Source organism: Micromonospora sp. CA-269861, assembly GCF_050948505.1.
Taxonomy (GTDB): domain Bacteria; phylum Actinomycetota; class Actinomycetes; order Mycobacteriales; family Micromonosporaceae; genus Micromonospora.
In genome coordinates this window covers 2,799,361-3,702,131 of record NZ_CP192014.1, presented here as the reverse complement: position 1 = coordinate 3,702,131, position 902,771 = coordinate 2,799,361, and the positions used below count along the sequence as shown (strand labels likewise).

At 71.9% G+C, this 902,771-nt stretch carries 854 protein-coding genes, 1 tRNA gene, 14 pseudogenes and 5 riboswitches (2 of these 874 only partly in view); of the genes and pseudogenes, 407 read left to right on the top strand and 462 right to left on the bottom strand.

Going from position 1 to position 902,771, the window contains the following annotated elements; genetic code table 11:
• The 3 genes from ACQP0U_RS17175 to ACQP0U_RS17165 all read left to right on the top strand — a co-directional run.
• Positions 1-793, top strand: partial view of a sugar kinase gene (locus ACQP0U_RS17175; protein WP_433308209.1) — the 3' portion only. Its footprint begins 233 nt before the window's first position; only the last 793 of its 1,026 coding nucleotides appear in the window; its start codon lies beyond the left edge, outside the window; it ends in the stop codon at positions 791-793.
• A 67-nt stretch (positions 794-860) separates the two neighbouring features.
• A complete protein-coding gene (locus ACQP0U_RS17170; protein ID WP_433308207.1) occupies positions 861-1,469 on the top strand; it encodes a bifunctional 4-hydroxy-2-oxoglutarate aldolase/2-dehydro-3-deoxy-phosphogluconate aldolase in 609 nt (202 codons plus the stop codon).
• Positions 1,470-1,730: 261 nt separating this feature from the next.
• Positions 1,731-5,444, top strand: a complete 3,714-nt coding sequence (locus ACQP0U_RS17165) for a S8 family serine peptidase (RefSeq protein ID WP_433308206.1) — start codon at positions 1,731-1,733, stop codon at positions 5,442-5,444.
• A 94-nt stretch (positions 5,445-5,538) separates the two neighbouring features.
• Here the strand turns inward: ACQP0U_RS17165 and ACQP0U_RS17160 are convergent, their stop codons facing one another.
• From ACQP0U_RS17160 to ACQP0U_RS17140, 5 genes are all read right to left on the bottom strand, one after another.
• Entirely contained in the window at positions 5,539-6,099 is a 561-nt protein-coding gene (locus ACQP0U_RS17160) for a GNAT family N-acetyltransferase (RefSeq protein ID WP_433308204.1), read from the bottom strand.
• The gene (locus ACQP0U_RS17155) at positions 6,089-8,140 is read right to left on the bottom strand and encodes a penicillin acylase family protein (RefSeq protein WP_433308202.1); all 2,052 of its coding nucleotides are present in this window, start codon (positions 8,138-8,140) and stop codon (positions 6,089-6,091) included. The genes ACQP0U_RS17160 and ACQP0U_RS17155 overlap by 11 nt, the downstream gene beginning before the upstream one ends.
• A complete protein-coding gene (locus ACQP0U_RS17150) occupies positions 8,137-8,949 on the bottom strand; it encodes an ABC transporter ATP-binding protein (protein ID WP_433308200.1) in 813 nt (270 codons plus the stop codon). The genes ACQP0U_RS17155 and ACQP0U_RS17150 overlap by 4 nt, the downstream gene beginning before the upstream one ends.
• A gap of 29 nt (positions 8,950-8,978) precedes the next feature.
• Positions 8,979-10,007 (bottom strand): FecCD family ABC transporter permease, encoded by a 1,029-nt coding sequence (locus ACQP0U_RS17145; RefSeq protein WP_433308198.1) that lies wholly within the window; start codon positions 10,005-10,007, stop codon positions 8,979-8,981.
• 76 nt (positions 10,008-10,083) lie between these two features.
• Complete coding sequence (locus tag ACQP0U_RS17140; protein ID WP_433320918.1) at positions 10,084-11,034, bottom strand: FecCD family ABC transporter permease; 951 nt, start codon at positions 11,032-11,034, stop codon at positions 10,084-10,086.
• A 235-nt stretch (positions 11,035-11,269) separates the two neighbouring features.
• On the opposite strand from ACQP0U_RS17140, the gene ACQP0U_RS17135 reads away from it, so the two are divergent.
• The 6 genes from ACQP0U_RS17135 (at position 11,270) to ACQP0U_RS17110 (ending at position 18,580) form a co-directional block, all read left to right on the top strand.
• Positions 11,270-12,301, top strand: a complete 1,032-nt coding sequence (locus ACQP0U_RS17135) for an ABC transporter substrate-binding protein (protein ID WP_433308197.1) — start codon at positions 11,270-11,272, stop codon at positions 12,299-12,301.
• A gap of 4 nt (positions 12,302-12,305) precedes the next feature.
• Complete coding sequence (locus ACQP0U_RS17130) at positions 12,306-13,166, top strand: siderophore-interacting protein (protein WP_433308195.1); 861 nt, start codon at positions 12,306-12,308, stop codon at positions 13,164-13,166.
• A 98-nt stretch (positions 13,167-13,264) separates the two neighbouring features.
• Positions 13,265-14,803 carry a pyridoxal phosphate-dependent decarboxylase family protein gene (locus ACQP0U_RS17125; RefSeq protein ID WP_433308194.1) on the top strand — a complete coding sequence of 513 codons (1,539 nt, stop codon included), beginning with the start codon at positions 13,265-13,267 and terminating at the stop codon, positions 14,801-14,803.
• Between the two features lie 35 nt (positions 14,804-14,838).
• Positions 14,839-16,116, top strand: a complete 1,278-nt coding sequence (locus ACQP0U_RS17120; protein WP_433320915.1) for a lysine N(6)-hydroxylase/L-ornithine N(5)-oxygenase family protein — start codon at positions 14,839-14,841, stop codon at positions 16,114-16,116.
• The gene (locus ACQP0U_RS17115) at positions 16,113-16,736 is read left to right on the top strand and encodes a GNAT family N-acetyltransferase (protein ID WP_433308192.1); all 624 of its coding nucleotides are present in this window, start codon (positions 16,113-16,115) and stop codon (positions 16,734-16,736) included. Before ACQP0U_RS17120 ends, ACQP0U_RS17115 begins: the two co-directional genes overlap by 4 nt.
• Positions 16,733-18,580 carry an IucA/IucC family protein gene (locus ACQP0U_RS17110; RefSeq protein WP_433308191.1) on the top strand — a complete coding sequence of 616 codons (1,848 nt, stop codon included), beginning with the start codon at positions 16,733-16,735 and terminating at the stop codon, positions 18,578-18,580. The genes ACQP0U_RS17115 and ACQP0U_RS17110 overlap by 4 nt, the downstream gene beginning before the upstream one ends.
• 131 nt (positions 18,581-18,711) lie before the next feature.
• Here the strand turns inward: ACQP0U_RS17110 and ACQP0U_RS17105 are convergent, their stop codons facing one another.
• On the bottom strand, positions 18,712-19,185 hold the full coding sequence (locus tag ACQP0U_RS17105; protein ID WP_433308189.1) for a MarR family winged helix-turn-helix transcriptional regulator: 474 nt from the start codon (positions 19,183-19,185) through the stop codon (positions 18,712-18,714).
• A gap of 138 nt (positions 19,186-19,323) precedes the next feature.
• Between ACQP0U_RS17105 and ACQP0U_RS17100 the strand changes: the two genes are divergently transcribed.
• Entirely contained in the window at positions 19,324-19,884 is a 561-nt protein-coding gene (locus tag ACQP0U_RS17100) for an NADPH-dependent FMN reductase (RefSeq protein WP_433308188.1), read from the top strand.
• Positions 19,885-19,958: 74 nt separating this feature from the next.
• On the opposite strand, the gene ACQP0U_RS17095 is transcribed toward ACQP0U_RS17100, so the two are convergent.
• Positions 19,959-20,891, bottom strand: coding sequence for an SDR family NAD(P)-dependent oxidoreductase (locus ACQP0U_RS17095; RefSeq protein WP_433308186.1), 933 nt, complete (start codon positions 20,889-20,891; stop codon positions 19,959-19,961).
• A 152-nt stretch (positions 20,892-21,043) separates the two neighbouring features.
• Here ACQP0U_RS17095 and ACQP0U_RS17090 point away from each other — a divergent pair, with 152 nt between their 5' ends.
• Positions 21,044-21,949: a LysR family transcriptional regulator gene (locus ACQP0U_RS17090; RefSeq protein ID WP_433308184.1), complete on the top strand. Its 906-nt coding sequence runs from the start codon at positions 21,044-21,046 to the stop codon at positions 21,947-21,949.
• Between the two features lie 16 nt (positions 21,950-21,965).
• On the opposite strand, the gene ACQP0U_RS17085 is transcribed toward ACQP0U_RS17090, so the two are convergent.
• Both ACQP0U_RS17085 and ACQP0U_RS17080 read right to left on the bottom strand, forming a co-directional pair.
• Positions 21,966-22,883, bottom strand: coding sequence for an RNA polymerase sigma-70 factor (locus ACQP0U_RS17085; RefSeq protein ID WP_433308182.1), 918 nt, complete (start codon positions 22,881-22,883; stop codon positions 21,966-21,968).
• Positions 22,880-24,067, bottom strand: a complete 1,188-nt coding sequence (locus ACQP0U_RS17080) for an NAD(P)/FAD-dependent oxidoreductase (RefSeq protein WP_433308180.1) — start codon at positions 24,065-24,067, stop codon at positions 22,880-22,882. The genes ACQP0U_RS17085 and ACQP0U_RS17080 overlap by 4 nt, the downstream gene beginning before the upstream one ends.
• A 125-nt stretch (positions 24,068-24,192) precedes the next feature.
• Between ACQP0U_RS17080 and ACQP0U_RS17075 the strand changes: the two genes are divergently transcribed.
• Positions 24,193-25,473, top strand: a complete 1,281-nt coding sequence (locus ACQP0U_RS17075; protein ID WP_433308178.1) for an MFS transporter — start codon at positions 24,193-24,195, stop codon at positions 25,471-25,473.
• Positions 25,474-25,921: 448 nt separating this feature from the next.
• On the opposite strand, the gene ACQP0U_RS17070 is transcribed toward ACQP0U_RS17075, so the two are convergent.
• The gene (locus ACQP0U_RS17070) at positions 25,922-26,407 is read right to left on the bottom strand and encodes an N-acetyltransferase family protein (RefSeq protein ID WP_433308176.1); all 486 of its coding nucleotides are present in this window, start codon (positions 26,405-26,407) and stop codon (positions 25,922-25,924) included.
• A gap of 135 nt (positions 26,408-26,542) precedes the next feature.
• Between ACQP0U_RS17070 and ACQP0U_RS17065 the strand changes: the two genes are divergently transcribed.
• Positions 26,543-27,205 carry a fasciclin domain-containing protein gene (locus ACQP0U_RS17065; RefSeq protein WP_433308174.1) on the top strand — a complete coding sequence of 221 codons (663 nt, stop codon included), beginning with the start codon at positions 26,543-26,545 and terminating at the stop codon, positions 27,203-27,205.
• A 52-nt stretch (positions 27,206-27,257) separates the two neighbouring features.
• Here ACQP0U_RS17065 and ACQP0U_RS17060 read toward each other — a convergent pair whose 3' ends face one another.
• Positions 27,258-28,277: a phosphotransferase family protein gene (locus ACQP0U_RS17060; RefSeq protein WP_433308172.1), complete on the bottom strand. Its 1,020-nt coding sequence runs from the start codon at positions 28,275-28,277 to the stop codon at positions 27,258-27,260.
• The gene (locus ACQP0U_RS17055; RefSeq protein WP_433308171.1) at positions 28,274-29,347 is read right to left on the bottom strand and encodes a LacI family DNA-binding transcriptional regulator; all 1,074 of its coding nucleotides are present in this window, start codon (positions 29,345-29,347) and stop codon (positions 28,274-28,276) included. Before ACQP0U_RS17055 ends, ACQP0U_RS17060 begins: the two co-directional genes overlap by 4 nt.
• A 93-nt stretch (positions 29,348-29,440) precedes the next feature.
• On the opposite strand from ACQP0U_RS17055, the gene ACQP0U_RS17050 reads away from it, so the two are divergent.
• The 9 genes from ACQP0U_RS17050 to ACQP0U_RS17010 all read left to right on the top strand — a co-directional run bounded on the left by ACQP0U_RS17050 (position 29,441) and on the right by ACQP0U_RS17010 (position 37,844).
• Positions 29,441-29,785, top strand: coding sequence for a cupin domain-containing protein (locus ACQP0U_RS17050; protein WP_091398731.1), 345 nt, complete (start codon positions 29,441-29,443; stop codon positions 29,783-29,785).
• A complete protein-coding gene (locus ACQP0U_RS17045; RefSeq protein ID WP_433308169.1) occupies positions 29,778-30,494 on the top strand; it encodes a cupin domain-containing protein in 717 nt (238 codons plus the stop codon). Before ACQP0U_RS17050 ends, ACQP0U_RS17045 begins: the two co-directional genes overlap by 8 nt.
• A 179-nt stretch (positions 30,495-30,673) precedes the next feature.
• Positions 30,674-31,645 (top strand): ABC transporter permease, encoded by a 972-nt coding sequence (locus ACQP0U_RS17040; protein WP_433308168.1) that lies wholly within the window; start codon positions 30,674-30,676, stop codon positions 31,643-31,645.
• A gap of 23 nt (positions 31,646-31,668) precedes the next feature.
• Positions 31,669-32,673 carry an ABC transporter substrate-binding protein gene (locus ACQP0U_RS17035; RefSeq protein WP_433308166.1) on the top strand — a complete coding sequence of 335 codons (1,005 nt, stop codon included), beginning with the start codon at positions 31,669-31,671 and terminating at the stop codon, positions 32,671-32,673.
• A gap of 43 nt (positions 32,674-32,716) precedes the next feature.
• Entirely contained in the window at positions 32,717-33,472 is a 756-nt protein-coding gene (locus ACQP0U_RS17030) for an ABC transporter ATP-binding protein (RefSeq protein ID WP_433320912.1), read from the top strand.
• A 38-nt stretch (positions 33,473-33,510) separates the two neighbouring features.
• Positions 33,511-34,662 (top strand): Gfo/Idh/MocA family protein, encoded by a 1,152-nt coding sequence (locus ACQP0U_RS17025; RefSeq protein WP_433308164.1) that lies wholly within the window; start codon positions 33,511-33,513, stop codon positions 34,660-34,662.
• Positions 34,663-34,718: 56 nt separating this feature from the next.
• Entirely contained in the window at positions 34,719-35,870 is a 1,152-nt protein-coding gene (locus ACQP0U_RS17020) for a dihydrodipicolinate synthase family protein (protein WP_433308162.1), read from the top strand.
• Complete coding sequence (locus ACQP0U_RS17015) at positions 35,867-36,670, top strand: sugar phosphate isomerase/epimerase family protein (RefSeq protein WP_433308160.1); 804 nt, start codon at positions 35,867-35,869, stop codon at positions 36,668-36,670. Before ACQP0U_RS17020 ends, ACQP0U_RS17015 begins: the two co-directional genes overlap by 4 nt.
• Positions 36,663-37,844 (top strand): hypothetical protein, encoded by a 1,182-nt coding sequence (locus ACQP0U_RS17010; protein ID WP_433308158.1) that lies wholly within the window; start codon positions 36,663-36,665, stop codon positions 37,842-37,844. Before ACQP0U_RS17015 ends, ACQP0U_RS17010 begins: the two co-directional genes overlap by 8 nt.
• Before the next feature lie 48 nt (positions 37,845-37,892).
• On the opposite strand, the gene ACQP0U_RS17005 is transcribed toward ACQP0U_RS17010, so the two are convergent.
• Positions 37,893-39,452: an acetolactate synthase large subunit gene (locus ACQP0U_RS17005; protein ID WP_433308157.1), complete on the bottom strand. Its 1,560-nt coding sequence runs from the start codon at positions 39,450-39,452 to the stop codon at positions 37,893-37,895.
• Between the two features lie 110 nt (positions 39,453-39,562).
• On the opposite strand from ACQP0U_RS17005, the gene ACQP0U_RS17000 reads away from it, so the two are divergent.
• Both ACQP0U_RS17000 and ACQP0U_RS16995 read left to right on the top strand, forming a co-directional pair.
• On the top strand, positions 39,563-40,090 hold the full coding sequence (locus tag ACQP0U_RS17000) for a hypothetical protein (RefSeq protein ID WP_433308155.1): 528 nt from the start codon (positions 39,563-39,565) through the stop codon (positions 40,088-40,090).
• Positions 40,091-40,285: 195 nt separating this feature from the next.
• Positions 40,286-43,357 carry a S8 family serine peptidase gene (locus ACQP0U_RS16995; protein ID WP_433308153.1) on the top strand — a complete coding sequence of 1,024 codons (3,072 nt, stop codon included), beginning with the start codon at positions 40,286-40,288 and terminating at the stop codon, positions 43,355-43,357.
• A gap of 181 nt (positions 43,358-43,538) precedes the next feature.
• Here ACQP0U_RS16995 and ACQP0U_RS16990 read toward each other — a convergent pair whose 3' ends face one another.
• The gene (locus ACQP0U_RS16990) at positions 43,539-47,003 is read right to left on the bottom strand and encodes a ThuA domain-containing protein (protein ID WP_433308151.1); all 3,465 of its coding nucleotides are present in this window, start codon (positions 47,001-47,003) and stop codon (positions 43,539-43,541) included.
• A 176-nt stretch (positions 47,004-47,179) separates the two neighbouring features.
• Between ACQP0U_RS16990 and ACQP0U_RS16985 the strand changes: the two genes are divergently transcribed.
• Entirely contained in the window at positions 47,180-47,422 is a 243-nt protein-coding gene (locus ACQP0U_RS16985) for a hypothetical protein (RefSeq protein ID WP_433308149.1), read from the top strand.
• Between the two features lie 93 nt (positions 47,423-47,515).
• The gene (locus ACQP0U_RS16980; RefSeq protein ID WP_433308147.1) at positions 47,516-48,337 is read left to right on the top strand and encodes an SAM-dependent methyltransferase; all 822 of its coding nucleotides are present in this window, start codon (positions 47,516-47,518) and stop codon (positions 48,335-48,337) included.
• A gap of 44 nt (positions 48,338-48,381) precedes the next feature.
• On the opposite strand, the gene ACQP0U_RS16975 is transcribed toward ACQP0U_RS16980, so the two are convergent.
• On the bottom strand, positions 48,382-48,765 hold the full coding sequence (locus ACQP0U_RS16975; protein ID WP_433308145.1) for a hypothetical protein: 384 nt from the start codon (positions 48,763-48,765) through the stop codon (positions 48,382-48,384).
• Positions 48,766-48,929: 164 nt separating this feature from the next.
• Here ACQP0U_RS16975 and ACQP0U_RS16970 point away from each other — a divergent pair, with 164 nt between their 5' ends.
• Positions 48,930-49,475: a hypothetical protein gene (locus ACQP0U_RS16970; protein ID WP_433308144.1), complete on the top strand. Its 546-nt coding sequence runs from the start codon at positions 48,930-48,932 to the stop codon at positions 49,473-49,475.
• A gap of 33 nt (positions 49,476-49,508) precedes the next feature.
• Here the strand turns inward: ACQP0U_RS16970 and ACQP0U_RS16965 are convergent, their stop codons facing one another.
• Complete coding sequence (locus tag ACQP0U_RS16965) at positions 49,509-49,940, bottom strand: hypothetical protein (protein ID WP_433308142.1); 432 nt, start codon at positions 49,938-49,940, stop codon at positions 49,509-49,511.
• Positions 49,941-50,259: 319 nt separating this feature from the next.
• Between ACQP0U_RS16965 and ACQP0U_RS16960 the strand changes: the two genes are divergently transcribed.
• The 3 genes from ACQP0U_RS16960 (at position 50,260) to ACQP0U_RS16950 (ending at position 55,350) form a co-directional block, all read left to right on the top strand.
• Positions 50,260-51,078, top strand: a complete 819-nt coding sequence (locus tag ACQP0U_RS16960) for a hypothetical protein (protein ID WP_433308141.1) — start codon at positions 50,260-50,262, stop codon at positions 51,076-51,078.
• 197 nt (positions 51,079-51,275) lie between these two features.
• Complete coding sequence (locus tag ACQP0U_RS16955; protein WP_433308139.1) at positions 51,276-51,587, top strand: CU044_2847 family protein; 312 nt, start codon at positions 51,276-51,278, stop codon at positions 51,585-51,587.
• Between the two features lies 1 nt (position 51,588).
• Positions 51,589-55,350 (top strand): trypsin-like peptidase domain-containing protein, encoded by a 3,762-nt coding sequence (locus tag ACQP0U_RS16950; protein WP_433308137.1) that lies wholly within the window; start codon positions 51,589-51,591, stop codon positions 55,348-55,350.
• Here the strand turns inward: ACQP0U_RS16950 and ACQP0U_RS16945 are convergent.
• Complete coding sequence (locus ACQP0U_RS16945) at positions 55,289-56,842, bottom strand: NAD(P)/FAD-dependent oxidoreductase (RefSeq protein ID WP_433308135.1); 1,554 nt, start codon at positions 56,840-56,842, stop codon at positions 55,289-55,291. The genes ACQP0U_RS16950 and ACQP0U_RS16945 overlap by 62 nt on opposite strands.
• A gap of 175 nt (positions 56,843-57,017) precedes the next feature.
• Between ACQP0U_RS16945 and ACQP0U_RS16940 the strand changes: the two genes are divergently transcribed.
• The 3 genes from ACQP0U_RS16940 (at position 57,018) to ACQP0U_RS16930 (ending at position 59,348) form a co-directional block, all read left to right on the top strand.
• Entirely contained in the window at positions 57,018-58,244 is a 1,227-nt protein-coding gene (locus tag ACQP0U_RS16940; RefSeq protein ID WP_433308134.1) for a hypothetical protein, read from the top strand.
• Positions 58,245-58,331: 87 nt separating this feature from the next.
• Positions 58,332-58,892, top strand: a complete 561-nt coding sequence (locus tag ACQP0U_RS16935) for a GNAT family N-acetyltransferase (RefSeq protein WP_433308132.1) — start codon at positions 58,332-58,334, stop codon at positions 58,890-58,892.
• A 42-nt stretch (positions 58,893-58,934) separates the two neighbouring features.
• Complete coding sequence (locus ACQP0U_RS16930) at positions 58,935-59,348, top strand: type II toxin-antitoxin system Phd/YefM family antitoxin (protein WP_433308131.1); 414 nt, start codon at positions 58,935-58,937, stop codon at positions 59,346-59,348.
• Between the two features lie 220 nt (positions 59,349-59,568).
• On the opposite strand, the gene ACQP0U_RS16925 is transcribed toward ACQP0U_RS16930, so the two are convergent.
• The 7 genes from ACQP0U_RS16925 to ACQP0U_RS16895 form a co-directional block, all read right to left on the bottom strand.
• On the bottom strand, positions 59,569-60,636 hold the full coding sequence (locus tag ACQP0U_RS16925; RefSeq protein WP_433308129.1) for an ABC transporter ATP-binding protein: 1,068 nt from the start codon (positions 60,634-60,636) through the stop codon (positions 59,569-59,571).
• Positions 60,633-61,391: an ABC transporter permease gene (locus ACQP0U_RS16920; RefSeq protein WP_433320909.1), complete on the bottom strand. Its 759-nt coding sequence runs from the start codon at positions 61,389-61,391 to the stop codon at positions 60,633-60,635. Before ACQP0U_RS16920 ends, ACQP0U_RS16925 begins: the two co-directional genes overlap by 4 nt.
• Before the next feature lie 95 nt (positions 61,392-61,486).
• Complete coding sequence (modA, locus tag ACQP0U_RS16915; RefSeq protein WP_433308127.1) at positions 61,487-62,278, bottom strand: molybdate ABC transporter substrate-binding protein; 792 nt, start codon at positions 62,276-62,278, stop codon at positions 61,487-61,489.
• A 68-nt stretch (positions 62,279-62,346) separates the two neighbouring features.
• Positions 62,347-62,769 (bottom strand): TOBE domain-containing protein, encoded by a 423-nt coding sequence (locus ACQP0U_RS16910; RefSeq protein ID WP_425780682.1) that lies wholly within the window; start codon positions 62,767-62,769, stop codon positions 62,347-62,349.
• A gap of 337 nt (positions 62,770-63,106) precedes the next feature.
• On the bottom strand, positions 63,107-63,499 hold the full coding sequence (locus ACQP0U_RS16905; protein WP_433308125.1) for an SCO5389 family protein: 393 nt from the start codon (positions 63,497-63,499) through the stop codon (positions 63,107-63,109).
• A gap of 207 nt (positions 63,500-63,706) precedes the next feature.
• Positions 63,707-64,198, bottom strand: coding sequence for an SsrA-binding protein SmpB (gene smpB / locus ACQP0U_RS16900; RefSeq protein ID WP_124856073.1), 492 nt, complete (start codon positions 64,196-64,198; stop codon positions 63,707-63,709).
• Between the two features lie 43 nt (positions 64,199-64,241).
• Positions 64,242-66,494 carry a hypothetical protein gene (locus tag ACQP0U_RS16895; RefSeq protein WP_433308123.1) on the bottom strand — a complete coding sequence of 751 codons (2,253 nt, stop codon included), beginning with the start codon at positions 66,492-66,494 and terminating at the stop codon, positions 64,242-64,244.
• Positions 66,495-66,644: 150 nt separating this feature from the next.
• Here ACQP0U_RS16895 and ACQP0U_RS16890 point away from each other — a divergent pair, with 150 nt between their 5' ends.
• The 3 genes from ACQP0U_RS16890 (at position 66,645) to ACQP0U_RS16880 (ending at position 71,811) form a co-directional block, all read left to right on the top strand.
• The gene (locus ACQP0U_RS16890) at positions 66,645-68,303 is read left to right on the top strand and encodes an FAD-dependent oxidoreductase (protein WP_433308121.1); all 1,659 of its coding nucleotides are present in this window, start codon (positions 66,645-66,647) and stop codon (positions 68,301-68,303) included.
• Between the two features lie 28 nt (positions 68,304-68,331).
• Entirely contained in the window at positions 68,332-69,789 is a 1,458-nt protein-coding gene (locus tag ACQP0U_RS16885) for an ATP-binding protein (RefSeq protein ID WP_433308119.1), read from the top strand.
• A gap of 75 nt (positions 69,790-69,864) precedes the next feature.
• Positions 69,865-71,811, top strand: a complete 1,947-nt coding sequence (locus ACQP0U_RS16880; protein WP_433320906.1) for an ABC transporter ATP-binding protein — start codon at positions 69,865-69,867, stop codon at positions 71,809-71,811.
• A 24-nt stretch (positions 71,812-71,835) separates the two neighbouring features.
• Here the strand turns inward: ACQP0U_RS16880 and ACQP0U_RS16875 are convergent, their stop codons facing one another.
• From ACQP0U_RS16875 to ACQP0U_RS16850, 6 genes are all read right to left on the bottom strand, one after another.
• Positions 71,836-72,351, bottom strand: coding sequence for an NUDIX domain-containing protein (locus tag ACQP0U_RS16875; RefSeq protein ID WP_433308117.1), 516 nt, complete (start codon positions 72,349-72,351; stop codon positions 71,836-71,838).
• Positions 72,352-72,441: 90 nt separating this feature from the next.
• Entirely contained in the window at positions 72,442-73,083 is a 642-nt protein-coding gene (locus tag ACQP0U_RS16870) for an SRPBCC family protein (RefSeq protein WP_433308115.1), read from the bottom strand.
• Positions 73,083-73,448, bottom strand: a complete 366-nt coding sequence (locus tag ACQP0U_RS16865) for an ArsR/SmtB family transcription factor (RefSeq protein WP_433308113.1) — start codon at positions 73,446-73,448, stop codon at positions 73,083-73,085. Before ACQP0U_RS16865 ends, ACQP0U_RS16870 begins: the two co-directional genes overlap by 1 nt.
• A 28-nt stretch (positions 73,449-73,476) precedes the next feature.
• Positions 73,477-75,567 carry a xanthine dehydrogenase family protein molybdopterin-binding subunit gene (locus ACQP0U_RS16860; protein WP_433308111.1) on the bottom strand — a complete coding sequence of 697 codons (2,091 nt, stop codon included), beginning with the start codon at positions 75,565-75,567 and terminating at the stop codon, positions 73,477-73,479.
• Positions 75,564-76,556: an FAD binding domain-containing protein gene (locus ACQP0U_RS16855; protein ID WP_433308110.1), complete on the bottom strand. Its 993-nt coding sequence runs from the start codon at positions 76,554-76,556 to the stop codon at positions 75,564-75,566. Before ACQP0U_RS16855 ends, ACQP0U_RS16860 begins: the two co-directional genes overlap by 4 nt.
• Positions 76,553-77,050, bottom strand: coding sequence for a 2Fe-2S iron-sulfur cluster-binding protein (locus ACQP0U_RS16850; protein WP_433320904.1), 498 nt, complete (start codon positions 77,048-77,050; stop codon positions 76,553-76,555). Before ACQP0U_RS16850 ends, ACQP0U_RS16855 begins: the two co-directional genes overlap by 4 nt.
• Positions 77,051-77,176: 126 nt before the next feature.
• Between ACQP0U_RS16850 and ACQP0U_RS16845 the strand changes: the two genes are divergently transcribed.
• Entirely contained in the window at positions 77,177-77,758 is a 582-nt protein-coding gene (locus tag ACQP0U_RS16845; RefSeq protein WP_433308108.1) for a nucleotidyltransferase family protein, read from the top strand.
• Here ACQP0U_RS16845 and ACQP0U_RS16840 read toward each other — a convergent pair.
• The 5 genes from ACQP0U_RS16840 to ACQP0U_RS16820 all read right to left on the bottom strand — a co-directional run bounded on the left by ACQP0U_RS16840 (position 77,745) and on the right by ACQP0U_RS16820 (position 83,121).
• A complete protein-coding gene (locus ACQP0U_RS16840; RefSeq protein ID WP_433308106.1) occupies positions 77,745-78,413 on the bottom strand; it encodes a TMEM175 family protein in 669 nt (222 codons plus the stop codon). The genes ACQP0U_RS16845 and ACQP0U_RS16840 overlap by 14 nt on opposite strands.
• Before the next feature lie 108 nt (positions 78,414-78,521).
• On the bottom strand, positions 78,522-79,898 hold the full coding sequence (locus tag ACQP0U_RS16835; RefSeq protein ID WP_433308104.1) for a GH1 family beta-glucosidase: 1,377 nt from the start codon (positions 79,896-79,898) through the stop codon (positions 78,522-78,524).
• A gap of 29 nt (positions 79,899-79,927) precedes the next feature.
• Positions 79,928-80,767, bottom strand: a complete 840-nt coding sequence (locus tag ACQP0U_RS16830; protein ID WP_091398610.1) for a carbohydrate ABC transporter permease — start codon at positions 80,765-80,767, stop codon at positions 79,928-79,930.
• Positions 80,760-81,752, bottom strand: a complete 993-nt coding sequence (locus ACQP0U_RS16825; RefSeq protein ID WP_433308103.1) for a carbohydrate ABC transporter permease — start codon at positions 81,750-81,752, stop codon at positions 80,760-80,762. The genes ACQP0U_RS16830 and ACQP0U_RS16825 overlap by 8 nt, the downstream gene beginning before the upstream one ends.
• A gap of 70 nt (positions 81,753-81,822) precedes the next feature.
• A complete protein-coding gene (locus ACQP0U_RS16820; protein ID WP_433308101.1) occupies positions 81,823-83,121 on the bottom strand; it encodes an ABC transporter substrate-binding protein in 1,299 nt (432 codons plus the stop codon).
• A gap of 235 nt (positions 83,122-83,356) precedes the next feature.
• Here ACQP0U_RS16820 and ACQP0U_RS16815 point away from each other — a divergent pair, with 235 nt between their 5' ends.
• Both ACQP0U_RS16815 and ACQP0U_RS16810 read left to right on the top strand, forming a co-directional pair.
• The gene (locus ACQP0U_RS16815) at positions 83,357-84,556 is read left to right on the top strand and encodes an ROK family protein (protein ID WP_433308100.1); all 1,200 of its coding nucleotides are present in this window, start codon (positions 83,357-83,359) and stop codon (positions 84,554-84,556) included.
• A gap of 226 nt (positions 84,557-84,782) precedes the next feature.
• Positions 84,783-87,011 (top strand): discoidin domain-containing protein, encoded by a 2,229-nt coding sequence (locus ACQP0U_RS16810; RefSeq protein ID WP_433308099.1) that lies wholly within the window; start codon positions 84,783-84,785, stop codon positions 87,009-87,011.
• 113 nt (positions 87,012-87,124) lie between these two features.
• On the opposite strand, the gene ACQP0U_RS16805 is transcribed toward ACQP0U_RS16810, so the two are convergent.
• Positions 87,125-88,447, bottom strand: a complete 1,323-nt coding sequence (locus ACQP0U_RS16805; protein WP_433308097.1) for a flavin monoamine oxidase family protein — start codon at positions 88,445-88,447, stop codon at positions 87,125-87,127.
• 65 nt (positions 88,448-88,512) lie between these two features.
• A complete protein-coding gene (locus tag ACQP0U_RS16800) occupies positions 88,513-88,737 on the bottom strand; it encodes a winged helix-turn-helix domain-containing protein (protein ID WP_433308095.1) in 225 nt (74 codons plus the stop codon).
• 199 nt (positions 88,738-88,936) lie between these two features.
• Here ACQP0U_RS16800 and ACQP0U_RS16795 point away from each other — a divergent pair, with 199 nt between their 5' ends.
• Positions 88,937-89,122, top strand: coding sequence for a hypothetical protein (locus ACQP0U_RS16795; protein ID WP_433308092.1), 186 nt, complete (start codon positions 88,937-88,939; stop codon positions 89,120-89,122).
• Positions 89,123-89,396: 274 nt separating this feature from the next.
• A complete protein-coding gene (locus ACQP0U_RS16790; RefSeq protein WP_433308089.1) occupies positions 89,397-90,530 on the top strand; it encodes a carboxylate-amine ligase in 1,134 nt (377 codons plus the stop codon).
• Between the two features lie 24 nt (positions 90,531-90,554).
• Here the strand turns inward: ACQP0U_RS16790 and ACQP0U_RS16785 are convergent, their stop codons facing one another.
• Both ACQP0U_RS16785 and ACQP0U_RS16780 read right to left on the bottom strand, forming a co-directional pair.
• Positions 90,555-92,339, bottom strand: coding sequence for an N-acetylglutaminylglutamine amidotransferase (locus ACQP0U_RS16785; RefSeq protein ID WP_433308086.1), 1,785 nt, complete (start codon positions 92,337-92,339; stop codon positions 90,555-90,557).
• Positions 92,340-92,437: 98 nt separating this feature from the next.
• Positions 92,438-92,869: a MarR family winged helix-turn-helix transcriptional regulator gene (locus ACQP0U_RS16780; protein WP_433308083.1), complete on the bottom strand. Its 432-nt coding sequence runs from the start codon at positions 92,867-92,869 to the stop codon at positions 92,438-92,440.
• Positions 92,870-92,963: 94 nt separating this feature from the next.
• Here ACQP0U_RS16780 and ACQP0U_RS16775 point away from each other — a divergent pair, with 94 nt between their 5' ends.
• Entirely contained in the window at positions 92,964-94,742 is a 1,779-nt protein-coding gene (locus tag ACQP0U_RS16775; protein WP_433320901.1) for an ABC transporter ATP-binding protein, read from the top strand.
• A 44-nt stretch (positions 94,743-94,786) separates the two neighbouring features.
• Here ACQP0U_RS16775 and ACQP0U_RS16770 read toward each other — a convergent pair whose 3' ends face one another.
• Positions 94,787-95,686, bottom strand: a complete 900-nt coding sequence (locus ACQP0U_RS16770) for a TetR family transcriptional regulator (RefSeq protein WP_433308080.1) — start codon at positions 95,684-95,686, stop codon at positions 94,787-94,789.
• 109 nt (positions 95,687-95,795) lie between these two features.
• Here ACQP0U_RS16770 and ACQP0U_RS16765 point away from each other — a divergent pair, with 109 nt between their 5' ends.
• From ACQP0U_RS16765 to ACQP0U_RS16740, 6 genes are all read left to right on the top strand, one after another.
• Positions 95,796-96,776: an ABC transporter ATP-binding protein gene (locus ACQP0U_RS16765; RefSeq protein WP_433308077.1), complete on the top strand. Its 981-nt coding sequence runs from the start codon at positions 95,796-95,798 to the stop codon at positions 96,774-96,776.
• Positions 96,773-98,398, top strand: coding sequence for an ABC transporter permease (locus ACQP0U_RS16760; RefSeq protein WP_433308074.1), 1,626 nt, complete (start codon positions 96,773-96,775; stop codon positions 98,396-98,398). Before ACQP0U_RS16765 ends, ACQP0U_RS16760 begins: the two co-directional genes overlap by 4 nt.
• Before the next feature lie 199 nt (positions 98,399-98,597).
• Entirely contained in the window at positions 98,598-99,539 is a 942-nt protein-coding gene (locus tag ACQP0U_RS16755; RefSeq protein ID WP_433308071.1) for an endonuclease domain-containing protein, read from the top strand.
• A 52-nt stretch (positions 99,540-99,591) separates the two neighbouring features.
• The gene (locus tag ACQP0U_RS16750; protein WP_433308068.1) at positions 99,592-100,164 is read left to right on the top strand and encodes a hypothetical protein; all 573 of its coding nucleotides are present in this window, start codon (positions 99,592-99,594) and stop codon (positions 100,162-100,164) included.
• Positions 100,165-100,232: 68 nt separating this feature from the next.
• Positions 100,233-103,322, top strand: coding sequence for an NACHT domain-containing protein (locus tag ACQP0U_RS16745; protein WP_433308065.1), 3,090 nt, complete (start codon positions 100,233-100,235; stop codon positions 103,320-103,322).
• Between the two features lie 188 nt (positions 103,323-103,510).
• Complete coding sequence (locus ACQP0U_RS16740; RefSeq protein ID WP_433308062.1) at positions 103,511-103,855, top strand: cupin domain-containing protein; 345 nt, start codon at positions 103,511-103,513, stop codon at positions 103,853-103,855.
• Positions 103,856-103,876: 21 nt separating this feature from the next.
• On the opposite strand, the gene ACQP0U_RS16735 is transcribed toward ACQP0U_RS16740, so the two are convergent.
• Positions 103,877-104,704 (bottom strand): hypothetical protein, encoded by an 828-nt coding sequence (locus tag ACQP0U_RS16735; RefSeq protein ID WP_433308059.1) that lies wholly within the window; start codon positions 104,702-104,704, stop codon positions 103,877-103,879.
• Between the two features lie 215 nt (positions 104,705-104,919).
• On the opposite strand from ACQP0U_RS16735, the gene mptB reads away from it, so the two are divergent.
• The 19 genes from mptB to ACQP0U_RS16640 all read left to right on the top strand — a co-directional run bounded on the left by mptB (position 104,920) and on the right by ACQP0U_RS16640 (position 126,294).
• Entirely contained in the window at positions 104,920-106,323 is a 1,404-nt protein-coding gene (gene mptB, locus ACQP0U_RS16730; RefSeq protein ID WP_433308057.1) for a polyprenol phosphomannose-dependent alpha 1,6 mannosyltransferase MptB, read from the top strand.
• Entirely contained in the window at positions 106,320-107,537 is a 1,218-nt protein-coding gene (locus ACQP0U_RS16725; protein ID WP_433308054.1) for a glycosyltransferase 87 family protein, read from the top strand. The genes mptB and ACQP0U_RS16725 overlap by 4 nt, the downstream gene beginning before the upstream one ends.
• Before the next feature lie 65 nt (positions 107,538-107,602).
• The gene (locus ACQP0U_RS16720; RefSeq protein ID WP_433308051.1) at positions 107,603-108,052 is read left to right on the top strand and encodes a ribonuclease domain-containing protein; all 450 of its coding nucleotides are present in this window, start codon (positions 107,603-107,605) and stop codon (positions 108,050-108,052) included.
• 86 nt (positions 108,053-108,138) lie between these two features.
• Positions 108,139-108,504 (top strand): barstar family protein, encoded by a 366-nt coding sequence (locus tag ACQP0U_RS16715; protein WP_433308048.1) that lies wholly within the window; start codon positions 108,139-108,141, stop codon positions 108,502-108,504.
• A 224-nt stretch (positions 108,505-108,728) separates the two neighbouring features.
• Positions 108,729-109,670 carry a hypothetical protein gene (locus ACQP0U_RS16710; RefSeq protein WP_433308045.1) on the top strand — a complete coding sequence of 314 codons (942 nt, stop codon included), beginning with the start codon at positions 108,729-108,731 and terminating at the stop codon, positions 109,668-109,670.
• A 123-nt stretch (positions 109,671-109,793) separates the two neighbouring features.
• Entirely contained in the window at positions 109,794-110,963 is a 1,170-nt protein-coding gene (locus ACQP0U_RS16705) for a hypothetical protein (protein ID WP_433308043.1), read from the top strand.
• A gap of 17 nt (positions 110,964-110,980) precedes the next feature.
• A complete protein-coding gene (locus ACQP0U_RS16700; RefSeq protein WP_433308042.1) occupies positions 110,981-111,409 on the top strand; it encodes a hypothetical protein in 429 nt (142 codons plus the stop codon).
• A 45-nt stretch (positions 111,410-111,454) separates the two neighbouring features.
• Positions 111,455-111,709: a hypothetical protein gene (locus ACQP0U_RS16695; RefSeq protein ID WP_354994239.1), complete on the top strand. Its 255-nt coding sequence runs from the start codon at positions 111,455-111,457 to the stop codon at positions 111,707-111,709.
• Between the two features lie 2 nt (positions 111,710-111,711).
• Positions 111,712-114,933: a hypothetical protein gene (locus tag ACQP0U_RS16690; RefSeq protein WP_433308040.1), complete on the top strand. Its 3,222-nt coding sequence runs from the start codon at positions 111,712-111,714 to the stop codon at positions 114,931-114,933.
• Positions 114,930-116,411 (top strand): hypothetical protein, encoded by a 1,482-nt coding sequence (locus ACQP0U_RS16685; protein WP_433308038.1) that lies wholly within the window; start codon positions 114,930-114,932, stop codon positions 116,409-116,411. Before ACQP0U_RS16690 ends, ACQP0U_RS16685 begins: the two co-directional genes overlap by 4 nt.
• Before the next feature lie 2 nt (positions 116,412-116,413).
• The gene (locus tag ACQP0U_RS16680; RefSeq protein WP_354942799.1) at positions 116,414-116,914 is read left to right on the top strand and encodes a hypothetical protein; all 501 of its coding nucleotides are present in this window, start codon (positions 116,414-116,416) and stop codon (positions 116,912-116,914) included.
• 166 nt (positions 116,915-117,080) lie between these two features.
• Entirely contained in the window at positions 117,081-117,578 is a 498-nt protein-coding gene (locus tag ACQP0U_RS16675) for a hypothetical protein (protein ID WP_433308036.1), read from the top strand.
• Positions 117,575-119,602: a hypothetical protein gene (locus tag ACQP0U_RS16670; protein ID WP_433308034.1), complete on the top strand. Its 2,028-nt coding sequence runs from the start codon at positions 117,575-117,577 to the stop codon at positions 119,600-119,602. The genes ACQP0U_RS16675 and ACQP0U_RS16670 overlap by 4 nt, the downstream gene beginning before the upstream one ends.
• 12 nt (positions 119,603-119,614) lie before the next feature.
• The gene (locus ACQP0U_RS16665) at positions 119,615-119,938 is read left to right on the top strand and encodes a hypothetical protein (protein ID WP_433308032.1); all 324 of its coding nucleotides are present in this window, start codon (positions 119,615-119,617) and stop codon (positions 119,936-119,938) included.
• A 1-nt stretch (position 119,939) separates the two neighbouring features.
• Entirely contained in the window at positions 119,940-120,449 is a 510-nt protein-coding gene (locus ACQP0U_RS16660; RefSeq protein WP_433308031.1) for a hypothetical protein, read from the top strand.
• The gene (locus ACQP0U_RS16655; RefSeq protein ID WP_433308029.1) at positions 120,442-121,878 is read left to right on the top strand and encodes a baseplate J/gp47 family protein; all 1,437 of its coding nucleotides are present in this window, start codon (positions 120,442-120,444) and stop codon (positions 121,876-121,878) included. Before ACQP0U_RS16660 ends, ACQP0U_RS16655 begins: the two co-directional genes overlap by 8 nt.
• A 9-nt stretch (positions 121,879-121,887) precedes the next feature.
• Positions 121,888-124,236, top strand: a complete 2,349-nt coding sequence (locus ACQP0U_RS16650; RefSeq protein WP_433308027.1) for a hypothetical protein — start codon at positions 121,888-121,890, stop codon at positions 124,234-124,236.
• 13 nt (positions 124,237-124,249) lie between these two features.
• The gene (locus tag ACQP0U_RS16645) at positions 124,250-125,377 is read left to right on the top strand and encodes a hypothetical protein (protein ID WP_433308025.1); all 1,128 of its coding nucleotides are present in this window, start codon (positions 124,250-124,252) and stop codon (positions 125,375-125,377) included.
• A gap of 137 nt (positions 125,378-125,514) precedes the next feature.
• Entirely contained in the window at positions 125,515-126,294 is a 780-nt protein-coding gene (locus tag ACQP0U_RS16640; RefSeq protein WP_433308023.1) for an AfsR/SARP family transcriptional regulator, read from the top strand.
• A 218-nt stretch (positions 126,295-126,512) separates the two neighbouring features.
• Here ACQP0U_RS16640 and ACQP0U_RS16635 read toward each other — a convergent pair whose 3' ends face one another.
• The 8 genes from ACQP0U_RS16635 to ACQP0U_RS16600 all read right to left on the bottom strand — a co-directional run bounded on the left by ACQP0U_RS16635 (position 126,513) and on the right by ACQP0U_RS16600 (position 137,311).
• The gene (locus tag ACQP0U_RS16635) at positions 126,513-128,006 is read right to left on the bottom strand and encodes an FAD-binding oxidoreductase (protein WP_433308021.1); all 1,494 of its coding nucleotides are present in this window, start codon (positions 128,004-128,006) and stop codon (positions 126,513-126,515) included.
• Positions 128,007-128,156: 150 nt separating this feature from the next.
• Positions 128,157-128,882 carry an HD domain-containing protein gene (locus tag ACQP0U_RS16630; protein ID WP_433308019.1) on the bottom strand — a complete coding sequence of 242 codons (726 nt, stop codon included), beginning with the start codon at positions 128,880-128,882 and terminating at the stop codon, positions 128,157-128,159.
• Positions 128,883-128,962: 80 nt separating this feature from the next.
• Positions 128,963-130,318: a pectate lyase family protein gene (locus ACQP0U_RS16625; RefSeq protein WP_433308017.1), complete on the bottom strand. Its 1,356-nt coding sequence runs from the start codon at positions 130,316-130,318 to the stop codon at positions 128,963-128,965.
• Positions 130,319-130,531: 213 nt separating this feature from the next.
• Positions 130,532-131,746 carry a Gfo/Idh/MocA family protein gene (locus ACQP0U_RS16620; RefSeq protein ID WP_433308015.1) on the bottom strand — a complete coding sequence of 405 codons (1,215 nt, stop codon included), beginning with the start codon at positions 131,744-131,746 and terminating at the stop codon, positions 130,532-130,534.
• Positions 131,736-133,229, bottom strand: a complete 1,494-nt coding sequence (locus tag ACQP0U_RS16615) for a mannitol dehydrogenase family protein (RefSeq protein WP_433308013.1) — start codon at positions 133,227-133,229, stop codon at positions 131,736-131,738. The genes ACQP0U_RS16620 and ACQP0U_RS16615 overlap by 11 nt, the downstream gene beginning before the upstream one ends.
• The gene (locus ACQP0U_RS16610) at positions 133,220-134,524 is read right to left on the bottom strand and encodes an enolase C-terminal domain-like protein (RefSeq protein ID WP_433308011.1); all 1,305 of its coding nucleotides are present in this window, start codon (positions 134,522-134,524) and stop codon (positions 133,220-133,222) included. The genes ACQP0U_RS16615 and ACQP0U_RS16610 overlap by 10 nt, the downstream gene beginning before the upstream one ends.
• 2 nt (positions 134,525-134,526) lie before the next feature.
• Positions 134,527-135,957: a glucuronate isomerase gene (gene uxaC, locus ACQP0U_RS16605; protein WP_433308010.1), complete on the bottom strand. Its 1,431-nt coding sequence runs from the start codon at positions 135,955-135,957 to the stop codon at positions 134,527-134,529.
• Between the two features lie 25 nt (positions 135,958-135,982).
• Positions 135,983-137,311, bottom strand: coding sequence for a Gfo/Idh/MocA family protein (locus tag ACQP0U_RS16600; protein ID WP_433308008.1), 1,329 nt, complete (start codon positions 137,309-137,311; stop codon positions 135,983-135,985).
• 236 nt (positions 137,312-137,547) lie between these two features.
• Here ACQP0U_RS16600 and ACQP0U_RS16595 point away from each other — a divergent pair, with 236 nt between their 5' ends.
• The 6 genes from ACQP0U_RS16595 to ACQP0U_RS16570 are packed head-to-tail and all read left to right on the top strand — an operon-like array spanning position 137,548 to position 143,500.
• On the top strand, positions 137,548-138,678 hold the full coding sequence (locus ACQP0U_RS16595) for a LacI family DNA-binding transcriptional regulator (protein WP_433308006.1): 1,131 nt from the start codon (positions 137,548-137,550) through the stop codon (positions 138,676-138,678).
• A gap of 19 nt (positions 138,679-138,697) precedes the next feature.
• Positions 138,698-140,044, top strand: coding sequence for an ABC transporter substrate-binding protein (locus tag ACQP0U_RS16590; protein WP_433308004.1), 1,347 nt, complete (start codon positions 138,698-138,700; stop codon positions 140,042-140,044).
• Between the two features lie 31 nt (positions 140,045-140,075).
• Complete coding sequence (locus tag ACQP0U_RS16585; RefSeq protein ID WP_433308002.1) at positions 140,076-141,059, top strand: carbohydrate ABC transporter permease; 984 nt, start codon at positions 140,076-140,078, stop codon at positions 141,057-141,059.
• A complete protein-coding gene (locus ACQP0U_RS16580; RefSeq protein ID WP_433320898.1) occupies positions 141,059-141,958 on the top strand; it encodes a carbohydrate ABC transporter permease in 900 nt (299 codons plus the stop codon). Before ACQP0U_RS16585 ends, ACQP0U_RS16580 begins: the two co-directional genes overlap by 1 nt.
• Positions 141,942-142,658, top strand: a complete 717-nt coding sequence (locus tag ACQP0U_RS16575) for a hypothetical protein (protein WP_433308000.1) — start codon at positions 141,942-141,944, stop codon at positions 142,656-142,658. Before ACQP0U_RS16580 ends, ACQP0U_RS16575 begins: the two co-directional genes overlap by 17 nt.
• Entirely contained in the window at positions 142,655-143,500 is an 846-nt protein-coding gene (locus tag ACQP0U_RS16570; RefSeq protein ID WP_433307999.1) for a PmoA family protein, read from the top strand. The genes ACQP0U_RS16575 and ACQP0U_RS16570 overlap by 4 nt, the downstream gene beginning before the upstream one ends.
• Before the next feature lie 20 nt (positions 143,501-143,520).
• Here ACQP0U_RS16570 and ACQP0U_RS16565 read toward each other — a convergent pair whose 3' ends face one another.
• From ACQP0U_RS16565 to ACQP0U_RS16485, 17 genes are all read right to left on the bottom strand, one after another.
• Positions 143,521-145,743, bottom strand: a complete 2,223-nt coding sequence (locus tag ACQP0U_RS16565) for a hypothetical protein (protein WP_433307997.1) — start codon at positions 145,741-145,743, stop codon at positions 143,521-143,523.
• Positions 145,744-145,793: 50 nt separating this feature from the next.
• Positions 145,794-146,549 (bottom strand): hypothetical protein, encoded by a 756-nt coding sequence (locus ACQP0U_RS16560; RefSeq protein ID WP_433307995.1) that lies wholly within the window; start codon positions 146,547-146,549, stop codon positions 145,794-145,796.
• A gap of 30 nt (positions 146,550-146,579) precedes the next feature.
• A complete protein-coding gene (locus tag ACQP0U_RS16555) occupies positions 146,580-147,041 on the bottom strand; it encodes a hypothetical protein (protein ID WP_433307993.1) in 462 nt (153 codons plus the stop codon).
• The gene (locus tag ACQP0U_RS16550; RefSeq protein WP_433307991.1) at positions 147,038-147,967 is read right to left on the bottom strand and encodes a hypothetical protein; all 930 of its coding nucleotides are present in this window, start codon (positions 147,965-147,967) and stop codon (positions 147,038-147,040) included. Before ACQP0U_RS16550 ends, ACQP0U_RS16555 begins: the two co-directional genes overlap by 4 nt.
• Positions 147,964-148,479: a phage tail protein gene (locus ACQP0U_RS16545; protein WP_433307989.1), complete on the bottom strand. Its 516-nt coding sequence runs from the start codon at positions 148,477-148,479 to the stop codon at positions 147,964-147,966. Before ACQP0U_RS16545 ends, ACQP0U_RS16550 begins: the two co-directional genes overlap by 4 nt.
• Positions 148,460-151,147, bottom strand: coding sequence for a putative baseplate assembly protein (locus tag ACQP0U_RS16540; protein WP_433307987.1), 2,688 nt, complete (start codon positions 151,145-151,147; stop codon positions 148,460-148,462). The genes ACQP0U_RS16545 and ACQP0U_RS16540 overlap by 20 nt, the downstream gene beginning before the upstream one ends.
• Entirely contained in the window at positions 151,144-151,578 is a 435-nt protein-coding gene (locus ACQP0U_RS16535) for a GPW/gp25 family protein (RefSeq protein ID WP_124823053.1), read from the bottom strand. The genes ACQP0U_RS16540 and ACQP0U_RS16535 overlap by 4 nt, the downstream gene beginning before the upstream one ends.
• Entirely contained in the window at positions 151,575-151,913 is a 339-nt protein-coding gene (locus tag ACQP0U_RS16530; protein ID WP_433307986.1) for a hypothetical protein, read from the bottom strand. Before ACQP0U_RS16530 ends, ACQP0U_RS16535 begins: the two co-directional genes overlap by 4 nt.
• Positions 151,913-153,505, bottom strand: coding sequence for a contractile injection system protein, VgrG/Pvc8 family (locus ACQP0U_RS16525; RefSeq protein ID WP_433307985.1), 1,593 nt, complete (start codon positions 153,503-153,505; stop codon positions 151,913-151,915). The genes ACQP0U_RS16530 and ACQP0U_RS16525 overlap by 1 nt, the downstream gene beginning before the upstream one ends.
• Positions 153,502-154,395, bottom strand: coding sequence for a hypothetical protein (locus ACQP0U_RS16520; protein ID WP_433307984.1), 894 nt, complete (start codon positions 154,393-154,395; stop codon positions 153,502-153,504). The genes ACQP0U_RS16525 and ACQP0U_RS16520 overlap by 4 nt, the downstream gene beginning before the upstream one ends.
• Positions 154,395-155,177, bottom strand: coding sequence for a hypothetical protein (locus ACQP0U_RS16515; RefSeq protein WP_433307982.1), 783 nt, complete (start codon positions 155,175-155,177; stop codon positions 154,395-154,397). The genes ACQP0U_RS16520 and ACQP0U_RS16515 overlap by 1 nt, the downstream gene beginning before the upstream one ends.
• Before the next feature lie 570 nt (positions 155,178-155,747).
• Positions 155,748-156,230: a phage tail protein gene (locus ACQP0U_RS16510; RefSeq protein WP_030327509.1), complete on the bottom strand. Its 483-nt coding sequence runs from the start codon at positions 156,228-156,230 to the stop codon at positions 155,748-155,750.
• 1 nt (position 156,231) lies between these two features.
• Complete coding sequence (locus tag ACQP0U_RS16505; RefSeq protein WP_433307980.1) at positions 156,232-157,485, bottom strand: phage tail sheath family protein; 1,254 nt, start codon at positions 157,483-157,485, stop codon at positions 156,232-156,234.
• 23 nt (positions 157,486-157,508) lie between these two features.
• Positions 157,509-158,207: a carboxypeptidase-like regulatory domain-containing protein gene (locus tag ACQP0U_RS16500; RefSeq protein ID WP_433307977.1), complete on the bottom strand. Its 699-nt coding sequence runs from the start codon at positions 158,205-158,207 to the stop codon at positions 157,509-157,511.
• Positions 158,204-158,812: a glycine zipper family protein gene (locus ACQP0U_RS16495; RefSeq protein ID WP_433307974.1), complete on the bottom strand. Its 609-nt coding sequence runs from the start codon at positions 158,810-158,812 to the stop codon at positions 158,204-158,206. The genes ACQP0U_RS16500 and ACQP0U_RS16495 overlap by 4 nt, the downstream gene beginning before the upstream one ends.
• Positions 158,813-158,823: 11 nt before the next feature.
• Positions 158,824-159,168: a hypothetical protein gene (locus tag ACQP0U_RS16490; protein WP_363613626.1), complete on the bottom strand. Its 345-nt coding sequence runs from the start codon at positions 159,166-159,168 to the stop codon at positions 158,824-158,826.
• A 151-nt stretch (positions 159,169-159,319) separates the two neighbouring features.
• Positions 159,320-160,132, bottom strand: a complete 813-nt coding sequence (locus ACQP0U_RS16485) for an LppM family (lipo)protein (RefSeq protein ID WP_433307970.1) — start codon at positions 160,130-160,132, stop codon at positions 159,320-159,322.
• A 140-nt stretch (positions 160,133-160,272) separates the two neighbouring features.
• Here ACQP0U_RS16485 and ACQP0U_RS16480 point away from each other — a divergent pair, with 140 nt between their 5' ends.
• Complete coding sequence (locus ACQP0U_RS16480; RefSeq protein ID WP_433307967.1) at positions 160,273-160,740, top strand: NUDIX hydrolase; 468 nt, start codon at positions 160,273-160,275, stop codon at positions 160,738-160,740.
• On the opposite strand, the gene ACQP0U_RS16475 is transcribed toward ACQP0U_RS16480, so the two are convergent.
• Complete coding sequence (locus ACQP0U_RS16475; RefSeq protein ID WP_433307964.1) at positions 160,710-161,873, bottom strand: FAD-dependent oxidoreductase; 1,164 nt, start codon at positions 161,871-161,873, stop codon at positions 160,710-160,712. The genes ACQP0U_RS16480 and ACQP0U_RS16475 overlap by 31 nt on opposite strands.
• 66 nt (positions 161,874-161,939) lie before the next feature.
• Between ACQP0U_RS16475 and ACQP0U_RS16470 the strand changes: the two genes are divergently transcribed.
• Both ACQP0U_RS16470 and ACQP0U_RS16465 read left to right on the top strand, forming a co-directional pair.
• Positions 161,940-162,569 carry a TetR/AcrR family transcriptional regulator gene (locus ACQP0U_RS16470; RefSeq protein ID WP_433307961.1) on the top strand — a complete coding sequence of 210 codons (630 nt, stop codon included), beginning with the start codon at positions 161,940-161,942 and terminating at the stop codon, positions 162,567-162,569.
• Between the two features lie 31 nt (positions 162,570-162,600).
• Entirely contained in the window at positions 162,601-163,725 is a 1,125-nt protein-coding gene (locus ACQP0U_RS16465) for an FUSC family protein (RefSeq protein WP_433307958.1), read from the top strand.
• Between the two features lie 12 nt (positions 163,726-163,737).
• Here the strand turns inward: ACQP0U_RS16465 and ACQP0U_RS16460 are convergent, their stop codons facing one another.
• Positions 163,738-164,466 carry an alpha/beta hydrolase gene (locus tag ACQP0U_RS16460; protein WP_433307955.1) on the bottom strand — a complete coding sequence of 243 codons (729 nt, stop codon included), beginning with the start codon at positions 164,464-164,466 and terminating at the stop codon, positions 163,738-163,740.
• Positions 164,467-164,557: 91 nt separating this feature from the next.
• Positions 164,558-165,547: a LacI family DNA-binding transcriptional regulator gene (locus tag ACQP0U_RS16455; protein WP_433307953.1), complete on the bottom strand. Its 990-nt coding sequence runs from the start codon at positions 165,545-165,547 to the stop codon at positions 164,558-164,560.
• Positions 165,548-165,708: 161 nt separating this feature from the next.
• Between ACQP0U_RS16455 and ACQP0U_RS16450 the strand changes: the two genes are divergently transcribed.
• Positions 165,709-166,971, top strand: a complete 1,263-nt coding sequence (locus ACQP0U_RS16450) for an MFS transporter (protein ID WP_433307951.1) — start codon at positions 165,709-165,711, stop codon at positions 166,969-166,971.
• A 73-nt stretch (positions 166,972-167,044) separates the two neighbouring features.
• The gene (locus ACQP0U_RS16445; RefSeq protein ID WP_433307948.1) at positions 167,045-168,001 is read left to right on the top strand and encodes an aldo/keto reductase; all 957 of its coding nucleotides are present in this window, start codon (positions 167,045-167,047) and stop codon (positions 167,999-168,001) included.
• A 110-nt stretch (positions 168,002-168,111) separates the two neighbouring features.
• On the opposite strand, the gene ACQP0U_RS16440 is transcribed toward ACQP0U_RS16445, so the two are convergent.
• The 3 genes from ACQP0U_RS16440 to ACQP0U_RS16430 form a co-directional block, all read right to left on the bottom strand.
• The gene (locus tag ACQP0U_RS16440; RefSeq protein WP_433307945.1) at positions 168,112-168,597 is read right to left on the bottom strand and encodes a hypothetical protein; all 486 of its coding nucleotides are present in this window, start codon (positions 168,595-168,597) and stop codon (positions 168,112-168,114) included.
• Between the two features lie 89 nt (positions 168,598-168,686).
• Positions 168,687-169,400: a hypothetical protein gene (locus ACQP0U_RS16435; protein ID WP_433307942.1), complete on the bottom strand. Its 714-nt coding sequence runs from the start codon at positions 169,398-169,400 to the stop codon at positions 168,687-168,689.
• Positions 169,393-170,004: an RNA polymerase sigma factor gene (locus ACQP0U_RS16430; protein WP_433307939.1), complete on the bottom strand. Its 612-nt coding sequence runs from the start codon at positions 170,002-170,004 to the stop codon at positions 169,393-169,395. The genes ACQP0U_RS16435 and ACQP0U_RS16430 overlap by 8 nt, the downstream gene beginning before the upstream one ends.
• Positions 170,005-170,104: 100 nt before the next feature.
• Between ACQP0U_RS16430 and ACQP0U_RS16425 the strand changes: the two genes are divergently transcribed.
• Positions 170,105-170,440 (top strand): hypothetical protein, encoded by a 336-nt coding sequence (locus ACQP0U_RS16425; RefSeq protein WP_433307936.1) that lies wholly within the window; start codon positions 170,105-170,107, stop codon positions 170,438-170,440.
• 144 nt (positions 170,441-170,584) lie between these two features.
• Entirely contained in the window at positions 170,585-171,199 is a 615-nt protein-coding gene (locus ACQP0U_RS16420; protein WP_433307933.1) for a hypothetical protein, read from the top strand.
• Positions 171,200-171,233: 34 nt separating this feature from the next.
• Here the strand turns inward: ACQP0U_RS16420 and ACQP0U_RS16415 are convergent, their stop codons facing one another.
• Positions 171,234-172,040, bottom strand: a complete 807-nt coding sequence (locus tag ACQP0U_RS16415; protein WP_433307930.1) for an inositol monophosphatase family protein — start codon at positions 172,038-172,040, stop codon at positions 171,234-171,236.
• Positions 172,037-172,930: a DUF5919 domain-containing protein gene (locus tag ACQP0U_RS16410; RefSeq protein ID WP_433307927.1), complete on the bottom strand. Its 894-nt coding sequence runs from the start codon at positions 172,928-172,930 to the stop codon at positions 172,037-172,039. The genes ACQP0U_RS16415 and ACQP0U_RS16410 overlap by 4 nt, the downstream gene beginning before the upstream one ends.
• Positions 172,931-173,114: 184 nt before the next feature.
• Between ACQP0U_RS16410 and ACQP0U_RS16405 the strand changes: the two genes are divergently transcribed.
• The 13 genes and pseudogenes from ACQP0U_RS16405 (at position 173,115) to cobA (ending at position 190,076) form a co-directional block, all read left to right on the top strand.
• Entirely contained in the window at positions 173,115-173,372 is a 258-nt protein-coding gene (locus ACQP0U_RS16405; protein WP_433307924.1) for a hypothetical protein, read from the top strand.
• Positions 173,373-173,582: 210 nt separating this feature from the next.
• Positions 173,583-173,759, top strand: a riboswitch (cobalamin riboswitch).
• Between the two features lie 245 nt (positions 173,760-174,004).
• Positions 174,005-177,673, top strand: a complete 3,669-nt coding sequence (gene cobN, locus ACQP0U_RS16400) for a cobaltochelatase subunit CobN (protein WP_433307921.1) — start codon at positions 174,005-174,007, stop codon at positions 177,671-177,673.
• Positions 177,670-179,879 (top strand): annotated as a pseudogene (locus ACQP0U_RS16395) (VWA domain-containing protein). The gene cobN and the pseudogene ACQP0U_RS16395 overlap by 4 nt, the downstream one beginning before the upstream one ends.
• A gap of 87 nt (positions 179,880-179,966) precedes the next feature.
• Positions 179,967-180,578 carry a cob(I)yrinic acid a,c-diamide adenosyltransferase gene (gene cobO, locus ACQP0U_RS16390; protein WP_433320511.1) on the top strand — a complete coding sequence of 204 codons (612 nt, stop codon included), beginning with the start codon at positions 179,967-179,969 and terminating at the stop codon, positions 180,576-180,578.
• Positions 180,572-181,927, top strand: coding sequence for a cobyrinate a,c-diamide synthase (locus ACQP0U_RS16385; protein WP_433320508.1), 1,356 nt, complete (start codon positions 180,572-180,574; stop codon positions 181,925-181,927). Before cobO ends, ACQP0U_RS16385 begins: the two co-directional genes overlap by 7 nt.
• On the top strand, positions 181,924-182,703 hold the full coding sequence (gene cobI / locus ACQP0U_RS16380) for a precorrin-2 C(20)-methyltransferase (RefSeq protein ID WP_433320505.1): 780 nt from the start codon (positions 181,924-181,926) through the stop codon (positions 182,701-182,703). The genes ACQP0U_RS16385 and cobI overlap by 4 nt, the downstream gene beginning before the upstream one ends.
• A complete protein-coding gene (cobM, locus tag ACQP0U_RS16375) occupies positions 182,700-183,533 on the top strand; it encodes a precorrin-4 C(11)-methyltransferase (RefSeq protein WP_433320502.1) in 834 nt (277 codons plus the stop codon). Before cobI ends, cobM begins: the two co-directional genes overlap by 4 nt.
• Positions 183,530-184,681 carry a cobalt-precorrin-5B (C(1))-methyltransferase gene (locus tag ACQP0U_RS16370; protein WP_433320499.1) on the top strand — a complete coding sequence of 384 codons (1,152 nt, stop codon included), beginning with the start codon at positions 183,530-183,532 and terminating at the stop codon, positions 184,679-184,681. The genes cobM and ACQP0U_RS16370 overlap by 4 nt, the downstream gene beginning before the upstream one ends.
• The gene (cbiE, locus tag ACQP0U_RS16365) at positions 184,678-185,943 is read left to right on the top strand and encodes a precorrin-6y C5,15-methyltransferase (decarboxylating) subunit CbiE (protein ID WP_433320496.1); all 1,266 of its coding nucleotides are present in this window, start codon (positions 184,678-184,680) and stop codon (positions 185,941-185,943) included. The genes ACQP0U_RS16370 and cbiE overlap by 4 nt, the downstream gene beginning before the upstream one ends.
• Positions 185,940-187,667 carry a precorrin-3B C(17)-methyltransferase gene (cobJ, locus tag ACQP0U_RS16360; protein WP_433320493.1) on the top strand — a complete coding sequence of 576 codons (1,728 nt, stop codon included), beginning with the start codon at positions 185,940-185,942 and terminating at the stop codon, positions 187,665-187,667. The genes cbiE and cobJ overlap by 4 nt, the downstream gene beginning before the upstream one ends.
• Positions 187,655-187,852: a DUF362 domain-containing protein gene (locus tag ACQP0U_RS16355; RefSeq protein ID WP_433320490.1), complete on the top strand. Its 198-nt coding sequence runs from the start codon at positions 187,655-187,657 to the stop codon at positions 187,850-187,852. The genes cobJ and ACQP0U_RS16355 overlap by 13 nt, the downstream gene beginning before the upstream one ends.
• Positions 187,849-188,445, top strand: coding sequence for a precorrin-8X methylmutase (locus tag ACQP0U_RS16350; RefSeq protein WP_433320487.1), 597 nt, complete (start codon positions 187,849-187,851; stop codon positions 188,443-188,445). Before ACQP0U_RS16355 ends, ACQP0U_RS16350 begins: the two co-directional genes overlap by 4 nt.
• Positions 188,442-190,076: a uroporphyrinogen-III C-methyltransferase gene (cobA, locus tag ACQP0U_RS16345; RefSeq protein ID WP_433320484.1), complete on the top strand. Its 1,635-nt coding sequence runs from the start codon at positions 188,442-188,444 to the stop codon at positions 190,074-190,076. Before ACQP0U_RS16350 ends, cobA begins: the two co-directional genes overlap by 4 nt.
• Before the next feature lie 3 nt (positions 190,077-190,079).
• Here the strand turns inward: cobA and ACQP0U_RS16340 are convergent, their stop codons facing one another.
• From ACQP0U_RS16340 to ACQP0U_RS16310, 7 genes are all read right to left on the bottom strand, one after another.
• On the bottom strand, positions 190,080-192,233 hold the full coding sequence (locus ACQP0U_RS16340) for an FtsX-like permease family protein (protein WP_433320481.1): 2,154 nt from the start codon (positions 192,231-192,233) through the stop codon (positions 190,080-190,082).
• Positions 192,230-192,910, bottom strand: a complete 681-nt coding sequence (locus tag ACQP0U_RS16335) for an ABC transporter ATP-binding protein (protein ID WP_433320478.1) — start codon at positions 192,908-192,910, stop codon at positions 192,230-192,232. Before ACQP0U_RS16335 ends, ACQP0U_RS16340 begins: the two co-directional genes overlap by 4 nt.
• Positions 192,907-193,431, bottom strand: a complete 525-nt coding sequence (locus ACQP0U_RS16330; protein WP_433320475.1) for a PadR family transcriptional regulator — start codon at positions 193,429-193,431, stop codon at positions 192,907-192,909. The genes ACQP0U_RS16335 and ACQP0U_RS16330 overlap by 4 nt, the downstream gene beginning before the upstream one ends.
• A 112-nt stretch (positions 193,432-193,543) precedes the next feature.
• On the bottom strand, positions 193,544-193,906 hold the full coding sequence (crcB, locus tag ACQP0U_RS16325; protein ID WP_433320472.1) for a fluoride efflux transporter CrcB: 363 nt from the start codon (positions 193,904-193,906) through the stop codon (positions 193,544-193,546).
• Positions 193,903-194,376 carry a fluoride efflux transporter FluC gene (locus tag ACQP0U_RS16320; protein WP_433320469.1) on the bottom strand — a complete coding sequence of 158 codons (474 nt, stop codon included), beginning with the start codon at positions 194,374-194,376 and terminating at the stop codon, positions 193,903-193,905. Before ACQP0U_RS16320 ends, crcB begins: the two co-directional genes overlap by 4 nt.
• Before the next feature lie 6 nt (positions 194,377-194,382).
• Positions 194,383-195,192: a class I SAM-dependent methyltransferase gene (locus ACQP0U_RS16315; protein WP_433320466.1), complete on the bottom strand. Its 810-nt coding sequence runs from the start codon at positions 195,190-195,192 to the stop codon at positions 194,383-194,385.
• Between the two features lie 142 nt (positions 195,193-195,334).
• A complete protein-coding gene (locus tag ACQP0U_RS16310) occupies positions 195,335-196,555 on the bottom strand; it encodes an MFS transporter (RefSeq protein WP_433320463.1) in 1,221 nt (406 codons plus the stop codon).
• 135 nt (positions 196,556-196,690) lie between these two features.
• Between ACQP0U_RS16310 and ACQP0U_RS16305 the strand changes: the two genes are divergently transcribed.
• From ACQP0U_RS16305 to ACQP0U_RS16285, 5 genes are all read left to right on the top strand, one after another.
• A complete protein-coding gene (locus ACQP0U_RS16305) occupies positions 196,691-197,140 on the top strand; it encodes a MarR family winged helix-turn-helix transcriptional regulator (protein WP_238660760.1) in 450 nt (149 codons plus the stop codon).
• Positions 197,141-197,218: 78 nt separating this feature from the next.
• Positions 197,219-198,526 (top strand): phenylacetate--CoA ligase PaaK, encoded by a 1,308-nt coding sequence (gene paaK / locus ACQP0U_RS16300; RefSeq protein WP_433320460.1) that lies wholly within the window; start codon positions 197,219-197,221, stop codon positions 198,524-198,526.
• A 60-nt stretch (positions 198,527-198,586) separates the two neighbouring features.
• Positions 198,587-199,243 (top strand): hypothetical protein, encoded by a 657-nt coding sequence (locus ACQP0U_RS16295; protein WP_433320457.1) that lies wholly within the window; start codon positions 198,587-198,589, stop codon positions 199,241-199,243.
• Between the two features lie 23 nt (positions 199,244-199,266).
• A complete protein-coding gene (locus ACQP0U_RS16290; RefSeq protein WP_433320454.1) occupies positions 199,267-199,695 on the top strand; it encodes a glycosyltransferase in 429 nt (142 codons plus the stop codon).
• A 160-nt stretch (positions 199,696-199,855) separates the two neighbouring features.
• Positions 199,856-200,425, top strand: coding sequence for a kinase (locus tag ACQP0U_RS16285; protein ID WP_433320451.1), 570 nt, complete (start codon positions 199,856-199,858; stop codon positions 200,423-200,425).
• A gap of 104 nt (positions 200,426-200,529) precedes the next feature.
• Here ACQP0U_RS16285 and ACQP0U_RS16280 read toward each other — a convergent pair whose 3' ends face one another.
• Positions 200,530-201,042 carry an HAD domain-containing protein gene (locus tag ACQP0U_RS16280; RefSeq protein WP_433320448.1) on the bottom strand — a complete coding sequence of 171 codons (513 nt, stop codon included), beginning with the start codon at positions 201,040-201,042 and terminating at the stop codon, positions 200,530-200,532.
• A 266-nt stretch (positions 201,043-201,308) separates the two neighbouring features.
• Between ACQP0U_RS16280 and ACQP0U_RS16275 the strand changes: the two genes are divergently transcribed.
• Positions 201,309-201,875, top strand: a complete 567-nt coding sequence (locus tag ACQP0U_RS16275; protein WP_433320445.1) for a dienelactone hydrolase family protein — start codon at positions 201,309-201,311, stop codon at positions 201,873-201,875.
• A gap of 75 nt (positions 201,876-201,950) precedes the next feature.
• Here the strand turns inward: ACQP0U_RS16275 and ACQP0U_RS16270 are convergent, their stop codons facing one another.
• The 3 genes from ACQP0U_RS16270 to ACQP0U_RS16260 form a co-directional block, all read right to left on the bottom strand.
• Positions 201,951-202,643, bottom strand: a complete 693-nt coding sequence (locus ACQP0U_RS16270) for a hemerythrin domain-containing protein (RefSeq protein ID WP_433320442.1) — start codon at positions 202,641-202,643, stop codon at positions 201,951-201,953.
• A 2,161-nt stretch (positions 202,644-204,804) separates the two neighbouring features.
• Entirely contained in the window at positions 204,805-206,016 is a 1,212-nt protein-coding gene (locus ACQP0U_RS16265; protein WP_433320439.1) for a BTAD domain-containing putative transcriptional regulator, read from the bottom strand.
• A 120-nt stretch (positions 206,017-206,136) separates the two neighbouring features.
• Positions 206,137-208,401, bottom strand: coding sequence for an AAA family ATPase (locus ACQP0U_RS16260; RefSeq protein ID WP_433320436.1), 2,265 nt, complete (start codon positions 208,399-208,401; stop codon positions 206,137-206,139).
• 194 nt (positions 208,402-208,595) lie between these two features.
• On the opposite strand from ACQP0U_RS16260, the gene ACQP0U_RS16255 reads away from it, so the two are divergent.
• From ACQP0U_RS16255 to ACQP0U_RS16235, 5 genes and pseudogenes are all read left to right on the top strand, one after another.
• Complete coding sequence (locus ACQP0U_RS16255) at positions 208,596-211,493, top strand: helix-turn-helix transcriptional regulator (protein WP_433320433.1); 2,898 nt, start codon at positions 208,596-208,598, stop codon at positions 211,491-211,493.
• A gap of 142 nt (positions 211,494-211,635) precedes the next feature.
• On the top strand, positions 211,636-212,406 hold the full coding sequence (locus ACQP0U_RS16250; protein WP_091398349.1) for a DUF5995 family protein: 771 nt from the start codon (positions 211,636-211,638) through the stop codon (positions 212,404-212,406).
• A gap of 372 nt (positions 212,407-212,778) precedes the next feature.
• Positions 212,779-213,123: a hypothetical protein gene (locus ACQP0U_RS16245; RefSeq protein WP_433320429.1), complete on the top strand. Its 345-nt coding sequence runs from the start codon at positions 212,779-212,781 to the stop codon at positions 213,121-213,123.
• A gap of 143 nt (positions 213,124-213,266) precedes the next feature.
• Positions 213,267-215,363 carry an amino acid transporter gene (locus ACQP0U_RS16240; RefSeq protein WP_433320426.1) on the top strand — a complete coding sequence of 699 codons (2,097 nt, stop codon included), beginning with the start codon at positions 213,267-213,269 and terminating at the stop codon, positions 215,361-215,363.
• 174 nt (positions 215,364-215,537) lie between these two features.
• Positions 215,538-217,036, top strand: a pseudogene (locus ACQP0U_RS16235) (hypothetical protein).
• Between the two features lie 123 nt (positions 217,037-217,159).
• Here the strand turns inward: ACQP0U_RS16235 and ACQP0U_RS16230 are convergent.
• Together ACQP0U_RS16230 and ACQP0U_RS16225 are read right to left on the bottom strand one after the other, a co-directional pair.
• Positions 217,160-218,119 (bottom strand): TIGR03557 family F420-dependent LLM class oxidoreductase, encoded by a 960-nt coding sequence (locus tag ACQP0U_RS16230; protein ID WP_433320424.1) that lies wholly within the window; start codon positions 218,117-218,119, stop codon positions 217,160-217,162.
• Positions 218,120-218,320: 201 nt separating this feature from the next.
• Entirely contained in the window at positions 218,321-218,527 is a 207-nt protein-coding gene (locus tag ACQP0U_RS16225; RefSeq protein ID WP_007460667.1) for a hypothetical protein, read from the bottom strand.
• 253 nt (positions 218,528-218,780) lie between these two features.
• On the opposite strand from ACQP0U_RS16225, the gene ACQP0U_RS16220 reads away from it, so the two are divergent.
• The gene (locus ACQP0U_RS16220) at positions 218,781-219,605 is read left to right on the top strand and encodes a hypothetical protein (protein WP_433320421.1); all 825 of its coding nucleotides are present in this window, start codon (positions 218,781-218,783) and stop codon (positions 219,603-219,605) included.
• Between the two features lie 25 nt (positions 219,606-219,630).
• Here the strand turns inward: ACQP0U_RS16220 and ACQP0U_RS16215 are convergent, their stop codons facing one another.
• From ACQP0U_RS16215 to ACQP0U_RS16205, 3 genes are all read right to left on the bottom strand, one after another.
• On the bottom strand, positions 219,631-220,788 hold the full coding sequence (locus ACQP0U_RS16215) for a low temperature requirement protein A (protein ID WP_433320418.1): 1,158 nt from the start codon (positions 220,786-220,788) through the stop codon (positions 219,631-219,633).
• Positions 220,789-220,966: 178 nt separating this feature from the next.
• Positions 220,967-221,908 (bottom strand): 5'-3' exonuclease, encoded by a 942-nt coding sequence (locus ACQP0U_RS16210; RefSeq protein WP_433320415.1) that lies wholly within the window; start codon positions 221,906-221,908, stop codon positions 220,967-220,969.
• Positions 221,909-221,967: 59 nt separating this feature from the next.
• The gene (locus ACQP0U_RS16205) at positions 221,968-222,195 is read right to left on the bottom strand and encodes a hypothetical protein (RefSeq protein WP_433320412.1); all 228 of its coding nucleotides are present in this window, start codon (positions 222,193-222,195) and stop codon (positions 221,968-221,970) included.
• Positions 222,196-222,361: 166 nt separating this feature from the next.
• Here ACQP0U_RS16205 and ACQP0U_RS16200 point away from each other — a divergent pair, with 166 nt between their 5' ends.
• Positions 222,362-223,249 (top strand): winged helix-turn-helix transcriptional regulator, encoded by an 888-nt coding sequence (locus tag ACQP0U_RS16200; RefSeq protein WP_433320409.1) that lies wholly within the window; start codon positions 222,362-222,364, stop codon positions 223,247-223,249.
• A gap of 63 nt (positions 223,250-223,312) precedes the next feature.
• On the opposite strand, the gene ACQP0U_RS16195 is transcribed toward ACQP0U_RS16200, so the two are convergent.
• Complete coding sequence (locus ACQP0U_RS16195; protein WP_433320406.1) at positions 223,313-224,680, bottom strand: glycosyl hydrolase family 18 protein; 1,368 nt, start codon at positions 224,678-224,680, stop codon at positions 223,313-223,315.
• A 200-nt stretch (positions 224,681-224,880) separates the two neighbouring features.
• Here ACQP0U_RS16195 and ACQP0U_RS16190 point away from each other — a divergent pair, with 200 nt between their 5' ends.
• The 3 genes from ACQP0U_RS16190 (at position 224,881) to ACQP0U_RS16180 (ending at position 227,749) form a co-directional block, all read left to right on the top strand.
• Entirely contained in the window at positions 224,881-225,996 is a 1,116-nt protein-coding gene (locus ACQP0U_RS16190; protein ID WP_433320403.1) for a M24 family metallopeptidase, read from the top strand.
• Positions 225,993-227,135, top strand: coding sequence for an acyl-CoA dehydrogenase family protein (locus ACQP0U_RS16185; protein ID WP_433320400.1), 1,143 nt, complete (start codon positions 225,993-225,995; stop codon positions 227,133-227,135). Before ACQP0U_RS16190 ends, ACQP0U_RS16185 begins: the two co-directional genes overlap by 4 nt.
• Positions 227,136-227,242: 107 nt before the next feature.
• Positions 227,243-227,749 carry an Lrp/AsnC family transcriptional regulator gene (locus ACQP0U_RS16180; protein ID WP_433320397.1) on the top strand — a complete coding sequence of 169 codons (507 nt, stop codon included), beginning with the start codon at positions 227,243-227,245 and terminating at the stop codon, positions 227,747-227,749.
• Here the strand turns inward: ACQP0U_RS16180 and ACQP0U_RS16175 are convergent.
• Positions 227,679-228,290: a histidine phosphatase family protein gene (locus ACQP0U_RS16175; protein WP_433320394.1), complete on the bottom strand. Its 612-nt coding sequence runs from the start codon at positions 228,288-228,290 to the stop codon at positions 227,679-227,681. The genes ACQP0U_RS16180 and ACQP0U_RS16175 overlap by 71 nt on opposite strands.
• 157 nt (positions 228,291-228,447) lie before the next feature.
• Between ACQP0U_RS16175 and ACQP0U_RS16170 the strand changes: the two genes are divergently transcribed.
• From ACQP0U_RS16170 to ACQP0U_RS16160, 3 genes are all read left to right on the top strand, one after another.
• Positions 228,448-228,642: a CsbD family protein gene (locus ACQP0U_RS16170; protein ID WP_196926602.1), complete on the top strand. Its 195-nt coding sequence runs from the start codon at positions 228,448-228,450 to the stop codon at positions 228,640-228,642.
• A gap of 74 nt (positions 228,643-228,716) precedes the next feature.
• Complete coding sequence (locus ACQP0U_RS16165; protein ID WP_433320390.1) at positions 228,717-229,058, top strand: YnfA family protein; 342 nt, start codon at positions 228,717-228,719, stop codon at positions 229,056-229,058.
• A gap of 351 nt (positions 229,059-229,409) precedes the next feature.
• Complete coding sequence (locus ACQP0U_RS16160; protein WP_433320387.1) at positions 229,410-230,069, top strand: polysaccharide deacetylase family protein; 660 nt, start codon at positions 229,410-229,412, stop codon at positions 230,067-230,069.
• A gap of 3 nt (positions 230,070-230,072) precedes the next feature.
• Here the strand turns inward: ACQP0U_RS16160 and ACQP0U_RS16155 are convergent, their stop codons facing one another.
• The gene (locus ACQP0U_RS16155; protein WP_433320384.1) at positions 230,073-231,017 is read right to left on the bottom strand and encodes an NADP-dependent oxidoreductase; all 945 of its coding nucleotides are present in this window, start codon (positions 231,015-231,017) and stop codon (positions 230,073-230,075) included.
• Positions 231,018-231,130: 113 nt separating this feature from the next.
• On the opposite strand from ACQP0U_RS16155, the gene ACQP0U_RS16150 reads away from it, so the two are divergent.
• Complete coding sequence (locus ACQP0U_RS16150; protein ID WP_433320381.1) at positions 231,131-231,679, top strand: TetR/AcrR family transcriptional regulator; 549 nt, start codon at positions 231,131-231,133, stop codon at positions 231,677-231,679.
• Between the two features lie 6 nt (positions 231,680-231,685).
• Here ACQP0U_RS16150 and ACQP0U_RS16145 read toward each other — a convergent pair whose 3' ends face one another.
• A complete protein-coding gene (locus ACQP0U_RS16145) occupies positions 231,686-233,092 on the bottom strand; it encodes a KamA family radical SAM protein (protein ID WP_433320378.1) in 1,407 nt (468 codons plus the stop codon).
• 152 nt (positions 233,093-233,244) lie between these two features.
• On the opposite strand from ACQP0U_RS16145, the gene ACQP0U_RS16140 reads away from it, so the two are divergent.
• The 9 genes from ACQP0U_RS16140 (at position 233,245) to ACQP0U_RS16100 (ending at position 243,603) form a co-directional block, all read left to right on the top strand.
• Positions 233,245-234,294, top strand: a complete 1,050-nt coding sequence (locus ACQP0U_RS16140; RefSeq protein WP_433320895.1) for a zinc-binding alcohol dehydrogenase — start codon at positions 233,245-233,247, stop codon at positions 234,292-234,294.
• Between the two features lie 4 nt (positions 234,295-234,298).
• On the top strand, positions 234,299-235,864 hold the full coding sequence (locus ACQP0U_RS16135; RefSeq protein WP_433320375.1) for an amidohydrolase: 1,566 nt from the start codon (positions 234,299-234,301) through the stop codon (positions 235,862-235,864).
• Complete coding sequence (locus tag ACQP0U_RS16130; protein ID WP_433320372.1) at positions 235,861-237,420, top strand: lysine 5,6-aminomutase subunit alpha; 1,560 nt, start codon at positions 235,861-235,863, stop codon at positions 237,418-237,420. Before ACQP0U_RS16135 ends, ACQP0U_RS16130 begins: the two co-directional genes overlap by 4 nt.
• Positions 237,417-238,169: an OAM dimerization domain-containing protein gene (locus ACQP0U_RS16125; RefSeq protein WP_433320369.1), complete on the top strand. Its 753-nt coding sequence runs from the start codon at positions 237,417-237,419 to the stop codon at positions 238,167-238,169. Before ACQP0U_RS16130 ends, ACQP0U_RS16125 begins: the two co-directional genes overlap by 4 nt.
• Positions 238,166-238,573, top strand: a complete 408-nt coding sequence (locus tag ACQP0U_RS16120) for a hotdog domain-containing protein (protein WP_355430701.1) — start codon at positions 238,166-238,168, stop codon at positions 238,571-238,573. Before ACQP0U_RS16125 ends, ACQP0U_RS16120 begins: the two co-directional genes overlap by 4 nt.
• A gap of 40 nt (positions 238,574-238,613) precedes the next feature.
• Entirely contained in the window at positions 238,614-239,951 is a 1,338-nt protein-coding gene (locus ACQP0U_RS16115) for a glutamate mutase L (RefSeq protein ID WP_433320365.1), read from the top strand.
• A gap of 505 nt (positions 239,952-240,456) precedes the next feature.
• The gene (gene lnt, locus ACQP0U_RS16110) at positions 240,457-242,160 is read left to right on the top strand and encodes an apolipoprotein N-acyltransferase (RefSeq protein ID WP_433320892.1); all 1,704 of its coding nucleotides are present in this window, start codon (positions 240,457-240,459) and stop codon (positions 242,158-242,160) included.
• Positions 242,161-242,194: 34 nt separating this feature from the next.
• A complete protein-coding gene (locus ACQP0U_RS16105) occupies positions 242,195-243,004 on the top strand; it encodes a polyprenol monophosphomannose synthase (protein ID WP_433320362.1) in 810 nt (269 codons plus the stop codon).
• 68 nt (positions 243,005-243,072) lie between these two features.
• Positions 243,073-243,603 (top strand): FxsA family protein, encoded by a 531-nt coding sequence (locus ACQP0U_RS16100; RefSeq protein WP_238681388.1) that lies wholly within the window; start codon positions 243,073-243,075, stop codon positions 243,601-243,603.
• Between the two features lie 88 nt (positions 243,604-243,691).
• Here ACQP0U_RS16100 and ACQP0U_RS16095 read toward each other — a convergent pair whose 3' ends face one another.
• From ACQP0U_RS16095 to ACQP0U_RS16085, 3 genes are all read right to left on the bottom strand, one after another.
• Positions 243,692-244,033: an RNA polymerase-binding protein RbpA gene (locus tag ACQP0U_RS16095; RefSeq protein WP_091398247.1), complete on the bottom strand. Its 342-nt coding sequence runs from the start codon at positions 244,031-244,033 to the stop codon at positions 243,692-243,694.
• A gap of 216 nt (positions 244,034-244,249) precedes the next feature.
• On the bottom strand, positions 244,250-245,404 hold the full coding sequence (locus ACQP0U_RS16090; RefSeq protein ID WP_433320359.1) for a hypothetical protein: 1,155 nt from the start codon (positions 245,402-245,404) through the stop codon (positions 244,250-244,252).
• 26 nt (positions 245,405-245,430) lie between these two features.
• Positions 245,431-246,783 (bottom strand): MFS transporter, encoded by a 1,353-nt coding sequence (locus ACQP0U_RS16085; protein WP_433320356.1) that lies wholly within the window; start codon positions 246,781-246,783, stop codon positions 245,431-245,433.
• A 57-nt stretch (positions 246,784-246,840) separates the two neighbouring features.
• Here ACQP0U_RS16085 and ACQP0U_RS16080 point away from each other — a divergent pair, with 57 nt between their 5' ends.
• The 4 genes from ACQP0U_RS16080 to ACQP0U_RS16065 are packed head-to-tail and all read left to right on the top strand — an operon-like array spanning position 246,841 to position 249,704.
• On the top strand, positions 246,841-247,488 hold the full coding sequence (locus ACQP0U_RS16080; protein WP_433320353.1) for a TetR/AcrR family transcriptional regulator: 648 nt from the start codon (positions 246,841-246,843) through the stop codon (positions 247,486-247,488).
• Positions 247,489-247,543: 55 nt separating this feature from the next.
• On the top strand, positions 247,544-248,884 hold the full coding sequence (locus ACQP0U_RS16075) for a flavin-containing monooxygenase (protein ID WP_433320350.1): 1,341 nt from the start codon (positions 247,544-247,546) through the stop codon (positions 248,882-248,884).
• Positions 248,881-249,261 (top strand): SDR family NAD(P)-dependent oxidoreductase, encoded by a 381-nt coding sequence (locus tag ACQP0U_RS16070; protein ID WP_433320347.1) that lies wholly within the window; start codon positions 248,881-248,883, stop codon positions 249,259-249,261. Before ACQP0U_RS16075 ends, ACQP0U_RS16070 begins: the two co-directional genes overlap by 4 nt.
• Entirely contained in the window at positions 249,168-249,704 is a 537-nt protein-coding gene (locus ACQP0U_RS16065) for an SDR family NAD(P)-dependent oxidoreductase (protein ID WP_433320344.1), read from the top strand. Before ACQP0U_RS16070 ends, ACQP0U_RS16065 begins: the two co-directional genes overlap by 94 nt.
• A 9-nt stretch (positions 249,705-249,713) precedes the next feature.
• Here the strand turns inward: ACQP0U_RS16065 and ACQP0U_RS16060 are convergent, their stop codons facing one another.
• Positions 249,714-250,364, bottom strand: coding sequence for a LysE family translocator (locus ACQP0U_RS16060; RefSeq protein ID WP_433320341.1), 651 nt, complete (start codon positions 250,362-250,364; stop codon positions 249,714-249,716).
• 230 nt (positions 250,365-250,594) lie between these two features.
• Here ACQP0U_RS16060 and ACQP0U_RS16055 point away from each other — a divergent pair, with 230 nt between their 5' ends.
• The 3 genes from ACQP0U_RS16055 to ACQP0U_RS16045 all read left to right on the top strand — a co-directional run bounded on the left by ACQP0U_RS16055 (position 250,595) and on the right by ACQP0U_RS16045 (position 253,110).
• Complete coding sequence (locus ACQP0U_RS16055) at positions 250,595-251,086, top strand: DUF1992 domain-containing protein (protein WP_433320338.1); 492 nt, start codon at positions 250,595-250,597, stop codon at positions 251,084-251,086.
• Positions 251,087-251,118: 32 nt separating this feature from the next.
• Positions 251,119-251,661: a GNAT family N-acetyltransferase gene (locus tag ACQP0U_RS16050; protein WP_433320335.1), complete on the top strand. Its 543-nt coding sequence runs from the start codon at positions 251,119-251,121 to the stop codon at positions 251,659-251,661.
• A gap of 159 nt (positions 251,662-251,820) precedes the next feature.
• The gene (locus ACQP0U_RS16045) at positions 251,821-253,110 is read left to right on the top strand and encodes an MFS transporter (RefSeq protein WP_433320332.1); all 1,290 of its coding nucleotides are present in this window, start codon (positions 251,821-251,823) and stop codon (positions 253,108-253,110) included.
• Between the two features lie 152 nt (positions 253,111-253,262).
• Here ACQP0U_RS16045 and ACQP0U_RS16040 read toward each other — a convergent pair whose 3' ends face one another.
• Positions 253,263-253,838 (bottom strand): maleylpyruvate isomerase N-terminal domain-containing protein, encoded by a 576-nt coding sequence (locus ACQP0U_RS16040; RefSeq protein WP_433320329.1) that lies wholly within the window; start codon positions 253,836-253,838, stop codon positions 253,263-253,265.
• A gap of 62 nt (positions 253,839-253,900) precedes the next feature.
• Here ACQP0U_RS16040 and ACQP0U_RS16035 point away from each other — a divergent pair, with 62 nt between their 5' ends.
• The 4 genes from ACQP0U_RS16035 to ACQP0U_RS16020 all read left to right on the top strand — a co-directional run bounded on the left by ACQP0U_RS16035 (position 253,901) and on the right by ACQP0U_RS16020 (position 257,583).
• Positions 253,901-254,923 carry a helix-turn-helix domain-containing protein gene (locus ACQP0U_RS16035; protein WP_433320326.1) on the top strand — a complete coding sequence of 341 codons (1,023 nt, stop codon included), beginning with the start codon at positions 253,901-253,903 and terminating at the stop codon, positions 254,921-254,923.
• A 97-nt stretch (positions 254,924-255,020) separates the two neighbouring features.
• Positions 255,021-255,995: an ABC transporter ATP-binding protein gene (locus tag ACQP0U_RS16030; RefSeq protein WP_433320323.1), complete on the top strand. Its 975-nt coding sequence runs from the start codon at positions 255,021-255,023 to the stop codon at positions 255,993-255,995.
• A gap of 15 nt (positions 255,996-256,010) precedes the next feature.
• Positions 256,011-256,769 carry an ABC transporter permease gene (locus ACQP0U_RS16025; RefSeq protein ID WP_433320320.1) on the top strand — a complete coding sequence of 253 codons (759 nt, stop codon included), beginning with the start codon at positions 256,011-256,013 and terminating at the stop codon, positions 256,767-256,769.
• A 31-nt stretch (positions 256,770-256,800) separates the two neighbouring features.
• Positions 256,801-257,583, top strand: coding sequence for an ABC transporter permease (locus ACQP0U_RS16020; protein WP_433320317.1), 783 nt, complete (start codon positions 256,801-256,803; stop codon positions 257,581-257,583).
• Between the two features lie 30 nt (positions 257,584-257,613).
• Here ACQP0U_RS16020 and ACQP0U_RS16015 read toward each other — a convergent pair whose 3' ends face one another.
• Complete coding sequence (locus ACQP0U_RS16015) at positions 257,614-258,090, bottom strand: tetratricopeptide repeat protein (protein ID WP_433320314.1); 477 nt, start codon at positions 258,088-258,090, stop codon at positions 257,614-257,616.
• A gap of 52 nt (positions 258,091-258,142) precedes the next feature.
• A complete protein-coding gene (locus ACQP0U_RS16010) occupies positions 258,143-258,343 on the bottom strand; it encodes a hypothetical protein (RefSeq protein ID WP_433320311.1) in 201 nt (66 codons plus the stop codon).
• Between the two features lie 373 nt (positions 258,344-258,716).
• Between ACQP0U_RS16010 and ACQP0U_RS16005 the strand changes: the two genes are divergently transcribed.
• The 3 genes from ACQP0U_RS16005 to ACQP0U_RS15995 all read left to right on the top strand — a co-directional run bounded on the left by ACQP0U_RS16005 (position 258,717) and on the right by ACQP0U_RS15995 (position 262,947).
• Positions 258,717-260,099 (top strand): FAD-dependent monooxygenase, encoded by a 1,383-nt coding sequence (locus tag ACQP0U_RS16005; RefSeq protein ID WP_433320889.1) that lies wholly within the window; start codon positions 258,717-258,719, stop codon positions 260,097-260,099.
• A 195-nt stretch (positions 260,100-260,294) separates the two neighbouring features.
• Positions 260,295-262,196 (top strand): prolyl oligopeptidase family serine peptidase, encoded by a 1,902-nt coding sequence (locus ACQP0U_RS16000; protein WP_433320308.1) that lies wholly within the window; start codon positions 260,295-260,297, stop codon positions 262,194-262,196.
• Positions 262,197-262,362: 166 nt separating this feature from the next.
• Entirely contained in the window at positions 262,363-262,947 is a 585-nt protein-coding gene (locus tag ACQP0U_RS15995; protein WP_433320305.1) for a dihydrofolate reductase family protein, read from the top strand.
• Between the two features lie 97 nt (positions 262,948-263,044).
• On the opposite strand, the gene ACQP0U_RS15990 is transcribed toward ACQP0U_RS15995, so the two are convergent.
• Positions 263,045-264,052 carry an RNA polymerase subunit sigma-70 gene (locus ACQP0U_RS15990; RefSeq protein ID WP_433320886.1) on the bottom strand — a complete coding sequence of 336 codons (1,008 nt, stop codon included), beginning with the start codon at positions 264,050-264,052 and terminating at the stop codon, positions 263,045-263,047.
• A 576-nt stretch (positions 264,053-264,628) separates the two neighbouring features.
• On the opposite strand from ACQP0U_RS15990, the gene ACQP0U_RS15985 reads away from it, so the two are divergent.
• Positions 264,629-265,159, top strand: coding sequence for a pyridoxamine 5'-phosphate oxidase family protein (locus ACQP0U_RS15985; RefSeq protein ID WP_433320303.1), 531 nt, complete (start codon positions 264,629-264,631; stop codon positions 265,157-265,159).
• Here ACQP0U_RS15985 and ACQP0U_RS15980 read toward each other — a convergent pair.
• Positions 265,091-265,276: a hypothetical protein gene (locus ACQP0U_RS15980; RefSeq protein ID WP_433320883.1), complete on the bottom strand. Its 186-nt coding sequence runs from the start codon at positions 265,274-265,276 to the stop codon at positions 265,091-265,093. The two genes, ACQP0U_RS15985 and ACQP0U_RS15980, sit on opposite strands and share 69 nt — an antisense overlap.
• A gap of 103 nt (positions 265,277-265,379) precedes the next feature.
• On the bottom strand, positions 265,380-266,312 hold the full coding sequence (locus tag ACQP0U_RS15975; RefSeq protein ID WP_433320300.1) for a LysR family transcriptional regulator: 933 nt from the start codon (positions 266,310-266,312) through the stop codon (positions 265,380-265,382).
• A gap of 125 nt (positions 266,313-266,437) precedes the next feature.
• Here ACQP0U_RS15975 and ACQP0U_RS15970 point away from each other — a divergent pair, with 125 nt between their 5' ends.
• Positions 266,438-267,757, top strand: coding sequence for an MFS transporter (locus tag ACQP0U_RS15970; RefSeq protein ID WP_433320297.1), 1,320 nt, complete (start codon positions 266,438-266,440; stop codon positions 267,755-267,757).
• Here the strand turns inward: ACQP0U_RS15970 and ACQP0U_RS15965 are convergent.
• Positions 267,711-268,451 carry an SDR family oxidoreductase gene (locus ACQP0U_RS15965; RefSeq protein ID WP_433320294.1) on the bottom strand — a complete coding sequence of 247 codons (741 nt, stop codon included), beginning with the start codon at positions 268,449-268,451 and terminating at the stop codon, positions 267,711-267,713. The genes ACQP0U_RS15970 and ACQP0U_RS15965 overlap by 47 nt on opposite strands.
• 133 nt (positions 268,452-268,584) lie before the next feature.
• Here ACQP0U_RS15965 and ACQP0U_RS15960 point away from each other — a divergent pair, with 133 nt between their 5' ends.
• The gene (locus ACQP0U_RS15960; protein ID WP_433320291.1) at positions 268,585-269,067 is read left to right on the top strand and encodes an RrF2 family transcriptional regulator; all 483 of its coding nucleotides are present in this window, start codon (positions 268,585-268,587) and stop codon (positions 269,065-269,067) included.
• A gap of 25 nt (positions 269,068-269,092) precedes the next feature.
• Here ACQP0U_RS15960 and ACQP0U_RS15955 read toward each other — a convergent pair whose 3' ends face one another.
• Complete coding sequence (locus tag ACQP0U_RS15955; RefSeq protein ID WP_433320288.1) at positions 269,093-270,646, bottom strand: glycosyltransferase family 39 protein; 1,554 nt, start codon at positions 270,644-270,646, stop codon at positions 269,093-269,095.
• Between the two features lie 122 nt (positions 270,647-270,768).
• Here ACQP0U_RS15955 and ACQP0U_RS15950 point away from each other — a divergent pair, with 122 nt between their 5' ends.
• Together ACQP0U_RS15950 and ACQP0U_RS15945 are read left to right on the top strand one after the other, a co-directional pair.
• Positions 270,769-271,800, top strand: a complete 1,032-nt coding sequence (locus ACQP0U_RS15950; protein WP_433320285.1) for an aldo/keto reductase — start codon at positions 270,769-270,771, stop codon at positions 271,798-271,800.
• Positions 271,797-272,303 (top strand): DinB family protein, encoded by a 507-nt coding sequence (locus ACQP0U_RS15945; RefSeq protein ID WP_433320282.1) that lies wholly within the window; start codon positions 271,797-271,799, stop codon positions 272,301-272,303. Before ACQP0U_RS15950 ends, ACQP0U_RS15945 begins: the two co-directional genes overlap by 4 nt.
• A 166-nt stretch (positions 272,304-272,469) precedes the next feature.
• Here the strand turns inward: ACQP0U_RS15945 and ACQP0U_RS15940 are convergent, their stop codons facing one another.
• The 6 genes from ACQP0U_RS15940 to ACQP0U_RS15915 form a co-directional block, all read right to left on the bottom strand.
• Complete coding sequence (locus tag ACQP0U_RS15940; RefSeq protein ID WP_433320279.1) at positions 272,470-273,750, bottom strand: MFS transporter; 1,281 nt, start codon at positions 273,748-273,750, stop codon at positions 272,470-272,472.
• A 164-nt stretch (positions 273,751-273,914) separates the two neighbouring features.
• Complete coding sequence (locus ACQP0U_RS15935) at positions 273,915-275,183, bottom strand: hypothetical protein (RefSeq protein WP_433320276.1); 1,269 nt, start codon at positions 275,181-275,183, stop codon at positions 273,915-273,917.
• Positions 275,180-275,701 carry a SigE family RNA polymerase sigma factor gene (locus tag ACQP0U_RS15930; protein WP_433320273.1) on the bottom strand — a complete coding sequence of 174 codons (522 nt, stop codon included), beginning with the start codon at positions 275,699-275,701 and terminating at the stop codon, positions 275,180-275,182. Before ACQP0U_RS15930 ends, ACQP0U_RS15935 begins: the two co-directional genes overlap by 4 nt.
• Positions 275,702-275,774: 73 nt before the next feature.
• Entirely contained in the window at positions 275,775-276,686 is a 912-nt protein-coding gene (locus ACQP0U_RS15925) for a hypothetical protein (RefSeq protein ID WP_433320270.1), read from the bottom strand.
• Complete coding sequence (locus ACQP0U_RS15920; protein WP_433320267.1) at positions 276,652-277,956, bottom strand: hypothetical protein; 1,305 nt, start codon at positions 277,954-277,956, stop codon at positions 276,652-276,654. Before ACQP0U_RS15920 ends, ACQP0U_RS15925 begins: the two co-directional genes overlap by 35 nt.
• A 262-nt stretch (positions 277,957-278,218) precedes the next feature.
• Positions 278,219-279,451: an MFS transporter gene (locus ACQP0U_RS15915; RefSeq protein ID WP_433320264.1), complete on the bottom strand. Its 1,233-nt coding sequence runs from the start codon at positions 279,449-279,451 to the stop codon at positions 278,219-278,221.
• 47 nt (positions 279,452-279,498) lie between these two features.
• On the opposite strand from ACQP0U_RS15915, the gene ACQP0U_RS15910 reads away from it, so the two are divergent.
• The 8 genes from ACQP0U_RS15910 (at position 279,499) to ACQP0U_RS15875 (ending at position 285,676) form a co-directional block, all read left to right on the top strand.
• Positions 279,499-280,035, top strand: coding sequence for a MarR family winged helix-turn-helix transcriptional regulator (locus ACQP0U_RS15910; RefSeq protein ID WP_433320261.1), 537 nt, complete (start codon positions 279,499-279,501; stop codon positions 280,033-280,035).
• A 54-nt stretch (positions 280,036-280,089) separates the two neighbouring features.
• Positions 280,090-280,605, top strand: a complete 516-nt coding sequence (locus ACQP0U_RS15905) for a DUF2087 domain-containing protein (protein ID WP_433320258.1) — start codon at positions 280,090-280,092, stop codon at positions 280,603-280,605.
• Positions 280,606-280,657: 52 nt separating this feature from the next.
• Positions 280,658-281,134, top strand: coding sequence for a MarR family winged helix-turn-helix transcriptional regulator (locus tag ACQP0U_RS15900; RefSeq protein ID WP_433320255.1), 477 nt, complete (start codon positions 280,658-280,660; stop codon positions 281,132-281,134).
• 76 nt (positions 281,135-281,210) lie between these two features.
• A complete protein-coding gene (locus ACQP0U_RS15895) occupies positions 281,211-281,624 on the top strand; it encodes a DUF6069 family protein (RefSeq protein WP_433320252.1) in 414 nt (137 codons plus the stop codon).
• 246 nt (positions 281,625-281,870) lie between these two features.
• Positions 281,871-283,553 (top strand): ABC-F family ATP-binding cassette domain-containing protein, encoded by a 1,683-nt coding sequence (locus ACQP0U_RS15890; RefSeq protein WP_433320249.1) that lies wholly within the window; start codon positions 281,871-281,873, stop codon positions 283,551-283,553.
• A gap of 30 nt (positions 283,554-283,583) precedes the next feature.
• Positions 283,584-284,078 (top strand): GNAT family N-acetyltransferase, encoded by a 495-nt coding sequence (locus ACQP0U_RS15885; RefSeq protein WP_433320246.1) that lies wholly within the window; start codon positions 283,584-283,586, stop codon positions 284,076-284,078.
• 102 nt (positions 284,079-284,180) lie between these two features.
• Positions 284,181-284,606 carry an Hsp20/alpha crystallin family protein gene (locus ACQP0U_RS15880; RefSeq protein WP_433320880.1) on the top strand — a complete coding sequence of 142 codons (426 nt, stop codon included), beginning with the start codon at positions 284,181-284,183 and terminating at the stop codon, positions 284,604-284,606.
• Between the two features lie 71 nt (positions 284,607-284,677).
• Complete coding sequence (locus ACQP0U_RS15875) at positions 284,678-285,676, top strand: tyrosine-type recombinase/integrase (protein ID WP_433320243.1); 999 nt, start codon at positions 284,678-284,680, stop codon at positions 285,674-285,676.
• A gap of 46 nt (positions 285,677-285,722) precedes the next feature.
• Here the strand turns inward: ACQP0U_RS15875 and ACQP0U_RS15870 are convergent, their stop codons facing one another.
• Positions 285,723-286,088, bottom strand: a complete 366-nt coding sequence (locus ACQP0U_RS15870) for a VOC family protein (protein WP_433320240.1) — start codon at positions 286,086-286,088, stop codon at positions 285,723-285,725.
• An 89-nt stretch (positions 286,089-286,177) separates the two neighbouring features.
• On the opposite strand from ACQP0U_RS15870, the gene ACQP0U_RS15865 reads away from it, so the two are divergent.
• A complete protein-coding gene (locus ACQP0U_RS15865) occupies positions 286,178-287,023 on the top strand; it encodes an LLM class flavin-dependent oxidoreductase (protein ID WP_433320237.1) in 846 nt (281 codons plus the stop codon).
• Between the two features lie 8 nt (positions 287,024-287,031).
• Here ACQP0U_RS15865 and ACQP0U_RS15860 read toward each other — a convergent pair whose 3' ends face one another.
• Together ACQP0U_RS15860 and ACQP0U_RS15855 are read right to left on the bottom strand one after the other, a co-directional pair.
• Positions 287,032-288,195 carry a PQQ-binding-like beta-propeller repeat protein gene (locus tag ACQP0U_RS15860; RefSeq protein ID WP_433320234.1) on the bottom strand — a complete coding sequence of 388 codons (1,164 nt, stop codon included), beginning with the start codon at positions 288,193-288,195 and terminating at the stop codon, positions 287,032-287,034.
• A gap of 31 nt (positions 288,196-288,226) precedes the next feature.
• On the bottom strand, positions 288,227-289,930 hold the full coding sequence (locus ACQP0U_RS15855; RefSeq protein ID WP_433320231.1) for an acyl-CoA dehydrogenase family protein: 1,704 nt from the start codon (positions 289,928-289,930) through the stop codon (positions 288,227-288,229).
• Between the two features lie 146 nt (positions 289,931-290,076).
• Here ACQP0U_RS15855 and ACQP0U_RS15850 point away from each other — a divergent pair, with 146 nt between their 5' ends.
• Entirely contained in the window at positions 290,077-290,535 is a 459-nt protein-coding gene (locus ACQP0U_RS15850; protein ID WP_433320228.1) for an Rv0361 family membrane protein, read from the top strand.
• The gene (locus tag ACQP0U_RS15845; RefSeq protein WP_433320225.1) at positions 290,522-291,715 is read left to right on the top strand and encodes a low temperature requirement protein A; all 1,194 of its coding nucleotides are present in this window, start codon (positions 290,522-290,524) and stop codon (positions 291,713-291,715) included. Before ACQP0U_RS15850 ends, ACQP0U_RS15845 begins: the two co-directional genes overlap by 14 nt.
• Before the next feature lie 66 nt (positions 291,716-291,781).
• Here ACQP0U_RS15845 and ACQP0U_RS15840 read toward each other — a convergent pair whose 3' ends face one another.
• Positions 291,782-292,411 (bottom strand): TetR/AcrR family transcriptional regulator, encoded by a 630-nt coding sequence (locus ACQP0U_RS15840; RefSeq protein WP_433320222.1) that lies wholly within the window; start codon positions 292,409-292,411, stop codon positions 291,782-291,784.
• A gap of 60 nt (positions 292,412-292,471) precedes the next feature.
• On the opposite strand from ACQP0U_RS15840, the gene ACQP0U_RS15835 reads away from it, so the two are divergent.
• Both ACQP0U_RS15835 and ACQP0U_RS15830 read left to right on the top strand, forming a co-directional pair.
• Complete coding sequence (locus ACQP0U_RS15835; RefSeq protein WP_433320219.1) at positions 292,472-292,774, top strand: hypothetical protein; 303 nt, start codon at positions 292,472-292,474, stop codon at positions 292,772-292,774.
• Positions 292,775-292,809: 35 nt separating this feature from the next.
• A complete protein-coding gene (locus ACQP0U_RS15830; protein ID WP_433320216.1) occupies positions 292,810-293,625 on the top strand; it encodes a class I SAM-dependent methyltransferase in 816 nt (271 codons plus the stop codon).
• 50 nt (positions 293,626-293,675) lie between these two features.
• On the opposite strand, the gene ACQP0U_RS15825 is transcribed toward ACQP0U_RS15830, so the two are convergent.
• From ACQP0U_RS15825 to ACQP0U_RS15780, 10 genes are all read right to left on the bottom strand, one after another.
• Entirely contained in the window at positions 293,676-294,392 is a 717-nt protein-coding gene (locus tag ACQP0U_RS15825; RefSeq protein ID WP_433320213.1) for a thymidine kinase, read from the bottom strand.
• A gap of 56 nt (positions 294,393-294,448) precedes the next feature.
• The gene (locus ACQP0U_RS15820) at positions 294,449-295,843 is read right to left on the bottom strand and encodes an MFS transporter (RefSeq protein WP_433320210.1); all 1,395 of its coding nucleotides are present in this window, start codon (positions 295,841-295,843) and stop codon (positions 294,449-294,451) included.
• A gap of 17 nt (positions 295,844-295,860) precedes the next feature.
• Positions 295,861-296,628, bottom strand: a complete 768-nt coding sequence (locus ACQP0U_RS15815; protein WP_433320207.1) for a glycerophosphodiester phosphodiesterase — start codon at positions 296,626-296,628, stop codon at positions 295,861-295,863.
• Positions 296,629-296,680: 52 nt separating this feature from the next.
• The gene (locus ACQP0U_RS15810) at positions 296,681-297,820 is read right to left on the bottom strand and encodes an NYN domain-containing protein (protein WP_433320204.1); all 1,140 of its coding nucleotides are present in this window, start codon (positions 297,818-297,820) and stop codon (positions 296,681-296,683) included.
• A complete protein-coding gene (locus ACQP0U_RS15805) occupies positions 297,817-298,377 on the bottom strand; it encodes a hypothetical protein (protein WP_433320201.1) in 561 nt (186 codons plus the stop codon). The genes ACQP0U_RS15810 and ACQP0U_RS15805 overlap by 4 nt, the downstream gene beginning before the upstream one ends.
• Positions 298,378-298,633: 256 nt before the next feature.
• Entirely contained in the window at positions 298,634-299,209 is a 576-nt protein-coding gene (locus tag ACQP0U_RS15800; RefSeq protein WP_433320198.1) for a hypothetical protein, read from the bottom strand.
• A gap of 59 nt (positions 299,210-299,268) precedes the next feature.
• On the bottom strand, positions 299,269-300,228 hold the full coding sequence (locus ACQP0U_RS15795) for an SDR family NAD(P)-dependent oxidoreductase (protein WP_433320195.1): 960 nt from the start codon (positions 300,226-300,228) through the stop codon (positions 299,269-299,271).
• A 47-nt stretch (positions 300,229-300,275) separates the two neighbouring features.
• Positions 300,276-300,851 (bottom strand): TetR/AcrR family transcriptional regulator, encoded by a 576-nt coding sequence (locus tag ACQP0U_RS15790; RefSeq protein WP_433320192.1) that lies wholly within the window; start codon positions 300,849-300,851, stop codon positions 300,276-300,278.
• A gap of 9 nt (positions 300,852-300,860) precedes the next feature.
• Positions 300,861-301,799, bottom strand: coding sequence for a hypothetical protein (locus ACQP0U_RS15785; protein WP_433320189.1), 939 nt, complete (start codon positions 301,797-301,799; stop codon positions 300,861-300,863).
• A 199-nt stretch (positions 301,800-301,998) separates the two neighbouring features.
• Positions 301,999-302,766: a lysophospholipid acyltransferase family protein gene (locus ACQP0U_RS15780; protein ID WP_433320186.1), complete on the bottom strand. Its 768-nt coding sequence runs from the start codon at positions 302,764-302,766 to the stop codon at positions 301,999-302,001.
• Positions 302,767-302,917: 151 nt separating this feature from the next.
• Here ACQP0U_RS15780 and ACQP0U_RS15775 point away from each other — a divergent pair, with 151 nt between their 5' ends.
• The 3 genes from ACQP0U_RS15775 to ACQP0U_RS15765 all read left to right on the top strand — a co-directional run bounded on the left by ACQP0U_RS15775 (position 302,918) and on the right by ACQP0U_RS15765 (position 306,672).
• Entirely contained in the window at positions 302,918-304,330 is a 1,413-nt protein-coding gene (locus tag ACQP0U_RS15775) for a cytochrome ubiquinol oxidase subunit I (protein WP_433320183.1), read from the top strand.
• Between the two features lie 14 nt (positions 304,331-304,344).
• Complete coding sequence (cydB, locus tag ACQP0U_RS15770) at positions 304,345-305,343, top strand: cytochrome d ubiquinol oxidase subunit II (RefSeq protein WP_433320180.1); 999 nt, start codon at positions 304,345-304,347, stop codon at positions 305,341-305,343.
• A gap of 153 nt (positions 305,344-305,496) precedes the next feature.
• The gene (locus ACQP0U_RS15765) at positions 305,497-306,672 is read left to right on the top strand and encodes a GNAT family N-acetyltransferase (protein WP_433320177.1); all 1,176 of its coding nucleotides are present in this window, start codon (positions 305,497-305,499) and stop codon (positions 306,670-306,672) included.
• A gap of 138 nt (positions 306,673-306,810) precedes the next feature.
• Here the strand turns inward: ACQP0U_RS15765 and ACQP0U_RS15760 are convergent, their stop codons facing one another.
• The gene (locus ACQP0U_RS15760; RefSeq protein ID WP_433320174.1) at positions 306,811-307,266 is read right to left on the bottom strand and encodes a hypothetical protein; all 456 of its coding nucleotides are present in this window, start codon (positions 307,264-307,266) and stop codon (positions 306,811-306,813) included.
• A gap of 97 nt (positions 307,267-307,363) precedes the next feature.
• Between ACQP0U_RS15760 and ACQP0U_RS15755 the strand changes: the two genes are divergently transcribed.
• On the top strand, positions 307,364-307,816 hold the full coding sequence (locus tag ACQP0U_RS15755) for a MarR family winged helix-turn-helix transcriptional regulator (protein WP_433320171.1): 453 nt from the start codon (positions 307,364-307,366) through the stop codon (positions 307,814-307,816).
• Between the two features lie 6 nt (positions 307,817-307,822).
• Here ACQP0U_RS15755 and ACQP0U_RS15750 read toward each other — a convergent pair whose 3' ends face one another.
• The 3 genes from ACQP0U_RS15750 to ACQP0U_RS15740 all read right to left on the bottom strand — a co-directional run bounded on the left by ACQP0U_RS15750 (position 307,823) and on the right by ACQP0U_RS15740 (position 309,952).
• Positions 307,823-308,506, bottom strand: a complete 684-nt coding sequence (locus ACQP0U_RS15750) for a hypothetical protein (RefSeq protein WP_433320168.1) — start codon at positions 308,504-308,506, stop codon at positions 307,823-307,825.
• Between the two features lie 105 nt (positions 308,507-308,611).
• The gene (locus ACQP0U_RS15745) at positions 308,612-309,073 is read right to left on the bottom strand and encodes a peroxiredoxin (RefSeq protein ID WP_433320165.1); all 462 of its coding nucleotides are present in this window, start codon (positions 309,071-309,073) and stop codon (positions 308,612-308,614) included.
• A 45-nt stretch (positions 309,074-309,118) separates the two neighbouring features.
• Positions 309,119-309,952 carry a patatin-like phospholipase family protein gene (locus tag ACQP0U_RS15740; RefSeq protein WP_433320162.1) on the bottom strand — a complete coding sequence of 278 codons (834 nt, stop codon included), beginning with the start codon at positions 309,950-309,952 and terminating at the stop codon, positions 309,119-309,121.
• Positions 309,953-310,030: 78 nt separating this feature from the next.
• On the opposite strand from ACQP0U_RS15740, the gene ACQP0U_RS15735 reads away from it, so the two are divergent.
• Positions 310,031-310,759 carry an SDR family NAD(P)-dependent oxidoreductase gene (locus ACQP0U_RS15735; protein ID WP_433320159.1) on the top strand — a complete coding sequence of 243 codons (729 nt, stop codon included), beginning with the start codon at positions 310,031-310,033 and terminating at the stop codon, positions 310,757-310,759.
• A 37-nt stretch (positions 310,760-310,796) separates the two neighbouring features.
• On the opposite strand, the gene ACQP0U_RS15730 is transcribed toward ACQP0U_RS15735, so the two are convergent.
• The 3 genes from ACQP0U_RS15730 to ACQP0U_RS15720 all read right to left on the bottom strand — a co-directional run bounded on the left by ACQP0U_RS15730 (position 310,797) and on the right by ACQP0U_RS15720 (position 313,951).
• Positions 310,797-310,922, bottom strand: coding sequence for an MFS transporter small subunit (locus tag ACQP0U_RS15730; RefSeq protein ID WP_433320156.1), 126 nt, complete (start codon positions 310,920-310,922; stop codon positions 310,797-310,799).
• The gene (locus ACQP0U_RS15725; protein WP_433320153.1) at positions 310,919-312,346 is read right to left on the bottom strand and encodes an OFA family MFS transporter; all 1,428 of its coding nucleotides are present in this window, start codon (positions 312,344-312,346) and stop codon (positions 310,919-310,921) included. The genes ACQP0U_RS15730 and ACQP0U_RS15725 overlap by 4 nt, the downstream gene beginning before the upstream one ends.
• A gap of 177 nt (positions 312,347-312,523) precedes the next feature.
• The gene (locus tag ACQP0U_RS15720; protein WP_433320150.1) at positions 312,524-313,951 is read right to left on the bottom strand and encodes a DHA2 family efflux MFS transporter permease subunit; all 1,428 of its coding nucleotides are present in this window, start codon (positions 313,949-313,951) and stop codon (positions 312,524-312,526) included.
• A gap of 94 nt (positions 313,952-314,045) precedes the next feature.
• On the opposite strand from ACQP0U_RS15720, the gene ACQP0U_RS15715 reads away from it, so the two are divergent.
• Positions 314,046-314,723, top strand: a complete 678-nt coding sequence (locus tag ACQP0U_RS15715; protein ID WP_433320147.1) for a TetR/AcrR family transcriptional regulator — start codon at positions 314,046-314,048, stop codon at positions 314,721-314,723.
• A gap of 39 nt (positions 314,724-314,762) precedes the next feature.
• Here the strand turns inward: ACQP0U_RS15715 and zwf are convergent, their stop codons facing one another.
• Positions 314,763-316,142 carry a glucose-6-phosphate dehydrogenase gene (gene zwf / locus ACQP0U_RS15710; protein ID WP_433320144.1) on the bottom strand — a complete coding sequence of 460 codons (1,380 nt, stop codon included), beginning with the start codon at positions 316,140-316,142 and terminating at the stop codon, positions 314,763-314,765.
• A gap of 212 nt (positions 316,143-316,354) precedes the next feature.
• On the opposite strand from zwf, the gene ACQP0U_RS15705 reads away from it, so the two are divergent.
• Together ACQP0U_RS15705 and ACQP0U_RS15700 are read left to right on the top strand one after the other, a co-directional pair.
• The gene (locus tag ACQP0U_RS15705) at positions 316,355-317,950 is read left to right on the top strand and encodes a beta-N-acetylhexosaminidase (protein ID WP_433320141.1); all 1,596 of its coding nucleotides are present in this window, start codon (positions 316,355-316,357) and stop codon (positions 317,948-317,950) included.
• Between the two features lie 235 nt (positions 317,951-318,185).
• Entirely contained in the window at positions 318,186-318,923 is a 738-nt protein-coding gene (locus ACQP0U_RS15700; protein WP_433320138.1) for an alpha/beta fold hydrolase, read from the top strand.
• A 359-nt stretch (positions 318,924-319,282) separates the two neighbouring features.
• On the opposite strand, the gene ACQP0U_RS15695 is transcribed toward ACQP0U_RS15700, so the two are convergent.
• Positions 319,283-319,837 (bottom strand): hypothetical protein, encoded by a 555-nt coding sequence (locus ACQP0U_RS15695; protein ID WP_433320135.1) that lies wholly within the window; start codon positions 319,835-319,837, stop codon positions 319,283-319,285.
• A gap of 375 nt (positions 319,838-320,212) precedes the next feature.
• Here ACQP0U_RS15695 and ACQP0U_RS15690 point away from each other — a divergent pair, with 375 nt between their 5' ends.
• Positions 320,213-321,202, top strand: coding sequence for a tyrosine-type recombinase/integrase (locus tag ACQP0U_RS15690; protein WP_433320132.1), 990 nt, complete (start codon positions 320,213-320,215; stop codon positions 321,200-321,202).
• A 6-nt stretch (positions 321,203-321,208) separates the two neighbouring features.
• Here the strand turns inward: ACQP0U_RS15690 and ACQP0U_RS15685 are convergent, their stop codons facing one another.
• From ACQP0U_RS15685 to ACQP0U_RS15665, 5 genes are all read right to left on the bottom strand, one after another.
• Entirely contained in the window at positions 321,209-321,868 is a 660-nt protein-coding gene (locus ACQP0U_RS15685) for a fasciclin domain-containing protein (protein ID WP_433320129.1), read from the bottom strand.
• Positions 321,869-321,963: 95 nt separating this feature from the next.
• Positions 321,964-324,063, bottom strand: coding sequence for a M14 family zinc carboxypeptidase (locus tag ACQP0U_RS15680; protein ID WP_433320126.1), 2,100 nt, complete (start codon positions 324,061-324,063; stop codon positions 321,964-321,966).
• 114 nt (positions 324,064-324,177) lie between these two features.
• Positions 324,178-324,978, bottom strand: coding sequence for an MBL fold metallo-hydrolase (locus ACQP0U_RS15675; RefSeq protein ID WP_433320123.1), 801 nt, complete (start codon positions 324,976-324,978; stop codon positions 324,178-324,180).
• The gene (locus ACQP0U_RS15670; protein WP_433320120.1) at positions 324,975-325,775 is read right to left on the bottom strand and encodes an alpha/beta hydrolase; all 801 of its coding nucleotides are present in this window, start codon (positions 325,773-325,775) and stop codon (positions 324,975-324,977) included. The genes ACQP0U_RS15675 and ACQP0U_RS15670 overlap by 4 nt, the downstream gene beginning before the upstream one ends.
• Positions 325,776-325,888: 113 nt before the next feature.
• Entirely contained in the window at positions 325,889-326,668 is a 780-nt protein-coding gene (locus ACQP0U_RS15665) for an endonuclease/exonuclease/phosphatase family protein (protein WP_433320117.1), read from the bottom strand.
• A gap of 223 nt (positions 326,669-326,891) precedes the next feature.
• On the opposite strand from ACQP0U_RS15665, the gene ACQP0U_RS15660 reads away from it, so the two are divergent.
• Positions 326,892-327,620, top strand: coding sequence for a sulfite exporter TauE/SafE family protein (locus tag ACQP0U_RS15660; protein ID WP_433320877.1), 729 nt, complete (start codon positions 326,892-326,894; stop codon positions 327,618-327,620).
• Here ACQP0U_RS15660 and ACQP0U_RS15655 read toward each other — a convergent pair.
• Positions 327,617-328,126, bottom strand: a complete 510-nt coding sequence (locus tag ACQP0U_RS15655) for a peptide deformylase (protein WP_433320114.1) — start codon at positions 328,124-328,126, stop codon at positions 327,617-327,619. The genes ACQP0U_RS15660 and ACQP0U_RS15655 overlap by 4 nt on opposite strands.
• A gap of 32 nt (positions 328,127-328,158) precedes the next feature.
• Positions 328,159-329,378: pseudogene (locus tag ACQP0U_RS15650) on the bottom strand (chorismate-binding protein).
• Positions 329,379-329,501: 123 nt separating this feature from the next.
• Between ACQP0U_RS15650 and ACQP0U_RS15645 the strand changes: the two are divergent.
• A complete protein-coding gene (locus ACQP0U_RS15645; protein ID WP_007460326.1) occupies positions 329,502-329,702 on the top strand; it encodes a DUF5999 family protein in 201 nt (66 codons plus the stop codon).
• 150 nt (positions 329,703-329,852) lie between these two features.
• On the opposite strand, the gene gcvP is transcribed toward ACQP0U_RS15645, so the two are convergent.
• The 3 genes from gcvP to ACQP0U_RS15630 form a co-directional block, all read right to left on the bottom strand.
• Positions 329,853-332,675 carry an aminomethyl-transferring glycine dehydrogenase gene (gene gcvP, locus ACQP0U_RS15640; protein ID WP_433320111.1) on the bottom strand — a complete coding sequence of 941 codons (2,823 nt, stop codon included), beginning with the start codon at positions 332,673-332,675 and terminating at the stop codon, positions 329,853-329,855.
• A gap of 74 nt (positions 332,676-332,749) precedes the next feature.
• Positions 332,750-332,848, bottom strand: a riboswitch (glycine riboswitch).
• A gap of 87 nt (positions 332,849-332,935) precedes the next feature.
• The gene (locus tag ACQP0U_RS15635; protein ID WP_433320108.1) at positions 332,936-333,778 is read right to left on the bottom strand and encodes an NAD-dependent protein deacetylase; all 843 of its coding nucleotides are present in this window, start codon (positions 333,776-333,778) and stop codon (positions 332,936-332,938) included.
• Between the two features lie 89 nt (positions 333,779-333,867).
• Positions 333,868-334,935, bottom strand: coding sequence for a MerR family transcriptional regulator (locus tag ACQP0U_RS15630; protein WP_433320874.1), 1,068 nt, complete (start codon positions 334,933-334,935; stop codon positions 333,868-333,870).
• A gap of 118 nt (positions 334,936-335,053) precedes the next feature.
• On the opposite strand from ACQP0U_RS15630, the gene ACQP0U_RS15625 reads away from it, so the two are divergent.
• Together ACQP0U_RS15625 and ACQP0U_RS15620 are read left to right on the top strand one after the other, a co-directional pair.
• A complete protein-coding gene (locus ACQP0U_RS15625; RefSeq protein WP_433320105.1) occupies positions 335,054-335,710 on the top strand; it encodes an NAD(P)H-binding protein in 657 nt (218 codons plus the stop codon).
• Positions 335,711-335,735: 25 nt separating this feature from the next.
• Positions 335,736-336,014 (top strand): DUF1905 domain-containing protein, encoded by a 279-nt coding sequence (locus ACQP0U_RS15620; RefSeq protein WP_433320102.1) that lies wholly within the window; start codon positions 335,736-335,738, stop codon positions 336,012-336,014.
• Positions 336,015-336,039: 25 nt separating this feature from the next.
• On the opposite strand, the gene ACQP0U_RS15615 is transcribed toward ACQP0U_RS15620, so the two are convergent.
• From ACQP0U_RS15615 to ACQP0U_RS15540, 16 genes are all read right to left on the bottom strand, one after another.
• Positions 336,040-336,906, bottom strand: coding sequence for an SAM-dependent methyltransferase (locus ACQP0U_RS15615; protein ID WP_433320099.1), 867 nt, complete (start codon positions 336,904-336,906; stop codon positions 336,040-336,042).
• Positions 336,907-337,106: 200 nt separating this feature from the next.
• Positions 337,107-337,802 carry a DivIVA domain-containing protein gene (locus ACQP0U_RS15610; protein ID WP_433320096.1) on the bottom strand — a complete coding sequence of 232 codons (696 nt, stop codon included), beginning with the start codon at positions 337,800-337,802 and terminating at the stop codon, positions 337,107-337,109.
• A gap of 52 nt (positions 337,803-337,854) precedes the next feature.
• Complete coding sequence (locus ACQP0U_RS15605; protein WP_433320093.1) at positions 337,855-339,036, bottom strand: globin domain-containing protein; 1,182 nt, start codon at positions 339,034-339,036, stop codon at positions 337,855-337,857.
• A gap of 2 nt (positions 339,037-339,038) precedes the next feature.
• Positions 339,039-339,437 (bottom strand): group I truncated hemoglobin, encoded by a 399-nt coding sequence (locus tag ACQP0U_RS15600; RefSeq protein WP_433320090.1) that lies wholly within the window; start codon positions 339,435-339,437, stop codon positions 339,039-339,041.
• Between the two features lie 258 nt (positions 339,438-339,695).
• Positions 339,696-340,295 carry a MerR family transcriptional regulator gene (locus tag ACQP0U_RS15595; protein WP_433320871.1) on the bottom strand — a complete coding sequence of 200 codons (600 nt, stop codon included), beginning with the start codon at positions 340,293-340,295 and terminating at the stop codon, positions 339,696-339,698.
• Positions 340,296-340,454: 159 nt separating this feature from the next.
• A complete protein-coding gene (locus tag ACQP0U_RS15590) occupies positions 340,455-340,919 on the bottom strand; it encodes a bifunctional nuclease family protein (protein ID WP_030327706.1) in 465 nt (154 codons plus the stop codon).
• A gap of 186 nt (positions 340,920-341,105) precedes the next feature.
• Positions 341,106-341,807 carry a transcriptional regulator FtsR gene (gene ftsR, locus ACQP0U_RS15585; protein WP_433320086.1) on the bottom strand — a complete coding sequence of 234 codons (702 nt, stop codon included), beginning with the start codon at positions 341,805-341,807 and terminating at the stop codon, positions 341,106-341,108.
• 50 nt (positions 341,808-341,857) lie between these two features.
• Positions 341,858-342,310 (bottom strand): oxoglutarate dehydrogenase inhibitor Odhl, encoded by a 453-nt coding sequence (odhI, locus tag ACQP0U_RS15580; RefSeq protein WP_007071101.1) that lies wholly within the window; start codon positions 342,308-342,310, stop codon positions 341,858-341,860.
• A gap of 214 nt (positions 342,311-342,524) precedes the next feature.
• Positions 342,525-342,905 (bottom strand): glycine cleavage system protein GcvH, encoded by a 381-nt coding sequence (gcvH, locus tag ACQP0U_RS15575; RefSeq protein WP_196926700.1) that lies wholly within the window; start codon positions 342,903-342,905, stop codon positions 342,525-342,527.
• 60 nt (positions 342,906-342,965) lie between these two features.
• A complete protein-coding gene (locus ACQP0U_RS15570) occupies positions 342,966-343,979 on the bottom strand; it encodes a DUF881 domain-containing protein (protein WP_433320083.1) in 1,014 nt (337 codons plus the stop codon).
• Between the two features lie 11 nt (positions 343,980-343,990).
• Positions 343,991-344,323 carry a small basic family protein gene (locus ACQP0U_RS15565; RefSeq protein WP_030327710.1) on the bottom strand — a complete coding sequence of 111 codons (333 nt, stop codon included), beginning with the start codon at positions 344,321-344,323 and terminating at the stop codon, positions 343,991-343,993.
• Positions 344,320-345,264, bottom strand: coding sequence for a DUF881 domain-containing protein (locus ACQP0U_RS15560; RefSeq protein WP_433320080.1), 945 nt, complete (start codon positions 345,262-345,264; stop codon positions 344,320-344,322). The genes ACQP0U_RS15565 and ACQP0U_RS15560 overlap by 4 nt, the downstream gene beginning before the upstream one ends.
• Positions 345,261-345,893, bottom strand: coding sequence for a CDP-alcohol phosphatidyltransferase family protein (locus ACQP0U_RS15555; RefSeq protein WP_433320077.1), 633 nt, complete (start codon positions 345,891-345,893; stop codon positions 345,261-345,263). Before ACQP0U_RS15555 ends, ACQP0U_RS15560 begins: the two co-directional genes overlap by 4 nt.
• Positions 345,894-346,186: 293 nt before the next feature.
• The gene (locus ACQP0U_RS15550) at positions 346,187-346,648 is read right to left on the bottom strand and encodes a MarR family winged helix-turn-helix transcriptional regulator (RefSeq protein ID WP_433320868.1); all 462 of its coding nucleotides are present in this window, start codon (positions 346,646-346,648) and stop codon (positions 346,187-346,189) included.
• A 56-nt stretch (positions 346,649-346,704) separates the two neighbouring features.
• Entirely contained in the window at positions 346,705-347,877 is a 1,173-nt protein-coding gene (locus ACQP0U_RS15545; RefSeq protein ID WP_433320074.1) for a PP2C family protein-serine/threonine phosphatase, read from the bottom strand.
• A 71-nt stretch (positions 347,878-347,948) separates the two neighbouring features.
• Positions 347,949-348,695, bottom strand: a complete 747-nt coding sequence (locus ACQP0U_RS15540; protein WP_433320071.1) for an SAM-dependent methyltransferase — start codon at positions 348,693-348,695, stop codon at positions 347,949-347,951.
• Positions 348,696-348,807: 112 nt separating this feature from the next.
• On the opposite strand from ACQP0U_RS15540, the gene ACQP0U_RS15535 reads away from it, so the two are divergent.
• From ACQP0U_RS15535 to ACQP0U_RS15525, 3 genes are all read left to right on the top strand, one after another.
• Entirely contained in the window at positions 348,808-349,689 is an 882-nt protein-coding gene (locus ACQP0U_RS15535; protein ID WP_433320068.1) for a universal stress protein, read from the top strand.
• Positions 349,690-349,788: 99 nt separating this feature from the next.
• Entirely contained in the window at positions 349,789-350,001 is a 213-nt protein-coding gene (locus ACQP0U_RS15530; RefSeq protein WP_433320065.1) for a phosphatidylethanolamine-binding protein, read from the top strand.
• Entirely contained in the window at positions 349,998-350,474 is a 477-nt protein-coding gene (locus tag ACQP0U_RS15525) for a hypothetical protein (RefSeq protein WP_433320062.1), read from the top strand. Before ACQP0U_RS15530 ends, ACQP0U_RS15525 begins: the two co-directional genes overlap by 4 nt.
• A gap of 8 nt (positions 350,475-350,482) precedes the next feature.
• Here ACQP0U_RS15525 and ACQP0U_RS15520 read toward each other — a convergent pair whose 3' ends face one another.
• On the bottom strand, positions 350,483-350,686 hold the full coding sequence (locus ACQP0U_RS15520; RefSeq protein WP_433320059.1) for a hypothetical protein: 204 nt from the start codon (positions 350,684-350,686) through the stop codon (positions 350,483-350,485).
• A gap of 133 nt (positions 350,687-350,819) precedes the next feature.
• On the opposite strand from ACQP0U_RS15520, the gene ACQP0U_RS15515 reads away from it, so the two are divergent.
• A complete protein-coding gene (locus ACQP0U_RS15515; RefSeq protein WP_433320056.1) occupies positions 350,820-351,470 on the top strand; it encodes a hypothetical protein in 651 nt (216 codons plus the stop codon).
• Between the two features lie 5 nt (positions 351,471-351,475).
• On the opposite strand, the gene ACQP0U_RS15510 is transcribed toward ACQP0U_RS15515, so the two are convergent.
• The 10 genes and pseudogenes from ACQP0U_RS15510 to ACQP0U_RS15465 form a co-directional block, all read right to left on the bottom strand.
• A complete protein-coding gene (locus tag ACQP0U_RS15510) occupies positions 351,476-351,661 on the bottom strand; it encodes a hypothetical protein (protein WP_036410487.1) in 186 nt (61 codons plus the stop codon).
• 72 nt (positions 351,662-351,733) lie between these two features.
• The gene (locus tag ACQP0U_RS15505) at positions 351,734-353,011 is read right to left on the bottom strand and encodes a hemolysin family protein (RefSeq protein ID WP_433320053.1); all 1,278 of its coding nucleotides are present in this window, start codon (positions 353,009-353,011) and stop codon (positions 351,734-351,736) included.
• A gap of 80 nt (positions 353,012-353,091) precedes the next feature.
• Positions 353,092-353,289 (bottom strand): hypothetical protein, encoded by a 198-nt coding sequence (locus tag ACQP0U_RS15500; RefSeq protein ID WP_030327722.1) that lies wholly within the window; start codon positions 353,287-353,289, stop codon positions 353,092-353,094.
• A gap of 79 nt (positions 353,290-353,368) precedes the next feature.
• Positions 353,369-355,122, bottom strand: a pseudogene (selB, locus tag ACQP0U_RS15495) (selenocysteine-specific translation elongation factor).
• Positions 355,123-355,124: 2 nt separating this feature from the next.
• Positions 355,125-356,427: pseudogene (selA, locus tag ACQP0U_RS15490) on the bottom strand (L-seryl-tRNA(Sec) selenium transferase).
• A 23-nt stretch (positions 356,428-356,450) separates the two neighbouring features.
• Positions 356,451-356,546 (bottom strand) — tRNA-Sec (locus tag ACQP0U_RS15485).
• A gap of 13 nt (positions 356,547-356,559) precedes the next feature.
• Positions 356,560-357,687: an NrfD/PsrC family molybdoenzyme membrane anchor subunit gene (gene nrfD / locus ACQP0U_RS15480; RefSeq protein WP_433320050.1), complete on the bottom strand. Its 1,128-nt coding sequence runs from the start codon at positions 357,685-357,687 to the stop codon at positions 356,560-356,562.
• Positions 357,684-358,652 carry a 4Fe-4S dicluster domain-containing protein gene (locus ACQP0U_RS15475; RefSeq protein WP_433320047.1) on the bottom strand — a complete coding sequence of 323 codons (969 nt, stop codon included), beginning with the start codon at positions 358,650-358,652 and terminating at the stop codon, positions 357,684-357,686. Before ACQP0U_RS15475 ends, nrfD begins: the two co-directional genes overlap by 4 nt.
• Complete coding sequence (gene fdh, locus ACQP0U_RS15470; RefSeq protein ID WP_433320044.1) at positions 358,642-361,914, bottom strand: formate dehydrogenase; 3,273 nt, start codon at positions 361,912-361,914, stop codon at positions 358,642-358,644. The genes ACQP0U_RS15475 and fdh overlap by 11 nt, the downstream gene beginning before the upstream one ends.
• Positions 361,915-362,885: 971 nt before the next feature.
• Complete coding sequence (locus ACQP0U_RS15465) at positions 362,886-363,452, bottom strand: hypothetical protein (protein WP_433320041.1); 567 nt, start codon at positions 363,450-363,452, stop codon at positions 362,886-362,888.
• Between the two features lie 767 nt (positions 363,453-364,219).
• Here ACQP0U_RS15465 and ACQP0U_RS15460 point away from each other — a divergent pair.
• Both ACQP0U_RS15460 and ACQP0U_RS15455 read left to right on the top strand, forming a co-directional pair.
• Positions 364,220-364,561, top strand: a complete 342-nt coding sequence (locus tag ACQP0U_RS15460; protein WP_433320038.1) for a hypothetical protein — start codon at positions 364,220-364,222, stop codon at positions 364,559-364,561.
• Positions 364,558-365,217 (top strand): nucleotidyl transferase AbiEii/AbiGii toxin family protein, encoded by a 660-nt coding sequence (locus tag ACQP0U_RS15455; protein ID WP_433320035.1) that lies wholly within the window; start codon positions 364,558-364,560, stop codon positions 365,215-365,217. Before ACQP0U_RS15460 ends, ACQP0U_RS15455 begins: the two co-directional genes overlap by 4 nt.
• A gap of 110 nt (positions 365,218-365,327) precedes the next feature.
• Here the strand turns inward: ACQP0U_RS15455 and ACQP0U_RS15450 are convergent, their stop codons facing one another.
• The gene (locus ACQP0U_RS15450) at positions 365,328-366,230 is read right to left on the bottom strand and encodes an SDR family oxidoreductase (protein WP_433320032.1); all 903 of its coding nucleotides are present in this window, start codon (positions 366,228-366,230) and stop codon (positions 365,328-365,330) included.
• 188 nt (positions 366,231-366,418) lie between these two features.
• On the opposite strand from ACQP0U_RS15450, the gene ACQP0U_RS15445 reads away from it, so the two are divergent.
• A complete protein-coding gene (locus ACQP0U_RS15445) occupies positions 366,419-368,209 on the top strand; it encodes a bifunctional metallophosphatase/5'-nucleotidase (protein ID WP_433320029.1) in 1,791 nt (596 codons plus the stop codon).
• A gap of 54 nt (positions 368,210-368,263) precedes the next feature.
• On the opposite strand, the gene ACQP0U_RS15440 is transcribed toward ACQP0U_RS15445, so the two are convergent.
• Both ACQP0U_RS15440 and ACQP0U_RS15435 read right to left on the bottom strand, forming a co-directional pair.
• Positions 368,264-368,437, bottom strand: a complete 174-nt coding sequence (locus ACQP0U_RS15440) for a hypothetical protein (RefSeq protein ID WP_196926721.1) — start codon at positions 368,435-368,437, stop codon at positions 368,264-368,266.
• Positions 368,438-368,521: 84 nt separating this feature from the next.
• Entirely contained in the window at positions 368,522-369,682 is a 1,161-nt protein-coding gene (locus ACQP0U_RS15435; protein WP_433320024.1) for a geranylgeranyl reductase family protein, read from the bottom strand.
• Positions 369,683-369,828: 146 nt separating this feature from the next.
• Between ACQP0U_RS15435 and ACQP0U_RS15430 the strand changes: the two genes are divergently transcribed.
• A complete protein-coding gene (locus ACQP0U_RS15430; RefSeq protein ID WP_030491902.1) occupies positions 369,829-370,065 on the top strand; it encodes a hypothetical protein in 237 nt (78 codons plus the stop codon).
• A gap of 85 nt (positions 370,066-370,150) precedes the next feature.
• Positions 370,151-371,590 (top strand): MFS transporter, encoded by a 1,440-nt coding sequence (locus tag ACQP0U_RS15425; protein WP_433320021.1) that lies wholly within the window; start codon positions 370,151-370,153, stop codon positions 371,588-371,590.
• Positions 371,591-372,367: 777 nt separating this feature from the next.
• Here the strand turns inward: ACQP0U_RS15425 and ACQP0U_RS15420 are convergent.
• The 4 genes from ACQP0U_RS15420 to ACQP0U_RS15405 form a co-directional block, all read right to left on the bottom strand.
• Positions 372,368-372,934: a hypothetical protein gene (locus tag ACQP0U_RS15420; RefSeq protein ID WP_433320018.1), complete on the bottom strand. Its 567-nt coding sequence runs from the start codon at positions 372,932-372,934 to the stop codon at positions 372,368-372,370.
• 767 nt (positions 372,935-373,701) lie between these two features.
• Complete coding sequence (locus tag ACQP0U_RS15415; protein ID WP_433320015.1) at positions 373,702-374,334, bottom strand: hypothetical protein; 633 nt, start codon at positions 374,332-374,334, stop codon at positions 373,702-373,704.
• A 13-nt stretch (positions 374,335-374,347) separates the two neighbouring features.
• Positions 374,348-376,126 carry a DUF4012 domain-containing protein gene (locus ACQP0U_RS15410; protein WP_433320012.1) on the bottom strand — a complete coding sequence of 593 codons (1,779 nt, stop codon included), beginning with the start codon at positions 376,124-376,126 and terminating at the stop codon, positions 374,348-374,350.
• Between the two features lie 102 nt (positions 376,127-376,228).
• On the bottom strand, positions 376,229-377,476 hold the full coding sequence (locus ACQP0U_RS15405; RefSeq protein WP_433320009.1) for a glycosyltransferase family 4 protein: 1,248 nt from the start codon (positions 377,474-377,476) through the stop codon (positions 376,229-376,231).
• A 168-nt stretch (positions 377,477-377,644) separates the two neighbouring features.
• On the opposite strand from ACQP0U_RS15405, the gene ACQP0U_RS15400 reads away from it, so the two are divergent.
• Positions 377,645-378,199 carry a low molecular weight phosphatase family protein gene (locus tag ACQP0U_RS15400; RefSeq protein ID WP_433320007.1) on the top strand — a complete coding sequence of 185 codons (555 nt, stop codon included), beginning with the start codon at positions 377,645-377,647 and terminating at the stop codon, positions 378,197-378,199.
• Here the strand turns inward: ACQP0U_RS15400 and ACQP0U_RS15395 are convergent.
• On the bottom strand, positions 378,180-379,643 hold the full coding sequence (locus tag ACQP0U_RS15395) for a polysaccharide biosynthesis tyrosine autokinase (RefSeq protein WP_433320004.1): 1,464 nt from the start codon (positions 379,641-379,643) through the stop codon (positions 378,180-378,182). The two genes, ACQP0U_RS15400 and ACQP0U_RS15395, sit on opposite strands and share 20 nt — an antisense overlap.
• 339 nt (positions 379,644-379,982) lie before the next feature.
• Between ACQP0U_RS15395 and nhaA the strand changes: the two genes are divergently transcribed.
• On the top strand, positions 379,983-381,344 hold the full coding sequence (gene nhaA, locus ACQP0U_RS15390; protein WP_433320001.1) for a Na+/H+ antiporter NhaA: 1,362 nt from the start codon (positions 379,983-379,985) through the stop codon (positions 381,342-381,344).
• Positions 381,345-381,365: 21 nt separating this feature from the next.
• On the opposite strand, the gene ACQP0U_RS15385 is transcribed toward nhaA, so the two are convergent.
• The 10 genes from ACQP0U_RS15385 to ACQP0U_RS15340 form a co-directional block, all read right to left on the bottom strand.
• A complete protein-coding gene (locus tag ACQP0U_RS15385; RefSeq protein WP_433319998.1) occupies positions 381,366-381,563 on the bottom strand; it encodes a hypothetical protein in 198 nt (65 codons plus the stop codon).
• 4 nt (positions 381,564-381,567) lie between these two features.
• A complete protein-coding gene (locus ACQP0U_RS15380) occupies positions 381,568-381,891 on the bottom strand; it encodes a hypothetical protein (RefSeq protein ID WP_433319995.1) in 324 nt (107 codons plus the stop codon).
• Positions 381,888-382,250 carry a DUF1622 domain-containing protein gene (locus ACQP0U_RS15375; protein ID WP_433319992.1) on the bottom strand — a complete coding sequence of 121 codons (363 nt, stop codon included), beginning with the start codon at positions 382,248-382,250 and terminating at the stop codon, positions 381,888-381,890. Before ACQP0U_RS15375 ends, ACQP0U_RS15380 begins: the two co-directional genes overlap by 4 nt.
• A 39-nt stretch (positions 382,251-382,289) precedes the next feature.
• Positions 382,290-382,877, bottom strand: coding sequence for a TMEM165/GDT1 family protein (locus tag ACQP0U_RS15370; protein ID WP_433319989.1), 588 nt, complete (start codon positions 382,875-382,877; stop codon positions 382,290-382,292).
• Between the two features lie 217 nt (positions 382,878-383,094).
• Positions 383,095-384,060, bottom strand: a complete 966-nt coding sequence (gene egtD, locus ACQP0U_RS15365) for an L-histidine N(alpha)-methyltransferase (RefSeq protein ID WP_433319986.1) — start codon at positions 384,058-384,060, stop codon at positions 383,095-383,097.
• A gap of 20 nt (positions 384,061-384,080) precedes the next feature.
• Positions 384,081-384,857 carry an ergothioneine biosynthesis protein EgtC gene (gene egtC, locus ACQP0U_RS15360; protein WP_433319983.1) on the bottom strand — a complete coding sequence of 259 codons (777 nt, stop codon included), beginning with the start codon at positions 384,855-384,857 and terminating at the stop codon, positions 384,081-384,083.
• Positions 384,858-384,900: 43 nt separating this feature from the next.
• Positions 384,901-386,238, bottom strand: coding sequence for an ergothioneine biosynthesis protein EgtB (gene egtB / locus ACQP0U_RS15355; protein WP_433320866.1), 1,338 nt, complete (start codon positions 386,236-386,238; stop codon positions 384,901-384,903).
• A gap of 140 nt (positions 386,239-386,378) precedes the next feature.
• The gene (gene egtA, locus ACQP0U_RS15350; protein WP_433319980.1) at positions 386,379-387,614 is read right to left on the bottom strand and encodes an ergothioneine biosynthesis glutamate--cysteine ligase EgtA; all 1,236 of its coding nucleotides are present in this window, start codon (positions 387,612-387,614) and stop codon (positions 386,379-386,381) included.
• A gap of 158 nt (positions 387,615-387,772) precedes the next feature.
• Positions 387,773-388,591 carry a hypothetical protein gene (locus tag ACQP0U_RS15345; RefSeq protein ID WP_433319977.1) on the bottom strand — a complete coding sequence of 273 codons (819 nt, stop codon included), beginning with the start codon at positions 388,589-388,591 and terminating at the stop codon, positions 387,773-387,775.
• A 16-nt stretch (positions 388,592-388,607) separates the two neighbouring features.
• A complete protein-coding gene (locus ACQP0U_RS15340) occupies positions 388,608-389,240 on the bottom strand; it encodes an RNA polymerase sigma factor (RefSeq protein ID WP_433319974.1) in 633 nt (210 codons plus the stop codon).
• Between the two features lie 537 nt (positions 389,241-389,777).
• Here ACQP0U_RS15340 and ACQP0U_RS15335 point away from each other — a divergent pair.
• The gene (locus ACQP0U_RS15335; RefSeq protein ID WP_433319971.1) at positions 389,778-391,148 is read left to right on the top strand and encodes a serine/threonine-protein kinase; all 1,371 of its coding nucleotides are present in this window, start codon (positions 389,778-389,780) and stop codon (positions 391,146-391,148) included.
• A gap of 123 nt (positions 391,149-391,271) precedes the next feature.
• Complete coding sequence (locus tag ACQP0U_RS15330) at positions 391,272-392,534, top strand: nucleotide sugar dehydrogenase (protein ID WP_433319968.1); 1,263 nt, start codon at positions 391,272-391,274, stop codon at positions 392,532-392,534.
• Positions 392,535-392,626: 92 nt separating this feature from the next.
• Here the strand turns inward: ACQP0U_RS15330 and ACQP0U_RS15325 are convergent, their stop codons facing one another.
• From ACQP0U_RS15325 to ACQP0U_RS15310, 4 genes are all read right to left on the bottom strand, one after another.
• Positions 392,627-395,101, bottom strand: coding sequence for an ABC transporter permease (locus ACQP0U_RS15325; protein WP_433319965.1), 2,475 nt, complete (start codon positions 395,099-395,101; stop codon positions 392,627-392,629).
• Positions 395,102-395,248: 147 nt separating this feature from the next.
• Complete coding sequence (locus tag ACQP0U_RS15320) at positions 395,249-395,914, bottom strand: response regulator (RefSeq protein WP_124815676.1); 666 nt, start codon at positions 395,912-395,914, stop codon at positions 395,249-395,251.
• Complete coding sequence (locus ACQP0U_RS15315) at positions 395,911-397,131, bottom strand: sensor histidine kinase (protein ID WP_433319962.1); 1,221 nt, start codon at positions 397,129-397,131, stop codon at positions 395,911-395,913. Before ACQP0U_RS15315 ends, ACQP0U_RS15320 begins: the two co-directional genes overlap by 4 nt.
• Positions 397,132-397,170: 39 nt before the next feature.
• Positions 397,171-397,878: a DUF305 domain-containing protein gene (locus ACQP0U_RS15310; protein WP_433319959.1), complete on the bottom strand. Its 708-nt coding sequence runs from the start codon at positions 397,876-397,878 to the stop codon at positions 397,171-397,173.
• A gap of 139 nt (positions 397,879-398,017) precedes the next feature.
• Here ACQP0U_RS15310 and ACQP0U_RS15305 point away from each other — a divergent pair, with 139 nt between their 5' ends.
• Both ACQP0U_RS15305 and ACQP0U_RS15300 read left to right on the top strand, forming a co-directional pair.
• Entirely contained in the window at positions 398,018-399,463 is a 1,446-nt protein-coding gene (locus tag ACQP0U_RS15305; protein ID WP_433319956.1) for an LVIVD repeat-containing protein, read from the top strand.
• Positions 399,464-399,727: 264 nt separating this feature from the next.
• Positions 399,728-400,960: an SLC13 family permease gene (locus tag ACQP0U_RS15300; protein ID WP_433319953.1), complete on the top strand. Its 1,233-nt coding sequence runs from the start codon at positions 399,728-399,730 to the stop codon at positions 400,958-400,960.
• Positions 400,961-400,990: 30 nt separating this feature from the next.
• Here ACQP0U_RS15300 and ACQP0U_RS15295 read toward each other — a convergent pair whose 3' ends face one another.
• The 9 genes from ACQP0U_RS15295 to ACQP0U_RS15255 form a co-directional block, all read right to left on the bottom strand.
• Entirely contained in the window at positions 400,991-402,580 is a 1,590-nt protein-coding gene (locus tag ACQP0U_RS15295; protein WP_433319950.1) for an asparagine synthetase B family protein, read from the bottom strand.
• A gap of 4 nt (positions 402,581-402,584) precedes the next feature.
• Positions 402,585-403,553, bottom strand: a complete 969-nt coding sequence (locus tag ACQP0U_RS15290) for a DUF5715 family protein (RefSeq protein WP_433319947.1) — start codon at positions 403,551-403,553, stop codon at positions 402,585-402,587.
• A gap of 424 nt (positions 403,554-403,977) precedes the next feature.
• Entirely contained in the window at positions 403,978-404,775 is a 798-nt protein-coding gene (locus tag ACQP0U_RS15285; protein WP_433319944.1) for an isocitrate lyase/PEP mutase family protein, read from the bottom strand.
• Positions 404,772-405,347, bottom strand: coding sequence for a cytochrome P450 (locus ACQP0U_RS15280; RefSeq protein ID WP_433319941.1), 576 nt, complete (start codon positions 405,345-405,347; stop codon positions 404,772-404,774). Before ACQP0U_RS15280 ends, ACQP0U_RS15285 begins: the two co-directional genes overlap by 4 nt.
• Positions 405,332-405,805, bottom strand: a complete 474-nt coding sequence (locus ACQP0U_RS15275) for a hypothetical protein (RefSeq protein WP_433319938.1) — start codon at positions 405,803-405,805, stop codon at positions 405,332-405,334. Before ACQP0U_RS15275 ends, ACQP0U_RS15280 begins: the two co-directional genes overlap by 16 nt.
• A 72-nt stretch (positions 405,806-405,877) precedes the next feature.
• Positions 405,878-406,621, bottom strand: coding sequence for an ArsR/SmtB family transcription factor (locus ACQP0U_RS15270; RefSeq protein WP_433319935.1), 744 nt, complete (start codon positions 406,619-406,621; stop codon positions 405,878-405,880).
• 97 nt (positions 406,622-406,718) lie between these two features.
• Entirely contained in the window at positions 406,719-409,079 is a 2,361-nt protein-coding gene (locus ACQP0U_RS15265) for a hypothetical protein (RefSeq protein ID WP_433319932.1), read from the bottom strand.
• Between the two features lie 177 nt (positions 409,080-409,256).
• Positions 409,257-409,955, bottom strand: a complete 699-nt coding sequence (locus tag ACQP0U_RS15260; protein ID WP_433319930.1) for a hypothetical protein — start codon at positions 409,953-409,955, stop codon at positions 409,257-409,259.
• Entirely contained in the window at positions 409,952-419,446 is a 9,495-nt protein-coding gene (locus tag ACQP0U_RS15255; protein ID WP_433319927.1) for a LamG-like jellyroll fold domain-containing protein, read from the bottom strand. Before ACQP0U_RS15255 ends, ACQP0U_RS15260 begins: the two co-directional genes overlap by 4 nt.
• A 729-nt stretch (positions 419,447-420,175) precedes the next feature.
• Here ACQP0U_RS15255 and ACQP0U_RS15250 point away from each other — a divergent pair.
• Complete coding sequence (locus tag ACQP0U_RS15250) at positions 420,176-422,146, top strand: tachylectin-related carbohydrate-binding protein (RefSeq protein ID WP_433319924.1); 1,971 nt, start codon at positions 420,176-420,178, stop codon at positions 422,144-422,146.
• Between the two features lie 86 nt (positions 422,147-422,232).
• Here ACQP0U_RS15250 and ACQP0U_RS15245 read toward each other — a convergent pair whose 3' ends face one another.
• From ACQP0U_RS15245 to ACQP0U_RS15235, 3 genes are read right to left on the bottom strand one after another with little or no spacing between them, the layout of a single operon-like run.
• Positions 422,233-422,751 carry a 2'-5' RNA ligase family protein gene (locus ACQP0U_RS15245; protein WP_433319921.1) on the bottom strand — a complete coding sequence of 173 codons (519 nt, stop codon included), beginning with the start codon at positions 422,749-422,751 and terminating at the stop codon, positions 422,233-422,235.
• Between the two features lie 36 nt (positions 422,752-422,787).
• Positions 422,788-423,393, bottom strand: a complete 606-nt coding sequence (locus tag ACQP0U_RS15240; RefSeq protein WP_433319918.1) for a response regulator transcription factor — start codon at positions 423,391-423,393, stop codon at positions 422,788-422,790.
• Positions 423,390-424,544 (bottom strand): sensor histidine kinase, encoded by a 1,155-nt coding sequence (locus ACQP0U_RS15235; protein WP_433319915.1) that lies wholly within the window; start codon positions 424,542-424,544, stop codon positions 423,390-423,392. Before ACQP0U_RS15235 ends, ACQP0U_RS15240 begins: the two co-directional genes overlap by 4 nt.
• 132 nt (positions 424,545-424,676) lie before the next feature.
• On the opposite strand from ACQP0U_RS15235, the gene ACQP0U_RS15230 reads away from it, so the two are divergent.
• Both ACQP0U_RS15230 and ACQP0U_RS15225 read left to right on the top strand, forming a co-directional pair.
• Entirely contained in the window at positions 424,677-425,594 is a 918-nt protein-coding gene (locus ACQP0U_RS15230; protein ID WP_433319912.1) for a hypothetical protein, read from the top strand.
• 106 nt (positions 425,595-425,700) lie between these two features.
• Positions 425,701-427,434 carry a DEAD/DEAH box helicase gene (locus ACQP0U_RS15225; RefSeq protein ID WP_433319909.1) on the top strand — a complete coding sequence of 578 codons (1,734 nt, stop codon included), beginning with the start codon at positions 425,701-425,703 and terminating at the stop codon, positions 427,432-427,434.
• 45 nt (positions 427,435-427,479) lie between these two features.
• Here ACQP0U_RS15225 and ACQP0U_RS15220 read toward each other — a convergent pair whose 3' ends face one another.
• From ACQP0U_RS15220 to ACQP0U_RS15205, 4 genes are all read right to left on the bottom strand, one after another.
• On the bottom strand, positions 427,480-427,884 hold the full coding sequence (locus tag ACQP0U_RS15220; RefSeq protein ID WP_433319906.1) for a DoxX family protein: 405 nt from the start codon (positions 427,882-427,884) through the stop codon (positions 427,480-427,482).
• 133 nt (positions 427,885-428,017) lie between these two features.
• Positions 428,018-430,348, bottom strand: a complete 2,331-nt coding sequence (gene lon, locus ACQP0U_RS15215) for an endopeptidase La (RefSeq protein ID WP_433319903.1) — start codon at positions 430,346-430,348, stop codon at positions 428,018-428,020.
• Positions 430,349-430,377: 29 nt separating this feature from the next.
• Positions 430,378-431,250 carry a manganese catalase family protein gene (locus ACQP0U_RS15210; protein WP_433319900.1) on the bottom strand — a complete coding sequence of 291 codons (873 nt, stop codon included), beginning with the start codon at positions 431,248-431,250 and terminating at the stop codon, positions 430,378-430,380.
• An 82-nt stretch (positions 431,251-431,332) separates the two neighbouring features.
• Positions 431,333-432,064 (bottom strand): sensor histidine kinase, encoded by a 732-nt coding sequence (locus tag ACQP0U_RS15205; protein ID WP_433319897.1) that lies wholly within the window; start codon positions 432,062-432,064, stop codon positions 431,333-431,335.
• A gap of 98 nt (positions 432,065-432,162) precedes the next feature.
• On the opposite strand from ACQP0U_RS15205, the gene ACQP0U_RS15200 reads away from it, so the two are divergent.
• Both ACQP0U_RS15200 and ACQP0U_RS15195 read left to right on the top strand, forming a co-directional pair.
• Complete coding sequence (locus tag ACQP0U_RS15200) at positions 432,163-432,771, top strand: response regulator (RefSeq protein WP_433319894.1); 609 nt, start codon at positions 432,163-432,165, stop codon at positions 432,769-432,771.
• 144 nt (positions 432,772-432,915) lie between these two features.
• Entirely contained in the window at positions 432,916-433,263 is a 348-nt protein-coding gene (locus ACQP0U_RS15195; protein WP_433319891.1) for a histone-like nucleoid-structuring protein Lsr2, read from the top strand.
• Between the two features lie 127 nt (positions 433,264-433,390).
• Here the strand turns inward: ACQP0U_RS15195 and ACQP0U_RS15190 are convergent, their stop codons facing one another.
• Entirely contained in the window at positions 433,391-434,680 is a 1,290-nt protein-coding gene (locus tag ACQP0U_RS15190; protein ID WP_433319888.1) for a hypothetical protein, read from the bottom strand.
• Between the two features lie 295 nt (positions 434,681-434,975).
• Complete coding sequence (locus ACQP0U_RS15185) at positions 434,976-435,857, bottom strand: DUF2726 domain-containing protein (protein WP_433319885.1); 882 nt, start codon at positions 435,855-435,857, stop codon at positions 434,976-434,978.
• Positions 435,858-436,023: 166 nt separating this feature from the next.
• Between ACQP0U_RS15185 and ACQP0U_RS15180 the strand changes: the two genes are divergently transcribed.
• From ACQP0U_RS15180 to ACQP0U_RS15160, 5 genes are read left to right on the top strand one after another with little or no spacing between them, the layout of a single operon-like run.
• Positions 436,024-436,203 (top strand): hypothetical protein, encoded by a 180-nt coding sequence (locus ACQP0U_RS15180; protein WP_433319882.1) that lies wholly within the window; start codon positions 436,024-436,026, stop codon positions 436,201-436,203.
• Positions 436,200-436,568: an Asp23/Gls24 family envelope stress response protein gene (locus ACQP0U_RS15175; protein ID WP_433319879.1), complete on the top strand. Its 369-nt coding sequence runs from the start codon at positions 436,200-436,202 to the stop codon at positions 436,566-436,568. The genes ACQP0U_RS15180 and ACQP0U_RS15175 overlap by 4 nt, the downstream gene beginning before the upstream one ends.
• A gap of 1 nt (position 436,569) precedes the next feature.
• Entirely contained in the window at positions 436,570-437,091 is a 522-nt protein-coding gene (locus ACQP0U_RS15170; protein ID WP_433319876.1) for a DUF6286 domain-containing protein, read from the top strand.
• The gene (locus ACQP0U_RS15165; RefSeq protein ID WP_433319874.1) at positions 437,088-437,648 is read left to right on the top strand and encodes a hypothetical protein; all 561 of its coding nucleotides are present in this window, start codon (positions 437,088-437,090) and stop codon (positions 437,646-437,648) included. Before ACQP0U_RS15170 ends, ACQP0U_RS15165 begins: the two co-directional genes overlap by 4 nt.
• A gap of 55 nt (positions 437,649-437,703) precedes the next feature.
• Positions 437,704-438,429 carry a helical backbone metal receptor gene (locus ACQP0U_RS15160; RefSeq protein WP_433319871.1) on the top strand — a complete coding sequence of 242 codons (726 nt, stop codon included), beginning with the start codon at positions 437,704-437,706 and terminating at the stop codon, positions 438,427-438,429.
• A gap of 36 nt (positions 438,430-438,465) precedes the next feature.
• Here the strand turns inward: ACQP0U_RS15160 and ACQP0U_RS15155 are convergent, their stop codons facing one another.
• Positions 438,466-439,422, bottom strand: a complete 957-nt coding sequence (locus ACQP0U_RS15155) for a TerC family protein (protein WP_433319868.1) — start codon at positions 439,420-439,422, stop codon at positions 438,466-438,468.
• Between the two features lie 192 nt (positions 439,423-439,614).
• On the opposite strand from ACQP0U_RS15155, the gene ACQP0U_RS15150 reads away from it, so the two are divergent.
• Positions 439,615-440,007 carry an FKBP-type peptidyl-prolyl cis-trans isomerase gene (locus tag ACQP0U_RS15150; protein WP_433319865.1) on the top strand — a complete coding sequence of 131 codons (393 nt, stop codon included), beginning with the start codon at positions 439,615-439,617 and terminating at the stop codon, positions 440,005-440,007.
• A 78-nt stretch (positions 440,008-440,085) separates the two neighbouring features.
• On the opposite strand, the gene ACQP0U_RS15145 is transcribed toward ACQP0U_RS15150, so the two are convergent.
• A complete protein-coding gene (locus ACQP0U_RS15145) occupies positions 440,086-440,505 on the bottom strand; it encodes an STAS domain-containing protein (RefSeq protein ID WP_433319862.1) in 420 nt (139 codons plus the stop codon).
• A 181-nt stretch (positions 440,506-440,686) separates the two neighbouring features.
• On the opposite strand from ACQP0U_RS15145, the gene ACQP0U_RS15140 reads away from it, so the two are divergent.
• The gene (locus ACQP0U_RS15140) at positions 440,687-441,703 is read left to right on the top strand and encodes an SMP-30/gluconolactonase/LRE family protein (RefSeq protein WP_433319859.1); all 1,017 of its coding nucleotides are present in this window, start codon (positions 440,687-440,689) and stop codon (positions 441,701-441,703) included.
• A 76-nt stretch (positions 441,704-441,779) separates the two neighbouring features.
• Here ACQP0U_RS15140 and ACQP0U_RS15135 read toward each other — a convergent pair whose 3' ends face one another.
• The gene (locus tag ACQP0U_RS15135) at positions 441,780-443,045 is read right to left on the bottom strand and encodes an Ig-like domain-containing protein (protein WP_433319856.1); all 1,266 of its coding nucleotides are present in this window, start codon (positions 443,043-443,045) and stop codon (positions 441,780-441,782) included.
• 651 nt (positions 443,046-443,696) lie between these two features.
• Here ACQP0U_RS15135 and ACQP0U_RS15130 point away from each other — a divergent pair.
• Complete coding sequence (locus ACQP0U_RS15130) at positions 443,697-444,662, top strand: sugar phosphate isomerase/epimerase family protein (protein ID WP_433319853.1); 966 nt, start codon at positions 443,697-443,699, stop codon at positions 444,660-444,662.
• Positions 444,663-444,685: 23 nt separating this feature from the next.
• Positions 444,686-446,788 carry a PQQ-dependent sugar dehydrogenase gene (locus tag ACQP0U_RS15125; protein WP_433319850.1) on the top strand — a complete coding sequence of 701 codons (2,103 nt, stop codon included), beginning with the start codon at positions 444,686-444,688 and terminating at the stop codon, positions 446,786-446,788.
• Positions 446,789-446,899: 111 nt separating this feature from the next.
• Here the strand turns inward: ACQP0U_RS15125 and ACQP0U_RS15120 are convergent, their stop codons facing one another.
• The 4 genes from ACQP0U_RS15120 to pdhA all read right to left on the bottom strand — a co-directional run bounded on the left by ACQP0U_RS15120 (position 446,900) and on the right by pdhA (position 452,314).
• Positions 446,900-448,579, bottom strand: coding sequence for a right-handed parallel beta-helix repeat-containing protein (locus tag ACQP0U_RS15120; protein WP_433320863.1), 1,680 nt, complete (start codon positions 448,577-448,579; stop codon positions 446,900-446,902).
• A gap of 191 nt (positions 448,580-448,770) precedes the next feature.
• A complete protein-coding gene (locus ACQP0U_RS15115) occupies positions 448,771-450,150 on the bottom strand; it encodes a dihydrolipoamide acetyltransferase family protein (RefSeq protein WP_433319847.1) in 1,380 nt (459 codons plus the stop codon).
• On the bottom strand, positions 450,147-451,151 hold the full coding sequence (locus ACQP0U_RS15110; RefSeq protein ID WP_433320860.1) for an alpha-ketoacid dehydrogenase subunit beta: 1,005 nt from the start codon (positions 451,149-451,151) through the stop codon (positions 450,147-450,149). Before ACQP0U_RS15110 ends, ACQP0U_RS15115 begins: the two co-directional genes overlap by 4 nt.
• Positions 451,148-452,314 (bottom strand): pyruvate dehydrogenase (acetyl-transferring) E1 component subunit alpha, encoded by a 1,167-nt coding sequence (pdhA, locus tag ACQP0U_RS15105; RefSeq protein WP_433319844.1) that lies wholly within the window; start codon positions 452,312-452,314, stop codon positions 451,148-451,150. The genes ACQP0U_RS15110 and pdhA overlap by 4 nt, the downstream gene beginning before the upstream one ends.
• A gap of 105 nt (positions 452,315-452,419) precedes the next feature.
• On the opposite strand from pdhA, the gene ACQP0U_RS15100 reads away from it, so the two are divergent.
• Positions 452,420-452,926, top strand: coding sequence for an Lrp/AsnC family transcriptional regulator (locus tag ACQP0U_RS15100; RefSeq protein WP_433319841.1), 507 nt, complete (start codon positions 452,420-452,422; stop codon positions 452,924-452,926).
• Between the two features lie 10 nt (positions 452,927-452,936).
• Here ACQP0U_RS15100 and ACQP0U_RS15095 read toward each other — a convergent pair whose 3' ends face one another.
• Positions 452,937-453,908, bottom strand: coding sequence for a DNA polymerase domain-containing protein (locus ACQP0U_RS15095; RefSeq protein WP_091397700.1), 972 nt, complete (start codon positions 453,906-453,908; stop codon positions 452,937-452,939).
• Positions 453,909-454,018: 110 nt separating this feature from the next.
• Between ACQP0U_RS15095 and ACQP0U_RS15090 the strand changes: the two genes are divergently transcribed.
• The 3 genes from ACQP0U_RS15090 to ACQP0U_RS15080 all read left to right on the top strand — a co-directional run bounded on the left by ACQP0U_RS15090 (position 454,019) and on the right by ACQP0U_RS15080 (position 457,230).
• Positions 454,019-454,750 (top strand): histidine phosphatase family protein, encoded by a 732-nt coding sequence (locus tag ACQP0U_RS15090; RefSeq protein ID WP_433319838.1) that lies wholly within the window; start codon positions 454,019-454,021, stop codon positions 454,748-454,750.
• Complete coding sequence (locus tag ACQP0U_RS15085; protein ID WP_433319835.1) at positions 454,734-455,603, top strand: NAD(P)H-hydrate dehydratase; 870 nt, start codon at positions 454,734-454,736, stop codon at positions 455,601-455,603. Before ACQP0U_RS15090 ends, ACQP0U_RS15085 begins: the two co-directional genes overlap by 17 nt.
• 81 nt (positions 455,604-455,684) lie before the next feature.
• A riboswitch (ZMP/ZTP riboswitch) is annotated at positions 455,685-455,774 on the top strand.
• Between the two features lie 19 nt (positions 455,775-455,793).
• The gene (locus tag ACQP0U_RS15080) at positions 455,794-457,230 is read left to right on the top strand and encodes a glycine hydroxymethyltransferase (RefSeq protein WP_433319832.1); all 1,437 of its coding nucleotides are present in this window, start codon (positions 455,794-455,796) and stop codon (positions 457,228-457,230) included.
• Positions 457,231-457,309: 79 nt separating this feature from the next.
• Here the strand turns inward: ACQP0U_RS15080 and ACQP0U_RS15075 are convergent, their stop codons facing one another.
• The 6 genes from ACQP0U_RS15075 to ACQP0U_RS15050 all read right to left on the bottom strand — a co-directional run bounded on the left by ACQP0U_RS15075 (position 457,310) and on the right by ACQP0U_RS15050 (position 463,574).
• The gene (locus tag ACQP0U_RS15075; protein ID WP_357205073.1) at positions 457,310-457,570 is read right to left on the bottom strand and encodes a hypothetical protein; all 261 of its coding nucleotides are present in this window, start codon (positions 457,568-457,570) and stop codon (positions 457,310-457,312) included.
• 67 nt (positions 457,571-457,637) lie between these two features.
• Positions 457,638-458,888: a PLP-dependent aminotransferase family protein gene (locus ACQP0U_RS15070; RefSeq protein ID WP_433320856.1), complete on the bottom strand. Its 1,251-nt coding sequence runs from the start codon at positions 458,886-458,888 to the stop codon at positions 457,638-457,640.
• Between the two features lie 78 nt (positions 458,889-458,966).
• The gene (locus tag ACQP0U_RS15065) at positions 458,967-460,073 is read right to left on the bottom strand and encodes an alpha-hydroxy acid oxidase (protein ID WP_433319829.1); all 1,107 of its coding nucleotides are present in this window, start codon (positions 460,071-460,073) and stop codon (positions 458,967-458,969) included.
• Positions 460,066-461,010 carry an alpha/beta hydrolase gene (locus tag ACQP0U_RS15060; protein ID WP_433319826.1) on the bottom strand — a complete coding sequence of 315 codons (945 nt, stop codon included), beginning with the start codon at positions 461,008-461,010 and terminating at the stop codon, positions 460,066-460,068. The genes ACQP0U_RS15065 and ACQP0U_RS15060 overlap by 8 nt, the downstream gene beginning before the upstream one ends.
• Positions 461,011-461,017: 7 nt before the next feature.
• Positions 461,018-462,229 carry a cytochrome P450 gene (locus tag ACQP0U_RS15055; protein WP_433319823.1) on the bottom strand — a complete coding sequence of 404 codons (1,212 nt, stop codon included), beginning with the start codon at positions 462,227-462,229 and terminating at the stop codon, positions 461,018-461,020.
• Positions 462,230-462,296: 67 nt separating this feature from the next.
• Positions 462,297-463,574, bottom strand: a complete 1,278-nt coding sequence (locus ACQP0U_RS15050) for an SGNH/GDSL hydrolase family protein (protein WP_433320853.1) — start codon at positions 463,572-463,574, stop codon at positions 462,297-462,299.
• A gap of 314 nt (positions 463,575-463,888) precedes the next feature.
• On the opposite strand from ACQP0U_RS15050, the gene ACQP0U_RS15045 reads away from it, so the two are divergent.
• Genes ACQP0U_RS15045 through ACQP0U_RS15030 form a run of 4 tightly spaced genes read left to right on the top strand, consistent with a single transcriptional unit; the run spans position 463,889 to position 468,055 of the window.
• Positions 463,889-465,448, top strand: coding sequence for an AMP-binding protein (locus tag ACQP0U_RS15045; RefSeq protein ID WP_433319820.1), 1,560 nt, complete (start codon positions 463,889-463,891; stop codon positions 465,446-465,448).
• Positions 465,445-466,668, top strand: coding sequence for an MFS transporter (locus tag ACQP0U_RS15040; protein WP_433319817.1), 1,224 nt, complete (start codon positions 465,445-465,447; stop codon positions 466,666-466,668). The genes ACQP0U_RS15045 and ACQP0U_RS15040 overlap by 4 nt, the downstream gene beginning before the upstream one ends.
• Positions 466,669-466,709: 41 nt before the next feature.
• On the top strand, positions 466,710-467,633 hold the full coding sequence (locus ACQP0U_RS15035; protein WP_433319814.1) for an aminoglycoside phosphotransferase family protein: 924 nt from the start codon (positions 466,710-466,712) through the stop codon (positions 467,631-467,633).
• 17 nt (positions 467,634-467,650) lie between these two features.
• Complete coding sequence (locus ACQP0U_RS15030; protein ID WP_433319811.1) at positions 467,651-468,055, top strand: MmcQ/YjbR family DNA-binding protein; 405 nt, start codon at positions 467,651-467,653, stop codon at positions 468,053-468,055.
• Here ACQP0U_RS15030 and ACQP0U_RS15025 read toward each other — a convergent pair.
• Entirely contained in the window at positions 468,052-468,678 is a 627-nt protein-coding gene (locus tag ACQP0U_RS15025) for a hypothetical protein (protein WP_433319808.1), read from the bottom strand. The two genes, ACQP0U_RS15030 and ACQP0U_RS15025, sit on opposite strands and share 4 nt — an antisense overlap.
• 172 nt (positions 468,679-468,850) lie before the next feature.
• Here ACQP0U_RS15025 and ACQP0U_RS15020 point away from each other — a divergent pair, with 172 nt between their 5' ends.
• Positions 468,851-469,789 carry an exo-alpha-sialidase gene (locus tag ACQP0U_RS15020; RefSeq protein ID WP_433319805.1) on the top strand — a complete coding sequence of 313 codons (939 nt, stop codon included), beginning with the start codon at positions 468,851-468,853 and terminating at the stop codon, positions 469,787-469,789.
• A gap of 39 nt (positions 469,790-469,828) precedes the next feature.
• Positions 469,829-470,515, top strand: a complete 687-nt coding sequence (locus ACQP0U_RS15015) for an SGNH/GDSL hydrolase family protein (RefSeq protein ID WP_433319803.1) — start codon at positions 469,829-469,831, stop codon at positions 470,513-470,515.
• Between the two features lie 79 nt (positions 470,516-470,594).
• On the opposite strand, the gene ACQP0U_RS15010 is transcribed toward ACQP0U_RS15015, so the two are convergent.
• From ACQP0U_RS15010 to ACQP0U_RS14955, 12 genes are all read right to left on the bottom strand, one after another.
• Positions 470,595-471,953, bottom strand: a complete 1,359-nt coding sequence (locus tag ACQP0U_RS15010; RefSeq protein WP_433319800.1) for a hypothetical protein — start codon at positions 471,951-471,953, stop codon at positions 470,595-470,597.
• Positions 471,950-472,918 carry an alpha-ketoacid dehydrogenase subunit beta gene (locus ACQP0U_RS15005; RefSeq protein ID WP_433320850.1) on the bottom strand — a complete coding sequence of 323 codons (969 nt, stop codon included), beginning with the start codon at positions 472,916-472,918 and terminating at the stop codon, positions 471,950-471,952. Before ACQP0U_RS15005 ends, ACQP0U_RS15010 begins: the two co-directional genes overlap by 4 nt.
• An 82-nt stretch (positions 472,919-473,000) precedes the next feature.
• The gene (locus ACQP0U_RS15000; protein ID WP_433319797.1) at positions 473,001-473,972 is read right to left on the bottom strand and encodes a thiamine pyrophosphate-dependent dehydrogenase E1 component subunit alpha; all 972 of its coding nucleotides are present in this window, start codon (positions 473,970-473,972) and stop codon (positions 473,001-473,003) included.
• Positions 473,969-474,760, bottom strand: coding sequence for a DUF3050 domain-containing protein (locus tag ACQP0U_RS14995; RefSeq protein WP_433319795.1), 792 nt, complete (start codon positions 474,758-474,760; stop codon positions 473,969-473,971). Before ACQP0U_RS14995 ends, ACQP0U_RS15000 begins: the two co-directional genes overlap by 4 nt.
• Before the next feature lies 1 nt (position 474,761).
• Positions 474,762-475,691, bottom strand: a complete 930-nt coding sequence (locus tag ACQP0U_RS14990; RefSeq protein WP_433319793.1) for a phytanoyl-CoA dioxygenase family protein — start codon at positions 475,689-475,691, stop codon at positions 474,762-474,764.
• Positions 475,688-476,779 carry a 4-hydroxyphenylpyruvate dioxygenase gene (gene hppD, locus ACQP0U_RS14985; protein WP_433319790.1) on the bottom strand — a complete coding sequence of 364 codons (1,092 nt, stop codon included), beginning with the start codon at positions 476,777-476,779 and terminating at the stop codon, positions 475,688-475,690. Before hppD ends, ACQP0U_RS14990 begins: the two co-directional genes overlap by 4 nt.
• Before the next feature lie 75 nt (positions 476,780-476,854).
• On the bottom strand, positions 476,855-478,093 hold the full coding sequence (locus ACQP0U_RS14980; protein ID WP_433319787.1) for a beta-ketoacyl-[acyl-carrier-protein] synthase family protein: 1,239 nt from the start codon (positions 478,091-478,093) through the stop codon (positions 476,855-476,857).
• Positions 478,094-478,160: 67 nt separating this feature from the next.
• A complete protein-coding gene (locus ACQP0U_RS14975; RefSeq protein WP_433319784.1) occupies positions 478,161-479,777 on the bottom strand; it encodes a class I adenylate-forming enzyme family protein in 1,617 nt (538 codons plus the stop codon).
• Positions 479,774-480,211: a beta-ketoacyl synthase chain length factor gene (locus ACQP0U_RS14970; RefSeq protein WP_433319781.1), complete on the bottom strand. Its 438-nt coding sequence runs from the start codon at positions 480,209-480,211 to the stop codon at positions 479,774-479,776. The genes ACQP0U_RS14975 and ACQP0U_RS14970 overlap by 4 nt, the downstream gene beginning before the upstream one ends.
• Before the next feature lie 146 nt (positions 480,212-480,357).
• Complete coding sequence (locus tag ACQP0U_RS14965) at positions 480,358-481,467, bottom strand: beta-ketoacyl-[acyl-carrier-protein] synthase family protein (protein ID WP_433319778.1); 1,110 nt, start codon at positions 481,465-481,467, stop codon at positions 480,358-480,360.
• The gene (locus ACQP0U_RS14960; protein ID WP_433319775.1) at positions 481,460-481,705 is read right to left on the bottom strand and encodes an acyl carrier protein; all 246 of its coding nucleotides are present in this window, start codon (positions 481,703-481,705) and stop codon (positions 481,460-481,462) included. The genes ACQP0U_RS14965 and ACQP0U_RS14960 overlap by 8 nt, the downstream gene beginning before the upstream one ends.
• A complete protein-coding gene (locus ACQP0U_RS14955; protein ID WP_196922961.1) occupies positions 481,705-481,971 on the bottom strand; it encodes an acyl carrier protein in 267 nt (88 codons plus the stop codon). The genes ACQP0U_RS14960 and ACQP0U_RS14955 overlap by 1 nt, the downstream gene beginning before the upstream one ends.
• A gap of 15 nt (positions 481,972-481,986) precedes the next feature.
• Here ACQP0U_RS14955 and ACQP0U_RS14950 point away from each other — a divergent pair, with 15 nt between their 5' ends.
• Entirely contained in the window at positions 481,987-482,673 is a 687-nt protein-coding gene (locus ACQP0U_RS14950; protein WP_433319772.1) for a 4'-phosphopantetheinyl transferase family protein, read from the top strand.
• On the opposite strand, the gene ACQP0U_RS14945 is transcribed toward ACQP0U_RS14950, so the two are convergent.
• On the bottom strand, positions 482,601-483,950 hold the full coding sequence (locus tag ACQP0U_RS14945) for a class I adenylate-forming enzyme family protein (protein WP_433319769.1): 1,350 nt from the start codon (positions 483,948-483,950) through the stop codon (positions 482,601-482,603). The two genes, ACQP0U_RS14950 and ACQP0U_RS14945, sit on opposite strands and share 73 nt — an antisense overlap.
• A 410-nt stretch (positions 483,951-484,360) precedes the next feature.
• Here ACQP0U_RS14945 and ACQP0U_RS14940 point away from each other — a divergent pair, with 410 nt between their 5' ends.
• The gene (locus ACQP0U_RS14940; protein ID WP_433319766.1) at positions 484,361-485,431 is read left to right on the top strand and encodes a serine hydrolase domain-containing protein; all 1,071 of its coding nucleotides are present in this window, start codon (positions 484,361-484,363) and stop codon (positions 485,429-485,431) included.
• 134 nt (positions 485,432-485,565) lie between these two features.
• Here the strand turns inward: ACQP0U_RS14940 and ACQP0U_RS14935 are convergent, their stop codons facing one another.
• The 9 genes from ACQP0U_RS14935 to ACQP0U_RS14895 are packed head-to-tail and all read right to left on the bottom strand — an operon-like array spanning position 485,566 to position 493,710.
• On the bottom strand, positions 485,566-485,883 hold the full coding sequence (locus ACQP0U_RS14935; protein ID WP_433319763.1) for an antibiotic biosynthesis monooxygenase family protein: 318 nt from the start codon (positions 485,881-485,883) through the stop codon (positions 485,566-485,568).
• Positions 485,880-487,136, bottom strand: coding sequence for a beta-ketoacyl synthase N-terminal-like domain-containing protein (locus tag ACQP0U_RS14930; protein ID WP_433319760.1), 1,257 nt, complete (start codon positions 487,134-487,136; stop codon positions 485,880-485,882). The genes ACQP0U_RS14935 and ACQP0U_RS14930 overlap by 4 nt, the downstream gene beginning before the upstream one ends.
• Before the next feature lie 22 nt (positions 487,137-487,158).
• A complete protein-coding gene (locus ACQP0U_RS14925) occupies positions 487,159-488,433 on the bottom strand; it encodes a beta-ketoacyl-[acyl-carrier-protein] synthase family protein (RefSeq protein WP_433319757.1) in 1,275 nt (424 codons plus the stop codon).
• A 55-nt stretch (positions 488,434-488,488) separates the two neighbouring features.
• Entirely contained in the window at positions 488,489-488,893 is a 405-nt protein-coding gene (locus ACQP0U_RS14920; protein ID WP_433319754.1) for a cupin domain-containing protein, read from the bottom strand.
• Positions 488,886-489,638 carry an SRPBCC family protein gene (locus ACQP0U_RS14915; RefSeq protein WP_433319751.1) on the bottom strand — a complete coding sequence of 251 codons (753 nt, stop codon included), beginning with the start codon at positions 489,636-489,638 and terminating at the stop codon, positions 488,886-488,888. The genes ACQP0U_RS14920 and ACQP0U_RS14915 overlap by 8 nt, the downstream gene beginning before the upstream one ends.
• Positions 489,635-491,065, bottom strand: a complete 1,431-nt coding sequence (locus tag ACQP0U_RS14910; protein ID WP_433319748.1) for an acetyl-CoA carboxylase biotin carboxylase subunit — start codon at positions 491,063-491,065, stop codon at positions 489,635-489,637. Before ACQP0U_RS14910 ends, ACQP0U_RS14915 begins: the two co-directional genes overlap by 4 nt.
• 19 nt (positions 491,066-491,084) lie before the next feature.
• The gene (locus ACQP0U_RS14905; RefSeq protein WP_433319745.1) at positions 491,085-491,639 is read right to left on the bottom strand and encodes an acetyl-CoA carboxylase biotin carboxyl carrier protein; all 555 of its coding nucleotides are present in this window, start codon (positions 491,637-491,639) and stop codon (positions 491,085-491,087) included.
• Positions 491,636-493,375 carry an acetyl-CoA carboxylase carboxyltransferase subunit alpha gene (locus ACQP0U_RS14900; protein ID WP_433319742.1) on the bottom strand — a complete coding sequence of 580 codons (1,740 nt, stop codon included), beginning with the start codon at positions 493,373-493,375 and terminating at the stop codon, positions 491,636-491,638. Before ACQP0U_RS14900 ends, ACQP0U_RS14905 begins: the two co-directional genes overlap by 4 nt.
• Positions 493,372-493,710: a TcmI family type II polyketide cyclase gene (locus ACQP0U_RS14895; protein ID WP_091408771.1), complete on the bottom strand. Its 339-nt coding sequence runs from the start codon at positions 493,708-493,710 to the stop codon at positions 493,372-493,374. The genes ACQP0U_RS14900 and ACQP0U_RS14895 overlap by 4 nt, the downstream gene beginning before the upstream one ends.
• Positions 493,711-494,134: 424 nt before the next feature.
• Here ACQP0U_RS14895 and ACQP0U_RS14890 point away from each other — a divergent pair, with 424 nt between their 5' ends.
• From ACQP0U_RS14890 to ACQP0U_RS14875, 4 genes and pseudogenes are all read left to right on the top strand, one after another.
• Positions 494,135-494,932 (top strand): AfsR/SARP family transcriptional regulator, encoded by a 798-nt coding sequence (locus ACQP0U_RS14890; RefSeq protein ID WP_433319738.1) that lies wholly within the window; start codon positions 494,135-494,137, stop codon positions 494,930-494,932.
• A gap of 129 nt (positions 494,933-495,061) precedes the next feature.
• Positions 495,062-495,394, top strand: a pseudogene (locus ACQP0U_RS14885) (TcmI family type II polyketide cyclase); the annotation flags it as partial.
• 109 nt (positions 495,395-495,503) lie between these two features.
• Entirely contained in the window at positions 495,504-496,853 is a 1,350-nt protein-coding gene (locus ACQP0U_RS14880; protein ID WP_433319735.1) for an FAD-dependent oxidoreductase, read from the top strand.
• Between the two features lie 273 nt (positions 496,854-497,126).
• Positions 497,127-498,245, top strand: a complete 1,119-nt coding sequence (locus ACQP0U_RS14875; RefSeq protein ID WP_433319732.1) for a helix-hairpin-helix domain-containing protein — start codon at positions 497,127-497,129, stop codon at positions 498,243-498,245.
• A gap of 275 nt (positions 498,246-498,520) precedes the next feature.
• On the opposite strand, the gene ACQP0U_RS14870 is transcribed toward ACQP0U_RS14875, so the two are convergent.
• A complete protein-coding gene (locus ACQP0U_RS14870; RefSeq protein ID WP_433319729.1) occupies positions 498,521-499,237 on the bottom strand; it encodes an isocitrate lyase/PEP mutase family protein in 717 nt (238 codons plus the stop codon).
• A gap of 140 nt (positions 499,238-499,377) precedes the next feature.
• On the opposite strand from ACQP0U_RS14870, the gene ACQP0U_RS14865 reads away from it, so the two are divergent.
• Positions 499,378-499,968 (top strand): TetR/AcrR family transcriptional regulator, encoded by a 591-nt coding sequence (locus tag ACQP0U_RS14865; protein ID WP_433319726.1) that lies wholly within the window; start codon positions 499,378-499,380, stop codon positions 499,966-499,968.
• A 78-nt stretch (positions 499,969-500,046) separates the two neighbouring features.
• Here ACQP0U_RS14865 and ACQP0U_RS14860 read toward each other — a convergent pair whose 3' ends face one another.
• Positions 500,047-500,349, bottom strand: a complete 303-nt coding sequence (locus ACQP0U_RS14860; protein WP_433319723.1) for a GNAT family N-acetyltransferase — start codon at positions 500,347-500,349, stop codon at positions 500,047-500,049.
• A gap of 158 nt (positions 500,350-500,507) precedes the next feature.
• On the opposite strand from ACQP0U_RS14860, the gene ACQP0U_RS14855 reads away from it, so the two are divergent.
• The 3 genes from ACQP0U_RS14855 to ACQP0U_RS14845 all read left to right on the top strand — a co-directional run bounded on the left by ACQP0U_RS14855 (position 500,508) and on the right by ACQP0U_RS14845 (position 504,690).
• Positions 500,508-501,203, top strand: a complete 696-nt coding sequence (locus ACQP0U_RS14855) for a DUF1223 domain-containing protein (protein WP_433319720.1) — start codon at positions 500,508-500,510, stop codon at positions 501,201-501,203.
• A gap of 40 nt (positions 501,204-501,243) precedes the next feature.
• Complete coding sequence (locus ACQP0U_RS14850; RefSeq protein ID WP_433319717.1) at positions 501,244-501,666, top strand: MmcQ/YjbR family DNA-binding protein; 423 nt, start codon at positions 501,244-501,246, stop codon at positions 501,664-501,666.
• 156 nt (positions 501,667-501,822) lie between these two features.
• Positions 501,823-504,690 carry a glycosyl hydrolase gene (locus ACQP0U_RS14845; RefSeq protein ID WP_433319714.1) on the top strand — a complete coding sequence of 956 codons (2,868 nt, stop codon included), beginning with the start codon at positions 501,823-501,825 and terminating at the stop codon, positions 504,688-504,690.
• A 213-nt stretch (positions 504,691-504,903) separates the two neighbouring features.
• Here ACQP0U_RS14845 and ACQP0U_RS14840 read toward each other — a convergent pair whose 3' ends face one another.
• The gene (locus ACQP0U_RS14840; protein ID WP_433320848.1) at positions 504,904-506,673 is read right to left on the bottom strand and encodes a family 43 glycosylhydrolase; all 1,770 of its coding nucleotides are present in this window, start codon (positions 506,671-506,673) and stop codon (positions 504,904-504,906) included.
• A gap of 603 nt (positions 506,674-507,276) precedes the next feature.
• Between ACQP0U_RS14840 and ACQP0U_RS14835 the strand changes: the two genes are divergently transcribed.
• From ACQP0U_RS14835 to ACQP0U_RS14825, 3 genes are all read left to right on the top strand, one after another.
• Positions 507,277-509,610, top strand: coding sequence for a beta-L-arabinofuranosidase domain-containing protein (locus ACQP0U_RS14835; protein WP_433319711.1), 2,334 nt, complete (start codon positions 507,277-507,279; stop codon positions 509,608-509,610).
• A 160-nt stretch (positions 509,611-509,770) separates the two neighbouring features.
• Positions 509,771-510,715, top strand: coding sequence for an SMP-30/gluconolactonase/LRE family protein (locus ACQP0U_RS14830; protein WP_433319708.1), 945 nt, complete (start codon positions 509,771-509,773; stop codon positions 510,713-510,715).
• A gap of 132 nt (positions 510,716-510,847) precedes the next feature.
• Positions 510,848-511,717 (top strand): endonuclease/exonuclease/phosphatase family protein, encoded by an 870-nt coding sequence (locus ACQP0U_RS14825; RefSeq protein ID WP_433319706.1) that lies wholly within the window; start codon positions 510,848-510,850, stop codon positions 511,715-511,717.
• 47 nt (positions 511,718-511,764) lie between these two features.
• Here the strand turns inward: ACQP0U_RS14825 and ACQP0U_RS14820 are convergent, their stop codons facing one another.
• Complete coding sequence (locus tag ACQP0U_RS14820; protein ID WP_433319703.1) at positions 511,765-512,649, bottom strand: MHYT domain-containing protein; 885 nt, start codon at positions 512,647-512,649, stop codon at positions 511,765-511,767.
• 166 nt (positions 512,650-512,815) lie between these two features.
• Entirely contained in the window at positions 512,816-515,617 is a 2,802-nt protein-coding gene (locus ACQP0U_RS14815) for a DEAD/DEAH box helicase (protein WP_433319700.1), read from the bottom strand.
• Between the two features lie 86 nt (positions 515,618-515,703).
• Here ACQP0U_RS14815 and ACQP0U_RS14810 point away from each other — a divergent pair, with 86 nt between their 5' ends.
• Entirely contained in the window at positions 515,704-516,474 is a 771-nt protein-coding gene (locus ACQP0U_RS14810; protein ID WP_433319697.1) for an HAD family hydrolase, read from the top strand.
• A 95-nt stretch (positions 516,475-516,569) separates the two neighbouring features.
• A complete protein-coding gene (locus ACQP0U_RS14805; protein WP_433319694.1) occupies positions 516,570-517,481 on the top strand; it encodes an EamA family transporter in 912 nt (303 codons plus the stop codon).
• On the opposite strand, the gene ACQP0U_RS14800 is transcribed toward ACQP0U_RS14805, so the two are convergent.
• The 6 genes from ACQP0U_RS14800 to ACQP0U_RS14775 all read right to left on the bottom strand — a co-directional run bounded on the left by ACQP0U_RS14800 (position 517,444) and on the right by ACQP0U_RS14775 (position 522,258).
• The gene (locus tag ACQP0U_RS14800; RefSeq protein WP_433319691.1) at positions 517,444-518,367 is read right to left on the bottom strand and encodes a diacylglycerol kinase; all 924 of its coding nucleotides are present in this window, start codon (positions 518,365-518,367) and stop codon (positions 517,444-517,446) included. The two genes, ACQP0U_RS14805 and ACQP0U_RS14800, sit on opposite strands and share 38 nt — an antisense overlap.
• A 138-nt stretch (positions 518,368-518,505) precedes the next feature.
• Positions 518,506-519,459: a twin-arginine translocase subunit TatC gene (gene tatC / locus ACQP0U_RS14795; RefSeq protein ID WP_433319688.1), complete on the bottom strand. Its 954-nt coding sequence runs from the start codon at positions 519,457-519,459 to the stop codon at positions 518,506-518,508.
• A gap of 18 nt (positions 519,460-519,477) precedes the next feature.
• Positions 519,478-519,792, bottom strand: coding sequence for a Sec-independent protein translocase subunit TatA (tatA, locus tag ACQP0U_RS14790; RefSeq protein WP_088989654.1), 315 nt, complete (start codon positions 519,790-519,792; stop codon positions 519,478-519,480).
• A 159-nt stretch (positions 519,793-519,951) separates the two neighbouring features.
• Entirely contained in the window at positions 519,952-520,197 is a 246-nt protein-coding gene (locus ACQP0U_RS14785; RefSeq protein WP_433319684.1) for a hypothetical protein, read from the bottom strand.
• A gap of 10 nt (positions 520,198-520,207) precedes the next feature.
• Positions 520,208-521,263 carry a helix-turn-helix transcriptional regulator gene (locus tag ACQP0U_RS14780; RefSeq protein ID WP_433319681.1) on the bottom strand — a complete coding sequence of 352 codons (1,056 nt, stop codon included), beginning with the start codon at positions 521,261-521,263 and terminating at the stop codon, positions 520,208-520,210.
• Positions 521,260-522,258 carry a helix-turn-helix transcriptional regulator gene (locus ACQP0U_RS14775; RefSeq protein WP_091408906.1) on the bottom strand — a complete coding sequence of 333 codons (999 nt, stop codon included), beginning with the start codon at positions 522,256-522,258 and terminating at the stop codon, positions 521,260-521,262. Before ACQP0U_RS14775 ends, ACQP0U_RS14780 begins: the two co-directional genes overlap by 4 nt.
• A 117-nt stretch (positions 522,259-522,375) precedes the next feature.
• On the opposite strand from ACQP0U_RS14775, the gene ACQP0U_RS14770 reads away from it, so the two are divergent.
• A complete protein-coding gene (locus ACQP0U_RS14770) occupies positions 522,376-523,380 on the top strand; it encodes a cation diffusion facilitator family transporter (protein WP_433319677.1) in 1,005 nt (334 codons plus the stop codon).
• Positions 523,381-523,429: 49 nt separating this feature from the next.
• Positions 523,430-524,515, top strand: a complete 1,086-nt coding sequence (locus tag ACQP0U_RS14765; protein ID WP_433319674.1) for a DUF3866 family protein — start codon at positions 523,430-523,432, stop codon at positions 524,513-524,515.
• A gap of 205 nt (positions 524,516-524,720) precedes the next feature.
• Here the strand turns inward: ACQP0U_RS14765 and ACQP0U_RS14760 are convergent, their stop codons facing one another.
• The 4 genes from ACQP0U_RS14760 to rfbA all read right to left on the bottom strand — a co-directional run bounded on the left by ACQP0U_RS14760 (position 524,721) and on the right by rfbA (position 527,932).
• Positions 524,721-524,915: a hypothetical protein gene (locus ACQP0U_RS14760; protein ID WP_433319671.1), complete on the bottom strand. Its 195-nt coding sequence runs from the start codon at positions 524,913-524,915 to the stop codon at positions 524,721-524,723.
• A gap of 79 nt (positions 524,916-524,994) precedes the next feature.
• On the bottom strand, positions 524,995-526,353 hold the full coding sequence (pafA, locus tag ACQP0U_RS14755; RefSeq protein ID WP_030491065.1) for a Pup--protein ligase: 1,359 nt from the start codon (positions 526,351-526,353) through the stop codon (positions 524,995-524,997).
• Between the two features lie 68 nt (positions 526,354-526,421).
• Positions 526,422-527,045 carry a dTDP-4-dehydrorhamnose 3,5-epimerase gene (rfbC, locus tag ACQP0U_RS14750; RefSeq protein ID WP_433319666.1) on the bottom strand — a complete coding sequence of 208 codons (624 nt, stop codon included), beginning with the start codon at positions 527,043-527,045 and terminating at the stop codon, positions 526,422-526,424.
• Positions 527,042-527,932, bottom strand: coding sequence for a glucose-1-phosphate thymidylyltransferase RfbA (gene rfbA, locus ACQP0U_RS14745; RefSeq protein WP_433319663.1), 891 nt, complete (start codon positions 527,930-527,932; stop codon positions 527,042-527,044). The genes rfbC and rfbA overlap by 4 nt, the downstream gene beginning before the upstream one ends.
• 85 nt (positions 527,933-528,017) lie before the next feature.
• Between rfbA and rfbB the strand changes: the two genes are divergently transcribed.
• Genes rfbB through ACQP0U_RS14715 form a run of 6 tightly spaced genes read left to right on the top strand, consistent with a single transcriptional unit; the run spans position 528,018 to position 533,297 of the window.
• Positions 528,018-529,019, top strand: coding sequence for a dTDP-glucose 4,6-dehydratase (gene rfbB / locus ACQP0U_RS14740; RefSeq protein ID WP_433319660.1), 1,002 nt, complete (start codon positions 528,018-528,020; stop codon positions 529,017-529,019).
• A complete protein-coding gene (gene rfbD, locus ACQP0U_RS14735) occupies positions 529,016-529,903 on the top strand; it encodes a dTDP-4-dehydrorhamnose reductase (RefSeq protein ID WP_433319657.1) in 888 nt (295 codons plus the stop codon). Before rfbB ends, rfbD begins: the two co-directional genes overlap by 4 nt.
• A complete protein-coding gene (locus ACQP0U_RS14730) occupies positions 529,900-530,271 on the top strand; it encodes a DUF2304 domain-containing protein (RefSeq protein WP_139584287.1) in 372 nt (123 codons plus the stop codon). Before rfbD ends, ACQP0U_RS14730 begins: the two co-directional genes overlap by 4 nt.
• Positions 530,264-530,965, top strand: coding sequence for a glycosyltransferase family 2 protein (locus ACQP0U_RS14725; protein WP_433319653.1), 702 nt, complete (start codon positions 530,264-530,266; stop codon positions 530,963-530,965). The genes ACQP0U_RS14730 and ACQP0U_RS14725 overlap by 8 nt, the downstream gene beginning before the upstream one ends.
• Complete coding sequence (locus ACQP0U_RS14720) at positions 530,962-532,272, top strand: lipopolysaccharide biosynthesis protein (protein ID WP_433319650.1); 1,311 nt, start codon at positions 530,962-530,964, stop codon at positions 532,270-532,272. Before ACQP0U_RS14725 ends, ACQP0U_RS14720 begins: the two co-directional genes overlap by 4 nt.
• Complete coding sequence (locus ACQP0U_RS14715; protein ID WP_433319647.1) at positions 532,269-533,297, top strand: glycosyltransferase family 2 protein; 1,029 nt, start codon at positions 532,269-532,271, stop codon at positions 533,295-533,297. Before ACQP0U_RS14720 ends, ACQP0U_RS14715 begins: the two co-directional genes overlap by 4 nt.
• A 48-nt stretch (positions 533,298-533,345) precedes the next feature.
• Here the strand turns inward: ACQP0U_RS14715 and prcA are convergent, their stop codons facing one another.
• The 7 genes from prcA to ACQP0U_RS14680 form a co-directional block, all read right to left on the bottom strand.
• Entirely contained in the window at positions 533,346-534,185 is an 840-nt protein-coding gene (prcA, locus tag ACQP0U_RS14710) for a proteasome subunit alpha (RefSeq protein ID WP_433319644.1), read from the bottom strand.
• A gap of 58 nt (positions 534,186-534,243) precedes the next feature.
• Complete coding sequence (prcB, locus tag ACQP0U_RS14705) at positions 534,244-535,083, bottom strand: proteasome subunit beta (protein ID WP_181518379.1); 840 nt, start codon at positions 535,081-535,083, stop codon at positions 534,244-534,246.
• Positions 535,002-535,292 carry an endonuclease VII domain-containing protein gene (locus ACQP0U_RS14700; protein WP_244220615.1) on the bottom strand — a complete coding sequence of 97 codons (291 nt, stop codon included), beginning with the start codon at positions 535,290-535,292 and terminating at the stop codon, positions 535,002-535,004. Before ACQP0U_RS14700 ends, prcB begins: the two co-directional genes overlap by 82 nt.
• 386 nt (positions 535,293-535,678) lie before the next feature.
• The gene (locus ACQP0U_RS14695) at positions 535,679-535,894 is read right to left on the bottom strand and encodes a ubiquitin-like protein Pup (protein ID WP_030332902.1); all 216 of its coding nucleotides are present in this window, start codon (positions 535,892-535,894) and stop codon (positions 535,679-535,681) included.
• A gap of 108 nt (positions 535,895-536,002) precedes the next feature.
• The gene (locus tag ACQP0U_RS14690; protein ID WP_433319639.1) at positions 536,003-537,253 is read right to left on the bottom strand and encodes an acyltransferase family protein; all 1,251 of its coding nucleotides are present in this window, start codon (positions 537,251-537,253) and stop codon (positions 536,003-536,005) included.
• Between the two features lie 77 nt (positions 537,254-537,330).
• Positions 537,331-538,848, bottom strand: a complete 1,518-nt coding sequence (gene dop / locus ACQP0U_RS14685) for a depupylase/deamidase Dop (RefSeq protein WP_433319637.1) — start codon at positions 538,846-538,848, stop codon at positions 537,331-537,333.
• A 37-nt stretch (positions 538,849-538,885) separates the two neighbouring features.
• On the bottom strand, positions 538,886-540,508 hold the full coding sequence (locus tag ACQP0U_RS14680; protein WP_433319634.1) for a DUF2142 domain-containing protein: 1,623 nt from the start codon (positions 540,506-540,508) through the stop codon (positions 538,886-538,888).
• A 189-nt stretch (positions 540,509-540,697) separates the two neighbouring features.
• Here ACQP0U_RS14680 and ACQP0U_RS14675 point away from each other — a divergent pair, with 189 nt between their 5' ends.
• A complete protein-coding gene (locus tag ACQP0U_RS14675) occupies positions 540,698-541,015 on the top strand; it encodes a GtrA family protein (protein WP_210781711.1) in 318 nt (105 codons plus the stop codon).
• Between the two features lie 63 nt (positions 541,016-541,078).
• Here the strand turns inward: ACQP0U_RS14675 and arc are convergent, their stop codons facing one another.
• Positions 541,079-542,863, bottom strand: coding sequence for a proteasome ATPase (gene arc, locus ACQP0U_RS14670; RefSeq protein WP_030332887.1), 1,785 nt, complete (start codon positions 542,861-542,863; stop codon positions 541,079-541,081).
• A gap of 178 nt (positions 542,864-543,041) precedes the next feature.
• Here arc and ACQP0U_RS14665 point away from each other — a divergent pair, with 178 nt between their 5' ends.
• Positions 543,042-543,335 (top strand): ferredoxin, encoded by a 294-nt coding sequence (locus tag ACQP0U_RS14665; protein ID WP_266242041.1) that lies wholly within the window; start codon positions 543,042-543,044, stop codon positions 543,333-543,335.
• Between the two features lie 49 nt (positions 543,336-543,384).
• Here ACQP0U_RS14665 and ACQP0U_RS14660 read toward each other — a convergent pair whose 3' ends face one another.
• Genes ACQP0U_RS14660 through ACQP0U_RS14650 form a run of 3 tightly spaced genes read right to left on the bottom strand, consistent with a single transcriptional unit; the run spans position 543,385 to position 546,093 of the window.
• Positions 543,385-543,957, bottom strand: coding sequence for a hypothetical protein (locus ACQP0U_RS14660; protein ID WP_203120203.1), 573 nt, complete (start codon positions 543,955-543,957; stop codon positions 543,385-543,387).
• Between the two features lie 46 nt (positions 543,958-544,003).
• Entirely contained in the window at positions 544,004-545,005 is a 1,002-nt protein-coding gene (locus ACQP0U_RS14655; RefSeq protein ID WP_433319629.1) for a tRNA (adenine-N1)-methyltransferase, read from the bottom strand.
• Positions 545,002-546,093: a site-2 protease family protein gene (locus ACQP0U_RS14650; protein ID WP_433320845.1), complete on the bottom strand. Its 1,092-nt coding sequence runs from the start codon at positions 546,091-546,093 to the stop codon at positions 545,002-545,004. Before ACQP0U_RS14650 ends, ACQP0U_RS14655 begins: the two co-directional genes overlap by 4 nt.
• A 140-nt stretch (positions 546,094-546,233) precedes the next feature.
• Between ACQP0U_RS14650 and ACQP0U_RS14645 the strand changes: the two genes are divergently transcribed.
• The 5 genes from ACQP0U_RS14645 to ACQP0U_RS14625 all read left to right on the top strand — a co-directional run bounded on the left by ACQP0U_RS14645 (position 546,234) and on the right by ACQP0U_RS14625 (position 552,141).
• Positions 546,234-547,148, top strand: coding sequence for a RecB family exonuclease (locus tag ACQP0U_RS14645; protein WP_433319626.1), 915 nt, complete (start codon positions 546,234-546,236; stop codon positions 547,146-547,148).
• A gap of 81 nt (positions 547,149-547,229) precedes the next feature.
• Positions 547,230-547,916 (top strand): response regulator, encoded by a 687-nt coding sequence (locus tag ACQP0U_RS14640; protein WP_433319623.1) that lies wholly within the window; start codon positions 547,230-547,232, stop codon positions 547,914-547,916.
• Positions 547,917-548,271: 355 nt separating this feature from the next.
• Entirely contained in the window at positions 548,272-549,039 is a 768-nt protein-coding gene (locus ACQP0U_RS14635) for an ABC transporter ATP-binding protein (RefSeq protein ID WP_433319620.1), read from the top strand.
• Positions 549,039-551,594 carry an ABC transporter permease gene (locus ACQP0U_RS14630; protein ID WP_433319617.1) on the top strand — a complete coding sequence of 852 codons (2,556 nt, stop codon included), beginning with the start codon at positions 549,039-549,041 and terminating at the stop codon, positions 551,592-551,594. The genes ACQP0U_RS14635 and ACQP0U_RS14630 overlap by 1 nt, the downstream gene beginning before the upstream one ends.
• A gap of 169 nt (positions 551,595-551,763) precedes the next feature.
• Positions 551,764-552,141 carry a carboxymuconolactone decarboxylase family protein gene (locus tag ACQP0U_RS14625; RefSeq protein WP_433319614.1) on the top strand — a complete coding sequence of 126 codons (378 nt, stop codon included), beginning with the start codon at positions 551,764-551,766 and terminating at the stop codon, positions 552,139-552,141.
• Between the two features lie 15 nt (positions 552,142-552,156).
• Here the strand turns inward: ACQP0U_RS14625 and ACQP0U_RS14620 are convergent, their stop codons facing one another.
• Positions 552,157-552,813: an HAD family hydrolase gene (locus ACQP0U_RS14620; protein ID WP_433320842.1), complete on the bottom strand. Its 657-nt coding sequence runs from the start codon at positions 552,811-552,813 to the stop codon at positions 552,157-552,159.
• Positions 552,814-552,934: 121 nt separating this feature from the next.
• A complete protein-coding gene (locus tag ACQP0U_RS14615; RefSeq protein WP_433319611.1) occupies positions 552,935-553,678 on the bottom strand; it encodes a neutral zinc metallopeptidase in 744 nt (247 codons plus the stop codon).
• 362 nt (positions 553,679-554,040) lie between these two features.
• On the opposite strand from ACQP0U_RS14615, the gene ACQP0U_RS14610 reads away from it, so the two are divergent.
• Together ACQP0U_RS14610 and ACQP0U_RS14605 are read left to right on the top strand one after the other, a co-directional pair.
• Positions 554,041-554,511, top strand: a complete 471-nt coding sequence (locus tag ACQP0U_RS14610; RefSeq protein WP_433319608.1) for a YciI family protein — start codon at positions 554,041-554,043, stop codon at positions 554,509-554,511.
• A 4-nt stretch (positions 554,512-554,515) separates the two neighbouring features.
• The gene (locus tag ACQP0U_RS14605) at positions 554,516-555,772 is read left to right on the top strand and encodes an RNA polymerase sigma factor (protein WP_433319606.1); all 1,257 of its coding nucleotides are present in this window, start codon (positions 554,516-554,518) and stop codon (positions 555,770-555,772) included.
• Between the two features lie 76 nt (positions 555,773-555,848).
• Here ACQP0U_RS14605 and ACQP0U_RS14600 read toward each other — a convergent pair whose 3' ends face one another.
• Complete coding sequence (locus tag ACQP0U_RS14600; RefSeq protein ID WP_354946118.1) at positions 555,849-556,949, bottom strand: calcium:proton antiporter; 1,101 nt, start codon at positions 556,947-556,949, stop codon at positions 555,849-555,851.
• Positions 556,950-557,038: 89 nt separating this feature from the next.
• Here ACQP0U_RS14600 and ACQP0U_RS14595 point away from each other — a divergent pair, with 89 nt between their 5' ends.
• Both ACQP0U_RS14595 and ACQP0U_RS14590 read left to right on the top strand, forming a co-directional pair.
• Positions 557,039-557,401, top strand: coding sequence for an ArsR/SmtB family transcription factor (locus ACQP0U_RS14595; RefSeq protein WP_433319601.1), 363 nt, complete (start codon positions 557,039-557,041; stop codon positions 557,399-557,401).
• Positions 557,398-557,907: an SRPBCC family protein gene (locus tag ACQP0U_RS14590; RefSeq protein WP_433319598.1), complete on the top strand. Its 510-nt coding sequence runs from the start codon at positions 557,398-557,400 to the stop codon at positions 557,905-557,907. The genes ACQP0U_RS14595 and ACQP0U_RS14590 overlap by 4 nt, the downstream gene beginning before the upstream one ends.
• On the opposite strand, the gene mug is transcribed toward ACQP0U_RS14590, so the two are convergent.
• Positions 557,904-558,473, bottom strand: a complete 570-nt coding sequence (gene mug, locus ACQP0U_RS14585; protein WP_433320839.1) for a G/U mismatch-specific DNA glycosylase — start codon at positions 558,471-558,473, stop codon at positions 557,904-557,906. The genes ACQP0U_RS14590 and mug overlap by 4 nt on opposite strands.
• Positions 558,474-558,535: 62 nt before the next feature.
• Here mug and ACQP0U_RS14580 point away from each other — a divergent pair, with 62 nt between their 5' ends.
• From ACQP0U_RS14580 to ACQP0U_RS14560, 5 genes are all read left to right on the top strand, one after another.
• Positions 558,536-559,279, top strand: coding sequence for an SAM-dependent methyltransferase (locus ACQP0U_RS14580; RefSeq protein ID WP_433319595.1), 744 nt, complete (start codon positions 558,536-558,538; stop codon positions 559,277-559,279).
• Between the two features lie 37 nt (positions 559,280-559,316).
• Positions 559,317-560,126, top strand: coding sequence for a lysostaphin resistance A-like protein (locus ACQP0U_RS14575; protein WP_433319592.1), 810 nt, complete (start codon positions 559,317-559,319; stop codon positions 560,124-560,126).
• 111 nt (positions 560,127-560,237) lie between these two features.
• Entirely contained in the window at positions 560,238-560,951 is a 714-nt protein-coding gene (locus ACQP0U_RS14570) for an alpha/beta fold hydrolase (protein WP_433319589.1), read from the top strand.
• A 321-nt stretch (positions 560,952-561,272) separates the two neighbouring features.
• Positions 561,273-562,460 carry a ThuA domain-containing protein gene (locus ACQP0U_RS14565; RefSeq protein WP_433319587.1) on the top strand — a complete coding sequence of 396 codons (1,188 nt, stop codon included), beginning with the start codon at positions 561,273-561,275 and terminating at the stop codon, positions 562,458-562,460.
• Between the two features lie 86 nt (positions 562,461-562,546).
• Positions 562,547-565,378, top strand: coding sequence for a PQQ-dependent sugar dehydrogenase (locus ACQP0U_RS14560; protein ID WP_433319584.1), 2,832 nt, complete (start codon positions 562,547-562,549; stop codon positions 565,376-565,378).
• A gap of 43 nt (positions 565,379-565,421) precedes the next feature.
• Here ACQP0U_RS14560 and ACQP0U_RS14555 read toward each other — a convergent pair whose 3' ends face one another.
• Positions 565,422-566,234, bottom strand: coding sequence for a helix-turn-helix domain-containing protein (locus ACQP0U_RS14555; protein WP_433319581.1), 813 nt, complete (start codon positions 566,232-566,234; stop codon positions 565,422-565,424).
• A gap of 35 nt (positions 566,235-566,269) precedes the next feature.
• On the opposite strand from ACQP0U_RS14555, the gene ACQP0U_RS14550 reads away from it, so the two are divergent.
• Positions 566,270-566,668: a nuclear transport factor 2 family protein gene (locus ACQP0U_RS14550; RefSeq protein ID WP_433319578.1), complete on the top strand. Its 399-nt coding sequence runs from the start codon at positions 566,270-566,272 to the stop codon at positions 566,666-566,668.
• On the opposite strand, the gene ACQP0U_RS14545 is transcribed toward ACQP0U_RS14550, so the two are convergent.
• Positions 566,665-567,609 (bottom strand): acyltransferase domain-containing protein, encoded by a 945-nt coding sequence (locus ACQP0U_RS14545; RefSeq protein WP_433319575.1) that lies wholly within the window; start codon positions 567,607-567,609, stop codon positions 566,665-566,667. The genes ACQP0U_RS14550 and ACQP0U_RS14545 overlap by 4 nt on opposite strands.
• Before the next feature lie 29 nt (positions 567,610-567,638).
• Positions 567,639-568,223, bottom strand: coding sequence for a hypothetical protein (locus ACQP0U_RS14540; protein WP_433319572.1), 585 nt, complete (start codon positions 568,221-568,223; stop codon positions 567,639-567,641).
• A gap of 171 nt (positions 568,224-568,394) precedes the next feature.
• On the opposite strand from ACQP0U_RS14540, the gene ACQP0U_RS14535 reads away from it, so the two are divergent.
• A complete protein-coding gene (locus tag ACQP0U_RS14535; protein ID WP_433319569.1) occupies positions 568,395-569,423 on the top strand; it encodes a hypothetical protein in 1,029 nt (342 codons plus the stop codon).
• A 67-nt stretch (positions 569,424-569,490) separates the two neighbouring features.
• Positions 569,491-570,408: an NAD-dependent epimerase/dehydratase family protein gene (locus ACQP0U_RS14530; RefSeq protein ID WP_433319566.1), complete on the top strand. Its 918-nt coding sequence runs from the start codon at positions 569,491-569,493 to the stop codon at positions 570,406-570,408.
• Here the strand turns inward: ACQP0U_RS14530 and ACQP0U_RS14525 are convergent.
• On the bottom strand, positions 570,376-571,296 hold the full coding sequence (locus ACQP0U_RS14525) for a LysR family transcriptional regulator (protein WP_433319563.1): 921 nt from the start codon (positions 571,294-571,296) through the stop codon (positions 570,376-570,378). The genes ACQP0U_RS14530 and ACQP0U_RS14525 overlap by 33 nt on opposite strands.
• A gap of 168 nt (positions 571,297-571,464) precedes the next feature.
• Here ACQP0U_RS14525 and ACQP0U_RS14520 point away from each other — a divergent pair, with 168 nt between their 5' ends.
• Positions 571,465-572,184: an SDR family oxidoreductase gene (locus ACQP0U_RS14520; protein WP_433319560.1), complete on the top strand. Its 720-nt coding sequence runs from the start codon at positions 571,465-571,467 to the stop codon at positions 572,182-572,184.
• 48 nt (positions 572,185-572,232) lie between these two features.
• On the opposite strand, the gene ACQP0U_RS14515 is transcribed toward ACQP0U_RS14520, so the two are convergent.
• Positions 572,233-572,673 (bottom strand): VOC family protein, encoded by a 441-nt coding sequence (locus tag ACQP0U_RS14515; protein ID WP_433319557.1) that lies wholly within the window; start codon positions 572,671-572,673, stop codon positions 572,233-572,235.
• A gap of 110 nt (positions 572,674-572,783) precedes the next feature.
• Positions 572,784-573,326: a carbonic anhydrase gene (locus ACQP0U_RS14510; RefSeq protein ID WP_433319554.1), complete on the bottom strand. Its 543-nt coding sequence runs from the start codon at positions 573,324-573,326 to the stop codon at positions 572,784-572,786.
• Between the two features lie 170 nt (positions 573,327-573,496).
• Here ACQP0U_RS14510 and ACQP0U_RS14505 point away from each other — a divergent pair, with 170 nt between their 5' ends.
• Positions 573,497-573,940, top strand: coding sequence for a peptidoglycan-binding domain-containing protein (locus tag ACQP0U_RS14505; RefSeq protein ID WP_433319551.1), 444 nt, complete (start codon positions 573,497-573,499; stop codon positions 573,938-573,940).
• A 72-nt stretch (positions 573,941-574,012) separates the two neighbouring features.
• Entirely contained in the window at positions 574,013-575,095 is a 1,083-nt protein-coding gene (locus ACQP0U_RS14500) for an ArsR/SmtB family transcription factor (protein WP_433319548.1), read from the top strand.
• Between the two features lie 73 nt (positions 575,096-575,168).
• Here the strand turns inward: ACQP0U_RS14500 and ACQP0U_RS14495 are convergent, their stop codons facing one another.
• The gene (locus tag ACQP0U_RS14495) at positions 575,169-575,912 is read right to left on the bottom strand and encodes an MBL fold metallo-hydrolase (protein ID WP_433319545.1); all 744 of its coding nucleotides are present in this window, start codon (positions 575,910-575,912) and stop codon (positions 575,169-575,171) included.
• A gap of 176 nt (positions 575,913-576,088) precedes the next feature.
• On the opposite strand from ACQP0U_RS14495, the gene ACQP0U_RS14490 reads away from it, so the two are divergent.
• On the top strand, positions 576,089-576,826 hold the full coding sequence (locus ACQP0U_RS14490) for a DUF6193 family natural product biosynthesis protein (protein ID WP_433319542.1): 738 nt from the start codon (positions 576,089-576,091) through the stop codon (positions 576,824-576,826).
• A 441-nt stretch (positions 576,827-577,267) separates the two neighbouring features.
• Here ACQP0U_RS14490 and ACQP0U_RS14485 read toward each other — a convergent pair whose 3' ends face one another.
• Entirely contained in the window at positions 577,268-577,462 is a 195-nt protein-coding gene (locus ACQP0U_RS14485; protein WP_433319539.1) for a hypothetical protein, read from the bottom strand.
• 521 nt (positions 577,463-577,983) lie between these two features.
• On the opposite strand from ACQP0U_RS14485, the gene ACQP0U_RS14480 reads away from it, so the two are divergent.
• The gene (locus ACQP0U_RS14480; protein ID WP_433319536.1) at positions 577,984-578,187 is read left to right on the top strand and encodes a hypothetical protein; all 204 of its coding nucleotides are present in this window, start codon (positions 577,984-577,986) and stop codon (positions 578,185-578,187) included.
• Positions 578,188-578,210: 23 nt separating this feature from the next.
• Here the strand turns inward: ACQP0U_RS14480 and metH are convergent, their stop codons facing one another.
• Entirely contained in the window at positions 578,211-581,711 is a 3,501-nt protein-coding gene (metH, locus tag ACQP0U_RS14475; RefSeq protein ID WP_433320836.1) for a methionine synthase, read from the bottom strand.
• 276 nt (positions 581,712-581,987) lie between these two features.
• Between metH and ACQP0U_RS14470 the strand changes: the two genes are divergently transcribed.
• The gene (locus ACQP0U_RS14470; protein ID WP_030332815.1) at positions 581,988-582,857 is read left to right on the top strand and encodes a PAC2 family protein; all 870 of its coding nucleotides are present in this window, start codon (positions 581,988-581,990) and stop codon (positions 582,855-582,857) included.
• A gap of 139 nt (positions 582,858-582,996) precedes the next feature.
• Positions 582,997-583,788, top strand: a complete 792-nt coding sequence (locus ACQP0U_RS14465) for a GntR family transcriptional regulator (protein WP_091408867.1) — start codon at positions 582,997-582,999, stop codon at positions 583,786-583,788.
• 138 nt (positions 583,789-583,926) lie between these two features.
• Here ACQP0U_RS14465 and mshC read toward each other — a convergent pair whose 3' ends face one another.
• From mshC to ACQP0U_RS14435, 6 genes are all read right to left on the bottom strand, one after another.
• On the bottom strand, positions 583,927-585,165 hold the full coding sequence (gene mshC / locus ACQP0U_RS14460; protein WP_433319532.1) for a cysteine--1-D-myo-inosityl 2-amino-2-deoxy-alpha-D-glucopyranoside ligase: 1,239 nt from the start codon (positions 585,163-585,165) through the stop codon (positions 583,927-583,929).
• Between the two features lie 66 nt (positions 585,166-585,231).
• Positions 585,232-586,050 carry an SCO1664 family protein gene (locus ACQP0U_RS14455; RefSeq protein WP_433319529.1) on the bottom strand — a complete coding sequence of 273 codons (819 nt, stop codon included), beginning with the start codon at positions 586,048-586,050 and terminating at the stop codon, positions 585,232-585,234.
• Positions 586,047-586,631, bottom strand: coding sequence for a DUF3090 domain-containing protein (locus ACQP0U_RS14450; protein ID WP_196926896.1), 585 nt, complete (start codon positions 586,629-586,631; stop codon positions 586,047-586,049). The genes ACQP0U_RS14455 and ACQP0U_RS14450 overlap by 4 nt, the downstream gene beginning before the upstream one ends.
• Positions 586,632-586,788: 157 nt before the next feature.
• Complete coding sequence (locus tag ACQP0U_RS14445) at positions 586,789-587,502, bottom strand: MSMEG_4193 family putative phosphomutase (RefSeq protein ID WP_433319526.1); 714 nt, start codon at positions 587,500-587,502, stop codon at positions 586,789-586,791.
• A 102-nt stretch (positions 587,503-587,604) separates the two neighbouring features.
• Positions 587,605-588,441, bottom strand: coding sequence for an undecaprenyl-diphosphate phosphatase (locus ACQP0U_RS14440; RefSeq protein ID WP_112676596.1), 837 nt, complete (start codon positions 588,439-588,441; stop codon positions 587,605-587,607).
• Positions 588,438-589,490 carry an LLM class F420-dependent oxidoreductase gene (locus ACQP0U_RS14435; RefSeq protein ID WP_210865913.1) on the bottom strand — a complete coding sequence of 351 codons (1,053 nt, stop codon included), beginning with the start codon at positions 589,488-589,490 and terminating at the stop codon, positions 588,438-588,440. Before ACQP0U_RS14435 ends, ACQP0U_RS14440 begins: the two co-directional genes overlap by 4 nt.
• Positions 589,491-589,676: 186 nt before the next feature.
• Between ACQP0U_RS14435 and ACQP0U_RS14430 the strand changes: the two genes are divergently transcribed.
• A complete protein-coding gene (locus ACQP0U_RS14430; RefSeq protein ID WP_124770871.1) occupies positions 589,677-590,648 on the top strand; it encodes an aldo/keto reductase in 972 nt (323 codons plus the stop codon).
• Positions 590,649-590,684: 36 nt separating this feature from the next.
• Here ACQP0U_RS14430 and ACQP0U_RS14425 read toward each other — a convergent pair whose 3' ends face one another.
• From ACQP0U_RS14425 to ACQP0U_RS14415, 3 genes are read right to left on the bottom strand one after another with little or no spacing between them, the layout of a single operon-like run.
• Entirely contained in the window at positions 590,685-591,593 is a 909-nt protein-coding gene (locus tag ACQP0U_RS14425) for a hypothetical protein (protein WP_433319522.1), read from the bottom strand.
• A gap of 10 nt (positions 591,594-591,603) precedes the next feature.
• On the bottom strand, positions 591,604-592,665 hold the full coding sequence (locus tag ACQP0U_RS14420; RefSeq protein WP_433319519.1) for a WXG100 family type VII secretion target: 1,062 nt from the start codon (positions 592,663-592,665) through the stop codon (positions 591,604-591,606).
• Complete coding sequence (locus ACQP0U_RS14415; protein ID WP_433319516.1) at positions 592,662-592,994, bottom strand: hypothetical protein; 333 nt, start codon at positions 592,992-592,994, stop codon at positions 592,662-592,664. The genes ACQP0U_RS14420 and ACQP0U_RS14415 overlap by 4 nt, the downstream gene beginning before the upstream one ends.
• Before the next feature lie 92 nt (positions 592,995-593,086).
• Here ACQP0U_RS14415 and ACQP0U_RS14410 point away from each other — a divergent pair, with 92 nt between their 5' ends.
• The 6 genes and pseudogenes from ACQP0U_RS14410 (at position 593,087) to ACQP0U_RS14385 (ending at position 596,265) form a co-directional block, all read left to right on the top strand.
• On the top strand, positions 593,087-593,506 hold the full coding sequence (locus ACQP0U_RS14410; protein ID WP_433319513.1) for a YbaB/EbfC family nucleoid-associated protein: 420 nt from the start codon (positions 593,087-593,089) through the stop codon (positions 593,504-593,506).
• A pseudogene (locus tag ACQP0U_RS14405) lies at positions 593,503-593,733 on the top strand (hypothetical protein); the annotation flags it as partial. The gene ACQP0U_RS14410 and the pseudogene ACQP0U_RS14405, both read left to right, overlap by 4 nt.
• 176 nt (positions 593,734-593,909) lie before the next feature.
• Complete coding sequence (locus ACQP0U_RS14400; protein ID WP_433319511.1) at positions 593,910-594,341, top strand: SseB family protein; 432 nt, start codon at positions 593,910-593,912, stop codon at positions 594,339-594,341.
• A 42-nt stretch (positions 594,342-594,383) separates the two neighbouring features.
• Positions 594,384-595,220 carry a helix-turn-helix domain-containing protein gene (locus ACQP0U_RS14395; protein WP_433319508.1) on the top strand — a complete coding sequence of 279 codons (837 nt, stop codon included), beginning with the start codon at positions 594,384-594,386 and terminating at the stop codon, positions 595,218-595,220.
• 66 nt (positions 595,221-595,286) lie between these two features.
• A complete protein-coding gene (locus tag ACQP0U_RS14390) occupies positions 595,287-595,868 on the top strand; it encodes a dihydrofolate reductase family protein (RefSeq protein WP_433319505.1) in 582 nt (193 codons plus the stop codon).
• 205 nt (positions 595,869-596,073) lie between these two features.
• On the top strand, positions 596,074-596,265 hold the full coding sequence (locus tag ACQP0U_RS14385) for a DUF5703 family protein (RefSeq protein ID WP_013734349.1): 192 nt from the start codon (positions 596,074-596,076) through the stop codon (positions 596,263-596,265).
• A gap of 51 nt (positions 596,266-596,316) precedes the next feature.
• On the opposite strand, the gene ACQP0U_RS14380 is transcribed toward ACQP0U_RS14385, so the two are convergent.
• Positions 596,317-596,979 carry a hypothetical protein gene (locus tag ACQP0U_RS14380; protein ID WP_433319502.1) on the bottom strand — a complete coding sequence of 221 codons (663 nt, stop codon included), beginning with the start codon at positions 596,977-596,979 and terminating at the stop codon, positions 596,317-596,319.
• Between the two features lie 58 nt (positions 596,980-597,037).
• Positions 597,038-598,366 carry a M20/M25/M40 family metallo-hydrolase gene (locus ACQP0U_RS14375; protein WP_433319499.1) on the bottom strand — a complete coding sequence of 443 codons (1,329 nt, stop codon included), beginning with the start codon at positions 598,364-598,366 and terminating at the stop codon, positions 597,038-597,040.
• Between the two features lie 148 nt (positions 598,367-598,514).
• Here ACQP0U_RS14375 and ACQP0U_RS14370 point away from each other — a divergent pair, with 148 nt between their 5' ends.
• The 3 genes from ACQP0U_RS14370 (at position 598,515) to ACQP0U_RS14360 (ending at position 600,496) form a co-directional block, all read left to right on the top strand.
• A complete protein-coding gene (locus ACQP0U_RS14370) occupies positions 598,515-599,126 on the top strand; it encodes a hemerythrin domain-containing protein (RefSeq protein WP_433319496.1) in 612 nt (203 codons plus the stop codon).
• 83 nt (positions 599,127-599,209) lie between these two features.
• Entirely contained in the window at positions 599,210-600,190 is a 981-nt protein-coding gene (locus tag ACQP0U_RS14365; protein WP_433319493.1) for a LysR family transcriptional regulator, read from the top strand.
• A gap of 60 nt (positions 600,191-600,250) precedes the next feature.
• Complete coding sequence (locus ACQP0U_RS14360; protein WP_124821707.1) at positions 600,251-600,496, top strand: hypothetical protein; 246 nt, start codon at positions 600,251-600,253, stop codon at positions 600,494-600,496.
• Positions 600,497-600,551: 55 nt separating this feature from the next.
• Here the strand turns inward: ACQP0U_RS14360 and ACQP0U_RS14355 are convergent, their stop codons facing one another.
• From ACQP0U_RS14355 to ACQP0U_RS14345, 3 genes are read right to left on the bottom strand one after another with little or no spacing between them, the layout of a single operon-like run.
• Entirely contained in the window at positions 600,552-600,902 is a 351-nt protein-coding gene (locus ACQP0U_RS14355; protein WP_357351511.1) for a DUF3140 domain-containing protein, read from the bottom strand.
• Entirely contained in the window at positions 600,902-601,120 is a 219-nt protein-coding gene (locus ACQP0U_RS14350; protein WP_433319489.1) for a hypothetical protein, read from the bottom strand. The genes ACQP0U_RS14355 and ACQP0U_RS14350 overlap by 1 nt, the downstream gene beginning before the upstream one ends.
• Positions 601,117-603,675 carry an ATP-dependent Clp protease ATP-binding subunit gene (locus ACQP0U_RS14345; RefSeq protein WP_433319486.1) on the bottom strand — a complete coding sequence of 853 codons (2,559 nt, stop codon included), beginning with the start codon at positions 603,673-603,675 and terminating at the stop codon, positions 601,117-601,119. The genes ACQP0U_RS14350 and ACQP0U_RS14345 overlap by 4 nt, the downstream gene beginning before the upstream one ends.
• Positions 603,676-603,815: 140 nt before the next feature.
• On the opposite strand from ACQP0U_RS14345, the gene ACQP0U_RS14340 reads away from it, so the two are divergent.
• From ACQP0U_RS14340 to ACQP0U_RS14320, 5 genes are all read left to right on the top strand, one after another.
• Positions 603,816-604,208, top strand: coding sequence for a hypothetical protein (locus ACQP0U_RS14340; protein ID WP_433319483.1), 393 nt, complete (start codon positions 603,816-603,818; stop codon positions 604,206-604,208).
• Positions 604,209-604,360: 152 nt separating this feature from the next.
• A complete protein-coding gene (locus tag ACQP0U_RS14335; RefSeq protein ID WP_030332749.1) occupies positions 604,361-604,621 on the top strand; it encodes a hypothetical protein in 261 nt (86 codons plus the stop codon).
• Positions 604,622-604,626: 5 nt separating this feature from the next.
• Positions 604,627-605,763: a hypothetical protein gene (locus ACQP0U_RS14330; protein ID WP_433319480.1), complete on the top strand. Its 1,137-nt coding sequence runs from the start codon at positions 604,627-604,629 to the stop codon at positions 605,761-605,763.
• On the top strand, positions 605,756-608,431 hold the full coding sequence (locus ACQP0U_RS14325) for an FtsK/SpoIIIE domain-containing protein (protein ID WP_433319477.1): 2,676 nt from the start codon (positions 605,756-605,758) through the stop codon (positions 608,429-608,431). The genes ACQP0U_RS14330 and ACQP0U_RS14325 overlap by 8 nt, the downstream gene beginning before the upstream one ends.
• A complete protein-coding gene (locus tag ACQP0U_RS14320; protein ID WP_433319474.1) occupies positions 608,428-609,090 on the top strand; it encodes a hypothetical protein in 663 nt (220 codons plus the stop codon). The genes ACQP0U_RS14325 and ACQP0U_RS14320 overlap by 4 nt, the downstream gene beginning before the upstream one ends.
• A gap of 43 nt (positions 609,091-609,133) precedes the next feature.
• Here ACQP0U_RS14320 and ACQP0U_RS14315 read toward each other — a convergent pair whose 3' ends face one another.
• From ACQP0U_RS14315 to ACQP0U_RS14260, 12 genes and pseudogenes are all read right to left on the bottom strand, one after another.
• Entirely contained in the window at positions 609,134-610,411 is a 1,278-nt protein-coding gene (locus tag ACQP0U_RS14315) for a cupin domain-containing protein (RefSeq protein ID WP_433319471.1), read from the bottom strand.
• 9 nt (positions 610,412-610,420) lie between these two features.
• A complete protein-coding gene (locus tag ACQP0U_RS14310; RefSeq protein ID WP_030490939.1) occupies positions 610,421-610,726 on the bottom strand; it encodes a hypothetical protein in 306 nt (101 codons plus the stop codon).
• Positions 610,727-610,913: 187 nt separating this feature from the next.
• Positions 610,914-611,342 carry a DUF2267 domain-containing protein gene (locus ACQP0U_RS14305; RefSeq protein WP_433319467.1) on the bottom strand — a complete coding sequence of 143 codons (429 nt, stop codon included), beginning with the start codon at positions 611,340-611,342 and terminating at the stop codon, positions 610,914-610,916.
• Entirely contained in the window at positions 611,335-611,520 is a 186-nt protein-coding gene (locus tag ACQP0U_RS14300) for a hypothetical protein (protein WP_433319464.1), read from the bottom strand. Before ACQP0U_RS14300 ends, ACQP0U_RS14305 begins: the two co-directional genes overlap by 8 nt.
• Before the next feature lie 116 nt (positions 611,521-611,636).
• Entirely contained in the window at positions 611,637-612,509 is an 873-nt protein-coding gene (locus ACQP0U_RS14295) for a DUF72 domain-containing protein (protein ID WP_433319461.1), read from the bottom strand.
• Between the two features lie 48 nt (positions 612,510-612,557).
• Positions 612,558-612,956 (bottom strand): TraR/DksA family transcriptional regulator, encoded by a 399-nt coding sequence (locus tag ACQP0U_RS14290; protein ID WP_091408390.1) that lies wholly within the window; start codon positions 612,954-612,956, stop codon positions 612,558-612,560.
• A 164-nt stretch (positions 612,957-613,120) separates the two neighbouring features.
• Positions 613,121-613,782: pseudogene (locus ACQP0U_RS14285) on the bottom strand (uridine kinase).
• A gap of 41 nt (positions 613,783-613,823) precedes the next feature.
• Complete coding sequence (locus tag ACQP0U_RS14280) at positions 613,824-614,429, bottom strand: winged helix-turn-helix domain-containing protein (protein WP_433319458.1); 606 nt, start codon at positions 614,427-614,429, stop codon at positions 613,824-613,826.
• Between the two features lie 248 nt (positions 614,430-614,677).
• On the bottom strand, positions 614,678-615,235 hold the full coding sequence (locus ACQP0U_RS14275) for a winged helix-turn-helix domain-containing protein (RefSeq protein WP_433319455.1): 558 nt from the start codon (positions 615,233-615,235) through the stop codon (positions 614,678-614,680).
• A gap of 50 nt (positions 615,236-615,285) precedes the next feature.
• On the bottom strand, positions 615,286-615,774 hold the full coding sequence (locus tag ACQP0U_RS14270) for a rhodanese-like domain-containing protein (RefSeq protein WP_410818349.1): 489 nt from the start codon (positions 615,772-615,774) through the stop codon (positions 615,286-615,288).
• A gap of 42 nt (positions 615,775-615,816) precedes the next feature.
• Positions 615,817-616,272, bottom strand: coding sequence for a cysteine dioxygenase (locus ACQP0U_RS14265; RefSeq protein WP_433319451.1), 456 nt, complete (start codon positions 616,270-616,272; stop codon positions 615,817-615,819).
• Positions 616,273-616,384: 112 nt separating this feature from the next.
• The gene (locus tag ACQP0U_RS14260; RefSeq protein ID WP_433319448.1) at positions 616,385-616,762 is read right to left on the bottom strand and encodes a signal peptidase I; all 378 of its coding nucleotides are present in this window, start codon (positions 616,760-616,762) and stop codon (positions 616,385-616,387) included.
• A gap of 108 nt (positions 616,763-616,870) precedes the next feature.
• Between ACQP0U_RS14260 and ACQP0U_RS14255 the strand changes: the two genes are divergently transcribed.
• A complete protein-coding gene (locus ACQP0U_RS14255) occupies positions 616,871-617,218 on the top strand; it encodes an ankyrin repeat domain-containing protein (protein WP_433320833.1) in 348 nt (115 codons plus the stop codon).
• Positions 617,219-617,249: 31 nt separating this feature from the next.
• The gene (locus ACQP0U_RS14250; RefSeq protein ID WP_433319445.1) at positions 617,250-618,200 is read left to right on the top strand and encodes a DUF3500 domain-containing protein; all 951 of its coding nucleotides are present in this window, start codon (positions 617,250-617,252) and stop codon (positions 618,198-618,200) included.
• Between the two features lie 193 nt (positions 618,201-618,393).
• On the opposite strand, the gene ACQP0U_RS14245 is transcribed toward ACQP0U_RS14250, so the two are convergent.
• The 6 genes from ACQP0U_RS14245 to ACQP0U_RS14220 form a co-directional block, all read right to left on the bottom strand.
• Positions 618,394-618,879, bottom strand: a complete 486-nt coding sequence (locus tag ACQP0U_RS14245) for a DUF2231 domain-containing protein (protein WP_433319442.1) — start codon at positions 618,877-618,879, stop codon at positions 618,394-618,396.
• Between the two features lie 263 nt (positions 618,880-619,142).
• Entirely contained in the window at positions 619,143-619,883 is a 741-nt protein-coding gene (locus tag ACQP0U_RS14240; RefSeq protein WP_433319439.1) for a GAF and ANTAR domain-containing protein, read from the bottom strand.
• Between the two features lie 181 nt (positions 619,884-620,064).
• A complete protein-coding gene (gene secA2, locus ACQP0U_RS14235) occupies positions 620,065-622,356 on the bottom strand; it encodes an accessory Sec system translocase SecA2 (protein ID WP_433319436.1) in 2,292 nt (763 codons plus the stop codon).
• 75 nt (positions 622,357-622,431) lie between these two features.
• Complete coding sequence (locus ACQP0U_RS14230; protein WP_433319433.1) at positions 622,432-624,240, bottom strand: ABC transporter ATP-binding protein; 1,809 nt, start codon at positions 624,238-624,240, stop codon at positions 622,432-622,434.
• A gap of 41 nt (positions 624,241-624,281) precedes the next feature.
• Positions 624,282-625,370 carry a zinc-dependent alcohol dehydrogenase gene (locus ACQP0U_RS14225; protein WP_433319430.1) on the bottom strand — a complete coding sequence of 363 codons (1,089 nt, stop codon included), beginning with the start codon at positions 625,368-625,370 and terminating at the stop codon, positions 624,282-624,284.
• Positions 625,363-626,373, bottom strand: a complete 1,011-nt coding sequence (locus ACQP0U_RS14220) for a Gfo/Idh/MocA family protein (protein WP_433319427.1) — start codon at positions 626,371-626,373, stop codon at positions 625,363-625,365. Before ACQP0U_RS14220 ends, ACQP0U_RS14225 begins: the two co-directional genes overlap by 8 nt.
• Before the next feature lie 227 nt (positions 626,374-626,600).
• On the opposite strand from ACQP0U_RS14220, the gene ACQP0U_RS14215 reads away from it, so the two are divergent.
• The 6 genes from ACQP0U_RS14215 to ctaD all read left to right on the top strand — a co-directional run bounded on the left by ACQP0U_RS14215 (position 626,601) and on the right by ctaD (position 632,344).
• A complete protein-coding gene (locus ACQP0U_RS14215; protein ID WP_433320830.1) occupies positions 626,601-627,584 on the top strand; it encodes a glucosyl-3-phosphoglycerate synthase in 984 nt (327 codons plus the stop codon).
• A gap of 73 nt (positions 627,585-627,657) precedes the next feature.
• Positions 627,658-628,815, top strand: a complete 1,158-nt coding sequence (locus ACQP0U_RS14210) for a glycosyltransferase (RefSeq protein ID WP_433319424.1) — start codon at positions 627,658-627,660, stop codon at positions 628,813-628,815.
• A gap of 84 nt (positions 628,816-628,899) precedes the next feature.
• A complete protein-coding gene (locus ACQP0U_RS14205) occupies positions 628,900-629,358 on the top strand; it encodes a DUF4383 domain-containing protein (RefSeq protein WP_433319422.1) in 459 nt (152 codons plus the stop codon).
• Positions 629,359-629,499: 141 nt separating this feature from the next.
• Complete coding sequence (locus ACQP0U_RS14200; RefSeq protein ID WP_433319419.1) at positions 629,500-630,033, top strand: STAS domain-containing protein; 534 nt, start codon at positions 629,500-629,502, stop codon at positions 630,031-630,033.
• Positions 629,916-630,227, top strand: coding sequence for an ATP-binding protein (locus tag ACQP0U_RS14195; protein ID WP_433320827.1), 312 nt, complete (start codon positions 629,916-629,918; stop codon positions 630,225-630,227). The genes ACQP0U_RS14200 and ACQP0U_RS14195 overlap by 118 nt, the downstream gene beginning before the upstream one ends.
• 125 nt (positions 630,228-630,352) lie before the next feature.
• Positions 630,353-632,344 carry an aa3-type cytochrome oxidase subunit I gene (gene ctaD, locus ACQP0U_RS14190; RefSeq protein WP_433319417.1) on the top strand — a complete coding sequence of 664 codons (1,992 nt, stop codon included), beginning with the start codon at positions 630,353-630,355 and terminating at the stop codon, positions 632,342-632,344.
• Between the two features lie 96 nt (positions 632,345-632,440).
• Here the strand turns inward: ctaD and ACQP0U_RS14185 are convergent, their stop codons facing one another.
• Positions 632,441-633,583: a SigB/SigF/SigG family RNA polymerase sigma factor gene (locus ACQP0U_RS14185; RefSeq protein ID WP_124778470.1), complete on the bottom strand. Its 1,143-nt coding sequence runs from the start codon at positions 633,581-633,583 to the stop codon at positions 632,441-632,443.
• Positions 633,584-633,805: 222 nt separating this feature from the next.
• Positions 633,806-635,248 carry a hypothetical protein gene (locus tag ACQP0U_RS14180; protein ID WP_433319414.1) on the bottom strand — a complete coding sequence of 481 codons (1,443 nt, stop codon included), beginning with the start codon at positions 635,246-635,248 and terminating at the stop codon, positions 633,806-633,808.
• 145 nt (positions 635,249-635,393) lie between these two features.
• On the opposite strand from ACQP0U_RS14180, the gene ACQP0U_RS14175 reads away from it, so the two are divergent.
• The gene (locus ACQP0U_RS14175) at positions 635,394-635,624 is read left to right on the top strand and encodes a CDGSH iron-sulfur domain-containing protein (protein ID WP_433319411.1); all 231 of its coding nucleotides are present in this window, start codon (positions 635,394-635,396) and stop codon (positions 635,622-635,624) included.
• A 6-nt stretch (positions 635,625-635,630) separates the two neighbouring features.
• Here ACQP0U_RS14175 and ACQP0U_RS14170 read toward each other — a convergent pair whose 3' ends face one another.
• Genes ACQP0U_RS14170 through ACQP0U_RS14160 form a run of 3 tightly spaced genes read right to left on the bottom strand, consistent with a single transcriptional unit; the run spans position 635,631 to position 639,661 of the window.
• Positions 635,631-636,740, bottom strand: a complete 1,110-nt coding sequence (locus ACQP0U_RS14170) for an iron-containing redox enzyme family protein (RefSeq protein ID WP_433319408.1) — start codon at positions 636,738-636,740, stop codon at positions 635,631-635,633.
• Positions 636,741-636,789: 49 nt separating this feature from the next.
• Positions 636,790-638,544 carry a thiamine pyrophosphate-binding protein gene (locus ACQP0U_RS14165; protein WP_433319405.1) on the bottom strand — a complete coding sequence of 585 codons (1,755 nt, stop codon included), beginning with the start codon at positions 638,542-638,544 and terminating at the stop codon, positions 636,790-636,792.
• A complete protein-coding gene (locus tag ACQP0U_RS14160; protein ID WP_433319402.1) occupies positions 638,537-639,661 on the bottom strand; it encodes a Vms1/Ankzf1 family peptidyl-tRNA hydrolase in 1,125 nt (374 codons plus the stop codon). The genes ACQP0U_RS14165 and ACQP0U_RS14160 overlap by 8 nt, the downstream gene beginning before the upstream one ends.
• 142 nt (positions 639,662-639,803) lie before the next feature.
• Here ACQP0U_RS14160 and ACQP0U_RS14155 point away from each other — a divergent pair, with 142 nt between their 5' ends.
• Positions 639,804-640,352, top strand: a complete 549-nt coding sequence (locus tag ACQP0U_RS14155; RefSeq protein ID WP_433320825.1) for a hypothetical protein — start codon at positions 639,804-639,806, stop codon at positions 640,350-640,352.
• A 72-nt stretch (positions 640,353-640,424) separates the two neighbouring features.
• On the opposite strand, the gene ACQP0U_RS14150 is transcribed toward ACQP0U_RS14155, so the two are convergent.
• Complete coding sequence (locus ACQP0U_RS14150; protein WP_433320822.1) at positions 640,425-640,763, bottom strand: DUF3817 domain-containing protein; 339 nt, start codon at positions 640,761-640,763, stop codon at positions 640,425-640,427.
• Positions 640,764-640,916: 153 nt separating this feature from the next.
• On the opposite strand from ACQP0U_RS14150, the gene ACQP0U_RS14145 reads away from it, so the two are divergent.
• Entirely contained in the window at positions 640,917-642,395 is a 1,479-nt protein-coding gene (locus ACQP0U_RS14145; RefSeq protein WP_433319400.1) for a glutamate--cysteine ligase, read from the top strand.
• A 216-nt stretch (positions 642,396-642,611) separates the two neighbouring features.
• On the opposite strand, the pseudogene ACQP0U_RS14140 reads toward ACQP0U_RS14145, so the two are convergent.
• Positions 642,612-643,622 (bottom strand): annotated as a pseudogene (locus ACQP0U_RS14140) (low temperature requirement protein A); the annotation flags it as partial.
• Between the two features lie 380 nt (positions 643,623-644,002).
• Between ACQP0U_RS14140 and ACQP0U_RS14135 the strand changes: the two are divergent.
• Entirely contained in the window at positions 644,003-645,016 is a 1,014-nt protein-coding gene (locus tag ACQP0U_RS14135; RefSeq protein ID WP_433319397.1) for a S66 peptidase family protein, read from the top strand.
• 216 nt (positions 645,017-645,232) lie between these two features.
• Here ACQP0U_RS14135 and ACQP0U_RS14130 read toward each other — a convergent pair whose 3' ends face one another.
• The 4 genes from ACQP0U_RS14130 to ACQP0U_RS14115 form a co-directional block, all read right to left on the bottom strand.
• Positions 645,233-645,619 (bottom strand): DUF2267 domain-containing protein, encoded by a 387-nt coding sequence (locus tag ACQP0U_RS14130; protein WP_433319394.1) that lies wholly within the window; start codon positions 645,617-645,619, stop codon positions 645,233-645,235.
• 102 nt (positions 645,620-645,721) lie between these two features.
• A complete protein-coding gene (locus tag ACQP0U_RS14125; RefSeq protein ID WP_433319391.1) occupies positions 645,722-646,297 on the bottom strand; it encodes a GNAT family N-acetyltransferase in 576 nt (191 codons plus the stop codon).
• A 366-nt stretch (positions 646,298-646,663) separates the two neighbouring features.
• A complete protein-coding gene (locus ACQP0U_RS14120; protein ID WP_433319388.1) occupies positions 646,664-647,836 on the bottom strand; it encodes a zinc-dependent alcohol dehydrogenase in 1,173 nt (390 codons plus the stop codon).
• A 29-nt stretch (positions 647,837-647,865) separates the two neighbouring features.
• Positions 647,866-648,813: an SRPBCC family protein gene (locus ACQP0U_RS14115; RefSeq protein ID WP_433319385.1), complete on the bottom strand. Its 948-nt coding sequence runs from the start codon at positions 648,811-648,813 to the stop codon at positions 647,866-647,868.
• A 241-nt stretch (positions 648,814-649,054) separates the two neighbouring features.
• Between ACQP0U_RS14115 and ACQP0U_RS14110 the strand changes: the two genes are divergently transcribed.
• The 3 genes from ACQP0U_RS14110 (at position 649,055) to ACQP0U_RS14100 (ending at position 652,616) form a co-directional block, all read left to right on the top strand.
• Positions 649,055-650,086 carry a carboxypeptidase regulatory-like domain-containing protein gene (locus ACQP0U_RS14110; protein WP_433319382.1) on the top strand — a complete coding sequence of 344 codons (1,032 nt, stop codon included), beginning with the start codon at positions 649,055-649,057 and terminating at the stop codon, positions 650,084-650,086.
• 79 nt (positions 650,087-650,165) lie between these two features.
• Complete coding sequence (locus tag ACQP0U_RS14105; RefSeq protein WP_433319379.1) at positions 650,166-650,561, top strand: SCP2 sterol-binding domain-containing protein; 396 nt, start codon at positions 650,166-650,168, stop codon at positions 650,559-650,561.
• A 3-nt stretch (positions 650,562-650,564) separates the two neighbouring features.
• Positions 650,565-652,616 carry an amylo-alpha-1,6-glucosidase gene (locus ACQP0U_RS14100; RefSeq protein ID WP_433319376.1) on the top strand — a complete coding sequence of 684 codons (2,052 nt, stop codon included), beginning with the start codon at positions 650,565-650,567 and terminating at the stop codon, positions 652,614-652,616.
• 8 nt (positions 652,617-652,624) lie between these two features.
• Here the strand turns inward: ACQP0U_RS14100 and ACQP0U_RS14095 are convergent, their stop codons facing one another.
• Complete coding sequence (locus tag ACQP0U_RS14095; protein WP_433319374.1) at positions 652,625-653,578, bottom strand: helix-turn-helix domain-containing protein; 954 nt, start codon at positions 653,576-653,578, stop codon at positions 652,625-652,627.
• Positions 653,579-653,671: 93 nt separating this feature from the next.
• Here ACQP0U_RS14095 and ACQP0U_RS14090 point away from each other — a divergent pair, with 93 nt between their 5' ends.
• Positions 653,672-654,709 carry a saccharopine dehydrogenase family protein gene (locus tag ACQP0U_RS14090; RefSeq protein ID WP_433319371.1) on the top strand — a complete coding sequence of 346 codons (1,038 nt, stop codon included), beginning with the start codon at positions 653,672-653,674 and terminating at the stop codon, positions 654,707-654,709.
• A 66-nt stretch (positions 654,710-654,775) separates the two neighbouring features.
• Here ACQP0U_RS14090 and ACQP0U_RS14085 read toward each other — a convergent pair whose 3' ends face one another.
• Positions 654,776-655,282: a hypothetical protein gene (locus ACQP0U_RS14085; RefSeq protein ID WP_433319368.1), complete on the bottom strand. Its 507-nt coding sequence runs from the start codon at positions 655,280-655,282 to the stop codon at positions 654,776-654,778.
• A gap of 228 nt (positions 655,283-655,510) precedes the next feature.
• Here ACQP0U_RS14085 and ACQP0U_RS14080 point away from each other — a divergent pair, with 228 nt between their 5' ends.
• Complete coding sequence (locus ACQP0U_RS14080) at positions 655,511-656,221, top strand: carbonic anhydrase (protein ID WP_433319365.1); 711 nt, start codon at positions 655,511-655,513, stop codon at positions 656,219-656,221.
• A 5-nt stretch (positions 656,222-656,226) separates the two neighbouring features.
• Here ACQP0U_RS14080 and ACQP0U_RS14075 read toward each other — a convergent pair whose 3' ends face one another.
• Positions 656,227-656,883: a hypothetical protein gene (locus ACQP0U_RS14075; protein ID WP_433319362.1), complete on the bottom strand. Its 657-nt coding sequence runs from the start codon at positions 656,881-656,883 to the stop codon at positions 656,227-656,229.
• A gap of 126 nt (positions 656,884-657,009) precedes the next feature.
• Between ACQP0U_RS14075 and ACQP0U_RS14070 the strand changes: the two genes are divergently transcribed.
• Positions 657,010-658,101 carry a winged helix DNA-binding domain-containing protein gene (locus ACQP0U_RS14070; RefSeq protein WP_433319359.1) on the top strand — a complete coding sequence of 364 codons (1,092 nt, stop codon included), beginning with the start codon at positions 657,010-657,012 and terminating at the stop codon, positions 658,099-658,101.
• 3 nt (positions 658,102-658,104) lie between these two features.
• Here the strand turns inward: ACQP0U_RS14070 and ACQP0U_RS14065 are convergent, their stop codons facing one another.
• From ACQP0U_RS14065 to ACQP0U_RS14050, 4 genes are all read right to left on the bottom strand, one after another.
• Positions 658,105-658,548 carry a DUF5990 family protein gene (locus ACQP0U_RS14065; RefSeq protein ID WP_433319356.1) on the bottom strand — a complete coding sequence of 148 codons (444 nt, stop codon included), beginning with the start codon at positions 658,546-658,548 and terminating at the stop codon, positions 658,105-658,107.
• A gap of 27 nt (positions 658,549-658,575) precedes the next feature.
• Positions 658,576-659,223: a TMEM175 family protein gene (locus tag ACQP0U_RS14060; RefSeq protein WP_433319353.1), complete on the bottom strand. Its 648-nt coding sequence runs from the start codon at positions 659,221-659,223 to the stop codon at positions 658,576-658,578.
• 20 nt (positions 659,224-659,243) lie between these two features.
• A complete protein-coding gene (locus tag ACQP0U_RS14055) occupies positions 659,244-660,014 on the bottom strand; it encodes an MBL fold metallo-hydrolase (RefSeq protein ID WP_433319350.1) in 771 nt (256 codons plus the stop codon).
• 67 nt (positions 660,015-660,081) lie between these two features.
• Positions 660,082-660,552: a hypothetical protein gene (locus ACQP0U_RS14050; RefSeq protein ID WP_433319347.1), complete on the bottom strand. Its 471-nt coding sequence runs from the start codon at positions 660,550-660,552 to the stop codon at positions 660,082-660,084.
• A 200-nt stretch (positions 660,553-660,752) separates the two neighbouring features.
• Here ACQP0U_RS14050 and ACQP0U_RS14045 point away from each other — a divergent pair, with 200 nt between their 5' ends.
• The 3 genes from ACQP0U_RS14045 to bla all read left to right on the top strand — a co-directional run bounded on the left by ACQP0U_RS14045 (position 660,753) and on the right by bla (position 665,192).
• The gene (locus tag ACQP0U_RS14045; RefSeq protein WP_433319345.1) at positions 660,753-661,448 is read left to right on the top strand and encodes a DUF4396 domain-containing protein; all 696 of its coding nucleotides are present in this window, start codon (positions 660,753-660,755) and stop codon (positions 661,446-661,448) included.
• Between the two features lie 183 nt (positions 661,449-661,631).
• Positions 661,632-664,247, top strand: coding sequence for a rifamycin-inactivating phosphotransferase (gene rph, locus ACQP0U_RS14040; protein ID WP_433319342.1), 2,616 nt, complete (start codon positions 661,632-661,634; stop codon positions 664,245-664,247).
• A gap of 60 nt (positions 664,248-664,307) precedes the next feature.
• Complete coding sequence (gene bla / locus ACQP0U_RS14035; protein ID WP_433320819.1) at positions 664,308-665,192, top strand: class A beta-lactamase; 885 nt, start codon at positions 664,308-664,310, stop codon at positions 665,190-665,192.
• Between the two features lie 11 nt (positions 665,193-665,203).
• Here bla and ACQP0U_RS14030 read toward each other — a convergent pair whose 3' ends face one another.
• Complete coding sequence (locus tag ACQP0U_RS14030; protein ID WP_433319339.1) at positions 665,204-665,635, bottom strand: winged helix-turn-helix transcriptional regulator; 432 nt, start codon at positions 665,633-665,635, stop codon at positions 665,204-665,206.
• Positions 665,636-665,750: 115 nt separating this feature from the next.
• On the opposite strand from ACQP0U_RS14030, the gene ACQP0U_RS14025 reads away from it, so the two are divergent.
• Positions 665,751-666,455, top strand: coding sequence for a DsbA family oxidoreductase (locus ACQP0U_RS14025; protein WP_433319336.1), 705 nt, complete (start codon positions 665,751-665,753; stop codon positions 666,453-666,455).
• 25 nt (positions 666,456-666,480) lie between these two features.
• Here ACQP0U_RS14025 and ACQP0U_RS14020 read toward each other — a convergent pair whose 3' ends face one another.
• Positions 666,481-667,065 (bottom strand): dihydrofolate reductase family protein, encoded by a 585-nt coding sequence (locus tag ACQP0U_RS14020; protein ID WP_433319333.1) that lies wholly within the window; start codon positions 667,063-667,065, stop codon positions 666,481-666,483.
• Positions 667,066-667,102: 37 nt separating this feature from the next.
• Positions 667,103-667,600 (bottom strand): pyridoxamine 5'-phosphate oxidase family protein, encoded by a 498-nt coding sequence (locus ACQP0U_RS14015; protein WP_433319330.1) that lies wholly within the window; start codon positions 667,598-667,600, stop codon positions 667,103-667,105.
• A 75-nt stretch (positions 667,601-667,675) separates the two neighbouring features.
• Here ACQP0U_RS14015 and ACQP0U_RS14010 point away from each other — a divergent pair, with 75 nt between their 5' ends.
• Positions 667,676-668,338 carry a winged helix-turn-helix transcriptional regulator gene (locus tag ACQP0U_RS14010; protein ID WP_433319327.1) on the top strand — a complete coding sequence of 221 codons (663 nt, stop codon included), beginning with the start codon at positions 667,676-667,678 and terminating at the stop codon, positions 668,336-668,338.
• A gap of 5 nt (positions 668,339-668,343) precedes the next feature.
• Here ACQP0U_RS14010 and ACQP0U_RS14005 read toward each other — a convergent pair whose 3' ends face one another.
• Positions 668,344-668,946: a TetR/AcrR family transcriptional regulator gene (locus tag ACQP0U_RS14005; protein WP_433319324.1), complete on the bottom strand. Its 603-nt coding sequence runs from the start codon at positions 668,944-668,946 to the stop codon at positions 668,344-668,346.
• A 103-nt stretch (positions 668,947-669,049) separates the two neighbouring features.
• Here ACQP0U_RS14005 and ACQP0U_RS14000 point away from each other — a divergent pair, with 103 nt between their 5' ends.
• The 5 genes from ACQP0U_RS14000 (at position 669,050) to ACQP0U_RS13980 (ending at position 672,917) form a co-directional block, all read left to right on the top strand.
• Complete coding sequence (locus ACQP0U_RS14000; protein WP_433319321.1) at positions 669,050-669,982, top strand: NmrA/HSCARG family protein; 933 nt, start codon at positions 669,050-669,052, stop codon at positions 669,980-669,982.
• Positions 669,983-670,155: 173 nt separating this feature from the next.
• Positions 670,156-671,217 (top strand): glycoside hydrolase family 43 protein, encoded by a 1,062-nt coding sequence (locus ACQP0U_RS13995; protein ID WP_433319318.1) that lies wholly within the window; start codon positions 670,156-670,158, stop codon positions 671,215-671,217.
• 107 nt (positions 671,218-671,324) lie between these two features.
• The gene (locus tag ACQP0U_RS13990; protein WP_433319315.1) at positions 671,325-671,858 is read left to right on the top strand and encodes an RICIN domain-containing protein; all 534 of its coding nucleotides are present in this window, start codon (positions 671,325-671,327) and stop codon (positions 671,856-671,858) included.
• An 81-nt stretch (positions 671,859-671,939) separates the two neighbouring features.
• Complete coding sequence (locus tag ACQP0U_RS13985) at positions 671,940-672,335, top strand: hypothetical protein (protein ID WP_433319312.1); 396 nt, start codon at positions 671,940-671,942, stop codon at positions 672,333-672,335.
• 48 nt (positions 672,336-672,383) lie between these two features.
• Complete coding sequence (locus tag ACQP0U_RS13980) at positions 672,384-672,917, top strand: RICIN domain-containing protein (RefSeq protein WP_433319309.1); 534 nt, start codon at positions 672,384-672,386, stop codon at positions 672,915-672,917.
• Between the two features lie 121 nt (positions 672,918-673,038).
• Here the strand turns inward: ACQP0U_RS13980 and ACQP0U_RS13975 are convergent, their stop codons facing one another.
• On the bottom strand, positions 673,039-673,953 hold the full coding sequence (locus ACQP0U_RS13975) for an SDR family NAD(P)-dependent oxidoreductase (RefSeq protein ID WP_433319306.1): 915 nt from the start codon (positions 673,951-673,953) through the stop codon (positions 673,039-673,041).
• 101 nt (positions 673,954-674,054) lie between these two features.
• Between ACQP0U_RS13975 and ACQP0U_RS13970 the strand changes: the two genes are divergently transcribed.
• The 7 genes from ACQP0U_RS13970 (at position 674,055) to ACQP0U_RS13940 (ending at position 678,721) form a co-directional block, all read left to right on the top strand.
• Positions 674,055-674,720, top strand: a complete 666-nt coding sequence (locus tag ACQP0U_RS13970; protein WP_433319303.1) for a TetR/AcrR family transcriptional regulator — start codon at positions 674,055-674,057, stop codon at positions 674,718-674,720.
• Between the two features lie 45 nt (positions 674,721-674,765).
• The gene (locus ACQP0U_RS13965) at positions 674,766-675,659 is read left to right on the top strand and encodes a S41 family peptidase (RefSeq protein ID WP_433319300.1); all 894 of its coding nucleotides are present in this window, start codon (positions 674,766-674,768) and stop codon (positions 675,657-675,659) included.
• Between the two features lie 142 nt (positions 675,660-675,801).
• Positions 675,802-676,575: a maleylpyruvate isomerase N-terminal domain-containing protein gene (locus ACQP0U_RS13960; protein ID WP_433319297.1), complete on the top strand. Its 774-nt coding sequence runs from the start codon at positions 675,802-675,804 to the stop codon at positions 676,573-676,575.
• A gap of 96 nt (positions 676,576-676,671) precedes the next feature.
• On the top strand, positions 676,672-677,442 hold the full coding sequence (locus tag ACQP0U_RS13955; protein WP_433319295.1) for an alpha/beta hydrolase: 771 nt from the start codon (positions 676,672-676,674) through the stop codon (positions 677,440-677,442).
• Positions 677,443-677,652: 210 nt separating this feature from the next.
• Complete coding sequence (locus ACQP0U_RS13950; RefSeq protein ID WP_433319292.1) at positions 677,653-678,030, top strand: DUF2089 domain-containing protein; 378 nt, start codon at positions 677,653-677,655, stop codon at positions 678,028-678,030.
• Positions 678,030-678,287 (top strand): hypothetical protein, encoded by a 258-nt coding sequence (locus ACQP0U_RS13945; protein WP_433320816.1) that lies wholly within the window; start codon positions 678,030-678,032, stop codon positions 678,285-678,287. Before ACQP0U_RS13950 ends, ACQP0U_RS13945 begins: the two co-directional genes overlap by 1 nt.
• Positions 678,288-678,298: 11 nt before the next feature.
• Positions 678,299-678,721, top strand: coding sequence for an SHOCT-like domain-containing protein (locus ACQP0U_RS13940; protein ID WP_433319289.1), 423 nt, complete (start codon positions 678,299-678,301; stop codon positions 678,719-678,721).
• Between the two features lie 199 nt (positions 678,722-678,920).
• Here ACQP0U_RS13940 and ACQP0U_RS13935 read toward each other — a convergent pair whose 3' ends face one another.
• The gene (locus ACQP0U_RS13935; protein WP_433319287.1) at positions 678,921-679,265 is read right to left on the bottom strand and encodes a GlsB/YeaQ/YmgE family stress response membrane protein; all 345 of its coding nucleotides are present in this window, start codon (positions 679,263-679,265) and stop codon (positions 678,921-678,923) included.
• Between the two features lie 117 nt (positions 679,266-679,382).
• Positions 679,383-679,580, bottom strand: a complete 198-nt coding sequence (locus ACQP0U_RS13930; protein ID WP_433319284.1) for a hypothetical protein — start codon at positions 679,578-679,580, stop codon at positions 679,383-679,385.
• Positions 679,581-679,655: 75 nt separating this feature from the next.
• Between ACQP0U_RS13930 and ACQP0U_RS13925 the strand changes: the two genes are divergently transcribed.
• A complete protein-coding gene (locus ACQP0U_RS13925; protein WP_433319281.1) occupies positions 679,656-680,285 on the top strand; it encodes a VOC family protein in 630 nt (209 codons plus the stop codon).
• A gap of 15 nt (positions 680,286-680,300) precedes the next feature.
• Here the strand turns inward: ACQP0U_RS13925 and ACQP0U_RS13920 are convergent, their stop codons facing one another.
• The 4 genes from ACQP0U_RS13920 to ACQP0U_RS13905 all read right to left on the bottom strand — a co-directional run bounded on the left by ACQP0U_RS13920 (position 680,301) and on the right by ACQP0U_RS13905 (position 684,718).
• Entirely contained in the window at positions 680,301-681,548 is a 1,248-nt protein-coding gene (locus ACQP0U_RS13920) for a helix-turn-helix domain-containing protein (RefSeq protein ID WP_433319278.1), read from the bottom strand.
• Complete coding sequence (locus tag ACQP0U_RS13915) at positions 681,535-681,696, bottom strand: hypothetical protein (RefSeq protein WP_354970844.1); 162 nt, start codon at positions 681,694-681,696, stop codon at positions 681,535-681,537. The genes ACQP0U_RS13920 and ACQP0U_RS13915 overlap by 14 nt, the downstream gene beginning before the upstream one ends.
• A 124-nt stretch (positions 681,697-681,820) precedes the next feature.
• Positions 681,821-682,948 (bottom strand): helix-turn-helix domain-containing protein, encoded by a 1,128-nt coding sequence (locus tag ACQP0U_RS13910; protein ID WP_433319275.1) that lies wholly within the window; start codon positions 682,946-682,948, stop codon positions 681,821-681,823.
• 1,545 nt (positions 682,949-684,493) lie between these two features.
• Positions 684,494-684,718 (bottom strand): hypothetical protein, encoded by a 225-nt coding sequence (locus tag ACQP0U_RS13905; protein WP_433319273.1) that lies wholly within the window; start codon positions 684,716-684,718, stop codon positions 684,494-684,496.
• A 20-nt stretch (positions 684,719-684,738) separates the two neighbouring features.
• On the opposite strand from ACQP0U_RS13905, the pseudogene ACQP0U_RS13900 reads away from it, so the two are divergent.
• The 4 genes and pseudogenes from ACQP0U_RS13900 to ACQP0U_RS13885 form a co-directional block, all read left to right on the top strand.
• A pseudogene (locus tag ACQP0U_RS13900) lies at positions 684,739-684,999 on the top strand (toll/interleukin-1 receptor domain-containing protein); the annotation flags it as partial.
• Positions 685,000-685,065: 66 nt separating this feature from the next.
• Complete coding sequence (locus ACQP0U_RS13895) at positions 685,066-685,992, top strand: hypothetical protein (RefSeq protein ID WP_433321389.1); 927 nt, start codon at positions 685,066-685,068, stop codon at positions 685,990-685,992.
• A 9-nt stretch (positions 685,993-686,001) separates the two neighbouring features.
• Complete coding sequence (locus ACQP0U_RS13890) at positions 686,002-686,982, top strand: AAA family ATPase (RefSeq protein ID WP_433319271.1); 981 nt, start codon at positions 686,002-686,004, stop codon at positions 686,980-686,982.
• Positions 686,983-689,088: 2,106 nt separating this feature from the next.
• A complete protein-coding gene (locus ACQP0U_RS13885; protein ID WP_433319268.1) occupies positions 689,089-691,263 on the top strand; it encodes a RelA/SpoT family protein in 2,175 nt (724 codons plus the stop codon).
• Between the two features lie 138 nt (positions 691,264-691,401).
• Here ACQP0U_RS13885 and treZ read toward each other — a convergent pair whose 3' ends face one another.
• Genes treZ through glgX form a run of 3 tightly spaced genes read right to left on the bottom strand, consistent with a single transcriptional unit; the run spans position 691,402 to position 697,548 of the window.
• Positions 691,402-693,126 (bottom strand): malto-oligosyltrehalose trehalohydrolase, encoded by a 1,725-nt coding sequence (gene treZ, locus ACQP0U_RS13880; protein ID WP_433319265.1) that lies wholly within the window; start codon positions 693,124-693,126, stop codon positions 691,402-691,404.
• Complete coding sequence (gene treY, locus ACQP0U_RS13875) at positions 693,123-695,429, bottom strand: malto-oligosyltrehalose synthase (RefSeq protein WP_433319262.1); 2,307 nt, start codon at positions 695,427-695,429, stop codon at positions 693,123-693,125. The genes treZ and treY overlap by 4 nt, the downstream gene beginning before the upstream one ends.
• Position 695,430: 1 nt before the next feature.
• Positions 695,431-697,548 (bottom strand): glycogen debranching protein GlgX, encoded by a 2,118-nt coding sequence (gene glgX / locus ACQP0U_RS13870; protein WP_433319260.1) that lies wholly within the window; start codon positions 697,546-697,548, stop codon positions 695,431-695,433.
• A gap of 315 nt (positions 697,549-697,863) precedes the next feature.
• Between glgX and ACQP0U_RS13865 the strand changes: the two genes are divergently transcribed.
• Both ACQP0U_RS13865 and ACQP0U_RS13860 read left to right on the top strand, forming a co-directional pair.
• On the top strand, positions 697,864-699,321 hold the full coding sequence (locus tag ACQP0U_RS13865; RefSeq protein ID WP_433319257.1) for a glycosyltransferase family 4 protein: 1,458 nt from the start codon (positions 697,864-697,866) through the stop codon (positions 699,319-699,321).
• A gap of 211 nt (positions 699,322-699,532) precedes the next feature.
• Complete coding sequence (locus tag ACQP0U_RS13860; protein WP_433319254.1) at positions 699,533-700,177, top strand: maleylpyruvate isomerase N-terminal domain-containing protein; 645 nt, start codon at positions 699,533-699,535, stop codon at positions 700,175-700,177.
• 160 nt (positions 700,178-700,337) lie between these two features.
• Here ACQP0U_RS13860 and ACQP0U_RS13855 read toward each other — a convergent pair whose 3' ends face one another.
• The 4 genes from ACQP0U_RS13855 to ACQP0U_RS13840 form a co-directional block, all read right to left on the bottom strand.
• Positions 700,338-701,621: a citrate synthase gene (locus tag ACQP0U_RS13855; protein WP_396784726.1), complete on the bottom strand. Its 1,284-nt coding sequence runs from the start codon at positions 701,619-701,621 to the stop codon at positions 700,338-700,340.
• 186 nt (positions 701,622-701,807) lie between these two features.
• Positions 701,808-703,799 (bottom strand): sulfatase-like hydrolase/transferase, encoded by a 1,992-nt coding sequence (locus ACQP0U_RS13850; RefSeq protein ID WP_433320813.1) that lies wholly within the window; start codon positions 703,797-703,799, stop codon positions 701,808-701,810.
• A gap of 55 nt (positions 703,800-703,854) precedes the next feature.
• Positions 703,855-705,285, bottom strand: a complete 1,431-nt coding sequence (locus tag ACQP0U_RS13845) for a class I SAM-dependent methyltransferase (RefSeq protein ID WP_433319250.1) — start codon at positions 705,283-705,285, stop codon at positions 703,855-703,857.
• 17 nt (positions 705,286-705,302) lie between these two features.
• Positions 705,303-705,452: a hypothetical protein gene (locus ACQP0U_RS13840; RefSeq protein ID WP_165947858.1), complete on the bottom strand. Its 150-nt coding sequence runs from the start codon at positions 705,450-705,452 to the stop codon at positions 705,303-705,305.
• 199 nt (positions 705,453-705,651) lie between these two features.
• Between ACQP0U_RS13840 and ACQP0U_RS13835 the strand changes: the two genes are divergently transcribed.
• Positions 705,652-706,500, top strand: coding sequence for an arginase family protein (locus ACQP0U_RS13835; protein ID WP_433320810.1), 849 nt, complete (start codon positions 705,652-705,654; stop codon positions 706,498-706,500).
• Between the two features lie 12 nt (positions 706,501-706,512).
• Here ACQP0U_RS13835 and ACQP0U_RS13830 read toward each other — a convergent pair whose 3' ends face one another.
• The 5 genes from ACQP0U_RS13830 to ACQP0U_RS13810 all read right to left on the bottom strand — a co-directional run bounded on the left by ACQP0U_RS13830 (position 706,513) and on the right by ACQP0U_RS13810 (position 712,492).
• Complete coding sequence (locus ACQP0U_RS13830; RefSeq protein ID WP_433319248.1) at positions 706,513-707,775, bottom strand: glycosyltransferase; 1,263 nt, start codon at positions 707,773-707,775, stop codon at positions 706,513-706,515.
• On the bottom strand, positions 707,772-709,889 hold the full coding sequence (locus ACQP0U_RS13825; RefSeq protein WP_433319246.1) for an ArnT family glycosyltransferase: 2,118 nt from the start codon (positions 709,887-709,889) through the stop codon (positions 707,772-707,774). The genes ACQP0U_RS13830 and ACQP0U_RS13825 overlap by 4 nt, the downstream gene beginning before the upstream one ends.
• A gap of 44 nt (positions 709,890-709,933) precedes the next feature.
• Positions 709,934-711,379, bottom strand: a complete 1,446-nt coding sequence (locus ACQP0U_RS13820) for a sensor histidine kinase (protein WP_433320807.1) — start codon at positions 711,377-711,379, stop codon at positions 709,934-709,936.
• Positions 711,380-711,410: 31 nt separating this feature from the next.
• Positions 711,411-712,157 carry a response regulator transcription factor gene (locus ACQP0U_RS13815; protein ID WP_433319243.1) on the bottom strand — a complete coding sequence of 249 codons (747 nt, stop codon included), beginning with the start codon at positions 712,155-712,157 and terminating at the stop codon, positions 711,411-711,413.
• A gap of 104 nt (positions 712,158-712,261) precedes the next feature.
• Positions 712,262-712,492, bottom strand: a complete 231-nt coding sequence (locus ACQP0U_RS13810; protein ID WP_091408172.1) for a hypothetical protein — start codon at positions 712,490-712,492, stop codon at positions 712,262-712,264.
• Between the two features lie 200 nt (positions 712,493-712,692).
• On the opposite strand from ACQP0U_RS13810, the gene ACQP0U_RS13805 reads away from it, so the two are divergent.
• The 3 genes from ACQP0U_RS13805 (at position 712,693) to ACQP0U_RS13795 (ending at position 715,292) form a co-directional block, all read left to right on the top strand.
• A complete protein-coding gene (locus tag ACQP0U_RS13805; protein ID WP_433319240.1) occupies positions 712,693-713,640 on the top strand; it encodes a serine/threonine-protein kinase in 948 nt (315 codons plus the stop codon).
• 84 nt (positions 713,641-713,724) lie between these two features.
• Positions 713,725-714,150, top strand: a complete 426-nt coding sequence (locus ACQP0U_RS13800; protein ID WP_124819422.1) for an OsmC family protein — start codon at positions 713,725-713,727, stop codon at positions 714,148-714,150.
• 293 nt (positions 714,151-714,443) lie between these two features.
• On the top strand, positions 714,444-715,292 hold the full coding sequence (locus tag ACQP0U_RS13795) for a hypothetical protein (RefSeq protein WP_433319237.1): 849 nt from the start codon (positions 714,444-714,446) through the stop codon (positions 715,290-715,292).
• A 31-nt stretch (positions 715,293-715,323) separates the two neighbouring features.
• Here ACQP0U_RS13795 and ACQP0U_RS13790 read toward each other — a convergent pair whose 3' ends face one another.
• The 5 genes from ACQP0U_RS13790 to ACQP0U_RS13770 all read right to left on the bottom strand — a co-directional run bounded on the left by ACQP0U_RS13790 (position 715,324) and on the right by ACQP0U_RS13770 (position 719,742).
• Positions 715,324-715,842 (bottom strand): ATPase, encoded by a 519-nt coding sequence (locus ACQP0U_RS13790; RefSeq protein WP_433319235.1) that lies wholly within the window; start codon positions 715,840-715,842, stop codon positions 715,324-715,326.
• A gap of 113 nt (positions 715,843-715,955) precedes the next feature.
• Positions 715,956-716,402: a response regulator gene (locus ACQP0U_RS13785; protein WP_433319232.1), complete on the bottom strand. Its 447-nt coding sequence runs from the start codon at positions 716,400-716,402 to the stop codon at positions 715,956-715,958.
• Positions 716,403-716,486: 84 nt separating this feature from the next.
• Complete coding sequence (locus ACQP0U_RS13780; protein WP_433319229.1) at positions 716,487-716,834, bottom strand: STAS domain-containing protein; 348 nt, start codon at positions 716,832-716,834, stop codon at positions 716,487-716,489.
• A gap of 116 nt (positions 716,835-716,950) precedes the next feature.
• A complete protein-coding gene (locus ACQP0U_RS13775) occupies positions 716,951-717,988 on the bottom strand; it encodes a cobalamin B12-binding domain-containing protein (protein WP_433319224.1) in 1,038 nt (345 codons plus the stop codon).
• The gene (locus tag ACQP0U_RS13770) at positions 717,985-719,742 is read right to left on the bottom strand and encodes a PP2C family protein-serine/threonine phosphatase (RefSeq protein ID WP_433319221.1); all 1,758 of its coding nucleotides are present in this window, start codon (positions 719,740-719,742) and stop codon (positions 717,985-717,987) included. The genes ACQP0U_RS13775 and ACQP0U_RS13770 overlap by 4 nt, the downstream gene beginning before the upstream one ends.
• A 210-nt stretch (positions 719,743-719,952) precedes the next feature.
• Between ACQP0U_RS13770 and ACQP0U_RS13765 the strand changes: the two genes are divergently transcribed.
• Positions 719,953-720,291: an STAS domain-containing protein gene (locus tag ACQP0U_RS13765; protein WP_433319218.1), complete on the top strand. Its 339-nt coding sequence runs from the start codon at positions 719,953-719,955 to the stop codon at positions 720,289-720,291.
• Positions 720,292-720,365: 74 nt separating this feature from the next.
• On the opposite strand, the gene ACQP0U_RS13760 is transcribed toward ACQP0U_RS13765, so the two are convergent.
• Positions 720,366-720,680 carry a hypothetical protein gene (locus tag ACQP0U_RS13760; protein WP_433319215.1) on the bottom strand — a complete coding sequence of 105 codons (315 nt, stop codon included), beginning with the start codon at positions 720,678-720,680 and terminating at the stop codon, positions 720,366-720,368.
• A gap of 200 nt (positions 720,681-720,880) precedes the next feature.
• Here ACQP0U_RS13760 and ACQP0U_RS13755 point away from each other — a divergent pair, with 200 nt between their 5' ends.
• The 3 genes from ACQP0U_RS13755 to ACQP0U_RS13745 all read left to right on the top strand — a co-directional run bounded on the left by ACQP0U_RS13755 (position 720,881) and on the right by ACQP0U_RS13745 (position 723,918).
• Positions 720,881-721,858, top strand: coding sequence for a DUF2267 domain-containing protein (locus ACQP0U_RS13755; RefSeq protein ID WP_433319212.1), 978 nt, complete (start codon positions 720,881-720,883; stop codon positions 721,856-721,858).
• Between the two features lie 122 nt (positions 721,859-721,980).
• Positions 721,981-722,775, top strand: coding sequence for a spermidine synthase (locus tag ACQP0U_RS13750; RefSeq protein WP_433319209.1), 795 nt, complete (start codon positions 721,981-721,983; stop codon positions 722,773-722,775).
• Positions 722,776-722,832: 57 nt separating this feature from the next.
• The gene (locus ACQP0U_RS13745; protein WP_433319206.1) at positions 722,833-723,918 is read left to right on the top strand and encodes an AI-2E family transporter; all 1,086 of its coding nucleotides are present in this window, start codon (positions 722,833-722,835) and stop codon (positions 723,916-723,918) included.
• A 24-nt stretch (positions 723,919-723,942) separates the two neighbouring features.
• On the opposite strand, the gene ACQP0U_RS13740 is transcribed toward ACQP0U_RS13745, so the two are convergent.
• Positions 723,943-725,244, bottom strand: coding sequence for an NAD(P)/FAD-dependent oxidoreductase (locus tag ACQP0U_RS13740; RefSeq protein WP_433319203.1), 1,302 nt, complete (start codon positions 725,242-725,244; stop codon positions 723,943-723,945).
• A gap of 172 nt (positions 725,245-725,416) precedes the next feature.
• On the opposite strand from ACQP0U_RS13740, the gene ACQP0U_RS13735 reads away from it, so the two are divergent.
• Positions 725,417-726,886, top strand: a complete 1,470-nt coding sequence (locus ACQP0U_RS13735) for a M1 family metallopeptidase (protein ID WP_433319200.1) — start codon at positions 725,417-725,419, stop codon at positions 726,884-726,886.
• Between the two features lie 36 nt (positions 726,887-726,922).
• Here the strand turns inward: ACQP0U_RS13735 and ACQP0U_RS13730 are convergent, their stop codons facing one another.
• A complete protein-coding gene (locus ACQP0U_RS13730) occupies positions 726,923-727,450 on the bottom strand; it encodes a GNAT family N-acetyltransferase (RefSeq protein WP_433319198.1) in 528 nt (175 codons plus the stop codon).
• 6 nt (positions 727,451-727,456) lie between these two features.
• Positions 727,457-728,215 carry a VOC family protein gene (locus ACQP0U_RS13725; RefSeq protein ID WP_433319195.1) on the bottom strand — a complete coding sequence of 253 codons (759 nt, stop codon included), beginning with the start codon at positions 728,213-728,215 and terminating at the stop codon, positions 727,457-727,459.
• Between the two features lie 81 nt (positions 728,216-728,296).
• Between ACQP0U_RS13725 and ACQP0U_RS13720 the strand changes: the two genes are divergently transcribed.
• On the top strand, positions 728,297-728,704 hold the full coding sequence (locus ACQP0U_RS13720) for a pyridoxamine 5'-phosphate oxidase family protein (protein ID WP_433319192.1): 408 nt from the start codon (positions 728,297-728,299) through the stop codon (positions 728,702-728,704).
• A 21-nt stretch (positions 728,705-728,725) separates the two neighbouring features.
• Here ACQP0U_RS13720 and ACQP0U_RS13715 read toward each other — a convergent pair whose 3' ends face one another.
• The 5 genes from ACQP0U_RS13715 to ACQP0U_RS13695 form a co-directional block, all read right to left on the bottom strand.
• Positions 728,726-729,019 carry a DUF6510 family protein gene (locus tag ACQP0U_RS13715; RefSeq protein WP_433319189.1) on the bottom strand — a complete coding sequence of 98 codons (294 nt, stop codon included), beginning with the start codon at positions 729,017-729,019 and terminating at the stop codon, positions 728,726-728,728.
• Between the two features lie 36 nt (positions 729,020-729,055).
• Positions 729,056-729,820, bottom strand: a complete 765-nt coding sequence (locus tag ACQP0U_RS13710) for a ferredoxin reductase (RefSeq protein WP_433320804.1) — start codon at positions 729,818-729,820, stop codon at positions 729,056-729,058.
• Positions 729,821-729,827: 7 nt separating this feature from the next.
• Complete coding sequence (locus tag ACQP0U_RS13705) at positions 729,828-730,427, bottom strand: sulfite oxidase-like oxidoreductase (protein WP_433319186.1); 600 nt, start codon at positions 730,425-730,427, stop codon at positions 729,828-729,830.
• Between the two features lie 75 nt (positions 730,428-730,502).
• Positions 730,503-731,528 carry a TerC/Alx family metal homeostasis membrane protein gene (locus ACQP0U_RS13700; protein WP_433319183.1) on the bottom strand — a complete coding sequence of 342 codons (1,026 nt, stop codon included), beginning with the start codon at positions 731,526-731,528 and terminating at the stop codon, positions 730,503-730,505.
• A 215-nt stretch (positions 731,529-731,743) separates the two neighbouring features.
• Positions 731,744-732,154, bottom strand: coding sequence for a DUF2267 domain-containing protein (locus ACQP0U_RS13695; protein WP_357593901.1), 411 nt, complete (start codon positions 732,152-732,154; stop codon positions 731,744-731,746).
• 155 nt (positions 732,155-732,309) lie between these two features.
• On the opposite strand from ACQP0U_RS13695, the gene ACQP0U_RS13690 reads away from it, so the two are divergent.
• Together ACQP0U_RS13690 and ACQP0U_RS13685 are read left to right on the top strand one after the other, a co-directional pair.
• On the top strand, positions 732,310-732,582 hold the full coding sequence (locus ACQP0U_RS13690; RefSeq protein ID WP_184186396.1) for a DUF2795 domain-containing protein: 273 nt from the start codon (positions 732,310-732,312) through the stop codon (positions 732,580-732,582).
• A gap of 42 nt (positions 732,583-732,624) precedes the next feature.
• Positions 732,625-733,293, top strand: a complete 669-nt coding sequence (locus ACQP0U_RS13685) for a DUF1345 domain-containing protein (protein ID WP_433319179.1) — start codon at positions 732,625-732,627, stop codon at positions 733,291-733,293.
• A 279-nt stretch (positions 733,294-733,572) separates the two neighbouring features.
• Here the strand turns inward: ACQP0U_RS13685 and ACQP0U_RS13680 are convergent, their stop codons facing one another.
• The 5 genes from ACQP0U_RS13680 to ACQP0U_RS13660 form a co-directional block, all read right to left on the bottom strand.
• Positions 733,573-734,241, bottom strand: a complete 669-nt coding sequence (locus tag ACQP0U_RS13680; RefSeq protein ID WP_433319176.1) for a hypothetical protein — start codon at positions 734,239-734,241, stop codon at positions 733,573-733,575.
• A 170-nt stretch (positions 734,242-734,411) separates the two neighbouring features.
• A complete protein-coding gene (locus tag ACQP0U_RS13675) occupies positions 734,412-735,386 on the bottom strand; it encodes a pirin family protein (protein ID WP_433319173.1) in 975 nt (324 codons plus the stop codon).
• A 163-nt stretch (positions 735,387-735,549) separates the two neighbouring features.
• On the bottom strand, positions 735,550-736,509 hold the full coding sequence (locus ACQP0U_RS13670; protein WP_433319170.1) for a hypothetical protein: 960 nt from the start codon (positions 736,507-736,509) through the stop codon (positions 735,550-735,552).
• 363 nt (positions 736,510-736,872) lie between these two features.
• Positions 736,873-737,457: a hypothetical protein gene (locus ACQP0U_RS13665; protein ID WP_433319167.1), complete on the bottom strand. Its 585-nt coding sequence runs from the start codon at positions 737,455-737,457 to the stop codon at positions 736,873-736,875.
• A 589-nt stretch (positions 737,458-738,046) separates the two neighbouring features.
• Positions 738,047-738,370 (bottom strand): MazG-like family protein, encoded by a 324-nt coding sequence (locus ACQP0U_RS13660; protein WP_433319164.1) that lies wholly within the window; start codon positions 738,368-738,370, stop codon positions 738,047-738,049.
• 262 nt (positions 738,371-738,632) lie between these two features.
• On the opposite strand from ACQP0U_RS13660, the gene ACQP0U_RS13655 reads away from it, so the two are divergent.
• Positions 738,633-740,003, top strand: a complete 1,371-nt coding sequence (locus ACQP0U_RS13655) for an alpha/beta hydrolase family protein (protein ID WP_433319161.1) — start codon at positions 738,633-738,635, stop codon at positions 740,001-740,003.
• 64 nt (positions 740,004-740,067) lie between these two features.
• Here ACQP0U_RS13655 and ACQP0U_RS13650 read toward each other — a convergent pair.
• From ACQP0U_RS13650 to ACQP0U_RS13630, 5 genes and pseudogenes are all read right to left on the bottom strand, one after another.
• Positions 740,068-740,517 (bottom strand): annotated as a pseudogene (locus tag ACQP0U_RS13650) (hypothetical protein); the annotation flags it as partial.
• 84 nt (positions 740,518-740,601) lie between these two features.
• Positions 740,602-740,781: pseudogene (locus tag ACQP0U_RS13645) on the bottom strand (hypothetical protein); the annotation flags it as partial.
• A 283-nt stretch (positions 740,782-741,064) separates the two neighbouring features.
• Positions 741,065-741,505, bottom strand: a complete 441-nt coding sequence (locus ACQP0U_RS13640; protein WP_433319158.1) for a VOC family protein — start codon at positions 741,503-741,505, stop codon at positions 741,065-741,067.
• Between the two features lie 172 nt (positions 741,506-741,677).
• Positions 741,678-742,307 (bottom strand): MBL fold metallo-hydrolase, encoded by a 630-nt coding sequence (locus ACQP0U_RS13635; protein ID WP_433319155.1) that lies wholly within the window; start codon positions 742,305-742,307, stop codon positions 741,678-741,680.
• Positions 742,304-743,392: an S-(hydroxymethyl)mycothiol dehydrogenase gene (locus ACQP0U_RS13630; RefSeq protein WP_433319152.1), complete on the bottom strand. Its 1,089-nt coding sequence runs from the start codon at positions 743,390-743,392 to the stop codon at positions 742,304-742,306. The genes ACQP0U_RS13635 and ACQP0U_RS13630 overlap by 4 nt, the downstream gene beginning before the upstream one ends.
• 185 nt (positions 743,393-743,577) lie before the next feature.
• Between ACQP0U_RS13630 and ACQP0U_RS13625 the strand changes: the two genes are divergently transcribed.
• Both ACQP0U_RS13625 and ACQP0U_RS13620 read left to right on the top strand, forming a co-directional pair.
• Positions 743,578-743,997, top strand: a complete 420-nt coding sequence (locus ACQP0U_RS13625) for a hypothetical protein (RefSeq protein ID WP_433319149.1) — start codon at positions 743,578-743,580, stop codon at positions 743,995-743,997.
• Between the two features lie 27 nt (positions 743,998-744,024).
• Positions 744,025-745,206, top strand: coding sequence for a low temperature requirement protein A (locus tag ACQP0U_RS13620; RefSeq protein ID WP_433319146.1), 1,182 nt, complete (start codon positions 744,025-744,027; stop codon positions 745,204-745,206).
• A gap of 7 nt (positions 745,207-745,213) precedes the next feature.
• Here ACQP0U_RS13620 and ACQP0U_RS13615 read toward each other — a convergent pair whose 3' ends face one another.
• Genes ACQP0U_RS13615 through ACQP0U_RS13600 form a run of 4 tightly spaced genes read right to left on the bottom strand, consistent with a single transcriptional unit; the run spans position 745,214 to position 748,654 of the window.
• Positions 745,214-746,125, bottom strand: a complete 912-nt coding sequence (locus tag ACQP0U_RS13615) for an SDR family NAD(P)-dependent oxidoreductase (RefSeq protein ID WP_433319143.1) — start codon at positions 746,123-746,125, stop codon at positions 745,214-745,216.
• A gap of 23 nt (positions 746,126-746,148) precedes the next feature.
• Complete coding sequence (locus ACQP0U_RS13610; RefSeq protein WP_433319140.1) at positions 746,149-747,657, bottom strand: flavin-containing monooxygenase; 1,509 nt, start codon at positions 747,655-747,657, stop codon at positions 746,149-746,151.
• 59 nt (positions 747,658-747,716) lie between these two features.
• Positions 747,717-748,175: a hypothetical protein gene (locus ACQP0U_RS13605; protein WP_433319137.1), complete on the bottom strand. Its 459-nt coding sequence runs from the start codon at positions 748,173-748,175 to the stop codon at positions 747,717-747,719.
• A complete protein-coding gene (locus ACQP0U_RS13600) occupies positions 748,175-748,654 on the bottom strand; it encodes a hypothetical protein (protein ID WP_433319134.1) in 480 nt (159 codons plus the stop codon). Before ACQP0U_RS13600 ends, ACQP0U_RS13605 begins: the two co-directional genes overlap by 1 nt.
• A 44-nt stretch (positions 748,655-748,698) precedes the next feature.
• Between ACQP0U_RS13600 and ACQP0U_RS13595 the strand changes: the two genes are divergently transcribed.
• The 7 genes from ACQP0U_RS13595 (at position 748,699) to ACQP0U_RS13565 (ending at position 757,901) form a co-directional block, all read left to right on the top strand.
• Complete coding sequence (locus ACQP0U_RS13595) at positions 748,699-749,676, top strand: helix-turn-helix transcriptional regulator (RefSeq protein ID WP_433319131.1); 978 nt, start codon at positions 748,699-748,701, stop codon at positions 749,674-749,676.
• 92 nt (positions 749,677-749,768) lie between these two features.
• Positions 749,769-750,401 (top strand): ATP-binding cassette domain-containing protein, encoded by a 633-nt coding sequence (locus tag ACQP0U_RS13590; protein WP_433319128.1) that lies wholly within the window; start codon positions 749,769-749,771, stop codon positions 750,399-750,401.
• Positions 750,398-751,675, top strand: coding sequence for a hypothetical protein (locus ACQP0U_RS13585; protein WP_433319125.1), 1,278 nt, complete (start codon positions 750,398-750,400; stop codon positions 751,673-751,675). The genes ACQP0U_RS13590 and ACQP0U_RS13585 overlap by 4 nt, the downstream gene beginning before the upstream one ends.
• Complete coding sequence (locus tag ACQP0U_RS13580) at positions 751,672-753,438, top strand: ABC transporter permease subunit (protein ID WP_433319122.1); 1,767 nt, start codon at positions 751,672-751,674, stop codon at positions 753,436-753,438. The genes ACQP0U_RS13585 and ACQP0U_RS13580 overlap by 4 nt, the downstream gene beginning before the upstream one ends.
• Positions 753,435-755,819 carry a hypothetical protein gene (locus ACQP0U_RS13575; protein WP_433319120.1) on the top strand — a complete coding sequence of 795 codons (2,385 nt, stop codon included), beginning with the start codon at positions 753,435-753,437 and terminating at the stop codon, positions 755,817-755,819. The genes ACQP0U_RS13580 and ACQP0U_RS13575 overlap by 4 nt, the downstream gene beginning before the upstream one ends.
• A 40-nt stretch (positions 755,820-755,859) precedes the next feature.
• On the top strand, positions 755,860-756,483 hold the full coding sequence (locus tag ACQP0U_RS13570; protein ID WP_112602474.1) for an ABC transporter ATP-binding protein: 624 nt from the start codon (positions 755,860-755,862) through the stop codon (positions 756,481-756,483).
• Complete coding sequence (locus tag ACQP0U_RS13565) at positions 756,480-757,901, top strand: DUF6297 family protein (protein WP_433319117.1); 1,422 nt, start codon at positions 756,480-756,482, stop codon at positions 757,899-757,901. The genes ACQP0U_RS13570 and ACQP0U_RS13565 overlap by 4 nt, the downstream gene beginning before the upstream one ends.
• Before the next feature lie 30 nt (positions 757,902-757,931).
• On the opposite strand, the gene ACQP0U_RS13560 is transcribed toward ACQP0U_RS13565, so the two are convergent.
• Together ACQP0U_RS13560 and ACQP0U_RS13555 are read right to left on the bottom strand one after the other, a co-directional pair.
• Positions 757,932-758,963, bottom strand: a complete 1,032-nt coding sequence (locus ACQP0U_RS13560) for an extracellular catalytic domain type 2 short-chain-length polyhydroxyalkanoate depolymerase (RefSeq protein WP_433319114.1) — start codon at positions 758,961-758,963, stop codon at positions 757,932-757,934.
• 132 nt (positions 758,964-759,095) lie between these two features.
• Complete coding sequence (locus tag ACQP0U_RS13555) at positions 759,096-760,571, bottom strand: PLP-dependent aminotransferase family protein (RefSeq protein ID WP_433319112.1); 1,476 nt, start codon at positions 760,569-760,571, stop codon at positions 759,096-759,098.
• Between the two features lie 62 nt (positions 760,572-760,633).
• Between ACQP0U_RS13555 and ACQP0U_RS13550 the strand changes: the two genes are divergently transcribed.
• Complete coding sequence (locus tag ACQP0U_RS13550) at positions 760,634-761,245, top strand: LysE family translocator (protein WP_433319109.1); 612 nt, start codon at positions 760,634-760,636, stop codon at positions 761,243-761,245.
• Positions 761,246-761,271: 26 nt separating this feature from the next.
• Here the strand turns inward: ACQP0U_RS13550 and ACQP0U_RS13545 are convergent, their stop codons facing one another.
• The 3 genes from ACQP0U_RS13545 to ACQP0U_RS13535 form a co-directional block, all read right to left on the bottom strand.
• The gene (locus ACQP0U_RS13545) at positions 761,272-761,874 is read right to left on the bottom strand and encodes an MBL fold metallo-hydrolase (protein ID WP_433319106.1); all 603 of its coding nucleotides are present in this window, start codon (positions 761,872-761,874) and stop codon (positions 761,272-761,274) included.
• Positions 761,875-761,900: 26 nt separating this feature from the next.
• Positions 761,901-763,430, bottom strand: coding sequence for a multicopper oxidase family protein (locus ACQP0U_RS13540; protein WP_433319103.1), 1,530 nt, complete (start codon positions 763,428-763,430; stop codon positions 761,901-761,903).
• A gap of 152 nt (positions 763,431-763,582) precedes the next feature.
• Entirely contained in the window at positions 763,583-764,191 is a 609-nt protein-coding gene (locus tag ACQP0U_RS13535; protein WP_433319100.1) for a hypothetical protein, read from the bottom strand.
• 181 nt (positions 764,192-764,372) lie between these two features.
• Here ACQP0U_RS13535 and ACQP0U_RS13530 point away from each other — a divergent pair, with 181 nt between their 5' ends.
• From ACQP0U_RS13530 to ACQP0U_RS13520, 3 genes are all read left to right on the top strand, one after another.
• Complete coding sequence (locus tag ACQP0U_RS13530) at positions 764,373-765,470, top strand: DUF5919 domain-containing protein (RefSeq protein WP_433319097.1); 1,098 nt, start codon at positions 764,373-764,375, stop codon at positions 765,468-765,470.
• A 73-nt stretch (positions 765,471-765,543) separates the two neighbouring features.
• Positions 765,544-766,431: a pentapeptide repeat-containing protein gene (locus ACQP0U_RS13525; protein WP_433319094.1), complete on the top strand. Its 888-nt coding sequence runs from the start codon at positions 765,544-765,546 to the stop codon at positions 766,429-766,431.
• A gap of 72 nt (positions 766,432-766,503) precedes the next feature.
• Entirely contained in the window at positions 766,504-766,740 is a 237-nt protein-coding gene (locus ACQP0U_RS13520; RefSeq protein ID WP_433319091.1) for a preprotein translocase YidC, read from the top strand.
• Between the two features lie 7 nt (positions 766,741-766,747).
• Here ACQP0U_RS13520 and rnhA read toward each other — a convergent pair whose 3' ends face one another.
• Genes rnhA through ACQP0U_RS13505 form a run of 3 tightly spaced genes read right to left on the bottom strand, consistent with a single transcriptional unit; the run spans position 766,748 to position 769,850 of the window.
• Positions 766,748-767,221 (bottom strand): ribonuclease HI, encoded by a 474-nt coding sequence (gene rnhA, locus ACQP0U_RS13515; RefSeq protein ID WP_091406604.1) that lies wholly within the window; start codon positions 767,219-767,221, stop codon positions 766,748-766,750.
• A 10-nt stretch (positions 767,222-767,231) separates the two neighbouring features.
• Positions 767,232-768,524 carry a lycopene cyclase family protein gene (locus ACQP0U_RS13510; protein WP_433319089.1) on the bottom strand — a complete coding sequence of 431 codons (1,293 nt, stop codon included), beginning with the start codon at positions 768,522-768,524 and terminating at the stop codon, positions 767,232-767,234.
• A gap of 57 nt (positions 768,525-768,581) precedes the next feature.
• Positions 768,582-769,850, bottom strand: coding sequence for an MFS transporter (locus ACQP0U_RS13505; RefSeq protein ID WP_433319086.1), 1,269 nt, complete (start codon positions 769,848-769,850; stop codon positions 768,582-768,584).
• A 363-nt stretch (positions 769,851-770,213) separates the two neighbouring features.
• Here ACQP0U_RS13505 and ACQP0U_RS13500 point away from each other — a divergent pair, with 363 nt between their 5' ends.
• From ACQP0U_RS13500 to ACQP0U_RS13470, 7 genes are all read left to right on the top strand, one after another.
• The gene (locus tag ACQP0U_RS13500) at positions 770,214-770,699 is read left to right on the top strand and encodes a hypothetical protein (protein WP_124775133.1); all 486 of its coding nucleotides are present in this window, start codon (positions 770,214-770,216) and stop codon (positions 770,697-770,699) included.
• Positions 770,700-770,785: 86 nt separating this feature from the next.
• Complete coding sequence (locus ACQP0U_RS13495; protein ID WP_433319083.1) at positions 770,786-771,397, top strand: class F sortase; 612 nt, start codon at positions 770,786-770,788, stop codon at positions 771,395-771,397.
• 167 nt (positions 771,398-771,564) lie between these two features.
• A complete protein-coding gene (locus ACQP0U_RS13490) occupies positions 771,565-772,665 on the top strand; it encodes a magnesium and cobalt transport protein CorA (RefSeq protein ID WP_433319080.1) in 1,101 nt (366 codons plus the stop codon).
• Positions 772,666-772,840: 175 nt separating this feature from the next.
• Positions 772,841-773,608 (top strand): SGNH/GDSL hydrolase family protein, encoded by a 768-nt coding sequence (locus ACQP0U_RS13485; RefSeq protein ID WP_433320801.1) that lies wholly within the window; start codon positions 772,841-772,843, stop codon positions 773,606-773,608.
• A gap of 23 nt (positions 773,609-773,631) precedes the next feature.
• A complete protein-coding gene (locus tag ACQP0U_RS13480) occupies positions 773,632-774,048 on the top strand; it encodes a YchJ family protein (protein ID WP_433319077.1) in 417 nt (138 codons plus the stop codon).
• A 188-nt stretch (positions 774,049-774,236) separates the two neighbouring features.
• Positions 774,237-774,968: a hypothetical protein gene (locus tag ACQP0U_RS13475; RefSeq protein ID WP_433319075.1), complete on the top strand. Its 732-nt coding sequence runs from the start codon at positions 774,237-774,239 to the stop codon at positions 774,966-774,968.
• Positions 774,965-775,351: a VOC family protein gene (locus ACQP0U_RS13470; protein ID WP_433319072.1), complete on the top strand. Its 387-nt coding sequence runs from the start codon at positions 774,965-774,967 to the stop codon at positions 775,349-775,351. The genes ACQP0U_RS13475 and ACQP0U_RS13470 overlap by 4 nt, the downstream gene beginning before the upstream one ends.
• Before the next feature lie 46 nt (positions 775,352-775,397).
• Here the strand turns inward: ACQP0U_RS13470 and ACQP0U_RS13465 are convergent, their stop codons facing one another.
• Both ACQP0U_RS13465 and ACQP0U_RS13460 read right to left on the bottom strand, forming a co-directional pair.
• Positions 775,398-776,738, bottom strand: a complete 1,341-nt coding sequence (locus ACQP0U_RS13465) for an MFS transporter (RefSeq protein WP_433319069.1) — start codon at positions 776,736-776,738, stop codon at positions 775,398-775,400.
• 218 nt (positions 776,739-776,956) lie between these two features.
• Positions 776,957-778,069: a mechanosensitive ion channel family protein gene (locus ACQP0U_RS13460; RefSeq protein ID WP_433319066.1), complete on the bottom strand. Its 1,113-nt coding sequence runs from the start codon at positions 778,067-778,069 to the stop codon at positions 776,957-776,959.
• Between the two features lie 197 nt (positions 778,070-778,266).
• Between ACQP0U_RS13460 and ACQP0U_RS13455 the strand changes: the two genes are divergently transcribed.
• The 4 genes from ACQP0U_RS13455 to ACQP0U_RS13440 all read left to right on the top strand — a co-directional run bounded on the left by ACQP0U_RS13455 (position 778,267) and on the right by ACQP0U_RS13440 (position 782,307).
• Positions 778,267-779,397 carry a peptidoglycan recognition protein family protein gene (locus ACQP0U_RS13455; RefSeq protein ID WP_433319063.1) on the top strand — a complete coding sequence of 377 codons (1,131 nt, stop codon included), beginning with the start codon at positions 778,267-778,269 and terminating at the stop codon, positions 779,395-779,397.
• 88 nt (positions 779,398-779,485) lie between these two features.
• Positions 779,486-781,060, top strand: coding sequence for an FMN-binding glutamate synthase family protein (locus tag ACQP0U_RS13450; protein ID WP_433319060.1), 1,575 nt, complete (start codon positions 779,486-779,488; stop codon positions 781,058-781,060).
• Positions 781,061-781,192: 132 nt separating this feature from the next.
• Positions 781,193-781,714 (top strand): GNAT family N-acetyltransferase, encoded by a 522-nt coding sequence (locus ACQP0U_RS13445; protein ID WP_433319057.1) that lies wholly within the window; start codon positions 781,193-781,195, stop codon positions 781,712-781,714.
• A complete protein-coding gene (locus ACQP0U_RS13440) occupies positions 781,711-782,307 on the top strand; it encodes a GNAT family N-acetyltransferase (RefSeq protein WP_433319054.1) in 597 nt (198 codons plus the stop codon). Before ACQP0U_RS13445 ends, ACQP0U_RS13440 begins: the two co-directional genes overlap by 4 nt.
• Here ACQP0U_RS13440 and ACQP0U_RS13435 read toward each other — a convergent pair.
• Positions 782,199-783,176: a helix-turn-helix transcriptional regulator gene (locus ACQP0U_RS13435; RefSeq protein WP_433319051.1), complete on the bottom strand. Its 978-nt coding sequence runs from the start codon at positions 783,174-783,176 to the stop codon at positions 782,199-782,201. The two genes, ACQP0U_RS13440 and ACQP0U_RS13435, sit on opposite strands and share 109 nt — an antisense overlap.
• 61 nt (positions 783,177-783,237) lie before the next feature.
• On the opposite strand from ACQP0U_RS13435, the gene ACQP0U_RS13430 reads away from it, so the two are divergent.
• The 3 genes from ACQP0U_RS13430 to ACQP0U_RS13420 all read left to right on the top strand — a co-directional run bounded on the left by ACQP0U_RS13430 (position 783,238) and on the right by ACQP0U_RS13420 (position 785,441).
• Complete coding sequence (locus tag ACQP0U_RS13430) at positions 783,238-783,708, top strand: VOC family protein (RefSeq protein ID WP_433319048.1); 471 nt, start codon at positions 783,238-783,240, stop codon at positions 783,706-783,708.
• 57 nt (positions 783,709-783,765) lie between these two features.
• Positions 783,766-784,953 (top strand): DNA polymerase IV, encoded by a 1,188-nt coding sequence (gene dinB, locus ACQP0U_RS13425; protein ID WP_433319045.1) that lies wholly within the window; start codon positions 783,766-783,768, stop codon positions 784,951-784,953.
• A 122-nt stretch (positions 784,954-785,075) separates the two neighbouring features.
• Positions 785,076-785,441, top strand: coding sequence for a hypothetical protein (locus ACQP0U_RS13420; RefSeq protein WP_433319042.1), 366 nt, complete (start codon positions 785,076-785,078; stop codon positions 785,439-785,441).
• 67 nt (positions 785,442-785,508) lie between these two features.
• On the opposite strand, the gene ACQP0U_RS13415 is transcribed toward ACQP0U_RS13420, so the two are convergent.
• Positions 785,509-786,171 (bottom strand): ThuA domain-containing protein, encoded by a 663-nt coding sequence (locus ACQP0U_RS13415; protein ID WP_433319039.1) that lies wholly within the window; start codon positions 786,169-786,171, stop codon positions 785,509-785,511.
• Between the two features lie 65 nt (positions 786,172-786,236).
• On the opposite strand from ACQP0U_RS13415, the gene ACQP0U_RS13410 reads away from it, so the two are divergent.
• The 3 genes from ACQP0U_RS13410 to ACQP0U_RS13400 all read left to right on the top strand — a co-directional run bounded on the left by ACQP0U_RS13410 (position 786,237) and on the right by ACQP0U_RS13400 (position 787,842).
• Positions 786,237-786,572, top strand: coding sequence for an ArsR/SmtB family transcription factor (locus ACQP0U_RS13410; protein WP_433319036.1), 336 nt, complete (start codon positions 786,237-786,239; stop codon positions 786,570-786,572).
• A complete protein-coding gene (locus ACQP0U_RS13405; protein WP_433319033.1) occupies positions 786,569-787,255 on the top strand; it encodes a nitroreductase family protein in 687 nt (228 codons plus the stop codon). Before ACQP0U_RS13410 ends, ACQP0U_RS13405 begins: the two co-directional genes overlap by 4 nt.
• Positions 787,256-787,353: 98 nt before the next feature.
• Positions 787,354-787,842 (top strand): peptidoglycan-binding domain-containing protein, encoded by a 489-nt coding sequence (locus ACQP0U_RS13400; RefSeq protein WP_433319030.1) that lies wholly within the window; start codon positions 787,354-787,356, stop codon positions 787,840-787,842.
• A gap of 94 nt (positions 787,843-787,936) precedes the next feature.
• Here the strand turns inward: ACQP0U_RS13400 and ACQP0U_RS13395 are convergent, their stop codons facing one another.
• Positions 787,937-788,341 (bottom strand): peptidase inhibitor family I36 protein, encoded by a 405-nt coding sequence (locus tag ACQP0U_RS13395; RefSeq protein ID WP_433319027.1) that lies wholly within the window; start codon positions 788,339-788,341, stop codon positions 787,937-787,939.
• 184 nt (positions 788,342-788,525) lie between these two features.
• Between ACQP0U_RS13395 and ACQP0U_RS13390 the strand changes: the two genes are divergently transcribed.
• Positions 788,526-791,366: an AfsR/SARP family transcriptional regulator gene (locus ACQP0U_RS13390; protein ID WP_433319024.1), complete on the top strand. Its 2,841-nt coding sequence runs from the start codon at positions 788,526-788,528 to the stop codon at positions 791,364-791,366.
• Between the two features lie 52 nt (positions 791,367-791,418).
• On the opposite strand, the gene htpG is transcribed toward ACQP0U_RS13390, so the two are convergent.
• A complete protein-coding gene (gene htpG / locus ACQP0U_RS13385; RefSeq protein ID WP_433319021.1) occupies positions 791,419-793,347 on the bottom strand; it encodes a molecular chaperone HtpG in 1,929 nt (642 codons plus the stop codon).
• Positions 793,348-793,496: 149 nt separating this feature from the next.
• Here htpG and ACQP0U_RS13380 point away from each other — a divergent pair, with 149 nt between their 5' ends.
• Positions 793,497-794,195 (top strand): SDR family oxidoreductase, encoded by a 699-nt coding sequence (locus ACQP0U_RS13380; RefSeq protein WP_433319018.1) that lies wholly within the window; start codon positions 793,497-793,499, stop codon positions 794,193-794,195.
• A 60-nt stretch (positions 794,196-794,255) separates the two neighbouring features.
• Here ACQP0U_RS13380 and ACQP0U_RS13375 read toward each other — a convergent pair whose 3' ends face one another.
• Entirely contained in the window at positions 794,256-795,707 is a 1,452-nt protein-coding gene (locus ACQP0U_RS13375) for a M28 family peptidase (protein ID WP_433319015.1), read from the bottom strand.
• Between the two features lie 202 nt (positions 795,708-795,909).
• On the opposite strand from ACQP0U_RS13375, the gene ACQP0U_RS13370 reads away from it, so the two are divergent.
• Complete coding sequence (locus ACQP0U_RS13370) at positions 795,910-798,678, top strand: ATP-binding protein (RefSeq protein ID WP_433319012.1); 2,769 nt, start codon at positions 795,910-795,912, stop codon at positions 798,676-798,678.
• Positions 798,679-798,692: 14 nt separating this feature from the next.
• Here ACQP0U_RS13370 and ACQP0U_RS13365 read toward each other — a convergent pair whose 3' ends face one another.
• Positions 798,693-799,451: a hypothetical protein gene (locus tag ACQP0U_RS13365; protein WP_433319009.1), complete on the bottom strand. Its 759-nt coding sequence runs from the start codon at positions 799,449-799,451 to the stop codon at positions 798,693-798,695.
• Entirely contained in the window at positions 799,448-799,948 is a 501-nt protein-coding gene (locus tag ACQP0U_RS13360; protein ID WP_433319007.1) for a SigE family RNA polymerase sigma factor, read from the bottom strand. Before ACQP0U_RS13360 ends, ACQP0U_RS13365 begins: the two co-directional genes overlap by 4 nt.
• Before the next feature lie 138 nt (positions 799,949-800,086).
• Here ACQP0U_RS13360 and ACQP0U_RS13355 point away from each other — a divergent pair, with 138 nt between their 5' ends.
• Positions 800,087-800,902, top strand: a complete 816-nt coding sequence (locus ACQP0U_RS13355) for a DUF3152 domain-containing protein (protein ID WP_433319004.1) — start codon at positions 800,087-800,089, stop codon at positions 800,900-800,902.
• 22 nt (positions 800,903-800,924) lie between these two features.
• On the opposite strand, the gene ACQP0U_RS13350 is transcribed toward ACQP0U_RS13355, so the two are convergent.
• The 3 genes and pseudogenes from ACQP0U_RS13350 to ACQP0U_RS13340 form a co-directional block, all read right to left on the bottom strand.
• Positions 800,925-801,572 (bottom strand): hypothetical protein, encoded by a 648-nt coding sequence (locus ACQP0U_RS13350; protein WP_433319001.1) that lies wholly within the window; start codon positions 801,570-801,572, stop codon positions 800,925-800,927.
• A 125-nt stretch (positions 801,573-801,697) separates the two neighbouring features.
• Positions 801,698-802,477, bottom strand: coding sequence for a S1 family peptidase (locus ACQP0U_RS13345; protein ID WP_433320798.1), 780 nt, complete (start codon positions 802,475-802,477; stop codon positions 801,698-801,700).
• Positions 802,454-802,912, bottom strand: a pseudogene (locus ACQP0U_RS13340) (snapalysin family zinc-dependent metalloprotease); the annotation flags it as partial. The gene ACQP0U_RS13345 and the pseudogene ACQP0U_RS13340, both read right to left, overlap by 24 nt.
• A gap of 209 nt (positions 802,913-803,121) precedes the next feature.
• Between ACQP0U_RS13340 and ACQP0U_RS13335 the strand changes: the two are divergent.
• Complete coding sequence (locus ACQP0U_RS13335; protein ID WP_433318998.1) at positions 803,122-803,685, top strand: AMIN-like domain-containing (lipo)protein; 564 nt, start codon at positions 803,122-803,124, stop codon at positions 803,683-803,685.
• 65 nt (positions 803,686-803,750) lie between these two features.
• On the opposite strand, the gene ACQP0U_RS13330 is transcribed toward ACQP0U_RS13335, so the two are convergent.
• From ACQP0U_RS13330 to ACQP0U_RS13305, 6 genes are all read right to left on the bottom strand, one after another.
• Positions 803,751-804,329: a dihydrofolate reductase family protein gene (locus ACQP0U_RS13330; RefSeq protein ID WP_433318995.1), complete on the bottom strand. Its 579-nt coding sequence runs from the start codon at positions 804,327-804,329 to the stop codon at positions 803,751-803,753.
• Entirely contained in the window at positions 804,326-805,525 is a 1,200-nt protein-coding gene (locus tag ACQP0U_RS13325) for an RNA polymerase sigma factor (RefSeq protein ID WP_433318992.1), read from the bottom strand. Before ACQP0U_RS13325 ends, ACQP0U_RS13330 begins: the two co-directional genes overlap by 4 nt.
• A gap of 23 nt (positions 805,526-805,548) precedes the next feature.
• On the bottom strand, positions 805,549-805,902 hold the full coding sequence (locus ACQP0U_RS13320; protein ID WP_433318989.1) for a YciI family protein: 354 nt from the start codon (positions 805,900-805,902) through the stop codon (positions 805,549-805,551).
• A gap of 38 nt (positions 805,903-805,940) precedes the next feature.
• Positions 805,941-806,354, bottom strand: a complete 414-nt coding sequence (locus ACQP0U_RS13315) for a DUF6069 family protein (RefSeq protein WP_433318986.1) — start codon at positions 806,352-806,354, stop codon at positions 805,941-805,943.
• A gap of 255 nt (positions 806,355-806,609) precedes the next feature.
• Positions 806,610-807,437 carry a peptidoglycan-binding domain-containing protein gene (locus ACQP0U_RS13310; RefSeq protein ID WP_433318983.1) on the bottom strand — a complete coding sequence of 276 codons (828 nt, stop codon included), beginning with the start codon at positions 807,435-807,437 and terminating at the stop codon, positions 806,610-806,612.
• A 157-nt stretch (positions 807,438-807,594) separates the two neighbouring features.
• Entirely contained in the window at positions 807,595-807,936 is a 342-nt protein-coding gene (locus tag ACQP0U_RS13305) for an L-rhamnose mutarotase (RefSeq protein WP_433318980.1), read from the bottom strand.
• A gap of 166 nt (positions 807,937-808,102) precedes the next feature.
• On the opposite strand from ACQP0U_RS13305, the gene ACQP0U_RS13300 reads away from it, so the two are divergent.
• From ACQP0U_RS13300 to ACQP0U_RS13265, 8 genes are all read left to right on the top strand, one after another.
• Positions 808,103-808,783, top strand: a complete 681-nt coding sequence (locus ACQP0U_RS13300; protein WP_433318977.1) for a response regulator — start codon at positions 808,103-808,105, stop codon at positions 808,781-808,783.
• 12 nt (positions 808,784-808,795) lie between these two features.
• The gene (locus ACQP0U_RS13295) at positions 808,796-810,265 is read left to right on the top strand and encodes an ATP-binding protein (RefSeq protein WP_433318974.1); all 1,470 of its coding nucleotides are present in this window, start codon (positions 808,796-808,798) and stop codon (positions 810,263-810,265) included.
• Positions 810,262-811,161, top strand: coding sequence for a Gmad2 immunoglobulin-like domain-containing protein (locus ACQP0U_RS13290; RefSeq protein WP_433318971.1), 900 nt, complete (start codon positions 810,262-810,264; stop codon positions 811,159-811,161). The genes ACQP0U_RS13295 and ACQP0U_RS13290 overlap by 4 nt, the downstream gene beginning before the upstream one ends.
• 381 nt (positions 811,162-811,542) lie before the next feature.
• On the top strand, positions 811,543-811,725 hold the full coding sequence (locus tag ACQP0U_RS13285; protein ID WP_433318968.1) for a hypothetical protein: 183 nt from the start codon (positions 811,543-811,545) through the stop codon (positions 811,723-811,725).
• Positions 811,722-813,068, top strand: a complete 1,347-nt coding sequence (locus ACQP0U_RS13280) for a glycosyltransferase (protein ID WP_433318965.1) — start codon at positions 811,722-811,724, stop codon at positions 813,066-813,068. Before ACQP0U_RS13285 ends, ACQP0U_RS13280 begins: the two co-directional genes overlap by 4 nt.
• A 155-nt stretch (positions 813,069-813,223) precedes the next feature.
• Positions 813,224-813,853 carry a TetR/AcrR family transcriptional regulator gene (locus ACQP0U_RS13275; protein ID WP_433318962.1) on the top strand — a complete coding sequence of 210 codons (630 nt, stop codon included), beginning with the start codon at positions 813,224-813,226 and terminating at the stop codon, positions 813,851-813,853.
• Between the two features lie 34 nt (positions 813,854-813,887).
• Entirely contained in the window at positions 813,888-815,381 is a 1,494-nt protein-coding gene (locus ACQP0U_RS13270; RefSeq protein ID WP_433318959.1) for a DHA2 family efflux MFS transporter permease subunit, read from the top strand.
• 109 nt (positions 815,382-815,490) lie between these two features.
• Entirely contained in the window at positions 815,491-816,282 is a 792-nt protein-coding gene (locus ACQP0U_RS13265) for a maleylpyruvate isomerase family mycothiol-dependent enzyme (RefSeq protein ID WP_433318956.1), read from the top strand.
• Between the two features lie 42 nt (positions 816,283-816,324).
• On the opposite strand, the gene ACQP0U_RS13260 is transcribed toward ACQP0U_RS13265, so the two are convergent.
• Entirely contained in the window at positions 816,325-817,524 is a 1,200-nt protein-coding gene (locus ACQP0U_RS13260) for an RtcB family protein (protein ID WP_091406679.1), read from the bottom strand.
• A gap of 384 nt (positions 817,525-817,908) precedes the next feature.
• Here ACQP0U_RS13260 and ACQP0U_RS13255 point away from each other — a divergent pair, with 384 nt between their 5' ends.
• Positions 817,909-818,874, top strand: a complete 966-nt coding sequence (locus tag ACQP0U_RS13255; RefSeq protein WP_433318953.1) for a helix-turn-helix transcriptional regulator — start codon at positions 817,909-817,911, stop codon at positions 818,872-818,874.
• A gap of 36 nt (positions 818,875-818,910) precedes the next feature.
• Here ACQP0U_RS13255 and ACQP0U_RS13250 read toward each other — a convergent pair whose 3' ends face one another.
• Positions 818,911-820,221 (bottom strand): RICIN domain-containing protein, encoded by a 1,311-nt coding sequence (locus ACQP0U_RS13250; protein WP_433318950.1) that lies wholly within the window; start codon positions 820,219-820,221, stop codon positions 818,911-818,913.
• Positions 820,222-820,378: 157 nt separating this feature from the next.
• Between ACQP0U_RS13250 and ACQP0U_RS13245 the strand changes: the two genes are divergently transcribed.
• Positions 820,379-821,566 (top strand): spore photoproduct lyase family protein, encoded by a 1,188-nt coding sequence (locus ACQP0U_RS13245; protein ID WP_433318947.1) that lies wholly within the window; start codon positions 820,379-820,381, stop codon positions 821,564-821,566.
• A gap of 16 nt (positions 821,567-821,582) precedes the next feature.
• Here the strand turns inward: ACQP0U_RS13245 and ACQP0U_RS13240 are convergent, their stop codons facing one another.
• Positions 821,583-822,419, bottom strand: coding sequence for a M15 family metallopeptidase (locus ACQP0U_RS13240; RefSeq protein ID WP_433318945.1), 837 nt, complete (start codon positions 822,417-822,419; stop codon positions 821,583-821,585).
• Between the two features lie 257 nt (positions 822,420-822,676).
• Here ACQP0U_RS13240 and ACQP0U_RS13235 point away from each other — a divergent pair, with 257 nt between their 5' ends.
• On the top strand, positions 822,677-823,714 hold the full coding sequence (locus ACQP0U_RS13235; protein WP_433318942.1) for a LacI family DNA-binding transcriptional regulator: 1,038 nt from the start codon (positions 822,677-822,679) through the stop codon (positions 823,712-823,714).
• Between the two features lie 132 nt (positions 823,715-823,846).
• Here the strand turns inward: ACQP0U_RS13235 and ACQP0U_RS13230 are convergent, their stop codons facing one another.
• The 3 genes and pseudogenes from ACQP0U_RS13230 to ACQP0U_RS13220 form a co-directional block, all read right to left on the bottom strand.
• The gene (locus ACQP0U_RS13230; protein WP_433318939.1) at positions 823,847-824,695 is read right to left on the bottom strand and encodes a peptidylprolyl isomerase; all 849 of its coding nucleotides are present in this window, start codon (positions 824,693-824,695) and stop codon (positions 823,847-823,849) included.
• Positions 824,696-824,765: 70 nt separating this feature from the next.
• Positions 824,766-825,973, bottom strand: a pseudogene (locus ACQP0U_RS13225) (D-alanyl-D-alanine carboxypeptidase family protein).
• A 47-nt stretch (positions 825,974-826,020) separates the two neighbouring features.
• Positions 826,021-826,749 carry a MerR family transcriptional regulator gene (locus ACQP0U_RS13220; protein ID WP_433318936.1) on the bottom strand — a complete coding sequence of 243 codons (729 nt, stop codon included), beginning with the start codon at positions 826,747-826,749 and terminating at the stop codon, positions 826,021-826,023.
• A gap of 166 nt (positions 826,750-826,915) precedes the next feature.
• Here ACQP0U_RS13220 and ACQP0U_RS13215 point away from each other — a divergent pair, with 166 nt between their 5' ends.
• The gene (locus ACQP0U_RS13215) at positions 826,916-829,198 is read left to right on the top strand and encodes an ATP-binding cassette domain-containing protein (protein ID WP_433318933.1); all 2,283 of its coding nucleotides are present in this window, start codon (positions 826,916-826,918) and stop codon (positions 829,196-829,198) included.
• A 60-nt stretch (positions 829,199-829,258) separates the two neighbouring features.
• Here the strand turns inward: ACQP0U_RS13215 and ACQP0U_RS13210 are convergent, their stop codons facing one another.
• The 5 genes from ACQP0U_RS13210 to ACQP0U_RS13190 form a co-directional block, all read right to left on the bottom strand.
• Positions 829,259-829,678, bottom strand: a complete 420-nt coding sequence (locus ACQP0U_RS13210; protein WP_433318930.1) for a protein-tyrosine phosphatase family protein — start codon at positions 829,676-829,678, stop codon at positions 829,259-829,261.
• An 886-nt stretch (positions 829,679-830,564) separates the two neighbouring features.
• Complete coding sequence (locus ACQP0U_RS13205; RefSeq protein WP_433318927.1) at positions 830,565-831,125, bottom strand: hypothetical protein; 561 nt, start codon at positions 831,123-831,125, stop codon at positions 830,565-830,567.
• A gap of 678 nt (positions 831,126-831,803) precedes the next feature.
• Complete coding sequence (locus tag ACQP0U_RS13200) at positions 831,804-832,448, bottom strand: response regulator (protein ID WP_433318925.1); 645 nt, start codon at positions 832,446-832,448, stop codon at positions 831,804-831,806.
• Positions 832,439-833,617 carry a sensor histidine kinase gene (locus tag ACQP0U_RS13195; protein WP_433318922.1) on the bottom strand — a complete coding sequence of 393 codons (1,179 nt, stop codon included), beginning with the start codon at positions 833,615-833,617 and terminating at the stop codon, positions 832,439-832,441. The genes ACQP0U_RS13200 and ACQP0U_RS13195 overlap by 10 nt, the downstream gene beginning before the upstream one ends.
• Before the next feature lie 33 nt (positions 833,618-833,650).
• Positions 833,651-834,433 (bottom strand): DedA family protein, encoded by a 783-nt coding sequence (locus ACQP0U_RS13190; protein WP_433318919.1) that lies wholly within the window; start codon positions 834,431-834,433, stop codon positions 833,651-833,653.
• On the opposite strand from ACQP0U_RS13190, the gene ACQP0U_RS13185 reads away from it, so the two are divergent.
• From ACQP0U_RS13185 to ACQP0U_RS13170, 4 genes are all read left to right on the top strand, one after another.
• Positions 834,432-835,214: a carbon-nitrogen hydrolase family protein gene (locus ACQP0U_RS13185; protein ID WP_433318916.1), complete on the top strand. Its 783-nt coding sequence runs from the start codon at positions 834,432-834,434 to the stop codon at positions 835,212-835,214. The two genes, ACQP0U_RS13190 and ACQP0U_RS13185, sit on opposite strands and share 2 nt — an antisense overlap.
• Positions 835,215-835,279: 65 nt before the next feature.
• The gene (locus ACQP0U_RS13180; RefSeq protein WP_433318913.1) at positions 835,280-836,083 is read left to right on the top strand and encodes an alpha/beta fold hydrolase; all 804 of its coding nucleotides are present in this window, start codon (positions 835,280-835,282) and stop codon (positions 836,081-836,083) included.
• Positions 836,084-836,129: 46 nt separating this feature from the next.
• Positions 836,130-836,570 (top strand): VOC family protein, encoded by a 441-nt coding sequence (locus tag ACQP0U_RS13175; RefSeq protein ID WP_433318910.1) that lies wholly within the window; start codon positions 836,130-836,132, stop codon positions 836,568-836,570.
• A 46-nt stretch (positions 836,571-836,616) separates the two neighbouring features.
• Positions 836,617-837,117: a DinB family protein gene (locus tag ACQP0U_RS13170; protein ID WP_433318908.1), complete on the top strand. Its 501-nt coding sequence runs from the start codon at positions 836,617-836,619 to the stop codon at positions 837,115-837,117.
• A gap of 47 nt (positions 837,118-837,164) precedes the next feature.
• Here the strand turns inward: ACQP0U_RS13170 and ACQP0U_RS13165 are convergent, their stop codons facing one another.
• From ACQP0U_RS13165 to ACQP0U_RS13135, 7 genes are all read right to left on the bottom strand, one after another.
• A complete protein-coding gene (locus ACQP0U_RS13165) occupies positions 837,165-837,806 on the bottom strand; it encodes a histidine phosphatase family protein (protein WP_433318905.1) in 642 nt (213 codons plus the stop codon).
• Positions 837,807-837,839: 33 nt separating this feature from the next.
• Positions 837,840-838,097: a hypothetical protein gene (locus ACQP0U_RS13160; RefSeq protein ID WP_433318902.1), complete on the bottom strand. Its 258-nt coding sequence runs from the start codon at positions 838,095-838,097 to the stop codon at positions 837,840-837,842.
• On the bottom strand, positions 838,015-839,295 hold the full coding sequence (locus tag ACQP0U_RS13155; protein WP_433318899.1) for a serine/threonine-protein kinase: 1,281 nt from the start codon (positions 839,293-839,295) through the stop codon (positions 838,015-838,017). The genes ACQP0U_RS13160 and ACQP0U_RS13155 overlap by 83 nt, the downstream gene beginning before the upstream one ends.
• A 98-nt stretch (positions 839,296-839,393) precedes the next feature.
• A complete protein-coding gene (locus ACQP0U_RS13150) occupies positions 839,394-839,597 on the bottom strand; it encodes a hypothetical protein (protein WP_433318896.1) in 204 nt (67 codons plus the stop codon).
• Positions 839,598-839,599: 2 nt separating this feature from the next.
• Positions 839,600-840,643: a LacI family DNA-binding transcriptional regulator gene (locus tag ACQP0U_RS13145; RefSeq protein ID WP_433318893.1), complete on the bottom strand. Its 1,044-nt coding sequence runs from the start codon at positions 840,641-840,643 to the stop codon at positions 839,600-839,602.
• A gap of 136 nt (positions 840,644-840,779) precedes the next feature.
• Positions 840,780-841,667: a helix-turn-helix domain-containing protein gene (locus ACQP0U_RS13140; RefSeq protein WP_433318890.1), complete on the bottom strand. Its 888-nt coding sequence runs from the start codon at positions 841,665-841,667 to the stop codon at positions 840,780-840,782.
• Between the two features lie 141 nt (positions 841,668-841,808).
• Positions 841,809-842,045, bottom strand: coding sequence for a DUF397 domain-containing protein (locus tag ACQP0U_RS13135; protein ID WP_354973666.1), 237 nt, complete (start codon positions 842,043-842,045; stop codon positions 841,809-841,811).
• Between the two features lie 267 nt (positions 842,046-842,312).
• On the opposite strand from ACQP0U_RS13135, the gene ACQP0U_RS13130 reads away from it, so the two are divergent.
• Positions 842,313-842,963, top strand: coding sequence for a GGDEF domain-containing protein (locus ACQP0U_RS13130; RefSeq protein ID WP_238658305.1), 651 nt, complete (start codon positions 842,313-842,315; stop codon positions 842,961-842,963).
• Positions 842,964-842,967: 4 nt separating this feature from the next.
• On the opposite strand, the gene ACQP0U_RS13125 is transcribed toward ACQP0U_RS13130, so the two are convergent.
• The 3 genes from ACQP0U_RS13125 to ACQP0U_RS13115 are packed head-to-tail and all read right to left on the bottom strand — an operon-like array spanning position 842,968 to position 844,887.
• Positions 842,968-844,026 (bottom strand): phosphotransferase enzyme family protein, encoded by a 1,059-nt coding sequence (locus ACQP0U_RS13125; protein ID WP_433318887.1) that lies wholly within the window; start codon positions 844,024-844,026, stop codon positions 842,968-842,970.
• Between the two features lie 59 nt (positions 844,027-844,085).
• Complete coding sequence (locus ACQP0U_RS13120) at positions 844,086-844,559, bottom strand: SRPBCC family protein (protein ID WP_433318884.1); 474 nt, start codon at positions 844,557-844,559, stop codon at positions 844,086-844,088.
• The gene (locus ACQP0U_RS13115; RefSeq protein WP_433318881.1) at positions 844,543-844,887 is read right to left on the bottom strand and encodes an ArsR/SmtB family transcription factor; all 345 of its coding nucleotides are present in this window, start codon (positions 844,885-844,887) and stop codon (positions 844,543-844,545) included. Before ACQP0U_RS13115 ends, ACQP0U_RS13120 begins: the two co-directional genes overlap by 17 nt.
• A 162-nt stretch (positions 844,888-845,049) precedes the next feature.
• On the opposite strand from ACQP0U_RS13115, the gene ACQP0U_RS13110 reads away from it, so the two are divergent.
• Entirely contained in the window at positions 845,050-845,679 is a 630-nt protein-coding gene (locus tag ACQP0U_RS13110) for a flavodoxin family protein (RefSeq protein WP_433318878.1), read from the top strand.
• Positions 845,680-845,709: 30 nt separating this feature from the next.
• Here ACQP0U_RS13110 and ACQP0U_RS13105 read toward each other — a convergent pair whose 3' ends face one another.
• Complete coding sequence (locus ACQP0U_RS13105; protein ID WP_030336385.1) at positions 845,710-846,201, bottom strand: type II toxin-antitoxin system PemK/MazF family toxin; 492 nt, start codon at positions 846,199-846,201, stop codon at positions 845,710-845,712.
• 50 nt (positions 846,202-846,251) lie between these two features.
• Between ACQP0U_RS13105 and ACQP0U_RS13100 the strand changes: the two genes are divergently transcribed.
• The 3 genes from ACQP0U_RS13100 to ACQP0U_RS13090 are packed head-to-tail and all read left to right on the top strand — an operon-like array spanning position 846,252 to position 848,970.
• Positions 846,252-846,767, top strand: coding sequence for an NUDIX hydrolase (locus tag ACQP0U_RS13100; protein WP_433318875.1), 516 nt, complete (start codon positions 846,252-846,254; stop codon positions 846,765-846,767).
• A gap of 26 nt (positions 846,768-846,793) precedes the next feature.
• On the top strand, positions 846,794-848,035 hold the full coding sequence (locus tag ACQP0U_RS13095) for a hypothetical protein (RefSeq protein WP_433318872.1): 1,242 nt from the start codon (positions 846,794-846,796) through the stop codon (positions 848,033-848,035).
• Positions 848,032-848,970, top strand: coding sequence for a phosphotransferase family protein (locus tag ACQP0U_RS13090; RefSeq protein ID WP_433318870.1), 939 nt, complete (start codon positions 848,032-848,034; stop codon positions 848,968-848,970). Before ACQP0U_RS13095 ends, ACQP0U_RS13090 begins: the two co-directional genes overlap by 4 nt.
• Positions 848,971-849,010: 40 nt before the next feature.
• Here ACQP0U_RS13090 and ACQP0U_RS13085 read toward each other — a convergent pair whose 3' ends face one another.
• The 6 genes from ACQP0U_RS13085 to ACQP0U_RS13060 form a co-directional block, all read right to left on the bottom strand.
• On the bottom strand, positions 849,011-850,168 hold the full coding sequence (locus tag ACQP0U_RS13085) for an FUSC family protein (RefSeq protein ID WP_433318867.1): 1,158 nt from the start codon (positions 850,166-850,168) through the stop codon (positions 849,011-849,013).
• Positions 850,169-850,284: 116 nt separating this feature from the next.
• Positions 850,285-850,746 carry a DUF2267 domain-containing protein gene (locus ACQP0U_RS13080; RefSeq protein ID WP_433318864.1) on the bottom strand — a complete coding sequence of 154 codons (462 nt, stop codon included), beginning with the start codon at positions 850,744-850,746 and terminating at the stop codon, positions 850,285-850,287.
• A gap of 40 nt (positions 850,747-850,786) precedes the next feature.
• Entirely contained in the window at positions 850,787-851,185 is a 399-nt protein-coding gene (locus tag ACQP0U_RS13075) for an NUDIX hydrolase (protein ID WP_433318861.1), read from the bottom strand.
• Between the two features lie 54 nt (positions 851,186-851,239).
• Complete coding sequence (locus ACQP0U_RS13070; RefSeq protein ID WP_433318858.1) at positions 851,240-852,574, bottom strand: MGH1-like glycoside hydrolase domain-containing protein; 1,335 nt, start codon at positions 852,572-852,574, stop codon at positions 851,240-851,242.
• Positions 852,571-853,392: a TIM barrel protein gene (locus ACQP0U_RS13065; RefSeq protein ID WP_433318855.1), complete on the bottom strand. Its 822-nt coding sequence runs from the start codon at positions 853,390-853,392 to the stop codon at positions 852,571-852,573. The genes ACQP0U_RS13070 and ACQP0U_RS13065 overlap by 4 nt, the downstream gene beginning before the upstream one ends.
• Positions 853,393-854,430 (bottom strand): zinc-dependent alcohol dehydrogenase, encoded by a 1,038-nt coding sequence (locus ACQP0U_RS13060; RefSeq protein WP_433318852.1) that lies wholly within the window; start codon positions 854,428-854,430, stop codon positions 853,393-853,395.
• Positions 854,431-854,545: 115 nt separating this feature from the next.
• Between ACQP0U_RS13060 and ACQP0U_RS13055 the strand changes: the two genes are divergently transcribed.
• From ACQP0U_RS13055 to ACQP0U_RS13040, 4 genes are read left to right on the top strand one after another with little or no spacing between them, the layout of a single operon-like run.
• On the top strand, positions 854,546-855,940 hold the full coding sequence (locus tag ACQP0U_RS13055) for an ABC transporter substrate-binding protein (protein ID WP_433318849.1): 1,395 nt from the start codon (positions 854,546-854,548) through the stop codon (positions 855,938-855,940).
• The gene (locus tag ACQP0U_RS13050; RefSeq protein WP_433318847.1) at positions 855,937-856,893 is read left to right on the top strand and encodes a carbohydrate ABC transporter permease; all 957 of its coding nucleotides are present in this window, start codon (positions 855,937-855,939) and stop codon (positions 856,891-856,893) included. Before ACQP0U_RS13055 ends, ACQP0U_RS13050 begins: the two co-directional genes overlap by 4 nt.
• Positions 856,893-857,759 (top strand): carbohydrate ABC transporter permease, encoded by an 867-nt coding sequence (locus ACQP0U_RS13045; protein ID WP_433318844.1) that lies wholly within the window; start codon positions 856,893-856,895, stop codon positions 857,757-857,759. The genes ACQP0U_RS13050 and ACQP0U_RS13045 overlap by 1 nt, the downstream gene beginning before the upstream one ends.
• A 54-nt stretch (positions 857,760-857,813) precedes the next feature.
• On the top strand, positions 857,814-858,419 hold the full coding sequence (locus ACQP0U_RS13040) for a class I SAM-dependent methyltransferase (RefSeq protein WP_433318841.1): 606 nt from the start codon (positions 857,814-857,816) through the stop codon (positions 858,417-858,419).
• 22 nt (positions 858,420-858,441) lie between these two features.
• On the opposite strand, the gene eccB is transcribed toward ACQP0U_RS13040, so the two are convergent.
• Entirely contained in the window at positions 858,442-859,827 is a 1,386-nt protein-coding gene (eccB, locus tag ACQP0U_RS13035; protein WP_433318838.1) for a type VII secretion protein EccB, read from the bottom strand.
• A 129-nt stretch (positions 859,828-859,956) separates the two neighbouring features.
• Here eccB and ACQP0U_RS13030 point away from each other — a divergent pair, with 129 nt between their 5' ends.
• Both ACQP0U_RS13030 and ACQP0U_RS13025 read left to right on the top strand, forming a co-directional pair.
• Positions 859,957-860,676 (top strand): spermidine synthase, encoded by a 720-nt coding sequence (locus ACQP0U_RS13030; RefSeq protein ID WP_433318835.1) that lies wholly within the window; start codon positions 859,957-859,959, stop codon positions 860,674-860,676.
• A 97-nt stretch (positions 860,677-860,773) separates the two neighbouring features.
• On the top strand, positions 860,774-860,950 hold the full coding sequence (locus tag ACQP0U_RS13025) for a hypothetical protein (RefSeq protein WP_366334588.1): 177 nt from the start codon (positions 860,774-860,776) through the stop codon (positions 860,948-860,950).
• 16 nt (positions 860,951-860,966) lie between these two features.
• On the opposite strand, the gene ACQP0U_RS13020 is transcribed toward ACQP0U_RS13025, so the two are convergent.
• A complete protein-coding gene (locus ACQP0U_RS13020; RefSeq protein WP_433318832.1) occupies positions 860,967-862,769 on the bottom strand; it encodes an acyl-CoA dehydrogenase in 1,803 nt (600 codons plus the stop codon).
• Positions 862,770-862,923: 154 nt separating this feature from the next.
• Between ACQP0U_RS13020 and ACQP0U_RS13015 the strand changes: the two genes are divergently transcribed.
• The 3 genes from ACQP0U_RS13015 (at position 862,924) to ACQP0U_RS13005 (ending at position 865,289) form a co-directional block, all read left to right on the top strand.
• Positions 862,924-863,346 (top strand): MmcQ/YjbR family DNA-binding protein, encoded by a 423-nt coding sequence (locus tag ACQP0U_RS13015; RefSeq protein WP_433318829.1) that lies wholly within the window; start codon positions 862,924-862,926, stop codon positions 863,344-863,346.
• A 156-nt stretch (positions 863,347-863,502) separates the two neighbouring features.
• Positions 863,503-864,540 carry an SMP-30/gluconolactonase/LRE family protein gene (locus ACQP0U_RS13010; RefSeq protein WP_433318827.1) on the top strand — a complete coding sequence of 346 codons (1,038 nt, stop codon included), beginning with the start codon at positions 863,503-863,505 and terminating at the stop codon, positions 864,538-864,540.
• Between the two features lie 53 nt (positions 864,541-864,593).
• Entirely contained in the window at positions 864,594-865,289 is a 696-nt protein-coding gene (locus ACQP0U_RS13005; protein ID WP_433318824.1) for an alpha/beta fold hydrolase, read from the top strand.
• 49 nt (positions 865,290-865,338) lie between these two features.
• Here the strand turns inward: ACQP0U_RS13005 and ACQP0U_RS13000 are convergent, their stop codons facing one another.
• The 3 genes from ACQP0U_RS13000 to ACQP0U_RS12990 all read right to left on the bottom strand — a co-directional run bounded on the left by ACQP0U_RS13000 (position 865,339) and on the right by ACQP0U_RS12990 (position 868,848).
• Positions 865,339-866,613 (bottom strand): MFS transporter, encoded by a 1,275-nt coding sequence (locus ACQP0U_RS13000; protein WP_433318821.1) that lies wholly within the window; start codon positions 866,611-866,613, stop codon positions 865,339-865,341.
• The gene (locus ACQP0U_RS12995) at positions 866,610-867,209 is read right to left on the bottom strand and encodes an ArsR/SmtB family transcription factor (protein ID WP_433318818.1); all 600 of its coding nucleotides are present in this window, start codon (positions 867,207-867,209) and stop codon (positions 866,610-866,612) included. Before ACQP0U_RS12995 ends, ACQP0U_RS13000 begins: the two co-directional genes overlap by 4 nt.
• A gap of 64 nt (positions 867,210-867,273) precedes the next feature.
• Positions 867,274-868,848, bottom strand: coding sequence for an LLM class flavin-dependent oxidoreductase (locus tag ACQP0U_RS12990; protein WP_433318815.1), 1,575 nt, complete (start codon positions 868,846-868,848; stop codon positions 867,274-867,276).
• A gap of 114 nt (positions 868,849-868,962) precedes the next feature.
• Between ACQP0U_RS12990 and ACQP0U_RS12985 the strand changes: the two genes are divergently transcribed.
• Positions 868,963-869,559: a MarR family winged helix-turn-helix transcriptional regulator gene (locus tag ACQP0U_RS12985; RefSeq protein ID WP_433318812.1), complete on the top strand. Its 597-nt coding sequence runs from the start codon at positions 868,963-868,965 to the stop codon at positions 869,557-869,559.
• Positions 869,560-869,653: 94 nt separating this feature from the next.
• On the opposite strand, the gene ACQP0U_RS12980 is transcribed toward ACQP0U_RS12985, so the two are convergent.
• Positions 869,654-871,165, bottom strand: coding sequence for a phosphoesterase (locus tag ACQP0U_RS12980; protein WP_433318809.1), 1,512 nt, complete (start codon positions 871,163-871,165; stop codon positions 869,654-869,656).
• Between the two features lie 125 nt (positions 871,166-871,290).
• Complete coding sequence (locus ACQP0U_RS12975) at positions 871,291-871,953, bottom strand: hypothetical protein (RefSeq protein ID WP_433318806.1); 663 nt, start codon at positions 871,951-871,953, stop codon at positions 871,291-871,293.
• Between the two features lie 423 nt (positions 871,954-872,376).
• Between ACQP0U_RS12975 and ACQP0U_RS12970 the strand changes: the two genes are divergently transcribed.
• Entirely contained in the window at positions 872,377-873,339 is a 963-nt protein-coding gene (locus ACQP0U_RS12970) for a helix-turn-helix transcriptional regulator (protein ID WP_433318803.1), read from the top strand.
• A 190-nt stretch (positions 873,340-873,529) separates the two neighbouring features.
• Here ACQP0U_RS12970 and ACQP0U_RS12965 read toward each other — a convergent pair whose 3' ends face one another.
• On the bottom strand, positions 873,530-873,934 hold the full coding sequence (locus ACQP0U_RS12965; RefSeq protein WP_433318800.1) for a winged helix-turn-helix transcriptional regulator: 405 nt from the start codon (positions 873,932-873,934) through the stop codon (positions 873,530-873,532).
• An 87-nt stretch (positions 873,935-874,021) separates the two neighbouring features.
• Here ACQP0U_RS12965 and ACQP0U_RS12960 point away from each other — a divergent pair, with 87 nt between their 5' ends.
• Positions 874,022-874,879 carry an SDR family oxidoreductase gene (locus tag ACQP0U_RS12960; protein WP_433318797.1) on the top strand — a complete coding sequence of 286 codons (858 nt, stop codon included), beginning with the start codon at positions 874,022-874,024 and terminating at the stop codon, positions 874,877-874,879.
• Between the two features lie 179 nt (positions 874,880-875,058).
• Positions 875,059-875,523 carry an N-acetyltransferase family protein gene (locus ACQP0U_RS12955; RefSeq protein ID WP_433318794.1) on the top strand — a complete coding sequence of 155 codons (465 nt, stop codon included), beginning with the start codon at positions 875,059-875,061 and terminating at the stop codon, positions 875,521-875,523.
• Positions 875,524-875,554: 31 nt separating this feature from the next.
• On the opposite strand, the gene ACQP0U_RS12950 is transcribed toward ACQP0U_RS12955, so the two are convergent.
• Positions 875,555-875,914 carry a hypothetical protein gene (locus ACQP0U_RS12950; RefSeq protein WP_433318791.1) on the bottom strand — a complete coding sequence of 120 codons (360 nt, stop codon included), beginning with the start codon at positions 875,912-875,914 and terminating at the stop codon, positions 875,555-875,557.
• A 116-nt stretch (positions 875,915-876,030) separates the two neighbouring features.
• Complete coding sequence (locus ACQP0U_RS12945; RefSeq protein WP_433318788.1) at positions 876,031-876,729, bottom strand: TetR/AcrR family transcriptional regulator; 699 nt, start codon at positions 876,727-876,729, stop codon at positions 876,031-876,033.
• Positions 876,730-876,793: 64 nt separating this feature from the next.
• On the opposite strand from ACQP0U_RS12945, the gene ACQP0U_RS12940 reads away from it, so the two are divergent.
• From ACQP0U_RS12940 to ACQP0U_RS12915, 6 genes are all read left to right on the top strand, one after another.
• Positions 876,794-877,630 carry an alpha/beta fold hydrolase gene (locus tag ACQP0U_RS12940; RefSeq protein WP_433318785.1) on the top strand — a complete coding sequence of 279 codons (837 nt, stop codon included), beginning with the start codon at positions 876,794-876,796 and terminating at the stop codon, positions 877,628-877,630.
• A 96-nt stretch (positions 877,631-877,726) separates the two neighbouring features.
• Entirely contained in the window at positions 877,727-878,674 is a 948-nt protein-coding gene (locus tag ACQP0U_RS12935) for an ion transporter (RefSeq protein WP_433318783.1), read from the top strand.
• Between the two features lie 77 nt (positions 878,675-878,751).
• Positions 878,752-879,921 (top strand): acyl-CoA dehydrogenase family protein, encoded by a 1,170-nt coding sequence (locus ACQP0U_RS12930; protein WP_433318780.1) that lies wholly within the window; start codon positions 878,752-878,754, stop codon positions 879,919-879,921.
• Positions 879,921-880,766 carry a phosphate/phosphite/phosphonate ABC transporter substrate-binding protein gene (locus tag ACQP0U_RS12925; RefSeq protein ID WP_433318777.1) on the top strand — a complete coding sequence of 282 codons (846 nt, stop codon included), beginning with the start codon at positions 879,921-879,923 and terminating at the stop codon, positions 880,764-880,766. The genes ACQP0U_RS12930 and ACQP0U_RS12925 overlap by 1 nt, the downstream gene beginning before the upstream one ends.
• Positions 880,763-881,974: a ferritin-like domain-containing protein gene (locus ACQP0U_RS12920; RefSeq protein ID WP_433318774.1), complete on the top strand. Its 1,212-nt coding sequence runs from the start codon at positions 880,763-880,765 to the stop codon at positions 881,972-881,974. Before ACQP0U_RS12925 ends, ACQP0U_RS12920 begins: the two co-directional genes overlap by 4 nt.
• 23 nt (positions 881,975-881,997) lie before the next feature.
• Positions 881,998-882,351, top strand: coding sequence for a TraR/DksA family transcriptional regulator (locus ACQP0U_RS12915; RefSeq protein ID WP_433318771.1), 354 nt, complete (start codon positions 881,998-882,000; stop codon positions 882,349-882,351).
• Between the two features lie 27 nt (positions 882,352-882,378).
• Here ACQP0U_RS12915 and ACQP0U_RS12910 read toward each other — a convergent pair whose 3' ends face one another.
• Positions 882,379-882,876, bottom strand: coding sequence for an N-acetyltransferase family protein (locus tag ACQP0U_RS12910; RefSeq protein WP_433318768.1), 498 nt, complete (start codon positions 882,874-882,876; stop codon positions 882,379-882,381).
• 569 nt (positions 882,877-883,445) lie between these two features.
• Between ACQP0U_RS12910 and ACQP0U_RS12905 the strand changes: the two genes are divergently transcribed.
• Positions 883,446-883,673, top strand: coding sequence for a GntR family transcriptional regulator (locus ACQP0U_RS12905; RefSeq protein WP_184186009.1), 228 nt, complete (start codon positions 883,446-883,448; stop codon positions 883,671-883,673).
• Positions 883,674-883,863: 190 nt separating this feature from the next.
• Here ACQP0U_RS12905 and ACQP0U_RS12900 read toward each other — a convergent pair whose 3' ends face one another.
• Positions 883,864-884,859, bottom strand: coding sequence for a ribonucleotide-diphosphate reductase subunit beta (locus tag ACQP0U_RS12900; protein WP_355493658.1), 996 nt, complete (start codon positions 884,857-884,859; stop codon positions 883,864-883,866).
• A gap of 38 nt (positions 884,860-884,897) precedes the next feature.
• A complete protein-coding gene (locus ACQP0U_RS12895) occupies positions 884,898-887,216 on the bottom strand; it encodes a ribonucleoside-diphosphate reductase subunit alpha (RefSeq protein WP_433320794.1) in 2,319 nt (772 codons plus the stop codon).
• Positions 887,217-887,409: 193 nt separating this feature from the next.
• Positions 887,410-887,626: riboswitch (cobalamin riboswitch) on the bottom strand.
• A gap of 432 nt (positions 887,627-888,058) precedes the next feature.
• Here ACQP0U_RS12895 and ACQP0U_RS12890 point away from each other — a divergent pair.
• Together ACQP0U_RS12890 and ACQP0U_RS12885 are read left to right on the top strand one after the other, a co-directional pair.
• The gene (locus ACQP0U_RS12890; protein ID WP_433318764.1) at positions 888,059-889,453 is read left to right on the top strand and encodes an enolase C-terminal domain-like protein; all 1,395 of its coding nucleotides are present in this window, start codon (positions 888,059-888,061) and stop codon (positions 889,451-889,453) included.
• 7 nt (positions 889,454-889,460) lie between these two features.
• Positions 889,461-890,183 carry a FadR/GntR family transcriptional regulator gene (locus ACQP0U_RS12885; RefSeq protein ID WP_433318762.1) on the top strand — a complete coding sequence of 241 codons (723 nt, stop codon included), beginning with the start codon at positions 889,461-889,463 and terminating at the stop codon, positions 890,181-890,183.
• A 116-nt stretch (positions 890,184-890,299) separates the two neighbouring features.
• On the opposite strand, the gene ACQP0U_RS12880 is transcribed toward ACQP0U_RS12885, so the two are convergent.
• The 4 genes from ACQP0U_RS12880 to ACQP0U_RS12865 all read right to left on the bottom strand — a co-directional run bounded on the left by ACQP0U_RS12880 (position 890,300) and on the right by ACQP0U_RS12865 (position 894,417).
• The gene (locus ACQP0U_RS12880; protein ID WP_433318759.1) at positions 890,300-891,118 is read right to left on the bottom strand and encodes an ATP-binding cassette domain-containing protein; all 819 of its coding nucleotides are present in this window, start codon (positions 891,116-891,118) and stop codon (positions 890,300-890,302) included.
• Positions 891,118-892,170 (bottom strand): ABC transporter substrate-binding protein, encoded by a 1,053-nt coding sequence (locus ACQP0U_RS12875; RefSeq protein ID WP_433318756.1) that lies wholly within the window; start codon positions 892,168-892,170, stop codon positions 891,118-891,120. Before ACQP0U_RS12875 ends, ACQP0U_RS12880 begins: the two co-directional genes overlap by 1 nt.
• A 40-nt stretch (positions 892,171-892,210) precedes the next feature.
• Positions 892,211-893,218 (bottom strand): ABC transporter permease, encoded by a 1,008-nt coding sequence (locus ACQP0U_RS12870; RefSeq protein ID WP_433318753.1) that lies wholly within the window; start codon positions 893,216-893,218, stop codon positions 892,211-892,213.
• Between the two features lie 320 nt (positions 893,219-893,538).
• Entirely contained in the window at positions 893,539-894,417 is an 879-nt protein-coding gene (locus ACQP0U_RS12865; protein WP_433318750.1) for an amidohydrolase family protein, read from the bottom strand.
• 264 nt (positions 894,418-894,681) lie between these two features.
• Positions 894,682-894,825, top strand: a riboswitch (cobalamin riboswitch).
• Between the two features lie 35 nt (positions 894,826-894,860).
• On the opposite strand from ACQP0U_RS12865, the gene ACQP0U_RS12860 reads away from it, so the two are divergent.
• Genes ACQP0U_RS12860 through ACQP0U_RS12850 form a run of 3 tightly spaced genes read left to right on the top strand, consistent with a single transcriptional unit; the run spans position 894,861 to position 896,418 of the window.
• Positions 894,861-895,064 (top strand): CbtB domain-containing protein, encoded by a 204-nt coding sequence (locus ACQP0U_RS12860; RefSeq protein WP_433318747.1) that lies wholly within the window; start codon positions 894,861-894,863, stop codon positions 895,062-895,064.
• On the top strand, positions 895,055-895,825 hold the full coding sequence (locus ACQP0U_RS12855) for a CbtA family protein (RefSeq protein ID WP_433318744.1): 771 nt from the start codon (positions 895,055-895,057) through the stop codon (positions 895,823-895,825). Before ACQP0U_RS12860 ends, ACQP0U_RS12855 begins: the two co-directional genes overlap by 10 nt.
• Positions 895,822-896,418 (top strand): histidine phosphatase family protein, encoded by a 597-nt coding sequence (locus ACQP0U_RS12850; RefSeq protein ID WP_433318741.1) that lies wholly within the window; start codon positions 895,822-895,824, stop codon positions 896,416-896,418. The genes ACQP0U_RS12855 and ACQP0U_RS12850 overlap by 4 nt, the downstream gene beginning before the upstream one ends.
• A 79-nt stretch (positions 896,419-896,497) precedes the next feature.
• On the opposite strand, the gene ACQP0U_RS12845 is transcribed toward ACQP0U_RS12850, so the two are convergent.
• Positions 896,498-898,000 (bottom strand): MFS transporter, encoded by a 1,503-nt coding sequence (locus ACQP0U_RS12845; protein WP_433318738.1) that lies wholly within the window; start codon positions 897,998-898,000, stop codon positions 896,498-896,500.
• Positions 898,001-898,210: 210 nt separating this feature from the next.
• On the opposite strand from ACQP0U_RS12845, the gene ACQP0U_RS12840 reads away from it, so the two are divergent.
• On the top strand, positions 898,211-898,846 hold the full coding sequence (locus ACQP0U_RS12840; RefSeq protein ID WP_433318735.1) for a TetR family transcriptional regulator: 636 nt from the start codon (positions 898,211-898,213) through the stop codon (positions 898,844-898,846).
• A gap of 78 nt (positions 898,847-898,924) precedes the next feature.
• On the opposite strand, the gene ACQP0U_RS12835 is transcribed toward ACQP0U_RS12840, so the two are convergent.
• Positions 898,925-902,771, bottom strand: the 3' portion of a protein-coding gene (locus ACQP0U_RS12835) for a GH92 family glycosyl hydrolase (protein ID WP_433318733.1). 1,769 nt of this gene lie beyond the right edge of the window; the window shows 3,847 of its 5,616 coding nt (coding positions 1,770-5,616); its start codon lies off the right edge, out of view; the stop codon is at positions 898,925-898,927.

Here is a 902,771-nt window from a genome sequence, read left to right as displayed (position 1 = left end):
CGGTCGGGCCGTCGTCCGGCACGTCGCGGCCGCCGGCGTCCGCGTCGACCAGGTGTGCGTGGACCCGGCCGCCCCCACCGGCCTGTACGTCAAGGACCCCGGCCCGGACGGAACCGCCGTGCACTACTACCGGGCCGGGTCGGCGGCCGCCCGGATGGGCCCTGCCACCCTCGCCGACCCGGCGCTTGCCGGTGCCCGGGTGCTGCACCTGTCCGGGATCACCCCGGCTCTGTCCGCGTCCTGCCGGGCGCTTGTCGAGCACGCGGTGACCGACCGACCGCTGACTGGGGCGTTGGTCAGCTTCGACGTCAACCACCGGGCCCGGCTGTGGCCCGCCGCGCAGGCCGCGCCGGTGCTGCGCGACCTCGCCAACCGCTGCGACCTCGTCCTCGTCGGGCAGGACGAGGCGGAGACCCTCTGGGGCACCACCGACCCGACGGCCGTACGCGAGCTGCTGCCCGCTCCGGGGACGGTGGTGGTCAAGGACGGCGCGGTGGGCGCCACCGCACTGGTCCGCGACAGCGAACCGGTCTTCGTGCCCGCGCCCCGGGTGACGGTGGTGGAGCCGGTCGGCGCCGGAGACGCGTTCGCCGCCGGCTACCTCGCCGGGCTGCTCCGCGGCCTCGACCCCGTACGGCGGCTGCGCCTCGGCCACCTCGTCGCGGCGCAGGCGTTGACGAGCAGCGGCGACAACGCCCCGGTCCCGCCGTGGGCCTGGTTCGAGAAGCTGATCGACGCCCCCGCCGACGCCTGGTCGCCGCTCGACCTGACCGACCTGCGGGCGACGACCTGAGTCGGGCCGTCGGGTTGCGACCCGGCCAGCACCAACAGTTTCACAGCGACCTCGGATGGAGTGCACCATGACCACACCGGACTTCGACCACATCTTCGGCGGCGCCCGGGTGATGGCGATCCTGCGCGGCCTGCCGGTCGCCGAGACCGTTCGGCTCGCCGAGCGTGCCTGGGACCTCGGCATCGACGTGGTGGAGGTTCCGGTGGCCACCGCCGACGCGGTACCGGCGCTGCGGGCCGCCGTCGAGGCGGGGGCCGAGCGCGACCGGATCGTCGGGGCCGGCACCGTGCTCGACGTCGAACAGGTCGCCGCGGCGGCCGACGCTGGTGCCCGGTTCACCGTCGCGCCCGGCCTGGACCTCGCGATCGCCGACGCCGCCGCCGCGCGTGGCCTGCCGCACCTGCCCGGTGTGGCCACCCCCACCGAGGCCCAGCAGGCACTGCGGCACGGCCTCACCTGGCTCAAGGCGTTCCCCGCGATCTCCCTCGGGCCGGCCTGGTTCAAGGCCGTGGCAGGCCCGCTGCCGCAGTTGCGCTTCGTCGCGACCGGCGGCCTCGACGCGGGCAACGCGGGAGCGTTCCTGCAGGCAGGCGTACGAGTGGTGGCCGTCGGCTCCGCCCTCTCCGACCCGACCCAGCTGGACGCCCTAGCCAACCTGACCCGCCCCACCCCCTAACCCGCCCCACCCTCGTCCCGCCCCACCCCGCCCCAGTCCCGCCGATCTTGCAGTTGCGGATGTCGATGCGTCCTGATTCGCGACTTTGGTCGGGACAGAAAGTGCAAGATCGGCGCGGGTGGGGTGGAGGGGGCGGCAGGGGAGCGCGGGCGGTGGCGGGTTTGCGCCATGGCGTAAGTGCGTCGGAGTGCGGTGCGCGGTGGGGGTGGGCTTTACGTCGATGCTGTGGTGCGTACCACTTCTCGACACAAAGAGGTCATCGTGGCTCTGTCTCACCGGCGCCGCCGATCCGGGCTGATCGCCCTCGGCGCCGCCCTCACCCTGGCGGCCGGGTTCACCCCACCCGGCGCGGGAGCGGCCGCCGCCCCGCCGGACAACAGCGACCGCCCGGCGGGCCAACCCCCGACCGCCGCCGGACGCGCGTCCACCGTCACCCTGATCACCGGTGACACGGTCACCGTCACCACAGCGGCGGACGGCAGCACGGTGTCCACAGTGCGTCGGCCGGACGGCAGCACCCCGAGCTTCCACCGCACCGTGCGCGACGGCGACACCTACGTCTACCCGGACGCCGCGCTGTCCTATGTGACAAGCGGCGTGCTGGACCGGCAACTGTTCAACGTCACCGACCTCATCGCCGACGGCTACGACGACGCGCACACCGACGCGCTGCCGCTGATCGTCACGATGACCGACGCGGCGGCCCGCAACCGCACCCGTCCCGCCCTGGACGGCGCCGAGCTGGTCCGATCGTTGGACAGCGTGCAGGGCGCGGCGCTGACCCGTCAGCGCGCCACCGCCGACCGGTTCTGGACCGCGCTGACCGCCGGTTCGACCCGCCGTACGGGCGGCGTCCCGACCCTTGCCAACGGCATCGCGAAGGTCTGGTTGGACGGCCGGGTGCACGCCGACCTGGCCGAGTCCACCGCGCAGATCGGCGCGCCGAAGCTGTGGGCCGAGGGCAACACCGCCGCCGGTGTCGACGTCGCGGTCCTCGACTCGGGCGCGGACGCCGAACACCCGGACCTCGCCGGCCAGATCGCCGAGTCCAGCAGCTTCGTGCCCGAGGAGCCCGACATCCTCGACTACAAGGGCCACGGCACGCACGTCGCCTCGACGATCGCCGGCACCGGGGCCGCGTCCGGTGGCACCGAGCGGGGCGTCGCCCCCGGCGCCCGACTGCACATCGGCAAGGTGCTCAACAGCGAGGGCAGCGGGCAGGACTCGTGGATCATCGCCGGCATGGAGTGGGCGGCCCGGGAGCAGAAGGCCCGGGTGGTCAGCATGAGCCTGGGCGGTGAGGCCACCGACGGCAGCGACCCGATGAGCCAGGCGGTCGATCGGCTCAGCGCCGAGACCGGCGCCCTCTTCGTGATCGCCGCCGGCAACAGCGGCCCGGCCACCATCGGCAGCCCGGGTGCCGCGAACTCCGCGCTCACCGTGGGCGCCGTCGACAACACCGATCACCTGGCGGACTTCTCCAGCCAGGGCCCACGCGCCGGCGACGGCGGGCTCAAGCCCGAGATCACCGCCCCCGGCGTGGACATCCTGGCGGCCCGTTCCCACCTCGTGCGGGGCGGCTCCGGTGACTACACGCTGATGAGTGGCACGTCGATGGCCACTCCGCACGTGGCCGGCACGGCCGCGCTGGTCGCCGCCGCGCACCCGGACTGGACCGGTCAGCGGATCAAGGAAGCACTGGTCAGCACGGTCAAGGCCACCCCCGAGTACACCCCCTACCAGGCGGGTGCCGGCCGGGTCGACGCGGTCGCCGCCGCGCGCGCCACCGTCTTCGCCACCCCGAGCGCCTACTCCGGCTTCCAGGCGTGGCCGCAGCTGCCGGGCATGACCGTCGACCGTACGGTCACCTACACCAACGTCGGCAGCGCACCTGTCGCCCTGAAGCTGGCCCTCGACGCGGCCACCGCGCCGGCCGGCCTGTTCGCGCTCTCCGCCGACCGGGTTACCGTGCCGGCGGGCGGCACCGCCACCGTGACGGTGACCGCCGGGTACGACAAGCTGCCGGTGGAGAAGCAGGTCAGTGGCATGATCGTCGCCACCGACGACGCCGGTGCGGTGCGCGGGCGCACCCTGATCGGGGCCGGCAAGGAGGGCCAGCGGCAGAACCTGACGCTCGTCGCCAAGGACCGGGACGGCAAGCCGCTCGTCGGCAAGGTCATCCTCACCACCGACACCCTGTTCACCGCCGTGGACCTGCCGGAGAGCGGCACCGCCACGCTGCGGCTGCCGGTGGCGAGCTGGAACGGTTGGATCTCCGCCGACGTGCGCGGCGTGCACGGACCGCACTCCAAGGGCATGGCGATGCTGAGCTTCACCGACGTGAACCTGGATCGGGATCGCACCGTCACCCTGGACGCACGCGCCGCCCGACAGGTGCAGGCCCGGGTGCCGCAGGAGACCACTGCCAGCGCGTTGCGGATGGACATCCACCGGTCCACGAAGAACGGTCTCACCGAGAGTCAGGTGCTGCCCGACGACTCGTACGACAGTATGTGGGCGCTGCCGACGAGCCGTCCGGTCACCGACGGCGAATTCGAGTTCGGTGCCCGGTGGCGGCTGGAGCAGCCGGCGTTGACAGTCTCGGCGGGCGGTCGCTCGTACGACGATCTGTTGGTGAAGCGGGCGACCCCGGCGCTGCCGGCCGGTCGTCGCCAGCTGGACGCGGTGTACGTCGCCGACGCGTCGGCGGCGGGGCTGGCCAAGCGGCCGGTCCGCGACCGGGCCGTGGTCGTGCGTCGCAGTGACACCGTGGACATCGCCACCCAGGCGCAGGCCGCCGCGGCGGCCGGGGCGAAGCTGCTGCTGGTGGTCAACGACGGAGTCGGTCGGCTCCAGCCCTGGGACGAGGCGCCGTGGAGCCCGGAGAGCCCGGCCCCGGTGACAGTGGCAACGCTCGGCGCCGACGAGGGTGGACAGCTCATCGCCGCGCTGGAGCGCGGTGCGGTGCGGCTCACCGTCGAGTCGCACCCGGAGACCACCTACCTGTACGACGTGGCGCACCACTGGACCGGCACGGTGCCGGCCGACCCCACCTACCGGCCCACGAAGCGGCAGTTGGCCCGGGTCGACGTGGAGTTCCGCAACTACCGGCAGGGCAAGGCGCTGGAGTTCCGCACCGACGTCTGGCGCGGCTGGGCGTCGAGCAACCAGGAGCCGGCCCCGGCGCAGGGCCGGCGAACCGACTGGGTGAGCGCCGACCAGCGGTGGATCGACGACGCCTTCATCGCCGGTGAGACCGGTCAGCACCTGCAGGCGGTGACCACGTACCCGGCCGGCAAGCCGAGCGCCGTCACCTGGTTCGGGCCGATCCAGCGACCCCGGATGGGCGGGAACTACGTGCCGGTCCGGTACCTGGACACGGTCTACCTGCCCGCCCCCGGGTGGGGCGACGGGGGTGGCCACATCGGTGAGGCGTACGCCAACTTCGACATGGTCAACCGGACCACGCTCTACCAGGGTGACAAGGAGCTGAACTGGGGTAACGCCGAGTACCTCCAGGTCTCCGGGCTGGCGTCCCAGCGACTGCCGTACCGGCTGGTGGTGGAGAACGACCGGGCCGCCTGGACCAACCCGTACTCCCGGCAGACCCGCACCGAGTGGGGCTTCCGCTCGGCGGCCACCGGGGAGGAGTCGGCCGAGGTGCTGCCGATGATCCAGTTGGACTACCAGGTGGCCATCGACTCCGCCGGCAGGGCGTCGCGGCGAGCACCGCTGACCGTGGTCGCCTCCCACCTGCCCGACGTGGCGGGCACTATCGGCGCGGTGACCGTCGAGGTGTCCTACGACGACGGGGCGACCTGGCAGAAGCAGCGGCTGACCCGGCACGGCGACGGCTGGCGTACCTCGTTGGCCGCACCGGCGAAGGCCGGCTTCGTGAGCCTGCGTACCAGCGCGCGGGACACCGCCGGCAACACCGTGAGCCAGAGCATCACCCGGGCGTTCGGCCTGCGCTGACGCTGAGGCTGGCCGCCGCTCGGGGTGCCCAGGGCAATCCGAGCGGCGGCCGGTACGGGGCGTCAGCCGTTGACGACCGGTGCGGTGCCGGCCGTCAGGCCGTCGTCGTCGCCGGTCGGTCCAGGAAGAGCAGACGGGCCTGTTTCTCCGGCAGGTCGATCAGCGGCCCGAGCCGGAACCCGGTGCGCAGCAACCGGGCGACGGCCCGGCCGTTGCGGGCGTCGGGTTCCATCACGACCCGCAGCCGGCGGGGATCGGCGAGGACGAAGTCGAGGATCGCGCCGAACAGCGCGCCGGTGAACCCGCGCTCGACCGTCACCGGTGGCCCGATGAGCAGGTGGACGCCGATGTCGCCGGGGCGTACGTCGTAGCACTCGCCGACCGGGTCGGCCTCGGGCTGGTAGGTCTGGGCCAGTGCGGCCGGCACGCCGTCGCGGTGCACCAGGTACGCGTGATGGGTGCTCAGCGAGTCCAGGTACGCGTAGATCTCGTGCACCCGTTCGCGGCTCGCCTCCCGCATCCCCCAGAAGCGGGCGCGCTCCTGGGTGACCCAGCCGTGCAACAGGTCGACGTCGTGGTCCGGTCGCACGGGGCGGATGGTGACCACCCCGAACCCGGTGACGTCGCTGCGGTAGTGCTGCTGATCAGTGTTCATCTGGCTCCTCAACGAGGCGGTCCCAGTCGGTCACGACAGGTAGCAACTGACCGGCCAACCAGGCGACGCTCTGGTCGTCGTGGTGCGGGTCGCCGGGCACCCCGCAGGCGCCCAGCGGGACCACCCATCGGCTGTCCGCGCGGTGGGCCAGATCCCAGACGAAGCGCGCCGCCGGCCCCCGGAAACACCAGTGGGTGACCCCGGGCACGCTGGAGGTGGCCAACACGCAGTCGTGGTCACCGTCGAGCCGGGGGCCGGGCCCGGCGTCCGGGTCGGGCAGGGCCCGCCACGACGCCAGCCGGTGCAGGTCCCCCCAGGGCGCGGGCTCGGCCGTCGCGTCGGCGACCTCCTCGGCCGCCGCCCGGACCAGCGCGGTGATGTCCACACCGGGCAGCGTCCCGCCGAGCAGGTGCTCGAGCGCGTAACCGACCCGCGGTGTCAGCGCCAGCCAGGGCGCGAACACCTCGGGGTACGCGGGCGGCTCGGCCAGCGCGGCCAGCGCCGGGTGGGTGGCGATCCGGCGTACGACAGCCGCCCGCAGGATGGCGTAGGCCGCCGCGTCAGTGCTGTCGGCGGCCATCCGGCGATCCCAGCGCAGCAGCCGTTCGCGCAGCGCGGCGGCGGCCGGCCCGAGCCCCGTCGACTCGGCGAGCACCGCCAACAGTGGTCCGGCCGCGCCCAGGTACGTGTCGGTGTGCACCGAGGCCATCCCGTCCGCCGTCCAGGCCGAACGTGCGTCGAGCAGCTCGGCGATGCGGTGCGCCCGGTGCGGCGGGGCGAACTCCACCCCGAACGGCGCCGCCAGCCCGCGTTCGTTGGCCATCACCGCCCGACCGACCACCTCGGCGCGGGGCATCGGCGCGTGCCAACCCCGCCAGGCGTGCGCGGCGTCCCACCCGGGGACCACCCGCCGGCCGTTCTCCACGTGCCGAACCGGCACCGCCCCGGCGACCCGGTGCAGCAGCCCTCCGGCGGTGTCCGCGGCCTGCACCACGTTGACCGGTTCCACCCAGTGCCGCAGCGCGTGGTCCACGTCGGCCACGGTGCGGGCGCGCAGCAGCTCGGGCAGCGTCGCGAAACCGAGGTCACCCCGGACCCGGGGCGGGTAGCGCAGGCTGACGGCCGTCCCGTCGTCCGGTCCACCGGCGATCACCGGACCACGGTCGGTCTCCACCACCTCGACCTCGACCGGGTCGGCCCCGGCCACCTCGATCGTCTCGACGTGGCGGTGCACCGGTCGCCAGCCGTCCGGGCCGAGCGCCTGCACCCGGGGGCCGTCGCGGCGCAGCCGTTCCGCGTAGACGTCCTGGTAGTCGGCCATCGCGTTGGTGATCGCCCAGGCCACCGCGCCGGTGTGCCCGAAGTGCGCGATGCCCGGCACGCCCGGCACCGCCAGCCCGACCACGTCGTACTCCGGGCAGGCCAGCCGGATCTGCTGGTAGACGCCCGGATCCTCAAGGAACCGGTGGGGGTCGCCGGCGAGCAGCGCGGCCCCGGTGCCGGTGCGCCCGGCGGCGAGCAGCCACCCGTTGCTGCCGGCGACGGCCGGGCCGTCGGTGGCGAACAGGTCCACCGCGTCCGGCCCGAGTTGCTGGGCCACGTGCTCGCGCCAGAGCTTGCCGGGGAACCCCGCGAACAGGATGTGGTGGCCCAACCAGACCGCGAGCGGTGTCCACGGTTCCCACCGGCCCGGGCGCAGCCCGGTGGTGGCGAACTCCGGCGACCGGTCCGCCCCGGCGGCGAGACCGGCGTTGACACCGTCCACGTAGGCGCCCACCCACTCGGCGGTCGCCGGGTCGAGGGCGGCGTGGCAGCGGCGCGCGGTGTCGTCGAGCCGGACCTGCCGGACGAACCGGTCCCAGCCGAGCGCGTCCGCGCCGAGGAACGCCGCGCTGGTGCCCTTGGCGCGGTGCCGTTCCACCTCGATCTGCCAGGCCCGGTCGTACGCGGTCACCCTGCCCTGCGCCGCCGCCAACGCGAGCGGGTCGTCGGCCCGCAGATGCGGCACCCCCCACGGGTCACGGAACCGCCGGGTGCTCATGCCGGCTCGGCCACGCGGCGGCGGGCCGCCGGGACGACCAGCGGGGTGCCGGTCTCCGGGTCGTCGATGACCCGGCAGGGCAGCCCGAACACCTCCGCCACCAGGTCGGCGGTGACCACCGACGCCGGCTCTCCGGCGGCCACCACGCGTCCGTCGCGCATGGCGATCAGGTGGGTGGCGTAGCGGGCGGCGTGGTTCAGGTCGTGCAGCACCGCGACGAGCGTGCGGCCCTGCTCCTCGTGCAGTCGGGCGCAGAGGTCCAGGATCTCGATCTGGTGGGCGATGTCGAGGTACGTGGTCGGCTCGTCGAGCAGCAGCAGGGGCGTCTGCTGGGCGAGCGCCATGGCGATCCAGACCCGCTGCCGCTGCCCGCCGGACAGCTCGTCCACCGGTCGGTCGGCGAGGTCGTCGACTCCTGTCGCGGCCATCGACTCCTCGACGACCCGTTCGTCCTCGCGCGACCACTGCCGCAGCAGCCCCTGGTGGGGGTAGCGCCCCCGGGCGACCAGTTCGGCGACGCTGATGCCGTCCGGTGCGATCGACGACTGCGGCAGCAGACCGAGCGTACGGGCCACCTTGCGCGCCGGCAGGTCGTGAATGTCCCGCCCGTCCAGCAGCACCGCGCCGGCGCTGGGGCGCAGCATCCGGGACAGCGCGCGCAGCAGCGTCGACTTGCCGCACGCGTTCGGGCCGATGATCACCGTGAAGGACCTGTCGGGCACCGCCACGGTCAGGTTCTCGGCGATGGTGCGCTGGTCGTAGGCGAGGGTCAGCGCGGTACCGCCGAGCCGGGAATCGCCGGGTGGCATGGGTGCTCCTTCGAGGGGGTCACGAGTGTTCACAGCCGGCCCGCCCGACGTTCCATCGCCAGCAGCCAGACAAGGTAACCGCCGCCGATCACGCCGGTCACCACGCCGACCGGTAGTTGGTGCCCGGCGAACGCGCGTTGGGCCAGCAGATCGGCCCCGGCCAGCAGCGCCGCGCCGACGGCCATCGACGGCAACAGGTTCGGGCCCGGTGCCCGGGTCAGACGTTTCGCCACGTGTGGGGCGACGAGCGCCACGAAGGACACCGGCCCGGCGGCGGCCGCCGCGAACGAGACCAGCAGTACGGCGGCGGCGAGCAGCACCAGGCGCAGCCGGCGTACCGGGACGCCCAGGGCACTGGCCGCGTCGTCGCCCAGCTCCATCATCCGCAGCGCCGGGGCGCAGCCGACGAGCACCAGCGGCGCCAACACGACCAGGACGACGAGTAGCGGCCCGGCGTTGGCCCAACCCCGTCCGTCCAGGCTGCCGGTGAGCCAGAGCACCGCGCGGGCGGCGTCCATCAGGGGCGCCCGGGTCAGCAGGTAGCCGTTGACGCCGGTCAGGATCGCGGCCACCCCGATGCCGACCAGGATGAGCCGGTAGCCGTGCACTCCACGCCTCCAGGCGAGCGCGTAGATCAGCAGGCCGGTGCCGAGCCCACCGACGACCGCCGCGCCGGCGAGGGCCAGGCTGCTGCCGCCGAGGACGACCACCACCAGCGCCCCCGTCGACGCGCCCTGGGTGAAGCCGAGGATGTCCGGGCTGCCCAGCGGGTTGCGGACCAGCGACTGGAACACCGTGCCGGCGAGGGCCAGCGCCGCACCGACAAGCAGGGCGGTGACCAGCCGGGGCAGGCGCAGCTCGTACACGATGAACTGCTCCGCCACTGTGCCACCGCCGGTCAGCGTGCGCAGCACGTCGGCCGAGCCCATCGGGTAGTCGCCGCTGCCCAGGGCCACCAGGCCGAACCCGGCCGCGAGCACCGCCGCGCCGACGCCGACGCCCAACGCGCGAGGGCGGAACCGCAGCGACAACCCCCCGGGTGTACGCAGGACCGTCACGCCATCACTCCGCTTCCCTCGCCGCTGGCGCGACGCGCCACAATCCTGAGCCTGCTGGTTCGCTCGCTCCACTCGCTCACGGTTGGGCCACCCGTCGGCGGGTGACCAGCCACAGGAAGAGCGGGCCGCCCAGCACGGCTGTCACCATGCCGACCTGGAGTTCTCCGGGCCGACCCAGCACCCGGCCGAGCACGTCCGCGCCGAGCAGCAGCGCGGGCGCGAGCACCGCGCAGTACGGCAGCAGCCAGCGCAGGTCCGGGCCGGTCAGGGCACGGACCAGGTGCGGCACCAGCAGCCCGACGAAGACGATCGGGCCACACGCGGCGGTCGCCGCGCCGCAGAGCAGGGTCACCGCGACGATCACGGCGGCGCGGATCAGCGCGGGTCGGGCGCCGAGGGCTCGCGCCGCGTCGTCGCCGAGCGCGAGCGCGTTCAGCGGGCGGGCCGCACCGAGCGCGACCAGCAGCCCGACCAGGATGAACGGCAGCACCCGGGTCACGGTCGCGGCGTCCGCGCTGGCCAGTGAGCCGACCGTCCAGAACCGGAGCCGCTCCAGCGAGGCGGTGTCGAGCAGCATCACCGCGCTCACGTAGGAGTAGAGGGTGGCGTTGAGCGCCGCCCCGGCCAGCGCGAGTCGGGCCGGGGTGGCGCCGCGTCCGCCGCCGACGGCGTAGACGAGCGCGGTCACCGCCGCCGCGCCGAGCAGCGCGAACCAGACGTACCCGCCGACGGCGGTGACGCCCAGGAAGGCGGCGGCGGTGGCGACGGCCGCGGAGGCGCCGGCGTTGATGCCGAGCAGCCCGGGGTCGGCGAGCGGGTTGCGGGTGAGGGCCTGCATGACCGCGCCGGCCACACCGAGGGCGGCGCCGGCGAGCAGCCCGAGCAGGGTGCGGGGCAGGCGCATCCGGTGGACCACCGCGTACTCGGTGGCGTCGCGGTGCAGCAACCCGGACCAGACGTCGGCGAGCGGCATGGCCTTCGCGCCGACCGCGATGCTGAGCACCACGATCACCGCGAGCAGTGCCACGGCGGTGACCAGTCCGGCGGCGCGGGCCGCCCGACGGCCACGCCGGCTCGGATGTGCTGCCGTTTCCCTGGTCGGCACGGGCGGTGCCGGTCGGGTGACGGTGGGTGTGGCGTCCAGTGTGGGCTCCGGGGTGGTGGCGACACGGCGAACCGCTGTTGACAATGACCGAGGTTAGGCTAACCTAACCCCGCTGCCCTGGTCGACCCCGGCCAACCCTTGATCGAAAGACAACACCATGCCCGAAGCCCTGTCCGCCCGCCGCCTCTCCCGCCGTGGCCTGCTGGCCGCCGGTGGCGCTGCCACGCTGGCCACCCTGCTCGCCGCCTGTGGCAAGGACGACGCCGCGAAACCCGCCGCCGGCAACGGAAGTGGCCCCTGGTCGTTCACCGATGACCGCGGCACAAAGGTCGAGGTCCCGGCCCGCCCGAACCGCGTGGTGGCCTTCACCGGCGTCGCGGCGGCGCTGATCGATTTCGGTCTCGACAAGCAGCTCGTGGGCGTGTTCGGTGAGACCAAGCGCGCCGATGGCACGGCCGAACCGCAGGCCGGCGACCTGAACGTCGAGGGCGTCGAGATCCTCGGCAACGTGTGGGGCGAGTTCAGCCTGGAGAAGTACGCGGCCCTGCGCCCCGAACTGCTCGTCACCCACATGTACGACCCGGACGCGCTCTGGTACGTGCCGGACGAGAGCAAGGCCAAGATCCTCCCGCTGGCGCCGAGTGTGGCGATCACCACCGCCCGGGTGCCGATGACGAAGCCCATCGAGCGGTACGCGGCGCTGGCCGAGTCGCTCGGCGCGGACCTGTCCGCGAAGAAGGTCACCGACGCGAAGGCCCGCTTCGACGCCGCTTCCGAGGCGGTCCGGCAGGCGGTCAAGGCCAACCCGGGGATCAAGGTGATGGCCTGCTCCGGCAGCCCCGACCTCTTCTACGTCTCCAACCCGAAGGTCAGCACCGACCTGATGTACTTCGCCGAGTTGGGCGTCGACATCGTGGTCCCCACCAAGCTCGAGGCCGGCGACTACTTCGAGGCGCTGAGCTGGGAGAGCGCCGGCAAGTTCCCGGCCGACCTGATCCTGCTGGACAACCGCAGCACCGCACTGCAGGCCAAGGACCTGACCGCCAAGCCGACCTGGCAGCAACTGCCGGCGGTCACTGCCAACCAGGTGAGCCCGTGGGACGCGGTACCCCGCTTCTCGTACGCCGGCTCCGCGCCACTGCTGGAGAACCTCGCCACCGCCATCCGGAACGCGAAGAAGGTCAGCTGACGCCATGAGTACGAGCGCCGCCGCACCGACCGCCCCGCAGTACCGCTTCTACGCCGCGCACGTCGTCCGGGCCCGCCGGGTCGGCGCCTCGCTGATCCGGGTCACCTTCGGTGGCGCCGAGCTGGCCCACTTCGCCGGTGGCGGGCGGGACCAGAGCGTCTCGCTGTTCCTGCCGCACCCCGGGCAGGACGCCCCGGTGGTCCCGGTCGAGCAGGGCGAGGACTGGTTCGGCGGATGGCGGGCACTGCCGGCGGACGTCCGCGCGGTGATGCGCTCGTACACCATCCGGGAGCACCGCCCGGCCGACACCGCTGTCGACATCGACTTCGTCAGCCACGGCGACACCGGCCCCGCCTCCCGCTGGGCGGCCCTCGCCGGCCCCGGCGACCGGGTGGTGCTGCTCGGCCCGGCGGTGCCCGACAACCGCAGCGTCTGCTTCCGCCCACCGGACGGCACTGACCTCGTGCTGCTCGCCGCCGACGAGACCGCGCTGCCGGCCACCGAGAGCATCCTGGCCTGGTTGCCCGCCGGCACCCGGGTCCGCGCCTGGATCGAGGTGCCCGACGCCGCCGACATCACGGACCTGCCCACCGCCGCGGACGCCGAGATCAGGTGGATCGTGCGGGGCAGCACCCCGCCCGGCAGCGACCTGCTGGTCAGTTCCATCCGCGCCGCCCGGCTCCCCATCGGCGGCACCTCGTACGCCTGGATCGCCGGCGAATCCGGTGTGGTGCGGGCGCTGCGCCGGCACCTCGTCGACGAGCGTGGCCTGGACCGTCGAAGGGTCACCTTCGCCGGCTACTGGCGACGCGGGCTGTCCGAAGAGGATCTGCGTGCCGAGGCGCTGGCCGGCGCCACCGCCTGACTGACGACCCCAACCGATCGGCAGCACTGCCCCGAGGCGCACCGCCGCGCCGGGGATGGTTCCGGCTGCCCCTCGTCGAGAACGTGGAAGGACATTCCGTGACCGTGCCGACGTACCCCGTCGAGACCACCACGCCGCCACCGGCGTCAACCGCCGCGCGGGCCCAGCTGCTGCATGGCGGCTCGGTCGAGCAGTACCGCCGGACGATCGCCGACGGCGTCGACCGGGTCGCCCGCCGGGTGGCCACCGTGGACCGTCCCGGCACCGGGATCACGCCGGCCGAGTTGGCCCCCCTGGTCGACCGGGTGGACCTGGACCGTCCGCTGGGCGACGCGGGCGCCGCACTGGACGAGCTGGAGAACGTCTACCTGCGCGACGCGGTCTGGTTCCACCACCCCCGCTACCTGGCCCACCTCAACTGCCCGGTGGCCATCCCGGCGCTGCTCGGCGAGGCGGTGCTCACCGCCGTGAACTCCTCACTGGACACCTGGGACCAGAGCGCCGGAGCCACCCTCATCGAGCGCCGGCTGATCAACTGGACGGCCGAACGGATCGGCCTCGGCCCTTGCGCGGACGGCATCTTCACCAGCGGCGGCAGCCAGTCCAACCTCCAGGCGCTGCTGCTGGCCCGGGAGGAGGCGTGTGTCGACGCCATCGGCCCGGCGGAGCGCGCCGAGCTGCTGCCACGGCTGCGCGTCCTCACCTCCGCCGCCGGTCACTTCAGCGTGCAGAAGTCGGCCAAGCTGCTCGGCCTCGCCCCGGACGCGGTGATCGCGGTGCCCACCGACGCCCGGCGACGGATCCGACCGGCCGCCGTCCGTGAGGAGATCGCGCGCTGCCGCCAGGCCGGGCTGGTGGTCATGGCAGTCGTCGGCACCGCCGGCACCACCGACTTCGGCTCGATCGACCCGCTGACGGACCTGGCCGGGATCTGCGCGGCAGCCGGCGTCTGGCTGCACGTGGACGCCGCGTACGGCTGCGGGCTGCTCGTCTCGCCGACGCGCCGGCACCTGCTCGACGGCATCGAGCGCGCCGACTCGGTGACCGTCGACTTCCACAAGTCGTTCTTCCAGCCGGTCAGCTCCAGCGCGCTGCTGGTCCGCGACCGGCGGACGCTGCGGCACGTCACCTACCACGCCGACTACCTCAACCCGGCCCGGATGGTGGAGCAGCGCATCCCCAACCAGGTCGACAAGAGCTTGCAGACCACCCGCCGCTTCGACGCGCTGAAGCTCTGGCTCACCCTGCGGGTGATGGGCCCGGACGCGCTCGGCGCACTCTTCGACGAGGTCGTCGACCGGGCCGCCGACGCCTGGCAACTGGTCAGCGAGGACCCACGCTTCGAGGTGGTGACGCGCTCCGAGCTGAGCACAGTGGTGTTCCGCTACCTGCCCACGGGCCCCGGCCGGGAGCTGGCCGACGCCGCCAACCTGCACGCCCGGGAGGCCCTCGCGGCGTCCGGTCTCGCCGTGGTCGCCGGTACCCGGGTGGACGGCCGGCACTTCCTGAAGTTCACCCTGCTCAACCCGGCCACCACCGTCGAGGACGTCGGGTACGTGCTCGACCTGATCGCCACCCACGCCGGCCGGTACGTGCACGACCACGTCGACGCCGACCTGACCTGCCCCGTCGGCTGACGCCGGTGACCACGAACCCGCGCCTGGAGACCCCGATGTCCACCCACGACTTCATCGCCATCGGGTTGGGCCCGTACAACCTGGGCCTGGCCTGCCTCACCGCGCCGATCGACGAGCTCGACGGGGTGTTCCTGGAGGCGCGACCGAGCCTCGCCTGGCACCCGGGCATGCTGCTGGAGTCAGCCCGGTTGCAGACCCCGTTCATCGCCGACCTGGTCAGCCTCGCCGACCCGACGTCGCCGTACTCCTTCCTCAACTACCTGAAGGAGATCGGCCGCCTCTACCCGTTCTACATCCGGGAGAGCTTCTACCCGCTGCGCAGCGAGTACGACGCGTACTGCCGGTGGGCGGCGGCGAAACTGCCGAACCTGCGCTTCGGCCAGACCGTGACCACAGTGGAGTACGACGCCGCCGACGAGCGGTACGTGGTACGCGCCAGCACCGGCACGGGGGAGACCGTCGAGTACCGCGCCCGGCACCTGGTGCTCGGCACCGGCACCCCGCCGCACCTGCCCCCGGCCGTCGCCGAGCTGCCCGGCGACGCCGTGCACAACTCCCACTACCTGGAGCACCGCGCGGCGCTGCGCACCAAGCGCAGCATCACAGTGGTGGGCAGCGGGCAGAGCGCCGCCGAGATCTACCACGACCTGCTCGGTGACATCGACAGGTACGGCTACCAGCTCAACTGGGTGACCCGGTCGCCGCGGTTCTTCCCGCTCGAATACACCAAGCTGACCCTGGAGATGACCTCACCGGACTACGTGGACTACTTCCACGAGCTGCCCGAGGCGACCCGCTACCGGCTGGAGTCCGAGCAGAAGGGCCTGTTCAAGGGGATCAACGCCGACCTGATCAACGACATCTTCGACCTGCTCTACGCGCACAGCGTGAACGGGCCGGTGAACACCCGCCTGCTCACCAACACCGAGCTGGTCAGCGCCGCGCACCAGGACGGCGAGTACACGCTGGGGTTGCGTCAGGTGGAGCAGGAGCGTGACTTCGCTCTGCGTACCGAGGGGTTGGTGCTGGCCACCGGCTACCACTACCGGGTGCCGGAGTTCCTCGCGCCGGTGCGCGACCGGATCCGCTGGGACGCGCACGGCCGCTTCGACGTGGCCCGCAACTACAGCATCGACCACAGTGGGCGGGGCATCTTCCTGCAGAACGCGGGCACCCACACGCACAGCATCACCTCACCGGACCTGGGCATGGGCGCCTACCGCAACTCCTGGATCATCAGCGAGCTGCTCGGCCGGGAGCACTACCCGATCGAGAAGAGCATCACCTTCCAGGAGTTCGGGGTGTCCTCGTGAGCACCGTCTTCACCCACGCCGACGAAGGGCTCGGTGAGTTCGCGCTGCGGACCCTCGACCCGGACGCCGACGCGGCGCTGCTGCACACCTGGGTGACCCACCCGAAGGCCGCGTTCTGGATGATGCAGGACGCCGACCTGGCCCAGGTGACCGAGGAGTACCGGCGGATCGCCGAGCACCCGCACCACGACGCGTACCTCGGGCTGTGGCGGGGGAGTCCCGCCTTCCTCGCCGAGCGCTACGACCCGGCCCATGTCGAGTTGGTCGGCCTGTACGACCACCAGCCCGGCGACGTGGGCATGCACTTCCTCTGCGCGCCTGTCGACACGCCCGTGCACGGCTTCACCCGGGCGGTCATCGGCACCGTGATGGCGTGGCTCTTCGACGACCCGACGACCCGACGGGTGGTGGTCGAACCGGACGTGCGCAACACCGCCGTGCACGCGCTGAACGCCGCGGTCGGCTTCACTGTCGTCGGCCCGATCGCCAAGCCCGAGAAGGACGCGCTGCTCAGCGTCTGCACCCGAGCCCAGTTCCAGGCCGCCGCTGACCAGGCCGCTGCCGACCGCGCCGGCACCGACCGTGCTGCCGCCACCCGAACCGAAGGAGCCCCGGCGTGACCACCACCGCCGTCCCCACCCACCCGCCCGTCGCCACCGCGTACCCCGCCTCCGGCGACCCGGTCGGGCACCTCACCCCGCAGCGTTGGGCCCGGGCCAACCGGCTGCTAGTCCGCAAGGCGCTCGCCGAGTTCACCCACGAGCGGCTGCTCACCCCGGACGCCGTGTCCGGCCCCGACGATCGGCAGTGGTACGAGATCCGCAGCGACGACGGCACCGTCACCTACCGTTTCGCGGCGCGGGTGCTCGCCCTGGCGCACTGGCAGATCGACGCGGACAGCATCACCCGGCACCGCGACGGCACGTCCCTCGCACCGGACGCGGTGGACCTCATCGTCGAACTGCGCGACACCCTCGGGCTCTCCGCGCGGGTGCTCCCGGTCTACCTGGAGGAGATCACCTCGACGCTTGCGGGTACGGCGTACAAGCTGGCCCAGGCCGCGCCGAGCGCCGCCGAGCTGGCCGAGGCGGACTTCCAGACCATCGAGACCTCGATGACCGAGGGCCACCCCTGCTTCGTGGCGAACAACGGCCGGCTCGGCTTCGGCGTCGACGAGTACCACAGGTACGCCCCGGAGGCCGCCGCGCCGGTGCGGCTGGAGTGGCTGGCCGCGCACCGGGACCACTCGACGTTCAGCAGCGCCGCCGACCTCGACTACGACACACTCGTTGAGGGCGAGCTGGACGCCGAGACCCGGGCCCGGTTCGCGGCCACGATGGCCGATCTCGGGCTGGACCTCGCCGACTACCACCTGATCCCGGCGCACCCGTGGCAGTGGTGGAACAAGCTGGCTGTCACCTTCGCCGGGGAGCTGGCCGCGCGCCGGCTGGTGCACCTCGGCCCCGGGCCGGACGTGTACCTCGCCCAGCAGTCCATCCGCACCTTCTTCAACGTCAGCGAGCCGGGGCGGCACTACGTCAAGACCGCGTTGTCGGTGCTGAACATGGGCTTCATGCGGGGGTTGTCGGCCGCGTACATGGCGGCCACCCCGGCGATCAACGACTGGCTGGCCGACCTGATCGCCGCCGACGAGGTGCTGACCGGCACCGGCCTGACGGTCATCCGGGAACGGGCCGCGGTGGGTTACCGGCACCGGCAGTACGAGGCGGCGACCGACCGCACCTCCCCGTACCGCAAGATGTTGGCCGCCCTGTGGCGGGAGAGCCCGGTGCCCGACCTGGCGCCGGGGGAGCGGCTGTCGACGATGGCCGCGCTGCTGCACGTCGACGACGAGGGCGGCTCCCTGGCGGCGGCGCTGATCGCCCGCTCCGGCCTGACGCCCGAGGTGTGGCTGCGCCGCTACCTGGACGCCTACCTGACCCCGCTGCTGCACAGCTTCTACGCCCACGACCTGGCCTTCATGCCGCACGGCGAGAACGTGATCCTGGTCCTCGACGAGCAGGACACGGTCCAGCGGGTGATCTTCAAGGACATCGCCGAGGAGATCGCGGTGATGAGCGACGAGGTCGAGTTGCCGGCGGCGGTGGAGCGGATCCGCGTCGAGGTGCCCGACGACACCAAGCTGCTGACCATCTTCACCGACGTGGTCGACTGTTTCCTGCGGCACCTCAACGCGGTCCTGGTCGAGGCCGGTGTGCTCGCCGAGGAGGACTTCTGGCGCACGGTCGCGGCCTGTGCCGCCGACTACTTCGACCGGGTGCCGCACCTGGCCGAGCGGGTCCGCCACTACGACCTGTTCGCCCCGGAGTTCACGTTCTCCTGCCTCAACCGGCTGCAACTGCGCGACAACCAGCAGATGATCGACCTGGCCGACCCGTCGGCGGCCCTCCAGTTCGTCGGCACCCTCACCAACCCGCTCGCCGCCCACGCTCCGGTCCGTTGACCGCGATCGCGGCGACGCGGTCCGAGCCCGTCGCGTCGACAGGCGCCTTCGGGCTGCTGGCCTGGGCGCTGGTGGCCGAGGGCCGGCTGCCCGGCTGAGACGGGCGGATGACCGACTGGGCCGGCTTCGGCTCAGTCGGTCGTCTCTGCCGTGCCGGCCTGCTGGAACGCGCGGGCCAGCTGGGCGAGGTCGAAGCCCTCGAAGTGCTGCAGGAACCGGCGGCGTACGGCGGCCAGGTGACTGGGCCAGGACTCCTCCAGGCGGGCGAAGCCGGCGTCGGTGAGGACGGCGTTCCAGCCGCGCGCGTCCTCCTCGCACCGCTCCCGCCGGACCAGGCCCTGCGTCTCCAGCCGGATGATCGTGCGGGTCATGCCGCTGAGCGAGAGGTGGCAGAGCGCGGCGAGCTCGTTCATCCGCATCCGCCGGCCCGGAGTCTCGGAGAGGTTCATCAGCGCGCTGTACTCGGTGAGTGGTAGCTGACGGTCACCGACCATGTCAGCGTCGATCGCGCGGGGCAGGACGTGCATGACCTGACCCAGGGCGCGGACCAGGTCTTCCTCGTCTGGGGTGAGAGGTTGCGAAGTCGCTGCGGAGGGGTTGGACATCCTCATATCATACTTGCTTGACTGAGCAAATGCTTACCCTCCGTGTGACTACGCCCATAGGCCAGATATTTGCTTGACCAAGCAAGCACAAGTTAGCGTTCCCGACGTCAGGCAAGGACCCTCTGAAAGGCGCCACACATGACCAGGATCGGGATCATCCTCGGAAGCACCCGCCCGGGGCGTAACGGCGAGGCCGTCGCCCGCTGGGTGCTCGAGATCGCCAAGCAGCGCTCCGACGCGGAGTACGAGTTGGTCGACCTGCTCGACTACCAGCTGCCGCACCTCGACGAGGCGTACCCGCCCTCGATGGGCCAGTACAGCCAGCCGCACACCAAGCGGTGGGCCGAGACCATCGCGTCGTTCGACGGGTTCATCATCGTCACCCCCGAGTACAACCACTCGACCTCGGGCGCCCTGAAGAACGCGATCGACTTCCTCTACGCCGAGTGGAACAACAAGGCCGTCGGCTTCGTCAGCTACGGCTCGGTCGGTGGGACGCGCGCCGTTGAGCACCTGCGTCTGATCTCCGGCGAGCTGCAGATGGCCGACGTGCGCTCGCAGGTCGCGCTGTCGCTCTTCACCGACTTCGAGAACTTCAGCGTCTTCAAGCCCAACCAGTTCCACCAGGACTCGCTGACCGCCACGATCGACCAGGTGGTCGCCTGGAGCACGGCGCTCGCTCCGCTGCGCAAGAGCTGAGCGTTTCACGTCTTTCGGAAACGGCCGCGGGGGATCCCGCGGCCGTTTCCGGACGTTCGGACACGCGGTGCTGTTCAGGCAACCTGTGCGACGGCGAGCAGGTCCAGCGAGAGCTGCCACAGCCGCGCCGCCGCCGTGGGGTCGGTCGCATGGTCGGCGACTCCGGCCAGCGGCGTCTCCGGGCGGTGGCGCACCGCCTGCTCGCAGTCCTCGAAGTACCGGCCGCCGATGCCCTCCAGCTGGGGCCCGGCGGCGAGCAGCACGGACGTCGCGGCCCCCTGCTGCGGGGTCTTGAAGTCGTACGCCGGAAGGTTCGCGTAGTCCTCCTCGGTGAGGTGCCGGCCCAGGTTCGTGGCGACCGCGCCCGGGTTCGCCACGTTGACGGTGATGCCGTCGCCGGCCCAGCGCCGGTTCGCCTCGACCGCGAACAGCGCGGTGGCGGTCTTCGACTCGCCGTAGGCCAGGAGACGGTCATAGGGGCGTTCCCGGAAGTTGACGTCCTCGAAGACCATCGGGGCCGAGACGTGGGCGATCGAACTCAACGACACCACCCGGGCCCGACCGGCCCCGGCGAGTGCCCGGTGCAGCCCGTTGGCGAGGGCGAAGTGGCCGAGGTGGTTGGTGGCGAACTGCAACTCCCAACCCTCGGCGGTCCTCATCTCCGGGGTCGCCGACACTCCGGCGTTGTTCACCAGGATGTGCAGGGGGCCGTCCCAGGCGGCCACGAAAGCGGCGACCGACCGCTGGTCGGACAGGTCCAGCGGCGCGACCCGGATCAGCCCGTTCCCGGCCCCGATCTCGTGCGCGGTCCGTTCCCCGGCCCGCACGTCCCGTACCGCCAGGGTCACCTCGGCGCCCGCCGAGGCGAGCGCCCGGGCGGTCTCCACGCCGATGCCCGACGAGGCGCCGGTGACGATGGCGCGCTGCCCGGTGAGGTCGACTCCGGCCACCACGTCGGCGGCGGTGGACCGGGCGTTGAACGGGGTGGTGACGCGGGTATCAGTCATGATCGAATTCCTTCGTTGGGTGTCAGCACGTGGCCGTGCCGGCTCGCCGTACAGGCGTACGGTGTGCCGGCACCGCCCTTCGCACCGATCGTGCGCGGAGGTCTGCGCGGACGGCCAACACGCGCTTCCTGGCGTGGCTACAGTCTGTTCCTGTGGCGACGCCTGAGCTGCGACAACTGCGGTACTTCCTGGTCCTCGCCGAGGAGCTGAGCTTCACCCGGGCCGCCGCCCGCCTGATGATCGCCCAGCAGTCGCTGTCGCAGCAGATCACCGCCCTGGAACGCGTCGTCGGGGCGAAGCTGTTCGACCGCGACAGTCGCGGCACCACCCTCACCGACATCGGCGCCCTGTTCGTGCCCGAGGCGCGCGCCGTGACCGACCGCGCCGAGCAGGCCGTCGCCGTGGTGGGACGGGCCCTGCGGGGTGAGGTCGGCACCCTCCGGCTCGCCTTCCTGACCAGCGTCGCCAACCACCTCCTGCCCCCGGTGGTCCGGGCGGTACGCCACCACCTCCCCGACCTGCACCTGGCCACCGAGTCCACAAGCATCGCGCCCCTGGTCGAGGGTGTCCTCGGCGGGCAGTTCGACGTCGCCTTCACCCGGACCCCGCTCGTTCCCGGCCTGGAGTCCAGGAGACTGACGACCGAACCGGTGTGCGCGGTGCTGCCCGAGGGTCACCCGCTCGCCGGGCGCGGCGAGTTGACGCTCGCCGACCTGGCGGACGAACCGTGGGTCATGACGCCGCGCAGCTCCTGGGAACCCTGGCACCGCGCCTACGAGGACCAGTTCCGCGAAGCGGGCTTCGTGCCGACAATCGTTCAGGAGGAGGCCGGCGTGCAGAGCCTCCTCGGTCTGGTCGCCGCCGGACTCGGCGTCACCCGACTAGCCTGCTCGGCGGCGAGTCTCCGCCGCACCGGCGTGGTGTTCGTCCCCATGGCCGGCGCCTACGCGTACACCGAGATGGTGTGGTTGGCGGGCAACACCGCGCCCGCGCTGCACCGCTTCCTGGACGTGGTCACGGACCTCGCGGCGACCACCGACCTCACCAGCACCGGCTGACGCAGCGGTGGCCGGCTCAGCGCGTCGCGAGGCGGTGGGTGGTGCCGCCGGCGACGGCGCGAAGCTTGTCGGGGTTGGCGACGTTGTGGATGGTGGTGATGCGGCCGTCGGCGTCGATGTCGAAGCAGACGGTGGCGACCACCCGGCCCGCACCGCTGAACACCAGACCCGGCCCCCCGTTGATCTCGACCAGGTCGGCGCGCATGTCGTGTGGGGCAACCCCCTGGTAGGTGACGGTGCCGATGGCCGCGAACCACGCGGCGACCGTCTCCGCGCCCCGGACGGGACGCAGGGCCTGGCGGACCTTACCGCCACCGTCCGTCCACAGGGTGACGTCCGGGGACAGCAGCTCCAGCAGGGTGTTGATGTCGCCACCGGCCGAGGCGGCGAGGAAGCGCTCGGTGATCCCGCGCTGCTGCGACCGGTCCGCGGTGAAGCGTGGCCGCTGGTCCCGCACGTGCTCGCGCGCCCGGTGGGCGGTCTGGCGGACCGCGGCCTCGGAGCGTTCCACCGCCACCGCGATCTCCGCGTGGCTGAAGTCGAAGACCTCCCGCAGGACGAACACGGCACGCTCGAGCGGGCTGAGCGTCTCCAGCACCACAAGCATCGCCATCGACACGGACTCGGCGTCGGCGACGGTGTCGGCGGCGTCCCCATCGGTCAGGACGGGCTCGGGCAACCACTGCCCCACATAGGTTTCGCGTTGCTGGCGGGCCGAGCGCAGGCGCTGCATCGCGAGGTTCGACACGATGCGGGCGAGGTACGCCTTGGGGTCGGCGACCTGGGAGCGGTCTGCCGAGGACCATCTGATCCAGGCGTCCTGCACCGCGTCCTCGGCGTCGGCCGCGCTGCCGAGGATCCGGTAGGCCACCGAGAACAGCAGGTTGCGATGCCTGTGGAACACCTGCTCGTCGGCGTCCGACGGGTACGTCACCGCACCTCCCGCACGCGGGTGAAGCGCCCGCCGCGTGGCCAGAACGCCCCGGAGGAGGGCAGCCGCGACATGCGGCGGTAGGTCGGCCAGGGCGAAGCGCTCACTGTCTCCTTGTACCAGACCGCCATCCGCCCGGTCAGACACCATCGGCGAGGGCTGTCGTCGGGGCGGGTGAACTGCACTACCGCATCGTTTCGGCCCAGGCTCACCGGCGTGTGGTAGTAGCCGAACCGGAACGGTCCGGGCTGCCTGCCCCGCAACGTGCGGGCGATCGACACCGCCGCGTGCACGCCTGTCGGCATGCCGCTCTGGCAGGTGCCGTGCAGCACCCCGTAGCCCTGCCGGATGGCGGCCGCGTCGCCGATCGCGTACACGTCGGGGTGCGACACCGACCGCAACGCGAGGTCGGTGACGACGCGACAGCGGTCGTCGACGGTCAGCCCGGCGGCGGCCGCCAGCGGCGCCACCCGGGTACCACCCGTCCAGAGGACGACGTCGGCCGCCAGGGTCTCCGCACCGGCCAGTTCGACCCCGTCGGGCAGGACCCTGGTGACCACCGTTCCGGTGATCACCTGGACGCCGAGCCGGGTCAGCGCGGCCCGCAGGTACGCCTGGGCCCTCGTGTTCATGCTCGCCCCGGGTTCCTGCTGGCCCACCAGCGTGACGCCGACTCCCGGGTGTCGTTCGGCGATCTCCGCGGCCGCCTCGACGCCTGTCAACCCGCTGCCGACCACGACAACCGCGCCGGTGCCGAGCCGTGCCAGCCGGTCCGCCAGCGTGGTCGCGCCGTTCGGACCGTCCAGGGCGTACGCATGTTCCTCGACGCCCGGGACCGCCGCCGTGTCGGTCACGCTGCCCAGCGCGTAGACCAGGGTGTCGTAGCCAAGCACCCGGCTGTCGTCGACGCGGACGGTCTTCGCGTGGGCGTCGACCGCCGTCACCCAGCCACGCACGAACTGCGCACCCGTCCCCGCCAACAGGTGGGGGATGTTCAGCTCCGCGAGCCGCTGCCCGGTCGCCGTCATGTGCAGCCGGAGGCGTTCGGTGAATCGCTCCTGCGCGTTGACGACTGTCACCTGCACGTCGTCCCGCCTGGTCCGTGCCGCGAGCTGGGTCGCCGCAGCCATGCCCGCGTAGCCCGCGCCCAGGATCAGAACACGGTGCGTACCCTGCGATGCGCTCATTGTTTCGCCTCTCTGATCGGATCGACGACCACGAGATGCGTGCCGCCCGTCGGTTCGTGACATCCCTGCGATGTGACGCCCGCCACGGCCACCGTCGGACGGCCGCGTTCACTACCCTTGGCGCGATGAGCCGATCTGCCGCCGCTCGTCGGGCTCCGCTCTGGCGGGACCGGACCTTCGGCACGTACTGGATCGCGCAGTCGCTCTCGGCGGCCGGCGACTCGTTCGCCTACCTGGCGGTGCCGCTGCTGGTGCTCCAGGCGACCGGGTCGGTGGCGCGGATGGGCCTGCTCACCGCCGTCGCGGGCGCGGCGTCAGTCGTCGCCGGGATCTTCGGTGGGGTGCTTGTCGACAGGTACGACCGCCGCACCCTGATGATCGTGACGGACCTGACCCGGCTGGTGCTCTACGCCCTGGTGCCACTGGCGTGGCTCGCCGGCCCGCAGGTCTGGCTGCTCTTCGTCGTGCTGCCGATCTGCGAGGCGGCCGGCATGGTGTTCCAGGTCGCCGCGGTGACCGCGGTCCGCAACCTCGTCGACTCCGACCGGATCACCGAGGCCAACGGCCGGTTGCAGGCGACGTACGCGGCGGCGGCAGTCCTCGGGCCGCTGCTCGCCGGTGTGGTGGCGGCCCGCTTCGGCCCGGCGACCGCCATCGCCGTCAACGCGGCGAGCTTCGTGCTCTCGGCGGCAGGCCTGTGGCTGATCCGACTGCGCCCCGTCCAGGTGGACGAGGGGGTGGCCCGGCAGCGCCCGCTGGCCGAGTTCCTGGCCGGGGCGCGGTTCCTGTGGCGACAGCCCGTGCTGCGCGCGCTGACCGTCCTGCTGTCGGTCTTCATCTTCCTCACCTACGGCTTCGTCGACGTGCTGATCTACCACGTCACGCACGATCTCGGCGGCTCTGAGGGGACCGTCGGCACGGTGCTCGGCCTGGCGGCGCTGGGCACGGTCGCCGGCGCGCTGCTGGTGGCCCCGCTGCGCCGCCGCCGTGGCTTCGGTGCCACCTGGATCGGCGCGCACGCGATCTGCGGTTTCGCGGTGGCGGGGGTCGGCATCGCCACGACCGTGCCGGCGGTCACCGCCCTGACCGCGGTGTACCTGTGCTGCCTCAGCGTCGGTGGGATCTGTTCGATGTCAGTGCGTCAGGAGATCACCCCCGATCACCTGCTGGGCCGGGTCACGTCGGCGTTCTGGAGCACCCACTACGCCCTCGGTCCGGCCGGCGCTGTCGTGCTGACCTGGGCCGCCGGCCGGTACGGCGCGGCGACGGTCACGCTCGCGGCGGGCGCCGGTTGCCTCCTGGTCGCGGTCGGTGGCCTCTTCACCCCGATCCGCCGCGCCGGCGCGGAGCCAGCCGCCGGGCAGCCTGGGCTGCGCGCCCCGGCCGGCGGGACCGTTGCTGGTTGACGGGCGGTCTGGGCTGCGCGTGGCCCCGGCCGGCGGGACCGTTGCTGGTTGACGGGCGGTCTGGGCTGCGCGTGGCCCCGGCCGGCGGGACCGTTGCTGGTTGACGGGCGGTCTGGGCTGCGCGTGGCCCCGGCCGGCGGGACCGTTGCTGGTTGACGGGCGGTCTGGGCTGCGCGCGGCCCCGGCCGGCGGCACCGTTACTGGTTGAGACGCTATGGAGCTGATGTCGTAAACGATTCAGGCGGTGGGGCGCCCAGACAGTGGGGCGCACCAGGCGGTGGGGCGGTCCAGACAGTGGGGCGCCCAGACGGTGGGCGCTCCGGGCGGTGGGGCGCTCCGGGCGGTGAAGAAGAGCCGGGTGGCCTGGCCAGCAGCCGATTCGTTTACGACATCAGCTCCATAGGCGCCGAACCAGCACCATCGCCCCCGAGCTGGCGGCTTGGCGCGGTCAGAATTCCTGGTACATGACGTGCAGGCCGACCCGGCCGAGGGTGGGGTGACGGAACGCGCCCGCCACGGTGCCGACCACCTCGAAGCCCTCCCGCCGGTACAGCCGCACCGCCGACTCGTTGCTCTCCACCACGGCGTTGAACTGCATGCCGGCGTACCCCTGCTGGCGCGCCCAGGCCAGGGCATCGCGGCACAGCGCGGTGCCCACGCCCCGGCCCCGCGCGTCGGCGGCGACCATGAAGCTCGCGGTGGACACGTGCGCGCCCGGCCCGGGCCGGTTGGTGCCCATCTTCGCGGTGCCGAGCACCCGCTCGCCGTCGACCGCCACGACGGTCCGCCCCGGCTTCGTCTCGACCCACATGCCGTACGACTGCTCGGCGGTCATCGCCGGGTCGTAGGGGAACGTCTCCTGTGCCCGGATCACCTCCTCGATGATCGGCCACACCTGCGACCAGTCCCGGTCGACGAACTCCCGAATCAGCACCCGGGGAGGTTAGGCGCGGGCGGGAGCCCCGGACAATCCGTTTATCCGCAGGTGCATCCGCGCGGCGTACCCGGTGCGAAGCATGGGGCGTGACGAGACGTCACGGATCCGGTCGCTTCGACGAAAGGCCCGCTGATGAAGATCTCACGAATCGCCGCCCGGATGGCGGTGGGTGCCGTGGTCACCGCGTTGGCCACCACCGCAGTCGCCGTACCGGCCGCCCAGGCCACGGGTAAGCCCAAGCCGCTCGGCACGACGTCGCTCGCCCAGGTGCTCACCCGGGACAGCAGCGGCTTCGACCGCAACTCGCGTGACTTCGACGTGCTGACGGCGGCCGTGCTGGCCGTGTTGGAGGCCAAGCCGAACTCTCCGGTCAAGGTGCTCACCGACGGCACCGTGGCGCTGACCGCGTTCATCCCCACCGATGCCGCCTTCCAACAGTTGGTACGCGAGATCACGCAGGCCCGGAAGCTGCCGAGTGAGAGCGCCGCCTTCACCGCCGTCGCCGGGCTGGGCATCGACACCGTCGAGTCGGTGCTGCTCTACCACGTGGTCCCGGGTGCCACCGTCGATCGCAAGGCGGCGATCCGGGCCGACGGCGCGGACCTGACCACCGCGCTCGGCTCGTCCGTCGAGGTCGACGTACGCACCTACCTGTACTTCTTCCGGCAGGTGCGGCTTGTCGACGCCGACACCGACGACCGTGACGCGCGGGTCGTCTCCTACGACGTCAACAAGGGCAACCGGCAGATTGCGCACGCCGTGGACCGGGTGCTGCGCCCGATCGACCTGCCCTGACCGCAGGCGGGTGGCGTCGGGCCACGCGGCGGACGCCACCCGCGCCGGGCCGTCAACCCGAGGTGAGTGCGGCGAGTTCCTCGTCGAGCAGGGTCTCCAGCCGGGCGTACCGCCCGGGGTGGCTGTGCACGGTCATGCCGCGGCTGGGCATCTCCACAGTCATCAGCAGGTACAGCTGCAACCGGTAGAGACCGAGCCGGCGACGTGCCGAAGCGTCCAGCACCAGCGGTTCGGGCGCGGCGGCCTGGTAGCCGCGCAGCACCGGGTGCTCCGGCTCGTCCTCGACGCGACGCAAGAGCAGCGGCGAGACCAGGTCCAGCAGCGGGTCGCCGTAGAGGAACCGCTCGCCGTCCACCAGGCCACACAGCCGCAGCCGGCCGTCGGCGTCGGGCGCCGCCAGCACGTTGCCGTCCCAGCAGTCGAAGTGCAGCAGCGCCGGGCGGCGTACCTCGTCGAGCACGTCGGCGTGCCGCCCCACCAGCGTGCGCAGGTGCTCCGGGGGCACCGGAAGCCGGACGTCCCAGTCGGCCGCGTCGGCCAGGAGCGCGTCGAGCATCGCCGTGAACGCCGCCCGCCAGGTCGGCCCACCGGCCCGGTCGTCGTCGTACCCGAACCGCTCACCGGTCACCTGGTGCAACGCGGCGAGGGCCACCCCGAGGTCGTAGCGCGCCGGGCCGTCGTCCACCGCGACACCGGCCTCGGCCAGGCTGGACAGCGACCGGCCGGGCAGCATCTCGGTGACCAACCACTCGCCGTACGCCGGGTCGGTGCCCCGCCAGAGCACCGCGGGGACGGGCACCTGCGGCGCCCGCTGCGCGACGAGCCGGAAATACCGCTCCTCGGCGGCGCAGAGCCCCCGCTCGTAGCGCAGCAGCGGTGTTCCGGCCGACGGGGCCAGCTTCAGCACCACCCGGCGGTCGTCGTCGAGCAGCGCCCACCAGACCGTCGCGTACCCGCCGCCGGCCAGCGGGCCAGCGTCCCGGAGCCGGGTCTGCGGCCCGAACGAGGCGTCGATCAGGTACGCCACATCGGCGTGCGTGAGCGGCCGCTGGGTCGGGCTGGCACCGGTCACGACGCGGTGTCACCTCGCCGTGCTCGCGGGGCGGAACCCGCGGTGGCGCGGGTGGACGGTGGGACCGGACCGGCGGTGTCGCGGCGGACCAGCTCGGCGGGGAGCACCTCGACGCGGGGGGTCGGGGCCCCGACGCCGAGCACCAGGGACATCGCCCGCACTCCCATGTCGACCAGGGGCAGTCGCACGGTGCTCAGCGCCGGGGTCACGTCCCGGGCGATCGGCATGTCGTCGAAACCCAACACCGAGATCTGCTCGGGAACCGCCAGCCCACGCGCGCGCAGGGTGGCGAGCGCGCCGATGGCCATCGAGTCGTTGAGCGCCGCGATCGCGGTCAGATCCGGGTCGGCGTCGAGCAGTCGGGCGGTCGCCTCAGCGCCGCCGTCGCGGTCGAACTCCGCGTACCGGATCCGCCGCTCGGGCAGCTCGCGGCCCTGCTCGGTGAGGGCCTGCCGGAGGCCGGCCAGCCGGTCGGTGGTGGTGGTCAGGATGCGCGGGCCGGCGACCACGCCGATCGCCCGGTGCCCCAGACCGCACAGCTCCCGCCCGGCGAGGTAGCCGCCGGCCCGGTTGTCAGGCATCACCGCGTCACCGGAGTGCTCGTGTCGGCCGATCACCGCCACCCGCCCGCCGGTGGCCTCGTACGCGGCCAACTTCTCGTTGAGCTGCCGGGTGAACGCCTCGTCGTGGTAGCCCGAGCCGGCCAGGATCAGCGCCGCCACCTGGTGGCCGCGCAGCAGTTCCACGTACTCCAACTCGCGGTCCGGGTCCCGGTAGCTGTTGCAGATCATCAGCAGTCGGCCCTGGTCGGTGGCGACCCGTTGCAGCCCACGGGTGATCTCGGCGAAGTACGGGTCGGAGACGTCGTGCACGATCACGCCGACCGCGCTGCGGTGCGAGCGGGCCAGTAGCTGGGCGTGCGCGTTCGGCACGTACTGCAACTCGGCGACGGCGGCGAGCACCCGCTCGCGCAGCTCGTCGGTGACCGGCTTGCTGCTGCCGTTGATGACGCGGGAGGCGGTGGCGGGTGAGACGCCCGCTCGGCGGGCCACATCGGACAGGGTCGCCATGGCCCGCCCCCTCGATCTGTTGACGGCGTTTCGTCGTGCCGGCTAGCGTCACCGTACCGCAGAGAAAGCCCTTTCCCGCAGGGAGGCCCGGCCGTGTCCGATCGCTTCGCGGTACTTCAACTCGACGACCTTCCCGCTCGGCGCTGCTCGTGTGGGACCACCCGCCGTGGTTTCATCGCCGAGAGCGAGGGGCAGGCCAGCGTGCATCTGCTCCAGGTGCAGGACGCCGTGACCCACCACCACCGGATCGCCACCGAGTACTACGTGGTGCTCGCCGGTGAGGGCGAGATCGAGCTGGACGGCGTACGTCACCCCGCCCGGCCGATGTCTGCGTTCCTGATCAAGCCCGGCTGCCGGCACCGGGCCATCGGCGACCTCACCGTGCTGCTGGTGTCCCTGCCGGCGGCTGACGACACCGACGAGTACTTCGATGCCTGATCGGCAGGCGCCGCTGCCGGGCGGGATCGGGGTGTCCCGGCTGCGTGTCTACGACACCGTGGCCTCGGACGGCCTGGTCGGCGGCACCCCGCACGTGCACCTGTGCTGCACCGAGGGGTACGTGGTGACCGACGGCGAGGGCGCGGTGCAGACCCTGACCACCGCTGGTTTCCGGGAGACGCCGCTGCGGCCGGGGGTGGTGGTCTGGTTCGAGCCGGGCACCGTGCACCGCCTGGTCAACGGGGGCGGGCTGAGCATTGTGGTGCTCATGCAGAACAGCGGCCTGCCCGAGGCCGGCGACGCGGTGCTGACCTTTCCGCCCGAGGTGCTGGCCGACCCGGCCGCGTACGCCGCGGCGGCGGCCCTGCCCGACGGGGGAGCGCCGGGCGCGGACGTGCACGCCGCGTACCGCAGGCGGGATCTGGCGGTGACCGGCTTCCAGGCCCTGCGGTCCGGCGGTCCGGCGGCGCTTGCCGGGTTCCACGCCGCCGCGGTCGCGCTGCGCCAGCCGCTGCTGACGCGGTGGCGGCAGCGGTGGGAGGTCGGCGCGGGCCGTGCCGCCGCCGACACCGCCGGGCAGCTCGACGCGCTGGAGCGGGGGGATCCGGGGCACCTCGGCGACGCCGGGGTGTACACGGTGGACGAGCCGGTCGAGCGCGGCAGGCTGGGCATGTGCGGCCTCCTCGACACCTACCCGGCTGCCGGCTGACGTCGCGGTCCGGTAGGCGCGGCCGGCGGCCATGGCGGCTCAGCGCGCATTCGACGAATAGATCGAGGAAAGGCCTTGCCCGGCGTGAGGGGGCCGCCTACGCTCCAGGAAAGCGTTTGCCTGATCCGCCGACCGGCCCGCTCCGCGAGTGCCGTGCCGGGCCCCCGAGGAGGTTCCGCGTGACCGAGAACTCTTTGGACACGGCGGGCCGTCAGGCCGCCGCCGACAAGGCGAGCGGTGCGCGGGCAGCCAGTTCCGGGCCCGGAAGCGTCGGTGCGCCGGGGGCCGGTGACGGCGCTGCGTCGTCCACTGTGGCCAGAGCGCCAACCGGCGGTGGCCGTCCACCACGCCCGACCCTCGGCCGGCGGGCAGTGACCTTCGCCGACTCGCTCTGGCGCCCGGCGCTGGTGCTCGCGGTCTTCTTCGCCGCCTGGTGGTTCGTGGCGGCCCGGGAGTACGTCCCGAACTACCTGGTGCCCACCCCCGGCCAGGTCTGGGAGACGATGACCACCCAGTGGTCCGAGCTGGCCCGGCACACAGTGGTCACCCTCTACGAGACGGTGCTCGGCTTCGTGCTGGCCGCCGCGCTGGGTCTGGTCACCGCGGTCGCCATCGCCTACTCCCGCACTCTGGACAAGGCGCTCTACCCGATCGTCCTGTTCGCACAGGTCATCCCGAAGATCGCCATCGCGCCGCTGCTGGTCGTCTGGTTCGGCCTCGGCCTCACCCCGAAGATCATCCTGGCGGTGCTCATCGCGTTCTTCCCGGTGGTCATCTCCGGGGTGGCCGGGCTGCGCTCCACCGACCCGGAACTGCTCGACCTCGCCGCCACCATGGGCGCCGGGCCGTGGCGCACCTTCCGCAAGATCCGCTTTCCGAACGCGTTGCCGCACCTGATGGCCGGCCTGAAGGTGGCCGTCACCCTCGCCGTGGTCGGTGCCGTGGTCGGCGAGTTCGTCGGCGCCAGCGAAGGGCTCGGCTACGTCCTGTTGCTGGCCAACGGCAACCTCGACGCCCCGCTGCTGTTCGCCGACCTGATCCTGATGTCCGCCATCGGCATCGTCCTGTTCGTCCTGGTCGAGATCGCCGAGGCACTGCTCATTCCGTGGCACGCCAGCCGCCGGGCCGGCGTGTCCCTCACCACCTCCTGACCGACCCCATCACGGAGGCACCGATGAAACGCACCGCCACCACCATCCTGGCCACCGCCGCCCTGCTCCTCGCCGCGACCGGCTGCGGTGGGGACGACTCCGCCGGTAAGACCGGCGCGGACGGCAAGAAGCAGGTCACCCTCACCCTCAACTGGGTGCCCTACGGCGAGCACGCGCCCTTCTACTACGGGCTGCAGAAGGGCTACTACTCCGCCGAGGGCATCGAACTGAAGATCCTGCCCGGCAACGGCTCGGGCAACACGGTCAAGCAGGTCGCCCAGAAGCAGACCGACTTCGGCTGGGCCGACAGCCCGGTGCTGCTGAAGTCGGTTGCCAGCGGGATGCCGGTGCGCAGCCTCGGCGCGTACCTGGAGAAGGGACCCTCCTCGGTGGAGTTCTTCACCGAGGAGAACATCAAGACCCCGGCCGACCTCAAGGGCAAGACCGTCGGCGGCACCCCCGGCGACGCCCTCTACGCGACCTTCCCGGCCTGGCTGGAGAAGAACGGCCTCAAGAAGGACGACGTCAAGGTGGTCAACGTCGACGCCGCCGGGAAGATCGCCGCCCTGGCCGAGGGCAAGGTCGACGCCATCATGGGCTTCTTCCACGACCAGGCGCCCACCATCGAGAGCAAGACCGGCAAGAAGGTCGACGTGCTGCTCTTCGCCGACTACGGGATGAACCTGCTCGGCACCGGCCTGATCGCCAACACCCAGACCCTGCAGAAGGACCCGGGGCTGGTCCGTAAGTTCGTCCGCGCCACCCAGAAGTCCTGGGCCGACGCCGCCCGGGACCCGGCCGGCGCGGTGAGCGCGATGACGGCCCTGGCCGAGAACGAGCCGGCGCCCGAGGTGCTCACCAAACAGCTCACGCTCAACATGCCGCTGATCGGCGCGGACGGTCCGCCCGGGGTGAACACCGAGGCCCAGTGGTCCGAGACCATCGACCTGATGTCCCGCTACGCCGAGCTGAAGGACCCGGGAGCGCCCAGCGCGTACTGGGACTCCTCGTACGCGGCGCAGGGGTGACCCGGTGACCGCCGCGCCGGCAGCCACCGGCACCGCCATCGGGATGTCCGGGCTGACCGTCCGGTTCACCACGCGACGGTCGCAGACCACCGCGTTGGACGACGTGTCGTTGGACATCGAGCCGGGCGAGTTCGTCACGATCGTCGGCCCGTCCGGCTGTGGCAAGTCCACCCTCCTGAAGATCGTCGCGGGGTTGGTCAAGCCGACAAGCGGCGAGGTGTCGCTGTTGCAGCGCCCGGTGCGCGGCCCGCAGAAGGAGATCGGCTTCGTTTTCCAGAAGGCCGCGCTGCTGGAGTGGCGCGGCGCCCGGGCCAACATCCTGCTCCAGGCCGAGATGCGCGGCATGGACCGGGCGCAGGCGGCCCGTCGTGCCGACGAGCTGATCGAGATGACCGGCCTGACCGGCTTCGAGAAGGCGTTGCCACACGAGTTGTCCGGCGGCATGCAGCAGCGGGTGGCGCTCTGCCGCGCACTGCTGCACTCCCCGCCGGTGCTGCTCATGGACGAACCGTTCGGCGCCCTGGACGCGCTGACCCGGGAGCAGATGAACGCCGAACTGCACCGGATCTGGCGGGAGACCGGGACGACGGTGGTGCTGGTCACCCACTCCATCGCCGAGGCGGTCTTCCTCGGCACCCGGGTCGTGGTGATGAGTCCCCGGCCCGGCCGGATCATCCGCACCTTCCCGGTCGAGCTGCCGGCGCACCGCGACTACGCGCAGGTGATGTCGGATCCCCGCTTCGACCGGCTCGCCACCGACCTGCGTGGGTTGCTCGGCAGCGCGGCCGCCAACCACTGAGCGCGGATCGGCACGACCAGCACGACGGAAGGAACACCATGACCCGCAGGTCGATCGGCATCATCGTCAACGGCGTGACCGGACGGATGGGCTACCGGCAGCACCTCGTCCGGTCGCTGCTGGCCATCCGCGAATCCGGTGGTGTGGCGTTGGCCGACGGCACCACCATCTGGCCGGAACCGGTCCTGGTCGGGCGTAACGAGACGAAGCTCCGGGAAATCGCCGAGCGGCACGGGCTGACCGACTGGACCACCGACCTGACCTCGGCGCTGGCCCGCGACGATGTCGAGATCTACTTCGACGCGCAGGTCACCCAGCAGCGGGAGAAGGCGATCCGGCAGGCCATCGAGGCCGGCAAGCACATCTACACGGAGAAGCCCCTGGCCGAGGACACCGCGGCGGCGCTCGACCTGGCCCGGGCGGCGGACGCGGCCGGCGTACGCACAGGTGTGGTGCAGGACAAGCTCTTCCTGCCCGGTCTGCGCAAGCTCAAGCGCCTCATCGACGGCGGCTTCTTCGGCCGGATCCTCTCGGTGCGCGGCGAGTTCGGGTACTGGGTCTTCGAGGGCGACTGGCAGCCCGCTCAGCGGCCGTCGTGGAACTACCGGGCCGAGGACGGCGGCGGCATCGTCGTCGACATGTTCCCGCACTGGCACTACGTGTTGGAGGAGCTGTTCGGTCGCGTCACGGCCGTCTCCTGCGTGACCGCCACCCACGTGCCCGAACGGGTCGACGAAGTCGGTCACCCGTACGCGGCCACCGCCGACGACGCCGCGTACGCCATCTTCGAACTCGACAGCGGGGTGATCGCGCAGATCAACTCGTCGTGGACCGTGCGGGTGTACCGCGACGAGCTGGTGGAGTTCCAGGTCGACGGCACCGAGGGCAGCGCCATCGCCGGCCTGCGCAACTGCCGGGTGCAGCACCGGACGGTCACCCCGAAGCCGGTGTGGAACCCGGACCTGCCGGCCACCGAGGACTTCCGCGCCCAGTGGGCCGAGGTGCCCGACAACGAGGAGTTCGACAACGGCTTCAAGGTGCAGTGGGAGGCGTACCTGCGGCACGTGGTGGCCGGCGAGCCGTTCCGGTGGGACTTCCTGGCCGGTGCGCGCGGGGTGCAGCTCGCCGAGCTGGGGCTGCGCTCGGCCCGTGGCGGCGGTCGTGTCGAGGTGCCGGAGCTGCACCGGTGAGCGCGAGGAGTGAGCCGGGTCTGCGAGCCCCGCAGTCGCGAACGGAAGGTGGCTCGGTGGGCGCTGAGGTGGTGCTGCCCGGTGGACGGCGGCACCGACTGGCCGGGGGCGAGGGCTTCGCCCGACCGGACGCGCCGGCGACCAGCCGGATCGCGTACGCCGCCGCGCACGTGGTCGCCGACCCGCGCGCGGAGAACGTGCCGGGTGCCCCGGCGGCAGTGGACTGGGACACCACCCTCGCCTTCCGGCGGCACCTCTGGTCGTACGGGCTGGGGGTCGCCGAGGCGATGGACACCGCGCAGCGGGGGATGGGGCTGGACTATCCGGCCACCCGGGAGCTGATCCGCCGCAGCGCGGCCGAGGCCCGCGCGGTCGACGGGAGGATCGTCGCCGGGGTCGGCACCGACCAGCTGCCGGTCGGCCCGGCCACCCTGGCGGCGGTCGCCGCCGCGTACGCCGAGCAGCTCGACGACGTCCGCGCCGCCGGGGCCCGCCCGGTGCTGATGTGCAGCCGGCACCTGGCCGCCGCCGCGCGCGGCCCGGAGGACTACCTGCGGGTGTACGACGAGCTGCTGAGCGCCGCCGACGAGCCGGTGGTGCTGCACTGGCTGGGTCCGATGTTCGACCCGGCGTTGACCGGCTACTGGGGTGCGGTCGACCTGGATCTCGCCGCCGACACGGTCATCGAGCTGATCAAGGCGCATCAGTCCAGGGTGGACGGCATCAAGGTGTCGCTGCTGGACGCCGACCGGGAGATCGCGTTGCGCCGCCGCCTGCCGGCCGGGGTACGCCTCTACACCGGTGACGACTTCCACTACCCGGAGCTGATCCAGGGTGACGAGGTGGGCCACTCGGACGCGCTGCTCGGGGTGTTCGCGGCCATCGCGCCGGCCGCCGCCGCCGCGTTGGCCGCCCTGGACCGGGGGGACCTGACGGCGTACGACGCAATCTTCGCGCCGACCGTGCCGCTGGCCCGCCACCTGTTCGCGGCGCCGACGTGGCACTACAAGACGGGGATCGTGTTCCTGGCCTGGTTGGCCGGGCACCAGGACCATTTCACGATGGTCGGTGGCGCGCAGTCCGGCCGGTCTCCGGCGCACCTGGCCAAGCTGCTCACCCTGGCCGACGCGGCCGGGCTGCTGCCCGACGCCGACCTGGCCGCCGCCCGTGCGAGGGCGTTCTTCACAGTTGCCGGTGTGGCCCAATGAGCCTCGCGCGCTTCTCGTTCAACCAGGCCACCGCCCAGCGTTGGCCGCTGCCCGACGTGGTGGCCGGGTGCGTGCAGGCCGGCGTAGCGGGCATCGGCCTGTGGCGGGAGCCGGTGGCCGAGTACGGGTTGGCCCGCTCGGCGAAACTGGTCCGCGACGCCGGCCTCGCCGTCACGTCGCTGTGCCGGGGCGGGTTCTTCTCCGCCGACGACTGGCGCGCGGAGAACCTGCGGGCCATCGAGGAGGCCGCCGCCCTCGGGGCCCCGGAGCTGGTGCTGGTGTCCGGTGGGCTGCCGGCCGGCAGCCGGGACATCGACGGTGCCCGGCGTCGGGTCGCCGACGCGATCGGCGAGCTGGCCCCGCACGCCGAGGCCGCCGGGGTACGGCTGGCCATCGAACCGCTGCACCCGATGTTCGCCGCCGACCGGTGCGTGATCTCCACCCTCGGCCAGGCGCTGGACATCGCCGAACGGTTCGACCCGGCGGTGGTCGGCGTGGTCGTGGACGCGTACCACGTCTGGTGGGACGACGCGGTGTACGCGCAGATCGAGCGGGCGGGTGAGTGGATCGCGGCGTTCCAGGTCTGCGACTGGGTGACCCCGCTTCCGGAGGGGGTGCTGCTCGGCCGGGCGTTGCCCGGCGACGGGTGCATCGAGCTGCGCCGGCTGCGCGAGGCTGTCGACGCGGCCGGCTACGTCGGCCCGATCGAGGTGGAGGTCTTCTCCGCCGAGGTGTGGGCGCGTCCGGGCGCGGAGGTGCTCGACGCGGCGATCGCCGGCTACCTGCGTCACGTTGTCTGAGGTCCCCGAACGGCGGTGGCCGGCGGCGGTCGGCGCCTGGCTGGGCATCGGCACGGCACCCGCCACGCTGGTGCTCGGCGCGGCGATGGCCGCCCGGCACGGCGGCGCGGTGCCGGTGGCCGGGCTGCTCGTCGGCGGGGCGCTGATGGCGGCCCTGCTCTGGGGGCAGGGCCGGATCGGTCTGCGTCGGCCGCTCGGTGACGGCGGAACGTTGACCGCGGTGCTGCCCGCGTACCTCGGGGACACCTCGCGGCTGCTGCTGGCGGCGGTGCTGGCCGTGTCGATGGTCGGTTGGAACGGGTTCAACGTGGGGCTCGGCGGGGCCTCCCTGGCCGCGCTGACCCACCTGCCGGGTTGGGCCGGGCCGGTACTGCTGGAGGTGGCTGTCCTCGCCGTCTCCTGGGCGCCGGCCCGGCTCGGCAACCGGGTCGCGGTCGTCACCACGCTCAGCGCCGTGGTGCTTGTCGGCTGGTGCCTGACGGTGCTGCCACCACCCGGTGCGCCGGTCCGCCTGGCCGCCGGCGGGCTCGCCGACGCCGCCGCGTTGATCGGGTACGCGGCCGTGTTCGCGCTGCGCGCACCGGACTTCAGCGTGGGCCTTTCCCGGCGGCGGGACCTGGCCTGGTGCGTGGGACTGCTGATCGGGCCGGCGCTGCTCGGGGTGCTCGCCGGCGCCGGCCTGTGGCTGCGGACCGGCTCGGCCGACGTGGTCGCGTTGCTCGCCGCCGGCTCGGGGCTGGCCGCGTACGCGAATCTGTTCGTCGCGGTGGCGGTCTTCGCGGCGGCGTTGACCACCACGTACTCCGGCGCGCTGGCGATCCGCGGCCTGACGCCGCGGGTGCCGGCCCGGGTGGCGATGCTCGCCGTCGCGGTGCTCGGCGGGGTGCTGGCGGTGGCGCGGTTCGACCGTCTGGTGCTGCCCTGGCTGACCCTGCTGGCCGCCGCGCTGCCGGTGCTGGTGGTGCCGATGGCAGTGGAGGCGGCGGCCCGTCGGCGCGGTCGTGCCCCGCGTACCGTGCCCGCCTGGTGCTGGGTGCCGCCGGCGCTGCTCGCGGTGGCCTGCACGCTCGCCGGGGTGGGCGTCGCTCCGCTGCTCGGGCTGGCCCTGGCCGCGGCGTGCACAGTGCTCTGGCGGCGACGAGGAGACGCCACCTGGGCGGCTGGTGGCGCCTAGCGCAGGTCTGGCCGTGCAACTGAACCGGGCTCGACGGGGGAGCCGGACCTAGGCGGCGGGCGGGATGGTGGCGTCGATGAGGTGTGGCCCTGGCTGATGCAACGCCGCGGAGAACTGCTCCGCGAGTTGCTCGGCGGTGGTGGCGCGGGTGGCGGGCATCCCGAACGCGTTCGCCAGCCCGACGAAATCGATCTGAGGGTTGGTCAGGTCGAAAAGCGGATTGGCGTCGGGGTTGGCCGGGCCCGGCTGCTTGCTGAAGTATCCCCACTCCTGGCGCAGGATCGCGTACCCGTGGTTGTTGAGGATCACGTTGGTGATGTTCAACTGCTCACGTACCTGGGTCCAGAGCGCGGTGGCGGTGTACATGACGCAGCCGTCGGCGACCAGCGCCACCACCGGTCGATCGGGTGCGGCGACGGCGGCGCCGACGGCGAGGGGCAGGCCGTCGCCCATGGCGCCACCGGTCTGCATGAGCACGTCGTGTCGGGGAGCGCCGGCGGTGGCGGCGGCGAGGGCGGTACCGGAACTCACGGACTCGTCGATGATGATGGCCCGTTCGGGTAGCAGCGCCGCGATGACGTCGGCCCAGTTCTGCAGGGTCAGTGCGCCCGTCGGTAGTGCCGGTCGGTGCGGGTCGGTGACCCGGGCGGTCGCGTCCGGCGCCACCAGGTCGGCGAGTCGGACCAGCGCGGCGACGGCGTCCTGACCGACCTCGGCCAGGACGTGCGTCTGAGCGTCCTCGGGCACGAGGAGGCTCGGCTGGTCGGGGTAGGCGAAGAACGAGACAGGTGCCTTGGTGCCCGCGACGATGACGTGCCGCGCCCCGCGTAGTTGGTCGAGGACCTGGTCGGGATAGAAGCCGAGCCGGGGGAACGCCGGTAGGCCCGCTCCCCGTTCGACCCGGTTGGAGTACAGCTCCTGGAAGACTCGTGCGCCGGTCGCCGCGGCGATGCGGCCCGCGGCCAGCAGGCCCGCCTCCCGCAGAGCCGTTCCACCGATCACCAGTGCGGTCGTTTCGCCGCTGCGCAGAGCCTCCGCGACCTGGGCGATCGTCTCCTGCTCGACGGTCGGTGCGGGTCGGGGCCGCACGGGAGCACCGACCGCGCCTCCGTCGGACCAGGACACGTCCGCCGGCATGATCACGGTGGCGATCTGCCCGGGTGGCTCCAGGACCGCGGCGAGAGTGGCTGCGGCGTCCGGGCCGGCGCCGGGTGCGTCCTCGGGGCGGCGGACCGGGCCGCGTAGCCATCCCGCCAGCGCGGCGATGTCGGAGTTCAATGGTGGGTCGAAGGCGGTGTGGAACGTCGCGTGGTCCCCGACGATGTTCACCACCGGCGAGTTGGCGCGCCTGCTGTTGTGCAGATTCGTCAGGCCGTACGCGAGCCCGGGCCCGAGGTGCAGCAGTGCCGCGGCGGGCTTGCCCGCGATGCGGGCGTAACCGTCGGCCGCACCGGTGACCACGCCCTCGAAGAGAGCGAGCACGCCGTGCAGCTCGGGGACCGATTCCAGCGCTCCGACCAGGTGCAGTTCGGTGGTGCCGGGGTTCGTGAAGAGCACCTCGACCCCGCCGTCGACAAGCGTCCGCAACAGTGCCTCTGCGCCGTTCACACACGTCACCCCATCGTCAGTCGGATCGGCAGTGATTCGATACTAAACTCGCATTCCGGACTAATAATGCTATGTTCAGCGAATTAGCCCAGTAGGCGAAAGAGGGTCCGATGGAACGGGGATGGGTCGAACGTGGCTACCAGGCTCGACGCCTGGACCTCAGCATCGATCGCTCCTTCGACGACTTCCGGCGGCAGTACGAGCAGGCCGTACCGGCCTACGACGCGGCGGCGTTCAACGCGCTGGTGGCCCGCAACGCCCCCTGGGACGATGTCCTCGCCCTCATGCGCGACCGAGCGCCGCACGACTTCCTCATCTACTGGAGCAGCGGCGACCTGCAACCGATGATGAACCTCGCGGGTGACTCGAGGCACTGCGTCGAGTACCTGATGGGCAACCACACCACGGCTGAGCGGATGTTCCGCCACGACCCGGCGGCCATGCTGTACGCGCCGCTGCGCACGTTGATCAGCGACGGCCCCGACGGCGGGGCGCGGTTCCTCATCGAGCAACCCAGTCACGCGTTCGGTTCGTTGGGGATGGACGCGATCCACGAGGTGGGCCTGGAACTCGACCGAGAGGTCGCCGCCCTCCTGGCGTACCTCGAGGTGCCGGTGCCGGCAGGTCTGTCCGACTAGGGGAGCGCCCTGCTCTGGCGTCGTTTCCGACGAAGTGATCTAGGCGCGGCCGGCAGAACGTGATCTTATACGCACCGGCGATCCGTAACACCGTGCAAACCATCGATTAACCATCGGCGGCTTAGGTGGGGGAGCGCTCCCATGGGCGGGTCGCGATCGATGAAGCTCCACAAGGGAGCAACCGAAAGGAGCCTCGTGGCTACAGGCACGAGCGGCAACAGGCTGCGAAGACTGGCGATACCTACGCTGGTCGTCGCCCTGATCACCGGTAGCACCGGTGTCGCGGGAACCGCGTCGGCGGCACCCGCAGGTTCACCGGGCAGCGGCGCTGGCTACTTCACCGCCGGGGCCGACCGGAAGGTCACCCTGACCGACGGGGCCGACCGCCGACCCGGCGGCAAGCGTGCGGCAACACCGAAGGCAGCCGTCGACGGGACCGGCGCCGGCATGTACGTCGTCGAACTGGCCGAGGACCCGTTGACCACGTACACCGGTGGGGTGTCCGGTCTGGCCCGGACCCGCCCGGCGGCGGGCAACCGGCTGGACGTGACGTCGACGCCGTCGCAGGCGTACCGCCGGCACCTCGACGCGCAGCGGGCCGCTGTCGCCGCCGCGGCCGGGATCAAGGTCAACGCCGTCTACACCACCGCCTTCAACGGATTCTCAGCGAAGCTGACCGCCCAGCAGGCGACCACGTTGCGGGCCGACAAGCGCGTCCGCGCCGTCACCGCGTCGCGGGCCCTTGGCACCCCAACGCCTCCGCCCACCACGGCACCGGCCACCGCGGCACCGGCAACCCCGCCCGCCACGGCCTCCGGCGACACGGACCGGTCGGCCGCGACGGGCCTCGCCGGTCGGCCGGCCAAGCCCGGCCCCGGCACGGGCGCGGGCATGGTGATCGGCGTCCTGGACACCGGCATCTGGCCGGAGAGCGCGTCGTTCGCCAAGAACATGCCTGCCCCCGCGACCTGGCGCGGCACCTGCCAGACCGGTGTCGCCTTCGTGGCCGAGCACTGCAACGGCAAAATCGTCGGCGCCCGCTACTTCGCCGACACGTGGCTCGCCGGCGGCGGCTCGGTGCCCGAGGGCGAGGTGCTGTCCCCCCGCGACATGGCCGGGCACGGTACGCACACCGCGTCGACGGCGGCCGGTCTGCCGCTGTCGCACGTCACGATCGACGGTCGCCGCTTCGGTCCCGTCTCCGGGGTGGCGCCGGACGCCCAGATCGCCGTCTACAAGGTGCTCTGGGGCGGCATGGGCTTCGACGCCGACATCATCGCCGGCATCGACGCGGCCGTCGCCGACGGCGTGCAGGTTCTGAACTTCTCGATCGGTTCCGATCTCGGCGACTGGGAGGCCAACACCCCGATCGGTGTCGCGTTCCTCAACGCGTCGCTGGCCGGGGTTTTCGTGGCGGCGTCGGCCGGCAACACCGGCATCGTGAGTGGAGCGATCAGCAACGCCGCGCCCTGGGTGACCACTGTCGGCGCGGCGGTGACCAGGCTCGACGAGGCCACCGCCAAGCTGGGCGACGGCACGAAGCTGGTCGGCGGCTCGCTGGACACCCTGCCCGGCGGCGGTGCACGGCCGCTGGTCTTCGGTGAACAGGCCGGCTCGCCGGACCTCGGGGCGGTCTACTGCGAGCCCGGCAGCCTCGACTCTGCCAAGATCAAGGGCAAGGTGGTCGCCTGCGCGCTGTCCGACCTGTTCGGCTCCGCCGCCGAGATCAAGGCCAAGGGCGGCGCCGCGATGGTGGTGTTCGACCCGATCGGCAACTACCGGATCAACTCCATCTTCAACTTTCCGGTGGTCTACCTGCCGACCGAGAAGCAGGCCGGCACGCTGTTCAACTATCTGATGCGCCACCCCACCGACGCGACAGTGTCGTTGCGCACCGGCGGTGACGGCTCCAGCGTCCCGGGCATCCCCAGCGTGGCGGACTTCTCCTCCACCGGCCCGGACAAGGTGACCCTCGGCGTCTTCAAGCCGGACCTGGTCGCGCCCGGGTCGAACATCATCGCCGCGGTCTCACCGGCGGGCAACTTCGGGCGACAGTACGACGCGTACTCCGGCACCTCGATGGCCTCGCCGTACGTGGCCGGTGCGGCGGCGATCCTGCGCGCCACCCACCCGGACTGGTCACCCGGCGCGGTCGCCTCGGCGCTGCGCACCACCGCCACCGACACCGTCGGCACGAGCAGCCCCCTGGACCAGGGCAGTGGATTCATCAATCTGCCCCGGGCCACCGACCCGGGCCTGGTCATCGAGCCGACGGCGGCCGAGCTGATCAAGTTCAGCGAGACTGCCGAACCCGACGGCAAGGAGCTCAACCTGCCGGCCATCTCGCTGCGCGAGTACGACGGGACCCGCCCGGTGACCCTCACCCGCACCCTGACCAACGTGGGCAAGGCGCGGGAGACCTACCGGTCGTCGGTGTCCGGCCTGCCCGGCATGAAGGTCACCGTGTCGCCGGCATCGGTGACGTTGGCGCCCGGCAAGTCCGCGACGGTCACCATCACGCTGCGTCGCGGCAGCGCCCCCTGGGACCGGTACGTGACCGGGTCGATCACCTGGCGCGGCAAGGCCCACAGTGCCCGGATCCCGGTCGCCGCCCGCCCGTGGGGCATCGCGGCCCGGCCGTACGCTGACGACGGGGAGGAATTCGCCCGGATGACCAACGGTGCGTTCGGCATGGTCCAGCCGGGCTTCACCGGGCCGCTCGCCGCCCGCAGCACCGGTTACACGCCGATGCAGCGGAAGTCCTACTCGATGCCGGCCGGCGTCTACGGTGGCGTGTTCGACCCGAGCGCCACCGGAGTGAAGACTGTCGACTTCACGGTGCCGGCGAACACCGCAGGCATCGTCGTCGAGGCCAACACCGCCGACCCGAACACGAACCTCGATCTCTACCTGTACAAGGGTGACACCCTCATCTACAGCAGTGACAGGTTCTGGACCAGCGCGGAGCAGGCGTACAAGTTCCTGCCCGAGCCGGGGCGCTACACCGCGTACGTGTTCGCGCAGTTCCCCGGTGGCCCGGTGGTCGACTTCGAACTGGGCCACGCCATCATCGGTCGTAACGCCAAGTACTCCGGTGCCACCCTGACGCTGCCGTCCACGACGCAGCGCGGTCAGGGCTTCAACTTCACGCTGAAGCCGAACAAGCCGCTGGCCGAGGGCGACTTCTGGGCGTACACGGAGTACAGCACCAACGGCACGGTGGTCCCCGGCAACCTCGTCTACACCCAACAGAGTTCCTGGGAGTAACTGGTCGGTCGACCGTGGGGCGGTGCCGAGCGCACCGCCCCACGCCCGGCTCGACCCGTGCCGCAACGTAGATCTTGGACAGTTTCCGTTACGCGAGAACGGAAACTGTCCAAGATCTACGGATCACCCGGAAAGTGGAGCGGTGGCGGGCGGTGAATCTCCGCCCGCCACCGCGCGACGGTCAGGTGACCGTGACGGTCAGGTTGATCGAGCGGGTCTCCCCGCTGCTGTAGGTGGTCGTCACCCGGGCGGTGAAGGTCCCCTTGCGGGGGTAGCTGTGGGTCGTCGACCGTAGTGTCGCCCCGTGCGTGATGGCGCTGTTGTCGCCGAAGTCCCACGCGTAGTCGGTGATGCTCTGCCCGGACGGCGCCGTTGCCGTGGCGGTGAGCGTGGTGGTCAGGGGTGCGGCGCCGCCGGTCGGGTTGGCGACCAGGGACAGCGTCCCGCCCGGCTCCTGTTTGACCCCGGCGCCGTTGAACCGCAGCCAGTCCAGGGCGAGCAGGTCCGGGGTGCCACCGACCTGGGCCGCGTTGACGAACTTCGCGTACAGGGTGGTGGTGCCGGTGGGCTTGTTGGTCAGCGTGACGGTGGGGGAGACCAGGTTGTCCCACCCGCCGGTGGAGCCGATGGTGGCCGTGCCGATCAGCGTGCCGGTGGGCGAGCCGGTCCGTAGCTCGATGGTGCCGCCGAGCCCGCCGTTGGTCACCCCGAGCGTCACCGAGCCGACGTTGCGCAGGTCCGCCGGCCCGAACGCCACCCAGTCGTTGTGGTCGACGTCGCCGAGCCGCTTGCCGGCACGGGCGGTGGCCCGGTCGTTGATCGCGACGCCGGACTGGGCGCTGAAGTGCTCGGCCTCCTTGCTCTTGGGCTGCAACTGGACGCGGGTCGAGCCGGTGAGCGCCGGTACGCCGCCGGCCGCGCCGCCGTCGGTGTACTGCGCGGTGATCAGCGTGTAGAGGTTCTGCCCCGGCCCGTGCCCGTCACCGGCGTCCGCCTCGGTGGCGAGCAGCCCCGAGCAGCCGGTGTACACGTCCAACGGGTGGGCGTGCTGGTCGTGGCCGAGCTGCGTCTGCACGCTCACCTTGGCGCAGTCGATGGTGGTGTCCTCCGGGTCGGTGACCGTCACCGTGTACGGGATCTTGTCGCCGAAGTCGAAGAACCCTCCGTCGGGCACGGTGATGGTCACCGTGGGCCGGGTGTTGCCGACCACCACCTCGGTGACCGCGGTGGCGGTCAACCCGTTGCCGCTGTTGCGCACGGTCAGTCGGGCGGTGTGCTTCCCGGCCGTCGAGTAGGTGTGGCTCGGGTTGGCGGCGGTGGAGTCGGTGCTGCCGTCGTTGGTGAAGTCCCAGGCGTAGCTGAGCGCCGACCCGTCACCGGCTGACGACCCGGCTGAGGAGAACGTCACCGCCAGCGGGGTGCGTCCGCTGTCCGGGGTGGCGGCGATCTTCGCGGTCGGTGGTCGCCCGTTGGCGACGTAGTCGATGCGGTAGATGCCCGCGCCGGCGTTGCTGCCGCCGCGACCGCTGCCGGTGCCCTCGCCGAAGTCGATGACGTAGAGCGAACCGTCCGGGCCGAACTCCGCCTCGAAGGGCTGGATCCAGCTCATGTTGCCGAAGATCCCGTTGATCGACTGGAGGTCGCCGACGGCGGTCGGACCGAAGCGCGTGTTGCTGAACGTCTGCGCCGTCTTGTGGATCGAGAGCGTCTTAAACCACCTGCGGGTCAGCTCATAGGTGATCCACTTGCCCTCGAAGTACTCGGGGAACTTCGTCGTGCGGGTGTTCGCCGGGTCGTAGTCGTAGACCGGGCCACTCATCGGGCCGCCACCGCCGGTGCCCAGCTCCGGGAACTGGGTGGAGGCCGAGTACGCGTACCAGACCAGCGCGGACTTCGCCGCCGGCAGGGTGGTCAGGCCCGTGTTGTTGGGCGAGTTGTTCACCGGTGCGGCGCAGTTGAACTTCGCCCCCGAGGTGTTGGTGGCGAAGTTGTAGTCGTTGAACGGGATGTTGTTGCCCACGCAGTACGGCCAACCGAAGTTACCCGCGCTCGTGATCCGGTTGAACTCGACGGTCCCCTCCGGACCACGGTTGGCGTCAGCGGCGCGGGCGTCCGGGCCGTAGTCGGCCACCAGCACCGCGTTGGTCTGCGGTTCGACGGTGATCCGGAACGGGTTGCGCATGCCCATCGCGTAGATCTCCGGCCGGGTCCTCGCGGTGCCTGCCGGGAAGAGGTTGCCGCTCGGCACTGTGTACGTACCGTCGGATTGTGGGGTGATCCGCAGGATCTTGCCGCGCAGGTCGTTGGTGTTGCCGGCGGTGCCCTGGGCGTCCCAGGCGGCGCGGCCGGCGCGTTCGTCGACCGGGGTGTATCCGCTGGAGGCGAACGGGTCGGTGTTGTCACCGATCGCCGCGTAGAGCCGCCCGGCCGCGTCCATGGCCAGCGACCCGCCCATGTGCGAGTTCGCCCGACCCTCGCCCCGGTACGTGGGGACGGCCAGCAGGCGTTTCTCCGAGGAGAGCGCGACGCTGTTGTTGGCGACCGTGAACCGGGACAGGTTGAGCTGTTTGAGGGTCTTGTCCGACCAGAGCAGGTAGATCCAGCCGTTGCTGGCGAAGTTGCGGTCCAGGGTCATCCCGAGCAGCCCGTCGGACTGGTCGGTCATCGCCGAGGTGTACGCGAAGTCCAGCAGGGTGGTGACCTGGAGGGTGTCGGAGTTGACCACCTTCAGCGCGCCGGTGCGCTGGATGTAGTAGACCTTCCGGTCCGGGCCCACGGCCAACTCGAAGGGGTCGGCCAGGTTCTCGGTGACCAGCCCCACCCGTTCGAAGTTGCTGGTCTTGGTGGCCGAGCAGTCACCGGCGACCGCGCCGGCCGCCCACTCGATGCCGTAGCGCAGGTGCTCCAGGAACGTCGGCGTGCTGAACTGCGAGCTGGCGTGCCCACCGGCGGTGAACCAGGACCGGCCGCCGTCGTAGCGCTGACACCAGGAGTACGCGTGGTCGACGCCCTCGTCCAGGCCGTTGATGCCGTCGCGCACCTTGATCTGCGCGAGGGTGTGCACGTTGCCGGTCGGGTTGGTCCGCCAGTTGTACCACTCCTCGCTCTGCTCCCAGAGCTCGGGCAGGTTACGCGTCGACGGGTGCGCCCGGTCGAGGACCTTGACCCGACCGGGGAAGGTGCCACCGGTGGACGAGAAGTCGGGGTGGTAGTCGAAGATCGTGCCGACCAGGCCCTCGTACCAGGGCCAGTCGCGCTCGCTCGCCGAGGCGGCGTGCAGGCCGGCCCAGCCGCCGCCGTTGCGGATGAACGTCTGCAACGCGGCCCGCTGGCTGGCGTTGAGCAGGTCGCCAGAGGTCGGGAGCGAGTTGGTGTTGTTGAACACCAGAGCGTCGAAGGTGGCGAGGTTGGCGTCGGTGAACGCCGCGGCGTCGGTGGTGGCGACGACCTCGAAGTTGTGGGCGGCGCCGAGCTGCTGGATCGCGGCGATGCCCGCCGGGATCGAGTCGTGGTAGAAGTTGGTGATCTTGGAGAAGACCAGCACCCGGAAACGCGGTGCGGCTTCGGCGGGCAGGGCGGTGGAGGTGCTCACCACGGTGGCGATGGCGAGCAGGATCAGGCAGAACGCGCGGAGGTGTCGGGGCATGGGGGCGCTCCCTGTCGGACGGTGAGGGGCGGAAAGCGCTTTCTCGCTGCCCGCATCACGGTACTGACAGCCAGTTATGAGCGTCAATAGCATCGGGGTAAGCGGTTTCCTGACGAATGGCAACAGCGACCTGCGGTATAGGTGTCTGCGTTCCGCCGACGGGGTACGGGCCGAACATGACCCTTGAAGAGAGCCACAATCACGTCCACAAGGAGCCACCGCGGTCACGGGGTGCTGGCCGCCCTGCGCTCGCCATCGTCATCGGTCTGGCGACTGGCGCCGCGATGGCCGCCGTCGTCTACACGTACGGCCTCGGCCATTCCGGTTCCCTGGGCGAGAGATCGGTTCCGATCGCGGTCCTGGTCGGGCTGATGGTCACCGCCGGGACGGCGTGGACGATGTTCCGCAAGGGCTGGTAGGCCGCGCCGACGTCGTGCGTGCGCCGGCTGACGGGGCCCACCACATCGGCGTTCTTCCCCTACGATCGGTGGCGGTCGACCTGGGGAGGTCACGTGACGACACCATCGCCTTCGGACCGGATCGACACCAGCGTGGTGCACCCGGCCCGTCGCTACAACTACTGGCTGGGCGGCAAGGACAACTTCGCCGTCGACCGGGAGTCCGGGGACCAGATCGCTGCGGTCTACCCGGGGGTGCGCACCCTCGCCCGGGAAAACCGTGCCTTCCTCGGTCGGGCGGTCCGGTTCCTCGCCGAGGAGGTCGGCGTCCGGCAGTTCCTCGACATCGGCACCGGCATCCCGAGCGCCGACAACACCCACGAGGTGGCCCAGTCCGTCGCCCCCGACTCCCGGGTGGTCTACGTCGACAACGACCCGATGGTGCTGGTCCACGCCCGAGCGCTGCTCACCAGCGACCCGGCCGGGGCCACCGCCTACCTGGACGCGGACCTACGCGACCCGGAGAAGATCCTCGCGGACCCGCAGTTGCACGCCACACTGGACCTGTCCCAGCCGGTGGCCCTGGTGCTGATCGCGGTGACCCACTTCCTCACCGACGACGACCGCCCACACGAGCAGGTCGCCCGGCTGCTCGACGCGCTGCCGTCGGGCAGTTGGCTGGCGCTGACCCACTTCACCACCGACCACATCCCCGTCGAGATCGTCAGGCGGATGGAGGCCGAGTTCGCCGCCGGCCGGATGAAGCAGGACGCGGTACCCCGCGACCGCGCCGAGTTCGCCCGCTTCTTCGCCGGTCTGGAGCTGGCCGAGCCGGGCATCGCCCCGGTCACCGAGTGGCGGCCACAGGTGCCGCCGGAGCAGCGTCCACCCCTGGCCGACGCCTCCATCTACGGCGCGGTGGCCCGCAAGCCCTGACCGGCTGGTCGACCGAGGCGCCCACCCGGCCTTCGCTGATGCCGCTACCAGATGATGATGCCGCCGCGTACCGCCTTGGCGCGCTCCACAGCGTGCCGCATATTGGCCAGGTGGCGCAGAATGCGATCCCCGTTGTACCCAGTCGCGGAAGATAGGTGCTCGACGTTCTCTGTCAGCAGTACGCACTCCCGCTCGAAGGCGTCGAGCTGGCCGGGCGGGACCTGGAGATTTCCACGGTTCTCATCTGTGATGTCAGCAAGTTGCGCCAGGAACGTCGCGCCGAGACGCCGAGCGGCCGCGGAACCCCACAACTCATAACGAAGACCTTCAGCTCCTACTCCGGTGCTGGTGCCCGGCGGATCCACGACAACGTCCCGACCGGCGTAGGCGTCGCCGTCCGGTATCCACACTGAGATATCGAGGCTCATCCCACACTCCCGCCATGTCTCGCCAACCCCGGAATCACCAGCTCGGTCGCTCTGCCCCAAACCGGTTGGTTGCTCCGTAGCCTGCCGTTTACGGTGCACGCGTGACAATGGCTGACGCGGATTGGTGGTCGTTACTCCAAGCGCTGGACGAGCCGGTGGCGCCGGTGGCGGGCGACATCGGGCGGGAGTCGATTCTGCGGGCCCTGGTGGACGGGATCGTGCCAGAGCGGACGCTGGCGGCGTCGAACGAGCGGGTGGCGCGAGGTGACGGTGATGGTCTGGAGGTGCCACGGGACTTCGACCACGCTGCGGCCCAGGGCCGGTTTGACCGGCTCGCAGAGAGGTTGAGCGGTGCCTTTGGATGTCCGTGCGACTCGGGGCTGGCCCAGGACTCGGCCTGTTTCGGCAGCGTGTGGATTCCCGCCGAGGCCAGCCGCAGTCGTACGAAGCGCACGCGGATCCCGTTGTCCTTGACAGTAAGTGTGAGCAAGTTTGGTGGCCTCGCCACCTACGGGGCTTCCAGCCCGAGCGGGCGGCACCCTCACCTGCACCCCGACGACCGGCAACGGATCGAGCAGGCACTGACCGGACTCGGCTACCTCATCGTGCCCGAGCGCATCCTCGCCACGCCCTATGACGGGCCCAACGGCTGGGCGTTCGGCCCGACGGTCGATGCAACCTGGTCCACTCGATTCTTCTCGCACCTGTGAGCACGTCAGGCAAGGAGCAAGGCCCGTCCCCAGTCAGGCAAACGGCTTCGGGTCGAAGCTGATGCCACCCCGCTCGGCCATCCGCAGCACCCGATGGCCGTAGCGCGGGGGTTGGCGCAGGTACAAGGTGTAGCCCAACGCCTGGAACCTCAGGTCCATGTCACGCCCTTCAAGGTGCCAGCAGGGCTCCCCCGAGGGTGCGGGGGACTCCTGGCGCAGGTTCTTCAACTCGAACGGCAGGCACACGGAGTGCAAGGTGCCGGCGATGTCCCACACGTTGTGGAAGGTCAGCGTGGCCGGCGAGACCCAGAAGTGAATCTGCCGCATCGGCCCCGGATCGACCCGGCGCACGATGTAGTCGAGGTCGAGATGCAGCTCCAGGGCCGACGGTGCGGTGGGGTCGAGGTCGTCGTCCTCCCGGTAGTCCAGGGTCGGGTCATCGGGTGGCCCCTCGTCGTCGGTCACGGCGAGCGCGTGAATTCGGCAGTAATCCCACGACGTCTCAGCCAGGTCCCGATCCGTCAAGGTGGCCTTCCGGAGACCGGATTCAGGGTGCACATCCGTCGTCATAAGACGATTGTCGCCATGCACGTCAACAGCGCCAGATGTCAGTCTGCGCGTGCCGGTTCCGCCGGCCGGCTGAAGAAGCGGACGATGTCTTCCGCCGACGCGATGTGGCTCGTCGAGCGGTATACCTCTGAGTCATAGATATACCTCTGAGGTATGCGGCTCCCCACCAACCTTGCCCGCTCGATCCGACGCCAGTCCAGACAGGAGCCCGCGAGTGCACGTCAGCCTGGCGACGAGCGCCGGCAGGGCCGGTCGGCCGAACGAGGACTTCGTCGGCGCGGTTCCCGGCGCTGTCGTCCTGCTCGACGGTGCCGGCATCCCGGGCGCCGAGTCGGCCTGCCGGCACGGTGTCGCCTGGTACACGCACCGCCTCGGCGGCGCGCTGCTCGGCCACCTGTCGCGCGGCGACGGGCGAGACCTCGCCGCGATCCTCGCCACCGCCATCGGTGAGGTTGCCGGCGAGCACGGCGACACCTGCGACATCGCGGATCCCAGCAGCCCGCAGGCCACGGTCGCGATGGTCCGCGTCGACCAGGACCGCCTGGACTGGCTCCTGCTCGCGGATTCCTTCCTCGTTCTCGACCAGGCCGACGGCGGCCCGCAGGTGGTCACCGATGAGCGCGAGACGACTGCCCGGCACGAATGCTCGGCGCCACTGGACCACCTTGTCCAGGGAACACCGGAGTACGACCGGGTGCGCGCTTCCTGCGTCACCGCGCTGCGTTCCCGCCGGAACCAGCCCGGTGGCTACTGGATCGCCAAGGATGACCCGCGCGCGGCGCTGGAGGCGGTGACCGGCAACCGGGCCCTCGCCGACCTGAACGGTGTTGTGCTGCTCAGCAACGGTGCCAGCCGCATCGTCAGCCCGTACGGCCGGACCGACTGGCCGGGGTTGCTGGACCTGCTCGACGCCACCGGGCCGGCCGGCGTCATCGCCCGCGTGCGCCAGGCCGAGGCGCAGGCCGCCGGTGGCACCGATGCGCTGGCCCCGGATGACGCCACCGTGGCGTACTGGACGCGCCTGCCGCGTTGAGAGTCGGCCGGCAGAGTGTCGATGATCCGATAGACGCCTCGATCGACGGACATTCCCCTGGCAGAAGGGCGCTAGGGTTCGGGACGCCCAGGAGTGTGAGACCAAAGGGTCTGTCCGGGCCAGGGTGTCCACACTGCACCGATGGAACAATCGCTGCGACATGAATTGATCAGCGCCTCACCGAGGAGAGCGGGCCAATGCAGGGCGACCTGATAGCGCTTGAGTTGAAGGACGAGACGACGTTTGCCGCGCTGGCGATGGAAATCGACTCGGAGGAGGAGGTCTCCTTTCAGTCGCTCAAAATCAAGCTCAGCGACGTGGCGCAACAGGTGGCGAAGGTCGCCGAGGAGCTGGTGGAGCACGCCCGCAAGGCCGCCCCGACGGACATCGAGGTCACCATGCGCGTCGGCTTCTCGATCACCAACGGCAAGGCGGTGGCGCTCCTCGTGGACGGGAAGGCCGAGGGAGCGGTGGAGTTGAAGTTGGCCTGGAAGGACCTCGCCGGCTGAGATGGCTGACGTCGAGGCCGGCCGGCATCTGTGGGCGGGGCTGGTCGGCGTTCACCAGGGTTCCGTGACGCAGACCGGCTTCATGATCGGGCCGCGGGCTGTCGCCACGGCCACGCACGGGCTGGACCGGACCGGGCCGGTCAAGATCCGCCGCATTGGCCGGTCTGCCGACGCGGTCGACGAGCCGGCGGCCGTCCTCGTCTGGGACAAGCAGCGCGACCTCTGCCTCCTGACCGTCGAGGACGCGGACGACTTCTGGTTCATCCCGGACCCCCGTCCCCCCACTCTTGCCGCGGAGTACGTGGTCGTCAGCTGCGTCGACCGGCGCGCCGAGACGACACTGGTGGTCAACGAAGGGCTCGTCGAGGACGACGGGATCGCATGGCTCAAGCTCCGGTCGGGGCAGATTCAGCGGGGATACAGCGGCGCACCGGTGCTCGACCGCGAGGACGGCCGGCTCGTCGGCATGGTCCGGGTCACGCGCGGGCGGCAGACGGATCTGGGCGGTCACGCCCTGCTGGGTACGGAGATCGCTCAGCTCCGAACCTCGCTGGGCCTCGACAGACACGATCGCCGGATGCAGATCAGGCACGCCGCCAGCGGACTCGCCTGGCCCCCGCGCAGTCTGATTCGCGGAGACGCGCCCTCGGACCTGGTGGAACTCATCGGCCGGGAGGAGGAGATCGCCGCGCTGGATTCGCGCGACGCGCCCCGCCACCGCCTCGTCGTCGGTGACGCACTCGCCGGTAAGTCGGCGCTGGCCGGCGTCTGGGTGCGCCTCGCGCACATCCCCGCAGGTGACACGGCGTACGTCGACGCGGCGTTGGCCCCTCCGGCCCCTGCGCAGCATCCCGTGGTGGGGATCGTCCTGCCGGTGCTCGGTGTGAACATCCCGCAGGACCCGTTCGGGAGCCGCTCCGACGAGGAGACGCTGGCGTTGGCCTGCTGGACGATCATGCGCGACCTGCGCGGAGGCCGGATCGTCATCGACCTCCAGCACCAGGTCGTCGACGCCGCCGCCGACGCGGATCTCACGGCGCTCATGAAGGCCGCCGAACGAATGAACGCCGCGGTCGTCCTCGTCGGACGGGACCTCGGCGACGAGCTGTCCTTCGTCGGGCTCTGCACCGCTGTCGAGGTCGGGCCGATCAGCCGTACGGACGCGGCGGCGCTGATCGCCCGCGCCACCCTCGGCCGAGTGTCACAGGAGGAGGCCGAGAACGCGCTGGAGCTCGTCGACCCGCGGTGCCTTCTTCCCGGCGAGATCCTGGCGGCCTGCGCACTAGACGAGGACGACGACGCGGTCGACCTCGCCATCGCCCTGTCCGAGCGATTCGATCTGCCCATCTTCGACCCCACCGCAGCGATCCTGGACGAGCCGGTCGCGGCTCTCGGCGACCCCGGGCTGGCGATCGCCGGTGCCGGCCCAGACGGAGAGGGCTCCCACGACGTGCCGCCGCTCACCCGGGAGGACCTCGAACAGCAGGTGCTGGCCTCCGCCCACGACCCACTCGGCATCCGGGCGCCCGCGGCGACGCGTCGGGAACTGGCCCCTGGCGCGTTCAGCGCCGACGCCATCTGGCTCGACGAGTGGCCGGGCACCGCGCCGTTCGTCTTCGAGGTGAACGCGCTGACCTCCGAACAGGGGCTCGCGATGCAGGACATCGCGCATCGCGTGTCCAGCCGATCGTTGCGACCCGAGTGGGTGGAGTCGCTCTACCGGCAGATCGTCGAGCTCGAAGGCCGAGGCGACGAAAGCGGCCCGTCGATGCGGGTCCGCCTGCGGCTCTGGCGCAGCCAGATCCACGCGGGCGACGTGGCCGCCGCCAGTCGCACGTTCGCCGAGGTCGGTGGGGTGCGTACGGTCAACCGCATCGTCGAGACGGGGAGCCACTTCGAGCAGGTTCAGGACGCTCAGGTGCTCGTGTTGGCGTGGTGGCTGGGGATTGGCACTGATGATGCCGTCGGCGCCGCGCTCGGAGCGTGGCTGAGCGCCGCCGTCGTCGACGAGCACCTGGCCGGCCGTGCCGACGTACGGATCGTGCTGCACGACGTGCTCCGCGCGGTCACCGTCCGGCCGCTGCCCTCCCCGGACGGTCTCCGCGCCGTCGGTGAGTGGTGCCTGTCCCAGGTGGAGGACGACCGCTCCTTCCTGGCAGACCCGGGCACCTGGACGATGTACGTCTCGCTGATCGGTCGCGCCGGCGACTTCAGCGGCGACCACTCGCTCACCGAGGTCTTCCTCACGCGGGCGCTGCGCGCGCTCACGCTGCACGTGGAGTTGCTCAAATCCCTCGCTCTGGCGGGGGACAGCCGCCCCCTCCTGGCCATCGCGAGACAGCAGAGGCGGCTCCATCGGCTGGAGCGGAGCCGGCGCACCGGAGAACCCGGGCGACTACAGCTCGCGCGGGACCTGCTGACGTGGACCGTGGAGAACGCGCCGACCGCGGACGCGTTCCTGAGCCTGCTCGTCGCCGACCCCACGCTCAAGGTGACCCGGGAGGGCGACAACGCGGTCGACTCCGACCTGCCCGCGCACCGCTCCGCCGAGAGTCAGCTCGCGCCGATCAAGCGCGCCTACCGCAGGTGGCGGAGGAGCAACCCGCAGATCACTCCGCTCATCGTGGAGATCGAATACCAGTTGGTGCGCACGGAGTGGGCGATAACGGGTTCCCTCCTGAGACAGGCGCGGGTGTCCGATGAGCGCTGGTTGAACCGCCCGATCCCGCACAAGCTGGCCGTACTGAAACAGCTCGGCGAGGTACGCCGGAAGAGACTCGCCTCCCTGGCGAAACGATGCGGCGACTCGGTCGAAGCGGTCGAGCGGGAGGCGCACAACGAGTTGCAGCTCCAGACGGCTCTCGCCATCGTGGCGCACCTGCCCCTCGACCTCCGCGCGGTCGACGAGATCCTGGCCCGTGGGCGGCGGTCCTTCCCGTCCAACCCCCGCATGGCGCACCTGCTCGCGGCCCATCACCGGCACCGACGGCAGTTCGCCACGGCGGCGGCCGCCTATCTCGACGCCTACAGCCTCGCGCTCGGCGATCCGCTGTTGCGCATGCGTGCCGCGGTGGGCGCGTGCGAATCGCTGTCGCAGGCCTACGCGGCGGGGGAGTGCGCCCGAGATGAGCTGGTGGTGGCGGCGGCACGAGCCGAACTCCACGAGTCCACTGACTTCTCCGCGTCGATCGTCTGTGCCCTGGCGCGGCTCGAACTGCACGGCACCCTGTCGGAGGGCTACGGCAAGCTCGCCCACACGATCGCGCGGGTGGGGAGCTTCTCCCGGCTCGCCACCGACATGCGCTCGATCCGGGCCGAGATCGCAACCGCCGTCGGGCCGGAGAGCGCGCCGTTGGTCGACAGATTCCTCCACGACTTCACGGATGTGGGCCTGCTCGTCGCGCTCGGGGCGATGTTCGTCCGGTCACACACGCTGTCGCCGAGTGAGGGGCTTGAGCGGCTCACGGCCGCGCTCGTCCTCTTGGACGGGGTGCGGATCATGGCCGGGACCGTCTGGAACGTGCCGTCGGTGAACTTCCAACAGGGCCGTGCCCTGCTGGCGGCCTGCAAGCAGTTCCAGACGCCGAATCCGATCGGTTGGGACAAGGATCGCGAGCGATCCGACATCGACCTGGCCTACGCCAAGTTCCAGTCCGCCGTCGATCTGTCCGTCGACTCGTTCCGGGAGACCGTGCTCGGCTTCATGCGTGAGACGGGGGAGCTGCGACAGAAGCTCGGTCGTCCGACCCCTCCGGGGCAGTGATCGGGGCGGTGATGATCCGGCTGGGCACCACCGGCGCGTCCCGGCCCGTGCCCCGCCGACCGTCGCCACCTGACGATTGCTCGTGGTAGTCCCGCTCCACGTTGACCGACCAGACGTCGTGCGTACTCCCGGTGGCGATGTTCTCGGCGGTGAGCATGGCGGTCAGCATCGAGTGGTCCTGGTTGTTGTAGCGGTGCATGCCGTTGCGGCCCACCGGGTGCACGTTCGGCACCGCCTCGGCCAGCCAGGCCCGGATCACGTCCACGTTGTGCTGGTAGCGCTCGTCGTACACCGGGTAGGCCTTGGGCATGCGCACGACGTAGCCGGCCTCCACCACGCCGGGCCGAACCAACCCCAACCGCTCCAGCTCCGCGGTGGCGAGGGCCACCAGGTCGGCATCCGGGGTACGCCACATCTCGTCGTCCTCGAACACGAAGTACTCCAGGCCCAGGCAGGTGCGGCCGTCCTTGACGAGGTACGGCGACCAGGAGCCGAAGTTCTGGATCCGGCCCACCCGCACTCCCGGGTCGTGCACGTAGATCCAGTTGTCAGGGAACGAGAACTCCGCCGGCACGACCAGGGCGACAGTCAGGAAGTCGCGGTACCGCAGGTCGGCCGCGCAGGCCCGCACCTCCGGCGGCGCCGGCGGGTGAAGCGCGGTCACCAGCTCCGAGAGCGGCATGGACGAGATCACGTGGTCGGCCGCTTCGGTACGCTGCCCGCCCGCGCCGTTGACAGTCACGCTGATCGCCCGTCGTCGGGCCGGGTCGCGGTGCACCGCGGTGACCCAACTGCCGGTGGAGAGGCGACCGCCCCGTTCGCGGACCTGCTCGGCGCAGCGCTCCCACATCATCCCGGGCCCGTACTTCGGGTACTGGAACTGCTCGATCAGGCTCGTCACGTCGGTGCGCCGACCCCGGGGCAGCAGCGCGTTGCGGATCGCCGTGGCCAGCGACAGGTTCTTGATCCGTTGCGCCGCCCAGTCGGCCTGCAACCGGTTCGCCGGCATCCCCCAGACCTTCTCGGTGTACGTCTTGAAGAAGATCGAGTACAGCCGCCAGCCGAATCGGGCCGACACCCAGCCCTCGAAGTGTGACTGGTCCCGTGGTGGCCGCAGCCGGGCACGGGCGTACGAGCCGAGGCAGCGGGCGGCCTCCGGCAGGCCCAGGTTCCGCAGCGCGTTCATGGCGCTGAGCGGGTAGTTGAACAGGGCACCCCGGTAGAAGATGCGGCTCATCCGGGGCCGGGTCAGGAAGTCCTCGTCCGGCAGGATCTCGTGCCAGAACGCCTCCACCCGGGGCACCTTCGTGAAGAAGCGGTGCCCGCCGATGTCGAACCGCCACCCGTCGCGCTCCACGGTGCGACTGATCCCGCCGACCACCTCGTCGGCCTCGAACACCTGCACCGACCGGCCGTGCCGGAGCAACTCGTACGCCGCGGTGAGCCCGGCCGGCCCCGCACCGATGACCACCGTGCCGTTCTGCTCGCTCATGTTGGCGCGCTCCCTGTTCACCGCCATGGTTGAGGCGCGGCGTCTACCCGTTCTGCGCAGAATGTCACACTTAGCGGTAGCTGGTCCCCGCTTCGGCGGGGCGCGCTGCGGCGTACCACGAGAAGAGCGACTCCTCCGCACGGCCGGCGACCGGGGGAGCGGGGGAGCGGGGCGGATGGACCGGTGGCGGAGCGGCGCGGCGACCCTGGCCGTCCGGGCGGTCGCGGCAGGCCGCTTCGGAGCGCGCCTGGCCCGTCGGGTGCCGGCGCCCTGGGCGTACGTCATCTGCCTGTTCCTCGGCGCGAAGCTGCTGCTCACCCTGCTCGGGCTCCTGGTCCTGCACGCCTGGGACGGCGTCCCCGGAGCCCCGCCGGCGAACGAGGCGTTGATGTGGGCGCAACAACGGGAGATCTCCGGGCACCGGTGGATCTCCCTCTGGTTCGCCTGGGACTCGATGCTCTACCTGCGGCTGAGCACACTGCCCCTGACCGGGCCGTGGGTGGATTTCGGCTTCCCCCTGCTGTACCCGTTCCTGGCCCGGCCGGTCGGCGTGCTGCTGGGCGGCGACACCGCCCTCGCCCTGCTGCTGATCAGCAATGTCGCGTTCCTGCTGGCGCTCTGGTACGGCTACCGGCTGGCGGAGCTGCTACTCGGCGACGCCGACGCGGCCCGCCGGTTCACCAGGTACCTGGTGCTGCTGCCGACCGCGTTCCTGTTCCAGGCGGCGCTGACCGAGTCGCTCTTCGTCTGCCTCGCGTTGGCCGCGTTCTACTACGCCGAGCGACACCGGTGGCTGCTGGTCGGCGTGGTCGGCTACTTCCTGGCGATGAGCCGCTCCGTCGGCCTGCTCGTGGTGCTGCCACTGGCCCTGGTGCTGCTCCGGCAGCACGACTGGCGGCTCGGCCCGCGCGCCCTGCTCGGCTACCTGCGGATCGGCTGGCCGTTGCTGCTGCTGCCCGCCGGGTGGTTCACGTTCATGGCGTACTGCCGGTGGCGGGGTGGGGACTGGTTCGCCTACCAGCACGCCCAGCAGACCGGATGGGGCATCGAGGTGCAGAACCCCGTTCCGGTGCTGCTGAACGGGTTGGTCGGGGAGCCGAGTGACGCCGCTCGGGTGTGGTTCGCCGTGGCCGTCCTGGCCGTGCTGATCGCGGGGTTCCGCCGCCGGGAGCTGGCCTATCTGGTGTACGGCGTCCTCATGGTGCTGGTGCCGCTGTCGATGGGCCCGCCGGTGTACAAGAGCCTGCTGCGCTATCTGCTCGCCGCCTTCCCGGTGGCGCTGGTGCTGGCCCGCTGGACCCGGCGCGCCAGCGTCGACGTGTGGCTGACCGCGACGCTCGCCGTGGTGCAGGGCGTGCTGTTCGTGCTCTGGCTCACCTACTGGACTCACATGATCATCTGATCGGGCCAGGCCCCGGCGCGACCCCCGCCGCCGCACCTGTGCGAGCCTGCTACCCGTCGTTGGAAGTGCACAGTTCCAGGAGGCCCGGTGTTCGCCCTGCCGCTGACCGAGGACGTCGAGCTGCGCCCGCTGGACCCGTGGCGGGCCGAGGAGTTCCTCAGCCACCTCGACCGGGCCCGCCAGCACATCCAGCCCTGGGTGTCGCCGTCCTTCGTCGCCACCGACCTGCCGTCGGCCCGCGCGGTGCTGCAGCGGTACGCCGACCGTTGGGCCAGCGACAGCGGCGGCATCTGGGGGCTGTGGTGGCGGGGCACTCTCGTCGGTGGGGTCATGTTCGTGTCGTTCGACGTGACCCGGGGCGTCTGCGAGGTCGGTTGCTGGGTCGAGCCGGCGGCGCAGGGCAGGGGCCTGGTCGCCCCGGCGGTGCGCCGGATCGTCGACTGGGCGGTGCGCGAGCGCGGCATCCAGCGGGTGGAGTGGCGTACCAACGCCGACAACACCCGCAGCAAAGCCCTCGCCCACCGGCTCGGCCTGCGCCTCGACGGCACGCTGCGCCAGGTCAGCCCCGGTCCGCACGGTCGCATCGACCTTGAGGTCTGGTCGGTGCTGGCCGACGAGTGGCCCGCCGCGCCACTCAGCGTCCACTGACGACAGCGAATAGTTGTCATACCCGCGCGGCACCATGCATCCATGGCCGTCCCCGCGCTCACCCCTCATCCCGACCCGCCGCGTTCCGTGCCGCTGCGTGAGGCGCGCACCCGGTTCAGCCAGCTCGTCGCGCTGGCCGAGCTGACCGACGCGGTCACCGTCGTCACCCGCGACGGCGATCCCCGCCCGGTCGCCGCGATCGTCCCCGCCGCAGCCGCCCGCAGCGGCGCGCAGGCCCGCGCCGACGCCGACCGGCTCGCCACGGTCACCGCCGGTTGGGCCCGCCGCCTCGAGGAGCAGCACCGGCGCAGCAGTCAGCGGCACGCCGCCGAGCTGGGCGCGGTCCGCGCGGCCCTGGCCGAGGTGTGGGCCGAGCTGGATCGCCGGGTCGTCCCGGGCAGCGACCCGACGTTGGCCCGGCTGCGCGCCGCACACGCCGACCTGCTCGCGGGTTGACTCGCGTCCCCACTGCGTCCGGCCGCACCGGCTGAGGTGGGTCCCGCGCCGCATGTCCGGCGCCGCCCCGGCTGAGTCGCGCCCGCGCCGCATGTTCGGTGCCGCTCTGGCTGAGTCGCGCCCGCGCCGCGTGTGCGGTGCCGCTCTGGCTGACGACCTCCGCGTTGCCTGTGTCCGCGTTGGTTGGGAGGTGAGCCTGCGCGGGGCAGCGGCCGTCGGGTCAGCCAGTGGCCGGGTAGGCATGGGTCTCGGTCGCCTTGACCGCCACCCAGACCCGCTGGCCGGGGATCAGCCGCAGCTTGGCGGCGGCGGCCGGCGTGACGTCAGCGGCAACCCCGATCGGCCCGTCCAGTTGCACCCGCACGTTGTCACCGTGCCGTTGGACGCCGGCCACGGTGCCCGCCCAGGTGTTGCGCGGGCTGCCCTCCGGCCGGGCCGGGTGCAGAGCCACCGCGGCCGGGCGGAACGCCACGAACGCTTCGCCGTCCAACCGGTCGGCGACCGTGAGCGTCAGCTCCGGAGCGACCCGCACCCCGTGCCCGTCGGCGCGGCCCCGGTACAGGTTCAGCCCGACCAACCGGGCGACGTAGTCGGTGCGCGGACGGGCGGTGACGCTCGGCCCGTCGCCCTCCTGCACCACCCGGCCACCCTCCACGATGACCAGTCGGTCGGCCAGCGCCAGCGCGTCCAGCGGGTCGTGAGTGACCAGCACCGTCGCGCCCGCATGGGCGGACAGATGTCGGTGCAGCTCCGCGCGGGTGTCCAGCCGGGTGCGGGCGTCCAGCGCGGCGAGCGGCTCGTCCAGCAGCAGCAGCGACGGTGCCACGGCCAGCGCGCGGGCCAGCGCCACCCGCTGCGCCTGACCGCCGGAGAGCTGCCGGGGCCGTCGCTGCGCCTGCGCGTCAAGCCCGACCCGACCCAGCCACTCCCGGGCCGTGGCGCGGGCGGCCCGCCGCTCGACGCCGTGCCGGCGCGGCCCGAAGGCCACGTTGTCGAGTGCGCTGAGGTGCGGAAAGAGCAGGTAGTCCTGGAAGACCACGCCGATCGACCGGCGCTCGGTGGGCACCCAGCCCCCGGTCGCCGGGCGGTCCAGGTCGACGCCGTCGAGGGTGACGTGCCCGTCGGTGAGCGGATGTAGCCCGGCCAGCGCCCGCAACGCGGTGGTCTTGCCGGCGCCGTTCGGGCCGAGAAGCGCCACCACTTCGCCCGGCGCTACCCGCAGCGGCACGTCGAGTCGGAAGGCGCCCCGGTCGACGACGAGGCGGGCGTCGAGGAGCCGACCGGTCATGCGGTGGTCATCCAGCGGTCCCGCAACGCCACCAGGATGCCTACCGACACGACGAGCAGCACCAGGCTGAGCACGATCGCGGACTCCAGGTCGGTCTCCAACGCCAGGTAGACGGCGAGCGGCATGGTCTGCGTCCGACCGGGGTAGTTGCCGGCGAAGGTGATGGTGGCACCGAACTCGCCGAGCGCCCGCGCCCAGCACAGCACCGCCCCGGCGGCCAGACCGGGCGCCACCAGCGGCAGTGTGACGTGGGTGAAGGTGGTCCACCGGCTGGCGCCCAACGTCGCCGCGGCCTCCTCGTAGCGGTGGTCGGCGGCGCGCAGCGCACCCTCGACGGCGATCACCAGGAACGGCATGGCGACGAACGATTCGGCCAGCACGACACCCGCCGTGGTGAACGGCAGGGTGATGCCGAACGTGGCGTCGAGCCAGCCGCCGACCAGGCCACGCCGACCGAAGACCAGCAACAACGCCACCCCACCGACCACCGGCGGCAGCACCAGCGGCACGGTGACCAGGGCGCGTACCAGCCGACGGCCGGGAAACTCGACCCGGGCCAGAACCCAGGCGAGCGGCACCCCGAGCAGGAGGCAGAGCGCGGTGGCCAGAGTGGCGGTCTGCACCGACAGCCGCAGAGCGGTCAACGCGCCCGGCTCGGTGAGCCGCTCCGGCAGAGTCGTCCACGGTGCCCGGATCAGCAACCCGGCCAACGGCAGGACGAGGAACAGCAACCCCAGCCCGGCGGGGATCAGCAGAGCCGCCGGTACCCGCCCCCGCCGTCGGGGCGTGGCTCGCCTGCGGGGTGCGTTGTGGTCGTGGTCGCGGGGTGTGGTGTGGTCGTGGACCGGCCTCACGGAGCCTGGAACCCCGCCTCGGCAAGGACCGCCTGCGCCGGCGCCGAGCGGACGTACGCGACGAAAGCCCGTGCGCCGTTCGGATTCGGCCCGTCCTTCAGCGCGACGATCGGGTAGTCATTGATCGCGCGCGCCGACTCGGGAAACTCCACGCCGGTCACGTCGGCGCTCGCCGCCCGCGCGTCCGTGCGGTAGACCAGCGCCGCGTCGACCTCGCCGAGCTTCACCTTGGCGAGCGCGCCCTTGACGTCGCGCTCCAGGGTGACCGGTGTCAGGGCGACGCCTGCCGCGTCCAGGGCGGTGCGGGCCGCCGCGCCGCAGGGCACCTGACTGGCGCAGAGCGCCACCTTCACACCTTGGCGGGTCAGGTCGGTCAGGCCGGCCAGCGCCTTCGGATTGCCCCGGGGAACGGCGATCACCAACTGGTTGCGGGCGAAGGTGCCCGGTGTGCCGTCGGCGTTGCCGGCCTCGGTGACCGTGGTCATGTTCGCCGGCGCGGCCGAGGCGAACACGTCGGCGGGCGCGCCCTGGGTGATCTGGTTGGCCAGGGCGGAACTGCCGGCGAAGTTGAAGGTCACGCTGCTGCCCGGGTTGGCGGCCTCGAAGTCCTTCCCGATGCGGGTGAACGACTCGGTCAGCGAGGCGGCCGCGAACACGGTCACCGTGCCGGTCACCCGGCCGTCCCCGCTCTCACCGGTTGCCTGGTCATCGCCCGCACCGCAGCCGGCCACCACCAGCACGGATGCCACCAGTACGGCCACCGCCGTACGCCTGCCCCGCGTGTTCATGCGTCCGACCTTCCCCGAGTTCATCCGCCCGACTGTCTGCGAGTTCATCCGCCTTGCCGTTCCCGCGTTCATCCGGCCGACCGTCCCCGGGCCGGGGCGGGTGCGGCCCGCTCCACCACGACCGTGGTCGACTTGATCACCGCGACGGCCACCGACCCGACCCGCAGGTCGAGCTCGTCGACAGCCTCTCGGCTCATCAGCGACACGACCCGGAACGGGCCCGCCTGGATGTCGACCTGGGCCATCACCGTGTCCTTGCGGACGTCGACGACGATGCCGCGCAACCGGTTGCGGGCCGAGGAGAACTCGGCGCCCGCGTCCGGGTCGGCGGCCTGAGCGCGAGCGAACGCCGCCAGGTCGACACCGTCGACGACCCGGTGGCCGTGCTCGTCGCGCCCGGCCGTCAAGCGCCCGGCGTCCACCCACCGGCGAATGGTGTCGGCGCTGACGCCGAGCAGGTCGGCGGCCTCCCCGATCCGGTACGTCGTCACCCGCTCACCATAACGCCCGCACTTGCCAGGGCGGAAGCCCGAGATGAGCCGCAAACGCATGGACAGCTGAGTGTTGAGACCAGCATCTGCGTCTGCGTCCCGTGCCTCGGGACGCCTGCGGCTTCCGTAGGGCCACGTCCGCATGATCGTGCTCGAACCAGGAAGTAGTGGTGTCGACGTTCGATGAGGCCACTACATCCTGGTTCGAGCACGATCTTGGCGCGGGGCGCGGGGCGCGGGGCGCGGGGCGCGGGGCGCGGGGCGCGGATCTTGACGCGGGAGCGCGGCGGGGTGCGGGGTGACGGGCGGGCTCGGGGGAGCCCGCCCGTCGTGACGGTCAGCAGTTGCGGAGTTCGGGGGACTGGTTGAGCAGTTGGCCGCGGGTCGACACGAAGCGGCGGTAGCGCTCACTGTCGACCGCCGACGGGCGGAACGCGGCGACGCGGTGGCAGTTCTGGAAGGCCAGGCGTACGCCGAAGTGCCGTTCCAGGCCGGCGCGGATCGCGTCGCTCGCCAGCGCGCGGAGCAGTTGACCCCGGTCGGCGTCGGTGGGCGGCGCGACGACGTTGTCGGCCAGGTCGGCGTCGCCTGCCTCCAGTTCGGCGACCACCCGGCTGACGGTGGCCCAGGCGTAGGGCAGTGAGTCACGGACGCAGGCGATGAACGCCTCGTCGTCGACGGGGCCGCGTTCGGCGGCGTCGAGCAGTGCGGGCGGGACGGTGAGCGACATGGTTCTCCTCCGCTTCAGCTAATGATTACCGTTTTCGATAACGGCGTCGACTGAGCAGACCACGTCTGTCGGACGACGTCAACGATGTCCCGGCGCGCCGCGCCGCGACCCACGCGCCCAGCGCGTGCGGGGGCGCGCCCGCGCAGAGCCCATGCGACAGCGCCGCGCGCCCAGCGCGTGCGCGTCAGTTGGTGAAATGCGAGGGCGTCAGGGTCTGCGGGGGTGGCCTTTGAGGTGCCGGCCCAGCTCGCGGGCAATTTCCCGGTTGGCGTCGCGCTCGGCGAGTGTCTGCCGCTTGTCGTAGGAGCGCTTGCCCTTGGCCAGGGCCAGCTCGACCTTGGCGAAGCCGTTCTCGAAGTACATCGACAGCGGAACGAGGGTCACACCGCCCTCGCGGACCTTGTCCAGGATCCGGTCGATCTCGGCCCGGTGCAGCAGCAGCTTGCGGTTGCGGCGCGGGGCGTGGTTGGTCCACGTGCCGTAGGCGTACTCGGCGATGTGCAGGCCGTACAGCACGATCTCGCCGTCGCGCTCGTGCGCGAACGCGTCCACCAGCGAGGCCCGTCCCTCGCGCAGTGACTTCACCTCGGTCCCGACCAGCACGATGCCCGCCTCGTACGTGCGCAGCACGGTGTACTCGTGCCGGGCCTTCTTGTTCGAGGCGATCAACCGGCGTGCGGGCGGCTTGGACGGGGTCACCTGGCGACGATATCCGGCCGCCGGGGCAGCGGTACCGGCCGGCTCAGTCGCGCGCCTGCCGCTCGGGGCGTAGTCGTGCGGTCAGGTCCCGTACCGCGTCCGAGAACGCCTCCTGCGACTCACACGGCCAGTGCCCCAGGATCGGTGGGGGAACGCTGTCGCTGGGCGCCGGTACGACGTCCTGCGGGTCGGTCAACCGCCGGTCCACCGTCGCCGCCGGCCCGGTCAGCGTCTCGGCCTCCCCGGGACGGTGGGACGCGAAGATCCAGCCGCCGATCGGGTCGGTGTCGCGCCACAGGTTGATCCAGCGCCAGCCGATCCGCTCGCCGATCTCCCGCAGCGCCGGTTCGTCGGCGTACGCCGGGAACAGCCGGGAGTACAGCCGGCCCAGCGGTGACCCGTAGGTCAGCAGGGCGACCCGGTGGGTGATCCGGGTGGGTAGTTGCAGAACCGTGGCGGCGAGCAGCACCGAGCCGTGGCTGTGTCCGGCCAGCAGTACACCCTGGCCCTGTTCCACCAGGTAGGAGATTCGCTTGGCCAGCTCCGGCACGGCCCGCTCGGCGTAGCAGGGCGGCGCGAACGGGTGCGCCGCGCGTGGCCAGAAGGTGCCGAGATCCCAGAGCACACCCACGTAGCGACGGAACTGCGCTGTCCGGTACGCGAAGATGCCGCCCACCACCAGGCCGAGCAGGATCGCGGCGATCACGTAGCTACCCGACCCGATCAGGAAGTTGACCATGCCCTCCGGCACGCCGACGTAGCGCTGCGCCACGTCGCCGGGCAGGAGCTGGAGCAGGCCGAGCAAGCTGGTGGCCAGGCCGAGCGCCGCCAGGCCGGCGTACACCACGGAGAGCGGTTCCAGCCGCTCGGTGAAACGGGCCCGGGCCACCGCCTGCTCGACCCGCCGCAGCCGGTCCGCGGCCTGGGGCGGCGCGTGCGGAAAGTCGGCGGCCACGATCGCCCGCGCAGCCCGCCGCCGTCCGCGCCGGGTCACCCTGGTGACCACGCCGGCCACCAGCAGCGCGGTCACCACCGACAGGAAGAACGAGAAGATCGCCCATTTGTACGCCAGCGGTGGGCTGGTCTCCAGGCCGTCCGCGGTCGTCCCGTCGCGATCGAGCAGGTCCGACACCCGGTAGACCAGCTCGGCGGAGAACGCCACGGCGAGCCCGGCCGAGATCGTCATGAAGACGGGCGCTCCCAACGCGCGCAGCGGCGCCCTGCGCTGCCCGCCACCCCGCTGCCCGCCACCCCGCCGCGCGAGCACCAGCGCGGCGAGCGCGGCCACCAGCACGGTCTGGCTGACGAACAGCCAGGCCACGATCGCGCTGTATCCGGGCAGCACCCCGCCCTGCGGCCACGGCGCCGGGCTGATGACGACGTGCACGATCACCAGCATCGTCACGCCGCAGGCGATCGTGCGCAGCCCGCGGAACACGCCGTCCACCCGGGGCGACGGGTCGGTGCGGTCGATGCTCGGCACCACGGTGACCAGGACCAGGCAGCTCAGCAGCACCACCCCGGTGGCAGTCAGCAGGATCACCATCACCCATGAGGAGTGCTGGCTGGCTCGCGCGGCCAGCAGGCTGCCGCTCAGCGTGGCGAACGCCGCCGCGACGTGGGCCGAGCGCAGCCGACCCACCAGCGGTTCGCCGTCCCACTGCCCGACGGCGCTCAACTGGTGTTTCGACGCCGGCGTCGACGGCGTCCGGAACGCGTCGAACGAGTGGCTCGGACGGGCGCCGAGCCACCAGACGAGCGCGATGGCGGCGACCGGCACGATCGCCAGCACACCCAGGCGCAGCCCGACCGGGCGCCCGCCGAGCCAGGACAGCCAGCTCCGGCCGGCCAGGCACGACGGGGTGCCCATGCAGCGCCAGGCGATCAGGTCCAGCGCCACCCCGACGATGGAGAGCACGTAGAGCACTGTGAGAGTGAGGGCGAGCACCCGACACAGCGCCATGAAGCCGCGCTTCGAGACGGTGTTCGCCGGGCGCATCCAGAGCGCCACGTTGCAGAGCATGAACGGCAGAAGGAAGACCAGCGACAACGTCCGCACCGCCGTGCCGGACGGCAGATCACTCCAGCGGTACGCCTCCAGCGTCACCCCGTCCGTCCCGGTGGAGTCCGGATAGCCGGGACGCGGTCGGTAGAACCCACCGCTGCGGTCACCGGCAACCTGGTGCACGTGCGGCCGGTCCAGCACCTGATCCGCCCCAGCGCCGGAGACACCGTGCACCCGCAGCTCCACGATCCCGCCCGACGTCGTCGGTCCGGTCGGTGTCGCGTCCGCCATGGGCCCCCCGAGGTGTGCGCGGCGACCGGGCGGGTCGTCGATGTCCGGCCACCCGCGCGGCTCCCCGGCTTACCCGTCTCCGAGGCGATCAACCGTGGCCCGGCCCCGGCGGTGGTGCGGTCGACCCTCGTCAGGTGATTTCATGGCGCCATGGCGAACCCGGTGATCCTGACCGTCGACGACGATCCCGTGGTGTCCCGGGCGGTCGCCCGGGACATCCGGCGCCGCTACGGCGACCGCTACCGGGTGCTCCGGGCGTCCTCCGGGCCGGAGGCGCTGGACGCGCTGCGCGAGGTCAAGCTGCGCGGCGAACAGGTGGCTCTGCTGCTGGCCGACCACCGCATGCCGGAGATGACAGGCGTCGAGTTCCTCGAAGCGGCCATGGACATCTTCCCGGCCGCCCGTCGGGTGCTGCTCACCGCGTACGCGGACACCGACGCCGCGATCGAGGCCATCAACGTGGTCGACCTGGACCACTACCTGCTCAAGCCCTGGCATCCGCCGGAGGAGAAGCTGTACCCGGTGGTGGACGGGCTGCTGGAGGCGTGGGCGGTCACCCCGGACGCGGCCAGCGCGGAGATCCGGGTCGTCGGGCACCGCTGGTCGGCGCCGTCGTTCAAGGTCCGTGACTTCCTGGCCCGCAACCTGGTGCCGTACCGGTGGCTGTTGTCCGACGACCCGGAGGGCGTCCGGCTGCTCGACGCGGCCGGGGCCACCGAGGCGGACGTGCCGCTCGTGGTGACGCCCGAGGGCAAGGCGTTGGTCGCCCCGAGCGAGGCCGAGCTGGCCGCGCTTGCCGGGTTGACCGTGGTGCCGGCGTGTGACTTCTACGACCTGGTGGTGATCGGCGGTGGCCCCGCCGGTCTCGGCTCGGCGGTGTACGGCGCGTCGGAGGGGCTGCGCACCGTTCTCGTGGAGCGACGGGCGACAGGCGGTCAGGCCGGGCAGAGCAGCCGGATCGAGAACTACCTGGGTTTCCCGGACGGCGTGTCCGGAGCGCAGTTGACCGATCGGGCCCGGCGGCAGGCGGTCAAGTTCGGCGCCGAGCTGCTCAGCGCCCGGGAGGTGGTCGGTCTCAGCGAGGCCGGCGGCGCCCGGCTGCTGCGCTTCGGCGACGGCAGCGAGATCGCCGCGCACACCGTGGTGCTGGCCACCGGGGTGTCGTACCGGGTGCTCGACGCCCCGGGGCTTGCCGACTTCACCGGGCGGGGGGTGTTCTACGGCGCCGCCGCGACCGAGGCGCCGAGCTGCGTCGAGCAGGACGTCTACATCGTCGGCGGGGCCAACTCCGCCGGCCAGGCGGCGGTCCACTTCTCCCGGTACGCGTCGAGGGTGCATCTGCTCATCCGTGGCGCGGACCTGACCGCGTCGATGTCGCGTTACCTCATCGACCAGCTGGAACGGATCGACCGGATCACCGTGCACCCGCACACCGCAGTGGTCGGCGGGGCGGGGGAGGACCACCTGGAACGGCTCACCCTCTGCGACACCCGCACCGGGGAGGCCCGCTCGGTCGACACCTCCTGGCTGTTCATCTTCATCGGCGCGGAGCCCCGTACCGACTGGCTGGACGGGGTGCTGGTCCGCGACGGGCGTGGGTTCATCGTGACCGGCCCGGACCTGATCGCCGGGGGGCGGCGGCCGGCCGGCTGGTCGCTGTCGCGCGATCCGTACCACCTGGAGACCAGCGTGCCGGGGGTGTTCGCCGCCGGCGACGTGCGGGCCGAGTCGGTCAAGCGGGTCGCCTCGGCAGTCGGCGAGGGTGCGATGGCGGTGTCGCTGGTGCACCGCTACCTGGAAGCCCAATGAGCCGGTCCCGACGAGCAGAGGAGTCCCAGTGACCAAAGAGTCCGACCGGCTGACACCGGCGCAGTTGCGCACCCTGTTCCTGTTCGAGGCGCTCGACGACGGGCAGCTCGACTGGCTGGCCGAGCACGGTCGGGTCGAGCAGCGCGCCGGGGGCACCCTCGTGTACGGCGAGGGCGAGCCCGCCACCTGTTTCTTCGTGCTGGTGCGCGGGGCGGTGGCGTTGAGTCGCCTGGTGCGCGGTGACGACGTCGAGGTCAGCCGGACCGACCAGCGCGGGGTGTACGGCGGGGCCACCCAGGCGTACCTGGGTGATCAGGTCGAGCAGATCTACCGCAACAGCCTGCGGGCGGTGACCGACGCGGACTTCTTCGTGCTGCCGGCTGAGGATTTCGCGTACGCCCTGCGGTCCTGGTTCCCGATGCCCATGCACCTGCTGGAGGGGTTGTTCTTCGGGATGCGCGACAGTCAGGCCATCGTCGGCGAGCGAGAGCGGCTGCTGGCCCTCGGTTCGCTCTCGGCGGGGCTGACCCACGAGCTGAACAACCCGGCCGCAGCGGCGGTGCGGGCCACGTCGGTGCTGCGGGACCGGGTCGCCGGGATGCGGCACAAGCTCGCCATGATCGCCGATGGGCGGCTCGACGGCAGCGCCCTGCACGGCCTGGTCGCGTTGCAGGAGGAGGCGGTCGCCCGGGTGGCCACCGCGCCGAAGTTGACCCCGATGGCCACCGCCGACGCCGAGGACACCCTCACCGACTGGCTGGAGGAGCACGGGGTCGGCGGGGCCTGGGACCTGGCCCCGATCCTGGTCGGCGGTGGGCTCGACGCGGCCTGGCTGGCGCAGGTGAAGGCCGCGGTCGGGGCCGCGGACCTGGAGGCGGCGGTGCGCTGGCTCACCTACACCGTCGACACCGAGCTGCTGATGCGTGAGATCGGCGACGCGGTCACCCGGATCTCCGGGCTCGTGGGCGCCGCCAAGCAGTACTCGCAGCTGGATCGCGCGCCGCACCGGGTGGTGGACGTGCACGACCTGCTCGACGCCACGCTGGTGATGTTCAAGGGCAAGATCCCCGCCGAGGTCAAGCTGGTCCGCGAGTACGACAGGGGCATCCCACCGGTCCCGGCGTACGCGGCCGAGCTGAACCAGGTGTGGACGAACCTGATCGACAACGCGTTGGGCGCGATGGGGGAGAAGGGCGTGCTGACCGTCCGCACCGGACGGATCGGCGACCTGCTGGCGGTGGAGATCACCGACACCGGGCCGGGCATCCCGCCGGCGGTGCGTCCGCGCATCTTCGAGCCGTTCTTCACCACGAAGCCGGTCGGCGCGGGCACCGGCCTGGGGCTGGACATCTCGTACCGGATCGTGGTGCACAAACACCACGGCGACATCCGGGTGGAGACCGAGCCGGGACGAACCACCTTCCGGGTGCTGCTGCCGGTCACCGAGGGCTCACCGGGCGAGCCACACGACGCGCCGACTACCTAGAGACAGTGGGTGGTCGCGGGCAGTAGTCTCGGGCGGCGTTTGTGATCCCCGCCCCGAGGAGGGTCCGTGGAGTCGATGGCCCGCCAGCGCACCGCTGCCGAGGACGACGACCAGCCGATCGACCCGCCCGCCGACAGCCCAGTGCTGCCGGAGTTGGAGGACGCCGCCTGGATGCACCATGCGAGCACGTTCGCGCACACCAGCTTCTGGTCGGTGGCCCGGCGGCTGCCCCGGCTGGTTCGCGAGGCGGTGGCGCTGGCCTGGGCCACCAACCGTGTGGACACTCTCGCCTCCATCGGTCTGAACGTCGCCGCCGGGGTGATGACCACCTTCGGCCTGCTCGCCACGACCTCCGTACTGCGGGAGTTGTTCGCCGCCGGACCCACCCCGGACCGGGTGCGTTCGGCCCTGCCGGCGCTGATCGTGGCCGCGGCGGCGGTCTCGGCGCGCGGCGGCCTCACCATCGCGGCCGGTTGGGCCCAGGCCCGGCTGACCCCGCAGATCAACTACCAGGTGGAGCTGCGGCTGTTCGAGGCCACCACCGCAGTCGACCTGGCAGCGTTCGACGACGCCGGGTTCGCCGAGGAGATGGACCGGGTGCGCGATCGAGGGATGGGGGAGGCGGCGTGGATCGTCGACCACACCGTCAACCTGGTCACCGGCGTGGTCGGCATGCTCGCCACCGCCGTGGCGGTGACCGTCATCCAGCCGCTGCTGCTGCCCTGCCTGTTGCTCGCGGCGGTGCCCCAGGCGATCACGGCGGTGCGGATGGCTCGCCGGGAGTATCTGGCGATGCTGGCCCGGATCACCCGCCGACGGCGGATGTGGATGCTCGCCCACCTGATGGCCAACCGGCACACCGCCGCCGAGGTGCGGGCCTACCAGATGCGCGACTTTCTGCTCGCCGAGTACCGCAGCGTGATGGCCGTCGAGACCCGCGCCCAGCTGCGGCTGGTCCGCTCGCAGGCGGGCACCCGGGTGACCGGTGCCACAGTGGCGGGGCTGGCCACCTTCGGGGTGTACGCCGTGCTCGGCGGCCTGCTGCTGACCGGGATGGTCGCCCTCGCCGCCGCGGCGACAGCCCTGCTCGCCCTGCAGTCCGCGCGGACCAGCCTGGGCGTCGCGGTCGTCGCCACGAACTCGCTGTACGAGGACGCCCTCTACTACCAGGACTACCGCGATTTCCTGGCCCGCGCCCACGCCCGGGTACCGAGCGGCGGCGACCGGGTGGCCGACGCCGTCGACGTGATCGAGGTGGACGAGGTGAGTCTGAGCTACCCAGACACCGACGCGCCGGCGGTGGACCAGGTCAGCCTGACCATCCGCCGCGGCGAGGTGATCGCGCTGGTCGGTGAGAACGGCTCGGGCAAGACGACCCTGGCCAAGCTGATCGCCGGGCTCTACCAACCGACCGGTGGGGTGATCCGGTGGGACGGCGTCGACGCCGCCGAGCTGGACCCGCGCGCTCTCGGCGCCCAGGTGGCGGTGATGACCCAGGAGTGGTGGAAGTTCCCGTTCACGGCTGGGCAGAACATCCGCGTCGGGCGGCACGACCGCGCCCCGGACCGCCCCGGCCCCACCGTGCAGGAGGCGGCCAGCGCGGCCGCCGCGCACGACATGATCGTCGGCCTGCCGCACAGCTACGACACCCTGCTCGACCGGGAGTTCAAGGACGGCCATGAGCTGTCCGGCGGGCAGTGGCAACGACTGGTCGCCGCCCGGGGCCTCTACCGCGACGCGGCCCTGCTGATCTGTGACGAACCCTCGGCGGCCCTGGACGCCCGCGCCGAACACGCCCTGTTCCAACACCTGCGCCGCCACCCCGACCGGGCGGTCGTTCTGATCACCCACCGGTTGGCCAACGTCCGGCACGCCGACCGGATCTTCGTACTGGAGCGGGGCCGCCTCGTCCAGCAGGGCAGTCACGACGAGCTGATGGCGGCCGGCGGCCTCTACCGGGAGCTGTTCGAACTCCAGGCCAGCGGCTACCTGACCGGCGTCGGCGAAGCCCACCCCCACTGACCCTCGGGAGTACCCCCTGCGCGGTCAGGCGGGCTGGTTGGGGGTGAGGAAATCGGCGAGTACCCGGGTGTGGGTGGAGAACGCCAGCTCGACCGGGTCGGTGAGCACCAGCCACTCGGTCGCTTCCTCGGTCGGCGTCGACGGTGACAGATCTCCGGCGGCCCGCTCGGGCAGCACTCCGAAGATCATCATCGTTCCGCCCGCCGGTGCGGTGTGCACCGCGAACAGGCGGGCGTCCTCGGCCGAGGCGATCAGGCCGGTCTCCTCCCGCAGCTCACGGACGAGTGCGTCGGACCACTCCTCGCCGTACTCGATGAAGCCGCCGGGCAGCGCGAGCAGGCCGCGGGCGGGCTCGATGTCCCGGCGGACCACCACCACACCCAGGCCCTCGGCCGTGCGGACCGGCAGCACCGCGACCGCCACCGGCAGCGGGTTGCGCCAGACGGTCTCGCCGCAGACCGCGCAGACCCGCGGCCATTCGGCGGCCGCCGGGTAGGCGGCGCCGCAGTAGGAGCAGTGCGAGTACGGCGTGCCGGTCATGCCGCAGCACGTTACTCGGACCGCTCCCCACCCCGGCCCGCCGTGCCGCCGCCCCTCGGTGCTGGGACGTCGACCCCGCCGCCGCGCCCCTCAGGCCGCCGGGGTGCCCGTGTAGAAGGCGGTGGTGCGTTCGGCGGCGGCCTTCGCCTCGTCGGCGTCGGTGCCGGCGGCGATGCTCGCCTCGCCCCACCGGTGGCTGCTGAGCTCAATGGCCCGTCGTCCCTCGGTGGAGGCGGTCCACTCGGCGCCCTGCTCCGGGGTGATTCCGCTGCCGTCGCCGGCCAGGTGCGAGGCGAGGCCGAGCAGCCCGAGGTCCCAGCCGACACCGACCGCGCCCGGCCCGAACTGGGCCCACCGGTCCTGGTCGACGTGGGCGATGTGGTCCAGGTCGAGGCGGGCCTGCTCGTCGCCGACCGCTGTGACCCGCACCTCGATCCAGCTCACCTCGTCGCCGTACTCCCAGGTGGCGGTGAAGCGGTGCGGTGGCTCGCAGCTCTCGATGGTGCCGTGGGCGTTGCCCTGGAGCTCGTACGTGCCGCCCAGCCGCAGGTCGCCGGTGATCGGCAGGAACCAGCGCGGGATGCGGTCGGCGCTGGTGCAGGCGTCCCACAGGTCCTCGGCCGTCGCCTGGTAGGTCTGGCTGATCGTGGTGACCCGCGCCTCGCCGGCTTCCAGGGTGCGGCTGCCGACCTTGCGCTGGACGGCGTTGATCTGCTCGGTGGCGTCGAACATCAGGTGTTCCTCTCGTCGGGTGGGTCGGCGGGCCCGCGCAGTCGACGCTCACGTCGGCCGCGGGCCAGCTCGGTGGCGAGTGCCGCCAGGGGTGGGGTCCAGAACCGGCGGAAGTGCTCCAGCCAGCCGTCGACCTCGCGCAGTGGGCGTGGGTCGACCGCGTAGAGCCGCCGGGTGCCCTCCGGCCGCACGGTGGCGAAGCCGTTGTCGCGTAACACCTTGAGGTGCTGGGACACGGCGGGCTGGGAGATGCCGAACTCCTCGCGGATGACCGCGCTGACCGCACCGGCACTCTGCTCGCCACCGGCGAGCAGCTCCAGGATGCGGCGCCGGACCGGATCGCCCAGCACGTCGAAGGCGTGCACGTCGACAGTTGTATCACCAGCGGCTTATTTAAGCCAAGTCTGATACTCCGATGAGCTTGTCCAGCCGGATCGGCAGCTCCCGGATCCGTACGCCTGTCGCGTGGTGCACCGCGTTGGCGACCGCCGCCGCGGCGCCGACGATGCCGATCTCGCCGATGCCCTTCACCCCGGCCGGGTTCAGCTCGTCGTCGCGCTCGTCCAGCCAGTACGCCTCGATGGACTCCACGTCCGCGCAGCCGGTGATGTGGTACGTGGCCAGGTCGTGGTTGACCCAGTCGCCGTACCGCTCGTCGAGCAGGCCCTCCTCGTGCAGCGCCATCGACAGCCCCATCGTCATGCCGCCGATGAGCTGGCTGCGCGCCGTCGTCGGGTTCACCACCCGCCCCGCGGCGAACACGCCGAGCATCCGGTTCAGCCGCACCTCGCCGGTGTCCGCGTCGACCCGTACCTCCACGAACTGCGCCCCGTACGCGTACCGGGGCAGCGCGGGCTGCCCGCCCACCTCCTCGGTGGTGTCCGCCTCGCCGGTCACCTCGCCGGTCCGCGGCACTCCGTCGCGCAGCTTCTCGCGCAGCGCCTGAGCGGCGCGCATCACGGCCCAGCTCCAACTGGCGGTGCCCATCGAGCCGCCGGCCAGGGCGGCGGTCGGCAGCTCGCTGTCACCGATGCGGATCTCCACCCGCTCCGGCGGCACCCCGAGGGCGTCGGCGGCCACCTGCCACATCGCCGTCCGGGCACCGGTGCCGATGTCGGTGGCGTTGATCTGGACCAGGAAGCTCCCGTCGGGCCGGGCGGTGGCCGTCGCCGAGGACGGCCGGGAACGGGCCGGGTAGCTCGACCCGGCCACCCCCGTCCCGATCAGCCAGCGCCCGTCGCGCACGGACCGGGGCGACGGATCACGGCCGGCCCAGCCGAACCGCTCTGCGCCCTCGCGCAGGCAGGCCACCAGGTTGCGGCTGGTGAACGGGCGTCCCTGGTCGGGGTCGACAGCGGTGTCGTTGCGGATGCGCAGCTCCACCGGGTCGATGCCGACGGCAATGGCCAGCTCGTCCAGCGCGGACTCCAGGGCGTACGCGCCGGGGCACTCGCCCGGGGCGCGCATCCAGAACGGCGTGGGTACGTCGAGGCGGGCCACCCGGTGCGTGGTGCGGCGGTGCGGTGCGGCGTACATGCTGCGGGTGTAGACGGCGGTCTGTTCGGCGAACTCCCGCACTGTCGAGGTCTGGCTGATCGCGTCGTGGCAGATGGCGGTGAGTTGGCCGTCGGTGTCGGCGGCGAGGCGCACGCGCTGAATGGTGGGTGTGCGGTAGCCGACAGGTCCGAACAGTTGCTGGCGGGTCAGCGCCAGCTTGACCGGGCGGTCCACGTGTCGGGCGGCGAGGGCGGCCAGCACCACCGAGGCCTTGGCGTACCCCTTGCTGCCGAAGCCGCCACCGACGTGCTGGGCGACGACCCGGATCGACTCCGGTGGCAGCTCGAACAACTCGGCAAGCGTGGCGCGCACCGGCGTCGCGCCCTGGGTGGAGTCGTGCACCAGGAGCCGTCCGTCGTGCCACTGCGCGGTCGTGGCGTGCGGCTCCATCGGGTTGTTGTGGTACGCCGGTGTCCGGTACGTGACGTCCACCCGCACCGGGGCGGCCGCGTACCCGGCGTCGAAGTCACCCTCGGCGGTGTCCGTCGGATAGCTGGGGTTGACCTGGTCCGGCTTGTACAGACCGGGGTGGTCATCGGTGAGCACGGTGCTGTGCGGGCCGGTGTCGTAGTCGATCCGGACCAGTCGGGCGCCCTCGCGGGCCGCTTCCAGGCTGGTGGCCACCACCACGGCGACGTACTGCCCCCGGTAGTGCACGGTCGGCTCCTGCAACAGCCGCAGCTCCGGCTGCGGGCCCGGCGCCATCCGGGGCGCGTTGCCGTGGTGCACCACGGCCAGCACACCAGGCGACGCCAGCGCCTCCGTCGTGTCGATCCGGGTGATCCGACCCCGCACCACAGTCGACGGGACCGCCCAGCCGTAGCTGACCCCGTCCACCGGGTACTCCACCGCGTACCGGGCCGTGCCGGTGACCTTCGCGGGGCCCTCCAACCGGGGGTACGCCCGTCCGACCGCCCCGGCGCTCACGACGCCGCCTCGTTGGCCAGCTCGGTGAGCGCCCGCACGGTGATGGCCCGGGTCAGCGGCACCTTGAAGCCGTTGTGCCGGAGTGGGCGCGCCTCGGCCAGTTCGGCGTCGGCGGCCCGTGCCGCAAGCTCCGGGCTGAACGGGCGGCCGCGCAGTTCCTCCTCGGCCCGGTACGCCCGCCACGGTCGGTGCGCCACCGCCCCGTACGCCAGACGCACGTCGCGGACCACGTCCCCGTCGAGGTCCAGCACCGCGGCCACCGAGCCGGCGGCGAAGGCGAACGAGGCCCGGTCGCGCACCTTGAGGTACGTCGAGCAGCGCGCGGCCGGCAGTGGCGGCAGCCGGACGGCGGTGATCAGCGTGCCCCGGGCCAGGGTGGTCTCCCGTTCCGGGTGGGTGCCGGGGGAGCGGTAGAGGTCGGCGATCGGGATGTCGCGGGGGCCGTCGGTCTCGTGCACCTCCACCACCGTGTCGAGGGCGGCCAGGGCGACGGCCAGGTCGGACGGGTGGGTGGCCACGCACTGCTCGGACCAGTCCAGCACCGCCAGGTCGCGGTTCTGCCCGTGCAGGGCGGCGCACCCACTGCCCGGCTCCCGTTTGTTGCACGCCTTCCCGGTGTCCTGGAAGTAGACGCAGCGGGTGCGCTGCAACAGGTTGCCGCCGGTGGTGGCCATGTTGCGCAGTTGCCCGGAGGCGGCGGCGAGCAGGGCGCGGGCCAGCACCGGGTAGTCGCGGCGCACCACCGGGTGGGCCGCGAGGTCGCTGTTGCGCACTGTCGCGCCGATCCGCAGCCCGCCGTCGGGCATCTCCTCGACGGTGTCGAGCGGGAGTCGGGTCACGTCCACCAGCACGTCGGGGCGTTGCACCCCGAGTTTCATGAGGTCCACCAGGTTGGTCCCGCCACCCAGGTAGGCGGCCTGCGGTTCGGCCGCCAGCACGGCGACCGCGTCGGCCACGTCGGCGGGCCGGTGGTAGCGGAACGCCCTCACGACGACGCCGCCGTCTCGCGCACGGCCGCGACGATGTGCGGGTACGCGGCGCAGCGGCACAGGTTGCCGGCCATCCGCTCGCGGATCTCCGTGTCGGTCAGCTCGGCGGGACTGTTCAGATCGCCGGTGACCGCGCTGGGCCAACCCCGGGAGACCTCGTCGAGCATGCCGCGGGCGGAGCAGAGCTGCCCGGGGGTGCAGTACCCGCACTGGAACGCGTCGTGCGCGATGAAGGCGGCCTGCAACGGGGACAGCTCGTCCGGCCCGGCCAGCCCCTCGACTGTCACCACCGACCGGCCGTCCGCGGTGACCGCGAAGACCAGGCAGCTCTTCACCCGGCGGCCGTCCAGCAGCACCGTGCAGGAGCCGCACTGGCCGTGGTCGCAGCCCTTCTTCGCCCCGGTCAGGTCGAGGTGCTCGCGTAGTGCGTCGAGCAGGGTGGTGCGGTTGTCCAGGGTCACCTCGCGGGACGCGCCGTTGACCTCGACCGTCACCCGGGACGAGTGCCGCTCGTCGATCGTCGTCGTGTTCTCCGGTCCGCCCTGCACCGGCCCAGACTAGCTTTGTCGGTATATCTCAGGGCGAATAACGCAAAGCCCTTCGTACGGGAGGTGACGACGGTGACCGCCGGACTGCTGCTGGCCGCCGGCGCGGGGCGGCGCTACGGCCGGCCGAAGGCGCTTGTCGAGCTGGACGGCGAGCCGCTGGTGCGGCGCGCGATCCGGCTGCTCGGCGACGGCGGATGCGCACCCGTGCACGTGGTGCTCGGCGCGGGCGCCGACCAGGTGCCCGACCTGCCCGGCGCGGTGCCGGTCCGGAACCATCGCTGGTCCGACGGGCTGGGCTCGTCGCTGCTGCGGGGTCTGGCCTCGCTGCCGGCCGCCGTACCGGCCGCCGTCGTGGTCCTCGTCGACCAGCCGCTGCTCAGCCCGGCCGCGGTGCGCCGGGTGCGTGCGGCGTACGCCGCCGGCGCGGTCGTCGCGGTCGCCACCTACGCCGGCCGCCCCGGGCACCCGATCCTGCTGGGTCGGCAGACCTGGCCGCTGCTGAAGGGGTACGCCGTCGGCGACCGGGGGGCCCGCGACCTGCTGCGCGACCGACCGGACCTGGTGGTCGAGGTGCCCTGCGACGACCTCGGCTCCCCGGTCGACCTCGACACCCCGGCCGACCTGCTCCGACTCCGTCCGGTCAGCGACGGGTGAGCCAGCGGGGCAGCCCCTCGCTGGTGACCGCGTGATAGCTGATCATGACGATGACGCCGATCAGGCCCAGAAGCGGACTGACGAACCAGCCGAGCAGACCGCTGAGCCCGTACAGGATCAGGCCGGTGACCGGTCGCAGCCGCTGCGTCCGCACGTACGCGGGGTCGACGTGGCGTTCGAGCAGCGCCGGGTGGCGGTGCAGGTAGCCGAAGAACACCAGCCAGGGAGCCGACATCAGGGCCGCGGCCAGCGCGTACAGGGCGACGGCCGCACGCTGGTCGTCGATGTTGCCATGGGTGAACGCCGACGCCAGCACCGCGGTGGGGAAAGGGATGATCACCGCGCCGAAGAGCACACCGAGGTTGATCCAGCTCAGCGTGAGCGTGGTGCCCCGGATCAGCCGCAGCAGCGCGTGGTGGTTGAGCCAGAGCACCCCGATGTAGACGAAGGACACCACGAAGGCCAGGTACGAGGCGCCCTCGTCGAGCAGGCCGGTCAGCAACTCGCCCTCGTGGTATTCCGGCACCCGCAACTCGATGACCAGCAGCGTGATGACGATGGCGAAGACGCCGTCGCTGAAGGCCGTCATCCGGTCGGTGGCGGACACCTGCCCCCGGGGAGAGGGCTGCTCGACCTCGTCAGGTGCTGCGGACATTGCCGCAGGCTAGCCACTGCGCGCGGCGGCCGGCGGCGGTTTCGTCCGATCGGAACGGGAACGGCCGCCCGGGGTGTCGACCCCGGGCGGCCGGCCGCACGCCCCCGTTCAGGCCACCGGCGTCGCGGTGCCGGTCGTGCGGGCGAGCCGCTGGTGGGCGCGGATCAGCTCGGCGTAGCGCAGCCCGCTCGCCTTCACCGTCCGGCGCTGGGTCGCGTAGTCGACGTGCACCAGCCCGAAGCGCTTGTCGTAGCCGTACGCCCACTCGAAGTTGTCCAGCAGCGACCAGACGAAGTAGCCGTCCAGGGGGACCCCTCTGGCCACCGCCGACGCGCACGCCGCCAGGTGCTGCTCCAGGTGGTCGGTGCGCTCCTTGTCCTCCACCGTGCCGTCCGCGGTGACCTCGTCCGGCCACGCCGAGCCGCTCTCGGTGACGATGATCCGGCCCGGTCGGTACTCCTCGTGCACGTCGACGAGCAGCCGCTCCAGGCCCGCCGGGTACATCTCCCAGCCCATCGCGGTCTCCACCGAGCCGGGCACCGGCACCTGCCGGGCGTACGGGGCCGCACCGGTCGGGTCGTCGACCACCAGCTGACGGAAGTAGTAGTTGACGCCGAGGAAGTCAGTGGGTGTGGCGATCACCGTCAGGTCGTCGCCGCGTACCGGCGGCTCGACCCCGTAGGTGGCGATCATGTCGGCGGGGTAGCCGCGCCCGTGGATCGGGTCCAGCCACCACCTGTTGACGTGCCCGTCGGCCCGGCGGGCCGCCGCGATGTCCTCGGGTCGGTCGGTCGCCGCCTCGATCGGGCTGAGGTTGAGCACCAGGCCCACCGACGCCGGCCGGGCGGCGTTGGCGCGGATCGCCTGGGTGGCCAGGCCGTGCCCGAGCAGCACATGGTGCGAGGCGTGCACCGCGCGGGTGAGGTCGCGCTCACCGGGGGCCATCCGCCCCTCCAGATGCCCGATCCAGCACACGCAGAGCGGCTCGTTGACCGTGTTCCAGTCGGCGACCCGGTCACCGAGGCGGGCGGCGACCACCGCCGCGTAGTCGGCGAACGCCTCGGCGGTGGCGCGCTCCGGCCAACCGCCCCGGTCCTGCAGAACCTGCGGCAGATCCCAGTGGTAGAGCGTGACGAACGGCCGGATCCCGTCGGTGAGCAACGTGTCGACGAGCCGGTCGTAGAAGTCCAGCCCGGCGGCGTTGACCCGCCCGACGCCGTCGGGCATGACCCGGGGCCAGGCCACCGAGAAACGGTACGCGTCCACGCCGAGTCGGCGCAGCAGCGCCAGATCCTCCGGCCACCGGTGGTAGTGGTCGCACGCCACCGCGCCGGTGTCGCCGTTGTCGACGTTGCCGGGGCTCGCCGAGAAGGTGTCCCAGATGGACGGCGCCCGGCCGTCGACGTCGACGGCCCCCTCGATCTGGTACGCCGCCGTGGCGACACCCCAGAGAAAGTCGGGTGGCAGCTTGGACAGGTCGGGCACGGGTCGGTTCTCCTCTGGGGTTGAATGACTCACTTGACAGCGCCGGCGGTGAGGCCGGCGACGAAGTACCGCTGCAGGGCCAGGAACCCGACGACGACCGGGATGCTGACCACCAGCGAGGCGGCCATGATCTGGTTCCAGTACACGTTGAACTGGGTGGAGTAGCCCTGCAGGCCGACGGCCAGGGTGCGGCTGCCCTCGTCGGTCATGACCGACGCGAAGAGCACCTCACCCCACGCGGTCATGAACGCGTACACGGTGACCGCGACGACGCCGGGGACGGCGGCCGGCAGGATGACCTGGAACAGGGTGCGCAGCGGACCGGCCCCGTCGACCTGCGCGGCCTCGTCCAGACCCCGGGGGATCGAGTCGAAGTAGCCGACCAGCATCCAGATCGAGAACGGCAGCGAGAAGGTCAGGTACGTGATGACCAGGCCGGTACGGCTGGCGTACAGCTCGATGCCGGTCGCGTTGCCCAGGTTGACGTAGATGAGGAACAGCGGCAGCAGGAACAGGATGCCGGGGAACATCTGCGTGGACAGCACCGTCACCGAGAAGACACCCCGGCCGCGGAACCGGTACCGGCTCACCGCGAACGCGGCGAAGATGGCCACCGCCACCGAGCAGACCGCCGCGATGCTCGACACCACCAGGCTGTTCACGAGGTACCGGGCCAGCGGCACGGTGCTCCACATGTCGATGAACGGTTGCAGGGTGGGTCGGCTGGGCCACCAGGTGAAGCCGTTCTGCACGTCCTGCAACGGCTTCGCCGCCGACGTGACCATCACGTAGAGCGGGATGACGACGAAGAGGGTGAGCAGGGTCAGCACGATGCGCCGGCCCCAGCGCTCGCCGGCGGTCTCACGCATGGTCGTCCCTCCGACGGTTGGTGATCAGCAGGTACACGGCCGAGACGACCAGCAGGAACAGCAGCAGCGCCACCGACATCGCCGACCCGGAGCCGAAGTCCCAGGTCTTGAAGGAGCTGCGGTAGATGTGGATGGAGATGAGGTCGGCCTGTTCCGGCGCGGAGCCGCCGAACAGCACGAACGGGGTGTTGAAGTCGTTGAACGTCCACAGGAACAGCACCAGCAGCAGCACCAGGTTGACCGGCCGCAGCATCGGCAGGGTGACCGAGCGCAGCCGGCGCCAGAACCCGGCGCCGTCGATCGCGGCGGCCTCGTACAGCTCGCCCGGCACGTTCTGCAGCCCGGCCATCAGGCACAGGAAGGCGAACGGCCAGTTGCGCCAGACCGACACGACGAGCAGCGACCAGAAGCTGTTGTCGCCGATCAACCAGAACGGCCTGTCGTCCATCAGCCCGAGCTGGTCCACCAGCACGTGGTTGACCAGGCCGGTGTCGCGTTGCAGCAGGAAGCTCCAGGTGATCACGGCGGCGTAGACCGGCAGCGCGTACGGGGTGAGGAACAGCGCCCGCAGGATCGCCCGTCCACGGAACGGCCGTTGCAGGACGACCGCCGCGGAGATGCCGAGCAGCCAGGCGAACCCGACCGAGAGCAGGCTGTAGGCCAGGGTGACCCAGAACGAGTGCAGCAGTTCCTTGCCGGCGGCGCTGTTCAGGTCGAGCGTCGCCCGGTAGTTCTCCAGCCCGATGAAGGGCGCGGTGGACCAGTCGCGGATGTGGAACTGGGTCAGCTCCAGCAGGCTCATCCAGACCCCGACCACCATCGGGATCACGTGGATGGCGAGTTCCAGCACGACGGCCGGTGCGAGCAGCAGATACGGCAGGAGCGAGCGGCGGGGGCCGCGGGGCCGGCGGGCCGGCCCCCGGGCCGGCGACCCGGCCCGGGGTTCGCGCCGGTCGGCGTCCGGCGCGGTGGTGCTGGTTGCCATCGGGGTCCTCTCGGAGGCGGTGGCCGTGGCCGGGCTCAGCGCCCGACCACGGCCACCGGTGACGCCTGGGTCAGCGCATCTTCTGCTGCGCGTCGGTCAGCTTGGCCTTCACCGACTGCTCGGTGACCGGCTTGCCGCTGGCCGCGTCGGCGAACAACTCCTTCATCGCGGTGCCGACCAGGGTCTCGAAGGTGCTCTCGTCGGGCACCTGCGGCAGCGGGGCCGCGGTGGTGACCAGGGTCTCCTGGATGGTCTTCTGCTCGGTCGCGCTGAACGCCGGGTCGGAGGCCGCGGTCTTCACCGCAGGCAGCGATCCGTACGTCTTGTTGAGGATCGTCTGCTCCTCGTCGCTGGTCATGAACTTGACGAAGCTCAGCGCGCCGTCCTTGTTCTTGGTGTGCTTGAAGACCGCCATGTTGATCCCGGCGACCATGCTGTTGACCTTCTTGCCGCCGGCCGGCGGGCTGGCCAGGAACGGCACCGGGGCAACCCCGTACGCGTCGGCGGGCATGTTCTGCGTCTTCAGGTTCGACCCGGCGGACTGCCACAGCAGCATGGCGGCCTTGCCGTTGGCGAAGTCGGAGACCGACTGGTTCTGCGCGTACTCGGCGTTGCTCGGGTTGGTGATCTTGTCGGCGGCCATGAAGTCGATGTACCGCTTGATCGCCGAGACGTTCTGCGGGGTGTCGAAGGTCGGCTTGCCGGCCGAGTCGAACCACTCGCCGCCGTACTGCTGGCTGAAGGTGAAGGCGTGGTGCGCGTTCTCCGACGGGTTGGCCCCCTCGATCGCCAGACCCCACTTGCCGCCGGTGCTCAGCTTCTTGCCGTACTCGGCGAGCTGCTCCCAGGTGGTCGGCGGCGCGGTGATGCCGGCGTCGGCGAACGACTTCTTGTTGTAGTACAGGCTGTACGCCATGCTGTAGAGCGGCACGGCGGCCGGCGGCTTGCCGGGGGCGCCGGCGGCGGCGAGCGCGGCGGGCACGATCCGGTCCTTGCCGCCGACGGCCTGCAGGGTGGCGTCGTCGAACTCGACGAGCGCGCCGGTGGCCTGCAGCGACGCCGACCAGGTGTTGCCGATGTTGACCACGTCCGGGCCCTTGCCGGAGGCGGCGGCGGCCAGCAGGCGGTTGAGCAGATCCGACCAGGGGACCACCTCGACGGTGACCTTGATCCCGGTCTGCTTCTCGAACTTGTCCAACTCCGGCTGGAGGATGGTCTTGTCGGCCTCCAGGCTGGCGCCCTGGTTGCTGGCCCAGTAGGTGAGCGTCTTGGGTGATGCGGCGGAGTCGTCGCCGGAGCCACCGCAGGCGGTCAGCGAGGCGGCCGCCAGTACGGCGGCGGTGAATATCCCGAGGTGTCGTCTCGACACGGGTCAGCCCTTCCGGTGCGTGGTGGGGGTCCGCCGACCTCCGTCGCCGATAGGGGTCGGGCGACGGGGGCCGGCTGCGGACAGGGTTCGGGGGTGCGCCGTCGGGGTCCGTCGGCGTTTCCCGGGAGTTACATCACGGCTTAATTTATGTCGTCATTAAAGTTGCTGGTCGGTGGGTCGTCAAGCACGAGGCGGTTACAGTCGCCTCGAACGGCCGACGGGAACGAGGTGACGAGTGGAGCTGGCGCGTGCCACCAACCGCAGCGTGCGGCTGCGCAACAGGTCCGCCCTGCTGACCAAGCTCTTCCTGGACGGCCCGCTCACCCGGCAGGACCTGGTGCGCAGCACCGGGCTGAGTCAGCCGGCGGTCAGCAACGTGGTGGCCGACATGATCGACGAAGGGCTGGTCGCCGAGGCCGGCGCCGCCGAGTCCGACGGCGGCCGGCCCAGCATGCTGCTGCGGATCGCGCCCCGCTTCGCCTTCGTGATCGGCGTGGACGTCGGCGAGACCCGGGTCCGGGTGGAGCTGTTCGACTTCGCGATGACCCTGTTGGCCAGCGTCGAGTACCCGCTCGACCCGGCCCGTACCGAGCCCGACCTGGTGGCGGGGCACGTGCTGGCCGGCATCGACGCGGTGACCGGCCAGGCCGGGGTGGCCCCCGGTGCCGTGCTCGGCGTCGGCATCGGCGTCTCCGGCGTGGTCGAGCAGGGCGCCGAGGCCGTCGTGCACGCCCAGGCCCTCGGCTGGGACCGGGTGCCGCTGGAGCGTCTGATCGGCGCCGGCACCGACCTGCCGCTGCACATCGACAACGGCGCGAAGACCCTCGGTCAGGCCGAGATGTGGTTCGGCGCCGGCCGGGGCGCCAGGCACGCCGTCTTCGCGCTCGTCGGCTCCGGGGTGGGCGCGTCGGTGGTGACCAACGGCGCGACCTACCGCGGCGCGTCCAGCAGCGCGGGGGAGTGGGGGCACACCACCCTGGTGTACGGCGGCCGGGCCTGCCGCTGCGGCGCGCGCGGCTGCCTGGAGGCGTACGTGGGGGCGGAGGCGATCATCGACCGCTACCGGGAGGCCCGCCGGGGTCGACAGGTGCCGGGCGAGGACGAGGAGTCCCAGATCGCCGCACTGGTCGCCGCCGCCGAGACCTCGGCCACCGCCCGACGGGTGCTGGACGACACCGCCGGCTACCTCGGCGCCGGGGTGGCCAACCTGATCAACCTGTTCAACCCGGAGCGCGTGGTGCTCGGCGGCTGGGCGGCGATGGCCCTCGGCGACCTGCTGCCGGCCGTGCGGGAGGCCGCCGGCCGGCAGGCGCTGCGCCAACCGTACGAGCAGGCGTCGATCGAGCTGTGCCGGCTCGGCGTGGACGCGGTGGCGCTGGGCGCGGCCACCCTCCCGATCGCCCGCTTTCTCACCGAGGGTGGCGTGCGCCGCTGATCGCGGACGACGTCGCCGCCGACGGCGAATTACACAAATCCGATCCTCGGGATAAATAACAGTGTTATAGATCGATGTCTTGACGCCGCCGCAATCTCGCCGCAACACTCCTACGAGAGCGCTCTCCGGTCCGCGACGCCGCATCGGCGGCACCATCCACGGCGTCACGGGACGAGCCGATCCCATCCCCGCGGCACCCCGTCACCCCCTAGCGACAGGTAATGTCATGACATCTCGTGCAACATCCGTACGCCCGCGTCCCCGACGGGCCGTCCGGCACCTGCTCGTCGGGCTCACCGTGGCCCTGGTCGCGGCGCTCACCCCGACCGGCGCCACGACACCCGCGCAGGCCGCCCCCGTCCTGCTGTCCCAGGGCCGCCCGGCCACCGCCTCGTCCACCGAGAACGGTGGAACCCCGGCCTCCGCCGCCGTCGACGGCAACACCGGCACCCGCTGGTCCAGCGCGTTCAGCGACCCGCAGTGGCTCCAGGTCGACCTGGGCGCCCGCGCCACCATCACCCAGGTCAACCTGCGCTGGGAGGGCGCGTACGGCCGGGCCTTCCAGCTCCAGACCTCCGACAACGCGTCCACCTGGACCACGATCTACTCGACCACCACCGGCACCGGCGGCACCCAGAACCTCACCGTCTCCGGCGCCGGCCGCTACGTCCGCATGTACGGCACCGCCCGGGGCACCGGCTACGGCTACTCGCTCTGGGAGTTCCAGGTCTACGGCGAGACCGGCGGCGGCACCAACGAACCCCCGGTGACGCCCACCGACCCGTACAACCCCAACCTCGGGTCGAACACGTTCGTCTTCGACCCGAGCACGCCCACGTCGACGATCCAGAGTCGACTGAACACCCTGTTCACCCAGCAGGAGACCAACCAGTTCGGCCCGCAGCGCTACGCGGTGCTGTTCAAGCCGGGCAACTACACCGCCGACGTCAACCTCGGCTTCTTCACCCAGGTCGCCGGACTCGGCATGAGCCCGGACGACGTCAACCTCAACGGCCACGTCCGCGCCGAGGCGTTCTGGATGGGCGGCAACGCCACCCAGAACTTCTGGCGGGCCGCCGAGAACCTCTCGGTCACCCTGCCCGCCGGGCAGACCGTGGAACGGTGGGCGGTGTCCCAGGCCGCGCCGTACCGGCGGATGCACCTGCGCGGTGCGCAGAACCAGATCCAGCTCTGGAACGGTGGCGACGGCTGGTCCAGCGGCGGCCTGCTGGCCGACACCCGCATCGACGGCCTGGTCGTCTCCGGCTCGCAGCAGCAGTGGTACTCCCGCAACAGCGAGTTCGGCAACGGCTGGACCGGCTCGGTGTGGAACATGGTCTTCCAGGGCGTCAACGGCGCACCGGCGCCGAGCTTCCCCAACCCGTCGCACACCGTCATCGCCCAGACCCCCCAGGTCCGGGAGAAGCCGTTCCTCTACGTGACCGGCAGCGGTGAGTACCGGGTGTTCGTGCCCGCGCTGCGCACCAACTCGACGGGCACCAGCTGGTACAACAAGACCCCGGCCGGCTCGTCCCTGTCGCTGTCGCAGTTCTTCGTGGTCCAGCCCGGCACCAGCGCCGCCACCATCAATGCGGCCCTTGCCCAGGGCAAGCACCTGCTCTTCACCCCGGGCGTGCACCGCGTCACCGAGCCGATCCAGGTCAACCGGGCCGACACGGTGATCCTGGGCCTCGGCCTGGCCACCATCCAGGCCGACAACGGGACCGTGGGCATGCGGGTGGCCGACGTGGACGGCGTCAAGGTTGCCGGCATCATGTTCGAGGCCGGCACGACGAACTCGCCGGTGCTGATGGAGGTCGGGCCGTCCGGCTCGTCCGCGAGCCACGCCTCGAACCCGACCTCGCTGCACGACGTGTTCTTCCGCATCGGCGGGCCGCACATCGGCAGGGCCACCAACACGCTCACCGTCAACAGCGACAACGTGATCGGCGACCACATGTGGCTGTGGCGGGCCGACCACGCGGCCAGCGGCGTACCGACCGGGTGGACGCTGAACACCGCCGACACCGGGCTCACCGTCAACGGCGACAACGTCACCATGTACGGCCTCTTCGTCGAGCACTACCAGAAGTACCAGACCATCTGGAACGGCAACGGCGGGCGGACGTACTTCTACCAGAACGAGCTGCCCTACGACGTACCGAACCAGGCGGCCTGGATGAACGGGTCGACGCGGGGCTACGCCGCGTACAAGGTCGCCGATTCGGTGACCAGTCACCAGGCGTGGGGGCTGGGTAGCTACAGCTACTTCAACGTCAACCCCGCGGTGGTCGAGGAACGGTCCTTCGAGGTGCCCGTCAACGCGAACGTGCGCTTCACCAACATGGTGACCGTCTCGCTCGGTGGCGTCGGCACCATCAACCGGGTGATCAACAACGCCGGTGGCACCGCGAACGCGGCCAACCAGACGGTGTACCTGACCACCTACCCCTGACCCGGGGCGCCCGCGCCAGCCCGGACCTCTGACGGACCGGGTCGGCCGGGTCGCACCGTGGGCCGAGGCCGGCCCGGTCCCGCCGAGACCGGGCCGGCCGCGGTCGTACCCGTTCAACCGGCAAGCACCTCGGCGGCCGCCCGCTCACCGGCAAGCACCGCGCCCTCCAGGTAGCCACTCCAGCGGGTGGCCGTCTCGGTGCCCGCCCAGTGCACCCGCCCCACCGGCGCCCGCAGGTGCGGACCGTACGTCCGCCACGAGCCCGGGGTGAGCGCGCCGGAGAAGCAGCCCCGGGTCCACTCCTCGGCCGACCAGTCGTACTCGACGAGGTCCACCGGGTCTTCCGCGCGCGGCCCGACCACGCTGGCGAACGCCTCCAGCAGGCATCGCCGACGCCGCGCGGGGGACATGACGCGCAGCGCGGCGGCGTCGGTGGAGTAGCTGAACCCGGTCAGCACCCCGAGCGGCGCGGTCGGGGTGGAGTTGTCGACCGTCTCGGTGAGCGGCCCGGCGCTGCTGGTGGCCACCCCGGATCGCCCGTCGGCACGCCAGAACGGCTCCGGGTAGACGGCGTGCACCTTCAGCGCCGAACCCATCGGCATCCGCTGGGTGAGCCCGTCACGCAGCGGGGGCATCGGCGGGTCGTACCGGATCCGGCCGGCCAGTGCCGGGGCCAGCGCGACCACCACAGCGTCGCCGTCGACGCGCCCGGTGTCGGTCCACGCCGTCGCGCCGTCGACGGTCTGTTCGATGGCCCGCACCGGCGCGGCAAGCGTCAGCGCCCCCGGCGGCAGGGCGGTGGCCATCCGCTCGGCCAGCGCCGACGGCCCACCCACGATCCGGTCCTGCTGCGCGCCGCCGGCCATCCCCAGCAACGGCCCGGTCCCGCCGGCGCTGCGCAGGTAGAACAGCAGGTGCAACAGGGACAGTTCGTCCGCGCCGGTGGCCAGCAGCCCGCCGGCGAGCACCCTCCCCAGGTAGTCGGCCGTGTCGTCGTCCCCGGCCACCGTGGCGAGCCAGCCGCCGACTGTCGTCCGGTCCCACCGTGCGGCCTCCGGCGTCGCCCAGGGCGCGGCCGGGTCCAGTCGCGAGGCGTACTCGTCGAGCAGGCCCAGCACCCGGCCCACCTGTACCGGCGGCTCGGCCCGGCGCTCACCGGCCCAGAGCACTGTGGGCGCGCCGACCGACGCCGAGGCGAAGGTGGCCAGGCCGTGCTCGGCGACGAGCGCGTACATCCGGTCCTGGGTCGGGCCGATCCACTGCGCCCCCAGGTCGAGCTGCGTCAGCTCCGGCAGCCACCGGGTCAGCACCCGTCCACCCACCCGGTCGCGGGCCTCCAGCACCCGCACCTGGGCACCGGCGCGGCTCAACGCCAGCGCGGCCGCGAGACCGGAGAAGCCGGCGCCGACCACGACCACCCGCAAGCCGTCGCTCACGGCGCGCTGCTTACCCGCAACCGCCCGGCGCATGACTCCCGGCGCTGATCGGTGGGCCGATGGAGCTACTCCGCGACGTAGATACCAGAGCCGGGTACGCCTACGACCAGCCCGCGTGCCTTGAGTGTGTCGACTGCTCGGGCGACCGTCCGCCTGGCCGACCCGTACTCCTCAGCCAGAGCATCGTAGGTCGGCAAGCGCGAGCCGCGCGGAAACTCCCCGGAACCGATGCGGCGGGCCAGGTCGTCCGTGATTTCTCGCGCTGAGTGCGGGATGGGCACGGGCGCCATGGTGCCGCCTACCCGTACGGGCACTGTTGACACGCCTGGCACTGGTTGCCCTGCTGGCATTGCTGGCACTAGATTGCGAAGGATGAGGCGCGGCCCGTGGTGGACAGCGAGTCGGTGCGAGCCGCTGCCGATTGCTGGGGCGTCCCGACTCCTCCCAGGGGCGGGGCGCCCCGCCCCTTTCGTGCGGAGGTGGTTGCCGGTGCTGCCCGAGGAGAAGCCGATGCAGGTGCCCGTCAATGTCGATGTGTGGCGGTGGCCGGTCCGGATCGACCGGATCGAGTGCGGCGAATGTGGCGACGCGCTGCCGGTCGAGCCGTTCACGGCGCTGCACGAGATGGCCGAGGCGCTGGGCCAGCACACCTCGCGCTGTCGCGTCTTCTCCTGAAACGACTTCCCGGCACCGGTCGAGGCGGATCGCCTCGACCTAGCTGGCCACCACGTCTACCACGTGGTCCGCGCCGACCTGTTGGCTCGGCTCGGCCGGGGGCGGGAAGGCCGTCGAGGCGTACCGGACGGCCGTCGCCCTGACGGACAACGCGGCCGAACGGGCCTTTCGCACCGCGCGCGCGACGGCCCTGGCGACGCCCTGATGGTGCGTTTGCCGCAGGGGCGCTCGGGAACCCGAGGCACCGGCCGCAGCAGGGTGATGGGGAGGGGCCATGGCGTACCGTCCGACCGCCGTCGACACCGCGCCCGACCTGTCCACCCTCACGCTCGGCGTGGAGGAGGAGTACCTGCTGCTCGACCCGGACAGCGGCCGGAACCTGCCGGTCGCCAACCAGGTGCTCGCCGCGCTGCGCGGCCCCGCGCGGGACCAGAGCCGCCAGGAGTTCCGGCACAGCATGGTGGAGATGGTCACCCCGGTCTGTGCCGACCTCACCGAACTGCGCGCGCACCTGGTGACGTTGCGCCGCTCGGCCGCCGCGGCGGCCGCGGCGGCCGGGGCCCGGCTGGTGGCGGTCGGCGCCACCCCGGTGGCCGAGCCGCACCGCACGGTCCCTGACGAGCCGCGCTACCACGCGATGTCGCGCCGGTACGGGCCGGTGGCGCACGACCCGGCGGTGTGCGGCTGCCACGTGCACGTCGGGCTGCCCGACCGGGAACTGGCCGTGCAGGTCTGCAACCACCTGCGGCTGTGGCTACCGGTGGTGCAGGCGATCACCACCAACTCGCCGCTGCACGACGGGTACGACACCGGGCACGCGAGCTGGCGCTCGATGCAGCTGGAACGGTGGCCCAGCATCGGACCGACGCCGTACTTCGACTCCGTCGCCGACTACGACCGCACTGTCGACGAGCTGATCGCCGCCGGCATCATGCTCGACGCGGCGATGGTCTACTGGTACGCCCGGCCGTCGTCGGCGTACCCGACGGTGGAGGTGCGGGTCGGCGACGTCTGCACCGAGGTGGACGACGCGGTGCTGGTCGCCGCGCTGGTCCGCTCCCTCGTGGCCACCCTCGCCGACGACGTACGCGCCGGCGTGACCGCCCCGAACGTCCGGGACTGCCTGGTCGCGGCGGCGCACTGGCGGGCCGCTCACGACGGCCTCGACGGCCAGCTGATCGACCTGCGGGGCGGTGGCACCCGGCCCGCCTGGGCGCTCGTCGACGAGCTGATGGCGGTGATCGCCCCGGCCCTGCTGCGCCACGGTGACCTCGGGTACGTGTTGGCGCAGCTCGCCCGACTGCGCCGCGACGGCACCGGCGCGACACGGCAGCGGCGGGTGTTGGAACGTACCGGCGACCTGCGCGCGGTCCTCGACGACCTGGTCACCCGCACGGGCGCCGGCTGACACCCGTCCCGGCGGGACGGCGGCTCAGCGGATGTCGTGGGTCTGCAACCACAGCTCCAGCAGACCGAGCTGCCACAGCTTGTTGCTGCCGGCCGCCGCCTCGGCCCGGTCCGGTTCGGCGAGCAGATGTGCCACGTACTCCGGTCGGAACAGCCCCCGCTCGCGCGCGGCCGGCGCCTGCAGGGCCTCGGCGACCAGCTCGCGGACCGGGCCGTCCACGTTGCGCAGTGCCGGCACCGGGAAGTAGCCCTTGGGCCGGTCGATCACCTCGGCGGGCAGCACCTCCCGGGCGACCTCCTTGAGCACGCCCTTGCCACCCTGGGCGACCTTGTGCTCCGGCGGGCAGTGCGCGGCCAGGGTGACCAGGTCCTGGTCGAGGAAGGGCGTGCGCACCTCCAGACCCCACGCCATGCTCATGCTGTCCACCCGCTTGACCGGGTCGTCGGGGAGCATCAGGTGGGTGTCCAGGCGCAGTACGGCGTCCAGCGCGGTCTGTGCCCCGGGCGCGGCGAGGTGCCCGGTGAGCAGGTCCCGGCTGGCGTCGTGCTCCAGCGCGTACGCCGGGCCGACGATACGGCGCAGCTCGTCGTCGCCGCGGTCGAAGAACGCGGCGGCGAACGTCTCGGCCGCGCCGTGCCGGGGCGCCTCGACGAGTGGCTGGTGGTAGCCGTAGCCGGCGAACACCTCGTCGGCGCCCTGCCCGGACTGGGCCACTTTCACGTGCCGCGCCACCTGCTCGGAGAGCAGGTGGAAGGCGACCACGTCGTGGCTGCCCATCGGCTCGGTCATCGCCAGCACGGCCCTCCGGACGGCGGGCACGAGGTCGTCGTTGGCCAGCCGGATCCGGTGGTGGTCGGTGTCGTATGCGCGGGCGATCAGGTCGGAGTAGTGGAACTCGTCGCCGGACTCGCCGTCACGGCTGTCGAAGCCGATGCTGAACGTACGCAGGTGTTGCTGGCCGGCCTCGGCGAGCAGCGCCACGATGAGGCTGGAGTCCAGTCCACCGGAGAGCAGCACCCCCACCGGCACGTCGGCGACCAGCCGTCGGCGTACCGCCGCGCGCAGCGCGTCACCGATCGCGGCCCGCCAGTCGGCGGCGTCCATCCCCGCGTCGGCGGGCTCCCGCACGTAGTCGGGTCGCCAGTAGACCTCCTCGCGGCTGCGCCCGTCCGCCTCGATCACCCGCAGGGTGGCCGGCGGCAGCTTGCGCACGCCGCGCAGCACGGTGCGCGGCGCGGGCACTATGGAGTGCCAGGACAGGTAGTGGTGCAGCGCCACCGGGTCGATGCCGGTGTCGACGTCGCCAGCCTGCAGCAGCGCGGGTAGGGTGGAGGCGAACCGCAGCCGCCCCGGTGTCTCGGCGAGGTAGAGCGGTTTGATGCCGAGCCGGTCGCGGGCCAGGATCAGCCGTCGGCGGACCCGGTCGACAAGCCCGATCGCGAACATGCCGACCAGGTGGTCGACGAAACGTTCACCCCAGTGCGCGTACGCCACCAGGATCACCTCGGTGTCGCTGGTGGAGTGGAAGGCGTAGCCGGCGCGGCGGAGTTCCTCGCGCAGCTCCGGGTAGTTGTAGATGCAGCCGTTGAAGACCAGCGCCAGGCCCAGATCGTCGCGGACCATCGGCTGCCCGCCCGCGTCGGACAGGTCGATGATGGTCAGCCGGCGGTGTCCGAGGGTCACCCAGCCGTCGGCGAGCAGGCCCTCGTCGTCCGGGCCGCGTGAGCGCATCGCCTCGGTCATCCGGGTGACCGCGGCCGGGTCGGGCGACCGGCCGTCGAATCGCGCTTCCCCGCTGATCCCGCACATCAGCCGGGCCTCCCGTCACCTCGCCCCGACCGGTGCCGGCCGGTCCCGCCTACCGGACGGGGGCCGCTGGCTACCCGTGGGCGCTCCGGGCAAACCCGTCAGCCGCGCAGGGTGCGCAGGATGCGGGCCAGTTCGGCGCGGTCGGTGTCGTTGAGGTGGCCGAAGAAGCGGTCGGCCTCGGCCCGGCGTGCGGCCCGGATGGCGGTGCTGACCCGGTCGCCCTCCTGGGTGAGCGCGACCAGGGTCGCCCGCCGGTCGGCCGGGTCGGGTCGGCGCTCGACCAGCCCACGGGTCTGGAGGTCGTCGACGACCTCGGTCGCCGAGCGGGGGGCGATGCGCAGGTGCTCGGCGAGGGTGCCGGGGCGTACCTCGCCGTGCCGGGCCAGCACGCCGAGGGCCCGGGACTGGCTGGGGGTGATGTCCCAGGGTGCCAACGAGTCCTTGGTCTGGCGGCGCAGACGGGACGCCACTGCCCAGAACGTCTCGGCCAGGCTCTCGTCGTCGGCGCTGCGGGCGGTGTGCTCGGTCACCGGAATACGGTAGCAGCCAACGCGGTTGCTACCTCATGATGAGGTAACCTCAGTAATGTTGCCGACGAAAGGTACCCCCTTGGAACCCACCCCGATGGGCCGCGACCGCGGCCACCGCACCCTCAGCGCCGAAGAGAAGTCGCAGGCCCGGCACGTGTCGCTGCGCCGCATCGGCCGCCTGTTCACCCCCCACCGGCCCGCGCTGGCCGCCGTCACCGCGATCATCGTGGTCTCCTCGATCATCGCGATGGCCACACCGTTCCTGCTGCGCGCCGTGATCGACAGGGCCCTGCCGCAGGGCGACGTGCCGCTGCTGGTCTGGCTGGTCCTCGGCATGGTCGCCGTCGCGGCGGTGACCTCCGCGCTCGGCGTCGTGCAGACCTGGATCTCCACCCAGGTCGGCCAGCGGGTCATGCACCGGCTGCGCACCGACGTCTTCAGCCACCTGCAGCGCCAGTCACTCGGCTTCTTCACCCGCACCCGGACCGGCGAGGTGCAGTCCCGGATCACCAACGACATCGGCGGCATGCAGTCGGTGGTCACCTCCACCGCCACCGCAGTGGCCGCCAACCTCACCACAGTGGTCGCCACCGCTGTCGCCATGGTCGCGCTGTCCTGGCAGCTCTCCATGGTCTCGCTCGTGGTGCTGCCGCCGGCCATCTGGCTGACCCGTCGGGTCGCCCGGATGCGCCGCGAGATCACCGCCCAGCGGCAGCGCGAACTCGCCGACCTCAACGTCACAGTCGAGGAGGGGCTCTCGATCAGCGGCGTCCAGCTGGCCAAGACCCTCGGCACCGGTCCCGCGCTGATCGACAGGTTCACCGCCTCCTCGGAGCGCCTGGTCGACCTGGAGCTGCGCAGTGAGCTGGCCGGCCGTTGGCGGATGGCCTCGATGAGCATCATCTTCGCCGCCGTACCGGCGGTCATCTACCTCGCCGCCGGTCTGCCCGGCACCGCCGGCACACTGAGCATCGGCACCCTGGTCGCCTTCACGGCCCTGCAGGGCGGCCTCTTCCGCCCGCTGATGGGGCTGCTCAACGTGGGTGTCTCGCTCACCGCGTCGCTGGCGCTCTTCGCGCGGATCTTCGAATACCTGGATCTGCCGGTCGACGTGGCCGACCCCGCCGAGCCGGTCCGCCTCGACCCCACCCGGGTCCGCGGCCATCTGCGCCTGGAGGACGTCACCTTCGGCTACCCGGGCAGCGACACCGCCGCCCTCGCCGGGATCACCCTCGACGTGCCCGCCGGCACCAGCCTCGCCCTGGTCGGCGAGACCGGCTCCGGCAAGAGCACCCTCGCCGGGCTGGTCAGCCGCCTGCACGACCCGACCGCCGGCCGGATCACCGTCGACGGCGTCGACCTGCGTGACCTGCGCCTGGCCGACCTGGCCGCGATCGTCGGCGTGGTCAGCCAGGAGACGTACCTGCTGCACACCACCGTCCGGGAGAACCTGCGCTACGCCCGGCCGGAGGCCACCGACACCGAGATCGAGGACGCCGCCCGCGCCGCCCAGATCCACGACCTCATCGCCGGGCTGCCCGACGGGTACGACACCATGGTCGGCTCGCGTGGCCACCGCTTCTCCGGTGGCGAGAAGCAGCGCCTCGCCATCGCCCGGACGCTGCTGCGCGACCCGCGCATCCTGGTCCTCGACGAGGCCACCAGCGCGCTGGACACCGAGACCGAACGGGCCGTGCAGCGGGCCTTCGACGTGCTCGCCCAGGGGCGCACCACGATCACCATCGCCCACCGGCTCTCCACCGTGCGCGACGCCGACCAGATCGCGGTGCTCGACCACGGTCGGATCGTCGAGGCCGGCACCCACGACAGCCTGCTCGACCGCAACGGCCGGTACGCCACGCTGGCGGCCTGAACTCCGACTCACAACCGTCTCGAAACAGTCTTAGAACTGTCTCGTTATGGCACGGTCAGGTGGCGGTAGACGGTGGCCCGCGAGACCCCCAGCGCGGCGGCGATGGCGTCCACCGAGTGGGTGCCCGCCGCGTGCATCCGCCGGGCCGCCTCGACCTGCTCCCGGCCCAGTGCGGGCGGCCGTCCCGGCCGCCGACGCCGGCTCGGCGTCCCCGCGCCGGGTGGCGTCGCCGGGCTCGCGCTTGCCGGGCCCGCGCCCCTCGCGGTCACACGCGTCGGGCTCTCGCGCGCCGGCGGCGGGATCGTCGTGGTCGTGCGCGCCCCGGCCGCGGCGTCCACGCGCAGCCCGGCGGTGGCGTCCGTGTGGGTTGCGTCCGTGCGCGGCGCGGCGGCGTCCGGGGGCAGTGGGGCCAGCAGCCGGCGTACGCCGTCGAGCATGTCGGCGCGCAGCACCTCGTCGGACACGTCGGTGAAGAAGACGATCGGATCGCTGCACGCCGCGACCGCCTGCACCGCCCGGACCCGCTCCAGACGCCCGGCGTCCGGTCCGGCGATGAGGTCGTTGGCCCGCATCGCGATCACTATCAGGCGGTGGTACGTGTCGCCCCGGCCGACCAGCGCGATGTCGTGGAAGAGCATGCCGAGCGGCCGGCGATGGGCGAGCATGATGTCCACCCAGCCCTCCAGCACCGTCCACCGGGCCAACTCGGTGGGCTGACCCTGGGCCGAGTCGAGCAGCGCCTCCAGGTCCGCCACCAGGGGCTCCACCAGGGCGGCGAGCAGGTGCTCCTTGGCCGGGAAGTGGTACAGGATCGCGGTCTTGGTGAGCCGCAGCCGTTCGCCGATCTGGCGCAGTGAGGTGCGCTGATAGCCGTGTTCGGCGAAGAGGTCGAGCGCGGCGCGCAGGATCCGGGTGCGGGTGTCGTCCGCGGGATCGGCGGTCATGCCGGCCAGCCTAGCGACGTCCTGACCAGTGGGCACCATCACCGTTGATTCGACTGACCAGCGGTCAGTACAGTGGTGACGATCGACGCAGCCAACGGCAGGAGGGGCCATGCCCGTCATCTCGATCGGCAACCTGGTCAAGACGTTCGGCGCCATCCGGGCACTCGACGGGCTGGACCTGCACGTCGAGCAGGGGGAGGTGCACGGCTTCCTCGGACCCAACGGCTCCGGAAAGTCCACCACCATCCGCATCCTGCTCGGGCTGCTCCGCCGCGACTCCGGCGACGCCCAGGTGCTCGGCGCCGACCCGTGGCGCGACGCGGTCCGCCTGCACCGCCGGCTGGCGTACGTGCCGGGCGATGTCAATCTCTGGCCCAACCTCACCGGCGGGGAAGCCATCGACCTGCTCGGCCAGCTGCGCGGCGGCCTCGACCGGCGTCGCCGCGACGAGCTGCTGCACCGCTTCGACCTGGACCCGACCCGCCGCTGCCGCACGTACTCCAAGGGCAACCGGCAGAAGGTCGCCATCGTCGCCGCCTTCTCCTCCCCGGTGGAGCTGTACGTGCTCGACGAGCCGACCTCCGGCCTCGACCCGCTCATGGAGGCGGTGTTCCAGGACGAGGTCCGACGGGTCAAGCAGGCCGGCGCCACAGTGCTGCTCTCCAGCCACGTGCTCGCCGAGGTCGAGGCGCTCTGCGACCGGGTCAGCATCATCCGCGAGGGCCGTACCGTCGAATCCGGCACCCTCGCCGAACTGCGCCACCTCACCCGCACGGCGGTGACAGTCGAGACCGCCCGCCCGGTCACCGGCCTGGACGCGCTGCCCGGCGTGCACGACGTGCACGAGGTCGACGGCCGTACCCATCTGGAGGTCGACCCGGCCCACCTCGACGAACTGCTCGGCCAGCTCATCCGCTTCGGCGTCCGCGCGTTGACCAGCACGCCACCCACCCTGGAGCAGCTCTTCCTGCGCCACTACGGCGACGACCCCGCCGCCGCTGCCACGGACGCTCCCGCTGCCGGCGCTTCCGCCGTGGGCACCCCGGACGCCGACGCGCAGGCTGACGCCCCGCAGGCCGGTGCCCGATGAGCGCCCTCACCGGCACGACCCGGCTGGCCCGGCTCGTGCTGCGCCGCGACCGGATCCGCCTCGCGATCTGGATCCTCGGCACGCCCCTGCTCGGCTACGCCCTGGCCGGCAGCGTCGCCGGCATCTACCCCGACCAGGAGGCCCGGCTGGGCTACGCCACCACCTCGGCGTCCAGCCTGGTCGCCCGCGCCTTCAACGGCCCCATCCACGGCACCGACCTCGGCGCCGTGGTGGTCGCCGAGACGTACGTGACGCTGGCCCTGATCGTCGCGCTGCTGAGCACCTTCGCGGTGACCCGGCACACCCGCCAGAACGAGGAAACCGGCCGGGCCGAACTGCTCGGCGCGTCCGTGGTCGGCCGGTACGCGCCGCTCACCGCCGCGCTGCTCGTCATCGTCGCGGCGAACGCCCTGGCCGCCGTGCTGCTCGCGGTCGCGCTGGTCGGCGCCGGTCTACCGCTCGCCGGGTCTATCGCGGGAGCCGCCGCGATCGGCGGCGTCGGGGTCGCCTTCACCGCGATCGCCGCGGTCACCGCCCAGCTCTCCGTCACCTCGCGCGGCGCCAACGCGCTCGCCGCCGCCACCGTCGGGCTCTCCTTCGTACTGCGCGCCGCCGGAGACGTCCTCGGCGAGCAGAGCGCCGACGGGACCCGGGTACAGAGCGCCTGGCCGTCGTGGATCTCCCCGCTCGGCTGGGGCAACCAGGTGCGGGCCTTCGACGGTGAACGCTGGTGGGTGCTCGCCCTGCCCGTCGCGCTGCTGCTCGCCGGGGTGGCGTCGGCGTACGCCCTCGCCGAACGACGCGACCAGGGCGCCGGGCTGATCGCCCCCCGACGCGGCCCGGCCACCGGTGCGCCACGGCTGCTCAGCCCCACCGGGTTGGCCTGGCGGATGCAGCGCGGCACGCTGCTCGGCTGGGCGGTCGGGGTGGCCGTGCTCGGCTTCTCCATGGGCGTCGCCGCCGACGAGTTCAACGACATGATCGACGCGAACCCGGCCGCCGCCGAAGCGATCAACGCGATGGGTGGCGGAGCGGACCTGATCAACGCGTACCTGGCCGCGATGCTCGGCCTCTTTGCCCTGACCATCGGCGCGTACGTCGTGCAGGCACTGCTCCGCGTACGCGGCGACGAAGCCGACGGGATGCTGGAGGCCGCCCTCGCCACGGCGGTCAGCCGCACCCGCTGGCTCGGCACCCAGGTGCTCGCCGCGGCGCTCGGCGCCATCGCCCTGCTGCTGCTCGCCGGCGTGACCACCGGTCTCGGCTACGGCATCGTCACCGGAGACCCACTCGGCCAGGCCGTCGAGCTGGGCGGCGCCGCGCTGCTGCGCCTGCCCGCCCTGCTCGTGGTGGCCGGGGTGGTGACCGCGATCTTCGGACTGCTGCCCCGCTGGTCGGTGGTGCTGTCCTGGCCGGCGCTGCTGGTCTTCCTGCTCCTCGGGCAACTCGGCGCGGTGCTGGAGCTGCCCCAGGCCGCGCTCAACGTCTCCCCGTACACCCATGTGCCGGCCGTGCCCGCGGTCGACCCGGCGGCGCTTCCCCTGGTGCTGCTGGCGGCGGTGGCCGCGGCCCTGCTCGCCGTCGGCGTGGCCGCCTTCCGCCACCGCGACGTCCCGTCCTGAGCCGTGTTCAAGGGTCCCGATGATCGCTGGCAGCTGAGCGACTCGACACGCCGACACCAGCCCTCCTGAACTGCCACCGATCGGCCTCGGCTAGCACAGACGCGGCGCGGCTGGGCGCTGTGCACAGGTTGGCGGCTGTCCACAGAGGGCCTGTTGGTGTGGTTGCGGAGCGCTGGCGTGGGGCTGCACGGTTCGGTGCGTGAACTCGGTGCTTCGGGAACTCGTGGAGCTTGGCAGTGGGCTGGTGACGCTCGGGGCGGCCACGCAGGTGGTGCCGTCGTGGACGCTTCGGCAGGCCTGCCGTAACGGCGAGCTGGTACGCGTGCTCCCCGAGGTGTTCGTGGCGGCGTACCTCGTTGGTGGGCGACCCGACGCTCCGGTTCTGAGTCGACTCGACCCTGCCACGAGTCAGCGGGCGGCTCTCGCCTGGGCCGGCGGCTACGGCGCGCTCAGTCATCTCAGCGCGCTCGCCGTGTGGGGGTTGCGCCCGGAGGTGGTTGGTGACCTTGTGCACTTGAGCGCGCCGGCGAGCGCGAGCCTGCGCACCCGGCCCGGGGTGATCGTGCATCGACGCCGCGGCCTGACCATCGAGGCGCCGCAGGTGGTGGTCCGGCGGGGCTTGACGGTCACCCGCCTCGAACAGGCCCTCGTCGACTCGTGGCCGACGATGTCGTCCGTTGACCGGCAGGCGCTGGTGATCCGAGCGGTCAACGACTGGCTGACCACCCCCGAACGGCTCTCGGCAGCCCTGGAACGGGTGCCGAAGCTGATCGACCGGGCGGCGTTCCGGCATCTGCTGACGAAGCTTGCCGACGGCTGCCGCAGTCCGCTGGAAATCTGGGGACTCGAGCACGTCTTCACCGGTCCCGGGATGCCGGCGTTCCGCCGACAGGTGCCGGTCCGTGTCGGGCGGCGCATGGTGTACCTCGACATGTTCGCCGAGCGGGAGCGGGTCAACATCGAACTCGACGGGGCCACCACCCACGGCAGCCCAGGGCAGCGGGAGATCGACCTGCGCCGCGATGCCCTACTGGCGGCAGCCGGGATCCTGGTCGTCCGCTTCGGTTACCGCCGCCTCGTGCACGAGATCGACGATGTACGCCGGGAGACCCTCGCCATCCTGGCGACACGTCGGACCTGACGCGGCGGGCCGGGGCGGGCGGGGGTTGCCTGGGACTGGCAGCCTCGACCGCGTGAGCACCCTCCTGACGCAGCTTCCGGCGCTCCTCGGCGTCCTGGTTGGCACCCTGGGCACGATCCTCGCCACCTCGCTCGCCGACCGTGCCCGGTGGCGGCGCGGCCAGAGCGTCCGCTGGGACGAGCGGCGGCTGGACGCGTACGTCGACTACGCGCACGCCCTCAAGGAGAGCCACGCGGTGGCGCTGCGACTGACGGCCGACCACCGCCCGGGATCGCGGAGCCACCCCATCGACCGCGAAGAGGGGTTGGCCCGGTTGGCCGAGGCGGACGCTCGGCGCACCATCGTCTGGGAGAACCTGCTGCTGCTCGGCGACGAGCCGACAGTCGTCGCCGCCGCTACCTGGCGGGACGAGATCTGGCAGGTCGAACGGCTCGCCCGGGGAATCGTCGAGGCGCCGGCGGACGTGGCGGAGATGCTGACCCGCGTCAACGAGGCCCGTGACGGGTACTACCGGGCGGCCCGGCGGAGTCTCGGCGTGCGCGGAGGGTCGGTGGAGCAGTCCGCGACGCTGCGGCAGGCGCTGGTCGACAGGTCCACCGCGACGCCGCAGGTGCCCGCCAGCTGAGCGCGGCGGTGCCGGGAACCGATGCGGGCGGGGTGTCCTGGCGGGCGCGGGTCGACCACAATCGTGCGGTGCGGCGTCGCGGGTGGAAGTGGGGATCGCTGGGCGTCGTGGCCGCGCTGGCGGCGGGCGGCACGGCGTGGGTGTGGCTGCGGTACGACTTCGAGAAGGTCAACTGGACCTGGGGCGTCGTCGCCGGGTTCATCGCCGTCTACGTCCTGCTGGATCAGCTCTTCCACACTGGAACGGCGGGTCTCGCCGAGGCCGCCGCCCACCGGCGCGCCGCCGCCGACGAACTCGTGGAACTGATCCGACGCGACCCGACCGACGAGGCGCTGTTGCGTACCGTCGACGAGCCGTACCCATTGCCGGTGCGCTGGCGCACCGCCCCCGACCGGTTCCTCCCCTCCTGGCGGGCCATCGGCCGATCCAGCGCCGCCGCCCCGATGGACCTCACTGGCGGTGACGGGACATTGTGGAGCTGCTACCGGCGCGTACCCTCCGGGCGGCTGCTGCTGTTGGGGCCGGCCGGCTCCGGCAAGTCGGTCCTCGCGCTGCGGATGGCGCGGGAGTTGCCCGTGCACCGCGAGCCGGACACCCCCGTACCGGCGTTGGTCCCGGCGGACACCTGGGATCCCGACCGGGAGGGCTTCCACGACTGGCTTGTCGACCGGATCGCCCGGCGCTACCCGCAGCTCGCGGCCGGTCACCCACGCCGCGACGCGGTGTTGCGCGACCTCATCGAAACCGACCTGGTGGTGCCCGTCCTCGACGGACTGGACGAGGTGCCCGAGGACCGGCTGATCGCCTGCCTCGACGAGCTCAACGCACTGCCGACCCAGCGTTTCGTCCTCACCTGCCGGACCTCGGTCTACGAGCGCTACCTGACCCAGGGGGAGAAGCTGCGCGGCGCCGCTGTGGTCATGCTCGAACCACCGGCGCCCGCCGAGGTTGCCGACTACCTGGTGGACGCGGCCCCGCTGCATCAGGTCGACAACTGGACGGCCGTCGCCACCACGCTCGGCGATGCCCCGCAGTTGACCGCCGCGCTCTCCACCCCGCTGATGGTGGCGATGGCCCGCAGCGCCTTCGACCAGCCGGGCACCGATCCCCGGGACCTCGTGCCCCTGGCTCGCGAGCGGGGTCAGCGCTCCGTCGAGGACGACCTGCTGACCAGGGCGGTGGACGCCGCGCTGCGGTCCCGCCGCGGTTCACAGGGGCTACGGCGCTGGGAACCCGGGACCGCCCGGCGCTACCTGGCGTTCCTCGCCGCGCACCTGGAGTCGCTCGACGTGCGGGAGTTCCGCTGGTGGCAGTTGGCGAACGCGCAGCCCGGCCCGTTCTGGGCGCTCGTCGCCGGTGCTCGTACCGCGGCGGCGGTATGGCTGACGCTGACGCTCTCCGCGGACGCCCTCAGGGCGACAGCGGAGCTGGTCACCCACCCGCCTACCCGGAGTCTCCTCGACGATCTGGTCCACCAGACGGCCGCTCTGACGATGACGGCCTTCCTGCTGGCCTCCGTCGTGGCGCTGGTGCGCGGCTCGGGACGGGCAGGCCGAGAACGACCCCGCCGGGTGGCGTTCGTTGGCGGGGTCCGGGCGTTCCGGGTCGGGCTGCCCGGCGCGCTGTTCGTCGGGGCCGTCACGGCGCTGTTCACGTTTGCCTTCCTCACCGCCTACGCGCCCACGTCGCAACTCGTTGCGCTGCTGGACCGCGTGCCGGGGCTGCCACCGTGGCCCGATCCGGTCCGGGCCGCCGTCGTGGTCGGCCTGTCGGGTTGGGCGTTCGAAGCGGTCCTCGCCGGACTGCGGGTGGACGTCGCCGCGCCCGCCGCCGAACTCGGTGCGACCAGCGTGCTCGAAACCCTGGAGGCCGACCGCGCCGCCAGCGTCGCCTCCGCGCTGGCCAGCGTCGGCACCAGCGTCCTCCGGCTGCTCCTCGTCATCGCGGCGCTGCGTCTCACCGGGGTGCTGTCCGCCGTGCCGCCACTGCCGGCGTTGGTCTGGGCCGGGGTGGGGCTCGGGCTGGGCTGGTGGCTGCACCGGCGCGGTGGCGGGGCGTGGATGCGCTTCGCCCTCACCCGTGCCGCCCTCGCCGTCCGTGGGCGTACGCCCCACCGCCTGCTCGCCTTCCTGGCGTACGCCGAGACCGTCGGCCTGTTGCGCGACGGCGCGGGGGCCTACCGGTTCCGGCACGGCCGCCTCCAGAGCCGACTCGCCGGAGGATCGGTGAGCGCGCGACGCGGCAGCCGGCTGCGGGAGGAGTTCGGTGTCGAGTTGGCCCGCGCCGGCTACTGGCCGGAGGCGCTCGGCGTCTTCGCCGACGTCACGCAGACACGGGCCGGAAGCATCGGGCACGCCGACGACCTCACCGTGGCGGCGCTGCGCCGGGCGCTGCTGGCCGGGGCGGCTGCGGGGGAGTGGACCCAGCTGACGAACCTGCTGGCGCTCGTCCCGCCACCCACCGAGCCGACGCCGTTGGCGGTGCAGCGGCAGCGGCTCGCCCGGCTGATCGCGGACGACGCACCGGTGGCTGAGCTGATCGTCGCGGCCGAGGAGTTGAGCCAGGCGGCCACCGCCGGCACGCCGGAGTCCGCTTCGACGGCCCACCCGGCCGCGCCCGGAGTGCAGGAGTTCCTGGCCGTCCTGCACCACGTCAACGGCGACGTCGAAGCAGCGCGCACCCGCCTGGACCTGTTACGCACGGCGGCCAGCCAGGACGTCGGGGAGCCAGCACCCATCGGCGCCGGCCTGCTCGCCGGCCTGCTCGTCGACGCCGGCGAACCCGACACGGCCCTGGTCATCTGCCATGAGGAACTGCTCCTCGCCGATCAGCCGCCCGATCGAGTGGACCTGCTGCTCCTCGCGGAGGCGTGGCGCTGGTCGGTCGAGGTGATGCGACGCGCCACCGACGAACAGGCCGAACTGCGCCGCCGTATCCGGGCGGTGCTGGCCGGGCGGCGAGACCACCCACGGCGGGTCGAGCTGGGCCGACGAGAGTTGGCCGAACTGGGACTTCAGCTGTGCCACGCCGTGATCGAGCACCAGACGCTGGGACCACTCGCGGTCGCGGCGTCCCGACGGCTGGTCGTCGTCCTCGCCGAGCCGGCCATCATCGTGCGGACCGTCAACCGCAGCGCCCCCATGTGGTACGACGGCTGAGAATCTTCTTAGTGGCGGATGCCCGTTCGACGGAGATCGCCCTAGCGGATCATCGCGGTAGCGCCGCCCATTGTCGGTGGCCATCGGCCGTGGGCGGGGTCGCCAACCGATCCGTCGGTGGCCCGTGGGGAGGTCGGCACCAGCTCGTACCCTGGCACCGACTTCGATACGGGCTCTAGGCTTCCGCCATGCTGATCATCGAAGGCGCGGGCCGGTGGACTGCACCCGCCGGGGGCCCCAACGACTGGGTCGAACACCTGAGAGTGCCGGACCTGTCGGTGGGAACGTACTGCATCCCGGCGGGCGGTCTCGACGACCAGAGCCCGCACACCGAAGATGAGATCTACGTGGTCACCTCGGGGCGGGCCCGGATCGTGACGCCGGACGGCGCGGCCGAGGTGGGCCCGGGTTCGGTGATCTTCGTGCCTGCCGGCGAGGAGCACCGGTTCGACGAGGTGACCGAGGACCTGGCGCTGCTGGTGGTGTTCGGCCCGGCGTACGGCTCGCGCGCTCCGGGTGAGCGAGCCGGGTAGCGCAACCGAGAGCCGGAACAACTACTCACCATCAAGCGATCGTGAAGAAGGTTGCGGTGGGACTCGCGGTGTGGGTGCCGGCTCTCGTGAGGGGTTGGCGTGGCGGTGGAGGAGTTCGGCGATCCACCGTGCGGCTTCCCGCTGGGTGGTGAGCATGTGGTCGCGGGCGTCGGCCAGGTCGTGGTCGTCCGCGTGATTGTCCAGGATCGTCGCCCACTGGCGGCTCAGCTCCTCGGCGTACCGGGCCTTCCGGATCTGCTCGTCGAACTGGTATTCCAGCTTGACCAGGCGATCGACGTGCGGCTGGAGCGCCGGCATGATCCGTTCGTCGAGTCGTACGGCGGCGTCGGGGCGGCAGGTGAGCGTGACGTCGCCGCGCTGGTAGTGCCACAGGGGATCCTCGGCGAGCGCCCGCTGCAACGCGACCTCCAGGTCACCGGCCCGGTGCGGCGGCAGGTCCCGGGCGGCGTCCGCGGCGAGTCGGGTCAGTCGCTGGATGGCGTGCGGTTGGAAGTACTGCACGTACCAGCTCAGCACCTCGGACCGCAGGCTCGCCGGCGACGACCAGGCGAACGTGGCACGGACGTAGAACGAGTACACGTACCCGCGTGCCGGGACCGCGATCAGCCGGGGTGCGTCGCGTTGTTCGACGAGCGGGCCGGACGGCGACGGCGGGGCGGCGGACCCGACGGGCGCCTCGTCCTGGAGCGCGGCGACCAGCCGGTCCCAGCTACGCGCCCACCACCGCCAGCCGCGCACCCCGGCGTCGCGGGCGATCGTCAACCCTCGTACGCCCCGGTGTCGCCACAGGTCCGTGGGCCTCGGCCTCCCGTCGGGGGCGTCCGTCATGGCACCCCTCCACGGTCACGGATCCGCGTTTCACGCTAACAACCGGTGACCGATATGCCCGCCGCCACGCCGTCGCCGAGCGGACCGCATACCGACACGAACCAGACCACGCGTCGTCGATGGTGGGGCGGCCGAGCCGGTACGGACATCGTGCCGTCGCCTGCTGATCGTCCGGGCGTCGTGTGGCGGTCAGCCGTGGACGACATCCTGCCCGGGTGCGCACACTGCCGACCGTCGTCGCGTACCGGCTGCTCGGGGGCGTCGGTGCCACACTGCTGTCCTGCGCCGGCCTGGCCGCCGGCGCGCTCCCCGTCGGCGCGCACGCCGCCTGGTGGAGCGCGCTGCGGCAGCTCGCGGGGCCGGGTCTGCTCTGCGGGTACGCCGGTCTGACCCTGCTCGTCGCCGCCTGGTGGTGGGCGGGCCGGCACCCGCACGCACCCGACGAGGTCGTCGACCGTCGGTCCGCCGCGCTCACCCTGCTCTGCTGGGCGGGGCCGTTGCTGGTGGCGCCACCGCTGTTCAGCCGGGACGCGTACAGCTATCTGGCGCAGGGCGCGATGGTCCTCGCCGACATCGACGTGTACCGGCACGGGGTCGCCCAGTTGGGCGGCGCGTTGGCCGGTGAGGTGCCGCAGATGTGGCAGCAGACCCCCGCGCCGTACGGACCGGTGTTCCTCGCGGTGGCGGCCGTGGTCACCGGGGTGACCGGCGGCAAGCTGGTGCTCGGCGTGCTCGGTCTGCGTCTGGTGGCGCTGGCCGGGGTGGCGCTGCTGGTGGCGTACCTGCCCCGACTGGCCCGCCACTGTGGCGTCGACCCGGCCGCCGCGCTCTGGCTGGGCGTACTCAACCCGCTCGTGCCGCTGCACCTCATCGCGGGCGCGCACAACGAGGCGGTGATGCTGGGGCTGTTGGTGGCCGGGCTGAGTGTCGCCTTCGAGCACCGCTACGGCGCGGCCACCGTGCTGGTCACCCTCGCCGCGCTGGTCAAGGTGCCGGCGGTGGTCGGGCTGCTGGTGATCGTGTCGCTCGCCGCGCGCCACCGCGGGCTGCCGGCCTCGGTGGCGCGCACCGCCGGGTTCGCGCTGGGCACCGCCGCCGTGGTCACCTGGGCAACAGGCATCGGGTACGGGTGGGTCGGCGCGCTCGGCACACCGATGTACCGGCACAGCTGGTCGATCTCCAGCGCGCTGGGTCGGGTGGCGTTGCGCGCGGCCGGTCGGTTCGGTCTGCACCTGGGCGACGCCCCGATGCGGCTCTGCCTGGCGCTGGGCGTGGCCGCCGTGCTGGCCGTGGCGGTCGGCGCGTGGTGGCATCGGCGGCGGCTCGGCCCGGCGTACGCGCTGGGGTTGGTGCTGGTGGCGGTGGCGCTGCTCGGCCCGGCGACCCGGCCCTGGTACGCGCTCTGGGGCCTGGTGCTGATCGCGGCGGCGGCGCACGGGCGGGCCCGGCCGGTGGCGGCGCTGGGCGCGGTGGTGCTCGCGTTCGTGGCGCTGCCCAGTGGCTTCGGACCGGACGCGGCGCAGGCGGTGCTGGCCGCCGCCGGGGTGCTTGTGGGGTTGCTCGCGGTCGGTTCGTTGCGTCTGCTGGCGCCGCGGGCCGCGGTGCAGGTGGCTCGATGAGCGCGGCCCGGCGGCAGGTGGTGACTGTGCTCGCCCTGGTCACCGTGCTCGCGGTGGCGATCACGGTGCTGCCCGGGCATCGGGGCTGGTTCGACGTCGGTGTCTACCACGGCGCGGTCGGGCACTGGGTAGGCGGCGGCGACCTGTACGAGTGGACCACCGGCAACGGGTACGGGTTCACCTATCCACCGTTCGCCGCGGTCAGCATGCTGCCGATGGCTGCGCTGGCCTGGTACCCGACGATCGTGGCGAACCTGCTGCTCACCGCCTTGGCCGTCGCGTTCCTGCTGCACCTGCTGGTGGACCCGTTGGCCCGGCGGCACGGCTGGACCCGCTGGTACGCCCTCGCGTTGGCCTGCTGTCTGCTGGCCGGGCTCAACCCGGTACGGGACACGGTCAGCTTCGGGCAGGTGAACCTGCTGCTGGTGGCGCTGGTCTACGTGGACCTGTGGTTGCTGGAGCGGGGCAGTCGGCTGGCCGGCGTGGGGATGGGGCTGGCCGCCGCCGTCAAGCTCACCCCGGCGATCTTCATCGGGTATCTGCTGGTCACCGGGCGCTGGCGGGCGGCCGCCACGGCCATCGGCACCGCCATCGCCGCCACCGCGGTCGCGGCGGTGCTCGCGCCGCAGGCCAGCCGCACGTTCTTCACCGAGGCGCTGTGGGACACCGACCGGGTCGGTGAGTTGGCGTACGTGTCGAACCAGTCGCTGCTCGGTGTGGTCGCCCGGCTCGATCCGGCGCACCCGGACCGGCGGCTGTGGCTGCTGCTTGTCGTCGCCGTGCTGGCGGTCTGGATGGTGCGGGTGCGGCGGGCCGTCCGCGACGGCGACGAACGGGCCGGCTTCGCGCTGACCGGCGTCGCCGCGTGCCTGGTCAGCCCGGTCACCTGGGTTCATCACCTGGTGTGGCTGGTGCCGGGGCTGGTGGTGCTCGCCGCGTCCACGCTGCCGTGGCCTCCGGTGGACGCGACGGCCCGTTGTCGGGCGCGCGCCGGCCTCGCCGGCTACGTCGTGCTGTGCAGTGGGCTGGTCTGGGTCTTCGCCAACGGGTCGGCCGGACCGTGGGGGTTCGTGGGCGCCAACGCGTACGTCTGGGTCAGCATCGGAATGCTCGCGCTGCTCCCGATCGAGCGCGCCGAGACAGAAGATCACTCGGGGTTCATCGAGCATTGTGGAGCAGTTGGGGTGCCGAGGGGTGTTGCGGCCGACCGGTAGCGGTGAGACTGGGCCCGGTCCGACAATCACGCGGATCAATGGATTGGATGGTCTGGAGGCAGCCTGTGTCCACCCTCGTGTCCCCGCTGGCCACGCTCGGCGCGATCCGCCGGCGTACCACCACCCTCGCCCTGCTCCTCGCCATGGTCGCCGCCGCGCTGGTCGGCCCGTCCGTGGTAGCCCCCCGGTTGACCGACCCGGCATCGGCTGCGGTCTACAGCTCCTGCACCATGAGCCGCTGCGCGGATGCCCGTACCGCCCGCTCGGGCTGGTCCGCGAAGGGATTCCCGACCAGCCGCGGCTGGTACTCCTGGAGTGGGGGGAAGTCCAACTTCGCCGGCGGCCAGTTCTACAACTACGAGGGTCAACTGCCCACCAACGCCACCTACCACGAGTACGACGTCTACCCGCGCACCCAGGGCGCCGCCCGGGACGCGTACCGGATCGTGGTGAACCGCAGCACCGGGGTCACCTGGTTCTCGCCCAACCACTACACCGACTTCTACCGGCTCTGACCGACCCGGGGCCGGCCGCTCGCGGTCGGCCGGCCCCGCGTCGTCGCCCCGGTCGGATCTCGCCCGGCCAGATCAGGAGGCACAGGATGGTCGACGAGGACGCGGCTCGGATGCCCGACTGGCTGATCGTCTCCCGCGACGAAGGCCTCGACGTGCCTGGCGCTGTGGTGCTGGCCGGAGCGGCGACCCGGACCAGGGCCGGGCTGTTCGCCGCGCTCGCCACCGCGCTGACCCTGCCGGCGTACCTGGGGAACACCTGGGACGCCCTCTCCGACGTGCTCCGCGACCGGCTCGGCGCCGGCCCGCTCACCCTGCTGATCACCGACGCCGGCCAGTTGCTCGTCGACGAGCCGACCGATCAGTACGCCCTGCTGCTCGCCGTGCTCGGCAACCTCGCCAGCAACGCCCAGCATCCCCTCCATGTCGTCCTGCACGAGGCGCCGTCCTCCTGATCGACGAGCGGGCCGCGCCTCCCGCCGAGGCCGCGCCGGAGCGAGGCCGCCGGGGTCAGCCAGCCGAGAACCGGTGATTGGCTGTGTGGGTGCTCAGTTCCCGACAGTCCGGGCCGGGCCCGGGCACGGTGACGGTGGCGGTGACGCTCGGGTGACGGGCCCTTCGCGATCCTCGTGCCGAGCCGGGCACTGTGCACCGGCGTGGGCAGCGGGGAGGCCGTGCGGTGGACTTCGTCGACGGGGTGCTGGTGCGGTTGGCCGATCCCGGCACCCGCGCCGCGCTCTTCGATGACGCGTCGCTGGCGCACCTGGTCGAGGCCGCGTACGACACCGAGGCGATGCCGGTCGGGCCGCCCTACGCGGCGGTCTTCGACGAGCTGACCCTCGGCTTCGCCGCCGCGCCCGTCACGGTCGCCGAGGGGGAGTGGCTGGGCTCCGGCGGCACCACCCGGACCGAACTGCGCGTACGCCTGCACGGCCTCGGCGGCTCGGCGCTGCGCATCGACGCCCTGTGGCGGGGCAGCCTGGTGGTGCGGACCAGCGCCGCCCGGGACCGGGTCGAGGACCTCGACGTGGCGGTGCCCGCCTTCGACGTGGACCCGCAGATCGTCGCCGACCTGGGCGCGCTGCCGGCCGACCCGGCACAGCTGGAGGCCGAACGGCGTACCCGGCTGGTGACCCGGCTGCGGGCCGGTCTGCACCAGCCGGCCGCGTTCACCGACGCGCACCTGGACCGGCTCCTCGACGGTGTCGGCGCCACGAACGCAGGCGACCTGGTGGCCCGGATGCGCGGGCAGGCCGCCGGGGCCACCGTGAAGCTGCGCTACGCAGCGCCGTCGGCCGCCCCGCCGACGCCGCGCCCGCTGCCGTTCGCCGCCGCCGTGCTCATCCGCGACCGGGGCTTCTCCCTGGCCGACCTGCTGGTCGAGACCCGCCTGGTGCGGGCCCGCGCGGAGGAACTCGGCCTGGACGTGCCCGCACCGGACGACGTGCGACGGCGGCACCGGGTGGTCGCCGTCTGGGTGGTCCCCATCGAGACGTTCGACGACGACGGCTGGCCCGGCGGAGACGCCGGCACCGACGCGCAGAAACGGGCCGCCCGGTTCGCCCGGGCCGGTCAGTGGCTCGCCCGCAGCGGCATCGGGCTGGCCGCCCTGAACTCCTGAGCCGCACAACGACCACGGCGGCGGGGAGCCGCACAACGACCACGGCGGCGGGGAGCCGCACAACCACCACGGCGGCGGGGAGCCGCCCCAAGACCGCAGCAGCAACTTCGTCCGGGAGGACCCGTGGCACCGACAGCAGCATTCCCGTACATCGAGGTCCGGATCGTGCCGCCACCGGCGCCGCTGGCCCAGCGCTCGCCGGGTGTCATCGCGGTCGTGGGTAAGGCGCCGTCCACGGCCGACGGTGGTTCCGCGGCGGCGAACACGCCGGTGCGGATCGAGACCCTCGACGATGCGGTCACCAACTTCGCCCGCCGGCAGGCCGGCAACGTGGTCCGCAACGCCCTCTACAACTCCCTTGAGCTGGCGTTCCTGCAGGACCCGCGCCCCGCGAAGGTGTACGGGGTCAAGGTCGCCGGCGACGACTACGCCGCCGCCCTGAGCGGCCTGGAGGCGGCCGACGACGTGACGATGGTGTCGCTGGCCAACGAGTCGGGCGTCGGCAACCCGGCCGGTGCGGGCGCGCCCACCGGGCTGCACGCGCTCAAGGCGCACGTGGAGACGATGTCCGCGGCCGGTCAGCGGCGGATCGGCTTCGCCATGGTCAACCCGGCCACCGAGAAGGGCCCCAGCTACGTCGCTGACATCACCACCGCCGCGAACCCGCTCAAGAGCAGCACCAGCCGGATGGTGATGATCGCCGCTCGGGGCGCGGACGGCGACGCGGCCACCGCCGCGATGGCCGCCGTGGCCGGGCTGCCGGTGCACCACAGCATCGTGCTGAAGAAGATCCGCGGGGTCGCCATTCCGGTGGCCAAGCAGTACAGCCCGGCGGAGATCAAGGGGCTCTCCGAGGCCAACCTGACGCCGATCATCGACCCGACGCTGATCACCGGGGAGAGCCTGCACTTCGCCGACGGGCGGCTGTTCACCTCCGACGCGAGCCTGCTGCACGTGGACCTGGTGCGCACCCTCGACCAGATCGAGTTCATGCTGCGCGCCGGCCTGATCGGTCTGGTCGGCGACGCACGGATCACCAAGCCGGGCATGACGCTGCTGAAGACCCAGGTCGACGGCATCCTCGGCCCGCTGAAGCGGCAGGCGGTGATCGACGACTACCGCATCGAGATCCCGGTGCTGGACATCCTCGGCATCCCCGAGGTCGCGCGTACCGCCACCGACACCTCGATCGTCACCGCCGCCCGGGCCGACCGCACCGTCGACCTGGTCGTCACCGTCACGTACGGCCCGGCCGTGAGCCGCCTGCTGGTCACGCTCGTGGCCAAGTTCTGACCCGGAGGAACCAGACCATGGAGTGGAAGACCCGCCTCGCGGTGCAGTACACCAAGGGCACCGAGACGGTGCTGATCAGCCCGATCGACTCGTTCAGCCCGTCCTTCTCGCTCAACATCGAGGCGCTGCACTCGTGCGAGGTGACCCACCTGGGCGCCATCCACGCGCCGGTCTCGATGAACTTCACCATGACCGTCAAGGCGATCGGGGACGTCGCCGGCCGGCTCACCAAGCTGGCCCTGGACGGCGAGTTGTTCGACATCGCCCTGCTGGAGCACACCGGCGACGACTGGTCGTTCTCGTCGTTCGTGCTACGGGACTGCCTGATCACCAGCGCCACACCGACCACCGCCACCATCTCCGGCGCGCCGGCGGCGACCTTCAGCGGCTTCAGCCTGGCCGCCTCGGTCGACCCGAAGACCGGCGACCCGTCCGCCCTGCCCTGACGGGCCGACGACAACCCGCCGACAACGACTGACCGGAGGTAGCAGATGGCGACCGGTGCTGGCCGTGCCGCCCGCGTCACCCGTACCGGGCTGGCCCTGGTGCACGCGGGTGAGCTGGTGCTGCCCGCAGCCGGTAGCGAGGCGGAGGCCGAGCAGGTGGCCGAGGACGACCGCGCGGTCATCGCGTACCACTTCCCGGTGGAGATCGAGGTGGTCGCGGCCGGCGGCGCGGTCGACGCCGACGCGCTCGCCGACCTCGCGCTGGCCCGCCTCGCCGAGCACCTGGACGGGCGGTTCTGACGGTGGCCATCTCGGTGCACGTTCCGGTGCGGATCCGGGTGGACGCCCGGTCGCTGGCAGACCGCCCGGAGGCGGTGACCGACGCGCTCGGCGCGGCGCTGGCCCGCGCGCTGGAACGTTCCCGCCGCGAGGTGGTCGCGCCGCACGGCGGCTACCTGGAGGTACGCCCCAACCCGCCGGAGTTCCGGTGGACGGGCGCGGGCCTGCAGGGCGTGTCCCCGGACGACCGGCGGGCGGTCGAGGCCCGGCTGCGCCGGTGCGTCGACGAGGTGGTCACCGCCGCCCGGTTGGACCCGGGGCTGCCGCCCGGGGTGGTGCTGCCGCTGAGCGAGCCGGCGGAGGAGCTGTTCGACAGGCAGCGGATGCGTCACCTGCTGGCCGTCTACCGGGTGCCGTCCTACGACGACGGTGGCGACGCCGCCGAGGTGCCGGTGGACGGCGACGAGCCGCCTCCGGTGACCTACCAGTGGCTGTTGCGACCAGCCACCTACCTGGCCGGTCACTTCGCCGAGCTGGCTCGCGAGGCGGTACGCCAGCACGGTGGCCTGCCCTCCGGCGCCCCACAGGGGATCATCGCGCGGGTGGTCGGCCCCGACGGCCGCGCGGTCTGGGCGATCATGGTGACCACCACTCCACTGTCGGTCCTGACCTTCGACACGTTCGGCGAGACGGTGTTCCGGGCCACCCCGCAGCCGCACTTCGAGGTGGAGGCGCGGGTGCCCAGCCCGCAGCCCGGGACGGTGGAGCGTCGACCGGTCACCGACCGGGCCGCGCTGGTGGCCATGGTGGACGGTGAGCTCGGCGACGACATCCGGCAGCGGCTGCGGATCGCCCAGCCGCGCGGCGAGACGACGAGCGTCGAGGAGTACCGGACGCAGATCGAGCGGGCCGTCGACGCGGAGGTGACCCGGCGGGTCGACGGAATCCTCGCCTCGGTGGGCGGGGCGCTGCCGACCAGCCTGGTGGTGGTGCGCGTCGGCGGGGTGTCGCTGCTGCTGGTGGGCACCGAGGAGACCGACGCCACGCTGCACTGGACCGGTACGGCCAATCTGCTGCCGATCAGCGTCGAGCACCGCCCGGCGACGCCGCCGGACCCGAACGCGCCGCCCGGCGGCGGCATCGGCACCGGCACGGGTGGCACCGGCGCGGGCGGCACCGGTTCCGGCAACGGCGTCGGCACCGGCAGCGGACCGGGTGGCACCGGCGTCGGCGGCCTGGGCACCGGCACCGGGCCCGGCGGTGACGCCGGTGGCAGCGGTGGGGACGGCACCGGCGGCACCCGGCGGGGTGGGTTCGTCTTCGACCCGAGCAGCCCCAGCGCCCCACCCGGAGTCGAGGGTCGACGGTTCCCCGCCGTCACCGGCCAGCACTCCGAGCTGCGGGCCTGCGCGCCGTTCAATGGCGAACCGGAGCTGGACGCGCTCGGCCCGGACGGCGACGAGCTGCGCCGGCTGATGGACGACATCGCGTTCCGGTTGCAGATGGGCGACCCGTGCCGCTACCCGGCGAACTTCTGCCTCCAGGCCGCCGCCATGCTGCGCGGTCGGGCCGCGGCGATCAGCCTGCTGGTCGGCTCGAGCGAGCGGGAGGCGTTCACCCGACCCGTACCGGAGGGCAGCGGCCGGCTCGGCCCGCTGGACTTCCGGCCGGTCGCCTCACCCGCCGTGCAGTTCCTGCGGCACCTGGCCGGGGTGGTGCCCCGACTGGACCGCCTCGCCCAGCTGGTGATGGGCCGCTACAGCCAGCCCGAGCACTTCGCCCGGATCCAGGGCGGCTGGATCGACACGTCCGCGTCCTGGAACCTGCACTTCATCCAGGCGTTCAGCCCCGCCGTCAAGGGCGCTGTCGGGCAGCTGTTCATGGTCGGCAGCCAGGCCATGCTGGTGCAGCTGCTGCTCAGCTCGCGGACCGGCATCGACGCGCGGATCGCCAACTTCGACAGGTACGCCCCGATCTTCGAACGGCTGATCGTCTCCCAGCTCACCGACTACGCCGAGCTTCAGGGGCTGCGCGAGCGGCTGCGCCGCCACGAGGCCGCCCGCTGGGTGTCCGCGCACACCGACATCGGCGGCGGCACCCTCGCCACGGTGAGCATGGCCAACCCGTCCACCGCCTGGTACGGGGCGGCCCGCGCCATCTCCAGCGCCTTCCTCGCCACCGAGGCTGCCCTGAGCAGCCCCGGCGCGGCCGGCGAGATCGTCGAGACCGACGGCACCACGCGCATCCGTGACTCGCACGCCGTGCTCTGGACCCTCCCCGAGATCGAACAGGCGCTGGTCATCCAACGCGGCGAGGCCGAGGGCATCGACCCGCTGGTCAAGCAGATCACCGACCTGCCCGACGTGCTGGCCCGCTTCGCCGGCAACCGGTCGGCGATCCGCGACGAGCTGTGGCGGGTGCTGCAGGACATGCGGCGCAACAACACCGAGATGCTCGGTCGCGCCCGCGCCGACGCCGCGTTCGCCTTCCGGTCCAGCCGGATCAGCGAGCACATCCCGTCGGCCACCATCCCCCGTGGACGCTTCGCGCTGCAGGGCATCCACCTGGCCACCCACCAGCAGATCGGTGAGTTCTTCGGCGGCAACCTGTACTACGCCACAGGCGTCGACGACCTGTTCGCCACGGAGCTGGGCCGGGAGGCGCTGAGCGCGTTCGCCGTCATGGTCGGGATCATCGCGCTGTCGCTGCTCTGCCCGCCACTGGGCTTCGTGGTCGGGGTCGCCGTCGCCGCCGTGGACGTGGCACACGCCCACCAGCGCGAGCGCCTCTACGGCTCGATGCTCGACCCGGAGCTGGTGCTCACCCGCACCGAGGTCGAGGTCGAGCTGTTCGCCGCGTACCTCGGGTTGGCGTTGTCGCTGATCCCGGAGGCCGGCACCATCGGCGGCGCGGCAGTGCGCGGCGGCCGGGTCGCGCTGCGCTTCGGCGTGCGCGCCGGGCTGCGCGCCGCCCGGGGGTACGTGGTGCGCCGCGTCACCCGGCAGATCATCGAGGCCGCGTCCCGTGACCTGCTCCAGGGGTTCCTCACCGAGATCCTGCTCAACGAGGTGCTGGAACGGGTCGTGCAGAAGCTGATGGAACCGGTGCTCGCGTACGTGGAGCGGGAGGCGATGCTCAGCGGCGCGGTCGGCGGCCCGGAGGGAGCCCGGTTCATCCTCATGGTGCTCGACTCCCAGCCCGGTGGGGCTGCTGCCGGCCCGCGTGTCCCGGTGGTGCGGCCGTGACCGGGCCGCGCCGGTTCCGCGCCGGCCGGTTCCTCGACGCCGCCGCCGTGCACGCCGCCGCCGACGCGAACCCGCGGCTGCGCCAGTTCATGCGCACGATCGCCGCGCACAGCGAAGCCGGCGAGGTGCGCTCCCGGCGACTGCTGGAGCACCTCATCCGCCGCATCGTCGACGACGTCGGCGACCTGCACCTGGGCAACGCCCTCAACCGGCTGGAACGCATCGCCGTGCTGCGGGACAACATCGCCGCGATCCTCGACCACGTGCTGGAGGGCGGCACCCTGCCCGAGGGGGTGCGGGTGGCCACCCTCGGCGAGTACTTCGACCAGCTCAACACCGAGATGCGCGAGCTGAGCCGACCCCGCGACGGCATCGTGGGGGACGCGCCGCTGCGGCTGGCCGACGACTCCGCCGCGTACGCCGACTCCTTGCTGCGCGAGTTCGACGCAGCAGGCGGCGGCGCGGCCGGCCGGCACGTCGAGCCCGCCGCGATCGTCGGCGACGCGTTCCGGGCCATGCCGGCGGACCGGCAGGCCGCGTTGCGCCGCGCCGCCGAGCTGGAACCGGCAGCGCTCTGGCGCGCGGTGGCCGCCGAGGGCGAGGGCGGCAAACGGACCGCCGTCGCCGACCTGGAGACCCGCCTCGGTGGCCGGCTCAGCCCCGACGAGGTGACCCGGCTGCGCGCCGCCGTTGACGACCTCGGTCGCGCCCGCTCCCGCGGTCTGCAGATGAGCGAGGCCCGGCTCGCCGACGCCCTCGCCCGGATCGGCGACCCCGACCTGCGGGCGGTCGTCGCCGGGGGAGACGTCTGGCTCACCCAGCAGCTCGCCGTGCACAACCCGGAGGCCCTCGCCACCCTGTGGCGGCGCTTCCGCGACCGGGGCGGACGCGCCGACGACGGCCCCGGCTTCCGTGCCTACCTGCGGCACGACATGGTCACCTACGGGCGGGGCGTCCTCGGCGAGTACAGCGCCGCGTTCTCGCTGAGCAGCATCGAGCTGTTCCTGAAAGGGCCGGACGCCAACGTCAAGGTCGCCGGCACCGACCTGGTCGGCATCGGCCACGACGGCTGGGTGTGGCTGATCGACGACAAGTCGCACCGGGCCGCCAGCGTCGGCGGGGTCAGCGCGCTCACCGACAACCTGGTGACCAACCTGCGCCGCGACGCCGCCGACTTCCGGGACGCCATCGCCCGGCTGCAGCGCGACGACCCCGGCTTCACCCCCGACCCGCGCATCCTCGACGCGATCTCCCGGATGGAGGACGCCGCCGCCGAGATCGACCGGATCAACAGGCGCGGCTCCGCCTCCACCCGGCCCGCCCGGATCAGCGCCGCACTGGAGGCCCGCCGCCTGCGCCTGCGGGTCACCAGCGCCGCCGGCGAGGTCCGCGAGATCACCCAGGCGCTGCGCGACCTGGGCCTGGCCGTCGAACCCACCGGTACGCCGGTGCCGCTGCCACCCACCGGAGGGCGCTGAGCATGGCCATCACCAGTAGCTTCATGCGGTACGGCACGGTGCCGTCCGCGATCATCAGCGACGGGATCCTGCCCATCCCGCTCTGGGCGGTCACCGCCATCTCGCTGGCCGAGACCTACCACCTGCCGCCGATCGGCTCCACCGCGCACAAGGCCATCGTGGCCACCCACGACGACACCATCACCCTGACCGGGGTGCTTGTCGGCGCGGAACGCTACGCGTGGAAGTTCGCCCTGGAGACGATGGCCGAGGCGAGTAAACGCGGCACCGCCCTCGCGGCGTACTCCGGGGGGAAGTTCGGCGGGCTGATCCTGGTCACCTCGATGACCATCCGCACCGACATGCAGGTGCAGTCGCTGACCTTCAACGCCTCGGCCGCCCGCCGCGACGTCCTGGACACCACCATCACCCTCGTCCACGTGCCCCGTCCCAGCCTGCTCGGCAAGCTGCTCGACGTGGCGAGCATCGGAGTCGGCGCCCTCGCCGACGGGTTGGGGAACTGATGCCACGGTTTCCGATCGACCGTTACCTGCTGCCGGAGACACCCGTCGAGGTGCCCGACGGGTTCACCGAGGTACGGCAGAACCTCACCGCCGGTCTTCCGCACCGCGTCGAGCTGGGCGCCGGCGTGCACGCGGTGCTGATCCTGCCCACCGGGCTGGCCCGGCAGTGGCTGCACACCGACCCGCTCGCCGTGGTCAGCAGCTCCGCCGACGACCTGACACCCCGGCCCGCGCCGCCGGCCGCGCCCCGCCGCCGGCCCTGGTCGGCCGGGTGCCGCTGCGCCTCGTCGTCCGGCAGGGCACCCGGATCCTCGGCTCGGTGCCGCTCGCCGCCGGTCTGCGCCGGGTCTGCCCCGACGCCGGCCCGACGACCGACACCGGCTCGTCGACCGACGCCGGCTCAGCTCCGATCGCCGTGGAGCTGCTGGTGCTGACCTGGCTGCTGCACGCCGGGACGGTACGCGGATCCGGCGACTACGGCTCGTCCATCGCGCTGGCCTGGCGTCGGGCCGACCGCGCGGTGGACCAGTTCGGGCCACCGCCGATCAATCAGTTCGTCTGGCGTCGCCGCCCACCCGCGCAGCGCGTCGAGTCCGAGCTGGGCCCGGCCCGCCTGCGCTACCGGTACCTGCTCGACAAGAAGCTGCGGAGGGTGCTTCGATGACGCTCACGCCGTTCCAGACCGGCCAGGTACGCCAGGGCGCGGTCGGCAACGACGCCGGCTGGACCCTGACGTTTCACCGGGAGACCCCGACCGGGCTCAGCCAGGACGCCGCGCTCACCCTGTCCAGCGCCGACTACTACGCGGCCATCGACGCCGCGCTCCCCGACGGGCTGGGCCCCGGCGCGTACACGATCACCGTGCAGGGGCTGATCGACGAGCACTTCGCCGCGCTGCGCACCGCCGAGGGGCAACCGCCGCTGGTGGCCAAACTGCACCTGTACTGGCGCGACGCGAACACCTCGGTGGGCGCGTTCTTCACCAACCTGGTCGGCGTCAACGCCGGCCCGACCCCGGCCGAACTGACCCAGGCGCTGGTCGCCGTGCTGCGGGTGACGAAGGTGCGCCGGCTCACCGGCGAGCGGACGTACGACACCGAGCTGACCCTCGTCGAGCAGGCGTACGCCCGCCTCGGCCAGCGGGTCGCCGAACGGTTCGAGGCGGCCACCTTCACCGCCGCGATCCGGGCCGTCGCCGAGCGCACCCGGGTGGACATCGCGACCTGGGGCGGCAACCCGGACGGCACGATGACCCGGGGCGCCACCGAGGCGGCCGGTGACGAGCGGGTGGCCTTCGGCGCGGGCCTGCTCTACCGCGCCGCGGTGGAGCGGATCGGCGGCGCGTTGCAGCAGTCGCTCAACGCGTACGGGCGGGGGATGCTGCTGATCCGCGACGGCACCGTGCACGTGGGCAAACGGCCCGTCCCCTACCCGGAGGGGGAGCCGAAGCCGCTCACCCTCGCCACCGGCCTGCTGGCCTGCACCGAGAACGGCAGCCAGGACACCGACCCGTACGCCGCCACCGAGTCCGGCGGCACGCCGGCACCGCGCCGTCGGGCGTGGACACTGACCCTCAAGGGCCGCCCCGACCTGAAGCCCGGCGACCTGGTTCTCTTCGACCCGCCGGCGGTGGACGAGGCCACCACGCTGGGCAGCGTCGGCGCGGCGCTGCTCGGCTCGTTCGCGGCCCCGTTCGCCCCGTCGACAGGGGAGTTGGGCCCGGGGGCGAAGCTGCTCTACCTCAGCGCCGCCCGGCACACACTGTCGCGTACCGCCGGTTTCGTCACCGTGGTGCAGGGCGTCGAGGTCACCTCGGGCGCCCAGGCGTGGGACAGCTGGAGCGACGCCTCCGGGGTGGGCACCGCCGAGCCGGCCGGCCCGGCGTCCTCGCCCGGGGTGGCCGCCGCCGAGGCGGTGCGTCGGGCGGCCCGCGCCGCCCGGGGCGAGACGCGCGGTCTGGAGATCGGCGAGGTGCGCGCGGCCGCCACCAACGCCAGCGGCGCGGTCGAGCCACCGGCGCAGACCGAGACGGTGTGGGAGGGGCTGGCCCGCCCGGACGGGCGCCCCAACGGTGCCCGCCGCCTGCCGGTCCGCCGGGAGCAGCCCGCGCCGCTGCCCGGGGTGACCTACCTGACCCCGTTCGCCTGGGGTGGTTGCGGGCTCATCCTGCCCCGCTACCCCGGCACCCGGGTGGCGCTCGCGTACCGCAACGGCGCGCCCGACGACCCGGTGGAGGTGGGCGCCCTCTGGCCGACTGGGCACGCGCCGGTGTCCCAGCCGGGGGACTGGTGGCTGTCCCTGCCGGTCGGGGTGGCGAGCAACAGCCGCTCGTCGATCGGCGACACGGTGGTGCCCGCCGACCACGACGGCAAGGTGGCCCACGACCTCACCGACGGTGACGGCAACCGGGTCATCGAGCTGGGGGAGTTGACAGTGCGGGTGGGTCGGGCCCAGTTGCAGGGTCGCGGTCAACGCCCGGCCCGCGCCGAGGAGGCCGACAGCATCACCATCGAGCACGCCGCCGGTGGGTCGTCGATCGTGATGAAGCAGGACGGCTCGATCACCATCACCGCCACCCAGATCGACCTGGACGCGGGCAACGGCGCGGTGAACATCAGCGGCGGCACCGTCAACATCGCCGCCGACGACGTCGACGTCCAGGTCGACAACGCGATGAACGTCCACTGAGGAGCGAGTGACATGGCTTTCGTGCTCACCACGTCGAGCGACGTGCACTGCCCCAACCAGGGGAAGGTCACCCCGGCCGGGCAGAGCAAGCTGACCGTCGACCACGTCGCGGTGACCCGCCCGGACGGGATCAGCGGCAAGTCGGTGGCCGGGTGCACCATCACCACCAGCAACTCCACGAAGCAGTGCGGCACGGTGACCACGGCGACCGGAGCCGCCAGCAAGCTCAAGGTCGGCGGGTCCGGGGTGGCCCTGGACTCGCTCAGCGGCGCCACCGACGGCTCCAGCCCCGGACTGTCGGCCAGTGCCGGGCAGACCAAGCTGAAGGCGGTGTGACATGGACCGGACCGAGCGCGAACGGCAGGCCGCCCAGCGCCGCTACCTCGGCTGGGGCCTCGCCTTCGAACCCACCATGCCGGGCGTGGACCTGGCCCGCGACGTCGTCTTCGACGACGGCCCGAACGGCCGGGTGCTGGCCCTCGTCGCCGGCACCGAGAACGTGGCCCAGAGCCTCGCGGTGGCGCTGACCACCCTGCGCGGCTCGAACGTCTTCGACGCCACCTTCGGCTTTGACGGCCTCAACGCCCTCGCCGAGCAGATCGAGCCGAACCTGATCCGCGAACAGGTGCGCATCGGCATCATCACCCTGCTCGACCGCGATCCCCGCGTCCGCAAGATCGTCGATGTCAACCTCGACGACGGTCGGCTGGGCGTCGGTGCGGCAGGCACCGATGACGCCGCCGCGGCGGCGCTGCGCTCGTCTCGCACCCTCCAGGTGCAGGTCCAGTTCGAAACCATCACCGACGACCGGCTCTCGGTGCATCTCGGGGAGCTGCCCAGTGTCTGATCCGACCCTCCCGGCCGAGCTGGCCGACGTTCTGGCCGTCGACGCCGCCGCGCTGCGGGCCACCGGCTCGACCGGCTTCGGCATCGTCGAGACCGGCTTCGTGCCGAAGTCCTTCGCCCGGCTGCTCGCCGAGAAACTGGCCACCGCCCGGCTGCTCTTCGGCGACGACATCGACCTGACCAGCGGCGCCGTGCTGCGCAAGGTCCTCGAACTGGCCGCGTTGGAGGACGCCCGGCTGTGGGCGGCGCTCGGCGCGGTCTACGACAACTCGTACGTCGTGTCGGCGACCGCCGACGCGCTGACCCGCCTCGGCGAGGAACTCGGCATTCCCCGGCCCTACCTGTCGGCGCGGGGCACGGTGAAACTGAAGCTGAAGGCAGCGCTGCCCACCGGCCGCACCCAGCTCACGCTGCCCCGGGGCGCTCGGCTGTCCACACCCGGCGGGCACCACGTGGCCCTGGACGAGACGGTGGTGCTCTCCGCCGCCGTCGCCGAACGGGTGCCGGCCGTCGCCGCCTTCTACCCCGGCGCGGCGCACAACCTCGACCCGACCCAGGCCAGCCAGAAGATCGACAGGTGGAACCGGGCCGACACCCTGCTGGCCGACCTGGACGACGCCGAGCAGGCCGCTGGCGCCGAACTGGTGGAGATCACCCACACCGTCGCGTTGACCGGGGGCGAGCAGCAGGTCTCCGACGCCCGCTACCGGCAGCTGCTGCTGGCCGCGCCCCGCTCGATCTGGACGGCCGAGGCGATCGGCCTGGCCGTGGCGACAGTGCCCGGCGTACGCCAGGTGCAGGTCTTCGACGGTCGGGGCGGGTTGGACCTCAACCAGTCCATCTTCGGCAATTTCAACTTCATCGAGCGGGTCTTCAGCACCGAACGTGACCTGGGCAATCCGTACTACGTCACAGTGCTGGTGGCGCCCACCGCCGCGGCCATCTGGGACGGCCCGGACGGGTTGCACGCCGCCGTCGAGTCGGTCATCGAGGACCTGCGCCCGGTGGGCATCTTCGCCTCGGTGGACCGGGCCGACGAGGTGGGCATCGGCGTCGAGGCCGACCTGGTGATCCGGGGCCTGCCGCTGCCCACCGGCTCGAAGGAGACGGTGAACGCCTCCACCGCCGCCACCGAGCTACGGGCCCGGCTGCACGCCCGGCTGCGCCGCTACGTCGACGAGCTGCCCTTCGGTGAGCCGGTCCGTGCCGCCGAGGTGATCTGGACGCTGATGAACGAGCCGGGCGTCGCGGACGTCCGCGGACTGCGGCTGGTCCGTTTCCCGGCCGACTCGGCGGTGGTGGTGACCGGCAGCGCGCCCACCGGCGACGGGGTGCAGCGGCTGCCGGTCGGCGACAACGCGGTGCTCGCCGCGAACCAGGTGCCCGTCTACGTCGACCGGGACGACCCCCGGCCGTTCCGGATCGTCTGAGCGGGGGCAATGGTGACCGACATCCGGGTGCCGGTGGACGGGGCCGACCCGTCCGTCGAACGTAACCTCGTCGACCAACTGGAGGGCCCGTACCCGGGCACCGTCCGGCGGGTGGTGGTGCCGATCGCCGCCAGCGGCGCGGCGGTGGTGGACTGGACCAGCCGACACCCGCTGCTCACCGTGGTGCTGCGCCGGGACCTGGTCGAGGAGTCCGTGCGGGTGACGGTCACCGTCGACCCGGGCGGGACCGGCGAGCGGGTGCTGCCGCCGGTGGTCTTCGCGCCCTGGTCGGCCGCCGGGGCGTCGGTGCCCGCGTACGTGCCGGACACCTCCGACGAGCCGCTTGTCGCGTCGTTCCCGGTCGCCGTGGCGGTCCAGCGGTCCGTCGACGGCGGCGCCGCCACGGCGGTCACCGGTACGGCGCTCACCGGGCTGGTCGAGCTGGCCGTGCTGGAGGGCAACCTCGGCCGGCTGCTCTACCTGGTGTCGTACGAGAAGCACCGGCTGCGTCGCGCGGCCCGGGAGGTGCACGCGTACCGGACCCTCGCGCACGCCCGACGCGACGCGCTGGACCGCATCGGCGCGGACGTGGGGGTGGCCCGCTTCGTCGACGAGCTGGTGCACGAGCCGGCCAAGGGTGAGGTGTACGCGCGCCGGCTGGCCCCGCCGGCCCGTGAGCCGGACGCCGCGTACGCCCACCGGCTCGGGCTCTACCGGCGGTTCCTGCTGCCCACCCCGGGCGCGGTACGCCACCTGCTCAACGGCCCCGGCGCGGAAACCGACCCGAACGCCGGGCTCTTCGCCGACCTGCCCGGCGGCGCACGGTTCACAGTGCGCGAGGACGACGACCGGTTCGCGGTGGCGATCCGGCTGGTCGCCGTCGGCGATCCGCAGCACCGCACGAACTTCCTCGCCCAGTTGCGCCGCGACCGCCTGGTGCTGCCCGCCAACACCCCGCCGAACAACACCACGCACGCCGGCCGGGCGTTGCCGGCCAGCCGGTTGACCGAGGTCACCGCCCTGCGGGCCAGCCTGCGTCAGTCGTACACCTTCGACAGCGCCCACGGCGTCGCGCCGCCGCTGGCCGCCGCCCTGGACCGCGCCGGGCGGGTCTGCCGGGCGCTCGGCTCGACGATCGTGTGGCAGGTGACCCGGGCCCAGGACGACGCCGGCGGCAGCCGCTACGAGCTGGGTCTCGGCGTCGACGTCAGCTGGCCGACCCCCGCGCAGGCCACCGATCTGCGCAACCGGGTGCTGGACTCCGGCCGGACACCCACCGGCGACCGGACCGCCGAGGCGCTCATCGCCGCGGCCCGCGCCGCCGGTGTGCCCACGGTGAGCGCCGACGGCGAGCTGGCCTGGCTGTGGCGGGTGTGCGGGCTGCCGACCGTGCACCGGATCAGCACCACCCGGATGTACCTGTCGCACCTGCCCACCCGAGGGTTGGCGGTGACCGCGCCGCTGAGCGCGGCCCTCGGCGCGGACACGGCGGTCGAGGCGCAGTTCTACGCGCCGGGCGACCCGGCCGGCAACGCGCTGCTGCTGGCCGGTCTGTCCGCCGCCGCGCGGGCCTGGACCGACTCCGGGGAGCCGGCGTGGGCGCCGCTGACCGACGCGGTGGCCCGGACCCGGTGGGCGGCGGTGCCGACCCGGCCGGCCGGGCAGCCGGTGGACCAGGTGCTGGCCGCCGCCGGCCTGCCGGCGGTGCGGGACCCGGCGCCGGTGGTGGCCGCGCTGAACCGGCTCCCCGACGAGCTGGTGGAGACCATCGAGCTGCCGGCGGCCCTCGCCGGCGCGCTGATCGCCGGTCAGCCGGCCGCCGGCGAGCGGCTGGCCCGGCTGGTCCGGCTGCTGCGCGACAGGCACCTCGCCGCCGCGCTGCCGCTCGTCGAGACGGGCAACCGGGTGCTGCTGGTGTGCAGTGTGATCGGCCTGCCCCAGGCCGGGCTGAACCTCAGCGAGCGCCGGGCCACCGGATTCCGCTGGTACACCGTCGGGCTCGGCGGCGGCACGGCGGAGATCAAGGCGGTCGGCGCGCGGACCACGCTGCGCCCCACCCACGCCGGGCTGGTCGCCGTGGTGGCGCTCTCCTACGTGCGCACCGGCCTGACCGACCCGTACGAGTTCCGGGTGGAGCTGCCCGACGGGGTGACGTTGACCCTGGCGCAGTACGAACGGCTGATGAACGCGCTGACGCGGGTCTGCCCGCTCGGGGTGGAGATCAACACGTTCGGCATTCGGCGCGACCACGTCGACCTCGACGACGACGGCACGGCCGAGCCGCTGCGCCCGGCGGTGGCCCGCACCTTCCGCACCTTCCAGCAGCGCCGGCACCGCGGCGTGTACGACCAGCTCTGAGAGGGACATCATCATGGCGAGCGAGATCAACTACGACGGGCTGACCGTCACCGAGCTCTACCGGATGTTCACCGAACACGGCATCCCGCAGTCGGACGCCAGCGTGCTGGTCTCGTCCTGGATCTACGAGAACGTGGGCAGCGCGAAGCGGGTGTTCAGCTACGCCGAGTCGTTCCCCGCTGTGGAGCCGGGCTGCGCGCCGCCGCCGTTCGCCCGCACCTTCGCCCACAGCGACTGGGTCGACGGCGAGGACGTGGTGCAGGCCGGTCAGACCCCCGGCGAGCAGGGTTTCAACGAGCGGTTCCACCGCATCGAGCACGACCTGGACCACCTCGGGACCGACCTGGCCAAGGCGTTCTCCTGCATGGCGGCGATGCGGGTGAGCCTGCGCCGGCTGCTCGACGAGATCCGCGCGGAGATCAACCGGCTGCACTCCACTGTGCACGAGAACAAGGTGACCCTCGGCCCACACGTCATCGAACAGATCCCCAACTACATCAGCACGTTGGACTTCGGCAAGTACATGGGCACCACGATGTTCCTGGACAAGAAGGTCAGCATCTGGCAGACCAAGGCCGGGACCATCGTGCTGCCCGCCGTGGAGACCCTCGGCGTGGACGTGGTCGCCGGCCCGAAGGTCCGGGGCGCCGCCTATCTGGAGCGGTACGCGGCCGAGAACGGCGACGTCCGACAGCGCTTCCCGCGCGAGGTGAAGCTGACGGAGTTCATCCGCTTCTTCGGCGACGACGAGCTGGCCGACGGCCGGACGGTCCGCGACGTGCTCAAGGTGCTGCCGGCCGAGACCGCCTACCAGAGTGTGGACGCGATGTTCGCCGAGGTGAGCGAGCGGGAGGCGGTGATCGTCCGGACCACCGTCGGCGCGCAGTCGGCGGTCTCCGCCGCGCTCGGCATCGAGGCCGAGCTGGAGAACGTCGCCGACGCCGACATCGCCATGCTCGCCGGTGTGCCGACCAAGGCCCGGGCCGCGCTGACCCGCGCCGGGATCAGCACGCTCGGCAAGCTGGCCGATGCACAGCCCGAGCAGGTGCTCGGCATCATGAAGGAGGCCGGGGTACGCGCCGAGGTCGGCGACGCCGCCGAGTGGACCGCGTACGCCCGGACGCTGAGCAAGCTTCGCTGAACGGTCGGGACCCGATCCGGCGAACGGTTGATCTACGCCGCTCGCCGGGTCGGTGAAACGACACTGCGCTGGCGCATCGACCGTCCACACCCGAGCGTGGACCTGCCACGGGGCGATCGGGTGCGAGAGGCGCAAGCATGGCTGTGCACGAGGTAACGCAGGACCGTCGCACCCGGGCAACCGAGACCGACGCGGGGCAGCCCGCCCGGTACGTGCTGCGGCTGCTCGGTGGGTTCGGGTTGGAACGCGACGGGCGGGAGGTGGCGGTGCCGCAGGGCGCCCGCCGACTGCTGGCCTACCTCGGCGTACGCCAGCGGTGCGCCCGGTCCGAGGCCGCCGGCACGCTCTGGCCGGGCTCGCACGAGGAGCGGGCCCGGGCCAACCTGCGCACCATGCTCTGGCGGCTGCACCGGATCACCCCCGAGCCGCTGGTGGAGGAGGACGACCGGCTGGCCCTGGCCGCCGGGGTGACCAGCGACGTGGCGACCCTGGGCGCGGCGGCCGGCGCACTGCTGAGCGGTGGTGTGCCGGTCGCGGTCGGCCCCGGCGTGCCGACGTTGGCGACCGGTGAGCTGCTGCCCGGCTGGTACGACGACTGGGTGCTGATCGAGCGGGAACGGCTGCGCCAGACCCGGCTGTACGCGCTGGAGACGCTCGCCGAGTGGCTCACCGCGCAGCGCCGGTTCCGTGAGGCCGCGCAGGTGGCGTTGACCGCCGTGCAGTTGGAGCCGCTGCGGGAGAGCGCCACCCGCACGTTGATCACCGTGCACCTGGCCGAGCGCAACATCAACGAGGCGGTACGCCGGTTCGAGCTGTTCCGCGCCGACCTGGACCGGGAACTGGGTGTCGCCCCGACACCCTGGCTGGAACGCCTGATGCAGGCCGGCAGGTCCGGAGCCGCGCTCCCGCATCCGTGAGCGGCCGCGCCACTCGTCCCGGCCGGCATGCCGTTCCCCTCTCGTGCCCGCCGGCGCCGTACCTCGACGTTCCCCGCAGAACCTTTGCTCTGCACCCCGATAGGCACCGGTCGCGCAGCGTAGCCGTCGCGTCCGTGGGTGCAGAGCAAAGGTGGGGCAAAGGTGGGGTTGGAGGTGACCGACGTGTGGGTGCGGACCCGCACCGCCGGTCATCCGGGTCAGTGCGTCGCGGGCGGGATGCTCTGCTCGTACTGGAAGACGTTGTGCGGGTCGTACTTCGCTTTGATCTTGCGCAGCCGGGGGAAGTTGCGCCCCCAGTAGGCGGTCTCCCACTCGGCCATGCCGATGTTCGGCACGTTGACGTAGGCGCCGTCCACGTAGGGCCGCAGCGCCTGGCTGAACTCGGCGATCCAGGCCTGGGCGATCGGGGTGACGGCGTCGTCGCTGTCGGGCTCGCCGCGGGTGCCCCAGCCGGCGCCCGGCTCGGAGTAGAAGAGCGCGTCGCGGTGCGGGAAGGCCGCGCCACCGAACGGCTCCTGCCGTTGTGCGCCGCTGCCGAAGGCCTGGGTGAAGAAGTTGCTGTCGGGCGAGGGCGCCTTCTCCATGAACGCCTGGATCACGCTTACCGCCTTCGCCGGGAACGGCTCGCGGGTGAACTGGGAGAAGAACTTCCATTTCGCCGGCTCGTCCTCGTTCGGGATCTGGAAGCCGGCGTAGACGTCGCCCCAGCCGCCGATCTGCACGGTGACCGTGGGGTTGCCGATCGACAGGATCGGCGTCAGCAGCTTCCTGGCCTCCGCCTCGGACCCGTCCGCGAGCACCGCGAACAGCAGGATCTCGGTCGGGTGCACCTCGACCTGGGTGCCGAGGCGGGGGTCGGTGAAGGGCGCGACGCGCTGCCAGGCGTCGAAGACCTCGTGCAGGTCGCCGAGTCCGGGCCAGGTCACCTGCAGGTAGGCGACGCTGGTGAGCGGAGCGACCTTGTAGGTCAGGGAGGTGACGATCCCGAAGTTGCCGTTGCCCGCCCCGCGCAGCGCCCAGAGCAGGTCCGGGTAATTCCACGGGTCCACCTCAAGCACCTTCGCGCCGTCTGCGCCCGCCGCCACGACGATCTCCGCGCCGATCAGGTTGTCGCAGGCCATCCCGAGGTAGCGGGTGAGGAAGCCGAAGCCGCCGCCGAGGGTCGCCCCGGACAGGCCCACGGTCCCCTCCGTGCCGGTCGTCGCCGCCAGGTCGTACTCCCCGAGGGCGGTCACCGCCTCCGACTGGTTGAGCCCCGCGCCGACCTTCGCCGTGCGGGTGGCGGTGTCGATGTGGACGTCCTTCAGCTCGCTGACGTCGATCACGATGCCGTTGTCGACGTTCGACCAGCCTTCGAGGTTGTGCCGACCACTGCGTACCCGCAGCGCGACGTTGTGCTGCCGCGCCCAGGTGAGGGCGTTGACCACGTCCCGGGTCTCCTGGGCGAAGACGATGACCAGCGGATAGTGCACGAACAGCTCGTCCCAGCCGAGGCTGGCCTCCGCGTAGTCGGGGCTCTGCGGGCGGACGATACGGCCGGTCAGCTGTGCCGGCGGGAACGTCGTGTCGGAGGGCCACCCGGGACCGTCGGCCGCGATCGCCGAGCTGCCGGCGATCATGCTCGGGATAGCGACCGAGCCGGCGCCGACGGCCGTCGCCCTGAGCAGATCACGACGGGAAAGGTCGCGCATGGTCCGAATCCTCTCGATTGGTGACACGCCCGAAAGATAGACCGAGAGGGTTTTTACCTCTCATCTGGCGCAAACCAACCGTAATGCCCGAGGTTTCCTCGCAGATTCGAGAACTTGTCGCGGAACCCGGTCGGGTGATGCGACGACCCGTCAGTGCGGGGCGGGCTGATCCAGGATGGCGCTGAACCGCTCCTCGGCAAGGTCCAGTTGGCCGAAGATGTGCCGCTTCACCGCCAGTGACAACGGGGTGTCCGGTCGACCGATCAGGTCCCGGAAGAGCGGCACCAGCGGCCGGTACTTCCGGGCCGACGAGATCACCTTCGGCCCGACCGTGTGGATCACGCCCACGCCGTTGTCGGTGAAGTCCGACACCTTGATCACCCGGGCCCAGGGCTCCCGTTCCAGACTGACCGCCAGGTGCTCCCGGTACTGCGTGTTGCGGTCCCGCTCGGGGTCGTACACCGGGTTGGTGACCGCGGCGACCAGGGCGGCCACCCGCGGCCCGAACCGCGCGGCGAGCGCGGCCAGCGCGGCTCCGGTCGGGTCGGTGCCCGGGTCGCCGTCGGCCAGCTCGGTCGGATGGTCCTCGACCGCGTCGTGCAGCAGGCCGGCGACGATCACGTCCACGTCGCGCACCTGGTAGTGGTGCATCAACCGGATCGCCACCCGCAGCAGGTGGTTCAGGTACGGCTCGCGGACGCGTCGATCGTCGCGGTGCAGCTCGGCGGCGAGGTCGAGCGCGGCGGTCAACCGCGCCCGAGCGATGTCGTCGAACTGCTGGACCTCCAACCGGAAACGCTCCAGCAGGCCCGGTTCGCCGTGGATCTCGGTGATCGCGTGCATCGGCATGCTGCCCAGGTGCGGCGGGAAGTCCATGCGTCACTTATAGCCGATCTTCTCCACGTCGATGAGCCCGTGCGTCGCCGACCCGACCGCGAGTCTCGCGCGTCGAGCGGTCAGACCGGCAGTCGGTCGGCGCCGGCCAGCGGGCCCACCAGGACGGGAACCAGCGGCGCCGGCAGGACGGGGTCGCGGCGCAGGGTGGGCGTCCAGCCCGCGTCGGCGGCCAGGTCCGGGTCATGGGTCGCGTTGTACGCCGCCAGCAGGTCGACCGGTCGTGCCGTGCCGCCGCCTTGGCGCACCCAGGAGCCTCGCTCGGTCAACGCGGTCCCGCCCCAGTCGTAGAGCAGGTCCGCCGGGTCGAGCGCCGCGTCCAGGGTGAAGAAGTTGTTCTGCGCGTAGATCGCCGACTGGACACCGACGCCGAGCGCGTACTGGAAGCCGTCCCCACCGAGTCGGTAGTGGTTGTTGTACACGTCGACCTGACCGAAGCGCACCCGGGGCAGCCGTTGCAGGACGCCGTCGAAGAGGTTGTGGTGCAGGGTCACCCTCAGCCGGCCCACGTCCGGGCCGACGGTGTTGGACGAGCCGATCAACAGCAGTTTGTCCCGACCGGTGAAGCGGTTCCACGAGGCGGTGACCAGGCTGGCGGTGTGGGTGACGTCCAGCGACCCGTCATGGACCTGGTACGGCCGACCGAAGTGGACCGGCTGGGCGCTGTCCGGATTGTCGCCGTCGGTGAAGGTGTTGTGGTCGACCCAGACGTTCTCGCTGCGGCGGACCGAGATCTGGTCGTACTGGCTGTTCCAGTTGCCGGCCTCGCCGTCGGTCGGTGACCAGGCGGGGAAGCAGTCTCGCGCGTCGACGAGGGTCAGGTTGCGGACGATGACGTTCGACGCCCGGTCGATCATGAGGGTGAGTCCGGTCAGTCGAGCGCCGCGCAGCCCGACGATCGTGGTGTTCGGGCCGACGTTGATCTGGGTCTGCCGGGTCTGGTTGGCCACCGAGCGCACCCGGGCCTCCTCCAGTGGCCCGCTCGGTGGCACCCGTCCCCACACCGCCGGGTCGTACGCGGCCAGGTAGGCGTCCAGCCGGTACGCCGGGTCGGCCAGGTCGGCGCAGCTCAGCGCGGTGCCGTCCGGTCCTTCGAAGCCGTCGATGGCGCCGTCGACGTAGATGAGCTTCGGGGTGGCGTCGGTGGCATTGCTGGCGTTGTCGCCGCCCAGCGCGGCGACCAGCTCCGCCCGGTTGTGCACCACCCGCGTCCGGTCCGGGGTGGCCGCCGAGCCGCCGGTGGTGCCGGGGCCGTCGGCCGCCCAGCCGTCCCGCTCGGGCAGCGCCTGCCGGCCGAGATGGCGGGCCGTCCAGGAGAGCCGGTCGGCGGAGGACACGTCGGGGCGGGCAGCGGCGGTGGCCGGGGCTGCACCGAAGAGGAGGGCGATCACCGTGGCGCCGCCGAGGATTGCGCGCATCGACTCTTCCCATTCGCTGGTGGTGGTGGGGCGGTCACCAGGAACGGTAGGTTCGTAGTTTTATGGAGGTCAATACGAAACGTGTGCAGGAATGTTGCAGTTGTCGGCTTCAGCGGGCATTGCCCCCACCGTTTCCGGCGGGATATCCAGTGATTTGTCCGATGTGCCCCGCCGCGGTGCGAGCGATGTTTGCACCCCAGTTGCCGTCGCCCCCTATCCCGCCAGCTCGGCGCGGTACGCGGCGGACGCCCACGGCACCGCCAGCTCGCTCGGCAGCGCACCCCGCTCGGCCGCCCGGCGCAGCACGTCGACGACGCCCCTCAGGTGGCGGACCCGCTCCCCGCCCTCGCCGACTGTGGTCACCAGGTCGCCGTCGAGCAGCCGGGGCTCCGGCGCGGGCCGCAACGCGTCCAGCAGCGCGGTGAACGGCGCGGTACGGGCCAGCGGCGCGATCAGCGACACACCCACCGGGTCGGCCCGGTGGGCGAGCAGGTTCTCCAGCAGCCCCAGCCGTCCCGGCACCCGACGGGTCACCACGTCCCCGGGCAGGCGCAACCTGTCCGTCGGGTACTCCAGCACCGCCCGCCCCGTCGTTCCGGTCACCACCACCTCGCCCGCCACGAACTCCTCGGCGGCCAGGGTCACCGCGACCAGCACCGGCGGCCCGGCGCGGAACAGGACCCGCAGCACCGCGGTGTCCTCCACCTCGATCGGCCGGACCCGGTAGCGTTCCACCTCGATCGCGACCGGCCAGGGCGTCGCCCCCGCGAGCGCCTCGGCGATCGCCAGGCACTGCATCACCGCGTGCGCCAGCGGGTTGGCGAGCGCCCCGTCGAGCACCGGCCGGCCGTCCAGACTCCGTCGACCGGCCCAGGGGGAGCGGGCGTAGTAGGCGTCCGGGCGCTGCCAGGCCGCGATGGTGGAGATGCCGGTGACCGTACCCAGCCGGCCGGCGGCCAGCGCGTCGGTCAGCGCGGTGAGGGCCGCCGAACCGAGCGCCTGGAAGCCGACCTGGGCCACCCGGCCGGCGGCGCTGAGCGCCCAGGTCAGCTCCTCGTGCTCGGCCAGCGACAACACCGGCGGTTTCTCCAGCAGCAGGTCCGCGCCGGTGGCCAGGGCGTCACGGGCGATCGCCAGGTGGGTGTGCGGCGGGGTGCAGATCACCACCACCTCCGGCCGGGTGGCGGAGAGCATCGCCCGGTGGTCGGTGAACACCTCCACCCCGGGCGGCACCGGGGCGTCCGGGTCGTCCTCCACCGGCCGTACGTCGACAAGGGCGACCAACCGCAGCCGACCGGCGGCGTGCAGGGGCGCGATCGCCCGCCGGTGCCAGCGACCGTGCCCGTTCGCCCCGATCACCGCCACCCGGGGCGGCGACCCGGCCCCGCTCACCGCCGACCGGCCCGTGTCGACCCGGTCACCGGGCACCGGCCAGGGTGGCCTCGACGCCGTGCCGTTCCAACGCGGTCAGCCAGGCGATCACGTCGGCGCGGACCTCGTCGTCCTCGGCCACCTCCACCGGAATGACCTCGCGCAGCGCGAAGACCGCGTCGACAGCGCCCGCCGGGCTCTGCGCCCCGTCGTCCAGCGCGGCACGGATCGGCCCGGCCAGTGGGTCCTGGAACGGCAACGGCCGGCCGTCGTCGGCGTACCCCAGGGCGAAGCGCAACCAGGACGCCACGACCAGCGCGCCCCAGCGCGCGGACCGCCCGCCCGCGCGCAGGTCGGCGATGGTGTGCAGGACGCGCTGCGGCAGCTTCTGCGAGCCGTCGATCGCCACCTGGAGGGTGCGGTGGTGGATCGCCGGGTTACCGAACCGGGCGAGGGCCTGCTCGCCGTAGTCGACCACCCGGACCCCGTCCGGCGGGGTGAAGCTCGCCGCCACGTCCTCGGCGATCAGCCGGCGCAGCACGTCGCGCAGGTGCGGGATCTCCAGCGCGTCGGCGATCGTCTCCCGACCGGCCAACGCCCCCAGGTACGCGATGGCCGAGTGCACGCCGTTGAGGGCGCGCAACTTCAGCCGCTCCCACGGGCCGGCGTCGTCGGTGAGCACCGCCCCGGCGTGCTCCCAACCCGGCCGTCCACCGGGGAAGTCGTCCTCGATCACCCACTGCGCGTACGGCTCGGCGGCCACCGCGGCCAGGTCGGTCACGCCGAGCGCCCGGCGGGCCGCCTCGATCGTCTCCGGGGTGCTGGCCGGCACGATCCGGTCCACCATGGTGCCCGGGCAGGTGACGTTGGCGGCCACCCACTCGACCAGCCCAACAGGCGCGCCGCCGGCCCGGTCGACCGTCTGCTCGACCATTCCGCGCAGGCGTCGACCGTTGGCCGGCAGGTTGTCGCAGCTCACCAGGGCCACCGGCCCGGCGTCCGCGGCGGCCCGGGCGGCCAGCCCGCGCAGCAGCAGCCCTGGCACCGTGGTCGGGGGTCGGCCGCCGGCCAGGTCCGCGGCGAGCGCCGAGTCCGGGGACAGGTGACCGGTCACCGGGTCGAGCTGGTACGCCTTCTCGGTGACGGTCAGGGTCACCACGCGGACCGCCGGGTCGGCGAGCAGCGCCACCACGGCGTCCGGGTCGCTGGGTGCGTGCCGCACGCCGCTGAGGGCGCCCACCACCCGGGTGGCGCTGCCGGCGGCGGAGAGGGCGCTGACACTGAACAGGTTGTCCTGCGCGGCGATCGCCTCGACCATGGCGATGCTGCGCGGGGCGACGGCCACGATGCCCCAGTCACCGCCGGCCGCGCCGACCGCCGCCTCGGTGAAGACGGCCTGGTGTGCCCGGTGGAACGCGCCCAGCCCCAGGTGCACGACACCCGTCGGCACGGTCCCCGGCCGGATCAGCGGGCGGGCCTCGGCGGGCAGCCGGCGCAGCATGCCCAGGCCGAGCCGGGAGGCCCCGACGGTCACCGCCATGCCGGACCGTCCGGGAAGCGGAACTCCGCGATCGACGCGGGCTTCATGGTGGCGCTGTAGCCGGGCCGCTCGGGCAGCAGGTAGCGGCCACCGCGGGTCCGCACCGGATCGACGAAGTGTTCGTGCAGGTGGTCGACATACTCGATCATCCGACCCTCCAGGCCGGCGCCCACCCGCAGATAGTCGAAGATCGCCAGGTGCTGGACGTACTCGCACAGGCCCACGCCGCCCGCGTGCGGGCAGACCGGCACGCCGAACTTCGCCGCCAGCAGCAGCTCGGCCAGGACCTCGTTGACGCCACCGACCCGGCAGGCGTCGATCTGCATCACGCCGATCGCCTCGGCCTGGAGCAACTGTTTGAAGATCACCCGATTCGCGGCCACCTCGCCGGTCGCCACCCGGCAGCGACCGGCGGTCAACTCGGTCACCGCGCGGGCGATCCGGGCGTGCCCGAGGATGTCGTCAGCGTGCGTGGGCTCCTCGATCCAGTACGGGTCCACCTCGGCCAGCGCCGTCATCGCGGTGATCGCCTCGTCGACGTCCCAGACCTGGTTGGCGTCCATCATCAACAGCGCGTCCGGGCCGATCTCCTCCCGGATGATCCGGGCCCGCCGCACATCGTCGGCGAGCGGCCCGCCGACCTTCATCTTCATCGCCCGCCAGCCGTCGGCGTACGCCTGGCGGGTCAGCGCCTGCACCTTGTCGTCGGGGTAGCCGAGCCACCCGACCGAGGTGGTGTACGACGGAAAACCACTCTGCCTGAGTTCCGCGAGCCGGCCGTCCCCTCCGATCAATCCCTTGTCCAGGATGGCCGCCGCCTCGTCCGGGGTGAGCGCGTCGGTGATGTGCCGGAAGTCGACGCTGGCCACCAGGTCGTCGGTGGGCAGCTCGGCGAGGAACCGCCACATCGGCTTGCCGGCCAGGGTGGCCCGCAGGTCCCACACCGCGTTGACGAGCGCGCCGGTCGCCATGTGGATGACGCCCTTCTCCGGGCCCAGCCAGCGCAGCTGCACGTCGGCGCTGAGCGAGCGCCAGAACGCGACAGGCTCGGCCGTGATCTCCTCGACGGTGCGCCCCCGGACATGGTGGGCCAGGGCACGCACCGCCGCGCAGGTGATCTCGTTGCCCCGGCCGTTGGTGAAGGTGAACCCCGCGCCGACCGGGCCGGCGTCGGTGCCCAGCTCCACGTACGTCGCCGAGTAGTCACCACGGTTGATCGCGTCGGAGCCGTCGCCCCTGGCGGCGGTCGGGAACCGCACGTCGTGCACCTCGACCGAGGTGATGGTCACCGTCACCGTTACTCGCCTTTCCCGAAGTTGAAGACCCGCTTGGGCAGCCGGTACGTCAGATCGACGATGGTCTCGGCGGCCTCGTCCAGCGGCAGCCGGTGCTCGGCGACGAGCCGGGCCAGGAAGCCGGCGTCCACCCGGCGGGCCACGTCGTGGCGTACCGGGATGGAGCAGAACGCCCGGGTGTCGTCGACGAACCCGGTGGTGTTGTAGAAGCCGGCGCTCTCGGTGACCGCCTCCCGGAACCGGCGCAGCACCTCCGGGGAGTCCAGGAACCACCAGGGCGCACCGAGCAGCAGCGCGGCGTACCCGCCCGCGAGGGGCGCCAGCTCGCGGGTGAAGGTGTCCTCGTCGAGGGTGTAGAGCACCACCCGCAGCCGGGGGTCGTTGCCGTAGCGCTCCAGCAGCGGGGCGAGCGCGTGCACGTACTCGGTGGCCTGCGGGATGTCACCGCCGACGTCGCGGCCGTGCCGGGCGTGCAACCACCTGTTGTGGTTGCGCACCGCGCCGGGATGCAGCTGCATGACCAGGCCGTCGTCGAGCGACATCCGGGCGAACTCCACGAGCATGTGCGCCCGGAACGCCTCCGCGTCGGCGGCGTCGGCCTCGCCGCGCCGGCCCCGGTCGTAGAGCCGCTCGGCCTCGGCCGGGGTCAGGTCCAGGGTGCGCGCCGTGGGGTGGCCGTGGTCGGAGGAGGTCGCGCCGGCGGCGATGAACGCGGCGCGTCGGGCCCGCAGCGCGGCCAGGTAACCGGCGTACGTGCCGGTGTCCTCACCGGACCGATCGCCGAGGCGGTCCACATTCGTCGACCAGCCCTCGAACTCCATGTCCACCACGTCGTCCGGGCGGAACGTGGTGACCACCCGGCCGCCCGGCCCGCCCCACCCGTCGGCGGCGAGCTTGGCGTGCTGCGCGAGGTCGTCCAACGGTGACTCGGTGGTCGCGAGGACCTCGATGTTGAACCGCTCGAACAGGGCCCGGGGCCGGAAGTCCGGCTCGGCGAGCCGGGCCGCGATCTCGTCGTAGAGGGCGTCGGCGGTGCTCGGACCGAGCGGGGTGTGCACCCCGAACACGGTGCGGAAGGTCTGCTCCAGCCACAACCGCGACGGGGTGCCCCGGAACAGGTGCCAGTGCGCGGCGAAGCGTCGCCAGATCACCCGACCGTCGGTCTCCACCGGGCTGCCGTCACGGGTGGGCACCCCCAGATCCGCAGGGGGTACGCCCTGACTGAGCAGCATCCGGGTCAGGTAGTGGTCGGGCACGATGAGCAGCCGCGCCGGGTCCGGGAAGGGGCGGTCCTCGGCGAGCAGGGCCGGGTCGACGTGCCCGTGCGGCGAGATGATGGGCTGCTCCGCCGCCAGGGCGTACAGCTCCCGGGCCAGCGCGCGCTGGCCCGGTTCGGGCGGCAGCAGCAGGTCGTTGTGGTCGAACGTGGGCACGGGGTGGGACTCCTCGTCTCCTGTGTCAGCGGGGGGTGAGCAGGTCGGCGACGCGGACGGGCTGACCGGTCTCGAAGGACCGGTTGGCGGCCAGGCCGGTGAGCAGGGCCAACGCGCCGTCGTCGGCGGTCGCGGCGCGGCCCAACGGGTCGGGTTGACCGCCGAGGAGCACCCCGGTCATCCGGGCGTCCGCGCCACCGTGCCCGTGCCGACTGCGGCCCTGCACCGGGATCTGCCGGGGCGGGGCCCAGAACGGGCGCAGGGTCAGCGTCGCACCACCGCTTTCGGGCGGCGAGTCGACGCCGTGCAGGGCGGCCCCCTTGACCGCGCCGGCGGTGCCCCGGTCGACGAAGTCGTTCTCGGCGACGTCCAGCTCCAGCCGGCCCCGGCTGCCGTTGACCATCACCCGGTAGCCCTCCCAGGGCGCGTACGCGGTGAGGTGGTAGGTCATGGTGGCGCCGGTGGAGTAGCGGGCCAGCACCGCCATGTCGTCCTCGATGCTCACCCCGGGCGCGAAGACGTTGCGGTCGCGCTGGTAGCCGTCCTCGGCCTCGGCGTCGAGGTACAACTCGCGCAGCCGGGGGTGCGCGTCGAGCCGCAGCGCGAACGGGTCGTTGGCGGCGGCGGGGGAGCCGTGCGCCCGGTCGTAGTCGCGGGCGTAGCCGTGCCGGCGACCGTCCTCGCCGTAGAAGAAGAGGCGGCCGGCCGCGTACACCTCGACGGGGGTGGCGGCCAACCACCAGTTGACCAGGTCGAAGTGGTGGCTGGCCTTGTGCACCATCAGCCCACCGGAGGTGGCCTTGTCGCGGTGCCAGCGGCGGAAGTAGTCGGCGCCGTGGCGGACGTCGAGCAACCACTCGAAGTGCACCGAGCCGATCTCGCCGACCGCGCCCTCGGCGAGCAGCCGGCGAACCTGTTCGTGCAGCGGGTTGTAGCGGTAGTTGAAGGCGACTGTCACCCGGCCGCCGGTCTCGGTCACCGTGTCCAGGATCCGCCGGCAACGTGCCGCGTCAACGGTCATCGGCTTCTCGGTGACGACCTGCCGGCCGGCGCGCAGCGCGGCCACCACGTACTCGTCGTGGGTGACGTCCACACTGGTCACCAGGACGACGTCGACGCGCTCCTTGTCCAGCATGGCCGCGAAGTCACCGGCCGGGTACGTGGGCACCGGGCGGTGCCCCAGCTCACCCAGCCAGCGGTTGTGCGCATCCATGCGGGCCTGGTTGATGTCGGCGAAGGCGACCAGCTCGGTGGTGTCGGCGTGGTCGAGCACCAGCGCCCGGATGAACATCTCCGCCCGCGCGCCGGTGCCCACGACGGCGTAGCGGACCCGTCCGGCGGCTCTCGGTGACATGCGATCGCCTCCCGTGATCCTGCAAAGGTTTGCAATGAAGTAATCACGATCGATCCGATCGCGTCAACGACGACAGCGGGATCGGCGTCATATGTCAGTGTTTGGGGGGCCACAGGTCACCATGGGGAGTGCGGGTGCAACAAAGCCGTAACCATTGACCGTTGACACTGGCGCAACCGTTTGCATTAATGGGCCACACCCACGTGACCGCCACCACATCGGACGAAGGGGCCGCCGTGCCAGTCACCATCCGGGACGTCGCCCGGGCGTCCGGTGTGCACATCTCCACCGTGTCCCGCACCTTCTCCGCGCCGCACCTGGTCAACCCGGAGACCCGGGTCCGGGTGCTGGCGTGCGCGGAGGATCTCGGCTATCGGCCGAACCGCGCCGCCCGGGCCCTGATCACCGGGCGGACGCACAACATCGGGCTGATCATCGCGGACATCGCGAACCCGTTCTTCCCGCCGCTGATCAAGGCGGCGGAGAGTCAGGCCCGGCACCGCGACTACCACGTCTTCGTGGCCGACACCAACGAGGACCCGACCGCCGAGGAAGAGCTGGTCCACGCGCTCGCCAAGCAGGTGGACGGCGTGCTGCTGTGCAGCCCTCGGATGAGCAACAGCCTGATCGAGCAGCTCAGCCGCGAGGTGCCGCTGGTCGTGGTCAACCGCCAGGTGACCGGCCTGCCCTGCGTACTGATGGACGTCGGGCAGGGCGCCCGCTCGGCGATCGAGCACCTGATCGGCCTGGGGCACCGCAGCGTCGCGCTGCTCGGTGGCCCGCGCAGCTCGTGGACCAACCGGGAGATGCGTCGCGCCGCCGCCGCGGCCGCCCGCGCCGGCGGCGCGGAGCTGACAGTGCTCGGCCCCAACGCGCCCACCGAGGTCGGCGGCTCCGCCGTCGCCGAACAGGTGCGACGCAGCGGCGTGTCGGCAGTGCTCGCCTACAACGACCTGATGGCGATCGGCCTGATCGAAGGGCTGGACGCGCTCGGGGTCCGGGTGCCGCAGGAGGTGAGCGTCGTCGGGGTCGACGACATCACCCTGAGCCGGCTGACCCGCCCCAAACTGACGACGGTGGCCACACCCACCGGGGCTGCCGGCCGGACGGCCGTCGACATGCTGCTGCAACAGGACATCGAGTCACCGCGCGGCGCGCGGGGGCCCGGTGCCGGCACGGCGCTCGGCGTCCGTCGTACCACCGCACAGGTAATGCTCCAGACCGACCTGGTCATCCGCGACTCGACCGGCCCGGGCCCGTACGCCCGACCGGCACGTCCCCTGGCCGCACCGCGTGGCCCGGACCCGCATTGCCCTGCGGGCCCGGGCAGCCCGACTGCGGCCACCGGTGACGCCGTCGCCTCCTAATGCCGAGGAGTGAGCGCACATGCACCCCGCAACGCCCCCCACCACTGACGCGCCCGTCGGGCGCGCCCACCGTACCCCGCTGCCCCGGCGGCGCCTGCTGCGTGGCCTGCTCGCCGTGACGGTCGCCGCACCGCTGATGTTCGGTGCCGCCGCCTGCGGAGACGACGGCGGGGCCGCCGATCCGAACGCGCCGGTCAAGCTCTCCATCTTCTGGTGGGGCGGCGACGCCCGGGCCAAGCTGACCGAGGACGCGCTGGCCCTCTACACCAAGAAGAACCCGAACGTGACCTTCGAGACGACCTGGCAGGCCAACCAGGGCTACTTCGACAAGCTGGCCACGCTCACCGCCGGCGGCAACCCGCCGGACCTGTTCCAGATCGACGACAACTACCTCGCCGAGTACGCGGCCCGCAACACCACGCTCGACCTGACCCCGTACCAGGAGTCCGGCAAGCTGGACACCTCCAAGTTCCCCAAGAGCCTCTGGCAGTACGGCGTCGTGGACGGCAAGCTCGCCGGCCTGGCCGCCGGAGAGAACACCCAGGGTCTGGTCTACAACAAGACGCTGCTGACCAAGCACAACCTGCCCGAGCCGACCACCGGGATGAGCTGGGAGCAGCACATCGCCTGGGCCGAGCAGGTCACCGCCAAGACGAAGGTGCCCGGCACCCAGGACCCGAGCGCCGACTACAAGGCGTTCTGGGTCTGGCTGCGCCAGCAGGGCAAGGACCTCTACAAGGGCAAGGAGTTGGGCTTCACCGCCGAGGACGTGACGAAGTGGTTCGACCTGTGGAAGGGCGCACGGGACCGCAAGGCCACCCCGACCGCCGACGTCATCCACGAGGGCAACTCCAGCGACGTCACCAAGCAACTGGTGGTCACCGGCAAGTCGGCGACCTCCTGGGTCTGGGCCAACCAGATGCCGGACCTGAAGAAGAACACCAAGGACGAGCTGGGCGTGATCGCCTACCCCGGCGACCCCAGCGCGCAGTGGGCCCGGGCCTCGATGTACTGGTCGGTGTTCAAGGGCAGCAAGAACAAGGACGTCGCCATCGATGTGATCAACTTCCTGAACAACGACGTGGAGGCGGTCAAGCTGCTCGGCACCGACCGCGGTCTGCCCTCCAACCTGGACCTGCGCCGGGTGGTCAGCGACGACACCACCGACCCGGCGATGAAGCAGTCGATCGCCGTCGAGGCGGAGCTGACCCAGAAGTTCGGCGAGTCGCCGCAGGTGCCGATCAAGGGGCACAGCAAGGTGAAGTCCGAGCTGATCAAGGCCGCCGAGAACGCGCAGTACGGCCGGGCCACCCCCGCCGAGGCCGCCGCCCAGTTCGTCGAGGCGTGCAAGTCCGCCATCGCCTGACCGCCCCGCGAGGCGAGGAGAGGAGCTGTTCGTGGCGTTGACCACGGCGCCCGACCCGACCCGACGCGGCCCCGGATCCGCCCGGGCCCACGCCGAGAGGCGTGGGCCCGGACGCTTCCGGCACAGCGAAGGTCTGGCGGGGTACGTCTTCCTGTCGCCGTGGCTCATCGGCCTGATGGGTGTCACGGCAATCCCCATGTTGCTGTCGCTCTACCTGAGCTTCACCAACTACGACATCCTCACCCCCTTCTCCGAGGTGGAGTGGGTGGGGCTGACCAACTACGAACGGATGTTCACCGCCGACCCGTCGTACTGGCACGCGGTGCGGGTGACGCTGACCTTCGCGCTGATCGCCGTACCGCTGAAGCTGGCCGCGGCGCTCGGCGTCGCGCTGCTGCTCAACCGCGCCTGGCGCGGAGTCGGGCTGTTCCGTGGGCTGTTCTACCTGCCGTCCCTGCTCGGCGGGAGTGTGGCGCTGGCCATCGTCTGGGTCAACATGTTCAACCGCGACGGCGCGTTCAACTCGCTGCTGAGCCTCTTCGGCATCACCGGCAAACCGTGGGTCAACGACCCCGACTGGGCCCTCGAAACGCTCATGGTGCTGGCCATCTGGCAGTTCGGCGCGCCGATGGTGATCTTCCTGGCCGGGCTTAAGCAGGTGCCCACCGAGCTGTACGAGGCCGCGTCGGTCGACGGGGCCGGCAGGTTCCGCCAGTTCCGCAACGTCACCCTGCCGATGCTCTCCCCGGTCATCTTCTTCAACCTGGTGCTGGAGACCATCAACGGCTTCCAGGGCTTCACCGCCGCGTTCGTGCTCAGCAACGGCACCGGCGGTCCGGTCGACTCCACCCTGATGTACACGCTGAACCTCTACATCACCGGCTTCACCGAGCTCAACATGGGCTACGCCTCGGCGATGGCCTGGGTGTTCCTGCTCGCCATCGCGGTCATCACCGCGATCTTCTTCAGCACCGGGCGGTTCTGGGTGCACTACTCCGACGGGGAGGACCGGTGATGGTGACGGTGACCCCGACGAACGCCGCGCCGACCACGGTGCCGCCGACCGCGCGCCGACGGCCCGGCGGACGGCCCGTGCTGCGACTGCTGATCCTGGTGGCCATCGTCGCCGTGGTGCTCTACCCGCTGATCTGGATGGTGGGCACCTCGTTCAAATCCCAGGAGGAGATCGTCAACAACATCGGGCTGCTGCCCGAGCGGTTCAGCCCGGGCAACTACACCGCCGGGTGGTCCAACTTCGACGTCAGCTTCGGCCGGTTCTTCCTCAACAGCACGATGGTCAGCCTGCTCACCGTCGTCGGCAACGGGCTCTCCTGCCTGCTGGCCGCGTACGCCTTCGCCCGGCTGCGGTTCCGGCTGCGCGGCATGTGGTTCGCGGTCATGATCGGCACGCTGCTGCTGCCCCAGCACGTGCTGATCGTGCCGCAGTACATCCTGTTCCGCACGCTCGGGCTGGTCGGCGGCGAATGGCCCTACCTGCCGCTGCTCATCCCGCAGTTCCTGGCCACCGAGGCCTTCTTCGTCTTCCTCATGGTGCAGTTCATGCGCGGCGTCCCCCGGGAACTGGACGAGGCGGCCCGCATCGACGGCGCCGGCCCGTTCGGCATCTTCCGGCACGTCATTCTGCCGCTGAGCCGCCCGGCGCTGGTCACCACGGCGATCTTCTCGTTCATCTGGACCTGGAACGACTTCTTCCGCCAGTTGGTCTTCCTGTCCGAACTGGAGGACTACACCGTCCCGGTCGCGCTGACCCTGTTCATCGACTCGACAAGTCAGAGCGCGGTCGGCCCGATGTTCGCCATGTCGGTGCTGTCGCTGCTGCCGGTCTTCCTGTTCTTCGTCGCGTTCCAGCGGATGCTCGTCGAGGGGATCAACACCAGTGGCATCAAGGGCTGAACCGGCATCAGGAGCTGAACCGGTCGATACCGGCGGGCGGCGGGACTGGCGCGACGTCGCCCGCGACGCCGCCGACCTGGCGCTGCTGGGCATCCTGCTGACCCTCGCGTCGGCGCCACTGCTCACCGCCGCCGCGGCGGCGGGCACGGCCAGCGCGGCGGTGCACGACTGGACCCGTACCGGCAGTTGGCCGTCGGCGCGCACGACAGTGCGCCGGTTCGGCCGCTCGGTGCTGCCCGGTGTGCCGGTCAGCCTGCTCGCGCTCGCCGGAGCCGGGCTACTCGCCGCCGACCTGGCGGCGCTGGCCACCGGCCGGGTGCCGGGCGGTCCGGCGGCGCTGCTGGTGACGGCGCTGATCGCGGCCAGCCTGGCCGGGTACGCCGGGCTGGTCGTCGTCGAGGTGGGCGGCAACGGGGGCGGGCGGTGGCGGGCCGCGGCCCGGTCCGCCGCCCGCGCCTGCCTCGACGCGCCCACCCGCTGGGCCGCGCTCACCGGGGTCGTCGCGCTGGCCGGGCTGCTCGCCGTCCTGGTCACCCCGGTCGCGGTGCCGATCCTCGCCGGCTACACCGTGGCGGCCCTGCACGCCGTCACCGTCCGCCGGTCGGTGTCGGCCACCACCGTCGGCCGGCCGAGACTGGCCGACCCCACCATCCGCCGGTCGGTCTCGGCCGTCGTCGTGGGCCGCCGGGAGTTGCCGTGAGTGGGGAGCCGGTGCGGCTGACAGTCGGGGCCACGGAGGTGGCCGAGTACGTGCTCGACCCGGCCCTGGACGCGCGGCACGGGCCACGGCCGTACCTGCACCCGGTACGCACCCTCGGCGGAACCGTGGTCACCGACGCGCTCCCCGCCGACCACGTGTGGCACCTCGGCGCGTCCCTCGCGGTGCAGGATGTCAACGGCAGCAACCTCTGGGGCGGGCGCACCTACGTGCGCGACCTCGGCTACACCTGGCGGGACGACCACGGCGTCATCGCGCACACCGGCGAGGTCGAGCGGTCCCCGGGCCGGTACGTGCACGACCTCCAGTGGCGCGACCGGGCCGGCGAGGTGCTGCTGACCGAACGGAGGTGGCTCGCCGCGTCGGTTGTCGCGCCGGACGCCTGGCGGCTCGAGGTGGAGTCCGTCCTCGTCGCCCCGGACGACCGGGAGGTGCGCCTGGGCAGCCCGGCCACCAATGGTCGCCCGGGTGGGGCCGGCTACGGCGGGTTCTTCTGGCGGGCCGCCGCCGACGGGGAACCGGCGGTGTTCACCGCCGACGCGGCCGGGGAGGAGACGGTCAACGGCAGCGCGGCGCCGTGGCTCGCGCTGACCGGCGTCCGGTCGGGCGGCGGGGCGTACACCCTGGTCTTCGCGGGCCTCGGCCGGGACGACAGGTGGTTCGTGCGGACCGGGATGTATCCGGGGGTCTGCGTGGCGTTCGCGTTCGACCGGCCGGCGGTGGTGCCGGCCGGCGCGAGCCGGCACGGCCGGTACCGGGTGTGGGTGGCCGACGGGACCCTCGACCGGGACGGTGTCGCGGCCCTGGTCGCGACGGTGCCGTGAACTCCGCGCGGACCGTGGAGTCAGCCGGACCGGTCGATCAGCTCGCGGATCGCCGCCTGGTAGGCGGCCTGGGTGTGGTACGGCCAGTGCCGCTCGATCGGCGGCGGCACGGTGTCCGCCGGATCGACGGTCAGGCTGTGGGGATCACGGAGTCGAGTGTCGACATCGGTGCCGGGCGGTGGGTCGTCCGAGCCCGGAGGGAAGATCGGCCCACCGATCGGGTCGGTGTCCCGCCACAGGTTGCGCCACCGCCACCCGATCCGCCCGCCCAGGTCGCGGAGCGTCGCCGGCCCGAGGTACGCCGGGTAGAGCCGCGCGTAGGTGCGCCGCAGCGGTGAGCCGTAGGTCAACAGCGAGACCCGGGCCAGCACGGCCGGCGGTAGTTGCAGGATGGTGGCGGCGGCGAGCACCGAGCCGTGGCTGTGTCCGGAGATGACCACCGGCCCGCGCGCGGTGAGCCCGGTGACCCGTTTCGCCAGCTCCGGGACGGCGCGGGCGGCGTAGCAGGGCGGCGCGAACGGGTGGACCGTTCGGGGCCAGAACGTGCCGAGGTCCCACAGCACGGCCACCACCCGCCGGGTCTGCGCCGATCGGTACGCGCGGAATCCGAGGATCAGGAGGCAGATGACGAGCAGGCTGATCACCCAGACACCGGCGTCGGTGACGTAGGCGAGCACGACGGCCGCGCCGCCGTCCCCGCCCAGCCGGTCCGCGAGCTGGGTGGGACCGATCCCGATCACGTCGAAGGCGACGGTGGCCAGCCCGAGCGACGCGATCAGCAGGAACGCGAGCAGCACCGGGCCGAGTTCCTCGGTGATCCGGGACTGGACGATGGTCTCCCGGACCAGGCGCAGCCGGTGCGCTTCCTGCGCCGGCACGTCGGGGTAGTCCCGCTCGACGATCCGCGCCGCCAGCCTCCGTCGCCGTCGCCGGCTCAGCAGAAGGGTCACCGAGGTCACCGCCGCGCCGATCAGCAGCGCGGCGAGCCCGGCGAGCGCGGCCCACCAGTAGGCCACCGGCGGGTCCAGCGGGCCGACGATCGGCGGGTTGGGCCGGATCGGGTCGGGGATGTCGCCGTGGTCGAGGATGTCCGCGACGCGGTAGACAAGGGTCGCGGTGAAGGCCGCGCCGACGCTCACCGCCGCCGCCGCCATGATCGGGGTGCCGAGCCCCCGCAGGACCGGGCGCTCGTCGTCGCGGGCAGCACGCTGCCGGGTGTATGTCACGACGGTGAGCACGACGAGCAGGACGCCCTGCGTGGCGACCACCCCGGCGGCGGCGCCCTCGTACCCGGGCAGCTTGCCCGAGCCGGACGGCGTCGCGTCCGCTAGCACTGCCGAGCCGAGGCACAGCACGGTCACCACCACGGTGGCCGCCCAGAGGGGGCGCAGGAACCGTCGGGCCCGCGCCGGGCTGGGCGGCGCGGGCAGGGCGAGGAGGACCACCTCGACTCCGAGCAGCCCGACGGCGATCCCGAACAGCGCGCCGTGACCGGGCGCGCCGACCCCACCCGGTGAGATGCCGGCGAGCAGGGCGACGTTCAGCGTCCCGATGCCGAGCACCACGTGGATCTGGCGCAGCCAACCCGTGGTCTGCTCGTCCTGCCAGAAGCCGGCGTCGGTGAGGCGCTCGGTCCGGTCGCCGGGCAGGCCGCGTTGCACCGACGACGGGCCGAACCCCTCGAACGCCCGCGCCGACCGGGTGCCGATGGCCCAGACGACCCGCAGCGCGAGCAGGGGAACGACCGACAGCAGGGCCAGCCGGGGCCCGGCCGGGACGGCGTGCAGCCAGGCCAGGTAGGGGCGGCTGGCCCGACACCCGGGGTACGGCACGCACTGCCAGCCGACCAGGTCCAGCGTGACGCCCACCGCCGCCAGCATGAACGTGGCCGTCAGGGTGCCGCCGAGCAGCCGGCACAGCACGCCGAGCAACCCCCACCTGTCGTGCCCGGGCGGCCGGAGCCAGATCGCCAGGTTGCTCAGCATGAAGGGCAGCAACAGCAACATCGAGGCCGTCCGGACCGCCGCCCCGGCGGTCAGCGAACCCCAGCGGTACGCCTCGACGGCGACTCCGTCGGTGGCGCCGCCGGCGGTGCCGCTGCCCGGCCGGGGCCGGAAGAAGCCCGCGTGGGTGTCCCCGGCGACCCGGACCACGATCGGGTGGTCGAGGATCCGTTCGGCGGTGACGCCGGAGATGCCGTGAACGCGCAGCTCCACGGCATCGCGCCCCGGCGTCTCGTCCACGCCGTCAGGGTCACAGACAATCCACCCGGGCGCTGCCGATACCGCAAACGTCAACGGGCCGGTAGGGCGGCGGTGACCCGGACGGCTTTGACGATCGCCGGGATCGAGCCGATCAACAGCACCAGCCCCCAGATGATCGCGATGATCGCGAAGACCAGCGCCGCCACGTCGTCGACGATGCTGACCAGGATCACGGGCACCAGGTTGTGCAGGAACTCCAGCACCACCGTGCACAGCAGGGTGGTGAGGATCAGCAGGACGAGGCCCTTGTTCTGCAGGAAACGCGGCTGGGCCAGCACCAGCATCCCGGCCCACACCAGCTTGAGCAGCAGCACCAGCCCGAGCAGCACCGCCGCCTCGCCGACCGGGAAGAACCCCCACAGGGCCAGGTACGCCAGGGTGCCGAACGGGACGGCCAGGAAGAGCGACACCATGATCATCAGCTCCACGAACGCGATGACCAGCGCGACCAGCCCGACGAGGATCAGGATGATCGAGAAGATCAGGCTGGCGACGCCCTGCACCCGCCCCTGGACGCGCTCGGGCAGCAACAGGCCCAGACAGAACAGCCCGGTGCTCCAGACCGCCACCGCGTCGATCAACGCCAGGTAGCCGGTGCCCCGGCCGGACGGTTCGCTGACCCCGGACACGTCGTCGATCTCCACGTCCAGCGCGCCGGCGCTGTCCGCGAGGGCCGCGCCGGCGTCGGCGCCGCCCAGCAGCAGCCCGGCACCGAGCTCCACCCCGATCGCCAGCACGATGGCGAGCATGGCCATCAGCAGGAACGGCTTGCGCAGGTCACCCACGGCGGCACCTTCCTCTCGGTCCGGGTCGGGTCACGACGTGGCCACGACGACCGTGCAGCCGCCCAGGCCGGGGCAGACCAGGCCCACCTCGGTGGCCTGGTCCACGGCGACCTTCGCCACCGCGCCGGTGCCGTCCGCCGCCGGCTCCACCTCGTCGCGGATGCTGAGGTCGGCGTCACCCGGCGCCGGGGCGACCACAGTGAACCGGGCCGCGCTGCGCAGCACCAGGGTGCGCAGCCCGCCGGGGTCCGCGACCCGCACCACGCAACTTCCGGAGAACTCCAGCCGGCCCGTCTCGTCGGCGCAGTCGGCACTGACCGTCGCCGGATCCACCGCCGAGCGCTCGCCGCCCAGCGCGCCCAACCTGTCGACCAACCCGTGTCGGGCCCCCGGATCACCCCTGTCGTCCCGGCCGGCGCCCACCGCCACCGCGAACAGCGCCACCAGCAGGACGGCGAGCAGCCCCAGCAACGCCTTCTGCCGACCACTCATCGCGCCACGGCCTGCGCCACGATCTCGGTGAACCGGATCTCGTCGACCCCGGCGAAGTAGCGGTTCGTGCCCTGCGTCTTGCCGACCACCAGGAGCGTGACCTGGTGCGGGCCCTTGGTGAGCTGGACCGTGCCGACGTCCAGGAACTCCGTCTTGCGCACCGTCGGCGTGAAGCCGAGGAACGTGCCGCCGACCTGGTTGCCGTCGATCGCGAAGACGGTGTTGGCGTAGTCGAAGGAGGTGGTGCGCACCGCGGCGAAACGCCAGGTGCCGTCGGCCGGGATCTGCACCGTCACGGTGACCTTGTCGCCGATGGCCAACCCCTGGAAGAACAACTGCTTGTCGCCGGACCAGGTCAGCTCACAGCAGTTGGGCTGCTCCTCCACCTTCGCCCCGCTCTTGCGCGGAGACTCCACGACCGCGCCCGGCACCAGGCTCTCCGCCTCGACGGTGACCACCCGCGGCTCGCCGGGGCCCGGCTCGCCGTCGCGGGTCAGCAACACCACCCCCACGGCGACCACCACCAGCACCAACGCCGCCGCGGCGGCGATCCACAACCACGGGGTACGCCGTGGCGGCGCGACCGCCCGCACCTCGTACGTGACCCGCCCGCTGGAGCGGGAACTCTCCTCCGGCGCGGTGTTGGCCGAGTACGCGAACCCGGTCATGTCGTAGCGCCGGGCCGGTGTGCCGGCCGGCACGGCGAGCTTGACCAGGAACGACACCGAACCCTGACCGGGTACCACCCGTTGGGGCTCGGCGACGCTGAACCACGCCCGCTGGGACCCGTCACCGGGCATCACGTCGAACACCACAGTGTCCGGCGCGTTGCCCGGGTTGGAGACGGTGAAGGTCAGCTCGCCGCTGTTGCGCGGATCGAGGGTGAACTGCTCGGCGGCGGCGACGACCGCCCACTCGGTGGTCATGACGACTCCTCTATCAGGACGATCTCGACGGTGGCCGAGGCGGGTTTCTCCGCCTCGACGATGCGGGTGATCACGGCGAGCTGGCCGGCGGCGGCGGCCGGCACCCGCACCACGACGTGAAACGGTTGCTCGGCGGGTTCGTCGATGGCGAAGCCCGACATCCCGGTGGCCAGCTCCAGAGCCCGGCGTATCCCGTACGGGGTGCCGCGCCAGCGGGCCAGCAGGGCGGCGTTGGCCACCAGGTCACGCAGCCGACCCACCGGCAGCGGCAGCGGGGCGTCCGGCCGGGGCGAGGCCACCACGTGGTCCATCGCCACCCAGCGGGTCAACCGCACGACCAGCCCGTCCGGCGCCCGGTACGGGTCGAACAGCGCGTCCACCTCGGCGAGGACCGCCTCGTCCGGGGCGTGCAGCCCCTCCATCACGTCCAGCAGCGCCCAGAGCACGCTGCCCGGCACGCATGCCCGCTGGTAGGCGGCGGGCAGCAGCCGTTCAATCGCCGAGCGTCGCATCCTGGCGCACCACCTCGATGTCGTGCTCGCCGGAGCAGAGCAGCCAGGTATCCGGGACGGTCACCACGTCGGCGGTGGCCTGGTTGGCGCTGGGCGTCCAGGTGACGGCGTCGGCGCTGCGGTGCACGCCGCGTTCGCCGCTGGCCAGGAGCAGCCGCTCCGTCGTGCCGGTGCCTCCGGCCGCCGCGCCTCCGGTTGTCGCGCTGCCGGCCGTCGGGCCGCTCACCGCGATGGCGTCGACAGGCACGAACCGCGTCCGGTCCCGCAGCGGCAACCCGCAGTTGACCGACACCGCCTGCCACTGGGGCTGGGCGGCCAGCGCGTCCAGCCGCAGCACCCCACCGCTCTGGGTGGCCGCCACCGCCTGTTGGCCGGCGAACGCGAGGTCCCGGCAGGTGCCGCCGATCCAGCCGGCCTGCATCGACTGCCACTTCACGTCGGACTCGAACAGCCGGGTGCGGTGGCAGCCCTGGCCGGGCTTCTTCGGGTCCGGTTCGCCGGCGCCGCTCCACAGCAGGGTGGCCGGCCCGTCGTACTGCACCGCGAGGACCCGGTTGTCCACGTTGGCCAGACCGACGTGGGTGAAGCTGCCGGGTCGGCCGCCGCTCGTCGACAGGTACACCCCGAAGCTGGCCTGGGCGGCCACCGCGACGCCCGGCGCGCCACGCTCGGAGACGAACGTGCGGACCGCGTAGAACCCCCGGTCGGCGTCGGACGGGTCGACCAGGATCTGCAACGGCACCGCCCCGGGCAGCAGCGACACCTCGTAAAGGCCGGTGTCGGTGGCCACCAGCAGCGCGCCCGCGCCGTCGCGGTCCAGCCAGGCCACGTCGGAGATCCGCGAGTCCAGGTCGGTGAGCAGCGACCACGTCTCGCCCAGGTCAGTGCTGAGGTGCACCCGGGAGCCGCCCGAGGCCCGCAGCGTCACCACTGCCACCGAGCCGGCACGCGCGACGATGCCCGGCCGCACCGGCGCGGGCGCGGGCGCCACCCGCAGCACCGTCTCGTCGTCGTCGAAGCGACCTGCCGGTTCCCAACCCGCGCCGCCGTTGCTGGAGCGGAACAGCACCGAGCCGCGCCCCGCGTACCAGGTGCGTGGCTGGTACTGGTCCACGGCGAGGGCGCGGACGTTCGCGTCGGGCGCCTCGTCGACCACGAACCGCACCGACTCGACGTAGCGCACGCCCGGCTCGGCGTGCTCCAGCAGCCGGTACACGTTGGACGCCCGCAGCGGCTCGCCGAACGGCCAGCCGGTCGGGTTGAGCGCGGTGGGCAGTGGGCTCAACGTCTGGTGCAGCCGGTCGTGGATGCGGCGACGGACCGCGTCCACGTCCTCCTCGCGACGGACCACCACCCGGGCCCGTACCGACACCGCCTTGACCCGCGCCCAGGTGGCCCGGGAGCGGATGCCGACCATCCGGCGTTCCTCCAGGTCGGCCTCGACCCGGTGGCGCGCCTCGGGCACCTCGTGCTCGCGCAGCACCGCCACCGGCAGCCGACCGCCCGGACGGGCCGCCTCCGGCACGTACGGCACCAGCACCACCTCGACCTCGCCCGGCCGGGCGAAGCTGTACACCGCCGCGCGGGTGAACGCCCGCGCCCGCGCCACGGCGCCGGAGCTGGTGGCCAGCACCTCGAAGTCGCGGGCGGTGACCGCCCGCTGCTGGGCGAAGAACTCGTACGGGCCGCGCAGCAGCACCGACTCCAGCGCCTCCATCTCCCGGCCGCCGGCCGCCGGGGTGGGGTTGTCGACGCGTACCCCGGGTAGTGGGTCGCGCAGGCTGGTCAGCGTGCCCGCCGCCACGTTGCCGGTGGGTCCGCCACCGGAGCGGTACCAGAGCCGGATCTGCCGTCCGGCCGGGGGGACGGCCGCGACGGTCACCGGCGGCATGGCACTCGCCGGGGCCGTGTCGGCCGTGACCTCGCCGTGCGGGGTCGCCTCGGCGGGCGGTCGCAGGTCGAGCGCCGGGGCGAAGGTGACGGTGCCCGAGCAGCGGTCGACCAGGTACGCCTTGGCCTGCGGGCCGAGCCCGGCGAAGCTGTCCACCGGCTGCCAGATCTCGAACGTGCGACCGTCGTGCTCGCGGGCCGCCGCGCCCAGCTCGACGGTGCCGGCCGGCACCTCCACCCCGAGCAGCAGGTCCAGCGCCTCGGCGGTGTGCGTCAGCGGCGCGTGCGCCGCGCGCAGCACCTGACCGGGCTGGCCGGTGCCCACACCGAGCAGCTCCGCCTCGACAGGTTCGCATTGGTGCATCCGTACCGTCACCGACGTCTCGTCGGCGGGCAGCAGCGTCGGCTCGGTGGTGACGAACACGACCGGTCGGGGGTCCGCGCCCCGGGCCGCCGCGACCCGCAGCCCGGCCGGGATCCGGACCGCGTCCCGGTCGGTGCCGGTGCGGGTGAACCGGACGTCCGCCCAGGCCGCGGTCGGTGCGTGCCGGGTGACCCCGAGCAGGTTCAGGAACGAGACGTATGCCTTCTCCGGCAACTGGTTCAACCGGTAGATCATCACCTCGGTGAGGTGCGCGAACGTCTCCACCAGCGCCATGCCGGGATCGTGCGCCGACAGGTCGGTCCACGCCGGGCAGGACTGCCGGATCCGTTCCCGGGCCTCGGTGACCAGGTCGAGGAAGCCGCGATCGTCCAGGTGCGGCACGGGCAGCGTCATGAGGGTCCTCCCTGGGCGGGCTCGTCGGCCGGGAGCAGGTCCACGGAGAAGACCAGCTGCCCGGGTGTCAGGCTGGCCCGCACCCGGTAGTCCAACCGGATCACCAGCCGCCACGCGTCGTCCGGGTCCGGCCCGGCGTCCACGTCGATCACCTCGACCCGGGGCTCCCACCGGGCGATGGCCTGCCGGACGTAGTGGATGGCCAGGCCGGCAGTGGTGTCGTCGTTGGGCGCGAAGACCAACCGGTGCAGCCGGGAGCCGTACCCGGGTCGCATCAGCCGCTCGCCCGGCGTGGTCGACAGGAGCAGGAACAGCGCCTGTCGTACGCTCTCGTCGCCCTCGGTCATCGCCAGGCCGCCGGCCGCGGTGAGCGCCAACCCGCCGGTACGGCCGGCATCGAAGCCGGCGCCCACGAAGCGGAAGGCCCTCATCGGTCCGCCCCCAGGAACCCCTGAGCCGGGTCGCGCACCGTGTGCTTGACCAGCCCCGGCGGTGTGCCGTTGGTGAACCCTTCCAGGTGCGACAGCACCAACCGGTGCCCGTCGACGCGGATCCAGTCGCTGTAGCCGACCCGGACGGTCAGCGTCTTGGTGCACGGCTTGATGGTCGGGCCGTAGTTCGGGCAAGCGATGATCTTGCGTCCCTCCGGGTCGTCGTCGACGAGCACGGGCACACCGGTGACGGTCACCCACTGCCGCGAGGGTCGATTTTCGACCCGGCCGTCGTGATCGCAGGTGATCACGGAGTCACTGTGGATCCAGCGCATCAGCCGCCTCCTTGGTGATGGGCGCGGGCGAGCGAACGGGCCTGCTCCGCCGCTGTGGTCGGGTCCTCGGTCGAGTCGGCGTGCAGGAAGTCCACGCTGCGGGCGCGCACCACCATGGCCCGGCCCGGTGCGGAGATCACGAGGTCGGACGCCGCGTGCAGGGTGGCCAGGTCGGGGGTCAACTCCAGGAAGCTGCCGCCCTCGGTGGCCAGCCGCAGGCTGCGGCGCACATCGTCGACGACGATCGACTGCCCGCCGGCGGTGCGCATCGTCCAGCGGCGGGCCTTCCCGTCGTCGATGCCCGCGTCGTACGGCTCGACGGCGCCGAACAGCGAGCCGAGCACGATGCCCGAGGCGGGCTCGCCGCCGGGCAGCACCACCAGCACGGTGTCGTCCGGATCGGGCAGCGCCACCAGACCCTTGCCCGGCCCGGCCCCGGGGCAGAGCACGGCGAGCCAGCCGGCGTCGAGGTCCCCGTACGCCGGCAGGGTCAACCGGACCCGGCCCAGCCCGTCCGGGTCGGCGACGTCGGTGACGGTGCCGAGGGTGACCACCGCACCGCCGGTCGCGGCTGCCGGGGTGACCGGCGGCACCGTGGAGAAACGGGTGAGGTGCCCGTTGCCGTCCACTGTGTGCACCACCTCGGTCAGCACGTACGCCCCGGCGACCGGGTCGGGCACACCGCCGAGGTCGACGCGGCGGCCCGGCCGGAGCGCCGGATCGCCATCGGCCACCCCCTCGGCCGTGACCAGCGTCGCCGCGCGGGTGTCCAGCCGGGCCTGGGCCAGCGCCGCCAACTCGTCGTCGCTGCGGCCGGGCTGGTCCACGGCGGTGCGAACACCGTCGGCACCCACGTCGGCCGGGTCCGGGCGGTCGTCGGCGGGTCGGCCGCAGCGCGCCTCGTCGACCTGCTGGCTGATCACCTCGGCCCGCTGCGGGTGCCAGCCGAGCGCCGCGCTGGCACCGCTGGCCTGGTCGGTGTTGGTGGAGAGCCGCAGACTGTGCACCCCCGCGCCGAGCGTCAACGCCACCGGCTCTCCGTAGCCGGCGAGCGTGACAAGCCGGAGGCCGTCGCCGTCGGCGGCCAGGTGCAGCCCGGCCCGGCCGGCCACCTCACGCAGCAGTTCGAGATCGCTGTGCCGGTGCTGGAGCAGCCGCTCCAACCGAGGGCCGTCGACCTCGGCCGTCACCGCCAGCCCCACCGCGCCGCACAGCTCCCGGGCCAGCTCGACGGCTGTCACCGAGGTGAAGACCCGCAACCCCTGCCGCTTGCGCAGCCGATGCAGCGGGTCGTACGCCCGCAGCCGCAGCACCGCCGCCCCGTCGGCGGCGTACTCCACCTCCACGCAGGTGACCTCACCGGTGAACAGGGCGTCCGCGTGGTCGGCGAGCCGTACGTCGAGCGTCGTGCCGGGGCGTACCGCCGGGTCGAACGCGCTGGTCCCGGCGGTGGTGGCGAGCACCAACTCGGCCTGGGTGGGCTGGTCGAGGCGGGCCGCCACCCGCAGTGAGCGGACCCGTTGACGAGCCGCGCCGACCAGCTCGGCGCCGTCGAGCAGGACGATCAACGCCCGGGGGGCGACGCTTGTCACGGCGTACCCCCGGGGATGCCGGACCCGCTCGGACCCGCGCCGGTCGGGCCGGTCGCCGTGCTCCACGGCGCACCGGCGATCGAGGCGCCCACTGACGACGCGGCCGCGCCCACCGCGCCGCCCACCGCCCTCGCCAGCCCGATCGCCGCACCACCGACTGTCGACCCGACTCCGGCGCTGACGGTCGGTGGGACGGCGAGGGTGGTGCCGGCCGGCACGGCGAGCGGATCGGTGATCCGGTTGTGTTCGGCCAGCAGTCGCCAGCGCAGCGGCGAGCCGAGCGCATCGTTGGCCAGCAGGTCGAAACGCACACCGGAACGACCCGGCTCGGCAGCGCCGTCACCGGCGGCGATCACCGCGCTGCCCGGCGCGGCGGTCGGGGTGCTCGCGGCGGCCAGCTCCTCCGCGAAGCCGGCCTCGGCCTGATCGGCCGTCTCGGCGGCGCGGACCAGCTTCAACCGCAGCCAGGACCGTCGCGGCGACCCGGTGCCGGTGAACGCGTCAAAGCGTTCCGCCACCGCGATGATCACACCTGGCACGTTCCAGGTCTTGCCCCAGACCAACCGGACCAGCGGCGGTCGCAGCCAGCCGTGCTCGGCGGTGGAGTTCTCCGCCAGCATCCACAGCGGACGGGTGAGCGCCCGGACGTCGGCCGGACGGAGTTGCGCCTCCACGAAGTCCACGTCGAAGAGCAGGTCGAGCACCAGCTCGGTACGGCCGCCGCCGGTGAAGACCAGCGGGTCGTCGGCCAGGCCGGACCCGGTGAGCTGCCCGCCGCCGGCACCCCGTTGGCGTACGCCGGCGAGCCGGGTCACCTGCACGGTCTCCGGGTTGAGCAGGCAGTCCACCCGAACGCCTGAGGAGTCGATGAGGAAGGCGACGCGTTCCATCAGTCGCCCGCCTGTTCCCGGTCCAGCCGGGTCAGCTGGGCGGTGTCCAGCGCCGCCCCGGCGACCGACCACAGTGCGGTGTCGTCGGGCAGCGCCGGCCACCTGTCGACGCTCCTCGTCGCCAGGGCGGGCGGCGGCGCGTCGATGCCCGCTGCTCGGTCGCCGCCGGCCGCTCGCGTCCCGATGTCGCTCAGCGCGGCCTGTCGCCCGGGTGGTGCCGGTTCGCCGGGCAGGGTCAGCCAAGGGCCTCGGTCCACGACGCGCGCCAGGTCGCCGCGCCCGGTGGTCGGAGTGTCCTCCACACCGGTCCGGGTCCAGCCGGTCCGGGACGCGTCGGCCCCGGCCAGGTCGGGCCAGGCCGGACGCTCGTACGACGACGCCGCGTCCCCTCGCGTCGGTCGTGAGGTGTCCGGTGCGCTGTCACGCCGGCCGCGCTGGTCCCTGCTGGGCCGGGGCCGACCGTCCGCGGAGTCGCCCCGCAACCCGTCGCGGCCAGCCGGGAGTCGGTCGGCGCTGGGTCGTGCCGGCGACGAGCCGGTGGACCGCTCGGGACCCTTGTCGACCTCGCCGGGCCGGTGTGCGTCCAGGGGCCGGTGCGATGGGGTTCGGGCGGGTTCGGCGTCCACCCGGTGGGGGTGGCTGCTCGGCGAGCCGTGTGGCCCGAAGACCAGGGAGCGGACCGGCTGTGGGGGTGCATCCGACCGGGGCAGCCCGGTCGCATCGTCGGCCGTGGTGTCGGGAGCCAGGGTGTTGCCCCGGGCCGGTCGTCGTACCGGAGGCACCGCCCTGACCGGCCCCGATGGCGGGGTCGATCCGGCCGGCGGGGTTGTCGCGTCCGGGGCGGACGAGGACGGGCTGGCAGCACCCGTCTCCGTACCGTCGGGCTGGTCGCCGGGGGGTGCCGGACGGCCCGACCTGCCGGTCGGGCTCTCGGCCGGCGACCTGGTCGGCCCCGGTAACCGCCTGCACCGGGACCGCGCCCGCCAGCCGCGCCGGCGCCGCTCGTGCTGGCGGGACCGCCCGCGGTGCCCGCGCGGCCGAACCCCCCGACCCTGCCGTCCGCGACCGGGTCGGCACCATCGGCGTCGACCCGACCTGTCGGTTCACCCTGCCGAGCGTCCCCGGCCTCGGCGTCGCCAACCGCTGACGCGTCGAGGTCAAGGTCGTGCAGGAGGCCGGGCGCGTGGGCGGCGACCAGGTCCAGCCAGTGTTGCGGAGGCTCCCCGAAACGGCGTGGTGTCGCCACGGGCGTCTCCGACGTCGGCTGCGGCGGAGGGTGTCCGGCGGGCTCGACCCGCACGGCGAGGCGCTGCGCCGCGCCGGCCGCCGAGCGCAGCCGGGCGGCCAGCCAGCTACGCGGGCGTCGGCGCGGTGGCACCGCCGGTCTCCAGCTCCAGGCCCTCGTAGCGCAGGGTCAGCGAGGCGATGGCGATCTCGTGGCTGAGGGTGTTGAGGTGCGCGCCCCGCCACCGGGTCGGCCAGGCGTCGATCAGGTTCCAGCGCAGCACCTCGGCCGTCCCGACGGAGTCGAGCAGCACCACGGAGACGTTGCGCCGGTTGAGGGTGCCCTGGGCGGTGGCGTTCACCCAGTCCCACAGCTCGCGGGAGGCGGTGAGGCCGAAGTGCAACGTCACCGGCTCGTACTCGGCCTGACCGGGCACCATCCGCATCCGACCCAGGCCGTGCTCCCGGTACGGCTGCCCGGGGATGTTCACCTCCAACCCGGTCATCTCGGTGAAGTGGCCGTTGGTGACGCCGTTGATGAGCAGTCGGAAGTTGTATGCCCGGTACGGGTCGACCGGGGCGCCGGGCTGCGGCGTGGCGGTGGTGGGCATGTCAGCCTCCGATCGTCTCGGTCTCGGTGCCGCCGGCCCACTGGCTCAGCTTGAACACCACGAATTCGGCGGGCTTGACGACCGCGATGCCGATGTGGGCGATCACCATGCCCGCGTCGCGGACCTCCGGCGGGTTGGTCTCCTCGTCGCACTTGACGAAGAACGCCTCCTCGGGGCTGCGCCCCAGCAGCGCGCCGTCCCGCCACACCCGGGTGAGGAACGCCCCGATGTCGCGCCGGATCGAGCGCCAGAGGGTGAAGTCGTTGGGCTCGAACACCATCCACCGGGTGCCGTTGGCGATGGCCTGCTCGATGGCGATGCTGAGGCGTCGGACGTTGAGGTAGCGCCACTCGCTGGCCTCGGCGGCGAGCGTACGGGCGCCCCAGACGCGGATGCCCTCGCCGGCGAAGTAGCGGATCACGTTGACACCCTTGGGGTTGAGCACGTCGTGTTCCGGTCGGGTGACCAGGTAGCCCAGGTCGACGGCGCCGCGCACGGGTTCGTTCGCCGGGGCCTTGTGCACGCCGCGCAGGGCGTCGGTGCGGGCCCAGATGCCGGCCAGGTGCCCGCTCGGCGGGGTGAGCTCCAACTCGCCGCTGATCGGGTCGCGGACCCGCAGCCAGGGGTAGTAGAACGCGCCGAACTCGGACTGCCGCGGCCGGTAGGCGGCCCCCTCGTGCCCGCCGGAGCCGCCCGGCTGCGCCGAGCCGCCGCCGGAACCGCCGGCCGGACCGCCCTCGGCGGGCTTGGGTGGTTTGCCGGAGGACGGCGTGGCGACCCGGGTCAACGCGGAGATGTCGTCGATGTCCGGTGCCGGGTCGCAGATCGCGACCATGGTGCGGGTGCGCTCGGCCATGCTGAGCAGCGCCTCGTGGGACACCACGTCGTGGAAGCCGGGCGCGGCGATGATGGAGATCTCGTCGACGGCCTCCAGCAGTTGCAGACCGCCGCGTCGCTGCCCGGTGCCGGTGATCGCGCCACCCTCGCCGACGTTGACCACCCAGCAGCGGGCGCCGCCGTTGTCCAGGAAGCCGAAGACCGCCCTGGCCAGCGGGGTGCTCTCGACCCGCTCCCCACCGGCGAAGAGCCGCAGGAACTCCGTCCAGTTGTTGACCGGCACTGCTTTGCCCAGGTGGGCGGAGCGGTCCGGTGCGACGCCGACGAAGGCGGCGATGCTGGTGCTCGCCGGCCCGATCGGTCGGGCGCCGCTGGGGACCTCCTCGACATAGATGCCGGGGGAGAAGTAGCTGGGCATCGGTCCTCCTGTGCCTGTGGGTGTCAGTGGGTCGGTGGCGCGCAGACGATGACGATGTCGTCCTCGTCCGCGTCGACCTCGGCGGTGAGGACGAGCCCGCGTCCGGTCAGCCGCAGCCGGACCGGGCTCGGGTGCTCGGGGTCGTGCGGGACGCCGACGATCAGGAACCGGCCCTGGGGGTCGGTGCGGGTGGCGGCCCCGGTGCCGGGCAGCTCGACCCGCATCGCGGCAAGTGGCTGGTCTTCCGGGCCGACCACCCGTCCACTGAGGCTGCGCACGTCGAGTTGCCGCAGCCGCAGCGGTTGCAGCACCGGCGGCGCGGCCGGGGTCGGGTGGTCCACCTGCGCCGCCACGTCGATCAGCAGCGCCGGTCGTGGTGGGGTGCCGAAGGCCGTCCACAGTGGTGGGTCGCCGGCCTCCAGTACGACCGGGTAGCTGCCGTCGGTGGTCGCGGCGGTGAGCACCCGGTCCAGTCGGGGCAACCCGGCCGGCCCGGTCACGCAGAGCAGGTGGCGGACCGTGAACCGGTACGGTTCGCGGACCGCGCCGCTGGAGCGGGTCTGCCGGGCCGGCCGCAGCTCCATCGGCCAGAGGGTGAGCCCGTCGGCGTCGTCGCACGCGCGGGGCGGGCCGACCGGGACGGGTTCCCCCGCCGCGCTTGTCACCCAGGCGACCAGCTCGGCGGTGGCGGTCTCGATCGGTCCGCGCCCGTGGTTGCTCATCGCGGCGGCGTCCCCTGGATCCGGTACGCGATGGCCTCGTTCCACACGTGCGGGTAGACGCCGATCTCGAAGTACCGGGTGAAGCGGTTGATCGGCGCGTTGGTGTGGTCGTGGTAGAGCAGCCACACCGGCGCGATGGTGAACAGGACGTAGTTGGCCAGGACGAGGGGGATGTAGAGCGGCCCGAGCAGGCGACCCTGGAAGATGTGCACGTCCTCGTGCCGCTGGATGCCCGAGCTGGAGCCGGCGCAGACGGTGCCGATGGTGGTGGCGTACCGGGGGGAGACCCCCTCCACCACGCTGACCCGACCGCTGCCCAGCGAGGTGGGCCGGTCCAGCGAGTGCCCGAAGATCAGGTGCACGGTCAGGTAGATGGCGCCGACGACAGTGTTGAGCAGACTCCAGGTGTGGTCGACGACGAAGAGGAAGATGCCGCGGGCGTCCGAGGCGTACACCCCGGCCGAGGCCACCGACCAGCCGAAGACCGCGCCGACCACCAGGCCCACGACGGCGCCGATCAGCAGCCCGATCGGGCCACCGGCGAGGAAGCCGAGCAGGGCGGCGAAACCGACCTGGACGGCCGCGCTGAGAATTCCGAAGACCATGACGACACCCCTCAGACCCAGGAGCGGAAGACTCGGGGTTCACGACCCTGCGCGACCTGGGTCGGCGACGGCTGGGTCGCCTGCCGGTTGCCGGGCGGGAACTGGTTGACGCCGAGCGCGGCGGAGAAGATGACAAGCGCGTTGAAGAACGCGATGACCCACTTCTCGCCGCCGGCGTCGTCGGCGAACGCCGCTGTCACGTAGGACAGCAGCAACGCGATGGCGATGGCGATCCACTTGCGGAGCTTGTCGCCGCTCGGGCCGATCAGCCCGCCGATGACGTTGGTGGCCAGCAGGGTCGCGGCGCTCGCGCCGGCGATCGTCCCCAGGGCTGCCCAGGTGAAGAGATCGTTCACGGCGATCCCCCTTTTCTGCGATGGTGCGACCGGGATGTGGTGGTGGTGAGGTGAGGTCCGGTGCCCCCGCAGGGGAGCACCGGGGCCGGTCGCCGTCGTGTCGGGGGCGGCCGGGGCCGGGCGTGGCCGGCTGAGCCGGCCACCAGGTGGATCAGCCGGGCCCCGGGGCGCCGGCGGGCGGGCCCGGCGGCGGGGTCGGGCCGGGCGCAGCCGGCGCCGCGGATTGACGGCGGCGCACCAGGAGTACGCCCACCGCGGTGATCAGCAGCAGGAGGAGGACACCGCCGACGACCAGCAGCCAGGGGAACCCGCCGTCGTCCTCATCGCCGGCGGCGGCCGGCGAGGTGGACGGTCGAGGTGGCGCCTCCGCCACGGCCCGCAGTTCGGTCGGCTTCGGCTGGTTGGAATCGACCTTCCAACTGACCGAACGGCCGTTGACGGTGCCATTGCTGTCGATCACCCTGCCGGGAAAAGTCACCGAGATCTCGAACGACATGAGCATGAGGAACGCCTGTTGGTTTTGCGGATTCTGCTCGGCAACCTTTCCGCCATATTTCTTGGGATCGAGCGGCAGTGTGAAGCGGTACAGGTCGCCGTCCCTGACCAGTTTGACGCTTTCGGTGTCGAAACCGGCCAGCGGCGCCTTGCGGTAACTGATCTGGGAGCCGTAGAAAGTGTCGTCCTGGTAAAGGGTCTCTTCGCCGGCCGGTAGGGCGGGGATGTTCTGCCGCAACTCCGCGAAGGCCAGCGGGATGTTCTTGTTCCGTGCGGACAGGACGGACTTCTGGGCCGTCAGCAGGAGCTGCCCGTCGACCGTGTCGTCGGCGTTGACGGTCAACCCCATGTTGAGTTGCATGCAGCCGCTCAGCGCGGCGACAAGGAGGAGGCACACCGCGACGCGGAGTGCCTTGCCGCGGTTGACTCTCCTGTTCATGGGCTCAGTGTGTGTGATCGCTTTCATCATCAGCAGTCAGCGATCGGTCACAACGAAGTCGCCGATTGTACCGGCGCACTGTCGCCTTTGATTAGCTCCGCCGACGACCCGAATGACTATTCTGGAGCTTTGGGCCGACGACGGTTCCTCGTCGGCCGTAGGCTGGTCGGATGAGAATTGTCGCGTGCGTCCTGCTGGTGGATCCCGACGGGCAACTGCTGTTGCAACTGCGCGACGGCCAAGCGACGCACCACCCGAACGTGTGGGGGCTGCCCGGCGGCCACGGCGAGCCGGGGGAGACGCCGGAGCAGACCGCCGAGCGGGAGCTGTGGGAGGAGACCGGCCTGCGGGCCGACGGGCCGCTGCGCCCGGTCGCCGTGCAACAGTTGCCGGAACTGGATCGGGTGAAGCACTACTTCCTCGGCAGCACCCGGGCCCGGCAGGACGACGTGGTGCTCGGTGAGGGCGCGGCGATGCTCTTCGTCCCCGGCGCCGAGGTGCTCGACGGTCGTCCCTGGACGCCGGGCACCGTTGAGGTGTTGACCGAGTTCCTCGCCTCGCCGGAGTACACGGCCCTGACCGCCGGTGGGATGGCCACCGGGCCGGCTCAGTCCGCCGGCGGTCGCCAGTCCGCGTAGCGGGCCATGCTGCGCAGGGTGGCCCGGGCCGGGGTGAGCCGCAACACGGTGTCCCGCATCGCGACGGCGATCGGGTTGTGCAGTTGCTGTCCGAAGCGGCCGGCGATGAGGGAGGCCCGGGCGACGGACTGACTGCGCGGTCGACGTTGCTCGTCGTACGCGGCCAGGGCGGCCGGCAGCGCCTCGGCGCCGCCGGCGCAGACCGCGCCGAGCACCACCGCGTCCTCGATGGCCTGCCCCGCCCCCTGGCCGAGGTTGGGTGTCATGGCGTGGGCGGCGTCGCCGAGCAGCGCCACCCGTCCCCGCACGTACGAGGGCGGCGGCACGGGCAGGTAGTAGATGTCGTTGCGCAGCACGACGTCGGGTGGTGTCGCCGCGAGGAGCGCCGGGATGGGGTCGTGCCAGTCGCCGAAGCGCTCCCGCAGGGCCGCCAGCTCGTCGGGGGCGTGGCCGCCGGGCGGGGCGTTCAGCGCGCCGTACCAGTAGAGCTGGCCGTCGCCGATCGGCACCATGCCGAACTCGGCGCCCGGTCCCCAGGTGATGGCGGCCGGGATCGGGTCCGAAAACGCGATGGCCGCGCGCCACGTCGTCGATCCGGCGTACACCGGGCCGGGGTGTTGCGGCCAGAGCTGGGCGCGGACCTGGCTGCGCAGGCCGTCGGCGCCGACCACCAGATCGGCGGTGAGGGTGTGCGGGCCGTCGGGCCCCCGATAGCGCACCTCGGCGTGGTCCGGGCCGGACTCGACGTGCTCCACCTTGGCGTCGGTGCGCAGGGACGAGGCGGGCAGGGCCTCGCGCAGGGTGCGGTGCAGCGTGGCCCGGTGCACACCGAGCGCCGCGGTGCCCAGCTGCCGGATCATCTCCGCGGCGTCCATCCGGGACAGCCACCGCCCGTGCCGGTTGCGGATTCCGCCGGGTGCCTCGCCGTGCCCACCCTGGCGCAGGGCCGGGCCGAGGCCGAGGGTGTCCAGCGCGCGCACCGCGTTGGCCATCAGGCTCAGGCCGGCGCCGACCTCGCGCAGCTCGGGGGCGCGCTCCAGCACGGTGACCCGCCACCCGCGCCGGTGCAGGGCGAGCGCCGCGCTCAACCCGCCGATGCCGGCACCCACCACCACCGCGTGTGAGTCGTCCATGCCGATCCTCCTTCTACATCTGTAGAAGGAGGATACTACCTGCGGACCCAGGAGAGGGGGACTGCCATGACGGCGCGGGCGAACCGGATCGCGACGCTTACCGACGCGGCGATCGAGCTGATCGCCGACGGTGGCATGCGGGCCCTGACCCACCGGGCGGTCGACGGGCGCGCGGGGATGCCGCCCGGCACCACCTCCGCGTACCTGCGGACCCGTCAGGCGCTGATCGAGGCGGTGGTGGGACGGCTCGCCGAACGGGACCGGGCCGACCTGGCCGCGTACGACCTGCCGACCGGCCCGCCACCCCCGACGCCCGCCCCCCGGCTCGACGGCGACGACCTGGACGCACTCGCCGCCGGCGTCGCCGAGGTCCTCGACACCTGGCTGAGCACCGGACGCAGCCGGAGCCTCACCCGCTACGCCTGCCTGCTGGAGGCGGTGCACCGACCCGAGCTGCGCAGCATCCTGCAGCACGGCACCGGCCTGCGGGTGCAGGCCCGGGACCTGCTGACCCGGGCCGGGGCCACCGACCCCGATCGGCAGGGCGACCAGTTCGTCGCGTTCGTGGACGGGCTGCTCTTCGACCGACTGGCCGGCGCGGGCGCGCTCAGCGCCCCTCAGCCCGGCACCGCGGCCAGCCGCGCCGACCTGGGCGCCGCCGTCCGTACGCTGCTGCGCGCCCTCACCGGAAACTGACCCGGCCGCCGTGGGTGGGAGAGGTTGGGCGATGGTGCGGTTCAGCGGCCTACGGACGGCCGGCGGGCGGCTGCGGCACGGCTGGCGGCCGGTGCTGGAGGCGACAGTCGCGGCGACCGTGGCCTGGCTGCTGGCCACCCGGTTGCTCGGGCACCCGCAGCCCTTCTTCGCGCCGGCCGCCGCGCTCATCGTCCTCGGGCAGGCCCGGGGGCAGCGCATCCGCCGAGCTGTCGAGGTCGTCCTCGGGGTCGCCGCCGGGGTGCTCGTCGCGGACCTGGTGGTGCAGGCGCTCGGCCCGGGCAGCACCTGGACGGTCTTCACCGTCATCCTGCTCACCGTCCTGCTCGCGGTGGCCTTCGGCGCGACCGGAGTGACGCTGGTGCAGGCGGCGGTCTCCGCGCTCTACCTGGTGGTGGTCGCACCGCCGGACGGGTCGTTGGTGCCGTTCCGCTTCGTCGACGCGCTGGTCGGCGGCACGGTCGCCCTCGCGGCCAGCCTGCTGGTCGACGCCCGGCATCCGCTGGCGCCGTTGGTCGCCGAGGTGCGGCGGACCTTCGACGAGTTGGCCGGGCTGCTCGGCGGCATCGCCGACGCGCTGGACGACCGCGACGAGCCGGCGGCGGTCGCCGCGCTGAGGCGGGCGCGGGGAATGGACGCCCGGGTGGACGGGCTGCGCGACGGAGTGCTTGCCGCAGGGGAGGCGCTGCGGCTCAACGTCCGTCGACGTCAGCACATCGGCCGGCTGCGTTCGGTGGACGAGTCGATCCGGCAGATCGACTACGCCGTTCGCAACGTGCGGGTGCTGGCCCGTGCGGGCGTGACCCTCAGCCGCCTGCACACACCGGCCCCACCCGGGCTGGGCGTCGCCCTGCGGTCACTGGCCGACGCGGTCCGTGAGGCCGGTGCCGCCCTCGCGGCGGACCTGAACGGGCAGGAGGAGACCGCCGACCGGCACGCCACCCGGGCCGACGAGTCGGCGTTGGCAGCGGTGCACGCCGCCGGGCAGCTCTTCGGCTCCACGCAGACCCTGCCCCTAGCGATGATCATCGGTCAGGTCCGGGCCACGGCGATCGACCTGCTACGGGGCGTCAACCCGGAGGACGACGCCGCCGTCCTCGCCCGCGTCGACGACGCCCTCGGCCTCCCCCCGGTCTGACGCCCGCACCGGTCAGCCGTGGTCCCCGGCCGGTGGAGGACGGGCGGTGAGCCAGGCGGTGGCGGACTCGCGGATCACGGCGGGGATGTCGTGGCCGCCGGGGAACTCCTCGTAGGTCACGTCGTAGCCGAGGTCGTGCAGGTGCGGAACGAGGCGGCGACTGCACACGTCGATGGGCAGCACCCGGTCGTCGACGCCGTGCGAGATGAAGATCCGTGGCCGGCCGTGGGTGGCGGGTGGCGCGGCGAAACCGGGGGAGAAGGCCAGTACCGAGTCGATCAGATCCCCGTTCGTCAGGCCCAGCGACAACGCGTACGAGGCGCCGTCGGAGAAGCCGCCGACCGTCACGTCGGCCACCGGGTAGGTGTCGAAGACGGTGGCCAACAGCAGGTCGATCCGCCCCACGTCCGCCCCGAAGCCGCCGGCGATCAGATCCCAACTGGCCGCCGACGAGTCCGGGGCGACCAGCAGCAGGCGTTGCGCGTCCGCGACCGGCAACAGTAGGTCCAGCCCCTGACGCGCCGAGCCGCCGGCACCGTGCAGGAGCAGCACCAACCGGTACGCCGAACCGTCGGTCGGCGGCTCCGGGGCGTACCGCAGGGCCAGCCGGGCCCCGTCGGGGCCGGTCATCGGCGCGAGCCCGGTACGGCCCGGCGTCCCCGGCGGGTGCCGGCGGGCGGTCAACCGGCCGTCCCGGGGGCTCGGGGCCGGATCCCAGCGCGACGGCGCGGAGTCGGACACGGGTCGGCGCTCCTCGCGGTGGACGACAGGTCCGACGCGGTTACCCGACCCGTGCGGGGCTAACCGTCAGCGATCTCAGCCGAGCGTCGACTCAGGCGCTGGCCCGCGCGACGAGGGCGGACGGGAAGAGGGTCACCGGAGCCGCCGGGTGCCCGTCCAGCAGAGCGGTGGCCGCGGCGGCGGCGATCCGCCCCACCGGATGACTCGCCGTGGTCAGCGCCGGAGCGGTCATCCCGGCCAACGGAATGTCGTCGAAGCCGGCCACCGCGACATCGCCGGGCACCCGCGCCCCGGCGTCCCGCAGACCCGCGATCACCCCGAGCGCGGTGTCGTCGCTGATCGCGTAGATCGCGTCGATGTCCGGCCAACGGCGCAGCGCCTCGCCGGCCGCCGCCCGGCCACGAGCCGCCCTGAAGTCCCCGGGGAGGATCCGCTCCGGAAGGCCGGCCTCGGCCATGAGTCGGCGGTACGTCTGCACCGGGCGTTGCGCGCAGGGCAGCCACCGGGGGCCGGTCACCATGGCGATCCGGCGGCGACCCGTGGCGTACAGGTGGCGCAGGACCGCTTCGGAGCCGGCGGCGTTGTCGACGTCGAACGACGGCACGGTGGCCGAGCCGACCCCGATCGAGACCACCCGACCGCGTAACGACCGGGGCACCGCCTCCAGCAGCTCCTCGGTGGTGTTGACCAGGATCACTCCGCACACGCTGCGATCCCCGTCGAGCTGGTCGAGGCTGCGGGGATCGCCGAGCGGCAGCCAGTGCAGCGCCACCCCGACACCGGCGGCCGTGCACACCCGGGCGGCCGAGCCGACCACCTGGTGCACGTACGGGTCGTCCAGCACTGCGGCGTCGCTCCCCAGAACGGCCACGACCAGGCGTACGCCGCCGCCGCGGACCAACGCCCGGGCGGCCGGGTTGGGCACGTAGCCGAGCTGGTCGACGGCCGCGCTGACCTGTTCCCGGGCGGTCGGTGAGGCGAACCCCGTGCCGGCGATCACCCGCGACGCCGTGGACCGGGACACCCCGGCGACCCGGGCCACGTCCTCAAGAGTGGCCGGTCGGTGTGCCGCTGTCGTCATCGTCGCCTCCCGCAGCGGCCCGTCCGGTCGGACAAACGCCTGCTCACATCATGCCCCGACCGCACCAGCAGCGGTAAGGGGCGGTTCCCGGTTGTGGTGGTAGCGCTCTCAGGTGTGCGATCGTGCCAGCAGATCACCCCTGAGAAAGAGGACCCACCCTCGTGAGCGCCCCCACCAGTCGACCCGTAGCCCCGGACATCGCACCGCCCACCCTGCGGGCGGTGCGACTCGCCCGCAACGGCGTCGCTGTCACCTTCACCCTCAACGGGCTGGCCGTCGGCAGCTGGTTCTCCCGCGTCCCGGCGGTCCGTGAGGCACTGGACCTCTCCGCCGGCCGGCTCGGGCTGCTACTGCTGGCCATGAGCATCGGCGCGCTGCTCGCCATGCCCACCTCCGGACTGCTCGCCCAGCGATTCGGCGCGGCCCGTACCGTCACGATGGCCACCGTGCTGGTCGCGGTCGGCCTGACCGTGGCGGGGCTGGGCGCCACCATGACCGGGTCGTTCGCCATCGTCTCCCTGGGGTTGGTCGCCCTCGGCTACGGCTCCGGTGCCTGCGACGTGGCGATGAACGTCGAGGGCGCGGCCGTGGAACGGCGGCTGGGCCGCACGATCATGCCCCGCTTCCATGCGGGGTGGAGCCTCGGTTCCGTGGCCGGAGCCGCGCTCGGCGCCGGGGCGGCCCGGTTCGACGTGTCGGTCGGCACGCACCTCGTCGCTGTCGCGGTGATCGTGCTGACCGGCACCGCGCTCGCCGCCCGGACGTTCCTGCCGGTGGGCAGCGACCACACCGGCGACCCGGCGGACGCCACCCCGGCTGCCCGTCGACGGGCGCAACTCGCCGCCTGGCGGGAGCCGCGCACCCTGCTGATCGGGCTGTTCGTGCTGGTGGCGGCGTTCACCGAGGGCGCCGCCAACGACTGGCTGGCCGTCGCGTTCATCGACGGACGGGACCTGAGCGAGGCCGCCGGCGCGGCTGTCTTCGCTGTGTTCGTGGTCGGTATGACCGTCGGGCGCACCGCCGGCACCATCGCGCTGGACCGGTGGGGTCGGGTGCCCGTGCTCAGCGGCACCATCGGGCTCGCCGTGGTCGGCGCCGGGCTGGCCGTGCTGGCGGGCTCCGGGCCGGTGGCCATCATCGGCGTCGCGCTGTGGGGCCTCGGTGCCTCGCTGGGCTTCCCGGTCGGGATGAGCGCCGCAGCCGACGACGAGGCGCACGCGGCGGTGCGGGTGAGCGTGGTCGCGGTGATCGGCTACACCGCGTTCCTCGGTGGCCCGCCGTTGCTGGGGCTGATCGGCGACCAGGTCGGCACCCTGCGCGCGCTGCTGGTGGTGCCGCTGCTGCTGCTGCCGACCCTGCTGTTGGTGCCGGTGCTGCGCCAACCGCACCCGGCCGGAACGGCCCCGTCGGTAGATAAAAACTAACCCACCTCGCCGCCGGGCGGTATCGGGTGCGTGGCCGACTGCGCCGCGCACCCGCGCTGGTTACGGTCGCCCGATGCCAACCGACGAGATCACCGCCGCCGCAGCGGGCACCTGGACCCTGGGCGATCGCACCGTGCGCCGGATGGGCTTCGGCTCGATGCGGATCACCGCGAACCCCGACCCCGACCGGGCCGTCGCCCTGCTGCGCCGCGCCGTGGAGCTGGGCGTCAACCACATCGACACGGCCGCGTTCTACGTCTCGCCCGGCGGCACCCTGCGCGTCGGCACCGGCCCGGCCCGCTACGCCACCGAGCTGATCCGCGCGGCGCTCGCCCCGTACCCGGAGGAGCTGGTGATCGCCACCAAGGTCGGTTTCGGGTACGACCCGGAGGCTGGCTTCACCGAGGCGTTCACCCCGTCGCAGTTGCGGGCCCAGGTGGAGGAGAACCTTCGCCGGCTCGGCCGCGACCAGCTCGACGTGGTGAACCTGCGCCTCGGCCGGGGGCCGGGCGCGGTGCCAGTGGCCGACCGGTACGGCGCGCTCGCCGAGTTGCGGGCCGCCGGGCTGATCCGGCACCTCGGGCTCTCCAACGTCCGGCCGGAGCAGCTGGACGAGGTGGCGGACATCGCACCGGTGGTCTGTGTGCAGAACAACTACGGGCTGGACGCCTACCGGGAGCAGGACGCGTTCGTGCGGCTCTGCGGTGAGCGGGGCATCGCCTACGTGCCGTTCTTCGCGCTGGCCGGCACCGGGCGGGAGGCGGGCGCGAGCGCCGCGCAGAGCGAGGCCGTCGAGGCGGTCGCCCGCGCGCACGGCGTCACCCCGCAGCAGGTACGCCTCGCCTGGACCCTGCACCAGGGCCCCCACGTGCTAGCCATCCCCGGCACTGCAGACCCCACCCACCTGGCCCAGAACGTGGCAGCCGGAGCCCTGCGCCTGACCCCGGAAAACCTGACCCACCTGTCCGACCCCCTGCCCCCCGTTGATCATGAAGTTATCGTCACCGATGTCGGCGTGTCGCGCCGCTAACTCCATGATCAACAGGGGAAGAGCACCCGGAACCCGTGCCCGGACAGGTCGAGGTCGGCGAAGCTGTCCTGCACCGACGCCCCGGGCCCGCATCGCGAAACCGCTGTAGCTCAGGGGGCGTAGACCAGGTCCATCGTGTCGGTGTGCCCGGACCAGCGCAGGTCGAGGCGCCAGCAACCGGCCTGCGGCAGATCGATGATCGACGGACCGGGGCCGCCGGCGACCTCCCGGATCACCCGGGTGTCGGTGCCGTCCAGCCTTGCGGTGATCACCAGGGTTGCCGGCGCGGTCGGGTCGGGCGAGGTCGTGGCGGCGCGGGCCACCCAGAGGATCTTGTTGTTCGACCCGTCCGTCCGGACCTGCCGCAGTGGATGGGCGAACAGCACCGCCACGATGTCACCCTTCGCGCCGAAGACGTGCGGAACCCGCGCGTCCCCGCTGAACCCGGCGTCCGCCCAGTCGGGCAGGGACCCCGCCTCGACCCGCGCCGCACAGGCGGTCGCGGTGCTCGCCGTGGCGGCCGCACCCGCCGTCGGCGCCGCACCGCTGGTCGTGGTCGTGCACCCCGCCAGCAGGACCACCGAGGATGCCAGCATCAACCTGCCCCAGGAACCCATGTCACCCCTTCCGGTACGCGTCGACGACTCGCCGCATCTAGACGACACCGCCCGGACCCACCAGGTTCCTAGCCCAGTGAACGCGCGATCTCAATCGCCTCGGCCTTGGTGAGGTCGCCCTCAAGCCGGTAGCTCACGTCGTTGTCCTGCCAGATCAGGGTCGAGGCGGCCAGTCGGGCGGTCTCCCTGCGGATCCCTCCCGCCCGGTCCACGTAGGACAGCACGTGCGGGCGGTCGACCCACACGGCGAAGTCGCCGTTGACCTGGACCCAGTCCGCTCCCGGCGGGGTGACCTCCTTGTGGAAGGCCAGGTCGAGATGACCGTCGAACGCGTCGACGCGCAGCGCGCCCCCGTCGTAGAGCAGCGTCGCCACCCGGTACCTGCCCGTGCGGTCCGGGTCGGCGACCACCACCTGCTCGGGGGGCCCCAGCCTCGCCGGCAGGCGGATCGGAAACCGCACCGCCCGTTGCGCCTCGTCCAGGGCGACGGCCCGCTGCCCGGGCAACGGCGACGCGGTGCCGCCGGGCGGCGTCGGGGCGGGCGAGGTGGCGATGCTGACACCGGCGAAGCGCAGCAGCCCGGTGACGACGTCGGCGATGGCGGCCCGGGTCGGTGGCAGCACCACCGCCACGATCAGGGCGACAATCGCCGCCGCGACGAGCGAGCGCCACCGGCGCGCGGGCCTGTTGAGCCGTGCGCGGACGCGGGCGGTCACGTCGGGCGGATCGGGGGTTTCCAGCCAGGCGGAGAGGTCACGCAGTTCCCGTTCGAGGTCACCCATGCCGGACCTCCTCACGGTCGAGCAGACTGCGAAGCTTCGCCAGCGCCCGGGACGTACGCGACTTCACAGTGCCCCGGGGCCAGCCCAGAGTCTTCACCGTCTCCTCCTCGGTGAGATCGAGGAAGAACCGGCAGACGATCACCTCACGGTCCCGTACCGGCAGCTGACGCAGGGCCTGCACCAGCGACGCCCGCCGCTCCCCGGCGAGGACAGCGCCGACCGCGTCGTCCTCGGCGACCTCGGACGTCGGGTCCGCTGCCGCCGCCCGCAGGACGAGCCCGTCCCGACGGCCACGGGAGCGGTGCAGGTTGCGGGTCTCGTTGGCGACGATCGCGAGCAGCCACGACCGGAAGGACGCGTCGCCGCGGTAACGGGACAGCTTCCGGTACGCCTTCACGAACGCCTCCTGGATGACGTCCTCGGAGTCCGAGCCGGCGCCCAGCAGCACCGCCGTCCGGTACGCGGACGCGGTGTGCCGGGCGACCAGGAGGTTGTACGCCTCCAGATCACCTGCCCGAGCCCGTGTGACGAGCACCCCGTCGTCCAGGGGAAAACCTCCGTTCGGATCACACTCATGACACCGCCCACCCGCCGCGGGTTCCACCCGGCTGTCCCGAAGCGGGTCAGCTGTCTCCCATCCGGCGTGCAGCGTATTGCCAGGAATCGGTGCTGCACTGGAGGGGCGTCGAGGAGAGGGGCGGGGCATGAGCTGGTTCAGTCGCCGGTCACGGGGTGCCGAGGCGACCCCGACGAAGCTGGACCGGGAGGCGACCCGCGACGACCTCGCGGCGCTGGAGGCGTTCGTCGCCACGCGGCGCGGGGTGGAGTTCTACCTGGAACCGGAGACGACAGCGACGGACACCACGGTGGTGGCGATCGCCCACGACGGCGAGTGGATCCGTCGTCGTACCGGAACGCCCCGCGCGGCCGGGGCCATCGCCCGCAAGCACGCGGTGCCGTTGTACGAGGCGGCGCGCACCGGCTACCCGGAGCGGATGCGGACCTGGAGCCGGGCCCACCCGGAGCGCCACGCCCGCTGAGATTCGACCGACAGCAGATCATGACGGGGGATGACCCCTGTGGTGCGCGTCTGGCTACGGTGTTGGCTGCTGGGGTGTCGGGTCGAGGCCAGCCGGTGCGGGCGCAGGCGTGCGCGTGCCGGTGAGGACAGGTAGGGGGCCGCGGTGGAAATGATCGAGCGGCTGGTTTCCGGGACGGATGCCGCCTACCAGCGGTGGTTGGCGTCGGTCACTGACGACGTCGTCGCCGACGGAGTGGTGGTGTGCTGCCGGGAATCCCTGCTGGAGCGCAACACGACCTACGGAATCGGTGAGTGGCTCACGGGCTACCTCATGATCGGCCAAGAAGGCGACCGGGGATTCTTTCTCAGGTGCGACGGTGGCGGGGGCCCGGTGTTCTGGGCCGACCTGGGCGGTCTCGGCGAGGTCGACCTCACTGTTGTTGCCCCCGCGTTCGAGGTGTGGCTGCGTTCCGGGTTCGCCCTGCCCGCCGAACCGCAGGCGGACCTGCCGCTGACGGCCGACGTCTACCTGGACAAGGTTCCGGTCGACGCCGTTGCACTGCTGGCACGGGCACGGAAGCTGCTGGGGGTGGATTGGCGGTTCGCGGATCTCAGGGGCCTGCTCGCCGCCCAACCCTTCCTGGCGGCGAGGTCAGCTCATCTGTACGCGCTGCGCCGCGGCCTGGAAAACGCCCCCGAGCTGCGGCCGTACCTGCTCTACGCCACCGACCAGGGCCTGGAAGCGGTATGGCCGACCGACAGCCCAGAAAGCCAGTGACTTGGATCAGGCCGCAGGTAGCCGAAAGCGGACCCTAGGCGGATTTCCACCGGGCGAGTGATCGCTGAACGAGCGTGAGGATGGGCGGCAGAATCAACTTGCTGCCACCGACGGTGGCTACAGCGTCCATGCTGTGCTGCGCTCCGTCGATGTCGACCACCAGAGCGCCAGCCTCTCGGGCGACCACGACGCCTGCGACGGTGTCCCAGGGCTTGTTGTTGAGCATGATGAACGCGTCGATCCTGCCGTGAGCCAACCAGGCGAGGTCGATTGCGGCGGAACCGTGCATGCGTATCCGTTGGACGTGCTGGGTGAGCTGCTCAGTGATGGCGAGTCGCTCGGTGTTCTTCCGGCTGGCATCAGCACCGACTGCATAGTCGCCGATGGCGACGACGGCGTCCCTGAGATCGGTGACCTGGCTGGCGTGGATGCGTTGGTTGTCGGCGTAGGCACCGTGCCCCTTGACGGCGTGGTAGCGGGTGCCGAGGAATGGGACGTCGATGACGCCGAGGACGGCATGTGTGCCGTGGATGAGGCCGAGCGAGATCGCGCACAGGGGTGAGCCGTGGATGAAGTTGACGGTGCCGTCGACTGGATCGAGCGCCCAGGTGAGAGTGCTGGTGTCGCCGCTGCTGCCGTACTCCTCGCCGAGGAACCCGATGTCAGGCGCCTTGGCGGCCAGATGTTCGCGAACCCGTCGCTCGATGGCGTAGTCCAACTCGGAAGCCATGTCGCGGTCACCCTTGAAGGTCAGCGCACCGGGCCGAAGCGTCCGCATCAGGTCGTGCGCCAGGTTGACGGCCTCCTGCGCGAGGGGAAGGAGGCGGGCGTGGTCGGTCATAGCTGGCGGCTGCGATCCCAGAGCGAATTGAACATCTCGTTGAATATCGGGTAGAGGCCGGCGGGGCCTGCGCTGCGCTCGATGATCATCGTCGGGCAGTCGACGCCCCGCATCTGCGGTAGGTAGTGCTGAACGACGCAGAGTCGGTCATCGATCAGAAGCACGTTGGCGCGAATGGACTCGTCGTATACGCCGATGGCGAGGTGGTCTCGGGCATCTGCCGGGAGCCGGTCACGAATTCGGCGGGCAAGATTTTGGATGTTGAGTTCGGTGAGCGCGCTCAGGTGTCCGTCCGGATAGTCGTCCTCACGCTCCAGCCGCCTGATCGCCTCGCCGGCTGGATCGAGGAACAGGCAACGGAGGCGGGTGCCGGCGGCGAGGAGCTTCAAGAGGCGGTTGTCGGCGTACTGCTGACAAATGACGTTGAGCGACAGGCCGGACGCCCGGATGTCCGTGGCGCGGTCGAAGAGGACGTGCGGAGGCAGCTCCGCAACAAAATCTGACCGACTGGAATAGATGGCGGTGACATCGGCGCACTGGTCCCGCGCAGCCTTCCCGGCCTGCGAGCCACTGACGTCCCGCTCGGCCGGCATCTGGTCGCGTTCGCCGAGCAGGAGGGTCATGCGTGCGTGGCGCGGCATCGACAGGCCGGCGCAGATGCGGGTGAGGACGTCGATGCTGCTGACCCGGCGGGCATCGCTGGTGATCTCGCTGACCTGAGCCTGGCTGAGCCCGGTGGCGACACCGAGGGTGGTTTGGCTTGCGTGGGTGGCTCGCTGAACGAGGCGGAACACCTGAGCGACGTCGCGAGCCGCTAAAGCATCGAGCATGTCAGCGCTGCTCCACAGCAGGTCGGAGATGGTGAGCGCGGCAGTTGTCCGGACGCTCACGGATGGCTCCCTTCCTGCTCGAGGGTGAAGGCCAGCCTATCCAGTCGTCGGATGGCCGCGCCGAAAGGACATCCGGAGGGCGGAAGAAAACTTATCCGTTGAGGAATCACCCACTGGGATGGATGGCGGCGGTCGCGGTGAGCAGGGTCGTGGTGTGAGTCTCCGGTCCCGTCCGCACCCACCCATGCGCCCTGCCTGGTTGTGCCGCAACTGCGCCGCCGCGTGGCCGTGCTCCCGCGCGCAACTCGATCTCGTCGCCGAGTTCTACGGCCACTCGCTGGCGCTGGCTCTCTACCTGACGTCCTGCATGAACGAGGCCATCCACGACTTGTACAGTCTCGGCGGTCGCCCCGACGTTGCTGTGCTGCACACGCGTTTCCTCGGCTGGCTGTCGCTGACGCGCCGGCCGCGCCGTTCTGGGCACGAGGAACCCCAGGGCTGACCGGATCGGTGCTGAATCGTCTACGACATCAGCTCCAAAGGGCGTCGCACAGACACTGCCCGCCAGGAGGCCACTTCGCCGACCAACGAGCTCAACAGCCCGCCGTAGCGGCCAGAGACAACCCCGCACGCCGATATTTTCCCAGGTCAATGTGGTGGGCGTGGGCGTGCGACGCCGGGGTCCGCGTTGACCGGCGACGCGGCGGTGTGGCAGCATTCGCGGCCTGACGGCAGTGAAGGAAGTCGGTGCAATTCCGACGCGGTCCCGCCACTGTCACCGGGGAGCGATCCCCCCTCGTGAGTCACGGCCGTGTGTCTGCGGTTGGAAGGCCGGGGGAGAGCGTCGATCCGGAAGCCAGGATACTTCGGCCGTCGGGACGTACCCCAGGGCGTGGACACCCGAGGAGGACCCGATGACGCACGGCGTCTCATTCATCGACGACTATCGTCGTATTGCGCTCCAGGGCACCGGCCACCGGCACCGCTGAGCCGACCGCCCCGACGCTGACCGGCCCCGACGCCCCGCGTCGGCGCGCCGTTCACCCGGGCCGTCGTACCGGCTGACGCCGTACCCACCCGCATCGTCCCGGTCGCCCCCTCTGGGCCCCAGGGCGTCACTTTCCGGAGCCTGCCGTGCGCATTCTGCTGCTGTCCACCGCCGACACCGACCTGCTGGCCGCCCGCGCCAGCGGCGCCGACTACCTGTTGGCCAACCCCGCGCGAGTCACAGTCGAGGAGGTGCCCGCTCTCCTCGACGGGGTTGCCCTCGTCGTCGTACGCCTGCTCGGCGGTCGGCAGGCGTGGCCGGACGGCCTCGCCGCGGTGCTCGCCACCGGAGTGCCGACGGTCGTGCTCGGCGGTGAGGCGCTACCCGACGCGGAGCTGATGGCCATCTCCACGGTGCCGTCCGGGGTCGTCACCCAGGCGCTGGCCTACCTGGTCGAGGGCGGTCCGGACAACCTGGGGCAGTTGGCCCGGTTCCTGTCCGACACGGTGCTGCTCACCGGTGAGGGGTTCACCCCGCCCGCGCCCACCCCGGCGTACGGCGTGCACGGCGAACACCCCGCCGACCCGGACCGGCCCACCGTGGGGATCGTCTTCTACCGGGCGCACGCCCTCGCCGGCAACACCGGTTTCGTCGACGTGCTCGCGGACGCGGTCCACAGGGCCGGCGGCAACCCGCTGCCGATCTTCTGCGGCTCGCTGCGCGGGCTGACCGCGGGCACCGGCCCACTCGGGCTCTTCGCCCGCTGTGACGCGCTGCTGGTCACGGTGCTCGCGGCCGGCGGTGCGGTCGCCGCGGACGCCTCCGGCGGCGGCGACGAGGACGCCTGGGACGTCGGCGCCCTGGCCGCCCTGGACGTGCCGGTCATCCAGGCGCTCTGCCTCACCAGCACCCGCGCGCAGTGGGCCGACAGTGACGCCGGGCTGTCCCCGTTGGACGCCGCCATGCAGGTGGCCATCCCCGAGTTCGACGGCCGGATCGTCTCCGTGCCGTTCTCGTTCAAGCAGATCGACGCCGACGGGCTCTCGGTCTACGCCGCCGACCCGGAGCGGGCCGCCCGGGTCGCCGGGATCGCGGTGCGCCACGCCCGGCTGCGCTACGTCCCGCACGCCGACAAGCGGGTCGCCGTGGTGCTCAGCTCGTACCCCACCAAGCACTCCCGGGTCGGTAACGCGGTCGGCCTGGACACCCCGGCCTCGGCGGTCCGGCTGTTCGCCGCGCTGGCCGAGGCCGGCTACGACCTGGGTGACGCGCCGCCGCCCGACGACGGCGACGCGCTGATCCACGCGCTGATCGCCGCCGGTGGTCACGACGTGGAGTGGCTCACCCCGGAGCAGTTGGCCGCCGCCGAGGCCCGGATACCGGGGCCGACGTACCGGCGCTGGTTCGACCAGGTCCCGGCCGAGCTGCGCGAGCGGATGCGGGAGCACTGGGGTGAGCCGCCGGGTGAGCTGTACACCGAGGGTGGTGACATCGTGCTCGCCGGTCTGCGCTTCGGCAACGTGGTGCTGCTGATCCAACCGCCCCGCGGCTTCGGGGAGAACCCGATCGCCATCTACCACGACCCGGACCTGCCGCCCAGCCACCACTACCTGGCCGCGTACCGCTGGTTGACCGCGCCCGCAGGGGACGGCGGCTTCGGCGCTGACGCCGTGGTGCACCTGGGCAAGCACGGCACCCTGGAGTGGCTGCCCGGCAAGGGCCTCGGCCTGGCCGCCGAATGCGCGCCCGACGCGGTCCTCGGCGACCTGCCACTGGTGTACCCGTTCATCGTCAACGACCCCGGCGAGGGCACCCAGGCCAAGCGGCGGGCGCACGCAGTGGTCGTCGACCACCTCGTCCCGCCGATGGCCCGCGCCGAGACCTACGGCGACCTGGCCAAGCTGGAGCAACTCCTCGACGAGTACGCGACCGTGCAGGCGCTCGACCCGGCCAAGGTGCCCACCGTGCGGGCCCAGATCTGGGACCTGGTGCGCGCCGCCGAGCTGCACCACGACCTGCACGCCGAGGCGATGCCCGACGCGGACGACTTCGACGACTTCGTGCTGCACCTCGACGGGTACCTGTGCGAGGTCAAGGACGTGCAGATCCGCGACGGGCTGCACATCCTCGCCGACGCGCCCACCGGCGAACCACGGGTCAACCTGGTCCTCGCGGTGCTGCGCGCCCCGCAGATCTGGGGCGGCGCCCGGGCCCTGCCCGGCCTGCGGCAGGCCCTCGCCGTCGCGTACTCCCTCGACGAGCAGGAACTGCTCGCGTCGCCGGGACAGCGACTGGCGCTGCCCCCGGCGCTGACCGACGTGGTGGACGGGCCGGCCGGCACCGCCGCCGACGCGATCGACCTCATCGAGGCCCTCGCGCGGCGGCTGGTCATCGGCATGGAGACCCTGGACTGGGCAGTGGACACTGTCGACGCCGTGGTGACGGAGGTGACCGGTCAGTCGATCCCGGACGTCGCCGCGGTGCTGCACTTCGCCGCCACCGAGCTGGTGCCCCGACTGGACCGGACCACCGACGAGCTGACCAACACCCTCGGGGCGCTGGACGGGAGGTTCGTGCCGCCCGGCCCGTCCGGCTCACCCACCCGGGGCCTGGTCAACGTGCTGCCCACCGGCCGCAACTTCTACTCCGTCGATCCGAAGGCCATCCCCAGTCGCAACGCCTGGGACGTCGGGGTGGCCCTCGCCGACTCGCTGCTGGCCCGGCACCTCGCCGACACCGGCGCGTACCCCCGCTCGGTGGGGTTGACAGTGTGGGGCACGAGCGCCATGCGGACCCAGGGCGACGACATCGCCGAGGTGCTCGCGCTGCTGGGCTGCCGGCCGGTCTGGGACGACAGGTCCCGGCGCGTCACCGGCATCGAGGTGGTGCCGACCGCCGAGCTGGGTCGGCCCCGCGTCGACGTGACCGTCCGCATCTCCGGCTTCTTCCGCGACGCGTTCCCGCACGTCGTGGCGCTGCTCGACGACGCCGTCCGGCGGGTCGCCGCCCTGGACGAGCCGGACGAGGAGAACTACCTGCGGGCGCACGTCGCCGCCGACCTCGCCGAGCACGGCGACGAGCGGCGGGCCACCGCCCGGATCTTCGGCTCCAAGCCCGGCGCGTACGGCGCGGGCCTGCTGCCCCTGATCGACGCCCGGACCTGGCGCAGCGACGCCGACCTGGCCGAGGTGTACGCGGTGTGGGGCGGCTACGCGTACGGCCGGGGCCTGGACGGGCGGGAGGCGCGCGCCGACATGGAGCGTTCGTTCGCTCGGATCGCGGTGGCGGTGAAGAACCAGGACACCCGCGAGCACGACATCGTCGACTCCGACGACTACTTCCAGTACCACGGCGGGATGGTGGCGATGGTCCGCCATCTCACCGGCACGTCACCCGAGGCGTACGTGGGTGACTCGGCGATGCCGCACGACGTGCGCACCCGCACGCTGGGCGAGGAGACCCGACGGGTGTTCCGGGCCCGGGTGGTCAACCCGAAGTGGATCGCCGCGATGCGCCGGCACGGCTACAAGGGCGCGTTCGAGCTGGCCGCCACCGTGGACTACCTGTTCGGCTACGACGCCACCGCAGGCGTGGTCGACGACTGGATGTACGAGCACCTGGCCGCCGCGTACCTCTTCGACGACACCACCCGGGAGTTCCTGGAGCAGTCCAACCCGTGGGCGCTGCGCGGCATCACCGAGCGGCTGTTGGAGGCCGCCGACCGGGGGCTGTGGGCCAAGCCGGAGCCGGCGACCCTGGACCGGCTGCGCGACACGTACCTGGCCAGCGAGGGTGACCTGGAGGACCGGGCATGAGCACGAGCACCATCTACCCGTTCAGTGCGGTGCTCGGCATGGCCGACATGCGGCTGGCGTTGCTGCTCAACGCGGTCTCCCCGGCGATCGGCGGGGTGCTGGTCCGGGGTGAGAAGGGGACCGCCAAGTCCACAGCCGTGCGGGCTCTCGCCGCGCTGCTGCCCCCCGTGCGCCGGGTGGCCGGCTGCCGTTTCGGCTGCGACCCGGCCGAGCCCGACCCGGCCTGCCCGGACGGCCCGCACCCGGCCGACGCCGCCGCCGAGACCCGCCCGGCCCGTCTCGTCGAGTTGCCGGTGGGCGCCGCCGAGGACCGGGTGGTCGGTGCGCTGGATCTGGAGAAGGCGATCGGCGAGGGGGTACGCGCCTTCGAGCCGGGCCTGCTCGCCGCCGCGCACCGGGGTGTGCTCTACGTCGACGAGGTCAACCTGTTGCACGACCACCTCGTCGACCTGTTGCTCGACGCGGCGGCGATGGGCCGCAGCCACGTCGAGCGGGAGGGCGTCTCGGTCAGCCACGCGGCCCGGTTCCTGCTGGTCGGCACGATGAACCCGGAGGAGGGGGAGCTGCGCCCGCAGCTGCTCGACCGGTTCGGGCTCACCGTGGAGGTGGGCGCCAGCCGGGACCCGGAGGTCCGGGTCGAGGTGGTGCGCCGCCGGCTGGCCGCCGACGCGGACCCGGTCGGTTTCGCCGCCCGCTGGGCCGACGCCGACGCGGAGATCGCCCGCCAGGTGGCCGCCGCCCGCCGCCGACTTCCCGGGGTACGCCTGCCGGACGCCGCGTTGCGGCAGATCGCCGAGGTGTGCGCGGCGTTCGACGTGGACGGGATGCGCGCCGACATCGTCACCGCCCGTACCGCCCTCGCCCACGCCGCCTGGGAGGGCCGGGACCGGGTCACCATCGACGACGTCCGGGTGGCCGCCCGGCTGGCCCTACCGCACCGCCGCCGCCGCGATCCGTTCGACACCCCGGGGCTGGACGAGAAGCGCCTCGACGAGGCGTTGCAGCGCGCCCAGGACGCCCACCCCGACGACCCGGACGACGACGGCCCCGACGACAGTGGCCCGGACGGCGGTGGCCCAGCGGGCGGCGGTCCGGCCGGTGGTGGCGGCCCGGACGGGGTGACCCGGCTGGGGACGGCCCGCTGGGCGGCGACGGGGTCGATCAGGGCGAATCCGGATCGGCCGGCCGTTCGGCCGCGCGGGACGGCACCGGCCCGGACGGGCGCACCGACGGCCCGGACAGTGCCGACAGCGGGCCGCAGCACCAGCGGGGCGGTGACGACGGCGGGCCGCAGCGCCCGGCGGAGGACCGGGGCGGCGACGGCCCGAACGCCCGTGGCCGGGAATCGGCGACCGGCGACGACGATCCGACCCACGGCGGGCAGCCCCAGCCGGTGGCCGTACCCCGGGGTGGCTTGAAGGCGCGGCTGCTCACCGCGCCCGGCCTGGGTGACGGGGTGCCGGGCCGACGGTCGCGGGCCCGCACCGGGCGAGGCCGCACCACCGGCGCCCGGGTGCCGGCGGGTCGGGTGGGCGCGCTGCACCTGCCGGCCACGATCCGCGCCGCCGCGCCGCACCAGGCGGCCCGGGGCCGGCTCACCGGTCCGCTGCGACTGCGCCGGGACGACCTCCGCGAGGCGGTTCGTGAGGGGCGGGAGGGCAACCTGGTGCTGTTCGTGGTGGACGCGAGCGGCTCGATGGGCGCCCGGCAGCGGATGGCCACAGTGAAGGACGCGGTGCTCGCCCTGCTCACCGACGCGTACCAGCGGCGGGACAAGGTCGCGGTGATCGCGTTCCGGGGTGCCGGCGCCCGGACCCTGCTCCCGGCGACCTCGTCGGTGCTGGCCGCCTCGACCCGACTGGCCGAGTTGCCCACCGGTGGTCGTACGCCGCTGGCCGAGGGCCTGCTCGCCGCCGTGGACCTGTTGCGGGTGGAGCGCCTGCGCGATCCGAAGCGTCGCCCGCTGGTCCTCATCGTCACCGACGGGAGAGCCACGGCGGGCACCCGCCCGCTGGACCGGGCGGCAGCGGCGGCAGCCGTCCTGGCAGCCACCGGCGCCCCGTGTGTCGTCGTCGACTGCGAGTCCGGCCCGGTCCGCCTCAACCTGGCCGCCCGTCTGGCCACCCAGCTGAACGCCCCCCGAACCCCCCTGGAAGCCCTCACTCACCCCCACCCCCGCGATCTTGCACTTTCTGTCGCGGCATAACGGACCAAGCACGCAGATGACCAACAGAAACCGCAAGATCGCGGAAGAGGTGGGCGCGGGAGTGCCCGCGGGACGGGGGACTGGCTGATGCCGCAGGGACAACCGAGTTCGGTGCCCCTCGACGGTTTGACGACCCGGCAGCGGCGGCACCGGCCGCTGCTGATCGTCCACACCGGACAGATGAAGGGGAAGTCGACCGCGGCCTTCGGGCTGGCGTTGCGGGCCTGGACAGCCGGCCTGCCGGTCGGAGTGTTCCAGTTCGTCAAGAGCGCCAAGTGGCGGGTGGGGGAGGAGAACGCCTTCCGGGCGCTCGGCGAGGTGCACGAGCGCACCGGCCAGGGCGCGCCGGTGGCCTGGCACAAGATGGGCGAGGGCTGGTCCTGGATCCAGCGCGGCGGTGAGGCCGACCACGCCGCCGACGCCCTGGAGGGCTGGCGGCAGATCCAGCGTGACCTGGCCGCCGAGCGCTACGGGCTGTACGTGCTTGACGAGTTCACCTACCCGATGAAGTGGGGCTGGGTGGACGTCGACGAGGTGGTCGCCACCCTGGCCGACCGCCCCGGCTTCCAACACGTCGTGATCACCGGTCGGGACGCCGACCCGCGCCTGGTCGCCGCCGCCGACCTGGTCGCCGAGCTGACCAAGGTCAAGCACCCGATGGACGCCGGCCAGAAGGGCCAGAAGGGCATCGAGTGGTGAACGCGCACTGGGCGCTGCCCCGGGTGGTGGTCGCCGCCCCGGCCAGCGGCCACGGCAAGACGACGGTGGCCACCGGGCTGCTCGCCGCGCTACGCCGTCGGGGCCTGACCGTCAGCCCACACAAGGTCGGCCCCGACTACATCGACCCCGGCTACCACGCCCTCGCCGCCGGGCGGGCAGGGCGCAACCTCGACCCGTTCCTGGTCGGGGCCGACCGCATCGCCCCCCTGCTGCGCCACGGCGCGAGCGTCCCCACGCCCGCCGACATCGCCGTGGTCGAGGGCGTCATGGGCCTGCACGACGGCGCGGTGGGCCGCCGCGACTTCGCCTCCACCGCGCACGTCGCCCGCCTCATCGAGGCGCCCGTACTGCTGGTGCTGGACACCACCGCGCAGGGCCGGTCGGCCGCCGCGCTCACCCTCGGCATGGCCGCGTTCGACCCGGCGGTACGGATCGGCGGGGTGATCCTCAACCGGGTCGGCTCACCCCGGCACGAGACGCTGCTGCGCGACGCCCTCGCCGAGGTGGGCGTACCGGTGCTCGGGGCGGTCACCCGCGCCGCCGAGGTGGCCGCGCCGGCCCGGCACCTCGGGTTGGTGCCGGTCGCCGAGCGGGCACCCGAATCCGTCGCGATCGTCACCGCGCTCGCCGAACTGGTCGAGGCCACAGTGGACCTCGACGCCGTGCTCGACCTGGCCCGGACCGCCCCACCGCTGACCACCCCGGCGTGGGACCCGGTCGCCGCCGTCGGTGGTCCGGCCGGCGCCGAGCGACCACTGGTCGCGCTCGCCGGTGGTCCGGCCTTCACCTTCTCGTACGCGGAGACCGCCGAACTGCTCACCGCGGCCGGCGCGGACGTCGTCACCGTCGACCCGCTGCGCGACCCGGCGCTGCCCACCGGCACCCGGGCGGTGGTGATCGGCGGCGGCTTCCCCGAGGCGTACGCCCAGGCGCTCGCCGACAACAGCGGGCTCCGCGCCGAACTGGCCGACTTCGACGGGCCGATCGTGGCCGAGTGCGCCGGGCTGCTCTACCTCGGGCGGTCCCTGGACGGCGTACCGATGTGCGGTCGACTGGACCTGACCGCCCGGATGACCGACCGGCTCACCCTCGGCTACCGGGAGGCCCTGGCCGTCACCGACTCCCCGGTGGCGCACGCCGGCGAGCCGGTACGCGGTCACGAGTTCCACCGCACCACCACCGACCCGGGGCACGGCGAGGCACCGGCGTGGCGCTGGAACGACACCGAGCACGGCTTCGTCGCCGGTCGGGTGCACGCCTCCTACCTGCACACCCACTGGGCCGGGCACCCGGACGCGGCACGTCGACTGGTGGAGGCGTGCCGATGAGCACCGACGCCACGCTCACCGGGGTCGGCGTCGGCCCGGGCGACCCGGAACTGCTCACCGTCAAGGCGGTTCGGCTGCTGCGCGAGGCCGACCTGGTCTTCGTACCGGTGATGGCGGACCGGGTCGCGACCACCGGCACCGCCGGTCCGACGCCGTCGGGTGCGGACGCCGGGCGGGCCGAGGCCACCGTGCGGTCCCACGTCGCGGCGGACCGGCTGCGCCGGCTGCCGTTCGCGCTGGACGACAGGGGTGGGGTCACCGCGCGCCGGGCGGCGGCCTGGGACCACGCCGCCCGGGTCGTGGTCGAGGCGATCGACGCGGGGGCGCGGGCGCTGGCCTTCGCCACCATCGGCGACCCCAACGTCTACTCCACCTTCGGTTACCTGGCCCAGAGCGTCCGCGCGCTGCGCCCGGCGGTGCGGGTGGCGACAGTCCCCGGCGTCACCGCCATGCAGGAGCTGGCGGCGCGCAGCGGCACCCCGCTCTGCGAGGGACGTGAACCGCTCACCCTGCTGCCGGCCACCGCGGGCCTGGCGCTCTTCGCCGACGCCCTCGCCGGGCCGGGCACCGTGGTCGCCTACAAGGGCTGGCGACGGCACCCCGAACTGCTCGCCGAGCTGCGCCGACAGGGCCGCCTCGCCGACGCGGTGCTCGGACGCAGCCTGGGGATGCCCGGTGAACGCATCGGGCCGGTCGACGACACCGAGCACGATTTGCCCTACCTGTCGACGCTGCTGGTTCCGGCCCGCCGCGAGCACCGAGGAGGAAAGCTGTGACAAGCGACGGCAAGGTGTGGTTCGTCGGCGCCGGCCCGGGGGCGGCGGATCTGCTGACCCTGCGGGCCGCCCGGGTCATCGCCGAGGCGGACATCGTGATCTGGGCGGCCAGCCTGGTACACGCCGACGTGCTCGACCACGCCCGCCCCGGCGCGGAGATCGTCGACTCGTCGCAGCTACCCATCGAGGGTGTGCTGCCGCTCTACGAGCGCGCCACCGAGCAGGGGCTGACCGTGGCCCGGATCCACTCCGGAGACCCGGCGTTGTGGGGCGCGGTGCAGGAGCAACTGGACCTGTGCCGGGCACTCGGCCTGGCCGTCGAGATCGTGCCCGGGGTGTCCTCGTTCACCGCCGTCGCGGCGATCGTCGGACGGGAGCTGACAGTGCCCGAGGTCGCCCAGTCGGTGATCCTCACCCGCCTCGAAGGCGGCAAGACCCCGATGCCGCCCGGCGAGCGGGTCCGCGACTTCGCCCGACACGGCACCACCATGGCGCTGTTCCTCTCCGCCGCCCGCTCCGGGCAGGTGCAGGCCGAGCTGCTGGCCGGCGGCTACCCGGAGGACACCCCGGCAGTGGTGGCGTACCAGGCCACCTGGCCCGACGAACTGGTGGTGCGCTGCACCGTCGGCACCCTGGAGGCGACGGTCAAGCAGCACAAGCTGTGGAAACACACCCTCTTCCTGGTCGGCCCGGCGCTGGCCGCCGAGGGCACCCGTTCGCACCTGTACCACCCCGGGCACTTCCACACCTTCCGTCGCGCCGAGCCGGCCGCCCGCGCCGAGCTGCGCCGCCAGGCCAGCGCCCGCACCGGGGGGACAGCCACACCGTGACGTACGCCGAGCCGCCGCTGCGCGAGCCGGACCTGCCGCGTACCGCGAAGGTCCGGCCCACCGCGCTGCGCACCGGCTGGACCACCGGCGCGTGCGCGACGGCGGCGGCCAAGGCCGCGGTCACCGCGCTGGTCACCGGCACGACCCAGCAGGAGGTGGAGATCGGGCTGCCCGCCGGACGACGGGTGCGCTTCCCGGTCGAACGCTGCGAGGTGACCGGCACGCCACCGGTCCGCGCCGAGGCGGTGGTGGTCAAGGACGCCGGGGACGACCCGGACGTCACCCACGGCGCCGAGCTGACCGCCACCGTGAACTGGACCGACATTCCCGGCCTGCGGCTCGCCGGCGGCGCCGGCGTCGGCACGGTCACCAAACCCGGCCTCGGGCTGGCGGTCGGCGGCCCGGCGATCAACGACACCCCCCGCCGGATGATCGGCGAGGCGGTGGCCGAGGTGGTCGACCTCAGCGAGGTGGGTGTCCGGGTGGTGATCAGCGTGCCCCGGGGCGAGATCATGGCCCGCAAGACCACCAATCGCCGGCTCGGCATCCTCGGCGGCATCTCGATCCTCGGCACCACCGGGATCGTCCGCCCCTTCTCCACCGCGTCGTGGCGGGCCAGCGTCGTGCAGGCCGTGCACGTGATGGCCGCCCAGGGCGAACGGACAGTGGTGCTCTGCACCGGCGGACGTACCGAGCGGGCAGCCCGCGCGCTCCTGCCCGACCTGCCCGAGGTCTGCTTCGTCGAGGTCGGCGACTTCACCGGCGCGGCCGTCACCGCCGCCGTGGGTGATGCGATGACCGGGGTGGTCTTCGTCGGCATGGCCGGCAAGCTCGCCAAACTCGCCGCCGGCATCCTGATGACCCACTACACCCGCTCCAAGGTGGACCTCTCCCTGCTCGGCGCGGTGACCGCCGACGCCGGTGGCGATCCGTCGCTCGTCGCCGCCGTGACCGAGGCGAACACCGGGCGGCACGCGTACGAGCTGTGGGAGGCCGCCGGCCTGCTCGCCCCGGCCGGCGACCTGCTCTGCCAGCGGGTCGGCCAGGTGCTGCGGCGCTTCGCCGGGCCGACGGTCACCGTGGACGTGGCGATGGTCGACTTCGCCGGTGCACACGTCGTCGCCTCGTCCGGCCGGTGGCCCCGATGAGCGGCGTGACAGTGGTCGGCCTGGACGCCGCGGGCGCACCGCCGCACCCCGCGCTCGCGCCGGTCCTGGCCAGCGCCGGGCTGGTGGTCGGTGCCGCCCGACACCTGGCCTCGGTGCCCGTACCGGCCGGCGCGGACACCATCACCCTCGGACCGCTCGCCCCCGCCCTGCACCGCCTCGCCGAGGCCGTCGAATCCGGGGTGCCGGCTGTGGTGCTGGCCAGCGGCGATCCCGGCCTGTTCGGCATCGTCCGACGGCTGCGCGCGGCCGGACTGCCACTGCGGGTGGTGCCGGCCGTGTCCAGCGTGGCCGCCGCGTTCGCCCGCGCCGGGCTGCCCTGGGACGGCGCGGCAGTGGTCACCGCGCACGGGCGCGACCCCCGAGCCGCCCTGAACGCCTGCCGGGCGCTGCCGCTTGTCGCGGTGCTCACCGCGCCCGGCGCCGGTGCGGCCGAGCTGGGCGCGGGCCTGATCGGCTGGTCCCGTCGCCTGATGGTCGCCGAGCACCTGGGCACCGCCGCCGAACGCATCCGCGCGGTCACCCCAGAGCAGGCCGCCGCCGAGACCTGGGCCGACCCGCACGTCCTGCTCAGCCTCGCCGACACCGTTCCCGCCGGGTCCGCGCGTGCCGACGCCGTTCCCGCCGACGCCGTGCCCGATCGGGGCACGGCCGGCGGCATGCGCGCCGACAACCAGCCCGCCGCCGCGCCGGCCGGTGGCTGGGCGCTGCCGGAGACCCGGTACGCCCACCGCGACTCCATGATCACCAAGTCGGAGGTGCGCGCCCTCGTCGTCGCCCGACTACGCCCCCGACTGGGACGGCTGATCTGGGACATCGGGGCGGGCAGCGGCTCGGTCGGCATCGAGTGCGCGCTGCTCGGCGCGGCCGTGCTCGCCGTCGAACAGGACCCCGAGGCCGGCGCGACAGTCCAGGCCAACGCCGCCGCGCACGCCGTGCACGTCCGGCTGGTCACCGGATGCGCCCCGGCGGTGCTGGCCGACCTCCCCGAGCCTGACGCGGTCTTCGTCGGCGGCGGGGGCGTCGACGTCCTCGCCGCCGTGGTGGCCCGCCGACCCGAGCGGGTGGTGCTCACCCTGGCCGCACTGGACCGGGTCGCGCCGGCCGTGGGCCTGCTACGCGCCGCCGGCTACACGGTCGAGGGCAGCCAGCTCTCCGCCGCCCGTCTCGCCGACCTGCCCGGCGGGTCGATCCGACTCGCGGCCACCAACCCGGTGGTCGTCCTCACCGGGGAGCGCCAGTGACCGACCAGAACCCGCCCACCCGGATCGGTCTGGTGGCGGCCACCGCCGCCGGCCGCCGGCACGCCGACACCCTGGCCGCAGCCTGGCCGCACGCCCGGCTGGTCGAGGGGGAGACCGTCGCCGACGCGCTACGGACCGCCTGGGCCCGGTGTGACGCGGTGATCGCGTTCCTGGCCACCGGGGCCGTGGTGCGGATCGTCGCGCCGCTGCTCGACGACAAACGCACCGACCCGGCGGTGGTGGTCGTCGACGAGGCCGCCCGGCACGCCGTGGCGCTGCTCGGCGGGCACGCCGGCGGGGCCAACGCCCTCGCCGAGCAGGTCGCGGCCCTGCTCGACGCCCGACCGGTGATCACCACCGCCACCGACGCGGTCGACCTGCCGGGGCTGGACACCCTCGGCTGGCCCGTGCAGGGCGCGGTCGCCGCGGTGTCCCGGGCCATCCTGGACGGCGAACCGGTCCGGCTGATCGCCGACGCCGACTGGCCGCTGCCCGCCCTGCCCCCGAACGTGCGCGCCGCCGACGAGGGCACGACCGACGACGGGTACCGGCTGCTGGTCACCGACCGGGTCGTACCACCCGACGAGCGGACCGCCGTGCTGCGCCCGCCGTCGCTTGTCGCCGGAGTGGGCGCGAGCCGGGGCGTACCCGCCGCCGAGGTGGCGGAGCTGCTGCACCGGGTGCTGGCCGAGGCCGGCCTCGACCCGGCGAGCCTGCGCTGCCTGGCCAGCGCCGACATCAAGGCCGACGAGGCGGGCATCCGCAGCACCGCCGACGCGCTCGGCGTACCCCTGGTGACCTGGCCGGCGACGCGGCTGGCGGCGGTCGACGTGCCGCACCCCAGCGAGGTGGTCCGCGCCGCGGTCGGCACGCCGAGCGTGGCGGAGGCCGCGGCCCTGCTCGGCACGGACGGCCGGGCCGGCGACGCGACGCTGCTGGTGGGGAAGACCGCGACGGCGATGGCCACCGTGGCGGTGGCCCGGCACGCGCCACGCGGCCGGCTGGCCGTCGTCGGCCTCGGGCCGGGCGCGGCCGACCTGCGCACCCCCCGCGCGGTCGCCGAGCTGCGTCGCGCCGCCGTGGTGGTCGGCCTCGACCAGTACCTGGACCAGGTCCGCGACGTGCTCCGCCCGGGGACCCGGGTGCTCTCCAGTGGGCTCGGCGCGGAGGAGGCGCGGGCGCGCGCCGCCGTCGCCGAGGCCGCCGCCGGCCGGGCGGTCGCGCTGATCGGCTCCGGCGACGCCGGGGTGTACGCGATGGCCAGCCCCGCCCTGGAGTACGCCGACGAGCGGATCGACGTCGTGGGCGTGCCCGGCGTCACCGCCGCCCTCGCCGCCGGGGCGCTGCTCGGCGCGCCGCTCGGTCACGACCACGCCTACCTGAGCCTGTCCGATCTGCACACCCCGTGGGACGTCATCGAGCGGCGGGTGACAGCCGCCGCCGAGGGTGACTTCGTGACGCTCTTCTACAACCCGCGCAGCCGGGCCCGCGACTGGCAGCTCGGCAAGGCGCTCGGCATCCTCGCCGCGCACCGGCCACCGGACACGCCCGTAGGCGTGGTGCGCAACGCCAGCCGCCCCGGCGAACGGGTACACCTCGCGACCCTGGCCACGCTCGACCCGGGCATCGTCGACATGTACAGCGTCGTGGTCGTCGGCAGCACCGACACCCGGCTGGTCGCCGGCCGGATGGTCACACCCCGGGGGTACCGGTGGCGCTCGTGACGATCGACGCCTGCCAGGGCTGCGGCGCCTGCCTGCTCACCTGCCCCACGCACGCGATCCGACCGGTTGCCGGCGGTCTCACGGTCCGCGCCGACAGGTGCACCGGCTGCCTGGAGTGCCTGGAGATCTGCCCCGTCGACGCGATCCGCGTCGTCGAGCCCGACCCTGTGGAAGGAGCCCGATGAGCCGGGTGGTGCACCCCATCGAGGTCGAGTCGTACCGCATCCTGCGCGAGCGCGTCGACCTGTCGCACCTGCCGCCGCTGAGCCGGGCGGTGACCGAGCGGGTGGTGCACGCCAGCGCCGACCTCGCGTACGTCGACGAGCTGGTGTGCGACGAGGCGGCCCTGGAATCGGGGCTGGCCGCGCTGCGCGCCGGCGCGCCCGTGGTCACCGACGTGGCGATGGTCGCCGCCGGTATCACCCGGGCCGGCCTCGAACTGGTCTGCCCGGTCGCCGAGCCGGCCGCCGCCGCCCTGGGCCGCTCGGCCGGCATCACCCGCTCGGCGGCGGCCGTCCGGATCGCCCTGCAACGGGTCGGGCCCGCAGCGGTCTGGGTGGTCGGCTGCGCGCCCACCGCGCTTGTCGAACTACTCACGCTGGACGCCGCGCCCGCGCTTGTCGTCGGCCTGCCGGTCGGCTTCGTGGGCGCCGCCGAGTCGAAGGCGGCGCTGCGAGCCAGCGGCCTGCCCGCCGTGTCCAACGTGGGCGAGAAGGGTGGCTCGGCGGTCGCCGCCGCCGCCCTCAACGCCCTGCTCTACGTCGAGGAGAAGTCATGACCGGGTTGGTCATCGTCGGGCACGGTACGCGCAGCGCGGCCGGGGTCGAACAGTTCGCCGCTCTCGTCGAGCGGGTCCGCGGTCGCGGTGACATCGGCGACGTCGAGGGCGGCTTCATCGAGTTGTCCCGCCCACCGCTGACCGACGCGGTCGGCGCGCTCGTCGCCCGCGGACACCGGGCGCTGGTGGCGCTGCCGCTGGTGCTCACCGGCGCCGGCCACGGCAAGGGCGACATCCCGGCCGCGATGGCCCGGGAGCAGCAGCGCCACCCCGGGCTGAGCTACCGCTACGGCCGCCCGCTCGGCCCCCACCCACTGCTGCACGAAGCCCTCGAACAGCGCATCGACGCAGCGCTCTCCAGCGCCGACCGGGCCGGCACATGGGTCGCGTTGATCGGGCGGGGGTCCACCGACCCGGACGCCAACGCCGAGGTCGCCAAGGTCGCCCGGCTGCTCTGGGAGGGGCGCGGCTACGCGGGCGTGGAGCCGGGGTTCATCTCCCTGGCGCAGCCGTCGGTGCCGGCCGTGCTGGAGCGGCTGCGTCGCCTCGGGGCGCGGCGGATCGTGGTGGCGCCGTACTTCCTGTTCGCCGGGGTGCTGCCCGACCGGATCGTCGCCCAGTCGGCGGAGTTCGCCGCCGCCCACCCCGACCTGGACGTCCGCGTCGCCGAGGTGATCGGTGACTGCGACGCCCTCGCGGACCTCGTCCTGGAGCGCTATGCCGAGGCGCTGGCCGGGGACATCCGGATGAACTGCGACACCTGCGCGTACCGGGTGTTGATGCCCGGCTTCGCGGACAAGGTGGGTCGTCCGCAACGCCCGCACGACCACCCCGACGACCCGGTCGGCCACCACCACGGGCACGACCACCACCACGGGCACGACGACCACGAGCACGGCTCGGTCGCCGTGGTGGGCGGCGGGCCGGGGCCCGACGACCTGATCACGGTACGCGGAAAGGCGCTGCTCGACGCGGCGGACGTCGTGGTGGTCGACCGACTCGCCCCGCAGGGTCTGCTCGCCGGGCTGCGCCCCGACGTGCTCGTCGTCGACGCCGCGAAGGTGCCCCGTGGCCCGTCGATGGCCCAGGAGGCGATCAACGCGGCCCTCGTGTCGCACGCCCGCGCCGGTCGCCGCGTGGTCCGGCTCAAGGGTGGTGACCCGTACGTCTTCGGGCGCGGTCACGAGGAGGTGCAGGCCTGCACGGCGGCCGGCGTACCGGTGACTGTGGTCCCCGGGGTGAGCAGCGCGCTCGCCGCACCGGCGCTCGCCGGCGTGCCGGTGACGCACCGGGGCGTGGCGCACGACGTCACAGTCGTGTCCGGGCACCTGCCGCCCGGGCACCCCGACTCGCTCGTCGACTGGGCGGCGCTGGCCCGGGCCCGGGGCACCGTCGTGCTGCTGATGGCCGTCGACACCATCGCCAAGATCGCGACCGTCCTGATCGAGCACGGTCGCGCCCCGGAGACCCCGGTGCTCGCCGTACAGGACGCCGGGCTGCCCGAGCAGCGGTCCGTGCCCGCCCGGCTGGACGAGATCGGCGCCGTCGCCGCCCGGGAGGGCGTCGGCCCGCCCGCCGTCTTCGTCCTCGGCCCGGTGGTCGCCCTCACCACCACCGGGCCGACGGTCTGACGACTACTCGCTGCGGGCGGTCTCCGGCCCGGTGATGCGTTCCAGCAGCGGCAGGGTGGAGGCGATGACGCCGAGGCAGGCCACCAACCCGACGACGACGATCACGTAGAAGCGTGGCTCCGGCGCGACGAGCCTGTAGTCCATCTGCGCCCGCAGGAACAGGTGGGCGGCGAGGAGGCCCATGCCGATGGCGACGGCGGCGACGGCGATCATCGGTACGGCGCTCTCCAGCGCCACCACCCGACGCAGGACCCGCACCGGAGCGCCGCTGAGCCGCAGCAGGCTGAACGGCCGTCGGCGTTCGGTGAGACCACCGATGACGCTGACCGCGAGGCTGCACCCGCCGAGGGCGAGACTGGCCACGATGATGACGTTTGCCAGTTGCTCCCAGCCGCGCAGCGTGTCGGCGAAGTCCGACTCGAAGTCGCCGGGCACGTTCGGGCCCACCCAGAAGGTCGGGTAGGCGACCTCCAGCACGGTGCGGGTGCGCTCGATGGCGGCGGCGGAGCCGTCCGTGCCGACGACCATCGACACCACCGGTAGCCGCTGGAGTTCGTCGAGGGTGAGCGGTGCGGCGGGCCAGAGCGTCGCGGACGACGCCGACTCCTGCCAACGGCTGAGGCCCAACGGCACCTCGATGACGCTCGCGCCGTCGGCGCACCGGCCGTACGCGCCCGGGAGGTCTGTGCACGCGATCACCCCGACCTCACCGCCGGCCATCATGCCCGGGTTCTCCCGGATGGCGGTCGCGGACCGTACGCCGGTGATCGCGTGCAGCTCGGCGAAGAGCGTGTCGGGCACCGACGACGCCTTCTCGTCGAAGACGGTGGTGACCGTGCCCGCGTCGGTCGAGCCGGTGGCCGCCGGACCGCGGTTGGCGACGATCGTGGTGATGACGCCGACGGCCACGCTCGTCACGAAGAGCGCGAGCATGATGCCGCTGATCGCTCGGAAGCCGGCCTTCGGGTTGTCGGCGAGGCGTCGCGCGGCGATGAGCGTGGCCGGACGGTTGGCGTACCGGGCCATCACCCGCGCGCCGACCATCGTCAGCCACGGGCCGGCGAAGACCAGGCCGGCCATGATGAGCAGCAGGCCGGGCAGGAACACCGCGGCCTGGCCGTCGGACGTCTCGGGCCGGTAGCCGATGGCGGACACCAGCACGGCGACGCCGAGTGCCATCGGAATCAGCCGGTACGCCCGCGGCGCGCGGGGGGTGACCCGCCGGGTGACGCCCAGCGGCGAGATCCGTACGCGGCGCAGCGAAACCTGGGCCGCCAGCGCCGCGCCGGCCGGGACGCCGAGCGCCACCAGCAGGATGTCGAGTAGACCCAGCGACATGTCACTGGGGAAGAACGGCATGCCGGTGAACGGGATGCCCGCGAGTGGGTCGCGGAAGGCGTAGAACAGCCCGAAGCCGACGGCGGTGCCGGCGACGGCGGCGGCGGCCGCCTCCACCCCGGCGACCAGCGAGATCTGTCGGGGTGTCGCGCCGACCAGGCGCATCGCGGCGAAGCGTTGCTCCCGGCGGGCGGCGCTGAGTCGGGTGGCGGTGCCGATGAAGATCAGCACTGGGAACAGCAACCCGCCGGCGACCACGCCGAGGATGAGGTTCATCGTGGCCTCGGGGAGGGCCGGGGTGTCACCGACGCTGGTGATCTGCTGCGCGTTGGGCAGTTTCGCGACCTGGTCGGTGGTGCCGCCCGCGATGACGAGCAGGGTGTCCGGTGAGGTCAGCGCGGCCGGACCAACGGTGCCGAGGTCACGTCCCGGGTAGCGGTCGCCCAGTTGGTCGGCCGGGTGGGCGGCCAGCAGTTCGCGGAACGCGGGCGAGGCGTAGTACTCGCCGGGGCCGGGGGTGCTCGGGATACCGACCGGGGTGGGAGCGGTCGAGCCGGTCGCGGCGACGTCGATCCGGATGATCTGCTTGCCGTGGAAGTAGTCCTCCCGGTTCGACCACCACAGCGGGTCGGCGTCGCTGGCCGAGGCGTTGGGATACATCGACGCGTACCGGGTGAGCTGGGCGTTGACCGCGTTGACCCCGGCGAGGGTGGTCAGCAGCAGCCCGCTGCCGATCGCGACGGCGGCGGCGATGACGACCAGGCGGGTGAGCGCCTCACGGCCGCCGGCCAGGGCGAGGCGGAGCCCGAAGCGGATCATGAGGCGATCCGGTCCGGCGCGTTCACGCGCCCGTCGCGGACCATGACCTCGCGGTCCGCGTACGCCGCGATCCTCGGTTCGTGGGTGACCAGGATGACAGTGGTGCCCTGCTCGCGGGCGGCGCCGACCAGCAGGTCCATGACCTGTTCGCCGGTGAGCGAGTCGAGCGCGCCGGTCGGCTCGTCGGCGAAGAGCACCTGCGGCTCGGCGACCAGGCCCCTAGCCAGGGCGACCCGTTGCGCCTGCCCGCCGGAGAGCTCACCCGAACGCCGCTGCTCCAGGCCGTCCAGGCCGAGGCGCGCGAACCAGGCGTACGCCTTCGGCAGCGCCTGCTTTCGGCCCACGCCGCTGAGCAGCAGCGGCAGCGCGACGTTCTCCACTGCGGTGAGCTCGGGGACGAGCTGACCGAACTGGAACACGAAACCGAACCGGTCCCGGCGTAGGCTGCTGCGCTCGGTCTCGGCCATGGCGTGCACGCGGGCCCCGTCGAAGAGGATCTCGCCGGAGTCGGGCACCAGGATGCCGGCCAGGCAGTGCAGCAGGGTGGACTTGCCCGAGCCGCTGGGGCCCATGACGGCGAGGATCTCGCCCGCCTCCACGGCGACGCTGGCACCGCGCAGGGCGGGGGTCTGGCCGAAGGAGAACTCCACGTCGCGCGCTTCGATCACGGCGCTCACGGCCGCACCTCTTTCCGCAGGGCGTCCAGTCGGGCGCCGGTCATCTCGATCCATCGGAGGTCCGCCTCCAGGTGGTAAAGGCCGTGGTCGGCGAGCAGAGCGTCGACCAGGCCGCCGGCGCGCTTGATCTCGGTGAGCTCACGCATCCGCTGCAGGTGCGCGCTGCGCTGGGTGTCGAGGTATTCGGCCGCCGGCCGGTCCAGCATCAGGGCGAGCACGACCTTGGCGAAGAGCACCGTCTGCAGGTGCGGCTCCGGGTCGACCGGCTGGGTCAGCCACTGCTCGACCTCGGTCGCGCCGACGTCGGTGATGACGTAGCGCTTGCGGTCCGGGCCGGAGCCGGGGGCGACGTCGCTGATCACCACCTTGCCGTCGCGGGCCAGTCGGCTGAGGGTGGAGTAGACCTGGCCGAACGGCAGTGGCTTGCCGCGGCCGAAGAAGGCGTCGTAGTCGCGCTTCAGGTCGTAACCGTGGCTGGGCTCCCGTTCGAGGAGGCCGAGAAGAGTGAGTGGCACGCTCATGCCAGCAGAATACACCGAGGGTATACCTCGCGTATATACCCTCGGTGTGTTGCTGATCCGCGCCTGGTCCAGGCGTTGGTGTCGATGGAAGTGCGGCGCGGCTGGTGCGCGGTCAGCCGGTCAGAGCGCGGGCCAGGGCGTAGCCGGCGGTGGCCGCTGCGAGCCCGGCGGCGACGCTGCCCAGCACATTGGCCAGCGCGAGAAGCCGGTGACCCCCCTGCGCCAGCCGCAGCGTCTCGTAGCTGAACGTGGAGTAGGTGGTCAGCGCCCCGCAGAACCCGGTGCCGAGCAGCGCGCTGACCGCCGGGCCGACCGGCCACCCGACCAGGACGCCGAGCAGCAGCGACCCGGCCACGTTGACGAGCAGTGTGCCCCAGGGGAACGCCGAGCCGTACCGGGACTGCACGGCCCGATCGGTGAGGTAGCGCAGCGGCGCGCCGACGGCCGCGCCCAGGGCGATGAGCAGGGCGGTCATCGGGCCCCCCGGCGCAGCAACCCGGCGGTGACGGCGTCGCCCACCCCGACCGCGACGAGCGCCCCGAGCACCGTCGCGGCGAGATACGCCAGCGCGGTGCCCGGCGCGCCCGCGACGATCGCCTGCTGGACGTCGACAGCGTAGGTGGAGAAGGTGGTGAAGCCGCCGAGCACCCCGACCCCGAGGAACGGACGCGCCAGCGGGTGCCCCCCGTCGAGGTGCCCGAGCACCGCCATCAGCACGCCGATCAGCAGGCAGCCGGACGTGTTGATGGTGAACGTGGCCCACGGGAAGCCGGTCGGTGGGTGTGGAACGGCATGTTGCAGGCCGGCTCTGGCCAGCGCGCCGAGCACCCCGCCGGCCGCGATGGTGGCGAGGATCGCCGCGGGGCGTGCGGTCAGCTCGCGGCGGTCGGCGGGGACGCGGATGTCGACGTCGGGGTCGGTACGCGGCTCGAACGGCTCTGGCACGGCTCCTCAGCGTAGTGCCGGCGGCAGCGGCGCTACCGTGCCGCCAGCGACAGCGGCGTCAGCGAACTGCCGCGACGGCGGCGTCCGAGCCGCCTCGCCAGACCGTGCCGACCTCGCTGAAGCCGGCGGCGGTGAGCGCGGCCAGGTGCCAGGAGACCGGCGGGTTCCACTCCGGGCTGTGTCCGGTCGGGTAGATCGCGTGCCGCTGGGCGACAAGCGGGCGAGAGCCGGATCGGCGCCGGCACGTGCCCACCAGTCCGACCAGGACAGCACCGAGCCGGAGGCGTACCGGGCGTTGCGCCGGTCCCGGGCCCTCTCCATCAGCCGCTTGGTCAGCTCGGGCAGGGTGTCGTCCGGCATGTGGTCGGCGTTGACGAAGACGCCGCCCGGTCGCAGCACGTCGCGCAGCTCGGCGTAGAGCTGCCCGAGCCGGTCGGCCGGCAGCCAGTGCAGGGCGGTGGCGGTGAGCACGGCGTCGTACTCCTGGTGGGGGAGCGCGGAGCGCCACTCGGGGGTGCCGAGGTCGGCCGTGATGATGGTGGCCCGGTCGGCCAGCGAGGCGTCGGCGATGGCGAGTAGTGCCGGGTCGAGGTCGACAAGTGTCGTCTCCGCGGTGGGGAAGCGCGCGAGCGTCCGCAGCGAGATGGTGCCGGTGCCGCCGGCCAGGTCGAGCACGCGCGGTGGTCGGCCGTCGAGGACCGCGTCGACGGCGTCGAGCATGGCGGTGAACCGGTGTTCCCGGTCCGGGAGGTAGGCCTCCTGCTGACGGTCCCAGCTCTCCTGCCAGGCCCAGGGATCCGCGATGTAAGGACTCATGGCGATCAGGCTAGTTACGGACCGAGCGCGTTGTCCAGACCTTGTTGCACATCTTTTGCAATTGCGAGAAGATGGCAGGGCGATGATCAGAGGAACGCCGGGTCGGGCATCAGCCCGGCCCGGCGTCCTTCTCCCGGCGGGGTCAGGCCGTGGTGTCCACCAGGCTCGCGTCGGCCCGGGTCGGCTCGTCGCGACGGGCCAGCCGCAGCGCGCCGAGGAGCACGCCCAGGCCGGCCAGGGTGAGCGCGGCGCCGGCCCAGATCGGCGAGGTGTAGCCGAGGCCGGCGGCGATGGTCACACCGCCGATCCAGGCGCCCAACGCGTTGCCGAGGTTGAACGCGGCGATGTTCGCCCCGGACGCCAGCGTCGGCGCCTGGTGGGCGTACCGCATGATGCGCATCTGCAACGGCGGCACTGTGGCGAAGCCGAACCCGCCCATCAGCACCAGCGCGACGATGGTCAACACCGGGCTCGTGGCGGTCAGCGCGAAGCCGACGAGCACCACTGTGAGCGCCGCCAGGACGGTGACCAGGGTGCGCGACAGTGACCTGTCCGCCGCCCGGCCGCCGAGCAGGTTGCCCGCGAAGAGGCCCACTCCGAAGAGGACGAGCAGCCACGGCACGGTGCTGGTGGCGAAGCCGCTGACCTCGGTGAGTGTGTAGGCGATGTAGGTGAACGCGCCGAACATTCCGCCGAAGCCCAGGACGGTGATCACCAGGGAGAGCCAGACCTGGGCGTGGGTGAAGGCCCGCAACTCGCCGCGCAGCCCGCCGGCCGGGCGGTCGGCGTCGGCGGTGTCGCCGGCCGGGATGAGCAGGGCCAGCCCGGCCAGGGCCACCACCCCGATGGCGGTGATCGCCCAGAACGTCGACCGCCAGCCGAAGTGCTGCCCGAGGAAGGTGCCGAAGGGCACGCCGAGCACGTTCGCGATGGTCAGGCCGGCGAACATCATGGCGATGGCGCCCGCCCGGCGGGCCGGTGCCACCAGGCCGGCGGCTACCACGGCGCCGATGCCGAAGAACGCGCCGTGGCAGAGCGCGGCGATGATCCGGCCCGCCATCATCACGGCGTAGTCGTCGGCGACGGCGGAGAGCAGGTTGCCGATGATGAAGAGCACCATCAGGCCGAGCAGCACCGGTTTGCGCGGCAGTCGGGTGACCGCAGCGGTGAGGAGGACCCCGCCGACGGCCACGCTGAGCGCGTAGCCGGAGATCAACCAGCCGGCCACCGGCTCGGTGACCGCGAAGTCGGCGGCCACCTCGGGCAGCAGCCCCATGATCACGAACTCGGTGAGCCCGATGCCGAAGGCGCCGATGGCCAGCGCGATCAGGCCGGGCGGCAGGGACTTTGGGCGTACGGACATGGTCTTCCCATCGGGAGGGGGCTGATATGCGGCGCATGCAACTACACGCGCCAGCAACGAAATACTTGCACGCGCTTGATATCGGCGCAAGCGTGGTAGCCTGAGGTCCGTTCAGATCACACCGAGGAGGCCGGCATGGGCATCGCCGACGACGCGGTCGAGATCCGCGCGCAGGGCTGGCGCACCCTCGCCGCCCTGCACGGGCTGATCGAGACATCCCTGGAGCGGGCCCTGCAGGCCGGCCACGACCTCTCCGTCGTCGAATACACGGTGCTCGACGCGCTCTCCCGTCAGGACGGCTGGCACATGCGGATGAGCCAGCTCGCCCGCGCCGCCGCGCTCTCCGGCAGCGCCACCACCCGGCTGGTCACCCGCCTGGAGCAGCGGGGGCTGCTCACCCGCATCCTCTGCGCCGACGACCGGCGCGGCATCTACACCGAGCTGACCCCGGCCGGCTCCGAGCTGCTCGCCCAGACCCGACCGACCCACGACCGGGTGCTCACCGACGCGCTCGCCGAGGCGGAGGCCACCCCCGAGCTGGCGCCACTCGTCGACGCCCTGCACCGGCTGCCGGCTGCCCGCTGACCGCCCCGCCGGCCGCGGCGACGGCGGGCGTACGGTACCGGCAGCCCCACCGGGACCGCCGCGCCAAGGAGGCAGCCGATGCAGGACCGCACCCCTCGTCCAGAGGAGCTGGAGCCGATCGAGCGCGCCGGCATCGACGAGCTGCGTGCCCTGCAACGCGACCGACTGCGCTGGTCGTTGCGGCACGCCTACGACAACGTGCCGCACTACCGCCGGGCGTTCGACGCGGCCGGGGTGCACCCCGACGACTGCCGGGATCTCGACGACCTGGCCCGCTTCCCGTTCACCGGGAAGGCGGAGCTACGGGAGAACTACCCGTTCGGCATGTTCGCCGTGCCCCGGGAGCAGGTGGCCCGCCTGCACGCGTCCTCCGGCACCACCGGCCGTCCGACAGTGGTCGGCTACACCCGCGACGACCTGCGTACCTGGGCCCGGCTGATGGCCCGCTCGATCCGTGCCTCCGGCGGCCGTCCCGGCGACCGGGTGCACGTCGCGTACGGCTACGGGCTCTTCACCGGCGGTCTGGGCGCGCACTACGGGGCAGAGGAGCTGGGCTGCACTGTCATCCCGGTCTCCGGGGGCATGACCGAGCGTCAGGTCATGCTGATCCGCGACTTCGAGCCCGAGGTCATCATGGTCACGCCCAGCTACCTGCTGGCCATCGTCGACGAGATGCGCCGCCAGGGCATCGACCCGCGGGCCACCTCACTGCAGGTGGGCATCTTCGGGGCGGAGCCGTGGACCGAGGACATGCGCCGGGAGATCGAGCAGCAACTGGACATCCACGCCGTCGACATCTACGGGCTCTCCGAGGTGATGGGCCCCGGCGTGGCGACCGAGTGCGTCGAGACCAAGGACGGGCTGCACCTCTGGGAGGACCACTTCTACCCGGAGATCATCGACCCGGTCAGCGGGGCCGTGCTGCCCGACGGCGAGCGGGGTGAGCTGGTGTTGACCTCGCTGACCAAGGAGGCGATGCCGGTCGTGCGCTACCGCACCCGCGACCTGACCCGGCTGCTGCCCGGCACCGCCCGACCGATGCGCCGGATCGAGAAGATCACCGGCCGGACCGACGACATGATGATCCTGCGTGGAGTCAACATCTTCCCCACCCAGATCGAGGAGCTGATCCTGCGCACCCCGCAGCTGTCGCCGCACTTCCAGTGCGTCCTCGATCGGCACGGCCGGCTGGACACCCTGACGGTGCGGGTGGAGCGGCGGGCCGGCGTCGAGATGGACGCCGCCGAGCGGGCCGGCGACACGCTGGTTCAGCTGGTGAAGAACACCATCGGTGTGAGCGTGGCGGTCGACGTCCTCGCCCCCGACACTGTGGAACGGTCGATGGGCAAGATGCGCCGCATCGTCGACCAACGGCCGTCCGCCTGACCCGGGGCCGGCACCCGGTCTCCCCACCTCGGATGCCATCGTCGACATAGGATCTCGCCCATGCGTGTGCTGGTGGTCTCCGCTCCGCTGGTCGGGCACGTCTTCCCGTTGGTGCCGCTCGCCGTCGCCCTGCGCGACGCCGGCCACGACGTGCTGGTGGCCACCGGCGGCGGAGCACTGGCCGCGACCGAGGCTGGTCTGCCGGTGCACGACATCGCGCCGGGCTTCGACTTCGGCCGGATCGCGATGCGGGTCTTCCCCCGCCATCCGCTGATCGCCCGCGCCGAGCTGGCCGGCACCGCCGGCACCCGGGGAGCCGGCCTCCTGTTCGGCGCGCTCAACGACCAGCTCACCGACCCGGTGGTCGAGCTGGCCACCCAGTGGCGGCCGGATCTGGTGCTGTACGAACCGTTCGCGGTGGCCGGTGCGGTGGCCGCCGCGCGGCTCGACGTGCCGGCCGTACGCCAGGAGAACTCTCTCTTCGACGGCCGGGACCTGGTCCGCGCCACCGTCGCCCGACTCGGCCCCGCACTGCGCCGGCACGGCCTCAGCGAGCTGCCCGCGCCGGCCGCCGCCCTCGCCGTGGCCCCGCCCAGTGTCGCCATCCAGGGCGGCTGGCCGATGCGCTACACCTCCTACGTCGGCGGCGGTGAGCTGCCGGTCTGGCTGCGCGAGCCGGGCGAGCGCCCCGGATCCTGGTCACCCGCAGCACCCTGACCGGCCCCGGCGACCAGGGGCCGATGCCCGCCGTGGTCGCGGCCGCCGCCGAGGTGGACGCCGAGATCGTGCTGGTCCGGCCCGACCGCCGTACGGCAGCCCGCGCGCTGCCCGACAACGTCCGCGTGGTCGACTGGATTCCGCTCGACGAGGCCCTGCCGGCGAGCGCGGCGCTTGTGCACCACGGTGGGGCTGGCAGCGCCTTCGGCGCCCTCGCCGCCGGTCTGCCCCAGCTGGCCACCACGGGTCCGGGGGACCGGCGGCACAACGCCGAGCTGGTGGCCCGCAGGGGCGGCGGCCTGGCGATGCGCCCCCGGGACATCACCGCGCGGGCGCTGACCCAGTTGCTCACCGACGAGCGCCTACGTGCCGCCGCCGCGCAGGTCAGCCGCGAGATCGCCGGGATGCCGCCACCGACCGACCTGGTCGGGCGGCTGGCGGGACTGGTCTGACGTCCACTCCCGAGTTCCCTCAGGGCGCACCAACGATCAAAGGACGTGAGCCTTGTCGCCGAGCACGAACGGACGGCAGGACCAAGTTCCTGACCTCACCCGGCTGACCATCGCCGCCCTCGACCTCGCCGTCCGCAACGACTGAAACCGAGGAGGCGTCGTGGTCGCTGAACCCACCGGCAGCCCGGACACGATCCTCGTCTGCGTCCGGGGCAACTCCGGCTCCGGCAAGAGCAGCATCGCCCGCGAACTACGACGCCGGCACGGCCGTGGCTGCGCCCTGGTCGAGCAGGACTACCTGCGCCGCATCCTGCTGCGCGAGCGGGACAAGCCCGGCGGAGCGGCACCGGCGTTGATCGGGCAGACCGTCCGGTTCGCCCTCGACCACGGCTACCACGTCGTGCTGGAGGGCATCATGCACAGCAGCCGCTACCGCAGCATGCTGACCTCCCTACGGGACGGTCACCGCGGTCGGTCGCTGTTCTGCTACCTCGACGTGTCCCTGGCCGAGACCCTGCGCCGGCACCTCACGCGCCCGCAGGCCGGTGAGTTCACCGCCGAGCAGATGAGCGGCTGGTACGCCGCCCATGACGTCCTGGGCTGGCCCGACGAACTCGTCCTACCCGAGACCACGGGACTGAACGAGGCCGTCGAGGCCATCGCGGCTGCTGCCGGGCTACCCCAGACCGGATGCGACGACGACCTGCCACCGAACGTGCCGACCCCGTAGAGCAGCTCAGCCGGCTACCGATGTCGCCACTCCGGCGCACCGTTCGCCACCATCAGCAACGAGCGGCTGGGCAGCCCGTCGACTGCGACGGCATGACGCTCGCCCTACCGCGCCCGCCTGAGCCAGCTCTCGATGACTGTGTAGTCGTGCTCGGTCAGGCCGCGACGTGGGTCGACCCTGTGGAGCAGTGCCGGGGCGTGGTGATGAGTCGATACCCATTGCTGATCGGCGTGGGAGATCTCGTCGTCGACCCAGACGAAGGGGCGTCCCTGCGCCCACTCGACCAGTCCACGGGTCTTCCAGTGCAGGACGCCAGCGTCGTCGGAGTCGGGCCAGTTTGCGACAGGCAGGGTCGGCAGCCCGAGCAGCGGCGCGAGTACGTCGTTCGCGTCATTCATCCAGGTCGTCGCCCACACCAGATCGCACGGCAGGGCCTCGAGTCTGGGGCCGTGTTCTGGATCGATCTTGTGAAGCAGGGGATTGGCGTCGGTCGGTAGGGCCGGTGCCTGGGTGTGGCCATGCGGCATGATCGGCTGAGCCGCCGCGGGGGTGCCGAACGGGATGAGGACGCCGTCCACGTCAAGAAACAGCAAGGGACGCAGCGCAGGGGCGGACATGATCCAAGAGCCTAGCCCTCACCCCGCAAAGCCATGCCGTCCCAGCGGGCCGGCGACCGCGACGTGCCTGGGTGCTCGACGGGTGCGCGCCCGCTGTGGACGGACTCGTGGTCGCGGACTGACCGGACGCTGGCTCGCCTGAATCGGCCATAGCGCGAACAGATGGACTTACGTAATTCGGGTTGGACCCGATGACTCGACCATGATCATGCTTTCACTCCGCGTGGCCACACCGGACGGCCGGTCTGCTGCGGCAGGATGACCGGATGCGACACGTCGTGCTGTTCCACTCCGTGTACGGGCTGCGGCCCGCCGTGCGCGCCTTCGCCGACCGGTTGCGTGCGGCCGGGCACCAGGTCAGCACCCCCGACCTGTACGGCGTCCCGGCCACCGACACCGTCGAGGAGGGCTTCGCGCTGCTCGACAAGATCGGCCACGAGGTGGTGCTGGAACAGGCCCGGGCCGCGCTGCGTGACCTGCCACCGGAGACGGTGCTCGCTGGCTTCTCGATGGGCGCCGGTGTGGCCGGGGCGCTGCTGGCCGAACGCCCCGACGCCGCCGGTCTGCTCCTGCTGCACGGCACCGGTGGTGCCCCGGACGCGGTCCGACCCGGGTTGCCGGTGCAGTTGCACCTCGCCGACCCCGATCCGTACGACGCGCCGGACGAGGTCGCCGAGTGGCAGCAGGCCATGATCGACGCCGGTTCCGCAGTGACGGTCTTCCGCTATCCGGGCGTGGGCCATCTGTTCACCGATCCGGATTTGACCGAGCACTCCCCGGACGCCACCGCACTGGCCTGGCCGCGCGTGCTGGCCTTCCTGGCGGCTCGCTGATCGCCCGGCTGGCGCGGCCGCGCTCCCTCCGCAACGATGACCCCCTGACCGTTGCCTCCGGGTGCGCGACCTCGTTCAGCGGGCGCTGGCGCCGATGCGCGGGGGCGTGGCGGTGCCGTGCACGCGCTTGGCGTGGCTGGCGAACAGCCGGGGCGCGATGATCGGCATGAGCAGCCGGGCCGGCAGCGGAGCGTGCGCCAGCACCGCCTTGACCACCTCCGGGTCGCCCTCGTACATGGCCAGGCCGAAGGCCAGCGGCAACTGCTTCTTCGGGGACTTGCTCATCCCGTGCTCGCCGAGTTGCATCCACTCCCGGGCGGTGACGTAGCGTTCCGCCAGCGGCAGGATCTCGTTCTCCTCCAGGGCCATGTGCTCGATCAGCGCGGCGCGTAGTTGCTCCAGGGCGTCTGCGAGCTGCTCACCGCCGCGTCCGGTGCGGCGCCACTGGGGGAGGAGGGCGACCACCGCCGCGTGGGCGTCCTCGATGGCGTGGTGCTGCGCCTCCATGGTGGGGACGATCGCCGCGGCCTCCGCGCCGCCGCGCTCCAGCAGCCGGGGCCACAGCAGCAGGTCCTCGCCCTCGTGGTGCAGGTGCAGGATGTGGCAGAGCATGTCGGCGTGGGCGCCGACGACCTCCGCGCGCGTGGCGTCGCCCGGCGTGACGTCGCGGACGAGCTGCGGTAGCAGGCTGAACTCGCGACGGAGCGCCGAGTGCGCCATGTACATGTCGCGCACGTCGGCCATGGCTTCGCGGTGGTTCTGGTTCACGGTGACCTTCCGAGGAATCAACTGGCACAGGTCTGTCGATCATGCTCGGTGCCACTTGGAACCGGCTTGGAAGCCACCAACCGTGACGGTCAGTCGGCCAGGGCCGCCGTCGCCTCGGCCAGCCAGTGCGGCGACTCCCACCGGCGGGCCACCCGCGCGGCGACTGTGAAGTGCCGGGTCGCCTCGTCGGTGCGGCCCAGCAGCCGGAACAGCTCCCCGAGCGTCAGCGCGACAGGCCGCACCACGGCCGCGGTGGTGGAGAAACCGGCCAGTTGGTCGCGTACCGGGAGCAGCGCATCGATCACCGGCTGGGCCAGGTCCCGTCGACCCAGCGCCACGATGACCATTCCGCGTACGGTGAGCAGGGCCGACTCGAAGTAGTCCGGGCGGTAGGTGTGCCGCCCGATCGGCATGGCCCGCGCCTCGTCCACGCGTCCGCTCTCGATCAGCGCCAGTGCCAGCAGGTCGTCCACGATCGGGCCCAACGACTCCCGTATCCGTCGGGTCGCCTCCAGGTGCTCGCCGAACCGTCCCTGACTGATCAGCAGCGTCCCGATGGAGAAGTAGTGGAAGGCCTCGGCGTGCAGCGAACCCTGCCGCCGCATCTGCACGGCGACCTGGTCGTAGTGCCGCCGCGCGGCGGCGAAGTCGCCGGCGACGTGCGCGAGGGCGCCCAGCGAGCACAGGTTGATCGTGTGCGCCTCGTTCAGCTGGTACGTCTCGGCCAGCCACCCCTGCCGGGCGACGCTGAGGCGCAGTTCGTCCGGCTCGTTGAGCGCGGCAGCGGAATGGCCCAGCACCTGCTCGGCGACCGAGCGGTAGGTCACCAGCCCGTGCTCGTCGGCGAGGTCGCGCAGCTCGCGGGCGAACTCCCGACGCTCCGGCGCCTCCCGTTCGTAGCTCATGGTGCGCATCCGCGCGGCAAGCCCGAGGGCGAGCAGCTCGGGGTCGTCCAGCGTCCGCGAGAGGGTCAGCGCCTCCCGTCCGGCAGCCACGCCTCGCGGGTCGGACTCGCCGTCCAACTCCGTGGCCAGCGCGTCGAGCAGCCGGCAGCGGGCGACCGGGTCCAGGTCGTCGGCGCGCAGCAGCCGGGTGAGCAGCTCGACGACGCGGTGATCCACCACGCCGTACTCATGGGTCAGCCACGGGGTGGGGACGGTCCACGCGGTGAACGCCGCGACCAGCAGGTCGTCGCGGCCCGACTCCGCTGCGACGCCGATCGCCCGGGCGCGGGTCTGCCGGGCGGCGGCCACCGCACCGGCCCGCGCCTGGGCGCGCAGCAGCCGTCCGAGCAGGTCGACCCGTAGCGCGTCGCGGTCCACGGCGACCGTGGCGGCGGCCTCCACCGCGTTGCTGAGCAACTCGATCGCGGCGTCGTACGCGTATCGCCGCTCGGCCAGTTCGGCGGCCCGGACGGCGTAGTCGACGGCGAGCGGCGCGGTGTCGGCGGACGCCGCGCGGGCGTACTGGTGGGCCAGGGCCGGGTAGTCGTCGGGCCGCAGCCGGCGGGTGGCGGCGGCGATCCGGGCGTGCAGGCGGGTACGACGCAGCTGCGGCAGGTCGGTGTAGATGGTGTCGCAGACCAGGCCGTGTACGAACCGAACCCGCCCGGGCGCCGGTTCGGTGAGCAGCCCGGCGGTCAGCCCGGCCTCCAGCGCCCGCAGGACGGTGCCCTCGTCGGTGCCGGCGGCGTCGACGAGCGTTCGCACCTCGGCCTCCCGCCCGACGGCCGCGGTGAGGCGCAGCACCGAGACGGCCGTCGACGGCAGGCGGGAGAGTCGCCGGCGCAGCACGTCGCGTACGCCCTCGGGCACGTCGGAGGTGGCGACGAGCGTGCCCTCGGCGGCGAGCAGCCGCGCCGACTCCCGGACGTAGAACGGGTTGCCGCCGGTCCGCTCGGCCAACGCGGCGACCGTGTCCGGGTCGACTGCGGTCCGGGCCAGCGCGCCGAGCAGCCGTCCGACCTCGGACGTGCTCAGACCGCCCAACGGGATCCGGTGGGGTGACCGGCGGGCCAGGACGGCCATCGTGTCGGCGAGCCGGTCGGCGTTGTCGGCCGGTCGCAGCGCCGCGACGAACAGGACCCTGCCGGCGGTCATCTCGGTGACGCTCTGCAACACCAGCAACGTCTCGGCGTCGGCGGCGTGCAGGTCGTCGAGGATCACGGCGACCGGTCTGCGGGCCGCGGCGGCGTCCAACCAGGCGCCGACGGCACGGTGCAGCCGGAACCGGCCGGCGGTGACGTCGCCACCGGGCTCGCCGTCGCCCCCGCCCAGCAGCGGAGCGAGCGCGGGCGCGAGGTCGCCCGGGGCCACCTGCTCGGCGAGTTGGCGCAGCGCCTCGACCCAGGCCCAGGCGGGCGGGGCACCCCGACCTCGGGGCAGCGGCCGACGGTGACCAGCCAGCCACGGGTGGTGAGCTCCTCCCGGAACCGGGTGAGCAGGCTCGTCTTGCCGGCCCCGGCCTCACCGCTGAGCAGGGCGACGCGCGGCCCGCCCGCCCCCGCGTCGGCGGCCGCCTGCCGGAGCGCCTCCAGCTCGGCCTCCCGGCCGACGAAGACCTCCTCGGACGCCTGTCGCTCGACACGTACCGCTGTCGCCGCCACCGGAGGCAGCAGGTCGAGCCGCTGGCCCAGGATGGCGGACTCCACCTCGACCAACGCCGGGCCCGGGTCCAGTCCGAGCTGGTCCGCCAGGGTCGCCCGCGCCCGGCGCAGCGCGGCGAGCGCGTCGCCCTGCCGACCGGTACGCCACAACGCCAGCGCCAGCAGCCGCCAGCTCTCCTCCCGCAGCGGCGCCTGCCGGGTCAACAATTCCGCCTCCGGCACCGCCTCGGCCGCGTCGCCGCAGCGCACTGTCACGTCGAGCAGCAGCTCCCGGGCGCCGAGCCGCAGCTCCTCGAGCCGCAGCACCTCGGGCTGCGCCCACGGCTCACCGGCGAATTCGGCGTACGCCCGACCGCGCCACAGATCGAGCCCACCGCTCAGCAGGTGACGTGCCCGGGCCGGATCGGCGGGACCGACCGCGCGCGCCTCGGCGAGCAGCGTCTCGAAGCGGGCGGCGTCGACGGCGTCGGCGGGTAGCCGCAGCGCGTAGCCCGGCGGCGCGGTGATCAGGACCCGGGCCGGTGCCCGGCGCTCGCGGGCCGGCTCCAACAGGCGGCGCAGATGCGAGACGTACGCCTGGAGCGAGGCGATCGCCCGTGGCGGCGCGTCACCCCGCCACAGATCCTCGATCATCTGACCGGCGGAGACGACCTCGCCACGGGCCGCGAGCAGGAGCGCGAGCACGGCGCGTTGACGGGGGCCGCCGAGGTCGACCGGCCCGCCTGTGTCGACCTCGACCTCAAGCGGCCCGAGCACCCGTAGCAGCATGACGGGACCAATCCTAGTCACGCCGGTGGGCGGCTCCACCGCTCCCGCTGGACTGGACAGCCAGCTCAGCGCGGGCGTGGGCGGCGGTCCACCACTGTGCAGGGGCCCCGATCGGCGGAGTCACGCGGAGGCGGGCAGCCCGTCCAGTCGGCGGACCAACGGCGGGCGGGGTATCGCCCGCACCGTGCCCGGCGGAACGCCGACGTCGGCGAGTCGCCGGTGCCCAGCCGAACCCGCCGGAGTGGTGCCGATCGACACCGCGGGCCGTCCGACGTCGCCCGGGGTGGCACCGCCCGCGCTACGCGGAGGAGACAGGGACGCCGCTGTCGTCGGCGGTACGTCGCCCGCCGAGGCGACGGCTCGGAGCCGGCGTGGGCCCGCCGGACGGTTGGTGCCGGGGCTCGACACGGCGGGGCGGGCGGCCATGGTCGGGGTGGGGTTACGTCGGCTCGGCGCTGTCGGACTGGTGGCACTGCCCGGCCCCGTGGGGGCCAACGCCGCGAAGACGGCGTCGAGGCGGCCGGCCCGAGCGCCAACGGTGTCGAGGCGCACGATCTCGGCGCTCCTCGCCGCCGAGCCGTTGACCACACCAGCGCGTACGGCGTCAGCGCGCTGGTCGGGCGGGTTGGCGTCGCGGCGCGCGGTGTCGAGGTGCCGGACGCCGACGGCCCGGCGCTGGAACACGGCCCGCAGGGCACGGGGCAACCGCTCGGCGGCGACCTGCCGCAGCGCGGGCGCGGCGAAGGCGTACCCGTCGACGTGGTGGGGGAGCAGCAGCCCGGCGGCGACCAGCCCGCGTAGCGCGGGTGCGGACCGGCCGGGCGTCCAGCCGAGTGCCCGGTCCACTGTCGCGCCGGAGATCAGGCCACCCAGGGTGCCGGCGGCCATCAGCACCGCCCGTCGCTCACCGTCGAGGTGGTCCAGCTCCGCGCCGACGGCCCGGCGCACCGCCTCGGGCAGCGGGAGCGCCGTCGGATCGGCACCGTCCACGACCGACGTGACGTACGCCGCGGCGTGCCCGGGACGGCCGCCCACCAGCGGCAGCAGCCGGTCGACCAGCGCCACCGGCTGCCCGGCCCGGGTGAGCAGTTGGCGCAGCAGTCGTCCGGACTGCACCGCGGCCAGCGGGCCGATCGTCACCCGCCGGGCCGGACCGGGCCGGGTGTCGGCCCACTGCGGCTGGTGCACGGTGAGCAGCGCCAGCGGCAGCCCGCGCTCCGTCGCCGCGCTGAACAGCGCGTGCAGGAACCGGCTGACCGCCGGCGCGGCCCGGTCCAGGTCGTCGACGGCCACGATCAGCGGCCGGTGGGCGGCCAGGCACAGCAGGACCTCCCGGCAGATCGCCGCGCCGGCGAGGGCGGCAGCCGAGTCGTCCGGGGCGGCCAGCATCCGCTGGAGCGCCGGGACCGCGGTGGCCACCCTGGTCGGCGGGAACAGCGGCGTCAGGGTGGTGACGAGCCGGTCGTGGACCGCGGCGGGGCCGTCGCTGTGCCGGATCCCGGCGAGGCCGCGGAGCAGGTGCGCGACCGGCGCCAACGCCTGATCCGGGTACGGCTGGCAGGTCGCCACGCACCAGCGGACCGACAGTCCGTCCACCGTGGTCAGCCCACGGGTCAGCTCGTGCAGCAGCCGGCTGCGGCCACTGCCGGTGGGGCCGACCAGTGAGATCCAGCGCGGCGTGCGCTCCCGGATGGCCCAGCCCAACTGGTCGCGGATGGTGGCCAGCTCGCGGCGTCGACCGATCAGCGGGCCGTCGTGTCGGTCGGCGCCGGGGCGTACCGGACCCACGGCGTGCCAGACCGGCGCCGACGGCACCCGGCCGGCGACCGGCACCGGCGTCAGCTGACGCTGAGTGATCAAACCGGCGGTGGCGCGGGCGGTGGCCGCGCAGAGCGCGACGGCGCCGGGTGCGGCGTACTCCTGCAAGCGGGCCGCGGTGGTGATCACCGCGCCGCTGGCCACGCCGTGCCCGCCGGTGACGACGTCGCCCAGGTCGACCACGACCTCGCCGGTGGCGACTCCGACCCGGACGCGCAGCCGGATGTCGCCGACCATGGGCCGCCGGTCCAGCGCGGCCTGGATCTCGAGCCCGGCGCGCACCGCCCGGTACGCGTCGAAGCCGTCGGAGTGCCGAGCGCCGAAGAGCGCCATCACGGCGTCGCCGACGTACTTCTCCACCACCCCCTGCCAGCGGTGCAGCACGCCGGCGACGGTGTCGAAGTAGGCCCGCTGCAACGCGCGGACGTCCTCCGGGTCGAGGCGGTTCACCAGGGCCGTGGAGCCGACGATGTCAGCGAAGAGGACGGTGACGATGCGCCTCTCCTGGGGTACCGGCCAGAGCGGGGTGACGGTCCGTTGCGCGTCGACGATGATGCTGGTGGTCATGGGTGTCGCACCGGCCTTTCTTCCCGCTGTTGCCCGATCACCTCCGGAGATTGGCATTCCTGGGCCGACGGGGGATCTGCAGAACGACGTATGTCGGCCACCTGCAACCTTTAGTCGCAAAGTCGACGCGAGGAGTACCACAAGCGGCAGGCGGCCGTAGAACGGTGTGGGGCCCTGTGATTAGGCTGCGTGGCATGGCCAGCGATGTGGACACCGCACCGCTCGTGGGCCGGGCCGAGCTGGTGCAGACGGTTCGGTCCGCGTTGCTCGGTGACGGCGCGCACGGGCAGACCGCTGCGGTCTTCCTGACCGGCGAGAGCGGTGTGGGAAAGACCCGGCTGTTGGGCGAGATCGGCGACCGCCTGCGCGAGCGGGGCGCTGTGGTGCTCACCGGCAGCTGCCTGGACATCGGCGACGCCTCCCCGCTGCATCCGCTGTTGCAGGCGCTGCGCCGGTTCGACGCCGAGGTGTCCACCTCGCACGCCCGCACCTCCTCGGCGGTGCGGGGGCTGTTGCAGATGTTCGCCGACGAGACCGCCGGCCCGGACGGCGCGGGCGCGTTGCTGGAGCGGGTCTCCCGCGGCCTGCACCTGATCGCCGAGGGTCGCCCACTGGTGCTGATCCTGGACGACCTCCAGTGGGTCGACCGCAGCACCCGGCAGCTCCTGCTCTACCTGCTCGCCGGCCTGGGCGATCTCCAGCTGTCGGTGCTGGCCGCGGTACGGGCCGAGTCGTTGCAGGGCGCGCACCCGCTGCGCCGGGTGCTCACCGAGCTGCGTCGGCTCCGCACGGTGCGGGTGCTCGACCTTGCGCCGCTGGGCCGGGCCGACACCGAGACGCTCGCCGCGGCGGTGGTCGGCCGGCCGCTCGCCGCTGACGCGGCCGAGCTGGTGTGGCAGCGCAGCGGCGGCAACCCGTTCGTCATCGAGGAGCTGGCCCGGGATCTGCGCGACGGCCGCGACGGCCTGTCCGAGACACTGCGGGAGATCTTCCTCGACCGGGTCGACGCGCTGCCCCAGCACGCGCACGCCGTGGTGCACGCGGTGGCCGCCGGTGTCGAGCCGGTGCAGCACTGGCTGCTGGCCGAGGTGCTGCGGATGCCGGAGGACGAGCTGATCGCCGCGGCCCGGGCCGCGGTGGCGCACCGGCTGTTGGTCGGCGCCGACGAGGGCTACCGGCTGCGGCACCGCCTCGTCGCCGAGGTGCTGGCGCACGAGCTGCTGCCGGCCGAGCGCTCCGGGCTGCACCGCCGCTACGCCGAGGCGTTGACCACGGTGCCGGGTGAGCTGCACCAGGCCCGGTTGGCGCACCACTGGCGGCTGGCCGGCGAGCCCGCGCGCGCCCTGCCGGCGGCGGTGGCCGCCGCTCAGGAGGCCGAGCGGCTGCACGGTTACGCCGAGGCGCACCGGCACTGGTCGGCGGCGTTGCAGCTGGCCGCCGAGCCGGGTCCGCTGACGGTGGACCGGGTCGAGTTGCTCGGGAACGCCGCCGAGGCGGCCCACCACTGTGGGGAGCACGCCCGCGCGCTGGCCCTGCTGGAGGAGTTGGCCGCGCTGCGCGGTGGTGAGCCGACCTGCGCGCTGCACATCCGCCGGGCCCGCTACCTGGCCGCCGCCGGTCGCTCCGCGCTGGCCGAGGAGGAATACCAGCGGGCGCTGAAGGCGGAGGACTGCTCCCCTCGGGACCGGGCGAGCGCCGCCGCCCGGCTGGCCGAGTTGCTGCTGCACCTGGGTCGGTACGCCGACGCCGGCGAGCGGGCACGCGAGGCGCTGGCGTTGGCCGAGAACGTGGAGGGCTCGGCCACCGAGGTCGTCCTGGCCAGTTCGGCGCTGGGCTTCAGCGACGCCTGCCTCGAAGACCCGGACGCCGGTCTGGCGGTCATGCGCGACGCCCTCGACACCGCCGAGCGTGCCGGTCAGCCCGAGGACGTGGCGTGCGCGTACCTGCACCTGGCGGAGCTGCTGACCGGGCCACTGAACGTGCTCGAAGAGGGCGTGGTGGTGGCCCGGCGGGGTGCCGAACGGGTGGCCGAGCTGGGGCTGGGCCGCACCTGGGGCACCCGGCTGCTGGCCATCGCCATCAACGGGCTGTTCCGGGTGGGCCAGTGGGCCGAGGCGGAGAAGGTGGTGGCGACGGCCCTGCGGCACCGACCGTCCGGCGCGGACGCCGTGGAGCTGCTGCTGGCCCGGTGCCGACTCTCGGTGGGCTACGGCGACATCGAGGCCGCCGGTCGCGACCTCGACGCGGTGGCGACCCTGCTCGCCGGCGGCGGGGCACGACACGTCATTCCGCTGCTCACCCTGCGCTCCGGGCTGGCCATGTGGGAGGGCCGGCACGACGTGGCGCGGCAGGCGGTGCAGCGCGGCCTCACCGAGAGCCGCTCCGACGACGTCATGATCCTCTCCGCGTTGGTCTGGCACGGCCTGCGCGCCGAGGCCGAGGCGCACGCCAGCCGCACAGTGGAGGTGGACCCGACGGCGGTGCGCCGACTGCGGGACGTGGCCGACCGGGTGGCCCGCAAGAGCGCCGGGGCCGCCCGCCCGGTGCGCTCGGTGGTGGAGGGCTTCCTGGCGTTGTGCGCCGCTGAGGTGAGCCGCCTCGACGGCAGCGACCCGGAGCTGTGGGCCGTGTCGGCCGCTGAGTGGGACCGACGCAATCACCCCTACCCGGCGGCCTACTCGCGGCTGCGGCAGGCCGAGGCGCTGCTGGCTCGCCGCAGTCGGGTGGCCACCGCCGGCAAGCTCCTGCGGGAGGCGTACCGGGTCGCGCAGGGGTTGGGCGCGGTGCCGTTGACCTCGGAGATCCGCGAGCTGGCCGGGCGGGCCCGGGTGTCGCTGGACGAGCGCGACACCACCACCGGTACGCGCAGCGCACCGGTCGAGGCGTCCGACGACGAGTTGGCGGCGCTCACCGCACGGGAGCGGGAAGTGCTCGCCCTGGTCGCGGAGGGGTTGACCAACAAGGAGATCGGGCAGCGGCTGTTCATCAGCGAGCGGACCATCGGCGTGCACGTGTCGCACATCTTCGACAAGCTCCAGGTCCGTACCCGCGTGCAGGCCAGCGCGATCCAGTTGCGTAACCAACGGGGCTGACTGACCGACCACTCCGACGTATCCCGGCGCGTGTGCGCGCCGGGATACGTCGTTCTACTGATTCGGCGAGCCGGTGTCGGCTGAGAGGCTGAGCCGCGTCGACGACGGCACGGGGGATGCCGCCGACCACGATGGAGGAGAAATGATCGAACCGGTCTGGGGGCCCGTGCACCGGGACATCGTCGACCTGCTCGCCGATCATCCCGCGGACGTGCCGGCCGTGGTCGATCACCTGACCAAGCTCCAGGACATGCTGGTCCGGCTACCGCCGTTGGAGGCCAGTTGCCCCCTCGCTGACTTCAACAAGCTCTACCTGACCATCACGAGCAGCGTGCTCGACGGGCTGTACGACGACCGCTTCATCGACCCGGTCTTTCTCTCCCGGCTCGACGTCGAGTTCGCCGCCCGGTATTTCGACGCGATGCGTCTGTGGACCGACTCGAGCCCCGGCACCCCGAAGGCGTGGTCGTGCCTCTTCGAGCGGATGCGGGGGCCGGACGCCCGGCCGCTGCCCTCGGCCGCCGCCGGGGTGAACGCGCACATCAACTTCGACCTGCCGTTCGCCCTGGTGACGACGTTCGACCACCTGGAGTCGGAGCCGGTCGACGGCAGCGACCAGCACCACGACTACCTCGAGATCAACAACATCTTCGCGGACAAGATCCCCGGCCTGCGTCGGGGCTATCTGGAGCGGTGGCAGCTGCTCATCGACATGCTCAACGGCGACATCGACGACTGGTACCAGGGGGAACTGGTCGAGTACACGCGCGATGTCGCCTGGCGTAACGCCCAGAAGATCTGGCGGTGCCGGCACGACCCGGATGCCCGCGAGTGTGAGCGCACACGGTTGGACGACAACGCCGCGGCGCTCGGCCGGCTGCTGCTCTCGCCCCTCGGGGCGTTCCTGCAGTAGCCGGGACGGGGGGTCCCCGCGCTCCGCCCCGTGGGGGGCGGCGGAGCGCGGGGGCGCGTCCCACCAGTTCCACCCCGCGTGGCTGCCCGAGGTCGGGCCGGCCACCTCGGGGGACAGCCGGTCGGCCCGGGGGTGTCGACCGTCTGCCACCGTCGGCCGGCCCGGGGGTGTCGGCCGGCGGTGGGGAGCACCGGACGGGAGTCATCTCGACGGCGTACCGATCCGGGGGTGTCGGCGGGCCCGGATCGGGTACGCCCGCGCCATGACCGTCCTGGCCCGGCGTCGGCCCGCCGCCCGCCCCCGGCCCGCGCGACCCGGCCCTCTGCGGCCGGGCGGCCCGGTGTCGCGACCCACCGCTCGGCCCGGCGCCCGATGACGGGCGTCGCGACGCGGTTTCCGTTCCGCTTCGATCCGGTGTTCCGCCCGGTGCTGGCGCTGCTGGGGGTCCGCCCGGCGACGGCCTGGGTCGCCGTCACCGAGCGGGACCTGATGATCCGGTACGGGCCGTGGCGGCTGCGGACCGACCGGGACAACGTCACCGCCGTCGAGCTGAGCGGGCCGTACCGCTGGTGGCGGGCGATCGGCCCGCACCTGTCGATGGCCGACGGCGGCGCGACCTTCGGCAGCAGCGCGGCCGGCGGGATCTGCCTGCGCTTCGGCGTGCCGGTGCCGGCGCTGGTGCCCGGGGGCGGCCCCGGCACCCGGCGGCCACTGTGACAGTCGCCGACCCACCCGCGCTGGCCCGGCTGCTCGCCGTCCCGGACCTGTCCTGAGCAGGCCGAACAGGTGCCCGGTTCCGCCGACCGGGCGCCGGGGCACCGCCTACCGTCGGATCAGGACCTGTGAGGGTGGGACTGGCGATGGGTGACGAGGACCGGGCGAAACCACGACGCTGGAGCGGGCGCCGCCACGCGCCGACCGGGCCGGACCCGGCACTGCGGGCGGCCCGCGATCCGGCCCGCCCGCACCGGGGCGGCCGGCAGGGGGTCGTGGTGCCCGAACGGGTGGCCACCCCGGCCGAGTCGGCGCCGCCGACCAGTCCGCTGCGCCGGTGGCTGTTCCAGCACCGGGTGCAGCCGCCCGGGCCCGAGGCGACCGAGGGGCAGAACCGTCGGCACGCCTGGTGGCAGGTGATGTGCCTGACCGGCGTGGACTACTTCTCCACACTGTCGTACCTGCCGGGCATCGCGGCGGTGGCGGCGGGTGCGCTCTCCCCGCTGGCGACCCTGTTGATCGTCGTGCTCACCCTGTTCGGCATGCTGCCGATGTACCGGCGGGTCGCCCACGAGAGCCCGCACGGTCAGGGCTCGGTGGCGATGCTGGAGCGGTTGTTGCCGTTCTGGCGGGGCAAGATCTTCGTCCTCGTGCTGCTCGGCTTCGTGGCCACCTCCTGGATCATCACGATCACCCTCTCCTCGGCCGACGCCACTGTGCACCTGTTGGAGAACCCGTACCTGCCGGACACCCTGCACGGGCCCCTGGTGCCGGTCGTGGTGACGGTGGTGCTGCTGCTCATCCTCGGCGGGGTGTTCCTGCTCGGGTTCCGCGAGGCGGTGGTCGTGGCCATCCCGCTCGTCGCGGTCTTCCTGGTGCTCAACGCGGTGATCGTCGTGGTCGCGGTGGCCCGGATCGCCGAGGACCCGGGCATCGTGTCGGACTGGACGGCCGCAGTCACCTCGACCGGCGGCGGACCGGGCCACGTGCTGCTCACCGCCGTGTTGGCGTTCCCGTTGCTGGTGCTGGGGCTGTCCGGTTTCGAGACCGGGGTCAGCATGATGCCCCTGGTCGCGGCCGACGGCCCGGACAAGCAGGCCCGGCTCGCCGCCCGGATCCGCAACACGCGTCGACTGCTCACCACCGCCGCGTTGATCATGTCGGTGTACCTGATCTCGACGACCTTCGTGACCACGGCGCTCATCCCGAAGGAGGAGTTCCAGCCGGGCGGCGCCGCGAACGGTCGGGCGTTGGCGTTCCTGGCGCACACCTACCTGGGTGAGGTGTTCGGCACTGTCTACGACGTGAGCAGCGTGCTCATCCTCTGGTTCGCCGGCGCCTCGGCGATGGCCGGTCTGATCAACATCGTGCCGCGCTACCTGCCGTCGTACGGCATGGCGCCGGAGTGGGCGCGGGCGGTACGCCCCGTGGTGATCGTCTACACCGTCGTCAGCGTCGCCATCACCATCGCCTTCCGCGCCGACGTCAACGCCCAGGCCGGGGCGTACGCCACCGGGATCCTGGCGATGATGGTCTCCGGCGCGGTGGCGGTGACGATCTCCGCGGCCCGTCGCCACCGGCGCGGCTCCGCGATCGGCTTCACCGTGCTGACCCTGGTGCTGCTGTACGCGCTGCTGGAGAACGTCATCGAACAGCCGGACGGGATCACGATCTCCGCCCTGTTCATCCTCGGCATCATCGTGGTCTCGTTGGTCTCCCGGGTCACCAGAACCACCGAGCTGCGCGCCGAGCGGATCGAGTTCGACGAGGCGGCCCGTCGTTTCATCACCGAGTCGCTGGCGCACGACGGCCAGCTGCACCTCATCGCGAACAAGCGGCAGAAGGGGTCGGTGAAGGAGTACACGCTCAAGGAGCGGGCGCAGCGCGGGATGAATCCGGTGCCCGGGGCCGCGGACGTGCTGTTCCTGGAGATCGAGGTGGTCGATCCGTCGGAGTTCAGTCAGGTGCTGCGCGTGCACGGGATCGAGGTGGGCGGCTTCCGGGTGCTGCGGGCCAACAGTCCGGCCGCGCCGAACGCGATCGCCGCGATCCTGCTGGCGCTGCGGGACGCCACCGGGGTCCGGCCACACGCGCATTTCGAGTGGTCGGAGGGGAGCCCGATCGCGCACCTGGCGCGCTACCTGATCCTGGGTCGGGGGGACACCCCACCGGTGGTGCGCGAGATCATCCGCCGGACCGAACGGGACCCGCTGCGTCGTCCCGGCATCCACGTCGGCGGGTGACGTCGATGCCGGTTTGACAGCTTTGAAGATGAAAGAGGGCACTATTCACGTTCACACCTTCCTGTCCGTATTGCGGACCTATCGTGACGTCTGGTGGTCGGCGAGTACGTCGAGCCCCCCGCGCCCGAATCGGCGCGCGGTCACGTCACGTAGGCAGGAAGGTAGGCACCGTTGATGTCCACGTACCGAGAGGGAGACCGCGCGACCCGACCCAGACGGCGGTCCCGATGGTTCTTAGCCAGCGGTTTGCTGGCGGGCAGCCTGGTCGTGGGAGCGGCCGGAGCGGCCGCCGCCGCCGACCGCGACCTCACCCTCCCCGGTCTGGGCCGCCTGACCCCGGCGGCCGACGACCGCCGCGACGGCGAGCAGGGGCGCCGCAGGAGGGCCAGGACGGCGCCGAGCGGGCTCGCCCGGCCACCCCGGGCACCGGCAAGCGAGGCGTGGTGTCGGTGCCGTGCGACGCCGCGAAGCTGGTGGCGGCGCTGGTCACGGCCAACGCCGAGGGCGGCGCGGAACTCCGCCTCGCCCCCAAGTGCCGCTACACGCTCACCGAGGCGTTCCACGAGACCGACCAGTACGACGGCGGAATCCGCGACGCCCGGGAGGCCGCCGACGCCGCGGAGACCCCCGGGGACGCCGAGGCGCCGCCGCACAACCCGGCCGACGACACCGCCGGCCTGCCGGTGATCTACCAGCCCATCACGATCGACGGCGCGGGCGCCACCATCGCCCGGGACGCCCAGGCCGCGGCGTTCCGCTTCTTCACCGTCCGCGACGGCGGCGAGCTGACCCTGCGGGACGTGGAACTGCACAACGGTCGCTCGGCCATCGAGGGCGGCAGCGTGCACGTGGTGCACGGCGCCACCGCCGTGGTGGAACGGGTCACCGTCTCGCAGAGCACGTCGCTGTCGCCCGAGGGCGGCGGTGGCGGCATCTTCAACGACGGCAACATGGTGGTCACCGACTCCACGTTCGTCGGCAACAGCGCCTCCGGCGCCGCGGGCAAGGGCGGGGGCCTGCTCAACGGTGGCGTACTGACGCTGAAGCGCTCCGAGTTCCACCGCAACAGCGCCAACGCGTACGGCGGTGGACTCGGCAACTACCGTGGTGCCGCCGAGGTGGAGAGCGTCTCCTTCACCCAGAACAGCGCCGCTCAGGGTGGCGGGCTGGCCAGCTTCTCGGCCCGGACGAAGGTCTCCGACACCGAACTGCTGAACAACACCGCGCAGATCGGCGGCGGCGCCGCCAACTCCGACGCGGTGCTGGTGATGCGCACGATGACCATCCGCGGCAACACATCCACAGTCAACGGCGGTGGCATCTCCACGGTGAAGGGCCTGACGCCGCTCGACGACAGCGTGGTCGAGGGCAACACCACCCACGGCCTCGGGGCCGGCATCTACGCCGAGAAGGCGAACCTGCTGGTCCGCGGCAGCGACGTCATCGGTAACGAGGCCGTCGGCGCCGCGTCCCAGGGTGGTGGCATCTACGCCACCGCGGGCTCGGTGGCGATCTACACCAGCAAGGTCACCCACAACGCGTCGACCGTGAAGCCCGGCGGCGTCTTCGCCTCCCACGCCCAGGTCAAGATCGACGATGAGAGTGTGGTGGTCGAGAACGAGCCGACCAACTGCGAGGGCAGCCAGGTGCCGATCGCGCACTGCTTCCGCTGAGCGTCGACCCGCGCACCTGAGCGTCGACCCGCGCACCCATCCCGAGCGCGCAGGCGAGCCGCCCCGATGATCAGTCGGGGCGGCTCGCCGCTTCCTGCCCGGACCAGCCGCTGCCGGCCGGCGTCAACCCAACGCGCGCAGGCGGCCGGAGAGGTCGGCGGCGAAGAAGTCGAGGAAGCCGTCCGGGTCGGGGCCCGCGTTCTGCAGGACGATGTGGTCGAAGCCGGCCTCGACGTACGTCCGGACCTTGGCGACGTGCGGTTCCGGGTCCGGGCCGACGGCGAAGAGTTGCCGGATGTGCTTCTCCTCGACGTGCGCGCTGGCCGCGTCGAAGTTGACCGGGTTCGGCAGTTCGCTCATCACCTTCCAACCGGTGACCAACCACCGGCTCGTCTGCAACACCGCCTGCACCGCCTGTTGCTCGTCGGTGGCCCAGGCCAGTGGCACCTCGGCGTAGCTCGGGCCCGAACCCTGTGCGCGTCGGTAGTGCTCGACGATCGACGCGTCCGGTGCGGTGGCGAACAGGCCGTCGCCCAACTCGGCGGCGAGCCGTGCCGACGCCTCACCGCTGGCGGCGACGGCGATCACGGGCAGGGTGTCCGGCAGATCGAAGACCCGGGCGTCCTCCAGTTGCAGGTGCCGGCCCTCGTACGACTGGTAACCGCCCTGCCAGAGCAGCCGGATGATCTCCAGCGCCTCGCGCAGTCGCTCGTGTCGGCCTCGCACGCTGGGGAAGCCCTGCCCGACGACGTGCTCGTTGAGCCGCTCGCCAGCGCCCACCCCGAGCGTGAACCGGCCGTCGGAGATCAGCGCCATGGTCGCCGCGGCCTGCGCGATGATCGCCGGGTGGTAGCGGACGGTCGGGCAGGTGACACCGGTGGCCAGGCGCAGGGTGCTGGTCCTGGCCGCGATGGCGCCGAGCACGCTCCAGGTGAAGGACGAGTGCCCCTGTGCGTCCAGCCAGGGGTGGAAGTGGTCGCTCATCTCGACGAAGTCGAAGCCGGCCCGCTCGGCCAGGACGGCCTGCCGGATGATCTCCTGCGGGCCGTACCCCTCCGAGGCCAGCTTGTAGCCGATCTGCATGGCGTGCCCCCGATGTCCGTCCGACTGACACGCGTCGGTTCCCGGCGGTGCCGCTAACAAACGCCGATGGCACCTGCAAACCAGCCTCCTAGGATGCCGTACGCGGTGTGTCGGGGTCGCGCCACGGCAACCTGAAGCGGGGACCGAAACGGGTCAGCCCGTGCCCCCTGGTCGGGAAGCACGGGCTGACGGGCGTCTGTCCTACTTGGAAGGCTCGGGCAGCTTGCAGTCGACCTTCGGGTTGGCGCCGATGTAGTTCAGCGGCCCGGCCACGATGGTGACCAGGATGGTGCCGGCCTCGGCACAGTTAGTGTCGTCCCCGCTGTAGTAACCGCGCTGGCCACCGGCGATGGCGCCGATCACCAACCAGATCACGACGATGACTCCGAGAATCGAGGTGCCGCGCATCGCTGCCTCCTGAGGGTATGTGGTGGATCTGAGGTGCAGCCGTTGTACCCAATCGGGTCGCGCGGCTAACGGTTACGTGCTACTACCCTCGCCGGATCCTCCGTCCGGCCGATGCCGTCCGCCGTTGTGTACCGCCCGGGCATCCGCCGCCCGCACCGGGTAGCGCCTGTCGGCTATCGGATCGACGACCGACCTCGCCGTCACACGGGTCAGTGGACGTAGAACTGCCTCACGGCCCCGCCGAGGAGGACTCATGGCCCCGTCACCGCCCCTGTACATCGACCGCCCCGAGGACGTCGCGGTCGCGGCCCGCGCGCTGGCGGGCGGCGCGATAGTCGCGGCGGCGTTCGCCAACTTCTACGTCATCGTGACGCGCCCCGACGCGGCCACCGTGCGCCGGGTCAACCTGGCCAAGGGCAGGCCGGTCCACCAGGTCGGCAGCATCACCACCGCGATCGGCCGGATCCCCGGGATGTTCGACTGGACGCGGATCTCGCCGCGGTTGCCGGTCGGTCGGGTGCGGGCGCTGATGGACGCGCTCTACGGGGCGGGGCCGTTCGGCTTCCGCGGGCCCGCGGCGGATCGGCTGCCCGAGCATCTCACCCAGGTCGACCAGGGGTTGCGGACCACCCAGGTGATCGCTCCGGGTCTGACCTGTCCGTCCAACGCCTTCTTCGAGCGGGCGCTCGCCGAGACCGGATCGGATCACCTCTACATCACCTCGGCGAACCGGTCCCGGCATCTCACCGGTGCGGCGGAGGAGCCGGCGCACTGGAAGGCGGGCGCCCTCGCTGCCGACTTCGCCCATCTCGACGATCTGGTGGTGCTGGTGCACCGGGACGAGGCGGCGGCCCGCGCCGCGTACCCGGGCTACCTCGCCACCTCGGTCACCCTGCTCTCCTTCCACGCGCCGGAGGGTGATCTCGAAGAGCCGCCGGTGCTCACCGTGGACCGGCACGGATCGCTGCACCTGGACGACGTCCGCCGCGCCGCCGCGCCGCTGGGCCTGCAGGTGCGCCTGGCGGGCACCGCCCGGCAACGGTTGCAGGTCCGGGGGTACGCCGGGGCGCTGGTGTAGTCGGCCACCCGCGACACCCGTCGGTTCAGTGTGGCGGTGACGGGGCCTCCGCCGGCTTGCCGTAGCTTCGCCGGAAATCCGCGTAGGCCACGCCGGCCAGCACCAGCAGCCCACCGAGGGAGGCGAACACGGGCGGCAGGTACAGCAGGGCGGGCGCGATGGTCAGCAGCGCCAGCACCCCACCGGGTCGCGACCACGACACCCGGCTGAACACCTCGTACTCGAAGGCGGCCCGGCCGGCCAGGAACATCGCCGGGCCGCCGAGGATGACCGCCAGCCAGGCTGGCGGGATCCGTCCCGTCGGCTCGTGCAGCACCAGGTGGAAGCCGGCCGCCGTGGTGACCACGCCGGCGATCATCAGAAGATGGGTGTACGGCGCGCTGAACAGGAACTTGCTGGGCGACTGGGCCGCCTGGATGGCGGTCGGCAGCAGCTCGCCGGACTTGTGCACGTAGATCCGCCAGAGCAGCAGCGTGGTCAGGAACGCCACAGCGAACGCCCCGATGTTCTCGGCCTCGTTGTGCTCCATGCTGAACATGGTGCCGATCGTCAGGATGGCGTCACCGAGCGCGATGATGAAGAACTGCTGGTAGCGCTCGGAGAGATGCTCCGCTGTGACGTTGCGCTGCTGCTCCGGCACCACCCCGAGCCCCGGCACCGGGTACGCGAGCCGGAAACCGATGTAGTCGATGGCGAGCGCGACGGCCCAGCACGTGAGCCGGGCGTCGCCGCTGACGAACGCGCCGATGAGCCACGGGATCGCCGACACCACGAACCAGAGAAAGATGCGGGCCGCCCGACGCTGGGTCTGTGGTTCGCGGCGCACCGCCGGCATCAGGAACAGGCCACGCCCCAGGTGGATCGCCACGTACGTGCCGGCGAAGACGAGACCCCGATCGTTGAACGCCTCCGGGATCGCCGTGGTCATCAGCAGCGCGCCGAACATCACGGCGCTGATCAGCAGCTTGATCTCGGTGCGTTCCGGGTTGTACAGGTCGGTGACCAGCGTGGTGATCGTCCAGGTCCACCAGACGGCGGCCAGCATGATCAGTGCCTGCGCGGCTCGGTGCCAGTCGAGCTGGTCGACCATTCCCCGCGAGATGAGCGCCAGCGCGACCACGTACACCAGGTCGAAGAAGAGTTCGAGGAGGGTGACCCGGCGCGGGCCCTCCGGGTCGCGCACCGGCGGACGGTTGGCCCGCGGCGATCCGGGCTCCGGCGCGGCGAGGTGCACGGGATACTCCTGCGGAACCGCTCGACTCGACGGACCTGTCCGGTCCACCTCAACGGACGGTAACGATCGGTCGACCCCATGATCCCGCGTTCGCCGGTGCTTCCCCCAACCGGGTTGATCGACTCGGTTACCCGCGTGTCGGTGCGGCCCCGCGGGGTGCGGCGAGGGCGTCGACCAGGCGGCGGACCGAGCCGGCCAGGTTCCATCGTTGGGCGAGCTCCAACAGCCGGTCCGCGTCGGCCGGCGCGGTCGGCAGCGCGGTGGGCAGCTCCGGCAGGGGCACGTCCAGGGCGACCCGGACCACCGTCGGCGCGACGCCCAGGTAGTCGCGCGCCGCGGCCAGCTTGGTGCGCAGGCCCGGTGCGAAGGACGAGTCGGAGTCGTCGAGCGCGGCCAGGATGCCGGCGATGCTGCCGTACCGCTCGATCAGTCGGGCGGCGGTCTTGTCGCCGACGCCCGCCACGCCGGGCAACCCGTCACTCGGGTCGCCGCGCAGTGCGGCGAAGTCGGCGTACCTGTCGGCCGGCACGCCGTAGCGGGCCCGCACCGCGGCGTCGTCGCAGTCGTCGAGCTTGGCGACGCCGCGCCCGACGTAGAGCAGCCGGACCGGTCGGGCGTCGTCGACGAGCTGGAACAGGTCCCGGTCTCCGGAGACCACCTCGACCGGGCCCGGCTGGGTCACCGAGAGGGTGCCGAGCACGTCGTCGGCCTCGTAGCCGGTCGCGCCGACAGCGGTGATGCCCACCGCGGCGAGGACCTCCAGGATCATCGGCACCTGCGGGGAGAGGGTGTCCGGAACGATCTCGCCGCCCTGCGGGGCGACCCGGTGCGCCTTGTACGACGGCAGCAGGTCGACCCGCCACGCGGGGCGCCAGTCGTAGTCCAGTGCGCAGATCATGCGGTCGGCGCCCCGCACCCGGATCAGGGTGGCGAGCATGTCGAGGAAGCCTCGTACCGCGTTGACCGGGGTGCCGTCCTCGGCCTTGGCGGCGGACTCCGGAATGCCGAAGTAGGCCCGGAAGTAGAGGCTGGCTGAGTCGATCAGCAGGATCGGGGGTCGGTGTGCCACGCCGGACAGCCTGGCACAACCGTCTGACGATCGGGGGTAGGCCCGGCCGTCGGAGGGTGTCAGCGCCGTTCGTCGTGCTGGTAGACGGTCTCCCGCCGGGCCAGGTGCTGCACGATGTAGCTGGTCACCAGCAGCAGGATCGCGACCACCACCTCGATCCAGGCGGCGAGGCCGTCGGCGACGGTGACGCCGATGATCAGCAGGACCAGGCCGACGAGTGCGATGACCCCGGCCCACAGTTGGCGGCGGCGGCGCGCCACCGCCCGGCTCGACTGGTTCGCTGCCACGTCGGTCCTCCCGGTCGGGGAGTCCGGGCGGCTCCCCGCCTCCAGGCTATGGCTCCCGGTGGCGTTGGACGCGGGAAATGAGGCGCCCACCGCTGCCGGTCGTCGATGCGGAGCGTTCCAATCCGGAACGAACTATAGTCGGAACGGGAACCCATGGAGGTAGCTGGTGCGGCGAGAGGATCTTGCCGATGCGGACTGCGGCATCGCGCAGGCGCTCGGCGTACTGGGGGACTGGTGGACGTTCCTCATCGTCCGCGACGTCGCCGGCGGGACGACCCGCTTCGACGCGCTGCAACGCGAGCTGGGGGTGAGCCGGCGGGCGCTGACCGAACGCCTCGCCGCCCTGGTCGAGCACGGTGTGCTGGAGCGCCGACCGTATTCGCGACACCCACCCCGGTACGACTACCTGCTCACCGCGAGGGGCGAGGGGCTGTTGCCGGTGCTGATCGCGCTGCAGGACTGGGGGACGAGGCACCTCATGGGTGGCGGTGACCTGACCGCGACGGCCGATGCCGGCTCGGCCGAGGCTCGCCGTGCCCACGACCTGGTCGGTCGGCGGGTGCCCGAGGTCGTCCTGCCCGCCGCCGACGGGCGGCCGGTCGCGGTGGCCGCGACGGACGCGTGGACCGTGCTCTACCTGTTCCCCGGGGCGTACGCGCCGGGGACGCAGGGCCATCCGCCCGGCTGGACGGAGATCCCCGGGGCCCGGGGGTGCACCCTGGAGTCGACCACGTACGCCAAGCGTCATCCGGACTTCCAGGCCGCAGGTGTTCGGGTGTGCGGCATCAGCACCCAGCGGCCCGACCAGCTCGCCGACTTCGCCGCGTACGCCGAACTGCCGTTCCCGCTGCTGTCCGACGTGGACGGTCGGCTGGCGGCGGGGCTGTCGCTGCCCGTGTTCCGCGCGGGCGGGGTGACCCGGTTCAAGCGGCTGACGCTGCTGCTCGACCCGACGGCGGTGGTGCGGGCCGTGCAGTTCCCGGTCACCGACCCGGCCGGCTCGGTGCAGGAGATGCTCACCCTGGTCCGCGAGCACGCAGGGGCCCCCGGCTGACGCTGTCGCGTCGACCGGGGACCCTACGAGCCGTCGACCGGGCCCTGCGGGCCGGGCGCGGCGTCAGGCCGGGAGCGTCCAGCGCTGGTTGGCGCCGGCGAAGCAGTCCCAGATCTGCAACCGGGTGCCGTCGGCGGAGCTGTTGTCGCTGGCGTCGAGGCACTTGTTCGACTGCGGGTTGCGCAGCGTGCCGTTGGACTGCGCCTGCCAGACCTGCGCGCCGCTGCCGTTGCAGTCCCAGAGCTGGACCTTCGCGCCGTTGGCGGTGGAGCCGCTGGTGATGTCGGCGCACTTGCCGAGGGCGCGCAGCGTGCTGTCGCTGGACACGGTCCAGGTCTGCGCGTTGCTGCCGTTGCAGCCCCAGAGCTGGATGGCCGCGCCGTTGGCGGTGCTCGCCGACGCCACGTCGACGCACTTGCCGCCGATCCCGGTGATCCGGCCGGTACGCCCGGTCGGCGGCGGGGTGGTGCCGCCCATGATGGTGTCGTACATGGCGCTGAGCAGTGAGGTCGAGCCGCTGGTGTCCTGCGACAGCTCCCAGTTCATCACGCCGCCGGCGTTGGCCAGCGCCCACTGCGTCTTGCGCTTGACCGTCGGGATGCCGTTCCAGCACTGCTGGCTGCCGCCGATGGTGGCGCAGTCCCGGTTGGCGTTCGCCGGGTCGAGTCCGACCAGGTACGAGTAGTTGTAGTAGACGGGGCGGCTGTAGAACGGGATGCCGAGGACGGCCTTGCTGGCCGGCAGGCCGCGGGCCTTCCACAGGTTGATGCTGTTGATCGACCAGTCGTAGTTGGCGTGCGGGCTGCCGCCGTCGTACGCCATGATGTTGAGCCAGTCGACCTGGTTGAAGACTGCCGTCTGCACGCCCTGCATGCTGCCGCCCTCGGAGACCACTGCGGCGGTGAGCAGCTTGCCGCGACTGTGCAGGGCGCTGCTGAGCTGCGTCATGAGCGCCGTGTAGTTGTTGGCCGAGGCGCCCGGGTCGGGGTATTCCCAGTCCATGTCGACGCCGTCCAGGTTGTACTGGTTGACGAAGTTGACCAGGTTGTTGACGAAGTTGGTGCGGCTGGTGGCGTTGGCGGCGAGCGCCTCGAAGGCCGAGTCGTTGCCGTCGTTCCAGCCGCCGACGGCGATGGAGACCTTGACGTTGTTGGCGTGCCCCTGCGAGACCAGCGAGGAGAGCCGGGCGCCGTCGACCCCCTGCAGGCTGCCGTTGCTGTTGGGCAGGATGAAGGCGTAGTTGATGTGGGTGAGCTTGTTGTACTGAATGGTGTTGATGTTGCCGGCCCAGGAGGGCATGTAGCCGACGCTCTTGAAGTTGTTCGGCAGCACGACGGCCTGCGCGGGGGCGCTGGTGACGGTGAGGGTGGCGCCGGCCGTGGCCAGCGCGAGCAGGCCGGCGGCGAGGGCGCGGCGCAGTGGTGAGGACATCGGGGGCCTTCCCGTGGGCGGGGGACGACACCGCCCGCGCAGGGTTGTCGCGGGCGGGGGGTGCGGGACGCAGGGACGGGTGGGCCTCGAGGCAGCCAAATCTTAAAGAGTGTTAACTGTCCGAGTCAATCAACATCTGTGGATTTCCGGCCGACTGGTGTCGATATGGGGTTTGCCCAAACGACCGTTAAGCTGACGGGGTGGGAATCGACGAGCTGTATCCGCCCGACCGGCTGATCGCCGCGCAGCGCGCCACTGCCGCCGCCGGCCTGGACGCCCTGCTGCTCACACCCGGTTCCGACCTGCGGTACCTCACCGGGTACGACGCCCACGCGGGGGAGCGGCTGACCTGCCTGGTACTGCCCGCCGAGGGCGAGCCGACCCTCGTCGTGCCCCGGCTCGAGCGCCCGGCCGCCGAGGCGTCCCCAGCGCCGGCGACCGGGGTACGCATCGTCGACCACGTCGACGGCACCGACCCGTACCCCCTTGTCGTCGCCGCCCTCGACGGCCCGGTCGCGGCGGTCGGGCTCGCCGACCGGATGTGGGCCGAGCAGGTCCTCGCCCTGCGCGCGGCGCTGCCCGACGCCGCCCAACGACTCGCCGGGGAGGTGCTGCGCGAGCTGCGGATCCGCAAGTCCCCGGCGGAGATTGCGGCACTCGCCGAGGCCGGCGCGGCGATCGACGAGGTGCACCTGCGGATGGGCGAGTGGCTGCGCCCCGGTCGCACCGAGGCCGAGGTCGCCACCGACATCGCCGCGGCGATCCGCGCCGCCGGGCACGTCACCGTCGACTTCGTCATCGTGGCGGCCGGGCCGAACGGTGCCAGCCCGCACCACGGCACCTCCGACCGGCCGATCGGCGCCGGCGAGCCGGTGGTTGTCGACATCGGCGGCACGATGGCCTCGGGCTACCGCTCGGACTGCACCCGCACCTACGTGGCGGGCGGCCCGGCGCCGGCCGACTTCCTGGACTACTACGCGGTGCTGCGCGACGCCCAGCGCGCCGCCGTCGAGGCGGTACGACCCGGAATCACCGGCGCGGCGGCCGACGCCGCGGCCCGCACGCCCATCGCCGCCGCCGGCTACGGCCCCGCGTTCCTGCACCGCACCGGCCACGGCATCGGTCTGGACGGGCACGAGGAGCCGTACCTGGTGGACGGCAACGACCGACCCCTCGACGCCGGCATGGCGTTCTCCATCGAACCGGGCATCTACCTGGCGGGCCGGCACGGCGCCCGCATCGAGGACATCGTCGTCTGCACAACGGACGGCGTGCAACGGCTCAACACCACCCCCACGGAGCTCATCGCGCTATGACTGTCGACCGGATCCTCCCCACCGACGAGGCCCACGACCTGCTGGGTCTCGCCACCGAGCTCGCCGACGGCGAGCTCGCGCCGAAGGCCGCGGCCTTCGAGGAACGCGCCGAGTTCCCCCGCGAGGTGCTGCGGACACTGGGCCGGGCCGGCCTGCTCGGCCTGCCCTACCCCGAGGAGTACGGCGGCGCGGCGCAGCCGTACGAGGTGTACCTGCAGGTGCTGGAGATCCTGGCCAGCCGCTGGCTGGCCGTCGCCGAGGCGGTCAGCGTGCACACCCTGTCCTGCTACCCGGTGGCGGCGTTCGGCAGCGACGAGCAGCGCAAGCTGCTGCCGGACATGCTCGGTGGCGAGTTGCTGGGCGCGTACTGCCTCTCCGAGCCGCAGGGTGGCTCGGACGCGGCGGCGCTGACCACCCGGGCGGACCGCGACGGCGACGCGTACCTGGTCTCCGGCACCAAGGCGTGGATCACCCACGCCCGGACGGCCGACTTCTACAACGTCTTCTGCCGCACCGGCGGGTCCGGCCCGAAGGGGATCTCCTGCCTGCTCGTCGACGCGGGCACGGCCGGCATCACCCCGCAGGCGGCCGAGCGGACGATGGGGCTGCGCGCCTCCCCGGTGGCGCAGATCGCCTTCGACGAGGCGCGGGTGCCGGCCGACCGGCTGATCGGCGGCGAGGGGGTGGGCTTCACCATCGCGATGTCCGCACTGGACTCCGGCCGGCTGGGCATCGCGGCGTGCGCGGTCGGGCTGGCCCAGGCCGCCCTTGACTACGCGGTGTCCTACGCCCGGGAACGGCAGCAGTTCGGGCGCTCCATCATCGACTTCCAGGGGCTCGGGTTCCTCCTCGCCGACGCGGCCACCCAGATCTCCGCCGCCCGCGCGCTGACCCTGGCGGCGGCCCGGCTGCGCGACGCCGGCCGCCCGTACGCGATCGAGGCGGCCAAGGCGAAGCTCTTCGCCACCGACATGGCGATGCGGGTGACCACCGACGCGGTACAGGTGCTCGGCGGCGCGGGTTACGTGGCCGACCACCCGGTGGAGCGGTACATGCGCGAGGCGAAGGTCTTGCAGATCGTGGAGGGCACCAACCAGATCCAGCGGATGGTGATCTCCCGGGCGCTGGCCAAGGACTGACGACGGTGCGTGGTGGCGCGGCTGCGGTGGGTGCGGTACGGCCCGTCGCAGCCCGCCACCCGGGTACCTCGTCGCCGTGCGGCGGTTTTCCCGGTAGGTTGCACGCCGTGGAGGAGATCGACCGCGCTATCGTCGCCGCGCTGACCGCCGACGGCCGTCTGTCGTACACCGACCTGGCCGAGAGGGTGGGGCTGTCGGTGTCCGCTGTGCACCAGCGGGTCCGCCGGCTGGAGCAGCGTGGAGTGATCAAGGGGTACGCCGCCCGGGTGTCGTTCGAGGCGCTGGACCTGCCGCTGACCGCGTTCGTGGCGATCCGGCCGTTCGACCCGTCGCAGCCGGACGACGCCCCGGAGCGGCTGGCCCACCTACCGGAGATCGACTCCTGCTACTCGGTGGCGGGGGAGGACTTCTACCTGCTGCTGGTGCGGGTGGCCAGCCCCACCGACCTGGAGCGGGTGCTCCAGGAGATCCGCACCTCGGCGAACGTTACGACCCGCACGACTGTGGTGTTGTCCACGCCGTACGAGAACCGCCCGCCGAAGATCAGCGCTGCGGTGCCGAGTCGGTCGCGGTCCCGGGCGCCGGAGGAGCCGGCTGGTTCCACCGCAGGATGACCTGCCGGCCGTGTTCGTGACCGAGCGCGCTGACCGTCGCGGTCTCCAGGCGTAGCCGTCCGCCGGCGGACGGGGGCAGGCCGATCCAGCGGGCGCCGAGCACCCGCAGGCTGTGCGCGTGCCCGACAAGCGCGACGGTGCCCCGGTCGAGCAGCGGGGTGACGCGGGCCAGCACCCGGTCGAGCCGTTCGCCCACCTGCGCGGGGGACTCCCCGCCGGGGCAGCCGTCGGTCCAGATGTTCCAGTGCGGATCGTCGTCGTGGATGTCGACGGTGGTGCGACCCTCGTACTCGCCGTAGTTCCACTCGCTGAGGTCCTCGTCGACGCCGTCGACGGTGAGCCCGGCCAGTTGCGCGGTGCGCAGCGCCCGGGAGCGGGGGCTGGCCAGCACGGTGACGAAGCGCCGGCCGGCCAGGAACGCGGCAAGGGTGCGGGCCTGTCGCTCGCCGTCGGGGGTCAGCTCCAGGTCGGTGTACGAGGTGTGCCGCAGGCTGGCGCTCCAGGTGGTCTCGCCGTGCCTGATCAGCAGGAGCTCTCCCATGCGGTCAGTTAACCATCGTGGGGCTGGGCCGACAGGCGACCCACCCACAACCTATCTTCCTAGGACGCCTTACGGGGTGTGCCGACCGGCACCACCGGTTTCGGCACCCGGAGACCGGGCAAGCGAGCCGGGACAACCGCCAGACCGAGGAGGCGAGATGAGCTTCACCGAGAAGGCAAAGAACAAGGCTGAGCAGATGGCCGGCGCCGCGAGGGAGCGCGTCGGCGACATGACCGACAACGAGCGGATGCGTGGCGAGGGCGCCAGCCAGCAGAGCGACGCGCGCGCCAAGCAGGCCGGTCAGAACGTCAAGGACGCCGGTCGCAACGTGAAGGACTCCTTCACGAAGTGACCTGAGCGGTCCGCGGGTCCCCGGGTGGCACTGCCGCTCGGGGACCCGTCGTGTGCTGCGGCTAGTGTCGGCAGGTGACCGTGCTGCGATCCCTGGTGTTGTTCGCGCTGGCCGCGCTGGCCGAGATCGGCGGTGCCTGGCTGGTCTGGCAGGGCTGGCGGGAGCAGCGCGGGCTGTGGTGGATCGCGGCCGGTGTGGTCGCGCTGGGCTGCTACGGCTTCGTCACGACGTTCCAGCCGGACGCGAACTTCGGCCGGATTCTGGCCGCGTACGGCGGGGTGTTCGTGGCCGGGTCGTTGGGCTGGGCGATGGTGGTGGACGGCTTCCGCCCGGACCGGTGGGACGTGACCGGCGCGGCGCTCTGCCTGCTCGGCGTGGCCGTCATCATGTACGCCCCGCGCGGCACCCCCGCGTAACCCCGTCCCTGTCCCTGTCCCTGTCCCTGTCCCGCGCTGAAACTGCAAGATCGGCGGGGCAGAGCGGGGCAGTGAGCGCCTTTCGCGTCTGCGATGATCTGCGGCGTGATCCGACCCCGGCTTCGCCAGTTGTGGTGTGGCGTCCTGGTTGTGGTGGGCCTTGTCGGCGGTGTCGGGTGCACGGCGTCGCGGGTGCCGCCGACGGAGCAGCCGGTCTTCGTCGGCTCGTCCGCCTCTGCGGCGGTGCCGTCGGCCAGCACCACGTCAGCGCCTGCGGTTCCGACGCCAACGGCTTCCGCCACCCCGCAGGCTGTCCCGGGGGCGACGCGGGTGGGGACCAGGGCGCCAGTCGTGAATCACGGGCCGCGCACCGGGGCCAAGGTGGCGCTCACCTTCGACGCGGACATGACCGACGGGATGCTGGCCAGCCTGCGTGCCGGCCGGGTGACGTCGTACGCGAACCTGCGCATCCTTGACCTGTTGGAGCGGGAGCGGGTGCCGGCGACGTTCTTCCTGACCGGCAAGTGGGTGCAGCGGTATCCGGACGTGACCCGGCGGATCGCCGGCAATCCGCGCTTCGAGTTGGCCAACCACACCTACGGGCACGCGGCGTTCACCGCTGACTGTTATGACCTGCCTCGGCTGCCGGTCGACCAGTTGGCCCGCGATGTGGCGAAGACGTTCGAGGTGATCGAGCCGTACGGGGGTCGGCAGACCCGGTACTTCCGGTTCCCGGGGTTGTGCCACGACGCGGCGGCGCTTGACGCGTTGGCGCCGCTGGGTGTGACGGTGGTCGACGGGGACGTGGTCAGCGGTGATCCGTTCGCGACGGCGTGGAAACCGTTGGTGCGGGCGGTGTTGGACCACGTCCGCCCCGGGTCGGTGGTGATCATGCATGTGACCGAGGCGAACGCGGCGATGACCGATGAGGCGTTGCCGCACATCCTGGCCGGGTTGCGGGAGCGGGGGTTGGCGCCGACGCCGTTATCCGAGGTGCTGGCCGGCGCCTGAGATTCAGCCTTCCCGCACGTCGTCGACGGTCAGGACGATCTTGCCGCGGCGGGGTCCGTGCTCGGCCGTCCGGTGTGCGTCGGCCGCCTTCTCAAGCGGGAAGGCGGCTTCGATCGGCACCGTGAACCGGCCCTCGGTGAAGAGTGCGGCTGCGGCGGGCAGGCCGTGGCGGCCGTCGGGTTCGCCGGCCAGTTGCCCCATGGAGAGGCGGACGCCGTGCGTGGGGGCGGTGAAGTCGGCCAGGGTGAGCACCGCTGTCGGGTCGCCGGTGAGGTCGAGCAGTTCGGTCAGGGAGCCGGCGCCGGCGACGTCGAGGGCGCGGTCGATCCGGGTCACGCCCTGGGCGTCGAGGCGGCTCGTGAGGTCGGGGCCGTAGGTGACTGGTGTGGCCCCGAGGTGGCGGAGGAAATCGTGGTTGTCGGCGCGGGCGGTGCCGACGACGTGTGCGCCGCGGGCGGCGGCGAGTTGGACGGCGATGCTGCCGACGCCACCGGCGGCGCCGTCGATGAGCAGCGTCATGCCGGGGCGTAGGTCCAGCAGGTCGAGGGCCCGGGTGGCGGTCTCGATGCTGGTGCCCGCCGCGCCCGCCTGGGCCCACGGCATGGTGGTGGGCTTGTGCGCCCAGAGCTGCAGTACCGCGAACTGTGCGCTGGCGCCGCCGAGTGTGGCCAGCTCGACGATGCCGAAGACATGGTCGCCGAGGGTCACGCCGTCGACGTCGTCGCCGATCTCGTCGACGATGCCGGCCGCGTCGACGCCGGGGATGTGTGGCAGCGGCAGTTGGGCGCTCATCGGGGTGCGGCCGGAGCGGAGGCCGACGTCGACGGGGGAGACCCCGGCGGCGTGGACGCGGATGCGGATCTGGCCGGTCCGGGGCCGTGGCGCGTCGGTGGTGTCGAGGTGGAGTACCTCGGGACCGCCGAACCGGTCGTACTGCACGGCGAACATCAGCGGGCTCCTCTGCCTAGGGTGACGTGGTGGTGGTCGTACCGTAGGCCGGAAACGGAGCGGGTGTTCCGCTGTGGGGTCAAGTGAGAGGGGGCCGGTCGGAGATGTCTCAGATGCAGCGTGCCGATGCCCGGTCCAACCGTGATCGGGTGGTGGTGGCGGCCCGGGAGGCGTTCGCGTCGGCGGGGCTTGAGGTGCCCATGCGGGAGGTGGCGCGACGGGCGGGGGTCGGTGTGGCGACCCTGTACCGGCATTTCCCGACGCGTACGGAGTTGGTCGCGACGGTCCTGGCCGAGCGTGTCGAGGACTGCGGTGTGCGGATGCGCCGCGCGCTCGACGACCCGGATCCGTGGCGGGCGCTGTCGGGGGTGGTGCGCGAGTTCGCCGAGCGGCAGATCCATGACCGGGCGCTCAACGAGGCGTTGTTGGGTCCGGGTGAGGTGAGTGCCGCTTTCCAGGTTGAGCGGCGGGAGCACGCGCAGGCGTTGAACGTGCTGGTCGTGCGGGCGCGGGCGGCGGGTGTGCTGCGCGACGGCGTCGATGTTGACGACGTCCGGGCCGGCCTGCTGGCCATCGCGTCGCTACGGCGGTTGCCGGCGACGACGAGCGCCCGGGTGATCGGTAGGGTCGCGGGCCTCGCCCTCGCCGGTATCCGTGCCTGACGGTGGTCAGTCGTCGCGGTGGTCGGCCCACCACTGCTGGCCGTCGGCGGGGAGGGTGTCGATCGGGTCGTAGTAGGCGTAGCGCTTGTTGAGCGCCTCCAGGTCGGCGGATTCGATGGAGGTGCGGTAGTTCTTCGTCCAGTAGGAGATGCCGCGCTCGCGGTCGTAGTCGGTGAGCATGTGCACCCAGCGCTTGCCGACGAAGGGGACGTCGCAGACGATGCGGGGGGTGGCGTAGCCGGGGAGGTAGCCCATGATGTCGTGCTGGAGTTGCTGGGCGTGCCAGACCGGGACCCGCCAGTGTTCGGCGTTGGGGATCATGTCGCACATGTAGAAGTAGTACGGCAGGATTCCGGCTTCGCCTTGCAGGGCGAAGCAGAGGTCGAGCAGTTCCGGGGTGGTGGCGTTGACGCCGCGCATGAGGACGCCCTGGTTGCGGACGTCGCGGACGCCGACGTCGAGGGCGGTCTGGGCGGCCTTGGCGACCAGTGGGGTGAGCGACTGGGCGTGGTTGACGTGGGTGTGAATGGCGAGGTTGACGCCGCGTCGGGCGGCGGTGCGGGCGACGCGTTCCAGGCCTTCGACGACGTCGGGCTGCAGCCAGTGTTGGGGCAGGCCCATGAGGGCCTTGGTGGCGAGTCGGATGTCGCGGACCGTCTCCAGTTCCAGCAGCCGCATGAGGTACGACTCGAGGTTGCGCCAGGGGACGTTGGCCACGTCGCCGCCGGAGACGACCACGTCGCGGACGCCGGGGTGGGCCTTGAGGTAGGCGATGTGGGCGTCGTAGCGGTCGACGGGCTTGAGGGTGAGTTTGAGTTTGTCGACGGCGGGGGTGGAGTTGCCGACGAGGTCCATCCGGGTGCAGTGCCCGCAGTACTGGGGGCAGGTGGAGAGCAGTTCGGCGAGGACCTTGGTGGGGTAGCGGTGGGTGAGCCCTTCGGCGACCCACATGTCGTGTTCGTGGAGGCTGTCGCGGCTGGCGTAGGGGTGTGAGGGCCAGTCGGTGCGTCGGTCGGAGGCGACCGGAATCATGTAGCGGCGGATGGGGTCGGCGAGCAGCGCCTCGGTGGTGGGGGTCGCGAACGGCACCATCGTGTTGATCATCTGGGGTGGCACCAGCATGGACATGGTGGCCAGGGCCTTCTGGTCGGCCTCGAGGTCGGCGTAGAAAATGTCGTCGATCAGGTCACCGAAGACGTTGCGGAGCTGCTTGATGTTCTTGACGCAGTTGACGCGCTGCCACTGGGCGGATTCCCACTGGTCGCGGGTGACGTGGCGCCAGCCGGGGAAGCGGGTCCAGTCGGGTTCGACCAGGGGGCGGCGGTGGTATTCGTAGGGCTGCCCGGCGGTCGGTGCGGCGACCGGGGCGTGACGGGGTTGAGGGATGGTCTCAACCGGTTGGGTCTGGGTCACGGCCCCTCCTCGGTGTTGCGGATGTTCGACGGGCCCGAAGGCTACTGGAAAATATTCGGTACAGAAACTAGTCTGCCGTAAGTTTTCCCGTTACGCGAGCCTTGACCGGGGCTTCGGGCGGCTGGGCAGGGGAGGTTGGCGTGACGTCACCGGTGGGACTGCACCGCGTCGTGCAACCGGCGGGGGTGCTGCCGCAGGCGGCCTGGCGCTTGGACACGTCGGCGGCGATCGCGCCGAACGAGGTGCGGATCCGGGTGCAGCGGCTGAACCTGGACGCGGCGAGCTTCCGGCAGTTGTCGGAGAAGCACGGTGGGAACGGTGACGCGGTCCGCGCCGAGGTGCTGGAGATCATCGCCACCCGGGGGAAGATGCAGAACCCGGTGACCGGGTCGGGTGGGATGCTGATCGGCACGGTCGAGGAGGCCGGTCGGCGGTCCCCGCTGGGGCTCAGGGCGGGGGAGCGGGTCGCCACCCTGGTGTCGTTGACGTTGACGCCGCTGGTGATCACCGACGGGTTGGCCCGCTGGGACGGGCGCAGCGAGCAGGTGCCCTGCGACGGGTGGGCGATCCTGTTCGCGCGGTCCATCGCCGCGGTGCTGCCCGACGACGAGGACCCGCAGTTGTCCCTCGCCGTGCTGGACGTGTGCGGGGCGCCCGCGCTGACCGCCCGGGTGGTGTCGCGCTATGTCGAGGAGCGTCGGCGTACCGGTGATCCGACGCCGGTGCGGGTCGCGGTGATCGGCGGGGCCGGTAAGAGCGGGTCGCTGTCTCTCGCGGCGGCGCGGCGGGCGGGCGCCGCCCGTACCGTCGGGGTGGTGCCGGTGGCGGCGGAGCGCGACGCGCTGACGGCCGCCGGCCTGGCGTCGGACGTGGCGTTGGCCGACGCGCGCGACCCGGTGGGGTTGTCCACGGCGGTGACCACCGCGCTGGGTGTGCCGGCGGACGTGACCGTGGTGTGCGTGGACGTGCCGGGGTGTGAGCACGGGGCGGTGCTGGCGACCGCGGACGGCGGCACAGTGATCTTCTTCTCGATGGCGACGAGCTTCTCCGCGGCCGCGTTGGGCGCGGAGGGGTTGGCGGCGGACGTGACGATGCTGGTGGGCAACGGGTACGTGCCGGGGCACGCGGAGTTGGCGTTGGGGCTGCTGCGGGCCGAGCCCGGGGTGCGTCAGCTGTTCGCGGCGCGGGTCGCGGCAGACTGAGGTCATGACGAACCCCTCGACGTTGTACCGCGGCGGCGTGCTGCACTGCCCCGCCGACCCGAGCGCCACCGCGCTGCTGGTGTCCGGTGGGCGAATTGCCTGGTTGGGGACCGACGGTGACGCGCCGCCGGCCGACCGGGTGGTGGACCTGGGCGGGGCGTTGGTGACGCCGGCGTTCGTCGACGCGCACGTGCACGCCACCGACACCGGGTTGACGTTGTCCGGGCTGGACGTGTCCGGGGTCCGGTCGGCGGGGCAGTTGCTCGACGCGGTGGCCGGGTTCGCGGCGGGTCTGCCGGCGGACGCGGTGGTGCTGGGGCACGGTTGGGACGAGTCGGCCTGGTCGGATGCGACGTTGCCGGACGCGGCGGCGCTGGACCGGGCGGCCGGTGGTCGGCGGGTGTACCTGTCGCAGGCGTCGATCCACTCGGCGTTGGTGTCGTCGGCGTTGCTGGCGGCCTGCCCCGAGGCCGAGCGGGCGGCCGGGTACGACGCGTCGGGATGGTTGCGGCGCGACGCGCACCATGTGGTGCGGGCGGCCGCGCAGGGGTCGGTGAGTCGGGCGCAGCGGGTGGCGGCCCAGCGGGTGGCGCTGGCCCACGCGGCGTCGTTGGGCATCGCGGCGGTGCACGAGTGCGGTGGTCCGCAGATCTCCGACGAGGAGGACTTCACCGGTCTGCTGGGCATCTCCGGTGCCGGGTTGCCGGAGGTGTACGGGTACTGGGGCGAGTTGGGTGGCGCGGCGCGGGCCCGGGAGTTGGGCGCGGTCGGCGCCGGCGGGGACCTGTTCGCCGACGGGGCGTTGGGGTCGCGCACGGCGCACGTGTCGCAGCCGTACGGCGACGGTGACGGCTGCGGGCACGGGTACCTGTCGACCGAGCAGGTGCGCGATCACCTGTTGGACTGCGCGGCGCACGGCATGCAGGGCGGGTTCCACGCGATCGGTGACGCGGCGATCGGCACCGTCCTGGACGGTTTCGCGGCGGCGGCGCGGACGGTGGGTGTGGAGCGGTTGCGGGCGGCCCGGCACCGCATCGAGCACGCGGAGATCATGAACAAGCGGTTGATCGCGCGGTTCGTGGAGTACGGGGTGGTGGCGAGCATGCAGCCGGCATTCGACCGGTTGTGGGGTGGCGCGGGCCGGATGTACGAGACGCGGTTGGGGTTGGACCGATCGTTCAAGTCGAACCCGATGGGTGCCATGCACTCGGTGGGGGTGGCGTTGGCGTTCGGGTCGGATTCGCCGGTGACGCCGCTGGACCCGTGGGGGTCGGTGCGGGCGGCGGCGGCGCATCACAACCCGGCGCAGCGGATGGGTGTGCGTTCGGCGTTCGCGGCGCACACCCGTGGCGGGTGGCGGGCGGTGCACCTGGACGTCGAGGGGGTCCTGGCGCTGGGTGCGCCGGCGACGTTCGCGGTGTGGTCGACGCCGGCGGGGGTGCAGCGGGGTCTGCCGGTGCTGCTGGCCGAGGACCCGGAGTTGCGGGGTCCGGACGACCCGACGCCGCTGCCGGTGTGTCGGCGCCTGGTGCTGCGCGGTGAGGTCATCTATGAGGAAGGGTCGTCATGACCGGGAAGCTTGATCTTGATCCGGTGCTGGTGACGCGGGCGCGGGAGTTGGCGCGTCGGGCCGGGCAGCCGGTGGTGGACCTGGCGCGGAGCCACACCACGGTGTCGGTGGAGCGGGCGGTCCTGCGGTTGGCCGGGGTGACCGGCGCCGACCCGGACGGCATTCCGTGGGTGAACCGGCTCGTCGACGCGGTCGCCGTGGACGTGGGGTTGGGCCACGGGGTGGCGGTGCCGGTGTTCGACGCCCTGGTCCGTGAGGGCAGCACCGACGTGACGTTGCTGGCGCAGAAGGCCGCCGCCGGTTCGGTGCGGTTCACCCAGCCCACCGGGCGGGCGGCTACGGCCGCCCGGGCGGCGGCGCGGAAGGCCGTCGGCGCGGGTATCCGGCGCATCGACCGGCGGCGCGCCGAGCGCGACCGTCTGGTGAAACGCCACGGCGACCCGGCGCAGCGGCCGTGGATCTACCTGATCGTGGCGACGGGCGACATCTACGAGGACATTCCGCAGGCGCAGGCGGCGGCGCGGGCCGGCGCGGACGTGATCGCGGTGATCCGTTCCACCGGGCAGTCGTTGCTGGACTACGTGCCCGAGGGCGCGACCCGGGAGGGCTTCGCCGGCACGTACGCCACGCAGGAGAACTTCCGGCTGATGCGCGCGGCGTTGGACGAGTCGTCGAAAGAGGTGGGCCGCTACGTGCGGTTGACCAACTACGCGTCCGGGCTGTGCATGCCGGAGATGGCGACCCTGGCCGGGTTGGAACGCCTCGACATGATGTTGAACGACTCGATGTACGGGATCCTGTTCCGCGACATCAACCCGGTGCGCACGTTCGTCGACCAGCGGTTCTCCCGGCAGGTGCACGCCCGCGCCGGGATCATCATCAACACCGGTGAGGACAACTACCTGACCACCGCCGACGCGGTCGACGAGGCGCACACGGTAACGGTGTCGCAGCTGCTCAACGAGTTCTTCGCCCACGAGGCGGGGTTGGCGGACTGGCAGTTGGGGTTGGGGCACGCGTTCGAGATCAACCCGGAGGTGCCGGAGTCGTTCCGGTTGGAGCTGGCGCACGCGTTGCTGGCCCGGGAACTGTTCCCGGACGCGCCGTTGAAGTGGATGCCGCCGACGAAACACATGACCGGTGACGTGTTCCGGGGCAACCTGCTCGACGGGTTCTTCAACCTGGCCGGGGCGCTGACCGGTCAGGGCATCCTGCTGGTGGGGATGATGACCGAGGCGGTGGTGACGCCGTGGCTGTCCGACCGGGACATCGCCCTGCAGAACGTGCGTTACGTGCTGGGCGCGGCCGGTGGGCTGCACGAGGACTTCGTGCCCGCGCCGGGCGGGTTCATCCGCCGCCGCGCCAACCAGGTCCTGGGTGAGGCACTGGACCTGCTGGAACGCATCGGGGAGCAGACGCTGCTCACGGCGATCGCCGAGGGCACCTTCGGGATCATGAAGCGGCCCGCAGACCGGGGCAAGGGCCTCTCCGGGGTCGCCGCGCACGAGGCCGACTACTGCAACCCGGCCACCGACATCCTGGAGGCGGCGGCATGAGCAGCAAGGCGATCGTGCGCCCGTACGGGGACACCACCGGCGACGGGATGGTGCAGGTGTCGTTCACCCTGCCGGTGACCCACGACAAGCGCGCCGAGGGCGCGGCGGTGCAGTTGGCCAACAAGATGGGCATCGACCCGGCGATGGTCGTGCACGCCAAACCGATGGGCGACGGGTTCACGTTCTTCGTCGTCTACGGGCGGGTCAACCACCTGGTCGACCTCAACGCCGTGCAGGTGGTGGAACGGGACTTCGCGCTGCTGTCGGCGAAGGACGTCAACACGGTCATCAAGCAGCGGTTGCGACGCAAGCTGTCAGTGGTCGGGGCGTGCATCGGCACCGACGCGCACACAGTGGGCATCGACGCGATCCTCAACGTCAAGGGCATCGCGGGGGAGAAGGGCCTGGAGTACTACCGGGAGTTGAAGGTCACCAACATGGGCGCGCAGGTCAGCGTGCCGGAGCTGGTGGAGACCGCCCGGGCGGAGAAGGCCGACGCGGTGCTCGTGTCGCAGGTGGTCACCCAACGCGACGCGCACCTGCACAACACCCGGGAGATGTCCGCCGCGTTCCGGGAGGCGATGCCGGCGGGGCGGCGGCCGCTGCTGATCGTCGGCGGTCCCCGCTTCGACGAGACGATGACCGACGAGTTGGGCGTGGACCGGATCTTCGGTCGGGGCACCACTCCGGGCGAGGTGGCCAGCTACCTCGTGCACGCCCTGATCACGCAACGGAAGGCGATGGCATGACCGACGCACGGCTCGGGTTGACGGTGACGCACCGGCGGTATGTGCCGTACTCGCACGCCCACTACGCGGGCAACCTCGTCGACGGGGCGTACGCCCTCGGGTTGTTCGGCGACGTCGCCACTGAAGTGTGCATCCACACCGACGGCGACGAGGGCCTGTTCGCCGGGTACTCCGACGTGCGGTTCCACGCGCCCATCCACGCCGGCGACGTGGTGCAGGTGACCGCGCAGGTGTCGCGGGTGGGCACCCGCAGCCGCACCCTGGAGTTGAGCTGCGCGGTGGTGTGCCGGGGCCGCCCGGACCGTTCCGCGTCGGCCGCCGAGGTCCTCGACCCGCCGATCGTGGCGGTCACCGCGACCGGCACCGTGGTCGTCCCCGCCGCCAGCGTGAGTCGCGAGGAGTGAGCAGGGGTTGCGAGCCCCGCAGTCGCGAACAGGGAAACTCGTGACCCTGGCGGTCTGCGCGGACGTCGGCTCCACGTACACGAAGGTGGCGGTGGTGGACCTGGCCGCCGGTGTCCTCGCCGGCGCGGCGTCGGCGCCCACCACGGTCGGCACCGACGTGCTGCACGGCCTGGACGCCGCGGTCGCGGCGGCCACCGCCGGGCTCGGGGTCCGCGACGTGCCCTGGTACGTGTGCTCGTCGGCCGGCGGTGGGCTGCGGCTGGCCGTGATCGGCTACGAGCCGCTGGTCACCGCGCAGGCCGGCCGCCGGGTCGGGTTGTCCGCCGGCGCGCACGTGGTGCACGTCGCAGCCGGTCGGCTCGGCGCGGCCGACCTGACGGCGTTGCGGGCCGCCCGATGCGACGTGGTGCTGCTCGTCGGCGGCACCGACGGCGGCGACACCGACACCATCACCCACAACGCCACCCGCCTGGCCCGCGCCCGGTGGCGCAGACCCGTGGTGTACGCGGGCAACGCCGACGTGCGCGATCAACTGACCGGGCTGCTGCGCGACGCCGGGGTGCCGGTCACCGGCGCCGACAACGTCCTGCCGCGCATCGGGGTGCTCGCCCCGGCGTCGGCGCGGGCGGCGATCCGCGCGGTGTTCCTGCGTCATGTCATCGGTGGTAAACGACTGTCCAGGGGCGCCCGGTTCGCGCGGCTGGTGCGGGCGGCCACCCCCGACGCGGTGCTCACCGGTGTGGAGGTGCTCGCCGACACCATCGGTGGTGACCTCGCCGTGGTCGACGTGGGTGGGGCCACCACCGACGTGTACTCGGTGCTCACGCCCGACGAGCGGGCCACCGGGCCGGGCCGGGAGGTCGCCGGCAGTCTCTGGCGGGCCCGCACCGTCGAGGGCGATCTGGGCATGCGGTGGAGCGCCCCCGGGGTTGTGCGCGCCGCCGCCGAGGAGCGGCTGCTGTCCGTGGACGAGTCCGACGACCTGGCGGCCGCCGCGGCGCGCCGGGCGGCCGACCCGGCGTTCCTGGCCGTCGACGACGTGCAGCGGGACGTGGACCGGCGCATCGCGACCCTCGCCGCGACGGTGGCGCTGCGCCGGCACGCCCGGGGCGCCGCGACCGGTGAGCGGGCCGGTCGGGACCTGCGCGACGTGCGGCTGCTGGTGGGCTCCGGTGGGGTGCTGCGGCACGCGCCCACCGACGTGTCCGGGCAGGTGCTGACGGCGGTCCTGGCCGACCACGCCGGCGGGTGGGCGCTGCCGCGCGCCGCCGCCGCGGTGGTCGACGCCGACTACGTGTTGGCCGCCGGAGGGCTGCTCGCCGAGGAGCACCGGGGGGCCGCGCAGGCGTTGCTGCGTCACCATCTGCGCACGCATTGAGACACGCCGACCCGACACGCCGTGGCGCAACACACGACAGGCCGGCTGCGGGTTGACAACCGACGGGGGTCGGCACGTACCGTCTTTGAGTCCTACCACGGGAAGCGGCTGTTGTTCGCTTCGTCCCTTCGTCCGCTGGCCGAGCGACATTTTTCAGCGTCATCGTCGCGGCGGCCAGGTCCAGCGGGCGGGGGTCGGCGGGGCGGCGCGAACCGGCCGCGGTTACCGGTGTACGGGCAGGGTGAGGTGCACGGCCAGTAGACAACGGCCCGGCGGGGGCAGCCAGTCCGCGTCCGGTCGGTCCGAAGGTCGTCGTGCCCCATCCTCGCCACACCGGCCGGGAAGGGCCTGGGAGCATCGGGGCGCGGCGCGAGCCGCGCCCCGATTTCATGTCCCACGGCACCCGTGTGCTCCTCCCACCCGATCTCAGCACCGCCCGATGAGGCCGACGGGACCCTGCGCCGGGTAGCCTTCGCCGGGTGATCGAGGTGAAGCTGCGGTGACGATGCTGGACCAGGATGGCACCCCCGCCCCCACGGTGATCAACGCGCCGGTCGTCGCGGGTCGCCCCCTACCGCTACGGGTCGCGGTTCCCCTGGCGATCGCCGCCGGGCTGGCCCTGCTGGTGGCGTTCCCCCCGTACGGGGTGTGGCCGCTCGCGCCCGTCGGGGTGGCGTTGCTGGCCGCCGCCGCGCACCGGCGGCGGTTGCGCGCCGGCGCCGGCCTGGGCTTCCTGACCGGGGTGGCGCTCTTCGCCCCGCTGCTGGCCTGGACGAACCTGCACACCGGCTACCTGCCGTGGGTGCTGCTGTCGCTGCTGCAGGCCGGCTACCTGGCGCTGCTGGGCGCTGCCACCGCCTGGGTGTCACCGCTTGCCGACCGCAGCCGCTGGGCGTGGCCGGCGCTGACCGGGCTGCTCTGGGTCGGGCAGGAGGCGCTGCGCGACCGCACCCCGTTCGGCGGGTTCCCGTGGGGGCGGTTGGCGTTCAGCCAGGACGACTCCCCGCTGCTGCGCCTGGCCGCGCTGGGCGGCGCGCCGCTGGTGACGTTCGCCGTGGCGCTCGTCGGCGGGCTGCTGGTCACCGCCGCCTGGCACCTCTGGGCCACCCTGCGCCCCACCCCGCTCACCAACCCCACCGGCGGCGACGCGAGCGCAGAGCCGCCCACCACCGAGCCCGCCGACACCACTCAGCCCGCCGACACCACCGAGCCCGCGCGGCGGTGGTCGCCGGCGGCCGTACCGGCCGTCGTGGCCGTCGCGCTGACCGTCGGGGGTCTGCTGGTTCCGGTCGCCGACGCCGGGTCCGGCGCAGGCGTCACCGTGGCGATCGTGCAGGGCAACGTGCCGCGGCTGGGCCTGGACTTCAACGCCCAACGGCAGGCGGTGCTCAACAACCACGTCGACGCCACCATCGAGCTGGCCGGTCGCGTCGCCGCCGGGCAGCAGCGCCAACCGGACCTTGTGGTGTGGCCGGAGAACTCCAGCGACATCGACCCGCTGCGCAACCCCACCGCCGGTGCCCGGATCTCCCAGGCCGCCGACGCCATTGGCGCGCCGATCCTGGTCGGCGCGGTGCTGCTGGGCCCCGGCCCTGGAGAGGTCCGCAACGCGGGCATCCTGTGGCATCCCGGCACCGGCGCGGACCTCGACCAGCTGTACACCAAACGGCACCCGGTGCCGTTCGCCGAGTACGTGCCGCTGCGCGACGTGGCCCGGATGGTCAGCAAGCAGGTCGACCTGATCCGCAACGACTTCGTGCCGGGAAGCACCCCGGGCGTGGTACGCGCCGGCCCCGCCGTGCTCGGTGACGTGATCTGCTTCGAGGTCGCCTACGACGAGGTGGTCCGCGACACCGTCACCGGCGGCGCGCAACTGCTGGTGGTGCAGACCAACAACGCCACCTTCGACGTGGCGGAGGCCCGCCAGCAGATGGCCATGGTGCGGCTGCGCGCTGTGGAACACGGCCGTCCGGCGTTGATGGCCTCCACGGTCGGCGTGTCCGGGTTCGTCGCACCCGACGGGCGGGTAAGCGATGCCACCGGGTTCAACACCCGGGAGGTCGTGGTGCGGCAGTTGCGGCTCGACGACGGACGCACCCTCGCCACCCGCCTCGGCTGGTGGCCGGAGGTGGCGCTCGCCGCGCTGGCCGCGGCGGCCCTGGTCGGCGCGGCGGTGCTGCGCCGTCGGCAGCGGGTCATGCCCGGATAGCAACAGCCGGTACGCCGGCGGGAGCGGAGGAACCGTGATCCAGGCGACCGATACGATCCGACGCACGGACGAGGTGCCCGGGGTGGGCCGGGTGCTGGTGGTGATCCCCACCTACAACGAGGCCGACAACATCGCCGTGATCGTGGGCCGGGTCCGGCGCGCCGCCCCGGCGGTGCAGATCCTCATCGCCGACGACAACAGCCCCGACGGCACCGGCGCGATCGCCGACGCCCTCTCCGACGGCGACGCGCACGTCCAGGTGCTGCACCGCCACGGTAAGCAGGGCCTCGGTGCCGCGTACCTGGCCGGGTTCGGTTGGGCGCGCGAGCGTGGCTACCAGGCCGTCGTGGAGATGGACGCCGACGGCTCGCACGCCCCGGAGGACCTGCCGGCGCTGCTGGACGCCGCCCGCGACGCCGACGTGGTGATCGGCTCACGGTGGACCAGCGGCGCGCGGGTGCTCAACTGGCCGCTGCGGCGGCTGCTGCTGTCGCGCGGCGGCAACCTGTACGCGCGCCTGGCACTGGGCATGCCCGTCTCGGACGCCACCGGCGGTTACCGGGTGTACCGGATCAGCGCGTTGGACGCCATCGACCTGGAGTCGGTCACCTCGCAGGGGTACTCGTTCCAGGTGGAGTTGTCGCGGCTGGCGCACCGGGCCGGGGTGCGGATCGTGGAGGTGCCGATCACCTTCGCCGAACGGGAACGCGGCGACAGCAAGATGAGCCCGAAGATCGTGGCTGAGGCGCTGTGGCGGATCACCGCCTGGGGTGTGCGGGACCGCCGCCAGGCGGTACGCCGGGGCCTGCACGGCACCGCCACCGGTCAGGCACGGTGGCCGTGAGCGCGGCCGTGTCATGCTGGATGAGCGGAACACGTCCGTAGTGTCCGCAGGAATGGCGATGAGGTGAGATGCGCCGAGGACTGAGGTTCGTACCGTTGGCCCTGTTGCTGGCGGTGGTGCTGGAGCTGGCGGTGTTCGTCGGTGTGGGACGGGCGCTGGGGTTCGGTGCGGCGGTGTTGCTGGTGTTCGCCGCGTCCCTGCTGGGTCTGGTGCTGCTGCGCCGCGAGGGGATGCGCGCCTGGCGTGGTTTCCGCGCCGCGGCGGCGGCCGGGCAGCCCCCGGGTGGGCAGGTGACCGACGGGCTCGTCGGGTTGGCCGGCGCGCTGTTGTTGGCGGTGCCGGGCCTGGTCAGCGGGCTGGTCGGGTTGCTGTTGCTGGTGCCGCCGGTGCGTCGACTGGCCCGCGCCGGGGTGCGGCGCGCCACCGAGCGGCGGGTGTCGTCGATGGTCGCCGGTGACCTGTTCGGGCCCCGTACGGTGCGGGTGCGCCAGGGTGCGCCGCAACCGACCCCGCAGCCGACTCCCCAGCCGGAGCAGCCGGTGGTGGTCGACGGTGGTCGGGCCATCGAGGGTGAGATCGTCGAGCCCGGTCGGCACTGAGACCAGGGCACCTACCGCACACAGACACAGACACGACGGCGCCCCCGGGGTTTCCCCCCGGGGGCGCCGTCGTTGTGCGTCGTGCGGCTCAGGCGCGGCCGCGGCGGGTCCGAACCTCCTGCAGGCGCTCCTCCAGGATGTCCTCCAGCTCGGCGATCGAACGCCGCTCCAGAAGCATGTCCCAGTGGGTACGCGGCGGCTTGGCCTTCTTCTGCTCCGGCTCGTTGCCGTCGACGAGTCGGGCGACGCTGCCGTCGAACTTGCATTCCCAGGTCGTCGGGACCTCGGCGTCGACGGCGAACGGCACCTCGAACTGGTGGCCCTTGGCGCAGAGGTACTCGCGGGTCTGACGCGGCGCGAGCTCCGTGTTGCGGTCGGATTCATAGCTCACCGCGCCAAGGCGGCTTCCGCGCAGCATACGCTCGCCCATGATCGACTTCCCCTCGTTCGTGGTGCTGGTCTTCTGGGTGTAACGGTGCGTCCCCGTCGAGCCATTCCCGCCCGAGGGCGTGAGGCGTCCACGGGTGGGCCGGGACCAAGGGTAGCCGGCCGGGACGCTCACCCGGTGAGGTGATCCCCAGGCGGGTCGCGAGCTGCCACCGGGGAGGTTAACCGCCTGAGCCTACCGAAGGTTGCGCCGCGATCATCAGGTGGCGTCGCCGGGAGCGGCGGCACCGAGGCGGGCCAGCGCCAGCGCCAGGTCGCTGACCTGGTCGCCGAGCTGCGCCACCCGCCGCTGAGCCAGGTCCCGGTCGGTCTCGGCGGCGTCGAGTCGTACCGTCAGGGCGGTGCGGTGCCCCTCGGCGGTCGCCGCGGCCTGCCGGGCCACGGTCAGCTCGGCGGTGAGCGTGTCGCGGTGGGCGGCCAGGGCGGCCAGCTCGGCGCGCAGCCGCGCGGCCAGCTCCGCGGCCTCCTGCCGGGCCTCGTCGGCCTGCCGGGCGGCGACCTCGGCGCGGTCGCGGGCCCGGTCGGCCTGCTCGCGGGCGCGGGCGGCGTCGGCGGCCTCGGCGCGGGTCCGCGCCGCGTCGGCGCGGGACTGCTCGATCTGACGCCGGACGTCCTGCACCTCGGCCTGCCACCGCCCGGCCCGCTCGGTCGCCTCGGCGGCGGCCCGGGCGGCCCGTTCGGCGTCGGCGCGCAGCGCGTCGCGTTCCACGCTCAGGTCGGCCACCCGCTGCCGTTCGGCGTCGCGTTCCGTGCGCAGGTCCCGTACCTCGGTGCGGGCCTGATCGCGGTCGCGCTCGGCCTGGGCGCGCAGCGCCTCGGCGGCGCTGGCGTCGTGGCGGGCCTGGTCGCGGGCGGCCTCGGCGTGCCGCGCCCGTTCGTCGGCAGCGGTGGCCTGGTGGTGCGCCTGCTCGGCGCGCTGGCCGGCGTCGTCGGCCTCGGCGCGGGCGTCGCGGGCCTGCTCGCGGGCGCGGGCCGCGTCAGCAGCCGCGGTGTCGGCGTCGTCGCGGGCCTCGTCGCGTTCGGTCTGCGCCGCCGCGATCTCGGTGGCGGCCTCCGCGCGGGCCTGGGCGAGCTGGCGCTGCACACCCACCGGGGACAGCTCGGCGTGCAGCGACTCGGTCAACGTCTCGACGATCTGGTCGAGCCGGTCCACCGCCTCCCAGGTGCGGGCCACCTGCCCGGGCAGACCGGGGGCGTTGCGGTGGCGCATCCGGCTGTTGCGGGAGGCGCGCTGGCAGTCGCCGTCGTTGTCGCGGCAGTAGCGGAACGGGCGACCCGCGCCGACCCGCTGCGGCACGGGCCGTCCACAGTGGGCGCACGGTCGGGTCTCGGTGGTGCTGGGCTGGGCGTCCATCGAGGGCGAAGTCTAGTGCCGGCCGGTCAGCTCGTCGCCCGGGCCGTCGCGTCCAGGGTGTAGCGGCGTTGCAGCAGCAGCGCCGCGAGCATCGCCGCCGCCGGCAGCAACCCGAAGCCGTAGCGGACGGCCGCGAGCGCGGCGTCCGGCTGCACCGGCGACTCACCCGCCGTCGAGGCCACGAAACCACCAACGGTCAGGCACAGCGCGTACGCGTACGGGCCCAGCGCCGCGCCGGTGGCCTCGGTGGCCGTCCACACCCCGGTGTAGGTGCCGGCCCCGGTGCCACCGGCGGCGGCGCGGATCACGTCCGGCAGCATCGAGAACGGCAGCAGTTGCATGCCGGCGAACGCCACCCCGAGCACGGCCACCGCGGCGACCAGCACCGGCAGGCCGGCCGGGCGGCCCACGGCCAGCACCAGTGAGCCGAGGGCGAACGCGCCCTGCGCGCCGAGCAGCGCCCGCTGCTTGCCGACGCGTCGGGCCACCACCAGCCAGGCCGGGGTGACCAGCAGCGCCGGCGCCACGAAGGCGGCCACCAGCACCGTGGTCAGGCCGGGCGCGCGCAGCTCGTACTCGGCGTAGTAGGGCACCCCGGCGAGCACCAGGTGGGTGGTGGTGGACATCGCCAGGTACGCGGCGACCAGCCAGCGGAACTGCCTGTCGCGCAGCGCGGTGCGCAGCGCCCGCCACCCGCCGTGTCCGGCCACGGTGCTCACCGACGCGGACCCGCGCAGTCGGGCGATGCCGGCGACACCGACCAGCATGGCCAGCAGCATCCCCACGGCGAGGACCACGCCCATGCGCTGGTACCCGCCCCGGGTCGCGGCGTCGCCGCCGGTGAGCAGCGGGGCCAGCAGCCCGGAGACCAGGATGCCCAGGGTCAGCACGACCATCCGGAACGCCATCAGTCGGGTGCGTTCGTGGTAGCCGATGCGCAGGTCGGCCGGGGTGGCCAGGTAGGGCACCTGGTAGGCGGCGAAGAGCAGGTTGCCGGCGATGAAGAACACCGCCACCCACGCGGCTGCCGGCGCGCCGGTCAGGCCGCCGGGCACGGCGAAGAGCGCGGCGAACGCGACAGGCAGGGCGCATCCGAGCAGCAGCAGGCGACGGCGGTCGCCGCGGCGGGTCTGCTCGACGTCGGCGCGGTGCCCCACCCAGGGGTGCAGCAGCACGTCGGCGATCTTCGGCAGCAGCAGCGCCAGGCCGGCCAGCCACGGCCCGACGGCCAGCACGTCGGTGAGGAAGTAGAGCAGCAGCAGGCCGGGCACGGTCACCCAGACACCCATGCCGAGCGACCCGGCGGCGAAGCCCGCCAGGGGGCCGCGCGGCAGCGTCGCGTCGGTGGCGGCCGCGGGCCGCCGGTCCAGCCCGGTCATCGCCGCATCCTCTCCGCAATCCAACGGTTGCTGGATTCTAGGGGCAGAATGACCGCCATGACCATGCCCCGCCGCCGCCCGGGTCGGCCCCGCCGTGACGAGACCCGGCCGACCCGCGAGGTGGTGCTCACCGCGGCGACCGCGCTCTTCGCCGAGCGGGGCTTCGACGCCGTCGGGCTGCGGGAGGTCGCCGCCGCCGCCGGGGTCGACGTCGCCACTGTCGCGCACCACACGGGTACGAAGGCAGCCCTCTACGACGCGTGCTTCGCCCGGGTGTTCGCCGCCGAGCGGGAGGTGCTGACCGAGGCCGCCGAGCGGGCCCGTACCGCTCTGGACGCGGGTCCGCAGGCGGCGCGGCTGGCCCTGCACGAGCTGGTCGACGTCTTCGTCGACTTCCTGGAGGACCGCCCCGAGACCACCGCGCTGTGGCTGCGCCGCTGGCTGGAACCGCACCGGCACGCCGAGCTCGACCAGCGCTACGCCGACCCGTTGTACCGGTTGGTCGCGGAGCTGCTCACCGCCGCCGCGGCAGCCGGCGCGCTGGCCGAGCCGACCCCCCACATCACGGTACGGAGTCTGGTGTGGGCGACGCACGGGCACGTGGTGGCGTTGGCCGCGGGCGCGCCCGGCGCACGGGAACGGCGCGAGTTCCGGGCGTTCGTGCACCGCCTGCTCGACGGGCTGTACGGAGCACCGACCCCTTGACGGGCCGCCGCCACCCGGCGATTATCCATCGGACGTTGGATTAATGGGGGCGGCAATGGGCGTACCACAGCGGGTGGCGGTGATCGGCGCCGGCGCCGCCGGGCTGGCCGCGGTCAAGGCACTACGGGACGCCGACGTGCCCACTGTCGGTTTCGAGGCCGCCGAGCAGGTCGGCGGCCTCTGGGTGTACGGGGCTCCCGACTCGCCCGCATACCGCACGCTGCACCTCAACACCAGCCGTGGTCGCACCCAGTTCGCCGACCACCCGATGCCCGCCGACTGGCCGGACTACCCGGACCACCGGCGCGTCGCCGGTTACCTCGCCGACTACGCCGCCCGCTTCGGGCTGGCCGACGCCATCCGGCTGCGCCACACCGTCGAGCGGGTCACCCAGACTCCCTCCGGCACCTGGACGGTGGACACCAGCGGGCCGACCGGCCCGGTCCAGGTCACCGTCGACGCCGTGGTCGTCGCCAACGGGCACAACCGGGTGCCCCGGCTGCCCGACCCCGGGTACCCCGGCATCTGCACGGCCGAGCAGATCCACAGCCACGACTACCGGGGCCCGGAGCAGTTGGCCGGCAGGCGGGTCCTGGTCGTCGGAGGCGGCAACTCCGCGATGGACATCGCCGTGGACGCCTCCTACGCCGCCACCCGCACCCTGCTGTCGCTGCGCCGGGGCGTCTGGGTGGTGCCGAAGTACCTGCTGGGTCGCCCCTCGGACACCCTCAACGGGGCGTTGGCCCGCCGACTGCCGTGGCGCCTGCGTCAACGCATCAGCCAGACGATGCTGAGCACCACCGTCGGCAACCCCGCCCGCTACGGGCTGCCCGCGCCGACGCACGGCTTCCTCCAGGACCATCCGACGCTCTCCGACGGGTTGCTGTCGCGGCTGACCCACGGTGACGTCGAGGCCCGGCCCGGCGTGGCCGCCCTCGACGGCGACCGGGTGGAGTTCACCGACGGCCGCAGCGACACCGTCGATCTGATCATCTGGTGCACCGGCTACCGGGTGGACGTCCCGTTCCTCGACCCGGCGCTGCTCGCCGGGGGCGCCGACACCCTGCCGCTGTACCGGCACGTGTTCCACCCCGACGCCCCCGGTCTGAGCTTCGTCGGGTTGATGCAGTCCACCGGTTCGGCGTTCCCCCTGGTCGAGGCGCAGGCCAAGCTGATCGCCGCGCACCTCGCCGGCCGGTACGCGCTGCCGGAACCCGATCGGCAGCGCGCCGTCTGCCGGGCCGAACTGCGGGCCGCGACCGCCCGCTGGGGTCAGCGCCGCCCGGCGATGCGCGTGGACTTCGACGTCTACCTGGCCGAGCTGGCCCGGGAGTTGACCGCCGGGACCCGCCGCGCCGGCTCCCGCGCGGCCTCCTCGCCGGGAGCGCCCCGGTGAGCGGTCGGTCCCTGGCCGGTCGGCGGGTGCTGGTCACCGGGGCGAGCGGGACGTTCGGCCGCCACCTCGGCGTCGCACTGAGCGCGGCCGGCGCCCGGGTGGTGGGGCTCGACCTGCACTCCCGCCCCGACGACGACGTGCCGGTGCTCGGCTGCGACCTGACCGACCCGGAGGCCGTACCGGCGGCGGTGCGGGCCGCCGTCGACCGGCTCGGCGGGCTCGACCTGCTGATCAACAACGCCGGGGTGGGGGTCCCGCGCCGGCCGAGTTGCCGCCCGGCGAGGTGGTCCGCCGGCAACTGGAGGTCAACCTGCTCGCCGCCTGGCGCACCACCGCCGCCGCGCTGCCCCCGCTGCTCACCGCACGCGGGCGGGTGATCTTCGTGGCCAGCCGGATGGCGGTGCTGCCGCTGCCGCTGGCCGCCGCGTACGGGGTGAGCAAGCGGGCCCTGGTCGCGTACGCCGACGCGCTGCGCCACGAGGTGGGCACCCACGTCGGGGTGAGCGTCGTCTACCCGAGCATGGTCGCCTCACCGATCCACGACAGCACCGCCGAGGCCGGGCTGTCCCTGCGGGGGGTGTCCCGCCCCGAGCCGGTCGAAGGGGTCGTCGCGGCGATCCTGCGGACCGCCACCGCCCGGCGGGCGCCCCGGGACGTGGCGACGACCGCACGCGGCCGGCTGGAGATGGCCGTCGGCCGACACGCGCCCGCGCTGGCCGACCGGCTGGTACGCCGTACCCTCGCCGCCCGGCTCGCCGCCGGTGACCTGGACGCCGCGCCGCTGGCCGCCGCGATGGTCCGCCGCCACCGGGGGCGGTGACCGCCCGGGTCAGGGTGTGGCGACCGCCGCGCGGGAGCGGTCGGCGGCGATGCGCACGGCCAGCGCGGCCAGGGCGGTGCCGGTCACCCACCGCTGCACCCGCAGCCAGACCGGCCGGCGGGCGAAGAACCCGGCGAGGGTGCCGGCGGTGAGCACGATCAGCGCGTTCACGCTCAGCGCGACGGCGATCTGGGTCAGACCGAGCAGCAGGCTCTGCGTCGCCAGGTGCCCCCGGGTCGGGTCGACGAACTGCGGTAGCAGCGACACGTAGAGGATCGCGATCTTCGGGTTCAGCAGGTTGGTGACCAGACCCATGGTGAACAGCCGCCGGGGCGGGTCCGGCGGCAGCGGCGCGGGCGTGAACGGCGAGTGCCCACCCGGCCGCAGCGTCCGCCAGGCCAGCCAGAGCAGGTAAACGGCACCGGCGAGCTTCACCACCGCGTACAGCGTCGGCACCAGGACGAAGACGGTGGCCAGACCGGCGACCGCCGCCGCCAGGTAGACGCCGAAGCCGGCAGCCACCCCGAGCAGCGAGACCAGCCCGGCCCGGCGGCCCTGGGCCACCGAGCGGGACACCAGGTAGACCATGTTCGGGCCGGGTGTGAGCACCAGCCCCAACGCGACCAGCGCGATACCCAGCAGTGCGCCCGTACTCACCATGACGATCCCCCCGGTTCGGTAGTCCCCACACCGACCGTAATCGGGATGAACTTCCGGACCCAGGGCCACCTGGCGGGCCGTGGCCTGCGATCCGGGCTGATCCACTCGCGTTCGGTGGGCCCGGCGGCACCGCGGTGGGAATGCTCACCGTCGCGGGTGCGCTGACCCCTGGCAAGTGCGCGTCGCCGGCCGGAGGCGGCGCGTTACGGTGGCCAGGGAGGTGCCGCACGGTGACCGAGGCGTGGGAAGCGTCAGTGGAGGCGAAGATCCAGGATGCCGTGCAGCGCGGCGAGTTCGACGACCTGCCCGGCATGGGCAAGCCGATCCCCGGTCGCGGGGCGCCGTACGACGAGGCGTGGTGGATCAAGAGTTTCCTGGAGCGCGAGGCGCTCCCCAGCGACCTGCTGCTGCCCACGTCGCTGCAACTGCGCCGACGCGTCGAGCAGGTGCCCGACGAGGTCCGTGACCTGCCCACCGAGCAGTCCGTCCGCGACTTCGTGGGGCAGTTGAACACGCAGATCGTGGCGTGGCTGCGCTTCCCTGACGACGGCCCCCGGGTGGCGGTGCGACCGGTCAACACTGAGGACGTGATCCGCCGTTGGCGCGCCGAACGTGACCGACCCGAGGTCACGGCGACCGCCACCGAGCCGGTGACAGCCGTGCACCCGCCGCGTCGACCGCGCCGTGGGTGGTGGCAGCGGTGGCGCCGCCGTCGGGGCTGACCCGTAGGCCACGGTCACGGCACACTGTGCCGATGCTCATCGAATCGCGGACACCCGGCGCGCCCTCGGCGCCGGGTGTCGCTCTGCGCCAGTGGTGCGCCGACGACCTGGATGACCTGGTGGACGCGTACCGGGACCCGGTCCTGCGCCGCTGGACCAGAGTTCCGGTGACCACCGCCGCCGAGGCCCGGCGATGGCTGGAAGGCGCACTGCGGGACTGGGCCGACGGCCGGCGGTACACCTTCGCTGTCGTCGAAGAGCAGGCCGACGGCGCGCGGCTGGTGGGCAACGTGGTGCTCAAGGGAGTCACGCCGGAGCGCCGGGTGCCGGAGGTGGGCTACTGGACGGCGTCATGGGCACGCGGTCGCGGCGTCGCCCCGCGTGCGGTCACCGCGTTGAGCCGCTGGGCGTTCGACACCTTTCCCGAGGTGGCGCGTCTGGACCTGCTGCACCAGGTCGACAACGTGGCGTCCTGCCGGGTGGCGCAGAAATGCGGCTTCGTGTTCCAGGAGATCCTGCCGGCCCGCCCGCCCTTCCCGCTCGACGGTCACCGGCACACGCTCGACGCCGGCTGAGCCGGGCAGCACTCTCGACACCTCCCCGTCGGCGTCCGAGCCTGGTGCGAACGGATCCGAACAGGTCCGAACGCCTGCTCCCGGCCCCGAGGGCGCGAACGCGGATACGGTCTGGGCCGAGCGCCCAGACGACCGCCGGCGCCGGAGGAACGGGGCGAAGTGACCGAGCGCGCCGCGACGTACGCCGAGGTGTTCGCGGTACGCGAGTACCGCCACCTGTTCGGCGCCTACCTGCTGTCCCTGGCCGGTGACCAGCTCACGGCCGTGACCGTGGCGTACCTCGTCTTCACCGAAACCGGCTCGGCCGCGCTGGCGGCGGCCGCGTACGCCAGTTCCTACCTGGCCTGGCTCACCGGCGGACCGCTGCTGTCCGGTCTGGCCGACCGCTTCCCCCGGCGGCGGGTGATGATCGTGTGCGACCTTGGCCGCGCGGCGCTCATCCCGCTGGCGGCGCTACCGGGCCTCCCCGCGCCGGCCCTGGTGGGGCTCCTGTTCGTGGTCAACCTGATGCGGCCACCGTTCGTGGCGGCGCGGGCGGCGTTGATGCCCGAAGTGCTCGACGGCGACCGCTACGCCGTGGCCAACGGCGTGGACAACATCTGCGCCCAGGTGGTGCAGGTGGTCGGCTTCGCCGTCGGGGGGAGTCTGGTGGCGTTGCTGTCGCTGCGCGGTGCCCTGCTGGTGGACGCCGGCACCTTTCTGGTCTCCGCTGTTCTGATCAGGATAGGTGTGCGTTCCCGTCCCGCGCCCCGACCGCCGTCGAGCCCGACCGGCCAGGGTCGGGCGGTCGGGCTGCGGGTGATCTTCGCTGATTCCCGGCTGCGGTCCTACGTTCTCGTCCTGTGGACGGCCAGCGCCTTCACCTACGCGGCCGAGGGGCTGATGGCACCGCTGGCCCGGCAGTACGGCGGCGGCGCCGGCACCGTCGGACTGTTGCTGGCGGCGGCGCCGCTGGGGATGGCCCTCGGCGGGGTCGCGCTCACCCGGTTCTGCCCACCGGCGGCCCGGCCACGGCTCATCCTGCCGCTGGCCGCGATATCGGCCGGGGTGCTGACGGTGACGTGGCTCGTCCCTCCGCTGTGGATGATGCTCCTGCTGTTGGTGCTGGCCGGCGCCGCGAGCGCCTTCGCCATCCCCCTGAACGCACTGTTCGGCCGGGCGGTGCCGACGCAGTACCGGGGACGCGCCTTCGGGGTGGCGATCACCGGTCTCAGTGGGCTGCAGGGGACGGCGATGGTCCTGGCGGGTCTGGCCGCCGACCGGTGGCCGGCCACGACAGTGATCGGGTTCAGCGGGCTGTCCGGCGCGGTGGCGGTCCTCGCTCTCGTACCGCTGTGGCCGCGGCGACCTGCCCGCACAAGCGCGACGTTCGACTCTCCGGTCGAACAAGCCCGAACGACTCCGAACGCCGACATCTCTACCGCCGCAGCAGGCCGTGACCGACCCTGAGCTCACCTGGCGGGTACGGGGGCCGTCACCGAGGGGAGAGGAGAAGGGCATGCGCAGCGTTCGCAACCGTGGCATCAGCTGGACCTGACCGTGACGCTCCAACCGGGTGGTCGCCCGGCGGGCGACCACCCACCCCGCGACGCTGGCGCGAGTCAGTCGACAGCGGCCCGCCAGACCCACGAGGTGCGCCTCGCCCGGCCGGGCAGCTCACCGCGGCCGGTCATCCACAGCAGCACCTCGGATGCGTCGCCGGCCGGGGCGTCCGGGAAGAGTCGCCGCAGCACCAGCGCGCTCAGCCGCTGCGGCGGCTGCCACGGCACACCGAGGCCGAGGGTGATGTCATGGGTGTGCAGCAGGGTCTCGGCCACACCCATGGCGGCGAAGCCGGACGGATCGCACGGACCGAAGTGCCAGGCCCGCGCGTCCGGCGGGGCGGCGTCGACGGCGGCGGCGAGCAGACCGGCGCAGGCCCGCACCACGGTGAGCACCTGCGTCGGGGTCGCATCGGGGGAGACCCGCAGGTCGTACGGCAGATAGCCGTCATCCGGGCTGCCGGTGACCTGGCCCGCGTACGCGAGAACGTCGTGCGCCACGTGCGCCGCGGTGGTCCAGCAACTCCAGCTCAGCGTGCCGGCCGGCACCGACCAGTCGCCGTCCCGGCGTGCCACCAGCGCCCGGGTCATCTCCTCGGCAGCCTCCAGCACGTCGGCGCCGATCACCGCTGTCATTCGCCGACCCGCCGGGCCGCACCGGGCGCGGGAGTCCCGTCATGGATGAAGAAGATCGAAGCATGCAAGAATCCATCCTCGCATACGGGGGAGGCGAGCAGGTGTTGCCCAACCTGGTGGTGGACACGACGGTCTTGCCGCCGGCGGAGCGGTTCGAGTTCTGGTATGCCCTGGTCGCTCAGGAGACAGCGCCAGCACACATCAGCAGCGCCCAGCTGGACAACTTCGTCGCGTACGCCCAGGCCATCGATCTCGGCCGCATCCGGATGACCTCGCTGCGGTACCCGTCGCTGGACTCGACCCGGCCCGCGAAACTGGTCCGCCGGGCCGAGGGGAATGTGTACCAGCTCGCGATACCACTGACGGGTCGCAGCGCCTTGATCCAGGACCGCACCGAGACCACGCTCGAAGCCGCCCACCACTTCACGCTCCTGGACACCGCGCGGCCGCACGTCGCCCGGCACCACGCGGACGGCCCCGGTCTCGCCACCACGATCACCGTGCAGATACCCCACGCGGCGCTGCCCCTTCCGCCGGACCGGATCCGCCGCCTGCTGGCTACGCCGATGCCGTCGCACCTCGGCGTCGGCGGGCTGTTGGCCCACCACCTCCGCAGCATCGCGGCGCATCCGGAGCAGTATGAGCCGGCCCAGGCCGAGATCCTGGGCGGTGTGGCGCTGGACCTGCTCGCCGCTGCGCTCGCTCAGTACCTCGACGTCGAGGACGCCCTTACACCGGAGACCCGGCAGACCGCGCTGCGGGCCCGCGTCGTCGATTTCATCGACCGCCACCTCGACAGTGCCGAGCTCAGCCCTCGCAGCGTCGCCGCCGTCCACCACATCTCGCCGCGCTCGCTGCACCGCCTGTTCGAGGCCGAGGCGACGACTGTCGCCGAACTCATCCGCACCAAGCGCCTGGAGCAGTGCCGGCGTGATCTCGCCAACCCGCTGCTGCGGCAACCGGTCCACGCCATCGCCGCCCGTTGGGGATTCCCGGACAGGGCCCACTTCAGCCGCCTCTTCCGGTCTCGTTACGGACATTCACCGCAGGCCTACCGGACGGCTGTCGCGCACCAGGATCGGTGACCCGCGTCTTCCTGCGCCAACTTCCGCCTGCGTCGAGAAGTTGCATCTCTCTGCAAAATTCTTGCAGTCCACTGTCGAATTTCCGTAGGCTGCCCCGGTGAGCGAACATCCCCTGGTCGAGGCGAGAGATCTGACGAAGGTCTATCCACCGCGCGGGTCCACAGCGGAGTTCCGCGCGGTCGACGGCATCAACTTCGCGCTCGAGCGGGGAGAGTCCTTCGGGCTCCTCGGCCCCAACGGCGCCGGCAAGTCCACCACCATGCGGATGATCGCCGCGACGTCTCCGATCAGCGGCGGCAGCCTGCGTGTGCTGGGCATGGACCCGATGAGACAGGGGCCGGAGATCCGCGCCCGGCTGGGCGTCGTCACGCAGGACGACTACCTGGACAACGAGCTCACCGTGCGGGAGAACCTGCACATCTACGGGCGGTACTTCGGCCTGCCGAGGGCCGTCATCCGGGACCGCGCGACCCGGCTGCTCGACTTCGCTCAACTGCAGGAGAAGGCCGGCGACCAGGTCGAGACGCTCTCCGGTGGCATGCGTCGGCGGCTGACCATCGCCCGCTCCCTGATCAACGAACCGGACATCCTGCTGCTCGACGAGCCGACCACCGGCCTCGACCCGCAGGCCCGACACATCCTGTGGGACCGACTCTTCCAGCTCAAACAGCAGGGCGTCACACTCATCCTCACCACGCACTACATGGACGAGGCCGAGCAGCTCTGCGACCGGCTCATCGTGGTCGACCACGGCCGGATCGTCGCGCAGGGCTCACCCCGGGAACTGATCACCAGGTACGCCACCCGGGAGGTTCTCGAACTGCGCTTCCGCCTCGACGAACGGGACACCGCAGCGGAGAAGCTCCGGACGTCGGTGCTGGCCACCGGCGGCGGCGACACCGACGGGCGCGTCGAACTGCTCCCCGACCGGGTGCTCGTCTACACCGCCGACGGCGAGGCCGCCCTCGCCACGGTGCACGCCATGTCACTCACGCCGCTCACCGCACTGGTCCGCCGAGCGACGTTGGAGGACGTGTTCCTCAAGCTCACCGGCCGATCGCTCATCGAGTAGCAGGGGAGACCACTGGTGCTTCGCGTCTTCCGATACTGGCTCACGCTCTACCGGCGCACCTGGCGTGGCTCGATCGTCATCAACGTGCTGAACCCGCTGCTGTTCCTCATCGGCATCGGTGCCGGGCTGGGCGCCCTCGTCGACGACAACGCGCCGGCCCAGATCGCCGGCGTCTCCTACGCGGCGTTCTTCGCCCCGGGCATGCTGGCCGCCGCCGCGATGCAGAACGCGTTCCTGGACGCGTCCGGAGGAGTCGCCCGGGCTGCCGGCTTCGGGGCGTACCGGAGCGCCACACCGACGCCGCTGAGGCCGGAGCAACTCGCCGCCGGGCACCTGCTATTCATCACCTTCCGGGTGCTCATCGCCAGCGGCGCCTTCATCGCGGTGATGGCCGCGTTCGGGTTGATCCAGGGGTGGTGGGCTCTGGGCGCCCTGCTCGGTGCGACGCTGACCGGGGTCGCGTTCGCCGCACCCGCCGCCGCGTGGGCGGTCGGCGTACGCAAACTTCGCCACATCGACACGGTGTTCCGCTTCGTCATCATGCCGCTCTACATGTTCTCCGGCACGTTCTTCGCGGTCTCGCAGCTACCCGAGTGGATCCGACCGGTGTCCTACCTGCTGCCGCTGTGGCACGGGGTGGAGCTGTGTCGCACGCTCAGCCTCGGCACGGCCACGGTCACCGGCAGCTCCGTGCACATCGCCTACCTGCTGGCACTCGCGATCGGCGGCTTCCTGGTCGCCCGCATCACCTACCGCCGACGGTTGCACCCGTGACAACCCACGCCCAGAGCCTCGTGGAGACACCATGACCACCGTCGCCGTACCCGCCTGGACGAGACGCCGGGCCCTGGCGCTCATCGAACGCAACTTCATGATCTACCGCCGGTCGGTCACACCGCTGCTCAACGCGCTGGTCGAACCGATCCTGTACCTGCTGTCGATCGGCGTCGGCGTCGGGCTGCTCGTCGGCACGGTCCCCGGCGTCGACGTATCGTACGCCGCCTACGTGGCCCCCGCGATCCTGGCCACCACGGCGATGAACACGGCGTTCAACCAGACGAGCTTCGGTGTCTTCATCCGGATGAGGGTCGAGAAGACCTACGAGGCGATCCTGCCGACACCGCTCTCCGTCACCGACATCGCCGTCGGCGAGGTGACCAGCGCGATGATCAACGGGCTGCTGACGTCGATCGGGTTCCTCACCCTCATGGCCGTCGGTGGGCTGGTCACGTCCGCCTGGGTGCTGCTGGCCCTCCCGGCGTCGGTGCTGATCTCGTACGCGTTCGCCGCCGGCGGACTGGCCGTCACGACGTACCTGCGCGACTTTCCCGACTTCCAGTACATCCAGTTGTTCATGCTGCCGATGTACCTCTTCGCGACGACGTTCTACCCCCTGTCGGTCTACCCGGAGGCGGTGCGGCCCCTGATCCAGGCGCTGCCGCTCTACCACAGCATCGAGCTGGTTCGGGAGCCGGCGTTGGGCAACCTCGGCTGGGACCTGCTGATCCCGGTGGCCTACCTCGTCGCGTTCGGCTCGATCGCGATGTACGTCGCCACCCGCCGAATGACCCGGGCGATGCTGCGCTGACCCGCCGCAGGGGGCGCGCGGTCGGCCTTCCTACTGCCGGAGGTCGGTCGGGTCGTCCACCCTGAAGTCGCGGACGGCGGTGCGGATGGCCTCGCCATACGGGTCGTCCGGCAGATGCCCGAGGTGCTCTCGGGCCCGCGACAGGTGCTCGGCGGCCGCAGCCGTGTTACCCAGACGCCGGTGGCAGTCGGCCAGGTTGAGGTGCAGCGACGGCAGGAACGCCTGAACCTGCAGCGAGGACAGGTAACGCTGGGCGCGTTCGTTGGTCAGGTCGGACACGGCGGCCAGGGCACGCTCGTCCCAGCTCAGCTCCGCTTCGGTGGTGTCCTGTAGATCGGCGAGGTAGTGGGCGAGGGTGCAGCGGTGAAAGGCGTCGCCGTCGGGGCCGATCTCGTCCCACAGCGCGGTGAGAGTGTCCCGGGCGAGGACCTTCTGCCCTGATCGGCCGAGCTGCACCGCGTCGCCGATGCGGGTCATGGTCAGGTCCGAGGTTGGCTCGTTGTCCATGGCGCATGATGCTGGGGCCTCGACCCGGTCGAGGGTCAACACACCGCACCGATCACGGTTGGGAGACGATGGCCTCGAGCACCGAGCGGGCGGACGTCGGCCGACGGCCGATGAGGGTTTCCAACGTCGGGTCGGTGGCGGCGAACTCTCCCCGTCGCGCTGCGCGGTACCGGCCGAGGGTGAAGTCGGCGGCTGCTGCGGGCATGCCACGCGCGACGGCATCGGCCTTCCACTCCTCGTCACCGACGACCACTCGGGTGATGGCGCGGCCCGTGATGTCGGCGAGGAAAGAACTGGACGAGATGTTGCGCGGGCTATAGCTTGCAGTTGACCGCGACACCGCCCGAGGAGGTGAGACCCATGAACGTAGAAGCGATGTGGGTGCTCCCCCTTGCCGTCACGGTCGGGCGATTGACGTAGGTGTCGCCGGGAGCGCCCTGCCAACACGGCACTCCCGAGAGGCAACACCCATGCAATTCACCGCCGAGCCGTCGTCGACCGATCCGGTCGAGCGCGCCTCCACCGTGGGCCACGTCCACGGCCTTTCATCATCGTCGATCGCCAGCACCGATCGCGCGCCCCGCACGTACGACGTGATCATCGCCGGGTGCGGGCCGACCGGTGCGATGCTCGCCGCCGAACTGCGGCTACACGACGTACGGGTACTCGTTCTGGAGGAGAAGACCGAGCCGGCGTCGGCCGTCCGGATCGTCGGCCTGCACATCCGCAGTCTCGAGCTGATGGCGATGCGCGGACTGCTGGATCGCATCCTCCCGCACGGGCGGAAGCGTCCGGCCGGCGCCTACTTCGCCGCCATCCCCAAACCCGCACCCGAGGGCCTGGATTCCCGGTACGCCTACCTGCTGGGTATCCCGCAGCCGGTCATCGAACGGCTGCTCGAAGAACACGCCACCGAACTCGGTGCGCAGGTCCGGCGCGGTTGCGCGGTCACCGGTCTCGCACAGGACGACGAGGGTGTGACAGTCGAGCTGGCCGACGGGGAACAGTTGCGTTCGCGCTATCTCGTCGGCTGTGACGGCGGGCGCAGCACGGTGCGCAAGCTGCTGGGCGTCGGCTTCCCCGGCGAGCCCGCGCGGACCGAGAGCCTGATGGGCGAGATGGAAGTGGGCGTGCCGCAGGAGGAGATCGCCGCCACGGTGGCCGAGATCCGCGAGACCCAGCAGCGGTTCTGGCTCCGGCCCGCCGGCGTTGGTGTCTACAGCGTCCTGGTTCCCGCCGTCGGAGTCAGCGACCGCACCGAACCGCCCACCCTCGAGGATTTCAAGCAACAGTTGCGCGCCGTCGCCGGGACCGATTTCGGCGTCCATTCCCCGCGTTGGCTGTCCCGCTTCGGGGACGCCACCCGGCTCGCCGAACGGTACCGGGTCGGGCGGGTGCTGCTGGCCGGCGACGCGGCGCACATCCACCCACCCATCGGCGGACAGGGCCTCAACCTGGGCGTTCAGGACGCAATCAACCTGGGCTGGAAACTGGCCGCGCGGATCCGCGGCTGGGCGCCGGAGACACTGCTGGACACCTACCAGGCCGAACGGCGTCCGGTCGCCGAGGAGGTGCTGGACAACACCCGGGCACAGACCGAACTGCTGTCCACCGAACCGGGCGCGCAGGCCGTGCGGAGGTTGTTCACCGCGCTGATGGAGTTCGACGAGGTGAACCGGCACCTGCTCGAAAAGATCACCGCCATCGGCGTCCGGTACGACTTCGGCGCAGGCCCCGAGCTGCTCGGCCGCCGCCTACCCGACCTCGACGTGAAGCAGGGCAACCTCTACGGTCTGCTGCACCGCGGCCGCGGTCTGCTGCTGGACCGCACCGAGCGCCTGACCGTCGGCGGCTGGTCAGACCGGGTCGACTACCTCGCGGACCCCACCGCGGCACTGGACGTTGCGTGTGTCCTGCTCCGCCCCGATGGCCACGTCGCCTGGATCGGCGACGACCAGCGAGAGCTGGACGACAACCTCTCCCGCTGGTTCGGCGAGCCCGCCCGCTGACCAGGCCGGCGGCCCTCAGACTCAGGGCTCACCGGACATGACGACCATGATCCGCGCAACGTCGCTGTTCCTGCTGCTTCCTCGCGACGCGAGAAGCCCCCGCGACGTCGCGCGGATCATGGGCCGCCCGCCAACGCGGTGGTTCAGCGCTGGATCGATCGGGTGTTGCCCTTTCGATGCTGACAGACTGGTCGCATGACAGGTCTGACCGCCGAGCTCGTGGTCGACGGTCGTGACCCGCAGACCCCGGCGCTCGCCCCGAACGGGCGTCTGCTCTGCCACGTTCTCTCTCCCGTCAGCCGGACCGGTGATCACCTCGACACTGAACTCTGGCTCGTCGACGCCGATGGTGCCGTCGCGCCCTACCGGGCGACCGCCGACACCGCAACCGAGTCCCGGCCACGTTGGTCGGCGGACGCGGAGACGCTGTACTTCCTGTCCGACCGCGCCGACCGCGGCATCCCGCAACTGCACGGGCTCACCGCCACCGCCGGCACGACGACCACGTTGACCAGCTGGCGCGCCGGGGTCATCGACCACCTGCCGCTCGCCGACCCCAACCTGATCGCGCTGCTTGCCGAGGACGAACCCACCGAGCAGGACGAGCGCCGCGCCCGGGACCGCGACGACGTCATCGTCGTCGGCGTGTGCGAACCGCGTGCCCGCTTGCGCCTGCTCGACCTGCGCACCGGCCAGGTCACCACCCCGAATGTGTTCGGTGAGCGGCACGTCATGGAACTGCGGCAACGTCCCGACGGAGGCCCACTTGCCGTGCTGACCGGGGCCAGCGCCGACAACGACTACGGCCCGCGCACCGGCCAACTGCACCTGTTCGACCCCACGAGCGGGACTGCGCAGGACCTCGGACCGGTCGGGGCTGACGCACGATCTCTGGCCTGGTGGCTGGGCGAGGACGGTTGGCACCTCGGTTACATCGCGCTCACCCCACCGGCTCTACAGGCCGGCACCGCAGTGTTCGACCTGACCGTGAACAGCCGCGTCCTGCACAACCGCACCGCTGGTCTTTCGATCTGCCCCACCGAACTCTGCCAGACCGATGCCGCCCCGCTGGTCGTCTTCGCCGACGGCCTGAACACGACCCTGGCCCGGCTCGACCCCACCGACCTCACGACCCTGTCGCATCAACCCGGGCACCTCGACAACCTCACCACCACCCCCACCGGCGACACAATCGCAGTACGTGCCGGCACCCGCTACCAAACCCCGAACGTTCACATCGGACCACCGACCGGGCCGCTGCGAAGAATCACCGCCACCCGCCCGGAACTGGACGGCATCACACTCGGCACGCAACAACCGCTGGCCTACCGCGCCGCCGATGGCCTCGACCTGGACGGCTTGCTCGTACTGCCGGTCGGAAGAACCGCCTCCGATGGCCCGTTCCCGCTGGTCACGATCGTGCACGGAGGCCCGTACGATCGTTACGCCGATCGTTGCCAGTTGTTCTGGTTCCCGAGCGCACAGTGGCTGGCCGCCGCCGGCTACGCCGTGTTGCTGCCGAACCCGCGCGGCGGCCAGGGCCACGGCCACCAGTTCGCCGCCAGCGTCGCCGGCCGGGTCGGACAGCAGGAGTGGACCGACATCCTGACCGGCGTCGACCTGCTCATCGACGAGGGCATCGCCGACCCCGACCGCCTGGGCATCGCTGGCTGGAGCCACGGCGGCTTCATGTCAGCCTGGGCCATCGGCCAGACCGACCGCTTCCGCGCCGCGCTCGTCGGCGCCGGCGTCATCGACTGGGGCATGCTCGCGGCGACCGGGGAGAACGGCCAGTTCGAAGCCGCGCTCGGTGGCAGCACCGGATGGTCCGGCATCGGCCCGCACCCCCATGACGCGGTCAGCCCGATCTCCTTCGCCAGCCACATGAACACTCCGGTGCTCATCTTGCACGGCGCCGAGGACACCAACGTTCCAATCGGGCAGGCCGTGTACCTCCACCGGGCACTGCGCCACTTCGACGTCGAGCACGAGTTCGTGATCTACCCGAGAGAGGGCCACTCGATCCGGGAACGCCACCACCAGCTCGACGTTCTGCGCCGGACCCGCGCCTGGTTTGATCGCTGGCTCCAGCCCTGAGCGCGGGCGCACGGACCAGACTCGTTGGTTCCCCCGACAGCGCGGGAGGACGCCGACAAGCGCGCCTACCCGACCACGGCGGAGGCGGCGACCGAATGCGCACCGATTACTTTTCCGCGCCGCGCTCGTCTGTACGTGTGATCTCGACTCACGGAAGGCTGGCACGATGCGGAAACTGATCTTCGCCATGAACGTGACCCTGGACGGCTACGTCGCCGCGCCCGGGGACGACCTCGGCTGGAGTGGGGGTGGGGGACCGGACTCATCGCCGAGCGAAGAGTTCTTCCAGTGGTGGTCCGACCGGGTGGGGGCGACCGGCATGGCGCTGTATGGGCGCAAGCTGTGGGAGGCGATGAGTTCCCACTGGCCGACGGCCGACCAGCAGCCCGGCGCCACACCGGCGGAGATCGAGTTCGCCCGCCGCTGGCGGGACATGCCGAAGGTGGTGTTCTCCTCCACGATCCGCACTGTCGACTGGAACACCCGCCTGGTCACCGGGGACGCGGTCGCCGAGATCACCCGGCTCAAGGCCGAGGACGGCGGCCCGATCGACATCGTCGGCGCGACGCTTGCCGGGGCGGCCATGCGGGCCGGGCTGATCGACGAATACGCCCTGTTCACCCACCCGGTCCTGGTGGGCGGAGGCACACCGTTCTTCACCGCGTTGGACACCTGGGTGAACCTGAACCTGCTCGAGACGCGGACATTTCCCGGCGGCCTGGTGCTGACCCGATACGAGACGAGGCGATGAACAGGCACCACAAGCAGTTAGTCGGAGTGCTCATTCCGCGGTGACGTTGGAGACGGTGGCCCGTGCGCTGGGCCCGCCCCCGGTGGGACATGTGTGATCACAGTGTCGGGGGCAGGTCCAGCCATGGTTTGTCGGTGGCGTCGAATCCGGTGAGTTCGGCGATCTTCCCGTCGACGATGTGCAGGACGGCGATATTGAACAACCGGTACTCCGGGTCGTTGGGGGTGCGGCGGTACAGCACGGCGGCGGGCATCCGGTTGACCGTCGTGGTGATACAGCGCCAGTCGTCGTAGCCGTGCTGGAAGAGCCCGTTGGAAACCCAGCCCTCCACCGCGTCCTTGGCAGTGAGGATCAACTCACCCGGGTCGGGAAGCATCGCGAAGCGCAGGTCCTCGCGCAGCAGCGCCGTCAGCCCGTCAAGATCGTTCCGCTCATGGGCGTCGATATACGACTTCACCACGGCGCGCTCGTCATTCGACAACTCGTGCGTCGCGGGGCTCCGCCAGTCGAGGCGGCGGGCGGGCAGTTGCTCGCGCATCGTCACGCGCGCCCGCTGCAGTGCGCTGGTCACCGATGCGACGGTCAGCTCGAGGGCGTCGGCGGCCTTCGACGCCGGCCAACCGAGGACGTCGCGCAGGATGAGCACCGCCCGCTGCCGTGGCGGCAGGTGCTGGACGGCGACGATGAAGGCCAGCTCGATGGTCTCCCGCGCCACCACCGATTCCTGCGGGTCCTCCGGGAGCATCCCGTCCGGGTAGGGCTGCAGGTATCGCACTTCGGAGCCCGCGTCCGGCAGCTCGGCAGTCACGGGTGTGCGGTCGTTGCGCTTCTTCAGGAACTCGAGGCAGGCGTTCGTCGCGATCCGGTACAGCCAGGTCCGCAGGGCCGCGTGGCCCTTGAACGACTCTCGTTTGTTCCACGCTCGCAGGAACGTCTCCTGCGTCATGTCCTGGGCGTCCTCGTAGTTCGCGAGCATCCGGTAGCAGTGCACCTGCAACTCGCGCCGGTGAGGCTCCGTGATTCGTGCAAACCGCGCCGTGTCGCCTGAGCGGGCCACCGCGATGAACGTGGCCTCGTCGGCACCCGGCAATCTGGCATCGGTCATGGTCAGCAATCCTTCCACCAGGCCTGAGGGCAGTAACAGAACTGACGACGTGGCGGAGGTTTTCTGATCGGTGAAGCCGCTGACACCTGGCCATTCGCCTGGCAGGCCGGTCGGGTCGAACCGTCCGGGACGTGCTCCGCGGCAGCCCGCTGCCGGATCAGATCACGTTCCTCTACGGAGGACACAGGGCTCACGCTGCTCTTCGAACGGGGGCCGCCGCACCTCGCCGGAGAACCCCGCACAGAATTATCGCTTTACCAGTAACGATAATTCGATAATTACCTGCCACATTCCGGGCAAATCGTCCGCGCACCATAATGACAGTTATGGTGCGCCTGTCATCCGGGATTGCCGCTGGCGTTGCTGAGGTGGTGTTGGGCTCGCCTGTCGGCGTCTGTGCTGACGTTCCGTTAGGGGATCGTGGCCAGGGCATCCTGTCGATGATCGCCGGGGCGGTGATGTCCGCAAGAAATCTGACACAAGGTGTCAGGCTTCGGGTCGAGGATGGCTTCACCGGTCGGTGTCGATGGCGCGGACTGGGCACCACGGATGCATACGGGACAGATAAGGATCTCCATGCGCGAAACTTCAGAGGATCTCCAAGAGCTTCAGGCCCTCCTTGACGCCTCCCTCTCCCGCTCCACCTCGCACCTCCGCTCGATCATCAAGGCGGAAAACACATTGACCGCCGAGCAGGTCACCCAGGTCCTCACCGGCATGTGCACCCTCGCCCTGTCCACCGTGACGGCGAAGGGCGAGCCGCGGATCAGCGGTGTGGACGGGCACTTCCTGCACGGGAGGTGGCACTTCGGCACGGCGCGCAACGCCGCCAAGGCGCGCCATCTCGCGGCGCGGCCTGCCGTCAGCGCCGCGCATATGCGCGGTGAGGACTTGGGCGTGTTCACGCACGGCAAGGTGGAGATCCTCAACCCCGAGGTTGGCGAGCCGGCCGCGGACTGGCCCGACCTGCTCGCGTACCTCAAGGACTTCTACGGCGACGATCTCTTCGACTGGGAGAACGAGGTGGTCTACTACCGGCTACATCCGCACTGGATGACCGTCTACGCCCCCGACATCGCGAAGCTCACTGCGGCGGACCAGTCCTGATTCCGCAGCACGGGCCGCATCGGGCCCTTCCAATTTCTGCATGTGCATGTAGAGCAGCGGTCGGTTCATCTGCATCTGCCGCGCCAACTCGCTGACGTAGGTCCGCTGTCGGGCCACGGCGGCCAGGATTCGCAACCAGTGCGGGCTGGCCAGCACGGCCAGCAGCGACACGAGGTCGACACCGGTCGGCGAGTCAACGGACGCGGTGGCGCGGCGCCGATCACTGACCCCAGGGCGGCAGCCAGACCTCGATGTCGGGCGACTGCGCTCGCCGGGAGTCGAGGTAGTCGCGCAGTGCGCGCAGCGCGGGGTGCGGGTTGTCGTCGCGCCAGATGAGGGACATGGGGTATATGGGCGCCGGGTCGCGCACCGGTACGCGCCGCAGGTCGTAGCTGTCCGGCCACAGGTACCGGGTGCGTTCGCCGGCGAGGGTCGCCAGCTCCGCGGATTCGGCGATCTCGGCAAGCAGCGCCTCGTTGCCGAAGACCGGCCCGACCAGGTCGATGGTGAGGCCGAACGCGGCGGCGAGTTCGTCGTAGTAGTCGGCCCATTCGGTGCCGGGGGCCATGCCGGGCATCCAGATGCGGTGGTCGGCGAGTTGTGCGGGCGTGACGGCGCGGGCGTTGGCGAGGGCGTGGCGTGGGCCGACGAGCAGTTCGTGGTGCTCGTCGATCACGCGCCTGGTCCTGATCGAAGCGGGTAGGTGGCGCGCGGCGACGGTGACGGCGTGGAAGGTGGCGTCGACAGTCCCCGCCTCGACGGCGGCCATCGCGGCGTGGACGTCGGCGTCGAGGGTGACCACGTCCAGCTCGATGCGTGGATACGCGCGGTGGAAGTCCTGCAGCAGCACCGCCGGTGCGATCCGTCGGCTGTGCACGTCGATGCGCAGCGCCCGGCGGCCGGGGCGTACGGAGGCGTCGGCGCGCGCCTCGGCCCGGAGCAGTTCACGGGCGTGCGGCAGGAACGTCTGACCGTCGACGGTGAGGTGGGTGCCGCGAGCCGTGCGGGTGAACAGCCGTACCCCGAGGTCCTTCTCCAGGGCGGCGATGCGCTTGGAGACGGCCTGCTGGGTGACCGACAGTGCGGCGGCGGCGTCCTGGAACTGGCCGGCGTCGACTGCGGCGACGAAGGTGCGTACGGCGTCGAGATTCACCCCGGCAACCCTACTGGCACAACGTCTGGTTGTGGCTCGCCCCGGAGTCGGTTGTTTGATCAGTGGTCAGCGGCGTTGCTTTGATCGCAGCGGTCAACGGTGCGTTGTGCGGATCGGGGGTAGGGGTGTCCGCGAGGCGATCTCTGGGACGGCGGTTCGGGTGGTTGTGGGCGTCGTACGCGGTCAGCGCCTACGGCTCGGGGCTGGGTTTCGGGGCGTTGCCGCTGATCGCCGTACTGGTGTTGCAGGCCAGCCCCGCTCAGGTGTCCGTGTTGGCGGCGCTGGGGCCGGCGGTGGGCGCGCTGATCGCGTTGCCGCTCGGGCCGTGGGTGGAGTTCCGTCGCAAGCGCCAGGTGATGATCGCGATGGACCTGGCCCGGTTCGCGGTCCTGCTGACGGTCCCTGTCGCGTACGCGCTCGGTCGGCTCAGCTTCGGGCAGTTGCTTGTCGTCTCGGCAGTGGTCGCCACCGCCAAGATCGCTTTCAATGCGGCCAGCGGCGCGTTCCTCAAGGCCCTCGTCCGGCCGGAGGACCTGCTGGTGGCGAACGCGCGGTTCGAGTCGACGACCTGGAGCTCGATCGCGCTCGGCCCGCCGCTGGGCGGCGCGGCGGTCGGCCTGTTCGGGCCGGTCGTCACCACCGTGGTCGACGCGCTCAGTTACCTGCTCTCGGCGCTGGGCATCACGGCCATTCGCGGCCACGAGGACCACCCTCGGCGCACCGGCGGCAGCCGGGTCCGGACCGGTGAGCTGCTCGACGGCTGGCGGCACCTGCTCACCCATCGCGGCCTGCGGGCGCTCTACCTCAACCAGTTGCTCGTCGGCGGGCTGATCATGGCCACCGAGCCGCTGCTGGCCGTACTCCTGCTCGGCGAGCTGGGTTTTCCACCCTGGCATTACGGCCTGGCCTTCGCCGTGCCCTGCGTCGGCGGCCTCATCGGGTCGCGCCTGGCCCGTCGGGTCGTGGCGCGTCACGGCCAGCATCGGATCATCCGCACCGTGGGCACGCTGCGCGCGATCTGGCTGATCGGCCTCGCCTTCGTCCAGCCCGGCGTGGCCGGTCTCGCCACCGTGATCGCTGTCGAACTCGCGATCATCATCAGCATGAGCCTGTACAACCCGGTGCTCGCCACCTACCGCCTGGAGCAGACCCCGAAGGATCGCGTTGTCCGTACGCTCTCGGCCTGGTCGATCGGGAGCAGCGCGGCCATCGCCATCCTCAGCGCGCTCGGTGGGCTGCTCGCGCAGGCCACCAGCCCTCGCACGGCGATCACGGTCGCGGGGCTGGTAATCCTCGCGAGCCCGCTGCTGCTGCCCCGCCGCCCGGACGCCTGTCGACCGGCACCGCACGTCGCCGTCGTGATCGACTGCCACGGCGACGTGCGGGTCGGTCGACACCTCAGGCCTGGCGGCCGAGCCACTCGCGGTAGGCGGTGGGCGCGATGACAGCGTCGTCCTTGGCGATGAGGACGTCGTCGGGGGCGGCGGCGAACATGCCGGCGCTGTCGTCGGTGGTGACGGTGCGCTGGTCACCACGGGCGGCGAGGGTGATCCGCCCCAGCTCGTCGAGGGCGAAGACGTCGGGGCCGGCGACGTTGCGGATGCCCTGCAGCGGCGTGCCCATGCTGACCTCGGCGACGGCCTGCGCGACGTCGGCGGCGGCCATCGGCTGCACCGGCGTGCTGGGCAGCCGGACCGTGCTGTCGTCGGCAGTCCAGGACAGGATCGCCTCGATGAACTCGAAGAACTGGGTGGCGCGGACGATCGAGTACGGAATGGGACCGGCGGTGAGGATGTCCTCCTGGAGGGTCTTGGCGCGGTAGTAGTCCAGGCCGGGCACCTGGTCGACGCCGACGATGGAGAGGATCACCGCGTGGCCGACGCCCGCGCCTGCGGCGGCGGCCAGCAGGTTGTCCATGGTCGTCTGGAAGAAGGCGGGCGATGCGTCGTCGAAGGTGGGCGAGTTCGTGAGGTTGACGACCACCTCGGCGCCGACGAGCGCCTCGGACAGGCCCTGCCCGGTGAGCAGGTCCACCCCGGTGGACAGCGAGAGCGGCACCGCTTCGTGCCCCGCGGCCTGCAAGATCTTGACGACCTGCGACCCGATGAGGCCGGTTCCGCCCAGTACGGCGATTTTCATGCCATGCACCTTCCCGTGACTGTGTGGTCGTTTGTCCGGCTGCCGAAACGCCCGCCGATACTCGGACCCCTTATGTCCGAGAACTATACTCGGACACAACGAGTCCGAGTAACGGGGTGACTAGGGTGACGTCATGAAGATGTCCGGCGGGGTGGAGTGGGCGCTGCACTGCTGCGTGGTGCTCACGGCCAGCAACACGCCCGTTCCGGCGGCCAAGCTGGCGGAACTGCACGACGTCTCCAGCAGCTACCTCGCCAAGCAGCTCCAGGCACTGGCCCGCGCCGGCCTGATCCACTCCGTACAGGGCAAGTCGGGCGGCTACGTGCTGACCCGCGCACCGGAGAGCATCACCCTGCTCGACGTGGTCCGGGCCGTCGACGGCCCCGGCCCGACCTTCGTCTGCACCGAGATCCGCCAGCGCGGCCCCTTCGCGACCCCGGCCGACGCCTGCACCACGCCGTGCCCGGTGGCCCGCGCGATGTGGGCGGCCGAGGACGCGTGGCACCAGGCACTCGCCGCGGTCACGATCGCCGACCTCGCCCGCGACGTCGACGCCAACTCCGGCCCCGAGGCCCTGGTCGGCATCCAGGCCTGGCTGACCAGCGGAGCCGGCTGAGCCTGGCCGAGCCGGCTGCGCACGGTCAGCCGGTGTGGCGTACCTCGGTGTCCCAGATCTGCGCCCACGGACGCCGCAGCCCCCGGCACACGTGGATCGGGCCGCCGTTCTCGTCGTTCTCCACCTCGACCCGCTGGTCCACCCGCCCGGCGAGCGTGCACTGCTCGAACCAGGTGTTCAGCTGGTCGGGGCGCTCCCAGCCGACCGCGATTACCACGTCCGCGTCGGCGGGCGGGCGACCGAAGTCGACCATGCTGTTGTGCCCGGAGTACGCCCGGGGCAGATCACGGGCCGGACCGTAACGGGCCACCGCACCGGCCTCGCCGTAGTTGCTGGTCAGGACGACCGCTCGCGGACGTTCCTGCGGCGGCAGGCCACGATGGACAGCCGCGAGCGAGTCGGCGAACTCCGGCCAACCGATCGTCTCGCCGGCGTCGTAGTTGACGTCGACCACGAAGCCGGGCAACCGGTCGGCCGGCAGCACCGGCAGCAGCAGCACGACGTTGGGCAGCAGGAACGGCACCACGCCCAGCGCGAGCAGCCCTCGACGCCACCAGAGCGACCCGCGCGACGCCCACGCGACGGTGACCAGCGCCCCGGCGGCGGTGAGGACCAGCAACAGCGGCGCGTCGTAGTAACCCTTGCCGCCGGCGATCAGCACGATGCCGACCACCACCAGCCAGGCCCAGCCCACCGCCCGGTAGGCCCGCCACGCCGGTCGGCGGAGCAGCGCGACGAGGCCGGCGATCCAGATCGGTACGGCGTACGGGCTGATGATGACGAACTGGAGGTAAAGCGCATCGAGCCGACCGCTGTAGGAGCTGTCGCCGTCCGAGATGGACGCAGCCACACCGAGCTGCGGAAAGCCGTGCGACGCCTGCCAGATCAGGTTCGGCGCGGCCAGCACCACGGCGACCCCGGCGGCGGCGAGCACCCACCTGTCGCGCAGCAGCCGACGCGGCCCGGCGATGAGCACCCCGGCGACCAGGCCCACGGCCAGCAGCGCAGGCAACAGCTTGCTGAGCATGCCCACGCCGAGCGCCAGCCCGATGCCCAGCGCCCAGCGGCTGTCGGCGGTGCGCAGCAACCGCACCGCACACCACGCCGCGACCAACCAGACCAGCAGGTCGACGGTGGTGGTGCTGAGCAGGTGGCCACTGGCGAGCACGATGCCGGACAGCGCGGCGAGCACCGCCGCGAACAGTTGCGCGCCACGGCCGGCGCCCAACTCACGGGCGATGGCGGCGACCAGCAGCACCGCGCCGCCGGCCAGCACGGCCGACGGGGTACGCAGCACCACCAGGTTGCCCGGGGCGATCGTGTCGAGCAGCCGAGCCAGCGCCGGGACCAGCGGACCCTGATCGACGTAGCCCCAGTCCAGGTGGCGACCGGCGAGCAGGAAGTACAGCTCGTCGCGGTGGTAGCCGTAGCGGCCGGCGAGCAGCAGCAGCGTCGCGGTGGTGGCGGCGGCCACCAGCCACGGACCGCGCGTGGGCACGCCGGGCTCCGGTGGCCGCCCCGGCGGTGGCGACTGCGCCGGCTGCTGAGGTCGGTCGATGTCGATCGCGGGCTCGCTCACCCGCTCATGATGACCGGTGGGACGCCCGCGCGGGTGCCCGTGTCGGGGCCTTGCGGCCTCCATGTGCAGGTGGCCCAACCGAGTGCGAAGATCAGCTTTGTTACTCGGACCGAAAGGACGATATGCGCTATCGCACTCTGGGCAGCACCGGCACCGTGGTGTCGACCCTGTGTCTGGGCACGATGACCTTCGGCGCGGAGACCGACGAGGCCGGCAGCTTCGCCCAACTGGACCGGTTCGTCGAGGCCGGCGGCACGTTCATCGACACCGCTGACGTCTACTCCACCGGCGTCTCCGAGGACATCATCGGGCGCTGGCTGCGCAGCCGACCGCACCTGCGCGACCGCCTGGTGATCGCCACCAAGGGGCGGTTCCCGATGGGCCCGGGGGCGAACGACGCCGGCCTGTCCCGGGTGCACCTCACCCGCGCTCTGGACGCCAGCCTGCGGCGACTCGGCGTCGAGGCCATCGACCTGTACCAGGCGCACGCCTGGGATCCGCTGACCCCGCTGCCGGAGACGCTGCGGTTCTTCGACGACGCGGTCAGCGCCGGCAAGATCCGCTACGCGGGGGTCAGCAACTTCACCGGTTGGCAGTTGCAGAAGGCCGCCCTGCTCACCGAGCACCTCAACCTCACCCCCATCGTGACCCTGCAACCGCAGTACAACCTGCTGGCCCGGGAGATCGAGTTCGAGTTGGTGCCGGTCTGCGAGAACGAGGGCATCGGCATCCTGCCGTGGTCACCGCTCGGCGGCGGCTGGCTGACCGGCAAGTACCAGCGCGACAGCACGCCCACCGGCGCGACGCGGCTCGGCGAGAACCCGCAGCGCGGCGTCGAGGCGTACGCGGGTCGCAACGCCGAGGAGCGCACCTGGCGGGTGCTCGACGCGGTCCGCCAGATCGCCGGGGAACAAGGAGCGTCGATGTCGGCGGTGGCGTTGGCCTGGCTGGCGGCCCGACCGGCGGTCACCTCGGTGATCCTCGGCGCGCGTACCACCGAGCAGCTCGACGACAACCTGACCGCCGCCGATCTGGTCCTCGACGCCGAGCAGATGCGGCTGCTGGACGAAGCGAGCGCCCCGCTGGTGGGCGACTACCCGTACGGCGGCGCGGGTGTACGCCAGCGCGGCCGTGACCTGCCGACCGGGTCATGACGTCGTTCCCCGAACCCACCAACCCGGCCGGCAGCCGCACCGAGGTCTTCCTGCGTTACCTGGACTACTTCCGGGAGTCCGTGGTGGCCAAGGTGTCGGCGCTGGCCGAGCCGGAGCTTCGGCGTAGCCGGTTGCCGTCCGGATGGACCCCACTGGAGCTGCTCACACACCTGCGCCACGTCGAGCTGCGCTGGATCGAGTGGGGTTTCCAGGGCCGGGACGTCGCCGAACCGTGGGGCGACCGTCGCGAGGACCGTTGGTACGTCGCCCCCGACGAGACCAGCGCGGATCTGGTGGCGGCACTGCGGGCGCAGGGCGCGCACACCACGGCCGTGGTGACGGCACACGACCTGGCCGAGATCGGTGCGCCGGGCCCGCGCTGGAACGGCGCGGACCCGGCGTCGCTGGAGCGGGTGCTGTTCCACCTGGTGCAGGAGTACGCCCGCCACCTGGGCCACCTCGACGTGGTCGCCGAACTCGCGGGCGGCCCGACCGGCGAGTGAGGCGCCGGCTCGATGATGGGCTGATGCCGGCCACACCAGATCTTGGACACTTTCCGTTAGGACGTAACGGAAAGTGTCCAAGATCTGCGCGGAGTGGCGGTTGGTCGACGCCCAGCTCTCCAACATCCTGAAGTGGGCGTCCGAAGGTGACTGACCCGGTAGGCCTTCACCCGGGGCGGGTTGCACCGGCTGGTGTCGCACCATCCTCGTCGGCGCGTCGCAGCGCCCGTGGCAGTCGCAGCGCGACGATGCCGGTAGCCACCAGGCCGCCGACGCCCGCGACGACCAGGGTCACCGGGGCGGAGGTGGCGTCCAGCAGGAGACCACCGGCGAGGTAGGACGTCGCGGCGGCGACCCCGATCGCGCCGTACAGGTTGCCGAAGACCCTGCCGAGCATGCCCGCTGGCACCGTTCGTTGCAGCAGCGTGCTGGAGGCGACGTCGATGGCCGCCAGCCCGAACCCACGGACGGCCTGCAGGGCGATCGCGGCGGCGACGGCCCAGGCGAGCCCGGTCAGCAGGTTCCCGACACTGCTGACGGCGAAGCCCACGATCAGCAGCAGCGGCATCGACGCCCGGGTGCCCCACCTGGACAGCACGGCGTAACCGGCCACCAGTCCGACACCGACTGCCCCCAGCAGAAGCCCGACCGCGGAGTCACCAACGTGGAAGGTCTCCTGCGCCAGCAGCACCAGCGCTACGTCGTCGACCCCGTTGAAGGCGACCACCGCAGTGAAGCCAAGGAAGATCACCCGCACCGTCGGAACACTCAGCAGATAACCGATGCCCGCTCTGGCCTGTCGCAGCAGGGACGGCTGGCGACCGTCGCCGGTTGCCGCCGGAAGTGAGGGGAGCGTCGCCAGCAGCACGGCCGAGACCAGGAACGACACGGCGTCGACGAGCAGCACACCACGCAATCCGACCAACGGCAACAGGGCCGCGGCAAGGAGGGGGCCGACCGCCTCTGCCCCGTTGGAGCCGAACCCGAGGGTGGAGTTGGCGGTCTCCAGGTCACGGTCACCGACCAGTGCGGGCACCGCCGCCCGAGACGCCGGTTGGAAGAGCTGCGACGCGGTGGCGCGAATCGCGACGAGAGCCAGCAGCACCGGCAGCGAAGGCATCGTCAGCACGATGACCAGCAGGACCACGGCCTGGACGAGTTCGCAGACGACCATCAACCGCCGGAGGTTGAGCCGATCAGCGAGGGCACCGGTGAACGGACCCAGCAGGGATGGAGCGAAATCTCCGACGAGGAGAAGCAGCGCGACTGCCAGCCCCTTACCCGTCGTCTCGGCGACGTGGAACATCAGCGCGACAAGGCTGAGTGAATCGCCTGCGTACGAGACGAGCCGTGCCGAGAAGAGGGCTCGGAATGGCCTGTTGCGGCGAAGCAGCCGGGTGGGACGCAGCGGCGCAGCGTCTGCCGTGGCGGACGCTGCGCCGGACATCTCGATACTCCTCGCTGAGGGCTGCGCCGAGGCGTCGTGTCGCCGCCGCCCAGCAGGAGCGCGGGGCAGGTGAGCTGCCAGCGAGTTCACCGACCAGCCCGTAGGTGAAGGTAGTCAGCAAGGCGTCGGTGAGCGCGGTATTTACGGGCTGTCGAGGAACCGATTCAGGAAGCGACCGGGACGTTGGTGGTGGTTCCGTTGGCGTCGGTGACCCGTACCTCGGTCGCGGTCGCGGGCAGCAGAGCCGCGTTACGGCCGGCGTCCTGCCACTGGCCGTCGCCGACCCGGTAGCTCAGCGCCGACCCCTCGGCGGCGACGACGACACCCTGGTCGTTCGGGAGTCGTAGCCGCACGGGTAGGGGTGCCGACCAGTCCGCGGTCGTGCTGGCCACCGCTTCGAACGGAAGATATTTGCGGGCGAGCAGCGCGATGGCGTAGGAGGGGCCGTCGTCGTACTGGACGGTCTCCACGAGGAGCCGCCGCCCGTCGGGGGTTGCCCCGTAGACCCACAGCCGGGGAGAGCCATCGTGCGTGTGCGTTCCGGCAGGGTCGAGGTATTGGGCGAGGGCTTCGGTTGGCGCGTTCACCTCCTTGGCGGCCGGGTCGATGCCCCAGACCTGCTCCGTGCCGGGCAGCGTGCGGCGAATCAGCGGTGGTGCCGGCCGATCCTTGTTGCCGGGGAAGTAGATCTCGCTCGTACCGTCGATGTGAATCACGTTTCCCCGTTCAACGGGAGTCCTGGAGAGCGCGACCGTGAGCTTCGTGCGCTGTGGCGGCACCGACAACACCGCCGCACCGTCTCGGAACACCACCGGCTCGAAGGTCCGCTCGACCTTGCCATCGGGTGCGTGCCGTAGTTGCGCGGAGAACTCCACCGGTTGCCCGAAGTCGAGCACAAGAAGCACGTCGCGCTGCGACCCGAGCAGTGCCGCCTGCTCGATGCCGTCTGTTTCGGCGTCGGTGATCTGCGTCAGGGTGCCGACGCGTGGCCCGTCGGCTGTGGGTTTCACGAACCCGGTGGTCATGCCGTAGACGGTGCCCTGGGCGACGAAGGCGGCCCGGCCCGCAGGCGTATCTCCTGCCCACACGATGTTCGGCTCGCCGCGCGGCCGTTCATCGGCCTGCTCGATCTGGCGCTGCCACGCCTGGCGGACCTGTCGCAGGTACCCCTCGTCGGCGGCCAGATCACCACGAGTGGGCTCGTCCAACAGCGGTGAGGCGACAGGTGTCCCTCCGGCGTCGCCGGGCAGGTCGACGACGCCGGCCACGGGCACGGCCACCACGGCCGCGCAGACCGCCGCCAACACGGCTCGCCGGCGCACCACCCGCCGGCGCCCACCCCGACGCACCTCGGCGAGCAGGCCCGGCGGGCTGACCAGGTCGTCGGTCGCGCGGTGCAGGATGCCGCGCACGTCACTGTCGTTCATGGTCATCGCGAACTCCCGGTTCCAGTGGTGGGCATGACGAGACTCGAACCGGCCAACGCCTCTCGCAGCCGGGCCAGCCCCCGCGAGGCGTGGCTCTTCACCGCCCCCTCGGAGCAGCCCATCGCCGCCGCCACGTCGGCGACCGGCAGGTCCTCCAGGTAACGGAGCACGACAGCGGCCCGCTGCCGGGCTGGCAACGTCCGCAGCGCCCCGACGACCAGCTCGCGGACCGCCACCGTGTCGGCGTGGTCCCGGGAAATCCCGTCATGGTCGCCCAGCGACTGTTCCGGACGCCGGGCACGCCACCGCCACCGGTTGATCGACCGGTTGACCAGCGCCCGTCGCGCGTACGCCTCAGGGCTGCTCTGCACCCGCCGCCAGCGCACATACACCTGCTCCAGCACCTCCTGGAGCAGGTCCTCGGCGGCGTGCCGGTCCCCGGTCAGCAGGAAGGCAACCCGCAACAGCACCGCCGACCGTGTGCGAACGAAGTCGTCGAACTCCGCCCCGCGCGAATCCCTCATCTGACCTCCCGGCCTCGTCAACCAGCAAGACACCACGTGGGGTCGCGAGGTTTACCGGGCCGGATGACTGCTTTCAGTAGGGGCAGGTGCGCCCGTCGCGCACCATCTGCGCGTACTCGGCGCCGGTGATGCGCAGCCGATCGGTCTTGCTGCCGTCCTTGGCCCGGCAGCCGTCGAACGAGTTGAGGTAGACCCAGGTGTAGGAGGAGTCGCCCGCGCTCCCGGTTACCTCGAACGGCTTGTCGCCGGGCGCCGAGATCACCATTGTCTGGCGTCGTCCCTCGGCCAGGTAGTCCAGCTCCAGTCGCCATCGGCAGTGCTGCTTCGCGCTGAGCGCTCGTACCTGGATGACGTTCTTCTCACCCTTGGGCAAGGTGATCTTGTGGGTGGCGAAGAACGGGGTGCCGGCATCCTCGCCACCCGGGTCCTCGACGAGCATCCGAGGGTTCGGTCGATCCACGTGCGTCACGAGGACAAGCTTCTGGGAGTCGCCCTGGGAGGGGTTGGGCTCAAAGACCCCGGTGAGCGGGGCGCGGCAGGGCTCGACGAGGACGGGCCGCAGGTCGACGGCCTCGGCGGCCTCGTCCCGGGTGCCGACCAGGGTGATCTCCCAGGTGCTCCGTTCGATGTCGACCGCGCCGGCCTCGGCGGCCGGATCGTCCGGCCGTTCGGCGTCCAGGCGAGCCAGATCCGCGCCGGCCGGGTAGACGTAGTTGAACGCACCCTCCTGCGGGTAGGGGACGTGCTTCACGTCCAGGACGACGACAGGCCCCCGGCCGGCCAACTGCTCGGCCAGCTCGTTCGCCGGCTTCCACTGGTTGATCATGCCGAGAACGACGGCGCCGAGCCAGGTGGCGACGGCCCCGACCACGATCGTCAGCAGCCAGGTGACGGGACGTTTCCACCAGGCGACGGGCGCGGGGGACGACACCGGGGCCGGCGCGGGTCCCTTACGGCGACGCGGGCGCTTGTTTCGTGGACTCATGGACCGGTGTCTCCTGCGTGTCGATGGACGGGTCGGAGTCGAGGAGCCGACGAGCCAGCAGCACGGGCAGTGCGACGAGCCAACCCCAGGCCGCGCCGAAGCGCAGCGCGGAGGTCAGTTCCAGGCCCAGTGACTCCCAGGGTGCGCAGCCGGTAGGGGAGTTCGAGACCGCGCAGCCGACCAGGACGTCAGACGTCGCGGTCAGCGCGGACGCCGCGATCGTGGCACCCCAACAGACGACGACGAGCCCGAGGCGATGCCCGTGACTCGGCAGGCCGACGAGCAGCGCCCACAACAGAAGCCAGAGCACCAGCAGCAGGGCGAGGGCAAGCACCGACCTGTGCACCCACACGTCCATCGACAGGGGGTTCAGCTCGGTCTCGTGGGTCAGCCGGTATCCCACGTCATCGCGGACGCGTGGCGGCGGGGACAGGGCGGGGCGGTACAGGAATTCCCTGAGCAGCCCGAGGAACCCCCTGCCGGCATAGCTGTCCCACACCGCCTGGGTGCCGTTGATCAGCATGAGCACCAGCACCGGAAGCACGCCGGCCAGGGCAAGGTTCGCGCTGCGTCCTCGCACGTCGCCGATCAGCGCACCGCGGGCCGTCGGCTCCGCATCGTCAACCGCGTCCTGGTCCTCGTCGTCGCCCTCCTTCTCGACCGTGTCCGGGGCCTTGTCCGCACCGTCGTCGGTGTCTCTGTTCAGCCGGTCCAGCAGCAGTATCGCCAGGCTGGTGCCACCGACCAAGGATGCGTTCGTGAACGCCAACAGGCAGCCGAGAAAGAGGGCGTCGGACGTCCAACCGGTCAGTGTGAGGTGCGCGCTGGCGAGGAGCGTGGAATGGTCCAACGCCTCGTTGGCGTACCAGCCGGTGGGGGCGGTGTGCACACGGACCACGAGGGCAGCCCACCAGAGCAGGTCCCCGATCGCCGTGGCGGTGAGGGCAGCGGCCGCGCCGGTCATCGCCGCGACGAACGGGCGTGTCCGCCGGGTGACGAGGCCGCAGGCCAGGTACGTCGACACCGCGATCAGCAGGATCACGACCCAGCGGATCAGTGGCGTCACCGCGTTCATCATGGGAGCGGTCGTGGCGTCGAGTGGGGCGAAGAAGACCATTCCCTTCCCGAGGAACGTCGGAAGGTCGACAGCGGTCCGCGCGACGGTGAACGGGCCCGCCATGGCCCGAGTCTTGGCGGTGACCACCACATACAGGCAGATGGGGCCCGCCATCGAGAACAGGGCGACGAATATCCTGAATGGTCGGCTCATCTTGCCGGCCTCATCCCGGGGCGGATCGTCACGCCGTCAGTCTCTCGCATCGCACTGACTCGTACAGACCCCTGGCGGTGCCCTCAGCGAGGTTCGGCCCAGCCGACGAAGCGCGGGGTCAGGTCGGGCAGCGCGATATCCGGGTTGAGCTTGGTGAGATCAGCCCGCAGTCGTGGCGCGGCTTCGTGGCGATGGCACGCGACGCCGGCTGACCGACCACTTCGCACAAAGGCTCCCGGGCGCCGGCCGGGAGCCTTTCGTGTCAACGGACGGCGGCGGGTTCGGCCGGTTGCGGCTGCGGGGTCGCCGGCCAGGTGAGTCGGCGTACGCCGGGAACGAGCGCGGTGCCCGCGCAGGCGGCGAGGACCAGCAGGCCGGCGACGGCCAGCGGGACAGGCGCGCCGAACGCGTCGGCGGCCAACGGCGCCAGCGCGTAGCCCAGCGGCATGGCGCCCAGTGACACCAGCCAGTCGTACGAGGTGACCCGGGCCAGGACCTCGGGCGGGAAGTGGTGCTGCACGACGGTCTCCCACACCGGGTTGAGGTAACCGAGGGCGGTCAGCGCCAGCGCGTAGGCGGCGATCACCGCGGGGGCGGGCGCGGCGACGGCGAGCAGGAACAGTGGCGCGGCGTAGCAGGCCAGCCCAAGGTTGGCCAGCAGCACCGGCCGGCGCAGCCGGACCCGCCCGGCCAGCAGCGATCCGATGAGCATCCCGATCGCGCCGGCCTGCAACAGCAGCACCCAGGTCGTCTCGCCGCCGAGGCGGTCGATGGCGACGGCCGGTCCGAGGGTCATCAGGACGGCGGCCGCGCCGTTCCACACGCCGTGCCCGAGCAGGCTGGTCCAGAACCAGTCACGGGCGCGTACCTCGCTGAAGCCGTGCCGCAGGTCGGCGAGGACGGAACGGCGGGGCACCGGCACGTGGCGGACCCGCACCAGCGCGAGCAGCGCGGCGCTGAGCGCGAACGACGCGCCGTCCAGGATGAACGCCCAGCCGGGTCCGGCGGCCCAGATCAGCGCGCCGGCCAGCGCCGGCCCGGCGAGTCGGCTGGTGTTGGCGGTGATCCCCATCAGGGCGTTGGCCCGCTGCCGGTCGGCCGGTTCGACGGTGCCGGCGACCAGCGGGGACGCGGTCGGAATGGCGAACGCCGAGGCGGTGCCGCCGAGCGCGGAGGCCACGACCACGGTGGTCAGTGACGGGTCGCCGCCGAGCAGCTCGACGCCGACCGCGAGCTGGGTCGCGCAGCGGACCAGGTCGGCCAGGAGGGCGACCCGGCGGGCGTCGAACCGGTCGGCCACGACGCCGCCGAGTGGCAACAGGAGCAGCCGGGGGACCATCGCCGCGGCGAGGACGACGGCCAACGCGCCGGTCGAGTCGGTGGCGCGCAGCACGGCCAGCGCCAGCGCGGCGGGCACCACCGCGTCGCCGAGCGCGGAGACGGTGCGACCCAGGAAGAGCAGCCGGAAGGAGTGATCGCGCAGTGGATGAGCCATAACCGCAATGTACTTCGACATCGAATATTTCGGCAATGAATATTTCGATGCAGAGGTACGCTGACGTGGTGACCACCACCCCGGACGCCGTCGACAAGCACATCGAGCGTTGGCTGCCTGTGGTGCCCGACCTCGACGCGGACGTCGAGGGGGCGGTGACCAGGATGATCCGGTTGACCCGGCACCTACGGGCGGTCAAGGAGCGGGTCCTGGTCGACCTCGACCTGCCAGCCCACGAGTACGACACCCTGCACGCCCTGGCCGGCCGCCGAGGCCGGGCGGCGCCCTCGGACCTCGCCGCGGACCTCGCGATGGCCCCCGCCTCGATCACGGCACGGGTGGACGCGCTGCTGCGACGGGGCTTCGTCCGCCGGATTCCGTCGACAGTCGACCGTCGGCGGGTGGACGTGGAGCTCACCGAGGCAGGTCAGGCCGCGTGGCGCGGGGCGATGGAGGTCCAGGGAGCGGAGGAGCATCGCCTGCTCGGCGCGCTCACCGCTACCGAACGGCGACACCTCTCCGACCTGCTGCGCAGGGTGCTACTCGTCGCCGAGCAGCCGCCGAGCACACCGGAGGCCGACTGAGCGGGTCGAAAATCGCCTGGCGGCACGCGTACCCCTGATGGAAGGGTGACCGGCGTGACTGCGCATGCGCTGGCCGGTGCCCTGGCCGACGACGGACGGCGACGGATCTTCGCGGCGATCGTGCTGGGTGCGACAAGCGCGACCGAGGTCGCCGAGCGGGCCGGCCTGCCGGCGCGGGTGGTGCTCACCGGGGTTCGCCGGCTCACCGACGCGGGCCTCGTCACCGGCGCGGACGGCGCGCTCGCGGCCGACGAGGCGTCGCTGCGGGCCACCGCGCGCGACAGTCGCCCAGCCGACGATGCCGAACCCGGCGTCGACCCGGTGCTGCGGACCTTCCTGCGCGCGGGCGTCCTGGTGGGTATGCCGGCGCAGCGGGGCCGGCGGCGGGCGCTGCTGGCACACATCGCCGAGCAGTCGTTCGCGCCGGGCACCCGCTATCCGGAGCGGGCCGTCGACGACGCGCTCAAGCCGTGGTGCGCCACGGGAGGGTCGGATCACGCGACGCTGCGTCGGTATCTGATCGACGAGCAGTTGCTCACCCGCGAAGGCGGGATCTACCAGCGACTCTGATCGTTCACCGCGCGAACCGTCTCGTCTCGGAGGATCTTGCTAGCCTCGGCGCATGACCTCCTGCACGCCCGCCGACGGCCCACCGGACCTGTTGTTCCTGCTCTCCTGGGCTAGTCACGCGTTGCAGACCGAGCACGCCGCCGGGCTGGCCGAGCTGGGCATCTCGCCGCGGGCGCACTACGTGCTGGCGCAGGCCCGCACCGGCGACCTGACCCAGCGGGAGATCGGCGAACGGTGCGGCGTGGACAAGACCACGATGGTCGTGACGCTCGACCAGCTGGAACGGGCCGGGCTGGCCGAGCGCCGTCCGGTGCCAACGGACCGCCGGGCCCGGCTGGTCGTGGTGACCCCGGCGGGGGAGCAGGTCCTGCGGCAAGCGCAACAGGTGGTCCGGCGCATCCAGGACGACCTGCTCGCGACCCTGCCGGAGCAGGACCGGGAGGTGTTCCTCCGGGCGCTCCTGGGGCTGGTGAGCGGCCCGCTGGCCAGCACCTCCCCGTACGCGCCGGGGGCCCGCTCCGGCTGTTAGTTCTGAGAAAGATAGTTCCGAACAAGACTATCTGTTACGGTCGTACTCGTTCGTTTCCCCTGAACGAGGAGCCGTCATGAGTGCTGCCACCGTCACGACCCCCGCCCCCTCACCACTGCGCCGCCGCGCCCTCGGCGTCGTCGCCGCCGTCGTGGCACCCCTCGCCATCTGGGCGATCGGCGCGCTGGCCGGAGTCGACTACACCATCGAGAGCCCGGGCCAGCCCGCCACGGACATCGGGGCCGGCGCCATCGTCATGATCGCCCTGGGGGCGGCCCTGCTCGGCTGGGCGGCGTTGGCCCTGCTGGAACGGTTCGCCACCCGGGTCGCCCGTCCGGTCTGGATCTCACTGGCCGTCGTCGTGACGGTGCTGTCCTTCGTTCCGCTGTTCGGCGTCGAGGCCACCGGCGGCGCCAAGCTCGCCCTGGGTGCCACGCACGTGGCCGTGGCGGTCGCGCTTATCGCGCTGCTGCCCCGTCCCCGCCGGTAACACCCGTCGGCACCTTCCCAAGCCCACCTCGTGTCGCACCCGCCACGGGGTGGGCGAAACCCGTGGAAGCTCGGGCGTCCCCGTTGCTAGCATCGCCGTCATGGCACGAGGTATCTGGTCGCAGAAGGTCCGCTCCGCCCGCTGACGGCGGCGCCCTTCTCCCTGCTGAATTCGCGCTCGCCGTCCCGGTTCCCGCCGGGCGGCCGTTAGCTGCTGCCCGGCTCCATCGAGAGCTGCGGAGCACAGTTGAACCTCAACCCCGACATCATGTCCCTGCCGGTCGAGGCCGGCGGCAGCGCGCACGTACGCGCCACGAACGTCACCGTGACCCGCGGGTCCCGGCGCGTCCTGACCGACGTCTCGGTCACCGTCTCCGCCCGGTCACGGCTGGCGGTCGTCGGCGAGAACGGTCGCGGCAAGACGACACTGCTGCACGTCCTCGCCGGGTTGATCACGTCGGACGACGGCACCGTCCAGCGGGCCGGCACGATCGGCCTGGCCCGCCAGGAGCTGTCCGCCCGCGACGGCGAGACGGTAGGCACCCTGACGTCCGAGGCGCTTGCCGCGTCGCTCGCGGCCCTCAAGGCGCTGGACGAGGCGACCCTCGCCCTCGCCGAGGGTGATCCGAGCGCGGAGGACCGCTACGCCGCCGCGCTCGACGCGGCCACCCGGCTCGACGCGTGGGACGCCGAACGCCGGGTCGACGTGGCACTGGAAGCCCTGCACGCCTGCACCGACCGCGATCGCCAGCTGTCGACGCTGTCGGTCGGGCAGCGCTACCGGGTACGCCTGGCGTGCCTGCTCGGGGCGCGGCACGACGTGTTGCTGCTCGACGAGCCGACCAACCACCTCGACGCCGACGGCCTGGACTTCCTGACCCGTCGACTCCGCGAGCACGACGGCGGTCTCGCGATCGTCAGCCACGACCGCGCGCTGCTGCGCGACGTCGCGGACCGGTACCTCGACCTCGATCCCACCCACGACGGCACGGCGCGCCTTTACGCCGGCGGCTATGACGCCTGGCAGGACGCGCGGCGTCGCGAGCGGGAGCACTGGGAGCAGGACTACGAGGAGCAGCAGGCCGAGCGTCGACGGCTACAGGACGCGGTGTCGAAGGCCCGCGACCGGCTCTCCACCGGCTGGCGGCCGGACAAGGGGACCGGCAAGCACCAGCGCCAGTCCCGCGCGCCGGGCGTCGTGCAGGCCCTGAACCGGCAGCAGGACGCACTCCAGGCACACAGGATCGACGTACCGGAACCACCGCCGACGCTGCGGTTGCCGGACCCTGGCGTGCGGGCGGGCGCCCCGCAGGTACGCGCGCAGGGGGTCGCCGTCGACGGGCGACTCGCTGGGCCGGTCGACCTCACCATCGACGCCGGCGACCGGCTGCTCGTCACCGGACCCAACGGCGCCGGGAAGTCCACACTGCTCGCGGTCCTGGCCGGGGCGCTCGAACCGACCGACGGTCACGCCTGGGCGGCGCGGGAGGCCCGCATCGCCCGGCTCACCCAGGAGACCGCCGGGCAGGCCCCCGAACTCAGCGCCGACGAGGCGTACGCCCGCCAGGTCGCACGACTGGTGTCCGACGGGGTGCTGCCCGCCGCCGAGGCCGTGTCGCTCGGCTCGCTCGGGCTGCTGGACTCCGCCGCGATGCGGACGCCGGTCGGGCGGATGTCGCAGGGGCAGCAGCGCCGCCTCGACCTGGCGTTGGTGCTGGCCAGGCGGCCCACGCTGATCCTGCTCGACGAGCCGACCAACCACCTGTCGTCGACAGTGGCCGACGAGCTGACCGCCGCGATCCGCGCGACGAGTGCCGCCGTCGTGATCGCCACCCACGACCGGCAGCTGCTGCGGGACCTGGCCGGCTGGCCGTGCCTGCGCATCGGCGAGCCGTCGACACCGGATGCGCGAACCCTGGCGACCGGATAAAACCGTTGACCGGGCGGCGATGATCAACAGGTGACCCTTGCCGCCCGGTCCATCTGGACGACCAGCACCAGCCGACCCGACCAGCCCGACGCGGTGCTGCTGCTGCGTGAGTACATGACCGAGATGGTGGTTCGCTACCACCGTCGCCCGGACCTGCCCGGCGAGGTCGACGCGGCTCTGGCCGAGTTACCCAGCGACGACCTGACCGCGCCGAGCGGGCTGCTCCTGCTCGCCCACCACGGCGACGACCTGGCCGGCTGCGCGGGACTGCGCTGGCAACCGGGCTGGGCCGAGCTGACCCGGGTGTTCGTCCGCCCCGAGCATCGCGGCGCCGGTGGGGGCGCCGCGCTGCTGAGCGTTGTGGAGGAACGGGCCCGCGTGGCCGGGGCGGACCGGATCCGGCTCGACACCCGGCACGACCTGGTCGAGGCCCGCGCCCTGTACGCCCGGCACGGCTACGCGGAGATACCGGCGTACTCGCGGGGTCCCTACGCCGACCACTGGTTTGAAAAGCGGCTGTCCTGAGCAGTTGACATCGACACGCGGACACGCTAAATAGGAAGAGGAAGTTGAGTCTCCCCGACTCAACTCATCACCTTCGGCCAGGAGATCCGAGGAGGCATGACCATGTTGATGCGTACCGACCCGTTCCGCGAGATCGACCGGCTCGCCGAGCAGTTCTTCGGTACGGCGGCCCGTCCCGCGATGATGCACCTGGACGCCTACCGCGACGGCGACCACTTCTACGCGGCGTTCGACCTGCCCGGCGTCGACCCGGACAGCATCGACTGCACCGTCGAGCGCAACGTGCTCACCGTCCGCGCCGAGCGTCGCCGGCCCGCCGGCGACGGCGTCGAACTGGTCGCCGCCGAACGCCCGATGGGCACCTTCACCCGGCAACTGTTCCTCGGCGACACACTGGACGCCGACAAGCTGGAGGCGGGCTACGAGAACGGGGTGCTGACGCTGCGCATCCCGGTCGCCGAGCGCGCCAAGCCCCGCCGGGTGACCATCAAGGCCAACGGCGACGCCCGCCGAGAGATCAACGCCTGATCCGTCACGGTGTCGGGTGGGACCGGCGCGCCTGCACGCCGATCCCACCCGAGGCTGAGAGCCTTTTTCACATGGTGTTCTCCGACGCTCCGGTGCTCGCCCGCCCGCCCGCGCCGCCGGCGCTGCCGAGCGGGCCGGTCGAGGTGACCGAGGCGTGGCTGCGCAACCGGCGGCTGTCCGAGCACACCCGCGACGCGTACCGGCGGGACGTCACCGGCTGGCTGCGTTGGTGCGCCGAGCGCGACCTGGACCCGCTGCGGGCCACGTTCCTGCACGTCAACGAGTACGCCCGTGCTCTGGAGAACAGCGTCGGCGCCCGCAGCGGCCGCCCGCTGACCCCGGCGACAGTCGCGCGCCGACTCTCGGCGCTGTCGAGTTGGTACGACTTCCTCGTCAAACTGAGTGCGGTGCCGGCCAACCCGGTCTCCGGCGCCGACCGCCCGCGCGTCGACCGGGACCACTCCGCCACCGTCGGGCTCACCCCCGAGGAGGTGGACGCCCTGCTCAGCGCCGCCGACGCGGACACCGGCGCGACCGCCGTCCGCAACCGGGCGGCGCTCGCGCTCCTCGCCGACCTGGGTCTGCGGGTCGGGGAGCTGATCTCGTTGGACCTGACCGACCTCGGCACCGAGCGTGGCCACCGCAGCGTGCGCTTCGTCGGCAAGGGCGGCAAACAACGTCGCCGCGCCCTCACCCCCGGCACCGGGCACGCCCTGGACGCCTACCTGGCCCAACGCGCCGCCACCAGCGGCGTGCCGGTGCCGCAGCTCACCGGCCCGCTGCTGGTCACCGCCAGCGGCGCCCGACTGGACCGGCACTCGGTGTTCCGGATGGTCCGCCGGCTCGCCCGCGCCGCCGGCATCCCCGCGTGGGCGAAGCTGTCCCCGCACTCACTGCGGCACGCCTTCGCCACCACGGCCCGCTCGGAGGGCGTGCCGTTGGAGGACGTGCAGGACGCCATGGGGCACGCCGACCCGCGTACCACCCGCCGCTACGACCGGGACCGGCACAACCTCGACCGCGACCCGGCCTACGCGGTGTGGGCGGCCCGGTCGCGCCGTCGCGGCTGAGCGGCGTGTGCCGCGTCAGTGCTGAGCGGCCTGTGCCGCGTCAGCCCTACGGGCGGGGGCAGATGCAGAACGGCTGCCCGATCGGGTCGAGAAGCACCACCCACCGCTCACCGCCGGGCTGGAAGGCCGGCTTCGACGCGCCCGCCGCCACGAACTTCTCCTCCGCCGCCGCCAGGTCGTCGACGTACAGATCAAGGTGGTAGCGCTGGTCACCGGCTGGGTCCGGCCAGGTGGGCGGCCGGTAGCCCTCCACCAGCCCGAAGCCGATGGAGACACCACCGGAGCTGATCATCGCGTACTCCGGTTGGCTGTGGGTGACCTCCCAGCCCAGCGCCTCGTGGTAGAACGCGGCGTGGCCGGCGGGGTCGGAACTGTCGAGGTTGACCATCGCGAGGTCGGCAGAAGCTGTCACGCCGGCAGTATGCCGCCGAGGCCCGACAAGTCGGGCCCTCCGACACCCGCCCGCAGCCGAGTGTCGGGCCCCCGCCCTACGGTCCGTGGATGAGACACGGTCTGGAGATTTCCTGCGGCGGCGCCTCGGTCGCGGTGTCCACCCTGGTCGAGCTGGGCGAATGCGCCGAGCGCGCCGGCTGGGACGGCGTGTTCCTGGAGGACTATCTGATCCACTACTCCGGCGACGAGCCCTTCACCTACGATCCGTGGCTGGTCCTCGCCGCGATCGCCGGACGCACCGACCGGGTGCGACTGGGCACCACGGTCACCGCGCTGCCCCGGCGTCGCCCGGCGAAGTTGGCGCGGGAGGTCCTCACCCTCGACCACCTCAGCGCGGGCCGGGCCACCGTGGCGGTCGGGGTCGGCGACCCCGGCGACCGGGGCCTGACCGCGTTCGGCGAGCAGACCGAGGTGTCCGTGCGGGCCGCGATGCTCGACGAGGGTCTCGACCTGCTGACCGGGCTGCTCAGCGGCGAGCGGGTCAGCCACGAGGGCACCCACTACCGCGCCGACGGGGTGGCGCTGCGACCAGCGCCGGTGCAGTCACCGCGGGTGCCGGTCTGGGTCGGTGGGAGCACCCAGGCCGGGGCGGTGCGTCGCCGGGCGGCCCGCGCCGACGGGATCGTGCCGTACAAGCTCACCGACACCGACGGGTGGTCCGACTTCACCCCCGACGAGGTACACGACCTCGCGAATGCGTTGCCATCGACGCGCGCCGACGGTCAACCGTTCGACGTGGCGATCGGCGGCCGGCGACGCCGTCGCGACGAACGCGCCGAACGGGCGTACCTCGGTGAGCTGGCCGCCGCCGGTGCCACCTGGTGGTTGGAGTTCGTCCCGGCCGGCGATCCGGCGACGATGCGCGCCGCCGTCGCCCGGGGCCCCCTGCGCTGACCGCGGGATCAGGGAGCCGCGAGGGGCCAGAACGTCATCCGGGCGTCGCCGTCGCGGCAGATCAGCCCGACGCCGACCCGCCGGCAGTCGGTCAGACCCGCCGGCAGCACCACGGACACCCGATGACCGTCGCGCCCCACCGTCGCCACCAGGGCACGCCTGCCGTCCGCCGCCAGCCCCAGCACCACCAGAGGCTCCGCCGGCACCCGAGGGCCCACCACCGTGCGCCAGCGCGCGCCGGCCGGCCAGGTCCACACCCGCGCCCCGGTGCCCGCGTCGATCGCCCAGCGCCCCTGCTCGTCCTGCCCGCAGATCAGACCCTGACAGGGCCGCAGGGTCAGCTCGCCCGGCTGCGCCGGCAACTGCCAGCGCGGTGCCAGCCCCGGCAGGTCGTACCCGGACAGCGCCACCGCGCCGCCGCTGGGGTGGCGCAGCACCAGGTGCGCGCCGGCAACCTGAGGATTGTCCGGGCCGTAGTCGGCCGGTGGAAAATGTCCCCGCCCGCGTTCGGTGCCGTCGCGGGCGTCGAGCAGCCGGGCCAACCCGTCGTCCTGCACCAGCAGCACCCGCCCGGGCAGCGTCCGCAGCACCGCCGTGGAGGGCAGCGGGACCGACCACCGGGTTGCGCCGGTCGCCGGGTCGACGCCGTGCACCGTGCCCTCGACCCGCCGCCCCGGCTCGGAGGCACTGCGCACCTCACTCACCGCCACCGCCGCGTCCCCGGCCGCGTACACCCGCTCGGGTCGCCGCCACACCGGCTGGCCGGTGCGCATCGACCGCGCGGTGGTCGCCCGCGCCCCGCGCCCCTGGTCGCGTTCGACAAGCAGCAGCAGGTCACCGGCGACCTCGGCGGACCACCCGGCGGCGGGCGGCACGCTGACCCGCCACCGCGGCGGGCCGCCCAGGGCGGCCGGGTCGTAGGCGCTCAACGTCGGTGGGCTCGAGTCGGGATCGACGACCAGCAGCAGCGGCCCCGCGCCGAGCACTGTCGCCCGGGCGGGCACCGCCAGCTCGACCTGGGGCGTCAGGCGCCCGGCCGGGGCGGCACCGCCGAGCAGGGCACAGACCGCCACCAGCGCCGCCACCCGCCAACGGCGGGACACTTCCGGCGGTGGCCGGCGGTCGTCCAGGGCTGCGCCACGGTCGTCGCCCAGCTCGATCAGCACCGACATGGGCGCCCACCCGTCCGCTCGCGCCCACCGGTCAGCAGAGCAGGTCCAGGTGGTGGTGGGCGTCCTCGGCGATCTCCTCGTGCCGCAGCCAGCGGCGCGCCCACAGCCGGGCGGCCAACTCCGCCTGCTCGTCCCCCCAGGCGGCGTGCTCGACGAGCAACGCGGTGGTCAGCGCGTACGCCAGGCGCAACGCCAGACCCCGGGCGCCCGCGAGCACCGTCGGCGCACCCGGGTCGACGGTCACCGCGCTGATCGTCTCCTCCAACTGCCCGGCGGCGGTGGCCAGGGTGTCGGCGAGCACCGGCGACAGCGGCCGGGCCAGGTCGACGGCGGCGGCGAGCCGGCCCAGCAGCGGCGCGCCCGCGTCCTCCCGGGTCAGTGCGCGCAGCACGTCCAGGGCCAGCACGTTTGTGGTGCCCTCCCAGATCGGCAGCACCTGGGCGTCGCGCAGCAGCCGGGGCACGCCGGTGTCCTCCACGTAGCCGGCCCCGCCGAAGCTCTCCACGTACTCGCTGGCGGAGCTGACGGCGAGCCGGCCGGTGGCCAGCTTCGCCAACGGCGCCACGATGCGCAGCTCCGCCGCGGCCTCCGGGTCGGCGCCGACCTCGACCCGACCGAGCAGGGCGAACGCGTGCCCGGCGAGGGCGAACGCGCCCGCCGCGTCGACCGCCAGGGTGCCCAGGGTGGCCCGGTGCAGCGGCGAGGAAGCCAGCGGGCCACCGGCGACGTGCCGCACGTCGGCGTACGCGCGGGCGTAGGCGAGACCCCGTCGCATCCCGCCGGCCGCCGCCGCCGCGTTGTGCACCCGGGTCACCACGACCAGGGTCATCGCCCGGACCAGACCGGGCACCGCCGGGTCACCGAGCGGGAGGGCGTACGCGTCGCGCAGCCCGATCTCGGCGGTGGGCAGCGCCCGGGTGCCGAGCTTGTCCTTGAGCCGGTGCACTGTGACACCCGGCGCGGGTGCCCCCGGCGCCGCGCCGTCGGCCAGCGGTGAGTCGACCGCGTACCGGGGAACGAGGAACGGGGCGAGCACCCGGCTGCCCCGCCCGGCGCCCTCCGGTCGGGCCAGCGCCACCGCCATCGCCGCGTCGGCGGCGGAGCAGAACCACTTCTCCCCGGTCAGCCGCCACGAACCGTCCGCCGCGGGACGGCCGAGCGTGCTGGAGCGGCCCAGGTCGGAGCCGCCCTGCGACTCGGTCATCCACTGCCCGCTGGTGATCGCCGTGGCCGGGTCGGTGGAGATCAGCCGGGGCAGCCACGCGTCCCGGACCGTGGCGTCGACGTCGGGCATGCTGAGCAGCGCCGCCGCCCCGTCGGCCATCGCCACCGGGCAGGAGAACGTCGCCGACTCCGGCCCGTACAGGTGCAGCAGGGCGTGTTGCACGACCCGCGCGGCGGCACCCCAGGTGCCCCGGGCGTCCGGCAGGTAGGGCAGCGCGGCCACGGCGTGCCGGGCGGCGGCGGCGCGCTGCGCCTGCCAGCCGGCGGAGGTGTCGACGCGGTCGATCCGGGCGCCCCACGGGTCGTAGCGGACCAGCGTCGGCGGGTGCGCCTCCGCGTCGGCGTGCGCCGCGCGCAGCGGCCCGGCGACGTCGGCGGCCAGGTCCGCGAGACGGCCCTTCGCGGCGGCGTGCCCGCCCGGGCCGAGGTGACGCTCCAGCCAGGACCGCAGCAGAGCATCGCCGGCGTACGGGTCGACGGGGGGTGGTACCGGCTGCACGAAGCGGCTCATCGATCGGCTCCTGGCACTGCTCGGGGGTGTGCGCCGACGGTAGACGATGCGTGGCCGCCGCGAACAGGGCACACCCGCCCATCGGGCGCACCCAGTTTCCAGCTTGTCGCCCGTCGCTGCGAGCGGGTTCTCTACGGTCGGTAGTCGTGGGTGCGGGCCAGCCGTGGAGCCGACCGGCCCGGCGTCACCGCCCGATGCGCACCGGGTTGGCGTTCGCCGGGTTCGGCGTGGCGCTGTGCTGCGTGGGGGTGGCCGGGTTGGGCGCCTGGAACCTGCAGACCGTCCGGCAGGCCGCCGGCCCGATCCGGGAGACCGCCGACGGTTTCCTCAACGAGGTGACTCTCGGCGACAGCGACCGGGCGTACGAGCGGCTCTGCGAGGACGCGCGCACCCGGTGGAGCGCGATCGGCTTCACCAGTTGGGTGCGGACGCCGCCGATGGTCACCGACTACGAGATCACCGACGTGTCGGTCGCCACCCGCAGCGGACGACCGCACGGCACGGTGACAGTGAAGGTGACCCGCTCCGGCGGGCTCAGCGAGGAACGTCGCCTGCCGGTGGTCCGCGAGGACGGCAACTGGCGGGTGTGCGGTGACCCCTTCTGAGCCCCCGGTCGTCACCCCGGTACGCCCGCAGTTGCTGCGACCACGTGAGGGGGTGCAGCCGACCACCTCCACGGAGCTCTTCTTCGACCTGGTCTTCATCTTCACCATCACCCAGTTGTCGCACTATCTGATCGCGCACCCGGACTGGCGGGGCGCCGGGCGTACCGGCCTGTTGCTGGCGCTGGTGTGGCTCGTCTGGGTCTACACCACCTGGCTGACCAACTGGCTGCAACCGGATCAGGGGCCGGTGCGGACGATGCTGATCGGGGTGGGGCTGGGCAGCCTGCTGTTGTCGGCGGCGATCCCGCAGGCGTTCGGCTCGACCGGCCTGCTCTTCGCGCTGGTCTACGTGATCGTGCAGGTGGGTCGCACCCTGTTCGCGTTGTGGGCGGTGCAGGGCAGCCCGTGGCTGGTGGCCGGATTTCAGCAGTCGCTGCCGTGGATCGCCGGGACGTCGGTGCTCGTGGTCCTCGGTGGCCTGGTCGACGGCCCCGCCCGGGGCGCCCTGTGGGCGGCGGTGATCGTGGCCGAGGTGGTCGGCCTCTCGATCGGCTATCCGCTGCCGCGGCGGGGACGCAGCCGACCCGAGCGGTGGATGGTGGAGGGCGGGCACCTGGCCGAACGGTGCGCGGCGTTCGTCCTGATCGCCCTGGGGGAGTCGATCCTGGTCACCGGCAGCGCCCTCACGTCGCACGTGGACCTGGTGACGTCCGGGGCGTTCCTCTTGGCCTTCGGCGGTTCGGTGGCGCTGTGGTGGGTGTACTTCGCCCGCTCGGCCCCGGCCGCCACGGAGGTCATCGCTCACGCCGGAGAGCGCACCGGCGCGTTGAGCAGAGTCGCGTTCAACTTCCTGCACCCGGTGATCGTCGCCGGTGTCGTCGTCACGTCGGCGGCCGACGAGCGGTTGCTGCGGGAGCCCGGCGCACCGGCCACAACCGTCGACGTCCTGCTCACCCTCGGTGGTCCCGCGCTGTTCCTGGCCGGGCACGCCGCCTACAAGGCGCTGCTGTGGCGGGCCCTGCCGAGCAGCCGGGTCACGGCGGTGGTGGTCCTGTTGGCGTTGATGCCGGTAGGTGTGTGGCTGGAGGCGCCCGTCGCGGTGTGCGCCGCGGTGGCGGTGGCGGTGACGGTCGCCGTGATCCTGACCGACCGGTTCCGGGTGCGAGCCCCCGCCCAGTAGTCGTCCTGACCGCCGACCCGCGTGGTACGCCTGCTGGGCCTGATCTGGCTGCGGCCAGCGGCTGCGCTAACGGCATAGGTGCGCGTGCAGGGTGTCATATACCCACTGCTCCCAGCGGTCTGGGGTCCAGCCTCGATCGCGGATGAACAGCAGGTACAGCTGCGGGCTCAGCAGGCCGTAGAGCAGGTCGGCGGCGTGTTCGACGGTCAGGTCTGCCCTGGCGCCGGGCTTGGCGATGAGGCTGCGCGCGGCTGCGGTTTGGACTTCGAGGCGCGGATCGGTGTCCTGCTGCCACAGCCCGGCCAGGCTTGGGTCCTGTGCTCCGGCAGCGCGCAGTACATCCATGATCGGTGCCACCCGCTGAAGCACCTCGCAGGTGCCGCCGACATGCGCCCGCAACTGCGCCTCGGCGGTGTCAGCCGCCAGAGCGTCTCGGAACCAGGCCCTCTGCATGGTGGGAATCGGCTCGTCGTCACCGGCGATGGTGACGTCAACCAGCTCCTTGAGCAGCGACGGCTTGTTGCCGAATGCGAAGTAGATGGTCTGCACGGCGACACCAGCCCGCTCCGCGATGCCCTGGAGGGTGGTCGCCCCGTAGCCCTGATCGACGAACAGCTCGTACGCAGCCTGCAGGACACGCCGCCGAGTCTGCCGTGACTTCTCGCCCTTTTTGCCGGCGCTCTTGACCAGTGGCATGACTGCACTGTAACACTAGAGCCGAACTCTAAAAACGCACTCTATAAAAGGGGGCCAACAATGTCTCTCATCCGGACCACACGGTTCACAGCCGACGCCGCAGACGCCGACCTCGTGCTGGAACGGCGCGGCCAGCTCATCGCGGCGATCAGGGCGCAGTACGGCGGCCCGACCGAGACCAGGCTGATCCGCGTCGACGAGCGGACCTGGGTGGACATGTGGCGGTGGGACTCGCCGGAAATCCTGACCGCGGCCCTGGCCGGCGCGCCACACCTGCCAGAGGCCGCCGCCGCCTTCGCCGTCGCCCGCGATGTCACCGCGGAACAGGGCGAGCTGGTCGCCGAGGACGGCTGGACCCGATGACCCGTTCCAGCCGCGATTATGCAAGGACCGAGCCGATGATCGACACGACAACCGCCAGGCAGCGTTGGCTCGATGCCCACTGGCCGTTCGTGCGCGCCCACCTGCCGCCGGCACCGGCCCGCGTGCTGGAGATCGGGTGTGGCCCGGAGGGTGGCTTCGTCCCGGCCATGCGGGAGCACGGCTTCGACGCCGTGGGCGTGGACCCAGTGGCACCGGCCGGACCCGGTTACCACCAGACGGAATTCGAAAAGCACCAGCCGAGCGAGCCGGTCGACGCGATCGTCGCATGTACCTCGCTGCACCACGTCACCGACTTGGACGAGGTCCTGGGTCGGGCCGCCGCCGCGCTCACGCCGGGCGGCGTACTCATCGTCGTCGAGTGGGCCTACGAGAGGTTCGACGAGGCGACCGCACGCTGGAGCTTCGACCGGTTGCCCGACAACGGCGAGCGCGGCTGGTTGCACAGCCACCACGAGCAGTGGCTCACCTCAGGGCTTCCCTGGCACGACTACCTGGAAGGCTGGGCCGGGCGAGAGGGCCTGCACCGCGGCGACGCGATCAGCCAGGCGCTCCAGGCCCGCTTCCACACCAGGCTGCTCACCCACGCACCATACTTCTTCTCCGACCTGCACCCCGTCACCGAAGCCGACGAACACGCCGCCATCAACGCCGACGGGATCCGGGCGACGGGCATCCACTACGTCGCGACCAAGCCGGCGATCGACATAACCCCGACCTGGACAGTCCACAACGGGCGGGCGGACCCGCAAGATTCCGACTTCTGGGGCGACGTGCCCCAGGTGGGCGCGTTCGCCGACTGCGGACCGCGCCGCCCCGACCGGCGCCGCTGATCACGGTCGGGGTGATCGTCGCCGATCGGGTGCCCGGGCGGTGGGGCCGCTCAGTCGCGGGGGCCGAGGTCGCCGCTGCGGTAGTGCCGACGGCAGAGCACCTGGTAGCGCACCTCTGCGGTGTCGACGGTGTCGCCGATAACGACCTGGGCGCCCTCGCGGACGACCTGCCCGTCGACGACCCGGGCGTTGAGCAGCCCTTCGCGGCCGCACCAGCAGAGCACCTCGACCTGGATGCGGGCCACCTCGTCGGCCAGCTCGAACAGCCGTTGCGCGGCGGGGAACAGGCGCGACCGGAAGTCGGTGGCCAGGCCGAACGCGAACACGTCCACGTCGTAGCTGTCGACCAGCTCGGCCATCTGCTCGACGTGCTCGACGGTGTAGAAGCACGCCTCGTCGCAGATCAGGTAGTCGACGCGTACCCCGTCGGCCCACCGGCCGCGCACCAGGGCCCGCAGGTCCAGGTCGTCGGTGACCTCGATGGCCTCGTGGGCCAGGCCGATGCGGGTGGTGACCTGCGGGCCCAGCGACCTGTCGATGCGGGTGGTGACCAGCCCGCGCCGGCCCTGCCGGGCGTGGTTGTAGTTCATCTGCAACGCCATCGTGGACTTGCCGCAGTCCATCGGCCCCCAGAAGAACTTCAACGCCGCCGCGTGCACCGGACGCCCGTCGAGCCCCCGCGCGGCCGCGCACCCGGCCGGAGCGTGCGGCTGTCCGGGGAACGGGTGGGCCAGGCAGGTCGGTGCGGTGGCGGCGTCGTCGGTCACGGTCGGGCAGCCTAGCCGATCGACCAGCCCTGATCTGTCGGGCGCGGGACCCGTGCTCAGAGCACCCGGGGTGGTGTGTTGCCCGCCGCCACGATGGCACGGCGGATCGGCACGGCGGCGAGGAGCAGGAACCCGACCACGAAGAAGATCAGCAGTGAGACCAGGCCCACCCGGTACGAGGCGGTGAGTTGGAACACCAGACCGAAGGCGAGCGGGCCGAGCCAGCTGGTGCCCTTGTCGCTGATCTCGTAGAAGCCGTAATACTCACCCTCCTTGCCGGCCGGGATGAGCTGGCTGAACAGCGACCGGCTCAGCGCCTGACTACCGCCGAGGACCAGGCCGATGGCCGCGCCGAGAACCATGAACGGCACCGGCGCCTCGGCCGGCAGCCGGAACGCGCCGATGATCACACCGGTCCAGAGGACAAGGCTGAGCAGCACGGTCTTCCAGGCGCCGATACGCCGGGCCAACGCGCCGAGGCTCAACGCGCCCCCGAAGGCGAGGAACTGCACGAGCAGGATGGTGATGATCAGGGTGCTCTGCTCCAGGCGCAGTTCCTCGGTGCCGTACTGGCTTGCCAGGGTGATGACGGTCTGGATGCCGTCGTTGTAGACCAAAAACGCCAGCAGGAAGAACAGCGTCAGCGGGTACGCCTTGATCTCCCGCAGGGTGCGGCTCAGCTGCCGGAACCCGTCGGTGAGCACGTTGCCCTGCCGGGTCAGCGCCGCCGCCCTGCTGGGGCGTTCCCGCAGCCAGCGCAGCGGCACGAGGGTGAACACCGCCCACCACACCCCGGCGGAGACGATCGACCAGCGGGCCAGGTCCAGGGTGCGCTGCGGGTTGTCGTCCTCGCTGAACAGGGTGACCGCGACCAGGTTGAACGCCAGCAGCAGGCCACCGCCCAGGTAGCCCAGCGCCCAGCCGCGGCTGGAGATGCCGTCGCGTTCGTCCGGGCCGCCGAGCTGCGGCAGGAACGAGTTGTAGACCACGAGGGCCGCGCCGAAGGAGATGTTGGCGACCAGGAACAGCGCCCCGCCGAGCAGGTAACGGTCGCCGGTGACGAAGATCATCGCGATGGTGGCGCCGGCGCCGGTGAACGCGGCCCCGCCGAGCAGCCGCTTCTTGTGCGCCGACCGGTCGGCGATCGCCCCGATCACCGGCAGCACGAACACGGTGAGGAACACCGACAGCGAGATCAGGTACGGGTAGTAGGACCCGGCCGCCACCCGGATGCCCAGCGGGTACACGTACCCGTCGCAGGTGTCCGCGCCCAACTCGCAGCCGGCGGCCAACTCGGCGACGGTGGTGATGAACGGGCCCAGGAACACCGTGATGACAGTGGTCTGGAACGCGGAGTTGGCCCAGTCGTAGATGTACCAGCCGCGCCGCTCCCGGGGAGTGCTCGCCGGAGGCGGGGTGTCGTCCACCGTGGGGGTCACGGTCTCGGCCATCGGGGGTCCTTCGACGGTCAGGCGGCCCAGTGGCCGCGGCTGCGGTAGACGTCGCGCAGCACGCCGACGTGATCGGTCATGATGCCATCCACGCCACGATCCAGTAACTCGTGCATCTGGGCTGGTTCGTCGATCGTCCAGACGTGCACCTGCAGGCCGATGCGGTGGCAGTAGTCGAGAAACCGGCGGTCCACCACCGGCACCCGCCCGTAGCGTGGCGGCACCTGCGCGGCGACCACCGACGGCGGCAGCCGCAGCGGCCGCCCGTGCAGGGAGGCGAGACGCAGCCGGGCGACCCCGCGCATGCCCAGACTGGTGGCGACCCGTCCCTCGGTGAGCGCCCGCAGCCGGGTCAGCCGGGCATCGCTGAACGAGGCGAGCAGCACCCGGTCGCCGGCGCCGGCCCGGGTCACGGTCGCGACCGTCGGCGCGACGCCGCTGTCGGCCTTCACGTCGATGTTGAAGCGGACCTGCGGCCACGCGCCCAACACCTCGTCGAGCCGGGGTACGACGGCAGCGCCGCCGACGCGTACCGAGGCGAGGTCGGCCCAGCTCATCTCGGCGATGCGCCCCGCCTCACCGGTGACCCGCAGCAGCGTCGGATCGTGGAAGATCACCGCGACGCCGTCCGCGGTGGCGTGCACGTCGGTCTCCACGTACCGGTAGCCCAGCCCGATGGCCCGGGCGAACGCCTCGGTGGTGTTCTCGTCGCCCTCGGCCGCGCCGCCGCGGTGGGCGAACGCCAGCGGCGCGGGAGCGTCGAGGTAGCCGAATCGGGTCAACACGCGACGCAGTATGCCCGCCGTCGGTGGCGCGTGGGTGGCCTGCCGGCGAAGATCATGCTCGTGACGTCGGTGCGCCTGCGAGTTCGTCGCGCACCTGCCGTTCGCGCACCGGCGGTTGCGGTTCCGACCCCGGCTGGTGGCCCCGACCGCAGTGCCGGCAGGCACCGCGTCGCCGCAGGTGGTAGGCGATCGTGGCGGCGCCGAGCGCCACCCCCCACACCGTCCAGAAGAGGCTCGGGACGTACAGGGCCCAGGTGCCCCGGGCTTCGCTGGTCCAGAGGAACATCAGACCGGCCGGGATGATCGTCACAGCGACAATCGACGCCGGAACGATGGCGAGGGCGGGCGGGACCCGTCTGCCGGCCCGGAACCAGATCCAGCGTGGGTAGATCTCTCCCCACCGGGTCACCAGACCGTGGGTGAGCACACCACCCAGCGCCGACGCGACCGCGCAGCCCAGCCCGACCTCGAGCATCCCCGGCGTGTCCTGCATCATCCGCAGGAAGTCCCGGCTGATACCGAGCGGATAGCCCAGGTACCAGGCGATCCTGGTGACCTCGTAGGGCAGTGGCGCGAGGCAGGCGATCACGACGGCCCACCTGCCGTGGCGCAGCAGCGTCCGCCGGGTCGGGCCACTGTCATCGCCGTGGCGGCGGCCGCAGTACGCGCAGCCGCCCCGGACCCGTCGGCGGTAGGCGAGGGTGGTCGCGGCCCAGAGCAGACCGCCGACGAACACGATGATCAGGTTCGTCCGGTGCCAGTACAGGATGTCACCGACACCGCCCTGGTCGCCTGGTACGCCGGTGAAGGCGAAGACCAGCAGCAGCGGCGCGAACGCCACCAGGATGATCAGGGTGTAGTCGGGAATGATCAGGGTCAACCCGCCGGCGGCCGCCCATCCGAAGACCACCAGCGCCACCGACAGGCGACCGGGCTGGGCGCGCCGCGTCATCACCCACGCGACGACCGCACCGAGCAGCCCGAGTGCGGCGATGACCGGGGCGACGACCTCGGCCCGGCTGCCTTCCAGGATCGACCCGGACGCGCGTGCCGGGTCGACCGGCGCGAACGGGAAGCCGTCGCCACCGGCCGTCCAGTACAGACCCAGCCCGCCGTAGACCAGCGAGAGACCCGCAGCCGCGTAACCGGTCCAGGTCGGCCAGTTCCTCCACCATCGCCACAGCATGGTCATCGGGCCTGCACCACATAGCCGCCGGCGAGGACCGGGTACCGGGGTCGTTGGGGGTATTCGGCAGGAACCTCCGTCTCCGGGTCGATGCAGTGCGTGGGCGGCCGTTCGGTGCCGTTCTGCGCCTGCGCGTCGACGATCACATCGGGCCGTGGACCCCCGTCGATGATCTTCACGTAGAAGCCGTGGTTCTGCGCCGACCCTTCGCCCGCCGGCACGATCGCGGTGAAGAGCGCGACGTTTCCGGTGACCTTCAGACAGGTCACGTCGGCCCGCCCCTGCGCGACCAGCGTGCCGTCCGACTGCTCGTGCCGGTAGAGGAACTGGCCACGCGCTGTTCCGTCGGCGGGCGACACCGCCGAGACACCGAACCAGATCCGGTGCCCCACCACGTTGGGCTCGTCGTACACGAAATGGCCCATCCCGGCGACCACCGACCAGCCGGCTGCGGCGCTCGCCGTCTCGGGACGTTGCTGCGCCCGGGCCGCCGAGGGTCCCGCCGCGACCACCACGGCTGCCACTGCCCCCAACGCCGTCACCTGCGAACCAGACCTGAACATGGCACTCCCTTGAGCGATGGCCTGCTGACGTGTTTCAGCATCGCCACCGCTCGAAGCGACCTCATCCCCCTGCCGAGCCAGCCGCGCCCCCCGGCCAGGGGAACCGGGCATCGCCCTGCGCGTCCTACGCCCTGCGGCCCTGCGGCCCTGCGCGCTCACCGCGCGGATCTTGCAGTTTCGGTCGCCGAGATGCGCGCGATGCCCTGTTTGCCGCGACAGCAACTGCAAGATCGCGGGAGGGCTCAGCCGGGCGTGGTCAGCTCCAGTCGGTCTGGTAGCCGTCGTGGCGCAACAGGTCCAGCAGTTCCGCGTCGCCAGGGCGGTGCGCACGGGTGAGCGCGGCGCTCAGCTCGTCGACGCCGACCGGGTCCGGCCCCTGCACCTCGATCGCCCGCACCTTGGCGCCATCGGTGCGGTAGAGGGCGATGGACGGGTCGCTGTTGTCGGTCTCGTGAGTCACGATCAGCGTGCTCCCGCCGCCCAGGTCGGTGCAGGTGCGCAGCCGCGGCGAGCCGCAGTCGACGCCGTCGGGCAGGCCGCTGGCGGGTTGCGGCACGCGGAGCCGCCAGAGCACCGGCACAGTCCGGCCATCGGCGGTACGCAGCGGGTAGGCGATGTCGAGGCCACCACGCTCCAGCCAGCCGACCGCGCCGGGCCGGGTCACGTCGTCGGGGATGAGCAGCTCGTCCCGGGGCCACGGTGACGATCTGGTCAGGTCGGCGAGGTCCCGCCGGTCCTTGGCCTGGTGGTACTCCGTCCGCAGCCCGGCGTAGCCCACCCCGCCGACGACGAGGAGGAGCACTGCGACGAGAACGAGACGGCGGCGGGACACATGATCATTATCCCCGTCGCCCGTACGGCTCAGGTGCCCGGGCACCTGAGCCGATCCGGTCAGCGCCCCAGGAGCCGGAGCGTCTCGTCCCAGAGGACGTCGGCGTTCGTGTCATCGAGGGCGTACGGGAGCACGCCGCTCCTGCCGTCGACCCGCTCGGCGATGACCGGGGCCTCGTTGCCGTCCTCGAAGTAGCGGCCGGTCACACCCTCGACCTCGGGGCTGGCGGCCAGCAGGACCGAGGTGGCCGCGCCCTGCTGGGGGGTCTTCCAGCCCGGCGGCACCTCCAGGCGGTTGCCCTGCTCGTCCAGCGCGCCGACCCAGCGCAACTGCGCGTCGTCGAGGTGCCGTTGCAGGTTGGTCATGATGCCGCCGGGGTGCAGGGCGTTGGCGGTGATGCCGTCGGCGGCCCACTTCCTGGCCAGGGCGACGGTGAACAGGATGGTGGCGGTCTTCGACTGGCCGTACGCCGACCAGGCCTCGTAGGGGCGGGCAGTGAAGTGGATGTCGTCGAAGACGACAGGGGACTGCTGGTGGGCCGACGAGCTGACCACGACGATGCGGGCGCCGCGCGCGGCGGCGAGCGCGTCGTGCAGGCCGAGGGTCAGTGCGGCGTGACCGAGGTGGTTGATGGCGAACTGCGTCTCCCAGCCTTCGGCTGTCCTGGTCAGCTCGGGCACGGCCATGATGCCGGCGTTGTTGACCAGGATGTGCAGCGGGCCGGTCCAGCCGGCCACGAAGGCGTCGATGGAGGTGCGGTCGGCCAGGTCGAGGTGGTCGACCCGGACCTTGGCGGGCGCTCCGCCGGCCGTGATGTCGGCGGCGGCGCGTTCGCCGGCGGCGGTGTCGCGTACGGCCAGTGTCACCTCGGCGCCGGCGTCGGCCAGCGCCCGGGCGGTTTCCAGGCCGATCCCGGACGCGCCGCCGGTGACGATGGCCCGCCGGCCGGTGAGGTCGACGCCGTCGATCACCTCGGCGGCTGTCGACTGGGCCGAGTAACGGGTGATGATTAGTGACATTTCGGGCCTCCTGGGGTGCAAGATCACGGCGTTGCGGGGTGGGGTTGTCAGCGGTGCAGCAGCCGCAGGGCCCGGCGGAGCCGGTCGCGGAACTCGTCCCTGGAGGTCGACGTCGACTTCCAGGTGAGCGCTGCGGAGAAGAGCAGGTCCATCACGTCGTCGGCGGTCCGGTCCTCGTCAAGCAGGCCGGGCGGGGCGGCAGCGTCGATGTGGGCGCGCAGTGCCGCCTGAGCCCGCACCTGGTAGTCGTGGAACATCGAGCCCAGCTGTGGCTCGCTGTTCTCCAGCAGGTCATTGAGGTCGCGGGCCACCTGGGTGTCGATGTACGAGCCCATCAGGGCGTCCAGCCCGGCCACGACCCGCTCGTCGAAGCTCGGCGACCGGTCGGCGAGGCAGGCTTCCATGGCGTGCTGGGCGCGTTCCATGACGCCCTGCATGGTGGCGCGGTACAGCTGCTCCTTGTTGGGGAACATCAGGTACAGGCCGGGCCGGGAGATGCCGGCCGCCTTGGCGACCGCCTCCATCGACGTCTTCTGGAAGCCGTAGCGCCCGAACACCGCGACCGCCGCCGCCAGGACGGCGGTGCGCTTCGGGTCCGCGTCAACCATCTCCACGTTGCTCACGTAGACAGCTTAGACAGATTTCCGCAATCTGTCTAAGCTGTCAGCGGGGCTTGTGACGGCGCTCACGGCCGACGTCGGACGGGTGATCAGAAGGAGCAGCACGACCACCGCCATCGCGCCGGCGAGCGCGCCGAAGTGGTTTTCCACCGCCAACGTCACCGGGGCCTCCGGCGACGGGAACGAGGACGTGACCGCGTAGGTGAAGATCGCCTTCCACGAACCCCAGGCGAACAAGCATCCGGATGCCACCCAGGTCAGCAGCATCGGCGTCCGGACGCTCGCGCCGGCTCGCTGACGCGAGATCGTCCACACTCCCCAGGCGGCGATCAGGGCCCACAGCCCGCTGTTGACGGTCAGGACGTGCCATTGGGCATCACGATGGTCGAGGGCCCCTTGATCGAGCCCGAGGCTGCCGCCCAGCCCCCAGTACAACTGCGGCAGACCGAGCGCGACGCTGACGGCCGCCGCGAGGTTGGCCACGGCGCGTTCCACCGCCCCGCTCGTGCGGACCACAGCCTGGTCCGTGGGCGTCCGGCCGGTGAGGGCGTGTGGCCAACGCTGCCAGACGTACAGGGGAACCGCGACGGCCATTCCGAGGCCGAACCCGGCGAAGGACACCGATACGAGCGCGACCTCCCACGCGGGCACTACCACGTCGGCTGCGGTGTCACCGCCACCCGTCGTCAGCAGCAGCGCCGGCAGGATCGGGATCATCGGTACGAGAAACCCCGTGCCGATCCACGCCGGGAGGAGTATCAGCCAGCCGGGGATCCGCATGCCCCACCGTTGCCCCAGCGCCAGGCCGAGCAGGATGGCCGCTCCGGCCATCGCGACAGTCAGGCCGTTGAGCGCCGTCCAGTCCAGCTTGCTCCAGGCGCCGTCGTGCAGTCCGCCGCCGCGCAGACCGTCCAACGTCCAGATGACCTTGACGACGAAGTACGGCACCATGGCGAGGGCGGCTCCGTACCCGGCGACGCACCTTGTCGTCGTCCACCTCGGTCCGGCAACGTTGGATCTCGCTTGTGAGCCCGCACGGACGGTCATTCCTCGATCATCGGCGGATCGTGAACGCCGGGGTTCCCCCGACCGCGTGACGCGCCTCCCGTCCGTGGGGGAGAACCTTGTGGCCCCGGTCTCGGTGCCGGCCTCAGCGTGAGTGGCGGCGGTGCGCCCGGGTCAGGTCGGTGGGGCGACCGGGGTCGACGTGGCGGGGCAGGTCCGGCTCGTCGGGGCGCAGTGGGGCGAGGGTGTCGGTGAGCGCGTCGATGATCCGGTCGGTGGCCCGGCGGGCCGCGCCAGGATTGGCGGGTGCCGTCTCGCCCAGGTCGACGGGAGCGCCGAAGTGCACCCGGATCACCGGCCGACGCCGCAGCGAGCGCGCGATGCCGCGCAGCATTCCGCGGGGCGCCTGGTAGGGCAGCACCTCGTGCGAGCCCCACTGGGCGACCGGGACGACCGGGGCGCCGCAGGCCAGGGCGAGTCGGGCGGCGCCGGTCTTGCCGCGTTCGGGCCACAGGCCGGGGTCCAGGCCGATGCGCCCCTCGGGGTAGATGAGGATCACCGAGCCGCGGGCGACGGCCGTGGCGGCGTCGTCGAGGGCCCGGTGTACGGCGCTGGTGCCCCGGTCGACCCGGATGTGCCCGGCGTGGCGCATGGCGGCGCCGAACACCGGAACGCGGAACAGCCCGGCGGTCGCCATGATCCGCGGGGCGATGCCACGGGTCTGGCAGGCGGCGGCCATCACCACCGGGTCGAACGGGCTGATGTGGTTGGCGGCCAGCACCAGCGGGCCGCGACGCAGGTGCGCCGGGACGTCGCCGGTGACCTCGAGGCGGGCGAGCAGGCCGACAAGGCCCCGGGCCAGCAGAAGGGCCGCACGCCAGATCAGCGGCGGCTGCCAGGTGGAGGTGTTCATCAGCGCGCCATCGTCGCATGTGGCGGCGGGGCCGCGAGGGCGGGTCGGGTGATCAGGGTCATGGGTTTCGGATGGGCGCGGGCAGCCCAGCCCTCTACGACGGGCAGTAGTATTTACTACGTCTCGTAGTAAGGATGGCTGGGGGTTTCAGGTGGACGCGTTGGACGTTGCCCGCTGGCAGTTCGGTGTCACCACCGTCTACCACTTTCTCTTCGTGCCGCTGACCATCGGCCTGTCCGTGCTGGTGGCCATCCTGCAGACGATGTGGCACCGCACCGGCAACGAGCGCTACCTCAAGCTCACCAAGTTCTACGGCAAGCTGTTCCTGATCAACTTCGCGATGGGCGTGGTCACCGGCATCGTGCAGGAGTTCCAGTTCGGCATGAACTGGAGCGACTACTCCCGCTTCGTCGGCGACGTCTTCGGCGCCCCCCTGGCCATCGAGGCGCTCGTCGCGTTCTTCCTCGAATCCACATTCATCGGCCTGTGGATCTTCGGCTGGGACCGGCTGCCCAAGCGGGCGCACCTGGCCAGCATCTGGGCCGCCGCGATCGGCACCAACCTCAGCGCGTACTTCATCCTCGCGGCGAACTCGTTCATGCAGAACCCGGTCGGCTACCGGATCAACCCCGACAGCGGACGCGCCGAACTGACCGACTTCCCGGCCGTGCTGACCAACAAGGTCGCCCTGGTCACCTTCCCGCACACCCTGGCCGGCTCGTTCCTGGTCGCCGGGTCGCTGATCGTCGCGGTCGGACTGTGGCACGTCATCCGCAACCGCGACTCCGCCGACACCGGCGCGTACCGCTTCGCCACCAAGTTCGGCTCCTGGGTGGTCCTGGTCGCCTCCGCCGCCGTGCTGTTCACCGGCGACATCCAGGGCAAGATCATGACCGATGTGCAGCCGATGAAGATGGCCGCCGCCGAGGGCCTCTACACCACCGAGAGCCCCGCCTCGTTCTCCGTGCTCACCATCGGCAGCCTGGACGGCAGCCGCGAGGTGTTCGCCCTCAAGATCCCGTACCTGCTGTCGTACCTGGGCACCGGCGACCCGCACGGCACCGTGCACGGCATCAACGACCTGCAGGCCCAGTACGCCACCCAGTACGGCGCGGGCAGCTACACCCCGATCATCCCGGTCACCTACTGGAGCTTCCGCTTCATGATCGCCTTCGGGATGGCGGCCGGCGCGATCGCCCTGCTGGTGCTCTGGAGCCAGCGCAAGGGCCGCACCCCGAGCAGCAGGTGGCTGCTGCGCGCCGGGCTGGCCATGCCGGTGCTGCCCCTGCTGGCCAACTCCTTCGGCTGGATCTTCACCGAGATGGGTCGCCAGCCGTGGATCGTCTTCGGCGAGATGCTCACCCGCAACGGGGTGTCCCGCAGCGTCTCGCTGGCCGAGGTGCTCACCTCGTTCACCGCCTTCACGCTGATCTACGCCACCCTCGCCGTGATCGAGGTGAAGCTGCTGCTGCGCTACGCCAAGGCCGGCGTGCCGGACGTCAGCGAGCAACCCCCCACCGACGACACCGACGACGCCGAGCGCCCGCTCGCCTTCGCCTACTGATCCCGGAGCCCATCGTGGACCTGACCACCATCTGGTTTCTCCTCGTCGCCGTGCTGTTCACCGGGTACTTCATCCTGGAGGGCTTCGACTTCGGCGTCGGCATGCTGCTGCCCGTGCTCGGCCGCGACGACCGGGAACGCCGCGTCCTGATCAACACCATCGGCCCGGTCTGGGACGGCAACGAGGTGTGGCTGATCACCGCCGGTGGCGCCATGTTCGCCGCGTTCCCCGAGTGGTACGCCACCCTCTTCTCCGGCTTCTACCTGCCGCTGCTGCTGATCCTGCTGGCCCTGATCGCCCGGGGCGTCGCCTTCGAGTACCGGCACAAGCGCCCCGAGGCGTCCTGGAAACGCCGCTGGGACACGGCGATCGTCGTCGGCTCGCTGCTGCCGGCGATCCTGTGGGGCGTCGCCTTCGCCAACATCCTGCGCGGCGTGCCACTGGACGCCGACCACGAGTACGTCGGCGGCCTGCTGGACCTGCTCAACCCGTACGCCCTGCTGGGCGGCGCGACCACCCTCGCGCTGTTCCTCACCCACGGCGCGGTGTTCCTCGCCCTGAAGACCACAGGTGACATCCGCGAGCGGGCGGGCACGCTCGCGGTGCGCCTGGGCGTGGGCGCCGCCGTGCTCGCCGTCGGGTTCCTGACCTGGACGCTGAGCATCCGCTCCAGCGCGGCCGCCGTCGTGCTCGCCGTCGGCGCGGCCCTCGCCCTGCTCGGTGGTCTGGCGGCCGCCCGGGTACGCCGGGAGGGCTGGGCGTTCACCGGCACCGCCGTGGCGATCGGCCTGGCCGTGGCGACCCTGTTCGCGGCGCTGTTCCCGAACGTGCTGCCCTCCACCCTGGACGCGGCGGGCACGCTGACGGCCACCAACGCCGCGTCCACCCCGTACACCCTGAAGATCATGACCTGGGTGGCGGTGATCTTCACTCCGGTGGTGCTGGCCTACCAGGGATGGACCTACTGGGTGTTCCGCAAGCGCATCGGCGTCGCCAACATCCCCCAGCACTGACCGGTGGTCGCCCCTTCCGCGATCTTGCACTTCCTGCGGCGACATAAGCCGCGTTCCACGCATCTCGACGACCGAGACTGCAAGATCGACGGGGTGTGGCGACTCGGCGATAATTCGCGGGCCGCCCGGGGGCCGTGCCGCTAGGTTGTGCCGATGCACGTACGCGAACTCACCGCCGACGACCTCGACGCCGCCTGGGAGCTGGGCCGGTTCGCGTTCGGCTCCGACCCGCAGCGCCCGGCACCCGCGCCCGCCCCGGTGCCCGGCCTGACCCGTCACGGCGCGTTCGACGACGCCGGTCGGCTCGTCGGCAAGGCCGTCGACCTGCACCACGACCAGTGGTGGTCCGGGCGGGCGGTGCCGGCCGCCGACGTGGCAGGGGTGGCCGTCGCACCCGAGGCCCGTGGCCGGGGCGTGGCCCGCGCCCTGCTCACCGCGCTGCTGCGGGGCGCGCGCGAGCGTGGGGCGGCGATCAGCGCGCTCTATCCGACCGTCGCCGCCCCCTACCGGGCCTGCGGGTGGGAGGCCGCCGGTGTGCTGCGCACCGTCGACCTGGCCACCGCCGCGCTGCCCCGGCACCGGCCCGCCGCGCATCTGACCGTCCGGGCCGGCACTGCTGCCGATCTGCCCGCCGTCTCCGCCCTCTACGAGCGGGTCACCCGGCACCGCAACGGCATGCTGACCCGTCGGGGCGGGTTGTTCGACGCCGCTGACCGTGGCCTGCCCGGCGACGGGATCACCCTCGTCGAGGCCGACGGTGAGCTGGTCGGTTACGCCACCTGGCAGCGGGGCCGCGGCTACGGGGCCGATTCGGTGCTCACCGTCGACGAGGCCCTGGCCGTCACCGCCGAGGCCGCCCGGGAACTCGTCGGTGTGCTCGGCAGTTGGGCAAGCGTCGCGCCGACCCTGCGACTGTGCCCGCTCGACGGGGACGCGGTCAGCGTCCACCTGCCGTTGGAGTCGGCCCGCGAGCACGAGCGGGACCTGTGGATGCACCGGCCGGTGGACGTGGCGCGCGCGGTGAGCGCACGGGGGTGGCCCGCCCACGCCCGCGGCACCGTCGACTTCCACCTCGCCGACCCGCTCGCCGACTGGAACTCCGGCACCTGGCGGTTGGCTGTCGCCGACGGCGCCGCCGAGCTGACCCGGGCCGGCGGCGAGGCGGATCTGCGGCTGGACGTGCGCGGCTTCGCCCTGCTCTACGCCGGAGCGGCGCACGCCCGGTCGGTCGCGCAGGCCGGGCTGCTGCGCCACAGCCCGACCGTCGACCCGGCCGCGCTCGACCTGCTGGGCGCTGGCGGTCCGGCGCAGTTGCTCGACTACTTCTGACCCGCGCCCTCCGGCGGATTCGACCGCGGTGCTGCAACGGGCCGTGGTGGCAGCTCGGGCAGCGCCCGCAACGGTAGCCGTCCAGGCGGTCGGCCCCAGGCCTCTGGGTGCCGGCCGCCTGCCTGGCGTTGGGGGCGGTCAGGCTGGGATCGCCGCCAGTTCGGCGTTGGCGCGTTGGGTGACGAGGGTGAGCACCCGTGCCGCGGTGCTGGCCTCGTCGGCGGGGATGTCCGCGTACAGCCGGGCGCTGAGGTCCGCGACGGCGGCGGCGATACCGCGCTGCGTGGCGTGACCGGTGTCGGTGAGCGCCAGCCGCGGCTCGTCGTCGCCGGACGTGGAGGTCGGGCCCTGCGCGAGGCCGGCGTCGACGAGGGTGGCGAGCACCCGGTGCACCTCCTGCTCGTCGACCTTGAGCGTGCTGGTGATCCGCTCAAGGAGGTGTGCGCGTTCGACCGGGCCGTTGGCGAGGACGTTGAGGGCGAGCACCTGGTTGAACTCGACGCCGAGGGGAGCGGCGGCCCGTTCGAGCAGGGCCCGGGTGGCGTAGTGGGCCTGGCCGATGACCTGGCCGTTGAGGGTGGGGACTGTGGACATGAGGCCTCCTTCGACACGTTGGCCGAACCAACGTTGGTCGCACCAACGTAACATCAGATCGTGGGTCGCGCCAACGATTCCTGGTAGGCTGCGACCCATGGATCACGCGGCCCCGCAGTCACCCGCCGGGCTCAGCACCGCCCCGAGCTGGCTGCTCAACCAGACCGCCGCTCACGCCGCCCGCATGCTCAGCGAGGGCTTCGCCGCGCACGACCTGCGCGGCTACCACTACCGGCTGCTCGCCACCCTGGCCGAGGACGGGCCGGCGAGTCAGGCCGACCTCGGCCGTCGCTGCGGCATCGACCGCAGCGACGTGGTGGCCGCCATCAACGAGCTGGCCGGTCGGGGGCTCGTGGTGCGTGCCCCCGACCCGGCCGATCGCCGCCGCAACGTCATCAGCGCCACCGACGCCGGCGTCGACGAGGCCCGCCGGATGGGCGCGACCGTCGAGCGCGTCCAACGTGAGCTGCTCGCCCCGCTGTCCAGCACCGAACGCGAGCAGCTGACGCGGCTGCTCACCCGGCTGTTGCAGCACCACAGCCGGCACTGACCCGGCTCAGCGGGCCTCGCGCAGCTCCGCCAGCCGGGCCTCGATCTCGGCCAGCTCGGCGCGCAGCTTGTCGGCCTGCTGCTCCGCCTCGGCCCGCTCGGTGCCGAGGATCTGCTCCACCGCCTCCTGCACGCCCGGCACGTCGACGAGCGCCACCATCTTCAACGCCTCGGCCGGCTTCACCACGTACGGCTTCGCGAGGGCCTTGCTGCCCTGCTGCGCGGCGACGGTCCACTCACCGTCGGCGTACGCCAGGGTCACGGTGAGACCCGCGGGGCCCTTCGGCTTGACGGCCTTGACCGCCCGCCGCGCCGGCGGCTTCTCCGTCTGCTCCACCTTCGGCTCCTCCTGTCGCTGCGCGGGCACCCGCGGCGTGTCCAACACGAACTCCGGCGCGGCCGGCGCGGGCGGCTCGGCCTCGGGCTCCGGCTTCGGCTCCACCACCCGACGGGTGACGCCCTTGGGCGCCACGGCCAGATCGGCGGGGGAGAACGGCAGCTCATCGCGACCGAAGCGCACCACCACGAACTCGTCGGACACCTCGGGGTCGGTCAGCTCGATCACCTGACCGACCTGACCGGCGATCTGCCCCGCCGAGGCGGTGAACACCACCCGCGGTTTGCGCCCGGCCGCCAACGCCTCCCGGATGCTCTGCACCTCGCTAGTGGACAAACCCTGGCCGGCATCCATCACAACCCTCTTCCGTACACCTGTTTGATTGCTGTCTTGATACCAGCCGGCTGCGACAGCCGCCGCACGGGGCTCACGCCCGCGCCGGGGGTGGGTCGAGGACCCTCAGCCGCCCAGCGCCCGCAGCGCCCGGTCCGCGTGGTCGTTCATGCTGACCTCGCTGTGGATCACCTCGATGACCCGCCGGTCGGTGCCGATCACGAACGTCATCCGCTTCATGCTCAGCGGCCCCAACGGCACCCGCCGCTTGACGCCGAACTGCTGCGCCACCGCGCCGTCGGTGTCCGACAGCAGTGGATAGTCGAAGCCGTGCAGCTTCGAGAACTCGGCCTGCTTCGCCACCGGGTCCCGGCTGATGCCCACCCGCGACGCGCCCAGCGCCGTGAACTCCGCCGCGAGGTCACGGAAGTGGCAGCTCTCCGCCGTGCACCCCCGGGTCATCGCCGCCGGGTAGAAGAACAGCACCACCGGCCCGGCCGCCAGGAACTCCGACAGCCGCCGCGGCGTGCCCGTCTCATCGGGCAGCTCGAAATCCTGCACCACGTCGCCAACACCCACACCCGCCACCGCGCACCTCCATCGTCCGATCGATCGCGCGGTGAGCGTAAGCGATCACGCCCAGAGCGCGGTCACCTCGTCGGCCACCGCGTCGGCCTGGGCCCGCCCGGCCCGCGCCGCGCCCGCCCGCCGCGCCGGGTCCAGCACGTTGCGCCCGATCGCGGTACGCGCCGCCGCGTCCGGTGTCACCACCACCACCAGCGACCCGGCCGCCCGTAACCCGTCCACCTGCGCCGACAGCCGCGGCATCGGCCCGAACGCCGCCGACGTCGGCGCGAGCACCAGCACCCTGCGCGCGTCCGCCGCCAGGTCCGCGTTCACCGACGAGCGCATCCCACCGTCGACGAAGCGGCGCGCGCCGATCGTCACCGGCGGCCACACCCCGGGCACCGCGCAACTCGCGCCCACCGCGTCCACCAGAGACACCCCGCTGTCGCTGTCGAACACCACGAACTCCCCGGAGGCCGCGTCCACCGCCGTGACCAGCAGCCGCCGCGCCGGCCAGTCCTGATCCGGCAGGCGGGCCTCGATCACCGCGCGCCGCGACGCCTCCGACTGGGTACGCGCCGCCACCGCCATCGCCCCGATCCGCGCCCGCGAGCGCACCGCGTCCCGGGTACGGCCACCTGCCCACACCAGCCGCGCCAGCGCGGCGAAGCCCAACCGTGCCGCCACCTCACTCACCGGCGGCGCCAACTGCTCGGCGTAGAACCGCTCGACGGGCAACCCGGAGCACACCTGCGCGCCGACGAGCGAACCCGCCGACGTGCCCACCACCAGATCCGCCTCGGTGACCGGCACACCCCGCTCGACCAACCCGGCCAGCAGCCCCAACTCCCAGGCCACCCCGGTCACCCCGCCACCGCCGAGCACCAACGCCCGCTGCATGTGACTCTCCTCTCGACGACCGACCCGCGCCGGTCACGGTAGCGTCGGCAGAACCTTGCGCAGACCCTGGGAGGCACCGTGGCACCCGTCACCGTCATCACCGGCGGTGGCCGTGGCATCGGCGCGGCCACCGCCCGCCGCCTCGCCGACGCCGGTCACCACGTCGCCCTGTGCTACCGCCGCGACGAGGCCGCCGCCACCGCCGTCCTGGCCGACCTGCGGGCCGCCGGCGCACAGGCCATCGCGGTACGCGCCGACACCACCGACCCCGAACAGGTGCGCGCCCTGTTCGACGCGGCCGCCCAGCTCGGCCCGCTCACCGGTCTGGTCAACAACGCCGGCGTCACCAGCCTCATCGGGCCCTTCACCGAGCTGCGCGTCGACGACCTGCGCCGGGTCGTCGACGTCAACCTCGTCGGTTACGTCCTCTGCGCCCAGCAGGCCGCCCGACGGCTCACCGACGGTGGGGCGATCGTCAACGTGTCGTCGGCGGCCGCGACCCTCGGCAGCCCCGGGGAGTACGTGCACTACGCCGCCGTGAAGGCCGCCACCGACACCCTCACCGTCGGCCTGGCCAAGGAACTCGCCCCGAAGGGCATCCGGGTCAACGCCGTCGCCCCCGGCATCGTGCGCACCGACATCCACGCCGACTCCGGGGTGCCCGACCGCGCCGACTCCGCCGTCGGCCGTATCCCGCTGGGCCGCGCCGGCGAACCCGACGAGATCGCCGCCGCCATCGCCTGGCTGCTCGGCCCGGACGCCTCGTACACCACCGGGACCGTGCTGCGCGTTTCCGGCGGCCTCTGACCACGCGGTCCCGCGGTCGGAGGCCGCCGGAGCCGGCTCAGTGGGTGAACAGCTTCGCCGCGGTGATCACGGTCTGCGCGACCCCGTAGCCGAGCAGCGCCGCCACCACCAGCCAGGAGATCCACAACCGGGCCTGCTGCCCGGGCCTGCTGTCCGCACTCATCGCGTACCACTCCTCTGCGCCGTCGCGTCCTCGTCCACGTTCTGATCCTGGTGCCCGTCCGGGTCCGACGGTTCGTGGTAGCGCTGCGGCACCGGCCGCACCAGCAGGTTCGCCGCGAAGCCCACGGCCAGCACACCCACCATCGTGAACAGCGCCGGCCGGTACGCCGCCGCCGTCAGCGAGCCCGGCTCGCCCTGCGCGTCGAGGAACCCGTTGACGATCAGCGGACCGGCGATCCCCGCCGCCGACCAGGCGGTCAGCAACCGTCCGTGGATCGCACCGACCTGGAAGGTGCCGAACAGGTCCCGCAGGTACGCCGGCACGGTCGCGAACCCACCGCCGTAGAACGACAGGATCACGCAGGCCAACAGCACGAACAGGGCCGTCGAGGTCTGCCCGACCAGCGCCAGCAGCGCGTAGAGCACCATGCCGACACCCAGGTACACCAGGTAGATCGGTTTACGGCCGATGACGTCCGAGGTGGACGACCACACGAACCGGCCGGCCATGTTGAACAGCGACAGCAGACCGACGAACCCGCCGGCCGCCGCGACGGTCACCGCCGAGGTGCCGTTGTCGCGGAAGAAGTCCTGGATCATCGGGCTGGCCTGTTCCAGGATGCCGATGCCGGCGGTCACGTTGCAGAACAGCACCACCCACAGCAGCCAGAACGAGCGGGTCTTCACCGCGTTCGCCGCCGACACGTTCGCCGTGGTGACCAGCGGCTTCGCCGCGACGCTCGCCGGGTCGAAGCCGGCCGGCCGCCAGTCCTGCGCCGGCACCCGCACGTTCGCCACCCCGAACATCATGATCACGAAGTAACCCAGGCCGAGCGTCACGAACAGCCACACCAGGGCGCTGCCCGACGCGGTCGATCCCGCGTTGGACGGGTCGTAGCCGGCGTCGTAGAACGACAGCAGTTGCCGCGACAGGGGAGAGGCGACCATCGCCCCACCACCGAAGCCCATGATCGCCAGCCCGGTGGCCAGCCCCGGCCGGTCCGGGAACCACTTGATCAAAGTGGAGACGGGGGAGATGTAGCCGATGCCCAGCCCGATGCCGCCGAGCAGCCCGTAGCCCAGGTACAGCAGCCACAGCTGCTTCGTGGCGATGCCCAGCGAGCCCACCAGGAAGCCCGCCGCCCAGAAACAGGCCGAGACGAACATGGCCTTACGCGGCCCGTTCGCCTCGACCCAGGTCCCGGCGACCGCGGCGGACAACCCGAGCATCACGATCGCGATGCTGAAGATCACCCCGATCGCTGTCTGGCTGGTGTCGAAGTGCGCGATCAGCGAGTTCTTGTAGACGCTTGTGGCGTAGACCTGGCCGATGCAGAGGTGGATGGCCAACGCCGCCGGGGGGATGAGCCACCGGCTGTAGCCGGGCGGCGCGATGGTGTGCCGACGATCGAGTGCGGAAAGCATGCGCTGCTTCCTCTCCGACGAGGACGAGAAACGTCGCAGACAACGTGCCCACATCACTCGTAAACGGCAAACCTCACCGTCGCCGGACGGTCGCTGCGGTGAGCTGAGCGGTCAGTCAGCGCCCGTACCCCGATCAGCCTGCCGCTGGAGGCGGCGTGCCGCCTCCAGCGCGTCGGCTCAGGCCGCGACCGCCGCCTCGGCGACCCGCTCGGCGTCGGGGCGCAGTTGCGGGGTGGCGAGCGAGATGACCAGGTTGACGATCGCGAAGACGGCGGCGATCAACAGCCCCCGGTGGAACCCGTCGACGAGCGCCTGCTGCTGGCCGGCGCCGCGGCTGAGCGCGTCGGTGACGTGGGTGACCGACAGCGTGGTGACGATGGCCAACCCCAGGGCGCCGCCGACCTGGTACACGGCGGTGACCACCCCGGACGCGGCACCCGCCTCGTGGTGCTCGACGTCGGAGATCGCGGTGATCTGGGCCGGTACGCCCAGCGTGGTGATGCCCAGACCGAACAGCAGCAGGCCGGGCAGCAGCTCGCTGGTGTAGGAGCCGGTGGCGCTCGCCCCGCTGAGCAGCAGCAGGCCGATCACGCTGAGCAGCGCGCCGATGATCTGCAGGGTGCGGGTGCCGAGTCGGTGCACCAGCTGGGTGGCCAGGGCGGCGCCGGCGATGGCCGTCGCGCCCATCGGCAGGAACTGCAGGCCGGCGGTCAGCGGCGAGGCGCCGCGTACCTGCTGCAGGTAGAGCGCGGTGAGGAAGAACATCGACAGGAACGCGGCGCCGTTGAGCGCCAGCGCCCCACTGGAGACACTCAGCGCCCGGGAGCGGAACAGCCGCAGCGGCACCAGTGGCGCGGCCGAGCGCGCCTCGACACCGACGAAGACCGCCAGCAGCGCGACCCCGCCGATGAGGGCGGCGAGCACCTGCGCCGAACCCCAGCCGGCCGACTCGGCACGGACCACGCCGAACACGACGGCGAGCAGGCCTGTGGTGCCGAGGACCGCGCCGAGCGCGTCGAAGGTCCGGGGGCCGGGCTGGGAGTGCCGCACGGCCGCCACGAAGGTCGGCACGATCGCCACGAGCGCGATGACGATGGGTACGTTGACGAAGAACACCCACCGCCAGCTCAGCGCGTCGACGAGCAGGCCGCCGGCCACCACGCCCAGTGTTCCGCCGAGCCCGGCGAGGGCGCCCCAGATGCCCATGGCGATGTTGCGTTCCCGTCCGTGCGCGAACGTGACGGTGAGGATCGCCAGGGCCGCGGGGGAGAGCAACGCGCCGCCCAGGCCCTGCACGGCCCGCGCGGCGATCAGCAGGCCGGGTGAGGTCGCGAATCCGGCGAGCAGGGACATCGCCCCGAACAGCACCAGACCGACGATGAATACCCGGCGGGCGCCGAGCAGGTCGGCGGCGCGACCGCCGAGCAGCAGAAAACCACCGAAGAGCAGGGTGTACGCGCTGATCACCCATTGCAGGTCGTCAGCGGTGAAGCTCAGGTCGGTCTGGATGTTGGGCAGAGCCACGTTCACGATCGTCACGTCGAGAATGACGATGAACTGCGCCAACGACAGCACCGCCAGCGTTGCCCAGGGACTACGTCGCATGCCTACCTCATCGGAGAGAAGACGTCACGCACAGCGCCGTATACGCCGTACATCTACAACGTATACCGAGATGTGTACGTAGTACACTGGCACTATGAGCAAGGACACCCCACCGCGTCTCGACCCCACCGCGATCGTCACGAGCGCGCTGCGCATCGCCGACACCGAGGGCCTGTCCGCGATCACCATCCGCCGGCTGGCGCAGGAACACGGCGTCACCCCGATGGCGCTCTACCGGCACTTCCGGGACAAGAGCGACCTGCTCGACGCGCTCGCCGCACGCCTGCTCGCCGACATCCGCCTGCCCGAGCCGAGCACCGCACCCTGGGAGGAGCAGGTCCGCGCCATCCTGGCCGCCTGCCTCGCCGCGCTCCGCCCACACCCCACCGTGGCCGGGCTCGTCCCCACCCGCATCCTGCTGTCCGAGCCGGGCCTGATCCTGGTGGAGCGCATCCTCGCCCTGCTCGACGGGGCGGGCTACCCCCCGGACCAGGCCACCGAGATCGGCACCCAGGCCTTCTGCTCCCTGGTGACCCTCGTGGCCACCGAACCCGGCGCCACGGAGAGCACCGATCCGGACACCCGCGACGACGCCGTCCGCGCCAAGCGGGCAGCGCTGCACGCGTTGGCGCCGCAGCGTTTCCCGCACGTCCTCGCCGCCGCTGACGCGCTCACCTTCTGCCGCGACCGCAACGGCTACTACGACCTGGGCCTCGAGTTCGCCGTCGCCGGCATCCGCGGCATCCGCCCGGCGACCCGTACCGACCGATGACACGCGGCCCGCACCGCCCGCGAGCGGTGCGGGCCGCGGCTAGCGCAGGTACGGGGTGTGCCAGCCGCCGGCCAGCCGGTCGGCGTCCGCCGGACCCCAACTGCCCTTCTCGTACGACTGCACCGCCGCCGGCAGATCCAGGATCGGCTCGACGATGCGCCACTCCTGCTCGATCGTCTCGGCACGCGCGAAGCGCAGGTGCTGCCCGTCCATCGCGTCGTCGAGCAGCCGCTCGTACGCCTCCTGTCGGCGCCCGAGAGCCGCGCCGAAGTCGACGGACAGGTCCACCGGCCGGCTCGCCACCTCGGCGCCCGGGCTCTTCGCCTGGATCGACATCGTGATGCCGTCACCGCGCCCGAGGCGGAACCGCAACAGGTTCGCGGCGGTCGCCGTGCCCCGCTCGGCCGGGATCAGCGAGCGCTGCGGCTGCTTGAACTCGACCACGACCTCCGTCGCCGTCCCCGGCAGGGACTTACCGGTGCGCAGGTAGAAGGGCACACCCGCCCAGCGGGGGGAGTCGACTGTCAACCGGGTCGCCACGAACGTCTCGGTGTTCGAGTCGGCCGCCACGCCCGGCTCGTCGCGATAGTCGGCGTACTGCCCCCGGACGGTGGACTCCGGCGACAGCGGCGCGATCTGCCGCAGCACCGCGGCCTCCGCCTCCCGGAACGCCGCGGTGTCCTCGCTGGCGGGCGCCTCCATCGCGAGGAGCGCGACGACCTGCAGGATGTGGTTCTGCAGCACGTCCCGGGTCGCGCCCACCGTGTCGTAGAACCCGGCCCGGCCCTGCGTGCCGAAACCCTCGGCGAGGGTCACCTGGATGTTGTCGATGTGCTCGTTGTTCCACAGTGGCTCGAACAGCCGGTTGGCGAACCGGAAGGCGTAGAGACCCTCGACGGCTTCCTTGCCGAGGTAGTGGTCGATGCGGAACACGCGCTCCGGCGCGAAGGCCGCGCCGAGCGTGCGCTCCAGCTCGCGGGAGGACTCCAGGTCCCGCCCGAACGGCTTCTCCACGATCACCCGACCCCGGTCGGCCAGACCGACGGCGGCCAGGCCCTCGACGACGGAGCCGAACACCGCCGGAGGGATCGCCAGGTAGAAGACCGGTCGCTCGGCGTCGCTCAACCGCTCAGCCAGCCGCTGGTACGTCGTCGGGTCCGCGTAGTTGCCGGAGATCATCGAAAGGTTGTCCGCCAGCCGATCGAAGGTCTCGTCGTCGATCTCGTCGTCCGCCTCGGTGACCGACTTGCGGGCCATGGTGACCAGCTGCTCATCATCCCAGGGGGAGCGGGCCACGCCGATCACCGGGACGTCGAGGCGGTCGCGCCGGGTCAACTCGTACAGCGCCGGGAACAGCTTCTTCGAGACGAGGTCGCCAGTGACGCCGAAGAGCACTACCGCGTCTGAGCGCATGCGCATGGCACTTCCATTCGATCATCTGAACCTGATCTTCCGAACGGACAACGGCACGACCCACTCCGGGAATTCCCCAGCGAGCGGCGTACGTGAGGTCGGCGACAACGCTGTCTCGACGAGCCCTTATGTTAAGGAAGGTTTACAGTGCAGGTGGAGGGCCGGTAGCCTGCGACTCTAATCGACGAAGGTCGATCATGACGAGGCCTGGAGGTACCGTGCGTCGCCGACACACCACCACACGGCTGCTGGCCCTAGCCGCACTCGCACTACCACTCATCCTGCCCGCCACACCCGCCACCGCCGCACCCACCCCACCAGCCCGACAACTCAGCGACGTCATCCCCGCCCCTGTCGAAACCCGACCCGACGCGCACAACACGTTCCGGATCACCCCCCTGACCGTCATCCGCACCACCCCCGGCTCCACCGCCGCCCTGCGCATCGGCCAGCAACTCGCCACGACACTGCGCCCCGCCACCGGCCACCCCCTGCCCGTCCTGCCCGTACGCTCCACCCCGCTACCCGAGATCGCCCTGCTCATCGGAGGCGCCGACAACCGCATCGGCCAGCAGGGCTACCAACTCGACGTCACCCGCCGCGGCGTGACCATCCGGGCCAACACCCCCGCCGGACTGTTCGCCGGCACCCAGACACTGCGTCAACTCCTCCCCGCCGAGATCGAGGCCCCCGACCGGCAGCGGACCACCTGGACAGTCCCCGGCGGACGCATCATCGACTACCCACGCTTCGCCTACCGCGGCGCGATGCTCGACCTCGCACGGCACTTCCACACCGTCGACGACATCACCGCCTACGTGGACCTGCTCAGCCAGTACAAAATCAACTACCTGCACCTGCACCTGACCGACGACCAGGGCTGGCGCATCCAGATCGACTCCTGGCCCCGCCTCACCACCGTCGGCGGCGGACCCGGCACCGGAGTCGACGGCGTCGGCCCCGGATACCTCACCAAGGCCGACTACAAGGCCGTCGTCGCCTACGCCGCAGCCCGACACATCACGATCATCCCCGAGATCGACATGCCCGGGCACACCAACGCCGCCCAGTCGACGTACCCCGAACTCAACTGCGACGGCATCGCACCGCCACCACGCACCGACATCGCGGTCGGCTACAGCTCCCTCTGCATCAACGACGAACTCACCTACCGATTCGTCGAGGACGTCATCCGCGAACTCGCCGCCATCACGCCCGGACCATTCCTGCACATCGGCGGCGACGAAGCCCACGCAACCACCGACGAGGACTACCGCACCTTCATGAACCGGGTCCTGCCCCTGGTCGCGAAGTACGGCAAACGCGCCTCCGGATGGAACGAGATCACCCAGGCCGACACCACCACCGACCACGTCGCCCAGTTCTGGGGCACCGGCACCACCAACACCAGCCTGGTCGCGGCCGCCGCCCGCGGCACCAAAATCATCATGTCCCCGGCGAACAAGGCCTACCTGGACATGAAGTACGACGCCAACACCCGCCTCGGCCTACGCTGGGCCGGCCTGATCGAGGTGTCCGACGCCTACGGCTGGGACCCCGCCACCCGCGTCACCGGCATCGGCGAGAACGCCATCCTCGGCGTCGAGGCCCCACTGTGGTCCGAGACGCTGCGCACCCTGGACGACATCGAATACATGGCCTTCCCCCGCCTGCCCGCGATCGCCGAACTCGGCTGGTCCACCTCCGCCAGCCACGACTGGGAATCGTTCCGAACCCGGCTGGGGGAGCAGGCACCCCGCTGGCGACTGCAACAGGTCAACTTCTACCCGTCCCCGCAGGTGCCCTGGCTCTGAGCCGTACCCCGTCACACGCTGTTCGTGGGCACCGGCCGACCCGGCCGGTGCCCACGACGCTCAGCGACCGCAGACGGTGCCCAACGCCGTCAACGACGGGTGGCGCACGCCGCCCCGCCCAACCCGCGCCGGGCATGAGACGTTGGAGCACCCAACCATCTCCAGCGAGGATTCCTCCGTGCACCTGGCGTTCGACCACACAGCGCAAACCGGACCAGCGGTGGTGTGCCTACCCATGTTCAGCACGAGCCGCGCCGCGACGGCCGCCGCCTTCAGCCCCGCCCTCGCGGGCGCGGGCCTGCGAGAGATCTACCTGGACCTGCCCGGCCACGGAGACAGCCCCGCAGACTGCCCACCCACCTCCCAGGCGGTGCTGGACACCGTCTGCGTCTGGCTCGACCACCACCTCGACGCGCCAGTCCTGCTCGCCGGAGCGTCCTACGGCGCGTACCTCGCCGCCGGCATCGCCCGCCAACGACCCGACCTCGTGAGCGGACTGCTGCTCGTCTGTCCCGGTGTCACCATCGCCCGCGACAGCCGGGACCTGCCCGCCGACCCACCGCTCGAAGCCCCGCCGGGCTGGCTCGACGCCGCCCCGAACGCCCTGCACACACACCTCGACGCCGCCCTGGGCCACCGCACCCCGGCCGTCGTCGCGACGGTGCTCGCCGCGCTGCACTCCGGCGGCCCCGGCGACCCGACATTCCAACAGGAGTTGCAGACCGGCCCCGACTACGCGCTACCCGACGAGAACGCCGAGGTCGTCTTCGACGGCCCGGTCAGCGTGATCACCGGCCGGCAGGACCGGATCATCGGCTATGCCGACCAGTTCCGCGCCATGCGCCACTATCCCCGCGGCACCTACACCGTGATCGACGCGGCCGGGCACTACCTGCCGTTCGAACAACCCACCCTGCTGCGCTCGCTCACCCAGGACTGGCTGCGCCGCACCCGTGGCGTCTCACCCGAGTGACGATGTGTCGCCAGGGGAGGGGCGAGACCCGACGGCAATGACGTTCGATGCGTCTAGCGTCGGCAGAATGTTGCCCACTCGACGGCTGCCGCGGATGATCAATCCGGCAGCCCAGCCAGGACCAGGACGACACTGCGGGACGCACCACCAGTTCCCACCTCGCGTCGACGGTCTGTCGCGTTCACCAGGTACCGATCGCCGTCCGGCGGATCGACCCACGGCAGGATGGCTCGAATCCCGCCAACGTCGGCACCATGCACCACTTCTCGTCGCGTCGGCCCGTCGAAGCCGCGATTCGATAATGTACATTATGTAAAGTAAGCAGTTCTGGTGGTCCCCTCGCCGTCATCCGACAGCGGTCAGTCGCGCGTCAGACCGGGCGGACACGCGTCCTCATCCGGCCCCACGAGGCGCGCGTTGACCAACGGGTTGCGGCGCAGTGCCGCGAGCACCGCGCCGGTGGCGCCGATGTCGGTCCAGGCGTCGTCCCACAGCGCGGAGACGAACCAGGAGTGATCCGCTGGGAAGAACAGGTCGGGCAGCGCCCCGTCGCCGCGCATGTGGCCGGTCCGCCATCCGAGGGCCTGTTCCGGCCCGGCCTCGACCAGCACGTAGTGCCAGCCCCAGTAGAGGGACACCGTCGGCGCGTGCGGGAAGACGACGTCGTGGACGCCGGTGTCGAGGAAGCCCAGCCACCAGGGCTGATCGGCGGTGTGGGTGGCCAGCTCATTGATCACGGCGCGTTCGTGGGCGTCGAAACCGACACCGTCGGGCGGGTAGAAGGTGCCGTAGGCCTCGAATACCGGCGGGATCGCGGTGGTGACCGAGAAGCCTTGCGTGGTGCGCCCGGTGAGCCAGGCGACGTCGCTGGCCGTGCCGATCCGCCAGGTCCGCCCGTCCTTGCTGACATTCATGGGCCCGGTCCGGGTCGTGGCGTCGTCCGCGGTGCGGCTGACGGCGGCGGGCGACGCATCCGGAGCCCACCCGGGTCGGCCGGCGGGCCGCCACTGGTGCCCTGCGGAGCAGACCAGGTCCGTCGGACCGTCCAGGTCCCTGTACACCGTGGGCGTGCCCGGTCGACCGCAGGTGGGACAGGTGGCCGCGGACGACGTCATGTCGCGCACGATACGTGCTCCTCGATCAGCTCCGGCGGTTCTCGCGGCGGCGCACCGGCGCGGCATCGCCTGCGCGCGGAATGCCCTGCCTACCAGCGGGGCAGCCGGGATGTGGTCCTCTCCCCCTCGCTCACCCGCTTCCCGGAAACGCGAAAATGCTGCATAATATCCCTTATGCATGACAAACAGGACGAATCGCTCGGAGTGTTGATCGAGGAGTTCCTGACCGCGCGGGCCACCCGCAAGCCCTCCCCGCACACCCTGGCCGCGTACCGCAGAGATCTGCACGCCGTCGCGGCGCTGGTCGCGGAGGCCACTCCCCTCCCCCTGGACTCGCTGTCGATCACGGACCTCTCCCCCCGGGTGATGCGGGCGGCGTTCGCCCGGTTCGCCGCTCCCCGGGCGCCCGCGTCGGTGCACCGGGCCTGGTCCACCTGGAACAGTTTCTTCACGTTCCTGGTCGCTGACGGGTTCGTGGCGGGCAACCCGATGCCGGCGGTCGGGCGGCCTCGGGCGCTACTCCCCCAGCCGAAGCCGCTGCGCGGTGCGGACACCCCCGAGGTGCTGCTCGCGTCCGCCGCGCGTGACGACGGTCGGCAACGCGACCCGTGGCCGGAGCGGGACGTGGCGGTGTTGGCGGTGGCGCTCTGCGCCGGGCTGCGCCTGTCGGAGCTGCTGGCGCTGCGCGTCGACTCGCTCGGCGGTCGGCCCGGTGAGCGGCGGGTCGAGGTGGTGGGCAAGGGCGGGCGGCCTCGGGTGGTGCCGATCGAGGCGGATCTGGACCGGGTGCTGCTGGACTACCTGGACAGTCGGGTGCGGCGTTTCGGTTCGCGGTCGGTACGCCCGGGTTCGGCGCTTCTGGTGGATCGGCAGGGTGAGCCGTTGCGCCGTGGTGGCCTGCAGTATCTCGTCGAGTCGTGTTACCGGCGGGCGGGCATCGGTGACCGGGTGCCGCGTGGTGCGCGGCTGCACGCGCTGCGGCACACCTTCGCGACCCGGTTGGCGGAGGACGGTGCGAGCGCGGCGGAGATCATGCGTTTGTTGGGGCACGCGTCGTTGGCGTCGTCGCAGACGTACATCGAGGTGACGGCCGGGCAGCAGCGCGATGCGGTGCGCGCCAACCGGACCAACCGGGCGTTGGCGGGTCTGGTGCCGCCGGGGTGAGCGTGGTCAGTGTGCGCGGTGGCCGGTGCCGTCGGCGGTGACGGGTAGTGGGCCGAGGACGGCGTTGATGATGTGGATGCGGGCGTTGGTGGCCTGGTAGTCGGCGCAGACCGTATCGGCGCGGTCGCCGAGGCGGGCGGTGGGCCCGGTGCGGGTGACGGTGACGGTGGTGCCGTCGAGGGTGGTGGCGGTGCCGGCGGTGGTGAGGTCGGCGATCGGGTGGGTTCCGGTGATGAGGTGGGCTTTCAGCAGGGTGCGGAGCTGGTCGGTGTGGTGGGTCATGAGGTCGTCCCAGTTGTCCTCGGAGAACGTGGCGGCGAAGGCGTCGTCGGAGGGTGCCAGGACGGTGACGCCGGTGCCGGCGGGCAGGTCGGTGAGGACGCCGCTGGTGCGCAGGGCCGCTTCGAAGGTGGTGAGGGTGGGGATCCAGCGCAGCGCCTGGTCGACGGGTTGACCGGCGAGGAAGCTCGGGTTGCCGGGGTCGGTACCGGTGGGCAGGGCGGCGCAGAGTGGTCCGCTGACCTGGGGTGCGGCGGCTTCCGTGTGGGGAGTTGCGGGGTTGCCGGTGCAGGCGGCGAGCAGCAGTGTCGGTAGGAGCAGGCCGAGAGCCCGTCGGGCGCCGTGCGGTCCGCGGGTTCGTCGCGGTGGGGTGGCGGGGTGCGACACGGCGGCCTCCACGGGTGCAGGGGTTGGCGGGTGGGAGGTGCCGGCGGCGCGGACGTGGGCCCGCGCCGCCGGCGTGACGGCTGGCTAGTGGTGGGTCACAGGGCGGCGCACTGGGTGGTGCGGGGGCCGTGGACGGTGTTGGCGATGCCGAGGTTGGTCGGGGTGGGGTTGTTGGCGGTGCAGTTGAGGGGGCCGCGGATGGTGGTGCCGGCCAGCACCGGTGTGTCGGTGCCGGTGGTGTTGCCGGACAGGTTGACCGGGCCGGCGATCGTGGCGTCGATGATGGAGATCGCGTCGGTGGTGTTGGTGATCTGCAGTGGCCCGTTGACAGTGGTGTCGGCGAGGAGGACGCCGGCGGCGCGGGTGGCGTTGACCGGTCCGCTGATGGTGGTTCCGGTCGCGACGAGTGCCGCCGCGGCGCGGACGGTGACCGGGCCGTTGATGGTGGCGTCGGCGGCGCAGGTGAAGCCGGAGACGACGAGCGGTCCGTTGTGCCGGCCGGTGAGGGTGGGGTAGACGCGTTCGCCGTCGGTCAGCTTCTCCACGCCCTTGGTGTCGAGCAGCAGCGGGATGAGGCCGCGTTCGGGCTGGTTGAGGGGTACGTAGTAGCCGTCGCCGGTCTTGATGACCTTCCAGCCGTGCGCGGCGATGCGTTGCGCCACTGTGGTGCCGACGCCGCCGGGTCCGTCGGTGCGTGCGCCGTTGTACTGCGCGTCGGTGAGTTTGTAGGCGCAGGGCGCGTTGTCGAGGATCAGGTCGGCGGGGGGCGCGTCGAGTGGTGGTGGGCTGTCGCCGGGGTGCGGTGCCGGGTGGGCGGGGATGGGGCGGGAGCCGCGGAAGACCAGCCGGCCGGTGTTGGCGGCCTGGGATTCGATGGCTTCGGTGCGGGCTTGCAGGATGTCGGCGCGGTCGGCGCGGTGGTAGTCGAGGAACTGGTGGAAGGTCCACAGGGCCGAGTAGGTCTTGCGGCGTCGGTTGTTGGCGGTGTTGCCCTCGTCGGGGCGGGTCTGGCCGCCGGAGCTGCGCAGTTCCAGCAGGGAGTTGGTGACGTTCTTGAGTCCGAGGGTGTTGCGCAGGATGGTTTCCTCGCTGAGGCCGACGTTGCCGCCGCCTTCGCAGCCGTAGGGGCAGGCCCACCAGCCGGCTTCGGCGCCCTTGGTGTACATGTGGCCTTCGATCATGTCCTGGGACTGGTCGAAGATGGGTTGGGCGACGTTCTGGTGTCGTGGTGGCAGCATCGGCAGGTCACCGGCGCGGGAGTTGCCGAACTCGTGGCCGTCGTAGCCGGCGACGGGTCGGTAGTCGCGGACCATCTTGATGTACGCGGTGGTCTCGGGTTGGCGGATCAGGGAGTAGTCGCGGTTGAGGTCCTGGCCGGTGGAGTTGCCACGGGTGTTGTTGGCGCGGCCGTCTCCGTTGATGGTGGGGACGATCAGGACGGTGGTGTGGCGGAGCAGGTCGGTGATGCGGGGGTCGGTGCTGAAGGCGAGTTGGCGGGCCATGATGAGGCAGGCTTCGCGGTCGCCGGGTTCGTTGCCGTGCACGTTGCAGTTGATGGCCACGGGTGCGGTGGCGGCGACGGCTGCGGGGGTGGCCGGTGGGGTGGGGTGGCCGATGACGAGCATGTTGATGGGTCGGTTCTGCACGGTGCGGCCGAGTTCGACGACGCGTACGCGGTCGCTGAGGGTGTCGATGGCGGCGGTGTAGGCGTACTCGTCGGTGTCGCTGGTGTATTGCGCGGCGTGGGTGGTTTCCCATTGGGTGCGCAGGTCTTGGCCGGGGGTGTCGGGGTTGCCCCAGGGTGCGGTGGTGGTGGCGGTGACCGGGTCGGAGTAGGGCTGTTCGGTGGTGCCGGTGCGGGCGCGTACGCGCCACTGGAAGGTGTCGCCGGGGTTGTAGCCGGCGTCGGCGAAGGTGGGTGCCTGTTGGTTGATCTGGCGGTTGGGTCGCCAGATGCCGACGATGGTGGGTGTGCCGGTGGGGGTGTTGTCGGCGTCGACGGGTGTGCGTTCGATCTGGTAGTCGGTGGCGCCGTCGACGGGTTGCCAGGCGAGGGTGGTGTATCCGTCGGCCTGGTGGGCGGTGAGGGTGGTGACCTGGCCGGGTGGTGCGGCGTTGGCGGGGGTGGGTGCGGTGGTGAGGGTGATGGCGATGAGTGTTGACACGGCGATGAGGGTGGGTCGCTGGCGTCTCATGTGGCCTCCGACGAGTTGATCGTGGCGCGTATCGACCAGCATGATCGTCGGAGTTCGTCGATGCAATGATCTTGAGGGAATCTTGCGACTCGGTGGTCCGCTCCCCCGGGTCGGTCAGGTGGGGACGGTGGTGGGTTCGCCGGGTGGGAGCCAGCGGACGCTGTCGCGTACCGGCGCTGGGGCGGCGGCGAATGCCCGCTCGATGATCTCGCGGGGCTCCTGGAAGTGTTGCCAGCCCTCGTAGTGCACCGGGATCGTGGTGTGCGGTCGTACCGCGGCGCACAGTTGGACGGCTCGCCGGGCGGTCATCGAGTAGCGCAGGGGCCCGGTGAGCGGGAACCGTACGCCGCCGAGGTGCAGCAGCACTGTGCCGACCTGGATGCGGGCGGCCGTGGCGCGTACCCGGCGGGTCAGCACTGTGTCGCCGGTGATCCAGAGCGCGCCGTGGTGTTGTCCGTCCCAGCGCAGGGCGAAGCCGATGACGTCGCCGACGATGGGGCCGCTCAGGGGCGGGCCGTGCCGGCAGGGGGTGGCGGTGACCTCGATCGTCGGTCGGTCGGGGTGCGTGAGCCGGGTGGTGTGCCCGGCGCGCAGGCCCCGGGTGTCGGGGCCGAGCCGGCGTGCGCCGGATTCGGTGGTGAGGACGGTGCCCGCGCCGCTGAGCAGCGCCCGGCCGGCGTCGTCGAGGTTGTCGCCGTGGTGGTCGTGGCTGAGCAGCACCGCGTGGATCGGCCCGAGGTCGGCGGCGGGGATCGCCGGGCCGGTGATTTTGCGTGACGAGGTGCCCCAGCCGAAGGTGTAGCGCCGCCCGGGTGGGTCGAACGTCGGGTCGGTGAGCAGCCGCCACCCGCCGACCTCGATCAGCGTGGTTGGGCCGCCGATGTGGGTGATCCGTGGCGACGCGGTGGTGGTCACCGGGCGTGGCGCAGGGCCCAGTCGAGGGCGACGTCGGCGATGCGCTGCCAGCCCTGCTGGGCGGGCAGCAGGTGCGCGTACCCCTCGAAGAGCTCGACCTCGGTGATGGTGTCGCCCTTGTAGTGCGCGGCGTTGGAGCGCTGCACGCTGGGCGGCATGATGTGGTCCTCGGAGCCGGAGATGAACAGCAGTGGGGCGCGTTGGTCGTTGTGGTAGTTGACCGCGATGTCCTGGGGGCCGGGCAGCAGGTTGGCCAGGACGCTGTCCCAGAGGATGCCGCCGGCGGCGGGGATGGCGTAGCGCTCGTACAGGGCGCGGGCCTCCTGCTCGTCGAACGTGTTGGTGAAGGCGTAGTTCCACTGCTCGAAGGTGAACCCGACGGCGCGGTGCCGGTTGGCGGGGTTGCGCAGCACCGGGAAGGTGGAGCGCAGCTGCGAGAACGGGATGTTCTTGACGCCTTCGGTGGGTGCGGAGTTGAGGGCGACGGCGCTGGCGCCGTACCCCCGGTCGAGCAGCACCTGGGTGAACGCCCCACCGGCGGAGTGGCCCATGATGATCGGCGGCGTGGGTAGCGCGGCGACCACTTCGGTGAGGTGCGCGATGACCTGCGGCGCGGTCAGCGTCTCCAGGGGGCTGGGGTCCGCGTTGACCGCCTCGACCTCGCCCTCCAGCCCGGGGTAGGTGGGGGTGAGCACTCGGAAGCCCTTGTCCTGGTAGTGGGTGACCCAGTGTTCCCAGCTGCGGGGGGTGACCCAGAACCCGTGGATGAGGACGATCGTGTCCGGCCTGTCGCTCATGGTCAGCTCCGTGTTGTCGGGGGTGGCGATGGCGCGCAACGGCGGTGGTGTCGGTGAAGCCTCACCTTAGACATTCGCGACCCACGATGGCGGATTATCCCGACTGACGGTTGTCAGCCGAGGTCGACCAGCAGCGGGCGGTGGTCGGAGATGGTCGACGCCGGCGCGGTGACGGCGCGTACCGGTGGGAGGTCGGCGAGGGCGTGCCGGTCGGCGAGGATGTGGTCGAGTTGGACGCGGGGCTGCCCGGAGGGGTAGGTGGGGCGTCGGCCCAGGGGGTGCCAGCCGGAGATGAGCCGGGCCGCGCCGGCGGGCAGGTTGAGGTCGCCGAGCAGGACGCGGGGGCCCGGTAGCGCGCGCAGGGCGCGGACGGTCTGGCGTAGTTGGCGGGCGTTCCAGCCGGGCACGAAGGACAGGTGGGTCGCGGCGACGGTGAGGGGGCCGTGGGGGGTGTCCAGGACGGCGGCGAGGACCACGCGGGGTTCGTCGTGCAGCAGGATGAGGCCGCCGCGGGGGCCGGGCACGTAGACCGGTGAGCGTACGGGTGCCGGCTTGAGCCGGGTGACCTGCCAGCTGCGGACGGGGTGTCGGCTGATCAGCCCGATGCCGTAGCAGGGTTCGCCGTGGCCGTCGTCGTCGTGGCGCAGCGGGCGGAACTGTTCGCCGGGGGTGCCCACGACGGCGGCGGCGAAGCGGTGGTGCGGTGCGTCGAGGGCGCGGGCGGCGATGGCGGTGAGGTCGAGGTTGCCGCTGCGGTGTTGGTCGCGGTCGACCTCCTGCAGGGCGAGCACGTCGGCGTCGAGGGCGCCGATGGCGGCGGTGAGTCGGTCGGAGTCGACGAGCCCGTCGGTGAGGGATCGTCCGTGCAGCAGGTTGAAGGTGGCCAGGCGCACTCCTGCACCTTACGTCCCCGTGGCATGGTTGCCGGGTGGTGAAGGTGTTGCTGTGCTCGGTGCTGGTGTTCGTGGCGGTCGGGGCGTTGGGGGTGTGGTTGCGGCGTACGCGGGGTCGTTGAGGTGAGGCTTGCCACTTCAGGGCCGGTCCGCGCCGCCCGGGTGGGGAGAATTGCCGCCCGTGGACGCCGTAACGCTGAGTACTCTGCTGGCCGCCGCGGCGATGGCCGGGTGGGTCGATGCCGTGGTCGGTGGTGGCGGGTTGTTGCTGCTGCCGGCGTTGCTGGTGGCTGCCCCGGGGTTGCCGGTGGCCACCGCGCTGGGCACGAACAAGCTGGCCGCGATCTTCGGTACGGCCACGGCGGCGGCGACGTACGCGCGGCGGACCACGATCGACTGGCGGGTGGTGGGGCCGGCGGCGGGGTTGGCGGTGCTCAGCGCGGGTGTGGGTGCCGCGCTCGCCGGGGCGGTGCCGGCGTCGGCGTACCGGCCGGTGGTGTTGGTCGTGTTGGTGGCGGTGGCGGTGTTCGTGCTGCTGCGCCCCCGGCTGGGGGTGCTGCCGGTGCCGCAGCGACGGACGCCGGTGCGGGTGGCGGCGGTGATCGCGGTGGCCGGGGTGGGGATCGCCCTGTACGACGGGTTGATCGGTCCGGGCACCGGCACGTTCCTGGTGTTGGCGTTCACCGCCCTCGTCGGCGCGGACTTCGTGCACGGCTCGGCGATGGCGAAGGTCGTCAACGCGGGGACGAACCTGGGCGCGCTTGTGGTGTTCGGGGCGACCGGGCACGTGTGGTGGTTGCTGGGCGCGGGGATGGCGGTGTGCAACATCGCCGGCGCGGTGGTCGGGGCGCGGATGGCGTTGCGCCGCGGCGCCGGGTTCGTTCGGGTGGTGCTGCTGGTGGTGGTGGTCGCGTTGGTCGCGAAGCTGGGCCACGACCAGTGGGTGGGCTAGCCGCGGCGGCTGGGTGAGTCGAAGCGCCCGGCGCGGATCTCGCGCAGGGCCCGGCGGCGGGTGTCGCCGCGCAGGGTGTCGACGTAGAGCCGGCCGCCCAGGTGGTCGGCCTCGTGTTGCAGGGCGCGGGCGAGGAATCCGCTGCCGGCGATGGTCAGCGGCTCGCCGTGCTGGTCGACGCCGTGAGCGGTGGCGTGCAGGGCCCGTACGGTCGGGAAGTACAGCCCGGGGATGGACAGGCAGCCCTCCTCGTCGTCCTGGAGCTCGTCGGACAGCTCCAGGGTGGGGTTGATGAGGTGTCCGCGGTGCCCGTCGGCGTCGTAGACGAACACCTGGGCGCTGACGCCGATCTGCGGTGCGGCGACGCCGGCGCGGCCGGGGGCGCCGAGCAGGGTGTCCATCAAGTCGGTGACGAGGGCCCGCAGCTCGGCGTCGAACGTGGTGACCGGTTCGCATCCGGTGCGCAGGACAGGGTCGCCGATGATCCGGATGGGCCGCATGGTCATGGGGGTCAGCGTATCGCCGTGCCGCACCGCGGTCAGCGCCCGGCCAGGGCGGCGCGGATCGGGGTGGTCTTCGCGGCGGCCTCGGCGACCTCGGCGTACGCGTCGCTGTCCCAGGTGATGCCGCCGCCGGCCCAGGTGTGCAGCCGCTGACCGTCGGCGGCGGCGGTGCGGATGGTCAGGCCGAGGTCGACGTGGCCCGGGGCGACCCAGCCGAGCGCGCCCATGCTGGCGCCCCGGCCGACGGGTTCGAGGGCGCTGATCTGGGTCAGGGCGGCGAGTTTCGGGGCGCCGGTGACGGAGCCGCCGGGGCAGGTGGCGCGCAGCAGGTCGGCGAGGCCGAGGCCGTCGGCGACGGCGGCGCGGACTGTCGACTCGGCCTGCCACAGGTCGCACCAGCGGCGCACGGCGAACAGGTCGTCGACGGTGACGGTGCCGGTGCGGGCGATGCGGGCGAGGTCGTTGCGTTCCAGGTCGACGATCATGATGTGTTCAGCGCGTTCCTTGGCGCTGGCGAGCAGTTCGGCGCGGCCGGTGGCGGTGGCCGGGCGGGTGCCCTTGATCGGTCGGGTGATCACCTGCCCGTCGGTGACCTCGACGAGGGTTTCCGGGGAGGCGCAGCCGATGGCCCAGCCGTCGCCGGTGAGGACGCCGCCGTAACGGGCGCCGGGGAGCGCGCCGAGGCGGCTCAGGGCGGGCAGCGGGTCGCCGGTGTAGGGGGCGGAGGCGTGGCCGACGAGGTTGCTCTGGTAGACGTCGCCGCGGCCGATGGCGGCGCGGACCGCGTCGACGGCGGCGGCGTGCTGGTGGGGGTCCAGCTCTCGACCCACTCGCCGAGCCACCACGGTGGCCCCGCGTCGGGCCGGGTGGCACGGGTGGGGCCGTGTTCGTAGACGACCACGGCGAGGTCGGGCAGGCCCGGCGCGGGTTCGGGCGCCCCGGTGGGCGCGCCGGCCAGCAGCGCTCCGGCGGCGGCGGACAGGTACAGCGCCGCGCCGCAGGCCCCGGTGCCGTGCTGGCCGGTGGCGGGTCGGGTCAGGTCGTGCAGGGGCAGGCCGTGCGCGGCGAGGAACTCCTCGGCCAGCGCCGCGGGGTCGCCGCCGTCGCCGCGGGACCAGTGCAGACGGGCGCGTTCGGTGAGCGCGCCCCGGCACGCGGCCGGCGCGGCGGGCACATCGACCAGCGCCGCCAGGCCGCTGTCCGAGGGACCCACCTGTGGGAGCGTTTCCACGCCGTACGGTCCAACCTTCCTCATCCGTTCAGTGGATTTCCCGTGCACCAGGCGGGCACCTGCTCGATGCTGGACACTTTCGCTTGGTACTGTGCGTCACTGGTCATGTGAACCATGACACAGTGCCCCCACAGTCCGGAGAACCCGATGTGCCAGCACCAACCGACCTGTCCCTCCGCTGAAGCCACCGACCGGGAAGCCGCACGGGTCCTCGCCTGCTTCCGTGAGCAGGGCTGGAGCCTGCTCTGCAACGGTGTCATCGTCTTCGAGGACACCGGCGAGTTGCTTCCCGACGGCAGCAGCATCGCACCGCACCGCGGCCCCGCCCGCCACGCCCTCGTGGCCTGACTGACCACTCAGCGTCACCGAATAGCCGCCGTCGACCCAGGCTAGTCCCCCGGTAAGGGACGTCCCCGCCCAGGTCGCAGCGGCTGCCGGGGCAGGCCGTACCGCCCGCCCCGGCGCGCCGCCGTCAGCCGTCCAACGCCTGCGGCGGTGTCAGTCCTCGAACGCCTCCGGCGACGGGCACGAGCAGACCAGGTTCCGGTCGCCGTACGCGCCGTCGATGCGCCGCACCGGCGGCCAGTACTTCCCGGCCCGGTCCACCCCGGCCGGGTACGCGCCCACCGACCGCGGGTACGCGTGCGACCACTCGTCACCGCTGACCATCGCCGCGGTGTGCGGCGCGTTGGCCAAGGGGTTGTCCCCCGCCGGCCACGCCCCGGAACCCACCTGCTCGATCTCCGCGCGGATGGCGATCATCGCCTCGCAGAACCGGTCCAGCTCGGCCAGGTCCTCGCTCTCGGTCGGCTCCACCATCAGCGTCCCCGCCACCGGGAACGACATCGTCGGCGCGTGGAAGCCGTAGTCGATCAGCCGCTTCGCCACGTCGTCGACGCTGACCCCGGTCGCCTTCGTCAACGGCCGCAGGTCGAGGATGCACTCGTGCGCCACCAGGCCCTTGTTCCCGGCGTACAGCACCGGGAAGTGCCCGCGCAGCCGCGCCGCCACGTAGTTCGCCGCGAGGACCGCCACACCCGTCGCCCGGGTCAGCCCCTGCGCGCCCATCATCCGCAGGTACGCCCACGGGATCGGCAGGATGCCCGCCGACCCGTACTTCGCCGCCGAGATGGCCGGCGTGGCGTCCACGTGCGCGCCCAGCGGGTCACCGGGCAGGAACGGCGCCAGGTGCGCGCGGACCGCCACCGGGCCCACACCGGGGCCACCGCCGCCGTGCGGGATGCAGAACGTCTTGTGCAGGTTCAGGTGCGACACGTCCGCACCGAACTTGCCGGGCTTGGCGAACCCGACCAGGGCGTTGAGGTTCGCCCCGTCGACGTACACCTGCCCGCCGGCGTCGTGGACCTTCGCGCACAGCGACGCGATGCCCGTCTCGTACACGCCGTGCGTCGACGGGTACGTCACCATGATCGCGGCGAGCGCGTCCCGGTGCTTGTCGATCTTCGCGTCCAGGTCGACGAGGTCGACGTTGCCGTCGTCGTCGCAGGCCACCACCACGACCCGCATGCCGGCCATCACTGCCGACGCCGCGTTCGTGCCGTGCGCCGACGACGGGATCAGGCACACGTCGCGGTGCGTCTCACCCCGCGACGCGTGGTACGAGCGGATCGCCAGCAACCCGGCCAGCTCACCCTGCGAACCGGCGTTGGGCTGCACGCTGACCGCGTCGTAGCCGGTCACCTCGGCCAGCCACGACTCCAGCTGACCGATCATCTCCCGGTACCCGGCGGTCTGCGCGTCCGGCGCGAACGGGTGGATGTTCGCGAACTCCGCCCAGCTGACCGGCTCCATCTCGGTGGTCGCGTTCAGCTTCATCGTGCACGACCCGAGCGGGATCATGCCCCGGTCCAGGGCGTAGTCGAAGTCCGACAGCCGCCGCAGGTAGCGCAGCATCGCCGTCTCCGAGTGGTGGCTGCGGAACACCGGGTGGGTGAGGAAGTCACTGCCCCGGGCCAGGTCGAGCGGCAGGGCCGTGTCCGCGTCGCCGTCGAACGCGGGCACCCCGAACGCCGCCCACACCTCCCGCAGGTGCGCCTCGGTGGTCGTCTCGTCGCAGGACACCCCCACCCGGTCGGCGTCGACCAGCCGCAGGTTCACGCCCCGCTGCGCGGCGGCCGCGACGACCCGCTCCGCGCCGCCCGGCACGCTCGCGGTGACGGTGTCGAAGAACGCGACGTCCGCGACGTCGACGCCACCGGCGCGCAACCCGGCCGCGAGCCGCGCCGCCATGGCATGGGTACGCGTCGCGATGTCGCGCAGCCCGTCCGGGCCGTGGTAGACGGCGTACATGCCGGCCATCACCGCGAGCAGCACCTGCGCGGTGCAGATGTTGCTCGTCGCCTTCTCCCGCCGGATGTGCTGCTCACGGGTCTGCAACGCCAACCGGTAGGCCGGGTTGCCGTCCGCGTCGCGCGACACCCCGACCAGGCGCCCGGGCAGCATCCGCTCCAGGCCGGAGCGCACCGCCAGGTAACCGGCGTGCGGCCCACCGAAGCCCATCGGTACGCCGAAACGCTGCGTGGTGCCGGCGGCGATGTCCGCGCCGATCTCCCCTGGTGCGCGCAGCAGCGTCAACGCCAACAGGTCCGCCGCGACGGTCACCAGCGCGCCGACGGCGTGCGCCGCCTCGACCAGGCCCGCGTGGTCACGCACCGCACCGGACGCCCCCGGGTACTGCAGGTGCAGGCCGAAGAACTCGGCAGGCAACTCGTCGCGCTGCACGTCGAGGACCCGCACGTCGATGCCGAGCGGCTCGGCCCGGCTGGTGATCACCGCGATGGTTTGCGGCAACGCGTCGGCGTCGACGACGTACACGCCGCTCTTGCTCTTGGAGGCCCGCCGCGCCAGGGTCATCGCCTCCGCCGCCGCGGTGCCCTCGTCGAGCATGGAGGCGTTCGCGGTGGTCAACCCGGTCAGGTCGGTGACCATGGTCTGGAAGTTCAGCAGCGCCTCCAGGCGGCCCTGGCTGATCTCCGGCTGGTACGGCGTGTACGCCGTGTACCAGGCCGGGTCCTCCAGCACGTTGCGGCGGATCACCGCAGGGGTGTGCGTGCCGTGGTACCCCAACCCGATCATGGAGACGGCGACGGTGTTGCGCGCCGCGAGGGCCCGCAGCTCGGCGATGGTCTCGGCCTCGGTGGCCGGGTCGGGCAGGTCGAGGGTGCCGTGCCAGCGGATCACCTCGGGGATCGCGGCGTCCATCAGCTCGTCGATGGAGTCGTGCCCGACGACCTCCAGCATCCGACGCTCATCGTCGGGGCCGGGACCGATGTGACGGGTGGCGAACTGCTCTACGGTCATAGGGGGCACTCCCGGGGCGAGGTCGACGTGTCGGCCTCCCCCTCTGTCGCACCCACGAGCGGCGCTCCACAGTGCCTGCCCACGAGGTCCTTTTGCCTGAGAGGTTCCGGGGAGGATTTGCCCCTTCGGCGCCGCCCTGCGTGCTGTCGGGCGGTCTCTCCCACGTGGGTGTTACCGGCGCTCTCAACGCTACCAGCGTTGGTGTTTCCGGCGGATGTCCTCCCCCTGGGCCGGGCACCCACCCGGCGTGGGCCGCGCCGTCAGACGGTGAGCGGCGCCGCGGCGTCGACCCGCGCGGCCAACTGCGGCAACACCGCGCCCAACGGCGCGTCGACGCACACGGTGGCGTGGCCGTCACCCCGGGTCGGCCCCTGGTTGACGATGGCGACCGGGATGCCCCGTTTCGCGGCCCGAATCACGAAACGGCGCCCCGACATCACCGTCAACGACGACCCGAGCACCAGCAACGACCGGGCCTGCTCCACGGCCGTGAAACACCTCGTCACCCGCTGCGCCGGCACCGTCTCCCCGAAGAACACCACGTCCGGTTTCAGCATCCCGGTACCGCAGATCCCGCAGTCCACCGGCCGGAACGCGGCCACCTGCTCGTCGGGGAGATCAACATCACCGTCCGGGTTGACCGCGGCGACGCGGGCCACGAAGTCCGGGTTGGCCTCGCGCAGCCGCCGGTCCAGCTCCTCCCGGGAGGTCAGGTTGCCGCAGTCCAGGCAGGTCACCTCGTCGAGGCGACCGTGCAACTCGATCACCGACGTACTGCCGGCGGCGCCGTGCAGACCGTCGACGTTCTGGGTGATCACGGTGTCGACCAGGCCGGCGTGTTGCAGCCCGGCCACCGCCCGGTGCCCGGCGTTGGGCGCGGCGCCCGCGATCAACCGCCACCCCAGGTGACTACGCGCCCAGTAGCGCCGCCGTGCCAGGGGATCGCGGGTGAACGCCTGGAACGTCATCGGCGTGTGCCGCCGCGCCACCCCGCTGGGCCCCCGGTAGTCCGGAATGCCCGACTCGGTGGACAGGCCCGCGCCGCTGAGCACCACCACCCCACCACCGGCCACCAGCGAGGTCAACGCGTCGAGGCTCTCCATCACCTCTCCATGCTGCCTCAAGCCGTCCGCCAACGCCGAACCCCCCGATGCCGGGTGGCCGGCCCCACCCGGCATCGGGGTGGCGACGGCTACACCGCGACGACGTCGGCGACGACGCAGGCGACGTTGTCCGGCGCGCCCTCGGCCCGCGCCAGACCGATCAACTCGCGCACCGTGTCCTCCGGGTCGGCCGCCGCGCCCAGCGTCGCGCGCAGGTCGGCCGCGTCGACGACCGCGGACAACCCGTCGGAGCACAGCAGATACCTGTCACCGGGCAGCGCGGTGCGCAGCGCCAGATCCGCCTCGACCTGCCGACCGCCGCCGAGGGCGCGCACCAGCACCGCCCGCTGGGGATGCGCGGCGGCCTGGTCCCGGTCGAGCCAGCCCTGATCCACCTGGGCCTGCACCCAGGTGTGATCCTGGGTGAGCGGGGACAGCTCACCACCGCGCAGGAGGTAGGCCCGGGTGTCACCGACGTGCACCAACGCCAGCCGGGAACCGCTGAGCAGCAGCGCGGTCAGCGTGGTGACCGGCCGGTCGGTGTCGGTGGCCAACCCGCGTACGGCGCGGTCGGCGTCGCTCACCGCGCCGGCCAGCATCGTCAGCAGGTCGGCGTCCGGCACGTCGGTGCGTGCCAACGGCTTCAGGGCGTCGACGGCGGCCGCGCTGGCGGCCGCGCCGCCGGGCCCCCGCATGCCATCGGCAACGGCCAGCAACCGCTCGCTGGCGTACGCGGTGTCCTCGTTGCTGTCGCGCACCAGCCCGGTGTCACAACCGGCGGCGCAGCGCACGGCAACGGCGGGATTCGGGTCAGACATGGTGGTACCCCCTCCAGACAGGTGGTCCACGAGGAGGGTGGCGAGCCGGGCGCGCGCCGCGGTGTCGGCGCTGACCTGCCGCCAGTACCCGGTGATCGCCTCGGCCGCCGCCGCGGGCTCCAGGCCACACACGACCCGGATCGTCGCCAGCGGCATGCCGAGCCGACGCAACTGGGCGACCAGCCGAGCCACCGGCACCTGCGCCGGGTCGTAGAGCCGGTACCCGGACTCCGGATCGACAGCTGCCGGCACCAGCAGCCCCACCTGGTCGTACAGGCGCAACGCCTTCGGCGTCAGCCTCGCCGCCCGGGCGAACGCCCCGATGGTCATCAGCCCCACGTCGACATCCTCCTCGTACCGGTCACGGCGACCGGCACCCACCAGGCTCAGGCTTACCCGAAGGTCAAGGTCAAGCCGGTGACGCCGCCCGCACCCGCGCCGCCGGTAGGTTGGGCGCATGCGCGTCGTCATCGCCGGAGGCCACGGCAAGATCGCCCTACTGCTGGAGCGTCACCTCAGCGGACGCGGCGACACCGCCGTGGGCCTCATCCGCAACCCCGAGCAGGCCGCGACGCTCCGCGACGCCGGCGCCACCCCCGTCGTCTGCGACCTGGAACACACCGAGGTCGCGCAGCTGGCCGCGCACCTGCACGACGCCGACGCGGTGATCTTCGCCGCGGGCGCCGGCCCCGGCAGCGGCGCCGCCCGCAAGGACACCGTCGACCGGGCCGCCGCCGCGCTGCTCGCCGACGCCGCCGCCCTTGCCGGTGTCCACCGCTACCTGCTCGTCTCCTCCATGGGCGTGGACACGCCACCCGCCCCCGGCAGCGACGACGTGTGGGCGGCGTACCTGCGCGCCAAACGCGCCGCCGAGGACGACCTGCGCGGCCGCGACCTGGCCTGGACGGTGCTGCGCCCCGGCCGGCTCACCGACGACCCACCCACCGGGCGGGTCACCCTCACCCCCCACGCCGGCCGAGGCGCGATCAGCCGCACCGACGTCGCCCACGTCCTCGCCGCCCTGCTCGACGAACCGGGCACCACCGGCACGACCCTGGAACTCGTCGACGGGCCCACCCCGATCGCCGAGGCCACCCGCGCCGTCGCCACCTGACCGACCCCCCGCGCCGAGGAGAGCCATGAACCCGCAACCACTGGACTACCGCTTCACCGCGCCCATCGAGAAGGACGGCGCATTCGCCACCTACGTGACCGTGCCCGACTCCGCGGACCTGCTCGGCACCCGACGCGCCGTCAAGGTCACCGGCACCATCGACGGGCACCCGTTCAGCGCCACCCTCATGCCCTCCGGCGCGGGCCCGCACTGGCTGCCCATCCGCGCCGCCCTGTGCAAGGCCATCGGCAAGAACGCCGCCGGCACCGAGGTCACCTTCCACCTCGAACAACGGCTCAGCTGACCGCCCACCCCGCCGACGGCGCGGGTCAGCCGTGCGGGCGGTGCGCGGCGACCAGCACCGGCCCGCCGGGGACAGTCGGAAAACGGCGGACATCACCCAACCCCGACGCCGCCAGCACCTGGGCCATCCGGTCCGCGTCGAAGGCGTTGCCGCCGTTGCGGACGGCGTTCCACCTGTCGACTGCCGCCCGCAACGGATCCCCGGCCGGCGGGTTCGTGCCCGCCACCAACCAACCACCCGGTCGCAGCGCCTGCACCAGCCGGGGCAACGCCACCGCCAACGTCTGCTGGGGCAGGAACGGCGCCGGCAGCCAGACCAGGTCGTACCCGCCCGGCTCGGCCACCTCCGCGACGTCCTGACGGCGCAGACTGATCCGATCCGCGACATCGGACGCCTCGGCCAACTCCCCGACGGCGAGGTCCAACGCCCGCTGCAACACGTCGATGCCCACCACCGACGCCCGGGGCAACGCGCGAGCCAGAGCGACAGCCAACCCCGCCACACCGGTGCCCACGTCCAGCACCCGGCCGTCCGCCGAGCCCAGGCGCTCCGCCAACCCCGGCAACTCGGGCACCACCCGGGTCGCCAACGCCCGGCCGGTCGCCGCCGACGCCCGACCCTGATGCAGCAACACCTCGTCGTCCAACTCCGCCCAACCGGCCCCACGCGGCCCGGACGGCTCCTGCGCCGCCGCGGCGACCGCCTGCCGCAGCGAACTCAACCGCGCCTGCACCGCGCTGCTCCCGGTCGGCCCGTCGGGCGGCACCAGCGACGGGTGCGCGACCGGCGACCCGCCGTCCCAGGAGAGCAGACCAGCGGCCTCCAGCACCGCGCTGCGGTGCGGCGACGCCGCGAGGACCTCGGCGAGCGGGGCCGACAGGGCGTCACTCATGGTGCCGACCGCGGCCGCCAGAGCCCACGCCGAAGCCTCCAACGCCGCGAGGGGGTCCGGTGACGGGGACGGTGGTACCGACACGAAGGCGCCTCTCCCAGGGGCGGGCCGCAGGTCAGGCCCGCCTGACCCCTCCGACTATGCCACCGCCACCAGGACGCCGGGCGGGGTCCACGTCAGCGAACCCCACCCGCCACGACTCAGCGCTGCTGGTGTCGCGGCAACGCCGACTGCCCCAGCACACCACCCACGAACGGCGCCCCCGGCGTCTCCGCCGCGATCCGATCCATCGTGCGCGCCAACTGCTCACTACCGTCGTCGAGATGCCGCGCCGCCGCCTGCATGTGCGACACCATCATCTCGCCGAAGATCCGCAACGCCTCCCGCGTCGCCACCGTGTCGTCGAAGCTCGACCCCGCAGTGCTGCGGTACTCCGCCACCGCCCGCTCGGCCTCCTGCTTCGCCTCCGCCTCGGCCGCGTGCAGGTAGCTCTCGTACTGCACCCGGGCGTACTCGGCGACCCGACGGGCGTAGTCGTGGGCCTGCGCGATGATCTGCTCCGCCTCGCGTTGCGCCGCGGACAGCAGATTCACCTCCCGCGCCGCCGGAACCTTCGCCGCCGCGCCCGTACTCGGAATCACCCCGTGCCGGTGCAACTCCACCCGGTCGTTCAGCCGCTCGTTCTCCGCCCGCAGCGTCGCGATCTGCGTCGCCAACAGGTCCAGCTCGTCAGCGACCTGCACCCGGAACCGGTCCACGTCAGCGTTGTCGTAACCACGCCGGGCGAACGACGCGGCACCGAACTCCCACCGGCGAACCCGATCGGCGGTGATCCGCACCTGCACACCGCCGGAAATCTGCACACCGTCATACCGACTGATCGGCGTCGCGCTCACCTGTGCCCACCTCCGTTCGCGACTGCGGGGCCCGCAAGCTCACTCCTCGCGCTCACCTGTGCCCACCTCCCGAAGTGTCACCCGGAGCCGACTGCTGCACCGCCGTCCGCCATGCCGGGCCGTACCACTGCGCGCCCAGGCCCTCGTGGTGCACCTGACCCGCGTGGAAACCCGCCTGGACCAACGTCCGCACCGCGTACGACACCATCTCGTCCGACCCACACACGAACACGTGCCGGGAACGCCAGTCACCGTCGGCCAACGCCCGGTCCACCGCCTGCACGAACTCCCCCGGGCGGTGCACGTCGGCACCCACCACGTACGTCACCGTCAACCACGGATACGACGACGCCAACTTGTCCATCGCGTCGCTGTCGTAGAACTCGCTCCGCGAACGGGCCCCCACGTAGAGATCCACCCGGCGGCGGGAACCCTCCGCGGCCACCTGCTCCACCAACGCCTTCACCGGCGCCCAGCCGGTACCCGCGACCAACAGCAACAGGTCACTGGTGCCCGCCGACCACAGTCCCAGCCGGTCCCCCACCGGCGCCGCCAGGTGGATCCGATCACCCACCGCCGACCCGTACACCAGCCGCGACGACACCGCGCCACCCGGCGCGGCCCGCACGTGCAACTCCAACGTGCCGTCCGCCCGCGGCGCGTTCGCCGGCGAGTAGTACCGCCACGACCGCACCGACGGGTGCGACACCCCGACCGACTGGCCCGGCGTGAACGGCAACAGGTACTGCGGACGCACCGTCAGCACCGCCACGTCGAACGCGCGCCGCTCGTGCGCCACGATCTCCGCCACCCACCACGGCGGATTGACCGCCTCGGCGGCCTGCGCGGCCTCCATCATCACCTGGGCGACCAGCCCGTACGCGGCCGTCCAGTCCGCAGCCAACTCGTCGGTCCACTGCTCGGCGAGGAAATGCTGCAACGTCGCCACCAGCGCCTCGCCGACCGCCGGGTAGTGCTCGGCGCGGACCGCGAACTTGCGGTGATCCGCGCCGAGATCCTGCAGGAAACCCACAAGCCCATCCACCTGGTCCACATTGGACACAATGTGACCCAGCGCGGTCACGAGGCGATCGCGCTGACCGGCCATGTTCGTCGGGAACATCTGCCGCGTCTCAGGATGAGCGAGGAACAACGTCGAGTAGAAGTAGAGCGGCACCTGGTCGCCGTGACCGGCGACCACCGACCAGCTCTGCTTGAGGCGAGCCGCGTCCACGCTCAGGCGTCCGACCGGTCTCCGGCAGCCACCACCTGGTCCTGCACCTGCCCCAGCACTATCTGCACATCGGCGAGGATGTCCGCCGGCACACCCAGCTCGGTCAGCGTCACCGTCAGGTACTCGCCCACCTTCGCGTAGTGCTCCACCGGGATGTTCAACGGCTGGTGCGCCTCGGCCAACCCACGACCGGTGTACTCGTTCGGGCCACCCAGCACCACGGTCAACATCAACGCCAGGTGCCGCCGCTGACCCGCCATGTCCACATCGGCGAAGTAACCAGCCAACGCCGGGTCGACGAGCACCTTCTCGTAGAACAACTCAACGGCCGCCTTGACCGAGCTGGCACCACCAATTCGGTCGTAGTGCGAAGCGGGCGCCGTCTCTTCCGTAACCGTCACGGTCGTTCCTCCCGGGGATGAAGGGTCCAGAACCGTGAGGGACCATAGCGTGTCAACCGCCTGCGGTCAGCGCCCCCTTATCGGATTCCCGACAACAGGCCGCCACGATGCGTCACCACTACCGATCGGTATCTCCACAATCGGCCACCGACACAACACCCACGGTATCCACAGTGGACCGCCACGGCCCACGGAACCGCACCACCGTCACCGACGGTCGCGAGAGAACCACCGAAAAAAAACCGAAAGTCCGAACGGTCAGCCGGCGCGCCGCCGTGCCCGCCGCGCCGCCAACTCGTCACCCACCGGATCCGACCCCGACACCACCGCCGGCTCCACCGGGCCGCTCATCGCCGGCTCCGCCGGCAGATGCGACAACGACCCCTGGATCTCCTTGAAAGCCCCACCGATCGCGATGCCGAAGACCCCCTGGCCACCCTGCAACAGGTCGACCACCTCCTCCGGAGACCGGCACTCATACACCGTCGTCCCATCAGAGATCAGCGTGATACCCGCCAGATCCTCCACACCACGCGACCGCAACGCCTCGATCGCCTTACGGATGTTCTGCAGGGACACCCCCGCATCCAACAACCGCTTCACGACCTTCAACACCACCAGGTCCCGGAACGAATACAACCGCTGCGTCCCCGAACCCGAGGCATCACGCACGCTCGGCACCACAAGCGTCGTCCGCGCCCAGTAATCCAACTGCCGGTAACTGATGCCCACCGCATGGCAGGCCGTCACACCCCGGTAGCCAACCGAACCGTCACCCTCAGCCGCCACACCTGGCGACGAGGCACCCGACTCGTCGAACCCTGCACCCGGATCGGAATCATCCCGCGGCTCGTGCATCCGGACAACCTCCCCGTCAGTGTGGCGACGCATCGTTTCCGGGACGCGCACCCCTCGACATGGAAACCCTATAGCCACCGCAAGGGGTAACCACGGAGGAACCGACGCGACACGCCGCGCAGCCACCGAGAAAGATCACCAACCGGGCCCAGGCACACCTCAGCCCGCGAAATCCTCCGGACGCACCTGCTCCAGGAACTCGCGGAACTTCTCCACCTCGTCCTCCTGCTCATCAGGGATAACGATCCCCGCCTCGCTGAGGACCTGCTCCGCACAACGAATCGGCGCACCGACACGCAACGCCAACGCGATCGAATCGCTCGGCCGCGCCGACACCCGCACCCCATCGCCGATCAACAGATCCGCGTAGAAGACGTTCTCCTTCAGCTCGGTGATCTCCACCGCCTGCAAGGGCGCCTTCAACGCCGCCAACACGTCCCGCAGAAGATCATGCGTCAACGGCCGGGCCGGCTTGACCCCCTGCTGCTCATAAGCGATAGCCGTCGCCTCGACCGCGCCGATCCAGATCGGCAGATAGCGGTCCCCCTCGACCTCCCTGAGCAGGACGATCGGCTGGTTGCTGGGCAGCTCCACCCGAACTCCGACCACGCTCAGCTCGCGCACCGCCGCCTCCGTGTCGTTGTCACCTACGCCGCACCGCGCCCTTCCCTGCACGGTACACGGACCGCGACACGGCCGTCCCATGCGCTACAGCACCACGCCCGCGCCGAAAAGGGGTTACCCCGGCAAGCCTACGGCACGCTTCCCGGAAGAGATCTTTCCGCTCAGCCACCACCCGCCGGGCACCCGTCACCGACCCAACGTCGACCGCAGACCCACCCGCACCAACGCCGCGTGCAACTGCTCCGACAACGCCACCAACTCCCGCGCCGTCTCCGCCGCCCGCGCCCGCGCCGCCGGATCACTCTGCCGCGCCAACGGCGCCACCAACTGCGCGAACAAACCAACCTCGCGGTCCGCCGCCGTCCGATAACCCCGCAGGTGCCGCGGCTCCAACCCGTACGACGCCAACCCCGCCACCGCCGACGCGATGATCAGAGCATCCGCGTCATACCACCCCGGCGGATCCGACACCAGCACACCGAGCCGCTCCAACTCCACCAACGTCGACTCGTCGATCCCACTACGCGCCACCAGATCCGTCCGGCCGAGCCGCACCTGCGACGACTCGGCCGGCTCCGCCAACTCACGACCCGGCACCGCACCATCAGGACCAACCGCCACCAACGCCGGCCGCGATCGCCCCGGCTGCTCACCAGACGAATCCCACTGGGCCAACTGCTCCCGGATCACCCGCAACGGCAGGTACTTGTCCCGCTGCGCGGTCAACACGAACCGCAACCGCGCCACATCGTCCCAGCTGTACTTCCGGTAACCCGCCGCCGTCCGCTGCGGCTCGACCAAACCCTCAGCCTCAAGAAACCGCAGCTTCGAAATCGTCGTGTCCGGAAAATCCACCCGCAACTGCCCAAGCACCTCACCGATGCTCATCAGCGGCTGAGACCGAGCCGCCCCGGGTGACGTGGAGGCCGCAGGCTCGTTCACCCCCGGCCGGCCTCCTCCTCCGGGCGCGGACCGGCGATGAACACCACCCGGAACTTACCGATCTGGACCTCGTCACCATTGCTCAACGTGGCCGCCTCAACCCGCTCACGATTGACGTACGTGCCATTCAGGCTGCCCACGTCCCGCACCGTGAACGTCCCACCATCGCGGTGGAACTCCGCATGCCGACGCGACACCGTCACGTCGTCCAGGAAGATGTCACTGTCCGGGTGCCGGCCACTGGTCGTCACATCGTGGTCCAACAGGAACCGGGCACCCGCATTCGGGCCTCGACGAACCACCAGCAGCGCCATACCCGGCGGCAACGAACCGGACATCCGGCTCGGCACCACATCGGTATCCGGCCCCTCCAGCACTTCGTCGAGCGAACCGAGATTGAGCGTCGAAGTGACGTCGAGTGGGGGGAACTCGTCGTCTGGCCGCGTCATGGGACCACCTCACGGATCTGTTCGGTCGGCGTCGGGTAATGGCGGGTCTGGCCGCCGGGCACTTGAACACCCGGCGGCTGGCTCCCCGTGCCCGGGAAGGCAATTCCGCAACGCTCAACTATTGGGTTCTCGGTCGACTGGGCGAGCCTAGCCAGCGCCGAAATGCAGGGCAACCGGACGCGCGCAGACATCCCACGCACCGGATCAAGCACACTCAGCCTTCGGTGATCTTCTGATACGCGGCCGCCGTCAGCAACCCATCAGTCGCAGTCGGATCATTCGGCGTGATCTCCACCAACCAACCCTCACCGTACGGATCAGTGTTGATCAGCTCAGGCGTGTCACCCAACGCGTCGTTACGCGCCGCCACCGTACCGGCCACCGGCGCGTAGATCTCCGACACACTCTTGGTCGACTCGATCTCGCCCAACGAGTCACCGGCCGCGACCACCGCGCCCGCCTCGGGCAACTGCACGTACACGATGTCACCGAGCGCGTCCTGCGCGAAGTGGGTGATGCCGACCCGGACCGAAGCCGTGCCGTCACCCGCCACCCACTCATGCTCAGCGGTGTATCGCAGATCCTCGGGAATCACCAGACGCGTCCTTCATCCATCGGTGCCCCGGACCACCCGGGTCCGGCGCGGCCGCGCCGGTCAGGAGACCGGACGGGCGTGTTCCAACTTGATCGGCACGTGCAGCGCCGAAACCTCGGCAACCTCACGCTCCCCAAACGTCACGTTACCGCCGTCACCCCGGACCGACGCCACCACCCCACCAGGAATGTTCAACGCCGTACGCATCGTCGCCGGATCACCGATCACCGTGATCGTGTACGGCCCCGTCAACCGACGCCCCTCCACCACCAACGACCCGTTGTCCCCATCGAGGAAGTACGTCGACGCGATGATCCGCACCGTCGCCCGATCCCCACCGGCGATCTGCATCGCCTCGGCGCCCGCACCACGAAGCTCCTGCACCGCGTCCAACACCCGGTTCGCCGAGATCGGCTTCACACCGGCGTCGAACTGCACAGTCAACCCCGGGCCCACCGCCGGCAGCGTCCCCGCCAGGATGCCCAGCTCGTCCGCCCGCCGCGTCGCCTCATCCAACGCCGCCTGACGACCCTGCTCACCCGAACGCAACTGCCGCTGACTGTCCTCCAGCGCACGGATGTCCTGCTGCAGGCGGTTCTCCCGCGCATCCAGATCCGACAGAATCCGGACCAGGTCCTCCTGCCGCGTGGCACCCAACGTCGGGTCCGTCGACGTCGTCTTCAACTGCACGACCAACGTGAACCCCAGCAACGCCAACAACACGGCGATCATCACCCCGGCAGTGCTCCACCGGGACCGGCCAGCCACCACCGGCGCCGCCGACTCCACCGCCGGCTCCGCCAACCCGCCGGAATCCGCGACCGGCTCCCCCGACCGCGACGCCGCGCTCAGGTCCACCGTCGCACCGTCGTCGACCGGCTCCACACCCGGCTGCACCGCGGGCTCGTCCTCCGACGGCTGCGGCTGCCCCGGCCCCTGCGGCGCCAACGGGCTCAGCTCATCCGGATCCGGCGCATCCGGCCGCGGATCCGGCTCACCCGCCGGCCCACCCGGCCGCACCGGACCCGCCGGCTGCGGCCACCCGGTCCCCGTGTCGGTCTGCTCGTCACTCATCGCAACCCAACCTACGCCCGGAACAGGTGCCGACGGATCGCCGCCACGTTGCCGAAGATACGCACACCCAGCACAACGACCACACCGGTGGACAACTGCCCACCCACCCCCAACTGGTCACCCAGATACACGATCAGACCAGCGACCAGCACGTTCGAAATGAACGACACCACGAACTGCTTGTCGTCGAAGATGCGGTCCAACCGGGCCCGCACCCCACCGAACACCGCATCCAACGCGGCCACCACCGCGATCGGCAGGTACGGCTGCAACGCCGCCGGCACCGTGGGATCAAGCCACACGCCCAGCACCACACCGGCGAGCAACGCCAGCACCGCGATCATCGGCCACCTCCGGAGGGGCTAACAGTCGTCGCCGGACCGGACGACCCGGGACTGCCGGACCGGACACCCGACGCGGAAGGGCTCGGACTGACCGACGGCTTGGCGTAGCGTAGCTGCGGCTCCGGTGCCGCCGGCAGGGTGAGGTCATCCGACTCCCGCACACCGAACGACAACCCGGTCCCCTGCGCGACCTTGCGCATCAACGCCGCGTTCCGGCTGTCCTCGAACTTGCGCCGCATCGAATCCGGCCCGATCGCCGACACCTCGTACGGCCCGGTCACCGGCCGGAAATCCACCAGCATCGCCTCACCCGCCGACCGGATCGTCGACGTCGACGTCAACCGCTGCCCATTGATGGCGATCGCCTCCGCGCCCGCGCTCCACAACGCGTTCGCCACCCCCTGCAGATCGCTGTAGAGCACCCGCGGCGGCCCAGCCCCCGCGCCGGTCACCGCGTCCGCGTTGTCCGGCGCGTCCGCCAACCGCACGACCACGCCATCACCACGCACCCGACCCAGCCCGGTGCTCGCCTCCAGGTTGCGCAACCGCGCGGCGGCCGACCCGCTCAACGCCGCGTCCCGCTGCCGACTGACCTCCTCGCGCAGCTGGTCCGCCCGCGTGGACAACCGGTCCGTCTGACTCTCCCGCTCCTTGATCTGCGTCACCAGACCCGAGCGGGCCTGACTGCGCCCCGGCTCGTCCGCCATCGTCTGCCGGTACGCGACCGCGAACAGGAAGCCGAGCATCACCACCACGACCAGGCTGACCGACCGCGTCGACCAGGCCCGCCACCCCCGCGCCGGACCGGACTCCGCCGACCGCCGACGGGCGGCGGCCGCGTCCGCGTACCCCGGATCCAGTGGGTTGCGAAACAGCTCGGTGAGGAAGTCGGGCGCGTACACCCGGTCCTGGCCGGGTTTCCCGAGCCGCGGGGCGCTCACGCCGCCGCTCCCGGGCCGCGCGCCGCGCGCACCAGCCGGGCCGCCTGAACGACGTACATCCCGCCGGCCACCCAGTACAGCACCAGCCCCCACCAGGCCAACGCCCAACCGATGGCGCTCGCCGCCGTCGCCACGTCGGTCGCCGCGCTGGCCAACAGCAGCACCGGGAACGCCGCGAGCAGCAGGAACGTGGCGGTCTTGCCCACGTAGTGCACCGGCGGCGGCCCATACCCGTAGCGACGCAGCACCGCCAGCGAGGCGAGCAGGAGCACCTCACGGGCCAGCAGCGCCGCGGTGAACTGCCACGGCACCACCTCCCGCGCGGTGAAGGCGACAAGGGTGGCGAGGATGTAGAGCCGGTCGGCGAGCGGGTCGAGCAGTTCGCCCAGGCGGCTCACCTGGTGCAGGCGGCGGGCGATCCAACCGTCGACCCAGTCGGTGGTTCCGCCGATGGCCAGTACGACGACCGCCGCCACGTCGGCCCGCTCCACCAGGAACAGGTAGAGGAAGAGCGGCACGCCCAGCAGCCGCGCGAAGCTGATCAGGTTGGGCACTGTGAGCACCTGGTTGCCGGGAGCCTCGTCGCCGGTGTCCCGCGGTTGCTCTGCCCGAGCCGGCCGACGCGACACCGATCCTCCTCCACGGCACGCGGGCCCCCGGCCGACGCCGGGCGCGGCTGCGGGTCGTACGCGCTGTCGGGCCGACCACCGCCGGCTCTCCCCTGCGGCCCCGGGCGGGGCCCCTTCCCCTGATGCGGCCCGCGATCTTGATGATCGCGGGCCGGGTAGGTGCGCTGCCACTATATCGGGCTTCCTCTCGCCGGCCGGGCGCCGCCGCCGGGCTGTCGGTGCGGCTGTGCCGCACTGTGGCGTGGATCACCACGCCTAAAGCGTCCTAGGATACTAGTGGAAGGGGGCGACGCTCAGGCCGTCTGGACGGCGGGATCGGCCTGCTGCTCGGGAACCGACGTCGCCGCCCGAGCGAACCCGGCCAGCGCCAGCAACAGCTCGTGCTGCATCCGCGCCGGCATCCGGTCCAGCACCGCCTGCACCGCGCGCTGCCGCCGCTCGGCCAACTCCCCCAACAGGGTCAGCGCGGCGGCCGTCGGCACCAACCGCACCTCACGCCGGTCGCGCGGATCGGCCACCCGGCGCAACAGCCCGGTCGCCTCCAACCTGTCGCACAGCCGGCTCGCCGACGAGGGCACCACGTCCAGCAGCTCCGCCAACCCGTTGACGTTGGTCTCCGGTCGACCGCTGATCAGCGTGAGCACCCGCAGCTGGGTGGGCGGCACCTGGTGCCGCGCCACGGCCGAGTCCAGTACGGCGATCAGCGTCCCGGCGGCCGCGTCGATCGCCGCGGCGAGATCCGCAGGTCGCTCCACCTGATGTCCCCTGCCGTCGTCGCGCTGGTGCCCGCCCGGCAACGCGGCGGCGAATCTCACCCCGTGCCCCGTTCACGTGGACCATGCCAATCCAGACAGACCACGACGGCGTCGTCGCGCAGATCGGAATCCGCGTGATAGGCGTGCAGTTCGCGCATCACCGTACCAACCGCCTCGGCCGGTGGCTGCAGCCGCGTGGCGCGCAGGGACCGAGCCATCACCCGCTGCCCGTACGGCTCCTGGCCCGCCGGCTCGGCGGCCCACACCCCGTCACTGACCACGAAGAGCCGGTCACCGGGCGCGAGTTGCAGTTCCTGAAGCTCGTACCGGGTCTCGGCGAACATGCCCAGCGGAAGCTGCTGATCCAGTTTCATCGGCTCGACCGTGGACCCGCGCATCCGCAACAGGTGGGGGGAGCCCGCGTCGACCGCCCGCACCCGACCGACGCGAGTGTCCACCTCGAGCAGCAGGGTGGCCACGTACCGGGCGCCGCGGTGTTGGTAGAAGACCGTGTCCGAGGCCAGCTCGGCCTGTTCCACGAGGCCACCACCGGAGCGACGCGCGTTGCGCATCGCGTTGACAGTGACGGCGGTCAACAGGGACGCGGCCAGCCCACTGCCCTCGCCGTTGAGCACCGTCACGGTGAGACGGTCGCCGTCCAACGACCAGTCGAAGTGGTCACCACCCACCGTGTACGCCGGTTCGAGCTGACCGGCCAGGTCGAACGCGTGGTGCGCCACACCGCGACCGGGCAGCAGGTCCCACTGCATCTCGGCGGCCATCGTCAGTCGCTCCCGCCGCCGGGCCCGCCGGTAACGGTCGGTCTCCCGGTCCGCCGCGCGCATCGCCACCGCCAGAACTCCGGCGACGTCCGTCGCCCAACCGGTGACCGCCGCGTTCGGCACGGTCGGAAGCTCGATCATCAGCACGCCCAGCCGCTCCCCCCACACCGTCAACGGCAGGTAGAGCCGGCAGGCGCCCGCACCGTCGCGTACCGGTTGCTGGCTGCTGAAGCAGCGCTGAGCCATGGTGTGGCAGGCCAGGAACCCGCCTGCCGGCAGGTCCGGGTCCAGCACCGGCCAGAGGCCGCTGATCCGGTAGTCGGCGACGAAGACGTCGGTGCGCAGCGCGCCCATCGCCGACCGGATCGCCCGGTCCGCCGCCTCGGCCAACTGGTCGGGCGGGGCCTCGCGCAACGCGCGCGACACCACGTCCGGCGCGTCTACCATCGTCGTCCTCCCCAGAAGCTTGCTATAGGGCAAGCATCATACGGACGCCTCCGGGCCGACGATCGGCGCGGTCAGTCACCCGCGCGGGTCGCGAGCACACCGTGGAACGCGTCGGGCACCAGCGCCGGCGGGCCTTCCGGCCGCCACTCCGCGACCGGGACGATCCCGTCCGCCGTCGGCGCCCACCGACCGAGCAGGGGCGCGAACGCCGCCGGTGGACGCATCCGGAACTGCGGGCCCATCATGGCCAGTGCCTGCGGATGAGCGGCCAACTCCTCGGTGTCGAAGTCCACCGCGAGCAGGCTGCCCGGCGCCGCGGCAGCGTACAGCTCGTCGAGCGTGCGGGTCAGCGTGGCGTCGTCGAGGAACGCGGCCAACCCGAGGAAGACCACCCCGACCGGCCGCCGACCCCACCCCGGCACGAAGCGGTGCAACTGCGCCGGGTCGACGGTGCCGATGTCGGTCGCGTCGCCGAAGCCGTAGCCGGCCCGGTCGCTGCCGGCGAGGATGCTCTGTCCGAGTCGGATGGTGACCGGGTCGACGTCGGTGTAGAGCACCGTGGCGTCGGTGGCGACCTCATGCACGTTGCCCATTGTCGGCACCCCGGCGCCGAACACCAGGAACCCGTCCACGCCGTGGGCGGCCATGGCCCGCACCGCCCGGCCCAGAAACGCCCGCAGCTCCCGGAAGACCGGGGCGCACGGCCCGTACGCCTGCTCGAACGCGCTCGCGGCGGCCACGTCCACGGGGAAGTGGTGCTGCCCACCGAGCCAGAAGTCGATCATGCGAGCGGTGCTCGGCTGGTCTGGTTCACCCATCGGCGGCGCTCCCTCCCCGGTCGTCGCCAGCGTACCGACCGGGACGCGCTCAGCGGTATCGCGGCGCGGGGGCGTCCGGGACCGCGATACTGGCCGCGAGCGGAGGTGGGCGGTGAACTCGGCGAACAACGCGGCGGTGGTGGTCGGCGTCGACGGCTCGGAGTCGGCGCTGCGCGCCGTACGCCTCGCCGCCACCGAGGCGGCACGCCGGCACCGACCACTGCGGGTCGTGCACGGCTTCATCTGGCCGCTGCTGCACGTACCAGTCTCGCCCGCCCCGGACGCGCCACCCGGCGGCGGGCTGCGCCACCGGGCCGAGGAACTCGTCGAGGCCGCGGTGCGCGAGGCCGAGGCGACGGTGCCCGGGTTGTCGATCTCCGGCGAGATCATCGACGGTGAGGCCGCCGCGGTGCTGGTGGGCGAGTCCCCCACCGCCGCGCTCATCGTGCTCGGCGACCGCGGGTTGGGTGGGTTCTCCGCGCTGGTGGTCGGCTCGGTCGCGGTGCAGGTCGCCGCGTACGCCGACTGCCCGGTGCTTGTCGCGCGCGGCACGCAACGGCCCGACGAGCCGGTGCTTGTCGCGGTGGACGGTTCGGAGGCCTCCCGGCGGGCGGCGGACTTCGCCGCCGAGACCGCCGTCTCGCTCGGCGTGCCGCTGGTGGCGGTGCACGCCTACCGCCACCCCGGCAGCAGCGGACCGGGCGACATGCAACCCCTGGTGTACGACGAGGCGAAGCTGCGCGGCGAGCAGGAGCGGATGCTCGCCGGGTGGCTGACCGGGCTCACCGAGGAGCACCAGGGTCTGCGGTTGACCTGCCGGGTGGTACACGGTCGACCCGGCAGTGTGCTCGCCGAGGCGTCCCGCTCCGCCCAGCTGGCGGTCGTCGGTGGGCGCGGGCGCGGCGAGGTGACCGGGCTGCTGCTGGGGTCGGTGAGCCAGTCGATGCTGCACCACGCGCAGTGCCCGGTCGTCGTGGTCCGCGCGCCCCACTAGCCCGCCGGGGTTGGTCCGCCTCCAGACGGGTAGACGGCCGCGGTACGCCCAGCGGACGGTGGGCAGCACCAGGTGCCCAGACCGACGAAGGAGGCACAGATGCCAGGACCACGGCCGGGCAGTAACGCGTACGACAAGCAGCGGGCACGGTTGCGCAACGCAATCGACGACTCCGGACGCCGAGTGCCCGACGGCAAGGCCAACGAGGTCGCCAACCGGATCCTCCAGGAGGATCGCGGCCAACGAGGCGTGGTGCGCGGCGACCGGACGTACGGCCCGAAGAGCGAGCGCGAACCGGGCGACCCGAAGTGAGGACTGTCGACGTGGCCGACGGCGCGATCGCGGGCGCCGTCGGCAGCACCGCACTGAACGTGGTCAGCTACCTCGACATGGCGTTGCGGGGGCGGCCGGAGAGCGACGTCCCACAGGAGACCGTGGACCGGCTGGCCGGGATCGCGCACGTGGGCCTGGGCAACGGGGCCCGGGCGGCCAACCGCCGCTCGGGCCTGGGGCCTCTGATCGGTTACGGGCTGGGCATCGCCGCGGGTGTCGGGTTCGCGCTCTACGCCGGTGGTCGACGTCAGCCGTTGCCGGTGGCCACCGGCCTGCTCGGCGCGGGCGTCATGACCATGACCGACGGGTCGATCACCGTGCTCGGGATCAGTGACCCGCGGACGTGGCGGCGCTCCGACTGGATCTCCGACATCATTCCGCACCTCGCGTACGGTCTGGCGGCCGCCGTCACCTGGAACAGGTTGCGACGGCCGCCAGGTCGCGGTCGCTAGCTCACCGGTCAGCGGGTGTCGCTGTCGTCCTCGGCCACCGGCTCACCGGCCGGGCCGTACGGCGACACCTGCCCCCTGGGGACCGGTCGACCCTCGTCGCCGCGCGACGTGCCACGGTTGGCCGGGTGCCCACCCGAGGCGGGGCCCTTGTTGTCCTGACTGGTCGCGCCCAGCGCGTTGCGGCGCAACTCCGGCTGCTGCGGGTTCGTCACGGGGTGTCTCCCTCCGGTACGGCAGGCGGCATCGACCGCCTCCACCGCCGGCATACCCGCCCGCCCCGGTGGCATTCCGACAGCGGCCACCGGTGCGACGGCTAGCGGGTCCGCAAGTGGGTAAGCCGTCGGGGTGGGCAATGACCGAAGTGTGGTGCGGGTGCTGCTCGACAGGCGTGGCCGCACGTACGCCGAGGAGGCCGGCATCCGGCTCTCCGACCGGCCCGGGCCGCTCTACCAGCTGCTGGTGCTGACCACGCTGCTGAGCACCCGGATCCGGGCGTGCGTGGCGGTGGACGCCGCGCGGGAGCTGTTCGCCGCCGGCTACCGCACCCCCCAGGCCATGGAGGCGGCCAGCTGGCAGGACCGCGTCGACGCGCTGGGCCGGGGCCACTACCGCCGCTACGACGAGCGGACCGCCACCATGCTCGGCACCGGCGCCCGGCTGTGCCTGGACCGCTGGCACGGCGACCTGCGACGCCTGCACCGGGACGCCCAGGGCGACCCCGCCGGGCTGCGACGACGCCTCACCGAGTTCCCCGGCATCGGCCCCACCGGCGCGGACATCTACCTGCGCGAGGCGCAGGCGGTCTGGTCGGACGTGCGCCCGTACGCCGACCGTCGGGCCCTGGCCGGGGCGAAACGGCTGGGTCTGCCCGGGTCTCCGGACCGGCTCGCCGGTCTCGTCGACGAACCGGACTTCGGCCGGCTCGCCTCAGCTCTGGTACGGGTGGCGCTGGGTGAGGAGTCCGCCGGTGAGGTCACCCGCGTCGCCGCCCGCTGAGGCGCTCACTTGACCGTCTTGTCCCCCGGACGGGTCAAGTGCCACACCAGCAACGCGGCGAGCAACGCCAGGACCACCACCCCGCCGGAGATGCCACGGCCCTCCTCGGGGCTGCGGCCGGCGCTGCCGAAGTAGATCACCGCGAGACCGGCCAGCACCGTGACGAACGTACGCAACCCTCGGTCCTTCACGTCTGGCACCGTAGGCGGGTCGCGGTCACCGACGCGGCGATTTGCGCCTTTTGTCATTCTTCTGGGTGATGGTCAGCGCTCGGCGACGAACCCGCACAGCCGCACCCGGCGCACCGCCCGGTCGGCGACCTCCACCACCTGCAGGGTCAACCCGGGCAGCCGCACCGTCTCACCCGGCCCGTCCGGCAGGTGCCGCAGCCGGGCCAGCACCAGACCAGCCACCGTCGTGTAGTCCCGGGACAACGGAAAGCTCAGCCGCACCCCCAGGTCGGGCAGGTCGTGCAGCGGGAAGTCACCGGGCACCAGCAGGGACCCGTCCGGTTCCCGGATGACCCCCTGCACGTCACGGTCGGTCTCGTCGTACAACTCGCCGACCACCTCGGCCAGCAGATCCTCCATGGTGACCATGCCGTCGATACCCCCGTGCTCGTCGACGACCAGGGCCAGTTGCTGATGCTCCTGCCGCAACTGACGCATCGCGTCGGCGACCGGCAGGGTCACCGGCAGCAGCAGCGGCGCGCGGACCCGCTCACCCACCGGGGTGGTGCCGGCCCGCACCAGGTCGCGGATGTGCACCACCCCGAGCACCTCGTCCAGGCCGCCCGGACCGGTGACGGGGGCGCGGGACCGCCCGGCGGCGGCCAACCGCCGAACCCCCTCGTCGGCGGCCAGGCTGGCCGGCAACGTGGTCACCTCCCGCCGGGCCACCAGGATCTCCCGCAGTGTCCGACCGGCGATGTCGAACGCGCCGGTCAGGATCTCCCGCTGCTGGGCCGACAGACCGCGCTGGCTGGCCAGCATCTCGCGCAACTCCTCCTCGGTCATCTCCTCCCGGTTGGCCCGCGGGTCACCACCGGCGAGCCGCACGATCGCGTCGGTGGCCCGGCTCAGCAGCCACACCGCCGGGCGGGACACCCGGGCCAGCAGATCCAGCGGGCCGGCGCTCAGCAACGCCCACCGCTCGGCCCGCTGCATGGCCAGCCGCTTCGGGGCCAACTCACCGAGCACCAGCGTGACGAACGTCAGCAGCACGGTCACCAGCAGCACCGCGGCGGGACGCGCCGCCCCGCCGAGGAAACCCAGCGGGCCGACCAGCGGGCCCGCCAACGACACCGCGGCCGCCGCCGAGGCGAGGAACCCCGCCAGGGTGATGCCGAGCTGGATCGTGGCCAGGTAGCGGTTCGGGTCGCGGGACAACCGCACCAACCGGTCGCCGGCGCGGCTGCGCCGACCCAACCGCCGCAACTGCCCCTCGCGCAGGGTCACCAACGCCATCTCGCTACCGGAAAGCGCCGCGTTGACGAGCACCAGCACGGCCACCAACGCCAACTGCCCGAGCTGACCGCCCATTGCGTACCCCCGTCCGCCGTCTGAGGTCACTCAACCGCAGCGGGGCACAGCGCGGGCCCGGTTTGCGCCCGCGCCCCCACTCAGTCGACCTCCAGGTCGTCCAGCGAGATGGCGTGGGTCATCAGCCACCGGGCCAGCGCCGACATCCCGAACAGCCACAGCGGCACGGACTCGGTGGGGCCGTTGGTGGCGTAGATGGCGAAGCGCAGGTCCGGCGCACGGTACGCCTCGATCCGCCACCGGTGCTGCCGGTCCCGCCAGACCGCCGAAGGGTCCATGGCGTCACCGTAGGTGACCGTCGCCGACGCCGGTGCCGGTTGGCCCAGCAACCGCCGTGGTGCAGCCGCGCCCCGGTGCTCAGGTGACGACGATCCGGGCGTCGTCGGGCAGCCGCCGGGTCGCGCCCCGCCGGTCCAGCAGCTCCAACAGGGGCACCGCCACCCGGCGGGTGGTGTCCAACGCCTGCCGGGCCGCGGACAGGGTGAACGGCTGCGGCAGCCCGGCCAACACCCGGACCGCGTCGTCGAGCGCGTGCGGCAGCAGCACCACGTTGTCGGCCAGCCGCAGCAGAGCACCGGCCCGCACCGCGGCGCCGATCTCCCGGGGCCCCAGCCCGAGGTCGACGAGGCGGTCCGCCTCGGGGCCCGGAACGGCCGGTCGCCGTACTCGGCGCGGACCCGCTGCACGGCCCGGGCCACCGGTTCGGGCAGCGCGTCGGCGCTCGCCGCCCCGACCCGCCCGGCGTGGATCCGCAGCGGCGGCCGGACCAGCGCCTCGACAAGCACCCGATCGGGCAGGGCCAGGCGCTGACGCAGCGCGTCCACGGGCATCCCCGGCTCCAACGGGTGCTCCCGTGCGTGGCGGGCGACCTCCTCGGTCACCTGCTCGCCGAGCCGCCGCCAGTGCGCGGGGTCGGCCAGCCAGTCACCGGCGACCGGTTCGGCGTGCGCTGGCACACCCATCCGGATCAACGCGCCGGCCCGGATCAGCCGGCGACGGCGCAGCTCCCCCGCCAGGTCGGGTCGACCGTCCAGCTCGGCGAGGAGCTGGGCGCGGGCGGCGGCCGCACCCCGTCGGGCCAGCGGTGGGGGCGCCACGTCCAGCACCCGCACCCCGCCGCTGACGTGGTGGCGGCCCGGATCCCGCAGCAGCGCCCGGTCACCCACCAGCAACGGCAGCGGGCGGGCCAGCCGCAGCCGGACGGTGTCCGGGCCGAGCGGACGCACCCGCACCGGCACCGCCGCCGACCCGACATGCAGGGTGAGGGTGGCCGGCAGGTCGGCGGCCGGGTCGCCGGCGAGCCGGACGTCGACCAGATCGGTGTGGTGAAACCGGCCCGGGGTGAGCAACGCGTCGCCCCGGCCGAGCCGGTCGCGGGGCGTGCCGCGCAGGTTGACCGCCACCCGGGCGACCGCCGCCGCCTCCGGCCGGGCCTCGCCCAGGGAGTGCAGGCCACGGACCCGGACCGGTTCGTCCGCGCCGGCCAGCTCCAGTTCGTCGCCCACCCGCAGCCGGCCGGCGCCGAGGGTGCCGGTGACGACAGTGCCACTGCCCCGCACGGTGAAGCTGCGGTCCACCCAGAGCCGGACCGGTTCGTCCACGACCGGCGCGGGCAGCTGCGCGGCGAGCCGGTCCAGGGCTGCCCGCAGCTCCGGCAGGCCGACGCCGGTCAGCCCGCTGACCGCCACCGCCGGCACCGCGCCGAGGCTGGTCGCGGCGATCTCGGCGCGGGCACGTTCCGTCGCCGGCCCCGGATCGGCCAGGTCCGCGCGGGTCACCGCCAGCAGGCCGTACGCGACACCGAGCGCGTCGAGCGCGGCCAGGTGCTCGGCGGACTGCGGCATCCAGCCCTCGTCGGCGGCCACCACGATCAGCGCCGCCGGGACCGGGCCGACCCCGGCGAGCATGTTCGGCACGAACCGCTCGTGCCCGGGTACGTCGACGAAGGCGACAGTGCCGCCGGACGGCAGCGTCGTCCACGCGAAACCCAGGTCGATGGTCATCCCCCGGCGGCGTTCCTCGGCCCACCTGTCGGGTTCCATCCCGGTCAGCGCCCGGACCAGTGTCGACTTGCCGTGGTCGACGTGCCCGGCGGTCGCGACGACGAACACGTTCAGTCGTCCCCGGGTACGCGCAGCACGGCCGTGCGGACCGCCTCGTCGGCGTCGGCCGGCACGCAGCGCAGGTCGAGCAGGAGCCGGCCGCGCACCACCCGGCCGAGGATCGGCGGGTCTCCGGTGCGCAGCGGCGCCGCGTACCGCTCGGGCAGGCTCAACGCCCACGAGTCCAGCTCCACCCCGGGGCGCCGCCCCCGCCGACGACCGCGACGGCCGGCACCACCTCCGCCTTGCGGCCGTCGGCGCCGAGCCGGTCGCGCAGCCGCTCCACCCGTTCGTGCAGGGCACCCGCATCGGCGTGCAGCGCCACCCGGGTCGGGGTGTCCGGTCGGTGCAGGGTGGCGGCCAGCGCGGCCAGGGTGAGCTTGTCCACCCGCAGTGCCCGGGCCAGCGGGTGGCGACGCAGCCGGTCGATCAGCTCGACGTCACCCAGCAGCAGCCCCGCCTGCGGCCCACCGAGCAGCTTGTCGCCGCTGGCGGTGACCAGGGCGGCGCCCGCGCGCAGGGTGCTGGCCGCGTCCGGTTCGTCGGGCAGCAGCGGGTCCGCGCCGAGCAGCCCGGAGCCGATGTCCACGACCACCGGCACCCCGAGCGTGGCCAGTTGCCGTACCCCGGTGGCGGAGGTGAAGCCGGTGACCCGGAAGTTCGACGGGTGCACCTTCAGCACGAAGCCGGTCTGCGGACCGATGACGGCGGCGTAGTCGGCGAGTGTGGTGCGGTTGGTGGTGCCCACCTCGCGCAGCCGCGCGCCGGTGCTCTCCAGCAGGTCAGGCAGGCGGAATCCGTCGCCGATCTCGACCAGCTCGCCCCGGCTGACCACGATCTCCCGGCCGGCGGCCAACGCGGTGGCGGCCAGCACCAGCGCGGCGGCGCCGTTGTTGACCACGTGCACGGCGCCCGCGTCGGGCACGGCGGCGGCCAGCGCGTCGAGCGCGCCCCGGCCGCGTCGGGCCCGCCGGCCGGTGGTCAGGTCCAACTCGACGTCGGTGTGCCCGGCGGCGGCCACCACCGCGGCGACCGCGGCGGACGACAACGGCGCCCGGCCCAGGTTGGTGTGCAGCACCACGCCTGTGGCGTTGAGCACCACCCGGGGCCGGGCGTGGGCAACGCGGCGACCGCCGCGTCGCGTACCTCGTCGGGGTGGAGCTCACCGCGGCGGGCGCGGTCCTGCGCGCGGGAGACGACCGCCTTGACCTGCTCCCGGCCGAGGGTCGCGGTGGCGGCGACCAGCACCGGGTCGGCGAGCAGCGTGTCCGTACGGGGTACCCGGCGTCGCGGGTCCACCGGGCCGTCGCCCATCACGTCATCTCCTGCAAGCGGTGTGGCGGAGACGGACGGGAATCGAACCCGCCTGGCCCGGGTCCCGGACCACTCCGGTTTTGAAGACCGGGAGGGGCACCAGCCGCCTGAACGCCTCCACCGGACATTCGATCACACCGAGGGCGGGGCCGCCCGATCAGATGGAAGATCCATGCCGCTTCGCCGCGCTTCGACCCGTTCGCGTTGCGGCACCACCGTGTACCGGGGGTCCCGGGCCGAGGCGACGCCGCCGTAGAAGATGCCGAACCGGGTCAGCACCGACGCGGCCAGCAGCGCGGTACCGGAGAGCGCACCGACCACCCGGCTGCGCCGGCCCAGCAGAGCGCCCGCCACCCCGCCGACGGTCAGCAGCCGCGCGGCGCGCAGCAACCGACCCGGCCGGCCCAACCGGTAGGGCTCGCTGAGCAGGCCGAGGCGGGTCTCCACCCGATGCGTGCCGTACAGCTCCAGGGCCGCGCCGGCCACCGCCATCCGGCGGGCCGGCCCGGCCTGGGCCGGCGGCGCGGCGAGCAGACCGACGCCGGCGCCGCTGGCCAGCGCGCTGCCCGCGAAGATCACCGGCAGCTCGGGGTACGCCTCGTGCCACGACGGCACCGCCGTGTCGGCCAGCAACACCCCGGTGTACGTGGCCAGCGCCGGCGCGGTGCCGGCCGCGATCAGCCCGGCGGCGTGCCCGATCGGCGGCAACGCCCGGCCGGCCAGCCCGAGCAGACCGTGCCGGGGCAGCACACCGGCGGCCTCGGCGATCGCGGCGACGCCCGCCGCCGGCCCGTACGCGGTGAGGATCCAGGTGCCCATCGACATCGGTGAGGTCGGCTTGGCCACCCGGAGCATGTGGTGGAACCGCGCCGGGCGGCCCAGGTCCCTGACCAGGAAGACGGCGCTGGCGCTGACGGCGGCCAACGCGGTGACCCGACCGGCGCGCCGCAGTGCGGGCCGCCCGGTGAGCTGCCCACCCGCGGCGAGCAGCGACGAGCCGGCGGCCAACCCACCGGTGAACAGGTACGCCGCGATGTCCCACTTCCAGACGGGCCCCTTGAGAATCGGCCGACCGTAGTACGACGTGAACTCGGCCTCCGGCACCCGCAGTTCCTCGCCGCCGCCGCGCCGCCTGCCCCGCCGACCGGACGCTTCGCCGCTGGGCCGCTCGTCGCCTACCGGGGGTCGGTCGCTGCCCTCGGCGGCGAGACGCTCCCGGAAGCGACGGAACCGGTCGCCCACGGGGCCCGGTGGGGTCATGAGGAACCTCCGACGAACGCGGCGACGGTCGCCGCCGCCATGGCGAGCGCGGCGAGGCCGGCACGTTTCCACATCTTAGGCAGGTCGCGGGTGGTCACGACCGGGTCGGGCGGCAGCCCGTACACCTCCGGCTCGTCGAGGAGCAGGAAGAACGCACCGTCACCACCGACGCCGTCGTTCGGGTCGTGCCCGTACAGTCGCGCCTCGGGGACGCCCCGGTCGTGCAGCGTCTCGACCCGGGCGGCGGCGCGTTCGCGCAGTTCGTCGAGGGGCCCGTACTGGATCGACTCGGTCGGGCACGCCTGCGCACACGCCGGCGTCATCCCCGCACCCAACCGGTCGTAGCACAACGTGCACTTCCACGCCCGACCATCGTCCTTACGCTGATCAATCACCCCGTACGGACACGCCGAAATGCAGTACCCACACCCATTGCAGATGTCCTCCTGCACCACCACAGTGCCGAACTCCGTACGGAACAACGAACCCGTCGGACACACATCCAGACACGCCGCATGCGTGCAGTGCTTACAAACGTCCGACATCATCAACCACCGAAAATCAGTGCGACCCTCCGCACCGGACCCCCGCCCCGGCGGCTGCGCCCCCGGCATTCCGAGGAACTGCGGGCCCGAGCCGACCGGCTGGTCCGGGCCGGCGTCGACCGGCGCACCCAGCACGTCCGAAGGTGAGGCGCCATGCCCGGCCGGTCGCGGCTGCTCGATGAACGCGACGTGTCGCCACGAGTTCGCGGTCAACGCCCCGGTGTTGTCGTACGACATGCCGAGCAGGTCCAGACCACTCTCCGGCACACCGTTCCACTCCTTGCAGGCCACCTCACAGGCCTTACAACCGATGCAGACGCTGGTGTCGGTGAAGAACCCCATCCTCGGCGGCGCGTCCTCATAACCGGCCTCCGGCGCCGGGTCCAGCGGACCGTACAGGCTGTTCGGGTCAGGAAGCACCGTGCTCCTTCTCCTCGCTGTCGGTGGTCACGGCCGGAGCGTGCTGGCCCGGGGTGATCCCGGCACATCGCTGGTAGTCGGCCACCAGGTCGAGCAACGCCGGCCCGGTGGGACGGCGGCCCGGCCGCACGTCGCAGGTGCCGACCTTGCTCTCCTGGATCAGGACGTTCGGGTCCAGGCTGATGCCGAACAGGTCGTTGGCCGAGTCACCGGTCACCAGACCCTCGAAACCGAAGTGGTACGGCAACCACACCTGGTGGATGATCCGACCGTCCACCCGCAACGGGGTGAGCCGGTCGGTGACCAGCACCTTCGCCTCGATCACCGCGCGGCCGCTGACCAGGTGCGCCCAGCCCAGATGCGTCAGCCCGACCTCGCCGGCCAGGGCCGGTGACACTTCGACGAACATCTCCGGTTGCAGCTCGGCCAGCGGCGACACGGTCCGGCTCATCCCACCTGCGGTGTGGTGCTCGGTGAGCCGGCTGACAGTGAACACGTACGGGAACACCTGAGCGTGCTCCTGCGGCGGGCTCGGGTTCACCGAGTTCACCGGATGCGCGTACATCTTGCGGGTCGGGTTGGCCTGCTGACCGTAGAGCGGGTTACGCACCGGCGACTCCACCGGCTCGTAGTGCGTCGGCAGCGGGCCGTCCAGGACACCACTGGGCGCGTACAGCCAACCCTTGCCGTCGCCCTGCATGACGAACGGGTCGTCGCCCGCGATGCCCTCCGGCCCGGACGCGCCAGGCGGCGGCCGGTACGACGGTGGCTTGGTCTTCTCGAAGTCCGGCACGTCGTAACCGGTCCACTCGGCCTTCTCCGCGTCCCACCACACGTAACGCTTGCGCTCACTCCACGGGTTGCCGTCCGGGTCCGCGGACGCACGGTTGTAGAGGATCCGCCGATTCGCCGGCCACGCCCAACCCCACTCGGCGGCCACCCAGTCCTGCTCGTGCCGGGACACGCGCCGGGCCGCCTGGTTCACCCCGCCCGCGTACACCCCGCTGTAGATCCAACAACCGATCGCGGTGGAGCCGTCAGCGCGGGCCTCGGCGAAACCGGACAGCGGGCGGCCGGTGGCCACGTCGTACCCGTTGATCTCGCGCAGCACCGCCTCGGCGCTCGGCTCCGCGTGCGGACCGTGCGTCGGGTAGTCCCAGGTGAGGTCGAGCAACGCCCGGTCGCGCGGCAGCGGCGAGTCGGCCAGCTTCTCCCGCAGTTTGCGGCCCAGGTGATAAAAGAACCACAGCTCGGAGCGGGCGTCGCCCGGCGGCTCGACAGCCTTCTCCCGCCACTGCAACAGGCGTTGCGTCTGGGTGAACGTGCCCTCCTTCTCCACGTGGGAGGCGGCGGGCAGGAAGAACACCTCCGTGCGGCACTCCTCCGGCACGATCTCCCCGGTGGCGACCTCGGGGCCGTTCTGCCAGAACGTCGCACTCTCGATCATGAACAGGTCCCGGACCACCAACCAGTCGAGGTTCGCCATGCCGAGCCGCTGGGCCCGACCGTGCGCCGACCCGACCGCCGGGTTCTGCCCCAGCAGGAAGTACCCCTTGATCTTCCCGTCGATCATGTTGAGCACCTGCTGGTACGTGCCGTGATCACCGGTCAGCCGGGGCAGATAGCCGTAGCAGAAGTCGTTCTCCGCAGTCGCGGCGTCACCCCAGTACGCCTTGAGCAGGCTGGCCGCGAACGATCGCGCGTTGCCCCAGAACCCCTTCTGCCCCGGGTGCCGGATGCTGTCCACCCACTCGTCGAACGTTGGGTGCTCGGCGTGGTGCGGCATCGGCAGGTAGCCGGGCAACAGGTTGAACAGCGTCGGGATGTCGGTCGAGCCCTGGATGCTCGCGTGTCCGCGCAGGGCCATCACCCCGCCACCCGGGCGGCCCATGTTGCCCAGCAACAGCTGGATGATCGCGCCGGTACGGATGTACTGCACACCCACGCTGTGCTGCGTCCACCCCACCGAGTAGATCAGCATCCCGGTGCGGTCCCGGCCGGAGTTCGCCGTCCACGCCCGCGCCAACTCCAGGAACTGCGCCTGCGAAATGCCGCAGACCCGCTCCACCATCTCCGGGGTGTAGCGGGCGAAGTGTCGCTTCAGGATCTGGTAGACGCAGCGCGGATGCTGCAACGTCTCGTCCCGCCGGGTCTGCCCACCCACCTGCGCGCCGTGCGACTCGTGCGCCAAGCCCGCGGCGCTGTCCCGCTCCTGGGCGGTGTGCCCACTGCCCGACGAGCCCTCATGCCCCTCGTACTGCCAGCTGTCCTGCACGTAGGTGCCGGTCTCCGGGTCGAAGCCGGAGAAGAACCCGTCGCCGTCCTCGGTGTCGCTGAACTCCTCGCTGACAATCGTCGCCGCGTTGGTGTACGCGAGCACGTACTCCCGGAAGTCCAGGTCGTTGTCCAGGATGTAACGCACCACCCCACCGAGCAACGCGATGTCCGTGCCAGCCCGGATCGGCAGGTACGCGTCAGCGACCGCACTCGTGCGCGTGAACCGTGGGTCGACGTGGAAGACCTTCGCCCCCCGGCGCTTGGCCTCCATCACCCACTGGAAGCCCACCGGGTGTGCCTCGGCCATGTTCGAACCCTGGATGACGATCACGTCAGCATTGGCGATGTCCTGCTGGAAATCCGTCGCACCGCCACGACCGAAGCTGGCCCCCAGACCGGGGACGGTGGCGGAGTGTCAAATACGGGCCTGGTTCTCGATCTGGAGCGCCCCCATCGCGGTGAACAACTTCTTGATGAGGTAGTTCTCCTCGTTGTCCAGCGTCGCCCCACCCAGACTGGAGATACCCAGCGTCCGGTTGAGCGGCCGGCCCTGCGTGTCGACGTCCTCCCAGGTCTGCTCGCGGGCGGCGAGGATCCGGTCGGCGATCATGTCGAGCGCGGTGTCGAGCTCCAGATCCTCCCACTGCGTCGAGTACGGCCGGCGGTAGCGGACCTTCGTCTGCCGCAGCGGACTGGTGACCAGGCTCTTGCTCGCCGAGCCCTTTGGGCAGAGCCGACCCCGCGAGATCGGGCTGTCCGGATCACCCTCGATCTGACTGACCTGCCCGTCCTTCACGAACACCCGCTGACCACAACCCACAGCGCAGTACGGGCAGACCGACCGGGCCACCGAATCGGCGGTACCGGTACGGGCGGTGAGCGCGCGGGACCCGTCAGACTTCGCCGCGGCACCCCGGCCCAGCGGGTCCGTGCCGGTGAGCTGGCGGTAGACCGGCCAACCCTCGATAAAGGTCCGCAGACCCATCCCCGACACCCCCTCCCACGCGAGCGACCCCCTGAACATAGGTCAACTGAGACAGGTTCGCGAACCCGGGATACAGACAGCGCCGCCCCCGGCCTTGTGGGCCGGGGGCGGCGCTGGTGTCGGTGTGCAGGTCGCCTCTCGGCGAGTGGCACGACGCGGCTCCAGCCGAACGGTATTCCGCGAGGGCGATATTAGGTGAGGCCCGGGGACACTGAGTCACACCGACACTGTCCACAACCAGCCCCGCCCCGACGTTGTTCCCACACCCCGCCGCGCCCGCCGCACCCATCCGATCGCACCGCCTATCCGATCGCACCGCCGGTCGGGTCGGTCGGCGGTCCCACCGTGGAACGATCACGGTGGGACCGGGCATCGGCACGCTGCATCTGAGACATGTCCCGCCACACCGCTGGCCAGGGCGGGCGGCCGACGGCCGCAACCGCCTTGCCGCGTTGCCCTGCCGCATTGCCCTATCGCATTGCCCTGCCGCACCGCCTTGCCGCACCGCCTTGCCGCACCGCCTTGCCTTGCCGCACCGTCGGCGGTTCCACCGTCGGATCCCATCGCTGTTTCGCGGGTCGCTTGACGACCGCGACGCCCGCCATCGCGCCCCGCTTCGGCCACGCACCACGAGATCTTGGACAGTTTCCGTTCCGCGCGAACGGAAACTGTCCAAGATCTGCGGGCAACCACCCGCGGACCGTGCCAAACGCCCCCGCCAAGCACCCGGCGGCGCGGCAACCGCGGCCAGCGGACCGCACCGATGCGCTCGCCCGCACGGCACGGGAGACGCCGCTGGCCGGCACCCCGGGGGTTGCGGGTGCCGGCCAGCGGTCAGTGTCGTGCGGTGGCGCTGACGTGCGAGTGGCGCTGTGCTGCGGTGGTGCTGACGTGCGGTGCTGCGGTGCTGCGGTGGTGCGGTGATGCTGGCGTGCGGGTGCTGTGGTGCTGTGGTGCTGGTTTGGTGTGGGTCAGCTGTTCCAGTGCTGGGCGACCAGGTCGGTGGCCTGCTGCTCCCACTGGGCGTAGGCGTCCGGGTACGCCGACACCTGCACGGTCTGGGCGGCGTCGGTCAGCGGCATGTCCTGCCACCCGTCAACCTGGCGCAGGCCCTTCAGGAACGCGGTCGTGGAGTAGGCGGGGTCGGTGATCTGCTCCGGCGTACCCCAACCACTGGACGGGCGCTGCTGGAACAGGCCCAACGAGTCGTGGTCGTTGGCGTCGCCGAGGTGGCCGAGGTTCTCCAGCTTCGACTCCTGCAGGCTCGTCGCGATCGAGATCACCGCGGCGCGCTCGGGCAGGCCGGCCTTCTTCGTCGCGGCGATGATCGCCTTCACGTTGCCGGTCTGCTCGTCGTTCAGGTTGATGTGCGACTGGTCGCCCTGCGGCTTCGGGGCCGCCGACTGCACGGCCACCGCGACGGGCTTGGCGTCCACGGCCGGAGTGGCGGCGTGGGCGGCGATCGGGCCGGCGAAGACACCACCGGCGAACGCGAGACCAGCAACAGACAGCACGCTCTTACGCATGATCGTGTTCATGGGGGTAGCTCCTTCGGGGGTAGGACACCTCAACCGCCAAGGGGAAACGGCGGCAGGGTGTGAGCACCTCGTCCGGCGCTGCACAAACAAGGGGGAAAGTCTTCAAGGTCGGCGGCCTGCGAGCGGGGGCTCGTGGCGCCGGGTCCACGTGTAACGACCGGGGGGCCGGGGTCATTCCGGGGGTGGCCCACCTGCCGGCACCCTCATCGAGGCGGTGGCCGGGCGGTCGTTCGTGGGGACTTGTAACGACCCGGCGGCCTAGGTCATTCCGGGGAGGCCCACCTGCCGGCGCCCACATCGAGGCGGTGCCTGCGGTTGGTCGTGGGGACTGCAACGACCGGGCGGTGGCTGGCATTCCCACCTGCCGGACCGGCAGCCGAACCCCCAGGGGCCGGGCGGCGGTCGGTGGTGCTGCGATCGTCAGGGTATGTAACGACCCCGGCCCGGCCATGATTCCGGCCCACGAGTGCGCCCGGTCACCACACACCAACACCCACAACCCGACAAACCACCCACCCCACACCGGGCCACGACACCCAATCGCCCCGCACCCCGGGTGATCCACTCGGGTTCACGGAAGTCGGGGCATCCCAGACACCCGGACACCCCGAGTTCATGAAACCCGAGTCGATCACGGCCGGCCGATCGCCCCAGATCGCGCAGACCGGACAAGAATCGCGCCGAACGGGGCCGCGCGGGCGCGGCTGGAGCAGCGCGCTGGGATCGTCCTGAGCGACACCGGCTCTGGTGGGCGTTACCCTGACACCATGCAGGCCGTCTCCCCCACCGTGACCGGCGTGGCTTTTCTGGCCCGCCCGGGTCGCCCTGCTGTAGTGGCGCGGACGCTCGCCGAGCTGGCCGGCCCCACCCGTGGTGTGGTGGAGCTGCCGGTACGGCTGATGTGGAACGCCGAGCGCACCTTCGACCTCGGCGACCCCGATCAGCTGCTCTGGATGTACGAAAACGTGCTCCGGGAGACCACCCGCGCCGACGATCTGCGCGCACTGATCAACGGTCGGACGCTGCGTCGGGTGTGGCGACTGCTCAACCTGCCTCGGGGCGTACGCCAGGCGTGGGAGAGCCGGCACCGCGGCCTGCGCGCGGCGTGATCGAACCTCATCTGCACGAGTTCTACCGGGAGGTGGCCCGGGTGGCGCTGGCCGCCGCCGGGCCGTACCGATTCGTTCTGGGTGGTGGGGTGGCGTGGGCGGCGCACGGGCTGGTGGCCCGGCCGACGGAGGACGTCGACCTCTTCGCGGACGTGGAGGGTGCCGCGGCGGCGGCGTCCGCCGGGGTGCGCGTGGCCCTGGAGCGGGCCGGGTTCGTCGTCAGCGACGCCGACCCGGACAGTGAGCTGGCCGAGTTGTTCGACGGGTACGAGCAGGACATGAAGGACTTCGTGGTGAGCCGCGACGGACGGCAGATCCGGCTCAGCCTTGCCCGTCTGGACCGGCAGCAGAGTCCGGTGGTGATGGACCTCGGCCCGGTCATGGACGTCCGGGACCTGGTGGCCAACAAGATCGCGGCGTTGGTCAACCGGCGGGAGGTTCGCGACTTCATCGACGTGGCGGCGGCCCTCGACCACTACGACGTGACCGAGCTGTTGGTGCTGGCACGGCAGGTCGACCCCGCGTTGGATCCGGACGACGTGCGCGCCGCAGGCCGCTACCTGGACCGACTGTCCGACCAGCGCTTCGGCCGCTACGGCCTGGCCGCCGCCGACGTCACCGAGATCCGGCAACGCTTCGCCGCCTGGCCACGCTGACCACCAGGCCGCATGAAACACGCCGCACGAAACAGGCCACAAGAAACACGCCGCACGAAACAGACCGACCGACGAGCCGCAAGAACAAGCCGCACGAACAGGACGGCGGATCACTTGGTCGGTCGACCGCCCGTGACCCCGAGGATCTCGCCCGTCACGTAGCTGGACTCCTGCGAGGCGAAGAAGACGTACGCGGGAGCCAGCTCGGCCGGCTGCCCGGGACGCCCCTCCGGGGTGTCGGTGCCGAACTGCTCCACCTTCTCCTGCGGCATGGTGGCCGGGATCAGCGGAGTCCAGACCGGGCCTGGTGCGACCGCGTTGACGCGGATGCCCTGTTCGGCCAGGTCGACGGCGAGGGCCTTGGTGAAGTTGACGATCCCCGCCTTGGTGGTGGCGTAGTCCAGCAGTTGCGGCGACGGGTCGAACGCCTGGATCGACGCCGTGTTGATGATCGCCGATCCTTCGGCCAGGTGGGGAATGGCGGCTTTGCAGAGCCAGAACATCGCGTACAGGTTGGTCTTGAACACCCGGTCGAACTGGTCGGTGCTGATCCCGAGGATCCCCTTGTCCTGCGCCATCTGGTACGCCGCGTTGTTGACCAGGATGTCGAGGCCGCCCAGGTCGCGTACCGCCCGGTCGACAAGGTCCTGGCAGTGCGCCTCGTCGGTGATGTCACCGCGTACCGCGACGCCCCGCCGGCCGGCCGACTCGACCAGCCGGATGGTCTCCCGGGCGTCGGCGTCCTCTTCCTCGCTGAGGTAGGAGATGAGCACATCCGCGCCCTCCCGGGCGAAGGCGATCGCGACCGCCCGGCCGATCCCCGAGTCACCGCCGGTGATCAGCGCCCGCTTGCCGTCGAGTTTGCCGCTGCCCCGGTACGACTCCTCCCCGTGGTCCGGCCTCGGGCTCATCTCCCCGGTCGAGCCGGGCGCCGACTGCTGCTGTGCGGGCTGACCGGACTGCTGGCCGTACTGGCTGGTCGGGTCCTGCTGGGTGTGCTGGTCCTCGCTCACCGATCTTCTCCTCGCGCCGCGCGGGGAGCGGGGGCTCTCCCGCGAAATCTCGTCCTGCACCGCCCTACCCTGCGTCGGAGTGTGGAAACCGCTGCATCGGTCGGGGCTGGCGTGGCGGGAGTGCCAGGTGCTGGTTATGGTGCGCAAGGCGCTCACGAGGCGCGTCCACCCCCATGGAAAGGCACGTCATGACCTCTCCCTCCGGCCCGTCGCGCCGCCAGGTGCTCGTCGCCGCGGCGGCCGCGGCGACCACCCCGCTGATCGCCGCCGCGCCCGCGCAGGCGGCCGGCGCGGCCCGGCCGCGCACCTGGGACCTCACCCTCCTGGGCACGTCGGACACGCACGGCAACGTCTACAACTGGGATTACTACCGCGACGCCGAGTACGACGACAGCAAGCAGAACGACATCGGCGTCGCGAAGCTGGCGACCCTGATCAACCAGATCCGTCGGGAGCGGCGCGGCAAGGCGACGCTGGTGCTCGACGCCGGCGACACGATCCAGGGCACGCCGCTGGCCACGTACTACGCCAAGCAGGAGCCGATCACCGCCACCGGGGAGAAGCACCCGATGGCGCGGGCGATGAACGTCATCGACTACGACGCGGTGACCCTGGGCAACCACGAGTTCAACTACGGCCTGCCGTTGCTGGACCTGTGGATCCGTCAGCTCGGCTTCCCGGCGCTGGCCGCGAACGCCGTCAACGCGAAGACCGGCAAGCCGGCCTTCCTGCCGTACGTCATCAAGAAGGTCTCCCTCGGCTTCGCCGCGCCGACCCTGCGGGTCGGCATCCTGGGGCTGACCAACCCCGGTGTGGCCATCTGGGACAAGGGCAACGTCGAGGGCAAGCTGCGCTTCGACGACATGATCGCAACCGCCGCGAAGTGGGTGCCGATCATGCGGGCCCGCGGCGCGGACCTCGTGCTGATCTCCGCGCACGGCGGCGACAGCGGCACCTCCAGCTACGGCCCGGAGTTGCCGAACGAGAACCCGGTGGCGCTGATCGCCCAGCAGGTGCCGGGGATCGACGCGATCCTCTTCGGTCACGCGCACAACGAGGTCGTCGAGCGGTTCGTCACCAACGAGCGCACCGGCACGCAGGTGCTGCTCTCCGAGCCGTCGAAGTGGGGCCAGCGGCTCACCCGGATGGACTTCACCCTCGCCCGTGAGCGCGGCCGCTGGACGATCACCAAGAAGGCCGCCACCATGCTGAACACCAACACCGTGGTCGAGGACCCGAAGGTGCTCGCCGCCGTGCGGGCCCAGCACCAGAAGACCGTGGCGTACGTCAACCAGGTCGTCGCGAAGTCCACGGTGGAGCTGTCGGCTGCGGAGTCGCGGTACAAGGACACGCCGATCCTGGACTTCATCAACCACGTGCAGACCGAGGTGGTCGGCGCGGCGCTGGCCGGCACCGCGTACGCGGACCTGCCGGTGCTGTCGATCGCGGCGCCGTTCAGTCGTACCGCCGTCTTCCCCGCCGGCGACGTCAAGATCCGCGACGTGGCCGGCCTGTACGTGTACGACAACACCCTCGAGGCGGTCGTGCTCAGCGGGGCCGAGGTGCGCGCGTACCTGGAGTACTCGGCGAAGTTCTTCCGCACCCTCGCGCCGGGCGCCCCTGTCGACCCGGAGCAGATCAGCGACCCGGCCGTGCCGGACTACAACTACGACGTCTTCTCCGGCCTGGACTACGACATCGACATCTCCAAGCCGGTCGGGCAGCGGATCACCCGCCTGGTGCTGGCCGGCACCGACACTCCGGTGGCCGACAACGCCCAGTTCGTGGTGGCGGTGAACAACTACCGGCGCAGCGGCGGTGGCAACTTCCCCGGCATCGTGAAGACCCAGGTCTACAACGCGCAGCAGGAGATCCGTCAGCTGCTCATCGACTGGGCGCAGGCCCGGGGGACGATCGACCCGGCCGATTTCTTCCAGCCCAACTGGCGCCTCGTACGCGAAGGCGTGCCGGTCTTCTGATCGCACAGCGTCGACGGGCCGTGGGTGGCGACACCCGCGGCCCGTCGCGCGTTCTCAGCCCTGCACGTTCCAGCGGATCGGGTCCTCGGACTCCTCCGGCCGGTCGCGCCCGGGGTCGGTCTCGGTCAGGGCCACCCGCTCGTCGGGACGGACGGCCGGCGGCAACTCCCCGAACCGCGCGTGGCGCAGAAACGCGTACTCGTCGTCGGTGAACGGCTGCTCGTCCATCAGCGCCTCCTTCCGCTCCCCTGCGATTGTCCGCCGGCCGGGCTGTCCGGCACCAGTAGCCCCGCACACACCCTGTAAGGCATCCTAGGATCCTGGGTGAGCGGTGGTGGGCTGCCGCGATGGGTGGGACAACCTGTCGAGCACCGCGAGGGCGGCCCGGATGGGGCGTCGGCGCAGCATCTCGTCGAAGCTCGCCCGCCCCTGGCAGAACTGCACGAACATCCGCCAGCCCGGAGGGGTCGCCAACAGGGCGTGGAACACGTCCGGACGGCGAATGAACACGTCGAGCAGCCGGAACCCGGCCCGCATCTCCGGCAGCAGACGCTCGGCCACGGCCCGCTCGTACCCGGCCAGGTCACCGTCCGCGACCGCCGTTCCGGCCAACTCGCCGGAGCGCAACGCGAAGCTGATGCCCTCCCGGCTCCACGGCTCCAACAGCCCCGCCGCGTCCCCCACCACCAGCACCCGGCCGTTGCGCAACGGTGAATCCTCTTCGCGGCAACGGGTCAGGTGACCGGAGTCGTGCTCCGCCGGCAAACCGGTCAGACCCAACCGGTCGACGAACCGCCGCAGGTAGTCGCGGGTCCCCTCCCCCGCGCCGCGACCGGCGATCACACCGACGGTCAGCCGGTCACCCTTGGGGAAGACCCAGGCGTACGAGCCCGGCATCGCACCCCAGTCCAGCAGCAGCCGACCCCGCCACCGCTCCTGCTCGGCGGGCGGCACCGGAATCTCCAACTCCAGACCCAGATCCACCTGCCGGTACCGAACCCCGACGTGCCGGGCGGTCACCCCCGACGAGCCGTCCGCCCCGATCACGGTACGAGCCGCGATCGTCGTACCGTCGGCCAGCCGCAGGCGTACCCCCTCGGGATCCTGCTCGATCGCGCGGACCGCGACCCGCTCCCGCACCTGCGCGCCGGCGGCGACCGCAGCCGCGCGCAGCCGGTCGTCGAACTCCTCGCGGCGCACCATCGTCACCACCGGACTGTCGTTGCGGCGGGTGAACTCCCGACGGCCGTCGCGGGTGAACGTCACGCGGTCCACCCGGTCGTGGGCGGGCACCTCGATCCGACCCTGAACGGCCGCCAGCGAGGTGCCGATCAGGCCACCGCCGCAGGTCTTGTAGCGCGGGTGCGCGGCGCGCTCGACGACAAGTGTGGAGAGGCCCGCACGGGCAGCGGCGTGTGCCGCGGACAGCCCCGCGGGGCCAGCGCCGACGACGACGAGATCCCAAATGATCACGAAAGCAGCCTAGGGCACCGCCCCTGCGCGACCGCCGGACCCGCCGCCGTCGCGACCGCCCGATCGGGTGTGCATCTTCGGGCACCGAGGGGGTAACCGGCGCACGGCAACCGCCACCGCAGTGGCGGACGAGCAGAGGAGGAACCATGCAGCAGGTGCAACTGTCGGAGGCCGAGCAACGGGTGTACCAGGCGGTCACCACCCTGGAGGCACGCGGGCAGGTCCCCTACCCGGACCTGATCGCCGAGGAATCCGGGCTGACCGAGGAGCAGGTGGGCAGCCCCCTGCACCTGCTCACCGAAAAGGGCCTGCTGCACCGCGAGGACTCACCGATGGCGGGCCTCGACTTCGGTCCCCGGTTCTGCGCCCGCCAGATGGCGTGACCCGCGGAACCAGCCGGAACGGTTCGCCCCCCGGAGACCCGGGTAGCGGTCAACCATGCGTGACCGACGGTCGACGGGGGGCGCGATGAGCGCGGCGCAGACGCCGCAGCCGGTGAGCGCGGCCGAGAACCGACGACGCTGGCAGGCGGTCGGCGTCGGACTCGTCGCCGCGTTCATGACGCTGCTCGACGTGAGCATCGTCAACGTCGCCGTGCCGTCCATCGACCGGGCGCTGCACGCGTCGTCGAGCGACCTGCAGTGGATCCTCTCCGGGTACGCGCTCACCTTCGGCCTGGCGCTGGTCCCCGCCGGCCGCTTCGGCGACGCCCGCGGTCGGCGCAACGCGTTCGTCTTCGGCATCGCACTGTTCACCATCACCAGCGCGCTCGCCGGCCTCGCCACCTCACCGACGTGGCTGGTCATCGCCCGACTGCTGCAGGGCGCCGCCGCCGGCATCGTCAACCCGCAGGTCATCGGGCTGATCCAGCAACTGTTCCGCGGGCCCGAACGTGCCCGCCCGTTCGGGCTGCTCGGCGCCACCATCGGCATCTCCACCGCCGTCGGTCCGCTGCTCGGCGGGCTGCTCATCGCCATCGGCGGCGAGGAACACGGCTGGCGCTGGGTCTTCTTCGTCAACGTGCCGGTCGGCGTCCTCGCGGTGATCCTCGGCTGGCGGCTGCTGCCCGGCCGCCCCGCCAGTCAACCCGGCTGGCGTCGACTCGACCCCGTCGGCGTCCTGCTGCTCGGCATCGGCGTGGTCCTGCTCCTGCTGCCGCTGGTGCAGGAGCAGCAGTGGCGCACGCCCTGGAAGTGGGCGCTCATCCCGGCCGGCCTGGCGGTGCTTGTCGCCTTCGGGCTCTGGGAGCGACGGTACGCACGCCACCACCAACCCCTGTTCGACCTTCGGCTGTTCAGCCTCCAGTCGTACACCCTGGGCTCGGTCCTGGCGCTCGTCTACTTCGGCGGCTTCACCGCGATCTTCTTCATCTTCACCCTGTTCCTGCAGATGGGTCTCAACTACTCCGCCCTCGTCGCCGGCCTGGCCATCACCCCGTTCGCCCTGGGCTCGGCGGCCGCCGCCGTGCTCGGTGGTCGCATCGTCAACCGGTTCGGCCGACCACTTGTCGCCATCGGACTGCTCACCGTGGTCGTCGGACTGGCCGCGACAGTGATCGCACTGCACCTCTTCCCTAACTCCCCGGCACCCTGGGTCGCCACCGGTCCTCTGCTCATCGCCGGCATCGGAAGCGGACTGGTGATCGCCCCCAACCAGACGATCACCCTCTCCGAGGTGCCAGTCGAGCAGGCGGGCAGCGGCGCGGGCATGCTCCAGACCGGTCAACGGATCGGCGCCGCAGCCGGCATCGCCGCCGTCGGGTCACTGTTCTTCTCGAAGCTGGCCGACAGCCGCGGCGACTGGACCAGCGCCTTCGAACAGTCCCTCATACTGGCCACCGGCATCATCGCGCTCGCACTGATCGCCGCGCTGATCGACATTTGGCGCACTCACAACCACAAGACCTGACCCGGGTACGCCGCTGGCCGGCACCCGTGTTGTGGGTGCCGGCCGGCTGACGTTGTCCTGCGGTTGTGCTGACGTGCGGTGGTCAGCGGCATGTGCTGCCACCCATCGAGCTGGTTGAGGCTCCGCGACAAGTGCCTCCGGTCGGCGTCTGCGGTCTGGACTGCGTCCTGCGGTCTCTGCGCTGCGGCCTGGGCGCTGCGGCCTGGGCGCCGCGGCCTGGGCGCCGCGGCCTGGGCGCCGCGGCCTGGGCGCCGCGGCCTGGGCGCCGCGGCCTGGGCGCCGCGGCCTGGGCGCCGCGGCCTGGGCGCCGCGGCCTGGGCGCCGCGGCCTGGGCGCCGCGGCCTGGGCGCCGCGGCCTGGGCGCCGCGGCCTGGGCGCCGCGGCCTGGGCGCCGCGGCCTGGGCGCCGCGGCCTGGGCGCGGAGGCCTGGGCGCGGAGGCCTGTGTCCGTGCCCTCCGCCTGACTGACAGGTGATCCCTCGTCCCTGCCCTTGCAGATCTTGGACAGTTTCCGTTCCGCGCGAACGGAAACTGTCCAAGATCTCGCGGGCAACCACCCGCCGAACCGTGCCAAACGCCTCCGCCAAGCACCCGGCGGCGCGGCAACCGCGGCCAGCGGACCGCACCGATGCGCTCGCCCGCACGGCACGTGAGACGCCGCTGGCCGGCACCCCGGGTTGCGGGTGCCGGCCAGCGGTCGGGTTATGCGGTGCTGCTGTGCTGTGCGGTGGTGCTGTCGTGCGGGTGGTGCGGTGCTGCGGTGGTGCGGATGTGTGGGTCAGCTGTTCCAGTGCTGGGCGACCAGGTCGGTGGCCTGCTGCTCCCACTGGGCGTAGGCGTCCGGGTACGCCGACACCTGCACCGTCTGCGCGGCGTCGGTCAGCGGCATGTCCTGCCAACCATCAACCTGCTTCAGGCCCTTCAAAAACGCGGTCGTCGAGTACTCAGGATCGGTGATCTGCTCCGGCGTACCCCAACCCGAGCTCGGGCGCTGCTGGAACAGGCCCAACGAGTCGTGATCGTTCATGTCGCCGAGGTGGCCCAGGTTCTCCAGCTTCGACTCCTGCAGGCTCGTCGCGATCGAGATCACCGCGGCGCGCTCGGGCAGGCCGGCCTTCTTCGTCGCGGCGATGATCGCCTTCACGTTGCCGGTCTGCTCGTCGTTCAGGTTGATGTGCGACTGGTCGCCCTGCGGCTTCGGGGCCGCCGACTGCACGGCCACCGCGACGGGCTTGGCGTCCACGGCCGGAGTGGCGGCGTGGGCGGCGATCGGGCCGGCGAAGACACCACCGGCGAACGCGAGACCAGCAACAGACAGCACGCTCTTACGCATGATCGTGTTCATGGGGGTAGCTCCTTCGGGGGTAGGACACCTCAACCGCCAAGGGGAAACGGCGGCAGGGTGTGAGCACCTCGTCCGGCGCTGCACAAACAAGGGGGAAAGTCTTCAAGGTCGGCGGCCTGCGAGCGGGGGCTCGTGGCGCCGGGTCCACGTGTAACGACCGGGGGGCCGGGGTCATTCCGGGGTGGCCCACCTGCCGGCACCCTCATCGAGGCGGTGACGGGCGGTCGTTCGTGGGGACTGCAACGACCCGTGGGCCTAAGTCATTCCGGGGAGGCCCACCGGGCACCCACATCGAGGCGGTGCCTGCGGTTGGTCGTGGGGACTGCAACGACCGGCCGGTGGCTAGCATTCCCACCTACGCGACCAGCCCCGAAGGACCAGGGCGGCGGTCGGTGGTGCTGCGATCGTCAGGGTATGTAACGACCCCGACCCGGCCATGATTCCGGCCCACGAATGCGCCCCGTCACCACCCACCAACACCCACAACCCGACAAACCACCCACCCCACACCAGGCCACGACACCCAATCGCCCCGCACCCCGGGTGATCCACTCGGGTTCACGGAAGTCGGGGCATCCCGGACACCCGGACACCCCGATGTCATGAAACCGAGTCGATCACGAGTCAGCGGACGGCATGAGGAGGTCACAAGACGGCACAACGCCCGTCGGAATGGCCCGGTGCTCCCTGCACAGGGCTGACGCCCGTCGGAGTGTTCCGACGGGCGCCAGCTTCAGTGCGATCCGGGCGTAGCCCGGTGGTGTGGATTAGTGCGCCGCACCACCGAAGCGCTGGCGGCGACGCCAGGCCAGGGTCAGCAGCAGCATGACCGCACCGGCGCCGACCAGGCCGCCGCCGAGCTTCATGGGCGTGCCGAGGCTGTCACCCGTGACGGGCAGCGGCTGCTTCTTGTGCAGCACGCGCAGCTCGGTGCTGGCGGTACGGCCGGACTCCCGGCCCGTGGCGGTGAAGGTCAGCAGACCTGTCACCGACGGCTTGTAGTTCTTGGTGAAACGGCCCTGGCCGTTGGTGTACGCCGTGAAGTGCAGGGGCGCGCTCGCCTGGTAGGCCACCGGAGCCATGGCCACGGTGCTGCCGTCGCTGCGGCGAGCCGGAGCAGCACCGCCGGCCGGAGCGGCGAGCGGAGTGACAGTCACGTTGATGTCGACGGTCTCGTTCGGGCCGAAGTTGGTACCGGTCAGCACGACCGTCTCGCCCAGGTAGATCGTCGGCCGGTTGACGGTCAGCGACGCGACCGTGCCCGGCGGGTACGGCGGCGGCTGCGGCGGGTCGGTGGTCGCGCTCGGCTGCGGCTGCGGTGCTGCCGCCCCCGCTGCCGTCGGCACGGCCACCACGGCCAGGCCGACCGTGAGCGCCATGATGATGCGGGATAGCCGCATGATTGGTTCCCTCCTACTGATCACAGCTTGGTGCGGAATGAACTTGGGTGGTCCAGGGGCTGGCGGTGGGGGTCAGCCACAGCTCGGCCTGCCCGACGCCGGTCTTGGCCGTCAGCACGGTGACTTCCAGCGCCCTCTCGGCGCCGGGGCCGACGTCGACGCTGGCCGTCGCCACCTGACGGCGGCGTTCGGTGCCGCTGCCGAGCGCCGTCTCGGCCCCGTCCAGCCGGGCCTCCAGCACCGCTCCACCAGCCGGGCTGAAGATCGACACCAATGTGCGGGCGGTGTACGGATCGCCGGCCATACCGAGGCCGAGCACGGATTCGCTAAGTCCGGACTTCGGCGCCGTTGAGCGCAGAGTCACCCGCAGCCGGAGCTCACGGCGGCCGTCCGGCCGGCATTCGCCGACCGTGAGGTTCGCCGTCGGCCGCAGGTAGTAGCCGAGCTTCGCGCCGCTGCCGTCGTTGAGGAACACGCCAACAGTCGGCACGGTGTCCTGTTCCGGAAGCGTCCCGGCCATCCGGCTCTCGCCGAATGTCCGCTGTTCCTCAGGTCGGGCACTCCAGAACAATATCCGGCGTTCCGTGATAGCACGGTCAAATGCGGACAACAACACCCGCGGGTTGACATTCTTCTTGAAGAAGGTGTCGAACACCGAGGCGGCCGACGCCGCGAAGAAGTCGTCCTGCTGTTTGAGGTCGAGACGCTGGTAGCTCTCATTGAGCAGGGTCTGCACGACCTTCTCGCTGGCGAGCGGGACCCCGCCGGGCACCAGCACCGGACCGGTCGCCTTGAGCAGGTAGGACAGCACCACCGGGTCGACGGCGAGTACGCCGTCGACGGTGGTGCCGGTCTTGCGCCGGAACATCTCGCGGTACAGCGTCGCGGCGGTCGGGAAGTGCGGCGACAGGTTGACGTCGGCGGGATAGATGCCGGGCAGGTCCGCCCAGAGGGCCCGGGTCTCGGCGGGCACCGTCAGCGCCGGGGTGAACCGGCCGAGCGAGGCACTGCTGCCCTGCTTGCCCATCTTCACCTTGCCGTTCTCCGCCTCGATCATCGCGTACGCGCCGAACATGCCGCCGGTGGCGCGCAGCTCGGCGAGGTTCTGCGAGACGAGCAGGTAGCGGCGTGGGCCGTTCGCGCCGAGCAGCGGCGGGAGCAGCCGGGCTCCCTGGTCGGCGGCCGCGGTGAGGCTGGCCAGCCGGTCGATCTCGTCGCGCAGGTCGCGCAGCGCCTGTCGGATCTGGCTGACCAGACTGTCGGCGGGCACCGCCGCCAGGTTCTGGCGCGTACGTTGCACCGACTCGTGCACCCCGGTGAGCTGCGTGGAGACGGAGGCGAGTCGGGTGAGGTCCACCCGGCCGCCGGCCGGCACCAGGCTGGTCAGATCCGTCCGGAGCAGGGTCGGGAACGCGTGCCGGGCCAGTTCGTCGATGGCGACGGCGATCTGCGCGACGGCGTCGAGGTCGTCGCCGGCGATCGGCGTCCGTCGTCCGAGCTGCCAACTCGGGTCGGCCGTTGCCGCGCGGGCTGAGCCGGCCTGCTCCTGGAGGGCGGCGAGCGTCCGCAGGGCACGGTCGGTGTCCCCACCGACGATCTGGGCGCTCAGCTCTCGGGCCAGGCCGGCGGCGTTGAGCAGGTGAGTGCGCGCCTGCCAGCCGCGGAAGCCGATCCACCCCCCGGTCGCCAGCAACAGCGAGCCGACCACCAGGGCGCCAAGGAGGGCCCGTCGCAGTCGGGCACGCCGACGACGCCGGGACCGGCTCCGTCGCCGGATCGGTCGTTCGCTCACCGTCACACCACACTCCCGTTCGCAGAACCGGACAGAAGGTCGGTTCCCTGACGTTCTAGCACGCCTCAGGGAACTTCGTACCGTTATTGCGTTTGCCGTCCTTTAAGCGAGTTTCCTTCGTGGTTCCGTGGTGGGCTGCGCGACTCGTCCGGCCGCCTCGTGCAGCAACCGTTCGATCTGGTCCACGCCGGCGGGCAGCGACATCTCCCGCAGGTACACGGCCCGCCCCCGGCGACCCATCTCGGTGCGAGTCGGCGGCGGAATGGTGGCGGCCAACCAGAACCGGTCGGCCAGCGCCGCCCAGTCCTCCGGCGGGCAGGACAGCCCGGCGCGAGCCCGTTCGACCAGCTCGGCCGTGTCCCCGCCGGCCGACGCGATCACCGGCGCGGCACAGGAGAGCGCGGCCTGAAGCTTGGCGGGCACCGTGCCGCGCAGCTCCGGAAGGTCGCGCGACATGACCAACTGGTAGTCGGCGGCGGCGTACAGCTCGGGCATGTCGATCGGCGAGCGCCGCTCCAGGAAGCGGACGTTGTCCGCGCCCAGCTCGGCGGCGAGCCCCCGCACCCGCCGCTCCGCCGCTCCCGAACCGACCAGGACCAGGTCCATCGTCCGGTCCAGCGCCGCGGCCGCCCGGACCGCGGTTTCCAACCCCTGCCGCGCCCCGATGGTCCCGGCGTGCATCACCACGCACCGACCGTCTCGACGGACCAGCTGGCGGGCAGCCGCGCCGGGCGTCGCCGGGTGGAAGATCCGCTCGTCGGTCCAGTTCAGCACCAGCCGGACCCGGGCCGGGTCGGCGCCGGCGGCGACCACCAGGTCCCGCATCGACGGCGCGGCGACCGCGATTCGCGCCGCGGTCCGGTAGAGCCGCGTCATCGTGCTGCCCATTCGCGCCGCCCAGCGCCCCTCGCCGCCCTCGTCCGCGCCGTCGCGGGCCCAGACGTCCTGCACGTGCAGCACCGCCGGCACCCGCCCGAGCAACCGGAGCACCCCGGCGGCGGCGAACGTCGTCGCGGGCAGTTGGAAGACGTAGAGCGCGTCCACGCCGCCGAGGAACCGGCGTGCGACAAGCCCCGCGCTGCCGGCGAAGGAGAGGTAGCTGGCCATCCGACCGCCGATGGACGCGGCGCCCCCGGGGTACCGGGGCACCCGTCGGACGCTCAGCCGTTGACTGTGCGTCTCGTGGTGCCACCGCTGTCGCCAGCCGGGGTAGACGTGCCCGCCGGGATAGTCCGGAAAGCCGGTGAGGACCCGTACTTCGTGCCCACGCGCGGCCAGCTCCTCGGCGAGGCTCCCGGGGATGAAGGCCGGCTCGGGCGGAAAGTGGTACGACAGGATGCCGATCTTCACCGGTACTCCCCCGTCCCGCAGGGATCGCCGGTGGCCGGCGCGGCACCACGACCGGCGCGCGTCCGGCGCGCGTACGATGCCGACAACCCCTCCCCGCGCGTCCACCGGCGTCGACGCACCGCCCCCGCGGTGCGGGCGTCCGTGTCCGTACCGATGAGAGGGGCACCGATGGCTGATCGCGTGTTGTTCGTCTGCCACGCCAACCTGTGCCGGTCGCCGATGGCCGAGTACCTGGCCCGCCGGATGCTGGCCGACCAACCCGTCGAGGTGGCCAGCGCCGGCACCGACGCGATCGACGGGCTGACCATGCACCCGTACGCCATGGAGGTCGCGACCGAGAGCGGCGCGGACCCGGCGGATTTCCGGACCCGGGGGCTGCGCCCCGAGTACCTGGTCGACGCGACGCTCGTGCTGACCGCGACCCGACGCCAACGCTCGGTCTGCACGGCGTTGGCGCCGGGGGCGCTGCACCGGACGTTCACGCTGCGCCAGTTCGGCCGGCTGGCCGCGGCGGCCGAGCCGCCCGCCGACTCGACCGACGACCCGCTACGGGCGGCGATCGCCGCCGCCGCCCAGGCCCGGGGACGGCTGCAACCCGCCGCCCCGGACGAGGACGACCTTCGGGACCCGATCGGCGGCACCGCAGCCGACTTCCGACGCTGCGCCGAGGAGATCGAACGGTCGCTGCGACCCCTCGCCGCGCTCATCGGGGCAGCCGGGTGAGTTCCTGGGTGTGGTCGGGGACGCCGTTGACCCCGTCGGCGGTCGCGCTGTGCCGGCCGGACGCGGCCCGGTCGGCCGGCACCGATGCCCCGGCCGTCGAGGCGACCACCCGGTAGGCCTCGTACTGGTACGCCTCGGCCTTGGCCACCTTCGCCATGTTCAGCACACAGCCGAGCAGCCGGACCGAGACCGAGTGCAGTGACCGGGCCGCCGCGGCGACCTGGGTCCGCGAGGTACGGCCCTGCTGGGTCACCAGCAGCGCGCCGTCGGCCTGTACGGCCACCACCACGCCGTCGGTCACCGCGAGCAGCGGCGCGGTGTCGATGATCACGATGTCCGCCGACTCACGAAGCGCCAGCAGCAGGTCCGACATGGCCTTGGAGCCGAGCAGCTCGCTCGGGTTCGGCGGGGCGGACCCGCTGGGCAGCACCAGCAGCGACTTGTCTCCCCAGCGCTGAACGACGTCTCCCACCTTCACGTCGCCGACGAGCACGTCGGTGAGGCCGACGCCGGCGTCCAGGCCCAGGTAGTCGTCCACCTTCGGGCGGCGCAGATCGGCGTCGACAAGCAGCACCCGCCAGCCCGCCTCGGCCAACGCGATGGCCAGGTTGCAGGAGAGCGTGGTCTTCCCCTCGCCCTGCAGTGCGCTGGTCACCGCGATGACCCGGGCCGGCTCGTGGACGTCCACGAAGCGCAGGTTGGTCCGCAGCTTGCGGACCGCCTCGGCGCGCGCCGAGGTCGCGGCGTCGCCCACGATCAGCGGCGCGCTGCGGGCGTTGGCCTCGAACGGGATCTCACCGAGCAGTGGGCTGCCGGTGGCGCGTTGCAGGCCGGCGGCGTCGCGCAGTCGGACGTCGGCGACGCCCCGCAGGATCGCCAGACCGATGCCGAGGATGAGGCCGACCAGGCCGCCGAGGGTGAGGTTGCGGACCGGCTGCGGCGAGACGGGGTTGGCGCTGACCCGCGGACCACTGACCATCTCAATCTTGATGGGCGTCTTGCCCTCCGGCGTCGTCTCGACCTTCTCGACGAGTTCGACGAACTTCTTGGCGAGGGTTTCCGTCACCCGCAACGCGCGGGTCTGGTCGGTGTCGGTGACCGTCGCCCGCAGCAGGACGGTGCCGGTCTCGGTGGAAGTGCTCACCCGGCGCTGCACCTCGTCGGCGGTGAGGCCAACCGGAGTCTCGGCCACCACGCTCTGCGCCAGCCGGTCGCTGCTGAGCAGGTCGGCGTACGACTTGACGCGCTGCTGGAGGAAGAGCCCGCCCTGGTAGGCGTCGGTCACACCGGTACTGGGGGTGGTGACGAAGAAGGTCACCGAGGCGACGTACCGAGGTTGGGCCCGTACGGTCAGAAACGCCGAGACGCCGAGAGCCACCATGACCGTGACCAGCGCGACCCACCAGTGCCGACGCACGTGGCGCAATTGGCGGAGCAGGTCCATCAGGAGCGCCCCCGTGCCGGTCCGGTTACGGCAAAGAACTTCACGAAAACCCCCAAGGTCGTCTCTAAACTCGTGAAACCATTAAAGCGGTTCATACGGCTTATGTCCGGAGTTACCTATTTTCCGGTCGCGAAATGTGCGCCCGCATGACCAACCCGACAAACGGCCATTCGGCTGCGGCGACAACGGGGAAAAAAGTCGAAGGCCGGTCGGATGGCGTCCGATCGGCCCAGCGATCGCCGCCGACCACGCCGCCGGATAGGGTCGACAGCGGTGTGCCGGGAAGTCTGGTCGGCGAGTGGATTCCTGCCGTCCCGACTCCCGTAGGTGAGCCCGAACATGACCTCCCGCACCCCACCCTCGGGGCCGCGTCCGGCGAAGATCCGGCTGTTCTCCCGATCCTCCTGGCCGGAGGCCCGGCACCTGACCGACGTGCTGCGTACCGAGACCGTCGGTGGCGCGCTGCTGCTGTCGGGTGCCGTGATCGCCCTGATCTGGGCCAACTCCCCGTGGTCCGAGTCGTACACCCGGCTCGGCGACGTCGTGCCCTGGCCCGGCGGCGCGCCCTGGCACCTCGACCTGACCGTTGCCGCCTGGGCGGCGGACGGCCTGCTGGCCATCTTCTTCTTCGTGGTGGGCCTGGAACTCAAACGGGAGTTCGTCGCCGGTGACCTCCGCGACCCGCGCCGAGCCGCGCTGCCGGTGGCGGCCGCACTCGGCGGGATGCTCCTGCCGGCGCTGATCTACGTGGCGGTGGTCGCGAGCGCGGGCGGGCAGGGCCTGCGCGGTTGGGCCATTCCGACCGCCACCGACATCGCTTTCGCGCTCGCCGTGCTCGCGGTGATCAGCTCACATCTGCCCCAGGGCCTACGCGCATTCCTGCTCACCCTCGCGGTGGTCGACGACCTGTTCGCGATCACCATCATCGCGATCTTCTACACCGCCGACTTCCATCCCGTTCCGCTGCTCGCCGCGCTGGTGCCGATCGGACTCTTCGCGGTGCTGGTGCAGCGGGGGCGTACCTGGTGGTGGGCGCTGATCCCGCTCGCGGTCGCCGCCTGGACACTGATGCACGCCTCGGGCGTGCACGCCACGGTGGCAGGCGTCCTGCTCGGCTTCACGGTCCCGGTGCTCGCCCGCCGATCGGCGCGCGGCGGTCAGCCGGCCACCGGTGACGCGGGGGCGGGCGAGGGTGGGCTCGCCGCGCGACTGGAGCACCGCTGGCGGCCGGTGTCGGCCGGCTTCGCGGTGCCGGTCTTCGCCCTGTTCGCCGCCGGGGTCACCCTGCGCGGCACCGACCTGGGCGCCCTGCTGACCGACCCGATAGTCATCGCCATCGTCGCCGGACTGGTGCTCGGCAAGAGCATCGGCATCTTCGGCTCGACGTACCTGCTGGCCCGGTTCACCCGCGCCGAACTTGACGAGGACATCACCTGGACCGACCTGCTCGGAATCGCACTGCTGGCCGGCGTCGGGTTCACCGTCTCGCTGCTCGTCGGCGACCTCGCCTTCGGGGCGGGCAGCACGGCCGACGACCGGGTCAAGGCGGCCGTGCTGCTCGGCTCAGTGATCTCCGCCGGGCTGGCCGCCACGGTGCTCACCCGCCGCAACGCGGCCTACCGGACGGTGGCCGAGCGGGAGCAGCTGGACGCCGACGGGGACGGCGTACCCGATGTCTACCAGCACCCCGACGCCCGCTGAACACGCTGGCGCGGCCTCGGGTCAGTGGCGACGGTCGGCGGGCGGCAGGTCCTCGGTCTCCTCGACCAACGCCTCGGCCGTCGGCCCGGTGAGGTCGTCGCCCGGCACCGCCACCGCCTCGACGCGATCCTGCTCGTCGGGCTTACCGCCGGGCGGCGGCTCCGGAGCGGTGGCAGCGCCGGAGTAGCCGTACTCGTTCGGTTCGTCGTGCCGGCCCATGTGGTCATCCTCCCGCTTTTCCCGTTTCACCTGTTGAGGCCAACGGTAGGTGGTGATCGTCGTCGGCGCAGGGCGCCGGGGATTGTCGGCCGGACCATGGCGGTGGCCTGCTCAGCGTCGCCCCGAGCAGCTGACGCAGGGCGATGATCGCGACCGCGCCGGCCAGGCCGTTCCACCCCGGCTCGCCGGCGAGCCGGAGCAGGCCGGCCGCGGTGAGCAGGTCCAGCAGTACCCGGACGCCACTTCGCAGCGCCCCGGTGCTGAACGTGGTGACCACCCCGGCGACCAGCGCCAGGGCCGTGACCACCGTGACCAGGGTGCCCGTCACTGTCGACGCTCCCCCTCGGCCACCTGACGCTGCTCCTGACGGATCTCGCGGCCCAGGAAGTAGTTCAACGCCGTTCGGATCGTCGCGATGGCCGCCAGTTGGCCGATCTGCGTGAACGACGGAGACACCGCCGTACGCAGCACGTCGGCCGCCAACTGGAACTCCAGGCCGAGGGTCAGGAAGCGACCCAGCGACAGCCGGATCGAAGTAAAGCGGGCGGCGCTGCGGTGTCGCAGCCCCTCGACCACGAACCGCACCGCCGCCCACACCGCGCCAACGAAGATCACCAGCGCGCCGGCCACCTCCACCACGGCAACCAGCACCTGGTCGCCCTGGCGCAACAACTCGGCCGGCTCCACCCCGGGCCGTTACCCGCCCACGAGGCGGCTAGTCGGCGCTCAGGTCAGCTCGTCCACCGCCTCCAGGATCAACCAGAGTCCGGAGATGGCGAAGAGGATCGCGGCGCCGTACTTGATGGTCTTCTCCGGCAACCGCCGACCGAGCATCCGGCCGACCAGGATGGCCAGCGCGTCCGCGGCCACCATGCCGATGGTGGAGCCGAGCCAGGTGCCGAACCAGCCGTACTTGGTGGCGAGCGTGATCGTGGCGAGCATCGTCTTGTCGCCCAACTCGGCGAGGAAGAACGCCACCGACACCGCCACCAGCGCGGTCTTGTTGGTCTTCTCCGCCTTACGCTTCTCCTCCTCGGTGAGCTTGTCCCCCCGCAGCGTCCACGCACCGAACCCGAGGAACGCCACGCCGGCCACCAGGGAGATCCACTCGGTCGGTAGCACCGCCCCGAGACCCGCGCCGATGGCGACCGACGCCAGGTGCACCACCGCGGTGGCGACCGTGATGCCGATCAGCACCGGAATCGGTTTGAACCGCGTGGCGAAGGTCAGCGCCATCAACTGGGACTTGTCCCCCAGCTCGGCGACGAAGATGACGCCGAAGCTGACGACCAGCGCGGCGAAAAATCCCTCCATGACGTCCTTCCCGTTCACGCCGGGAGGAGGTACAGGGGCGCCCTCGACCCGGCTGCAACAGCCTGAGTCGAAGGTCTCGCCCGCCCCGAGAGAACCGGGGCCGCGTGGCCGGATGCGGAACGCACCAGTATGTCGACCACGACATTGGGGGCTACTCCCCTTCGCGTGATCAGCCTATCGGATCACCGCCGGACCCGGTCCAGTCGGGTGAACAGCCTCACCGCGCCCGCGCCAACGTGACACCGAAGAGCGCGTCCGGGTCGGTCCAGAACTCCGCCGTGGCGAAGCCGGCCGTGGCCAGCTCCGCGGCGATCCCCTCCGGGTGGAACTTCGCCGAGACCTCGGTACGCAGCTCCTCCCCCGCCGCGAAACCGACTGTCAGCCCCAGCACCCGCACGCTCATCGGGCGGGTCGCCCGCAACCGCATCTCGATCCACTCGTGGTCGGGATCCCAGACGGCGACGTGCGCGAACGCGGCCGGGTCGAAGTCGGCGCCCAACTCGCGATTGATCACGTGCAGCACGTTGCGGTTGAACTCGGCGGTGACCCCGGCGGCGTCGTCGTACGCGGGCACGATCACCGACGGGTCCTTCACCAGGTCCGTGCCGAGCAACAGCCAGTCACCGACCTCGAGCGCGGCTCGCATCGCCGTGAGGAACTCGGCCCGCTCGGCGGGCAACAGGTTCCCGATGGTCCCACCGAGGAACACCACCAACCGCCGGCCGCCGGTGGGCAACCGGTCCAGTTGGCGAGTGAAGTCCCCCACGATGCCCCGGACCCGCAGCCTCGGATAGTCGGCGGCGATCTGGGCGGTGGACCCCCGCAGCGCGCTGACCGACACGTCGAGAGGGACGAACGTGCCCAACCCACCCCGGCGGGTGAAGGCGTCCAGCAGCAGCCGGGTCTTCTCCGACGAGCCGGAGCCCAACTCGATGAGCGTCTTGGCCCCGGTCAGCGCCGCGATGTCCGCAGCGCGCGCCGCCAGCACGGCCCGCTCGGCCCGGGTCGGGTAGTACTCGGGCAGCCGGGTGATCTCCTCGAACAACTCGCTGCCCCGGGCGTCGTAGAACCACTTCGGCGGCAGCCACTTCTGCCCGGCACTCAGCCCGGCCCGGACGTCGTCGCGCAGGCCGCGCTCCAGGTCACCCTCTTCGAGGTAGATCTCCAGGGGTTCCGCGGTCATCGGTTCGCTCCTCTGTTCGATCAACCGTTGCGTGCCGGCCCGGCGTGGCGCACCGGGGTCGGCAGTGGACGTATCCGCACCTCGCCCGCGGTGGCGACGACGAGGTGCCCCTCCGGCACCGACCGCCACCCGGGATCGTCGTCGTGGGGCTCGGAGGCGAGCAGCACCGATCCCGGCGCCTCGCGGACCGACAACGCGTGACCCGCCACGCTGGCCACCACCCGATGCCCGTCGGTGAGCAGCAGGTTGAGCCGCGAGCCGGGTGCGGCGGCGGCGACATCGGTCACCGTCCGCCCGACCGCCTCGGCCGGGTCGGCACCGGCGCGCAACCGATGCCGCACCAGCGCCCAGAGCAGCGCCGAGTCGGTGGCGGCGTCCAGGGTGAGCAGGTCCCGTACCGGCAGCTCGGCGGCGAGCGGCACCACGGCGTCCGGCCAGCCGCGGACCACACCGTTGTGGCTGAACAGCCACCGCCCCTCGGCGAAGGGCGCCGCCGCGCCGTCGAGCACCGCCATCCCCACCGTGGCCGAGCGGACCGCCGCCAGCACCGCCGCGCTGCGGGTCACCGCGGCGAGCTGGGCGATGGTGGGGTCGCTCCAGATCGGCTGCGCCCGCCGGTACCGCACCGGCTCACCATCGCCCGGGTACCAGCCGACACCGAACCCGTCGGCGTTGATCGTGCCGCCACCGCGCATGTCGCGCGGCGCCCAGGACTGCCGCACCAACGAGTGCGCGGGGTCGAACAACAACTCGGCGAGCGTGACCGGCGGCCCCAGGTAGGCCAGGTGGCGACACATCAGCGCCCCCGGCCCGCCGCCGGGCCGCCGGTCGCACGGCGACTCACCGGTACGACTCGTCCGGTCGCACGTCCCGGGCACAGCGGAAACCGCTGAAGATCTGCCGGCGGATCGGATAGTCCCAGTTACGGAAGGTGCCCCGACAGGCAGAGCGGTCGGTGCCGAAGGAGCCACCACGCAGCACCCGGTAGTCGCCGCCGAAGAAGACCTCCGAGTATTCGCGATAGGGGAACGCGGCGAACCCCGGATGGCCGTCGAACGCGGTCGAGGTCCACTCCCAGACGTCGCCGACGAGCTGGTGCACACCCAACGGCGAAGCGCCGGCCGGGTACGCGCCCACCGGCGCCGGCCGCAGATGGCGCTGGTCGAGGTTGGCGTGCGCCTCGGTCGGGTCGTCGTCGCCCCACGGGTAACGGCGTGACCGCCCGGTCGTCGGATCCCAGCGGGCCGCCTTCTCCCACTCCGCCTCGGTCGGCAGCCGCTTGCCGGCCCACGCCGCGTACGCCTGCGCCTCGTACCAGCACACATGCACCACCGGCTCGTCGGCGCGGACCCGCGCCCACTGACCGAAACGCCGATACGACCAGTCGTCGCCGTCGGAACGCCAGTGCATCGGCGCGCTGAGCTGCTCCCGAACCCGGTGCTCCCAGCCGGCCGGGCTCCACCAGCGCTGCTCGGTGTAGCCGCCGTCGGCGATGAAGGCCGCGTACTGGCCGTTGGTCACCGGTGCGGCGTCGATGACGTACGCCGGGAGGTCGACCCGGTGCGCCGGACGTTCGTTGTCCAACGCCCACGGATCGGTGTCGGTGCCCATGGTGAACTCACCAGCCGGCACCAGCACCTCCGCGCCGACCCGGACCGACGGCTCGGGCGGTGCCGGGGCGTGCAGCACCGCCGGCCCCGAGCGCAGCTGGTGGGTGGCGAGCATGGTCTCGTCGTGCTGCTGCTCGTGCTGCACGATCATGCCGAAGGCGAACCCGTCGGCGACCAACGGCCGCTCGGTGAACGCCACCGCGTCGAGCAGATCGTGGACCTTGTCCCGAACGGTGGCCAGGTAGGCCCGCGCCTCCGCGGGCGGCAACAGGGGCAGCGCGGGCCGGTCCCGGCGCGGCTGCTTGAACGCGTCGTACAACTCGTCGATGTCACACCGGACCGGCTCCCGGCCCCCGACGTCCCGGACCAACCAGAGCTCCTCCTGATTGCCCACATGGGCAAGGTCCCAGACCAGCGGCGACATCAACGGTGAGTGCTGGCGCGTCAGGTCGGCGTCATCGACCACCTCGGTCAACAACGCGGTACGGGCCCGGGCCCGCGCCAACTCCACAGCGATCCGATCGCGCAACTGCTCCCCGCCCTCCGTTCGCGACTGCGAGGCTCGCAAACCCGGCTCACTCCTCGCGCTCACCGAACCACCCTCCGTTCGCGACTGCGAGGCTCGCAAACCCGGCTCACTCCTCGCGCTCACCGAACCACCCTCCGTTCGCGACTGCGAGGCTCGCAAACCCGGCTCACTCCTCGCGCTCACCGGTCTCCCCTCTCTGCGGCGGCCAACCGCCGACGTACGCCTCGCTGGATCTCGTCGTGGGTGCTGGCGGGCAGCTCCAGTCGCGGTAGGGCGGTCAGGGCCAGGTCGAGCAGGGCCGCCGCCGCGGCGGCCAGCGCAGGGTCGGCCAGGCCGCGCCGGGCGGCGACCGACCAGCGGTGCGCCACCGGCGTGGCGATGGTGTACGCCTCGCGCACGGTGCCCGGGTCGCCGAACAGGGCTGTCAGCACCGCCAGCGGCAGCCGCCAGTCCCGATCGGGTTGGGCGTCCAGGTAGCGCAGCTCCAGGTAGCCGCGCGGTCGTACCGGCGGAAAGAGCGTGCTGATGTGGTAGTCGAGGTCATCGGTGGTGGGCGGTTGTGGCAGCGCGCCGTCGAGCCAGTCGGCGAACGTCACGCCGGGCGGCGCCGCCCAGTCGGCGTCGTGCCGGCGCAGACAGAGCAGCGGCGCGGCGAGCACGTAGTTGATCCAGGCGTCGGTGGGATCGTCGTCGGCGCGGGTAGCCGACCAGACCGGACGGGTCCGGGTCGGGTCGATGGCCAGCCAGGCGGCCATCCGGGCGGAGGCCCAACCGGTGCGCCGCCCGGCGTGTCGAGCGGCGGAGGCGAACGCGGCAAGCAGTGGAGGCCCGACCGCGTGGGCAGCGGCCCAGCGGTCAGCGACCTGGTCCGGTTCGCCGGCGTCGAGGCAGATCTGCAGGCCGGCGGTGCTGTACATCATCGTGCGGCCGGCCGGGCCACGACGGTCGAAGGCACCGCGCATCGCGCGGTAGCGGGGGGTTTCCACCACCGGGCGGGGCCGTCGGTGGGGATCGATGCCGCTGCGGCCGAGGACCAGCCCGGCGGCGGCCAGCAGGTCGGTGACCTGGGCGATGTCGGCCTCGGTGGCGTTGATCAACGCGGCGACCGAGGGGCGGGGCGGGGTGGAGATCTCCAACTGGCCACCCGGCTCCAGGGTGACCGTGCCGCCGTGTCGCAGCGGCTCGGCCGGGCTGGTGGCATCCAGCGTGGCGGGGCTGTGCCGCCCCAGCGCCGCTCGCAGCCGCGTCGCGTCGACGGGTCGGGCGGGATCGGCGGCGTCGTGCACGGTCCATTCCAGTTCGACGCCGGTGTGGGTGGGTGGGCCGGTCTTGAAGCAGATCCGGGCCAGGTGTCGGACTGCGGCTGCGGACTCGCGCAGAATGGCGCTGCGGTCCAGATCGGGTGTCGTCACCAAGGGTCGGGCCCCCTTCTCCGTGCGCCGGGTCCGGCACACTGTGCCACCGTAAACCCACCCACCGACACCGTCGCGGGGCGAGCACGGCACCACCAACTTCTGTCTAACAGACGAATTTCCGATCCAGGGCGGAACCAAACCGCTCCAGTCGCCGACGTTCAGCCGTCGGCGGGGTGACCCGGTCGCGGCGGCGACGGCCTGCCCTTCGCCGATGGGGACGGCCTGCCCCTCGCCGACTCGGACGGCGTGACCTTCGCCGACTCGGACGGCTTCGTCTCGGGCACCAGCCGCTGGCAGTACGCCTCGACCTGGGCGGGGCCGCCGGCGGCGGTCACCAGCCGCTGGAAGGCCGGGGTGCGCAGCGCCTTCTCCCGCTGCTCGGGCTTCTTGGCCTGCCACGCGCGGCACAGGCCGTGCACCTGACCAGCGGGTGCGGGAGTGGCCGGCGGGGTGGCGGTGACAGGCGACGGCGCGCCGGGCGACAGGGTGCCGGGGGCCACCGACCGAGCGGACTCGTGCGACCGGGGTGCGCCCGGGTGGGGCGAGGGTGACGTGGGCGACGGCGCCGGTGCGACCGGGTCCGGAGCTCGGTCCCGGGTGACCGCGGCGAAGGCGGCCCCCGCGGTGGCGGTGGCTGCCACCGCGCCGATCCAGGCCACCGCGCCGGTGGTCAACCGGCGACGGCGTGGCCGCTGCGGCACGGCCGGCGCCGGGTCGGCCCGGGCGGCCCGGAACGCGGCCAGTGCGGCCTCCTCGCCGGCCAACTCGCCCGCGCGGACGGGGCCGGCCGCCGCGGCGAGCAACGCGGCCACCGGCTCGGCCGGGGACAGGTTCGGGGCGCTCGGGTGCACCTGAGGTGAAGTCGCGTCCGTGGGCGGGGCGGCAGGGTCCTGATCCAGCGTGGTGTCCAACCGGGCGGAGGCCGAGTCGAGCAGCCGCTCGGTGTCGGCGCGCTCGGCCCGCCGGAACGGGTTCATCGGGAGTCCCCTCACGTCAGCCGTCCGCCGGTTCAGCGTGCGGTGCTCGCAGGGCGGGGCCGCTGCCCGTACGCGGCGGCGGCACCCCCTCGACCCCGACTGGCGGCCCGGCCGGGCTCTGCCGCTCCAACAGGACGGCGAGCCGGCGTAGACCTCGGTGCGCGGCGGTCCGCACGGCACCGGCCCGGCGGCCCAGCACCCGGCCGGCGGATCCCGCGTCGAGCCCGATCACGGCCCGCAGCAGGACTGCTTCGGCCTCCCGGGGCGGCAGGGTGGCGATCAGCGCGAGGGCGGTCTCGGTACCGATCGTCTCGCTGGCTCGCTCGGCGGTGTCCGCGTCGCTGGCGAGATCGACGAGCGCCTGCACCGGGACCGGCAGCGACGGGCGGCGGCGCATCCGCCGCAGGTGGTCCATCGCGCGGTTGCGGGCGATGGTGACCGTCCAGGCCCGGAATTCGCCTCCGGTGAAACCGGGCAGGTCACGGGAGATCTGGAGCCAGGTCTCCGAGGCGACGTCCTCGGCGTCGGCCCCGACGAGGGCGGTCAGATACCGCAGCAGCCCGGGCTGGAGGCTGCGGTAGAGCGAGCGGAACGCCTCCTCGTCGCCGGCCTGCGCGGCGCTCACCACCTCGGACAGGTCGGCGGTCATTCGCGGTCCACGCATCGTCCGGCGCGTGCCGGCCCGGCCCGCCGTGCTCGGGCACGGCACGCGGTACGAGTCGTCCGACCGATCTGCACCCGCACCACACCGCCCTCCGCCGCTCTGATTGTGCCCGCGTCCACGATTGTCGGGGCGGCGTGTCCGGGGCCAACGCCAGGGTGGTCGATCGGCGCGCTGCGCACCGAGGTGGCCGGGAGGGCCCGAGCCGGGCTAACGCTAAGAGGGGGCTCACGACGCGACAAGTCGGCGTCGTGTCACGGAAGAGTGACAATTATCAACCCTGCGCGACGGCGCGTCGCCGTAACGGCAGGTGAGCAGGAGACGCCAACCGCTTACTGGAGGAGGTTTTTTGCCGCCGTCGGAGCCTGGACGACGGAAATTGTCGCTTTTCGTGACACCGCAGATTCGTAGCGTCACCGGGTCCGGGCGTCCACACAGGTCAGGCCGGATCAGCCAGTCTGAACCAGCCACCCGGTGGCCCTGCCACGGCGCGCCCCCCCGCGCCGCTCTAGGTACGGTAATGCGGTGCTGTCATCGGAGGTCGTGCTCAGCGGTCGCTACCGCTTGGACGAACGTGTCGCCACGGGCGGCATGGGCGACGTTTGGCGTGCCTCCGACCTGATCCTCGGCCGGCAGGTCGCGGTCAAGGTCCTGCTGCCGGCGCTGGTCTCCGACCCCGATTTCATCGCCCGGTTCCGCGCCGAGGCCCGGATCATGGCGGCGTTGCGGCACCCCGGCATCGTGCAGGTCTTCGACTGCGGCGAGGACGACCTCCCCGACGGCGGTCGGGCGGATTACCTGGTCATGGAGTTCGTCGCCGGCGAGCCGTTGTCCAAGCGGATCGAGGCGGCCGGGCGGCTCGACGTGGCCGAGACGATGTCGATCGTGGCCCAGGCGGCCGCAGCGCTCAACGCGGCCCACCGCGGCGGCATCGTGCACCGCGACGTCAAGCCCAGCAACCTGCTGGTGCAGGAGGACGGCACTGTCGTCCTGGTGGACTTCGGCGTGGCCCGCTCCACCGACATCACCAGCATCACCAGCACCAACGCGGTGCCGGGCACCGCCCTCTACATGGCCCCCGAGCAGGCCGCCGGACGTCCGGTCAGCGGTGCCACCGACATCTACGCCCTCGGCGCGGTCACCTACTGCTGCCTCACCGGCAGTCCACCGTTCACCGGTGACAATCCGCTCCAGGTCGCCGTCCGGCACCTGGACGACGAGCCGCCGGAGTTGCCGCACGACATTCCCGAGGCGGTCCGTGCCCTGGTGTCGCGGTCCCTGGCCAAGGATCCGCTGGAGCGGTTCACCAGCGGAGCGGCGATGGCCGAGGCCGCGCGGACGGCGGTCACCGGCGGCGAGCCGCCGACGGCGATGGCCACGCCTGTCGCGCTACGCGGCGCGGGCCCGGGCACCCGTACGGACGTGCCGGCCGGCGCGGCGGTGGCGAGCAGGTCGCGGGCCGAGCGACGGCGGGGTCCGCTTGTCGGCGCGGCCGCGGCCGTGCTGGTCGGGCTGGTCGGGCTCAGCGCGGCACTAGCCGCGGCGCGCAACGCCGGCGAGAACCCGGCGGTCCACCTGCCGACCACCTCGCCGACTGTGGCGCCGAGCGGCCCCGTCGACCTGCCTGCGGCGAACGAGCAGATCACCAGCGTCGACCCCGGCCGGCCCGACCGGCCGCACGCCCCCGGCAACACAGCGTCGGCCTCGGCCTCCGCGACGCCGAGCGTGCAGCCGAGCCAGACCGCCAACTCGCCGACGCCGACGGCGGGCGTCACCACGGCCCCGCCGACCAGCGCGGCGCCCACCACTGCCGCGCCGCCGACGACCAGCGTGCCGACTGATCCGCCCACCACCTCCAGTGCGCCTGTCGATCCGGAGGTGCCGGCGGGCGGCTGAGCCGCCCGTCGACGCCACCCCGACAGTCCCACCAGCACCGATATCCCCAAAACGGACTTACGTCGCCGAAGACGCCTCTAGGCTCTCAGCAGGCCATTTACACCATCTGCCGCGGGAGCCTGGGTGAGCGCTGAAAAGCTGGTCGTCATCGGTCAGGGGTACGTCGGGCTGCCGCTGGCCATGCGGGCCGTCGAGGCGGGGCTCGACGTGATCGGTCTCGACGTCGACGCCGACCGGGTGAAGCGTCTCGCCTCCGGCGAGTCGTTCGTCGAGGACATCCCGGCCGACCGGCTGGGCCGGGCGTTGGGCAGCGGCCGCTACCACCCCAGTACGGAGTACACCGACGCCGACGGGTTCGACATCTGCGTCATCACGGTGCCGACTCCGCTGCGCGACGGCACCCCGGACCTGAGCTTCGTGGAGCAGGCCGGCATCGGTATCGGCCCGTACGTACGCTCGGGCTGCACGGTGATCCTGGAGTCGACCACGTACCCGGGCACCACTGAGGAGCTGCTGCGCCCACTGTTGGAGTCGGCCAGCGGGCTGACCAGCCCCGGCGACTTCCACCTCGGTTACAGCCCGGAGCGGATCGACCCGGGCAACCCGACCTGGCGACTGGAGAACACCCCGAAGGTCGTCTCCGGTGTGGACCCGGCGTCGCTGGCCCGGGTGGACGAGTTCTACAAGCGCCTCGTGGAACGCACCGTACCTGTGGACTCCACCCGCGTCGCCGAGCTGACCAAGCTGATCGAGAACACCTTCCGCCAGGTCAACATCGCGCTGATCAACGAGCTGACCATGCTCTCGCACCACCTCGACATCGACGTCTGGCAGGCGATCGACGCCGCCTCGACCAAACCGTTCGGTTTCCTGCCGTTCCGGCCCGGCCCCGGCGTCGGAGGGCACTGCCTGCCGATCGACCCGTGCTACCTGTCGTGGCAGGTCAAGCGCCGCCTCGGTCGGCAGTTCCGGTTCATCGAGCTGGCCAACGACGTCAACCACGAGATGCCCGAACACGTCGCGCAGCGGATCATGGGAGGGCTGAACCGGGACGGCCGGGCCGTCAGCGGCGCCCGACTGCTGCTGCTCGGTCTGGCGTACAAGAAAAACACCGGCGACATGCGCGACTCCCCCGCCGTCGACGTGGCGCGCCGGCTGCAGGCCCTCGGCGCCGAGGTGCACGCCGTCGAGCCGTACGCGGAGGCGCACCAGATCCCCGCCGGGGTCACCGTGGTCGGGCTCACCGAGCGGGAGGTCCGCGCGGCCGACGCGGTGGTGGTGGTCACCGACCATGACACCTTCGACTACGACCTCGTGGTCAGGCACGCCCGCTACGTCTTCGACACCCGCAACCGGTGCGTCGGCCCGATGGTCGAGCGCCTGTAGACCCGGCACCGCTGGCCGGTCCCGCCGCCGGGGAAGATGGCGGGACCGGCCGGCGGATGTCCGTCTGGTGGCAGGGACGAGGCCCGACCGGTTCACTGGTCGGCGAGCGCCTCCACGACCGGGCGGGACAGCGCCCGGCGAGCCGGCAGCACGGAGGCGAGCAGGGCGGCCAGCACCGCGACGCCGAGGATCAGCCCGAGCTGGCCGAGCGGCAGCACGACGTGGAAGTCGCCGCCGAGGCGGTCCAGCAGGGCCATCGCGGACGCGCTGACTCCGGTGCCGAGCCCGACGCCGAGCACCGCGCCGACAAGCGCCATCAGCACCGCCTCGACGGCGAGCACCGCCCGCATCCGCCCGCGGGTCAGCCCGACCGCCCGCAGCACCGCGTTCTCCCTGGTCCGCTCGACCACCGACAGGCTCAGGGTGTTCGCCACGCCGACCAGGGCGATCACCACGGCCAGGCCGAGGAGAGCGGTGACGAAGGCGAGCAGCATGTCCACAGTGCCGGTGAGCATCTTCTTGTACGCGCCCTGGTCCATCAGGTTCACCGTCGGGTAGCGGCCCAGCACCGTGGTGATCGCGTCGCGGGCCCGCTCGGGGCTCACCCCGTCGGCGGGGTCGATCTCGGCCAGGTAGCCCCGCTGGGTGGGGAAGAGCGCGGCGAAGTCCTGGTCGGACAGGTCGATGACGTGACCGGTCGGCGCCACACCGCCGGAGGTGTCGTCGGTGACCACGGCGGCCACCCGGAACGACCGCCCCCCGACGGTCACCGGCGAGCCGACCTGCCAGCCGCGTGCCCGTGCCAACTCGCGGTGCACCAGCACCTGCCCCGGCCCGACCCGGTCGGCGTCGCCGGCCAGCACCCCGCTCAACGTCCGGCCGACAAGCGCCGGGTGTGCCGCGCGGATCTCGACGTCGTCGACGACCCGGCTGCGCTGCTCGTGCACCACACCCAGCTCGGGGCGGGAGGCGAGCTCGCCGACGAGCCCGGAAGGCAGGTCCTGACCGATTCCGCTGACCACGAAGTCGGTGCCGATCTGGGTGTCCACGCTGCGCTCGATGCCGTCCTTGGTGCTACGCGCGCCGACCATGAACGCCGAGACCAGTCCGATCCCGATCACCAGCGCGGTGGCCGTCGCGGCGACCCGGCGCGGATTGCGCACCGTGTTGGCCACCGCCAGCTCACCGGTGGCGCCGAGCGCGCGACGTACCGGCCAGCCGAACGCCCGGGCCAGCGCCGGGACGAGCACCGGCCCGAACAGCACGATCCCGAAGAAGGTGAGGACCCCACCGAGCGCCACCAGCAGCAACTGACCGGCACCGGCAGCGCCGGCCAGCGCGGCGACACCGACCGCGAGGAGCACCGCGCCGACGGTCAGCCGAACCCGACCAGCGCCCCGGCCCGGCTGCACCGCGGCGTCGGTGAGCGCGGCCACCGGGGCGATCCGCGTTCCCCGCCAGGCGGGCAGCAGTGCAGCGCACACGGTGAGCCCGGTGCCCAGCAGCAGGCCGGTCAGCACTGTCGAGCCGGTCACGGTCAGGCCGCCGGTGACCGGCACGTCCAGTCGGGACAGCAGCAGCCGCAGGCCGCCGGCAAGGGCCACCCCGAGCAGCACCCCGAGCGCGGAGGCGACAAGCCCCAGCACGGCCGACTCCAGCACTGTGGATCGGAAGACCTGTCCCCGGGTGGCGCCGATCAGGCGCAGCAGCGCGGTCCGTCGGGTGCGCTGCGCCAGCACGATCGCGAAGGTGTTGGCGATCACGAAGCCGGCCACCACGATCGCGACCCCCACGAAGATCAACAACAGCATCCGGAACTGGTCCACGTTGCGGACCGCGTCCTCCACGGCCTCGTCGAGGATCTGCTGGCGACTCTTCACGGTGGCGTCGACGCCGGCCACGGCGCGTACCTTCTCGGTCAGCGCCGCGACGTCGACGCCCGGCCGGGCCGCCACCATGATCCGGCCGTAGCCCCGCTCGCCGGTGAGGGCCAGCGCGTCCGGCCCGACCAGGCCGACGAACGGACCACCGACGTCGCGGGCGGTGCCGGCCACGTCGACGGTGCCGACCAGGGTGTACGGGCGGGCCGCCCCACCGGTGGCGCCGATCCGCACCGCCGCGCCGAGCCCGAAGCCCTGCTCGGCCGCCGTCGGGGCGTCGAGCACCACCTCCCCGGCCCGGTCGGGCAACCGGCCGGCCACCACGTCGTACGAGCGCAGAGCGTCCTCGGTGGGGATGGCGACGAGCATGGTGAAGCCGAGCACCGGCCGACCGTCGGTGCCGACGATGCCCGCGGTGTTGGTCAGCTCACCGGCTGCGGCGGCCACCCCGTCGACCGCTCGCACCCGGTCGACAAGGGTCGGGGGCAACACCACCCGCCCGGCCGAGTAGACACCCAGGTCGGTGTGGCGGTCGAAGGTTCCGGCCCGCTCGTACGCTCCGGCCCGCATCCCGTCGACGAAGATCATCGTGCCGGCGACGAACGCGACGCCGAGCACGACGGCGAGCGCCGAGAGCAGCATGCGCAGCGCCTCGGCGCGCAACGAGCGCAGGGTCAGGCGGATCATGCGGGGCTCCCGGTGCAGGTGACGGATCGGACCCCTCCGACGCTATGGCCGGCACCGGTCTGTCGATCTCCACCTGTGCGCTCGACCTGCGTGCGCCCCCGGTCGCGGTGCGCACCCCGGCCGCTACGACCCAGGTCGTACGCGGCGTCATCCGCCGGGCGTGACCAGCCCGCTCTCGTACGCCAGGACCACCGCCTGGACCCGGTCGCGCAGCTGGAGCTTCGCCAGGATCCGCCCGACGTGGGTCTTCACGGTCGCCTCGGCCACGTGCACCCGCGCGGCGATCTCCGCATTGGACAACCCCTGGGCGACAAGCAGCAGCACCTCCCGTTCCCGTTCGGTGAGCTGCGCGAGTCGAGGGTCGGCGCTCGGGGCGGCGCCGAGCTGCCCGGCGAACCGGTCCAGCAGGCGCCGGGTGATCGACGGAGCCACCACCGAATCGCCCTGGGCCACCACCCGGATCGCGGCCAGCAACTCCTCCGGCGGCACGTTCTTGAGCAGGAAGCCACTCGCCCCGGCCTGCAGCGCCGCGAATGCGTCCGCCTCGGTGTCGAAGGTGGTCAGCACCAGCACCCGGGGGCCACCTGCGGGCCGCTCGGCGCAGAGCCGCCGGGTCGCCTCCACCCCGTCCATGGTGGGCATCCGGATGTCCATCACGACGACGTCGGCCTCGGTGCGGGCCAGCACCCGCAGGGCGTCCGCGCCGTCGATCGCCTCCCCGACGACCTCCAGGTCGGGCTGGGAGTCCAGCACCATCCGGAACCCGGCGCGGACCAGCGCCTGGTCGTCCACGATCACTACCCGGACCGTCATGCCGCGATCACCTCCGTTGCCGGCTCTGACGGTAGCGGCAGCCGGACCTCGACCTGCCACCCCCCGGTCGGCCGGGGACCGGCGGTGAGGCTGCCGTCGTACACCGTCACCCGCTCCCGCATGCCGAGCAGGCCGTGCCCGCCGGACGGCGCCGGGCTGACCAGCGGGCGGCCGCGACCGTCGTCGACCACCCGGACCAGGACGGTCTCGGCGGTGTACGCCAGGACGACCTCGACGCCGGCCCCGACGCCGGCGTGCTTGAGCGCGTTGGTGAGCGCCTCCTGCACCACTCGGTAGACGGTCAGCTCCAGGCCCGGCGGCAGGGTCGGTGGCGTACCGGTGACAGTGCTGCGGACGTGCAGCCCGGCGTCGTCGAACCGGGCCAGCAGGTCGGGCAACTCGGCCAGGGCGAGGCGTCGGTGCTCGGGGTCGGCCGCCACCGCCAGCCCGTCGGCCCCGTCCGCGCCGCCCGGGTCGGCGTCGCGCAGGACGCCGACCAGCCGGCGCATCTCCTCCAGCGCCTGCCGGCCGGTGTCCGCGACCACCTTCACGGCGGTACGCGCCTGGGCGAGATCACGGTCGAGCATGAACCGGGCGCCGTCCGCCTGGACGATCATCACGGCCATGCTGTGAGCGACCACGTCGTGCAGCTCGCGGGCGATCCGGGTGCGCTCCTCGGCGACCGCCGCCCGGGACTCGGCCTCCCGCTCGCGTTCCAGGGTCGTGGCCCGCTCCTCCAGGCTGAGGACGTAGAGCCGGCGGGTCCGCACGTTCAGCGCCACCAACCACACCGCGCCGGTGACCAGCGCGTACCACAGCGCGGTCACCCACCACTGGATGACATTGGGGGTCTGTGCGGCGGCCAGCAGCACGCCGATGGCGGCGACCGCGCCGGCCAGTATGCCGTCGCGCAGCCGCCGGCCGTACTTCACCACGCTGTAGAGCGCGATCAGGACGGCCACGTCGTAGATGAGCGGACCCCACCTGGCGATCACCTGGATCAGGGCGAGCACCGCGACCGCCACCGTCACCGCGCTCGGGTGGGTGCGCCGGAACAGCAGCGCCACCGCCATCCCCAGACCGACCGCCGTGGCCGCCCAACCGCCCGGCTGGTTCACCGCCGCGGCCAGTGAGACGAGCACCACCAGGGCGGCGACTGCCACATCGAAGGCGACGGCGCGCAGCGGGCGACCGAACAGGGTGCGTCTCACGGTCACCCAGCGTACGTGCCGGGACGCCCGGCCCCCGCGCCCCGCTCAGGAGCCGAGGACCTCGCGCATGCGGTCGATCTCGACGCTCTGCTCGGTGGCGACGGAGTTGGCGAACTCGTTGAGCGTCAGGTCCGAGCCGACCGTGAGCAGGTTGGTGGCCATCTCGATGGCGCCCTGGTGGTGCTCGGTCATCATCCGGACGAAGAGCCTGTCGAAGTCCGCGCCACGGGTCGCCGCGAGCTGGCGCATCGCCTCGGGCGACTGCATGCCGCGCATGCTGCCGTGGTCGTGCCCCTGGACCTCCGCCGGGAGGTTCCGGGTCTGCAGCCAGCCGCGCATCATGCCCATCTCCGGCCCCTGGCTGGCCCGGATGCGCTCGGCGATGGCACGGACGTCGGGATCGGCGGCCCGGTCGGGGGCGAGTTCCGCCATCGCCAGGGCCTGCGCGTGGTGCGGAATCATCATCCGGACGAACCACACGTCCAGCGAGTTGTGCGGGGCGGGGCCGGCGTCGCGGACCTCGTGCGCCGGGCGGGTGGCGGCCGTCTCGCCCGGGCGGCCGGGCGCGATGACGGTCAGATCGGTGGGGACGGGGCTGGCCGTCGGCGACGCGGCGGAGGTGGCGGGCGCGGAGACCGGCCGCGCCGCGCGCGTACCGGCGTCGCCGTCGAGACGGACCACCATGAACACCACAAGCGGCAACGCGAGAGCCAGTGTGACGACCGCCAGGGTGCGTGCGCGCCGGTTGGTCATGGGCCACTCCCTGCAGTCGAGGTCATCGCGATGTTATCCATTGAAGAACCCACATTGATGTGATCCAGCTCACATCGACGTCCTTCGTGGAACTGTAACGTGTCAACCATCGTCTCCCCCTTGCGAAGGGCCCCCGCCGATGATCAGACTCCACAAGCCACGGTTACGACAACTGCGTGTCGTGGCGCTCGCCACGACCGGCCTCCTCGTCGCCAGCGCCTTCGTCGCCCCGGCGAGCAACGCACAGACGGTGTCGCAGGCGGCCCCGGCCCCCGCGCTCACCAACACGATCCCCGGCGTCGACGAGATCGTGAGCAGCCCCAACCTGCGCCAGATCGCGAACCTGCCCAAGGTCGCCCCACTGGACGCGACCAACAGCGACATCGCCTTCCAGGGCAAGTACGCGTTCGCCGGCAACTACAACGGCTTCGTCATCTACGACATCTCGCGGCCCAGCGCTCCGACGGTCAAGGCCCGGGTGCTCTGCCCGGGGTCGCAGAACGACATCTCCGTCCACGGTGACCTGCTCTTCCTCTCCACCGACTCGTCCCGCAGCGACGACTCCTGCAACAGCACCACGCAGGGAGCGGACGTGAAGGGCTCGTGGGAGGGCATCAAGGTCTTCGACATCAAGGACAAGGCCAACCCGCGCTACATCAAGTCCGTCGAGACGGCCTGCGGCTCACACACCCACACCCTGGTGCCGGGCAAGGACCGCAAGGCCGTCTACCTGTACGTCTCCTCGTACAGCCCGCGGGCCGAATTCCCGGACTGCCAGCCGCCGCACGACTCCATCTCCATCATCAAGGTGCCGGTGAAGAAGCCGACCGACGCGGCAGTGGTCGCGACGCCGAACCTCTTCCCGGACGGCGGCTTCCCCGGCAGCCAGACCGGCTCGGCGACCACCGGTTGCCACGACATCACCGCCTACCCGTCGAAGGACCTGGCCGCCGGCGCCTGCATGGGTGACGGCATCCTGCTCGACATCAAGAACCGCGAGGCGCCCCGCGTCATCAACCGGGTCCGGGACGAGGTCAACTTCGCGTTCTGGCACTCGGCCACCTTCAACAACTCCGGCACCAAGGTGATCTTCACCGACGAGCTGGGTGGTGGCGGGGCGGCGACCTGCAACGAGACCGTCGGCCCGAACCGGGGCGCGGACGCCATCTACGACATCGCCGGCCGTGGCAACGCCCGGACGATGACCTTCCGCAGCTACTACAAGATCCCCCGGGCGAACGCCGACACCGAGAACTGCGTGGCGCACAACGGCTCGCTGGTCCCGGTGCTCGGCCGGGACATCATGGTCCAGGCGTGGTACCAGGGTGGCATCTCGGTGTTCGACTTCACCGACTCGGCCAACCCGAAGGAGATCGCCTTCTGGGAGCGCGGCCCGCTCTCGGCCGACACGTTCGTCGGCGGCGGCACCTGGTCCGCGTACTACTACAACGGCCACATCTACTCCAACGACATGGTGAAGGGCCTTGACGTCCTGGAGCTGAACGACTGGCGTACCTGGACGGCCAAGCTGACCCGGTACCCGGAGCTCAACGTGCAGACCCAGCCGAGCTACCTGGGCTGGTAGGCACCGCGCACACAGCCGGGCCCGGTCCCCCATCCGCGGGGGCCGGGCCCGGCCATGTTCGGGCACGTCCGGATGACCGTCGGGCATTGTTGGGCTCATTGCCGGTTGTCTCCCGCTCCGGTGCGCTCTGTCGGGTTCCCCGCACCGGCCACCTCAGCCGGCCAACCGCGCTCCCCCGGTGGTCGGCCCCGCGATGGTGGGGCTGGTCACCACGACGGTGCCAGCGCGGGCGGCAGGCCGCTCACCATGCGAACGTGGTCAGACGTGAAGCTTGCCGCCGTCGCCGATGCGCCGCCCGCCCCGCCCGAGCCGGACAGGCGTCGGCGACCCCACCCGCTGGACCTGGTCGCGGTCGTTCTCGCCGTGGTCGGCGCGGCCTGCGCGTTGAGCGGGCTGCTGCCCCGCGCGGAGACCACCGCCACCCTGCACCGGATCCTGCCGCTGCTGCTCTTCCTCGGCACCGTGATCGTGCTCGCCGAGCTGACCGCCGTCGCCGGCGTCTTCGACGTGCTGGCCAGCCGGCTGGCCATCGCCGCCCGGGGCAGGTGGGTGGCCCTGTTCCTGCTCTGCGGTGGGCTGGCCACGGTGACCACCCTCGTGCTCAACCTCGACACCACCGCCGTGCTGCTCACCCCGGTGCTGCTCGCGCTGGCCCGCAACCTGCGCGTCCCCGCCGCCCCGCTGGCGGTCACCACCGTCTGGCTGGCGAACACCGCCAGCCTGCTGTTGCCGGTGTCGAACCTGACCAACCTGCTGGCCGCCGACCGGGTCGGGCTGACACCGCTGGCGTACGCCGAGCGGATGGCGTTGCCGCAGCTCGCCGCGGTGGCGGTCACCATGGCGCTGCTCTGGTACGGCTGGTGGCGGCGCGAGCGGCCGGTCGGGGGACGGTTCGTTCCGCCGGCCCGGCACGTACCGGCCGACCCGGTGCTGCATCGCACCGCGGTCGCCGGTTGCCTGCTCTTCGTCGCCGGCATCCTCGCCGGGGTGGAGATCGGTCTCGCCTCCACCGTCGCGCTCGCGTTGGTGCTGCTCGGCTTCGTGGTCCGGTCCCCCGCCACGCTGCGCCCCGGGCTGGTGCCGGTGCGTCTGCTGCTCTTCGTCACCGGCCTGTTCCTGGTGGTGCAGACCCTCGGCCGTCACGGGCTGGACGATCTGGTGGGCAACCTGCTCGGCGCCGAGGGTGGTGCGCTCGGCGCACTGCGCGCCGGCGGCACCGGCGCGCTGCTGGCCAACGCGGTCAACAACCTCCCCGCCTACCTGGCCGGCGAGTCGGTGCTGCCGGCCGGCGACCACACCCGCCTGCTGGCCCTGCTGATCGGCACCAACGTCGGTCCGCTGGCCGCCCCCTGGGCGTCACTGGCCACCCTGCTGTGGTTCGAGCGGTGCCGGGCTGCCGGAGTGCGGGTGCCGGTGACCCGGTTCGTTCTGACCAGCACGGTGCTCGCGGTCGTCGGCACGCTCGCCGCGGTCGGCGCGCTGCTGCTGGTGAGCTGAGCGCTCGATCAGCGGTGTGCGGGGCGGCCGTCAGCGGCGGGCCGGGCGTGGGCCGACCAGCCGGCGGACCATCGGAGCGGCGTTCCACTTGGCCGCGCCGACCAGGTCACGGGCGTGCTCCAGGACCGTGTAGTCGGGTCGGGTCAGCCCGTCGGCGATGGCCCGGTCCAGGTCGTTGCCGCAGCGGCTCAGTACGGTGTCGAAGTCCCTACGGACCGGCTCCTGCAGGTCGTAGCCGAACGAACGGTGCAGCCGGGCGAAGAGCGGCTTGTACAGCCGGACCCGCTCGTGCAGACCGGACGAGTACGACATCGGGTTCTTCGGGCGGCGGATGATGTAGTCGGGCAGCACGTCGGCGAACGCCCTTCGGACGATCCACTTCTCCTGCCCGTGGCGCAGCTTCAGATCCACCGGCAGCCGCATCGCCAGCTCCACCACACTGAGGTCGAGGAACGGCACCCGGGCCTCCACACCGTGTGCCATCGCGGCCCGGTCGACCCGCTGCAACTCGGTACGGCACAGGTTGCGGATCCGGTGCAGGAACAGCCTGCGGGCGGCCGCCGGACCGACCTGGTGGTACATCGGGTACCCGCCGAACAGCTCGTCGGAGCCGTCACCTGTCAGCACGACCTTGATGCCCAGCTCGCGGAGCCGCCGGAAGATCGGCACCGAGACGACCGCGTTGATGATGTCGCCGTACTCGGTCAGCTCGGAGATCCGGATGGCCTCGCGGACGTCGGCGAGCCGGATATCGCGCGGACGCAGCTCGACCACCACGTGCGGCACGTCGAGGTCGGCGGCGAGGCGCCGGGCGTACGCCACGTCGGGGCTGTCCGCCACACCGACCGTCACCGCGACGCAGTCCGGGTGGATGTCCCGCACCTGCCGCAGGGTCAGCGAGCTGTCCAGGCCGCCGGAGAGCACCACCCCGACGGTCAGGTCGGTCTCCACCCGCATCCGGATCGAGTCGCTGAGCGCGGCGCGAACCAGCAGGGCAGCCTCGTCCGGGTCGTCGATGATCGGCAGGCCGTCGCCGATGGTGAGCAGGTCGACGTACGGGCTCAGTCGCACGTGCCCGTCCGCCTCCGCCCAGCCGTGGTGCCCGGGCGGCACCTCGACGATCGGAGCGCCGTGCCCGACGAGCGCCTTGACCTCGGAGGCGAGATGCAGGCAGCCGGGCCGGCGGGACCAGTACAGCGGCTTGACACCGAGCGGGTCGCGGGCCAGGTACGCGCGGCCGGTAGCCCGTTCGACGACGGCGAAGGCGTACTCACCGCGGAGCCGGGTCACCGCCGCCTCGCCCCACTGCTGGAACGCGGCGAGCAGCACCTCGGTGTCGCTCTCGGTACGGAAGGCCTGCCCCAGCCGGGTCAGCTGCGCCCGCAACTCCCGGTAGTTGAAGATCTCACCGTTGAAGCAGAGCAGCCAACGCTCGTCGGTCGACGTCCACGGTTGCACCGCCCGGTCCCGGTCCACGACCCGCAGCCGACGGGTGCCGGTGAGCAGCCCGCTCTCGGACCGGGTCTCGGTGACCTCACCGCGCGGGGCCAGGGCGGCGAGCATCCGCCGGAAGGTCGCCGGGTCGGCCTCGGGACCGATGCTCAACGCGATGCCGCACACCGGCTCAGACCCCCATCTCGGCCTCGTACGCCCGGCGTAGGCGACGCCGGGCGGTGGGCGCGAGACACAGGTGCCAGGCCTGCCCCTCGTCGATCACGTTCAGCTCGCCGGCCTCCTGCCGGCTCAGCAGCAGCTCCGCCAGGGTGTCCCGCGCGCCGAAACGCTCGAACCAGGCCAGCTCGACATCGACCGAGTAGCCGAGGCAGTGCCCGCTGGGCAACATCGCCGCGTAGCCCAGGCGACGCAGCCGGTACTGGTGCTCGGCGCTGCGGACCAGGCTGGTCACCCACAGCGGCGGGGTGGCCGGAGGCGCGGCGGCGGTGAAGTCGCGTCCGATGTCGTTGAGCAGCGCCACCACCTCGCGCCGGGCGCGGCGGAACAGCAGCCCTGCGGTGTGCGGCGTGGCGTCGGGCCGCAGCCGGCGCCGCAGCCCGCGTGCGGCGCGGCCCAGGATCGTGGCGGGCTGCTCCTGGTAGCGAAAGCGCAGCAGGTCGCGGCGGCGCAGCCACTCCAGGTCGACAAGTTCGGCGCTGCCGTTGACCTGGTCGTCGGTGACGAAGGTCGGCGCGTCCTGCCACCACAGCACGTCGATGCGGGAGAGCAGGTAGATCCGGACCAGTGCGCTGAGGTCACGCGCCGAGGTGCGGTCGTTCGGCTGGTAGCGGGCCATCTCCAGCAGCAGCGTCTCGCGCGCCCCGATCAGCCCCTGCGGGGTGGCGTCGAGGACCGCCGCGAGCGCCGGCTCCCGCAGCCGCTCGTCGATCAGCACCTGCCGGGCCCGGGTGCTCGCCGCGTCGGCCAGGGCGCCGACCTCGACCAGTAGTTCGGCGACCGCGGCCCGGTACGCGGGCAGGTCGGGCGCGGGGGCGGGAAGGCGGCGGGGGGTCGTGCCGGAGGGGCGACGACGGGCCGGAGCGGTGGGCGACGGAGGCGAACCGGGCTGCTGTCCCGGGCTACGGCTGGGCACTCGCATGACGGGTCCCTTTCTCCGGTCACGGCACTGGGTGGTTCGCCCTGAAACACACCGTAATCATCGGGACCGGACCGGACCGAACATTCCTCCTATCTCCCCTCGAAGGGTGCGTGACGTCGGGTTCGCGCGGTGACAGGCAGCGGTCGCTGGAGCCCTGTTCCGCAACGCGGCAGGGACGGGAGGGTGGACTCGCTGCCTGTGGAGTTGATGTCGTAAACGATTCAGCCGCCGCTGCGGGCAGCCCTCGGCGTGGATCACCCCGGCGGGCGGCGCGTGGGGCTTCCCACCGGCACCGCCTCCCCAAGATCGTGCTCGATCCTGGTTGTAGGGGCCTCGATCGCGAACCGATGCCACTGGAACCAGGATCGAGCACGATCTTGCCTCGCCCCGTTCGGGCCGCCGCCGAGGGCCGGCCGGCAACGGATCAGTCGCCGTCCGCCGGCACCAGGGCCTGCACCTCGGCGTACGACGGCAGTCCCGCCGGTGCGGCGAGCCCGGCCAGGCGGATCGCGTCGGCGGCGGCGAGTGCAGCACCCAGCGCTGCCCGGAACAGCAGCGAGCCGGTGCTGACCCGCGCCACCCCTGCGGCCCCCAACTCGGCCAGCCCTGGGCCGCCCGGCTGGTACAACGCGTTCACCGGAGCGTCGAACCGCTCGGTGAGGACGCGCAGGATGGCCAGGTCGACGGTGCCCGGCACGAAGATCCCGTCCGCGCCGGCCGCCCGGTAGGCACGAGCGCGAGCGAGGGTCTGCCGCAGCGGGTCGTCCACCCCGAGCCACCAGGTGTCGGTGCGGGCGTTGACGAACAGGTCCGGCACCGCCGCCTTCACGGCCGCAACCTTGGCGGCGGTGGACTCGGTGTCGGTAAGGGTGCCGTCGGCGCGCCCGTCCTCCAGGTTGATTCCGACCACGCCGAGCCCGGCCAACTCCGCCACGTACTCGGCGACCTCGGCCGGGTCGTCGCTGAACCCGGCCTCCACGTCCACGGTGAGCAGCACCTGCAGCCGAGCCAGCCGGCAGGCCAGGGCGAGGGTCTCCGCCGCGGTGGCCGCAGCGCCGTCAGGAAGGCCTGCGGTCGCGGCGACCCCGAGGCTGGTGGTGCCGATGGCCGGATGTCCACGCGCGGCGAGCGCCGCCGCCGAGGCGTGGTCCCACGCGTTGGGCAACAGCAGAGGGCGGCCGGCGCGGTGCAGAGCGTGGAATGCGGCACGACGTTCGATCATCGGACGCTCACCTCCAGAGTTACCGGCACCCGCAGGGTCGGGTGTGGCTCATGGCGCAACGAATTCGGAGCACGCCGGCAGCGTTCCCGCAGCACGTCGAACACACCGGTGGCCAGCGCCAGGGCGTGCCGGTCGCCGGGGCAACCCCGCTCCCCCGTCCCGAAGGTCAACAGTCCAGCGCCGGGCCGACCGGGCTGGAACGTCGCGGGCTCGGGAAACGCCTGCGGATCACGGTTGGCCGCGTCGAAGCGCAGCAGCACCGGGCTGCCTGCCGGCAGATCCCGCCCGCCCAGCCGTACCGCGTCGACGGTGACCCGTCGGGTGGCCCGGACCGGCGGGTCGAGGCGCAGCACCTCGGCCAGCAGGTCGGCGGTCCGTGCCGTGGCCGGCGCTGGCGGGCCGGCCGGGGGCAGCAGGTGATGGGCGGCGGCGCCGATCAGACCGGCGGTCGCGTCGCACGCCTGGACCAGCAGACCGATCAGGTTCGCCAGTACCGCCGGCGGACCTTCGGGCGCGAGCGCCAGCAACGCCGCCACCGCCTGGTCGGCCCGCGCGGTCAACGCAGGGTCCACCCCGGGTGGTACGCCGCCGCGACGACAGCGACCGCCGGCCCGGCGGCTGCCGGATCAGCGAAACCGAGGCGATCGGCCAACGCCCGCAGCGGCACCGGCCGGGCCAGGTCCCGCATCACGTCGATGCGGTCGCCCGCGCGGTCGAGAGCGGCCACGGTCAGCCGCGCCGCGTCCAGTCGCAGGTCGTCCGGTTCCAGCGGGGCCAGCGCCCGCACTGCGACCGCCCGACGGTCGGCGTGCCGTCGCGGTGGACTGAACCGGCTGACCGTGGCGCGCAGCCAGGCGAGAGTGCCGGGCGGACCGGTGTCGACGGCCGGCACCTGGAACGCCAGGTCGGTCAGCGCCGCCCGCACGTCGGCATGCCGGGTCACCGACCAACCGCGCTCCGGTTCGAACGAGGGCGGCCCACACGCCGGTGTTCCCGGGGCGGGCGCAATGACGGGCCAGTTGTCGGTCACCGCCCGACCGTAGGGCGCGAACCGTTCGCCCCGCGCCGAACGATCCCGCCACGGTCGCCCGCCGCTCGCCGGTCAGGCGCGGCCGCTCGTGGGCGGCGAGGCCACCGGCGGGTCGAGGGTGTGTTCGGGGATGGACAGGGCCGCGGCCAGGCCGGGGCGGCCGGTGGGAGTGAGACGGACGGCCCGCCCGGCGCCCTGGCTGATCCAGCCCAGGTCGGTGAAGCGGCGGCACAGCGCCGCGCCGAGCGCTCCGGCCAGGTGCGGGCGGCGTTCGGTCCAGTCCAGGCAGTCGCGGACCACCGGGCGGCGGGCAGCGCGCAGCACGTCCACGGGTACGCCCAACCCGGCCGCCCAGGCCCACCCGTCCGGCGTCAACGCCAACCCACTGGACCGGTCGAGCCGACGCTCGCCGAGGAGCGCGTCGTACATCAGCACGCCCAGCCGCCCGGCGAGGTGGTCGTAGCAGGTCCGGGCGTACGCCAGGGAAGCGCTCGCGGTCGCCGCGCGCAGCGACCCGGTCGGTGTGGGCGTGGCCGGGGCGTGCCCGGCAAGGTCCTCGATGAGCTGGGCCACCGACGGCCCGGCCAGCCGCAGGTAACGGTGGCGGCCCTGCCGTTCCTCGACGAGGAGCCCACCGCGGACGAGTCGGGTGAGATGGTCGCTGGCCGTCGACGGGGCAACACCGGCGCGCCGGGCCAGCTCACCGGCGGTCCATGCCCGCCCGTCGAGCAGCGCTACGCACATTTCGGCGCGGGTGCCGTCGGCGAGCAGGGCCGCCAGCTCGGCCATCCCCCGGCCGTCGGTGCCAACGCTCATCGCCCCAGTCTAGGAAGGCAAACGCCGAGCCGGTGCACAGCGACCCGGGGGCCTCCGTCACCTGGACGGAGGCCCCCGGGGCTGGTGGTGCCGAGGATCAGGCCGGCGGGGTCGGGATGAGGTGCGCGGCGAAGCTGACCGCCGACGGGCTCACCTTCGCTGCCGCCATCCCGCCGGGGGCGGCGAACCGCCGGTCCAGCGCGATGGTGGTGTTGTTCCGGTTGCGGTAGACCACCACGAACCCGGGTCCGCCGGAGTTCTGAATCGGCGCGATGGCGGGATCGGTGGCAGCCGTGGCAGCGGTCGGGTCGCCAGGGTTCTCGTACAGGCGCAGCCACTCACCAAAGGTGCCCGAGCCCTGCTCGGTCTCGTACACCCGGTACATCTCGTTGTCGGACCCACGGGCGACGACAACGATCCGGCCCAACGCCGGGTCGACAATCGCGGCCGGCGACCCCGCAGCGGTGAACGTGCCCACCGTCTGCCAGGTGGCCGGCCAGGCCCCACCCAGTTCCTGCTTCTTCAAGACCAGCGAACCGTCGGCCGCACGCGCCACCACCGCGGTGCGCGGACCCTGGATGAGGAAGGCAGCCGGCACACCTGTCACGTTTCCGCCCAGGTCGGTCCAGCCGGTAAGTGCCCCATCGGTCGAGTAGAACGCGGTCTTGATGGTGCCGGTGCTGGTCGTGGCGACCAACTGAATCCCGGTGTCAAGCGCGAGAGTGGCGAGGCCACCGGCGAGGTCGACGTCACCGAGGCTCTTCCACGACGCACCGGTCCCGGTCTGACGGTAGTGCCACAGGCGACCGTCGGCGTCCACCGCGAAGATCACGCTGCTGCCGTTGGCGAGAGTGGCCGCGACCGGCGGGGCTGCCATGGTTCCGCCGTAGTTCCCGGTGGTGCCCCAGGTAGCGGCGTTTGCCACCGTCTGGGCACCGGCCCAGACCGTACCCGTGGTGTGCAGGGCGCTGATCTGCATCTGCTTGCTGGCGCCCAGCACGTTGAGTGCGGGCTGCCCGGTGAACGCCTCCGCGCCGAAGAGGGGGGTGTGCTGGAAGCTGGCGAAGTCGTCGGGGTTCGCCTGGTGGACGACCCGCACCTGACCGGTGTTGTCAGTGTGCGCGTAGACGATGGTCCCGAGCGCGCTGCCGTCGCTCGGCTCTCCCTGCCTCGCCACCGACCGGGAGAAGGATTGCACCGGCAGGAACGGAAGCGGGTCGGCGAACCAGCCCTGCAGGTCGACCAGGATGTGCGCAGTGCCGCTGCTGACGTTCTTGATCCGAACTTTCCCCTCGGTGCCCAGCTTGGTCACCACCAGGCTCGATCGGGTGGTGTTGAGCCCGGCGGGGAAGTTGGCAGTCGACGTGGGGTTCGGAGTGCCGTCAAGCGGCGTGACGGTGAGATAACCGGCGGTCGCGGGACCCACCACGTGCACGTTGAGGACGGCGGCGGCGATGCCGCGAGTCGGCAGGCCGTTGGTGCCCGCCACCGCGACGTCGACGGAGCCGCCCGCGGGCACCGCTTGGGCGCCGGTGGGCAACCGGCTGTCGTACAGCCTTGTCGCCGGGATCGGACGCAGACCCGCGCCGGTGGTCGGGCTGTCGGTCCAGTACCCCTGGACCGTGATGGCGACGTGCACGGCGGGCCCGCGAGCCTCCAGTTGCACGTTACGGCTGCCATCGGAGTTGAGCTTGACCGCCATGACCATGGACGTGGTGGCCTTGACGTAGTCGATGCCGACCTTAGCGGTCGCGCTCGACCCGACCGTCACCCAACCGTTGCCGGTCGAACCTGTCACGACCACGTCGAGCAGGACCGCCTTCGCGGTGCTGGGCACCAGCCCGCCACCGGAGAGGTTGGCAGTGCGGGACCCGCTGGTGGGTATGGTGCCGGTGGCGATCCCCAGCCCTACTCGGCTGTCGACCACCCGCGTGTGGTTCACCGGCACGAAGCCCGAGCCGACGCTGCCCGTGGCGGTGGTGTAGTAGCCCGCCACGTCCACTTTGATGTGCAGACTGCCGGTCAGGTTGTAAACCGCAATCTTGCCGTTCGCGCCCGGCTTGACCACCGACGAGTTGGTGATCGTCTCGCCGGCCGCGGCATTCAGCTCCGAGGTCGTCCGGCTCGTCTGGTCCGGGTAGACGGACAGGAACGTGTTGGCGGTCGGGTTGATCGCCGTCACGTCCACCATCAGCGCGCTGACGCCGCTGGACGGGATACCGCCGATCCCCAGGGCAGTGAACGACGTGACCGATCCGGCGCCTCGGGTGCCGGTTGTGCTGCCGATACCCGTGCGGGTGTCGAGCAGGGCGACGGTGTCGATCGGTACATAGTCACCACCCCTGCCGGCCGCGTCGGCAAGAGCACGCCCAGGCGCCGCAGCCCCAAGAAGTACGATCACCAGGAACGCCAGCCAGCTGGCCACAGCGCCCTTTTTTAAGGAAACCCTTCGAGCCATAGCAAGTCCTTTCCTCGTGCCATCAAGGCACGCCGCTAGCGGCGTGTCGATTTGTCCGGGCGGAGTCAAACTCCGGGTCGGACTCCATTGCATGATTCCGCTTGTGTCTTGCAGCGCGAATGCGGCCCCGGACCCAATGAATCGCTAAATTGATCCAGTGTGGTTGGATAGCGCACCTCAGCGGCGTCGCCGCTTCCATCCCGTCGCACGGTTGATCAACAAAGCGCTTGCCTCAACAACATTGTCGGCAACCTCAAGGAAGTGCTTCGCCCGATATTCGTCGTCCAAAGCGGTGTTATCGGAGGGAACCCGCTCGATTCGCCCGCCCTCCAACAGCCGGGGCTCAAGGATGTGTTCGAGTGTTCCAATTTCTTCAAGAAGATGCAGCAAATCAATCTCTCGCTGCGGCCCGCCGCGCAGGTCGCCAAATATTGCCTCGTAAGGACCGTTCACGAATCCTACGACCGAGGCTACGGCGAATAGCCGATGTCCCGGCGATGGCTCAATCGCGGCAGACTCAACGCCCGAGTTGCGGAGAATGCTAAAAGGGATGGTGGCGAACCATCCTTCAACCGACCACACTGTGAGGCTCCGCGCCGGGAAGCTTGCGTGTATCCGCCGATCGCCATCATCAAGTTCGACGAAGTCCGGCCATCGCTCGCAGAAGTGGTCGCTAACTCCCGCCGCCCACTTGCCCGCCAGGCCGGATTCCTGCAGGCATCGGAGGTGGCAGTAACCGTACCGGTCATCTGCGAAGGATCTATCCTGCCCGAGCATGTAGGGCGCCAGGTAGAAATCCTGACCCGTCAGACCGAGGGCCAGATGGCCACAGATGAAGCACTGCTCCGGAACACCACCGTCACGTAGCTCACTCATCGTCGCCCCACCAGGTAACCAAGGCCATTGATGATCGAGTCTACTGGCTCTTCCATGATGCCGTTCTTGTTGAAGTAGGTCAGATTTCCGCCCCAGTCAATGACCGCCTCCGTTGCCGATCCGGCCCGGGAGATGTCTTCGGTAAGGTCGGCGGCAACGGTCGTGAAGGTTGGGTGCGTGTGCAGGATAGGAACATCCCCACGCGGGAATCGTACCCGATTCGCTACGCCGAGGGTGGCGCGTAACGCGCCAGTTCGGCTCTGGGAAACGCCGATCTCGCTGTTCAGCCACTCCGAAGCCTGAGCCACGGCTCTCGGGCGGACACCGCTGCCAAGGCTTACCGTCCCGTTGGTCTGGAACGCGTTCACGAGACGCTTTGCGCCCCCGGACATCTGGCCCCAAGAGATTTGCGGAGTGGCTCGCTGCGCACCGCCAAACGCCCGCTCCGCTGCCTCGCCGGCAACCGAGCTGACCCGGCCCATACCGGCTCGGAGGCCACTTCCGAGGGCGCGGACCCCGGCACCGATGGCCTGCCCAGCAACCGCACCGAGTGCACCGCCAGCGGCGCCGAACAGGCCGCCCATGGCGGTGGCGCCGGCGAGGTCCCAGCCGCGCTTGCCGTCCATGTAACCGGTGACCGCCGAGCCGACCGCGCCGGCGAGCGCCCCGCAGGCCACCGCCCCGACACCGGTCCAGCCGATGGCCGCCCCGCAGCCCAGGCCGACGACGGCACCGACGGCGAAGCCGGCGATTTCGGCGGCGTGTTCGTCGACGAACTGGGTCGCCTTGTCCCACATCTTCTCGGCGCCCTCGACGAGCGGCGCCAACTTCTGTGCGGCCGCCAACCAGAGGTTCTGTTTGAACTTCTGTGGGTCCTGGATGGCCATTGTGGTGACCGCGACGACGCTCGCGGCCATCTTGAAGCCGGTGGATACCACCTTGCCGAGCGTGATGAGCGGCTTTGTCAGGGCCTGGATCACCGGCAGCTTGGTGAACTTGACAGCTTGTTTGATTGCCGACTTCGCGGCGGCGGTCACCGCGACCTTGGCCTGATGGATGCGTTGCGCGATGAGGTGTCTCTGTTGTTTTGCCCAGTCGGCAGCGCGGGAGAGCTGATTGAGTCCGGATTGGATCTTGCTCCCGACGTACCGGACGGCGTTCATCGTCTTCTCGCCGAGCCACTTCGCGCTACTGGAGATGACCCGGCCGACCGCCTTGAGGCCGGACCAGGCGTAGTGACCGACGGTGGACACGAAGTTCCGGGCGTAGTTGAACGCCGTGCTCGCGCCGCTGACGACGTTGGAGACGGTATTGCTCACCGCGCTCGCGGCACGCTTCACCCAGCGCGGCCAGTGGCCGTCCGGGTCGTCGAAGTCCAGCGGGGCGCCGGCACCGTAGGTGTAGCGGTTGGCCAGGATCGAGTCGCCGGAGGTGTAGTTGACGCTGTCCCGCGAGGTGAACGTGCCGGTGCCGGGCTGGTACCAGCGGGCGCCCATGTCGACCTGCCCGGTGTCCGGGTCGGTCCAGTCCCCCTGGAAGCCCAGCCGGCCCGTGTTGCCGGTGCTGCTCACCTTCTTGCCGAACGGGTCGTACGCGGTGGAGTCATTGAGCGTGGACAGCTGGGTGTCGGCCGGGTTGATGGCCGCCACCACGTCACCGTGGGCGTCGGTCAGCGACAGCCGCTTGTTGGCGGCCTGGGCGGTGGCGAGCAGCTCGTCGTTCGGGCCACGGCCGTAGTACTCGACTCCGTCGTGCACCACCTCGTCGCCCAGACCCGCATAGACGAAGGAGTTGCCGGTCCGCGACGCCAGCCGATCCAGGCCGTCGTAGGTGTAGGTCTGGTCCTGCGCCCCGGTGAGCCGGTCGAAGGCGTCGAACGAGAACTGTTCGGCCATTCCAGAGCTGGTGCGGGTCCGCAGGGTGCCCCGCGCGGTGTACGCGTAGGTGTAGTCGCCGTCGGAGAGCAACCGGTTGCGTTCGTCGAAGGTCGCGGTCTTGGATCCGGCCCGAACCCGGTTGCCGCTGGCGTCCCAGGCGTACGTGACGGTCCCGGCCGGGCTGGTCCAGGAGATCAGCCGGCCGGCCTTGTCGTAGTCGTAGGTGTTCGCCCCGGCGCCGGCGGTGCCGGTGGTGTTCTTGCTGGTGAGGTGGCCGTTGAGGTCGAAGCCGTAGGTGACCGACGCCACCGTCTGACCACCCGCGTTGCGCAGCACGTCGCTGGCGACCCGCCCGTAGTCGTCGTACCCGAAGGTGCGGACGCGGCCGGCGCCGTAGTCGACGGTCTTGACGTCACCGGCGGCGTCGTAGCCCAGCTTCTGCTGCTGGCCGGTGATGCTGTCGGTGAGCGTGTCGAGGCGGCCCTTGACGTAGCCGAAGCTGGCCGTGCCGGTCAGGTCGGTGCGGCTGGTGACCCGGCCGTCGTCGTTGTAGTCGAAGCTGGCCGTGCCGGACGGGCCGGCGGCGGACAGCAGCCCACCCCTGTCGTTCCAGCTGTACGTGTTGCTGCCACCGGGGGCGTTGACGCTGGTCAAACGGCCGTCCTGGTCGTAGTCCAGGGTCCGGGTCGCGGTCGCGGTGTCACCCCCGGAACCGGTCTCCACGGTCAGTCGACCGGCCGCGTCGTAGGTCCGCGTGCGGCTCACCCCACCCGGGGCACTGAGACGCACCGCGTTGCCGTCGGCGTCGTACGCGACGGTCCAGGTCCGGTCCGCGGCGGTCGGGTGGCTCGCCGTGGACGGCTCGACCGCCGACTCCGGCAGACCAAGCGTGTTGTACGTGTAGATGGTGGAGTTGTTGCGGCCGTCGGTGTAGCGGGTCCGGTTGCCGGCGGCGTCGTAGCCGAACGTGGTGGTGATCGGGTCGGCGTCGGTCGGCTCGACCTGCTTGACGAGCTGGTCCGCCGCGTCGTACTCGAAGGTGGTGACGGTGTTGTACGGGTCCTTCGACGACGTCATGTTGCCGGCCACGTCGTAGTCGTAGGTCTGGGTGCGCAGGACGGTGCCGTCGGCCTTGAGGTTGAGGGTGCTGACCCGGTTGCCGAACTGGTCGTACCCGCTGCGGGTGGTGCGGCCGAGGCCGTCGGAGACCCGAACCTGGCGACCGGCGAAGTCGTACCCGAAGATCATGGCCTCGCCGGTCGGCGCGGTGCTGCGGGTGATGTCGCCGGCCCCGTTGAAGGTGTTGACAGTGGTCGCCCCGGTCGGGGACGACGACGAGGTCAGGTTGCCCGCGTCGTCGTAGGAGAGCTTGCTGACCAGGTTGCGGGTGGTCGGCCGGCGCTCGACGACGGTCTGGGTGACCTGCCGGTCGAGGTCGTCGTACGTCGACTCGACCCGGGCGCCGGTCGGGCCGGTGACCGAGAGGACCTCACCGGTGCGGGTGTAGGTGTAGCGCGTCAGCGCTCGGTCGTCGTTGGTCTTCGAGGGTTCGTCCCGGACGGTCAGCCGGTTGAGCTGGTCGTACGTGTAGCTGGTGGTGCCGGCCGGGTCGGTCTCCTCCAGCACGTTGCCCAGGGCGTCGTAGCGGCGCTTGTGCTCGGGGGTGACCGTCTGGGACACCCCGGGAGCCTGGTACGTGGGCGCGAGACTGCGCACCACCCGGCCGAGCTTGTCGTACTCCGAGGTGGAGACCCGTCCGAGCGGGTCCTTGACCGCGACCTGCTCACCGAAGGTGTTGTAGCCGACCGAACTGGTCGGGTTGGTGGGGACCGCCGTGTTGCCGTCGCTCTCGGCCAGGACGGTCGGGCCGCTCTGGCCGACCTGGCGGCCGAGTTCGTCGTAGCGGAAGGTGCTGGTGAACTTCGCCTTGTCGGCGCCGGAGACGTTGCCGCGCGGGTCGGTGACCGAGGTGCGCAGGCCACGCCTGTCGTACGTGTAGCTGGTCACCCGGGTACCGCTGCCGGCGGTGACCTTCTCGGTGAGCACGTTGCCGGCGTCGTCGTAGGTGTAGTCGACGACCTCCGAGGTGGCCAGCACCTCCCAGTTCAGGTTCGACGGGTTTCCGGTCCGGACCGTCTGGGTGACGTTGCCGTTGAGGTCATAGGTGAAGGTGTTGGTGCGGCGCACCCCGCTCGGGTCCAGCACTGTGCTCTTCACCTTGCCGGTCTTGTCCGGCGTGTGGTCGGTGATCTGGGTGCCGTTGGCGCCGACCTTGCGGGTCGCGTTGCCGGCCCCGTCGTAGGTGTTCTCCTCCACGACGTAGTCCCGCTTGGAGCCGTCGGGATTCCGGAAGTCCTTCAGGGTGATCTTGTGGAGCAGATCGTCGCGGTAGTACTGGTACTCCAGTCGCCGACCCATGGCGTCGGTGTCGCTGGCCAGCCGCCCGGCGAAGTCGTACGAGTAGGAGTGCAGGACGAGGTAGTCGCCGGTGCCGGTGCCGGGGGTGCCGGCCGGGTCGCTGCGCCAGTCCCGCAGCCGCACCTCGGCCACCTTGTTCTGCGCGGTGTACGCCCAGTCGTAGCGGTTGCCGTTGGCGTCGGTCATGGTCGTCTTGTTGCCGAACCGGTCGTACCCGTAGCTGGTCTCGTTGCCCTCCGGGTCGACGACCAGGACCGGCCGGCCCTCGTCGTCGTACTCGGTGCTGGTGACCCGCTCGGGGTCCCCACCGAGCAGGTCGGAGACGGTGACCTTGGTGGGGTTGCCGTCGGCGTCGTACTCGTTGACCGTTCGGCTCTGGTGCTGCTTGCCGGTGACGGCGTCGGTGGTGACCGGGCCGGTCACGGTGGCGACGCGTGAGTGCGTGTCGTAGGTGATCGTGGTGGTGACACCCGTGGGGTAGGTGTCGGAGGTGACCTTCTCGGTGATCCGTCGACCGAGCGCGTCGTAGGTGTACTCGGTCACCAGCCCGGACGGCTCGGTCACCCTGTACAGGTCACCGTTCGTGTAGTACGCGTACCGGGTCACCTTGGTGCGCCCGTCGGAGCTGGTGGCCAACAACCCGGAGGGAGGAATGCCGTTGATGCCGGCTTCCGCGCCTGTGGTGTAGGTGTGGTTGACAGTGCTGCCGTCGGGGTTGCCCTGGCTGAGGAGCTGGCCGGTGTAGTGGTACGAGAAGGTGGTTCGGTAGTTGTTGTCGGTCGGCCCGGTCGAGCGGCCGTCGCGCTGCTCGACGGCCAGGTCGACCCGCGGGTCGAACTGGTCGGTGATGGTCGTCGAGTAGGTGTAGTAGTTCGTGAAGCACTGCGTGGAGGTGCGGCAGCTCTTGCGGGTGGCGAGACGACCCTTGCTGTCGTAGGTCATCTCCACCGTGTCACCGTTCTCGTTGGTGACCTTGCTCTGCTGGCCCTCCTCGTTGTAGGAGAACGAGCGGATGGCCATGCCGTCCAACGGGTGCCGCACGAAGATCGGCCCACCGGCGTCGCCGGGGATCACGGTGCAGAAGGCGGGGTCGTTCGGGTCCGGCTGGGTGCAGACCTCGGTCGGCGGCGGGGTCGGCGTCGGGCTGGTCTGCCCGGGCCGGTCCTCCTCCCGGGTCTCCAGTCCGAGCGGGGTGCCGGAGCGGAGCATCCGACCGGCGAGCGCGTCGTACTCGTACAGGTAGGGGCGGTTGGCCGGGTCGAGAACCTGGACGCTGCGTCGCAGGTCGGTGTCTCCGCCGTAGACGGTGGGCTGACCCACCTTCCAGGTGCCGCCGTTGTCGTCGGTGTATTCCTTGACCCGATCGGTGGCGGTGTCGTACTCGACCTCGGTGGCCACGCGGCCGCTGGGCAGCGTGACCCGGGTCAGCTGCTGGGCGGCCGGCTTCGCGTACCGGAAGTGCGCCTTGGCCGTGTCCGGGCCGATCGGGTGGGAGTAGACGGCGACCTCGTCGATGGTGCCGGCGAAGTAACGCTGGGCGGTGCCGCCCCAGGCCGGCCAGGACGTGGGCGTGGTCGCCGAGGCGAGGCCGACCTGGTTGAAGGTCAGCAGCGAGTGCTCGATCGGCTGCCCGGTCTGCCCAGTCGGGGTGAGGACCTTCTCACCGTCGAGGTACATGGACTGGGTGTTGGCCATCGCGGACAGCACCACGTGGTGCCACTTGTTGTCGTTCACAGTGGCGGCTGAGGTGAAGGGCGCGATCGTTCCGTTGGCGAACTGGCCGCGCAGCTTGCCGTCGGTGCCGGTGTAGAGCAACGGGACGCCGCTGGTGGCGGCGGTGCCGACGGCCTTGTCCTGGTAGCCGACGAGCGGGCCACCGGTCTGGGTCAGGCCGATCTTGAACCACAGCTCGACGGAGACGTCGCGGCTCTTCTTGACCAGGCCCTTGGGCAGTTCGAGGTAGGCCGAGGTGCCGTTGAAGGCGGCGGCGGTGCCGTTGGTGCCCTCCAGCACACCGGGCTGGCCCAGCGTGACGTTGTTGCGGTACGTGCCGGCGTCCTTGCCCAGGTTGATCGCCACGTCGCTGGCCGCGCCGGTGCCCTCGGCCTCGCCAAGGTGGTAGTACGAGTCGGGCTTGGCGTCGAGAACGGCGGTGCGGTAGTGCGAACCGGCCGCATAGGCGTAGTTGGTGCAGGCCGACTCCGGGCCGCAGACAGTGATCAGCAGGTCACCGTTGTAGGTGTAGTTCCAGGTCAGCTTCGCGCCGTTGACCTGGTCGGTGCTGACCGTGGCGATGTGGTTGCCGTTCCACGTGAAGGTCAGCGCACGACCGGCCGTGTTGGTCTGGCTGTTGGAGACCTGGGCCTTGGCGAGCTTGCCGGTCATCGGGTCGAAGCTCAGGTTGACCGAGTGCCCGGAGTTGTCGGTGATCTTCTGGAGTTTGTTCAGGAGCGAGAACTGGTAGGTGCTGCCGGAGCGGTCGACAAGCTTCCAGTTGCTGCTGTCGACGGTGAGTTTCGCGACCCGGCCCGGCGGCGGGGCGTACGTGCCGTCCGGGTTCTTGCCGAACCGCACCTCCTGGCCGTCCGGGTAGCGGACCACCACGTTGCCGGTGCCGTCGTTGTCCGGGACCAGCGTCATGTCGTACCGGCTGGACCAGCCGGCGCCGAAGACGCCTGTCGTCCGGGGGTCGAGGCTGTTGTAGGTGCGGACCAGGTTCAGCTCCGGCCCGACCGTCACCACTGTGGCGTCCACCGCGGAGGTGGCGAAGTTGCCGGTCTGCGCGTCGAACTCGCGGCCCTGCTCGGCGGTGGGTGAGGTGGCGATCCGGGACAGCAGGTCCGGTTGCGGCACCGAGCTGATCATGGTCGAGTACGGCGAGATGACCTCGTTGGCGCTGTCCTTGACGAAGGAGCGCCACAGGTAGCTCTTGCCCCAGACCATCCGGCCGGCGGGCACCACCCAGGACTGTTTGGCCTGGTAGCCGGAGTTGGTGCAGTTGGTCGCCGCACCGGCGTCGGTGCGGTCGCAGATCTCGAACTTGAACGACAGGGTGGCGCCGGGTGCGGCGTCGGTGTCCACGGCCCGGGCCCAGAGCAACGGGGTGAGCGTCGGCGCCTGGTAGCCGTTGTCCGGGTAGAGCTCCTGCACCACAGGCGGAACGTCGAAGACCTGGAGCACGATCCGACCGGGTGGCACCTGGTGGTCGGTGAAGACCGCTCCACCGGTACGCACCATGGTGAAGTCGAGGAAGTAGGAGCCGGGCTCCAACCGTTTGACCGTCGCGTCGAGGGTCACCTTCGCGCCACGGGCCAGGGTGGAGGGCAGGTTCGCCGCCCGCTGCTGGGTCACCGCCGCGCCGGTCTGCGCGTTGTAGACCCGGTACGCGAGGTAGTAGTTGGCCGGCGTCCACGCCTCGGCGCCGAGGTTGGTGACTGTCACCTTCACCTTGCCGTCCTGGTTACGCAGGACGGCGGGCTCCGGGGTGGGCTTCGGGATCGCGTACCCGGCGTTGTACGGGCTGTGCGTGACGTAGAGCGCCGGGGGGTTGGCCGTGCCGGTGCCGGCGAACTTCTTCCACGCCGAGGTGTCGGTGGTGGACGCGCGCAGCGAGAGGCCGTTGTTGGCCTGCTGGCCGTTGGCCCACCGCTGCACCAGGTTGCGACCGGCGACGCCGAGGTCGAACATCTCCCCGGCCGCCGGGCAGGCGGACTGGGACTGACCGAGAGCGACGTACCCGTGGGCGAAGGAGCGGCTGACCAGGGAGCCACCCACCGACGGCCCCGGGTACGAGTAGCCGGTGCCGACCGACCACGACTCGGTGACCGGGTGGACGGTGACCGCGCGTGCCTTGCAGGAGGCCGCGTCGAAGTTGACAGCCGAGAGCGCCGCGCCGTGGATGGTGTGGTTCTGGAGTCGGCTGACCAGGTCACCGAACTTGAGGTAGGCCGCCGCGTTGGACCCACCGGAGCGACCGACGAGCAGCTCACTGCTGCCGGACGTGGAGCTGCTGCCGTGCACGTACATGCTGCTGTCGGCCTTGACCGCGTCGACCGGCGGGCCGACGGTCGGGTCGACCTCCACCGGGTACTGCCGGGCCGGGTCAGCCAACCAGGCCCGGTCGGGAGTGACCTTCAGCGCCGTCTGCCCACCAATGGTGACCAGCTCGTAAGCCACTTTGGTGGAGGTGGCGGGACCGGCCGTGCCCGAGCCGGCGTCCATCATGTAACCCGGTGGGATGACCCCCCGGGTGTGTCCGTCCCGGTCGTTGAGGACCACCTGACCGTCGACGAGCTTCGCGGTGAGGTTGCGCAGACTCAGCGGGAACACGAACGACGCCGGCGCCTTGGCCGAGCGCAGGACCAGGGTTTCCTTCACGCCACCGGCCCGGGGCTCCAGGCGCAGGTCGACGTCGGGGCGTACGCCGGGGTAGGTGACCGCGTTGCCGTCCACCCGGCCCGGCACGTTGGTCGCCTCGGCCAGACCGAAGCCGAACTCGGTGTCACCGTCGAAGCTCAGCCGGACCAACTGACTCGCGGCGCCGTGACCGGCGAGGCGCAGACCGACCGAGTCAGCGGTGGTCCCCCACCCGTCCGCGGCCGGCACCAGGGCGTGGTCGATGGGCGCCCAGGTCCCATCCGGCTTGCGGTAGTTGATCGGGGCGGAGGAGAACTCTGTGGTCTGGGTGCCGTCGGCGTTGTCGAACACCCGCTGGTTGACGTCACGCTCGGCCGGCCGTTCACGGCTGGTGCCCTTGTCGAAGCCTCGGGTGTCGTCGACGGGTGCGGTCGCCACCGACGCCTTGTTGCGTCCGGGGGCCGGCTTGTCGGCGAGCTTGTGCAGCGGGTACTGCCCGCGCAGCGACTTCGGCACGTCCCGGTTGGGTCGTCCGGGCGTCACGTGCGCCTTGCCCGCCGCCGAGCCCCATGCCTGGGCCGGCTTCCTGCCGCCGCCCTGGACGGCGGAGGTGGCACCGTCGCGGTCCCGGGCACCGCCCGCCGGCAGCGCGGTCACCCCACTGCCGCCCAGGTTGAGCATCAGCACGCCGGCCAGGGCGGCCGCCAGGATGGACCGGGCGGTGCCGGAGCCGAACACCGAGCGTTGCCGGGGTAGCCGACCACGCAGATCGGTCAGCCGACCACGCAGATCGGTCAGCCGACCGCGCGGGTCGGGCAGACGCCGAATGCTGAAGGACATGGTCACCCCTGGATCGAGGACGGGCTGAGGGACGGAGCGAGGCAAGCGAGGGCCACGAGACCGGCGTCGGTCACGCGGAGCCATGTGTCATCGCCATCCCCTGCACGGGCACGGCGGTGCGGCGTCGACCCATTGGTCGACGAAAATTTCAGGAGAAACGAAGACGAAAATCGGGTGGACGGAAGTCACGTCGAAACGGGTCGCCCAACAAATCAGATCTCGCCTCGGCACGGCACAATGCCGCCAGGTAAGCGTTCACAGCTTCACACCCCCGTGTGCTGCTACTTGTCGATATGCCGCTGTAGGTTGCAGCACGCCCGATCGGCTGTCAAGCCGCGACCGCGGCCATTTGGCTGATCAGCGCTACGACCTGGGACGATTACTTTCCGTCAAGACTCGGGGCTTTTGATGGCTTACGTCCGTTCGATGCTCGCTCCGACCCGCTCGTTTTCGTCCATCGTGGACGATCGTGGAGCCCACCAATCGGACGGCGCTTCCGCCCGCCGGCCGCGCTTGGCAGGCGCTTCGCGGTCGTGCATGATGGGCCGCGACCGTGGCGGATTCAGCACCTGCCGAGCACAGTCCGCGCATTGTTTATGTGCCGGGCGCCGCATGCCTGTTCATCAACTACGGTCAATCTCGTCATTTTCGGGGGAGGATGAAACACACGTGTTTAAATTGACCAGAGAATCCGCACCACGGACGCTTTCTCGGCGTCGATCGCTCGCGTTGACCGCCGCGGCGCTCATCGGCGCCGCCGGCCTCGCGGCACCGCTGCCGGCGTCTCCCGCACAGGCGGCGACCGACGCCTTCAGCTGCACCGGAGCGGCGGCGTTCTTCAACTCGACCACGACCGGCACGCTCTCCCGCCGCCAGTACAGCACCCCGGGCCGCGACGGCGGCGTCTTCACCGCCGCCACCACCGTCGGCCCCGCCGGCTGGCAGACGTTCGGCCGGTTGCTGGGCGGGCCCGACGGGCGGGTCTACGGCATCAACTCGACCGGGCTCAACCGCTACCGATGGACGGGCAGCGTCTGGGAAACCGTCGACGGCAAGCAGAACTGGGTCATCAGTACGAGCTTTACGAACTACGCGACAACCGCCCTCCGCGACAAGATCACAGTGGACCAGATCGGCGACTTCTACGCCGTCGACGCCCAGGGCAGACTGCGCTGGTACCGGTACGACGAGCCGACGCGGACGTGGACCATCAACGCGCGCGTGATCGACACCGGCTGGGACCGATACAACCTGATCGTGGCCGGCGCCCCCGGCACCCTCTACGCCCGAGCGTCCGACGGCAAGCTCTACCGACACCGGTTCGACCCCGCGAGCCAGCGGTGGCTCCTCCGTGACCGCCAGGTCGGTTCGAGCGGCTGGCAGGCATTCACCAAGGGGCTCTTCTCCTCCGGCGGCGACACACTCTTCGGCATCCAGGCCGACGGCGACCTGTTCCAGTACCGCTTCCGCGAGGACAACCTGTCCTGGGCGCTGACCGCTGACCAGATCGGCACGGGCTGGGCCGGCTTCCCGAATGTCTTCACCACCACCAACACCTGCACGCAGGGGGCGATCACCAGCCCCGCGCTGCCCGCCACCCCGGTACAGCAGAACGCCCCGTTGGCGGTCGTGCAGGCCCCGCCCGCCGGCACCGCGCTCGGCAGCCTGGAGATCGCCTACAGCGACAACATCGGTCAACTGCGGCACGGGCGCGCGAACCCGGACTCGCTGTTCTCGATCCAGTGGTCACCGGTGCCCGGCACCGAGGCGTACACCGGCAAGCCGTCCCTGGTGTCGGACGCCCAGAACCGGGTCACCGTCGTCGCCCACGAGACCACCAGCAACGTGGGTTCGCTGACCCAGAAGACGCCGGCCATGCCGGACTGGAACCCGTGGCTCGCCCTCGGTGGCGCGATGCGCTCGGAGCCAGCCGCCGTCCGGCTCTCCGACGACACCCGCGCGGTCTTCGCCCTGGACGCCGACGGCGGGCTGTGGCACCGCCGGCAGGACGGCACCGCCGGGGATCTGCTCCCCTGGACGTCGCTCGGTGGCGTCGGCCTGACCGGCACGCCGGTCGTCGTGCCGGGAGTGGACGGCACTGCCACACTCCTGGTGGCCAACGCGTCCGGCGCCCTGCAGGCCGCCACGTACAAGGCCGGCGCGCTGACCACCGCCTGGACGGGGCTGGGTAGTGCGGGCTTCGTGGACACGCCCAGCGTGGTGACACTGCCCGGCCGTCGCCTGATGGTGTTCGCCCGACACACCGACGGCGTGGTCAAGAGCCAGTTGCAGAACATCGACGGCACCTGGCCCGGCACCTGGAACGCGGTCGGAGACGGCGGCATCACGCCGGTGGGGTCCCCGTCCGCGGTCCTGAGCCCCAACACCGGCCGCGTCTCGGTGTTCACGCGTACGACCGGCGACACCATCCACCACAGCCGACAGACCGCCGCCGGCTCCACCGGTTGGGGCAACTGGGCTGAGGCGACCGTACCGGGCGAGGCCTATCCGACGGATCCGACGGCCTTCGTCTTCCAGAACTCCGGCGGTACTCGACTCGGGTTCGTGAGCCGAACCGCGAACGGTTCGGTCCGGCTCTATGACATGAACGAGTCGGCCGACTCGCTCGCCACCCGGAACGCCGCATCCGGGGGCACCTCGTTCACCAGGCAGGAGATCCCGCAGCCGCGCGACAACTGACCAGGATCGGGCCGGCGGCCGTCGGGGCGACACGCCCCGGCGGCCGCATCGGCCGAGCCGGTGGTGGCGGGGGCGGCAGCGATGCGCTATCCGTGCCTGGTCAACGGGGTCACCGACCGGTCCGTGCCGTCGTAGCTGCGAGCGGCGTCGAAGGTCCCCGTCGGTCGCTGCCCACCGGCGACGCCACGAGCCAGCCGCAGGTCCGCGTTGCGGAACCGCAGGGCCAGACTCAGGTGCGGCACCCACGCGTCGGGCGCGTGCCACGGGCGGTGTCCGTCGGCCTCGGCGAGGACGTCCCAGACGGCGGCGTGCAGCGCCGTCAGCGCCGGAGTGGGTCGGACGAGCCAGACCAGTGGGGCGCTGCCGTCGAGGACGACGACCCGGTCGAGAGTGACCGGCACCGGCAGCGCGGCGTCGAACAGCTCGGCCAGGCGGCTGTCCACTCCGGGCGGGAAATCGTCGACGGCGGCGAGGGTGAGGTGCGGCCGGTTGGTCGGGTGGATGTTGCGGGCCAGGCTGGGCAACCCGGCGGCCGCCAGGCGGCCCCAGACCGCCCGGACCGCGACCTCCAGGCCGGGCGAGCAGACCAGCTCCACCGTACGCACCCCGACACGCTACCGGGGCACGCCAGGGTGACGTGGTCAGAGCCAGCCGTTGTCCCGCGCCGTGCGGACGGCCTCGGCCCGGTCGGCCGCGCCGAGCTTCTGCACGGCGGCGGAGAGGTGGTTGCGCACGGTGCCGGTGGACAGGTGCACCCGGCGGGCGATCACGGCGACCGGGGCGCCCACCTCGGCCAGCCGTAGCGTCTCCAGCTCCCGAGGGGTCAGCGGGCACGGAGGCAGGGTCAGCGCCTCGGCGGCCAGTGACGGGTCGACGTAGCGACCTCCGCCGTGCACCCGGCGGATCACGTCGGCCAGCGCCCAACCCGGCGAGCCCTTGGGCAGGAACCCCCGGGCACCTGCGGTCAACGCCTGGCGCAGGTGACCCGGACGGCCGTGCCCGGTCAGCACGACCACCGCGCAGTCGGGTCGGACCCGGGTCAGCTCGGCGGCCACCGCGATGCCGTCCAGGCCGGGCATCTCCAGGTCCACCACTGCCACGTCCGGGCGGTGCGCCAGTGCCGCGGTGACGGCTGACGGCCCGTCGGCGGCGTGTGCCACCACCTCGATGTCCGGTTCCAGGTCGAGCAGCGCGGCGACGGCGACCCGGATCAGGTCCTCGTCGTCGGCGAGCAGGACGCGGATCACGACGGCGCCGGCACTGTGGCTTCGAGGGTGAAGATCGTGTCCTCCCGGCGTACCCGCAACTCGCCCCCGGCAGCGGCGAGCCGGTCGGCCAGCCCCCGCAGGCCGTGGCTGTGCGCGTCCGGGCCACTGTCGTCGGCGCCGTCGTTGGCCACCGTCATCCTGGCCACGTCATCCTCCCGATCGATGCGGATCCGGCACCAGTCGGCCCGGCTGTGCCGCAGCACGTTGGTGCTCGCCTCGCGCAGCACCGCCGCCAGCTCGATGGCGGCGGGCTGCGGCAGATCCGCCGGTGGCGGCTGAACGGTGCAGCGCACCCCGCAGGAGCGCAGCACCCCCACCACCGCGGTGAGCTGTTCGTCGAGGTCGACGGCCCGGTAGCCGTGCACTGTCTCGCGTACCTCGCTCAGCGCGGAGGCGGCCAACCGTTGCACCTCGGCGGCTTCCCGCCCGGCCCGTTCCGCATCGACCGGGGCGAGCCGGGCGGCGAGTTCGGCCTTCAACGCGATCACCGTGAGGCGGTGCCCCAGCACGTCGTGCACGTCGCGGGCGAAGCGCAGCCGCTCCTCGGCGGCGGCCAGCCGGGCCTGGGCGGCCTGGCCCTGCCGAGCCTCGACGAGGAGGTCCCAGAACCAGACCTGGAACCCGTTGACGGCGGCGACAGCCACGCCGATCCCACCGGTCACGGCGAGGTGGCGCGGGACGGAACCGTCGGTCCACCAGGCCACCGCGACCGCCACCACCAGGACGCCGGCCGCCACCGCCAGCGCGGCCCGCCACCGCACCAGCAGCGGCGTCATGCCGATCAGTGCCGCACCGAGCCAGGCCCAGGTCGGCCACCTGCCGGCCGCCACCGGGCCCACGAGCGGAACGGTCAGCACCGCCACCCCGACCAGGCTCAGCTCGGCCCGACGCCGCCAGCGCGGGTCGAGCCACGGCGTCACGGCCGCGTACAGGACGACGGTCTGGGCGATCACGAAGGCGAGGATGCCGACCGCGCCGAGCACCACCCGACCCGGGTCGGGCTCGCGGGTCAGGCCGACCGCCGGTAGCAGGATGCTCGCCCAGAGACCGGTGGCCAGCGACACCAGCGTCGCCTGTCGGGCACGGCGCAGCCGGCGGTCCGCCCGGGGAGTCACCGCCTCGCTCGCCACGCACCGATCCTAGGACCGCGCCGCGCACGGTCCACCCATGCGAACTGTCACTGTCGCACCGTGCGGTCCGCACGCTTTTCCCGTGACGGACGGGTCTGCCGGCCACACCGGGGACACCGGCAGGGTCAAGGCATGGACAACAACCAGATGTACGCGGACAGCCTCACCGCCGTACCGTCGCCCGCACCCCTGCCCACCGAGGACCCGGCGCACCCGGACGCGCCACCGACCAGCGCGGCACCGACCAGCCGCGGCACCCGGCGGCTGCTGTGGCACCTGGGTGAGATGGCCCTGGCGATGGTCGCCGGGATGCTGCTGCTCGGGCCGTTGTGGGAGATGGCCGGCACCGCCCTGGGCGTCGCCGACGCGCTGGCCCGGCCGGAGATCGCCGCACTGGTGATGGCCACGAACATGACAGTCGGGATGACCGTGGGAATGCGCTACCGTGCGCACCACTGGCATGCGGTCGGCGAGATGGCCGCCGCGATGTACGTCCCGTTCCTGCTCCTGCTCGTGCCGTTCCGGGCCGGCGTGATCAGTGCCGACGCGCTGATGCTCGGCGGTCACCTGCTGATGATTCCCGCGATGGTGCTGGTGGCGGTCCGCCACCGGCACGAGGCGCCGACGCCGGTACGCCGGCACCCGGTAGTGGTGGCGCTCGCCCACCGCTGGCCGACCGGGCTGGCGCTGCTGATGACCGTGGACATGTGGGTCGACCCGAGCGTGCTCAGCCCGTGGACGATGCTGGTGCTCCCCGGCGGCTACCTGCTGATCGGCATGGCGCGCCGCACGCTCGGCGGGCAGGGTGTGCTCGCCACCCAACTCGCCGGACTGGCCGGTTGGGTCGCCCTGACGCTCGTCGCGGTCGTGGCCGGTGGGCGGACCGCCGCCTGGCTTGTGGCGTTCGGGTGGTTGGCGCACGCCGGTTGGGACCTGGCGCACCACCGCAACGGCCGGGTGGTGCCACGCGGCTACGCCGAGTTCTGCGGGGTGCTCGACGCGGCCCTCGCCGGAGTGATGGTGCTGGCCATCCTGACCACCGACGCCTGACCGAGGCCGCTGCCGGGGTGGTGGAACAGCCGTGGCACGGGCCCGGGAACAGCTCTTGTGGCGGTCGCCGCAACGGCCCGGACGGCGTGATGAAAGGCTTGACCCCATGAGTTCCGCACCTGCACAGCACGACGCACCGACTGACGCCACCCCCGCCGGCACCGACGAGGTGAGCGCCTTCACCGAGCTGGGGCTGCGCGCCGAGCTGCTGGGCGCGCTCGCCGCCCTCGGGTACGAGGAGCCGACCCCTATCCAGCGGGAGGCTATCCCACCGCTGCTGGAGGGTCGGGACCTGCTGGGTCAGGCGGCCACCGGCACCGGCAAGACGGCTGCGTTCGCGCTGCCACTGCTGAACCTCATGACGGCACACCGCCAGGGCGGCGACCCGGTGGCGCTGGTGCTGGTGCCGACCCGGGAGCTGGCGGTGCAGGTCTCCGAGGCGTTCCACCGCTACGGCAAGGACCTGGGCGCGCGGGTGCTGCCGATCTACGGTGGGCAGCCGATCGGGCGGCAGCTGCGGGCACTGGACAGCGGAGTCGACGTGGTGGTGGCCACCCCCGGGCGGGCCCTGGACCACATCGCCCGGGGCACCCTGCGCCTCGGCGGGTTGGCCACGGTCGTGCTGGACGAGGCCGACGAGATGCTCGACATGGGCTTCGCCGAGGACATCGAGGCGATCCTGGAGCACGCCCCGGCGCAGCGTCAGACGGTGCTCTTCTCGGCCACCATGCCGTCGCGCATCGACGGGATGGCCCGCCAGCACCTGCGCGAACCGGTCCGGATCGAGATCGGGCGGGAGCAGCAGGTCGCCGGCGAGGCGCCCCGGGTGCGGCAGAGCGCGTACATCGTGACCCGCGCGCACAAGCCGGCCGCGCTGGGGCGGGTGTTGGACGTGGAGTCCCCGACCGCGGCGATCGTGTTCTGCCGCAGCCGGGAAGAGGTCGACCGGTTGACCGAGACGATGAACGGTCGGGGCTACCGCTCCGAGGCGCTGCACGGTGGCATGAGCCAGGAGCAGCGCGACCGGGTCATGGGCCGGCTGCGGGCGGGCACCGCCGACCTGCTGGTCGCCACCGACGTGGCGGCCCGTGGGCTGGACGTCGAGCAGTTGACCCACGTCGTCAACTACGACGTGCCGTCCGCCCCGGAGTCGTACGTGCACCGGATCGGCCGGGTGGGTCGGGCTGGCCGCGAGGGCGTGGCGATCACCCTCGCCGAGCCTCGTGAGCACCGGATGCTCAAGACCATCGAGCGGGTGACCGGCCAGCGGATCACCATCGACAAGATCCCCACCGTGGCGGACATGCGTACCCGGCGGCTGGAAATGACCCAGGCGGCCCTGCGCGAGAGCCTGCTGGAGGACGACCTCGACCCGTTCCGGGTGATCGTGGAGACGTTGACCGACGAGTTCGACCTGATGGAGGTCGCCCTCGCCGCCGTGAAGCTGGCCCACGAAGTGACGTCGCCGGGCTCCGACGACGAGGAGGAGATCCCGCAGGTTCCGGTCCGCGGGCCGCGCGAGGGTCGACCGGAGACCGGTGGCCGGGGCGGCGACCGGCGCGGCGGGGGCCGGCCACGCTCCGGCGGGGGCAACACCGTTCAGGTCTTCGTCGGTCTGGGCCGACGCGCCGGGGTGCGCCCACAGGATCTGGTCGGCGCGATCACCGGGGAGACCGGCATCCGCGGCCGGGACATCGGCTCGATCGAGATCGCCGACCGGTTCTCGCTGGTGGAGGTGCCGCAGGGGGTGGCCGACGAGGTCATCTCCGGGTTGCGTTCCAGCACGATCAAGGGCCGCAAGGCCACCGTGCGCCGGGACCGCGGGGGCGACGAGCGCTGAGCACGCCGTCGGCGACCGCCGGAGTACGACGGTCGCCGACGCGGATCAGAGGGCGTACGGGCCGAAGCGGCCCCAGGCCACCACGGCGGCGAGGACGAGCAGCACCGCGCAGGTGATCGCGCCCTGGATCTCGGTGCGACGCCCGTCCCGGGAGGCCTGCTGCTGCAGAGCACGCAGGTGCACCAGGATGCCGCCGATCATGACGATGACCAGCCCGACGGCGGCGAGCGGCGTGAGCACGGTGGCGATGCCGGTGAGGGCGGGCAGCACGAGCCCGGCGGCGGCCAGCAGCTCGACCGCGCCGAGCGACTTGACCTGCGACGGCGGGACCGGGTCCACCCACCGCATCACGTCGCGCAGCTTCTCCTTGGGCTGGCTCAGCTTGGCCAACCCGACGCCGGCGAAGACGGCGGCCAGCAGGATTTGAATGATCCAGAGCACCACGTTCACGGGGGTTCCTCCAGGGGGCCGCCTCGCGGCGGTGGTGAGGTGTTTGACGGTGCAGACGAGACAGTAGCCCTCCCCCGCGTACCGAAAGGGCCCCCGCCGTCGGAAGACGGCGGGGGCCCGGATGGTCGGAGCGTCAGACCGCGAAGAGCGCCGGACCGTCGAGCGTCTTCACGTCGGCCGGGCGCAGCGCCAGGGCGAGCACGTCGGCCACGTCGGCCAGGGTGTGCACGGTCAGCGCCTCGCGCACCTCGGTCGGCAGGTCGTCCAGGTCGGGCTCGTTGCGCGCCGGGATGATCACCTCGGTGAGGCCGGCCCGGTGCGCGGCGAGCAGCTTCTGCTTCACGCCACCGATCGGCAGCACCCGACCGGAGAGCGTCACCTCACCGGTCATCCCGAACTCGGGGCGGACCGGGCGACCGGTCACCAGCGACGCCAGGGCCGTGACCATGGTGATGCCGGCGCTCGGGCCGTCCTTGGGCACCGCGCCCGCCGGGAAGTGGACGTGGATCCGGCGTCCCGCGAGGGCGTTCGGGTCGATGCCGAACCGCCGACCGTTGGAGCGCAGGTAGGAGAGCGCGATCTGCGCCGACTCCTTCATCACGTCACCGAGCTGACCGGTCAGGGTCAGCCCCGGCTCGCCCTCCATGCTTGTCGCCTCGATGAAGAGCACGTCCCCACCGGCGCCGGTGACGGCGAGGCCGGTGGCCACGCCGGGCACTGCGGTCCGCTCGGCCGACTCCGGGGTGAACTTCGGTCGGCCCAGGTAGCCGGCGAGGTTGTCGGTGCCGACGCGTACCGGCGTCGGGTCCGTCGCCAGCGTCACGGCCACCTTGCGCAGGATCTTGGCCAGGGCACGCTCGAGCTGCCGGACACCGGCCTCCCGGGTGTACTCCCCCGCGATCAGCGCGAGGGCCTCGTCGGCGACCGTGACCTCGTCGACCGTCAGCCCGGCCCGCTCCCGCTGCCGGGGCAGCAGGTGGTCGCGGGCGATGGCGACCTTCTCGTCCTCGGTGTACCCGTCCAGGGTGACCAGCTCCATCCGGTCCAGCAGGGGGCCGGGGATGGACTCCACCACGTTGGCGGTGGCCAGGAAGAGCACGTCGGACAGGTCCAGGTCGACCTCCAGGTAGTGATCCCGGAAGGTGTGGTTCTGGGCCGGGTCGAGCACCTCCAGCAGGGCGGCGGCCGGGTCACCGGCGTAGCCGGCGGCCAGCTTGTCCACCTCGTCGAGGAGCACGACCGGGTTCATCGAACCGGCCTCGCGCAGCGCGCGGACGATCCGACCGGGCAGTGCGCCGACGTAGGTGCGCCGGTGCCCCCGGATCTCCGCCTCGTCGCGGACGCCGCCGAGCGAGACCCGGACGAAGTTACGCCCGAGCGCCCGCGCCACGGACTCGCCGAGGCTGGTCTTGCCCACCCCGGGAGGACCGGCGAGGGCGAGCACCGCGCCGGAGCCGCGACCGCCGACCACGCCGAGGTTGCGCTCGGCCCGCCGGTTGCGCACGGCCAGGTACTCCAGGATGCGGTCCTTCACGTCGGCCAGGCCGGCGTGGTCGGCGTCGAGCACCGCCCGCGCCGCGGCCAGGTCGGTGTTGTCCTCGGTACGCGTGCCCCACGGCATCTCGAGCACGGTGTCCAGCCAGGTACGGATCCAGCCCGCCTCCGGGGAGGCGTCACTGGCCCGCTCCAGCTTGCCGACCTCGCGCATGGCCGCCTCGCGCACCTTCTCCGGCAGCTCGGCGGACTCGACCCGGGACCGGTAGTCGGCGGAGCCGTCCGGCTCGTCCTCGCCCAGTTCCTTGCGGATCGCGGCGAGCTGCTGACGCAGCAGGAACTCGCGCTGGGACTTCTCCAGCCCCTCGCGGACGTCACTGTTAATCTGCTCGGTGACCTCCTGCTCGGCCAGGTAGTCCTTCACCCAGCCGACAAGCAGCTCCAGCCGGGCGGTGACGTCCGGCGCGGCGAGCAGCTCGTTCTTCTGCTCCAGCGTCAGCCAGGGCGCGTAACCGGCCGAGTCGGCCAGCTCGGACAGGTCGGTCATCCGCTCCACCGCGTCGATGACCTGCCAGGCGCCCCGCTGCTGGAGCACGGAGGTCACCAGGGCGCGGTACTCGCGGGCGAGTTCACGGGCCCGACCGGCGTAGGCGGGTTCGTCGAGTTCCGTCGCCTCGACCCAGAGGGCAGCACCGGGGCCGGGCACGCCGGAGCCGATCCGGGCCCGGGACAGGCCACGGATGACGGCGGCGGGCTCACCCTCGGGCAGCCGGCCGACCTTCTCGATGGTGGCGACCACGCCGACGGGTCCGTACTCGCCGTCGATGCGCGGCACGGCCAGCAGCTTGCGGTCGCCGGTCGCCCGCGCCGCGTCGATCGCGGCCTGGGTGGTGGGGTCGAGGGTCACCGGGATGACCATGCCGGGCAGCAGCACGGTGTCGGTCAGGGGAAGTACCGGAAGAGTTGCCATCGAACACCTCGCGTTGAGTTGAGCGTGTCTCACTCAAGTAACAAAGCGTTCCCCTTGTTCCGATCTGTGACCCAGACCACTGGGCTGGTGCCGTACAGGCGGGGGTCACCAGGGGGCAGCATCGGCTCCGGCGCGTTCGCCAGCGGGTTGTCGTCGTACCGGAACTCGCCCTTGCCGTCGGGTGCGGGCCCGGACGCCCAGCGCCCCTGTGCGGCGTCGCTGCCCGAGGAGAAACCCAGGTAGGTGTAGCCGTACTCCGCGGCGAACTCGCTTGAGTCCGGGAACGCCTCCGGCACCGGCATCTCCTCCAGCCCGTCCTCCTTGAGCTGCTCGATCGCCGCCAGCCACATGTTCTGGTGCGCGGTGTCGCGGGCCAGCAGAAAGCGCAGCATCTGCTTGACGCCCGGGTCGTCGGTCATGTGGAACAACCGGGCGATCTGGAGCCGTCCCTGCGCCTCGGCGGTGACGTTGAGCTGGAAATCGGCCAGCAGGTTGCCGCTGGCGGTGATGAACGCGCCGTTCCAGGGCACCCCGTTGGAGTCGGTGGGCAGGGCCCCGCCACCGCCGTGGATGAAGTGCGCGGGGTTCTCGCCGGCGTAGGTCGCGGCGCCTCCGGGGTCCTCCGCGATCCCGTCGCTCAGCGACAGCGGCGCGCTGTCCAACAACCGGGTGATCATCGTGACGATCATCTCGACGTGGCCCATCTCCTCGGTGCCGACGTCGAGCAACAGGTCCCGGTACCTGCCGGGCAGCCGGCAGTTCCAACCCTGGAAGAGATACTGGTTGGCGACTGTCATCTCGCCCCACTTGCCGCCCAGCACCTCCTGCAACCGGCGGGCGAACGCCGCGTCCGGGCCGTCCGGTCTGGCCTCGAACTGCAGCTCCTTGACGTGGCGGAACATCCAACCTCCCGGGTACGCAGACAGGTGGCGAGGCCGTTCCCACGGCGGTGACCCGAGCGGGCCAACCGGCGTCCCGCCCGGGTCAGCGCAGCGGGCGAGCCATCGGCAGCAGCACTTCCAGCGCCACGCCGCGCGGACGCAGTCGGTGCGCCCGCACCGCTCCCCCGTCCGTCGCGACGAGCTGCCGCGCGATCCACAGGCCCAGGCCGGACATCCCGACGGCCGGCGCCGGACGCCGCAGCGCGACCAGCAGCGCGTCGTCGACCCGACCCTCGTCGGTGACCAGAATGCTCAGGCCAGGGCCGCGCACCGTGGCGTAGAGCCCGACCTGCCCATCCGGTGGCCCGTGCCGCAACGCGTTCTCCACCAGGTTGACGAGCACCTGTCGGGTTCGTCCGGCCGGCACCGGACAGGAGGCCGCCCGCCGGGTGGCCTTCGCCCGCCGACGACCGACAGGCACCAGCGCGGCGGCCTCCCGCAGGATGCCCGCCAGCGGAACGGCCGGCTGCGACTGCGGGGGCAGCGTCAGCGCGCCGGTGCCGGCGGTCGCGTCGCGCAGCAGGCGCTGCAGGTGGGCGGCCTGGTCGCGGGCCAGCTCACTGATTGCCCGCCGGTCGGCGCCTGTCAGCTCGCGACGCTCGTCGGCCAGCGCACGGGTCAGCGAGGTCAGGGTGCTGATCGGCGTCCGGAACTCGTGGCACAACACCCGCAGCAGCAGCTCCGAATCGGCCTCTGCCGTTCGCCTCCCGCCGGGTGCCGGCCCGGCGGGGCGCAATCCTCGCAGCAGGTCCCGCAAACCGTGCCGTACGCGCATCCACCCGACTCCTCTCGTTCGGTGCGAACCCGCATGATCGGTACCCGCTGGGGAACGGCCCAGACATGCCGGGAGCCTCCACCTTGCGACTCGTTGTCGTGGACGATCACCCCCTTTTCGTCCGCGGCCTGGAGTTGCTGCTCCCGATCACCACCAACGGCCGCGCCGAGGTGGTCGCCTCGACCGGCGACGCCGCCGCGGCGGCCGCGCTGGTCAGCACCTGCCGCCCCGACCTGGCCCTGGTCGACCTGCACATGCCGCCGCCCGGCGGCATCCGGGCGGTGGCCGCGATCCGGCGGACCACCCCACGGGTACGGGTGGTCGCGATGTCCGGTTCCGCCGACCCCGCGTCGGCGGTGGAGGCGCTGCGGGCCGGCGCCGAGGGGTTCCTGCCCAAGACCAGCGAGCCTGAGGAACTGCTGCCCCCGCTGCTGGCGGTCCTCGACGGCTGGGCGGTGCTGCCTGCCGAACTGCTGCGCGCGATGCTGCGGCCGACCCGCTCCACGCCCGTCGACCTGGACGGCGAGGAACAGCGGCTGCTGCGGGCGATCGCCACCGGCCGCAGCACCGTCGACATCGCCGAAGAACTGCACGTCTCCGAACGGACGGTGAAACGGATGACCGCCGCGTTGCTGCGGAAGTTGCGGGTCTCCAACCGGGCCGAGGCGGCCGCCGTCGCCGGTCACAGCGGCATCCTCGGGGAATGAAGCCTCGTCATCGGACCGATTCACGGTTTTGCTCGGTAACGGAATCGCGACGCGCCGAATGAATAGAAGGCATATTGTTGCGGATTACCGGGGTGATAGGTCAGACTTTGGACACATCCCGCCGCACACAGGGAGTAATCGGCAATGGCGAGAAAAGTAATCACGGTCCTGACCGACGACCTCGACGGTGGGAAGGCCGACCGGACGGTCGAGTTCAGTCTCGACGGCGTGGCCTACACGATCGATGTCTCCGACGAGAATGCCGGCGTCCTGCGCAAGGCGCTCGATCCGTACATCAATGCGGGTCGGCGGATCGGGCGCGGTCCGTCGGAGAGCGCGCGTTCAGTCCGGCGGCCGGGGCGACCCACCGGCGCGGGAATGGATCGGGAGCAGAACCGGGCCATCCGGGAATGGGCCGTCAAGAACGGCTACAAGATTTCCGAGCGGGGCCGCATCCCGGTAGAGGTCGTCGAGGCGTACAAGAGCCGCTGAGGACTCGACGACGGGGCCCCGCCAAAACGGCGGGGCCCCGTCGTATGTCCGGGCCGGCGAACGACGCGGCGGCCGGTCACCCCGGGCTGTCGCCCCGGGTGGCCGGCCGCCGTTGGTACGTCAGGTGTCAGTTGACGTCGATGCGCACCGAGTCGAAAGCGGGGGTCTGGTTGGCCCGCTCCATCATCGGCAGGCGGTGCGAGCCGTCACCGGCCCAGACGGAGCACTGGGCGGTACCCGACTCCGGCAGGCCCGGAATCTGGATCGTCACCTCGTCGGGCTGGGCGCCACCGCGGCCGTCCTCGGTCGCGACGAAGAACGCGGGCACCTCCTGCGGCTCCGGCGGAGCGGTCAGGCTGTCCAGCATCCGGCAGGCGGTGTGGAAGTGACCGCGGACCAGGCCCTGGTCGTTGAGGAGCGAGCTCTCCACGTAGTAGCCACCCTGGCCGGCGGCGAGGAAGCGGTCCCGGACCAGGTTGCGGGTGCTGACCCGCAGGGTGAAGGGCTGGTTCTGACCGACCTGCTCGGGGAACTGGGTGATCAGCAGCGACGGGTTGTTGGCGGCCGCGCCGACCTCACCGAACTCGGTGCTCACGCAACGGTTGCCGTTCTGGAAACCGTCGTGCGGCTGGAGCCGGCTCTCGTCGCAGTCGTTGGCGAGCACGCCGAGACCGGCGCCGGGCTCGGTGCCACCGCCGTTGTTGCCACCGCCGTTGTTGCCGCCACCGTTGTTACCGCCACCGTTGTTTCCACCGCCGGGGGTGGTGGTGGGGGTGGTGCCGCCGCCGTTGTTGCCGCCCGTGTTGCCGGTGGGCTGCACCTGGCACTCGGCGAGCTGCGCGAGGCCCTGCGGCCGGGGTCCGACCCGGTCGATTGCGGTCGTGATCCGGTCCAGCACGGCGCGGCGCTTGCCGGCCAACGGCTGGAGGATCGCGCTGCGGATGAACGCCTCACCCTTGTTGCCCTCGGCGGCCAGTCGGCGGTCCGCCTCGGCGATCTGGGTCTGCAACTGGGCGAGGTTGCGGTCCACCTCGGCCCGCGCCCGGTTCGGCACCTGCGGCAGTTTGGCCGCCACATCAGGACAGGCGATTGCGGTTCCGGTACCCACCGTGCCGTCCTTGCCGTCCTCGCACTCGGGGACCGACTGCTGTCCGTCACCCCAGTGATTACGCACCCACCGACCGTTCTGCCAGGTCCGGCTGGTCGAGCCGCCGCCGGTCGGCGCGGTCGCGCCGGGGCTCGGCTCCACGCACTGCCCCGAAGCCGGACGTGGCTTATTTGTCCGCCGGTCCTGGGCCGACGAAATCTGAGTCACGGCGACAACTCCGCCGAAGACCGCGAGCGTGCCGACAACTGCCAGCAGACGCTTGCTCCGCGCGTTGCCGGAAGGCCGGCGCGCCCGAGTGGACCTGCGCATCGAATTGCTCTCCTTCTCGATCCGGTAGTGGATTTCTGCCCTCGGCGGACCGACGGATGTGAGTTGGCACGTCGCGGCGGGGACCCGCCGTGACCCACCCGGTAATGCGTCGATGGCCGACGATGCCCTTTCTGCACCGTCTCCCGCGCCCAGCGGACGCGGATGGGGAGATCCTGTTCATTCGCGCAGGAGTACGGCGCGGCGGCCGGGAAGGTTCAACAGACGCACAGGAAATTGCCGCGACCCGACCCGGAGCCGGTGCGGAGCAGGGATCAGCAGGTGAAACGCGCGCCGGTCAGTCGGCGCAGAGGTGGTCGAAGGCGAACCCGCCGACCAGTTCGTGGCGGCGCTGGCTCAGCGCGGCAATCTGCGCGGTCCACTCGGCACGTGGCAGCAGGTCCGCTACCGCGTTCTCCCGCAGTCGCTCGCCCACCGCGACGGCGGCGAGGTCCTCGGCCAGCCGGGCCGCGTCGATGCCGCAGGAGAAGCGGTGTTCGGTCACCGAGACCCGCTCGACGAGGCACGCGTCGGGGCGTACCTGCACCCAACTCCACCCCTGCGCCGGGCCGTCCACCCAGCGGACGTGCAGCCCGCGCACGATCGGGTCGGCCACCTGCCCGGCCACGTACGCCTCGACAGCCGCCGCGCGGGTCAGCGCGCCGAGGTCGTTGACCGGCCCGGTACGCCCGTCCGGCAGCCGGCCCAGGATGTCCCGGAAGCCCACCGGCTGCGGTTCGTTCCCGGCGGGGGTGGCCCCGGCACCGCCTTCGGCATAGGCGCGTGCGTCGATCACGTACTCGACCAGGCGACGGCCGTGTTCGGTGGCCCGCAACGTCGGCGAACCGATCCGCAGCACGGGCAGGCCGGCGGCCGCGCTCACGGCGTCCTTGAGTCGCTCCACGCGCTGTTCGGCCGAGCCGGCGGACGGCACCGGGCCGATCTCCACGGCGACGACCGGACGGCCGGTGTCGGCGGCATAGACCACGAAGTCGAAGCTGGCGCGGCTCGCCGAGGTCCACTGGCTGCCGGTGACACCGGGTGGGCGGCCGTGGACCAGATCACTGAGCCGGCGTGCCGACAGGATCCGGTGGTCGGCGCGGCTGAGCAGCGCGTCTCGCCCCGCCTCGGCGGGCATCGCCCGCAGCCAGCCGCGGTCGTCGCTCCCGATGCTCGTCATCTGCCTGATCCATCCGCCGGTCGGTCGAGCCGGGCCGAGTCTAGGTGGTCGATCATGGGCCACCGACTTCCGGTGTGACCGGGATCACAGCAGCGCCGACGTTCCAGGGATGGCCGCCGGGTGTATCCAGCCACCGCCGGTACCGGACCGGCCCGGAGGTGTGACCATGTCGCGACAGCAGTTCGGCTTCCTCGCCGGGTTCCTCGCCGTGGCGGTCTGGGCGCTCGCCGGCATCGGCGTGGCCGCCCTCGCCGTGCTCGCCGGCCTGCTCGGCTGGCTTGTCGTCCGGGTGCTCGACGGCGACCTCGCGGTGACAGGTCTCGGCGACGCTCGGCGACGCCGATGACCACCCGCCCGTCGACGGGGACGAAACCCGGCACCGGCCTGACCGACTCGGCCCTCCGACCGGCCGACGCGGCGCACATCGCGCGGATCGCCGTACAGGCGGCCAGCCTCGTGCCGGGAGTGTCCGTCGTCCGCCCGGCGGCGGTCCGCCTGGACGAGCGGTCCGTCGGACTCGACCTGCACCTGATCACCTGGTACGGACACAGCGTGCCGACGATCGCCGAGACGGTCCGGGCGGTGGTCGCCGACCGGGTGACCGCCCGGACCGGGCTCAGCGTGGCGGTGGTGACCGTCACCGTGGACGACCTGCTCGTCCCCGGCGTCGACTCCTCCGGAGCCGGCACCGCCGTCCCGGAGGACGGCTGAGATGCGCACCGCCAACCGGCTCGCCTCACTGCTGCTGGCCGCCGCCCTGCTCATCGGCGGCGCGGCGGTAGCCGTCCAGGCGTTGCTGCTCACCCTGCACCGTCCGACGCCGCTCGACAGCACCGGCTGGTTCGACGCGCTGAGTAGCACCCGGTGGGGCGACCCCACGGTCCGGGCCGTGGCCGGCGGGGCGCTCCTGCTGGGCCTGGCCCTCCTCGTCGCCCAGCTGCGCCGCTGGACGCCGGTCCGCCTGCGCGCCGACGAACGCGACGGCTGGCACCTGCACCGGCGCTGTGTGGAGCGGCGGCTCGCGGACGCCGCCAGCGCGGTGCCGGGCGTCCGCCGCGCCCGGGTCCGGGTCCGACGGCGCGGCGGCCAGTGGCGTCCCCGGGTTCGCGCCACCGGCGACCCGGCGGCCCGGGCGGAGATCGAGTTCGCCGTGCACCAGGAGCTGCACCGCCTCACCGCGCCCCGCCCGGGCCGGATCGACGTCCGGCTGCTGCCTCGACGGCGGCCGGCGTGACCAACGCCGGGCACCGACTACTGTGGACCATCATCGCGCTGCTGCTGGTGGCGGGCGGCGCGGCGGCGCTGGCGGCCAGCCTCGGCACGCTGCCCGGCGCTGACCCGGCGGCGGTGCTGCTCAGCGCCAATCTGGTCGACCGGTGGCGGATGGCCGCGCCGTGGAGCACCCTGGCCGCGGCGGTCGCCGGGGCGCTGTTCGCGCTGGCCGGGCAGCGCCTGCTGGCCCGGGAACTGCGCGGCCCGGGCGGCACGCTGCGCGGCATCCTGAGCCGCACCGGACGCCGGCCGGGCCGGACCCGGCTGGCCGCCGACGTTCTCACCGACGCGCTGGAACGCGACCTGACCGGCAACCCCGGGGTACGCCGGGCCCGGGTGGTGCTCACCGGCGCGCCACCACACCCCGACGTGTGGATCCGGGTGGACCTCACCGCCGACGCGCCGGCCGCCGGCGTACGCGAGCACGTTCGCGCCGCGGTCCGCCGATTCGCGGCGACGACCGACTGCCAGCCCGCGCACCTCGACGTGACGGCCCGCATCGAGCCCGGCCACCCCTGACCCGACACTCGCCCGCAGGGCATGATCGGTGCGGGCGGCGAACGGAGGTACGCGGGTGCGGGTGGTGTCGTTGGTGCCGTCACTGACCGAGGCGGTGGCGCTGACCCTGCCGGGAGTCCTGGTGGGCGCCACCGACTGGTGCAGCCACCCGGTCGGGCTCGACGTGGCCCGGGTCGGCGGCAGCAAGTACCCCGATCTGGACCGGGTTCGCGCGCTGCGGCCGGACCTGGTGCTGCTGAACGTGGAGGAGAACCGCCAGGCTGACGCCGAGGCGCTGCGCGCTGCCGGCGTACCGGTGCGGGTCACCTATCCGCGTACCGTTCCCGGCGCGTTGACCGAGCTGGGCGACCTGCTGACCGAACTGGGTGCGCCGACGGAGCCGGCCTGGCTGCGCGCCGCCCGACGGGCGTGGGCCACGCCACCCCGGCCGGCCGCGACCCGCCGCGCGGTGGTGCCGGTCTGGCGTCGGCCGTGGGTGGTGCTCGGCGGCGACACGTTCGCCGGCGACGTGCTGCGCCGCCTCGGCGTGGTCAACGCCTACGACGAGCACCCCGAGCGCTATCCCCGCCCGGCCCTCACCGAGTTACGCGAACAGGCGCCCGACCTCGTGGTGCTGCCCGACGAGCCGTACCGGTTCACCGCCGACGACGGGCCGGAGGCTTTCCCCGGCGTACCGTGCGCCCTGCTCTCCGGGCGGCACCTCACCTGGTACGGCCCATCCCTGGCCGAGGCGCCCACGCTGCTCGCCGACCAGCTGTCCCGGCCGGTGCTGGTCGGCTGACCCTGCCCGGCGGCTCTGCACGGGCCGGCGGCTGACTCAGCCGGCGGGTCGGCGGCGGGCGGCCAGGGTGCTGGCGCCGATGGAGACCGCCAGGGTCAGCACCACCACGGCGAGGGTCAACCAGACCGGCAGCTTGCCCACCGGCGTCTCGGCGAGAATCAGCTTCAGCCCGGCGAAGGCCAGCAGCAGCGCGAGCCCGTACCGCAGGTAGCCGAAGTGACGCAGCAGGCCGGCGAGGCAGAAGTAGAGGCTGCGCAGCCCCAGGACGGCGAACGCGGTGGCCGTCCAGACCAGGAAGGTGTTGGTGGTGATGGCGAGGATCGCCGCCACCGAGTCGATGGCGAAGACCACGTCGGTGGCCTCGATGGCGACGAGCGCCACCAGCAGCAACGTCGCCACGCGCCGACCGGCCACCCGGGCGGTGAACCGGTCGCCGTGGTACCGGGCGTCGGTGGGCACCAACCGCCGGAACAGCCGGACCACGACGTTGCGTTCCGGGTCGACGTCCGGCTTCCCGCGTACGGCCAGCCGCCAGCCGGTCCAGATCAGGAACGCGCCGAGCACGAACCCGGCCCAGGTGAGCCGGTCCAGCAGTTCGGCACCGGCGAAGATGAACAGCAGCCGGAAGACGAGCGCCCCCACCACACCCCAGAACAGCACCTTGTGCTGGTAGCCCGGCGGCACCTGGAAGTAGCCGAAGAGCAGCGCGAAGACGAACACGTTGTCCACCGAGAGCGCCTTCTCCAGCAGGTAGCCGGAGAAGTACGCGATGGCCGGGTCACCGCCGAGGCCGAACCAGACGACCAACCCGAACAGCAGACCCGCGCCGATCCAGATGGCGCTCCACAGCAGCGCCTCACGGAGCCCGATGACGTGGTTGTCCCGGTGCAGAAGCACGTCCACGGCGAGCATCACCGCGATCACCGCGCCGACCGCCGCCCAGGCCCACAACGGGACCGCGACCGTCGCCTCAGCCACCGACGCCCTCCGCATCGACCACGGTGCACCGCCCGTCACCAGGCCGGCCCGCCCAGTCCGAGCCTAGGTGAACACCCGACCCCGACATCGGCGGTCCGGCCAAGTCGACTCGGAGCAGGCGGCGGGTCCGCCGCACATCGGTGAGGGGTGATCCGGCAGGATCGACGGTGACCGGACACATCACCCAACACGGCAGGAGATCCCCGCATGACCCAGGCAGCAGGCGCCCAATCGGGTAAGCCGGAGGTTGGTCCGATCGAGGGTGCACCGCCGGCCGACCTCGTGATCGAGGACATCACCGTGGGCGACGGCCCGCAGGCCGAGCCGGGCCAACTGGTCAGCGTGCACTATGTCGGCGTGTCGCACTCCACCGGCGGCGAGTTCGACTCGTCCTGGAACCGGGGCGAGGCGTTCGAATTTCCGCTCGGCGGCGGTCAGGTCATCGCCGGCTGGGACCAGGGCGTCGCCGGCATGCGCGTCGGCGGTCGCCGCCGCCTGACCATCCCGCCGCACCTGGGGTACGGCGACCGGGGCGCCGGCGGCGTCATCAAGCCGGGCGAGACGCTCGTCTTCGTCGTCGACCTGCTCGGCGTGAGCTGACCACACTGTCGGGGTCGCCGGCGCACGCCGGCGGCCCCGCATCACGCCCGGTGCAGCGGCCCACCTCGCCGAGCGGGGTCAGGCCGCCAGTTGCAGGTCTGTGGTCGCCACCACCGGGCGACGCGCGGCCTCGAACCCCGCGGCCGGCTGGCGACGCGCGGCCTCGATCGCCGCGGCCGGCTCCAGAATCGGCATCACGCGGTGCAGCCCGCTGACGCGCAGCACCCGCGCCACCACCGGGCTCGGGTCGACCAGGACCAACTCGCCGCCGCAGGCCCGCACGCGCAGATGCGCGGCGAGCAGCGTGCGAACGCCGGCGGCGGAGAGCAACCGCAGCCCGGACAACTCCAGTTGAAGGACCGGGCGGGCCGGCGCGGACCACAGCGCGGACCGGAACGCGGCCACCGTGGCGATGTCGATCTCGCCGGCCACCCGCATGAGGACCATCCGGTCACCCACGCTGACCTGCACGTCGAGCCGGTCGCTGTGCTCTTCCATGCCCAGAAATCTAGCCCCCACCACCGACACTTTCGCCCCTCCACGGAGTGATTCCGGGTACGTCCAGGGGCATACCCCGAGGTGCTCCACGTCCCTCTCGGGGTGGAGTCGGGGTCCGGGCGGCGCGCCGCGCGGGCGCGGAACCCGGTGATCGGCCGACACCGGGGTGGAGAATAGGTCGATGCTGATCCCCCGGCCCCGGCCGCCCCGGCTGATCCGTCCCGTCCGCGAGCCGGCCACCAGCCCTCCGGCGCTCGCCGGGGCGTGGGCCCCCACCGACCGCCGGCTCGACCACGCCGAGCTGCTGCCCCTCCCCGCGGGCGCTGTCGGCCCCGAGGACGTGCTTGTCGACGGTTCCGGGCGGGTGATCAGTGGCGACGAGGACGGTCGGCTCTGGTGGTGGCCGGTCGACGCGTCGGCCGGCACCCGACCCCGACTGCTGGCCGAGACCGGGGGCCGTCCGCTCGGCATCGAACTGGACCCGTCCGGCGAGGCCCTGGTGGTCTGCGACGCGTACCGCGGGTTGCTGCGGGTCACGCCGGACGGCGCGGTACGCGAACTGACCGGGACGGCACCCCCGGTGCACCTGGCCAACAACGCGACGGTGGGCCGCGACGGCACCATCTACTTCACCGACAGCTCCGACCGCTTTCCGGTCTCCCACTGGAAACGGGACCTGCTGGAGCACCGCCCGAACGGTCGGGTGCTGGCGCACCATCCGGGCAGCGGCCGCACCGAGGTGGTGACCGAGGGGCTGTACTTCCCCAACGGGATCGCGCTGACCCCGGACGAGTCGGCGCTGATGCTCGTGGAGACCAGCACCCACCGCCTGCTGCGCGTCGAGCTGAGCGGCAACGTGCGGGTCCTCGCCGACCTGCCCGCGTACCCGGACAATCTCGCCTCGGTGGGTGACGGGACGTACTGGATCGCGCTGCCCAGCCCACGGGTGCCGATCGCCGAGCGGCTGCTGCCCCATCCGCGGCTGCGTCAGATCGCCGCTCTGCTGCCCGACGCGATGCAGCCGCAGCCACGCCGCTACGGGCTGGTCGCGCTTGTCGATGGCACTGGCACGGTCCGCCGGACACTGCACGGTCCGAACGGGCACTACTCGATGATCACCGGGGTACGCCAGCACGGCGATCACCTCTGGCTGGGCAGCCTGACCGGCTCCGGGGTGGCCCGCGTACCCCTGGGGTGATGGCCGGAGTTGCGGGCGGCGACGGGGCCGGTCCGCCGTTGTGGCGGGCCGGCCCTGTCCTGCCGCGAGCGGCGTGTCAGCGGCCGCTGACCGAGGGTGCCGGGGCGGGTGATCCGCCGGCCACCGCGCCGGGATGCGCCGGGGCCACCGGTGCGGGCTTGAGCCCGGGCGGCACCGGCAGGGCGCTGCCCCGGGCGAACTCGTCCCAGCTCACGTTCCAGGCGGTCCAGCCGTTGCCCGGCTGCAACTCCACCTCGGTGCCCTTGACGGTGACCAGGTCACCGACCTGCGTCACCCCCATCAACCAGTCCGCAGCGGTGGCGGAGACGTTCGCGCAACCGTGCGAGACGTTGGTGTTGCCCTGGTCCCCCTCCGACCAGGGGGCGGAGTGGATGAACTCGCCGCCCCAGGTGTAGCGCTGGGCGTCGTCGACGTCGACCACGTAGCCACCGTCCGGCTCACCCCGGGTGTCGAAGGTGACCCGTTCGTGCTTCTCCATGATCACCATCTTGCCGCTGGAACTCGGCGTGCTCGGCTTGCCCAGGCTGACCGGGATCCGGCGGACCTGCTTGCCGTCACGCAGCACGGTCATCTGCTTGGTGGCGTTGTCGATCTCCAGCGAGACCTGTCGTCCGATCTTGGAGGTCGCGGTCCGCTCGGCGTCGCCGACCCGGTCCTTTCCGATCGGCAGACCCTCCAGACCGGCCCGGACGCTGATGGTGGTGCCCGGCTTCCAGAAATCGGGTGCCCGGTAATAGACCTGAGTTCCATCCTCAAGCCACGACCATGTGCCCGGCTGCGGCGGATTGGTCTTTACGAACAACCGCCGTTGGACATCCGCTCTGGCCCCTTTCGGAATTCCCGGGTCGAACGCCACCGTTACCGGCATCGCCGTGCCGTACGTCCGATTGCCGTTGAAATAGAGGGTGCTGGTGATCTGCGGTTTGGTCGATTTGGCCATCGTCGTGAACGTGGTGGTGCGGGTGGTGGTGGCACCGGAGTCACCGGTCGCCGTCACCTCGGCGGTGTAGGTCCGTCGCGGTTGCAGCGGAGCGCTCGGCACCCAGCCGGAGCCGTCCTCGCGCGGCTCGGCGTTGACCTGCTTGCCCTTGTCGTCGGTGAGGCGTACGCCGGTGACCCGCCCGCCCTTGACCATGGTGCCCACCTCGGCACTGACCGGGACGTCCCGGGCCTTGTCCCCCGGTGTCACGGCGAGTTCCGGCGGGGCGTGCTTCTTGGCCGAGCCGGTGGCCGACCCCCGGTCGGCGGTGCACGCACCCAAGACGAGTGGTGCGGCTGCGATGGTTACCGCCAACAGCGTCAATCGCCGCCTAGACGTCATGTTCAGTCCCCCCGTTTTCGGCTTCCCTCCGCCACATTCTGACCTGCCCAACAGGAGTATCCGCCGTATTCAGAAATAATCGTCAGCGCATTTACCGGCGCATTTTCCGACAATGTTCCAGTTGACGGAACAGGTGTTCAACCGACCCGTGTCATGCGCTTTGCTCCGCTTGAGCGACGCAACGTCGACTGTCCGAATGGTGGGGGGCGGCGGCCCTGAGGGCGTGCCGGTGCGGATCCAGCGCCAGGGCGAGCCGGGCCGGGGGGCGAGCCGGCGGGCCTGGGCGGCGAGACAGATCGCCCTCGGGGCGGTGGGGCCCGGGAAGTAGAAGGTCACGGCCCGTGGCGCACCTCGTGGACGGACTTTTGTCGGCTGAAGCGAAACTTCTGCCGAACGCGACGAAGCTTTGCCTTCGTCCGGAGGCAAGGGTAAGGTCACGATCTAGATAGAGGGTTGCCCATTCGTCGATCAACTTACCGCCACCTCTGCCGGGTCGCCGCGTTCCGCTCCCGATGGGTCCGGGCCGCACCCGAGCGCCGTCCCTCACCGTCCAGCCGGAGCCCGCCTCCGGCCGGTTCGGCGCGCCCGGCAGACGGCAGTCAGGTCGACCGCCGCCGACGGCGTACCAGCCGTCAGGAAGGGACCACCACCATGGATCAACAACTCAACCGACCGGGGCCGACACCGGCGTCCGAGCCGGTCAGCCGGCGTGGAGTGCTTCGCGCCGCGACCGTCTCCGCGGCCGCCGTCGGCGCCGTCGGCCTCCTTGGCGGCCCGGCCGCCGCCGCGCCCGCCGCGTCCGGCGGGCAGGCCCAGGGCCGCCGCCGGGTGCCGGTGGACCGGATCAGCATCCAGCTCTACACGCTGCGTGATCAGCTCGCCGCCGATCTGCCCGGCAGCCTGGACGCTCTGCGCCGGATCGGCTACCGGCGGGTGGAGCACGCCGGTTTCGTCGGACGCACCGCCGCGCAGTTCCGGGCCGCGCTCGACGAGGCCGGGCTGCGTTCCACCTCCGGGCACGTCGGCATCCCGCAGCCGTTCAACGACGCCACCTGGGAGCAGGCCCTCGCCGACGCCAACGTGGTGGGCTGCAAGAAGATCGTCCACCCGTACTTCGGTCGGGACGCGAGCGGTCAGCCGATCCGGGACCCTGCCGTCTACCGTGCCCTGGCGCGCGACCTGAACCGTGCCGGTCGGCTCGCCGAACGGGCGGGGCTCGACTTCGGCTACCACAACCACCAGCTCGAGTTCGTGCCGCTGACCGGCGGCTCGACCGGGTTCGACATCCTCAGCGCGCAGACCGATCCCCGGCTGGTCCACTTCGAGCTCGACCTCTACTGGACCTGGCGGGGCGCGCATGACCCGGTCGACGTGATCCGGGCCAACCGCGGCCGGATCCGCCAGGTGCACGTCAAGGACCTCGACGTCGAGGGTGGCTTCTCCGACCTCGGCGACGGCGTCATCGACTTCGGCCGCATCTTCGCCCACGAGCGGGAGGCCGGCATCGAGGAGTACATCGTGGAGCGTGACGACGCGGGCACCGCGCCGCGCTCCCCCGCCGACGCCCTGGACACCGCTCGCGTCGGCTTCGACTACCTCGCTTCACTTCGGTACTGAAACCACCCCGGGGGACATACCTGATGAACAGGACCGCATTCGCGTCCGCACTGCTGCTGGTGACGGCCGGCCTGGCCGTACCACCGTCGGCAGCGGCCGCGGCGCCGGCCGCACCGCCGGACAGCAGTTTCCAGAAAGTGACACTCAACGACTTCCCGGGCGAGCCGATGAGCCTCGCCGTCCTGCCCGACCTGCGGGTGCTGCACACCTCCCGTACCGGTGAGGTCCGCATCCACGACCCGCGCACCGGGCTGAACACCCTCGCCGCCGACATCCCCGTGTACGAGCACGACGAGGAGGGGTTGCAGGGGGTCGCCATCGACCCGAACTTCGCCCAGAACAAGTGGGTGTACCTGTACTACTCGCCGCCGCTGGACACGCCGGTGGACGACCCGGCGACCCCCGGCGTCAACGAGGGGGACGCGCCGGAGACCGGCACCGAGGCGGACTGGCAGCGGTTCAAGGGCGCGCTGCGGCTGTCCCGGTTCAAGCTGGACGGGCAGAGGCTGAACCTCGCCAGCGAGCAGCAGATCATCGACGTGCCCACCGACCGGGGCATCTGCTGCCACGTCGGCGGCCAGATCGACTTCGACAGCAAGGGCAACCTGTACCTGTCGACGGGTGACGACACCAACCCGTTCGCCTCCGACGGCTACATCCCGATCGACGAGCGGGCCGACCGCAACCCGGCGTACGACGCCCAGCGCACCTCGGCCAACACCAACGACCTGCGCGGCAAGCTGCTGCGGATCAAGGTGAAGGCCGGTGGTGGTTACACGGTGCCGGCCGGCAACCTGTTCAAGCCCGGCACGGCGCAGACCCGCCCGGAGATCTACGCGATGGGGCTGCGCAACGCGTTCCGGTTCGCCGTCGACAAGCGGACCGACGACGTGTACGTGGGCGACTACTCCCCGGACGCCTCCAACCCGAACCCGGAGCGCGGGCCGGCCGGGCACGGTCGGTGGATGCGCGTCGACAAGCCGGCGAACTACGGCTGGCCGTACTGTGTGACGCCGACGATCGCCTACCGCGACTACGACTTCGCCACCGGCGAGTCCGGTGCCAAGTTCAACTGCAAGCGCCCGGTCAACGACTCACCGCACAACACCGGCAAGCGGCAGCTGCCGCCGGTCGAGCAGCCGGAGGTCTGGTACCCCTCCGCGGCGTCGGGTGACTTCCCGCAGTTGGGCACCGGCGGCATCGGCCCGATGGGCGGCCCGGCGTACGAGTACGACGGGACCAGCACGTCGCGTACCCGCTGGCCGGCCTACTACGACGGCGTGCCGCTGTTCTACGAGTGGACCCGCGACTACATCAAGGAGTTCCGCCTGGACTCCGACGGCGACGTCGCGGACATCCGTCCGGTGGTGCCGTCGCTGGTGGTGGACAACCCGATGGACATGGAGTTCGGCCCGGACGGCGCGCTCTACGTGCTGGAGTACGGCGACGGCTACTTCGCCGAGAACCCGGACGCGCAGCTGTCCCGGATCGACTTCGTGCGCGGCAACCGGACGCCGATCCCGAAGATCAGCGGCACCCCGACCGTCGGGCAGGCCCCGCTGACGGTCGCGTTCTCCAGCGCCGGCACGACCGACCCGGACGGTGACAAGCTGAGCTACGCGTGGGACTTCAACGCGGACGGCTCGGTGGACAGCACCGCGCCGAACGCGAGCTGGACGTTCCCGGAGAACGGCTCGTACACGCCGACGTTGAAGGTGACCGACCGCACCGGACGGTCCGCCTCGGCGTCCCTGCCGCTGGTGGTCGGGCCGACCGCGCCGATCGTCGAGTTCGTCGCGCCGGTGGCCGGGCAGCCGTTCCAGTTCGGTCAGACTGTCGCGTACGAGGTGAAGGTCACCGACGACCTGCCGGTGGACTGCTCCCGGGTGAAGGTCACCTACGTGCTCGGGCACGATGAGCACGGGCACCCGCTGTCCACCTCGACGGGTTGCTCCGGGACGATCCCCACCTTCCTGGACGGGGGGCACAGCGGCGCGGACAACCTGACCGCAGTGTTCGTCGCGGAGTACACCGACGCGCCGACCGACCCGGGCGTACCCCCGCAGTCCGGCTCGGCGACGGTGGTCCTGGATCCGACCCCGGCGGTGGCCGGTCTGGCCGGCTGACCAGCTCAACCAGCGCAGCGGCGGCGGCCGGATCACTCCGGCCGCCGCCGCACGTCGTTCAGCTCCACGGTGTCGCCGGGCGGCCTGGTCCAGACGGCGGCCGGCGGACGCTCAGCTCCAGTCGCTGTCCACGTGGTTGTCCCGCCACCGTCCGCCCACCGGCGGCGTGTCCAGTCGCATCCCCTCGTCGGCGTTGCCGGCCAGGTCGTTGTCCTCGACCCGGCAGTCCACACAACTGCCACGCCCGGTGATCCACAGTCCGTGCGTCTGGGTCTGGTTGTCGTGGTTGTCCCAGATCCGGTTCCCCCGAATGGTGGCCGAGTCGAACGGCGCGTCGATGGTGATGCCGGCCCGCAGTTGGGGTGCGGCGGCCAGTTCGTATCCGCAGCCCGGCGGTGGCACGTTCCCGCTCCAGGCGGTGAAGGCGTCCGGGCGGACCGGGGCGAGGGTGAGTTCGTCGCCGGTGTTGGAGGCCACCATGGCGACGGCCTTCCCGACCCGCAGGACCTTGCCCCGGTGCCCGTCGTGCGGCCAGTTGGCCGACCGGTCCACCAGGCACCGCTCGCTGTAGCGGACCGCGTCGCCCGCGCCCCCGGTGCCCTCGCCGTACTGCCGCCCGTTGTTGCGGATCCGGTTGTTGAGCAGCACCGCGTCGGTCATCTGATGGTCGATCCGGACGGCGTCGAGGCCGTTGCCCCAGAACTCGTTGCTCTCGATCACCACGTCCCGGATCGAGCCCCGGTAGCCGCGCCCGAGGTCGTGCGCGTGATAGCCGTGCCGGCCGTTGCCGCTGATCCGGTTGCCCCGGACGGTGTACGGGCCGGGGCTGTTGCCGATGCTGACCCCGTCGCACAGGTTGCCGTCGATGACGCAGTCGGTGAGCAGCCCACCCCGGCCGGCCACGGACGACGTCCCCTGCGCCGACACGTCGAAACCGGCCTCCAGGTTCCCGGTCATCGTGCACGCGGAGACGATCAGGCCGTCGGCGCCCCAGTCGGAGATGCCGAAGCGGTTGCCCTGACTGTGGCAGCCGACGATGCGGTAGCCCCGCGGCGGCGCCCAGTAGTCCTTCTGCAGCTCCAGGAAGATGCCGTTGGTGCCGTTGGCCAGGGCTGTGCAGTTGGCGATGGTCAGCCGCTCCACCGCGCCCCAGCCGCCGATGCCGATCCCGATGCCGGCGCCGCCGATCTGCTCGCCGTTGTCCAGTCGGCCACAGCCGACCACCACCACGCCGTCGATCAGGGAATCCTGGAGGAAGTCGCAGCCCAGCCCGGTGGCCGCGGTGTGGTGGATGTAGAGGTTGCGGAAGACGCCCCGCACCACGTACTGGAGGCCGAGGCCCTTGGCCAGGTAGTTGTACTCGGCCATGGCGACGCCGGAGCCGTCGATCTGGAAGTCGGAGAAGGTGCAGTCGGCGATGTGCCGGTCCCGGTCGGCGCCGTGCTGCACTGTGGTCCAGAAGGCCAACGGGGTCGGGTCGGCCCGGTTGCCCTCGTTGCTGAGCATGAACCGGGTCGCCGCCGGTCCGGCCCCGATCAGCGACACACCGCTGCGCCACACCGTGCCCGCGTCCCGGATCGAGTAGATGCCCGGCGGGCAGTAGATGACCCGGGCCCGCCCGTCCGAGGCGTATCCGTCGCCGAGGCGGTCCACGAGGGCGGCCAGCGCCGGCTGGTCGTTGGTCGAGCCGTCACCGGTCAGCCCGTACTCCAGCGCGTCGCAGTAGAGCGGCGCGCCGGCCGAGGCGGGCCGTCGTACCCGGACCGCGTTCAGTAGCAGCTCGTTCGCCACGGCCACAGGCCGGCTCCCTTCGACGCGTTCGGTGCGCTCCGGCGGGGCCGACTTCCCGGTGCGGCCGCCGGGAAACCCCGGCCCGACCACACCGCCGGGAAACCCCGGCCCGACCACACCGGCCGGGAAACCCCGGACGCGCGCTCGGCCCCGGCGCCGCACGGGCAGCGCCGGGGCCGAGGGGGTACGCGTCAGACGGCGGCGATCAGCAGCGCCGGGCGCTCCACGCAGTCGGCGACGTGCCGCAGGAAGCCACCGGCCACCCCGCCGTCGCAGACCCGGTGGTCGAAGGTGAGGCTGAGCTGGGTCACCTTGCGGACGGCGAGTTGCCCGTCGACCACCCACGGCTTGTCCACGATCCGCCCGACACCGAGCAGGGCCGCCTCGGGGTGGTTGATGATCGGCGTGGAGCCGTCGACGCCGAACACCCCGTAGTTGTTGAGGGTGAAGGTGCCGCCGGTGAGCCGGGCCGGGGGCAGGCTGCCGGCTCGCGCGGCGGCGGTGGTCGCCGCCAGTTCGGCGGCCAGCTCGGCGGTGGTGAGCCGCTGGGCGTCGCGCAGCACCGGCACCAGCAGACCCCTGTCGGTCTGCGCGGCGATGCCGAGGTGCACCCCGGCGGACTGGACGATGTGCTGCGCCTCGGTGTCCACCCGGGCGTTGAGCTGCGGGAACCGGCGCAGCCCGCTGAGGCAGATCCGGGCCAGCAGGGCCAGGATGCTCACCGGCGCGTCGGGTGTCGCAGCGTTGATCGCGGCTCGGGTCTCCAGCAGGCCGGTGGCGTCCACGTCGACCCAGATGGTCACCTCCGGGATCTCCCGCCGGCTGCGGGAGAGCTTGTCAGCGATCACCTTGCGGACGCCGGTGAGCGGGACGATCACGTCACCGTCACCGTCACCGACCGCTGCGGACGCGACCTGTGGGTCCGGGACGGCGGCGAGCCGGGCGGCGGGCACGGTCAGCGCGGCCTCCACGTCGGCGCGGCGGATCACGCCCCCGGGCCCGGTGCCCCGTACCGTGCCGAGGTCGACGCCGTGCTCACGGGCCAGCCGCCGCACGATCGGCGAGATGACCAGAGCGGTCGGCCCCGGGACCAGGGCGGCGACGGCCCGATCACTGCCCGCGGTCGCGGCGGTGCCGCCGGTCTCGCCGGCGTCGGCGAGGGCGGCGTCGGTCGGCTCGGGGGCCACCGCCAGGCGGGGCCGACGCCGACGGCGGGCGGCATTGCCGTGGCCGGTGCCGTACCCGATCAGCACGTTGCCGGACCCGGCCCGCTCCTCCTCGCGGTAGGTGGCGTGCCCGGCGGGCTCGTCACCCCCGTCCAGCGGCGCGATGGTGATCAACGGTTGGCCGACCGGGCGTACCTCACCGGCCGCGCCGTGCAGGGTGACCACCCGGCCGGCGTACGGGCAGGGCACGTCGACGACCGCCTTGGCGGTCTCCACCTCGACGACGCTCTGGTCGACGGTGACCACGTCACCGACGGCGACCCGCCACTCGACGATCTCGGCCTCGCTCAGCCCCTCACCCAGGTCGGGCAGGAGGAAGACCTGCGTCCGTTCGACGATGGTCATGCCGCCGCCCAACGCGCGTCCGGCTGGTCGTCCCACTGCAGGCGGGCCACCGCGTCGAGCACCCGGTCCACGCCGGGCAGGTGAGTGTGCTCCAGCATCGGCGCCGGGTACGGGATGTCCAGCCCGGCGACCCGCAGCACCGGGGCGTGCAGCGCGTGGAAGCAGCGCTCCTGCACCCGGGCGGCGATCTCCGCGCCGACGCCCGCGAAACCGGGCGCCTCCTGGATCACCACGCACCGGCCGGTACGCCGGACCGAGGCGGTGATGGTGGCGTCGTCGAACGGCACGATCGTGCGTACGTCGACGACCTCCAGGTCCCACCCCTCCTCCCGGGCGGCTTCGGCGGCCTCGAGCGCGACCGGCACCGCCGGCCCGTACGCCACCAGGGTGGCGTCGCGTCCGGGCCGGCGCACCACGGCCCGGCCGAACGGCGCGGTGCGGACCGGAAGCTGCGCCTCGTCGCTGGCGAAGTAGAGCTTCTTGGGCTCCATGAAGACCACCGGGTCGGGGTCGTCGATCGCCTCGCGCAGCAGCGAGTACGCGTCCTCGACGGTCGCCGGGGTGACCACCTTCAGGCCGGGGGTGTGCGCGTAGTACGCCTCGGACGAGTCGCAGTGGTGCTCGACCCCGCCGATCCCGCCCGCGTACGGCACGCGGATGACGATCGGCACGCTCAGCGCGCCCCGGGTGCGGTTGCGCAGCTTCGCCACGTGCGAGGCGATCTGTTCGAACGCCGGGTACGCGAACGCGTCGAACTGCATCTCGACGACCGGGCGGAGGCCGGACATGGCCAGGCCGACGGCGAAGCCGACGATGCCGGCCTCGGCGAGGGGGGTGTCGAAGCAGCGGTTCTCGCCGAAGCGGGCCTGGAGGCCGTCGGTGATCCGGAAGACGCCGCCGAGCGCGCCGACGTCCTCACCGAAGACGACGACCCGGTCGTCGGCGGCGAGCGCGTCGGCGAGCGCGGCGTTGAGCGCCTTCGCCATGGTGGTGGCCATCAGGCGTCGCCCTCCTCGGCGTGGGCGGCGGCCAGCTCGGCGCGGACCTGCTCGCGCTGTTCGATCAGCTGCGGGGTGGGCTCGGCGTAGACGTGGTCGAAGAGGCTCAGCGGGTCGACGGTGGGCTGCTCGTTCATCCGGGTCCGCAGGTCCGCCGCGTACGCCTCGGCCTGCTCGGCGATCTCGGCGACCGCCGCGTCGTCGAGCACACCGCGGGCCCGCAGGTAGGTCTCCAGCCGGACGACCGGGTCCCGGTCCCGCCAGGCGTCGACCTCGGCGCCGTCGCGGTAGCGGGTGGCGTCGTCGGCGTTGGTGTGCGGCTCCATCCGGTAGGTGTGCGCCTCGACCAGGAACGGTCCCTTGCCGGCCCGGGCGTGGGCGACCGCGCGGGTGAGCACGGCGAGCACGGCGACCGGGTCGTTGCCGTCGACCTGCTCGCTGGGTACGCCGTAGCCGACGCCCTTGTAGGCCAGCGACGGCGCGGCGGTCTGCCGCGACAGCGGGACGCTGATCGCGTACCTGTTGTTCTGCACGAAGTAGACCACCGGCGCCTTGAACACGGCGGCGAAGTTGATGCCCTCGTGGAAGTCGCCCTCGCTGGTGGCGCCGTCGCCGATGAAGGCCAGCGCCACGGTGTCGCGACCCTGGTACGCCTCGCCGTGCGCCAACCCGGCGGCGTGCACGCACTGGGTGGCGAGCGGGGTGCACTGCGGGGCGGTGCGTACCTCGGTCGGGTCGTAGCCGCAGTGCCAGTCGCCGCGCAGCAGGGTGAGCACCTCGACCGGGTCGATGCCCCGGGCAACCAGCGCCATCGACTCGCGGTAGGTGGGGAAGACCCAGTCGGTGTCGCGGACCGCGAGGACCGCGCCGACCTGGCAGGCCTCCTGACCTCGCGAGGACGGGTAGACGGCGAGCCGGCCCTGCTTGGTCAGGGCGGTCGCCTGGGTGTCGAAGCGGCGGCCGAGCACCATCCGGCGGTACAGCTCGCGCAGCACCTCGGCGGGTGGTTCGGGGTAGTCGGCGCGGGCGGGCAGCGGCGTGCCGTTCTCGGCGAGCAGGCGGACCGGCTCGGCGTCCGGCAGCAACGAGCGCGCCGGGTCGGGCGGGGTGACCGTTCGACGGGTGCGCGGGGATGCCCTGCGGACCGCCTGGGGAGTGGTCGTCACGGCGGAACCTCCTGGGACGTGTGGTGAGCCTATGCTTCCGCTTGTGGATGATTGACTCAAGATCGACACGGAAGGCGGGACGGTTGGCATGCGGAGGGCCGCTCAGTGAGCCAGGAGACCGCCGACGAAGCAGGCGGGGGCGCGGGATCGGGACGATCGGCCCGAGCCCTGGACGAGGTCGACCGGCGGATCCTCGACGAGCTGGTCCGCGACGGCCGGACGTCGGTGCGCACCCTCGCCGAACGCATCCACATCTCCCGCACCAACGCGTACGCGCGGGTGGAGCGGTTGCTCCGCGACGGGGTGATCACCGGCTTCCGGGCCCAGGTGGCGCCCGAGGCAGCCGGGCTGGGCACGTCGGCGTACATCGCCCTGACCATCGAGCAGAACACCTGGCGGGAGGTGTCGGCCGAGCTGGCCCGGGTGCGCTACATCGAGCACGCCGCGCTGCTCGGCGGTGACCACGACGTGCTCGCGCTGGTGCGCGCACCGGACAACGCCGCGCTGCGCGACGTGGTGCTGGGCCGGGTGCAGAGCATCCCCGGGGTGCTGTCCACCCGCACCTGGCTGGTCTTCGAGGAGTTCGACGGGGCCGGCAGCCCCTGGGCGTGACCGCCGGCGCTCAGCGCTCCGGCGGTGCCTCCAGCCCGTCGCGGTCAGCCAGCTCCAGCAGCGGTTCCAGCGAGTGCCGGTCACCGTCCAGGCCGGCGTGCGGGTCGCCGCGCTCGGCGAACCGGGCCGGCATGCTGAGCACGTCGAAGTCCTCCGGGCGGACCTGGTCCAGCTCCGACCAGTCCAGCGGCGCGGAGACCAGCGCGGCCGGCGTCGGCCGGATCGAGTACGCCGAGGTCACCGTGTGGTCCCGGGCCATCTGGTTGTAGTCGACGAAGACCGGCCGGTCCCGCTGTTCGCGCCACCAGGTGGTGGTGACCAGATCCGGCAGCCGGCGCTGCATCTCCCGGCCCAGCGCGAGCACCGCCCGACGGCAGTCACCGAAGCTCCACCTCGGCTCGATCGACAGGTAGACGTGCAGACCCCGACCGCCGGTGGTCTTCGGGTAGCCGGTCATGCCCAGCTCGGCGAGGAACGCCCGCACCTCGTGCGCCACCGGCACCACCTGCTCGAAGCCGACGCCGGGCATCGGGTCCAGGTCGATGCGCAGCTGGTCGGGGCGTTCCACGTCGGCGGCGGTGACCGGCCACGGGTGGAACCGCAGGGTGCCCAGGTTGGCGGCCCAGATGACCACGGCCAACTCGCTCGGCGCGACCTCGTCGGCGGTACGGCCACTGGGGAAGGTGATGTGCGCGGTCCGCACCCACTCGGGCGCGCCCGCCGGAAGCCGCTTCTGGTAGAACGCGTCGCCCCGGTTGGTCTGCCGGGTGGCGATCGTCGCGCCCTCGAAGACACCGCGGGGCCAGCGTTCCAGCATGGTCGGCCGATCCCGCAGCGCGCGCAGGATGCCGTCACCCACCGCCAGGAAGTAGCGGACCACGTCCAGCTTGGTCAGCCCACGCTCCGGAAAGTACGGCTTGTCGGGGCTGGAGACGCGGACCAGCCGCTCCCCCACCTGGATCTCCTCCGCCGCCGTGGCCACGCCACCGAGGGTACGACCTGCGCCCCTGCCCGGATGCCCACCGAGCGGACATCGGCATGGCGGATCGTCGGACACGGTTACCGTTGGCGGCGCCCGGGTAGGGGGGCCGCATGGCGGAACTGGCAACCCTCTGGATCGTCCGGCACGGCGAGAGCACCGCGAACGTCGCGGCGACGCACGCCGAGGCGGCGGGCGCGGAGCTGATCGACCTCACCCACCGCGACGCCGACGTGCCGCTCTCCGCGACCGGCGAGGACCAGGCCCGGGCGACCGGCCGTTGGCTGGCTGAGCTGGCGGACGCGAAGCGCCCGGACGTGGCGGTGGTGTCGCCGTACCTGCGCGCGGTGCAGACCTCGCGGCTGGCGCTGGCCGGCACCGACATTCCGGTCCACCGCGACGAGCGGCTGCGCGACCGGGAGCTGGGCATCCTCGACGGGCTGACCGGGCACGGGGTGCGGCGACGCTACCCGGACGAGGCCGACCGTCGGCAACGGTTGGGCAAGTTCTACTACCGGCCGCCGGGCGGTGAGTCCTGGACGGATGTCGCGTTGCGGCTGCGGACGCTGCTGGGCGACCTGCGCCGTGACCACGAGGGTTGTCGAGTGCTGCTCTTCGGTCACGACGCGCTGGTCTTCCTGCTCCGCTATCTGGTGGAAGGGTTGACCGAGGACGAGCTGATGGCGCTCACCCGGCAGGAGGTGATCGCCAACTGCTCGATCACCGAGTGGTCGGCGGATGCCGAGGACCGCCTGACGCTCACCGCTTTCAACGATGTCGCGCACCTGCGTCAGCAGGGCGCCCAGCCGACCAGGGAGGACGAGATCCATGCCGAGCCGGTCTGAGGTGAAGGTGATCACGCCGGGGTTGCTGCGGGACTGGGCGCTGCCGGTGCCGGTCGGTGGGAAGGAGAGCCGGGGCACCGTGCTGGTGGTCGGCGGTTCCCGATTCACGCCGGGCGCGGTGCTGCTCGCCGGGGTGGCCGCGCTGCGCGCGGGCGCCGGGGTGCTCCAGCTCGCCGCCGCCGAGTCCACGGCCGCCGCGCTGAGCATCCAGGTGCCCGAGGCGCTGGTGGTCGGTCTGCCGGAGACCGCCGACGGCGCGGTGGCCGCCGACCGGGACGGCCAGCTCGGTGACCTGGTCGCGCAGGCCGACGTGGTGACGCTCGGCCCCGGTCTGAAGGCGATCGACGAGACCAACCGGCTGCTGGGCCTGGTCCTGGAGGCGGCCCGTCCGGACACGTCGCTGGTGCTCGACGCGTACGCCCTCGGTGCGCTCAGCCACGCGCCGGACCTGCTGGTCGGCTCGGGGCGACCGGTGGTGCTCACCCCCAACGTCACCGAGGCCGGGCACCTGCTCGGTCGGGACCCGGGCGACGACCTGGACGCCGAGGCGGCCGAGTTGGCCGCCCGGTACGACGCGGTCGTGTCGCTGTACGGGCACGTGGCCGCCCCGGACGGTCGCGGTTGGCGGGAGGAGAGCGGCGACGCCGGGCTGGGTACCTCCGGCAGCGGGGACGTGCTCGCCGGGTTGCTGGCGGGGCTGCTGTCCCGGGGCGCCGACCCGGCGCAGGCCGCCTGCTGGGGTTCGTTCGCGCACTCGGTGAGTGGCCAGCGGCTGATCCCCCGCTACGGCCGGATCGGTTTTCTGGCTCGGGAGCTGCTCGACGAGATCCCCCGCACGCTGGCCATGGTCTGATCGGGTCCGGGTCCTTCGTCGAACCTCGGCGGAGCTCTGCTGGAGGGCGAACCGAAGGGCCGGGCCCGGCCCGGTAGGATCGGCCCGGGCCGTTACTGGCGCGTGGGGATGGAGAACCATCGGGGAGCGGCCTCGTCACGTGGACGTTTGCCGAGCGCCTGGGCCTTCCCGCACGTCTGTTGGAGGTCGCATGTCCCGCAACGCCGAGTCCACCGCATTCCGGAGCGCCCTTGAGGTGATCCGGGCTGTCGAGCCGCGGGTCGCCGACGCCATCGGCGCCGAGCTGACCGACCAGCGGGAGTCACTGAAGCTGATCGCCAGCGAGAACTACGCCTCCCCGGCGACCCTGCTGGCCATGGGCAACTGGTTCAGCGACAAGTACGCCGAGGGCACCGTCGGCCGCCGCTTCTACGCCGGTTGCCAGAACGTCGACACCGTCGAGGCGCTCGCCGCCGAGCACGCCCGGGAGCTGTTCGGCGCCGCGCACGCGTACGTGCAGCCGCACTCGGGCATCGACGCCAACCTGGTCGCCTTCTGGGCGGTGCTTGCCGACCGGGTGGAGTCCCCCGCCCTGAAGAAGGCCCAGGTCCGCCAGGTCAACGACCTCACCGAGGCCGACTGGTTCGCGCTGCGCCGCGAGCTGGGCAACCAGCGGATGCTCGGCATGTCGCTGGACGCCGGCGGCCACCTCACCCACGGTTTCCGGCCGAACATCTCCGGCAAGATGTTCGACCAGCGCAGCTACGGCACCGACCCGGCGACCGGCCTGATCGACTACGACCGGGTGGCCGAGGCGGCCCGCGAGTTCAAGCCGCTGATCCTGGTGGGCGGCTACTCGGCGTACCCCCGGAAGGTGAACTTCCGGATCCTGCGCGAGATCGCCGACTCGGTCGGTGCGACCTTCATGGTCGACATGGCGCACTTCGCGGGCCTGGTGGCCGGCAAGGTGTTCACCGGCGACTTCGACCCGGTGCCGCACGCGCACATCGTCACGACCACCACGCACAAGTCGTTGCGCGGGCCGCGCGGCGGCATGGTGCTCTGCCAGCCGGAGCTGGCCGACCAGGTGGACCGGGGCTGCCCGATGGTGCTCGGCGGTCCGCTGCCGCACGTCATGGCCGCGAAGGCGGTCGCGCTCGCCGAGGCCCGCCGGCCCGACTTCGCCGACTACGCCCAGCGGATCGTGGACAACTCGCAGGCGCTCGCCGAGGGGCTGCTGCGCCGCGGCGCGACGCTGGTCACCGGTGGCACCGACAACCACCTGGTGCTGATCGACGTGTCCGGCTACGGGCTCACCGGCCGGCAGGCCGAGCAGGCACTGCTCGACTCGGGCATCGTCACCAACCGCAACTCGGTCCCGCAGGACCCGAACGGGGCCTGGTACACGTCCGGGATCCGGATCGGCACCCCGGCGCTGACCACCCGGGGCCTCGGCACCGCCGAGATGGACCAGACCGCCGAGCTGATCCACACCGTGTTGACCCAGACCACCGCCGGCGCGAACGCCGACGGCACGCCGTCGAAGGCGAAGTACACGCTGGACCCCGGCCTGGCCGACAAGGTCGCCCGCCAGGCCACCGACCTGCTGGCCACGTACCCCCTCTACCCCGGCATCGACCTGAGCTGAGCGGCGGTACCACTGACGGCAACGTCACCCCGGCACTCATTCGAGTGCCGGGGGTCGGGCCGTCGCGGGCCGGTGGCGATCAGGCCATGGGTCGCTTCAGGTGGTAGCGGTGGACCTCGGTGCTGCCCTGGACGTTGTTGACGTCCTCGGCGGCGGAGACGAGCTCCCACCCCTCCCGGCCGGCGCGGTTGAGGTGCGCGATGGCGGTGTCGCCGAAGGCCGTGATGTCCTTGCGTGACCCGTCCGGCGCGTACCAGACGAACGAGACGTGAAAATTGCGGCCCTGTCCCTGATAGCGACGGACGAGCAGGGCGTACTCCCAGGCAACCATGCGGCTTATTATGACCGTCCACCCAGGACGGCGACACGCGGGTCGTCGCGCATTGCCATCCGATGAACGCGGTGTGTCAACCCGCCCGGCGCGTCAGCTCGTCGGTGATCAGCGCCGCGAGCCGATCCAGCCCGACGTCGATCTGCTCCGGCGTGACAGCACTGACCGACAACCGCAACGCGCAGACCGGCGCGGTGTCGTCGTAGAAATGCGCCATCGGCGTCCACAGCACCCCGTGGTCACGGGCCGAGCGGTCCAGCAGCGCGTCGTCGACCGGGAACGGCACGGTCACCACCACGAAGAACCCGCCGGCCGGCACCGTCCAGCGCACCGCCGGCTGGTCCGGCTGGTCGGGGAAGCGCCGGGTCAGGCCGGCCACCAGGTGGCGCAGATTCCGGGTGTACGCGGACCGCTCCCGGTTGTTCGCGGCCACCAGGCTGCATCCGTGTTCGAGCAGCCGACCGCCGATCACCGCCTGCGCGATCGGCGACGTGTTCACCGTGACCATGCTCTTGATCATGGCCAGCTGGTCGGCGAGCGGGCCGACCCGCCCGTCCGCACCGGCCACCCGCTGGTCGGCGACGACGTACCCGACCCGGGCGCCGGGGAGCACGGTCTTGGCGAACGAGCCGAGGTAGACGACCCGTCGCCCGGTGTCCAACGCCTTGAGGGTGGGCGGGCGCGGCCCGTCGTCGATGTGGAACAGCCCGTACGGGTTGTCCTCCAGCAGCAGCAGATCCTCCTGCGCGGCCAGGTCCAGCAGCCGTTGGCGGTGGGCGGTGTCGATGCTGACCCCGGAGGGGTTGGCGAAGTCCGGCATCAGGTAGCAGGCGCGCGGGCGTAGCCCCGCCGCCCGTGCCCGGCGGACCTGAGCGGCCAGGTCGGCCAGATCGACCCCGGCCGACCCACCGGCGACCGGCCACACCGGCAGGTCCACCAGCCGGGCCGCCCCGGTCAGCCCGACGTAGGTCGGGGCGACCGCGAGCAGCACATCCGTCGGCCCGGCCCGCAACGCCCGCAGCACCAGGAACATGGCCTCCTGGCAGCCGACGGTCACCACCACGTCCTCCGGGTCGACGGTGATCCCCTCGTCGACGGCGAGGTTGCGGGCGATCAGGTGGTGCACGATGCCCTTGGTCCGGCCGTACTGCAGCAGTAGCCGCCGGGCCTGCTCCGGTCGGTGCCCCAGGTCGTCCACGAGGTGCCGGTGGAAGGTGTCCAGGTGCCGGTGCACCGCCGCGAGGTCAAAGAACTCCTCGTACGGCCGGCCGGCCGCGAGGGACACCGCCGCCGGATAACGCTCGGACACCTCGTTGAGGAAGTTCATCGAGGTCAGCGCCGGATCGCCGAGCGCGGGGTGCAGGTCGGCGACGCTCAGGTCGACAGGTTCGGCGGCGTTCACCCCTCAACCACCCGCCCCGAGGGTGCGCAGCTCGCCGGCCGCCGCCACGTCGGCGCAGCCGGCCAGGGTGAGCGCGTCGGTCAACTCGGCGACGAGCAGGCCCAACGCGTCCCGGGCGGCCGCTTCGCCGCCGACCGCCAGCGCCCAGAGCAGCGGCCTGCCAACCAGCACCCCGGCCGCGCCCAGCGCCAGTGCCCGCAGCACGTCGGTGCCGCCCCGGATGCCGCTGTCCAGCAGCACCTGGCAGTCGTCACCGACCGCGTCGACGACCTCCGGCAGCATGGTGACGCTCGCCGGTGAGCCGTCCAGTTGCCGCCCGCCGTGGTTGGAGACGACCACCGCGTCCGCGCCGACCCGGACCGCCTCGGTCGCGTCGCGCGGGTCCAGCAGCCCCTTGACCACAAGCGGCAGGTCGACCTGCTCGCGCAGCCACGCCAGGTCCGTCCAGCGCAGGGCCGGCGCGAACGACGCGGCGGTGTGCGCGGCGATCGCGGACACCCCGGGAGCACCTGAGTGGGCCAGCGCGTCGCGACCGTCGGGGAGGTTCGCGGCGACCACGTCGGTCGGCAGCCGGAACGCGTTGCGCAGGTCCCGGGGACGCCGGCCGAGCACCGGGACGTCCACGGTGACCACCAGCGCCCGGCACCCGGCCGCGACGACCCGGTCCAGCAGGTCGCGGACGAGAGCCCGGTCGCGCAGCCAGTAGAGCTGGAACCAGACGTCCGCGCCCACCCCGGTGACCTGTTCGATGGGTGTGCTGCCCAGCGTGCTCGCCAGGTACGGGATCCCGGCCGCGCCGGCCGCCGCCGCCAGCCCCAGCTCCCCGTCCGGGTGCACCAGCCGCTGGTACGCCATCGGCGCCACCCCGACCGGCATGGCGTAACGACGGCCGAGTAGCTGGGTACCGAGGTCGACGGTGTCCACCCCGCGCAGCATCCGGGGCAGCACCGCGACCCGGTCCAGCGCGTGCCGGTTCGCGGCGAGGGTCACCTCGGACGCGCTGCCGCCGGCCAGGTAGTCCCACACGTCCGGCGACAGTAGTGCCCGGGCCCGCTCCGCGTAGTCGGCGAGCGACACGGCCGGCACGTCGGCCAGCATCCGCTCACCCATCGACCGGCCCGGCCGGCAGCCCGAAGCGCTCCCGGAGGAACGCCGCAGCGCTCTCCTGCGCCCGCCGCCCGTCGGTGAAGGTCCCCGGCATGGCGAAGAACCCGTGGATCATGCCCGGGTAGTGCTCCAGCCGGGTGGACACACCAGCGTCGCGCAGCCGCTCGGCGTACCGCTGCCCCTCGGCGCGCAGCGGGTCCAGTTCGGCGGTGATCACCAGCGCGGGCGGCAGCCCGGACAGGTCGTCGGCGAGCAGCGGCGAGGCCAGCGGATCCCGGGCGTGCGCCGGGTCGGCCAGGTAGTGCGTCCGGTACCAGGCGACCGAACGGCTGTTGAACAGCGCCGGGTCGTCGTCACCTGCCGGTTCGCCGCTCTGGTCGGTGTTCGGGTAGACCAGCAGTTGCGCGACGAGCGGGGGCCCGTCCGCGCGGCTGAGCAGGGTGACCGCGGCGGCCAGGTTCCCGCCGGCGCTGTCCCCACCCACCGCCAGCCGGGTTGGGTCCACGCCCAGCCGGTCGGCGTGCCGGGCGATCCACGAGGCTGCGCCGTGGCAGTCGTGCACCGCCGCCGGGAACGGGTGCTCCGGGGCGAGGCGGTAGCCGACGGTGATCACCTGACAGGGCACGGCGTTGGCCAGGCGCCGGCAGATGCCGTCGGCGGTGTCGATGCTGCCGAGCGTCCAGCCACCGCCGAAGAAGTACAGCAGGGTGGGCAGCGGACCCGACCCGCTCGGCCGGTACACCCGTACCGGCAGTTCCCCGGCGGGGCCGGGGATCCGCTCGTCGCGTACCTCGGTCACCGGCTCGACCGCGCCGCTGCCGGCGCGGATCGCGGCCAGGTCCGCGGCGCGCGCCTCGGGAAGGGTCTGCACGTACAGCGGCGGGGTGCCGGCCGCGGCACGGGCCGCCCGGTACGCCGCCACCTCCGGATGCACTGCCATGTCGCTCCTATCCGCCGGTGCTGACCAGCAACTTGTCGATGCCGCGCAGGAACAGGCTGCCGCTGTACGTCGGCGTTTCGGTGACCGTGAGCGCGGGGAACCTGGCGAACAACCGGGGCAGCGCGAGCCGACCCTCCAACCGCGACACCGCCGCGCCGAGGCAGAAGTGCAGACCCACACCGAAGGCCAGCGACGGAGGGCCGGGACGGGTCGCGTCGAAGGTGTCCGGGGCTGGGAAGCGGGCCGGGTCCCGATTGGCCGCCCCGATCATGATCAGCACGTTGTCGTCAGCGGCGACCGGCACGCCGTGCAGCACGGTGTCCGCCGGCGCGGCGCGGGCCAGGAAGTGCACCGGGCTCGCCAACCGCAGCACCTCGTCGACGCAGCCCTGCGCCAGCGTGGTGTCGGTGGGCAGCGCCGCGACCGTCTCCGGGTGGGCCAGCAGCAACGGCAGCCCGTTGCTGAACATGTAGACGGTGGTGACGAAGCTGGCGTTGAACAGCACGATCAAGTTGCTGATCAACTCCTCCTCGGTCAGCTCCACCTCGCCGGAGTCGAGCGCCTCGACCAACGCACTGAGCAGGTCGTCCCCGGGCACCCGGCGGCGGTGCCCGAGCAGGTCCCGGTAGAGGGCCCGCAACTCCTGCGCGGCGGTGTTGGCGGCGGCGAGGCGCTGCGGGGTCTTCCCCGCCACGTCCAGGAATTCGTCAATCCACTCCACCCGCTCGCGGTACCACGGCAACTCCGCCGCCGGGATACCGATGAACTCGGCCATCACCAGGGCCGGGATCGGGTACGCGAAGTCGGCCACGAAGTCGACCACGCCCTCCCCGGCGTCCGCCATCCGGTCCAGCAGTTCGTCGACCACCCGCAGGATCACCGGTTCCAGCGCGCCGAGCCGGCGCGGCGTGAAGGTGCGGGAGAAGACGTGCCGCATCCGGGTGTGATCGGGCGGGTTGACGAACATCATCGAGGTCTGGAAGGTCCGCAGGATCTCCTGCTCCTCCCAGCCCGGCGGCGGCTGTTTCGTCCACTCCGGATCGCGCAGCAGCGCGTCGACGAGGTCGTACCCGACCGCGACGGCGGCCACCGTACGGTGCTCGGCGCGCGTCGGCACCGCGCTGATCGGGCCGAGCCGGTGCAGGTCCGCGTACCACGGGTACGGATTCTGTCTGCCCTGTTCGCTGTACAGGCCGGTGAGTATCTCCTCCACGTCCACGGCCAACTCCTCCCCAGGATGTCGGTGGCCGGGGGCAGCGGGGATCGCCCGCCGCCCCCGGCCGATGTCACAGGTCGAGCAGCCGCAGCGGCACGGCGTCGGCCAGTGCCTGGTTTCCGGCGTCGTTCGGGTGGATGTGGTCTCCCGAGTCGTACGCGGGCAGCAGCTGGCTGGGCCGGGCCGGGTCGCGCAGCACCCGGTCGAAGTCGAGCAGACCGTCGAACTCCCGGCTGCCGCGCAGGTACGCGTTCACCGCCTGGCGGGTGGCCTCCTTCTGCGGCGTCCACACGCCCGGCGCGCCGTGCCCCTCGTACGGGGTCAGCGTGGCCACCAGGCTGGTCAGGCCGCGCTGCTGGAGCTGCTGGTTGATCTGCCGCAGGGTGCCGATGATCGCCTCGGGTGCGTCGTTCGACATCCAGATGTCGTTGATGCCCAGGTGGGTGACGACGGTACGCACCCCGGTCTGCGGAAAGACGTCCTCGTTGAGCCGGGCCGCCGCGTTCGGGCCGAGCTGGTAGTAGCCCGGGTAGTTGCCGTCGCCCGGCTCGGTGCCCTCATGGTTGAGCCGGTTGCCGGCCAGGCTCAGGTTGAGCACGCCCGGGGTGCGCTTGTCCGGCCGGTCGGCGAGCAGCCGGTCGGAGAGCAGGTCGGGCCAGCGCCGGTTGGCGTTGACGGTGCTGCCGTTGCCGTCACCGATCGAGTCGCTGAGCACGACGAGCGAGCCTGGGCTGCCCTTGCGCTGCACGTCGATGCCGGAGAGGAAGAACCAGCAGCAGGTGGGACGGGTGGTGAACCCGGTGCCCTCGGCCACCCCGGTCAGATCCCCCGCGCCGATGAAGTTGGCCTGCTGGGACTGCCCGTGGAACGTGGTCGGGCCGGTCGGCGTCGGGAAGTGCAGGGTGACCACCAGGTCACTGTCGTCCGCGACCGGGAAGGCCAACGGGTCGCTGAGCAGTTCCGCGCCCCGGTTCATGGTCGCCGTGGCGGCACCGGTGAAGGTCAGCGGGCGCACCGACGCCGCGACGATGTCGGAGAGGTCGTCGGGGGTCGCGGTGTTCGGCCGGGCGATGGTGGCGCGCCCGACGGTAACCGCCTGCTCGCCGTAGAGGTTGCTCAGGCGTACCCGTAGCGCCGGGCCGCCCACCGACACGTGCACGATCATCCGGACGCTCTGGTTGTTGAGGCCGGTGTTGGTCAACCCGACCGAGTTGCCCCGGGTGACCGCGGTGGCCCAACTGCCCGCCCACTCGGCGCGGTCGGGTCGGCCGGCGGCGGTGCCGGACGGACCGGCGCTGGCGACGACGGCGGGTGCGCCGACGACCAACAGCGCGGTCGCGGCGGCGATGACAGGCCATCTCTTCGGGGTTGCCGTTGCCATGGAACCTCCATCGTGTGGCAGCCCAGGGCCGTCCGCTGACGGCGCCCGCCTGGACGATGGTCCAGAAACCTAGCCGCCGCCGCTGACGGGCGTCAATCAACCTGATCGACGCCATCAAATGTCCGGCGGGTCGCTCGGATCGCCCGTCGGCACGGTTCCTACCAGCCGTTTCGCGCCTAGGCTTCCAGGCGGCGGCGGTGCGGTCGCCCAAGCGCGCCACCGTCGCGTCGTCACCGGGAGCTGCCCGGGGACCACCGCTTTTCTCAGATGGGGGCTGCCGGATGACTGACGGACCCGGGCACACGCCGACCTACGTGCACAGGGTGTTGGACCTCTTCGCCGAATTCGGCGACCGGGAGGCGTTGGTCGGCGCCGACCGGCGACTCACCTACACCGAGGCCGCCGCGCGGGTCCGGGCGATGGCCGCGACGTTGACCCGGCACGGCGTACGGCCCGGGTCGGCGGTGCTGGTGACCGTCGCGAACGCGGTGGAGGGTCCGCTGCTGCAGCTCGCCCTGCATCTGCTCGGTTGCCGGACGATGTGGGTCGCCCCGGTGACCGCGCGCCGGGAGGTCGACGAGTTCATCCGGTTGGCCCGCCCGGACGCCCTGGTCTACGACGCCCGGGACCGGGCCAGTCTGGGCCCGGAGCTGGCCGCGGCGCTGCCCGGCACACCGGTCTGCTGCCTGGGCGCGGGCGGTGCCGGCCCCGACCTCACCGCCGACACCGACGTGACGGACCTGCCGACGTCCGTGCCGGCGCCCGAGTCGTTCCTGCAGACCAGCGGCACCACCGGAAGCCCCAAGCTGGTGCACCACCGGGAGAGCTTCTACGCCCAGATCCTCACCCTGGCCGCCGACTTTCGCGCCGCCGGGTTCCCGTTGCTGCGGCACCTGTCGCACTCGCCGATGTGGCTGGCCAGCGGGCAGATCACCACGCTGTTCAACCTGTTCACCGGCGGGGTGCTGTTCCTGCGCGACGACTGGGATCCGGTGGCCTTCGTGGACACCGTGCAGCGGGAGCGGATCAACTCGACGTTCGTCACCCCGCCGATGCTCTACGAGGTGTTGGATCACCCGGCGCTCGTCGGCGCGGACTTCTCCGCCATGTTCATGTTCAACGTGGGCGCCGGGCCCGCCGCGCCCGCCCGGCTGCGCCAGGCCATCGCGCGGTTCGGCCCGGTGCTGCGCATCGTGTACGGCCTCAGCGAGGCGGTCGTGATCACCGCGCTGCCCGGGCTGACCGACGATCCGGAGCACCCGGAGCGGCTGCGCTCCTGCGGACGGCCCTACGGCGACGTCCGTGTCGAGATCCGCGACGACGACGGAGCGGTACTGCCGACGGGCCGCGACGGCGAGGTGTGGGTGCGCACCCGACTGAGCTTCGCCGGCTACCACGGTCAACCGGAGTTGACCGCGCAGACGCTCGTCGACGGGTGGGTGCGGACCCGCGACATCGGCCACCTCGACGACGACGGCTACCTCTACCTGGTCGACCGGGCGCACGACATGATCGTCACGCACCGACGGAACTGGGCGATCTTCTGCCGCCCCATCGAGGACGTGCTGGTCGGGCACCCGCGGGTACGCGCCGCCGCCGTGATCGGCGTGCCGGACGAGACGGTCGGCGAGGTCCCGTACGCGTACGTGGTGCTCGGGCCGGACGCGACGGTCACCGGGGCGGAGCTGATCGACCTGGTGACCGCCGACCTCAACGAGATGTGGGCGCCAGCCGGCGTGGAGTTCGTCGACCGGCTGCCGGTGAACCGGTCGATGAAGGTGGACAAGCGGGCGCTGCGCGCGCGGTACGCGGCCCGCCGGGCGGCGGCGGTCGGGGCGTGACCCCCCGCCGGCAACTGGTCGTCCTGGTCAGCGCCGACCTGATCTCGAACCTGGGCACCCGCATCTCGGTGGTGACCATCCCGTGGCTGGTGCTGGTCACCACCGGCAGCCCCACCAAGATGGGCCTTGTCGCGTTCGCCGAGACCCTGCCGTACCTGCTGTCCAGCGCGTTGGGCACGCCCTGGGCGGACCGGATCGGCCTGCGCCGTACCTCGATCCTCTGCGACGCCGGCAGCGCGGTGGCGATGGTCGTCGTGGCGCTGACCCCGTGGTTGGGCTTCGCCCCGCTGGTGGCGCTCGTCGCGGTGGCCGGCGCGCTGCGCGGCATCGGCGACCGGGTGAAACACGTGATGTTCCGCCCGGTCGCGGAGGCCGCCGGAGTGCCGCTGATCCGGCTGACCTCCGCGTACGACGGCCTCAGCCGGGTGATGACCCTGTTCGGCGCCGCCGTCGGCGGCCTGTTGATCGCCGCGTTCGGGGTGACCGAGGCGATCCTCATCGACGCGGCCAGCTTCGGCGTCTGCGCGCTGCTCGTCGGCGTCCTGGTCCGCCCGCCGGCCGCCCCGACGCAACCCGCCCAGCCGGAGAGCTACCTGCGCGCGCTGCGGGGCGGCTTCAGCTACCTGGGTCGGGACAGACCGCTGCTCGGCATGCTCGCCGTCATCTCGGCGCTGAACATGGTGGCCAACGCCAGCGTGGCCGTCTACATCCCGGTCTGGGTGGCCCGGGAGTTGCACGGCCCGAGCGGGCTCGGCCTGGTGCTGGCGGCGTTCTCGGCGGGCGCGCTGCTGGGCAACCTGTTGTTCACCGCGCTCGGGCCCCGGCTGCCCCGACGGCTGACGTTCCTCCTCGGCGCGCTCGTCGCCGGCACTCCCCGGCTGGTGGCGCTGGCGATCAGCGACGAGCTGCCGGTGGTGCTCGTGGTGACGTTCCTGTCCGGAGTCGGCATCGCGGCGATCAACCCGCTGCTCGGCGTGGCGCTCTACGAACGGGTGCCGCCGGAGTTGCAGACCCGGGTGATCGGCATCGCCGGTTCGTTGGCGTTCGTCGGGTTGCCGGTCGGCGCGCTGCTCGGCGGCTGGTCGGTGGACGCGCTGGGGCTCACCCCGGCCCTGCTGACCATGGCGGCGGCGTGCCTGGTGGTCACCGCGTACCCGCTGGTGGCCCGCTCGTCCGAGTCGACGACCCCGACGCGGTCCACCCCCGTCGCCACCTCGTAAACCCGTTGCGGGGCTGGCCCGGCTGCCGCAGGCTCGGGCCGATGAGCGAAGCAGCCCCGTACGGCGTGCCGGAGACCGACGACGCCGTGGCCGACCGGATCGACGTGACACTGGTCCGCCGACTGGTGGCCGAGCAGTTCCCCCAGTGGGCGCACCTGCCGGTACGCCCGGTCGAGGTCGACGGCTGGGACAACCGTACGTTCCACCTGGGCGGGACGATGACCGCACGGCTGCCCAGCGGTGCCGGGTACGCCCTCCAGGTCGCCAAGGAGCAGCGTTGGCTGCCGGTGCTCGGGCCACAGTTGCCGGTGCAGATCCCCACGCCACTGGCACACGGCCGGCCCGGGGCCGGATACCCGTACCCATGGTCGGTCTACCTGTGGATCGACGGGCAGACCGCCCGCGCCGAGCGGATCGACGACCTGACCCGGTTCGCCACCGACCTCGCCGCCTTCCTACGCGCCCTGCGCAGCGTGGACACCACCGGCGGCCCGGCGGCCGGCCCGCACAGCGCCTGGCGGGGCGGGCCACTGTCCACGTACGACGCGGAGACCCGGGCGGCGATCGACGCACACCGCGAGCGGATTCCCGTCGACACCGTCACCGGCATCTGGCAGGCAGCCCTCGACGCCACCTGGGCCGGGCCGGCGGTCTGGTTCCACGGCGACATCGCGGACGGCAACCTGTTGGTCCGCGAGGGCCGACTCGCCGCCGTCATCGACTTCGGCTGCTCCGGCGTGGGTGACCCGGCCTGCGACACCGTGATCGCCTGGACCCTGCTGCACGGTCCGAGCCGGAACGCCTTCCGCGCCGCGCTCGGTCTCGACGACGCCACCTGGGCCCGGGGACGAGGCTGGGCGCTGTGGAAGGCGCTCATCACACTGGACAATCCCGACCCGGCCAAGGCCGGGTGGGCCCGGCACGTGCTCGGCGAACTCCTCGCCGAGCAGAGCGTGCCCCGCTGAGCGCGTACCGTGTGGGAATGGCCAGCTGGGACGACGTCCGTCGGATCGCGCTCGCGCTGCCCGAGGCCACCGAGCGGGCCTCGTACGACGGGCTGCCCGCCTGGCGGGTGCGCGACAAGCTGTTCGTCTGGGAACGACCCCTGCGGCGCGCCGACCTCGACGCCCTGGGCGCGGCCGCGCCGGACGGCCCGCTCCTCGGCGTTCGGGTCGCCGACCTCGGCGTCAAGGAAGCCCTCCTCGCCGACGACCCGTCGGTCTATCTCACCACCCCGCACCTCGACGGCTATCCGGCGGTCCTGGTCCGGCTCGACCAGGTCAGCCTGCCCGAGCTGACCGAGGTGATCACCGAGGCGTGGTACGCCCGCGCCCCGAAGCGGCTCGCCGCCACCCACCGCGCCGACAAGGAGTCGACCAACGGCTAGACCGGGGTCGGGGTGGCGTGTTCGGTACGACAACGGGGGCAGCGCAGTCGCGACCCGGTGGCCGTCGGCGGCACCCGTAGTTTCTGACCGCAACCACAGGTCAGCACGGGAGCCAATGACCGCAGGTACTCGTCCCGCTCCCGTCGCGGCCACCGGCCGTGGCAGCGGGCGCACCACTTCGGTGGGTGGCTGTGGTAGTGGGCCAGGCCAAACGCGCCCGCGACCATCAGCGTGACGGGGACCAGCAGGCCCAGCGGCGCGAGCAGCGCGGGCAGCAACCCACCGACGCCGTCGGACACCAGCACGGCGACCACCGAGAGCACCACCACCGGCACACCCAGCAGGGTGAACCCGAACCCCCAGGCGAAGACCAGCAGGGACGGCAGGAACAGCCACATGCCGGCGGGCGCCCACCGGCGGACCCCGTACCCGCCGCAACGGGGGCAGTTCGGCGACGCCTGGTGCGGCACCGACCGCAGCACCTTCGGCGTCAGCCACTCGACCAGCCGTTTGACGATCTCCTCGACCAGCTTCGCCGCGAGGGCCTGGAGGAACGACTCGATGGCCCCCACCTCCTCCGCGCCGAGCGACCGGCCGTCGCCCCCACCGTCCGGCCGGCCCACCGACCATCGTGCGCGGTCCGCGCCACCATCCCATCCCAGCGCGCCGGCAGCGCCGCGCGAACGACGCCGATCCGACAGCGGAGGGTGTTCGTCGGACGTTCCACTGATCGCCGCTCACGCGTCGGCCGGGTCGGCTACCGTCAGCGCCCTGCAACCCAGGAGGCCGCCGGGTATGACGTCGTCAGCAACTCGCCGCAGCAACGCCGAGGTCACCGCCGTTCGCCGGATCGGCGACAGCGCCCCGCACAGCGCGTTCACCGACCTCGTCCGGTACGCGGGGAGCTGGTTCTGCGCGTTCCGGGAGGCGCGCACGCACCTCAGCGACGACGGCGTGATCCGGATACTGACCTCGGCCGACGGGCGATCGTGGACGTCCGCCGCCGTCCTGCGGCAGGCCGGCGTGGACCTGCGGGACCCGCGCTTCGTCGCCGGGCCGGACGGTCGCCTGCAACTGCTGGCGGCGGCGGCCACCGGGGAGCCCACCAAGACGTTCCAGACGGTGACCTGGCACTCCGGCGACGGGCACGCCTGGGGCGATCCGGTCCCGGTGGGCGAGCCGGGTGTCTGGGTGTGGCGGGCGGCCTGGCACGACGACACGATGTACGGCGTCGGCTACGCCACAGCGGATCCACGCTTCGCCCGGCTCTACCGCAGCACCGACGGGGTGGACCTGCAACCGTGGGTGTCGACACTGTTCGACGGCGGCTACCCCAACGAGTCCGGTCTGGTCTTCGACCCGGACGGCACGGCGCACTGCCTGCTGCGCCGCGACGGGGACGACGCCACGGCGCAACTCGGCCGGGCCGTGCCGCCGTACCGGGAGTGGACCTGGACCGACCTGGGTGTCCAGGTGGGTGGCCCGACGCTGCTCCGGTTGCCCGACGGGCGGCTGCTGGCCGGGGTGCGCCTGCACGACGGCGAGCTCCGCACCGCGATCTGCCTCGTCGACCCGGACCGGGGCGAGCTGACCGAACTGGTCGCGCTGCCGTCCGGCGGCGACACCAGCTACCCCGGCCTGGTCTGGCACGACGACCTGCTGTGGGTCAGCTACTACTCGTCCCACGAGGGGCGGACCTGTGTCTACCTGGCCGAGGTCAGCCTGACCGGCTGAGCCTGGCCCGGCAGCCCGGCGGTCGGTTAGCGTGCCGGCATGCCATCGGCGCTCACCGAATCGACGGACCCGTACTGTCTGCGTCCCGGAGAGGCCGCCGAACTGCTGCACGGGCACCCGTGGCGGCGGTTCGTCGCGCTCGGCGACAGCGTCGTGGAGGGCATGTGTGAGCCGACACCTGGCTACCCGGACGTGCAGTGGGTCGCCCGCGTCGCCGCCGAGCTGACCGCCGTACGCCCCGAGCTGGCGTACCGGAATCTGGGTCGACGCGGGCTGCGCGCGCACCAGGTACGCGCCACGCAGCTCGCCCCGGCGCTGGCCTTCGCACCGGACCTGGCGCTCGTCGTCTGCGGCGGCAACGACGCGTTCCACCCGGCGTACGACGCGCAGGCGGTGGACGCCGAGCTGACCGCGATGATCACCGCGCTGCGCGACGTGGGCGCCGACGTGATCACCGTGGGCATGTTCGACGTCTCGCACAGCCCGGCGGTGCCCGAGCACCTCCGGGACGGTCTGGGAGAACGAATGCGCCGCCTGTCCGCCCACACGGCAGACCTGGCTCACCGTCTCGGCACGGTCCACGTGCACCTGACCGACCACCCGCTGACGGCCGACCCGACTCTCTACAGCACCGACGGCCGCCACGGCAGCGCCCGCAGCGACGCCATAGCCACAGCCCAAACCCTCCGCACCCTCTCCCCCCACCGCAACCGCACCCGCCGTTGATCATGAAGTTATTGCCACGACACGCCGCCGCGCAGGGCAACAACTTCATGATCAACGGGGGTCAGGCCCGGGGGTGGGGTTAGTTGTGGAGGAGGATTCCGGTTAGGAGGACGCCGTGGGCCAGGTTGAGGACTCCGTCGCAGCCGGGGTAGCCGACCCTCGCCAGGCCACCGGAGGCTCGGCGGCCGAACAGGTACGGGGCCAGGGAGTACGGCACGTCGGCGGTGACCGTCTCACCGGTCTCGATCTGGACGAAGTCCATCGACACCCGGTCGGTCGGCAGGTACTCCTGCAGGATCGCGCCGCCCTGGTCGACGGCGGCGCGCACACCGTCGGCCCAGTCCGCCGCGCTCAACTCCGGGCCGAGCAGCACGCCGTGGCCGGCCGAACCGTCGGCCGGCTTCGCCACAAGCGTGGCCTGCTCGGCGACGGCCCGGTCCAGCACCGCAGCGGTCAACGGCACCGTGTACGGCACGTGCCGGCGGATCAGCGCCTGGTCGTCGGCGGGTAGCCCGTCCACGTCCTCCCACAGCCAGGCGAACGTGGTCTTGTTGCCGAGCAGCCAGGCCGCCGCCGACACGAACATCGGTAGGGTGCCGGCGGCGAGGGCCAGGGCCACCGCGTCCAGGCCCGCGGTCGGGGTGACCCGGTTGGGCACGAACAGCCGGAACAGCGCGTCGACAGGCGCGCCGTCCACGACCAGGCGGTTGCCGGCGTCCAGGGTGGCGGTGGACACCGGGGCGATGACCAGGTCGATGCCGAAGTCCCGGGCCCGTACGGCGAGGGGGTCGAGGATCCGGATGAACGTCTGCGGGTCGTCGAGGCCGGGATAGTCGGCGTCGAAGTCCATCAGCAACGCCACCCGGGCACCCTCGGGCAGCCGCAGCTCCTCGCGGATCGCCACGAACCGCTGGTCGAGCAGTGACGGCGCGGCCCGCACCGGCAGGTCGTCGAGGATGCCCTGTTCCTGGTAGAGGCGCGCGTACCGCTGGATGACGGTGTCGGCGTCGAACCCGCCGCCGAGGCTGCTGTCGATGTTGTACTCGACGAACTTCGGCACCCCACCGGAGAAGATCACGTCCGGGCGGTACGCGGCCAGCAGCGCCTCGGTCAGCGGTTCGGCCTCGTCCAGCAGCCGGGTCTCCCCCGCCGGCACGCCGAGCAGCCGGCGCAGCTCGCCGGCGGTGCCGGCCCGACGACGGCAGGCGTCGAGGATGAGCTGTGCGAGCCGGTCGCAGACCTCGTTGAGTTCCCGCCAGGCGTCGGCGTTGAGCACCGGGGGTCGGGCCAACCGCCACTGCTTGTTGTAGGTGGCCCGGCCGTGGAAGACCTGCTCCCATGCCGCCGCGCCACTGGCCACCATGGCCCGGCGGGCCGGCTCCGGCAGGTCGTTCCAGGCCCGGCTGGCCGCCGGCCACGCGTACTTCGGGTCGATCATGATGAGTCCTTCATGGTCAGGTGGATGGCGGTGGCGAGCTGGTCCCGGCCGGGCTGCACGGCCCGGTCCAGTGCCGGGGCGAACGGCAGCACCGCACCGTCCGGTCGGGTGACCCGACGCGGCGGGGCGAGCAGCCGGACCCGCTCCACCACCGAGGCGATGATCTCGGCGGCCAGGCCGCAGGAGCGGTTGGCGTCGTCGAGCACCACGAGCCGCCCGGTGCGGGCCACCGACTCGGTGAGACCGTCGATGTCGAACGGGTACAGGGTGCGCGGGTCGAACACCTCCACCGAGACCTGGTCGGCCAACTCCTCGGCGACCGCGAGCGCGTCGTGCACCAGGTGCCCGATCGCCACAACCGTGACGTCGTCGCCGAAGCGGTGGATCCGGCCCCGGCCCAACGGCACCGGCACCAGGTCGTCGACGTCGTCGCGCACGTCCATCGCGCCGGCCGGCGCGAACACCACCACCGGGTCGTCGTGGCGGATCGCGGTGACCAGCAGCCCGTACGCGTCGGCCGGGGTGGCCGGCACGACGGTGACCACGCCGACGTGGGCGAAGAGGCTGTACGGGTGGTCGGAGTGCTGCCCGGCCCACCCGGTGCGCGAGCCCGAGCCGGGCACCAGGTAGGTGACGGGGACACTGCACTGCCCGCCGGTCATCAACGGGAACTTGTGGGCGTGGTTGACGATCTGCTCGAAGACCAGGAACAGCAGCGACGGGATCTGAAACTCGATCACCGGCCGCAGCCCGGCCAGCGCCGCCCCGGTGGCGAAGCTGGTGAACGCCTGTTCCGACAGAGGCGTGTCGCGGACCCGTTCGGTGCCGAACCGTTTGGCCAGCCCGGTGGTCACCAGCGACGCCCCGACCTGGATGTCCTCGCCGAGCAGGAACACCGCCTCGTCGCGGGTCAACTCGTCCGCGAGGGCCCGGGTCAGCGCCCGGCGGTACGACAGTCGGGGCACCTCAGCCACCTCCGGTGCATAGGGTCATTCAGCCACCTCCGGTGCGTACGGTCATTCAGCCACCTCCGGTGCGTAGGGTCATTCAGCCACCTCCGGTGCGGGCGGTCAGGCCGCTGGCGTACAGGTAGGTCAACGCGTCGGCCGGGTCGGGTTCGGGGCTGTTCAGGGCGTACCGCACTGCCGCGTCGACTGTCGCCTCGACCTCGGCGTCCACGGCGGCGCGCTCGGTGTCGGAGAGGCGTTCACCCTGGATGCGCACCGGGTCCCGGGCCCGAGCACGGCTCACCTCGTCGGGTGGGCGGTAGTCGAGGCGTACCGCGTGTTCGAAGGTGTGGTGGGCGTCGAAGCGGTAGGTCCGGGCCTCAATCAGCTCGGGGCCGCCGCCGGCGCGCATCCGGTCGACGGCGGCGGACGCGGCGACGCGTACCGTCTCGGGGTCCTGACCGTCGACCTGGACGGCCGGGATGTCGAACGCGGCGGCCCGACCGGCGATGCTGCCGGCGACCGCGCCGGCGACCGGCATGGTGGTGGCGTAGCCGTTGTTCTCGCAGACGAACAGCACCGGCACCCGCCAGAGCGCGGCCAGGTTGAACGCCTCCAGCAGCATTCCCTCGTTGACCGCGCCGTCGCCGAAGAAGCTCACCCCGACGGTGTCGCGGCCCCGGCGGCGGTGGGCCCAGACCGCGCCGGTGATGATCGCCCCGGAGGCGCCGACGATCGCGTTGGCGCCGAGCACGCCGATGCTCAGGTCGGCGGCGTGCATCGAGCCGCCCCGGCCGGCGTTGAGGCCGGTGACCCGGCCGCACAGCTCGGCGAGCATCCGGGCCGGATCGGCCCCGCGGGCCAGGACGTGCCCGTGCCCGCGGTGGGTGCCGGCGAGCACGTCGTCAGCGCCCAGCGCGGCGCAGACGCCGGCGGCGATCCCCTCCTGACCGAGGTAGGGGTGGATGCCGCCGACGATCTGCCCGCCGTGGACCAGCTCCACCGCCCGTTCCTCGAACCGGCGGATCAGCCGGACCGTGCGGTAGAGCCGGACCGGGTCGGCGTCGGTCACGCAGGCCCCTTGATGGCGGCCAGGATGTCGTCCCAGAGCCGGGCCCGAGCGGCGAGGGCGGTGTTGACCGTGTCGGCGCACTCCTGCCACTTGGTGTCGTCGTCGCCGCACAGGTCGGCGAGCATCTGCATGGCCATCGGGGTGTGCTGTTCGCCGTCGACCTCGATGTGCCGCTCCAGGTAGTCGACGAACGTGTGCAGCCTGTTGCTGCGCTCGTTGACCGAGACGACCTGGGTGAACATGTCCGGGATCAGGTCCTCCCGGCCGAACGCGAAGGCCGCCGCCTGGCAGTGCACCGGGGTCGACTCGATGATCTGCCAGGTCGTCGCGGCGAACCTCGCGGACGCGGCCGGCGCTCCCGCCTCGGTGAGCGCCTCGGTGACCGGACGGCCGGAGCGCAGCAGGTCGATGAGGGCGTTCACCGCAGTGGTGTCCGCGCCCGCCTCGGCCATGCCCTGCACGTACAGCTCGAAGTGGCTGATGTAACCGCCGCCCAGTTCGTCGCTCTCCTCGACCATGACGATGTCGTTGATGAGGCGGCGGCTGCCGGTCGGGCCGGTCGGGATCCACGGCACGGTGATGCAGGTCAGTTGCCGTTGCAGCGACTTCAGCAGGGACATGAAGTCCCAGACCGCGAAGACGTGGTGCTCCATGAAGGTGACGAGCGCCTCGTGGGTGTCCAGGTTGGCGTAGAGCGGGTGCTTGACCACGACGTCGCGCCGGTCGGTCACCGCCCGCTCCAACCGCTCGATGCCCGGGTGCGTCTTACCCCAGTCGTACCGTGACATGTCAGCCTCCCTGCTGGGCGCGGTGGCGCCAGATGACCGGGCAGTAGTCGGGGTCCGCGTAGTCCGGCCGCCCGTCGTGGGTGCGGCGGACCAGCACGTCGTGGTTGTACGCGGCGAGCGTGCCGTCGGAGAGGGGATACTCCCGCCAGGCGTTGTCGCCGTCCTGCAGGTGCAGCGAGATCGCCTGTCGGGGGCGACCGCTGACGTTGGGGCCACTGCCGTGGTAGGTGCGGCAGTGGTGGAAGCTCAGGTGTCCCTTGGGGATCACCATCGGGATCTTGCGGATCTCCACGCCGTTGTACGCGGCGTTCTCGGCCAGCATCTCCTCCAACTGGCTGCGATCCCGGTCGGCGAAGTGCCGCACCACCGTGTCGTCCGCGCCGATTTCCTTCCACCGGTGCGAGCCGTCGACCATGGTGATGGTGCCCATCTCCTCACCGCAGTCGTGGAAGGGGATGAACGCGGTGAGCATCTTCTCCGACGACGAGGACGCCCAGTAGTGCTTGTCGAAGTGCCAGGGCACGATGTTGCTCGGCTCGCCGGAGATCGGCGGCTTGTAGATCAGCGTGGACTGGAAGACCCGGATCTCGTCGGCCTGGGCCAGCCGGGCGGCGACCGCCCCGATCAGCGGCTTGCGCAGGATGGCGCCGAGCCCGTCGTGCTCGTGGTGGACGTAGTCGTTGTGCCGCTGCACCGGGCCCTTGGACGGGTCCCAGTAGGCAAGCTTCGGTGGGCGTACCGGCAGCCGGCGGTCCCGCTCCCCGTCGTAGTAGCGCTGCGTGGCGGCGGCGAGGGCGTCCACCTCGTCGTCGGTGAACACCTTCTTCGACAGGTACCAGCCGTGCTCGGCGTAGTGCCGCACGTCGTCGTCCGACGGCAGCAGCGCCCGCTCCTCGGCGGTCAGCGTCGGTTCGTAGCCGGTCACGCTCATGCGCCCACCCCCTGTGGTGTGGCCGCCACGGCGGCCAGTTCCCGTTCCTTGGCCTCGTAGAGCGCCTTGATGTTGCCGCTACCGAAGCCCCGCGCGCCGCGCCGCTCGATCAGCTCCAGGAAGAGCGTGCGACGTACGTGCATCGACTCGGCGAAGATCTGCAGCAGCTGACCGTCGTGGTCGGAGTCGACAAGCACACCCAGCTCGCGCAGCCGCTCCAGCGGGGCGTCCACCCGACCGACCCGCGCCTCCAGGGCGTCGTAGTAGCTGGCCGGCGTGCCGGCGAAACGCACTCCGCGCCGGCCCAGCGCCTCCACGGCGCCGACGATGTCGTCGGTGCGCAGCCCCAGGTGCTGCACTCCCCCGCCGGCGTGCTGGTCGAGGAACGCGTCGATCTGCCCCGGCCGCCGGGTGCGGTCCGGTTCGAGCAGCACCACTGTGACCCGCCCGGACGGGCTCTGCACCACCTTGGAGTTCATCGCCTGCCCGTCGACCTCGATGTGCTCCTCGAAGATCTGCGCGAAGTCGAACAGCGCCTCGAAGTGGCGGACCGTCTCGTCGAGCTGACCGGGCGGCACGCAGACCGCCAGGTGGTCGATCTCGGCGAGCACGGGCGGGTGGTCGGCCGCCGTGGACGCGGCCGCGGTGATGGCGCCGGGCAGGAACTCGCCCCGGTCGCCCCGGCGTTGCACCAGCCGGTGCCGCACGTCGGCGAAGCCGTCCACCTCGGCGATCACCACCTCGGCGTCCGCGCCGGTGCGGGTGGTCGGCGGCGTCACGCCTGTCGCACCCCGGCCCACCAGCTCGGCGTACGCGGCCGCCACGTCGTCGACCTCGACCGCGACGACCGCGATGCCGTCACCGTGGCGCTGCACGTACCGCGCGGCCGGATGCTCGGCGCTCAACCCGGAGGTGAGCAGCAACCGGATGTCGCCGTGGCAGAGCAGCAGCGAGCGTTGCCCGGCCAGCCCGGTCTCCGGGCCACCCTGGCCGCAGATCTCGAAGCCGACGGCGGTGCTGAAGTAGAAGGCCGCCTGTCGGGCGTCCCCCACGTAGAGTTCGATGTGGTCGATACCACGGATGTCCATGTCCCCTGAAACCCTTCCCACCCGGTTCCCCCCGTATTGCCGTCCGGACGCGCCCCGCCCGGGATGCCGCCTCGATCACCCCCTCGGCTCGGCGACGCGCGCCAGCAGCAGGCTCACGTTCTGGCCGCCGAACCCGAACGAGTTGGTCACCGCGTACTCCGGGTCGGCCTTGCGGGGCGCGCCACGGATGTGGTCCGCCGGGCAGGCCGGATCCGGATCGTCGAGGTGGTACGTCGGCGGCAGGAGCCCCCGGCCGAGCGCCAACGCGGTGGCCGCCGCTTCCAGCACCCCGGAGGCGCCGAGCAGGTGGCCGGTGAGCGCCTTGGTGGAGCTGACCGGCACACCGCCGACGCCGAACACATCGGCCAGGGCGGTGGTCTCCGCGATGTCACCGAGCTTCGTGCCGGTGCCATGCGCGTTGACGTAACCGACAGCCGCCGCCGGCACACCGGCGCTGCGCAGGGCCCGACGGATGCACGCCGCCGCGCCCGCGCCGTCCGGGCGGGGTGCGGTCGGGTGGTACGCGTCGGTCGTCGCGCCGTGGCCGGCCACCTCGGCGTACCCGGCGATGCCACGCGCGGCGGCGTGCTCGGCGCGTTCGAGCACCAGCAGCGCGGCGCCCTCGGACAGGACGAACCCGCTGCGGGACGTGTCGAACGGCCGACTCGCCCGTCCCGGATCGGTGCCGGCGCGCGCCAGTGCCCGCGCGTTACCGAAGGTGTCGGCGAAGGTCGGGAAGAGCGGCGCCTCGCTGGCCCCGCAGACAACCACGTCGACCTCCCCGGTCGCGATGAGCCGTACCCCGTCGGCGACCGCCTGTGCGCCGGAGGCGCAGGCGGTGCCGACCGACGAGCTGTAGCCCCGGATGCCGTGCGCGATGGCGATCCGCGCCGCCGGCATGTTCGGCAGGATCCCGGTGAGCAGGTACGGGCTGACCGCCGCCCGCCCCCGGGCCGCCCGCGCCAGCACCTGCGACTCCAGGGTGGCCATCCCCCCGACCCCACCGACGATCACACCGATCCGGTCGGGGTCGACGTCGCGGCCCACCTCGATGCCGGCGTCGGCGAGAGCGTCGGCGGCGGCGAGCAGGGCGAGGACGACGATCCGGTCCAGCACCCGGGTCTCCGGCCCGGACGCGACGGTCCGCGGGTCGATGTCGGGCAGCAGGCCGGCGACGTCCAGCGACTCCCTCGCCGGGTGCCCCTCGGGCGGGCGGGTCAGCCCGGACCGACCGGTGGTCAGCGCGTCGAAGGTCTCCTCGACGCCCCGCCCGACCGGCGTGAACAGACCCATCCCGGTGATCAGGGCGGTCACGCCACCGCTCCGCTTCGCTCCGCGGCGGCGGGAGCCTCCACGCTGCTGCGCTGCCTGATTCGCTCGCTCATGAACTCGCCTCGGTGAGGTAGCGCTCGCGCAGGACGACCTTGCGGACCTTGCCGGTCACGGTGACCGGGATGTCGGCGGAGCGCACCGGCACGACCCGGCGCAGCGTGGCCCCGACGTCCGGGCCGAGGGCCGCGCGGACCTGGCCGGTGCGGTCCTCGGCCTGGTCCGCGCCGGCGGCCAACTCCAGCAGCACGTCGGTGACGACCCCGCCGGCCTCGGCGACGATCACCACAGTGCAGTCGGTGACGTCCGGGCAGGCGGCGAGGATCCGCTCCTCGGACAGCGCGGTGTAGAAGCGCCGCCCGTCGCCGGCGTCGACCGAGTCGACCGCCCGGTCCAGGTGGTAGTAGCGGCCGTCGGCGTCGGCGCGGACCAGGTCACCGGTGAGGTACCAGCCGCGCTGGCGGAAGCGGTAGGTGGTGGCCGAGTCGTTCCAGTAGCCCCGGAACAGCGACGGCGAGTCGATGCCCAGGAAACCCACCTCGCCGACCGGCACCGGCTCGCCGTCGGCGTCGAGCACCGCGACCCTGGTGAACCGGTACGGGCGGCCGATGCACCGGCCGTACCTGTCGGTGTCGGCGCGATGGGTGATGTGGAACATCGAGTGCCCCATCTCGCTGGAACCCAGCCCGTCGATGAAGACCGAGCCGGGCACCCTCGCCACGCCGTCGCGGGTGACGGTGTCGTGCCAACCGACCGCGACGAGGCGGCGGATGTGCGGCTCGTGCGAGGCGTCGCCGGTGTTGAACCACAGCCGCACCGAGTCCAGGTCGTACCCGGACAGGTCGAAGCGGGCCAGCTCCGCCCAGGTGACCGAGAAACCGAACACCCCGTCGGGTCGCCAGCGTTGGATCGCGTCCAGCACCTGCTCACCGCCCTGCTCGGACAGCAGGAACATCTGCGCGCGGTTGCCCAGCGCCTGGTTGACCATCAGCACCGTTGCGGTGTGCGGCGCGGGCAGCGCGTTGAGGATCCGGCTGGTGCCCTGCGCCTGCGGCATGGTGAGCAGGTGCCGGGTGGCCGCGAACAGGCTGGCGTGCGAGTGCAGCACCGCCTTGGGCACCCCGGTTGTCCCCGAGGTGTGGGTGATGACGATCGGGTCGTCCGGGTGGTGCCGGTAGTGCGCCGGGGCGGTGGCCGGGTCGCCCGTGCCGGCCTGCGCGGGGGTGCCGAGCAGCGGTACGCCCAGGTCGTGCCCGGCCAGCAGCGCGGTGTGCGCGTCGTCGGCCAGCACACCGACGCCCCGCAGGCGGCGGATGTACTCGGCGGCGATCTCCGGCCGGAGTTTGCCGTTCATCAACGCCGGGATCGCCCCGAGTCGAGCCAGCGCCAGGAAGCTGAGCACCATGTCGGCGGCGGCGGTGGCCCAGACGGCGACCGGGTCGCGGGGGCGTACCCCCTGGTCGTGCAGCCAGGCGGCGCGGGCGGCGACCCGCTCGTCGAGCCGCCCCAGCGTCAGTGGCGTCTCGGCGGGGTGCCCGTCGACGGCGGTGTCGAAGGTCAGGCCGGGTCCGTCCGGGTCGGCGCCGTGCGCCAGTACCCGGGCCAGGACGTTGCCCGCGCCCACTTCGCTGTCGGCGGCCAGTACGCCGCGCAGTCCCCGTGTCCTCATAGTCGTGCTCCTCCCCCCAGCAGCACCGCGGCCGCCTCGGTCGGCTTGTCGGGTGCTTGTTCGATCAGAATCAGCAACACCTCGTCGGCTTCGCCGTCGTCGCGCAGCAGGTCGGCCTCGGCGACGCCGTCGGCGTACGGGTCGCCGGTCGGGCTGAGGCAGACCACCGGGCCGCGCAGGTTCCAGCGGGCCGCGACGTGCCCGGCGACGCTGTTGGGCACGGACTGGAAGAAGAACAGCGGGCCGACCCGCCCGCCGGCCTCGACGGTCGCCCGTACGTGCTCGGCGCTGGCGAGATCACCGCTGGCGCTGACCAGCACGATTCCCGTCCGCACCCCGGCGGGCACCCCGGCCGACCCGTAGGCCCGCCGCAGACACCGTTCCGCGACGGCCACCACCACCGGCGCGAAGTCCGAGTGCACAAACCCCGGCACCCCCGCAGCGAGGCCCTGGTCCCCACCCTCAGGCCATCGCGCCCTCGCCCTGCCTCCCCGCGATCTTGCGGTTTCGGTTGTCGTTTCGGGTGCCTGGTCGGATTCGTCGGGGCAGAAAGTGCATGATCGCGGGAGGTTGGGGGCGGTCATCCGACACCGACCAGGAGAGCGGTGTTCGCGCCACCGAAGGCGGCGTTGAGGGTGAGGGCGTGGGTGGCATCCGTCTGTTGAGGACGGTCGGTGATCACGTTCACGGGGCAGGTCTCGTCGGGGGCCAGCCAGCCGGCGTTGACCGGCAGGTGACCGTGGCGCAGCGCCAGCACGGTGACCACCAGTTCGAGCAGCCCGGACGCCTCCAGCGCGTGCCCGTGCAGCGACTTCGTGGAGCTGACCGGAACCTGCGCGCCGTGCCCGCCGAGGGCTCGGCGCAGTGCGACCGCCTCGGCGGCGTCGCTCTGCGCGGTACCGGTGGCGTTGGCGTTGACGTAGCCGACGGCCCGCGGCGGCAGCCCGGCCCGGCGCAGCGCGCCGCCGACCGCGCGGGACAGCCCGGTGCCGCCGGGCTCAGGCTGGCAGGGATGGAACGCGTCACCGGCCCGTCCCCAACCGGCCACCGTGGCCGCCGGATCGACACCGCGTCGTCGGCCGGTGCTCGATTCGAGCACCACCGCGGCCACGCCGTCACCCAGCAGCAGCCCACGGCGGCCGGCGCTGAACGGGCGGACCGCCCCGTCGACAGCGAGGGCACGACCGGCGTCGAAGAGCGCGAACTGGTCCGACTCCACCAGGTAGCCGGCCGCGACCACGACCCGCTCGACGTCCCCCCGGGTAATCCTGGCGGCGGCGTCGGCCACCGCCGTGCTCGCCGACACGCAGGCGCTGGTGTAGACCCGGGTGTGACCCGAGAGTCCACATCGGGCGGCGAGCTGACCGGCGAGCACGGCCGGGGTCGGGCCCGCGCCGAGGGCCGCGCCGCCGTGCACGGCGAGCAGCAGGGCGCACCCGGCGCGCTGCGCGCGGTCCAGGCCGGCCGCCTCGCAGGCCGCGTCGACCGCGGCGGCCAGTTCGTCCGGGAGCGTACCGACCTCGGGCAGGGTGGCCGCCACGGTGACCCGGCGGGCGGTGGTGTCGAATCGGCCTACCGGTCCGAACGCCGGCACACCGGCCAGCACACCGGCGAGCTGCGCGTCGGCGCCCCGCCCCAGGGCGCTGACCGCGTACATGCCGGTGAGCTGGGTGACGCGCGCCTCAACCATCTGCGGAGGCGGTCAGCGACGCCCGGAACACCGCCAGGGCGTCGTCGACGGTGCGGATGCCGGCCAGCTCGTCGTCGGTGAGGTCGAGCCGCCGTTCGTAGCGCTGCTCGACGAGGTGCACCAGCCAGGCAAGCTCCATCGAGCCGATCCGGTCGGACACCTCGGCAGCCGGTTTCGCGGTGAGTTCGGCGAGCATGGTCAGCAGGTCAGCTCGCCCCAGATCGGGCTGACCGCCCATCAGGCTTTGTCGCTCGTCGCCTCGGTGACCCGGTTGGCGACCATTGTGGTGAACTCGCCGACCGTCATCAGGGCGAGCTGCTCCGACTCGTCGTCGGCGAACGTCAGGCCGTAACGGTCCTCGACCCGGACGGACAGGTCGGCGAGGGCGAGCGACTCCAGGTCGACGCCGGAGGGACCGAGCGTGGTGTCGTCGTCGAGCCCCTCGACGTCGTAGTTCATGTCGGCGAGCTGCTCGACGACGAAGGCACGGACCTCGGCTCTCATGGATACCCTCTCTGCGTGGGTCAGCTGACGGTGTCCGGTCGGGACACCGCCTACGTGTGGGTCGGCCGGGACACCGGCGGTCAGCCGGATCCGGTCGCTGTGCTGCTGCGGCGGGCTGGCGCTCTGCTGCTCGGTGGCGCGGAGGCCGAGCTGGTGCTGACGCACGACCGCGAGGGACGGCCGGTCGTGCGGGTCGACGAGACGATCGGGTCGGTCGAGCTGGCGGTCAGCGTCAGCCGGACCGCCGGGCTGGTGGTGGTCGCCGCCCGTCGGGCCGGCGCGGTCGGGGTGGACGTCGAACGGATCCGCCCGCTGCCGGCGCTCGCCCTGGCCCGCCGCTGGTTCCCGCCCGCCGAACTGGCCTGGTTGGTCGATCGGCCCGAGGCTGGCCGGACGGTGGACTTCCTGCGGCTGTGGACCGCCAAGGAGGCGGTCGGTAAGGCGCTCGGGCGCGGGCTGCGCGACGGCGGGCTGCGCCGGTTGATGCCGACGCCGGGGCTGCCATTGCGGCTTGTGCCCGGCGCCGAGCCCCTGCGGGTCGGTCACCCACGGTTGGGTGGGGGCCTCGTCCTGGCGGTCGCCGCGCACGCGAGCGCGCCTGTCGACGTCGAGGTGGTGCAGCGGCCCGGTCACTGGGTGACCGCCGAGCGCAGCGCGTCGGTCGAGCGGACCAGCTTGCCGGTGGTGGTGCGGGGCAACTGATCGAGCAGGTGCAGCGCCCGTGGCCGTTTGTAGCCGGCCAACCGCTCGGCGAGGAGCTTGTCCAGCGTCTCCTCCGACAGCGGGCCGTCGGGTTGGACGTACGCGGTGATGCCGTCGTCCCAGACCACCACGGCGGCGGCCACCCCGGTCAGCTCGGCGACGGTGGCCTCCACCTCGGTCAGGTCGACCTTCATCCCGCCGACGGAGACCTGCGAGTCGAGTCGACCGCGCACCGTGACCAGGCCGGTGTCCTGATCGACGGTCCCGGCGTCGCGGGTGTGCAGCCAGCCGTCGGACCAGCGGGTCGGGTCGCTCAGGCCGACGTACGGTGACGCCGGGCAGGACACCCACAGCTCACCGCCGGACTCGCGGACCTCGATGCCGGGCGCCGGGGCGATCGACGGTCGGTGCGCCCCGTACAGGTCGGTGCCGATCACCCCGACCTCGGTCATCCCGTACATGTTGCCCAGGGGCACCCCGTACCTGTCGGTGAACGCCCGGGCGACGGCGGCCGGCACCAGCTCGCCCCCGGTGGTCATCCGCCGCAGTTGCGGCAGTGGCCCGGCGGGCCGGGTGGAGGCGAGCAGTCCGATGTGGAACGGCACCCCCAGCACTGTGGCCGGCGTGGTGTCGGCGCTGATCGCGGCCAGCACGGCGTCACCGCTGAGCCGCTCCGGCGGCACCAGCTCGACCCCGGCGTGCAGCCCGTAGAGCAGGCCGCCGACCAGGCCGAGCACGTGCACCATCGAGGGCAGCAGGATGATCCGCTCGCCGGGCAGCGCGACGCCGTCGATCCGGGTGTAGCGGTGCACCTCGGCGACCAGGTCGGCTGCGGTGCGGCCGATCACCTTGGACGGGCCGGTGGAGCCGGAGCTGAGCTGGATCACGGCGTGGCCGCTGACCGCCGGACGGTCGGCGTACGGGGTGACGCCCTCGGCGACGTCGACGAAGATCTTCAGCGCGCCGGCACCGGTACGCACCGGGGCGACCACCACCTGCGGGGTCAACCGGAGCAGCGCGCGGTCCACCTCGTGGTCGGTGAGCCGGTGGTCGAGCAGGATCGCCTGCCCCCCGGCTCGCCAGGTGGCCAGCAGGTTCACCACGTACGCCAGGGACGGCGGCAGCCGCAGCGCCGCAGCGCCACCGGGGCGCAGTCCGGCGGCGGTGAGCCGGTCCTGCGCGGCGACGACCAGCCGGCGTAGGGCGGCACGGTCGACAGGCTCGGGCAGGCGGAGACAAACGTCGGTCGGATGGCCGGCGAACAGGACTTCGTCCACCCATCCTGGGTCTGTCGCCGTAGGATCTTCTGCCGTCACTGCCGTTCACCGCCCAGCATGAAAGAGGGCGAATCCGCCCATCACGTACGCCTGTCGGGGTGCTGCGGGGAACCATACGACCCCCGACGGGGCCATTGCTAGATGCGAATGGATGGATCAAAAGCAGCGGCCAGCCGGATTGCCGACAGCCCGTTCGGCGGAGAGGATCGGGCGGGTGATTCGGCAGAGCGTCACCGAGGCATGACGCCTCGTACATCCGTCGCGCGGCCTCAGCCGGACGGCCGATGGCGTCGATCCGTGGGGATGCACCAGCCCCTCGAAGGGCGACCCGCGGCGGTGGGGTTAGCCGGAGCACCACCCGGGGGCTTGCCGGAGTGCTGGCTCGCGGGACGGTGACCATAGTGGAGCCCATGCGAACTCTTGCTGTGGCAGCGGCAGCGATATTGCTGGTGGCGACGGGTGCCACCACGACACCGAGTGAGCTCCAACGCGATGCCGAGGCCCTGCGGGCGACCGGCGTGACGGGCGTCCTGGCCCGCCTGGAGTCCCGGACGGGCGCACAGGTTGTCCGCTCGGGCCCGGGCGTCCCGCACGACCCGTTTCTCCGGATCGGGAGTACCACCAAGACGTTCACCGCGGTCGTGGTGCTGCAACTCGTCGGTGAAGGGCGGCTGACGCTGGACGACCAGGTGGACAGGTGGCTGCCGGGTGCGGTGGCCGGTCGGCGGATCTCGGTGCGGCAGCTCCTGCAGCACACCAGCGGCCTGCACGACTACTCGTCCGACCTGATCGGGAACTACGCCACGCCCGAGTCCTACCGGCGGGAGCGGGACAGGCCGTACACGCCGGAGCAGCTCGTGACGATTGCCATGGGCCACCCGCAGGGCGGCACCACCTGGTCGTACTCGAACACCAACTACGTCCTCGCCGGCATGCTGATCAGGGCGGTCACCGGGCGGAGCTGGGCGCGCGAGGTGGACGCCCGCATCACCGGGCCGCTGGGCCTGCGGCACACCCGCACCGGATTCCTGCGCGACCTCCCTGCGCCGCACGCCACGAACTACATGCAGTTCACGCAAGGCGGTCCGTTGGTGGACACGACTATCGCGATCCGCGGGCTGGACAGCGGCGCCGACGGGTCGATGACCAGCACGGCGTCCGACCTCAACAGGTTCCTGGCCGCCCTGGCCGGAGGCCGCCTGCTGCGGCCGGCGCAGCAGGCACAGATGCGCACGCTTGTCGCGACGACGGATTTCCCTGCCGGTTCCGGGTACGGGTTGGGCATCTTCTGGGTCCCGCTGTCCTGCGGCGGTGGCTACTGGCGGCACGGCGGCACCGGCTTCGGTTACCAGGTGGAGGCGGCGTTCACCGACGACGGGCGTCGGTTGACCGCGTCGACCTTCACCAACACCGGCGACCCGGAACTGGCCGCGACCCGCCAGAACCTCCTCGACAACCTGGTCGACCACGCCTTCTGCTAGGCCTCGGCGACGTCGGGGGCCCTGGCCCCCCGCGCGCGCCGATCTTGCGGTTTCGGTCGGTGAAACGCGTGGACTGCCTCCTATGTCGTGACAGTAAGTGCAAGATCGCGGGAAGTGGGACGGGGCGGCGCGCGTCAGGTCAGGGCTGGCGTCTGGGCGTGGATGTGGAAGCGCAGCGAACGGGCGTCGGTGAAGCACTCCCGCATCGGGCGCACCAGCTCACGGTGCTCGGGGCTGCGTTCCCAGTTCTCGAAGTCGGCAAGGCTCGCCCACTCACTGGTGATCAACCACTGCTCCGGGTCGGTCGACGAGCGGCACACCTGGTCGACCAGGTGCCCCGGCACGCCACCGGCGACCAGGTGCCGCACCTCCTCGTACGCGGCGAGGAACTGCTCGGTGCGCGGCACCGGCACCCGTACCAGGAAGACCACCCGGGCCCGACTGTCGCTCATGACGCCTCTCCCCTCATCGGCGCGGCCCCACGCAGGACCAGCGCGCTGTTGAATCCGTCGAAGCCCCGCGCGCAGACCAGCGCGAGCCGGCTGCGCGGTCGGCGGTGTTCCCGTAGGAAGTCCAGCTCGCAGCCCTCGGCCACCTCGTCCGGCCCCGCCGACGCGGGCAGCGTGTCGTGGGCGAAGGCGAGCAGCGCGGTCGCCACGTCCAATGCCGAGCCACCCTGGTACGCCCGGCCGGTGAGCGGTTTCTGCGTGGTCACCGGGGGCGGCCGGTCGGCGAACACGGCACGCAGCGCTTCGGCCTCGCTGCGGTCGTAGCGGGGCACACCCAGCGCGTCGGGCAGCACCACGTCGATTCCGGCGGCCGCGACGCCGGCCCGGTCCATGGCCAGGCGCATGGCCCGCGCGTACTGGGCCGGGTCACCGGCGCTCTCCGCCGTGGTGTGCGCGGCGTCGTGGGTGGAGCCCCACCCGCTCACCTCGCCGTAGACGTGGGCACCCCGGGCGAGGGCGTGCCCCAGCTCCTCCACCACGAACACCGCTCCCCCCTCGGCCGGCAGGTAGCCGCTGGCCGAGGCGTCGAACGGCCGGTACGCCCGCTCCGGGTCGGCGACGTCGCTGAGCAGCCCGGAGCGCAGCTGGCAGGCGAGCGCGTACGGGCTCAGCGGGCACTCGGTGGCCCCGGCGATCACGACCGGGGTGCCCCGGCGTACCGCGCGGGCGGCGTGCGCCAGGCTGTCCAGCCCACCGGCCGACTCGGCGACCAGCACCCCGCTCGGGCCCTTGAACTGGTGGTGGATGGAGAGCTGCCCGACGCTGGCCGCGTAGAACCAGGCGATCGACTGGTACGCCCCGACCGTCCGGGACGTGCCGCCCCAGAGGCGTTGCAGCTCCCGCTGGCCGAACAGGTTCCCCCCGGACGAGCTGGCCAGGGTCACCGCGTAGCCGTACGGGTCGGGGGCCCGGTCGGGCAGGCCGGCGTCGGCCAGCGCCAGCCGGGTGGCGGCGAAGCCGAGGTGCGTCCACCTGTCGGTCTGCACGAGTTGTCGACTGTCGGCGTAGGAGTCGGCGGTGAACCCGGGCACCTCCCCGCCGAAGCGGGTCGGATAGCCGGACGGGTCGAACAACGTGATCGGCCCGGTCCGGCGGGTACCGGCGAGAACGGTGCGCCAGTGCGCGTCCGCGCCGATGCCGCTCGGTGCGACCACCCCGATGCCGGTCACCACGGCGCGAGCGACCTCGGCGCTCACGCCAGCACTCCGCTTCGCTCACTCACGCTGCCACCGCGCCCAGCATCCGACGGAAGACCATCGCCGACTGGAAGCCGCCGAACCCGCTGCCCACCGAGAGGGCGACGTCCACCGGGACCTCCCGCGCCTCGTTGGGTACGTAGTCCAGGTCGCACTCCGGGTCCCGGGTACTCCAGTTCGCCGTCGGCGGCACCACACCGAACTCGATGGCCAGGGCGCACGCGGCCATCTCGATCGACCCGATCGCGCCGAGCGAGTGCCCGACCATCGACTTGATCGAGCTGATCGGCACCCGGTACGCGGCCTGACCCAACGCCCGCTTGAACGCGGCAGTCTCGTGCCTGTCGTTCTGCCGGGTGCCCGACCCGTGCGCGCTGATGTAGGAGACCTGCTCGGGCAGGATCCTGCCCTGCTTGAGCGCGTCGGTGACGGCGAGGCCCATCTCCAGCCCGTCCGGTCGGAGCCCGGTCATGTGGAAGCCGTTGCTGCGGCTGGCGTAGCCGGCCACCTCGCAGTAGATGTGCGCCCCGCGCCGCCGGGCGTGCCCGGCCTCCTCCAGCACCAGCACGGCCCCACCCTCGGCCAGCACGAACCCGTGCCGGTCGGCGTCGAACGGGCGGGAGGCGTGCGCCGGGTCGTCGTTGTCCGGGCTGGTCGCCTTGATCGCGTCGAACGAGGCGACAGTGACAGGTGAGATCGGCGAGTCGGACGCGCCGGCCAGCATCACGTCCGCCTCACCGTCCACGATCATCTGGTGGGCGTACCCGATGGCGTCGATGCCCGAGGTGCAGCCGGTGGAGACCACCTGCGCCGGGCCGTGCAACCCGTGCCGGCACGCCACGTCCGCCGCGAGGCTGCTGGGCACCAGCGCCTGATAGAGGTACGGGCCACCGCGCGCCCCGTCCACCAGCCAACGCCTGCCGTGCTCGCTCACGGTGACGTACTCCTGCTCCAACGCCATCGTGCCGCCGACCGCCGTGCCCAGCACCACCCCGGCCCGGTCCCGTTCCGCGTCGGTGAGCACCAACTGGGCGTCGGCCACCGCCTCGGTGGAGCAGGCCAGCGCGAACTGCACGTACCTGTCGGCCCGCCGCAGTTCGGCCTCGCTGAGCCCCGCCGCGACCGGGTCGAAGTCGCACTCCGCCGCGATCTGCGACCGGAACGCCGACGGGTCGAAGAAACTGATCCGCCGGGTGGCGGTCCGCCCCTCGGTGATGGTCTTCCAGAAGCGGTCCCGGCTGGCGCCCCCCGGCGCGACCACCCCGATCCCGGTCACCACCGTGCGGCGCCCGGTCATCGCGCCACCTCCGTTCGCGACTGCGGGGCTCGCAGACCCGGCGCACTCCTCGCGCTCACGATGTGCCCCGCTGTTCGACCAACTCGGTGTCGACGTGCCCGAGTTCGGGTCGGGGGGCGAGCGGGCCCAGGTGGAAGACCACCTCGGCCGCTTCGACACCGGTGTTGCGCAGTCGGTGTCGTACGTTCACCGGTACGAACAGCCCCTCGCCGGCTGCCAGCAGCGTCGGCTGGTCGTCCAGGTCGACGGTGATCGCGCCCCGCACCAGGTACAGGAACTCCTCGCTGTACGGGTGGTAGTGCTCGGCGATCCGCTCCCCCGGTTCGAGCGTGGCCACCCCGAGGAAGCCCGAGGTGCTGCCGACGGTGCGGGGGCCGAGCAGCACCCGCAGCTCACCGCCGCGACGGCGGTCGGCGGGTACGTCCCGGGCGGCGATCGGGCGGGTGCTCAGGTCACTCATCGTCGGCCTCCGTCGCCACGCCAGCGGTCGGGTTGCCCTGGTCGGCACGCTGCCAGGCGATGCGTTCCAGCCGGTCCTTGATCACCGCGAGTTGGATCACGCTGTTGGTGTTGATCCGCTCGGTCATCGCGGCGTTGTCGACGGGCGCGGTCGGTTTCATCGCGAAGTCCTGCGTCCAGGTCATCCGGGTGGCGCCGGCCTCCTCGGTGTAGCGCCAGTGGATGCGCATGTACTCGAACGGCCCGGTCTCCACCCGGTATGCCCGCACCTGCCCGCTCACCGGGTCGGCGGTGCGCTCACTGACCCAGCTCCAGGACACCCCGTTCTCGTCCGGGTACATGGTGAGCCGGAACCGCACCGTCTGCCCCTCGCGGTGCAGGATCTCCACCACCGCGTACTCGGTGAACAGCTCGGTCCAGTTCGCCACGTCGTTGGTGACCTCCCAGACCAGCCCCAGCGGCGCGTCGATGACCACGCTGTTCTCGGTGTGCCCGGGCGGGTCCACACGGCGGGCGACGAGGTCGGCCACCGCCGGGATGCTCAACTGCCCGGCCTGTTCGGGGATGCTCACCTGCCAGCGGTCGGCGACGACCGCGGAGAGCTCCAGCAGGGCGAGTGAGTCCATGCCCAACTCCTCGAGCGACGCGGCGGGCGCCCGGGCCGCGGCGTCGGCGTCCAGCCCGCAGTGCGCCACCAGGATGTCGGTGATCTCGGCGGTCATCGGGCGACCATGGGTGACGGTCATCGGGTCCTCCTGTGGGTTGCGTCGGAATCTGCGGCGGGCGCGGTGCGCGGTGCGGGAGTGGCAGCCGGCCCCCGGGCGGGCGCGGCGAGCAGACGGTCGACCAGGCCGGTGGTGTAGCGGCCCTTACGGAAAGCGGCGTCGTCGAGCACCCGCCGGACGAACGGGATGGTGGTGTGCACGCCCGGACCGGCGACGTCGAACTCGTCCAGGGCACGTTCCAGCCGGTTGAGGGCCAACTCCCGGTCGGGCGCCCACACGATCACCTTGGCCAGCAGGGAGTCGTACCAGGGGCCGATCAGATAGCCGGCGCTGGCGTGGGTGTCCACCCGGGTGAACGGGCCGCCGGGTGGGGTGAAGCGCTCCAACCGACCGGGGGTGGGGGCGAAGCCGCGCTCGGGGTCCTCGCTGTTGACCCGGCACTCCACAGCGACGCCGTGCAGACGGATCTCCTCCTGCCGCCAGCGCAGCGGCACCCCGGCGGCGATGTGCAGTTGCTCGTGCACCAGGTCGATCCCGGTGACCATCTCGGTGACCGGATGCTCCACCTGGATCCGGCAGTTGATCTCCAGGAAGTGGAACTTCTCCTCGGCGTCGACAAGGAACTCCAGCGTGCCGGCACCGACGAAGCCGACCTGGAGCGCACCCCGCAGGGCGGTCTCGGCGATGGTGTCGAGAACGGCGGCGGGCAGCGCCGGGGCGGGCGCCTCCTCGACAAGTTTCTGGTGCCGACGTTGCACCGAGCAGTCCCGGGTGCCCAGGTGCACCCCGTTCCCGTGCGCGTCGCAGAGCACCTGCACCTCGACGTGCCGCGCCTCGGTGAGGTACCGCTCGACGTACACCCGGTCGTCGCCGAAGGCGGCCTGCGCGGCGGCGCGGGTGCGGGCGTACGCCCGGCGCAGCTCGCCCGGGGTGTGCACCACCGTCATCCCCCGGCCCCCGCCCCCGGCGGCGGCCTTCACGATCACCGGGTAGCCGACGGCCTCGGCCACCTCGGCCGCCGCGGCGGCGGTCGGCACCGGCGCGACACTGCCCGGTGACAGCGGCAGGCCGGCGCGGCTCATCAGTGCCCGCGCCGACGACTTGTCGGCCAGCGCGGCCATCACCGCCGGCGGCGGACCGATGAACGTCAGCCCGTTGTCGGCACAGATCTCGGCGAAGTCGGCGTCCTCGGAGAGGAAGCCGTAGCCGGGGTGCACTGCCTGCGCGCCCACCTGCCGGGCCGCCTCCACGATGGCGGCGGCGTTGAGGTAGCTGCGCCGACTCGAAGCCGGCCCGATCCGGACGGCCTGGTCGGCGAGGCGGACCACCGCCGAGTCGGCGTCGGCGGCGGAGTAGACCACCGCCGTCCGCACCCCGAGCTCCTTGCAGGCGCGCAGCACCCGTAGCGCGATCTCGCCCCGGTTGGCGATCAGCACGGTCTCGAACATGGTCAACCACCCCGCGCCGTCACGCCGGGTCCAGCTCGACGAGCGGCTGGTCGTACTCGACCGGCTGGCCGTCCTCGACGAGGATGGCGGCCACCCGCCCGGCCCGGTCGGCGGTCACCTCGTTCATCAGCTTCATCGCCTCGACGATGGCGACCGGCTGGCCGGGACGGACCAGGTCGCCCACCGCGACGAACGGCCGCGCGCCGGGCTCCGGCGCCCGGTAGAAGGTGCCGACGATCGGTGCCCGCACCGCGGGGCGCCCGGGCACCGGTGGCCGGATCACCGCAGGCGGGGCACCGGGCGGCGGCGTCTGGGCCGGTACGACGGGTACGGCAGGTACGTCCGGTCGGGTCACGTCCTCGGGGTGCCACTCGACCTCCAGCACCGCCGGCCCGCTGCGCAGCCGGATCCGGCGCACCGGCCCGGCCAACTCGGCGATCAGGTGCTGCGCCTGCCGGCGCAGCCCGGCCAGCGCCTCCTCACCGCCCACCCCGACGTCGTCGGCAGCCTCACCACCCACCCCGACGCCGTCGGACGTCTCGACTGTCGACACCGCCCCGTCGCCGCCGGTCATCGCCGGCCCACCCGAGCGTCGGCGCGGTTAGCCCCGAACCGGCGGAAGCGTTGCCGGCGCAGGCGGACCAGCATGGCGGGCGGCACGTCCAGCAGCGGCACGAGGTTGGCCAGCAGGGCGGCGCGCAACCGGTGGGCCGTCTCCGCCGGGTCGTCGTGCGCGGCGTTCGACGGCTCCGACACGACCTCGTCGACCACTCCGAGCCGGCACAGGTCGGGCGCGGTCAGCCGCAACGCGCGGGCGGCCTGCGGCGCCGCGGACCGGTCCGGCCAGAGGATCGCCGCACACCCCTCGGGGCTGATCACCGAGTAGACGGCGTTCTCCAGCATCAGCACCCGGTCGGCCACCGCGAGCGCCAGTGCGCCGCCACTGCCGCCCTCTCCGGTGATCACCGCGAGCACGGGAGTGGGCAGCACGGTGAGGGCGAGGATGTTCTCGGCGATGGCCGCCGCCTGGCCGTGCTCCTCGGCGCTCACCCCTGGGTCGGCCCCGGGGGTGTCCACGAGGGTGACCACGGGCAGGCCGAGTCGGGCCGCGAGGCGCATCAGCCGTAGCGCCTTGCGGTGCCCGGCCGGGCTGGCCATGCCGAAGTTGCGGGCGACCAACTCGGCGGTGGTGTGCCCCTTCTGGTGGCCGATGACCATCACGTGCCGGCCGGCCAGCCGCGCCACCCCACCCACGATGGCCGGGCAGTCCGCGCCGAGGCGGTCGCCGTGCAGCTCCACGAACCCGTCGAAGACCGAGTCCAGATAGTCCAGTGCGGTCGGTCGCCCGGGGTGCCGAGCCATCCGCACCGTGTCCCACGCGTCGCGTACCGCCGGGGTGTCGCCCGCGGCCGCGGCGACCACCGGACCCGCCAGGGTCGCGCGGTCGTCGGCGAGGCGCTCGCGGCGCGGTGCCGGCTCCTGCCGGGGTACGGAGGGACGCGCCGAACGGCCGGCGCGGGTCGCTGCGAGCAGCGCCATCAGCCGTCCACGCAGTGACCGGCGCTGCACCACCATGTCGACCTGCCCGTGTCGGAGCAGGAAGTCGGCGGTCTGGAAGCCCTCCGGCAGGGCCCGCCCGGTGATCTGGCGGATCACCCGAGGGCCGGCGAAGCCCATCCGCGCGCCGCTCTCGGCGAGCACCAGATCGGTGTTGGTGGCGAACGAGGCGGCCACCCCGCCGTAGGTCGGGTCGGTGAGGACGCTCACGGTGAGCAGCCCCGCCTCGCGCAGCGCGGCGATGGCCTGGCTGACGGTCGCCATCTGCATCAACGACAGCGCGCCCTCCTGCATCCGCGCCCCGCCGGAGGCGGTGATCAGGACGAGCGGGGTGCGGTCGTCGAGCGCCCGTTCGGCCGCCCGGGTGATCAGCTCGCCCACCGCGCAGCCCAGACTTCCGCCGAGGAAGCGGAAGTCCATCACCGCCAGGACCAGAGGGTGCCCACCGATGGTGGCCGTGGCGCAGAGGACCCCTTCGGCCAGGCCGGTGCTGGCCCGCGCGCCGGTGAGCCGGTGCGGGTACGGCAGCACGTCGACGAAGTCGAGCGGATCCGCCTCCGGCAGCCGGTCGGGTAGCAGGTGCAGCGAACCCGGGTCGACCAGTTGGCGCAGGCGCTCCGGCGCCCCGAGTCGGGCGTGCTCCCCGCACTCCGGGCAGACATCGAGGTTGCGGCGCAGCCGTTTGCGGTAGAGCAGGCTGGCGCAGCCGGCGCAGCGGGACCAGAGCTCCTCGCGCGGCGCGGTGGCCGTCACGACCGCCGCCCGGTGTCCGGGGCGTCGAACCGGTAGAAGCACCGCGCCATGGCGTCGCGCGGCGAGCGCCAGGTCGACAGGTACGGCGACACGTACGGACGCAGGCGGTCACTGACCCGGATGAACTCGGGGTGGTCGCGAGCGGCCTCCACCGCGCCCTCCGCCGGCTGCGCGGTCTCAAGCAGGTGCACATAGAGGTCGTGCAGTCGGTACAGCGAGCGGTGCCGGACACCGACCAGGCGCGGCAGCTCCGTCGCGTCCGACTCGGCGAAGATCTCGGCGACCCGCTCCTCGGCGGTCGGATCCACCTTCGCGACGATCAGCGATCGGTCCATACTGGGCCTCCCCCCACAGCGTCCGGCCGGCGACGGGTGGCCCCCGGACGCGCTGGACGACTGCGGACACGATGCGCCGATCCTCGTCACGGCGGCGTCACCGCGCCGGGCCGGCCAGCGACGCATGGTGGTGACGCTGCGTTGACGCAACCTGTGTATCAGCTATGCGTCCGGTGTGCTCCACGTGGGAATGTTTACCCAGTTCAGAACCGATCTCGGGTTGACTGTCACTAATAGAACGCCCATGCTGACATTGACTCAATGTGACCGTTATTGATAATCTTCAGCTTGGTCAGCCCGGCGGCCTCGGCGGGCGGGGCCGCGCCCGGCCACGCCGCCATCGGCGGGGTCGACAGTGGCGTCGCGGGCAACCGATCCGGGACACAGCAGATGTCGGGACGAGCGTTCCGCAGGGGGTGCCGCCGTGGCCGCTGATCCGTCCGTGCCGACCGCCGGGGACCCGCCCGAGGAGGGCGTCTCACTCCACCTGCTCGGAGGCTTCCGACTCCTCCGCGATGCAGTGCCGGTCGTGGTGCCGCGCGGGCTGCAACGGGTGATCGCGCTGATCGGGTTGCGCCCCGGCGCCACCCGCAGCCAGCTCGCCGGGCTGCTCTGGCCCGACGCGTCCGAGGAACGCGCGCTGTCCTCCCTGCGCACCGCCCTGTGGCGGCTCCGGCAGGACCCGTGCTGCCCGATGACAGTGGCCAGCGACACCGTCCGCCTCGGCCCGGCGGTCCGGCTCGACGTGGATGACCTGGTCGGCACCGCGGCCCGGGTCCGCGACGGCGACGACCCCCGCACCGCGGCCGGCGCGCTCGCCGCCGGGCGGCACGACCTCCTCCCCGGCTGGTACGACGACTGGGTGCTGCTGGACCGGGAGCGCCTGCGCCAACTCCGCCTGCACATGCTGGAACAGGTGGCCGGGCATCACCTGGCCGCGGGGCGGCACGGCGAGGCGCTCGAGGCCGCGTTGGAGGCGATGTCCGCCGAGCCGTTACGGGAGACACCACACCGGCTGGTGGTCCGCATCCACCTGGCCGAGGGCAACGCCTTCGAAGCCGTACACGCCTTCTACGTCTACCGGGACCTTCTGCGGCGCGAGCTGCGGCTGGAGCCGAGCCCTGCGATGAGCGCCCTACTCGACGACACGCTCGCCCCGATCCGCCAGGCCAGCCGCGACGCCATCACCGGCCGCCCGTCACCGGCCGGCCGGCGTACGTGACGGTGCCGCCCGTCACCGACCGGCCCGTGTACGTGACGGTGACGTGACAGGCGCTGCGGCACGGTGGGCGCACAGAGCACGTGGCACCGATCCCCGCGGGTCGGGCAGGCCACCGGCGGAAGGGGCCCCATGAGTCGTCTACTGATCGTCAGCCGGATCATCCCGGGAGCGGAGGGGCGGGTCGCGCAGATCTTCGCCGAATCCGACGCCACCGAACTCCCCGGTCTGACCGGCGTCACGCACCGATCCCTGTACTGCCTGCACGACCTGTGCGTACACCTGCTGGAGACCTCGGACGACGTCGACCCGGACGCGCTCGCGGCGGCCCGCAACCACCCGCTCTTCCAACAGGTCAACGAGCGGCTCTCCGCGCACACGTCGCCGTACCTGCCGACCTGGCGCTCCCCCCGGGACGCGATCGCCGGCTGCTTCTACCGGTGGGACGCCACCGACGCGCCTGCGGCGCGCCCGTCCAGCACTGCCGCGCCCACAGCCCGCCCGGCCGGCACCGATGCGCCCGCACCGCGCCCGGCCAGCACCGAGGCACCCGCCGCGCACCCGGCCGGCTGACATGTCTGCCGCGCCACCGCACGTCCTGATCATCGGCGCGGGCACGGGCGGGTTGTGCCTGGCGCACGGCCTGCGCCGCGCCGGGATCAGCGTCGCGGTCTACGAACGGCACCGCGACCGCACCGAGGGGCTGCTCGGCTACCGGGTCGGCATCGGCCCCACCGGTAGCCGGGCGCTGCGGGAGTGCCTGCCCCCGGAGTTGTTCGCCACCTTCCTGGCCACCTGCGCCCGGCCGCCGCACTACTTCAACGTCGTCACCCAGGGGCTCCGCCAGACCGCGTCGTTCGCGCTGCGACCGAGCGCCGACCCGGTACGCACCGAACACTCGGTGGCCCGGATGGTGCTGCGCCAGGTGCTGCTGACCGGCCTGGAGGAGGTGGTGCACTTCGACAAGACCTTCACCCGGTACGAGCAGCGCGACGACGGCACGGTCACGGCCCACTTCGCCGACGGCACCACCGCCGACGGCGACCTGCTGGTGGCGGCCGACGGCACCCATTCCGCCGTACGCCGCCAGTACCTGCCGCACGCCGTCACCCGTGACGCCGGAACGATCAACATCGCCACCCGGATCCCGCTGACCCCGCACACCCGCGGTCTCATTCCGGAACGGGTCCAGCAGGGCATCTCGCTGATCTTCGGCGTCGGCGGGATGATGGGCGTCCTGCACGTCATGGAGTTCAAGTGGGACGCCGGAAGGGCGATCAAGCCCGGCGTCAGCCAGCCCGACGCCGCCCTGCTCCGAGACTGGCCCGGCCTGGCCCAGGACACCACCACCGACAACATCAACCTGATCATCTGGAGTGCGGCCAACCGGTTCCCGGTCGACGTGATGGAACGCCGCGGCGAGGATCTGGTGCAGGTCGCCCTGAACCTCACCTCGAACTGGCACCCGCACCTACGGGAACTGCTCGCCCACGCGGACCCGGCCAGCGCCCTGCCGATCAAAGTGTCCACGTCCGAGCCGGTGCCGCCCTGGAAGAGCAGCACCGTCACCATGCTCGGCGACGCCATCCACACCATGACCCCGGGTCGCGGTGTGGGCGCCAACACCGCGCTGCGTGACGCCCGCCTGCTCTGCGAGCAGCTCCGCCGCGCCACCGCCGGCGACAAGACGCTGCTCCAGGCGGTCGCCGACTACGAGGCCGTGATGGCGCCTTACGGCTTCGCGCGGGTCGCCGAATCGTTGAACCGCAGCGGCACCAACGGCGACGACCGGATGTACCGGCCGGTGGTGGGTCGACTCGCGCTGCTCGGCGCACGCGGCTACTTCGGAGTGACCAGCCGGGTACCACGGCTCCGTCGTCGGTTCGTCGACGACTTCCACACCTACGAGGGCGACCGGGACTGAACTTCGCATCGCCCGACCCGGGCTCGGCGTCATCGCCGGGCCCGGGTTTCGTCGCGTCCGGTCTAATCTGGTCCGATTTCGGCGTGATGGGCAACGCTGTGTCACCCGGCAGGCACCGGCTGAGGTGGCTGGCCCGCCCGCAACGCTGTCGACCGATCCTGTCTGTCGTCGGCAATACGCGTGTGCGAAGCTGCGGCGAGTTTTTCTCGTGACTTTTCCAACGAGGTGATAGGGAGGTTCGCCGTGGCGTGGTCTTTCGGACACTCGCTGATAGTGGTACTGGCACTGTTGCTGGGCCTGGCCGCCGGGTGGCTGCTGCGCGGCCGGCGGGGCGTGCAGGGTAAGTCGATAGTGGATGGTGACCCCGTCGCCGGCCTGGCCGTGATCTCCACGCCCACGCCGGCCGCCACCACCGACGAGGCCCGGCCTGTGGCCGCCGTCGACCCGGCACCCACCGCGGTCGCCGACGAGCCGGTACCGGTCGACACGGTCAGCGCGCCAGCCGCGCTGACCGAACCGGACGGCCCCACCCCGGCGCCCGTGCCGGCGGACGCCCCCAGCGGCGTCGACCCGGCGGACATGGCACTGACCGAGGACCCGCCGCCCGTACCGGCCAGCGAGCAGTCCGACGCTGCTGAGCTGCGGCCGGAGCCGACCGTGGGCTCGGCCGCTGAGCCGATCACGGACGACGAGCAGCCCGCCCCGGCGGCCGTGGTCGCTCCCCGCCAGCCCGCGGACGACCTCCCGCCCGTCGACATCGCACCGGTCAACGCGACGCCGGCCGACACCACGTCGATCGACGATGCGCCGGCCACGGCCACCCCGGCCGACGATGCGCCGGTCTCCGTCGGCCCTGCCGACGGTGCGGAGACCAAGGCCACGGCGGTCGACCCGACGCCCGCCGAGTCGCCGGCCACCGCCGACCTGTCGGCTGCCGAACCGGTGCACGCCGACTCCGTGAGCGCCGAGCCGGTCCACGCCGACTCTGCGGCTGCCGAGCCGGTCCACGCCGACTCTGCGGCTGCCGCCGAGGAGACCGAGCGGTCGGCGGTGGCCACGCCTCCGGTTCGGCCGACCGCTGCCGCGACGCCTCCGGTCCGTTCGGCCGCCGACACGGCGATCAGCAGCGTCGACGCCGATCCGACGGGTCCGGCCGACGACTTCCGCCGGATTCAGGGGATCGGGCCGAAGATGGCGGCCGCGTTGCAGGACGCCGGTGTGCGCACGTACGGCCAACTCGGCGAGTTGGACGAGCCGGCACTGCGCGACCTCATCCGGGCTGCCGGCCTGCGCGCCGCACCTGGGCTGGCCAGTTGGCCGCAGCAGGCACGCGTGCTTGCCGGCGCCGGCGACGAGATGGCCGCGGTACTGCCGAACGGCAACCAGGCCTGACGGCCTGCTTTCGAGCCCCCGGCAGCCGTCATCGCGAAGGCGCGCCGGGGGTTCGGCCGTACTGCCGAGGAAGCCTCCGACGCCCACCGCACCGCTGATCGACTCGGCGTCCAGGAAACCGCGCATGCCCCGCCCCAAGATCGTGCTCGATCCTGGATGCAGTGGTGTCGGGCGCGGCGGATACCACTACATCCACGATGTTGCGCGATCTTGCGGGCGGCAAGGCGGCGCCTGACCGGCGGGGCGGCTCCGGCGGGGCGGCCGGAGGGTCGGCCTCAGGCGCGCAGCTCGGCCGCGAGGTCGCCGATCGACGCCATCGCGTACCGCTGCATTCCTGGGCCGAAGGTGATGCGTGTGGCGCCCTGCCGGCCCAGCTCGGCCACGGAATCGCGGTCCGGTCCGGCGGCCATGTTGATCGGCCCGGAGATGCCCTCCCGAAGCTGCGGGAGCACCTGCGACGGCGCCAGGATCGGGTAGACGCAGTCGGCGCCGGCCGCCACGTAGAGGCGGGCGCGTTCGACCGCTTCGGCCGGGTCACCCGTCCCGATCAGGAAGGTGTCGACGCGCGCGTTGATGAAGAGAGCGTCGCCCGCCTCCGCGCGAACCTCGGCCAGCCAGTCCGCGTGCCGATGGGGGTCCTTCAGGGTGGCGTGCCCCTCCGAGTCTTCCAGGTTGCAGCCCACAGCGCCGGCCTCCAACAGTCGCCCGACCAACTCGCGAGGGGCCAGGCCGTAGCCGCCCTCGACGTCGGCGGACACGGGGACGGACACGGCGCGGACGATGCGCGCGACCGCCGCGAACATCTCGTCCGGTGGGGTCGCGCCGTCCTCGTAGCCGAGCGAGGCGGCGACACCCGCGCTCGGGGTCGCGAGCGCCGGGTAGCCGGCGTCGGCCAGTACCCGGGCGCTTGCCGCGTCCCAGGGACCCGGCAGGACGAGCGGGTCGCCGGCGGCGCGGTCGTGGTGCAGGGCACGGAAGGTGGAGGCTGTCATCGTTGGTGTCTCCCGACGGGGATTGCGGAGGGTGGGCTCAGGCGGTGTATCCGCCGTTGGAGTCAAGCACGGCGACGGCGATCTACGAGGCGACCATACGTTTGGTGGACCGTACGGTCAATAATTGCTACGCTGGTCACATGGCCAGGCCACGGCAGTTCGACGAGGAACAGGTGATCCGCGCCGTTCGGGACCAGTTCTGGGACGCCGGCTACGCGGCGACCTCACTGGAGGACCTGGTGCGCGTCAGCGGGCTGGGCAAGGGCAGCCTCTACGGCGCCTTCGGCGACAAACACCGACTGTTCCTGCGGGCGCTGCGGGAATACACCGACACCAGTGGTGGCTACCTGCGGGAGATGCTCGCGTCCGCTCCCCGCGCCCTGGACGCGCTGCGCGCGTTCGTCCTGGCGCCGGTGAACGACCCGGGTGGAGCCGCCGCCCGGCGCGGTTGCCTGATGGCCAACAGCACGTACGAGCTCGCCACCGCCGACCCCGACGTTCTCGCCGAGGCGCGGCGCACCTACGAGGCGACCACAGCTCTGGTCGCCGAGAGCGTCGGGCGGGCCCAGGACGAGGGTGACCTGCCGCGCGACGCCGACCCGGTCGAGACGGCACGCGCACTGCTCGCCGCACAGCAGGGGCTGGTGTTCATGGGGCGGACCGGGCTGGACATCGACACCCTGACCGCGACGGCCCGCACCCTCGCCGCCAAGCTCCTACCGGACGCCTGACAGCGCTGGACCGGACGCCTGAGACCGCCCGACCAGACCCCTGGCAGCCCCCGGCCGGAACACCGCCACACAGGGCGTTTATTTGATCTTGCGGGTGGACCGGACCACGATGCCCTCGTACTCCGGGTGCTTGACCACCCAGTCGGCGAGGAACGGGCAGATCGGCACGACGGTCCGGCCCTTGCTCCGCGCGTCGTCCAGCACGGCCCGCGCCAGCGTCGACCCGACGCCTTTGCCCTCGTACGCCGGATCGACCTCGGTGTGGGTGTAGGCGATGATCGAGCCGGTCAGCTGGTAGGTGACGAACCCGGCGACCGCGCCCGCCTCGTCGCGCGCCTCGAAACGCTCCCGCGCCGGCGCGTCTGTCACGGTGAACTGCACCTGACCATCCAACCACCCGATCCGACCGCACTCGCCGCGAGGCCGGCAGGCGACGCGGTCCCACGCGCATTGTCTCGGCCGAAACGGGAAACGCCACGCCGCCGGGCATCCGGGGAACGCGACGCTGCCGGGCACACCGTGGGAGGAGACACGCCACCATGACGAATCCATCGACGGACGGCGGCTTCGCCGTCGTCGAGATGTTCACGTCCCAGGGCTGCAACAGCTGCCCTCCCGCTGAGGAGCTGCTGAGCGAGATCGAACGCGACGCCCGGGAGCGCGGACAGAACGTCTTCGCCCTCGGGTTCCATGTCGACTACTGGGACGACCTGGGGTGGGCCGACCAGTTCGCGGACGCCGCGTACACCGCACGGCAGGAGGCGTACGCCCGCGCGCTCGGCACCAGAGGTCTGTACACCCCGCAGATGGTCGTCAACGGCACCGTCGAGTTCGTCGGCTCCGATCGCCGACGGGCGGCCGGCGCGATCATGTCGGCCATGGCCTCGACCGTCACCACACCACTGACACTCTCCGTTGCGAACCTCGGCGCAGACCGGGTGGTGCTGGACTACCGGGCCGAAGGGCCGCCGGAGCGCGCGGTGTTGAACGCGGCGATCGTGGAACGGGGCCTGGACAGCGAGATCGCCCGGGGCGAGAACGCCGGGCGGACGCTGCGGCAGGACAACGTCGTGCGCGCCTTCAGATCGGTCGGCCTGGACGCCGAGCAGGGTCAGGTGGAGCTGGTGGCACCGCTCGGCTTCGATCCGCAGAGCGCGAGCGTGGTCGGCTTTGTCCAGGAGAACGGCCACCGGGCCATCGTCGGCGCCACGGCCATCGAACTGTCCACCGCGTAATCTCGGCACATGCGGACGGTGCGCGGTGCGAGGGGGTTCGGTGGCTGACGCGGACGACGTACGCCGGGTGGCGCTGGCCCTGCCGCACACGGTGGAGATCCCCAGTGACGGTTTCGACTTCCGGGTGTCCGACAAGGGCTTCGTCTGGTCCTACCCGGAGCGGATACCAGGCAAGCCGCGGGTGATCCGGCTCGACATCGCGGTGCTGTTCGTCGGCGACGAGGCCGAGAAGCAGGCCCTCCTGCTCGGCGAGCCCGAGATCTTCTTCACCACGCCCGGCTACGACGGCCTGCCCCTGGTGCTGCTGCGCCTGGCGGCGGTCGACCTGGACCGGCTGACCGAGCTGGTGACCGACGCGTGGCGGATGCGTGTGCCGGACGCGCTGCTGGGCGACCGTGCGGGCGATCTGTTGAGCGACCCTGCGGGCGAAGTGCGGGGCGACCGTGCGGGCGCCGGCAAATAGCGACATCAGCACGCAACGGGCTGGACACATTGACGGGGATCTCGGTACTCCACTACCGTGGCCGAGAGAGCGCTCTCTCACCTGACCTTCCCCCCAATTCAGACGCATCGCGCTGGACCCGGCAAGGGCCGCACCCCGGCGCGCGATGGAGGCACGATGAAACCTCCCGTCCCCCACCGCCGATGGGCCCTGGCCGCCGCCACCGCGCTGGCCCTGGTCGTCGGCGGCCTCGCCATCCCCGTCACCCGCGCGGCCGAAGCCGCACCCGTCGGCGCCGGCAGCTACACGACCACCCCGGTCGGCCCGCTCCCCAGCGGCTGCGGCGCGATGTCCAGCAACCCCCGGCAGTTCGCCACCGCCAACGCGCCCACCGGACCGATACCCACCAACGACTGGTGGTCCTCGCTGCTGTGGAAGCGCACCGACTGCTCGTTCAGCGAGCCGCTGCACGCCCACCCGATCTCGTACGACACCTTCAGCGACGGGCTCGGCTTCTCCGCCAACTCCACGCCCGCCATCAGTGGCACCGCGACGGGTGTCGGCGAGTTCCACTACCCGTACGTGCAGGACATCCGGGTCGGTGTGGCCGGGCTCGGCGCACCAGTGGTCAAGGTCGACGGCTGGTCCGACTGGACGGTCAGCCCGCACTGGAGCGACGGCACGCGCACCATGCGCGCGACCATCGGCCACGGTCTGCCCTTCGCCTACTTCCAGACCACCGGCGGGAACGCGCAGATCAGCACCGCCGGCACTCCCGACGTCTGGTCCAACAGTGGCGCCACCATCGGCTTCCGGGTCAACGGTCACGACTACGTCGGGTTCGCTCCCAGCGGCGCGAGCTGGAGCGTGGCGTCCGGCCGGATCTCGTCCACCCTGGCCGGCCGCGGCTACTTCTCGGTCGCCCTGCTGCCGCCGACGTCGAGCACGACCGAGCGCGCCAGCCTGGCCGCGACCTACGGTCAGTACGCGCACGCCCACGTCACCGGCACCCAGGTGTCGTACGCCTACAACCCCGCGACCAGCGGCCTGACCACCACGTACGCGTTCACCACGACCGCCCGGGAGGGCACCGCCACGCAGACGGTGGTCAGCCTCTACCCGCACCAGTGGAAGTCGCTGAGCGGCTCCACCGCGATCACTCCGACCTACCCGTCGGCGCGCGGCCGGATGAAGGTGCTCACCGGCGTCAACCAGTTCCGCACCGCCATGAAGTTCCAGGGCATCCTGCCGGAGTTGCCGGCCGTCGGTGACGGCAGCGGTGGTGACCTGGCGACGCTCGCCGGGCACCTGGTCGCCACCCGCGCCAACCCGATGGACCAGCGCGGCAACGACACCTACTGGACCGGCAAGGGGCTGGGCCGGGCCGCGCGGATCGCCGAGATCGCCGACCAGGTCAACGACACCACGACGCGCGACAGCGCGCTGAACGCCATCCGTAGCACGCTCACCGACTGGTTCACCGCGTCCAGCGGCAAGACCAGCCGGGTCTTCTACTACGACAACAACTGGGGCACCCTGATCGGCTACCCCGCGTCGTACGGGTCCGACCAGGAGCTCAACGACCACCACTTCCACTACGGCTACTACATCGCCGCCGCCGCGACCCTGGCGAAGTTCGACCCGACCTGGGCGTCCACCAGCCGCTACGGCGGCATGGTCGACCTGCTGATCCGGGACGCCAACAACTACCGGCGCGGCGACACCCAGTTCCCGTACCTGCGGGACTTCGACATCTACGCCGGTCACGACTGGGCCTCCGGGCACGGTTCCTTCGGCTCCGGCAACAACCAGGAGTCCTCGTCGGAGGGGATGAACTTCGCGAGCGCCCTGATCCAGTGGGGGCAGACGACCGGCAACACCGCCGTCCGCGACGCGGGCGTCTTCCTGTACACCACCCAGGCCGCGGCGATCCAGGAGTACTGGTTCGACGCCAGCGACCAGAACTTCCCGAGCGCGTTCGGGCACTCGACGGTCGGCATGGTCTGGGGTGACGGCGGCGCGTACGCCACCTGGTTCAGCGGCGAGCCGGAGATGATCCAGGGCATCAACCTGCTGCCGGTCACCGGTGGACACCTCTACCTGGGCAACAACCCGGCGTACGTGCGGACCAACTACGCCGAACTCGTCCGCAACAACGGCGGGCCACCGACGGTGTGGCAGGACATCCTCTGGCAGTTCCAGGCCCTCGGGGACGCCGACTCGGCGCTGGCGAACCTGCGCGCGAACCCCGGCTACACCCCTGAGGAGGGCGAGAGCCGGGCGCACACGTTCCACTGGATCCGCAACCTCGCCGCCCTCGGCACAGTCGACACGACGGTGACCGGCAACCATCCGCTGTCCGCGGTCTTCTCCCGCAACGGGGCCCGCACCTACGTGGCGTCGAACCCGACGGCCTCGCCGATCACCGTGACGTTCTCCAACGGCACCACCCTCACCGTGGGGGCCGGCAAGACGGCCACCACCGGGGCGTACACCTGGAGCGGTGGCAACGCGGCCGGCGGCGTCCCCCCGACGACGCCGACGGATCCCCCGCCGACGACCGACCCGCCGCCGTCCTCCGGCAGCCCGACGCGGTACCTGCTGCCCGGGGGCGCGTTGGGCGCCGCCGGTAGCGCGGCCACGACGACGGTCGCGGCGGCGAACGGAAACCACGACGGTACGCCCACCAACGCCCAGGTCTTCACGGCGACCGGCCTCAACCTCGCCTACTCCGGTGGGCAGACCGCGTTCGACCTGTTCGTGGACGCCGGGTCGGCGGTCGGCAACGGCGTGCAGGTGCGGATCTCCTACGACCTCACCGGCAACGGCAGTTGGGAACGGGTGGAGACGTCGCGTTACTTCGCCACCGACCCGGTCTCCGGCTACGAGCACTACACCCAGAGCGCCGGCCTGTCCTCGGCCACCGGGACGTTGGGCGCGCTGAGCAACGGCACGGTCCGGGTGGAGGTGTGGTCGGCGATCGGCAACAACCCGAGCACGGTGGGCGTCGGCAACCAGTCGGTGCTGCGGCTTCCGTACTCCTGATCGATCCGTTCGTCGCGACACGATGTCGGCCGGTGTGCAGGACCGATCCTGGTCCTGAACACCGGCCGACGTGTGCGGTCAGTCCGGCGTCTTCTCCGTAGTGGTGCCGCGATGGAGACGCACGCCCGAATGTGCTGTGAGCGATAACATGCCGATCGTCAGGCACGTCGCGGTGCTGCCGGAGCCGTACGGGCACGGCTCCGGCAGCACCCGTCACTCGAACGAGACGTCGTCGACGAGGAGGCTGTCGGTGCCCTCCGCCGTCTCCACATAGAAGGCGGCACTGGACAGCGTGCCGCTCCACGACACTGTCGTCGTGCCGGTGAGCAGGGTCCAGCCGTTGACGTTCACCCCCACCGCCGGGGTCAGCTGGAGGTAGCTCGTCGTGCCGTTCGCGGTCAGCGACAGCGTCGCCTTCGCCGACGGGGTGCCGCTCTGTGCGCGTACCCAGACGTTTGTGGTGTAGCTCTTGCCGTTGGTGAGCCTGGTGGTCACGTCCTGGCTGGGGCCGTTCCACGCGCCGGTCCGGCCGGTGATCGACAGCGACCCGCTGCCGCCGTGCGCGGCTGTGGTGTTCCTGGCGAGCGTTCCGCTGCCGTGCACACCCCAGCCCGTCGTGCCGTTCTCCACGTCGCCGTTGGTGATCAGGTTGGTGCTGCCGCCGCCGGTGAACTGCCACCAGTTGATGTTGAACAGGTTGCCGCTGCCGCCGGCGAAGCGCAGGTAGAGATCATGGGTGCCGGTCGCTCCGCTCACCGCGCAGGTGGTGGTGCTCCAGGTCTGCCAACCGCCGGTGCCACCCACGGTGCAGGTGCCCACGGTCGGGCCGCTGGCGCTGTCGAGGCGCACCTCGATCCGGCCGCCGCTGGTGGCCGACGCGACCCGGGCGCTGAACGAGGTCGCACCAGCGCCGAACGCGACACCCTTGACCTTGATGTAGTCGCCGTTCTCGATCCAACCGACGTTCATTCCGCCCTCGCTGGACGCCTCGGTCTCGATGCCCGAGCCCCACGCGATCGTCTCGGCCTCCTGCCGCACGTACGGGTTCAGCGTGCCCACCTGCGGGGCACCCGTACTCGTCATCGTGATCGTCGGGAACATGCCATTGCTGTTGTAGCTGAACTTCTCCACCGCGACCGAACGGGTGTAACCACTACCGCCGGGCAACGCCCCGTTGTGGTAGAAGAAATACGAGCCACCCTGGAAATCGATCACACCCGCGTGATTGGTGAAACTGGCGCCCTGCCGCGGCATGATCGTTCCCCGATACGTCCACGGCCCCGTCGGCCCTGTCGCCGTGGAATACGCGATGAACTCCGAGCAACACTCCGCCGCGAAGACGTTGTAGTACAACCCGTTGCGCTTGAAGACCCACGGCCCCTCCTCGTACAGCGTCGGCCGACTCGCATTACCGCTACGGGTGCCGAATCCCGCCGTCGTGAGTGGAATGCGCGTCGCGCTGCCGGAGTACGAGATCATGTCGGCGTTCAGCTTCACGTACCACAGCCCCGGGTTACCCCAGTACAGATACGCCTGCCCGTCATCGTCGATGAACGTGTGCGGGTCGATTTCGTTGTTGCCGACCAGTGGTCGACCGAGCGCGTCGCGGAACGGCCCCGTCGGGCTGTCGGCCACCCCGACGCCGATGACCATCTGCCCGTTGGAGCGCTGGCGCACCGGCACGTACCAGTAGAACTTTCCGTTCCGCGCGACGACCTGCCCGGCCCACGCGTTGGCGTCCGCCCACGCGAACGTCGCCAGATTCATCGGCGAGCCGTGATCGGTCCAGTTCACCATGTCGGCGGACGAGTACACCCGCCACTCACGCATGGTGAAGTAGGTGGACCCGTCCTCGTCATGTCCGGTGTAGAGGTACACCCGGCCGTTGTGCACCATTGGCGCCGGATCAGCTGTGTAGATGTTCTGGACGATGGGGTTGTCGGCCCTGGCCGAACCCGGGATCAGTGCGAGGACGCACGCCATGCTGGCCAGCCAGGCGATGGCGCGCCTGGCCCGACGGGCGGCCCGGGTTGTGGTTCGATCTTTCACCTTCACGATTACTCCCACAGAGAGTGCGATGGCTGTTAGCGCTAACAGATTGCCCCTGGATGCCTCCTCCCCCCATCTGACCTGGATTCTTGCTAGGCGCGGGATGACCGTCGTAACCACATCGCAGCATTGATGTAGCGACGTTGACATCGAAGATTTACGATGCACCGTACTGAGCGACCGGGCCGGCGTCAACGAGAACGAGTCACCGAAGCCCCTTACACACCGTCACACTCTGGCAGTCGCAGGCCCGGGGGATGTCCGTTTCGGACCACAGCTGGCATCGAACCCGGCACCTCCGAGTCGCGCCGCCGCGGAGATGGGTCGGCGAGGTGCCCCGGGGGTTGCGGGCGTGTTAACGACCAACTATGTTAGCGATCACATCGATGTGCCGCGATGAGCGCAGGGGTGGGCACCCGGCGTCCACAGCGACCGCGTCCCATCCACCCACACCGCACCCGGCGTCGGCCCTTTGCCGCCGACGACGCACCGCCATCGATGGCGGCCCCGACGTACCCGGCCACCTGGAGGTCCCCCATGCCACCCCCGCCCCTCAGCCGCCGCCACCTGCTTCAGGCCGCCGGAGCCACCGTGGTGGTGTCCGCGACCGGCGCCGCCGTCCTCCCCGCGAGCGCGTCCGCCGCCGTCGTGCCTCCGGCCCGGTCCGACATCGGCGTCTCGGCGTACTCATTCGACCCCGGTCAGGTAAGACTCACCGCCGGCCGTTGGATGGACAACCAGACCCGCACGCTCAACTACCTGCGGTTCGTCGACGTCGACCGGATGCTCTACAACTTCCGCGCCAACCACCGGCTGTCCACGAACGGCGCCGCCACCAACGGCGGCTGGGACGCGCCGAACTTCCCGTTCCGGACCCACATGCAGGGGCACTTCCTGACCGCCTGGGCGTACGCGTACGCGGTGCTGGGCGACACCACCTGCCGGGACAAGGCCAACTACATGGTGGCCGAGTTGGCCAAGTGCCAGGCCAACAACGGGGCCGCCGGCTTCGGCTCGGGATACCTCTCCGGCTTCCCGGAGTCCGACTTCACCGCGCTCGAGGCTCGGACGCTGTCCAACGGCAACGTGCCCTACTACTGCATCCACAAGACCCTCGCCGGGCTGCTCGACGTCTGGCGCTACACCGGAAACACCCAGGCCCGTACGGTCCTGCTGTCCCTCGCCGGCTGGGTCGACACCCGGACGAGTCGACTGAGCGCCAGCCAGATGCAGTCGATGCTGGGCACCGAGTTCGGCGGCATGAACGACGTGCTCACCGACATCTACCAGCAGACCGGCGACTCCCGCTGGCTCACCACCGCCCAGCGGTTCGACCACGCCGCCGTGTTCAACCCCCTGGCCTCCAACCAGGACCAGCTCAACGGGCTGCACGCCAACACGCAGGTGCCCAAGTGGATCGGCGCGGCCCGGGAGTACAAGGCCACCGGGACCACTCGATACCGGGACATCGCCAGCAACGCGTGGAACATCACCGTCGGCGCGCACTCCTACGTCATCGGCGGCAACAGCCAGGCCGAGCACTTCCGGGCGCCGAACGCTATCGCCGGCTATCTCAGCAACGACACCTGCGAGCAGTGCAACACGTACAACATGCTCAAGTTGACCCGGGAGCTGTGGCTGCTCGACCCGAACCGGACCGACTACTTCGACTTCTACGAGCGTGCCCTGATCAACCACCTGATCGGCGGGCAGAACCCCTCCGACAGCCACGGTCACATCACCTACTTCACCCCGCTGCGGCCGGGCGGGCGTCGTGGTGTGGGCCCGGCGTGGGGCGGCGGCACCTGGAGCACCGACTACAACTCGTTCTGGTGCTGCCAGGGCACCGGCCTGGAGATCAACACGAGGTTGATGGACTCCATCTACTTCTTCAACGGCACGACACTGAGCGTGAACCTCTTCACGCCGTCGGTGCTGAACTGGACGCAGCGCGGCATCACTGTCACCCAGAGCACCAGCTACCCGGTCAGCGACACCAGCACCCTGACCCTGTCCGGGTCGATGAGCGGCTCGTGGAGCATCCGGGTACGGATCCCGTCCTGGACCAGCGGCGCGACGATCACCGTCAACGGCACGGTGCAGAGCGTCGCCACCACACCTGGTAGCTACGCCACGGTCACCCGCGCCTGGGCCGCCGGCGACACCATCACCGTGCGGCTGCCGATGCAGGTCGTCATGCGGGCCGCCAACGACAACGCCAACGTCGCCGCCGTCACGTACGGCCCGACGGTGCTGGCCGGCAACTACGGCAACACCACGCTCAGCGCCCTGCCGTCACTCACCGTCTCCTCGATCGCGCGAACCAGCACCAGCTCGCTCGCGTTCACCGCCAGCGCCAACGGGTCCACTGTGAACCTCGCGCCCTTCCAGGACGCCCACGGCTACAACTACACGGTCTACTGGAACGCCAGCGGAGGCGGGAGCACCGGCGGCAGCTACCGTCTGGTCAATGTCGGCACCGGCCTGGTCCTCGGCGTGCAGAACATGTCCACGGCCGACGGCGGACTGGCCGTGCAGTGGGGCGACAGCGGCACCGCCGACCACAACTGGGTGGTCGTGACCGACGGCGACGCGGTCCGGTTCCGCAACGTCAACAGCGGCAAGGTCCTGGGCGTGGAGAACATGTCCACCGCGGACAACGCCCGGGTCCTGCAGTGGGCCGACAACGGCACCGCCGATCACCGGTGGGTCCTCGTGGACAACGGCGACGGCACCTACAAGATCCGCAACGTCAACAGCAACAAGCTGCTCGGGATCCTGAACGGGTCGACCGCCTGGGGAGCGCAGGCCGTGCAGGACCCGGACAACGGCAGCGCGGACAACAGGTGGAGGCTGGTCCGCAACGCCTGACATCCGCCCCGCTCCACGGGCTCACCGGCGCGGTCACCCGAAGGCCGCGCCGGTGACGCCGGGCGGACGCCCGGCAGCGGTCGTACAGTGGGGAGGGTCCTGGCCCCAGTGAACGTGGCGGACGTGTCGGCTCGTGCCGCTTCCGCCCGGAAGGAGCACAGTGAACCGCCCCCTCCGCACCACGCTCGGCGGCGCGTTGACCGCCCTCATGCTGACCACCGTCGCCGTCGCGCCGGCGCAGGCACAGGCGCACCCCGGAGGACGTCCGCCGGCCGTCCTCGCCCTTCCCGACGGCTTCCAGCCCGAGGGCATCGCCACCGCCGGCAGGTACGCCTACTTCGGCTCCCGCGCCACCGGCGCCATCCAGCGTGTCGACCTGGTCACCGGCCGGGGCACGACGATCGGCGCGGCCACCGGCACCCCGTCGCTCGGTCTCAAGGTCGACACACGCGGCCGGCTCTTCGTCTCCGGTGGCACGGCCGGCGACGCTCGGGTCCTCGACACCCGCACCGGCGAGGTGCTGGCCCGCTACCAGTTCGCCACCGCTCCGACGTTCGTCAACGACGTCGTCCTGACCCGTGACGCCGCGTACTTCACCGACTCGAACCGGCCGGTGCTCTACCGGCTGCCGCTCGGTCGCGGTGGGGCGCTGCCGCCCGCCGACGCCTTCACCACGATCGCGCTGACCGGCGCGTACGAGCAGGTCGGCACCGGCGTGAACCTCAACGGCATCGCCACCACACCGGACGGCCGGGCCCTGATCGTCGTCCAGTCCAGCACCGGCACGCTGTACCGGGTCGACCCGACGAGTGGCGCGAGCACCGTCGTGGACGTGCCGGGCCACACCTTCACCAACGGCGATGGACTGTTGCTGCTCGGCCGCACCCTCTACGTCGTGCAGAACCGCCTCAACCAGATCGCCGTGGTCCGGCTGAACCACGCCGGCACCGCCGGAGCGCTCACCGGCACCATCACCGACCCGAACTTCGACGTACCCACCACCGTCGCCAAGGCGCTGGGCCGGCTCTACCTGCCCAACGCCCGGTTCACCACACCGCCCACCCCCACCACGCCGTACACGGCCGTCGCGGTCCGCGCCCACTGAGCGACCCGAGGGGGTACGCGCCGCGCGGGTGCCCCCTCGGCCCACCGCTCTGGATCTCGATCGCCGACCGGCCGCCAGTAGGATCACCGGCACCTCGGCGATGACTGTCGCCTCGTTGACCCCGGAGTCCGTGTGGCCGCCCGTTCGTACCGGTTCCTGCGCCGAAGCCTGGCCGTGGGCTGCCTACTCGCCGCCGCCGCGCTGCCGGCCACACCGTCGGGCGTACCCGCCGACGCCGCGGACCCCCCGCAGGCCACGATCCTGCGGATGCTCCAGATGAACCTCTGCAACAGTGGCCGCGCCGGCTGCTACACCGGCCGAGCGATGGCCAGGGCCACCGAGGTGATCACCGCCGAGGCGCCCGACCTGGTCACCCTCAACGAGATCTGCGCGGACGACCTCCCCGTCCTGCGCGGGGTGTTCCACGCCGTGCACCCCGGCCGGACCGTCGTGGCCGCGTTCCAGGCCGCCGGCGACCGTCCGAGCGGCGACGACACCCGCTGCCGCAACGGCCAACGCTTCGGCATCGGGCTGCTGACCCACGTGCAGACCGCAGCCACCCCACACACTGTGTACGCCGGAACCCACCCGACGCAGGACCTCGCGGACCCCGAGGAACGAGCCTGGCTCTGCGTCGACGTCGACGGCGCCCTGCTGGCCTGCACCACGCACCTGTCGGCCAGCGGCTTCCGCATCGCGCTCACCCAGTGCGACCACCTGCTCGACACCATCCTGCCGGCGATCAGCCGCACCGCCGGGTCCGAGCCCACAGTGCTGGGCGGCGACCTCAACCTGCGTGCCGGTCCTGACCCCGACGTGCGGTCCTGTACGCCGCCGGGCCACCAGCGGGTGGACGACGGCCGACTGCAACACATCACGGCGACCAGCGACATCACGCTGTGCTGTCGCACGGTGGTGCCCATGCACGGGACGACCGACCACCCCGGGTTGCTGGCCACCCTCACCATCGACCCGGGTCGGCCCGGTCGCCGGCCGGCCTGATCCGCCTGGGCACCGGGCGCGGATCGGGCAGGCCCGGCCGCACGGCGTCAGCGCGGCGGCGTGTCCCGGCGGGACGGGAACGGCGTACCCGGCTGGCCGAGGCTGGAGCGGGCGCGCAAGCCCACCGGGTCGGGTGCAGCGGCGGGCGTCGGGGCGGCCGGTTCGGAGAGCCGCCGCCCGTCCAGGTACGCGCTGGCGGCCCGGTCGTCGTCGGTCGGAGCGGCGAGCAGCGCGTAGAGCAGACCGACCACCCCGAAGACCACCGCCAGCACGATCGGCACCAGCAGGGTGCTCACCCCGGCGCCGGCCACCTCACCCGTCCGTTCGTGGCGGTGCACCGACAGGGCGCTCATGCCGGTGAAGTGCATCCCGTTGACGGCGACGCCCATGACCAGCGCGGACGCGAAGATCGCCAGTGCCCGCCGGACGGTCATCGCGAGCCACAGTGCCACGGTGGACGCCACCACGGCGATGACCACCGAGAGCACGACCCGGACGGTGTCGTAGCCGAGGCTGCCGTTGAGGCGCATGGCGGCCATTCCGGTGTAGTGCATGGCGGCCACGCCGGCGCCCGTGAAGACGCCGCCGGCGATCAGTCGTACCGGATTCAGCCGGCCGGTGCCCACGATGGCCAGGCCGATACCGACCGCCACCACGGCGATCGCCGTGCTGGCCGCGGTCAGCGGCACGTCGTAGCGGATCCGGGTGTTCTCCACAGCGAAGCCGAGCATGGCCATGAAGTGCATCGCCCAGATGGCGGTGCCGCCAAGTGACCAGGCCGCCAGCAGACCCCACCAGGCTCGCTGACCGTTCGTCCGGGCCGTGCGGATACGCCCGGCGCAGACCAGACCGAGGATCGAGCCGAGCACGGACAGCGCGTAGCTCAGCGCGGGCGTGATCCACCCGTACTCAAAGTGATTGATCTCCGCCACGGCGGCTTTCTCCCCATTCGTTACCGACGCGTCAACAAGACGCCTCGGCAATGATCAGGGGTGCTGTGATCAGGCGCAACAGTGCCCCCCGAGCTATTCGAGGGGTTCCGTTGCGGTGACCGTCCGCTGCGTCGATTAAACCGACGAAAATGACTGAGCGTATTTATCAGGCTGACGTGTGGTACGCGAGAACGCCTCGATTGACCGCCGCTATAGCTTGTCGGGCCGTAGATCGCAGCTCCGCAGCGGCGCCACCGGAGTCGGCAATCTGACCGAGCAGGTCGACGACCTGTCGGGCCCACCGGACGAAGTCACCGGCGGGCATTTCACCATCGATCTCGTGCCCGCTGCCGAGCACCTTGGCCAGCGCCTCGCCCCGGGCCCACCGGTAGACGGGCCAGGCGAAACCGAGATCCGGCTCCCGGGTCGCGGTCAGCCCTCGCGCCGCCTCGTCGGCCTCGATCTCCCCCCACAGCTTCAGCGTCTCGTCCACCGCGTCCGCCACCGGCCCACGCGGCAACGACGCCCGCTCGTCGACGTCGCGGCGCGCCTCGAACACCACCACGGAGACCGCGGCGGCCAGCTCGGCCGGGGACAGCCCGTTCCACACCCCCCGGCGCAGGCACTCGGCGACCAGCAGATCCGCCTCGGTCCAGATCCGGCCCAGCATCCGGCCGGCGTCGGTGACCGCGCCGTCGCGGGCGAGGTAACCGCGCTCGGTCAGCAACGCCACGATCCGGTCGAACGTCCGGGCGAGGGACCCGGTACGACCACTGACGCGCTCGCGCAGCTCCTCGGTGTCGCGCTCCAGCCGCCGACGCCGCTCCGCCCAGCGGGCGTGCTCCTCCCGCTCGGGGCAGGCGTGGCAGGGGTGGTTGCGCAGTTCGGTGCGGAGCTGGGTGATCCGATGGTCCTCGCCGGTCACCTGCCGGGAACGGCCCCCGCGTCGGCCGCCGTGCCGGTCCAGGCCGGTGCCGCTGACCTCGGCGGCGAGATCCCGCCGAGCCCCCGGGGACCGGTGGTTGAAGTGCTTGGGCACCCGGATCCGGGCCAGCACCTCGGCCGGCGTGGTGAAGTCGCCCGGGCTGACCCGCCCGGCCCAACGGTCCTGGGTGAGCACCAGCGGCCGGGGCTCACCGAACCCGCCGGTCGCCGGGTCCAGCACCACGGCCAGCCCCGCCCTCCGGCCCGACGGCACCCGGATCACGTCGCCGACCCGCAGTCGCTCCAACGACGCCACCGCGGCGGCCTTGCGCTGGGTCTGCCCCTGCCGGGCGATCGCCTTCTCCCGGTCGGCGATCGCCACCCGCAGCGCGAAGTACTCGTCGAAGTCGCCGTGGTGGCAGGCGGCCTCCGCGCCGTACGCCTCGATGGTCTCGGTGTTGCGCTGCACCTGCCGGGCCAGGCCGACCACCGACCGGTCCGCCTGGAACTGCGCGAACGACGACTCCAGCAGAGCCCGGGCCGGCTCGGCGCCGACCGTGCCGACCAGGTTCACAGCCATGTTGTACGACGGCCGGAAGCTGGAGCGCAGGGGGTAGGTGCGGGTGGACGCGAGCCCGGCCACGTGCCGTGGGTCGGTCTCCGGGGACCACACCACGACGGCGTGCCCCTCCACGTCGATGCCACGGCGGCCAGCGCGGCCGGTGAGCTGCGTGTACTCCCCCGGGGTCAGGTCGACGTGCGCCTCGCCGTTGTACTTGACCAGCCGCTCCAGGACCACGCAGCGGGCCGGCATGTTGATGCCCAACGCCAGGGTCTCGGTGGCGAAGACCGCCTTGACCAGGCCACGGACGAACAACTCCTCGACGATCTCCTTGAACACCGGGAGCATGCCGGCGTGGTGGGCGGCCAGGCCGCGCTCCAGGCCGTCCAGCCACTCCCAGTAGCCCAGGACCGACAGGTCCTCGCTGGGGATGGCGGTGACCCGGGACTCGACGACCCGGCGGATCTCGGTCCGTTCCTCCGGTGAGGTGAGCCGCAGCCCGGCGGCGAGACACTGCTGCACGGCGGCGGCGCAACCGGCCCGGCTGAAAATGAACAGGATCGCCGGTAGCAGACCCTCCCGATCCAGTCGGTCGACGATGTCCGGGCGCAACGGGCCACGCCAGCGCGGGCCACGCCGGCCGGCGCCCGGCCCCGCGCTGCGGCCCTCGCCCAACTCCAGCCGCCGCGCGGTCTCCCGGGTGTAGCGCAGCAACTCCGGGTGCACGTCGTGCTTGCGGGCGGCGTCGGCGTCGTGGAACAGGTCGAACATCCGCTTGCCGACGAGCATGTGCTGCCACAACGGCACCGGCCGGTGCTCGCTGACCACCACGGCGGTCTCGCCGCGCACGGTGACCAGCCAGTCGGCGAACTCCTCGGCGTTGGAGACGGTCGCCGACAACGAGATCAGGGTGACCGAGGCGGGCAGGTGGATGATCACCTCTTCCCACACCCCACCGCGGAACCGGTCGGCCAGGTAGTGCACCTCGTCCATCACCACGTACGCGAGGCCCTGCAGGGTGCTGGAGCCCGCGTAGAGCATGTTGCGCAGCACCTCGGTGGTCATCACCACCACCGGCGCGCCGCCGTTGATCGCGTTGTCGCCGGTCAACAGGCCGACCTGCTCGACGCCGTACCGGGCGACCAGGTCGTGGTACTTCTGGTTGGACAACGCCTTGATCGGCGTGGTGTAGAAGCACTTGCGCCGTGGCGGCGGGGTCGCCGCGTCGGCGGCGGGCACCGGATCGTTGGGCCGCCCGCGCAACGCCAGGTGGACGGCGAACTCCCCGACGACCGTCTTACCGGCCCCGGTGGGAGCGCAGACCAGCACACCGCTGCCCTGCTCCAGCGACTGACACGCCTCCCGCTGGAAGTCGTCGAGGTCGAACCCCAGATCGAGGGCGAACTCGTTCAACGCCGGAAACTGTGCGGCTTGTGCGGCCTTGCGGCGCGCCGCTGCGTACCGCTCGGCGGGGCTCGACATGGCACCAAGATTAGTGCGTGCCGGGACACGTCACCCCACAAGGCCGTCCGGAGGAGCGGTCGGGGGCGGTCGGTAGGGTGCACGGCGTGCCGGACCATGCCGAACCGCCCCAGACCAGTCCGCCGGGCACCGCCGAGGCGCCCGCCGCCCGCCGGGCGTCCCGACGCCCTGTCAAGGCGGTGCTCTTCGACTTCCACGGCACCCTGGCCCAGGTGGAGGACTCCCAGCGGTGGGTGTTGGAGGCCGCGGCGGCGTGCGGCGTCACCCTGGACCGGGTCCGCGCCACCTCGCTGGCCGACCGGCTGCTGACCGCCGGACGCGCCGGCGGGCCACTCCCGGCGCGGGTGCCACCCCGACTTGCCGAACTGTGGGCTGACAGGGACCTCTACCAACACGCGCACCGGGGCGCGTACACCGGGCTGGCGGAGACCGTCGACGCCGGCATCGACGGGTTCGCCGACGCGCTCTACGAGCGGCTGCTGATCGCCGAGGGCTGGCAACCGTACGCCGACACCGCTCCCACGCTGACCGCGCTGCGCGACGCTGGGGTGCCGGTGGCGGTGGTCAGCAACATCGGCTTCGACCTGCGGCCACACTTCGACGCCTGGGGGCTGACCGACCTGGTCGGCGCGTTCGTGCTCTCGTACGAGGTGGGGCGCTGCAAACCCGACCCGGCGATCTTCTGGCGTGCCTGCGGGATGCTCGGCGTCGACCCGGAGCAGACGCTGATGGTCGGCGACACGCCGGCGGACGCGGGCGCCGTGGCCGCCGGCTGCTCGGTGCTGGTGCTCCCGGCCGCCGAGCCGGGCCGGGAGAACGGGCTGGGCGCGGTGCTCGACCTCGCCCTGCCGGGCTGAGCGGCACCGGCCCGACCCGCGCCCGTGCCCGGCGTTGGTCACTCCGGTGGACACCGCCGCAGGGTGGCCGGCGCTGACCGCCTACGGTCGTGCCCGTGACCGAGATCCTGCTGCCCACGCCACCGCCGGCCGACACATCAGCGGCCCGGCGCGGTGGCGTCGCCGCCGTCGGCCTGGTGCTCGGCGGGGCCCTGTCGGTGCAGTTCGGCTCCGCCGTGGCCGCGTTGCTCTTCCCCCGTACCGGGGTGGCCGGCGCGGTGACCCTGCGGCTGACCATCTCGGCGGTGCTGCTGCTCATCGTGTGCCGGCCCCGACTGCGTGGGCACGACCGCTCGGCCTGGCTCGCGGCCGGCGCGTTCGGGCTGGCGCTGGCCGGCATGAACTCGCTGTTCTACCAGGCCATCGAACGCATCCCGCTGGGCCCGGCGGTGACGCTCGAGGTTCTCGGCCCGTTGGCGCTGTCGGTGTTCTCCGCCCGACGCCTGGCCAGCTGGGGCTGGGCGGGGCTCGCACTGGCCGGGGTGGCGCTGCTCGGGCAGGGTGGCTTCGACCGACTGGACCCGGTCGGGGTGGCCTTCGCGTTCGGCGCGGGGGCCATGTGGGCCTCGTACATCGTGCTGAGCGCACGGGTCGGCAGCCGCTTTCCCGGCGCGGACGGGCTGGCCCTGGCACTGACCGTGGCCGCGCTTGTCACCCTGCCGCTGGGCATCATCGACGGCGGCAAAGTGCTGCTCGACCCGCAGGTGCTGGCGCTCGGTAGCGCCCTCGCGGTGCTCGCCTCCGGGCTGCCCTACACGCTGGAGCTGGTGGCGCTGCGGCGGATGCCCACCGCCACCTTCGCGGTGCTGATGAGCCTCGGCCCGGCCGTCGCCACCCTCGCCGGGTGGCTGGTGCTGCGGCAGGCGCTGACCGTGCTGGAGTGCGTCGCCATCGTGCTGGTCATCGCGGCCAGCATCGGGGCGGTACGGGTCAACGCAGCAGCCGCAGGGCGCCCGGAACCGCGCTGATCGTCACCGGCAGCTCCAGGGAACGTTCCCCGTCGGCGTACGAGGTGATGTCCTCGGCTGCCAACTCCACGGTGCGGGCCCGGAAGCTGCGCACCAACGGGTGACCGACGTGGGTGCCCTGGTAGATGCGCGGCTTCACCCGGACGAGGGTCCGCCTGTTGACCCGGCCCGCCACCACCACGTCGAGCAGCCCGTCGGTCGGGTCCGCGTCGGGGCAGATCCGCATCCCACCGCCGTACGTGGGGCAGTTGCCCACCGCCACGAGCACCGCGTCCAGGTCGTGCGGCACCCCGTCGAGGCGCAGCGTGTAGCGGCGCGGCCGTAAACGAGCCAGCTCGACCAGGATTGCCAGGTCGTACCGGCGCGGGCCGCGCGGCCAGCGCATCCGGTTGGCCCGCTCGTTGACGATCGCGTCGAACCCGGCCGCGAGGACCGCCCCGTACCAGCGCTCGGCCCCGTCGACCCCGACCATCCGGGCCAGGTCGACCGGTTGGCTGCGGCCGTCGCGCACCGCCTCGGCGATCACCGCCGCAGCCGCGAGGGGGTCGGCCGGGAAGCCGGTGTCCAGAGCGAAGTCGTTGCCGGTGCCGGCAGGTATCGGACCGAACGGCACGTCGGTGCCGGCGACGGCCTGCAACGCCCGGTGCACGGTGCCGTCCCCGCCGACCGCCACCAGCGCGCCGGCACCGTCGGCGACAGCCGCCCGGCACGCCGCCTCCGCCTCAGCGGGGCTCGACGCCGGCAGCAACCGGACCGGCCGCCCGGCGGCGGCAAGGCCCTCCAGCAGCCGGGGCAGCAGAGCGCGGTGCCGCCCGCGACCGGCGGTCGGGTTGGCGAGCACGGCGACCGGGCCGGGCAGGTGATCGTCTGCGGTCACGGGCAGCACCGTACCGGTCGGACACCCACCGTTCACCCAGGGGCAGGTGCCCTCACCAACAGCTCCGCCGCCGGTGCGCGACGTGACGCGACGACGCCGCCCCCGGCAAACGGGGACGGCGTCGGCGGACCGTGCGGCGCGGGGCCGTCAGGTCATGTCGTCGTAACGGCGTTCGATCGGCGCCGGCTTGGCGATCGGCTCCGGTACGCCGATCGGCGCGGCCGAGTCGACCCGCTGCCCGGCCACGACCGGGTCCGCGTCGAACTCCAACGGCGACACCTCGTCGTCGTCGATGCCGGCGTAGACCTCCTTGCCCCGCCCACGCCGCCTGTCGTTGATGAACGCGACCCCGACCGCCGCGAAGTAGAGCGCGGACAGGCAGAGCGCCAACGCGGTCATCCCGAACGGGTCCGGGGTGGGGGTGACCACCGCGGAGAACGCGAAGAACACGAAGATCGCCACCCGCCACCAACTGAGCAGCCGCTTCGCGCTGGCGATGCCCACGAAGTTGAGCATCAGCACGATCAGCGGGAACTCGAACGCCACACCGAACAGCAGGATCAGGTTGGTGACGAAGGAGATGTACCGGGTGACTTCCAGGGTGGTCGAGATGTCATCGCCGGACACGTTCATCAGGAACTCGAGGCCCTTGGCGGTGACGAAGAACGCCAGCACCGCGCCGGCCGCGAAGAGCGGCGCCGCCAAGGCCGTGAAGGCGTACGCGTAGCGCCGCTCGTGCCGGTGCAGACCAGGCGCGATGAACGCCCAGAGCTGGTAGAGCCAGATCGGCGCCGCGATGATCAGGCCCACCCACAGGCCGATCTTCAGGTTCAGCAGGAAGAGGTCGGCCGGGCCGAGCTGAACGAAGAGGCACTTGTTGGTCTCCGGGTCGACCGACCCCGGCAGGTCGCAGTACGGCTTCGACAGCAGAATCCGGACCGGCTCGGCCAGCCAGATACCGAAGCCGAAGCCGATCATGATCGCCAGCGACGCGCGGAAGAGACGGTTGCGCAGCTCGCGGACGTGCTCGATGAGCGTCATCGAGCCGTCGGCGGCCCGGTCGAACGCCTTTGGGCCGCGTTTACGCAGTGCGAAGGCCACGGGAGTGGGGCCCTTCGGTCAGTTGTCGCGGACGCGGTGCACCGGGTCGACGACCGGCTGCTGCGGCGGCGCCTGCTGGTACGGGGGCTGCTGCGGCTGGCCAGCATACGGCGCCTGCTGACCGGCGTGCGGCGGCAGCGGCTGGTAGCCGGCCTGCGCGTCGGCCTTCTCGGCGAGGTCGCGGTCGTCGTCCTGCAGGCTCTTGGTCTCGGCCTTGATGATGCGCAGCGACCGACCCAGCGAACGGGCCGCGTCGGGGAGCCGCTTCGCACCGAACAGCAGGATCAGCACAACCACGAGAACAGCGATGTGCCACGGCTTGAGGGCACCCATGAGAAGCTCCAGTCGCTCTGTGTCCGAGGGGTGGTACGCAGCCCATCGTACGTGCGGATCGGTTACCCGCCACCCGCCGGGTGGTGGTGGTTTGGCCGGGAGGGTGAAGTCTTGACCAACCCGCGATGATCCGTCAACCACCGTCGGGTGCGTGCTCGATCAGCCGCGCTTGGCCTTGATCACCGCAAGCCGCCGGGACGTGGTGTCGAGCCGCCGTTGGACGTCCTCGGCGCGCTGCTGCAACGTCACGGCGGTCTCCTGCAGCGCCTCGGCCTCGGCGGCCCGCCGCTGCAACGCCACGGCGGCGCGGCGCAGTCGGGGCAGCCGAGCCAGCACCGGGCGCACGGCCAGCGCGAACACCACGAGGGGTAGCAGCACCACCGCGAGCACGATCCAGATCAGCACGGCGGTCAGCCTACTGGGTGCGGCCGGCCACCGCCGGGTCACCCGACGGCACGCGCTCCGGGTCGACCTCGGGTCGCTGCGGCACGGTCGTGGCCACGGGCACGGCGTACGCGTCCAGGGCGGCGGCAGCAGTGCCCCGCACCTGCTCGGCCAACTCGACCGGGGCGACCACTGTCACCTCCGGGCCGAGGCCCAGCACGAACCGGCGGGCCCACCCCAGGTCGGTGACCCGCAGGGAGACGAGCCACTGGTCGCCGTCGCCGGGCTCCACCCGCTCGCACGGGTAGTACTCGGTGATCCACCGCTCGCCCCGGCCGATGCGCAGGGTGATCAGCGGCAGGTCGGACGACGGGCGGAACACGCCCTCGGTGAGGTCGTGCGGGACGGCCTGCGGCGGCGCCGCGGCCGGCTCGTCCAACTCGGTGATCGCGTCGATCCGGTCGGCGCGGAACAGCCGGACGGCCTCCGCACGCCGACACCACGCCTCCACGTACGCCCGGCCGCCGACCATGAGCATCCGCAGCGGGTCGATGACGCGCTCGGTGGTCTCGTCCCGGGCGGCCGTGTAGTAGGTGATCCGCAGGGCCTTCCCGCCCTCCACGGCGGTGCGCAGCGCCTCGACCCGCGGGGTGTCCCCGGGTAACCGGACCGCCACCGGGGCGCCCACCAGGTCGCCAGCGTCCTCGATCTTGGCGAGGGCCCGTTCGACGGCGTCCCGGTTGGCCACCCCGGGCGTCTCGGCCAGCATCCGCAGCGCCACCACGAGCGCGAGGGCCTCGTCGGGGGTGAGCCGCAACGGCCGGTCGATGCCGGCGTCGTAGGTGATGGTCACCCGATCACCGTCGAACGCCATGTCGATCAGGTCACCGGGGCCGTACCCGGGGAGCCCGCACACCCAGAGCAGCTCCAGGTCCTCCCGGAGCTGGCGCTCGGTGACGCCCAGGTCGCCGGCCGCCTCGGCGATCTCGATGCCCGGCCGGGCCAACAGGTAGGGCACCAGGTTGAGCAGTCGGGCCAGCCGGTCGGCGGACGCGCGGGAACCGTTGCGGACGGCCGGGCGGGTCACCGGGCACCCCCGCTCACGGCCAGCTCGTCGTGGCGCACCGCGATCTCCTTGAGTCGTTGGATGACCGCCTCGCGGACCTCCGGTGGGTCGAGGACCCGCACGTCCGGGCCGTAGCCGACGAGATGACCGGCCAGCCCGTCCGGGTCCGCGTACGGCAGGACCAGCCGGTCGCCGTCCGGCCCGGCGGTCACCTCCACCGCCCAACGCCGCAGGCCGGCGGCCCGCCCCGGCGCGGCCAGCACGGTGGCCCGACCGGTGCGCTCCACCGGACCCGACCAGCGGGCCACGTGGCTGATCAGGTCGACGTTGGCCGGCGGCTCGTACGCGCCGGGGGCGCCGGTCACCCGGACCGCGCCGACGACCCGGGACAGCCGGAAGCAGCGGGTCGCCTCCCGGTCCTGGTCGTGGCCGACCACATACCACCGGCCGCGCCAGCAGACCACGCCCCACGGCTGCAGCCGCCGCCGGCTGGGCGCGTCACGGTCGGGCACCCGGTAGTCGAACCCCACCTCGCGGCGGTCCCGGGCCGCGGCGGTCAGCGGCGCGAACGCCGGGTCGACCGTGACCATCGGCTCCAGGCCGAGGGTCGCCTGCGGGTCCACGTCCACCCCGGCGGCACGCAGCTTGGCCAGCCCGGACGACGCGGCGGCGGCCAACCCGGCGTGCTGCCAGAGCCGCGCGGCGATGCCAACCGCGGCGGCCTCGTCGGGTTCGAGAAGAATGTCGGGCAGCGCGTACTCGCGGTGGGCGATCCGGTAACCGGGCTCGGCATCGAAGGCGCTCGCCGTGCCGGTCTCCAGCGGCACGCCCAGCTCGCGCAGCTCGGCCTTGTCCCGCTCGAACTTGCGCTGGAACGCCTCGTGGTCGCGCGCGTCGTCCGGATCATGCTCGTAGCCGGGCACGGTCGCGGCGATCTGCGCGGCGGTCAGGAACCGTCGCGTGGAGAGCAGGCAGATCACCAGGTTGACCAGGCGTTCGGTGCGGGTCCGCGACACGCGGTAGACGCTAGCAGCCGACACGCCCAGACCGTGCACCCACGCGGGCGTGCCGCACACTTGTTCGGATCGGGCCTCCGGCGGCGCGCCACCGTCTCCGGTCATAGGGTGAGCCTCATGTCGCAAGCGGACGCCAGGCCCGAGAGCGAGAGCGTCGGCACGGTCGTCGTCGCCGGCGTCGCCAACCTCGCCATCGCGGTCGCCAAGCTGATCGCCGGGCTGATCTCCGGATCCGCCGCGATGCTCTCCGAGGCGGCGCACTCGGTCGCCGACACCACCACCGAGGTGCTGCTCTTCCAGGCGCTGCGCCGCGGCGCCCGTCCGGCCGACCAGCGCCACCCCTTCGGGTACGGCAAGGAGAGCTACGTCTGGGCGTTCTTCGCGGCCATGTTCACGTTCGTCGCCGGCGCCGGTTTCGCCGTCACCCACGGCGTCACCACGATCCTGGTGCACGAGCACAGCGGCGACTTCCTGATCTCGTACATCGTGCTCGGGGTGTCGTTCGTCATCGAGTCGATCTCACTGGCCCGGGCCGTGCGGCAGGTCCGCCGCGAATCGCGGCGCTGGCGGACCACGCCACGGCGGTTTCTGCGACTGACCGCCGACACCACAGTGAAGGCGGTCTTCCTGGAGGACAGCGCCGCCCTGATCGGCCTGGTGCTGGCCGGGCTCGGCGTCGGCCTGTCGCACGCCACCGGCGACGAGGTGTGGGACGGCGTCGCGTCGATCCTGATCGGGCTCCTGCTGCTGACCGTCGCCGGGGTCCTCGCCGGCAACAACCTGTCACTGCTGGTCGGCCGAGCCGTCCCGGAGCGGCTGCGCCGCGAGATCGAGCAGGAGCTGGCCGTGCTGCCCGAGGTGGAGCGCATCGACACCCTGTTGACCATGCAGCTCGGCCCGGACGACATCCTGGTCGCCGCGAAGGTCGACTTCCGCGACGAGGCCACCGGCGCGCAGATCGAGGCCACCGCCGACGAGGCCGAGCGGCGGCTCACCGGCCGCTACCCGGAGATCCGATTCGTCTTCCTCGACCCCACCCGCTCGCTGCCCGGCGTCACCGGCGACGCCCGGCACACCCAGGCCGGTCCGAGCCCGGAAGCCGGCGGCCCCGAGCCGACCTGAACCACACCCGGGCGCGGGCCGCCCGGCCCGCGCGGCTAGCGTGCCCGTCATGGTGCGATGGCGTACGGGGACGGTGGCGACGCTGCGACGGCAGTGGACCGGGGCGGTGGAGCTGGACGTCGACCTGCCCGACGGCACCCGGATGCGGGCGCTCGCCTACCCGGAGCTGGTCGGCACGCCCGAACCCGGCGACCGGGTGCTGCTCAACGCCGGCGCGCTGCTGATGGGGCTGGGCACCGGCGGGTACGCCCTGGTGGTCGCCCTGCCGGACCGACTTCCACCGGACCCGCCGGACGTCGCCGACACCCGCGACGCCGGGCACCTGGTCAAGGCCCGCTACACGCCGTTGCAGCCGATCCTCCTCGGCGTCGACGAGGAGGCGTCCCCGCACCGCGACGTGCTCGCCGACGCCGACGACCTCGCCGGCCTGCCGGTGGTCACCGCCGACCTGCACTCGGCGCTCCCCGCGATCCTCGCCGGCATCCGGGCCGACGCACCGCAGGCGCGGGTGGCGTACCTGCTCACCGACGGTGGGGCGCTGCCCGCCTGGTTCTCCCGCACCCTCGCCGGGCTGCGGGCCGAGCTGGCCGGCACGATCACCGTCGGGCAGGCGTTCGGCGGCGACCTGGAGGCCACCACCCTGCACGGCGGGCTGCTCGCCGCCCGGTACGTGCTCCAGGCGGACGTGGCGATCGTGGCTCAGGGGCCTGGCAACCTGGGCACCGGCACCCGTTGGGGCTTCTCCGGCGTCGCCGTCGGCGAGGCGGTCAACGCGGTCGCCACGCTGGGTGGGCGGCCGGTCGGCTCGCTGCGCATCTCCGACGCCGATCCCCGGCCCAGGCACCGGGGCGTGTCACACCACAGCCTCACCGCGTACGGCCGGGTGGCGCTCGCCCCGGCGGAGCTGGTGGTGCCCGCGGACCTGACGCCGTCCCTCGCGGCCGAGGTGGACGCGGCGCTGGCGCCCCTGGCGGCCCGGCACCGGATCGTCCGGGTGCGCACCGACGGTCTCGACGCCGCGCTGCGGGCCAGCGCCGTTGCGCTGTCCACCATGGGCCGTGGCCTCGACGCCGACCACGCCTACTTCCTGGCAGCAGCCGCCGCCGGCCGCCACGCAGCAACCCTGCTCCCCTAACCCCCGCCCTCCCCCGACCCGACCCGACCCGACCCGGCCCCCGCCCTCGCCCTCGCCCTCGCCCTCGCCCTCGCCCTCGCCCTCGTTGATCATGAAGTTATTGCCCGCCAGCTCGGCGTGTCGCGGCAATAACTTCATGATCAACGCAGGTGCAGGGCGCAGGCGCGCCGGGGGGCGAGGGGTGGGGTGGGTGGGTGGGTGGGGGTTAGGCCAGGAAGATCAGGGCCAGCCAGCCGCCCACGATGAGCACCAGCGCCAGGGCCAGCACCCACGTCGGCACCGTGTACTCACCGCGCCGGTTACGGTCGATCTCGGCGCGGATCTTCTCCCGCCGCCGTTCGATCCAGTTCTGCCGCTCGGTGCCGGGCTCGGAGCGGTCGGAAGGTCCAGAAGTCGTCATGGCGCGCTCAGCTTAACCGCACAGTGCGCCGGGCTGACCGGCCCCGTCGGCGCGGAGCACCGCCGGGGCCGGCAACCGGTCACATGCTGGCGATCAGCCGCTCCACCCGCTCGTCGTACGCCCGGAACGGGTCCTTGCAGAGCACGGTGCGCTGCGCCTGGTCGTTGAGCTTCAGGTGCACCCAGTCGACGGTGAAGTCCCGGCGCTTCTCCTGGGCGTGCCGGATGAACTCGCCCCGCAGCCGGGCCCGGGTGGTCTGCGGCGGGGTCTCCTTGGCCTCGAAGATCTCCGGGTCGGTGGTCACCCGGTCGACGTCGCCGCGGCGCTCCAGGAGCCCGTAGAGGCCCCGGCCACGGCGCACGTCGTGGTAGGCCAGATCCATCTGCGCCACCCGGGGGTGCGACAGCGGCAGGTCGTGCTTGCGCTGGTAGCGCTCGATCAGCCGCAGCTTGCTGACCCAGTCGATCTCCCGGGAGACCGGCTCCAGGTCGCCGGTCTCGACCGCGTTGAGCACCCGGCCCCACAGCTCGACGACCCGCTTGGCGGCCTGGTCGCCACCGCGTCGCTCGACGAACTCGGTGGCCTTGGACAGGTATTCCTGCTGGATGTCCAGGGCGCTGACCTCCTTGCCGTTGGCCAGCCGCACCTTGCGCCGGCCGGTGATGTCGTGCGACACCTCCCGGATGGCCCGGATCGGGTTCTCCAGGGACAGGTCGCGCATCACCACCCCGGCCTCGATCATCCGCAGCACGATGTCGGCGGTGCCGACCTTGAGCAGCGTGGTGACCTCGTTCATGTTGGAGTCACCGACGATCACGTGCAGCCGCCGGTAGCGCTCGGCGTCGGCGTGCGGCTCGTCGCGGGTGTTGATGATCGGGCGGCTGCGGGTGGTCGCCGAGGAGACGCCCTCCCAGATGTGCTCGGCCCGCTGCGAGAGGCAGTAGACCGCGCCGCGGGGTGTTTGCAGGACCTTGCCGGCCCCGCAGATCAACTGCCGGGTGACCAGGAACGGGATGAGCACGTCGGCGAGCCGGCCGAACTCGCCGTGCCGCGAGACCAGGTAGTTCTCGTGGCACCCGTACGAGTTGCCGGCCGAGTCGGTGTTGTTCTTGAACAGGTAGATCTCACCCGCGATGCCCTCGTCGTGCAGCCGCTTCTCCGCGTCGACGAGCAGGCCCTCCAGGATCCGCTCGCCGGCCCGGTCGTGGGCGACGAGATCGGTCACCGAGTCGCACTCCGGTGTCGCGTACTCCGGATGCGACCCGACGTCCAGGTAGAGCCGGGCCCCATTGCGCAGGAAGACATTGCTGGACCGACCCCAGGACACCACGCGACGGAACAGATACCGCGCGACCTCGTCCGGGGACAGCCGCCGCTGCCCGCGATAGGTGCAGGTGACGCCGTACTCGGTCTCGAGGCCGAAGATTCGCCGCTCCATGGTGTGACATTAGCCGCCCGGAGGCCCGGTTCGTCACTGTCAGAGCGCAGGTCGTGCCCCGAGCGCGGTCACATACCGGTTGAGTGCGACATTCCGTCCGGGCCGAGGCTCGCCACGAACTGCCGGCAGCTGTCGTACTCCGGCAGCAGGCCCCGATCGCGGGCCTGCGCCAGAGTCGGCGCGGCGTCGTCGCGCGCGGACAGCAGCGGAACCTCGGCGGGCCACTCGATGCCCAACTCCTCGTCCAGCGGGTGCACCGCGTGCTCACCGGTCGGGTTGTAGGTGGCCGAGCAGAGATAGCTCAACGTGGCGTCGTCGGTCAACGCGCAGAATCCGTGCCCCAGCCCCTCGCTGAGGTAGACGGCCCGGCGGTCGGTGTCGTCCAGCCGGACGCCCTCCCAACGGCCGAACGTCGGCGAACCCACCCGCAGGTCCACGATCACGTCGAGGACCGCACCCCGCACACAGGTGACGTACTTGGCCTGCCCGGGCGGGACGTCGGCGAAGTGGACGCCGCGCACCACGCCACGCGCGGAGACCGACAGGTTGGCCTGGGCCAGCCGCAGCGGATGCCCCACCGCCTCGGCGAGCCTGTCGAAGCGGTACCACTCCATGAACATGCCGCGCGGGTCACCGTGCTGCTGGGGGCTGATCTCCCAGGCGCCCTCGATGCTCAGCTCCCGGATCTTCACCAGGAACCCCCGTCCCCGCGGGCCTGCTCGCTCAGCAGACCGAGCAGGTAGTCGCCGTAACCGCTCTTGGTCAGTGGCTCGGCGAGCGCGCGAAGCTGCGCGTCATCGATCAGGCCTGCCCGCCAGGCGACCTCCTCGACACAACCGATCTTGAGCCCCTGCCGCTCCTCGACCACCCGGACGAACTCGGCGGCCTGCATCATCGAGGTGAACGTGCCGGTGTCCAGCCAGGCGGTGCCCCGATCCAGCACCGTCACCGACAGCTCTCCGGTCTCCCGGTACACCTCGTTGACCCCGGTGATCTCCAGCTCCCCGCGGGCGCTCGGGGTGAGCTTGCGGGCGATGTCCACGACCCGGTTGTCGTAGAAGTAGAGGCCGGGCACCGCGTAGCGGGACTTCGGCCGGGCCGGCTTCTCCTCGATCGAGAGCACCCGACCATCGGCGTCGAAGTCGACCACGCCGTACTCCTGCGGGTTGGCCACCTGATAGGCGAAGACCCGCCCGCCGACCGGGTCACAGTGGTCGGCGAGCTGCCGGCCCAGACCCACCCCGTGGAAGATGTTGTCACCGAGGACCAGGGCCACCGACTCGGCGCCGATGAAGTCCGCGCCGAGGATGAACGCCTGCGCGATGCCCTCCGGCCGCTCCTGGCTGACGTACTCCAGGCGCAGCCCGAACTGGCTGCCGTCGCCGAGCAGCCGACGGAACTGGTCCTGGTCGTCCGGAGTCGTGATCACCAGGATCTCGCGAACCCCGGACATCACCAGGGTCGAGAGCGGGTAGTAGATCATCGGCTTGTCGAAGATCGGCATCAGCTGCTTCGAGACCGCCCGGGTGATCGGCCAGAGCCGGGACCCGGTGCCGCCGGCAAGTAGGATTCCACGCACCGGGAGAGCCTAGCCGCATTCGGACACGTTGTGCGGGGGTCGCGTGCCGGGCGCCGCACCATTCGTCGCGTATACTTCCGGACCCGTGAGGATCCTCGTCACCGGCGGAGCCGGATTCATCGGGTCGGAGTACGTTCGCCTACTGCTGGGCAAGCCCCTCGGCAGCGCGGACGGCGTGCCGCCGCTCGAGCCTGCCGTCGTGACAGTGTTGGACAAGCTGACCTACTCGGGCAACCTGGCCAACCTCGAGCCCGTCCGCGACGACCCGCGACTGCGGTTCGTGCAGGGCGACATCTGCGACCCGGTAGTGGTCGACGAGGTCGTCGCCGAGCACGACGTGATCGTGCACTTCGCCGCCGAGTCGCACGTCGACCGCTCGATCGCCGGCGCCGCGCCGTTCGTCACCACCAACGTGCTGGGCACCCAGACGCTGCTCGACGCGGCGCTGCGCCACGGCACCCGCCGGTTCGTGCACGTCTCCACCGACGAGGTCTACGGCTCGATCGACGAGGGCTCCTGGACCGAGACCTGGCCCCTCGCCCCCAACTCCCCGTACTCGGCGTCCAAGGCCGGCTCCGACCTGCTCGCGCTGTCGTACCACCGCACCCACGGCATGGACGTGGTCGTCACCCGCTGCTCCAACAACTACGGCCCGTACCAGTTCCCCGAGAAGGTCATCCCGCTGTTCGTCAGCAACCTGCTCGACGGTGGCACCGTCCCCCTCTACGGCGACGGCGGCAACATCCGTGACTGGCTGCACGTGCACGACCACTGCCGCGGCATCGCCCTCGTCCAGCAGAAGGGCCGCGCCGGAGAGGTCTACAACATCGGCGGCGGCACCGAGCTGACCAACAAGGAACTCACCGGTCTGCTCCTGGACGCCTGCGGCGCCGGATGGGACCGGGTCGTCCCGGTCACCGACCGCAAGGGCCACGACCGCCGGTACTCCCTCGACATCAGCAAGATCAGCGGAGAGCTCGGCTACCAGCCCAGCATCACCCTGAACCAGGGTCTCGCCGACACCGTCCGCTGGTACCGGGACAACCGCATCTGGTGGGAACCCCTCAAGTCCGCGCCGACCGCATGACCCGACTACTCGTCACCGGCGCGGGCGGGATGCTCGGCCGGGACCTGGTCACCGTGCTGAGGACACGGCCCGACCTCAAGGTGACCGCCGCCACCCGCGCCGACCTGGACGTCGCCGACCGCGCGGCGGTACGCGCCGCCGTCGCCGGGCACGACCTGGTGATCAACGCAGCCGCGTGGACCAACGTCGACGCCGCCGAGGCCGACGAGGCGGCGGCGACCGCCGTCAACGGCGACGCCGTGGCCAACCTGGCAGGGGCGTGCGCCACCGACGGAACCAGGCTGATCCAGATCTCCACCGACTACGTCCTCGCCGGCAACGCCGACACCCCCTACCCGGAGGACGCGCCCACCGCGCCGATCAACGCCTACGGCCGCGGCAAGCTGGTCGGCGAACAAGCGGTCGCGCGGCTGCTACCCGACACCGGGTACGTCGTGCGCACCGCCTGGCTGTACGGCGCACACGGCCCGAACTTCGTGGCCACCATGCTTCGACTCGCCACCCAGCACGAACACCTCGACGTGGTCGACGACCAGCACGGTCAGCCCACCTGGTCCTACGCGCTCGCCGAACGGCTCGTCGCGCTCGCCGACGCGGCGCTGGCCGGTCACGCGCCCCCCGGCGTCTACCACGGCACCTGCGCCGGGCAGACGACGTGGTACGGCCTGGCTCGCGCCGCGTTCACCCTGGCCGGGCTGGACCCGGACCGGATCCGACCCACCACCAGCGACCGGTATCCGCGTCCCGCCCCCCGCCCTGCGTACAGTGTGCTAGGGCACAGCCGCTGGGCCGCCGTGGGTTTGCCCCCGCTTCCAGACTGGCACCACGCCCTGGTTGACGCGTTCCACTCCCCCGCTCCACCCGCCCCGTGGAAGGTCGCATGAAGCTCACCCTCGTCACCGGCCTGACCGGCCTGCTGCTCCTCGGCACCATCGTCGAGCTGTTGCGCCGCCGTCAGCTGCGCGAGAAGTACGGCATGCTCTGGCTCGCCGTGCTGATCATCGTGATTCCGCTGTCCCTGTTCCCCCGGCTGCTCGACAACGTCGCCGAACTCCTCGGTGTCGCCTCCGGTGTCAGCCTGGTGCTCTTCCTCGGCATCGTCTTCCTGCTGCTGGTGTGCGTACACCTCAGCTGGGAGGTCAGCGCCCTGGAAGAAGAGACCCGCACCCTGGCCGAAGACTTCGCCCTGCTCCGCGCACAGATCGACGCGGACCGGGCAGCCCGAGACGAACTGGTGTCCACCGATGGTTAACGGCAAGCGCACATTGATCATCATCCCGGCTCTCAACGAGTCCGGCTCGATCGCCGACGTCGTCGGCGAAGTCCGCGGCGAACTGCCCGGCGTCGACGTACTCGTCGTCGACGACGGCTCCACCGACCGCACCGCCGCCGTCGCCGCCGCCGCCGGCGCCCTGGTCGCCAAACTGCCGTACAACCTCGGTGTTGGCGGAGCCATGCGCCTCGGCTACCGCTACGCCCGGGACAACAACTACGACGTCGCCATCCAGATCGACGCCGACGGCCAGCACGACCCCCGGTACGTGCCGAAGCTCGTCGACCTGCTCGACGACAACGACCTCGTCATCGGCGCCCGCTTCGCCGGTGAGGGCGACTACAACGTCCGCGGCCCCCGCCGCTGGGCGATGGTGATGCTCTCCGCCGTGCTGTCCCGGGTCGCCCGCACCAAGCTCACCGACACCACCTCGGGCTTCCGGGCCGCCAACCGGCGGGTCATCGAGATGTTCGCCGGCTGGTACCCGGCCGAGTACCTCGGCGACACGGTGGAGACCCTGGTGCACACCGCCCGCCGGGGCTACCGCATCCGCCAGGTGCCGGTCGCCATGCGCAAGCGGATGGCGGGCACACCCAGCCACTCCCCCGCCAAGGCGATGGTCTACCTCGGCCGCGCGTTCGCTGTCCTCACGCTGGCGCTCATCCGCCGGTGATCCGACGGCTACTGAGCCTGGTCCCGCCCGGCACCGTCGCTGTCGGTGCCGGGCTGGCCCTTCTCGGGCTCGCCTCCTACGTTCACCTCGCAGTCGCCGGCCACAGCCTCAGCAAGGCCGACTACTCGTCCCTGTCCGTGCTCTGGTCGATCGTGTTCACCCTCGGCATCGGCGTGTTCATGCCGATCGAGCAGGAGGTCGCCCGGGTCGTCGCCGCCCGACACAGCCAGGGGCTGCCCCCCGGGCCGGTGCTGGCCCGCGGCGTCACCGTCGCCGCCGCGATGCTCGCCGTGCTGGTGCTGGCCGTCACCATCGGCCGGCAGCCGCTCGCCGACAAGCTCTTCGCCGGTGACGGCAACCTGGTCACCGTGCTGATCGGCGCACTCGCCGCGATGGCCGTCGCCTACGCCACCCGCGGCGTCCTCTCCGGCCTGCAACTGTTCCCCTGGTACGGCGCTCAACTCGGGATCGACGGCGGCCTGCGCATCATCATGGTCGCCCTGCTCGGGCTGGCCGGGGTGACATCCCCCGTCTGGTACGGGCTCGTGCTCGTCGCCGCCCCGCTGGTCAGCGTCCTCCTCACCCTGCCGCCGGTGCTGCGCGCCATCGGCGGAGGCGCACCTGTCGCCTGGGCCACCCTGCTCCGCGGCCTCGGCCTGCTCACCGCCTCCAGCCTGCTCTCCCAGGTCGTGGTGAACATCGGCGTGATCAACGTGCAGCTGCTCGCCCCCGCCGACGCGGCAGCCGCCGGCGCACTCCTCTCCGCCCTCGTGCTGGTCCGCATCCCCCTGTTCGTCTTCGGCTCCCTCCAGGCGTCACTGCTGCCCGGCCTCGCCACCACCGCCACCACCGGGGACCAGGCCGGCTTCCACAGCCTGCTGCGCCGGGCACTCGGCATCGTCACCGCGCTCGGCCTCACCGGTGCCCTCGGCGCCGTACTGCTCGGCCCATGGCTGGTCGGCACACTCTTCGACGCACCCGGCGTTCTCGGCCACGGCGACTTCGCCTGGTTGGCGGCCGCCACGCTCGCCTACCTGTGGGCGATGGTGCTCGGCCAAGCCCTACTCGCCCTCGACCGGCACCGCGCCCAGGCGCTCGCCTGGACCGTCGGCGTCGCCGCCCTGATCGCCGTGACGCTGATCCCGGCCCCGGTCACCCTGCGAGTCGAGTTGGCGTACACCATCGGCTCCGTCATCGTGGCCGCCACCATGGCGCTGCTGCTGCGCGGCGGCGTCCGCCGACCCACCACCCCCACCCGGCCGCTCGCCGGGGCCGTCGCCCCTGCCGCATCCGGAGGCATTCGATGACCCGACCCCGGGTGAGCGCGGTCATGCTCGCCTACGGCCCGGAGCCCTACCTCGTCAACGCCGCCCGGGCGGTGCTGGCCAGCACCGACGTCGAGATCGACCTCATCGTCGTCGACAACGGCTGCACCGGGGACGGCATCGACATCGTCAAGGGCCTCCCCGGCGTGCGGGTGATCCGACCGGAGGAGAACACCGGCTACTCCGGCGGCTGCCGCGTCGGCGCCGCCGAGGCCACCGGTGAGTGGCTCGCGTTCGTCAACTCCGATGCCGTCGTCGCGCCCGACGCCCTGGCCAAGACCACCGCCGTCGCCGCCGAAGCGGGCGTCGGCGCGGCCATGGCATCCATCAGACTGGCCGACACCCCCGAGCTGATCAACACCAGCGGCAACCCGCTGCACTTCACCGGGCTCTCCTGGGCCGGCGGCAACGGCGAACCGGCAGGCAACCACGCCGAGCGGCGGGTCGTACCCTCCCTCAGCGGCTGCTGCTTCGTGATCAGCCGGCAGCTCTGGCGCGAACTCGACGGCTTCGCCGCCGAATACTTCGCCTACCACGAGGACACCGAACTCAGCCTGCGACTGTGGCAGCGCGGCCTACGGCTCGAGTACGTGCCGGACGCCGTCGTCCGTCACCACTACGAGTTCTCCCGCAACGCCCTGAAGCTCTACCTGGTCGAGCGGAACCGACTGGTCACCCTGCTCACCGCCTACGAGGCGAGGACACTCGTCGTGCTCGCCCCGGCGCTGTTGCTCACCGAGGCCGCCATGCTCACCGCCGCGATCGTCGGCGGCTGGTCCCGGCAGAAACTGCAGGGTTGGGGCTGGTTGTGGCGCAACCGCGGCTGGGTGCGCGGCCGTCGACGGCAACTACAGGCCGAACGTCGGGTGCCGGACGGGGTTATCGCGCAGCTGATGACCGGTCGGGTCACCCCCTCGGGTGTGCCGACCACGCCGGGGCTGGGCGCGTTCAACGCCGTGGCCGGCGGCTACTGGGCCCTGGCCAGGCCCCTGCTGCGCCGAGGATGACCGCTGGTGCCGGGCCCGAACGCGGGCCCGGCGCCAGCGGACGAAACCCTAACGCTCGCCGCCCTCCGCGGGCCGGTCCTCCAGGTCCGCAGAGCCGGCAGAGGTCGTCGGCTTGTGCGCCTCCGTGGTCGGTACGACGGGCTCACCGGGACCGCCCGCGGCCCCCGTCGACTGCCCCTCGGCCGCCGCATCCCCGTCCAGCAGCGCCGTCAGCGCGGCACCGGTGATCCGCCGGAACGTCCGGCCGATCCGATGGCGGTCCAGGACCGCCACCTCAAGCTGGTTGGCGGCGATCGTCCGGGCGGCACCACCCTCACCACCGACGGTGCTCAACGCCTGCACCGCCACCCGGACCGCCTCACCCAGGGACATGTCCGCCCGATGCTGCGACTTCAACACACCGGTGATCGCCTCGGCCTGACCACCCATGGCCATCCGGCCCGGCTCGTCGTTGACCGAGCCGTCATAGGTCAACCGGTACAGCTCGTCCGCGTCCGCTGTGGCACCGACCTCCGCCACGCAGATCTCCACCTCGAACGGCTTCGACTGCTCGGTGAAGATCGCACCCAGGGTCTGCGCGAACGCGTTCGCCAGGGCCCGGCCGGTGACGTCACGCCGGTCGTAGCTGAGCCCGTTCAGGTCGGCCATCCGGACACCCGCGCGGCGCAGATTCTCGAACTCGTTGTACCTGCCGACCGCGGCGAACCCGATCCGGTCGTAGATCTCACTGACCTTGTGCAAGGCGCTGGAGAGGTTCTCCGCGACGAAGAGGACCCCGCCGGAGTAACTGAGGACCACCGCACTGCGACCCCGAGCGATGCCCTTGCGGGCCAACTCGGAGCGGTCGCGCATGATCTGTTCGGGAGAGGCGTAGAACTGCATGGCCACGTCGGCGGTTCTCCTTACGGCGCTGTGCTGACGACTGCTGACTGGTGAGGTGCGGGTCTCAACCGCCCGGGTTCTCCATCCGGCCGGCAACCACACCCTCGGCGATCGCCGCCGTCTCGGTGTCGGTCAACCGGCGGGTGCCCTCGGCGGTCGCGGTCATCACCACGGGGTAGATCCGGCGGGTCAGATCCGGCCCACCGGTGGCGGTGTCGTCGTCGGCCGCGTCGTAGAGCGCCTCGACCGCCAGCCGCGTCGCGTCCTCGACGGACAACCCGGCCCGGAACCGCTTCTTCAACGCGGACTTGGCGAACAGCGACCCCGACCCGATCGCGTCGTAGCCGGTCTCCTCGTACGGGCCACCGGTCACGTCGAAGCTGAAGATCCGACCGGCCCGCGCCGGGTCGGCGGCGGCCAGGTCGAACCCGGCGAAGAGCGGCACCACTGCCAACCCCTGCATGGCCGCCCCCAGGTTGCCCCGGATCATCGAGGCCAACCGGTTGGCCTTACCGTCCAACGAGAGCATCGCGCCCTCGATCTTCTCGTAGTGCTCCAGCTCCACCTGGAACAGTCGCATCAGCTCGATGCCGATACCCGCGGTGCCCGCGATGCCGACAAGCGAGTACGCGTCGGCGGGGTGCACCTTCTCGATGTCGCGCTGGGCGATCAGGTTGCCCATGGTGGCCCGTCGGTCGCCCGCCATCACCACACCCTCTGCGGCCGCGATGGCCACGATGGTGGTCGCGTGCGGCGCCAGGTCGGCGGCCATGCCCGGCGGCAGCGGTCGCCGACCGGGCAACATCTCGGGGGCCACCCGACTCAGAAACGTCGTGAAGGAGGACGTCCCCGCGTTGGTGAACACATCTGGAAGACGCCCGGATGGATCAAAGCCCGCTGCCACGTGGTTCCTCTCAGGTACGTGATCGCCCTGGCCAGCCTCATGGGACTGTCACGGAACTGGCCAAGACCACCGTTGCAGTTGAAGCAGAGTATCCCGCGCACCCATCCGGTGCGATGATCGTGGTCCAGATGTTGCGGGTCGGCACCGCCACAGATCGCGCAGACCCCGCCCTGCTCGGCCAGGAGCTCCTGGAACTCCTTCTCACCCACGCCGTACCGCCGCCGCAGGTGGTACTCGCGAGTCCCGCCGTAGAGTCGCTCCGCTGTCTCCTTGCCGCGGGCATTATGGCAGGGTTTGCAGTAGCTGTGCCGGCCACTGGCCTTGGTAGTGGTGGTGGGAAAGTCGTCCAGAGACTTGATCTGCTCGCAGTCCGGACACCACTTGAGACCTTCACCGACGGGCGTGGGCGACTTTCGCTGTGGACGATGCCGCGCTTACGCCGGCTCGCCTCGGACCGGACGGCGGCACAGGCTTTGCAGTAGAAGGCGAGACCGTCTACCCGTCGGCGGTCACGGTGGAACTCTGTACCGGCCAGCGTTCTCTTGCACTGCGGACATGTCTTGTCCGGGCGGTCCGGCGAATCGGACATATGCCTCTATTGACCCCCTTTCTGAACATATCCTCTCACGAACTCTTCTGCATTTTCTTCGAGGACGGAGTCGATCTCGTCGAGGAGGTCGTCGACGTCCTCGGTGATCTCGGCGTGCCGCTCGGCCACCTCGGGGTTGGCCTCGGTGGTGACGTCCTCGATTTCCTCGCCCTGACGGGACTTGCCGGACTGCGACTGGCCGCCGCTGTCATGAGTGGCCATGGCTGTCTCCTCCACGATCGTCTGGCATGAAATCTACCCCGCGCAGACGACAGAAAGACCTCACGTCCGCCGTGTTCGGGTCGGGGACGTTCGATTGCGCCGAAGCGGTCAGCCCCGGGGGGCCGACGCGTCGGCCGGGACCGGCACCGGCGCCCGCTCCGGCTCAGGCCGGGGCTCCTCCGAGGCCTCCGCCGGAGGCGCTCCGCGCCGGAGGCGGGGTGTCCAGTCCTTGAACCGCAGCGCCTGCTTCTCCACCAGGTGCCAGGACAGGAACGCCAGGACGACGGTGCAGGCCATGACCACCGCGAAGTAGCCGACGAACCCCCAGGCCGCCGCCCCCAGCCAGGCCAGCATCTGCTGCACGACGAAGGAGTAGATGTAGATGCCGTACGAGTAGTCGTTCTTCTGGCCCACGCGGTGCAGCAGCCGTGGCAACCGGACCGCGAGGTAGAGGATGGCGTACTCGTAGGCGAGCAACGCCGGGCCGAACAGGTGGCCCTCCAGGGTCTGCCAGCCGGTCACGATGATGGCGAGCACGCCGAGGACGTCGCTGATGGGCAGCTTGTCGCTGTACAGGTCCGCCACGGCGCCGATCAGGAACATGAAGCCGAACCGCAGGAACCAGATCTTGCTGAGTGCGCCGAGCAGCGGCAGCGGGCCGATGCTGCCGCTGGTGAAGTACGTCGACCCGCCGAAGCGCAGCGCCTCGTACTGGTTCCAGAGCAGCAGACCGAAGACGAGAACAGCGGCCGCGAGCACCAGCCAGCGGGCGCGGCGCAGCACCGCCACCACGGCCAGCGAAGCCACGATCAGGTAGCAGAAGATCTCGTAACTGAGCGTCCAGAGTGAGCCGTCGAGGACGCTCTTGCGCACCAGGTCGCCGTACGGCGTGTCCCGGAAGACGTCGACGATCCCCTGCTGGCGGTAGCCGCCCCACCAGTTCGCCTGCAGGAAGTTGATTACGCCGGCCGGGTGCCGCCACAGGCCGTCCAGATTGCCGCGGTCGGCGTACCAGACGATCGGGGCCACCACGAAGCCGATGAACAGCAGACACACCCAGAGGCCCGGCCAGATCCGCAGGGCGCGGTGCCACAGGTAGCGGGGCAGGCTGGCGCGCCTGGCGCTGCGGGTGATGAGGAAGCCGGAGATGCCGAAGAAGCCGGCCACCCCCAGGCCGGCCACGTCGACGACCTCGGTCAACGGTCGGGCGTACCCGATCACCGCGGTGTGCGCGAGGACGACAGCTACGGCGAAGCAGAGCCGCAGGAAGCCGAAACTGTTGGCACGCCCGGCGTACGCGTTCGCCAGCGGAACAGCGGTTATCGCACGAAGGCCAGCCTGCCGGGCTGAGGGGAGCATCGCATCACCGTGTGGGTCGACGGATCGGGGGACGGCCTAGCATGCCACAGAGTGATTCCCGGTGGAGGCACCGGATCTCAGCCCCCGGTCAACGTCTCCAACAGGTCCTTGGCGCTGGCGCAGCGGTCGAACAACGCCCCGACGTGCGCGCGGGTGCCCCGCTCCGGTTCCATCATCGGCACCCGGACCAGCGACTCCCGGCCCACGTCGAAGATCACCGAGTCCCAGCTCGCGGCGACGACCTCGGAGGCGTACTGGGCGAGGCAGCGGCCGCGGAAGTAGGCCCGGGTGTCCTCCGGTGGCTCGGTCATCGCGGTACGCGTCTCGTCGTCGGTAAGCAGCGTCTTCATCGCCCCTCGGCTGACCAGCCGGTGGTAGAGGCCCTTCTCCGGCCGGACGTCGGAATACTGGAGGTCGACGAGTTGGAGCTTGTGCGAGCCCCAGCCGAGCTTCTCCCGCTCCCGGTAGCCCTCCAACAGCCGCAGCTTGGCCACCCAGTCCAGTTCGTCGGCGCAGAGCATCGGATCGCGGCCCAGCCGGTCCAGGACGCTCTCCCAGCGGTCGAGCACGTCGATGGTCTGCTCGTCGGCGTCGGTGCCGTACCTGTCGTCGACAAAGGACCGGACCCGCTCCAGGTAGGCCCATTGCAGGTCGAGTGCGGTGAGCCGGCGGCCGTCGCGCAGTCGCATGCGGTGCGTGAGGGCGGGGTCGTGGCTGACGGCACGCAGTTCGCTGACCGGGTCGGCGATGCCGAGGTCGCCGCCGAGCGCCTTCTCCTCGATCATGGTGAGGATCAGCGCGGTGGTGCCCACCTTGAGGTAGGTGGAGATCTCGGAGAGGTTGGCGTCGCCGATGATGACGTGCAGCCGGCGGTACTTGTCGGCGTCGGCGTGGGGCTCGTCGCGGGTGTTGATGATCGGGCGCTTGAGGGTGGTCTCCAGGCCTACCTCGACCTCGAAGAAGTCGGCGCGTTGGGAGATCTGGAAGCCGCTCTGGCCGCCGTCCTGGCCGATGCCGACCCGGCCGGCGCCGCAGACGATCTGCCGGGTGACGAAGAACGGCGTCAAGTAGGCCACGATGTCGGCGAACGGCGTCTGCCGGCGCATCAGGTAGTTCTCGTGGGCGCCGTAGCTGGCGCCCTTGTTGTCGGTGTTGTTCTTGTAGAGGTGGATCGGCTGGGTGCCGGGGATGGTGGCGGCCCGGCGGGACGCCTCGGCCATCACCCGCTCGCCGGCCTTGTCCCAGCGCACGATGTCCCGGGGGGTGGTGACCTCCGGGGTGGAGTATTCGGGGTGGGCGTGGTCGACGTAGAGCCGTGCGCCGTTGGTGAGTATCACGTTGGCCAGGCCGAGGTCTTCGTCCGCGAGGGCCTCGGCGGGGTCGTACGCGGCACCGGAGTAGGTGAAGCCGCGGGCGTCGCGCAGCGGCGACTCCTCCTCGTAGTCCCACCGGGCCCGGCCGCCCCGGTTGAGTTCCGGACGTGCCCCGTAGGCGTTGACCACCTGCGATGAGGTGACCATCGGGTTGGCTCCGGCCTGCCCGGGCACGGAGATTCCGTATTCGACCTCGGTGCCCATGATCCGTCTTACGCTCATCGACCTACCCGCTTCGCTCGCCCGACCCGGTCCACCGTCAGGTCGAGCGTAGTCCGCCCTGGGCACCTGCACTCTGTAGGTGAGTGCCGGCGGGCCGGAACAGTTCGGTGGATTCGGTGTCGGAACGCTCGACCGTCGGCGTCGGGTCGTCGCTCGGGGTGGAGCGTGTGGTCCAGACGAGCCAGCCGAACAGCACCAGGCCCAGGCTGGCGCTGAGCAGCGGGATCGCCGAGCCGACCACCGGGTGCCAGTCGCCGGCGAGCGGGTTGAGGCTGCTCAGCCCGATGTTGGCGGGCAGGCCGTTCTGCCAGCGGACCATCGTGAACGCCAGGCAGAACAGGTGGATCGGCAGGAGGAGCAGCACGGCGAGTCGGCTGAACGAGCGGGCTCGCGCGATCTCGAACCCGCGTTGTTCGGCGACCCATGCGGCGTAGAGCAGGACGCCGACGAGCATGGGCAGCATGTAGCGGCCCTGGGTGACGAAGCCGCTCTCGTTGACCAGGGCGATCTGCATGACGGAGGGGATGGCCACGCCGCCGCCGAGCAGCACGAGCAGGCGCCACCTGTCGAGCGTGCTGCCCCAGACGACACCGATGAGCAGCAGCGCTCCGGCGACGAGCTGCCAGATCACGTACGGCGGGGCGGGCATCCGGGTGTCCAGCCAGGAGGTGACCCCGACGATCTGGTCGAGGTATCCCCGCCACCGGTCGGCCTCGCGCAGCGCCGCCTGTCCGTAGGTGAGCCGGTCGGCGGAGTAGTTGCCGAGGTCGGAGGTCTGTTGGCGGACGGACCAGGCGAGCACGACGAGGGTGGACAGCACGATGCCGCCCGCCCAGAGCTGCGCGGCCCGGTCCCGGAGGAGGCCGACGAGGTTGCTGCGGCGCAGCGGGAACGCGAACGCGACGAAGGCGGTCGCCAGCCAGAGCGGGCCGGTCTGGCGCAGCACCGCCAGGAGCAGCCCGCTGATCCCGACGAGGAGGATGAGGCCGCGCCGTGGGCCGGGTGGGCCGAGCAGCAGGGGGATGACCGCGCTGAAGAAGGCGATGCCGGCGGCGATCTCCAGGCCGTTCGGGTTGACCGCGCTGGCCATGTGCACGGCCATCGGGGTGGTGACGACGACCAGGGCGCCCATCATGAGGCCGCGGCGGGAGCGGTTGCGGATCACGACGTACGCGCAGGCGAGCAGGGCGGCGCAGCACAGGGCGCTGATCATGCGGGCGAGCAGGACGCCGGACCAGCCGGGCCAGAGCACCGTCGGCGCGCCGACGAGGGCGTAGTAGGCGGGGAAGTAACGCCCGGCCCCGGTGCCGGCCCGGGTTGGCGTGTCGTCGCTGCCGGGCGGCTGGGCGCAGGCCGCGGAGACTTCCTTCTTGAACTGCCAGCACTGCTCGCGGACGAGACCGCCGGGAACGGTCTGGAAGGCGCCGGTGCCCTTCTTGGCGGCGGCCGGCGGGGGTGCGATCTGCCCGGCGGCGACGCCGGCCGCCCGGACGATGTGCTCGCGCTCGTCCGGGGTGCCGTCGTAGGGGGCGGCCATCGACCAGGCGAAGATGATCAGGAAGAACGCCGCGAAGGCGAGGGCCCAGTGTCGTCGGGTGGCGCTCGTGGTGGCTGCCGGGCTTTCGCCGGTGGCCGGCGTCACTCTTCCGGGATCAGGCACGTCAACCTCGCGGCTCGCGCGGGCAGGCCCCGCTGGGTGGATGGACAGACGATAGACTCCCTCGTCGTCCTCACCGCTCCGGGTCCCCCCTTGGAGAACTCTTTGCTGTCACCTGTTGCCGATTCCGTCCGCCACCTGTCCCGACACAGTGCTGTGCGGTTCCTGGTCGTCGGGGGTCTGAGCGTTGCCGTGGACACGGGATCACTCTTCGTCTACCACGGAGTTCTCCGGATTGTCCTGCCGGTTGCGGCCGGCATGTCGTTCCTGACCTCGTTCTGGGTCAACTTCGGGCTGAACCGGGCGTGGTCGTTCGGCTCGTCCGCGCAGATGGTGCCGCAGGTGGGGCGCTACTTCGCGTTGGTCCTCGCCAACCTGACCGCCAACGTGGTGCTGGTGTCCGCGCTGACCTGGGCGGGCACGCCGTACCTGCTGGCGAAGTTGCTGGTGACGGCGTCGTTGTCGGCGGCGAACTACGTGGTGTCGAAGCGGTGGATCTTCGCTGCCTGACCGGCGCCTGACATGACCGCAGCGAGGGTGCCCGCCGGACGGCGGACACCCTCGCTGCTGGGGTCAGAGGTACTGGCCGGTGTTGCTGGCGGTCTCGATGGACCGGCCGGCCTCGGCGCCCTTGCCGCCGGAGACGAGCGTGCGGATGTAGACGATCCGCTCGCCCTTCTTGCCGGAGATGCGCGCCCAGTCGTCGGGGTTGGTGGTGTTGGGGAGGTCTTCGTTCTCGCGGAACTCGTCGACGCAGGCGTCGAGCAGGTGCTGCAGGCGCAGCCCCTTGCGGCCCGAGGTGAGGAACTCCTTGATGGCCATCTTCTTGCTCCGGTCGACGATGTTCTGGATCATCGCGCCGGAGTTGAAGTCCTTGAAGTAGAGGACTTCCTTGTCACCGTTGGCGTAGGTGACTTCGAGGAACCGGTTCTCCTCGGTTTCGGAGTACATCCGCAGCACCACGGCGTCGATCATCGCCGCGACGGTGGCCTGGGGGTCGGTGCCGTGTTCGGCCAGGTCGTCCGGGTGCAGGGGCAGCCCGGAGAGGATGTACTTGGAGAAGATGTCCTTGGCCGCTTCGGCGTCCGGGCGCTCGATCTTGATCTTCACGTCGAGGCGACCGGGGCGCAGGATCGCCGGGTCGATCATGTCTTCCCGGTTGGAGGCGCCGATGACGATGACGTTCTCCAGCCCCTCCACGCCGTCGATCTCGCTGAGCAGCTGCGGGACGATGGTGTTCTCCACGTCGGAGGAGACACCGGAGCCGCGGGTCCGGAAGATCGAGTCCATCTCGTCGAAGAACACGATCACCGGAGTGCCCTCGCCGGCCTTCTCCCGTGCGCGCTGGAAGATCAGCCGGATGTGCCGCTCGGTCTCACCGACGTACTTGTTGAGCAGCTCGGGGCCCTTGATGTTGAGGAAGAAGCTGGTGTGCTTCTCCTTGCCCTGGCGCTCGGCGATCTTCTTGGCCAGCGAGTTGGCCACCGCCTTGGCGATGAGCGTCTTACCGCAGCCGGGCGGACCGTAGAGCAGGATGCCCTTGGGTGGGCGGAGCTGGTGCTCACGGAACAGGTCCGCGTGCAGGAACGGCAGCTCCACCGCGTCGCGGATCTGCTCGATCTGCGACTGGAGGCCACCGATGTCGCCGTAGTCGACGTCGGGCACCTCCTCCAGGACCAGCTCCTCGACCTCGCTCTTCGGGATCCGCTCGTACGCGTACGCCGAGCGGGGCTCGATCATGAGCGAGTCGCCGGCCCGGATCGCCGAGCCGATGAGCGTCTCGGCGAGGTGCACGATGCGCTCCTCGTCGGAGTGGGAGACCACCAGCGCCCGGTCGCCCGGACCGCCGTTCGGCCCCTCCAGGATCTCCTTGAGCATCACCACTTCGCCGACCCGCTCGTAGCCGAACGCGTCGACGATGTTGAGCGCGTCGTTGAGCAGGACCTCCTGGCCACGGCGCAGGTCACCCACGTCGAGCGAGGGCGAGACCGCGACCCGCAGTTTCCGGCCGCCGGTGAAGACATCCACCGTGCCGTCCTCGTGCTTGGCCAGGAAGACGCCGTACCCACTCGGCGGTTGCGCGAGCCGGTCGATCTCCTCCTTGAGCGTCACGATCTGCGTGCGAGCTTCCTTGAGGGTGCTCACCAGCCGGTCGTTGTTCTCGGTCAGCCGCGCCAACTGTGCCTGGGTGGCCGCCAGCCGCTCTTCGAGCTGCCGGACGTGTCGGGGGCTTTCGGTCAACTTGCGCCGCACCAGGGCGAGTTCCTCTTGCAGGAACGCGACCTGCGTGGAGAGATCGTGGGCTTCCTTCTCCCACCGTGCGGCGCGCGAGTCCGCGTCGTCGCTACGTGCTGCCACGTCCCACCTCCCCGGGGGGCTTGAACGTTCTGCCCTAACACTAGCCGCTATGAGGCCGATTCGGTCCCACGCAACACCCTCGTCACCGAACCTTGATCGCCAAGGGTGGCCTGACGGGCGGTTACTGGCGTTCGGGTACCGTCGGAGCGTGGCACGGGAGAACATGGGGGGTGCACAGGTGGCCGAGGTCGCGACCGACGAGTTGCAGGTCTGGGTCGACCAGGATCTCTGCACGGGCGACGGGCTCTGCGTGCAGTACGCGCCGGAGGTGTTCGAGTTCGACATCGACGGCCTGGCCTACGTCAAGGGCGTCGACGGTGAGCTGCGGATGGCGCCGGGCAGCCGGGTCGACGTCCCCGCGCACCTGCGACTTGAGGTGATCGACTCCGCGAAGGAATGCCCGGGCGACTGCATCCACGTGGTGCGCGGCGACGGCGTCGAGGTCGCCGGCCCGGACGCCGAGGACGACTGACCCACCGGCCGGGCCGCGCGGCCCGGCCGGGACCAGAACGGGGTACGCCTCAGAGCATCGGACGGCCGACCACCGAGGCGACCAGGCGTGCGAACTCCTCCAACCGGGCGATCTGCCCGGCTCCGCCGTCGTCGAGGGTCTTGCCGAAGCGCAGCGCGTCGTGCCGGGGTGTGCCGACCATCTCCTCGCTCGGCGGCGCCTCGTCCAACGAGGTGAGCAGCAGATAGACGTCGATGCTGTCGACCCGGATCTCGCCGCTCTCGGCACGGTTGAGCCGCCGCCGGCAGCCCACCTCGGTGACGGTGGAGACCGGCACCACCCGCAGCGACGAGGTCATCGAGCCCGGCGGGCCCTCCTCCGGTGGTACGTCCTCACCGTGCCAGAGGATGAGCCGGCTGCCGTCGCAGACGACGACCTCCTGCCACACCCCGTTGACCTCGTTGACGAAGCGTTCCAGTGTGAAGCCGAGCACCGACGCGCCGCGCAGCACCCCGCCGAGCGCCTCCAGGGCCACGTCCGGGTCGCGCAGGTAGGCCCGCGCCGCCGATTCCAGGTCCTGGTAGGGCGACCAGTCGGGAAAGACCGCGGGGAGGTCACCACCGCCGTAGCCCGGTCGGCTCATGCCAGCGTCTCCCCCTGCTCGGCGGTGCCGACACCCAGCTCGATGGTCACGGCCTGTCCATCTCCCCCGTACCGTTGGGCTGCGCACCTGCCGCCTGGGCGGCAGCGGCCTGTCGGGCCGCCTCCGCCTCGCGCAGGTCCTGGCGGCGCTGCGCGTACGCCTCGGTGCCCTTGCTGGGCTTGCGCCGACGCGGTGGCGCGGTGACCCCCGGGGCCAGCTTGCGCGCGGACACCAGGAAGGCGGTGTGCGCGATCATCCGGTGGTCCGGACGGACGGCGAGGCCCTCGGCGTGCCAGTCGCGCACCAGGGACTCCCAGGCCCGCGGCTCGGTCCAGCCGCCGCGCTCGCGCAGCGCCTCCACCAGCTCGGAGAGCTGCGGCGTGGTGGCGACGTAGCCGATGAACACCCCACCGGGCACCAGTGCCCGCTCGACCATGTCGAGGGTCTCCCAGGGGGTCAGCATGTCCAGGATGATCCGGTCGAAGCCGGTCTCCTGGCACTGCGCGACGTCGCCGACGTGCAGGTTCCACGAGGGGTGCGGCCCGTTGAAGAACGCCTCGACGTTGCGCTTGGCGATCTGGGCGAAGTCGTCACGCAGCTCGAACGAGTGCAGCTCACCCTCGGTGCCGACGGCACGCAGCAGGGAGCAGCTCAGCGCGCCGGAGCCGGCGCCGGCCTCGAGGACCTTCGCGCCGGGGAAGATGTCGCCCATCGCGACGATCTGCGCCGAGTCCTTCGGGTAGATCACCTGAGCGCCGCGCGGCATGGACAGCACGTAGTCCGACAGCAGCGGCCGCAGGGCCAGGAACGCGGTGCCGCCACCGGAGGTGGTCACCACGCTGCCGTCGGGGAGCCCGATCAGCGCGTCGTGCGCCAGGATGCCGCGGTGGGTGTGGAACTCCTTGCCGGGCTCCAGCGTCACGGTGTGCATCCGCCCCTTGGGGTCGGTCAGCTGGACCCGGTCGCCGGGCCGGAACGGCCCCCGGTGCACGGGTGTCAGCGCCGGGTTGGCGGGGTCGGCGGCGACGGTGGAGGGAGTTGCGGTCACGGTGTCATCTTCCGGTTGGGTTCGAGGAGCTGTGCCAGGTCCGCGATGTGCAGAATGCCGACGACATCTTCGCCTGACGTCACCACGTACTGCGCGCCCGGGTGGGTCTGTACGGCCTCCATCACCCGCTCGCCGTCCCACCCGACGGCCAACGTGGGAAGTGTGCCCAGCGACCGGGCGACGGCGTCCACCGCCAGCCACGGTCGGCGCTCGACCGGCACCGCGTCGGCGGCGACCGGGTCGACGAGCGCCACCGGTCGGCCGGTGGAGTCGGTGACCAGCAGCGCGGCGGCGGGCTGCCCGCTCTCGGCGCGCCGGCGCTGGGCCTCGGCCAGGGGCGTACCGGTGGCCACCGGCCAGACCGGGCGGGCCAACCGGGCGAGGTCGATGAGCGGGAACCGGCGGCTGACCCGGGCGGCTCGGATCGACTGCCCGGCGCCACGCCAGAGGGTGACGGCGACCAGCAGCATCAGCGGCAGCGCCAGCGGCGCCAGACGCCGCTCGACGGTGAGGACCAGGACCAGGGCCGCGGTGCCGACGGCGACGACCCGGCCGGCCCATCCGGCGACCTCGGTGCCGAGGTGCCGGTCGCGGGTCAGCCCCCACACGGCGGCGCGCAGCGCCCGGCCGCCGTCGAGTGGCAGCCCGGGCAGGCTGTTGAACAGCGCCACGATGACGTTGCTGACCGCGAGCTGGAAGGCGAGCTGGTGGGCCACTGTCCCCTCGGGCAGCGCGAGCGTGGCGGCGACCGCCAGGACGCCGAGGACCGCGGAGACCGCCGGGCCGGCCAGCGAGACCAGCAGGTCGACGCGGGGCGACGGGGCGTCCCGGTCCATCTCGGTGTAGCCGCCGAGCAGTTCCAGGGTGATCCCGCGCACACCGATGCCGTACCGCCGGGCGGTGAGGGCGTGGCCGAGCTCGTGCAGCAGCACCGAACCGAGCAGCGACACGACGAACCCGAAGCCGATCAGGTAGCCGCTGAGCTGCGGCAGGTCCAGTTGTCGGCGGGCGAACTCGCCGTACAGCACCGCGATGAGCACCGCGAGCAGGACCATGGAGCCGTTGAGGTGCAGCGGCACCCCGAACACCTTGCCGACGTTCAGGCCGAGGCGTCGGTCCGGTCGGCGCGGCGGCCGGGTTGTCTGCTCCATCGCCACGATGCTACGGACCGTCGCTGTGCGGGGCGGCCGGCGGTCGGTGTCACACCGGTGCCCTAACCTTTGCCGACATGACGGCGGAATCGGTCACCACCTCCCAACCCTCCCCCGCGGCGCAGGCGCCGCCGACGGTGCGGGCCTCGCTGTCCCCGTCGCGGGCTGCGGATTTCAAGACCTGCCCGTTGCTCTACCGGTTCCGCAGCATCGACCGGCTGCCCGAGCGCACCACCATCGAGCAGGCCCGGGGCACGTTGGTGCACGCGGTGCTGGAGCGTCTGTTCGACCTGCCCGCCACCGGCCGCACGCCGGAGGCGGCCGGTGACCTGGTGGCCCCCCAGTGGGACAAACTGGTCACCGAGCAGCCGGAACTTGCCGGGATCTTCGACGGCGCGGAGCCGGCCGGCCCGGTGGAGTTCCTCCGCTCGGCCGCCGCGCTGTTGCAGGGTTACTTCGCGGTGGAGGACCCGACCCGGCTGGAGCCTGCCGAACGCGAGAGCCTCATCTCCGCGGTCGTCGACGAGGAGTTGCTGATCCGGGGCTACCTCGACCGGCTCGACGTCGCCCCGGACGGCGCGCTGCGGGTGGTCGACTACAAGACCGGCGGCGCTCCACGGGAGGCGTTCGAGGCGCGGGCGCTGTTCCAGCTGAAGTTCTACGCCCTGGTGCTGTGGCGCACCCGGGGGGTGGTGCCGCGGGTGCTACGGCTGCTCTACCTGCGCGACGCCGAGGTGTTGGATTACACACCGGACGCCGACGAGCTGGTCCGCTTCGAGCGCACCGTGGTGGCGCTGTGGCGGGCGATCGAGCAGGCCACCGCCCGGCAGGATTTCCGGCCCCGGCCGAGCCGGCTCTGCGACTGGTGCAGTCACCAGGCGCTGTGCCCCAGCTTCGGCGGCACGCCGCCGCCGTTCCCGGTGGCAGCGGCGAGCGCCGACCCGCTGCGCGACTCCCGGTCCACCCCGGTGGCGCCGGGCGCCGACGAGTGACGGTGTCCTGAGCGACGCACCGGCCCCGCGTACGCGAGGATGACCGGTGCGCGCCACGACGTCAGCGGGACGGGAGACGACATGAGCGATCGGGTGCCCTCGGCGCGGCCGGTGCGGATCCTGCTCGCCGACGACCAGCCGCTGCTGCGGACCGGGTTCCGGATGGTGCTCGGCGCCGAGAGCGACCTGGACGTGGTGGCGGAGGCCGGTGACGGCGTGGAGGCGGTGGAGCTGTCCCGCCGGCTGCTGCCCGACGTCGTTCTGATGGACATCCGGATGCCCCGGATGGACGGGGTGGCGGCGACCCGGGCCATCGTCGACGCCCGACTGCCGGTACGGGTGCTGGTGCTCACCACCTTCGACCTGGACGAGTACGTGGTGGGCGCGTTGCGGGCCGGCGCCAGCGGGTTCCTGGCCAAGGACGTGCCGGCCGAGGACCTGATCGCGGCGATCCGCACCGTCGCCGGCGGGGACGCGGTGGTGACCCCTCGGATCCTGCGGCGACTGCTGGACCGCTTCGCCGAGTTGCTGCCCGACCCGGCGGTGACGCCGGCGGCGGCGCTCAACGCGCTCACCGACCGGGAGCGTGAGGTGCTCGTGCAGGTCGCCCGGGGGCTGTCCAACGCCGAGATCGCGACGGTCCTGTCGGTGAGCGAGACCACCATCAAGACCCACGTCGGGCACGTGCTGACCAAGCTGCGGCTACGCGACCGGGTGCAGGCGGTGGTGCTCGCCTACGAGTCGGGGCTGGTCCGCCCCCGGGCGTAGCCGCATTCTCCCGGGTACCTCACCCGGCGTACTCGAAGATCCCTCCGTGGGGGGACGGCCACCGTTGCCATCGTCACCTACCGTGACCGGAGATGGCCTGGTTCGGTTGACCCTCCTGTGGCGTCAGGTGGAAGTGTCGGTGCTGCCGCCCGCCGCCGAGGGAGAAGCGGTCGACCAGCCGTCGAATCAGGGGCAACCCTGATCCGACATGGGGGTGCACCCGCAGCGGGAAATCCGCGCAGGGTCCCCCCAGGGTCGGACGGGGAGGGCGTAAGCAGCACCGATGATTGAACAGTCGCGCCGGACCATCGGGGGGACGGCGTGCATTTTCGGACAGACGGAAGAGGTAGATGACGTGACCGCGACGGTAGGCCAGCAGGCGCAGGCCGCGGCCCGGGCGAACGACGTGTGGAAGGTGTACGGCAGCGGCGAGGCTCAGGTCATCGCGCTGCGGGGGGTCAGCGCGGAGTTCGAACGTGGCCGCTTCACTGCGATCATGGGCCCGTCGGGTTCCGGTAAGTCGACGCTGATGCACTGCCTCGCCGGTCTGGACTCGGTGACCCGGGGGACGGTGGCGATCGGTGAGACGACTGTCACCGGGCTGGGCGACGCGGGGCTGACGAAGTTGCGGCGCGACAAGGTGGGCTTCATCTTCCAGCAGTTCAACCTGCTGCCGACGCTGACCGCCAAGGAGAACATCCTGCTGCCGCTGTCGATCGCCGGGCGCAAGCCGGACCCGGCCTGGTACGACACGGTGATCGAGACGGTGGGTCTGAAGGACCGGCTGGACCACCGGCCGGCGCAGCTCTCCGGTGGGCAGCAGCAGCGGGTGGCGTGCGCGCGGGCGTTGGTCTCCCGCCCCGAGGTGATCTTCGCGGACGAGCCGACCGGCAACCTGGACTCTCGCTCCGGCGCGGAGGTGCTCAACTTCCTGCGCAACTCCGTGCGGGAGCACGGCCAGACCATCGTGATGGTCACCCACGACCCGACGGCCGCCGCGTACGCCGACCGGGTGGTCTTCCTCGCCGACGGCGAGATCGTCTCGGAGCTGATCGAGCCGACCGCCGAGACGGTGCTGGACACCATGAAGAAGCTGGACACTCAGGCCGAGGTGGGCAACTGATGTTCCGCGCCACGATGAAGAGTCTGCTGGCCCGCAAGGTCCGGCTGATCCTGTCCGGCCTGGCGGTGGTGCTCGGGGTGATGTTCGTCTCCGGCGCGTTCGTGCTCACCGACACGCTGGGGCGCTCCTTCGACTCGGTCTTCGCCGACGGCTACTCCGAGATCGATGTGAACGTCGCGGCGAAGCCGAAGGTGCAGGTCAACGAGATGGAGGGCGAGCAGACCGTCGCCCCGCTGCCGGCCTCCGTGGTGGACCGGGTGAAGCAGGTGCCGGGGGCGGCGTCGGCGACCGGCATCGTCGGGGCCGACGGCGCTCGGGTGATCGGCAGCAACGGCAAGGTGGTCACCTCGTTCGGCCCGCCCCAGTTGGGCGAGAACTGGATCGGCGAGAGCGAGCTGCTGCAGCTGCGTGAGGGGCGCGCGCCGCAGGCCGAGGACGAGATCGTCATCAACAAGGCGCTGGCCACGGCCGCGAAGGTGCAGGTTGGCCAGAAGGTCGGCGTGCTCACCGCGTTCGAGTCGAAGAAGCGGGAGTTCACACTTGTCGGCGTGTTCGGTTACAGCGGTGACCGGGACTCGATCGGCGGGGTCAACGAGGTCTTCTTCACCACTCCGGTGGCGCAGCGGTTGATGCTGGGCGAGCCGGATGTGTTCAGCAGCATCACCGTGCAGGCCGCCGACGGGGTCTCCGACGAGAAGCTGCGCGACGACGTGGCCCGCACCCTGGGCGCGGACTTCGAGGTGAAGACGGGCGAGCAGGTGGCCGCGGACGCCTCTGCCAGCCTGAAGGAGGGCCTGTCCTTCTTCAACAAGATCCTGCTCGGCTTCGCCGCGGTGGCGCTGCTGGTGGGCACCTTCCTGATCCTCAACACCTTCTCGATCATCGTGGCGCAGCGGACCCGGGAGTTGGCGCTGATGCGCGCCATCGGGGCCAGCGGCCGGCAGATCATCGGTTCGGTGGTGCTGGAGGCCATCGCGGTGGGGTTGATCGCGTCGGTGCTCGGCCTCGCCGCCGGCATCGGGGTGGGCGCGCTGCTGGCGTTCCTGTTCGGCAAGCTCGCTGGCGGGCTCACCCTGGCCGGGATCGGCGTGCCGGCGGCGGCGGTGATCGGTTCGTTCGCCGTCGGTCTGGTGATCACCGTGGTGGCGGCGCTGCTGCCGGCGCTGCGGGCGTCCCGGATCCCACCGATCGCGGCGATGCAGGACGTGGCGACCCCGGACCGGCCGTTGACCAAGGTCACGGTGGCCGGGTCGGTGGTCACCGGCATCGGCGCGGTGCTGCTGTTCCTCGGGCTCAGCGGCAACGCCGGCGGTCAGACGCTGTCCACCATCCTCGGCGGGGTGCTGTTCGCCTTCATCGGTGTGGCGCTGCTGACCCCGCTGATCAGCCGCCCGGTGGTGAGCCTGCTCGGCGCGATCTTCGCCTGGTCGGTGCCGGGCAAGCTGGGCCGGCTCAACTCCGGGCGCAACCCGCGCCGTACGGCGATCACGGCCGCCGCGCTGATGGTCGGCATCGCGCTGGTCACCGGCGTCACGGTCATCCTCGACTCGGCCAAGGGCAGCATCAGCGCGCTCGCCCAGGACACCATCAAGGCCGAGCTGGTGATCGCCGGCCAGCAGGGTGGCCCGCGTCCGCCGACCTTCGACCCGGGGGTACTGGACCGCGCCAAGGCCCTGCCCGGTGTGCAGCTGGTCGACGGCGAGTACGGCGACATGGGCCGGATCGACGGCGAGAGCACCTGGGTCGCGGCGAGCAGCGACCCGGCGTCGCTGCGGCAGATCTTCGGGGCGAAGCCCGTCGCCGGTGACATCGACCGGATCGGGCCGACCCAGATGCTCGCCAGCTCGGACACGGCCACCTCCCGTGGCTGGTCGGTGGGCTCCACGGTGTCGGTGCAGCTGACCCGGGGCGAGGCACGCACCTACACGATCAGCGGCATCTACGAGTCGTCGCAGCTGACCAACCCGGTGACGCTGCCGCCGGCGGCGGCGAAGGACTTCGCCATCCCGCAGCCCATCCAGGGCTTCATCCAGCTGACCCCGGGCACCCGGGTGTCCGACGTTCAGCCGCAGGTGGAGGCGTTGCTCGCGGACAGCCCCGAGGTGTCGGTGGCTGACCGGGACGCGTTCATCAAGCAGCAGACCAGTTCGCTCGACGGGCTGCTCACGATGATCCAGATCCTGCTGGCGCTGGCCATCGTGATCGCCGTTCTGGGCATCATCAACACCCTGGCCCTGTCGGTACTGGAGCGGACCCGCGAGCTGGGTCTGCTGCGGGCGATCGGCCTACGCCGGTCGCAGACCATGGGCATGATCACCGTGGAGGCGGTGGTGATCTCGGTGTTCGGCGCGCTGCTGGGCGTGGCGGTCGGCACCGGCCTCGGCGCCGCGGTGGTGGAGGCCCTCAAGGACGAGGGCATCACCGACCTGATCCTGCCCTGGGGGCAGATGGGTGTCTTCCTCGGCCTCGCCGCCATCATCGGCGTGGTGGCCGCGGTGCTCCCCGCGGTCCGGGCGGCCCGGATCAACGTCCTGGGCGCCATCGCCCACGACTGATCGGCACTGCCGAGGCCCCCGGTCGCCGTCCGCGCGACCGGGGGCCTCGGCGTGTCCGGCCTGCCCCATTCGGCCTCGGCCGCCCGTACGCGACTGCCAGGCTGGTGCTGCCGGCAGGGTGCCGGCCCGCCCGCGACCCCCGGGCGGCCGGAGAACCGGGGCGCATGACATGACCGATCAGGACGCGTACCAGCAGGCACTCGACACCGCCGAGCGGCTGCTCGGGCAGCCGTTGGTCCTGCCGCTCGGAGCGGGCGAGCCGTCGGTGGGTCACGACTTCCGTCGTCTCGCCACCGTGCAGACCTTCGGCGCGGCGTGGCCCCGGGAGGGCCTGGACCTGCGCAGCCGATGCCTGGTCTCGGTGGCCATCGCCGCCGCCCTCGGAACCCACGAGCCGCTGCGCGGGCAGCTGCGCATCGCGTTGACCTCGGGAGTGACCAGGGAGGAGATCGTGGAACTGTTCATCCACCTGGCCGCGTACGCGGGGGCCGCGCGGGCGTTCGACAGCTACCAGGTGGTCGCCGCGGTCTTCGCCGAGCGCCCCTGACCCGCGCCGGGCAGGTCAGTTGGCCGCCGCGGTCCGGTCGGTCAGCAGCGCCGCGAGCAGCTCCAGGTCCGCGCCGGTGAGGCTCTCCAGCTGGTGTACGCCGACAGTGCTCGGCAACGCCACCTCCGCCGGTACGGCCAGCACCGCCGCGCCCGAGGCGAGCGCGCTGGCCACCCCGGTCGGTGAGTCCTCGATCGCCACGCACCGCTCGATCGGCACACCCAGCAGCCGGGCGGCGGTCAGGTAGGGCTCGGGGTGCGGCTTGGCCGCCACCACCTCGTCGCCGGCGACAACCGTGTCGAAGTTGTCCCGACCGAGGGTGTCCAGGGCGATCTCGACAAGCGCCCGGGGGCTGGAGGTGACAAGCGCGGTGGGGATTCCCGCCGCGCGGACCGCGCGCAACAGGTCGAACGCCCCCGGCCGCCAGGGCAGACCGGTACGGAACAGCTCCAGGATCCGGGCGTTGATCCACGCCGCGCTGATCTCCGGGTCCCGTTCGGGTTGCCTCAGGTCGTCGTGCAGGATGCGCATCGACTCGGCCATCGCGGTACCGATGATCGACTGGCGGGCGTCGAGGGAGAGCTCCCCGCCGTACTCCCGCGCGAGTTCCTGCAACGCGACGTCCCACAGCTTCTCGCTGTCGACCAACGTGCCGTCCATGTCGAAGAGCACAGCGGCGGGGTGATGGCTGCTCAGCGGAACCTCCAGGGTCGTGACCGACACCGGCGATCCTGCCAGCACCGCCCGTGGCCGGTGGCGGCAACGGGCCGCAGGGTGATCCGGGCAACCCCGCTCAGCCCAGGTCGCACTCCTTCAGGGAACCCTCGTACCCCCGGAAGAACATGTCGGTGCGCTGCTCGGCGGTGCCGTGCGCCCCTTCCGCGAACCACGGCTGGTCCGGGTCGTCGCCGACCGCCGCCACCCCCTCCCGGAACTCGTCCAGGTCGCCCTCGGCGAGGTTCAGGGCGCCCGAGCGCACCGAGTCGCCGAGGTACGCCCCGGCCATGCAGTCGGCCTGCAACTCCTGCTGGATGGTGAAGCTGTAGTTGATGCCGAGCCGCACCTGGATGGCGTGCGCGTACTCGTGCCCGAGCAGGTAGAACACGAACGCGTCGCCGACCTGACGGAACGCCGCCACCGACCAGGCGACGTCGTAGGCGATGAAGTCCCCCTGCGAGCAGTAGACGGCGTTGTTGCGGGGCAACGGCTGCCCGCCGCAGGACACCTCGCCGTCGCGCTGGTACGGAGTGATTCGCCGGATCGGTTGGAACCGCTGCCCGGACTCCTTGAACTGGGCCGCCCAGTACCGCTCGGCGACCGCCTGCGCGTCGGCGACGTCCTGCTCGAACTCGGCCACGCTTGTGGTGCTGTCGGCCCGGGTGGTGCCCGGCCCCGGCGAGGCGGCCGACGGGTTCGCCCGGGGGCGCTCGGCCTCCGGCTCGGCCAGCCCACCGCCGGCACAGGCGAGTGACACCAGGGCGGCGATCAGCACACCCGCCACCGGGCCCCGCGCGTCGCGTCCGAACCGTGCCGCCACTGTGCCTCCCCAGACATCGGTGCTCGCGCTGCGTCGTACCCCGACGATACGACCGCCACGCTTATCACCGAACTCACGTGCGGGGAGGCCGGACGGTTCACGCGGGTGGACTCGGGTGAGGTGTGGCGCGGTGGGCTCGGGTCGGCGCGGGGCACCGATGCTGGCCGGCCAGAATGCCCAGGGAGGTGCCGCCGTCCGTGGAGGAGGCGTCGTGGTGCACGAGTTGGGCAGCGCCTAACCCCCACCCACCACCCCTCCACCTTTGTTGATCATGAAGTTGGCGTCACTCTCGACGGCGTGTCGTGACGCTAACTTCATGATCAACAGATCTGGTGGGGGTCGGCGTGTCCGGGGACCGGGGGGTGGGTTCGACGTTTCTGGTGGCGGGCGTCGAGGTGGCGCCCCCGACGGACAACGAGGAGGTAGGCCAGATGAAGTACATGATTCTGCTTTACGGGTCGCAGCAGGACTACGACGTGCTGTCCGGGCGGGCTTCGGACCGGCCGGCGATGTCGGCCGAGCAGATCGCGGCGATGCACAAGCACATGGAGACCTTCCACCAGGCGCTGGCCGAGTCCGGGGAACTGGTCGACGCCCGGGGCCTGAGCGAGCCGGTGCACGCCCGCCGGGTGCAGGTGCGCGAGGGGGCGCCCGTGGTCACCGACGGCCCGTACCCGGAGACGCAGGAGGTCCTCGCCGGTTACACCATCGTGGAGTGCGCCAGCTTCGACCGGGCCACCGAGATCGCCGCTGGTCTGGTCGACCCGGACGCCCCCGGTGGATACGTGGACGTGCGGCCGGTGCTCGACGGCGTCGAGGACCTGGCCGGCTGACCCGGTGCCGGAGACTCCCGCCGAGGGCCTGCTGCGCGAGTTGGCGCCGCAGGTCCTCGGCGCGCTGGTCCGCCGCTACGGGCACTTCGACACGGCCGAAGACGCGGTGCAGGAGGCGCTGATCGCGGCGGCGGACGGTTGGCCGCGCGACGGTGTACCGGAGAACCCGCGGGGTTGGCTGATCACGGTGGCGTCCCGTCGGCTGACCGACCTGCTGCGTCGTGAGCAGGCCCGGATGCGGCGGGAGGACACGGTGGCGCGGTGGGTGCTGCCGGAGCAGTGGCGCTCCCCCGCCGCCGACCGTCCACCGGCGGACGCCGACGACACGCTCATCCTGCTGTTCCTGTGCTGCCATCCGGCGCTGTCGGCGGCGTCGCAGATCGCGCTCACCCTGCGGGCGGTGGGCGGGTTGAGCACCGCCGAGGTGGCGCGGGCGTTCCTGGTGCCGGAGGCGACCATGACCCGGCGGATCAGTCGGGGCAAGCAGCGGATCCGCGACAGTGGTCTGCGGTTCGCGCCGCCCACCGGCCCGGAGCGCGCCGAGCGACTCGCCGCCGTGCTGCACGTGCTCTATCTGATCTTCACGGAGGGGTATGCGCGCACGGCCGGGCCCGGGTTGCTGCGCGCCGACCTGACCGCCGAGGCTATTCGGCTGACCCGCCTGGTGCACCGGCTGCTACCCGAGGACCCCGAGGTCACCGGGCTGCTCGCGTTGATGCTGCTCACCGACGCCCGCGCGCCGGCCCGGATCGGCCCGCACGGTGAGCTGGTGCCGATGGCCGAACAGGACCGTGGCCGGTGGCGGGCCGACCAGATCGCCGAGGGGGTCGAGCTGATCACCGGGGCGCTGCCGCGCGGCGTCGTCGGGGCGTACCAGCTCCAGGCGGCGATCGCGGCCGTGCACGACGAGGCGCCCAGCGCGGCGGCCACCGACTGGGCGCAGATCACCGCCCTGTACGAGGTGTTGTTGGGGATGTCCGACAACCCGGTGGTGGCGCTCAACCACGCGGTGGCGGTGGCGATGAGCCGGGGCGCGTCGGCCGGGCTGGCGCTGCTCGCCGGGCTGGCCGACGACCCCCGTCTCGCCGACGACCCTCGACTGCCGGCCGCCCGCGCCCACCTGTGGGAGTTGGAGGGTGAGCGGGTCGCGGCGCGGGAGGCGTACCGGATGGCGGCGGCGCGCTCGACGAACCTGGCGCAGCAGCGCTACCTGAACGCCCGTGCGGAGCGTCTCGCGGACGACCCGCCGCCCGCCGGCTGAGCCGACGGGCCGTGCGGGTCACGGGCAGAGCCGACGGGCCGTGCGGGTCACGGGCAGAGCCGACGGGCCGTGCGGGTCACGGGCTGGCGGCCAGGAAGACGAAGGCGGCCATCAGCACCAGGTGTACGCCGCCCTGCAACACGTTGGCCCGGCCAGGCACCACTGTGAGAACCGCGGTCACGGCGGTGAGCGCGAGCAGGGCGAGCTGGGTGCCGCCGAGGCCGAGCAGCAGCGGGCCGTCCAGCCAGATCGAGGCGATCGCGATGGCCGGGATGGTCAGGCCGATGCTGGCCATCGCCGAGCCGAGCGCGAGGTTCAGGCTGATCTGCACGCGGTCGCGGCGGGCGGCGCGGGCGGCGGCCAGGGTCTCCGGCAGCAGCACCAGCAGGGCGATGATCACGCCGACGAACGCGTGCGGCAGGTTCGCCGCGGCGACGCCTGCCTCGATTGTCGGGGAGACGGTCTTGGCGTCGCCGACCACCGCGACGAGCGCCACCAGCAGCAGGCCCAGGCTGACCAGCGCCGCGCGTGTCGTCGGTGGTTTGGCGTGCTCCTCCGCGTCGATCACCTGGCCGCGACTGTCGACAGGTAGGAAGTAGTCGCGGTGCCGGCCGGTCTGCACGAGCACGAACAGGCCGTAGAGGGCCAGCGAGGCGACGGCGGCGAAGGCGAGCTGGGCCGGGCTGAACTCCGGGCCGGGGCGGGCCGTGGTGAAGGTCGGGATGACCAGACTCAGGGTGGCCAGGGTGATCACTGTGGCCAGGGCCCCGCCGGTGCCCTCCGGGTTGAACACCGCGACGCGGCGACGCAACGCCCCGAGCAGCAGGGACAGGCCGAGGATCCCGTTACAGGTGATCATGACGGCGGCGAAGACGGTGTCCCGGGCGAGCGACTGGGTCTTCTCCGGCCCGCTGATCATCAGCGTGACGATGAGGGCGACCTCGATCACGGTGACCGCGACGGCGAGCACCAGCGACCCGTACGGCTCTCCCACCCGGTGGGCGACCACCTCCGCGTGGTGCACGGCCGCGAGCACGGCACCCCCCAGCAGCACCGCGACCACCACGATGACCGGGCCGGGCAGGTTCCGCCCCCAGGTCACGATCAACACCAGGACAGCGAGCACGGGTACGGCGAAGGTCCAGTCGGTCAGGCGGGAGCGAAGCAGGGCGGCCATGTCGTACAGAGTGCCAGGTCAGGTGATCATGTGCCCACCATCGACGCAGGGATGGTGGAAACCCGTAACTTCTGGGTTACGCTTTCGGGGTGGATGAGGTGGCCGTCGCGATCGCGGACCCGGTACGACGGCACATCCTGTCCCTGTTGCGCGCCGAGCCCCTCTCCGCCGGCGACATCGCCATGCGGTTCACGATCAGCCGGCCCGCCATCAGCCGCCACCTGCGGGTGCTGCGCGAGAGCGGGTTGGTCCGTGACGAGCTGGTCGGACGGCAGCGGATCTACCGGCTCGACCCGGGCCCGCTCGCCCCGCTGCTCGACTGGCTCACCGGGCTCACCACAGTCGACAGGTGGGAGCGGCACCTCGACGCGTTGGAGACCGAGGTCTATCGCACCCGCCGAGAGCGCCGCGGCCGCGGCCCGGCGGAGCACCGAAGGGAGCACACCGCATGACGCGCACACCCGCCGGACGCCTGTTCCGCACCGACACCGGGCACGATCTCGTCCTCACCCGGACCTTCCGCGCCCCGGCAGCGGACGTCTGGGCCAGCCTGACCGAATCGGAGCGTACGGCCCGCTGGTTCGGCCCGTGGGAGGGCGACGCCGGGCCCGGACGGACCATCCGGGTCCAGATGGCGTACGAGGAGCAGCAGCCCTGGTGTGAGGTACGCATCGACGCGTGCGAACCGCAGCAGCGCCTCGCCGTGTCGATGATCGACGGCTACGGCAGCTGGCTGCTGGAGCTGTCGCTGACCGAGACCGACGGCACCACCGAGCTGCGGTTCGTGCAGCACCTGAGCAGCGTGGAGGGCATCGCCGAGGTGGGCGCCGGTTGGGAGTACTACCTGGACATGCTCGTCGCCTCCCGGGACGGCTCGCCCCGCCCGGAGTTCGACGACTACCACCCCGCGATGCAGCCCTACTACCAGGGGCTGGCCGCCGCCGCGCCGAACGGCTAGCGGTCGAGTTCCCGCCGCAGCCTGGCGAACTCGGCGGTCAACGCCGGCAGCGGGAAGTGCGCGTTCAGGCCACTGGGGTTCGGCAGCACCCAGACCCGGGCCGGGCCCAGCCGGTCCGGTCGCGGACCGAGACCGGCCTTCGGCCGGGCGAAGGCGATCCGGTACGCGCCCACCCCGAGGATCGCCACCCACTGCGGGCGGTACCGCTCGGTCTTCACCGCCAACCCGGCGACCCCCGCCACCAGCTCCTCCGCCGTCAGCTCGGCGGCGCGGGCGGTGGCCCGGTTGCTCAGGCTGGTGATGCCCAGGCCCTGCCGTAGCAACTCGTCGCGTTCCCACGAGTGCAGTTGGCGGTCGGTGAAGCCAGCCCCGTGCAGGGCCGGCCAGAACCGGCTGCCCCGGCGGGCGAACGGCTGCCCCACCGCGGCCGAGTAGAGGCCCGGGTTGAAGCCGCAGAACAGCACCCGCAGCCTCGGGGCGATGATGTCCGGCAGACCTCGGCCGGCCGCCGCCGCCACCTCCTGCGGGGTCGGCCGCCGCGCCGGCCCCGCACGCTCCGCGTCCACCCCACCGATCCTGCCGTACGCCCCGGTGCCGGGGCCGACACACGCCTTGACACCCTCAACGGATGCAGTCAACCGACCACCTCGCCGCCGGCCGCTACGCGCGGATGCGCTGGAACACTCCGCTCTCGCCGGAGCACGCCACGCTGCTGCTGCAACGGCTCGACGTCCGCCCCGGCGCGCGCGTGCTCGACCTCGGCTGCGGCTGGGGTGAGCTGCTGCTGCGGGCGGTCGCCGCCGGCGGTGTGTCCGGCCCGGTCGCGACGCGGGGCGTCGGCGTCGACACCGACGATGCCGCGCTCGCCCGAGGGCGGCGGCTGGCCGCGGGTCGGTCGCTGAACCGGCACGTCGCCTTCGTGATGGGGGAAGCCGCCGCCTGGCAGGAGCCCGCCGACCGGGTCCTTTGCATCGGCTCGGCACACGCCTTCGGCGGCACCGCGGCCGCCCTCGACGCCCTCGCCTCCGTGGTCCGGCCCGGTGGACGGCTGCTGTTCGGCGACGCGTACTGGGAACGGTCCCCCACGGCGGAGATCGCCGAGGTCTTCGGCCCGGAGGTCCCGAGCCTGTCCGGGCTGATCGAGGCGGCCCGGGAGCGCGGCTGGCGGTTGCTGCACCTGAGCACCGCCGACCAGCGGGAATGGGACGACTTCGAGTCCACCTGGCTCGCCGGCCGGCAGGAGTGGCTGCTGGCGTACCCGGAGGATCCCCGTGCGGCCGACGTCCGCGCGGAACTCGACGACCGGTTGCGGCAGTACGTCGCCGGCTACCGAGGGGTCCTCGGCCTCGCCTACCTCGTCCTCGGCCGTTGACGGTCCGCCCTTGACGCCGGTGGCTACGCTGCGCGTGGTGAGCGCCGGACCTCGTCTTGCCCTGCCCTGGCGGATCCTCGTGGTGGCCAGCGGAGCCGTGCTGGTGTGGCTGTTCCTGGGCGTCCTGCTCGATCGTGACTACGACCGACCCACCCACGCGGTCGGTGCGGTCCTCACCACCGCTGTCGTCGTACCTCTGGTGGTTGTCGCCCGTCGTGTGCTGGACCGACGCCCGTGGGCGGGCCTCGGGCTGCCGGCGCTGCGCGACGGCTGGCGGCGTCTGCTGTTCGGCATGGCCTGCTGGCTCGTCCCCGCCGCGGCGGGGTTCGCGCTCTGCCTCGGCCTCGGCTGGGTCGAGATCAGCATCCGGACGTCCGTCGGGGACGTGCTGCGCGTGGCGGCGCTGCTGGTCGTGCTCGTCTTCCTGAAGGAGGCGCTGCCGGAGGAGTTGATCTTCCGCGGGTACCTGCAGCACAACCTCGCCACCCGGCTGCCGGCCTGGCAGGCGGTCATCGGGCAGGCCGTGCTGTTCACCATGTTCGGGTTCCTCATCGGGGCGGCCCGATCCGTCGACCGACTGGCGCTCTTCCTCATCTTCGCGCTGCTGCTGGGCGCCTTCCGCGCCGCCACCGGCGACATCTGGGCCGGCATCGGCCTGCACGTCGCCTTCCAGACTGTCGCTCAGCTGTTCGGCGACGTCGGGGCGGTCTTCGACGTGGTCGGCGCGGACGTCCTGGGCGTCGTGGCCATGGGCGCCATCCCGTTCTCGGTCAGCTGGATCGTCCTGCGGCACCGCTACCGGGACCGCCTGAACTGGCACGCCCTCGCACCGGACCCGGTGCGCTGACCGGCTGAAGCCTCGGCGTTCGGCCCCCGGAGCGGGTGGCGTGCGGAAGAGTGGCGGGCGAGAGCTGTCGAGCGAGCGACGGCACGGCGTCGGCCGCGTGCGGAGGTTCAGATGAGCGACACGTCTTCGACCAGGACCGCGCGCAATGTCGTCCTGGTCCACGGCGCATACGCCGACGGCTCCTCCTGGTCCGACGTCATCCCCCTCCTGCAGCGTGCCGGGCTGACGGTCACCGCGGTGCAGAACCCGCTGACCTCCCTGGCCGACGACGTCGCCGCCACCAACCGCGCCCTCGACCGGCAGGACGGGCCGACGGTGCTGGTGGGCCACTCCTGGGCCGGCACGATCATCAGCGAGGCCGGCAACCATCCGGCGGTTACCGCCCTGGTGTACGTAGCGGCCCGCGCGCCGGACGCCGGCGAGGACTTCACCGCGCTCGCCGCGAAGTACCCCACGCCGCCGGCGAACGCCGGCCTCGTGCACCACGACGGGTACGCGCAGCTCAGCGAGAGCGCTTTCCTGGCCGACTTCGCCGGTGGCGTCGAGGAGACCCGCGCCCGCGCCCTGTACGCGGTGCAGGGCCCGATCGCCAAGGACCTCTTCCAGGGCCGCACGACGACGGCCGCCTGGCGGGACCGACCCTGCTACTACTCGATCTCCACGCAGGACCGCACGACCGCGCCCGAGTTGGAGCGGTTTCTGGCCGATCGGATGAACGCGACGACCATCGAGGTCGAATCATCGCACCTCGCCATGGTCACCCACCCGGAGACGATCGCCGACCTCATTCTCATGGCGACCAGGGGCACGCGCGGTCACAGGTAGGAAGCGGTCGCCACGCCACCGACCGCACGACCCGCCTCGACGTCGGCGCCGACCGTGCGCTGGAGCGCCCGGGGCTGACGCACGTGGGGTTGACGGGCGCAGACATCGGAGGTTTACTGCGTCAACGATGCCAGTCGATGAATACTGACCATCCACAGTGGGTGGTCATTGTCGTTGACTGGTCTCACCGACCCATCCCCCACCACCCCCGCACCACCTCAGCCGAGCATCGGCGGCCCGGCTTCCGCACCACCGCCATCGTGACCTCAGGCGTGCCCGCGTGGACGCCCTGAGGTCGACGCTCAGCAGAGGAGCACGACCATGCGTTCCCGTCCCCGCCTGTTGGCACTCGTCACCGGCCTGGCAGTCATGCTGGCCAGCCTGGTGGCCCTGCCGACCCCCGCCTCGGCGGCACCACTGACCAAGGTCCTGGTGTTCAGCAAGACCGCTGGCTTCCGGCACTCGTCGATCCCCAACGGCATCGCCGCGATCCAGCAGCTCGGCTCGGCCAACGGCTTCACCGTGACCTCGACCGAGGACGCCGGCCAGTTCACCACCTCCAACCTGGCCCAGTACCAGGCGGTGGTCTTCCTGTCGACGACCGGCGACGTCCTCAACTCCAGCCAGCAGACGGCGTTCGAGTCGTACATCGCCGCTGGTGGGGGCTACGTCGGCGTGCACGCCGCCGCCGACACCGAGTACAGCTGGCCGTGGTACGGCCAACTGGTCGGTGCGTGGTTCGACTCGCACCCGGCGATCCAGACCGCGACCGTGCGGATCGAGGACCAGACCAACCCGTCCACCGCGCACCTCGGCACCACCTGGGTCCGCTCCGACGAGTGGTACAACTACCGCACCAACCCCCGGTCCAGCGCGCGGGTCCTGGCCAACCTCGACGAGTCGTCCTACAGCGGCGGCAACATGAGCGGCGACCACCCGATCACCTGGTGCAAGGCGTACGGCGGCGGGCGTGCCTGGTACACCGGCCTCGGGCACACCGAGGCGTCGTACACCGACCCGAACTTCACCCGGATGCTGCTCGGCGGCCTCCAGGTCGCCGCGGGCTCCGTCACGGCCGACTGCTCGCCGCGCACGACGACCCCGCCGCCCACCGCCAGCGGCTCCACGCTGCGGGCCCGCGCCAACAACCAGTACGTGAGCGCGCCCAACGCCACCACCGCGCTGATCGCCAACAAGGCCAGCGTCGGCACCACCGAGCGGTTCGACCTGGTCAACCTCGCCAACGGCAACGTGGCGCTGCGCGCCAAGGGCAACGGACAGTTCGTCGCGGCCGAGAACGCCGGAGCCGCCGCGCTGATCGCCAACCGGGCCAGCGCCGGCGCCTGGGAGACGTTCCAGCTCGTCCGCAACTCAGACGGCACGGTGAGCCTGCGGGCCACGGTGAACAACCGTTACGTCGCCGCTGACAACGGTGGCGCGTCGCCGCTGATCGCCAACCGGACCTCCATCGGCCAGTGGGAGAAGTTCGACCTGGTCACCACCAACTGACCTGGTCCCCCGCGCGTTCTTCACCACCCCACCTGGTCGTGGTGCGCCCCCGCGCGCCCGCCCCCGGTCGTCGAGAAAGGACGATCATGCTCTCGTACCCCCGGCGCTGGCCCCGGGCTCTCCTCGCGGCGGTCACCACCGTCGCGAGCGTGACCCTGGCTGTGGCCGCACCGTCCACCGCACAGGCGGCGGTCATCCCCGCCTCGGACTATCAGCAGGTCAAGCTCGCCACCGGCTCGGGCGAGCTGGGTGAGGCCATGTCCCTGGCCGTCCTGCCCAACCGCTCGGTACTGCACACCGCCCGCAACGGCGTCCTGCGGGTGACCGACGTGGCCGGCAACACCAAGGTCTCCGGCACCCTGTCCGTCTACACCCACGACGAGGAGGGGTTGCAGGGCGTCGCCGTCGACCCCAACTTCGCCTCCAACCGGTGGATCTACCTGTACTACTCGCCCACGCTGAGCACCCCGTCCGGGGACGCGCCGACCACCGGATCGTCGTCGGACTGGGACCGGTGGAAGGGGCACCTGCGGCTGTCCCGGTTCACCCTCAACAGCGACGACACGCTCAACCTGAGCAGCGAGAAGATCGTGCTCCAGGTCGCCAACGACCGCGGGCAGTGCTGCCACGTCGGCGGTGACCTGGACTTCGACGCCGCCGGCAACCTGTACCTGACCACCGGCGACGACACCAACCCGTTCGAGTCGTCCGGCTACGCGCCACTTGACGAGCAGACCAACCGCAACCCGCAGTTCGACGCCCAGCGCTCGTCGGCCAACACCAACGACCTGCGGGGCAAGGTGCTGCGGATCAAACCGCAGGCGGACGGCACGTACACGATCCCGTCGGGCAACCTGTTCGCCCCCGGCACGTCCGGCACCCGCCCGGAGATCTACGCGATGGGCCTGCGCAACCCGTTCCGGATGAGCGTCGACAAGGCCACAGGCGTCGTCTACCTCGGCGACTACGGCCCCGACTCCGGGTCCACGAACTCCAGCCGTGGCCCCTCCGGCCAGGTCGAGTTCAACCGCATCGCGGCACCGGGCAACTACGGCTGGCCGTACTGCACCGGCTCCAACACCAGCACGGAAACATACAATGAATACACCTTCCCGTCCGGGCCGTCGCAGTCCAAGTACAACTGCACGGGCGGGCCGACAAACAACTCGTTCCGCAACACCGGGCTCACCACGCTGCCCGCGGCGAAGCCGGCCTGGATCAAGTACGCCGGGGACTCCGGCTCGCCGTCGGAGTTCGGCAGCGGCTCGGAGTCGCCGATGGGTGGGCCGGTCTACCGGTACGACGCCTCGCTCAACTCCAGCATCAAGTTCCCGGCCTCGCTGAACGGCCAGTTCTTCGCCGGCGAGTACGGCCGCCGTTGGATCAAGGCCATCGCTGTCAACTCCGACGGCTCCCGCGGGGAGATCTCCGACTTCCCGTGGACCGGCACCCAGGTCATGGACATGGCCTTCGGCCCGGACGGCGCGCTCTACGTGCTGGACTACGGCACCGGCTCGAACAACCAGGCGCTCTTCCGGATCGAGTACATCGGTGGTGGCAACCGCAGCCCGATCGCTGTCGCCTCGGCGAACCCCACGTCGGGGGCCAACCCGTTGACTGTCACCTTCTCGTCGGCCGGCAGCTCCGACCCCGAGGGTGGGGCGCTGAGCTACCTGTGGACCTTCGGTGACGGCACCACGTCGACGGCGGCCAACCCCACCAAGACGTACACCACGAACGGCACGTACAGCCCCACCCTGAAGGTCACCGACCCGACCGGCCTGTCCGGAACGGCGAGCCTGATCGTCACCGTGGGCAACACCGCACCGACGGTGTCACTCACCTCGCCCGCCGACGGGCAGCTGTTCACCTTCGGTGACACGGTGCCGTACCAGATCTCGGTGAGTGACCCGCAGGACGGCACTATCGACTGCTCCAAGGTGAGCCTGACGTACGCGCTGGGCCACGACAGCCACGCCCACCAGATCACCTCGAAGACCGGGTGCAGCGGCACGATCACCGTCCCGACCGACGGCGAGCACGACGCGGCGGCCAACATCTACGGGGTCTTCGACGCCGCGTACACCGACAAGGGCGGGCTCACCACGCACAGCATCAAGACGCTGCAACCGAAACACCGCCAGGGTGAGCACTTCAGCGCCCAGTCCGGTGTCCAGGCCACCGACCACACCAACGCCGAGGGTGGCCGGACGGCCGGGTTCATCGAGAACAACGACTGGATCTCGTACCAGCCGTACAACCTGTCCAACGCGAACCGGTTCACCGCCCGGGTCTCCTCGGCCGGTGCGGGCGGCACCATCGAGGTTCGTGCCGGGTCCGCCACCGGCACCCTGCTGGGCACCGCCACGGTGCCGGTGACCGGTAGCTGGGAGACCTTCGTCGACGTCTCCACCGCCATCAGCAACCCGCCGACCGCGTCGACCACGCTGTACCTGGTGTTCAAGGGCGGCTCGGGCAACCTGTTCGACATCGACGCGTTCACCTTCACCACCGGCACCGGCAGTGGCACTCCGGTGACCACCCTGCGGGCGCAGGTCAACAGCCAGTACGTGTCGGCGGTCGGCACCAGCGCGCTGATCGCCAACAAGGCGAGCGTCGGCACGACCGAGCAGTTCGACCGGGTGGACGCCGGCAACGGCAACATCGCCCTCCGGTCGCGCGCCAACGGTCTGTACGTCTGCGCCGAGAACGCGGGCGCGGAGCCGTTGATCGCGAACCGCACGTCGATCGGACCGTGGGAGACGTTCCAGATCATCACCAACTCGGACGGGACCGTCGGTCTGCGGGCTCTGGCGAACAACCAGATCGTGGCCGCCGAGAACGCCGGGGCCGGGTCATTGATCGCCAACCGGACGTCGGTCGGGTCCTGGGAGAGGTTCGTCCTGACCACCGGCTGACCAGCGAGTGGTGGGCCCGGCCTGGACGTGACCAGGCCGGGCTCTACCCGGTGAAGTAGGTGGCGCTCTCCGGGTCCGCCGGGTAGTAGGACTCCACAGCGATCTCCTCGATCGTGATGTCCGTCGGGGTGCCGAACGTGGTGATGGTCGAGAACATCCGCAGCTCGCGTCCATCGATCCGCAGGATCATCGGGATCACCACGTCGGCGTCGACCCGTTGGCCCATCGGGTCCTCGGGCAGCGGCTTGAGCAGTTCCTCGTAGAGCGCGGCGAGTTCCGCGTCGGGAGCGGCGGCGAGCTGGCGCGAGATCCGGCTGCGGAACACGGCCCGCACGTCCGCCAGGTTGACGACCAGCGGGGCCAGCCCGCGCGGGTCCAGGCCCAGCCGCACCAGGTTCACCGGTGGCCGCAGCAGGTCGGGAGCCACGTGCGCGAAGAACCTGTCGACCGCGCGGTTGGTCAGCACGATGTTCCACCGGCGGTCGAAGACCAGCGCCGGATACGGCTCGTGCGCCTGGAGCACCCTGCGGACCGCGTCGAGGACACCCGACAGCGCGGTGTCGTCGAGTGGACGCTGCGCGTACCGGGGCGCGAAGCCGGCGGCGAGCAGGAGCTGATTGCGATCACGCAGCGGCACGTGAAGCTGGTCGGCGAGCCGGAGGATCATGTCGGCGCTCGGTGTGGACTTGCCGGTCTCGACCAGGCTGACGTGCCGAGCCGAGACATCCGCGGCGATCGCCAGGTCGAGTTGGCTGAGCCCGCGGCGCCTGCGCCACTGCCGTAGGAGCTCCCCGACCGCATACACGATCATGAGAGTACTCATCGTCGCCCGGGACGCCATGAAGTGCGATGTCATCGACAACCACCTGGGCCGGGGAAACACTCTCGTCCATGACCATCGAGAACAAGAGCATCGTCGGACGCGCGTTGGCGGGGCTTGTCGACACGGGCGACGTCGACACGCTCGCCTCGTTCCTGAGCGAGGACTTCACCCATCATCGGTCGGATTCGACGACCTCGACCAGGGCGCAGTGGCTGGCCGCGGTCCGCGCCGCGCTGGGCCCCACGGCCGGCATGCAGGTCGACATCCTGCACCTCCTGGCCGACGGCGACCACGTCGTGGTGCACTCGCGACGCCGACTCCCCGATCCGGGGCCGGAGATCGTGGTGGTCGACGTCCTGCGTATCGCCGACGGGTTGATCGCGGAGGTGTGGGAGGTCATCGAACCGGCCGGCCACGCCGCCGCCAACACCGCGTGGTGGGACGTAGCTGTCGACGCGCGCGGCTAGATCGGGAACCGGCCGTGGCGCCAGTGCCAGTGGCCGCCGGCCCGAAGGTGGTCGATGAGCGCGCGCTGGAGCACGGTACGGCGTGGCAGCTCGTCGAGCGGCGTGGTCAGGGTGCGGAACCCGAACCGCAGCACCTCGATGTCGGCGTCCGGCCCCTCCGACTCCTGGTAGGGCTCCAGCTCGAACCGGCGCTGGAAGCGCACGATGTTGGAGTCCTCGGGAAGGTACTCCCGCAACTGCGGGTCGAGCAGCCAGGAGGCGCAGGAGAACGCGGTGTAGCGCTCGTCGGGAAAGTGCCGTGGGAAGAACGCGCGGGCCTCGTCGAGCGACAGCTCGACCGCCTCCGGGGTCAACGGCCCCGAATCGGGGACGTGCAGGCCGATGGCGCCGTCGCCACGCTGGTGTTGCAGCCGGCCCAGCTCGTAGACGCTGCCGCGCGAGTGCAGCGTCAGCCAGCTCTGCATGATCGGCCAGCCCTCGCCACGCATCCGCCTGTCGATCGCGAGGTTGCGGCCAAGGTCGGCGAGGGTCACCCAGGACACGGCATCGGGGACACCGTGGTCGCGGTGGTACCCCCGCACGACGTCGACCAGGGCCAGGTACGCGTACACGTAGAGGTGCCGCCAGGCGGGCCCCCGGTCGCGCGGCAGCTCCGGGCCGGGCGACATCCAGTCGTAGCCCGCGAGGTCGGCGCGGACCAGGGCGATCGAGCGGTCGAGCAGCCAGCGCAGCTCGTCGGTCCAGAGCGGAGAGTCGGGGTCGGGCCAGCCCGCCATGACCTCGGCGGCGTCGTCCGGCCGCACGGCGAGCCGGTCGAGGATCGCGGGAGCGTCCGCCTTGGCTGGCAACGGAGCTGACGGCCCGTCACCGGCGAGCCGGTGCACACGGTCGACGTCCTCGACGGGCACCCCGAGCCGGGCGGCGATGTCGTCCAGATCCACGCCGACGACCCTACCGGCCGGCGGTCATTTCAGGAGTCCGCCGGCACTCCGGCGTCGAGCTGCCCGATCATCGGCGCGAGGAGGTCGTTGAGCTCCCGCGCCAGCACCACCACGGCCCGACGCGCCGCAGCGGCGACGTCGTCGTCCGGACCGCCGGGCGTCGGCGGCAGATCCTCGAGCGGGACCGGCGCCTCCACCTGGAGCAGCGCGCGCAGGTGCGGGCGGCGCGTCTGGTCCTGCTCGGTGGGTGTGGTGAACTGGCCGAACAGCTGGGGCCAGTCCTGCCAACCACGGTCGCGCTGCCACTGCTTGGTCCAGGTCAGCTCAGCCGGCCAGCGGGAGGCCACTGTCACCGCGCAGACCAGACTGCCGTCCCACGGGCTGCGCGCGCAGGTCGCCGAGATGATCCGGCGGTGCCAGCGCACGAAGCCGGGCGACAGCTCGGTGGCCATCCGCCAGGCCGTCACCGCGAACGCGACGGGCGCGAAGTCACCCCAGGTGTCGGTGAACTCGTCGATCCGACGAAGCACCTCGGCCTCGTACCGGCCGCGCCCGTCAGTGCCGTGCTCGCGGTCGAACTGCTCGTCCAGCCAGAAGGCACGCGTTTCCGGCATCCCCCACCCCCGTTTGTGAGAAGTTCTCGGACACACCGTGGCGCGTCTCGCAGTCAGGCAACCGTCACTGACCGTATATGACACGCCCACTGTAGACCGTTCGCCCGAGCCTAACGTCTGCGGAAGGACGTCGGAGCGTATCGGCTCCGAGTACCGACCTCAGGAGGTTCCGTGCGTAGGCGACTCGGATTCATCACGGTGGGCAGCATGGTGCTGGCCGCTCTCACTGTCGCGCAGCCGGCGGCCCAGGCGGACGCAACCGCTGTAGCCGGGTCCGCGACGGTGGCCGAAGCGCGCGCCACCATCCACGGACGGCCGTCCACCGACGCCGACACCGCGGCGAGGTTGAGCACCGCCTACTGGACGCCGGAGCGAATGCGAGCGGCACGACCCGCTCCGGTGCCGGACGGGGTTGACGCACCCGACGGGGAGGCTGCCGACCGCCCCGGCCGAATCGGCGCGCCGCGCGACGTGGCAGCGCCGGCGGCGCCACGGTCCTCGACCGCCACCCTGAGCGCGGCCCCGGCGGGCAGCGGCCAGGCAACCCAGGCGGTGAACGCCTCACCCGGCGTCGGTCGGGTCTTCTTCACCCACAACGACGAGGACTTCTTCTGCTCCGGTGCCACCATCAACAACCCACAGGCGAACATGGTGTCCACCGCTGGTCACTGCGTACACCCGGGTGACGGCGGGTCGGTCTGGTTCGACAACTGGGTGTACGCGCCGGAGTTCACCGAGGGCGAGCCACTGCACGGCCTCTGGTCGGCCAAGGAGTTCACCTCGGTCGAGGGCTGGGTCGACTGGGGTTACCTCTGGTGGGACTTCGCGTTCGTGACCATGCACCCACTCGACGGTGACCGGCTCGTGCACGTCACCGGCGGGCAGGGGCTCAGCGTCAACAAGTCCAAGTCGTTCTCCGCGATGCTGCTCGGCTACCCGGGCGAGCCGCCGTTCGACGGGCAGTCGCAGTACTTCGCCTCCGGCACCACAAAGGTCGCCGGGGTGCAACGGGTCAAGCTGAAGAATTGCCCGCTCAACAAGGGCGCGAGCGGCGGGCCGTTCCTGCGCGCCTGGGACAACGACCTTCGGTTCGGGTACGTCAACTCGGTGATGTCGTACAAGTACTCCGGGAACATGTACGGGCCCTACTTCGACGACGACGTCCTGGACATCTACACCGTCGCGAAGAACAAACAGTGACCGGGACCCACCGGTCGGTGGTGCTCACGGGTTGACAAGACACCGGCTCCAGAGTGGACGATGCACCGTGCGAATTCTTGTGGTGGGTGGCAGTGGCCTGATCGGCGCGCACGTCGTGGACGTCCTTCGGGAGCGTGGTCATACCGCGACCACTGTGGCGCGCACCGCCCAGCCGGGCGTCGACCACCTGCTCGATGTCGGGTCCGCCCCGATCGACGAACTGCGGCCGTTGCTCGCCGGTCACGACGGCGTCGTGTACGCCACCCGCACCGACGAGCAACGGCCGCTGCCCAAGCCGATCTATCCCGAGTTCCGCCGCGACAACGTCGACCCGGTGGTACGCCTGTTCACCGCCGCCCGCCTCGAAGGTCTGACCCGGGGCGTCGTGATGGGCTCCTACTACACCTACTTCGACCGGCTCCACCCGCAGTGGCGTCTCGCCGAACGGCACACGTACATCAGGTGTCGCCTGGAGCAGGCCCGGGAGGGTCGGGCCGCCGCCGGCGAGGGCCTGCCGGTCGCCGTACTCGAACTGCCCTTCGTCTTCGGTCGGGCCGGCGACCGGCTGCCCAACTGGGCCGGTCCGCTGGACCGGTGGGCCCGCTCGCGTACCCCTCTGGTCGCCCCGACCGGCGGAAGCGCCGCGGCCTCCGCCCGCAGCGTGGCCGAGGTCGCGGTCGACGCCCTGGAGCAGGCCAGCGGCGCGGACATCCCGGTCGCTGACGAGAACCTCACCTGGCACGACATGATCGCGCGCATCGCCGCGGCGGTCGGCCGACCCCGGCCGGTCCGCCGCCTGCCGGCCGGCGCGGCGCGGGCCGCGCTGCGACTCGGCGGCGCGGCGCAGGCCCTCGGCCGCAAGGAGTCGGGCGTCAACCCCAGCTACCTCGCCGACCTCCTGCTCGCCGACCTGTTCATCGAACCGACGAGCGGCCGCCCGCTGGCCCCGGCCCTACGCGAGACCTTCCCCAACGAGGCCGCCTGACCCTCCCTCGCGTCGTTCACGCAGTTGCGGGGTCTGTCGCACGGCGAGGTCGACGAACTCGTGCACCAGCGGTGACCTGTTGTCCTCGGCCCAGGCCAGGCACACCTGGTTGTGGCCGAGGTTCGCGACGGGCACGTGGATGACGTCCGGTCTCGTGTAGAACGTCGCCGTCGACAGCGGCAGGATCACCATGCCGGCGTACGCGGCGACGTGCTCCAGCTTCTCCTCGACGGAGTTCAGCTCGGGCCGGGGGCGGGGATCAGGGTCCGTCGGGCGGTTCGGCAGGTCCCGCCACTCCGGCACCGCGTCCGGGTCCTGCAGCAGCCGTTCCTCGACCAGCTCGGCGAGGTCGACCGACTCCTTGCCGGCCAGGCGGTGATCCGTGGGCAGGACGACGACGCGGGGTTCGCTGAACAGTGGGCACAGACGCAGGCCGCGCTGGTCGACCGGGAGCCGCACGTAACTGACGTCCGCGCGCCCCTCACGGACGATCTCGGCCTGGTCGTCCCAGGAGGTACGGACGACGTTGACGGCCAGGTCGGGGTGCCGCTGGCCGATGGCGCGAGCCTCGGCAGTGACGAGAACGCCAGGCATGAACGCGATGGTGAACGTCGGCCTACCGTGCGCGGCCCGTTGCACCCGCCGTTGCAGTGCCCCGGCCGAGGCGAGCAGCGGACGGGCGTCGGCCAACAGTTGGCGACCGGCCTCGGTCAGCACTGTGGTGCGGCGGTCGCGGACGAAGAGCTCGACGCGCAGTTCGCGCTCGAAGGCCCGGATCTGGCGCGACAGGACCGGCTGGGCGATGTGCAGTCGCACGGCGGCCCGACCGAAGTGCAGCTCCTCCGCGACCGCCACGAAGTAGCGAAGCTTGCGCAGATCGACGTCCACCCTGCCCCCGTCCGGTTTCACTCCGGGCGGGACCCACGATACCCGCCGGGTATGAATGCGGTGATGCCCAACGGGCATCACAGGAGGTGAAAGAGGTCTTGGACGCGAGCGTTCCCGGCGGAGCACGGTGGTAACCGTCTCCACCACACGATCCGGAAGGACACGATCATGACCCTCATCGACAAGCGCGTCGTCGTACTCGGCGGAACCTCAGGGATCGGCCTCGCCACCGCCGCCCGGGCCGCCCGCGAGGGCGCCCAGGTCGTGGTCGCCTCCAGCAACCAGCGCAGCGTGGACCGGGCCCTGGCGACCCTGCCGACCACCACCCAGGGGTACGTCGCCAACCTCACCGACCCGGGCGCCGTGTCCCGGCTGTTCCACGGTCTCGGCTCCTTCGACCACCTCGTCTACACCGCTGGCGAACCCCTCGCGCTGATGTCCGTCGACGCCCTCGACCTCGCCGCCGCCCGGGCCGCCTTCGACCTGCGCTACTTCGGCTCCCTGTCGGCGGTCAACGCGGCACTGCCGCACCTGCGCCCCGGCGGGTCGATCACCCTCACCACCGGCACCGCCAACCACCGGCCCGGCGCCGGCTGGTCGGTGGCGGCCAGCATCACCGGGGCGATCGACGCGTTGGTCCGCGCGCTCGCCGTCGAACTCGCCCCGATCCGGGTCAACGCCGTCTCCGCCGGGGTGATCCGCTCTCCGCTCTGGGACTCGCTGCCGGCCGAAACCCGAGAGCAGATGTACGCGCAGCTCAGCGACTCGCTTCCGCTCGGTCGGGTGGGCGAGCCCGAGGAGGTCGCCGAGGCCTTCGCCTACCTCCTGCAGGCGACCTACGCCACCGGCACGGTGGTGACCGTGGACGGCGGCACCCTGATCGCCTGATCCCGCCACCTGCCGCCAGGTGCTGCGCCCCGCGCCCCGCGGCCTCCGTCAGCCGAGCTGTTCGGCCAAACCGACGATGATGCCCTCGGGGCCGCGGACGTAGCAGAGCCGGTAGATGTCCTCGTACCGCTCCACCTCCCCGACGAGTTCGGCGCCGTGGCCGCGCAGCCGGGCGATGACGTCCTCGATGTCGTCGACGGCGAACATGATGCGCCGAATGCCCAGCGTGTTCGTCGGCGCGTTCTTCGGCTCCGCGCTGATCGCCGCCGGTCGGTGGAACATCGCCAGCTCGACCTTGCCGTGGCCGTCCGGGGTCCGCAGCATCGCGACCTCCTGCCGGACGTCGTCGAGCCCGATGACACGCTCCACCCACCGCCCCTCGACCGGCCCTCGCCCCTCCAACTCCATGCCGAGTTCGACGAAGAACGCGATGACCGCGTCAAGGTCCTCAACAACGATGAGGACGTTGTCCATCCGCTGGATCGCCATGCTGGATCTCCCTGGTCTGGTGCCGTCACGGTGACCGCATCCTCCCCGAGGACGGAGCCGGTCGCCGGTTCTCGACATCCAGAGCGCACGTCCACCGCGTCGCGGCTCCGCTAGCCGTCGGCCCGGCTGCGCGGAGGCACGAGCGTTCGCAACAGGCCGGTCTCCACGTCGTACTCATAACCGGAGATCTTGATCTGGGGAGACACCAGCGGAGCGTCGAGGAGCTTCTGGACATCGACGGGCACGGTCTGCGCCGGATCGAAGACCGCCTGGTCGACGAGCGCCCTGTCGTCGCCGCCCCGCTCGGCGAAGCCCCTCAACAGCGCATCGTCGTCAAGCCCCCGGCCGCAACCCGTGTGGTGCACGACGGCGAGATCGAACCAGTCCGCTTTCGGCGCCCTCAGCTCGTGCAGGTAACTGATCCACGCCAGGTCCTGGATCACCGCGGGAGTCACCCTGCCACCCAGGGTCCGGGCGACGATGGCGTCCCCGAGCGCCAGGTCGAAGATGAAGGCCGGATCGACCCGCGGGTCGAGACACGTGATGACGTAGAGCTGCTGATTCGGGACGAAGGGGATTTCCGGTGTGCGGTTCTTGGCATCCGTGGCAGCGAAACGGACGTTGCGCTGCAACAGGTCGTCCATGTTGCTCATTTTTGGAGCCTAAGCGAGGCATCCCGTCGCACGGCCGCGTATCTGCGATGTGGCCTGATCAGCGCCTATTCCGTAGGAGTTAACACCGTTGGTCGGCCCGGGCCCCGTCAGTAGCGTCGTCCGCGTTCGGTCGACGACCCGATCGGCCTTGGCCACAAGGAGAAACACGGATGATCTCTCCGTTCGCGCGGCGCTTTGCGAGCATGGCAGTCACTGGCACGATTCTGGCCGGGGCGATGCTCATGTCGGCAGGCCCAGCAGCGGCCGCTTACCCCACCTGCTACGGCAAACGGAAGGTGGCGACGGCCCCGTACAACGAGCTGGTCTGGATTCCCGCCGTGTCGTCCACCGGCTCGACCAGCTGCAACCTGCGCCTGGGCAACTACAACAACACGGGCGTCAGTGTGCTCCAGGACGCGATCAACCGGTGTAACCGGCCGCAGAACTTCACCCCTGTCGTCGTGGACGGCGACTTCGGGCAGAAGACCAAGGACCTGCTCATCGTGGCCCAGGCGCTCCGGGAGACCGAGGCGGACGGCATCTACGGCCCGCTCACCCGAAGGGCGTTCTTCTGGCCCCTGCCGTCGGGGGAAGGCTGCCGCGCGGTTCTCTGACCGTCGACGGGGCGCATCACCGCCACCGTCCGGGTCTTGCGAGCGGACCACAGCCACCCCGATCATCGCCGTGTGTTGCGCATCCACTTCTCAAGCGAAGACCTTGCGCGTATCCATTTCGCGCCCGGCGTCGACTGGTTCTGGGAGACGGCACTCAGCATCCACCAGCTGCGCCTGCGGGACTCCCATCCGCTGCTCGACTCCTGGAAGCGATCCGTGCGGCAGCAGCTCCATCCGTCCGGCGGGCTGAGGGCGAAGACGAACCCGATCATCACGCTCAGCCCGCCGCGAGGCTATTTCCCCGACTTTCTCACGCCCCCGGACCAGGGGTTCGATTCCGGCGTCGAGGCCATCCTGTCCACCCCCCGTGCGCGGCTGCAACAGGAGATCGGCCTACTCGCCGCGTCCAACAGGGACATCCGCGCCGACGTCGACGGCCTCGCCCGAGGCCAACCGGCGGCACTGGCGGCCCTCGGGACCGCCCTACGGACGCACCGCGACGTGGTGCTGGCACCCGTGTGGGCACAGGTGACCGCCGCAGTCCAGGCCGACCTGCAACGCCGTCTGCGGCACCTGGTCGCCGGAGGGTGGGCGCAGGTGCTCGACACCCTGCACCCACAGGCCAGGTACACCGACGGCAGTCTGCACATCGCGCAGTGGGGCGTGGCCGGCGACAGCGACCTGCACCTCGACGGACGCGGGCTGACGCTGATTCCGTCGTACTTCAAGGAAACCCGGCAGCTGATGGTGCTCGCCGACTTCGACCTGCCGCCGGTGCTCGTCTACCCGGTCGACCCCGTCATCCGGGTACTGGCGGACGCCGGTCACTCACCCCTGGCCGCGCTGATCGGCGCCACACGCAGCCGCATCCTCGAACTCGCGGCGGGCCGCAACACCTCCGAGATCGCCCGGATCGCCGGCATCTCCGTGCCGGCGGCGAGCAAGCACCTCGCGGTACTGCGCCAGAACAACGTCATCACCAGCGTTCGACGTGGTGGCATGGTCATCCACACCACCACCGCGCTCGGCATGGCGCTGCTGCAAGGCGACGGCGTGACCGCGGCTGGGGTCAACGTCGCTGGTGTACGCGACGCTGAGCACATTGCTGGTGCGGCCGTGCCACGCCGCAACACCGGTCTACCAGAGCACCTCTAGTGAAGGTCCTCTCGGCCCTCGACTGGGTCTTTGCCGGATCCCGATGTCGGTCACGGCGACTGCGTCAGCTTCCCTACAACCCAAGCGTCAGGGTCAGCCCTTCCTCAGCCGCCAGCACGGCACCGTCGAACTCCACCTGCGCGGCGGCCACTGCGGCTGCCCGATCGTTGCCGGGCCAGAAGTGGGTGAGCATCAGGCGGCGGGCACCCGCCCAACGAGCCCACCGACCGGCCTCGGTGGAGGTCATCAGGTTTCGGGGGGAACGGCTGGTCTCGCCGTCGTAATCCGTCGCCTCGACGATGAACAGGTCGGCGCCACGGCCCAGCTCGGCCAACGCGGGAGTCGGCCCGGTGTCCCCCGAGTAGGCCAGGGCCATCCCGTCGGCTTCAATCCGGACGCCCGCGTTGGGCACGAAATGCGGGAGAGACAGCCCGGTGAGGCCGAACGGACCGACCCGGTAGCTGCCGGGCAGTGGATGCAGGTCGAAGACCGCGTGCAGGTCGACATCGGGCTCCAAGCCGCTGAGCCGATCGAGCACGCCGGGCGGGCAGAACAACGGCAGCCGTGGTCCACCAGGCTGACCGTAGAACCGCATCCTGAACAGTCCGTGCAGGTCGACGCAGTGATCCGGGTGCTCATGGGTGATGACGACAGCGTCCACCGCGCCATCCGGCCACTGCGTGAGCAACCGCGGCAGCGTGGCGTAGCCCAGGTCAAGCACCAGGCGGTAGCCGTCCCAGTCCACCGCGAAACCGCTACAGGCGCGGCCTGGCTCGGGGAAGGCACCGGAACTGCCGAGCACGGTGAGCTGTCGCATCCGCACAGCGTCTCACCGTGCCGGGGGCGAAGGCTTGCGCTGTACTGGTCGACGTCGAACGTGAACCTGCCGAATGCCAGTCGTCGTCCCGCATCGGTTCCGCCGGCATGCGCCTCACGCCAATCGAGCCCAGACGCCGGACGGCTGCCGGCACCGGATTGCGGCAGAATGCGTGCATGCCGAGCGGACCCACCACTGACGACCTGTACCCCGAGGTGCTGGCCGCAGGCAGCCTTGCCGCCTCGCTCGACGCCGTCGCCGCTGATCATGGCCTGTCGCTCGGATCGGTTCGAGCGTTGGAATGGTCCTCGCCGCTCACCTGGGCGAGTGTCCTGAGTGGATCTTCGGTTCGTGACGATCTCACTGTCAGTGCGAGCACCGATGAACGCCGCTTCCGAATCGAAGGATGGGGGCAGGGAATCCAGTTGATCGCTGGCACCACCGGCGACCTGGTTGAGGTCGTCCGAGCGGCGCACGACTGGCGTGCCGGCATGCCATTGCACGGCATCAGGCGCTCAGTGCCATTTGTCATGCTGACTCGTCGGGGCGAAGTCGTCGAGCACGGCCCGGCGCGAGTGGTAGCGGCGGAATGGCAGTGGCTGAGGCAGAGGAGCGAAGAAATCGATCAGCCCCACTACCAGGCGCTGATCGAGGCAGCCTACAACGAGCCGAGGCTACGCCAGCTGTACCCGTACACGAGTCACTCCGTCCTGAACTTCTCCACCACCACGGGATATCCGTTCTCGCCCAGCCCGGTCAGCCTCGGTGCGCTCGGTTCGCACTCGAACTTCCGGGTCTGGGCACGATCTGACTTACTCTGCGAGACCGCCACCGCCACGGAGGCCGTGGCGGTGGCGGTTGCCCACTTGTCGGCTGACCTCGGCCCGGCTGTCGCTGGCAGATACGAGGCGTAGCACCGCAACGCCGTGCGACCTCGCCGGTTACCTGCTGTACCGAGCGACTGTCGACCAATGCTCCCTGGCCGCGCACCTGCCGCCGTTACTTGGCATTGTATTGATCAAAGGTGAGGGCATAGTCGATCGACACGGACAAGATGCCGCCTGAGCTGCTCGTTCATCGGTCATCGGTGGTCAACGTTCGTTGCTCTTGGTTCACCTCTGACGGCGTGGATACGGCCTGATCTTGGGACTCGTCCGGGCGACGTCGGGATGGACTCGATAAGCGTGAAGCCCGGGTAGTAACGCGGATCGGAGTACAAATGCCGGTAGTAGCAGGCCCAGTAGCTCGCCACTCGCTGACGCGTAACGGCGAGGAAGGCCGGGTTCGCGGCGGATGTCGAGCAGGATCTCTAGGAGGTACTCCCCGACCAGCCGGACCGGTCGTCACCCAGCTAGTCACTCATCCAAGTCAGCACTCTTCACGGCGGCCTCGAAGGCATCGGGCCTCGTCCGCCGTAGAAGCTCGCACCGCTCGGCGAAGATGTCGAACGCTCGCTGGATGCTGCACACCTCGGCCTGGCGAATCGCCTCTACCGCCAGGACGTGCGGCCCTTGCACGATGAGGTCGTCGATCTGCTGCCAAGCGTCCACGCGGCCATCGTTGCAGGACGACTGTCAGCTTGGGAATCGGGTTGAGTCGCGACCCACGGGCGTGCTGCCACCCGGCCGCGGAAGCACAAACCCGGTGGATAAGCACTGCGGCGGACCTTCGCTGGCCGGTGTTGACCCCTGCATCGGGCCGGAGGCGCAGTAGCCGCACGCCCGCGACCGCCGCCAGCTCGCCGACGCGGCCGGCGTGCGCTCCCCTACGCCGTGCGGGTGCTGGCCGCGCGGCCCAGCCGGCTGCCGGCTCACACACCCGACCACCAACGGACTGTCGTCCGGCGGCGGCCCCTTGGGCTTCCGCTTTCCGCGCCAGCCGCCGGGTGGGTTGCGTGGCCGGAGTCGGAGCGTCAGCGGAGCGACGGACGCGCGCCCAGGCGGCGGCGCGTGCGGCCCATCTCGGGCCGCCGTGAGGACGTACAGGAACTTTGAACCACTTCGCCGGCAGCCCGGTGCCGACAGCCCTGCCGCTCCGAAGACCCAAGCGCCGCGGCTTCGTGTCTCACAGCGTGGCGGGCACTTCGCCCGGCATCCCCGACGACCACCACAACGGCGAGCACATCCTGCGGCATAGCTACGCCTCGGTCCTTCTGGACGCCGGGGAGAGCATCAAGGCCGTGTCGACCTACCTCGGCCACGCCGACCCGGGATTCACCTGCGGACATACACCCGCCTGCGCCAACCAGCGAGGACCGCACTCGTCGGGCTATTGATGCGGTCAGGGCACTTGCGCCCGTTACTTGGCGTTGAAGTAGTTGGCCTCCGGGTGGTGGACCACGATGGCGTCGGTGGCCTGCTCCGGCATGAGCTGGAACTCCTCGGACAGCTCGACCCCGATCCGGTCCGCGCCGAGCAGATCCATGATCTTCGCCCGGTCCTCCAGGTCGGGGCAGGCCGGGTAGCCGAACGCGTACCGGCAGCCCCGGTAGTCGTTGTGCAGGATGCCGGCCAGGTCCGCCGGGTCGTCGTGCCCCAGCGGACGACCGTCGGGCAGGGTCAGCTCGGCTCGGATGCGCTGGTGCCAGTATTCGGCGAGCGCCTCGGTGAGCTGCACGGAGAGCCCGTGCACCTCCAGGTAGTCGCGGTACTCGTTGCGGGCGAACAGCTTCGCCGCGTACTCGCTGACCGGCTGGCCGACCGTGACCAGTTGCAACGCGACCACATCGAGCTGGTCGCCCTGGGGCTTGAAGAAGTCCGCCAGGCAGAGCCGCCGCTCCTGCCGCTGGCGGGGGAAGGAGAAACGGGCGCGCTCCGCGTGCCCGTTCTCGTCGAGCACCACCAGGTCATTGCCTTCGGAGTACGCGGGGAAGTAGCCGTACACCACGGCTGCCTCAAGGACCTGGTCGGCGATCAGCCGGTCCAGCCAGTACCGCAGGCGCGGCCGGCCCTCGGTCTCGACCAGCTCCTCGTAGGAGGGTCCGCCGCCGCCCCGGACGCCGCGCAGCCCCCACTGCCCGGAGAAGGTGGCCCGCTCGTCGAGCAGCGCCGCGTAGTCGGCCATCGGCACGCCCTTGACGACCCGGGTGCCGAAGAACGGTGGTGTGGGCACCGCGACGTCGGCTGCCACGTCGGAGCGGACCGAGGAGTCGTGCAGCTCCGGCAGCGACGTGGTGACCATCGAGCGTTGCCGTTCCCGGCGCGCCCGTCGGGCCGCGAGAGCCGCCTCCCGCTCCGGGTCGATCACCGGGGCGCCGCCACGCTTGGCGGTCATCACCCTGTCCATCAGGGACAGGCCCTCGAACGCGTCCCGCGCGTAGTGCACCTGCCCGGGGAACGTCGACCGCAGGTCGTCCTCGACGTACGCGCGGGTGAGCGCCGCCCCACCCAGCAGGACGGGCCAACGCTCCGCGACCCCGCGGGTGGCCATCTCGGCCAGGTTCTCCTTCATGATGACCGTGCTCTTCACCAGCAGCCCGGACATGCCGATCGCGTCGGCGCGGTGCTGCTCGGCGGCGTCCAGGATGGCGCTGATCGGCTGCTTGATGCCGATGTTCACCACCTCGTAGCCGTTGTTGGACAGGATGATGTCGACCAGGTTCTTGCCGATGTCGTGCACGTCGCCGCGCACGGTGGCGAGCACGATGCGGCCCTTGCCGCCGTCCTCCGCGGTCTCCATGTGCGGTTCCAGGTAGGCCACCGCGGTCTTCATCACCTCGGCGGACTGGAGGACGAACGGCAGCTGCATCTGGCCGGAGCCGAACAGCTCACCGACGACCTTCATGCCGTCCAGCAGGATGTCGTTGATGATCGACAACGGGGACCGGCCGCCGGCCATCGCCTCGTCCAGGTCGGCCTCCAGGCCGTTGCGCTCACCGTCGATGATCCGCCGCTTGAGCCGCTCGTCCAGCGGCAGCGCCGCCAACTCCTGGGCCCGGCTGGCCCGAGCGCTTGTCACGTCGACGCCCTCGAACAGCTCCAGGAAACGCTGCACCGGGTCGTACCCCTCGCGGCGACGGTCGTACACCAGGTCCAGTGCGACCTCGCGCTGCTCGTCGGGGATCTTCGCCATCGGCAGGATCTTGCTGGCGTGCACGATCGCCGACGTCAGGCCGGCCTGCACGCACTCGTGCAGGAACACCGAGTTGAGCACCTGCCGGGCCGCCGGGTTGAGCCCGAAGGAGATGTTCGAGATGCCCAGGGTGAAGTTGACGCCCGGGTAGCGGTGGGAGATCTCCCGGATCGCCTCGATCGTCTCGATGCCGTCGCGGCGGGTCTCCTCCTGCCCGGTGGCGATCGGGAAGGTCAGCGCGTCGATCAGGATGTCCGAGCGGTCCATGCCCCACCGGCCGGTCAGGTCGTCGATCAACCGCGCCGCGACCCGGACCTTCCACTCCTGGGTACGGGCCTGCCCCTCCTCGTCGATGAGCAGCGCCACCACCGACGCGCCGTGCTCACGGACGATCGGCATCACCCGCGCGTACCGGGATTCGGGGCCGTCGCCGTCCTCGAAGTTCACCGAGTTGACCACGCAGCGGCCGCCGAGCATCTCCAACCCGGCCTCCACCACGTTCGGCTCGGTGGAGTCCAACATGATGGGCAGGGTGGACGCGGTGGCGAAGCGGCCGGCCAACTCCCGCATGTCCTGTGTGCCGTCCCGGCCGACGTAGTCCACGCAGAGGTCGAGGAGGTGCGAGCCATCGCGCGCCTGACTGCGGGCGATCTCCACACAGGCCCGCCAGTCGCCGGCGAGCATCGCCTCCCGGAACGCCTTCGAGCCGTTGGCGTTGGTCCGCTCCCCCACCATCAGCACCGACGCGTCCTGGGCGAACGGCACCGGGTGGTACACCGAGGAGACGCCCGCCTCGTGCCGGGGCTCGCGGGCCGGGGCGGTGACGCCGTGCAGCCGCTCGGCCAGCACCCGGATGTGCTCCGGGGTGGTGCCGCAGCAGCCGCCGATCAACCCCACGCCGTACTCGGTGATGAACCGCTCCAGGGCCTCGCCCAGCTCCACGGGAGTCAGCGGGAAGTACGCCCCGTCGGCGGTCAGCACCGGCAGGCCGGCGTTCGGCATCACCGACAGTGGGATGCGGGAGTGCTGCGACAGGTAGCGCAGGTGCTCGCTCATCTCGGCCGGGCCGGTCGAGCAGTTGAGCCCGATCAGGTCCACGCCGAGCGGCTCGATCGCGGCGAGGGCCGCACCGATCTCGCTGCCGACCAGCATCGTGCCGGTGGTCTCCACTGCCACGTGACAGATGATCGGCACCGACTGGCCCAGCTCGGCCATCGCCCGCTTCGACCCGACCACCGCCGCCTTGACCTGGAGCAGGTCCTGGCAGGTCTCGATGATCAGCGCGTCCGACCCACCGACGATCAGACCTGCGGCGTTCTCCTGGTAGGCGTCGCGCAGCGTCGAGTAGTCGGCGTGCCCGAGGGTGGGCAGCTTGGTGCCCGGCCCGATCGAGCCGAGCACGAACCGGGGCCGCTGCGGGGTGCTGGCCGCGTCGGCGGCCTCCCGGGCGATCCGGGCGCCGGCCTCGGACAACTCGCGGATGCGGTGCGGGATGTCGTACTCGGCGAGGTTGGCGAGGTTGGCGCCGAAGGTGTTGGTCTCCACGCAGTCGGCGCCGGCGGCCAGGTAGGCGTCGTGCACCCCGCGCACCACGTCCGGGCGGGTGACGTTGAGGATTTCGTTGCAGCCCTCCAGCCCGTCGAAGTCGTCGAGCGTGAGGTCCGCAGCCTGCAGCATCGTGCCCATCGCGCCGTCGGCGATGAGAATCCGCTCAGCCAGCACATCCATCAATGAAGTCCGCACCCGTTCAGGTTAGTGCGATTCGGCCGGACTCCACGACCATCATCGTGCGATCCCCTATTGTGTCACGGGGATCACCCTGTCTGGTTCGTTCGGGTATGACCTGCTGCCGGAGCGGCCGACCGGCGCGGCCGACGGGCCGGGCCCTCGCCCTGCACGTAGGCTGACGGACGTGAAGGACAACAGGGACGCCGCCGTGCCCCACGGCATGACGACCGGGCGCGGTCCCGGCGCCAGCCGCGACGAGCAGGGTGAGGTGACGGCGTGACCGAGTTCGACGGACTGCCGGTGCTGCGGTCCCCGGTGGCGATCGCCGCGTTCGAGGGCTGGAATGACGCCGCCGACGCGTCCACCGCCGCGGTCGAGCACCTCGAGCAGGTCTGGAACGCCCGGCAGATCGCCGAGCTGGATCCGGAGGACTTCTACGACTTCCAGGTCAGCCGGCCCACCATCACCATGGCCGACGGGGAGACCCGGCGGGTGGAGTGGCCGACGACCCGGTTCATGGTGGCCAGCCCGGAGGGCACGGACCGCGACGTGGTGCTGATCCGCGGCATCGAGCCGAGCATGCGCTGGCGGACGTTCTGCGAGCAGGTGCTGGAGATCTGCCACAGCCTGGAGGTGGAACGGGTGGTGCTGCTCGGCGCGTTACTGGCCGACGTGCCGTACACCCGGCCGCTGCCGATCAGCGGCAGCGCCTCCGACGCGCAGGCCGCCGAGCGGTACCAGCTCACCCCCACCCGGTACGACGGGCCGACCGGCATCGTCGGTGTGCTGCACGACGCCTGCACCCGCGCCGAGGTGGACGCCGTCTCGTTCTGGGTGCACGTGCCGCACTACGCCAACAACCCACCCTGCCCGAAGGCCACCCTCGCCCTGCTGCACCGGGTCGAAGAGGTCGTCGACCTGCCGGTCCCGATGGCCGACCTCGCCGAGGAGTCCGCCGAGTGGGAGCAGCGGGTGCGCAGCGCCGCCGAACAGGACGCCGAGCTGGGCGAGTACGTCCGCGAGCTGGAAGAACGGGTCGGCGACGAGGGAATCACCCCGTTGACCGGTGACGAGATCGCCCAGGAGTTCGAGAAGTACCTGCGCCGACGGGGTGGTTCCGCCGGCCCCACCGCCGGCTCCTGGTAGCCCTGTCTCGTCGCGGGCCACTGTTCGTCGCGGGCCTTCGGACCTCTGTGGTCCGGGGGCCCGTTTTCGCGTGTCCGGGGTAGCGCCGTCACACCCGCTAGGGCATCCTAGGAACCTAGATGTGATCAAGGAGGCGGGTGTGCAGATCAATCCCGGGGCCGCCGAGTTCCCGCACCGACAGATCGCCGCGCAGCTCAAGGCCCAGGTCCGCCGCGGCGACTGGGGGCCGGGCGAGCGGCTGCCGTCCATCCCGGCCATCGCCGAGATGTTCGGCGTCGCCAAGCAGACAGTGCAGCGCGCCGTCGACCAGCTGCGGGTCGAGGGCATCCTGATCACCAAACCCGGCTCCGGTACGTACGTGCGGGGCACCCGCCGCCGCCTCAACCGCCTCTCCCGAGGCCGGTACGGCGGCTTCCGCGGCTACCACACCGACCTGGCCGCCCGATACCGTCAACAACTCGTCTCCGTCGGGCACGCCCCCGCCCCCGCCGAGGTGGCCGACGCCTTCGGCGTGTCGGACGGCACCAACCTGCTCTGCCGCCGCCACCTCGTCCGCACCGACGACTCCCCCGTCGAGGTGGGCGCCTCCTGGTTCCTGCCCCGCGACACCGCCGGCACGTCGCTGGAGCGCACCGAGGCCTTCGGCCGGCCGCTCTACCAGGAGGCCGAGGAAGCCACCGGACGGCGGTACGTCTCGGCCACCGACACGATCAGCGCCCGCCAGCCGAGTCGGGAGGAGGCCGAGACCCTCCAGATCCGACCCGACACCCCCGTGCTGCACCTGCTGCACGTCGCGTACGACGCGCACCGCAAGCCGATCGAGGTGTCCCAGGCGACCTGGCCCGGCCCCATGACCACCCTCACCGAGGAGTACAAGATCCCGGGCCCGACGCCCGACCCGGAACCCGACCCCGGCCTGGTCCTGGGCTGAAGACCCAGAAACCACAACCCGCCCAGCACGGGCGCGATCATGAGGTTGACGGGTCCTGCAGAGATCGAAACGCCCGCCAATCCCATGATCGACCGCGGTCTGGGTGGGTCGATCAACGCGCGGCAGGACGCGCGTGGGCTAGAGGCGGATGCCCAGGAGGGCGTCCACCGTCTTGGCGAAGAGGGCTGGCGCTTCGGGGTCATCGGTGGCGCCGGCGAGGGTCGCCTCGGCCCAGCGGTCGGCTGCGGCAAGGGCTCCGGGGGTGTCCAGGTCGTCGGCCAGGCGCGCGCGTACCTCGGCCAGCAGCTCAGCCCCGGACGGCCCGGCGGGCGCGGCGGCGGCCCGCCGCCAACGGTCCAGGCGCTCCTGCGCGGCGGTGAGGAGGTCGTCGGTCCAGGTGCGGTCGCTGCGGTAGTGCCCAGAGATCAGCGCCAGCCGGACCGCCATCGGGTCGACCTTGTCGGCGCGCAGCCGGGACACGAAGACCAGGTTCCCGCGGGACTTGGACATCTTCTCGCCGTCCAGGCCGATCATCCCGGCGTGGACGTAGTGCTCGGCGAACGGCGCCTGGCCGGTGAGCCGTTCGGCGTGCGCGGCGGAGGCCTCGTGGTGCGGGAACAGCAGGTCGTTGCCGCCGCCCTGCACGTCGATCCGATCGCCGAGCAGGTTGAGCGCGATCACCGCGCACTCGATGTGCCAGCCGGGGCGGCCCGGGCCCAGTTCGCCGCCCGGCCAGGACGGCTCGCCCTCGCGGGCGCCGCGCCACAGCAGCGGATCGAGTGGGTCACGCTTGCCGGCCCGGTCGGGGTCGCCGCCGCGCTCGGGGAAGATCTCCAGCATCTGCTCGCGGGTCAGGTTCGACTCGTAGCCGAAGCGGGGCGTGGCGGAGATGTCGAAGTAGACGTCGCCGGTGCCGTCGTCGAGCCGGTACGCGGCGCCGTCCTTGAGCAGCACCTCGACCTTGTCGGCGATGTCCGGGATCGACTCGACAGCGCCCACGTAGTGCTCCGGCGGAATGATCCGCAGAGCCTCCATGTCCTCCCGGAACAGCGCCGTCTCGCGCATCGACAGGACCACCCAGTCCTCGCCGTCGCGGGCGGCCCGCTCCAGCAGCGGGTCGTCGATGTCGGTGACGTTCTGCACGTAGCGCACCGGGCGGCCGGCGTCGCGCCACATCCGCTGCACCAGGTCGAACGTGATCATGGTGGCGGCGTGGCCGAGGTGGGTGGCGTCGTACGGGGTGATGCCGCAGACGTACATGCGGCCCGCGTCGGCCGGCGCACTGGGGTGGACACCCTGCCGCGCCGAGTCGTACAACGCCAGCGGCTCGCCCCTGCCCGGCAGCCGTGGCACCTCGTGTCCCGCCCAAGACTCCATGGGATCAGCCTAGCCAGCCCGGCGACCGGGCCGGAGCACCCCACGGGTGATCAAGATGACAGCGGTTCACATGGGCGGCCAGGGCATCGCCGGCCAGTCCTCCGGAGGTTGGGGGAAGCTGCCGGTCTCGCGCAGCCGGTCGATCCGGGCGGCCACCTCGGCCACCTCGCTGATCGTCAGGTGGTCGGCCAGCTCCGCGCCGAGCGCCCCGGCGACCTGCCCGGCCAGCGCGTCGAGCATCTCCACGGCATCGGCGGGCAACTGCTTACCGGCCCAACCCCAGAGCACCGTCCGCAGCTTGTCCTCCACGTGGAAGCTCACGCCGTGGTCCACGCCGTAGATCCGGTCGTCGGCACCGACGAGCACGTGACCGCCCTTGCGGTCGGCGTTGTTGAGCACCGCGTCGAGCACCGCGAGCCGGGCCAGCCGCGGGTCGTCGGCGTGGGCGAGGGCGTACGCGGCGCCGTCGTCGTCCCGGGCCGCGGCGATCGGGATCCAGCGCGGCGGCAACTCCCCGGCGGGCAGGAAACCGACGAGCGGTTCGGCGTCCTCCGGCTCGTCGATCCACAGCTGGCAGGAGCCGGGGCCGAACGGGCCGTCGCGCAGCACGGTGGGCGGCACCAGGCCCCACCCGGTGGCCCGGGAGACCAGGTACGCCGAGACTTCCCGACCGGCCAGGGTGCCGTCGGGGAAGTCCCAGAGTGGGCGCTCACCGCGGACCGGCTTGTAGACGCAGCGGGCGGTCATCCCGTCCAGGGTGAGGATGCCGCGCAGCGTCGTGTTCGACGCGTCGACCAGCCGACCCTCCAGGTCGAGGACGCCGTCACGCAGCAGCCGCAGCGCGGCGTCGCCGTCCTGGCGAGGCTGGAGGCCGGACGAGGTCACCGGTGATAACCGTTGTGCCGCGGGCAGAGGTGCCCGGCGGGGTCCAACGGTTGGCCGCAGAGCGGGCACGGAGGCCGGCCCGCGTTGACCACTCGCCGGGCCCGCTCGATGAACTGGCGGGTCGCCTGCGGGGTGAGCCGGACCCGGAGCCGATCGAGGTCCTCGTCCGGCTCGTCGTCCTCGTCGTCGTCCTCGTCGTCCTCGTCCTCGTCGCCGAGCTCGACCTCGGGCTCCACCTCGCCCGCCGCGATCGCCTCGATCACCACGGTCGCGGTGTCCACGTCGAAGGCCAGCCCGAGGGTCCCGACCCGGAACTCCTCGTCGACGGGAGTGTCCAGCGGCTCGTTGTCGCCGATCACCGGCGCCAGCTCGGGCAGGTCCACCCCGAAGCGACGCTGCGCCTCGGTGAGCAGCTCCTCCAGCTTCTCGGCGAGCAGGGACACCTGGACCTTCTCCAGCGCGACGCTGACCAGCCTGCCGCCGCCGCGGGCCTGCAGGAAGAACGTGCGCTCCCCCGGCGGCCCGACAGTCCCGGCGACGAACCGCTCCGGCGGTTCGAAGGCGTGCACCTGGTGGGTCATACCCACGACCCTATCCGGCCCGCCTTGGCCTCGCGCACCCCACCGACGCGAATCGCCGCAGCGACGGCGCGCCCGGCGTACCAGGTGCGATACCCGGGCGTGGCGGCCTTTCTGACGTCCGTTGACGCCCCGCTCGGGGGCGGTGTCGTGACACGCCTCACCGCGCCGCACCCGCCCCGCCGCCGACGGCCGCGTCCGAGTCGGCCACCCGGGTTGCGCGCCGACGCCGCTTGGCCGGCGGCGGCACCAGCGCCGCCAGGTCGCCGCCGGTGTCGTTGAGTCGCACCAGAAACGGACGCAGCGGCGTGAACCGGATCGCCGTCACCGACGCCGGGTCGGCCACGATCCGCTGAAAGGCATCCAGGTGTACGCCGAGCGCGTCCGCCACGATGGCCTTGATCACGTCGCCGTGGCTACACGCCAGCCAGACCGCCTCGGGCCCGTGTTCGGCGCTCACCCGGGCGTCCCAGGAGCGCACCGCCGCCACGGCACGCGCCGCCATCGCCGCCATCGCCTCCCCACCCGGGAAGACCACCGCGCTGGGGTGCTGCTGGACGACCGGCCAGAGCGGCTCCTTGGCGAGCTTCTTCAGCGGCTGCCCCTCCCAGCTGCCGTAGTCGCACTCGATCAACCCGTCCTCGACCACCGGGGCGGCCTGCGGGAGCGCCAACTCCAGGGTCTGCCGGCAGCGGATGAGCGGGCTGGTCACCACGGCGGCCAGCGGCACCGCCCGCAACCGCTCGCCGACCGCGCTGGCCTGGGCGCGCCCGGTGTCGTCCAACTCGACCGGTTGGCGGCCGGCCAGGCCGCCGTCCGCGTTCGCGGTCGTCCGGCCGTGTCGCAGAAGCAGAAGGGTCGCCACGGGGACCACCCTATGACCTGCGCCCCGCGCAGGGCCGTCGCGGGCGGCGCGATGACGACCGCGGCCCCCGGCGCCGCACGTGGGCGGGGCCGGGGGCCGTCGACACGTCGGTCAGGTGGCGCTGATCGTGCCGGTCAGCAGCAGGGCCAGGACGAGGGTGCCCAGCGCGACCCGGTACAGCACGAAGACGTACAGGGTGTGGTGGGCGACGTAGCGCAGCAACCAGGCGATGGCCGCGTAGCCGATGCCGAACGCGATGAGGGTGGCCACGATCGTCTGGGCCACGGTGGGCACTGACGTGCCCGGGGCGGACGGTTCGAAGACGTCCCCGAGGCTGAACACGCCGGACATCACCACCGCCGGGATGGCCAGCAGGAACGAGTACCGTGCCGCCGCCTCCCGGGTCAGGTTGAGCAGCAGGCCGGCGGTGAGCGTGCCACCGGAGCGGGACACCCCGGGGACCAGCGCCATGGCCTGGGCGAAGCCCATCACGATGCCGTCCTTCATCCGGAAGTTCTCCAGGGTGCGGGTCTGCCGACCCCAGTACTCGGCGAAGGCCAACACGAACGCGAACACGATGAGTGTGGTCGCCACCACCCACAGGTTGCGCCCGGCGGTCTTGATCTGGTCCTTGAACACGAAACCGAACAGCCCGATGGGGATCGAGCCGACGATCACGTACCAGCCCATCCGGTAGTCGAGGCTGGAGCGCACCGACTTGTCGCGGATGCCCACCAGCCAGGTCCGGGTGATCCGCCAGATGTCCTTCGCGAAGTAGATCAGCACGGCCGCTTCGGTGCCGAGCTGGGTGACCGCGGTGAACGACGCGCCGGCGTCCCGGTCGAAGAAGATCGCCGAGGTGATCCGCAGATGCCCCGACGAGCTGACCGGAAGGAACTCGGTCAGTCCCTGGACGATGCCCAGGACGATGGCCTCGACCCAGGTCACTCTCCGACTCCCGAGAGGTCGAGAGCCTCGGCGACGGTACGCAGGGTCTGCACACCGCTGTCCCGGTCGGCCACGAAGAGGGTCACCGACAGCGTGGTGACGCCGGCCGCGGCGTACTCCCGCATGCGCTCGGCGACGCGCTCCTTCGGGCCGAGCAGCGAGGTGCGGTCGATGAACTCCATGGGTACGGCGGCGGCGGCGTCGCGCTGCCGCTTGGCCAGGTAGAGGTCCTGCACCTCGCGGGCGGCGTCGCCGTAGCCCATCCGGGTGGCGAGCTGGTTGTAGAAGTTCTGCTGACGGCTGCCCATGCCGCCCACGTACAGCGCGGCGTACCAGCGGACAAGTTCGGCGCAGGACGCCACGTCGTCGCCGATCACCACGGGCACCGACGGCACCACGTCGAACCCGGCCAGCTCCTTGCCGACCTTGGCCCGCCCGGCGCGGACCGAGGCGAGCTGCTCCTCGGCGAACTCCGGGGCGTAGAAGACTGCCAGCCAGCCGTCGGCGATCTCGCCGGCCAGCTCCAGGTTCTTCGGGCCGACGGCGGCCAGGTAGATCGGTATGTGCTCGCGGGGTGGGTGGAAGCCCAGCCGCAGGGCCTTGCCCGGCCCGTCCGGCAGCGGCAGCGTGTAGTGCTCGCCGTCGTAGGCCACCTCCTTGCGGGCGATGGCCAGCTTGACGATGTCGACGAACTCGCGGGTCCGGGCGAGCGGCTTGGCGAAGCGCACGCCGTGCCAGCCCTCGGACACCTGCGGGCCGGAGACGCCCAGGCCGAGCCGGAACCGGCCGCCGGAGAGCGCGTCGATCGTGGCGGCGGTCATGGCGGTGGCAGCCGGCGTACGGGCGGGGATCTGCATCACCGCGGCGCCGACGTCGATCCGTTCGGTCTGCCCGGCCATCCAGGCGAGCATGCTGGGCGAGTCGGAGCCGTACGCCTCCGCCGCCCACACCACCGAATAGCCGAGCCGGTCCGCCTCCTGGGCCAGCGCCAGGTGGTCGGCCGGTGTGCTCCACGCCGTCTGGTATCCGAGACTGAGCCCGAGTCGCACTGGTCCTCCCCCATCCGTGGCACAGGTCGCCCCAGGTTACGCAATGCCGATAACGGACTCGATCACCGGCTCGACACCTTTGCTCCCCCCTCCATCGGGGCAGCCCTGGGCGGCGGAACCGGCAGAACCGGCAGAGATACGGGAGCGAGGATATCGGTGGCGGCAGGTTCGAAATAAGGTTCACCCATGCAACAGCGACCGCTCGGCCGAAGCGGGCTGGCGGTTTCCCGGCTCGCGCTCGGCACCATGACCTGGGGCCGGGACACCGACGCCGACGATGCGGCCGCTCAGCTCAAGAGTTACCTGGACGCGGGCGGCAACCTGATCGACACCGCCGACGTGTACGGCGACGGCGACGCCGAGTCGGTGATCGGCTCGCTGCTGGGCTCCCTCGTGCCCCGCGAGGAGCTGCTCATCGCCACCAAGGCCGGTCTGCGCCCCGGCAGTGGCCGACGCCGGGACGGCTCCCGTGGGCACCTGCTGCGCACGTTGGACGCGTCGCTGCGCCGGCTCGGCACCGACCACGTCGACCTGTTCCAGGTGCACGGGTACGACCCGGACACCCCGCTGGAGGAGACCCTGGCCGCTCTGGACCACGCGGTGGCCAGCGGCAAGGTCCGCTACGTCGGGGTGTCGAACTTCTCCGGCTGGCAGACCGCGCGGGCCGCCGCCTGGCAGACCGCCTGGCCGGGGCGGGCGCCGGTGGTGGCGTCCCAGGTGGAGTATTCGCTGCTGGAGCGGGGCGTGGAGCGGGAGGTGCTGCCCGCGTGCGACGCGCTCGGCCTCGGCGTGCTGCCCTGGTCGCCGCTGGGCCGGGGCGTGCTCACCGGCAAGTACCGGCACGGCCGCCCGGCCGATTCCCGGGCCGCGTCGCCGCACTTCGAGCGGTTCGTCGCCACGTACCTGGAGCCGCGCTGCTCCAGCATCGTGGAGGCGGTGGCGACCGCGGCCGGTGGGCTGGGGGTGTCGCCGTTGGAGGTGGCGTTGGCGTGGATCCGGGACCGGCCGGGCGTGACCGCGCCGATCCTCGGCGCCCGCACGGTGGGGCAACTGCTCGGCGCGCTCCAGGTGGAACGGATCACCCTGCCCGAGGAGATCACCACCGCGCTCGACGACGTCTCCGCGGTGCCGGTCGGCTACCCCGAACGCGACGGCTGACCAACCCGGCGGGTCACCGCTGACCAGCCGGCCTGGTCACGGCGTCGGGCGGTCTCCGGGGAGGTCGTGGATCGCGGCCAGGAAGCGCGACTGGTCGTCGCGGAGCGCGGGCTGGGTGAGCCGGATCCACGAACCGTCGTCGAAGACGACTGTGGAGGCGAGCTGCACGAGCCCACTCGCGCCACGCTCCGAGTCGACCCGGGCCACCCGGTCGCGGCGCACACTCCACAGCACCCGCGGTTGACGCCGGTCCGGCCGGTCGGCGTCCGGACGGGGACCCATCCGCAGCAGGTGCAGGTGGGTGTCGGTCACCGCCAGTGGTGTGCCGCTGTAACGCTCCAGGAAGAGCAGCAGGCTGCCGGCGAGGGTGGCGAGGTCGCCGCTGAAAACGTACCGGCGGCGGTAGGCGATCTCGGCGAGCTGGTCGGCCAGCGGACGGTACTGGCTCAGCCGGAACAGCGCGCGGAACGCCTCCTGCTCCGCGGTGAGCGGGATCGGCTCCCGCTGGGTGGGTTGCTGGGGCAGGCCCGGCTCCGGCGTGGCCAACTCCGGCACACCGGCGGCGATGGCGCCGGCCTGGCCCGGCAGCAGCAGCACGCCAGCGGCCAGCCGCACCGGCGTCAGCACGGCGTCGACCCAGACCACCGGGTTGACGATGTTGAGCAGCCCGAACAGCACCTTCGGGTCGAGCGCGTCGGCCAACTCGGCGCCGACCTCGTCGGCGAGCTGCTGACCGGCCTTGTGCGTCTGTGACATGCGGACCGGCCCGAGCCCCACGTAGCGGAGGTCCTGCCCGGCCAGCAGCGGCGCCACCAGGGCGCGTTCCGGCTCGTCGCTGGTGCGGAACTCGTCGCGCAGCTCGCGGGCCTTGTCCCGGGCGGCCCGCGCGCCGCCGAGCACCGCGTCGGTGAGCCGGCCCAGCCGACCCCGCTCCCCTGCCATCACCCGTCGCCTCCTAGCGGCCCGCCGGCTGGTCCGCCGGCGGCTGCCCGAAGACATTCTGGTCGATCCAGTCAGCGCCGCCCTGCACCGCCTGGTCGATCTGGTCACCGACCTGCTCGCTGCCGGGGACGGAGAGCCCGCTGGTCAACGCCACGGTCCCCCAGGTGACACCGTGGATGACCGAGTTCGGCACGTTCCACGGCAGGTGGGTCGCCCAGTCCCGGGCGATCACCCGGGCGCCGTCGGCGACCCCGTGCGCCCGCAGCGCGGCGGCCCGGTCCAGGGCGCCCATGTCGAACGGGGAACCGGACTTGCCCAGCTTGTAGGTGCCCTTGGTGGGGTCGAGGAACTTGTGGTGCCACTTGTCGAGCTTGCCGGCGGCGCGGCGCTTGTCGGCGTACTTCTTGCCCTTGCGCAGCGCCTTCTGCATGTCGACGAGCTTGTCCAGGTGGGTCCGCAGCTTGCGCAGGTACAGCAGAACCCGCTGGAGCAGTCGGATGACCTTCTGCAGGTGCACAGCGAGCGGCCGGATGACCTTCAGCATCCGGGTGACAACGATCAGACCTCTGGTGACGGCCAGGCCCACGCCGGCAGCCCAGGACGCGCCCATGGTGATCGGCGCCATCAGCAACGCCGTCACCAGCGTCACCAGGAGGAAGTTCACGAACTCCACGCAGAGGTCCACGAGCACGTCGTGCACGGTCTGCAGGCCGTCGGCGACACTGCGCAGGTACTCCGCGGTCGCGGCGAACTGCTCGGCGACGTCGAGGAGCTGCTGCTCCACCTCGGCCAACCGCTTGCCGTACGCCACGCCGGAGGGTGAGCGCCACCCGGCCTCCGCGGACTCCCGGGCCCCCCGGTGCCCCTGCGCCAGGTCGCGCACCTGCGCGGCCAGCGCGTCCCACTCGACGGCCTTCGCCCGCAGGACGGCGGGCTCGCCGTCGACCAGGTCGACGAGCTGGATCAGCGGCCACGCCAGGGTCCGGCAGACACTGTCGACGGCGTCCTGCACACCGGAGAGCGCGCTGTCGAGACCGTTCCACAGCTGGACGGCGCTGCCGGCCGGCCCGCTCATCCGGGCAGCCCCGACTGGATGGCCTTGAAACCGGAGTCGAGGTCCCGTTCGTTGAGTTCGTACGCCTCGGCCGTCTCGGCAAGCGCTGTGGCGACCCGGCCGAACGCGGCGTTCGCGGCGGCGAACAGCTCCTTGCCGCCGGTGACCTGCTCGGCGTACTTGTCGCGGAGCATGTCGCTGGCGAACGGCAGATGGCCGAAGGCGTCCGACGGCACGTCGCCGGCAGAGACGATCTGACTCTCCAGCGCGGCGAGCGAGCTGGCGACCTGCTTGGCGGCCGTCTCCAGTCGACGGACCGCCTGCACGTCGACATCGATATCCGGTGGCATGCCGTTCCTCCCCCATGAGTCGAGCGCACCGACGATACGATCTCCCGGCCACCGGGCACCACCCGGTCGCACGATTCACGGGGAGGAATCTCATGACGGACCCGACGTCGGCGTTCGACGCGCTCGCCGGGCGGATCGCCGACATCGAGCGCCGGTTCGCCGGCCTCCGCGACGATCTGGCCGAGCTGTCCGGCACCGCGGCCGACGAGAGCGGACTGGTCTCGGCGACCGTCGACGCCACCGGCGCGCTGACCGGCCTCACCCTCGCGCCCGCCGCCCTGCGGGCCGGCACGGAGGGGTTGGCCGAGTTGGTGCTCGACGCGTACCGGCGGGCGCGGGAGGTCGCCTCCACGCACGTCGACGAGCACACCGAGGGGTTGGACGTCGCGCTGGGCGCGGGGCTCGGCGACCTGTTCGGCACACCGGGGGACTTCTCCGCGCTGGGCCGGCTGGAGGAGACCGTGGCCCGGCTCGGGCGGCTGGACGACCGCCTGCCGGGCGCGCCGGCGTGACGTCGCCGTCGCCGACCTGGCCGGAGATCGCCGCCCGGCTGCGCGACACCGTCGCCCGCTGCGACCGGGACACCGACCTGGAGCTCTCCGCCGGCCCGCGCCGGATCCGGCTGCTGGTGCGCCGCCAGGTGGTGCGGGTGGTCTGCCCCGGCCACGACGAGGCACGCCTGGCCGCGCTCGGCTGGCACCGCCCGACCGGCGACGAGGGCTGGTGGTACGAGGCACCGCGCACGCCGGAGCAGGTGCAGCGGCTCAGTGTGTTCGTGGCCCGTACCGCCGCCGAGGTGTTGACCGACGAACCCGGCGCGCTCTCCTGCCGGGCGGTCCCGCCGGCTGCGCACCCGGGCCCGCCGCCGCAGTCTGCCGCCGCCCGGCCGGCTCCGGCCGAGGCGACACCGGCGGGGTGGCTCCGAAGGAGGCGACGCCGACCGGGGCGACACCGACCGGGGCCGCCGAGGCGGCGGAGCCAGCGGTGGTGGCGGTGCTCGCGGCCGCCGTCGACCGGCGTGACCTGCCCGGCTACCTCGGGGTGCTGGCCGGCGCCACGGTGTGTGTCCCGCTGGCCGGGGAGCCGACGCCGGATGCCGACTTTCCCTGGACGGTGGTCGGCGACGCGACCGGCGCGCCGCTGCTGCCGGTCTTCACCTCGCCGGGGGCGCTCACCGCGTTCACCGGGGAGGGCGTGCCGTTCGTCGCGCTGCCCTGCGCCGAGTTGTTCGAGGACTGGCCGGACCCGTCCTGGGGGCTGACTGTCGACCCGGGCAGCGCGCGGGCGGTCGCCCTGGCCGCGCCGGCCCTCGCCGCCCTGCTGACGGCGAACGTCCCCACCGGCTGACGCCTGCCGGCTCGCCCCCGGGGCGTCGGCGATACTCGGTGCGTGGAGTACGTGTCCAGAGTGCCGCGACCGCCGCTGGACGGGCTGATCGACGACCTCTACTACCTCGAGGGTGCGCCGCCGTACGCCCGGCTGACGCTGCCACCGCCGTCGGCGCTGCTCATCGTCAACCTCGGGGCGCCGTTCCGCATCCGCGCCGGCACCGACATCGAGACGGCCGAGTACGCCGACGGCTGCGTGGTCACCATGCCCACCCGCGCGTGGGAGTTCGGCTATCCACTCCGGACCCGCTCCGTCGGCGTGCACTTCAAGCCGTGGGGGGTGGGGCCGTTCCTGCCGATGCCCGCGGCCGAGCTGTGTGACCGGCCGGTGACGGTGGAGCAGGTCTGGGGCCGGCCCGCCGTTGCTGAGCTGCGGGACCGGCTGGCCACGGCGGCCGGGCCGTACGAGATGCTGACGCTGCTCGAGGAGGAGCTGTTGCGACGGCTGCGCGAGACCGCCGGTCTGGGGCTGGTCCGCCACACGAGCAGCGTCATCGCGGCGACCAGCGGGGCGGTGGCGATCGGCGACCTGAGGGCGGCAGCCGGTGTCAGCGGCACTCACCTGGCGCAGCGGTTCAAGGAACTCATCGGCGTCACGCCGAAGCGGCTGGCCCGCACCTACCGCTTCGCCGCCACCGTGTTCTCGATCGATCCCGCCGGGCCGATCGACTGGGCCGACCTCGCCAGTGGCGCGGGCTACTTCGACCAGGCCCACTTCGGCCGCGAGTTCCGGGCGTTCACCGGGCTCACGCCGACCCGGTACGTCGACGTTCGGCGGCGGTTCCTGCGCGAACATCCCGGCCACGTGCTGGACAACTGGCCGCTGCCGGCCGATTGATTTCGTACAAGAGCGGCAGCTCACGACACGTTAGCTTGGGGCCATCCCCAAGCAGAGGAGTGCCCCGTGGGCAAGGTGGTCATGTACGGCTCGGTGTCGGTGGACGGCTTCGTCGCGGACGAGAGTGACCAGCCCGGACCGCTGTTCGAGTGGTTGACCAGTGGTGACGTTCCGTTGGACGAGAGCGGCGTGCTGAAGGTGTCGCAGACGTCCTACGACCACACCCGGCCGTACTGGGACCAGATCGGGGCGACAATAGCCGGCCGCCGCGTCTTCGACATGACGGACGGCTGGGACGGGAAGCCTCCGGGCGGGGTCGACCACGTGGTCGTGGTGACGCACCGGCCGGCGCCCGAGGGCTGGGACGTTGCGGCGCCGTTTCACTTCGTCGACGGCGTCGAGGCGGCCGTGGCCAGGGCGCAGGAGCTTGCCGGTGACCGCCTGGTCGAGGTCGCCGCTGGCGACGTCGGCGGCCAGGTGCTCGCCGCGGGCCTGGTCGACGAGGTGCGCATGGACGTCGTACCCGTCGTGTTCGGGTCCGGCAGGCGCTTCTTCGGGTCGGTCGACGCGCAGCACCTGTTGGAGGATCCTGACGTGGTGATCCAGGGCAACCGGGTGCTCCACCTGCGCTACCCGGTGCGCCGTTGACCGATCTGCGCGCCGACGCGTGGGAGTCGGCCGCCGCCTCTCGCGGAGCCGGCTGATCCGTCCCCCGCTTCGGCCGCTCACGGGTGCCCAGGCGGTGCGACACCACGCGAGCAGGCACGTGTCGGCACGAACCATCCCACGACAGCGTCGTTGGTCACCCCGGAGGGGGTGGCGAACGGCCGCTGGGCTGGGCAGCATGGGTGGCATGGACTACGAGTACGCGCCACTGCGGCTGCCGCCGAACGTCGACCGGTTGACCGCCGCGGCGCAGTTGGCGATCCAGGCGGAGTTCTCCGGATGGGAGTTGGCCCGGGTGCGGCTGTACCGCGACGGCACGCGCCAGGTGGTGCTGCGTCGTCGGCGGGTCAACCAGCCGCAGCCGGGTCTGTCGTACTGACGACCGGGCGGGGCCGCCCAGGGCCGGAGTCGGCCTCGGGCGGCACCCGGGCTAGTGCTGGTGCCCGGCGTGGTCGTGGTCGTCGTCGAGCTCCAGGAACGGGTGCTCGTCGAGGCGACCGACAAGCCGGTCGTCGGCCGCCGGCTGGAACGGGCCGACCGCGTCGTCGTCGTCGAACGACTCCAGGTCGACAGGGGTGCCGACCTCGCTGACCATGACCACCCCGTCGAGCGGTTCCAACTCGGGGACGTCCAACGCGCCGAGTGAGCCGTCGCCGCTCTGCAGCAGCTCCAGCACGGCCTCGCCGACGCCCTCCACCGGCGCCGGCTCGTCGTCCTCCGGGGTGCCCTCGCGGCGGGCCGCCTCGGCCACGCGCAGCAGCGCGGAGATGCTCGGCACCCGGTAGTCACGACGCTGACGCACCGAGATCACCCGGGGGTGCGGGTCGCTGGCCTCGGCGCCCTCGCCGCCGCCGAAGCGCTCGTCGGCCTCGTCGGGGTCGATCGAGTCGACATCCCACGGCGTCACCTCGCCGAAGGCGTCGAGCAGCCGCTCGTCGTACGCGAAGGAGGCGTTGTTCAACGCCACGTACGCCTGCCAGACGTCGTCGTCGTCGACGCGGCCCTGCGCGGCGCGTACGGCGGCCAGGTGGTGACGGGCCGCTTCGATCACCCGCTCGAGAGCGGCGTCCAGCTCACCATGCTGGTCGGTCATGTGGGGCAGTCCCTTCACGATGGGGAGGTTGCGTGTCGGTGGCCAGGGCCGGACACGGCTAGCAGGTGCGGAGGAACCGGTCGAGAACCCGCACGCCGAACTGTAGTCCGTCCACCGGAACGCGCTCGTCGATGCCGTGGAACAACGCCGAGAAGTTCAGGTCGGCGGGCAGTCGGAGCGGGGCGAACCCGAAGCAGCGGATGCCGAGCTGCGAGAACGCCTTGGCGTCGGTGCCCCCGGAGAGCATGTACGGAACGGGCCGCGCTCCCGGGTCCTCCGCGCGCAGGGCCGCCGACATGGCCTCGACCAGGTCACCGTCGAAGGTGGTCTCCAGCGCCGGCTGCCGCTGGACGTACTCGATCGCGATGTCCGGGCCGACCAGCTCGCGCAGTTGCCGCTCCAGCAGCTCGGACTGGCCGGGCAGGCTGCGGCAGTCGATGGTGGCGGTGGCCCGGCCGGGGATGACGTTGTCCTTGTAGCCGGCGCTCAACCGGGTCGGGTTGGCGGTGTTGCGGATGGTCGCGCCGATGATGTTGGCGATGGGGCCGAGCTTGGCGATGGCCGTCTCCGGGTCGTCCGGGTCCAGTTCGATGCCGAGCAGGTCGGAGACCTCGGTCAGGAAGGCCCGCACGGTGTCGGTGACCACCACCGGGAAGCGGTGCCGGCCGATCCGGGCGACCGCCTCGGCGAGCGCGGTGACGGCGTTGTCGTCGTGCATCATCGAGCCGTGCCCGGGGCGGCCCTTGGCGTGCAGCCGCAGCCAGTCGATGCCCTTCTCGGCGGTCTCGATGAGGTAGAGCCGCTGGTCCTCGTTGACCGAGTAGGAGAAGCCGCCGACCTCACCGATCGCCTCCGTGCAGCCGTCGAAGAGGCCGCGGTGGTTGTCCACCAGGAAGCGCGCGCCGTAGTCGCTGCCCGCCTCCTCGTCGGCGGTGTACGCGAGCACGATGTCGCGCGGGGGTCGTACTCCGGTGCGCTGCCAGTGCCGCACCACGGCGAGCACCATCGCGTCGAAGTCCTTCATGTCGATCGCGCCCCGGCCCCAGAGATAGCCGTCGCGCAGCTCGCCGGAGAACGGGTCCACCGACCACTCGTCGGCGTCGGCGGGCACCACGTCCAGGTGGCCGTGCACCAGCAGCGCGCCCCGGCTCGGGTCGGTGCCCGGGATGCGGGCCACCACGTTCGCCCGGCCCGGCGCGGACTCGTGCAGGACGGACTCCACGCCCACCTCGGCGAGCTTCTCCGCCACGTACTCGGCCGCGCGGCGCTCGCCGACGCTTGTGTCGTTGTCACCCGTGTTGGTGGTGTCGATGCGCAGCAGGTCGCGGCACAGGTCCACGACCTCTGCGGTGGGGTCGGGTCGGGCGGAGGCGGCATCGCTCGTCATCGCCTCTTCATACCAGCACGGGCTGGTCGGCAGGCCGGCGCGGGTGGACGCATCGACGGGTCGGTTTCGCGGTGGCCGCGTTCGGGTACCGCCGCCCACGACCGTACGTCCCTGCCGGAGCTTCCGCCCGCCAGTCGAGGAGGGCACCATGTCCGCCGTTCCCCTGCCGCCGCTGCCGCCCGCGCCCGCACCCGAGGAGGGCTACCGACCCGCCGGTCGGAGCATCGCCGACATCGTCGACCGGGAGCACCGGCAACTGCTGGCGCTGCTGGACCAGCTGACCGGCCCGGACACCACGCCGCAGGAGGGGTTGGCGGTGCTCACCGCCGCGCTGTCGCGGCACCTGTCCGCCGAGGAGCAGTACCTGCTGCCGGCGGTACGCGCGGCGCTGCCGGCGGCCACCGAGCGGGTGGACGCGGAGATCAACGCCGACGCGGCCCTGCTGAGCGCACTGAAGGGGCTGACGGACGAGGCGCTGACCGAGGTCGCCGAGCGGGTCCGCCGGCATGTCGACGGGGTGGACGGGCTGGTCGCCGAGCTGCGCACGGTCGCGACCGAGGAGGAGCTGATCCGGCTCGGCAACCGGTTGGAGATCGCCGAGGAGGCCGCGCCGACCCGCCCGCACCCGGGCACCCCGGCCACCCCTCCGTGGAACCGGATCGTGGAGCCGGCGGTCGGGGTGGTGGACAAGGTTCTCGACGCGGTGACGCGGCGGCCGACGTACCTGGCGGACCTGCCGGAGCCACCGCGCGACAAGTGACCGGCGGCCGCCGGCAATGCATTCATTATCACCGATCCGCTCGGGCTATTCCGCCAGCAGACGCGTAGTCCTACCGTCACCCTATGAACCTGGAGCTGCGTCACCTGCGGGTTGTCTGCGCGATCGCGGAGACGGGAAGTGTGACGAAGGCGGCGTCGGCGCTCGGCCTGGCCCAGCCGGCGCTCACCGCCCAGCTCCAACGCATCGAACGGACGCTGGGCGGCCCGCTGTTCGACCGGGACCGGCGCGGGGCACGACCCACCGCGCTCGGTGAGCTGGTGCTGGCCCGCGCCCGGGTGCTGCTGCCGGCGATGAAGGGGCTACAGGACGAGGCCGCCCGGCTGGCCGGGGCGGGCGACACGCCGCCGTGCTACCGGTTCGGTGGGGTGAACAGCCCGATCCTGGGTCGGTTGGTGCACCGGTTGGCGGCCGAGCAGCCGCCCGCCCAGATCACCACGTACGCGTCCTGGTCGGTGGACGAGCTGGCGCAGTTGGTGGCCGGCGGCCGACTGGACTTCGCGCTGGCCGGCGTGTGCGGCGACGCCAGCCCGTCGGCCGGGTTCGGGTTGAGCTGGCAGGAGGTGGCCGTCGACCCGGTGCTGGTGCTGCTGCCGGAGACCCATCCTCTCGCCGCGCAGGACGAGGTACGCCTGGGCGACCTGCGGCACGAGCAGTGGGTCGCCGCGCCGGGCGACGGGTGCTTCGCCGACTGCTTCGCCGCCGCCTGCGCCCGCGCCGGCTTCACCCCCCGCAAGGTGTACGAGACCGACATCCGTGGCTGTGTCGACCTGGTGGAGGCGGGCGTGGCGGTGGCCCTGTGCCAGGCGACGTTCCGCCCGGTGAGCGGTCTGGTCACCCGTCAACTCGCCGGGACGCCGCTGCGCTGGCGGCTCCTGCTCGGCTGGCATCCGGACTCCCCCGCCGCCCAGAGCGCCCAACTGGTGCTGGAGACGGCGAAGGCGGCGTACGTCGACTCGTTGGCGCCGCACCCGGCGTACCTGGCCTGGCTGCCCCGCAACCCGGGGTTCGGCGTCCGGCAGCCGAGCGGGGTCCGACCGGGCTGAGCGGCAGGTATTCCCGGCCGCTGGCGGTGCGAACCGCCGTGGGCCGGGTATCTGGCGGACATGACCGACCTCTACCCGCCCGCCGACGACCGCGAACTGCTGCGCCAGGCGGCTGCCGCGCACACCGCCGCCACCCGTGCGGTGGAGGCGTTCCTGCGCCGCCTGCCGACGGTGCCCGACCCGGCCGACGTGACCGAGTACGCGAACCTGCTCACCCGGGAGGACCAGACCCGCGGCGACCGGGACGCCGCCGCCGACGCGGCGGGCCTGACCATTGGCAGCCTGGAACCCGACCAGGGTCAGTAGGACGCCGCGACGGTGCCGTCCCGACCGGGGACGGCACCGTCGCTGGTGGCCTCGCTCAGCGTTCGACGAGCGGGTCGTGACCCAGGTCGAGCAGGGAGTGCCGCCAGGTGTCGTCGGCGTTGCCCCGCGACGGCTTGGCGTCCATCAGCTCGCGGATCCGCTCGACCGCCTCCCGCATCACCTCGATGTCCTCCGGGGTGAGGTCCACCTTGCGCTTGTTGAGCACCTTGAGGATCTCCCGACCCGGCTGGGGCAGATCGAGGTTCGGGTTCGGGCTGAACGACTCCTCCCCGGAACCCCGGGTCAGCAGCCAGGTCCGCAGCTGCTCCGACGGGACGTTGACCTCGGCGTGGAAGTCCTCCCAGAGCACTTCCACCTCGGGGTCGAGCCGCGCTTCGCGTACCATCAGGTCTCCTCTCCGGGCGGTGGCCCGGACGTCTCCGGGTCGTCCTGGTCGGTCTTCGGATGCAGGCCCTCCGCGGGCACCCGGGTGCGGCGGGGGTTCGCGGTGGGCGGCGCCAGGATCGGGTCGGGATGGTCGTCCTCGTCCCGGGTCTTCGCGGGCTCCGCGCGCTCGTGCGGGTCCTCGTGTTCGTCGCTTCGCGCCGACCCTGACCCGCTCATCGCGGGTGTGTGGTCGTGGCGGCGGTGTACCCCCGCTCGCCCGCGGTCACGTCGAAGGTGAGCGCGCCGTCGCGGACGTCCACCGTGACCTTCTGCCCCGGCGAGATCGCCGACTCCAGCAACATCCGGGACAGGTGGTTGTCCACCTCCCGCTGGATCACCCGGCGCAGCGGGCGGGCGCCGAACTCCGGCTGGTAGCCGTGCTCGGCGAGCCAGTCGATACCGGCGGTGGTGAACTCCACCTGGAGGTCCTGGGCGTGCATGCGGCGGCGGGTCTCCTCCAGCAGCAGCGCGGTGATGTCGCGCAGCTGCTCGGCCTCCAGCCGACGGAAGATGATGACCTCGTCGATGCGGTTGAGGAACTCCGGGCGGAAGTTCTCCTGCAGGCGGCGCATGAGCCGCTCCCGCAACTCGTTGCTCTCCTGCTCGCTGCCCACGTCCCCGGTGCCGAAGCCGACCGAGCGCTGGGCGCCGGTGATCAGCTCCGAGCCGAGGTTGCTCGTCATGATCAGTACGGTGTTCTTGAAGTTCACCGTACGACCCTGGCTGTCGGTGAGCCGCCCGTCGTCGAGCACCTGGAGCAGGATGTTGAACACGTCCGGGTGGGCCTTCTCGATCTCGTCGAGCAGCACCACCGCGTACGGGCGGCGTCGCACCGCCTCGGTGAGCTGCCCGGCCTCCTCGTAGCCGACGTATCCGGGTGGCGCGCCGACCAGCCGGCTGACAGTGTGCCGCTCCTGGAACTCGCTCATGTCCACCCGGACCATTCGGTCCGCCTCGCCGAACAACGCCTCGGCCAGGGCCCGCGCCAACTCGGTCTTGCCGACACCTGTCGGACCGAGGAACAGGAAACTGCCCATCGGCCGCTCCGGGTCGGCCAGCCCGGCCCGGGAGCGACGGACCGCCTCGGCGACCGCGGTGACCGCGTCGTCCTGACCGACCACCTTCTGGTGCAGGTGACCCTCCAGGCGCAGCAGCCGGTCGCGTTCCTCCTCGGTGAGCTGGCTGACCGGGATGCCGGTGGCCCGGGAGACCACCTCGGCGATCTCCTTGGGGCCCACCTCGGGCACCTGGGAGCTGGACGAGCCGTCCTCGCCGTTGGCGCGACGGATGTCCCCCTCCAACTCGGCGATCCGGTCGCGCAGCGCGGAGGCCCGCTCGTACTGCTCGTCGGTGACGGCCTGTTCCTTGTCCCGGCGTACCTCGTCGAGTTCCTGCTCCAGCTCGCGCACGTCGGACGCGGGGGTGCGGGTCCGCAACCGCACCCGGGCACCGGCCTGGTCGATGAGGTCGATGGCCTTGTCCGGCAGGAACCGGTCGGTGACGTACCGGTCGGACAGTTCGGCGGCCGAGACCAGCGCCTCGTCGGAGAAGCGCACCTGGTGGTGGGCCTCGTACCTGTCGCGCAGCCCGCGCAGGATGGCGATGGTGTCGTCGACGCTCGGCTCGGGCACGAGCACCGGCTGGAAGCGCCGGGCCAGTGCGGCGTCCTTCTCGATGCTCTTGCGGTACTCGTCGAGCGTCGTCGCGCCGATCACCCGCAGCTCACCGCGGGCGAGGGCGGGTTTGAGCATGTTGGACGCGTCCATCCCGCCCTCGCTGCCGGCGCCACCGGCCCCGACCAGGGTGTGGATCTCGTCCATGAAGATGATCAGCTCGTCCCGGTGCGCCCGGATCTCGTCGATCACCTTCTTCAGCCGTTCCTCGAAGTCGCCCCGGTAGCGGGTGCCGGCGACCAGGCCGGCCAGGTCGAGCTGGACGACCCGCTTACCGAGCAGGGTCTGCGGTACGTCGCCGTCGCAGATCCGTTCGGCCAGCCCCTCGACGATGGCGGTCTTGCCGACGCCGGCCTCGCCGATCAGCACCGGGTTGTTCTTGGTACGCCGGGACAGGATCTCCACGGCCTGCTCGATCTCGTCGGCACGTCCGATCACGGGGTCGATCTGGTCGTTGCGGGCCAGGTCGGTGAGGTCCTGCCCGTACTGGTCCAGGGTGGGGGTGCCGCGGTCCGGCTTCGGGCCGTTCATCGGCCCGCGCTCGGCGTTGGCGGCCTGCAACGACTCGGGTTGGATCCGGCCGGCGGCCAGCATCCGCCCGGCCGGCGACTCCGGGTTGAGCGGCAGCGCCATCAGGATGTGCTCGGGGCCGATGTAGTTGGCGCCCATCGCCCGGGAGAGCTGATGGGCGTCGAGCAGCGCCCGCTTGGCGGCGGGGGTCAACGACAGGTTGGGCGGCACCTCCCCGCGCGGCGCGCCGTCGCCCTTTCCGCCGAGGGCGTTGAGCAGGGTGTCCGGATCGGCCCCGACGCGGCGTACCAGGTCGCGCAGCTGTTCGCGTTGCAGCGCCGCCCAGAGCAGGTGGTCGGTGTCCAGGTCGCTGCTCTGCCGTTGGGCGGCCCGGCGGGCCGCGTCGGCGAGCATCTCCCGGGCGTCGGCGGTCATCAGTCGGGTGATGTCGACCCGGTGCGGCGGTCGGCGCCCTCCCTCGCCCCGGCCGAAGTACCTGGCCAGGAATTCGTCCCACGGGTCGGAGCCGATGTCACCGGGTCCCATCATGTCTGTCCTCCGCGGTAGGGCTCGGCACGGTCGGCAGGGGCTACCCGGCGCGCGCCCCGACAAACGCCGCAGGTGGCGGAGCACCGGCATCCCGGGAGTGGCGTCGGGCCTGGGCCGGCGGTTGGTGGCAGGCTGGCGGGATGGATGAGACCCCGCTGCTGATCGTGGATGGCGCCAACGTGGTGGGCTCCCGCCCGAACGGGTGGTGGCGTGACCGTGCCGGGGCCGCGGCCCGATTGCGCGACTCGCTCGCCCCGGTGGCGACCGTCGGGTTGCCGGCCCGGCTGACCGCCCCGGTGGAGGTGGTCCTGGTGGTCGAGGGGGCCGCGCGGGACGTGCCGGGCACCGAGGGCGTCCGGGTGGTCTCCGCCGCCGGCTCCGGCGACGACACGGTGGTCGAGCTGGTGGAGGGCGCGCCGCGGCGTCGTCGGCTGGTGGTCACCGCCGACCGGGAGTTGCGCGGGCGTGTGACGGCGCTGGGCGCCGAGGTGTACGGCCCGCGCTGGCTCCGCGAGACACCGACCAACAACTGAGAAGTTCTCGCACTGGGACTCCCACAGATCGGACTCCCGGCACTTCCGAGGGCCTTCCGGACAGGCGGGCAGGAACACCGACAGGGCGGATGTTCTTTCGGAACCGCCGATAGGCTCTAATGGAGATCTCCCCGCCCCCAGGAGGTTCCGCCGTGGCGAGCGTCGCCGAGCTGAAGGCTGCCATCGATGTCGCCCTCCAACAGATCGGGGACGGGCAGACAGCCGTGCAGGCGGCCGGCGAGAAACTGTCCGAGGCGCAGCAGACCCTGGCCGGGGCGCTGGAGGGCAGCGGGCACGAGACGGTGGAGGCGGCCCAGGCGTCGCTGACCCAGGCCAGCCAGGAGCTGGAGGAGTGTCTCGCCGCGACACTTGTCGCGGTGGAGCAGGCGCAGCTCTACGTCTCCACCCTGTAGGCCGCATGTCCATCATCGAGGATGTCGGCGGGCAGGTCCGTGCCGCCACCGAGGAGTTCCCGGTGGCCCTGCTCGGGCAGGCGCTGGAGAAGTTCGGCCTGGCCGCGGAGCGGCTGCGCTGGGTACGGCAGGAGTCGGCCAACCCGATGGGGGTGCCCGAGCTGTCCGCCGCCACCGAGCACGCCGAGAGCGCCGGCTACGCGCTGCGGGTGGCGCAGGAACAGCTGTCGTCCTACCTGACGGCGATCGGTCTCGGCGCGGACGGCGGCCCGGCCCCCCGCCCTGAGCAACGCGCTCCCCGGCACGACACGCCACCGGCGTCCGGGCCCACCGCTGTCGCGCCGGAGCCGGCCGAGCAGGTGCGCATGCGCCGCTGGTGGTCGGTGCGGGTGGCCGAGCTGACCGGCGGGCGCGAGGGCGCCGACGACGAACCCGACGAGCGGGTGGACGACTCCCAGGAGTTGCTGCGCCGCGTGGTGGGTGGTGTCCGCTCCGGCGACCGGGACCGGCTCCGCAGGGAGCTGCGCCGGGCCCCGGCCGACGTGGGGCTGGGCATGGCGGCGCTGGCGCCACCGCTGCTGCGCGAGCTGGCCGGCGAGTTGCTGGGGCACCCGCCCCGCGCCACCGACCTCGGGCGGCTGCGCGGCGAGTTGGACGGGCGCGTCCGCGACCTGCTGCCCGGGCTGCCGCCGCCGGTGCTGGAGACGCTGCTGACCCGGGTGTGCCGGATGCCGCCGCCGCGCGCCTCCGGGGAGCCACCGCACGCCGCCGACTCCGCGGTGACCGCCGGGGTGGCGACCGCCCTGCTGCTCGCCCGCCTCGGCCGGGACCTGCCGGCGGGCGGCGCGAAAGACCCGGCGGGCGCCGGCGAACCGGCCGGTGCGGGGCCACGAGGCGGCGCGGGGCAACCGGCCGGTGCGGGGCAACGAGGCGGCCCGGGGCAACCGGGCGGGACCGGGCGGCCGGCGGGCGCGGTTCCCCGCGCCGGCGGTGCGGTACAGCGGCCGGGCACCGCCAGCGCACAGCGCTCCGGGGGCCTGCCACCGCGCTCGGACGGCCCGCCGCCACGCCCCGGTGTGCCGCCGCCGCGCTCGGGCAGCCCCTGGCGGGACGCGCCGAGGCGTCGGGGCTCCGATGGCTGACCGGCGCGGTCAGCTGGCCAGCCGGGTCCGGGACACCCTCGCCGAGGCGTTGGGCGCCACCCGTACCCGCCTGTCCGCCGCCCAGGCCGACCTGACCGCCGCGCGGGAACGACTGGCCCGGGTCCAGCGGGCGGCGTCCGCCGTACCGGAGCGGGTGGGCGCCCAACGGGACCGCCGCATCGCCGAGATCGACGCCCGCTACTCGACCCGGATCGCTCAGCTGGCCCGGCGGGCCGCCGACGCGGCCCGCCAGGAGGCGCCCGGCTGCGCGGGTGCCGACTGGGCGGGATGGGCGCCGACGCCCGCGCGCCGAGCCGAGCCGCCCGGCGCGCTGCGGGTCGGCACGGTCCGGGTCGACGGCGTCGACCCGGTGCCCGCGCTGGTGCCGCTGCTCGACGCCGGGCACGTCCACCTCTCCGGGGACGACCGCGCCGGCTGCGACGCGGTGGTGTCCGCGTTGCTGCTGCGGGCCGCCGGCCGTGCCGACCCCGGGGCGGTCCGACTGATCGGGTACGACCCGGATCAGCTCGGCGGTGGCCTGGCCGGGTTCGCCCCGTTGGGCACGGCGGGGCTGCTCACCTTCGTCGGCCCGGGTGGGCTGGGCCCGCTGCTGGACGACCTGGTGGAGCAGATCCGCCGGATCAACGAGACGGTCCTCGCCGGCGAGTACGCGTCGCTGCGTGAGCTGGCGGCGGCGACCGGCCGACGACCCGAACCGTGGCGGGTGGCGGTGCTGCTCGGTGGTGAGGAGTTGAACCGCCACGAGCGTGGGCAACTGGACCGGGTGGTGCGTGCCGGCGCGGCCTGCGGCGTACACCTGGTGGTGCACGGTGTGCCGTTGCCGGAGGATCCGACGGTGACCCGGGTGGTGGCCGGGGTGTCCGGCGCGCGGATCGGCGGCTCGGCCGGGCTGCCGGTCCGGCTGGACCCGCCGCCACCGGCGGCGCTCGTCACCGAGACCTGCCGGGACGTCGCCGCCCGGGTGAACGCGGGCCCACCGCCGACCCCCTTCACCGACCTGCTGCCCCCGCCGGAGCTGATGTGGCGGGAGGACTCCGCCGACGGGCTGACCGCGCCGATCGGTGAGGGTCCGCACGGCCGACCGGTGCGGTTGACGCTTGGCGACTATCCACCGCACGCGCTGATCGGTGGGCCGTCCGGCACCGGCAAGACCAACCTGATCTTCGCGTGGATCGGCGCCCTGGCGGCCCGCTACTCCCCCGCCGAGCTGGAGTTCTACCTACTGGATTTCAAGGAGGGGGTCTCCTTCGCGCGGTTCGCACAGGGCCGACGCGACCCGAGCTGGCTGCCGCACATGCGCCTGGTCGGCATCAACGTCAACACCGACCGGGAGTTCGGGTTGGCGCTGCTGCGCTTCCTCGCCGAGGAGTTGCGCCGACGCGCCGACGCGGCCAAGAAGCACGAGGTGACCAAGCTGGCCGAGCTGCGGGCGGTCGACCCGACCGGGCACTGGCCCCGGATCGTCGCGGTGGTCGACGAGTTCCAGATGTTGCTGGCCGGCCGGGACGTGGTCGCCCGGGAGGCGGCCGACCTGCTGGAGGACCTGGCCCGCCGCGGCCGGTCCCAGGGCATCCACCTGGTCCTCGCCTCACAGGACGTACGGGGCATCGAGGCGCTCTGGGGCCGTCCCGCGCTGGTCGCCCAGTTCACCCTGCGCATCGCGTTGCCCAAGGCGCTGCGCATCCTCGCCGAGCGCAACGACGCGGCGCAGTCGCTGCCGCGCTGGCACGCGGTGGTCAACGCCGAGTCGGGCATGGTGGAGGGCAACGAGGTCGCCCGCATCCCGTCGGCCAGTGACTGGGAGACCTGGAGCGGGTTGCAGCACCGGCTGTGGCGGATGCGGGCACCGGACGCGGCACCCGCCCGGCTCTTCGACGGCGACGCGATCCCGCGGCTCGCGGACGCCCCGGACTTCCGGGCGCTCGCCGTACCCCCGGACGGGACCACGCCGCGCAACCCGGTGGCGCTGCTCGGCGAGATCATCGACGTCCAGTCCCGCTCGGCGGCGCTGCGGCTGCCGCGCGCCCCGGGGCGCAACCTCGCGGTGCTCGGCACCCGCGTCGACGAGGCGTGCGCGGTACTGGACGCGGCGGCCCGGTCGCTGGCCCGTCAGCACCCGCCGGGCACCGCCCGGTTCTCCATCGCCTGCCTCGACCCGGACGCCGACCCGATCGCCCGCGCGCTCTACGACGACCTGGGCGACGACGCCGCCTGGTACGACGAGGAGACCGTCGGCGAGCTGATGGCCGAGACGGCCGACGGGCTGAGCGGCCCGGGCAGCCCGCACTACCTGCTGCTGTTCGCGGTCGACGCGGCGGCGGGTGCGCTGGCTGCCCGCGCGGGCCGGCGTACCGGCCTGGAGCAGCTGCGCCGGATCATGCACGACGGGCCGGAACGACGGACGCACGTGCTGGCCTGGTGGCGGGGCGTCGCCCGGATGCGCGCCGACCTCGGTGGGCCGGCCGCCCGGACCGACCAGATCGGCGCCTGGGTGGCGCTGGACGCGCACGGCGGCGAGTTGGGCTCGTCGCTCTACCCGGGCACCGGCGGCCCGGACTGGTATCCCCGCCCCTGGCGGGGGCTCTTCTTCGACCGGGCGGTCCACCGCACCGGACAGGTGATCATCCCGTATGGACCGACACGATGAACGAACCGGTGACCAGCGAGACGTACGCGGCGCAGCTGCGGCGACTGGCCGAGGTGACCGCGCGGGTGCGCGAGCAGCGTGCCGAGGCGCACACCTGGCACGAGCGGCAGTGCGCTGCCGCCGAGCGGGCCGTCGCCGACGCCGCCGAGCAACTCCAGAGCGCCGAGGAGGAACTCGTCGCCGCCCGTGAGCAGCAGGAACGGGTCGACGCCGAGGTGGCCCACCTGTGGCAGCAGGTCCGCTCGCGCCTCGGTGCCCGCCGCCTCGGCGGCCCACCCGCCCCGGCGAACGGCGTCGGGGCCACCGACCCCGTGCCGCTGCTCGCCAGGGCCCGCGACCTGCTCGACCGGGCCGGGCAGCCGGGCGAGCTGCCGGGCTCGGTCAACCCGCTGCTGGCGCTCTGCGGGGTGGCCGGCGGTGTGTTGGCGTACGCGCTGGGCGCCGGTGCCCGCGCGCTCGGCGTCGGGTACGGCGGCGATCTGGCGGTCGGACTGCCGGTGCTGGCGCTGGTGGTGACGCTGCTCGGGCCGTTGGTCGGTCTGGTGCCGGCGCGGGCGCTGGCCGACCGCCGGCACGCGGTGCTCGGCCCCCGACCGATCACCGTGGTCCTCGGCGCCGGTCTGCTGACCACAGCGCTGCTGCTGGTCCTCGGCCGCTGACCCGACGGCGTTCGACCCGCCACGCGCCCCCGGCCCCGCGGCCTCAGGCCGGAACCACGACCGCCTCGCGGAGCAGCCGGCGGGCCAGGGTGACCCGGTCGGCGTCGTCCGGCAGCCCGGGCAGGTCACCGACCCGGGTGACGGTGCCGGTGAGCAGGGCGCGGGCGGCCGGTTCGCAGCTCGCCGGCAGGGTGATGGTGCGGTCGAAGAGCCGCACCGCCACCGTGTCCGCATCGTGCGGCACCAACTGCCAGCGCAGGCCGGGCCGCAGGGTGACCCGGGAGTCGGCGTCGAGTGTGGCCAACGCGTCGGCCTGGGCGAGCGGGCGGATCGGCGCCGGACGGGCGGCTGGCCAGGCCCGCTGCCGCAGCCGCGCGGCGATCGCGCCCGGGTCGGCGCGCAGCAGCCAGTCCCGCAACGCCTCCACGGTCTCGGTCAGCTCCGGCTCGATGGCGTCCGGGTCGGCGACGTCGGTGCCGAACGGCAGGCTGGCCCGCAGCCGCTGATCCTCGGCGGCCAACGCCAACAACTCCTCGACCAGGGCGTACCGGGTCAGGGCGCGGATGCCCACGGTCAGGTGCAGCGAGCTGGCGTCCTGCGCCTGCGCGCTGTGCAGCCATCCTCGGGGCAGGTAGAGGGCGTCACCGGGGGCGAGCACCACGTCCAGCGCGGCCGGACCCTGCGCGGTGGCGCCGACCTCGTCGGCACGCCCACCCCACTGCTGCTTCTCCAGCGGGTCGGGCAGCACCGGTGGGTGGATCCGCCAGTGCTTGCGGCCGTCGACCTGGAGCACGAACACGTCGTGGGTGTCGTAGTGGGTGGCGAAGCCCTGACTGCCGGCCGGCGTCAGGTAGGCGTTGATCTGCAACGGCTGGTTGAGCGCGAGGCCCAGATCGCGGGCGAAGTCGACAAGCGGCGGCCAGATCCGGTGCAGACCCTGCAACACCAGCGTGGCCCCGGACGCGTACTGCTCCAGGACCCGCTCGTCGAGCACCTGGTCGCCGATCTCGGCGCCCGCGCCGCCGCCGCCGGTCCAGCGCGCCGACGCGACCAGCTGGCCGTCCTTGGCGACGCGCAGGAACGGGGTACGCAGACCGCGCCGACTCAGCAACTCGTCGGCGTCGGCGGGGCTGAGCAGGTCGGCGAAGCCGGCCGGGTCGGGCAGTTCGGTGGCGCGGGACAGCAGCGGCGTGTGCCCCCAGTGCGCGGCGGCGAACTTGGCCGGTTCGACCGAGACGCAGCGGGCCAGCGCCGCGGTGGCCTCGGCGGACGGAACCGCCGGGCGGCCGTCGTGGCCACCCGGCGGGTCGAGGTACGTCATGGCGTGCCGCTACCGGGCGCTGCCGTCAGCGCCACCGTCCTGCTGACCAGGAGTGGCACCACCGTCGGCGGGACCCTCCGCGCTGCCGTCGGCGCCACCGTCGTGCTGACCCGGAGTGGCACCGCCATCGGCGGGGCCTTCCGCGCTGCCGTCGGCGCCACCGTCGTGCTGACCCGGAGTGGCACCACCGTCGGCGGGGCCTTCCGCGCCGCCGTCCGCGCCACCGTCGTGCTGGCCGGGGGTCGCGCCGCCGTCGGCCGGGCCCTCCGCGCCGCCGCCGCCGGTGGTCTGCATGTCGTCATCGTTGAGTGCCATCGGTACTCCCTCGGGTGTGCCGCCCCGCCGTACGCCGGGGTCCGTCGTGCTGCGGGTGGTACCCCACGCGCGATCTTCTCTAACCCTCACCGTAGACGCCGGACCAGTGCGGCACCGGCGGTTCCCGGGCAGCGCGGACGACTGAGCCCGCCCGACGGCTGTCGGGCGGGCTCGCGGTGTCAGGCCGTCACGGCATCATCGTGGCGAGGTCCTTGGGCATGGTGTCCTTCACGTCCTGCCACTCCCCCTGGGTGACGTGACGGCGCAGCGTGTCCAGCACCACCTGCGTCACCCGCTCCGCGCCACCCTCGGCGTCGTACGGGAAGCCCTGCCGCACCTCGTAGAGGAAGTCGTCGCGGTTGAGCCTGATCGGCACGTCGGACGGGACCCAGCCGTCGAAGTAGATTCCTCGGACCAGCACCGGCAACTGCTGGGCGAACTCCACGCTCTCGTCCACCGGCAGCCGGTCGCGCAGCAGGTGCAGCACAGTGCGCAGGGCCGCGTACGACTGGTTGCGCCGTTCCTTCGGCCAGCCGTAGGCGTTCTCGATGTCCTTGAGAATGAGGTTCGTCTTGTCCAGCGAGGACTCGAACGCTGAGATCATCGAGTCAGCCATCGGTCGCCCCCCGTTCCGTGCTGTCCCACCGCCGGTCGTCGGTACGGCGCGGCGGCCCCACCGGGCCACGGCGGGCCCGCACCGGGCTGCCCTGCGGGGCGCGCCGGGCGTTGTCGGCCGTGCCGACCACGTGCAGGACGGCACCACGCCGTCGATCCGTCACCACTCGAACCGTCATCCCCGTCACCTCCGAGTCGTCTCCGGCGTCGGCCGTCCACGGGGGCGGCCGTACCCACCGCGTCCACCCTCCCCGCGGGTCGGGTGAGGCGGCCCCACCCCGATCGGGTGAGACGGTCAGTCCGTGCCGAGGAGCCCGGCCAGGGTCGTGGCGTTGGTCTGCGCGTAGTCCCGGTAACAATTGTTCATGAGGACGTGGGTCTGCCCGGCCTCGTCGGCGAGTTCGCGCAGTTTCGGCGCCCAGTCGGCCAACTCCCGCTTGGAGTAGTGGTAGCCGAACTTCTCGTGGATGTCCTTGCTGGTCCACTTGTCGCTGTGCCCGTGGAAACGCATGACCGCGAGGTCCGCGGTGGCGGCCAGCACCGGCGGCAGCGACGAGCGGTGGCCCTGCGGCATGTCCACGCAGACGTACGGCAGTCTGTGCTCGCGCAGGAAGGCCAGGGTCTCCTCGGCGTTGTCGCCGTCGAACCAGGAGGCGTGCCGGAACTCGTACACCGGGCGCAGTGGCGCGCAGCGCTTCGCCACCTCCAGCAGGTACTGCTTGTTGGCCCGCTTGATGGTGAACCAGGGCGGGAACTGGAACAGCAGCGCGCCCAGCTTGCCGGCCTCGACGAGCGGGTCCAGGGCGGACAGGAAGCGCGTCCACACCTCCTCGTACGACTGCGCGGGCAGGTCGTCGGGGTAGACGTTCTTCTTGTCGGTCTCCGGGCGCAGGTCCTTGTAGAGCGCGCTCACCCGGGTGGGGTGCCCGGTCAGCAGGCTGAACGCCTTGATGTTGAAGGTGAAGCCGGCCGGGGTGCGCTCGGCCCACAACCGCGCTGTCGCCTCGGCGGGCGGTGAGTAGTAGGTGGCGTCCACTTCGACGAGCGGGAACTGCCGGGCGTAGTAGGCCAGCCGCTTCTCCGGGGTGTCCGCGGTCTGCGGATACCACCCCGAGTCCAGCAGTGTGCGGTCGGTCCAGGACGCGGTGCCCACGAGGATGTCACCCATTGTGGAAGTCCATCGCGTCGCGGACCGACCGGCAACCGCTGGCGTGGCTCAGGCCGCCCGCCGCTCGCGAGTCTGCTTGCACGTCACGCAGGTGGTGGCGGACGGGAAGATCTCCAGTCGCTCCACCGGGATCGCCGCCGAGCAGCCCTCGCACCAGCCGTAGGTGCCCTCCTCGAGCCGGCCGAGGGCGTGCTCGTACTGGGCGCGGCGGTCGAGGATGGTGCGCAACAGGGACTGGGCGGTGTCCCGCTCGGCCGTCTTGGTGCCGCTGTCGGCCTGGTCGTCGCCGGCGGTGTCGCCGACCTCCACGAGCCGCAGCACCTGGCTCTGGAGCACCGCCTGGTCGTACTCCGCGGTCAGCTCGTCGTAGCGCGCCTGGAGCGACTGTCGGATCTGATCGATCTCCGTCTGGGACCGGGTCGTACCGACCGTGTCGTGGACGAGCATCGCTGCCTGCCTTTCCTGGGCCTGTGGCTCACGGTGAACCGGGCGCCGGCGGCGCGGGGCCCCGGTCACGGTCGCGTTCGGTACGCGGGCGATCACCCGCGCTCTGTGAGCCGGGCGAGTACCCGCCGGATCAGCCGTGCAAACCGACAATTTTTCGGTTGTCGTCAGTCGTTCCCGCCGGGCTCCACGAGCGCCGGTCGGCGGGGGTCGTCGGCGCGTACCACCACGTCGGCGAAGCTCGCCGGGACGACCTCCTCGGCGTACCTGTCGAAGGCCGGCAGCGTCCACTCCTGGGCTGGTTCGGTGCGTCGGCGCAGCGCCGCCGGGGACAGCTCCAGGTGGACGGTGACGTCGAAGGGCAGACCGCCGCCGAGCAGCAGCGAGCCGCTGACCAGGACGACGCCGCCGGGCGCGAGGTCGACGTAGCGGGCGCGACTGGCCCGGTCGGCGTCGGCGTCCCAGAGCGACGGGAGGAGCCGGCCGGTGCCGCCCGGACCGGCCGGGTCGAGCACCTCCCGGCGCAGCCCGGCCTCGTCGACCCAGGCCTCGTAGAAGGAGTCCGGGTTGGTACGGCCCAGCTCGAAACGCAGCGACGCGGGGCGGAGGAAGTCGGTGGCGCGGACGTGCAGCACCGGGTGGCCCTGGGCGCGCAGCGGGTCGACGAGCGCCGCGGCCAGCTCGTCGGCGCCGGCAGCGGGGCGCCGTCCACTGCCACCCGCAGCCGCGCGGGCCCGGCGGCGGAGGTCGCGGCGCGGGTCGCCGCGTCGGCCAGCCGGCCGGTCAGCTCGGTGACGAGCAGGTCGGGCGAGATGGGGCGGATGCGCACCCGACCATCCTGCCCCGCGCCGAACGCGTCGGTGCCGCCGGTCAGCCGCTGCGGTCGATGGTGACCCGGGCGTCGTCGGCCAACCGGTAGCCCACGCCGTAGACGGTGGTGACCAGCGGGACGTCCACGCCGACCTTGCCGCGCAGCCGACGCACGTGCACGTCGACGGTGCGCACACCCGCGTGCTCGTAGCCCCAGACGGCGTTGAGCAGTTGCAGCCGGGTGAACACCCGGCGCGGGTGGGCGACCAGGTGCAGCAGCAGGTCGAACTCCAGCCGGGTCAGCGGCAGCGGCTCCTCGTCGCGCAGCACCGAACGCGACGAGGCGAGGATGTGCAGCGCGGGAATGGTCGGGCTGATCGAACGGGCCGGCGACCGGCTGGCGGGCGGCTGGTCGGGACGGCGTTCGGCCGGGACCGAACCGATGATCACGCCTTCGCCCCGCTCCAGCATCTCGCGAGCGGCCTCCAGCAGCCGACGTGCCGCCGGGGTCAGCGACTCCTCACAGGCCAGCGGGATGGACAGCGTCACGGTGAGCACGGGCGCGGCGGTGTTCGCCGGGCGACGCTGGCCGCCGGGAGGTCGACCGGGCACCGCGGGTTGGGACGTATGCCATCCGGCGCGCGACGAGGCAGGGCTGACCGACATGGTCCTCCTTGGGCTGGTCCGGGTATCTCCCCACGGCCCGGGACGCCGCTTCATCGATGCTTCCCGGCGCCTGGGCGAGGGTCAAGAGGCGGCTGCGTTGCATGAATGTGACAATTGACGAACACATCGGAGCCAGATGCTCGCTCTGCGTACGAGGCCTGATGATTACAGCAGAGTCGTCGAGATGCCCCGATACGGGGGTCCCCGACCGGTTCACCAGGCCTGCCACATCGCCGCCGGACCAGCGCTCAGCTGCTGTGATCCACGCTGATCGGGGCCTCGTCGGCCAGCCGGTAACCGACCCCGTAGACGGTGGTGACCACGTCCGAGTCGGCCAGCTTGGCGCGCAGCCGGCGGACGTGCACGTCCACCGTCCGGGCCACCGCGTGCTCGTAGCCCCAGACGCTGGACAGCAGTTGCAGACGCGTGAAGACCCGGCGGGGCCGCTCCGCCAGGAACAGCAGCAGCTCGTACTCGATGCGGGTCAGCGGAATGATCCGGTCTCCCCGGCGGACCATCCGCGAGCCGGCCAGGATGCGGACGTGGTCCGCCTCGGTGGACGGCTCGGTGGACGGCTCGGCGGCGGGGCGCGGGGCCGGTCGCGGCCCCGGGACGGTGTCCTCCACGGCTCGCAGCTCACCCTCGCCCGACTCGGCCAGCTCGCCGAGCAGTTGCACCAGTCGGGCCAGCCGGGGGCTCAGCGGCCCTGGGACGAGGTCGAGGGTGATGGTCAGGGTCGGGCCGGTGCGCGGACGGGCCGGGCGCACCCCTGGGTGGCGGCGCGTGGGGATGGCGACGACGGACATGGTGCCTCCTGAGTGGCGGTACGCCCGCCACGCCGGGTGTGGCGTGACGGTCAGTGGCGCGCCCACCCGGCGTTGACCGGGGACGCGAGGGGAGAGGGGTGGTGCAGGGGGGTCGGGCCGAGGGCCGGCAGGCCGGCGATCCGCCAGGCCGCGAACCCACCGACCACATCGGTGGCCCGGTGCAGGCCGACGTCCTGCAACGCGGCGGCGGCCAACGACGAGGTGTAGCCCTCCTGGCAGAGGATCATCACCGGTACGTCGTAGTCGACGGCCTGCGGCAGCCGGGCCGGGCACCGTGGGTCGAAGCGCCACTCCAGCACGTTGCGCTCGACGATGAGCGAGCCCGGCACCACGCCGTGCGCGGCCCGCTGCGCGGCCGGGCGGATGTCGACCAGCAGCGCTCCGGTCCGGTACGCCAGGTGCGCCCGTTCCGGGTCCAGCCGGTGCAGTCGGGCCCGCGCGGCGGCCAGGATCTCGTCGATGCCCCGGGAGCCCGGCGGCGGCACGGGGGCGGGACAGTGCTCGGCGGTTATCTGCATTCTCGGTTCCTTCCGGGTGACAGGGGATCTCGGTGCGCGCGACTACCAGGACCGGCCGGCCTCGGCGACCTCGGCGACCCGCAGCCGCCCGTCCACGAGGTGGTAGCGGGTCATCCGCAGCAGCGCCGGCCGGTAGACGTGCACGCTGACCGCCGGCTCCGCGCCCCGGTTGGTCACCTGGTGCACGTGCCGGGGGCCGAAGCGGCGGCCGGCGCCGGCGGGCAGCAGTCGGGGGCGTAGTCGGCCGGCGCTGACCGTCTCCTCGGTGAGCGTGCCGCTGACCACCCGGAACGCGCCGGAGGAGCCGCCGTGGTCGTGCAGGTCGGTGCCCTGCCCCGGCAGCCAGCTCAGCGCCCACACCTCGTGCTCGTCGGTGACGGCGAGGCGGGCGTACCAGCGCTCGGCGGGGTCGAAACGCAGCGCGACCGGCCAGCCGGACAGGTCGGCCCACCCGGCGGCAACGGTGAGCAGGTCGGGCTCCGGACGGTGGTGCGTCATGGCGGTTCCTCGCGGGTCGTTCGGCGGGGTGCTCTCGTACTCTAGACGGCAAAGCCTATAGGTTTAGTAGGTAATACCGCCTGTTGGGACGCGGGTCAGCCGAACGGGTGAATCAGCGCAGCACCGGCGGGTCCGCCCGGTAGCCCGGCAGCGAGGGCCAGCGCACTGTCAACACCACCGACGCGCGCTCGGCGAACCAGGAGTGGTCCACCCCACGGGCCCACACCACGTAGTCGCCGGGCTCGGCCAGCCGGACCGTCCGGTCCGGCAACTCCACCCGGAAACACCCCTCGACGAGTACGAGCAGAGTGGTGCGTACCTCGCCGGTCGCCCACCGCGACCGGGCCTGCCCGGGCGGATGCACGCCCCACTTCACCTCGACGTCGGTGCTGTGCCGGATCTCCCCCGGCGGCGCGAAGTGCCCGAGCAGCCAACCGGCGTTGGTGGCACCGTCGACGCCCGCGTTGCCCACGTACACCGTCTCACCCATCGGACCCTCCCCCAGCGCACCGGCCGAGCAACCTATCAGGGCTCCTGCGACTAGCCTGGGGCGGTGACCGAGGACCTCGACGCCGAGACCCTGGCGTTCGCGCACCGCATGTTCGACCTCGCCCGGGCCGGCGCCACGGAGGAACTGGCGGCACAGCTCGACGCCGGTCTGCCGGTCAACCTCACCAACGACAAGGGCGACACGCTGCTCATCCTGGCCGCGTACCACGCCCACCCGGACACCGTTGCCGCCCTGCTCAGTCGCGGGGCCGACCACTCCCGGGCCAACGACCGGGGGCAGACCGCGTTGGCCGCGGCGGTCTTCCGCAGCAGCACCGAAGCGGTCCGCGCGCTCCTCGCCGCCGGTGCGGACCCGGCACACGGCAACCCGTCGGCCATCGAGACCGCGCACTTCTTCGAGCTGCCGGAGATGACGGCGCTGCTGCGCGTCGGCTGACACCGGCACGGCCTGCCGGTATACAGGGTCGGTGGAAGATCCCCTGCCGGAGCAGATGCGGGCCGCCGGCACCGCGCTGCTGACCGCGCTCGACCCCGCCGCCCGCGAGAACGCCGTGCACTCGTTCGACGACGAGGCGGCCCGACGCTGGCTGGAATACCGGCCCCGACCCCGACCGGGCGTCTGCCTCGCCGAGCTCGACGTCGTCGCCCGCAAGGCCGCGCACCGGCTGCTGGCCACCGCGCTCAGCCCCTCGGCGTACGCGCAGGCGATGGCGATCATCGCGCTGGAGGAGGTGCTGGACCGGGCCGAGGACTGGCAGCGCGGGCGGCACAGCGGCGACTACTGGGTGGCCGTGTTCGGCGACCCGGCGCGCGACGACCGCTGGGCGTGGCGACTCGAAGGGCACCACCTGTCGGTGAACATGACAGTGGTGGACGGTCAGGTCTCCCCCGCGCCGATCTTCTTCGGCGCCAACCCGGCAGCGGTCCGCTACGCCGGCCGGCCGGTCTCCCGCCCACTCGGCGTCGAGGAGGACCTGGCCCGAGCCCTGCTCGACGCGCTGGGCCCGGCCGAACGGGCCGCCGCGATCATCGCCGACGAGGCGCCGGCGGACATCATCAGTGCCACCCGTGGGCGGGTCGACGCGCCACTGGAGCCCCTCGGCGTACCGGCGGAGAGGCTGGGAGCCACCGGCCGCGCGCTGCTCGACCAGGTCGTCGCGCTCTACCTCGACCGGCTGCCGCCCGAGCTGGCCACCCGGGAGGCGGCTCGACTGGACGCCGGCCCGCTGCACTTCGCCTGGGCCGGCCCGACCCACCCCGGGCGGCGGCACTACTACCGGGTGCAGGGCGACGACCTGCTGATCGAGTACGACAACACCAGCGCCGACGGCAACCACGCGCACACGGTGCTACGCCGCCCCGCCAGCGACTTCGGCGCCGACGTCCTGGCCACCCACCACCAGTCCCACCCCCACTAACCCCACCCCACCCCGCGCCCCGCCCCGTCGATCTTGCAGTTTCGGTGGTCGAATTGCCCAGGTGGACGGCTTTTGCGAGCGCCGGAAGTGCAAGATCGACGGGGGTGAGGGTCGAGGGCGGGTGGCTTCGTTGCCCGACGCGGTTGGCCAGCCGCAGGCCAGACGTGTCGAACGGACCGGCTCGCCGGTCGGGTCAGGGGCGGGCGACCTCGCCGCTGGAGCCGGCGAGCGCGTCCAGGCCGCCGGCCTCGGCGCGACCGCTGTCGAACTGCCGCATCAGCCGGGCGCCCAGGTGCACGCCGACCCCGCCGACGGCCAGCGCGACCAGCTCGGTCACCAGGATCGCGACCGACGCGCCGCGCTGCGGGGAGTGGGACCGGACCAGCGAGGTGAGCAGGAACATGGCGGCCATCACCGCGTTCACCAGGTTGAAGGCGATCGCGGTACGGCGGGTACGGTCGCCGGGCACGTCCCACAGGTCGACCATGCCGGCCACGGCGGTCAGCGCGGCGGCGACGAGCGCGGCGACGCCGGTCCAGTAGCCGACCTCGCCGAGGAACGCGGGCCCGCCGACCACGTCGGTGAGGTCGAAGACGGCGGCGCTGACGAAGAGCCCGAGCGGGAACGTCACAAGCATCGGTTGGATGGGGTGCCCCTGCACCCGCAGCCGGCTCTGCATCGGTCCTCCCCCGGGTCGGCGCAGCTCACCTGACCAGAGTGCTACCCGGGGCCGGTCGAGGCGAAACGATGCCGCCCGACTCGCCGGTGGCAGGGAGAACGGGCACCGTGGCCGCCGCCGGCCGAGGCCGAATGGCCAGACCGGCGGGTGATCGACTCGGGTTTCAGGAAGTCGGGGCGTCCGCCGGCCCGTAACACCGCGAGTTCCAGGAACCCGACTCGATCACGGCACCAACGCGGCCAACACGGCCCGAGCGGCCGGGGTCAGTTGTCGCGTTGGCGGGAGACCGTCCGGACCAGTCGCTCGGCCACCTCGCGCAGCGGGATGTCCAGCGACGACGCGGCGGCCCGCAGCACCTCGAGGGCTTCGGCCGGCGGGCACCCGCGCTGCGTCATGATCACGCCGACGGCCTGGCCCACCACCCCCTCGTGCAGGAGCGAGGCGTCGCGTTCACCGGCGATGGTGAGCTGCCGGCTGCGGTCACGGACGGCGGCGAGGAGCAGGCCGGCGTGTTCGGCGAGCAGCATCGCGGTCAACTGGTGTTGCGGGGTCAACAGGTCCGGGGCGGCGGCGTACAGGTTGATCGCGCCGATCACCTGGTCGTCGATGTCGACCGGCGCGGAGATCACCCCCCGGACGCCGAGGTCGCGGGCGCGCGCCGTCCAGGCCGGCCAGCGGGGCTCACCGGCCAGGTCGGCGGCGAGGATCATCTCGCGACGGTGGATCGCGCTCATCGCCGGCGAGTCCGGTCCGTGACGCAGGTCGTCCAGCCCGGCCAGACCCTCGTCCGAGGCGGCCACCCCGGCCGGCTCGCCGGCCCGCAGGGCGGTGAACCCGCACCAGCGCACGCCGGCGACCGCGTCCCGGGTGACCCGGACCAGCGCCAGCAGCGCCTCATCAAAATCGGTCAGGGCGATCAACCCGGCGGTCAGCTCCCGTAACAGCGCGGCTGCTTCCAGGACGCCGAGGGTCTGCACCACCGGTTCCCGCGTGTCGAGGTTCACCGGTTCGCAGCCTCCGTGCCGTTTCGCGCCTGCCCGGCAAGCATCGTCACCTGTGTCATCGTCTGCTCTCTCCCGACTCGACCGACCAGCCCTACTACCCTGGGAAACCGTGGTCGAAACGGCGTAAATCGGGGCCCCTGCCGCACGCGGACGCGCGATCTCGGGGCCCCGACGGTGTACGTCAGCGCGGGGCGCCGCTGAGCCGCCGCCCGATCGACGCGATCAGACGGTCGAGCTCGGAGCCGAACGGGTTGTCGTGCACCAGGTACGTCCAGGTGGCGGTGGGCCGGACCAGGGTGCCGTCGTCGGGCTGCCAGTCCTCATCGAATTCGGTCTCGGTGAAGGTGGCGATGGTGCGGGCCTCGATCTCCGGGATCAGGTCGTTGAACGCCGGCACGGCGGCCCGGTGGAACTCGTCGAGCGGGTCGAGGCGGCCGAGCGCGCGCAGGTGCACGCCCTCGCGGACCTCCGACAGCTCGGCCAGGTGCTCGGCCCAGAGCCGGTCCAGGTGGTAGAGCGCGATCGACCGGGCGGCACGGGCGAGCAGGTCCTCGTCCATCTCGCCGGCCTTCTCGGGCTCCTTCTCGAGCAGCATCACCGCGGCCACGTCGCTGGTCAGCAGCCGCTCCCGGCGTGCGGCGAGGGCCTTGCGCTGCTGCTCGATCACCACGCTGTAGCGCCAGGTGTTGCGGTGGATCTCGTGGTTGACGCCCTCGGCGACCCGCTGGGCGTGCTCCACCGCGTAGTCGACCTGCTCGTCGGTCACCAGACCGTCGGCGTTCATCCGCGGCGAGGCCGGCACCGAGTCGGCGGCGTGCCGGACGACGAGGTCGTCCTCCAGGCTGACCAGGAAGACCGAGCCACCCGGGTCGCCCTGCCGGCCGGCCCGACCGCGCAGCTGGTCGTCCACGCGGCGGCTGTCGTGCCGACCGCTGCCGATCACGTAGAGCCCGCCCAGCCCGGCGACTCGCTCCTGGTCGGTCTGGTCGCTGCCGCCGAGGCGGATGTCGACACCCCGGCCGGCCATCTGGGTGGAGACGGTCACCGCGCCGTACGCGCCGGCCTCGGCGATGATCGCCGCTTCCTCGTCGTCGTTCTTGGCGTTGAGCACGACGCAGGGCACTCCGGCGGCGTTCAGCCCGGCGGCCAACCCCTCGGACTCCTTGACGTCCAGGGTGCCGATCAGCATCGGTCGCCCCTTGGCGTGCCAGCGCTGGATCTCGTCGATCAGCGCCTCGTCCTTCTCCGCCCGGGTGGCGTAGATGCGGTCCGGCTCGTCCTCGCGGATGCACGGGGTGTTCGGCGGGATCACCGCGACCTCGAGGCCGAAGAACTCCCGCAGCTGGTCGCCGACCAGCACCGCGGTGGCGGTCATGCCGCAGACCTTCGGGTAGAGCGCGATGTACGCCTGCATGGCGATGGTGCCGAGCACCTCGCCCTCGGCGGTGGCGTCCAGCCCCTCCTTGGCCTCGACCGCGGCCTGGAGGCCGTCCGGCCAGCGGCGGCGCTGGGCCACCCGGCCGCGCATCTCGTCGACCAGCTCGACCGAGCCGTCCCGGACGATGTAATCCACGTCGCGGTGCAGCAGGGCGTGCGCGTGCAGCGCCACGTTGACCGCGGAGAGCTGCTCGACGTGCTCCTCGTCGTACAGGTCGATGCCGAGCTTGGCCTCGATGGCGGCCAGGCCGGCGGAGGTGAACGCCACGCTCCGCCCGTCCTCCGCGACCGTGTAGTGCTTGCCCTTGCGCAGGCCACGGACCAGCGCGGCGGCGGCGTGCACCGGGTCCTGCTCGCCCGGCACCGCGCCGGCCAGGACCATCGGCACCCGGGCCTCGTCGATCATGATCGAGTCGGCCTCGTCGACGATGGCCGTGGTCAGCGCGGGCTGCACCCGGTCTTCCACGTCGGTGACCAGCTGGTCGCGCAGGTAGTCGAAGCCCGCCTCGCTGACCGAGACGTAGGTGACGTCGCAGGCGTACGCGTCGCGCCGCTCCTGCGGGGTGGAGGCCTCGTTGACCCAGCCGACGGTGAGGCCGAGCAGGGTGTAGACCGGCTCCATCCACTGGGCGTCGCGGCGGGCCAGGTAGTCGTTGATGGTGAGCACGTGCACCGGACCGTTGCCGAGCCGGACGTGCCCGTACGCGGCGATCGTGGCGGTCAGTGTCTTGCCCTCACCGGTGGCCATCTCGGCGACCTTGCCGGAGAGCAGCGACATCGCGCCGAGCAGCTGCACGTCGTACGGCCGCTGGTCGAGGCCACGGCGGGCGGCCTCGCGGCCGACGGCGCAGATCTCCTCGTAACCGGCGGCGGCGCCCGCGGCCTCGGTCAGCTCGGCGTCGTCGAGCGCGGTGAGATCAGCCTCGCGCGCCTCGATCGCCGGGAGCAGTTTCTCCAGCGGAGCAAGATCCACGGTCGAGCCGGGGCGCTGGAGGAACCGCCGGAACTTGCTCTTGAACCGTTGCGACACACCCATGAGCGGCAACGGTACGCGATTCCGGGCGGCGCGCGCGGCCCGGCCGCCCGGCAAGTCCACCTTCCTGGGGCGGAGTCAGCCGACCAGCAGCTGGTGACTGGCGAGCTCCCGGTACAGCGGGTCGGTGGCGGTCAGTTCGGCGTGGGTGCCCACGGCCACCACCCGGCCGCCGTCGAGGACGACGATCTGGTCGGCGTCGACCACTGTGGCGAGCCGGTGCGCCACGATCAACAGCGTCCGGCGGACGGCCACGGCGTCGATGGCGCGGCGCAGCGCGACCTCGTTGCGGGAGTCGAGGTTGCTCGTCGGCTCGTCGAGCAGCAGCACCGGTGGGCCGGCGAGCAGCGCGCGGGCGATGGCCAGTCGCTGTCGCTCACCCCCGGAGAGCAGGACGCCACCCTCCCCCACCTGCACGTCGAGGCCCTGCGGGGTGCGCTGCGCCAGGTGGCCCAGGTTGACCTCGTCGAGGACCTCGCGCAGCCGGTCGTCGGTGGCGTCCGGGGTGGCGATCAGCAGGTTCTCCCGCAGCGTGCCGGCCAGCACGGGGGCCTCCTGCTCGACGTAGCCGAGCCGGGCCCGCAGCGCGTCGCGGGGCAGGTCCCGTACGTCGTTGCCGTCGAGTCGGATCGCGCCGGCGCTCACCTCGTAGAAGCGCTCGACAAGGGCCAGCAGTGTGGACTTGCCGGCTCCGGAGGGGCCGACCAGCGCGGTCCGGGTGCCGGCGGGGACCGCGAAGCTGACCTCGTGCAGCACCGGCTCGCCGCCCGGGTAGCCGAAGCCCACCCGGTCGAACTCGATCATCGGGGTCGGACGGCGCGGGGTCACCGTCGCGGCGGCGGGCGCCGGCCGGTCGTCCGCGCCCTCCGCCGGCACGGCGAGGATCTCCTCGATCCGCTGGAGGGCGCCCAGGCCGGACTGCAACTGGGTGTACGCCCGCAGCACCTGGCCCAGCGGCAGCGCCAGGAGGAACAGGTACATGACGAACGCGACCAGGTCGCCGACGGAGATCGCCCCGGCGGCGACCCGCGCCCCGCCGATGCCGAGCACCAGCAGGAACGCGCCCTGCACGGTGACCGAGCCGATCGGGCCGACCAGCGCCTGCACCCGGGCCACCCGCAGGCCGGCCTCGTACGCCTCCCGGGCGCTGCCGGTGACGGTCTCCGTCTCCCGGGTCTCGGCGCGGCTGGCCCGGATGGTCCGGGCCGCCGAGATGGCCCGCTCCACCGCCGAGGTCATCTCGCCGATCCGCTCCTGCGCGACCCGGGCCAGCGTCCGGACCCGGCGGGCGAAGGTGGCGGCGAAGGCCAGCCCCAGCGCCACCCCGAGCAGGGTGACGCCGAACAGCAGCGGGTCGAGCAGCACCATGGCCGTGCCGGCGCCGACCACCGTCACCGCCCCGGTGACCGTCTCGAACAGCCCGGAGGTGACGACCGCGCGCAGCAGAGTGGTGTCCGAGCCGACCCGGGAGAGCAGGTCGCCGGTGCGTCGGCTGTCGTACTCGGCGATGGGCAGCCGCAGCAGGTGGCCGGCGAGCCGGCGCCGGGTGCCCAGCACCAGCCCTTCGGCGGTGCGTTGCAGCAGGTAGTCGCGCAGCCCGCCGATGGCCGCGCCGAGCACCACGAGCGCCACCAGCACCGCCACCAGCCGGGACACTCCCTGCTCGGCGCCGATCCGGTCGAGCACCGACCGGGTGAGCAGCGGCTGCGCCAGCGACGCCGCCGAGCCGATCAGCGACAGCGCGCCCACCACGACCAGGGTGCCGCGGTGCTCCCGCAGGTACGGCAGCAACGCGGCCAGGCCGACCGACCGGCCCTCGGGAGTGCCGCCGACCGGCCGGTCGGTCGAGGTGTCGCCGGGAGCCGGCCGGTCCTGCGGGGTGCTCATGCCGCGAACGGTAGTCGGCGGTGGCACGCGGCGAAGGCGGGTCAGGCGGCCAGCACCACCTGGAGTTCCTGGCGGCGACGCTCGGCCAGGTCGGTGAGGAGGGCCGGCGCCTCGTCGAACGGCACCACCGCCGAGACGAGGTGCTTGCGGATCGCGTCCCCGTACGTCCGGAGCAGGTCGACGGTCTCGGCGGAGAGCCGTTCGCGGTCCCAGGTGGGCGCGAGCCCGCGCGGCACCCGACCGATCTGTGCGCAGCGCAGCGACAGCCCGTTGTGGTGGAACTCCTCACCGAGGCGGACCGCGTCCGCGCCGCCCTGGTAGAAGGCGAGGTCGATGACGGTGCCCTGGGGCCGCAGCAGCCGCAGGGCGAGGTGCAGCGCCCACGCCTGCCCCCGGCACTGGAACACCACGTCGGCGCCCCGGTCGCCGGCGGTGTGCGCCCAGCGGGTCTTGAGCACGACCGCTGGGTCGTCCGCGTCGGGGTCGAGGGTCTCCAGGCCGAGCGCCTCGGCTACCTGACGGCGGTGCGGGGTGGGGTCGAGCACCACCACCGACGCGGCGCCGTTGCGCCTGGCGAACAACGCCGTCAGCAGCGCCACGACACCGGCGCCGACGACGGCGACCCGTCGCCCGCGTACCCCGTCGCCGAGCGCGCGGACGTCGGTGCCGTGCAGGTCGGCGGCGGCGTGCAGCAGACCGTTGGCGCAGATCGGGCCCATGTGCGCGACGTAGACGCCGAGCAGCGGGTCCAGGTCGTCGGGCAGCGCCACGAACCGCTCGGCGACCGGGTCGGCCAGCCAGCCGGTGCGGTGCCCGTACGTCATCGCGCCGACAGTGCCCACCGCGATGGCCGGGGTCTCGCTCTCCACCACCCGGCCGACCTGCATGTAGCCGAGTCTGGTCACCGGGTACGGCGTGCTGGCTTCGCCCGGCTGGAACAGCCCCAGGTCGGCGTTCCAGGTGACGTTGAGGTACGGGTTCGTGCCCTTGACGTAGCTCAGCTCGGTGCCGGCGGAGACGCCACTGAACAGCGTCTCGACCCGGAACGTGCCGGGGCGCAGCGGCGCGGCGTCCTGCTCGACGAGGTCGACCCGGCCGGGGCCGGTGACCACCACGACCTTGTCACGCATCGACTGTCACCCCGGTGGCGAGCACCGCCGGCGCGGTCGCGGTGGCGAGCCGCACTGTCGTGCCGGTACGGGCCGAGTCGGCCACCGCGAGGGCCAGGCGCTGGGTGGCGAGCGCCTCGGCGTACGGGACGCGCACGTCGTCGCCGATGCCGCGGACGGCGTCGACGAAGGCGCGGTCCACCGCCACCCGGGCGGCTTCCGGGTCGGCGGGTACGTGTCGTTCGCCGTCGGCGTCGCGGATCGTCAGCCCGTCCTCGGTGATCGCGAGGGCCAGCCCGTCGGCGAGGATCTCCAGGCCGGCGCGGTGCTTCCAGCCGAGGACGCAGGCGGCGCTGAGCGTGCCGACAGCGCCGTCGGCGAAGCGCAGCGCGGCGGTGGTCACCGAGTCGATGTCGGCGCCGTCGACAGGCGGCGGTGTGCCGTTGCCGTACGCGGTGACCTCGGTCACCTCGCCGGCCAGTACGCGGATCAGGTCGAGCACGTGGGCGGCCTGCTCGACCACCGGGCCCCCGGAGCGGTCCCGCCGCGACCACCACGCCACCGGGGGCACCTTGTCGAGCCAGGCGCCGCTGACCATCCGCACCGGACGGTCGGCGAGCAGGTCGCGGGCCTGGTCGAGCACGCTCAGGTAGCGCCAGTGGTGCCCTACGGCGGTGCGCAGCCCACGCTGGGCGATCAGGTCGCCGATGCGCTCGGCGGTGCTCAGGTCGACCGCGACGGGCTTCTCCACGAACATCGGCACCCCCGCCTCGATCACCGCCTCCTCGGCGGGGCCGTGCGCGAACGGTGGCACGCAGACGTACACGGCGTCCAGGTTGGTGGCCAGCAGCTCGGCGACGTCGGCGCAGGCCCGCCCGCCGTGCTGCGCGGCCAGCGCGGTCGCCGCTTCCGGCGCCACGTCGGTGACCCCGACCAGCTCCACGTCGTCGAACCCGGCCAGCACCCGCGCGTGACGCTGGGCCACCCCGCCGGCTCCGACCAGACCCACCCGGCATTTCCGCATCCCGACACCCCTTCGAAGACTTTTCATCTGCGATGGGAGCAGTCCCCTGGGGTGTGCGCAATCAAACGTTCATCCCCCGGGAACGAATTGTCGTCACCTCCGTGATCAAGCTGTTGCCGAGAATGCGGTTAGCGCGTGATGAGGAATGGGAACAACCAATTTCGGTTTTTCCACGCACGAACGGAGGGGTGCCCGTGCGGGATACGACATCGAGCGTGTCACCGGTGGTGGAGGCGTGGGCCACGTACCGGACGACGTCGGCGGCGGACTGGCCGACACGTCGGCTGATGCGTGCCAAGGGTGACACCCGGGTCAGCGTGGTGCTGCCGGCGCGAAACGAGGAGGCCACCGTCGGCGCGATCGTGTCGACGATCCGGGAGCACCTGATGGATCGGGTCGCCCTGGTGGACGAGCTGATCGTGGTGGACTCCCGCTCGACGGACCGGACCGCGCAGGTGGCCCGCGCCGCCGGCGCGGAGGTGGTCAGCCAGGACGAGATGACCCGGGGGTTGCCCCGGCTCACCGGCAAGGGCGACGCGCTCTGGGCCGGGCTGGCCGCCGCCGAGGGCGACGTGGTGGCGTTCATCGACGCCGACCTGCGGGAGTTCCGGCCGCACTTCGTGAGCGGGTTGCTCGGCCCGCTGCTGACCGACCCGTCGGTCGACTTCGTGAAGGGCTTCTACCACCGGCCCCTGGTGGGCACCGCCAGCGTGGAGCAGGACGGCGGTGGCCGGGTGACCGAGTTGATGGCCCGACCGCTGCTCAACCTCTTCTGGCCGGAGCTGGCCGGCTTCGTGCAGCCGCTCGCCGGCGAGTACGCGGGCCGCCGCGACGTGCTGGCCCAGGTGCCGTTCGTCTCCGGGTACGGCGTGGAGACGGCCATGATGATCGACCTGCTCGACCTGGTCGGCCTGGACGCGCTGGCGCAGGTCGACCTCGGTGAGCGCAAGCACCGGCACCAGGACACCGCGGCCCTGGGCCGGATGTCCGCGCAGATCATGTTGACCGCTTGGTCCCGGCTGCAACGACGCGGCTGGGCGACCCCCGGGTTCACGCCGGAGGCGCTGCTGACGCAGTTCCGTCGCGGTGGTTCGGACACTCTGCCGAACCTGGACCGCGAGATCGTGGTCAGCGACGTGTCCATCGAGGAGCGCCCACCGTTGGCCGAACTGCGCCACCGGGTGCCCCGTCGCCGGGTGGCCGCCGCGTGAGCGCGAGCGAGCCGATCGTGCGAGCCCAGCGGTCGCGAACCGGAGACACAGCCGCGAGGAAGGGACGAGCCCGATGAGCCTCACCGTGCTGATGAACGCCGGCCCGTGGCTGTCGGTGCCACCGCCGGGCTACGGCGGCATCGAGAACGTGATCGCCACGCTGGTGCCGGAGTTGCGGCGGCTCGGCGTACGGGTGGTGCTCGCCTCGGTGGGCAGCAGCACCCTGCCGGTGGACGAGCAGGTCTCGGTCTTCGCCGACGGGCAGTTCGCGGCGTTGCAGCGGCCGTACAACCAGGTCTGCGGAATCGCCCAGGCGCACCTGGCCGGGGTGGTCCGTGAGCTGCACTCCCGCGACGACATCGACCTGGTGCACGATCACGTCGAGGCGGTCGGGCTGGCCACCCTCGCCGCGATGGGGCCCTCCGGGCCGCCGACCCTGCACACCCTGCACTGGGACCTGGCCAAGCACCCGGCGCTCTACGGCGGCCTGGACGGCGGCGACCGGGTCCGGGTCAACGGCGTCTCCGCGTCGCAGCTGGCCCGCGCCCCGCTGGCGCTGCGGGAGCACTCGGTGGGGCACGTGCACCTGTCCACGCCGCTCGCCGTCGACGCCGACCGGCGGCCCCGACCGGAGAAGGGCGAGCACCTGCTCATCCTGGGCCGGATCAACCCGGGCAAGGGGCAGGACGTGGGCGCCCGGCTCGCGCATCGGGTGGGTCTTCCGCTGGTGCTGGCCGGGCCCGTCGGCCCGTACCACCGGCCGGCCGACCTGGCCGCGGCCGGCGACGAGGCACGGCAGAACCCGGACGTGCGGTTCTTCCTCGACGAGGTGGCACCGCACGTCGACGGTGACCTGGTCCGCTGGGTCGGCACGGTGGCCGGCCAGGAGCGTGACGACCTGCTCGCCAGCGCCCGCGCGTCGCTGTTCCCGTTGCGGTGGGAGGAGCCGGGCGGCACGGCGGTGGTCGAGTCGCTCGCCCTGGGTACGCCTGTGGTGGCCACCTCCCGGGGTTGCCTGCCGGAGCTGATCGAGCACGGCCGCACCGGGCTGCTCACCACCGACGAGGAGGAGTTGGGCGATCTCATCCTCGCCGCCGAGCTGCTCGACCCGGACGAGTGCCGGCGGGTGGCAGCGCGGCGCTTCACCCCCGCGGTGATGGCCGAGCGTTACGTCGAGCTGTACGACCGGGTCCGGCAGTCGGCCCGCGCGCCCAGGCTGCTGCCGGCCTGAGCGACGGCGGGGCCGGGCGGTTTGTCGGCCGCGACAGCGGGTAGCCGGCAGCGCTCATGCCCGCCGCGCGACGAGGAGCCGGGAATGGTCGGACCGATGGCGCACTCCCGGGCCCGGCCCAACCCGGCCGACGGCAAACCGCCGGTCCGTCGCGCGGCGGCGACGGTGGGGGTGCTGTTCCTGCTGGTCGGCGCGCTGGGCTTCGTACCGGGGATCACCAGCGGCATGGATGCGCTGCGCTTCGCCGGCCACGACTCGGGCGCGTTCCTGTTCGGCGTGTTCCAGGTGTCGGTGCTGCACAACCTGGTGCACCTGGCGTACGGGGTGGCGGGTCTGCTGCTGGCCCGGACGGTCACCGGCGCTCGGGCGTTCCTGATCGGCGGCGGCGCGGTCTACCTGGTGCTCTGGCTCTACGGGCTGGCGGTGGATCACGACACCGGGGCGAACGTGCTACCTGTCAACGCCGCCGACGGCTGGCTGCACCTGGGGCTCGGCGTCGGCATGATCGCTCTGGGCGTCCTGACCGGCCGACCCCGTCGCTGACCGGCCGACCCTGACCGCCGGCCCATGCCTGACCTGGTGTTGCGGGGCGTGACGTGCCTCGCCCCGCCGTCGGTCCGGTTTGATCGGGAACGGCCTCGGGTAGTTGGCAGATCCCGACCCAGCGTTGAATTGAGGCACCTGATGTCGAGCCGGATCACCTGCGAGGTGCGCACCACGGCACCGGTGGCGGTCGTTCGGCTGGCCGGCACGCTGCACCTGGGCACCATGCGCTCGGTGCACCACGCGCTGACCGAGGCGCTCGTCGACCAGCCGGAGGCGCTGGTTGTCGACATGGCCGAGGTGAACGTCGAGGACCGGTTGGCGCTGTCCGTCTTCGCCGCGACCGCCCGCCGGGCCGAGGAGTGGCCGGCCGTACCGGTGCTGCTCTGCGCCCCGTCGCCGATCGCCGCACGGTGGCTGGCCGAGTCGACCACGTGCCGGGTGCTCCCGGTGTCCGCGGACTGCGCGGAGGCGACCCGGTTGGCCCGCACGACGTCCGCGTTGCGGATGCGGGCTCGGTTGGAGCCGGTGGCCGGGCCTGCCGGCGGGCCCGGGAGCTGGTCACCGACGCGTGCGCGCGGTGGAACCTGCCCGACGCGTCCGGCCCGGCCGCGTTGGTGCTCAGCGAGCTGGTCGGCAACGTGGTGCGCCACGCCGGCACGCCGATGCAGGTGACGGTGACCCTGCGCCGACCGTATCTGCACCTGGCGGTGGTGGACGGCAGCAGCGCCCAGGCCCGCGCGGGCGGGACGGACCTGCACGCCGAGGGCGGGCGCGGGCTGATGCTGGTCCGGGAGCTGACCCAGCGGTGGGGCAGCGTGCCGGCCGGTCAGGGCAAGGCCGTCTGGGCGATGCTGCCGGCAACCTGAGCGTTCGAGGCGCTTGCGCCCGGTACCTGCGTTCTGACCGAAATTACCGCTCTGGCCTGGTTACATGGTGCGAGGGTCGGGTAGGCACGCCCGTCCTTTCTGCCGTCACGACGGGGTGAGCAGCCATGCCCAAGCGGGTAACCACGGAACCCGGTCGCGATCGGGGCCCGGCGATCCTGGCACCGGCCCGTTTCGGGGGGTTCCCGGGAGCGGTACGGGCACCGGTCCCCGGCAACTCGTTGATCAAGTTCCTCGCCACGACCGACCACAAGCAGATCGGCGTGCTGTATCTGCTGACCTCGTTCGGGTTCTTCCTGCTGGCCGGGCTCCAGGCGATGCTGATGCGCGCCGAGCTGGCCCGCCCGGGCATGCAGTTCCTCTCCTCCGAGCAGTACAACCAGCTCTTCACCTCGCACGGGGCGGTGATGCTGCTGCTGTTCGCCACGCCCGCCGCGTTCGGGTTCGCCAACTACATCGTGCCGATCCAGATCGGCGCGCCGGACGTGTCGTTCCCCCGCCTCAACGCCCTCGCCTACTGGCTGTACCTCTTCGGCGGCCTCCTGGTGGTCAGCGGCTTCCTCGCCCCCGGCGGCTCGGCGGACTTCGGCTGGACCGCGTACAGCCCTCTCAGCAGCGTCGAGAACAGCCCTGGCGTGGGCGCGAACATGTGGGTCATCGGGCTGGTCGTCTCCGGGCTCGGCACCATCCTCGGCGCGGTCAACCTGATCACCACGATCCTCACCCTGCGCGCGCCCGGCATGACCATGTTCCGGATGCCGATCTTCACCTGGAACATGCTGTTCACCAGCGTGCTGGTGATCCTCGTCTTCCCGCTGCTGGCCGCCGCGCTGCTGGCGCTCTCCGCCGACCGGTTGCTCAATGCGCACGTGTACGACGCTGCCACCGGCGGCCCGATGCTCTGGCAGCACCTCTTCTGGTTCTTCGGCCACCCCGAGGTGTACATCATCGCGTTGCCGTTCTTCGGCATCATCACCGAGATCATCCCGGTGTTCTCCCGCAAGCCGCTCTTCGGCTACACCGGGATCGTGCTGGCCACCATCGCCATCACCGTGTTGTCCATGACGGTCTGGGCGCACCACATGTTCGCCACCGGCCAGGTGCTGCTGCCGTTCTTCAGCATCCTGAGCTACCTGATCGCGGTGCCGACCGGCGTGAAGTTCTTCAACTGGATCGGCACCATGTGGAAGGGGCAGCTCACCTTCGAGACGCCGATGCTGTTCGCCATCGGCTTCCTGGTCACCTTCCTGCTCGGCGGCCTCACCGGCGTCCTGCTGGCCAGCCCGCCGGTCGACTGGCACACCCACGACAGCTACTTCGTGGTGGCGCACTTCCACTACGTGGTGTTCGGCACCGTGGTCTTCGCCCTCTTCGGCGGCTACTACTTCTGGTGGCCCAAGATGACCGGGCGGCTGCTCGACGAACGGCTCGGCAAGGCGCACTTCTGGACCATGTTCATCGGCTTCCACGGCACCTTCCTCGTGCACCACTGGCTGGGCAGCGAGGGCATGCCACGCCGGTACGCCGACTACCTGCCCACCGACGGCTTCACCACCCTGAACACGATCTCCAGCATCTTCGCGTTCATCCTCGGCCTGTCCACCCTCTTCTTCATCTACAACGCCTGGAAGTCCTGGCGGTACGGGGCGGTGGTGACGGTGGACGACCCGTGGGGCTTCGGCAACTCCCTCGAATGGGCCACCACGTGCCCGCCGCCGCTGCGCAACTTCGACCGGATGCCCCGGATCCGGTCCGAGCGCCCCGCCTTCGACCTGAAGTACGGCCCACTCGTCGCCGATCTGGGCCGCGACCTGCCGCAGCGCACCACGAAGCCGCCGCAGCACTTCGCCGAGGAGCTGCGGACCGAGCACCACGTCCCGGAGTCGCCCTCCGCAGAGGGCGCGCACGGCGCCCGGGACGCGGTCGACTACCAGCCGGCGCCGCGCTCCGGCGCCCGGCCGGTGGACGTGCCGGAGCCCGAGGGCGTCCGCCGGCCGAGCTTCGAGGACAGCGACCCGCCGAAGGACGCCGAGGACGCGCCGAAGCCGCACGAGCGCTGGCGGCACCCGCACAGTGACGGCAACCCCGAAGAGCACTGACCTGGGGTACGCGTGCGCAAGGGCCGACACCCAACGGGGTGTCGGCCCTTTGCCCGTGTGTATGCCGTCGGTCCCAGCCGGCTGTTGTTCGTGTGGTCAGTCCCGGGCGGGCGCCAGGCCGGCGGCGGTGAGGGAACGGCGTACCGCGGGTTGGACCCGGGTCAGCCGCAGCGGCACCCCGGTCCGCTCCGCCGCGTCCCGCCCGGCCATCAGCGCGGCGATCCCACCGGCGTCGAAGCCACCCGCGCCGACCAGGTCGACGACCACCTCGCTGGGCTGGCCGGTGACCGCCTCCAGCATGGCCCGGCGCAGCTGGTCCGCGCCGTCGCGGTCGATCTCGCCGCCGACCTCGACGACCACCGTGTCGCCGTTCTGCTTGACCGAGATCCGGGTCTTGCCGGGGTCGGGTTCGGCGGCGCCGTTCTGCCAGGGCGGTGGCGCGTCGGCGAGCATCGCCTGACGCAGCCAGGTGAGCGCCCGCGACAGCAGCCGGGACACGTGCATCTGCGAGATGCCGAACCGGGCGGCGATCTCCGCCTGGGTCTGGTTGCCGTAGAAGCGCATCGCGAGGATCCGCCGCTCCCGCCAGGGCAGTCGGTGCAGCAGACCGCTCACCGTCACCCGGTCGTCGACCGACTCCAACGCGTTGTCCGACTCGCCGACCAGGTCACCGAACTCGGCCGAGCTCTCCCCGCCCACCGGCGCGTTGAGCGAGGCCGGGCTGTAGCCGGCCGCCGACTCGAGGGCGGCGAGAATCTCCTCCTCCGGGGTCTCGAGCCGGGCCGACAGCTCGGCCACCGACGGTGCCCGGGACAGCTCGCTGGTGAGTGCGGCGGTGGCCTGCCCCACCTCGAGGATCAGGTCCCGCAGCCGGCGGGGCACGTGCACGCCCCAGGTCCGGTCCCGGAAGTGCCGTTTGATCTCGCCCACGATGGTGATCGCGGCGTACGCGGTGAACGAGCCCCGTTCCGGGTCATAGCGGTCGACGGCGTTGACCAGCCCCAGCCGGGCCACCTGCTCCAGGTCTTCCAGTGGCTCCCCGCGCCCCCGGTACCGGCGGGCCAGCCGCCCGGCGAACGGCAGCGCGAAGCGGACCAGGTCGTCCCGAGCCTCCCCCCGCCGCTCCGGCGGGAGCCCGGCGATCCGGGCCGCGTACGCCATCGCCGCCGCGTCGAGATCCTCCAGACCTCGGTCGGTGGGTGGTGGTGTGGTCGTGGTCGTGCTCGTCTGTCCGAACATCCGCGCCTCCCTCAGGAAGGTCCCCCGCCCGGATCGGGAAACCGGTCGTGCGCGTGGTCGAGCCACGCACCGGGCCGGAAAGTGGGTCAGTGACTGGGATGCCAGCGGGCGACACCGCCTCTACGCAGCGCAATCAGGCCGTCGCAGTCAGCGATGTTCCCGCTCCGTAGGTACTCAATCACGGGACCCCGGGTTCGCGAGGATGTTTCGGCGTCCTCCGTCTCAGGAGACCAACAACCCCTGGTGGCCGCCGCTGTCGCGGAGCACGGAGAGGGCCTCGGCGACCCCCAGCGGAGGCGGCGCGGGCAGGTCGTACGGCTGGGCGCGCAGGACCTCGGTGGCCCGGCGGGTGGGCACCGAGGTGACCGGGTAGCCACGGGCGGTGGTGCGGTCCAGCGCCCGACGCCGCCGGCCGAACCCGGCCACGGCCAGCCACTGCGGCAGCCCGGCCAGCGCGGGCGAGCGCACCCCGGGCGGCTCGGGCAGCACGTCCACCGAGCTGAACGCCTCGCTGCCGGCCAGCCACCACTCGGCCTCGTCGACGCTGCGGCGGGTGGCGTTCTCACACCAGTACGGCACCAGCCCCGCCCGCACCACCTGCCACGGGTCGAGCAGCCGGCCGCACTCCACCACCAACCGGTCACCGGTCTTGCCGGCCCGCCGCAGCCACCGCCGGTACAGGTCGGCCACGCCCGCGCTCAGCGCCGCCGGCCGGGGCACCAACACCCGGTGCAGCGGGTGCTGGTGCCGGGCGGACCAGTCTCGCGCGGCCAGCTCGAAGCCCGAGTCGACGCCGTGCTCGGCGTACGCCGACGGTACGGACATCTCCGGCGGCTGCCACCGGGTCGCGTCGCCGCCGACAGAGCGCAGCACCTGCCGCAACGCGTGGCTGTCCGGGTGGAAGTCCACCGGGTCCAGCCCGCTGCCCGGGCAGCCGACCTGGAAGCTGTGCCCCGGCCCGCGCTCCAGCACCGGCCAGGTGCGCGCGTCGTGGACCAGCAGCACGGGGGCACCAGGCACCAGCCGATCGGCCAGGAACTGCGTGTACGCGGCCGGTAGGGCCCTCCACGCGGCGGTCAGCGACACCGTCGCCCCGGTCAACGCGCCACGGCTGGCCGGGCAGTGCACCTGGCGCAGGTGCAGGTCGGCGTTGCCGGCAAGCAGCCGGCTGGCGAGTGCGGCGCCATGCTCCACGGCGTCCGCCGGGCGGTCCACAGCGCCGTCGGACCAGTGCACGGTCATCTCGAAGCCCGCCGGCAGCCACGGCACGCCGAGGGCCACCGCGAGATGCGCCGCCGCGCCGTGCGGGGAGCCGACCACGACCCCGGAGTAGCGCCGGCGGGGGTACTGGTCGACGAACCAGCGGGCCACCCGGGCGGCGTCCACCTCGTCGAGCTGGGCCACTGTGAGCGCGACCCGGCCGGCGGCGCGGGTGACCGCGGCACGGCGCACCGGCTCGGGGGCGCCGGGGAACCGCGACGTCGGCCCGGTGTGCCCGAGGTCGGCGCAGTCGACCCCACGCAGCGCCCGGGCGGTGGCGGCGACCAGCACCCGGGCGGCGCTGCCCGCGGCCACGACCCGGTCGCCGGCCAGCCCGGCGCCATCGGCCGTGAGCCCCTTGTGCACCTTGTGCACCGGCCCCACCTTGCCTCGTTCGCTCACCACGCGGCCCGGCTTCCCGTCCCGATGGGGTTCAAACGGGGCATCACCCACCCGGCGGCACATTCCGCTGCTCAGCGGGGTGCCCCGGTCATCACCGGCGTTCGGCGGCGCGGGTTTCGCCAGGGCCAGGACGGGCACTTCCGGGGCCATGCGCACCGACGACACCAGCGAGCCAGCCGCCGCCACGATCACCCCGTACGAGGACGGACCGCTGCTGGTCCGCGGCGACTTCGCGCTTGTCACACCGGACGGCGAACGCATCGACGCGCGCCGGGGCACGGTGGCGCTGTGCCGGTGCGGCAAGTCGGCGCTCAAGCCGTTCTGCGACGGCACGCACAAGGCGGTCAACTTCCGCGCTGGCACCGCCCGCGAGGGCTGACCCCGCTCAGGCGGTGGCGTGCTCGGCCGGGGACGCCACAGCGGCGGACGAGGCGAGCGGGACGGTCGGCAGCACGGTGGACGGCAGGGGCGGCGGGGTGGCTGCGCGCAGCGAGCTGCGGCCTGCGGCCCAGCTGTCCAGCAGGTGCGCGGCGAACAGCCGGTCCACCGCGAGCCCGGCCGCCGCGCCGAAGAGCACGTCGGAGGCGAGAGCCGGCTCGACGCGGACCAGGCCGCCGCACATGTCGTGCGCGGCGATCTGCTCGTGCACCGCGTCGGCCTCGACGTGCTCGTCGTAGAAGCGGGTGGCCACCTCGTCGAAGCCGAGCCGGCGCAGCCCGTTGCCGTAGCGGCGGTTGGGCAGCGAGGAGGTCATCTCGAACGCGGCCAGGTGCCCGAGCAGCGCGCCGCGCAGTCGTCGGTGCAGCCCGAACAGCGACATCAGGTTGTTGGTCGCCAACGTCACCGCCGGCGCCGCGTCGATGTGCGCGCCGTAGGTGGTGTCCAGGCTCAGCCGGTCGAGGGTGCGCCGGAACAGCTCGGCGTGCATCCGGTCCAGCCGCCCGTTGCCGTACTCGTCGGTCTGGATCTCGACGAGCGCGGCCTTGGCCGGGCCACCGAGGCGGGGCAGCGCCCAGCTGTGCGGGTCGGCCTCGCGCAGGTGGTAGACGGAGCGGTGGGTGACGAACTCGCGGAACTGGGTGAGGTCGGCGCGCCGTTGCAGCGTCGTGGCCAGCGGCGGCCCGTTGTCGGCCGCGACCAGCTCGGCCAGGCCGGCCGCCACCCCGGCGGCCGGCACCGGCGGCGCGCCGACCAGCCGGCGCAGCGCCGCCTCGAAGACCCGTTCGCCGCGGGCGCGCAGCGCCAGCAGTGTCGGCTGCCACTCCCAGGAGTCGTCCACCCCGAGCCAGCCCCGGTAGTGCAGCTCGTAGCAGAGGAACAGCGTCAGCTGAAGGTCCTCGTCGGTGATCGGGTCGGCCGGGTCGAGGTCGACGCCGAGGTCGGCCGGCAGGTCGTGCGGCGGCCGGCGCAGAGCCTCCACGACTGCCGCGGAGAGCGGGCCGCGCGCCCTCGGCAGGGTCGCGGGACCGTAGCGGCGGTCGGCGGGCTCGGACATGGGACCTCCAGCGTCGTCAGGCCGCTACTGATGCCCTGGTCGAGGGCGGCTAAACGAGATCGTTGGCGTTCGCAGTGACCTCCACCTGCTCGCGGACCTTCCGGGCCGGAGCGCCCTCGGCGTACAGGCCCCGCAGGTCGGCGAACGCGGGCTCCGGCGGCGCCAGCGACACCGCCGGGTCGACGACCGCCTCCAGTACGCAGGGACGGTCCGCCGCGAGGGCCTCGTCCCAGGCCGCGCCGACCAGTTCCGGCCGGTCCACCCGTACCCCGTGCAGCCCCAGCAGCCGGGCCCACCCGGCGTACGGCACGTCGGGGCGGCGGTGGGTCCGGTCGGACGAGGGTTCCCGCCCGCCACCCATGCCGTTCTGGTCCCGGTTGTTGAGCACCAGCACCACCAGCCGCGGGTCGCGCCACTGCTGCCAGAGGTGGGACACGGTGATCAGTTCGGCGAGGCCGTTGAGCTGCATCGCCCCGTCACCGAGCAGCGCGATCACCGGCTGGTCGGGGGCGGCGAGCTTGGCCGCCACCGCGTACGGCAGCGCGCAGCCCATCGAGCCGAGGGTGCCGCACAGTTGCGCGTTGACCCCGGGCGGCAGGGTGAGGTGCCGGGCGTACCAGTAGAGGACCGAGCCGACGTCGACCGCTACCGCCCCGGTGCCGGGAATCCGGGCGGACAACTCCTGCAGGACGAGCTGCGGGTTGACCGGGTCCGCGGCGGCGGCGGCCCGCTCGGCGGCGACCTCCCGCCACCGGTCCACCGAACTCTCCACTGTGGCGCGCCACTGCTGCTCGGGTCGACCGCGCATCCGGCCCAGCAGGGCCCGCAGTGTCTCGGCGGCGTCACCGACGAGCGGCACGTCGGCCGGGTAGCGGGTGCCGATCCGGCGGCCGTCGATGTCGATCTGCACCGTGCGCGCCTGCTCGGGCATCGGGAAGTAGTCGGTCCACGGGTCGTTGGTGCCGACCATCAGCAGCGTGTCGCAGCCACCCATCAGCTCGGCCGCCGCCGGGGTGCCGACCTCGCCGAGCACCCCGGTGTGAAACGGCAGCCGCTCGTCGAGCACCGGCTTGCCCAGCAGCGACGTGGCCACCCCGGCGCCGAGCCGGTCGGCCATCTCGATGATCTCGGCGGCCGCGTCCCGGCCGCCCTGGCCCACCAGGATCGCGGTCCGCTGGCCGCCGCTGAGCAACTGCGCGGCGGCGTCGAGGTCCGCCTCGTGCGGCAGAACCCGGGCCAGCGGCTCGCCGGGGGTCGCCGTGATCACCCCGGCGCCGTACGTCTGCAGGGCGGGCACCAGCGCCTCCTGCAACTGCCGGGGCAGCACCACGCAGGTCGGGCTGCGGGTCGCCGCCGCCGTGCGGAACGCCTGGTCCAGCAGCGGCCCCACGTCCTCGGGGCTGCGGCCGTACCTGACGAACTGGTTGCACACGTCTCCGAAGAGCCGGCTCAGCCCGATCTCCTGGTGCGCGCCGCCGAGCGGCCCGGAGATGTCCTCCCCGACGATCGCCACCACCGGCTTGCTGTCCAGCTTGGCGTCGTAGAGGCCGTTGAGCAGCTGGACGGCACTGGGCCCCTGGGTGGCGAGGCAGACCCCGATGCCGCCGGTGAACTTGGCGTGCCCGGTGGCCATGAACGAGGCCGTCTCCTCGTGCCGGGCCGGGATGAACGCGGGCTCGCCGCCGGTCCGATCCAGCGCGTCGACGAGCGGAGCGATCGCCTCGCCCGGGTACCCGAAGGCGCGGGGCACCCGCCAGGCCAGCAGCCGCTCCACCACGACGTCCGCAACCGTTCGGTCAACCATTGCCGCGCCCGGGTGTGCTGGGGTCGACGTAACGCAGCACCGCGCCGACGCCGTCGGTGAGGTCGGGCGCCTCGTCGGGGCCGAGCACGGTCAGTGCCGCGTCGGTGCCGACGAGCGCCCGGACCAGCGCCGCGTCGGCGCGTACCCGCTGCGGGTCGGCCACCGACATGGCGGCCAACTGCCCCGGGTCGACGGCGATCTCGGTGGGTGCCGCGCCGATCCACAGCTCACCGTTGGCCGACGGATCGTCCACGATCAGCATCATGTCCACCTGGTTGCGCTGCAGGGCCGAGACGACCGCGTCGAGGCCTCCGCCCACGTCCTCCTGCACACCGAACTTGTCCAGCGCGGCGCTGATCCGCTGGTCGGCGATCTCCGCGATGGTCTGCACGGTGAGGTCGTCCAGCATCGTCTGGTCGGCGCCGCCGGCGCGCGACCCGGCATCGGTCCGGACCACCAGGTCCTGCCAGCGCTCCGGCATCTGGGCGGCGATCATTCCGGTGGCCCGGACGTCACCGGCGACCACCACCACGTCCGCGCCGACCCGGTCGGCGAGTTCCACGGTCGCCGCGGTGACGTCGCCGGCGTTCTGGTGCCACGCCTCCATGGCCGCCCGCTGGTAGCGCGACTGGGACCAGCCGCCGGGCTTCGTCCGCCGCAGTGGGTACTCGTCCCGACCGGCGACGTGCGCCCGCCGGGGCACCCCGCCGGCGCTGACCGCCATCGCGTCGGCGCCGATCCGGTCGGCGACCACACGTACCCAGGCCACCTGCTCGCCGCGCTGGGCGAGCAGCGGCATCACGTGCGGCAACGGCCCGACGTTCGCCAGGTCCCGCAGTGGCGGCGCGGACAGGTACTCGGAGAGCACCACCCGGCCGTGACTGGCGAAGAGCGCCAGGCCGTAGTCCCCGACCATCGGATCATGGCCGCGGACCACCCGGTCCAGCGCGGCGATGTCCGCCTCGTCCGCCCCCTGGTCGGCGAGGCCCCGTTCCAGGGCACGCCAGCGCAGGTCCAGCGCGGGTTTGGCGTCCTCCGTGTCGGCGGAGGCGTCCAGATACACCGAGCACCACGGCCCGGGACGGTCGTAGAGCGGGCGCAGGAAGGACAGCTGCATGCTCGACCCCTTTCCAGCTCGGCCCCCCGCTTACCCGGGTCGCCGGGGATGTCACCTCGCGGCCGTGAGCCCGTGACCAGGTTTCATTCACGTCGTTCAACCGAGGACGTCGATACGATCTGTGAACACAAGCGGACTCTCGGTGGTGGAGATGGACAGCGGACTCGATACCCGGCGGATCGTGCACCCGACGGAACGAATCGTCACCGGGCGGCTGATCCGCCTGCTCGACGGCTACACCCGCGAGGTACGCATCGGTCAGCCGGTGCTGGTGGCGGTGCTCGCCGCGGCGGCCTTCGCCCGGCTGCCCGCCCTGCTGCTGCGCTCGCTCTTCTCCTTCGGCAGTGGCGGCACTCGGCGTCGCTGGAAGGAGCTGAAGCAGGGCCCGGAATACCTGGTCACGCCGGTGCGGCTGCGCAACACCGCCGGTCAGCTCTGCGAGGTGGAGCTGCACGGTCACCTGCCGCAGAGCGCCCTGCACCCGGCGGACCAGGTGCAGCTCACCCTGCGCCCGCAGCGGGACCCGGAGCTGCCGCCCCGGATCGAGCGGATCGTCAACCTCACCACCGGGCAGCTGCTGACCCCGCGTACCGCGACGCTCTGGTCGCATCTCGGGCCGCCACTGCTGTTGCAGGCGTTCCTGGGCGCGCTGCTGCTGGCCGGCATCGCGGCCTGCTCCGCGCTGACCTGACCGGTCCGGCGGGTTCGTGCGCTGGTCGGCGCTTCAGCCGACCAGCGGTGGGTGTCGGGGCGGCTCGGCGGCTCAGCCGACCGGAGCGGGCTCGCGGGCCGGTTGCCGCTCGACGCCGAGCATTCCCCGGCGGCGTGCCCAGCGTTCGAAGGCGAGGGTGGCGAACGGCGGCACCGCGCTGGCCAGGGCCACCGCCGTGGCCAGCAGGCTCCACCGGTGCAGCCGGGCCACGGCGAGCACCAGCAGGACGTACGCGACGAACAGGCCGCCGTGGATCGGCCCGAAGATCTTGACGCCCAGCTCGTTGTCCGGCGGGCCGTACTTGACCAGCATGCCGACCAGCAGGGCCAGCCAGGAGCAGGCCTCGGCGATCGCCGCCGCGACGAACAGCCGGGTCACCTTCTCGCGCATCCGCACGCCACCACCTCTCGGGCCGCAATGCTATCGGTCTGCTCTGGCTGGGCTAACGGGGCGGGCAGTTGGGTAGGAAAGGGTCCTCGGGTCTTCCCCCGCCCGCCGATCACGTGCGAGGTTAGGGGGACCAGCGGTGACGGGGTGGTGACCATGGGCGAGGACGTCGGCGTGCGAACCTTCAGTCGAGAGGATCGGGCCCGCTATCGCGACAAGGTCCGCCGCTGCCTGGATGTCTTCGCCGAGATGCTGCGCGAGTCCCGCTTCGACGTCGACCGGCCGATGACCGGCGTGGAGATCGAGCTGAACCTGGTCGACGAGGCGTCGAACCCGGCGATGCGCAACGCCGATGTGCTGGCGGCCATCGCCGACCCGAGCTTCCAGACCGAGCTGGGCCAGTTCAACGTCGAGATCAACGTGCCGCCGCGCCGGCTGACCGGCACCGGCACGGCCGACTTCGAGGAGTACGTGCGGGCCAGCCTCAACGCCGCCGAGGTGAAGGCCAGGGCGATCGGCGCGCACATGGTCATGATCGGCATCCTGCCGACGCTGCGCCCCGAGCACCTGACCGCCGAGACGTTGTCGGCCAACCCCCGCTACAAGCTGCTCAACGAGCAGATCTTCGCGGCCCGCGGTGAGGATCTGCCGATCGCCATCAGTGGGGTGGAACGTTTGGCGGTCACCGCCGACACGATCACCCCGGAGGCGGCCTGCACCAGCACCCAGTTCCACCTCCAGGTCAGCCCGGCCCAGTTCGCCGACTACTGGAACGCCGCCCAGGCGGTGGCCGGCATCCAGGTCGCGGTCGGCGCGAACTCGCCGCTGTTCTTCGGTCGGGAGCTGTGGCGCGAGACCCGCATCCCGCTGTTCCAGCAGGCCACCGACACCCGGCCGGAAGAGATCAAAGCCCAGGGGGTACGCCCCCGGGTCTGGTTCGGCGAACGCTGGATCACCAGCGTGTTCGACCTGTTCGAGGAGAACGTGCGCTACTTCCCGGCGCTGCTGCCGGTCTGCGACCCGGAGGACCCGGCGCAGGCCCTCGCGTCCGGCGAGGTGCCCAATCTGGCCGAGCTGCGCCTGCACAACGGCACCGTCTACAGGTGGAACCGCCCGGTGTACGACGTGTCGCGTGGCCGTCCGCACCTGCGGGTGGAGAATCGGGTGCTGCCCGCCGGTCCGACCGTGCTGGACACCATCGCCAACGGCGCGTTCTACTTCGGGCTGGTTCGCGCCCTCGCCGAATCGGACCGACCACTGTGGTCGCAGATGTCGTTCAGCGCCGCCGACGAGAACTTCACCAGCTGCGCCCGGCACGGCATCGACGCGCAGGTCTTCTGGCCCGGCCTCGGTTACCTGCCGGTCACCGAGCTGGTGTTGCGCCGGCTGCTGCCGTTGGCCTATCACGGCCTGGACCGGTGGGGGCTCGATCCGGCCGAGCGGGACCGGCTGCTCGGCATCATCGAGCAGCGCTGCCTGACCAGCCGAAACGGCGCGACCTGGCAGGTAGAGACGCTGCACCGGCTGGAGTCGGCCGACCACCTGGACCGGCCGGCGGCGCTGCGCGAGGTGGTCCGGCACTACGTGGACCTGATGCACAGCAACCGTCCGGTGCACGAGTGGCCGATTCCCTGACCCACTGTGACAGCGCCCGCCGGTGGGATGCGCCGACCGCACCGGCTGGTCAGTCTTCGGTCTCCGTGGAGGGTCCTCGATCGATCGGATCCCTGGGGCCGATCTCGATCCTCGCGTGGGCGACGTCGCCGCCGCGTCGACGCATCGCCCGAAGGCGATCATCACCACGATCACCAGAACCAGGGCCGCCACCATGGCGAGGGCTGGCACCAGCGTGGCCAGCGGCGCCATGAGCAGGCACGCCGCGCCCGCGCCGGTCCGACGCCAGGCGACCTCGCGATGGATTCGCCAGTAGACGTAGGCGAAGGTGAGCAGGAACAGCGCGCACCCGCCGAAGAGGAGCATCGCCTCGCGGGCCGGCAGCGGGTCGAGCGGTGCGGGCACCATGTCGGCCAGGCCGACGGCGATGGTGATGATCCCGAAGCTGAACAGCAGGTGGGCGTACACGAGGATCGCGCGGCGCAGCCCCGGCTGATCCGGCGCCTCTTCCAGGGCACGACGGAAGTCGGACAGGCCGTAGCCGAAGTAGGCACCCCACATGACGGTGACCAGGGCGTAGGCGGCGATGATCGCGGCCAGCCGGGCAACGGTCAGCCGGTCGTCGACGGCGACCGCCCCGACCTGAATGACGGACTCACCGAACACGAGGATGATCAGGAGTCCGTACCGGTGGGTGTAGTGGGCCGGTTGTGCCCTGCCCTGCGTGACCACCCGGTTCGCCACCCAGGGGCTCAGCAGGTCCATCCCGGCGGCGACGGCCCAGAGGACGATCCGGGCGACGCCCTGCGAGAGGGCGCCCGCCACCAGCAGCGGTCCGGTGAAGAGGAAGAAGCCGTAGGGGCCGACGAAGAGTGCTCGCCCGAGCGGAACATGACGCAGGGCGAGCCCGGCAAGCAGCACTCGGCCGGCGACGTAGGCGGCGATGAAGAGCCCACCGTTGTCGTCGTAGGCCCGTGGAATGGTCAGGGCCATCAGGAGACCAGTGAGCCCGAGCGTGAGGATGCCGACCCGGTCCAGCGGAGCGTTGACATCGCGTTGGTTGGTAAAGAGCGTCACGCCGCCCCAGGCCCAGTAGACCAGAATGAAGAGGATCAGCGTCCGGCCGATACCCGCCCAACTGTGGTCCTCGTGCAGCAGCTGGGAGAACTGGGTGAGGGCGAAGACGAAGGCGAGATCGAAGAAGAGCTCCTCCCAGGTCACCCCCTTGCTCTTCGACGCCTCTCGCATGGGCCGCCGTCACCCGCCGAACGCGGCGAGGCCAGTTGGCACCCAAGCCCTCGGCGGTGTCGACGAGTCGCCGCCCGCCAGCTCCGCGAGCTTCGCCACTGGCCTGCCTCCGACCGTCCCCATCGCCTCGACAAGGCGAGGTTAACCACGGTGATCGTCACGCGGAGCTGGAATGCAGTCAGGCCCACCGGACGGGACCGGTGGTCAGCGCCGGCCGCGCAACCTGGTCGGCCGTGCGCGGCCCCCCGAGCGATCGACTTCTGTCGTACTGTGGTGCGGCGCGGACATCGACGTCGATGAAGGGGCTGCCTGTGAGCACATCCGGAACGAACCGCATACCGGCCCCGAGATCCGCAGAACGCGCCCTGTCCCGGCGGCACATGCTGGGGGTCGGGGCGGCGGCCGCCGGCGGGGCGTTGCTCGTCGGCACGGCCGCACCGGCGCAGGCCGCTCCGGGTGGCGCGAAGCGGGCGCTGCGGGCGCCGGCGCTGGCACTTGGTGACCGGGTCCGGGTCGTGTCGCCCGGCAGCACCCCCGACCCCACGAACATGGCCCGCGGCATCGAGATCCTGCGCAGCTGGGGTCTGACGGTCGAGCTGGGCAAGCACGTCTTCAGCAAGTACGGCTACCTGGCCGGCACCGACGCGGAGCGGCTGGCCGACCTGAACGCCGCGCTCACCGACCCGGGGGTTCGTGCGGTGTTCGCCGCCCGCGGCGGTTACGGCACCCAGCGGATCGTCGACCAGATCGACGTCTCTGTTGTGCGCCGGGATCCCCGGGTGGTCGTCGGCTTCAGCGACATCACCAGCATCCACGGCAAGCTCTGGCGCGACACCGGTCTGGTCACCTTCTACGGCCCCATGGTCAACTGGAGCGACGCCCGCACCGGCCCGGAGTCGGCCGAGGCGCTGCGTCGGGCGGTGATGACCACCGCGCCCGTCACGATCACGAGGGACCCGGCCGAGACGGCAGCCCCCGTGCTGGTGCCGGGTCGGGCATCGGGGCCTCTGCTCGGCGGCTGCCTGACGTTGATCTCCACGTCGCTCGGTGCGGCGGACTCGCCGAGGTTCAACGACGCGATCCTGTTCTTCGAGGACGTGGACGAGGCTCCGTACAGCATCGACAGCATGCTGACCGAGCTGCGCCGGTTGGGCGTGCTGTCCAGGGTCGCCGGGGTGGTCATCGGCCAGATCACCAACAGCGTCGGCGAACCGGGTGAGTGGGACGCGGCGGCCGTGCTGAAGGACCGCCTGTACGACCTCGGCGTACCGGTCCTGGGCGGGCTGCGGCTGGGGCACGGCAATGGGCAGCTCACCATTCCGCTCGGCGCGCGGGCCACCATCGACGCCGAGGCGGGGACCTTGACGGTGGAGCCGGGAGTCCGTCCCCGCTAGCGGCGTGACGCACACTGCGGTGGAGCAGCGACTGATCGAGTCCGTCGCCCGCGGCGAGGTGCTCGACCTGGCCGGCGATGGGCCGGTCGACGAGGAGGCGATGCGCTCCTGAGGGCCACTACTCAAGACCGGTGCCCGGGACCGGTGTCACCAGCGCGGGCCGCAAGGCCTGAACCACGCTGACCTGCTCCGCGGCGGTCGCGGCGGGGGCGGTGCTCAGCCGCGCGGGGTGGGAACGCCGAAGAGATCGATGATGCCGGCGGGAAGCTGGGCGAGCAGGTCGTGACGCTCGTCGTCGTTGAGCGCCTCGGCGATGGTCCGCAACACCGCTTGGGCGTGTAGGCGCACCTGGTCCGCGTCCGCGACCTGCTCCCGGTCACCGACGTGCTTCAGGAACTCACCAATGTCCCACCGGCGACCCTGCGGATTACGGGTGACCGATGCGTCCAGCCGATCCGGTAGTTGTGCCGCCAGGTTGTCGGCCTCCCGTCCGGCGAGTCGTTCGCCGAGCACCGACAGAACGGCCTGTACGGACCGTACTGCCTCGTTCTCCCCGAGGCCCGCGCGCCGCCGTACCGTGGCGATCATCTGCTCGTACTCCATGCCCCGCTCCTTCGGTCTCGTCGGCATGCCGTCAGGCCTGCCTGCGGACGAACGGGGCGAGTTCCCCGGCTCCCCGGCCACAAACGGGTGAGTCGCTGGGGCTCAGACCTGCGGCGCCGGGTCCCAGGGGGACGGGTCGTCGCGCAACCGGCTGTACAGGTAGCCGTCGCGCCACCGGCCAGCCCGAAACTCGCTCGCCCGCACGACGCCCTCAAGCTGGAAGCCGGCCTTCTCCAGCGCGCGTTGCTCGGCGACGTTCTCCGGGTGGGTGCCGGCCTGGATGCGCTGCGCCGGGCTGTGCTGGAAGAGGTAGTCGCAGAGCAACGCCTGGGCGCGCCAGCCGACCCCCTGCCCGCGCCACGGGGGCAGCAGGACGATGCCGATCTCCCAGTACGACGCCCGCCCGGCGTAGCGCCCCGAGGTGTAGCTGACGAGGCCGGCGGTCGCCCGCTCCCGTCCGACCTCGACGATGAGCCGCCCGTCGTCCTCGCCGAGGTAGCCGTCCAGGGCGAACCGCCGAGCTGGCGCGCCAGCGTCCTTGAAGCCGGCCCAGTCCAACCCGATCAGGCCCGGCTCGGTGCAGAGCCGTCGGAGCATCGCCAGGTCGGGCTCGGCAACCGGTCGCAGTCGGACAGTGAGGTCGACCGAGACGGGCACCGGCGTGTCACCACTCTGCATGGCGACACGCTAGCTCGCGCCGAGCGAACGCCGGGTCCGGCGCGGTGTGCGCGCGAAGCGGCAGGCGTTGGTGGCCGAGCTGCCAATCGGCCCCTTTGGGGCGGAATCGTCTGCGACATCAGCCCACCGGCCGCCCGACTCCCGGCGCAGGCACGCCGAGCCGGGCGGAATCGTCTGCGACATCAGCCCACCGGCCGCCCGACTCCCCGGCACAGGCACGCCGAGCCGGGCGGAATCGTCTGCGACATCAGCCCACCGGCCGCCCGACTCCCCGGAGCAGGCACGCCGAGCCGGGCTGATTCGTCTGCGACATCAGCTCCAGAGGCAGCGCGTGAGGCGCTTCCCCGCCGGCAGAGCCTCCACCGGTCAGACCTTGAGCAGCACCTTCGTACAGTCGTCCTGCTTCTTCTGGAAGATCTTGTAGCCCTTCTGGGCGTCGCGCAGCGGCATCCGGTGGCTGACGATGAAGCTCGGGTCGATCTCGCCGCGCTGGATGCGCTCCAACAGCGGTCGGGTGTAGCGCTGGACGTGGCACTGACCGGTCCGCATGACCAGCGACCGGTTCATGAACGCGCCCATCGGGAACTTGTCGACGAAGCCGCCGTACGCGCCGACGACCGAGACCACTCCCCCGGAGCGGCAGGCCAGGATCGCCTGCCGCAGCGCGAAGGGCCGTTCGGTCTCGACCCGTGCGACCTGTTTGGCCCGGTCGTACGCGTACATCGCGGCGTTGCCGTGGTGACCCTCCAGACCCACCGCGTCGATGCACGCGTCGGGGCCCCGGCCGGCGGTCATCGCGTTGAGAGTGTCCAGCACGTCGACTTCCTCGTAGTTGATCGTCTCGGCGTCGATGTGCTCCTCGGCCAGCCGCAGCCGGTACGGGAACCGGTCGATGACGATCACCCGTTCGGCGCCGAGCAGCCGGGCGCTGGCCGCGGCGAGCAGCCCGACCGGCCCGGCGCCCCAGACGGCGATCACCTGCCCGGGTCTGATGTCGCACATCTCGGCGCCCATGTAGCCGGTCGGGAAGACGTCGGCCAGCATGACCGCCTGGTCGTCACTGACCTCGTCGGGCACCTTGAGCGGACCGACGTCGGCGAACGGCACCCGGGCGTACTCGGCCTGGCCGCCGGCGTAGCCGCCGAGCAGGTGGGAGTAGCCGAAGATGCCTGCGGGCGAGTGCCCCATGATCTTCTCGGCGATGCCGGCGTTCGGGTTGGAGTTCTCGCAGACCGAGTAGAGGCCGCGCTGGCAGGACGAGCAGTGCCCGCAGGCGATCGAGAAGGGCACCACCACCCGGTCACCGGGGGCGAGATTGCGAACCTGCGGGCCCACCTCCACCACCTCGCCCATGAACTCGTGGCCGAGGATGTCGCCCTTACGCATCGCGGGGATGTAGCCGTGGTACAGGTGCAGGTCGGAGCCGCAGATCGCGGTGGTGCTGATCCGGACGATCGCGTCCCGGGCGTTCATGATCTTCGGATCGGGTACGTCGATCACCTTGACGCTGTCGGCACCCATCCAGGCGGTGGCCTTCATTCACTGTCCCTTTCGGAGAGCTCGGGCGATCAGCGGCGGGACGCCGGCAGCGGCTGGGCGGGGCGCTGCATGGCCTGTTGGCGTACGGAGATGCCGTTGGGACTGCCATCGGAGCGGACCACCTCGCCGGTCTCCAGCACCTGCTTGAACCGGCGCAGGTCGTCGCGGACCTGCTGCTCGGGTTCCTCGCCGAAGAGCTTCGCCACCGCCCGGCCGAGGGCACCGGCCGGCGGCGCGTATCGCAGCTCCACCCGCACCTCGGTGCCCCGGTCGCCGGGCGCGGGCACGAACCGGACCCGGCCGGCGTTGGGCACCCGGGTCCCCGGCAGCGACCGCCAGGTGATCGACTTGTTCGGCTGGTCGTCGATGATCTCGGCGTCCCACTCGACCCGGCGTCCGGCCGGACCGCGGGCGATCCAGTGTGAGCGGCGCAGGTCGTCAGCGCGTACGGACTCCAGGTGCGCCATGAACCGGGGCAGGTTCTCCATGTCCCGCCAGAACCGGTACGCCTCGGCCGGCGACCGGTTCACCGTCACCGCGATCTCGATCCGGATCACCCGGGCGCGGGCCCGTCGAGCCCTGCCGACGCGTACGGCGGCGAGCACGTCGACGGCGGTGATGCCGGCGATGGCGAGGGTGGTCAGCGCGACCCGGCGGCGGCGTTCACCGCTACGGTCGGCGAGGGCTCGCCCGAGCAGGGTGAGGTCCATGGCGTCGCCGGCCACCCGGCTCCAGGCCCAGCCGGCCGGGCGGCCGCTGAGCAGGCCGGCGGCGCTGCCCAGCTCCCGCAGGCCGATGGCCGGCAGCACGGACCGCGCGGCCGGTACGTCGTCCACGCCGGTCATCCGCGCGAGCGGTCCGGGCGCGACGAGCGCGCCCACTCCCAGGGCCAGGCTCAGCAGTCCGAGCGCGCTCGGCAGCGTCGCCGGCACCGGCCCGTCCAGCTCCGGCAGGAGCACAGTGTCGACACGGCTCATGTCCGGTCCCTTCCGGTGGGCGTCGCCGCCGGTCGGCCGGCGGAGGCGGCGGGGGTGCTCCCGCTCCCGTGACGCTATGTCGTACACGTGCCGGATGCGCCAGGTTCGGGGCAGAACGTCCGATGCGGCACCGTGAGCAGGAACGCCGCCGGCATCGGTCGGCATCGCGACATTGACCGATTTGGATCACTTGAGCGCCGTACCGTCGGCCCAACCCGCCGCGCCGTCGGAAGGATGACCCATGAGCCGCGCCGCCCTGCGCCACCTGAGCGCCGCCGTCGCCGTCGCACTGCTCGTCGGGGAGGCCGCCGCGCCGGCTGCCGCGCGTACCCCCGGGTCGCCCGCGCCCGGCGGCGTGCGCACTGTGGTGCGCGACGCGTTGACCGGCGCGCCGGTCCCCCGGGCCTGCGCCGCGCTCGTCCCGGTGGACGCCGCGGCGTTGGCGACGGTCACGCTCGGCGAGGACCAGCTCGGGCGGTACGGGGGCTGCGCCGACGAGCAGGGCGTCCTGGTCACCGGCGACGTCGCGCCGGGGAGGTACCGACTGCTGGTGCGCCCCTACGACACGACGACGCACGGCTGGCAGTGGGTCGGTCGGCACGGCGGCACCGGTGACCGCGAGCAGGCCCGGGTGGTCCGGGTGCGCGCCGGCTCGGTGATCGCCGTGCCGGACGTCCGGCTCGACCCGCCCGGCACTGTCGTCGGGGTGGTGACCGACGCGGCGACGGGCGCCCCGGTCCCCCGCGCCCGGGTCATGGTGGTGCCGTACGTGCCGGATCCGAAGTACGGCGACCACGGCCCGACCACCGACGAGGACGGTCGCTACACGATCACCGGTCTCGGCCCGTACCACTGGCCGGTCCAGTTCGCCGCCGCCGGCCTGGCGACCGTGTGGTCCGGTGGCGTGGGCAGCCGGCAGCAGGCGCGTCCGGTGCGGGTCCGCGCCCATCAGACGGCGACCCTGAATCAGGCGCTGCCCGCCGGGACGCCGCTCGGTGGGGCGGTACGGGTGGACGAGCTGCTCACCTACGCCCAGGTGATCGCGTTCGACGCGACCACCGGCGACCTGGCCGGGGTGGCGGACGTGGGCAGCGGTTACGCCCTGCGCCTGCTCCCCGGGCAGCGGGTGAAGCTGCGCTGCGACTGCGCGTACACCCCGCCGGTCTGGCACCGCGACGCCGCCGGCTTCGATGCCGCGACCGCCGTGCGGGTCCGCCGGGCGCCGGTCGTGGTGGACTTCAACCTCGGGACCGGCCTTCCGCTCGCACCCTGAAGAAGGGCACCGCCAGGCGTTAGGAGTGCGCGGCACCGGGTAGCCGGCATCCGCTCTTACCAGCGCCCGAGGAGGTGGGATGTCGGCGACCAGCGCCTTTTTCGAGCGGTTGGCGATCGCCTGCCAGGACCCGCGATTCAGCAAGGTCTCCGGGAGCGTGCGATTCGACATCGGCGACGGCAGCCACCTGGAGCAGTGGCTCCTGGACATCGATCATGGCCAGATGCGGGTGACGAGGAGCGGTGGTCCCGCCACGACGGTGATCCGGGTTTCCGCTCCGGTCGCGGAGGCGATGGCACGAGGTGAGGTGAACGGCCTGGCGGCGATCACCCGGGGCGAGATCATGGTCGACGGTGACCTCGCTCTGGCGTTGCGCATCGGGCGGCTCTTCCCGCGCGAGCCCGAGCCGGCGCCGTCCGGCCCCGACCGTCCGTCCGAGGGACGGCAAGCCGGCGACCCCGACAGCGGGAAGTGAGCGATGCGGGACATCGCGGGCACCGCGGCGTGCATCGACGGGAACACCTTCATGGTGTCCGACTCCAGCGGCGACGTGGAGTCGTCCCCGAGCACCCCGGTCGGCCTCTTCGCCGCCGACACCCGGTTCCTCTCCCGCTGGATGCTCACCGTCAACGGCGAGTGCATGACCGCGCTGTCGGTGGACGACAGCCAGTACTTCGAGGTCACGTTCTTCGTGGTGCCGGGCGGGGCGGTGGACTACGTGCAGGCCGACGTGTCGGCCATTCGGCGCAGGCGCATCGGCCCGGACCTCACCGAGTCGCTGACGATCTTCAATTACGGCGAACGGGACATGACACTCGATGTGCGTCTGGAGGTGGCAGCCGACTTCGCCGACATCTTCGAGATCAAGTTCGACATCGGCGACAAGGCCGGCGCGCACTACACGCACGTCGGTCCGAACGAGCTGCGCCTCGGCTACCGACGCGGTACCTACCACCGTGAGGTAGTCGTGTCGGCCAGTGAACCCGCGGAGTTCGACCAGGGCGGCCTCCGCTTCGCGGTCCGGCTGCGCCCCGGGCAGCAGTGGTCGACCCGGTTGCAGGCCACCATGCTGGCGCTGCGTCCGGACGGCGTCGACCTGCGTTCCGCCCTGCGGGCCCAACGGCCGGACGACTCCACCCTGCCCAGGAGCGTGCAGGCCTGGGTCGCGGCGGCGCCGACCCTGGACACCGAGAGCGCCGCCCTTCAAGAGGTCTACCACCGCAGCCTGGTGGATCTGGCGGCGCTGCGCTTCGCCCCGCTCTCGCTCGGCGGCGCGAGCGTGCCGGCGGCCGGGTTGCCCTGGTTCATGACGCTGTTCGGCCGCGACAGCCTGTTGACCTGCTTGCAAACCCTGCCCGTCACCCCGTCGCTGACCCCACCGACACTGCGGATCCTCGCGTCGCTGCAGGGCGCCCGGACCGACGACGTGTTGGAGGAGGACCCGGGCCGGATCCTGCACGAGCTGCGCTACGGCGAGTCGGCAGCGTTCGAGGAGCAGCCGCACTCCCCCTACTACGGCACCGTGGACGCCTCACCGCTGTTCGTGGTGCTGCTCGACGAGTACGAGCGGTGGAGCGGCGACACCGCGCTGGTGATGGAGTTGGAGCAGGAGGCCCGCGCGGCCCTGACCTGGATCGACACGTACGCGGACCTGACCTCCACCGGCTACGTCTGGTACCAGCGACGCAACCGCGCCACCGGCCTGGACAACCAGTGCTGGAAGGACTCCTGGGACAGCATCTCCTACGCCGACGGCCGGCTGCCGGGCTTTCCCAGGGCCACCTGCGAAACCCAGGGGTACGCCTACGACGCGAAGATCCGCGGAGCACGGCTGGCTCGTACCGTCTGGGGTGATCCCGCCTACGCCGACCAGTTGGAGAGCGAGGCGGCGGCCCTGTACGACAGGTTCAACCGGGACTTCTGGCTTGAGGACCGGGGTTTCTACGCCCTCGCGCTCGACCGCGACGGCACCCCCGTCGACAGCCTGTCGTCGAACATCGGGCACCTGTTGTGGAGCGGCATCGTGCCACCGGAGCGGGCTCCGCGGGTGGTCGAGCACCTGATGGGTCCGGCGCTCTTCTCCGGTTGGGGCGTGCGCACGTTCGCCGAGGGGCAGCGCCGCTACAACCCGCTCGGCTACCACAACGGCACGGTCTGGCCGTTCGACAACTCGTTCATCGCCTGGGGTCTGCGCCGTTACGGTTTCAACGCCGAGGCGGCCCGCATCGCCGAGGGCGTCCTCTCCGCCGCCACCTACTTCGAGGGTCGGCTGCCCGAGGCGTTCGGCGGGTTCGACCGCGACACCACCCGGTTCCCGATCCGGTACCCGACCGCCGGCAGCCCGCAGGCGTGGTCCAGTGGAGCGTGCATGCTGCTGATCCGCACCATGCTCGGTATCAACCCGCACGAGGACCACCTGGCCGTGGACCCCGCGCTGCCCACCGCCTTCGGGCGGATCGCGCTCCTGGACATCCCCGGCCGCTGGGGCAAGCGCGACGCGTTCGCCCGCCAACGCCCCGACCAGCACTAGCGGCACGCTCAGGCGGCGGCGGAACCGGTGGCCCGGAAGGTGCGCCGGTACGCATCCGGCGGCACGCCGACGGTGCGGTGGAAGTGTCGACGCAGCGTCGCGGCGCTGCCCATGCCGGCCGCCTCGGCGATGGCGTCGATGCTGTCGTCGGTGTTCTCCAGCAGTTCCTGGGCGCGGCGGATCCGCTGCGTCGACAGCCACAGCAGTGGTGTGGTGCCGGTGGCCGACTGGAAGTGCCGGGCCAGGTTGCGCGAGCTCATGTGCGCCTGCCGGGCCAGGTCCTCGACGGTCAGCGGCCGGTCCAGGCGGGCCAGCACCCAGGGGAACAGGGTGGCGAGCGGATGGTCGTCGCGGGCCGGCACCGGGGTGGTGAGGTACTGCGCCTGACCGCCGGCGCGGTGCGGCGGCACGATCAGGCGGCGGGCGACGGCGTTGGCGACCGTCGAGCCGTGGTCGCGGCGGATCAGGTGCAGGCACAGGTCGATTGCGGCGGCCTTGCCGGCGGACGCGAGCACGGTGCCGTTGTCGACGTAGAGCACGTCCGGGTCGACACGTACCCGCGGATAGCGGGCGGCCAACGCCTCGGTGTGGGCCCAGTGGGTGGTGGCCCGCAGCCCGTCGAGCACACCGGCGGCGGCCAGCACGAACGCGCCGGTGCAGAGCGAGACCATCCGGGCGCCCGCCTGGTGGGCCGCGCGGACCGCCTCGAGCAGATCAGGGGGTACGTCCCCGTCGACGTCCTCGACCGACGGGATGATCACGGTGTCGGCGCGGGAGAGGCGGTCCAACCCGTCGTCGGGCTCCACCAGGAATCGGCCGACCCGGACCGGGCCGGGGCCGCAGACCACCACGTCGTACCAGGGGTCGGCCAGGCCGGAGGGGTCGCGGGCGAAGACTTCGCAGGCCAGGGCCAGCTCGAAGTGCAGCATCCCGTCGGTGGCGGCGATCGCGACATGAGCCATGTCCGAAACTGTACGGGAGATGGCGTTCCCGACACTGGTTGGTAGCCGACCACTGCTGGAAGCTGGTCCCAGTCGATCTTCGAGGGGGCAGCAATGGGCCACAACGTGGCAGTGTTCGGGGCGTACGGGCACACCGGACGGTTCGTGGTGACGGAGTTGCGCGAGCGCGGGTTCGACGCGCTGCCGGTGGGCCGCGACCCACGCAGGCTGGACGCGTTCGGACTCGCCTACCGGGTGGCGTCGGTCGACGATCCGGCATCGCTCGACGCGGCGCTGGCCGGCGTGGACGCGGTCATCAACTGCGCCGGCCCGTTCGCGTCGACCGCGACCCCGGTGATCGAGGCCGCGCTGCGCGCCGGCATCCCGTACGTGGACGTGGCGGCCGAGATCGAGGCCAACGTCGACACGTTCACGCACTTCACCGAACGCGCCCGGGCGGCCGGTGTCGCGGTGGTCCCGGCGATGGCCTTCTTCGGTGGGCTCGGCGATCTGCTCGCGACGACGGCGATGGGCGACTGGACGTCGGCTGACGAGGCGCACGTCGCGTACGGACTGAGCAGTTGGCACCCGACGGCCGGGACGGTCGCCGCGGGCACCGTCTCCCGCGAGCGCCGTGCCGGCCGCCGGGTCCGCTACACCGGCGGCCGGTTGGAGTACCACTCCGGTGGGGATCTGCCGAGGGTGGACTGGGACTTTCCCGCGCCGCTGGGCCGGCGCGGCGTCCTCGGTGAGTTCACCATGGCCGACGTCGTCACCATCCCCCGTCACCTGGCCATCCCCGAGGTGTGCACGTACATGAGCGCCGACGCCGCCACGGATCTCGTCGCCGGAAACGCGCCGGTCCCGGTCGACGGGCTGGGCCGGTCGGCGCAGACGTTCACTGTCGACGTCGTCGTGCGTCGCGGCGACACGCATCGCCGCGTCGTGGCCACTGGCCAGGACATCTACGCCGTCAGCGCACCCCTGGCCGTGGAGGCGGTCCGGCGCATCCTCGACGGTCGGACGAGGACGACCGGTGTCGCCTCCGCCGGCGAGATGTTCGACGCGCCCGACTTCCTGCGCGCGCTGTCCGCGCATCTCCGGGTCGAGACGGTCAGTTCGTGGTCAGCCCCCGCGTCGCCAGTTCGCTGAGCGGAGGAGTGACGCCGGCCGGCGGGGCGGAAGCCACGCCGGTCGGCGTCGGTCACGCCACGATGGTCAGACGACCAGTTTGACCCCGGCCGCCTTGCACGCGGTGTTGATCTCGTTGCCGGCCTTCTCGAAGGCCGGGTTGTCGGCGGCGGTCGCCGGGTCCGCCGCAGCCGCGGCCTTGGCCGCCTCCGCGCCGAACGTTCGCAGGGCGGCCGCCACCTTGCCGTCGCCGGTCGCGGCGACCGCGACCATCTTCTTCTCCAGATCAGCCAGGATCTTCTTCTGATCCGCCGCCGACGGCTCGCCAGCCATGGCGATCTTCACCAGCTCCGCCTTCATCTCGTCGCTGGCCTTCTTCGCCGACTCGCAGAGTTCCTTGTCGCTCGCGGCGCCCGCCGCGGGTGACGAGGCCGGCGTGGCGGCAGCGGAGGTTGCCACCGCGGACGGAGCTGCGGACGTGGGAGCGGGCGTGGTGGATCCGGCGGTCGTCGCCTTGTCGCTGTCGCCACAGCCGGCGAGGGCTGTCGTAACGGCAAGGATCACGATGGCAGAGGCAAGACGGGAAGTTTTCACGGACGCGCACGATAGTCGAAGTCCAAACGATGATCAATTTGCTCGACGCCTACTCCCACCTGAATGGATCCGTAGGGTCTGGTCATGGTGAAGCCGCGTCGCTCGGCGACGTGGGTGCGAACCGTCAGCGGCGGTTCGCCGTCACCTACTGGCCATCGGACCGCGGTCACCACTGTGGACTGCGGGCTGGTAGGAAGAGGCGAGTTGCCTCACCTCAGGGAGATGATCGTGGCACGTTCCCACCTGTCCCGCCGTTCGCTGCTGACCGCCGGTGGCGCCGCCGCCGTCGCGCTCGGCGCGGCCGCAGCCAGCCCGTCCACCGCCGCCGCCGCGCCAGCCGACAACCCGGTCGATACGCCGACGGAGGCGCTGCGTCGGCTTCAGGCCGGCAACCGGCGGTTCGCCTCCGGCCACGGGCGGCACCCGCACCAGGGCCTGGCCGACCTGCACCGGCTCGCCGCCGGCCAGCACCCGTTCGCCATCACCGTCGGCTGCGCGGACTCCCGGGTGGCCCCCGAGGTGCTCTTCGACCAGGGGCTGGGTGACCTGTTCGACAACCGGGTGGCCGGCAACATCGTCGACGACCTGCTGCTCGGCAGCGTCGAGTTCGCGGTGGAGGAGTTCGGCAGCCTGCTGATCGTCGTCCTCGGCCACGAGCGCTGCGGCGCGATCACCGCCACCATCGACGCCATCCACACCGGCGGGACGGCGCCCGGGCACATCGGCACCATCGTGGACGCCCTGCGTCCGGTCGTCGAGCCGGTGCTGAACCAGCCCGGCGACCCGGTGGAGAACGGGGTCCGGGCCAACATCGCCGCACAGGTGCGGGCGCTCACCGCGCGCAGCACGATCATCGCCGAGAAGGTGCACGAGGGCACGCTGCGCGTCGTGGGCGCCCGCTACGACCTGGACAACGGGCGGGTCTCGCTGGTGGCCTGAGGCCGTCACCTGATCCTGGGCCACCCGGACGGCGGCGCTGGTCGGTCATCCACTGACACCGACCAGCGCCGCCGGTCGCGTCGCGGCAGGCGGGTACGCCGGTAGTAGGACCAACCGGCCAGTGGCAACGCGACCGCCCAGGCCAGCAGGAGCGGAAGGCCGATCAGGACGCCCGTCGGGGTGAAGATGTCCTCCGCGCTGGATTCCGACAGGTCCGCGGTGAACTGCCAGGGCAGGGTCACCGAGTAGCCGATCATCAGGGCGGATCCCAGCACCGTCGGCGTCAGCGGCAACCACGGTGGCACCCGACGTCCGCGCAGCCACGGCACCCACCGGGGAAAGACCACGCCCCAGTCCTTGATGAGCCCCAACGCCAGGACGCCCCCGAGCCCGGCGAGGACGCACAGGAGACCCAGGTAGAACGCGCCGGCCGGCAGCCCCAGGAAACCGTCGACCGGGTGGTCCCCCACCCCCGGCCCGCGACCGTGGTACCACTCGCGGAACGGCCCGGGATTGGCGAACATCGGGATGCCCAGGATCCATGGCACGTGCAGCGGGATGAACCCCAGCACGGGGGCGATCCAGGCCACGTGACCGGCTCGGCGTGCCCAGGACGGCGGGGGTGGCGGGGCGGGCATGGTCCCGCGTGGTGTTCGATTCATGGCTTCTTCTCCGTGTCAGCGGGGGCGTCGGCACTTCTGAGACCACCGTCGCCGAACGGCGAGACGAATGAATCGCTGCGCGGAGGGAACCGCCTCCCCCTGCCCGGGGACAACTAGGGTGCAGACATGGTTGATCGGCACCAGGTGATGCGCTTTCGGGTCCGAGCCCAGCAGCTCGACCGGGCCGAGGGCACGCTCGCCGACACCGCGGTCCTCGACATCGGGGTGCAGAACACCGGTCCGGACGGCGCCCGGTGGGCGCTGGCGGTACGCGGGGTCGACGTGACGGCGTTGTCCGACGCGGATCTGGTCCTGCTGTGGACCGTGCGGGGCGCTCCCCACCTCTACCGGCGAGCCGACGTCGGGAAGGTGGCGGCCGCCGTCGAGCCCTTCTCCGACGCCGACGCGGGCAAACGCATCTACGACGCCGCCAAGCCGTTGAAGGCCGCCGGCATCGACAACCTCGCGGCCCTCGACGAGATCGCCGCCCGGATGCGGGCCATCGTCACCACGCCGACGGTCAAGGGAGACGTCTCCGGCCGTTTGGCCACGGTGCTGCCCGAGCCGTATCTGCGGGTCTGCCGGCCGTGCGACGCCACGCACCCCTACGAGATGCCGTTCCGGCTCGCCGCTCTACGGGCCGGACTGGAGTTGCAGCTCGACACCTCACCTCCGGTCCTGCGGCGCATCGCCGGGTTCCGGGAGGCGTCCGCACCGGGTGACCGGTTCGACCTCATCCGCGCGTACCTGCGCCTGCTCGGCCCGGCCACCCCGAAACAGGTGGCCGACTATCTCGACGCCCCGGTGAAGGACGTGAAGGCGCACTGGCCCGACGACGTGACCGAGGTGACAGTCGACGGCGAGGTGCGCTCCCTGCTGGCCGCCGACGAGGAGGCGCTGGAGTCGGCCGACGGCAGGGGCACCCGCCTGCTCGGCCCGTTCGACCTGTTCTTACAGGCCAAGGACCGGGCAACGCTGGTGCCGGACGCCGCCCACGCCAAGGAGTTGTGGCCGGTGCTGGGTCGCCCCGGCGCCGTCCTGGTCGACGGCGAACTGGTCGGCACCTGGCGGCCCCGCAAGTCCGGCAGGACGTTCACGGTCGCCGTCCAGCCCTGGCGTCGGCTGTCCGACCCCATGCGTAAGGCCATCACCGCGCAGGCCGAACATCTCGCCGCGTACCGCTCGGCCTCGCTCAGCGGCGTCGACTTCGCCGGCTGACGGTCACTCCACCGCCCAGGCGATGGCGGGAGGGTGCACCCGAGCGCAGATCGGCCCACCGGCGGCATCGGTCAACCCGATCCGGCCGACCAGCGTCCCGGTGCCCTCGTGGGCGGCGCGCAGCAGCTCGGTCGGGACGTCGGTGAACATCAACTTCGCTCGTCGGAACATGGCGAAGCCGTCCTGGGTCACCGCGCCCCAACTCAGGTACAGAAACCGCGCCCCGGGGCGGCCGTGCACCCACGGGCCGCCGACGTCGAGCGCTCCGTCGATCTCGCGGCTGGACACCTCGAAGGACCAGATGGCGCTGGCCGCGTCGGCCGGCACCCGATCGACCACGTCGGCCTTGCGCTGAACCCCGACGTGTACGTTGCCCAGCCGCAGCGCGTCGGCCTCCGCACCGGGACGCCGACCTGGGAGATCGCTGCCGTCGATCCGGATCCGCATGGCTCCGACTCTAGTGAGTCGCCCGGTTCAGGTGGGCTGCTCGGTGTTGTCGTCCTCGCCGTACTCGCCGCGGATGGGCAGGTAGTAGGCGGGCAGGAAGGCGGCGATGATGGCGACGCCGGCGATCGGCACGAACGCGCCGACGAGGATGCCGGAGCCGATCCAGACCAGCGCGAGCGCGAATCGGCGGCCGATGGCCCGCGTACCGATGGGACCGAGGCCGGGGTCCAACAGTGTGGCGTGGCGGAGGTGCGCCCAGGTGATGTTGAAGAGGAGCGCCGCCGTCCACAGTGTGCTGCCGTAGACGACGACCGACGCGCGCAGACCCTGCTCCGCCCGCAACGCGTCGGCGAGCAGCGACGTGGAGAACGGCAGGAACGCGATGACCATCAGGAGCAACGTGTTGAGGAACAGGACCGCTCGGTCGACATGCCGGACGCGGTCGAACATGACGTGGTGATTCACCCACACCTGCCCGATGAGCAGGAAGCTCAGCGTGTACGCCAGGTACGACGGCCACAGCGCACCGAGGCCCTGGACGAGGTGCTCGAAGTCGTGGGGCGGTTGGATCTCCAGCACGAGAAGCGTCACGGCGATCGCGAAGACGCCGTCACTGAAGGCCAGCAGGCGGCCCGGACTGCGGGTCAGCCGGGTCCGTTCCCTTTTGGGAGGCACGTCCCGAATTATGCTATAAGTCAGCTTCCGCCATGGGCGGAGCTGTCGGCCGTCCTGCGCAGATAGGTCTCGGCCAACTGGCGAAGGCGCTTACCGTCGAAGCTGTCCCCGTGGCCGGGATGGACGACGGACACGTCGAGGTCGACGAGGAACTGCATGCTCCGCCGGTACGCGGCCACGTCGGAGTTCGGCAGATCGTCGATCAAGGCACCCTCGTAGATGACGTCACCGGAGTACAGGGCCCCGGTGCGCTCCTCCAGCAGGGCGATGCTCCCCGGCGTGTGACCGGGAAGGTGCAGCACGGTCAGCACTGGCCCGCCCAGGTCGACCCGGTCGCCGTCGTCGAGCAGTCGGGTCAGGGTCATGGGTTCGACGCGGTAGGCGGCAGGGTCGTAGCCCGGATCGGGCAGGACGTCGATCATGAGCTCCGGGATGTCTTCTCCGGCGGCGTCGATCCCCAGCTTGTCGAAGAGTTCCGCGCCGTACAGGCTCGCCGGCACACCCGACGCCAGGACCTCCGCCTCGGCGGGGTGGGCGGCCCGGTCACCGAACTCGGGCGCCCCACCGACGTGATCCAGGTGCGCGTGGGTGAGCACGACCATCGGATCGCGCTCGAACAGGCCCGGAATCGCCTCCCGCAGGGCGACGACGCCGAGCCCGGCGTCGATCACGATGTCCCGATCCTTGCCCCGCAACCACCAGAAGTTCGCCGACAACAGCTCGTTGACGTGCGGCTCCGAGAGACGGATGACGTCGTTGTCCACTTCGGCCCGCGTATGCCAGTCGACCATGTCCGAGAGTGTGCCAGCGCGGCGATGCCGCCTCGACCCCGCGAATCAAGCTGGGGCAGAGGAAAACTTAAATGATCAGGAAGAGTCGGTCGGCGGGCTCCACGACGGCGGCCAGCACCGCGCCGGGCACGAGGGCCGGGTCGTTCGCCCGGATCGTGTCCGCCTCGAAGGTGGCGAACCCCGGCCCGCTGATCCGCAGGTGGACTTCCAGCCCGGGGCCTTCTCCACCCAGGTGGTTCGCCACCGCGAGAACCTCCGCCGTCGCGGCGACACCAGCGGCGGACAGTCGACGCGCGTCGCTGCGTGAGCGGCCCACCAACCGCCAACCCCAGACACCGAACCCGACACCGATGATCGTCGCCAACACGCCACCGGCGAGGAGGCCCCAGAAATCCGAGGATGACGGCCGTGGATCCAGCGTCGCGGCGGCGGCCAGCAGGACCGGTCCGGGCAGACAGATCGCCAGGAACAGGAGCCGGCAGAGCAGCGCGCCCACCGGTCCGACGCGCGCTTCCGCTTCGCGAGGGGCACTCGTCATCCTCGAACCGTAATGCAACGGCCAGACCTGTCACTCCACCGTCCAGGCAGCGGCGGGAGGGCGGACCCAGGCCGGACCGCCCGATCTTCCGGTGCGGGCGAGTACGGCGTGACAGACTGCGAGGTGCCCTCGGCCGTCGACACACCGGTCAGCGATCCCCCTCCACGTTCGTTCGCGGAAGGCACGCGGAAGGGGCGGGGATGCCACCAACCTGGCTCGTGGTGCTCTCCTGGGCTTCGCTCGCGGTCGGTGTCGTCAGCTGTGGGGTCGTCCTTGCCGACACGTATCTCCGCGGACACCGTCAGCCGGTCCGGGTCATGGAGATCGTCTGGCTGGTGACAGTCCTCTACGTCGGCCCGGCGGCCGTCCGCCTCTACTGGAACTGGGGTCGGCCGGAGGCTTTCTCTCGGCGGAGGCGGGAGGGCCAACCGCGAAGGCCTCGCCGGGGCATCGTCGTCACCCACGTGTCCCGCTGCGGCGCCCACTGCGCTCTCGGGTTCATCGTCGCCGAGGTCGCCCTGTACGCCGTGCGATTCGACCCGGCCGAGGACCCGATGTGGGTCGCCTACGCCGGCGACTACCTGATGGCGGTGACGATCGCCGTTCTCTTCCGGTACTTCGCCGGGCCCGGTCGCCGCCTGACGAAGATCTGGCAGGCACTGTCGAGCGTCGGCAGGATCGAGCTGCTGACCATCACGGCCTTCGAGGTGGCGCTGTTCGTGTGGCTGACGTTCGCGCATCGCGTGGTGCTTCCGGAGCCACCCCTGCGACCCGACAGCCCGACGTTCTGGTTCGCGGGCCAGCTCGGGCTGATAGCCGGCTTCATCGCTGCCTGGCCCACCGCCTCCTGGCAGCTCGGCCGAGGGCTGAGATTCGAGCCGCGCCCCGACGACTGAGTGGCCGTATCGGGGCACGGCTCGGCCGCCCCGAAAAGACGATCGGCAGGGAGATCACCCTCCCTGCCACTTCTAACGTATACCGCACCCGGGGGCTTGCGGCAAGACCCCGGGTGTGGCGCAGAATCGGCGGCCGGACCAGCACAAACGAGGTAACGGGGGCGCGACGTGGGTGTGGTGTCGATGGACGGAGACCGCGGCGACCAGGAACCGCTGTTGGATCTTCGAGAGGTCGACGAGACGCAGGTGTCGGTCGTCGGCGGCAAGGCCGCGCACCTGGGCGCGCTGTCCCGGATCGACGGCATCCAGGTGCCGGCCGGGTTCTGCGTGACGACCGCCACCTTCCGGCGGGTTCTGGCGCAGGCGTCGGCTATCGACGATCGGCTCGGTGACCTGTCGCGCCTGAACCCGGATGACCGGGAGGCGATCCGCACGCTCAGCGCGGAGATCCGCCGCAGCATCGAGGAGACCCCGATCCCGGGCGACCTGGCAGCGGCTATCACCGGCGCGCTCGCCCGGTTCGGCGAGCGGGCCGCCTACGCCGTGCGCTCCAGCGCGACGGCGGAGGACACGCCCACGGCGTCCTTCGCCGGCCAGCAGGACACCTACCTGAACGTGGTGGGGCCGGAGGCGATCCTGCGGCACGTCAGCCGGTGCTGGGCGTCGCTGTTCACCGAGCGGGCCGTCATCTACCGCCTGCGCAACGGCATCGACCACCGCACCGTTCAGATGGCTGTCGTCGTACAGCGAATGGTTTTTCCGGATGCCGCCGGCATCCTGTTCACCGCGGACCCGGTCACGGGCAACCGGAAGGTCGCGACGGTGGACGCCAGCTTCGGCCTCGGCGAGGCCCTGGTGTCCGGCCTGGTGAACCCGGACGTCTTCACGGTCCGCGACGGGGAGGTCGTCGCCGGGGCGGTGGCCGCGAAGAAGCTGGCCGTCGCTGCCCTGCCGGGCGGCGGGACCCGGGAGGTGGCGATCGACCCGCAGCGGCAGGAGCAGCCGGCGCTGACGCAGGCGCAGGTCGTACGGCTCGTGCAGCTCGGACGACGCATCGAGGCGCACTTCGGCCGTCCGCAGGACATCGAGTGGTGCCTGGTCGACGACGACTTTCAGATCGTGCAGAGCCGACCGATCACCACAGTGTTCCCCATTCCCGTGGCCGACGACGACGAGAACCACGTCTACCTCTCGGTCGGTCACCAGCAGATGATGACCGACGCCATGCGGCCGCTGGGGCTCTCCATGTGGCAGTTGACGGCAATGGCCCCGATGCGGGAGGCCGGCGGCAGGCTGTTCGTCGATGCCATCCGGCTGCTGGCCTCCCCCGCCAGCCGCGCCGGCTTCCTGGAGATGGCGGGCAAGTCCGACCCGCTCATGGGGGACGCGCTGGAGACCCTCCTCGAGCGCGGGGACTTCGTTCCCACGCTCCCGGACGACGGCAGCCCCGGCAAGCCGACGACCGGCGGCGCGCCCGCCCCGATCGAGACCGACCCGGCCATCGTGACCGAGCTGGTCGCGCGCAGCGAGGCGTCTGTCGCCGCCCTGCGGCGCGACATCGCGACGGTGACCGGTCCGGCGTTGTTCGACTTCCTACTGACGGCCTTCCAGGAACACAAGCGGGTCCTCGGTGATCCGCTGAACATGAAGGCGATCATGGCCGGTATCGAGGCCACCTGGTGGCTCAACGACCGGCTGCACGAGTGGCTCGGCGAGAAGAACGCGGCGGACACCCTCACCCTGTCCGCCGCCGGCAACATCACGTCGGAGATGGGCCTGGCGCTGCTCGACGTCGCCGACGTGATCCGTCCGCATCCGGAGGTGGTGGCGTTCCTTACGGGCGCCACGCACGACGACTTCCTCGACGACCTGCCCACGGTCGTGGGCGGGGTCGAGGCCCGCGCCGCCATCGAGGCGTACCTGGACCGGTACGGCATGCGCTGCGTCGGCGAGATCGACATCACCAGGCCACGGTGGAGCGAACGTCCCAGCACGCTCGTGCCCGTGCTCCTGGACAACGTCAAGCTGTTCGAGCCGGGCGCGGCCAGGCGGCGCTTCGAGCAGGGCCGGCAGCAGGCGCAGCAGAAGGCGCAGGAGGTGCTGACGCGCCTGCGGGCCCTGCCGGACGGGGAGCAGAAAGCCGACGAGACCGCGCGGATGATCGACCGGGTGCGGACCTTCATCGGCTATCGGGAGTACCCGAAGTACGACATCATCAGTCGCTACTTCGTCTACAAGAAGGCCCTGCTGGCCGAGGCCGAGCGCCTGGTACGGGCCGGCGTGCTCACCGAGACCGAAGACGTCTTCTACCTCACGTTCCAGGAGTTCCACGAGGTCGCGCGTTCGCACCGGGTGGACGACGCGCTGATCCGGCAGCGCCGGGACGCGTTCCGGTCGTACCAGGCGCTCACCCCGCCCCGGGTGCTGACCTCGGACGGTGAGGTCATCACCGGGTCGTACCGACGCGACGACGTGCCGGCCGGCGCCCTGGCCGGTGTGCCGGTGTCCGCCGGGACTGTCGAGGGACGCGCGCGCGTCATCCTGGACATGGCGCAGGCAGATCTCGAAGCGGGTGACATCCTCGTCACGGCCCACACGGACCCCAGCTGGACTCCGCTGTTCGTCGGCATCGCCGGCCTGGTGACGGAGGTCGGCGGGTTGATGACGCACGGCGCGGTGATCGCGAGGGAGTATGGCCTGCCGGCTGTCGTCAGCGTGCTCGACGCCACCCGGCTGATCCGCGACGGGCAGCGGATCCGCGTGCACGGCAGTGACGGCTACGTCGAGATCCTGTCCTGACCGGCGACACGTCCAGGAGGTACGACGGTGGTGGTTTCGGTCCGACGTCTGGCGACAGTGATGGCCACGGCGTCGACAGTTGTGTCGTTGGCGGCGTGCAGCGGCGGCGGCGACGCGACCGGGGCGCGGACGACGCCGAGCCCGCAGGTGACGCTCGCCCCGTCGCCGGCCACCGATCCGGAGTTCCGGCGGCTGGAGGAGCAGTTCGGGTCGCGACTGGGGATCTACGCCGTCGACACGGGCACCGGCGAGACTGTGGAGTACCGCGCCGACGAGCGGTTCGCGTACGCCTCGACCTGGAAGGCGCTGGCCGCCGCCGAGGTGCTCGACGGGACCACCGACGCCCAGCTCGACCGGGTGGTGCGGTACTCGGCGCGGGACCTGGTGGCCCACTCCCCGGTCACCGGGAAGCACGTCGGCGAGGGCATGAGCCTGCGCGCCCTCGCCGACGCCGCCGTGCGCTACAGCGACAACACGGCGGGCAACCTGCTGCTGCGCCATCTCGGCGGGCCGGCCGGGTTCGAGTCGAAGCTGCGTGCGCTCGGTGACACGGTCACCGACGCCGCCCGCTACGAGACCGCGCTGAACGAGGGAACACCCGGCGACAAGCGGGACACCAGCACCGCGCGGGCCCTGGCCCGCGACCTCCGGGCGTACACAGTGGGCGAAGCTCTGGAACCGGCGGACCGCGACGTGCTGCGCGGCTGGCTGCGGGGCAACACCACAGGCGCGAGGCTGGTCCGCGCCGGGGTGCCGGCCGGCTGGGTGGTCGGGGACAAGACCGGGACCGGCGGGTACGGCACCCGCAACGACATCGCCGTGCTCTGGCCGCCCGACCGGGCCCCGATCGTGCTCGCGGTGCTGTCCAGCCGCGGCACGAAGGACGCCACTCCCGACGACGCCCTTATCGCCCAGGCCACCAGGGTGGTCGTCGCCGGGCTGTGATCAGGAGTAGGTCAGGTGGCGGCGCCGCTGTCGTAGGCCGTCTGGTGGCGACGGATCTCGGCGTGGTGGTCGGCGGACCAGGCTGCCAGGGCCAGGACGGTGGAGAGCAGTGACCTGCCCAGATCGGTGAGAGCGTATTCGACGCGTGGCGGCACCTCCGGGTACGACGTGCGGGTGACGAGGCCGGTGCGCTGGAGGTGTTTCAGGGTCAGCGTGAGCATGCGCTGCGAGATGCCGGGGATCGCGTCACCCAGGTCCGAGTAGCGGACGGGGCCGTCGGCGAGCGTGCCGATGATCAGCACGCTCCATTTGTCGCCGACGAGGTCCAGGACCTCGCGGATGAAGTCGGCGTCCTCGTCGTTCCAGTGCGCACAGGGCCCCGGGGCGGCCCGGACGTTCGCCCGGACGTTGGTGCGCCTGCGCCGAAGTTCTCCTGCGCTCATTCCCGCCGCCCCTCCGCGCAGCCCGCGCTACGCACATGAATGTACCTTTTGTGGCCCTCCGATTCTGATGCATCATGGCGCTACGAACAAGAAGTGAGAATCGAGGAGGAGCACCATGAAGGTCGAGTTCTGGTCGGACATCGTCTGCCCGTACTGCGGGTTGATGGACCACCGGCTCCACCAGGCGCTGGACCGGCTCCCGTACGGCGATCAGGTGCGGGTGATCCACCGGTCGTTCCAGTTGCACCCCAACCTGCCCCGCGCGGGTGTCACGCAACGGGAGTTGATCACGATGGCGGGGGCTCCCGCGACGACCGTCGACCGGGTCCTGCGGCCCATCGAGCGGGCGGCCGAGGCGGAGGGCCTGACGCCCTACCACGCGGTGGACCGCACCCTCGGGCCGACGGATTTCGCCCACGAACTGCTCGCCTACGCGACCGACCAGGGACGCGGCGCCGAGATCTGGACGGCGATGTTCCGCGCGCACTTCGGGCAGGCCCGCAAGCTGTGGACCGCCGACGAGGTCCTCGACTTCGCCGCCGAGGTGGGGCTGGACCGCGACGGGGCCGCCGACGCCCTGCGCAGCCGCCGCTACCGGGCCCGCGTGGCGGCCGACCAGCGCGAGGCACAGCGACTCGGGGCGCGCGGGGCGCCGTTCCTCGTCTTCGACGGCCGCTTCGCCGTCCCCGGGGCGATCGGCCCCGACGACCTGGTCGCGGTCATCGATAAGGCGTGGGCCGAGAGCCACCCGACGCCGCAGCCGCTGCCGGTTGTCGGTGCGGCCGAGGGCACGTGCACCCCGGACGGGTGCGCGGTCTAACAACGGTTCGCGGACCGGCGAGGACTCAGTCGCCCCGGGTGTCGTCAGCCGGGCGGTACGTCAGGAGGACGACCCCGGAGGCGAAGGGTTCGGCGGACACCAGGTCCAGTCGTGCCGGCGGCTGACCACCGTCGAACAGGGCCTTGCCCCGGCGCAGGAACACGGGGTGCACCAGGAGGTGCAGCTCGTCGATGAGCCGGAGATCGGCGAGGGACCGGATCAGCGTGAGACTGCCGTAGACCACGATGTCGCCACCCGGCCCACGCTTGAGTTCGGTGATCTCGTCGGGGTCGAGGTGGGTGAGCCTTCGGGTGTTCGTCCAGGTCGCGGTGTTTCCCGAGGCGGAGACGACGATCTTCTCCAGCGCGTCGAGGCGTTGGGCATACCCGCGTACCTCGTCCGGCTGGTCGGGATTCTGGGCGGCCAGCGGCCAGTAACCGGCGAAGTCGGCGTGCGTGATCCGGCCCAGCAGCAGGCTGCCGGCGTTGTCCACCAGGGCCCGCTCGTATTTCTGGAGTTGGTCGTCGACCAGCAACCAGTCCATCTCGTCGTCGGGGCCGGCGACGAACCCGTCGAGCGTGGTCCACATCGACACGACAATCTTGCGCATCTCGTCCTCCGTCTTGGTGTGGTGATTCCCGGGCGGGCTACTGGCCGCCGCTGAGCGCGGCGCGGACGGGTTGCGGTGTTCGGGCCGGGAACCGCTCCTGAAAGTCGACGACTCCGACCCAGGTGGGGCGCAGGCCGATGCGGACCATCCGCAGGCCCGGTTCGTCGATCGCCGCGAGGTAGGCGTTGCCCTGCTCGTCGCCCATCCCCGCGCGCTGGATGGTGGCGTACTCCGGCAGGACGCCCTCGACCTCGGTCAGGGTGACCGTCCCGCGCAGCATCAGCACCTCCGGCAGCCCGTCGGCGGTGTCGATGCAGACCGCCACGTCCGGTCGGGCGCTCAGGTCGCGGATCTTGTACGTGCCGGCGAACGCGCCGACGACCAGCTCGTCGCCGGTCCACAGGAAGTTCACCGGGATCAACCTCGGCGTGCCGTCCCTGCTGGTGTAGGCGAGGCGTGCCACCAGTGCTGCGGAGAGCAGGCGCCGAGCCAACGGGGTGTCCAGGAGCTTCACGTCACCTTGCGGCAGGCTCATGGCACCCACGCTAGGGGGCTAACTCCTAAAGAACAAGTGACACTCCTGAATTAGGATCCAGGTAGGGTGGACGCCATGAGCGGCATGCGTAGTTACGGAGATCCGTGCGGTGTCGCGCGTGGACTGGACATCATCGGCGAGCGGTGGGCGCTGCTGGTGGTCCGCGATCTGCTGCTCGGCCCCCGACGCTTCAACGATCTGCTCGGCGGCCTGCCCGGGGTGAGTCCGAACGTGCTGAGCCAGCGGCTGCGCCAGTTGACCGAGCACGGCGTGGTGCACCGGCGGGACCTGGGCCCGCCGACGCGTGTCCACCTCTACGAACTCACCGAATGGGGCCGCGCCCTGGAGCCGATCCTCCTGCAGTTCGGTCGCTGGGGAAGCCGGTCACCCCAACCACACGAGGGCGCTCTCGGCATCGACTCCCTGCTGCTCAGCATCAAGGCGGCCTTCGATCCGGCGCGAGCCTCGGAGTTCACCGGCAGCTACGCGTTCCACATCGACGCCGACACGTACCTCGCCGACGTCGCCGACGGTGCGGTGCAGCTGCGGCGCGGCGCGGCGTCCGAACCCGACGCGACGCTCAGCACCGACATCGACACCCTTCGGGCCATCTGTGGCCAGCAGATCACCATGGCGGCGGCGGAGGAGTCGGGCGCGCTGCGGTTGAGCGGTGACGAGGATGCCAGGCGACGCCTCACCGTTCTGCTCCTTACCCCGTTCACCCCGGCAACCGCCTGAGCGGTTCAGCCGCGTTGAGCACCGGCCCGGCCGACAGGTGCGCCCGGACGCGGACTGATCCCGGCCACGGCCAGGTCGAGTAGCCGGTCCGCGTCGGCGGCGGGGTCCCTGTGGTGTTCGGTGGCCAGGGCGATGCCGGTGATCAGCGCGAGCAGATCGCTGATCGTCACGTCTGGAGCCAGAGCGCCGTCCTGCGCGGCACGGCGGACCAGAGGTTCGCCCGCCTCGGTGAGCTGCGCGGAGGCGCAGTGCTCGTGCGCCTCGGCGGGGCTGGCCGTGCAGTCGCGGGTCAGCGCGATGGCCAGGCCCCGGATGGTGGCGACGTACCCGTTGACGGCCCGCAGCCACTCCAGCAGCGCGGCCCGCGCGTCGGCGGTGTCGGACAGCTCGCGGGCGCGGGCGCCGAGGCTCTCGATCACTCCGCGGAACACCGCGTCCAGCAGGGCGTGGCGGCTGGGGAAGTGCCGGCGCACGGTGGCGGAGCCGACCCCCGCTACGCGGGCGATCTGCTCCAGGGACGCGTCCGCGCCGTGCGCGGCGATCTCCTGCTCGGCCACGGCGAGCAGGAGCGCGTAGTTGCGCCGGGCGTCCGCTCGCTGGGCGGGCATCGCGTCACCTCACGGTTGCTAAGTGGCGGGGTCCGCCGTATCTTAGCGGAGCACAAACGGTGACCCCCGCCGTTTAGCCGTTGTCGACGACAGGAGACGCCCCATGTCCACCGAATCCGCACCCGTCCTGGTCACCGGCGCCACCGGCAGGCAGGGTGGTGCCACCGCCCGGGCCCTGCTCGCGGCCGGCGTCCCCGTCCGGGCACTGGTCCGCGACCCCTCGACCGACCGCGCGAAGACGGTCGAGGCGCTCGGCGCGGAGCTGCTCGTCGGCGACCTGGACGATCGCGACTCGCTGGTCCGGGCCGCGCGAGGAGCCCGAGCGGTCTTCTCGGTGCAGATGCCCGCGATGACCGGTAACAGCATCAACTTCGACGGCGAGCTGACCCACGCCGTCAACCTGATCCAAGCCGCGCTGGCCGCCGAGGTGCCGCAGTTCGTGCACACGTCAGTGAGCGGGGCCGGCCAGCACACCGAGACGCCCGGCTGGGCCGAGGGTCGGTGGGCGGCCATGGAGCCCTACTACACCACCAAGGCCGGCATCCAGGACCGGGTCCGCGAGGCGGGCTTCCCGTACTGGACGCTCATCAAGCCGAGCTTCTTCATGGACAACTTCCTGCCCTCCGTGGCGTACCTGATCCCCCGTGGCGTCACTAACGGCCTGGCGACTGTCATCAAGCCCCAGACCTCCCTCTCCCTCGTCGCGGTCGACGACATCGGCCGCGCCGCCGCCGCGGCTGTCGCCGAACCCGATCGCTTCCACGGAGTCGAGTTGGAGCTGGCGAGCGACTACCTGACGATGACGGAGATCGCCAAGGCACTCTCCGACGCCCTGGGCACCAAGCTGACCGCGCCGGACATGACCGAGGAGGAGGCGATCGCCGCAGGGATGCCGGAGTGGGCGGGCATCTCCCACGAACAGAGGAATGTGTTCACGCAACCGGCCCGCCCGGAGTACGCGCGAGCCCTCGGCATCCCCCTCACGACGTTCGCGGAATGGACGCGCGAAACTCTGCGCGAGTCGTCGCTGCGATAGGTGGCCGACGCCGGGTGTGGCTGCGGGGCCAGGTCTGGCAACCAACGCTGTGGCTCGTCGACTCCTGACCTAATCTATGAGTGTCGATCGTTGTCGCCCTGGCCGCACGACTGGATCCGACCTGACCGGGGCCGCCCTCCGGCCAGCCCGGTTCGAGGAGAGGAATCCCGATCGTGAACGCCGGTAACCGAATCCTTCCCATCCTGTTGACCGTCGTGCTCGCCACCGGCCTGTCCCTGGTCGGCGCCGGGCCAGTGACGGCCGGGCAGACAAGCCTGCGGGCCGCCGACCCGAGCGTGATCCGCGTCGGCGGCAACTACATCTCCGTGCAGTCGCTCAACGGCGGGATCGCCGTCCGGCAGGCGGCCTCCCCCGACGCGCTGGCCGCCGCACCCGCACGACAGGTGTGGACGGACAGCCGCAACCTCGGCGAGGTCTGGGCCCCGGAGATCGTCACCGACGGTGGCCGCTACTACATCTACTTCACGGCCGGGCGCGGCGCCGCACACCGCATGTACGCGATCCACTCCGCGTCACCGGCCAGCGGGTACACGGCCGAGAGGCAGCTCGCGCTGCCCGACGGGAAGTGGGCCATCGACGGCAGCCTGTTCACCTTCAACGGGCAGCGGTGGTTCGTCTGGTCCGGCTGGGCCGGCGACACCAACATCGAACAGAACATCTACCTCAGCCGCATGAGCGACCCCCTGACCCCAACCGGCAGCCGGTACGTCATCTCCCAACCACGCGAGAGCTGGGAGCGCGTCGTCGGCAACCCGTTCATCAACGAGTCCCCCGAGGCGATCAGGGACCCCAACGGGCAGCTGCACATCGTCTACTCCGCCAACGGCAGTTGGAGCGACCAGTACTGCCTCGCCGACCTGCGGCTACGCGCCGGCGGCGACCCGACGTACGTGTGGGACTGGTACAAGTCGAACGGCTGCCTGTTCGGCTCGAACCGGGCCACCATGATGGCCGGCTGGGATCCCACCCTGCACGTCAACGGCCCCGGCCACCACAGCTTCGTGCTGCTCAACGGCGACATCGCCACCAGCCCACCGGCCGGGCCGAGGTTCCCACTGATGTACCACGGCGTACCCAAGGGCACCGCGTACTCCTGGGCGAACCGCTACTGGTACACCGGCACCTTCTGCTGGTGGGGCAACACCACCTACCGCCGCGCCAACGTGCCCGGCCCGACGGCCGACACCGGGTTCAGCATCAAGTTCTTCGAATGATCCGGACGAGCATTCTGGTCCTTCGTCGGCCGTCCGGCCGGTTAGCACGCATCGATGATGATCGTCTAGCCTGGCGTCTCTCCACTTAGGACGACGAAAGGCCCCTCATGAAACGCAGATTGATGACCAGTCTGGTGGCGGTGCTCGCCATGGTCGCGGCGACGCTGGTCGGCACCGGCAGCCCGGCGGCGGCCGCCACCTCGGGTCCGTGGGTGATCCAGCCCTTTACGAACTACCACTGCCTGGCCCCCGAGGCGTTCTCGTCAGGGCTCAACGTCGTGGTCGACCAACATCTCTGCGAGAGTGGGCCGAACCGCGACTGGATCTTCACCACGACCAGCTCGGGCTACTACCGGATCTCCTACCGCAACGGCGGACGGTGTATGGCCGTGCGCGGCGCGGTGTCCACCGAGCGGGCGAAGATCGCCACGCAGGTGTGCGGCGACGCCCGCCTCAACGACCAGTGGCTGCCGATCAAGCTTTTTACCTCCGGGAGTTCCGACTACTACCAGCTGAAGAACCGCAACAGCGGCAAGTGCATGGCGGTGGAGGGCAACTCGACGGCGAACGGCGCCGACATGATGCAGTTCACCTGCTACACGACATCGAACAACCAGGCCTTCACCTGGTTCGCCCCGTAAGCAGCGCCCTTCGGCCGCGGCGGGACCCCTCCGGGTCCCGCCGCGGTTCCGATGTTGTCCGCCGGTGGCACCATCGCTCAGATGAACGTCCGTCGCCTGGCTGCCATCGACATGTACGGCAGCCGAGGGACCACCCGCCGACGGCGGATCATTCTGGCCGAGTTCCTCGTCGGCGTGGCTGCCATGGTGACGTGGGGCATCTGGCTGCTGGCGTCGTCGAGCGGCCTCGGCCCCCGAGCGTTCGGCCTGTGGTTGACCGGCGCAGGTCTCAACTACGCGCCGCTGTCCCTGTACGCGCTCGCGCTGATGCGCCCCGGCGCCCTCGACGCCGAACTGGCTGGCGTCGACATCGACCGGGAGCTGCGCCGGTACACGGTGCTTCAGCTCTGGGTCGTCGTACCGCTCTCGCTCGTCGTTCTCGCCATCCGCGACGCGCTCGCCCGCCGTCGGCGCGATCGCGCCAACCCACAGGCCTGACCGTTAGCCTTGTCCGACTCTCCATCCTGGACAAACGAAAGGCCCCTCATGCAGCGCAGAACGATGACCAGCCTGGTGGCGGTGCTCGCCGTGATCGCGGCAACGCTGGTCGGCACCGGCAGCCCCGCTGCGGCTGCCACCACCGGCCCGTGGGTGATTCAGCCCTTCACGAACAACTACTGCATCCACCCCGAGGCGTACGCGTCGGCGAGCGGCACCGTGGTCGATCAGCATCTCTGCGACAGGGGCCCGCTCCGCAACTGGAACTTCACCACGACAAGCTCGGGCTACTACCACATCTCCTACCGCAACGGCGGAAAGTGCATGGCCGTCCGCAACGCGTCGAAGACCGAACGGGAGAAGATCGTCACGCAGCTGTGCGGCGACGCCCGCCTCAACGACCAGTGGCTGCCGATCAAGCTCTTCACCTCGGGAAGCGCCGACTACTACCAGCTGAAGAACCGGGGCAGCGGCAAGTGCATGGCGGTGGAGGGCAACTCGACCGCCAACGGCGCCGACATGATGCAGTTCACCTGCTACACCACCTCGAACAACCAGGCCTTCACCTGGGGCCTGGACTAGCAACGCTGTTGAGCCGCGGCGGGACCTGTCCGGGTCCCCCGCGGTCCCACCCGGCACGACATCGATCCGGGTTCGGTGAGGCCGGGGCGTCCACAGAGTGGGGCGCCCCGACTTGGCACTGTCACAATGCGGCGGCTGCCTGGCCCACCGGGAACCGCACGCCGGTGAGGTCTTCCGAGACGGCCCAGAGGCGTTGCTGCACGCTCACGTCGTAGGACTCGGGGCTGGAGGTGACCAGCCTCGGGTAGCCGCGCGCCTCGGCCGCGCCGTCGGGGCCGTAGTACTGCCCGCCGAGGACGGACGGGTCGGTGGCGGCCCGCAGGGTGGGCAGCGCGCCCGCCGCCGCGGGCTGGGTGATCACCGGGGCGAGCCAGGTGAGCGGCCGGCGGACGACCGCCGGAGCGTTGCGGGCCAGTTCGGTGTTGGAGATGCCGGGGTGTGCGGCCACCGCGGCGGTGGTGCCGTGCGTGGCGAGCCGGCGCTGTAGTTCGTAGGTGAACATCAGGTTGGCGAGCTTCGACTGACCGTAGGCGGCGACCCGGCTGTAGGAACGTTCCCATTGCAGATCGTCGAAGTGGATGGCGGCGCGGATGCGGTGGCCGGTGCTGCTGACCGTGACCACCCGGGAGCCGGGCACGGGCAGCAGCAGGTCGAGCAGCAGGCCGGTGAGCGCGAAGTGACCCAGGTGGTTGGTGCCGAACTGCATCTCGAAGCCGTCGCGGGTGTCCTGCCTCGGGGTGTACATCACGCCGGCGTTGTTGATCAGCAGGTCGATCCGCGGGTGCGTGGCGCGCAGGCCGGCCGCGGCGGCGCGTACCGATTCCAGCGAGGTCAGATCCAGCTCCCGTACGGAGACGTCGCCGTTGATCCGGGCGGCGGCCAGTCTGCCCTTCTCTGTGTCGCGTACGGCCAGCACGACCGACGCCCCGCGCTCGGCGAGCCGCCGGGCGGCCTCGAAGCCCAGCCCGGTGTTGGCGCCGGTGACCACTGCCACCCTGCCGTCCTGGCGCGGAATCTGCTGCTCGGTCCACTTCATCTCAGGCTCCCCAATATACCGCCGGTAACTTATATTCGAACGGTAATGTACCGACGGTACGCTGTCAAGGGACCGCCGGTACCTAAGCTAGGGTGGGCGACATGACGTTCCAACGGGCGCGCAGCGAGGAGCAGCGTGAGGTCCGACGCCGGGCCATCCTGGAGACGACCTCGGCGATGCTCGACGAGATGCCGGTGGCTGAGGTGACCCTGAACGAGCTGAGCCGGCGGGTCGGCCTGGCCAAGACGGCGGTGCTGCGCTATTTCGAGTCCCGTGAGGCAGTGCTGCTCGACCTGCTGAACGACCGGACGACGACCTGGCTGGCCGAGCTGGATCAGGAGCTGGCCCGCGGTGTCGACCCGAGCCGGCCGGCTATGGAACGGGCGGAGCAGGCGGCCGACGTGCTCAGCCGGTCGCTCGCCGCCCAGACGGTGCTCTGCGATCTCTTCGGCGCGCAGGGCGGGGTGCTCGAGCACAACGTCTCGGTCGAGGTGGTCCGCCGGCACAAGCGGGCCGCGCTGGGCAACCTCGCGGTGATGGCCGGCCTCGTCCGGCAGCACCTGCCCGAGGTCGGCGACAACGCCGAGCTGTTCTGCCTGAACGCCTTGATCCTGGCTGGCGCGCTGTCCGCCTACACCTCGCCGCCGCCCAGCCTGCTCGCCGTCTACGAATCCGAGCCGGCGCTCGCGGTCCACCATGTCGACCTGCGGGCAGCCCTACGGCTCGCGATCATCACGTCGCTCGTGGGCATACTGCCGCGCTCTTGATCTTCGGCGCGATATTCCACTGGGTATGAGGCTGTTTCGGCTAGCATGCCCGCCGTGCTCTCAAACGAACAGATAATCGGCCAGGCCCTGGATCGGATCGAGGCGGGGTACGTCTTCCCTGAGAAGGTCGAGGACATCGACGCCGCGATCCGGCGCCGTCTCGCGGCGGGAGAGTACGACGACCTGGACGGGCCGGTGCTCTGCGAGACGGTGACCACCCACCTGCAGGAGGTCTGCCCGGACAAGCATCTGCGGCTGCTGTGGTCGGACCAGCCGCAGTCGCTGGATCCAGCGGACGAGGACGGCGGGCGGGCCGCGTTCCTCGCGCTGCTCAGGACGGAGAATCAGGGGATCCGCCGGGTCGAGCAGCTGGACGGGAACGTCGGGCTCATCGACGTGCGGCGCATCGCGTACGCCGATGAAGGCGCCGCCGCGATCGGCGCGGCCATGCAACTGGTCGCCCTCAGCTCCGCGCTCATCCTGGACCTGCGCGCGTGCACCGGCGGAACACCGGAGGGAGCCGCCATGTGGTGCAGCTACTTCTTCCGCGACGACCAGGTGCACCTCAACGACTTCTACGAGCGCTCCACCGGCGCCACCCGCCAGTTCTGGACGACCGCGCACCTTCCCGCGCCGCGCTATGTGGACCGCCCGGTCTCCGTGCTCACCAGCGCGACGACGTTCTCCGGGGGCGAGGACGTGGCGTACACCCTTCAGGCGCACGGTCGGGCCGTCGTCGTCGGTGAGACGACGCGTGGCGGCGCGCATCCGACGGCCCGCCACCCGGTCACCGAACACATCCAGGTGACCGTGCCGACCGCCCGGACCATCAACAGCGTCACCGGCACCAACTGGGAGGGCATCGGAGTGGTCCCCGACGTACCCGTTCCGGCAGACCAGGCACTCGACACGGCACTCAAGGCCATCTCGGGCGCATAGGCGTGCCCGCCGCCGACTTGCGCAGCGCGGACCCAGCCGGCCGGCGGGAACCGCCCAGATGGTCAGGGTCCGGCTGTCGGCGCGTTCGTTCGTCCGACAAATTCGCTACCGGGCAGCCGGAGAGCAGTGGTACACAACCGAGGTGCAGAACACTGTGAAGTTTCCCGAGGTCCTGCGGCTGATCGAAGACCGCTCGGCCGCGTTCCGCGCAGCGATCGCATCCGCCCCCGACCTTGACGTCCAGGTCCCGACCTGTCCGGACTGGACGCTGCGCGAGCTGGCGCAGCACCTCGGCGACGGCCGCCGCCGCCAGGCCGCCATCATCGCGGCGGGCCCGGGCGCTGAGCCCCCGGCGCGGACGGACCCGAAGGGTGCCCCGACCGCCCCCCGCGACCGCGAAGCCCTGGACGCCTGGCTCGCCGAGTCGACCGAGCTCATGCTCCGCACGATGCGCGAGGCCGGCCCGGACCGCGGCTGCTGGACCTGGTGGGGCAGCTCGCAGGCCCCGCAGACCAGCGGAGCCATCGCCCGGCACCAGATCCAGGAGCTGGCAGTCCACACCTACGACGTCCAGCTCACCCAGGGGGCCGCACAGCCGCTGCCGACGGACGTCGCGGTCGAGGGCGTCGACGAGTTCCTGACGACCGTCGCGGCGACTACCGTTCCCTGGCCGTTCAAGCCGGCGACCATCGACCTGCACACGACCGAGGGCCGCTCCTGGCGCCTGACCCTCAACGCCGACGGCGTCCGCTGCGACGACCTCGCCGCCGACACGGAGCCGGGCGACATGGCGATGCGCGGCGCGGCGAGCGAACTGGTCCTCTACTTCTACGACCGCGTCCCGCTCGACGGTCTGGAGACCACCGGCGACACCGAGCCGATGGAGCAGCTCGCAGACTGGGATCCGAACGCGTAGACGCGCACCTGTGACGCGTCTGTCGGTTCCGCGCGCGTCATTGGGACTCGGTTTCGACCCGCCGGTGAACGTTCCGGTCGACGGTCGGATGCCGTGATGATGAGGGCCTACCGCGAGTCCTCGATGTCCTATCAGGTCGCCGACGGCAGCGCGCTGCCGTTGCTGGTCGTCGAGCCGGGTGACGCCACACCGCCTCGCGCTGGCATCGTCCTGTTCCACGGCGGCGCGCTCCGCGAGGGATCGGCCGACGGGCTCGCCCCGCACTGCCGGGCGTTGGCGTCGCGGGGAATCCTCGCGGCGTCGGCCGGGTACCGGCTGCTCGGTCGTGGCGCGGTCAGCATCGACGACTGCCTCGCTGACGTGCGGCGCGCGGTCGAGCAGTTCGGCCGGCTGGCGGCGTCACGCGGGCTCGACCCGCCGCGGCTGGCCTCGGGTGGCAGCTCAGCCGGCGCTCATCTCGCGATGCTCGCCGCGATGACCCCGTCCACCACGGCAGCGGAGTTGAGCATCGCCGCCACGGTGGCCCTCAACCCAGCGGGACTGAACCTGGGGTCCTTCGCGCCGGACGCGCAGCGCCGCCTCGCACAGCAGGTCGGTATCGCCGTGAGCAGACTGGTCGAGTACTCGCTGATCGAGTTCGTGCGGCCGGGGTCGCCACCAGTGCAGATCCACCACGGCATCCACGACGAGGTCGAGCCGATCGGCTCGGTGCGGCAGTTCCGGGACGCGATGGTCCGCGCCGGCAACCAGTGCACGCTCGTTGAGTACGAACACGCCGAACACGGATTCCACTACCCCGGCGCCAGCAGGCACTTCGACGACGTCATCGACGCGACGGCGCGGTTCCTCCTCGACCGGCACCCATGATCGACCGTCGACGCGGGTCAGCTGGGCTGTGGCGGACACTCCAGGACCTTGTCGGCGCCGTTGAAGAGCGCGAGGACCTGCCCATCCCGGCATCTTAGTGGCAGCCCTCAGGGGCGCAGCAGGGTCACGCCCACCGGCCACAGGTGTGATCTTAAGAAAATTAAGATCAACCTCTTGGAAGTTGAAGATTTCTGAGATACAAATTCAGGTATGACAGAGCAGGCGATGGACTGGCAGGAACTCACCAGCCTGACGCGAGGCCAGCCGTTCGTCGTCGAGCGGGTGCGCCTGGCGAGCAACGGCGTCGCGATCGAGGGCGAGTTCGAGCCACCGCAACTGGCTCAGCTCAACGTCGATGACCAGGTCTTCGTCACGGCGTTCGTGCGCTGCCACGGTTCGATCAAGGAGATGGAACGCATCTTCGGGGTGAGCTACCCGACGATCAAGTCGCGACTCAACCGGATCACGCAGATGCTCGACTTCGTCGAGACCGACCCGGCACCCTCGCGAGCCGACATCATCGACCGGTTGCGCCGCGGTGAGATCACCGCACAGGAGGCGCTGGCCGAGCTGGGCGGCCGGTCGTGATGCCGCAGTTGGTGACCGTCACTGTCAACCGCCCGGACCGCCGGCCCATCCGCCTCTGGGTTCCGGTGCTCCCCGTGGCGCTCGTGCTCTTCCCGGTCGTGGTCCTGGTCGTGCTGGCGGCGATCGTGGCCTGCGTCGTGTTCCGCATCGGTGTGGTGCGGGCACTCGGCGCCGCGTGGCGTGTCATCTCGGCGCTGCCCGGCGCCCGCTTCGACATCGAGCAGGGCCGCTCGGCCGTGCTCGTGGCTATCCGATAGGAGAGGTTCGAATGACCGAACAACGCAAGGACATCCTCGACATGCTGGTTGCCGGCAAGATCACCACCGAGGAGGCGGAGCAGCTCATCGCCGCGCTCGAACGGGACCAGGCACCGGCGACGGTGAGTCACGACGTCCGGCCGAAGGGCAAGGTGAAGTACCTGCGGGTGGTGGTGGACTCCAATGACAACGGCGAGCCGTCGCGGGTCAACGTGCGGGTGCCACTGCAACTGCTGCGGGCTGGGGTACGGCTGGCGGCGCTGATCCCGCCGCAGGCCCTGGTCAAGGCCAACGCCTCACTCAGCGACTCGGGTGTGCCGATCGACCTGACGCAGCTCAAGCCCGAGCAGTTGGAGGCGCTCGTGGAGCACCTCGACGAGGTCACCGTGGAGGTGGACTCCCCCGATGCCACAGTGCGGGTCTTCTGCGAGTAGGCGCCGTCCGATGGGACGGCCCCTCGAGAGGGTGCTGGAACACCCTCCCGAGGCTGCGCCCGCCGCAGCAGAGCACAGGTGAACTGCCAACCTGAAGTCTAGCCACTCACCAGCAACCAGCGGAGGGACCACTCGGACGGGTGCTCCCTCCGCTGCGCGGGTCGGGTCGGCGGGGACAGCTCGCCCGCCGGCCGACCCGTCAGCTCTTGGCCTTACTGCGACGGGTCCGCCGACGGGGGGCATCGTCGTCACCGCCGGCAAGCCGGGTGAAGGTGAGCATGTTCGCCAGCGCCACGGCGATGATCGCGACACCGACCTGGATCGCGAGCACGACCCAGTCCCACCGCAGCACCCACACCTCCACGCCGGCCCCGTCGTCGATGTCGAGCGCCCTGGCGACCACGGTGCCCAGCACCGCCGAGCCGACGCCGATGACGAACGTGGCGAAGAAGCCGATCCGCTGCCTCCCCGGCAGGATGAGCCGGCCGAGCAGGCCGACGAGGGCACCGATGAGCACCGCGCCGAGATAACCAGTTACCAGCATTGCCGTCTCTCCCCTCCAGCAGTGCCGAGATACATGCCCGAATCTCACGTTCCCGGAAACCCAACCCAGGCCGTCGGCCGGTCGCGGGCAGTGTGGAGGGTTGTGTCGTTCAGCGCTTCATCGGGTGAGGCCGACGAGCGTCGCCAGTCGCGCCACGCCGGCCGGCGCCGGCTGCGCGCGGGCAACATCGGCGATCACGGTACGCGCCAGCGGCCGACACCGAACCTCAGCCGGCGCGACACTGTCCGCGTCCACCAGGGCCCGTGCCGCCCCGCGCAGGTCACCCAACTGCAGGTACGCCCGAGCGACGTCCACCAGGTAAGCGCCCCGATACCCAGCTGGCAACGCCGCGTAGGAGGCCGTCGCGCTGCCGATGTTAGGTTCGCTGACATGACTGGGCAGATCACGGCCGCGCAGTTCCACGCGGCCGACGGTGTCGAGGACTGGCGCTGCCTCTACCATCTGGTCTCGGCCTACTTCCCGACCGGCTCGCTGTCCGAGGGCATCGCGCTCGTCGATGAGATTGGCCGGCTCACCGACGAGGCGCAGCAGCAATACCTCATCGTCGACCTGCGCGGCACCGGCGTCACGGTGAGCCTGAATCGGCGCGACATCTCGTTGGCCCGGCGCATCTCAGCCGCCGCCAAGGAGCTGGGCCTGCCCGCCGACCCGACCGCCGTACAACTCATCAACGTCACCCTTGACGCACTCGTCGGCGCGGACGTGCTGCCGTTCTGGCGCGCGCTGCTCGGCTATCGGCAGTTTGGCGACGACTACCTGTTCGACCCGGCGCGCCGCGGTCCGGGCTTCGGTTTGCAATCGATGGACGAGGCGCGCCTACAGCGCAACCGCATGCACCTCGACATAGCTGTCCCGCACGATCAGGCAGAGGCTCGCATCGCCGCCGCCCTGGCCGCCGGCGGCAACCTGGTCTCCGACGCGCATGCACCCATGTGGTGGGTCCTGGCCGACGCCGAGGGCAACGAGGCGTGCGTCGCCACCTGGGAAGGCCGCGCGTAGCAGGACGGCGAGCGTTCATCTCGTCAGCCCGACCAGGGTGGCGAGTCGCGCCACGCCGGCCGGCGCTGGCTGCGCGCGGGCAACATCGGCGATCACGGTACGCGCCAACGGCCGGCACCGAACCTCAGCCGGCGCGACACTGTCCGCGTCAACCAGCGCGCGTGCGGCCCCACGCAGGTCACCGATCTGCAGGCACGCCCGCGCGACGTCCACCAGGTACGCCCCCCGATGCTCGGCCGGCAGCCGCCGCCATGCCTCCCGCCGAATCACTGTCGCGTGCCTTTGGAGCGCTTCAACGGCATCACCCCGTTGTGCCGCCACCAGCACCCGGACCAGCTCGACGGTGACCGACCCGAAGCTGGTCCGGTGCACATCGTCGTACCCCCTGAATCCGGCGGCGATCCCCGCGGCTCGGTCGATCAGCTCGTCGGCGCGGCGGGTGTCGCCGCAGCCGACGGCGGCCAGGGCGGCCTGGAGCAGCAGCGTCCCACCCACTGCCCACTCCCCCGCCGACCGCTGCGGCTCGCCCCTGCCCCCGCCCCGGTGATCATGAGGTTGGCGGGCGCTCTGATCTTCGGACGGCCCGTAAACCTCATGATCACGGGGGTGCGCTGGGGTGGGGGTGATGCGGTTCGCTGCGGTTAGGGCCGCTGTTAGGGCTAGGCGGTCGCGGGCCGACGCGCGCAGCGCCTGGGCTACCGAGATGGCCGCCGTTGCCGCCAGGATCGGGTCGTCGCCGGCGGCGGACATCGCGCGGTCGGCGGCCAGCCAGGCAAGGTCGGCCTCGCCGAGCTTGACCAGCATCGACGAAGTGATCCGGTACGCCTCCACCAGCAGCTCCGCTGACCGCGCACCCTGGACGGCGTCGAGCAGACCCGGCAACACCCGCACCAACTGCCCGTAGTGCGAATGCTGGTAGCTCAACCAGGCGTACCCGACCTGCCTTCTCAGCTCTTCCGTCGTCTGCTGTGGGGCCCGCAGGGTGTCGTAGCGGGCGAGCGCGGCCCGGATGTCGTCCACCCCGTCCGGCGTGCCCACCGGGGCGTTGCGCGGCTGGCCGAGCAGCACCTCTGGGTCGACCCGCAGGACGTGGGCCAGCTCCTGGATCACCGAGTACCGGTCCAGGGCGCGCACTCCGCGCTCCACCTTGTCCACCCAGCTCTTCGACCTGCGCAGCCGGTCGGCGAGCATCTGCTGCGTCATCGACCGCCGCACCCGCCAGCGGGCCACGCGGCGGCCGATCGGGACGTCATCGTTGGTCACGCCGCCACCGCCGGTCCGGGACCGCACGGGTCGTGTCCTCCACCGGTACGCGCTCCGCCTCAGCTTGGGCGAGGAGGCGCTGTTTGGCAGCCTCCCGCTCGGCCGCCTCACTGTTGTTCTCCGGAGCGTTGTCGTCCTGCCCGCTCATCCCCGCCTCCTCCGGTGGAGGCCCAGCAGCTCAGGGTCGACCGTTGCCGCGCCGGGCCATCAGGACGCGCTTACGTCCCAAACCGGACAGTAGGGCGTACTGGTGATGGCTTGATTACTAGCAGTTATGCGGCCAGGTTGATGCCGATACGGCCGGCGAGTAGCCGCAGTTCGTCGGGGATGGCTCGGCGCTGGGCTCGCTGCGCCAGGGTCACCACGGCGTCGCGGGCAAGGGGGTTGATCGCGAACGGAATCGGCGCTGCTCGCTCGGCCTGCACAAATGCGGCGAGGGCCTCGACGTCTCGGCGACCGCCGTCGGCCAAGGCGCGACCGAGGTCGAGCCAATAGGACTGCTGGCGGATCGACGCTGCGAGTACCTGCGGTCGGACCGTCCTGGACAGCTCGATGACCCGGCCGGACTCGCCCTGCTCGGCGGCGATGGACATCTCCCACAGCCCGACGTTGGTGGGTCCGAACCCACATCCGTTGAAGCCCGCACCGTCGACCGGATCCCCGAGGGTTGCCGCCTCGCGAGCCGCCTCTGCGAGGTGGTCGCGCGTGACATCCAGGCGACCGCTCACCGCCGAAGTCAGGGCGGCAGAGAGGTGGAGTTGGCCGAGCATTTGTCGGACTCGTTCGTCGGCGGCGTCGGCCTGAAGCTCGGTCAGGGACCGGTCCGCAGCGCGGGCCGCGACGGGCGCGGACTCGATCGGCAAGCTCTGCGCGTAGGCGAAACGGGATGCTGCGATCCATGCAGGATCCTCAGCGTGCTCGGCGACCGTCCCGGAGAGCCGGGCGGCGTTGAGAGCCAGGTGGCGGTATCCGAGGTTCCGCAGACAGGTAGCGGCTTGGTAGGCCACCTGGACGAGCGCGGCGCCGCCCACAGCGGCGGCTTCGAGCAGCAGGCCGGGGAGCAAACGAGCCATAGCTGGGTAGTTGCAGGACGTGCGGAGTTGTTCGGCGCGAGCGATCTCGGCGGTCAGACGTTCTGCTGTGTAGGTCGACGGGCGGCGCTCGCCGTCCTCGATCTCGATCAGGACGGACCAGATGGCTGGCACACACTCGGCGGCGCTCTCACGGGCCGGATCTCCGGACTCGGTGCCCTGCCCGAGGAGGTCAGCCACGGTGACCTGGAGCGCGGCAGCGAGTGCGACCATAGTAGAGCGACGGTCGATAGTTTTCCGACCCGACTCGACCTGAGAAACGTACGACTGGGTGACACCAGCAAGTCCGGCGAGGACAACTTGTGTCATCCCGCCACGGCGTATCCGCCAGTATCGAATCCTGGCACCGACGGTGTCTGGTTTCACCACTTTGCGCCCACTTCGACTAGAGGCCCGGGAGAGCGGCAGCCTCCTCCACCTCAAGACCCGCCGCCACACCGGCAGAGCCTTCCGTCACCAATTCGCAACGGACCGTTCTGGATGCGAGCACCCCACTGCCGCGCCTCAGGCTATTCGACATGGAGGATCGGATCAAGGTCCTTGCTTTTCGCCTCGGACGCTCCGATCGCGCTCGGACTCGGCCTAGTATTCCGTCAACGCCACCCATGGCGAGCGCTTCAACTCCAACTCTGAGCCACCTCCAGAACATTGAACGCGACAGATTAACATCGATGATCTTGATTCGGCTCAACATCAACCAACTCCTGATCAGGCCGATCAGACGATCTGGGCGCCTAAGTCGCATACGGGTCAGATGGAGATCTTTCGATTTCCTCATCTAGTTCGACTAGCCCGGCGGGTCCGCGTTTTCCCGGGTGGGCGATCGCGCAGGAGGTTCAAATCGGGGCAGATCGGGTTGTCTTGGATGAGCTGAGAGGGCGAAGCGCGGCGACCAGACTGACGCAACCTCTTAGTCAAGTAGATGACTAACCAACTGTGAGGCTGGCGGATGCCACTCGGTAGACCTACGATCCGGGGATGTCGCGGCCCGCTATTGCTCTAGTAGGTAACGTAAACCCTGCTCGTGCTAGCGAGTTGTCTCTGATTGATCCTGAGGCTGCCGAGAGCGCTTGCCGTGAGATAGGCCGAGCGCTGGCCGAAGCGGAATGTGATTTGATCATGTTCTCCGCTCGCCACGGATACGCGGAGCCTGCTATCGCAGAAGGATACGCGCAAGCCTGCCGGCCAAATTCGCCGGGGCGCATTGTTCTCAGATCACTTCGTCATCGGGCGTCCGAATTCATGGTTCCAGACAACGGCGCCGTAATCTTGGATGTTGAACCGGATTCAAGCGATATGTGGGAAATATCTTTCTACCGATCGATTCTGAATGCGGACGGCATCGTGCTTATCGGTGGGGGCCGGACCACCAGGATTGCTGGAATAATTGGCGTCGCCTCAGGCATCCCAATAGCGCCGGTGGCGGCTTTTGGTGGTGGCGCAGCAGACGTCTGGGGCGAACTAGATAAAAGCCGGAATGATGTGCACCAAGACGAACTAGCCAAGTTGGGTGGACCCTGGAGAAGCAACTCCGCGCAAAATGTTGCCGCGTCGCTCGCGGGGCAGAAGTTGCGCCGCGAAGAGCGGAATAGGTCAGCATTCGTGCGAGATAGCGCGTTCGCTCGAAACACTGGGGCAGGATTAGCTGTCGCAACGATTGCAATCGTAGCCGCCTTAGTGTGTATCGTCCTAGTTGGTGACGCCGGCAAGCCCAATACGAGAATGATGGCCCTACTGCTTACGGGTCCGATGCTTGCGGCGGTCGCAGGGGCAATCGTCCGCGAGTCGCTTCAGTCTGACCACGGATGGCTCAAGGCAGCCGTGCATGGGCTAAGCGCGGGAACCGTTACTGTTCTACTTTATGTCGCCGCGCAACTTCTCGCCCTGCCAGGGCAACTGGACCAGCTGGATGCCCGAAGGCTGCTGTTCTTTGTCGTACCCCTCGGATTTAGTACGGGTTTCACCTTTGACCTTCTTTTCGACCGGTTGCGGTCTGAACAGGGTCTGGCCCAGACTTCCCCAGAGAAATGAACTTTCATCGAGCAGGACGCGATTAATGAGACGCACCCCGTCCTTCACGGCCCCTTCCCCGGTAGTCCATGAAGCCTGACATGCCTCGCGTTTTCATTAGTCATTCCAGCCGTGATCCATTCTCGGACGAAGTCCGCAAATTGGTCTGCCGGAAGCTTCGCGAAATGAATTATGAGGTCCTAGTTGACGCTGACACGCTGCGGCCGGGCCAAGAGTGGCGTGCGGTACTGACACATTGGCTAGCTGAATGCAACGCAGCCATCCTGCTACTCAGTCATGAAGCTCTCAAGTCTGACTGGGTTAGACGAGAAGTGACAATACTATGCTGGCGACGCCTCGTCGGATCTTCTGTTAACATCATCCCCGCGCTTCTAGGCGACGTAACACCCAGGCACGTGGCAGATGCCGGATTTAGCGAGTTGCGTCCACTTCAATTCGCAGGGGTCCTTGCCCCTGAAGTCGGCAACCTAGATGCTGAGCGTCTTGCCTCCGAAATTGTAAGTGAGTTCCCACCTGCAACGGAGTCAAAGTCGAGTCCTGACAAAATGCGGCGCTGGATTGATAGAATCACCCACTTCCTTGGACAGGTTGGTGACGAGAAAAGGCTCGACGACTGCGCAGTTGAGTTAGGCGTACAGCAGCCCGACCTTCACCTCGTGCGGCTTCCCGAGGGTAAGCGTTTCCTCGCCCACCAATTACTCGACGAGGGCCTTAACAGGCGGACCTACCGAGCTATTCGTGCCGTCAGCGACTTCATGGAACGAGAATGGTTAGATAAGCTCGTCCGCGATGTTTCTTTCACTTGGGTGAGCAGCGAGGCTGCAATTGGACTTTTAGAATTTGGTGACGTCGGCGAAGGGTTGCTGGTCGTTCTTAATGCGCGCAGCCCGTTCACTGCTGACGAGTATCTGGATCGCGCAACCTGTCGGGGCGGATACTGGAGGGAGGTGGCCGGCATTGCTATTGGAGAGGACGCGGTGACCGAACTCGTCAATCATTACGAGAACGCAGTGGCATCACTGCACGGCATTGAAGAGCCGTGGACTCTTGACGATATTCAGCCGCGGGACGAGCCATCCTTCCTTGTCGTCGATCCCGCTGGAGTCCGATTGGATTCAGTGCTTTCAGCCCTACGAATTATCCGAGATCGATACCCCTGGGTTGTTGTAATCCTCTTGGTCGGAACAATAACCCCCCATGAGGACTTGCTAAGTGAGTGGGGATCTGAGCACATAAAGTTTCTGACCCCTCAACTCCAGCCTGGTGAAGAACAAAGCGCTCGGCGAAGCGTGCGTGATCTCAGAAGCTTACTTCAAAGATAGGAAGCAGTAATGAAACCCAATCCATCAATACCTTTAGATGTGCCTGATGGGAGGGACGGGCGAGTCTATGTGATGCCGCCGGAGCTCGATCTCGCCATACGCGTCTCACTCGCCACCGGACGCCCGCTGCTCCTCCGAGGCGAACCTGGCTCGGGCAAGTCCTCCCTCGCACCATTCGTAGCGCGCGGCAAGGGCTGGCGATATTACGAGCACGTGGTGACCTCACAGACTCAAGCCCGCGATCTCCTCTGGACATTTGATGGGGTTCGCAGGTTGGCCGATGCTCAAGCTGGCGTACGAAACCTCGCGAATTCCCAATATGTCGAGCCTGGGCCCTTGTGGTGGGCGTACGCCCGAGAGTCGGCGCGGCGACGTGGCGAAACAACAGACTGTCTACCCACAGCGATCGAACCGTTCAGCGAGATGAACGCGGAACGCTCACCAGATTACGCCGTTGTGCTAATTGATGAAATCGATAAAGCAGACCCTGACCTTCCAAACGGCTTACTGGTGCCACTATCGTCCGGAACTTTTACTGTTACCGAAATCAACTCCGAAATTCGCAAGGCTTTGCCAGTAGGAATTAATCCTGGTTCGACGGCACGGCATCTCATTGTTCTCACTACTAACGAGGAACGGGAACTGCCGGAGGCATTCCTACGTCGTTGCGTTGTTGTTTGGCTCGAATCGCCGGGCGAGCAGGAGTTGGTGGCCATTGCTAGAGAACACATGACTGCGTACGACGAGGGATGGTCGGATATCGACCAAGCTCTTGCTGCAGAGGTAGCCCATGCCGTAGTGGCAGCTCGGGAGAGGGCTCGCCAGCTCGGAATTCGACCTGCTAGCACAGCTGAATTCTTGGATGCGCTGAGGGCATGCAAGCAGTTGGGCATCAGTTCTGATAGCGACGAGTGGAAATTGATCAGTCAGTTCGTTCTTTTTAAGCCACAGCAGCCAGGATACGGTAATGGCGCACGGAATCTGGCTTAGTGACCTCACCCGGGCCGCTCGCGCCCTCAAGCCGGACGAACCCCAACTATACCTAATAGCTCAGATGCTAGGTCTTGGGCAGCAGTTGGGCATTGACCGAGATCATGGAGGGTACGGCCACTTCCTTGAGGCGGCAGACTCTCGGTCTGCTCACCTTCTGGGGAGATCTGCGTCCTCGACCGAGCGGAAAGAGGTACACCCTCGTCCCACGGGACGCCCGCTGGAGGACCGCTCTAAAGTTCGGCTTCCCGGAGCGGGGGATTACTTATCCCCAGCCTCCGCCCAGCCTCGCGGCCTGAGTCGTCTGTTGAGCTTCGGTAAGGGAGGCAGGCCCCGTGAGGAGGATCCTCCCGGCTCCGGAAGCGTGCTTATCAAGCGAGTGGGCTTTGAACCCATGATCAACGCGCGGCCGGGTGCACCCGTCTTGGGAACGGTCGATCCTAAGGTTGCCAGGTGGCCCTTGCCGCATACTCCTCTATTCGCACCACGATCAACGTCCTCCATTCTTCAACTACTACTCGGCCGCAGGAAAGCCGTTGGAGAAATAGACGTCAACTCGGCAATAGCCCAAATCGTTGCACAGCGCCCAGTGCGGAATATTGAGCGGCAGCCAAGGCTCACGATCCGATATGGCGTGCAAATTTTGATTGATCGTAGCGAGAGCATGAAATTGTTTAGAAGGGACCAGTCCGACCTTGCCCTAAGGGCTCGCAAGATAGTTCCTGCGGGACGTATTGAGGTTCTTTACTTCACTGGGAGCCCAGTTCGAGGAGTTATGCGTCGTCCGGCGGCTCGGATCGAGCGGTACCGACCACCTGCTCCTGGCACTCGAGTCATCCTCATCTCCGACTTCGGGATGGCATTCCATCTAAATTGCCTGCCGGGTGCTTCGCGGTCCGAGTGGACATTCTTCCTGCGCCTCCTGCTTCAAGCGGGCGGCGACACCTTAGGCCTAGTTCCATATCCACCAGCCCGTTGGCCAGATTGGCTCAACACTAGCCTTCGACTGGTTCCATGGGATCGAAACACCACCGTCGGAATGATCGGAGCGAAGCTTCGATGATTGAGATACCAGCCGCATTTGCGGGCTTAGAGAAACCGTCCTTTGGTGCGATCAGACTGGCCGTCGTCCTTAGCCCCGCGATTCGAATCGAGCCGGAACTGATCAGGGCGGCTCGCCTGGAAATTCTCCCTACAATTGACGTTGGGGCAGAGGTAGACCTTTGGTTCAGCGATTGGGTTGGCACGCGATCAACAGAATCCATGATGCTCATGCCAGAACTGCTGCCAACACTCAGGCGGGCCTTGGGTGACCTGCTCAAGGAAAGTCCTGCTGAACACCCAGTCCACCGCACTTGGGAAGTAATTAGTAGAGTGCACGCAAGTACGTCCCCGGCCCTTAGGGTCGAAGAATATGTTACCTGGCTCGCGCTAGAAGGGGCCGCGGGTGATGGCTCAATTCCGGATGCCACCCGCGACAAGATAGACAGTGCTTTCCGCCCTGTCCTACATGCGTTGGTGGACGAGGGCCGAGATGGAGTTGCAGACTGGTTTGCAGGCGCGCTGCAACGGCTCCCGGCCGAAGTCCGTTCGACAATTACAGCCTGGCAGATCTCGCAGGTCGTGGGTGATCGTTTTCCTGATGCGATGCCTTCAGGTTGGAGCGATATGCCATCTGGACTGGTCGCGCAGGACGTTGCGGTCATCGCAGGCGCCGTCGGCCGAGTCAATATCAACGTCGTGAGCCAAGGAAATAACATTATTCTCAGTGAGATCGGCCAGGCGCGTTCCGTAGTCCAGGTGCCCGCGACAGTCCCTCGAATCTTCGAATTGGTCCGGATCAGTGAGACAGGTCGGCCTACCGAAACAGTCTTCCTTGAGCCGCAGGGTGAGGTCTCAGTTGCAGTGGGCGGAGCCGCTGTTCGATTGCGGGCAGCGGACGGGACCGTTTACGAGGTCAAGCCGACCAGGAGTCGGCTCGGTTGGTTCGAGGCTGTTCAGAGTCTCTGGCTTACTCGGACGCCTACTGGTCGCCGCTTGCGTGCCCAATTGAGTCGTCTAGTTTCCCCCTGGCAGTCGGCTCGACTTAGCGAGGTCCTAGAGCCGTTGATCGCGAGCCATCGGGATAACCACCCCAAGGCCGACGCCTGGATACTCCAGCGTGCATTCGACACGGCCGCGCGGTGGCATTCCGGTCAGTACCGCAAGTCCGGTGACCTGTACATCACGCACCCGCTCGCGGTGGCGACGATCCTGGGCAACCTGGGGATGGACACCACCACGTTGGTCGCCGCGCTGCTGCACGACACCGTCGAGGCCACCGAATACACGCTCGACCAGGTGCGGGTTGACTTCGGTGGCGAGGTCGCCCTGCTGGTCGACGGTGTCACGAGACTCGACAAGGTCAAGCTGGGCGACGCGGCCAAGGCCGAGACGATCCGCAAGATGGTCGTGGCGATGGCCAAGGATCCGCGGGTGCTGGTGGCCAGCCTGGCTTGCCGGCTTCATGACATGCGCACCCTGACGTTCTTGCCTCGGTCTGAGCAACTGGAGAAGGCGAAGGAGACCCTGGAGATCCTGGCGCCGTTGGCGCACCGGCTCGGTATGAACACGATCAAGTGGGAGCTGGAGGACCTCTCCTTCGGCACCTTGTTCCCGAAGCGCTACGAGGAGATCAACCGGCTGATCGGGGAGCACCAGCCGCAGCGTGAGGCGCTGCTGCGGCAGGTGACGCAGAAGGTGCAGACCGACCTGAAGGCCGCCAAGATCAAGGCGGAGACCACCGGGCGGCCGAAGCACCTCTACTCGATCTACCAGAAGATGATCGTGCGGGGTCGTGACTTCAACGACATCTACGACCTGGTCGGGGTTCGCATCCTGGTCGACACGGTTAAGGACTGCTACGCGGCGCTGGGGGTCATCCACGCCAACTGGCAGCTGGTGCCGGGCCGCTTCAAGGACTACATCGCGATGCCGAAGTTCAACATTTACCAGTCGTTGCATACAACTGTCATCGGGCCGACCGCCAAGCCGGTGGAAGTGCAGATCCGCACGTACGCGATGCACCGCACCGCGGAGTTCGGCATCGCCGCCTATTGGAGGTACATGGAGCACAGGGGCACCCAGATCGTCGGCCCGCCGGCGCACATCGACGAGATGACCTGGCTGCGGCAACTGCTCGACTGGCAGCGCGAGGCGGCCGACCCGAGCGAGTTCCTGGACGCGCTGCGCTTCGACCTGTCCAGCCAGGAGGTGTACGTCTTCACCCCGAAGGGTGACGTCATCCCGCTGCCGACCGGGTCGACGCCGGTGGACTTCGCGTACGCGGTGCACACCGAGGTGGGGCACAAGTGCATCGGAGCGCGGGTCAACGGCAAGTTGGCACCGCTTGAGCGAGTTCTGTCCAACGGCGACGTGATCGAGATCTTCACCTCGAAGTCCGAGACCGCCGGCCCAACTCAGGACTGGCTGGGCTTCGTCAGGAGCCCGCGCGCCCGCACGAAGATCCGCCAGTACTTCAACAAGGAGCGGCGCGAGGAGGCGATCGAGGCCGGCAAGGACGCGATCGTCAAGGCGATGCGAGAGCAGGGCATGCCGCTGCAGCGGATGCTCACCTCCGACGCGCTCATGTCGATTGTCCGCGACCTGCACCTGGCCGACATTGGCTCGGTCTACGCGGCGGTCGGCGACAGTCAGGTCTCCGCGCAGTCGGTGGTGCAGAAGCTGATGGCGGCGTACGGCGGCGAGGAGGGTGTGGTAGACGAGATAGCCGAAAGCTTTATCGTATCTGACCCTCCGGTTGAGGTCTCCGATACAAAAGATCCTTCGGGGTTCGCGTTCCCTGACGGGACTATTCGGGAAGCAAATATTGCGGATTGTTGTAGCCCTAGCGAGGGGGAGCAGATATATGGGGTCGTCGAATCTGCTGATGGATTGGTGGTGCACCGGAGTGACTGTTCGAAGGTAGCCACAAGGCCGCAGAGCGGTGATATTGTGTTCGGAGTTGACTGGGAGGAGCAAGAAAGGCGCTCGGTTCAGGTAGACGTTCAGGTCGAGGCACTCGACCATCAAAATCTCCTGTCTGAGATAACGCGGGTATTGTCACAAGAAAGAGTGAAGATTGTCTCTGTAACGGCAAATACTAGCCGCGATCGCGTTTCTATAAGTCGCTTCCGCGTCGAACTTGGGGGGAACGAAAAGCACCTCTCTCATGTTATGGGAATGGTGCGAGGAATTGACGGTGTCTTTGACGTCTACACAGTTAAATCCCAGGTCGATTGATGCTAATGAAGATCCAGATCTAATAGTCAGTGGTGGCTTGGTGCATGGATTCGCATTCGTAAAATAGGGCAAGGATGACCTGGATGGTGAGCTTGCTGAGACAGCTCGGGCCTGCAGCCAAAGCCGCTGGCGTAGACGTCATAGCGCCACGATCGCCGCAGTCTCCGCTGGCAGCTCGATCCGGTCCCGCATGACGGTGACGCCCTCCCCGGTCGCCAACAGCACCCGCCGAGCCACCCCGGGCAGCGACACCCCCTGCCCCCGCCCAGCCAGGTTCGCCACGACAAGGGTGTCCCCCCGCCGCATCAGCAGGAACTGATCCCCATGCTGCACAGAAACAACGTTCAACCGAGGATCCGAAAGATCAGGGAGAGAGCGCCGCAGGGCGATCAACCGCTGGTAAAAGGCCAGCATCGAAGCATGCTCAGGCTTGTCCAGCTCCGCCCAGTCCAACCGCGACCGCACGAACGTCTCCGGGTCCTGCGGATCAGGCACGTCCCCCTCGGGCCACCCGTGCGAGGCAAACTCCCGCCGCCGCCCGGTCCGCACCGCCGAAGCCAGCTCCGGCTCAGGGTGCGAGGTGAAGAACTGCCACGGCGTCGAGGCCGCCCACTCCTCCCCCATGAACAGCATGGGAGTGAACGGCGCCGTCAGCAGCAACGTAGCCCCAACGCGGAGCAGCGAAGGCGACAGCGAAGCCGAGATCCGATCCCCGGTAGCCCGGTTCCCGATCTGATCATGGTTCTGCAGGTAGGCCACGAACCGGTGCCCAGGCACCCGAGGATCGACAGGCCGCCCATGGTGCCGGTTGCGGAAGCTGGACCAGGTGCCAGCGTGGAAGAACCCGCCGGTCAGCACGTCCGACAGCGTCTCCAGGGACCCGAAGTCCCCGTAGTACCCCTGCCGCTCCCCCGTCAGCAACGTGTGCAGCGCGTGGTGGGCGTCGTCGTTCCACTGGGCGTGCAGCCCGAACCCACCCGCCTCGCGAGGGGTGATGAGCCGCGGGTCGTTGAGGTCGGATTCGGCGATGAGCGACAGCGGCCGTCCCAGGTGCGTCGACAGCGACTCGACCTCGATGGCCAACTCTTCGAGCAGAGGCACCGCCCGGGTGTCCGGCAGGGCGTGCACGGCATCCAGCCGCAGCCCGTCGACGTGGTAGTCGCGCAGCCACATGAGCACGCTGTCGATGATGTAGCGGCGCACCTCGTCGGAGTGCGGGCCGTCCAGGTTGACCGAGCGGCCCCAACTGTTGCTCTGCTCGGCGAGGTAGGGCCCGAACTGCGGCGCGTAGGCCCCGGAGGGCCCGAAATGGTTGTAGACAACGTCGAGGATCACCCCCAGCCCCTTGGCGTGGGCGGCGTCGACGAACCGTTTCAGGCCGTCGGGGCCGCCGTAGGGCTCATGTGGGGCGTACCAGCAGACGCCGTCGTACCCCCAGTTGTGTTCGCCGTTGAAGGCGTTGACCGGGAGCAGTTCGATCAGGTCGACGCCCAGCGACACCAGGTGGTCGAGGCGCTCGATGGCGGCGTCGAAGGTGCCGTCCGGGGTGAAGGTGCCGATGTGCAGCTCGTAGAGGATGCTGCCGGGCAGTTGCCGACCGGTCCACGAGGTGTCGGACCACGCGAATTCGGCGTGGTCGTAGCGGCGGCTCGGCCCGTGCACTCCCGCAGGCTGCCACGGTGACCGGGGGTCGGGCAGTGGGGTTTCGTCGTCGTTCAGCAGAAAGGAGTAGTCGAGGCCCGCGTCGGGCACCTCGACCTGCCACCAGCCGTCGGCGGCGGCGCGCATCTCGTGGTCGGTGTCGCCGGCCAGGCGCAGCCGTACCCGGGTGGCGTCCGGTGCCCAGACGGAGAATTCGGTCATGAAACGGCCTCCTCGGCAGCGGTGGGAGGAGCCAGCAGAGCGACGGGGTAATCGGCCAGAAGAGTGTCCAGCGACGTCTCTCCGCCACTGTAGACCCGGCCGGTGAACAGGTCCTTCATCTCGTGAACGGGAAGTGACAGGGCTGTGTCGCACCACCCACCGGCGCGGGCCAGCCCGAGCGGCAGCCGGGTCGCCACGGCGATCACGCCGCCCCGGTCGAAGGCCATCACGTGCCGGCCCACCGGGCCGTGTGCGGGCACGGGCCGGTAGGTGGTGAACAGCTCCGGGTGCGCCCGCCGCAACCGCAGGGTCCGCGACACGACGAGCAGCTTCGCCGCTCCGTCGGTGTCGACCGGGGGACGCCAGCCGCCGTCGATGCGTGCCAGCAGCTCTCGGCGTACGTCGAAGTCGACGGGGCGGCGGTTGTCCGGGTCGACGAGGGAGTTGTCCCACAGCTCGGTGCCCTGGTAGGTGTCCGGCACACCGGGCATGGTGAGTTGGATCAGCTTCTGCCCGAGCGCGTTGCACCAGCCGGCCGGGGCGATGGCGGCGGCGAGTTCGGTCAGCTCGTCGTGCAGGCTCGGGTCGTCGTACATCCGGTCGACCACTGCGTGCACTGCCTGCTCGAAGGCCGGTTCGGGGTCAGCCCAACTGGTCGAGGCGCCGGCCTCCCGGGCAGCCTTCTCGACGTACGCGTGCAGCCGCTCCCGCTCGATCGGCCACGCGCCGACGGCGGTCTGCCAGAGCAGGTGGGCGAACGCCGGGTCGGGCAGCGGCGCGTACTCCATCCAGGTCTTGACCTGCTCGGCCCAGCGGCCCGGCAGCTCGCTGAGCACGGCGAGGCGGGCGCGGACGTCCTCGCCGCGTTTGGTGTCGTGGGTGGAGAGGGTGGTCATGCTGGCGGGCCAGCGGACCTGGCGGGCGCCGGCGAAGCGGTGGAACTCCGCGGGCGGCACCCCGAAGTGGGCGGGGCTGCCGCCGACCTCGTTGAGCGCCACGAACCGGGTCCAGCGGTAGAACGCGGTGTCCTCCACGCCCTTGGCCATCACCGCGCCGGTGAGCTGCGGGAATCGTTGGGCCAGCTCGTCGCCGGGGTCGCGCAGCCGGCGGGTGACCGCGTCCAGGGCGATGGCCAGGTCGGGGCGGCGGCGGCCGGCCTCGGAGCGGGCGGCGGCGAGGTGCCGGGCGCCGTGCGGCGGGTAGCCCCGGTAGACGGCGAACGCGGCGGCCAGCTCTGCGAGCGCCGCGCGGGCCTGCTCGGTGGGCACCTCGGGGGCGAGGGCGGCCAGCCGGGTCAGCTCGGCGGCGAGCAGCTGGGTGGCGGCGGCCAGTTTGGTGGCGTGGGTCAGGTCCTCCCAGGAGGTGTGCTGCCCGGTCAGCCGGTTGTCCAGCGCGGTGAAGTCACCCTCGGCGTCGGTGTCGACGAAGAGCCCGCCGACCGCGGCCAAGGCGTCGTAGCCGGTGGTGCCGTCCACCGGCCAGTCCGGCAGCTCCTCGCCGTACTCCAGGATCTTCTCCACCACGAGCCAGGCGTCCGGCGCGGCGGCCCGCAACCGGGTCAGGTAGCCGGCCGGGTCGCGCAGGCCGTCCGGGTGGTCGACGCGGATGCCGTCGACCTCCCCGGCGGCGGCCCAGCGCAGGACCAGTTCGTGGGTGGCGGCGAAGACCGCCGGGTCCTCCACGCGCAGACCCGCCAGGCCCGCGATGGCGAAGAACCGGCGGTACGTCAGCTCGGCGTCACCGCGACGCCAGGAGACCAGCTGGTAGTGCTGCCGGTCGTGCACCTGGGCCGCGCTGCCGTCGCCGGTGCCGTCGGCGACCGGGAAGCGGTGCTCGTGGTAGCGCAGCTCCCCGTCGACGACCTTGAGGTCATCCAGGGCGGACTCGTCGTCGGCAAGCACCGGCAACAGCAGCCGGCCCCGGTCCCAGTCGATGTCGAACCAGTCGGCGTACGCCGAGTCGCGCCCCCGGCGCAGCACGTCCCACCAGGCCGGATTCGCGGCGGGGACGGCGACCCCGGCGTGGTTGGGCACGATGTCGACCACCAGGCCGAGGTGCCTGTCGCGCAGCGCGCGCAGCAGCCGCTGCCGGGCGGCCTCCCCGCCCAGCTCCGGGTTGACGGCCCGGTGGTCGACCACGTCGTATCCGTGCTGGGAGCCGGGCGTCGCGGTCAGCAGCGGGGCGCTGTAGAGGTGGCTGACGCCGAGGTCGTCCAGGTAGTCGACGATCGCGGCGGTGGCGTCCAGGTCGAAGCCGGGGCGGACCTGGACCCGGTAGGTGGCAGTGGGAGGGGTGGCCGGCATGTCAGATCGTCCTCTCCAGCACGACGAGGGACCGGTCCGGCACCCGGATGGTGCCGCCCGCGCTGATCACCGTGGCGTCGCCCGGCTCGGGTTCGGCAGTGCTGATCACCCGTTCCCACTTCTGGCCGTACTCGCTGCCGGGCATGGTGAAGTCCAGCGGCGCGTCGTGGGCGTTGAAGCAGAGCAGGAACGACGTGTCGTGGTGCTTCTGGCCGTACTGGCCGCGCTCGCGGATGCCCTCGCCGTTGACGAAGAGCGCCACCGACCGGCCGAAGTCGTTGCCCCAGTCCTCGCCGGTCATCTCCCGCCCGTCCGGGGTGTGCCAGGCCAGGTCGGGCAGCGGCTCGTCGATGCCGCGCCCGTTCACCGGCAGGCCGGTGAAGAAGCGGCGACGCCGGAACACCTGGTGCCTCTTGCGGAACGCGGTGAGCGTCTGCACGAACTCCAACAGCTGCTCGTCGACGTTGTCCCAGTCGACCCAGGCCAGCTCGCTGTCCTGGCAGTAGACGTTGTTGTTGCCGTGCTGGGTGCGGCCCAGCTCGTCACCGTGGCCGATCATCGGCACGCCCTGCGACAGCATCAGGGTGGCCAGGAAGTTACGCCGCTGCTTGGCCCGCAGCGCCAGCACCGCCCCGTCGTCGGTGTCGCCCTCGACCCCACAGTTCCAGGACCGGTTGTGGCTCTCGCCGTCCCGGTTCTCCTCGCCGTTGGCCTCGTTGTGCTTGTCGTTGTAGGACACCAGGTCGTTGAGGGTGAACCCGTCATGCACGGTGACGAAGTTGATGCTGTGGAACGGGCGGCGGCCGTCGTCCTGGTAGAGGTCGGCCGAGCCGGAGATCCGGGACGCGAACTCCGCGAGGGTGGCCGGCTCACCGCGCCAGAAGTCCCGCACTGTGTCGCGGTACTTGCCGTTCCACTCCGTCCACAGCGGCGGGAAGTTGCCCACCTGGTAGCCGCCGGGGCCGACGTCCCACGGCTCGGCGATCAGCTTCACCCGGCTGACCACCGGGTCCTGCTGCACCACCTCGAAGAAGGTCGAGAGCCGGTCCACCTCGTAGAACTCGCGGGCCAGGGTGGCCGCCAGGTCGAACCGGAAACCGTCGACGTGCATCTCGGTCACCCAGTACCGCAGCGAATCCATGATCAGTTGCAGCGAGTGCGGGCTGCGCACGTTGAGGCTGTTGCCGGTGCCCGTGTAGTCGACGAAGTAGCGGCGGTCCTCCTCGCTGAGCCGGTAGTAGCTCGGCGCGTCCACGCCCTTGAAGCTCAGCGTCGGCCCGAGGTGGTTGCCCTCGGCGGTGTGGTTGTAGACCACGTCGAGGATGACCTCGATGCCTGCCGCGTGCAGCGCCTTCACCATGCCCCGGAACTCCTGCACCTGCTGGCCGGTGCGGCCCAGCGCCGAGTAGCCGTGGTGCGGTGCGAAGAAGCCGATGGTGTTGTAACCCCAGTAGTTGCGCAGCCCCAGGTCGACGAGGCGGTTGTCGTGGATGAACTGGTGCACGGGCATCAGCTCGATCGCCGTCACCCCGAGCCGGGTCAGATAGTCGATCATCGGCGGGGAGGCGATGCCCGCGTACGTGCCGCGCAGCTCCTCCGGGATGTCCGGGTGACGCATGGTCAGCCCACGCACGTGCGCCTCGTAGATCACCGAGTGGTGGTAAGGAGTGCGCGGCGGCCTGTCGTTGCCCCAGTCGAAGTACGGGTTGACCACCACTGACTTCGGCATGAACGGCGCCGAGTCGGCCTCCGACATTCGCTCCGGCTCGTCCAGGTCGTAGTCGTAGACCGCCGGGTCCCACTGCACGTCACCGTCGATGGCCTTGGCGTACGGGTCGATCAGCAGCTTGTGCGGGTTGCAGCGCAGCCCGTTCGCCTGGTCGTACGGGCCGTGCACCCGGTAGCCGTAGCGCTGACCCGGCTCGACGCCCGGCAGGTACGCGTGCCACACGTACGCGTCCACCTCGCGCAGCTCGACGCGGCGCTCCGCGCCGGTGTCCCACTCGTCGAAGAGGCACAGCTCGATCCGCTCGGCCACCTCGGAGAAGATGGCGAAGTTGGTGCCCATCCCGTCGTAGGTGGCGCCAAGGGGGTACCGCTCGCCCGGCCAGACCTGCATGTCGCTCCTTCAGACCATGGTCATGTGCGCACCGGCGACTCCGCCCGCGCGCACGCGGGTATTGCCCCCCGACCGGACGCGCCAATCCATCCTTGCAGCACTGCCCGGAAACCACCTGTCTGATGCGCGCTACACCACTCGGGTGTCCTCCGTCACGATGACCCTTTTCGAGGTGCGTTCTTGGTCCCGATGGACTTTCCTTGTTCGGGGGCAAGCGTCCGCGCGCGTCCCGCCAGGCCCTCAGCCACCCCTTACACCTCTCGCTCCGCCGCCACTGACGCCGGCGCGTACCACCATGCATGGACGGAGATTGATGTGACGACCCTGCGGGTCGACGAGCAGCTCGCTGCCACCAAGGACCGGGCCCACCGGCCCACAGTGACCTCCCGGCCCCCCGTGCAGCCCGGTCCCACAGCGCAGCCCGGTCCCACCGCGCAGCCCGGCACGCCCGTGCCGACGCAGTCCGGCCCCGGGGTGCCCCCGCAGACCCGCCGCATCCTCATGCTGTCCTGGGAGTACCCGCCGGTGCTCGTCGGCGGCCTCGGCCGACACGTGCACGCGTTGTCGGTGGCCCTCGCCGCCGCCGGCCACGAGGTCACCGTCGTCACCCGCCACTCCGAGGGCGCACCCCTGGAGGAGTACGCCGACGGCGTGCGCATCCTGCGCGCCCCCGAGGACCCGGTCACCTTCCCCCTCGCCACCGGCTCACTGCTGGCCTGGACCATGGCCTTCAACCACACCCTCACCCGCACCGCCCTGCGCGCCACCCAGGCCGGTGCCTACGACGTCATCCACGCCCACGACTGGCTCGTCGCGCACACCGCGATGACGTTGCGCGACCACCTGGACATCCCGCTGGTCAGCACGATCCACGCCACCGAGGCCGGCCGGCACCAGGGCTGGCTGCCGGAGGAGATGAACCGCACCATCCACGGCGTCGAGCAGTGGCTCAGCAGCGAGTCCAACCGGGTGATCGTCTGCTCCGGGTACATGCGCGACGAGGTGAACGCGCTGTTCGGCGTACCGGCCGGACGGGTCGACGTGGTCGCCAACGGCGTGGAGCCACACCGCTGGCGGGTGCCCGCCCGCGCCGTGGCCGCCGCCCGCGCCCGCTTCGCCGGGGACGGCCCGCTCGTCACCTTCGCCGGCCGCCTCGTGTACGAGAAGGGCGTACAGCACCTGATCGCCGCGCTGCCCCGGCTGCGCGAGCGGCACCCGGGGCTGCGCGCCGTGATCGCCGGCGACGGCCCGTACCGTGCGGAGTTGGAGGCCGAGGTGCACCGCCGCGGCCTCGGCGGCATGGTCACCATGCCGGGCTTCCTCGGCGGCACCGACCTGCCGGCGCTGATGGCCGCGTCCGACTGCTTCGCCGTGCCCAGCATCTACGAGCCGTTCGGCATGGTCGCCCTCGAAGGCGCCGCGGCCGGCGCTCCCGTCGCCGTCGCCGCCACCGGTGGCCTCGCCGAGATCGTCGAGCCGGGCGTCACCGGGATGACCTTCCGCCCGCACGACCCGGACAGCCTGACCGACGCCGTGGACGCGCTGCTGTCCGACGCCGACCGCGCCCGCGCCATGGCCCGCCACGCCCGCCGGATGGTCCACGACCAGTACGGCTGGGCCGCGATCGCCCAACGCACCGCCGCCAGCTACGCCGCCGCCATCCACACCGACGCCGCGTTCACCGCCGAGCGCGCCGAACAGCGGATGTCCCAGGGGCGCGCGCTCCCGGCGCTCCCGGAAGGCAACCTGCTCGCCGCCGCCGGCCTGCGCTGACCCCTCGCCGGCCCGTAGGTTGATCGACTCGGTTTTCTTGAAGTCGGGGTGTCCCGGTGTTGGGGACGCCCCGACTTCCTGCAAGCCGAGTCGATCACGCCGCGATGAGCGCCGCGCAGCGCAAGCCGGGCCGCACAGCCGCATGGCCGCGCCGGGCCGGGCCGGGCTGTGCTGCTCGGCGTCGGTCGGCGGGGCCTGTCAGGATGTGCGGATGTCTCGTCCTGTCGACGCCCTTGATGCCACTTTTCCCATCGCCGCCGCGATCGCGCTGGACCTGATCCGACGCCCCGAGGTGTCCGAGCAGTGGTCGAGCCCGAGCGCGCTGCCGCACCTGTCCGTGGGTGGCCTGGCGTGCCACCTGGGGCGTCAGGCGGTACGCGTGGCGGAGCTGCTGCCGACGCCGAACGACCTGCCGGTGCTGGAGTCGGCCGACAACCACTACGAGCGAGCCGCTTGGGTCACCGAAGGTTCCCCGGACGAGGCCTCGGTCGCCGAGGGTCCGGACGAAGCCGACGCCGTACGGGGGCCGGCCGATCTTCAGGCCCGTTCCGCTCAGGCGCTGGACGAGGTGGTCGACCTGCTGTCGCGGCGGGCCGCCGGTGCGGTCGTGCCGATCCCGTGGCAGGGCTGGGCCCTCCCGCGCAGCGAGTTCCTGCTCACGCGTCAACTGGAGATCGTTGTCCACTCCGATGACCTAGCGGTCAGCATCGGCGTACCCACGCCGGAGTTCCCGGCGGAGGTCTTCGACCCGGTACGTGACCTGCTGGTCCGACTGGCCGTGCGTCGCAACGGCCAGTCCGCGCTGATCAGCGCCTTGAGTCGCAGCGAGCGGGCCCGGAGCATCTCCGCCTTCTGACCGCCCGCCCCGTCACCGACCACCCGCCGCCAACTTCGAGAAGCCGAGTCGATCAGGCGAAGAGCCGGTATCGGTCACGCAGGGGCGGCTCCGCCCGGAAAGGCGGCAGGCCGCCGACCCCTGAGCGGGTCGGCGGCCTGCCGGTGAAGCGAGGAGCGGGTCAGCGCTCGTTGAAGGGGACGTAGTCCCGCTCGGCCGAGCCGACGTAGACCTGCCGCGGACGGCCGATCTTGGTCTCCGGGTCGTTGATCATCTCGCGCCACTGGGCGATCCAGCCGGGGAGCCGGCCGAGCGCGAAGAGGACCGTGAACATCTTCGTCGGGAAGCCCATGGCCTTGTAGATCAGGCCGGTGTAGAAGTCCACGTTCGGGTAGAGCCGACGGGAGACGAAGAAGTCGTCGGCGAGGGCGATCTCCTCCAGCTCCATGGCGATGTCCAGCAGCGGGTCCGGCTTGGCCATCCGGCCCAGCACGTCCTGCGCGGCCTTCTTGACGATCGCCGCCCGCGGGTCGTAGTTCTTGTAGACCCGGTGGCCGAAGCCCATCAGCTTGACGCCGTCCTGCTTGTCCTTGACCTTGCGGACGAAGGACCGGACGTCGCCGTCGCCGGCGTGAATCTGCTGGAGCATCTCCAGCACCGCCTGGTTGGCCCCGCCGTGCAGCGGGCCGAACAGCGCGTTCACGCCGGCCGAGACCGAGGCGAACAGGTTGGCGTTGCTGGAGCCGACCAGCCGGACCGTCGACGTGGAGCAGTTCTGCTCGTGGTCGGCGTGCAGGACGAAGAGCATGTCCAGCACCTTCGACATCACCGGGTCGACCTCGTACGGCTCCGCCGGCACGCCGAACGTCATCCGCAGCAGGTTGTCCACGTACCCCAGCGAGTTGTCCGGGTACAGCAGCGGCTGACCGATGGACTTCTTGTAGGCGTACGAGGCGATGGTGGGGACCTTCGCCATCAGCCGGACCGTGGAGATCTCCACGTGCTCGGAGTCGAACGGGTCCAGGCTGTCCTGGTAAAAGGTGGACAGGGCGCTCACCGCGGACGAGAGCACCGCCATCGGGTGGGCGTCCCGGGGGAAGCCGTCGAAGAAGCGGCGCATCTCCTCGTGCAGCAGCGAGTGCCGCCGAATCCACTCGGTGAACTCGGTCAGCTGCTGCTCGGTCGGCAGCTCACCGTAGATGAGCAGGTAGGAGACCTCCAGGAAGGAGGACTTCTCGGCCAGCTGCTCGATCGGGTACCCCCGGTAACGCAGGATCCCCGCGTCGCCGTCGATGTAGGTGATCGCGGATGAGGCAGCGGCGGTGTTGACAAAACCGGGGTCGTACGTGGTCATCCCGGTTTCTTTCAGCAGCTTGCTCACCCCGATACCGGCGGGGCCCTCGACCGCAGGATGCACCGGCATCGACAGCTGCCCACCGGGGTGATCGAGCTTGACTTCCGTCATGTGGTTCCTCGCTTCGCCGGCAGATCTACGTTGAATTGCCTTCGCTTCTACCGTAATTGCGGCTCGGGGGACAACGCCCGCCGTGGTTCGGCGGTGAGGTATGCGTCACCCGATTCCCGACCGGGCGGCCGGGAAACCCGGCATCCCGCCAGCCGGGACCGGGCCGGACCCCACCCGGGAGCCAGGTCAGGACAGAGCGAGGCGTCGCAGCGTACCGTCCGTCGCGACCTGGAAGACGTCGAGCTTGTTGGTGCCGGCGTGGAACAGCTTGTCGTCGGCGAGCAGCGCGGCGAACCGGCGTCCCCCGGGGTCGGCCGGCACCACCGGGACGACCGCCCCGATGCGGCCGTTGACGGCGACGGCGAGGAGGGTGCCGTCCGGGATCCGGTCCGGGACGTCTCCCCAGACCAGTGCCGGGAGGGTGCCGGTGTCCGGGTCGGTGGAGGTGAACGCGGCCAGGTCGGCGACTCGGGCGCTGCCGGCGGCCGGGCCGGCGCGTACCTCGGTGCCGACCAGCGGGTGGGGTGTCGGCAGAGGTGGCGGGGCGGGCACGCCACCGGGGAAGGTGACAGGTTCGCCGGGGCGGTCGTAGAAGTGCTTCGTACCGTCGGTGCGGGGGGCCTGCCGGGCGGAGCGCCCGTCGACCCGCCAGGGCAGCCGGATGCCGGCCTCGTCGGCCACTGTCGGCAGCAGGTCGACGTGTTCCCAGTTGCGGTCGTCCACCCGGCCGGTCTGCTGCCGGGGTTCCTTGACGAACGTCGGCACCCAGGCGACCTCACCGGCGGCGGCCTTGATGGCGTCCATGCCCCGACCCTGGGCGCCGGGGCGGAAGCTGACCCCGTGGTCGGCGGTCACCACGACGAGGGCCTGGTCGTAGAGGCCGTTGGCGCGCAGCGTCCGCAGCGTCTCGCCGATCAGCCGGTCGGTGTAGCCGAGCTGGGCGAGGTGCCGCTGCCGGGCCAGGTCGACCCACCCGGCGCCGTCGTTGGGCAGGTCCTCGGGGGCGTCGTAGCGCGCGCCGGACGGCAGGTACGCCCACGGTGAGTGCGGCATCAGCAGGTGCAGGAAGTGCAGGGTGGGCCGGGTGGTCGGCTTCAGCCCGGCGAGGAAGCTGGTGAACCGGGCAGGCTGGTTGTCGTCCAGGCTGTCCCAGCGGAACTTCGGGTCGGCCGGCACCGGCTCGGCGGCGTCCAGGCCGGCCTCGGCCCGGGTCTGCTCGCGGTAGGAGTCCTCCGGGTCGACAGCGCTCTCCGTCGGCCCGGCGACCCGGCCGAGCAGCTTGCCGGTCTCCCGGACCAGCACGCCGAGCCCCTGCTCCGGGGTGACCGGCTGCTCGCAGCGACTGGGTGGGCAGAGGCGGGTGATGCTCTCCTCGGCGCGGACGTCGTACAGGCCGCCGAAGGCGGTGAAGATGTTGTCCGGGTACTGCGAGTAGTGCGGGGCGACCGACCGCGCCGGGTAGCGGCCGGTGAGCATCGCCGGCAGCGCGTTGGGCGTCCACCCGCTGACCCCTGTGGAGTTGCGGTACCAGGTGGAGCCGCCGGCCAGCTCGGCGAAGTGCGGGTACCGCGCGGCGTCGATTTTCCCGTCCGCGCCGAGCAGGCTGACCAGTGGCAGCTCGTCGAGGATCAGCATGACCACCGGCGGGTGCACGGCCGCGCCCTGCGCGGTGCCGGCCGCACCGCCGTCGCTGCGCGGCAGGACCACCGCCGAGGTGGGTGAGACGAGCAGGAACAGCGCCACGAAGGCCACCGGGCCGGCGGCGGCCAGTCGCAGCACCCGGCCCGGCGCCCGCCACCGCCGGTGCGCGGCCGCGCCGGCGGCTCCGGCCAGCACGGCCACCAGCAGCAGCGGTACGCCCCGAAGCGGCGTCACGTGCCGGCCCACCTGAACGGCGAGGGCGGCGACAAGCAGCCCGACCAGCCCGGTGTGCGTGACGGCGCGGGCGGTCCGGCCGGCCAGTCGGCTGAGCGCGCCGAGCAGCGCCACCGCGGCCGTGGGGAGCACCGTCACCAGGGCGACCAGCAGCAGGATCTGAGCCGGGCCGGCGCGGTGGAAGAGGAAGAAGTCAGGGCTGCGGCCGAGCACGTCCAGCAGCGGCTGGGTGACCACCAGCCCGACCAGCGCGACGATCTCCAGCAGCCGAGCCAGCTCACCCCGCCAGCCCCAATCCCACAGTGCGGAGGTCGGGGCCGGCCGATCGGGCGGGGCCGGTGGGTCGACGGAGGCCGGTTCAGCCACCCATCACCGTCCGGTAGAGCGTGCGGGTGCCTGAGGGCAGTTCCAGCCGGTCGGTGATCCGTCCCCGGGCGGCGAGCAACGACTCGAAGGTGTCGCGTCGGTAGTCCGGGAAGAGACCTGCCGGCTTGTTGGCCAGCAGTCGGGTCGCCATCGGGTCCTCCGGGTGGACGAACTCCACCACCACCGCGCCGCCCGGCGCGGTCAGCCCGGCCAGCCAGTCGATGACCTCCGGCAGCGGCACGTTGCGCCCGATCGCCAGGTGGTGCACCACGGCCAGGGCGAGCACTACGTCGGCGGACGCCCGCTCGGCGAAGCCGGCCCGCTCGACGCCCCGCCAGCCGCCACCCGGTGAGGGGTCGGCCAGGTCCAGCACCAGCGGCAGGATGCGGCGCTGCCCCTCGGAGCGCAGCTGCCGGTACAGCTCGTCGACGACTGCCGGGTCCTGCTCGACGGCGACCACGTAGTCGGCGTGACCGGCCGCCAGGCGGGAGTACCGGCCGTCGTTGGCGCCGAGGTCGAGCACCAGGCGGGGGCGGCTGCCGGCGGCCACCGCGACGGCCACGAACTGCTCCTTCGCCACCCGGTCGCGGGCCGAGTAGCCGCAGGTGCGCTGGTAGTCCGACCAGTGGCTCTCGGGCGGGCGGCGGTCCAGCTTGCGGACCAGTTTCTCGATGCCGCGTACGGTGGCGACCAGCAACTCCCGGGAGAAGCCGGCGGCCCGCAGTTGGTCGCGTACCTCCGTGGTGCTGGCGGCGGCGTTGCGCTGCTGCATGGCCCCGTGCAGGTGCAGGTGGGTCAATACGCCGGGGCGCAGCCGGCGGGCCCCGTTGAAGAGCGGCCGTAGCTCGTCGGCCTCGATGCCGTCGACCCGGGCGCGCAGCCACGGTTGGAAGTCCACGCCCAGGTGGGCGGTGAGCATCAACGGGTAGAGCACCGTCTGGCAGAACTGCCGGTAACCGGCCCACGGTTCGCCGTCGCGGACCGGCTCGAAGGAGCCGATGTCGATGAAGACCGGTTCGGCGCCGCGCCACTGGAGGTTGTACGCCGAGCCGTCCTTGGTGGTGAAACCCTCGCCGAGCGCGGCGTTCAGGATCTCCAGGTGCAGCAGGGCGGCGTCGCGCAGCATGCTGAACGACCACTCGTACGGGTGGGAGACGAACGGGATGCGCTCGTGGCGCAGCACGGCGGCCCACGGCGTCCCGGTCGCGGCGGGCACCAGGGTTGGCGGGGCGTCCTCGGTGGCGCAGACCTTGCGCGCGGCGACGAGCGACGGGAAGAACGTGCTGCCGGTCAGAGCCCGCCAGTGCTCGGCGGCCTGGGCGTCCAGCCCGCGCAGCACCTCGTCGCCGACGTGGAAGACCCGGTTGGCCGGGTCGCGGAAGGAGGCCGGCTCGGGCCGTACCTCGGTGGGTGAGATCGCCATCGTCGGGACTGGCCTGCTCAGCGCTGGTCGGTGGGTTGCCGGCGGAACCGGTCGACAAGCCGTCGCCAGTAGAGCTTCGCGGCGACCGCGGCGCCAGCCACCCCGCCGACGACCGCCTGCACGATCAGGCTGCCGGACCCCGCGTCCAGGTAGGCCAGATGTTCCACTGATCGCTCCTTGCCCTCGCCGTCTCGACACCGGGTCCCAGGCGTACACCGATGAGGCTTTTGACCCAGAAAGCCGGACTTGTCCCTCACCGTACGCCGGTGGTCATCGCTGTCGCGGGCACATCGGCGTACTCCCAGCCTCACCACAGAATGTGGCCGGGACGGCGGACCGCGCCGGTACGCTGCGGACGTGCGCTGGATGATCGTGGACGCGCCGCTGGACTCGTCCGGCGCAGGGCGCGGCGAGGAGCGGGCCCCGGCCGCGCTGCGCCGGGTCGGCCTGCGCGAGGCCCTGGCCGCCGACGACGACGGGCAGATCGACGAGGCGCGCCTGCGCGACCCGACCCGCGACCCGGCGAGCGGTGTGATCGGCGCGGCGGGCCTGGTCCGGGCCGGCGGCGCCATCGCCGCGCGGATCGGCGCGCTCATCGCGGACGGCCACCGACCGCTGGTGCTCGGCGGTGACTGCGCGATCCTGCCCGGCATCTGCCGGGCCCTGCCCCCGGCGACCGACCTGTGGTTCGTCGACGCCCACCCGGACTTCCTCGACGGCACGACCTCGCCGACAGGTGAGGCCGCCGACATGGACCTCTCGGTGATCACCGGGCACGGCCCCGCCGCCGCCGTCGGCCCGGACGGCCCACTGATCGAGCCGAGCCGCGTCCACCTGCTCGGGCACCGCCCGGCCACCGACGAGAGCAGCCGGATCGAGGCAGCCCGAATCGACCCGGCGATCCACCAGGTCAACGCCGCCGAGCTGCTGCGTCGGGGCGCGGCGACCGTCGGAGCGAGCCTGGCCGCCGACGGCGACGGGCCGGCCTGGCTGCACCTCGACCTGGACGTGGTGGACCCGCGCGACCTGCCCGCGGTCACCTATCCCAAGCCGGACGGGCCGCGCTGGGCGGACCTGATCGCGCTGGTCACGCCCCTGGCCCGCGCCGACCGGCTGCTCGGGATGAGCGTGACCGACCTGAACACCGACGAGGACCCCGACGGGCGGCACACCCGCCGCGTCGCCGAGGTCCTCTCCGAGATGCTGAGCGGCTGACCGGTCGGCGCCTCAGGTACGGCGGTGGTGCATGCCGAGGCGCAGCAGCACGAATCGCAGCACGGTGGCGGCCAGGTTCGCGGCCACCAGCACGGCCAGCTCCACCGGCCGGGCTGGAACGGCGGAGACGGCGTGCAGCACGGCCAGTGCGCCGCTCGTCAACGCCAGACCGAGCGCGAAGGCCAGCAACCCCTGCGCGTGGTGCCGGGCGACGTGCCGGCGTCCACTGATGCCGAACGTCAGCCGCCGGTTCGCGGCCGTGTTCGCCACAGCGGTCACCAACAGCGCCAACAGGTTCGCCGGCTGCGCGCCCAACACGCCCCGGGTGGCCACGAACAGCAGCAGGTACGCGAGCGTGCTCGCCACCCCCACCGCCGCGAACCGGACCAGCTGCCGGGGCAACCCGACCGGCACCTGCCCGGACGGCTCCTGACCGGGCGGCTCCTGACCGGGCTGGACCCGCGGCGCGGTCAGCGGCGCACGGCCGAGCTGCGCGCGCAGGTCGACGAGTGGCAGCGCGCCGGTCAGCAGCGCCCGGCCCAGCCGACCCACGCCGCGCAGGTCGGCCAGGGCGGTGGCCACGATGTCGACGCGGCTGTCCGGGTCGTCCACCCAGTCCACCGGCACCTCGTGGATGCGCAGCCCGGCCCGCTGGGCCAGCACCAGCAGCTCGGTGTCGAAGAACCAGCCGGTGTCCCGCACCAACGGCAGCAGCTCCGCTGCCACGTCGGCGCGGATCGCCTTGAACCCGCACTGCGCGTCGGAGAACCGCGCCGCCAACGCCCCGCGCAGCAGCAGGTTGTAGGCCCGGGAGATCACCTCCCGCTTGGCGCCGCGCACCACCCGGGAGGTACGCGCCAGCCGGGTGCCGATCGCCAGGTCGGAGTGGCCGGAGATGAGCGGCGCGACAAGCGGCAACAGCGCCGCCAGGTCGGTGGAGAGGTCCACGTCCATGTACGCCAGCACCGGCGCGGACGACGCCGACCAGGCGGCGGAGAGCGCCCTCCCCCGCCCCTTGGCGTCCAGGTGCAGCACCTCGACGCCGGGCAGCTCACCGGCGAGGCCGTCGGCCACCTTCAGGGTGTCGTCGACGCTGGCGTTGTCGGCGATGGTGATCTGGAACGGGTACGGGAAGTCCGCGCTCAGGTGGGCGTGCAGCCGCCGTACGCACGGTCCGAGGTCGACCTCCTCGTTGTGGACCGGGATCACCACGTCCAGCACGGCCGCTGTGGGTCGGGTCTGGACGGCGGCCCGTGGGCCACCCAGCGCGGTCACGACGCCTCCGTACCGGCGCTGAGGTCGTAGACGGTGACCCCGTCGACGGTCTGCGCCGTGAACGTCTCCGCGACCCAGGCGGCGATCTCCTGGGAGGCCGAGCTGCCGCCGTTGGCCCGGAAACCACCGCCACCGAGGAAGTAGTGGATCTTCCCGTCGGCCACGTACCGCTGGAACTGCGCGAGGGTCGGCGACGGGTCGCTGCCGTTGAACCCGCCGATCGGCATCACCGGTTCGCCGGTGGCGAGCTGGTAGCCGGAGGCGTTGTTCGAGCCGACGGTCGCCGCCACCCAGGTGTAGTCGTCGGCGTCACGCTCCAACAGCCCGCGCAGCTCCGCGCTGGGCGTACGGGCGTCGAGCAGACCACCCATCCCCCCGCCGGCCGAGCGTCCCTGCCCGCCGGTGGGCCCGCCGTTGCGGCCACCGCCGGGAAAGCCCGGCCCCTGACCCCCGTTCTGACCGCCCCCGTTCTGGCCGCCGTCGGGGAAGCCACCCTGGAACTGGCCGCCACCGGGAAAACCGCCGGGGAATCGGCCGCCGGTCGGCAACTCCATGCCGGCGGGCGGTCGCCCGCCGGGGAAGCCGCCCCGACCGAACGCGCCCGCCACGTTCGGGCCGGCGCTCGGGATCGACCCGGTGTGCGGGGTCGCGGCGGTCTGCACCGCGTACGCGACCGGGCCCGCGAGGGCCGCCGCCGCGCCGAGGCCCAGCACCACCGGCACCAACCGGCCGGGCAGTCGGGTGACCAGCAGGAGCAGCACCGCGCCGACCAGGCCGGCGACGAGCACCGTGGTCCGCAGCCACGGGTACCAGTCGGGGCTGCGCCCGAGCAGCACCCACGCCCACCAGACGGTGACCGCGAGCGTGCCGGCGAGCGTCGCAGTGGCCACCAGGCGCCGCTCGCGCCAGAGCAGCGTCACGCCGATGCCGACCAGCGCGCCGATCGCCGGGGCGAGCGCCACCGTGTAGTAGGCGTGGAAGATCCCGGACATGAAGCTGAAGATCAGGCCGGTGACCAGCAGCCAGCCGCCCCAGAGCAGCAGCCCGGCGCGGGTGCGGTCGGTGCGCGCCGCCCGCCCGGCCAGCAGCAGGCCGGCGGCCAGCAGGATCAGCGCGGCCGGCAGCAGCCAGGAGACCTGACCACCGATCTCGCCGCCGAACATCCGCAGCACGCCGCTCTGCCCGGAGAACGGGCCGCCCCCGCCACCGGGCCGCGCGCCACCGCCGCCGACGCTGCCGACCTCCTCGCCGGTGATCCGGCCGAGCCCGTTGTAGCCGACTGTCAACTCCAGGATGCTGTTGCCCTGCGAGCCGCCGATATACGGGCGGGCGCCCGCCGGCACCAGCTCGACAAGCGCCACCCACCAGCCGGCGGAGACCACCACCGCCAGGCCGGCCAGCAGCAGCTGCCGGACCCGCCGCCACAGCCCGGTCGGCGCGGCCAGCAGGTAGACGCCGGCGAAGACCGGCACCACCAGGAACGCCTGCAACATCTTGGTGAGGAAACCGAAGCCGACAAGCACACCGACCAGCACGATCCACCGGGTGCTGGCCGTCTCCAACGCGCGCACTGTGGCGTACGCCCCGGCGACCAGCAGCAGGACCAGCAGCGCGTCGGGGTTGTTGAACCGGAACATCAGCGTCGCCACCGGGGTGACCGCGAGGACCGCGCCGGCGATCAGAGCGGCGGCCGGCCCGTACCAGCGCTTCACCGTCGCGTGGAGCACGCCGACCGAGGCGACTCCGCACAGCGCCTGCGGCACGAGCATCGCCCAGCTGTTCAGCCCGAAGACGCGCACGGACAGGGCCATCAACCACAACGACGCGGGTGTCTTGTCGACGGTAATGGAGTTGGCGGCGTCCGACGAGCCGTAGAGGAACGCCTTCCAGCTCACCGAGCCGGCCTGTACAGCCGCCGCGTAGAACGAGTTCGCCCAGCCGGACGCGCCCAGGCCCCACAGGTAGAGCACGCCGGTGGCGAGCAGCAGGATCGCCAGCGCGGGCCGGGCCCAGGCCGGTGAACGGCGCGTCGGCGGCGAGTGCTCGTCGGGGCGTGCGACAGTCGGTGGCTCAGGCGCGGCGGGTGCCGTCAGCAGGGTCTCTGTTCTGTCCATGCGGCCAGCCTCGGCGGCTGGGCTGGCGCGACGCCGTGCGCCGACTATGCGTCAGCTGTGGGATTCGGCAGCCGGACGGTGAATATCGTCCGACCTGGACGGCTCTGCACTCCGACAGTGCCGTGGTGGGCCTCCACCACCGCCGCGACGATCGCGAGGCCGAGGCCTGTGCTGCCGTGCGCGCGGGACCGGGAGCTGTCGCCCCGGGCGAACCGTTCGAACATCTCCGGTTGCAGCTCCACCGGCACCCCGGGCCCGTCGTCGGCGACGGTGAGCACGGCGCTGGTGGCGTCGACGGCCAGCGTGGTGGTGACGGTGCTGCCGGGCGGGGTGTGCACCCGGGCGTTGGTGAGCAGGTTCGCCACCACCTGGTGCAGCCGGGCGGCGTCGCCGGACACCCGGATCGCCACCTCGGGCAGTTCGAGCTGCCAGCGGTGGTCGGGGCCGGCGACGTGCGCGTCGCTGACCGCGTCCACCAGCAGGGCGGTCAGGTCGACAGGTTCGACAGCGAGCGGACGGCCGGTGTCGAGGCGGGCCAGCAGCAGCAGGTCATCGACGAGGCTGGTCATTCGGGCGCTCTCCGACTCGACCCGGCGCAGCGCGTGCGCCACGTCGGCGGGCACCTCGTCGCGGCCACGCCGGGCCACCTCGGCGTAGCCGCGGATCGCCGCGAGGGGCGTCCGCAACTCGTGGCTGGCGTCGGCGACGAACTGGCGTACCCGGGTCTCACTGGCCTGCCGGGCGGAGAGCGCGTCGGCGACGTGGCCCAGCATCCGGTTCAGCGCCGCGCCGACCTGACCGACCTCGGTGCGCGGGTCGGTGTCGGCGACCGGAACCCGGACGGCGAGCGCCACCTCCCCGCGGTCCAGGGGCAGCTCGGTGACGCGGGTGGCGGTGGCGGCCACCCGGTTGAGCGGTCGCAGGGTCGCCCGCACGATCAGCGCGCCCGCCACACCGGCGAGCAGCAGCCCGACCGCGGCCACCCCGGCCTGCGCGGCGACCAGCGCCCAGACGGTCTCCTGGACGCCGGACAGCGGGACCGCGACGACGCGAACCCGACCCTCCCAGTACTGCCGGGCCACGGCCCGGTAGTCACCGCGGGCACCGAGGTCGACGGTGCGCGGAGCGGTGTCGACCGGCAGGTCCCCCAGCACGGCGACCTCCGACACCGGAACGGGCTGCGGGTCCGGGAACTCGCTGGAGGCGCTGTTGGTCAGGGTCCGGGCGCTTGTCACGCGGCCGTCGGTGATGTCGGCGACCACTGTGCCGGACGGCAACCCGGGTGGGATGCTCGGTCCGTTGCCGGGGAAGGCGGGCCGCCCCGGACGGTCGCCTCGCATGCCCGTCGCGGGCGCGAGCTGGGCGTCGAGCCGGTCGACCAGGAAGTGCCGCAGCGCCACCGTGGTCAGGCCACCGATGGCGACACTGACCAACGCCAGCAGTGCGAGCAGAGCAAACACCAGTCGGGTACGCAGCGAGCGCCCGGCCAGCCACCCACGGGCGGCGCGCAGCGGGCGGCGCCTACTCGGCGGGTTTGAGGACATAGCCCGCGCCACGCAGCGTGTGGATCATCGGCGCCCGACCGGCGTCGATCTTCTTGCGCAGGTACGAGATGTACAGCTCCACGACGTTGGCCTGGCCGCCGAAGTCGTAGTTCCACACCCGGTCGAGGATCTGCGCCTTGCTGAGCACCCGCCGTGGGTTGCGCATCAGGTAGCGCAGCAGCTCGAACTCGGTAGCGGTGAGGGTGACGAGCTGGCCGGCCCGGCGGACCTCGTGGCTGTCCTCGTCGAGGCTGAGGTCACCGACGGTCAGCACCGCCTCCTCCCGGGCGGCGATCGCGAGCCCGGAGCGGCGCAGCAGCGCGCGCAGCCGGGCGATCACCTCCTCCAGGCTGAACGGTTTGGTGACGTAGTCGTCCCCGCCGACGGTCAACCCGGCGATGCGTTCCTCGACGGCGTCGCGGGCGGTCAGGAAGAGCACCGGCACGGTGGGGGCGTGCTCGCGCAGCCGGCGCAGCACCTGGAAGCCGTCCAGGTCGGGCAGCATCACGTCGAGCACCACGGCGTCCGGCTGGAACTGTCGGGCGGTGCTCAACGCCGCCATGCCGTTGCCGGCGGTACGGACCTGCCAGCCCTCGTAGCGCAGGGCCATCGACAGCAGGTCGGTGAGCGTGGGTTCGTCGTCGACCACCAGCACCCGGACGGGTTCGCCGTCGGGGCGACGCAGCTCGATCCGGCTCGGCGCGACTTGCCCGTTCATGACCATGCGCCCCATGGTGGTCGCCACGCCTGTGCCGTGCCCCTGCGCGAGCTGTGCGCCAGCTGTGCGGCCGGGCCGACGCGACGCCACCGGTCAGCCCCGCCTCGTGGTCACTCGGACACCCCGTACGCGTCGGTGCGCACGAAGCGCATGCTCCAGCCGCCCGCCTCGTCGGGCCTGTCGCGTTCGTAGAGGTGGTCGGGGCCGGGCTGCACCGGGCCCGTGCCGTCCGGATGCCGCATGATCCAACGCTGGGGTGGGGCGCCGTCCGACCCGGCCGGCAGCAGGCGGACCAGGCCGTCCGCGGGCCCGCCGACGAAGCGTACGGTGACCTCGCTCATCGCGGCGCCCCCTCGGGTGACCGTGCCGGCACAGTCGGTGACGCCGGCTCTGGCTCGCAAGCTACCGCACCCGACGCCGTGGCGCAGCGAGGTGCGCGGGGCCGCCCGCCCCGGACCGGCCGCCGGTTTGCCCAGTTCGGAGCGGGGGTACCGCGATCTGAGCACCCGGCCGTCGGCGGGGCGAGGACGAGGAGTTGTCGATGCGGACGCTGGACGGGCGGTACCGGCTCGAGCAGCGCATCGGCGTGGGCGGCATGTCCGAGGTGTGGCGGGCGTACGACCAGGTGTTGGACCGGCCGGTCGCGGTGAAGCTCATCTCCCCCGGTCGCGACGACCGGGACGGGCCGGTGGACCGGATCCGCGCGGAGGCCCGCTCGGCGGCCCGCCTCGAACACCCGAACGTGGCGAGCGTGCACGACTTCGGCACCTCCTCGACGTGGCCCGGCCGACCGGTGCCCTACATCGTCATGGAACTGGCCGAGGGTGAGACGCTCGCCGTGCACCTGCGCTCCGGCCCGCTGGACTGGCAGATCGCGGTGCGCGTCTGCGCGGAGGTCGCCGCCGCGCTGGCCGCCGCGCACGCCGAGGGCATCGTGCACCGCGACGTCAAGCCCGCCAACGTCATGCTCACCCCGGCCGGGGTGAAGGTGCTCGACTTCGGCATCGCCATCGCCGCCGGGACACTGGATCCGATGCCGTCCGGGATGGTGCTCGGCACCCCGGCGTACCTGGCGCCCGAGCAGCTCAACGAGGCGCCGGCCACCCCGGCGGCAGACATGTACGCCCTCGGCGTGCTGCTCTACTACAGCCTCACTGCCCGCCTGCCCTACCAGGCGGCGACCGCCAGCGAACTGCTCGACGTACGTCGCTGTCAGCCGCCGGAGCCGCTGCCCGACATCCCCGGGCTGCCGCCGGAGGTCGCCGAGCTGTGCCACTCCTGCCTCGCCGACGACCCCGCGCACCGTCCGACAAGCCTGGTCGCCGCGCTGCTGCTGGCCGAGGCCGTGGACGCCCGGGTGTACGTGCCGATGACGATCCCGACGACCCGACGGCAGGCCCCGACATCGCCGTGGACCGAACGGGCCGCCGCGGAGGCCACCGAGGCGGTGGCGGTGGCCTCCGAGCCGAACCTCCCCTCGGCGCGCTGACCGCACGACGGTTTCGCCGGGCGGTACGGCGTTTCGCGGGGCGGCGGCGGGGTAGCCGGCCTGGTGAGCGACGGGAGAAACGCGATGCCGGATCAGAGTTCCTGGCTGCGTGAGGCCACAGCGACCGCCGAGGGCGGTCACGTACGCACCGACGATGGCGGGCTCTCCACCGCGCTGGCCTCACCGCTGGCGCCGCACTGCACCGGGCTGACCCCGGAACAGTTGCTGGCCGCGGCCTTCGCCTCCTGCCTGCATCATGCCGCGGTGGAGGTGGCCGGGGAGATCACCGACGAGGCCCACACGGTGCAGGTCCGGGCGGAGGCGAAGCTGGGGCGGGACAACGACGGCCGGTACCGGGCCGACGTGCACGCGGAGATCTCCTCAGCCGGCCTGAGCCGGGATCAACTGGCCGACCTGGTCGAGTACGCCGACCGGCTCTGGCCGTTCTCCAGCAGCGACGCCAGCCGACACCGACTGACCGTCACCCCAGCCGAGAACGGCCGACACTGACGCCGCCACCCTGCCCCACACCCCGCCGATCGGGCTGAGACACCCTGGCCGTTCGGCCTGGTTGGCATGGGCTGTTCGGATGAGGCTTTGAGGTGGCTTCGTGTGGGGGTGGCGGGCTGGCGGTGTGAGCGCAATCGGCTGGCAAGTCGGGAATAACCGTCTGGGGTGATCCGCGAGGTTGATCAGCTTCGCTCAGGCTTTGCCCACTAAAGTCGGCATCATCAGGGCAAATTGTGGCGCATGCCACCGTACGGACCGATGGCATCGGGCATTCAGCTCTTTAGCCTCGGCAGGTGCATCCCGACGACCCCTCCGCCCAGAAGCTGACCGACGCGCGCCCGACCACCCTTTCGGACGACGCCGCATCAACCGAACGGACGATCGGCCGTCACCGCGCTCCCGAACCGTCCCGGCGCGCCCTGCTGGGCTCGACCCCGGTGCGGGTGGCGCTGGCCACCGGCGTCACCTGCTGCCTCGGCCTCGTGGCGGTCGCCACCGCGCGCGGCAACGACGACACCGCCCGTACGGTCGAGCCGCTCGCCGAGGCGGTGGCCGACCGCGCGGCGATCGCCGACGAGCGCGCCTCCCGGTCGCTGGACCGTGACGCCGCCCCCGCCCGGATCCTGCCCAGCCCGACGGCGAAGCCCACGCCCACTCCCACCGTCGTCCGCAAGGCGCCCAAGAAGCCGGTGAAGCCCCGCCGCCCGCGACCCGTCGCCGGCCTCGACCAGGCCCAGATGGACAACGCGAAGATCATCGTGGACGTCGGCCTGGAGATGAAGATGCCGCGCCGCGCCCTGGTGGTGGCGCTGGCCACCGCCATGCAGGAGAGCAACCTCTACAACCTGGCCAGCGACGTCCTCCCGGAGTCGGCCGAATACCCGAACCAGGGCAGCGGGTCCGACCACGACTCGGTCGGGTTGTTCCAGCAGCGGCCCAGCAGCGGCTGGGGCACGGTGGCGCAGCTGATGCGCCCGTCGTACGCCGCGCGGGCCTTCTACACAGCGCTCAACGAGATCCCCGGCTGGCAGGACATGAGTGTGACGGCCGCGGCCCAGTCCGTGCAGATCTCCGCCTTCCCGGACGCGTACGCCCAGCACGAGGACCGGGCGACCACCGTCGCGGCGGCGCTCACCGCCTGAGCCGGGCACCCACGCCCGCGCCCCGCGCGTCTCAGCGGCGGCCTTGCGGCTCCGCGCCCGCCTCCGGGCCGCCGACTCCGACCCGCCTGCCCGGTACGCCAGCCGCCGCGGTGGGAGTGTCGGCGGGCACCTGATCAACGGTCACCTGACTGAGGATGTCGTCCACCCGCGCCTCACGCCGGCGACGGGCGTCCAGCGCCGCCTCGAAGTCACGTCGGGCCTGCACGGCCTCCGCGTACGCCCGCTCCCGGACCCGCCGTGCCTCCTCGCGGGCCTCGTCCAGCTCGACGCGGGCCTGGGCCAGGATCTCGGCGGCCTCGCGCCGCACCGCGTCACCGGCGTGCCGGGTGACGGCGGTGTTGCCCAGGTCCAGCCGCTGCAGGAGCCCGCTGAGCCAGGCCGCCTCCTGGCGGATCTCGTCCCATTCCCGGGCCGCCCCGGCCGCGCCCTCGGCCCGCGCCGCGAGCCGGGACAACCGGATCCCCAACTCGTCCAGGCAGTAATCCACCTGTCGCTTGTCGTAACCGGTCTCAACGACGGAGAACCTCATACTGTCGCCCCCAGGTAGCCGCTGTTACTTCCCCACCTGGATCCTCGGCCGCGACCGCTCGCGCCGAGGGGGTTCGGGAAAAATGTTCAGCATGCGCGCAGGTGGCGCGGGCGTCAGACGCGCTTGGGCAGCACGACGACCCGGCCGAAGAACTCGTCGATGCGGCGGACCACGTCGTTGAAGTCGTCCAGGTCGATCGGCTTGGTGACGTACGCGTTGGCCTGCAACGTGTAGCTCCCGACGATGTCGGTGTCGGCGTTGGAGGTGGTCAGCACGACGATCGGGATGGTCCGCAGATCCTCGTCCTGCTTGACCGCACCGAGCACCTGCCGACCGTCCATCCGCGGCATGTTCAGATCCAGCAGGATCACGTCCGGTCGGCGGGCCTGCTCGTGCCGGCCCTCGGCGCGGAGAAACTCCATCGCCTCCTCGCCGTCACTGACCACATCAATGATCTTGTCGACGTCGGAGTCCGCCAGCGCCTCCTCGATCATCAGCACGTCACCCGGGTCGTCGTCGACCACCAGAATGCGTACCGGCTGCGGGCTGTCTACGCCCATCACTACCTGCCTCGGAGTCGACGGGTACGGGACCCTGACGGTCACCGCGCTGGCGGGGAAATGCTGGCGGGGAAATCTAGCCCATCAGGAAGCACTGCGGGACGCGGGGTCGACCGACTCCGGTTCGTAGCGCAACACGTCGGCCAGGCCGGTCACCCGCAGCACCCGCTCGACCCGCCCGTGGGCGCCGGTGAGCCGGAGCCACCCGCCATCGGCCGCCGCCTGGTTGTCGCCCCGGACGAACACGGCCATCCCGGTGGAGTCGCAGAACGTGAGGTCGGTCAGGTCGAGCAGCAGCCGCGTCTCGCCCGACGCGGTGAGCCGGTCGATCGCGGCGGTCAACTCGGGGGCGGTGCTCAGGTCCAGCTCGCCAGCGAGCCGCAGGCGGGCGCCACCACCGTCGCGCTCGACGTAGTTGACGCTGAACGTCACCGTTCTCCCCCTCGCTCCACCCTTGGGTGGGACGTTTGCAGTCCGGCAAGTATACGCAGAGGTGGAGTGTCCGCCGCCGGGCGCGGTGATCGATCCGGAGGCCACCAGCGGGTCGGTCAGCGGGCGGCGCCGGCAAGCGTGGAGCAGCCCAGCGCCAGCGCCCGCGCCGCCCGGGGGAAGTCCCGCAACGCGGCGGCGTAGTGCTCCAGCGGCAGGACAATCGCCGCGACGGGCACCCCACGACTGCCCAGGATCCCCGTCAGCCACTCCACGAACTCGGTGAACAACGAGGCGTCGTCGACGTAGACCGCCGCGGCCAGGAAATCCACTATGTGGCCCAGGTCGCTCACTGTCGCGTCGAGCTGCGCGGCGGTGTACGCCCGTGCCGCCGGCACCCGCTCGCGCAGCTCCGCCAACGCGCTGTCGATCAGCTCACCGCGACGCCGCACCAGACTGGCGTACTCGTCGTCGGCCAGGTGGGCCAGCCGCGCCGAAGGCACCCCACGCAACGCCCGCTCGTCGGCGATCAGCTCGGCCGCCGAGGGCGCGTCCGGCGCCCAGGCCACCCCGAGCCGGCTCGCCCACCGGCCGTCCGCGCCGAACCCGCGCCCGCCGACCACCACCGGCACGTCCGAGCGGCGACAGGCCTCGATCATCCGGTGGGCGTACGGCAGGCGCATCGGCAGCGCGCACGCCAACGCGACCGCGTGCGCGTCGTAGCGGTGCAGGTACGACACGAGGTGCGCCGCGGGCACGCTGGCGCCCAGGAAGGTCACCTGCCACCCGCGTAACCGCAGCACCTCGGCCACCAGCCGGGGCGGCAGCGCGTGCCACTCGCCGTCCATGCAGGCGACCACGACCCGTCCGCCGGTCGGTCGCGCCGTGACGTGCGCGGACACCGCCGCCACCACCTGCTCGCTGATGTGGGTGGCCGCGTGCTCCTGGGCGACGCTCCACTCGTTGCGCGCCCACCGTTCGCCCACCTCGGCCTGGGCGGGCGCGACCAGGTCGAGCAGCACCCGCTCCGCAGGGACACCCGCGTCGAGCAGGCCGATCGCCAGATCGGTCGCGGCGTACTGGTCGGCGTCGGCGAGGTGGTCCAGGTAACCGGAGTACGCCTCGCCGAGGTCGGTGGTGGCCGTGGCGGCGGTCACGCGTCAGCTCCCTCTGTCTGGTCGATGCCGGCGGGCACCGAGTGCAGGTGCCGCGCCCCGCGCCCGCTCAGGCCGGCCGCCCGCAGCGCCAGCACGGCGATGTCGTCGTGGTCGCCCTGTGCCAGCCAGTCGCAGGTGACCTGCTCGACCCGTTCGGCGAGGGCTGGCGCGGGCATCCGCTGGCAGCCGGTCAGCGCGGTGACCAGCCGCTCGGGGCCGAACTGCTCGTCGCCGCGCCGGCCGCCCCGGGCCTCGGTCACGCCGTCGCTGTAGAGCAGGCAGGTCTCGCCCGGGGCCAGCCGCACTGTCACCTCGCCGACCCGGGGGTCGGGCACCACCCCGATCAGCATGCCGCGCAACGGTACGGTCTCCACCTCGCCGGAGGCCCGCAGCACCAGCGGTGGCAGATGACCGCCGCCGGCCATGGTGAGGGTGAGGCCACCGTCGCGCTCCGGGCGGGCCACGCCGAGCACTATGGTGGCGAAGCGGCCCTGGCCGTGCGCCAGGGTGGTCTCCAGCAGCGCGTCGTTGAGCAGCCGCAGCAACCGCGCGGGGTGCGACTCCAACCGGTGCAGCGCCTGGAGGCACTGGCGCAGTTGGCCGGTGAAGACGGCGGCCTCGACGCCCTTGCCCGACACGTCGCCGAGGAAGAACACCGAGCCACCGTCGGTGAGCCGGTGCGAACCGTAGAAGTCGCCGCCGATGCGCAGCCCCGCCTGCGCGGGCCGGTACGCGGTGCCCCACTGCACGCCGACGGCCTCGACCGGCTCGACCGGCAGCAGACTGGCCTGGAGGGTGTCGGCCACCTCCGCCTGGTCCCGGTAGAGCAGCGCGGTGGTCAACGCCGCGCCGGCGCGGGCCGCGAAGGCACGGGCCAGCTCCACGTCGTCCTCGTCGTACCAGCGGGTGGCGCGGCGGGCCACCAGCAGCACACCGACCGGCGCGTCGCGGCCGGGCAGCGGGACGACCCGGGCGGCGCTCTCGCCGCCGACGAGCCCCGGCAGCCAGCCGGCGTCGACCGCCTGTTCGACCAACCAGTCCACCGCGTGCGGCTCGGCCCCGGTCAGCCCGTCGGCGATAGCGGTCGGCAGCTCCCCGCCGGCCAGCACGCCGCTGTCCACCGTCGGCGCCTCGTCGTCGGTGCGCGAGGCCCGCCACCAGCGGGCTCGGCCGGCCCGTGGGGCGAGCACCAGCACCGCCACCTCGGCCAGGGTCGGCACAGCGAGTCGGACGACCGCGGCGGCGGCCCGGTCCGGGTGCAGGGGGTTGCCCAGCTTGTCGCCGACCACGGCCAGGAACGCCGAACGCGCGCGTTCGGCGAGCAGCGCGTCGGCGCGGCTGACGCTGTCGGTGATGTCCTCGACGTACCAGCAGCAGCGGCCGCCGGAGAGTGGCACCTGGCGGGCGGTGAGCCGGCGTTCGCGGTGGGTGAAGCCGCCGGCGACGCCCTCGCTCAGCCCGGGCACAGCGGCAGCGCTGAGCAGCTCGCCGCACGTCACCTCGGGCAGCAACCGCTCGGCCACCGGGCTGACGTGCCGCACTATCCCGTCGGCGTCGCAGACCACCAGGCCCTCACGGAAGTGCTCGACGACCTCGAACCAGTCGGGCGCGGCCTGGCCCCGGTCGGGGGCCAGCGCCGGCAGGGCCGCAGTGGGCTGGCGAACGTCGGCGGGCCATGCCGAGGGGCGTGTCGTGCTCGGCGTGGAGAGCCGTCCGTCGCCTGGGTCCCATTCCCTGACGTCGGAAGCAGTCACCAGCTGAGCCTCACTCCTTCTCGTTCACCGAACCCGTGCCGGAACCGGCGTCTGTGGTCAAAACTCTCCAGCCCACCCTACGCCCGCAGCCGGATAGCGGCATCTCACGGCAGGTGGCCGGCCCCGCCCCGGCGGGGCGCCGGACGAGGCCACGGGCACGCGTTGCCGCCCCCGCTTTGCGTTTTGTCGCCCGACAAGGAAAATGGTGGGATGCCCGACCAGCTGTTGACCATCGAGACAACCCGGCTCTCCGCCGGGCAGGTCCGACTCCGGCTGACCGGCGAGCTCGACTACGACAGCGCGCCCGAGCTGATCGCCGCGGCGGCCGAGCTGCGCGGCGACGGCGACGCCCCGGTGCTTGTCGACCTGACCGGGGTGACCCTCTGCGACTCCTCCGGGCTCAGCGCGTTGCTGGTGGTGCACCGCGCCGCCGGAGCGATCCGACTGACAGGTGTCAGCCCACAGCTTCAGCGGATGCTGGACCGCACGGGCCTGAGTGAGTTGCTGGCCGAGGCGTACGCCGACGGCGACGTGCGCGCCATCGGCTGATCCGCGGGCCACCCCGAAAGCGAACGGGGATGGCCCCCGACCCTGGGACCTGGGGTCGGGGGCCGGAGGAATGTCTAGGGTGCCGTCATCGGCTGGAGCCGGGGTCCGTCCTCGCGCAGCTCGCCGATCGGGCTCGGGTCGACGTCCTCGGGCTCCCCCGAATCGGGCGTCTGGTACAGGTAGCGGACGAACTGCCCACCCGCCTCGTTGTCGTCCGCGCCGGGCCACTGACCGATGCAGTCCATCCCGATCACCTCGCGGCCGGTCCCGTCGGCCTCCTCCAGCAGCGCCCAGAGGCTCACCGGGTAACACCTGGTGAGCTCGGGTGTGAGCTGCCAGCGGGCGTACCAACCGGGTCGGGCGGGGACGATCTCGACAACTTCCTTCATGACGACCTTCCTTCCGCGTACCTCGGAAGAACTCCGGTCCTGACCCGATCGTGCGGGCCGTGCGGGTGAGCACCCCTCACCCCCGCCGGATGAAGCGTGGCGCAGACCCAGTCGACCCGGCCGGCGGCCTCCGTTTCGTCCTCCGGGACGGCGGGAAGGCGACTGGCGCAGCAACGATCCCCAGCGGAAGGGGTTCCACCATGCGCAAGCAGATGGAGGGCGACAACCAACGGCGCCGGGCGCTGGCCCGGCAGGCCCGCGAACAGAATCGCCAGCCCAGCGAGATCGGCGCCAGCCTGAGCGCCTCCAAGCAGCTCACGAGCCTCGATGCGGGTAAGCGTGCCGGCCCACCAGCGGCCGGACCGCACAAACCGGACACCACGCGCGGCGGGCCGGCACCGCCGGCGGTCGGTAGCGCCGACAATCCGCGTCCCCAGCCGTCCCCGCCGAGCGGCGCGGCCGGTGTGAGCAGCATGGGCTACCACGACCTGGTCGACGAGGTCCGGCGTCGCGCCGGGGTCGACTTCAAGACGGCGAAGGTGGGCACCGAGGCGACGGTGCTGGTCCTCGCGTTCGCCCTGGAGGCCGCCGAGCGGCAGCGGCTGCTCGCCGCGGTGCCGGCGTCGCTGCACGACGTGCTGCCGGTCGACGGCGTCGAGCGGCACCAGGACCTGCCCGGCTTCCTCGCCGAGGTGGGCCGGATCAGCGGCAACACCCCGGAGCAGGCCCGGTACCAGGCGGAGGCGACCATCGCCGCGCTCGCCGAGCAGGACGGCGACCTGGTCGAGTCGTTGCACGTACCCGACGGACTGCGCGACCTGCTGAACCCGCCGGAGGCCGGCGGTGGCCTCGTCGGCGCCTCCACCACCACGCCCACCCTGGACGCCGACGAGATCAGCGCGGCGCTGGACGACCTGCCCTACTGGGCGGGCGACAGCCAGGGCCTCTACCGGGTGGTCGCGCTGCCGCCCGACAACCTGGACCGGGTGCTCGCCCGACTCGACCGGCTACGCCAGGACAGCGGCCGCGGCCCGAGCATCGGGCGTCCCGGCGACACCGCCGCCGTGTTGACAGTGCGCACCAACCAGGCCAACGGGGTGACCGCGCTCGACGTGGACCTCGCCCGCCAGATCGACGCCGCGATCGACGAGGTGGGGGCCGGGATGGCCGGCGGCTGACCGGCCACCGCGACATCGACGGGCCGGCGGGCCGGCGGGCCGGGGCAACCCCGATCCGCCGGCCCGTTCGCCGTGCCGGGCCACCGGCCGGATGCGCCGTGGGCTCGGCTAGCGTGCCGGATATGAGCCGCGCCGCCGACCGGCTGGAACTGGTCGCCGACCCGGTCCGCCGGACCGGGCGGACACTGCTGTCCGCCGGGGTTGAGCAGTCGTACGTGGATGTCGAGGATCCGCGCCACCTGCACTTCGAGTACGTCCGGCGGATCGCGTCGGCGGTGGCGGTGGCGGCCCCGGCGGGCGCACCGCTGAGCGTGCTGCACCTGGGCGGCGGCGCGTTGACACTGCCCCGTTGGCTGGCCGCCACCCGGCCCGGCTCCCCACAACGGGTCGTCGAGCGGGACGCCGCGGTGGTCGATTTGGTGGCCCGGGAGTTGCCCCCGCTGCCGCCGGAGGTGCGGGTGGAGGTCGCCGACGCCCGGGACGCCCTGACCGCCACCCCGGACGGCCGGTACGACCTGGTGATCGCCGACATCTACCGCGCGGCCCGGATGCCCGGGCACGTGCGGACCGTCGAGTTCGTCGCCGAGGTGGCCCGCACCCTGCGCCCCGACGGGTGGTATCTGGTCAACGTCACGGACCTCCCGCCACTTGCCGGTACCCGGGCTCAGGTGGCCACGTTGCGGGCTGTCTTCGCCGACGTGTGCGTGGTCGGCGACCGGCGGATGCTGCGCGGCCGCAGGTACGGCAACCTGGTGCTCGCCGCGACCTCCCGCCCCGGCGGGCTGCCGGTGGCCCGGCTGGCGGTGGCCGCCCTGCGCGACCCGGTGCCCGGCGGACTGCTGCACGCCGCCGCGCTCGACACGTTCGTCGCCGGTGCCCACCCCGTCACCGACGCGGACGACAACTCCCGCCACTGATCACCGTTGCGCCCCCAATGCCGGGTTTCCGACGGCGTGCGCGGGGAAGGCCGCCGGATGAGCAACACCGACGATCGGGGCACCGCGCGCCGAACCCTGATCGTGATCGGCCTGGTGCTGGCGACCGCGCTGGCGCTGGGCTTCGTGTACGCGACCCGACGGGTGCTGGTCTGGGCGGTGGTCGCCGCGTTCTTCGCCGTCGCGCTCAAACCCCTCGTGGACCGGCTGCAACGCCGCCTCGTCCGCCGGCGGGCACTTGCCACGCTGCTGGTGTTCCTCGCCGCGTTCGTGCTGCTGGCGATCCTGGCCGCGCTCATCCTGGTGCCGCTGTTCGGGGAGCTGGGCCGCTTCGCCGACCGCGCGCCCGAGCTGCTGCGGGAGGCCCGCGCCGGGCGGGGCCCGGTGGGGCAGGTGCTGGAGCGCACCGGGGCACGGCGCTACGTCAGCGAGCACTCTGAGCAGCTCCGCGACCTCGGCGGCCGGCTGCGCCAACCCGCGGTCGGTGTCCTGCGCGGCGTCGTCGAGTCGGTCGCCGGGCTGGTCACGGTCATCGTTCTCGCGTACCTCATGGTGTTGGAATCGCCGCGGATCACCCGCGGCCTGCTCGCGGCCGCCGGGGACGGTCAGGGCGAGCGGGTACGGCGGGTGGGCCGGGAGGTGTCGCGCAGCGTCACCGGCTACCTCACCGGGAACCTGCTGATCAGCGTGATCTGCGGGGTGTTGACCTTCCTGGTGTTGACCCTCACCGGGGTGCCCTTCGCGGCCGTGATCGCCCTGCTGGTGGCGGTGGCCGACCTGATACCGCTGGTCGGGGCGACGCTCGGCGCGGTGATCGCGGCCGGCGCCGGCTTCCTGCACTCCCCCACCGCCGGGGTGGTGGTGCTCGTCTTCTTCGTGGTCTACCAACAGGTGGAGAACCACCTGCTCCAGCCGCTCATCCTGTCCCGCGCGGTCCGGCTGAACCCGTTGACCGTGCTGGTCAGCGTGCTGCTCGCGGCGGAGCTGGCCGGTCTGCTCGGCGCGCTGCTGGCCATCCCCGCCGCCGGCATCATCCAGACCCTGCTGCGCGAGTACGGCCCCCGCCGGCTTCGGCCCGCCCCGCCGGCTGGTCCGGCCGCGCGGTCGGCCGGCCCCACCGAGTGACCGGCCCGGTCGGTGCCCGCTCACTCAGCGGGATCGGCTTGCGACCTCGGGTGTGGTGCTCTCCAACGGCACCGCGTTGGCCGGCACCAGCCCCAACTGGACCGCGGACCGGGTCAGCGCGGCGTCCAACGCCCAGTCGGCGCTGACCCGCGTGCGGTTCCCCGGCATCGCCATCAGGTGGTACGCGCGGGTGACCGCCTTCGCCGGCAGCCCGGCCAGGTTGACCTGCAACGGGTTCGCCGCCGCGTCCTTGCCGCCCAGGTCGACGACCCAGCCCAGGTCGTGGTGCTTGTACGGCTTGCGCCGGCCGAACCCGTACGACGCGGCGATGTTGTGCGCCACCCGCTTGCCCTGCCGCTGCGCGTGCTGGGCCGTCATCCCGCACACCTTCCCCGGGTTGACCAGATCGGGCACGGCAGCGGCGTCGCCGCACGCGAACACCTCCGGGTAGCCCGGAACGTTGAGGAACTCGTCGGTCACCAGCCGACCCCGGTCGGTCCGCAGGCCCAACTCGTTGACGAACGGGTCGGGGCGCACCCCCACACACCACACGAGCGTGCAGGTCGGGATGTACTCACCGTCGGTGAGCTTCACCCCGTCGCAGGTCGCCTCGGCCACCGAGGTGCCCATCCGCACGTCCACCCCACGCCGGTTGAGCACCTTGTGCGAGGTGTCCGACATCCGCTTGTCCAACTCCGGCAGCACCCGGGTTGCCACGTCGAGCAGCATCCAGCGGGGGCGGACGGTGAGCCGGGGCCGCTGGGCGTGCAGCGCGTCGGTGAACAACTGCCCGTGCGCCGCGACCTCGGTGCCGGTGTAACCCGCCCCGACCACCACGAACGTGGCACGGGCCTGCTGCTCGGCCGGGTCCTCGGCCTGCTCGGCCAGCTCGATCTGCCGGACGATGTGATCGTGCAGGTAGACGGCCTCGGGCAGGCCGCGGAAGCCGTGCGCGTACTCGGTCACCCCCGGGATGGGCAGCAGCTTGTTGACGCTGCCCACGGCGAGCACCAGCCGGTCGTACGCCAGCCGGTTCTTCTCCCCCTCGGCCTGGGTGAAGCCGACCCAGCGGTTCTGCAGGTCGACGTGGTCCGCCTCGCCGATCACCACGCGTACACCCTTGAGCGTTCCGGTCAGCGGCACGGCGATCCGTTTGGGCTCGACCACCCCGGCCGCCACCTCGGGCAGCAACGGCAGGTACAGGAAGTAGTCGGTGGAGTTCAGCACCACGATCTCGGCCCGGTCCCGGGCGATCCGGCTCAACGTCTTCGCCGCGTGGTAACCGGCGAACCCGGCCCCCACGATCACCACACGAGGTTTCGTCATTGCGGGCCGTTTCCCGTCGAGGCCCCGGACAAACGTCCCTGCACCGGCGCGTCCCGTTCGGTGACGTCGTGTCCAGGTAGTTCACAAGATCGCAACCCGGGTTCCGGCAACTCCCCGGCGCGCCCAGAGCGTTGACGACGAGTACACAGTCCCCGACCGCTGGAGCTCACCGGTGCGTTACCGATCCACAGTCGCCGTCCTGGCGTCCCTGACGCTGCTCGCCGGCTGCACAGCAGACCCACCCACCGCAGCCACCTCGGGTGGTACCTTCTCGGCCCCGTCCGGCGAACCGACGCTCTCCGGCCCGTACGCGGCCTGGGCGGCGGGTGTCTCGAAGCCGGTAGTCGACCCGCTCTATCCCGATCGCGGCACCGACGCGGTGGACGTCCTGCACTACGGGCTGGATCTGAACTGGTCGCCCACCAAGCGCACCCTCACCGGCACCGCGACGGTGCACCTGCGCCCGACCCGGGACGCGCAGTCGGTGAGCCTGGACTTCAAGCCGTACGCCATCGACACCGTGACCGTCGACGGCAGGAACGCCACGGGCGCGGTCTCCCGCGAGAAGCTCGTGGTCGAGACGCCGGTCCGCGCGGACGTGCCGATCACCCTCGTGGTCGGCTGCCACGGCAGACCGTCGACCACGTCGTGGCCGACCAAGCGCGGCGACGCGCACCCGCTGGGGTTGACCGTCGACAGCGAGGGCGGAATCTGGACGATGCAGGAGCCGTTCGGCGCGTTCACCTGGTACCCGGCCAACGATCACCCCTCCGACGAGGCGCTCTACGACATCGCGGTCACCGCCCCGAAGGGTTGGACGGGTGTGGCCAGCGGCACCCCGGTCGGGCAGAGCGGCAACACGTTCGCCTACCGCAGCACCGCCCCGGTGGCGTCGTACGCGACCACCCTGGCCGTCGGCAGGTACAAGAGGTTGACGGCCACCGGGCCGCGCGGCATCCCGGTCACCACCTGGTACCGCGCGAAGGACGCCCGGTACCTGCCGATGCTCAAGCGGTCCCCGGCCTTCCTGACCTGGCTGGAGGAGCGCTTCGGCCCCTACCCGTTCGACTCGGCGGGCCTCGTCATGGTCGAGTCGAACTCCGCCATGGAGACCCAGCAGATGGTCACCCTCGGCGAGGTCCAACCGGCCCGCGGCGATCAGATGTTCGACCTCACCACCCTGCACGAGTACGCCCACCACTGGTTCGGGGACGCCGTCACGCTCACCGACTGGCGCGACATGTGGCTCAACGAGGGCTGGGCTCTCTACGTGCAGAAGCTCTACGAGAAGGACAGGTACGGGCTCTCGAACGCCGAGCTGGTGACATCGAGCCGGCAACGTGACAGCGAACTGCGCAAGGAGTACGGCCCGCCGAGCAAGCCGGACCCCGCCGAGTTCGGCGCGACGAACGTCTACACCTGCGGCGCCGCGATGCTGCGCCAACTGCACCAGGCCCTCGGCGACGAGCGGTTCTTCGCGTTGGCGCGCGGCTGGGTGCAGGAGAACCTGCACACCCAGCAGACCAGAGCGACGTTCACCGCGTACGTCAACAGGAAGACCGGCCACGACTTCACCGCGCTCATCGACGCGTGGCTGGACTCCCCCACCACACCGCCGGAGACCGGCCCGCTCCCGCAGTGACGCTCTGACGTCGGCCCGGCCGCGCCGGGCCGACGGTCACACGGCGGTGGGCGCGGTGATCGCCCACCGCTCGTGGTCGCGCCAGGCGCCGTCGATGAACAGGTAGTCCGGGGAGAAGCCCTCCAACCGGAAACCGAGCTTCTGGGCCACCCGCCGCGACGGCTCGTTGCCCGGCTGGATGTTCGCCTCCAGCCGGTGCAACCCGACCGAGGTGAACGCGTGGTCGATCACCAGGGCGACGCCCGCCGAGGCGTGCCCGGTCCCGCTGTACGGCAGGAAGGCCGCGTACCCGAGGTAGCCACCACGCAGCGCACCCAGCACGATTCCGCTGATGTTCACGTAGCCGGCGATCTCACCGCTGGCCCGGTCGCAGATCAGGTAGCCGGCGCTGTCGCGGCGACGGATCCGGCGCAGATAGAGGTCGTACTCCTCGGGGGTGGCCGGCGCGGCCAACCACGGGTGGTGCAGGTCCTGACTGCGCCGCACGGCGGCGACGAACTCGTCGGAGTCGGTGGGCCGGGGCCGCCGGATCGCGGCGGGACCACCGCTACGCAGGTATCTCACGGCGGATCACTCTGACCGACAGGTGCCGCCGTTGTCCAACCAGGCACCGCGTGTCAGCAGGCTGAACTCCTGACCGTCGGGGTCGGCCAGCACCAGTCGGCCTACGCCGTCCTGGGCGGAGTCGATGCGGGTCGCCCCGAGCGAGAGCAGCCGGTCAACCTCGGCGTGTTGGTCGACGTCAGCAGCCGGCGCGATGTCGAAACGCACCCGGTCCCTGCCGCCGTTCGGCATCAGCGGTGGGCCACCCCAGCTGATCTTCGTGCCGCCGTTCGGTGACTGGATCGCGGTCTCCTCGCCCTGGTCCCACACCAGCGGCCACCCCAGCGCCTGGCTCCAGAAATAGCCGACCGCCTGCGAACCGTCACAGGCCAGCGCACCGACGAAGCCGCAGCCGGCGAGGAAGTTGTTGCCCGGCTCGATGACGTCGAACTCATTGCCCTCAGGGTCGGCGAGCACGACGTGATCGATCTCCGGGCCCTGCCCGATGTCGGTGTGCCGCGCGCCGAGTTCCAGTGCCCTGGCCACCGTCTGCCGCTGGTCCTCCAGCGAACTGCTCGTCAGGTCGAAGTGCATCCGGTTCTGGACGACCTTCGGCTGCTCCGTCGGCACGAAACGCAGCCGGAGATCGGTGTCGGCTCTCGGCAGGACCAGGACGCCGTCCTGCGGATCCTCCACCATGTCCCGACCCAGGAGCCCGGACCAGAACCGCCCGAGGCGGACGGGCTGGGCCGCGTCGAAGCTGATCGCGAACAGGTGAGACGTCATGGGGCGGAAGCCTAGGGACGGGCCGGGCGCCCCGCACCCGAGTATTCGGTGGGACGTGCAGCGTTGTGATCCACTGGCCCGGTGAGCCGAAATCCCTCCAGCCCCGCAGCCGACGTCGAGGTGCGACTGGCGGCAGAGTCGAACGTCTGGCTGTGCACGTTGCGGCGCGACGGCTCCCCGCATCTGACGCCGGTCTGGTTCGTCTACGTCTCCGCGACGTTCTGGATCGGTTGCGAAAGCCGCAGCGTCAAGGCCCGCAACGTCCTGACCGACCCACGGGTGTCCCTGGCCCTGGAGGGCGGCGACGCGCCAGTGGTCGCGGAAGGCACCGCCCACGTACACCGAGGCGGCTTCCCGAGCACTGTCGTCGCGGCCTTCGCGGGCAAGTACGACGGCTGGGACGTCGGCAGGCAGGTCCGCCCGGACAGCGAGCGGCTGCTGCTGGAGATCCCCGTCCGGCGGTGGCTGCTCGCCGGAACCGCGCAGTGAGTCGTCGATGCGGGGAACCGGTCAGAGCGGGCCGGGGAAGGTCTGCTCCATCGGCATCGGCACCTGGAGGAAGGTGGTGCCGCGCATGTCCAGCCAGGCCCGGTCGGGCCCGCGCACTAGGCGCACCATCACCTCCTCGCAGGAGGGGCAGCGGGCGACGAGGCCCGGGGCGTGCGAGTAGACGTGCAGACTGGCCATCGAGCCGGTCATCCCGCAGTTCTCGCAGCGGCCCATCGCGCTGCTCAGGTCGACGGTGAACAGCTCACGCATCGGGCCGTCGAGCATGTTGCCGTCCAGGTACGACATCTCGGTCATCGGAATCTCCTCGGCACTGCGTGAGCGAGCGGGTGGTCAGCCGGTGGGGCCGAAGCGTTCGGTCTTGACCCGACGCGACGGGTGCCCCAGGCCCACCAGCAGGTCGGCCACGGTCTCCACGAACGCGGTCGGGCCACAGACGTAGGTGAGCGGTTCCAGGTCCGGCGGCCACCCGTGCGTGTTGACGTCCGCCAGCCCGATCCGGTGCGGATCACCGCGCCAACCCTCGGGCGCCTCGCGGGTGTAGACGTACGCGACGTCCAGGCCGAAGTCGTCGCGGACCCGGCGGCGCAGTTCGTCGGCGTAGATCACGTCGCCGGGGGTGCGCACCGAGTAGATCAGCCGGAACGGCGCCTTGCTGCCCACTGCCCGCCGTGCCCGGATCATCGCCATCAACGGCACGACGCCAGAGCCACCGGCCACGAGCTGCACCGGCGCGGTCTCCTCGGGCCGCCAGATGAACCAGCCACCGAGCGGTCCGCGTACCTCCACCGGGTCACCGGCACCAAAGACATCAATGAGGTACGGGGACACCTCGCCGTCGTGCACCCGCTGCACCGTCACCTCGATGCGCGGGCCTCCGGGCCCGTCCACCGCCGGTCCGGCGAGGGAGTACGACCGGGCCGCCTGGTAGCCGTCCGGGGCGGTCAACCGCAGGTCGACGTGCTGCCCGGGCAGGTGCCCCGGCCAGTCCGGCACCTCCAACACCAGGGTCTGCGCGGTGGGTGTCTCCACCCGGCGCTCGACCAGCCGGCCAACCTGCCAACGGTTGGGCGTCCGAGGCTGGGTGCTCGTCGCCACGGCGCGCTCAGTCACCCTGGTACCGCTGTTCGCGCCACGGGTCGCCGTAGTCGTGGTACCCGGCGGTCTCCCAGAACCCCGGCTCGTCCATCGTCTTGAGCCGGATGCCGCGCACCCACTTGGCGGACTTCCAGAAGTACAGGTGCGGCACCAGCAGTCGCGCCGGCCCACCGTGCTCGGCCGGCAGCGGGGCGCCGTCGAAGGTGTGCACCACCCAGGCCTGACCGCCGCGCAGGTCGTCGAGCGGCAGGTTGGTGGTGTACCCGCCGTAGGAGTGCGCGAGCGCGAAGTGCGCCCCCGTGTCGACGTCGGCGAGCAGCGTGTCCAGTGAGACGCCCTGCCAGGTGGTGCCGAGCTTGGACCAGCGGGTGACGCAGTGGATGTCCACCATCGGCGTCTCCTGCGGCAGGGCCATCAGCTCCTGCCACGACCAGCGGTGTTCGTTGCCGTTCTCGGCGGAGATGACGAACTCCCAGGTGTCCAGTGACACCCGGGGCGTCGGGCCGGCCGAGAGCACCGGAAAGTCCTCGGTCAGATACTGACCGGGTGGCAGGGCCGGTTCCTGCGTTCGGGGCCGACCCTGGAAGCCCGGTGACACGATTCCCATTGCACAGTCGTACCACCCGCGCCGGCCGAGGCGGGAGCTTTCCCGCGTACCCCGTCGTCAGCCGGCGCGGCGCGGTCAGTGCCGTTCGGCGACGACCTTGCGGTCCTCGGGCAGGTCGCCGCCCCGGGTGGCGCGCAGGCTGGTCATAGTGACCACCACCAGCACACCGATGATCACGCCGAGCGAGGCCAGGGTCGGGATCTGCGGCACGCTGTCCCAGATGCCGTGCGCCCAGTGCAGACCCAGCTTGAGGCCGATGAACGCGAGGATGATCGCCAGGCCGTAGCTGAGGTGCACCAACCGGCTCAGCGCCGCGTGCAGGACGAAGTAGAGCGCCCGCAGGCCGAGCAGGGCGAACGCGTTGGTGGCGAACACCAGGTACGGGTCCTCGGTGATGCCGTAGACCGCCGGGACCGAGTCGACGGCGAAGACGACGTCGGTGGCGAGCACCGCGACCACCACCAGGGCGAACGGCGTGAGTGCTCGCCTCGCGCCCTGCCGGACGGTCATCTTGGTGCCGTGGTAGTCGTCGACCACCGGCATGACCTTGCGCAGCAGCTTCACCGAACGCATGTTGTTGATGTCGACTTCCTGCTGATGCCCGGACAAGGCATCGCGCAGCAGCTTCACCGCGGTGGCGATGAGGATGATCGCGAAGAGCAGGAAGGCGAAGTCGAGGGTCTGCAACGCCGCCGCGCCGAGGGCGATGAAGACGGCCCGCAGCACCAGCGCGCCGGCGATGCCGTAGAGCAGCACCCGCTGGGCGAGCACCGCCGGCACCGCGAACGCCGCCAACAGCAGCATGAAGACGAAGAGGTTGTCGACCGAGAGCGACTTTTCCACCAGGTAACCGGTCAGGTACTCCACGCCCTGCTGGGAGCCGAAGCGGGACCAGATCCAGGCGCCGAACGCCAGCGGCAGCGCTATGTAGAACGCCGACCAGCCGATGGCTTCCCGCATGGACACCTCGTGCGGGCGACGCGTGACCAGGAAGTCCAGCACCAACAGCAGGAGTACGCCAATGATGGTGACCGCCCACAGCGTGGGCGTGCCCACCGACGACAGGTCACTGGCGGCGGACAAATACGACACTTGACTCATGTGGGGTCTCCTCGAACACCGTCATGTTCGAGGTCTCCTTCACCCACCACCTGATGGGCAACCACCCGAGGCACGCCGGGCGCGCCGTACTGACCGGAATGGTTCGTGGGAAGTACTCCCCTCGCACGACAAGGTTAGGCCAGGCTGAATCGCCACGCCAAGCGGGACATCGATGGTTGCCCTGGTAAACCGCTGTGTGCCCGGTACGAGCGCTGTCAGCCGCGGCGCAGCGTCGCGCCCGGGGCCATCGCCTGCTCGACCAGGCCCCGATAGTCACGCGGCAGTTGAGTCGCCACGTCATCGAACTCGCCGCCGGTGATCGCCTCGCGCAGCGTGGTGAAGACCGCCCGACTGGCGTCCCGGGCGGCGGGCTCCTGCACACCGGCGCGCAACGCGACCCGGGCGACGAACTCCGCCGCGCCGAACCGGTCCGCCTGCTCGGTGCTCGGGCTCGGTTTCAACACCAGTTGCAACGGTTGGGGCAACTGGGCGGCCAGGTCCAGGACCTCACCACCTGTCAACCGCTCGGCGAACGTCTCCAACACGGCCCTGGTCAGCTCCACCGCCCGCTCGGACGACGTGGCGGTGCGCTGGGAAACCTGGTCGATGAAGGTGTCGTAGTTCATCGCGTACTCCCTTGGGCTCGCGTCGGCGCCTGCGGGTACCCGCGGCGGCGCAGGAGAAACGGCCCGGGGTTTCCTCCGCCGGCGGGCGTGACCTGCCGGCGGGCGGGTAACCGCCGCCGGTCGTCACCACATCGATGCCCGAGGGAGCCCACGCCATGGCGAGCTACGCCGACGTCCTGCAGTACCTGTCGAGCCTGGACTACCCGGCCGAGAAGAACGACGTGGTCCGCGAGGCCGAACGGGAGGGTGCCCCGCCGGACGTGCTGAAGGCGCTGCGCGCCCTGCCGCCTGTCGACTACGCCAACGGGACCGAGGTGGCCCGGTCGGCAGGTATCGAGGCGGCGCCCGAGGTGGGCCCCGCGCAGCGGGCCGAGCAGGCCCGGGACAAGAAGCACAACCGGGTCTCGCAGCACCTGCGCGGCATCTGACCCGGCAGTGGCGCCCACCGCCTCGCCCCAGGAGCGGCCGGGATGACCCAGACCGGCCCCGACCGGCCAGCGGACGTGCGTTTCCCGGCTGCTGCGAAGCAGCTCGCTGTGGTGGCGGTGGTCGGCGTCGTCGCCGGCTGCGTCTTCGCGCTGCTGCTACCCCTGCCGCTCGCCGCGCTGGCAGGCTGGGACGTGGGCGCGCTGAGCTGGCTCGTGCTGGTCTGGCACAAAATCTGGCCGATGGACGCCGAGCGGACCGCCCAGCTGGCCGTCCACGAGGACCCGAACCGGGCGGTCCGGGACGCCCTGCTACTCGTCGCCTGCCTGGCCAGCCTGCTTGCCGTGGGGTTGGTCGTGGCCAGCGCGCAGAGCGCGCCCCCCGGGACGGCCCGGGAACTGCACAGCGGCCTGGGCGTGCTCAGCGTGGTGCTCTCCTGGTTCGTGGTGCACACCGTGTTCGCCGCCCGGTACGCCCGGATCTACTACACCGGCCCGGACGGCGGGGTGAACTTCAACCAGCCCGAACCGCCGTGCTACTCCGACTTCGCGTACGTCGCGTTCACCATCGGGACGACGTTCCAGATCTCCGACACCAACCTGACCAGCAACGAGATGCGTCGTACGGTGCTGCGGCACTCGATGGTGTCGTACCTGTTCGGGGCGTTCATCATCGCCGTGACAGTGAACCTGCTGGCGGGGTTGGCCCGCTGAGGGCACCGGCCTGCTGTCGCTTTTCGGCTGCGCCGTCCCCCGGAGCGCGACACGGGGCGGGGCCGATCGAAGGGCCGGGACAGGCGGGCGCCCCTGGTCACGAACCGCGACCCAGGGCGCCACGCAAGCCTGCCCAGGCGGTGAACCGCATCCGAACCGGTCGCGGTCACCAGGCGGTGGAGGCCCACTCGAACCGAGCGGCCAGCACTGCCGGGTCCAACCATACGACAGAACATCCTCCGTTTGGTCAGAATTTGGGGAAGTGTGGGCCAGGGCACGTCACGGCCGACCTGTCACCTCCGCGTACCGATGCTCCAGGTCGACCCGGGCCAACGCCCCCACCAGCCACGCCAACTGCTCCGACTCGCCAGTGGCCAGGCCGGCCAGGTCGTCCGCCGACCTGCCCAGCCCGAGCCGACGCGCGGCGGCCAACGCCCGCCGATCGGCGACCGGGGCCACCTCCCGCCACAACGCCTGCGCCTCGCGGAGAAACAGGTCGACGACCTGATCGTCCACGCCCGGCAGCTCGGCGAGCAGCGTCCGCTCCCGGCCCGGGTCGTGGTGCGCCACCGCCCGCAACCGGCGCAGATCACCCCGGTACCGCTCGACCACCGTCCGGGCCAGGTCGCCCAGCACATCGGCGAGCGCGTCCACGTCACCACGCTGGCCGCTGGCGCGCAGCACCCGGACCCGATCCTCGTGCAGAGAACGAGCCAGCCGGGCCGCGCTGTCCCACCCCTCGTCGCGCAACGCCCGCGCCCCGTCCAGCGCCCGCCGGAAGTCACCACGACGAGCCAGCAGCACCGACAGATAGAGCACCTGGAACAGGCTCGCCGGGTTGTTGGTAACCCGGAACCCGTACTGCTCGGCGAAGCCCCGCCCGCTACCGGCGAGCCGGCGCGCCACACGCTTACGGTCCTCCATCGGAGTGATCAAACTGGTCGCCATGCCGGCGACTACCCGCGCCGCCACCAGCCACACACCCGGCACCCAGCGCCCCGCGCCCTTGCACCCCGCGATCTTGCACTTTCTGTCGCGGCAAAAGACGCAGAATCCCGCATGCCGGGGACCGCAACTGCAAGATCGGCGGGGTGGGTGGCTGGGGCGCGGCGGTGTCGTCAGCCGTGTAGATCGCCGGTGCGGTCGCGGGCCTTGAGGCGGGTCGTGGGCAGGGCGGGCGCCGGCAGCGGCGGCGCCGGATCGTCGACGACCACACCGAAGCGTCCGTCGCCGGCCATCCAGTCCTCCCGGGCGGCGGCGATCTCCTCGTGCGACCGGCCGACGAAGTTCCACCACATCACCAACGGCTCCTCGAACGGCGTACCGCCCAGCAGCAGCAACCGGGCCCCAGCCCCGCCGCGCACGGTCAGCTCCCGACGGCCCGAGCCCAGATACAGCAGCGCCCCCGGCTCGAACCCGACCCCGGCCGCCTCCGCGGACCCGGACATCGCCAGCACGGCGTACTCGAAATCGGGCCGCAACGACATCGTCGTCGGCGCCTCACCGCGCAGCTCCAGCTGCACCCCCACCAGCGGGGTGTGCACCACCGCTGGTGACCGCTCCCCGCCGAACTCACCGACCAGCAGGGTGAAGTCCAGATCACCGTCCCGCCAACGCGGCAGGTCCGCGTGGTGCGCGAAGTCGGCCGCCCCGGCCCGCGCCGGGTCCGGCAGCGCCACCCAGAGCTGCACACCGTGCATCACCGGCGGGTGGGTGGCCGGCGACCGCTCCGAGTGGGCGATGCCGTTCCCGGAGGTCATCACGTTGAGCTGACCGGGCACGATCGGCTGCACGTTGCCGAGGCTGTCCCGGTGCAGAATCTCACCGTCGAGCAGCCACGTCACCGTCTGCAGCCCGGTGTGCGGATGCGGCGGCACCTCCATACCGGGCCGCTGCGCCACATCGTCCGGGCCAAAATGATCCACGAAACACCATGCGCCGACCATCCGGCGGGCGCGCTGCGGAAGCAGCCGCCGCACCGTGGTGTACCTACCCAACGGCACGTCGTGGCCGGGCAACAACACACTGCCGGGATCGACGTCGGCCACGCCGGGCGGTCGGGTCTGCGCCAGCATTGATTCAGTACGCTCCACCGCCCGACTGTACGCGCACGCCCACCCACGACCACGGCGCTTCCAACCAGGGGCGGGCGGGGTTCACCAGCCCGTGGTCATCAGGGCGGGGTCATCGGCGCGGGCCCATCAGTGCGGTCCGACCTGGCCTTCACTGGGACGGCGTGGGTTGGCACGGCGTGGTTCACCTGTTGTTGGAGGACACCAGCACGCTGTTGGCACCGGCGACCAGGTCCAGGTACAGGCGCGTCGCCGACCGGTCCCAACCCGGTGTACCCAGCACCGAGCCCGCGGCCACCCCATCCCACCGGTCGTCGCGTACCACCACCGAGCCGGCGCCGGCCCCCGCCCGAACCCGTACCGGGGTCTCCCCGCTGACCCGGACGTCGAGCTGACTGGTCCCACCGGTGAGTCGTACGGTCAGGGTGCTGGCGGGGCTGCCTGAGCTCGGGCCGGCGGGGTCGCCGGGGCCGGCGGCGGTGATCGGTGGCAGAAGGATCTCGGTGCGGCTGGAGCCGCCGGCGAGTTCCACGCCCAACAGCCGGGCCCGGGTCAGGTCCAGCACCTGACTGCTCACGCCGCCAACGAGGTGGACACGCCAGGCGACCCGCTCGTTGAGCAACACCCGTACGGCCCGCGGCCCGCGCGTCCCGGACTCCACGAGGTCAAGCCGCACGGTCTCCCCCTGCACCGCTGGTCGGCCCGCCACACCAGAGCCGGCCGGGGTACTGATCCGGTACAGGTCATCGCCCAACTCGGCCACCCGCAGCTCGAACGAGGACAGCCCATCCGCGAGCACGAAGGCGCCCTTCTGCCGACCCGCCAGCGGCGCGGTCAGCATCTGCTCCGCAGCAGCACCCGCACCACCGCGGCGGCCCCCAGCAGCGTCCGGGTCAGCGACGCCCCCCGAACGGCCGCCGTCACCAGGGCGGGTGCCCTCCGGGCGGGTGCCGTCCGGGCCAGTGCCGTCCGGGCGGGTGCCGTCCGGGCCAGTGCCGTCCGGGCGGGTGCCGTCCGGGCGGGTGCCGTCCGGGCGGGTGCCGTCGGGTTGGCCGGAGTAGGTCATCCCGAGCCGGTCAGGATCCGCGACGATCACGGCAATCGCTGCCGCGCCCAGGAGCAACACGACGACAGCGGCAGCCACCAACAGGCGAGCGCCGGTAAACCACCCTCGTGGTACGGCCTCACCGGAGGGTTCCGGCTCTGACTCCGGTTCGCGATCCGCGCCGTACCCCACTGCGGCCATGCCTCTGTCCCTCCGCCGGTCCCCGACCGGGGGTACGTACCCACCCGCCGATCGGATCACTCGGCGCCGATCACGTCGCTCCGCTACGTCGCCGACGCGAATCTTGGACAGTTTCCGTTCGCGCTGAACGGAAACTGTCCAAGATCTACGGACGACCGCCGATCCGGCGACCGGGGACAGCAGGAAAGGCCGCTGGCCGGCACCCCAGGTTCGGGGTGCCGGCCAGCGGTTGGTTGTCCTTCGGTGGTGCGGTGGTACGGGTCAGCTGTTCCAGTACTGGCCGACCAGGTCGGCGGCCTGCTGCTCCCACTGGGCGTAGGCGTCCGGGTACGCCGAGACCTGCACCGTCTGCGCGGCGTCGGTCAGCGGCATGTCCTGCCACCCGTCAACCTGGCGCAGGCCCTTCAGGAACGCGGTCGTCGAGTACTCAGGGTCGGTGATCTGCTCCGGCGTACCCCAACCCGAGCTCGGGCGCTGCTGGAACAGGCCCAGCGAGTCGTGGTCGTTTATGTCGCCGAGGTGGCCGAGGTTCTCCAGCTTCGACTCCTGCAGGCTCGTCGCGATCGAGATCACCGCGGCCCGCTCGGGCAGGCCGGCCTTCTTCGTCGCGGCGATGATCGCCTTGACGTTAGCCGTCTGCTCGTCGTTCAGGCTGATGCGGGACTGGTCACCCTGGGTGCCGTGCGGGATCAGCTTGCTGGTGTCGGGCTTGTCGGCCTGCACCGCTACCGCGGCGGGCTTGGCGTCGACCGGGTTGGCCACGTGGGCGATCGGACCGGCGAAGACACCACCGGCGAACGCGAGACCAGCAACAGACAGCACGCTCTTACGCATGATCGTGTTCATGGGGGTAGCTCCTTCGGGGGTAGGACACCCTGAACGCCAAAGGGGGAACAGCGGCAGGGTGTGAGCACCTCGTCCGGCGCTGCACATGCAAGGGGAAAAGTCTTTGAGGTTGGCCGCCTACGAGCCGAGGGCTCGTGGCGCCAGGTCCAGATGTAACGACCGGGGGGCCTAGGTCATTCCGGCTTGGCCCACCTGCCGGCACCCTCATCGAGGCGGTGCCTGCTGTCGTCCGTGGGGACTGTAACGACCGGGCGGAGGCTGGCATTCCCACCTGCCGGACCTGCAGCCGAACCCCCAGGGGGCCGGGCGGCGGTCGGTGGTGCTGCGATCGTCAGGGTATGTAACGACCCCGGGCCGGCCATGATTCCGGCCCACGAGTGCGCCCGGTCACGACCCACCAACACCCACAACCTGACAAAACGCCCACCAGACGCCGGGCCACGGCACCGAATCGCCGCACCCGGGGGTGATCCACTCGGGTTCACGGAAGTCGGGGCACCCCGGACATCACACCCGATGCGAACACCACTCGCGTACCGACGACATGTCGAGGTGGCTGACGGGTGGGGCGGGCCGGCGCGACTGGACGCTAGGGACGTTCCTGGCCTGCCAGACGCGAGCGCACCTTTGCGGCACAGGCGTCCAGGGCCGTCTGCGCGTCCAGCCCCAGGCTTTCGATGGCCACCAACGCCGTGAAGGCGACGTCGGCCAGCTCAGCCGCGACGTCCTCGCGGGTGTGGGTGACACCCTTGCGAGGATTCTGCCCGAGCAGACCGATCCAGGCGGCCGACGCCTCCCCGGCCTCCTCGGTCAGCTTGAGGATGCGGCAGGTCAGTTCGGTCTGCCCGGTGCCGTTCGCCGCGTCCAGCCAGCCGCGCGACGCGCGGGCCGCCTCCCAGATCGACTCGTCCACGGCGACCAGTCAACCCGACCGGCCCACCGGCCCGCACGGCCGGGGTACGGCACGGCCACGCCGGACACGTCACTGACGGGCAGCTGACAACAGCATGCGCCCGCACGACCGTTCTGATCGGCTGGACAGTCGTGCTTGACCGGCCGATCAGCGTACCCATTGACACGTGTCGACGGCGGTTCTAGGTTCAGGGCGCTACCGGCCGGTAGGCAACCGTCCCGCTGGTCGCCCCCGGGCGACATCCGTCCGATGGGGAGCATCGATGCTGTCCACACCCGTTCGTACCCTCCGCCGGCTGCTCGCCACCACCGCGACGCTGACCCTCGCGGTCGGGCTGGCCGGTGCCGCGCCGGCCAGCGCCACCGGTCGCGACGCGAGGGGCGGCGAGCCACTGCCCGGCTACACCATCGAGAATACGCCGTTGGCCCCGCTGGTCGTGGGCGGCAAGCCGACGACGGTACGCCAGGGCGTGCACCGCCACGCCGGGTACATTATCGAGGTCCCCGCCCGGTGGAACGGCGACCTGGTGTTGTGGGCGCATGGTTACCGCGGCCAGGGCACGGTGCTCTCACCGGAACCGCCGGGCTTCGGGTTGCGCCAGCGTCTCCTGGAGCAGGGGTACGCGTGGGCGTCGTCGTCGTACGACCGTAACGGCTTCGACATCCGCTCAGGCGTGCTGGGTACGAAGGATCTCGCCGACCACTTCGGGCGGACGGTCCGCCGGCCGCAGCACACCTACGTGGCCGGGGTGTCGATGGGTGGGTACGTCATCGGTCGTTCGCTGGAGCAGTACCCCGGCTACTACGACGGCGCGTTGCCGATGTGCGGGGTGCTCGGCGATCAGACGCTGTTGGACTTCTACCTGGACTACAACCTGGTGGCGCAGGCGCTCGCCGGGGTGCCGGCCCATCCCACGCCCGCTGACTACCTGACCAACGCGGTGCCCCGCATCCAGGTGGCGCTCGGCCTGGCCGGGCTGACCCCCACCGGGCCGGACACCACAACGGACCGGGGCAAGCAGTTGCGGGCGATCACGGTGAACCGCTCCGGCGGGCCACGTCCGGGCGCGGACGCGGCGTTCGCGGTCTGGAAGGACTTCCTCTTCTCGATCAGCGTGCCCACCGGGAGCGGCAACTCCCCCGCCCAGCGGCCCGGCCAGCTCTCCACCAACCTGCTCACCCGCTACACGCCGAACAGCCCGGTCAACGTGAACGCGACGGTGCAGCGGGTCGCCCCGGAGAACGTGCGGCAGCGGCTGCTGCCGACGCTGACCGAGGTGCCGCGGATCGCCGGCCGCCCGACCGCGCCGGTGCTCAGCCTGCACGGTCTCGGCGACCTGTTCGTCCCGTTCAGCATGGAGCAGGCGTACGCCACCGACGTGGCGCGGCAGGGTCGCAGCAGGTTGGTGGTGCAGCGGGCGATCCGGGCCACGCAGCACTGCGAGTTCACCCCGGCGGAGGCCGGCGCCGCCTGGGACGACCTGGTGTCCTGGGTACGCGCCGGCAAGCGCCCGGCCGGCGACACCGTGACCGACCCGGCGGTGGTGGCCCGACCCGACTACGGCTGCCGGTTCAGCGACCGGGACGCGTACGCGGCCGGCGTCGGCACCCGCCGCCTCTACCCGGCCTGCTGAGGTACGCCAATAAAGAACCGGCCGGCTCCCGTCGAAGGGAGCCGGCCGGCCTCGTGTGCGGGTGTCACCAGAGCTGCTGGACGACGTCCGCCGCCTGCTCCTCCCACTGCGCGTACGCGTACGGGAAGGCGGAGACCTGCACGGTCTGCGCGGCGGTGGTCAGCGGCAGGTCCTGCCAGCCGCCGACGTTCTTGAGTGCGCTGAAGAACGCCGTGGCGGCGTACTCCGGGTCGGTGATCTGGTCGGGCGTGCCCCAACCGGACGACGGACGCTGCTGGAACAGGCCCTGCGAGTCGTGGTCGTTGTACGCGCCCAGGTGGCCGAGGTTGTACAGCTTCGACTCCTGCAGCGAGGTGGCGACGCCGATCACCGCGCCCCGGTCACCGACGCCCGTCTTCTTGGCGGCGTCGACGATGGCCCGGGCGTTGGCGAGCTGCGCGTCGTCGAGGGGTACGCGCGACTGCGCGCCCTCGATGCCGTGCGGGATCAGCTGCGCGCGGCTCGGCTTGCCGGCCGGCGGCTTGCCGGTGGCGGAGCCGGTGGTGAGACCCGACTCGACGGGCTGTTCATCCTGGTTTGCCGAGGTGACGGCCTTGCCGGTGGCGAGGTCGATGGCGGCGACGGCGCCCTGGTGCGGTCCGGAGGTGACCGGGGCGGCGGCTGCGGTCGGCGCGAGCGCCAGACCGCCGAGGGCGGCCACACCCGCCACGCTCAGCGCGGTCTTGCGGTACGAGTCCTTAGCGATGGCGGGGAGCCATCTAGTGAAGTCGACCTTCACGATGGTTGCCCTTTCGATCGTGCGAAGCGCTCCGGGGTGAACACTCCTCGGGAGATGACCGCGGAAAGGGTTTGGGCTCCGGCGGTACGGGGGACACAACCGGGTTGACGTGTCGGGCATTCCGGAAATGCCCGAGCGCCGGCCCGGCGCGGTCCCGGTCACGGCAGGGAGTCGGACATGCCGACTCTGCCCGGCTACGATCCGTGACTACGGTGCCAGACCTCGGTGACCGGCGGAAACCGCCCATTCGCAACGCACGGGACGTGGCGCCGACAGCCGGAACTCAGTGGTCGCCGCCACCCTCGGCCGGCGCGAGAAGCTCCTGGAAGATGGTGATCTGGAGGTCGGCGGGGGCGTCCAGGCGGGAGTTGAGCGACTGCCACGGCGTACGCGTCGGCGGTGCGATCTCGCTCGCACCGGCGGCCACCAGACGGGCGGTCGTCGCCTCCGTGTCGTCCACCTCGAAGGCCACCCGGATGCGCGGCGCGACCTGCCGACCAACCTCGACCTCGTCGATCAGGCGTTTCTGCGCGGGGTTGGCGATCTCCAGGGTGGCGCGGCCGGCGTCCAGGATCACCACCCGGGCATCCCCTTCGCTGGTGAACGCCGCCTCCTCCGGCAGGCCCAGCGCGTCACGGAAGAACGCGACTGCGGCCTCATGGTCGGCGGCCTCCACCACGAGGCGCAGCTGACGGACGACAGGGACGGGCGAGTCGGCGGACATGAACGGGATCCTAGCGTCGCGACGAGGTGAGGTTGGGATCGTCCAAGAGGGAGCGAGAGTGGTCGAGGCAGTGAGCGTTGACGGGTACCTGGACATCAATCCGGTGCTGGGCACGGCCGACGAGCGCTGAGCCCGTCGACCGCGCCCCGAAGCGCCAGCTGACCAGGACGGGTCAGTGGCCGCGGGCCAGCCACTCCTGCAGGTGCGGCGCCTCCGCGCCGATCGTCGTGTCGTCGCCGTGACCGGTGTGCACGACCGTCTCCGCCGGAAGGGTCAGCAGCCGGGTGCGGATCGACCGGACGATGGTGTCGAAGTCGCTGTACGAGCGGCCCGTCGCGCCCGGGCCACCGGCGAAGAGCGTGTCGCCGGTGAACACCACGCCCAGGTCCGGTGCGTGGAAGCTGCACGCGCCGGGGCTGTGCCCGGGAGTGTGCAGCACCCGCAGCGTGGTGCCGGCCACCTCGATGCTCTGCCCGTCCTGCAGCTCGCCGTTGGGCGGCAGCTGCGGGTGGACCATGTCCCACAGAACCCGGTCGGCGGTGTGCAGCAGCACCGGCGCACCGGTGGCCAGGGCAAGCTCGGGCGCGACCCGGACGTGATCGTCGTGGGCGTGGGTGGCCAGGATCGCCCGGACCTGCCGGTCGCCCACCACGGCCAGGATCGCCGCCACGTCGTGCGGCGCGTCCAAGACGACGCACTCAGTGTCGTCACCGAGCACCCAGACGTTGTTGTCCACGTCGAACGTCTGCCCGTCCAGGGAGAACGTGCCCGAGGTGACCGCGCGGTCGACGCGGGCGGTCACGGGAACACCACCACCGAGCGGAGCACGTCGCCGTGGTGCATCCGCTCGAAGGCGTTCTCGACCTGGTCGAGCGCGATCTCCTCGGTGACGAACGCGTCGAGGTCGAGCCGCCCCTGCAGGTACAGCTCGGTGAGCATCGGGAAGTCCCGGCTGGGCAGGCAGTCGCCGTACCAACTGGACTTCAGGGCCCCGCCGCGCCCGAAGACGTCCAGCAACGGCAGCTCGATCTGCATCTGCGGGGTCGGTACGCCGACCAGCACCACAGTGCCGGCCAGGTCGCGAGCGTAGAACGCCTGCTTCCACGTCTCCGGGCGGCCCACCGCGTCGATCACCACGTCGGCGCCGAAGCCACCGGTGGCGGCACGGATCGCCTCGACCGGGTCGGCCTCGGAGGCGTTCACGGTGTGCGTGGCTCCGAACTTGCGGGCCCAGTCGAGCTTGCGACTGTCGGTGTCCACCGCGACGATCGTGGTCGCGCCGGCGAGGGCCGCACCGGCGACCGCCGCGTCCCCGACGCCGCCGCAGCCGATCACCGCGACCGAGTCGCCCCGGGTGACGTTTCCGGTGTTCATCGCCGCGCCCAGCCCGGCCATCACCCCGCAGCCGAGCAGGCCCACGGCGGCGGGACGGGCCGCCGGGTCCACCTTGGTGCACTGACCGGCGTGCACCAGGGTCTTCTCGGCGAACGCCCCGATGCCCAGCGCCGGGGCGAGTTCGGTGCCGTCGGTGAGGGTCATCCGTTGGGTGGCGTTGTGGGTGTTGAAGCAGTACCAGGGCCGACCCCGACGGCAGGCGCGGCACACTCCGCAGACCGCCCGCCAGTTGAGCACCACGAAGTCGCCCGGGGCGACGTCGGTGACGCCCTCGCCGATCTGCTCCACGATGCCCGCCGCCTCGTGACCGAGCAGGAACGGGTAGTCGTCGTTGATGCCACCCTCGCGGTAGTGCAGGTCCGTGTGGCAGACACCGCACGACTGAATCCGGACGATCGCCTCACCGGGCCCAGGATCGGGCACCACGATGGTGGTGACCTCGACCGGCGCGCCCTTGCTGCGGGAGATGACTCCCCGGACTTCCTGGCTCACTTCGCCTCCTGCTGGTGGTCTGCGGCAGGGCCGGGTGCCGGGGTGGGCGGGTGTGCCACGGGCTCGGCGGTGGGCCCCCGGCGAACCTACCGCGACCGCCACGGCCAGCCCAGCCGGCTCGGCGGGTTATCGCGGGCGGTCCGGGGTACGCGGGCCGCATTCGACCACGGCCATCGGGAGTGACAATGAAATTCGCGCACCTGCCGCTACGGGTCAGCATCGGCGCGTACTTCCTCAACTCGGGTCTGGGCAAGCGCACCCTGGAGGGCACCGCGGCGGAGGGCCTGCACGGGATGGCGGTCGCCGCCATGCCCCAGCTCGGCCAACTGGAGCCGGGGCGCTTCGCCAAGCTGCTGTCGTACTCGGAGATCGCCCTGGGGGCCGCGCTGATCGCGCCGTTCGTCCCGGCGCCCCTGGTCGGGCTCGGCCTGACCGCGTTCGGCGCGGGTCTGGTGCAGCTGTACCTGAAGACGCCGGGGATGCGCGAACCCGGCAGTATCCGCCCGACCCAGCAGGGCTCGGGGCTCGCCAAGGACGTCTGGTTGGTCGGCGCGGGTCTGACCCTGGTGCTGGAGGGGCTGACCCACGGCCGCCGGCTCGGCTGAGCCGGGCGGGCAGCCGGAGGATCTTCGGTGACGCAACCTCGGCCGGTGCGGCCGTTCTACCGGCCGATGCGGCCACACCGTCGCGACGAGCCGCACCGCGCGGCCACGCCACTGGAACTCTTCTTCGATCTGTGCTTCGTGGTGGCCGTGGCGCAGGCCGCCGGCAACCTGCACCACGACGTCTCCGAGGGACACGTCGGCCACGCGCTGGCCAGGTACCTGATGGTCTTCTTCGCGATCTGGTGGTCGTGGATGAACTTCACCTGGTTCGCCTCGGCCTACGACACCGACGACGACCTCTACCGGATCACGACGCTGGTGCAGATCGCCGGGGCGTTGATCATCGCCGCCGGGGTGTCCCGGGCGTTCACCGACGGCGATTTCAACGTCATCACCTACGGGTACGTGGTGATGCGGCTGGCCGCCGTCGTGCACTGGAGCCGAGCGGCCATCGGCGACCCCGCGCACCGTGCGGCGGCGCGCCGCTACGCGATCGGCGTGACAGTGGTGCAGCTCGGGTGGCTGCTGCGCCTGTTACTGCCCGTCGAGTGGGGCATCGCGTCGTTCGTGGTGCTGGCGCTGGCCGACCTGTCGGTGCCGGCGGTGGCCGAACGCCCCGGGATGACCCCGTGGCACCCGGCGCACATCACCGAGCGGTACGGCCTGTTCACCCTGATCGTGCTCGGTGAGGCGGTGGGGGCCGTCTCGTTGGCGATCCAGGACGGGCTCAACGCCGGCGAACACGACCTCTGGTCGCTCGCGGCGGCGGGCGCGGTCATCGTGTTCGCGCTCTGGTGGCTCTACTTCGACCGGCCGAACGAGGCTCCCGACCGGCAGCCGTACTCCCTGATCTGGGGTTATGGGCACTACCTGGTGTTCGCGGCGATCGCCGCGGTCGGCGCGGGTCTGGGCGTGTCGGTGGATCTCGACCGGCACCTCGCGCACGTCTCCGAGAAGACCGCCGGGTACGCGGTGGCCGTCCCCATCGCCGTCTACCTGCTGACGGTCTGGGCGCTGCACGTGCGACGGCAGCAGCACGGGACGGTGGTCGTCGCCTTCCCGGTCGTCGCGCTGCTGGCACTGCTCGCGCCGCTCGGCCCGGCCCCGGTGTACGTGCTCGCGGCGCTGCTGATCGCACTCGTGACGGTGACCGTGCTGCTGCGCAGCCGCGACGTCGGCCCGAGCGCGACGGTGGCCGGCCCGGCCTGAACTGCGGTCACGCCACCTCGCGCGCCGGGTCGGCGAGGGAGTCGGCGGGGCGTTGCGCGGGAACGCCCGGGGCGGGCGACGCCGGGCGGGCCACGCCCCGGTTCAGGCCGGTGACCAGGAGCCTGTTGTACGAGGCGGGCATGACCCGGGCCAGCAGGTCGGGCAGCTTCGCCGACCAGCCGATCAACACCCGGCCCCGACGCCGCTCGACGCCGCGCAGGATCACCTCGGCGGCCCGCTCCGGCGCGATGGTCAGCAGCTTCTCGAACTGCGCCCGGCCGGCCGCGTACTCGTCGTGGGAGACGCCACTGCCGATCCGCGCGTTCTCGGTGATCCGGGTGCGGATGCCGCCGGGGTGCACCGAGGTCACCCCGAAGCCGTCGTCGACGAGCTCGTGTCGCAGCGCCTCGGTGAAGCCGCGCACGGCGAACTTGCTCGCCGCGTACGCGGTCTGCCCGGCCGGCGCGATCAGCCCGAACAGGCTGGAGATGTTGACCAGGTGCGCGCCCGGCTCGGCCCGGAGGGTGGGCAGCAGCGCGTGGGTCAGCTGCACCACGGCCCGGAAGTTGACGTCGATCACCCAACTGAACTCGTCGAACGTCACCTGGTCGAACCGGCCGCCGAGGCCCACGCCGGCGTTGTTGATCAGCAGGCGTACGCGGGGGTGCCGCTGCACGATCTCCGCGGCCACCTGTGCGGTGGCGGTCCGGTCGGCGAGGTCCACGAGGTACGTGGCGAGCTGACGGTCCGGGTGGTCGGCGCGGATCGCGGCGCCTACGGCGTCCAGCCGCTCGGCGTCGCGGTCCAGCAGGACCAGATCGCTGCCACGGCGGGCCAGCGCGTGCGCCAGCGCCGCGCCGATGCCACTGGCCGCCCCGGTGACCACGGCGGTCGCGCCGGCGAAGTCGAACCTCTGCACGATCCTGCTCCTCTGCTGGCGGGTTACCGACGCTCGGACGCGACGGGACGAGGGATGCGGGCCGGCGCGGTCACCTGGCCCGCGTTCGAGAACCGCACACCCTCGTCGGTGAGCCGCCCGTACCGCATCAGCAGCACGTCGCGGACGTAGTTCTGGTGCAACCGCCACGGCGTGGTCGCACCCTGCCTGGGCAGCGTGTCGACGGCACGCAGCACGTAGCCGGAGCGCAGATCGATCAGCGGCACCCGCTCGGCGTCCGGCGGTGGCAGCGGGGTGACGACCTGCTGACCGGTGCGGTCAAGGTGCCGCAGCAGTCGGCAGACGTAACCGGCGACCAGGTCGGCCTTGAGCGTCCACGACGCGTTGGTGTAGCCGAGGGTCAGCGCGAAGTTCGGCACGCCGGAGAGCATCATGCCCTTGTAGGCGACGGTGCTGGGCAGGTCGACGTCGACGCCGTCCACGCGCAGCGTCAGACCACCGAGGGCGAGCAGGTTGAGCCCGGTGGCGGTGACCACGATGTCGGCGGGCAGTTCCGCACCGGAGGTCAGCCGGACGCCGTGCGCGGTGAAGGTGTCGATGGTGTCGGTGACCACCGACGCGGTGCCGTCCCGCACGGCAGTGAACAGGTCGCCGTCGGGTGCCACGCAGAGCCGCTGGTCCCAGGGGTCGTAGCGGGGCGAGAAGTGCCTGTCGACGTCGTACCCCACCGGGAGCCGGCCCCGCGCGGCCCGGTGCAACGCCCGCCGCACCAAACCCGGCGCGCGCCGGCTGAGCTGGAAGTTGACTGTGGACAGCAGCACGTTCTTCCCGCGCACCACCGGATACGCGGCCTTCGCCGGCAGCCGACGCCGCAACGCGTCGGCCAGCCGGTCGCGGGCCGGCCGCGCCATGATGTACGTCGGTGAGCGCTGGAGCATTGTCACGTGCGCGGCCCGCTGCGCCATCGCCGGCACCAGTGTCACCGCCGTGGCCCCGCTGCCGATCACCACCACCCGCTTACCGGTGTGGTCGAGGTCGTCGGGCCAGTGCTGCGGGTGCACCAGCCGCCCGGCGTACGCGTCGACGCCGGGCAGGGGCGGGGTGTAACCCTCGTCGTAGCGGTAGTAGCCGGCGCAGGCGAAGAGGAACGAGCAGGTCAGCACCACGATTTCGGCGGTGTCGGTGCGCTGGGCGTGCACCGTCCAACGGGCGGCCTCGTTGTCCCACTCGGCGCGCAGCACCCGGTGCCGGAAGCGGATGTGCCGGGGCACGTCGTACTCACGGGCGGTCTCCCGCACGTACTCCCGGATGGTCGTGCCGTCGGCGATGGCCTTCGGCGCGGTCCACGGCTTGAACGAGTAGCCGAGGGTGAACATGTCCGAGTCGGAGCGGATGCCCGGGTAGCGGAACAGGTCCCAGGTGCCGCCGATGGCGTCGCGCGCCTCCAGCACCGCGTACGTCTTGTCGGGGCAGTCGCGACGGAGGTGACAGGCGGCGCCGATGCCGGAAAGGCCGGCGCCGATGATCAGCACGTCGACGTGGTCGGAGGCCATCGGGTTCCTCCATCCGGGGCGGTGGTCGGACCCTAACACCGCACCCGGATGGCCGGAACCTAGTCGGACACCCGGGTGGAGGTCATGATCCAGTTGGTCTCCCAGGTCCGCTCGCCGTCGACGGAGAACGCCTGCTCCCAGCGGGCGGTGGTCGCGCTGATGTCCGACCAGATGAACCGGCAGCGCACCGGCCGCCCCTCATGCTGGTCGTCGGCGTAGAAGCGACCGACGCCGTCGACGAATCGGCCCACCATCGGCGGCTGCCCCAGCACTCCGTCGACGCTGCTCATCCAGTAGATCGACCACTCCTCACGCACCGGGTCGAAGATCCTGACCGTGGCACCCGCGGAACCCCTGGTCGGGAAGGTGATCTCGTCGAAGTTGCCGCCGCCACCGAAGAAGCTGTGCGCGACCGAAACACCCGGGAACTCCTCCCACTCGTCGGAGCCGACCAGCCGCTTGACCAGCCGCCGGTTGACCACGTTCCAGGTGCCCACGTAGAAGTCGAAGTCGCCCATCAGCGGCCCACCGGCCCTTCCGCTCGTGTGTCGTCCAGATATCCAGCCAGGTCGGGAGACTCCGGCGCAAGCAGGTGCCGAACCCAGGCCGCCCGCTCGTGCTCCAGCACCGCCAGCTCCCATACGCAGCCGACGGCGGGCCGACGGACCTCGACGAAATGGGTCGGGTCGTCGTCCGGGCAGTTCAGCGCCGGCTGCCCGGCCGCGGCGACACGGACCTCCAGCGCGTTGTCCCACACCCAGGTGTACGCCAGCAGGTAGGCGCCGCTGTCCGCGCCGCGGTGCAGCACCACCCACCCGGCGGCCGGGGTGCCGTCGTCCACGACGTCGGCCAGCAGCGCGGGCAGCAGGTCGTACGCGGCCTTCTCCACCTCGGGTTCGATCGGTCGCTCCGGCTGGTCGATGTGGTAGCGCTTGAGGTGCCGGCCGTCGACCAGCACCGGTCCGGGCGTTCGGAGTTCCTTGTCGCGAAATGCCATGGCGGGACGATAGGACGGGTCCCCTGACAACTAGTGTCAGTGAAGTGCGGGCTTCTCGACTTCTCTCCGTCCTGCTGCTGCTCCAGTCGCACGGGCGGTTGACCGCCACGCAGCTCGCCGAGCGGTTGGCCGTCTCCCCCCGCACCATCTACCGGGACGTCGAGTCGCTGCACGCCGCCGGCATCCCGCTCTACGGTGCGGCCGGGCACGCCGGCGGCTACCAGCTCGTCGACGGCTGGCGGACCCGGCTGACCGGGCTGACCGCCGAGGAGGCCGACCGGCTGTTCCTCGCCGGGCTGCCCGGCCCCGCCGACGAGTTGGGCTACGGCGACGTGGTGGCGGCGCTGCAGCTCAAGCTGCACGCCGCGCTCCCCGCGCCGCTGCGCGACCGGGCGACCCGACTGCAACAACGCTTCCACCTGGACACTCCCGGGTGGTACGCGGACGGCGACGCCTCCCCCGAGCTGGCCCGCACGGCCGAGGCGGTCTGGCGACAGCACCGCATCGAGGTGCGCTACCGCGGCTGGAACGGCGAGGTGACCCGGGTTCTGGAACCGTACGGCCTGGTGCTCAAGGGCGGCCGTTGGTACGTGGTGGCCGACCAGCCCGGCCGGGGCGCTCCGGCGACCTACCGGGTCAACCAGATCCTCGCGCTGACCGCCCTGCCCCAGGAGTTCGACCGACCGGCCGACTTCGACCTGCCGGCCTGGTGGCGGGCGCACGTGGTGCAGTTCCGGGCCCGGCTGCACCGGGACGACGCCCACGTCCGGCTCTCCCCCGCCGGCCGGGAGCGGCTGCGCGAGATCGGCAGCGACCCGGTGGTGACCGCGATGGACACCAGCGCCGGGCCACCGGATGCGCGGGGTTGGGTGACCGCGGTTTTGCCGATCGAGTCGCTCACCCACGCCCACGGCGACCTGCTGCGCCTCGGTGCCGACGTCGAGGTGCTGGCCCCGGCGGCGCTGCGCGAACGGCTGGCCGCCACGGCGGCCGGGCTCGCCGCGCTCTACTCCCCCACCTGAACAGCCCCGACCCACTCCACAGTGGAAGGGTCAGGGGCGTCGGCTGTCGGCACGGTGTGCCACCCTGGGACGGTCATCAATGGTCACCGGAGGTGAGGGTCACGCTACGGCTACGCGCGCTTGTCGCCGTCCCCGGCACCGGGCCGGTGACCCTCGACGTTCCCGCCGGCACGCTCACCGCCCTGGTGGCGCCACCCCGGTTCGGCACGGCGGTCGCCCGGGTGCTGGCCGGGCTCGCCCCGCCGGTGACCGGTCGCATCCTCGTCGGCGACCGGGACGTCACCGCCCTGCCGCCGCCCCGCCGGCAGATCGGCTACGTGCCCGCCGGCGGCGCGCTGCTGCCGCAGCTCACCGTGCGGCGCAACATCGAGTACGGCCAACGCAAACGCGAACGGGTGCACGAGGTGGCCAACGACTGGACGGCCACGGTGGTCGACCGACTCGAGTTGGCGCTCTCCCTCGCCCTGCTGCCGCACCAGATCTCCGCCGCCCAGCGGTTCCGGGTGGCGCTCGCCCGAGCGGCGGCCTGCCTGCCCGAGGTGCTGGTGATCGACCTGCCGGCCGGGTCGGCGGGCGACAGCCGCCTCGGTGACCTGATGCCTCGGCTCTCGCCACCGGACGCCCCCGGGGTGGCGGTGCTGGTCTGCACCGCCGACCCGGCAACCCTCGCCGAGATACCGGTGCGGTACGAGCTGGTCACCGAGCCGAGCGAGGCCTCCCGATGAGGCCGACCGCCCGAGCGAGTCGCCGTACGCTGCTGCGCACCGCCGCCGCGGGCGCCACCGCCCTGGTCGCCGGCTGCTCCGGTGGGACCCGGTCGGTGCAGGTCGCGGTGGTCTGGAGCACCAGCGAGCTGGACCGGTTCCGCGAGGTCGTCGCCGGCTACCCCGCTCCGGTGCAGGTGGTCAGCGCCGGCAACGACATCGACGCGTTCCTGCGCGCCCGGCACCTGGCCGGCACCAGCCCGGACGTGGCGATCCTGCCGCGCCCCGGCCTGGTCACCGAGTACGCCCAGCGCGGGTGGCTGAGCCCGGTGCGCGGGTCCACCGAGTACGCCGTACCCACCGGGCTGGGCGAGCTGCTGACCGCCGAGGGCCAGCGCTACGGCGTCTGGGTCAAGGCGGCCCACAAGTCGCTGGTCTGGCACCTGCCCTCGATGCTGCCGGTGCAGCCGGCCAACTGGGACGCGCTGGTCCGGCGTACCCAGGAGCTCGGCGCGCTCGCCCGGCGCGACGGCGGGCCGGCGCCCCTGGCGATCGGCGCCGCGGACGGCTGGGTCCTCACCGACTGGTTCGAGAACGTCCTGGCCGACGTGGCACCCGACAGCTACAGCACCCTGGCCCGGCCGGACGCCGACTGGGAGGGCAGGCCGGTGCGCGACGCACTGGACCGGCTCGCCGGGCTCTGGAGCATCAACGGGGCGTTCGTCGGCGGTGGCCGTCGCGCCCTGCTCACCCAGTACGAGGAGTCGGTGATCCAGGTGGTGCACACGAAGCGGGCGGTGATGCTGGTCGGGGCCGACTTCACCGCCGACGTCGCCGACCCGTTCCAGCGTGGTCCGGAGCCGCCTGTCACGTTCCGGTTCCCTGGTGCCCAGCCGGGCGGCGGCCCACTGATCGTCGGCGGGGACGCGGCCGTGGCGTTCGCCGACGCCCGGGGCGGGGTCGAGCTGGTCGAGTGGCTCACCAGGGCCGACTCGTTCCAGCCGTGGCTGAGCAAGGGCGGTTACCTGTCGCCCAACACCAACGTCGCGATCGGCAGCTACCGGGACCGGGTCGGCCAGGGGCTCGCCGCGGAGATGCGGACGCCCGGCACCCTGCGTTTCGACCTCTCCGACCAGTTGCCCGGCGCGTTCACCGGCTCGGACGGGGTCGGCATCTGGCGGATCATGCAGGGCTTCTTCGCCGACGTCACCGACGGGGTCCGCGCCGGCGAGGCGATCCGGCGGGCCACCGGCCTGCTCGCCGCTGCGGCTCGCAGCGCGGGGAGCGGCCGATGAGCCAGGTGCGGGTCCTCGGCGAGCTGGCGGTCCTCGACGACGTCGGGCCGGCCCGACGGGGTCGGGCGTATCCGGCGGCGGGGGCGACGTCGGCCCTGCTGCTGCCGGCCGCGGTGCTGCTCGGTGGGCTGGTGCTCTGGCCGGTGCTGCGGACCATCCACGCCAGCGTCACCACCGACGGTCGCTGGGTCGGCGCGGAGCACTTCCGAACCGCGCTCGCCGCCCCGGGCACCGGCGCGGTGGTCGGCCGGACGGTCCTCTGGGCCCTGCTGGTGCCGGCGGTGGTGACGGCGCTGGGCTATCTGCTCGCCGCCGCGTCCCGCCGCTCCCAGGAGGGTGGCCTGGTCCGGTTGATCCTCCTGGTGCCGGTGGCGTTGCCGCTCGTCGTCACCGGGGTCACCTTCCGGCTGATGTACGACCCGGACCCGAGCCGGGGGTTGGCCACCCTGGTCGCGACCCGGCTGACCGGCCGCTCGGTCGAGGACGCGCCGCAGTTGCTCGGGCCGGGGATGGTCACCGTCGCGTTGATGTCGGCGTTCGTCTGGGCCTGGGTCGGGTTGGCGGTGCTGGTGTTCCGGTCCGCGCTGGACGCGGTGCCGCCGAGTCTCGCCGACGCGGTGCGCGCCTACGGCGGTAAGCGCCGCCACGTGCTGTGGGACGCGCAGTGGCGGCCACTGCTGCTGCGGACCACCGCTGTGGTCTTCGCGTTGGTGGCGGTCGGCACCAGCCGCACGTTCGACCTCATCCTGGTGATGACCCCCGGTTCGGTCCGCGACGAGGCGTCGGTGCTCGCGCTGCGGATCTGGCAGACCTCCGGTGGCACCACCACCGGCGACGGGGCCGCGCTCGGCGTGGTGTGGCTGGTGGCGGTGATCGGCGGGATCATGGTCGCCGCGCTCTTCGTCCGGCAGGCCTGGCCGCCGCCGCGCGTCGAGGCGGCACCGGAGCCCGCACCGGTCGCCCCGCCCCGGCGGCTGTTCCGGCTGCTCGCGGCGGGTGCCGCGATCGCCTGGCTGGTGCCGCTGGCGGTGCTGGTCGCCACGTCTGCGCATGGCCGGGTGGACGCCGCCGCACGCGGCTGGTGGTCCGCGCCGCCGAATGACGAGTCCTACCGCAACCTGGTCACCGGCACCGAACTGTGGCGCACGCTGGGCTTCACCCTGCTGCTGGCCACCGCGGTGACCGCCACGGTGCTGGTGGTCGCGCTGCTGGCCGCGTACCCGCTGGCGTGGTTGACCGGGCCGGCCGCGCAGGCCACCGGGCTGCTGCTGCTGGCGGCCAGCGTCGTGCCGATCCAGGTCATCGCCGGGCCGGTCAACGAGGTGCTGGGCCTGGTGCTCTCCTCCGGGACGGCCCAGGGTCTGGCCCTGGTGCACATCGCGCTGGGCGTGCCGTTCGCGGTGCTGGTGCTGCGCAACGCGTTCGCCGACCTGCCGGTCGAGCAGGTCCGCGACGCCCGGCTGGGCGGGCGCCGGTGGTGGCACACCCTGCGCCGGTTGGCCCGGCACAACCTGTCGGCGGTGGTGGCGGTCTCCGTGCTGGAGTTCGTCCAGGTCTGGAACGACCTGGTGGTGGGTCGGCTGTTCGGTGGGCCGGGGGCGTCGCCGCTCGGGCCGTTCCTGGCCGAGCAGACCCGCAGCTTCGTGAGCAACAGTGGCGCGCTGGCCGCCAGCTCGGTGCTCGCCTCGGTGCTGCCGGTGGTGCTCGTGGTCCTCTCCCGGCGGCACCTGGTCGCCGGGCTCGTCTCCGGGGGCGTCCGGTGACCGGGCCGGGTGGTGCGCGTGGTGGCTCGCGCTGGCCGGCGCTGATCGCGATCGGCGGCGTGGTCGGCAGCATCCTGGCCAATGTGGCCAGCAACCTGGCCGGCAATCTCCTCTCCGAGCTGGCGGCCAGCGTGCTCGGGCCGGCGACCATCGTCCTGGCCACCGGCGGCGTGGTGGGTTACGTGGTGTACGAGGTACGCCGCCGCCGCGCCGGCCGGGAGGTCGGCCCCGAGCCGACGGACGTGCTCACCACGCCGGTCACCGGCGCGCCCACGCTGCCCTACACGGCCGAGTTCACCGGTCGCGGCGAGCACGTCGACGCGGTGGTCGGGCTGCTGGCGCGCGAGCACGCGGTGGCGGTGCTGGGTCGACGCGCGGTGGGCACCTCAGCGGTGGCGGTCCAGGCCGCGAACCGGTGCCGGGAGGACTTCCCGGACGGGCAGTACTACCTCGACCTGCGGCGGCGGGGTCGACCCCGCTCGGCCCGGCAGGTGCTCACCGCGCTGGCCCGGATCCTGGGCACCGCACCGCCGACCTCCGGCCGGCCGGACGCGCTCGCCGTTGCCGCCGACGCGCTGCGCGGCCAGCTCGACGGTCGCAAGATCCTGCTGGTGCTGGACAACGTCGACCGTCCCGAGCAGGTCCGGCCTCTGTTGCCGCCGACCGCGCGCACCTGCCGTCTGCTCCTCGCCGGTGGTCCGGCGCTCGTCGGTCTGGAGGGTGTGGTCGCGCACTGGATCGCCGAACCGGGCACGTCGGAGGCGGTGGAGCTGTTCGCGACGGCGGGCGGGGCCGCGCCCGGCGCCCGGGTCCGTCGCGCCGACCCGCGCACCGACCCGGCGGTACGCGACATCGTCGACCTGTGCGGGCGACAGCCACGTACCGTCCGCGCGCTCGGCTACCGCACCGCCCAGCACGGTTGGCGGCACTCCGACGTGCTGGACGCGCTGCGCCGCGCGGTGCAGACGCCACCGCACCAGCGGCTCGCCGTGTCCCCGGCGGCCCGCCTGGTCACCGAACGGGACATCGCGTACCAGGCGTTGCCCCGGGCGGCCCGACGGTTGTACCGGCTGATGTCACTGGTCCCCGCCCCGGTGGACCGGCCCACCATCGGGGCGCTGGCCGGGCGGCACCCGGAGCTGGTGACCGCGCTGCTCGACCGGTTGGCTGCCGCGGCGTTCGTGGTCGGCGCGCCCGGCGACCGGTACGAGATCCGCCCCCTGCTGGCCGGCAGTGCCCGACTGCACCTGCGGGACGCGGATCCGGCCCGTGCCCGGGTCGCCGCGCAGGCCCGGCTGACCCGGCACCTGGCCCGCCGGGCCGAACGGCACGCGGCCAACCTGGCGGTGCTCGGCTCCCCACCGGACCGGGAGTGGTCGCTGCCGCTCGACGACGACCCGTACGGCTGGTTCGACCTGCACCAGGAGCTGCTGCTGGCGGTGGTGCGGGTGCCGGCCGGTGCGAAGGAGACACTGCCCCGTCGGGTCCGCCGGTGGTGGTTCCGGCTGGCCGTGGCGCTGTGCGGGTGGCTGGCGTACGCCGAGCGGCTCGACGAGTGGGAGCAGGTCTGCCGCACCGTGCTGGCCACCCCGACCGCCGACGACCGCCCGGAGATCGCCGGGTGGGCGCACAACGAGCTGGGGGTGCTGCGCCGACGCCGGCACGACCCGCAGGGGGCGGCTGCCGCGCTCACCCTCGCGGTCAACGAGCGTGGGCGGCGGGGCAACGCCCAGGCGCGGATGAACCTCGGCCTGGCCCTGCTCGATTTGGGCCAGCTCGACGACGCGGTGGAGCACCTGGAGATGTCCCGCCGGCACCGCTCGGGCGCGGACCGTGCCGGGCACGCCCTCACCGAGCTGGGCCTGGGCGCGGCCCAGCTCGCCCGGGGCGAACCGGACACCGCGCACCACCACCTGGTGCGGGCGGCCAACACGTTCCGGTCGGTGGGTGACGCGCGCGGGTACGCGGCGGCGCTGACCAACCTGGTGCTGGTGCACGCGGCGCTCGGCGAGCACCTGGACGCCGCCCAGGCGTGGCGGGCCGCGCTGCGCGAGTACGAGTCGGTCAACGACCCCACCAGCCGGGCGACGGCACTGCTCAACGCCGGGGCGACGCTGCTGAGCAGCACCCCCGGGCAGGCGCGGACGGCGTACGAGCTGCTGGCCGAGAGCCGCCGGCTGCGCGAGGAGAGCCGGCCCACCGCCGGGCTGGCGCGCACCCTGTTGTACCTGGGTGACGCCTGCGACGCGCTTGGCGACCCCGCCGACGCGCGGCGGCACTGGGCGGACGCGGCTGCGGTGGCCGAGGAGGTCGCCGACGCCCAGGGGTTGGCCGCCGCCGACACCCGACTCGAGGACGACGCCGAGCGCCGCGTGACGTAGGTCGCTCGGGTTGGCCGGTGGCACGGCTCTGGGAGACTCTGTGATCGTGGACGCGCTCTCGGTACGGGGACTCAGTCGCAACTTCGGCAACCTGGTCGTGCTCGACGAGGTGAGCTTCACGCTCCCGGCGGGCCGGATCGCCGTGGTGCTGGGCCCCAACGGCAGCGGCAAGACCACCCTGCTGCGCTGTGTCGTCGGCGCGGACCGGCCGGACGCGGGCGAGGTGCTGGTGCAGGGCCGCCGGGCCGACGAGACCGATCCTCAGGTGCGGGCGCTGGTGGCGGCCGCCCTGGACGACATCGACTTCTTCCCCGACCTGTCCGTGGTCGAGCACCTGGAGCTGGTCGCGTACGCCCACGGGGGTGACGCCGAGCCGGTCGAGGAGGTCCTCGCCGAGCTGGGTCTGGAGCCGGCCCGCGACCAGTTGCCGGTGACGCTGTCCAGCGGGCAGCGCCGCCGGCTGGCGCTGGCGTCCTGTTTCGTCCGGCCACGCCGGGTGCTGATTCTGGACGAGCCCGAGCAGCGGCTGGACGTCCGTGGGCGACAGTGGCTCGCCGACCGACTGCTCCGGGAGCGGGCGGCGGGCACTGCCGTGCTGCTGGCCTCGCACGACCCGGAGCTGATCGACGCGGTGGTCGACGAGCGCATCGAGATCGGAAAGTGACCGCCGCGCCGGCCACGATCGCCGACACGCCGACCGGGGTGCCCACCGCCCGGCAGGTGCGCACGCACCTGCGCAAGGCCCGCAGTCGACACCACGACCATTCGCTCGGTGACGTGCTCGGCGACGCGTACGTCATCGTCCTGTTCGTGGGCATGTACGGCTGGTTCGCGATCAGCGCCAGCCGCGACCTGCTGGACTCCCCCACCGTGGGGCAGGCCGAGCCGGGGGTGCGGTGGTGGCTGGCGGTCGCCGCGCTGCTGGCCGGCGCGGGGCTCGCCTGGCGTGGCCTGCGCGCCCTCGGTCCGCTGCTGGTCACCCCGGCCACGCAGAGCTGGGCGACCAGCGCGCCGATCGACAGGCGGGCCTGGCTGGCCCCGCGCTTCGTCCTGCTGCTGCTGGGCGCGGCGGCTGGCACCGCGGCGCTCGGGGTGGCCGTGGCGGCGCTCGGTGGGGTCAGCGACCCGGCCGCCCTGGGTTGGGCGGCGGCGGCCGGCGCCGGGTGGGGCGCGGCCGCGCTGGCGCTCAGCGTCGTCGCCCAGAGCAGCCGGGCGGGGCGACGCTGGCCGACGGTGGCCGGGGCGCTGCCGATGGTGGCCGCCGCCGTGATCACCGCGCTGGTGGTGCTCGTCGGCCGCCTCGGCGGCGGGCTGCCCCGGCCCGCGACGACGCCGACCATCGCGCTGTTCGCCGCCGCGGTGCCACTCGTGGGCGTGGGCACGATCCTCGCGGTACGCGCGCTGCCCGGGGTCGACCGGGCCACCCTGACCACCGGCGCGCAGTTCGCCAACGCCGCCGCCACGGCCACGATCCTGCTGGATCCGAGCCTGCTCGCCAGCCTGGTGGAGAGCCGCCGCTGGCGTCGGATCGGCCGGGTTCGCAGCCGCCGGTTCCTGCCCGGCCCCGGCTGGTGGGCGCTGCTCCAGGCCGACGTACGCCGGCTGCGCCGCCACCCGAGCGCCGTGCTGATCTGGGCGGCGCTGATCGGGGTGCAGTACGCTGCCGCGCTCGCCCTGCCCGGGTTGGCCGGGGCCGCCCAGGTGGTGTTCGCGTACCTCGCCGCCAACCGGCTGACCGGCGGCCTGCGCGCGGTCAGTCGCTCACCCGGTCTGCGCCGGGCGCTCGGCGGCAGCGACAACCTGCTGCGCGGGATCCACGTGGTGGTGCCGGCCGTCGGCGCGGGCCTGTGGTGGTTGCTGACCCTGCCGACCGTCGAACCGGGGCCTGCCTGGTTGGCGCCGACGCTGGCGCTCGGGGTGGTGGCCGCCGCGTTCCGGGCCGGCACCCGCCCGCCGATCGACTACGGCGGCGCGACTGTCAACACGCCGTTCGGGATGATCCCGGTCGACCTGCTGCGTCAGGGGGGACGGGGGCCGGCGCTGCTCGCCGTGCTGGTCCTGGTCCAGCTGTTCCTGGGCTGACCGGGTCATCGCCCGGCCAGCCCAGGGCACTCAGCCGTCCAGCCGGCGGACCATGTTCATGATCGTCTCGACCTGCGCGCCGCCCTTGATCGGGAAGTTGGTCGTGCCGAGGTAGCCCCACCAGTCCCAGCAACCGTTCGGGTTGCTGAGCGAGGTGCCTGCCTGGGGGTACAGGACGATCAGGTTGTTGGTGTCGGCGTACTGGTTGAGGTTGGCCCGGTCGACGAACGCCGTGCCCACCGCGCCGGAGGACTGCACGCAGCCGTGCAGGGCCACCAGCAGTCGGCACGACTGGCCGGCCGCGCAGGCCGACGGGACGTAGGCGAAGCCGTTGGCGTCCATGCTCAACCCGTTGGCCCAGCCGTTGACCGCGAACGTGTTCTGGCTGAACCGGGTGAGCGTGCCGCCGAGCGCCCCGGTGTTCGGCGCGTTCACCCCGCCGAGCAGCTTGCGCAGGAGGGCGTTCTGCGGGTCGCTCCCGCAGTCGTTGAGGTACGGCGACGCTGTCGCCGCGCATCCGAGCGTGCCGTACGGCGTGACCCAGGAGTGACCGGCGGCGGAGCCGCTGTCGTACTGCACGCTGGCCCCGAAGTGCTGGTAGTACCGGACCAGGTCGTCCGTGACGGACTTCTTGACCGTGGTGTCGTTGCCGCCGTGGAACACGTACACCGGATCGCCGGACAGATTGCCGACCGGGTCGACCCAGCCGTACGACGCCCAGGTCCGGGTGTACGCCTGCAGCGCTGACACGTTTGTCGGGTACAGGTTGTCGCCGCAGCCGTAGAGCGCCTGGGCGACGGTGTTCTGCGAGCAGTAGTACGGCCCGGCGGCGAAGACGGCCGCTCCCCGGATCCGGGACGAGTAGGCGACGTGGAGCTGCGTGGCCATGTAGCCACCGGAGGAGACCCCGGCGACGTAGACGCCCGAGACGTTGTAGGTGCCCAGCGACCCGGAGACCGGGGGCTTGGTGGCGGGGTTGGCGGCCTGGGCGGGTGCCGCAGCGGTCAGGATCAGCAGGAGCACGGCCGCGATGGTGGTGATGGCTCTCCGCAGTGTGGGCATGGGCGCTCTCCTCGGCAGCGCCAACGGGCGTCGGCGTGCGCCGAAGCTACCGTGACATAGACCACACCAGATATGAGCGCAACCGCTACGTCCACCACCGCCGGTGTGTCCCCCGCACCCACTTTCCGGTGCTCAGTGGCCGTGACTGAGGGCGGCGGCGATGGCGGCGACGCCGTCCTCGATCTCGGTGGGTGTCCGGGCCGCGTAGCCGAGCACGAGCCCGGGTCGGTACGGCCGCTGGCAGTGCCAGGACAGCGGTTGCACCTTCACCCCGCGCGCCAGCGTCGCCGCCGCCAGGTCGGTGTCGATCACGGCGTCGTCCAGCGTGATCATCAGGTGCAGACCGGCGGCGGCGCCGTGCACCGTCGCCGATGGCACCTCGCGGGCCAGCGCGGCGATCATGGCGTCCCGCCGGCGGATGTGTCGACGGCGCAGCAGCCGCAGGTGCCGCTCGAAGGCCCCGGAGGTCATCAGCTCCGCCAGCACCAGTTGCGGTAGCACGGCATTGCCCAGGTCGGCGTTGCGCTTGGCGGCCACCACCGCGTCGCGCAGTCGCTGTGGCACGAGCAGCCAGCCGACCCGCAGGGCGGGGGCGAGCAGTTTGGAGACGCTGCCGGCGTAGCAGACCTGCTCGGGCAGCAGACCGCGCAGCGCCGGCACTGGAGGACGGTCGTAGCGGTGCTCGGCGTCGTAGTCGTCCTCGATGATCAGACCGCCGGCCCGCGCCCAGGCGACGAGGTGGCGGCGGCGGTCACCGTCGAGCACCACGCCGGTCGGGAACTGGTGCGCGGGGGTGAGCATCACGGCGGGCACGCCACTGGCGGCCAACTCGTCGACCCGCAGCCCGGCGTCGTCGACGGTGATCGGTGGGGTGTCCATCCGCCAGTTGTTCAGGTGCTGCCGCACCCCGAGCGAACCTGGGTCCTCGACCGCGACCTGGTCGACGCCGGCAGCGGTGAGTGCCTGGGCGAGCAGCCCGAGCGCCTGGGAGACCCCGGCCACGATGATCACCTCGGCGGGGTCGACGCTGATGCCGCGGTTGCGCGCCAACCAGGCGGCGACGGCCCGGCGCAACGCGGGTGTGCCGCACGGGTCGCCGTAGCCGAGGTCGGCCGCGGCGAGGCGGCGCAGCACGGTCCGTTCGGCGCGCAGCCAGTCCGCACGGGGAAAGGCGGCGAGGTCGGGTACGCCGGGCGTCAGATCGATGGTCGCGTGCGCCGCGCGTACCGCGTCGAAGATGTCGGTGCCCGGTGCCGGCGGGAAGGTCGCCACCGGTGCCGGCGCGTCGGCCGACGCGGGTGTGGACGCGGCCGGCGCGGCGACGACGACAGTGCCGGCCCGGCCCCGACCGGCGACGTGCCCCTCCTCGGTCAGGCGCTGGTACGCCTCGGTGACCACGCCCCGGGAGACACCGAGGTCGGCGGCGAGCACCCGGGTCGGGGGCAACCGGTCACCGACCGGTACCCGACCTTCTGCGATGGCCTGCCGCAGCCGGTCGGTCAGCCAGTCGGCGCGCCCGCCCGGCGCCGCGTCGGTGACGCTCAGGTGCAGGAAGTCGGACCCGGCCGATATGGACCTCTCGGATGCCGTCGCTTTGGCTCTGCCCATCGGACCATTGTGGCAGCAGAGTGAGCAGGAGCCAGACCTGACAACTCCGCCGGAGGACGATCGTGACCATCCCGTTTCTGATCACCACGCTGATCGTGGTGGTCACCCCCGGCACCGGGGTGATCTTCACGCTCTCCGCCGGCCTGTCGCGGGGCGCGCGGGCAGGGGTGCTGGCCGCGTTCGCCTGCACGCTGGGGACGTTGCCGCACCTGCTGGCCGCGATGACCGGGCTGGCCGCGCTGATGCAGACGAGCGCCGCGGCGTTCGAGACCGTCCGCTACCTCGGTGTCGGCTACCTGCTCTACCTGGCCTGGTCAATCGCGCGGGATCGCGACGCCTTCGCGGTGGCTAGCGACGCCCCACCCCGCTCGGCGCTCCGGGTGATCGTCTCCGGAGTGCTCGTCAACCTGCTCAACCCGAAGCCGACGATGTTCTTCGTCGCGTTCCTGCCGCAGTTCGTGGACACCACGGCGCCGGGCTCGACCCGGGCGATGCTCGGCTGCGGCGCGGTGTTCATGCTGCTCACCTTCGTGGTGTTCAGCGGCTACGGCGTCTTCGCGGCCCGGGTCCGCGACCGGGTGCTGACCCGACCCCGGGTCACCGACTGGCTGCGCCGATCCGCCGCCGGCACGTTCGTCGCGCTCGGCGTGACCCTCGCCCTCACCGAACGATAGGACCACAGACGCGTACCCCGGAGGGGTCAGGCGGTCTCGCCGGGCATCAGGTGACGGTAGCCGGGGATCGTCTCGGCGAACCAACCGGCGACACTGGCCAGGCCGCGTTCGTTGAGCTGCGCGTCGTGGATCGGGTACGCCGCCGCCGCGCCCACCGCAGCGGCGAACCGGATCGCCTCGTCGAGGCGCAGCCAGGACCCCTGGGCCGGGACGAGCAGCGTGCGCACCGGCTCGTCCGGCACGTGCAGCGCGTCGCCCGGGTGGTAGAGCTGCTCGCCGATCAGGTAGCCGAGGTTCGGACAGTCGGGCTGCCCCTCGTGGATCGCGGCATGCCGGCCGCCGTGCGCGCTGACCGTGATGCCGGCCGCCGTGAAGCGCTGCCCCGCACGGACCCGCGTCACCGGCAGCGGAGCGAGATCCGGCAGTCGGGCGCCCTCCGGGGCGTACACGGGGACACCGAGACCGGCGAGCCGCAACACGTCCACGTGATCCGTGTGCTCGTGGGTGACCAGGACGGCGTCCGCGCCGACCAGGGCCCTCGGCTCGCTCCACGTCCCCGGGTCGACGACCAGCACCCCGCCGTCGTGCTCGACGCGCACGCACGAGTGGGTGAATCGGGTGATCCGCACCCCGCCGACGGTACGCCGTCGACTGATCAGTCATGGTCCCCGTGGCCGCTGTGCGTTGGCGGGCGTCCTGCCGCCTGGCCCGGATCGACCACGACGAACTGCCCCATCATTCCGCTGTCCTCGTGCCAGAGCAGGTGACAGTGGTACATGTAGGGCAGGTTCGGGTCGCTGTGGTCGGCGAACCGAAGCACGATCCGCATCGGTCGGTGTGGCGGCAGGAAGATGGTGTCCTTCCAGCCGGCCAGCTCGGGCGGCGGCGGCGCGCCGGCCACCGAGACAAGCTGGAACTGCACATCGTGGACGTGGAAGTTGTGCGGGGCGCCGTCGGAGTTGACCACTTCCCAGACCTCGGTGGCGCCCCGGGTGGCGGCGAAGTCGATCCGGTCCATCTGCATCGACCGGCCGTTGATGCCTCGCCCCTTGAACTCCATCCGACGGGTGGTGACCGCAGCGCCCGGATCCAGCCGGTCCATCGGCACCAGGTCGTCGGGAGCCGGCGGAGCGGGGGTCAGGGTGTCGGCGGCGCGCAGTTGCAGCACGTCGAACCGGTCCGCGCCACCCGCCGAGCGCCGGGACAACCCGCCGATGCCGAGGTCGGGTGGCGTGCTGCGCAGGGTAACCCTCTCCCCCGGCCGAACGTCCACCACGACCTCGGCCCGTTCCCCGGGCGACAGTCGTACCCGCGTCAGCCGGGCGGTCCGATCCAGCAGTCCCCCGTCCGTGCCGACCAGCGCGAAGGGCCGGTCGTCGGAGAACCCGAAGTCGTACGTACGCGCGGTGGACGCGTTGAGCAGGCGCAGCCGGACCCGCTCGGTACGCACGTCCAGGTAGGGACCCACCGTGCCGTTGACCAGCAGGGTGTCGCCGAGCACGCCGATGCCGGCGAACGCGTTGCGGGTCTTGTCGAACTGGCCGCTGCCCGAGAAGCTGCGGTCCTGCACGATCACCGGCACGTCGTCCACCCCGTACGTGCGGGGAAGCGGCAACGCCGCCTCCCGGTCGTCGTCGAGGATGAACATGCCGGCCAGGCCCCGGTAGACCTGGTCCTCCGTCGCGCCGTGCGGGTGCGGGTGGTACCAGAGCGTGGCCGCCGGCTGGTTCACCCGCCAGGTCGGTGACCAGGTGGCCTCCGGGCGCACCAGTTGGTGCGGCCCGCCGTCCATCCGGGCCGGCAGGTGCATGCCGTGCCAGTGCACGTTGGTGTCCTGACTCAACCTGTTGACCACGTTGACCTGCACCTGCTCGCCGCGCTTGGCACGAAGTGTCGGGCCGAGAAATCCACTGTCGAAACCGGCGGTGGCCGTCAGACGCCCGTCGCCGTGGAAGTCACGCGTGCCCTCGTCGGCGACCATGTCGAAGACCCGCCGACCCCGTTCGTCCAGTCGGGACGGAGCCAGCGGTGGCACGGCAAGCGGGTGGGCGAAGTTCACCTCGCCCACGGTGTCGGTGGGGCGGGTCAGCGCCCAGGCGCCCCCGGCGAGGTCAACTCCGATCACCAGTACGGCGACAAGCACGCCGATGAGCACCCGGACCAGGGGTCGTCGTCGCGTAGACACGGGATCCACCTCCAGAAGAGTCGCTACATGTAGCTTCTCTTCATATGGGGGCGACGACCAGCCGGACGACCGGCTTTCCGGGACCGCTCCGGGATGCCCCCGAGAGCGCCCTCCGGGGCCGGGGGCGCGACACCGGACGCAAAAGGGCGTCGTCAGCGCATCGACGCGACCGACGCCCGGACGATGTACGCGAACTGCACACCGAACGCCACCACCGCGACCAGCACCCCGACAACGACAGTCAGCCCGACCCCGACCCCGACGGTCGTGGCCACCAGCGCGATGCCGAGCCCGCTCAACACCGCGTTGACCGCGCCCACGAGTGCCGCCGTGGTGAGCAGGAACTCCCACCGCCCCGGCCGCGTACCGACCAGGTTCCACGCCGTGCTCATGGCGTCGTCGGCCATAACCGCGTCGGCGAAGAAGTCGTGCTCGCTGGCGAACTGGTGTTGGTAGTAGGCCCGGATGCGCTGAATCCGCAGCAGGTCCAACGAGTTCTCGACGGTGGTCTCCACCAGCCGCAGAAACGTCAGCACACCGATGATGACAAGCGTCGGCAGCACCGCGGCCAGGTACGGCCGGACCAGCTTGTCGTTGCTGGCGACGAAGCCGAGACCGATCAGCGACGCCGACAGGACGGACAGGAAGATGGTGGCGCGGCCGGTGGCCTCGGCGATGGTGCCGGCGCGGGACGTCTGCAACGCGTAGTGCTCGGTGGTCAGGACGGTGAGAAGCGCCTGCTCGCGTTCGCTCTCGTCCACCCCGCCACCCTCCGTGGTCGCACGACTCCGTTACCGTCACCCTAAGAGCGGTGGAGCTGGTCCGAGCGGCGAACCGACCGCTCGGAGAAGGGGACAGCGCCCAGCAAAGCGGGCACGTATCCTCCGAACTCCGGTGATCAGCAAGCGGCGGCGGGGCCGACCGACGGCGGAAGGGGTCCGAATGCCCGGGTGGGCTGGTCGGGGCGGGCGGCAACGACGGGCCTTCGTCGTCGGTGGGGCACTCTTCGCGATCGCCGTCGTCATGTTGCTGGCCGCCTGGCGCAGCAGCGGTTTCCTCAGCGACCTGCTGCTCAACCTCGGGGCCAGCGTGGTCCTCGCGGCCATCTCGTACGTCATCTTCGACCCGCTGTTCGAGGAGGCCCGCAAGGCGCGGGTGCAGGAGCACCTCAGCTTCGACCAGCAGGCGTTCGTGACGCGGCTGCACCGCTCCGGTCGGCGGGTGCGCATCCTCGACACCTGGACGATCCTGCTGGAGCAACGGCACCGGGAGGAGACGCTGAGCGCGGTGCGAGCGGCGCTCGCCAACGGCGCCCAGGTGCAGTTGCTGCTGCTCGACCCCGACTGCACCGCCGCCCAGCAACGCTCCGAGGAACTGGAGCGGCAACGGGTGGACGTGCCACGGCAGATCCGCACCAACCTGCGCCACCTGGCCGCGTTCGCCGACGCACTCGACTCGCGGCTGCGACACCGCCTGCAGGTCCGGCTCTACGACGCGTCCCCGTCGATCCAGCTCTACCAGTGGGACGGGCGGGCGCTGATCTCGTTCTTCCCGATCGGGAAGTTGTCGTTCAACGTGCCGCAGCTCGAGGTGGACATGGACAGCCCGTGGGGCGGGTTCGTGCACGCCCGGTTCGAGGAGCTGTGGGAGCACGAGCAGGCCACCCTCGACCTGGAGCGGTACTGGTCAGTCATGGTCACGCTGCGCCACGACGAGTCGGACGTGGTCGAGGTACGCGTGCCGTACGTGACCGTGGACGGGCAGCACTACGTCGACTGCCGGGGGTTCCGGGTCACCGGGCCGCTGACGGTGCGCGCCGTGCTGCCGCCCCGCGCACCCGGCGCGGCACCCGGCGTGTTCGCGCTGGCCGAGCCCGCCGACGGGGACCGAACCCCGGCCGCCGTCGTGAAACGGCACTTCGACCAGAAGTACGGGCACGGCGACGGCGAGCGGGACGTCCGCCGACTGGTGCCGCCGCCGGGCGACACCCGTACCCCGGCACCCCGCCCCGCGACGGCCGGCGACACGCACGCACGGTGACCCCCGGCCGGCCCGGTCTGCTCGGCACAGGAAACAATGGTGGTCCACCCTGATCGCCAGGAGGACCGTCGGCGTGTCGCACCGCACCGCACCGCCGTCCGGGGCGGCGCAGCTGCGCGCCGACTGCGGACGCTGCTTCGGTTTGTGCTGCGTGGTGCCCGCCTTCGCCGCGTCGGCGGACTTCGCCATCGACAAGCCGGCCGGCACGCCCTGCCCCAACCTGCGCCCCGACCACCGCTGCGGCATCCACACGGAGCTGCGGCAACGCGGGTTCCCCGGCTGCACGGTCTTCGACTGCTTCGGCGCCGGCCAGCAGGTCGCCCAGGTGACCTTCGGCGGGCGGGACTGGCGGGACGCGCCGGAGACGTTGCCGGCGATGGCGGAGGCGTTCGCGGTGCTGCGACCGCTGCACGAACTGCTCTGGTACCTCACCGAGGCGGTGGCGCTGCGCCCACCTGCCGACCTGCGCGCCGAGCTGGAACACGCCCGCACCGAGACGCTGACGCTCACCGAGGGTGACCCGGCGCAGCTTCGCACGGTGGACGTCGCCGGTCACCGGGACCGGGTCAACCCGCTGCTGTCCCGGGCCAGCGAGGCGGCCCGCGCACCCGGCGGCGCCGACCGCCGGGGCGCGCACCTGCTCGGGGTGGACCTGCGCCGCGTCGACCTGCGCCGGGCCAACCTGCGCGGCGCGCTGCTCATCGGCGCCGACCTGCGCGGAACGGACCTCAGCCTGGCCGACGTCACCGGCGCGGACCTGCGCGGGGCCGACCTGCGGGGCGCGGACCTGCGGCGCACCCTCTTCCTGCACCAGACCCAACTGGACGCCGCCCGAGGTGACACACGCACCTGGCTGCCGCCGGCCCTCACCCGGCCGGCGCACTGGACGGCGCTGCCGCTCACCCCGCTCCGCCAGCCGGCCCGAGCCCCCGCGCCCGCCCGTCGGGGCCGACGCCGCTGACCGCGAGGTTTCGGCCCGGACGACGCCGGGTAGCCAGCGCCGACGCGGACCGGCATCGACGGGGGGCACGGCGTGGGCTACCGAAAACGCGACGGTGAGCTGCCGGGCGACCCGCAGCACAGCGAGGACAAGGCCGGCCAGGTGCCACTGGTGCAGGTCGAGGCGGACACCGAGGTGCCCGCACCGGCGGACACCGACGTCCGGCCGGACATCGTGACCGAGCCCGACAACTCGGGTGTCGCCGGTGGTTCGTCCGGCAGCAGCGGCGGCGGGTCGAGCATGCCGGGGCACCCCGACGCGACCCGCTGACCCCGGCTCAGCGGCTGGTCAGCGCCCCTCGCGCCTCGGTCATGCCCTTGTTGGCGAGCCCGTCGGCCCGCTCGTTCTCCGGGTGGCCGTTGTGCCCCTTGACCCACAGCCAGGTGACCTCGTGCCGTTCGCAGGCCGCCTCCAGCCGCTGCCACAGGTCGGCGTTCTTCACCGGCTGCTTCGCGGCGGTCCGCCAGCCGTTGCGCTTCCACGACGCCAGCCAACTGGTGATGCCGTTGCGCACGTACGTGCTGTCGGTGTGCAGCTCCACGGTGACGGGCCGGTTCAGGCTCTCCAACGCCTGGATGGCCGCCATCAGCTCCATCCGGTTGTTGGTGGTGGGCGTGGCTTCACCGCCGCACAGCTCCCGCTCGTGATCGCCGTAGCGCAGCAGCGCACCCCAACCACCCGGCCCGGGGTTGCCACTGCACGCCCCGTCGGTCCAGATCTGCACGCCCCTGCCGGCCGCCGCGTCCACCATGCGAGGCAACCTACCGGGCGCGGACCTCGTCCTCCCCGCTCGGGGGGCCGGCGCGCCGGGCCGTCGGCGTCGGGCCCGGTGAGTCGCCGACCACGGCGGGTGGGATGGCCGGCGCGGGCCGGGTGGGGCGCAGTCGGTCGCGGACGCGGTGTACGGCGTCACCGGCGGTCGCGGCGATCATCGGCAGGAGTCGGGTCGAATTCATGATGGCGACCTCCTCGGCCGGGGTGGTGCCACCGTCGAGGAAGCGCAGCACCCGCTCGGCCGGGTTGCGGTCGAAGAGTCGGTCGAAGAACTCGGGACCGCTCACCCCGCCCCGGTCCAGCGCCCGCAGCGCCACCGCGTCCATCCAGCGGTGCCGGCGCGGGTACGCCGGCGCGGGCACCGGCGCTCGACCCGCGGCGAGGGCGCGGGCCACCTCGTCGGCCTGGCGGTACATGGCGGAGAAGGTGAACCCGGTGGAGGGGCGGGTCGCGCCACCGGCCGTGCCGAGCCGGACCACACGGGGTGTGGGCCGGGCCGGGAACGGCGCGTCGGTCATCGGGATCACCCCGTTCTCCACCTCGCGCACTCGCAGCCCGGCCGGATCCAGCCCGAGCAGATCCCGGTAGCCGGCCAGCGCCGCGTCGTACCCGGCGTCGGTGAGCAGGTCCGGCGAGAACTCGGTGTACTCGACAAGGGCGTACCTGTCGCTGATCGGCAGCACGTACCCGAAGGAGACGCCCCGGCGCGGCTGCGGGGTGCGGAAGTCCATCAGCACCGCTCGCGTCGGGTCGAACACCGGCCGATCGGCCTCCAGCCACCAGCCGCGGAAGTGCTGCAACCAGGTGGTTCGCCCGGCCCGCGCCGGTGGGCGGGGTCGGGAGTCGAGCACCCAGCCAGCCCGTACGGCGCGCCCGTCGCCGGTACGCACCAGCACCCGGGCGCCGTCGTCGCGCACCGTCTCGGCCGGCGCGACGATCCGGGTGGCGTCGAGCCGGCGCTCGGCGGCGGCAGCCCGGTCGTAGACCGGGCCGGAGCGGAGCATGGCGTACCGCAGCGGGGTGAGGTCCAGGACGCGGCGTCGCACCGCCGTCGCGACCTCGACCTGCTGCCAGCTCGCGCTGAGCAACGGGTCCAGGTCGGTGTCCGGGTGACCCCAGAACGCCCAGGTGCGGTCCTGACCGCGTCGACGCACCGGATCGACGACGGCGATCCGCAGATTCCGGACGCCGTGCCGGTCCAGTGCGGCGAGCAGCAGCGACGCCGCGCCGCCGCCACCGAGCAGCGCGAGGTCGACGTCGAGCGGCGCGGCGTCGGTCACCCGCCCCACGCTGCCACACCGTGACGCCCGGGCGCGCGCCGCCACCCACCACGACGCTCAGGCCACCGGGGCGGGCGACTCGACCGGGGGCGGGTCGGCGTAGGCACGCGCGACCGCCGCGCGGTTGAAGACCCGCCAGGTGGCTGCGGAGACGCCGACCGCCACCACCAACCCGACCCAGTACGGCGCGGTGATGCCGAACCGGGCGGCGAGCAGCCCGCCCAGCAGTGCGCCCAGGCAGTTGCCACCTGCCGCCACGAAGAGGGTCGTACTGGCCACCCGTCCCTGCAGCGTTGGTGGGGTGAGTCGTTGGCGCAGTGAGTTCGCCACGATGTTCCACAGCGCGCCGTGCACGCCGAAGGCGAAGAGCGCGAACCCGACCACGATGGTGCTGCGGGACGCCGCCAACGCCAGGTGCAACCCGGCCTCGATGAGCAGGCCGACCCGGATCGTCCAGGTGGGGCTGATCCAGGCGATGATCCGGTCGCCGAGGAGCGCGCCGAGCACCCCACCGGTGGCCATGCAGGTGAAGAGCAGGCCGTAGCCGACGGACCCGAGTCGAAGCCGCTCACCGGCGAGCAGCACCAGCACCGCGAGCGCGGCGGTGAGGGTCACGTTGAGCAGACCGATCAGTACGGCCATCGTGCGCAGCAACCGCTGGTTGGCCAGCCACCGCAGGCCCTCGACGATCTCGCCACCCATCGAGCGGGTGCGGCGTCCGTGCGGGTCGCCGGCGGCGGCCCGGAAGTCCCCGCCGATCAGCGCCACCAGTACGGCGCTGAGGGCGTACGTGACGGCGTTGACCAGGAACGGGCTGCCCGCCGAGAGCGCGAACAGGAAGCCACCGAGCGGGCCGGCGAGCATGCTGTGCATGAGGGTCGCGCCGCCACTGAGCCAGCCGTTGGCGCGCTCCAGGCGGTGCCGTGGCACCACGCTCGGCACCATCGCCTGACTCGCCGCGCGGAACACGATCTCCCCGGTGTTGACCAGGAACAACACCGCGTACAGCAGCGCCACCCCGCCCTGGCCGGTAAGGATCGCCGTGGCCAGGACGGCGAGCGCGACCACCCGGACCAGGTCGATGACGATCATCAGGCGACGCCTGTCCATCCGGTCCACCAGCACCCCGCCGGGCAGGGCGAAGAGCAGCCATGGCAGCCAGGCCACGGCGGACGCCCCGGCGACCACGAGCGGGTCATCGGTACGCGACGCGACGAAAAGCGGCGCGGCGACGGTGGCCAGGCCGCTGCCCAGGGCGGAGAGGGTGGTCGCCGCCCAGAGTCGGGCGAACGCCGCTCCCAGACCAGCTCCCACGTTCCGTGTCACGGCGAGCGAACCTACCAGCGTCCCCCCTGCCCGCACGGGGATTTATCCGGTCGGCAGAAGGCCGCCTCCCGCTCGCCAGGTGGTGCATTTCCGCCGTCGTCGGCAATACCTCGCCATCGACCCAGCGACGACAGCGCGACCGGATGGACATCGATCGGATCACCGGTGCCGGTTGGACCGTCCGGGCCTTTCCGCAGCTCTCCCCGCCTTCGGGTGGACACGTGACGGCAACGAGGATTTCTCATTTTCACCTGATCGAGGACCCAACCCACCTAGTGTTGGGCACACCGGTGCTAGTCACGGAGTTGGCCACCCGAACGACGTCCCACGCAGTCAGCGGACGAAAAGTGAGGGAAGACGCGAATGAAGGTCTCAACAGCACTCTGCTCGGCGGCGCTCGGCGTGGGCCTCGGCACGCTCCTGCTGCCAGGCGCCGCACTGGCCGACACCACTGTGTCACCGGCCACCACCCCGGTCGGTGGGACCGTCGTGCTCACCGCGACGACCTGCAACCCGAAGTCGGGTGACGCCATCTTCCGGGTCACCGGCCCCAACCGCGACCAGAACGTCCGATCCACCACTGCCGCCGCCGGCGGCGGGCTGAGCGCCGAACTCTTCACCGCCGGATTCACCCTGGGTACGTACACGGTGGCGGCGACCTGCGGCGACGGCAGCTCGGCCGGCACCGCCACGTTCGCCGTCACCCCGATCGGCGGCGCGCCGGCCGGCTCCGGCGGCGACAACCGTGACACCGGGGCTCTCGCCGCCGGCGGCACACTGCTCGGCACCGCCCTCGCCGGCGCGGTGATCCTGATCCGCCGGCGCCGTCCGGTGTCCACTGTCGCCTGATCGGCGACCGTTCCATCCCTGAGACGGGTGCCCGCGCCGGGGACACCGGCGCGGGCACCCCGACGATCCCGTACGGAGGTGCACACGTGTGGTGGCGGCGGACCCTACCGGCCGTGGTCGCAGTGCTCGGCGTGACCGGGCTCGGGCTGATCACCGTCGGCCTCACCGCCGATCCGGCGCGGCCACCACGACCGTCGGCCGAGGCGCCGACCCGCACCCACCCCGCACCGGACCTGGCGCCGCTGCCGCATGCCGCCCCGGTCCGGGTGCAGATCCCCGCCATCGACGTACGCGCCGACATCGTCCCGGTCGGCGCGGACGCGGCCGGGGTGCTGGAGGTGCCACCACTGGATCGGCCCACCCTCGCCGGTTGGTACCGGCACGGGGTCAGCCCCGGCGAGACCGGCAACGCCGTCCTGGTGGGACACGTCGACTCACCATCCGGCCCGGCGGTCTTCTTCGACCTCGGTCGGCTCCGCGCCGGGCAGCAGGTACAGGTCACCCGCGCCGACGCACGGGTCGCCACGTTCACAGTGGACGACGTCCGCGCGTACCCCAAGGACCACTTCCCCACCACCCTGGTCTACGGCCCGGCGGAGACCGCCGGGCTGCGCCTGATCACCTGCGGCGGCCGGTTCGACGCCACGACCGGCAACTACGTCGACAACGTCGTCGTCTTCGCCACCCGCACCGCCTGAGCCGAGCCGCCCTCCTGAGCCGAGCCGCCGCCCGGGACACCCCGCGCGCCTCGCGCCACCCGCACGCCTGAGTCACCGCCCCGCTGTCGGGAGCCGGACCCTGCTCGGCAGAATGCGGTGGCACCATCCCTGATCGGGACGGTGCGCCGGCGACGGGGAGGCACGCGGTGGATCAGCGACCGGTACGGGACCGGGCCGGTCGAGGCGTACGCGCCCTGGCCCGTCGGCTGCTCGGACGGGTCGAGGGCGACTCCCCCAACCCCCGACGGTCCAACCCGGACGCCGTGGTCGACTGCGCCGTCTACGTCAACGGCCGCCGGGAGCCCGGTCAACCGCACTACGCCGACGCGTACGCCCGGGCGCGGCACGGCCGCGACGCCTTCGTGTGGCTGGGACTGCACGACCCCGGCCCGGCCGTGCTCGCCGCGGTCGGCCAGACCTTCGGCCTCGACGAGCTGACCGTCGAGCAGGCACTCGCCGACGGGCACCGGCCCACCGTGCAACGCCACGGACCGGTCACGCTGCTGGTCCTGCGCACCGCGGGGTACGTCGAGCACGACGAGCTGACCGACACCTCCGAGGTGATCGACACCGGGGACGTCATGGTGCTGCTCGGCGATCGCTTCGCCATCACGGTGCGGCACGGCGCCGCCGGGGCGCTGCGCAGCGTCCGCGCCGACATCGAGCGCCGCCCCGCGCTGCTGGCCGCCGGCCCGTGGGCGGTGGCGTACGCGGTCTGCGCCCGCATGGTCGACTCCTACCTGGAGGTGGCCGGGCACGTGGAACGGGACCTGGAGCGGGTCGAGGAGGCGGTGTTCGCCCGTGACCGCAGCGCCGACATCCAGCACATCTACCAGCTCAAACGCGAGGTGGTGGAGTTCAAGCGGGCCGTCCTGCCGTTGCAGGCGCCGCTGCGTACGCTGCTCGAACCCGACGGGCCACCGCGCGCCCTGCACCGCTGGTTCGTCGACGTGGACGGCCGGCTGAGCCGGGCGGTGGATCGGGTTGCCGCGTACGACGACCTGCTCACCTCGATCGTTCAGTCGCGGCTGGCGCAGCTCGCCGTGGAGCAGAACAACGACATGCGCAAGATCGCCGCCTGGGCGGCCATCGCGGCGACCCAGACCGGCATCGCCGGCATCTACGGCATGAACTTCGACCACATGCCCGAGCTGGCCTGGCGCTACGGCTACGCCGGAGCCGTCGCCCTGATGGCGGCAGCAGCCCTGTTCCTGTACCGCCTCTTCCGCCGCTCCGGCTGGCTCTAACCCCCACACCCCGCCCCGCCCCGCGCGGTCCCGCCCCGCCCCGCGCGATCTTGCAGTTTGTGTCGTCGGTATGAACCTTTCTGCGCCGTTATGTCGGGGCAGAAAGTGCAAGATCGCGGAGTGGTGGGGGTGTGGGGGTTGAGGTGGTTTCGGGCGGGCTAACCTCGCGCTGGTGATGTGGCAGCGGTACGTGGCGATCGGCGACAGCACCACCGAAGGGCTCGACGACCCGGACGGCGTCGGCGGCTACCGGGGCTGGGCCGACCGGTTCGCCCTGGCGGTGGCCCGCGCCCAGGGCGGCCTGGAATACGCGAACCTGGCCATCCGCGGCCGGACCACCGCGCTGATCCGCGCCGAGCAGCTTCAGCCCGCCCTCGACCTGGCCCCCGACCTGGCCACCGTGGTCGCCGGCATGAACGACGTGCTGCGCCCCTCCTTCGACGCGGACCAGGTCGCCGGGGATGTCGCCGCGATGCAGCAGGCACTGGTCGAGCAGGGGGCCACGGTGCTGACGTTCACGATGCCGGATCCGGCGCCCGTGATGCCGCTGGCCCGGCCGCTACGGGGTCGGATGTTGGCGCTCAACGAGGCGCTGCGGGATGCCACAGCGCGGACCGGCGCGACACTCCTCGACCTGGGCGCCCACCCGGTCTCCTCCGATCCCCGGCTGTGGAGCGACGACCGGCTGCACGCCAACAGCGCCGGGCACGAGCGGATCGCCGCCGCGCTGGCGTACACGGCGGGCCTGCCCGGGTTCGACGACTCCTGGACGCAGCCGTTGCCGCCTGCGCCACGGCGGCGTCGGGGCGAGGTGTTCGGCGCCGAGCTGGCCTGGACCCGCCGGCACCTGCTGCCCTGGCTGGCCCGGCACCTGCGCGGTCGGTCGTCGGGCGACGACCGGGTGGCCAAGCGGCCGGTGCCGCTGCCAGTGCCGCTGGACTAGGACGCGTGCGGGAGGATGGCGACGTGGGTAAGGGTGCGGGGCGTCGGCGGGCGGGCGCGACGGCGGGACGGGCGTGCCCGTGCGGCTCCGGCCGGGCGTACGCGGACTGCTGCTCCCCGGCGCACGGGGGTGACGCACCGGCGACGGCAGAGGCGCTGATGCGTTCCCGGTTCAGCGCCTTCGCCCTCGGTGACTCCGGCTACCTGCTGCGCAGCTGGCACTCCTCGACCCGGCCCACAGCCCTGGAGCTCGACCCGGGGCAGCGGTGGACCCGGCTGGAGATCGTGGAGACCGAGCGGGGCGGCCTCCTCGACAACACCGGCGCTGTGACGTTCCACGCCCACTACCGGGACGCGGGCCGGCCCGGCACGTTGACCGAACACAGCCGGTTCGTCCGCGAGAACGGCCGGTGGGTCTACGTCGACGGTGACCAGCCCTGACTGCTGTTCTGGCGTAGGATGAGGTCGGCGTAGTCCTGCGCCGCACCTCCCTCCCGGCGCTCACGCCGCCGGCAACGCGGAGGCAAAGGGGGCCTGGAGCCCTCGGGACGTGATGCCACATGCCCCACTCCGGCGGGGTCGGCGGGAGCGTGAGTCCCGGTGACCGTGCCGTTGACCGGGAGCATGTGATGACCAATCAGAGATCGTTCAAGGCCCGGGTCCGGACCCGGATGGAGAAGACCGGCGAGAGCTACACCACCGCCCGCCGGCACCTGATCAATCGGGCCGCCGAGGCGGCTCCGGCGTCCCCTCCAGCGCCCACCGAACCCACCGCCACGCCCACCCCCGCTGCCGCCGAAGCGCAGACCGAGCGGATCGCCGACGACCTGATCCGCGATCGGACCGGCCGCGGCTGGGCCGAGTGGTTCGCCCTGCTCGACGCCACGTCCGCCACCGGGTGGACGCACACCCAGATCGCCCGTCACCTGGTCACCGAACACGAGGTGCCGGGGTGGTGGGCGCAGACCGTCACCGTCGGGTACGAGCAGACACGCGGGCTGCGCGCGCCCGGTCAACGACGCGGCGGTGGCTTCGAGGCCAGCGCGAGCCGGACGGTGGCCGTGCCGGCGCTGCGACTGTTCGAGGCGTTCGCCGACGAGACGGCACGCGCCCGCTGGCTGCCCGACGTCGAGGTGCGCGTCCGCACCGCCACCCCGCCACGCATCTTCCGGGCCGACTGGGCCGGTGGTCCCACCCGGATCGTCGTCGGCATCGGCGCTGTCGGCGAGTCAAAGGCCCGGGTCAGCATCGTGCACGAGAAGCTGACCGGAGCCGAGCAGGCCACGGAGTTGAAGGCGTACTGGCGGGAACGGCTCGCCGCGCTGAAGGTGCTGCTCGAAACGGACGGAGACGACCGATGACCATGACGTTCATCAACCTGCCGGTGCGCGATCTGACCACCGCCGCCGAGTTCTACCGGGCGATCGGTTTCACCAGCGACCAGGCCGAGCCGAACGGCGACAACATCGTGCTCACCATCTCCGACACCACCCGGCTGGTGCTGCACCTCCGCTCGGGCTTCGAGGCGTACACCGGGGTCGCGACGACGGACACGGCGACCAGCCGGGAGGTGATCGTCGGGCTCTCGGCGTCGAGCCGGGGGCGGGTCGACGAACTTGTCGACCAGGCGGCGGTCGCCGGCGGGGAGTCGCTCGGGCCGGGGACGGCCAACGGGCCGATGTACATGCGCGGTTTCCGGGACCTCGACGGCCACCAGTGGTCGTTCCTGCACATGGCCGGCTGACCGTGCGGCCCGGCGGCGACCTCCTCCGGCCGCCGCCGGGCCTCGGTCACCCCGGGCCGGGCGGCACAGCCGCGGCGATGCCGGTGGGCACTGCCGTCCGGCGCCGTCGGTGGGTCAGCAGCACCAGCGCCACGATGAGGTACGCCCCGGCGGTGAGCGCGAACGCCACCGCGTTGCTGGCCACAGTGGCGAGCAGGCCGTAGCCGGCGTACGTCACGATGATCAGCACGTCGGTGGCCATCCCGGCCAGGGATGTGACGGTGGCGCGGCTGGTGCCGGTGATCCGGGCCTGGAGTCGCGCGTCGGCCAGCACGGTGGCCAACTGCGCTGCGCCGAAGGCCACCGCGAGCAGCACGAACCCCGCCGGGTGTCGGAGCAGGGCACCTGCGGCCAGCGCGACGCCGACCAACCCCAGCAGCGCGGCGTAGCCTCGGCTGCCCAGCCGCTCCCCCGCCGGGGCGAGCAGCCCGCCGACTGTCACCCCGGCCCAGAGCAGCAGGAGCAGCAGGGGTACGGCCTGCGCCCCGACGCCGGTGTCCAGTGCGAGCAGCGGGGTGTACTCGTCCAGGGCACCCCAGTCGGCGGCGACCACTGCCACCAGCAGCACGGCGGCCCGTACCGGCGGGCGGGTACGGACCTGCGACACCCCGGCCCGCAGCGTGTCCCACCACCCCAGGTCACCGTCGTCGTCCGGGCTCGCGGGCGGGTCGGTGTCCGGCTCGTCCCGCCGGGGTGGTGTGGCGCTCACCGGCCGACCGGCCATCGCCGGCTCGGCGACCGGAACGCGCGCGGCGGCCGGGACGCGGTGCTCCGGGAACCGGGTGGCGACGATCGTGGCGAGCAGGCAGGCGAGCACGCTGGCAGCGCCAACCGCCGGGTAACCGCCGGCGGCGAGCACCGGGCCGGCGAGCACTCCGGAGACCACCACGCCGAGCACTCCTGCCGTCCGCGCCCGCCCGAGCACCCGGGCGTACCGGGCGACCGCGCCGAGCCGGTCCAGCTCGGTCCAGACCAACGCCTCCAGAGCACCGGAGACCAGCGCGCCACCGGCGCCCCAGAGCAGGAAACCGAGAGCGAAGGCCGGGTACGACGGCACCAGCACCCAGAGCGCGAACCCGGCGGCGGCCACCAGCGGGGCGAGGCACAGCAGCAGCCGGCGGGACAGCACGTCGGCCCAGGCGCCGGAGGGCACCTCGAACAGGATGCCGGCGGCCGACCAGATGACGAAGAGCGACGCGATCTGCCCCACCGACAGCCCGGTGTCGGCGAAGAACACCACGTACAGCGGGTAGAGCAGGACAAGGTCACTGAGGAACGCGTACCCGTAGAGGGTCGTCGTCAGCCGACGGACCGCCGGGTCGGGCACGCGCGAAGCGATGGAGATCATGGGGCCTTCCCGTGGGAGTGGAGACGGACACCGGAGGTGCGGTGCCCGTGGTGGCCCACGGGATCGGCAGACGCCGCTGGATCAATGTCGCCAGGTCATGCCCGCGATGCTAGACCGACCCGCACTGCTGCGGCCAGCGCTTTCGGCGGGCCGGGCGGGGCGAGCAACGCGAGGCGGGGCGGGATCAGATCGATCCCGCCCCGCCGTACCGCTGGATGTCAGCGCCTGTCGACCGGCGGAATGACTGTGGTGGCCTCGCTGTCGTCGCCGGCACGCTGGCCGGGCACCGCGCGGCCGGTGCCGCCGGTGACCACCTGGGTCGTGTCGGGGTCGACGCTGCCCACCACCTGCGTGACCTCCGGGTCGGCCGAGCGGCTGACCACCTGGGTCGTGTCGTCGGTTGCGGAGGGCCGGGCCGGCGTCGTCGACGCCTCGCCAGCGACGGCGCCCCGGTCGACCGACTGGGTGGCGTCGGAGCTGACCGGGAAGCGTACGACCTGGGTGGCGTCCGTGTCGGCCGGCGGGGTCACCATCTGCGTGGCGTCCGCGTCGGATGGCCGGGTGACCACCTGGGTGGCCTCCGGGTCGCTGGTGGGGGTCGACGCACGGGCCAGTTCCGCCTCGGCGTCGCGGCGACCGGCCCGGTACGCCTGGGCGTGCTCGGCGATCAGCTGCGACTCCTGCTCGGCGCGGGTCAGCCACGACTCCCAACGGCTCTGCATCGGACGGATCAGGCCACCGCCGACACCGACGACGAGGATGCCACCGATCGTGGCCAGCACGGCGATCAGCACGGGAGTGGTGACCGCGGTGGCCACGCCGATCTGGTTCAGCGCGGCGATGACGCCGAGCCCGAGGATGAACACCGAGGCGATGGTGGCCAGCACCCGGCCGTACGACAGGCCGCCGAGCGCGCCGCTGATGATGTCCTTGACCGCGTTGGCGATGGCGGCGGCGACAACGACGATGACGATCGCGACGAAGGCACGGGGCAGCCACGAGATCACCGCGCCGAGCAGGTCGGAGATCGGGTTCGGCCCCCAGATGCCGAAGGCGAGCTGGAGGGTGAACAGCAGCACCGCGTAGTAGACGAGCTTCGCGACGATGTCGCTGGCGTCGTACCGGGAGCGACTCAGCGCGCGGCGGATGCCGCCGCGTTCGACGGCACGGTCGAAGCCCACCCGTTCGAGGACCTTCTCCACGATCTTCAGTACGGCCTTGGCGATCAGCCATCCGGCCACCAGGATCGCCAGGAAGGCGACGGCCTTGGGCAGGAAGAGCATCACCGAGCGGAGGGCGTCGCCCACCGCGTCGCTGACGTTGTCACTCATCTGGTCATTCCTTAAGGGGGGGCAGCCGGGACGGTCAGCCCCCGACCTACCCTCGACCCGAGGCGCGGAAACACAAGTGATCATCTGGTCTGCCGGCCCTCTAGCGCGGGGGCGAGTATTGGCAATATTCTCCGAAGCGCGTGCGGCCACTGGAGCTACTTTTCATCCCCCCGCCGTCGGCCGCAGGAGGAGATGCAATGCACGTCGACCATTCCGAAGTGGATCGCCGGACGCTGCTGCGGGCCGGTCTCGGCGCCGCCACGGTCGCCGTCGTCGGGAGCGAACTCGCCTTCCCGGGCGCGGCACAGGCAGCCCCCGGCACCGACCTGGACTGGATCATCAGCTGTGACGAGTGGGCCGCCCGCCCGCCGAAGGACCCGCTGTCGGTGAGCGCCATCGCCACCAACAAGATCATCGTGCACCACATGGCGTTCCCGAACGTCACCGACTACTCCCGCGAGCAGGCAGTCAAGCTGGCCCACGACTGCCAGGACCTGCACATCGACGGCAACGGCTGGTCGGACACCGGCCAGCACTTCACGGTGAGCCGCGGCGGCTACGTGCTGGAGGGCCGCCGCGGCAGCCTGGAGCGCCTCGAAGCCGGCGACCGGCAGATGATCTCGGCGCACTGCCCGGGTGAGAACGGCCGGGCCATCGGCATCGAGAACGAGGGCACCTACGTCACCGAGACGCCACCGGAGGCGTTGACCGACTCGCTGGTCAAGCTCTGCGTCGCGATCTGCCGGCAGTACGGGCTGCACGCGCACGACATCTTCGGCCACTGGGACTTCCGCACCACCGAGTGCCCGGGCGCCGCGTTCTACCGGCAGTTCCCCGAGCTGCGGCGGCGGGTGCACGCCGCGCTCGGCACGAAGCTCGGCGACGTGCCGGCGCGCCGCTGGCCGGACCTGTGGCGCTTCGTCAACTCCCCCTCGGTCCGGGTGGTGCAGCACCTGCTCGCCCACCGGGGCTACCCGGTGACCGTCAGCGGCACGTTCGACGCCGCGACCGTCGCGGCCGTGCAGGACTGGCAGGCCCGCAACGGCATTCCGGTGGACGTGGACGCCACACTCACCACGCCGACCTGGGAGACGCTCGCGCCGGAGTTGGACCAGCACGCCGCCGGAGCGCCGGTCACGGCCGTGCAGGAGATCCTCGCCACCAAGGGGTACGCGGTCACCGTCACCGGGGCGTACGACCATGCCACCCGGAAGGCGGTGCAGGACCTTCAGGCGCTGCACGGGCTGCCGCGCAACGGCAAGCTCAGCACGAGCACGTGGTGCACTGTCGTCGGCGGGTCGGTCCGGGAGTCGTTCCGGCACCGCTGAGCGCGTGGTGGCGGTGCGGGGCGCACCCGCACCGCCACCAGCCGGCTCACCGGTTTGATCCGCCGCCGGGGCGGAAAGAGTTCCGGGCATGACCTGGGCCCGTCGAGCCGTACCCGCCGTCGCCGCCGCCGTCGCGGCGCTCGCCGCGCGGGACCTGATCCAGCGCGACCACGCGCTGCTGCGCAACTTCCCGGTCCTCGGCCGCGCCCGCTACCTGTTGGAGACGATCGGGCCGGAGCTGCGGCAGTACATCGTGGCCGGCAACAACGAGGAGCGGCCGTTCACCCGCGACCAGCGCCGCTGGGTGTACGCGTCGGCGAAGCAGGAGAACAACTACTTCGGTTTCGGCACGGACAACGACATCGAGTACACCCCCGGGTACCCGATCATCAAGCACCGCACGTTCGGTCGCGCCGTGCCGCCGTCGTCACCGACCGCCGGACACGACGTGCGGTTACCCTGCGCGAAGGTGCTCGGCGCGGCACGGGGTCGGGCCCGTGCGTTCCGGCCGGAGTCGGTCGTCAACATCTCCGGGATGAGCTTCGGCTCGCTCTCCGGCAACGCCATCACCGCGCTCAACAAGGGGGCGGCGCTCGCCGGCTGCCTGCAGAACACCGGCGAGGGCGGCCTGTCGCCGTACCACCGCAACGGCGGTGAGCTGGTCTTCCAACTCGGCACGGCGTACTTCGGCTGCCGCGACGAGCACGGCCGGTTCAGCCTCGACCGGCTGAAGGACCTGGTCGCCGACGCGCCGGTGCGGGCGCTGGAGATCAAGCTGAGCCAGGGCGCCAAGCCGAGCCTCGGTGGGCTGCTGCCCGGGGCGAAGGTCTCCGCGGAGATCGCCGCCACCAGGGGCATCCCGGCCGGTGAGGACTGCGTCAGCCCGTCCCGGCACGCCGAGTTCTCCGACTGCGACAGCCTCCTGGACTGGGTGGAGTTGCTGGCCGCCGAGACGGGCCTGCCGGTCGGCATCAAGTCGGCGGTCGGCGACCTGGGCTTCTGGCAGGAGTTGGCCACCCTGATGCGGGACACCGGCCGGGGTGTGGACTTCGTGACGATCGACGGCGGCGAGGGCGGCACCGGCGCCGCGCCACTGATCTTCACCGACTCCGTGTCGCTCCCGTTCCAGCAGGGCTTCTCCCGGGTGTACAAGATCTTCGCCGAGCACGACCTGCACGAACAGGTGGTCTTCGTCGGCGGCGGCAAGCTCGGCCTGCCGGACAACGCCATCGTGGCGTTCGCGCTCGGCTGCGACCTGGTCAACGTCGGCCGGGAGGCGATGCTGGCGATCGGCTGCATCCAGGCGCAGAAGTGCCACACCGACACCTGCCCCACCGGCGTCGCCACCCAGAACGCGTGGCTCGCCCGGGGCCTGGACCCCGCGTCGAAGTCGGTCCGGGCGGCCAACTACCTGCGGACGCTGCGCCGGGACCTGACCAAGGTCGCCGAGGCCTGCGGCGTCGAACACCCCGGCCTGATCGGGACCGACGCCGTCGAGATCCTGGACGGCCGCACCGGCTCCACCCCACTGCACGAGGTGTACGGCTACCGGCCCGAGTGGGGGCTGCCCTCGCCCGCCGACCAGGCGGAGATCATCCGGCTGATGGCTCCGGAGGCACCACAGGGCGGCAGCGCCCCGCCCTCCGCCACCGCCGTCGGCTGAGAGCACGGTCCACGCAGGCTGACCTCGAACCCGGCCGCGCCCCGGCATCGACGAGCCGAGGACACCGGGTCGTCGGCGGTCGACGGGATAATCGCGTGGAGCCGCTGCCGAGGGCACCCGTATGGTGGCGCGGTGCTGATCAGACGCGAGACACCCGCCGACGTCGACGCCATCCGGGCGGTGCACTCCGCCGCCTTCGCCACGGCCGACGCTGAAGGCGTACCGGTCGAGGCGACGCTCGTCGACGCGTTGCGCGCCGACGAGGGCTGGCTGCCCGCGTACTCGCTGGTGGCGACCGATTCGGACGGCCAGGTGGTCGGGCACGTGGTGGCCACCCGCGGCCGGGTGGCCGGAGCGCCGGTGGCGTTGGGCCTGGGGCCGCTCGGCGTGCTGCCCGACCGGCAGCGGCGCGGGGTCGGCAGCGCGCTGATGCACGCGGTGCTCGGCGCGGCCGACGCGCGGGACGAACCGCTGGTGGTACTGCTCGGGCACCCCGACTACTACCCGCGCTTCGGGTTCCGCCCGGCCGTCGAGGTGGGGGTCACCCCGCCGCAACCGTGGGGGCCGCAGTACTTCATGGCTCGGCCGCTGACCGCGTGGCGGGAGTCGATGCACGGTGAGTTCCGCTACGCCGGCCCGTTTGACGACCTGTGAACCGGCCCGGAATCCGTCGGCGGCGCGCCACCGACCTGGACGGCTGCGTCGCGGGGCTCGCCGAGGTTCACCGGGTCGACAGGTACCCGCTGAACTGGCCCGCCGACCCGCACCGCTGGCTGCGCGAACCGCACCCCGCGCGGGCCTGGGTCGCCGTCGACGATGACGCGGCCATCGTGGGGCACCTCGCCGTGCAGCGGGTGCCCGACCCGGCGGGCGGGCCGCTGGCCCGGCCGACGGCCGAGGTGGCCCGCCTGTTCGTGGTGCCGAAAGCACGTGGGTTGGCGCTGGGCAGCGCGCTGCTCGACCGGGCCCGTCAGTGGGCGAACAAGCGCGAAACGGACCTGGTGCTGGAGCTGGCCGCCGGTGGCGCCGCGGCCGCCGCGCTGTACGAGCGCGCAGGATGGCGGTGTGTCGGCACCAGCACGGCAGCCTGGGTCGCGCCCGACGGCAGCCCGGTGTCACTGCGCCACTACACGCTGCCTCACCGCGCGTCGGGCTCCGCCGTCGCACCGGCCAGCACCGCGAGGCGACGGGCGAGCCGGCCCGCGGCCTCGCGCAGCTCGGGAGGCTCCAGCACCTCCATCTCGTGATCCAGGCGGGCGAGGTGCGCGGCGAGCCAGTCCAGGCTGTCGCCGCCGACGACCAGCACGGACCACCCGTCGCGGTCGTCCTCGACCCGCCCCACCTGGGGTGGGACCACCTCGCGCACGCGGTCGGCCGGGGCGTGTACCCGCACCCGGGCCAGGTAGCGGTACGGCGCCCCGGTTACGGCCCGCTGCACGAAGGCGACCGGATCCGGGTGCTCGCGTGCCGGGAAACGCCAGGTCGTCGCCACCGCCGCACGCATCCGGTCCAGGCGGAACGTACGCCAGTCGTCGCGGTCGACGTCCCAGGCCATCAGATACCAGCGGCGGCCGGTCGTGACCATCCGGATCGGCTCGACCGTCCGTTCCTGCTCCCCAGCGCCCCGGTCCGGGTAGTGGAATCGAACGCGCACCCCGTCCCGGCAGGCCCGGGCGAGCGTCACCAGCAGTTCCGCGTCGATCTCGGCGACCGGGCCGATGAGGGTGTCGGTGGAGCCGTGCACCGCCCGCACCTCGGCACGGAGCCGCGACGGCATCACCTGGTCGAGCTTCGTGAGCGCCCGCAACGCCGCCTCGCTCGCCCCGGCGACAGTGCCTCCGGAGGCGAGCCGCAGCGAGACCGCCGTGGCGATCGCCTCCTCGTCGTCGAGGAGCAGCGGCGGCAGCCGGGTGCCCGCGCCGAGTTGATAGCCGCCGCCGACGCCCGACACCGCGTGCACGGGGTAGCCGAGCGTCCGCAGCCGCTGCACGTCACGGCGCACGCAACGGCCGGTGACCCCCAGCTCGGCGGCGAGCTCGGCGGCCGTCCAGGACAGTCGTCGTTGCAGGAGCGCCAGCAGGCGCAGCACCCGCTCTGTCGTCGCCTCGACTGTCACTCGTCGATCGTTGCACGGATAGCGGAACAACCCTGTCCGCTATCCGCGAGAGGCTGGGATCATGACCGACCAGATCAGGAAGAAGGGATCCGCCGTGACCCGCGACGTCCAGATCACGTTCGACTGCGCCGACCCGGCCGGGTTGGCGACGTTCTGGGCCGAGGTGCTCGGCTATCAGGTGCAGGCCCCACCCGGAGACTTCGAGACGTGGGACCAGGCGCTGGAGGCGATGGGTGTGCCGCCGGAGAACCGCAACGACGCGTCGGCGGTGGTGGACCCCGAAGGTTCACGGCCACGGCTGTTCTTCCAGCGGGTGCCGGAGCACAAGCAGGTGAAGAACCGCGTCCACCTCGACGTACGCGCGGCCCCGGGGTTGGAGGGTGACGAGCGGATGGCGGCCCTGGAGGCGGAGGCCGAACGGCTCGTCCCGCATGGCGCCAAGCGGCTCAGTCGGCACGAGCCCGCTCCCCCGCTGGGCGCCGGTCATCTCATCATGGCCGACCCCGAGGGCAACGAGTTCTGCCTCGACTGATCGGGCGTTCGCCCAGCTCACTGCCGCACTGGCCGGGCGTCATGCGAACATGTGTACGTGTCGCCCGGCGCCAGCATCCTGCACGCCGACCTGGACGCGTTCTACGCGTCGGTCGAGCAGCGTGACGACCCGCGCCTGCGTGGGCGGCCGGTGATCGTCGGGGGCGGCGTGGTGCTCGCGGCCAGCTACGAGGCGAAGGCGCGGGGCGTACGCAGCGCGATGGGCGGCCAGCAGGCGCGTCGCCTCTGCCCGGATGCGATCGTCGTGCCGCCCCGGATGTCGGCGTACACGGCGGCGAGCCGCGCGGTCTTCGAGATCTTCCGGCAGACCACGCCGCTGGTCGAAGGGCTCTCCATCGACGAGGCGTTCCTCGACGTGGGTGGCCTGCGGCGGCTGGTCGGGCCACCGGCCGAGATCGCCGAGCGGCTGCGCCGGGAGGTCCGCGACCAGGTCCACCTGCCGATCACTGTGGGTGTGGCCCGCACGAAGTTCCTGGCCAAGGTGGCCAGCGGGGTGGCCAAGCCGGACGGCCTGCTGGTGGTCGCACCGGACGCCGAACTGGCGTTCCTGCACCCGCTGCCGGTGGAACGACTCTGGGGCGTCGGCCCGGTCACCGCCAGCAAGCTGCGGGAACGCCGGATCCGCACCGTCGGGGAGGTGGCCCGCCTCGGCGAGGCGGCGCTGGTGTCGCTGCTCGGGTCGGGCGCCGGACGGCACCTGCACGCGCTGGCACACAATCGCGACCCCCGGGCGGTGCAGGTCGGGCGGCGGCGCGGTTCGATGGGCGCGCAGCACGCGCTGAGTCGCACCCCGCACGCCGTGACGGAGTTGGACGCCATCCTCGCCGGGCTGGTCGACCGGGTCAGCCGGCGGATGCGGGCGGCCGGGCGGTCCGGGCGCACAGTGGTGTTGCGGTTGCGCTTCGGCGACTACACCCGCGCGACCCGCTCGCACACGGTGGGCAAGGCGACGGCGGACACGACGCCGCTGCTCGCCGCCGCGCGTGCGCTGCTGCGCGCCGCGCTGCCCGAGATCGATCGCCGTGGTGTCACACTGATCGGTGTCTCGGTGAGCAACCTCGACGACAACCCGGTGCAGCCGGAGCTGCCGTTCCAGCCGGACCCAGGGTCCGATCTGGACGCCGCCGTGGACGCGGTCCGCGACCGCTTCGGATCAGCGGCGCTCACCCGGGCGGTGTTGCTCGGCCGGGAGCCGGGCGTGGAGATGCCGCTACTGCCGGACTGACCGATACGCGTGCGCTGTCCGCGGCCGAGCTGCGACCAGAGACACATCACAGCAGGTCGGCGGTTTAGCCGGCGGCTGACGGGTGACCCTTGGGGGGTACAGCCTGACGAGGGGGGCCCACCATGTCCGACGACACCAGCAACCGACCGAGCCGCAACGCCGAGCGTCCGCACGACGTGACCGACCCGTTGCTCTGGCAGTTGGCGATCGACGTGCTGAGCGCGCACGAGCCGGACGACGAGGGCCAGTGCCGCAACCTCCAGTGCGCCGGGCAGTCCTGGCCGTGCACGGCCCGCACCGGTGCCGAGCACTCACTGCGACTGGCCCGCAGCACACCCAGCTCGGGCGAGCTGACCGTCGACGCAACCGACAGCGACGACGTCGACACGAATGGCCGCCGCGACGCTGCGGTGCCGGCCCCCCGCTGGGGCTGGAACGCCGGCCCGGTGGCATCGCACCGGGGGTCGAAGGCCGCCTCCGCGGCGTGACGGGGCACCGACAACTGAACTGACCCGCACCACGGGCGAACGCTCGGCCGTTGATTCGGCCGAGCGTTCAGCTGTCGTGGCGGAGCCAGGCCACGATGCGGCGCAGCAGCTCCTGATGCCCCGGGGACTCGTACGACCGGACGTCGTGGCCGAGCGCGTTGTAGACGATGCGGCTGTTCCCGGCAGTGCGCGCCCAGACCAGCGGGTGGGCGTCGCCGCCCTCGTCGTGGACGTAGAGGGGCTCGATGTCGAGGCCGTCGACCAGTGCCAGGTCCGTGTAGCGCTCGTCGTGAACCTCGAAGTCCCCGAGGCCGGCGCTGATCGGGTGTTCGACACCGCTGCGCCGAACGAGGCTCGGGCCGATCGGCGGGTGGAAGGTCCGGCCGTGGGCCCAGGCCGCGCCGACCGTGGAACGCCAGCTCGCCAGGTGGGGAAACGCGATCGTCGCACTGTGCACGGCGAGCAGGCTGCCGCCACGGGCAAGGAAGTCGTCGAGGATGCGGGCGAAGGTCTCGTCCTCGGGGATCGGGATGGTGCGGTCCGCGCTCGCGTTCACCACCAGCAGACGCGCGCCGTCGAGTGCGGCGTCGAGCTGGTCAACGGATGTCACAACCGCGACCGCACCCTCGTCGCCGATCAGCCTGGCCAGCGTGGCGCTGGTTTCGGCAAGCGGGTGCCAGGGGTCGGCGTGCGGCCCCTCCCCGCTGAAGATCACAGTGTCGACAGCCATGCCGGCGCTCCGCTCAACATTTGGATAATTTTCGAAATCACGAAATCAAAGCTAGCATGGCGTCCATGAGAGCCCTGCACCATCCCGATCTCGCCTCGGTCGACCTGGCCACCCTGCTCGGCGCCCTCGCCGACCCGGTGCGCCTCAGCGTCGTACGACAGTTGGCGCAGGCAGGCGGTGTCGTCTGCGGCGAATTCGACGCGTTGTCCGAGGTGAGCATCTCCACGCTCTCGCATCACCTGAAGGTTCTGCGGGCCGCCGGCGTCCTCCGTGTCACGCCGAACGGCAGGTTCCGTCGCCACGAGTTGCGCGCCGACGAGATCGACGACCGGTTCCCGGGCGTCCTTCCCGCGATCGTCGCCAACCTCGACGTGGCTGAGCGAGTGGGAGTGCCCGCATGACCGGCGCCACCGGGCAGCACCGGCCGAGCACGCTGGGCCTGTCCGCCGACGAGGTGCTGAGCACGACCCGCGCCGTCCGCAAACGTCTCGACCTGGGACGCCCGGTCCCCCGCGACGTGGTCGAGGACTGTCTGCGCATCGCGCTTCAGGCACCCAGTGGCCGCAACAGGCAGCGCTGGGACTTCGTCTTCGTGGAGGACCGCAGGACCCGCGCGGCCGTCGCCCGACTGTGGCGACTCGGTCTGATGGCGCCACCACCGGCGTCGGGCGGCACCGGGCCGGCCTTCAGCCGGATGGACTTCGCCTCCGAGCAGTGGGGTCGGATCGCCGGCAGTCTGGCGCACCTGGCGGACCATCTGCACGACGTGCCGTTGCTGCTCATCCCCTGTCTACGCGTCGAGTCACGCGCCGAACTGGACAGCGTGCGCGGGCAGGCGGGGGCTTGGGGTTCGGTCATTCCGGCGTTCTGGAGCTTCATGCTGGCCGCTCGGGAACGCGGGCTCGGCACCGCGTGGACCACAAGCCATCTCAGCTATGAGCGGGAGATGGCCGAGTTACTCGGCATCCCCTACGACACGGTCGTGCAGGTCGCCCTCACTCCGGTGGCGTACACCCTGGGCACCGACTTCAAGCCCGGTCCGCGAGCCGACGCGGACGCGTTCGCCCACTGGGACCGCTGGTAGCGAATTGACGTTCGAGCAAGAAACGGTAGATCGACAGTCGCGATGCTCCTGAGCATGCCGGGTTGACCCGAGCAGCCAAGCCCGCCCAGGAGGAGAGCATGCCGATCCATCGAAGCAACATCGGCCGCCGCAGCGCCGCCACCATCCTCGCGACCGTCCTCGCCAGCGCCGGCCTGGCCCTGGCCGCGCCGACCGCCGCGCAGGCGGCCACCACCTGCACCAGCCTGACCTACTACAACGTCGGTGGTTACCCGGGTGGTGCGGAGATGCACGTGCCCACCGTCGGCTGGCAGGACAGGAACAAGACCTGCTACCTGAAGTACGGCAACTCCAACAGCGCGGTCAAGGTGTTGCAGGAGGCGCTGAACAACTGTTACTCCCAGTCCCTGCGGCTCGACGGCCAGTACGGCACCAACACCCGCAACGCCGTCTTGTACGCACAGCGCCAGATCAACGACACCTGGTCGTGGGCGAACATCGCCGAAGACGGCGAGTACGGCCCGCAGACCCGGGCGTGGATGGGCTTCGCGATCTTCGGGGTCAACGGTGGTCCGGTCATCCCGAACGTCTGCTACTACCCGGGCTGATCCGCGCGACGGCGCCGGCTGGAATCCCCCGTTGGATTCCGGCCGGCGCCGTCGTGGCGTCTCCGGTCCCTCCCCGCACCGGAGACGCCGGCCCTCAGCAGACCCGTACGGCCTCGATGCGCTGGTTCCAGGTGCCGCCGATCGCTGCCGAGTCGTACGCCAGGTTCGCCCGGTAGCCGTAGGCGTGCTGGTAGCCGAGGAGCCCGGTGGCATTGGCGTTGTCCCAGAAGGTGGAGACGGTGCCGGATGCCCGGTTGTTCTTGATCGACTGGGTCCTGTTGCGGAAGTACGAGGGCAGCGTGACGTCGTTACAGCCGTTGTACGGCCCGTCGAGGTAGAACACGTCACCAGTGAAGTTGGTACCGGCGTAGAGGCAGAGCAGGTTCGTGGTGCAGGGGTAGTTGGCGGCCTGGGCCGGGCTCGGGGCGACGCCGAGCGCCGCGGTCAGGGTGACCGCGGCAACCAGGGCGGACGTGAGCCGTCGCCGAATGTTTCGCACGTGAGTGACCTCCGGGTCTCGTCACGACCGACGCGGCCGTGAGTCGAGTTGCCGACATCGGATTGAGAGATGTCGTTGTGCCTACGATGATCTGCGCGGTAGGTCGACGGATTCCTGCCGGAACCTCAATCCGGCGGTGTCAGCCGGCTTGGCCGACCGGCGGCACGGGGGCGAGCGGCGGTTCATGGAGATTCGGATCCTCGGGCCAGTCGAGGTGTGGACGGACGGCCAGCTGATCGACGCGGGAGCCGCTCGGCAACGCGCCGTCCTCGCCGCGCTGGCGGTGGACGTGGGCCGGCCGGTTCGCGCGGAATCCCTGGTGGATCGCGTCTGGGGTGACGACCCGCCGCCCCGGGTTCGGCACAACCTGCACGTCTACCTCGCCCGGATCCGTCGGGTGCTGACCGCCGCCGGGGCGCCGGACGCGCTGGTCCGCCGCTCCGGCGGGTACCTGCTCGACCTACCGCCGGAGACGGTCGACGGGCAGCACTTCGACGCGCTGCGCCAGCGGGCCGATGAGCTGGCCGACGACGACCCGGACCGGGCGGAGCTGCTACGCCGGGCGATGACCCTGTGGCGCGGCGAGCCGCTGGCCGGCCTGCCCGGCGAGTGGGCGGCCCGGATCCGGCAGGACTGGCACCGCCGGCACACCGACACAGTCGTGCAGTGGGCCCGCAGCCTGCTTCGCCGGGGTGAGCCGGATGCCGTGATCGACCCGTTGACGAAGCTCGCCGACGACCACCCGCTCGACGAACCGGTCGCCGCCGCGTTGTTGCACGCGTTGGCCGCCGCCGGACGGGGGGCACAGGCGCTGGCGTACTACGCCCGCCTCAGGGAGCGGTTGGCCGATGCGCTCGGCGCGGACCCCAGCGCCGAACTTCGCCAGCTGCACCAGGCCATCCTGCGCGGTGAGATCACCGTGCCGACGTCCCGCGCCGAACCCACTCCGACACCCGGCGCGGCCGGTCCCGTCGCGCGGTCGACCCCAGCCCACCCGGTCCCGGCGCAGTTGCCCTCGGACATCCGGGGCTTCGCGGGACGGGAGGCGGAGCTGGTCCGACTGAACGCCCTGCGGACGAATGCCGAGGCGCATCCCGGCGCGGTGCCGGTGGCGGTTATCTCCGGGCTGGCCGGGGTGGGCAAGACGGCGCTGGCCGTGCACTGGGCGCACCGGGTGGTCGAGAGTTTCCCCGACGGGCAGCTCTACGCCAACCTGGAGGGCTACAGCCACAGCGGCGTGGGGCGCAGCGCGGAGCAGGTGGTGCGCGGCTTCTTGACGGCGCTCGGTGTGTCGCCCCGGGAACTGCCGTTCGACCCGCAGGAGCAGACAGCGCTGTATCGCAGCCTGCTGGCCGGCCGACGGATGCTGATACTGCTGGACAACGCCCGCGACGCCACGCAGGTCCGGCCGCTGCTGCCCGGGTCCGCCCACTGCCTGGTGCTGGTGACGAGCCGGGACCGGCTGACCGGGCTGGTGGCCACCGAGGGCGCCGAGCCGATGGTGCTGGATCTGCTCACCGCCGTTGACGCGGCGGCTCTGCTGCACGCGCGGATCGGGGTGCGGGCCGAGAGGGAACGCGCCGCCATCGGCGAGCTGGTCGGGCTCTGTGATCGGCTGCCGTTGGCACTGGTCGTGGTGGCGGCCCGGGCGGTGGTCCGGCCTCAGCTCTCCCTGGCCGAGCTGGGCGCGCAGTTGCGCACCGACGGGGGGCTGGACGGGCTGGACGCGGGCGACCACGCCAGCAGCGTGCGGACGGCGCTGTCCTGGTCGTACCGCCTGCTGACCGAGTCGACCGCCCGGCTGTTCCGGCTGGTCGGCGGCAGCACGGACGTGACACTCAGTACGGCGGCCGGGGCCAGCCTCGCCGGCGTCGAGCGCCGCCAGGTCCGGACGGCGTTCGCCGAACTCGCCGACGCGCACCTGGTGCTCGAGCGTGGCCCGGACCGGTACGGAATGCACGATCTGCTGCGGGCCTTCGCGGCCGAACTCTCCGACGAGCATGACCCGACCGGCGACCGGGCGCAGGCGCGGGGACGGCTCTTCGATCACTACCTGCACACCGCGCACGCTGCTGCCGTGCTGCTCCACCCGCACTGGGACCCGATCGCGCTGCCACCGGCCGTTGGCGGGGTCCGGCCGGAGAAGATCAGCGATCACGACGAGGCGGCGGTGTGGTTCACCCGGGAGCGTGAGGTGCTGATCGCACTGGTCGAGCGGTGCGCGGCCAGTGGGTTCGAACGGCACGCCTGGCAACTGGCCTGGAGTTTGACCATCTTTCTGGATCGGCAGGGTGGCTGGCACGACCAGTTGGCGGTGCAGCGTACGGCGCTGGTCGCCGCGCGCCGCAGCGGCGACCCGGCCGGGCAGGCACACGCGCACCGCAGTCTGGCCCGGGCCCAGGCTCGGCTGGGCCGACTCGACGAGGCGCCCGGTCAGCTCCAGCGCGCCCTGGAGCTGTTCCAGGGCCTCGACGACCCGGCCAACCAGGCGCACACCTGTCTGGACCTGGCCGAGATGGCCGACCGGCAGGGTCGGCGCGCGGAGGTCGTCGAGCACGCGGAGGTGGCGCTGGCGTTGTACCGGATGGCCGGGCACCGGTACGGGCAGGCGATGGCGTTGAACGCGATCGGTTGGTACCGCGCCCAACTGAGTGAGCACGACGCGGCGATCGAGGCGTGTCGGCAGGGCTTGGCACTGTTGCGGGAGTTCGACGACCGCCAGGGTCAGGCAGCGACCTGGGACACCCTCGGGTACGCGCAGCACCGCGCCGGTCGACCGGCGGAGGCGGTCGGCTCGTACCGGCACGCGGTGGAGCTGTACCGGGAGTTCCGGGACCGGTACTACGAGGCGGACACGCTCGGGCACCTGGCCGAGGCGCAGGCCGAGGCCGGCGACACGGCCGGGGCTGCCCGAAGCTGGCGGAGGGCGTTGAGCCTCCTCGACGACCTCGGGCACCCGGACGCGGAACGCATCCGTGGTCGGCTCGCCGACACCGACACCGACACCGACACCGACGGACCGTGACCGGCCGGCGGGGCCCGCTGTTCGGGGCGGCCCGCCGGCCGGGACAGGCCAGCTACAGGGTGCGCGCCAGCCGGTCGGCGAGCGTCCGGGTGAAGCGGGCCGGGTCGGTCAGCTCCCCGCCCTCGGCGAGCACCGCCAGGCCGTAGAGCAGCTCGGCGGTCTCGGTCAGGGCGGCGGAGTCGCTGCCCTGCTCGTGGGCCTTACGCAGCCCGGACACCAGCGGGTGGCCGGGGTTGATCTCCAGGATCCGCTTGGTCGTGGGGATCTCGTGCCCCATCGCCCGGTACATCTTCTCCAGGGTCGGGGTGAGGTCGTGGGCGTCGCCGACGACGCAGGCCGGTGAGGTGGTCAGCCGCGACGACAGGCGGACCTCCCGGACGCTGTCGGTGAGGGTGGTCCCCAGCCAGTCGACCAGCGCCGCGAACTCCTGTCGCTGCTGCTCGCGCTCGGCCTCGGCCTGCTGCTTCTCCTCGTCGGTGTCCAGGTCGATCTCGCCCTTGGCGATGGAGCGCAGCGGCCGACCGTCGTACGTGCCGACCCGCTCCACCCACACCTCGTCGACCTGGTCGGTGAGCAGCAGCACCTCGTGGCCCTTGGCCCGGAACGCCTCCAGGTGCGGAGAGTTCTCGATGGCGGCCCGGGACTCGCCGGTGGCGTACCAGATGTCGCTCTGGCCGTCCTTCATCCGCGACACATAGCCGGCCAGGTCGGTGGGCTCGGCCGGGTCGTTGGTGGAGGCCGCCGACAGGATTTCCAGCAGGGTGTCCCGGTTGTCGGTGTCGTCGATCAGCCCTTCCTTGACCACCGCGCCGAACTCGGTCCAGAAAGTGCGGTAGCGCTCGGCGTGGTTGGCCTTGAGGTCCTTGACCGTGGCGAGGACCTTCTTGACCAGGCGGCGGCGGACGATCTGGATCTGCCGGTCCTGCTGGAGGATCTCCCGGGAGATGTTCAGCGACAGGTCGTGCGCGTCGACCACACCCTTGACGAAGCGCAGGTAGGTCGGGACCAGCGCCTCGCAGTCGTCCATGATGAAGACGCGCTTGACGTAGAGCTGGACGCCACGGCGGCCCTGCGGGGAGAACAGGTCCAGGGGGGCGTGGCTGGGCAGGAAGAGCAGCGCCTCGTACTCGAAGGTGCCCTCGCCCTTCATGTGCACGACCTCGAGCGGGTCGGCCCAGTCGTGGCTGACGTGCTTGTAGAACTCGTTGTACTCGGCGGCGTCGACCTCGTCGCGGGGCCGCGCCCAGAGCGCCTTCATCGAGTTGAGGGTCTGCACCTCGCGGGTGGCGGCCTCGCCGTCGGCGCCGGGGCGTTCGACGCTCATCCGGATCGGCCAGGCGATGAAGTCGGAGTAGCGCTTGACGATCTCGCGGATGGTCCACTCGGCGGTGTAGTCGTGCAGGTTGTCCTCGGTGTCGGCCGGCTTGAGGTGCAGGGTCACAGTGGTGCCCTGCGGCGCCTCGTCGACCGCCTCGATCGAGTACGTGCCCTCGCCGGTGGACTCCCAGCGGGTGCCGCCGGTCTCGCCGGCCTTGCTGGTCAGCAGGGTGACCCGGTCGGCGACCATGAACGCGGCGTAGAAGCCGACGCCGAACTGGCCGATGAGGTCCTGCGAGGTGTGGGCGTCGGCGGATTCGCGCAGCTGGCGCAGCAGCTCGGCGGTGCCCGACTTGGCGATCGTGCCGATCAGCTGGACGACCTCGTCGCGGGTCATCCCGATGCCGTTGTCCCGAACGGTGAGGGTGCGGGCGTCGCGGTCGATCTCCAGGGCGACGTGCAGGTCGTCGGTGTCGGCGACGAGGTCCTTGTCGACGAGGGTGGCCAGCCGGAGCTTGTCCAGTGCGTCGGACGCGTTCGAGATGAGTTCCCGCAGGAAGACGTCCTTGTTCGAATAGATCGAGTGGACCACCAACTGGAGGAGCTGACGCGCCTCGGCCTGGAACTCCAACGTTTCGGCCTGGTTGCTCACACCGTCTCCCATCTCGGCTCGTACGGAGGTTCGCGGAAAGGATACGAGTCGTCACCGGTCCGGCTGTGGCCGCGTCCGGGTCGTATTCCCGATTCGATCGCCCACCCTCGTGAGATAGCTGACTTTGCCTAACAGAAGTCAGGTCGGATAGCGTGGCGGCCATGAAGATCGCTGGAAGCACCGCCCTCGTCACCGGCGCCAACCGTGGCCTCGGCCGACACCTGGCCGCCGAACTCCTCGCCCGGGGCGCCACCGTCTACGCCGGCGCCCGCAACCCCGACAGCGTCGACCTGCCAGGCGTGACGCCGGTACGGCTGGACATCACCGATCCCGCCTCGGTGGCCGCCGCCGCGAAGCTGGCCGGCGGCGTGAACCTGCTGGTCAACAACGCCGGCATCGACACCCGGACCGATCTCCTCGACGGCGACCTGGACCTCGCCCGGCTGGAGCTGGAGACCCACTACCTCGGCACCCTGTCGACGATCCGGGCGTTCGCGCCGGTCATCGCCGGCAACGGCGGCGGGACGATCCTCAACGTGCTCTCCGTGCTGTCCTGGTTCGGCTCCCCGACCCACGCGGCCTACAGCGTCGCCAAGTCCGCCGAGTGGGCGATGACCAACGTGCTGCGTGTCCAACTCGCCGACCGGGGCGTCCGGGTCTCCGGACTGCACGTCGGCTACCTGGACACCGACATGGCCGCCGACATCACCGGCCCGAAGTCCGACCCGGCGGCGATCGCCCGCATCGGCGTGGACGGCGTCGAGGCCGACGCGTACGAGATCCTCGCCGACGACCTCAGCCGCCAGGTGCAGGCCGGGCTGGCCGGCGGCGTCGCCGCGCTCTACCCCCAGCTCCCCTGACCCAGGACGCCACGGGCCGCCACCGGGAAGACCGGTGGCGGCCCGTTCTCGGGTACGCGGTCAGCTCGCCTGCAACGTCACGTCGTCGACCACGAAGCTGGTCTGCAACGACGAGTCCTCGGTGCCGGCGAACCGCAGCGTCACCGTCTGCCCGGCGAACCCGGCCACGTTGAAGCTGCGCTGCACGTAACCGGAGGCGGCGTTGAGATTCGAGTACGTCGCCAGCGTGGTCGAACCCACCTGCACGGTGAGCCGGTCGTACGCCGTGGAGCTGGTGGTCTCGGCGGTGTCGATGTGCAGCCAGAACGACAGCGTGTACGTGGCGCAACCGGCCGGCAGGGTCACCGACTGCGACAGGCTCTCGGTGCTGGTGCCGCCGTTCCCGTTGAGCCACGCCTTGTACGACCCGGTCCGGGCCGGCTGGCCGCTGGCGTTGGTGATCACGCCGGAGGACGCGGTCCACGGCGTGCTGCCGCTCTCGAAGCCGCCGTTTCCGACCACCTGACCGCCGGTGCAGGTCGGGGTGCCGCCGCCCACGGCGAGCTGCCACAGCGCGTACGCGACACCGTCGGCCGCCCGGTTCAGCACTGTGGCGCTGACGTTGGCGGTGGTGTCACAGGACCTGTGGTAGCACGGGTCGTACGCCGAGTTGGCGGTGCCGCCCCACTTGGCCGCCTGGGAGCTGGTCTTGCGGGCGCTGGCGCCGGCGGCGTAGCCCGAGGTGGGGATGCCGGCCTGCTGGAAGTAGTAGTCGTCGGAGCGGCCCTGGCCCTCGACGTTCTCCTCCGGCTGCAGACCCAACGAGTCCCAGTACGCCTTCAGCGGCGCCGCAGTGCTCGACGTGACCCGGTTGATGAAGTAGCCGCCGTTGACCGAGCCGACCATGTCGAAGTTGTAGTAGCCCTTGATGTAGCCGCGCTGGGTGGCGCTGAGCGAGTTGACATAGAACCGGGAGCCGTTGAGCCCCTGCTCCTCGTCGGTCCACCAGGCGAACCGCACCCGCTTGGTCATGGTCGGGTTCTGCGCGGCCAGGACCAGCGCGTTCTCCAGCAGGGTCGACGAGCCGGTGGCGTTGTCGTTGATGCCCGGACCGGCCGAGACGCCGTCCAGGTGCGCGCCGAACATGACCACCTGGTCGGCGGGGCCGCCGGGCCACTCGGCGATGAGGTTGTTCGAGGGGTACCTGCAACTGGAGCAGTACTGCTCACTGACGGTGTAGCCGGCCGACTGGAGCCTGGTCTTGACGTAGCTGAGCGAGGCGGTGTAGCCGGCCGAGCCGGCCCGTCGGTTGCCACCGTTGCTGGTGGCGATGGCGTTGAACTGGGTCAGGTGCGCCTGGACGTTGGTGACGGAGATGTCCGGTGCTGCCAACGCGGCGGCGGACGCGGCGATCGGCCGGGTCAGCGTCGTCGCGGTCGGAGGTGACGCGGTCGCCGGCTGGGTGGCCAGCGTCACCGTCATCCCGGCGAACACGGCGAGCGCGACTCCCGCGCTCAGCGTTCTGCCTCTCATGGGGGCTCCTCGGGGTTGGAGAGATACCCGAGACAATTACAGATATCGATCTATTGGGCATCGGTCGTTCGTCCCGAACCGCCGCCGGTTCGACTGTGGGTACCGGCGTCAGCACAGGTGAGTAGAGGTGCCAGGATGGGTAGGTAACGCGGCAGGGGTCGTCGGGCCCGGAACGGGGGCTTGCGATGGGGTCGGATCGAGCGTGACACGACCCAGCAGTGACCTGTTCCTCGGGGGCGGCGACACCGGGCGGTTGATGGCGGAGCTGGACTGGGCCCGCACCCCGCTCGGCCCGGTCGACGGGTGGCCGCAGAGCCTGCGCTCCGCCGTTCGGATGGTGCTCTCCTCCCGGTACCCGATGCTGCTGCTCTGGGGCGACGGCTTCTCCCAGCTCTACAACGACGCGTACTCCGGGCTGATCGGCGACAAGCATCCCGCCGCGCTCGGCGACGACGTGCGGGTGACCCTGGCCGAGGGCTGGGACGTGCTCGCCCCGCTGATCGAGGAGGCCATGGCGACCGGGGTGGCCAGCTGGGTCCCCGCGCTGCAACTGCTGCTGGAGCGGGCCGGCTACCGCGAGGAGGCTTACTTCAGCGTCTCGCACGCCCCGGCCCGCGACGACGACGGCCACACCGTCGGTGTGCTGACCGTGTGCAGCGAGGTCACCCAGCAGGTGGTCGGCGAACGCCGGCTCCGTCTCCTGCGCGACCTGTCCGTTCTCGGCGACGGGCGCACCGTCGACGTGGACGCCACCGCCGCCCGGCTGATCGACGTGATCGACGGCCATCCCCTGGACGTGCCGTTCGCCGCCATCTACCTGCGCGACGGCACGGCGCTGCGACGGGTCGCCTGCACCGGCGGCGACCAGGGGCACGCTCAGGCCCTGCCGGACGCCGTCGAGCTGACCGACCCGGGCCCGTCCGCGTACGCCTGGGGGTTGGCGGACGCCGCCGAGGGCCGGGCGACCCAGGTGACCGACGTCGCCGACCGGCTGCCACTGCCCGCCGGCCCGTGGGACGACCCGGTCCGCACCGCGCTGGCGCTGCCGCTGCCCTCCGCCGACGAGGATCAGCCGCTCGGCGTGCTGCTCGCGGGGGTCAGCCCCAGCCGCGGGCTCGACGAGGCGTACCACTCCTTCCACCAGCTCCTCGCCCAGCAGATCTCGGTGGCGTTGCGCAACGCCCAGGAGTACGAGGAGGAGCGGCGCCGGGTCGAGGCGATGGCGGAACTGGACCGGGTCAAGACCGACTTCTTCGCCAACGTCAGCCACGAGTTCCGTACCCCGTTGACCCTCATCCTCGGCCCGCTGACCGACGCCCTCACCGACGCCACCGCGCCGCTGGCAGCGGTGCAGCGGGATCGGGTGGAGACCGGCTGGCGTAACGCCACCCGACTGTTGACGCTCGTCAACAGTCTGCTCACCTTCTCCAGCCTGGAGGCCGGGCGCGCGCGCAGCGACGCCCGGGTGGTCGACCTGGCCGCGCTGACCGCCGAGCTCGCCGGGGTGTTCCGGGCCGCCGTCGAGCGGGCCGGGCTGACCCTGGAGGTGAGCTGCCCACCGCTGCCCCGGCCGGTCGCGGTCGACCCGGTCAACTGGGAACGCATCGTCACGAACCTGCTCTCCAACGCCCTGAAGTACACCTTCATCGGCCGCATCCGGGTCACGCTCGACGCCGACGACGAGGAGGTACGCCTCACCGTCGCCGACACCGGTATCGGCATCGCCGAACGGGACCTGCCCAAACTCTTCGAACGCTTTCACCGGGTGCGGGGCGCCCGCTCGCGCAGTCACGAGGGCACGGGCATCGGCCTGGCCCTGGTGCACGAGTTGGCCCGGCTGGAGGGCGGCGGCGTTCGAGCGACCAGCCAGGTGGGTGTCGGCAGCAGGTTCACCGTGACGCTGCCCTGGTCGGCGGCGCATCGCACCCCGGTCACCGGGCCGGCGGTGGACGGGCGGGGCGACGCGGCCCGCGCCGCCGTCGAGGAGGCGATGGGCTGGCTCACCGAACCCGACGACGCACTGGCCGAGCCCGATCCCGAGTCCGGGCCGACCATGGACGAGCTGGCCGGGGCCCGGATCCTGCTCGCCGACGACAACGCCGACATGCGGGCGTACCTCACCCGGCTGCTCACCGGGCAGGGCTGGCGGGTGCGGGCCGTCACCGACGGCCGGCAGGCCCTCGACGAGATCCAGCGCGACCTGCCGGACCTGGTCCTGACCGACGTGATGATGCCGGTACTCGACGGCTTCGACCTGGTACGCCGGCTGCGCGCGGACCCGGCGACCCGGACGCTGCCGGTGCTGGTGCTCTCCGCCCGTGCCGGCGGGGAGGCCAGCGTGGAGGGCTTGAGCCTCGGCGCCGACGACTACCTGGTCAAACCCTTCGCCGCGGCCGAGCTGATCGCCCGGATCCGAGCCAGCATCCGCCGGGCCCGCGACCGTACCCCGGCGGCGGCAGTCGGCGGCGACCCGGCGACGATCGCTGCCGCAGCGCCGTCGGCGCGACCCGCCCCGACCGGCCTCGGCCCGCCGGCCCCGGCGGTCGGACCCGTCCGCGACACTGCCGTGGTCGCGGAGGCGCCGGACGGGCTGGGCGACCTCCTGGACGTCGGATGGACGTACCCGTCCGCACCCACCTCGGCCGCGGCGATGCGTGGGGACGTCCGGGGCGCACTCGGCGACCTGGGCGTCGACCCGGACGTGCTGGAAGATCTCCTGCTCGCCGCCTCCGAGGCCGTGAACAACGCCGTCGAGCACGCGCAGCGGCCCAGCCGCCCGGAGGTGCGTGTGCGCGTCCGGGTGGGTGGCGGCCTGGTCCGGATCTCGGTACGGGACTTCGGCACCTGGCGGGACCGCCGGCCGGCGATGGACCGGGGACGCGGCGCGCTGCTGATGAACGCCTACGGCGACGTACGGCTGGTCTCCACCGCCGAGGGTACGACGGTGACCATCGAGCGCCGGCTGGCCTGAGCGCCGGCAGCGCGTCAGAGTCGGCGGCCGCTGCCGTCGCGGGCGATGATGCCGTCCAGCCGCTCCCCCGGCTCGAGCTGAGCCGGGTCGAACCAGAAGATCATCACCTGCTTGTCGGCACTCCAGCGCACCAGCCGGGCGTCGACCTGCCGACCGTCGACGGTGCCGGTGATCCGTTCGGCGGGGCCGACGAAGTAGCCGAAGGTGGGCACCGGTGCGGCGGAGCCCTCGTCGTAGCCGATCTGGTGGAACCCGGCGCGACGGTCGCTGCCGTCGACGTCGTTGACCAGGATGTCGGTGGTCAACGAGCCGTCCGCGGCCTGGCGACCCGCGGCCAGTCCGATGGACACCTTGGGTGCGCCGGGCACGGACACCGGGACGAAGTAGTAGACCCGACGCTCGGTGCCGTGCCGCACCCCGCTGTCGACAATCTGGCCCATTGGCTTCGGTGGTGGCTCGTCGCGGGCCACCGTCGGCGGTGGCGTGGGGTCCGGCCACTTCTCCGGCATCGGCGAGACACCTACCGACGGCGGTGCGACGGCGACCGGCGGTGGGCGTTCGGTCGGCGCCGGGTCGCCCGGCCCGGACGCTCCCACCGCCACCACGACGACCACGGCGGCCAGGCCGGTCGCGAGCGTCGCCGCCCCGGCTCCGGCGACGCGTCGACGGGTACGCAACCGACGTCCCTCGCGCATCACGGCGGCCAGATCGAGCACGGCGTCGGGGCGCTCGGTCGCCCGCATGGCGTGGCGGAGCCGTTCCAGCTCGCTCATCGGCGCGCCTCCTCATCGGCCGTGCGCGGCGCCGCGCTCCGCAACTTCTCCAGGGCTCGCGAGCTGGTGCTCTTGACCGTGCCGAGGGAAACGGAGAGTTCCCGGGCCACCTGCGCCTCCGGCAGGTCGAAGTAGTAGCGCAGGACGACGATGGCGCGCTCCCGGGGGCTGAGCGCACCGAGGATGGTGATCAACCAGCGCCGGGTCGCCACGTCGTCGGCCATGTCGCCACGCCGCTGCTCCGGCACCTCGTCGGTCGGGTACTCCCGCATCGGCCGTCGCCACCCGTCCACCAGATGGTTGACGAGCGTGCGGCGGGCGTAGGCGTAGGCGTCGTCGTCGTGGATCCGCGACCACGACGCGTAGGTGCGGACCAGGGCGGTCTGCGCGGCGTCCTCGGCCTGGTGGTGGTCGCCGGTCATCAGGAACGCGGCGTGCACCAGTCGCGCCGAGGCCGCCCGCGCGAACTCGACGAAATCCGCGTCACCCCGCGCCACCGCGAACCCTCCCCGTGCCACAGAGCTAGAGACGGGCGAGGGAGGCAAAAGGTTGAGCCCTGGGTCACATCAACTTTTCGCCACTGTCACCCGTCTTCTCCTCCGCGCCGCCGCCGAGCGACGCGCGAGGGGAGAGACATGTCGACGAAGGTTACCCGCCGCCGGGGTGCCGCCTGGATGGTGTCGCTGCTGGTGGTGGCGTTGCTCACCGGATGTGGCCAGCCGGCCGCCGGGCAACCCGCCACCGGACCGCTGCCCGGCGCGCCGGCGACACCTACCGGTCGGCCGAGCCGACCCCCCGAGGTCCGGCCCAGCTCCGCGCCCGTCATCCCGGTCAGCTACCCCGCCACCGGCGGTAACCGTTGGTCGGTGGCGCCCGGCGAGAAGTCGCCCGGACGCGCGACGAGCGGCCGGTTGCTGCGCTACCGGGTCGCCGTGGAGCGCGACATCCGGGGCCTGCCGGCGGCTGACATCGCCACGGCGATCACCACGACGCTCAACGACCCACGTGGGTGGACGGCGGGCGGGGCGTGGCGGTTGCGTCGGGTCGGCGCCGGCGAACCCACCGACTTCACCATCTACCTGGCGACGCCCGGCACCCGCGACACCCTCTGCCAGGACGTACCGGAGGGCTACACCTCCTGCCGCAACGGTGGCCGGGTCGTGCTCAACGTGGCGCGTTGGGTCAAGGGGGTGCCGGGTTACGGCGCCAGCCTGGACACCTACCGGCAGTACATGGTCAACCACGAGGTGGGGCACAAACTCGGGTACGGCCACGAGCGGTGCCCACGGCGGGGCCGTCCGGCGCCGGTGATGCAGCAGCAGACGCTCGGTCTGCACGGCTGCGCCGCGAACGCCTGGCCGTACCCGAATGGCGAGGTCCGCTACAGCGGGCCGGTCGGGGCGTACGACGACGAGATCCCCCGGCGGGAGGGCGCCTACTCGGCACACTGACCCGACGGCGGGTGGCCCGCCCTCAGGTTCGCCTGCGGCGCTCCTGTTCGATTCGCTCATCCAGCCGGCCCATCTCGTAGATGGCGTTGAGGCTGGTCGGCAACCGGCTGACGTTGTCCGGAACCGGGCCGGGATCCGGTGCCGGGCCGGAATCCGGTACGGGACCGGGGTCCGGCGTGGCGGCGGGAACCGGGGCCCGGCGGCGCAGGAGCAGCAGCGCCAGCAGCACGAGGACCGCCACGAGCAGCAGGTACGACACGGGTGGCCAGGCACTGCCTGTGGGGTTGGCGAGCGCGGGCGGGGCGGTCGGTGCGGGGGTGTCGCCGTCGCGCCAGGGCACGGAAGCCTCGCGGGTGCCGGTGCCCCCGCCAGCGGTACGGCGATCGGGGGCGGCGGGTGCGGGAACACCTCCCGCCGACCCGGCGGGCACGGGAACCACGATGGGCTCCACCGGGCTGGGCTGACCGGCAACCGGTGGCCGACTCGGCGTGGACACCCCCGTGGGGGTGGCGCTCGGCGTGGGAGTGGCACTCGGCGTGCCACCGCCGAGCAGGTCGTCGACGATCTGGCCGACGCCGCCGATGATGTCGCCGAGCGGATCAGAGGTGGCCGACGGGGACGGCGCGGGAACGAGGGCGAGGGTCAGCGCGAGGACGACGACGGTAGGCATGGAGCCACCTCCGATGTGCCGATATGCCACGCACCGTACCGCATCGTGGGACGGTGTGGGTGACACCGGCACACCGGGGCGGGGATGCCTCTGACGCTCACCCCCGCCTGCGGTGTCCCTGATGGTCAGACGGGCAGACCACCGACCTGGGTGGAGATCCACGATCGGATCGACGGCAGGTCGACGTAGATGGACGGGCCGGTGGCGCAGGTGGAGTTGTTGTTGCCGGCCCGACTCGTCGCGCCGATCAGGTTCCACACTCCGTTGACCCGGCGCACCTGCGGCCCGCCCGAGTCGCCGTAGCAGGCGCCCGAGTTGCCGTTGGTGTTGTTGGTGCAGATCTCGTACGGGCCGTTGATGCCGGAGCACCGACTGTCGGCCACGATGGACGTGTCCAGCTCGTTGGCCACGGCCGGCGCCGAACCGCAGCCCCGGGGAGCGCACGTCTGGCCCCAGCCGATGATCCGGGTGGCGGTGCCGACCGCACCGGAGGTGCTCGGGATCGGGGCCGGCGCGTACGTGACCGAGCTGGCCAGTTGCAGCAGCTTGACGTCGACGCTCGGGTGGTTGACCGCACGGGTCACCCGCACCACAGTGCCGCCGCTGGAGCGGTTGATGCTGCCCACCCGCACCGAGGACGGCGTCGAGCAGTGCTTGGCCGTGACCGCCCAGTTGCCCTTGATCAGGGTGCCGGTGCAGCCGGAGACGTAGACCATGAACGGGTAGTTCTCGGTGGCCGGCCGGCCACCGACCACCGTCGGGCCGATGTCCGAGGCGCCGATCCAGGTGTACGTCGTGCTGGCCGGCGCGGCCAGGCTGCCGGCGAACAGCGAGTTCACCCGGCTCGCCTCGGCCGCGCTGGGGTTCGCGTTGCGGCACGAGACCGGGGCGCTGCTGCCGGACATCAGGTCGGAGCAGAGGCCGGTACGCCGGTCCGGCAGGCCCAGGATGTGGCCGAGTTCGTGGGCGGCGATGCGGTTGCGGTCATAGCCCTGGTTGACGGCCGTGCGACCCATCCAGATCCGGCCGGAGCCGAGACCCGTCGGTTGCGCGCGGGGCCAGCCGTCGTCGACGTAGATGGTGATGCTGGCCGGGGTGCCGGCCAGGAGCCGGACGTTGCTGACCCGGCTGTTCCAGATCTGTGCCGCCTGGTCGAAGTTGGTACGGAACTCGCCGGTCCGGCTCGCGTCGTAGTAGACGGTCCGGACAGCGGCGGCCGGAGCGCCGGTGGCGAGCTGGACCCCGGCTGCCGCCAGGACCGCCACCAGCATGGCCAGCGCCGCACGTCTCAGTTGTCGTCGGAACATCACGCACTCCCCTGCTGTCGTCCGGCGGCCCATCGGTCACCGGGTCATCGATGCACGTAGATATTAATGTGACGGCGATCGATGTTCGGCATAGCGGAAGCGTCATACCGGCGATGTGGAGGCTGTTACCCAGCGGTTACGCCGCGGCGAAGCGCCTGTGCCGGGGCAGGACGACGGTGGCGGCAGAGGGTCACCGGCAGCGCCGCCGCGACGTGACCCCGGTATCGAACGGAGAATCCACAATGAGGATCAGGAGCGCACTTACCGCGTTGGTGGTCGTCCTCGCCGGGCTGGTCGCCAGCGCGAGCAGCAGCACCGCCGCAGGCGGCACGACCGCGGCACCGTACTGCGGGATCACCTGGGGCAGCGCGGAGAAGTCCGCAGGCGCGCTGAGCGACGCGCCGCTTGTCGACGTCCGCACCGGCCGGCACGACTGCTACGACCGGGTGGTGTTCGAGTTCGCCGGCCCGGTCGACGGCTACGCGATCGGCTACGGCGAGACGTGGACCGAGGGCGAAGGGCTGGCACTGTCGCCGTACACCGCCGGGGGCGCGCTGCTGCGGGTCTCGTTGCGGGCCCCGGCGTACGACGACGACCACCTGGGTACGGTGCCGTACGCGGTCGGCGAGCACGTGACGAACGTGCTGCGCTATTCGACGCTGCGCGACGTGGTCTTCGGCGGCAGCTTCGAGGGATACAGCACCTTCGCCGTCGGCGTGCGGGCGCGGTTGCCGTTCCGCACCTTCGTGTTGGCCGGACCGGGCACCCACAGCCGGATCGTGCTCGACGTGGCCCACCAGTGGTGACCCGTCTCGACGGCGCGCCGAGGTAGGCCGACGACGAATCCCGGCCGACCTCGGGTGCCGGTGACTCAGACGTGCAGGGTGGGCCGATAGACGAGTTCCAGGGAGCGGCCGTCGAGGGTCCGGCTCTCGATCAGCTCCAGGTCGAAGTCGGCCGCACCCTGGAAGATCGGCTCCGTTCCGGTCTGACCGGTGATCACCGGGAAGAGCGTCACCTGGACGAAGTCGACAAGCCCGGCGGCCATCAACGCCCGGTTCAACGACAGGCTGCCGTGCGACCGCAGGGGCACATCGGACTCCTTCTTGAGCCGGGCGACGACATCAACGGCGTCACCGCGCGCGACTGTCGCGTCCGGCCAGTCGAGGGGGCCTTCCAGCGTGTTCGACACCACCGTCGCCGGGAGGCTCCTCATCCGGGTCACCCAGGCGTCGCGCACATCGGACTCCTCGGTGCTCGCGGCCAGCATCTGCGCGAACACCCGGTACGTGCCGGCCCCGAAGACCATGCGCTGCTCCGCGCCGTACACGGCCAGACGGTGGGCGAGCAGTTCGGGGCCCTGCTTGCCCCAGTAGCCGCCCCAGTCTCCGCTCGTGGTGCCGAAGCCATCGAGGCTGGAAAAGACGTCGACGGTGTAGGTAGCTGTCATGATGCTCTCCATTCGGGTGTGAGTGCGGTACGACGTTTCTGCAGATGGGCCCGCTCGGTCGCGTTGGTGGCCAGTGCCAGGGCCTGGTCGTAGGCGGCTCGGGCCTCGTCGTCGCGTCCGAGCCGGGCCAGCAGTTCGGCGCGGGTGGCGGGCAGACGGTGAAAGCCCGGAAGATCGACGCCCTCCAACGCGGCGAGGGCCACCGCCGGTCCGTGCACCTCGGCGACGGCAACCGCACGGTTGAGCGCGACGACAGGGGTTGGCGCGAGCGCGAGGAGCTGGTCGTACAGCGCCAGGACCTGCGGCCAGTCGGTGGCGGCGCCGTCGGTGTGCACAGCGCTGATCGCGGCCTGGATCTGGTACACGCCGGGCCGGTTGCGGCGCAGGCAACGGCGGACCAGGTCGTGGCCCTCGGCGATGAGTGCCCGGTTCCACAGGGAGCGGTCCTGGTCGGGCAGGAGCACCAGTTCGCCGGTCCGGTCGAGCCGGGCCGGGCGGCGCGCCTCGGTCAGCAGCAGCAGAGCGAGCAGACCCAGGACCTCGGGCTCGTCGGGCATCAACGCCGCGAGTTCGCGGGCGAGCCGGATCGCCTCGGTGCACAGATCCGTTCTGATCAACGGTCCGGCGGTGGACGCGTAGCCCTCGTTGAACATCAGGTAGAGCACGGTGAGCACGGGCGGCAAGCGGTCCGGCAGCTCATGTTCGGCGGGCACCCGGTACGGGATCGCGGCGTCTCGGATCTTCTTCTTGGCGCGCACGATCCGCTGGGCGACTGTCGCCTCCGGGATCAGGTACGCCCGGGCGATCTCCGGCACGTCGAGGCCGCCGAGCAGGCGCAGCGTGAGGGCCGTTCGCGCCTCCGGAGCGAGCGCCGGGTGGCAGCAGGTGAATATGAGTCGCAGCTGGTCGTCCTTCACCGGTCCCACCTCCCGGGGCTCGTCCTGTTGGTGCAGCAGCAGGGCCTGGGCGTGCCGGGCCTCGCGGGTCGACTCCCGGCGAAGCCGGTCGATGGCCCGGTTGCGCGCGGTGGTCACGATCCAGGCGCCTGGGTTCGGCGGCAGGGTCTGCCACTTCTGCAGCGCTGTGGTGAAGGCGTCCTGGACCGCCTCCTCGGCGAGGTTGATGTCACCGAGGAGGCGGGCCAGCGTGGCGACGCAGCGGCCATACTCCGCGCGGTAGATGCTCGCCAGGTCCATGTCGGGAGACTGCTCCTGGTCGGTCAGGCCTGGGACAGGTCGTCGAAGGGGCGTACCTCGACCGGGCCACAGGCCGCCGAGCACCTCTCGGCCCAGGCCAGCGCCGCGTCCAGGTCGGCGCACCTGATGACCCAGAACCCGGCGATGTGCTCCTTCGTCTCGGCGAACGGTCCGTCGCTCATGGTGGTGGTGCCGTTCTCCACCCGGACGACGGTGGCGGTGTCCGGCGAGGCGAGTCCCCCACCGAAGACCCAGGCGCCCGCGGCCTGCATGTCGTCGTTGATCCGGCCCGTCTCCGTGAACATCGTCTGCATCTCCTCGTCGGACGGCGTCGGCGCGCCCTCGACGAAGTGCACGGACAGCAGGTACTGCTTCATGACAATCCTCCGGTAGCTCTATGGTGGGTGACGGCAGGTCAGGCGGCCAGGCGGCGCGCGACAGCGGGGATCACGATCGCGGCCGCGACCAGGTGGGTGAGCATCAGCAGCGCCTTGGTGGCCACCCCGGCGTCGGCGATCACGTCCGGCACCAGCGACAGGACCGTCAGCGCCACCGTCGTGCGGACGAACGTGCGGCTCGGGTGCCGGGCGAAACGCGCCAGCAGCGCGGCGATGACCACGCCGATCAGCGAGAAGACGGCGGTCAGCACGCCGAACCCGGTCACGGGGATCGGGGCGCCGGCCAGATCGAGGCTGATGCCCGCCAGGTGTCCGCCGGCGGCGACGGCCATGGTGGCGGTGCTCGCGGCGACCGTGGCGATGACGCCGGTCCGGATCAGCGCACCGACGGTCGACGTGGTGGCGTGGGTCGTGTTCGCAGTGGCGGTCATCGTGCCCTCCAGTGGGTGTACGGCCCGTCGCGATGCCGGGCTCTCACCAGGGCTACGAACTGAACCGATCCCAATCGACAGGCACGCCCACATTTTTTCGAAGGACTTTGAGTTCGGCGTCAGACGAGGCGCTTTCGGGACACAGCAGACCAGCCCGACCACCGATTCTCGCAGCTCCGCCGCCCGACCGGCGGCACCGCACGCCGGCGGCGTGCGGTGCCACTGGTTGGGTCATGGGACGGCGTGAAGGCCGCCTCAGAGCGTGCGCTGGTACTCCTCCCAGGTCCGCTTCGGGCTGACCGCCGGCCCGTCATCGACGCCCCGGTTGGCCAGGCCGTTACGACCGAGGTAATAGTCGCCGGCCTGGTTCTGCGCACCTGTCGACTGGTCGGTGTCGGAGAGCGCGATGGCGTGGATGTGGTAGCCCCAGTCCCCCTGCGCCGGGGTCCGCAGCCACGCGGCAAAGCCCACCGTGCGCAGTCGACGCAGCACGTCCGTCCGGACCGCCGAGGAGAGACCGCTGACCGAGAGGTCGAGCGCGCCGCCGCCGTCGTGCGTGCCGGCGGAGGCACCCACACCGCTGCTGTACGAGCCCTGCGTGATGCCGAGCTGGCGGCCGAGCAGGCGCTCGGCCTCGAACAGCATCGACCTGGTGCGGGTGTTGACCTGCACACCGCGCAGGGTCACCACGCTGCCGGGCGAGATCGCCCTGACCACCGTGTACCGCCCCTCGCCGAGCGACCGCAGCGACGACGGGCCGGGAAGACCCGTCGCGTCGAGACCGGTGTAGCCGAGGGACCGCTGGTACGCGGCGTACGCGGCGATCGTGCTGGTGCCGAAGTGCCCGTCGACGTACGTCGACGAGAGCAGCCCTCTCGCCTGGAGTGCGCGCTCCACCAGCAGGACGCTGTCCTTGGCCCCCTCGGTCAGCGCGGTGTCCGGCCGACGTGGGTCGATCTGCGCCGCCTTGATCAGCGCCTCCATGTCCAGCTGCGGCAACGCGGCCGTGGCCGGGCCGGCCAGCGGCACGGCGCCGACCACGGCCGCCCCGGCGGCGACGAGCAGGTTCCTTCTCGTGAGCACGCTTCCTCCGTAGGATATTGACCAATCCACATGGTCGGATGAAGCTAGTCTTCAATGCGGGAGCTGAGTTGTCACCCCGCCGGGGCGTGCGAACATCCACGGGTCTGCTCCCGCCGGTCGGTGGCCCGCCGTCGTAGCTCCGCTAGCTGCGCGAGCCCTACTGGGCCTGGTCGGTTGCGACGGCGGTCGCCTCGTCGGCGAGGTGCCAGACCTCGCGCATCGGGGCCCACCAGTCCCCCGAGCCGGGCTCGGCGACCGACTCCTGACACGGGTCGGTCAGCTTCCACCACTCCTGCGTCTGCGGGTCCGCGGCGATCAGCCGCAGGTCGGCCTCGTAGTCGTCGCCGACGTACTCGTAGTAGCCGAAGAGCAGGTCGTCGTGGAGGAAGATGGTGTAGTTGCGGAAGTTCGCCTCGCGCAGCGTCTTCTCGACGCTCGGCCAGACGGCGGCGTGCAACCGCAGGTAGGTTTCCCGCTGCTCGGGGCGGAGTCGGATCACGCAGCCATGACGTTTCACGTCGTGCCCTTTCGTGGGAGCTGGCTCAGGGGTGCCGAAGGCACCTGACGGTAGCGGTTGGACAGTGCCGGGCAGGGGGCCAGCCGGCCGCCGATGTCGACCGTTTCGCCAGGACTACGCACCGTGGCGTCGGGTCTACCCTCGGGTGATGGAGGGCCGCGTGCTGGTGGTCGAGGACGACTTCTCGATCCGGGAGGTCACCGCCCTCGGCCTGCGCCGCGCCGGCTTCCGGGTCGACACCGCCGTCGACGGGCGGCATGCCCTGGCCGCGTTCCGCGCTCACCCGGTCGACCTGATCGTGCTCGACATCATGCTGCCGGGTCTGGACGGTCTGGAGGTCTGCCGGGAGATCCGGCGGACCAGTCAGGTGCCGATCCTGATGCTGACCGCGCGCACCGACACCATCGACGTGGTCGTCGGGCTGGAGTGCGGCGCGGACGACTACCTGCGCAAGCCCTTCGACCTGCCCGAGCTGGTGGCCCGGGTTCGCTCGGTGCTGCGCCGGGTGAGCGTGCCGGCCCCGTCGGGCGTCATCGAGGTCGACGGCCTGGAGATCGACCCGGGCGCCTTCGTGGTCCGCCGGCACGGCCAGGAGGTGACGCTGACCTCCACCGAGTTCCGCCTGTTGCTGGAGCTGGCCCGCCGACCCGGCCAGGTCTTCACCCGGGAGCTGCTGCTGGACCTGGTCTGGAACCACGACTTCCTCGGCGACTCGCGACTTGTGGACGTGGCGGTGCAGCGGCTACGCGCCAAGATCGAGGACGATCCGGCGCAGCCACGGCTGATCCGGACCGTGCGCGGCGCCGGCTACAAGCTGTCGACGGGCTGACGGGGGGCGGCGATGGCCGGACGCGCGGTGCTCCCGGGCCGTCTGCGACGCCGGCTGACGATCGCGTTCGTCCTGGTCGCCGGCGTCTCGGCCGGGTTGCTCGCCGGCGGGACCGGGCTGCTGCTGCGGCAGTCCTGGTTGGACGCGTCGCTGCACGAGGCCGCCGCCGACGCCCGCTACCAGCTCGTTCTCGCCGGGCAGTTCCTGCCGCTGACCGAGCAGCGCAGCACCGAACTGCTGACCAGCTTCGAGGCCAGCGGCCGGCACGTGGTGCTCGTCGACGGCCCGGCCCGCGCCTCGCACCCCGCGTACGCCCCGGTGCTGGGCACCCGGTTGCGGACGGTCGTCGCGGACGGGCGGCTCGGCTACCAGCGTTCCGCGCCGGCGGAGCGTCCTCGGCTGCTGGTGATCGGTGGGCGCATCCCGGGCTCGACCGCCGAGCTGTACGTCCTCACCGTCGAGGACGACGTCGCCACCGACCTGGGTCAGCTGCGCACCGCGCTGGTGGCCGGCTGGGCGCTCGTGGTGCTGCTCGCCGCCGCTGTGGGTCACGCGCTGGCCCGCCGCACGTTGGAGCCGGTGGGCCGGGCCAGCCGGGCCGCCCAGGCGCTCACCGAGGGCCTGCTCGCCACCCGCCTGCCGGTCCGCGGGCGCGACGAGTTCAGCGTGTGGGCGGCGACGTTCAACGAGATGGCCGAGGCACTGGAGTCGAAGATCGCGGCGCTGTCGGCGGCGCAGGCCCGCGAGCGGCGGTTCACCGCCGACGTGGCACACGAGCTGCGTACCCCGGTGACAGCGTTGGTGGCCGCGGCGTCGCTGCTGCGCGAGCACCTCGACCGGTTGCCCGACGACGCCCGGCCGGCCGCCCGGCTGTTGGTCGGCGACGTGGTCCGGCTGCGCCGGCTGGTGGAGGACCTGATGGAGATATCGCGACTGGACGCCGGGCGGGAGCAACTGGCCGTCGAGCCGGTCGACGCGGTGGCGCTGCTGCACGCCATCGTCACGGCGCGCGGCTGGTCGCCGCGGGTGCGGGTCACCGGTGACCCGGTCACGGTGCGTACCGACCCACGTCGGCTGGAGCGCGTGCTGGCCAACCTGGTCGCCAACGCGGTCGAGCACGGCGGTGGAGAGATCAGGGCCAGCGTGGTGGGCGTGGGCTCCCGTGTCGTCTTCGAGGTGACCGATCAGGGGCCGGGCATCCCGGCCGAGCATCTGCCCCGTGTGTTCGACAGGTTCCACCAGGTCGACAGGTCCCGCTCCGCGCCGGGAAGTGGGCTCGGCCTGGCCATCGCGCGGGAGCACGCCGAGCTGCTCGGCGGCGCGCTGGGCGTGCGCAGCGAACCGGGCGAGGGCACCCGGTTCCGGCTGGAGCTGTCCGCTGACGGTCCCGCCGGGCGGCACGGTGACGTGCCGCGCCCGGACGACCGCGCCGACAGCGGCCCGGCCGGGCGTACCGCTGACGCGGCGGGCGGCGTGGGATGAGCCGCCGGGGCACGGTCTCGCTGGGCGTACCTCTGCTCGTCGCGGCGCTCCTGCTCGGCGGCTGCGGCACTCCCCGCTCCGGCGACCTGGGCCCGGCACCCACCGCGCCGGCGACGAGCGCCGCACCCACCTACCGTCCGGAACCCACCCCGACCTCGGCCGGGGAACCGGCGCCACCGCCCACGAACCGGCCACCGCGTCCGTCGGCGGCGTCGTCCGCTGGCACGCGCCGGCCGGACCCGGTGACGATCGAGCTGTGGTACGTCCGCGCCGGGCTGCTCGTGCCGACCCGGCGCACCCGGCCGGCCACCATCGCGACGTCCCGGCTGGCGCTCACCGAACTGGCCGCCGGGCCGAGCCCGGCCGAGGCCGCCACCGGGATGACCACACTGCTTCCGGCCGGCGTCGAGGTCACCCGCATCGCCGACGGCGTGGCGACGCTGCAGGTGCCGTCCCTCGGTGATGCGGCCACCCGGCGGCTGCGCGAGGCGCAGGTGGTGTGGACGCTCACCCAGTTCCCCACCGTGCGTCAGGTCCGTTTGGACGGGGGGTCTCCGGTGGATCGGGCGGACTACGCGGACCTGCTGCCACCGATCGTGGTCACCGGCCCGATCCCCGGCGAGCGCGTCTCCTCCCCGCTCGTCGTCAGCGGCACCGCCACCGTGTTCGAGGCCACGGTGAGCGTCCGGGTGCTGGACGCCGCCGGCCGGGAGGTGGCCACCGGGTTCGGCACCGCCAGTTGCGGAAGTGGCTGCCGGGGCGGCTACCGGGTGCAGGTCGGCTGGCGCACGACCCGGGAACAGAAGGGCACGGTCGAGGTGTACGAGGTGTCCGCCCGCGACGGCGCGCGGATCAACACGATGGCCGTGCCGGTGCTCCTCGCACCCCGCGACTGACCGCCCTGCCCGACAGGGTGTTAACCCGATGCGTCATCCGTTTGTCGATGCCGACGTGCGGTCCTGACGTCTACCCGACAAAGCAGACGCTCGTCGGCACTCCCCGAGCTGGCGCGGCGCCTCGCGGTGAAAGCGCAGGCCACACGCCGTGGAGCCGGTGGGAACGTCGCCGACACGCCGGTAGCGGAGAGGCTCGTCGGGCCCGGTTGGACCGCCGTTCACGTGACCTTCGAGATTGACCCGGGCAGACATGTTTGCGAACGTGAGCGCGTCATTGCGCACAGTCATATTCGCTGTTCAGCCCCGTGACGGCCGGACCACACTGGAGTCGTACCGGTCGCCGCGGCAGCCTCACCATCCCTCACAGAGCGGAGATCCATCATGTCCGGTGGCAGCCTTCCCCGTACCGGTATGGGCGTTGTCACGATCGGCGGCGCGGCCGGTATCGGCAGCTACGCCCTCCCCCTGCCGCTCACCATCGCCATCACCGGAGCGACCGCCGTCCTCGTCGGCTTCATCATGATCCGGATGACGTTCCGTCGTAAGCAGTCGGTCGGCCAGTGACCGCGAGCGTCACGAAGGGTCGTGTCCTGTTCGCCGCGGCGGTCGTCCTGGCCGCCGCGGCGGCGTGGACAGCCCATCACGTCCTCGCCGTGATCGGCGCCATCGACGGAGGCGGTCACCGCTTCACCTTCGCGTACGCCGCCATGTTCCTGCTGCTGATCTGGCAGCTCGGCACCTCCTATCTGGAGAAGCCCGCCGTGGTCACCGACCGGATGCAGGGGCGCCTCGACGCGCTGCACGTGGTGGCTGTCGTGCCGGCGTACAACGAGGATCCGGGCGCGCTGCGGGCCTGCCTCGAATCCATGATCTTCCAGACCCGCAGACCGAACACCATCTACGTGGTGGACGACGGGTCGAAGCTGACCGAGGGCTACCAGCCGATCAAGCGGTGGTTTCTCGACGTCGCCCCCGTACACGGCATCATCGCCGCCTGGCACATCCAACCCAATGCCGGGAAACGGCACGCCCAGGCCGCCGCGGTGCGGTCGACACCGGCAGCCGACGTCTACTGGACGGTGGACTCGGACACCATCTCGGACCCGAACGCCCTCAGGGAGCTGTTGAAGCCCTTCGCCGATCCGGCGGTGCAGTCCGTCGCGGGGGTGGTGATGGCCGCGAATGTGCGGAGCAGCTTCCTCACCCGCTTCACCGACCTCTGGCTGGTGACCGGGCAGCTCACCGACCGGTCGTCGCTGTCGGTGTTCGGGTGTGTGTGGGTGAACTCGGGGCCGATCGCCGCCTACCGCGCGGAGGTGGTTCGCGACAACCTCGGCGCGTATCTGACCGAGACGTTCTTCGGCCGGCGGGTGCCCTTCTCCGACGACTCCCTCCTCACCCTCTTCGCGATGGTCCGGGGGCGTACCGTGCAGCAGCCGTCGGCGTTCGCGTTCTCCCTCATGCCGGAGAACACCGGGCACTTCTGCCGGATGTTCCTGCGCTGGATGCGCGGCAGCTTCATCAGGACCTGGTGGCGGGTCCGGTACCTGTCGTTGCGGTCGATCGCGTGGTGGCTGCACCTGCTGCGTTGGGCGGCCACGGTGGTCGCGACGGTGCTGTTCGTGGCGGTGGCGATCCTGTCGCCGATCATCGACCCCGATCCGCGGGCGATTCCGTGGCTGGTGGCTGTGCCGTTGATCGTCGGGTACGGGCAGGCGCTCCGCTACATGACGGTGCGACGATCGGACCAGTCGACGGCCTACCAGTGGGGCACCTGGCTGCTCACGCCCGTCGCGGTGGTGTTCGCCCTGGTCGTGCTGCGGGCGATCCGCTGGTACGGCATCGCCACCTGCTGGCGCACCGGCTGGGGCACCCGCAAGAAGGTGGAAGTGGCGCTGGGTTCCTGACCTCGCGACCCCGTGCTGATCCTGACACCTGAGCTGACGCCATGCGAAACGTGGTCGTTTCGCCGGCTGGGTGCGACGCAACTCACGAAAGCCTGCACGTACGGGCATCCGCGAACTAGTGTCGGTACGACATCGTTTCGCGGGGGGCTTCGGGGATGCTGGGTGGTCAGCAGGTGGGCGCGGGTGCCGGGGTGCCGGCAGCCCGGAGTCCGCGCTGCACCGAGAGTGACCTGTTCACCGTCGTCATCGACACCCTGCGCGAGGTCGGCTTCGACCGGATGACCATCGACGCCGTCGCCGCCCGCGCCCACGTCAGCAAGGCCACCATTTACCGGCGCTGGGACGGCAAGGCGGAGCTGGTCGTCGCCGCCCTACGCGACCGGCACGTGGGTGTGCACAACCCGCCCGACACCGGCTCCCTCCGCGGGGATCTGATCGAGTTGCTGCGGGCCACGGCCGCGATCTGCGTGGCCGACTGCGACCTGATGCAGGCGTTGACGTTCGCCATGCGGACCAACCCCGAGCTGGAACGCCTGGTGCGTCACCAGGTGCTGCCGGCCGGGCGAGTGGCCAGCACCGCCATCCTGGTCCGGGCCGCCGCCCGCGGGGAGATCCCGCCGGAGGCCGGCGAGCGGGAACTGTTCCACGACCTGGCGCCCGCGCTCACCATGTCCCGCATCGTCGCGCACGGCCTACCCGCCGATGACGCGTTCCTCACCCAGGTCGTCGACCAGGTGCTGATCCCGGTGCTCCGCTATCAGCACGACCGTCCGTCGCCGGCCTGATTCATCGAATATTCGCAACACGGAAGGCTTCACCATGCCCGGAACCACCTCGACCGCGCCCGGCGCGCCCAACGCCGGGGCGTCGACAGGCGCACCGCACCCGCGGCGCTGGATCGCGCTGGCGGTCATCGCGGTCTCACAGCTGATGGTCGTCCTGGACGCCACCATCGTGAACATCGCGCTGCCGAAGGCCCAGGCCGACCTGGGGATCACCGACGCTAACCGGCAGTGGGTGATCACCGCCTACACGCTGGCCTTCGGCGGTCTGCTGCTGCTCGGCGGTCGCATCGCCGACTACTGGGGGCGCAAGCGCACCTTCATCGTCGGCATGACCGGTTTCGCGCTCGCCTCCGCCCTGGGTGGTCTGGCCACCACCGGTGAGATGCTCTTCGCCGCCCGCGCGTTGCAGGGCGCCTTCGGCGCGCTGCTCGCCCCGGCCGCGCTGGCGCTGCTCACCGTCCTCTTCACCGAGGCCACCGAGCGGGCCAAGGCCTTCGCGGTGTACGGCGCGATCGCCGGCGGTGGATCGGCTGTCGGCCTGCTGCTCGGCGGGGTGCTCACCGAGTACGCCGACTGGCGCTGGTGCCTGCTCGTCAACATCCCGGTCGCCGCCATCGCCATCGCCTTCGCGCTGCCGCTGGTGCCGGAGAGCCGGGCCCACGGCAACACCCGCTACGACGTACCCGGCGCGATCGTGGTGACCGCCGGCCTCGTCTCCCTGGTCTATGGCTTCACCAAGGCCGCCGAGGACGGCTGGGACGCCACCGCGACGCTCGGTTTCATCGCCGCAGGCGTGGTGCTGCTCGCCGCCTTCGTGGTGATCGAACTGCGCTCCAGCCACCCGCTGCTGCCGCTGCGGATCCTGCTGGACCGCAACCGGGGCGGGGCGTTCCTCACCTCGACGCTGATCGGCGCCGGCCTGTTCGGGGCGTTCCTCTTCCTGACCTTCTATTTCCAGGTGGTGCTGCAGTACAAGCCCCTCGAGGCCGGTCTCGCGTCCCTGCCGGTCACCGCCGGTGTGCTGATCGCCGCGGGCGGCGCCAGCCAGCTCATGCCCCGGTTGGGTGCCAAGCCGCTGATGGTCGCCGGTGCGGCGCTCGCCGCCCTGGGCATGCTGGTGCTGACCCAGATCGACGCGGACACCTCGTTCCTCACCCACCTGCTGCCCGCGCAGGTCATCCTGGGCCTGGGGCTGGGCTTCACCTTCGTCCCGCTGTCCAGCCTCGCCCTGGTCGGGGTGCCGGAGCACGACGCCGGCGCGGCCAGCGCGACGCTCAACGCCACCCAGCAGATCGGTGGCTCGCTCGGCACCGCCCTGCTGAACACCTTCTACACCAGCGCGGTCGCCGCCTACCTGGTCGGACGGGCGCCGAACCCGGTCAACCAGGTCGAGGCGCTCGTGCACGGCTACCGGGTGGCCTTCGCCTGGGGTGCGGCGCTGATCGTGCTCGCCGGACTGGCCACCCTGGTCCTGGTGAAGGTCCGCAAGGAGGACATCCCGACCGGCAACACCGTGCACATGGGCTGAGCTGACCGATGTGGCCGCCGGCCGGAGCGCCCCGACGCTGGGGTGGGCCGGCCGGCGGCCACGTCCGGTAACGTCCCGACCATCGTCGAAAATCCGTTTGAGGAGATCCATGTCGACCCCTGCTGACCAGATCATCACCGCTCTGCGCGCGGGCCACGAGGAGCTCGCCGCGCTCGTACGCGATCTCAAGGAGGACGACCTGCTCCGGCCGTCGGGGGCCAGCGAGTGGCAGGTCTCCCAGGTGCTGAGCCACCTGGGCAGCGGCGCCGAGATCAACCTGGCGACGCTGGACGCCGCCCGCACCGGCGCGCCCGGCCCGGATGGGGACTTCAACCGTGGCGTCTGGGCGCGCTGGGACGCGATGTCCCCGGCCGAGCACGCCGCCGGGTTCCTCGCCACGAACGAGCGGCTGGTCGAGGCGTACGAGGCACTGGACGCCGAGACCCGCGCCTCGATGCGGATCGACCTCGGCTTCCTGCCGGAGCCGGTCGACGTGGCCACCGCGGCCCGGTTCCGGCTCAGCGAGTTCGCCCTGCACCAGTGGGACACCGAGGTGGCGTTCAACTCGTTCGCGGCGGTGACGCCGGGGGCGGTGGCGCTGCTGCTCGACCAGGTCGGCGGCATGCTGGCCTGGACCAGCCGCCCGCAGGAGCTGGCCGGCCGGGAAGCCACGCTGCTGGTCCGGCTGCACGCGCCGGAGCGGACGTTCGGGCTGCGGCTGGGCGAGAAGGTCGAGGTCGTCGACGCGCCGGAGCGTCCCGACGGCGAGCTGGTGGCCCCGGCCGAGGCGTGGCTGCGGTTGGCCACCGGGCGGCTGGGCCCCCAGTACACCCCCGACGGGGTGCGGGTGACCGGCGCGGTGACCCTCGACGACCTGCGCCGGGTCTTCGTCGGCTTCTGAGACGGGTGCCGCGCGGGCCGGTGACCCGGCCCGCGCGGCCTCTCAGCCCTTCACGCAGACCACCTGCTTGAGGTGCGCGACCACCTCGACCAGGTCCTCCTGCTGGGCCATCACCTCGGTGATGTCCTTGTACGCGCCGGGGATCTCGTCGACCACCCCGGCGTCCTTGCGGCACTCCACACCGGCGGTCTGCGCGGCCAGGTCCTCGGTGCTGAACGTCCGCTTGGCCTGCGCCCGCGACATCCGACGCCCCGCCCCGTGCGAGGCCGAGCAGTACGCGTCGGTGTTTCCCCGGCCCCGCACGATGTACGACCCGGTGCCCATCGAGCCGGGGATGATGCCCAGGTCACCTCGGCCGGCCCGGATCGCGCCCTTGCGGGTCACCAGCACGTCCACCCCGTCGTAGCTCTCCTCGGAGACGTAGTTGTGGTGGCACGAGATGGGCTCGTCGTAGCCGACCTGCGGGAAGTGCTCACGCACCACGCCGCAGAGCAGGGCCAGCATGACCGCACGGTTGCGCCGCGCGTACTCCTGCGCCCACCACAGGTCCCGCCGGTACGCGTCCATCTCCGGCGTCCCGGCGAGGAACACGGCCAGGTCCCGGTCCGGGAGATCGGCGTTGTGCGGCAGCCCCCGGGCCACCCCGATGTGCCGCTCGGCCAGCTCCTTGCCGATGTTGCGGGATCCGGAGTGCAGCATCAGCCAGACCCGACCCTCGTCGGCGCCGCCCTGCTCCAGGCAGACCTCGATGAAGTGGTTGCCGCCGCCGAGGGTGCCGATCTGCCGCTGCGCCCGCGTCTCGAGCTGCGCGACCCGCCGGTCCAGGCCGGCGAACCGGCCCCAGAAGTCGTCCCAGCCGGCCTGCTCCAGGCCCCTGATCCGTCGCGTGTCGACCGAGTCCTTGCGCTGGGCGAAGCCGACCGGGATGGTGGCCTCGATCGCGGAGCGCAGGCCGGCCAGGTCGTCCGGCAGGTCGGCGGCGGTCAGCGAGGTACGCACCGCCGACATCCCGCAGCCGATGTCGACGCCGACCGCGGCCGGCGAGACGGCCTGCCGCATCGCGATCACGGAGCCGACCGTGGCGCCCTTGCCGAAGTGCACGTCGGGCATGACGGCGACACCCTGCACCCAGGGCAGCGCGCCGATGTTGCGCAGCTGCTTGGCGGCCTGCGGCTCGATGGCGTACGGGTCGGTCCAGACCCGGACCGGTGCCCGGGTACCGGCGAGAGGGGTGAATCCCATGGTGGGCTCCTTCTGTCGTGCGACGACCGATAATGATCAGACTGTGGCCGCCAGTGGCGGTGCGTGGATACGAAAGGGCCGCCCGATCCCGGTGGGATGGGCGGCCAGCGGACGCGTCAGCGTCGGCGTCAGTCGCGCCACCCCGGCTCGTTGCGCCGCAACGGGCAGCAGGCACGGGTTTTGGCGGTCGTGTGCACAGGGGTGCCGGCGGGGAGCAGGCACCGGCGGGCATCGGTGCGGACGCGTCGCGACATGGCGTACTCCCTCCGGGGTTGATCGGTTGACCGTGCACCGACGACAGTAGGGGGGCCGGGGCGCGTCCGCAATGGATATCTCCCGGTCGGCGAGCGGCCCTCGACGCGGTGGTAGGGCAGACTCGCGGACATGGTGGAGACCTCCGTGCGCCTGCTGCGGCTGCTGACTCTGCTGCAGGTGCGCCGGGAGTGGTCCGGCGCCGAGCTGGCCGAACGGCTCGCTGTCACCACCCGCACGGTCCGCACGGACGTGGAGCGGCTGCGGGTACTGGGTTACCAGATCGAGTCGCACCCGGGGGTCGCCGGCGGCTACCGGCTCGGTGCCGGGTCGGCGCTGCCTCCGCTGCTCCTCGACGACGACGAGGCCGTGGCGGTGGCCGTCGGGCTGCGGGCAGCCGCTGGTGGCTCGGTGACCGGCATCGAGGAGACGTCGCTGCGGGCGCTGGCCAAGCTGGAGCAGTCGCTGCCGTCCCGGCTGCGGCACCGGGTGGACGCCCTGCGCTCGGCGACGGTCTCGGCGGCCGGCGGTGGCCCGACAGTGGACGCCGACACACTCACCGCCGTCTCCACGGCGGCGCACCGCCGGGAGCGGCTGCGGTTCGACTACGCCGGGCATGACGGCACGGTCAGCGTGCGCGATGTCGAGCCGTACCGTCTGGTCTACACCGGGCGGCGGTGGTACCTGCTGGGGTGGGACACCGACCGGGGCGACTGGCGGACCTTCCGCGCCGACCGGATCCAGCCCCGGGTGCCGACCGGCCCGCGCTTCGCGCCCCGCGAGCCGCCAGGTGGCGACGCGGTCGCGCACGTGCTGCGCGGCGTCGGCTCCACGGCCTGGCCACATCCCGCCCGGGTACGCCTGCACGCCTCGGCCGAGACCATGGCGCAGCGGATCCCCACCACGGCGGGCCTGCTGGAGGCGATCGACGAGCGGGCCTGTCTGCTGCACACCGGCGGGGAGTCGCTGAGCAATCTCGCCGCCTTCCTCGGCACCCTGGCTGTCGACTTCGACGTGCTGGACCCGCCGGAGCTGCGGGCCGTGATCCGGGACGTCGCGGCCCGGTTCGCTCGCGCCGCCGGACCCGCGCCGGGGTGAGTCGCGGTTGACCCCGGCGCGGGACGTGCGGTGGAGCTATGACTGCGGCACGAGCCGGAAGGACTGCGCCGCGGTGCCGTTGCAGGTGTACTGGATGAGCTGGACGCTGTCCGCCGCGGATGCTCCCGGCACGTCGAGGCACTTTCCGCTGTTGCGGTTGACCAGGCGGTAGTAGCCGCCACCCTCGGACTCGGCCCGCCACTGCTGGTTGTTGCCGCCGCTGTAGGACCAGAGCTGGATGCGCGCCGAGTCGGCGGTCGACCTGTCGGTCACGTCGATCACCTGGGCGCTGTTGTTGCGGTTGTTGATGCGCAGGTAACCGCCGCTTGTCGACACGAACTGGTACTGCTGCGCGGCGCTGCTGTTGCAGGCGTACTGCTGGATGGCCGTGCCGTTCGTGCTGGCCGCGGCCCGCGCGTCCACGCACTTGCCGTTGCCCCGGTTGACCACGGTGTGCCAGGCGGTCGGCGAGATCGGGCCGTCGGACGGCGGAGGGGTGGTCGGGGGGACGGTGCCGACGCCGGCCAGCCAGTGCAGTCCGTCGATCAGCAGCTGGTTCTGCTGCGCGCTGTCGAAGGTGGACGACAGCCCGGTGTTGGTGCTGTAGTTCATCGCGTTGTGGCCGAAGTTGGCGTAGAGCATCTTGTACTGCCGGTTGCTCCACACGAGCGGGTAGTAGCCGCCGTACCAGGACTGGTTGGGGTCCGTGCCGACCGGGAAGCTGGACGGGTCGATCGAGGCGAGAATGTCGATGTTGGGGTTCTGCCGCAGGTCGTTGCTCCAGGAGTACCACTCGCTGATCGACGACGGGAAGGTCGCCGGGAGGTTCCGGGTGGCGGCGTGGGTGCGGTTGTCGGCGCGCATCGTGACCCGGGTGGGCCCCCAGGTGTTCGTCTGGAACGAGCCGGTGCCGAGGAAGGTGTTGTAGTACCAGCTCCAGCTCGACGGGTTGTCGGTCCACGCGCTGACGTGGAAGCCGAACCACGCCCCGCCGTTCTGCATGTACTGCTGGAACGCGGCCCGCTGCGCGGTGGGCGGCGCGTCGTCCAGGAACATGACGACCTTGTACTGGGCCAGGTTGGCGGTGTTCAGCAGACCCCAGTTGTTGGTGGCCTCCCAGGAGAAGCCGTGCTGGGCGGCGGCCTGCGGGAACCAGGCACGGGCGTCCTTGACGAAGTCGATGTGCGCGGCGTCCCAGGTGCCGTTGTAGAACGCCAGGACCTTGAACGTCGGCGCGGCCTGGGCGCTGCGCGAGGCGCTGACCGCGACACCGGCGGTCAACGCGACGACCAGGGCGACGAACAATGACAGGATTCGTCTGGTACGGGAGGAGAGTTCTGCGATCACCTGATCGTCCCTTCGGTGGGAACGCGCGCCGCCGCGTCGAGATACATCTGTTCACAAGGTTTACAGATAGACAAAAGGTTATTCCTCTGACCTGATCGCGTCAATCGCCGATCGCCCGAACGGGTGGGATTCCTGCGACAGCGGGTACCCCGGCCCGGTGACCAGCCCGGACGCCGTCAACGTCGACCAGCCGCTCGCCGTGGACGTACCCGCCGCGCCGCACGACGCCAGCGGCGAGCGGGTGCCCACCCGCGACCTGGCCGGCCTCGCGCCGCCGACCCGGCCGGCGCGCCGCTGGACCCCGGGCCGGGTGGTGGCCACCCCCGCCGCGCTCGACCACCCGCACGGCCGGCGGATCGTCGAGCGGGTGCAGGCGCTCGGCATCGAGGTGGAGCACCTGCGCGCCAACCGGCTCACCGGGGTACGCGGGCCCACCGACCGGGAGACCTACGCCCGCGCCAAGTCGACGATGGCGATCGTGGTGAGCCCACCCTCGCGGCGCGTCCTGCAACCCATCGCGCCCAGCGCCGACTGGCGGGTCGACCTGGCCGAGGGCTGCCCGGCGCACTGCCAGTACTGCTACCTCGCCGGATCACTGTCCGGCCCCCCGGTGACCCGGGTGTACGCGGACCTCGACGACATCCTCGACGGGCTGAGCGCGTACGCCGGGCGCGGCACCGTGACCAGCCGCAACGCGCGGCGCGCCGACGAGGGCACCACCTTCGAGGCGTCCTGCTACACCGACCCGCTCGCCCTGGAGCACCTGACCGGCAGCTGGCGGCGCGCGGTGCGGCACTTCGCCGACTGGGACGCCCCCGTGCAGTTGCGCTGGACCACCAAGTACGCCGATGTGGACCCCTTCGTCGGGCTGCCCCACGCCGGCCGGACCCGGGTCCGCTTCAGCGTCAACTGCGCCCCGGTCAGCGAACGGTTCGAGGGCGGCACCGCCCGGGTGCCGGACCGACTGGCCGCGCTGCGCCGGCTCGCCCTCGACGGCTACCCGGTCGGGCTGACCATCGCGCCGATCATCGCGCTGCCCGACTGGCGGGAGCACTACGGCGAGTTGCTCGACCAGGTCCGCGCGGCGGTCGACGGGGTGCCGGACCTGGACCTGACCGCCGAGCTGATCACGCACCGGTTCACGCCGGGCAGCAAGGAGGTGCTGCTCGGCTGGTACCCGCGCACCCGGCTGGAGATGGACGAGGAGTCCCGCACCCGCAAGCACGGCAAGTTCGGCGCGGTGAAGTACGTCTACCCCCGCGAGCAGATGACCGAGCTGCGCGGCTGGTTCACCGCGGAGCTGACCGCCCGCGTGCCAGCCTGCCGGATCCTCTACTGGACCTGATCGCACCGAGGGTGGGTCAACCGACCGAGGAACGGGCGACCGGGGCGGCGAAGAACGTGTCCGGGTACGGCTCGTCGCGAAGGCTGTAGTGCCACCACTCACGGTCGTAGTTGACGAACCCGGCGTCGGTCATCAGCCGCAGCAGCAACCGGCGGTTGTCCCGTGCCGTCGCGGTGACGCGGGGGTCGGCGGTGTGCGCCCGCGGGTCGAAACAGTCGAAGCCCGTACCCATGTCGATGCTGTTGTCCCCGAAGCGCTGCGCGCGCGGCGCGGTGCAGGCGACAAGCGGTTGCCCGACCCGGTACGGCGGTTGGCTGGCGGCCGGCTCGTCGACAAGGGTCAGGTCCAGGGTGCTGCCGCGGCTGTGTGCGGTGGGCGCGCCGATGTAACCGTCGGCGAAGAGCTTGTTCTTGGCCACGTCCGGGTAGAACTCGGCCTTGGTCTGCTGCTCACCGGGGCGCTTCGACCAGGCGACGAAGTCGTCCACCGCCGGTTGCGGGCGGTAGCAGTCGTACACCTTGAGGCTGTGCCCACCGGCCAGCGCGGCGTCCTGGACGCGGCGCAACGCCTCGGCCGCCTGCCGGGTGAGCAGGCACAGCGGCTCCGGGTAGCCGGTGATCGGTCGGCCGACGAAATTGTGCGGCGTGGCGTAGCGGATGTCGGCGTGGATGCGGGGGTCGAGGTCGGTCAGCACCACGAACCCCGGCAGTGCGGCTGCGGCGGAGGTGGACGGGGTTGGCGCGGGTGTGGGGTTCGTCGGTTGTGGCGCTGTCGGCGCGGGGCGGGGCTCCGGCCGCGAGCAGCCGCCGAGCAGCGCGGCGAGCGCGAGCACGACGGCCAGGCGGTGGCGCACGAGTCCTGTCTATCAGCCCGGACACCCCGATTTCCCGAAAGTCGAGTCGATCTAGAGCGATCCGCCGAGCCGACCGGCGAAAGTAGTCGAGAAAACTCCGGAACTTTTCGGTAAATCCAGCGAAGCTTCGGTCGACCTGACATGTCGTCAACCCCCATCGGTGAGGCAAGATGGCGCGTGGAACGGGCACGCCGTTCCGGGACACACGGTGGGCGACGTCTTGTGGTCGTTCCTCCGGCTCGGTGAAGGAGACGCGTGTGGGCGCGGACGACGGACGCAGGGTGACCATCACCGCGATTGCACGGGAGGCCGGTGTGTCGGTGCCGACCGTGTCACGGGTGCTCAACGGTCGCTCCGATGTGGCCCCGGACACCCGGGAGCGTGTCGAGGAGTTGTTGCGCCACCACGGCTACCGGCGTCGGACCAGCCGCAGCGTTCGGCGCGCCGGCCTCGTCGACCTGGTCTTCAACGACCTGGACAGCCCCTGGGCCGTGGAGATCATCCGGGGCGTGGAGGACGTCGGGCACGGCGCGGGTGTCGGCACTGTGGTCTCCGCGATCCACCGGCAACCCACCGCGGCCCGGCAGTGGTTGCAGAACCTGCGCACCCGGGCCACCGACGGCGTCATCTTCGTGACCTCGCACCTGAGCCCGCCGCTGCACGCGCAACTGCGTCGACTCAACGTGCCGGTGGTGGTCGTCGACCCGGCAGGCGTGCCGGCCATGGACGTGCCGACGATCGGCGCCACCAACTGGGCCGGCGGGCTCGCCGCGACCGAGCACCTGCTCTCGATCGGGCACCGGCGTATCGGTTTCGTCGCCGGGCCGACGCACCTGCTGTGCAGCCGTGCACGCCTGGACGGTTACCGGGCCGGGCTGGAGGCCGCCGGGGTGCCGGTGGACGACGCGCTGATCTACCCGGGCGACTTCTACCACGCATCCGGGTTCTCCGGCGGGACCGCGCTGCTCGACCTCGCCGACCCGCCGACCGGCATCTTCGCCGCCAGCGACCAGATGGCCTTCGGCGTCTACGAGGCGATTCGCCGCCGTGGGCTCCGCGTCCCGGACGACGTGAGCGTCGTGGGTTTCGACGACCTGCCGGAAGCCCGCTGGGCCTCACCGCCGCTGACCACCGTGCGCCAACCGTTGGTCGAGATGGGACGGTTGGCGGCCCGGACCGTGCTGCGCCTGGCCCAGGGCGAGGGCATCGACTCGCCCCGGGTGGAACTCGCCACCGAACTGGTCGTCCGCGACAGCACCGCCGCCCCGCCGACCGGGTCGCCCCACCCGGCGTGACGGTCGGAACTGTGTCGGAAACCGGTTGGACCAGTTCCGGTCCGATCCCGAAAGTTCCGAACCCGTGCGCGACCGAGCGTCACCCACTGCCGGCGCGGTGAGCGACCGACTGTCACCCACCGCGCCGCACGGTCAGTGGTGGTGGTGCCAGCGAACGGCCTTGCGGATGCTCACCGGCAGTGCCGGCGCGCCGTCGACAGGTGCCGGGTCCTCGGCGGTCGGCGCCACTCCCCCGGCGGCGATCCGGTCCAGGGTGGCCAGGCCGGCCCCGTCGACCTCGCCGAAGATCGTGTAGTTGGGGCGCAGCGCGGAGTTGGCGTAGACCAGGAAGAACTGGCTGCCGTTGGTGTCCGGCCCGGCGTTGGCCATGGCCAGCACGCCCCGGGCGTACACCTTGCGCTCCCCGGTCGGGTCGGTGGGCGCGGGCGGCAGGTCGGTCGGCAACTCGTCGCGGTACCGGTAGCCCGGGCCGCCCTCGCCGGTGCCGGACGGGTCACCGCACTGCAGCACGCTCAACGTGGGGTACGCGGTGAGCCGGTGGCACGAGGTGCGGTCGTAGAAGCGCTTGCCGACCAGGTGCAGGAAGCTCTGCACCGTGCACGGCGCGGCGGCCCGGTCCAGGGTCAACCCGATCGGCCCGTGGTTGGTCGCCACTGTCACCCGGACGCTGCCCCGGGCCGGGGTGCGTCGCGGGTCGGGCGGCAGCGGCACCGGCCGGGCGGCGGGTTCGTCAGGGGTCTCGGTGTACACGCACGGACCGTGGGTGGCGCGCGGCGGTCGGGTGGCGGTGTCCACAGCGGTGGGCGTCGCGGCGGACGCCCGCACCGCGTCGGCCGACGGGCTCGGCGCGGCGAGCGCGGTGGCGGACGCGCCGACGACCAGCGCCCCGGCGAGCACGGTCACCCCCGCGAGGCGGGTCAGGGCGCGCACCGGCCGGCGGGGTGCCGCCACTGCGGGGCGCGGTTCGAGTTCACTCGACACAGGGATCCTCCTGGACTGGTGGTGCCAGAAAGACCGGAGTCTATGGAGGGCAGCGCCCGATGTCGATCCGTCAGGGCAACCGACGGCGTCGCCGCCACAACAGCCCACCCAGCAACGCCACCACCGTCGCGCCGCTCACCGCGGTGACCGACCACAGCCATCCCGAACCGGTACGCGCGGGTCCGCTGGCCGCCGCCGGTCGGGGCGCACCGGGTGCCGCCAGCGCGGACGGCGCCGCCGACGGGGTGGCGGTCAGCTCGCCGGGCTCGACCAGCCGGCCCACGGCAGCGTCCCGGGGAACCGTGAAGCCCCAGTCCAGGAGGGCGGCGCCCTGCTCCCAGCCACGTTTCGGTGCCGATTCGGCGCCGAGCAGGGTGACCACCAGCCGCCGCCCGCCGCGTTCGGCCGCCCCGACGTAGGTGTGCCGGGCCAGGTCGGTGAAGCCGGTCTTGCCGCCGAGCGCCCCCGGGTACCGGTAGATGAGCTGGTTCTCGTTCTGGATCTCGAAGCCCTTGGTGCGTTGCGCTGGCTGCACCGGAATCGACGTCTGCTCGGTCAGCGCGTAGCGGCGGAAGGTCGGCTCGGCGAAGCAGGCCCGGGCGATGAGCGCCAGGTCGTACGCGCTGGTGAACTGCCCCTTGCCGTCCAGGCCGGACGGGGTCACCGCGTGCGTCTGGAGCGCGCCGAGGTGGTGCGCCTGCTCGTTCATGGCGCGTACGCCGGCGGCGCTGTCCGTCCCGCTGCCGAGTCGGGCCAGCGCGTTCGCGGCCTCGTTGCCCGAGTTGAGCAGCAACCCGAGCCAGATGGTCTCGATGGTGTACCGGCCGCCCGCGACCAGACCCACGGCCGAGGAGCCGGGCTCGATGTTCATGTCCGCCTCGGTGACGGTGACCGTCTGCTTCGGGTCGAGCCTGGGCAGCATCGTGGCCGCCAGCAGGAGCTTCTGCACGCTCGCCGGTGTGCCGTACTCGTGCGGGCCGCAGCCGCCGAGCACCTGGCCGCTGTCGAGGTCGGCGACCAGCCACGACGTGGCGGTGACCCCCGGTGGCGCGGCGACGCCGGCCGGCACGACCAGGCCGGCCGTGTCCAGCGCCGCGCCGCCGACCACCCGCTGCTCGGGGACGGCGGGCGGGGGCGACGGCCGGGGCGGGCGGGACGCCGCCGGTGCCGGAACCCGGGGCAGCGCACCGTCGGCGCGGCGGACGCTCCCGCCGCGCCGACCGGCACGGGAGTGAGCAGGACGGCGGACGTCGTGGCCGCCAGCAGCGCAGCTCTCATGTGCCCGACCCTAGTCACGCAGATTGGCCGGCGGGACGGGATACCTGTCAACCCGCGTCGCCGCGACCGCGCAGGTAGTCGTGCAGGGCGGCGCTGCCCCGCAGCCGGCGCAGGCTTCGGACGTGCAGCTCCTGCTCACGGCGGGCCAGCTCGGCGCGCACCCGCTGAGCGCTGCCGGTGGTCCGCAGTTCGCCGAGCACCGCGGCGATGATCTCGAAGGGGTACGCGCCTCGGCGCAGCAACGCGATGACCTGCGCGGCGCGTAGCTCAGCCTCGTCGTACACCCGGTAGTTGGTGCCCGGGGTGCGGCCCGGCCGCAGCAGGTCGCGCTCCTCCCAGAGGCGCAGCTGCGAGGTCCGGACCCCGACCAGGGCGGCGACCTCGCCGATGCGGGCGCCGTGGCGCGGTGCGGGCCGGGCCGCCGGTGGGCTGGCCAGCACGGTCTCGAACGCGCCGAGTACCCGGCGGATCTCGGCGCGTTCCCGGTCCAGTTCGGCATGGCCGCCGTCGAGCGCCGCCAGGGCCGCCGGCAGGTCGCCCCCGTGCACCGCCGCCATGATCTCCCGGGTACGGCTCCAGCCGTGCCCCTCGGCCAACCGCCGCGCCACGGCCAGCGCCCGCGCGTGCTCGCTGGTGAAGATGCGGTAGCCGCTCGCGGTGCGGCGCACCGGCGGCAGCACGCCCAACTCGACGTAGTTGCGCACCTGCTGCACCGAGATCCCGACGGTGGCCGCCAGATCCACGGCGCGCAGCCGATCCTTCGGGGCGACGTCCACCCGAGCCACCGTACCGCTTACGACGTGATTTGAGACTTTGCGGGGCGTCCTGCCGCTTCGAGCGCTCTAATCTCGCCGAAACTCTCTACATGGGGATGAATGAGACAATGGAACCCGCCAGTGCTCGGCGGGCCAAGGTCCCGCCACGATTCCGTGAAGGGTTCGCATGTCGCAGCCAGCATGGTCCGCCGCCGACAGCCACGACATGATCGAGGTACGCGGGGCGCGGGAGAACAACCTCGCCAGCGTCTCGGTCGACATCCCCAAGCGCCGGTTGACCGTCTTCACCGGTGTCTCCGGGTCAGGCAAGTCGTCGCTGGTCTTCGGCACCATCGCCGCCGAGTCCCAACGCATGATCAACGAGACCTACAGCGCGTTCCTCCAGTCGTTCATGCCGAACCTCAACCGGCCGGACGTCGACTCGCTGCGCAACCTCAGCGCCGCCATCGTCGTCGACCAGGAACGGATGGGGGTCAACTCCCGCTCCACCGTCGGCACCGCCACCGACGCGTACGCCATGCTGCGGATCCTCTTCAGCCGGCTCGGCCAGCCGTCCATCGGCGGCCCCGGGGCGTTCAGCTTCAACCTGCCCGAGGGCATGTGCCCCACCTGCGAAGGGCTGGGCCGGGTCTCCGACCTCGACGTCAACGAGTTGGTGGACGTCGAACGCTCCCTCAACGACGGCGCGATCACCGTGCCCAACTTCGCTGTCGACTCCTGGTACTGGCAGACCATCGTCGGGTCCGGCCTGTTCGACCCGGACGTCAAACTCCAGGACTTCACCCCGCAGCAGTGGGAGGACTTCCTGCACAAACCGGCCACGAAGATCAAGGTGGGCAGCAACACCTGGACGTACGAGGGTCTGGCGGTCAAGGTCAAGCGACTCCTCCTGGCCAAGGACCGCGAGTCGATGCAACCGCACATCCGCGCCTTCGTCGACCGGGCAGTCACCTTCACCACCTGCGGCGACTGCGGTGGCACCCGACTCAACGCGGCGGCCCTGTCGTCGCGCATCGCCGGGCACACCATCGCCGCCTGCTCGGCCATGCAGATCAGCGACCTGGCCGCGTTCGTCCGTACCGTCGACGACCCGGGGGCCGCGCCACTCGTTGCCAACCTCCGCGACCTGCTGGACTCGCTGGTCGAGATCGGCCTGGGCTACCTCAGCCTGGACCGCGAGTCGGCGACCCTCTCCGGCGGTGAGGCGCAACGGGTGAAGATGGTCCGGCACCTCGGCTCCAGCCTCTCCGACGTCACGTACGTCTTCGACGAACCCACAGTCGGCCTGCACCCGCACGACATCGCGCGGATGAACGACCTGTTGCTGCGGCTGCGCGACAAGGGCAACACAGTGCTGGTGGTGGAACACAAACCGGAGACCATCGCCATCGCCGACCACGTGATCGACCTCGGGCCGGGCGCCGGCGCCGACGGCGGTCGGATCTGTTTCACCGGCGACATCCCCGGCCTGCGCCGCTCCGACACCCTCACCGGCCGGCACCTGGACCACCGGGTGACAGTGCGCCCCGACGTACGCCGGCCGACCGGGCAACTCGCCATCCGCCAGGCCGACCTGCACAACCTGCGCGACGTGGACGTGGACATCCCGCTCGGGGTCCTCACCGTGGTCACCGGCGTGGCCGGCTCCGGCAAGAGCTCCCTGATCCACGGGTCGCTGCGCGGCCGATCCGGGGTCGTCATCGTCGACCAGTCCCCGATCCGGGGCTCACGACGCAGCAACCCGGCCACCTACAGCGGGCTGCTCGACCCGATCCGCACCGCCTTCGCCAAGGCCAACGGGGTCAAGGCCGCACTGTTCAGCGCCAACTCCCAGGGTGCCTGCCCGGCCTGCAAGGGGATCGGGCTGATCTACACCGACCTGGCGATGATGGCCGGCGTCGCGAGCGTCTGCGAACGGTGCGAGGGGCGACGCTTCACCGACGAGGTGCTCACGTACACGCTGCGCGGCAAGAACATCCACCAGGTGCTGGCCATGTCCGTCACCGAGGCGTACGCGTTCTTCCCGCACCTCATCCTCGGTCGGCTCGTCGACGTCGGGCTGGGCTACCTCAGCCTCGGCCAACCACTGACCACCCTGTCCGGCGGGGAACGGCAACGACTCAAGCTCGCCATCCACCTGGCCGAGAAGACCACCACGTACGTCCTCGACGAGCCGACCACCGGCCTGCACCTGGCCGACGTGGACCAACTGCTGGCCCTGCTCGACCGAATGGTCGACGCCGGAAACACGGTGATCGTCATCGAGCACCACCAGGCCGTCATGGCACACGCCGACTGGCTCATCGACCTCGGCCCCGGCGCCGGCCACGACGGCGGCCGCATCGTCTTCACCGGCACACCAGCCGAACTGGTCGCCACCGGCGACACCCTGACCGCCAACCACCTCCGCGCGTACGTCAACGACCCGGCGGTGACCCTCCAGAGCTGACGCCGCAGTCCCGAGGCCGGCCGGGGCATGGCACGACGCCACGGATGGCAGCGGCAGCGGTCAGGTGATGCGGCGCAGCCAGCGCCGCTGCCAGGGGGTCTCCACCGCCTTCGGGTGATAGCCAGCCCGAACCCACGGCACCGCCCGCTCGGCCGGCAGGCCGTCGAGGATCGCCAGCGCGGCCAGGGCCGTTCCGGTGCGACCCAGCCCACCCCGACACGCCACCTCGACGCGTTCACCGTCGTGCGCCCGCCGCAGCGCCTCCCGCAGGGCGTCGAGGGCGTCGGCGCGGTCGAGCGGCACCCAGAAGTCGGGCCACCGGATCCGCCGGTGCGGCCAGGCCGGATCCGGACCAGGGGCCAGCAGCACGGCGAAGTCGGCGGGCGAGGTCGCGGCAGCGATGCGGCGTCCGCGCACCGTCGCCCCACTGGGGAGTACGAGTACGCCCAACTGCTCGGACCACTGCTGTGCCTCAGTCACCCCGATATTGTGCCGCCACACTCGGCGAGACGAGCACAGACAGCGCCGCCCCCGGCCTTGTGGGCCGGGGGCGGCGCTGGTGTCGGTGTGCAGGTCGCCTCTCGGCGAGTGGCACGACGCGGCTCCAGCCGAACGGTATTCCGCGAGGGCGATATTAGGTGAGGCCCGGGGACACTGAGTCACACCGACACTGTCCACAACCAGCCCCGCCCCGACGTTGTTCCCACACCCTGCCGCGCCCGCCGCACGCCCATCCGGTCGCACCGCCCATCCGATCGCACCGCCCATCCGATCGCACCGCCGGTCGGGTCGGTCGGCGGTCCCACCGTGGAACGATCACGGTTGGACCGGGCATCGGCACGCTGCATCTGAGACATGTCCCGCCACACCGCTGGCCAGGGCGGGCGGCCGACGGCCGCAACCGCCTTGCCGCGTTGCCCTATCGCGTTGCCCTGCCGCATTGCCCTGCCGCATTGCCCTGCCGCATTGCCCTATCGCGTGGCCCTGCCGCACCGCCTTGCCGCACCGCCTTGCCTTGCCGCACCGTCGGCGGTTCCACCGTCGGGTCCCATCGCTGTTTGCTGTTTCGCGGGTCGCTTGACGACCGCGACACCCGCCATCGCGCCGCCGCTTCGGCCACGCACCACGAGATCTTGGACAGTTTCCGTTCGCGCGGAACGGAAACTGTCCAAGATCTGCGGGCAACCACCCGCCGAACCGTGCCATCCGCCTCCGCCAGGCACCCGGCGGCGCTGAATCGGGGCCAGCGGACCGCATCGATACGCTCGCCCGCACGGCAAGGGAGATGCCGCTGGCCGGCACCCCGGATTGCGGGTGCCGGCCAGCGGTCGGGTCGTGCGGTGCTGCGGTGGTGCGGATGTGTGGGTCAGCTGTTCCAGTGCTGGGCGACCAGGTCGGTGGCCTGCTGCTCCCACTGGGCGTAGGCGTCCGGGTACGCCGACACCTGCACGGTCTGGGCGGCGTCGGTCAGCGGCATGTCCTGCCAACCGTCAACCTGCTTCAGGCCCTTCAAAAACGCGGTGGTGGAGTAGGCGGGGTCGGTGATCTGCTCCGGCGTACCCCAACCCGAGCTCGGGCGCTGCTGGAACAGGCCCAGCGAGTCGTGGTCGTTCATGTCGCCGAGGTGGCCGAGGTTCTCCAGCTTCGACTCCTGCAGGCTCGTCGCGATCGAGATCACCGCGGCCCGCTCGGGCAGGCCGGCCTTCTTCGTCGCGGCGATGATCGCCTTCACGTTGCCGGTCTGCTCGTCATTCAGGCTGATGCGCGACTGGTCGCCCTGCGGCTTCGGCGCCGCCGACTGCACGGCCACCGCGACGGGCTTGGCATCCACCGGGTTGGCGTGGGCGGCGATCGGACCGGCGAAGACACCACCGGCGAACGCGAGACCAGCAACAGACAGCACGCTCTTACGCATGATCGTGTTCATGGGGGTAGCTCCTTCGGGGGTAGAACACCCTGAACGCCAAAGGGGAAACAGCGGCAGGGTGTGAGCACCTCGTCCGGCGCTGCACATGCAACGGGGAAAGTCTTCAAGGTCGGCGGCCTGCGAGCGGGGGGGCTCGTGGCGCCGGGTCCACGTGTAACGACCGGGGGGCCGGAGTCATTCCGGGGGTGGCCCATCCATAGGCGCCCTCGTCGAGGCGGTTCCTGCGGTCGTCCGTGGGGACTTGTAACGACCCGGGGGCCTAAGTCATTCCGGGGAGGCCCACCTGCCGGGCACCCACATCGCGGCGGTGCCTGCGGTTGGTCGTGGGGACTGCAACGACCGCCCGGTGGCTGGCATTCCCACCTACGCGACCAGCCCCGAAGGACCAGGGCGGCGGTCGGTGGTGCTGCGATCGTCAGGGTATGTAACGACCCCGGGCCGGCCATGATTCCGGCCCACGAGTGCGCCCGGTCACCACCCACCAACACCCACAACCCAACAAACCACCCACCCCACACCAGGCCACGACACCCAATCGCCCCGCACCCGGCGGGTGATCCACTCGGGTTCACGGAAGTCGGGGCATCCCGGACGCCCGGACACCCCGATGTCATGAAACCCGAGTCGATCACGGCGGCACTGCCAGCGCCGCGCCTGGGCCTGCAGTCCTTCGGCGTGTCAGGTGCCCAGGTAGCGCAGGACCGCGAGGATTCGCCGGCTGTAACCGGTCGTGTGAGCGAGGTCGAGTTTGTCGAAGATGGCGTTGACATGCTTCTCGACCGCGCTCTGCGACACATGCAGCCGCTGGGCGATGGCGAGGTTCGTGTGCCCCTGGGCCATCTCGTGCAGTACGTCCCGTTCGCGCGACGTGAGCCGACCGAGCGGGTCGGGCCGCTCCGAGCCGGCCACCACCTGACGCACCACCTCGGGGTCGAGGGCGGTGCCTCCGGCGGCGACCCGGTCGAGTGCGTCGAGGAAGTCGTCCACCTGGGCGACCCGGTCCTTGAGCAGGTAACCGACCCCCTCGGGACGGTCCGCGAGCAGCCGCCCGGCGTAACGCCGCTCCACGTACTGGGAGAGCACCAGGACGCCGGTTTCGGGCCACCGACGACGGATCTCCAGGGCAGCCCGCAGCCCGTCGTCGGTGTGGGTGGGCGGCATCCGGACGTCGGTGACGACCACGTCGGGACGGGACCGTTCGACCGCCTCGACAAGCTGGTCGGCGGTCCCGACGGCCGCGAGCACCTGGTGGTTCTCGTCGGCGAGCAGCCGCGTCAAGCCTTCCCGCAGCAGCGTCGAGTCTTCGGCGAGGACTAGCCGCACGGCAACTCCGTCAGCACGGTCGTCGGGCCGCCGGCCGGGCTGGTCACCCGCAGCCGGCCGTCCAGCGCGGCGACCCGCCGTGCCAGCCCGGACAGCCCGCGCCCGGTCGGTTCCGCCCCGCCGCCGCCGTCGTCGTGCACGCACATCCGGATCCACCCGTCCCGTACCCCGATGTCGATCGTGACCAGGGTAGCGGCGGCGTGTTTCGCGGCGTTGGTGAGCGCCTCGCAGGCCACGAAGTACAGCACCGTCTCGAGCTGCCGCTCGGGGCGGACCGGCAGCTCGCAGCGGATCCGCACCGGCACGTCGGAGCCGCGGGCCACGATGGCCAGGACCTCGCCCAGATCGCTGCCGTCCAGTGCTGACGGGTAGACCCGCCATGCCACCTGGCGCAACTCCTCAATGGCCCGCTGCACGTCCTCGTGCGCCTGGGCGAGCAGCGCGTGCGTGCGGTCGGCGTCGCGGGCGCGGCGGGCCCGGCCGAGCAGCATGCCGAGGGCGACCAGCCGTTGTTGGAGGCCGTCGTGCAGGTCGCGTTCGATGCGCTGCCGTTCGGCGTCGACCGCGGCGATGACCCCGGCCCGACTGGTGGTCAGCTCGTGGACCCGCCGTGTCAGCTCCGCCCGGCTCCCCGGGCCGAGCAGTCGTCGAGCCAGCCGGATGTCCAGCGCGGCGATGCTGACGACCGCCTGAACGTTGAGCAGTAACAGCACCGCCCCGACGGCGATCTGGGACAGGGCGTCGAGAAGGGTCAGCTCTCCGCGTACCGCCGCGCGCAGCACGATCCCGGCCAGCACCAGGCCGACGCCGAGCACTGCGTATGCCAGCAGGCCGAGCGTGCCCGGTAGCAGGCGGGCGGCCAGGTAGCCGACCTGCCGCCGGGTCGTCACAGCGTTCGGCGCGGGCAGATCCGTCGCGGCGAGCAGCCCGGCGAGGCGGCGGTGTTCCATCCGCACCAGCCGTCTCCCGTACCCGTTGGTCAGGTCGGCGACCCGACGGCCGGCGGCCGGCGCGAACGCGCAGACGCTGAAGGCGACGGCCGCGACGGCGAGGAAGGTGATCTCGACGGCGGCCGTCGCGATTCCGACGGCGACACCGACCGGCAGCCGGAGCCGATCCCACCACCTGGTGGTGTGCCGATCCCCCACCACCTCGCCCGCCCTACCCACCGTTGGTTGTTTCCTTCGCGCACGTGGGACTGACTAGCGCTCGTCCGACGCCCACGATCCGCTTCGGTAGAGAGTTCCGCGACCGTCCGGGTCGGGCACGCCGTTCAGTGCGCTCTGCTCGGGTTCGGTCGGCTCGGGGTTCCGCGCGGCGCGGCGGGCCTTCAGCACGCGGGACCCGACGAACCAGGCGGCCGCCGCCACGCAGACCACGATCACCACCTTCTGGAGTGTGCCGACGTAGCCCTCGACGAGGTGCCAGTTGTCGCCCAGCAGGTAGCCGGCGAGCACGAAGGTGGTGTTCCAGATCAGGCTGCCCAGCGTGGTGTAGAGCAGGAACGTGGCCACCGGCATCCGCTCCACGCCGGCCGGAATGGAGATCAGGCTCCGGAAGATCGGAATCATTCGGCCGAAGAAGACCGCCTTCACCCCGTGCCGCAGGAACCAGGCCTCGGTCCGGTCCACGTCGCTGAGCTTCACCAGCGGGAGCCGGGCCACGATGGCGCGCATCCGGTCGCGTCCCAGCGCCGCGCCGATCAGGTAGAGCGCGAGCGCGCCCAGCACCGAGCCCAGCGTGGTCCAGAAAATCGCGCCGACCAGACTCATCCGTCCCTGCGCGGCGACGAACCCGGCCAGCGGCAGGATCACCTCGCTGGGGATCGGCGGGAAGAGGTTCTCCAACGCCACCGCCAGGCCGGCGCCCGGCCCACCGAGTCGTTCCACCAGGTCAGTGACGTAGCCGACGATCCCGTCCTGCGGTGGTTCCGCTGCGGTGGCGGGGGTTCCGGTGGCGAACACGGCGTGGGACGTTCGAATCATGCGCCCACGTTACGAAGTCATCCTGAGAGCCGACCATGAGGGCGACCGCCCGACCGCGCGGGCCGACCACACCTGTGGGGGTGCGGAAAGCCGCACCCCGCTGCGGCTCGCGGTGGCGCAGCCGCCGTGCGTACCCCTGGATGTCGCGGCAAACGCGCTGGCGCACGCCGCCGCGGTCCGCGCGGCGCGTGCGCGGGTGGTGGTCTTTCCGGAGCTGTCCCTGACCGGGTACGAGTTGGGCGCGCCGGTCGTGTCGGTCGACGACCCGCGGTTGGCGCCGCTGGTCGAGGCGTGCGCCGAGACGAACGCGCTGGCCCTGGTCGGTGCGCCGGTCGCGGGCGACCACATCGCGATGCTGGCGGTGATCGGCGGCGGTGCGACAGTGGCGTACCGGAAGATGTGGCTGGGGGACGCGGAGGCCCGCCGGTTCCGGCCCGGCGATGCGCCGGCCGTGCTCGAGGTGGACGGTTGGCGGGTGGGCCTGGCGATCTGCAAGGACACCGGTGAGACCGCGCACGCGGCGCGGACCGCGGCGCACGGCATCGACGTGTACGCGGCCGGCGTCCTCGAGTCGGCCCGCGACGCCGCCGTGACCGACCGGCGGGCGCACCGGATCGCCACCGCGCACCGGGTGTGGGTGGCGGTGGCGAGCTTCGCCGGGTCGACCGGCGGTGGCTACACCGAGGCGGCCGGGCGGTCGGGTGTCTGGACGCCGGACGGCGAGGTCTACGCCCGCGCGGGCACCGCGCCGGGCGAGTCGGTCAGCGTCAGCATCGGCTGACCGGGCGGTCGACGTCGGACCCATCCCCTAGCGTGGGGCAGTGTCATCGACACGAGGAGGAGCGCATGGGCGAGGCCGCGACGACGGGCACGGTCCGCTCGACGGACGGCACCACCATCGCCTACGAGCGCAGCGGCGCCGGTCCCGCGGTGATCCTCGTGGATGCGGCGGGCGGGTTCCGCGAGATGGGCCCGATGAGGTCGTTGGCGGCCCACCTGGCCGAGGAGTTCACCGTGCTGACCTATGACCGGCGGGGCCGGGGGCAGAGCTCCGACACGTCGCCGTACGCGCCACAGCGGGAGGTCGAGGATTTGCGGGCCCTCATCGAGGACGCGTCCGGCGGTTCGGCAGCCCTCTACGGGTTCTCCTCGGGGGCGGTGCTGGCGTTGCTCGCCGCGACCGGCGGCTTGTCGGTCACCCGATTGGCCCTCCTGGAGCCGCCGCTCGCGCAGGGCGAGCAGTCGACGGGCGATCCGGGCCTGGCCGCGGCCATCAGCGAGCTGATCGCCGCAGGCCGTCCGGGCGATGCGATGCTGCATTTCCAGCGCAGCATCGGCGTGCCAGCGGAGTTCATCGACGGGATGCGCGACGGGCCGGGCTGGCCGGCCATGGAGGCCTTGGCGCACACTCTGGTGTACGACCTCACCCTGCTCACGGCCCTACCTGCCGAGGCACTGACCGCACTCACGATCCCGACGTTGGTGCTCGACAGCGCGCAGAGCGATGCACGGCTGCACGGCTGGGCGCAGGGGGTGGCCGAGGCGCTGCCAGCTGGGCGGCACCGGACGTTGCCCGGCGAGTGGCACGGTGTCTCCGATGAGGTGCTGGCACCGGCGCTCGCCGACCATTTCTCCGGCCGCGCCGGCTGACCGGCGACGTCTGGCACCTGTCGTGGGGCTCGGGCAGGATCGGCTCATGAGCACTCTCCCCTCCCGACTCTCAGTGGTCACGCTGGGAGCACGCGACGTCGCCGCGCTGCGGTCGTTCTACCGATCGTTGGGGTGGCCCGAGCTGCCGAGCAGCGACGACGGATGGTCGGCGTTCCTGCTCGGTGGTGTGCTGTTCGCGCTGTACCCGCTGCCGGAGCTGGCCGCCGAGGCGGCGCCGGGCGTGCCCGCGCCGGCCGGTGGTTGGTCCGGTGTCACGCTGGCCCGCAACGTCGACAGCCGCGACGAGGTCGACACGGCGTTCGCCGCGGCCGTCGCGGCGGGCGCGACGGTGGTGGCGGAGCCGACCGACAGGTCCTGGGGCGGGCGCTCCGCTTACATCGCCGACCCGGAGGGCAACCGCTGGGAGATCGCCTGGGCGGGCACGGCCCGCTTCGACGAGCGCGGCGCCCTCATCGCCTTCGGCTGAGTCATCGTGTTTGCGCGGTCGGGGATGACCTTGAAATGCTTCGGGCATGACCTCCTTCCCCGGGACCTTCGCCGATGACGTCGTGGGCGAGTCCGCCCAGACGCAGTTCGAGGTGTTCATCGACGAGCACCGCAGGGCGCTCAACAGCTACCTGGACGGGCTGACCGAGGAGCAGGCGCGTCGGTCGTTGGTGCCGTCCCGGACCACGCTGCTGGGTCTGGTGAAGCACGCCGCGTTCGTCGAGAAGGTCTGGTTCGACGAGGCCGTCACGTGCCGCTCGCGCGCCGAGATCGGCATCCCCGCCACGCCGGACGAGTCGTTCATCCTCGACGACGGCGACACGATCGCCACCATCCAGCGCGCGCACCGCGAGGCGTGCGAGGCGTCCCGCCGCGCCACGTCCACCCTGGGCCTCGACGACCTGCTCCGCGGCAACCGGCGTGGCCCACTGCCGCTGCGCTGGGTCTACCTGCACGTGCTGCGCGAGCTTGCCCAGCACTGCGGGCACGCGGAGATCCTGCGCGAGCAGATCCTCGCCGCCGAATAGCGTCGCCGCGGCCCGAGCTGGTCGAGCCGGCGGACGGGGCAGGGGCGCTAGCCCCTGGCCCACCCACCGGTGTCCGCGAAGCGACGCAACGTCCAGCGGGCCGGCGGCCAGCCGCCGGGGTCGTGGTCGGTGGTCCATTCGGTGATCGAGGCCGGGGGCACGTCCAGGTCGAACGCCCGGAAGACCGGCTGCGCGGCGAGCGCGTGGAACGCGCCCTCGACGGTCTCGCTGTGGCCGACCAGGACCACCGTGGAGCCCCGGTGCCGGTGGGCGATCTCCATGATCGCGCGGCTGACCCGGACCACCAGTTCGGCCCAGCTCTCGTTGCCCTCCTCGAACGGTCGGAACACGCCGCCACCCGCCACCGCGTGTTCGGTGCGGAAACGGGCGGTCGGCAGGCCGTCGGCGTACGGGGGTGTGTGCCAGGTGCAGAGACCACAGTCGGCGACGGGCCGCACGCCGAACGCCGCGCCGATCGGTTGCGCGGTCTCGACAGCCCTGCGCAGCACGGACGAGTAGACGGCCACCGGCCCGTCGGTGGCGACGTCGCCGATGAGCCGCTTCGCCAGGTCGTGTGCCTGCTCGTGGCCGTGCGGGGTGAGGCCCCGACAGCCATGTGGCCCGCCGACGGTTCCTTCGAGCTGGTGGACCGACTCGCCGTGTCGAACGAAGATCAGACGTGTCCGCATCGGGACATCATGCCAGCGGTATCGACGGGGGTGTCAGTCGTCCGTACGGCCGGTGGAGAAGCTGTCGGCCCGCATGAGCAGAGCGTCCAGTTTCGCGCCCGTCTGCGCTGGTAGGCGGTCCCGCCGTACCAACTCGGCGATGTGGTCGCGCAGGTCGGCGACACGCTTGGCGCGGTCCCTGGTGCGGCGGTTGAGGTCGGCGAGGTCGTCACGCAGGTCGTCGGCGGTCTTCGGGTCGACGTCGTCGCGGGCGACCGCGGTGGCGAGGACGGCGGCGAACTCGCTTGTCACCTCCCGGAAGCTGACAGGTATCTGCTGCCCGACGGTCGGGGGCGCGGAGCTGGCGGCTGAGGTTGGCGAGGACGGTGCGGCCGGCGTCGGCGAGTGCGTCGTGGGTGCGGAGGCCGGAGCGGAGGTCGAGGGCGCGTCGGCGATCTCGGCCGGGTCGGGTGTGCCCGGGTTGCCGAGCGGATTTTCCGCGAGCAGGACGCCGACGCCGATCAGCACGGCGAGGACGGCCGCGACGAGAGCGGCGAGGGGCCGACGCGATCGGCGTCGGACCGGGGCGGCGGCAGGCGGGGCGGGGCGGGCCACCACCGACCTGTCGATCAGGGTGGGGGTGGGCGGCCGGCCGGATGCGCAGCAGCTCGGTGGGCGGCTCGACCGGCTGGCCGGCGCCGAAGCGGCGGGCCAGGTGCGCGGCGCTCGGCCGGTCGGCCGGGTTGGCGGCCAGGCAGGCGACGGTCAGCTCGGCGATGTCGGCGGGTAGGCCGGGCACCCGCAGCGGCGGCACCGGGGTGCCCCGTCGGTGCACCTCCAGCGCGTCCTCCCAGCTCTGCACCGGCAGTGGCGCCCGCCCGGTGAGGCTGCGGTAGAGCAGTGCGCCGAGGGCGTACACGTCGCTCGCCGGGTCGGGCGGGCCGGCGGTCAGCCGTTCCGGGGCGAAGTAGGCGGGGGTGCCCATCAGCGGTTCGCCGGACTGGCTGTCGAGGCTGCCGAGCGCGGCGATGCCGAAGTCGAGCACCTTGGCGCCGGTGTCGGTGAGCATGACGTTGCCGGGCTTGACGTCGCGGTGCACGACGCCGATGCGGTGCGCGGCGGCCAGCGCGGCGGCGATCTGCCCGGCCACCCGGACCGCCTCCGGCCAGGGCAGCGGCCCGGTCCGCAGCCGGTCGGCGAGGTTGTGACCGTCGACCAGCTCCATCACGAGGTACGGGACCACGACGCCGCCGTCGAGGGTCGCCTCGGCGTAGTCGTACACCTGGGTGACGTGTGGGTGGGTCAGCCGGGCGGCCGCGCGGGCCTCGCGTTGGATGGTGGCCCGCAGCTGCGGGTCGGTGGCGAACTGCCCGGCCAGCACCTTGATCGCGACCGGCCGCCCCAGCACCTCGTCGTCGCCTCGCCACACCTCGGACATGCCACCGAGACCGATCCGCTCGTGCAGTACGTAGCGGTCGTGGAGGCGGAGAGTGGGCATGAGCGGCGACATGGCTTCACCAGTCTGCCTGGCAATGCCCCACTCGACCACTCTGCGTGCCCGACCCCACACCGTTCGTCCCGCCCGTACCGGAATGGGATTGGTGCGGGTCAGGAGCAGCGCGGGGTGGCGGGCATTGGTCGCGGCTGGATGCGGTCGGCGAGCCGGCGCAGGGCGACGGCGGTGGCCTGCCGGGTCGGGGCGAGCAGGGCCCGACGGGGGTGTTCGACCTGGACCGGGGCGTCCGGTCGGGCCGAGTTGACGTGCCGGTTCATGGCGTCGAGCGCGGTGATGTATCCGGTGGGAAGTTCCATGGTCAGCTCCTCGGGACAGGTCCGGTGGAGTTCCGGACGACGAGTGCGGTGGGCAGCAACACGTGACCGGCCGCGGCGTCCGCGGGCGGGTTGAGCAGCAGTTCGGCGGCGATCCGGCCCTTCTCCTCGGCCGGCTGCCGGACGGTGGTGAGGCCGGCCGCGGCGGCCTCGGGGATGTCGTCGAAGCCGGTCACCGAGACGGTGGGACGGTCATGCGCCGGCCGTGCGGCCAGGGCGTCCAGCACACCGAGCGCGAGGACGTCGGAGCCGGCCAGCACGGCGGTCGGCGGTGCGGGTTGGTCGAACAGCCCGGCGACGGCTGCGGCTGCCGCCGGGCGGCTGTTGCCCGGGGCGTTGACCAGGGTGAGCTCCGCCCAGCCGATGCCGACCTCGGCGAAGGCGTCGGCGAACCCGCCGAGCCGACCTCGGGTGGTCGGATGCGGCACCTGGTCGACCCCGGGCAGGGTGAGCGGGCCGGCCGGCGCGTCGGGCAGCACGGAGTCGGCGAGCAGTGCCACCCGACGGTGCCCGAGCCCGGCGACGTGCGCGGCAGCGCTGCGCGCGGCGGCCCGCTCGTCGATGCCGACGAACCGTTCGTCGGCGTCGGCGTTGTCGCGGGCGGCCGTGCTGACGAACGGCAGCCCGCGTTGGCGGATCACGTCCAACGCCCATTCCTCGTCGGCCACGCAGTAGACGCAGAACCCGTCGACTGCGGCGTTCTCCACCGCCCGCCGGGCGTCGGTCACCGCCGTGGGCAGCGGCACCAGCAGCATGCTCGTGCCGTGCCGCTCGGCCGCCGCGCCGACACCGGCGAGGAAACGGACCGCGAACGGGTCGGTGAAGGCGTACGACAGGCGCGAGGTGAACAGCACTCCGATCGACCCGACGAAGCCCCGGCGCAGGGAGCGCGCGGTGGGGTTGGGGCCGGGGTAGCCCAGTTGCCGGGCGGCGTCCAGGATCCGCTCGCGCAGGGTGGCGGAGAGCTGGTCGGGGCGGCTGTAGGCGTTGGACACGGTGCTGCGGGAGACACCGACGGCGTCGGCCACGGCTTGCAGTGTTGGCTTCACCGGCACCCCTCTGTATCGATCCAGTCTGTATCGATACAGAGACTAGCCCGACGAGTTGGTGCCGGTCAATACGCGAGCTGAAAGTCCCGTCCACACGGGACTGTGCCGTCGAGGATCAGGCTGGGTAGGTGTCGTCCAGCAGTCGCCCGAGGATCTCCGCCGTACGCTCCGGCGGCTCGGCCTCGACGCAGAGCCGCTCCATGGCGACCGCGTAGTAATCCAGGTCGTCACGCTTGTCGAGGTAGATGGCGCTGGTGAGCTGTTCGATGTAGACGATGTCGGGTAGCTCCTGGTCGCCGAAGCGCAGGATGGTGAAGGCGCCACCGGCGGCGGCGTGGCCACCGGCGGCGAACGGGATGACCTGGAGCCGGATGTGGGGCGACTTGGTCGCCTCGATGAGCGCGGTGAGCTGGCCGCGCATGACCTCGGCGCCGCCGATGGGTCGGCGCAGCGCCGCCTCGTCCACCACCGCCCAGAGCTGCGGCGGGTTCTCCCGCTGGAGCAACTGCTGACGCTGCATCCGCAGCGCGACGCGCCTGTCGATCTCGCCCGGACCGGCCGCGCCGTGACCGAGCAGCACGACCGCCCGGGCGTACTCCCGGGTCTGCAGGAGGCCGGGCACGAACTGCACCTCGTAGCTGCGGATCAGCGCGGCGGCGGCCTCCAGGCCCAGGTACGACTGGAACCAGGACGGCAACACGTCGCCGTAGCGGTGCCACCAGCCGGGGCTGTTCGCGTCCCGGGCGAGCTTGAGCAGCGCGTCGCGCTCGTGGTCGTCGGTGACGCCGTAGAGGGTCAACAGGTCGGCGACGTCACGCTCCTTGAAGCCGACCCGGCCCAGCTCCATCCGGCTGATCTTGGATTCGGAGGAGCGGATCTCCCAGCCGGCGCCCTCCCGGGTCACCCCGCTGGACTCGCGGAGGCGGCGCAGTTGGGCGCCGAGCAGCATGCGCAGCACGGTCGGCCCGGTTGTCGGGCCACCCTCGGCGGGAACCATCGTCACGTGCGGACCTCCGGACACCGACCCACGGCGGCCGGGCGCCCCGGCCCGGCCGACGTGTAAGCATGCCATGGACCGACAGTGAGGTGAACTCCTCCGCGCCGGTGAATAAGTCCCGTCGCCGGGACGGCCCAACCCGGACGGTCAGTTGATCAGGTGGTCGAAATCGCCGTCCCGCGCACCGAGAACGAAGGCGGCGATCTCGTCCACCGTGTAGATCAGCGCCGGCCCCTCCGGGTGCCGGGAGTTGCGAACCGCGATGCCCGCTCCCCCGGGCAGTTCGGCGAGTTCGACGCAGTTGCCGCTGGGGTTGCTGCGGCGGCTCTTCTGCCAGCTCAGCGGAGGCAACTGGTGGATCGGTACGCCATTGGGTGGCTGCAGCATGGGGGCGTCTTTCTGTTACGAGCCCGCCGGTGGCCGTGGGAGGAGCGGTGACGGCGAGGGGGTGCGGTATCGACATTGGACGGTTCTGCACGTGCATCTGCTATTGCATCTGCATCCGACGGCGAGCATGATAACGCACATGATCGGTGCCCATCCGTTCACTTTGAGTTACCCCCACACGGGCAACGATCAGGCAAAACTGGGCCCGACGCGGCGCGCCGCGTCAACCGAAGACTGGAGGCGGTCGCGGCGATGGGAGGGTTCGTGCCGGATCCGATGAGTGTCGCCTCCGGCGTCTGCGCGGCCGGCGCGCTGCTCTCCTCCTGGCAACTACGCCGACGGGCGGTGCGCGCGGAGGCCGAGATCGGCCACCTCCAGGCCGAGCTGGCCGCCGAACGGCACGCCGCGAGTCACGACCCGCTGACCGGGCTGCCCAATCGACGCGCCTTCTACCGCCTGGCGGCCGCACTGCTCACCGACGCCGCCGGTCAGCCGCTGATCGCCGTGGTCCTCGACCTGGACGACTTCAAGCAGATCAACGACCGGTACGGGCACGCCGCCGGAGACCAGGTGCTGATCAGTGTGGCCGAGCGGCTCGCCGGCTTCGCCGGGGACAACCTCGTGGCCCGCCTCGGCGGCGACGAGTTCGCCGGACTGCTCTCCAGCCCCACCGTCGACAGGCGCTGGATCGAGCACTCCACCCGCCGGCTCAGCGAGACCGTCGCCGCGCCGATCCGGCTGAGCGGGTGCAGCGTCCGGGTCACCGCGTCCGTCGGGCTCGCCCCGGTGACCGGCCCGGCCCAGCTCACCGACGCGCTCAGCCGCGCCGACGCGGCCATGTACCAGGCGAAGAGCCTCGGTGGCGCCCGCTCACCCCGCCAACTGGTCGACAGCGCGTTCCTCGCGGAACGCTGACCGTTCAGCCCCGCGCCTCTTCGTCGCCGCGCCGCAGGGGCGTCGCGCCCGCCCCGAGACCGCGCATCGCCGCGTCGGCGAGGGTCACCAGACCCACCGGCGACACCAGCCCCCGCACGATCCGCGCCGCCCGGCCCCGGTCGGCCGCCTCGGCGTCGGGGTCCAACGCCTGGCGGGTCCAGTCGCTCACGTCGTCGAGCGCGCGGACCGCGAGGAACCAGGCCAGGCGCACCGGATCGACGTTGGCCCGGCCGTAGCCGGCGAGCACGGCCCTCTGCTGCTCGGGAGTGATCGGCGCGAAGGCGAGCACCCCGCCGAGGACGAACATGAGGTCGCACTCGGGCGGGGCGAGCACCGCGTCGTCCCAGTCGATCAGCCAGACCTGCCCGTCCGCGCCGAGCAGCAGGTTACCCAGGTGCGGATCACCGTGGCAGACAACGTTCCCGCCGGGCCGACCGCGCTGGTCGGCGGCGCGGCGCTCGACCTCGCGGGTCAGGGCACCCAGCCGGTCGGCCACCGCGGACCACACCCCCGCCAGCTCCGCGACCAGCGGGTCCGCCAGGTCGGCCGGGGCCGGGTCGCGCAGCCGCGCGGCCATCGCGCGGGTCCGGGCCACGATCGAGGGGTACGCGGCACCGCCCGCCGGCAGCAGCCGGCTCAGCTCGTCGGTCACCGGCGCCGCGTGCACGGCGGCCAGCACCTCGCCGTACGCACGCCAGTGCGCACCGGTCATCGGGCCGTCGAGCGCCCGCTGGTCGGAGACCCACGGCACCACCGAGAGGCGGCGGCCGTCGTGGTCGATGGACAGCCGTCCGTCGGCGGCCGGCAGCGGCGCGGCGATGCCCGGCACTCCCTGCTCGGCCAGGTACGCCGTCACGACCAGGCCGGCCGGGGTGCCGCCACCGCTCAGCTTGACCGCGTACCGACCGCCGCCGGCGGCCTGAGCCAGCCACAGTCGGGCGTGCTGGTCCGCGCCGTGGGTGACCGGCTCCATCGTGGACAGCCGCAGGCCGAAGCCCATCCGCACCCGGTCGGCCACCTGCCGCGCGCCGTCCTGCACCATGCGGACACCATGCCAGTGCTCCGGCCACCGACCCAGCCAATTTGCCGATCGCGCCGCGCTCAGCGCAGCGTGGCCAGATGACGGTCCAGCGCGGCGTACGACTCAGCGGCGCCCTGCGTCATACCGGAGTCGATCATGCCGTCGCGTTCCGCGGTGGTGTCGAAGCGGGTGGTGCTGGTGATGGTGGTGCGCCCCTCCTGCTCGGTGAAGACCACCGTCTCCACCGCGCTGTGGCCGGGCATGCCCTCGAACTCGAAGGTCTGCACGATCCGCTCCGGTGCGACGATCTCCCGGTACTCGCCGCGGAAGACGTAGTCCTTGCCGTCCTCGGCGTGCTCGACGAATCGGTAGCCGCCGCCCACCCGAAAGTCGATCTCCACGTCCAGTGGATTGCCCCGCCCCCACCAGTGCCTGAGGTGCTCGGCCTGGGTGTGTGCGGCGTAGACCAGCTCGCGGGGAGCGTCGAACGTCCGGGTGAGGGTGACCTCCTGGTCGGAGGGCAGGTCGATCGTCAGGTCAGGGAGCTTGCTCATGGCGGGTCTCCTTCAGCTTGAGCAGGTAGTCGTCCAGAGTGTCGTAACGGTCGTCCCAGAGCCGGCGGTACTGATCGACCCACTCGGCGAGCGTCTGGAGCGGCGCCGGGTCGAGCCGGCAGCGACGCCACTGCGCCTCGCGGGTCCGCGCGATCAGCCCGGCCCGCTCCAGCACAGCGAGGTGTTTGGAGATCGCCTGGACGCTGATCGGGAACGGCGCCGCCAGTTCGTTCACGGTCGCGTCGCCGGTTGCCAGCCGGGCCAGGATCGCCCGCCTGGTCGGATCAGCGAGCGCGGCGAACACGGTGCTGAGGGGATCTGCGGTCATTCGTCTCTTTCAACCGTCGAGTTAATCAACCTTCGGGTTGAATATACAGGTCAGCGTGATCGGGTCAACGACTTTCGGCGGTGCAACCGGGCAGAGGTGTTCCTGGACGTCGGCCGGGTATGGGAAACCAGCATCCGTCCAGGACCGCCGAGAGGAACCGATGTGGCGACAATCCGCGCCCTCGTACTCAACTGCACCCTCAAACCGTCGCCAGCGCCGTCAAGCGCCGAGCAGCTCGGTCGGGAAGTGCTCGCCGAGTTGGCCGCGCAGGGCGTGGAGGGGGACATGGTCCGGGTCGTCGATCACGACGTGCGCTTCGGAGTGTCCACAGACGAGGGCGACGGCGACGGTTGGCCGGCGATCCGCGCCAAGCTGATGGCAGCCCAGGTGCTCATCATCGCCACACCGATCTGGCTCGGCCAGCCCGCCAGCGTCTGCAAGATGGTCCTCGAACGCCTCGACGCCGAACTCTCCGAGACCGACGCCGAGGGCCGACTCCGCACCTACGGCAAGGTGGCAGGTGTCGCAGTGGTCGGCAACGAGGACGGTGCCCACCACACGATCGGTCAGGTGCAGCAGGCCCTCAACGAGGTCGGCTTCACCATCGCCGCCGCCGCCGCGACCTACTGGGTCGGCGAGGCACTGCACACAGTGGACTACCGCGACGCCGGGCCCAAGCCCGACACCACCGGCCGCACCACGAAGGCACTCGCGCTCAACACCGCACACCTGGCCCGGCTCCTCGCCGACCAGCCCTACCCACCGGCGGACGCGCGGGACGTCGCGGGCTGACCCGAGCCGGCGGCCGCACCCGCCGCGGGGTCAGCGCCAGCCGTAGCCGGCGCGCAACGCCTGCCCGACCCGGTCGAACCGGGGCCGATCCAGCACGGCGCCCTCCCGGCGGATGCTGTCCTCGCGCATGGTGAGCACCCGGTCCAGCCGGACCCAGCTCGGCCGGTTGTCGCGGTCCCACTCACCCGGCCCGAGCGCGAACCAGTGCCGCTGCCCGTCCCGCTCGCTCTGACTGGACAGCATCAGCCCGAACAGGGTCCGGCTGTGCCGCCCGACGACCAGCACCGGCCGGTCCTTGCCCTGGCGGGGGTCGTCCTCGTACGGCACCCACGTCCAGACGATCTCGCCCGGGTCGGCCTGACCGTCCCGCTCCGGAGCGTAGGTCAGCTCCCGACGCTGCAACGCGCTCACCTGACGGCGGCGGGCCACCTGCGCGGGCGCCGGCCCGGTACGCCGGGGCGACGGGATCACCGCACCGACCCGAGAGATACGCGCCGCGACATTCCTCAACAGACCAGCCACGGCGGGCAGCCTACCCGCCGCCGAAGCGGGCGGTACGACAGACTGGCCCGATGAACGAACTGCCCCGCGACCTGCCGATCCTGGAGCGACGCGCGGTACGGGTGGTGGTCACCGACGACACCGACCGGGTGTTGCTGTTCCACACCCACGACCCGGACCACCCCCGGCTGGGCACCTGGTGGGAGCTGCCCGGCGGCGGCATGGATCCCGATGAGACCTATCGCGACACGGCCGTGCGGGAGCTGCGGGAGGAGACCGGCATCGTGGTCACCGGCGACCAGGTGGGCGCGCCGACCTGGCGGCGGCGGGCGAGCTTCCTGCACCGGCAGGTACGGCACGTCCAGGACGAGGTCGTCGTCGCCGTACGGCTGGCCGGCCCCGGCCCGGACGTGGACGAGGCGCACCGGCTCGACTACGAACGGGAGGACTACTTCGGCTTTCGCTGGTGGCCGTTGCCCGAGGTGGTGGCCAGTCGGGAACGGTTCTATCCCGGGCAGCTCCCCCGGCTGATCACCCCGTTCCTTGCCGGCGCGGAGATCGACGAGCCGTTCGAGCTGTGGTCGTGAGCCGGACCGGCGGGCAGAGTGGGGCCATGAGGACCGATCTGCACGGGCCGCTCTCCGCGTACGCCGCGCGCCTGCACGCCACGGCCGGCGACGGGCACCACGTCGCCTCCCCGCTCGGCGCCTGGCTGCTGCTCGCGGTCTGTGCCAGCGCGGCGGCCGACCCCGACCCGGTCGCCGCGGAGAGAACTGCCGGGGAGCTGGCGCGCGCCCTGGGCACCGACCTGTCGAGCGCGGCGGAGGTCGCCCGAGCGCTGTTGGAGGCGCCGCACCCGCTGGTCGGGTCCGCCACAGCGCTCTGGCACCGACCGGGGCAGGGCGACGGCGGGCCAGCGGGGTGGCGGGCCGCGCTGCCCTCCACGACCGAGGTCGGCGTACTGCCCGATCAGACCGGGTTGGACGCCTGGGCACGCGAGCACACCCTCGGGCTGATCGAGACGTTTCCCCTGCGGGTCCGGCCGGACGTGGTGCTGGCCCTGGCCAGCGCGTTGGCCACCCGGGTCTCTTGGGCGACCCCGTTCGACGTCGCCGACGCACGCACGCTCGGCGCTGACAGCCCCTGGGCCGGCCACCTGCGGCGGGCGCTGCGCAGCCCGAGCCAGGGCCACCGGTGCGCCATCGTGTCCACAGCGCTCGCCGGTGACGTGATCGTGCACGCCGTACCGGCCCAGACCACCGACGGCGCAGGGCTGGTGGTCCTCTCGGTGGCCGCCGCGCCGCAGGTGCCACCGGCCGAGGTGCTGGCCGTCGCGTACGACCTCAGCGCCGGCGCGGCCGACGGCGCGCAACCGGCGGGCAGCCGCTCGCTGTTCGACCTGCCACTCGGCGCGACCCCGCTCTGGACGCTCAGCGAGGAGCGGGTACGCACCCGGGCCCGCGACGGCCGCGAAGAGCGGCACACCGCCGTCCTCCCCTGCTGGTCGGCCCGCAGCGACCATGACCTGACCGCCCCGGCGCTCGGCTTCCCGGCCGCGGCGGCAACGCTGGCAACGGCGATGGCGCTGCCGGTGGAGCGCTTCGAGGCACGGCAGACGGCGGTGGCCCGGTTCGACAGGTACGGCTTCGAGGCAGCGGCGGTGACAGGCATGTTCGGGCTGACCAGCCTGCCGCCGGAGGGCGTGGCCCGCACCGCCGAGTTGCGCTTCGGCCACCCGTACGCCGTGGTGGCCGTCGCCACCGACACCCGGGCCGACGGCGCCACCGGCCCCTGGCACGGGCTGCCGGTCTTCTCCGCCTGGGTCGCCGAGCCCGAGGAGGTGCCCGAGGCATGAGCCACCTCGGGGAGGACCAGGTGGCCGGGGTGCTCCGGCAGTGGATCGGTACGACCACCCCGAAGCTGCTGGGCGAGGGCATGGAGGGCGCGGTCTACGAGGTCGACGACGCGCGGGTGGCGAAGGTCTGGTTCGCCGGCTCGGTCGAGTCGTCCCGCCGGGCAGCGGCGTTCTACGAGGCCCTGGCCACGAAGCCGCTGACGTTCCGGGTGCCGCGCATCACGCAGGTGGAATCCGTGGGAGGTCGGGTCGTCACCGTCGAGCGGCGGCTGACCGGGACGCCCCTGGCCGCTGGTCTCGCGGCCGGCGCGGTGTCACGCGAGGACGCGTACACCGTTGTTGTCGACATCGTCGCCGCGCTCGCGGCCGGCGGTGGGCTTCCGGCGGCCCGTGAGTTGGCCGTCCTGGGCGAGGACTCCCCGCTGTTCAACGCCGGGGAGGGCTTTGCGGTGGCACTCGCGCGCCTCGCCGAACGCCGGGCCGAGCGTTTCCGAGCGGTGCTGAGCAGTGCCGTCGTCGACTTCCACCGGAAGGCCGCGGCGCTCACCAGCCGTCTGGTCGAGGTCGACAGTGGCCGGCGAGCGGTGCTGCACGGTGACCTGATCCCGGGGAACATCCTCATCGACGCCTCGGGCCGGCCGAGTGCGGTGCTGGACTGGGGCTTCCTGACCACCGAGGGCGACCCGACGTTCGACGCGGCTGTCACCGCCGCGATCTTCGACATGTACGGGCCGGAGGCGGAGCAGGTGGAACGCCATCTCCTCGACCGGTTCGAGGCGCGGTTGGGCTGTGACCGCACGGCGCTGCTCGTCTACCGTGCCGCCTACTCGCTGATCACGGCGAACGCCTACGACCCGACCGGGCAGGACGGCCACTTCGCCTGGTGCGCGGCGGCGTTGAATCGGCGCGACGTCACGAAGGCTCTCCTGGGCTGAGTCGCGCTCGGCCCCGCTCGATCGCCGGAGGCGGCGGTGCTCATTCGGGTGTATCACCCGGCCGGAAGGACTCCTCGCCGTGCTGCTCGGCCTCCCGTACCACCTGGTTGGCGGTGCTCGGATCGCATCCGGTGGCCCGCAGGAGGTCGCTGGCGGCGGTGCGCAGTTGGGTCACCACCGCATCGCCGAACTCGTCGACGCCCTGCGCCCGGGCGCGACCGGCCTGGTAGACGGCGTCGCGTGCGGCGTGGCGGGTGCGCTCGGTCGGCCGGCCGGCGCGGTGTTCCCGGCGCAGCAGCTCGACCGCGTCGGCGAGTCGCCCGACGCTGGCCGGTAGGTCGGCGGGGATCGGCTCGTTGTACTGCAACGCCATCGCCGACCGGCGGGCCACTCCCCGGCTGTGTTCGATGACCCGTTCCACGTGCTCGCTGGCACGCGCGAACCGCTCCACGTCCTGCCGGCGCAGCCACCGGGCGGGCGCAAGGCTCACCACCTCCTCGGCGCCGCTGAGCGCCTGGTGCATCCGTTCGAGGTCGGGGCCCATGGCGCGCAGCGCGTCCAACGCGCGGACCGCCCGCGGCTGATCCCCGGTGTGCAGCGCGGCGGAGACCTCCCGCAGGTGCCTGGCGAGGCCCTGGTAGATCGGCGCGGCGTCCCGGTCGAGGATCCGCATCGGGTTCAGCGGCACCAGCACCGCGACCACCACGAGACCCACCACGCCACCGACCATCGCCTCGACGATCCGGGGCCACTCGAGATCCTGCTGGGCCGGGCTGAGGGCGGCGAGCAGCACCGCCGTACCGCCCGCCTGACCGACCGCGGCACCACTGCGCCCGAACAGCACGAGCGTGGCGAAGATCGCGCACCCGACGACGAACCCGGTCTGCCAGAACCCGGTGCCCAGAAAGGACAGCAGGAAGTCGGTGGTGGCGATACCGAGACCGACCCCGATCAACAGTTCGACAGTGCGGTGGGCGCGTTGGCCGAGCGCGGCGACGATCGTGCCCACCGCCGCCGAGGGCGCGAAGATCGGCGCGGGGTTGCCCAACACGTTGTGCCCGATGGCCCAGGCCAGAGCCGCGGCGAGGCCCGCCTGCACCGAGATCACCAGGGCGACTTCCAGCTGACTCAGCCGCAGCCGCCCGGCCCGTCCACCTCGACCGCGGACCCGCGCAGCAGCCGCCCTGACTCGTCCCACCACACGCTCATGCCGGGGGCGGGTCACGTCGGCTTGGCGGCGACCATCAGGATCCACCGAGCACTCGTACCACGCCGCAACCCGGCCGGTCCGGACAATCCCGACACGAGGTCGGGTCAGAGACCGCCGTCGCGCGGTAGTCGCGCCACCATCTCCCGGAACTCCCGCACCGTCATCGCCGCCCGCAAGGTGGCGAAGACGGCGCCGGTGCCAGCCCGGGCGGTGGCCGGATCCACCCCGGCACGCTGTTCCACCCGGCGAAGGAACTCCACCGGGCCAGCGTCCGTCGGGGGTGCGGACGCGGCAGCACCGCCGACCTCCAGCCCCAACCCGCTGGTCAGCCCGTCGACGCCGGCATCCGGGCCGGCGGCCTCGGTCTGATCCGGGGCCGGGGCGGTCAGGTAGCCGTCGACCTCGTTCGGAAGGTGCGCCACGAGGTCGTCGGGCGCGCCGCCGGTCACCCGGTCGGCCAGCGTCTGGAGCACGGCGCGGGCGAGCACGGCGGCCTGCTCGGCCGGCAGGCCGGACCGTTGGGACACCGCGTCGATGAAAACCGGGAACCCGTCGCCGTCGGTCACGCTCGGGCGGTTACCCCTGGCCGGCCGCCACAAACGGCCACTAGGCCAGCAGACCTTCGGCCAGCAGGTGGTCGAAGATGATCTGGTCGACCGGCGAGGTGCGGTTCCGGTCCGCGTACCGGAGCCAGGCCATCTCGGCGATCTCGCTGGCCGGCCGCAGCTGGCCCTGATAGCCGGCCCGGTAACAGGTCATCCGCACGGTGACGCCGGCCGCTTGGCTGTGCGCCTGAGCGGTGAAGGTGCCCAGGTGCTCGGCATCGCGGACGTCGACCTCGACGCTCAACTCCTCGTCGATCTCCCGGCGCAGGGTCTCCAGGTCGGTCTCGCCCGGCTCGCGTTTTCCACCCGGCAGGTACCAGACGTCCTTGCCCACCGACCGGGTGCTCAGCACCTGACCGTCCTCGATGAGAATCCAGGCCACCTTGTCGATCTCGCGCACCCCTGCTCCCTCCGGCCGTCGGGATCGGGGACGCTACCACCCGGAACACCGCGCTCAGTCGGCCAGCAGGTCGAGCAGCAGCGCGGCGGTCCAGCTGAACGCCGGCGAGCCCAGCCCGGCGCCGGTGTCCGGGTGGAAGTACTCGTGGCAGCCCGCCCCGGCGACCAGGCCGATCATCGAGTGGCGCAGCCCGGCGGCCAGCTCCGGGTGCCCGTGCGCGAGCAGCCCCCGCCGGACCAGCCAGCCGATGTTGAGCCAGCTCGGCCCACGCCAGTAGCGCAGCGGCTCGAAGTCGGGTGCGGTGCGGTCGTAGGTGGGTAGCGGCCGGTCCATCCGCCGGGCCACCCCGAAGCGCGCCGACCGGGCCTCGACGACGAGCGCGTCGATCTGCCGCGCGGGCAGGTCGGGCAGGATCAACGGCGTCAGGCCGAGGACGGTCCGGGCGCCGACCAGGCGATTGGTGCGCAGGTCACGCGGCTGGAACGTGCCGGTGCCCGGGTCGTACAGCCGTCGTAGGAGTGCCTCGGTGATCCGGGCCGCGCGGGCCCGGTGCGGCCCGGGGTCGGCGCCGACGAGCGTGGCGATCTCGGCGAGGGCGTGTTCGGCGGCCCCGAACGCCGCGTTGAACAGCGGGCACTCCACCAGGAACGGGTGACCACTGGCCAGGTCACGGTCGGAGTAGCCGTGGTCGCGGTAGGCGGCGACGATCGCCAGGTAACGCGCGTAGTCGAGGTCCGTGGGGCGGTGCGCGGCGTCGGCGTGCGCGGTGTCGTGCCGGCGGTACGCGGACATGACGGCCGCCTCGGCCGGGACGGCGGCCATCGGCTCGTCCCATGCCGGGCTGTTGTCCAACCCGGACTCCCACGGGTGCACGATGCAGACCAGCCCGTCACCTGCCACATCCCGCCGTTCGGCCAGGTAGCGCTGTTGGGCGACGAGCGCGGGATAGAGCCGGCGCAGCGCCGCCAGCCGGGTGGGGTCGGGCGCCCGCCGGTACGCCAGCAACGCGGCGAGCGCGTGCACCGGCGGCTGGACCAGGCCGGAGGTGGCCACCGTGGGTGCTCCCGGTACGTCGGCCGAGCGCCACATCTCCGGCCCCGGGAAGTACGCGCCGACCCGCAGCGCCGGGTTGAACACGATGTGCGGCACCCGTCCGTCGGCCCACTGCGCCCGGAAGAGGCTCGCCAGCTCCCGCCAGGCGCGGTCGGGGCGGACCTGGGCCAGCCCGATCGCGATGAACGCGGAGTCCCAGCTCCACTGGTGCGGGTAGAGCGTGCGCGAGGGCACCGTGTGGTCGTGCTCCCAGTTGGCGTCGAGCGTGTCGACCGCGAGTCGACGCAGCCCGGCCAGGTCCGCCGAGCCGCCCGTGCGGGCCGCGGCGGCGGTCACGCGGCGGCCCGCCGGGGCAGCGCGTGGCGCAGCACGGTGGCGGCCTGTTGCAGGGCCCGGACCGGGTCGCCGCGGAGCCGGCACTCCAGGGCCAGCCAGCCCCGGTAGTCCAGCTCCAGCAGGGTACGCACCAGCGCCGGCCAGTCCAGGTGACCGGCACCGGGCTGGTACCGGTTGGAGTCGCTGACCTGCACGTGCCCGAGGTACGGCGCGGCGGCGCGCAGCGCGCGGTGCACGTCGTCCTCCTCGATGTTCATGTGGAAGGTGTCGGCGACCACCCGGACCGACGGCAGCCCGAGCGCGGCGCAGAGCGCCACCGCCTCGTCGAGGCGGTTCACCATGTGGTCCTCGTACCGGTTGAGGGGTTCCAGGAAGAGGGTGACCCCCTCGGCCCGGGCGTGCTCGCCCAGCTCGCCGAGGGCGTCGAGGAGCACCTGCCGGTCGCCGTCCGGCGGGCGGGGCGGCTCGAACGGCGGCAGTCGTCGGGAGAACATCCCCCAGGCGGCCGGGGTCATCGCCCCGACGCCGCCCAGTTCGGCGATCACCGAGAGCTGGGAGCGCAGATTGCGGACGGCGTCGGCGGACCGAGCGGGGTCGAAGTCGCCGATGAAGTGGCCCATCTCAACGCAGACGGTGGGCATCACCACCCCGGCGGCGCGGGCCCGGCGCAGCTCGGGCAGCCGGCGGGCGAACGCGAGGTCGCCGCGGCCGCGTAGCTCGATGCCCTGGTAGCCGAGGGCGGCCGCGAGGGCGTACTTCTGGATCAGGTTGGTGCCCGGCAGGAGTTGTTCCTGACAGGCCAGCGCGATGGTGGTCATCTAGAACCTCAGCACGACTTGGAGGACGTCACCGGCGCCGCGGTCGAGCAGCGCGAGGGCGTCGGCGACCGCGCTGGCGTCGACGATGTGGCTGACCAGCGGCAGCGGGTCGACGCTGCGGTCGGCCACCAGGTCCATGAAGGTCTGCGCGACCCGGTCTCCGGTCCACCGGCCGGCCATGCTCGGCGCGGGGGTGGGCCCGGAGACCTGGGCGGCCACCAACTGGATGCGGTTGTGGTGGAACTCCTCGCCGAGGCCGAGCGTGTCGGCCTGGCCCTGGTAGAAGCCGGCGGCCACGACCCGTCCGGCGTGGGTGGTGGATCGGATCGCCTCGTGCAGCGCCGGGTACGCGCCGGACAACTCCAGGCAGACGTCGGCCCCCCGGCCGTCGGTGGCCTGGCGCAGCACGGCGGCGGCGGACGTGACAGTGGCATCCACCGTGGAGCGCGCGCCGTATCGTGCGGCGTGCTCCAACCGGTCGGGCACCGGGTCGACGGCCACCACCCGGGCCCCGGAGAGCACGGCGAGCCGGGTGGCGAGCAGCCCGATGACGCCCTGCCCGAAGACGCCGACCCAGTCGCCGAGGTGCAGGTCGCCGGCGAGCACGGCGGTCAGCGCGATGGCGCCGGGGCGGGCGAAGACCGCGGCGAGCGGGTCCAGCCCGGCGGGGAGAGCACGGACCGCGTCGGCGGCGAGCACGGCCTCGGCCCGGTGCCCCCAGATGCCCCAGACGAGCTGCCCCGGATGCCGGTCGGTGACCTCCGGCGCGACCTCGACGACCTCACCGACCTCTTCGTAGCCGAAGCCGATCAGCGGGTAGGGCACCGGGGTCTGTCGGGGGACGAACATCCGGGCGGCGTCGTCCCAGTCCTTGCTGAGCCGGGGGTTGCTGCCCCGGTAGAGGGTCAGCTCGGTGCCGGCAGAGATGCCCGAGTAGCAGGTGCGGACTCGGACCTGGCCGGGGCCGAGCGGATCCGGGGGGCAGGGCTCGAGGCTGATGCGTCGAGGCCCGGCGAGAGAGACCACCCAGTTGCCCATGTGTCACATCCCGGTAGCACTGGGCTCCAGGATAGCAAAAAATCGCAATATGTCTTGCTATTGATCAATCGAAGGTGTTGGATCCGTCTTGTACCCTTCGAGAGGAGTGCCATCGATGTCAGCACCTCCGAGGCGGATACTCGCCACCACAGTGATCCTGGCACTGACCACGTCCACCCTGCTGGCCTGCGGCGACGACGGATCGGACAGCAACAGCAAGAAGATCACCGTCTGGAGCCTGGAGGACGTGGCCGACCGGGTCACCGCCACCAAGGCGATCATCGCCGACTTCACCGCCAAGACCGGGATCCAGGTCGATCTCGTGACCGTCAACGAGGACCAGTTCCCCTCCCTGATCGCCGCCAACGCCGCAGCCGGCGACCTGCCCGACGTGGTCGGGTCGGTCTCCCTCGCCGGCATCCGCACGCTGGCCGGCAACGAGTTGCTGCACGCCTCGGCGAACACGGAGGTCGTCGACAAGCTGGGCAAGCAGACGTTCTCCCCCCGCGCGCTGGAGCTCACCGCCGACGACGGCAAACAGCTCTCCGTACCCAGCGACGGGTGGGGGCAGTTGCTCGTCTACCGCAAGGACCTCTTCGCCGCGGCCGGCCTGGCCGCCCCCGACACGTACGAGCGGATCACTGCCGCCGCGGCGCGGCTGAACACCGGCGGCGTCGCCGGGATCACCGCGGCGACCGCCCCCAGCGACGTGTTCACCCAGCAGACCTTCGAGCACCTGGCGCTGGCCAACGGCTGCCAGCTCACCGACGACTCGGGGAAGGTCACGCTGGACTCACCCCAGTGCGTCGAGGCGTTCCGCTTCTACGGTGACCTGATCCGCACCAGTTCGGTGAAGGGCGCACAGGACGTGGACACCACCCGGGCCACCTACTTCGCGGGCAAGGCGGCAATGGTGATCTGGTCGCCGTTCATCCTCGACGAGCTGGCCGGGCTGCGCAACGACGCCAAGCCGACCTGCCCCCAGTGCCAGGCGGACCCAGCCTTCCTCGCGAAGAACAGCGGGTTCGTCACCGCGATCAAGGGCCCGAACGGCACCGAGCCGGCCCAGTACGGCGAGATCAGCTCCTGGGCCGTGCTCGACGGCGCGGCGGCCGATCCGGCGAAGTCGTTCGTGGAGTTCATGCTCAGCGACGGCTACCCACGCTGGTTCGGCATGTCCCCGGAAGGCCGCTTCCCGGTGCGCAAGGGCACCCCGGCCGAGCCGGAGGCGTACCTGACCGCCTGGAACACCAGCCAGGCGGGGGTCGACGCCAAGAAGCCCCTCGCCGACGTGTACGGCGACGAGGTGCTGGCCACGCTGCGCCGCAGCCCGGACACCTTCGGGCGGTGGGGTCTCAGCCAGGGGCAGGGCAAGCTCGTCGGCGCCATGCTCGGCGAGTTGCCGGTGCCCAAGGCGCTGGCCGACCTGATCGCGGGCAAGTCCGACGCGGCGGCCACCGCCAACCGCGCCAAGAAGGACGTGGACGCCATCAAGGCCGGCGTCAATTGACCACCACCGCGCCCGGCCCCGGCCGCTCCCCCATCCGGGAGCGGTCGGCGCCACCCCGACGCCGACCGCTGACCCTGCGTCGCCGCGAATCCCGGGCCGGGCTCGCGCTTGTCGCACCGACCCTGCTCGTCACCATCGCGGTCATCGGCATCCCGATCGTGTGGACAGTGGTGCTCGCCTTCCAGCGGGTCCGGCTCGCCACGCTGCGCAAGACCGGCCTGTTCGGCGAGTTCACCATGGACAACATCGACCGGGTGCTGCACACCCCCGGCTTCGCCGAGACGCTGTGGGTCACGCTGATCTACAGCATCGGCGGCACCGTCGGGTCGATAGTGCTCGGTCTGGTGGCCGCCCTGGTCGTCCGCCGGCCGTTCCGGGGCCGCACGCTGGTCCGGGCGTCCATGCTGCTGCCGTACGTGGCGCCGGTGGTCGCGGTGACGTTCGTCTGGCAGGTGATGCTCGACCCGCAGCTCGGCATCGTCAACGCGTGGGGTCAACGCCTGCTCGGCTGGGACGCCCCGGTGCCGTTCCTCACCCAGGAGTCGACAGCGCTGGCCACGGTGATCGTCTTCGAGGCGTGGCGGTACTTCCCGTTCGCGTTCCTGTTCCTGTTGGCCCGGCTCCAGGCGGTGCCCGGCGAGTTGGAGGAGGCCGCCCGCGTCGACGGCGCCACCCCCACCCAGCGGTTCCGGCACATCCTGCTGCCACAACTGCTGCCGGTGATCGCCCTGCTGGGCGTGCTGCGCTTCATCATGACGTTCAACAAGTTCGACGACGTCTACCTGCTCACCGGCGGTGCGGCAGGCACCGAGGTGGTCAGTGTGCGGGTGTACGAGTTCCTCACCGCCCGCACCGACATCGGGGCCGCGGCCGCCCAGGCGGTCGTGCTGGCCGTGGTGCTCATCGTGTTCGTGCTGATCTATCTGCGCTTCTTCGGACGGAGGGTGGGCTGATGGACCGGGACGTGGTCGAGACGGTGAGCCTGCGTTGGCTGCGCCGCCTGGTGATCGCCGTGTTCCTGGTGATCACCGTCTTCCCCTTCTACTACATGCTGGTGCTCTCGGTGCGCCCCATCGAGCGGCTGCTGCTCGACCCCGGTGCGCTGGTGGTCGGCTTCGGTGAGCTGACCGTGGCCACGTACGCCGAGGTGCTGAAGGCCACCGACGACGGCGGCCAGGGTTTCCTCACCTTCATCCGCAACAGCGGGCTGGTCGCCGTCGCGGCGACCGTGCTCACCCTCCTGGTCGCGATCCCCGGCGCGTACGCGGTGGCCCGGCTGCGGTTCTTCGGCCGGCGGCAGGTGGACTTCCTGTTCCTGGCGGTCTACCTGTTCCCGTCGATCGTCATCGCGATCCCGCTTTTCGTGGTCTTCACGCGGGCCGGGCTGCGCGGCTCGCTGTTCGGTCTGGTGCTGGTCTACATCTCGCAGACGTTGCCGGTGTCGGTCTACATGCTGAAGAACTACTTCGAGACCATCCCGGTCAGTCTGGAGGAGTCGGCCGCCATCGACGGTGCCGGTCGGCTCGGCATCATCAGGCGCGTCAGCCTGCCCCTGGCCCTGCCGTCGATCATGGCGGTCGCGCTCTACGACTTCATGATCGCCTGGAACGAGTTCCTCTTCGCGCTGCTATTCCTTGTCGACAAGCCCAACAGGTGGACGGTGTCGCTGGGGCTGTCCCTGCTCGCCGACGGCGTGGAGGTGCCCAAGACGGTGCTGATGGCCGGGTCGGTCGTCCTCACCCTGCCCATCGTGATCCTCTTCTTCGCCAGCGAGCGGCTGCTCACCGAGGGGCTGACCAGCGGCGCGGAGAAGGGATGATCGTCTCGTCCGGGTCGCCCGCCAGGCCCCCGCCGGCCCGGTTACGGTGGCCTCATGGCCAACCCGACCCGCTGGGCTACCGACACCGGTCCTGAGCACTCACAGTGGTACATCGACAGGTTCCGCAAGCTCGTGGCCGAGGGTGCGGATCTGGCCGGCGAGGCCCGACTGGTGGACGCCCTCGTCGCGCCCGGCTCCCGGATTCTCGACGCCGGCAGCGGCACTGGCCGCGTCGGTGCCGCACTGGCCGAGCGGGGGCACACGGTGGTCGGGGTGGACGCCGACCCGGCGCTCGTGGATGCCGCCCGCGCCGACTATCCCGGCCCGACGTGGCTCGTCGCCGACCTCGCGGAGCTGGATCTGCCGGCGCTGGGCGAGGCGGAGCCGTTCGACGCGGCGGTGCTGGCCGGCAACGTGCTCGCCTTCGTCGCCGTCGGCACCGAACCGGCGGTGCTGCGCCGGGTGGCCGCACACCTGCGACCCGATGGCGTGCTGACAGTGGGCTTCGGCACCGAGCGCGGCTACCCGCTGACCGCGTTCGACGCCGACGCGGTGGCCGCCGGCCTGCGCGTGGAGCAGCGCTTCGCCACCTGGGACCTGCGCCCGTGGCGCGACGATGCCCCCTTCGCGGTAAGCGTCCTGCGTCGCCCCGCCGACTGACACCGGCGGGCCCACTTCGCCCTCAGTCCGGGGCGGCGACGGCCCGGGCGGCGGCCGGGTCGAGGGTGGCGCCGGCGGGCACCAGGCTGACCAGCCCGGCCGGCAGTCGCACCGGCCGCACGTCGCGGTAGCCGAGCATCGGGAGCACCTCCCGGTCGGCCAGCACGTACCGTCGGCCCAGGTCGGTGACGACGGACACCGCGCCGCCGGTCGCGCCGGGCGCCGCGGCGGCCTCGACCACCGCGCCGCGACCCGGCTCCACCACCACGTGGTCGGCCAGCACCGCGCCGCCGGTCGGCGCGGTGCGGGGCACGGCTGTCAGGTCCCGCAGCGGTACGCCCCAACGCACCTCACCAACCCCACCATCGTCGGCGACGCGGGTACAGAGCGCGCCGCCGTCGCCGGGCGCGAGCCGAGGCGGGGTCGGTGGCGGGGCGTTCGGGCCGGTCGGGGCGAGATCGGGCACCGTGGGCAGGGCGGCGAACCGGCCCAACGTCATCGGCACCGGCTCGACCTGCCCGGTGCGGGCCAGCAACAGCCCCGCCTGCAACTCGGTGATACCGGCCAGGCCCGCGTCCAGCGCCACCGCGTACTGCCGGCCACCACCGGAGTTGCTCACCAGGTAGACCGCACCGATCGTGGCACCCGGCACCCGGGTGGCGGGCCGACCCAGCGCGGGCAGGTCGAGCGGGGCGAGGTCGGTGCCGGCGGGCAACGAGTTGAGGAGTGCCGGCGCCGCCGGAACCGCCTGGGCCCGGGTGGTGGCGAGCGCCGCCAGCACCCTGCTGGGATCACGGACGAGGTAGCGCCGCTGGTGCCAGACCAGGTGCAGCCCACCGTCGGGGTGGCGCAGCAGCAGCGCGTCGTCGCCCAGCGGCCGGCCGCCGTCGGGCTCCGCGCCGATCAGCAGCGCGGAGCGGGGCGCCTCGACGCCCACCCCGGCCGGGACCGTCGAGCAGACCGTCCACGCCTCGGCGGCCAGCCGGCCGGGGGCGGGCAACGAGTCGGGCGCGTCGGCGATGCCCAGCGGCAGCCCGCGCGGCACCCCGTCGATCGTGCGCCGGGACACCAGCACCGTCTTCGACCGGTCCGCACCGACGATGAGCAGCGCCGAGGCGTAGTTGAGCACCGGGTGCAGCTTCTGCTCGCGATAGACGAACCGGGCGCCGGACTCCTTCTCCACGATCACCGCGCCCGGGTCGCGCCATCCCTTGCCGCCGCCGGCGAACAGGCCGTAGAGGGCGAAACCACCGAGCCCGATCACCGCCACCAGGACGCTGGCCAGGCCGGCGCCGGCCAGCCCCCGAAACGGCGACTGCGCGGGATCGGTCTCCCGCATGACCAGGGCGGCGACCGCCCGCTGGACGCTGAACTGGTAGGAGTGCAGCTGGTCCTGCCGCGACGGCATGAGTCCCCTCCGGTGGATCGGCCGGGCACAGGATATGCGCTGCGTCGATGTCTCGCGGACCCTGCGTGGCCGCCCGTCACGGGGCAACCGGTACCATCCGTGGACGAATCCGGCGGCGAGAGGGCACCCGTGGGCGCGCGTTTCGAAGAGCTGGCCTGGCGGGAGACTCCGATCGGCGCGATCAGCCTGCGCCGACGCCGGGACCCGGCACTCCAGGTCGAGGTGTACGAGGTCAAGCTCGACGACGAGTACCTGATGTCCAGCCTCTTCCCGGTCGCGGAGATCGAGCTGGCCCGTCTCGGTCTCGCCGAGCTGGCAGGTGACTCCCTCGACGTGGTGGTCGGCGGTCTCGGGCTGGGTTACACCGCCTGTGCGGCACTGGGTGACCCCCGGGTGCGCTCACTGCTGGTGGTGGAGGCGATCGAGGACGTGATCGACTGGCACCGGCGGGGGCTGCTGCCGTTCGCGGCGGGGCTCGCCGAGGACCCTCGTACCCGTTTCGTGCAGGCCGACTTCTTCGCGGCGGTGGCCGGTGACACCGGTTTCGACAGCGAGGTGCCCGGTCGGCGGTTCGACGCCGTGCTGCTCGACGTCGACCACTCTCCGCGCAACGTGCTGCACCCGAGCCACGCGGCGTTCTATCCGCCGGCCGGGTTGCGTCGCCTGGCCGCCCTGCTGCGCCCCGAGGGTGTCTTCGCGCTGTGGTCGGACGACCCGCCGGACGCCGAGTTCACCGGCGCGCTCAGCGAGGTGTTCGTGGGCGTACGCGCGCACGTCGTGCCGTTCGCCAATCCGCTGACCGGCGGGGAGTCGGCGAACACCGTCTACGTGGCGCGTACCGGCAGCTGATCGACTCCGGTACGCCGCTCGCGCATGGTGTCGGCCGGAGGGGGAACGAGGAGCCGGGGCCGGCCGCACCAGGCGCGGCCGGTTACGGGAGGTCGACATGCGTGCACTGCTGTGGGTTGTCGGCGTGGTCGCCGGCGTGCTGATTCTGCTCGGGTTGATCCTCGAGGCGGTCCGCTGGCTGATCATCATCGGTCTGATCGCGCTGGTGATCGTGATCATCCTGGGCATCGTCAAGGGGCGGCAGGCCATGAGCCATCAGTCCCGCCGACGGTGATCGACGAGGGGACCGGTCAGAACCAGTCCGGGCGCATGTCGAGGGTCGTCCGATCCCGGCTGTCCAGCAGGTCGAACTGCGGGCCGGTCCGGGGCAACTCGACTGTGAAGAAGTAGCGTGCGGCCTGCCGCTTGCCGGCGTGGAATGCGTCGCCGGCCCCCTCCGGCGGCAGCGCCAGCACCTGCTCCAACCACATCCACGCGATCACGACGTGCCCGACGGCCTCCAGGTATGCGCTGGCGTTGGCCAGCGCGAGCACCGGGTCGCCGTCGGCCCACAGTCGACGGGTGACCGACGTGACCCGGTCCACCGCGGCGGCCAGCCGATCCGCCAGCTCGGCTGCCTCGCCCCCGGCCTTCCGGGCCCGCTCGACCGTGTCGCCGATCGTCGCGGTCAGCAGGGCGAGACCAGCGCCGCCCCGCATGGTCACCTTGCGCCCCAGCAGATCCAGTGCCTGGATGCCGTGGGTGCCCTCGTGGATGGGGTTGAGCCGGTTGTCCCGGTAGTGCTGCTCCACATCGTGGTCGCGGGTGTAGCCGGCGCCTCCGAGCACCTGGATCGCCAGGTCGTTGGCGGTGAGGCACCACTGCGACGGCCAACTCTTGGTGATCGGGGTGAGCACGTCCAGCAGCAGGTGCGCGCGCTCGCGCTCTTCCTCGGCCGGCGCGGTCTTCTGCTCGTCGAGCAGCCGCGCGCAGTAGAGCACCAGCGCCAGCGCCCCCTCCACGTAGCTCTTCTGTGCCAGCAGCATCCGTCGTACGTCGGGGTGGTCGATGATCGGCACCTGCGCGGCGGCCGGATCCTTCGCGCCGACCGGCCGGCCCTGCGGCCTCTCCTTCGCGTACGCCAGGCTCTTGAGATAGCCGGTGTAACCCAGCGCGGTGGCGCCGGCCCCGACCCCGATCCGGGCCTCGTTCATCATGTGGAACATCTGCGCCAGACCCTGGTGCGGCGCGCCGACCAGGTGACCGACGGCTCCGGGCCGGCCGGCGGGGGTGTGTGCGCCGTCGCCGAAGCTGAGCAGGGTGTTGGTGGTGCCCCGGAATCCCATCTTGTGGTTGAGCCCGGCCAACACCACGTCGTTGCGCTCGCCGAGCGACCCGTCCGGGCCGACAAGCACCTTGGGCGCGATGAACAGCGAGATGCCCTTGACCCCGGGCGGCGCGCCGGGGATGCGCGCCAGCACCAGGTGGACGATGTTCTCGGCCAACTCGTGGTCGCCTCCGGAGATCCACATTTTGGTGCCGAAGAGCCGGTACGTGCCGTCTGCCTGGGGCTCGGCGCGGGTGGTGATGTCGGCCAGCGAGCTGCCCGCGTGCGGCTCGGACAGGCACATGGTGCCGAAGAACCGGCCGTCCAGCATGGGCCGGACGTAGGTGTCCACCTGCTCGGTGCTGCCGTGCGCGAGCAGCAGGTTGGCGTTGCCCAGGGTGAGGAACGGGTACGCCGAGGTGGCCACGTTGGCGGCCTGGAACCAGGTGAAGCAGGCCGCCGCTACCGCGTGCGGCAGTTGCAGGCCACCGACAGTGGCGTCCAGCCCGGCGGTGAGCAGGCCCGTCTCGGCGAAGCTGTCCAACGCCGCGCGGATCTGCGGGATCAGCCGCACGCGCTGCCCGTCGAAGGTGGGCTCGGCGAGGTCGGCGGCCCGGTTGTGCGGGGCGAACTGCTCGGTGGCCACCCGCTCGGCGAGGTCCAGGGCGTCGTCGAAGGTTTCCCGGGAGTGCTCGGCGTAACGGGGACGCTCGACGAGGTCGGACACCCGCAGCCACTCGTGCAGCAGGAAGTCGAGGTCACGGCGGGAGAGCAGGGTGGACGGCACGGCACTCCTCAGCGGGCATGGGGGCGGGTCGGGCCGGGGCGACGGCCCACTGTCGCCCCGGCCCATCCTGGCCGATCGACAGGGCGCGCACCACAGGCCCGGGTGGGGTTCGCCGAGCGGAACTTGTCACACCACCCGGCTAGCGTCGGTTCCCGTGACCGCACCCGGAGACGTTCCCCCCGAGGTCCTCGACCGGCTGCGGCCGATCTGCCTCGGGCTGCCGGAGACCTACGAGGAGCCGGCCTGGGTGGGCACCCGCTGGCGGGTCCGCAAGCGGACCATCGCCCACGTGCTCACCGTCGATCCCGATCGCCAACCGGTCCACGCACGGGCCGCCGCACTCGACAAGCCCGCCTGCCTGCTGACCTTCCGGTCGCCACTCGACGAGATCGCCGGGCTCCTCGGCACGGGCCACCCGTTCTACAAACCGGACTGGAGTCCGAACGTGCTGGGCATGGTCCTGGACGGGGACACCGACTGGGAGGAGGTGGGTGAGCTGCTCACCGAGAGCTACTGCGTGATGGCCCCGAAGCGGCTCGCCGCCCAGGTCGGCCCTCTGGCACCGCCGTCCGGTTGAGCGCTGGTCGAACACAGCGCGGCCGGCTGAACGTCGACGGTGCCTGTCACCGGCGGTTTCGCCCGGTGCGCCCCGGGGATACCGCGCCGGATGGCCGCAGCCGCCGGCCATCCGGCTGGAGCCGAGGACGCCGCCGGGCGGGTGAGGAGCGGGTCGATGTCGTCGCTGCCCACCGAGGAGGACTCCCGGTTGACGCCGGTGCTCCGGGAGGACCGTGTGTGCACGGGCGTGACCACCCTGCGGGGTCGGGTGTTCCTGAGCTACCCGTCGGCGGACCGGCCCGGCGCGCAGGTGGTCGAGGCGCTGCCGGACGGCCGGCGTGACCCGTACCCCGATGCCGCGTGGAACCGCGCTGACCAGCCACCGGACGGGGCATTCGTGCACGTCAACGGGTTGCGGGCCGGCCCGGACGGCCGGCTGTGGATCGTCGACTCGGGTACGCCGCAGATCGGGGGCGCGCAGGTGCCGGGCGGCGCTCGGCTGATCGCGGTCGACCCGGACGGCGACCACGTGGAGCGGGTCTACCACCTCGACGGGGCGGTGCACCCGGACAGCTACGTCGACGACGTCCGGTTCAACGACCGGGTGGCGTACCTCAGCGACGCCGGAGCGTCCGGCCTCATCGTGCTCGACCTCGACTCGGGTCGACCTCGACGGGTGCTGGACGGGCATCCGAGCACGGCGGGCGGCCCGGTCATCGCCGACGGGCGCGTGCTGCGTGACCCGGACGGTGCCGAGGTACGCCTGCACGTCGACCAGTTGGAGGTGTCGCCGGACGGTCGCTGGCTCTACTACCAACCGGCCTCCGGCGGGATGTCCCGGATCGCCACCCGCTGGCTGGACGACCCGTCGGTGTCCGCCGACGAGATGGCCCGGAGGGTCGAACGGTGGTGTGACACGCCCAGCACCGGCGGCACGGCCATCGACGCCACCGGCGCCATCTACCTCAGCGACGTGGAGCGGCGGCGCGTCCTCGTCCTCGCACCCGACCGCAGCGTGCGGACGCTCGTCGCCGATCCTCGCCTGGCCTGGGTGGACGCGATGTGGCTGGACGGCGATGCCCGGCTCTGGATGCCGGCGGCCCAGCTGCACCTGACCGCCGGGCTCAACGGCGGGCACGCGGCCGTCGACTACCCGGTCCAGATCTACCGGATGCCCGTCGAGGCCGGGCCGCCGGCATCGGACCACGCCTGAGTGTTCGGTTCTGCTGGTCTGACCTGTCGCAGGTCGGCGTTAGGCTCCCGGCCATGGCTGATTTCGTGTTGGTGGCAGGGGCGTGGCTGGGGTCGTGGGCATGGGGCGAGGTGGTGCCGCCGCTGCGGGCGGCCGGGCACGGCACGCACCCGCTGACCCTCTCCGGCCTCGCCGAGAGGCGGGATGTGCCCGCCGGTCAGCAGACCCACGTGCAGGACATCGTCGACGAGGTCGAGCGCCGCGACCTGCGCGACGTGGTGCTGGTCGGGCACAGCTACTCGGGCATTCCGGTGGGCCAGGCCGCCGAGCGGATCGGTGACCGGTTGACCCGGGTGGTCTTCGTCGACTCCGAGGTGCCGGTCGACGGCGGGTCGTTCGCCTCCGGCTGGTGGCAGGGCCAGGCGGCCTTCGAGGCACAGATCGCCGACAACGGCGGCCAGTGGGCTCCGCTCGGTGCGGCCGACTTCGACGGTCAGGGTCTCACCGACGAGCAGATCGCGCGCCTGGTCGAAGGTTCCACTCCGCACCCGGGCGCCACACTGACCGAGCCGGCCGTGGTGAGCCGACCGCTGGGTGAGCTGCCGGCGACGTACGTCAAGTGCCTGCTCGACGGGCCTGAGCCCAACGACACGGTGGCCAAACTTCTGACCAGCGACCACTGGCGACTGGTCACGATGGCCACCGGTCACTGGCCGATGTTCTCCCAGCCCGCCGAGCTGGCCCGGATTCTGCTGGCGGAGGCCCCCTGACCGGCGTTGGCCTGGGCCTCTCCCCCGGCCACCGGCACACCCCCGGCCCTCAGGCCGCGTCGAGGGTTTTGATGCTGCGCACCGGCGACGCGAGCAACCACAGCACGGCGAGCACGCCACCCAGGCCGGCGATGACCAGGGTGGGCCGCAGTCCAATGGTGGTGCCCAGCGCACCGCCGACCAGCGCGCCGAGCGGCCGGATGCCGTAGTTGACGGCGCTGTAGGCACCGGCCCGGCGTCCTCGCGCGTCGTCGGGTGTCACAGCGGTGAGGAGGGCGTTGAGGTTCACGTCCATCAGCATCACCCCGACGCTGGAGACCACTTCGATGGCCGCCAGCATGGCCACCTTCGTCCACGTTGGTCCGGACACCAGCGCGGTGAGGGCCAGCGGCGCGGGAAAGAGCACCGCTCCGATCATGGCGGTCCGGCCCAGACCGATGGCGCGCGAGATCCACGGAGCGAGCGCCGCGCCGGCGAACCCGCCGAGCGCGCCGAACCCGAAGGCGACGCCGATAGCGCCGGCCGACAGGTCGAGGTCGCGACTGGCGTAGAGCACCAGCAGCGCGCTGGCGATGAAGGTGAAGAAGTTGACGGTGCTGGTGCAGCCGAGGGCGGCCCGCAGCACCGGGTGCCGCAGCACCAGCACGAGCCCTTCACGGACCAGGCCGAGGGTGGACGTCCGACGCGGCGGGGGCGGCGACTCGGTCACCGGGACGCGGCTGAGCAGCAGCGCGGAGCCGAGGAAGGACACCGCGTCGACGACGATCGCTACCGGTGCGCTGAGCGCCTGGACCAGCCCACCGCCGACCGCCGGTCCGGCGATGAAGGACAGCGACCGGCTCATGCTGAGCTTGCTTGTCGCGTCCACGTACGCGGATCGCGGCACGAGGGCCACGAAGAACGCCTGACGTGCCATGGCGAAGAGCACCGCACCGAAGCCGGTGAGCAGTGCCACCAGGTAGAGCTGGGTGAGGGTGATCGCGTCGAACAGGTAGGCCACCGGCAGGCTGAGCAGCACCGCGGCGCGGATCAGGTCCGCGATGATCAGCAGCCGCCGCTTGTGGGTGCGCTGGTCCACCCAGGCGCCCAGGAACAGGCCCAGCAGGTTGGGCAGCCAGATCAATGCGGTGAGGACGCTGACCTGCACGGGTGTCGCGGTGAGCAGGGTGACGGCGATCAGCGGCAGGGCCAGTTCGCTGATCCGATCACCGAACTGGGAGATCGTCTCGCTGATCCAGAAGGTGCGGAAGCGCCGGTCGCGGTGCAGGGCCGGCGGGGGCGCGGTGTCGGTGGCGGTCACGGTGTCGGCGTCGGTGGCGGTCATGACGCGGCCGGGTCGTCGTCGCCGGGCTCGGGCAGCAGGTAGCGCAGCATCCGGACGATCCGCGCGTCGGCCGGGGACGAGTCGTCGTCCTTGCGCCGTACGTACGGGGCGATCAGCTCCTCGATCGCGGTCTCCAGCTGCTGCAACTCCTCGGGGGTGGCCACGAACCGGGTGTCGGCCACCCCGGCCACCCCGCGCCACTGGGCGTCCAGCCGGGGTTCGTCGTGCAGCAGCCACTGCTGCGGTGCCTCGGCGGCCCGGGCGAACATCTCGCCACGGAGTTGACGGCCTGCGGCCTGCCCCTCGGCATCGTCGGGCAGCTCGAAGCGGAAGCCTCGGGCGGCCGCCTGCCACCAGCGCTCACGCTTGCTGGTGGTGCCCTCCGCGTCGACGACCAGCCCGAACGTCGCGAGGTGCCGCAGGTGCCAGCTGACCACCGATGGGGTGGCGCCGACGTGCGGCGATAGCCCGGTGGCGGTGGCCGGGCCGTGCCGCTGGAGGCGGTCGAGGATGGCCAGCCGGACCGGGTGGGCCAACGCCCGCAGCGCCTGCGGCTCGGTGATCTCGAAATCCCCGTACGGATTCTTGAGAGACATGTTTCGAGAGTAGTCTCTCAGATTCCGGCGGGGCAACCCCCGAACCGCGGCGGCGCCGCGTTGATCAGGCGATGCCCAACCGCGCCAACGGCTCCACCAGCTCCCGCTCCTCATAGCTGAGGTGCGACAGGAGGGCGTCGGTCAGCAGGTCCACCGCGGCCCGCAGCTCGGCGAGGCCGTCCGGAGACCCGACGTACGCGACCAGGGCCCGGTCGACACCCTCCAGCACGTCGTGGATGACGTGATGCTCCTGCTCCAGCCGGTCGACCACCGGGCCGAGTCGGGGGTCCCGCGCCCGCAACCGGGGGAAGAACGACTGGTCCTCGATCGTGTGGTGGGTGGTGACGATGCGGCAGTACGACTCGCAGTAGACGCCGAGCGTCCACCGGTTCTGCCGCATGGTCATCGTGTTGATGTGGGACCGGGCCGCGCCGGCGTCGATCTCGCCGGCCGCCACCTGCTCGATCAGGTCGTGGATCTGGGCCAGCTCGGCGCGCAGGCCGTCGTGGATCTGCACGAGGTGCGCACCGGTGGCCTGCTCCTGCGGGGTGTACGTGCGCTCCGGGTCGGGCGCGGGCCCGGTCGGTCGGGTCGACTCGTCCCACACCTGCTGTTCGCTCCGCCGCACCCCGTCGTCGGGGGTCGGCACCACGGCGAACGCGCCGCCGGCCGCGGTGGCGCGACTCGCCCGGACCGGCGACGCGGCGACCGGCTCCGGCTGTGCCGTCGTACGCTCCGGAGTCGCACCCTGGTCGCGCTCGGCCGCGACCAACTCGCGGACGGCGGGGGCCACCTCGCCGGCGAAGCGGCGCAAATCGTCGGGGTCGTCGCTGCCGAGGATGAAGGCGCTCACGCCCTCCTCCAGCGCCAGCCCGGCCAGCTCCTCGGCCCACTGCTCCGCGGGCCCGTCCAGCGGGCCGCGCCCGACGGCCGAGAACTGTCCGGCGATGTTGAGCAGCCGACGCACGTCCTGCGGGGACCGGCCGGCCTGCTGCGCAGCGTCGTCGATGATCGCGTTGCCCCTGGTCAGGTCACCGGGCTGGAGATAGCCCAGCGTGGGCAGCCAACCGTCGGCCCGACGACCGGTGAGCTGGAGCATCCGGGGCTTGTACGCACCCAGCCAGATCGGCACCGCATGGGCCGGAGCGGGCCCACGCTTGGCGCCCACCACCCGGTAGAACTCGCCGTCGACACGTACTCCCCCGCGCGTCTCGACGTCCCAGAGCTGACGGATGACCTCGATGGCCTCCTCCAGCGCTCGTACGCCCTGGCCGGGGGTCAGCCGCCGGCCGCCCATCGCCTCGATGGCATCCCAGAACGCCCCGGCCCCGAGGCCGAGGGTGATTCGGCCACCGCTGAGCAGGTCCAGGCTGGCCACACTGCGGGCGAGCACTGCCGGCGGGCGCAGTGGCAGGTTCGTCACGTTCGCCGCCAGGTGCACCCGGCTGGTGCGGGCCGCCACGAAGCTCAGCAGCGTCCAGGTGTCGAGGAACGCCGGCTGGTACGGGTGGTCCTGGAAGGTGACCAGGTCCAGCCCGACCTGCTCGGCCAGGACGGCGACGCCGACCGTGCGGTCCGGATTGCCGGCGCTGGGCGTGACGAAGGATCCGAAGACCAGGTCGTGGCCGTAGTCGCTCATCTGCGAGCCTCCCGATTCCCCCGACGCCTCGGGCGATGCGTCGTGACCTTAACCTTATGCCACACAGAACATCTGCTGCCAACAAGGTCTGGTTCACTGCGCTATTGTCGGGGAATGACGGGTGTCACTCACCGGCCGGACCGGCCCGATCCGCTCGACGACGACCTGGGCTGGATGCTCGGCATCGTCTTCCGCGGCTACGTCCGGGCGGCCGAGCACACGTTCACCGACTTCCCCGGTGGCCCTCGCGGCTACCAACTGCTCACCGCGGCGATCAACGGACCGGCCCGAAACCAGGGCGCGATTGCCGAGGAGATCGGCATCGACCGCACCGTCCTCACGTACCTGATCGATGACCTGGAGCGGCCCGGGTTCGTCGCCCGTCGCGCGGACCCGGCCGACCGGCGCAACCGGCTGGTCGAGGTCACCGACGCCGGCCGCGCGGCCTGGGAACAGCGGCGGTTGATACTGCGACAGGTCGAGTCGCATCTACTGGGAGCGCTCACGCCTACCGAGTCGGCGACGCTGCGGTCACTACTGCAGAAGGTCGCCTGCTCGGCCCAGGCGGTGGACCCGTTGCGTGACCTCTGCGAGGTGGTGACGCAGGTGCAGGCCGACCCGACGCCGGCGGCCCCCGCTGGGCGCCCGACCGGCGCCGCGGCGGTGCGGAGCGGTCGAACCGCCACCCCCCGAGCCCGCCGCCGCGGCTGACCCACAGGTACGGCAGGGCGGGCCCGCCCCGCACCACCCGACGTCGTCCGTCGAGCGGCGCCGGACAGGCCCGCGATGTCGCTACAGCGCGCGGTCAGCGCACGTGCACGAAGACCGGGTTCGAGTAGAACCACAGGTCCTCCCACGGGCTCTCCAGCCCGTCGGCGAGCGGCTCGGCCTCGTCGGTGCTGGTGCCACGCACCCGCGCGTAAGTGTCCGCCTCGACATTGCGCAGGGTGTGCCGGATGACGTAGCTGTCGCCCTGCCGACGCCAGTCCCGCGGGCCGAAGCGGGCCGCCACCTTGGTGGTGGGGTTGGTGTCGGCGTCCAGGTTGGCGCTCGGCCCGGTGATCTGGCCGACGATGAGGTCGACCCGGCGAACCTCGGGCCGGTCGCCGTTCGCGTTCACCCCACCCAGCGGGCGGAACGTGATCTCGATCTCGACATCGGTACGGCTACGACGGCTCACCGTGATCGTCTCGCCCACCTCGGCGGTTTTGCCCTGGGACGTGGCGGTGACGTCGAGGCTGCGGATCAGGTCACCGGTGGTGACCCAGATCCGGCCGTTGCGCAGGCCGTCCATGATGTCGCCGTAGTCCTGGCGGGCGTGCACGTACGTCTTGCTGTATTCGCCCGGCCAGAAGTCGGAGCCACCGCGGGTCCAGTGCACGTGCGAGTCCGAGGTCGCGGTGATCCACCAGCGCCGGCCCTCACCGAGCAGTGCGTCCCACAGGCCACCGACCCGAGCGGTCATCTGGTCGAAGCCACCATAGGTGGGGTGGTTGCCGTACCCGCCCCGCTTGCCACCGTTGAGCGGGCCGGCCTGGTGGCCGGGTGCGCCCTCGAAGCCGATGTAGACGTCCGGTGCGGCGTTGTTGCCGTTGCGGAACTCGCGCGGGGTGTCCTGACCGTAGACGCCGAGACCGGGCGCCGAGCGGGACGTGTGGTGGGCGATCACCAGCGGCTTGTGCGGCATGCCCCGGGCGACCTTGAGGAACTCCACCATCTTGGCCTCGGTGTCGCGGGCCGGGTCGGTGGGGAACGCGTCGTACTTGGCGAACCGGCTCTCCAGCTCGAAGAGCTGCTTCGCCTCGTCGTCGTGGCGCGGGATCATCAGCGTGTGGTGGTCCAGCGAGGGCGCGTCGAACTCCATGCCCCAGAACTGGAGCACCTCGGGGACGAGCTTGCGGGAGCGCAGCAGGTCGGGGTACGCCTGCTCGATGTTCACCTTCGAGTGGGTGGGCCCACCGTGGTCGGTGCACATCGCCCAGGTCAGGCCGAAGTTCTTCGCCATGATCGCGTTGGTGACGATCGGGTAGACCGCGTCCGCGCCCTTGTGGAAGACGATCGGCGACTTCGTGGTGTCGAACTCGCCGCTGTACTCGGAGTGGATGTGGTGGTCGCCCGCACGCCACGCCCGGTTCCTGGAGTTGCCCCGGTCGCTCTTGTCGTCGTCACCCGGGCGGCGGTCCTCGTCGGCCCACGCCGCGCCGGCGCCGACCAGTGGGCTGGCCGCGGCCAGGGTCGCGCCGACGCCCGCGTACTTGACCAGCTTGCGCCGTGACAGCTGCGCGTGCTCGGTCTCTTCGGGATGCTTGTCTCTCACGTGAGAGCCTCTCCTCGATCAAGCGAATGCTCTTTCGATCAAGGAGCCTCGGAGAGGGCGGTGAACACCCGCCGTACGCAGTGAGTGCGCACGATGAATACCCGACGCGCCCGTCGACGGCCCGGTCAGATCCGGGCGCGCGGCAGCCAGCCCAGAAATCGGAGCCGGACCCGGGGCAACGGCAGCGTGGGCAGATCCTGGGCGGCGGCGACGAGGCAGGAGCCGAGATAGACAGCGAGGGAGGCGCGCGCTCCACCGAACTCGGCGAGCAGTTGGCTCTGCTTGGTGGCGCAGGGCCACTCGCGGCCGCAGCCGGTGCAGGTCCAGCTCGGCGGGTTGGGGAGGTGCTCCGGCAGCTTGGCGCGGCGGTACCGACCGACGACGCTGTTGTCCGACCGCACGTCGCGTCGTCGTGCCGCGGGGCCCTCGTTGCGGCGGACTGCCGGACGGGCACTCGGCAGGTAGCGTCCGACGGTGCCGAAGAGCACCCCGACGCGGATCAGGGCGTCCGGTCCGACGTGCTGGGTCAGCAACGCGGTCATCAGGTAGTGCCCCAGCAGGTCGAAGGAGTCGCGGTTCAGGCCCAGGTCGCGGCAGAGGTCGACGAAGTCCGGCGTGGTCAGCGGCACCCGGTCGTCGAGTGCGCGGCGCAGCACCGCACGCAGTCCGCCGCCGAGCCTCTCCAGCGCGTCCCCCTCGCCCAGACCCAGGCTGTCCTCGTCCGCCACCCGGGCCAGTGCCTCGGCCACGGCCAGCCGAACGACGCGGTCAGGATCAGTACTGTCCAACGTTTCCCCCCTCCGTGGGCGGGTCTCCCGGCAGTGACCCGGTCGTCCTCCGACGAATCATGAACAACATTTCGCTGTCGGCCGCGCGGGTGGCTAGGACAGCAGACGTAGAACCATTCGGCGCGCTAGCCGGAAAACGAAGTCGAGCTGCCGACACACCGCGGTGATTGGCGGGACGGCACGGCAGTGATTGTCGTATGGTGACATTCCCATCTACAGATATTGCGTCTCAGAACCATCGAATGGTCAGACCAGATCCGACGCCCGCAACCGGTCGCTGCCGTCCCGCTCGCGACGTTCCACTTCACCGCACCGCCGGCCAACGACGTGCCGGGTCACCGCCGAGCACCCCGGCACGTCCCGATCCTGCCGTCGGCACCCGTTCCACGACCCGGCGGCACCTCCACCGGACGGAGACAGCGGATGACGTCATCGCCAGTGCAGACCCACCAGTTCGACAGCCGTGACCCGGCGGCCATCCAGGAATTCCTGTCCGCCATGTACGACCCGAAACTGCGCATTGAGAGCAGGAACGGATACCGGCTCACCCACCACCGCGTCGACACCGGCCCCTTCGCCCTCGCGACCACCCGCCAGACCGGGCACCTCGGAATCGGTGCCAGCACCCTCGGCGGACTGGTCATCGGTCGTACCCGCACCGCCCGCGTCGATCGCTCCTGCGCCGGATCGGCCCACCGGTTCGGCCCCGGCGAGGTCTTCCTCGTCACCAGGCCGGAGGAGCCGTGCGCCGTGCGCTGGCATCCCGGTGACGTCGAGCTCTGCGTACTGGACCTGTCGGTGCTGGCGCAGGTGGCCACCACCGCGCCGGCCCGCCGGCCCGGTCGGATCCAGTTCACCGAGCTGGGTGCCGCCAGCACGGCCCTCGCCCGACAGTGGCGCAACACCACAGGCTTCGTCCGCGACGTCGTGTTGAACAGCCCGGCCGCCGGGGCGCAATCGCTGGTGATCGGCAACGCCGCCCGGATGCTGGCCGCGGCGGCGCTCGCGGTCTTCCCCAACACCGCGTTCACCGAACCCACCGCCGCGGACCGGAACGACGCCACCACCGCCACACTGCGCCGGGCGATCGCGTTCCTGGAGGAGCACGCCGACCGGGACATCAGCGCGGCCGACATCGCCGGTGCCGCCGGTGTCTCCCTACGGGCGGTGCAACTCGCCTTCCGCCGTCATCTCGGCACCACCCCCATGGCCCACCTGCGTCGGATCCGGCTGGTTCGGGCACACCACGACCTGGTACGCGCCGACCCGGGTCAGGAGACGGTCTCGGCGATCGCCAGTCGGTGGGGGTTCGCCAGCCACAGCAGGTTCACCGCGCGGTACCACGCCAGCTACGGTGTGCCGCCGCGCGAGACGCTGAACGCCTGAGAAACGGCTCCGGTGCGCGCCTCGTGGGGCAGGCCACGACCCGAGGTGGCCGTCCGCCAGGCGTCGCCGGGCAACCTGGCCTACCTCCAGGACCGGGTCGCGACGGCCGGCCTGCCGACGCTGGCCAGCTACCTGGCCGAGATGACCACGATCTGCGCGCAGGACGCCAACCAGCGCGGGCGTGCTGCTGCTAGCCCCGGTCGCGCTCGTGGCTGTCGCGGGCGGTCTGCAACGCGGGCACCGAGGCCTCCAGCAGATCGGCGAGGCCACGGAGTTGCTCGGCGACCCGGGCACCGAGGGGGGTCAGCGAGTATTCGACGCGCGGCGGGATCGCGGTGAGCACCTCGCGGGTGAGCATGCCGTCGCGTTCGAGGGTCTGCAGGGTCTGGGAGAGCATCCGCTCGCTGACCCCGTCGATGCGGCGTCGCAGCGCGTTGAACCGGTAGCGGCCCTCGCCGAGCGCCAACAGGGCCAGCGAGGCCCACTTCGAGGTGACGTCCTCGAAGGCCGCGCGGGAGGTGCACCCCCGCGCGAAGACATCGCTGACGAATTCCTGGGTAGGCCCCGCCGGATCCTGGGCCGGCCTGTCGCTCACCTCACCAGCCTAACCCACGCTGGCCATAGGTAAGTGCTGTAGATTCGTAAGTGCATGCAGATCTGCCACTAACCCTCGGAGGTTCCCATGCCCACCTACGCCGTGACCGGCGCCACCGGCCGACTGGGCCGCCTGGTGATCGAGCAACTGCTCGACAGCGGCGTACCCGCCGCCGAGATCGCCGCCATCGTCCGCAGCCCGGAGAAGGCCGCCGACCTGGCCGCGCGCGGGGTCGAGATCCGCAAGGCCACCTACGACGACCCGTCGACGCTTCCCGGCGCCGTGGCCGGCGTACGCCGCCTGCTGCTCGTCTCCGGCGACACTCCCGGTCAGCGCGTCGCGCAGCACACCGCCGTCATCGACGCCGCCAAGCTCGCCGGGGTCGAGCGTCTCGTCTACACCAGCATCCTGAAGGCCGACACCACCGCGAACCCGCTCGCCCCGGAGCACAAGGCCACCGAGGAGGTCCTCGCCGCGTCCGGTCTGGCCTACACCGTGCTGCGCAACAGCTGGTACACCGAGAACTACACCGACCAACTGCCGCAGTACCTGGGCTCCGGCACGATCCTCGGCGCCACCGGCGGCAGCAAGATCTCCGCCGCGACCCGGGCCGACTACGCGGGGGCCGCCGTGGCCGCGCTGACCCGCGAGGAGGACGGCAACGCCGTCTACGAACTGGGCGGCACCGCGTTCACCTTCGACGAGCTGGCCGAGGCCGTCACCGAGGTGACCGGCACCACAGTCGTCCACCAGGACATGTCCGCCGCCGAGCTGGCCTCGGCCCTGGAGAACGTCGGCCTGGACGCGGGCACCGCCGGTTTCGTCGCCGCGCTCGACCACTCGATCGCCAATGGCGAGCTGGCGACCGACAGCGACGACCTCAGCCGGCTGCTCGGCCGGCCGAGCACTCCGCTGCGCGACGCCATCCGGGCCGCGCGGGCCTGACCGGGCTCGTCGCCGAAGCGGGCGGCGGGGCTCCGGTCGCCGTCGCCCGCCACGCGGTGAAGCCTGACACGTATCCTCGACGCCATGGTGAGGCACGTCGACGGCACGCTCTCCCGGCACAGCGGGCCTCCCCGTCGGCACCCCGCACGGTCCGGCCTGGGCACTGCGGCGTCGGCCCGGTGAGCGGCGGCGACGTCGTCGTCCGCGCCGCCGTACCGCAGGACGACCCCGAGCAGGTCTTCGACGTGCTGTGGCAGCTCGCTCCCGACGACGCACGGCCGGACGCCACCCGGCTGGCCACCGCGTGGCGCGACCTGCACGCGCAGACTGGCCGCCGCCTCCTGCTGGCCGTCGCCGGGGACACCCTCGTGGGCACCCTGGACACCCTCGTGGCCCCGAACCTCACCCACGGCGCGCGACCGTACATGGTGGTGGAGAACGTGGTGGTCGCACCCGGATGGCGCCGTCGTGGGGTCGCCCGGGCCCTGGTGCTGGCGGCGCTCGACGACGCGACGGCGGCAGGCTGCTACAAGGTCCAACTGGTGTCGAACGCCGCGCGTACCGACGCCCACCAGTTCTACGCGTCCGTCGGGTTCGCACAGTCGGCTGTCGGTTACCGCCGGTACCTCACCGCCACGACGTGACACGGGTGCGGACGCACGGGCGCCCGGCCGACTACTCCGCCTCGCCCTGCTCTTCGGTCAGTTCGGCCAGGACGTCGGCCGCATCCCGGTTCCCGCCGTCGGCGAGGCGGCGCAGCTCGCCGACGTCCACCCGCTCCGCGGCCAACTCGACGAGCTGGTCAGCGGCGTCCCGGTCGCCCCGGTCGGCGAGACGCCGCAGCTCGTTCGTGTCGCCGAGTTCGGTGGCAAGTTCGACAAGTTGGGCCGCCGCGTCGGCGTTGCCGTCCTCGGCGAGCTGACGTAGCTCGGCCAGGTCACCCCGCTCGCCCGCGAGCTCAACGAGCTGGTCGACCGCGTCCCGGTCACCGTCCCTGGCCCGTTGGCGCAGGTCGACAAGTTCAGGGTCCGACATCGGGCACCTTCCGCACTGGGCGCGGGCCGGCCTGGTCCGGCTCACCATCGAGAACCTAGACCAGTGGGTGTCGTGGTGGCGGAAGAACGACGGACACCGCCTGTCGGCCGATCCGCTCAGCCCACCTCGGTCGGCTCCGCGAGGAGCAGACCGGTCAGCAGACTGCGCAGGGTCCGCTCGACGAGGTCCGCCCGGGGCGCCGGACCGGGGGGCTGACCGAACGCCGCGACCAGGTGCGGGTACGCGGCGAGGTCCACCCCGGCGACGTTGAACGCCACGGGGGCGGACTCGCGGCGGGCGAAGAGGCTCACCACGCCGGTCACCATCGCGATGGCCTCGAACTTGGCGGCCACGGGGCAGCGCACCGGTTCCAGAACCCGGATGCAGTTGTCGAACCAGGCCAGGCTCTCCGGGCCGATGCCGGTCGACCTGTGGATCACGTCGAGCAGCCACGGATGGGCACCGAACAGCCCCAACTGCCGCCGCCCCAGCAGCACCATCGCCTCCAACCAGTCGCCCTCCGCCTGCGGGTACGGGCGCAGCTCCCCCACGGCCCGGTCGGTCATCAGGTCCAACAGGTCGTCGCGGGACGACAGGTAGCGGTAGAGGGATCCGGCGCCGGTGCCGAGCGCGGCGGCCACGGCGCGCATCGACACCGCCGCCAGCCCTTCGGCGTCGGCCAGGGCGATGGCGGCCGCGACGATGGCGTCCCGACTGTGCGCCGGTGCGGGGCCACGGCTTCCGCGCTCGGGTCGGCTCCAGATCGGCTGCCGGTCGGGGCCGCCGTCGCCGGTACTCGCGGGTGCGTCACTCACTGATCTACTGTAAACTGCGAACGTCGTTTGCAGTTGTTGGTGGCGTCGGAAGGGCGGAGCAACCATGGAGCAGGTCAGGGCACGGGACGGCGCGACGATCGTGCTGCACTCAACCGGCGCGGGGCCGGGGATCGTCGTGGTGCACGGCGGTGGCGTGACGATCGACATCTACCGACGGCTGGCCACGGCGCTCGCCGACCGGTTCACCGTGCACCTCTACAACCGACGGGGGCGGGCCGACGCACCACCGAGGCCGATGCCCTACACCGTCGACCAGGAGATCGACGACCTCGCCGCCGTGCTGGAGCACACCGGGTCCGGCGACGTCATCGGCCACAGCGGCGGAGGCTTCCTGGCACTCCACGCCGCGCTCCGGCTGCCGATCGCCCGGCTCGCCCTCTACGACGCCGCGGTCTCGATCGACGGCAGCTTCCCATCGGCATGGCTCGCGCCCGCCCGCGCGGCACTACAAGCCGGTCACACCGCCCGAAGCCTCGCCATCACGACCGCGGGGATCAACTCGCACATGGCCGCGGGGAAACTCCCGCTCGCCGTCCGGGTAGCGATCATCAGCGCGTTCCTGCGTACGCCGATCGGCCGAACCATGGGCGAGCTGCTGCCCACGACGTTGGACGAGGCAGCCCTGATCCTTGCCCACGACGGCCCGGCCACCCAGTGGGCCAGGGTGAGCGCCGAGGTGCTGCTGGCCTGCGGCGCCGATGGTCCGCCCTACTACCTGGGCCAGAACGCGGCGCTGGCCCGCGCGCTGCCGCACGCCCGGACACTGACGATCCCGCACAGTGGCCACGACGCCATCAACCGTGCGCACCCGAGGACCGTCGAACCGCTCGCCCAGTTCTTCGGGGCGCCCGTGACCCCGGAGCGGACGCCCCACCGCTGAGCGGTCGCGCGATCGCCCACCGTCATTGATCTTGGCTAGGCTGGTGGGCATGCCCGCACACCGTCCGCACCGTCACACGATCGAGCCGGCCGACTGGTGAGCGACGCACCCGTGCCCGCCCAGCGAGGCGAGCCGGCCACACCACCGCGGCACCGCTCGGTCTGGGCCGACAGGTGCGACCGCCTCGCGAGGTCACGTCCCTTCGAGATCGCCATCGTGGTGGTCATCCTCGCCAACGGCATCGTTCTCGGCCTGGAGACGTACGACGACCTGAGCCCGGCGGGCACCGCGCTGCACGGGCTGGAGCTGTTCTTCCGCGCCGTCTTCGTCGTCGAGATCGCCATCCGGCTGGCGGCGTACGGCAAGCGTCCGCAGGACTTCTTCCGGCACAGCTGGAACGTCTTCGACTTCGTGGTGATCGCGGCGATCTTCATCCCGGGCCTGCACGGCGACTCGGCGCTGCTGCGGGTCGTACGGGTGGCCCGCATGGTCCGCCTGGTGCGGTTCTCGCCGGGTCTGCGGACCATCGTCTCCGCGCTGTGGCGCAGCCTGCCGGGCGTCACCGGGTTCCTCGCCCTGGCCGTGGTGACGCTCTACGTGTACGGCATGGCCGGCTGGCTGATCTTCGGCAACAGGTACCCGGAGGAGTACGGCGACATCGGCCGATCGCTGCTGACGTTGTTCGTGCTGCTGTCGCTGGAGACGTTGCCGGACCTCATCGAGCAGGGCATGGCGATCTCAGGGTGGACACTGCTCTACTACGTCAGCTACGTGGTCATCACCGTCAACCTGCTGCTCAACATCCTCATCGCGGTCATCGTGAACTCGATGGAGGAGGCCCGCCGATTGGAGATGACCGAGCGACTGGCGCCCGGGTACGACGAGGACGGCGACGGCGTACCGGACGAAGTGGACCGGATCGCGCTCACCCAACGGCTGGACGACCTACGGGCGGTCATCACCGAGTTGGAACGGGAGCTGCGCATCGACCGGGACGACGGGCACGGCCGACCCCACCGGGACAACGCCCGCAGCAGACGGTGATCCGACGCTCGCGCTACGTCTTCCCGTTCGGATAGTGTCGACGGCGGTCCCATCGGCCCTTCTGAAGGGGTGCCGGCATGACGACAAGTGTCGACAATGCCCAGACCGCCACCGATCCCACGGACACGCTCGGCACGGTGATCGACGACGTGATCCGCCCACAGGCAACGATCGTCGACCGGGACGGGGCCTTCCCCCGCCCGGGTGTCGACGCTCTCGCCGCAGCCGGCCTGCTCAGCCTGGCCTCCTCGACCGAGGTCGGTGGCGGCGGCCACGGCATGCGGGCGGTCGCGGAGGTCATCGAGCGGCTGGCCGCCGAGTGCGGGTCCACAGCGATGGTGGTGCTCATGCACTACGCGGCGACCGCCGTCATCGAGGCGCACGGCCCGCGCGACGTCCGCGCGGCCATCGCCGCCGGCGATCACCTCACCACGTTGGCGTTCTCCGAGTACGGCTCGCGCAGCCACTTCTGGTCGCCGACCGGCACCGCGAACGCCACCGAAGACGACACGGTCCGCCTGGACGCCCGTAAGAGCTGGGTCACCTCGGCCGGTGAGGCCAACAGCTACGTCTGGTCGAGCCTTCCGCTGGCCCGCGACGCCGGCCCGATGACGCTGTGGCTCGTGCCGGCCGACAGCGCCGGCCTGAGCGTGACCGGCGACTTCGACGGTCTGGGGCTGCGCGGCAACGGCTCTCGCCCGATGACCGCCGACGGGCTCCGGGTTTCGTCGACGGCGCGGATGGCGGCCGACGGCGCCGGGCTCGACACCGCGCTCGGCGCGGTCCTGCCCTGGTTCCTGGTGCTCAACGCCGCCTTCTGCCTCGGTCTCGCCGCCAGCGCGGTGGCCGAGGCCGGCCGACATCTCACCAGGACCACGCTCGCGCACACCGGCGCCGCCCTGCGCGACGCGCCCGTCACCCGACGCGATCTCGCCCGACTGATGATCCGCACCGACGCGCTGCGCGCCTTCCTGGGCGACACGCTCACCGCGCTGGAGACCGGCCGGGACGACGCGATGCTGCGTGTGCTCCAGGTCAAGGCACTCGCTGGTGAGACCGTCGCCGACGTGACCGATGGCGCGATGCAGCTCTGCGGCGGCAGCGCCTTCCGCAAGGAGTTGGGCCTTGAGCGCCGTTTCCGGGACGCCCGCGCCGCCCGGGTGATGGCACCGACCACCGACGCGCTGCACGACTTCGTCGGTCGTGTCGCCACCGGCCTGCCGCTGCTCGACGAGGCCAACCGCTGATGTCCACGCCAACCGTTCTGATGGGCGCCGTCGCGTACGACCCGAAGGTGGTGACCATCTGGGAGGGCTTCCGCGCCTGGCTGCGCGGGCGGGGCCTGGATTTCGACTTCGTCCTCTACTCGCACTACGAACGACAGGTCGAGGATCTCGTCGCCGGGCGGATCGACGCGGCCTGGAACTCCCCGCTGGCCTGGCTGCGGGCCGAGCGGCTGGCCGCCACCAACGGCACCACCGTCCGCGCGCTCACCATGCGCGACACCGACCAGGACCTCACCTCGATCGTGGTGGTTCGCGCGGACTCGCCGGTGCGCCAGATCGCGGACCTCGCCGGGCGGCTGGTCGCCGTCGGGGCGATCGACAGTCCACAGGCGACGCTGATTCCGCTGGGCCACCTCGCGGCGGCCGGGGTCGAGGTCGACGTGCGCCGCTTCGACGTCGGTGTCGGCCTGCACGGCGACCACATCGGCGGCGAGCGCGACGCGGCCCGCGCACTGGTGGCCGGGGAGGTGGACGCCGCCTGCATGATCGACGCCAACCATCTGGCGTTCGTTCAAGAGGGCACGTTGCCGGCCGAGGGCACCCGGATCGTGGCGCAGACCGCACCCTACGACCACTGCAACATGACGGTCCGCGCGCCGGAGTCGGACGGGGTCCGGCTCTTCGGCACGCTGCTGCTCGGCATGTCGTACGCCGATCCGCAGGTGCGCCCGCTGCTCGACCTGGAGGGGCTGACGGCCTGGCAGGACGGCCGCGCCACGGGGTATGACGCCCTGGCCGAGGCGGTCGACGCCAGCGGCTTCTACTCCCCCGACGGGCGGGTGACAGCAACGGACTACCGGCCGTGAGCGCGGCGCCGGTCGCCGAGGTCGATCTCGGTGCCCTGGGTTTCGGCCGGGGCGCGCACCTGCTCGTGCAACGTGCCCTGGCCGGGCTGCCGCCCGGCAGCCGGTTGGCGGTCTCCGGCAGCGACCCGGCGCTGCGCGTACACCTGCCCGCCTGGTGTCGTGCCCGGGGTCATCGGGTCGAATGGCCGGCTCGCGGCGCGGCGAGCGCGCTGGTGGCGGTGGTGGTTCGGGGGTCGGCGGACGACGACCGCTGGTACGGCGCGGAGCGGGCCGGGCCGGCTCTGCCGTCGGCGCTCAGCAGCCGTCCGCCGGCCCGGTGGGGGCTCGGCGCCCGGGGCGCGCTCCTCGAAGCAGGTGGCCCCGAGGCGCGGTTCGACCTGGACGCCCGCGACCTGGTCTGGGCCGACATCGCTCCCCACCTGTACGCGCAGGCGGCCGCACGACAGTGGGACCCGCAGACCGCGGTGCCGTGGGGCGACCCGTTCGCGCTGCCGGCCGACGTCGAGGCCGCCGTGGTGCAGGTGATGACCTACCTGGTCGAGAACGAGCAGGCCGCCCTCGTCGTACCGGCCCGGTTCGTGGGGCGCATCCATCCACACTTTCGGGAGGTGGTGCAGCTTCTCGCCGTGCAGATGGCCGACGAGGCCCGGCACATGGAGGTCTTCAGCCGGCGGGCACTGCTGCGCGGCGCCGAGTTGGGCACCTCGTCCGCCGGCGGTCGGCAGTCGCTGTTCACGCTCGTCGCGGAGTCGGACTTCGCGTTGGCGTCGTTCCTGCTCTCCGTGCTCGGCGAGGGCAGCTTCGTCGATCTGCTCTCGTTCCTGCACGAGAACGCCCCGGACCCGGTGACGCGCCGGATCTGTTGGCTCGCCATGCAGGACGAACGCCGGCACGTGGTGTTCGGCATGGCACATCTGGAGCATCAGGCGCAGCTGGATCCGCTGCTGCGGGACCGGCTGCGGGCGGCCATCCACCGCCGCCATGACGCGCTCGTCGACACCGCGGGGCTCAACGCGGACGTCTTCGACGCGCTGGTGGTGCTCGCGGCGGGTGGGTGGCATCCGGACGACGTGTCCGCCGGCTTCGACCGGGTGCAGGCACTGCAACACGCGATGGATCAGGGCCGTCAGCGCCGACTCGTCCGCCTGGGTTTCCGACCCGACGAGGCGGCGGCGCTCTCCGCCCTGCACACCCGCAACTTCATGTAGGCGAGCAGTACTGTGGAGCGGCCATGAACAGGGATTCCAGCGCGGTCCGCGAGGAGTTGCTGCGGCTGCGCGAGCAGACCGAGGCTCAGATTGCCGCCCTGGAGGGCGACCTGCTGAGCCTCTTCGAGGCGTCCCGGTCGTCCAACGCCGACGACGAACACGACCCCGAGGGCAGCACTATCGCCTTCGAACGCGCGCAGCTCAGCGCCGTCCTGGACGCCACCCGCCGACGCCTCGCCGAGCTGGACGTAGCGCTGCGACGGGTCGACGACGGCAGCTACGGCGTGTGCGAACGGTGTCTTCGCCCCATTCCCGCCGAGCGCCTCGTCGCCCGCCCCTCGGCGCGTACGTGCGTGGCCTGTGCCAGCCGACGGTGACGGCCGGCGGCGACCGGGCCGGGCTCCTCAGGCGATGATGGGGCTGCGACGTTCCAACAGCACCACGTCGCGCCAGCGTCCGTGGTGCCGACCGACCCGCTCGCGGACGCCGATGACGCGGAACCCGGCCCGCTGGTGCAACGCGAGGCTGGCGGCGTTCTCCGGGAAGACCCCGGACTGGATCGTCCAGATGCCGGCGGCCTCGGTGGAGGTGATCAACGCGTCCAGCAGCAGTCGGGCGACGCCACGGCCCTGGGCGGCCGGGTCCACGTAGACGGAGTGTTCGACCACACCGGCGTACACCGGGCGGGTCGAGGTCGGCGAGACCGCGACCCAGCCGAGGACCACGCCGAGGTGGTCGACGGCAACGAGCCGGTGCGCGGTCAGGCGTGCGCCGTCGAACGCCGTCCAGGCCGGCGCGGTGATCTCGAAACTCGCGTCACCGCTGTCCAGGCCGGCCTGGTAGATGGCCAGGACCCGGTCGGCGTCGGCGTCGGTCATGGGCCGCACGGTGATGTCGACCATCAGCGGATCCTTTCCGGGCAGCGACCACGCCTTTCTCGGCGTCGGTCGAATCAGACGGTTGGTCGCGCGTTCGACGATGAAGGGTCACAGCCCCACCGACCTTCTCGAGCGCGTTGATCAACAATTGTCACTTCTGCAACATGATCGATGCGGCATCCGCCACGACACCCAACGACCAATCGAGCTGACGGCATTCGGTCTGACTCACGCACTCGAGGCAGCCGCCTGAACGCCACGGCTGGTCTACTGCCCGAGTCCAGTGAGCATCGAGCGTCCTCATCGCGGCGAACAGTTCGTCTGCCCGACTTACCGGTTCATCGATCGGCACGGCGGCGCCCTCCCGTGTTCACGACGTTTGCCCCACCCGGGGCAGCCGCCGTCTGCCGCGCTCCCCCAGGTGGGTGTGCGGCCGAGAGCCCAGGAGTTTGCCGAAACCAGGGAACCCGACCAAGCTGCAACCTATTCCAACTTGTAGGAGTAGGTCAAGATACTTCGTGGAACTTGTTGGAACAGGTCTCCTCGTGATCAGATTGGGCTGCCGAAACCAGGGAACCCTTGGAGATCGACCCATGCCGACCGAGCGAGTGGACTACCGGCGGATCGCCAACGAAATCGCGGGAAAAATCAAGTCTGGTGAGCTTGCTCCGGGCGAGAAACTACCGTCCACCCGCGAGCTGGCCGAGCAGTACGGCGTGCACATCTCCACCATCAACCGGGTCATGACGATCCTCAAAGACCGCGAGTTGGTCGAAGGCCACCCGGGCAAAGGTGTCTACGTCGCAGAAGCCCAGAGCTGACCGCGCCGCTTCCTCGAACCGGTGATGAGAAGTAGCTGTCGGAGTCACCTCTGAGCTACTTCTCATCACCGTCGTGTCAGCAATCTCCCCGCCCGCGCCGATCTTGCGGTTCCGGTCGCCGAGATGCCCGGGATACCCCCTATGCCGCGACAGCAAGTGCAAGATCGCGCGGAGGGGGTGCGACGGCTCGTTAGAAGTCGTCGTCGAAGGCGACCGTGCCGGTCACCCCTACCTGGTACGCCGACACCCGCCGCTCGAAGAAGTTGGACAGCTCCTGCACGTCCTGCAACTCCATGAAGCCGAACGGGTTGCTCGACCCGTAGTGCGGGGCGATGCCGAGCTGGGCGAGTCGGCGGTCGGCGACGTGCTGCAGATACTCCCGCATGTCGGCCAACGTCAGACCGGGCACGCCGTGGCCCACCAGGTCCTCGGCGAACTGCACCTCGCACTCGACCGCCTCGGTGAGCATCCGGCGGACCTGGTCGGCGAGGTCGTCGTCGAACAGGTCCGGCTCCTCGGCGCGGACCGTGTCGACGACGTCGAACGCGAACGCCATGTGCATGGACTCGTCGCGGAACACCCAGTTGGTGCCCGAGGCCAGGCCGTGCAGCAGGCCGCGGGAGCGCAGGAAGTAGACGTACGCGAACGCGCCGTAGAAGAACAAGCCCTCGATGCAGGCGGCGAAGCAGATCAGGTTGAGCAGGAACGTCCGCCGGTCCTCGCGGGACCGCAGCTCACGCAGGTCGTTGAGGGAGTCGATCCAGCGGAAGCAGAACTCGGCCTTACGACGGATCGAGGGGATGTTCTCGATGGCCGCGAAGGCCTCGAAGCGCTCGGTCTCGTCGGGCACGTACGTGTCGAGCAGGTTGAGATAGAACTGGACGTGCACTGCCTCCTCGAACAGCTGCCGGGACAGGTAGAGGCGACCCTCCGGGCTGTTGACGTGCTGGTAGAGGTTGAGCACCAGGTTGTTGGCGACGATCGTGTCGCCGGTGGCGAAGAACGCCACCAGGCGGCTGACCAGGTGCCGTTCGGCCGGCGACAGCTTGTCCAGGTCGGCGAGGTCGGCGTGCAGGTCGACCTCCTCGACCGTCCAGGTGTTGCGGATCGCGTCGCGAAACCTGTCGAAGAAGTGCGGGTAGCGCATCGGGCGGAGAGTGAGGTCCATCCCGGGGTCGAGCAGCATGTGCGTGGTCCTCGTGTCGGTGGTGGCGTCGGCGGGGGTCACTGGCAGGCCTCGCACGACTCGGGGTTCTCCAGCGAGCAGGCCAGCGCCTCCGCGTCGACGACGACGGGTGCGACAGCGCTGACGGTGGCCTGCTGGATCCGCGTCGCGGGGCGCGAGCGCAGGTAGTAGGTGGTCTTCAGCCCGGCCTTCCAGGCGTACAGGTACATCGAGGAGAGCTTGCCGATGGTCGGCGCGGCCAGGAACAGGTTCAGCGACTGGGACTGGTCGATGAACGGGGCGCGGGCGGCGGCGAGGTCGATCAGCGCCCGCTGCGGCAGCTCCCACGCGGTGCGGAACAACTCCCGTACGCCGGCCGGCAGCTCGACGATGTCCTGCACCGAGCCCTCGGCCCGCTTGATCGCCGAACGGATCTGCTCGGTCCACAGACCGCGGGCCTTCAGCTCACGTACCAGAGCGGTGTTGACCTGGAGGAACTCCCCCGACAGGGTCTCGCGCTTGAACAGGTTGGACACCTGTGGCTCGATGCACTCGTAGCACCCGGCGATCGAGGCGATGGTCGCGGTCGGCGCGACCGCCACCAGCAGCGAGTTGCGCAGCCCGTACGCCTCGACCCGCTCGCGCAGGGCATCCCAGCGTGCCGTCTGCGTACCCTGGACACCCCACAGGTCGGGCTGGAGCTGGCCCCGCGCGGCCCGGGTCTGCGGGTACGCCGGGTGCGCGCCGAAGTCGCGCGCCAGGTCGGCGGAGGTCTCCAGCGCGGTCAGGTACAGCTCCTCGCTGATCCGGGTGGACAGCTCCCGCGCGGCAGGCGAGTCGAACGGCAGCCGCAGCGCGAAGAAGACGTCCTGCAGGCCCATCAGCCCGAGCCCGACCGGCCGCCAGCGGGGGTTGCTCGCCGCTGCCTGCGCGGTCGGGTAGTAGTTGATGTCGATGACCCGGTCGAGGAAGGTCACCGCGGTCCGCACCGTGGCGCGCAGCCGCTCCCAGTCGATGCCGCCGTCGGTGAGGTGGGCGGCGAGGTTCACCGAGCCGAGGTTGCACACGGCGGTCTCGGCGTCGCTGGACACCTCGACGATCTCGGTGCAGAGGTTGGACAGGTGCACCACGTTGCCCGGCTCGGCGGTCTGGTTGCAGAGCCGGTTGGCGGCGTCCTTGAAGGTCATCCACCCGTTGCCGGTCTGCGCGAGGGTCCGCATCATCTTCCCGTACAGCTCCCGCGCCGGGACCTGCCGCACGTAGCGACCCTGCGCCTCGGCCTCCCGGTACGCGGCGTCGAACCGCTCCCCCCAGAGGTCGGGCAGCTCGGGCACCTCGTGCGGGTCGAACAGCGACCACAGCTCGTCGGCCTCGACCCGGCGCATGAACTCGTCCGGGATCCAGTTGGCCAGGTTGAGGTTGTGGGTACGCCGGGCGTCTTCGCCGGTGTTGTCCCGCAGTTGCAGGAACTCCTCGATGTCCGGGTGCCACGGCTCCAGGTAGACGCAGGCCGCGCCCTTGCGCCGGCCGCCCTGGTTGACCGCGGCGACGCTCGCGTCCAGCGTGCGCAGCCACGGCACGATCCCGTTCGACTGCCCGTTGGTGCCCCGGATCAGCGCTCCCCGGGAGCGGACCCGGGAGTACGCGATGCCGATGCCACCGGCGAACTTGGACAGGTTGGCGACCTGGGCGTACCGCACGTAGATCGAGTCCAACTCGTCGAGCGGGGAGTCGACCAGGTAGCAGGAGGACATCTGGGTGTGCCGGGTTCCGGAGTTGAACAAGGTCGGTGAGCTGGGCAGGTAGGCCAGGCTGGACATCAGCCGGTAGAAGTCGACAGCCTCGTCCGCCGTCCGGGACAGGCCACAGGCCACCCGCAGCAGCCAGTACTGCGGGGTCTCCAGCACCAGTCGGCTGGTGGGGTGGCGCAGCAGGTAGCGGTCGTACACCGTACGCAGGCCGAAGTACTCGAACCTGCGGTCGCCGTTCGGGTCGACGGCCTGGTCGAGCGTCCTGGCGTGCGCGGCGACGAACACGGCGGTGTCGTCACCGATCAGGCCCTCGGCGTGGCCGACCCGGATCGCCGCGCTGAACGAGGTGATGCCCTGTCGACGCACCTCCTTGTCGACGTAGCCGGCCAGCAGCCGCGCGGCGAGGCGGGAGTACTGCGGCTCCTCACCGATCATCTCGGCCGCGGTCTGGATGGACAGCCGGTCCAGTTCGGCGGTCGTCGCGCCGTCGTAGAGGCCGCTGATGGTGCGGGTGGCCACCCGCATCGGGTCGACGTCGGTCAGGTCGTCGGCCCACCGCTCGACCGCCCGGACGATCTTGTTCACGTCCACGGGCTCGGTGGCGCCGTCGCGCTTGCGGACCTGCATCGGCGTCCGCCGCACTGTCGCGTCGCCGCTGACCGGGACTACCTCGGTGACTGTCACCACTCGCTCCTCGGAGTTCGAGACCTGGTGGCCCCGGACGCGAGGAGACAGACACCGGCGGACGCCACGCCAGCCCGGCGTGGGTCAGGTGGCGTCAGCCGTCCCACGCGGCCTCGGACCGCCGCCCACCCGGGTGCGGGTACGCGGCGCGCTGGCAGGTCTTCGGACTCGCGGGCACGACCGGGCTCGCCGGTCTCCTACTGGCCGTCGCTTCCCAGGCCGATTGGTGGCCCAGTGCTGATGACGGCTGTCGTTCCCACTCACCGCTGCGGGACAGTCCCGGATTTCCACCGGGTTCCCTGTTGCCTCGACCGCGCCGGATGAGCGGCCGAACCAGCTGCGCTCGACACCATATATAGGGACGCGGCCGTTGTCACACCCCACATGTCGGTCCCGGGCGTGTCGTCGGCCGGCTCGGTGATCACCATCACCAACGCGGTGGACCACGTCACGCCCACCGACGCCGGGCAACGGAGGCGGGCCCGCCGCGCAGGTGTCGACAATCGACAAAGATTTGATGTATCGAGGCAAGGGGGTCGCAGACCGCAGCCATGCGCGGTCGTCAATGCTTCGCGGCGAGGTCGAACGTCCAACCTCCGAGCCCTGATGCCGCCGCCACTCTCACCCACCAAACAGCACGATGGGCGGCAAGCCGGATCGGCGCGACTCGGGAAACATCATATGTCTAGGGGCCTGGGAGTGATCGACATCGTTGACGTGCCGGAGCAGCCCTCCGTATACTCCCAGTGATCATCTGATCTTTAGCCTAGCCGGGCGAGGAGCGCATGCCGCAGATCACTGCCGTCACCGTCGAAGACGTACGCTTCCCCACCTCCCTGACCGCTGACGGGTCAGACGCCATGAACAAGGACGGCGACTACTCGGCGGCCTACGTCATCCTGCACACCGACGGCGTCGACGGCGTCGGCGCGCCACTCGCGGGGCACGGCCTGACCTTCACCATCGGCCGAGGCAACGACATCGTCGCGGCGGCAGCGGTCCACCAGGCACAGCGCCTCGTCGGCCTGGACGTGGCGACGATGGCAGCGGACATGGGCGCGGTCTACCGCCTCCTCACCTCCGACTCACAGCTACGGTGGCTCGGTCCGGAGAAGGGCGTCGTCCACCTGTCCCTCGCCGCCGTGTTGAACGCGTCGTGGGACCTGGTCGCCCGGGTCGCCGACAAGCCGCTGTGGCGGCTGCTCGTCGACATGTCCCCCGAGCAGCTCGTCGACATCGCGGACCTGCGCTACCTGTCCGACGCGCTGACCCGGGACGAGGCACTGGCCATCCTGCGGGCCAAGGAGGGCACGAAGGCCGCCCGCCTCGCCGAGCTGGACCGGACCGGCTACCCCGCCTACACCACCTCGGCGGGCTGGCTCGGCTACGGCGACGACAAGCTGCGCCGGCTGTGCCAGGAGGCGGTCGACACCGGTTACGGCTACGTCAAGCTCAAGGTGGGCGCCGACCTCGACGACGACATCCGCCGATGCGGCATCGCGCGGGAGATCCTCGGGCCGGATCGCAACCTGATGATCGACGCCAACCAGGTGTGGGACGTCGGCCAGGCCATCGAGTGGGTCACCGCCCTCGCCCAGTTCAGGCCACTGTGGATCGAGGAGCCGACCAGCCCCGACGACATCCTCGGCCACGCGGCCGTCCGCCGTGCCGTCGCTCCGATCGGCGTCGCCACCGGCGAGCACTGCCACAACCGGGTGATGTTCAAGCAGCTGTTCCAGGCCGAGGCCATCGACTTCTGCCAACTGGACACCGGCAGGCTGGCCAGCATCAACGAGATCGTCGCCGTGCTGCTGCTCGCCGCGAAGTTCGACGTCCCGGTGTGCCCACACGCCGGCGGAGTCGGGCTGTGCGAGATGGTCCAACACGTGTCGGTGCTCGACTACGTCGCGATCTCGGGGGATCTCACCGACCGCGTCACCGAGTTCGTCGACCACCTGCACGAGCACTTCACCGACCCGTGCGTCATCCGGGACACCGGCTCGGGCAGCGGTTACGTCCTGCCCAGCCAGCCCGGCTACTCCACCCGCATGCGCCAGGAGTCGGTCGCGCTCTACCGGTTTCCCGACGGCCACTACTGGGCGGCGACAGACCCGACTACCGTGTCATCTCCGGAGCCGTACGTGATCGCGGGTGGAAAGGCCACCCCCGCCGGCCGCTAGGGGGGTCATGTCCCGCACTGACGAAGTGGTCAACGGCATCAAGCGGATGATCCTCGAAGGGCAGTTCAGGCCCGGAGACCGGTTGCCCATCGAGAAGGACCTCGCCGAGTCGCTCGGCGTCTCGCGGGGCTCGCTGCGCGAGGGGATGTCGGCCCTGTCGATCCTCGGCATCGTCAACATCCGCCAGGGCGACGGCACCTACGTCACCAACCTCGACGCGCCACAACTGCTGGCCCCGATGGGTTTCGTGGTGGACTTCCAGGGTCAGGGCGACCCACGGCACATCCACACCGTTCGGCGGCTGCTGGAGTGCGAGGCCGCGCGGCTGGCGGCGACCAGGATCACCGACGAGGCCCTGGCCCAGGCGGGGGACCTGCTCGACGAGGCGGCCCGGATGATCGGCCAGTCACCGCAGGACCACGAGCGGATCATGGAGATCGACATCGCCTTCCACCGGATCATCGCCGTGCACGCGGAGAACCCGGTGCTCGTGGGCCTGATCGAAGCCTTCGCCGGGCGCACCATTCGCGGCCGGCTCTGGCGGAGTCTGCACGAGGAGGGCGCGGACCTGCGTACCCATGACGAACACGTGGCGATCCTGAAGGCCCTCGTGGCGCGCGACCCGGAGCGGGCCCGCACCCGGATGGCCAACCACCTGATCGGTGTGGAGGAGTCGTTGCAGGGGTTGCCCGACGACGGTGACGCGAGCATTGAGACGGCCCGGCCCTGACCGCCGACCCTACGACCGCACGTCGAGCGGCCCCGGGCCGTCCAGCGAGCCGCCGATGCCCAGTGGGGTCAGCCGCAGCGGCGACCCGACGCCGTTCAGGGGCGCCGGGGCCGCCGTCACCGCTCGTCGCGATCCGCGCTGGTGCTGCCGGTCATCGCCGCGACCAGGTCGTCGGTGGTGACCTCGTCGGCGCGTAGTTGGGCCGCACGCCGGCCGAGGCGCAGCACCTCGACGCGGTCGGCGATCTCCAGCACCTGCGGCATGTTGTGGCTCACCAGCACCACCGACATGCCCGCGTCGCGGGCACGCCTGACGACATCGAGCACCCGCCCGGTCTGGACCACGCCCAGCGCTGCGGTGGGCTCATCGAGGATGACCACGTTTGTCGCCCAGATGATGGCGCGGGCCACCGCGACGCACTGTCGCTGCCCACCGGACAGCATCGCGATCGGCGTGGTGACCCGGGGGATCCGTACGCCCAGTTCGTCGAGGGCGGCGGCGGCGCCCTGCCGCATGGCGCGCTTGTCCAACAGCCCGAGCCGACCGAGTGGTCCGGAGCGCAGGATCTCCCGGCCGAGATACAGGTTGGCGGCCACGCTGAGGTCGTCGGCGACGGCGAGATCCTGGTAGACGGTCTCCACCCCGGCCCGCCGGGCGTCGACCGGAGTGGAGAACTGCACCGGACGGCCGCCGACCCGGATCTCGCCCTCGTCCGGCGGATGCACACCGGACAGGGTCTTGATCAGGGTGCTCTTTCCGGCGCCGTTGTCACCGATCAACGCGACGACCTCACCCCGGCGGACCGTGAAGTCGGCGCCCCGCAACGCCTCGACGTGCCCGAACCGCTTGACGATGCCGCGGGCCTCGAGGACAGGTGGTTCCGCGTCGGTGGGTTGCTGATCGCTGTCGGCGGTGGCCGTTGGAATGGCGCCCATCACTGCACCGGCGGGTTGGCGCAGCTGGGTTCGAGCACCGCCTTGATCTCCGCCGAGTCGATGTTCTCCTTGGTGACGAACGTGACGCCGGTGTCGGCCGACGCCAGCGGCGTCTTGTCCCGAAGGTGCTTGACCATCTTGTCGACGCCGAAGTAGCCCATCTTGAACGGGTTCTGCACGACCAGCGCGGAGATCTGGCCGTTGCGCACCCCGGCGATCTCGTCCGGGGCCGCGTCCCAGCCGATGATGACCACCTTGCCGGACTTTCCGGCCGCCTGGATGGCCTGCGCGGCACCGAGCACGCTCGGCTCGTTGGCCGCGAAGACGCCTGCGAGTTTGGGGTTGGCGGTGAGGATGTTCTCGGTGACCCGTCGGGCCTCGTTGACGTCACTGCGGCTCGGCTGCTGGCCGACGAGCTTCAGGTTGGGGTACTGGGCGAGGCCGGCCTTGAAGCCGTCGACCCGCTCGGTGTTGGTCTGCGATCCGGGCTGGAACTCGACGAGCGCCACCTCGTGGTTGCCGGGGCCGAGTTCGGTGGCGAGCAGCTTCGCCGCCTCGGTTGCCGAAGCGCGGTTGTCGGTGGCGAAGAGGGGCACAGTCGACGGCTGCGGGCTGGTGCCAGAGTCGATCATGGCGACCGGGATGTTGGCGCTGAGCGCCTGGTCGGTCGCGGGTGCCAGCGCGCTGGAGTCGGTCGCCGCGTAGACGATGCCGTCGACCTTCTTGGTGACGAAGTTCTGGATCAGGTTGACCTGGCCCTCGACGTCGGTCTCGGTGGTCACTCCGTCCCACTGGACGGTGACGTTCCCCGCGCGCTGCGCGGCGCACTCGGCGCCCGCCTTGACCGTGTTCCAGTAGTCGGCCCCGACCGCCTTGGGTACGACGGCGAGCTTCAGCGGGCCGCTCGCATCCTTGGTCGCGCCGTCGCCGCCGTCACGGACCTCGACCCCGCCGCAGGCGCTGAGCAGAGCGATCGCCGCGGCCGCGGCCAGGATCGCCTGCGCGCGCAGGACTGGTCCTCGCGTCCGTCGGCTGGTGGTGGTGTGCGCCATGGTGTGTGTCCTTCCTCGTTCGGACTCTCGAAATGGCATGTCAACCCCGTGATTCCAGCCGCCGGCGGCGGTACTGGTCGAAGTAGACGGCGGCCCAGATGATCAGGCCGACGATCACCTGCTGGTAGTGGATGCTGATGTCGAGCAGGACGGCGCCGTTGCGGACCAGGGCGATGAGGAACGCGCCGATGATGGTCCCGACGATCCGGCCCTGCCCGCCGAACAGGCTCGCTCCGCCGATGACAGCCGCGGCGATGACGTCGAGCTCCAGCGAGATGCCGTAGTTGGGCTGGCCGGAGTTGACCCGGGAGGCGGCGATCATGCCGCCCAGCCCGACCAGCACGCCGGCCAGCACGTACACCCCGGTCAGGTGCCGACCCACCCGGATGCCGGAGCGGCGGGCCGCCTCCAGATTGGAGCCCATCGCGTAGGTGTACTGACCGAAACGGGTCTGGGAGAGCAGGAAGGCGACCCCGACGGCGACCAGGACGGTGATCACCACGGCGAACGGAATGCCGATGATCTCCCCGTTGCCGAGCAGTTGGAACGATCGGGGCAGGCCGTAGACGCCGACCGCGCCGGTGATGATGAAGACGAGACCCCGGCCCACGGACATCGTGCCCAACGTGGCGATGAACGGCGGGATCCGGGCCACCGTCACCAGCAGACCGTTCAGCAGCCCGGCCAGCGCGCCGACGCCGATCGCGACAGCCGTCGCCGCCCACAGTGGAAAGCCGAGGTCGCGCACGACCATCGCGCCCACCACGCCGGCGAGCGCGGCGACCGACCCCACGGACAGGTCGATGCCCTTCGTGATGATGACCATCGTCTGGGCCGTGGCGATGATGGCGATCACCGCCGTCTGCGCCCCGATGTTGAAGAGGTTGTCAGCGGTCAGGAAGTACGGACTCGCGAAGGTCAGGGCGATGAACAGGACGACCAACGCGGTCGCGGCGGTGAACTCGGAGACGGCGTGGGAGATCCGTTCCCGGAACCAGTCGCTGAGTTCGCCGCGCTGCGTGCCGGCGGTTGCCTCGGCGCTACTCATCGTCGGATCTGACCTCCCCAAGCGTGGCGCCGGCACCCGGCGGGACCCGCCGACGAGCCGAACGCCTGTGAGCGACCGACCCGCTCGGATGACGGTGCGGCTCAGTGCCCCGCACAACCCTCAGAGATAGGTCGGATGTTTCCCACGATCAGGCGTTACGATGCCACGCATTCACGTACGTTGCCAAGGTCTTGCGGCCATGTTTTGCCATCGTTACCTGCGGCACGCGCGGCATACATCTGACCAAACCGGCATCGACCGCTGCCGTAAGCATGTTATCGATAACATGCTATGTCCCCAGTCAGGAAGCCGCTGTCGCGTCAGGACGGGGCCAAGCGGTACACCCGGCTCGCGGTCTGACGCCAGATCGCCGCCCGCTCGACGTCGGAGAGCGGGTCCAGCAGGTCACCCAGGGCCGTGACCCAGCGGGCGTACGAGGTGGCGAGCAGGCACACCGGCCAGTCCGAGCCGAACATCAGCCGATCCGGCCCGAACACGTCGAGGGCGTGCTCGACAGCGGGCCGCAGGTCGGCCGTCGTCCAGGACGCGCCGTCCACCTCGGCCACCAGGCCGGAGAGCTTCGCCGTCGTGTTGGGCTCGGCCGCGAGCGCCCGCAGGTCGCGGCGCCAGTCAGCGACATCGGCGCGCCCGAGCGGGGGCTTGCCGAGGTGGTCGAGGACGAACCGCACCTGCGGCAGGTCGCGGACGAGCCGGGTGGCCGCCGGTAGCTGCCAATGGCGCACCAGGAGGTCGAAGGCGAGGCCGGCGGCACCGACCGCGGCGATGCCCCGCCGCACGTCGGGGCGGTCGAGATAGGCCGGGTCGGGCTCGGACTGGACCAGGTGGCGGATCCCGACCAGCCGCTCGCCGCCCCGCGCCTTGCGCAGTCGGTCGAGGCGATGGCCGACATCGGCGGCGGTGAGGTCGACCCAGCCGACGACCCCGGCGATGAGAGGGTCGTCGGCCGCGATGCCGAGCAGCTCGGGCGTCTCCGACCGGACCGCGACGGACTGTACGACCACGGTCTGGGTGACCCCGGCGGCGCGGGTCGCCGGAGCCAGCTCGACCGGCGTGAAGTCGTCGTCGATCACGGCCATGGTGTGCGGATCGATCCAGGGCTGCGGATGCCGGGAGCGGACCCAGAGGTGATGATGCGCGTCGACGATGCCCGGTCGTCGCACGACCTCGCCGGCCGTCATCGGACCCGTCCTGGCGCGTTCACGTCCACCCCACACCCCGCCCAGCCACTGACCGGACCCCTCCGGGTCGACCCGGAGCCACAGGACCAATCTGGCAGGTTGACCATGTTAGCGGTAACAGGATGCTCCTGAGTGGCGGAACGCGCGCCCTAACCGGCTTCCGACAGTGTCGCAGTATGGTCTGACGAATCCATGTGGTGGCCACGGCTGGTCTGCTTGATAGACGTACCGGCGCGTTGGCGCGGGTGCGGGTTGACCGCCCGAGGTGGCACCGCTACCGTCGACCCACTATCTGCGGCGACGCGAGGGAAGCCGGTGTGAATCCGGCGCGGTCGCGCCACTGTGAGCGGCTCCCACCTCAAGTGGGGGCCGCGAGCCAGGACGCTCGGTCGTCCGCAGCCTTGCGATGGGGACGCGTCATCCCTGGGGAGGTTCGTGTATTCATGTCTAGTTCCGCTTCCAGCCAGCCGGTGGTGCACCCCGCTGGCAGTGCCCGTCTCCTGTGGACGGCTCTCGCGACGGTTGCCGTGCTCGCCCTGCTGACGTACCTCGTCGCCTTCGACCAGGGGGCGGTGTCGCGCAGCGGGATGTACCTGCACGAGCTGATGCACGACGGCAGGCACCTGCTGGGTGTCCCGTGCCACTGAACACCACCACCACTCCCCCGTTCGTCGCCGTCCTCGTCCGCGGCCTGCTCGCCGGTCTGATCGCCGGGCTGCTCGCCGGGGCGTTCGCGTACGTCGCTGGCGAACCGCACGTCGAGGCGGCCATCGCCATCGAGGAGGCAGCGGCGCACGTCGAGCCCGCCGCCGGTGCGCACGATCACGAGGACGCCCTGGTCAGCCGGACGGGTCAGCGCGGTGGCCTGATCCTGGCCACCAGCCTGTTCGGGGCCGCGATGGGTGGCCTGCTGGCCACCGCGTACGTCCTGCTGTCCCGTCGGCGGCGCGGCGACGACGACGGGCGGTCGGGCCTGCTGCTGGCCGGCGCGGCGCTGCTCGGCGCGGTGATCGTGCCGTTCCTCAAGTATCCGGCGAACCCGCCGGCGGTCGGCGACCCGGCCACCATCAACCAACGGACCGTCACCTACCTGTTGATGGTGGTGCTCGGGCTGGTGGCCGTGTGGGCCGGTTCCCTGGGTTACCGGTCGGTCGGCGCCCAGGCGCCGCAGTGGCTGCGCGCCGCTGCGGCTGTGGGTGGATTCCTGCTGGTCACCGCAGTGTCCTACGTGGTGATGCCGTCCTTCCAGGAGGTTCCGGCCGACTTCCCCGCGACCCTGCTGTGGAATTTCCGGCTGGCCTCGCTCGGCACCCAGGTCGTGCTCTGGACCGGCATCGGCCTGCTGTTCGCGGCTTTGATGCACCACGAGCGGCGTCGCCGGGTCGCCACCGCGCTGCCGAGCACGTGACCGGCACCAGCCTCCGGCTGGTCGCCCACGGTCACACCACCGCCCTGCGCCGGGCCCGCTTCGGCGGCACCGACGACGGCCTGGACGAGGGTGGCCTTCGTGCCGCTCTCGCCCAGGCCCGCGCCGATCCGGATCGGCGCGGGCACCTCGGCGTGAGCGACACCTGCCTGTCCAGCCCGGCGGCGGCGGCCCGACAGACCGCCACCGCCTTCGGCCTGCTGCCGACGATCGAGACGGCATTGGCCGACTGTGACTACGGCGACTGGTCCGGACGCTCCCTCGAGGAGATCGCCGGCAGCCAGCCGCAGTCGCTGCGGGACTGGCTGTCCGCACCGGACTCGGCGCCGCACGGCGGCGAATCCGTCACGGCCGTACGGGATCGGGTCGGAAGCTGGCTGGACGAGCAGCGCGGGGCCGGTCGACGCGTTGTCGCGGTCACCCACCCACTGGTGATCCGGATCGCGGTCGTGCACGCCCTCGGTCTGCCGACCGCGACGTACCGGCAGGTGGACGTGGAGCCGTTGGCGATCGTCCGGCTCACCAGCCAGGGCACGCGCTGGCAGCTCCGACTGGGCGCGCCGCGAACAGCTTGAGGTCGCACCGACGGCGCAGGCCGTGTCCACTCCTGGTGGACACGGCCTGCGTGGCGTTGGGCGACTGTCAGCCGCTCGCTCAGTGCTGCCGGTGGGGCAGGTGCAACTCGACCGGCTCGGGCGGAAGGTCGTCGACACCGGCGGCGACTGCCTGTTCGTGGCGGCGACGCGCCGAGGGCAGGGCGAGCGCCGCGAAGACGGCCAGGACGGCGACGCCCGCGCAGACCCAGAAGCCGGCGGTGAACGCCGCGTCGGTGGGCAGCCCCTGAGGTGTGCTGTTCGACGTGATGACGGCCGCGACGACCGCCGCGCCGATGCTGCTGCCGATGGTCCGCGCGATGGTGTTGACGCCGCTCGCCTCGCCGGTCTGCCCGGCCGGGACGCTCTCGATGATGGCGTTGGACATCGCCGCGAACGCCAGGCCGATGCCGGCGCCGGTGAGCACCCCGGAGAGCAGCACCTGCCAGGTCGCGCCGTGCGCGACCGCCGGCAGCGCGAACGCGACGACGACCGCGACAGTGCCGAGGAACATCGGAACCTTGGGACCGAAGCGGCGGTCCAGCAGGCCCGCGAGGGGACCGAAGACCACCATCATCAGGACGGTGGGCAGCAGGAACAGGCCCGCCTGGGACACCGTCTTGCCGAACCCGTAGCCGGTGGCCGCGGGAAGTTGGAGCAGGGTCGGCACGAGCACGAACGTCCCGAACATCGCGAAACCGAGGATCAGGGCGACGAGGTCGGTGGCCCAGACACCGCGAATCCGCATCAGGCGCATGTCGATGAGCGGCTCGCGTACCCGAAGCTCGACCCGGACGAACACCACCATCGCGACCGCACCGAGCACGAACAGGCCGATGGTCTTCGGCTCCGTCCAGCCCCAGCCCTGTCCCTTGCTCACGGCCAGCAGCAGCGAGACCAGCGACACCGACAGGATGGCCGCGCCGAGCATGTCGAGCCGCCCGGGCGTGCGGACCCGCGACTCAGGCATCCCGAAGATGGCTCCGAGCAGCGCGACGACGACGAGGACCAGCGGCAGCCAGAACAGCCAGTGCCACGACAGGTGCTCCACGATCGGGCCGGCGGCCACGATGCCGACACCGGCGCCGACACCGAAGATCGCCGACAGCAGGCCGACGGTGACGCCGACCTTCTCCCGGGGCAGTTGGTCGCGGACGATGCCGATCGACAGCGGCAGGATCGCTCCGGCGGCTCCCTGGAGCGCCCGCGCGACGATCAGCACGGTCAGGTTGGGGGCCAGAGCGGCGAGCAGGGTGCCCGCGGCGAGGGCCGCGAGGACGCCGATGAGGACCCGACGCTTGCCGACCATGTCGCCGAGACGTCCGAGGATGGGCGTCAGCACCGAGGCGGCCAACAGGTACGCCGTGAGCACCCAGCTGATGTCTCCGGTCGAGACGCCCAGGTCTCTTCCGATTGTCGACAGCGCGGGCGCCACCAGCGACTGGAGCACCGCGAACGCCAGGCCGCCCAGCGACAGGTACAGCACCAGAAGGGTGCTGTTGGCGCGCGGGGCCGCGCTGGGTGCGGAGCCGAGGTGGGTCGGCTCCTCGAGGGTGTGGGTCATGAAATCCCCGAAGCTAGATGTAAACATTTGCTGACTTAGCCAGTATGCGCAGCCGGAGGCCCATGTCAACAGTCGTTTACGTCACGTCGGAGCGCTCCGGAGCTTGCGTTGGCCCGTAAGTCAACATATGTTTACTTCGCGCTCAGTGGCTGCACCGCGCCCCTGAGTGCCGGCAGCGCCGACCCGACCAGAGCGAAGAGAGGACGCGTCGTGACAGCAGCAGAACCGCCTGTCCCCGCGACCAGCAGCACCGCCGGCGAACCGGCCCAGCGTCGGCGTCGGGACGCGGCCGAGACCCGCCAGCTCCTGCTCGACGCCGCGCGCCAGCGGTTCGCCCGGGACGGCTACGCGGCCACGACCGTCCGGGACATCGCCGATGACGCGGGCGTCAACGTGGCGCTCATCAGCCGCTATTTCACGTCCAAGGAGGGCCTGTTCGAGGCGTGCCTGCGGGCCGCGGGCGACGAGTTGCGCCGGACGACCGGCCAGACGCCCGCCGACCAGGTGCCCGAGGCGATCGCCCGGCACATCGCCGACCTCGGCGCGGCGGGTCTGTCGAGTCAGCTCTCACTGCTGTTGCGGTCATCCGGGGATGCGGGTGCCGACGAGATCCGGCGCGGCGTCCTGGTCCGTTCCAGCGAACAACTGGCGGCGGCTCGCGGCTGGCGTCAGGGCGAACCGGGCAGCGAACAGATCCTGCTGCGCGCCCAGATGGTCCTCGCCGCCGGCATCGGGGTCGCGGTGCTGCGGTCGTCGATCCGCCTGGAGCCGCTGAGTTCCGCCTCCGAGCAGGACCTGGTCGGGCCGCTGCGCGACCTGGTCGACGCGCTGCTGCCGCCGCACTGAGTCCGTCGACCACCGCTCGTGGGGGCGGGCCGTGATCACGGCCCGCCCCCACGAGGCTGTACTGTCCCCGGTTCGGTGTCAGCCGGTGACGGTGAACGGTCGGGACACCGTCGTCGCCGACGTGGCACCGTTCAACGTGACGCTTGTCGCGCCCGCCTTCGCCGCACCCGGAACGCTCACCGTCGCACCGGAGATGACGCCGTCACCGTTCGCGCGCACAGTGCTGACCGCGAGTCCTCCCCCGAAGGTGATCGTGACCGCCTCGTTCGGAGCGAACCCGGAACCGTCGACCGTGATCGACGTGCCGCGCGGCCCCGAGGTGGTCAGCAGCGCCACCCGCGGCTGGTAGGTCCGCGCCTCCGGCTCCCCGGTCACCTGAACGGTGGCCGTGGCCGGCGTACGCGAGGACGCGCCCGTCGCGGTGACGGCGTACCGGCCGGGTTGCGCGTCACCCGAGGTCGGCACCGAAGCGCGGACCGTTCCCGTCGCGGAGGCCGCGACCTTCATGGTCCGGCCCGGGTCGGTGCCGACGCTGACGGTCACCTGCTCGCCGGCGGCGAAGCCGCTGCCGTCGACGGTGATCGCGCCACCGGTGGCGACGGTGCCGGACGCGGACAGCGCGATCGCCGGCTGCGACCCGCCCCGGGCCACTGTCACGGTGAAGGACTCGGTGCTGCTGGACAGCGTGTCCCACGCGGTGACGCGCACCGTGTAGGTGCCCTCACGTGCGTAGGTGTGCTGGCCGCTCATCGCGCCGGACGCGCCGATCGTCACGTCGTCCGGAACCGTGCCGTCACCCCACTGGACGCGAGCGTGGTAGCCCGTCGTACCGGGAACGCCGCCGGTCACCGCACCGAGGTTCGCCGCGAGGGCCCGCCCGGCGGTGGCCGTCTGGTTCTTCGGGGCGACGGTCGCCAGGGCCGGTGCGGGCGTGCCGTCGTTGGCCACGGCGAACAGGTGGATCCGACCCGCCGAGCGAGGGTCGCCGGTCTGCGTCGGAAGGGTCACCGACACAAGCGTCTTGCCCGCCGGGATCTGGTACGGCGCGGTGGCGAACAGGAACGGCTGAGCGCCGTCGCGGCTCGTGCCCAGCAGCCGGTACGCCGTCCGGGCAACGATGATGTTGCCGTAGGACGGGGTGCCGTTGGCGTTGCCGCCCAGCGTCCAGTCACTGAACTGGATCGGGATGCTGGCCGTGCTGCCGTCGCTGAACGTCGCCGTGCCGGTGGTGCTCTGGTTGCCCTGTGTTCCGGCACCGATGAGCGAGATGCTCTTCGCGTCCTCGGGAAGGTCGAGTACGACGGTCGCCCCGTTACCCGTGGCGTTGTCCGGCTGCCCGGCCGGGATCACCGGCAGTGTGAACCGCAGTGCCGTTCCGGGAACCTGCTGCGACTGGCCCTGGGTCACACCGCCCGCCGCCAGGGCGGCTCGCGAGTACGCCCACGACTTGGCGTCACAGTCTGCCGCGAGGACCCCTTCGTCACCGACGCAGACGTTGTCGAACGCGGCGGTGAGACCGGAGGCCGGGGCGTACGCCACCTCGACGCCGACCGTCGCGGAGCTCTGGCTCTCGCCGTCGGTCACCGTGACGTTCGCCTGGTGGTAGCCCGGCGTGGTGTAGGTGTGCGACCCACCGATGCGGTAGACGGCCCGCGAGCTCAACGTCACGGTGCCGGCGGTGACCGGCGTGCCGTCACCCCAGTCGATCGTGGCCTGGTAGCCGCTGGCGTCGCCGCCGGTGACAGTGGCCAGCGGCACCGAGACGGGTACGCCGGTGGTCGCGTGCACGCCGTCCGCGGCGGTGACGGTGATGTCGCCGCCGCCGAGGTCGAGGTCGCCCCCGGCGAGCAGTTCGACCTCGGCCAGGTTGGTCTGCGCGGCGCCGACGGTCTTCGTGACGGCGAGGCGGAACTGCGCGAACCGTCCCGGCTTGTCGATCGAGTACGGGCGGGTCTGGTTGCGCCACGGGAACACCTGGCCCGCGCGGGAGTCCACTGTGGTCCAGGTGAGGCCGTCGTTGGAGCCCTGCAGGCGCCAGTCCGCCGGATCGCCCGCACCGGCCCCGGACGTGACCGTGTAGTACTTCGGCTTCTGCTTGCCACCACGGAAGGCCCAGGTGATCTGCGGGGTCGCCGAGGTGAAGGTCAGCTGGGTGGTCGACGAGTCGTCGAACAGCTTCGACGCGTCCTGACCGCCGGTCGCGGTCGCGGTACCGAGACCGGGGCCGGTGACGTCCTGCAACGGCTTCGGCGCCTCGTCACCCTTGGTCAGCGACGGAGGAGCGTCGTTCCTGCCGCTGCCCCACGACGACGGCTTCGAGCCCATCTGGAAGTCGATGGTGCCGCCCTTGGCGAGCGCCGCCACATCCAGGGACAGGCCGCGCTGCTTCTTGCCGTTGACCTTCACGTCCTGCACGTAGACGTTCGCCGCGCTGTTGTTCGGCGCGTTGACGACGATGTCGCCGGTGCTGCGGTGCACTGTCATCCTGGTGAACTGCGGCGAGCCGATCGCCCACTCGGACGACCCGGCCTGCAACGGGTAGATGCCCAGCGAGCTGAGGATGTACCAGGACGACATCTCGCCGTTGTCCTCGTCGCCCAGGTAGCCCTGGCCGATCTCACTGCCGACGTAGAGGCGCCGCAGGATCTCCCGTACCTTCTCCTGGGTCTTGGCCGGTGCGCCGGCGAAGTTGTACATGTACGGGATGTGGTGCGACGGCTGGTTGCTCATGCCGAGCTGACCCATCCGCACCGCGCGCGCTTCGAGCATCTCGTGGATGACGCCGCCGTACCCACCGGGGCGGTCGGCGTTCTCCGGGGTGGTGAAGAACGCGTCGAGCTTGTCCCGCAGCGCCTTCTGCCCGCCGTACAGGTTGGCGAGGCCCTGACCGTCCTGCTGGGCGGTGAACGCGAAGTTCCACCCGTTGGTCTCGGTGTAGACGCCACCCCAGTCGAGCGGGTCACCGGCGAGGAAGTTGCCGGCGGCGTCGCGGCCCTGGAAGAGCTTGGTCTTCGGGTCGAAGAGGTGCACGTAGTTGCGGGCCCGCTCCAGGAAGTACCGCGACTCCTCCTGGAGCCGGGCGCGCTCCGACTTCGGCGTGGCCGGGTCCTTGGCGAGCGCCGCACCCATGTTGCCGATGCCGTAGTCGTTGATGTAGCCCTCCAGCGCCCAGGACACCGACTCCCCCGTGGACGTCGGCGTGTAGCCGAGGAACAGGGAACTCTCGATGCCCTTGCGCCCGACCGCGCTGCGCCCGGACGCGACGGTCGCGTCCTTGACTGCCGCGTCGTACGCCGCGAGCGGGTCGGGCAGCTTGACCCCGGTGAGGTACGCCTGGGCCAGCGCCACGTTCGCGCTGGTGCCGGTCATGAGGTCGGCGTAGCCGGGCGACGACCAGCGGGCGATCCAGCCGCCGTCGCGGTAGTGCTGGACGAACCCGTCGGAGATCTTGGCGGCGACGTCCGGGTACAGCAGCGCGTAGGCGGGCCACACGGTGCGGTAGGTGTCCCAGAAGCCGTTGTTGACGTAGATCTGCCCGTCGACGATCTTCGCGCCGGTCTGGGTGGGGGTCGACGCGCCGGTCGGCGCCGAGACCGGGCTCGCGTACTGCCAGCGCGGCGCGGCCGCGGTGCCGGTGTTCTCCGACTGCGAGTTCGGGTAGAGGTTCAGCCGGTACAGGTTCGAGTACATCGTGACGAGCTGCGCCTCGGTGGCGCCCCGCACCTCGACCCGGCCGAGCCGGTCCTTCCACCCGGCCGTCGCGGCGGCGTGGATCTGGTCGAAGCTCTTACCGGTGACCTCCAGATCGAGGTTCCGGCGCGCCTGGTCGACGGAGAGGAACGACGTCGCGAGACGCATCGTCACCTCCCGCGACGCGGAGATGTCGAAGGTGGCGGAGGTCGCGGCGGACGCCGTCGGCGCCCGG

Coding starts and splice junctions, on each gene's coding strand:
- ACQP0U_RS17170 (WP_433308207.1), top strand. CDS start 861: ATGACCACACCGGACTTCGACCACATCTTCGGCGGCGCCCGGGTGATG.
- ACQP0U_RS17160 (WP_433308204.1), bottom strand. CDS start 6,099: ATGAACACTGATCAGCAGCACTACCGCAGCGACGTCACCGGGTTCGGG.
- ACQP0U_RS17155 (WP_433308202.1), bottom strand. CDS start 8,140: ATGAGCACCCGGCGGTTCCGTGACCCGTGGGGGGTGCCGCATCTGCGG.
- ACQP0U_RS17150 (WP_433308200.1), bottom strand. CDS start 8,949: ATGCCACCCGGCGATTCCCGGCTCGGCGGTACCGCGCTGACCCTCGCC.
- ACQP0U_RS17135 (WP_433308197.1), top strand. CDS start 11,270: ATGCCCGAAGCCCTGTCCGCCCGCCGCCTCTCCCGCCGTGGCCTGCTG.
- ACQP0U_RS17130 (WP_433308195.1), top strand. CDS start 12,306: ATGAGTACGAGCGCCGCCGCACCGACCGCCCCGCAGTACCGCTTCTAC.
- ACQP0U_RS17120 (WP_433320915.1), top strand. CDS start 14,839: ATGTCCACCCACGACTTCATCGCCATCGGGTTGGGCCCGTACAACCTG.
- ACQP0U_RS17105 (WP_433308189.1), bottom strand. CDS start 19,185: ATGTCCAACCCCTCCGCAGCGACTTCGCAACCTCTCACCCCAGACGAG.
- ACQP0U_RS17100 (WP_433308188.1), top strand. CDS start 19,324: ATGACCAGGATCGGGATCATCCTCGGAAGCACCCGCCCGGGGCGTAAC.
- ACQP0U_RS17095 (WP_433308186.1), bottom strand. CDS start 20,891: ATGACTGATACCCGCGTCACCACCCCGTTCAACGCCCGGTCCACCGCC.
- ACQP0U_RS17080 (WP_433308180.1), bottom strand. CDS start 24,067: ATGAGCGCATCGCAGGGTACGCACCGTGTTCTGATCCTGGGCGCGGGC.
- ACQP0U_RS17075 (WP_433308178.1), top strand. CDS start 24,193: ATGAGCCGATCTGCCGCCGCTCGTCGGGCTCCGCTCTGGCGGGACCGG.
- ACQP0U_RS17065 (WP_433308174.1), top strand. CDS start 26,543: ATGAAGATCTCACGAATCGCCGCCCGGATGGCGGTGGGTGCCGTGGTC.
- ACQP0U_RS17055 (WP_433308171.1), bottom strand. CDS start 29,347: ATGGCGACCCTGTCCGATGTGGCCCGCCGAGCGGGCGTCTCACCCGCC.
- ACQP0U_RS17045 (WP_433308169.1), top strand. CDS start 29,778: ATGCCTGATCGGCAGGCGCCGCTGCCGGGCGGGATCGGGGTGTCCCGG.
- ACQP0U_RS17035 (WP_433308166.1), top strand. CDS start 31,669: ATGAAACGCACCGCCACCACCATCCTGGCCACCGCCGCCCTGCTCCTC.
- ACQP0U_RS17030 (WP_433320912.1), top strand. CDS start 32,717: ATGTCCGGGCTGACCGTCCGGTTCACCACGCGACGGTCGCAGACCACC.
- ACQP0U_RS17025 (WP_433308164.1), top strand. CDS start 33,511: ATGACCCGCAGGTCGATCGGCATCATCGTCAACGGCGTGACCGGACGG.
- ACQP0U_RS17015 (WP_433308160.1), top strand. CDS start 35,867: ATGAGCCTCGCGCGCTTCTCGTTCAACCAGGCCACCGCCCAGCGTTGG.
- ACQP0U_RS17000 (WP_433308155.1), top strand. CDS start 39,563: ATGGAACGGGGATGGGTCGAACGTGGCTACCAGGCTCGACGCCTGGAC.
- ACQP0U_RS16990 (WP_433308151.1), bottom strand. CDS start 47,003: ATGCCCCGACACCTCCGCGCGTTCTGCCTGATCCTGCTCGCCATCGCC.
- ACQP0U_RS16985 (WP_433308149.1), top strand. CDS start 47,180: ATGACCCTTGAAGAGAGCCACAATCACGTCCACAAGGAGCCACCGCGG.
- ACQP0U_RS16975 (WP_433308145.1), bottom strand. CDS start 48,765: ATGAGCCTCGATATCTCAGTGTGGATACCGGACGGCGACGCCTACGCC.
- ACQP0U_RS16955 (WP_433308139.1), top strand. CDS start 51,276: ATGCAGGGCGACCTGATAGCGCTTGAGTTGAAGGACGAGACGACGTTT.
- ACQP0U_RS16950 (WP_433308137.1), top strand. CDS start 51,589: ATGGCTGACGTCGAGGCCGGCCGGCATCTGTGGGCGGGGCTGGTCGGC.
- ACQP0U_RS16945 (WP_433308135.1), bottom strand. CDS start 56,842: ATGAGCGAGCAGAACGGCACGGTGGTCATCGGTGCGGGGCCGGCCGGG.
- ACQP0U_RS16940 (WP_433308134.1), top strand. CDS start 57,018: ATGGACCGGTGGCGGAGCGGCGCGGCGACCCTGGCCGTCCGGGCGGTC.
- ACQP0U_RS16930 (WP_433308131.1), top strand. CDS start 58,935: ATGGCCGTCCCCGCGCTCACCCCTCATCCCGACCCGCCGCGTTCCGTG.
- ACQP0U_RS16925 (WP_433308129.1), bottom strand. CDS start 60,636: ATGACCGGTCGGCTCCTCGACGCCCGCCTCGTCGTCGACCGGGGCGCC.
- modA (WP_433308127.1), bottom strand. CDS start 62,278: ATGAACACGCGGGGCAGGCGTACGGCGGTGGCCGTACTGGTGGCATCC.
- ACQP0U_RS16905 (WP_433308125.1), bottom strand. CDS start 63,499: ATGTCGCTCACCGTCCCGCCCGCACTGCTCGACGCCGCCGAACGCGGC.
- ACQP0U_RS16895 (WP_433308123.1), bottom strand. CDS start 66,494: ATGGCGGACGCGACACCGACCGGACCGACGACGTCGGGCGGGATCGTG.
- ACQP0U_RS16890 (WP_433308121.1), top strand. CDS start 66,645: ATGGCGAACCCGGTGATCCTGACCGTCGACGACGATCCCGTGGTGTCC.
- ACQP0U_RS16880 (WP_433320906.1), top strand. CDS start 69,865: ATGGCCCGCCAGCGCACCGCTGCCGAGGACGACGACCAGCCGATCGAC.
- ACQP0U_RS16875 (WP_433308117.1), bottom strand. CDS start 72,351: ATGACCGGCACGCCGTACTCGCACTGCTCCTACTGCGGCGCCGCCTAC.
- ACQP0U_RS16870 (WP_433308115.1), bottom strand. CDS start 73,083: ATGTTCGACGCCACCGAGCAGATCAACGCCGTCCAGCGCAAGGTCGGC.
- ACQP0U_RS16840 (WP_433308106.1), bottom strand. CDS start 78,413: ATGTCCGCAGCACCTGACGAGGTCGAGCAGCCCTCTCCCCGGGGGCAG.
- ACQP0U_RS16830 (WP_091398610.1), bottom strand. CDS start 80,767: ATGCGTGAGACCGCCGGCGAGCGCTGGGGCCGGCGCATCGTGCTGACC.
- ACQP0U_RS16825 (WP_433308103.1), bottom strand. CDS start 81,752: ATGGCAACCAGCACCACCGCGCCGGACGCCGACCGGCGCGAACCCCGG.
- ACQP0U_RS16810 (WP_433308099.1), top strand. CDS start 84,783: ATGACATCTCGTGCAACATCCGTACGCCCGCGTCCCCGACGGGCCGTC.
- ACQP0U_RS16800 (WP_433308095.1), bottom strand. CDS start 88,737: ATGGCGCCCGTGCCCATCCCGCACTCAGCGCGAGAAATCACGGACGAC.
- ACQP0U_RS16790 (WP_433308089.1), top strand. CDS start 89,397: ATGGCGTACCGTCCGACCGCCGTCGACACCGCGCCCGACCTGTCCACC.
- ACQP0U_RS16785 (WP_433308086.1), bottom strand. CDS start 92,339: ATGTGCGGGATCAGCGGGGAAGCGCGATTCGACGGCCGGTCGCCCGAC.
- ACQP0U_RS16775 (WP_433320901.1), top strand. CDS start 92,964: ATGGGCCGCGACCGCGGCCACCGCACCCTCAGCGCCGAAGAGAAGTCG.
- ACQP0U_RS16770 (WP_433308080.1), bottom strand. CDS start 95,686: ATGACCGCCGATCCCGCGGACGACACCCGCACCCGGATCCTGCGCGCC.
- ACQP0U_RS16765 (WP_433308077.1), top strand. CDS start 95,796: ATGCCCGTCATCTCGATCGGCAACCTGGTCAAGACGTTCGGCGCCATC.
- ACQP0U_RS16760 (WP_433308074.1), top strand. CDS start 96,773: ATGAGCGCCCTCACCGGCACGACCCGGCTGGCCCGGCTCGTGCTGCGC.
- ACQP0U_RS16740 (WP_433308062.1), top strand. CDS start 103,511: ATGCTGATCATCGAAGGCGCGGGCCGGTGGACTGCACCCGCCGGGGGC.
- ACQP0U_RS16735 (WP_433308059.1), bottom strand. CDS start 104,704: ATGACGGACGCCCCCGACGGGAGGCCGAGGCCCACGGACCTGTGGCGA.
- ACQP0U_RS16725 (WP_433308054.1), top strand. CDS start 106,320: ATGAGCGCGGCCCGGCGGCAGGTGGTGACTGTGCTCGCCCTGGTCACC.
- ACQP0U_RS16715 (WP_433308048.1), top strand. CDS start 108,139: ATGGTCGACGAGGACGCGGCTCGGATGCCCGACTGGCTGATCGTCTCC.
- ACQP0U_RS16700 (WP_433308042.1), top strand. CDS start 110,981: ATGGAGTGGAAGACCCGCCTCGCGGTGCAGTACACCAAGGGCACCGAG.
- ACQP0U_RS16695 (WP_354994239.1), top strand. CDS start 111,455: ATGGCGACCGGTGCTGGCCGTGCCGCCCGCGTCACCCGTACCGGGCTG.
- ACQP0U_RS16680 (WP_354942799.1), top strand. CDS start 116,414: ATGGCCATCACCAGTAGCTTCATGCGGTACGGCACGGTGCCGTCCGCG.
- ACQP0U_RS16670 (WP_433308034.1), top strand. CDS start 117,575: ATGACGCTCACGCCGTTCCAGACCGGCCAGGTACGCCAGGGCGCGGTC.
- ACQP0U_RS16665 (WP_433308032.1), top strand. CDS start 119,615: ATGGCTTTCGTGCTCACCACGTCGAGCGACGTGCACTGCCCCAACCAG.
- ACQP0U_RS16660 (WP_433308031.1), top strand. CDS start 119,940: ATGGACCGGACCGAGCGCGAACGGCAGGCCGCCCAGCGCCGCTACCTC.
- ACQP0U_RS16650 (WP_433308027.1), top strand. CDS start 121,888: ATGGTGACCGACATCCGGGTGCCGGTGGACGGGGCCGACCCGTCCGTC.
- ACQP0U_RS16645 (WP_433308025.1), top strand. CDS start 124,250: ATGGCGAGCGAGATCAACTACGACGGGCTGACCGTCACCGAGCTCTAC.
- ACQP0U_RS16640 (WP_433308023.1), top strand. CDS start 125,515: ATGGCTGTGCACGAGGTAACGCAGGACCGTCGCACCCGGGCAACCGAG.
- ACQP0U_RS16635 (WP_433308021.1), bottom strand. CDS start 128,006: ATGCGCGACCTTTCCCGTCGTGATCTGCTCAGGGCGACGGCCGTCGGC.
- ACQP0U_RS16630 (WP_433308019.1), bottom strand. CDS start 128,882: ATGGACTTCCCGCCGCACCTGGGCAGCATGCCGATGCACGCGATCACC.
- ACQP0U_RS16625 (WP_433308017.1), bottom strand. CDS start 130,318: ATGCGCGCAATCCTCGGCGGCGCCACGGTGATCGCCCTCCTCTTCGGT.
- ACQP0U_RS16615 (WP_433308013.1), bottom strand. CDS start 133,229: ATGGCGGTGACCGTCGGGGCCTCCCGGCTCGGCCTGGGCATGCTGCGC.
- ACQP0U_RS16600 (WP_433308008.1), bottom strand. CDS start 137,311: ATGTCACCGAGAGCCGCCGGACGGGTCCGCTACGCCGTCGTGGGCACC.
- ACQP0U_RS16590 (WP_433308004.1), top strand. CDS start 138,698: ATGCACCCCGCAACGCCCCCCACCACTGACGCGCCCGTCGGGCGCGCC.
- ACQP0U_RS16580 (WP_433320898.1), top strand. CDS start 141,059: ATGGTGACGGTGACCCCGACGAACGCCGCGCCGACCACGGTGCCGCCG.
- ACQP0U_RS16555 (WP_433307993.1), bottom strand. CDS start 147,041: ATGAGTGGTCGGCAGAAGGCGTTGCTGGGGCTGCTCGCCGTCCTGCTG.
- ACQP0U_RS16550 (WP_433307991.1), bottom strand. CDS start 147,967: ATGACCACCGAGTGGGCGGTCGTCGCCGCCGCCGAGCAGTTCACCCTC.
- ACQP0U_RS16545 (WP_433307989.1), bottom strand. CDS start 148,479: ATGCGACGCTCGGCGATTGAACGGCTGCTGCCCGCCGCCTACCAGCGG.
- ACQP0U_RS16540 (WP_433307987.1), bottom strand. CDS start 151,147: ATGACGCTGCCCGTGCCGCACCTGGACGATCGCGGCTTCCTCGACCTG.
- ACQP0U_RS16535 (WP_124823053.1), bottom strand. CDS start 151,578: ATGAGGGCCTTCCGCTTCGTGGGCGCCGGCTTCGATGCCGGCCGTACC.
- ACQP0U_RS16530 (WP_433307986.1), bottom strand. CDS start 151,913: ATGCGCTGGATCCACAGTGACTCCGTGATCACCTGCGATCACGACGGC.
- ACQP0U_RS16520 (WP_433307984.1), bottom strand. CDS start 154,395: ATGGAACGCGTCGCCTTCCTCATCGACTCCTCAGGCGTTCGGGTGGAC.
- ACQP0U_RS16510 (WP_030327509.1), bottom strand. CDS start 156,230: ATGCCCACCACCGCCACGCCGCAGCCCGGCGCCCCGGTCGACCCGTAC.
- ACQP0U_RS16505 (WP_433307980.1), bottom strand. CDS start 157,485: ATGCCCAGCTACTTCTCCCCCGGCATCTATGTCGAGGAGGTCCCCAGC.
- ACQP0U_RS16500 (WP_433307977.1), bottom strand. CDS start 158,207: ATGAGCAACCACGGGCGCGGACCGATCGAGACCGCCACCGCCGAGCTG.
- ACQP0U_RS16495 (WP_433307974.1), bottom strand. CDS start 158,812: ATGGTCTTCGGAATTCTCAGCGCGGCCGTCCAGGTCGGTTTCGCCGCC.
- ACQP0U_RS16485 (WP_433307970.1), bottom strand. CDS start 160,132: ATGATGAAAGCGATCACACACACTGAGCCCATGAACAGGAGAGTCAAC.
- ACQP0U_RS16480 (WP_433307967.1), top strand. CDS start 160,273: ATGAGAATTGTCGCGTGCGTCCTGCTGGTGGATCCCGACGGGCAACTG.
- ACQP0U_RS16475 (WP_433307964.1), bottom strand. CDS start 161,873: ATGGACGACTCACACGCGGTGGTGGTGGGTGCCGGCATCGGCGGGTTG.
- ACQP0U_RS16470 (WP_433307961.1), top strand. CDS start 161,940: ATGACGGCGCGGGCGAACCGGATCGCGACGCTTACCGACGCGGCGATC.
- ACQP0U_RS16465 (WP_433307958.1), top strand. CDS start 162,601: ATGGTGCGGTTCAGCGGCCTACGGACGGCCGGCGGGCGGCTGCGGCAC.
- ACQP0U_RS16455 (WP_433307953.1), bottom strand. CDS start 165,547: ATGACGACAGCGGCACACCGACCGGCCACTCTTGAGGACGTGGCCCGG.
- ACQP0U_RS16445 (WP_433307948.1), top strand. CDS start 167,045: ATGCCAACCGACGAGATCACCGCCGCCGCAGCGGGCACCTGGACCCTG.
- ACQP0U_RS16440 (WP_433307945.1), bottom strand. CDS start 168,597: ATGCTGGCATCCTCGGTGGTCCTGCTGGCGGGGTGCACGACCACGACC.
- ACQP0U_RS16435 (WP_433307942.1), bottom strand. CDS start 169,400: ATGGGTGACCTCGAACGGGAACTGCGTGACCTCTCCGCCTGGCTGGAA.
- ACQP0U_RS16425 (WP_433307936.1), top strand. CDS start 170,105: ATGAGCTGGTTCAGTCGCCGGTCACGGGGTGCCGAGGCGACCCCGACG.
- ACQP0U_RS16415 (WP_433307930.1), bottom strand. CDS start 172,040: ATGACCGACCACGCCCGCCTCCTTCCCCTCGCGCAGGAGGCCGTCAAC.
- ACQP0U_RS16405 (WP_433307924.1), top strand. CDS start 173,115: ATGCGCCCTGCCTGGTTGTGCCGCAACTGCGCCGCCGCGTGGCCGTGC.
- cobO (WP_433320511.1), top strand. CDS start 179,967: ATGCCGCAGGGACAACCGAGTTCGGTGCCCCTCGACGGTTTGACGACC.
- cobI (WP_433320505.1), top strand. CDS start 181,924: ATGAGCACCGACGCCACGCTCACCGGGGTCGGCGTCGGCCCGGGCGAC.
- cbiE (WP_433320496.1), top strand. CDS start 184,678: ATGAGCGGCGTGACAGTGGTCGGCCTGGACGCCGCGGGCGCACCGCCG.
- ACQP0U_RS16350 (WP_433320487.1), top strand. CDS start 187,849: ATGAGCCGGGTGGTGCACCCCATCGAGGTCGAGTCGTACCGCATCCTG.
- cobA (WP_433320484.1), top strand. CDS start 188,442: ATGACCGGGTTGGTCATCGTCGGGCACGGTACGCGCAGCGCGGCCGGG.
- ACQP0U_RS16340 (WP_433320481.1), bottom strand. CDS start 192,233: ATGATCCGCTTCGGGCTCCGCCTCGCCCTGGCCGGCGGCCGTGAGGCG.
- ACQP0U_RS16330 (WP_433320475.1), bottom strand. CDS start 193,431: ATGAGCGTGCCACTCACTCTTCTCGGCCTCCTCGAACGGGAGCCCAGC.
- crcB (WP_433320472.1), bottom strand. CDS start 193,906: ATGACCGCCCTGCTCATCGCCCTGGGCGCGGCCGTCGGCGCGCCGCTG.
- ACQP0U_RS16315 (WP_433320466.1), bottom strand. CDS start 195,192: ATGAGTCCTTACATCGCGGATCCCTGGGCCTGGCAGGAGAGCTGGGAC.
- ACQP0U_RS16310 (WP_433320463.1), bottom strand. CDS start 196,555: ATGTCCGTACGCCCAAAGTCCCTGCCGCCCGGCCTGATCGCGCTGGCC.
- ACQP0U_RS16305 (WP_238660760.1), top strand. CDS start 196,691: ATGGGCATCGCCGACGACGCGGTCGAGATCCGCGCGCAGGGCTGGCGC.
- paaK (WP_433320460.1), top strand. CDS start 197,219: ATGCAGGACCGCACCCCTCGTCCAGAGGAGCTGGAGCCGATCGAGCGC.
- ACQP0U_RS16295 (WP_433320457.1), top strand. CDS start 198,587: ATGCGTGTGCTGGTGGTCTCCGCTCCGCTGGTCGGGCACGTCTTCCCG.
- ACQP0U_RS16290 (WP_433320454.1), top strand. CDS start 199,267: ATGCCCGCCGTGGTCGCGGCCGCCGCCGAGGTGGACGCCGAGATCGTG.
- ACQP0U_RS16280 (WP_433320448.1), bottom strand. CDS start 201,042: ATGTCCGCCCCTGCGCTGCGTCCCTTGCTGTTTCTTGACGTGGACGGC.
- ACQP0U_RS16275 (WP_433320445.1), top strand. CDS start 201,309: ATGCGACACGTCGTGCTGTTCCACTCCGTGTACGGGCTGCGGCCCGCC.
- ACQP0U_RS16265 (WP_433320439.1), bottom strand. CDS start 206,016: ATGCTGCTACGGGTGCTCGGGCCGCTTGAGGTCGAGGTCGACACAGGC.
- ACQP0U_RS16260 (WP_433320436.1), bottom strand. CDS start 208,401: ATGACCACCAGCATCATCGTCGACGCGCAACGGACCGTCACCCCGCTC.
- ACQP0U_RS16255 (WP_433320433.1), top strand. CDS start 208,596: ATGGCCAGCGATGTGGACACCGCACCGCTCGTGGGCCGGGCCGAGCTG.
- ACQP0U_RS16250 (WP_091398349.1), top strand. CDS start 211,636: ATGATCGAACCGGTCTGGGGGCCCGTGCACCGGGACATCGTCGACCTG.
- ACQP0U_RS16245 (WP_433320429.1), top strand. CDS start 212,779: ATGACGGGCGTCGCGACGCGGTTTCCGTTCCGCTTCGATCCGGTGTTC.
- ACQP0U_RS16240 (WP_433320426.1), top strand. CDS start 213,267: ATGGGTGACGAGGACCGGGCGAAACCACGACGCTGGAGCGGGCGCCGC.
- ACQP0U_RS16230 (WP_433320424.1), bottom strand. CDS start 218,119: ATGCAGATCGGCTACAAGCTGGCCTCGGAGGGGTACGGCCCGCAGGAG.
- ACQP0U_RS16225 (WP_007460667.1), bottom strand. CDS start 218,527: ATGCGCGGCACCTCGATTCTCGGAGTCATCGTCGTGATCTGGTTGGTG.
- ACQP0U_RS16220 (WP_433320421.1), top strand. CDS start 218,781: ATGGCCCCGTCACCGCCCCTGTACATCGACCGCCCCGAGGACGTCGCG.
- ACQP0U_RS16195 (WP_433320406.1), bottom strand. CDS start 224,680: ATGTCCTCACCACTGCGCCGCGCCCTCGCCGCCGGCCTGCTCGCGCTG.
- ACQP0U_RS16185 (WP_433320400.1), top strand. CDS start 225,993: ATGACTGTCGACCGGATCCTCCCCACCGACGAGGCCCACGACCTGCTG.
- ACQP0U_RS16175 (WP_433320394.1), bottom strand. CDS start 228,290: ATGGGAGAGCTCCTGCTGATCAGGCACGGCGAGACCACCTGGAGCGCC.
- ACQP0U_RS16170 (WP_196926602.1), top strand. CDS start 228,448: ATGAGCTTCACCGAGAAGGCAAAGAACAAGGCTGAGCAGATGGCCGGC.
- ACQP0U_RS16155 (WP_433320384.1), bottom strand. CDS start 231,017: ATGTTCGCCGTGCAGTACGACCGGTTCGGCGGTCCCGAGGTACTCCAC.
- ACQP0U_RS16150 (WP_433320381.1), top strand. CDS start 231,131: ATGCAGCGTGCCGATGCCCGGTCCAACCGTGATCGGGTGGTGGTGGCG.
- ACQP0U_RS16135 (WP_433320375.1), top strand. CDS start 234,299: ATGACGAACCCCTCGACGTTGTACCGCGGCGGCGTGCTGCACTGCCCC.
- ACQP0U_RS16130 (WP_433320372.1), top strand. CDS start 235,861: ATGACCGGGAAGCTTGATCTTGATCCGGTGCTGGTGACGCGGGCGCGG.
- ACQP0U_RS16125 (WP_433320369.1), top strand. CDS start 237,417: ATGAGCAGCAAGGCGATCGTGCGCCCGTACGGGGACACCACCGGCGAC.
- ACQP0U_RS16120 (WP_355430701.1), top strand. CDS start 238,166: ATGACCGACGCACGGCTCGGGTTGACGGTGACGCACCGGCGGTATGTG.
- lnt (WP_433320892.1), top strand. CDS start 240,457: ATGCTGGACCAGGATGGCACCCCCGCCCCCACGGTGATCAACGCGCCG.
- ACQP0U_RS16100 (WP_238681388.1), top strand. CDS start 243,073: ATGCGCCGAGGACTGAGGTTCGTACCGTTGGCCCTGTTGCTGGCGGTG.
- ACQP0U_RS16095 (WP_091398247.1), bottom strand. CDS start 244,033: ATGGGCGAGCGTATGCTGCGCGGAAGCCGCCTTGGCGCGGTGAGCTAT.
- ACQP0U_RS16090 (WP_433320359.1), bottom strand. CDS start 245,404: ATGGACGCCCAGCCCAGCACCACCGAGACCCGACCGTGCGCCCACTGT.
- ACQP0U_RS16085 (WP_433320356.1), bottom strand. CDS start 246,783: ATGACCGGGCTGGACCGGCGGCCCGCGGCCGCCACCGACGCGACGCTG.
- ACQP0U_RS16080 (WP_433320353.1), top strand. CDS start 246,841: ATGACCATGCCCCGCCGCCGCCCGGGTCGGCCCCGCCGTGACGAGACC.
- ACQP0U_RS16075 (WP_433320350.1), top strand. CDS start 247,544: ATGGGCGTACCACAGCGGGTGGCGGTGATCGGCGCCGGCGCCGCCGGG.
- ACQP0U_RS16060 (WP_433320341.1), bottom strand. CDS start 250,364: ATGGTGAGTACGGGCGCACTGCTGGGTATCGCGCTGGTCGCGTTGGGG.
- ACQP0U_RS16050 (WP_433320335.1), top strand. CDS start 251,119: ATGCTCATCGAATCGCGGACACCCGGCGCGCCCTCGGCGCCGGGTGTC.
- ACQP0U_RS16040 (WP_433320329.1), bottom strand. CDS start 253,838: ATGACAGCGGTGATCGGCGCCGACGTGCTGGAGGCTGCCGAGGAGATG.
- ACQP0U_RS16035 (WP_433320326.1), top strand. CDS start 253,901: ATGCAAGAATCCATCCTCGCATACGGGGGAGGCGAGCAGGTGTTGCCC.
- ACQP0U_RS16020 (WP_433320317.1), top strand. CDS start 256,801: ATGACCACCGTCGCCGTACCCGCCTGGACGAGACGCCGGGCCCTGGCG.
- ACQP0U_RS16015 (WP_433320314.1), bottom strand. CDS start 258,090: ATGGACAACGAGCCAACCTCGGACCTGACCATGACCCGCATCGGCGAC.
- ACQP0U_RS16005 (WP_433320889.1), top strand. CDS start 258,717: ATGCTCGCCGCCGAACTGCGGCTACACGACGTACGGGTACTCGTTCTG.
- ACQP0U_RS16000 (WP_433320308.1), top strand. CDS start 260,295: ATGACAGGTCTGACCGCCGAGCTCGTGGTCGACGGTCGTGACCCGCAG.
- ACQP0U_RS15995 (WP_433320305.1), top strand. CDS start 262,363: ATGCGGAAACTGATCTTCGCCATGAACGTGACCCTGGACGGCTACGTC.
- ACQP0U_RS15990 (WP_433320886.1), bottom strand. CDS start 264,052: ATGACCGATGCCAGATTGCCGGGTGCCGACGAGGCCACGTTCATCGCG.
- ACQP0U_RS15985 (WP_433320303.1), top strand. CDS start 264,629: ATGCGCGAAACTTCAGAGGATCTCCAAGAGCTTCAGGCCCTCCTTGAC.
- ACQP0U_RS15965 (WP_433320294.1), bottom strand. CDS start 268,451: ATGAAAATCGCCGTACTGGGCGGAACCGGCCTCATCGGGTCGCAGGTC.
- ACQP0U_RS15960 (WP_433320291.1), top strand. CDS start 268,585: ATGAAGATGTCCGGCGGGGTGGAGTGGGCGCTGCACTGCTGCGTGGTG.
- ACQP0U_RS15950 (WP_433320285.1), top strand. CDS start 270,769: ATGCGCTATCGCACTCTGGGCAGCACCGGCACCGTGGTGTCGACCCTG.
- ACQP0U_RS15945 (WP_433320282.1), top strand. CDS start 271,797: ATGACGTCGTTCCCCGAACCCACCAACCCGGCCGGCAGCCGCACCGAG.
- ACQP0U_RS15940 (WP_433320279.1), bottom strand. CDS start 273,750: ATGTCCGGCGCAGCGTCCGCCACGGCAGACGCTGCGCCGCTGCGTCCC.
- ACQP0U_RS15935 (WP_433320276.1), bottom strand. CDS start 275,183: ATGACCATGAACGACAGTGACGTGCGCGGCATCCTGCACCGCGCGACC.
- ACQP0U_RS15930 (WP_433320273.1), bottom strand. CDS start 275,701: ATGAGGGATTCGCGCGGGGCGGAGTTCGACGACTTCGTTCGCACACGG.
- ACQP0U_RS15925 (WP_433320270.1), bottom strand. CDS start 276,686: ATGAGTCCACGAAACAAGCGCCCGCGTCGCCGTAAGGGACCCGCGCCG.
- ACQP0U_RS15920 (WP_433320267.1), bottom strand. CDS start 277,956: ATGAGCCGACCATTCAGGATATTCGTCGCCCTGTTCTCGATGGCGGGC.
- ACQP0U_RS15915 (WP_433320264.1), bottom strand. CDS start 279,451: ATGGCTCATCCACTGCGCGATCACTCCTTCCGGCTGCTCTTCCTGGGT.
- ACQP0U_RS15910 (WP_433320261.1), top strand. CDS start 279,499: ATGCAGAGGTACGCTGACGTGGTGACCACCACCCCGGACGCCGTCGAC.
- ACQP0U_RS15900 (WP_433320255.1), top strand. CDS start 280,658: ATGACCTCCTGCACGCCCGCCGACGGCCCACCGGACCTGTTGTTCCTG.
- ACQP0U_RS15895 (WP_433320252.1), top strand. CDS start 281,211: ATGAGTGCTGCCACCGTCACGACCCCCGCCCCCTCACCACTGCGCCGC.
- ACQP0U_RS15880 (WP_433320880.1), top strand. CDS start 284,181: ATGTTGATGCGTACCGACCCGTTCCGCGAGATCGACCGGCTCGCCGAG.
- ACQP0U_RS15875 (WP_433320243.1), top strand. CDS start 284,678: ATGGTGTTCTCCGACGCTCCGGTGCTCGCCCGCCCGCCCGCGCCGCCG.
- ACQP0U_RS15865 (WP_433320237.1), top strand. CDS start 286,178: ATGAGACACGGTCTGGAGATTTCCTGCGGCGGCGCCTCGGTCGCGGTG.
- ACQP0U_RS15860 (WP_433320234.1), bottom strand. CDS start 288,195: ATGTCGGTGCTGATCGAGCTGGGCGACGACCGTGGCGCAGCCCTGGAC.
- ACQP0U_RS15855 (WP_433320231.1), bottom strand. CDS start 289,930: ATGAGCCGCTTCGTGCAGCCGGTACCACCCCCCGTCGACCCGTACGCC.
- ACQP0U_RS15840 (WP_433320222.1), bottom strand. CDS start 292,411: ATGCCACTGGTCAAGAGCGCCGGCAAAAAGGGCGAGAAGTCACGGCAG.
- ACQP0U_RS15835 (WP_433320219.1), top strand. CDS start 292,472: ATGTCTCTCATCCGGACCACACGGTTCACAGCCGACGCCGCAGACGCC.
- ACQP0U_RS15830 (WP_433320216.1), top strand. CDS start 292,810: ATGATCGACACGACAACCGCCAGGCAGCGTTGGCTCGATGCCCACTGG.
- ACQP0U_RS15820 (WP_433320210.1), bottom strand. CDS start 295,843: ATGGCCGAGACCGTGACCCCCACGGTGGACGACACCCCGCCTCCGGCG.
- ACQP0U_RS15810 (WP_433320204.1), bottom strand. CDS start 297,820: ATGACCATGCTGTGGCGATGGTGGAGGAACTGGCCGACCTGGACCGGT.
- ACQP0U_RS15805 (WP_433320201.1), bottom strand. CDS start 298,377: ATGTTCAGGTCTGGTTCGCAGGTGACGGCGTTGGGGGCAGTGGCAGCC.
- ACQP0U_RS15795 (WP_433320195.1), bottom strand. CDS start 300,228: ATGTCACTAATCATCACCCGTTACTCGGCCCAGTCGACAGCCGCCGAG.
- ACQP0U_RS15785 (WP_433320189.1), bottom strand. CDS start 301,799: ATGGTGCCGTACTTCGTCGTCAAGGTCATCTGGACGTTGGACGGTCTG.
- ACQP0U_RS15780 (WP_433320186.1), bottom strand. CDS start 302,766: ATGAACACCTCCACCTGGCAGCCGCCGCTGATCTGGCGTGCGGCCCTT.
- ACQP0U_RS15765 (WP_433320177.1), top strand. CDS start 305,497: ATGCACGTACGCGAACTCACCGCCGACGACCTCGACGCCGCCTGGGAG.
- ACQP0U_RS15760 (WP_433320174.1), bottom strand. CDS start 307,266: ATGTCCACAGTCCCCACCCTCAACGGCCAGGTCATCGGCCAGGCCCAC.
- ACQP0U_RS15755 (WP_433320171.1), top strand. CDS start 307,364: ATGGATCACGCGGCCCCGCAGTCACCCGCCGGGCTCAGCACCGCCCCG.
- ACQP0U_RS15750 (WP_433320168.1), bottom strand. CDS start 308,506: ATGGATGCCGGCCAGGGTTTGTCCACTAGCGAGGTGCAGAGCATCCGG.
- ACQP0U_RS15740 (WP_433320162.1), bottom strand. CDS start 309,952: ATGCAGCGGGCGTTGGTGCTCGGCGGTGGCGGGGTGACCGGGGTGGCC.
- ACQP0U_RS15730 (WP_433320156.1), bottom strand. CDS start 310,922: ATGAGTGCGGACAGCAGGCCCGGGCAGCAGGCCCGGTTGTGGATCTCC.
- ACQP0U_RS15725 (WP_433320153.1), bottom strand. CDS start 312,346: ATGCTTTCCGCACTCGATCGTCGGCACACCATCGCGCCGCCCGGCTAC.
- ACQP0U_RS15720 (WP_433320150.1), bottom strand. CDS start 313,951: ATGCGACGTAGTCCCTGGGCAACGCTGGCGGTGCTGTCGTTGGCGCAG.
- ACQP0U_RS15715 (WP_433320147.1), top strand. CDS start 314,046: ATGAGCAAGGACACCCCACCGCGTCTCGACCCCACCGCGATCGTCACG.
- zwf (WP_433320144.1), bottom strand. CDS start 316,142: ATGCGCATGCGCTCAGACGCGGTAGTGCTCTTCGGCGTCACTGGCGAC.
- ACQP0U_RS15700 (WP_433320138.1), top strand. CDS start 318,186: ATGTTCAGCACGAGCCGCGCCGCGACGGCCGCCGCCTTCAGCCCCGCC.
- ACQP0U_RS15695 (WP_433320135.1), bottom strand. CDS start 319,837: ATGAATGTCAGCAAGGACGGGCGGACCTGGCGGATCGGCACGGCCAGC.
- ACQP0U_RS15690 (WP_433320132.1), top strand. CDS start 320,213: ATGCATGACAAACAGGACGAATCGCTCGGAGTGTTGATCGAGGAGTTC.
- ACQP0U_RS15680 (WP_433320126.1), bottom strand. CDS start 324,063: ATGAGACGCCAGCGACCCACCCTCATCGCCGTGTCAACACTCATCGCC.
- ACQP0U_RS15670 (WP_433320120.1), bottom strand. CDS start 325,775: ATGAGCGACAGGCCGGACACGATCGTCCTCATCCACGGGTTCTGGGTC.
- ACQP0U_RS15660 (WP_433320877.1), top strand. CDS start 326,892: ATGGCCGGGTGGGTCGATGCCGTGGTCGGTGGTGGCGGGTTGTTGCTG.
- ACQP0U_RS15655 (WP_433320114.1), bottom strand. CDS start 328,126: ATGACCATGCGGCCCATCCGGATCATCGGCGACCCTGTCCTGCGCACC.
- ACQP0U_RS15645 (WP_007460326.1), top strand. CDS start 329,502: ATGTGCCAGCACCAACCGACCTGTCCCTCCGCTGAAGCCACCGACCGG.
- gcvP (WP_433320111.1), bottom strand. CDS start 332,675: ATGACCGTAGAGCAGTTCGCCACCCGTCACATCGGTCCCGGCCCCGAC.
- ACQP0U_RS15635 (WP_433320108.1), bottom strand. CDS start 333,778: ATGGAGAGCCTCGACGCGTTGACCTCGCTGGTGGCCGGTGGTGGGGTG.
- ACQP0U_RS15625 (WP_433320105.1), top strand. CDS start 335,054: ATGCGCGTCGTCATCGCCGGAGGCCACGGCAAGATCGCCCTACTGCTG.
- ACQP0U_RS15620 (WP_433320102.1), top strand. CDS start 335,736: ATGAACCCGCAACCACTGGACTACCGCTTCACCGCGCCCATCGAGAAG.
- ACQP0U_RS15615 (WP_433320099.1), bottom strand. CDS start 336,906: ATGAGTGACGCCCTGTCGGCCCCGCTCGCCGAGGTCCTCGCGGCGTCG.
- ACQP0U_RS15595 (WP_433320871.1), bottom strand. CDS start 340,295: ATGCACGAGCCGCGGGATGATTCCGATCCGGGTGCAGGGTTCGACGAG.
- ftsR (WP_433320086.1), bottom strand. CDS start 341,807: ATGAGCATCGGTGAGGTGCTTGGGCAGTTGCGGGTGGATTTTCCGGAC.
- odhI (WP_007071101.1), bottom strand. CDS start 342,310: ATGACGCGGCCAGACGACGAGTTCCCCCCACTCGACGTCACTTCGACG.
- ACQP0U_RS15570 (WP_433320083.1), bottom strand. CDS start 343,979: ATGAGTGACGAGCAGACCGACACGGGGACCGGGTGGCCGCAGCCGGCG.
- ACQP0U_RS15565 (WP_030327710.1), bottom strand. CDS start 344,323: ATGATCGCGGTGCTGGCGTTGCTCGCCGGTGTGGTGCTGGGCGTGTGG.
- ACQP0U_RS15545 (WP_433320074.1), bottom strand. CDS start 347,877: ATGGTAGACGCGCCGGACGTGGTGTCGCGCGCGTTGCGCGAGGCCCCG.
- ACQP0U_RS15540 (WP_433320071.1), bottom strand. CDS start 348,695: ATGGGTGAACCAGACCAGCCGAGCACCGCTCGCATGATCGACTTCTGG.
- ACQP0U_RS15530 (WP_433320065.1), top strand. CDS start 349,789: ATGCCAGGACCACGGCCGGGCAGTAACGCGTACGACAAGCAGCGGGCA.
- ACQP0U_RS15505 (WP_433320053.1), bottom strand. CDS start 353,011: ATGGGCGGTCAGCTCGGGCAGTTGGCGTTGGTGGCCGTGCTGGTGCTC.
- ACQP0U_RS15500 (WP_030327722.1), bottom strand. CDS start 353,289: ATGGACCCTTCGGCGGTCTGGCGGGACCGGCAGCACCGGTGGCGGATC.
- nrfD (WP_433320050.1), bottom strand. CDS start 357,687: ATGACCCCACCGGGCCCCGTGGGCGACCGGTTCCGTCGCTTCCGGGAG.
- ACQP0U_RS15465 (WP_433320041.1), bottom strand. CDS start 363,452: ATGAACACGATCATGCGTAAGAGCGTGCTGTCTGTTGCTGGTCTCGCG.
- ACQP0U_RS15460 (WP_433320038.1), top strand. CDS start 364,220: ATGCAGGCCGTCTCCCCCACCGTGACCGGCGTGGCTTTTCTGGCCCGC.
- ACQP0U_RS15445 (WP_433320029.1), top strand. CDS start 366,419: ATGACCTCTCCCTCCGGCCCGTCGCGCCGCCAGGTGCTCGTCGCCGCG.
- ACQP0U_RS15440 (WP_196926721.1), bottom strand. CDS start 368,437: ATGGACGAGCAGCCGTTCACCGACGACGAGTACGCGTTTCTGCGCCAC.
- ACQP0U_RS15430 (WP_030491902.1), top strand. CDS start 369,829: ATGCAGCAGGTGCAACTGTCGGAGGCCGAGCAACGGGTGTACCAGGCG.
- ACQP0U_RS15425 (WP_433320021.1), top strand. CDS start 370,151: ATGAGCGCGGCGCAGACGCCGCAGCCGGTGAGCGCGGCCGAGAACCGA.
- ACQP0U_RS15420 (WP_433320018.1), bottom strand. CDS start 372,934: ATGAACACGATCATGCGTAAGAGCGTGCTGTCTGTTGCTGGTCTCGCG.
- ACQP0U_RS15415 (WP_433320015.1), bottom strand. CDS start 374,334: ATGCGGCTATCCCGCATCATCATGGCGCTCACGGTCGGCCTGGCCGTG.
- ACQP0U_RS15400 (WP_433320007.1), top strand. CDS start 377,645: ATGGCTGATCGCGTGTTGTTCGTCTGCCACGCCAACCTGTGCCGGTCG.
- ACQP0U_RS15395 (WP_433320004.1), bottom strand. CDS start 379,643: ATGGACCTGCTCCGCCAATTGCGCCACGTGCGTCGGCACTGGTGGGTC.
- nhaA (WP_433320001.1), top strand. CDS start 379,983: ATGACCTCCCGCACCCCACCCTCGGGGCCGCGTCCGGCGAAGATCCGG.
- ACQP0U_RS15385 (WP_433319998.1), bottom strand. CDS start 381,563: ATGGGCCGGCACGACGAACCGAACGAGTACGGCTACTCCGGCGCTGCC.
- ACQP0U_RS15370 (WP_433319989.1), bottom strand. CDS start 382,877: ATGGAGGGATTTTTCGCCGCGCTGGTCGTCAGCTTCGGCGTCATCTTC.
- egtD (WP_433319986.1), bottom strand. CDS start 384,060: ATGACCGCGGAACCCCTGGAGATCTACCTCGAAGAGGGTGACCTGGAG.
- egtC (WP_433319983.1), bottom strand. CDS start 384,857: ATGTGTCGCCACCTGGCCTACCTGGGGCCGCCGGTCACGCTCGCCGAG.
- ACQP0U_RS15345 (WP_433319977.1), bottom strand. CDS start 388,591: ATGAACCCGTTCCGGCGGGCCGAGCGCGCCGACACCGAGCGGCTGCTC.
- ACQP0U_RS15340 (WP_433319974.1), bottom strand. CDS start 389,240: ATGACCGCCGACCTGTCCGAGGTGGTGAGCGCCGCGCAGGCCGGCGAC.
- ACQP0U_RS15325 (WP_433319965.1), bottom strand. CDS start 395,101: ATGATCCGCCTGACCCTGCGCTCGTTGCGCGCCGAGGCGCTGCGCATG.
- ACQP0U_RS15320 (WP_124815676.1), bottom strand. CDS start 395,914: ATGACGGTCCGGGTAGTGATCGTGGACGACCAGGCGCTGGTCCGCGCC.
- ACQP0U_RS15310 (WP_433319959.1), bottom strand. CDS start 397,878: ATGACCAACCGGCGCGCACGCACCCTGGCGGTCGTCACACTGGCTCTC.
- ACQP0U_RS15305 (WP_433319956.1), top strand. CDS start 398,018: ATGATCAGACTCCACAAGCCACGGTTACGACAACTGCGTGTCGTGGCG.
- ACQP0U_RS15290 (WP_433319947.1), bottom strand. CDS start 403,553: ATGCGAGTGCCCAGCCGTAGCCCGGGACAGCAGCCCGGTTCGCCTCCG.
- ACQP0U_RS15285 (WP_433319944.1), bottom strand. CDS start 404,775: ATGATCGAACGTCGTGCCGCATTCCACGCTCTGCACCGCGCCGGCCGC.
- ACQP0U_RS15270 (WP_433319935.1), bottom strand. CDS start 406,621: ATGAGCGTTGGCACCGACGGCCGGGGGATGGCCGAGCTGGCGGCCCTG.
- ACQP0U_RS15265 (WP_433319932.1), bottom strand. CDS start 409,079: ATGGCTCGAAGGGTTTCCTTAAAAAAGGGCGCTGTGGCCAGCTGGCTG.
- ACQP0U_RS15260 (WP_433319930.1), bottom strand. CDS start 409,955: ATGAGTGAGCTACGTGACGGTGGTGTTCCGGAGCAGTGCTTCATCTGT.
- ACQP0U_RS15255 (WP_433319927.1), bottom strand. CDS start 419,446: ATGTCCTTCAGCATTCGGCGTCTGCCCGACCCGCGCGGTCGGCTGACC.
- ACQP0U_RS15230 (WP_433319912.1), top strand. CDS start 424,677: ATGGACAACAACCAGATGTACGCGGACAGCCTCACCGCCGTACCGTCG.
- ACQP0U_RS15225 (WP_433319909.1), top strand. CDS start 425,701: ATGAGTTCCGCACCTGCACAGCACGACGCACCGACTGACGCCACCCCC.
- lon (WP_433319903.1), bottom strand. CDS start 430,348: ATGGCAACTCTTCCGGTACTTCCCCTGACCGACACCGTGCTGCTGCCC.
- ACQP0U_RS15210 (WP_433319900.1), bottom strand. CDS start 431,250: ATGTTCCGCCACGTCAAGGAGCTGCAGTTCGAGGCCAGACCGGACGGC.
- ACQP0U_RS15205 (WP_433319897.1), bottom strand. CDS start 432,064: ATGCGCGTACGGCACGGTTTGCGGGACCTGCTGCGAGGATTGCGCCCC.
- ACQP0U_RS15195 (WP_433319891.1), top strand. CDS start 432,916: ATGGCGAGAAAAGTAATCACGGTCCTGACCGACGACCTCGACGGTGGG.
- ACQP0U_RS15190 (WP_433319888.1), bottom strand. CDS start 434,680: ATGCGCAGGTCCACTCGGGCGCGCCGGCCTTCCGGCAACGCGCGGAGC.
- ACQP0U_RS15185 (WP_433319885.1), bottom strand. CDS start 435,857: ATGACGAGCATCGGGAGCGACGACCGCGGCTGGCTGCGGGCGATGCCC.
- ACQP0U_RS15180 (WP_433319882.1), top strand. CDS start 436,024: ATGTCGCGACAGCAGTTCGGCTTCCTCGCCGGGTTCCTCGCCGTGGCG.
- ACQP0U_RS15175 (WP_433319879.1), top strand. CDS start 436,200: ATGACCACCCGCCCGTCGACGGGGACGAAACCCGGCACCGGCCTGACC.
- ACQP0U_RS15170 (WP_433319876.1), top strand. CDS start 436,570: ATGCGCACCGCCAACCGGCTCGCCTCACTGCTGCTGGCCGCCGCCCTG.
- ACQP0U_RS15155 (WP_433319868.1), bottom strand. CDS start 439,422: ATGCGGAGGGCGTCGGTGGCTGAGGCGACGGTCGCGGTCCCGTTGTGG.
- ACQP0U_RS15150 (WP_433319865.1), top strand. CDS start 439,615: ATGACCCAGGCAGCAGGCGCCCAATCGGGTAAGCCGGAGGTTGGTCCG.
- ACQP0U_RS15145 (WP_433319862.1), bottom strand. CDS start 440,505: ATGGAAGAGCACAGCGACCGGCTCGACGTGCAGGTCAGCGTGGGTGAC.
- ACQP0U_RS15140 (WP_433319859.1), top strand. CDS start 440,687: ATGCTGATCCCCCGGCCCCGGCCGCCCCGGCTGATCCGTCCCGTCCGC.
- ACQP0U_RS15135 (WP_433319856.1), bottom strand. CDS start 443,045: ATGACGTCTAGGCGGCGATTGACGCTGTTGGCGGTAACCATCGCAGCC.
- ACQP0U_RS15130 (WP_433319853.1), top strand. CDS start 443,697: ATGGATCAACAACTCAACCGACCGGGGCCGACACCGGCGTCCGAGCCG.
- ACQP0U_RS15125 (WP_433319850.1), top strand. CDS start 444,686: ATGAACAGGACCGCATTCGCGTCCGCACTGCTGCTGGTGACGGCCGGC.
- ACQP0U_RS15115 (WP_433319847.1), bottom strand. CDS start 450,150: ATGACCATCGTCGAACGGACGCAGGTCTTCCTCCTGCCCGACCTGGGT.
- ACQP0U_RS15090 (WP_433319838.1), top strand. CDS start 454,019: ATGGCGGAACTGGCAACCCTCTGGATCGTCCGGCACGGCGAGAGCACC.
- ACQP0U_RS15085 (WP_433319835.1), top strand. CDS start 454,734: ATGCCGAGCCGGTCTGAGGTGAAGGTGATCACGCCGGGGTTGCTGCGG.
- ACQP0U_RS15080 (WP_433319832.1), top strand. CDS start 455,794: ATGTCCCGCAACGCCGAGTCCACCGCATTCCGGAGCGCCCTTGAGGTG.
- ACQP0U_RS15070 (WP_433320856.1), bottom strand. CDS start 458,888: ATGAACTTCCTCAACGAGGTGTCCGAGCGTTATCCGGCGGCGGTGTCC.
- ACQP0U_RS15065 (WP_433319829.1), bottom strand. CDS start 460,073: ATGGGTGAGCGGATGCTGGCCGACGTGCCGGCCGTGTCGCTCGCCGAC.
- ACQP0U_RS15060 (WP_433319826.1), bottom strand. CDS start 461,010: ATGGCAGTGCATCCGGAGGTGGCGGCGTACCGGGCGGCCCGTGCCGCG.
- ACQP0U_RS15045 (WP_433319820.1), top strand. CDS start 463,889: ATGACTGACGGACCCGGGCACACGCCGACCTACGTGCACAGGGTGTTG.
- ACQP0U_RS15035 (WP_433319814.1), top strand. CDS start 466,710: ATGAGCGAAGCAGCCCCGTACGGCGTGCCGGAGACCGACGACGCCGTG.
- ACQP0U_RS15030 (WP_433319811.1), top strand. CDS start 467,651: ATGGCCAGCTGGGACGACGTCCGTCGGATCGCGCTCGCGCTGCCCGAG.
- ACQP0U_RS15020 (WP_433319805.1), top strand. CDS start 468,851: ATGACGTCGTCAGCAACTCGCCGCAGCAACGCCGAGGTCACCGCCGTT.
- ACQP0U_RS15015 (WP_433319803.1), top strand. CDS start 469,829: ATGCCATCGGCGCTCACCGAATCGACGGACCCGTACTGTCTGCGTCCC.
- ACQP0U_RS15010 (WP_433319800.1), bottom strand. CDS start 471,953: ATGATCGACCCGAAGTACGCGTGGCCGGCGGCCAGCCGGGCCTGGAAC.
- ACQP0U_RS14995 (WP_433319795.1), bottom strand. CDS start 474,760: ATGTCACGGTACGACTGGGGTAAGACGCACCCGGGCATCGAGCGGTTG.
- ACQP0U_RS14990 (WP_433319793.1), bottom strand. CDS start 475,691: ATGAGCGTGACCGGCTACGAACCGACGCTGACCGCCGAGGAGCGGGCG.
- hppD (WP_433319790.1), bottom strand. CDS start 476,779: ATGGACATCCGTGGTATCGACCACATCGAACTCTACGTGGGGGACGCC.
- ACQP0U_RS14975 (WP_433319784.1), bottom strand. CDS start 479,777: ATGAGGACACGGGGACTGCGCGGCGTACTGGCCGCCGACAGCGAAGTG.
- ACQP0U_RS14965 (WP_433319778.1), bottom strand. CDS start 481,467: ATGGTTGAGGCGCGCGTCACCCAGCTCACCGGCATGTACGCGGTCAGC.
- ACQP0U_RS14960 (WP_433319775.1), bottom strand. CDS start 481,705: ATGGGCGGTCAGCCCGATCTGGGGCGAGCTGACCTGCTGACCATGCTC.
- ACQP0U_RS14955 (WP_196922961.1), bottom strand. CDS start 481,971: ATGAGAGCCGAGGTCCGTGCCTTCGTCGTCGAGCAGCTCGCCGACATG.
- ACQP0U_RS14940 (WP_433319766.1), top strand. CDS start 484,361: ATGCGAACTCTTGCTGTGGCAGCGGCAGCGATATTGCTGGTGGCGACG.
- ACQP0U_RS14935 (WP_433319763.1), bottom strand. CDS start 485,883: ATGAGCGACAGTCGGGCCCGGGTGGTCTTCCTGGTACGGGTGCCGGTG.
- ACQP0U_RS14925 (WP_433319757.1), bottom strand. CDS start 488,433: ATGACCGGGCGCCGCACGGTGGTGACCGGGATCGGGGTGGTCGCGCCG.
- ACQP0U_RS14920 (WP_433319754.1), bottom strand. CDS start 488,893: ATGAGTGACCTGAGCACCCGCCCGATCGCCGCCCGGGACGTACCCGCC.
- ACQP0U_RS14915 (WP_433319751.1), bottom strand. CDS start 489,638: ATGACCGTCACCCATGGTCGCCCGATGACCGCCGAGATCACCGACATC.
- ACQP0U_RS14910 (WP_433319748.1), bottom strand. CDS start 491,065: ATGTTCGAGACCGTGCTGATCGCCAACCGGGGCGAGATCGCGCTACGG.
- ACQP0U_RS14905 (WP_433319745.1), bottom strand. CDS start 491,639: ATGACCGGCGGCGACGGGGCGGTGTCGACAGTCGAGACGTCCGACGGC.
- ACQP0U_RS14895 (WP_091408771.1), bottom strand. CDS start 493,710: ATGGACCGATCGCTGATCGTCGCGAAGGTGGATCCGACCGCCGAGGAG.
- ACQP0U_RS14880 (WP_433319735.1), top strand. CDS start 495,504: ATGTCTGCCGCGCCACCGCACGTCCTGATCATCGGCGCGGGCACGGGC.
- ACQP0U_RS14870 (WP_433319729.1), bottom strand. CDS start 499,237: ATGACAGCCTCCACCTTCCGTGCCCTGCACCACGACCGCGCCGCCGGC.
- ACQP0U_RS14865 (WP_433319726.1), top strand. CDS start 499,378: ATGGCCAGGCCACGGCAGTTCGACGAGGAACAGGTGATCCGCGCCGTT.
- ACQP0U_RS14855 (WP_433319720.1), top strand. CDS start 500,508: ATGACGAATCCATCGACGGACGGCGGCTTCGCCGTCGTCGAGATGTTC.
- ACQP0U_RS14845 (WP_433319714.1), top strand. CDS start 501,823: ATGAAACCTCCCGTCCCCCACCGCCGATGGGCCCTGGCCGCCGCCACC.
- ACQP0U_RS14840 (WP_433320848.1), bottom strand. CDS start 506,673: ATGGCGTGCGTCCTCGCACTGATCCCGGGTTCGGCCAGGGCCGACAAC.
- ACQP0U_RS14835 (WP_433319711.1), top strand. CDS start 507,277: ATGCCACCCCCGCCCCTCAGCCGCCGCCACCTGCTTCAGGCCGCCGGA.
- ACQP0U_RS14815 (WP_433319700.1), bottom strand. CDS start 515,617: ATGTCGAGCCCCGCCGAGCGGTACGCAGCGGCGCGCCGCAAGGCCGCA.
- tatA (WP_088989654.1), bottom strand. CDS start 519,792: ATGGGTGCCCTCAAGCCGTGGCACATCGCTGTTCTCGTGGTTGTGCTG.
- ACQP0U_RS14770 (WP_433319677.1), top strand. CDS start 522,376: ATGTCGCAAGCGGACGCCAGGCCCGAGAGCGAGAGCGTCGGCACGGTC.
- ACQP0U_RS14765 (WP_433319674.1), top strand. CDS start 523,430: ATGGTGCGATGGCGTACGGGGACGGTGGCGACGCTGCGACGGCAGTGG.
- ACQP0U_RS14760 (WP_433319671.1), bottom strand. CDS start 524,915: ATGACGACTTCTGGACCTTCCGACCGCTCCGAGCCCGGCACCGAGCGG.
- pafA (WP_030491065.1), bottom strand. CDS start 526,353: ATGGAGCGGCGAATCTTCGGCCTCGAGACCGAGTACGGCGTCACCTGC.
- rfbD (WP_433319657.1), top strand. CDS start 529,016: ATGACCCGACTACTCGTCACCGGCGCGGGCGGGATGCTCGGCCGGGAC.
- ACQP0U_RS14730 (WP_139584287.1), top strand. CDS start 529,900: ATGAAGCTCACCCTCGTCACCGGCCTGACCGGCCTGCTGCTCCTCGGC.
- ACQP0U_RS14725 (WP_433319653.1), top strand. CDS start 530,264: ATGGTTAACGGCAAGCGCACATTGATCATCATCCCGGCTCTCAACGAG.
- ACQP0U_RS14715 (WP_433319647.1), top strand. CDS start 532,269: ATGACCCGACCCCGGGTGAGCGCGGTCATGCTCGCCTACGGCCCGGAG.
- ACQP0U_RS14695 (WP_030332902.1), bottom strand. CDS start 535,894: ATGGCCACTCATGACAGCGGCGGCCAGTCGCAGTCCGGCAAGTCCCGT.
- ACQP0U_RS14690 (WP_433319639.1), bottom strand. CDS start 537,253: ATGCTCCCCTCAGCCCGGCAGGCTGGCCTTCGTGCGATAACCGCTGTT.
- dop (WP_433319637.1), bottom strand. CDS start 538,848: ATGAGCGTAAGACGGATCATGGGCACCGAGGTCGAATACGGAATCTCC.
- ACQP0U_RS14660 (WP_203120203.1), bottom strand. CDS start 543,957: ATGAGCCGACCGGGCTACGGCGGTGGTGACCTCCCCGCGGTCTTTCCC.
- ACQP0U_RS14645 (WP_433319626.1), top strand. CDS start 546,234: ATGACGGCGGAATCGGTCACCACCTCCCAACCCTCCCCCGCGGCGCAG.
- ACQP0U_RS14640 (WP_433319623.1), top strand. CDS start 547,230: ATGAGCGATCGGGTGCCCTCGGCGCGGCCGGTGCGGATCCTGCTCGCC.
- ACQP0U_RS14630 (WP_433319617.1), top strand. CDS start 549,039: ATGTTCCGCGCCACGATGAAGAGTCTGCTGGCCCGCAAGGTCCGGCTG.
- ACQP0U_RS14625 (WP_433319614.1), top strand. CDS start 551,764: ATGACCGATCAGGACGCGTACCAGCAGGCACTCGACACCGCCGAGCGG.
- ACQP0U_RS14600 (WP_354946118.1), bottom strand. CDS start 556,949: ATGGCCGCCCTGCTTCGCTCCCGCCTGACCGACTGGACCTTCGCCGTA.
- ACQP0U_RS14590 (WP_433319598.1), top strand. CDS start 557,398: ATGACGCGCACACCCGCCGGACGCCTGTTCCGCACCGACACCGGGCAC.
- ACQP0U_RS14580 (WP_433319595.1), top strand. CDS start 558,536: ATGCAGTCAACCGACCACCTCGCCGCCGGCCGCTACGCGCGGATGCGC.
- ACQP0U_RS14570 (WP_433319589.1), top strand. CDS start 560,238: ATGAGCGACACGTCTTCGACCAGGACCGCGCGCAATGTCGTCCTGGTC.
- ACQP0U_RS14565 (WP_433319587.1), top strand. CDS start 561,273: ATGCGTTCCCGTCCCCGCCTGTTGGCACTCGTCACCGGCCTGGCAGTC.
- ACQP0U_RS14560 (WP_433319584.1), top strand. CDS start 562,547: ATGCTCTCGTACCCCCGGCGCTGGCCCCGGGCTCTCCTCGCGGCGGTC.
- ACQP0U_RS14555 (WP_433319581.1), bottom strand. CDS start 566,234: ATGACATCGCACTTCATGGCGTCCCGGGCGACGATGAGTACTCTCATG.
- ACQP0U_RS14550 (WP_433319578.1), top strand. CDS start 566,270: ATGACCATCGAGAACAAGAGCATCGTCGGACGCGCGTTGGCGGGGCTT.
- ACQP0U_RS14540 (WP_433319572.1), bottom strand. CDS start 568,223: ATGCCGGAAACGCGTGCCTTCTGGCTGGACGAGCAGTTCGACCGCGAG.
- ACQP0U_RS14520 (WP_433319560.1), top strand. CDS start 571,465: ATGACCCTCATCGACAAGCGCGTCGTCGTACTCGGCGGAACCTCAGGG.
- ACQP0U_RS14515 (WP_433319557.1), bottom strand. CDS start 572,673: ATGGCGATCCAGCGGATGGACAACGTCCTCATCGTTGTTGAGGACCTT.
- ACQP0U_RS14510 (WP_433319554.1), bottom strand. CDS start 573,326: ATGAGCAACATGGACGACCTGTTGCAGCGCAACGTCCGTTTCGCTGCC.
- ACQP0U_RS14505 (WP_433319551.1), top strand. CDS start 573,497: ATGATCTCTCCGTTCGCGCGGCGCTTTGCGAGCATGGCAGTCACTGGC.
- ACQP0U_RS14495 (WP_433319545.1), bottom strand. CDS start 575,912: ATGCGACAGCTCACCGTGCTCGGCAGTTCCGGTGCCTTCCCCGAGCCA.
- ACQP0U_RS14490 (WP_433319542.1), top strand. CDS start 576,089: ATGCCGAGCGGACCCACCACTGACGACCTGTACCCCGAGGTGCTGGCC.
- metH (WP_433320836.1), bottom strand. CDS start 581,711: ATGGATGTGCTGGCTGAGCGGATTCTCATCGCCGACGGCGCGATGGGC.
- mshC (WP_433319532.1), bottom strand. CDS start 585,165: ATGGAGTCTTGGGCGGGACACGAGGTGCCACGGCTGCCGGGCAGGGGC.
- ACQP0U_RS14450 (WP_196926896.1), bottom strand. CDS start 586,631: ATGACCCACCAGGTGCACGCCTTCGAACCGCCGGAGCGGTTCGTCGCC.
- ACQP0U_RS14430 (WP_124770871.1), top strand. CDS start 589,677: ATGCAACAGCGACCGCTCGGCCGAAGCGGGCTGGCGGTTTCCCGGCTC.
- ACQP0U_RS14420 (WP_433319519.1), bottom strand. CDS start 592,665: ATGAGCGGGCCGGCCGGCAGCGCCGTCCAGCTGTGGAACGGTCTCGAC.
- ACQP0U_RS14415 (WP_433319516.1), bottom strand. CDS start 592,994: ATGCCACCGGATATCGATGTCGACGTGCAGGCGGTCCGTCGACTGGAG.
- ACQP0U_RS14410 (WP_433319513.1), top strand. CDS start 593,087: ATGACGGACCCGACGTCGGCGTTCGACGCGCTCGCCGGGCGGATCGCC.
- ACQP0U_RS14385 (WP_013734349.1), top strand. CDS start 596,074: ATGGACTACGAGTACGCGCCACTGCGGCTGCCGCCGAACGTCGACCGG.
- ACQP0U_RS14380 (WP_433319502.1), bottom strand. CDS start 596,979: ATGACCGACCAGCATGGTGAGCTGGACGCCGCTCTCGAGCGGGTGATC.
- ACQP0U_RS14375 (WP_433319499.1), bottom strand. CDS start 598,366: ATGACGAGCGATGCCGCCTCCGCCCGACCCGACCCCACCGCAGAGGTC.
- ACQP0U_RS14370 (WP_433319496.1), top strand. CDS start 598,515: ATGTCCGCCGTTCCCCTGCCGCCGCTGCCGCCCGCGCCCGCACCCGAG.
- ACQP0U_RS14365 (WP_433319493.1), top strand. CDS start 599,210: ATGAACCTGGAGCTGCGTCACCTGCGGGTTGTCTGCGCGATCGCGGAG.
- ACQP0U_RS14360 (WP_124821707.1), top strand. CDS start 600,251: ATGACCGACCTCTACCCGCCCGCCGACGACCGCGAACTGCTGCGCCAG.
- ACQP0U_RS14355 (WP_357351511.1), bottom strand. CDS start 600,902: ATGGTACGCGAAGCGCGGCTCGACCCCGAGGTGGAAGTGCTCTGGGAG.
- ACQP0U_RS14350 (WP_433319489.1), bottom strand. CDS start 601,120: ATGAGCGGGTCAGGGTCGGCGCGAAGCGACGAACACGAGGACCCGCAC.
- ACQP0U_RS14345 (WP_433319486.1), bottom strand. CDS start 603,675: ATGATGGGACCCGGTGACATCGGCTCCGACCCGTGGGACGAATTCCTG.
- ACQP0U_RS14340 (WP_433319483.1), top strand. CDS start 603,816: ATGGATGAGACCCCGCTGCTGATCGTGGATGGCGCCAACGTGGTGGGC.
- ACQP0U_RS14330 (WP_433319480.1), top strand. CDS start 604,627: ATGTCCATCATCGAGGATGTCGGCGGGCAGGTCCGTGCCGCCACCGAG.
- ACQP0U_RS14325 (WP_433319477.1), top strand. CDS start 605,756: ATGGCTGACCGGCGCGGTCAGCTGGCCAGCCGGGTCCGGGACACCCTC.
- ACQP0U_RS14320 (WP_433319474.1), top strand. CDS start 608,428: ATGAACGAACCGGTGACCAGCGAGACGTACGCGGCGCAGCTGCGGCGA.
- ACQP0U_RS14315 (WP_433319471.1), bottom strand. CDS start 610,411: ATGACGTACCTCGACCCGCCGGGTGGCCACGACGGCCGCCCGGCGGTT.
- ACQP0U_RS14310 (WP_030490939.1), bottom strand. CDS start 610,726: ATGGCACTCAACGATGACGACATGCAGACCACCGGCGGCGGCGGCGCG.
- ACQP0U_RS14305 (WP_433319467.1), bottom strand. CDS start 611,342: ATGGCTGACTCGATGATCTCAGCGTTCGAGTCCTCGCTGGACAAGACG.
- ACQP0U_RS14300 (WP_433319464.1), bottom strand. CDS start 611,520: ATGACGGTTCGAGTGGTGACGGATCGACGGCGTGGTGCCGTCCTGCAC.
- ACQP0U_RS14295 (WP_433319461.1), bottom strand. CDS start 612,509: ATGGGTGACATCCTCGTGGGCACCGCGTCCTGGACCGACCGCACACTG.
- ACQP0U_RS14290 (WP_091408390.1), bottom strand. CDS start 612,956: ATGCTCGTCCACGACACGGTCGGTACGACCCGGTCCCAGACGGAGATC.
- ACQP0U_RS14280 (WP_433319458.1), bottom strand. CDS start 614,429: ATGTCGGTCAGCCCTGCCTCGTCGCGCGCCGGATGGCATACGTCCCAA.
- ACQP0U_RS14275 (WP_433319455.1), bottom strand. CDS start 615,235: ATGTCCGTCGTCGCCATCCCCACGCGCCGCCACCCAGGGGTGCGCCCG.
- ACQP0U_RS14270 (WP_410818349.1), bottom strand. CDS start 615,774: ATGCAGATAACCGCCGAGCACTGTCCCGCCCCCGTGCCGCCGCCGGGC.
- ACQP0U_RS14265 (WP_433319451.1), bottom strand. CDS start 616,272: ATGACGCACCACCGTCCGGAGCCCGACCTGCTCACCGTTGCCGCCGGG.
- ACQP0U_RS14260 (WP_433319448.1), bottom strand. CDS start 616,762: ATGGGTGAGACGGTGTACGTGGGCAACGCGGGCGTCGACGGTGCCACC.
- ACQP0U_RS14255 (WP_433320833.1), top strand. CDS start 616,871: ATGTTCGACCTCGCCCGGGCCGGCGCCACGGAGGAACTGGCGGCACAG.
- ACQP0U_RS14245 (WP_433319442.1), bottom strand. CDS start 618,879: ATGCAGAGCCGGCTGCGGGTGCAGGGGCACCCCATCCAACCGATGCTT.
- secA2 (WP_433319436.1), bottom strand. CDS start 622,356: ATGGGTGTGTCGCAACGGTTCAAGAGCAAGTTCCGGCGGTTCCTCCAG.
- ACQP0U_RS14230 (WP_433319433.1), bottom strand. CDS start 624,240: ATGAGCACCCCGCAGGACCGGCCGGCTCCCGGCGACACCTCGACCGAC.
- ACQP0U_RS14225 (WP_433319430.1), bottom strand. CDS start 625,370: ATGCGTGACAAGGTCGTGGTGGTCACCGGCCCCGGCCGGGTCGACCTC.
- ACQP0U_RS14220 (WP_433319427.1), bottom strand. CDS start 626,373: ATGCGGAAATGCCGGGTGGGTCTGGTCGGAGCCGGCGGGGTGGCCCAG.
- ACQP0U_RS14210 (WP_433319424.1), top strand. CDS start 627,658: ATGAGCCTCACCGTGCTGATGAACGCCGGCCCGTGGCTGTCGGTGCCA.
- ACQP0U_RS14205 (WP_433319422.1), top strand. CDS start 628,900: ATGGTCGGACCGATGGCGCACTCCCGGGCCCGGCCCAACCCGGCCGAC.
- ACQP0U_RS14200 (WP_433319419.1), top strand. CDS start 629,500: ATGTCGAGCCGGATCACCTGCGAGGTGCGCACCACGGCACCGGTGGCG.
- ctaD (WP_433319417.1), top strand. CDS start 630,353: ATGCCCAAGCGGGTAACCACGGAACCCGGTCGCGATCGGGGCCCGGCG.
- ACQP0U_RS14185 (WP_124778470.1), bottom strand. CDS start 633,583: ATGTTCGGACAGACGAGCACGACCACGACCACACCACCACCCACCGAC.
- ACQP0U_RS14175 (WP_433319411.1), top strand. CDS start 635,394: ATGCGCACCGACGACACCAGCGAGCCAGCCGCCGCCACGATCACCCCG.
- ACQP0U_RS14170 (WP_433319408.1), bottom strand. CDS start 636,740: ATGTCCGAGCCCGCCGACCGCCGCTACGGTCCCGCGACCCTGCCGAGG.
- ACQP0U_RS14165 (WP_433319405.1), bottom strand. CDS start 638,544: ATGGTTGACCGAACGGTTGCGGACGTCGTGGTGGAGCGGCTGCTGGCC.
- ACQP0U_RS14160 (WP_433319402.1), bottom strand. CDS start 639,661: ATGCAGCTGTCCTTCCTGCGCCCGCTCTACGACCGTCCCGGGCCGTGG.
- ACQP0U_RS14150 (WP_433320822.1), bottom strand. CDS start 640,763: ATGCGCGAGAAGGTGACCCGGCTGTTCGTCGCGGCGGCGATCGCCGAG.
- ACQP0U_RS14145 (WP_433319400.1), top strand. CDS start 640,917: ATGGGCGAGGACGTCGGCGTGCGAACCTTCAGTCGAGAGGATCGGGCC.
- ACQP0U_RS14135 (WP_433319397.1), top strand. CDS start 644,003: ATGCTGGGGGTCGGGGCGGCGGCCGCCGGCGGGGCGTTGCTCGTCGGC.
- ACQP0U_RS14130 (WP_433319394.1), bottom strand. CDS start 645,619: ATGGAGTACGAGCAGATGATCGCCACGGTACGGCGGCGCGCGGGCCTC.
- ACQP0U_RS14125 (WP_433319391.1), bottom strand. CDS start 646,297: ATGCAGAGTGGTGACACGCCGGTGCCCGTCTCGGTCGACCTCACTGTC.
- ACQP0U_RS14120 (WP_433319388.1), bottom strand. CDS start 647,836: ATGAAGGCCACCGCCTGGATGGGTGCCGACAGCGTCAAGGTGATCGAC.
- ACQP0U_RS14115 (WP_433319385.1), bottom strand. CDS start 648,813: ATGAGCCGTGTCGACACTGTGCTCCTGCCGGAGCTGGACGGGCCGGTG.
- ACQP0U_RS14110 (WP_433319382.1), top strand. CDS start 649,055: ATGAGCCGCGCCGCCCTGCGCCACCTGAGCGCCGCCGTCGCCGTCGCA.
- ACQP0U_RS14105 (WP_433319379.1), top strand. CDS start 650,166: ATGTCGGCGACCAGCGCCTTTTTCGAGCGGTTGGCGATCGCCTGCCAG.
- ACQP0U_RS14100 (WP_433319376.1), top strand. CDS start 650,565: ATGCGGGACATCGCGGGCACCGCGGCGTGCATCGACGGGAACACCTTC.
- ACQP0U_RS14095 (WP_433319374.1), bottom strand. CDS start 653,578: ATGGCTCATGTCGCGATCGCCGCCACCGACGGGATGCTGCACTTCGAG.
- ACQP0U_RS14090 (WP_433319371.1), top strand. CDS start 653,672: ATGGGCCACAACGTGGCAGTGTTCGGGGCGTACGGGCACACCGGACGG.
- ACQP0U_RS14075 (WP_433319362.1), bottom strand. CDS start 656,883: ATGAATCGAACACCACGCGGGACCATGCCCGCCCCGCCACCCCCGCCG.
- ACQP0U_RS14070 (WP_433319359.1), top strand. CDS start 657,010: ATGGTTGATCGGCACCAGGTGATGCGCTTTCGGGTCCGAGCCCAGCAG.
- ACQP0U_RS14065 (WP_433319356.1), bottom strand. CDS start 658,548: ATGCGGATCCGGATCGACGGCAGCGATCTCCCAGGTCGGCGTCCCGGT.
- ACQP0U_RS14055 (WP_433319350.1), bottom strand. CDS start 660,014: ATGGTCGACTGGCATACGCGGGCCGAAGTGGACAACGACGTCATCCGT.
- ACQP0U_RS14050 (WP_433319347.1), bottom strand. CDS start 660,552: ATGACGAGTGCCCCTCGCGAAGCGGAAGCGCGCGTCGGACCGGTGGGC.
- ACQP0U_RS14045 (WP_433319345.1), top strand. CDS start 660,753: ATGCCACCAACCTGGCTCGTGGTGCTCTCCTGGGCTTCGCTCGCGGTC.
- rph (WP_433319342.1), top strand. CDS start 661,632: ATGGACGGAGACCGCGGCGACCAGGAACCGCTGTTGGATCTTCGAGAG.
- bla (WP_433320819.1), top strand. CDS start 664,308: ATGGCCACGGCGTCGACAGTTGTGTCGTTGGCGGCGTGCAGCGGCGGC.
- ACQP0U_RS14030 (WP_433319339.1), bottom strand. CDS start 665,635: ATGAGCGCAGGAGAACTTCGGCGCAGGCGCACCAACGTCCGGGCGAAC.
- ACQP0U_RS14025 (WP_433319336.1), top strand. CDS start 665,751: ATGAAGGTCGAGTTCTGGTCGGACATCGTCTGCCCGTACTGCGGGTTG.
- ACQP0U_RS14020 (WP_433319333.1), bottom strand. CDS start 667,065: ATGCGCAAGATTGTCGTGTCGATGTGGACCACGCTCGACGGGTTCGTC.
- ACQP0U_RS14015 (WP_433319330.1), bottom strand. CDS start 667,600: ATGAGCCTGCCGCAAGGTGACGTGAAGCTCCTGGACACCCCGTTGGCT.
- ACQP0U_RS14010 (WP_433319327.1), top strand. CDS start 667,676: ATGAGCGGCATGCGTAGTTACGGAGATCCGTGCGGTGTCGCGCGTGGA.
- ACQP0U_RS14005 (WP_433319324.1), bottom strand. CDS start 668,946: ATGCCCGCCCAGCGAGCGGACGCCCGGCGCAACTACGCGCTCCTGCTC.
- ACQP0U_RS14000 (WP_433319321.1), top strand. CDS start 669,050: ATGTCCACCGAATCCGCACCCGTCCTGGTCACCGGCGCCACCGGCAGG.
- ACQP0U_RS13990 (WP_433319315.1), top strand. CDS start 671,325: ATGAAACGCAGATTGATGACCAGTCTGGTGGCGGTGCTCGCCATGGTC.
- ACQP0U_RS13985 (WP_433319312.1), top strand. CDS start 671,940: ATGAACGTCCGTCGCCTGGCTGCCATCGACATGTACGGCAGCCGAGGG.
- ACQP0U_RS13980 (WP_433319309.1), top strand. CDS start 672,384: ATGCAGCGCAGAACGATGACCAGCCTGGTGGCGGTGCTCGCCGTGATC.
- ACQP0U_RS13975 (WP_433319306.1), bottom strand. CDS start 673,953: ATGAAGTGGACCGAGCAGCAGATTCCGCGCCAGGACGGCAGGGTGGCA.
- ACQP0U_RS13970 (WP_433319303.1), top strand. CDS start 674,055: ATGACGTTCCAACGGGCGCGCAGCGAGGAGCAGCGTGAGGTCCGACGC.
- ACQP0U_RS13965 (WP_433319300.1), top strand. CDS start 674,766: ATGCCCGCCGTGCTCTCAAACGAACAGATAATCGGCCAGGCCCTGGAT.
- ACQP0U_RS13955 (WP_433319295.1), top strand. CDS start 676,672: ATGATGAGGGCCTACCGCGAGTCCTCGATGTCCTATCAGGTCGCCGAC.
- ACQP0U_RS13950 (WP_433319292.1), top strand. CDS start 677,653: ATGACAGAGCAGGCGATGGACTGGCAGGAACTCACCAGCCTGACGCGA.
- ACQP0U_RS13945 (WP_433320816.1), top strand. CDS start 678,030: ATGCCGCAGTTGGTGACCGTCACTGTCAACCGCCCGGACCGCCGGCCC.
- ACQP0U_RS13940 (WP_433319289.1), top strand. CDS start 678,299: ATGACCGAACAACGCAAGGACATCCTCGACATGCTGGTTGCCGGCAAG.
- ACQP0U_RS13935 (WP_433319287.1), bottom strand. CDS start 679,265: ATGCTGGTAACTGGTTATCTCGGCGCGGTGCTCATCGGTGCCCTCGTC.
- ACQP0U_RS13925 (WP_433319281.1), top strand. CDS start 679,656: ATGACTGGGCAGATCACGGCCGCGCAGTTCCACGCGGCCGACGGTGTC.
- ACQP0U_RS13915 (WP_354970844.1), bottom strand. CDS start 681,696: ATGAGCGGGCAGGACGACAACGCTCCGGAGAACAACAGTGAGGCGGCC.
- ACQP0U_RS13910 (WP_433319275.1), bottom strand. CDS start 682,948: ATGACACAAGTTGTCCTCGCCGGACTTGCTGGTGTCACCCAGTCGTAC.
- ACQP0U_RS13890 (WP_433319271.1), top strand. CDS start 686,002: ATGAAACCCAATCCATCAATACCTTTAGATGTGCCTGATGGGAGGGAC.
- treZ (WP_433319265.1), bottom strand. CDS start 693,126: ATGACCGAATTCTCCGTCTGGGCACCGGACGCCACCCGGGTACGGCTG.
- treY (WP_433319262.1), bottom strand. CDS start 695,429: ATGCCGGCCACCCCTCCCACTGCCACCTACCGGGTCCAGGTCCGCCCC.
- glgX (WP_433319260.1), bottom strand. CDS start 697,548: ATGCAGGTCTGGCCGGGCGAGCGGTACCCCCTTGGCGCCACCTACGAC.
- ACQP0U_RS13860 (WP_433319254.1), top strand. CDS start 699,533: ATGTCTCGTCCTGTCGACGCCCTTGATGCCACTTTTCCCATCGCCGCC.
- ACQP0U_RS13855 (WP_396784726.1), bottom strand. CDS start 701,621: ATGACGGAAGTCAAGCTCGATCACCCCGGTGGGCAGCTGTCGATGCCG.
- ACQP0U_RS13845 (WP_433319250.1), bottom strand. CDS start 705,285: ATGGCGATCTCACCCACCGAGGTACGGCCCGAGCCGGCCTCCTTCCGC.
- ACQP0U_RS13835 (WP_433320810.1), top strand. CDS start 705,652: ATGATCGTGGACGCGCCGCTGGACTCGTCCGGCGCAGGGCGCGGCGAG.
- ACQP0U_RS13825 (WP_433319246.1), bottom strand. CDS start 709,889: ATGGACAGAACAGAGACCCTGCTGACGGCACCCGCCGCGCCTGAGCCA.
- ACQP0U_RS13815 (WP_433319243.1), bottom strand. CDS start 712,157: ATGGTCATGAACGGGCAAGTCGCGCCGAGCCGGATCGAGCTGCGTCGC.
- ACQP0U_RS13810 (WP_091408172.1), bottom strand. CDS start 712,492: ATGAGCGAGGTCACCGTACGCTTCGTCGGCGGGCCCGCGGACGGCCTG.
- ACQP0U_RS13805 (WP_433319240.1), top strand. CDS start 712,693: ATGCGGACGCTGGACGGGCGGTACCGGCTCGAGCAGCGCATCGGCGTG.
- ACQP0U_RS13800 (WP_124819422.1), top strand. CDS start 713,725: ATGCCGGATCAGAGTTCCTGGCTGCGTGAGGCCACAGCGACCGCCGAG.
- ACQP0U_RS13790 (WP_433319235.1), bottom strand. CDS start 715,842: ATGAGGTTCTCCGTCGTTGAGACCGGTTACGACAAGCGACAGGTGGAT.
- ACQP0U_RS13785 (WP_433319232.1), bottom strand. CDS start 716,402: ATGGGCGTAGACAGCCCGCAGCCGGTACGCATTCTGGTGGTCGACGAC.
- ACQP0U_RS13765 (WP_433319218.1), top strand. CDS start 719,953: ATGCCCGACCAGCTGTTGACCATCGAGACAACCCGGCTCTCCGCCGGG.
- ACQP0U_RS13760 (WP_433319215.1), bottom strand. CDS start 720,680: ATGAAGGAAGTTGTCGAGATCGTCCCCGCCCGACCCGGTTGGTACGCC.
- ACQP0U_RS13755 (WP_433319212.1), top strand. CDS start 720,881: ATGCGCAAGCAGATGGAGGGCGACAACCAACGGCGCCGGGCGCTGGCC.
- ACQP0U_RS13750 (WP_433319209.1), top strand. CDS start 721,981: ATGAGCCGCGCCGCCGACCGGCTGGAACTGGTCGCCGACCCGGTCCGC.
- ACQP0U_RS13745 (WP_433319206.1), top strand. CDS start 722,833: ATGAGCAACACCGACGATCGGGGCACCGCGCGCCGAACCCTGATCGTG.
- ACQP0U_RS13740 (WP_433319203.1), bottom strand. CDS start 725,244: ATGACGAAACCTCGTGTGGTGATCGTGGGGGCCGGGTTCGCCGGTTAC.
- ACQP0U_RS13725 (WP_433319195.1), bottom strand. CDS start 728,215: ATGACGTCTCACCTGTTCGCGATCAGCTTCGACGCGGCCCAGCCCGTC.
- ACQP0U_RS13715 (WP_433319189.1), bottom strand. CDS start 729,019: ATGACCGAGATGTCGTACCTGGACGGCAACATGCTCGACGGCCCGATG.
- ACQP0U_RS13705 (WP_433319186.1), bottom strand. CDS start 730,427: ATGGGAATCGTGTCACCGGGCTTCCAGGGTCGGCCCCGAACGCAGGAA.
- ACQP0U_RS13700 (WP_433319183.1), bottom strand. CDS start 731,528: ATGAGTCAAGTGTCGTATTTGTCCGCCGCCAGTGACCTGTCGTCGGTG.
- ACQP0U_RS13695 (WP_357593901.1), bottom strand. CDS start 732,154: ATGAACTACGACACCTTCATCGACCAGGTTTCCCAGCGCACCGCCACG.
- ACQP0U_RS13690 (WP_184186396.1), top strand. CDS start 732,310: ATGGCGAGCTACGCCGACGTCCTGCAGTACCTGTCGAGCCTGGACTAC.
- ACQP0U_RS13685 (WP_433319179.1), top strand. CDS start 732,625: ATGACCCAGACCGGCCCCGACCGGCCAGCGGACGTGCGTTTCCCGGCT.
- ACQP0U_RS13680 (WP_433319176.1), bottom strand. CDS start 734,241: ATGGCGACCAGTTTGATCACTCCGATGGAGGACCGTAAGCGTGTGGCG.
- ACQP0U_RS13665 (WP_433319167.1), bottom strand. CDS start 737,457: ATGAACACGATCATGCGTAAGAGCGTGCTGTCTGTTGCTGGTCTCGCG.
- ACQP0U_RS13655 (WP_433319161.1), top strand. CDS start 738,633: ATGCTGTCCACACCCGTTCGTACCCTCCGCCGGCTGCTCGCCACCACC.
- ACQP0U_RS13640 (WP_433319158.1), bottom strand. CDS start 741,505: ATGTCCGCCGACTCGCCCGTCCCTGTCGTCCGTCAGCTGCGCCTCGTG.
- ACQP0U_RS13625 (WP_433319149.1), top strand. CDS start 743,578: ATGAAATTCGCGCACCTGCCGCTACGGGTCAGCATCGGCGCGTACTTC.
- ACQP0U_RS13610 (WP_433319140.1), bottom strand. CDS start 747,657: ATGGCCTCCGACCACGTCGACGTGCTGATCATCGGCGCCGGCCTTTCC.
- ACQP0U_RS13605 (WP_433319137.1), bottom strand. CDS start 748,175: ATGGGCGACTTCGACTTCTACGTGGGCACCTGGAACGTGGTCAACCGG.
- ACQP0U_RS13600 (WP_433319134.1), bottom strand. CDS start 748,654: ATGGCATTTCGCGACAAGGAACTCCGAACGCCCGGACCGGTGCTGGTC.
- ACQP0U_RS13585 (WP_433319125.1), top strand. CDS start 750,398: ATGAGGCCGACCGCCCGAGCGAGTCGCCGTACGCTGCTGCGCACCGCC.
- ACQP0U_RS13580 (WP_433319122.1), top strand. CDS start 751,672: ATGAGCCAGGTGCGGGTCCTCGGCGAGCTGGCGGTCCTCGACGACGTC.
- ACQP0U_RS13560 (WP_433319114.1), bottom strand. CDS start 758,963: ATGCCCACACTGCGGAGAGCCATCACCACCATCGCGGCCGTGCTCCTG.
- ACQP0U_RS13555 (WP_433319112.1), bottom strand. CDS start 760,571: ATGGGCAGAGCCAAAGCGACGGCATCCGAGAGGTCCATATCGGCCGGG.
- ACQP0U_RS13530 (WP_433319097.1), top strand. CDS start 764,373: ATGCCCGGGTGGGCTGGTCGGGGCGGGCGGCAACGACGGGCCTTCGTC.
- rnhA (WP_091406604.1), bottom strand. CDS start 767,221: ATGGTGGACGCGGCGGCCGGCAGGGGCGTGCAGATCTGGACCGACGGG.
- ACQP0U_RS13500 (WP_124775133.1), top strand. CDS start 770,214: ATGAAGGTCTCAACAGCACTCTGCTCGGCGGCGCTCGGCGTGGGCCTC.
- ACQP0U_RS13485 (WP_433320801.1), top strand. CDS start 772,841: ATGTGGCAGCGGTACGTGGCGATCGGCGACAGCACCACCGAAGGGCTC.
- ACQP0U_RS13475 (WP_433319075.1), top strand. CDS start 774,237: ATGACCAATCAGAGATCGTTCAAGGCCCGGGTCCGGACCCGGATGGAG.
- ACQP0U_RS13470 (WP_433319072.1), top strand. CDS start 774,965: ATGACCATGACGTTCATCAACCTGCCGGTGCGCGATCTGACCACCGCC.
- ACQP0U_RS13465 (WP_433319069.1), bottom strand. CDS start 776,738: ATGATCTCCATCGCTTCGCGCGTGCCCGACCCGGCGGTCCGTCGGCTG.
- ACQP0U_RS13460 (WP_433319066.1), bottom strand. CDS start 778,069: ATGAGTGACAACGTCAGCGACGCGGTGGGCGACGCCCTCCGCTCGGTG.
- ACQP0U_RS13455 (WP_433319063.1), top strand. CDS start 778,267: ATGCACGTCGACCATTCCGAAGTGGATCGCCGGACGCTGCTGCGGGCC.
- ACQP0U_RS13450 (WP_433319060.1), top strand. CDS start 779,486: ATGACCTGGGCCCGTCGAGCCGTACCCGCCGTCGCCGCCGCCGTCGCG.
- ACQP0U_RS13430 (WP_433319048.1), top strand. CDS start 783,238: ATGACCGACCAGATCAGGAAGAAGGGATCCGCCGTGACCCGCGACGTC.
- ACQP0U_RS13420 (WP_433319042.1), top strand. CDS start 785,076: ATGTCCGACGACACCAGCAACCGACCGAGCCGCAACGCCGAGCGTCCG.
- ACQP0U_RS13415 (WP_433319039.1), bottom strand. CDS start 786,171: ATGGCTGTCGACACTGTGATCTTCAGCGGGGAGGGGCCGCACGCCGAC.
- ACQP0U_RS13410 (WP_433319036.1), top strand. CDS start 786,237: ATGAGAGCCCTGCACCATCCCGATCTCGCCTCGGTCGACCTGGCCACC.
- ACQP0U_RS13405 (WP_433319033.1), top strand. CDS start 786,569: ATGACCGGCGCCACCGGGCAGCACCGGCCGAGCACGCTGGGCCTGTCC.
- ACQP0U_RS13400 (WP_433319030.1), top strand. CDS start 787,354: ATGCCGATCCATCGAAGCAACATCGGCCGCCGCAGCGCCGCCACCATC.
- ACQP0U_RS13390 (WP_433319024.1), top strand. CDS start 788,526: ATGGAGATTCGGATCCTCGGGCCAGTCGAGGTGTGGACGGACGGCCAG.
- htpG (WP_433319021.1), bottom strand. CDS start 793,347: ATGGGAGACGGTGTGAGCAACCAGGCCGAAACGTTGGAGTTCCAGGCC.
- ACQP0U_RS13380 (WP_433319018.1), top strand. CDS start 793,497: ATGAAGATCGCTGGAAGCACCGCCCTCGTCACCGGCGCCAACCGTGGC.
- ACQP0U_RS13375 (WP_433319015.1), bottom strand. CDS start 795,707: ATGAGAGGCAGAACGCTGAGCGCGGGAGTCGCGCTCGCCGTGTTCGCC.
- ACQP0U_RS13365 (WP_433319009.1), bottom strand. CDS start 799,451: ATGAGCGAGCTGGAACGGCTCCGCCACGCCATGCGGGCGACCGAGCGC.
- ACQP0U_RS13355 (WP_433319004.1), top strand. CDS start 800,087: ATGTCGACGAAGGTTACCCGCCGCCGGGGTGCCGCCTGGATGGTGTCG.
- ACQP0U_RS13350 (WP_433319001.1), bottom strand. CDS start 801,572: ATGCCTACCGTCGTCGTCCTCGCGCTGACCCTCGCCCTCGTTCCCGCG.
- ACQP0U_RS13345 (WP_433320798.1), bottom strand. CDS start 802,477: ATGTCCGGCAGCAGCGCCCCGGTCTCGTGCCGCAACGCGAACCCCAGC.
- ACQP0U_RS13335 (WP_433318998.1), top strand. CDS start 803,122: ATGAGGATCAGGAGCGCACTTACCGCGTTGGTGGTCGTCCTCGCCGGG.
- ACQP0U_RS13330 (WP_433318995.1), bottom strand. CDS start 804,329: ATGACAGCTACCTACACCGTCGACGTCTTTTCCAGCCTCGATGGCTTC.
- ACQP0U_RS13325 (WP_433318992.1), bottom strand. CDS start 805,525: ATGGACCTGGCGAGCATCTACCGCGCGGAGTATGGCCGCTGCGTCGCC.
- ACQP0U_RS13320 (WP_433318989.1), bottom strand. CDS start 805,902: ATGAAGCAGTACCTGCTGTCCGTGCACTTCGTCGAGGGCGCGCCGACG.
- ACQP0U_RS13315 (WP_433318986.1), bottom strand. CDS start 806,354: ATGACCGCCACTGCGAACACGACCCACGCCACCACGTCGACCGTCGGT.
- ACQP0U_RS13300 (WP_433318977.1), top strand. CDS start 808,103: ATGGAGGGCCGCGTGCTGGTGGTCGAGGACGACTTCTCGATCCGGGAG.
- ACQP0U_RS13295 (WP_433318974.1), top strand. CDS start 808,796: ATGGCCGGACGCGCGGTGCTCCCGGGCCGTCTGCGACGCCGGCTGACG.
- ACQP0U_RS13290 (WP_433318971.1), top strand. CDS start 810,262: ATGAGCCGCCGGGGCACGGTCTCGCTGGGCGTACCTCTGCTCGTCGCG.
- ACQP0U_RS13285 (WP_433318968.1), top strand. CDS start 811,543: ATGTCCGGTGGCAGCCTTCCCCGTACCGGTATGGGCGTTGTCACGATC.
- ACQP0U_RS13275 (WP_433318962.1), top strand. CDS start 813,224: ATGCTGGGTGGTCAGCAGGTGGGCGCGGGTGCCGGGGTGCCGGCAGCC.
- ACQP0U_RS13270 (WP_433318959.1), top strand. CDS start 813,888: ATGCCCGGAACCACCTCGACCGCGCCCGGCGCGCCCAACGCCGGGGCG.
- ACQP0U_RS13265 (WP_433318956.1), top strand. CDS start 815,491: ATGTCGACCCCTGCTGACCAGATCATCACCGCTCTGCGCGCGGGCCAC.
- ACQP0U_RS13260 (WP_091406679.1), bottom strand. CDS start 817,524: ATGGGATTCACCCCTCTCGCCGGTACCCGGGCACCGGTCCGGGTCTGG.
- ACQP0U_RS13255 (WP_433318953.1), top strand. CDS start 817,909: ATGGTGGAGACCTCCGTGCGCCTGCTGCGGCTGCTGACTCTGCTGCAG.
- ACQP0U_RS13215 (WP_433318933.1), top strand. CDS start 826,916: ATGTCGCAGCCAGCATGGTCCGCCGCCGACAGCCACGACATGATCGAG.
- ACQP0U_RS13205 (WP_433318927.1), bottom strand. CDS start 831,125: ATGAACACGATCATGCGTAAGAGCGTGCTGTCTGTTGCTGGTCTCGCG.
- ACQP0U_RS13185 (WP_433318916.1), top strand. CDS start 834,432: ATGCGCCCACGTTACGAAGTCATCCTGAGAGCCGACCATGAGGGCGAC.
- ACQP0U_RS13190 (WP_433318919.1), bottom strand. CDS start 834,433: ATGATTCGAACGTCCCACGCCGTGTTCGCCACCGGAACCCCCGCCACC.
- ACQP0U_RS13180 (WP_433318913.1), top strand. CDS start 835,280: ATGGGCGAGGCCGCGACGACGGGCACGGTCCGCTCGACGGACGGCACC.
- ACQP0U_RS13175 (WP_433318910.1), top strand. CDS start 836,130: ATGAGCACTCTCCCCTCCCGACTCTCAGTGGTCACGCTGGGAGCACGC.
- ACQP0U_RS13170 (WP_433318908.1), top strand. CDS start 836,617: ATGACCTCCTTCCCCGGGACCTTCGCCGATGACGTCGTGGGCGAGTCC.
- ACQP0U_RS13165 (WP_433318905.1), bottom strand. CDS start 837,806: ATGCGGACACGTCTGATCTTCGTTCGACACGGCGAGTCGGTCCACCAG.
- ACQP0U_RS13155 (WP_433318899.1), bottom strand. CDS start 839,295: ATGTCGCCGCTCATGCCCACTCTCCGCCTCCACGACCGCTACGTACTG.
- ACQP0U_RS13150 (WP_433318896.1), bottom strand. CDS start 839,597: ATGGAACTTCCCACCGGATACATCACCGCGCTCGACGCCATGAACCGG.
- ACQP0U_RS13125 (WP_433318887.1), bottom strand. CDS start 844,026: ATGGTGCAGGACGGCGCGCGGCAGGTGGCCGACCGGGTGCGGATGGGC.
- ACQP0U_RS13120 (WP_433318884.1), bottom strand. CDS start 844,559: ATGAGCAAGCTCCCTGACCTGACGATCGACCTGCCCTCCGACCAGGAG.
- ACQP0U_RS13115 (WP_433318881.1), bottom strand. CDS start 844,887: ATGACCGCAGATCCCCTCAGCACCGTGTTCGCCGCGCTCGCTGATCCG.
- ACQP0U_RS13100 (WP_433318875.1), top strand. CDS start 846,252: ATGAACGAACTGCCCCGCGACCTGCCGATCCTGGAGCGACGCGCGGTA.
- ACQP0U_RS13095 (WP_433318872.1), top strand. CDS start 846,794: ATGAGGACCGATCTGCACGGGCCGCTCTCCGCGTACGCCGCGCGCCTG.
- ACQP0U_RS13090 (WP_433318870.1), top strand. CDS start 848,032: ATGAGCCACCTCGGGGAGGACCAGGTGGCCGGGGTGCTCCGGCAGTGG.
- ACQP0U_RS13065 (WP_433318855.1), bottom strand. CDS start 853,392: ATGACCACCATCGCGCTGGCCTGTCAGGAACAACTCCTGCCGGGCACC.
- ACQP0U_RS13060 (WP_433318852.1), bottom strand. CDS start 854,430: ATGGGCAACTGGGTGGTCTCTCTCGCCGGGCCTCGACGCATCAGCCTC.
- ACQP0U_RS13055 (WP_433318849.1), top strand. CDS start 854,546: ATGTCAGCACCTCCGAGGCGGATACTCGCCACCACAGTGATCCTGGCA.
- ACQP0U_RS13045 (WP_433318844.1), top strand. CDS start 856,893: ATGGACCGGGACGTGGTCGAGACGGTGAGCCTGCGTTGGCTGCGCCGC.
- ACQP0U_RS13040 (WP_433318841.1), top strand. CDS start 857,814: ATGGCCAACCCGACCCGCTGGGCTACCGACACCGGTCCTGAGCACTCA.
- eccB (WP_433318838.1), bottom strand. CDS start 859,827: ATGCCGTCGCGGCAGGACCAGCTGCACTCCTACCAGTTCAGCGTCCAG.
- ACQP0U_RS13025 (WP_366334588.1), top strand. CDS start 860,774: ATGCGTGCACTGCTGTGGGTTGTCGGCGTGGTCGCCGGCGTGCTGATT.
- ACQP0U_RS13010 (WP_433318827.1), top strand. CDS start 863,503: ATGTCGTCGCTGCCCACCGAGGAGGACTCCCGGTTGACGCCGGTGCTC.
- ACQP0U_RS13005 (WP_433318824.1), top strand. CDS start 864,594: ATGGCTGATTTCGTGTTGGTGGCAGGGGCGTGGCTGGGGTCGTGGGCA.
- ACQP0U_RS13000 (WP_433318821.1), bottom strand. CDS start 866,613: ATGACCGCCACCGACGCCGACACCGTGACCGCCACCGACACCGCGCCC.
- ACQP0U_RS12995 (WP_433318818.1), bottom strand. CDS start 867,209: ATGTCTCTCAAGAATCCGTACGGGGATTTCGAGATCACCGAGCCGCAG.
- ACQP0U_RS12990 (WP_433318815.1), bottom strand. CDS start 868,848: ATGAGCGACTACGGCCACGACCTGGTCTTCGGATCCTTCGTCACGCCC.
- ACQP0U_RS12985 (WP_433318812.1), top strand. CDS start 868,963: ATGACGGGTGTCACTCACCGGCCGGACCGGCCCGATCCGCTCGACGAC.
- ACQP0U_RS12970 (WP_433318803.1), top strand. CDS start 872,377: ATGACGTCATCGCCAGTGCAGACCCACCAGTTCGACAGCCGTGACCCG.
- ACQP0U_RS12960 (WP_433318797.1), top strand. CDS start 874,022: ATGCCCACCTACGCCGTGACCGGCGCCACCGGCCGACTGGGCCGCCTG.
- ACQP0U_RS12950 (WP_433318791.1), bottom strand. CDS start 875,914: ATGTCGGACCCTGAACTTGTCGACCTGCGCCAACGGGCCAGGGACGGT.
- ACQP0U_RS12940 (WP_433318785.1), top strand. CDS start 876,794: ATGGAGCAGGTCAGGGCACGGGACGGCGCGACGATCGTGCTGCACTCA.
- ACQP0U_RS12930 (WP_433318780.1), top strand. CDS start 878,752: ATGACGACAAGTGTCGACAATGCCCAGACCGCCACCGATCCCACGGAC.
- ACQP0U_RS12925 (WP_433318777.1), top strand. CDS start 879,921: ATGTCCACGCCAACCGTTCTGATGGGCGCCGTCGCGTACGACCCGAAG.
- ACQP0U_RS12915 (WP_433318771.1), top strand. CDS start 881,998: ATGAACAGGGATTCCAGCGCGGTCCGCGAGGAGTTGCTGCGGCTGCGC.
- ACQP0U_RS12910 (WP_433318768.1), bottom strand. CDS start 882,876: ATGGTCGACATCACCGTGCGGCCCATGACCGACGCCGACGCCGACCGG.
- ACQP0U_RS12905 (WP_184186009.1), top strand. CDS start 883,446: ATGCCGACCGAGCGAGTGGACTACCGGCGGATCGCCAACGAAATCGCG.
- ACQP0U_RS12900 (WP_355493658.1), bottom strand. CDS start 884,859: ATGCTGCTCGACCCCGGGATGGACCTCACTCTCCGCCCGATGCGCTAC.
- ACQP0U_RS12895 (WP_433320794.1), bottom strand. CDS start 887,216: ATGCAGGTCCGCAAGCGCGACGGCGCCACCGAGCCCGTGGACGTGAAC.
- ACQP0U_RS12890 (WP_433318764.1), top strand. CDS start 888,059: ATGCCGCAGATCACTGCCGTCACCGTCGAAGACGTACGCTTCCCCACC.
- ACQP0U_RS12885 (WP_433318762.1), top strand. CDS start 889,461: ATGTCCCGCACTGACGAAGTGGTCAACGGCATCAAGCGGATGATCCTC.
- ACQP0U_RS12880 (WP_433318759.1), bottom strand. CDS start 891,118: ATGGGCGCCATTCCAACGGCCACCGCCGACAGCGATCAGCAACCCACC.
- ACQP0U_RS12875 (WP_433318756.1), bottom strand. CDS start 892,170: ATGGCGCACACCACCACCAGCCGACGGACGCGAGGACCAGTCCTGCGC.
- ACQP0U_RS12870 (WP_433318753.1), bottom strand. CDS start 893,218: ATGAGTAGCGCCGAGGCAACCGCCGGCACGCAGCGCGGCGAACTCAGC.
- ACQP0U_RS12865 (WP_433318750.1), bottom strand. CDS start 894,417: ATGACGGCCGGCGAGGTCGTGCGACGACCGGGCATCGTCGACGCGCAT.
- ACQP0U_RS12860 (WP_433318747.1), top strand. CDS start 894,861: ATGTCTAGTTCCGCTTCCAGCCAGCCGGTGGTGCACCCCGCTGGCAGT.
- ACQP0U_RS12845 (WP_433318738.1), bottom strand. CDS start 898,000: ATGACCCACACCCTCGAGGAGCCGACCCACCTCGGCTCCGCACCCAGC.